Raw genomic sequence first — 922,746 nt, forward strand, 5'->3', positions numbered from 1 at the left:
TTAATAGGGATACAACAACGATAATAACAGTTAACACTGTATTAACAGAACGTCCCATCGTTTGGCGTAGCGATTTATTCACTATATTCGCCAATACTTCACGGTCATTAATGGTATCATATCGATCTAAGTTTTCACGCATACGGTCAAAGGTAACGATTGTATCATTAATGGAATAACCAACAATTGTTAAAACAGCCGCAATAAACGTAATATCTACCTCTAAACGCATGAAACTAAACACAGCAACAATTAAGAATACATCATGCAGAAGCGAAACAATTGCCCCGACCCCCATGCGCCATTCAAAGCGAATAGCCACATAAATGATAATACCTAGTGCTGCAAGAGATAATGCCTTAATGGCATTTTTCACAAGTTCCTTACCAACAGTAGGAGATACTGTACTTACAGTAGGTTTATGACCATATTCCTCAGTTGTTTCTTTTTGGAATTTCAAAATATCTGCTTGAGATAAATCGGTTTTATAACGTACAACCGCTGAGGTACTCTTTTCTCCTGAAAGAACTACATCTTCCGAAGGGAAGCCGATGCTATCAACATATTTTTCCACTGCTTCTTTTGTTAATGTTTGATCTGCTTCAATTTGAATACGTGTACCACTTGAGAAATCAATACCAAGGTTTAGACGGAAAATACCAAGAACAACTAAACCAGCCACTAAAATAGCTAATGAGAATGTATAGAATTTCTTACGATTGTGTACAAAGTCAAAGCGATCAAATTTCGTTGATAAATCTAATGCACCAATATTTTCATCCAGACTATGTTGTTTTGATTTCGCAATACCATACCAGGCTGGATTATTGAAATAGCCACTGTTCACAAGTAAACCTAATAGTACACGTGAGCCCCACACTGCTGTTAAGAAGCTCAATAAAATACTAATGATTAATGTTGTAGCGAATCCTTTAACAGAGCTTGTCCCAAAGTAGAATAGTACACCTGCTGCTAATAATGTAGTTAGCTGTGCATCAACAATGGCTGATAAAGATTGTTTAGAGCCTAGTAGGAAGGCTTGCTTCGCCGAGTAGCCGACACGTAATTCTTCTCGAATACGTTCTGCTGCTAAAATATTGGCATCTACTGCCATTCCTATACCAAGCACAATGGCTGCTATACCAGGAAGCGTTAAGACTGCATTAATCCAATCAAATACAACCAGTACTAGGAATGTAAATACACCAAGTGTGATGATCGAAATAAAGCCTGGTAAACGATAGTAGAATAGCATAAATAAGAAAATGATTACTACGCCAACAATACCAGCGAAAATAGTGCTTTTCAGTGCTTCATCACCAAATTGAGCACCCACAGAAGTTGAATAAATTTCATCAAGTTTAACAGGTAATGCCCCTGCATTTAAAATACCTGATAGATTTTTTGTTTCTTCAACAGAGAAATTACCACTTATCATTACATCTGTTGTATTTAATGTTTGAGAAACTGTTGCTGCAGATGCATAGCGAGGCTTCGCTTTCTGTGATTCCGCTTTATAAGAATCAACACCCTCTTCGAAGTCTAACCATACAACCAATAAATTTTGTCCTGCGGGTTTCGCAGCAATCTTACTTGTTACATCAGCAAATTTTTTCGCATCTTTTAATTTTAGCGAAACAATTGGGCGATTTTGTTGGTCAAAGGAAGCACTTGCTCCATTTTCTTTTAGATCATCTCCATCTAATAATAAATTATCATCAACATCACGGAATGTTAAATTCGCAGAAGTAGACAATAACTTACGTGCAGATTCTTGATCTTCAACACCTGCTAATTGCACACGGATTCGGTTTTCTCCCTCAACTTGAATGCTAGGTTCACTTACCCCAATAGCATTTACACGGTTGCCAAGAGCTGTTGCCGTAGCAGTGACGATTTCAGGTGTAATTTTTTGACCATCTTTTAATTCATTTACCTCGTAAAGTACTTCAAACCCGCCCTGTAAGTCAAGACCAAGCTTGATGTCCTTTAAGACGCCGTTTACAGTCGTACTAATTCCTGCTGCGAAAAGCACTAGAATTAATAGGAATGCAACTATACGACTTTTTAGTTTCATCAATAAATCCTCCTCGAATTGGTGTAAGGGCTGTCCTTACACGCCAAACAAGTAACTAGCAATACCTTTTGAAACGTTTAATCCTCCTTTTCCTTTAGAATCGTGTTACCTGTGCCTCAAAAAGGTTGCTCTACTTATTCAATCGTTCATAACGCGCAAGTTTATCTTTGTATTATTAGGTACTAGCCTTCCAAATGCAAGTAAAAGAGCATTCAAGACTTATGTAAGTAAAAACTTATTCAAAATAAAAAAAGCGCAACACACTTATTATGAAACAGGTTGCGCTTGGTGTCAATTCAACACATTTAGGATTCTTTGAATTATTGTATAATTTGACACATCCTTGATTACGTTCTAACTGGACCAAGCAGTAATTGTAATTCTTCCATACCTACTTCTTCAAACCAATTATTACTTTGTAAAAACTCTACTTGATTAAATGAGACAATATCAGATGGTGATACCGCAAAAATGGTCGCAATCACCTCATGTAAACGTAGCTGTTCGATTTTCTTTTTACGCCATTTTTTTTCAATACAGTAGCGCCAAAGTTCTTCCGCCGTAATGGCATCATATTGATAATGTTTGAATTCTGCCATCTTACTATCAATTGCCGGACGGATTTTTTCAAATAGTTGCTCATATTGCATACTCATTTTGAATCATCTCCAATCAAAGTCGTAACGTAAGACATGTTTGCATACAAATAGTGTAAATGAATTTTTGCGGCTTGAGAAGGGACGGATGGCATGAGTTCTTTTGTAAGAGGTACATTATTTTTAATGTTCGTGATTTTTTTATCTAAACTTTTTGGCTTCTTTTATAGAATGCAATTTATGCGTATTGCTGGTGAAGAGGCTGTCGGCATTTATATGACCGTCTATCCAGCATTTATTTTCTTTATCTCACTCATTCAACTTGGACTACCTATCGCTGTAGCTAAAATCGTGGCAGAATTACTAGCAAAAAATAAGCGCGAAAACATCTTTGGTGTCATGCGTACGGCCATTCTTTGGTCATTCATAGGTATGATCATTTTTATGCCACTCGTTGCACTCACAATACCATATATTTCGACGACGCTCTTACATAATGAACAGACAACATTTACGCTATGGATTGCACTCTTTGCTGTACCTGTGTCCGTTGGATCTGGGTTATTACGTGCTTATTTACAGGGTGTAGCTAAAATTACCCCAACTGCTTGGGCTCAAATGATTGAGCAAATTGTCCGAATTAGCTTCATTACGTTAATGCTGCCTTATGTGGCTAATTACAATAATGCGGCTGTTACTGCTGCTGCTGCAATGGGTATTACACTTCTTGCTGAGGTTGTAGCATTCCTCTATTTATGGCTACATTATATCGTTTCGAAAAAGAGACTATTGACGCGTAAAACTAAAATCGAAGGCTACCCTGCATCACCCATGCTACGTATTGCCCTTCCCTCTGCGGGCAGTAAGCTGTTTGGTTCTTTCACTTGGTTTTTAGAACCGATTATCTTTTTAAAAGCTTTGACAGTTGCAGGTTTAACCGCTTCTGCTGCTACTATTTTATATGGTGTCATCTCTGGTGTTTTAGTACCCTTACTATTGTTCCCAGCTTTTGTATCAACAGCCTTATCCATTGTACTAATTCCAGCTGTGAGTGATGCCGTCGCTCGACAGCACATCCCGCTGTTACAAGAGCGAATTTCGGTCTCCCTAAGATTATCTTCCTTAGTAGGCTGCTTTGCTGCTACGTATTTCTTTGTACATGGTGATGAATTAGCTATGAAGCTCTTCCATCTAGAAGAAAATCGAGGGTACGTTAAAATTTTAGCACCAATTTTTTATTTTTATTATATTCAAAGCCCACTCCATTCTATCTTACAAGCGATTGGTGAAGCTAAAGCTGCTATGATGAACTCCATCTATGGTGGACTCGGTAAATTATTTGTGATGTTTGTACTAGCCTCTCAACCTGGCATTCAGGAAAAAGGAGCCGTCGTAGCTATTGGCTTTGGTGTTTTACTGACGTCCTTCCTGCATATCGCAACTGTTAGACAAAGAAAAAACCTACGTGCTGGCTTCAGAATGTTTGTCGTACCTTATAGTTGCTTTATTGCCGTTTGTGTCGCACAGTATTTTCTTATTCCAATATTATCACTACCATTTATTTTGAGCAGTGGTGTTACATTATTTTTACTGTTTACTTTTTTATTATTTACCAATCAGTTACGAATCACTGATTTCCGCTACATCAAAAAATTAGCGAAGAAGGTTTAAGATTCTTTTAATTGGATGTGGAGCTTATGGTCTTCCCAAATACAAAAAAATACCGTTTCACTGTTTGTTATATTGTTTTTAGCTAGCTCACCCATTAACCAATCCACATCTTTATGCATGGTCAATAAATGTCTTTCTTGAATATCGCCATCGATAATAAGTGGATACACGAAAGCTTTTTCATCTTTTTTATAGATGGAAAGATTGCCTGATGGCTCTAAATAGGCAAATGCCACATCTGTCACTGATGCAACGCCATTTTCTCGTAATTGCTGACATAAATCATCTAAATTATAGCGGTGTTTTCGCATCTCACTCTCTAAAATAACACCATCTTTTACTAATAAAGCTGGGTCACCATCCACTAAATCTCGTATTTTTTTGAACTTTAACGATAAGTAAGCACTTAAAATTTGAATAAAGAGCAAAATAATGATAGGTAGTATGGCATTAAAGAGAGGATTTTTAAAGTCATCTAGCGCAAAAGCAGCAACTTCTGCAATCAATACAAATACAACCAAATCTATGACTGATAATTCTCCTACTTCTCGTTTACCCATTAAACGGAAAACAATGATAATAAACACATATAAAAAACAAGTTCGAAAAATAATATGGTAATATTCTTCCATAAAAACACCCCCATACTATCAAAGTGACCTTACTTATTGTTTTTTATACAATTTTCAAGGAATAGTCTCCACTTGTTCGTACACAATAACAAAGAACAAAATGCTTAACGACTATAAAAACAAACAAGGTGAGAACATGACAAGGAAAATAATTGTTTTCGTTGTTGTTTATATGCTGCTGTTGCTAATAAGCCCCTCCCCTATTTACGGATACCAAGAGCCGGAAATACCGGTTCTTATGTATCATCATTTAGAGGAACATATAAATAATACTACAGTTATTTCACCCGAAAATTTTGAAAATCAAATGAGGGCGCTGAAAGGTGCAGGATATCATACCATTTCTGTTCAGCAATTATATGATTACTTAAATGGGCAAACGCCATTACCTCCAAAGCCTATATTAATTACGTTTGATGATGGGTATTTAAGCAATTATGAAAAAGCATACCCTGTTTTAAAAAAATACGATATGCATGCAGAAATCTTTGTGATTGCAAGCCGAATCCTAGAAAATGATGAAAAAATTCAACAGCCAAAAGAAATTCCAAAGATGAGCTGGGAGCAGTTAAAGGAAATGAAGGATTATATGACAGTTCAGAGTCACACATGGGATTTGCATTATAAATTACCTTCAGAAAACGGTAGGCTAAATGGTGCGGTATATGGACCAGGTTTTGTAGACGGACAACTTGAAAGTTATCATGCATACGAAGAAAGAGTTAGAAATGATTTTATTCGCTCACGAAAAATAATAAAAGAAAAACTTGGCTATGAGCCCATTGCTATTAGCTATCCTTACGGCATTCATTCACCATCCACCATAAAATTAGCAAAAGAAGCTGGTTTTAAGATGGCCTTTGTTATTCAAAATAAACATGTGAAAAGGGGCGATTCTCTGTTTACGTTAAGCAGAATAACTGTAAACGGCAAAGATTCTGGTGAAGTATTGATCCATAAAATAAAAACAGCTAACTAGCCATGAGTTCGCTTCATGTGTAAAAAAAGACTTACAACATAGCTAATGCCCTATTGTAAGCCTTTTCTCTTTTGTTACTGATTGTCATTAACAATTCGCCCAATTGCTTGACGGTCAAATTTCACTCGTACATTGTCAGCGATTTTTAACGTCACTGCTGTGTCCTCAATCGCATCTACGACACCATGTAGACCACCGATTGTAATGACTTTATCTCCACGTTGCAAACTACTTTGCATATTTTGTGTTTCCTGCTGTCTTTTTTTAGCTGGACGGATTAAGATAAACCACATTGCAACGAACATTAATAATATTGGCGCTAATCCTAATAATTGATCCATAATATATCTTGCCCCCTTTCCAAATCTCACTTTTTTAGTATAGACTATTCCACCAATAAAAAGCGATGGACAAGCCAAAAAATTTTCTCAATTACTAATATTTTTTCTATGATTGACATTATTTTGCTAGAAATATTCACTTTTTACAAAGATTTGAATGCTTTTACAAAACGATTGCCATAGTATAAGGACATTAGGCACTGCCTAATGTCCTTTCATAGTGTTGAAAAACAAAACCATCCATAGAATTTATATGAAAGGTGAAAAAGGATTTCCGTTGCAGGCTACTTGCTTTCCTGTGGGCGAGCGCCGAGCTATCCCACGGGAGTCAAGTAGCCTTCCACTCCAATCCATAAAAATGTTTCTGTTTAGCAAAGATCTTCAAATAAAGTGAAGGTATTCATTACTCTTTATGGAGGGTGTTGTCACTCATCACTTCTCCACATTGAAAATAAAGAGGCTATCCTTTCTCTAATCTTACAAATACGGCTCGTATGAAAGATAAGGAAAAGACATTTTTGCAGAATGGTTGATTGGAGTGGAGCCAGTGTCACTCCTAGGGGATTTAGCGTCATAGAGGAGACCCTGGAGCGAACGCAGTGAGTGAAGCGGCTCATCTGACGCCCCCTGGAAAGGACGCTGGTGGAACGGAAATCAACCCCTCGCCTTACAAAATTGCTTATTATGCCGTTGACATGACCTTTTTTATTTCGATTCAGTAACATAAAATGAAAGGCGTAATGGCTTAAAAGTTCTTAGCATTTGGCCCATTGAAGCCATATTTTTCAAAGAATTCTTCTCGGAAATCACCAAGGCGGTCTTGACGAATGGCTTCACGCACTTGTTCCATCAGCTTCAATAGGAAATGTAGATTATGATAAGACGTTAAACGAATACCAAACGTTTCTTCCGTACGGATAAGGTGTCGAACATAAGCACGAGAATAGTTTTTACATGTATAGCAATCACAATTCGGATCAATTGGACCAAAATCACGTGCATACTTAGCATTTTTCACCACTAGACGGCCTTCAGATGTCATTAGTGTACCATTACGCGCAATACGTGTTGGCAGCACACAGTCAAACATATCAATCCCACGAATTGCTCCATCAATTAAAGAATCTGGTGAGCCAACCCCCATTAAATAACGTGGTTTATTTTCAGGCATCATTGGCGTCGTAAATTCTAACACTCGGTTCATCACATCTTTCGGTTCACCAACAGATAATCCACCAATTGCGTAGCCTGGGAAATCTAATTCCACTAATGCTTCTGCTGAACGACGGCGTAAATCCTCATACTCTCCGCCTTGGATGATCCCAAACAAACCTTGCTCCTCTGGACGCTTATGCGCTTCTTTACAGCGTTTTGCCCAACGTGTTGTACGATCAACTGATTGCAGCATATAATCATGTGTCGCAGGAAATGGTGGACATTCATCGAACGCCATCATAATGTCAGACCCTAAATCATTTTGAATTTCCATTGCTTTTTCAGGGCTTAAAAATAGCTTATCTCCATTAAGGTGATTACGGAAATGAACGCCTTCCTCCTCAATTTTACGGAATTGACTTAGGGAGAACACTTGGAAACCACCTGAATCCGTTAAAATAGGACGATCCCAGTTCATAAATTTATGGAGTCCGCCTGCTTCCTTGACAATATCATTGCCTGGACGAAGCCATAAATGGTACGTATTGGACAAAATGATCCCAGCATTCATTTCTTTTAATTCCTCTGGCGACATCGTTTTAACAGTTGCTTGTGTGCCCACTGGCATGAATGCTGGTGTTTCAAAGGAGCCATGTGGTGTATGGACGATGCCAAGACGTGCTCCTGTTTGTTTACAAGTATGAAGTAATTCATATCGAATTGCTGGTTGTGTCATAAACTAAAAATCCTCTCTTATCTGAAGTAAAAACAGTACTTCGATTATATCCACTATTATTTTTTCGGACGTATAAACATCGCATCTCCAAAACTAAAGAAGCGATATTTTTCCTCCACTGCTTGCTGATAGGCACTTAAAATAGTTTCTCGAGTAGCTAGCGTACTAACAAGCATGACAAGTGTTGATTTCGGTAAATGGAAGTTTGTAATTAACCCATCCACCACCGTAAAGTTGTAGCCTGGATAAATGAAAATAGACGTCCAACCTTGTTCTGCTCGCACTTCCCCCTCATATTTAGAGCCAATTGTCTCCAATGTACGTGTAGAGGTTGTCCCAACAGCTATGACCTTGCCGCCGTTTTGCTTAACACGATTAATCGTATCTGCCGCTTGTTCGGTCACACTATAGAATTCAGCGTGCATTTCATGGTTTTCAATCGAATCCACACTAACAGGACGGAAAGTGCCGAGACCCACATGTAGCGTGATAAAGACCACTTCTACACCTTTCGCTTTTACCTGCTCTAATAATTGCTCCGTGAAATGCAGTCCCGCTGTTGGTGCTGCAGCTGAGCCACGTTCTTTGGCATAAACCGTTTGGTAACGATCCTTGTCCTCAAGTTTTTCACGAATATATGGAGGCAACGGCATTTCACCAAGTTGCTCTAATATTTCATAAAAGATGCCATCATAATGAAAGTCAAATGTACGTCCGCCATGTTCAAGCTCTCCTGTACAAGTAGCTGTTAATAAACCTTCACCAAATGTGATAACAGTTCCTACTTTTACACGCTTAGCTGGTTTTACAAGTGTTTCCCACTCATCTGTACCAGCTAATTGCTTTAATAACAATACTTCTATATGTGCACCTGTTTCCTCTTTCACACCCATTAAGCGAGCAGGTAAGACTCTTGTATCATTTAATACGAGACAATCTCCAGCATGTAGCTCATCTAAAACGTGAGCAAAATGGTGGTGCTCTACTTTAGTAGCGCCAGGTGTAACAACCATTAAGCGGCTCGCAGTACGATCAATTAATGGCGTTTGAGCAATAAGCTCCTCTGGTAATTCAAAATCAAAATCTTCTACACGCATGAAAAAACTTCCTTCTTTATGTTTGTTGTGGATACTCATATCCAAAATGTTCGTAGGCTAAATGTGTGGCAACTCTTCCCCGTGGTGTACGTTGAATAAGGCCAATTTGCATCAAATAAGGTTCATATACATCCTCTATCGTAACCCGTTCCTCACCAATCGATGCCGCAAGCGTATCTAAGCCCACTGGACCGCCTTGGAAGCGCTCAATCATGTTCGTTACAAGTTTATGGTCGATATGATCAAGCCCTCTAGGATCAACTTGTAACAGCTCTAGCGCTTGCTGTGCAAGACCCTCCGTTATCATACCATCTCCAAGCACTTGTGCATAATCTCGTACTCGTTTTAATAGACGATTCGCAATTCGAGGTGTTCCGCGTGAGCGTCTCGCCATTTCCATTGCCGCTACTTGCTCAATTTTCACCTCAAATAAATGAGCACTTCGCACCACAATTTCAGCAAGTGAACGATCATCATAATATTCTAAGCGTAGTAACACACCAAAGCGATCCCTTAAAGGGGCTGATAAGGCGCCAGCTCTTGTTGTAGCACCTACAAGGGTAAAGGGAGGTAAATCAAGGCGTACAGAACGTGCTTCTGGACCTTTCCCCACCACAATATCTAAACAGAAGTCCTCCATTGCTGGATATAGCACTTCTTCAATGGCACGGGAGAGTCGATGAATTTCATCTATAAATAAAACGTCCCCAGGCTCAAGTGAACTTAAAATAGCTGCTAAATCCCCTGGGCGCTCAATTGCAGGGCCACTCGTCATGCGTACATTGACATTCATCTCATTCGCAATAACAGCAGCTAATGTCGTTTTACCAAGTCCCGGAGGTCCATATAACAGCACATGGTCTAAACTTTCTTGGCGAAGCTTTGCCGCTTCAATGAATATTTGTAAGTTTTCCTTCACTTTATGTTGCCCAATATACTGCGTTAATTTTTGAGGGCGTAAAGATAATTCAAACTGCTCATCATAGCTACCTGCCTCACTTGCCATCATACGTTCAGACATGCACCTTCCCTCCTTTCCTTATTTTATTTTTAGCAATAGTTGCAATGCTTGTTTCATAAAGGCATCTGTCGTTTCCAGCTTGTCGTTGTCCTCAAGCTGTGGACGAATTTTTTCGAGCTCTTTTTCAGAATAACCAAGTGCCATTAACGCTAGTATAGCTTCTTCTAGCTCATGCTTATAAGGATTCACACCAAACAATGGTAGCTCATGTTCTGCACTAGGAAGCTCCAATGTATCTAATAACGAACCTAGCTTGCCCTTCAAATCAAGAATCATTTGACGTGCCGTTTTTTTCCCAACCCCAGGGAACTTCACTAAAAACGCTTCGTCCTCCCGCTCAATGGCACTAATAACCTGTTGCGGATTCCCAGTAGCTAAAATCGCTAGAGCCCCCTTTGGCCCTATGCCAGATACTAATATTAGCTTTCGAAATAGCTCACGTTGATCTAGATTAGGGAAACCATATAAAACTTGTGCATCCTCTCGTACATGCAAATGAACATATATCTGTTGCTCTAGGGCTGATGTGCGGAATGCAAACGGATTGGGCGTATGAAGTTGCCAGCCAATACCATGTTGTTCTAATACTATAAACTCAGGTGTAATACGAGTTACTTGTCCTTTTAAATAATCATACATCTATAATCCCTCACAATCATCGTCTTCGATTATAGCATATAGCGAACGAATGCTCGACAAAAAGTAGTGGCAAAAGTGCTGTTGCCAAACAAAAATGACCGCCAAATGACGGTCATTTTTTAACAAATCTATCAACATCGTACCACAGTTTTGGCCAATAGGTGAGGGCTCGTTTTGTGAATGGCACTAAATAATCTAAAAATACTAGCTGTTGCTCTAGTGGTAAATCCACTGCAAAAAGCCATTCTCGTAATAGCTCATTCGGATATTTCAAACGATGGAGCTTTCTTTTATCCAGTCGTTTCAGCTCAGGTAATTCGGCAAAAATTTTTCCAAGATCATAATCAACAGCAGGTAATACACGATGCAACCATAAAATATATTCATCATCTGCTTCGCCAAGATGTGCTAAATCAAAATCAATTAAACGTAATTGTCCATCAGAGCACCATAAAAAATTATGATGAACCACATCCCCATGTAATAGTGTGATTTCTTTTTCAGGCGCATCCTCTAATGCAATCAGTTGTAAAGATTTATCACTATAATGCACAATTTGATCAATTTCTTCTTTTGTTAAAAAAGCTCGAAACTCATTTCTTCTACTTTTAAAACGCATATGACGCATTTGCCATTTTAAAAGCTGCGAGTAGGTATGCAAGCCTGGCACTCGCTGCCAAGCTATTTTTTTATGTGTATCATGTAAAGCTATTAATAATTTAAGAGATTCTTCGCGATCTTTTTTATATGCAAAGTTAGCACCATGGCTTCCTTCTTGCCATACTTGCACAATTAACTGCTCATCATCACTCTGGACCAATGGTAAGATCAGAGAAGGCTCCATGCGTCCTAACTGGCGATGAATTGCTCTCACCTTCTCTGCAATTTCCACTTGCTTCGCTCGTTTGACAAAATAATGATTCGATTCATACTTATATTTCCAAATGTTTGACTTTAACTCTTCTACAATATACGCTTTTTCACCATCGATAAGGCGTCATCCCGCCTGGGAAATAGTGCGGTGACATCCATTGTCCCCCTGCTGGTGGGCACGGCGGTGGACAATGTGTCGGACATGGTGGTGGCGGACAATGACAAGGATCCATTTGCCATGTAGGCATCATCATTGGTTGTTGATGACAGCCACAGGATTGACCCATGTTCATATCAGGCATCATCATTGGCTGTGTACCACAGCCACAAGATTGACCCATATTCATATCAGGCATCATATCCATTTGTGGCTTCATTTGCTGATCCTGTGTATGGAAGAATGGTGATGTAGACTCTAAAAAGTCTTCCATCCCACCTACTTTATGATCTGGCATGTCACAAGACATTGGCTGTTGTGGCATCGTATAATGCTCGACCTGAGGTTGCATTGGCATCATCGGCCACCACATTTGATGATAGATCGGTTGATGACAACTTGAGCAATGTGGGACAGCAGGCATTTGTGGCATGATATGCATCGGTGGCTGTGGCGCTGGTTGTGGCATTGGCTTCGGTTGAGCTACAGGTGGTGGTGTAGGTGCTGGCGGTGGTGGTGGCTGTATTTGTACAGGTGGTGTTGTAACATTTTGCTCCATTTGTGGCATCACCAATTGTTGGTGCCAATTCATTTCCACAGGCTGCGGTACCCACATCGGTTGTTGTGGCATTTGCATAGGCATTGGCATCGGTATTGGAATCGGAATCATTTGTGGTTCTGGCATTGGCATAGGAGCTGGTGGTGGCGGTACAATAGGCGGCGGTGGTGGCATCGGTCGCTGTACCTCTTTTTTAGGACTTTCCTTCGGTGCCTCCTTATGCACTTGTGTTTCCTTTTTCGGCATTTCTTTATGTGATTCTCTATGCGGCTCTTTGTTTATTTTTTCAGGCAATATAATTTCCATACCTGGAACAATATAATCTGGGTTGGCAAGATGGACATTGAGCCGCTTCAAATCTTCAAACGAAATGCCGTACTCTTTCGCAATCTTCCACAAGGTGTCTCCCTTTTGAACAATATGAATACGCAATTTTTTCCTCCCTTCCTCTCTACGTATCATATGTTCAATGTTTCATTTGGATACAAAAATTTCAGCAAGTTAGAAATGCTTCATGGTACACTAAAACATAAGGAATGCTGATTCCTTTATTATGAGCAGAGGTGAACTCTTATGAAAAAAATGTTAGGCGAAGAACGCCGACTGCAACTTTTAGCGCAATTAAAAAACAGTAAAGCACCTATAACTGGGACAGACTTGGCTAAGTTCGCCAATGTTTCTAGACAAGTTATCGTCAATGATATGACTCTATTAAAGGCAAGAAATGAGCCCATTATTGCCACAAGCCAGGGCTATCTTTATATGCATCAGGAACAATTACAGCAAACCGTTGAACGTACGTTCCCTTGCTTGCATACCTCAGAGCAAACAGAGGATGAATTAATGACCATTGTCGATTGTGGTGGTACTGTCAAAAATGTTATTGTAGAACATCCAATATATGGTGAACTCACTGCCTCCATTATGGTATCAAATCGCCATGAGGTGAAACAGTTTATCGAACGTGTCAATGCCACACAGGCTAATTATTTATCCGCCCTTACTGGTGGCATTCATCTGCATGTCATCTCTGCACCCTCTGTTGAAGTTTTAACTTTAATTGAACAAGCCTTACAAAAAAAGAGCTACTTAGTGTCAGATCAATAAATAGCAAAAGCACCGTATGATATCCTTTTTCATACGGTGCTTTCTGTTTTGATTGCAAATGTTATGCTTCTGATTGGACGCTTGAGCGACAGTATTTCTTTTCTCTTCGCGAGTATTTTGATCCTGAGCGAAAGTATTTTTCCACTCTCTGCGGATATTATAAACCCGTGCGCTACTAGGAAAGAAATCGTTGCCGTTGAGAAGGTGTGGGCAATAAGCATTCACTTTTTTGACCAAATAAACGATAGCGTTGTTTAGCAAATAATCGATACAGCGCATTACGGATAATGGGGGGAACAAGAATCAAGGCATAGAAGCAAGGCCACAGTCCATCCAATTTCCTGCATATGTTTAATGCTGCGGTAGATTCCAGCGAGACGTTCCCTTGTTCAATCAGAATCACACTATCTATATTCTTTGGTATATTGTACTGATTGAGCAATGCTTGGCCGATATCACTTTGAAGTGACGCAAATTGAAAATAGCCAGCTTCATCGTGTTTGATAATAAATTGAACAGTGCTATCACAAAAATTACAGATACCATCAAATAAAATGATGCCAGCCATTACCATTCCTCCCTACAGCTATTCTGCCTCGTCTGATGTAACATAAGTGAAGTAAGTACCCAAAGATTTTACCTTACAGCCTAGTGCAGCTAATTCTTCCATGGCGCCACGCATCATCGGTTCTTTTTCATCTGCTAATACATCAATCATAAAGAAATAATCACCTAGGCCCGTTTTAAGTGGACGTGATTCAATTTTACTTAAATTCAGTTGACGCCATGCAAAAACAGAAAGCACCTGATGCAATGCTCCTGAACGATCCGTTGGCAATGTAATCATAAACGTTGTCTTAGCTTGCCCTTCAGATAGCTCTTGCGGCAATCGTTTATTTTGCTTGGACAGTACAAAGAAACGTGTATGGTTAAAATGGAAATCATGGATATTCGATTCAACTATGTCAAGGCCATATTTTTCGGCTGCTGCTGCATTGCCTACTGCGGCTATACATTCTTGTGGATTTTCTGATACATATTTCGCTGCTGCCGCTGTGGAAGTTGTTTGATGTAATGGCACATGACTGAAACGATAAAATAAGTATTTATGACATTGAGCTAGTGCATGTGGGTGGGAATAAACACCTGCGATAGACTGCCAATGATCCTTTTGCGCTTTATTCACCATTAAATGCTGCTGGATTTTTAGCAATAATTCACCTGTCACATAGAGTGTTGCCTCATGGAATAAATAATCTAATGTTAATGTTACAGAGCCCTCTAAGGCATTTTCTAGCGGAACGACGGCTAAATCCACCTTTCCCTCCGCGACAGCCTCTATACATTCTGGAATCGTCGCACACGGTACAAGCCACTCATTTGGAAAAGTAGCCTTTGTTGCTAAATATGTAAATGATGCTTCTGGTCCTAAATAGGCGATTCTATTTTCCCATTGTTGCTTTGTCATTGCAAATACCTCCTTTATGGCACAATAAGGAGCAGTCCCGCGAGATTACTCACTGTTGGGACAGCTCCTTATTTGAGCTTGTTATCGCATTCTGACCTAGCAGTCTTATTAAACACGATAATTCATTTTTGTCAAAAATTAAAGGATTGAACACTGTACTGTTATTATAATGCTCCAGAACTAATTACTTCTGCTGATTCTACAAAATCTAAGCGCTTTAATTGCTGAATGAGGTCATCAAGATCACAGGTCATGCTTGTTACATCTAATGATAAAGTAACATTGGCACGTCCCTGAATCGGAATCGTTTGATGAATTGTCAATACATTACAATGTGTAATTGTCACAGTTTCTAAAAGCTTAGCAAGTGTTCCTTTTCTATCTTGAAGCTGTAAAAAGACTGTTAAAATGCGTTCCTGCACAATTGAATGAAAAGGAAAAACCGCATCACGATATTTGTAAAACGCACTTCGCGATAAATCCACCTGCTTTACCGCATCCCAAATGGAAGATACTGAACCACTTGATAGTAAGTGTTTCGCTTCCAAAGTTTTTTGCATTGCATCCGTTAAAACATCCTCACGAACTAAATAATATCGCTGATTCGCAACATTCTTCATACGCTTCCCCCTAAAACTCATGTCTTAATCGACAAATTCAAATTCAAACTCTTGTAGGCGTACTGTATCGCCATCTTGTGCTCCACGTTGACGCAGAGCCTCATCCACACCCATTGCACGCAATTGACGAGCAAAACGACGAATACCATCTTCACGGCTAAAGTCCGTCATTTTAAATAAACGCTCAATGGCATAACCATTAATAATAAATGTACCATCATCGTCACGAGTGATTTCGAAATCTTCACCTTTTGCCTCATGCTTGTACATGACAGTTGCGTCTGATTGCTCCTCTACATCTTCATATAGTGGGAATTCAGGCGTTACTTCCAGTAGATCCGCAATGGCAAACAACAGCTCTTTTAACCCTTGACGTGAAACAGCAGAAATTGGGAAAATTTGAACATCTTCTCCTACCTTTTGGCGGAATGCTGCTAAGTTTTCTTCTGCATCTGGCATATCCATTTTATTGGCTACAATTATTTGTGGGCGCTCTGTTAAACGAAGATTATATTGTTTTAGCTCTTCATTGATTGTTAAATAATCTTCATATGGATCGCGACCTTCCATTCCTGACATATCAATAACATGGACAATAACGCGTGTACGTTCAATATGTCGTAAAAATTGATGGCCTAATCCTACCCCTTCATGTGCCCCTTCAATAAGCCCAGGTAAATCTGCCATCGCAAAGCTTCGGTGATCTTCCGTTTCAATCATGCCTAAGTTCGGTACAATTGTCGTAAAATGATATGCACCAATTTTTGGCTTAGCAGCAGAAACCACTGATAAAAGCGTTGATTTACCAACACTTGGGAAACCAACTAATCCTACATCTGCTAAAACTTTTAACTCTAATATAACATTTAATTCTTGTCCTGGCTCACCTTTTTCAGAAAGTTCTGGCGCTGGGTTGGCAGGAGTGGCAAAACGAGAATTTCCTCGTCCACCTCGGCCAGCTTTCGCAATAATGGCTCTTTGCCCATGCTCGACTAAGTCGGCAATAACTGCATTTGTTTCTTCATTCATAACCACTGTGCCTGGTGGAACTTTAACGATTAAATCCTCTGCATTTTTACCATGCATGCCTTTACTCATCCCATGTTCACCACGAGGCGCTTTAAAATGACGTTTATAGCGGAAATCCATTAACGTTCGTAAGCCTTCTTCTACTTCAAATACGACGTTACCGCCATGTCCACCATCTCCACCAGCTGGACCACCATTAGGTACATATTTTTCTCGACGGAAGGCAACCATACCATCTCCACCGTCGCCACCTTTAACAAAAATCTTTACGTGATCGACAAACATTTAGTTCACTCCCTATTTGCACTCAAGACATATTGCCAGCGCGTAGTTGTCTGCTCAATTGTTTGAATGTCGAATTGTTTCAAACCTTTTTCGGTGAATGCATCAGCACTCCATAACCCATTTAGCGTGAATGTCACGGCAAATGTATGATCGTCAACACGTACATCAAGCGTTAGGATCTGCTCTGTAAATGGATCTAATGTATCATAAACATGCATAACTGTTTTGTTTAAATAATCTACAACTTCCCGATCAATATTGTTGGTCACTGGCTTTTTTATCTCACCGCTTAGCTTCCATGCTAGTGATGGATAACGCCATCCTGCTGTTTGTAGCCACTCAATTGTTTGTGGTAATTGTAGTCGATTGAGGATAGAAAACACGCGTAATTGTTCTGAATAATGTTGAATAAGTTTCTTTGATTCATCAATTCTACCTAAATCTAAATTCATGCGAATCAGTTGCAGTTGATTCACATAATCATGATTTGCAAAACGTAATACTTCACTAATGGTTAGTGATTGATTGTTCATCCCATTCACTCCAATAAAGTTATCCTTACTAGTATAACAAGTTTTGCTCTATTTTTCCCTTAATTCTTTAATCAATTATGCCTCAGCTTAATTGAGACCAGAATCGGCATTGTTGAAATTTAGCCAAAAAAAGGACTGCAATAAATGCAGTCCTCCGCTTTATGTTATCTTATAAAAGATTAAGCTTCTTGTGTAGTTGGATATACAGATACTTGTTTGCGATCGCGACCTAAGCGTTCGAATTTAACAACGCCGTCAACTTTAGCAAATAGTGTATCGTCACCACCACGACCTACGTTTGTACCTGGGTAAATTTTTGTACCGCGTTGACGGTAAAGAATTGAACCACCAGTTACGAATTGGCCATCAGCACGTTTAGCACCAAGTCGTTTAGACTCAGAGTCACGTCCGTTTTTAGTAGAACCTACCCCTTTTTTCGATGCGAAAAGTTGAAGATCTAATGCTAATAATAATTTCATCGAGTTCCACCTCCTACTTGGTTGTAGTTGATTTGGATGTATTGTCCGTAATTTTGCACCATAGAATACACTTGGGCAGTCATTACTTGAACAATTAACTGTAGTTTTGCATCTACTTCAGGCTCTAAATCTGATGGTAAATCTACCTTAAGATAGCCTCCACCTTCAGCAGCTTGTTCGACTTCTGGTTGAATTTGTAATAATGCATAAATAGCATTTACTGTACCAATGGCAATAGTAGATGCTCCTGCACACACTAAATCTTTACCAGATTCATCGTACCCAGCATGTCCTGAAAATTCAAATGCTGACACATGTCTATTTTCATTGTGATGAATCGTAACTTGTATCATTCGCTACACCTCACAATTAAGCGTTGATTGCTTCAACAACTAATTTTGTGTAAGGTTGACGGTGACCTTGTTTACGACGGTAGTTCTTTTTAGCTTTCAATTTGAAAACAACGATTTTTTTCGCACGGCCTTCTTTAACAACTTTAGCTGTTACTGTAGCGCCTTCTACGAATGGAGCGCCAACTTTAACGTTTTCGCCACCTACGAATAATACTTTATCAAAAGTAACAACCTCATCAGCTTCTACGCCTAATTTCTCAACATAGATTTCTTGACCAGCTTCTACTTTGATTTGTTTACCACCAGTTTCAATAATTGCGTACATTTTACTGCACCTCCTCTTAGACTCAGACTCGCCTGTTTTAAAAGGTGATCTTATTAGATACTTAAACCTTTCCAGAGCGGTTGTAGTAGCACGGGTGCTACAAACAATAACATTAAAATATTACCATACGTTTTTTTTTAAGTCAATCTATTCATAACATATTTTTCAAAAGCAACTCTATATTTTCGATAGCGCCATTCTTTCAATGCTTGCAGCCAAATGAATAAATTAATGATGGCTAAAAAAATAGACTGTGGCAAGAACTTGAAAGTGACTAGTAATAGTGTAGTGGCAATGATGAAAGACAACCAATAATACATTTCCACCACTTGAGCTCTTGGATAACTTAAAAATAGCCAGGCTAATACTAGCCTGCCACCATCTAACGGTATGATGGGCACAATATTTACAGCCAGTAACACTAATTGTACAGTTATTAGCTTAGTGGCGAGCAGATCAGGCATAAAAAAAGCGAGGCCAATCCCAATAATGGTAGCGATTGGTCCTCCTAATGCAATCCATAGGAGTGACGAAGCTTGCACAACCGCTGGATTTTCAAATTGAATTTCTCCCCCATATGGTGTAATAACGCATGATTTCACCTTCACTCCGCACAATACTGCTGCTACTAAATGACCTGCCTCGTGCCACAGCAAAGAAAATAAAATGATGGCGTAATAAGCTAATTGTCCACTAAAAATCATGACAAATACCAGAGGGATACATAGAAGATGTAATTTAATCCTCATTGGTCTCCGTCGATTCAAGCCATTGTACAATTTGCTCTAAATCATAATGAGTATCTCCCTTTTCAATGGACATATATAATTGACCAGCTTCTTTCATACCAATTAAATCATTAGCTTGAATCGATGTATAAGGGAGCTGCGCTAAACTATCTAACATACCATAAGATACCGTTGTCCCGTCCTCATAGCTGATTGTCATAGTCTTGCCCGTATACTTTGTATGACCAGTAAAAACCACCAACCCATTCTGCCCAGCATAGATCGGTAAACCAACATCATACTGCAATAAATAACCTTCTTTAAAAACTTGGGCATTAGCAAATGTTAGAAGATCGGCCTGCCCTACATCACTTGATACCATGATGGTCTCTTTTTCTTTTTCGAACCAACTTTGTCCGAGCTCACTTAAATAGGTTAAATCTGCAGAGGTTGTTACAAGCTTTCGAACGGGTGTATCTACTACGCCTTGATCTTCTAAACGAATTACAAGCATGATTGCTGCCACAAGTAGTATCGTGACGAACCATTTCCATTTTTTAAACAAGCTCTCATCCTTTTTTCCACACTATATGAGATTGCATGTCCAAACATGCACAAGAAAAAACCTTCTCGTACATTTGTACGAAAAGGTTGTCATTTATTTTGAAAATAGAGCCTTAAGTTTTGAAAACATACCTCTTTGCTCATTTTGAATAGCCATCAATGGCACGGACTCACCAAGAATACGACGGGCAATATTGCGATAGCCCAATGATGCTTTATTTGATGGGTCCATGACGATTGGTTCACCTTTATTGGAAGATGAGATGACACCCTCACTATCGACAATAATGCCTAATAGATCAATAGAAAGATGTGTAGTAATTTCATTGACATCCAATGTATCACCGCTCTTCATCATATGCTGTCGAATACGATTAATGATGAGTTTAGGTGCTGTAATCTCTTCTTGTTCAAGTAAACCAATGATACGATCTGCATCACGAACAGCGGAGATTTCAGGTGTTGTCACAACAATCGCATGATCTGCACCAGCGACAGCATTACGATAGCCTTGTTCAATACCGGCAGGGCAATCGATTAATACATAATCATAATCCCTTTTCAATTCCTCTACTAAGCTCTTCATTTGCTCAGGGGTAACAGCGTTTTTATCCGTTGTTTGAGCAGCAGGTAATAAAAATAGTTTCTCATCTACGCGCTTATCCTTAATTAATGCTTGATGGATTTTACAGCGTCCTTCCACCACATCAACTAGGTCATAAATAATACGATTTTCGAGACCTAAAATGACATCTAAATTGCGTAGGCCGATATCTGTATCAACTAAACATATTTTTTTACCTTGTAGAGCCAATGCAGTCCCAAGGTTAGCCGTTGTCGTTGTTTTACCGACACCGCCCTTACCTGAAGTTATGACGATCGCTTCTCCCACACTAGCTTCCTCCCTTAGACACATTTAACAATGGTCGTATATTTTTTAAGGCATGAATTTGATCGTACGTAATGCGTCCATCATAGCCAAGAAATGCACAAGTCATTTCTGCCTGATTGATCGCGTTTACATGTTCATCTGACATTGCCTGAACTTGATCAGCAATCATGATATGTGTGGCTTCAAATCGAGATGCTGCAATGATTGCTTCTTTATTGCCATGCACACCCGCATGTGCAATTCCTTTTAGTCTACCTAGGACATATACATTACCGCCAGCCTCTACTCGACCGTTTGGATTTACATGGCCTACAATGATAATGTCCCCTGATGAACGCAGAACTTGTCCTGATCTGACCACACCAATATATGTATCTTGTTGACCTTCAATCATTTTCTGGTTGCTTTCTTGGACAGTCAGTACTTCACTTTGCACCTTAGATACAATAAGTTGCTCCGTTTCTTCTACAATTTTTATCAGCTCATTCATTTGTTCATCAGTACAGTATCGATAGCCTAAGTATAATTGTACATCTACTTTACCATCGATACCGCCTTCTAACACTTTCTTCTTCAATTCTTCTACTAACTCGCTATACGAACATTGATCGTCTAGACGTAGTACAAAACCGTCCTTCGTTCCCTTCATATTAACTAACTGTTTTTTCATGAATGCCTCACCTCACGTTGTTCTTTATTAAGAAACTTCACGTGCTCTCTGTAAGACACGCGCATTAATTAGATATTTGAAGGCCCAACCAAGAATCATTAAAAATAAAGCATTAGCAATAATTGTTGGTAGTAGTCGTGAACGTAAGAAATCCGCTAAAGGTATTGCTGTAAAATCAATTAGGAAGAAAAATTGATATAGTATGAATTCTAAAATGGCTACTAGTACAACTGAAATTGTCGTTGTCACAACTAAGTGCTGATGGATAACTTTCACGATAGAGCCTGCTAAAAAACATATAAGTGGATAAAGCACTGAATATAATCCAATAATATCAATGTAAAACACATCATACAAGACACCAAAAAAAACTCCATACATTACCGCACGTTTACGGCTGTAATAGATGGATATAAAAATTAAATATAAGATTAAAAAACGTGGTACCAGAAAATAGACTTCCCCTTTAATTTCAATCGGGGAAAGCATAGCAAATTCTGGCTCTAATAAGAATAGTAAAACCGCTACAGAGGGGATGAGAAATCGAACCATCATTCCGCCTCCTCTTCACTCGCCTCTTGCGGATTCGATAAATCTTCATTTGTTGTATTGCCGTCTGAGCCATCAATAACTGTTGATGTACGTTTAGCAATGACAACATGTTCTAAAATTGAAAAATCAGCAGATGGTTTGACATAAGCCATTTTTGTTAAGCCATGATCATCTGTACTAACTTCTGTAATTTCTCCGATTGGGACACCTTTTGGGAAAATACCACCAAGCCCTGAAGAAACTACTTGCTCGCCTTCTTTCACCGTTAAGCTAGAATCGATTCGCTTCATAATGAGTTTATTACGTTCTTCATCAAAGCCCTCGATTAAACCGTATGCTTCTTTTTCTCCTAATACCATCGCAGAAACACGATAGTTTGGATTATTTGTATATAAAAGCTCTACCTCAGATGTGAAAGGTGTTACTAGTATAATTTTCCCTACTAAACCTTTCGCCGTCATAACTGCCATATTTTTTTGGACACCATGAGAAGACCCTTTATCTAAAATGATTTTCTCTTCCCACTGGTCTGGATTTCTAGCAATCACTGTTGCATGAATTGGATTAAATGCCTTCAAGCTCTCGGTTTTATCCAATAGCTCTCGTAGCTTGTTATTCTCTGATTTTAAATCCGTAGCTTCAGCTTGTACAACTGCAAAATCTTCTAAGCGTGCTTTTAAACGTTTATTTTCTTCGTACGTGTTTAAGAGGGAGTCAATACTATTAAAAATACCATTAATATAATTCGCCGGCTTCGCAACAATCGATTGTGCGACGCCGACAGTATCTTTAATAATTTGCTCTGGTAAAGTTGCATTCGTCCGATCACGTAATGAGAAGCTAATCAATGCCACAAGAAAAACCATACCTACGAGCAGCAAAATTACTTTCTTATTGAAGAAAAAGTGTGGCATTGCCTCAACCTCCTTACCCTTTTACTTGTTGTTGACGAATTAAGTCGATATGATCTAATGCTTTACCTGTGCCAATTGCTACACAGTCTAACGGATCTTCTGCGATAAAGACTGGCATGTTTGTTTCTTGGCTAATAACTTTGTCTAAGTTTGTTAATAGCGCACCACCACCAGTTAATACAATACCACGTTCCATTACGTCAGCAGATAATTCAGGAGGGGTTTGTTCTAATGTTTTGCGAACGCCGTCAATAATAGAGGCAACCGCTTCACGCAATGATTCAGAAATTTCCTGTGAAGAAATTTCGATTGTTTTTGGTAAACCAGTTAATAGGTCACGTCCTCGAATATCCATTTTATTCTCTGGACCTTCTGCCAATGCCGTACCAATTTCCATTTTCACAGCTTCTGCAGTACGTTCACCAATTGTTAAATTATATGTTTTACGAATATACGAAATGATGGATTGATCCATCGCATCCCCACCAACACGTACGGATTCACTCGTTACAATACCACCTAAAGAAATAACGGCAACTTCTGTTGTACCACCACCGATATCAACAACCATTGAGCCAGTAGGATCCCATACAGGAAGATTTGAACCGATTGCTGCTGCAAATGGCTCTTCAATTGTGAACGCCTCTTTTGCACCCGCTTGTCGTGCTGCATCAATAACCGCACGTTGCTCCACTGATGTAATGCCATAAGGCACACAAATCATCACATTCGGTTTTTTCCAGTTGCCTCCAGAGTTTTTACATGCCTCTTTTAAGTAATATTCGATCATTGCTGTTGTAATATCGAAGTCAGCAATAACGCCATCTTTCATTGGACGAATTGCTACGATTGAGCCAGGTGTACGACCAATCATATTTTTCGCATCATTACCAACGGCAACGATATCTCCTGTTTTTGTATTTTTTGCTACAACTGAAGGTTCACGTAAAACGATCCCCTTTCCTTTAATAAACACTAATGTATTCGCTGTGCCGAGGTCAATCCCGACATCTTTGCTTCCTAGTCCAAACAAATTGTGTACTCCCTTTCTATATAAGCCATACTTTCGTTGATATCCATTATCTTTGACGACAATGTGCAGGAACTTTAATTGTGTAAAAAACACAATTGACTCCTCTCAAAGCCTATCACACCTGTCAAAGCTTTTATCTTCATCAGTTGGTGATTGACACCTCGAAAAAATTACACACTCATTCACCTCACCACCAATTTCGATGGGAGTCCTTCCTGAATAAAGATAAAATTCATACCGTTCATTATAACGGAAAAGCGCAAGAATTTGTAGTGTCACATACTACATCTCACAGAAAAGATACTATTTTAATTCCCTCTTAAACTAAAAATAGTACGTATAGATTAGCATATAATTTTTATTCTCATAAGACAACGTGTATCAGGCTACCAATTTTTGTGAAGATAATAGCGTTTCTATGAATACATTAACGATTTGTAATGAAAAAGGTTCGCCAATAAACCACAAAAAAATACAAAAATTTTATAGCTGCCTAACGAAGATGTTTAACTTTCTGTATAAAAAGCATTTGCTGGCTCAACATAAAAAAACTCTGCATGCTTCATGCAGAGTTAAAAATACCCTTTTTCTTTCATGCTAATAAATTGATGATCACCAATGATCACATGATCAATTAATTCAATACCGATAATATAACCGGCTTCAACAATTCGCTTCGTTACCTCAATATCCTCCGTACTAGGTGTTGGCACACCACTTGGATGATTATGAGCACAAATAATGGAAGCGGCAGACCGTTTAACAGCTTCTCGAAAGTAGGGTGAGAACCCAGCGCCTTAATATATTTCTATATTAGGTTTCCAAGAACTCCCCTCCAAACCGTACGTACTCCTCTCAGAGTATACGGCTTTCCATTTACTTTAATCTAACTTACCATTATGTTATGTAAATCGTGATGACACGATGTACATAACGCCATTGTCTTTCTTCTTCGGGCAATCATTTTTTGTTCCCACATTTTCTTGCCTTTTAAACCTTTTAGTTTATGGATGTGATGCATTTCAAGTGGTACTCCCACTATACTGCACCATTCACATTTTTCGACAAGTAATCGGTCAATCATACTCGTTCGCCCTGTATAAATTAATGTATTTTCAACTATATCAACTGTTGGCTGTTTAATCGTATCGTTCTTTTCCATTCATTGCTCTGTAAAATAAGCAATTTTTAGACCCTCTTTGGTTTCATATCGAACACCCAATTTCCCATTAATCTTATATTTAGTGATAATTTTGCTGACAGTACTTTTATATTTATTCGTATACGTTTTAATCATGCTGTATTTCATCGTTTGACGGAAAGACTGTAAAACATGTACATTACTCGCTAGACGATAGTAATTGTAGTAGCCCTCTATTTCCGCATTGTACGTACGTAAAATTTCAAGATCATCATTATGCACCAAATACGGGCGATGAATGGGTTTCCAACCATTGTTTGCTCCTATTTTTAACGCATTTAACTGTAGAAGTTTTTGGATATATTTTTCATGTGGAACGAAAAGCTTTGCTTGATAGTTGAACTTACGCTTTTTTGTTCCATTTGGCATTTTCATTCTATGCCAATCTCTCATAACACGAATATCATACCCAAGAAAACGCGCATTTTTCTTACTGTGAGTAATTAAGATCTTTTCATCGCTTAACTCTAACTTTAGTTGTTTTTTTAAGAACATTTTCAAGTCTTGCTTAGTTTGTTCGGCTTCCTTTTTACTACCGATGACACCTAGTATAAAATCATCTGCGTACCGCACATATTTTAAGCGTCGGTAATTTGGGTCAAAAAGGTCTTTACTATCATGGCTTTGTAATTCTTCATAAAGCGCTTTTAATTCTTTTAACCGTTCTTTCTTTTGTTCTTCACTTAATTTAGACCAATCACGTTTATTGTTACTTTTTCTCTTCGCAATTTTTGATGCTAAGTTATGATAAGTAAGATTGTGTGTACGTTTATCACCTTTATTATAGCTTTCTATATATTGCTCCACATATTTGTCGAGTTCATTTAAATAAATGTTCGATAACAGAGGACTAATAATCCCGCCTTGTGGTGCACCACTATAAGTTTTGTGAAATACCCAATCTTCCACATAGCCTGCTCGCAAAAACTTCCAGATTAAATTGATGAATTTTTCATCTTGAATCTGTTTTCTTAAAATATTTATTAATACATGGTGGTCTATATTATCGAAGAAGCCTTTAATATCCCCCTCAATAAACCATCTTGTCCCCGTAAAAGTATTGCGGATTTCTTTCAATGCTGTATGACAGCTAAGATTTGGTCTAAATCCATGAGAGTGTATGGAAAAATGCTGTTCATAAATACTTTCAAGTAATCGCCGGACAACTTCTTGGACTAATTTATCCTCGAAGGTAGGAATGCCAAGCGGTCTTGTTTTCCCGTTCTTTTTTGGGATATACGTCCGTCGTGCTGGATTTGGTTGATACGTTTGCGTTTTTAATTTTTCAATGAGCTTTTCAATACGTTTTATACTCATACCATCAATCGTATCTTCATTGATCCCTCTTGTATTACTACCCTTGTTTGTATACAATTTTGCGTAAGCTTCAAAATAGAACTCTTTATTGTATAAGTTACGATATAGCCGTTCAAATACATAATTCTTATCTTTTGCTTTGGCAGTTAGACGATTTAATACTACTTTTGGAATTCTCATAGAGCCTCCGCTCCTTCCCAATTTTGTATTAACGTTGTAAACTGCTCCCCTTCGCCATGTACTAGGCTTTCCCTAGCTCGGACTACTACGAGAGCTCCGTTACCATATCAGATATTCAGTGTCTATACACATAGCCCAAAGGCATTCTGACTTAGGTAATCCCCATTTAGATTTATAAAGACTTGTCGCATGTATAATGTCGGATATGACGTTCGCTCGTTACTTTTATACGAAAGTTGGGTGAAATGGTATCACATCATTGACCTCGAAATCTTTAAGGACAATGCACATTTCAAATAGCGTAAATCATGACCTCCCGCTAAAGGTCCCCGTAGTCCCCCTTGAGCTGTCATTCAAGCAGTTTAGCCTTTATCCTTATTTATACAATTCATCTCGCCATTCAGTCGTACTTCGGTCATTAAGTAACTTATGGCTTTTCCAACATGCTACACTCCCTGTCCGGTTTCCCTTTCAGATAAGTTGGCTGATGATAGGGTGAAGCTTGTGATATGTCCCTACTGCTATGCGAAAGCAGATTCCTTATAAACCCTTATGGGCGCACAATTTCCCTGGGATGAACGATCGAGGCGTTTAAACTACCTATAAAAATGGTCTGTTTATGAATAATTTGATTCTTGATATTCAGAAAAAGAACAACAAAATGCTCTTGGTTAAGCGACGTCATATCAGGCATTAAGTAGGCTGCTGCATCTTGCGGAGAACGTATCGTAAATTTCTCAATATTTTGTTTTTGAGCCAATCGTCTACCAAGTTCAATGGCTGCGAGTAATTGAATGGCTTTCACCTCACCGATTCCTTTAATAGCCACCATTTCTTCGATGGTTGCATGCTTCAAATGATGTAAACGTTCAAACACATTTAATACTCTATTTGCAAGAGCAAGTACAGATTCTTCCTTCGTCCCTGTTCTCAATAAAATGGCGAGCAGCTCTTGATTGGATAGACTTTCAGCCCCTTGCCGTAACAGCCGTTCACGAGGACGATCCTCCATATGGACATCACGTATCATCAAACTTGGTAAAACCTCTTCCAGCAAAAATACTCACTCCTTCGCAAATTGGATAATTTGTCGTGCTACCAATTGCGAAAACAAAGCTGCAAGTGGTAGACCTACAACATTGTTATAATCTCCTTCAATTCGTTTAACTAATAGTGTGCCTACTGTCTGAATACCATAACCACCAGCTTTATCAAATGGATCTCCAGAATCTACATAGGCTTCAATTAACTCTTGTGATAAATGATGAAAAATAACTGTAGTTTCCTCTACAAAAATCGTTTCTTTTCCATTTGGTTCGATAATTGCTACCGCTGTCATAACAACATGCTTGTTGTCTGACAATCGCTGTAAATGTGAAATAGCTTCCTCACGTGTTTTTGGTTTATGTAGTAGCTCATCCTTGTAAACCACGATTGTATCTGCACCAATAATCGTGGCATTAGGTGCTTTTCTGGCTACATCACGCGTCTTTAATAGAGCCACTCCCTTTACATAATCCTGCATAGTGTTGGCTTGTACACTTGTTTCCTCCACTTCACTAGTCATTACTTCAAACGGAAGTGCTAACATGCCCAGTAATTCCTTTCTCCTTGGTGACGCAGAAGCAAGGACAAGCTTATAATTTGTTTTCAACATGATCTGACCATTCCTCCTTATCCTTATGATAACGAAGAATAGACGATTTGAAAATTTTCAAAAAATCAAGATAATGATACTTTCGCGGTCTTTTATGCTTAAAACTTCACCTGAAGACATGTATTTTTAGATTGATAATGCGCAAAAACATGCAGTCGAATAATGTTAACATCGTTGGAAATAGTAGAGGCAGCCGCTCCAATTGATTGCCAATCCTCTGGTAATGTAGAGTCCTTTCCATTTTCTTTAAAATTTAATTTTGTAGCTTTTTTGTCTGCTAAGGCTGTTGGCAGTTCTGCAAGTGTTGGTTCTTTACAGCTTGCGCCACTGACAGTAAATGCTTTTTTAAAGGTTGCGGGTTCCTGTAAAAATTCTAGCTGACTTTCTTCTGTTACCATGCTTGTCCATACATAGAATTTTCCATCAACCTGAACAATCGCACTCTCTTTTAATGCTGGGTATTCCGCAACAAAAGAACTGGCACTCTCATAATTCGAATACACACCTGCTTGACTGGCAAAAAACATAGGGGCATTAGATGTATTGGTTGTCTCACCGGCAGTTGGAATCGTCTCTGTTTTTGATTGATTATTTGCTACTTCACTACCATTTATCTTTAACGGTAACTGTGTACTGGCCTGTAACACGCCTAAAAAAATCGCCACACCTAATAAACCAACAAATCCACCAATAATCATTGCTCGAAATATTTGTTTTTTTATCACATGACTTACAATTTTCATGCATCTATCACCTCACCCTTCCACCGATCTATCCAACTAGTAGCGTTGCAAAAATTCGATGACTCAATATGATATAAGTATATGTAGATTACGAAGTGTAAATGCGAGTTAATTGTGATTTGCTACAGAACTGTTGAAAGGAAAACATGGTCTCTAGCTATAAAAAAGCTAGGACTCCCTCTCAAGAGTCCTAGTCGGTTTATTCTTTTAATCTATTACGTACCGCTGTTAGTAAATACAATGAGCCAGATACGATTGTTCTTTGCTGACTTAGTGACTGCGCCTGTAAAAAAGGTACATAATCCACAAGGACAGCTTTGGATGCTGCATTGGAAAGGGTTAGCATTTGTTGCGCAGTCATCGCTCGCGGATTGTCAAAATCAACAAAATAAAAATTATCGCTGACCTGCTCAAAAAGGCGGAGAATCTGCTGTACGTCTTTATCTGCTAATATACCGATAACAAATGTTATGCGCTCATTTGGAAACTCACATTGAATCGTTTCCACTAATTTTTCCGCACTTGCTGGATTATGAGCACCATCTAAAATAACACAGGGCATTATTTCTTCAAAACGTCCTAAAATAGTAGCCCTTTGCACTGCCTGACGTATAGCTACTTCACTCGTAGATACATCTAATACAGATGCCACTTCAAAAAATGCTGTAATGGCAAGTGCCATATTATTCGCTTGATGTGTTCCCTTCATAGACCGAGTTAGTTTTGCTATTTGAAACTGTTGCACTACATTGGTATAGCATTCTCCATCAGCTGTTGATTTGACAGTAAAATGTTGACCTAATGCTAGAACATTGGCATTTTTCCGAGCGGCTTCATCATCAACAATACGCTTAGCTTCATCTGGTAAATCACCTATAATGACAGGGCGAGATCGTTTAATAATGCCTGCTTTGTGACGGGCAATATGGGCAAGCGTATCTCCTAAAAATTTTGTATGTTCTAACGCGATGCTTGGGATCATGGAGACAATCGGTGTTACCACATTCGTGCTATCCAGTAACCCACCCATACCTGCTTCAATAAGCGCGATATCCACGTGCTCATTCACAAAATGTAAAAATGCAGCTACAGTTAGTAATTCAAAATCCGTTAGTTTTTCACTAAGCTCTGCCTGTTGCATTTGTTGAAAAGCTCGATCCATTTCAGCTTCCGTTATAGGGTGACCAGCTATTTGAATTTGATCATGGACATCCACTATACATGGAGACATAAATTTGCCTACGCGTAAGCCATGTTCTTGAGCAATTGCCTCCAGAAACGTTAACGTAGATCCTTTACCATTTGTGCCTGCTAAGTGGACAACACGCAATGTTTGCTCGGGGTTTCCTACTAAGGACAAGGCCTCTTCAATCGCCTCAAGACCAGGTTTAATCACATCATCGCTTTTGACATGCCATTTTTCTTTATAATGATCAAGTTTTGGAATCATTGTCCTTCCTCCTGTAGCCATTGTCGAACTTCCGCTATAAAGTATAAAGAACCTGTAATGACCACAATATCCTCTTCATGGCGTTCATGTAGTACAGTTTGAACAATTTCTAGCCATTCTTCGTGATGAGTTTTATGTGCATGTGTCGATAACATCGCTAAGCTCTCGGCAGGCATTGCATTGGGCAGGTTTATTTGCGTAAAAGCAATTGAAATCGCTACAGCATCCATTAGCTCTATACTGTTGGCATGATCCTTATCAGCCAATGCTGCATAAATGAATCGATATTGGTTGTTAGGATAGACATCCTTGAGTGTTTGGATTAGGGCAGCTGTACCTTCTGAATTATGAGCGCCATCTAGCACGATATGATTCGGCCATTGCTCGAAACGGCCAGCCCACTGTGCGCGTTGTAGTCCTTGACGAATTGTATCATCAGCAAAGGAAAGGTATCCGTCTTCACGTAATAAAAGTAGAGCCGTAATAGCAAGACTTGCATTATTAATTTGATGGGGACCAGCCATTTTTAAAGGTACATCCATCATCACGACCTGTTCTTTTTTATATGTAAATTGCTGATAATCTGTGCCTTGCTCACTATTTGTCACCGTAAAATCTTGTCCTAAAACGAAGCATGGTGCGTGTCGTTCCTCTGCCGTGGCTTTAATAACAGCTAATGCCTCCTCATTCCTAACTCCTACTACAACTGGTACGCCTCTTTTGATGATGCCTGCTTTTTCACTGGCAACCTTTGCGAATGTATCACCTAAAAATGCAGTATGCTCTAGCGAAATCGTTGTAATAATCGCTAAAAGCGGCGTGACGACATTGGTCGCATCTAAACGTCCTCCAAGCCCTGTTTCAATAATCGCTATATCTACTCCTTGATGGGCAAAATATTGAAACATAATCAGTGTGACTACCTCAAAAAAGCTGGGAAAATCGCCATTGTATTGTTCTTCTATAATTTTGGCTAGTTGATTGAAATAGGCTAAAAATTGCTCATCCGAGATTTGCTTGCCGTTAATAGTCATCCGTTCATTGACTCTCTCCAAATGCGGGGACGTAAATGCTCCTACTTTGTAACCCGCATGTTGTAGCATTTCTCTTAAGGCATTCACCGTAGAGCCTTTGCCATTTGAACCTGCCACATGAATTACACGTAGTTGATTATGCGGATGACCTAAATGGGCAAGTACTTCTCGCATGAGGACAAGTGGTGCACGTTTATGATCAACTGCTTTTAATGTAAAGATAAATTTTGTACATTCGTTCATTGTGTTAAACAAAAGAAACACTCCCTCTTACTGCAATACCTTTATTTTAGTACAAGTAATGTTTAATAACATCGTTAAATAGCAAAACACTCGAAAAAACACGCAGCTAGCGACTGCGTGTTAGTTTTATTTTTTCAATTAATGTACTTGGTGAGCATCTAATAGAACCCCCATATTGTCAATAGCGGGAGAATATTTGGACGTTGTACTCATTCAAAGGGGTTTTTTAACATTTAAATATCGAAATTCGAGCAATACTCATTTATTTTTTGAATCGTTAATAAATCTGTACGTGATAACTGGATACAATTCTGTTGAGGTTTATTTGCTAATAGAGCACACGTCCACTGGCATTTAATAAACGATAATACTTTGCTTCTAATAATTTCAAAAGATTCGTTTCTATCAGTACCCTTGCACTTACAAAATCTAATTCATCACATGCTTTATTGACTTTCGTAATAATTGTGGCAATGTGTCCTGTCAACCTCAACACCTCCATTTTTCATACAATAGGCTCTACAAAAAGGGGGCTAGCCATCCCAATTTACCAAAACATTAAGGTCTTTTGTCCTACCTAAAGAATGATAACACCAATCTATTAGACTTATTATTCGAATAACACTATATTTTAACCTAATTACACACATACCTTTTGCTCCATTATAAAAAGAAGCAACGGATGACTTTACAGCCATCCATTGCTTCCTCATTACATATTTTTTAATTCTTCTAAACGTTTTAACACAACAGCATGCTTGCTTTCATAATCTGCTAATTTTTCACGCTCTGCATTGACTAACGCTTCAGGTGCTTTCGATACGAACTTCTCATTTGATAACTTACCAGTAACAAGCTTTACTTCTTTTGCCCATTTCTCTAACTCTTTTTCAAGGCGAGCAATTTCTTCCTCTAAGTTAATAAGACCAACAAGTGGTAGGAACACTTGCGCTCCTGTGACAACAGCCGTCATTGATTGACCTGGTGCCTCTAAACCTTCACCAATTGTGAGGGTATCAGGATTACAGAATTTTTCTAAATAGCCTTGATTCGCTTCAAGAACAGCTACTGTTGCTGCATCTTTCGCTGAAATAAATAGCGGTACTTTTTTGCTCATCGGTGTATTCACTTCCGCACGAATATTACGTACTGAACGTATAATATCCATTAGGAGCTTCATATTATCTGCTTCATCAGCAAAATGAAGATCCGCACGTACTGTTGGCCATGCAGCCACTGTAATCGATTCACCTTCATGTGGTAAGTGCTGCCAAATTTCTTCTGTAATGAATGGCATAAATGGATGTAATAAACGCATTGTTTGATCCAGTACGTAAGCTAAAATAGAACGAGTAGTCTTTTTAGCTACTTCATCCTCACCATAAAGTGGTAATTTCGCCATTTCAATATACCAAGAACAGAAATCATCCCAAATGAAATTATATAATTCACGACCAACTTCTCCAAATTCATAACGTTCTGCAAGAGAAGTTACACGTTCAATCGTTTCATTTAAGCGTGTTAAGATCCATTTGTCAGCAACGGATTTTTCACCTGTTAAGTCGATTTCATCATAGGTCATACCGTCCATATTCATAAGTGCGAAACGTGATGCATTCCAAATCTTATTGGCAAAATTCCATACTGCCTCTACTTTTTCAGTTGTATAGCGTAAATCTTGACCAGGTGATGAACCAGTCGCTAGGAAATAGCGTAAAGAGTCTGCACCGTATTGCTCAATAACATCCATTGGATCTACACCATTACCAAGTGACTTACTCATTTTACGACCTTCGCCATCACGTACTAAACCGTGAATTAACACATCTTTAAATGGGCGTTGACCTGTAAATTCAAGACCTTGGAAAATCATGCGAGATACCCAGAAGAAAATAATATCATATCCCGTTACTAATGTGCTGGTTGGGTAATAACGTTTATATTCTTCATTTGCCTCATCTGGCCAGCCCATTGTAGAAAACGGCCAGAGCGCAGAAGAGAACCAAGTATCGAGTACATCTTCATCTTGCGTCCAATTTTCGGAATCAGTTGGGGCTTCTTTTCCTACGTAAACTTCGCCTGTTTCATTATGATACCAAGCTGGGATTTGATGGCCCCACCATAATTGACGAGAAATACACCAATCACGGATATTCTCCATCCAACGAGAATATGTGTTTTCAAAACGAGCTGGGACAAAGTTTACTTTCCCTTCTTCATCTTTTTGAAGCTCGAGGGAAGTGTCAGCAAGTGGTTGCATTTTAACGAACCATTGTGCTGAAAGGTATGGCTCAACAACAGCACCAGAACGTTCAGAGTGACCTACTGAATGCATATGCTCTTCAATACGAATCAGCACGCCTGCTTCTTGTAAATCAGCAACAATTTGCTTACGGCATTCAAAACGATCCATCCCTTTATATTTGCCAGCAAGATCATTCATTGTACCGTCTTCATTCATCACAAGAATGCGCTCTAGGTTGTGACGATTTCCAACTTCAAAGTCGTTCGGATCATGGGCTGGTGTCATTTTTACAACTCCAGTACCAAATTCCTTATCAACATAGTCATCAGCTACAATCGGAATTTCACGACCTACAATCGGTAAAATAACTGTTTTACCAATTAAATGCTGATAGCGCTCATCGTTCGGGTGAACAGCTACCCCAGAGTCACCGAGCATTGTTTCAGGACGTGTTGTAGCAACTTCTACATATCCTGAGCCATCCGCTAAAGGATATTTCATATGATAGAATGCACCTTGCACATCCTGATAAATTACCTCAATATCAGATAATGCTGTTTTCGCTGCTGGATCCCAGTTGATAATACGTTCGCCACGGTAAATTAAACCTTTTTCATATAACTCAACAAAAACTGTTTTAACTGCATCTGAAAGACCTTTATCTAGTGTGAAACGTTCACGTGTGTAGTCTAAACCAAGGCCAAGCTTTGCCCATTGATCACGAATATGTCCAGCATATTCTTCTTTCCATTCCCATGTTTTTTCAAGGAATTTTTCACGGCCTAAATCATAACGTGTAATATTATCCTCACGCAGTTTTGCTTCTACTTTTGCTTGTGTTGCGATCCCTGCATGGTCCATACCTGGTAACCAAAGGGCATCATAGCCTTGCATGCGTTTCATACGAGTAAGGATATCTTGTAATGTTGTATCCCAAGCATGCCCAAGATGTAATTTACCTGTTACGTTCGGTGGTGGAATAACGATGGAATAAGGCTTTTTCCCACTTTCAGGCTGTGCCTCGAAAAATTTCCCTTGTAACCACCATTCATAGCGACCGGCTTCAATGGACTGTGGGTCATATTTAGTTGGCATTGAAATGTTTTCTGTCATCTTGACTCCTCCTATTGTTTGAAGACTATTGGTAAAGAAATGCTGTTCATTTTTTTACCCAATAAAAAAACTCCTCTCGTCTAAAAGGACGAAGGAGTTTTAATTCGCGGTACCACCTTTAATTCCAGCAGCGGTTAAGATCAATGCTAAATGACACATTTTCTCAGCCTTCCCTACTGGCTCTTAATTCGGTAACGGTGTTTAACCGGCTTTAACTACTGTTAGTTCACTAAAGCTGCTCAAGGGCTACCTTCAATTAAGTACAAATAGAAACTTCTCAGCTACCGTTTCCTCTCTGAAAATGTAGACATAATTTACTCTTCCCTATCATAGCATCTGTATTTGATTTTCCTTATTGTACCGCAGAATCGTGTCATTTTTCAAGTGATTTAGTCATCTTTTAGTAAGAGTAAAGTAAATAGAAAAGGAAGTGACAATTCAATGCGTCGACGCAAGTATAACCCTTGGCTTTTACCACCTTGGCTACGACAAGTTCGTTTTTATTGTAGAACCATTATTGTGCCAATTTGTGCTTTTCAGTTTATCCGTGTCATTATTGTGCCAACATCAGGCGATTTAGTCTTCTTATTGCTCCTACTACTTCTCTGCTATTTACTTTTGAAAGACATCATTTGAAACACGGACTTTAAGCGGTGTATATTCTTCTGTTAGGTCCCAAATCATGGAAGGCACTTCATGCCAAGTGCTGGATTCACGTACAACAATATGGCTTGAGGATTCTCTCATTACTATCTTTTGGTCAACTGTTGTAGAGGTCTCTTGGCGTGAAGCTGCTGCTACTGCGGTAGGTTGTTTCACTTGAACACTTTCCTCGATCACAGCCATTTTTTCTTCTTGATCGAAAGCATGGGCCATTAGGTGTGGATTGTCTAAAGTATCATTTTCAACAACAGGTTCATATTCGTTAAAAATACTTGTAACTGTCCACTCAAGCTGACACATCTGATTCGACAGACTAGGGCGAATATCTTTGACCATTAAATCTTTGACATCCGATTCTTTTGGTAAATCCACATGTAAAGGGACAGCATACTCAAAATAACCAGTATCTCCTTGGACATCAAGGGCATCAATTGTAATTAAATTATCATCACCTGTAAATGCTTGCATATCTTGAAAATCAAAACGAACATGTGCCGTAATATGGTAGATGCCCATTAATCGAAGTGAATCCTCTAACTGCATGGCTTGCCACTGTGGTTTAATTTGTACAGCAGCTAATTCTGTTGGGCAACCATATCCAGGAAAACAAAATGTTTCTCGCATATTCCAAGTTTTTTGTTCGATAATAATCCCTCCCTTTGCATCATATGACGATTTAAAGGATAGTATGCTAGGGTGTTTCAAGTTGAACATAATTATAAATAGATACTACTAGAAAAATGGCATGCTAGAATATTACTTCTAGCATGCCATTTTCATGGATGTTCTTATCATTTAAACATTGACTAATTTAATTTTATTAGCTACACGATCTGTTAGCATTTGTGTTGCCTTTGGTACAATCGGTTTAAAAATCGGATTTAACACAGGGCCAGCTAAGCCGCCAGCAACGACTTCTAAAAAACCTGTCATTTTTGTGTTTTCAGCATCAATGCTTTCTGCAAGGAAATAGCCATTTCCAGTGAAATTATCAGAAAGACCCTTTAATTCGAATGTAACTTTTGATGGTGCTACCCATTCTAAAATTGTAATTTCTACTTGTACCGTTTTTTTCAAAACGCCAACATTGCCTTTAAAAGTCCATGTTGAATGTTTGTCATCAATCATTTCGTGTGTATTATAACCTGGGACAAGCTTTGCCCATTTTTCCATATCACTGACGAATTCCCATACATTATCAATTCCTACGGGTACTTCGACCATGTGTGTGCCAGTTGCCATATTAATTCACTACTTTCTATTATGAATAGCTATATTATAAACGATATCGCCCACAATTTGGCCATGCTGAAAGATATAATTTTAACAAAAACAGGTCCTTCATCCAGTATAGAAGTTCTTATTTGCTAGTTAATATATGCTATACTTTCTCTTTTGCTCATTCATTGCTCAAGTACTAGAATGACTTCCATCATAGAAAACCATTAATCGTAAGCGCTTGCGGTTTTCTGCCTCTGTCGCTTCACTTTAAGCTGAATTAAGCTAAAAAAGGCACGCTAGATTTGTTTCTAGCATGCCCTAAACTTTGTTATCTTGCTAATTGTGCAAATACTTTATGGAAGGCATCCACTGTTTTAGCAATATGTTCTTCCGTATGTGCTGTGGAAATAAATAATCCCTCAAACTGAGAAGGTGGTAGGAAAATCCCTTCCTCTGCCATCAGGCGGAAGTATTCAGCGAATAATTGTAAATCAGATGATTTAGCAGAAGCAAAATCAATAACATCTTCATTCGTAAAGAAGAAACCAATCATAGAACCAGCACGATTAACTGTGTGCGGAATATTGTATTTTGTTGCGGCTTCACGGAAACCTGCTTCCAGCAGATCACCTAATTTTTTAAAGTAATCATACGTACTATGGTCTAAGCGTGATAACGTTTCGTAGCCGGCTGTCATCGCTAATGGATTCCCAGATAGTGTACCTGCTTGATAAATAGGGCCAGCTGGTGCTACTTGCTCCATAATCTCTTTTTTCCCAGCAAACGCTCCTACTGGCAGACCACCACCGATTACTTTTCCTAAAGTAGTTATATCAGGCGTGACATCAAAATAGCCTTGTGCACAGCCATAATCTACACGGAAACCTGTCATAACCTCATCAAAGATTAATATTGCACCGTGCTCCGTTGTAAGGGCACGTAGACCTTCTAAGAAACCTGGCTGTGGTGGTACAACCCCCATATTCCCTGCAACTGGCTCCACAATGACTGCTGCTAGCTCTGCACCAAATTTCTCGAACACCGTTTTTGCCCCTTCTAAATCGTTGTAGGCAACTGTTAACGTATTTCGAGCGATATCTGCCGGTACACCAGGGCTGTCAGGTAAGCCTAATGTGGCTACACCAGAGCCAGCCTTAATCAATAAGGAATCACCATGACCATGATAAGAGCCTTCAAATTTTAAAATCTTATCACGTCCAGTAACACCACGAGCTACACGTAAGGCAGACATAGTAGCCTCTGTTCCTGAAGAAACAAAGCGAATCATTTCCATACCTGGCAGACGATCTAAAACTAATTGAGCTAAACGATTTTCTGTATAGCTTGGCGCACCAAAGGAAGAGCCTTTTGCTGCTGTGTCAGCAATTGCTTTCACTACCTCTGGATGAGTATGGCCTAAAATCAGTGGCCCCCAAGATAATACATAATCAATATATTCGTTGCCATCAATATCTTTAATAATAGCACCGTGGCCAGATTCCATGAAAATCGGATCCATATTTACTGATTTGAATGCACGTACTGGGCTACTAACGCCACCTGGCATTAATTGAACAGCTTCAGCATAAGCTTGCTTTGATTTTTCGTAAGAACGTGTCATTTATTTCTCCTCCAACCAACGTGCAGCATCTTTTGCATGATACGTAATGATTAAATCAGAGCCTGCACGTTTCATACCTAATAATGTTTCAAGCACAACTTTTTTCTCTTCAATCCAACCATTCATAGCAGCCGCTTTAATCATTGCATATTCACCTGAAACATTATACGCAACAAGCGGTAATGGATAGTTATTTTTCATATCTCGAATAATATCTAAATAGCTAAGGGCAGGTTTTACAATTAAGAAATCTGCGCCTTCTTCGATATCTGACTCTGCCTCACGGAAAGCCTCTAAACGGTTCGATGGATCCATTTGGTAGGACTTCCGATCACCAAATTGCGGTGCACCATCTGCAGCGTCACGGAACGGACCATAGTAGCTAGATGCATATTTGACTGCATACGACATGATTGGAATATGCTCGAATCCTGCTTCATCTAGACCAGCACGGATTGCTGTAACAAAGCCATCCATCATATTAGATGGAGCAATAATATCTGCACCAGCTTGTGCTTGTGACACAGCTGTACGGGCTAACACATCTAATGAAGGGTCATTTAAAATCTGATCGCCTTCAATTAAGCCACAATGTCCATGGTCTGTAAATTCACATAAGCATGTATCGGCAATGACTAATAGCTCAGGATGACGTGCTTTAATAAGTCGTGTCGCTTCTTGAACAATGCCATGATCATGGAACGCACCTGTTCCAACAGCATCTTTTTCAGCTGGTAAACCAAATAAAATAACCGCAGGAATTCCTAATGCTACAACCTCATCAATTTCAGCTTCTAGTTTATCCAATGAAAATTGAAAAACGCCAGGCATTGAATGTACTTCATTTTTAATATTTTCGCCTTCAATTACAAAAATAGGATAGATCAGGTCCTCTTTATGTAAGTATGTTTCTTTTACCATTGATCTCATCGTTGCATTAGCACGCAAACGACGATGTCTTTGAAATTGTAGTTTTGTCATGATTTGTCCCCTACTTTCATAATTTCTTCGATAACTGCTTGCATGGTATATACACTTGGCATAATCTCCACAGTAGCACCATATTGTTCAAGAGCCGCTTCCGTAATATGACCAATGGCTGCAATACGAGTTGCTCGCCAGCCAACATGTGATGCTACATCCCTTGCATACACATCAACAGCTGATGGACTAGCAAAAATGACCGTGACATCTTGATGTTGCTCGATGCATTTGAGAATAACTGAGGTTTGATCATGTCGTTCCCTCGTTTCATAAACAGTCCACTCTTTTACTTCAAAGGGCAGTCCATCCTTCAGCGTACTTTTCGCCTTCTCTCCACGAATAAACAAACATCTCGGAAGATTACCTGCTACACTCGGAAATTCTTGGACGAAAATATCAGCACTAAATACAGAAGGCATAAAGCTCACTTGAAATCCTAGCTTTTCTAATGCTGTCGTTGTTTTTGTTCCAATGGAAGCAATTTTCCCTTGGAAGTGATCGGCATTCAAATGATGCCGCAGCATTTTACGAGCAAAAGCATCGACAGCATTTTGACTCGTAAAAATAAGCCAATCAAATTGATTCGCACAATTCAATCGTTCAGCATCATGATTGTCTAATCGTTCGCATGTTTCAATTAATGGGGCAATGATGGCATGGCCACCTAAAGCTGTTATATTGTCGACAATGGTTGTTGTCTTAGATGTCCCCGTTAAAAGGATCGTTTTACCTTTTAGAGGTAAATTACTTGGCATCTTGCTCTGCCTTTACACGTTGAATCAGTTCGAAAGCGCCCTGTTCTGTTAAAATAGCAGCCAGCTCTTCCCCAATTTTTTGTGCGTCTGTTCCTACTACTGTTTCCTTATACAAAACAGAAGCATCTGGAGCTGCGACAAGGCCAGTTAATGTCATTTCGCCCCCATTTGAAGTGGCATACCCAGCGATTGGTACCTGACAGCCACCATCCATTGCTGCCAAAAAGGCACGTTCCGCATGTGCCTCTTGCCAAGTGGATGGATCCGTTAATTTTCCTAACTCAGCTAATAGCTCCGCATCATCTCCACGACATTCAATACCAAGAGAGCCTTGCGCTACTGCTGGCAGACAATGTTCTACAGGTAAAAACTCTGTGACTACATCATCACTCCAGCCAAGACGTTTCAAACCAGCGGCTGCTAGAATAATTGCATCATATTCCTCTGTCTCCAACTTAGCTAAACGTGTATCAACATTTCCTCGAATCCATTTAATCTCGATATCTGGGCGTACTGTTAATAGCTGTGCACTGCGACGTAATGAACTTGTCCCAACTACCGCTCCCGCAGGAAGTTCTGCAAATTTAACATGACCTTTCGAAATAAAGGCATCACGTGCATCTTCACGTGGAGGAATGCAACCAATCACTAACCCTTCTGGCAACACAGCAGGCATATCTTTCATAGAATGCACAGCAAAATCAATTTCTTTATCGTAGAGGGCTTGCTCAATTTCTTTCACAAACAATCCTTTTCCCCCTACTTTTGAAAGCTGCACATCTAAAATTTGATCCCCTTTTGTTACAATCTCTTTTACTTCAAATTCAAATGGGGCACCAGCCGCTTTTAATTCATTAATGAACCAATTTGTTTGAGTTAGCGCTAGCTTACTTCTCCTAGAACCTACAATAATTTTTCTCAACAGTCTCCAACCTTTCTTCTAATACCATAAATGGAATCGCGATAAACTACTTCCTAGGAAGAAGTTCACAACAACTAATAGATAGGCATAGATATGTACCCATGCATAAGTTGTTCCTGTCAGCTTGCTTTTGCGATTCACATATAGGATAAAGCAATACAAAATTAAAATAATGAAGGACCCTATGATTTTCGAATCGAAAATCGAAAGACTCTCTAATGTTAATAGTGCCCATTCAAACCCTAATATTAAACTTATAAATAACATCGGAATCCCAATAAAAAATGAAATATTCATCCAGCTACTCGTTTGCTGTAGGGATGGTAATCTTGTCCATAAATGTGTCCACTTTTTCTTTTTCAGTAAACGATATAGAACGAGATACAAAATGGCAAACACGAATGTTAAAGTGAACGCTGCATATGACAGTATCGCAAATGATATATGAATAAAAAGCATTTCCGAAATTAATGTCTCTCCGACGGCTCCTGTAGGGCGTTTAGGCATAAATGTAAAGATACTAGCGAATAAAAATCCTAGTATATTAATAATAAACACCGGTAAGTCCACCTTCGCAATACAGTGAAGGATAATCGATAACGTCACAAGTAACCAGGAATAAAATAAAATTCCCTCGGACAAGGATAGAATCGGAAAACGCTTTGTTTCCACAAATGTTAAAATAATAATGGCGCTTTGAATCACCCATACAAATGAAACAAGCCAAAAAGCAATGCGTCTTGCTCGTACTTGCTTATAAAAATAATCAGTAAAGTAAAAAACTAGACTGATCGCATACAAGACGATCATCACTTCATATAGTCTCGTCATGGTCAAATCAGCCAATAGACATCCCTTCTTTGTAGTAAAATGGTCAAGCTAGTATCTCTCAGAAAACAAAAAAAACGTTTTCGTATCCTTAGTTTACCATACAGATACGAAAACGCCTCTTGTAATATCAGTAGAGAATCCAATTGCGCGAAGTACTTACGTACAACCATTTTGGCTACGCGTACACATTGGATATTTTAGAAAGAGTACTTTGGCTCAGCAGAAGTTTGAGATGCCTTTGAGCGTTCTTTACGCTCAAGATCTTGCTTTGTCATCTCCTGAACTTCAACTTCAACAGCCTCTTCTATACCAAAAATTTGTTGGAATAAACGTAACTGTTCATTTGCTTTTGGTTCATTTGCCAATTCTTTAGCTTGTAAAATTGGCTCTTTTAACAATTGATTGATAATAGATTTTGTATGTTTGCTTAAAATTTTACGTTCACGATCCGTTAAATCTGGCATTTTATTTTCGATACTAATCATCGTCTCTTCTTGAATACGATTAGCTTTTTTACGTAACGCTGAGATGACTGGTACTACACCAAGCGTTGCTACCCAGTCTTTAAATTGGTCAACTTCTTTGCCAATCATATCTGTAATATCAGCAGCAGCACGTTCACGCTCTGCTAAATTCGCTTCAACAATACCTTGTAAATCATCAATATCGTATAAGAAAACATTTGGTAAGTCGCCTACTCGTGGATCAATATCACGAGGAACAGCAATATCAACCATAAACAAAGGTTTTCCTTTACGTAAACGTTCCACAAATTGCATCAGCTCATAATCAATAACAAAATCTGTTGCACCTGTTGAAGTGATTAAAATATCCGCCTCTAAGAGAGAACATTGCAATTCCTTCATTGACTTGGCTTCTCCGTGGAATTTAGCTGCTAAAGTTTCTGCTTTTTCAAATGTACGGTTGATGACAGTAACTTTTCCTACACCACTACCGTAAAGATTCTCAATAGCAAGTTCCCCCATTTTTCCTGCACCTAAAATAGCTACATGCTTGCGTTGTAAAGAGCCAAAAATTTTCTTAGCTAATTCAACGGCTGCATAGGAAACAGATACTGCATTCTCACCAATCGCTGTTTCATTATGTGCACGTTTTGCAAATGTTACCGCTTGTTTAAATAGCTGATTATAAACCGTACCTGTTGTACCAATCTCTTGTCCACTTAAAAAGCTTTTTTTTACTTGCCCTAAAATTTGCGTTTCACCAAGAACCATTGAATCGATTCCAGCTGTCACTTTAAATAAATGTTCGATTGCCTCATCTTCTTCACGAATCGTTAAATACGAAGAAAATGTCTCCACAGGCAAATCAAACCATTTGGCTAAAAATTGTTTCACAAAATGACGTCCAGTATGCAATTGATCCACAACAGCATATATTTCTGTACGGTTACAAGTCGAAACAATAACGTTTTCTAAAATACTTTTTTGCTTTTGCAGCGCTTCCATTGCTTGTGGTAGTTCACTCTCAATGAATGATAACTTCTCACGTATTTCAACAGGCGCTGATTTATAATTCAAGCCTACTACGATGGTATGCATGAATAACACCTCACACGTTCTAATTCACAAATCTCATTATAGCACAGTTCGACAATAGTTCATCACTAATTTGTGAACATGTCATGAAGAACTGCAATTCGTCATCTACATTAGAATTATTATAAACTAAGTGTAACAAATTATACGTCTTGTTTCAAATTAAAAAACTGCCCCACTGTTTGGGGGCAGTTTGCTTATTAATTTGTAATTGTAACTGTTTGTAACGCGATTATATTGCCATCTTTATCATATGCCACAAACTGGATTTCATTATTGACTTTAAAGTCCTGCATCGTTTGTACAGTTTTCGTTAACATATAAACATGATCACTACGCTTTTGTAATTCAAATTGGACATCTCCACTAATCGAATTGTAGCGTACATTCATCTTATCAACGTTTTGACAATTACCATCAACTCGAGCGCTCATTGTAAGATAGCCTTTTCGTAGCGAAACGCTTGTTTCTTCAAATAAATCTTCCGGGTTGATACAGCTTGAAGCAGGTGTTTTACATAAAATAGTATCAATTAACTTCTGGAACACTTGATGCAATTTTAGATTATCAATCGCATGGAAATATGCTCCGCCAGTTTCTGTAGACAATTGCATTAATGTGGCATCATTTACTTGTGATTTTTTGCCCATACTTACAGTGTACACTTTAACGCCTTGCTTTTTCGCCTCATTAATAACCTTCGTCATTTTGGTTTTACTTGTTTTACCGTCAGATACTACGACAATCGCTTTGGCTGTTTTTGTATCATTTGAGAATTTTGTTAGTGCGATATCAATACCAGCAAAAATATCTGTCGCACCCTTCTCTTTGGATGCTTTGTAAAGATCTTTCTTCAGCACAGCATCTGTCGTCCCTTCACCAAGAACCGTTGCTTTTGTATTCGTTTCGATGACGATATTATTTTTTGCTTTCAATTGATTGATTAGCTCAATCATTTTTTTGCCACGATAATTCGTTGGATCAACTGCCTTCATAGAAGAAGAATAGTCGACTACATAGGCAATCTCTGTTGCTAACGAACATGAATTTTTACTAAAGTATGGATTAGTAAAAATATCTTTCGTTACTGTTTTATCTTTTAAACCCCTTAAAATTGTTGCATAGCGAGGATCTATTGGATTAACGAGTGTTGCCTCCACTTTTGATTTTCCATAAATAACTGAGTCAAAGTAGGCTACGGCCGTACCTGGGCTACCTGTATTATTTAATGGATCTGAAGTATTCGTAATGAATGAAGCTGTTTTTTCCACGCCATCATACTTAATTTTAACGGTTCCTTGATAATCCGTCACAGGCTCTCCACCAGGGCGAACTAAAGTCACCATAACTTTTGTATATCGATCTTTCCCAGATGGTCTTGAGGCTGCATCGGCACTTTCTTTCAATGCATCTACACGTTTTTTGTAGGCCTCTACTTGCCCAAGTAATTTCCCGCCTTGATATTTTAATAACACCGTACGGTCATAGTTACTTAAGTTAGTGAAGATAGCATAAATTTTCATCACACTATCATAGTGCTCTAATGTTAGATTTTTTTCATCTGGCATTTCTTTCATAAGTTGAATAATGGCGCCGACCGGATTAATATTTTCAACCTGTGATGCAATATCATCATCAATCCCTTGAACGCGATAAATTGGACGACCGTCTTCCGAAATCATATACATGATTTCAGTTTTAGCAGGTGTAGTCACAGAGTCGAGAAGACGACCTTTTATTAGTTCTTCAAATAAGAAAACGGAAATATCATAGTTTTCAAATTGTAATATTGCATGTTCATACCCTAATGCTGGATATCTAGGGTCAGATCCACCATAACGCAAATAGACATTTTGTACATTCCCCAAAGCATCTGTTACATTTGTTTGCTGCCCAATACTAAATAGCTTTTTATCCCCATCATAAGCAAAAGGAATTGGATCATACACATCAATTAAGTTTTGTGTGAAGAACTCTGGCAATTTTTCATAAGGGATATATGGAGGTGTCACATTGCCATTATCATCATCTGAATTTGCAGGATCATATACTTGATAATCAATACGTAATTCTGGCTGTGGTGCGTAACGAACTTCTGCATTTAGCTTCTCCCCAACAAGACATTTCATAGCTGGATCTGTATTATTCACTAGCTCAAAAGAGATAGTATCACGTACTGATTTAGTTAATGATGGTGCGATAACGATAGCTGATACAGTCGAGCCGTCAGATTGGACAGTTTTAACTGCTTCTCCAGATGTATCAACGATTGTGCCGTAAGATGACGTAACTTTGAACGTATACGATTTATCATCCGCAATCGGGTCACCATTACAAGCCTTTAGCGATACGGTCACAAGTGTAGAATCTACATCGTTCGCAATTAAATCTGGCTTTTCCACCACAATGCTTTGCAATGCATTATTAACATTGCTAGGACCAGTAAAATCATTGGAATTATCCTTTGGTACTTCAAAATCAGAACTGTTGGAGCCCATGAAACCAGGCGGTAAAGTGATACTGTCATTATCACGACCTGCTGCACTACGTTTTAATCCTTGTACAGCAAAATTGCCATTTTGAACAGCTCTATATAAAAAGGTTGCAACATCACCACGTGTTAGTTTAGTAGAAGGATTAAAACTAGCAAATGTTTTTTTGCCTGAACTACTTGTAGATAGTTCATTTGAATATAAATATTGTACAGCCTGTGGTTCATCTAAATCTAAGCCTTTAAAGGCAGCATAAATTCGAGCAAATTGGCCACGTGTAACGGCTTTTGTTCGATTAGCATTCACATTTGTACCATTAAACGGTAAATAAAAATCACTATAGAAATTATAAGCAACACTATCAATATATGATAATGCATAGTTACGATCCAGCTTAGCAAACATCAAGATAAGCTCTCGTTCCGTTACTTGTTCATTTGGTAAAAAGTTATTGGCATTGTTCAAAGACATTAGGTCATTGTCAACTGCCCAAGAAATAGCCTTATAATTATTGCTATTTGTAGGAACATCTTTAATTGTTGGAGCTGCTTGCGTGACGACAGGCGTTGCTGTCATCAGTATTAGCATGAAGCAAAGCGTAGTGAGCAGTGCTTTTTTTACATAGGTCATTTTTGTTCAGTCCTTTCCTTAGTTAAAGAACAATATATCATCACGATAGTTTTGCTTTAAGTCATCTTCTAAATATTTCAAGAAACGCTCTAGAACAACTGATGCCTCTGCACGAGTTAATGGTTTATTTGGATTAAAACGACCGGCCGAGTCGCCAATCATAAGACCAATTTCATTTGCAATATAGATGCCATCTCTTGCATAGTTTGGAATCTGGTTTTCATCTTTAAATTTCGTTATATAGCCAGGATTTGGTGCTCTATTTTCAAGGCCTAAGGCACGAACAAAAATAGTGGCAGCCTGTGCTCTTGTTATGGCACTATCTGGCTTAAAGTAATCAGCAGATACACCTTTAATTATCCCTTTGTTTAAGGCTGACTCTATATAACCATAATCTTTAACAGAACGCTTTAAATCTCTAAACACGCTTGTAGTTGCAGTCTTTTTCGATTTCTTTTCTTCAAACACACGTAAATCTACTGCTTTACCAATTGCTGTTGTAAAGTCTATGCGTTTCATCGGTGTGTTTGGAGAGAAGAAATTACTTGAATCTGAATAAATTCCTAGAGAATATAGCTTTTCAATGGCTTCTTTTGCGTAGTGATTAGTTAAATCACGGAATTTAGGAATAATAAGGCGCTCGATCGTTGGCATGTATTCTGTATCTAAATCAAGCGTACCTTTTTGTCCAGAAGATAAATCATAAGTGTATTCAGAAATAACATCCTTTTCACTTAAAACTGCATAGCCACCCTCAAAACTTCCTAAACTACCAAGGTTTTCTTCATAATTTAAAACACGTGATTTACTTGTAGACAAACGATTTTTCACATGGCTTGTCTTGCCATTACTATAGGAATAAACTGACTCTGTAATTTGTGTTTCTGTTGCTCCCCAAAAATTTTCATAGCCAGCATGTCGACTATCTGTTTCAATCGTTACTGTGTTTTGAACTGCGTTTTTTCCTTTTCCTGTTTCAAATGCATACGTTTTTCGCGAGATTACATTTCCTGAGTAATAATCAGAGGCTGCACGATTATCCGTAACCGTTCCTTGAGAAAATTGATAATCGACTAATGTATAAGTAATAGATCCAATCGTAATTTTCTCCGTATACTTTTTAACCTCACCATTGGATGTTTTTTGGCCGAGTACCGCATAATCTACTACATCAGATTCGTAGGCAATATTTCTTGTCAATGTAGCCCCATTGCTTGCCGTTAGCTTCATGCTATACGTTTCTGTTAACTTACCTTTGGATTCCTTTTGTGCAATTTTAAGATCTTTACTTGTTCCCTTAAAAATAACTGGTGTCCCTGACAGGAACACGGCTTCCTCATATGTATACTCGTTTTTTACAGCACCTGTTGTTTCTAATGAAGCAGCCGATGCATTGAACGGGATAGTAGTTCCAATTACAAAAATAACAAGAACTACCAACGTTATTTTGGATAAATATTTTTGCATTTGCTTTTCCTCTCTTTCACTGTGCATGAAGTGCATAATGAAGCTTGGTCTCATGACTAACAAAAAATCTGCTCGTCTATCGAATGTATTCAAGCCTATGCGAAGTACCTTCCTCTTTTCAGATCATGTATACATCGCCTTTTTGCAAATACTATTCGCATTAGACTCGCAGATTCTTTCTTTGTCTTTTATGCTAATCTACTAAAATAAAATGAGCTTTCACAAATCGATCGGATAAGACAACTAAACGATCGGATGGTTGTAAGTCAGAAGCTTGAATGACTTTTCCCGCTTTAATCAACGTCGCTTGGTCAATATTCACATTAACCATTTCACCCGCTTCATACCAACGACCATTTTGCCATTGGCTCACACTCTTGACATTTAGCACAGCAGGGTACGTAGATTTTACTGATTGTAGCTTCCCTGTCAGCATTAATGGAGCAACAGGTTTAGCATTATTTAAAATATGAAGTGCTTGTACATGCCCTTCCTTCACATAGAAGTAACCATAATCACCTTCAGATAAGTAAAGTTCAATATCCGGCATAACACTATACGTTTTATTGCCATCATCCACTAAAGCTTTTGTGGAATTACTTACTGACAGTACTGTACGTTCGGTTTTCTTGAAAACATTCGATTCAATTTTCATCGCATCGTCAATCTCAATTAAATAACCATCTGCTTGAGCTAAGCGTCCATAATATAATTCATGACCAGCTAAGTTAGGTGATATAAAGCTATCACTTGTCACTTGTACCACCTGTGCATAATGATCACGAGCAGCACCGTCTGTAATGACAAAAGCAGTACCATACGCCATCAGCCCAGTAGGTTCAATTAAACGCCCATTCCGAATTAAAATGGTACCATTATGGAAGTACATTGAGCCCGCTGTTTTTAGTTTCAACAGTTTATAATCTGTATCTACAGAAAGCATTGGCTCATAATACGTTCGCTCATTATTTTTCAATACTACAATCTTCTCAATGACTTCTTTCCCAAATTGTTTAACTGTCGCATAGTATGCTTCACTACCTATATAATTTTTCAGTTGACCTTTCTCTACTTTCGTATTGCCAACATATATTGGCACCTTGGATGTAAAAGACATTGTCGAAAGGTCATTTGTTGTTTGTGAGCCAAATTGCCAATTCACAAAGGCATGTTGGTTTTTCACGGTTAATTTATTAGCATTTGGATTGACTGCTTGTATTTCGCCTTTGTATAAGTTTTCCACTAAAGTACCTGTTTCACTAATGGCTACTTTCGTCACCACAGAGGTATTTTTATTTTTAAAACTTAATTTAACTCGATCTCCAACATATAACGCACTAATATCTGTTGCTGAAGAGCCTTTTTGATAATTGGTTTCTTTGTTTATATAGTAGGTTGTTTCTGCACCAACATCTGGTTTTACCATAATAAATAATCCATTTGGATCAATACTCGTTACGACACCAGCCGACGTTTTAACGCTACCTCCAGTTGATGTTCCATTCGTTTCTATTGGTGTATTAGATGTACCACGAAGTTCTACAACACTTCTTAAGGATATTTCAGCTTCCACTGCCATGCCCATTTTAAAGCCCTCAATAGTCGTAGACGTATTATTAATTGATAAACGAGTGTTCTTATTAATATTGAATGTGACTGTTCGTCCACGATCATTTTGCAATGTCACTTTGCTAAGCTGCTTTTCTATCGTACCATCTGGCTTTGTATATTCTGAATACGTTACATCGACAAAGGTCCCCGTCACCAATTGGGCTGCTTTTGCAGGTTGGCTAAAGGAAAAACCAATAACCATCAGTAACATCAGCATTAGTATGTATGAATACTTTCTCAAAAATCCTGCCTCCTTACTAAATATTAGTAATAGTATATCGTATTATTGGTAGTTTTTCTTATTCGAAAAGTTACATTTTAGAAGTTTCAAACATTCTTAAAAGTAAAGGTAGCTTTCAACTTCAAGCTACCTTGCCTGCATTACACTTGAATATCTATTGTATGTCCGGCTGTTGGATGTGGAGCATCTAACATTTCAACTAATTGTTCTGTGTTTTGTTGCTGCATATCCATAGCCTGTTTCGTAACAGCTAAAGATACATTTTGCATAAGTGTCGCTTGATTCATTGCCATTGATAAAGCTGCGATATCCATCTAGTCCACCTCCTATCTCATTTATCGGACAAATTGTTTAATCATCAAGCGTTTTTCCCAATTTTCTACTTATCTTACTGGTAAAAAGACAAAAAACATCTACTGTCCTAACGACTAGACACAATAGATGTTTTTACATTACATTTTATTTTCAATTGTTTCCCAAACTTCTTCAAAGCCAAGACCCGTTTCCGAAGAAAAGACAATAAGTGGATCACTTTTCTCCAGTTCCAATGTCTCTTTGACAATTTTTTTATGTTTATCCCATTTACCTTTTGGGATTTTATCTGCCTTCGTTGCAATAACAATACAAGGAATATTGTAGTGCTTTAAAAAATCATACATCATGCGATCATCTGCTGTTGGTGGGTGACGCAAATCTATAATTTGTACAACCGCTTTTAATTCCTGGCGCCCTGTAAAGTAACGCTCAATCATTTTTCCCCAAGCTTCGCGTTCAGACTTAGAAACCTTTGCATATCCATAACCCGGAACATCCACAAAAAATAATTGTTCTTCGATTTTATAAAAGTTAAGGGTTTGTGTTTTACCAGGCTTCGAAGAAATCCGCGCTAAAGCTTTACGTCCAATCATTCGATTAATGAAGGAAGATTTCCCTACATTCGAACGACCAGCTAATGCAAATTCTGGCAGTCCATCTTCTGGATATTGGTCTGGCCTTACCGCACTAATGACCATTTCGACATTATGGACTTTCATTTTTCTAAAAACCTCCGTCCAGTGCATAGGCTAATACTTCATCAGCCGACGACACTAGTTTAAATGTTAGTTGCTCACGCACACTGTCAGGAATATCTTCTATGTCACGTTCATTATCTTTTGGACAAATAATCGTTGTTAAGCCTGCACGGTGAGCACTTAATGTTTTTTCTTTTAGACCGCCAATTGGCAATACACGGCCGCGTAACGTAATTTCACCAGTCATACCTACCTCACGGCGAATCGGACGATGTAGAATCGCTGAGACAATAGCTGTTGCCATTGTAATACCAGCGGATGGTCCATCTTTTGGTACAGCCCCTTCTGGCACATGGATATGAATATCATGATTATCAAAATATTCTGCATCCACATTAAGTTGTTCCATTTTCGTACGAACATAGGATAATGCTGTCTGAGCAGATTCCTTCATGACTTCACCAAGTTTACCAGTTAGCTGTAACTTCCCTTTACCTGGTGTTAAGGATACTTCAATTTGAAGTGTATCTCCACCGACTGTTGTATAAGCAAGCCCTGTAGCGACTCCCACTTGATTTTCCTTTTCAGCCTGTCCATAACGGAAGCGATGTTTACCAAGTAATTCTTGTACAGACTTTGAGCTAACTGTTACTCGTTTTTTCTCACCAGATACAATTACTTTGGCGATTTTACGACAAAGTGTAGCAATTTGCCGTTCTAAACCACGAACGCCTGCCTCACGTGTATAATAACGTATAATGTCGAGGACTGCTTCATCCTTCATTACCACTTGTGTTTTTTTCAAGCCATGTTCTTTAAGTTGCTTTGGTATTAAGTGGTTTTTCGTTATTTGCGCTTTTTCAATTTCTGTATAACCTGCAATGGAAATCACTTCCATACGATCTAACAATGGTCCTGGAATACTGCTTAAATCATTGGCTGTTGCAATAAATAATACATTCGATAAATCATACGGTTCCTCAATATAATGATCACTAAATGTATTGTTTTGCGCAGGATCTAAAACCTCTAGCATTGCTGCTGCTGGGTCCCCTCTAAAATCATTCGACATTTTATCAATTTCATCCAATAAAAATACCGGATTAATGGTACCCGCTTTTTTCATTCCTTGAATGATACGTCCTGGCATTGCGCCTACATACGTTCGTCGATGTCCGCGAATTTCAGATTCATCACGCACGCCACCTAATGAAATACGAATAAACTTACGATCTAAGCTCTCCGCAATAGAGCGAGCTAACGATGTTTTCCCCACACCCGGTGGTCCTGCCAAGCATAAAATAGGTCCTCTAAGCGAATTTTTCAGCTGACGCACAGCTAAATACTCCAAAACTCGTTCTTTGACTTTTTCTAATCCATCATGATCTCGATTTAAAATATTCTCAGCATGGGCAATATTCATGCGATCTTCTGTTGAATTTGTCCATGGTAATGAGATGAGCCAATCGATGTAATTGCGAATAACGCCGCTTTCTGCACTGGCACTTGGTATTTTTTCATATCGATCTAATTCTTTCAGTGCCGCCTCTTTTGTTGACTCTGGCATACCCGCTTCGTCAATACGCTTACGCAATTCCGCTACTTCTCCAGTCTTCCCTTCGCGGTCTCCCAGCTCTGTTTGAATAGCTTTCATTTGCTCACGCAAATAATATTCCTTCTGCGTACGCTCCATTGATTGCTTTACTTTAGAATTAATTTTCTTTTCTAAATCTAACACTTCTTGTTCATCGTGCAAACGAATAATTAAGTGATCTAATCGTTTTTTTACATTCAGCATTTCCAATACTTCTTGCTTATCCGCAATCTTAAATGGTAAATGAGAAGCAATGATATCTGCTAAACGGCCAGGCTCTTCAATATCTGTTACAGTGTTGATGGTTTCAGTCGTAATCTTATTGGAGGATTTTGCATATTTTTCAAAATACGTCATTAAGGTACGCATCAATGCCTGCGTTTCTACATCTTTATCTATTGACTCCTCTTTTACGTCAACATCCACAACAGTATACTTCTCTAGCGCACGGTAGTTATTCCAGGTAGCACGCGATACCCCTTCTACTAGTATACGCAATGTGCCATTTGGTAATTTTAGCATTTGTTTAACAAAAGCCATCGTACCAACTGCATACAAATCTTGCTCTTCTGGCTGTTCATCGTGCATTTCTTTTTGTGTCACCAATAAAATCATTTGGTCCTCTAACATCGCCTGCTCTAGCGCCGCTACAGAACGATTTCTACCCACATCAATATGTAACACCATCGATGGGTATACTAAAAGTCCACGTAAAGGCAATAATGGTACATTTGTTGTTTTTTGTATTGTCACCATGCGGGCATTCACCTCCGTCAAAATTTTCATGTTCACATCCCGCGCTACTAGTATGTGTTTAAAAAATTGATTCACACTAGTTATTGAAGCGAGCCAAAAATTTCTTCAAGTTACAGCTGGCTTTATGTAGGAATGAATAAAAAGCTGACTGTCGATATGTGCGAATATTGCACAATCGAAGTCAGCTAATTACTCTCTATCTCACAACGGTAGACAGCCACATCTATTCGTTATGCTGAAGTTTTAGTGTCGCTACCTTCATCGAGTTCAGTGCCATCTTCAAGAAGCAATTTCGGTTTTTCTTTATCCGTAATTGTTTTTGCTGTAATGATACATTTTTTTACGTCTTCACGGGAAGGCAATTCGTACATTACATCAAGCATTGTTGACTCAATAATTGAACGAAGACCACGCGCACCTGTTTTACGCTCAATCGCTTCCTTCGCAATTGCCACAAGAGCCCCTTCATCAAATTCAAGCTCAACACCATCTATTTCAAGCATTTTTTGATACTGCTTAGCTAGTGCATTTTTTGGCTCCGTTAAAATTTGTACAAGTGCAGCTTCATTTAATTGCTCTAGACTCGCAAGTACAGGTAATCGACCAATGAACTCTGGTATTAGACCAAATTTCAGTAGATCCTCAGGAATCAGCTTGGACATGATAGAACCTTCATCAACTTCTACTTTATTCGGATCTGAACCGAACCCAATTACTTTTTCCCCTTGTCGGCGTTTAATGATAGTTTCAATACCATCAAATGCACCACCAACAATGAAAAGAATATTGGTTGTATCAATTTGTAAAAACTCTTGATGAGGGTGTTTTCGTCCTCCTTGTGGTGGAACACTTGCAACTGTTCCTTCTAAAATTTTAAGGAGTGCCTGCTGAACACCTTCGCCAGAAACATCTCGTGTAATCGATGGGTTTTCTGACTTTCGTGCAACTTTATCGATTTCATCAATATAGATAATCCCTTTTTCAGCACGCTCGATATCATAATCTGCTGATTGGATTAGCTTTAATAAAATATTTTCTACGTCCTCACCGACATAACCTGCTTCAGTTAGTGAGGTAGCATCCGCAATTGCGAATGGAACATTTAATATACGTGCTAACGTTTGAGCTAATAAAGTTTTACCGCTACCAGTTGGGCCGATTAACACAATGTTCGATTTTGCTAATTCAACATCATCAATTTTACTGTTCGTATTGATGCGTTTATAGTGATTGTAAACTGCGACTGCCAATGCTTTTTTAGCACGCTCTTGTCCAATTACATACTCATCTAGAATCGTTAGGATCTCTTTCGGTTTTGGGATATCTTGGAATTCGATTTCCTCTTCTACACCTAGTTCCTCTACAACGATTTCGGAACAAAGCTCGATACATTCATCACAAATATAAACACCTGGACCTGCAACTAATTTACGTACTTGTTCCTGTGGTTTTCCACAGAATGAGCATTTTAAATTGCCTTTTTCATCATTAAATTTGAACAATATGTTTCACCCCTATTCAAGCAACAATCTTACAAGATTATTGAACCTTTATCAAATAAATTGTCTGCATCATTTACTGCTCGGCGTTCCTGCCTACATAGATTATAACGCATCGTCATGTACTTTACTTCATTTGTCTCCTGAAGCACTGTAGAAACCTGTTACCTTTGCCACCTTACGCGCTATAAAGTTACGGCTCTTCACTCCAGTTATACAAAAGAATAACTGATCTCTATTTATAAATCTACTACATGCATGGACCGAGGGCTTTTTTCATTCAAAAAAATAAGTCATGTTAATAAGATCTATCTGAATGAAGTTAAATTTAGCATCGTATCAATTTCGCCTTGACGCAAGGTCATCTAAATTTTAAATTGTGCTAGCACCTTTAATTTCTCGAAACCTGTCAATGGCTCTATCTTCATTCAGTGATTGGACACACACTACAAAGTCTATATAGAATACAACACTCCCCCTAAAGAGAAGAGGTCTTTTGTACTGAATCTATACTTTCAGTACAAACATCTGCTGAATGAAAATAAAAACTAAAACAATACTATGTATAAGTGAAGTAAAAAGAGAACTAAACTTTAAGGGGACTGATTTTAAGAGTTTATGTGATAAAACAAGGCACGGATTAATGCCGTACCTTGTTTTTTTTAACTATCTAATTACACAAAAACCTATTCAGTAATTTTAGCGTTTTCTACTAAAAATTCAACTGTTTTTTGGATTTTGATGTCGTTTTCAAGTACTGCTGTTCCACCTAAAGCACCTGTGATTTGATCTTTTGTCATGTTGAATTGAGCAGCCATTTTTTCTAATTCTGCTTCAATATCAGCTTCAGTTGCCTCAATTTTTTCAGCTTCAGCAATCGCTTCAAGTGTTAATGACACACGTACACGGCTTTCTGCTTCTTCTTTCATTTGGCCACGTAGATCTTCTTCTGATTGACCAGAGAATTGATAGTAAAGATCTAAGTTCATACCTTGCGTTTGTAAGCGTTGACCGAACTCTTGTAACATACGATCAGTTTCAGAGTTAATCATACCTGCTGGCACTTCAAATTCAGCATTTTCAGCAGCTTTTTCTACTAGCTCATCACGAAGAGCTGCATCTGATTCTGCTACTTTTTGCTCTGCAGTTTGTTCTTTAATTTTAGCACGTAAAGCTTCTACGCCTTCCACTTCTGGATCAATTTCTTTTGCGAATTCATCATTTAACTCTGGAAGAACTTTTGTTTTAACTTCTTTCACAGTTACTTTGAACGTAGCTTCTTTACCAGCTAATTCAGCTGCATGGTATTCTTCTGGGAATGTCACAACAACATCTTTAGATTCGCCAGCTTTTACACCTACTAATTGCTCTTCAAACCCAGGAATGAATGAACCTGAACCGATTTCTAGTGGATAGTCTTCACCTTTACCACCTTCAAAAGCTTCTCCACCTACGAAACCTTCGAAGTCGATTACAGCTGTATCACCATCTACGATTGCTTCGTCTTCTTTAATTTCTAGCTCAGCTTTACGAGCTAATTGTTCTTGAATTTGAGCATCCACTTCTTCATCTGTTACTTCTACTGGAAGTTTAGATACTTCTAGACCTTTGTAGTCACCAAGCTTTGGTTCTGGTTTCACTGTTACTTGTGCAGTGAAAGTGAAGTCTTGGCCATGTACAAAGTTTTCTGTACCAGAGATTTCTGGGTAATCAACTGGCATAATTCCAGCATCATCAATTGCTTTTGCATAAGAATCAGGAACGATGATTTCTAATGCATCTTGGTATAGAGATTCGATACCAAAACGTTGTTCAAACATTTTACGAGGCATTTTACCTTTACGGAAACCTGGTACGTTAATTTGTTTTACAACTTTTTTGAACGCTTGGTCCATTGCTGCATCTACTTCTACAGCAGGTACTTCGATTGTAAGAGTACCGATATTACCTTCTTGTTTTTCCCATTTTGCTGACATGTATAAATACCTCCAAATAAATAATCAAGTTTAGATGTTAGACAATTCATTCGTAACTACGATTTTGACAACCATTTTAGTATAACATAGATGAGTATAGTTTCAACTTATTTCATACCTAATGTAGTTCTGTTAGCTTTTCTAACATTTGTAAAAAGTCGATGAGTTCATAGTCCATTTCCTGCACATTACCTAGCATCGCTGAGACAAAATCAATATAACTATAGGCAACATCATCGGCTTCGAATGGATGCCATTCAAACGGATACGTTACAATAGCATGTTTCGCCATTAAATATTGTACCATTTCTAATGTCGTTGGGTCTTGTTCTAGCTTCTTTTCTATTATATTTTTTATCTCGCCATACTGTGGTAGCTGGTTAGGTAATACTAACTGGACAGGATTAACGTTTTTGGTTTGCTTAAATTTGGCTATGGTAACGTCAATGGCTACTTCTTGTTCCACTAATAAAATTAATGCCAAGCTCTGGACAAAAGGATGAATCGTTGAACATTCAATAATCGCTTTTAGTGCCGTTTTTAATTGTCTTACATTTGTATCCATCAGACGATGTAAACGAATGGATTGTTCATTTGGAGTAAGCGCACAAAATTTCTCCAGCTCATATTCCTGTTCCTCTATTAAAAGCTGAGCATTTTCTCTTTTTTCTAGATTTTTAGACACTTCTCTATTTAAACTCTTCAATCGTTCAAATTTCTCCACTTGATCATGAGGCAATACATTTTCTTCAAGAAGCGTCGTAATTAATGTCTCAACCTGATGGTATTCTTTCAACTGCATACATATTGTAATGTACAATTCCATCACTTCCACATAAAGTGTCGTTCCCATCGTAAATAACTGTTCACAAACACCTTTCGCTTTGTCATAGTCTTTTAATTCATATAAAGCAAAGGCATATGCACTGAGTGCAAATTCATCTCCCGCTTCATAGACAAATGCCTTTTCAAAACTGGCTACCGCCTTTTCATATTGATAATTCTCAGCAAACATATGCCCTTCACGTAGTAACGTTTGGACAGTGCCAGGAAAAACAACAATATTGTCATGTTTAAGAACATGACGCTTTCGTTTTGTCATTTTTCTCACCTCTTTATTTCTATTTTTCATTTCGGTTATTTACTAAAAAATCCACAAGTTTCTTATTTTTAACAAAAAATCATTGCTTTACATTCATATTTTGTAATAAATTGTATTATAATTAGAATAATCTAAAATTTATTACAAATTGCGGACGCTCTTTATTAATGTCTGCTACTTCAAGAAAATCAAGTTCTTAATAAGGAGTGGAATCCATGCAATTACTAGATACAATCACAGAATTTGATCATTGTATCTCATCTGCATTTGAGGCATTATCAATTAAAGTCATTTCATTTTCTACAGCGGACGGACCTTTTCAAGATAAGCCGATAGAATTTGAATTTTTAACACGCACCAAAATTGACGTCTATACGCAAGAAGCCTGCACCTATATTTTACGTATTCAAGGGTGTATTCCTGGTTCTATTGCACTTGGTCATCAAAATGAATCACTTGCCATTATTCCTCAAAAAGTAAACATTGAATGTAACTACAAGCTGTTACATGTTGATAAAAAAGATATGCAGCAAATTTTACAACATCCTGAGCCAAATCATCATTACAGTGAATGGCTTATTGATGCAATCAAAAATACCCACATTCTTGTCGAGTTAAAAACAAATCAGCACACCCTTATTGAATGGCCCATCGGCATAAAAGCGGCAATCATCGTCTAACTAGACTAAGACATACTTAAATAGGTATGTCTTTATTTATTGTTCACATTTAAGCTTTACCATTTTGTAGCGTTTCTATCATAACAACTTTCTGTAGTTTCTGGAAATAATATTGTAAAAGTTATATTGGTAATTAGCCACGTATCCTTTCTTCATATAAATGAAGGTTTCAAATTGCTCCATTCGAAATAAAAAAGGCTATAATATATAGTACAAAAATGATGATGGGGGCTTTCTCAAATATGAACATTAAAGAAACATTACAGTCTTTTTCTACAATGACACTTTCTGAACGACAGGCACTTATGCTACAGCATAGTGATTGGTTATTACAAGAAATGTTAGCTCATATCGGCTCAGTTGATGCAGAATTACGCGACCACCTAATTTATCGGACTTTCATTGAATTACTAAGTGACAATTTATTAACTCCCCAACAACTACACTATTTATTTGAAACAGCAATTAGCGAGGATTTCTTATATTTACATATTGGTGAAAAAGCTACAGATAGCGTCTTTACTCGTTCATTTTCTGCTTTACTTGTAGCAGGGCTTCTTGCAAAGGATGCTGAATTATTAGTTTTAAACGATGATGACTTACACATTTTCTTTAAAAAAATCGGACGCTATCTATTATTGGAGCAAGATATAAGAGGTTATGTACAGGATAAAGGATGGGCACATAGCATTGCACACGGTGCTGACTTAGCTGCAACGACCATTAAACATCCAAAATTCGATTTACAATACGCACCATCAATCTTACACGCATTAAAGCTTGTAACTTGGAAGGACAATGTCTATATCAATGATGAAGAGGAGCGCTTAATCAACATAGTTGACGCACTATTACAACAAAATTATTCCGAAGAAGCACTAATAGAGTTTGTAGAGCAGGCTTTTGATAGATTTGAAATGCATTTAATGACACAAGGTTATAATAATTCCTTCTTTAGTGGGCGCACCTGTACCTTAAACTTTATGAAAACATTGTATTTTTCGTTGAAAATGAATAATAAAGCACATCAACTGCAAAACACGATTTATGGGCAAGTTTCTAAATGGCTAAAGCTCGGGGATTGACAGTCAACTTCAAAAATGCTGATTTACTACATTTCCTTCTCCATAACTTAAAAATTTTCTAAAACACCAGCAAACTAGGACAAGTCTTAGTTTGCTTTTTTACTTTTCAGATAGAATAAACAAAGTAAAAAATTGGATATTAAAGAAAAGCAATAATTATATTAACATAATTAATAATCCCCTCCAATTATTCCCTTATTGCAAATTCCTTACATTGAAAATTCATCCTATAGTTTCCACACAACGCTATTGCGTGTACTCCTTTTTTTAAAAAAAGGCAAACAAAAAGTGTTGTAACGACTTATTAGGCGCTGATTTTATTACAAAACAGCGTCCAAAATGTGAAATGCTATTTTTCACAAAAAAATTTATTTACTTAGGTAAACATGAGGAATCCAGTATTTTCAACGTTTCCACAGTGTTTATTAATAAAAACCTATAAATACCAATACTAAAATAACGATTTTCGTTCAAAAAATGTTCAAATTCGGTGTCGTCTTACTATCATTTTCATAACAAAATTATGTTTTTTCTTAAAAACAGGGCGTATAATCCAATGTGCAAACAACGACAAAATGTGACAATCGTAGTCAGGCAAGTACGTCTTTAGAAACGATTGCACATCGCTTTGATTTTGCTAACGCTTGCATCACATCAATCAACACTAGATTTTATGTTTCATATTGAACCATGCCATTGTAAATTCTTATGCTGTTGATTGATACTCCAAGATAAAAGAGGTGACCTCAGTATCTACTATTTGTAAATGTGAGACTGACAAAAAACACATGAATTTTATGAATAGCCGTTCTTATAGAAAGGAGTCAAACATGAAGAAAAAATTAAGTTTAATGTTTGTAGCATTGAGTGCGCTTGCTCTTCTTGCTGGTTGTGAACCATTAACAGTGTTCAACCCAAAAGGACCTAATGCCGAAACATTATCAAACACAATTATCTTATCCATTATTACAATGGCCTTTATATTACTAGTCGTGTATGTGCTTTTAGCCTTTATGCTAACAAAATATCGCGCATCAAAAGCATCTGCAGATTATGAGCCTCCTCATGAAGAGGGTAGCCATCTTCTTGAAATTACATGGACAGTAATTCCAATTATTATCGTAGCTTTCTTAGCTGTTGTTACAGTAAGAACAACTTCTACAGTAGAAGCCCAACCTGCGGGTTATGACGATAAGGAGCCTTTAGTTATTTATGCATCATCATCAAACTGGAAATGGCACTTCAGTTATCCTGAAGAAGGTGTTGAAACAGTTAACTATGTAAACATTCCAGTGGATCGTCCAATAGAGTTTAAGCTTTATTCATTTGGTCCAATTACAAGTTTCTGGATTCCTCAATTAGCAGGTCAAAAATATGCCATGAGTGATATGTTAACAACGATTCACTTGGCTGCAGATGAAGTTGGTTCATTTATGGGACGTAACTCTAACTTTAATGGTCGTGGCTTTGCAGAAATGGAATTTGAAGCACAAACTATGACGCAAGAAGATTTCGATCAATGGGTTGCTGATGTCAAAGCAAAAGAAGCACCATTAACTGAAGAAAAATTTGACGAGCTATTAGAGGCGGAGCATGTTGGTCGCCAAAGCTTCTCATCTACACACTTAGACTTCAGACCAGCTCCAATGGAACATGGTAAACACATGAATATGGATGACATGGATCATGAGGATATGTCTGAAGAGCATTCAGGACATCACTAATTTTTTATTCGAACGAATATTTACATTTATTTTTAATTTTGAAAGGAGCGCATCCAATGAGTATGGAAGAATTATTCCATCCAATGCAAGAACCGATGATTTTAGCGGCAGCTATTAGTATCGTAGTTGGTGCAGTGGTTATCGTAGCAGGCCTTACTTATTTCAAAAAATGGGGCTATTTCTACAAAAACTGGCTATCAACTGTTGACCATAAAAAAATCGGGATTATGTATATCGCAGTAGCCTTATTAATGCTATTCCGCGGTGGTATCGATGCACTGTTAATGCGTGCACAAACAGCCGTTCCAGATAACGGACTTCTTGATGCACAACACTATAATGAAATTTTCACAACACACGGTTTATTAATGATTCTTTTTATGGCGATGCCATTTGTGATCGGCTTAATGAACATTGTCATTCCACTTCAAATCGGTGCACGTGACGTTGCTTTCCCACGTCTAAACGCTGTCAGCTTCTGGCTATTTGCAGCAGGTGCTGGTTTATTAAACTTATCATTCATTATCGGTGGTTCACCAGACGCTGGTTGGACAGCCTACTTCCCTCTTGCAAGTACGGAATTTAGTCCGACTGTAGGGAATAACTATTATTCTTTAGCACTTCAATTATCAGGTATTGGTACTTTAATGACAGGTGTTAACTTTATCACGACGATCATTAAAATGCGTGCCCCTGGTATGACATTAATGAAAATGCCAATGTTTTCTTGGTCTATTTTAATTACAAACATTATTATCGTATTCGCGTTCCCAGTATTAACTGTAGCGCTTGCACTTATGATGTTTGACCGTCAATTCGGCACAAAATTCTTTGCAATGCAAGACGGTGGTATGGATATGCTTTGGGCCAACCTATTCTGGGTTTGGGGACATCCTGAGGTTTATATCGTTATCCTACCTGCTTTCGGTATTTTCTCAGAAATCATTGCAACGTTTGCACGTAAAAACTTATACGGTTACAAATCAATGGTGATGAGTATGGTGGTCATTTCCCTACTATCATTCGTAGTTTGGGCCCACCACTTCTATACAATGGGTCACGGTGTAATGGTTAACAGTGTTTTCTCTATTACAACAATGGCAATCGCAGTTCCTACTGGTGTTAAAATATTTAACTGGCTACTCACAATGAGGCACGGGAAAATTCAATTTACAACACCGATGCTTTATGCACTTGGCTTTATTCCTATCTTCACTATTGGTGGGGTTACAGGGGTTATGCTCGCGATGGCAAGTGCCGACTACCAATATCATAATACGATGTTCTTAGTTGCCCACTTCCACTATGTATTAATTCCAGGTACAGTATTTGGTGTACTTGCAGGTTACCACTACTGGTGGCCAAAAATGTTCGGTTTCCGTTTAAATGAAAAATTAGGGAAAGCTGGCTTTTGGTTCATTGCCATTAGCTTCAACGTAACATTCTTCCCACTATTTATTCTAGGTTTAGATGGTTATGCTCGTCGTATGTACACTTATTCAGAGTCTACTGGTTATGGTCCATTGAACATGTTATCGTTCGTCGGTGCGCTAGGACTTGCAGTCGGCTTTGCATTAATTGTTTATAACATTTACTACAGCTGGAAACATATGCCTCGCAATGAAAAGGCAGATGTTTGGGATGGTCGTACACTTGAGTGGGCTACACATTCTCCAGTACCAGAATATAACTTTGCCGTAGTGCCTACTGTTACTCGCTTAGATGAGTTTTGGTTCGCGAAAAAAGAAGGTCGCGATATTACTGCAGGTCCAATCGAAAAAATTCACATGCCAAATAATACAGGCACACCATTCTGGATGAGTGGATTCTTCTTCCTTGCAGCATTCTTCGCTGTATTCAATCTATGGATTCCAGCCATCATCAGTATGCTTGGTGTATTTGGCTTCATGATCCATCGTTCATTCGAAAAAGATCATGGTCGTTACATTTCAGTTGAGGAAGTAATGGCAACTGAAAAAAGCTTGAGAGGTGATAAATAATATGAAAATCGATTCTTCACTTCCATTAGAATATAGTACAGAGGAAAACCGTCTAAAAATCTTTGGTTTCTGGATTTTCCTCGGCGCCGAAATCGTGTTATTTGCCACACTATTCACAGTGTATTTCACACTTCATACACGTACAGGTAGTGGCCCAAATGGTGCCGAAATTTTCGAATTAACTCCAGTGCTATGGGAAACATTCTTATTATTAACAAGTAGTTTCACAATTGGTCTTGGTGTTCATGCAATGCGTATTGGTCGTAAAAAAGCGATGATGACATTCTTTATCATCACTCTTTTACTAGGTCTTGGCTTCTTAGCTATTGAGATTGATGAATTTGTCACTTATGTACACGAAGGTGCGACAATTCAAACAAGCGCATTCTTATCGTCCTTAATGACTTTACTTGGAACGCACGGTGCCCACGTAACATTCGGTTTCTTCTGGGGCGTAGCTATTTTAATCCAAGTGGCTAAACGTGGTTTAAATCCACAAACAGCGAACAAAGCGTTTATCTTCTCATTGTACTGGCATTTCCTAGACGTTGTTTGGATTTTCATCTTCAGCTTCGTCTACTTGAAAGGACTGATTAGCTGATGAAGGAATTATTCCCAAAACAACATGTGATGGGCTTCGGCTTCTCACTATTACTAACAATTGTAGCTTTAGCTGTTGTTAAATTCGATATGTCTCTTAATATGGCATTTGGAATTTTACTAGTAACTGCCCTTGCACAAGCAACTGTACAATTAGTATTATTCATGCACATCGGTGAATCTGAAGATAAGAAAACGTTGTATACAACGATTTTATATTCAGTATTCGTAGGTGTAGTCACAATCATTGGTACATTATTCGCCATGATCTGGGGTTATAATTAATCCATTACATCAGGGCATTATCGCGATCAGCGGACACTTAAATCTCTGCAGAACAAAGATAATCAAAAAAGCTGTCCCAAGCTATTGTCATTGGACAATTGCTTGGTGACAGCTTTTTCCTTTTTAATTATGGCTTCTGTACCTTTATTAATTTTCACATGTTTATCACGTGCAGTTGTGAAAAGAATGTTATTTTTTAATAAAAGATTAGTCTTTTTTAAAAAATAACGAAACTTTTCCTTTTTTAGGGCGTATAGTAGTAGATAGTGTTTTTTACCAAGAATAGGAGATGAAAGTAATGAAGAAAATTTTTAAAGTATTAGCAGTTGGGACACTAGCATTGACACTTGCAGCTTGTAACTCGAGTGCTACCCCTACGAAAGACACAACTAAAACAAGCAAACTCACTTTAGAACAAGTGTATGACAAAGCAGTGGACCGCCAGGCTGACATTAAAAGTGCAAGTGCCAATATGGACATGACACAGGTAACAAAGGTTGGATCTGGTAAAGAGGCTATGGAATTTTCTATCGACTCTAAAATGGACATGGACATCATTGTTGACCCACTTGCAATGCATTTGTCAGGTTCAATGTCGATGCCCGATATGATGAGTGAAGGCGAAGAAACAACGGACATGCCAATAGAAATGTACATGAAGAAAGACACTGGTCTTTTCATGAAAGATATGACAACTGATAGCTGGATCAAGCTACCTGATGAGAATTTTGATGAGATTTTAGATCAAACGGCTGCTTCTGCAGATGCGAAAGAACAGCTAGAACATCTAAAAAAATTCATTGGTGATTTTAAATTTGAACAAACAGACGATGAGTATGTCCTTACTTTAGAAGCAAAAGGCGATAAATTTAAAGAGCTAATTGATTCTGAGATCACTAAATCTATCGAGGATATGGGATTAGAAGAAAATCCAATGGATCAATTAACAATTGAAAAAATCAACTATGTATTACACATCGATAAAGAGACTTTCGATACAAAAAAAATGGATATGAATTTTGATTTAAAAATGGCCGTAGAAGGTGACGAATTAGTCATGAATACAAAATCAGTCGTTACTTACACTGATTTCAACCACCTAAAAACAATTGATATTCCTCAAAGCATTATTGATAACGCTCAAACAATCGAATAATAATGAAAAAACCTGCTTGTCTACTAGCACAAGCAGGTCTTTTTTATTCAAAAAATTAACGGACAATTAGCACATCACATAGAGCATAGCGCACTACTTTCTCTGCAACAGATCCTAACATCATTTTCTCCATACGATTTAACCCTGTTGCACCACAGACAATTAAGTCCACATTCGGTAATTGCGTTAAAATACCTTTTGGTGAGCCTGCTTCTACTACAGATTCCACGGTTTTGACTCCTGTCTGCAATGCCTCTTTTTCCAACTGTTCCATTTTTACAACGTTTTCTTTCTTTAGTTCCTCCGCATATTTCAAATCATATGCAGATACCGCTCCAAATGATTTTGTATCAATGACGTTCACTAATTGCAAAATAGCATTGTGTTGCATGGCTAAGTGACTTGCTCGATCCAATGCTTTTAATGATTGTTCCGAGAAATCAATTGCCACTGCGATTTTAAGATAATTAGCCAATGTTAGTCCTCCCCATTCCTTATACCCTTCTATGTCTTCACAAATAGTATATCACAATGGTATCCGATATAGTTTATCGTCCTGTGACTGTGGGCTTCCTCGACCATCTGTATTATTGCTAATAAAATAAAGAAATGCGTCATCCACAAAGACATCACGAATTCTTCCAAATTCCGACAATCGTTCAATATATTTGTTTTCTTTCACAGCAAACGCTAAAACTGCACTACCTCTTAAAGCTGCGACATATAATTGATCATCCATCATATCAATGCCAGATGGTGCCCACGTTTTAGAAGTACCTGATGTAAAGAGAGGTGTGATCATACCTTGCTGTTTTTTTGTTCCTTCAATATCGGGCCAGCCATAATTCTTCCCCTTCTCGATTATATTAATTTCATCGTTTGCGGCATTGCCATGCTCACTGGCATACATCGTACCATCTGTTGCCCAGGTCAAGCCCTGTGGATTTCGATGTCCATAGCTGTATACATAGGACTGTGGAAAAGGATTATCGTTCGGTATGGAGCCATCCAAATTGATGCGTAAAATTTTTCCCTCTAGAGCATCTATATTTTGTGCTAAGGAAGGTTGCGTCGCATCACCTACTGTTGCATACAGTTTACCATCAGGCCCTATTTTTAAACGACCACCATGATGATATGTACCACTCTTTATTCGATCTATGATAAGATCCGTTTCTAACCACTTATTATCGTTCAAGGTTAATGTAACAATTCTATTAAACTGCTCGCTTCCTTCAACATACGTATAATAAGCAAAGGCAATCTGTTTGTCTGAAAAATTAGGTGCTAATACAAACCCCAATAAACCAGCTTCTGGCGCTGTTGAAAGCTCCTTATCGAGGATGACCTGTTGCCTGTCAACTGCTCCTCCTTCCTCAATTTTCACAATACTACCAGGCCTTTCTGCTACATAAAAAACAGTACCATTTTTTTGAATCGACCATGGTGTTTGCAATTGATTTGCTAGTATTTCTACTGTTGAATTTATTGAAGGAGCCATGCGCGTTTCCTCTTTTTCTAAACCTCCGTCATTCTTGTCCTTAGGTGGCGCGCAAGCAACACATAAAACCATTACTAGCAGTAATAGTGGCATGATACATTTCATTGTTGTTCACCCTTTCATTTTTAATGCATTAAGAAAATAGAAAAAGACGCCCCTAGACGTCTCTTAGTGTTGAAAAACAAAACGATCTATAGAAATTTTGTGAAAGGTAAAAATAGATTTCCGTTGCAGGCTACTTGCTTTCCTGTGGGCGAGCGCCGAGCCGCTTCCTCCGCTACCGCTCCGTGCAGGGGCTCGCCTGTCTCGCTATCCCACGGGAGTCAAGTAGCCTTCCACTCCAATCCATAAAGATGTTTCTTTTTAACAAAGGTTTTCAAATAAAGCGAAGGTGTTCCCTACTCTTTATGAAGAGGTGTTGTCACGCATCACTTCTCCACATTGAAAATAAGGAGCTTTCCTTTCTCTCATCAGGCAAATAAGGAGCGATTTTGATCGTGACGGCTCGTATGAAAGAGAAAGAAAAGCCACTTTTGCCAAATGGTTGATTGAAGTGGAGCCAGCGTCACTCCTAGGGGATTTAGCGTCACAGCTGAGACCCTGGAGCGAACGGAAGTGAGTGAAGCGGCTCAGCGGACGCCCCCTGGAAAGGACGCTGGCGGAACGGAAATCAACCCCTCGCTAAAAGTTCTTTTTCTGCTATTGACATGATCTTATTTCAACAACATGAGACGTCCCCTAGACGTCTCTTTTATTACCTTTTATACCTTCAAAAGTGATTATTTCACCAAATGCTTTTGTTTTCGCTAACACATCAAGATACGCTTCTTTTCGATGGATGAGTCTTTCTTGTTGCAATTTCTGATGGGAATGTTGAAAATCATCTATAGCTATTTTGTCCATAAACTCACCTCTTCTAGTAGTGTACGTTAACACTATTATAATGTTGGAAAATTCTTACGACAATTCTATTTCTATTTTTGATTACAAGTTCCCAATAATAAAAAGGAAAAAAGGCATATAATTTTAGCCATTAGCTATTCAAATTTATCTAGCTAATGCATAAAAAAAGGTAGCACTTTTTCTTCAACAGCTTGTTCGCCTGCTTGAATCCATCTACTTTTATCGTGAATATACCCGTCTTTATCAAGCGGAGTTTGGAATTGACTAACACCAGTTGCATCAAGTAAAGACCCCTCATCATAATCTAGACCTATATTCTCAACATGCTTAATGACAAATGGTTTTTGAAAACGAATTTGGGCATCCTCATTATCAAGTTCCCCTGATGTTACGATAAAGGGAACACGCAAATAAATAGTTTCCCCTGCCTCTTTCCATAATATCGAATCGAAGCTTCCTTTATAATACTCCCAATTCCCACCAATCGTAAAACCTCGATTGGCAATTTTATCACGTAAATAGCCGAAACCAATCTCTTTTCCAACAATTTTTGAATCAAATTGTAGCAATTTGTATTCTCCTCCTTTCACTCGATAAAAGTCTAACCTAAAAGGTGGCATTACAAACTAGTTATGATGTAATTATGATTGCCAAAAAAGTCTCGAAACTTTTTTAAATCAAAGTTTCGAGACTTTTGTAAGTTATTTATAAAGGCACTGAAATCTTTCGATGCAAAACATATTTAGCAGCTTCTACATACTCTGTGGCAGCCCTTTGACTGACTGCGGCTGTTGGAGCAATACTTTCAAAGCCATGATAGCAACCTGGGTATAAGTGGAATTCGACATCTACTCCAGCCTGACATAGCTTTGTCACATATTGTAAAGTCTCGTCACGGAATGGATCTAATTGACCAACACATGTATACGTAAACGGTAATCCTGATAAATCATCTGCTCTAGCTGCTGCGGCATATGGTGACACATTGTCGCTGCCGTTCTCTCCACTCAAATACATTTCCCAGCCTTTTTGATTGAGCGAGTGGTTCCAGATCATATGTCCCGTAATTTCTAATGAAGATGGTGTGTTATTCCGATCATCTATCATTGGATATAGAGGCATTTGGAAACTAAGCTTTGGATAATTACGATCTCGAGTAAGTAATGCGAGTGCAGCTGTGAGACCTCCTCCAGCACTTGCTCCAGCAATTCCTAAACGACTGGGATCAATCCCTAATTCGTCCGCATGATCTGCTACCCATTTTAACGCAGCATAACAATCTTCAAGTGGTGCTGGATAAGGATGTTCAGGAGCAAGTCGATAGTCTACAGATACAACCACACACTTCGCTTCATTAACAAAGCGCTGACAAAGCAAATCATCTCCTTCTGGAGCACCTAAGACATAGCCGCCGCCATGAATCCATAGTAGCCCTGGGGAAATTTCTTTCTGCTCTTTTGACTTATAAATACGAATGCGAAGAGAATCGTTGTCATCAGGCCCTTGAATCACTTTATTTTCAACTGTTATCTGTTCATCTATCGGAGCTGGCACAGCAACGGCTGCCATTCCTTCTCTTGTTGCCTGTACATTATCTAAATCTAATGGGGGGAAAATTGCTAACGTTTCTCTTAGTTCTGAATCAATACGATGTTCCATTAAAATTCTTCCTTTCTTATTTAAAATATTTTTTACGATGTTAAACCGCCATCAATTGGTACGACAGCGCCATTCACATAAGAGGCTTCCTCCGAAATTAAGAAAGCGATTACATTTGCGATTTCAGAAGCATCTGCTAATCTTCTTAGGGGGCCGTTTTCCTCTGGACTGGACGTTAAGCCCTTTGTCATATTAGTCATTACACCACCTGGACAAATAGCATTTACTCGTATACAGCTAGGACCATATTCAATGGCAGCAGTTCTAGTTAACCCAATAACACCGTGCTTACTAGCAGCATAGCCGCCTAAATAGGGTTGTCCTTGTATTCCTGCCGCTGAAGAAGTATTCACGATGACACCTGACTGTTGTTGCTCCATCTCTTTTAATACATATTTTAAGCCTAAAAAAGTTCCTTTTAGATTGACCGAAATGACGTTATCAAATGTCTCTTCCTCTAAATCTGCTAGTAAAGATGGCGGGCTTAACACACCTGCATTATTGATGAACGCATCAATTCTACCAAACGCTTCTTTTGCAGCCTCCACATATTTCTTCACGTCTTGGCTTTTAGAAACATCTGCGTGGACAAAGATAGCCTGTTGTTGATGTTCCTTCACAGCGTGTAGTGTGTCTTGACCACTTTTCTCATCAAAATCTACTAATACTAATGCCTTGTCCTGTGTGGCTAGTAATTTTGCTGTTTCTCTCCCTATACCATTTCCTGCACCTGTAATAATGACTACTTGTTGTCCCATATTGATATATGCTCCTCTCTTGCAAACTATGATATTGGTTTTAATCTCATTAATTTAAAGCCTTCATAATTATTTTGAGCCACCTCATGACAATGCTTTGTATAATAATCAAATCCGCCCAGATAAATTAAAAAACTGCGGGGTTTACCTTCAATATTAGCTCCCGTATACCAGGAATCACCTTTGACGTAAAGTGTTGTGTTAGCAATCTCTCGACAATGCTTGCTCCAAGCTTCCTCGGCATCTTTATTTGGTTCCACAAGGTCAATGTCATGCTCACGCAAGTAATCGATACATTGTGCAATCCATTCTACATGCTGCTCAATAGCGATTGGCATATTCACGAGGACAGATGGACTTTCTGGACCAGTAATCATAAATAAATTAGGAAAACCTGCTGTTGTTAGTCCGAGATATGTTTGAACAGAAGCACCATCCTCCCATTTTTCCTTTAATGTCTCACCGTTCCTTCCCCTTATATCAATTTTAAATAATGGTCCTGTCATGCCATCATAGCCTGTTGCAAAAATGATACGATCTAAATCGTAATGTTCATCCGTCGTTTGAATACCTGTTTCTGTTATTTTTTTGATAGGTGATTCTTTTACATCCACCAGTACAACATTCTCCCTGTTGTAGGCTTCAAAATAATCACTATCTAAAACCTGTCTTTTCGTGCCATACATATACTTCGGACATAATTTTTCTGCTACCACAGGGTCTTTCACAATTTGTCGTATTTTAGAGCGAATAAATTCCGCTGCTTTTTCATTGGATTGTTCATTTGTTAACAAATCATCATAAGTGGCTGCGAAGGCAAAACCACCTTGTGCCCAAGCTTCCTCAAAAACCGCCATCCTTTTATCATCACTATCCTCCATTGCAGATTGCTGATTTTGTGCAAAAGGTGTACCTGATATAGAATTTCTCATCGACTGCTTTAAAGCTTCGAAATTTTGCTTGGTTTCTGTGATAAAGTTCTCATCATATGGATGATTACGAGCCGGAATCGTATATTGTGGTGTCCGTTGAAATACAGTAAGCTGCTCTGCTTCTTTCGCAATTACAGGTATGGCTTGAATACCACTGGAGCCTGTCCCGATAATTCCTACTCGTTTCCCTGTAAAATCAACCTTTTCATGTGGCCAATGCCCCGTGTGATACCAATTTCCGCTAAACCGTTGCAGTCCTTGAATGTTAGGAACATTGGCAGCAGACAGACAGCCTATTCCTGTAATAAAATACTTTGCTAAAATGTGCTGTCCGTCATTTAGATAAACAATCCATTTATGACGTTCCTCATCAAAATGTGCTGCAGTGACCCTTGTATTAAATTGGATATCCGTTCGCAATTGAAAGCGATCTGCCACGTAATTTAAATAACGTAATATTTCCGCTTGTTCTGGAAATCTAGATGTCCAAGTCCATTCTTCATACAACTCTTTTGAAAATGTATAGTTATAATAGATGCTTTCTATATCACATCTAGCGCCCGGATAACGATTCCAATACCAAACACCGCCTACACCATCTCCAGCCTCGCATACAATGGTAGAAAAACCTTTACTCCTCAGCTGATGTAACATATACAAGCCTGCAAAGCCAGCGCCTAAAACAACTGCATCCACCTCTTTAATTGTTTGGCTACTCATCCACTACACCCCTCACTCCAATAAATTATTAAATACAAATACAAGAAAATACTGGATTTCCTTAGCTTAAACACTACAACTTACAGAAAATATTGAAAATTCCTTATTTTAAGCGTAGTATATACTTAAAAAAGGGGATAGGTCATGTCCAATCTTTATACCATTCAAAAACGTTTCGACACGGTACAAAGTTATGCCAATCATGAAGAGCTGTTGATACATATTTTGCAGGTATATTTAGATTCTTTTCCTATCAAAGATGCCTACTTATTAAGGTATTCTCCAATAGGCTTTGTAGCTGAAGGAATCATTTTTTTGAATGAATCTGGAGGTAGTCATATCGGTGAAATTCGAGAGGAGATTCGTAGCTTCCCTATTATTTATGCTGCTATTGAGGATAAGAAGGCTAAATTTTGTACAGGAATGGATTATTTAAAAAATATAAGTATTAAATATTCTATTCCCTCACAAAATAATTCATTTTTAATTATTCCCATCTTCATTGGCCAATATGTTTTCGGCTATATTTGTAGTACACAATTGGAAGAGGAAATCGCTATAAATGAAAAGCTATTGGATGACATGACAGCTTTTGGAAATGTTATTGGTCAGCTTATCATGCAAACTAGAAATAGCAAAAAGGAAGGCCTTCTTAGCAAACGTGAGCTGGAGGTGATGAGACAGGTAGCACAAGGGGGAAGTACGAAGGAAATTGCAGATTTTATGGATTTAAGTGAATTAACTATTACCCAATATGTCAAATCTGCTATCAAAAAATTACATGCCAGAAATCGTTCTCATGCCATTAGCATTCTTTATCAAGAGGGAATTATTCTATAAAAATTCAGGGGGAGCATGCAACTCCCCTCGATTACTACACAAGTATGCTCTGCATCCATTGCATAATGCAACAATTTTCTTAGACTCAAATGTCTTCGCTTTAACAACTTTATTACCCCCAGTAGGCCCTCATTAAATCTATTGACCATGCTGGCTGTTGAACATCCTTTTTAGGTAAAAACTCTTTCATCACAGGCTTTATATCTAGTATAGGTGTGCCATCAATGGCATCTAGCCCTTGGACGATTAATGCTCTTGGTTTGACCTCTAATAACTCAACGATTGTACTTCCTAATTTATTGGGTCTATTCTTACCCCTTTGCGCGAAAATGCCGACCTCGGGATAATTTTGATTATTTCTAGGATGTCTCGCCTCATATTGGATATGATCGTCTGTAACTTTATCAAAATAAAAAATAATTTCTAGATGAGAAAAATCTCCTATTCCTTTTAAGGATGCCTCCTGGATATGATCAGCAAGTTCAATAGTTGAAATAATCTCTCCCCAATAATCATCTTTGATCATTTGCCGATTGTTATAAACTGTAGCGATTGATTGAACGATATATTGCATGTCTTTTATCTCCCATCGTTTCGAATGTTTAATAATACGGACTTTAATTCCAGTATATACAAAATAGACAAAAAAAAGATGATTAACCTCGTTAATCACCTGACGTCCCATAATCTTTAATGGTTACATTCACTTCACATGTGATTGGAACCTCACTAAATGTTTGATCCCAATCTTTTTTTATTTTTTGCCATACCTTTGGATAATCTATTCTTATTTTATTGCCAAATCCAGCAACATCCGTTTGAAATTCATGTTGCGTTTTTTCCAAAACCTTCTTCACTAATCGTTCAATCTCTTTTTCAAATACTTTCTCCGCTTTTTTCAAAAATCGATTGTCAAATGCCTTATCTGATAGGACCCAATGTTCAGAGATTCTACCCTCTGTTTGAATTTTTATGGTAAAAGAGATTTGATCGTCCTTTATGAGAGGAATAATTTTACTTTTAGCTGAAATAATTTCATAGATAATGGGTGCTCCTGACTCCTCATCAAAGCCTTTGACTAAACCACCTTTCCCTTCGCCTGTTATCCATGCAATTCCTTCCAAGTCACTTTCATTTAAAAAGCCACGCAACTTTTTCGTTTTGCCTTCAATGACAGCAGCTCCTGCAAACCTTACTTCCCCATCTTCCGCTAACACATTTTGCAATAAAAAGCTTGAGTCTGAATAGAGCTTTCCTTCTAACTTGGCAACGGTCATCGGTGGTAAAATCTTAGTCGTCCTTTCATGCCCCTCCATCATTTCCACTAATTGAAAAGCTGGAATTTTCGTTGGTTCATTCGTTTCAAGTGCCTGACTTGCACGATTTTGAGCAATAAGGAGCAGGCCACTCGGTCGTATTTCTAATTCTCTTAGAAAAAAATCTAGTGTTTGTTGAAGATTGACGGTACTGGCTAAATCTTCCCCAATAATAATCACTTTGGAATGTTCAGCAAAGGAGCGTTTATCAACTTTTAGAAGCATATTTCGTAATGTTGGCAACACCGCATCGCCCGTTTCAGTGACATTTTTATATGCTTTTTCAGGTAAGGTACCCTCTTTCGTTCCAGAAACTGTTGTCTCTGATGTAATGAATTGATTGGTAATTGTTAGCAGATCCCTATTTGCATATCTAGCATCTTGTTGCTCCTCAGAAGATACATCACCTGTTTCTAAATCCAATGATGTGCCTACAATAATACCTAAATCCTCAATCTCTTTACTACTCCAGCAACCAGTAAGAAGAAAGGATACAGTCATTAATAGAAGGTATCGGATATATTGATGTTTTCGCTTCATGCTTTATTTCCTCTCCATTTCGATATAAGGAGTAAAATTATAGGTACGGCACCAAATAAAATTAGTGCAGCATGGCCAATCTTATCGCCAAATGTAAAAAGATCATTAATATTTTTTGGCGTCATCGCAATGATATAAATAACCGGTAATAATCCGTATAAGAAAGGATTCATACTTTTCTTAAAAAGTTGAGCTAATCCTAAAGCAGCTGCATAATAGGTAATCGAGAAGGTAGCAAATATTTGCATAATCCAGATGACCAGTAAAAACGACTCAAAGCGTTCAAAAATTAATCCAGGAATTTCAAAACTTCGCATCAATTCAATCGTGGGCCATGTCCTTGTCATAACCCCTTCAATGGATAAAGCTCCAATAACCATAACAACTGTAATAACATAAAAAAGTAAAGGAATCGTTATGCCCACTAGTACAACCTTTACAGCTTTTGATTTATCTGATGGATACATAAATGCTACTATAAGCAGCATAATTTCAGGACCTAAAAATGCCAGTGTCGCTGTTTTGATCCCCTTTAACATGGGTACAACACCCAAACCTAATACTGGTCTAAGATTATCGATTTCAAAGATTCCTAAGCTTAAAAAGGCCACGAGCAAAAAAATCACAAAGGTTATAGGGAAAATGATTTCAAACAAACGAGCAATTGTATTGATGCCACCACTAATCAAATAAATCCCTACCCACAAAAAGGGCAAAATGATAGCCCATGTAGGTGTTCCTTCTAATAAGAAGAGAGAGGTTACTTCAGCCATTATGCGAACCTCAAAAGCAGAAATGGTAAAAAAGTAGACAATTACACATATACTTATGAATGAGCCCAACCATTTCCCTATAATATCTTGATTGTATTGATAAAATGTTTTGTCAGGATATTGTTGGCTTAGCTTGACAATAATTACGCCCGCAATCATGGCAACAACTCCACCTAAAAAAACACTAATCCATACATCCGGCGTTTTTACTTTTTCTACAGATGCACGAGGTAAGGTAAGAATTCCAGTGGCAAGAATATAGTTAATAATAATAACAACTGCTTGTGATGTCGTTATTTTATCTTTTAAAGTGCTGTTCAAGGCTGTTTTTCTCCTTTCCTCTTATTTCCCTTTGCGGATAGAATCTTTTGGCTTTAATAATCTCGGACGATGTTTCATCACCCTGAACGGCATACGAACCATAAAGTCTTTCCAGTCACCTGCTCTATACGGAACAGTAGGACTAAGATATGGTACGCCGAAGCTCTTTAGTTTCACTAAATGACTGCAAAGGAATAAGAAAAATAGGATGATGCCATATAGTCCAAATAAAGCAGCAGAAAACATTGAGACAAATCGCAGCATTCGTAGCGTGATGCCAGCATTATATTGAGGAATAGCAAAGGAAGAAATGGCCGTTAATGCAACAACAATAACCATAATTGGACTAACAATTCCTGCCTGTACTGCTGCTTCTCCAATGACAAGCCCCCCAACAATTCCCATTGTCGGACCAATCGGCTTAGGCAAGCGAAGGCCCGCTTCTCGTAGTATTTCAATGGCAACCTCCATAATGAGAGCTTCGATTAATGCTGGGAAGGGTACCCCTTGCCTTGTCCCCATCATAGACAACGCTAGTTTAGTGGGGATTAACCCCTGATGAAACGACACAAAAGCAATATACAAGGATGGTCCAAATAAAGTGATACCTGCAGCAAAATAACGAAGCAAACGGATAAGAGAGCTAGGCAACCAACGTTCATAATAATCTTCTGGTGATTGCAATAACATATTAAATGTGACAGGTACAATTAAAGCAAAGGGAGTGCCGTCTAATAGAATTGCAACTCGTCCTTCCAGTAAAGCTGCAACAACACGATCAGGACGCTCGGTACTCTGTACTTGCGTAAACGGACTAAGATAATTGTCCTCAATCAATTGCTCAATATAACCTGATTCAGCTACATCATCCAAATTGATCGTTTCAATCCGTTTCCTCACCTCTTTGACGAGATCAGGTTCCACAATTTCATCTATATAGGCTAAGACTAACTGTTTTTTTATTCGCTCCCCCACTTCCATTTCAATAATAGATAAATGTTGGTTTTCACCATGTTGCCTCAATAAAGAAGTATTGACACTTAATTTTTCCGTGAAGCCCACCCTTGGTCCACGTACCAATGCTTCAGAAACAGGCTCCTCAAGATTTCGAGTCTTTCCATGTGCGGTACCAATGATAAATACACTCGGTATACCGTCAACAATTAATACAGTAGAGCCAGTTAATACCTTTCCCACGGAATTCATGACATTCGATTCATCTATAAGATCACTCACTGGTAGGATTTCATTTGCAATCAATTGTTGTAATTCATAACCTCTTATCAACGTGGAACTTTCTGAAAGTCCATTCATTAATGATTTTAAAATATGCTTGTCAATCAGCTCTTTATCGCATAACCCTTTAAGAAAAACGATAGCTGCACGATTACCAGTATTTCCAATGTGAAATTCTCTGAAATGAATATCCCAATTATGACCAAGTTCTTTCCTCATTAGTAAGAGATCTTCACTGTAATTACCTGTAAATTGCTCTAACGTTTTTTGAATAGGTTTATGCACCGTCTCACTTTGATCACTATATTCTTTTATATCAATTTTGCCGTTGCCCTTTTTGACAATAAAAAAACCATTAAACAATTTGAAAATCAAATATGGAATGAAAAATGCTAAAAAGCCCTGAAAAAAAACTTGCCAATGCGGCACATAGGAAATCACCTTTTCCCACATATTGATCACCCTCTTTAGTACAATCGTACAGAGTATCCCTACATGTTTTTAGCATTATCTAAGCAACGGCATTTTAAACTTCTAATCCCCAACATTCTTCACAAAACAAGACATCTGATCTTTGATAGTCATAAAAAAACCAGCCTCAAATAATTTGAGAACTGGTATTAATAAATTGTTGTAGTATTGGATAAGTTGACTTGTCTTTCCTAAGTATTCTTCAATATCGATTCTACTTACTTTCTAAATCCAATTTTCTTTAACGACATTGATTTCATGCGTTATGAGCAGGACTCCCCATTCCCCTCTCATGCCTTATTTCCACCTTTAATGTTTAGGATAAATGAAATCTATTAAATAGGATATGGTATACTAGCTACTATGAAAAATTAGAAGGTGAAATTTATGCTAGAAGTCAGTGAAAGTAAATTAGCACAATATAGTCTACATTTTGTGAGCGAAACACTTATTTTAGGAGAAGAAGCCTTGTCTCAACCCGAAGTCATGCTAGAAGCAGCCTTTACACAGCTTGCATTTAGTAAAATAGATATGGAGCAGCAATACGAATTTTTCCATGAAACCAATATTGAGCTTAATGAAGTTTTTACGTATTCTAAGACTATTTTTGAACAGAACAGTAACTTTCTAGAACAGTCACAAAATATGGCTAGGCACTTACATAGTGTCTCACAACATCCAAACATCAAAAGCGGTGAACTGTTTATTGGTTTGTTCGAAAATTGTTTACTATTGAATGAAGCTAAAAAAGTTATTGCCATTGTCAAAATTGATGAAAAAGAAATATTTTTAGATGTAAAAAATGACCACAATCAAATGATTATCAACGGCGTTGATGGTATTAACGTCAAGAAAATAAATAATATGGCTATCATTGTTGATATGGGACCAGATCAAGCACCTGCTGTGTTTATGAAAACGAAACGTAAAGAAGATATTGTTTATTGGCAAGAACGATTTTTAAAAATTAAAGCAGCAGATGAACATTATCATAAAACGGATTTAGCATTAGCTGAATGTAAAAAATACATCTTAAAGGAAGAAAATTATACAAACACGGAGAAGCTGGGACTTCTGAATAAAACACTAGATTATTTTAGAAATGAAGAGGAGTTTCAAGTAAACCATTATATCGACACCGTATTTGAGCAAGCAGATGCTAGCCAAAAAGATATCATCATCAACTCAGTCAAACCCTATGAAACAGTCATTTCGGACAGTGCTTTAGAAAAGGCTGAGAAGAAGTATAAACGTAAAATCAAACTGGATGCCAACATTGAAATACAAGTAAATATTCAACATATCGATCAAATAGATGAGCTGATTGAAGTTGGCTATGATGAGGCAACGAATCGTAAATTCTATAAAATCTATTTCCAGGATGAACAGTAGAAAGGGCATTCACTTTTTATGAAAGCTGATTTAACATAAACAGATAAAAAATAATGATTTCCATTTCAGACTACCCGCTGTCCTGTGGATTGGCGTTAAGCTACTTCCTTCGCTATCTCTACGTGCAGGGTCTCAAAAAGGCTCGCTTACCCACTGAAATCGGTAGACTTTCACTATAGTCAGTAGTAGTGGAACATTTTAAACATTAGAATTCAATTGATGTTCATCAGAAGGTGCTCCTAAAGCTAACAATTAGGAGCACAAAGCTAAAACCATCATACTCTGCACTAATGCCTTCGTTACTCGTGCAATTCCAAGGACGTACTAGGTCGTAACGGAAAATGCTCCTCTCCTTGCAGAATAGTAACGTTCAGTTCTCTTTCTCCCTATAGAAAACACTTTCGTCATGTCCTTGTACATATACTCCTTCCTTCAATCTAAATAAGACCCAATCTTTTGTGTAAGTTGTACTGTAAATAATGGCTATTTTTCAAAGCAATCGGGTACTAAAAAAGAGAGGGCATGTCTTGAACTCCGCTCTTTTGATTTCTTTAAAAATTTTTAAAAAAGATAAAACCTTTTCAATTGGTAAAACGTCTAATTATTGGTAACACAAGTTAACCTAAAGGAGAATTGATAAACATGAAAAAACCTGTTAAAAAAACATGGCTATTGGCTTCAGCACTAACACTAGGAATGGCTGTATTAACACCGCTGCAAGCTGGTGCAACATCTGTGGAAACAACAAATAATGTCATAATGCAAATAGAACAAAAAATACAAGGTACCGTTAAATATTTTGGTGGTGATGGCCTTACTATCAAAGGTACAGATGGCAAAAATTATTATATTGGGTTACACAAATTCTCTGATCAGCAAATCGAGCAATTGAAGCTAGTGGAAGGACAGGAAATTTCAGTTGAAGGTAGCATTATAGAGGATTACTCGGACTTCTATACCTTTGATGTGTACAAAAAATCACTACCTAAGGGCGTAACGAAAGAAGAGTTAATCCAATTAGAAAAACTCTTTCATGACATGAAAAAAGCAGGAAAAGAAGAGAATTATGAGGAAATGGAACGTCTCTATCAAGCGATGGATAACATCACAAGACCCTATGAATTAGCAAACTGGCAACCTGAGCCGTTTGAAGAATTTATCAATGAAGCAGCATTTACTGAAAAGAACATTGTTATTAAAGCTCAAGATAAAGAGCAGTTGAAAACTCTTTATACAGAATGGATAAAATTCACAAAAGAAGATAAAACGGAAATGGCACAAGAAAAAATAGATAAAATTTACACGATCCTTGAGCCGTATCACCAAGAGCTGTATCCGCCACTAACGTTTGAGCAATACATGGCGGACATGGAAGTAGATTTGACAAAAGAGGAACTCACAGAGTTAAAATCTATCTATGATGAAGCTCAAAAAGCAGATAAAGATAAAAACGAAGAGTTATCAATGAAGCTTTGGGATCAATTCTACGAAAAGTTGAACTCACATTTTAAATATGAACAAATTTCCTTTGAAGAATATATGGCTGATATTGAATTCGAAATTAGTCAATCGGATTACACAAAATTAAAACAACACTATGAAAAAGCTGTTACCCTTGAGAAAGATGGGGAAGAAGAAAAAGCTGGTGAGCAATGGGAAGCCTTCTATAAAATTTTAGATCCTTATTATGAGGCCAATAAAGATATTCTCATCTCTGCATCTAAACTCATAATTAATGGGCAAGATTTACTTCCAGAGCAAACTAAATAAATTTTATTGGGGCTCTCCTATTGATATAGGAGTAGCCCTTTTTGAGTTTTCTGATGTGACAAAATTGTCATGTTATCCCTCGAATAGTCATGCTAATCGATGGTTTGACCATATTTTGGTTGTTATAGTAATCCATGTTGTAACAAATATATTTCATTCTAAGGAGAAAACAACATGACACGATTAATGAAAAAATCGATGATGATTGCTGTAATATTGATCTTTTATATTTTGATACCCAAATTAGTACAGGCTGCATCAAATGATACAATTAGGAAAATTGATCAATTTATTGAGGAACAGCAAACCATTAGCGAAATCCTAGGCCTTTCGGTAATCATTGTTGATAAAGGGAAAACGGTATATCAAAAGGGCTTTGGTTTTGCAGATATGAAAACAAAAACGCCTGTCACTTCTCATACCCTTTTTGAGCTAGGCTCCACCTCTAAAGCATTTACGGCGCTTGCTATTCTGCAATTAGAAAATCAAGGTTTGTTAAAACGCTCTGATAATGTTCAAAAATATATCCCTTGGTTATCATTAGCCTATAAAGGGGAGGAACAGGTCATGACAATTCAGCAGTTATTGTCACATACAAGCGGAATTCCCTCTAATTCAATTACTCGTATTCCAGAAAGCACGGCTGATAACGCCCTTGAGCTAACGGTCAAAACATTACTGGATCATCCATTAAATCGCAAACCAGGTAGCTCCTTTGAATATGCAACGATTAATTATGATGTCTTAGGACTAATTATTGAGCATGTTTCGAAACAGCCATTTGATCAATAAATCCAGCAAAATATTTTACAACCTATTAACATGGATCAATCTTTTGTAGGGGTTCATCAAGTACAATCTAGTAATATGGCTTCTGGTTATAAAATTGGCCTTATGAGAGAGCAGGCATATATACCACCTGTCTACAGTGGGAATATCCCTGCTGGCTATATCATCAGTAACGCCAATGATATAGCGAGATGGTTGAAATTACAGTTAGGAAACAGCGAAATCTATTCACTCAGTAACAATCTCATTCAAGAATCCCATATTCCCGATCAAACAGTGGAGCCTTTTGATACGAATACTTTTTATGCAAACGGTTGGGCAGTTGTTGAAAAGGACAATAAACCATATATTTACCATGCTGGTGAAAATCCAACCTTTACTTCATATTTCATCATGCAACCAGATGAACAAATAGGCGTAGCTATTTTAGTCAATATGAATACAAGTTTTACAACAGCGATTGGACAAGGGGTCATGGATTTATGGGAAGGCAAAACGATTCAAAATCAACATGTTAGTAGCTATCAAAAGCTAGATAAAATTGTAACAATTATAAGTGCTATCGTCATCGCAATTAGTATTTTCTTCTGTTACCTATTATTTAAAAATATTCAAAGCCTCTATAACAAGCAACGTGGTTTGGCAAAATTAAATTACAAAAGAATATTCCTTTTATCTGTACATTTTGTACTCGCTACTACACTACTGGCCGCGATATTTTTTACGCCCACTATTTTACTCGGTGGCCTAAATTGGACATTTATCAAAGTTTGGGCTCCCACTTCTATTACGATATTGTTGTATAGCACCATTGTGGCAAGTTTCCTCTATTTTTCACTAGGGTTTACACTCATTGCTACAAAAAAGAAAATCTAGATAACGCCTACATTTTCGATGAAGAAAAGAAGGATAGTTCGTCACAATCAATGGATATATTTCACACATTTAAATGATAGATAAGAATTTTATCCATCTATTTTCATTGTAGGTTGAAAATTAAATGGTAGGTCCAAACAGGAAAGGTCACCTCTATACTTTTTAAGATTCTATTCGTAATGCTGAGGAGATGACAGAAGACTTTCACCTGCGCAAATTAAAAAGGCAAAAAGAATGGGTAGTCTTATGAATTGAACAATGAATGGTAAGCTGGTTCGCCCATATTGCACTAACACTAAATAATAATAAAAGCGGCGTTTTTGAAACTTGACATTTATTTTTTTATAAAAGCATCACCGCTTCATTTAAGCTAAAACACTAGCTACAATTCTGGATTGGGTCATTATAGAATAATCAATTAGACGAATACCCCTCTCCTTTCAATATCCCCACATACAATAAATTGAAGAAAGGAGAGGTCACAATGGGATACTTTGGAAACACAGGCGGTTTTAATTGTTGTTACGGAGGCTATAGTCAAGGCTTTGGTCAAGACTATGGCGGAGGTTATTGCATGGACTACGGTAAAAATAATAGTTCCACATTCGTTTTAATTGTTGTTCTATTTATTCTTTTAATTATTGTAGGCGCAACTTTCGTGCAAAAAGAATATTAATATGAATCATCTTTCACTGTAAGAAAACGAATATAAGCTAGTGCCTTCATTATTGGCAACTATCGATCATGTCGTTACAGCACCATAACAAAAGGGTCACCTCCAGCTGGTGACCCTTTTGTTATGGTGAGAACATCTTGTTGATGTCATTATAAAACTTGCCTCGTCAAATTTTGTTAGTCCACAATTAGGGAAAAAGCCAGTTCTTTTCCCAGCTTTTCATCGGACTAGGCGTCTTTTTTAAGGAAATGCTATTGTTCTCACTTCAATTTTCGTTAGTTCAATATAACCAATAAGCTAGACATAATTGAATAAAATGATAGAAATTCCAGATGCACAATTCGAGGAAAGTTTTATATTGAAAGATGGCAGAGAAAAATAGAACAGATGGCAAATAAAGTCGCCTGTTTTTCATTTTTCGCTTTTCATCATAAATAAATCTTGCTATCATTTCTTTATTTCCAGCAGGTAAAGTCGTAAAATCGGGGAAAATCTATAGTTTATTGAAGAAATCCGGTAAAAAGGATGAGGTAAATGCATTAGCAGGATTAGGGAAAGTTCAAAAGTTTAATAGCAGAGGAATCTTAATGGATGGAAATTCTAAGACTGGATGGCAACATATTGATAAAAGACATGTGTCAGGAACTGCTGCTACAAAAGGGACAACACTTTTTCCAAAACACCTTGGTGAGGCGAAAATTAAAAATTTAATTATGGAGTCTCTAGAAAAAGGACAATTAGCAAGTGTTAATCCAAAAGATGGTACTATGGTATATAAATATAAACCTAATAAATATGGTATTGATGAAATGACAACAGTTGTGACAGATAATTATGTTATAAAAACTTCTTACCCAACCAGTGGGAAATCAGTCATCACTAAAAGATAATTAGAGGAGAGCACTACATGCGAATAAAATTTAATGTCGATGAAGATATATTTGTTTTAAAAAACGAGGATCTTGGTTATGATTACTATTTCGATAGTTATTTAGAAGTATTAGTTAGTGATGGAGATGTCGAAGAATTACTCTTTTCTACAACTATGCACAGTACTATTGTAATTGAATTAAATGAGTTATTAATACGACTTCATCAAACAAATGAAGTACAAAAATTAGACCCATTTGGAAACGCTAATATTATTAGCTTTGAAAAGAAAGGTCATAATCTCATTATTACGAACTACAGTCAATTATCTGGTAATAATGAATGGGTACATACTTTCGATTTATTCGATTTTACAAGTGCTTATATTAATGAATTAAAGAGATATTTAAATTCTTTGATGGCGGTAGATAGTAATGTAATAAAATATAAAAGTTTTGTATATCTTAAAGAAGGGTTAGACTCATTACAAGCAATTAATTAATAATAATGGAGTAATTCCCTTCCAAAAACAGAGAATCATATGAACTAACCCCATAAAAGTCAGATACTAATTTAAACTTTTATGGGGTTTTTTTTATTCAAGTAGTCTAGCGATACTGCATCTATGATTGAAATTGCGAAAAATAATCTTAAACCTTCTAGCTTTCCTTTAATCAGTTCATTTTTTGTCAAACCAAGCTTTATCGACTGCTTGCTGTAATCTAGTAAGGAGCGAGAATGGAAAGGGTATACTTATCTATTCTCAACTGAGTTTGGTAAAGCTTATCTTCGTTACTCCTTCAGTAGTGATGGGATTGTATTATAAAAAAATCCAGATTCATGTTATCGATTAACGACACACTTTTGCTAATTTATATAAATAGTTATTTAATCAAGAAGCAAGAATGTAAAAACTATTTGATAATTAAAGTTATCTTATAAACATATTGTAAGGCTTTATATACTTGTTCCATCCGTAAAGATTATGGATTTAATTTTATAGCTAAAAGTCATATTCTCAAATGGTAAATTATAAAAGCGCATATCTACATCATTGAATTGATTTAAATCAACAGCAGTATTAAAGTTTGTAGAACCATTTGCAGGAATAACATCCCATTCATATTTCATTGCTGACTTGTATACTAACTCGCCGAACATATCATAAAAATATGTTTCTGCTAAAAATCCTTTAATGTCTTTATCTGTGTGATTTATATATTTCATAATAAAATTTAATTCATATCCATAGACATTATTATCAGTACTAGGATCTCTAGGAATAACATCTTCTAAAACTACTGTCAAAGATGTATTTAAATGATTGTCTTCATCAGTCTCTTCATTAGTGGAAGCTTTCTCGATAGCTAAATTATCTTGATTTGTTGTTACTGCTTTTTCCTCTTGATGTAAAGTCTCTACTTTTTCTTGTTCATTCTCACCTGATTTATCAACACGCTCTTCTTTCTGATTACATGCTGATAGAATTAAAATATACAATAAACATAGTAATAATAACTTTATTTTACTCTTTTCCATAATAATTCCTCCATATATGTATTAATCTATATGGTATCATAATTAGGAAATTCCACTCAATACAAAATAATCATTTTAAGTGTTAATAGTATAAATCAAATTAAAAAAATGTCCTTGCAATAAAGCTAAATAACTAGGAAAAGAAAATCTGACATCTACATTGCATTTATAAATATAGCTAAGCTACTTTCCCAAAGAATGAACTTATTTTAAACAAGTAAATTTTTCACTATACCTTAGCAAACTTTTTTAATATGTTATTAATCTTAACAAAGCATATTCGTCTACACATATTGTTTTCTCATGAACGTAGCAAACGATATTTAAAATGACTACTATGTTATTTGAAGAAGATTTATTACCATCTAGATGGCTTCACGCTAAATGTTTTTTATCCTCCTTGTCGGAGAGTTGTGTGCCGAACAAAACTATACTATTAGATACTTTTGAGGTAACTGTAGCTACCTTGAAGCTTGATTGCTTCCTATTTTAGGAGATATAAAGATAAGTTGAACAGCCTTGTATTACTCTCATGGCTGGCTCAAACGATCGTCGATTTGGATTACTGTTCGAATAGTTGCTGTCTCTTTTTAACATAGTAAAAAGCACCCAAATAGGAGTGCTTAATACAATAAATAGCTATCTAATTATTTGTTCATACGTTTTCCCTTTTACAGTAATTATCGCTTTAAGCGGCTTCCCATCCTGCTCTACTTGTTCTGGAACGGAAGCTAAAAAATGTAGTGTACCATTTTTCAGAGGTTCAATTGATGTAATATTTGTAAACGTGAAATCTGATCCACCTCGATTTTCTATTGTTGAGAAAGTCTTGTATTCGTATTTTCCATCATAAATAATTTTTACATCTACAAATTCATTAGATGTTTGACCTGTTGTTAGTAAACTTTTTACTGAAATAATTGTATCTAAGTATACTTCCCCCTCCTCTTCATTTTTGTAATATGTATACACAGAACTTGGATTTGGTGGTGAAATTTGTTTACCAAAAATATTGTTGTTAATTGTGATTTCTGCATAATTATCAACTACTAATACATTACCTTTAGTAATCGTCAGAACTTCCTCTACCTCTGGTTCATTTTCTTCATTATTTTCAGATGCCTTAACTTCTTCCTCTGCATTTTTCTCAACAGACTCTTTTGTTTTGTTATCTGAACTGCTGTTTTTATCACTTTGACCACAAGCTACCAATAAAATAGACACCAATAATAATAATCCTAGCTTTTTCATGACAACTCCTCCTGTATATTAGGTGCTCTTCAAGTTACTTATCGTTATTTTCATTTAATTCATCTGGATAAACCATAGTATCAAATACTTCTCCATTTGATTCATCTTTAATATATACTGTGACTTTATAATGTTCAACGTCTGCACCGTTAAATAATTGGTAGTACATGCCTGCTAAAGCAAGCCCAAAGGATGCCAGTGCATCGAAACTACCTTCAAACTTTTCCTTATTTACTGTGAGTGTAAACTCAGAAAAAGATTTGTTATAAGCCACATCATTTATAGAAGCAAAATCTTCACTTGTTTTAAGTTCTTCTACACTTTTTACTATTCTTTCTTTTAATTCCTTCATCATTTTTTTGTGCTCGGATTTAGACATTTTATAAGTTAAAGATCCATCATCATTCTTAATAACTTCCTTAATTCCACTATTTTTTGCCTCCGAAATAATAGAATCTATGTCTTGTCCCTTGTAAAGTGTAGCCGGTATGGTAACTTCAACATTTAAAAGTCCTTTATCCACTTTTAATGTTTCTTCTGATGCTTTTTCAGCACCTTCTTTTTTCTTACCACTCTCATCACCTTGGCTACAAGCTACTAACAAAATACCTAGTAGCAAAATAAGTGGTAAAATAAGCAATTTTTTCATTTATTCAAACTCCCTTCTCCACAAATATACATGGATAATCGAGGTAATTCTATGATTATTTTCATATTTCTACATTTTTTACTCCTATCAATAAAAAAACACCCTCATGCGAGAGTGTCTGATATCAAAGCTATTTTTACTTTTTCTATCCATTACTATGTTTTCATTTTCCTCTATCTAAAACCTATTTTTATAGCTTTTTATCAATCGGTATATTAAAAACTTATTAAATCTTTCCATCTATTTATATTTATTTGGTCCCTACCTCTAACCCTTCAATGATGAAGAGAGACCCCGTCTAATTAGGTTTGCAGAGATAGGCTCTCTTCCCATCTCTCTAGCCCAAATTGATAACTGTCCTATATGATGGATTTCATGTGCAATCGTATGGCGAATGACTTCACCCCATGTATGTGTCTCAATCCTTCCATCTGCTAATGTATTATGGAGTAAACGCTCTTCCATACTGTCGTCCCATTGGTTTACAAAGTTTTCTACTTCTAAATGAAATTCAGCTTCCAATTTACGAACCTTTTCCAAGCTATTATATTCCTCAAAACTCTCCTGAAAATCAGTTTTACCTTGTAAAAGTCGTATCCAACTCCATTCGACATCAATTATATGGAAAAGTGTATGTAATATACTTCCCATTCCACCAGGTCGGTTTTGCAAAAGCTCTTCTTCACTCAACTCGTCACACCAACGAAACCAGTCTTCTCTTACCATCCAATTATATTTAAAAAGTAATTGCAAAAAAGTTCCTCCTTAATTAAAAATGATTGAGTCATCTCAACAAGTTACTACTTCTTCATATAGAGTTAGGATTCCTTCTCTTTAATTCCTTCAAATGTGAGAAATTCGTACGCAAATCACGCTATAAATTATATAAAGGCACTGTTTGGGAACGTTTAAACCGTCGTTTCAGTACCGTATACCCTTCAAAAAGTCGTAACAGACATATAGACGAAAAAGCCTAATACTGGATTTATATAATGGTGAGATTATTGCTTTAGCATATCAAAATGCCCGACACTCGATTTTGTGATGGGTTAGTGCTCCTAATCATTCATGAACGTGTAAAATACCATACGACCATTCACTCAGATCAAGCGTGGCATTATCAACATAATTCGTGGGGGCAAACATTAAAACAAAACAAGATTTTCCAAAGCATATCTCGTAAAACAACTTGTGCAGACAATGCCGCAATGGATAACTTCTTTGATTTACTCAAACAAGAAATATATGACGGGGAAGAATGAATCTCCTATGAAGCGTTAAAAAAGAAAATAGAGAAGTTTATCGATTACTACAATAATGAACGAATTAAAACAAAAACTGGCTGGCTTGAGCCCAGTAAATTACCGAACTCATGCCAGCCAATTAGCTGCATAACTAAAACTTTAACATTAAAAGGTCACTACCTTTGGATGTGACTTATTATGATTAATCAAATTCTACAGTGTCTTGCACTACTGATACCTTATAAACATTTTTAGTATTAATTAATACCGTTTTATAATTTTCTGTTTCAGTAAATGAATACCAGGACTTCTCATTGAATCCATTAGTAATTTCTTCTGCAAAAGTTTCTTGTCCAATATTAGTCTTGATTTTATATTCTTCTTCACGACTTTCTTCAAAGTAAAACTTTACAGTATATTCATAATCCATTAACCAACACCCCCCATCTATCCATATCATGGGACAAATAGGATGGAAGTAATCAACGCTTTTGATCAATTCACACTGTTTTTTTTGCGAACTTCCCTAGTATTAAGAAATTCATTTTCTATTTATTTTTATGAATTAACAAAATAAAAACCACACTCTTTTTTGAATGTGGTTTTAGTATTTATTCATTAAAAAAAATCACCTTTGAAAAAAGGTTTTATTCCAACTTCTCTAAATAAATATTTTATTGGATGGCAATCATTGACCAAATTTCTGTTGGGAATTAAAATTTCCTCCCTGAGTTCTTTAAATATTTCTGGATTAATTTCCGGAAACCATTCTTCATAACTCAAATGTTTATCTTTCTCTATCAGAAGTAAATAAACAACAATAATTTCAAACATATAAGGAAATTCTCGTTTAATATTTTGATAGTTATCTAACAATGAAGTTATATAGTCCTCAAAATTAAAAAATTTTGCTCCTTTTTCATTGTTATATTGTAAACGTTCCTTTTCAGGTTTAAAGACAAAAGTCGATTTATTATACCAGTTACCTAACATGCATGTAAAAAGTAGTAATGCATATTTTTTAGTTTCTTGATCCTCATCATTAAAATATTTAAAATATTCATCGTAAATATAACTCTTGGCAGTGGTAAAATACCCAATTTCAATCCCAGAAATAGTTTGTTTCACATTTTGTATAATTTTATTATTTCCCATCCCATAGTCACTTTCTTTAAAAATTTCCATAATATAGATTGTAACATAAATTTAAAATACAGGGAACATTGATACTATAATCCAATCATACTTTGAATATGACCCTGACCATGAACTCCCTTTTTGAATTGCAACCCTAACTCTTTGTCCTTCTTTAAACGAAACAAATTCTTTTGTATAACGATCTTTAACTGTAGGATCTTTTATCAATTCGTCTGTTCCATTTTAATTTCTTTGTTCACCATGTTTACATTTTGTTTACCTAATTTATTTTTTATATGTTATTCTATGCGATTCTTAAAAATATTAATATAAACAAAAAAAGCGCTCAAAACCTATTGTTCATAAGGTTTCAAGCGCTTTTCAATTTGGTTAAAAATTAACCTTTGATTTGTTATTGACGTCCCAGGAGGGATTCGAACCCCCGACCGACGGCTTAGAAGGCCGTTGCTCTATCCAGCTGAGCTACTGAGACATGGTGTCGTTTCTATGTATTTCATAGGAAGGACAATACTTATTATATGTACTTTATGGCATAATGTCAACATTAATTTTACTATGTAGGCAAGGTTTGCCTCATATTGTTCATCATATGTTGCCACAGCTTCGATTATACCATGTCTTACTCCTCTCAAGAAGACGAATATGAAAATATTTGCTACACTATTGGCGATAAAAAATTGGGAGGTATGTAGATGTTTAAGGATTCGGTCGTTGTTGTTACAGGTGGCGCACAAGGGATTGGCAAAGGGATTGTACTTGCATATGCACGGCATGGCGCAAAGGTGGTAATTGCTGATTTAAATGACGGTTTAGGTCAACAATTAGAACAGGATATGCTTGCACAAGGCTACGTTGTTTTATTTGTTCAAACAGATGTAACGAAGGAACAGGATATCGTTCAGTTAATGCAACGAGCTGTTGAGCAATATGGGACTATTCATATTTTAATTAATAATGCTGGGCAGTTTCAGCATATCTCTCCTTATGATGTGACGTTTGAGGAGTGGAATCATCTACTACACACAAATTTAACGAGTGCCTTTTTCTGTGCCAGAGAGGCTGCGAAGGTGATGAGGCACAATGTGAAAGGTGGTTCGATTGTTTCGTTAGCATCTACACGGGCTGAGATGTCAGAACCTAATACAGAAGCCTACGCGGCTACAAAAGGTGGTATTGTGGCGTTAACACATGCTTTAGCGCGGTCTTTAGGTCCTGATCAAATCACGGTGAATTGTATTTCGCCTGGCTGGATTGAAACAGGCGATTATGAGGCACTTCGACCAGTCGATCATGTACAGCATTTATCAGGAAGGGTTGGTGTGCCTGAAGATATCGCACAGGCTTGTCTCTATTTAACAAACCCCGTAAATCATTTTGTGACAGGTATTAATCTTACGGTCGATGGCGGCATGACAAAGAAAATGATGTATGAAGAGTAGTTTTGTCATTTGCTCTTCCTTACTTGTTCTTCATACCCAGAGTTTCCTTAGAGTATGCTACTGTAGGAGAAAGAACAAGAAGGAGTGAAGCCTTGTCCCCCTATTCAAATGGGTTTTCATTAAGCCAGCTGTATCAAGCCCCCTCTACTCAATATACGGCACCGATTCGTCACTTTTTACATGCACATGATTACCGGCGCTGTATCAGTAAAGCCGAAGCTGATTTTATGGCGATGAATCGCTTACTTTGGATGGAGCATGTCAATTGGACGCGAATGACGATTATTAGCATTGTCTTCAATTTACCTGATCTTCCTTTTGTGCAGCAGCGTCTGTTACGAAATGCGACTGATTTAGGAAATTGTCTACGTCCCTTTTACGGCGACTCTATAGCAGATCGATATACAGCATTAATTAAAGAACATCTGCTGCTGGCTGCTCAATTAGTGACAGCTGCTTCTAAAGGAGAGGCTACCACAGCGGAAGCAAAAGAGAAGGAATGGTATCGCAATGCAGATGATATTGCGCTATTTTTGCATACGATTAATCCTTACTTAAGTAGAGAGGCTGTCCAAAAAATGTTTTATACGCATTTAGCTTTAACGAAAAATGAAGCCGTGACGATGATCCAGAAAGATTATCAAGCTGATATAGACGTTTTTGATGAAATTGAAGCAGAAGCTCTAGCCATGTCAGATATGATTGCTGGCGCCATTGTGATGCAATTTTGTTATCTTTTTTAATGTAAAAATCCCATTTATTTGCGTTCAACTACTGGTGGAAAAACTTTCGCTACTTTGTTTTTAGCAAAATGAGCAATAGGCTGCATTCCCTGAAAATTCCCCTTCATAAAAGAAGCTAATGTATTACTGTGAATCGTTGCGCTTGCCCGCTGTAATTCCCATGGTGAGTGGTGGATATCAATTCGAAAAAGGGTATCCTTCCACTTGGCCCATGAATGATAACGTTCTACAATCCATTGGTCAAAATTAGTATTCGTGTGATCTTCTATTGTATAAGTAACCCTTAATCTTTCGTCACAGGCTTTGTAATGGCTTGTATATGAAAAGTGATTTTCTCTTTGTTTTGCTAAGATTTTGGAGAAGCGGTATGGTAAACTACCTAATGCCGTGATTTTTGACACGAAATAATTCGTGACATCTAAATGAAAAAAATAGATGCCTTTCATGCCGTTATACTCTACATATGTTCGGACATTCAATTGTAAATAGATATTCATCCCAGGAATGGTTGGTAGAAATCGTAGTCGATGTCGATGAACTTTAAAAAGGACAGCACTTAGCCAAGCATTTTGTTCAAAGAGATCAAGTTTTAGTTCCTCAGGTAGATGTTTTTCTAACTCTTTGGGGTCTATGGGCCAGTGTAAAAATAGAACATCTTGCCATGTCTGTGTCATCATCCACATAGAAAAACTCCTTTCTAACTACTAGCTTTTCCTAGAAAGGAGTTATTCAAACAACTGGACTATTGATCTTGCTCAGCATATTCTATTTCAACATACCGATAATATAAATTTCGTAATTCAGATTCTTTAAATAAGCCTAAATGGTTTTTAAATTGAGGATGAACCATTATCCCATGAGCTCGTAACTCTTTGACAAACCAACCTTTTGAAAATTTATGCACCGACCCCATTCTCCTTTATCTTTATTCATACATAGAGTATGCGGTCGGATTCTGTAGAGTGCCTATATACAATAAAAAACGAGAGAATGAATGTCTCTCGTTTTTACTCATGTGCCACAAAAAGTACGATATGGTTGATTAGACGGTTCAGGTAATGCAGCATATTCTTGTTGCTCTTTCGTATGGGCATAAGGCTGAGCAAGGACTTTTAATAAATTATTCATAACACGATAGTCGTCTCGTTCTACAGCTGCTTCTAAAGCTTCTTCTACCCTGTGATTGCGAGGAATAACAGCAGGATTATGTTGACGCATTAATTGTTGTGACATTTCTTTCGTTTGCTGCTGTCTCGCTAATCGCTCCGTCCATTTTTGATGCCATTCTTGAAACGCTGATGCATTCATTAATGGGGTATCTTCCATTTGCTCAAAGGTTAAAGCGATAAACGTATTCGTATAATCTGCTTCGTATTGTTGCATAAGCTGTAGAAGCCCTTCAATAAGCTGGACATCTTCTTGCTCTTCATTAAAAATACCTAGCTTTGCACGCATCCCCTTTAACCAATTTTCAACGTAGAAGTGAGGATATTGTTGTAGCGTGTCTTGTGCCAATTGAATAGCTTCTTCTTGATCATCGTGAATGAAAGGGAGTAACGTCTCAGCTAAGCGTGTTAAATTCCAGCCACCAATGTTGGGCTGATTGCCATAAGCATAACGACCTTGCCGATCAATAGAGCTAAATACAGTCGCGGGATCATAGGTGTCCATGAAAGCGCAAGGACCATAATCAATGGTTTCACCGCTAATGGTCATATTATCTGTGTTCATGACTCCATGAATAAAGCCCACTAACTGCCACTGTGCTATTAAGGATGCCTGCTTCTTCATGACTTCCTTTAGCAAATAAAGATAACGATTTTGAGTGCCAGTATCAGCTGAGAAATGACGTTCTAATGCATAGTCAGCCAAGCGCTGGAGCTCTTCATCTGTTCCCCATTGTGCGGCATATTGAAAGGTCCCTACTCGCAAATGACTGCTGGCAACTCGCGTGACAATTGCTCCTGGTAATTCAGTTTCTCGCATAATCATTTCACCTGTAGCCACTACTGCAAGACTACGTGATGTGGGAATCCCTAACGCAAACATCGCCTCACTCATGATGTACTCCCTTAGCATTGGCCCTAACGCAGCTCGTCCATCTCCACCACGAGAATAAGGTGTTCTACCAGAACCTTTTAGTGCGATATCATACCGTTCCTGTTGAGGTGTTATATGTTCTCCATATAAAAGTGCTCTACCATCACCCAACATATTAAAATGACCAAATTGATGCCCTGCATAGGCTTGTGCAATTGGTTCGCCACCTTCTGGGATTTTATTGCCAGCTAAGATAGCGACTCCTTCTTCCCTCTGTAAAGCTTGAGCATCTAATCCAAGTGACACTGCAACAGCTTCATTTAACAGAACTAGCTTTGGTGAACGAACAGGATTTAACGAAATATCGGAATACATAATACTTGGTAGTCGAACATAACTATTATCAAAATGCCAGCCAATTGTCTTTTCCATGTTTTCTCCTTTATTGCCTTTTGATTTATTTTTGCTATTTCAACATTAATCATTCCTAGTCAAATTTACCACTAGAAAGCCTACATAAAAATCCACATAACTTTAATGTTATGCGGATTTTTATTTTATGTTAATTTCGTTGAAAAATATGAGTCGCAATACTTTGATGATCATCTGTCAAGCAAGCGACTTTAAAAGAGGTTGCAGTGATTTCCACAACCGCAAAGCTTTTCTCTTTACGACCACGTGGTTTTAATAAGCTTCCAGGATTTAAAAATAAAATATCATCAATCATTTCGGCACCAAGGATATGAGAGTGACCAAAGCATACGATTTGTGCGTCCACCTCTTTGGCTCGATAGGTTAATGATAAGATGGAATTTTTCACATTGAATAAATGGCCATGCGTCACAAAAATTTTAACATCATTGACTGTGAAAATTTCCTCTTCGGGGAAAGCTGTTTCACGATCACAGTTTCCTCTTACTTTTTTCACACCTTTTAATGCCTCATGTGAGAAAGGAAGTTCACTATCTCCACAATGAATGACAACATCTATTTCAGGATAAAAACCTTTAACCTTTTCGATGACATGGCTATCACCATGTGTATCGCTCATAACAAGTATTTTCATGGATATCACCTCTTATTTTATAAGATTCGGTAATTGTTCCTTTAACTTGCGAATGGCATTGCCACGGTGAGAAATAGAGCCTTTTTCCTCTGGTAAAAGCTCAGCCATCATACGATTTAAGCTTGGTACGAAAAAGATTGGATCATAGCCAAATCCATTCGTTCCACGTTTTTCATGTGCAATAACCCCTTCACATGTGCCGAATACCGTTGTCGTTACAAAATCAGGTCCTGCAATTGCAATGCAGCAGCAAAAACGGGCAGTACGTTTGTCATCTTCGACACCATGTAAATTAGCTAACAATTTTACCATGTTTGCTTCGTCGTCATGATCGCCAGCATAGCGGGCAGAATACACGCCTGGCTCACCATTTAATGCATCCACTGCTAAGCCACTATCATCTGCAATCACAATTGTGCCAAGTTCCTTCGCCAACGCTTCTGCTTTTAAGATTGCATTTTCTTCAAATGTTGTACCAGTTTCTTCTATTTCCATTTCTGGTGCTACTTCAAACATTGTCACTACTTCATAACCTAGTGGACCAAATAATGCTTCAAAATCTTTTGCTTTTCCTTTATTTTTTGTGGCGATGACTACTTGTTTCATAATTATTGATTCCCTCCGACTTTGTTGGCCAGTTCACCAAGCGTTGTTTTTTGAAGATTTACTAATTGCTGAATGCCTTTTTCACCCAATGCTAACAATTCATTCAGTTCTTCACGAGAAAAGGTAGCTTCCTCACCTGTACCCTGTATTTCAACAAATCGCCCTGTGCCTGTCATCACAATATTCATATCAACAGCAGCAGCCACATCTTCTACATAATTTAAATCAAGAATGGCACCTTGTTCTTCTACAATGCCAACACTTGTTGCCGCTAAAAAGTCTGTTACTGGGAACTTCTCAAATGGCTTTTCTTCAGCAAACTTAGCAATTGCCTGTGTCATTGCAACAAATGCTCCTGTAATAGATGCTGTACGAGTGCCACCATCAGCTTGAATAACATCACAGTCAATCCATACAGTGCGTTCTCCAAGGGCTTCTAAATCGACAACAGCACGTAATGCACGCCCAATTAAGCGTTGAATTTCCATCGTACGGCCATTGACTTTTCCTCGTGAGGATTCACGTGGTGTACGTTGAGCGGTTGCACGAGGAAGCATTGAGTACTCGGCTGTGATCCATCCTTTCCCTTGGCCACGTAAAAAGCCAGGTACTTTGTCTTCAATTGTTGCTGTGCAAATTACTTTTGTATTACCTACTTGAATTAATACGGAGCCTTCTGGGTGTAATAGATACTCTGTATCCATTTTTACAGGTCGTAGCCCGTCTGCATTTCTTCCATCAAATCTTGTCATATCATTCGTTCCTCCTAAAAACTTTCGCGCCCTCATCTTATCACAATTTGTGCCATCAAAAAAGTACTCGGACGTTTATGTACATAGCTAAAAAAACGGCAAAAATCAGCCTAGCCTGTTGCTAAGCTGATTTTTTATTTTAATGTCATACGTTTTATGTCAAGAGTACCTTGCTCCAGCCAATTCTCAGCGATTGAACGGAAAATTGGAACAGAACCAGATGCAAAAAATTTATGGGCAGGCACCGCATCAGCATTTGCTAAAGTGCCGTTATACGCTAACATTTCTTGAACATCTTTTGCTGTTTCCTCCGCAGAAGATAACACATTCACATCTCCTCCGACAACAGCTTCAATTTGTTTTTGTAAAATAGGGTAATGTGTACACCCTAAAATAACCGTATCAAATTGTCGATTTTTCAACGGCTTTAAGCCTTCAGCTATTAACTTATTTGCAAAGTCACCTTTGTATTCGCCACTTTCTACAAGTGGTACGAATGTTGGACATGCTAGTGGGATAATATGTGTTGACGTATTAAGTGATAATAAGGCTTCTTCATACGCCCCACTTTTAATTGTTCCTTCTGTTGCAAGCACAACGACTTCATGTCGCTTCGTCTTTTTTACAGCTGCACGTGCGCCAGCATTAATAACGCCTAGTACCGGAAAAGGCATATTTCTTTGTAAACTTTCGAGTGCTACTGCAGTCGCTGTATTACAAGCAATAACGAGCATCTTAATATTCATTTTTTCGAGTGCTTTTGCCATTTGCCAAGTGAAATTCCGTACTTCCTGACGACTTCTTGGACCATACGGACATCTTGCTGTATCGCCAATATAATAGATCGTTTCGTTTGGCAATCGCTTCATGATTTCTTTTGCTACGGTTAAACCGCCTACTCCTGAGTCAATAACGCCTATCGGGGCATTCATACTTTCCGCCTCAATCCTGTTTCATGTGTACATGTAGTTTTTCTAAATAGCTTGATAATTGCGCGACTTCTTGTTCATTAAAACCAACAAGCATCTCCTGCAAGTATTGCTGCCTTTTTTCAATAACTTCTTGAATAATACGTTCGCCCTTTTCGAGAAGATGAACGACAACAACACGGCGATCATTTTCATCACGCACACGCTTGACTAATTCATTTTTCTCCATTCGATCCACTAAATCTGTTGTTGTGCTAAAGGCTAAATATAAACGGTTTGATAATTCGCCAATTGTAATATCACCAAGCTCTTCTAACCACTGTAATGCAACAAATTGTGGCGGCGTTATCGCATAGTCGGAAACAATTTCTCTTCCCTTTTGCTTCACGATGGCCGCTATATAGCGTAATTCCTTTTCAACCGTTGCAACGGTTTCAGGTGAGTGCTTTGTTACTTCATCCGACATATAACTATTTCACTCCTAAAAATACGTTGAATAGTTCTATTTTGTCGTTTTTTTCACGAAATAGCAAGTGTCCATTAGTCTAATTTAAATTCTTCCAAGCGTAACAGCTCAATTAACGCCTGAGATCGATTCGTTACACCTAGCTTTTGAATTGTATTGGAAATGTGATTCCGCACTGTTTTTTCACTAATACCAAGCTGCTCTGCAATATCTCTCGTTGTTTTTTCAGCTAATAAAAGCGCAAATATTTCACGTTCTCGGTTTGTTAAAAGAGAACGATGATGAGAGCCATTCATTCAGTTACACCCTCCTCCCCCGCACGTATTGTAACTTATGTTAAGGGGCTGGAAGCGGTGACGGCTATTTGCATGATTATTCCATGTTTCCTTAAAAATTTCGAAAATTACATCGATACATTCATAAATTTTATGTAAAATGCAATTCCTACTTTTTCAATAAACTTTCATATAATTACACTATAAACTAATGAGGAAGAATAGCCAATTGAATGAATTTCGTCCTATCTTCCTCAGAAATCGGCACACTCTTGCCTGTTCGAGGATCCATTTGCACAATTGTTCCACGACCAGTGAAGCAAATTTCATTCTTTTGATTTTTAGCAAGATAATGAATGTCCAGTGATGAATTTCCAACTTTCGCGATCTTTGTGTAAATTCGGAGAACATCATCAAAGAAGACCTGCTTCACATAATCACATTGTAAATCGGCCACTATCGGTATAGCCTCCACATCCTCAGTAACTGCTGAAGGCATTAAAATACCTAAATGATGGAAATAATCAATTCTTGCTTGCTCAAAATATGTAAAGCTAACGGTATTGTTCATATGACCAAACATGTCTGTCTCTGAAAAACGTACACGTACCTCACTATAAAAGGAAAAATCCTTTTCCCACTCTTGAAAATCTTCAATATAGTTTGCTTTCATGTTACACCATCCCCTGTTATGTATTTGCCTGTTTTAATTATAATGACGGCAAATGAAATGAATACATATTCATTATAAAAGAAAATACTATATTATCATAGAAAAAACCGCAATTTACGCCTTTTATCACAAATATTCCTTCTGTTTATATCATATGCAACTTCAAATAAAAAAACTCCCTCACACAAAGTGTAAGAGAGTTTGGGCATTTAGCTTGTCCGTATATTAATCTACGTAGTGATCAGAACCGAAGAAGTTACGGAACATTTGCACTGTAGTTGCACGGTTTAGTGAAGCGATAGATGTTGTTAAAGGAATACCTTTTGGACATGCAGCTACACAGTTTTGAGAGTTACCACAGTTCGCAAGGCCACCATCACCCATAATAGCATTTAAACGTTCATCTTTAACCATTGCACCAGTTGGGTGAGTGTTGAAAAGACGTACTTGTGATAATGGAGCTGGTCCGATGAATGAAGCTTTTTCAGACACGTTTGGACATGCTTCCATACATACACCACAAGTCATACATTTAGATAATTCATAAGCCCATTGACGTTTACCTTCTGGCATACGTGGACCTTCACCTAAATCATAAGTACCATCAATTGGTACCCAAGCTTTCACTTTTTTAAGTGCATTGAACATACGTTCACGGTCAACTTGTAGGTCACGAATAACAGGGAATGTCTTCATTGGCTCAAGCTTAATTGGCTCAGTCAATTGATCAACAAGTGTTGAACATGATTGACGTGGACGGCCATTGATGACCATTGAACATGCACCACAAACTTCTTCTAAACAGTTCATATCCCATGATACTGGCGATGTGTTTACACCATCTTCAGTAACAGGATTTTTTTGAATTTCCATTAAAATTGAGATTACGTTCATACCATGACGGTAAGGCACTTGGAATTTTTGCCAGTAGCTATTGCCGCCTTGTGTATCTTGACGTAAGATTTCCACTTTGACCATTCTTCCAGTATTAGCTGCGATTTGCATAACTTTTAGTCTCCTTTCGCAGAGTAGTCGCGTTTACGTGGTGGGATTAAAGAAACGTCGACTTCTTGGTACGTGATGATTGGATTACCAGTAGTTGGGTCAAACTTCGCCATTGTTGTTTTTAAGAACTGCTCATCATCACGGTTAGGGAAATCAGGTTTATAGTGTGCACCACGAGATTCATTACGTAATAGTGCACCTTTTGTCATTACTTTTGCAAGCACTAACATATTTTTAAGTTGACGCGTAAAGTGCGCGCCTTGATTACTCCATTTTTGCGTATCGTTAATGTTGATGTTATTCCAACGCTCAGTAAGCTCATCAAGTTTTTTCAATGTATCTTCAAGCTGATCATTGTAACGTACTACAGTCATTGTAGCAGTCATCATTTCACCAAGCTCTTTATGCAGTAAGTAAGCGTTTTCTGTGCCTTCCATTTTCATGATAGCATCCCATTTCGCTTGCTCCTCTTTGACACGAGCATCGTAAATCTCTTGTGGAAGATCTTCTGCATGCTTTTTAAGGTGTTTTACATAATCTACTGCGTTTGGTCCTGCAACCATACCACCGTAGATAGCAGATAATAATGAGTTCGCACCAAGACGGTTTGCACCATGTTGAGAGTAATCACATTCACCTGCTGCAAATAGACCAGGAATTTCAGTCATTTGGTTGTAATCAACCCATAATCCACCCATTGAATAGTGAACTGCTGGGAAAATTTTCATTGGTAATTTACGTGGATCATCCCCTACGAATTTTTCGTAGATTTCGATGATACCACCAAGTTTAACGTCCAATTCATGTGGATCTTTATGAGAAAGATCTAGGTATACCATGTTCTCGCCATTAATACCAAGTTTTTGGTTTACACAGACATCAAAAATTTCACGTGTTGCAATATCACGTGGTACTAAGTTACCATAAGCTGGGTACTTTTCTTCTAAGAAGTACCAAGGTTTACCGTCTTTATAAGTCCAAATACGACCACCTTCACCACGAGCTGATTCTGACATTAGACGGTTTTTGTCATCTCCAGGAATCGCTGTTGGGTGAATTTGAATGAATTCACCATTCGCATATGAAGCACCTTGTTGATAAACGATAGAAGCAGCAGAACCTGTGTTAATAACAGAGTTTGTTGTTTTACCGAAGATAATACCAGGGCCACCAGTCGCCATAATAACAGCGTCTGCACGGAATGATTTAATTTCTTCTGTACGCATATCTTGCGCTACGATACCACGGCAAACGCCGTCATCATCGATGATAACACCAAGGAATTCCCAGTGTTCATATTTATTTACTAAACCAGCTACTTCATGAGAACGAACTTGCTCATCTAGCGCATATAGTAATTGTTGACCAGTTGTTGCACCAGAGAAAGCTGTACGGTGCATTAAAGTACCGCCAAAACGACGGAAATCTAAAAGTCCTTCTGGTGTACGGTTGAACATAACACCCATACGGTCCATTAAGTGGATAATGCCAGGTGCTGCGTCACACATACCTTTTACTGGTGGTTGGTTCGCTAAGAAGTCCCCACCATATACAGTATCATCAAAGTGAATCCATGGAGAATCCCCTTCACCTTTTGTATTTACCGCACCATTAATTCCGCCTTGCGCACAAACAGAGTGTGAGCGTTTTACAGGAACTAATGAGAATAAATCAACTTCAGTACCAACTTCAGCTGCTTTAATCGTTGCCATCAGACCGGCAAGACCACCGCCGACAACAATTATTTTGCTTTTCGCCATGATTATTTCTCACTCCTCTTAAAAAATTGCAATGATTGCTGTTACTCTATCGTAGCTTCTATTGAATTATACGAAAGCTAAAATAGCAGCCACACCAACTACACTTAGAATTACGAAAATAATGTTTGTTACGTAAGTAGCAATCTTTTGAGACTGAGGAGATTGTGTAATACCCCAGCTTACTAGGAATGCCCATAAACCGTTAGATAAGTGGAAAGTTGCTGATAAAATACCAACAATGTAGAATCCAAGCATGAATGGATTAGCAACGATATTCGCCATCATGTCGTAATCAACGTGTGTGCCAAGTGCTTTTTGAATACGAGTTTGGAAAATATGCCATGCAATGAAAATCACTAGGAATACACCAGTGAAACGTTGTAAAGAGAACATCCAGTTACGGTATGTGCTGAAACGTCCTGTGTTTGGTGTAGCAGTGAATGCAATGTAGACACCATAGAATGCGTGGAACATTAATGGAATATAGATGACAATCCATTCAACTAGGATAAGGAATGGAATCTTTTCCATTACTGCGGTAGCATCGTTGTAACTTTCTGCCCCGCCTGTTGCTGTAAAGTTAATGAACAGGTGCATCGTTAAAAACAGACCTACTGGAATGATACCAAGTAGAGAATGTAAGCGACGCCATAAAAACTCTCGATCTTTCGACAAGACTGTTACCCCCCTTAGTACTTAAAATAGCACAACAAAAGAAGTCATCATTTTGTAAATGATACTTCATTGACTGTGTATTTCATCATGGTACAATATTATGACATGTTTATTGTACTCTCAAGAGCTACGAGCGTCAAGGCAACTCGGAGTTTTTCATAGAGCTTATTAAAGAACTAATCTAGTACATGATGCGTTGTTTTTTCTCGAAAAATCTATCATTACTTTATTACTGTTGAATTTTAAGAAAATTCTAAGAAAGAAGGATAACAATGTTAAACACTCCATCTCCTACAATTTCATCATTTGGTTATGAGCTCATTCGCGATCATATTCTATCTTCTATCCTTGGTAAACATGAGAATGATGTCCTTTATTGGGCAGGTAAAGAGCTTGCTCGCAAGTTCCCATGCAAAAGTCAAGACGAACTTATCGCATTTTTCGCAGATGCCTGCTGGGGTACACTAGAGCTCATGAAGGAATCAAAGGATGGTCGCATTTTCCAATTGACAAATGCCCCTGAAATATTGCAAATCAAACAACGAAGCTTTAGACTGGAAGCAGGATTTATAGCAGAGCAAATTCAATTAGCTAAAGGCTACCTTACAGAATGCTATGATGAAAAGCGAGAAAAGCAGCACTATGTCATGTTTACAGTCAAATGGGATGTCAAGGAACGTATTATGAATACCATCCCTACTGAATGATGAAAAGGATTGTCTCCCTATTCAACGGGATGACAATCCTTCTTTTTTCTTCCTTTAATTTCGGACTATTACATAAAATACTGTTTCTTCTATTATTATATATAAAGTGCTTGCTCTAAATTGAATTCATCATGCAAGGCATTTGCTGCACGAATCATATCATCCTGTGGTACAACAACAGACACTTTTATTTCAGACGTACTAACCATTTTTATAGGAATATCTTCACGACGTAATCGATCAAACATGCGAGCAGCCACACCTGGATTAGAGGCCATACCTGAGCCAATGATAGAAACCTTCGCCAACCCTATTTCAAAGTCAGCAAAACTAAAGCCAAGTGACAATTTACTATCTTCTAGAACACGCAATGTTTCCGCAAATTCTTCTTTTAAAATGGAAAAAGACACAGTTGGTTTTAAGCCATCAATGATTGCCTGTACAATAATATCTACATTAATGCGGTTTTCTGCAAGGATTGTAAACATATCTGCCAATGCACCATCGGCATACGCATCATACCCCACTGTTAAACGGATAATATCTGACTCAAAGGCTACACCACGGACGACTAAATTTTTCTCCATTTCCACTTCCTCCTTCAATAAAGTACCTACTGACTCTACTAAGCTAGAGCGTATAATAACGGGCATTTGAAATTTTTTTGCTAACTCCACTGCACGAGGATGAATAACATGTGATCCTAAATTAGATAACTCCAGCATTTCATCATAGGAGATTTCCTGCAGCTTTTGAGCTTTGCTGACATAGCGTGGATCTGCTGTATAAACACCGTCAACATTTGTGTACATATCAGTTCGCTCTGCTTCCAATGCTACCGCGAGTGCTATAGCTGTTGTTTCAGCTCCGCCTTTGCCAAGTGTAGTAATATTTTGTTCCTCATCAATACCCTGTTCTCCAGCAATCACTACAATTTGTCCCTGTACAAGATGTTCTTCAATACGACTGTCATCGATATAGTCAATACGTGCATGACGATACTTATAATCTGTATGTATACCTGCTTGCCATCCAGTTAAGGACACTGCCTCATAGCCCGCTTCCTGTAATGCGATGGCAAATAAAGCGCTGGATAATTGAGAGCCCGTAGACACGACTGCAGCTAATTCTCGTTTGGGCACTTCGTCCGTTAGTTGATGTACCATCGTTTGCACATCTTTCATTGTGTGTCCCATTGCTGCAACGACCACGACTACATCGAAGCCTCTGTCCTTTTCAGCAATCGCCTTCCTTGCTGCCTCTTGGATTTGTTCAGTAGAAGCTAGTGCAGCCCCTCCAAACTTCATCACTATTTTAGCCATTTCTTGCGTTCTCCTTTCCAGTCATATATTTCACCTGCTTCTAGAAAACTAAAAGGCAGCCTCCACATAACGTGAAAGCTGCCTATAACATGTACAATGATCGTAACTTGTGCATGTGTGATAGCTCTCCGAAACTTTTAGAATCGACAATCTTACATTTCTTAAATGTAAAACCAGTACAACAAAGGAAACAACAATGCTATACTTCGGCAAGCTCCCCTTTCACACACGATCTCTGGACTTGTTCATCCTCCATTGTGTTACTCTTGAATCTTGCACCTCTATCATCACCATAAAGTGAATGTATTCAATTGGTTTAACGCTGGCGTCAACATGCTAGCCACACCAGTTCGCTATTCATCACATTGACGAACAATGTTATTTACAACCTTAGCACATGTCTATTCCTTTGACAATGACTCTTGCTGAAAATAGCTATAAATTTGGCTCGCTAAATTAGCAGGTATTCCTGCCTCCTGCAAAGCTAGCTCGCTCGCCTCTCGAATTTTCTTAACTGAACCAAAATGTTTGAGCAACTGCTGCTTGCGTTTTGGCCCCACACCTTCAATATGGTCTAACACCGATTGAATGGCATGCTTCTCATGCTGTTGGCGCAAGAAGGTAATAGCAAAGCGGTGAACTTCGTCCTGAATTCGTTGTAATAAATAAAAGCCATCACTAGTACGCTTTAAGGCAATTACTTCTGGTGGATCACCAAACAATAGCTGCGACGTATTATGCTTATCATCTTTTGCTAAACCTGCAATCGGTATAACAAGTCCAAGCTCATCTTCTAGTACTTCACGGGCGACTTCCATTTGCCCCTTGCCACCATCAATTAAGACCAAATCTGGCAATGGCAAGCCTTCCTTTAAGACACGCGAATATCGCCGACGTATAACCTCTTGCATCGCACCGTAATCATCATGCTTTGCAGCCGTACGCGTTTTGTATTTACGATATTCCTTTTTCGCAGGCTTTCCATCAATGAAGACAACCATAGCCGATACAGCATCCGTGCCATGCATATGACTATTGTCAAATGCCTCAATTCGTAATGGCGTTGAAATACCTATTGCTTCACCAAGTGCCTCACAAGCACCAATTGTCCGTTCTTCCTGCCGTTCAATTAGCTGGAATTTAGCTGCCACAGCAATCTCAGCATTTTTAGTTGCTAATTCAACCAATTCCCTCTTTTGACCTCTTTTTGGTGTAAGAACTTTAAGCTCTAATAACTCCGTTAAGATGGCTGCATCAATTGCTTGTGGAATAAAAATTTCTTTCGGCTTAATATGCTCTGGTTTTTCATAAAAGCGGCCAACAAATGTTAAAAACTCTTCCTCAGCATCTTGATAAATTGGGAAAACCGAGACATCACGCTCAATCAGCTTTCCTTGGCGAACAAAGAAAACTTGCACACACATCCAGCCTTTTTCGACGGCATAGCCAAATACATCGCGGTTCGTTGTATCACTTGATACTATTTTTTGTTTCTGCATGACCGTATCAATATGTGCAATCTGATCGCGAAACTCCTTCGCTCGCTCAAATTCTAAGTTTTCAGCAGCTGCAAGCATTTTAACTTCAAGCTCTTTTTTGACTGCCTCGACACCACCATTTAGAAACTTCGTCATATCCTCAATCATCTCTTGATAAACCTGACCATTAATTTCTTTTACACAAGGTGCTAAACATTGCCCCATATGATAATACAAGCAAACTTTGGAAGGCAATTGGACACATTTGCGCAATGGATACAATCGATCCAACAGCTTTTTCGTTTCACTTGCCGCATAAGCATTGGGGTAAGGACCAAAATATTTAGCCTTATCCTTTTTTACCTTACGTGTCGTAATAAGACGTGGATGTTTTTCATTCGTAATTTTTAAATATGGATATGTCTTATCATCTGTTAGCATGACATTGTATTTTGGATCATGTAATTTAATGAGATTCAGCTCTAAAATAAGTGCTTCAATATTAGATGATGTCACGATATACTCAAAATCTTCTATTTCACCGACAAGCCTTTGTGTTTTGCCTTCATGTGTTCCCGTAAAATAAGAACGTACACGGTTTTTCAGTATTTTCGCTTTGCCCACATAAATGATTGTCCCTTGACGATCCTTCATCAAATAGCAGCCAGGCTGATCCGGTAAAATATCTAGTTTACGCTTGATTAAATCGTTCATTACCTACCTGCCCCCCCTACGTAAAAATCCCTCTCAATTGAATATGATAGATATTACCTTTATTATATAACGAAAAAAAGCCGAACACATCTATTGATGGTCCGGCTTTTGTGAACTTCATTAATTACGCATGTTTTGCGATAAATGCTTCTAAAGCTTCTTTCGGTTGGAAGCCTACAGTTTTGTCAACTAATTCTCCATCTTTAAATAATAGTAAAGACGGAATTGACATAATTTGATACTGAGCTGCAGTACCTTGGTTATTGTCTACATCAACTTTTACAATTTTAGCCGCACTTCCTGCAGCGTCCATTTCTTCAAGAACTGGCCCAATCATTTTACAAGGTCCGCACCAAGCAGCCCAAAAGTCTACAAGTACTAACCCTTCTTTAATATCGTCCTGGAACGTAGCATCTGTTGCATGTACAATTGCCATTTGAAATCCTCCTTAAACTTACTATGATTGTAGTATAGCATGGATAAATTCACTTGAGCGAACAATCTGCCTGCAATGTATTTTTTATGAAAAACTGTGTCGAAAAAAACTATAAAGACCATTAATTGGCTTGATAACGACCTTTCCATACATAGGTGAATGTTATAAAAAGATAAATGCCTAACGTAATGCTTGTCACGATAATAGATGTTGTAAAAATAATCCCAATTAAAATCGCACTTAACGCCATAATGGCAATCCATGTTGTATACGGGAACCATTTTACTTCATAGGCACTTGTATGTTCTGCTTGTTTTTTACGGGATTTCAAATGGGCAATCGCAATAATTAACCAAATAAATAACACGGTATAGCCAAGTGATCCCATTAGAAAATCAAAAGTCTTGCTGCCAACATATAAAGATAGAATAACTCCTAAATACATCGCTAATGTACACATTAAAATAGCATATACTGGCACTTTTCTTTTAGATAAGTGGGCAAATATTTTAGGAACCCGTCCGTCTACAGCTTGTGTATATAGTACACGGGATGAGCCATAAAGCCCTGAATTCATGGAAGAAATAATGGCAAGTATAACAACCGCATTCATAATGTGATCTGCGCCTGGAATGCCAATCATTTTGAACACCATTACAAATGGACTTTCAGGAACTCCGTTTACTTCATTCCATGGAATCAAGCTTACGATAATAAAGAAAGGCAGTAAATAAAATGTAACAATACGTACTAATGTACTACGAACCGCTTTTGGCACTACTTTTTCAGGATTTTTCGTTTCTGCTAATGTAATCCCAATGATTTCTGTACCACCATAAGAATAAATAACAACTAACATAGCAGCAATTAATCCCATAGATCCGTTAGGGAAAAAACCACCGTGCTCAGTTAAGTTAGAAAAACCAACGGCGCTATGGTTTCCAAACGTAGCAAGTAATAAAATAAGTCCTGCTATAATAAAGACAATAATAACGGTAATTTTGATCAATGCTAGCCAGTATTCTGTTTCCGCAAATATTTTCACCGATAATAAATTAATGGCTGTCACTAACACAGAAACAGACAGGGCAAGTATCCAAATTGGATATTCTGGCAACCAATATTGAATAAAAATAGCGGCGACGACAGATTCTGCTGCAATATTTAAAACCCACATTTTCCAATAGATCCAATCTAGGAAATAAGCAGGGTATTTTCCCAACACTGATTGAACTAAATCTCTGAACGTTCTTGCGTCTTTATTTCGAACAGCCATTTCTGCTAGACCTTGCATGACAAATAATAAAATAATGCCCCCTATTAAATAGGCAATCAGCACTGAAGGTCCTGCCATATCAATGGCTGCACTACTTCCTTTAAATAGACCTGCTCCGATGGCTCCACCTAACGCCATCATGGTGATATGACGCGAGGTCATAGTTCTTGTTAATTGTTGCTTGTTTTTTTCCACTTTCTTACCTCCTAAAAATCAAAAAAGCATATCATCTACTCCTTCATCATCAAATGAAAGAAGAGACGATATGCTATCAGCAAACCGCGGTACCACTCTAATTGGTTCTTGAGAACCCAGCTTAAAAACCTTGTAACGAAGGTTAATCGTCAAACAAATAGAATAATCCGACAATTCTATTTATGTTACCACTCCTAGGCAAGTTCAAAGTCTTATTGGTCTGCGTTGCACCATCCCGCAGCTCTCTTCACCGAATAATGAGCTTTTACTACTCCTAATCTTTGCGTTTCTAATCATTATTATTGTATCAATCACTATACTGGCTAACGTTAATTATGTCAATATTTTATTTTGCGATAATTTTCAAATAGTACTTCATCACAAAAAAAGCAGGAAGGATTAGCCCTTCCCGCTTGTGCATTACGCGTTTACTTTTAACGCTTTAAATTCTTCTATTAGAAGTGGGATCACATCGAATAAATCTCCAACGATACCATAATCCGCTACTTTGAAAATATTAGCTTCTGGATCTTTATTAATAGCAACAATTACTTTTGAATTTGACATTCCTGCTAAATGTTGAATCGCTCCCGAAATACCAGCCGCAATATAAAGATCTGGTGTGACTACCTTACCAGTTTGACCGATTTGTAGTGAATAGTCACAGTATTCAGCGTCACATGCACCACGTGATGCTCCAACTGCACCGCCTAGTAAATCTGCTAGCGCTTTTAATGGTTCGAAACCTTCTTCAGATTTCACCCCACGACCACCAGCAACGACTACTTTCGCTTCTGATAAATCAACACCTTCTGAAGATTTACGAACAACCTCTTTAATAATTGTGCGAAGGTTTGTAATATCAACAGTGATTGCAGACACATCACCAGTTTTACCCTCTGCTTTTTCTAAAGGTGTAATGTTATTTGGACGAATGGAAGCTAAAACAACGCCTTCTTTCACTTTCACTTTTTCAAAAGCTTTACCAGAGTAAATTGGTCGGATGAAGACAACATCATCGCCTGCACCCTCAATAGCAGTAACATCAGATACTAGACCTGCTTGTAATTTACTTGCGATTTTTGGTGATAAATCTTTTCCATTTGCTGTATGCCCAAAGACAATGCCAGCAGGTTTTTCTTGCTCGATAACAGCTAATAGTGCTTGACTATAGCCATCAGATGTATATTGTTTTAAATGTGGGTGTTCCACTGTTACTACGCGGTCAGCACCATATTCAAATAATGGTCCTGTTAAACTTGCTACAGCATCTCCTAAAAGTACCCCAACAACTTCGCCACCATCAGCGATTTGTTTTGCAGCTGCAATTGCTTCGAAAGAAACATTACGTAAGCTTCCTTCACGAACTTCACTTAATACTAATACTTTTTTTGACATAGCATATTCCCTCCGTTACCCTTTAAGATTCGATTAACATCAAATAATTAAACAACTTTTGCTTCTGTGTGAAGTAGATTTACTAGCTCTTTTACTTGTACAGAAAGGTCGCCCTCTAGAATGCGGCCTGCTGCTTTTTGAGCTGGCAAGAAGATGTCTACTGTTTCAATCTTCACTTCTACATCATCTTCATCGATATCTAAATCATCTAACTCAAGCTCTGCAAGCGGTTTCTTTTTCGCTTTCATAATACCTGGTAGAGATGGGTAACGTGGCTCATTTAAACCTTGCTGAGCTGTTACTAGTAATGGTAAAGAAGTTTCAATTACCTCTGAATCTCCTTCGATATCGCGAACAATTTTCGCAGATGTTCCATCAATTTCAAGCTTTGTAATCGTTGTTACATAATTTATATCTAATAAGTCTGCAACACGTGGACCTACTTGACCTGAACCACCATCGATCGCAACATTTCCTGTTAAAATTAAATCCGCCTCTTTATCTTTTAAGTATTCCGCTAATAGATAAGCTGCTGCATTTTGGTCTAACTCATCTAAATCGTCTTCCGTATTAATTAGCACTGCTTCGTCTGCTCCCATGGCAAGTGCTGTACGTAATTGCTTCTCTGCATCCTCGCCACCAATTGTCACTACTGTTACTTTACCACCAGCAGCATCGCGAACTTGGATTGCTTCTTCAATGGCATATTCATCATAAGGGTTAATAATGAATTCTGCGCCGTCCTCTTGGATTTTACCACCCGACACTACGATTTTTTCTTCTGTATCAAACGTACGTTTAATTAATGCAAAAATATTCATATATCCATACCTCCTGGAACGTTTTATAATTCTAAGTAAACTTATAAATATTATATATTTTCAGTTTCGATAACGCCGATAACATCTTAAAACTGTTATCGACATTTGGGAAATTATTTGCCAGTAAACATAGGCTCACGCTTTTCAATGAATGCTTGAATTCCTTCTTTGGCATCTTCTGATACGAATACTGTCCCAAAGGATGTTGCCTCTGCTTCAATGCCCTCATAAAATGATGCATGCTTTGCATATTGCAATGTTTGAATAGCTGCTTTTAAAGCAATTGGGCTTTTCTTTGCAATATTTTTCGCAATTTTCAGCGTTTCATCTAGCAGTGCTTCGTCTGAGAATGTACGATTCGCTAAGCCCCACTGCACGGCTTCTGCACCAGTAATTGGCTCACTTGTAAACATCATTTCAGCAGCCTTTGCTACACCTACATAACGTGGTAAGCGCTGTGTACCGCCAAAGCCAGGTATAAGACCTAATTGTAGTTCAGGTAAACCTAGTTTTGCCGATTCAGTGACAAATCGCATATGACAGCTCATGGCTAATTCAAGCCCACCGCCTAATGCCGCACCATGAATGGCTGCAATAACAGGCTTCGAAAATGATTCAACGCGCTCAAATACTTGCTGCCCGTTGCTAGCTAGCTTCGTAAATTCTTCTCCAGATTCTACCCCAGTAAATTCTTTAATATCTGCCCCTGCAGAGAAGAAACGGCCTTCACCATGAAGTACAAGGACTCTTACTGCATCATCGTGTTCAACAGCATCTAAGACAGCGTTAACTTCTGCAATAATACCGCGAGATAATGCATTTGCTGGTGGACGTGCAATTGTAATAATCGCTACCCCATCTTCTACTTTCCAACTTAGAAATTCCATTTCTCCACATCCTTTTAAGCTTTAATGCCGTTCAGGATTAATGCCTGAACCTTTGGAACTTGTTCCATCAAATCATATCGATAGTCATTCATAACCCACGACGTAATCGTTTCATCAATTGTTCCAAAAACCATTTGTCGTGCCAAGCGTACATCCATCGTCTGATTAAACTCCCCTGAAAGCATACCTTCGACTAAAATTTGATCGAGTAAATGTAAATACTCACGTAGTACACCATTAATTTTTAATCGTAAGTCTTTGTTTGACTGGCGAAGCTCTAATTGTGTGACGGTTGCTAGGTATCGATCTGTCGCAAGAACATTAAAATGATTGGCAATCATTCGTGAAAGTTTGTCACGAGACGTACTTCCATTTTCTATTATATCTTGTAATGACTCTACAAAAACAGCCATTTTTTCATTAAAGACAGAAATTAATATATCTTCTTTATTTTTAAAATATAAATAGATTGTTCCATCGGCCACCCCTGCCTGTTTGGCGATTTTCGATACTTGCGCTTGGTGATACCCATTTTCCGCAATAACGATGACAGCTGCATCAATAATTTGCTTATATTTCGGCTTATCTCGTTTCACTTTTATATCACCACCTAAAAAACATGCGCACGTCTACAATATCAATATGACGTGTGAACCTAAAAAAATATGAAAATATGAATGGTCATTCATTCATATTTTCATATTATATTTTACAGCATTACTTGTCAATACTTTCACACGTATTTATTTCGCTTCTTTATTCGCCAATTTTGTTTTTTCTTCGTCTACCAAAGAGCGGCGTAAAATTTTTCCTACGGCTGTTTTTGGTAGTTCCTCTCTAAATTCATAATAACGAGGAACTTTAAATGCCGCTAGATGCTGACGGCAATATTTATTTAATTCGTCCTCCGAGATCGAATATCCTTCTTTTAAAACAATATAAGCTTTTACCGTTTCTCCACGATACGGGTCAGGTATGCCTGCAACAACACACTCTTGAATTTCTTCGCGTTCGTATAACACTTCTTCCACTTCACGAGGATAAATATTAAAGCCACCCGCTATGATCAAATCTTTTTTACGATCCACTACATAGAAGAAACCCTGCTCATCCATATAACCAAGATCACCTGTTAAAAACCAGCCATCGACAAATGTCGCTGCTGTATCCTCAGGTCGGTTCCAGTAGCCCTTCATCACTTGTGGACCTTTGACAGCGATTTCACCCACTTCGCCAACTGGAAGCTCTTCCGTATCCCCTGTACGTAAAATAATAGCTTCTGTATTAGGCCAAGGTAAACCGATTGAACCAATCACTCGCTTACCCCAAATTGGCGTAGCATGTGTTACAGGTGATGTTTCTGTTAATCCGTAGCCCTCTACGAGCTTCCCACCAGTAACCGCTTCAAATTTCTCCTGAACTTCAATTGGCAATGAAGCAGAACCACTTAAGCACGCCTTAATAGATGATAAATTATAATTCGCAATGTCTGGATGATTTAGAAGACCAATGTATAAGGTTGGTGCACCGGGGAAAAGTGTTGGTTTTTGTTTATCAATCGTTTTTAATGCCGTTTCAGCATCAAATTTCGGTAAGAGCACCATCTTATTTTGAGTGAATACTGATAATAGCATAACCGTTGTCATACCATAGACGTGGAAGAATGGAAGAATGCCCATAATGGTCTCTTCACCATGCACACATTTATACATCCAGGCATCACACATTGTCGTATTGGCAATTAAATTTTTATGGGTTAACATAACCCCTTTTGGGAACCCCGTTGTTCCACCAGTATATTGTAAGAGTGCTAGGTCTTCTTCAAAATCAAATGAGATATGATCAATTACCTTAATCGGTGCAGAGCGCATGATTTCTGAAAATAAATGATTTTGCCCGCTATGTTCAACCTTGACACTAAAGCCATACTGCTTTTTTTGAATAAATGGATAGACTAAATTTTTTGGGAATGGTAAATAATCTTTAATGGCTGTCACGATAACATTTTCAAGTGCTGTCTCTTTCATAATTTTCATCACTCTTGGATATAAAATATCCATGACAAGAATAACCTTCGCACCTGAATCAGCCATTTGGTATTGAAGCTCACGTTCAGTATAAAGTGGATTTGTTTGTACGACAACAGCACCTGCATACATAGCGCCGTAGTAAGCGATTACACTTTGTGGCGAGTTAGGTAGCATAATGGCTACTCGATCTCCCTTTTCCACACCTAATGCTTGTAAATAGTTTGCGAACCTTAAAGCTGACTCATATAGCTCGGTGTACGTCAAATCCTTCCCCATAAAATGAATCGCAACTTTGGATGGATTCTTTTTATAGGCGCGTGTCAAAAACTCTTGCACTGGAATTTCCTCAAACGTTAAAGACGGTGGTACTTCTTCAGGATAATTTGCTAGCCATGGTTTTGCTGTCATACGTCCTCTCCCCTTTGTCCCAAACTTTGTCAATTCTTATATTTATTATAATGAAAAAGAAATGCAGTTTCAAACAGAAAATAGAAAATAAATGCATTTTCGATTAATTATTATGCAATTCACAACATTAATATGACAGATGTTTAGTCTGTTTTATTTGCATACACCTTATGAATCCTCATTCATTCTCAAATCTTTCAAATAGAAAATTATGAGGATATTCCTATACTATAAAAATAATTATTTATTCAGGTTATGGAGGAAAATGAATAGCTGTTAGCAGAAATTGAAGTAAATACAAAAAACGCACCCTCATAAGAGAATGCGTTTTTTACTTAAACAGTCATCATATAGTAGACGCCCACTGCCAAAAATGCAATACAGACAATGATTAGTACTTTTGCTAATTTTTCCATGTCATGACACTCCTATGCAATACTTGCCCCAATTACAAACGATAGACCGACTGAAATGGTAAAGGAAATGAAACCAACTGAGCGATTATCATTGGCAATCTCTTGATCTACATTAAAACGAGGTGTCATAAATTCAAATAAGAAATACGCTACAATCAATAGTGTAAAGCCAAAAAGACCCCAGCCAATCATTTCACTTAATGTGCTATGGCGTGCAATGGAAAAACGAAAGATGTTGCAAATCCCTAGTATTTTTCCACCTGTTGCAAGGGCCACAGCAACATTACCATTTTTAATTTCTTCCCAATTCTTATATTTCGTAACGACTTCGAACAATGCCATCGAGACGACTAAACATAATACAACAACACTAAAATATCCTGCCGTTTCGATAATTGGATATCGCCAAAAGCCAGAATTCAGCATTTTTCTCCGTCCCCTTTATAGCTTATTTCAATTCAACAACTGTGACGCCTAAGCCCCCCTCGCCGGCTTCACCAAAACGGAAGGATTTCACGCGCTTATGCTTCTTTAAATAGCTTTGAATACCTTGACGTAAAGCCCCTGTACCAACCCCATGAATAATAGACACACGCCCATAATTAGCGAGTAACGCATCATCAATATATTTCTCTGTTCTTAAAATAGCGTCCTCATAGCGTTCACCACGCAAATCTAATTCTAATTTTACATGGCTATTGCGATTTTTCACACCAGCTGTTCGTAATACCGTTTCTTTTTCAGGCTTAATATACTCTAAATCACTATCAGCGATTTTCATTTTTAAAATCCCCATTTGGACAACCCATTCGGTATTTGACACTTTTTCTAACAAAGTACCTCGTTGACCATAGCTTAACACCTTTACCTCGTCCCCGACAACTAAGTTTTGCGCACGTGCTTTTACTTGCGCTGCTTTTTTCAGTACTTTATTGTCTTCAAGTGGTGTTGCTTCTTCCAGACGTTTACGTGCTTCAATCAATTCGTGCTCCTTGACAACTTGATCAGCATTTTTGCGCATTTCTCGAAGCTCTGTAATAATCGCTTCCGCTTCTCTTTTCGCTTCATCAACAATTTTACGAGCTTTTTCCTTTGCTTTCTTATCAAGTGCCTCTTTACGCTCTTCATAGGCTTGTAATTTATCTTGAAGCTCTTTACGTAAAGTTTCCGATTCTACTAGCAATGCATGGGAACGTTCTGCATCATCTTCTGATTGGCGACGTGTTTCCTCCAATGAAGCAATCATCGATTCAACCTCATGTCGGTCTGTCCCTGTAAAGCCTTTCGCACGATCGATAATGGATTCAGGCAGTCCAAGACGACTGGATATTTCGAATGCATTAGAGCGCCCAGGTACACCAATAAGTAGACGGTAGGTTGGACTCAAAGTTTCAATATCAAACTCTACACTAGCATTGGCAACACCTGGTCGATTATAGCCATACGCTTTTAGCTCAGGATAATGAGTTGTAGCCATTACACGTGCACCGCGTCCATGTACTTCGTCTAAAATGGAGATAGCTAAGGCTGCTCCTTCCTGAGGATCAGTACCTGCTCCTAATTCATCGAAAAGAACAAGTGATTCATGATCAAATTTTTGTAGAATGTCTACAATATTGACCATATGAGACGAGAACGTAGAAAGTGACTGCTCAATTGATTGCTCATCACCAATATCAGCAAACAATTGCTCAAATACAGCAAGTTCTGAGCCATCTAATGCTGGCACTGGTAATCCTGCCTGCGCCATTAATGTACACAGACCTACCGTTTTCAATGTTACCGTTTTACCACCTGTATTAGGACCCGTAATGACAATAGCTGTAATTTCTTTACCAAATTCAATATCATTCGGAATAGCTATCTCTATTGGTAGAAGTGGATGACGTGCACGAACTAGTCGAATATAGCCATCCTTATTCATTTTAGGCATTGTACATTTATTGGCTTGTCCATATTTGCCTTTAGCTAAAATAACATCAATATCCCCTAAAACTTTCACTAAATTAAATAAATCTGATGCTACTTCTTGCACCATTGCACTTAATGCCAGTAAAATACGCTCAATTTCCGCCTGCTCCTTCATTTTTAAGCGATGAATTTCATTATTCGCTTGTACAACAGAGTCTGGCTCGATAAATAAGGTTTGACCAGAAGAGGATTGGTCATGGACAATCCCGCCATAATGGTGACGATATTCTTGTTTAACAGGAATAACAAAGCGATCATTACGAATTGTCACAAGTGTATCAGAAAGCATTTTCGCTGCATTACTTCCACGAATTAAACTTTCCAGCTTAGAACGGACTTTCCCTTCTTCAGCTCGTAAAGATTGGCGTATAGAACGCAATGTTTGACTAGCCGAGTCTAAAACAGCTCCATTGTCATCAATACAGTTGTTGATTTCATGTTGCAAACCTGTTAAAACAGGTATCGCTTCCTTTTTCGCGATGAAATGTGGAATTTCAATCACTTCATCAGCCTCTAAATCCTCAATGAAATTACGTAAAATTCTACTCGCTCGAATTGTGCTCGATATTTCCATTAATTCTATTGCTGCTAGCATGCCTCCTATTTGGGCACGTCTTGCAGATGGTCGTACATCAAATATTCCTCCCATTGGAACATTGCCTTTAACACGTAAAATGGATAATCCCTCATCCATCTCCTCTAATAATTGTACTACTTTATCAAAATCTGTTTGTGGTACAAGCTCCTCAATGGCAGATTTCCCAATAGAGCAAGTACAATATGAGGCCACTTGTTGCCGAACTTTATCGTATTCTAGTGTTTTCAATGCGCGTTCTGCTATCACTGAGAACACCTCCTCAACCTATTTATTTCGTCGTATGAACGCCTCAAATTGTTCAAGCGTCCATGTATTCACTATCATATCTTTCGGTAGCCATGCTCTATTGGCATAGCGAACACCGATATCCATAAAACGTAAATGCGCTATATCATGAGCATCTGTATTAATGGCTACAGGTACACCTGCAGCTAAAGCCATTTCTAAATGTTCCACACATAAATCTAAACGATACGGATTTGCATTTAACTCTAAAATTTTACCATATTCCTTCGCCCACGCAATCAGCTGTTTCATATCAGGATTATAGCCATCACGATCCTCAATAATTCGACCAGTTGGATGGGCAATCATATGAACATAAGGATTTTGCATGGCCGTTAGTAAACGTGCCATAATTTTATCTTGTGATTGTGTAAAGCTCGAATGAATAGAAGCGATAACAAAGTCTAACTCTTTTAACACTTGATCGTCGAAATCAAGGGAGCCGTCTGGCAAAATATCCATCTCTGTCCCTTTAAACAAATGGAAATCTGGATGTGTTGCATTAAATGCCTCAATTTCCACACGCTGTTTTTCTAAACGCTCCGGTGTTAAACCATTTGCTACTTTTAGAAATTGTGAATGATCTGTAATAACGCTATATTGATAGCCACGCGCTCGTAATGCCTCGCCCATTTCTGCAACAGAGTATGCACCATCAGACCAGGTCGTATGCATATGTAAATCTGCCTGAATATCCTCTAATCGCACTAACTGTTGAATCGTCTTTGTATTATCAAATTCCACAGTTCCTGTGCGTAAGCTTGGTGGAATCCAAGGTAGGTCAAAATGAGCGAAAAATGCCGCTTCATCTGAAAACGTTATAACGGTACCATCTTCCTGTTCAACGCCATATTCACTAATTTTTTCACCACGCGCTTTGGCAAGTTGGCGCATACGCACATTGTGGTCTTTTGACCCTGTAAAATGATGCAAGGCAGTTGCATATTCATTGTCCTTCACTAAACGGAAATCAACACCAACTGGCTCCTCTAAGTCTAAAATCACTGAAATTTTAGTATCTCCCGCTGCCACTACTTCTTGGATGGCTAATCCATTTAATAACTTTTCACGTACAGCCTCAACTGCTTGTGTCACCACAATAAAATCAATATCTTTACTTGTTTCTAGCGCCCGACGGAAGCTTCCAGCAACTGAAAAACGTTCCACTTCCTTCATACTACCTAGAAGCGCCTCTATTTGTAAAACCACAGGCTCAAGCTGCCAAATTGGTAAACGTTCTGAGCGATTCGCCAAATTAGCGAGTTCCTTTAAAATTTTTTCCTCTGTTTTTACAGCAAAGCCTGCTAATTCACGAACTTTCCCTGCTTCACAAGCTGCCTTTAAGCTTTCTGCTGAGTCAATGCCTAGCTCTTGGTGAAGCTTCGCAATCTTTTTACCTCCCAAGCCTGGCAATTTTAACAATGGCAATAATCCTTTAGGGACAATGTCTTCTAGTTCTTTTAACAAACTAGATTCACCTGTTACCATCAAATCCTCAATGACAGCAGCCGTTCCTTTACCAATCCCTTTAAGTTTTGTTACATCGTCCATTTCACTTAATGAACGCTCGTCCCCCTCCAGTGCTGCAGCTGCTTTCCGAAAAGCAGATACCTTGAATGGGTTTTCTCCTTGTAGTTCCATATATAAAGCAATTTTTTCGAGTGTGCGAATAATTGTTTTTTTATTCATTGGTAATTCCCCCTATCGTAAAAACACTTCTCTCAAAACAGAGAGAAGTGCACAGTTTACTATTGCATATAAATATACCACCAGTTTTGGAACATCTTCGTAATAATCGGTGTATGCTCCAACATAAGCCCACTTAACAATGACTTCGACATTAAATTTTGAATGACATCAATCGGCAATAAAGCGCACACGTATAGCAAAATAAACATAATTAAATAGTTTTCAATCATGCCAAGTAATGCGCCAAGCCAACGATTCACTGTATTGAGCACAGGTAAATACGCAATAAAATCAAATATCGATGCCACGATTTGCAATGTTATTTTAACAGCAAAGAAAATTACCGCAAAGGCAATCACACGATAGAAGGTGCGATCTAAATCGAGACTATCAATGACGACACCAAGGCTACCTGTATCAGTGACACCTGGATAAGGCACCCAAAATACAAATTTTTGTGCTAATGGCTTATAATAAATATACGCAACAATTAGGGCTACGACAAAGCTGACAATGTGCATCATTTGTACAATGAAACCTCGTTTTGCACCGACACCAATTCCAGCTAGCAGTACCACTAATATGATTAAATCTAACATTCTCTTCAACCCTTTAGTTTTTTCAATTCTTCTTCTAGTTGCTCCATTCGTTCTTTTAATAGTAAATAATCATGTACTGTATTTACTGCCGTCAGAACAGCAAGTTTTGTGCTATCAAGTGAGGGATTATGTACGCTCATCTCGCGCATCCGGTCATCAACAATCGAAGCAACAAGTCGCATATGGCCAATGGATTCTGAGCCGACCATTTTATATGTATGACCATATATTTCCACAGAAATTTTATTTTTTTCTTGTTTTTCCATAGTCGCACCCTCCTATAAATTCGATGCACACACGATCTTTTCAGCTTGTGAGCACCATCACACAAAAAAGCTATTTATTATCATACCATGAAAGGTATAAAATTGTGAACAATGAGGACAGAAAGGAACGATTAAATGTCAAATATTGTGCTTTCCATTTCAACAAATATTCAAAAAGAGGTGATGGCTTACTACGCAACCTATTTTATCGAGCGTAAGGCTCCTGGTGTCATCTTTGCTGCAAAGCTACCAGATACCGCCATTACTATGTATAAATCAGGAAAATTAATGTTTCAAGGAGGTGGTGCTGAACGCGAGGCGGCACGTTGGGGAACTATTGAAAAAACAACTAGCCAGACATCCTCATCTATCGGGGCAAAGGGTGATGTACTACCTGAAAATTTCGCAGCAATGTCTGTCTTAGGCTCAGATGAAACTGGCACAGGTGATTATTTCGGCCCTATCACAGTGGCTGCGGTATATGTACCTACCTCCAAAATCGAACTTATTAATGAGCTTGGCGTAAAAGATTCGAAAATGCTAACGGATGATTACATGCGAAAAATTGCACCGGATTTACGAGCAGCTTGTGTCCATAGTGTCCTCGTATTACACAACGAGAAATATAACAGCCTACAGGCAAAAGGCTATTCCCAAGGAAAAATGAAAGCCATGATGCACAACAAGGCTCTAAAAAATACGCTGACGAAAATGGCACCTGAAAAACCCGAATTCATTTTAATCGACCAGTTTGCCGAACGCGGTGTCTATTACAATTATTTAAAAAACGAACATGAACTTGTACAAGAAAATGTCTATTTTTCTACCAAAGCAGAGCAATTACATGTCGCTGTCGCTACAGCATCTATTTTAGCGCGTGCTGCATTTTTAAAGGAAATGGATCGATTGAGTGCAATCGCAGGGCTTACCTTAATGAAGGGGGCTTCTAGCAAGGTAGATATGCAAGCAGCTCGCATTTGGCGTAGCCATGGCGAGGAATTTCTACGCTCCATAACAAAATGGCATTTTGCCAACACCGAAAAAGCACGAAAGAAGATTTAAAAAGCATTCCATGTTCTTTTAAGTAGCAGGGGGAGTCTTATGGGTAGTTCCCATATCTAGGTTCTTTTGAAAAATAGTAATCTTGCTAGATTCCAATTGTACGAGAACGCTTTTAATTCGATTGAGAGCGACTTGGACTACTTTGAGCAACTACCTTCTCGGAGTGAACGCTTTGAGCCTCTTTGAGAGTGCCTTTCTGCTTGCGCTGACCCTCCCCCTTAGCTAAATTCCCCAAGTAAAAAAAGACTGCCTCAAAAAGACAGTCTTTTTTCAAATAGATTAGCGTACTTCTGTACCTGCAATCGTAGCAATAGCTTTTAACACTTTATTGTGTGCGGCTACTACTTCTTCGTCCGTTAAAGTACGTTCTGGATCGAAGTATGTGAGAGAAAATGCAACGGATTTTTTACCTAGCTCCATTTTTTCCCCTTCATAAACGTCGAATATGCGAATGTCTTTTAATAATTTCACGCCAGCTGCGCTGATAGCTTCGACAACTTCACCTGCTGTTGTTGCACGGTCCATAATGAGCGCGATATCACGAGACATGACTGGGAAACGAGGCACTGATGTATATGCAAGTGGGGCTTCTTGTGCATTTGCATTTAATAGGGCAACTAAATTCATTTCCATAACATATGTGTCTTTGACTCCCCATGCTTTTTGCTCTGCAGGATGGAGTCCACCAATAATACCGACTTGCTCGCCATCTAATAAGATGCTAGCCGTACGTCCTGGATGTAATCCATCCACTTGTGCTTTCACAAATGTCATGCGATTTTCTAAGCCAAGTTTACCGATTACACCTTCGATAATACCTTTTAGCACAAAGAAATCTACTGTTTTTTTCTCACCTTGCCAAGCATGATCTAGCCATTTACCTGTTAGTACCGCTGCTACATGCTCTTCTTCGTAAGGTTGCCCTTCATCTGATTGACCAAGGAACACAGAACCAATTTCATATAAAGCAACACCCTCAGCCTGGCGAGCCACATTATACGCAGTCGCTTCGATTAAGTGTGGAATAAGGCTTTGACGTAATGTAGAGCGCTCCTCACTCATTGGCATTAACAATTTAGTTACTGGCTCTGCTTTTAAGGCAAAACGTTGTGACAATGCATCAGATGTTAATGAATATGTTACAGCTTGGTAGAGGCCAGCCCCTTCCAAATAATGACGAACAACACGGCGATTAGCTTGGTATGGTGTTAGATTGCCTACTTGTGTTGCCCCCTCTGGCAATGTCATAGGGATTTCATCATAACCGTAAAGACGAGCAATTTCCTCTACAATATCCTCTTCGATTTTAATATCTTGGCGGCGTGTTGGTGCATCAATCATTAGTAAACCATTTGCTGCCTCTACACCAAATTTTAGACGCTCTAAAATCGAAAGCATATCTTCCAATGCAATCTTCATCCCTAAACGCTCATTAATAAAATCTGGAGAAACGACTACTCGCGCTGCTGTTTTATCTAACTCATCTACTAGACATGTACCCTCTAATACTTCACCGCCAGCTAATTCAGCAAGCAATGCGGCAGCACGTTCAGCGGCTGGTAAGACACGATTTGGGTCTACCCCTTTTTCAAAACGAGCCGATGCATCTGAACGTAGACCAAGGTGACGAGATGCTTGGCGTACTGTTAAACCATCAAAATAAGCTGATTCAATGACAACAGTCGTTGTTGCGTCTGTTACCTCTGAATTGGCACCACCCATTACGCCAGCAATCGCCACTGGTTCTTTTCCATTCGTAATGACTAAATCAGAAGCTTTTAAAGTTCGTTCTTGGTCATCCAGTGTTGTGATTTTCTCACCTTCTTTTGCTTTACGAACGACGATTTCACCTGTTGCTAGGCTATCATAGTCGAAAGCATGCAATGGTTGACCATATTCCATTAACACATAGTTGGTTACATCCACGACATTATTGTGAGGGCGTACACCCGCTGCCATTAAACGATTTTGTAACCACATTGGTGACTCACCAATTTTTACGTTTTTCACCACTTTTGCGACATACATCGGATTTGCTTGTAAATCTTCCACACGTAGCTTTAATAAATCCTGTGCTTTTTCATTAGCCGTTTTATATGCAATCTCTGGATACTTAATTTCCTCAGTAAGGATGGCACCTACTTCATAGGCTACACCAAGCATAGAAAGAGCATCTGAGCGGTTTGGTGTTAAGCCTAGCTCTAGCACTGTATCACGTAAGCCTAAAATAGCCAGTGCATCAGAGCCAACTTCTGCATCTGACGGTAATACGTAGATTCCTTCTGAATATGCTTTAGGAACAAGCTTGCCTTCGATTCCAAGTTCTTGCAATGAGCAAATCATACCGTTTGATTCATGACCACGAAGTTTTGCTTTTTTTATTTTAATGCCACCTGGTAAATGTGCACCGGGACGAGCAACAATGACTTTTTGACCAGCATCTACATTTGGTGCACCACAAATAATTTGTTGTGGCTCTGCTTCTCCAACATCAACTTGACAAATATTTAACTTATCAGCTTCTGGATGTTTCTCTTTAGACACTACATAGCCAACCACTACTTTATCCATAGCGTTTGCACGATCAATAACTGCATCTACTTCGATACCAGAGCGTGTAATTTTTTCAGCTAATAGCTCAGGCGCTAAGTCCTGTGTATTGACATAATCTTTTAACCATTCTAATGATACTAACATGTTTTATCCCCCTTACGCTTCTGTTCGCTCGAATTGTGATAAGAAACGAGTGTCACTTGTATAGAAATGACGAATATCGTCAACACCATATTTCAACATCGCAATACGTTCTGCACCAATACCGAAAGCGAAGCCAGAAACTTTCTTCGGATCATAGCCAGCCATTTCTAATACATTTGGATGCACCATACCTGCGCCTAGAATCTCAATCCAACCTGTGCTCTTACATACATTACAACCAGCGCCACCACATTTGAAACAAGAAATATCCATTTCTACTGATGGCTCTGTGAATGGGAAGAAGCTCGGACGAAGTCGAATTTCGCGGTCTGCACCAAACATTTTTTTCGCTAAAGTATCTAATGTTCCTTTTAGATCACTCATACGAATATTCTCGCCAATGACTAAACCTTCAATTTGCATAAATTGATGGGAATGTGTTGCATCATCATTATCGCGACGGAATACTTTACCTGGACAAATGATGCGAATAGATTCACCCTTTTTTGCTTCCATTGTACGAGCCTGTACTGGCGAAGTATGCGTACGTAGCAATATTTCCTCGGAAATATAGAACGAATCTTGCATATCACGTGCTGGGTGTCCTTTTGGTAAATTTAGTGCTTCAAAGTTATAGTAGTCCTTTTCTACTTCAGGACCTTCAGCAATTTCATAACCCATTCCGATAAATAAATCTTCAATTTCTTCAATGACGCGTGTTAACGGATGGCGATTTCCTACTTTCACTTCACGACCTGGTAAAGTGACATCAATCGACTCACTTGCTAATTTTTCAGCAATCGCTGCTTCCTCTAGAACAACCACCTTTGTTTCTAGTACTGCTGTTACATTTTCACGAACATTATTCACTAAAGCCCCCATTTTCGGACGTTCTTCAGCTGATAATTTCCCCATCCCTTTTAGTAAATCTGTGATAGGTCCTTTTTTCCCTAAATATGCAACACGCACTTCATTCAATTCTTTTAAATTTGCTGCTGCTTCAATTTTAGCAAGAGCTTCTTGCTCTAATTGTTTTAATTGCTCTTCCATGTTAAAACCTCCTTAGAAAATAAATGCCTGCATTTTAGGCATAAAAAAAACTCGCCCCTAAAAAGGGACGAGGACATATTCGCGGTACCACCCTAGTTATTGCAAGCAAAAAACTTACAATCACTTCATTGACATAACGACTTGATGAAGCCGGCACACCTTTACAGCATCACGCTGGTCCCGGTAGCTGCTCACGGGCTGAATTCAAAATTGCATTGGTACGGCGTCGGCTCTCAATCTCCGGCCTTACGCTCCCTGTCGTCCATTCACAATCTTTACTACTTCCCGATCAAAGCATTTATTATTTAAACATACATTTTAGAATAAATTATACAATAACGAATAGTAGCAAATCAAGAGACAACTACCTGAATCCCACAAGGATCTGTCAATTATTTCACAAAGCCATATAAAACAATACCTGTTGCAACTGCTACGTTTAATGATTCAGCTTGTCCAAAAAGTGGAATAATCATATTTTGATCTGTCATCGCTAATAGCTGTGGCTGGATGCCACTTCCTTCATTCCCCATAATAATAGCAAATGCACCCGAATGCTGAATGTCACTATATGGCACTGCCTCCTCATCCAAAGCAGTACCAAAGACAGGTACACCTTGATTTTGTAGCAAGTCTACCCATTCTGCTAAGTCTCCGCGTACTACTGGGATATGGAAATGGGAGCCTTGAGCTGCGCGTAATGTTTTAGGATTGTAGGCATCTGCACAGCCTTTTCCTAAAATCACGGCATCTAATCCTGCTGCATCGGCAGTGCGTATCATTGTTCCAATATTACCAGGATCTTGGACTGCATCAATTAATAGCACTTTACGCCAAGTGGCCTTCACTTCATCCTCTAAAATTGGCTGTTTACATACAGCAAACACGCCTTGAGAAGTTTCTGTTTCTGCGAATTCCTTTGTTACTGCTGCTGTTACTTCTACAATAGCAACATCATCAATCGGCCATAACATTGGCAAATCAATACCTTCACGTACAATAATTTGTAATACTTGCTCTTTATTTTTTAAAGCTTCCTCCACAAGATGAAAACCCTCTATTAGAAATTCACCTGATCGTTCACGCTCTTTTCTTGTTGTCGCTAACTTTTTCCAATATTTCACTAACGCATTTTGCGTAGATTCAATTCTCTTCATATGCTACCTCTTACCGCCTTTTTCCTATATATTGACCACTATTATACCTTAGCAAATGGCAAATTTCATAGTTATGTGAGAAAACTATTATTTTCTACAGTCGTTCAGTAAAGAACAATATAGACATGCTATAATTAGACACAGCATACTAAGTCAAGGCAGCTGAATATAAATGAAAAAAACGATACATGTCGTTGGTGTCATTATAGAAAATGAGCAGCAAGAAATTTTCTGTGCTTTAAGAAATCCACATATGGTACTAGCAAATTACTGGGAGTTTCCTGGTGTGAAGATAGAACACGGCGAAACACCTGCGCAGGCGCTTTATCGTGAAATTTTTGAGGAATTTGACTGTATGATTCAAGTAGGTGATCGAGTCGCAGTAACCCTTCATGAATACGACACATTTTTCGTTCACTTAGAAACATATAAGGCAACGATTGTGAAAGGCGTACCCAAAATACTAGAACATGCTGAAGCAAAATGGGTTCCTCGCAAGCAATTGCTCGAACTTCCATTCGCTCCAGCAGATCTACCTTCTATCCAAAAATTATTAGCCGAAAAATAAAGACATTCATTTCATCTCATGATAATGAGTAACTCGGTTGCATCCATACGCTTTCAATACATACAGTGCTTCATCTGCTTTTTTTATGAAAGGCATGTCTGTATCCCCAGCTGTTATTGTAGCAATCCCTCTACTGAGCGTAATACGTCCTGTCGGCCAATTATCCTGCTTAACAGTTTGTCTTAATTGTTCTCCAATTGCTTTTGCCACAGCTATTTCGTTCACTGGTAAGATGCTGATAAATTCCTCATCGCCGTAACGAGCAACATTGTCTTTTACACGCACTCGATGCTGCAGTAGCTGTGCTAATTGAACAGGACATCATCTCCCACTTAATGACCCTCTATATCATGAACGTTTTTAAAATGATCGATATTTAAAATACATAAGGAGAAGGGCTCTGCCGTCCCCGTGAGCCTCACCTTTTTCAACAACAAGCACCTTTCTCCCCATGAAACTTATCAAAGAATTTGAAGTTTCAACTATTTTACTGGACTCACATGAAAATACTCATTTTCACCTTTGAAACATATGATGCACTAATAACATCGTGTAGGAGGTGTTCTATGCTTATTCATGTAGTGAGTGCTGGCGAAACATTATGGCAAATAGCCAATCATTATGCTGTACCTGTTCAATCGATCAGTCTATTAAATGCATTAGCTACACCCGATCAATTAGCTATCGGGCAATCACTAGTTATTCCTTCTCCTTATACCATTTATACTGTTCAAAGTGGGGACACGTTATGGTCAATTGCTCAACGCTTTAGTGTTCCTTTACAATCCATCATTTCAGAAAATCATCTAACAAATCCCGATATGTTAACACCAGGAACGAAATTAATAATTCCCCCCATCATCCATATCGTGCAGCCAGGAGAAACATTATGGCAAATAGCTCAGCGCTACGGTACGACCGTTCAAGTCATTGTGGTGGAAAATCAAATAAACAATCCTAATATGCTATATGTAGGAACTAATTTAATCATCCCAAGAGAATTACCGATGATTGAAGTCAATGCTTATTCCTATCAGCCATCTGAAGAAGCGATTGATTCAATTAATGCCGTTGGTCATCTTTTAACGTACTTTAGTCCCTTTGCTTATAAAATGAAGGAAGACGGTACATTACAGCCCATCAGCGACGAAAGTATGATAGCAGCTGCAAAGGCTAAAAACATCATCCCTATGTTAACGCTCGCTAATTTTACTGCTACAGAAGAAGGCTCTAATTTAGCACATGTCGTCTTGTCCGATGCTGACCTACGAAAAAAAGTTATGAATAATGTTTTACAAGTGATGCAAGATAAAGGCTACCAAGTATTGAATATCGATTTTGAAAATGTTTTGCCAGCAGATCGTGAAAATTTCAATGCCTTTATACAATTAGCCGCTGATATGCTTCATCCAAAGGGCTATTTAGTGTCAACTGCCCTTGCACCAAAAACAAGTGCTACGCAAACTGGCACATTGTATGAAGCACATGATTACGAAGCACATGGGAGAATTGCAGATTTTGTAGTATTAATGACGTATGAATGGGGATATCGACTTGGCCCTCCACAAGCCATTTCCCCTATTAATGAAATGCGAAGAGTTGTGGAATATGCCTTAACTGAAATTCCAGCCGATAAGATTCTATTGGGCTTTGAGCTGTATGCGCGTGATTGGCTCTTACCTCATGTCAAAGGACAGGAAGCAGAAACGTTTAGTCCGCAGGAGGCGCTTAATAGAGCCATCAAGTACGGAGCAACAATACAATTTGACCCGACTGCACAATCTCCTTTTTATCAGTATGTCGATGAGCAAGGAAGGCATCACGAGGTATGGTTTGAAGATGCAAGAAGTGCACAGGCGAAATTTGATATGGTCAAACACTATAACCTTCGAGGTATTAGTTATTGGGCATTAGGTTTCCCGTTCCCTCAAAATTGGGTTTTATTAAGCAATCATTTTTCCATTAAAAAACCGTAGTGCTCGTTATTGTTCTCAAAAAATAAAGAGCTATGCAACTTTTTCCCATGTGAAGTAACGACTTACTACCTGTGATGTCGGGATAAAAAATGCTGTTTGAAGCCATATTAACCTATATCAACAGGAAAGGAGCAACTCACATGGGAAGAGACAATAAACAAGGTCAAAGCAATAATAAAGCTTCATTACCTCAAACACCAAAAAACCAAAAAATCGCACCAAATAAGGTGAGTGAAGAATTTTCTCAAGAGTTTATGGAGCTCATTAATTCAGTCACACAAAACAAAAATAAACAAAAAAAATAAGGGGGGCTTCCGTTGAATTTTCAACGTGCACAAGAAATTGTTGCCTCACCGTCAGAATATGAAGTGAGCTATAATGGCGTTTCCGTCTGGATCGACCAACTCCACAATGATGAGAAAACAGCGACTGTTCACCTTCGCCGCTCTTTAGAGGAGCGATCTGAAGTAGCTATTTCCGAATTAAAGGAAGAATATCTCGTTCATTAAACAGATAGAACCTGCTTATTTGCATAGTCAATAAGCAGGTTCTTTTTTTATTTAAATAATATAATCCTCAATATATTGAAGCTGTGTTAACACTTCATCTATATGGTGGTGTAACTCCGTATAAGTTTCTGAAATTTGCTGAGGTGAGATTGGCTTACTAAATAGATAGCCTTGAATATAATCACAACCGCCATCCATCAGAAATGATAGTTGTTCCACTTCTTCAATACCTTCTGCAACAACCTTTAAACGCAAATGTTTAGCCATCGAAATAATCATGGAAACAAGTGCTTCATCGTTTGGATTATGCGGCACATTTCTTACAAAAGTACGGTCGATTTTTAAACAATCAATGGGAAAATCCTTTAAATAGGATAAAGATGAATAGCCTGTTCCAAAATCATCTACAGCAATTTGAATGCCTAATGCCTTTAATTCATGTAATAGCTGTGTCATTTGATCAATATTCATCGTCATACTTTCCGTAATTTCTAATTGTAGATATTTAGGCGTCAATTTTGTGCGTTGTAAAATTTCTTCCACCATTTCTACTAAATCCTGCTGAAATAATTGCCCAAGTGACAAATTCACTGCCACCTTCATCGGGGGTAACCCTTGTTTTTCCCATGTTTTCGCTTGCATACAAGCTGTTTCTAATATCCATTTACCTAATGGGATAATAAGCCCACACTCTTCGGCAATGGGAATAAATACATCTGGTGGTACAAAGCCACGCGTCGGATGCCGCCAGCGGGCCAATGCTTCGACGGATTCAATTGTGCCCGTCTTTAAATTTACCTGTGGCTGATAATCTAAATAAAACTCATTATTGGCTAATGCATTATGTAAGTCTTGCTCTAACAAAATTCGATCTGCAATGTCTTTTGACATATAAGGCTTATAAAAAAGAAATCTTTGGGGTATTTGTCTAGCCTCTCTCATTGCTAATTGGGCATGCATCAATAGCTCTTCGCCCGTCCATTTATCCTCATAGAGGGCAATGCCCATATTCAAGTTGCCATTTAATGAAAATAATTGTACCTGCAAAGGGTCTTTCATGGCACTTTTGAGATTTAAGCAAAATTGTAATAATTCTTCAACCGTCTTTACATGATTAATATAAATAACAAATTGACCCTCTCGCAGCTTCGTTGCAAAATAATGAGGAGGTACAATCGCTTGAATGCGCTCTGCGACAAGCTTCATCATTTTATTAGAATTACTTATCCCGATAGAGGAGCGAATGGCTGCAAAACGGTCAATTTCTATGGCAATGATGGCCTTCTGCACTTGATTATCATGTAAATTTTCCTTTAACGTCTTTAGTAATAAATGCTCATTTGGCAGTAGTGTTATATCATCGTGATAGGCCTGAAATCGCAGCTCTTCTTGAGATTGTTCAAGATCCTTTTTAATTTTTAATAATTGTTGAAACGGCTTTTCCACAGATGTATAATAAATCGCCTTTAAGAAAAAGTAAAAGGCTAAAAATTGATAAATTAATGCCGAGAAATCCCATATCGCATTTTGATCTTGACTAAAAATAAAAAAGACATCACTTACAATAAGCGAGATGGCTGCACTGATTAACCACATCGATCGCTTCGGCATTTTTTTTAGATACCTACTTACTATCACAATGGTTATAATTTGAAGAATTATAGCAAAAAGGTGTACCATATTATCAATATACACTAGCAATTGTTCTGACAATATGTTGGATACCATATACACTAGAGAAATACTGACTATAACGAATAGCAAAGAACTACCATATGTAAACAACCGATAGTTCATTGATAATTGTTGTCTTTTGAATAAAATAATCAGTAGAAATCCAATGGATAGATACACACGCATTAATATATGTATTGACTCGTCCATATAGCCCCATTCAGTAGATTGACTAAAGAACAAGCTAACTAATTCAAGTAATGCAATTATAAAAAAAATGTTCCCTATGTATAAAGTTTGATTGGATAATAAGTGTGAAAATACTAAATAAGATTGGATCGCAATAGCCATTGTAAAAACAATGATTAAAACTTGGATCACCAATTTTAAATTTTGATAAATGTCACCTTGGAATACACCATACATTTGATTGCTAAAGCTTAATAATGGTATGACAAGTAATAACGGCAATATTATGTACCAAACCTCTTTTTTCTCTATTTGATTAAACCATTTCTCCACTACAAACCCTCCATACAACTATCTAAACATTGACTAGGAAATTCTAACTAACTATATTAAATAATACACTTAGAATTGTATATTTCTTTGACTTCTTACAAATCATAACACTTTTATCTGAATTTGTATGCATTCATATCAAGTATGCTAATATTCATTTTATTTCAATATTAGCATACTTTTGATATTTTAGTACTTCATTCCACTTCAAAAACTTGGTTACTTAGCCTCTGGAAGATTCTAGCCCGTCTTTTTTTACTAGCAGCGACAGATAAACCTAGTACTTTGGCTATTTCTTGATCATTGTAGCCTTCTACATAATAAAGGAGTAGTATTTTTCTTTCTATCTGCTTTAACTGGGTCAAAATACTTTCAAGGTCAATAGAATTTTTTTGATTCTCCCCTCCTTTGAACTCACTACGAACATAATCGAGTGTTTCATCATCAACGACTGTTATTCGCTCTTTATAGCTTTTTTCCTTTGATAATTCATTTAAAATCTCTCCTTTGATCGATGAATATATATAAGCGGAAAATTGTCCTTTTGCTGGATCTGCTTTTAGCCATGCCCTCCATACAGCAATGGAAGCAATATGACGATAATAATCAAACTCCTTATAGATATGAAGTTGCTTAAGAATAACGGTAATCATTGGTTGCACACATTCTAATATTTCTTCAAAGGATTGTGTTGGTGAAAGCTTTTGCTCGTTCTGAATAGACATTTTACTCTTCCTGTCGACTATGCACAGTCCAATATTCCTAGGTGATACTATCTTAGTCCCTGGCGTTTATTGAAAGCGAGTACACGTTTTCATCATTTCATCGTTGAGAATGACTAAAATCCCTGTCCTATTTATACATAATCTCAGCAATTTATTGTAAAAATCATATATTTTTCTTTGGCATTTCATACATATTTAAACGATGATTGGACAAATTACTACTAAGGAGGCGAAATAGATGAATTTTCAAATAAGAGATGCCATTACTGCAAATGTTCATGGTCAATCTGCAGCAGAATTTAAAGATATTGTGGAAGATGCCATTAACCGTGGAGAAGAACATTTACTGCCAGGGCTTGGGGTGTTTTTCGAAAATTGGTGGAAGCAATCAAGTCCATCTGAACAAGATGAATTCGTTCAAAAACTAGAAAAAATATTTGCAAACTGATTTTTAATGCACAGTGCATTCCATTTCCAATAAATGCGTGATAAAGTTTTATTTATCAGAAAATTTGGAGGGATTGGAATGACTGTTGCAGTAGAATTACTTGTCAATCAACTCAAACAGGTGTTATTAGAAGAACAAGTGTCAACAAACGAAACGGTACGACAGCTACATGGGGAGGATGAATCTCATCATGCGGTGAGCCTACCTGATATCGTTGTTTTTCCACGCTCCACAGCAGATGTCAGTGCCGTTTTAAAAATTGCACATGCACAACGTGTACCAGTTGTACCATTTGGTGTTGGCTCCAGCCTAGAAGGAAATGCAATTCCTATTGCACATGGTATTTCCATCGACTTCTCTGAAATGAATGCTATTTTAGAAGTTCGACCTGATGACCTTCTTGTAAAAGTACAGCCTGGGGTCACACGTTCTCAATTAAATAAGGAATTAAAAAAGCACGGTCTACAATTCACAGTAGATCCAGGTGCAGATGCAACATTAGGTGGCATGGCAGCAACGAATGCTAGTGGTACAACCGCAGTACGTTACGGTGTTATGCGGGATCAAGTTCGTGATTTAGAGGTTGTACTTGCAGACGGCTCCGTCATCCATACTGGTAATTTAGCCGCGAAGTCCTCTTCTGGTTATCATCTCAACGGTCTATTTGTAGGCTCAGAAGGGACACTTGGCTGCTTTACAGAGTTAATATTGAAAGTCTACGGTATACCTGAATTTGTAACAGCAGGACGCGCAGTTTTTGATACAGTAGGCGATGCTGTCTGTGCCGTCACTGCTTTATTACAGGTAGGCATTTCAATCGGCCGAGTGGAATTAGTTGATGAAGCCTCTATGAAACAAGCCAATATCTATAACGATACTTCCTATAGCGAAAAACCAACATTATTTTTAGAATTTCACGGAAATGAAGCAGGTATGCATGCAGATATAGCATTTGCTACAGAAATTTTTGAGGACTTCGGCTGTCTATCCGTTGAATTTGAACAAGATAATGCGGCACGTAACAAGCTTTGGGAAGCACGTCATTCCTTAGCCTATGCGTATATTCATGCTTACCCTGGGAAAAAGCTTATGTCAACAGATGTCTGTGTACCAATCTCCATGCTTGCAGAAACCATTTTGTATGCGCGTGAGCAGCTCGATCATATTGGTCTTGCAGGCGGGATTGTCGGACATGTGGGCGATGGAAATTTCCATGCACTACTAATGTTAAATCCTAATGACATAGAGGAGCAGGCAAAAGCAGATCGCTTCAATGAACAGATTGTTCAATATGCTTTACTTCGGGGTGGTACATGTACAGGTGAACATGGTGTTGGCATTGGCAAAATGAAATATCAAGCTACTGAGCACGGTACCTCTTTAGCTGTCATGAAAAGTATAAAAGCAGCACTCGATCCATATAACATTATGAATCCAGGGAAAATTTTCACCCTATAACTAACGATAAACCCGCTGAATGACTATGTCATCAGCGGGTTTATGTTTATAAATCATAGCGGAAGCTCTTGACTAAAATGTCGCCCTTATAAAATTCCTTTGACTCGTCTCGTACAAAGCCTAGAGATAAATAAAGATTAATAGCAGCCTGCATGATATCACCTGAATGTAAATAAAGAGCCTTATCCTGTCTCTTTCTGGCAAAGGCAAAACTTTCGTGTAATAATTTCTTAGCGACCCCTTGCCCTCTTCCTTTCGGATGTACGCCTAACAAGCGTACGATCGTAGATTGAATATTCAGCTCTGGCAAGCCATATGCTTTTTCCGCATCAGTAAATATTTGTAGCCCTCCTACTATCTCCTCACCACGCTTTGCTACAAGAATTGTTTCTGCGTTCGGATTGCCGACTGAAGCACGGATATCACTTAAATATGACTGCCAATGTTCAGGGTCCTGATAGTCTTTTTCGTATTGCTCATAGCTCTCGACTAAAACCTCAAGATAGCGTTCATAATCTTCCTCTTGTAAATGTTCAATCACAATGTCAGCTACTGTCATGCTAGTTTCCCCTTTCTATGATGAAAAGCCACCCTTACGATAGGCGGTTACTCTTTTTTCAATGCGATGTGAGATCCATTCTGCCACAATTGATATTCCCCAATAAATGATTCCCACAGCAATAAATGACTCTAAAAACTTTAAATTCACAGAAGCAACGATATTCGCAGCACCAGTCAACTCTTTAATAGATAGAAAAAATGCTAAGGATGTGGCATGTAAAAAGCCAATAAAGACGTTTGTCAAATTCGGAATAGACTGCCCAAATGCTTGCGGTAAGATATAACGTCGCATCGCTTGAGTAAATGTTAAACCAATCGCATAGGCTGCTTCTAATTGTCCTTTCGGTACACTTAATATTCCTGAGCGAATAATTTCAGAAGCATAAGCTCCCGCACTAAGTGTTAAGGCGAGTATGACAAAAAATAATATAGGAATGGTGCTTGATTGTATCTTTAACTGTAAAGTACTTGCCATCATATCCACTAGCATTGGCAAGCCAAAATAAACGAGCATGATATGCATAATAATGGGCGTGCCTCTAAAAAAAGAGACATAAAAATTAAGTATAGGCGCAATAAATTTTATTTGTTTAATGCGAACAAAAGCGACGATTATCCCTATAACAATACCTAATAAAACAGGTGTAATGGTCATGAATAAGGTTAAAGGTATTACTTTACTAATTTCTCGTAAGGCTTCTACTATAAAAGCCAGATCAATGGTCATACTATATTCCCCCTATTGTGAAGCCAATTCCTTTGGCATATAACGATTAAAATAGCGTTCATTGAACTTAAATAGTTTTTCCAGCACGATCACGATAATATAGTAAACAATAGACAATGCTACATAGATTTCAAACGCTCGTGTCGTTGAAGCAATCAAGGTTTCTCCACGTCCAACCATATCCATTACGCCAATAGAGAACGCTAGTGATGTATCTTTTAATGAACTAATCATCGTGTTTGCTATATTTGGAAAAGCAACACGAATTGCCTGTGGGAAAACAATGCGCATAAAAGCCTGTGTTCCATTTAAGCCTACTGAATAGGCAGCCTCCATTTGTCCTCGGTCAACGGTTAAAATAGCAGCACGAAATATTTCGGCAAAGGCTGCCGCATTGCTTAGTGTGTAGGTAATAATGACAAAATACATCGCATCCATGCGAGTAACATCAATATGAATCAATTTTAGCAATGCAGGTATGCCGTAAAATACTAAGAACAACTGCACTAAAATAGGGGTTCCACGAATAAAGGATATATAGACCGTGATGATCTGCTTCAATACGGGTATGTGAAGTAGCTTCGGTATGGCTAGCACAATCCCTAGTACCATACCAAAAAGTATGGAGAATAGTAGTATTTCAAATGTTACTGGTAAATATTGAAGCAATGTTGGAATGATCTTCGCAATGAGCATGACATCAAAGTTATTTTCCATACTTCCGCCTTCCTTTCCTGTCATTAGAAGTCTACTGTGTAATCATCACCTAACCATTTTTTACTAAGTTCACTTACCACTCCCTCTTTCTTTAATTCAACGATAGCTTCATCTAAACGCTCCTGTAATGTCACTTCATCTTTATTGAGTAAAAAGTATACTTTTGAATTTAATAATGCGTCACCTACAACCTTTTGTTGTGCTTCATTGCTCTCGTTATAGTATCTGACTGCGAACGGTGTTGTAATAATGGCATCAATACGACCTGTAGCCAGTTGATTATTGACATCTACTGAACCAGAAGAATAGACGATATTCGCTCCTAAATTATGCTCTTTATTATATTTTTCAATAAAAACAGCGGAGTTACTCGTTGGTGAAACACTGATATTCTTCCCTTTCAAATCCTCAACGGATTGAATTTCTTTATTTTTCTCATTCACTGTCACCTTTAATGGGAAGACATTATACGGCTCTTTATTGAATAAAAACTTCTCCTGTCGTTCACTATTGACTTCCATTTGATGGGCAATAAAATCAATTTTCCCTGTCTCTAAACTTAGTAATAAATTGGAAAATTCCATTGTTTTAAACTCAAATTCATATTCTGGTAGCTTCTCATCAATTGCTCGAACAAGCTCCACGTCATAGCCCGTTAAATTGCCTTTATCATCTAAAAAGCAGATGTTTGGAAACTGTGTCCCCGTACCTACAATGATTTTTTGAACATCTTTCCCACCCTGTGCTGTATTTTGAGCACTCGCATCTCCATCTGATTTTTCTGAGCTTACGCAGGCTGTTAATAGTGCCGCTAGTACAAATAGTAGATAAAACGATATTTTTTTCATAAAATCCCTCATTCCTTCTGTTATGCATGTGAGGGTAAGCTCACAGCAAGTGCCTTCTGCAGGTGTTCTAAACCTATTTCTGTTACAGCTTGATAGATACCCGTTTCACTTGATCCAATTTCTACAACAGGTACATATCGAACACCATATTTTATTTCAAGGATGTCGCGGAACGTATCATTCGACGTGACATCCACCGTTTTGTATGCTATTCGTTGTTCCTGTAAATACGCTTTTATATCCTCGCAATAACTACAACCTTGTTTCGACCAAACAATTATCTCTACATTTTTTGTCATGATGATGACCTCCTTAGCTGACTGCCACTTTTTGCTGTAGCTGTAAATTAACTGGACTTAATAGTTCGAATGAGCGTTTACGTTCAAACTCCTTCAATACAGGAGTATGCAAAATGAATTCATCTACCTGATATTGAACATGAAAATCATCTAATATTGCTTTAATATCCTTAGGCGATCCATAGACAATATCTGCCTCATATTGTTTGACTGTATACGCCTCTCCAGACTCTTGACCAAATTTTTCAGCTAGCTCTATGGATTGTAATGTCAGTGTTCTACCACTCGCTAAATGCACCTTCGTAATTTTTTGATCCCCAATCAATTCCTTTGCTTCCTTTTTGGTTGGAGCTGCAATGGCTGCGATTGATATGGCGAAGTGGCCACTGGCATTATACTCACGATAGATACGTGCTGCTTGCGCTAATACATCATTGTCACTATTAATAAATCGAGCAAAGACAAATGCAATGCCGAGTTTTCCTGCAAGAGCAGCACTTTCTGGGCTAGCACCGAGTAAAAATAATGTTGGCTTTATCTTCGGAATCGGCGTTGCTTGTATACCATATAATTCGTGCTCTTTTGGTATTGATTGCTCCATTAATTGCTGTAAAAATGTTAGTCTATCTTCAAAATCGTCCCCCTGATTGAGCGTGCCATATTGTAATGCCTTTGTGGAAAGAGGTAAACCACCTGGTGCTTTTCCAATACCTAAATCCACTCGTCCTGGCTCCAACGCTGCCAGTACATGGAAGTTTTCTGCCACCTTGTATGGGCTGTAATGTTGTAGCATCACACCACCTGACCCGATATGAATGGATTTTGTCTTTGCCAATAAATAGGAAACTAATACTTCTGGCGAGGAACCTGCTAATGTTTCTGTATGATGGTGCTCCGACACCCAAAAACGTGAGTAACCCAACTGCTCCGCTTTTTGTGCAAGTGCCACTGTTTTTTGCAAAGTTTGTTCGTTTGTTGCATCCTCGATAATCGGACTTTGATCTAATATGCCTAATGTATAGCTCATATAATGCCTCCTAATTTCTTTTATTCGAATAAATTTACTAGGTTTTTAGACAGACTGTGTGACATAGCGACTTTCTTTGAATGGTAACCCCAAATTCCCACGCAGTGTTTCTGCCTCATAGTCTTTACGATAAAGTCCTCTTGCTTGTAAAATAGGCACGACCTTATCCACAAAATCTTCAAGAGCACCAGGCACTGTCACACCAATGATGAAGCCATCTGCCGCTTCCTTTTCAAACCATTTCTGTACTAGATCCGCTACCTGCTCAGCTGTCCCAAAAAAGGCTGTTTTAGGTGTAGCTTCACGTAAAGCAACCTGACGTAATGTAAGACCCTCTTGTTTAGCATATCGTTTAATATAATCAGTTGTACTTCTAAAGCTATTGGCTCCAATGTCACCTAGTTCAGGAAACGGAGCATTCACATCATACTGAGTAAAATCATGATGGTCGAAATAACGCCCAAGATAAGCAAGTGCACGGTCTATGGAAACTAGTTCAACGATTTCTTGATATTTTGCCTCTGCTTCCTCCACTGTATCGCCAATAATAGGTGAAATTCCTGGGAAGATTTTTACTTCATCTGGATTACGCCCAAATGCTGCCACCTCTGTTTTTACTCTTCTGTAAAATGTTTGCGCCTCTTCAATTGATGCACCATGTGTAAAAATAGCATCTGCATCCTTGGCGGCCAATCGAATGCCTGCATCTGATGACCCAGCTTGGAAAATAACAGGCTGACCTTGTTTTGACCGTCCAATATTGAGTGGACCTTGAACTGAAAAATAGGTCCCTTTATGATGTAAAATGTGTAATTTTTCTGGATCAAAAAATTGATCATTGTCAACGTCAGCAATAAATGCATCATCATCCCAAGAGTCCCATAAGCCTTTGACAACCTCTAAATATTCTTCCGCAATTTGATAACGCTCTGCATGGTTAGGATGTTGGTCGATTGTTTTATTGTAGTTCAAAGCAGTACTTTCTAATGGAGTAGTTACTACATTCCAGCCTGCACGCCCCGCACTAATATGATCTAATGAAGCAAATTGTCTTGCCACTGTAAATGGTTCGCTATAGGAAGTTGAAACGGTTCCAACTAAGCCAATATTCTTCGTCGCTACAGCCAATGCTGATAAAATTGTAATCGGCTCAAAGCGGTTTAAAAAATGAGGGATGGATTTTTCATTAATAAATAAACCATCTGCAATAAATGCTACATCAAATTTCCCTTGCTCTGCCTTCTGAGCCTGCTGAATATAAAAAGGCAAGCTTACACTTTGATTACTCGCTACCTTTGGATGACGCCAACTAGAAATATTGCCCCCCACTCCATGAATGATGGCCCCAAATCGAATTTTATCCTGTCTAGCCATGTCAATTCCTCCTCAATCCTTATTATTTACTAAACTTAGTGGTTAAGTATGTTTTTGTTTAAAAATTTTTTATTTATGCTAATTCATAAATAAATTTGGATTGAAAATGATATTACAGTTCCTTTAGACAATATGCAATAGGCTACGTAATAGAAAAAATTTTAAGTTCTGAAAAAATATTTAATCAATGCCTTTCTTGCATGCTTTCAAATTGCTTAGCGGTCTCACAGATTGTCTGCCAAAAGGCTGTCGTCAACACCTCTTTATCTTTATAGGTTAAAAATATGTGTTGATTCATATCCAATAAATGCTTGACGTCTATCTCCACAAATTCACCGCTTTCGAGCTCCTTTTTGACGCAAAGATGTGGTAAAAAGCTAATATAGTTCTTTGTCCGAATAAATTCCTTGGCAACTTCTAAATGATCCGTACGTACTTCAATATTGGCTGTCACACCCTCTATCTCAAACATTTTATGCACATAATTCCAATCAAACGCTCCACATTCAAAAAACACCATTTTCTGTTGGGCTAACTCCTTTGCTTGCATGCGTTCACGTTGTTGTAATAGATGATCACGATGTTTCACAAGTTTCACCGCATTGTTTAATAATAGCTCATTACTGATGCCATCTCGATGCACATATTGAATAAGACCTAGATGGATTTGATGGCTTTGTAACTTTTCTAAAATCATAGTAGTTGAACCTGTAATTAGTTGAAATCGCAAATAAGGAAATTGCTCTTTCCATTTTGGCAATGCATAGGCTAAGAAATACTGTGCTGTCACCCCATTTGCCCCAATACATACTTCATCTGTTTCCTGTGTTTCCTCTAATTGCTTCTTTCCTTGCTGAAACGTTTGGACAATTTGTGTAGCAAACGGTATAAAGTCTTTTCCTTTCTCCGATACGCTCACACTTCGTCCATCTCGGTAAAACAATTCAACACCAAGCTCCCTCTCTAACGATTTGATTCGTGCTGTCACAGTCGGCTGTGAGAGAAACAACGCATTGGCTGCCTTATGGGTACTTTTGTAATGGACAACATATAAAAATGCCTCGATATGGTCTATATTCACGAGAAGTTCACCCCTTCATACTTATTTATCCTATTATATAAATAATTCTTTATATTCTCTATAATTTATTGGAAAACTATGTTTTTAATTTTTATCAAAAGAAAAAGTAACCTAGCGTCTCCTAGGTTACTTTCATAGTGTTGAAAAACAAAACCATCCATAGAATTTATGTGAAAGGTGAAAAAGGATTTCCGTTGCAGGCTACTTGCTTTCCTGTGGGCGAGCGCCGAGCCGCTTCCTCCGTGCAGGGGCTCGCCCGTCTCGCTATTCCCACGGGAGTCAAGTAGCCTTCCACTCCAATCCATAAAATAAAATGTTAACTTTTTAGCAAAAAAGTGAAGGTATTCACTACTCTTTTATGGAGGGGTGTTGGCACACATCACTTCTCCACATTGAAAGTAAGAGGCTATCCTTTCTTAATAATATAAATAATGGGCTATTTTGTTCAGGAAAAGACACTTTTGCAGAATGGTTGATTGGAGTGGAGCCAGCGTCACTCCTAGGGGATTTAGCGTCACAGAGGAGACCCTGGAGCGAACGCAGTGAGTGAAGCGGCTCATCGGACGCCCCCTGGAAAGGACGCTGGCGGAACGGACATCAACCTCTCACCTTGCAAAGTTGGTTTTTCTGCTATTGATATCACCTTTTTTCAACAACATGAAAGTAACCTAGCGTCTCCTAGGTTACTTTACTATGTAACGATGTTGCCATCCATCTTGACAACAAACATCGCGCGTGGTTTACAGCCCTCTGTCTGCGCTACCACTGTTATGTTATTCACTTGAACATCCTCTGCTGCGCAAGTAAACTCTTTTTATCGTACTTCTCAACTCGAGAAGCATATGTCCAAATTTAAGCAAGAATCGATGCCAGTACGGCTTTTTGTGCATGTAGTCTATTTTCGGCTTGTTCAAAGATATAAGAATTAGGTCCATCAATAACTGATGTTGCCACCTCTTCCTCACGATGTGCTGGTAAGCAATGCAAGAACATATAATTTGGTTTTGCGTAGGCAACTAGCTCATCATTAATTTGATAACCAGCAAAGTCTTGTAAACGTTTAGCCGCTTCTTCCTCTTGACCCATGGATGTCCAAACATCTGCATAAACCACATCTGCATTTAACACAGCTTCAACAGGATCATTTGTGATCGTAATCGTACTGCCATTTGCCGATGCAATCGCCTGTGCTTTGGCGATTACTTGCGCATCACACTCATACCCAGCTGGTGTTGCCACAGCGACATTCATGCCGACATGTGCAGAAGCTACGACTAGTGAATGCGCTACATTATTGCCATCGCCTACATAGGCAATTTTAAGCTCTTTTAAAAAGCCTTTATTTTCTGCAATCGTTTCTAAATCCGCTAATGCCTGACAAGGATGATAAATATCCGTTAGTCCATTGATGACTGGAATAGCTGCATGCTCTGCAAGCTCCTTGACCATCGCGTGAGAATTTGCACGAATCATAATCCCATCTAAATAACCAGATAATACATGTGCTGTATCATAAATCGATTCACCACGACCAATTTGCAAATCGCGCGCATGCATAAACATACTTTTTCCACCTAATTGATTCATGCCAACTTCAAATGAAATACGTGTACGAGTTGAATGTTTTTCAAAAATCATGCCAAGTGTTTTACCTTCTAATAATCTTGGACATTTTCCCTCTTTTGTAATCATTTTTAGCTGTGTTGCTAGTTCAATCAGTTCTTGAACCTCTTGACTTGTATAGTCTAGCAATGTTAGAAGATCTTTTCCTTTTAAACTAGATACTAACTTCAACTGTACTTCTTCGAGTAATTTCATCGCCTTCGCTCCTTACATCGTTGCTGTTGAAATTAGTATATCATGCATAAATATAAAATCAACTGAATTTTTATAATTTATTTCAATTAGTAAGTACGAGACTTTAAATGTGACAAAAATTCGCCATATAGAATATTTATGCATACATTAAGATTCATCTATACTAATCTTTTAAAGCACAAAAAGGATACCTCCGTTTTAAGGTATCCTTTATATATTCTTTGCGTAACTAATAACTCATATGACAGGTGTTTTCCTGACAACTCTGTTCTAACTCCTTATAATAATCCTGTTTATTTTCATATGGGAAAAAGTGACTTCCGGAAAACTCTTTCAAATGGAAGGTATTAGTCGTGACAACTTGCCAATTTTTCACATTACATGCTGGTGCATCAGGATCATTCGTTCCACAATGTGCAAGAATCGGGCCATGGAATAATTCGTCTTGATAATCAAACGACTCATTCAAGCGATAATCATTTTTTACAATAGGTAAAATATATTGCAGCACTTCTTCATTTTCTAACAATTCATTCGGTGTACCACCTACTCTTTTTAACTCTTGAATGAGCTCACTATCGTCCATCGTTGTTTGATAGTCATCAGGAAAATCATCCTGTGGGGCATGGCGGCCAGCTACTATTAATAAATTCACCTTTCTCTTATATTTTTCTTCTAACAAACAGGCTGTCTTAAATGCAAGAATAGCTCCCATGCTATGACCATAAAAATAAATTCGTGTTTGACTTGTCACTTGATGAATAGCCTCTGCAATTTGTGGTATGACATCATGATAATTTGTCATGTACTGTTCTTTTATTCTTGTTGACTTTCCAGGTAGCTCGATCGGAAAGACAGCTAAGTTCCTCTCCCATGTTTTCCAATTTTTAAAAATGGCTGCACTGCCACCAGCGTGATGAAAGCAAAAAAGCTTACAAGGATGACCATAATCTAACGCTTTCACAAAAGGAAACCATTTTTTCACATTCATCATATCCATTCTTTTTCTCCCTTAATATCCCTCATTCTTAACGGCTCTCGTTCCTGTATACAGACTTTTTGGGACGGCCCCATTTTCTTCCCAATATTATTCCATAATTTACAAGCTGTTAAATAATATTGTGTTGTTTGATTGAAGTAAGAACGACTCCAAATTTCTTCTGAAAATGTTATAAGAGAGCGTTCAACACTTTTTGGCCATACCTTTATATATAAATCTTCAAAGCTCGTATTTTGTGCAGGAAAGACAATCTCCTCAACCGGATAGCTTAAGAATTTATTGTCTCTTTTCTTATTAAATATAGTTGACTCGTTTAATGATGAGCTCATACATGGCATCCAGTGTACTGATCCATGCGGGTCTGGTAGATACAATGTTCCTCTGTTCGTTCCTAAAATCACTCTATGCAACAAATAAATATTACTTTCTGGATTAGCTAAATCCATTTGATTGAAAATGCGTAACGTCACTGGAATATCCCGGATTTGTCCAGATAGCGTATAAAAGGGATCATGCTCTGTATGATTATTAATTGGTTCAAGTGTACAAGTTTGTAAGCCCCCAAGTGCTTGTCCGATAATATCAAGCATTGGAAATAATACTTGGATACTACACGCCGCCTCTAAATAAATAATGTCGCTGGCTTCTCTTAATGTTTGCGCTGTTTGTAAAAAGGCATATACGGCATCAACATTTGGGTAAAAACTATTCAAGTGATACTTACAATTACCAGCTTTCGCACTTTTAATTAGCTTTAAATAATCATCTTCATGCACTGGATGCTCCTGAATAACATGTATACCTTTTTCTAAAAACGCTTGTGCAATGCTTGTCCCTGCTCCACCCACGATAGTCGATTTAACAACAACACAGGCAACATCCACCTGCTCATTTGTTATTTCATCCACATCGGTGTAAAGCGGTACATTTAATGTATTAGCGAGCTCTTCCGACTGTTTACTACCTTTAGATAAAATACCTACAAGCCTATAATGAGATGGTAAGTTTAAAATTGCCTGCACATAATACGCTCCAAATTTCGTACCACAAACCACTACCCTTAACGGTCTCATAATATCCCTTCTTCCAACAAGCTTACATGATTTTCTGAATGTGAAGTGATGCTAAAATCTTCTATCGCACCCTGCACACGCAATTCTCGCATCACAATAGTAGGGTTTAATACGTCATATGCCCAATAAACACCATTTTCGTGCACCATTCCTTCTATAATTGCTTCTACAGATAATGCACAAATAATGCCACTAATCATAAAGCTATTTTGACTAAGTAATTGAGCTTTTCGTCGTATTGGCTGTTGCTGATACTTTCCAATCATTTCAATGATAACGGTGTACCATGTTTGCCGCACAGGGAATACAGTGAGTCTTTCCATCAATTCATCTATAATTTGATGTAAATGTTCTGATGTATTTTTCATCGCCAATCGTATACATGCTTGTTGTAATAATGAAAAAACAGCTTTATTTGGATACATATTATGCCAATGTGCTTCAGTTATCTGTAGCTTTTTTGCGAGGCGGATGGTTTCATTTGTTATATACCTTTGAGTATAGATTTCTTTTTCCTCACCATAAATGGTGACATTTATTTTTTCTGGCTGTACAGTATCTCGTACTATTTCTTTATTCTTATAAAAGGCATTCGCTGTGCCAAATCCATAAATGGAGCTAAGCATTAAATCAGCAGCTGCTCCTTTACTATATGTTTCTTCACCACCTGCATAGCCGATTACTTTCTCTATTTGATCAAACCCTTCTTGAGCTAATAAACGAGGAAGAATCCCAGATAAACCGGGAAAACTTCCTGCTGAAAGAATCATGATATTCGTTAGCTCCTGCTGCATAAATTTTTTTTCCAACAAATCGGCACCAAATGCATCAACATAATGGGCTCCCACTTTTTTTGTAGCCTGTGCTACTCTATCAATAATGCTATACGATGGGCCTGCACAATTTAATACAATTGTACATCCTGTACAAAATGTCTCTAGCGCCTCTTGGTCATATATATCTACTTGCCTATAATCTATATATTCATGTGAGTGAGCATGTTCTTTATTGCCACTTCTACTACCACAGCGTAGTGGATATTTATCCTTTAAAAATCGTACAGCTGCTTGTCCAACGGATCCACTGTAGCCAATAATTCCTATTTTAAATTGATGGTTCATGACTAACTCCTTTAAGCAGTAAATGAGCAGTCTCTTTCACATATGGCTCTTGTAAACAGGTAATGTGATTGCCATTTATAGGTATAATATTCAAGTGACCAAATGTAATCTCTTTCCAAAATTCTTCATTTCTTGTACCCATGACTGGTAAAAAGGATGACGTTTTATCGATACAGCTAAATGCAGCTACATCTCCCATGAAAGGCTCTGTTCCATACGATACAACACCTTTAAAGCTTTGACAGAAAATTTGATATAGCGTTTCCATTCGCTGTTTTTGATAGGCAGAAATATCACCCTGCAAAGCTGGAACAGTCGTATATAAATCTACCAATCTTTGTTCAGGTGACTTACTAGCAAGCTTTTGGTAACAGTGTGCAACTGGTGTGAACTCTCCCGTTAGTTCACATAAATCTTCAATCGTAATCATGTTCGTTTCTTTTTTGATTAAATCTTGTAATGCTTTTTTGAGTAATTCATCGTCAACAGCATGACCGCTTTTTTCAAGATCTGCACCTATTAATAAACCAAATGTTCTTTCCATTAATAAATCATTTCGAAGCTTGGCATCACACGGCGTAGTATCTATAGTTATGACTGGTTCAACTTGAACACCCTCTGCAAGTAACACCTTTGCTGTTTCAATAGCGATAAGTCCACCCATGCAGTATCCTATCAGTTCATAGCTTGCAGCATTTAGCTCTAACAATTGTTTGGCATATTTTTGCCCTAAACTTTGAATGAGTGATTCAGATGGATAGGCTAAATAATCTGCTTCATCGCCAAAAATAAACCCTGCTATCGTATCTTTGCGATTAGATTCTTCTATTAAATAAGGGAGCAATTGATTGTATGGTGTAAGTGTCCCTGTTCCATCATGAAATAGAACTTTCATGTTACTGCCCATTTCACCTTCAGCTAAAATAACGAAAGACGTTTTCTTATCTGAAGTAGTTTCATCCTGCACTGTTTGATGATTTTCCACTGAGTGACTTATCTTTTCTGCAATCTCTGCAATGGTTGGCGTTTGTAAAATCTCTACCATTAATTGATCCCACTCCCAATGCTTCACCTCTGGTAGTGTATCTCTCATGGCGGCCACAATTTGTGCCACTAGTAATGAATCACCACCTGCTTGATAGAAGTTTTCATTACGCCAAATACTTTCTCGATTTAATGCCTTTGCCCAGATAGCTGCAATTCTTTTCTCTAAATCGCTTTGTGGGGATTCTCCAGATTGTGCAATAAATGGATTAGATGCTTCTAAGCGACTTTGTAACGCACCACGATCCACTTTACCATTTTCAGATAACGGTAATTCACGAAGTACTTCAATATGCGCTGGGAGCATATATGCTGGTAATTGTTCTTCTAAATATTGTTGAATCTCACTCGCATAAATTCGCTTGCGTTCACCTCTAAACTGACCAACAAATACTGCCTGATTGGCTGCTGATAATGGATCATTTGGGGTAGGATATACACCCGCTATCTCCATTTGTGCTGCTGCAAATAACTCATGCCACTGTTCACGATTAAAAAATACTTGATCATTGTCTTTACGAAAATCTTCAAAATCATTTAGACCCGCATGAAATTCCATCGATGTAAGGAGGGAATAGTTTTCCCCTGTTGTATCCGCCACGATCAATGCCCCACCTTCCACTGTCATTTCCTTAAAAGCCTGTAGCACTTGTGGTGCTTTTTTAGCATTGTGTAAAACATTATTACATAAAATCAGGTCAAAGGAAGATGCTTGAATTCCTTGAGACCAATAGGATTGATTGATATCATACAAACCATATGTAACCCACTTATAAGGTTCAAATGATTTACGTGCTTCATTTAAAAAGAATTGTGATAAATCTGTAAAAACATATTCTACATTTTTTTGATCTAATGACGGTATTAACTCTAAACTTACACCACCTACGCCTGCTCCTACTTCTAAAATTCGAAATGGTTTATTTGGATAACTCGCTCTAAATTCATCTATAATCGTATGAACAGCTTGAATCGTCACTTGATTTAATGAACGACTAATCAGATTGTCTTTATATGCTGCTAAGGCAATCTCAAAGCTGCCTTTTGGGAAAAATAAATCTAACGAATCTATTTCGCCCCGAAGTAAACCTAGAAGATGTTTACTTGAATCCTCAAAGTAATCCACAAGCTTTTTACCATATTGCATTTTTTCCTCAATTTCTCTCCATTGTAGCCAAGACATTGCTGAAGCATTATGCGGTAAATCTGTATGAATTAGATAATAGTTTGTCGTAGCTGGATTTTGCTGAATAAGATTCTCTTTACATAACACATTCAGCCATCGTCTGAGTAGCTGATGATAATAGGGATGAACTTTCACAATTTGCTGAATCTCACTAAAAGAAAATTCTCGATCATCTATAAATATATCTAAGTCCTGGAATGTTTTCATAATATCTAGGACGGCTGTCCAATTGGAAATTGTAGACCATTGTGCAAATAGCTCGCGATCTACAGCATGAGTTGCTCGATCTCCAGCAGTCTTCACTATAGCCGCTAACTTGTCTGAAGGAACGAAGGTTGTGACTTCATTTGTATTTTTTCTTGCTTGCGCGAATGCTGAAATACTAAATTCTTTTGCTGCCGAATCCTTATTTGCAATTACGGCAGCATGCTCTATCTGCTGCATCCGTTGTAGAGAGCTTTCAACTTCGCTTAGTTCAATGCGGTGCCCATGAATTTTTACTTGCGTATCTTCTCTTCCCAAAAATTCAATCACACCATCTGGTCGGTATCTGCCTAAATCGCCAGTGGCATATAACCGTTCTTCTGTGTAAGGATGGATTATAAATTTCGCTGTAGTATTTTTTTCATCGTGTAGATAGCCAGTGGCAAGCCCCTCTCCTCCAATATATAAATCACCAATTGTCCAGTCAGGGCATTCTTCTAGCTCCTTATTCAACACATAAAAATTTTGATTGGCCAATGGCTTACCATAAGGAATGCTATTTTTATAAGCCGTATTCATATCTATTGGATAATAAATAGACCAGATGGCTGCTTCTGTAGCTCCACCAAGACTGATAAATTGCGCTTCTTCAAAATAATGTGCCATTTGTTTAGGTAATGTAACAGGTATCCAATCACCAGATAAAAATACTAGACGCAATACGTTATGAAGAATTGTTGTCGTATCCTGCATATAAGCGGAAAGAAGTTGCATTTGAGCTGGTACTGAATTCCAAATAGTGACCTGCTGAGATGTTATAAGTTCCAGCCAATGTTTTGGATCTTTATGACGTTTATGCTCTGGTAATATAATGCTACCACCAACACTTAATAAGCCAAAAATATCGTATACGGATAAATCAAATGCTAAATTAGCAATGGCTAAAACTCGATCATGCTCTGTTACATGGAAACGCTGATTCATATCCATTATTGTATTTAGCGCCGCTTTATGACTGACAATAACGCCTTTTGCTTTACCTGTACTGCCTGATGTATGAATAATGTAAGCTGGCTGCTCAACGTCTACACGTACAGGAACTAATTGTGCTTCTGATACAACGTTTAATTGCTCGACACTAATAAAAGAAAGAGCATCTTGTTCGTATAATTTACTAGAATGACTATGACTTAAAATAAATGTGATTTGCGATTCATTGATAATATCTTTCTTCCGTGCAATCGGTTGCTCTCTCTCTAAAGGTACATACACGCAACCCGCTGTTAATGTTCCTAATACAGCAGCAATTTGCCAAATCCCTTTCGGTAAATCAATGGCTACAAAATCCCCTTGCTGTACACCTTCCTTCAGCAATGCCTGTTGAATAGCAAATACATAGCGACCGAGCTCCTCATATGTAAAATATTTGCCATCTGCATAAACAGCCCTATTTTTAGGATATTGTGTAATGGCATCTAGCACTTTGTCATACAGTAATCCTTTAGGTAAATTAACTGTTGTATTCTTTATTTCATTTCTAACCTTTTGCATTGCTTCTGGTAAGCCTATCACATCGCGATCAGTCCACGCTCCCTCGTTATTTGCCAGGTTTGTTAGGTGATCCACAAAAAACTGAAAAGCAGTATCCATTAAACCATTTGGAAAAATGCCCTCTCGTACATCCCAATTTATCAATACCCCATTTGGTTGTTCAGATACTTGACAATCAATCCACACTTGAGGGGTCTGACTAATTTTATAGGCTAACTTCAACTTAGGCTCATTATCAGACATATGGCTATTTACCTCAGCACCTAATGTGCTTGTATAAACAACAGGAATAATAACATCTCGATTGCGCTGTCGCTTTAATTCACGCAATACCTCAATTCCTGAGAAATCCCGATACTCTAAATCTGTCCAGAGCTGCTGTTGAATTTCAGCCGCATGCTCATAAAAAGCTCTATCTCTTTTTGCATATATTTCTAATAGATTAATCGTTGTAAAGTCTCCAACTATATCATGAATTTGAGCATGAATAGTAGGACGGTTAAGCATCGTAATATTCAAGCAAAAATGCGATTGTTTTGACCATACACCGATAATTTCAGCAAAAGCCGTCAATATAATACTAGATGGTGTTAGTCGATGTTCTTTTGCCTTCTGACTTAAACTTTGCCACTCGTGTTTCGGTAATAAAAAATTAAATTGTTCAAAACGAATGGTATGACTATCCGTTTTGTCACTTACAACTGGTAACTCTGGCGCTTCTGGAAAAGTCTCTAAACGGCTAGTCCAATAATTTTTAGCTATGTCATAGGCTGCCGATCGATTATGTTTTTGTTCATATTGTTGGGTCATGACATCTCTAAATTGAATGTCTAAAGCTGGTAATGGCGTATTTTCTGTATAATAAAAGTGTTCTAATTCAGCTATTAATACATTGATACTGACAAAATCCGCAATTAACATATCAATGGATAGATGAACAGTACTTTGATTTTTTTGCTGTGTCAGGACGAGGTCGTACAATGGCCACTTATCAGGAGCATACTGTTTAACAGATAGCTCATTTCTTACTTGTAATAATCGTTGATTCGCAGCTTCAGGTGCTTCCTCTGTTAAATCAATAACCTGTAAAGCTGGAAGCTCTACATTTTCTAGTACTTGCTGATAGCCCTCCTGATGCACTATCGCACGAAGCATATCATGACGCTTTATGACATGATGCCATGCCTTTTCAAGCTGTATAGGATCAAAAATAGTACCAACTAGTTCAGCATATACTTTACAGCCTACTCCACCGTAATGATAATTGCCGCTTCTTCCTACTAAATAGGCTGATTGAATATCTGTAAGTGGAAAGGAATCATAACGTCTTTCTGCGTCATGGGTGATTGGCTGGTGTTCTTTTTGTAAAAAGTCAAGAAGCTGCTCTTTATGCTGTCGTAACCGCTCTTTCCGTTCATGTGTAAGTACACCAGTTGGAGCCTTAAAATGTAATTTCCCATCTTCTACCCAAAGATTTACGCCCAATTCGCGATACTCTGCTACTAATTTTTTCATATTATAATATGCCCTCCTGATATTCGAAGTCCTTTTTGACAACTTCTATTAGATAGTCATCTTCTTTTAATGGATAAAGTGCTTTGATCTTTAAGCCGCTTTGATGGAATAACGCTTCAAACTGCGATTGTGTTCTTTCCTTGCCTCCGCACATCGTCCAAATATTTAAATCTGTCATATATAAATGCGAGGCATTTCCTTCAATGACCTCTGGTAATATTTTTTCAATAATAGTTAGTGCAGAATTTTCGCTCATACTTTCGGCAATATTACATAAAATTGTAATTGCTGCTTCATCCTCCCAATCATGGAGAATTCTCGATAGAATATAGAGATCACCTGACCGTGGCACTGCATGAAAAAAATCTCCTGCCTGAAACGTACATCGACTATCGAAACCGTAAAGTGCCAGCTTCTCCTCCGCCTTTTGTTGAACATGTTGTAAATCGATTACAACCCCTTGAGCATTGCGATAATATTCCAAAAATTTCACAATTATCTCTCCAGATCCACCACCAATATCAATAATTGTCTTGATACAGTGCCAATCCTTTTTTGCTGCGAAATAGGTGTCTAATTGAAGCTGTTCACTTGTTTTACTCATCATATTATGAAACACTTCAAATTTTTCGTTTTGCTGTATTTGTGCTTGAAAATAAGGCTGTTTCTCTACTAATTGATATGGGATTTTGTTCATTTTTATTGCCTCACATAGTTTTGACCAATAAGGCATTGCTTGTCTCCCTGTAAATAGCAGAAAATCCTTTAAAGAATCCTTTGCTTGTCCTGCCAACCGTTCCCCTAAAGGAAGTAAATTAAAATAATTTTTTTCTTCTTTCACATACTTTAAAGCCACTAATGGTCTCATAAAACGAAAGAGTATGTCTTCATCAATTGCTAATTCCTCTGCCAATAACGATACATGTCTTCGTTCTTGATATAAGGCATCAAATATTCCTAATTCACAAGCTGTATAGAGCAAATAAGATGTAGAAAAGCCTTGAATCGTTGAACGTATCATATTTCCTTGTATATCCATAGTTTTTCTCCTTAATGGTTACTGCTATTATCTGCCATCAATTTATACCATTTACAAACAGTGTTTTCTGCGATATTAATAAGGGCATATAACCCTCCACCCAATAAAGCTAGTCCTATCACACCTGCATACATAGCTAGATAATCTCTACTATCCATTCGATTTAAAATGTAATATCCTAATCCGCTAAAAGATGCAAAAGTTTCTGCTATAAATAGAATGGCTAATGCTGTTCCTAATGAAGCCCTTAAAGAAGTCATTACACTCGGTAAGCAATAGGGTAATGTCAAATGAGACAATGTTTGTAGTTTTGTAGCATTTAATGACCGGATAACTTGCTTCTGATCATAAGGAATTCCCTTCGCTGCATCACGGATGACTACGACTAATTGAAAATAAAGAACAAAGGCAATTAAAATGATTTTTGGGGCATCGCCTAATCCAAATAACACAAGAATAATTGGTAAAAAAACAACCTTCGGGATAGGGTAGAGCACATATAATAAAGGACTTAATATGAGGTCTATTTTGTTATTCCATCCCATAAGTAATCCTGTAGGAATCGCTAATAAAAGAGCGCAGCCAATACCAATAGCTACTCGATAACTACTAATGACAAAATGTGGTGTTAAATCACCGTTTGTTACTACTGTTAAAAATGATAGTCCTGCTTTAAAGGGAGAAGGTAAAAAAGGTTTATTTAATGCAATGCTAGACAGATGCCATAATAAAATAATCAGGATGGCAGCAATCACTATACTATATGTCTTCTTCACAGGGCTCTCCCTTTAATAATTGTTTAATCCGCTGTTGCTGACGATACATGCAAGCAGGATGATGACGCCCCTCTATTTGATAATCATTCTCAATAATTCCTGCAATTGTTTTTCCATTCGTGTGAAATACAACAATTCGATCGCTCATCATCAGCGCTTCATCAATATTATGTGTCACGAATAGTAAGGTTAAATTTCTTTCATGACGTATTGTTTGTAATGTCTGCATGAATTGCTCCTTCGTTAAAATATCTAATGCAGAAAACGGCTCGTCCATTAACAAGACTTTTGGTTTTTGAATTAAAGCCCTACCGATGGCAACCCGCTGCTGCTGCCCCCCAGATAGTTGGAAAGGGTAGCGGTTCTGCAAATCGTGAATATTCAATTGCGATAAAATTAATTGTGTGTCCCTGTCCCTTTCCTGCTTAGAGCGTTTAGCAAGCTTTAAAGGGAGAGCTATGTTAGCTTTCACGCTTTTCCATGGAAACAGGCCATAATTTTGAAAAATAATCGCTATCTCCTGCTGTGGTCCTTTCAGTTCTTTACCATCAAAATAAATGGTTCCTTTAGTCGGTTTCTCCAAGCCAGCTACAATATTTAAAAATGAGGATTTTCCGCTACCTGAGACACCAACAATAGCTACACATTCACCTAAAGATATATGAAGGCTAATATTTTGCAGAGCGTTCACCATACCTGAGGCTGATTTGTATGCTAAGTCAACATGCTGAATTTGATACATGGCCTATCCTCCTTTTACTGTTCTTCTAAGGATGTCTCTACTAGCTCTTCATATGAAAAGGCTTGCTCTAATAATCCTTTAGAAACTAACCAATCCGAAAGACGCTCAATATTTTCTTGTGCTGGTACACGATTAGGCGTAAAGGCTGGAACTGTATATTGTTCTTTTAAAATTTCTGGTACATTCGCCACTTGTAAGGCAAGCTCAAAGTATTTTTCTGGCTGCCGATTTACCTGTTTAATGGCTTCATTGTAGGCTTCCAGAAATTTTTTAACCTCAGCTCTATTTTTTGTTATATTTTTTTGTGTCATCACGATGACTGATTGGGAAAAGTTCTCGCCAAGCTTTGTATCATCAATGACAATATTTGCACCTTGGGCAACTGCATAGCTTGCCAATGGCTCTGGTAGTATAGCTACCTGCGCTTCTTTTCCAGCTAATACGGCATCTACACGTAATGAAAGATTCGGCAAATGAATTTTTGTTATTTGGGAGGATTCTAGTTTTAAATGGCGCTCATATTGCTCCATTAGATAATCCATCATTGTATTTTCAGCGATCATTACAGATTGTCCTTCTAGCTGTTTCGGTTCAACAATAGCGCTTTGCGGAGAAGAAACGACTAAAAATCTTCCCTCCTTCTCCGTCGCACCTAATGCTAATGCAATGGTTTTAACATCCAAGCCTCCTTTTTTTATTAAATTTTGGACTATCATATCAGTCATCATGCCGTCGAGCTCACCAGCCTCCATCGCCTTGGATTGGTCAGAAGCACTGCCAAACTCTATAAGCTCAACATCGACACCATATTTTTGAAAAAGTTGATCCTTCTCAGCTACATATAAAGGCAGACTATCATCGATTCGTAACACACCTATTTTTAATGAAGAATGCTTAGCTATTTTTGTTTCTTCACTACAGCCACTTATGCAAGCCATCATGATAATCATGAAACATATTCGGGCAAGGAGATGCTGTCTCATAGAGCTCCTTCCTCCATAGTGACACTTTGCTCTTCAACATATGCTGCTAGTTGTTCAAGGCGTGTATGCGTGAATAGTGTTTGAATAGAAAGCTCTATAGTGAATTGCTCTTTTATTTTTCCGATCATTTGAATGGCCATTAAAGAATTACCTCCACATGTGAAAAAGTCATCATCAAGTCCAGGCTGTTCGTAGGATAATATTTCTTCCCATATTGCTGCTACGTCTTTTTGCATCTCTGTATAAGGTGCTCTATACTTCTTTGACAGCTCTTGCTCATTCAATGGTAACTGTTGTAAAAACTTACGGTTTACTTTCCCATTTTCTGATAGAGGCATTTTATCAATAGATTTATAGATTGTAGGCAACATATAATGAGGCAATTTTTGAGCAAGTAATTGTTTAAATTGTTCATTATTTAGTCCATCTTGTTCATCTTCTAATACTACATATGCCACTAGTATTGATGTTCCATTACGTTCATGAACAATGGTTGCTGCTTCCTTCACACAAGGCAATTTAGCTAAGTGATAATCTATTTCGCCTATTTCAACCCGATAGCCATTTAATTTGATTTGTGCATCTGCTCTTCCTAAAAATTCAATATTGCCATCAGGCAAATATCGCCCTAAGTCGCCTGTAGCATATAGACGCTCTTTTGTCATTGGATGAATTAAAAATTGCTCATTTGTACGCTCTTCATTTTTCCAATAGCCTTTTGCAAGCCCTACTCCTCCGATATATAAATTTCCTGGTACATTCACAGGGCAGGCCGCCATTTGGTCATTTAAAATATAATAATATTGGTTGGCTAAAGGTTTCCCATATGGAATACTCTTCCAATTCCCATCTACTGTTTGTATATCGAAAATATTCGACCATATAGACGCCTCTGTTGCACCACCTAATCCTAAAATTTGTGTCTTTGGAGCAATTTCCCAAATTTCACTTGGCAAGCTTATTGGAATCCAGTCTCCACTCAGTAGTACCGCTCTTAATGTTGGATATGTGAAAAACTCTATATTTTTAGTATATTGTGCCAGCATTTGCATAAAGGCAGGTACTGTATTCCAAATGGAAATGTGCTGCGTTTGCAATAATTCATTCCAATGAACGGGATCTTTTATGCGCTCAGCTCGTGGTACTACTATGGCTCCTCCAACAGCAAGTAAACCGAAAATATCATAGACCGATAAATCAAACGTCAAGTTAGATAACGCAAGAATGCGATCCTCTGCACAAACGCCAAGTCGATCATTAATATCTACTATCGTATTCACTGCACCTCGATGATCAATCATGACCCCCTTCGGCTTTCCAGTAGAACCAGAAGTATAAATGACATACGCTAAATCAGAAGACAATAATTCAAGACTAGTAATAAAACATTCTTGATGTGCCCATTCAGGATCAATGACTGTCACATGATAATCATTTAAAAAAGGTAGCTGTTTAAGTACATGTGCTTGCGTCACAATGGATTGAACTTCTCCTTCCTGTAAAAGAAATTTCATCCGTTCAATCGGTGTTGTACAATCTATCGGCAAATATGCCTTCCCTGCCTTCATAATGCCTAAAACAGCAACTATCTGTTCCCATCCTTTTTCCATAACAACAGCAACTAATCTTCCTTTAGTACGATCCATTGCGAGTATTGCTTGCGCAGTATGGTTCGTTAAATGACTTAGCTGTTCGTACGTCATATTTTTTTCTTCCGAAATCACTGCCAGATTAGTAGGATTTGCTGCTATTTGTTTTTCAACAAGACTGATTAATGTCTCGTCGGAGATAGCTGTGTCTGGTCCTTTCAATTTCCCTTCTTGCTCTTGACATGGGAAACATACAAGACTCCTAATTGGCTGTTGCCATAAGTCTTCTTTCCTAGCAAGCTCCTTTAAAATACGGGTGTATGCTTCAAACATGTCGCGAATTAGATACTGCGGGAAAAGCTCCTCTATGGCATCCCAGCTTAACCATAATTCACCCTTTTGCTCTGAAACTTGATGATCTAGCCAAACTTGAGGTGTCTGAGATAATCCATATACAATATCCCCTAAATAGCTAGTTTTTGTTGTAGATCCATTATTTTTTTCAAGCCCTAAGCCACTCGTGAAGACAAAGGGCATCATAATCCCCATTTGTCGATTCCATTTTTTTGCTAGTGCTCGTTCGACATAAACACCACTTACATAAGGATGTTCTAAATCCTGCAATAATTGCTTTTGAACAGTTCTTGCACGCTCTAAAAAAGATTCTCCTTTTGACATATCAATAGATAACAGATTAAGAGATGTAAAATCACCTATGAGCTGGTCAACATCTGGTTCGAACAACACACGATGGAAACGAGTAAGATTAATCGTAAATTTCGGTTGGCTACTCCATCTCGCTAACGTTTCAGCATAAGCAGCTATTAACAACGAGGCTGGTGACAAGTTCATTTTGGCAGCCAATTGCTTTAATACTAGCCATTCTTCTGTCGATAGCTTTTCCTCGTATCTTGTAAATTTACAGTTAGATAAATCTTCTTTATAATCAAGCAGTGGTAAATCAGGTGCTGGATACATATTGTCAATTCGCTGATGCCAATATTGAATATCCCGCTTATACATTTCGGTCTCTCGAATTTTTTGATAAGCCAGTATATAATCTCTAAATGTCGTTTGAAGTGTTTGTAGTTTTGCTGAAGAATCATCATATAGCCGCTTCCACTCTTTAAATAAATAGAACATACTAAAGCCATCAAAAATGATATTGTCAAAACTAATATGGATTCTTGTTTTTTGTTCATTAATGGCCGACATACGAATATCAAATAATGGCCACTCACTCGGAATAAAAGTTTGATGTTCCATCTCACTGCGCACTAACGTGAGCTGTTCTTTACGTTGTTCTGCTGAAAGATTCGTAAGATTATAGGAAGCAATGGAATAATACGCTACAAATTCTTGGACTTGTTGCTGTTGTCCATCATTTAAAATAATGGCTCTCATCATATCATGATGTTGGATAAGACGATTCCATGTTTGCTCCACCCTTGCATGATCGAGGGAAGAACAATCCATTTCAAAATAGCAATGAGTAGATACATCCCCGTACGCATAAATGCCGCTACGGCCTAACCAATAGGCTTGCTGAACGTCTGTTAATGGGAACGGCTTAAAACGATCCTGCTCATTAGGCTCTATACTTGGTAACTTTTTCTCCGAGTCCTCATTTGACTTTTGGTGCACTAGTTCCTCTAATAACAAGGCCATTTGTTGAAACACTGGTTGATTAAAGATGGCTTCTAAACTCATTTTGACAGCAAATTGCTCTTTTATTTTTGCACTAAGCTGAGTAGCTAATAATGAATCTCCACCAAGCTCAAAATAATGATCGTCTATGCTAATGGCTTCTTGCCCTAATACTTCTTTCCATATTTGTGCTAATCTCAATTCGATTGAGGTTGTTGGTGCAATAAAATCCTTTTTAGCTAGATCAGCTTGCTCTTGTTGAGGGATGGGTAATGCTGTTCGATCTACTTTTCCATTAGCAGTAATAGGCAACTGCTCTAATTGAATAATGACTTGTGGAATCATATAGTTTGGTAATCGTTGTTCTAAGTAACGGTAAAGTGGTTCTAATTGGAAATCTAATGTTGATTGTCGTTCAACTTGCGCTACAAATAAATACTGTGTAAACGCGGTATCAATAGACTGCGTCGTCATATTGGTGAAGCCCTCGTCTGTCAATACTGAAAGCCAATCATTTTCTGATAATAAGGGAAGGCATGTCTTTGCCCTTTCATCCTCATAATGTGTAAAGCCATCCTCTAAAAATGCTGTACTGACTAATTGCAGAGAATTATTTTCCGTCATTTCTAATTGAATGAATAAACCGCCATGCTTTAATAGCTTTTTTAAATGTTTAAGTGAATTTCTAATATGGGCTGCTCTATGTAAAGAATGAGAAGCCACAATCACATCATAGTCACCATCTACAAAGCCTTGAGAAATCGGGCATTTATTTATATCAAGCATTTTGTAATGGATATTCGGTTGTGACCCTACAATTTGTTGAGCACGATTTAAAAAATAGTTGGATTCATCTGTAGCCGTATAATGTAGCTCATCTGTCGAAAATGCTTTCATTACTATTTGAAGCGTGTTGATATGACGCGTCCCAATCTCTAATATTTTGAGTGGTGCTTGACGTTCTATTCGATGATTTAATACCGTTTGAATCAAGTTTATGAATACTTCTTGCTGTTTGTTTCCATCAGATAGGTTATCTGTCAATTGCTCTAAAGTGTGTACATTATGAGGAAGCAATAATTCTAAAGGCTCTATTTCACCAGTTAAAAGTGCATAGCTTTTTTCAAAAAAGGTAGAAATAAATTCATTTATATATGTTGTTTGTTTTTTATTTAAACGATGAAACGATTCTTCATTTTGGACGATTAAGCATTGTTTATTATGAATAATCGGCCCATCACATGAAACGATATTGTTTTTTTCTAAAAATCTAAACCATTGATCGATTAAGCTTTGATATCGACTGTTGATCTTTTCTCGCTCTATGATCGTTATCCTATTGTAGCTTGCATCTTTTTCTATTGGAAAACCACATCTGACAAGTATTTTACAAATCGTTTCCGTAGTGAGGTGGGTACAATAATTTTTAAATAATCGATAACGATATTCATTCTCATTTACATTTTTTAAAAAATACCCTGACGCTTTTAATTGATCTATGTTAGACCAATCAATCATGGGTTTATTGTTCTTTATAGATTGTACCTGCTCTTTTTCTGAACAACTTACAATATAAGCAGCTAAATATTGGCTTTCCTCTCCTCTGACAGTGACAACGGCATCCTCCACTTTCTCATAGCTTCGCATAACACTTTCGATTTCACCTAATTCAATACGATGACCCCGTACCTTTACCTGGGAATCATTTCTTCCTAAAAATTCAATAAGCCCATTATGCCAAAATCGCCCATTATCCCCTGTCTTATACCAGCGAATACCTTTTTCTTCTATAAAACGCTCAGCAGTTAATTGTGGTTCTCCTACATACCCTTTGGCTATACCAGCGCCGCCTATCCACAATTCTCCTGCTTTCCAATTCGGACAATCTTCTCCATTTACATCAATCACTCTATAAAACTGATTTCTCAATGGTCTTCCATAAGGGATCGATCGCCAACTTGCTGGTAACGGGTGATCAACATTATAGTAATTGGACCAGATTGCCGCTTCTGTCGCACCACCCATCGCTACTAATAAACCTCTCGGTGCTACTTTTAACAATCGGTCAGGAATATCTAAGTTAATCCAATCACCTGACAGCATGATGATACGTAAATCTAAACAAATTAATTTTGCACTTTCTGCCTCTATTAAAAACATTTTCAATAAAGCGGGTACAGAATTCCATAGTGTAACATGATAATGACGAACCAACTTTAACCAAATATCAGCGTTTCGAGCCGTATCGTCTGAAAGAAGAACAATGCTGCCACCAACACTCAAAAGACCAAATATATCGTATATAGACAAATCAAAATCTAATGAGGATACTGCTAAAATACGATCTTCCATGCTTATGTTATATTTTTGATTGATATCTGTAATTGTATTCCAAGCTGCTTTATGACTAATTTCCACACCTTTTGGTTCTCCCGTTGAGCCTGATGTAAAAATAATATAAGCTGAGCTGTTTACATCCACTTTAGGCAATGTCACATGACCAAATTGTTGTGTTTGTTCTATTTTAATAACTTGTACTTGATCAATATTTTTATATTTTGCCTCATAGGGAGCAGCTGTTAAGATAAAGCTTACATTAGCCTTTTCCATAATTTTTTTATAGCGCTCACTTGGCTGTGTCACATGTACTGGAACAAAGCATCCCCCAATAGCCAAAACCCCTAAAATTGCTTGAATTTGCTCTAATCCTCTCGGCAATGAAATCGCTACTCGATCACCTTTTTTAAAGCCGTTATGTAACAATGTGGCAGCCACCTGTTCCGCCTGTAAGGTCAGTTGTTTATAAGTTATTTCATGATGGTCTATCCCATCTATTAGCGCTATAGCATATGGTTGTTGCTTTGCTATTTCAAAGAAAGACGTATGCAAGCACTGTGCAGAATCTGTTACTATGGAATCTTCTATTACTTGACGTCTTGCTATTTGTGCTTTCGTTTCGATAGCTGGATGTTGGAGCCAATGCTGTTCGTCTTCAATTAACCAATGAATGGTTTTGATAAACAGATCAAACATGTCATCCAATAAGCCTGATGGAAATATGTCATCCAAACCATCCCAAATACATAATAAACCACCATCCATATCAAACATTTGAAAGTCTAACCAAACTTGAGGTGTTTGAGAAATCATGTAATGAATCTTGCCAAATGCAGCTTTAAATTCTTCATTAATAAGTGGTACACCTAAATTACATGAAAAAACGATTGGAGCAAAGACTTTTTCATCTGGGTGATACTTAGCTAAATCTCGTTGAATTTTGACCCCTGAATAAGCCGTATAGTTCATATCTTGATGAAATTGCTGTTGTAAACTTTTTGTAAAGGCTAAAAAAGACTGTTGTGTTTCACTATCAACCTCCAATAATAACAAGGTAGTAAAATCAGCTACAACATGCTCTAGCTCTTCAGACAAAGTATCTCGATTGAACAATGGTATATTCATAAGAAAACGGGATTCACTGCTCCACTTATTTAATGTGTAAGCATAAGCTGCTAACAATACCATCGCAGAAGTAACGTTATAACGAGAGGCAATTAATTGCAGCTTGCTCCAAGCAGTATCTTCTAAAAAGTACTCTCTTCTTGTAAATTTAGGTTCGTGTTGTATCAACGCAGCATTGTTTGACAACGGTAGTTTAGGACCTAATGGTAAAGTGGCTAACCTGTTTTTCCAATAGGCTTCGGCATAACGTTCTTCATCAGCATTTGCTAATTTTTTATCATAAAGATATTTCGCAAAGTTCCAATTTTCAGGTGCTTTTGGTTTTTGTTGTCTAGTATAAGCGGCCGCTAAATCATGTAAAATGATTTGGAAACTTTGCACATCAGCTACAAGTAAGTCGATATCGAAATGAAGTCGCGTTTTACCATCAGGCAATAGAGATAGCTGTAATCGAGCTACTTCCCCTTGATCAATTGCCAATAGCCGATGTGAAGTATTCGCACGAATAGCTTCTAATTGTTGATTAACCTCGTCTTGTGAACATGTTGTTAAATCGTGAACAGCAATAGCTGTAAAAGGGGATGCTGTTAAAACTTGCTGTTGGCCATCCTCCGTATACTTAACACGGAGCATAGGATGATGCTGGACAATGATGGCCCATGCCGATTCAAGCCGCTCTATATCAATATGTTGACCGTTAATTTCCATATAACCATGACAGCCATTTCCGCCTAAATATTGACCGCTTTGTCGCCCAACCCAATAGGCATACTGTACATCTGTTAATGGAAATGGCTCATACATATTAGGTATTGTTTTATCTTGATTTTCTAATAGGGAGTTATCACTATTTATTGAATGGACAGCCTCTCTATTTAATAATTCGTACCAAGCGCTCAAATAAGGTTCCGATATTAATTCTTTGAAAGTAATGGTAATGCCAGCTTTTTTTAGTTTGCTGACTAATTTCATGACTTGTAAGGAGTTTAAGCCTAACTCCAATAAATTTTGATCCGCGCGTATTTCTTTCTTTATACCGAGGAGTTGATTGACTTCTAATGCTAGATTTCGGATGATGTCTAAATCACTTTCTAATTTCAATGCATAGACGCCTCACTTTCCATAGCCATCTGTTTTAATTTTTTTTTATCCACTTTCCCTACATTTATAAACGGTAATCGCTCAACATATATGATTCGATCTGGAAGTTTATATGGAGCAACACCTATATGAAATAAATAACTACATATCTCATCTCGTTCCATTCTTTGTCCATCGGTCACTATAAATGCACAAATGCTTTCTCCTAGATCCTTATCTGGTAAACCAACAACAGCAGCATCTTTTATCATTGGCTGTGTACGTAAAAAACTTTCAATTTCAGATGGTATAACATTTTCACCTGCACGATTAATTTGCTCCCTTACTCGACCGACAATTTGTATATTTCCATCTGATGTAATACGAGCCTTATCACCAGTACGTAAAAAGTAATCCTTGGTAAAAATTTCTGCATTTAAAGCAGATGCTTGATAGTATCCGCCAAATGTATACGGACCTTTTGCCACCAATTCTCCAAGCTGACCCTGAGGAACTTCTCTTCCTAGCTCATCTATAATCTTTATTTCATCACCTATCGAAATTGCCTGCCCTTGACAGCTTGTAACAATTTCTACAGGATCATTTAATGCTGTGAAACAAGTAATCCCTTCGCCGAGTCCGTATCCTTGTTGTATTTTACAGTGAAATGTATTCATAAATTGAACAGCCATTTCCTGCTCTATGTGAGCAGCGCCAATTAAGACCACCTCTAAGCTCGACATATTCAAATCTTCATACCATTCAAATGCTTCTAACCAAAGGCTAGCAATTGTTGGTACAATGGCGGTATGTGTCACCTGTTCTTTTTCGATTTCATGAAATGCTTCATCAAAGCTAGAAGTTTGACATAATACCACTTTCCCACCTGTAAAAAGAGTACCTAATATACCTGGTGAGCATAACGGATAATCATGTGAAATCGATAGTACAGCCATGTATGCCGTTTCAGGAGTCATTCCACATTTTTCAGCAGAGGCGAATGCATTATAGGCATAAGCTTCATGTATTTTCGGAATTATTTTGGGAATGCCTGTTGTGCCACCAGACAATAAGTATAATGCAGTATCTCTATAGTGAGGTGAAGCGCTAATTGCTAATGAATAGTTCCTTTCTTTCAGCTGATCTACTGTTACATGTGTATAGGATGCTGGCCACTGTATGGTGGATTCCCCAACCGTCACAATATATCGAATACTTTTATGCTGAGGAATTACCTGTGCGGCCATACATTCATACTGGAAACCTAGATAACTACTGCAACATATATAAGCTATTGGCTGAACCATTTTGGCAACTGTATCGATTTCTACTTCTCTATGGGATGGCAACATCAAAACAGGCTGCACACCTATTTTTAACAAACTAAATAAAACAGTAATAAATTCAATTGTATTTGGTAACTGCATTAAAACCCGATCACCCTGCTGCCAACCTAAAGATAAAAAGCCTGACGATAATTGCTCAATTTCTTGAAGCAGCTCTTCATAAGTTAAGCGTCGATTCCCTTCCACTACTGCCAGATGATGCGGAAACCGTTGAGCAATGATGTCAAGCTCTTCCATTAATGTTTTCTTTCTTAAAAAGCCCAATTCTTCATATCGTTCTACTTCTTGTAAATACCAATCCATTTGCTGAGACATCCTTTTCGCCTCCATTCTCTCTGTTAACATCTATTTGTTAGACGATACTTAATTGATGTTCTTTTTTCCACATAGCTGCATATTTGCCCTCCTCAGCGATAAGACTTTGATGTGACCCTTCTTCAACGATTTGTCCTCCATCCACAACTAATATATTGTCTGCATTTTTAATAATGGAAAGTGTATGGGCAATCATCACAACTGTTTTTTTCTTTTTCAAAAGATTTTTAATCGCTTCTTTTACAGCTAACTCATTTTCGATATCTAACGAAGCGGTCGCTTCATCTAATAAAAGTATAGGACTGTCCTTTAAAATGGCACGTGCAATGGATATACGCTGCCTTTCACCACCAGATAACTTATTACCATTTTCCCCAATGATTGTGTCATAGCCATACTCCAACTTCTCAATAAAATCATGGCAGTTGGCCTCTTTTGCAGCATTAATAATTTCTTGTTTTGTTGCTTCTGGCTTTGTATAGCGAATATTATTTAATATCGTGTCATTAAACAAAAAAGTATCTTGATCAACCATTGAAATTTTTTGCATTACTTTTTCAGTAGCGATCGATTGAATCGTTTGCTGACCAATTAAAATATCACCACGATTAGGCTCATAATATTTTGTGATTAAATTTAAAATAGTTGATTTTCCCGAACCCGATGGCCCGACAATTGCTACAAACTGGGAAGACCCAATTTCAAAATTAATATCACGCAATACAGGTTCTTCTTGGCTATAGGCGAAATTCACATTGTGAAAAGCTATACTATATTGTTCAGGTTCAAAAAAGGCATCACTTGATGGCTCTTCCTCTGCATCTAATACAGCTTCAATTTGGCGTTTGGCAATCATAAAATTTTTATAAGAGGTAAGGTCAATAAAAAGTGTGCCAAACAATTTACATGTAAATAAAGGGCTGATGCTAATTAGAAAGAAGGAAGAAGCCTCTAGATTTCCTGCCAACCATTGATGACCTGCTAAATAAAGAACAATCGGTAAACTGAACCAACAGAGAATACTAAATATCGTACCAATTGGAATTACTTTGATCTCATATACATAACTAATATCACTATAGGCTTTCATAGAATCAGTTGTTGCTTTATTTTTAACACCACCTAAACCAAATGATCGTAGCGTTTGAATACCATTAATATACTCCACTACATCACTTGTATTTTTTGTCATAATATTTTTCTTCTCGTTCCCGTATTTTTTTACCATTAAAAAGGACAAGTAAAGTGATGGTAATAATAATAAGCCTGAACATAAAAGAACTATTCCAGCAGATATCGAATGCGTTGCAACGAAGCCAATTAACAGTAAGCTAAACGAAGTATTTTTTATAATATCACCAATTTTATGAGTCAAAATATTTTCATAATTATTAACACTTGTTGTCGTTGCATTAATGTACTCGCCAATTTGTGCCTTCGTAAAGGAGGAAAGTGGTATTTTTTTCATTTTATCGCCCAGCGACAAGCGAAGAATTCTACTCACTTGCGCACCACCAATTTGCCCTCTCGTATAACCAAATGCATAGACAATTAAGCGAATAACAAAAACAGCACCTAATAATAATATAGTTTGAGTTAACATGCTCATCGTTAATTGCTCTGTAATTAAGGCTTTGATCGTGTAGTATAAAACGATAAAATTAAAACCAGCTAGCATCCCTTCGATGACATTGAAAACAACAGAAAGATAAAAAGAAATATTTTTTCTAAATGCATGTTTTTTGTCCATACTAGATTCTCCTTCATCCATTAATTACGCCTTGGCGTAATTGTACCCGTCGCTACGTAGGTAATTTTCTTCCAAATATGTGACATCTGCTGAACCAAGATAAATATCTTACAATTCATACGTAATTTCTCTAGCTTTGCTATAATCCTGCCAAACTTTTTTATATGAAGGGCATTCTTCTAGCATATCTTGATGTGTTCCACACGCTTGAATTGTTTCATTTTCGACAATGGCCACTCGGTCACAATGCTTAATCATTCCAAGACGATGTGCAATGATAATAACCGTTTTACCTACACAAAGCTCAGCAATGGCCTGATCAATTTCGGCTTGATTTTCTGGGTCGGCTGCGGATGTGGCTTCATCCAATATTAGTATAGGCGCATTTTTTAAAATGGCACGTGCAATCGCAATACGCTGCTTTTCACCACCAGAAAATCTAATGCCAAAGCTCCCTACCTTCGTATCATAACCATCTGGTAATGAAATGATAAAATCATCAATTTGGGCCTTTTTTGCTGCTTCTCTTACTTCATCAAGTGTGGCGCTAGAGCCCATACCAATATTTTCGAAAACGGTCCCACTCGTTAAAAATGTCTTTTGGAATACTATCGTTATATTTTTTAATAATTCCTCATACTCAATAGCCTTGACGTTTTGATTGCCGATTAACACTTCCCCTTGTTGAACATCATTAAAGCGTGAAATCAACTGGACAATTGTACTTTTCCCTGAACCTGAAGCACCGACAATAGCTATTTTTTCATTTTCAGCAATCGTTAGATTCACATTTTTTAAATGTTCTTTCTGCCCATCATAAGAGTAGTTAACATTTTTCAATTCAATAGTATAATTCTTTGGAAATGCTTGCCCTTGTTCAAAAACAGGTGTTTCTAAAAAAGTTACACATTTCTTTACAGCATTTAATACTTGTGCAAAGTTCATGCCTAATTCTTGTAGAGGGCGTAGTTCTGTTAAATACAATGAACCTACAAATGCAAAAAGAATAAAGACACTTCCTGTTAAGCTACCATTTAAGAACCACATGCCACCTATGGGCACCATTAGCAATAAACCGCACTCTATAATAATGATATAGCTCGCATATGGTGGGCCCATTTTCAAAGATATTTCTTTCCATGTCTTAAATTCATCATCTACAGCTTTAGCAAACTTTTGAAAAGATGAACTGCTCATGTTAAATGCCTTAATTAAACGCATGCCTTGAATATATTCGATAATGATTGCATTTAAATTAGCTATAGAACGTGCTGCACGATCCATCATTTGATTCGTACCACGAAACATGATGGCCATAACTGCTACTGCAATGATTAATGGAATAAACGAAATAAGCGCTAACGGTACATTTACCGTACATAAATAGATAAAGACAGCTATTGGACCACTCATATAAAAGACGAGCTCTGGTAAATGATGGGCTAAAAATAATTCTAATTTTTCGATTTCTTCATTTAATAATGTTTTAATTTCCCCTGTATTTCGTTCATTTAAAGAGCCTAATGGTACTTGTGCCATATGCTCTGTTACTTGACAACGCACTTTAAATAACGTTCGATAGGCTCCTTTATGCGAGAGAGTACCAGAAATAGCAAAGAGCCCAAATCGAACAATGATCGATGTAATCAAAAGTAATAAATTTTGAATTAATAAGGCTTCCGTTAAGGTATTGTGATAGACTTGCTCAATAATTTGATAAATAACGAAATAAGGTACAATTGTAGAAAGACCACTAATTAAAGAACATAAAACCGATAAATATAAATATTTTTTATCTTTTCCTGCCCAAGAAAGAAGCATGAAGATCGGATTTTTATTTTGTAGTGCTTTTTCCATTGTTATTCAGCCCCTTCCTACACAATCATCTGTGTAATTTCACATTGTACTTTACTCAGCAGCCGCTAACCTTGCTGTAGAGTGAAAGCATCAATTGTATACTGCTGATTTTCTTTATTCAGTATATAATCGTCTTGCTTCTTTCCATCTTCAAAACGAAGAATACGATGACAGCAGGTCGCTATAAATTCCAGGTCATGTGTTATAACAAAAACAATTTTATTAGCCTCCGCTAAACTTTTTAAAATACTTGCCACCTTTTGCATACTGTCATAATCTAGTCCACTTGTCGGTTCATCAAATACTAAAATTTCCTTTTCACTTATTAAACTAGCCGCTACTGCAAGCCTTTGTTTTTGTCCACCTGATAATGTATTAGGGTGTCGTTCTGTCAACTCTAATAAATCCATCTCCTCCAATACTTGTTGTACTAAATTTGAATCAGGATTTTTCACCCCAAAGACACATTCCTTTTCGACTGTTTCAGCAAATAACTGATAATTAACATCTTGCATCACCAGATAGGAGAGCTGTGCTTGTTTTTTCGAAGTTAGTTTTTGTTTATTAAAATAAATATTTCCAGATGTTATTTTATGTAGACCACATAGCGATCTAGCAAAGGTCGTTTTCCCTGCCCCATTATGTCCTGTGATGGCAATAATTTCGCCGCTTTTTGCTGCAAAGTGTATATTTTCCAGTATATTTCTCTTTTTATGTGAAATCGTAACATCCTTCACAATAAGTTCATGGACTTTATGTTTAGCAGGCTGCTGTCGATGTTGAAACTGTACATTGCTTAAATAAAGCGTGCGTAGCCCCAATTGTTCCAGCTGTTGATTCGAAAGCTGTAAAAATTCCTTTTGTGTATAAGTTGATACAATTTGTCCCTTATTTAACACAATGGCAGTATCAATTAAATCTCTTAAATAATAAAGTCGATGTTCAGATATAATAATCGTCTTACCTTGCATTTTTAGTAAGGCAATCATCTCCTTTAATTCTTCAATAGCAGCCGCATCTAAATTAGACGAAGGCTCATCTAGCACAAAAACATCTGGTGCAACAGCATAGACACTCGCAAAGGCAATCTTCTGCTTCTCACCACCTGATAAATGAAAAATATTACGACGACGAAGCTTTTCTAAACGAAGTTCCAATGTAATCTCTTGCATTCTTTCTTCCATCATTTCTTTTGGATATGCCATGTTTTCCATTCCAAATACAATCTCACTATCTGTATCAACGTTAAAAAACTGTGATCGTGGATTTTGAAAAACTGTCCCTACCTGTTCACTTAATTCATACATCTTTCTATTTTCTACAGGTAGATTATTTAACATCACTTGCCCTTTAAGTTGGCCGAAATAAAAATAAGGAATTAAACCGTTAATTGCTCTGATAATCGTTGTTTTCCCACAGCCACTTTTACCACATAATAAAATGCACTGTCCTCTTTTCACATGAAAATTTATATTTTCGATACCTTCACTTTTCTCATCTGTATAATGGAATGAATATTGCTCGATTTTCAACATATGAACAGCCCTCCAAATACAAAAAACGTCAATACAAAAACGACAATACTATCGCTTAGTTGAAAATGTACATGTTGAAAGCAAGAGCGCTCTTTCGGGTTTTCAATTCCCCTCGCTATACTTGCAGCAGATAATTCATCAGCAATTTTGGATGCTGCCATCATTAAAGGAACATATATGCATTCAACCGTTTGCATAGGTTTTGTTAGAAAGCCTATGATGGAGGGAGAAATGCCCCTTAATTTCATCGCATCCTTTATATAGCGCCAATCTTCCCCAATCATAGGAAAATAGCGTAACATGACGGCTAATGGAATAATTACTTTTTTTGAAAGTCGTAGTTTTCCTAAGGCCGTCATAAATTCATTGATTTTGGTAGTCCCAACTAGTAACCCTCCCATGACAACACATGGAAAAATTTTTCTAATAAACATAGCAAACGAGACAAACATTAGCTCCCATGTACCAGATAAAAATCTTTCACTTATAAAGTGAATACCTAGAATAAATCCATATCCTAGCATCATTTTTATTGAAAATGACAACATACCCATCAATAGACAAAGACTAAATATGATGACCATTAATAGCAGTTCGTATTGAAAAGAAGGTGACAAAAACACCGCAACATTCACTAACAGTAGCAGGTATATTTTTGTTCTTGGATCAAGCTTGACGGTGGAAACTTGCATATGCACATTGCTCTGCTCATACATATAAATCTTCTCCCTTAATCTTAAAGTTTCACCACTCTAGCTATGCCAGTACCCCAGATTTCTCAAACTGTTTTTTCAATAATTTTTTCCCTAAAAAACCACTAATGAGTGCGCAGAGCATTGTACCAATAATCATTGCTGGTAGCATCCAGTTTTGGGCCGTTGTTAGCATCGTATCCATATAAGCTTGTTCTGTTCCTTGACCTACTAAATACTCCTTATATGCTTGTTGATTGAACCATAGCATTATGTAAGACCCCATAGGATGAAGTGAAAAAACAATATAACTCATCATATTAATCGTATTATTTTTATACTTGCCGATTGATGCAATGAATTCGCCTAGCAAAGCTAGTACTATACATGCTAATGACCATAACCAGTACATTCCTGTTACGAACGTAATAATCGCTATCAATATCCCCAAAATTAGTATTGGGCCAAATTTCGGTACTTTCGCTAGCATTAATAAATAAATAGGGCCCGTTAATAGGGCTGCACCCGCTGGCATTAAAAAAGTCAATACAGGGTTGGGTGCGAAAAAGGCTGACCCAATCATCATAAATATAAAGAAAAGCGCTGAGAAAATACCGACTGTTATTAAATCTTTCATCGTAAGCGTTTTTTGTTGCATCGTTTGTGTATACATATTTACATCACAATCCCTTTCTATTGTAATTTTTACTATAATTAGCACCTTTAATTGATAACGATTATCATTATCTATTATAATGAATAACAGTACATAAAAATATGCCCACACTGTGTTTACGTCTAATCAAGGAAAAGGAATGTCTAATTGAGGGAAGGGGAAAGCAAATGACTTTACAACATTTTGAACCTCTATTATTAAAAAATGGATTTTCACAAGATGATCAGAAGAGTAAATATAACGCCATAGGAACTACTTTCACAATTGATCCAGCTTTAGGTAACGGGTATTATTGGATATATCATGCCAAAGATATGTTTTCTATTCTTATTCATGATTTTTATTTTTTTGAGGATCATCGATTAGAATTAACGATGCCTGAGCTACTAACAATCACATACTACGAATCTATTTCAGGCGAGGAGCTTCATCCTTATCAACCATTAAAGTCTGGCTATATAAGAAGCTATTGGAGCAAAGGTGAAAAATATAGTGCTATTATTCATAAAAATATTCCAGTACAATCAATTGGCATTGAGTTTACTGCTACATTTTGTGATCAATTTTTAGCATATAAATATGGTGAAAAATATGTGAATCCACGACAAGCGTTAACAACATTAAAAGCGACATCTACTTTTTCAGAGATGGTTATTCTCCTTCGACAAATAGCTGCTTATCGAGGTTCCGACCTAACTTCTGCCCTTTTTTATGAAGGAAAAGTATATGAAGCATTGGCTCTCATTATGGAACGAGCCCTTTCTGATAAAACATGTCATTGCTCACAAATTTCTAAAGAAGATATTCACCATATTGAGCATGTAGCCGCTCATATCGAAAATTACTATACGCTTCAACTAACATTAGATCATTTAACGAAAATTTCATGTATGGGTGCTACAAAATTAAAAAAGCTATTTAAAGAAGTGTATCATTGTACAATTACTGAATATATCCAAAAGCAACGAGTCCATCAGGCTGAGAAACTACTAGCTCATACAGAGCTTCCTATTAATGAGATTGCTCGGAAAGTAGGCTATCAAAGTGCCGGAAGGTTTTCAGAACTATTTAAACGTTATCTAGACCTCACACCTAAAGAATATAGACAGCAATTATCGAAAGGCTAAACGAATAGGAGGGTATAATTATTATAAAACTGGCTTTACTTTCAATTACAGATGTACACTTTGACATGTACCATTCGAAACTTACAGCTTTTATTTCCAATGAGAAAAAAAATAGACTTCAAAAATTTCACTATAAAGAAGACTACAAGCGAGGGCTATTAGGGGATATATTAGCTAGATATTTAATTTCAACAAATTTTAATATAGCCCCCTGTACTATTGAATTTGCTAATAATTCGTATGGCAAACCTTTTATTAAAAATTTACCAAATGCCTTTTTCAATGTTTCTCATTCAGGAAATTATGTTTTTTGTGGTGTCAGTAATACAGAAATTGGCGTTGACATTGAAAAGCATCATTTATTGGATCTCAATCTTGCCCAGCATATATTCTCCTCTGAGGAATATAAGGATCTCATCACGTTATCGGACAAGGATCAATTAGATTATTTTTTTAAGCTTTGGACATTAAAGGAAGCCTACATCAAATACTTAGGCATTGGCTTATCAACGCCACTTCAATCTTTTTCTTTTAAAATAATGGATGGCACTATTCATTTCCATGGTAACCATTGTGACATTCTTTCTTTTTTATCCACCCATCTCGAAGGACAATATTCGCTTGCTTGCTGCTCTACTGAAGCTATTGAAGCAAATGCTATTGAATTATTATCTTTACAGACTATCATCACCTCTTTCAACAATAAGATGGTTTATGAATCTTGAATGCAATCCGTGGGGGCTTTCATCTCCCACGGATTAATTGCTTTCACCAATCGGACTTGTACAGGTTCTAACCAACGCAAAAAACCTCCTAACAATAATTTGTTAGGAGGTAAAACGCTATTATCGAAATTGAATATCATTTTTCACATCATTATGATGAATTTTGATGTTAATTAATACTACCTGTTGGGTATAATGTCGTTCCTCCAATGGAGACTTTGATTTCATTAGACATTGGAACATTATATTCATCAATAACCGTTCTCCACCATTCCCAGGCAAGACCTGTACACTCTCTTGCATAAATTCTTATATTTTTTGAATTAGCAGGAAGTGGTATTACTGTAGAGAAATGAGCTGTTTTGTCCTTCCAATTTCCATCCCAAGTTTTATGGGTTAATACTTCATTTCCATTTTCATCATAGGAAAATTCGTCCCAGGCTACTTCAAATTGAGCAACATATGCACCATAATGATCAAGGATGATCTTTCCTTTAGAATATTCTGTAGATGTCGTCTCAATATAATCTGTATTATTATGAACAGCAGCAATTGAATGATCCTTTAAGAAAACACTTGTATACGAAATTGGATATGCTGGATTTTTAAGACTAAATTCTGCATTATCTTTAATTATTCCTCGAATATCATTAAAGTCCTTTGAGACAATTTGATTATGCTTTTGTGAATCTCCTCCTAATACTACAGCCGTAAAGGAGCTTTCTTCAAAAATATCCTTGTACTGTGCACTAGTTTCTACATTCGTATTGACATTCTTCAGTAAGGCTTTAAAAGCAGCTTGTACATCCTTGCTCTTAGAGCTTGTTTCTAATTTCACATAAATTGTTCTACCATAAGCTACATTAGATACCATAACGGGAGGAGCATCATTACTTACCCCTTTACGCGTTAATTCTTCAAAATGGACACTATCATCAAAAAGGTCTGATGGATTGTTAGGTAGTTCAGCACTTACGGTATAAAATATTTGTTTGTATGCTGCAACCATCACTTTTTTCTCGCCGTTCGCAATCGCATTAAAGTCAATCCCTAGTGAATTGTCAAGAACTTGAGCGTTAACATTCAGAGCACTCGCTATTTGAGATTTGCTATAAACCATAGATTCAGAATATTGTAGTCTTGCAGGTAAAGTATGTGTTGTGGAATATTTCTCACTCCAAGTAGATACTAACTCATCTACTGCCCCAGACACATTACCATATGTTGGATTATCCACCGTTATAGTATTTTCCCTTTTCATGCCAGGTAAATCAATGCTAATATTTAGAGGTTTTCTTTTAGCTACCAATAAACTAGGTTGATTGTCTACAAAAGCTCGGTTTGCAAGTTGTAATGCTCCTGGATATGTACGATTCGCCATAGAATCAATAATTGAAATATCCACCGGTGAAGTTGTAAGTGATTTTTTATTACGTTCAACCACTATAAATTTATTATTTGAGTTAATACCTTCTTTTGGAACAAAGCTATCAACCTTGTCACCATTCACTGCTAATACTTCCTTGTTATTGTAGTTCAAGTTTGCTATACCTGTATCAATGTCAGATATGCTTTTTTCACTAGATGTATTCATATCAAGTGTTTCAGCAAAAGAAATACTAGGATAATTTATGATACATAAACTAAGAGATAAACATAATAAAAACTTGATTACTTTTTGAATTCCCAAATAAATCCACTCCTTTTATAGGAAATTATACCATACAAAATTAATTTTCAAAAATAGTATTTTGGTTTCATTTTCAACTTGCTATCTAGTATGTACTAATGACTATTGTGTAATATTTGCTATGATATCCTAACTATTCCCTCTTAAGTAAGCTATATTGGTTTAAGCAACGAAAAAAGCCTCCTAACATTGTCGTTAGAAGGCAAAACTATGGGAATTCTATTTAGTTCTTATCATTCAATCAATCAAATGTAATTTTATTGACTGCATCACGGTCTAATTTTTTAATAACTTCTACCATTAATTTAACAGCGTTATCATAATCATCACGATGTAGGATACCTGCATGTGAATGGATGTAGCGTGTCGCAATACCGATGGATAGTGCTGGTACGCCATTTGCTGTTACGTGGATGGAGCCAGCGTCTGTCCCACCGCCAGCCATCGCTTCAAATTGATATGGAATATTGTGCTCATCTGCTACATCTAATACGAATTCACGTAAGCCACGGTGTGATACCATAGATGCATCATACACAACGATTTGTGGGCCAGCACCCATCTTACTAGTTGATTCTTTAGCTGTAACACCTGGCGTGTCTCCTGCTACACCTACATCTACTGCAAATCCAATATCTGGTTGGATTTTATGTGTTGCTGTTTTAGCACCGCGAAGCCCCACTTCTTCTTGTACATTCCCTACTGAATAAAGAATGTTAGGATGCTTTTCATTTTGTAACGCTTTCATAACATCAATCGCAATAGCACAACCGATACGGTTATCCCAAGCTTTTGCTAATAGATACTTATCATTTTTCATAACATTAAATTCAAAGTATGGTGTTACCATATCGCCAGGACGCACGCCCCACTCAAGTACTTCATCTTTAGAAGCAGCACCAATATCAATAAACATATCTTTAATGTCTACTACTTTATTACGTACATCTGCAGGTAAAATATGAGGTGGTTTTGAACCAATAACCCCAATCACTTCATCACCCTTACGAGTAGTAATCGTTACACGCTGTGCAAGCATTACTTGACTCCACCAGCCGCCTACCGTTTGGAATTTAATAAAGCCTTTGTCATCGATTTGCGTTACCATGAAACCTACTTCATCTAAATGTCCTGCTACGACAATTTTAGGACCGTTTTCATCGCCTACTTTTTTAGCAATTACACTACCTAAGTTATCTGTTTCTACAGTGTCTGCATATGGTGCAATGTATTTTTTCATGACCTCACGAGGTGCACGCTCATTACCTGCAATACCATTCGCATCTGTTAAATCTTTAAACATTTGCAATGTTGAATCTAGTTGTGTCATCCTTTTGCCTCCTACTTCTCGTATCTACTTTATTATACTTCGTTTACCGAAATATTCCTAGCTTAATCGTCTGAAAATTAGTGTATTTCTTACTTTAATATCCTGAACGCTGACGCTGGTAATTTTCTTGGTTTTTCTCAATATAAGCGCCAACCACGTCCTCAAATGTAAAACTGAGGTTATACGCGAGTACCCCGTAGCATTGCCAAATGGCTAAGTAGCGCTCCTTGGTAGGTTGCTGAATAAATGTTAAAATAGCACTTTGTGTCTCTAAAAAAATGGCTGTTAAATCTCGATTTTCTTCTACCACAGGCCACTTTTCAATCGATGTATAGCCCTTTAATAAGCCAAGCGATAAGATAAAGTGAATAGAATCCACATATTCTTCTAAAATAACCTCACGTGCTGAAGGCCCCTTTGTGCTCCAAAACTTAAAGCAGCGCGTTTCATTCGCAAGCTCTGCTAACTCTACCATTAAGGCTAAGCCCTTTTCCTGAAACACATCTTGCTGAATATTTTGTGTTTGCTCGATAAAATCATCCAGCTCTTGTTGCATTGTAAACAATTGTTGTAAATTCATTTTTATCTCCTAAATTTCTAAAAAAATATTTTAAATAAAATGAAACTATTTGACCTCTCTAATCGTATAGGAAAGAATAACCTTTCTTCAAGGGGGAAAATTTAAAAATGTTGCCGTTACTAATTCGACTTGCTGTGATAGCGCTTATTATCTATGTATTTTATAAAGCGATTCGTTATATAACCGATCCTAAACGCAAACTTGATGAAGCCTATGAAAAAGGCCAATATTATTTTTACGATGACGTTAAAAATGTGCGAAAGAATTTCTTCATTTCCTATAAGGGTGCTCTTTTTGAAGGTGAAAAATACCTAGGCACGACAGAGGATGCTTTCGAGGTTGTGACTATTTTTGTCGGTGCGCGTGACGCTGCGACGCTGCAAGGCCTCTCCAAAAGCGACTTTGAATATTTACAGCAGGAAATTTTATTGAACTATCCAAACGCAAAAATTAATTGGAAGCAGCCCATTGAACAGCTTATGCGGAACACATCCCCATCATGAGGATGTGTTTTTAATTCATGTCAATTATGACCACAATTGTACAATGATAAAAATTTGAATGGCTGCTAATAGTGGAAAACCAAATGCAAAACGATTGTGGCGTGTTTTATGGCGGAATAAATACATACCTAGCACGCCACCTCCTGCCCCTCCTGCTATGGCAAGCGTAAACAACGTGCGCTCCGCAATACGCCATTCATGTTTTTTAGCACGTGATTTATCCATACCCATTAAAATGAGCAGCACAATCGATACAATGCTCATATACGCTAATAATGCTTGTCCCATTTCTTACTCCTTTATCTAGAAAACGTTATACTACTAATCTAACACAAAAAAGACTGATGGAAAAATCCATCAGTCTTTTTTAACACCTGTCGCTTATGCTTTCGGTGCAGAAAATTCCTATTTTGCACCTGCCGCTGCGCTTTCGGTGCAGAAATAATAGTTGACTACGTCAACTATTATTTAGCTACTGCTTTTTTAGCAGCGTCTGCTAGTTGAGTGAATGCTGCAGCATCTGTTACAGCAAGGTCAGCTAACATTTTACGGTTAACTTCGATACCAGCAACTTTTAAACCGTGCATTAAACGGCTGTAAGAAAGACCGTTCATACGAGCAGCTGCATTGATACGAGTGATCCATAATTTACGGAAATCACGTTTTTTCTGACGACGGTCACGGTATGCATATTGACCTGACTTCATTACCGCTTGGTTAGCAACTTTATATAATGTATGTTTTGAACCATAGTAACCTTTAGCTAATTTTAATACTTTTTTACGACGTTTGCGCGTCACTGTTCCGCCTTTTACGCGTGGCATATGAATTACCTCCTGCTTTTCATTTAAAAATGAATGTTAGTATTTTTGTAGTCAATTATTTCATGTAAACAAGTAAAGATTTGATGCGTTTGAAGTCACCAGATGAAACGATGTTTGCTTTACGTAAGTGACGTTTTTGTTTCGTAGATTTGTTTGCGAATAAGTGGCTTCCATAAGCACGGTCATATTTTAATTTACCTGAACCCGTTTTTTTGAAACGTTTCGCAGCTCCACGGTGAGTTTTCATTTTTGGCATGTCGAATTCCTCCTAAACTGTTCGTCTAATATTATTTCTCGTTCTTTGGTTGAAGAACTAAGAACATGCTTCGGCCTTCCATCTTCGGTTTTTGTTCTACCGTTGATACTTCAGCACAAGCTTCAGCAAAACGATCTAACACACGTTGACCAATGTCCTTATGTGTAATCGCACGACCTTTGAAACGTAAGCTACATTTTACTTTATCGCCTTTTTCAAGGAATTTAATCGCATTACGTAACTTCGTTTGGAAATCATGCTCATCGATTGATGGGCTCAAACGAACCTCTTTCATGACGATGACCTTTTGATTTTTACGAATTTCACGGTCTTTCTTTTGCTGTTCAAACTTAAATTTACCATAGTCCATGATACGAGCGACTGGCGGCTTGGCTTGAGGGGCCACAAGGACAAGATCCAAGTTTACACGAGTGGCGATTTCTAGCGCTTCATTACGTGTCTTTACACCAAGCTGGTCACCATTGTGATCGATTAATCGAAGTTCACGTGCGCGAATGCCTTCGTTTACATACATGTCTTTGCTAATAGTAATCCACCTCCAAGTAGTTGTCGCGAATACATGGTTTGGGCAAAGTCTTGCCCGGTTGAACGGTACATCCTCTTGTCATGTCCATAAAAAAAGGACGGACATTTTTGAAGATGTCCGCCCGCTATATGTGCATGCGCAAGTCTACGCAAAACAATTCAACGTGTCATACCTGTTCACAGCCTTTAAAGCGTTGTATCAGGTGAGAAGCGGGCAGCCTCTACTTCAACCACAAACTTTGTATTCATTAACCTTAACTATATTAGCATGTATATGATAAGCTGTCAAATGTTTATTTTCTTATCACTACTAGCTTAGCCTAAATGCAAATGTTCTATACAAAAACAAGATTCATTTTACACAGAAACCCTCACTTTGGCAAGCGTACTTTATTATGAAAGCTTATTTTGTAATTTCGGCTTTTATAGTTGCTAGGAAATCCTCAAAGCTAATTGTTTCTGAATCTTTTGAGCCATAGCGTCGAACATTTACGCCATTCGCCTCTACTTCCTTGTCACCAATTACTAGCATATACGGAATCTTTTTCATTTGTGCTTCACGGATTTTATAGCCTAATTTCTCTTCACGATCATCCATTTCCACACGCAAGCCAGCTGCTGTTAATTGCTCTTCAATTTGTTTTGCATAGTCGAAGTGTGCTTCATTCGATACTGGAATAACTTCTACTTGTACTGGTGCTAACCAAGTTGGGAATGCCCCTTTGTATTCTTCAATTAAGAAGGCAACGAAACGTTCCATTGTTGATACAACTCCACGGTGAATAACAACTGGACGGTGTGGTTTTCCATCTTCCCCAACATACGTTAAGTCAAATCGCTCTGGTAATAAGAAGTCTAATTGAACTGTAGATAAAGTTTCTTCTTTACCAATCGCTGTTTTTACTTGAACGTCAAGTTTAGGACCATAGAATGCCGCTTCACCTTCTGCTTCGAAGTAATCTAAGCCAAGCTCATCCATTGCTTCTTTTAACATGCTTTGTGCTCTTTCCCACATTGCATCATCATCGAAGTATTTTTCAGTATCTGCTGGGTCGCGATAAGATAAACGGAATGAGTAATCATTTAAATCGAAATCTTTATAAACCTCTAAAATTAACTGTACTACTTTTTGGAACTCCGCTTTAATTTGATCTGGACGAACAAAAATATGTGCATCGTTTAAAGTCATTCCTCGTACACGTTGTAAACCTGAAACCGCTCCTGACATTTCATAACGGTGCATTGTACCAAGCTCTGCAATACGTAATGGTAGGTTACGATAAGAATGCATGCTGTTTTTGTATACCATCATATGGTGAGGACAGTTCATCGGACGCATAATTAATGTCTCGTTATCCATCTCCATTGGTGGGAAAATAGAATCTTGGTAATGATCCCAGTGACCCGAAGTTTGATAAAGCTCTTTCGAACCTAATACAGGTGTATAAACATGTTTATAACCTAGTGATAATTCTTTATCGACAATATAACGTTCAATAACACGACGAATTGTTGCACCATTTGGTAACCAAAGTGGTAAACCTTGACCTACTTTTTGAGAAGTTGTAAATAGTTCTAACTCTTTCCCGATTTTACGGTGATCACGTTCTTTTGCTTCTTCTAGCATTTGTAGGTGATGTTTTAATTCTTCTTTTTTGAAGAACGCTGTACCATAAATACGTTGTAGCATTTTGTTATCAGAGTTCCCTCTCCAATATGCACCTGCTAATGATAACAGCTTGAATTCACGTAGTTTCCCAGTTGATGGTACGTGAATACCACGGCAAAGATCGAAAAACTCGCCTTGATAATAAATAGATACTTGCTCATCTGCTGGAATGGCCTCAAGTAATTCTAATTTATATTCATCGCCAATCTCCTCATAGATTGCTTGTGCTTCGGCACGGCTTACATTTTTACGTTCTACTTCTAGGTTTTCAGCAATAATTTTTTTCATTTCTTTTTCAATTGCTGGCAAATCTTCAGCAGTAATTGGTGTTGGTGAGTCAATATCATAGTAGAAACCACCTTCAATGACTGGGCCAATACCAAGCTTCACATCTGGGAATAGACGTTTAATAGCTTGTGCTGTTAAATGGGCAGTAGAGTGACGTAAAATTTCAAGTGCTTCCACATCATCTTGTGTAATAATCGCAATTGTTGCATCCTCTTCAATTGGTGCTTTTAAATCTACTAACACACCATTGATTTTACCGGCATAAGCTTTTTTACGTAAGCCAGGGCTAATAGATAATGCTACATCATCAGTTGATGTACCTTTTGCAAATTCCTTTACAGCGCCATCTGGGAAAGTTAATTTAATCATTTCTGACATATTCTTTGCACTCCTTCATTTTGTTGAATACATAATGCTTGATGATTAGCTTGAGTCATTGTTTGTGTGACTTCGGCTTGAATTGAGCGGGGTCCTACTCGGTTAGAGTGGAGACATTACTTTCATGAGCTACTTCTTTCCTTTTATGAGCGGAGCCACCATTTCCCACAACGATTTCAATGAAATCTGAGACAAATAAAAAAGCCCCGTCCCTACGAAAGGGACGAAGCGTATGCTCGTGGTTCCACCCTTCTTCCTTCCGACTTATCCAAAGTCAGACGAAGCTCAAGGCTAGCTAACGGGCTAGGGACCGGCGAAAGATTATCCCTTTCGCTGCTCAGTAGGTAGTAAATGATGTGCTCACACTAGGAAGTTTTCAGCCAATGACTTCCCTCTCTATAAGCCGATACACAAAATTCATGTCCTCATCAATGCATATTGATATTAAGTATATGAGTCAGTATACGCTCGATTGTCGAAAAATGCAACTATCAATGCCATGTTACATTCTACGATTATTACCTCGCATTTCAATGGGCTCAGTCAAGGCTTTTATTCGTTCCATAATACGTCCTGCCTTTACAACCTCGATATCACCTTTTTGTGACTGTGCTAAATGATGCTCTAATTCATCGTAATTAAAATTAGATGTAATAAACGTTGGCAATTGCTCTGCCATACGATAATGGAAAATAGTTCCTAATATTTCATCTCGTGTCCAAGCCGTCATCGTTTCTGCGCCTAAATCGTCTAGCATTAAAACAGGAGCTTTTTTTATATAATCAATTTTCTCGTTCAAGGTATTGTCGCCAATGGCGTTTTTCATTTCTCGTAAAAACTCTGGAACAAAAACCACAACAGAGCGAATTTTAGTGGACGCTAATTCATTAGCTAGTGCTCCAAGTACAAAAGATTTCCCTACACCAAATTTACCGTATAAGTAAAAACCTTTTGAAGGTAATTGACCTGTTTCTTTTGTCATTTTTACAAATTGAGCTGCCTTTTGTGCAATTGTCACACGTGATTCATCATCAATACTTAAATCTTGAATAGTTGCTTGAAGCACGTCTTTTGGCATGTGCATACTGGCAATCATATTCGCAACATCTCGACGTTCTTCTTCTCTGATTTTTTGCTCACAGCGTACATAGTCCATTTCAATAGAATTCCGTACTACCCTTAATGTAGGAAGGAAGCCTTTTAAATAGTTTGTACAATGTTCCGTATTGTCACAGCCACAGCACTCAGTAGATTGACTAATAAACTCATGAAGCTTAGGTAAATTTCGCTCTATATTGTCATAGTTTAATTCATCTGCATGCTGAGCTAAGAATTCCTGCACACGTGGATGTTCTAAAATTTCACGTCGCATTGCTTCATAGCGTTCTTGAAACGAGGGTACATTAATTGCTCGTTTTAATGGTCCATTTATAGGTTCGATAGTTGTTCACCTTCTTTACTATTCACTTTTTCCTAGCATCTCTAATATTTTCTGTCGCTCTTTTTCAAAATCTATTGTGCTAGAAGTAGATTCCTCTTGTTTTTCATTCCGTTTATAGAACCATTCAGGCACTTTTTCTTCACGTTGCTGTCCTGAACGTCTTTTGTTTTGCTGATTCGTTTTACTTGTAGTCTGTGGCTTATTTTTCCAAGCCGTATATTTATCATGCTCTTGACGTGCAAGCTCCATAGCTTCCTTGGCTGTTTGAACATTTTTACGTACCCAGTGATCCGCAATCGTTTCCACATATTTTTTTGGCAGCTTCATATCTGTCGTTAGCATAACGTATTCTAACAAAGCATTGACCACTCCAATAGGCATACCATGCTGAACGATTAAATTTTCCGCTAGCTGGACAGAAGTTTGCAAAGGCTCTTTTCCATTATTAATATCACGTAACACTTGTACAGGTGCTGTCGTTTCTAAATAGTGTTGGAGCTCTTGATCCTTCGTTTTTTGCCCTGCTTCTGCTGCTGGTAATGGTTCAGTTACCCGTGCTAATTTTGGCGGCTCCTTTGACACGGTTAATTTATAAAAATCGGCAGCGGCCTTACGTAAACGTTCCTGGGAAATTCCTAAATCATCATCCAAAGCAAGAATCACAACTTTTTGCATATCAAGGGCCGTTAAATGATATAAAAACGCCAGTTTTGCTATCGCTTCACGTACTTCTAATGTCAGCAAATTGGAAGGTACCAATTGCTCTGACAAACCTGCTTGTAATAGCTCAAAATCAAATTGCTCCAAATAAAAAGGATATACTTTCGGTTGTTTATCCTTATGACTCGTATCTACTTGTATATCTGCTGGAATATTAGCGTGAACAGGCTTAAAGACATCAATAAAGGCACGGGACACATCCTTAAGCTCCGTATCCTTTATTGGTGACATAAAGCGCTGACGTAAATTTCGATAGGCCTGTTCGCCAATTTTGCTAAACAAAAACATCGACAGCAACGGGTCTTTCATAAAGCTATCTGCATCTAGTGGGCGCTGTAGCTCATATAAAAAACTACGCTCACCAGCATTTTCCTTTTTCCATGTACGCAGCAAACCAATTGCCTCTAGTGCAATACGAGCTTCAAACACTTTACCAATGGGCAATCCAAGCACATTCATTAAATAATAATGTGTCATTTGTTGTTTTGGCATTTGCTCTGCTTCCGCCCATAATGTTAAATAAAGGCTGATTGGCTCTGAACCCGTTAATGGTTGATAAAATAATGTAACTAATTGACGCTCCTGTGTAGAAAATGCATGAGGTAGACGAATGTCGAAAGGATCGCCAGGCTGCAATTCCTTATATAAATGAATCAACGTCATTCATCCTCTCTGTTTGCTATAATTTCTTCTCCGTCTGACGTTGAATAATGTCCTTTATTTCCTCAATAAAGACATTGATATCTTTAAACTGACGGTAAACCGATGCAAAACGCACATAAGCGACCTCATCGATTTTGGCTAGGCGGTCCATTACCATTTCACCAACATCTTCTGAACGTACTTCTGAATTTCCAATACGGCGAAGATCCTTTTCAATTGACAGGACAAGCTCCTCCAGTACATCAAGCGCCACTGGACGTTTTTCACAAGCACGAATAAGCCCACGAAGTACCTTCTCACGGCTAAACTCCTCTCGTGAACCTTCCTTTTTCACTACAACTAATGGTGTTTCTTCAATCTTTTCAAACGTTGTAAAACGGAAGCCACATGACTCACATTCACGACGTCTACGAATTTCTTTGTTATCATCTACTGGCCTCGAATCCACAACACGCGTTCCGTTAAATTGGCAAGATGGACATCTCATATAATTACTCTCCTGATTTACAACATTTTAATATTTCTATTATAACAAATTTCCTACATGTAAGAAAAGTGCATTCATGTTTGTGTGCTCATGATAAACCTAAAGAACCTAAAGCACAAGGAAAGTTTCTCCAAAAAAAGAGCACATTGAAACCATGTCGATTTCAATGTGCTCTCTATAAAAAATTATTACGCGTTTACTGTCTCTAAAGCATTCGCCACTTTTTTCACAAGGTCTACAACACGTGCAGAGTAGCCCCACTCGTTGTCATACCAAGCAAGTACTTTCACTTTGCGATTGCCTAAAACCATTGTAGAAAGTCCATCAACTGTTGAAGAGTAAGTAGTTGTATTGTAATCAGCAGATACTAATGGTTCTACTGAGAAGTTGAGAATGCCCTTCATTGGCCCCTCTGTTGCAGCTTTTACGAATGCTGCATTGACAGAGTCAACTGTGACATCCGTATTTAAATCTACTACAAGGTCTACTAAAGATACGTTTGGTGTAGGAACGCGAAGTGCCATACCATGAATTTTACCTTCTAATTCAGGTAAAACTAATTTCAATGCTTTTGCAGCACCTGTAGATGTTGGAATAATAGATTGTGCGCAGCCGCGTGCACGACGTAAATCTTTATGTGGATTGTCTAAGTTCTTTTGGTCGTTTGTATATGCATGAACCGTTGTCATTAAGCCATTTTCAATGCCAAATGTGTCATTCAATACTTTTGCAACTGGCGCTAAGCAGTTTGTTGTACAAGAAGCATTTGAAATAACATCATGTTTCGCAATATCGAGTTTGTCATCATTTACACCTAAAACAATTGTGACATCTTCGTTTTTACCAGGTGCTGTTAGGATTACTTTTTTTGCCCCAGCCTCTAAGTGCATAGCTGCTTTATCACGCTCATTAAATTTACCAGTAGCTTCAATAACAATATCTACACCCATTTCAGCCCAAGGTAATTTTAATGGATCACGTTCACTAATAATTTGAACACGTTTACCATTTACAACTAAAGCATCGCCTGCTGGTTCTACCGTACCCTCAAATGTTCCGTGATTTGTGTCATACTTAATCAAATGTGCTAACGTTTCTGCTGGATAGCTTGCATTAATTGCAACGATGTTTAAACCTTGTTGTACGATAGCCTGGCGGAAAACCATACGTCCGATACGCCCGAAACCATTAATAGCAATTGATACTGTCATTTATAATATCCTCCCGTGAGTACAAACTCAAATTAATTAATTATATACTTTATGGTGATTAGTATAACACAATTTTAAAAAAGATGAACATTATATATTGAGAATATAAAAGTTCTTATTTTCTGAAAAATTATTCTTTATTATGGCATTTTCCCATAAAAAAATGCGCAGCAAGATTGGCTTGCTACGCACCTGATTGACCAATTAAATAACACCCCAATAGCGCAGGATTTTTATTAATTGTTCCTCTGTGTTTTCTATATTCTCATTATTATAAATGACCGCATGTGCACCTTTTTCTTTGACAGACATCGGTAGCTGCGAGTGCATACGCGCCAATGCATCCTCTTTCGATAAATGATTGCGTTCCATTAAGCGACGGAGCTGAACTTCTTCACTGACTGATACCACAATGATACGCTCTACAAAATGCTGCAGCTTACTTTCAAATAACAATGGAATGTCCATTACCACATGCTCATGTCCTGCCTCTAAATAGGCATCGCGCTGACGTAGCATTTCTTTGCGAATAGCTGGATGCATAATATCATTTAATATTTTGCGCTTAGCAGGCTCATGGAAAATGATATCCCCAAGCATTGTTCGATTTAAATGGCCATCCTCAAGCAAAATGGCTTGTCCGAAGCTTTCAGCAATGAATGCTAAAGTCTCTGTTCCTGGTTCTACAACATCTCGTGCTACAACATCTGCATCGACAATCGGTAACCCCAGTTCGATCATCATTTTTGCTACTGTACTTTTTCCGCTTGCAATACTCCCTGTAAGTCCGATAATCATCGTTAAATCCCCTTTAATGTTGACAATTTGGGCAATAAACTGAGGTACGCCCACCAATCGTCATTTGACTTGTTGCCATTTCACATACTGGACATAGCTTTTTCCCATACATTTGCAGTCGATTTTGCATACTCCCAGCTTCCCCATTAATATTTCGATAGTCGGATATCGTTGAACCGCCTGCTTCAATGCTTTGACGTAGGACAGTAACAATTTCCTTGAATAATGCCCGCTTCCGCTTTTCACTGATGCGGTTCATTTTGCGTGCTGGGTGAATTTTCTGAGCAAACAATGCCTCTGTAGCATAAATATTGCCACAGCCCGATATGACTTGCCCATCCATAATCACTTCTTTTACCGCCTTATTTTCATATTTCGGTAATTTAGATTTTGCTATAAAAAAGTCACATGCATGCTCATCAAATGGCTCTGGGGCCATTTTTGTTAATGGCGCATGATCTTCAATTTTTGTTAGAAAGCGAAGTTCGCCAAAGCGGCGAATATCCGAATAAATCAAGTATCCTCCATCAGCCATTTTAAATGTGGCATGAATATGCTTTTGGAATTTTGCCTCATGGATTTCTTCTGGTGAATTGACAACAAACCAGGCACCTGTCATGCCTAAATGACTGACAAGGACATATGGAACATCATCCCTCAGCAAATGAAAGAAAATGTATTTCGCTCGTCGTTCAATTTTGGTAATGGTCATCTGGGACATCGTTATTTCAAAAGCATCAGGCTCTGCTTGTTTTACAATACATTGTTTCCCTTCACTAAAAGAGAAATGTACTCTTTCAGATAGTTGAACCTGTTGAATGGTGCGTCCTTCAATCTTTGGTTTCAATGCCTGGACGACACCTTCCACCTCTGGTAATTCAGGCATTTGAATCCCTCCTTATTTTGCCTCGTACCATGTCGAGCCATGGTTAAAATCTACTTTGAGCGGTACTGAAAGCTCAATAGCATTTTCCATTACCTCTGGTACAATTTTTTCTAGCAATGCAATTTCTTCCTGAGGTGCTTCAAAGATCAATTCATCATGCACTTGAAGAAGTAGCTTTGCCTGCATTTTTTCTTTTTTCAATCGAGCATCCATATCGATCATCGCTTTTTTTATAATATCCGCAGCACTTCCCTGAATCGGCGTATTCATCGCAGTACGCTCTGCAAAGCTTCTTAAATTAAAGTTGGAGCTTGTAATGTCTGGTAAATAGCGACGTCTATTTAAAATCGTTGTGACATAACCATTAAATTTCGCATTTTGCACAATATCATCCATATACTGTTTCACACCGGGGAAACTTGCGAAATACTTTTCAATAAACGTGGCTGCTTCCTTACGTGTAATATCTAAGTTTTGTGAAAGGCCATAATCACTAATACCATAGACAATACCAAAGTTAACAGCCTTCGCTGCACGACGCATATTGCTATCAACCTCTTCTTCGGCTACATGGAATACATCCATAGCAGTACGTGTATGAACATCCATCCCTTCACGGAAGGCCTCTACAAGGTTTTTATCTTCCGACATATGTGCAAGCACTCGCAATTCAATTTGTGAGTAGTCAGCAGAAAACAGAATCCACCCCTCTTTTGATGGGACAAATGCTTGACGGATTTTGCGACCCTCTTCTAAACGAATCGGGATATTCTGCAAATTTGGATCAGTGGAGCTTAAACGCCCTGTCGCCGTTAATGCTTGTTGGAAGCGTGTATGGACCTTGCTATCTGATTCATGGATTTCCTTTAATAAGCCTTCAATATATGTGGATTGTAATTTTCCAAGCTGGCGATACAACAGAATATGTTTGATGATAGCATGCTCTGACTGTAATTTTTCCAGTACATCAGCCGCTGTTGAATAGCCCGTTTTGGTCTTTTTAATGACAGGTAACCCTAGCTTATCGAATAAAATAACACCTAATTGTTTAGGGGAATTAATATTAAAGGTTTCTCCAGCTTCCGCATAAATTTCTTGCTCAATCACTATCAGCTTATCATTAAGCTCTTGACCCATTTTCTCTAACGTAGCACGGTTAACAGTAATCCCTTCACTTTCCATCTCGCCCAAAATCCCTGCCAATGGTAGCTCTAGGTTTTTATAAAGTTCAAATTGTTCATTCTCTTTTAATAAGGTTGCTAACTTTGGCTGTAATGACCACACAGCAAAGGCTTTACGGCTAACATGCTGTGCAAGTTGATCCATGTCAGGAATTGCACGCTTAGCTCCCTTTCCATAAACCGTCTCATCTGCTTGAACATCATAGTAACCTAATTCCTTCGCAAGTGTTGCTACATCATCCCCGCTTAATCCAGGATTATTAATATAAGAGGCTAGTAGCAGATCAAAGTCAACGCCTGCCAATTGAATACCTACTCGCTTTAATGCCGCTTGAGCTGCCTTTGAATCGGACATATACTTTATTTTTGTGGCATCTTCTAGCCAGCGACGGAGCGCATCCGATTTTGCTGCAATATCAAATGGAATATATTGCGTCTTTGTTCCATCTGACAACGCAATTCCTAGTAGCTGACAAGTGTGATAATGCTCATTTTCCAGTTCAACATGGACAGCCATTACATCTAGTAAATCCTCTGGTTGCACTTCTTCGGCTAGTACATAATCGAAAGGTGCTTGCTCTTCTTCCTGCATTGTAAAATCACTTTTATCAAGGAGTGATTTAAAGCCAAGCTCACGCCAGACATTGATTAATTCTTCTTCATTTGGTCCGTTATAGGCGAGGTCAGCAAGTGAAATCGTAATAGGGGCTTCTGTATAGATCGTTGCCAGCTTCTTACTCATGATAGCCTGCTCTTCATTAGCCACCAGCTTTTCCTTCATTTTAGAAGCTTTCAATGTATCCATCGCCTCATAAAGTGCCTCAACGGAGCCATGCTCTTTCAATAATTTAACAGCGGTCTTTTCACCAACACCTGGCACACCAGGAATATTATCGGAGGCATCCCCCATTAAACCTTTCATATCGATAATTTGTAGCGGTGATAAACCGTATTTTTCTGCAATAAAGGCAGGTGTATTTTTCTCAATTTCTGTTATGCCTTTTTTCGTAATATAAACGGTTACTTGCTCTGTCGCCAGCTGCGTTAAATCGCGGTCTCCCGTTACGATGATGACATCCATATCTTGTGACGAAGCCTCTTTAGCAAGCGTCCCAATAATATCATCCGCTTCATATAATTCTTGCTCATATTGCTTAATACCATAGGCATCTATAAGCTTTCGTAAATAAGGGAACTGCTCTGATAGTTCTGGTGGTGTCTTTTGTCGCCCACCTTTATATTCCGTGAAAGTTTCATGGCGAAACGTAGTTTTTCCTGCATCAAAGGCCACCAATATTTTCGTTGGCTGTTCTTCCTCTAATATTCTTTGTAGCATTGTTGTAAAGCCGTATACAGCATTAGTATGAATACCACTATCATTCGTTAACAATGGCAACGCAAAAAACGCGCGATACGCTAAACTATTACCGTCCAATAATAGTAATTTTTCTTTGGTCATGATTTTATCCTCCTGCGTTGTCTTCTACTTCCCTCTACTTTATCATAACAATGCATTTCAAGTAAAAAAAGCAGACGGTCATCCGCAAGATTATCCGCTACCTTCGAGGTGCTAACCGTCACTTTCGGCACGCTATCCATCACATTTGTGGTTTTATCCATCACTTCTGCATCTCGATCCATAGCAAAAAGCCAACCGCTCAATGCGATTGGCTTTATTAATACATCATCAAACCGTTAAAAGGTTATAATCTGGGTCCATCTGAAATTTCAATATTCGATAGCTGTTATTGATTGGATGTACGATAAAAAATTTCTTCATATATGACGGTTAATATAAATGCATTCATAAAGGCAATCACTAGAAATAATGGCATACCACCTAATTGTGGCTGTGTCAACTCTTGACTAAATACCATTACCATACTGATTTGTGCCAAAAAGAAAATAAAGCCGATCCCTACTTGCCAAATAGGACGCTGAATCTTACGTTTTTCATACCAAAACAATTTTTTAAACAAATTTCTTACATCCGCTGCAATAATAATACTCATTAAAAAGATACAAACAAAAAAGACTGGTATATGATAAACACTTTTCGTCACCCAGGAAAATTCAGATAGGCGAAAGAAGAGTGTCAATAACGATGCTATACTACAAGCGATCCCTAAATTTTGGAGCCATGTGCTAATTTTTAATTTCAAAGCTCTTACCCCCAACTATTCATTTTAAACATTTTCATTCTATCAAATTATAGTAGATTGGGGAATATAAAATTATAAATTTCTATTATTTTCATAAAATAACAATCCAAATAAATAGATAATTATAATTCTGTAGCAATAAAAAAGACGCCTCTTTCATAAGAGACGACTTTAATTGACTGTTTATTTTATATAACCAGACAAAATATTGGCATATGGTGAAGTAGAAGGTAAAATGATGACCGTATCTTCTCCAACCGTTTTCTTATATGATTCTAGCGTGCGGTATAAAGAATAAAATTCAGGATCTTGAGAGAATGATTTATTATAAATTTTTGCAGCTTCTGCTTCACCTTCAGCTTGAATAATGGCAGCTTCTTTATTGGCTGTAGCTAGCATTTCTTGTACTTCTTGATCTGTTTTGGCTTCAATACGACGTTTCTGAGCATCTCCCTCAGAAAGATATTTTTGGGCAATGGATTCACGATCTGAAATCATGTTCGTAAAAACAGATTGCTCATTTTCAGTTGGCAAATCAATGCGACGAATACGTACATCTACTACTTCAATGCCGTATTTATCGTTTGAAAGCAGTTCATTAACACGTTCAGTCACCGTATCATTAATGCTGCCTCTCGAAGAATCCTCATCATTAATTATTTGATTATAATCAATTCGTCCAAGCTCAGATCGAATAACAGAATAAATAAATTCTTCCATTCGTGATTCCACTTTTTCAATCGTCCCAGCATTAGAAATTAATAATTTTGGATCTGTAATACGCCATACAGCATAATTATCGATAATTATTCGCTTCTTATCCTTTGTATTAATCTCTTCTTCTGAAATTTCATATGTCATTTGGTTTTTTGGTAACTTAGTGACACTTTGAATAAATGGAATTTTCATATTTAAACCGGGTTCGCGCTCGAACTTAACAACCTCTCCGAACTGTCGAACAACTGCATATTCCGATTCCTTCACTATATAAATATTCGTTAATAAAATAATCACTAGAGCAAATACAGCTGTTAATGTTACAGCTAGAGAGATATACTTCTTTGGATTATTAGGACCTTTTTTTGACATTTTCACTACATTGTCCCCTGAGTCGCCTTCTGATGGAGCAGCTTTTTTACTTTTGCCCGATAAAAAATTGAGGAATTTGTCAAGATCCTTATTTTTTTGGTCCATTAGTTACCGCTCCCTTCTTTTTTCTCTGTTTGTGTCTGCTGAGGTTGTAGTGACTGTAGCGGCAAGTACTTCATCGTACTACCATCATCATTCATAATGTAAATTTGTGCTTTTGGTAAGACATTTTCTAGCGTCTCTAAAATTAAACGCTCACGTGTAATTTGTTGATTGCCTTTATACTGCTCATACATTTTATTAAAGACAGCTACATCACCTTGTGCTTGCTCAATACGAGCTGTTTTAGCACCTTTTGCCTTTGACATAATCGCATCTCGTTCACCCTGGGCTTCATTAATGCGTTGGTTTTCATATTTTTCAGCTTCATTTATTTTCGTATTTTTCATTTCACGTGCATCTGTAACAGCTGTGAATGCTGCACGCACATCTTTATTTGGCAATTCTACATCTTGTAATTTTACACCTAAAACACTAATTCCAATATCGTACTTTTCTATAAGAGATACTAATAATTGACGCGTTTTTGCTTCGATATCAGCTTTACCTTCTGTTAACGCTGCATCGATAGAAGAACTTCCGATAATAGAACGAATGGCACTCGATGTCGCGCTATGTAATATTCTTTCAGGATCTTGTGAATTAAATAGAAACTTATTAGGCTCAGTAATTTTCCATTGAACAACAAGGTCTGTTAAAACAATATTTTCATCCCCTGTAATCATCTTTGTTTCAGCATCGTAGGCCTCTAGATCTCCCTCTTTATTTTGCTTATAGCCAAATTGTAAACTAAATGTTTCTTTTGATAAAATTTCGACCGACTGCACTGGCCAAGGTAATTTAAAGTGAAGACCTGGATTTGTAACCATATCATCGGCACGACCAAATGTAATGACAACAGCTTGTTCTGATTCATCCACCGTGTACCATGATGTAAAAACTGTAATAAGTGCAATAATACCAAATATTCCAAGTCCAACTATCATTAGTGTCCTTTTCACACTCATGTCTATTCCTCCCTTTTGCTTAGTACTATTGTTTACGGGAGACCTTAAGAAAAAGTTTCAAAATATTTTCATATAATTATTTTTACGTGACGCTTTGTAAAAACATTTCTGAAGCAAGATAAAAAAATCCTGTTACCTTTTATGGCAACAGGATATTGATAACCAGATGTTCAAATACTGGGAAAATGGTTGTAGATAATACAATGCTGATTAAGGCGGCAACGATCATTGCCAGGCTAGCAAATGTTCCTTCTAGCTCGCCAATTTCAAATGCTTTAGAAGTACCAGTTCCATGAGCACCCATCCCAAGCATTAAGCCCCTAGATGAAGGTCTGTGGAAACGGCAAATTTTAATAACGATGGGTGCCAACAAGCTCCCTAAAATACCAGTCGTCATAACAAATACGGCTGTAAGAGTAGGGGAACCTCCAATCATATTTGAAATGTCCATCGCTATAGGTGTTGTTACTGAACGTGGCACTAAGCTATGCACCAACTCATCATTCAGCCCTACCACTAGAGCCATGATAAAGGATGATACGATAGCAACTGCAGAGCCAACCGCAATACTGACGAAAATTTCGAATGCGTGTTTTTTTAATAGATTCACATTTTTATAAATCGGAATCGCAAACGCAACGGTTGCTGGCCCTAGTAAATTTGTTAAAACATTCGCTCCAGTATTATAGGTTTTATAAGGTATGCCTGTCAGCAATAAAATACCTATAATCACTAAAGGCGTCATCAACATGGGTGATAACCATTCTTTTTTATATTTCTTATAGAACATTTTACAAATATAGAAAATAGCAATAGTTCCTAATAAGCTGATGGTAGCAATAAATAGACTCATACTGTATCACTCTTCTTTCGTTGCTCTAGCCATTGTGCTGTATAGCCCGTTACAAACATCACGACAATTGCACTTACAGCAATGACCAGCACAACCTTCATTCCTTGCACACCGAATAAAGCATGATAATCAATTACACCGATGGCAGATGGGATAAAGAATAGTAGGAGTTCACTTAGTAATACAGCTGCTCCTAATTCAATCCATTCAAGCTTGATTATATGAAACTGTAAAAGTAAAAATAATAGGACAAGCCCTATTATGCTCCCTGGAATCGGCAAGTGAAGTAGGCGTGCAATAGTATTTCCGATAAATAATAGGATGTAAAGATAGCCGATCTGCACGATACTTTTGACGATTTTCATGGTCATCCTTCTCTCATTTTTTTCTCTGCCTCAACAGTCAGAAAAACACAATTCAAATGAAAAGAAGGTTGATTCACTGACTGTCAAAGCGATGGTTTAACAAACAATTGCCAAAAAAATTGTTGTTAAACTTTATGCTACTATACTTTACACCTATTTTTCCTCCCTGTAAAACAGAAAAAGAATGTAGTGCCTAAAAAAGACACTACATTCTTTCTATGGTGAAAATAAAATCCTTATTAAAAAATCTCCAACTAGATAGTAGATTTTTTATGGTTATCGTCTTAACAATCATATAGGGGGTTTCTAGTAATTAGTATAGTACCCAAATATGAATATAACATGTTGTTCATGTAAAGGAATTGTTAATCTTTTGGAATCATGACAATCATTTTAGTCCCCATTCCGACTTCGCTTTCTACTTGAATACGACCATGATGGGCCTCTACAAGATGCTTCACAATCGCTAACCCTAATCCTGTTCCGCCAGAATTACGACTTCTTGCTCGGTCCACACGATAAAAACGCTCAAAAACACGAGCAATTTCATGCTTTTCAATACCGATTCCTTGGTCTTCTATTTCGATAATGCCATGTGTTTCATTTTCCTTTAAACGAATGGAAACAGTCGTATTTTCAGGAGAATATGTAATAGCATTGGTAATTAAATTCGTCACGATTTGAATAATACGGTTGGCATCTCCCATTACTTGGACATCTCGTTCGAAATCTACTTGGAAGCTCATATTTTTCTCATCTAACCGCGGTGCAGTCAGCTCTGCTCCACGGATTAAAACATCTTGTAAGCCCATCGGCATAATATTAACAGTAAAGCCATGCTGCTCAATTTTTGACAGCTCTAATAAATCTTGAATGAGCATTTGAAGTCGATTACTTTCTTTATAAATGATCTCTAAAAAGGAGATCAGCATTTTTTCATCCTTATAGGCCCCATCCAATAATGTTTCCGAAAAGCCTTTAATAGAAGTAATAGGTGTACGTAATTCATGTGATACATTAGCAACAAAGTCTTTTCGAATTTGCTCCAATCGAACAAGTTCCGTTATATCGTGCATAACGATAACAACGCCTAGCCATCGTCCATGATCCCCGATGACAGGTGCCCCGTAGACTTCTTTATTATAGAGCTCCTGCTGTATTTCCATTTTGATTTGTTGTCGATAAGGCATCTCTGTTAGAAAGACATGATCGATAAATTGCTCTAATGATTTTGGTAAACCTATTGTACGAAATACCTTTCCTTGTACATCATCAAGCTGCATATCAAAGCGCTCTAGAAATACCCGATTCACGATGGAAATATTTCCTTCACGGCCAATCATCATGAGAGAGCTTCCCATATTTTCAATTAGGGTCTTCAGTCGTTCTTCCTCTACTTCACGTATCGTCGTAATATCCTGTAAATTACGTGCTAAAATATTTATGGAATGACTGAGTGGTATCATGCGTTCATGTTCATTTTCATGGGCACGTGCACGGTAGTTTCCCTTGGCAAGCTCAAGAGCCGTTTCTGTCACGTTATCAATAGGTGCCGTAAAATTGCGAATCATATAACGGCTTACAATGGCGATTAAAATTAATGTGATGGTGAAAAGAACAGCTAGTACTAAGTAGAGTCGGGCATGCACATAGGACAACAAGGATTCCTCTTGTTTCATGCTCTGTACTGCATACAATGCTTCCTGATCTTCCTTTGATAATTCCATCTTGCGTTCATCGATTACTTGATCCATCGACGCCTGTAATTGCGTGGTTGCTTGTTCATTGTATTGCTTGATATAAACAGGAAAAAGCTGACCTATAACAATCATTAGGACAGCTAGTATCGTTCCAAGTAAAAGCATGAATGTCAAGAATAAGCGGTTGCTCATTGATTTCATGTCGTTTTCGGCTCCTCAAATTTATAACCTAGGCCTCTGATTGTTTTAATGAACATTGGCTTACGGCTATTTTCCTCGATTTTATCGCGAAGGTGGCTAATGTGTACATCCACAATTCGAGTATCGCCAGCAAAATCATATTTCCATACAGCACTTAATAGCTGATCACGTGTTAAAACTCGATTTTTATTTTCAAGTAAGTAAATAAGTAGCTCAAACTCTTTTGGTGTAAATTCCAATGCTTCGTCTTGTAAAAAAACTTCAAAACGCTCTGGAAACACTCTCAATTGTCCAAACTCATACATTTTTTCTTTAGGCTCATCCTTATCATCTACCACAACATTTTGTGTGAAACGTCTTAACACAGCCTTGACACGTGCCAATACTTCACGTGGACTAAAAGGCTTTGTCATATAATCATCTGCGCCTAGCTCAAGACCAAGAACTTTATCAAATTCGTCATCTTTTGCAGTTAACATAATGATAGGCGTATTCATACGTTGCTGTCGGATTTGTTTACATACCTCCATACCATCTAGTTTTGGAAGCATCAAATCCAAAAGAATTAAATTGGGCTGTAGGTCGATTGCTTTTTCAAGTCCTTCCTGACCATCAGCAGCCGTTTCAACGACATAGCCAGCCTGTTCTAAATTATATTTCAATAATGTTGCAATCGAAAATTCATCTTCAATAACTAAAATTGTTTTTGTCATGTATAATGCCTCCGTAAGTGATTTGAAACCCCCATTTCAAATCTCAAGACGTCTATAATATAAGCGGTGGTGTCACCAACAGCATCCCTTCAATCACAAGCTCCTTTTGCTCATTATATGAGTGTACAGATACCGTAATCGTATTGTCGTATTTATTGACTGCCGTTACCTCTAAAAGCGTATCAAATAATTCATAATGATAGAGAGGACCTAAATATTTTAAATGTTGCTCAATAATTCGCGCACCTGGCCCCGGAATATACTTGGACACAGCTGATGTAATAATTCCATTTAACATAATTGTCGGCACAATTGGTTTTTGAAAAGGTGTCATCGCCGCATAATCATGTTGAATATAAAGCGGATTACTATCGTTTGTCAGCCCTAAATACAGCAATAAATCCCTATCCTCGATTTTTTCTGTTATATGGATCTTCTCGCCAACTGTAATTTCATCGATTGTGAGACCAAGTTTACTATTTTTTTGAAGCAAAGATACGCCAACCCCTTTTCTATCATACTACATTCATAGTATCAATTTTATGCTAAAAGTACAATGAAAAGCAGAAGGACCTTAAGCTTCCTAACACTTGAACATAAAAAAACGAGCAGGAATTATCCTGCTCGTTTTCGAGTAAGCTCGAAAAAATCTGCTTAATAACGCTGATGCATTATTCATTTACACTAAAATTTTCATCACATTACGGACTGCATCTGCCGATTGGTCTAAAGCTGCCTTTTCTTTGTCCGTTAACTCAAGCTCAAAGATTTTTTCAATACCATTGGCTCCAAGTAAAGTAGGAACGCCTAAGTATAAATCATGGTAGCCATATTCACCTTCTAAATAAGCGATAGATGGCAAAATACGTTTCTGATCTTTAATAATGGCTTCAGCCATTTCAATCAGTGCCGCAGCTGGCGCATAATAGGCAGAACCATTGCCAAGTAAGTTGACAATTTCTGCTCCACCATTGCGTGTACGATCAACAATCTCTTCCAAACGTTCGGCAGAAATTAATGTTTCTAACGGAATACCACCTGCAAATGAATAGCGTGTTAATGGCACCATTGTGTCACCATGACCACCCAATACAAATCCAGTAATGTCTTTCACTGAAATATTGAGCTCTTGTGCTACAAATGCACAGAAACGAGCTGTATCAAGAACACCCGATTGACCGATAACACGATTTTTCGGGAAGCCAGTTTCTTTGTATACTGTATAAGTCATGGCATCAACTGGATTTGTCAGTACAAGGATTGTAGCATTTGGTGAATGCGTAGCAATTTCTTTTGAAACAGTTTTCATGACACCTTGATTGATTTGAACGAGATCATCACGACTCATACCTGGTTTACGCGCAACACCAGCAGTAATGATGACTACATCCGAATCAGCCGTATCTGCATAATTGGAAGTGCCTTGTACATAAGAATCAAACCCTTGTATTGGTGCTGCTTCCCACATATCTAGTGCCTTTCCCTTTGTTGGGTTTTCTGCTTGTGGAATATCCACTAATACGACATCACCAAGTTCTTTCTGAGCTGCTAAAAATGCTGCCGTAGCGCCTGTAAAGCCGCCACCGATTACTGAGATTTTTTTACGTTTCAGAGACATTTTGAATACGCTCCTTTAAAATTAGGTTATATATTTTAAAAGAGGGAGGAGACATACATCTCACTCCCTCGTTTAAACAAGTTTATCGTAAATATTCAATTTAAATTTACTTTCACCCTAATTATATCGGCAGAATAAACTATCCGCTTTAGTGATAATTCCTATTTTAGAATAGAAAATTATAGGTTTTTGATTAACTCGTTCGCGAATTCTGAACATTTCACTTCTGTAGCGCCGTCCATTAAACGTGCGAAGTCATAAGTTACAACTTTAGAAGAAATTGTTTTCTCAACAGATTTAGTGATCATGTCAGCAGCTTCTTGCCATCCTAAGTGTTCAAGCATTAATACACCTGAAAGTAAAACTGATGATGGGTTTACTTTATCTTGGCCAGCATATTTTGGAGCTGTACCGTGAGTAGCTTCGAAGATTGCATGTCCAGTTACATAGTTGATGTTCGCGCCTGGAGCGATACCGATACCACCAACTTGTGCAGCTAGAGCATCAGAAATATAGTCACCGTTTAAGTTCATTGTAGCTACTACATCGAACTCAGTTGGACGAGTTAAAATTTGTTGTAAGAAGATATCAGCGATAGAATCTTTCACTAAGATTTTACCAGCTGCTAAAGCGTCAGCTTGCGCTTTGTTTGCTGCTTCTTCACCTTGCTCAGCTTTGATAGCATCATATTGATTCCAAGTGAATGTTTGATCAGCAAATTCTTTTTCAGCTAATTCATAACCCCATTTTTTGAATCCACCTTCAGTGAATTTCATGATGTTACCTTTATGAACTAAAGTAACAGATGGGCGTTTATGTTTAATTGCATATTCGATAGCAGAACGTACTAAACGCTCAGTACCTTCTTTAGATACAGGTTTTACACCAATACCAGAAGTTTCTGGGAAACGGATTTGGTTTACACCAAATTCAGTTTGTAGGAAGTTGATGATTTTTTGAGCTTGTTCAGAGCCAGATTCGAATTCAATACCAGCATAGATGTCTTCTGTGTTTTCGCGGAAGATAACCATGTCAACGTCTTCTGGGCGTTTAACTGGAGAAGGCACTCCATCAAAGTGACGTACTGGACGTAAGCATACATATAAGTCAAGTTGTTGACGTAATGCTACGTTTAGAGAGCGGATACCACCACCGATTGGCGTAGTAAGAGGACCTTTGATTGCAATTAAGTATTCGTTAATTTTGTCTAAAGTTTCTTGTGGTAACCATTCACCAGTTTGGTTAAATGCTTTTTCACCAGCTAAAACTTCTAACCATTCGATTTTCTTTTCACCGTTATAAGCTTTTTCTACAGCTGCATCGATTACGCGTGATGCTGCTGCCCAGATATCTGGACCAATTCCATCACCTTCGATGAAAGGAATTACTGGATTATTTGGTACATTAAGTACGCCATTTTCAACTACAATTTTGTTTGACATTCTGTTGCCTCCTAAATTCATAATCATAGGACTGTGTTAGTGATAACACAGTCCCAAACATTCTAGCATATTTTCCAAATTAGCGCTCGCTGATTGGAATATATTTTTGCATGCCTGGTCCAACATATTCAGCACGTGGACGGATTAGGCGGTTGTTTGCATATTGCTCAAGGATGTGTGCCACCCAACCTGAAGTACGAGATACTGCGAAAATTGGTGTGAACAGGTCATGATCAATACCTAAAGAATCATACACTGACGCAGAGAAGAAATCTACGTTTGCAGGTAATTTCTTTTGTTCCACGATCATGTCATGGATTTTAACTGACATCTCATATAGCTCTGGTTTACCAGTTAGCTCAGTTAATTTTTTAGACATTACACGTAAATGTGGTGCACGAGGGTCGCCTTTACGATATACGCGGTGACCGAAGCCCATGATTTTTTCTTTGTTGTCTAATTTATTTTGAATGTAAGATTCAACATTTTCAAGTGAGCCGATTTCAGATAACATTTTCATCACTTGCTCATTTGCTCCACCATGAAGTGGTCCTTTTAATGCACCGATTGCTGCTGTTACACCCGAATAAACGTCTGATAAAGTAGCTACACATACACGTGCTGTAAATGTAGATGCGTTTAATTCATGGTCAGCATGTAATACTAATGCTTTGTCAAATGCTTCAATTTCAATAGCTGCTGGCTCTTCGCCTTTTAGCATGTATAAGAAGTTTGCAGCATATCCTAATTCAGGTTTTGGCTCAACTGGCTCTAAACCTTTACGAACACGTGCAAATGCAGTTACTGCTGTAGCAATTTTAGCTTGTAGACGAATTGCTTTACGGTAGTTTGCTTCTGGATCCATAACATCCGCTTCTTCATCGAATACACCAAGTAAAGATACTGCAGTACGCAATGCAGCCATTGGATGTACAGTTGAAAGTGGGTATGTTTTGAATTGGTCGACAATCGCTTGCGGAATTGACATATTGTCTGCCAATTGTTGTTTTAATTCAGCTAGCTCGTCCTCTTTTGGTAAACGAGTATGCCATAACAAGTAAATTACCTCTTCGAATGACGCATTTTCTGCTAAATCATCAATGTTGTAACCAACATATGTAAGTGTGTCATCGATAATTGAACTGATTTTAGATTCCGCTGCTACGATACCTTCTAAACCTTTAGTTGCTGACATAAATTATCGCTCCCTCATATTTAAACTTTGTTATAAATGCGTTTTTTTTGTTGCATTTATGGTTTTTGCTCATATGAACCATTAAGTAAATCGCTTACATTGCTATTATAATCATTTTTGACAGCTTTGTGAATGAAAATCCTCCAAATAAAGAAAAAGACGTCCGAACGACTATATATTTGTTCCAAAGAGATTTTTTTGTATATTTTGACAATCGTATTATCAATTGATTTGAGGTGAATTTGTAAAAATGAGGAATTTAAAGTATTTTTCATATGAAAGAACTACAAGTGTTTTACTTTTTATTTTTTATTTAGTAATACTTTGGTTTGTATTACCTGTTTCACTTGCAATTTTTTTATCCTTTTCGACGTATCCTGTTATAAATTTCTTACATAAATATTGTAGGATTGCCTATTGGATCGCAGCAATTATTGTGGAAGTACTCATATTAACTTGTATTTTTCTTCTTGTCGTCATATCCATTAACAGTATCATTGTTATCTTTCCAGAAATTCGAGAGACATTACAAAATTTCCCGCTTTTTAGTGAATATGAATCCATGTTTGTACAAGTATTAAAAGAAAAGTCACTGTCCATATTTGATTCTATCATCATTTACACAGCAGATCTTTTCCAAGTATTAATGAAGCATGTTATCGAGGTGTTTATCTTTTTAGTCGCTTATTATTTCGCTTTATTAGAGACACGGAAATCACGCTATTGGTTTTTTCAATATGTCCCTAAGAAATATCGCCATGAGTGGCAATCTCATTTTGCAAAAATCATGCAACTCTTTCATTACTTCTTATTCGTGGAGTTTCAATTATTCACCATTACCCTACTAATCCTTTGTGCAGGGTTTATGATCCTCCAGTTTGAACAAGCCATCATTAAAGCTTTTATTGTAGCATTTGCAGATGTATTACCATTTTTCGGAATCGGTGTTTTTCTTGTACCAATGAGCATTTATTTTTATTTCAACGGCAACACCTTTTTATGTGTAGCCATTTTACTACTGTATTTATTTGTTCAATTAACAAGGCAGCTAGCTGATTCAATGCTTTGGTCCAATACGCTACAATTACGTACATTCCATACATTTTTTATCAGTGCTGCCTCTATTCTATTGTTTGGCTTTTATGGGATCTTGCTTAGCCCTATCTTTTTATTTTTAGCAGTAAAGCTAAAGGAAAACTCTATCTTTGAACGATAATGAATTGGCCTTTTTTCATTTTTTTACGCATCCAGTAATAGACAACTGGTTGGAACATTTTTCGAGAAAATGGCATGAGCAATAGTAGACCAATAAGATCTGTTAAAAATCCTGGTAATGCTAAAAGCAAACCACCACTAAACGTTAATAATGCATCCACTAAAGCAGCACCTGGTGCCTCTCCGCGTGCCAACGTATTTTTTACATTTTGGACAGAATTCATACCCTTATTCTTCATGACATAAATACCAATAACGCTCGTTGCAATAATGAGCAATAAAGTACTTAAAACACCAATATTTTGTCCAATGACTATTAATAACGCCAATTCGGCTAAAGCGTAGACAACGAAACCAAGAAAAATTTTACGCATATTTTTCTCCTTTCTACATGAAAAGCTATACCTTTTATACGTTATTATAGCCCATTTAGTTTCATAAAAAAATGAATACCTTCATTCAAAGAGAATGTCTATTCCTTAGTATTGATAGAGAAAAGAAGTTACCACAAAATGTGTACAACCTTATTTAAAAGCTCTAGTACAAAAAATCGCACTAGAGCTTTTCGTTACTTGTTAAAGAACACTCGCATGTCCTTTGTAAATAACTCCTGTTTCAGCGTCCATTGTAATCTCTTGATCATGACGTATTAATGTTGTGGCTTCTTTTACGCCCACAATTACTGGAATACCAAGGCTTAGACCAACAACTGCTGCATGACTCGTTAGACCACCTTCTTCAGTAATCAGACCAATACAATTTTCTATAGCTGGCATCATATCTCGATCAGATCCAACTGTTACAAGGATGCATCCTTCTGTATCGTAAGCAAGTGCCTCAGCAGCATTTTTGGCAACGACTGTCTTCCCTACAACGGAGGCTTTGCCAATCCCTTGACCACGAGCTAGTAAATCTCCGATAATGTGTACTTTCATTAAGTTTGTTGTACCTGCTTCACCTACTGGCACACCCGCTGTAATGACAACAGCATCTCCGTGCGTAACGAAACCATGTTTCAAGCTTTCATCTACAGCTAGCTCTAAAATTTCATCTGTTGTTGTCACTCGTTGACAAACAATTGGATACACACCCCATACTAATGTTAAAGTATTGGCTGTATTTGGAGAGCCTGTCACTGCAACAATTTGCACACCTGGTCGATACTTGGCGATCATTCTTGCTGTATTACCACTTTCAGTTGGTGCTAATACGGCTTTTACCCCTAAATTGATAGATGTATATGCTACTGCTTGAGAGATAGCCTCCGTCATATTCGCTTCTTTTTCACGACTACGGGCAGAAACAATTTTTCGATAGTCTAAAGAATTTTCAGTATGCTGTGCAATTTTATTCATTGTTTGAACTGATTCTACTGGATAAAGACCCGCAGCAGTTTCACCTGATAGCATGATGGCATCTGTTCCATCGATGATTGCGTTCGCTACATCACTTGCTTCTGCACGTGTTGGACGTGGGTTACGCTGCATAGAATCTAACATTTGTGTTGCCGTAATAACCGGTTTACCTACTTGATTACATTTTAAAATCAATTTCTTTTGAACAAGTGGTACTTCTTCTGCTGGAATTTCAACACCAAGATCTCCACGAGCAACCATTAATCCATCAGATACTAGGATGATTTCGTCGATATTATCGACACCCTCTTGGTTCTCGATTTTCGGGATAATTTGAATATGACTACCACCATTTTGTTCAAGCAATTCACGGATTTCAAGCACATCCTTTGCACGACGAACAAATGAAGCAGCAATAAAGTCTACACCTTGCTCAATACCGAATAGAATATCTTGCGCGTCTTTTTCTGTGATCCCTGGTAGCTGTACAGAAACACCTGGTACATTTACACCTTTTTTATTTTTTAGGACGCCAGCATTTTCAACAATCGTATGAATTAAACCTTTTTCCAGATCAGTTGCTAATACGCGTAACTGAATAAGACCATCATCAAGTAAAATAATTGAGTTTTGCTCAACATCTTCAATTAAACGCTCATATGTGACAGAGAAGCTTGTCTCAGTACCTTCTACTTCAGTCATTGAAATATCAATCACTTGGCCTGCTGCTAAATGTAGCTCACCATTTTTCATATTATGTGTACGAATTTCAGGTCCTTTTGTATCAAGTAAAATTCCTACTGGTTTGTTTAACTTTTGTGCCACTTCACGAATTAATTGAATACGCCCTGCATGTTCTTCATGAGATCCGTGTGAAAAATTCAAGCGGGCTACATTCATACCTGCTTCCATTAATTTTTCTAAAGTTTCTGCCGACTCACTTGCAGGTCCGATTGTACATACGATTTTTGTTTTTCTCATTTTTGCCCACTCCGTTTTATAACAAATTATATTGATAGTTCTTTCATTAGTGTATAAAGGCTTACATCTGCCTCATGATTTTTTTCAAAAGCTTCTGGCATATCATAATCAATGACTTGGTGATTACGAATACCTACTGCTCGACCAGCCTTGCCTTCCATTAGCAATTCAACTGCATGTGCACCAAATTGACTTGCCAATACTCGATCTCGTGCGGTCGGTGAACCGCCTCGTTGAATATGACCTAGCACTGAAACGCGTGTTTCTTTTCCTGTTTTTTCATTTAACAACTTTGCCAGCTCACTGCCAGACATGACCCCTTCTGCTACAATAATAATGCTATGTTTTTTACCACGTGCAGCTCCACGGTCTAAGCGTGCTACAATATCATCTAAATTATAATCTTCCTCTGGAATTAACACTGTTTCAGCACCAGCAGCAAGGCCTGCCCACAAGGCGATATCACCTGCATCACGCCCCATGACCTCAACAATGAAAGAATTTTCATGAGATGTAGCTGTATCTCGGATTTTATCGATGGATTCTACGACTGTATTAAGAGCCGTATCAAAACCGATTGTATATTCCGTTCCTGGAATATCATTGTCGATTGTTCCTGGCACCCCTACAACAGGGAAACCTTTTTTTACTAAATCCATTGCACCTCGATAAGACCCGTCACCACCAATGACAACAAGTCCTTCAATTCCAGCAGCTCTTAAATTGTCAATACCTTGTTGTTGGATAGCATCCTCTTTAAACTCTGGACATCTGGCCGAATTTAAATGCGTACCACCACGCTGAATAATACCACCAACTGCACCTAAATCAAGTTCTTCCATATATCCTTTTATTAAGCCTTCATAACCATGCTTAATTCCGACAACATCAATCCCATGAAACGCTGCCTTACGAACGACCGCTCGAATAGCCGCGTTCATTCCAGGCGCATCTCCACCACTAGTTAATACAGCAATTTTTTTCATTGTCGAACCTCCTGCAGTTACTATTATTATTCACATTAACATGAAAAAACAAACTATGTAAGGGCTCTGAGGATACAAAAACATAACTTTTACATAAAAAATGAAAAGAATGCGCTTTCACACACTCTTTCCATTCCAAAACATCCTAAATCTAACATTTCTTCAAGAAGTCTGGCGTTTATCATGCGCTATTATCTTCTTTAATTTTTATAGCCTTTTAATATGTTAAGATACAAATTTTGTCTCTTTACGAGCAAATTTATACGCTTAGATTTTTTATACACGATCAGATAAGAGCATTCATTTGTTATGAACAACTATGTTTACGCTTCTGTATATTGTCCTATTTTTTTGAATTTTTCATAACGATCTTCAATTAATTGTTCTCCATTTAGAGAATTTAATGTATGAAGTGTGTCGCTAATGCATTCTTTAATAGAAAGAGCCTGTTTTGCCACATTGCGATGGGCACCACCGATTATTTCAGGGATAATGCCATCTATTACACCAAGTTCTTTTAAATCTGGTGCTGTAATGCGCATAGCTTCTGCCGCTTGCTTAGCAAGGCTACCATCACGCCATAGAATTGAAGCTGCGCCTTCAGGAGAAATAACGGAATATGTTGAGTTCTCTAGCATAAAGACACGGTTTGCTACACCTAGTGCTAGTGCACCACCACTTCCTCCTTCACCAATGACGATACTAATAACAGGTACAGTTAAGCCTGCCATTTCAACAAGATTTCTAGCAATTGCTTCACTTTGTCCTCGTTCTTCAGCAGCTTTACCTGGGTAAGCACCTTTTGTATCAATAAAACAAATAATCGGTCGCTTAAATTTTTCAGCTTGCTTCATCAAACGTAGCGCTTTACGATAGCCCTCTGGATGCGGCATACCAAAATTACGGCGTATATTTTCTTTTGTCGATTTACCACGCTGATGACCAATAATCGTTACTGGCTGCCCTTCAAAAATGGCAATCCCACCTAGAATAGCTGCATCGTCACCAAACGTACGGTCACCATGCAGTTCAATAAAGTCTTCACACATCGCTTCAATATATTGTAAAGTTGTTGGTCTTTCTGGGTGTCTTGCTACCTGCACACGATCCCAAGGCTTCATATTGGCATAAATCGATTGCTCTAATTGCGATAAACGTGTTTCAAGCTTTTCGATTTCTCCTGACATATCTACATCTGCTTCAGCAGCAATTGTTTTTAATTCATCAATTTTCTCTCGTAATTGTACGACTGGTTCTTCAAATGCTAAATTTTTAGGCATGTTGGACGCCACCTTTCGTATGCATTTTTACAAGTAATGAAACTTGTTTACGTAAATCCTTGCGAGGGAAGATAGCATCAAGCTGACCATGCTCTAATAAAAATTCTGCTGTTTGGAAATCGCTTGGCAATTTTTCTCTTACTGTTTCTTCAATAACACGACGACCTGCAAAGCCAATTAATGCTTGTGGCTCGGCAATATTTATATCACCAACAGAAGCAAAGCTTGCGGAAACTCCACCCGTTGTTGGATGCGTTAAAATAGAAATGAACAATAAACCATGATCACTGTGACGCTTTAAAGCCACACTTGTTTTAGCCATCTGCATTAATGACAATACGCCCTCTTGCATACGAGCACCACCACTAGCAGTAAAGATGATAAATGGCACACCTAATGCTGTTGCCTTTTCTATTGCTCGCGTGATTTTTTCACCCACAACGGAGCCCATTGAACCCATGCGGAAATGAGAATCCATAATTGCTACGACGATTTCTTCGCCATCTAACGTTCCGACACCCGTTAGGACAGCCTCATTTAAACCTGTTTTCTCTTGGTCGGCTGAAATTTTTTCTACATAGGCTGGGAAATTAAGGGGATTACTTGTTTGTAAATGATCATCCATTGATTCGAATGAGCCTTCATCTAAAAAATAGTCCACACGCTCTTGTGCTGTCATTTTGAAATGGTGACTACATTTTGTACATACTTTATCGTTTTTTTCTAATTCCTTTGTCAGTTGAATGTGACGACATTCAGGACATTTCGTCATTAACCCTTCTGGAAATGTCTTTTCTTGTCCGTCCTCTTTCTTTTTTCGATTACCACTAAATAAGCTGCGTATTGCCATGTTCGACTCCCCCTTTGTTGTTAGCTAAATGCTTTGTACAGTACTCATCCACTGTTCATAAGCTTTCAATGCTTCTTTTTCGTACCCAAGCTGCATCGATTTTAACATCGTTTGAATGATTAATTTTTCATCTTCTGTTGAGTTTCGATTTAAACGGTCGCCATCATAAGCTGCTAATTGAAACCAGATTTTTAAAGAAAGACGATTCCCTGTCGTAATCAATAACTCTCGTAAAATATCTCGACAATTAACCGCTCCCTCTATTTCTAGTTTCACAAAAAAACCATCCCACACAGGTAGTGTGCGAAGAATCTCTGTACAACTTATTACGCGGATTGCTTCCATTTCATGAATTTGTCGCGTTAATGCGACATCTTTCTTCGATTTTTCATCTTCTAATATAAACATCGACAGTATTTCTACGAGCTGATGCTTATGTGTGGACGCAAGAAAAGTACCACCACCGTGTCTTGTTTCAATAAGCCCTAGCAATTCTAAGCTTCGCAAAGCCTCTCTCACAGAGGATCGCCCGACACCTAGACGCTCTGATAGAACTCGTTCGGAGGGTAGTTTTTCACCTGCTTGGATTTTTTCCATTTTAATGAGTTGACGTAGTTGTTGGACGATTTCTAAAAACACTTTTTTTTGTTCGGTTTTTTTATCCATACGACTAACTCCCCTTATCAAAAAAGTGGTCTGACCACTTTTTAACGTTGATTCTAGCTTACAAAAGAACCGTTCAAAAGTAAAGGAAAAACTGCATAAAATTTATGCAGTTTCTATATTCTTGTTTCATTTCATATCTTTTTTGTCGCTTGTGCATGTTTTACTTTGATTTGTAGCTTACCAAAACGCCTCTCCAACACACCATCAATTACTAGCATCTCATCCTCTAGCAATAAATCTTGGACAAGTTGAAAAACTTGAGGGAATAATGTAATCGAAACAGCTCCATACTCATCCTGTAGCTGAACGAAAGCCATTTGCTCCCCTTTTTTTGTACGAATTTTTTTCACTTCTTCAATCATACCAATCATTTTTACATAACTACCATCACGAAGTTGCTTTAACTCGCGACAAGTACTATTGACATCATGCCAGTGTAGTCTTTCTTGTGCTACTGGATGGGTAGAAATATAAAAGCCTAAGCTTTCCTTCTCATGTACTAATTTTTCCTTTTGAGACATCTCTTCTGCCTGCATATATTTTGGCTTACCAAAACTAAGTGTCATAGCTGATGCCAGATCTATATCTTCAGTAGGTCTTAATAACTCCGCATGTTTTAAGGCTGCGTCTACTGTCATGAGAAGAACAGCCCTGTCCTTCTCAAGATAATCAAGCGCTCCAGCATAGATTAATGCTTCCATCACTTTAGCTTTAAAATGCTGTGCACTTAAGGCAACAGCCAAATCAAACATATTATTCAGTACTTCTGGACTTGTTTGACGTAGCGTATTCACTTTCTCTATCAGTGTATGGGGCACACCTTTGATGCCAGATAAGCTATAGCGAATACCTTCATTTTCTACTGTAAAATACTTTGTACTGTTTTTTAAAGAAGGTGGATAAAATGGGATGCCTTTATCCTTTGCCTCATGGACAAGTTGTTGAATCTTATCGACATTACCTGTTGCATTAGATAATAACGCTGCATAAAAGCTTCGAGGGAAATGCGCCTTTAAATAGGCCATTTGATAGGAAATGACACTATAGGCAACCGCATGACTTTTAGGGAAACCATAATCCGCAAAACGCACAATCAGTTCATAGACTTCTTCCGCTACTTGCTGATCAAAGCCTTGCTGTAATGCCCCTTGAATAAATGCAGCACGTTGCTCCTCTAAAACTTGACGATCTTTTTTACTCACTGCACGGCGCAGTAAATCGGCTTGTCCCATTGTAAATCCTGCGAGAACTGAGGCAATTTTAATAATCTGCTCTTGATAGACAATTACACCAAATGTCTCTTGTAAAATAGGCTCTAACACTGGATGGGGCATCGTAACCATTTCTTTGCCAGCTTTTCTTCTTGCATAGACCGGAATAAAATCCATTGGACCAGGACGATAAAGTGCATTTATAGCTACAATATCTAAAAAGTTCGTAGGTTGGATATCACGTAAAGCTTGTTTCATTCCGTCTGATTCTAATTGAAAAATCCCTAGCGTATCCCCTTTTTGTAAAAGTTGAAACGTCTTTTCATCATGCATAGGGATTCGTTCAAATTCTATCCAAGGTCCTCCCACTTTATAAATAGACCAACGTATTTGCTCTAAAATGGTGAGATTACGCAAGCCTAAAAAATCCATTTTGACGAGACCGCACGCTTCAATATCTCCCATCGGCCATTGCGTACTATAAATACCATCATGCCCTTCTTCAATTGGTACCGTATTCACTAATGGCGAAGGGGCGATGACAATACCAGCTGCATGTGTAGAGGAATTTCTAGGCAGACCTTCTAATTTTAGCGCTACCTCGAACCATCGCTGATGCTTTTCATTGTCTGCAAGCCAGTTTTGAAAGTCATGTGATTCTGCCATAGCTCTTTGCAATGTAATACCAGGCTTATTTGGAATCATCTTCGAAATTTTTTCTAATGTCTCTGCCTCAAAACCAAAAACCCTTGCAACATCCCTCGCAACTGCCTTTGCAGACAGTGTGCCAAATGTAATAATTTGCGCAACATTGGCTTTGCCATATTTTTGGGCAACATACTGAATCACTTGATGTCTTTTACTATCAACAAAATCAATATCAATATCAGGTAAAGTAATTCTTTCAGGGTTTAAAAAACGTTCAAATAATAAACCATAGGCAAGTGGATCTACTTGTGTAATGGCGAGGCTATATGCCACAAGGGAACCTGCGGACGAACCACGACCAGGTCCAGTCAAAATGCGATTTTCTTTCGCATAGTGCATAAAATCCGCGACAACTAAAAAATAGTCAGCAAAGCCCATGGAACAAATAATTTCAAGCTCATATTGTAGCCGTTCCCGATAGGCTGTAGGTATCGTCATTTGCTGAAATCTTTCTTCTAATCCTGTAAATGCTTCCTTCATCAGCAAGCTTTCAGCTGTTTCATCTACAGGTACAGGAAATTTAGGCATTTGCACAGACATTTCAGGTACAACAGCTTTACAGCTAGCAAGCATTTGTACACTTGCTTCAAGCCACTGTGGATGATCAGCAAACCAATTTTGCCATTCATCTGCTGTCGGTGCAAAATAGCCTTGCACATCGGCCGTTAGCATAGTGTTTCCTAGCTTATCACCTGTATCAATTGCTCTTGCTACTTCATAAGCAAAATGATCTTCTGGACGTAAAAAATAACAGCTTTGAGTGGCAACAAGCGGAATAGACTGTTCTTCGCACCAAATCACTATTTCTTCTTCATTCGCTGTTTTTACTCCATCTGGTCTAGCGATGCCCACATATAATTGCTGTTGAAATAGCTGAATTAAAGCAGTGACCGCAGTATGCCAATCCTCTAAATCTGCAAAATCATTTGTGGAAAGCAGAGCTATACAACCCGCTGCGTATCCCTCAAGCCACTTCCAAGGCAACACTTCGTCTTGTCTAATGGATATAGCACTACTAATCTTTAATAGCTGTTGATAGCCCTCCTGCGTTTGTGCATACAGAACAAGAGGGATGGTTTTCTCATGCCACTGTACGTTAACGGAAAGCCCAATGACAGCGTGGATACTTGCTTGCTGCAATGCTTTACAAAAAGGCAAAAGCCCGTACAATTTCGTATTAACGATTGCACAGGCCTGTGTCTTTTGCTCTTGTAAAAAAGGAATCAATTGCTCAAGCCGAATTGTGCTTTTCAATAAATCCGCGCTCGTATACATTTTCGTATATACATGTGTCAAATGAATCCCTTCCTTTTCTCTGTTAATGATACGCCTTACACATTTCTTGTAATCTTGAAATAACGTGGTCAGCTTCCTCCCATGAATAAGCTGTCGCACCAGATGCAAGCGGATGTCCTCCACCATTAAATTCTTTTGCTAATGTATTAATAACAGGTCCCTTCGAACGTAGACGTACTCGTATTTGATCTACTTCTTCAATGAAAACAACCCACGCGCATATCCCTTTAACACTGCCAAGGCAGCCTACTAATAAAGAGGCCTCAGATGGCACTGTATTATATTCCGCTAACAATTCCTTTGTTAGCTTTACATAGGCAGCTCCATGCTCATCCATTGTAAAGTTTTGATATATATAGCCTTGTAAATTAAGTAGCTTTTGCTCCATTTCATACATACCATCAAAAATTTGATTTCGATCAAAATCATATGTAATCAGCTCTGAAGCCACTTTAAATGTTTTCGCTGTCGTGCTCGGGAACTGGAATCTTCCTGTATCCCCTACAATTCCTGCAAATAATAGGCGTGCAGCAGCATCTGTAAGTTGCCAGCTAGCAACTGCCTTGCCTTCTTCATACAACGCATAAATCATTTCACTGCATGAGCTTGCTGTCGTATCTACCCATAATAAGTCACCATATGCATCGTCATTTGGGTGGTGATCAATTTTTATCACCATTTTTCCTTTTGTATAGCGTTGATCGTCAACCCGCTCTGTATTGGCCGTGTCTGTGACAATTACTAAAGCATTGTCGTACATATCATCTGCTATTTCATCAGGCTGTGCCATAAATGATAAGGAAGCATCATGTTCACCAACAGCAAAGACCTTTTTCTCAGGGTAGTTGGCTAAAATAATCTCTTTTAAACCTTGCTGAGAACCATAAGCATCCGGATCTGGACGTACATGACGATGAATAATGATTGTTTCAAAGGCCTTAATTGTGTCGATGATTTGTCTTTTCACCTTACATTCCTCCAAAATGATAGTAAGAACCGTTAGCATTTTTTTATAATTATCGTTACAATAATGTCTAGTTATGCTAGGAGGTTTACTATGCTCAATTTAATATTTGTATTTGCGATTATCATATCTTTTGTTTTTTATTTCTATTTTAAAACAAAACAATTCCGTTCTCCACTACCAATTGCTAAAAATTGGTATAAAAGTAAGGCGAATATCGGCTTAGGTTCCTTAATTTTATCCTTCGCTTTAAATCAAGCTTATTTATTCCCAGGCTTATTTACATTTATTATTGTAGCAATTCTTGTCGCACTAGGCATCTTAGTTGTTATAGAAAATATAAAAAAAGCACGCCATTATGGGCAATTTGTTGAGGAAGAATTCCGCATTAATCAATAATATATGTACAAAGGGATGACCAAGCAATTGCGCTAGGCCATCCCTTTTTCAATACTTAACGTTCTAATAGTTGGAACATCATCATTGCCTTACCGACAAGCATTTGTTGATTATACACTTCGAAGTCCATTTTCACAAACTTACGACTCATGTCTAAAATGCGAGGCTTAACCGTAAGCGTACTTTCCATTTGAACCGGCTTAATAAAATAAATAGTCATATTCTCAGCCACTGCATCACCACGTTTACGGCGTTTTAAGGCAAATGAACCAACTTCAGCTAGTAAAGTTGTAAAAGCACCATATGAAATGGCCCCATATTGATTGGTCATTTGTGGTGTGACTTTAAACTCTACTATTAGTTCTTCATCACCCAGTACCTTCATCTCATTTTTCACTAAATCATCAATCGTTTCACCATGCTGAGGCTGTCTTTGTGCTAATTGCAGCGCCTTAAGTACATCCTGACGACTAATAACACCTTGCAAAATATTGTCATCATCAACAATTGGTAAGAGATCAATCCCTTCCCAAATCATACGATGCCCAGCAGAAGCTACACTCATTTTCATGGAACCAGCAATCGGATTTTTTGTCATTACTTTTTCAACTAGCTCGTTCTCTTCACGACCAATAACGTCTTTTACGGTAATCATCCCGACTAATTTATTTTGATGTGTGACAACAGGAAATGCACCATGTGTTGTGCGTTCATTTAACTTATGAAAATGATGGATCGTTTCATCATTTTTTAAGGCAGCCGTGTCAGTCATTGGGACATAAATATCTTCAATAAATAAAATATCTTTTTTGATTAATTGGTCATAAATTGCTCGGTTAATCATTGTTGCTACTGTAAACGTATCATAGCTTGTTGAAATAATGGGTAAATCTAATGAATCCGCAAGTATTTTATTATCTTCCGTTGTATCAAAACCGCCAGTGATTAAAACAGCTGCACCCGCTCGAAGTGCATTTTCATGTGCCTTAATCCGGTTACCAACAATCAATAAGCTACCTGCATCTGTATAACGCATCATGTCTTCTAATTGCATTGCACCAATGACAAATTTCGTTAACGTTTTATGTAGACCCGATTTTCCACCTAAAACTTGGCCATCGACAATATTGACAATTTCTGCAAAAGTTAAGCGTTCAATATTTTCTTTCTTTTTTTTCTCAATGCGAATTGTTCCAACACGCTCAATCGAACTTACTAAGCGACGATTTTCCGCTTCCTTTATGGCACGATAAGCCGTCCCTTCACTCACTTGCATTTCTTTCGCTATTTGACGTACTGAAATTTTATCACCCACGGGTAGTGATTCGATGTATTGTAAAATTTTCTCATGTTTTGTAGACAAAATATCACCTATTTCCTAAGCTTCTATTCTGCTCTTAGTGTACCATATTTTTTATAAAAATATTTAATATAAAGTGATCAAATTGTTTAACTTTCCCCATCATTTCAACTACTAGCGTGGTGTCAATTCATATAGTACAGCCCTGTCAACGATTAGAAACAGTTTACTTTTTCGCCAGCTTTCAAAATTTGAACCTCTGTATTTTGCACTAAATCTGCAAAAATTTGTGGATCCTGCTCGATTGGTGGGAATGTATTGTAATGAATTGGTACGACAATTTTCGGCTTTAAGAATGAAACCGCGCAAGCTGCATCCTCTGGTCCCATTGTAAAATTATCCCCAATCGGTAAAAATGCAATATCAATAGGGTGTCGTTCGCCAATTAATTTCATATCACTAAATAGAGCTGTATCACCTGCATGATAAATCGTTAATCCCTCAACAAATAATAAAACCCCTGCTGGCATACCCATATAAATTATCTCATTATTCTCTGTTACATAAGATGAACCGTGAAAGGCTTGTGTAAACTTCACCTTACCAAAGTCAAACTCCTTAGCACCTCCAATATGCATTGGATGCGCTTTTACACCTTGCCAAGAGATCCAATTAGCTAATTCATTTGGGGCAATGACTAACGCATCTTTTTTCTTCGCTAGCTCCACTGTGTCCCCAACATGATCATTATGTCCATGTGTAAGTACAATAATATCTGGTGCTTCTCCTGCCACCGTTAAGTCTGTTTGCCCATTGCCATTAATAAAAGGGTCAATTAAAATTGTTTTCCCGTTTGTTTGAATTTTGACAACTGAATGTCCATGATAACTAATTTCCATTTTAAAATCCTCCTCGAAAACCAAATTACAGTTCATCATTTTAATTCGCTACTCATGCGCTTTTTCCCTTTTTTTGATATGCTTGTACAGAGAATAATCGTAGTGTTCTCTAACAGCCTTATACCCTGTTAGCGCACAATTATTCAGTACTAGAAAAGGAACATCGACATTGCTTTATAGAGTCGACGCTTTTTTACGTAAAATTTCCCATGTACTAAAAGGAGGACATATTGATGTCAAAGGTCGAAGAAATCCAAAGTTATTTACAGCAACATCACATCGATGCAGCATTCGTAACAACACCTGACAATGTTTTTTACGTTTCAGGCTTTAAAAGTGATCCACATGAAAGATTACTAGGAGTCATGATTTTTAAAGATGCCGAGCCTTTTCTAATTTGTCCACAAATGGAGATTCCAGATGCGAAGGCAGCAGGTTGGTCTTATGAGGTAATCGGCCATCAGGATACTGAAAACTCAATGGACGTTCTTGCGCAAGCAATCATTTCACGCCAAGTTAATCCGACTACGTTTGCTATTGAAAAAGCGCAACTAATCGTCGAGCGTTTAGAAGCTTTACAGCAATCATTCCCACAGGCTAACTTTGTTCGCCTTGATGAAAAGATTAATGCTATGCGCGTCATCAAAGATGGGACTGAATTAGAAAAATTACGTAAAGCTGCGGAGCTAGCAGACTATGCAATTGAAATCGGTTGTAAGGAGATCGCTGAAGGGAAAACAGAAATGGAAATTCTAACAGCGATTGAAAGTGCTATTCAAGATAAAGGTTGCAAAATGTCCTTTGAAACAATGGTATTAAGTGGTCCAAAAACGGCCTCTCCTCACGGCAAGCCAGGTGCACGTAAAATTGAAAAAGGGGATATGGTATTATTTGACCTTGGGGTTATTTACGATGGCTATTGCTCAGATATTACGCGTACTGTTGCCTTTGGGGAGCCTAGTGAAGCACAGAAGGAAATTTATCACGCTGTTTTAGCTGCCAATACAAATGCTGTCGCAGCTGTAAAACCAGGTATTCGTGCGATGGACTTAGATAAAATTGCACGTGATACTATCACAGAAGCTGGCTATGGTGAATATTTCACTCACCGTCTTGGTCATGGCCTTGGAATTTCTGTGCATGAATTCCCATCCGTTACAGGTGCAAATGAAATGACGATGGAAGAAGGCATGGTCTTTACAATTGAGCCAGGGATTTATAAATCAGATGTGACAGGCGTACGCATTGAGGATGATGTAGTTGTAACGAAAGATGGCGTTGAAGTATTAACAAAATTCCCGAAAGATTTAATTGTTCTATAATTACACACAAAAAAGGAAGCAACTAGTGTAGTGCTTCCTTTTTTGATTTATTGAATTAACTCATCCACTTCGACAAATGGAAGACCTTGTGAATCTGCCACTGCTTTATAGACTAGTTGTCCATCTAATGTATTCACACCTTTTTTCAGTGCCGCATTATCTAGGCAAGCTTGTTTATAGCCTTTGTTTGCAATTTGAAGTGCATATGGAATTGTATTATTTGTTAAAGCAATTGTTGATGTGCGCGGTACTGCTCCTGGCATATTTGCTACTGCATAATGTACTACGCCATGTTTCACGTATGTTGGGTCATCATGAGTTGTCACACGATCAGACGAAGCAAAAATACCACCTTGGTCAATCGCAATATCGACTACAACAGAGCCAGCTTGCATTGACTGAATCATTTCTTCAGAAACAAGTTTCGGTGCTTTTGCGCCTGGTATTAACACCGCACCAATGACTAAATCTGAATCTTTCACTGATTCTGCAATATTATAAGGATTTGAAATTAATGTTTGAACATCACGACCAAACAGATCTTCTAATTGACGTAAACGTTCTGGGCTTAAATCGATTACTGTCACATCCGCACCCATGCCAACAGCGATTTTTGCAGCATTTGTTCCTGCGATACCACCACCGATTATTGTCACCTTGCCACGCTGCACACCTGAAACGCCACCTAATAAAATACCTTTACCAGCATGGTTTCTTTCTAAGAACTGTGCACCGATTTGCGTAGCCATTTTACCAGCTACTTCACTCATAGGCGTTAACAATGGTAATGAACCGTTTGCTAATTGCACTGTTTCGTAGGCAATACCTACAACCTTTTTATTTAAAAGTGCCTGAGTTAGTTCAACCTCTGGCGCTAAGTGTAAATACGTAAATAAAATTTGACCTTCATAGAAATAATCATATTCAGAAGCTACAGGTTCTTTTACCTTCATGATCATTTCTTGTGACCATGCTTCTTTAGCAGTTTGAACAATATGAGCTCCTGCTGCAATGTAATCAGCATCCGTAAAGCTTGACCCTAAGCCTGCTCCAGTTTCAATGTATACCTCATGACCTGCGTGTGTTAAAGTTACAACTCCTGCTGGTGTCATGGCTACACGATTCTCATTGTTTTTAATTTCCTTTGGAATACCAATCTTCATTGTTTCCTATCCCCTTCCATAGCATAAAAAATAAGCATCATTATTATGTAACTAAGAATTGATGCACCCCTTGCCATTCCATATTACCAAACAAATGCAAAAAAAGCTTTAACTAAAGCAAATACAAATAAAATTTCTAACATTTATAAAATACTAAATATTTAAACGATGAATAATGGTATAAATTATTATATTTGAAAACTAAAAAGACGGCTATAACAGTTGCTAACGAAGTAAATACTTCCACAAGTTCTACCGATCAAAAGGCGTTTACACGCTGTAAATAGTGGGAATTAAGTAAGTGTATATAATTGACATTTTGAAATGAAATGTCTTCACTTTTTCATATTTTTCTTTCGGAAAGTATTTCCTTTAGAAAATCATTTGGTATAATCAACATATACAAATCAGGGAGGTTTTTCAAAATGGCTAATCATTATAAAAGCATTGTTGTTGCAGTAGACGGCTCAAAAGAAGCTGAATATGCATTTCGTAAGTCAATTGATGTTGCAAAACGAAACGAAGGTGCTGTCTTAAATCTAGTAAATGTTATTGATACACGTTCATTCGCTGCAATCGAAGCATATGACCGTTCCATTGCAGAACGTGCTCAAGCATTCTCTGAAGAGCTATTAAATGGTTACAAAAAACAAGCTGAAGATGAAGGCTTAACAAACGTTAATCTTATCATTGAGTACGGCTCTCCTAAAAATATCATTACAAAAGAGCTTTCTAAAGTCGTAGACGCAGATCTAATCATTTGTGGTGCAACTGGTCTAAATGCAGTTGAACGCTTCCTAATCGGTTCAGTATCTGAAGCAATTGTACGTTCAGCTAAATGTGACGTACTTGTTATCCGTACACCAGAAAACTAATTCGCAATACATAAAAAGGTATCCTTCCATAGGATACCTTTTTACATTGTGTTGAAAAACAAAACGATCACTAGAATTTCTATGAAGGGTGAAAAAGGCTTTTCATTCTAAAGGACGCTGGTCCAACAGAAATCACCCTCACCTTACCAAAAGGTCTTTTTCTGCTAGTAGTAACATCATCTTTTTACTTATGTCGGCTTCCAGAGCAATTATTTGCCCTCTTTCCACATCCTCACTTTTTCAAAGAACAGCGCAAGAGCTTGCTTATTCTGCATATTCGGTACTTTTGCTAATAGTACTTCTTTAGGTGCTTTCAATTCCTTTGCTTGCTTTTGCAAAATCACAATACTTTTTTCTAATGCCTTATTGGCAAACATAGCCTCAGGTAATTGAATAATGGCTTGAATCCAAGCATGCTTTTGAATGTACTTGTGTAGTTGCTTAGACTGCTCGGAGTCAAAAAGATGTGATGGTGCAAGGAAAAATAAATAGCCGCCATCCTTTGTATAATTCATCGATTGCTCAATGAATAGATGATGAGCATAACTCATCCCCTCTGCTGCGCATAATTCATAATCGAGTGCTACTTCTTCATTAGGATAATAGCCTACAGGTAAATCACAAACAACGGCATCCACTGGGTTTACCAATAAATCTTCTAAGGCATCTTGACGGTATAAGGAAATAGGCTGTTCTGTTAAATCAGCAGTAGCAGCAGCAAGACGAATTAATAGCTCGTCAACCTCTACGCCTGTCGCTTCCACTTTTCCATCTAATAAATTCATGACTGTTAGTAGTAAATTCCCCGTACCTACGGCTGGGTCCATAATTGACATTTTTTCGTTTGCAAGGCGCTCTTCAAATATTTGCTCCACAAAATAGCCAACTAGTAACCCTAACGTATCAGGTGTCATTTGATGGTTTGGCTGCGACCCTTTGCGCATTCCTTTTAAAATAGCGATTTGAATAGCTTTGCGAATATCCTCTTTTGTTGCATCCTTTTGTGAAAAATTCACTTCGCCATCAAGCCATGCCTCGAGACCATCTAGCAACCCTTCTAACAATGTTAAATCTTGTTCTTTTTCGATCTTTTCAGCATGCTCATTTAGCAGACCAAATAATTTCTCGATGTTTTCCATATTTAAACTTCCTTTCACGCAGAAAAGAGCCGTGACAAACTCTCGTCACAGCCCCTTTGTCTAGTATTATCTTAGCCTAAAAGCAGCTCATTATGCTAGTGCTTTAACAGCTGCAATGGCCGCTTCATAGTTTGGATGATCTGTAGCTTCAGGTACATATTCAACATATGTTACTTTATTATTTGCATCCACAACGAATACTGCACGTGTCAGAAGACGTAATTCTTGAATGTACACGCCATACGCTTCACCAAATGAAAGATCGCGGTGATCTGATACAGTTTGCACTGCATCAATACCTGCTGCACCACACCAACGCTTTTGAGCGAATGGAAGATCGACAGATACTGTATAAATAACTACATTGTCACCCAGGTTAGCTGCTTCTTCATTAAAACGGCGTGTTTGTGCATCACATACACCAGTATCTAATGATGGTACAACACTGAATAGACGAATTTTGCCTTCTGAATCATTTAATGTTACAGGTGATAGGTCATTCGCTAATACCGTAAAATCTGGAGCTTGATCGCCCACCTTTACTTCATTTCCTACTAGTGTTACTGGACCATTTTTAAATGTTACTTGTGCCATATAAACGCCTCCTTATTTCATATGTACATAATATTACTAAATGAAGGGAATTAATTGCAACTAAGATAGCTTACTTTAGAAGAACTAGCTTAGAAATAGGAAAGACTGTCTCGAATTAGGAGACAGCCTTTTGTTTATTGTTCATTTTTTTCCTCTAGCTTGGCTAGTTCTATTTTTTCCTCTTGCACAGTCGTTTCTATCTGCTCTTGCTGTTTTGGCAAAGCGGCTGGTGCTGGATCCTTTTCAACAAAGACTTTTTCGTGCACCACTGCTGTATCTGCAAAATAATCATGTAACCCTTGATTTTCTGGTAAAATGACTACCAAAATATACAGAGGCATAAAAATATTATTGATAATGCGGCCAATCCAATCACGGAATAACACATCTGACCAAGTAAGCTTATCATGCTTTAATGAAATAACACGTAAGCCAAAAACCATTTTTCCAAGTGTTTGCCCAAAGAACTTTGTCATCAGTACAAAATAGCTATAATAGAGGATCGCTGTGATGATTGAAATCGGTGCATACCAAACAGATTCTGATAAGGACCAATCCATTAGATAAAAGATAGGATTGATAAGTATTCCAACTACAGCAGAAATAATGAATCCATCTAATAAAAATGCCCAAAACCGAATCCAAAAACCAGCCGTTTTTAAAGCATAGTTTTTATGCTTTACTGACTCATCTGGAGCGTTCATAAGAAAGCCATTTTCCATAGAGGGTGAACCTTGCATAACAAATTCATTGTTTGTCATTGTACTCCCTCCTTAGTATTCCCCGTATAAATACATCATTTTCGGTGCACTGTAGTCGGTCATAATTTTCATTAGCATTTTTTCTTCTGCAGATGGACCAAACATGGAGCCAATTTTCATCCCAACGTATGATTGCCAGCCTCCCATATCGTACGCATACTCAAATAAAGCAGCATCTTCCAGTCCATAATCTGCACGTAGAGCAGCGATGGCTGCTTCTTCATCACCAATTTCATCGATTAAACCTGCTTCAAGCGCTTTTGTGCCACCAAGAATACGACCATCTGCAACCTTCTTCACTTCTGCTTCAGACATATTACGTCCCTGCTCTACAATGTCTACAAATTCTTCATACGTTTCATTAATCATATCCTGCATCATTGCACGTTCTTCTGGTGTCACTTCACGCATTGGGCTTAGCATATCCTTATGCTCCCCTGATTTAAACGTTTCAAATTTAACACCTACTTTTTCAGCCAATGCTTGGTAGTTAATGGATTGCATAATGACGCCAATTGAGCCTGTTATTGTATCACGATGGGCAAAGATTTTATCTGCAGGTGCTGAAATATAATAACCACCTGATGCTGCCATCGAATCCATCGATACATAAATTGGAATTTGTCGTTCTTCTTTAATTTTTAGCAGCTTTTTATAGATTTCTGCTGATTCTTTCACACCACCACCTGGTGAATTGACGCTTAAAACAACGCCCTGTATCGAATCATCATACAAAATATTATCCAATTGCTCTAAGAAAAATGTATGATCATAGGCAACTGGTTGCCATAATGTACTTGAGCCGATATCTTGAATCGCTCCATCTACCTTTAAATAAGCAATTCGCTTATCAAAATTGTCCCCTTCAATGACATTTTCATATACATCTAAATTATTCCCAGCCATCAAACTATCAAAATTACCTAGGAAATCTGCTTTAAATAGGGCAAAAATGGTGTTAATTCCTAATGAAAATAGTAAAAGAACACCTGCGACTACTAAAGCAACCCACCTTTTTACATTCATGTCTTTCCGCCTCCTCAACACGTAATACGAATGACTTGCTTATTTGTTTCATTTTTTTGCAATAATATGCAAAAAGCTTGTTGCTATTTATTTCCTCATATTACCTTACCTAAAAAAATAAAAAAAATCAAAGTCCATACCTTTGCATGAACTTTGATTTTCGACATTATTTCCTAGGAAATGATGATGAATGGCATTGCTTTGTTTCTTGTTGTCGTAATTCAACTCGTCGAATTTTTCCAGAGGATGTTTTGGGTAGCTCTTCGACAAATTCAATAGCACGTGGATATTTATATGGGGCAGTCAATGATTTCACATGACTTTGAAGTGTTTGAATAAGTGTTTCATCACCAATTTCACCATTACGAAGAACAATAAATGCCTTTACAATATTTCCTCGAACTTTATCTGGACTGGCAATGACAGCAGCTTCTTTCACAGTTGGATGCTTCATCAAAGCATCCTCTACTTCAAAGGGACCAATTGTATAACCCGAGGAGATAATGACATCATCTCCTCGACCCTCAAACCAAAAGTAGCCATCTTCATCTTTGTAGGCACGATCTCCTGTTATATACCAATCACCACGGAATTGTAAATTTGTACGTTCAGGATCATTTAAATATTTTTTAAAGAGAGCTGGTGTTTCACGATGAACAGCAATATCACCCACCTCTCCCACTGCAACAGGATTGCCGAAATCGTTAATAATATTAACGGTGTTGCCAGGAGTAGGTTTTCCCATTGAGCCAACTCGCGCCTCCATCCCTACCATTGTACCAACAAGTAATGTATTTTCCGTTTGACCATAGCCATCTCGCACTTGTAAATGGAATGTTTCTGAAAATACGTTGATAACCTCACTATTTAACGGTTCACCTGCTGATACAGCTTGGCGAATTGCATGTAAATCATATGCGTGTAAATTTTCAAGTGATGCCATAAAACGATATTCAGTTGGTGTACAGCATAATACATTGATTTTGAATTTTTCAAGCATTGCCAAATAGGAAGCAGCATCAAATTTACCTTTGTAAACAAATGCAGTAGCACCACTGCCTAATGTAGCGAGAAAGGGACTCCATATCCATTTTTGCCATCCAGGTGCTGCTGTTGCCCAAACAATATCATTTTCTTGTACACCTAACCAATGTGGTGCTGTTGTTCGTAAATGAGCATAGCCCCAGCTGTGTGTATGTACCGCTGCCTTCGGGTTACCTGTTGTGCCGCTTGTATAGGCTAAAAATGCATTATCAGTACTTTTTGTCGGGGTCGGATTTATGTAAGTTGTAGGTTGATGGTGCATTTTTTCTAGTAAAGGCTGCCAAGGCTCATGTGCTTTCCCTATGACAAATTGCTGTATGCCCTGTAAATTTCCAACTTCATCAAATTGTTCAATATAGGGCTCATAGGCAACAACCCCTTTAGCATTGGCGTGATGAATGCGATACTCAATATCTTTTGTTCTTAACATTTCTGAGCTTGGAATGATGGTTAAACCTGCTTTTAATGCTGCAATATAAACAATATATGCTTCCACTGAGCGTGGTACCATCACTAAAATCACATCACCCTTCGTTAAACCTTGTAAGGTGAAAACATGTGCTGCTTGATTCGCTTTTTCCATCAAATGTGCATATGTAATAAATTGTACAGCTTGATTTTCTTCATAAATAATTAAAGCATTTTTCGTTGCATCCTGAGCATATTTTTCAATTTCCTCTGTTATGTTATACCATTCTGGTGCAACTAAATCTTGTCTTTTCATGGCAGATGCCCCCTTTTGCTATGACACATTATAAAACTCCTTTTTCAGTATTTTCAATGGTTTGCGCTTAATTTAGGTAAAGTCATGACAACTATCATACCTAGCTATATGGCATCAGTCACGTTTTGTCGATAGGGAAACTAGCTATTGAACACAAATGAAAAGTATGGTACATTTTGGTCAACTAAAAGCAAAATTGCAGGGGGACTCGAAAGAGTTGAGAAGGTAAAACCTGACCCTTTGAACCTGTTAGTTAATACTGACGTAGGGAGCAACAGACATCGATTTTTTCAGATGAAAGGCTCTTTTTCGTGTATTTTCACATAAAAAGAGCCTTTTTGCATGCTTACGTCCATCCACAAAGGAGGACTAAAATTAAAATGATATTTCAAACAATTCGTCAACAGCAACCACTTATTCATTGCATCACAAACTATGTGGTGGCAAATTTCCAAGCAAATGGTTTATTAGCATTAGGTGCTTCGCCCGTTATGGCTGACGATAGCCAAGAGGTTGAGGAAATGGTAGCAATGGCACAAGCATTATTAATTAATATCGGGACACTCAATACTCGCACCAAAAACGCCATGCTGTTAGCAGGAAAAAAAGCTAATGCACTTGGCATTCCAGTTATATTAGATCCAGTTGGGGCAGGGGCTACAACTTATCGCAAGGAAACCGTTCAATACTTACTTGAAAACATAGAATTTGCCGTAATTCGCTGTAATATCGGTGAGCTTGCGGCTATAGCCAATGTAGATTGGCAACAGAAAGGTGTAGATAGTGGTCATGGCTCCATGTCACTGGAGACGGAAGCATTACTAGTGGCACAACGATATAATTGTATCGTTATTGTAACAGGTGAACGTGATCTTATAACAAATGGCGAGCATAGCCAGTGGATAGCTGGTGGCCACCCACAAATGACAGAGGTCACTGGTACTGGCTGTTTACTTAGTGCGCTTTGTGGTGCTGCCTATGTCGCAGGTAACAAGCCATACAACCAATTAACAGAAACACTCACTTACTATAAAAAGGCAGCGGTACTAGCTTCTGCATTCACTGCAGATATCGGTGATTTTCAAATAGCTTTGCTTAATGCTATACATCGTTTATCAAAGGATGGTGAAGCATCATGCATATTGTAACGACGATTGCTGGATCAGATAGTGGTGGCGGTGCTGGTATACAGGCTGATTTAAAAACATTTCAGGAATTAGAGGTGTTCGGCACTTCCGTTATTACAGCTTTAACTGCACAAAATACAACAGGCGTGACAGGTGTTTTCCCAATTGACATTTCGTTTGTGGAAAAACAATTTCAAGCGTTAGTCGAAGATTTTCCGATTGCTGCAATGAAAACAGGCATGCTTTATTCCTCTGGTATTATCCAAGCCATCGCACGCATGATCGGTGAATTAAATATACCACTAATTGTGGATCCCGTAATGATTGCAAAAGGTGGAGAAAGCTTATTACAGCAAGAAGCTATTGAGGCGTTACGCTCATCTTTACTACCACTAGCTACGATTGTTACGCCAAATATACCCGAAGCAGAGGCTCTCACGGGGAGAACCATTCGCCATTTTGAGGATATGAAACAAGTGGCTCAAAGCTTTTTACAGCTAGGTGTACAATGCGTCATTCTAAAGGGTGGGCATTTAGCAGAACCACTTTATGCCATTGATTATGTATTTTTCAAAAATGGACAATCTTTTTCGATGCAGTCTCCACGAATCCAAACAAAAAATACACATGGTACTGGCTGTACATTTTCAGCAGCACTCACTGCTTTTCTTGGACGGGGTTTAGCGATGAAAGAGGCTATTATCGAAGCTAAAAAATTTATTCAATTAGCGATTATGCATGATTTATCCATAGGCAACGGGCATGGACCTACAAATCATTTCGCTTATCAACAGCATAAGGAAACCTGTGAGGTAATCATTCATGAAACGTGAGGATTTACAGCTTTATTTTATTATGGGAACAGGCAATGTTTTTCAACAAAATCCCATCCATCTCCTCGAAAAGGCATTGCAAGCTGGCATTACGATGTTTCAATTTCGCGAGAAAGGATCTCTTGCCTTAACTGGATTAGCCTATGAACAATTTGCACGCCAATGTCAAAAACTTTGTCAGCAGTATAATGTACCGTTTATCGTTAACGATGATGTAGAGCTTGCTTTGCGACTTGGTGCTGATGGCGTTCATATTGGACAAGATGACTTAGATGTTGAAATGGCACGTAAAAAAATCGGGAACATGATACTTGGTGTTTCTGTACATTCACAGGAGGAATTACAAACAGCTATAGACCATCATGCTGATTATGTAGGAATTGGTCCAATCTTTGCAACAACATCTAAAAGTGATGCACAACCACCATGTGGTACAAATTTTTTACAGCAAGCTCGTCATCTTTATCCTGAATTACCGATTGTAGCGATTGGTGGGATTACTTGTACAAATGCACATTCTGTTTTTCAAGCAGGTGCTGATGGTGTTGCCGTTATTTCTGCTATCTGTGAAAGTGAAGATATTGCACACACCGTATCTACATTTACGTCATTATCTCGCATAAAAAAATGATCTATAAACAAACTAAAACCAGTGCCTTTTACGGTCACTGGTTTTAAGTTTATAAATGCTTAGTCAGCATTTATTGGTTGTTTGGCATACCTTTTAATTGAGATTCTGCCATTTGTACAAGACGTTTAGTGATTTCACCACCAACGGAACCGTTAGCACGAGCTGAAGCTTCAGCTCCTAATTGAACACCAAATTCTTGTGCAATTTCGTATTTCATTTGATCTAGTGCTTGTTGTACACCAGGTACTGCAAGCTTGTTTGAACTGCTGTTGTTGTTTGAAGTCATGTGTCTCACCTCCTTGTGAATATAGAATGTGCGATATTCGATTTTTAATACGAAAATTTTAAAGGTAAATTGTACCTCTAATGGCATCTAGCCATTAATATAAAAAAGCCGTCTCAAAATGGACTTTGAGACGGCTTTGAAACCTTATAATAGTTCTGCAAACTTATCTTGTTGTTGCTCTTCTTTCTTAGGGAAAATATAGACCTCTCGATTTTTTACTGCTCGCTCGATTAGCTCATCAAAATCAGAGAAGCTTTCATAATGCTCGACCTTTTCAAGCTTCGGCTTTGTTTTTGGACTTGTAGGTGTAAAAATCGTACAGCAATCTTCAAATGGCTGAATAGATGTTTCGTATGTGCCGATGTTTTCTGCAATATCAATGATTTCAAGTTTATCTGATGAAATTAACGGACGCAAAATAGGTGTATTCGTTACAGCATTAATCGCTGTTAAACTTTCAAGCGTTTGACTCGCTACCTGCCCAAGACTTTCACCTGTTACAATGGCAAGTGCCCCAATTTCCTCACGCACCTGATCAGCTACTTTCAACATCATACGGCGTGTTGTTGTCATCGATACATTAGAAGGTACTTTCTCTTTAATAAGAACTTGTATTTCAGTAAATGGAATGACATGTAAACGAATACTAGCACCAAATTTCGTTAGTTCATTGGCAAGTACCTTTACTTTTTCTAATGAATTTTCGCTTGTATATGGTGGACTAAAGAAGTGAATCGCTTCTAATCGCACGCCTCGCTTCATCATTAAATAACCTGCAACAGGGCTATCAATACCACCAGACAACATTAATAAAGATTTTCCATTAGACCCTACAGGCATTCCACCTGCGCCAGGAATAACTTGTGCCATCATATATGTTGCATCATGACGAACTTCTACACGTAGTTCAATATCAGGCTGCTTCACTTTGACTGATAAATTTTGAAATTGCGGTAAAACATAGCCACCAATCTCACGTTGGATGGCATGAGATTCTAAAGGAAATGTTTTATCGGTACGTTTCACTTCTACTTTAAATGTATGCTGCTCATCTTTAAATGTCTCCATTATAGTGATGGCAAGTTTCTTCATACTTTCTATATCTTTTTCACATGCAGCCACAGGGCTAAAAGATTGAATACCAAAAATTTTAGGTAAGCCTGTTACGAGCGCCTGCATTTGTGTTTCGTTTTCTATAGCAATAAACATACGATCACGCTCTGTACGAATATGCAGTTGTCCTAGATCGGCAAAAGCATGACGAATATTTTCACGTAAGCGACGGATAAAATCCATTTTGTTGCGACCTTTTGTAGAAAGCTCACCATATCGAATTAAAATTTCTTTCCAAATCATTACTTAATTTCTCCTTTGAGTTCCAGCATGACTTCTGCTAGTACTTGTTTAAACTTTTCTATATCTTGTGCTGTGTTATGCGCACCAAAGCTCATACGAATTACACCTTTTTTATAATGCTCATCGAGGTGCAGAGCCTCGACAACATGGCTTGTTTTCGTTTGCTTCGATGAACAAGCACTTGATGTTGACACGATGATGCCACGTTTTTGCATAGCATTAATAATGACTTCCCCTTTTAAATCACGAACACTGAACGATAAAATATGTGCAGCTCCTTGTGGAGTCGATAAAATATGCACTGCCTCTCCGTATCCTTTTAGTTGCGTACGAATTTCATCTTGCCATTGACGGTATTTCATTGCACGGTCATTCAATGTTTCTACTGCTAATCGAGCCGCTTTTGCTAATGCAGCTGCTTGCGGTACCGCTACAGTACCACTTCTCAAACCAAATTCCTGACCTCCACCAAGTGCATAAGGCTGCCATCTCATGCTTTTACGAAAGGCTAATACACCTGAGCCTTTAAAGCCATGAATTTTATGACCAGAAATAGCAATACTGTCTGGACCTTCTTCTCCATTAAAGGACACAGCTAATTTCCCAAAGCTTTGAACAGCATCAACATGAAGAGCTGCTCTACTCATTTCATGAATCATTGCTGCTGCTTCCTTAATAGGCTGGATAGCACCCATTTCATTATTCACATGCATAATGCTGACTAAAATTGTATCTTTACGTATTTTAGCACGCAGCTCCTCTAAAGAAATGACTCCATGTTGATCAACTCGAAGATAGTCAACCTCATAGCCCTCTTTTGTAAGCTGTTTAACTGTTTCTAAAACCGATGGATGTTCTATTTCAGTCGTTAAAATATGCTTTCCTATATGTGTATTACTACGTGCTATACCAAAAATAGCTGCATTATTTGACTCTGTCCCACCTGAAGTAAATAGCACATTTTTTGCCTCTGTCTGCAAAATATCTGCTACTTGCTCACGTGCACGCATTAATAAATCATTTGCTTCAACTCCCATGGCATGGATGGATGCAGGATTGGCATAATACTGCTCATTCACTACCATAAATGTCTGCATAACCTCTGGTAAAGGTTTTGTTGTTGCACTATTATCTAAATAAATTGTCTTAACCATCACTTTTCACACACTTTCAAAACGTTGATTTAACGGTATTTATCATAACGCAATCTTTGGCGATTGACCACTAACTTTCACGATTCTTCAAATTTTAAATAGTATATTACACTTTTTTCAACATTGTAATAAAGATTGTTGGTGTACTAAATTCACTATCTTTGACAAAGCCGAATTTTTCATAAAGACGAATGGCTCTCTTATTAAATCGGGCCACAGTTAAACGAAGCGGTAGTTGATGCTCTTGTTGAATTGTTTTGACAATAAACGAAAAAAATGCCGTCCCTAAGCCTTGACCAGTTAGATTGGGCTTCATACCGATGCCGATATCTACATAGCATTCTGCATATGCCCCAATGTCATGTCCTTTCGGCACTTGTGCGGCTGTTCCTGTGCAATAATAGCCGATTAACTCCTCCTGCTCATTAAAGATAGCATTGTAGGGATTTTCGAGCATTTCTTGTAAGGTTTCATCTGATAAGTCATTATTATAAAAATCGTATGGTGCTGCATAATGCCATTGTAAAATTTCACTCGCATACTTCTCATTCATTTCTCGTAGCGACAGCTTCAACCGTATCATACCTTTCCCTCTATTTAAAAAGAAAGCTGTCTAAAAAGTAATCGCTATACTTTTTAGACAGCTAACAGTTATTTGAATTAATTTGACATAGACTCTTCTGCAACCATTTCTTGAATACGTTTTAAAGCACCTGGCTCCATCTCTTCAACAGCTGTTCCTGCTTCTTCTAATGCTTTCGCATAACGGAATTGATGGAATGCCTCTTCAGCTTCTTTTAAACGCGCATTCAATGTTGGATTCGAAGCACGATGACGATTTCCATACTGAATAATACGTTCAATAAGCATAACATTTTCTATTAACTCATGTGCTTTGACTTTTACATCCTCTACGCACAGTGTGGCAGCATTTAAATTATTATGAACAGTCCCCATATTTAGTGGTACTTCTTGCAGGCTTTGCATAACAATGTAGATGTGCTCTGCAGCCTCATCAAGACGTGCATCCATTTCCTCAGGGATTCCTGGGATATTGGCCTTGTTCAATAAGCGATCTGTATCTTGTAATATTTTCTTTAAATTTTCAACTTGAGCGCGGGCTTTATTTTCATCAATTCGAAGTTTCTTCATTGTATTTGATAAATGTCCTTGCTCCTCATGAATTCGTTCAAGCTCTTCACTAATTTCGATTAATTCTTCCTGTAAACTAGAATAAGCCGATTTTTCTTCTCTCACACGCATAGCTAATAAGTCGTAGCGACGTTGTAATGCTTCCAATTGTTTTAATGCAGCTTTCGGAATTTCTGCATCCTTTTCGTTCAAATGATAACTTTGTTGCACATAGGTCGCTTCATCATTCACTAATTTTGTTGAAGAAATAACATTAGTGATGGAGCTTAATAAACGCTCACAATTTTGATCAACGTAATTTTTAGCAATAACCTCTTTTTCAAGTAAATCATAAAAATGATCGATTTCTTCATTTATTTCTGTCACACGAGGTTTAACTACTGTTAAATTAAGCGCTGCTAAGTCTTTTTTTAATTCATCAAACTCTTTTTCATACTTATTTAATGCCTCAGTCAATTCTAAATGCTGTAAATAGTAAGATTGATCTTCCATCTCACGCTGACCATTCCGCAATTCCTGAACTGCTCCTGGTAGCTTCACTTGTAATTCCGTTAAAATAGTTGGGACATCATTAATAAATTCAAAGGTCTGCTGTGATTCTTGATTTAAACTAATGACAATTTCGCGTGCTTGCAAATAATTCCCATCATTTGTCAATACATCAAACTCTTCAAACTTTTGTACAAATGTTTCTAGCTTTTTCTCAAGTGCAGGTAACGCTACACCAAATGAATGTTGGTGAGCAAGCAAAGTCTTTCTTGCAGAGCGATAATATTCCTTTAATTGTTCAATTTCAATTCGATTTTTTTCTTCGCTGCCAATTAATTCATTCAGTTCTTCTAAAATTTTATCTTTATCTTGTTCGCATTTCTCAATATAATCTTCAATTTCACGTTCTATAAACGTCGCTTTTTTAAAACGAAGTCGATTAATTTGATCCTCAGCATCAAATAGCAATGAATCAATTTTAGTCATATGTACATCGATGACCTCATCCCAAGTATTGCGCCATCGTTCAAACATTTCTTCCGTTTCACCGTTCATGTTTAAAGATTTTACTTTTGAAATTTCTTCATTTATAGGATTATGTTGAATTTGTAATTTTTCATTTTCAAGTTTTGCAATGATTGCAACATGTTTTCTTCGCATCATAAATCCTACTATGGCTAAAATTAATAGTAGGATAATCGGAATGATGATATACTCCATCGTAAGCCTCCTATTCTACAATAAACGAATTGGCTAGTTGTCTTTATTATATACTATGTTTTCGCCTTTTGTACTAAAATTTAAGTGTTTTTCAGAAAACTGTATTTTCGCTATTGTGAAATACTTAAATAGCGCATCTATAGAGCTAAAGGAGTGGTAAATTATGAAACGTGATGGGCATATACATAGTCCTTTTTGTCCACATGGCAGTTCAGATTCTTTCGTGCAATATATTGAAAAAGCAATTTCTCACCATTTCACTGATATCACCTTTACTGAACATGCCCCATTACCAAATAATTTTGTCGATCCTACCCCGCAAAAAGATAGCGGAATGAATCCACATGATCTCATGCCCTACTTTGAGGAATTGCAACACCTACAAAAACAGTATGCACAAGATATTCGCATCCGAATTGGATTAGAAGTTGACTATATCCAAGGTTTTGAACAAGAAACTCGGCAATTCCTTGATACATATGGACATTTTTTAGATGATGCGATCTTGTCTGTCCATTTTTTGCAATGGCAAGATTCCTTTGTATGTATCGACTTTTCTCCTGAGTGCTTTATTGATTTTTCAAAAAAAGTCGGCTCTGTTAAACAGGTTTATGATTTATATTATGATACTGTCCTACAATCCATTAAGGCCGATCTTGGTCCATACAAGCCGAAGCGGATTGGGCATCCATCTCTTGTTCATAAATTTCAGCTAGTGCATAATGAAAAAATCAATGATGCCTCACGCATCAAAGAAGTATTAGACAGCATGAAATGTGGGGGCTATGAGCTAGATATAAATAGTGCTGGTTTAAGCAAACAATATTGTCAGGAGCCTTACCCTCCATTTACTTTTATCAAGTATAGTCAAGCTATTGAACTGCCATATGTATTTGGTTCGGATGCACATAGCGCAACGGACTTACATCAACATCATAATGTTATATTACCAATATAAACAATTTTTAAACGAGGTGCTTATATGTTTACAAAAATTAATTACGAAGGATCAATTGCTGGCCAATATCTGACATTATCCAAACAATTAGATGCACTACTGACTGGCGAAACAGATTTGATCGCCAATTTAAGTAATGCCTCAGCACTTTTAAATCAGTTTTTAACTGACATTAACTGGGTTGGCTTTTATATCCTACAAGAAAATGAGCTTGTACTCGGACCATTCCAAGGTCTTCCAGCCTGCGTGAGAATCCCCATTGGTCGTGGCGTTTGTGGAACATCCGTGGCAACGAAAGAAACGATTGTTGTCAAAGATGTGCACGAATTTCCAGGACATATTGCCTGTGATGCTGCTTCACAGTCCGAAATTGTGATTCCATTGATAAAACAAGGCAAGATCATTGGTGTCCTTGACATTGATAGCCCCATTGTGAGCCGTTTTTCAGAGGAAGACCGCAATGGCTTAGAACAATTTGTCCAAACATTACTTCTTCATTTATAAAATATTAAAAAATTGCCCTGAAATGTTTTATATTGTCATTTCAGGGCAAATTATTTGTACAGCCATAGACATTTCGCCTTATTTGCCTATACATTAGTTTGATAAGAGCCGTCATGAATGCAAAAACGATTTTTCCCACTATTTTTCGCTTCATATAAGGCTGTATCAGCATGTAAAAAAACAGACTGGAATGCTGGTCGGTCTCGTTCATCCCATGTTATGAGGCCCGCAGAAATAGTTACTTGTGGATCTGTAGTACTCGGAATAACCTCCACAATGGCGGATGCTAATTCTAATGCTTCCTGCTCCTTAATATTTGGTACATAAACAGACATCTCTTCTCCGCCCCATCTTGCACAAATCCCACGACTACCAATCGTCTCTTTCAATTGGAGCGCTATTTGCACAAGAATTTTATCCCCTACTTGGTGACCGTACGTGTCATTGATGCGCTTAAAATTATCAATATCAATTAACAAGAACATCCCAGATTGGTCGTATTCAAGCGACTTTTCTACAAATTGATCGAGATAACTGCGTGCATATAGTTTTGTTAAATGATCCAAATCGACCATTTCCTGAAGTTGTGTTCGTAAAATTGAATTTGCAATGGCTAAAGAGGAGTGATGAATTAACGATTGCATTAATTTAAAACTATCGAACGAAAAGAAATATGGCTCTTTATGTAAGACAATACTAAAACCATTGATCTTTTCTTCCATTAATATAGGGATCGCCATAATGGAACGGTACTCAATTTGATTCGCTGTTAAACGACTGAAATCGGCAATAAACAGTGGATCATTCGTTTGAGCAAAATGTTGCTCAACATGTTTTATATAGGTTTGCCCCTCTTCTGCATTGAACAAAGATGTACTTGCGCCCGTCACTTCAAACGTATCATTTTTTTAAATGCGAAACAAACTTCCATTGGTTGAAAAGATTTCAGTAACTGCTTTTGTAGGAAAAGTAACATTTCATGAATGTCAATCCGCATATTTAAACGATGTGATGTTTCATTGATGAGTTGTAAATCGCTTACAAGACGATGCGATTGATGATATAATTTTGCATTTTCAAGTGCATTTCCTGACGCTTGTGCAAGCATTCGTACGAAGTCTTTTTCAGTCGTTGAAAAAAGATAAGTCGTTGGTGCACTTACTTGCAAGATGCCATAGATAGCTTGCCTGCCCTTTATCGGCGCATTTAACAATCGACAATTTAAATCACTCGCTAGTTCTGTTGTTAACTCTCCTGATACAAAAGCCTCAATTGTAGCAGGTCTTTCTGATAAATAATCAAAAAGCTTAATATCGATGGTCGTATGTCGATCTTGATCATTCGATAATATAAGCTCTACATTAAACTCAGGGAAATTATCCCTTATATTTTTCAATACATTTTCTAAAATTAAATCAATATCCATTGTTGAATGAAATAAATCAGTCATATTATAGAGTTTTCTATATTGATCTTCGTTTATTTTGACATCTAAATTGTCCCTCATCATTTGAAGAACTTTCGAAAGTATTTCTATACACTCTTCACCATAATCCGAGGTCATAAAGTCATTCCAAGACTCTGATGCCTCCACAAGTAATACACCAATGGGATGTTTGCCCTCTGCTTGGAAAAGCACCATATCTGTCATCATTGAATAGGCCTGTCTTGCTTTTATTATATAAGGAATTTTCACTACTTTTTGTTGATAAAAACTAGCTTCGATCATCAGCCATGACACAGCATTTAGCTTTGTTTCAATTGTTAATGAAGCCATCTCCTCAATAGGTATTAATGAATTACCTTCAAAGCTGAGAAAAGCTGCATTATCAATTTTCAAGTGCTTCTTTAGACACTGTTTTAATGAATAAAAATACCCATTAAAACTAGCTTGTTCTTCATTAGAACTCACCCAAAAGCTCAAAACATCAGATTTTATATATTTTAGCGTTTGTAAATGGTCTGTCATGAAATCACCTTTTCTATATAACGTCCAAATCAATTACTATTAACTTATAATATATTATACATAATTTGTGTCATTTTGACTATGTAATTATCCCTTACTTTTACATTTTACATTACACAGCGTATCATTAACTATTTTCACATCATTTGAAATAGGTCTTAAGGAATTTCCTACTATGAAAACTCATGATGAAATTTTATATGTTAATAATTGACGTCCTTGCCCTGAGCAGTTACAATGGAGTTTGTGTAAAATAAACGCAGCAGTGGTATAAGCTTATAACTGTATTTTATTCCTCTATTTTCATATGTACAACTACTTAGATTCTTCAGCAACGGAAATTAGATGGTGTATTGTGTAACCTAACGGCTGCATAGGCGAAAATACATGAAAATAAAATGCGTGTAAGAATGGGTACTACTGGTTTTTGTTTTACAACAAAAAAACCAAATTTAAAGGAGGAGACAACAATATGTCTCGTTATACAGGTCCATCTTGGAAATTATCACGTCGTCTTGGTATCTCACTAAGCGGTACAGGTAAAGAAATCGAAAAACGCCCTTACGCACCAGGTCAACACGGTCCAAACCAACGTAAAAAATTATCAGAATACGGTTTACAACTTCAAGAGAAGCAAAAACTTCGTCATATGTATGGTATGAACGAACGTCAATTCCGTACACTATTTGACCGCGCTGGTAAAATGAAAGGTGTTCACGGTGAAAACTTCATGATCCTTCTTGAAACTCGCCTTGACAACTTAGTTTACCGTTTAGGTTTAGCTCGTACTCGTCGTGGTTCTCGTCAATTAGTTAACCATGGTCACATTTTAGTAGATGGCAAACGCGTTGATATCCCATCATACAGCGTAAAACCAGGTCAAACGATTTCTCTTCGTGAAAAATCTCAAAACCTTGCTGTTGTAGCAGAAGCTATCGAAGTAAACAACTTCGTACCTGACTACTTAACATTCGACGCTGACAAAAAAGAAGGTACATTCACTCGCCTTCCTGAGCGTTCTGAATTATCAGCTGAAATCAACGAATCATTCATCGTAGAGTACTACTCTCGTTAATGACAATAAAAGCCCTGAAATCCCTTGTATATCAAGGTTTCAGGGTCTTTTTATTGTCTTCACCATTTTATCCTAATTCCTATGATAATCAATTCGAACCAACGTTTTTTCCGCTTTTAATCATTAGTGCGGAAACGAATCCGATACTAAGTGTGATAGCTAGAAGAAGAAAGGCTACAGCAAAGCTACCAGATTGTATCAAATAAACAGATATGAATGGTGCAACACTTGTTCCAGCAAATAAAATGACTGTATACATAGAGACCGCAATCCCTCCCATATTCCAGCCTAACTGACTAACAAGTGTTACTAATGAAGGAACCGCCAGTGCAATCCCACCGACAAATAAAATACTAATAATCGTTAAACCAGCTATGGTTGAAACAAAGCTCATCACCGTTAGTGAGATAATCGAAAGACATAAGGCCAATTTTAATACAAATAGTACATTAAAACGCTTCGCTAATTTACCTGCAAATGGTGACATCACCATTCCTACTATCCCAAAGGCACGAATGTAAATGAGGTTTTGACTATTCATACCGAAGGAATCACTCGTTAAATATGCACCTAAAATAATATACATACTGACAAATGACATTAATAATACAAACGCAATGATATAACTGAATATCAAATTTCTATTGGTAAAAATAATACCGATTTTCTTCAGAGGAGCCCATATATTTTTAGATTGGTTCTGAAGTATTCCCTTCGGTAAGATCCACACGACTAACAAAGCAGTCATAGCATACACTACTGCAAGCACATAAAAGATGACGTGCCAATGACTATGTTCACTTACATATCCACTAAATACCTGACCAACTATACCCGCTACAAGAAATCCCGTACTAATAAAACCAACTGCCCCAACTTTTCGATCATTTGGAAAAACCTCAAGAGTATAAGCAAGCGCTACTGGTGAAAATGTAGCTGCCGCAAGCCCTTGTAATCCTCTCATTAGAAGAATAAAAGAAAAATCATTAACTAAACCTAGAAGTAACGTTATCACACTTAATGAAAAAAGCCCAAATACGATGACATTTTTACGTCCATATTTTTCTGATATTGCACCATAGAAAAAACACCCTAGCGCAAAGCCAAGTGAAAAAACACTTGATGTAAAACCTGCTTTAGACAATGAAATATGAAAATAATCACTGAATAAACTAATAAGAGGTATTGTTAAATAGAGGCTCGACATCACCACCATACCTGTCCAGGCTAGAATAGTTGTCATTAAAGTATAATTTGCGCGATTTCCTGAAATTACAATGTTCATTAAATAAATCACCCTTTTAGTTTGATTAGCTTATAGTTAGATAATCTAATTAAACAACTAAAAATTAAACTGTATCAATATAGCTACAGTTTAACGTTCCACCTTTAGTTTTCTTTGTATAGATTTTAATAATTTACTCACTAATTTCTCGAATACTTTTCGTTCATCAGGTTCCAAATCGATTAAATTAGAAGCACATGACGACCAATAAGTCGGTAAAACCTCAGCGATAAAAGTATGCCCTTCATCAGTTAAACTTACATAGATCTTCCTCCGATCTTCTTTACTATGATTCCGTACAACAAGATTTCTCTTTTCTAGCCAATCCAGCATTGATGTTGCTGATGCCCTCGTAATTCCCAATCGTTTAGCTAAAGCAGACGGAGTCGCACGTCTCTCTTCATGTAGTGTCAGCAATAGTAATAAGTCCAATTTACTTTCTGTAATTCCAAAAGGAGCTAACTCATTGTCTGTTACATCTAAAACATGATCACTTAACCATAACAACATTAATCCCAATTTTGCATCTTCTTGATTTGTCTCACTTGAAGAGGACGCCTGAATCAGTTCAATATATGGCTCTACCCCTAACACTGGTAAATCATCTTCATTTGTGTACGTTTTCTTAAGTTTTGTCATTGAATCACCTTTTAATTAGATTATCTAACTATTAACCATTCTAACTATAAAATTAATCTAATGCAAGAACTTTTATTTCCACAAATTTCTTCAAAATAAAGCCACTATTTTTTAGCGCAGACGTATTTCATTATAACGAACAATAATTATTCCCCTCTCATATGATGACAATCTTATGTACTTTAAAATAGTAATTACACCGTTTCAAAATAACATAATCACTACCTTAATAATAAAAACAAAATATCAGTTATTTACTATTCAACTACTCATAAAAATAGAACCATTTTCTAAAAAATATATTTTACTTTCATAGTAAAATATTTTTCAAACCACATTAAATTCAATATTCTTATACAAAACTACTTTCTAAACGCCCTTTCAACACCTTAACTTTTTTGTGAAATAATAACATAAATAAAATGAACAATTTTAATAAAAATACGAGTTGAACTTTTACAAAAAATAGAATACGATGAATTCCGAAAGGTGGTTCACCATCATTCAAGCAATAATAATTTTTTAAAAGGGGTTGGAAATATGTCAGACGTTCTAAAGCAATTTGTTATGCCGAAAACAAACTTATTTGGACCTGGAGCAATTCAAGAAGTTGGTAAACGCTTAAACGATTTAGAAGTGAAAAAGACATTAATCGTAACAGATGAGGGATTACACAAATTAGGTCTCTCAGAACAAATTGCAAACATCATTACAGCTGCTGGAATCGATGTAGCAATTTTCCCTAAAGCAGAACCAAATCCAACAGATCAGAATATTGAAGATGGTGTAGCAGTATATCATGCTGAAAACTGCGATTCCATTGTTTCTCTTGGAGGAGGCAGCGCACACGATGCAGCAAAAGGTATCGGACTTATTGCTTCGAATGGTGGACGCATTCATGACTATGAAGGCGTTGACAAATCACAAAATCCATTGGTGCCATTAATTGCAATCAATACAACTGCTGGGACAGCAAGTGAAATGACTCGATTCACAATTATTACAGATACAGCACGTAAAGTGAAAATGGCCATTGTTGACAAACATGTAACACCGTTATTATCCATTAATGACCCCGAGCTTATGATTGGCTTACCACCGGCTCTAACTGCGGCTACTGGCGTAGATGCATTAACACATGCGATTGAATCCTTTGTTTCTACTAATGCTACGCCAATTACAGATGCATGTGCTGAAAAAGTACTTCAACTCGTTCCTGAATTTTTACCGCGTGCTTATGCGAACGGTGCTGATTTAGAAGCGCGTGAGCAAATGGTGTATGCTCAATTTTTAGCAGGAATGGCCTTTAATAATGCATCGCTTGGCTACGTGCATGCGATTGCTCATCAATTAGGTGGCTACTATAATTTACCACATGGCGTGTGCAATGCTATTTTATTGCCACATGTTTGCCGCTACAATGTAACAGCACGTACAGAACGCTTTGCTCGTATCGCTGAATTATTAGGAGAGAATGTGGAAGGATTAAGTAAACGTGATGCCGCTGAAAAGGCTATTACAGCTATTGAAAAGCTATCACAAGATTTAAATATTCCTAGCGGCTTCCGTGCATTGGGTGCAAAAGATGAGGATATCGAAATCTTAGCGAAAAATGCAATGCTGGATGTTTGTGCTGAGACTAACCCTCGTAAAGCAACACTAGAGGATATTAAACAAATCATTACTAATGCAATGGGGCCTCTTGCGAAAAAAGAGGAGTCACTCGAAGCGGTTGTCCTTTCTTAATCGAGGAATTCATATAAGCCTACCATGACAATAGATGGAGAAAACGCTTGTTTTCTCCACTTTTTTATAGGTTCAGTATACATACATTGTCTATACTAGAAACTCTCGCTATACTTTTCTTAAAAAGAATAGGAGAAAAACGATATGCGTTTAATTTCAATTTGTCCTAGCAATACAGAATTAGTCGCTTATTTAGGGCTGACAGACCAGCTCGTTGGTGTCGATGATTTTTCTGATTGGCCAGCTACGGTTAAAGATTTACCACAGCTTGGACCAGATTTATCCATTAATATGGATGCATTAGAGGCATTACAGCCTGACCTTGTCCTAGCTTCCTTAAGTGTGCCTGGGATGGAAAGAAATATTGAAGCATTGAAAGAAAGAAAGATTCCCCACATCATTTTTAATGCAAACTCACTAGAGGAGATTGCTCAGGACCTTCTGACACTTGGAAGAGCTTGTCATGTGGAAAAACATGCACAGGCCATCGCCGAACAATACATGGATTCTATCGAAAAGATGCGTTCCATTGCACAGACTATCCAAAAGAAACCTACTCTTTATTGGGAATGGTGGCCCAATCCTATTTTTACACCAGGAAAAATAAACTGGCTTACGGAAATTAGTGCTATTGCAGGTGGGGTTAATTTATTTCAAGATGTAGATCTTGCCAGTGTTCAAACGGATTGGGCAGATGTCGTTGAGCGAAAGCCCGACTACATTATGATGGCTTGGGTAGGTGTAGCATTTGAGCGTATACAGCCTGCTAATTTATTAAAACGTCCACATGCTAAAGAGCTACATGCCGTTCAAATGAAAAAGCTTCACGTAATGGAAGAATGGCTGTATTGCCGACCCTCTCCACGGCTGATCGAAGGTGCCTTAAAGCTTGCGAACCTATTGCATCCTAAAGAATATAAACAGATAAAACCTCCAAGCTTCTTATAAATGAAAAAGCAACATCCCCCAAAACAAGAGGATGTTGCTTTTTCATTTATAGAAATTAAACGAACTTCACCATATGATATTTTTTCTTACCACGACGCACAATGCTGAATGCATCCTCTAAACGGTCCTTGGCATCGAATACATATTCTAAGTCCGTCACCTTCTCACCATTTACACTAATCGCACCATTCGATACGTCCTCACGGGCTTGACGTTTTGAGGATGAGATTCCTGCTTCCACAAGAAGGTCTACAATATTTTTGTCCACTTTAGCCATTTCAATAGAAGGAACATCTTTAAATGCATCCTTCATTTCTTCAGCTGAAAGTGCTTTTAAATCCCCTGAGAATAAAGCTGCTGTAATACGAATGGCTTGCTCTAATGCCTCTTGACCATGAATTAAACGAGTCATTTCTTCTGCAAGTGCTTTTTGAGCCTTACGTAAATGTGGTTCTTCTTCTACAGAGACTGCTAATGCTTCAATTTCTTCACGAGAAAGGAACGTAAAGATTTTTAAGTATTTGATCACATCTGCATCAGCAGCATTGATCCAGAATTGGTAGAACTCATATGGAGATGTTTTCTTACTATCTAACCATACAGCACCACCTGCTGTTTTACCGAATTTTGTGCCGTCTGCTTTCGTTACTAAAGGAATCGTAATCCCGAATGCTTTCGTTTCTTCCTCATGTGTTTTACGAATAACTTCTAAGCCTGTTGTAATATTACCCCATTGGTCAGAGCCACCTACTTGTATACGACAATTGTAGTGATTGTATAAATGATTGTAATCAATACCTTGGATTAACGTGTATGCAAACTCTGTAAAAGAGATTCCTGTGTCTAGACGAGAAGCAATCGTATCCTTTGCTAACATGTAGTTTACGTTAATTAATTTACCGTAATCACGTAAAAATTCAATTGTATTGATATTGCCAATCCAGTCGCGGTTGTTCACAAGCTGTGCACCGTTGCCATCTTCTGCAAAATCAAAAATACGTTCTAATTGGCTACGGATTCCTTGGACATTTTTATCGATTTGCTCTACTGTTTGTAATTGGCGCTCTTCTGAACGACCAGATGGGTCACCTATCATCCCTGTTGCACCACCAACAAGTAAAATTGGACGGTGACCAGCTTTTTGGAATCGACGAAGTGTTAACAATGGAACAATATGTCCTATATGCATGGAGTCTGCTGTTGGATCTACTCCACAGTACAAGGATACTGATTGCTCATCTAATAATTTTGCCATGCCTTCTGCATCTGTTTGTTGGTATAGCAAACCACGCCATTCTAAATCTTGTAATAATTCGTTTGTCATATTAATTCCTCCTAAAAATGGTTGAAATGCGTTACGTGTATGGGCTTATTTAAATAAAAAAGTCCCTACACGCAAATAATTGCATGCAGGGACGTTAAGTTACAAACTAACGCGGTACCACCCGGCTTGAAGATGTCATCCATCTTCCACTTCATTCAACCGCCTTTATCGCAGGCGCGCACGTCTAAGCTCCAAGCACGTAATTCGTCTCTACACTATGACCAGTTTTCACCAACCACTGGCTCTCTAAACAGGGAATATAGATACTACTGCAAACTCTTCATCACTAGAAAACTATAAACATTATTCTATACGAATCTATTTCAAAGTCAATAACTATGTTCGAGCTAAAACATTATGTGCTATAATAGACAAGATTTTAGGAGGTCGATACATTGAAAGATTGGATTGAAAAAATCAATGCGAAGATCGATGAATTACTTGAACAAAAATGGATGAAGAAATTACGTATTTCAGGTAGTGTTACCTGGAACTTATTTTTACTATTTTTAGTCTTTGCATTGGTAGGCACTGTATTTGTCGGATCAGTTGGAGCTGGGTATTTCGCTTCTCTCGTAAAAGAAGAGCCATTACGCTCAAAAGAAGAGTTGCGCAATCAAATTTTTAGTTATGAAGAAACCAGTGAAATTTATTTTGCCAACGATATTTATATTGGGAAGTTACGGACAGATTTGGATCGCCGTGAAACATCACTTAGCAATGTAGCACCAGATGTTGTGAATGCTGTTCTAGCAACAGAAGACGAATATTTCCGCGATCATAACGGCATAGTACCAAAGGCGGTTGTTCGTGGTTTATTACAAGATGTCACTAACTCTGCTACGCAAACAGGTGGATCTACCCTTACTCAACAGCTTATTAAAAACCAAGTACTAACAAACGAAGTATCCTATGAACGTAAAGCTAAGGAAATCTTACTGGCAATGCGTTTAGAACATTTTATGACGAAGGAAGAAATATTAGAGGCTTACTTAAATATTATTCCGTACGGTCGTAACTCTTCAGGTCGAAATATCGCTGGTGTTGAAACAGCCGCTGAAGGGATTTTTGGTGTGAAAGCTAAAGAATTATCTCTTCCACAAGCTGCTTACATAGCTGGTATTCCACAGGCACCATTTGCCTACACACCTTTTACGAATACAGGTGAACTGAAAAGTGAAGAAGCTTTAAAGCCGGGTATTGATCGTATGAAAACGGTACTATATCGTATGAAAGAAGCTGGTTATATTGACGACGCGCAATACAAAGAAGCTTTAGATTATGATATAGCGGCAGATTTCCGCGGACCAGAAATGCGTGCGGAGGATCGTTACCCATGGCTAACATATGAGCTTGAAGCTCGTGCAAAAGAAATTATTGCAGAGAAACTAGCAAAAGAAGATGGGGTTGACCCAGAACGATTAAAAGCAGAAAAAAAACTAAAGGATAAATACACAATTTTAGCAGATCGTGATGTTCGTTCAAAGGGCTATCGTATTTACTCAACCATTAATAAAGATATGTATGATTCCATGCAAAAGGCCGCGAAGGACTTCCAGTATTACGGTCATACGTATACTGGTAAAGGAAAAGATCCTGTCACTGGTGAAGAAATAGATATTGAGATGCCTGTACAAGTGGGCAGTATTTTAATAGAAAATACTACAGGGAAAATTTTAAGCTTTGTCGGTGGTCGAGACTTTAAAACAACACAAGTAAACCACGCTACACAGGCTTTTCGCTCTAACGGTTCTACTATGAAGCCATTACTTGTTTACGCTCCTGCTATAGAATATGGGGTAATCGGTGCAGGTAGCCCACTCGTTGATGTGAAATTCTCGATTGGTTCCTGGAGTCCAAGTAACTATATTACGAGTGATGAACGAGGTCTTATTCCAGCTCGTGAGGCATTAGCAGACTCTCAAAATATTTCAGCGCTCCGTTTATATAATGACATTATTAATAGACGCCCTGCTGATTTATTAGTAAAAATGGGATTCACAAAATTACATCCTGATGATTTTACAAACTTAGCAACGGGTATCGGTGCTTTAAGTGAAGGGACTACTGTTGAAGAAAACACAAATGCCTTTGCAACTTTTGCAAATGGTGGACAATTCATTGATGCTTATATGATTGATCGAATTGAAGACCAAGAAGGAAATATTGTTTATCAACATGAAGTGGAACCTGTCCAAGTGTTCAGTCCCGAAACATCTTATATCGTGACAGATATGTTACGTGATGTTCTAACGAAGGGAACAGGGACAATGGCACGAAATACGTTAAAATTCTCTTCTGATTTCGCTGCAAAAACAGGGACTTCTCAAGAGTATAAAGATGTTTGGTTAGTTGGCTATAATCCAAATGTATCCCTTGGTGTTTGGATGGGGTACGATCAGCCTCGTACACTTTATGCATTTAACAATACGTATTTACAGCCAAGTGTTCGTGTCAATAAGCTATGGGGCACTTTAATGAATGCTGTTTATGATGCAGACCCTCAATTAATTGATCCGCCGACAAGCTTTAAGGCGCCTAAAAATGTTGTGACTGCTTCATTCTGTGGTATTTCAGGTATGGCACCTTCTGCCGCTTGTGCAAACGCAGGTCTTGTACGTTCAGATTTATTTAATGCGAAAGTATTTTTACCGTCACAGCCTGATGATAGCTTAGCATCTTCAAGTGTTGTAACGATTAAAGGAAAAACCTATAATGCTCTGCCAAATACACCAGCAGAATTTGTTAAATCAGGTGGTGCAGGCATTAATCAAGCATTTATCAAACGAATGCTAGGAAGACTTGGTGGTAACCCAGCTAGTCTATTACCAAAGAATTCAACATTGTCGAATTCATCTGTATCAGCAGTTGATTTCCCAGCGGACGATAGCCCACCAGCAGCTGTAACAGCTACAGTAAATGGCTCGACATTATCATGGTCAGAGTCATCAAATGATGTTGTTGGTTATCGTATCTACAACGTTACGAATGGTGGTAACACACTTGTAACGTCTGTGCTAGAGTCAACACAAAGTATCTCTGTTGCTAGTGGACAAGCATATGTTGTGGTCGCTGTAGACATTACAGGTCTAACATCACCACAGTCTAATGTTGTTTCTACTGGTGGTAGCGAAAATGAACCTGACCCAGAGGAAAACGAGCAAGAACCAATTCCACCAACAACGCCACCTACAAATGGCAATGGCTCTGGTAGTAACGGTAATGGTTCTAATAATGGGAATGGCTCTAATAATGGCAACGGCTCTGGTAATAACGGCAACGGCTCTAATAACGGCGAGGGCTCTGGTAACAATGGCAATGGAACTGAAAACCCGGAAGATGGCTCAAATGGAGGAGACAATGGCAACACCCCCCCTCCTGACACATCAACAACAAGACGCTAATCTATGTTGCTTAGCATAAAGCAATCGAATAAAACAATCTAGCTAAACAGACTTACTACATCATTACTTATGAATTGTAGTAAGTCTGTTTTTTTGTCATTATAAAGAGGACTACTATTTTGAAGGGGTGGAAAAATATGAACATATTAGTTTTAGGAGGCACACGTTTTTTTGGTAAAAAGCTGGTGGAACTTTGTATTCAAAATGGACATGATGTAACGATTTTAACACGTGGTCAAAGCGGTAATCCCTTTGGTACAAATGTTAAGCAATTAGTGGCCAATCGTAATGATCGCGACGCTTTAGCACAGGCACTAGCTAATACTACATGGGATATTGTTTATGATAATATTTGCTATTCTCCCAACGAGGCACAAGCAATTTGTGAGCTATTAAAGGGGAAAACTAAAAAACTGGTTTTCACCTCTACTCTTTCAACCTATGAAGTAGATGGAAAGATGAAAAAGGAAGAAGACTTTGACCCATTCCAGTATCAAATTCGCATGGGTCAACAAGAGGAATTTTCTTATGGCGAGGGCAAACGACAAGCAGAGGCTGTCTTATTTAAAGAGGCTTCGTTCCCAGTTGTCGCTGTACGTTTTCCGATTGTGATGGGGGAACATGACTATACACATCGTTTACATTTCCATGTTGAACGTATTTTACAGGATCAACCGATCACTCTACCAAACATAGATGCAAAAATGAGCTATATTACAGATGAGGAAGCAGCTGCATTTTTATATTTTACTGGTGTTACTCCTATAGAAGGTCCATACAACGCTACTGCGTCTGGTACTATATCACTTAAGGATCTAATAGCTATGATTGAAGAGATAAGTGGTAAGCGTGCAAAAATTTCACTTATTGGCGGAAATGAGGAATCACAGTCACCCTACGGAGTTCCTGCAGACTGGTATATGTCGAATGAGAAAGCAGAGAAAGCAGGATTTACATTTAGTCAGCTTGAAAAGTGGCTACCCGAATTAGTGAGCACTTTAGTAAAACAGCTCCAATAACTTTTTAACAACACAAGGCGGCTGGTACAAGAGGATTTTATCCAATGAAAAACCCAAACTATTTAACGAAACGCTCATCTAGTGTTTCGTAATAGTTCGGGTTATCTATTTATATAGCTTTGTTAATTGAAAATGTCTAGCCTTCATCATGGACAATTAATTATAACCCATCCTCTATTCGTTCAATGTAAAATCGTCTTTAAAATAGCCACTGCTTTGTCAATCTCTTCCTTTGTGACCGTTAATGGTGGCAAGAGGCGAATAACAGTTGGTCCTGCCCCCACTAATAAAAGACCACGCTCTTCTGCTGCGGCAATATAAGGTGCTACCTCTGTATTACCACAACCAATCCCTAACAACAGACCCTGTCCCTGAATGGTATAGCTAGAAGGTAAATTTGCTTTTAGCTGAGCCACAAAATAAGCCGATACTTCTCGTACCTGCTGTAAAAATTCCGGCTCAAATACATGGCTCAAAACAGCTTGTGCTACATTCATTGCAAGAGGGTTTCCACCAAATGTTGTACCATGTGTTCCAGGGCTAAATGTCGCATGAAGCTCGGCAGTTCCTAGCATGGCGCCAACAGGGAAACCACCGCCTAATCCTTTTGCCAATGTCATAATATGTGGTTTTAATACCGTTTGTTCAAAGGCATAGCGTGTGCCCGTTCGTCCAATACCTGTTTGTACTTCATCAATAATTAGCAGTATCCCTTTGTCATCACAAGCTTTTGTAATAGCTGCTGCAAATTCTGCTGATACGCTATTGACACCGCCCTCTCCCTGAATCATTTCCAGCATAATAGCTGCTACCGAATCATCAATGGTTGCTTCAAGTGCGGCCACGTCATTGAATGGCAAAATCGTAAACTTTTCTACGAGTGGTCCAAAGCCATTATGTACTTTGCCTTGACCTGTTGCAGACATGGCGCCAAAGGTACGACCATGAAAGGATTTTTCAAATGTAATAATATGATGTTTTCCTGTATGCTTCCGCGCTAATTTAATAGCCGCCTCATTAGCCTCTGCTCCACTATTACAGAAAAAGGCATGAGCAAAGTGCGTATGGGCGATTAATTTTTGTGCTACCTTCTCCTGACCCGGTATATCAAAAAGGTTTGATATATGCCATAGCTTTTCACTTTGCTCTTGCAGTGCCTGCACAATGGCTGGATGGGCATGACCAAGGCTCACTACAGCAATTCCACTAGTAAAATCTAAATATTGTTTCCCTGTAGAATCTTCCACAACGGTCCCATGTCCTTTGACAATTTGTGCGCGGCGCTTACCGTAGTTCCCAAATAAAGCACTCATGTTATCATCTCCACTATCATTAGAAATAGTCTTCTTTCAACAACTATACTTATCACATTATCTTATTAGAACTCTAGGGCGAATGAAGTTTACTCGAAGCGATAATCGTTGTCCCTATTAATGTTTCTCCCACAATTTGCACAGAAGGAATACCTGCACGTAAACCGTCAATAGCCCCTTGTACTTTCGGAATCATTCCTCCGTATATATGCCCCTGCTCTGTCCACTGATCGATGAGAGCAGGTGTAGCTATTGATTGATATTCATCCTGAATACGAATACCACTCACATCCGTTACGAGTAATAAGCTATCTGCCCCTATCGCTAGCGCAATTTCACTTGCCACTGTATCACCATTTATATTGAGAGCCTGACCTGCTTCGTTAGCACCTACACAAGCAATAACTGGAACAATCCCCCCACTCATTAACATTTCCAATAATGATGTATTGATGGTTTTGATAGCTCCAACATAGCCATAAATAGCTTGATCTAAAAAGTCTGCGACCATCAATTGACCATCAAAGCCATTTAACCCAAGAGCAGCTATACCTGCATGTGTTAATTCATGAACTAGCGCAGGATTCACTTGACCGATTAAAGTCGATTGGACAACTTTCATAGCCGCCTCATTCGTAACACGTATGCCATTTAATGTATGTGATTGTATACCTCGAGCAGCCAGTTCGCGATTAATGGCTGGACCACCACCATGGGTGATAATCAGTTCTACCCCACTTTCTTGTAACCTTTTAAAATTATCAAAGAAAGCTTCATTTAACCCTTCCAGTGTACTGCCTCCAAGCTTAATCACCATACGTTTACGAGCGGTATGAGGCATTGATTTGGACGTAGTCATATGTTAAGTCACATCCCCAAGCATGCCCCTCGCCTTCACCCAGACCAAGAGACACATAGATTTTTACTTCATGCATTTTTAATATTTGAATTAACGCATCTTCAGAGAAAGCAATTGGCTCACCGTTTTCAACCATTGTGGCACCACCAATTTGAATAGTAATTTTATCTGGATCTATAGTTGCTCCACTATACCCTACCGCAGCAATAATACGCCCCCAGTTAGCATCACAGCCAAAAACGGCCGTCTTCACAAGTGGTGAACCCACGACAGTTTTAGCAATTTTTCGTGCCTCTTCATCTGAAATTGCCCCAACAACTTCCACTTCTATGAGCTTTGTTGCCCCTTCTCCATCTTTGGCAATCATTTTTGCTAAATCTTCCGCCACTGTTTGCAACGTGTAATAAAAATTTTGCCAGTCTGGATGCTCAGGCGTTAGAGTATCATTTCCCGCTAAACCGTTTGCCAATACAACCACTGTGTCATTAGTGGATGTATCCCCATCCACTGTAATAGCGTTAAATGTCAAATTTGTAATAGCTGAAAAAGCCGCTTGTAACACATCAGATTCAATATTGGCATCAGTTGTAATAAAACCAAGCATTGTTGCCATATTCGGTTCGATCATGCCTGAACCTTTTGCAACACCAGCGATAATGACTTCCTTGCCATCCACCGTTGTACTATAGCTTGTGTTTTTCATAACCGTATCTGTCGTCAAAATAGCTTGTGCAAAGTCAATGGCACTTTCTAAATTATCTTTTGGCTCTAGCTGTTGAATACCATTAGCAACTGGCTCCAATTTCATTATTTCGCCAATAACACCCGTTGAACAAACACCTATCAAATTCGGTGCAATTCCTAGCTTTTCAGCAGCTAACGCCTGCATCGTTTGGGCATCCTTAACCCCTTGTTTACCAGTGCAGGCATTCGCATTGCCAGAATTCACAACGATTGCTTGCATTTTCTTTGTTGTATAGACAACTTCTTTCGTGACTTTTAATGGTGCTGCTTGGACAGCGTTTGTTGTAAAAACACCAGCTACACTTGCGGGTACTTCGCTTACTAAAAGTGCTAAGTCTTTTTTCTTATGCTTTAAACCGCAATGTAATCCTGCCGCTTTAAAGCCTTTTGGTGAAACGATATTTTTACTTGATAATTTCTTCATTACAGTTGTTAACGTAGTGACTGTCATTCGAAATTCCTCCTTTGATGGATAAAATAAGACAAGCATACAGTTCCCTGCATGCTGTTAAATAAAGAACGGTACAACATCTAGCCCTGTCGTTTGTGGTAAATCAAATTGCACATTCATATTTTGAATGGCTTGCCCTGCTGCCCCTTTGACAAGATTGTCAATTACACTGACAATCGTGGCACGATTCGTACGGGAATCAACTTTTACCAAAATATCACAATAGTTTGATCCTTTCACACGATTTGTCCCTAAACCGTTTGCATCCGTAACTACTCGAACAAATGGATGCTTTTCATAGGTTGTCTGTAAACAAGTGATCAATTGTGCCTCTGTAATGCCAGGCATAACAGGTGCATAGGATGTCGCCAAAATCCCCCGTGTCATTGGCACCAAATGCGTATTAAAAGTAATCGTTGTATCTACATGAGCAAACATGGAAAGTGCCTGTTCGATTTCTGGTATATGCTGATGTGTATTTACTTTATAGATTGAAAAGCTCTCATTCGCCTCACTAAAGTGGGTCGTTTGTGATGGCTTATTGCCAGCTCCCGAAATACCGCTCTTAGCATCAATCACTAAAAAGCTCGGATTAATCAACCGCTCTTTTACAAGTGGCAATAAGGATAACAAAACCGCTGTTGGGTAACAGCCTGGATTAGCAATAAGTGTTGCTTGCTGGATAAGTTCTGTATTCCATTCCGTTAAGCCATACACACTCTGTTGCACACTATGGGATGGTGCCGCTTTTTTGCCATACCATGCTTCATAGCTTGCGAGATTTTTTAAGCGATAATCACCAGATAAATCGATTAATCTTGGTCCTTTTCCAATCAATGGCGGTAAAAGCTCACTAGTCACGCCAGATGGTGTACTCGTAAACAAAACATCAAATTTTTCTAAAGTGTCATACTCTATTTTTTGTAATGGCGTATCTACTATCGTAATAAGATGACCAAATTTTGAAGAAAAAAGTACACCCTCTTCTGATGAGGTAAATAAATCAATCTGATCCACAGCCGGATGGTTATGTAAAAATCGAATAAGCTCTAGTCCACCATATCCAGTTGCTCCAACAATACCTACTTTCAATGCACTCACCTCTGAAATAAGTTAAAAATAGTATACGTCTGCATATTTATTAAGTCAACTGAATTTTTATAAAATTATATATTTTCTCTGTAGACTTTACTTCATCTTTAGAATGCTTATGTAACATTGTAAAGTCAGAAAAAAGAAGGCAAGAATCCTTTCGTTCATCGAATGAATCCTTGCCTTCCTTTTATGCATATGTTGTATAAATATCAATTGTTGTTAGCTTACTTGTTTAATCTTCCATCGTCGATAAATCACCAGTTGGCAAATTTAATTCCCATGCTTTCAATACACGACGCATAATTTTACCACTACGTGTTTTTGGCAATTTATCCTTAAATTCAATTTCACGCGGTGCTGCATGTGCAGATAAACCTTTCTTAACAAAATCACGGATATCTTCAATCAATGCATCAGAAGGTTCAACCCCTTCTCGTAAAGATACAAAGGCTTTAATGATTTCCCCCCGCACTGGATCTGGCTTCCCGATAACACCTGCTTCGATTACATCTGGATGCTCAAGTAGCTTGCTTTCTACTTCAAACGGTCCTACACGTTCACCAGCTGTCATGATGACATCATCCACACGTCCTTGAAACCAGAAGTAACCATCATCATCCATATAAGCCGAATCACCGGATACATACCATTGTCCTTTTAGGAAATAAGATTCATAGCGCTCTGGGTTGCCCCAAATTTGGCGCATCATGGCCGGCCAACCACGTTGAATAGCTAGATTACCCATTGTAAAGGGTGGCACTTCATTGCCAGCATCATCAACAATCGTTGCATGAATACCTGGAAGAGGTTTCCCCATCGAACCCGGCTTAATATCCATCGAAGGATAATTACAAATCATATGAGCTCCTGTCTCGGTCATCCACCATGTGTCATGTATACGATGTCCTAATTCCTCCATTCCCCAACGAATAACTTCTGGATTCAAAGGCTCACCGACAGATAACACATGTCGTAAAGAGGATAAATCATAGCTTTCGAGTAAACCACTACCTGCCCCCATGAGCATACGGAACGCAGTTGGCGCACTATACCAAACTGTTACACCATAATCCTCAATGGCTTGATACCATGCTTGCGGTGAAAATCTTCCGCCAACAATTAGCATTGTCACACCGTTTAACCAAGGCCCAAAAATACCATAGGCTGTTCCAGTAACCCATCCAGGATCGGCTGTACACCAATAGATATCGTCTTCCCGTAAATCAAGCACCCACTGTGTTGATTGATATTGCTGAATCATTGCATTATGGACATGCAACACACCCTTTGGAGCACCTGTTGAACCTGAAGTATAATGAAGAATCATCCCATCTTCTCTCTCAACCCACTCCACTTCAAATCGTGCCGAAGCCTCTTTTAAATGTTTATTAAAGTCTAGAATTTGAGCTGTTTCCTCAATATCCTCCCCAACTAAAAAAACATGTTCTAGCTGAGGCAATTTGGCTAATGGCACACGTTCAAGCAACGCTGGTGTTGTGACTAATACTTTCGCCTCACTATCTGCCAGACGATCATACACAGCTCCTTCCATAAAAGCTTCAAACAATGGTCCAACAATAACACCCATTTTCAGTGCACCTAACAATGAAAAGTAAAGCTCAGGTGAACGTGGCATAAAAATAAATAAACGATCACCCTTTTGTAGGCTAGTAGCTGATTTAAAAACGTTTGCCGCTTTATTTGTTAATCTCTTCATTTCATTAAAAGAGTAAGCCTCTTTTCGTTTACCATCATTAAAATAAAGTGCCACCTTATTTTTACGATGTGTTTCTGTATGACGATCAATTGCCTCATACGCCATATTTACTAAACCTGTTTCGTACCAGCTAAATGCCTTTTCCGTATTCGTCCAATTATGAGACTTTGCTACTTCTTCGTAATTCGTTAAATGGTGTTGACCAGGTAAAGCCATTAGCTTCTCCTTCATTTTCATCCCCATAAAACTACCCCTTTCTTTGCTTTTGCATTTGTCTAAATTTCAACAATCCCCCCTGTTGAAATGTAGAAATAATCGTAAAAGCAAATTTGATATACAGCCTTTGTTATATAACAGTTTACTACTGTAATAATGATAGAATTCTTAATCACACTACTTTCATCTGTTAAATAACAGAAGCATTATATTTTTATTTTACACGAATTTTGATGGATTGTCTTAATATTTTCACTTTTCCAAAAATACAGGTATATTTTGCAAAAATAAGCGTTTTTCCGCAAGAAATCAGCTATAATGGAATTATTAAACTCAGGTGGTGTAATTATGGAACATAAAAAAACTTTTTTTTCTGTCACAAAGGAAACTAAGCATGGTACTGTGTATGTGGAAGGACCTGTACCTCCAGAAAAATTAGCTACATATTCATTCCATGAGGGCTTGGTTGCCTTCAGACCTCCAAAACAGCAGCAGCAGGCCATCATCGAAATTGCAGGGCTCCCAGAAGGTCGTATTATTATTATTCGAAACGAAGATATTATCGTAGGCTATGTTACCTATCTTTATCCTGATCCACTTGAACGATGGGCAGAAGATCGAATCGATGACATGATTGAATTGGGAGCCATTGAAGTCATTCCAGACTATCGTGGAACGGGTTCAGGTAAGGCTCTGCTAGCCGTTTCATTTATGGGAGATGAAATGGAAGACTATCTGGTGATTACTACCGAGTATTATTGGCATTGGGATTTAAAAGGAACGGGTTTAAATGTTTGGGACTACCGCAAAATGATGGAGAAAATGATGAGCTCCGTCGGCTTTGAATATTTCGCTACGGATGATCCCGAAATTACTTCACATCCAGCAAATTGCCTTATGGCACGTGAAGGAAAACGTGTGCCTCCTGAGACAATGGAAAGATTTGATAGGCTTCGTTTTAGAAATCGTTTCATGTATTAAAACCAACACAAAGGGGATGCGTATATGATCGTAGAAGAAATTATGAATGATGAGCCTTACACATTAGCGCCTACTAATACCGTGCATGAAGCACTAAAGCTAATGCGTGAAAAAAAAGTTCGTCATTTACCAGTTATAGATGAGGAACGTCATGTTTTAGGTGTAATTACTGAACGAGATATTAAAGAGGTCTTACCGTCATCATTACAGGATGAACCTCACTCTCCTGTTTTTAATGCAAAAGTAGAGGAAATTATGGTGAAAGACCCGCTTATCGGTCATCCACTAGATTTCGTTGAAGAGGTAGCTCTTACATTTTATGAAACGAAAATAGGCTGTTTACCGATTGTCTCTGGTGGAAAATTAGTAGGGATTGTGACAACAACAGACTTACTCTATACATATATAGAGCTGACCGGTGCTACGGAGCCTGGCTCAAAAATCGAAATCCGAGTATCAGATACGCCAGGGGTTTTATTTGAAATCACCAAAATATTTCATCAACATCATGCCAATGTCCAAAGCGTCTTAGTTTATCCTGATTCTGAAAATACACAAAATAAAATTTTAAGTGTCCGAGTAAAAACACTGAATCCTTTAGCCATGATTGAAGACCTTCGCAAAGAGGGCTTTGATGTTCTCTGGCCCAATTTACCAGGTGTTTCATTATAATGAAAAAGGCCGTATTCGTTTACTCGCCTGAACAACTCGGATATAAATTTTCAGATACACATCCTTTCAATCATAAACGCTTGACGCTAACTATGGATTTATTAAAAAATATCAATGCTCTTGATGATGTGGATATTGTGCCTGCTCGTGTTGCAACGGAAGAAGAGTTATTGCTTGCACATGATCCAAAATATATAGACATCGTGAAAAGAGCTGGACATGGTGAATTATCGGAAGCACAATGTGAAAGCTATGGTATTGGCACTGAAGATACACCTATTTTTGCCAATATGCATGAAGCAAGTGCACAGCTCGTTGGTGGAACGTTAACCGCTGTTGATTATGTAATGGAAGGTAAAGCCGAACATGCCCTCAACCTTGGCGGAGGGCTACATCATGGTTTCCGTGGTCGTGCATCAGGATTTTGTATTTACAATGATAGTACGGTTGCTATTCGTTACTTGCAGGAAAAATACAATGCTCGTGTACTTTACGTAGACACAGATGCTCATCATGGAGACGGTGTCCAATGGAGCTTTTATGAGGATCCAAATGTTTGTACATTGTCTATTCACGAAACTGGCCGCTATCTCTTTCCAGGAACAGGAAACATCACAGAGCGCGGCAATGGTCAAGGCTATGGAACCTCGTTTAATTTTCCAATGGATGCTTTCACAGAGGATGAAAGTTTCCTAGATATTTATGAACAGTCCATGCGAGAGGTCTTTGAATTTTTCAAGCCCGATGTTGTGTTAACACAAAATGGTGCTGATGCCCATTTTTTTGATCCGTTAACACATTTACACGGAACGATGAATATTTATCGTGAAATTCCAAGGCTCGCCCATCAATTAGCACATGAGTATTGTCAGGGGAAATGGATTGCTGTTGGTGGTGGTGGCTATGATATTTGGCGAGTGGTGCCTCGCGCCTGGTCCATGTTATGGTTGGAAATGACTGATCAAGTATGTCCAACAGGATCACTCCCTCAGGCATGGCTTGATCGCTGGCAGCCAGAAGCACCTGTTCCTTTTATACCAACTTGGGAGGACCCAATTCCTTTATATGAGCCCATTCCTCGAAAAGCTGAAATCGAAGAGAAGAATGCTCAAATGTTAGCCAAAGCGCTACATATTATTCGAAATGAAAAAAGAGATTAACTTTTTTTGCCTCACGATCAACGTGAGGCTTTTTCATTGGAGCGATAATGGCCCGCCGCATTTAATCCATCGCTTCTATAGTTCTATTCTTCATTTTGGAGTTCTATCCACCACTTTTATAGTTTTATCCACTACTTTTAGAATTCTATCCTTCATTTTTATAGTCCTATCCACCACTTTTGCAGTTCTATCCATCCATATAAAAAAACACGCAAACTCTTCACAAGTTTACGTGTTACAATCATTATTTACTTTTGACCGATTGTCGATGCTCAATACGGTGGGGTAGAATAACTGCCTCGTCCTCGACAGGCTCCTTGCTCATTAATTTTGTCAGCAAGCGCATGGCAACTGCTCCAATATCATATAGCGGTAATGCTACACTTGTTAGCTGTGGGCGTACCATTCGCGCTAGCTTTGAGTTCTCAAAGCTGATGACTTCAATATCCTCTGGAACATTTTTGCCTGCGTCTTGTGCGCCATGAATTAAGCCGATTGCCAGCTCATCACTGCCTGCAAAATAAGCTGTTGGTGGATGTTCGAGAGCAGATAATATTTCCCAAGCCTCTAAGCCCATGTCATAGCTAGACTCTTCTGCGGCAATTAATGCCTCATCTATTGGTAAACCAGCATCCTGCAATGCTTTCTTATAGGCTGCTAGCTTGAATTTTCCGTTAATTGTATACGAAAGTGGACCAGTTACGAAACCAATACGTGTATGTCCATTTTGAATAAGTAATGAAATTGCTTCATAGGCCGCTTGGAAATAATCGATATTCACAGTGGCAATTGTCTGCGATTCATCAACCGAGCCAGCTAGCACAATCGGTACTGGAGAATGATCCATCGTTTGTTGCATTTTTTCTGTGACCTCATCACTCATCATAACAATTCCATCTACTTGTTTTCCAAGCATCGTATCCAGTAGCTGTAACTCTTTATCTTCATGTTGATCTGAGTTGGCTAAAATAATATTATAACGATACATCGTGGCAATATCCTCTACACCACGAGCCAGCTCCGCATAAACATTGTTTGCAATATCTGGGATAATCACGCCAACTGTTGTTGTTTTCTTACTTGCTAAACCTCGCGCTACTGCGTTTGGACGGTATTCTAATCGCTCAATTACTTCTAATACTTTTTTTCGTGTTGCTGGTTTTACATTTTGATTACCATTGACTACACGAGAGACCGTTGCCATGGAAACATTCGCTTCTCTTGCAACATCATAAATTGTAACAGTCATCGTACGTGCCTCCCTTTTTTCCTATTATAGCCTTATCATACGATAATTTTCATATTATTTTCAAGAAGAACTACGTAAAAACCAAGTACTAATAGTCCTATTCTAGACATTATTTTGTCACGATATAACAAACACCGCCTGCCGAAGTAAGCAAGCGGTGTTCGCTGTTAACAATTAAGCATGAATTTCATGATTCTTCATGAATTTTTGTAGTGTTTCATAGAATGCGTCAAATGTTGGAATGTCCATTTGTTGTTGTGAATCAGACAATGCTACAGATGGATCTGGATGCACTTCTGCCATAACGCCATCAGCGCCAATTGCGATGGCTGCTTTAGCACATGGTAATAATAAATCACGACGACCTGTTGAATGCGTTACATCTACGAATACTGGCAAATGCGTTTCTTGTTTTAAAATTGGTACAGCTGAAATATCTAATGTATTACGTGTTGCTTTTTCATAAGTACGAATACCACGCTCACAAAGGATAATGTTTTCATTGCCTTTAGACATAATATACTCAGCAGCATGAATGAACTCATCAATTGTAGCAGCTAAGCCTCGTTTTAATAGGACAGGTTTATTTGTTGCACCTGCTGCCTTTAATAATTCAAAGTTTTGCATATTACGTGCACCAATTTGGATAACATCTATATAGTCTAATGCTTCCTCTAAATGACCTGGTGTTACGATTTCTGTAATCACACCTAAACCATATTCCTCTGACACACGTTTTAAAATTTTAAGTCCTTCTAGCCCAAGACCTTGGAAGTCATATGGAGAAGTACGTGGTTTATAAGCACCACCGCGAATTAACTTTTCGCCTTTTGCTTTAATAGAAGCGGCAACAGCTGCTACTTGCTCATACGACTCAACTGCACAAGGACCAAATACGAAAGATGGCTTCCCTTGTCCAATTAATTCACCATTGATATTAACAACTGTATCTTCGGATTTCTTTTTACGAGATACAAGCAATTCCTTCTTCTTATCAGCTTCTAATTGTTTTAAAGCTGTTTTAAAGATTTGCTTAAATATATAATCAACCGTCATTTGGTTTAATGGTCCTTGATTGTGTTCTTTAATAAGATCGAGCATGTGTCTTTCACGTAGTGGATCATAGCGATTCACACCTTGCTTTTCTTTAATCTTACCGATTTCATCAACTACAGCTGCACGTTCGTTAATTAGACGAAGAATTTCTAAGTTTAAACCGTCAATTTGACTACGTAAGCTTTCTAAATCTTTTTGGCTCATGCTTACTTGCTCCTCTCCTCATGACAGACACTTTCAGAACTCTGAAATGTATGTTACATTTTTAGATAATAGCATTATTATAATCAATGTTGTTCAGAATGTCACGCATTTTTAATTTAGCGCTTCAACTCGCTAAATTATTTTTCAAGTATGACGCGAAAGGAAGCGATTACATTGAGTTCTAAATTATTCGCACTTGATATTGGTACACGCTCAGTGGTCGGGATTATTCTACAAGAAGAAAATGACCATTTTCATGTGGAAGATATTTTAGTGAAAGAGCATAAAGAACGTGCCATGGTAGATGGTCAAATACATAATGTCATGTATGTGGCAGATTTAATAAATGAAATAAAACGTGAACTCGAAGAAAAACATGGTCCTCTTACAAAGGTAAGTGTGGCTGCCGCAGGTCGATCTTTGAAAACTGAACAAGCTAGTGTGACCATTAATATACGTAATCGGCCTATTTTTACTGAAGAAGATATTAGTCGCTTGGAACTTCAGGCCGTTCAACAAGCACAGCAACAACTTTTACAACAAAAGGAGGATGCAAAGATTAGCCACTATTATTGTGTAGGCTATTCAGTCCTCTATTATCGCTTGGATGGCGAGGAAATCGGCAGTCTGCTCGATCAACAAGGTGATGAAGCACAAATTGAAGTGATTGCCACTTTCCTACCTCGCGTTGTTGTGGAATCACTTATTGCTGCTCTTAAACGGGCAGATTTAGAAATGGAAGCACTGACATTAGAACCTATTGCTGCCATTAATGTGCTCATTCCGCCAACGATGCGTCGCTTAAATGTGGCACTTGTTGATATAGGGGCAGGAACATCTGATATCGCGATCACTGATAAAAGTACAGTTGTGGCCTATGGTATGGTGCCAACAGCTGGCGACGAAATTACAGAAGCATTAAGCGACCACTATTTACTAGACTTCCCTGTAGCAGAAGAGGCAAAACGTCAGCTCCAAACAGCAGAAGAAATATTAATTCAAGATATCCTAGGATTTGATCAGTTTTATCCAAAGAATGAGGTGTTATTAGCAATTGAGCCTGCAGTGAAGCAACTGGCAAAGTCTATTGGTGAAGAAATCTTACGACTCAATAATCGTGTCGCACCGAAAGCCGTTATGTTAGTTGGTGGTGGTAGCTTAACACCCAATCTGACTACAGAACTTGGACAAGTCCTTGACTTACCAGCAAATCGTATCGCTGTTCGAGGTATTGATGCTATTCAAAACCTTACAAAGGAAGAACATATAAAAGCATCACCTGAGTTAGTCACGCCGATTGGAATTGCGATTGCTGCTAAAAAAATGCCGATTCAATATATGAGTTTAACGGTTAATAATCAAGTGGTTCGCCTTTTTGAATTAAAGGAAATGACTGTGGCGGATGCTTTTTTAGCGGCAAATATACGAGCAAAGCAATTATATGGAAAACCTGGACTTGGGCTATCTGTCAGTGTCAATGGACAAGATATTTTTATCCCAGGTGGTCATGGGCAACCAGCAGAAATATTGGTCAATGGCCAACAGGCATCTACCAAAACATTGATTAAATCGGGTGATGCTATTCAGCTAATTGAAGGGCAAGATGGGCAAACTGCAACAGCTACAGTGAGAGATCTTGTTGATGATGCAGCGATAAAAACAATTACAATACAACAAACCAAATATGTGATTGAGCCAAAAATTACTGTCAATCAATCACCTGCATCACTTGATACAATTTTAAATGATCGTGATAGAGTAGTTTTTGATATAGCTGATACAATTGAAGATGTATTTAAAGTCACGAACAACTGGAATTTAGTCAAACAATTTGAATCCTATTCTATTCAAGTGGACAGTCAACCTTTGTATTTACCAGAATTCTCTTCACAGCTAATGATTAATGGAAAAATAGCTAAAATGAGCTATGCGGTTCAAGATGGCGATATCATTAGCTTTCACCAACCATCTTTACCAACCGTACAACGTATAGCAGACCAAATGAACCTTTTGCTAGAGGATAAAATCATTATTCATTTCCAACAGGAAGTTTTAGAACTTAAGAAAACAGCAAATGAGGCGCTCGTCAATCAAAACGTTGTATCACCACTGTCCACTGTGCCGAATGGAGCAACTATCGAATTTAGAGAAAAGGATCGCAGTCGTTGGATTTATCAGGATGTATTCCGTTTCTCTAATTGGCAGTTACCAGGTACATTTAAAGGGAATTTCACGATTTTAAGAAATGGTCAACCAGCAAGCTTTGATACAGAAATATTTGGTGGCGATCAACTAGAAATACTATTAGAAGCTTCACCCATCACTTAAAAAAGGGATACGTTACATCATTATCATGTAACGTATCCCTTTTTATTATGCATTATGCGCGTACTTCTTCATTTGTCTCTTCTGTTTGTTCCTTTATTTCTTGAGCTTTAGGTTCCTCACTAGGAATAAATTCCTCTAGCGGTTCTTCACCCTCAAAGGAAACCGTACCATCATCAAAAACAGCTGGTGCTTTTGCCGTTTTCAATGTTTTTACTTTTTCCACTAATTGTGTAGATTGTTCTTGAAGTTGTTTAGAAAGTTGAACCGTTTTATCTTTTGCAGTTGTCGAGAAGTCTGCACTCTTATCTTTTAACTGAACAGCTTGTACCGCCACATCACTACGTAAATCTTTTCCTGATTTTGGGGCTAACAGTAGACCTGCCGCAGCACCTACGATTCCTCCGACTAATGCGCCAATCACAAAATCTTTCATGTTTACACGCTCCTCTTCATAAATCGAGTCTTGTGAATGATAAAGCTGAGGTAAAGAACTTTCAAGCTGTTGTTCCTTTACTTCGTTAAAATTTGGCTTTTGAGTTGTCATACAACAATTCCTCCCCATCTTATTATCAAATTTGTCTAGACTGGTTGTCCATCTACTTTCACAGATGCATCTACAACTTATGTCTAAGACTTTATTTTTATTCAGTCAGCATGTAATACTCACTGAATAATTATCATTTTTTACGACCCCATTTTCTTTTTGGCTTTTCTTCTACCTGTACCGTTTCAAATGCATAGGCATCCTCAGAAACTGACTCTTGCTCAATGATTTTGCGTTTTTTCCACTTATCCGCAATACCCATCGCCACATTACTCCATTGTACAACCTGTGCAATTTTTTCTTCGTTTTGTTCTACGCTTTTAGAAACAGAAGAAGTGATTTGCTGTACAGAATTATTTAAACCATTAACGGAATCACCAATACCTTTAACAGCTTGAACAACTGAATTTAATTGTTCCGATTTATGTTGAATATCATCTGCTAAGCTATTTGTTTTTGTTAATAAGGACGTTGTTTCACGCGTAATGCCTTCCATTTGTCCTTCAATCCCAGATAATGTCCCAGCTAAACTGTTTAAAATGGACTTGAGCGAAAATAATGTCATACCAACGCTCACACATAAAATTAAAAATCCGATTGCAGCAATAATGGCTGCAATATACAAAATCACTTCCATAAGATAACCTCCTGCTAGTAAATTGTCTTTACTATTACTTTCCCTATCTTCGACAAAAAAAACGGAATTCCTTCTCAAATTTGAGAAAAAACAGCTTAACCCCTACGGACTAAGCTGTTTCATTGTTTGTAAGCACGTCTTCAAAAGCATCTTGGAACTTGTGAACATCACCAGCGCCCATAAATAAAAATACTGCGCCTTTATGTTTTGTTAATATATCAATTCCTTCAGTGGTAATCACTGCACTGCCTTCGATAAGAGACGCTAAATCATGAATAGATAGTGCACCTTGCGTTTCTCTTGCAGAGCCAAATATATCACATAAATAGGCTGTATCTGCAAGGCTCAAACTATCCGCAAAATCTTGTAAAAAAGCTTGGGTACGTGTAAATGTATGTGGTTGGAAAATAGCAACTAGCTCACGTTCAGGGAACTTTTGTCGTGCCGATTGAATTGTTGCACGAATTTCCGTTGGATGGTGTGCATAGTCGTCTATTAAAACAGTATCCCCTATATCGGTTTCAGTAAAACGTCTCTTAACACCTTTATATGTGTGTAGACGCTCCTGAATAATATCAGGTGAAATGCCTTCATATTCGCATAGCGTAATGACAGCCAATGTATTTAAAACAGCATGATCCCCAAATAACGGGATAAAGAAAGTACTATAAAATTCATTGCGAACAAATACATCAAATTTTGTACCTTTAGTTGTTTTTTCTACATTACGCGCTTCGAAGTCATTTTCAGCACCAAATCCATAATAGACAACTGGTACTTTTGCTTGAATACGCTGAAGCTGTTCATCATCACCACATGCGATGATCGCTTTTTTCACTTGTAACGCTAATGATTGAAATGCAGAATATACATCCTCTATGTTGGCAAAGTAGTCTGGATGATCAAAATCGATATTAGTCATCACAGCATAATCTGGATTGTAGGCTAAGAAGTGACGGCGATATTCACATGCTTCCATCACAAAGAAATCAGCATTTTCATGCCCTGCACCTGTACCATCACCAATTAAATAAGATGTTGGCTTATAACCGCCTACAACATGTGCCATCAAGCCTGTTGTAGATGTTTTACCATGCGCACCTGTGATTGCAATGGATGTATAGTTGCCAATATATTCACCTAAAAATTTATGGTAACGAATGATTTCTACACCGATTTCTTGGGCACGTACTAATTCAGGATGATCATCTGGAAACGCATTTCCTGCAATTACTGTCATGCCTTCTTTAATATTATCTGCATTAAATGTAAAAATTGGAATATTACGTTCACGTAACGGCTGCTCCGTGAAGAAATATTTATCGACATCTGAGCCCTGTACTTGTTCACCAGCATCAAATAAGATTTGTGCAAGCGAACTCATGCCAGAACCTTTAATGCCTGTGAAATGAAAAACTGTCATTAATTAAACCCCCCGGGAATTTCAATATCCCATCTATCATCTATTAGGTGTAACGTATTATTTCACGAATCGTTAGGTATTAATACCTTCACAAGTGTTAAAAAATACGTACTATTCAACACATCCTGTCTATTATAGCACTTTTTATGCATAAGGATAGATGTGTAACTTTTCTAAAAAAACTAAAATCGACGTAAATTAGATAATCTAGACGAAAACAATGCAATTCTTATTCAAACATAGTAATTAAATCTTCTTCTGTAATGTAACTTTCACGCGGCTTACTTCCTCTTGCCTCCGAAACAAAGCCATGTGATTCTAACATATCAATTAAACGAGCAGCACGATTATAGCCAATATGATACTTTCGTTGAATCAATGAGGTTGAGGCGCCACCTTGCTCATAGACAAATCGGCAAACATCTTCAAACAGATCATCCTGTTCTGCGGACACCTCAGTTTTCTTCAATAACTCCTCTTGATCGAAAATATAATCAGGCTCTCCCTGCTCACGAACATGCTCAATAATGGCTTCAATTTCATCATCTGTCACAAATGTTCCCTGTAGTCGCACTGGCGCTGACATACCATTACCTAAATATAGCATATCCCCTCGCCCAAGTAATCTTTCTGCTCCCTGCCCATCTAAAATGGTACGAGAATCAATTTGTGAGGAAACAGCAAAGGCAATACGTGTAGGGATATTTGATTTGATTAACCCTGTAATAACATCCACAGAAGGTCTTTGCGTCGCAACAATTAAATGAATACCACAAGCACGTGCCTTTTGAGCAATTCGACAAATGGCCTCCTCTACATCAGCGGGAGACATCATCATTAAATCAGCTAACTCATCAATGACAATTAAAATATAGGGTAGCTTCAAGCTATGCTCATTATTTTTATCTGCTATTGCATTATAACGTGTAATATCACGTGCACCTGCATGAGCAAATAGCTGATAGCGACGCTCCATTTCCTCCACTGCCCATTTCAGTGCAGCCGTTGCTGCCTTCACATCTGTAATAACAGGGCTAACTAAATGCGGAATATGGTTAAATGGTGCAAGCTCTACCATTTTAGGGTCGATCAGCATGAGTTTTAACTCATGTGGTGCAGCTTTATATAATAAACTAACCAAAATAGAATTAATACAAACAGATTTACCCGAACCCGTTGCACCAGCAATTAAGCCATGAGGCATTTTTCGCAAATCTAATGTAACAGGCTTTCCTGTTAAATCAAGACCTAACGCTGCCTCTAATGGAGAATCCGATTCAAGGAAAGAGGCACTATTTGTCACCTCTGACAAGCGAACAGCACGAGATACGCGGTTTGGAATCTCAATACCTATTGAACTTTTTCCAGGGATTGGTGCCTGAATACGAATATCTTTTGCTGCTAAGGCCAGTTTTAAATCATCGGCTAAGTTTCGGATTTTACTAACCTTTGTACCATGGCTCACCGTTATTTCGAATTGCGTAACAGCTGGCCCCTGCATAATCGATTCAATTTGAGCGGAAACCTGGAAATAAGAAAGTGCCTCGACCAATGTATCTCCCTGTTGTTCCATCCAATCCGTATCCTGTGTTTTCTCCTCTGGTGGCTCTAAATACTCATCTGTAGGCTTTTGATAGACATGAACTGGCTTTGCAGGTTTTTCAGCTTCCTGTGCTTCCACTTCAGATACTGGTGGTTCCTCTTGCTTGTCAACAGACTGTACAGGACCATACGCTACAATTTCTGAAATTTCATCAGTGTTGGTAGTTAATTCTGGTTCTGGTTCTAGCTCTAAATCTGGTTCTAGCTCTGACTCTAAACCTCGTTCTAGTTCTGATTCTAGCTCTGGCTCAGTAGTAGCTGAAATTTCATCAATAGCGGCTTTTTCAATTTCTGTTCTTTCTTGCGTTAATACACCAGACATTGTTGTCACAGGTGTCATTGTAATGACCGCTACATTGTCTTCAGAGCTATGTGGAGTAGTAGCATTTCGCGTATCGTCCTTGGCATATTGATGGGATGCTAACTCATCTTGCAATGGCATATGCTCGGTCATTGATTCAACAAGATTCTCTTCTGTTAGTGAATCAGCTGGTTGGGGACGATCTATTATTACAACGCTGTCTGGAGAACATGATTCTTCCTCTTCATAGGCTACCGCCACATCCACTGGTTCGTTTTCCATTGCTTTCTGAGTACTTTCAACATGAATAGGCTGTGCCTTTTTCATTTGCTGTTGGATTCTCCATTTTTCTTTATCCGTTTTTAACATGAGGACATTAAAAGGAATACGACTTGTTTCTTCCTTCTGCACCGTATCAACAGATTGGTCGTCAACAAGTAATGGGTCATCCTTCGATGGCTGTACAACTGTTACCTCTCCGATATGAATCGTGGAATTTTCGATTTGTACTTGCTCTACTATCATTTCTTTCACGTGAATTTCAGATTGATCGGCAGAAAGTTGTTGAACTGTTTGGTCTTGCAGAACAGCTTCCTTCACTTGATCTTCAAAGGCCATGGCAAATGATGTTGTTTGAGGTATAGCCATATTAGATGACATACTCTGCTGCTCACCATTAGCCTCTACCGATACATCATCATCAAAATGAATAGGCTCATTTGCTAAAGGTAGCTCATCAGGTTCAATGATTTCATGCTGCTCTACTTCAACCATTTGATCTATGCTAGACGGCTCTTTTTCTTCTAGTATATTTTCATTAGCCTCATTTGTTGTCGTTTCTTTTATAGAGTTCGTAACCGTCACCATTTCGGTATCATGTACCGAGGTTTCTTGCTCCTCGTATTCTTCTTTTCTTTTATCTAATAATTCTTTGATGGGACTTGGTTTTGCAAATCCATAGACGGGTGAAGGTACATCTGTTGGCACAAAGCGTTTACGATTCTCAGGTAAAATGCTTTCAACTTTTTGTTCCTTCCACTGCTTTTTCTCTTTCGAAACAGATGCTGGTGCAGACGCAGACTTAACATTGACTGTCTCATGTTGTGCATCCCGAAACACTAAGCTTGCGCGTGAACGATATTGCTGTTCTACAGGCTGACTTTTCATCGTTGTTTTTCGACCAGTGCGTTTTGAACGATTTGCTAATAAATCACGAATCCCTGAAACCTCCACATCATAAACACTGGAGTCAACAATATGGTGGTTTAAATGCTTCGGTAAAGATAAATCACCAATCTGTCCATAATCATCATTACCCATTTGATCAAACATTTCTTTTTGTGGTGTGTAGGATGTCCCGCTTTCATCATCGTCAATCAATGGAAAACGGAAAGTCTTCTGCTTAGCCATCGGTACTTCATTTTGCGTATGTAGTTGCTCGGTCTGCTCTTCTTCGTAGCCATCATAATATTCTTCATACTCGTAATATTCATCTTCTTTATTTATAAATTTACTAATTTGTTTTTTAAACCAGTTCACTTCGTTTCACTCATTTCTCTTACACTTCATTTATAGCATTGGCTTGATTCATATAATTAATAGCTCAATGTCTATATCAAAAAGCATACCATAAAAACGCTCTTGAAACTTGCATTTAGAGGCTCATTCTAAACAAAAAAATCGTTACGCTACTAGCATATTAGTAACATAACGATTTAGGGCATTTCACCTTGATACAAGGAATAATATCATGATAAAACATTTACATTTTAATAAATTCCTTTTCAAATAAAGGCATTTCTATTTAGTTGGTGTTTCAAAAGCACTACCAATAGTGGCATCTTCCGGTAATACTAAAATTCCTTTTTCAGAAGGAGCATTAGGAATGGCTAATTCACGAGCTGAGCAAAGCATGCCGTAAGACTCAACACCACGTAAATTTCCTGCTTTAATGAGCATACCTGAAGGCATTACTGCACCAATTTTTGCAACCACTACCTTCTGACCTGCTTCTACATTAGGAGCACCACAAACAATTTGCAATGTCTCATCGCCTACATTTACGGAACAGATACTTAATTTATCAGCGTTTGGATGCTTGTCCTTTGTTTCCACATAACCCACCACAAATTTTGGAGAAAAGTCAACATCAAGGTTGATTGTAGCTCCATTTTTCTCGATGGCTGCAGTTAGTTGTGCTACTAGTTCTGGTGTCACTTCCACTAAGCCTCTTGCATCTGTTTGGATGTAGCTGCTTGCATTAAATAAATTAAACGCCTTTATTTCTCCTGTTTGTGCTTCTTTTAAAATAGCGATATCTCCAGCTCGTTCTACTACTGTTTTCACAATAGGCTCAGTTGCTAATTGAACTAGCAAGACATCTCCTACATGCTCTTTGTTGTAAAATACGTTCATTGTTTTTCTTGCTCCTTTTTCACTCTGTTTTTGGCTAAAATAAAGATTGGTTCTAGTTCCCCATCTTCATAAATAAAAGATAATGATGTGATCGGTACTATACCGACAGTAAAGAAATGCATCGTCATCTGTGCTAATACATCATACCCTGTTTCATTGCGAATATCACCTATAATTAACACATCTTGATGTGGCACAGACAATGTCATATCGCCTTCCACCAGTGCTCGCATGTCTGTCAAAAAACTCTCATTTAAAATACGGCTAGCATCGTAGCCATCATTCACATTGACAAAATAAAATAGATTACCTGCTACCTCATCCTTTTTATATGCGGTTGGTAATTGCTTTACTGAAAAGCGTGCCATTTCTCGAATTTGCTCTACCGTTAATTGTAATGCTTCTAGCATGGATTCATCAATAAAACGATAGGTTTTACCCAAATCGAGCGCATAAAAAATACGTGTCTCCGCTGTATGCTCAGTTGTAATAAACGCATGTCCTTCTTTAGATGCTTGGGGATAAGAAGTCGCACGTATAATAGGATAAATTTGTGTAGTCGTTTGAAAGCCTTGTTCTTTTTCTTGCTCCATCGCATTAAAAGTCTGCTCAATCGTATAGACAACTTCCTCAATCGCTGCCTCTTGCTTATCATTGTATTTTGCTAAGATACCAGGTAATGAGAGCTCCATTCCTTTGTCAATCGTCTTATGATTCAATCGTAATTTATCATGCTTTTTATCAAAATGAAATTCGTATTTCTCTTCATTCAATCGTTTTTTTAATAGCTCTATCAGTTGTTCTGATTTCAATTGCTTCATTTTTCTCACATCCTGACTTCAAAATGAAACGGCTCACATGTTTGTGAACCGTCTGTTCAATCCAATCTATTTACTTCATTTTAACCGAATGTACAATTTTCGTCATCTCACGCAAATTAGTTTCAATATGTTTGGTCTGAGAAATCGTTGTCATTTTCACGCCGCCGCTACTAACAATGAGCTCCATCTCATTTTTATCTTCCGTCTTTAGAACCGCAGTGAAGCCAAAACGACCATTCTTGTCATAAGTTAACTCTTCGATAATTTTGTCCGCTTCATTTTCTTTTAAAAGATTATAATAAAGTTTACTGTCTTGTGCTTCTTCATCATTAATAAAAAGAATATAGCTTTCTTTTCCTTTTGAAATCACAATATTATAAGCATCTGAACTGTCTTCAACTTTAAAGTTTGAAGGTAAGTATAATTTGATATCTCCAATTTTCTCCGTATGTTCTTCTGGCTCTTCAGCAAAAACCGTCTCCGTTAATTGGAGCCCATTCGCAATTTGGTCATCAATCGATTGATTACAGCCAGAAAGGACCAGAAGTAAAAGCATCAGGCCGATAGTTTTTAGCCAGGTAAACGACATGTTCCTCTTCCTTTCTCTGCTAACTTTTTTCTATTTTAAAAAAATTATTCATCAGATGCAACCTAACTACATGCTGAATACTAATTCTATTTAACTATTTTTGTGAAAATGTGAACAAATATTGACCAACCAATAGTGATACAATATGCTCAAACATCATCTGTCGACTCACTAAACCTTGCGTAAAAATACCTACAGCACCTGCACCTTGACGAATATCTCGACGTTTTGTGTATTGCTCCATAATAGGGCCAAGTTCTCCACCACCTCTTATTTCCTGGGCAATTTCTTTTGGTAATATAATTTGTGCACCAGCAGCTGTGAAAATTGTTCCATCAGAAACTGTTAATGCACCCCAATTACAAACATACATTTCATCATCTATTTCAGTTACGCCACCCTCTAAGCCAAATGCGAATTGTGCACCTGTTGTGTTCATGGCGTTTTTTGCACGATTAATCGCCCCTAGTCTCGTTTCTTCATTACTTATTGGTTGATCTGACACTTCAGAAGCAGCTTTCACATGCGTAAAGATGGCATCTTCAAAATATTGTCGAGCAATTACTTCAACTGCCTCTGTCTTCGCTTTATTCATTGTCCCAATGGCTATATTCATCTAATCCCCACTTTCTTTCCATAGAAAAAGATGCCTCTAAAAGGCATCTTGTTAACTTCTTATACATTAGCGCGAATTGTCTCTAATGTCGAACGATCTGCTTTTTTCACTAATTCAACAATTAATGCCTTGGCAGCTGCATAATCATCAATATGAATAATGGACGCTGACGTGTGAATATAGCGTGAGCAAACACCAATAACAGCGCTTGGAACACCATCATTTGCTGTATGTACTCGCCCTGCGTCAGTTCCTCCCTGAGATACAAAGTACTGGTAAGGAATATGATTTGATTCGGCAGTATCTAAAATAAATTCTCGCATACCACGATGTGTGACCATTGTGCGGTCTAAAATACGAAGTAATGTACCTTTGCCAAGCTGTCCAAATTGATTTTTTTCTCCTGACGTATCGTTGGCAGGAGAAGCATCTAATGCGAAGAATAAATCTGGTTTAATCATATTTGCTGATACTTGAGCACCACGTAAACCTACTTCCTCCATAACATTTGCGCCTGAATATAAATGCGATCCTAGTTTTTCATTTTGTACTTCTTTCATTAACTCAATCGCTAGACCACAGCCATAACGGTTATCCCAAGCCTTAGCCATAATTTTTTTCGGATTGGCCATTGGTGTAAATGGACAAATAGGAATGATAGATTGTCCTGGACGAACACCCATACCCATTGCATCTTCTTTGTTGTCAGCGCCAACATCGATAAGCATATTTTTTATATCCATCGGCTTAGCACGTTCTGCATCTGTTAATAAATGCGGTGGAATAGATGAAACAACGCCAGGTATTGCGCCATTTTTTGTATAAACTTCTACACGCTGTGCAAGCATAACCTGGTTCCACCAGCCACCTAATGTTTGGAAACGGATCATGCCATTATCTGTAATAGAAGTAACCATAAATGCTACTTCATCCATATGTCCAGCAACCAACACTTTCGGCGCGTCAGCAACCTCACTGCGCTTAACACCAAAGATGCCCCCTAAATTATCTTGAACGATTTCATCCGAGTATTTTTCTAACTCAGAACGCATGAACGCACGTACAGCATGTTCATTCCCCGGAGCGCCTGGTAGTTCTGTTAATGTTTTAAATAATTGTAATGTTTCCTCATTCATGATGACTCTCTCCCCACGAAGTAGAATATTCTTCCTTGCCTATTGTAACACATTTATTTCCGAATTCGAAATATTGATACATTTCCTAAAACTGTTAAAGTGTGAACGTGCATTCACTCCATAGGCTATGCTAAAATATAGGTATAGAAAAAGGAGGAAAGATGTATGAAATTACGTGATTTTTTAATTGGTGTTGCAACTGGCTTAGCTGCCGCAGTCATTATTAAAGAAGCTAGTGAAAAAGTTTCTCCGTTCGTACCTGCAGGACAAGTACTTGAAAACATAAAAAGAGAGTTTAAAAAGGATGCACCGATTGACGGTTCTTGGATTTTTATGAAAACAGAAGATTTCACAAACGGTATTATGACTATCCCAGTATATCGCGGAGGAATCTCTCGTATGAATGAAGGGGAAATGCAGACTTTCGAGTTTGCTGCCGACGCACGCTCTGGTGTTGTCGTGGAACTAACAGAAGTTTAATCATGTATAGACAATAAGAAGCCATCTCCAATGAATGAGATGGCTTCTTATTGTTATTCGGATAAACCTTTATTATTAAAGTACTTTTTATACTTACGATAATAATTCAAGTTATTGAGCGTTAACTTCACCCAACGCTTCGTATTCATATCCTCATTAAAGTAAAGAGAGTTTGTATACTTGCCCTCACTAATTAATTTTTTTGCTTCTAGTTTAAGCTTTTCATTTGATGCATATTTGAATAATACGCCCTTAGGAATAATCATCCATAAATGTTTGTCCTGCACATATGTGACATCTTGCTCGATATTTAACATATGGTCATCAGCGACATACTTCATTAAATTATGACCACTTGCTGTTACATAGTAGCTAGAGCGACCATTACGTAAATTAATTTCAAATAGCTTATACTGCTTGTCTCGAATATCATATTTCATATCGAAATTTGCAAAGCCTGTATAACCGATATCCTCTAAGAAGAATCGTACTTGATCCATTAATTCTTTATCATAGGTTGTAACGATGGCTGCATAACTTCCGATTCCTTCAGGAGAATGTTCTTCTAGAATAGGATTACCTAGACACATCAGCTTTACTTTTCCATCTTTCCCTACGTAAGCATTTAACACACGCATATAAGAATCATCACCAGGAATAAATTCTTGGATAATCATAGTATCCTGATATGTTGAGCTATAAATCGCTTTTAATATGGCCGTTTTTTCCGCATCATCATGCGCAACAAATACTTTTTTCTTACCTGGGAATTTACATGCCCAATATTCTACAGAGTTTGAAGCTTTTAAAATAATAGGGTAATCAAATGGTGGTGTAAAGTTTTCATAGTTATCGGCTGTCACCGTTGTTGTACCTGGATATTTAAAATTATATTGATCACACATTTTATAGAAGTTTTCTTTCAATAAAATTTCATCCATCAACGATTCATCGATGTACGGTACAGTAAAATGCTCTTGTAACGCTGGCTTATTTTTAATAATCAGCTTAGCATAATCGTCTCCACATGCTAAAAGCAATAGTTTTTTATCAGCATATTTTTTTGCAACTTCTGCAAGTGCAGGTGCAAAAACATCTTGTTCATTTAAACGGTCTATTTCTTGAAATTGTAGGATATGGCTATCTTGAGTCGCTGTTAAATGAGAACGTCCTAAAACAAGTGGTTTAATACCATATGCTTCATAAAACGCGCGTGCCATACCATATGCATTCATATCTGATCCTAGTAAAACTGGTAAAAATGGTTGTTCAGTTGCCATGTTTATTTCAACTCTCTTTTGTATTTTAGTATCGTGTTAAGTGTATCATATTTTCTATCCTGTTCACGAACAAAAAAGCGAGGTAATTGACATTTTATATGTCAATTACCTCGGCCTTTGCTGGCGCTATTAAAATGTAATAACAGCTTGTCTACTACGTTCAAGCTTATTGACAATTTCTTTGCCCGTTTCATCCCATTTAATCATACGGTAATATGCATCGTGATAGAAAATAAAGCTATAGCTATTGGTAAGCGCCTCTTTTATAAGTCGCTCTTTGGCAAATACACTTGTCATTGGGTAATCATCATACGCTAATACCCATAATGGATTCTGGTGAGCATGTGTTGGCATAATATCCGCCATATGCAATAATACTTCACCATTTTGCGTTAGCTTGATAACGGCATGTCCCTCACTATGTCCACCTGTATGAATCATTTCGATCCCTGGTACCACTTCCAACGTATCTTCATAGGTTTCAACTAAGTGCTGCACTGGCTCCCAATTCTCTTTCCAATACGTATTTTTAGAGCGGATATTAGGATTACGCATTTCATCCCATTCAATTTTCGTAACAAAAATTTTGGCATTCGGAAAAGTTGGTACAAGTACATCCTCTTCCCATTGTGTTAAACCACCAGCATGATCAAAATGTAAATGAGTCATTAACACTGCATCAATATCCGCTGTTGTTAATCCCAGTTCCTGTAAGCTTTCCGTTAATGAGGATTCCTCGGTTACACCAAAGTTTCGTAATTGTTTTTCGTTTAATTTATTAAAACCAACTCCTGTATCAATCAGGTAGTTTTTGCCCTCATATTGAATGAGGATGGGTTCTGTTGGTAATTCAATTTGATTTTTTTCATTGACTGGATATTTACGTGACCAAAGCGGCTTCGGTACAACACCAAACATTGCCCCGCCATCTAGGCACGTAACACCCCCGTTAAGCCATGTTAATGACATTTTGTGAAACTGTAACTGATCCATCCATATTCCCCCTACAATTTAGTGATAAATTGTGATTCTAAGCGATAAATCGGCTGCCCTTTCGCAGAAAATTTCTCCTCATATTCCGTCATCACATTATCCTCTGGCATATTTGCATGTAGGTCGAGAGATACATACTTTAGTAACATACCATATTCAGACATACTGATTAAAGAATACTCGAACAGACCACGGTTATCCGTTTTAAAATGGACTTCCCCATTATCCACTAAAATCGACTCATATAATTTCAAAAAACCCTCGTGCGTTAAACGTCTTTTTGCATGACGTGTTTTTGGCCAAGGATCTGAGAAATTCAGGTATACACGTGATACATCATTTTTATCAAAGAATTTATATAAATCTGCGCCATTTACTTTTAGTAAGCGTAAATTCGCTGGAGATTTTGCCTCTAGCACTTTTTCTAGTGCACAAACAATCACACTATCATAAAGCTCAATGCCAATATAATTAATCGTTGGGTTTTGCAAAGCCATACCTGTAACAAATTGCCCTTTTCCAGAACCTACTTCAATATGGATAGGATTGTCATTTCCGAAAACAGACTGCCACTTACCTTTAAAGTCTTCAGGATTTGGAATAATCACCTCTGGGTGATCTGTAATCATTTCCTCTGCCCAAGGCTTATTTCTTAATCTCAATGTTGTTCCTCATTTCTTTCTTGTGAAGTTATTGATGTTTTATAGTATAACGTATTCCCCTACAATTCGCATGAAATTATTGCACAATGATATTTTTAGGCATCTTTAGCAATAACCTGCCATGCATTTTGCTGTACTGTACAGTGTATAGGGATCCCTTGATTCACAACGCCCACGTAATTGCCATCCGTATGACAATCAACCTGATGAGCGCGTACACTCATATCAAAGTGTTGGCCCTGTAAAAAAGTAATTTCCTTAAATTTTGTATGCTTTTCAAAAAAAACAGTGATAAAAACAAGTAATAATTTGATACGTGATATTCCATGGACAATCGTTATATCCACAAGGCCATCATCTGCTTTTGCAGCTGGTGATATTTTCATGCCTCCCCCGAAATAAGGCTGATTACTCATCGCTACAAACCATGCCTGCTGGAATTGCCATTCTTGTTCACCTGAACGAATCGTTACATCAAAACGCTTAAAGCGAAATAACCCTCTCATAACAGCTACAGCATAGGAAAGCTTTCCTAACCCAATTTTATTGAGATAAAATTTAAGACGAGATGTATTAATTGATTTTGTCACATAGGCATCGAAGCCTATACCCGCATTATTAACGAAAATTTCATTCCATTTATCACCGAGCTGAATAATTCCTGCATCCATCTGTGTATTGGCCATAGTGTTCCTTATATAGGCCTCTATTTGCCTCGCATGTTGAAAGCTTGGGAAAAAGCGGGCAAAATCATTGCCAGAGCCTGCTCGAACGACACCTATAATGACGTATTTATTATGTACAACACCACTAACTACCTCATGGATGGTGCCATCACCACCAACAACGACAAGTAACATGTGTTCTTGCTGTTGCTGAGCCCATTGTTTGGCTATTTCCTTTCCATGTCCTTCATATTCCGTAAAAGCTACTTGATAGGTGATCGTTAGTTGCTGTTGCAGCTGAAGCCAAACCCTCTTGCCTTTCCCATTTCCTGCTGCCTCATTGACAATAAATAATACCTGCATATATCAGTCCTCTGTTGGTTGTGGCGCTTGCTGCCAAATGTCTCGATTAAAGGAGGTTGTTTGGACAGTATTTAAAATTGTTTGAGCAGCCCGTATTTGCATATGCTTCATAGGAGAGGAAACTTTTCTCAACTGCTCTATCCATTCATGGTAATTTCGACGATCAACAAAGCGAATCCCAAATGGTGCACCAGGATAATCAAAATAACCATTCCGAGTTAGCACAACTTTACGGATAGGCATATCTATATTCTCTTGTTTAAATAATTGCGATAGCACCGATTCCATCCGCCCTAAATTAATTGTTGGATTCAGTACTTTAACGTCCTTAGTTCCCACTTTCTTCATCCAGAAGCGATCACTCCCACCTACATAGACAGCTTGATTTTCAGCTTCTAACACCGTAATACAAATACATTCTGTTGGTGACATGAGTACTACATCAAGCTCAATAGGGGCTTTTCTTATTTGTAGAATAGGATAATAAAACAACAAATAGTTATCTGGTAACGTTTGCAATAATGTACGTAGTAAAGAGTCACGCATGAAACGAGGATCTACATATGATTTTTCACGTAATGTTGAACTAGCCCATTTCATTTGAAAATGGAAAAATTGATCGATAAACATTCGTTTCAGCTCATGGATGGATTGTGGTGCAAACACAATTTTAGGTTCAAATGTGAGCGTCGTTTCTTCTTCTGGAATGGTATCTTCATCACTGACAAGCTCGTTGGATATTTCTAGTTTTTCAACATCCTCAGTTGCTTCCTTTTGGCGGCCAGCAAAGATTTTTTTGAAGAAGGAAAACCGTTCCTTTTCTTCGAAGGCATTTGTTTCTGCCTCATTGTCGTCATGTTGCCATTCGCTTATATCCTCTCCCAATTCCCACTGACGCTTAATGCGCTCCCACTGACTTTTCTTTAAGCGCACAAATTGAGTTGGATATCTCGCTAAATCAATTTGATAGCGTGAAATATAATCTTGTAATTTCACCAATTGTGCCATGTAAAGGTCACTCCATTCTTACTCACCATATCTATATTTCTTTTTATCTTGATTCAGCAATTGTTTTTTGTACTAAAAGCGTGTGTTCAAACGCTCGCTGAAATAGGGAGAACACTGTCAAAAAGCATCATGCCCTGAAGCAATGACGACGTGATCTACTCCATGTTGTCCCGAATCCCTCGACGAATGTTACAACCTTTAAGAGAAGATAATTAACTGCTCACACAACAGGATGACTTGAGGTTAACTTCTTACTTGCAGGCTTAAAAAAATTTAGACACTATTACACCGAGACATCATGGATTACGATTGCTTTAGTAGAAAAAGAGGCAATTGTATACATTACATCGACATTTGTTCTACGAATTTCAATCTGTAAAATTATTCTTTCCTATCCTTTTTATTTTACATGACGACACTCAACATTACATCCATAAAAAAGAGAACTATCCTTATTGGTAGTTCTCTAAATGTTTTTTTATTTTATATTTGAAGAAAGTGGTAATTTCGCTTCAAAAGCTTGTTGCAATTGACGTGTCCATTCCCCTGGTACACCAGCACCAATTTGGTTTCCATCAACATCCACTACAGGCGTCACTTCAGAAGATACAGACGAAACAATGATTTCATCCATCGTTAATAAATCCGCTTTTGTCATCGGCTCTTCCACGACAGGTAAATTAATTTCCTCTGCACATTTTAAAATGACTTGACGGGTAATGCCATTTAAAATGAAGTTATTCGCTGGATGTGTATAAAGCTTGCCGTCTTTAATACCATAAACATTCGCTGATGAGCATTCTGTCACGATATCCCCACGATGTAATATCGCTTCATAGCAACCTTTTTCAGCAGCCTCTTGCTTTGCTAATACGGCACCAAGTAGGTTTAAAGATTTGATATCACAGCGTAACCAACGAATATCCTCAACAAAAGTAGCCTTTACCCCTTTTTCAAAGTTTTCATATGCACGTTCACCCTCTTTAACATTACCAGTTAATACAGCTGGAACACTCGCATCTGGGAAAACATGATTACGGGCATTAGCACCACGTGTAATTTGGAAGTATACATGCCCTGTATCTAGATTATTTTTTTCAATTAGCTCATGTAATAATTTGTGTAAAACGTCCTTTGTATAAGGAATAACAAGACGAATTTTTTCGGCGCTTGCATAGAAACGATCAATATGCTCTTGTGCTGTAAACATATTTCCGTTATAAACTTTGATTACCTCATAAATGCCGTCACCGAATTGATAACCTCGGTCTTCTGGAGATATCACAATCGATCCTTCTTCAACAATTTGATCATTCCATAATGAATATGCCATGTTTTGTTCATCCTTTTCGTCTTTGAGTTATTTTTTTCCTGCAAGTTCAACAATTGCTTCAGCATAAATTGCTGCAGCTTTAACGAGATTTTCAACGACAACAAACTCATCTGCACGATGCGCTACATCTGGCTCTCCCGGAAACAGCATGCCAAATGCCACACCTTTTTTCATCACACGTGCATACGTCCCACCACCTGTCGATAATAGAGGTGTTTCTCTATCACCCGTTTGACGTCTATAAATAGCTGCTAATGTTTGGATAAATGGATCATCTTCACTGACATAATGCGGTTTGGAGTCGTCTTGAATATCTAGTGAGAACCCTTTTTCCACCGTTAAGCGTTGAGCCGCCGTTATTTTTTCATCGAATGGGTAGGACACAGAATAGCGCATACTAATTACTAAACTGCCACCTTTATGAACATCATAGCTGACGATACCTGGATTTAATGTAGTTTTTCCTGACATTGCATCCTCAAACTGTAGCGCAAGCTGATGGCCGTAATGATCCTGATAAAAAACATGTGCGATAAAGTCAACAAATTGTTTACTTGCCTCTGTCGTCAACTCTTGTTGTAAAAATGCTGCAAGATAAACAGCTGCATTAACACCTTTTTCTGGTTCCATTGCATGGGCTGCTTTACCTTTGATAGTTATTATATAGCGAGAGTCCTCCATTAATAAAGAGCCATCTAGCTGATTTTTGCTTAAAAATGTTTGAAAATTCTGTTCGAATGACTCGGAGACATGCTGAATTGTTGCTTTCGCAAAATCAGGTACCATATTTGGGCGCTTTCCTGCATTAAATAGTAGTAGTTGTTCTTTCGTTGCATCACCTATTTTATTTTGAGAGAACACAAGCTCGGCAATGCCTTTTTCCGCATTGATGAGCGGGAAATCCGCATCTGGTGCAAAACCAATTGTCGGCATTTCCTCTTGTTTAAAATAGTGGTCGACACAGCGGAATCCTGTTTCTTCATCCGTACCAATAATCATTCGTACTCTTTTTTCTAATGGAATACCCGCTTCTTTCACAAGCTTCATAGCCATCCATGCCGCAATCGTAGGACCTTTATCGTCAATCGCACCACGTGCATATAACTTACCGTCTGCTACTGTACCGCTGAATGGTGGGTATGTCCAGTCAGCTTCGTCTCCAACCGGTACAACATCAACATGACATAAAATACCAAGTGATTCTTCACCTGAACCCATTTCAATATGCCCAGCATAATTATCAACATTTTTCGTTTGTAAGCCTTCGTTCTGACCTTTTGCTAGTAACCATTCAAGCGCTTGAAGTGGACCATCTCCAAATGGTACTTCAGTAGTTATTGTATCCTCATCAAGAACACTATTAATTTGCACAAGCTCCTGTAACTCTTGTATCAATTCATCTTGCCTTTCTTTTGCAGCCTGTAACCAATCCATACCATATACCTCCTTCAAAGTATCAACATTATTCTACACCTTACAACATATATGACAATCAGCTTTCTGACAACTATTTTCAGTAACTTCTACTGACACTACCACATATAGCATGTTTTTCACGTATTCCCACAAAATACAGTATAAAATTTATATTTCAAATGTAAATTTCTCTTGCATTCACTAGAAAATTAAGTAGTTTTTCTATATAATGAAGTTATCAGAATAATTGTTCTGACTATAAAATTAGAAAAGGGGATGTCTAAGGCAGCTACTTATTAGCCTAAGTGCACTCCGCACATATTGTCGTCCGCTAGTCTTTGCCAAGAGAATTAAGATGAAGGAGTGGTTCATTTAATGAAACCAACTACTGATCGAATGCTTAATCGTATTAAAGACGTGTACATGTTTATTTTAGACAAAGGAACCGTGTCTACACAGGATTTAGTCGAAGAGTTTAGTATCACTCCTCGCACCGTTCAAAGAGATTTGAACGTGTTAGCCTTTAACGATTTGGTAATGAGTCCAAGTCGAGGCAAATGGACAACGACGAAGAAAAAAGTAAAAATGACGTCTTAGTTTTACGTTTTGTACGTAAAGCATTGTGTATGGAAAAAGAATGACCTTTCGTCGGGGTCATTCTTTTTTGTCGTTATAAGCGTATTAGATTTTTTTATGGCTTATTGGAAGGGCCAGTCATTTCACTATTGTGCATTCAAAACATACCCTTTATGCTCCATACTTACAGAAAAATTTCCCTATGTGCTCCTTCAAGATTATTTTGACTATTTACAGTTGCTTAACAATCCGTTAAACTCGAAACATTCTAAATGTTGAGAGGAGGATTTTATTTGAAATTGTCAACGTACTTTCATCCATTAGTTTGGATTATCTTAGGCGGAACAATATTTACACGTATTGCAAGCTTTATGGCAATGCCTTTTTTAGCTATTTATCTACATAATGAAATTCAAGCCTCCCCTTTACAAATTGGGTTGACGATTGGAATTGCGCCACTTATTTCCACTATTGGTGGATTTTTTGGTGGTTATCTAACAGATCGCTTTGGTCGAAAAAGTGTTATTTTACTAACGATTATTGTTTGGAGCCTTGTATTTTTCGGCTTTGCAACTGTTCATACCGTATGGCTCTTTGTCCTATTCAATGCCTTGAATGGTCTTTGTCGTTCATTTTTTGAACCTTCCACACAGGCATTAATGATTGATTTTACACCTGCTGATAAACGAAAAAGACTATTTTCGTTACGTTATACAGCCATTAATATTGCAGCGGTCATCGGCCCTATTATCGGTGTGTACATCTCACAGCTATCAAGTCCAAGTATCCCCTTTATGCTGACAGGTATTATGTATATCATTTATGCTGTATTTTTATTTTTCGTGTTAAACCGTTATCAAATGCAACAACCTAAAGCTGTCACTCAAACAAAAATACTAAGTACATTCACAATTTTATTAACAAATCGTGTACTACTTAGCTTTATTTTAGGTGCCATCCTAATCAATATAGGATACTCTCAATTTGATTCTACATTACCACAAATCATTGAATTAAAAATCGAGGAAGGTGCGAAACTTTATTCGCTATTAATCTCTCTCAATGCAGCGGTTGTCTTATTATTACAATTACCAATAAGCATTGTATCAGAGCGGTTTTCATCGTCCGCAACATTATTGGTAGGTATACTGTTCTTTGCAATTGGTCTATTTTTATTCGGATTCTCCAATAATTATACGCTCTATATCATCGCCATGATTATTTTTACAATAGGTGAGATTTTTGCCTTCCCAACAATGAATGTTATGATTGATGAAATTGCACCAGATACACAAAAAGCAACTTATTTGGGCGCTGCGCAATTTAAAAATTTAGGCGGCTTTATTGGACCCATAATAGGTGGTTGGTTATTGACTCATTATATGAATGCTATGTTTGCTGTCATCGCCATTCTTGTATTATGTAGTTGTTTCTTTTATAGATCCAAAACGACAACGCATTAAAAAACGCTCCATTGCTATCATTGGCTAATGATAGAATGGAGCGTTTTTTTAAATACTATAGTCTTCGTCAGCAGCGACCTCAGCATAACTAGAATATTGATCTTTACCTGCATTTTTAGATTGATATAGTGCCTTATCCGCCCGTTCAAATAAGCTCATTTCTGTCTCTTCAACATGATGATAAATGGCGCCACCCATGCTGACAGATAATACGGACCATTTTTCACTAGCATATCCCTCATATTTTACGGTTCTGATTTGAGTCAAAATGGCCTCTGCAATTTGTTGCATCTGTTGTTCTGTCGTATCGTACAAGACAATAGCAAATTCATCTCCACCGAATCTCACGACAAAGCCATTGTTTTTCACTACATGCTTTAAAATCATGGCTGTTTCAATCAGGATACGATCCCCTTCCACATGCCCAAATTGATCATTTACTTGCTTAAAATTATCCAAGTCGATTAACAACAAACCAGGCACATTCATTTTTCGTTTTTTTAATAAATTGTCAAACTTCCGAATATAGGTAGCACGATTATAGACACCCGTTAACGGATCGAATGTGGCAAGATAGATTGTTTTAGATAAAATTTTATTGATGACTAATAGCATAATAAATGCTGTTAGCAAGGCAATGGATAGTAAAATCCAAAATTGTTTTGTATTTTTTTGGAGCGCTTCTATTTTAGTAGAATTGACAAATTTCACATAAACAAGCCTTTTTGAAGACTCCCCTCTCACTGTCTCTGCTTCATAAGGCAAAAAAAGATGCGTTTCTATATAACCATGATGTAATGCTTTTTGAAATTCAACTGGCTCCATTTTTTTCTTCGCTAGCTCAAAATATTGCTGAAATTGTTTGGATTGATCTCGCACGGTGATCTTCTTCAATCTAGAATCATCAAAAAAAACTCCACCGGCGTTAATGATTTGCACTTCTACTAAATCCTCGTATTTAGCAATTAAGGATTCTGCGGTTTTCTCAAAATTAAAGGTTTGAAAGACTGGATCATTCAGTAAGTCTATGCCTAACTCAAGCAGATATTTCTTATCATGCGTTGCCAAATAGCCGAACTTTCGGTATTCTCCTGTCGTTGTCGAAATATCTATTCCATCTGTATAAAACTCACCACTAGCACGCCGCTCATCCAATAATGCCGAAAAACGCTGACAGCAGCTCGAAAAATCCAAACCAATATCTTTCTCAAATGTCGTGTAAATCACCTTGTTGGATTGATCTACTATGTAAATATCCATACCATGCTTCTGTTTCTTCTGTTGCAAATCCCAAGTTTCAATAGCAGGATTTTTGCGATAATCGTTTTGTAATTTTCTAAGTTCCTGTTCCATATTATCTGACATATTTTTATCAAAATAAAAATGAGCATTATCGATCGTTTGCATATCTGTCAGAATATGATTTTCAATTAATACTTTATTCATGGCCACTTGCTTCTCGATATCTGCCACTAGTATTTGTCTGTTGACATATGAAATGACAGCAACGAGTATGACTGCAAAAGCTATTAAAGATAGTAATAATTTTATACGCAGGTTCTTCATATATTTGTCCTCTACCTATTTTCACCATCATATTTTAAAAACTTTAGATAATGATAAGCTACATGAGTACATCACAGTAACTCATTCATATTATACCGTTACTGTCATCATACTGTATATAAAAAATCCCCGATGCTATAGTAGCACCGAGGATTGTGTTAATGATTGTTTTGTAAGCTGGCTAGCTCTTCTGCAGTTAGTTCACGATATTCACCTAATGCCAGCTTATCATCTAGGTGAAGATTCCCCATAGACAACCGCTTTAAATACGTTACACGTTTACCCACAGCCTCAAACATTCGTTTCACCTGATGAAATTTGCCTTCCTGAATTGTCAGCTCTATTTCTGATTGCTGTGCAGATTGTAGAATCACAAGCTTTCCAGGCTTTGTAACGTAGCCATCATCTAATTCCACGCCATGCGCAAATTTCTCGACATCTTCTTCCGTCACAACGCCCTCAATCTGTGCAAAATAAACCTTTGGCACATGTTTTTTCGGAGACAATAAATTATGGGCCAGCAAACCGTCATTGGTTAATAACAGTAACCCTTCTGTATCTTTGTCCAGCCGTCCAACTGGGAAAGGTTGAAAATGCTGATGCAATGGCTCTAATAATTCAATCACCGTTTCGTCTCTTAAATCTTCTGTTGCAGAAATAACATCAGGTGGCTTATTCATCATAAAATAGACAAACTCTGTATAAACAACGCGCTCTCCAAACACTGATACAATCTGCTGTTCTGGGTCTACATGTAGCGCTGCGTCTTTAACATAAGCACCATCCACTGTGACAGCCTTTTGCTTTAATAGCTGCTTCACTTCTTTACGGGAACCATACCCCATATTCGCTAGTAATTTATCTAAACGCATAGTACCACTCCTATTTCATTCCCAGTTTGCTCATAATGCGCGTTAATCGTTCACCCAATAACTTTTGTGCCAAACCTAAGCGCAGTGATAAAAAGCCGTAAACAGCCACACCAACACCCGCACAAATAATAGAGAATAGTAATGCTGAGAATTTACTATCTACTGGGCCCATAAGCAATTCCAATAATTTATGCACAACGAGCACGCTAATTGCCATTGCCATTGTCAATAAAGCAATCAACATAACACGACGAACAACCATTTCTGATCGATAATTCAATGTTTTTCGTAGCACAAGGATATTGATAAGAATCGATACACTATAGCCAATTGCAGTTGCCACAATGGCACCATCTGCCTCCAGCCAACGAATGAATGGAATATTTAACGCTAGCTTAACGAATATCCCTGATAATAAGCTGAAGACAATCCACTTTTGAAAATCAATCCCTTGTAACAACGCTGCTGTTACTTGGAATAATGCAAATAAAATCGCAACTGGTGCATAATGCGCTAATATAGTAGCACCCATTTCACTTTCTGAATAAAGCATGAAGTAGATTTCATTAGCTAAAAGAGAAATACCTACTACAGCTGGCAATGTAATAAAAATTAAAATTTGATAGGTTTTATCCATCGCATGGCGTAGCGATAAATACTCACCCTGTGTGTAATATTTTGTAATCGTCGGTACTAATGCCATTGAAAAGCCTGTCGCTAGCATGACCGGAATGATGACAACCTTATGTGTCATAAAGTTTATCATCGATAAATAAGTATCTGTCACTTCTGCTAAACCAATGGAAGTCATCGCCCCATTAAATGTAAGCATGTCAACTAATTGGAATAACGGGTTGGCTACTCCAACAAACACCATTGGTATGGAATAGGTAATCACTTCTTTATAAATATTGGACATCGGTAGCTGTGTAGACGTCACACTTTGGCTACGTAATAAGTTGAATTCAGGCTGATATTTTTTCCAGTAGTAATAAAGAACACCTAATCCACCGATTGCCCCAATAAAGGCAGCAAACACAGCAAACGAAATCGCTGTCTCTGGCTTCCCTTTGAACACCACAACGACTAAGAAAGAACCACCAAGTAACACAACAATTCGCACAATTTGTTCTACCAATTGAGAAACTGCCGTAGGCTCCATTTTGTCATAGCCTTGGAAGAAGCCGCGCCATAGACTCATAAATGGTACGACGATTAAGGCAAAGCTGACCCAGCGAATCACCGAAGCAATTTGTTCAACCGTAAAGACTTGTTCCTCACTTTTAATAACTAGCCCTGCTATCGGCGTTGCAAGCAGGAAGAGTGCGATAAATGCCCCGAAGCCTGTTACCATCATAATGAGTATGCCCGATTTCATCAGCTTGCGACCTGATTGATAGTCTCCCATTGCATTATACTTGGAGACAAATTTAGAGACGGCTATTGGCGCACCTGAAATAGCTATTGCCAACATAATAGAATAGGGAATATATGCATACTGATAAAGCGCAATGTTCTTTTCGCCAACAATTGCATAAAACGGAAAAATATAAATTAATCCGAGTACCTTCGATAAAAACATCCCCAGTGTTAATATCGCAGTACCTTTCATTAAATTGGACATCATACCCATCCATTCATTGTAAAATCAATATTAATATCGTAACACTTCAAGGATACTTATAAAACATTTTCGTTTCTGTTACTTCAAAGAAACCAACATGCAAGCGCTATCACCTTGTGAATAGCATAAGTAAACCAACTGTAATCTTAACATATTTATAGGAAATGAGACGCATAAATACACCAAAAAGTTCATTCAAAAATACCTGATGAAAAAAGACCTTAAAATAATCGGTGAGGAATGGAACATCCCCACCGATTAACCGTATTTCTTATACCATGTCCACAAAGAACTTTTTATACCACACTAGGAATACATAAACCGTCCAAATATATCGACCGCGATTTGCTTTCCCTTCATAGTGCTCATCTAGATAGCCCACTAATTGTTTTGTATCAAAGAATTCATTCGCAAAGTCCGTTGTAAACATTTCTTTGACCATGCTGTAATACTTTTCTTCACGTAACCAGTGACGAATTGGCACTGGGAAACCAAGTTTTGGCCGTTTCGCCCATTCCTCTGGTAATTCTTGATGTGCCGCTTGACGTAAAACATATTTTGTATCAATGTCGTTGACACGATATCTAGATGGAATATTTTTCGCTAATTCCATAACTTCTTTATCTAAAAATGGTACACGTAATTCAATTGAATGAGCCATACTCATTTTATCTGCTTTTAATAAAATGTCACCAGGCATCCAAAGGTTTAGATCCAGGTATTGCATTTTTGTCACATCGTCATCACCAGGCACTTCATCATAAATACGTTTTGTAATCGATTTTACAGATGGCGCATTTTTATAAGCTGGTTTTAAAACATTAATGGCATCTACTTCATCCCACACGACTGCTTCTCCAATAAAACGCTCTTCTACCGTTTGAGCACCTTTAATAAGGAAGTTCGTATATTGATTTTTCGGTAGGGCTTCTGCCATTCCTCGTAATGTTTTACGAAGACCTAATGGTAGTTTTTCGTATTTTTGCATTTTCCCTGAGTTTTGATACCAAGCATAGCCACCAAAAATTTCATCTGCGCCTTCACCTGATAGCACAACTGTTACATCTTTTGATGCAAGCTCTGAAAGGAAGTAAAGTGGCACTGAAGATGGATTGGACTGTGGCTCATCCATATGCCATTGAATTTTAGGAAGAGCTTCAAAGCACTCATCCGCTGTAATATATCTACGTTCATTTTGAATATTCAACGTATCTGATAAATCTTTTGCAAGATTTGTCTCATTGAACATATCTTCATAGTCAGCAAATCCTACTGAGAAGGATTTATCTGGGCGTAATAAAGAAGTAATATAACTAGAGTCAATACCACCAGATAAGAATGAACCAACTTTTACATCACTAATTTTATGAGCTTCTACAGACTCTTTAACCGTTGACTGAATTTCTTCGATATATTTTTCAATCGGTGCGTCTTTTGCATGGAATTTTTTATCCCAATATTGCACAATTTGCTTTTGTCCATTTTGAATCAGCATATAGTGTGCAGGTGGTAATTTAAAGACACCTTTAAAGAAGGTTTCATCCATTGAAGAATATTGGAATGTTAAGTATGGGCGTATCGCCTGTTTATTTAATTCTTTAATAAATGAAGGATGTGGTAAAAACGATTTTATTTCAGAACCGAAAATAAATGTACCATCTGTTGTATACTCAGAATAGTACAATGGTTTAATACCAAAACCATCACGTGCAATAAATTGTAAATCATTCTTTTTATCCCAAATACAGAAGGCAAACATCCCACGTAGTTTTTTCACAAAATCTACGCCATATTCTACATAGCCATAAATAATGACTTCACTATCTGACTGTGTTTTAAACGTATGACCTTTTTCAATAAGATCTGCACGTAACTCTTGGAAGTTGAAAATTTCCCCATTAAATACAAGCACAATATTGCCGTCTTCACTATATAATGGTTGATTTGCTACTTCTGATAAGTCAATAATACTTAATCGACGGAAACCTAACGTTACTTTATCGTCACTATGAATACCGCCGCTATCTGGTCCGCGGTGAATAATTGTATTCATCATATTTTCTATTGTTTGATGATGATCAATCACATTTGTTCCATTAATATAACCAATAAATCCGCACATTCTATTTTTCACCTCATAATTTAGTGCATAACCTTTACCATAATAGCATGAAAAGACGTTCATTTCATGCTGACAATGCTAATAAAGGAAAACTTTCATCGAAACAATTGTATAACAAAGATTCATGTGTTTCATTCTACTATAAACACTCTTCATCACGAAAGATGAGATAAGGAATTATAAAACACTTTTCTATTATTTTCAATGTCCAAGAAAACCCCTCTCTATATAGACTTCATGTATAATAGGAAAGATTCCTAATTTGAACAGAAAGTGAGTTTCTAACTATGTATGATGTAATCGTGATCGGTGGTGGCCCATCTGGTTTAATGGCGGCGATTGCTGCCGGAGAGCGTAAAAAGAAAGTGTTATTGTTAGAAAAAGGCGCAAAACTTGGCAAGAAATTAGCCATCTCTGGCGGTGGACGTTGTAATGTTACTAATCGTTTACCTGTCGAAGAAATAGTTAAGCATATACCTGGCAATGGTCGTTTTCTTTATAGTCCATTTACAGTTTATAATAACGAAGATATTATCGCATTTTTTGAAGGGCTTGGTGTCGCCCTAAAAGAAGAGGACCACGGCAGAATGTTCCCTGTATCCAATCGGGCACAAGATGTAGTTGATACACTAATTCGTCAGCTTCAACGACTACATATTGAAGTTCGTTTACACACAGCCGTCAGTAAGCTTCTGATGGACGAAAATAAAATTTTGGGTGTACGTCTTGCGGATGGCTCCGAAGTCCGTAGTCAAGCAGTCATTGTAGCAGTTGGTGGCAAGGCGGTCCCACAAACCGGTTCAACAGGTGATGGCTATCCTTGGGCAGAGCGTGCTGGTCATACAATCACGACGCTCTTCCCAACAGAGGTGCCTGTTCTATCAAAAGAGGACTTTATCCAAGCGCGTGAGCTTCAAGGTCTAGCATTGCGTGATGTCGCTGTCTCTGTGCTCAACAAAAAAGGCAAGACACTTGTCACACATCAAATGGATATGCTCTTTACCCATTTTGGCTTGAGTGGTCCCGCTGTTTTACGCTGTAGTCAGTTCGTTGTGAAAGAATTAATGAAAACAGGCTATGAACCAGTGACAATACGTATTCAGACACTGCCTCATTATAATGAAGAAACATGTCTGCAATATTTAAATAAACTAATCAAGGAAGATCCAAAAAAGGCTGTGAAAAATGTCTGGAAAGGCATTGCACCAGAACGGTGGCTCTTATTCTTATGTGAGCGAGCAAATATCGATGTCCAATCAACAGGTGCTGAGTTATCCCAAGAGAAAATTCGTCAATTAGCACATTTACTAGTCAATTTCACATTAAAAGTGAGCGGCACACAGTCACTTGACAAAGCGTTTGTTACGGGCGGTGGTGTCTCTGTAAAAGAAATCGAGCCAAAAACAATGGCATCAAAGAAAAAAGAAGGTTTATTCTTCTGTGGAGAAATTCTTGATATTCATGGCTATACAGGGGGCTATAATATTACCTCTGCGCTCGTAACGGGACGTATTGCAGGAATGCATGCTGCATTATAATAGAAGAGAAAGACCTTTTGGCAAGGCAAGGGGTTGATTTCCGTTCAAGGGGCGTCCGATAAGCCGCCTCCACCATGTTTCTTTATCTTTCATATAGCTGTTGCAATCGAATAGCCCTTTATTTGTATAATGAGAGAAAGAACAGGCTCTTATTTTCAATGTGGAGAAGTGTTTAGTTACAACACGCTTTCATAAATGCTTAGTGAACACCTTCACTTTATTTAAAAACCTTTGCTAAAAAGTTAAATATTTGTGGGTTGAGGTGGCAGGCTACTTGACTCCCATGGGATAGCGAGACAGTTGAAACCCTACACCGAGCGGTAGCGGAGGAAGCGGCTCGGCGCTCGCCTACAGGAAAGTAAGTAGCCAGCAACGGAAATCCATTTTCATCTTTCACAAAAATGCTATTGATTGCTTTGCTTTTCAACACTATGAAAAAGCGTGTCCAAGAAAAACGGACACGCTCTTTTTAGCTTTCACTAGACATATAAACTTCTTCAAACGGCTGGATAATGACAAAGCCTTCACCCGAAAATGCCATCTGAATGGATTCGCCACTGCCACGACCGATAAATGTACGGAAGCTGATATCTGTTTTAAACTCAGGTGTTAAATTTCCTGACCATGCAACAGTAGCATGTGGATCAGTATAAACTGTTTCACCTGGTTTCACTAATAATGTCAATGGTTCAAAATGTGTTGTAATGGCCACTTTCCCTGTTCCTTGTAGTGTCACATTGAATAGACCGCCTGACATGATGCCAGCCATTTTACGCATTAAGCGTATATCCCACTCAATACTAGGCTCAAAGGCAAGTAAATCATTTCCGTTTACACAAATACTGTCATTTTTCAAATCAAAGACCGTTACTTTCTTTCCTTGGTCTGCTAAATAAAGTCTTCCCTTTCCGCTTGCTTTCATCAATTGCGTGCCTTCACCTGTTAAAGCCTTCTTAAACATCTTACCAAGACCATGCTCCAGCACACGCTCACGTTCAAATTTAATATCACCCGTATAGGAAATCATTGCACCCATTTTTGACCATACTTCACCGTTTAGATTCACTTCTAATACTCGTTCAGTTTCCAATTCAAAATAATCATTTTCATTGTCATCTTGCTGTGTTTTATGAACAAATTCATCTAAAGAAAATTTTCCCAAGATTCATCCCTCCTAATTACCTTATATACGTTTACATTTGAGAAAAGATTCAAATTTTAGCGGATTGTCCCTTATTGTGCATTTCGTTACAGAATCTCTCTTTTAATAACAAAATCACTTCATTTCCAGTCATGTTATTGACATCAAATATATACTGTTATACATTAAACTAAGAAACGATAATTGTTATATAACAACTGCTGCAAAAAAATAACTATATAAGTGCCATGTGCGAAATGACACTTATATAGTTCCTGTCTCAATTGAAAGTTCACTTTATTGAGTAGCGGAGACATCTCCAACATTTTGTGCTGCTTTTAAAGCAGTTTGTTTACGTACATCTGCGCGTAGTGTTAACGAAATAATTAATGAAGCTGCGATTAACCCAGCAAATACATAGAACACAGGAATATAGCTTCCGTAAGCATTTTTAATTGTACTTACTAACAACGGTCCGAAAATACCACCTAATGACCAAGTTGTTAATAAATAGCCATGAATAACGCCAAGTTGCTTTGTACCAAATAGATCACTAGCAAATGCAGGTAAATTCGAGAATCCACCACCGTAGCAACTAACAACTAAGAAAATAAGTGCTTGGAAAATAATTACGTTTGTTGTATGTGGTAGGACAATAAATGTAATTAATTGTGCTGTAAAGAAAATAACAAAAACGTTTGAACGACCAATATAATCAGACACAGCGGCCCAAATTAAACGACCACCACCATTAAATAGCCCCATTATTCCTACCATTGCAGCAGCACCAGCAACTGATAGACCAACAATCTCCTGTGCCATCGGAGAGGCAACAGATATCATCATAATCCCCGCAGTTACATTGACTAAATGCATGGACCATAGCATCCAGAAATGCTTTGTTTTGACAGCCTCACGCGCTGACATCACTGCTAAATCTTTCTTTACTACTTCTTTGCCTTTATCGGCAGCTGCCTTCATATTCGCTGGCATATAACCAGGCTTAGGCGGCGCTATATATGAAGCCCCTAAAATCATTAACGTGAAATAACTTGCCCCTAAAATAAAATACGTTGTAGAAATGCCAACTGCCTCCATTAAGTTGGCTGCGACTGGCGCTGTAATTAATGCACCAGATCCAAATCCAAGTACGGCCATACCTGTTGCTAGACCACGGCGATCTGGGAACCATTTTACAAGTGTTGATACAGGGGCTATATAACCAATCCCCATACCTAACCCACTAAGAACACCATATGTTAACCAGTACATGACAACAGAATCCATTGAAATCGCTACACCCGCACCAGCTTGTCCTGCTCCAAATAAGACAGCTGCTACCATCGCCGATTTACGTGGCCCCATTTTTTCTACTAAGCTACCAAATAATGCGGCAGAGAAACCTGCAAGCCCCATCATAATGGTAAAGGCAACCGTTACCTTTGTTTCACTCCATCCCATTTCTGTGACAATCGGTAGCTTATATACACTGTATGCATAGGCTCCACCGATTGAAAGGTGAATAGCGATTGCAGATAATGCAATTAACCATCTATTTTTATTCATAAATTCTCATTTCTCCCCTCTTTTGCTACCTGTGAAAATTCTATGAACGTCCATGTAAAACAATTTACCACTTAGAATTATTCAAATGCAAGATGTTTTTCTAAAAAATATTATTTCTCCAAAAAGTATTTTGTTTTTTTATCAATGATTTTTATCACATAAACCTTACAGTCTCTAAGTATAAATTCGTTTTTCCTACAAAAAACATGACAGCTTTTAGCTAATATTACTTTTCTACTCTATTATCCTAGGTATCATTAATTATATTGATATAATTATTTTTGTGCATAACTTCACATTCTGATGTTGTATACGTCTTATTTTACCAACGATATTTTTATGCTCATTTCTCTAAAAAGGAAGCAGATCAAATCAATGAATAATAGAAATTTTTAGAACAAAAGAGAATTTCACCATATAAATGTACGAAATTTTAATTTTTAGAAGTAGCAATAAAAATTAAAAATCAATTCTGTTTTTACTTAAATTTTCAAAAAAATAATTTATTGACAATACAGAGTATGCATATTTTATAAATAGCTTTCAATCGCTCCCTATTTTTATTATTCAAATATACATTTTTATTTCAGGAAATTGAATATTAATGGCAACTAAACAAAATCAATTGCTTCTTATAGAATACAATTAATCTGGAACAAGACGATTTTCGAAGTCATATTGTTTTTGTAAAAAAATAAAACAAGCGCTACAAAAAACAGCATGTTAGAAGCTACCTCTAACATACTGTACAGAAAAATACATTTTTTAATTTGTTTTTCCTTTCATAAAAAGCATAACTTTTATTTCTTTATAATAAATACATAGCAAAATCCCTAGTAAAATCAGTAAGGAGCCATAAATTTGGACACTGGTAGGAAATTGCTTTAAAAAAATCGCACTCAACAGCATGGCAATAGCTGGCTCAAAATTCAATAACAGCGAAGCATTCGTCGAGCCTATTTCCTTCATTTTTTGATTCCACATTAAATTACTAACCCCATGAATAACGATTGCTGATAAAACTAGCAAAATCCAATAGGGGTATGTTACTTGCCAATTTGTTTGCGGCAATATAGTAAAAGAAAATGGTATAAGCATCAGTAAGCCAATTAGATTTGTATAAAAGGTGATGGACTGAGCTGACATTTTTAGACTAAGATGATTCACAATAATAAGAAATAAGGAAAAGCTTAGCATTGTAATTAAACTTAGCACCTCTCCCTTACCAATAGAAATGGTGATGAGGGCTCCTTTTGTAATGATGAGACCCACTCCTACAAATGAAATGATCGCACCTAGCCAAAATATGCCGTTCCGTGATTCATGATAAATCAATTTATTCAATAATGATGTGACAATCGGTGCACAGGCTAATATTAAAGCCGCAGTGATAGGAGAAGTATGCTGAAGGCTGGCATAAAAACTATAGTGATTAATGGAAACGCCCAGTATTCCTGCAATGACCAACAATAGTAAATTCTTGCGCGTAAATATTGTTCGGGTAATAGCTTTCCAACTAATACATCCCAAAAATAAAACAATGATAATTAGCCTAAAAATGGCGACTGTTATAGGAGCCCAGTGTTCAATTAAAATCGAGCCAATAATGAAGTTACTGGCCCAAAAAAATACACAGCTAAATAAAATCATATAGATAGTGAATTGCTTCATATTAATCGTACCTGCATGTAAAGAGACTTCTACATAAGTTCTGGGTCAACTATTAAAAATCTACTTCCCTTTCCTTTATTAATCTTTTCTATTAAAACATAAGTATAGCAAACTAGAAATCTTCTAGTTTGCTATCATATCTAAATAAGGGGGATTTAGATTTATACTTAGTTGATAAACTTACCATTTGACATAACCACTCGGTTAGATAGTTTACGTGCAATGACCTCAGCACTTGATACTGCGTCAAAGAATACAAAGCTTGCTTCGTCTTTCACATTCGGCCAAACCTTTTGACCATTTGCATCTAATGGTGTTACACCATTTGTAATATATTTTAATGTTTGTCGAATAGAGCGTTCATCTAGCTTACGAGAAATATCAGCAAAAGTAGTCGCTTTTTCTAAAATATCTCCAGAGCCATTAGGACTCCAAGAATCATAAAAGCCATCGCACCCAAAGTGGACATCTACTCCGTGCTCTGTTAGTAAATCAATTGGTGGAATTAAACGTCTTAAATCGAATGGCACAGTAGACATAATTTTCACTTGCTGTTGTGCGAGACGATCAGCGATTTTATGCTGTTCCATAACGGATACATCCCCAAGTGAAAATGCATGACTAATCGCCGTTCTACCTTGATATTGTGCATCCTCAACGATATCTATCCATTTATCGATTGTATAATACCCAACATGACCACCATCATGGAGGTGAATATCAACATCTACATTAAACTCCTGTGCGATATCCATCACTTCATAAAGAGAAGGCTCAATTGAATTATCAATCCCTGCTGGATCTAAGCCGCCAATCATCGTTGCCCCATTGCGTAAGGCTTCACGCAATAATTTAGGGACATCATCTCTTAGTAAGCCATGCTGTGGGAAGGCAATGACTTCTGACGTCACGACATCTTTATATTCATCCAATGCCGCTAGTACACCTTCTAAATTTTTCAAGCCAATGTAAGGATCAATATTAACATGGGTACGAATATGGTTGGCGCCATTCTTAACGATTTTCTCAATCATTGCAGCTGCACGTTGTTTACCTGTTGTAGCAAGAACGGATAACTCTTGTGCTTCACGATCAAGTCGTTCCTTTAAATTTTTTACGGGTACACAAGCCTTCCATGGTAAAGTTAAGTATGTTTTATCTAAATGATTATGCATTTCCTTAAAGGCAGGTAATAGCAGCTTCCCGTTCATATTTGTTACTTCATTTGGAGAATCGATTACCTGCGTTGCTGGTACAATTTGAGAAATATAGCCATCTGTAATTTCAAGGTTAAAAAGCTCCACTTTCGTACCAACTGTATCATTTTCTTTTACATATTCTCCTGTTTCAAGTAGAACATTTGTAAGCCAGTGCTTCATCTGAATTCTCCTTTCAACTCTCCTACTTCCTGTTGGTGAATAATTTTGCCCTGTGAAATAACAGTAGAAATTGGGCATCTTCTTGCTATAACATGAGCAGTGCTAACGCCATCTACTAACAGCATATTGGCTTTATCACCAGCTTGTGGCCAAACACGTTCTCCCACGTCGTTCAAAGGTGTGATACCACCAGAAGCGTATCTCCAAGCACGACTTAATGAATATTCGTCGATAAAACGGAATCTCTGTGCCATCACATTTAATTTCATAATCGTATTGCCCGTACCGTATGGTGACCAATGGTCTGTTAAACTATCATGTCCTACAGAAACCTTTACACCATTGTTATAAAGATAAGGCATTGGTATTGTTGAACGATTCAGGTCTGTTGGTACAGTTGTTGTGACATCCATTTGTACAGCAGCCATCGCCTGTACTAAATCTTCTAATCGTGACTGTTCTAAATCCGCAAGTGCCATCGCATGGCTAATTGTCACTTGTCCTTCTTTTTTCGCCTGTTTCGTTAACTCGATTAGCTTATAAAATTCAAATTCACCAAGTGTGTTAGCTGTATGAATATGAATATCTATTCCTGCATTATAGTCTTGGGCAATACCCATCGTTGTGTGCAGTGATTTCTCAATATTGCGATCTACAATGGATGGGTCAACGCCCCCAACGAGCGTTGCACCCATTGCCATTGCTTCACGGATCAATTCTTCCACATTGGAGCGTAATAAGCCATGTTGTGGAAAAGCCACAATCTCATAGGTGATTTGATCTTGGTATTTTTCTAATACTTGCTTTGTGATGTCAATGTGTTTTGTCCCAATTTGTGGGTCCACATTACAATGTGAACGAATATGTGTATGTCCTTGGGAAATAAGCCACTTCACCATTTCCTCTGCTCGATAAGCAGCCGTTGGTAATTGCTTTGGTAATAGCGTTCTTTCTTCTTCAATACGCGTTAATATCCCTTTAGTAATGGGTCTTGGTGCTTGCCATTCCCCACCAAAATACGTTTTATCGATATGGATATGCATTTCTCGGAAAGAAGGGACTAATAGTTGCTTTTGAGCATCCACTACTTCTACGTCTCCATCGGCCACTATATTGTTATCCACTTGTTGAACATGCCCATCTACGATTAGGACATCATAAATACCTGTACGAGTTGCAACAATATGTTCATTTTCGTGCTCATATGCTTCTTCTAATCTTACATTTTTCAGCAATAGTTTACTCATAGTTTCCTCCCAATTGGTATTTTTTATCTTTCACCAAATTCGATTATTCTACAATTTCAACGCCACCGATTATTGTGTAGTTAGATGCGTCTAACCAGAAACCTTTTACAGCATTGCTGTAGACTGCTAAATGCTCATAGTTACGAACTGGAATGTATACAGCTTCATCTAACTCTATTTGCATTGCCTTTTTGTAGATTTCATTACGTGCTTCTTGATTTGACTCAGAACGCCCTTGCTCAATTAGCTTGTCTACCTCTGGATTTGAATAGTAGAAATGGTTGCCTGGAGGTCCCATAGAAGCCGTGTGGAATAGATTAAATTGGTTATAATCAGCATCCCCAGTAGCATTACCCCAACCACTAATAAATATTTGGTGCTGTTCTTTCGTGATTTCAGAAATAAATGCACCATACTCCATTACTTGAATTTCAACATCTAATCCAATACCTTTTAATTGAGATTGAATAACCTCAGCCATATTGATACGCTCTTTACGGTCACTTGTCAGTAATTTAACTTTTGTTCCTTCTTTAACGCCAGCTTCTTTTAGTAACTCTTTTGCCTTTACTACATCATAGTCATATGGTTTTGTTTCACTAGAATAACCAATAATTTTAGGACTCATTGCCGAATTTGCAAGTGTACCTACATTATCATAAATACCACTAATAATTGCTTCGCGGTCAACTGCATAACTAATTGCCTGACGTACTTTTACATCTAATAATAGTGCATCTTTCACATTGAAACCGATAAATTCTACTGCAAGTCCTTCGGCACGGAATAAATTCATCGTTGAAGAATTTTCTATGCGGTCAATCTCTGTTACGGGTACTTGTTCAGCGATATGTGCTTCTCCACTTTCAATCATTGCTAAACGAGTAGAGTCCTCTGGTACGACTTTAAATGTTACTTTATCTACTTTCGGTACAGTGCCCCAGTAATCTTTGTTTGTATTTAATGTAATTTCTTGACCAGATTTCCAATCCTCGAATACAAATGGACCTGTCCCTACTGGATGTGTTGCTAATTCATCAGCCGCTTCCGCAATAGCTTTCGGGCTGATCATACTACCTTCTTGACTTGCTAAAATAGATAAAAGCGGTGCATATGGTTCTTTTAACTTCAACGTGACAACATACGTATCATCTACCACTGCTTCATTAATCATTGATAATTTATCACGTTGTGGTGAACCAGTTGCAGGATCTAAAATACGATCAAATGTAGCTTTAACAGCCTCTGCATTAAAATCTGCTCCATCATGGAATTTAATGCCCTCATTTAATGTAAATGTCCAAGTGACATCATCTTTTTGCTCCCACTCTTTTGCAAGTAATGGAACAATTTTGCGATCTCTATCAAAAGCAACAAGTGTTTCATATATTTTGCCATGGATAATATTCGCTGACGGAATATCTGTAATAAAATGAGGATCAAGGCTTGTCGCATCCGATGCTCTTAGAACAACTAATTCTCCTCCTACACTTTTTGATCCCTCCTTAGAACCTTCTGAACTTTGATTACTTGCAGTTGAACATGCCTGTAAAACAAGTACGGTAATGAGTGTCATAAATAAAATCAACTTCATTTTCTTCATAAACATTTCCTCCTTATATGATTTGATCCTTACATTTCGAATTATAAAGAAATAAAATTCACTTGTTTTTTAAAATCTTTACTTGTTTTTTAAATTTTCTGACTAATACTCCATTAATCATTTACATTCTTTACGCTTTTCACTAAATTGAAAACAAATCAAATAGAAAAGGAGATTCGATATGGATAAAGTAACTACTACTATCGATCATTCTGTTTTAGTGAATGCACGCAAGGCCTCTAGAAAAAAGAATCTTGTCTCTTTCCTAAACAAAATAAAAAAAAATAAAGCGGCGGTCGCTGGGGGCATCATCATTCTTCTATATATATTGATGTTTCTTATCGGACCTATTCTAGCACCTTATGATCCTTACGACGTACAGTTAGATCAAAAATTACAAGGGCCAAGTTTAGATCATCTAATGGGCACCGATGACAAAGGACGAGATATTTTAAGTCGAATTTTATATGGTTCACGCTTATCCATTGGAGTTGGTATTTCAGCTGTGTTATTTGGTGGATCGATTGGCACATTCCTAGGACTTATCGCTGGTTATTATGGTAAATGGGTTGATTCTATTATTAGTCGAATTTTAGATATCATGCTTGCCTTTCCAGGTATTTTATTAGCTCTAGCTATTGTCAGTGCATTAGGGCCAAGTCTAATTAACGTCACAATTGCAGTAGGTTTTTTCTCTATCCCCATGTTTGCTCGTATCGTACGTGGCTCGACAATGGAAGTTAAAAAACTAGAATATATCGATGCTGTCAAAACACTCGGAGCAAATGATATGACGATTTTAATTAAACATATTTTCCCGAACATTTTATCACCGATTATTGTACAAGCATCTATGCGTTTAGCAACGGCTATTCTATCTGCGGCAGGTCTATCCTTTTTAGGATTAGGGGCACAGCCACCATCTCCTGAATGGGGTGCCATGCTATCAAACGGAAGAGATTTCTTATTTACTGCTCCTTATATGGCGCTATTCCCTGGTATTATGATTTCCATCCTTGTTTTAGGATTTAACTTATTTGGCGATGGTTTACGCGATGCGCTAGACCCAAGAATGAAAAATTAAAGGAGAGAAGACACATGACATTATTTATCATAAAACGGCTCGCTCAAATTATTCCTGTGACCCTTGGTGTAACGCTTGTTGTTTTTTTAATTATGCAAATGATCCCCGGTGATCCCGCCATTATTTTAGCAGGAGAAGGAGCTTCTCAAGAAACGGTTGAAGAATTACGTGAAAATTTAGGGCTTAATAAACCATTAGCTATCCAATATACAGATTATATTAAAAATCTTGTACAGGGAGATATGGGGCATTCGTTAAAAAATAAACAACCTGTATTTGAGGAAATTACTGCACGTTTACCAATTACAATTGAGCTAGCCTTTTATAGTATTTTAATCACTATTATTTTGGGGTTGATTGCCGGCATCATCTCAGCAATCCGTCCATATTCGTTTATGGATGTTGGACTAATGATTGTCGCCTTATTAGGGATTTCCCTACCAAGTTTTTGGTTAGGTATTTTATTGATGTATGTTTTCTCTGTACAGCTACACTGGCTTCCTGTAGCAGGTTGGGATAGTGCCAAACATATTATTCTACCAGCGGTCACACTAGGTGCTGGTGGCGCTGCAATCGTTGCGCGTATGACTCGCTCTAGTATGCTAGAGGTTGTGAACCAAGACTATATTCGAACAGCGAAGGCGAAAGGTTTAAAAGGCTATATTATCATTTTAAAACACGCACTACGCAATGCCTTAATTCCAGTTATTACAGTTGTAGGCTTACAGTTTGGTAGTTTACTTGGGGGAACAGTATTAGTAGAATCTGTGTTCGCTGTCAACGGCTTAGGACGAATGATTGTAGATGCTATTCGTACACGAGATATACCTGTTGTTCAAGGCGGCGTTCTCGTAGCCTCATTAATATTTGTTTTCATTAATCTTTTCGTAGACATATTATATCGAATTTTTAATAAACGAATGGATTTAAACTAGGGAGGGAAAAAGCGATGAAACAAAATACCGTGTTAGAAGTAAAAAATTTACAAACTTATTTTTATTCGAGTGAAGGCGTTGCCAAAGCTGTGGATGGTGTTTCCTTTATACTTCAAAAGGGAGAAACGCTAGGCATTGTTGGTGAATCTGGTTGTGGGAAATCAATGACCTCCCTATCGTTACTTCGTTTAGTACCGTCACCTCCTGGTAAAATCATCAACGGTGAGATTTTCTTAAATAATACAGATATCTTAAAATTATCAGATGAGGAATTACGCAAAATTCGAGGCAATAAAATATCAATGATTTTCCAAGAGCCTATGACAAGTCTAAATCCTGTGTTATCCGTTGGGGAGCAAATTGCTGAATCTATTCGCTTACACCAAGGTTTATCACGTAAAGAGGCATGGCAAAAGGCCGTCGATATGATCCGTCTAGTGGGAATTCCTGCACCAGAAAAAAGAGCGAAGCAGGAGCCGTACCAGTTAAGCGGTGGGATGCGTCAGCGCATTATGATCGCAATGGCATTAGCGTGTACACCAGATGTTTTAATTGCAGACGAACCTACAACGGCACTTGATGTAACCATTCAGGCTCAAATTATTGAAATTATACAAAATCTGCAAAAGCAATTAGGCATGAGCATTATTTTCATTACTCACGACCTAGGTGTTGTAGCAGAAATTTGCGATAAAATTGCTGTGATGTATGCAGGGCAGATTGTAGAAGAAGGCACAACAGAAAGTCTTTTTGAAAAACCGTTACACCCCTATACAAATGGATTAATACAATCATTACCAAAGCTCTATGAAGAGCAAGAAGAATTATCTACTATTCACGGAACTGTTCCAAGTCCATACAATTATCCGGTTGGCTGTCGTTATGCAGAACGTTGCCCATTTGCTACAGATTTATGTCATGAACAACAACCTGAGCTTATGACTGTGGAGCACGAGAAAAAAGTAAGATGTTGGATGTACAGCAATGAATGGCAAGGGCAAACAATGATGAAGGAGATGACAGTATGACAACAGCGCTACAAACACAACCACTCTTACAAGTAAATGATTTAAAACAGCATTTTTTCTTAAAAAAAGAAAAGCTCTTCGGTCCTCAGCAAATTGTAAAAGCTGTGGATGGTGTTTCCTTTGACATTATGCCTGGTGAAACACTTAGCATTGTTGGAGAATCTGGCTGCGGAAAATCAACGACGGGGCGTTCTATTTTAAGATTAGATGAACCTACTTCTGGAGAAGTAATGTTATTTGGTAAAAACTTAGTGAATATGAACAAAAAAGAGCTACGTGCTGCACGCAAGGACATCCAAATTATTTTCCAAGATCCGTATGCATCCCTTAACCCACGAAGAACCATTCGTAAAATGTTAACAGAGGCCATGTCTATTCAAAAAATAGTACCACCTGAACAACAAGAGGCACGCATGATTGAATTAATGTCGCTTGTTGGATTACGTCCTGAATACTTAGAGCGCTATCCACATGAATTTTCTGGTGGTCAGCGTCAACGTATCGGAATTGCAAGAGCTCTTGCAGTCAATCCTAAAATTATTATTTGTGATGAATCGGTTTCTGCGCTAGACGTTTCTATTCAAGCACAAATTTTAAATTTATTAAAGCAGCTACAACGAGATTTAGATTTAACATTTTTATTTATCTCACACGATTTAAGTGTTGTTCGACATATTTCAGATCGTATCATGGTCATGTATCTTGGAAAGGTTGTCGAAATTGCTGATAAGCATTCCCTTTTCACACAGCCATATCATCCTTATACAAAAGCATTATTTTCTTCTATTCCAGTAATCGACAAACAACATCGCAAGGAGCGCATTATTTTAAAAGGAGACCTACCGTCACCTCTTAATCCTCCTACTGGCTGTAGCTTTCACACACGTTGTCCATTCGCCACAGAGAAATGTAAAGCAGAAGTTCCAGCATTACGAGAAATCACTGCAACACATAAGGTAGCTTGCCATTTTGCAGAAAATTTAGTTTAATGTATCTTACACTTATAAAATAAATGGAGAGATCATTATGTTACAACTAGAAACCTTCAACATATATATTCTCCTATGTGTAATTGCTCCAATTATTGGAGCTTTTCTGCTTACTTTTATATTTATTTTCGAAAAACAAATCGATAGCCTTGAGGAAGAAAAGAGAAGTTTAGAGCTCAAGCAGGATTTACAACGAGCGAATATTCTTCAGTTAAATCAGCAAATACAACCACATTTCTTTTTTAACGCATTAAATTCATTGCTAAGCCTAGCCCGCATCAATCGTAAGGAAGATTTGGTTGCGGGTATTGAGGCCTTAGCAACGTTTTTTAAATTTAAATACAATAATCATGAGGTTTTAATCGCGTTAAAGAACGAGATACAATTTATGGATAGCTATTTAAATATTCAACAGTTACGCTTTGGACATCGTTTGACGATTCATAAGGATATGGATGATGAAGCTCTATCTGTACAAATACCTCCATTTATTTTGCAGACCATTATTGAAAATGCATATAAACATAGCTTTGAAAAGCATATAGGACCTGCTGAGTTATCCATTACGATAAAAAAAATGGACAAGATCTTATTAATAGAAATAAAAAATACACAGCCCTTAGAAAAGATAGAAACTGCTATTGAACAGCTAGAAGATGAATTACAGCAAGGTTATGGTCTTGAAAATATTAGACAACGGCTTGAGCTTATTTATGGTCTCGAAAATGTTTTATTTTCGATTCAAAATAATGAACAGTTTTACACAGTTACAATTCACGTTCCCGCTTAGCCCTTCTATCAATTTGAATGTGAAAGGAGAATCTCACCATGCATATTTTAATCGCAGATGATGAGCCGTTAGAGCTAGAGCAAATGATTTATTTATTAAAACCGCATTTCCCTAATTGGACATTCCATACTGCTCAGGATGCCTCACAAGCTCTGCAATTAGCTAAAAAACACCGTATGACTATCGCCTTTTTGGATATCCAAATGCCTGGGAAAGATGGTATCACTTTGAGCAAGGAATTAAAAGAAATGTATGAAATAGACATCATTATGGTAACTGCTTATCAGACCTTCGAATATGCCCAGCAAGCATTGCGTATCGGGGTAAAAGATTATCTTACAAAACCTGTTATTGCTAGTGAATTAGATGCGATTGTAGAGAAATATAAAGTATGGAGCTCCAACCATGATGCGATTCAAAGTGCGCTTTCCTATATCCATGAAAACTATTATGAAAAGCTCGGTTTAAATATTATTGCAGAAAAGATCCATTTGAATCCAAGCTACTTAAGTCGTAAATTTTTGGAGGAGCAGTCTATTGGCATTAATGAGTATATAAATAATTACCGCCTCGAAATGGCCGTGAAGAAAATAAATGAAAACCTGGACGCAAGCATGTCTGCAATTGCGGAGAGCTGTGGATTTAATAGCCAACACTATTTTAGTGTGGCCTTTAAGAAAAAGTATAATCAATCGCCACGTCAATATAAATCCGCTAAAATGAGTAAAGGTATTTGATAGTATGTTAAAAAATTATTCATTGCTCGTACCATTTTCAAGTTTAAGCACAGCAGCAGGCGTCATCATTCTTTTAGCAAGATGGATTAACGGTAATTTATTATTGTCCTCTCCCTCAGCCCTTATTTCTTTTGGCTTTATGGCAGGCATTTGTTATACATTAGCAACAGCTATTTCGTTTATTGTATTGAGCTCCTTGTTAAATAAAAGGAATTACAAGCAAAACCAGCATACACAAAGCTTTTTACTCTTTACCATACAACAAAAATTGAGTGGTATGAATTTAAAAGTGATACGACTGTTTTACCTTTTGACAAGCATTGAACTTTGGTTAATTCAATTAATTAGCATTAGTGTCTTGTCTGAAATCATGTTAAATATCCCGATACCCATTACGCTTTTTTTATTTCTAACCGGTATGTTACTGTTTGATCGCATCATGTCTGTGAAAAGTATACTGTGGCTAGAAATTTTATTTATCATCGCCCTGTTTTCATTACTTATTTTTATCCCTATTTACTACTTTGTACAAAATGGAGCAAGCACCGTTTATGAAGGCATTCGTTTATACCACCCTTATTTATTTTATTTTAAAAATAGCGAAATCCTCCTGTTCTATGTCATTATTCAATTAGCCGTTTTAGGACAAGTACTTTTTGATAAATCAACATGGTATTTAATTGCATTTATCAAGCCCAAAAAAATGCGTCGCAGCCTATTTTCATCAGGTGTGATTTTAGCATTATTAACATTATCCTTTACAGCTATTTTAATGATTGCTTTATACAGTGGCTCCTTTGGTCAGTTTCAAGTGCTAATTTTTACGTTCTTATATGAAGTACAGCCTGGGTTTCTGACATTCGCTTTCCTTGTCATTGTCCTGTTGGCCGTTGTGACGTCCTTACTTGTAGATATGCGTGCAACAAAACGTTTTTTTATGAAGAAAAGACCCTATTATTTTTACTTAATTGGACTTATGGTCATTTTACTTACCTTTTTCTTATCTATCGATTTAACGATTTTAGGGGTTATTTATTCTTTCGCGTTCCTGCACATTACCATACTGCCGTTTATGTTAATTCTTTTATTTACGAATCGCCGTATTCATAAACATAGTTGGTTTGTCATACTGCTATCTATCCTCATAGGAATTGGCGTTGCCCTAAGCTTCAATGCACTTTACGGATTAGCAACTAGCTTTATGATCTCTAGCATTTATCAATTAATGCTTCAGACCGATACTATAGAAAAAATGCCTGAACCCTAAAATATATGGAGGTCAGGCATTAGTCTGTAGTTAACTAAATATATGTCTTTTATGTTTTCGTCAATAATGATTAGGTAAAAAAATACATCCTAAATACCTTCTTCTGCATCTTTAAATAACACCACTCGTACGTTTGCCACAATGGTCAGAACTTCCCAAACACGCCTTACACTTTCACTTCCCTAGTTGGTTTCCTACGTTTTCATTTACACATTGGTCATAAAATTTTAAAAACTTCACACAATAAAAAAGTGTTTTGACATGAGCTTTTCTTGTTATAGAACTGTATTTATCGTATTCGTATGCCCTGTTGCATACTTTTTTTCTATTATCTATTGAATAACTAGCAAAAAAACTGTTATAGTGAGATTGTTTGTCTGACGTCTGACTAATTAAGATCTTTAGCTGTTCTTCTGAATTTAGAACATCAGGACAAACTATTACACATACTTATGGAGGAACTTATGAGATACTTAATATCCTTTTGTGGATTGTTACTTGTTTTTGCCCTAGCTTTATTAATGAGTAAAAACAAAAAAGAAATAAAATATAAATATATAGTGGTGATGTTAATCATCCAATTTTTATTGGCAGCTCTACTACTCAATACGACAATTGGTTTTGTTTTAATCAAAGGAATCACCAAAGTATTTGATCATTTATTGTCTTACGCAAATGCAGGGATATCATTTGTTTTTGGTGGATTAGCAAATGAAGGAGAGTCTCCGTTCTTCCTAGCTGTATTATTACCGATTGTCTTTATATCAGTCTTAATTGGGATTTTGCAGCATTTTAAAATTCTCCCTTTCTTCATGAAATGGATAGGATTACTGTTGAGTAAAGTAAGTGGAATGGGGAAATTGGAATCCTATAATGCTGTTGCTTCCGCAATGGTTGGACAATCGGAAGTATTCATTACAGTTAAAAAACAATTAGATAAGATTGCGCCACAGCGTATGTATACATTATGCGCATCCGCGATGTCGACCGTCTCGATGTCAGTTGTTGGCGCGTACATGACGATGATTGAACCAAAGTATGTCGTAACGGCGATTGTGTTAAACTTATTTGGTGGTTTTATAATTGTTTCCATCATTAATCCGTATACCGTAAAAGAAGAGGAAGATATCTTAACCATTGAAGATGAGCAGAAGCAAGCTTTCTTCCAAATGCTTGGTGAATATATTATGGATGGCTTTAAGGTAGCCATCATTGTTGGAGCCATGCTAATTGGTTTCGTAGCATTAATGGATTTAATCAATTCATTGTTTGATATGATTATCGGTGTTTCTTTCCAAGAAATATTAGGCTATATTTTTGCACCAATAGCTTTCCTAATGGGTATCCCATGGGCAGACGCTGTTTCAGCTGGTGGAATAATGGCCACTAAATTAGTAACGAATGAATTTGTTGCTATGATCAACCTTGGCGACGTCTCAGAGTCCATGAGTGAACGTACACTGGGCATTATTTCGGTATTCCTTGTATCCTTTGCCAACTTTTCATCCATCGGTATTATTTCCGGAGCAGTTAAAGGGTTGAATGAAAGACAAGGTAATGTCGTTGCTCGTTTTGGCTTAAAGTTATTGTACGGAGCCACACTTGTCAGTATCCTAACAGCTATTATTGTTGGATTGATTATTTAAACATCATCATTTGAACTGCACTCCGATAGTTATGGAGTGTAGTTTTTTAAATTATCCACTATAAACTCTTCACGAAAAATAAAAAATGTACATCACTAAAATTTCATTTAGTAATGTACATTTTAATTTATGTCTCTTTATTTAACGACAATATTGACAAGTTTGCTTGGAATAACGATAATTTTCACTAGGTTTTTTCCTGCCATATATTCTTGTACTTTTTCATCAGCAAGCGCTACTTTTTCGATATCCTCTTTTGAAGCATCTTTCGCTACGACGATTTTTGCACGGACTTTACCAGCCACTTGCACAGCAATCTCCACTTCATCATCCACAAGCTTCGTTTCATCGTATGTTGGCCATTGCTCGTAAGAAAGTGTTGAATCGTGGCCTAATAGCTGCCATAGCTCTTCTGCAATATGCGGCGCCATTGGTGCTAGCATTTTAACAAAGCCTTCCGCATACTCTGCTGGAATAACGTCAGCTTTATAGCAATCATTAATAAATACCATCATCTGTGAAATAGCTGTGTTAAAGCGGATACCTTCGTAATCCTCTGTCACTTTTTTCACTGTTTGGTGGTATGCTTTTTCAAGTGTTTGATCGTTAGACACTTGAATTTTTGATGAAATAGCACCATCTTCTTCATTAACAAATAGACGCCAAATACGATCTAAGAAACGACGTGCCCCGTCTAAACCATTTGTTGACCATGCAACAGATGCCTCTAGTGGTCCCATGAACATTTCATACAAACGTAATGTATCGGCACCATGTGATGAAATGATTTCATCTGGGTTTACAACATTACCTTTCGATTTAGACATTTTTTCATTACCTTCACCAAGAATCATACCTTGGTTAAATAATTTATGGAATGGCTCTTTCGTGTGAACAACACCTAGATCATAAAGAACTTTATGCCAGAAGCGAGCGTAAAGTAAGTGCAGTACTGCATGCTCCGCTCCTCCAATATAAATATCTACTGGTAACCAACGTTTTAGTAACTCTGGATCTGCAATCGCCTCTGTATTTGTAGGGTCGATATAGCGTAAGAAGTACCAGCTAGACCCAGCCCACTGTGGCATTGTATTTGTTTCACGGCGACCCTTTTTGCCTGTCTCTGGATCTACAACATTCACCCATTCAGCGATATTAGCTAATGGTGATTCACCAGTACCCGATGGACGGATATTATCTGTTTTTGGAAGCACTAATGGTAATTCTGATTCTGGAACAGGTGTGATCGTGCCATCTTCCCAATGAATCATTGGAATTGGTTCACCCCAGTAACGCTGACGTGAGAATAGCCAATCACGTAGTCGATAAGAAATTTTCTTCTCTCCAACGCCTTTTTGCTCTAACCATTCAATTGCTTTCGCAATGCCATCTTCTTTATTTAAACCATTAAGGAATTCAGAATTAATATGTTGACCATCACCTGTAAATGCTTCTTTGCTAATGTCCCCACCCTCAAGTACAGGAACGATGTCTAAACCAAATGCAGTCGCAAATTCATAGTCACGTTCATCATGTGCTGGCACCGCCATAATAGCACCTGTACCGTAAGACACTAACACATAGTCAGCAATCCAAATCGGCGCTTTTTTCCCGTTAATCGGATTCACGGCATAAGCACCTGTGAATACGCCTGTTTTTTCTTTTGCTAAATCTGTGCGCTCAAGATCCGATTTCATTTTCACTTTCTCTAAATATGCCTCAACAGCTTGACGTTGCTCAGCTGTCGTTATTTGTTCTACCAATTTATGTTCAGGCGCAAGTACACAATATGTAGCACCAAATAATGTATCTGGACGTGTTGTGAAGACCGTGAAGTTTTGATCTGAACCATCAATAGCAAATGTTACTTCTGCCCCTTCTGAACGACCAATCCAGTTGCGCTGCATATCTTTAATAGATTCTGGCCAATCAACTTCTTCTAGGTCGTCGATTAAACGATCAGCATACGCAGTAATTTTAAGCATCCATTGTTTCATTGGTCGACGTTCTACTGGATGCCCACCACGCTCTGATTTCCCATCAATTACTTCTTCGTTAGCCAATACCGTACCAAGCGCTGGACACCAGTTAACAGCTACTTCATCCACATAGGCTAAACCTTTTTTATAAAGCTGGATAAAAATCCATTGTGTCCATTTATAATACTCTGGATCCGTCGTGTTAATTTCGCGATCCCAATCATAACTGAATCCTAGCTCTTGAATTTGGCGTTTAAAAGTTGCAATATTTTTAGCTGTAAATTCTGCTGGGTCATTTCCTGTATCGAGTGCATATTGCTCAGCTGGTAAACCAAAAGCATCCCAGCCCATTGGATGTAATACATTGTAGCCTTGCATACGTTTAAAGCGTGATAAAATATCTGTCGCTGTATATCCTTCTGGATGTCCTACATGTAGTCCAGCGCCAGATGGGTATGGAAACATATCTAATGCAAAAAATTTAGGCTTCGCTGTTTCATTTTCAGTTTTGAATGTTTTGTTATTAGCCCAATATTGCTGCCACTTTTTTTCAATTTGTAGATGATTAAAACTCATTCTTTTTCCTCCTTCGATTGAATCATGTTGCTCTTCATCATAATTGACAAAATATTTAAAAAATAAAAAAACTCGTCCCTTTCTTATAGAAGGGACGAGAGAATTTGTACTCCCGCGGTACCACCCAAATTAGTGATTACACTCGGCTCAAGCTTCCTTAACGCGGAAGAAACGACACACGCTGTTTCACGCGGGCAGACTCAGAAGGCGAGTTCAACTTGCTTTCTTACTAGCTCCCACCAGCCGCTAGCTCTCTAAAAAGAACGACAAATTTACTATTCCTCATCACAGTCTTTACATGATATTGCATTTATTCTAATGGAAAGTATTGAAAAGCACAAGCCTTTGTTTACAGACTAACCCATTACTGAAGAATTAATTCCTTTTCTTCCTTAGATTTTGATAAATCCTTACATTCATGAAAAGCAAAATGCTGGCATCCGATGCATTTCTTTGTGTCCAAATAGCCGAGAGCCTTAGTAATCGCTTCTCCAGTATGCTGATAAAAATGATGCGCTCCAATCTTATCGTAAATACCATTGTGCTGAAGAGCTACTTTTAAATCACCTTGCACACCTGTTACCAGGATTTTACCACCCTGTGCTGTAAAGTTTTCAATAATATTGCTAAAATATGCTTCACCAGTGGAATCCATAAAGGGCACTTTCCCCATTCGCAATATCAAAACTCTTGGTTGCTGATGCAAAGTGCTTTCAATTTTTTGTTCAAACATTTGAGCAGCTCCAAAGAACAATGGTCCTTCAATTGTATACATGCTAATTTGCGGACAATCATGCTGCTGGTGAACGACATGGGGCTGTACCTTCCCACTTTTGTTTGAATGGTCTGGGAGTACCTTTGTCACAACAAGCTTTTCACTCATGCGTTTTGCAAATAATAGCACAGCTAATACAAGCCCTACTTCCACTGCTAATGTGAGACTTGTAAACACCGTTAATAAAAAGGTAATCAATAACACTAGCGAGTCACCCGATTTTAATTTCACAATATGTGAGAAATGGTGTCGTTCGCTCATATTCCAGGCTACAACCATCAATACAGGAGCCATACTTGCTAATGGAATATGAGACGCATATGGTGCTAATAGCAATAATGTAACTAAAACAAATACTCCGTGTATGATACCTGACATAGGCGATACTGCACCTGTTTTAATATTAGTTGCAGTCCGTGCAATAGCACCTGTAGCTGGAATCCCCCCGAACAAAGGCGTCACGATATTAGCAATTCCTTGACCAATCAGCTCTCGATTACTGTTATGCTTACTATTCGTCATCCCATCTGCAACGACTGCCGATAGTAGTGACTCTATGCCCCCTAGCATGGCGATGACAAACGCTGGTCCAATAAGCAGTTGTAGGCGTTCAAAGGTGATATCAGGTATAGCAAAATGAGGCAATGAATTCGGAATTTGCCCATAAGCTGTCGCGATCGTAGCAACATGTCCTGTAAAGAGGAAAGTGGCCACAAGTGTAGAAACAACAATACCTGCTAATGCTCCAGGAACCTTTGGAAAAAACTTCGGCGTCATCAGTATTGTCACAAAACAGATAACAGCCGTCAAAATACTATACATATTGGTCGTTCCAAGCTGCTTCATAATTTCTTGTATATTGGCAATAAAATACTCATGTCTTTTAACATTTGTTAACCCTAAAAAGTTGGCAATTTGACCTGTAAAAATAATAACTGCTATACCTGCTGTAAAGCCAACTGTTACAGGGCGAGGAATAAATTTAATTAAAGATCCTAACTTAAAAATGCCCATTAAGCAAAGCATAATCCCAGCCATTAATCCTGCAAGTAATAAATCCTCATAGCCATAGGTAATGACAATTCCTAATAAAATCGGTACAAACGCCCCAGTTGGCCCACCAATTTGATATTTCGATCCACCAAAAAGAGAAATAAGAATACCCGCAATACAGGCGGTATAAATCCCATATTCGGGTTTCACCCCCGATGCAATGGCAAAAGACATGGCAAGTGGAATAGCGACGATCCCAACTATAATTCCGGATAATAGATCCTTCTTGACGTGATGAACAGAATACCCTTCAAAGCGTCCTGTAAACAGTGACTTCATAGATAAATCTTCCCTTCGAAATAATAAGCAAAGCATAATTTTTCAACTTCTTTGATTTACTTATTGCCTTCGTCACCTTCATTGCTCGTCATTTCCTCTAATCTCGAAATGGTGTTAACTAAATGGTTATTGAAAATATCCTTTGCCACCCCAAGTAATTCACCAATCATTGGATCACTTAAAGAATAGTAGACTTTTTTACCTTCCTTCACACCATAAACGATATTTTTGGCGCGTAATACACTTAATTGCTGAGAAACAGCAGAACCCTCTTTCTCTAAGCAATCTTGAATCTCATTGACACTTTTCTGACCTTCTACAAGGAGTTCCAGTATTCTAATGCGTAACGGATGTGCTAATGCTTTAAAAAAATCCGCCTTAAATTGTTGTAAACCCTCTTCCATAAAAAACACCCTCCACATTACTACATATTCAAATATTTGAATATGTATGATTGTAAGCCTGTATCGATTATTTTTCAATAGCTTCAATAAAAAAAGAGCAAAACCAAGTGCTGATCACTCGTTTTTGCTCTTTTCCTTGCCTACTATTAATCTGCAACGATATTATTCTTTTTTAAAGGATAATCATAAGTTAAACATGGAATAATAGCCAACAGCACAACTACCACTAAAGTTAATACAAGAGGTATCATGCCAAATTGATCCACCATTATCCCACCGAATAATGGCCCTATCATCCGACCACCTGTCGCTGCACTATTGATAATGCCCTGATAGAATCCTTGTCGACCTTTTGGTGCGAGTTGATTCGCGATGGTTGGTAATGCTGGGGTATAGAACATTTCACCAAACGTTAAAACAAGCATCGCGGCTCCAAACATTTTAAAATCACTTGCAAAGGCGATGATTCCAAACGATAGGGCAATCAGAATTACACCAAATACGAGCTGACGCTTTAAATTGTTTTCCCATCTTTTCACAAGCGGTGCAATGAGTGGCTGACCTACAACTATAAGCAAACCATTTATTGTCCAAAGTAAACTATATTGCTTTAACCCTAAGCCTAAATCTTGAGTATAGGATGAAATAGTAGCACTCCATTGAGAATATGCAAGCCAACATAACACTGAGGATGCGCTAATAATTAACAAAGCATAGAATGGTGCTTTGTTAACAATTCGTTTACTTTCACTGACGACATTTTTAGGGGCAATACTGCCTGCCTCTAAACGTTTAAATGTAAATAAAGCAATAAAAAAGAATAAAATATACATGCCTAAATTCACTTTAAAAACATAATCAAATTGATAATCAGCCACTATACCCGCAAGAGCAGGGCCAACTGCAACACCGACATTCTGTGCCAAATAGATCGCATTAAAGGCTTTTCGTCCGCCCTCAGGCCATGCAGCCCCTGCTAATGCGAACATACTTGGAAAAACGATGCCCCCACTAAAGCCTAGTATCGTTAAAAACCACACATAATGTGGCCAACCATGCCAAATTGTTAAGCCTATTAATGAAGCAATCGTTAGCAGGATGCCAAACATAATCGCCTTATAGCCACCGATTCTATCAAATAAGTAACCACCTAATAGATTGCCCAATACTCCAGCAGCAGAGTTGAGCATTAAGACAAAACCAGCCATCGCTAAAGTTTTCCCTAAATAATCATGCATATATATGGCATTTAAAGGCCATAAAAAAGAGTTACCTGTTGTGTTCACAAGCATTCCAATAAGTAAAAACCAAACACGTTTTGGCATATGATGACCTCCATTATTTCGCCTCTCTAAATAGCTAGTTTATGCTGAAAACCTTAAAAGCACAAGAAAAATAATTTTACCCTTTTTACAAGTATGCCATCATACTTTAACTAAGTTTTAAAAGTCTTTTTCTTGTTTTCATTACAATTTTTCTTCATTGATGTAACGATCAAGCCCTTCCCCCATGACGGAACGAAAAGCACATGATAGAATAAAGCGTTAGAGGAGTGAAATAAATGACAGAAACGAATTTTCCTTTTCCTTCAGAAGGAAAAAGGTATTATACATGGAATCGCTATTTACGTGATCAATTCGGACATAAAGTATTTAAAGTCGCATTAGACGCAGGCTTTGATTGTCCAAACCGTGATGGCACAGTCGCTTTTGGTGGCTGTACATTTTGCAGTGCTGCAGGCTCTGGTGATTTTGCCGGTAATAAGGTAGATCCAATCGATGTACAATTTGCTGAAATCCGAGACAAAATGCATCAGAAATGGAAGGACGGCAAATATATGGCGTACTTCCAAGCCTATACAAATACACATGCCCCACTGCCAGTTTTAAAGGAAAAATTTGAAGCTGCTTTAGCACAAGAAGGTGTTGTTGGTCTTTCCATTGCTACTCGCCCTGATTGTTTGCCAGATGATGTCGTGGAATACTTAGCAGAGTTAAACGAGCGTACGTATTTATGGATTGAGCTTGGTCTTCAAACCGTGCATGAAAAAACAGCGAATCTGATTAATCGTGCCCATGATTATGCAACCTATGTGGAAGGCGTTGAAAAATTGCGCAAGCACGGCATACGTGTTTGCTCACATATCATTAATGGCCTGCCTCTTGAAGACTATGACATGATGATGGAAACTGCTCGAGCAGTAGCACAGCTAGATGTCCAAGGCATAAAAATCCACTTACTACATCTACTAAAAGGGACGCCAATGGTGAAGCAATATGAAAAAGGCATGTTAGAATTTTTAGATCAGGATGTCTATACAAAACTAGTAGCAGATCAATTAGAACTTCTCCCACCTGAAATGGTCATTCATCGTATTACCGGCGATGGACCGATTGATTTAATGATTGGACCAATGTGGAGCGTCAATAAATGGGAAGTATTGAATGGTATTGATGCCGAGCTTGAACGTCGTGGCAGCTGGCAAGGGAAGTTTTATAAGGCTGAGGTTACAAAATGAAACTACAACGTGTTTTACAATATGCACAGCAGCTTTTAAAGGACAGTATAGATGAGGGAGATACGGTCGTTGATGCTACTGCTGGAAACGGTCATGATACATTGTTTCTAGCACAGCTTGTGGGAGATAATGGACAAGTTTATGCCTTTGATGTTCAAAAAGAAGCGGTTGATGCAACACTCCTTCGTCTTTTAGATCACGGTTTAGAACATCGTGCACTGGTCCTTAATAAAGGGCATGAAGACGTAGCACAGTATGTACACAAGCCTGTAGCTGCAGCCATTTTCAACCTTGGCTATTTACCTGGCAGCAATCATGACATTATTACAAAGCCCGCTACAACGACACAAGCTATTGAGGAATTACTAAAGCTTTTGAAGGTTGGCGGCCTAATCATTCTTGTTATTTATCATGGTCATCCTGGTGGTAAGGAAGAACGAGATACGGTTATGGACTATGTTAGTAGGCTTCCACAAAAACATGTACATGTCTTAAAATACGAGTTTCTCAATCAACAAAATGATCCACCCTTCGTTATTGCGTTAGAGAAAATGAAAGAATTTCCTATTTAATACATGACATGCAAAAGGCTATCTACTAGTTTAATAGAAACTAGTAGATAGCCTTCGTCATTTACTATTTATTTTTACGTTGCTCATTATAATCAACCCAGAAATCTGCACCCTTAATGCCTAGTTTACGAGGATCAAAGACAGGGTCTTTCCCCTCTTTTTTCTGTTTCTCGTAATCTTTTAATGCTACGATAGCTGGTTTCATAATAATTAAAATAGCAAGAACGTTAATCCAAACCATTAGTCCAAGACCCACATCTCCCATTGCCCAAGCTAGGTCAGACGTACGGACTGTACCATAAAAGGCAGCAACTAAAATGGCAATTTTCGCAATCCAAATGAAAATCTTCTCCGTGCTACCTCTGAATAAATAGGCGACATTCGTTTCAGCAATATAGTAATAGGCCATAATTGTTGTAAAGGCAAAGAAGAATAACGCGATTGCTACGAATGGAGCTCCAAAACCAGGTAATGATGAATCAACTGCATATTGTGTATAAGCAGCACCTGCTTCAATACTTTTCGCAAATGTCATTTGCTCATCGCCTGCTAATCCGCCACTATTGAATTCCCCAATATGGATAAATGGATCTGCTCCTTCAGCGGCCTTTTCATCATGTACATTGTACATACCTGTAAATAAAATCATAAATGCAGTAGCAGAACAAATTAATAATGTATCAATGTACACAGACGCCGCTTGTACTATCCCTTGTTTAGCAGGATGTGATACTTCCGCAGCAGCAGCAGGGTGCGCCCCTGTTCCTTGACCAGCTTCATTGGAATAGATGCCACGCTTCACTCCCCAAGCTATCGCAGAACCAATGATACCACCAAAAATCTCTTGTGCACCAAAGGCACTTGAGAAAATTAAAGCAAAGACTGCAGGTACCTCAGAAATATTCATAGCAATAATGATAATAGCCATAATAATGTATGCTAATGCCATGAACGGTACAATGATTTGGGCAGCATTCGCGATAGATTTAACTCCCCCAATAATAATAGCACCTAACAACACTACAATAATCAGTCCTGTAATCCATGTATCCAGACCAAAAGCGTTTTCAACAGCTCCTGCAATGGCGTTAGACTGCACACCTGGCATTAAAATTAGCATTGCAATCAACGCAGCTACAGCAAAAATAACTGCAAACCATTTTTGACCCATTCCCTTTTCTATGTAAAAGGCTGGTCCACCACGATATTCCGTATCTTTTTCTTCTTTATAGATTTGTGCTAATGTTGACTCTACATATGCGGTAGCCGCACCAATGAAAGCGATTGCCCACATCCAAAAGACAGCACCAGGTCCCCCCATCCCAATTGCAGTTGCAGTACCAGCAATATTACCAGTTCCTACACGGCCTGATAATGCAATCGACATTGCTTGGAAAGATGAAATCCCCTTTTCCGATTTCTCCCCTTTAAACATTAAAACAAACATGTCTTTAATGTGTCTTACTTGCAGAAACCTTGTGATGATTGAGAAAAAAAGTCCAATCAATAAAATACCATAAATAAACCACGGTCCCCATAAAATACCATTCAACTTACCAACGATTACCTCCATTTTACCCCTCCAATTTGAAAATACCATACTTTAAGTCATTATAGTATTACACTTTTCTGAAAATTACAACATTATATTTAAGTAACAATATTTAAGTAAGTCTTCTAGTAAATGGAAGGGATAAAACCTATTTAATGATATAACCGATTCTTCGAAGAGCATTATTAATAAAATCACGAATATACATAAAAATCTCTTCTCGTTCTACTTCGTGAAATAAATTGTGATAGCAATTTGCCCATTCTTTAAATTGAAACTCTGTAAACTCTTGTTGATGGAGCCAATTTCGAGTTTGTCGTGTTTCCGTAATTTTATCTTTCTCAGCTGTCATAATGAGCATAGGCATATTCGGAAATTCACCTTTTGGAAGCATCACTAAATTTTTCATCATCTGCTGAAGCTCTCGATACCATTTCACTGAAACGACTGACATGAATGGTACCTCATCTTTCATTTCGTCCCTACCTTCAACATTGCGTGTAAGGTTCTCATATGAAATATTGTGAGTCATTTTAACATTTGCAGTCAATGCACTTAGACTCGTTAAAGCATTTGATAATTTACCTGGTAAAAGCTTTAATTGCAGCCACGGTGATGTCAAAATAATGCCTGCACATTCATATTGCTTCTTTTGCATTGTGTGAAGAACTAACGTTGCTCCAAGCCCATGTCCTATTACAAAAGTTGGTAAATTATATGAAAAAGCATTCTCAATCAGATTTCTTGTATATTTATTGTACAATTTGAAGTCCTCATCATGGACACGAGCAAACCTTGCATTCACGCCATGATTAGGTAAATCTCCCATGACTATGTGGAAGCCTTCCAATCTTAATTTCTCTATCAGCCATGCATACCATCGGTGATTTTCATATGCACCATGAACTATAGCAATCACAGCCTTTGCTTGTCCTTCAGCTTCCCATTTCCACATTCACATAGTCCTCCTAAAAAATAATTACACATTGATTATATCGAAATAAATAGCTCATTTTAATTTTATATTTCCATAAAGTTGCGTATTTGATACGATAATACTACATTATAGAAAGAATTGAGGCGATTTTCATGATTTATCCATTTAAAGATAAAATGCCAAAGATCGATCCATCTGTCTTCATTGCTGATTACGCAACTGTTACGGGCGACGTAACAATTGGTGCTGAAACAACCATTTGGTTTAATACGGTCATTCGTGGTGATGTTTCCCCAACCATTATTGGGAAACGTGTCAGTATCCAAGATCTTTGTTGCTTACATCAAAGCCCAAAATTTCCGCTAATTATTGAAGATGAGGTAACAGTTGGACACCAAGTCACTTTACATAGCTGTACAATTCGCAAAAATGCTTTAATTGGTATGGGCTCCATTATATTAGACGGGGCAGAGATTGGAGAGGGTGCATTTATTGGGGCAGGAAGCCTAGTACCTCCTGGTAAAGTCATTCCTCCGAATAGTTTAGCATTAGGTCGTCCGGCAAAAGTAGTCCGTGAATTAAATGCAGAAGATAAAGAGGATATGGAACGTATCGTGCGCGAATATGCAGAAAAAGGACAATATTATAAATCCCTTCAGAAGTAAACAATATACACAAAAATTCAATATTAACGAAAAAAATACCTCGCATTTCCGTGTAACCAAAATGTTCACGGATCGTAGCGAGGGATTTTTTGTAAAACAAAGGGGACAATATTGCCCCTTTCCTTTTTAATACATTAGAATAATTTTCTAATGTATTCATTACTTTAGCTCAATAGTTTATAGATGTGCCTTTTCTCGTAGAGCATCTGCTTTATCGATTTGTTCCCATGGTACATTTAAATCTGTACGACCAAAATGACCATAAGCTGCCGTTTGTTTATAAATCGGACGACGTAAATCTAGCATTTTAATAATACCTGCTGGACGTAAATCAAATAGCTCACGTACCCACTCTACGATTGCGCTTTCTTTCACTTTACCTGTACCAAATGTGTCAACCGCAATGGAAACTGGTTGAGCCACACCAATCGCATAGGCAAGTTGTACCTCAGCGCGTTCTGCCAAGCCAGCTGCTACAATGTTTTTTGCTACATAACGTGCCGCATAAGCCGCTGAACGGTCTACCTTTGTTGCATCCTTACCAGAGAATGCGCCACCACCGTGACGTGCATAACCACCGTATGTATCAACAATGATTTTACGTCCTGTTAAACCAGCGTCCCCTTTAGGTCCACCGATAACAAAACGGCCAGTCGGGTTAATAAAGTATTTCGTGTTTGCATCTAATAATTCACTTGGCACAACGGGTGCAATAACAAATTCTTTCAGATCAGCTTGAATTTGTTCAAGTGTTGCTTCTTCATCATGTTGTGTTGAAATAACAATTGTATCCACTCGCACAGGTACATTATTGTCATCATATTCAATCGTTACTTGTGTTTTTCCATCAGGACGTAAATACGCTAATTCACCTGATTTACGAACTTCTGTTAATCGGCGTGCTAATTTATGTGCTAAGCTGATTGGCAATGGCATTAGTTCAGGTGTTTCATTACATGCATAACCAAACATTAGACCTTGGTCACCAGCACCAATTGCTTCAATATCAGCATCTGTCATAGAGCCTTCACGAGCCTCTAAAGCTTGGTCAACACCTTGTGCAATATCAGGCGATTGTTCGCCAATAGCTACAAGCACCGCTAGATTTTCAGCATCAAAGCCATATTTACCACGTGTATAGCCAATTTCTGCTACAGTATCACGAACGATACCTTTAATATCAACGTAAGTAGAAGTAGTTATTTCTCCTGCTACTAATACTAATCCTGTTGTGACAGTTGTTTCACACGCTACACGTGCATTTGGATCTTCTGCTAAAATAGCATCTAAAATGGCATCCGAGATTTGGTCACAAATCTTATCTGGATGTCCTTCTGTTACACTCTCTGATGTAAACAGTCGACGGTTTGTCATTTGGTTTTCCTCCTATTACTCTTACAAAAAGTAGTTGTGTATGAATACGGTACTCATTACCCATGTCAAGTCCGCTCCTAAGGATTGAACTCTCAAGCCGTTACTGCTGCTTTTAACACGAGGATTTCGAAAGATCTGTCATTATAATAAGGAAAGAACTACATATACTTACCTTTACATTCTTTTTTAGCAATAAAAAAATCCTTTACTCACGTTACTGCACATGAGGAAAGGAATAATGACTTCGTAACCTTTCACTCTTATCGTTCAAGGGATGTTCCCTTGCATCAGGTTGGCACCAACGCATGATGTGAAATAAAACATGCAGGTTGCCGGGTTTCACAGGGCCTGACCCTCCACCAGCTCGGGATAAGAGTATCCGTTCAATTTCATGTTACTGAAAAGGTTGAACGTTGTCAAATATTTTCTTATGTATTACTGTATAGAAAGGAAGGAACTGATTACACAAAAACTTTTCATACTTGGATGATGATGTAAATAGAAGCAAATTAATCCCTACAACATACCTAGCTACTTGTGGTAACATATGTGTGGCTCAATTTTTGCGCCTAATTACAGTAGGATTGATCGGATTCTACTCGAAAAACATTATTTTTTGTCAGTTTATTGAAAAGTGATAAAAACTCTAAAATAATTTCTTAATTAGTATAGATTATTTAAGCAATTGTGTTATACTATTTTTGAAATTAAGAAAAAATCCCTCTAAATCAAGGGAATACTATAAAAAAGGATGGTATTTAATCGATGAATTCAGTAGAAATTGCAAACGAACTGAAGGAATTATTAAACGGCGGTAACATTAATGTTCAACTTTCAGTACCACAATTAGCAGAAAAAGCTACATCTCGTGGTGAAGCAATGTTAACAGTAGATGGCGCAGTTCGTGCAGAAACTGGCAAATACACTGGTCGTTCACCTAAAGATAAATATACGGTAGAAGAAGAAAGCACAAAAGATCAAATTGACTGGGGTAAAGTCAACCAACCGATTTCTTCTGAAGTGTTCGATAACTTATATGTAAAAGTAATAAAATATTTAAAAGAACGTGACGAGTTATTCGTATTTAAAGGCTTCGCAGGTGCTGACAAAGATTCACAATTAAGCATCCAAGTAATTAATGAATACGCTTGGCACAACCTTTTTGCTCATCAATTATTTATCCGTCCAACTGAAGAAGAATTAACTTCTCATGTTGCAGACTTCACTGTCATCTCTGCTCCTAACTTTAAAGCAGACCCTGCAGTTGATGGTACTGCTTCTGAAACTTTCATCATTGTATCACTTGAAAAGAAAATGATCTTAATCGGTGGTACTGAATATGCTGGTGAAATGAAAAAATCTATTTTTGGTATCATGAACTACTTATTACCACAGCAAGGTATCCTTTCAATGCACTGTTCAGCAAACGTTGGTGAAGCTGGCGATGTGGCATTATTCTTCGGTCTATCTGGTACTGGTAAAACGACATTATCCGCTGATCCAGATCGTAAGCTAATTGGTGACGATGAACACGGCTGGTCTGATAATGGTGTATTCAACATTGAGGGTGGCTGCTATGCAAAAACAATCAACCTTTCTGCTGAGAAAGAACCAGAAATCTACAATGCAATCCGCTTCGGTTCTGTTTTAGAAAACGTAGCTGTTGATCCAGAAACTCGTATTTGTGACTATGATGATGGTTCATTAACAGAAAATACACGTGTAGCTTATCCAATCCAATACATCGAAAATATTGTTGATCCTTCTGTTGCAGGTCATCCAAAAACAATCATCTTCCTAACAGCTGATGCGTTTGGCGTATTACCTCCAATCAGTAAATTAACAAAAGAGCAAGCAATGTACCACTTCCTAAGCGGTTTCACTTCTAAGCTTGCTGGAACTGAACGCGGTGTAACAGAGCCAGAACCAGTATTCTCTACTTGCTTCGGTTCTCCATTCCTTCCACTTCCAGCAACAGTGTACGCAGAAATGTTAGGTCAAAAAATTGACGAGCATGGTGCACAAGTATTCCTAGTGAACACTGGTTGGACTGGTGGCGAATATGGTACAGGTAGCCGTATGAAGCTGTCTTACACACGCACAATGGTACGTGCAGCAATCGACGGAAAATTAACAAATGTTGAAACGACACAAGATGCTGTCTTCGGTTTACACATTCCAACAGCAGTTGAAGGTGTACCGTCAGAAGTGTTAAATCCTCGTGAAGCATGGGCAGATAAAGCTGCATATGATGCGAAAGCTGCTGAACTTGCAGGCTTATTCAACGAAAACTTCAAGAAATTCTCAAACGTTTCTGATGCCATTACTACACTTGGTGGCCCATTAAAATAACGACTAGACACAAGAATCAAAGGGAACGAATTCATTCGTTCTCTTTTTCTTTACCTTGAAGGTAGCTAGTATTAGGGAGATACATATGACAAAAAAATATAAAATACTATTTTCTATTCTTATAATGTTGTTAGCTTTATTTGTTGGCGCTGGTTTTTTTGCAGGAAATTACTTTTATAATCTGGCATTAAATCCTGACACTGATAAAACAGCAGTGCTAGATGCACCTCATAATGTAATAGCTGTCAATCCTCAGGAAGTTAAAGAGAAAGAAACAACTGAGCAATGGTTTCATAAGCAATATGAAGATGCTTCGCTTCAATCCTATGATTCGCTAAAGCTCCATGCTTACTCCATCCAAAATGATCACCCCACCGACAAATGGGCTATCATCTTTCATGGCTATTCAAGCGAAGGCGCACAAATGACAAAGTATGCTAAACATTTTTATGATATGGGCTATCATGTACTTATTCCAGATGCGAGAGGCCATGGTAAAAGTGAAGGAGATTATATTGGCATGGGCTGGCATGATCGTTTTGATGTTGTTTCATGGGTCAATCACATTGTCAGCTTAAATGAGAGCGCTGAAATTGTTCTTTATGGTGTTTCGATGGGTGGAGCCACTGTCATGATGGCTTCAGGAGAGAATTTACCAACAAACGTTAAAGCAATCATTGAGGATTGTGGCTATTCTTCAGTATGGGATGAATTTTCCTATCAGTTGAAAGCAATCTTTCACTTACCTGCATTTCCAATCATGCATTTCTCTTCTGTAGTGTCGAAACTAAAAGCAGGCTATACATTAGGTGAAGCGAGTGCAGTTGAACAAGTGGCAAAATCGAAGACACCCATGTTGTTTATTCATGGAGACAACGATACGTTCGTTCCATCTACCATGTTGAATGAAGTATATGAAGCGGCAAATGTACCAAAGCAAAAGTTGATTGTTGAGGGAGCTGGGCATGGTGGCGCAGAAAGTGTTGCAAGCGAGCTTTACTGGGCTACCATACAACAATTTTTAGAAAGTAACATGAAATAATCATCACCCCTTTATTGCCCCCTACTCCTTAGCATAGCTATCTTGCCTGAAGTGGATAGCTATTCTAAGGAAGGGGGTATTTTTTTTCATCATTTATTTATTGCTGTTTCATCCATTCACAAAGGGCACGGACGGTTTCACGATTTTTTGCTGGTGGGTATTGATGTGCATGGTCTGGATCATACCAGGTTTCGTATGATTTATTCGCATCTTCTAAAAAAAAGGCTAGTTGTCTGGCATGTTCGATATCTACATTTTCATCACGATAGCCATGTATGATTAATACAGGCGCAGTGATCTGCTCTATCTCGAAAAGTGGGGTTCGCGCATCATATGCTTCTGGTACACGATTCGGTGTTCCGCCAATTACACGCTTCATCATTCTGCGCATATCCGTACGTTCCCAATAAGTGGCTGTTGCGTCCGAAACACCTGCCCATGTGACGACCGAGGTAATATCCTTTCTTAAAATGGCTGTCCAAAGAGCCATAATTCCCCCACGAGAAAAACCAAAAACATGTATATTGTCATTACAATATTGCTTGAGAACATCTACGGCATAAACAGCATCATAACGGTCTGCTCCTGCAAACTCATCACGGCCTTCTCCACCACGATTTCCACGATAGTATGGGGCAAAAACGATAAAGCCCTGTGCAGCAAATTGGGCAATACGTGAAGGTCTTACCATCCCAATGCTTTGCATGCCCCCTCTTAAATATAAAAAACCATCATATGTACCTTCTGCCTTTGGCTCTGCTAATAATCCTTTTATACGTAAGCCCTGTGATAGATAGGTTATTTCTGTTAGTCGTATGGCTGGATTCGGTGAGGGATAGGCACGTTTTTCCACAATTTCACCATTGTATGTCACGGTCTTTCAACTCCTCCAGCATTTTCTTCATACCCTCATCCTTCATATGAAAGCTTAAATTAGGATGATGAGCAAATTCTTCATCCGTTAGCCAAAGCATACCCGATGTTTCTAAATCAAATTCAATGTCCTCCTGCGTTAAAAATTGTGCAGTAAAAACAGATTTACAAAACACAATGGCATCATGAACGGCATATTCTGCGAACCATTGGAGATTTTTCACACGGACACCCGTCTCTTCGAAAACTTCCCGAATAGCCGCCTCCTCTAAAGTTTCACCTTGCTCTAATTTGCCCCCTGGCACCTCTACACCACGTCGTTTATGAATAGTACATAGCCATTTATTTTCATGCTTTAACAAAACAAGGACGTGCTTTGGCTCGACTTCAAATTCCCCTCTTGAAAAACTCAAATCTACTTGTAGACCATGTAAATCTGTAAATGTTAGCATATTTTCAACCTCACGTTCTTTCTTGATGACCAATAGAAGCTATACCTATTCTTTGCTCCTATTTTATGGACAGGATCTACTGTTGGTTCCTAGTTTAACGGAATGCTAGATGCAAAATGTTTCCTTTCCTCTAGCTTATCTATGTTAACTATAGTGTAATCCTACAAAGACAAGCAACTGTAAACTATAGTGAGGTAAAGCAAAAAAGCGTGCTTCATATGAAGACACGCTTTTCCTTAGATGACTTGCTGACCATCGAAATAGACAGTGGGGTTTTTCACAACGCAATCAATATGGACATCAGCCATATTTGCTCCACCGAATGGCTTATTACTACCAAATGCAATATGGATTGTCCCATACACCTTCTCATCCTCTAGTATATTACCACATAGGATGGCACTTTTATTCGCTCCGATGCCAAACTCTGCAATGATTCTACCATTTCCTTCACCAAGTAAAGCAAGTAATTGAGGACCATCAGGACCGATTGCCTCCTCTAAACGACCATTCGTGATTTTTAATAATAATGGCTCCTTTAAAACACCTATATTAGCAATCGAACCATCCACTAAAATCTCTCCATTCGCAGATGTTTCTAGTGGTGCAATATAAGATTCTCCAGAAGGGATATTTCCATGCTCTCCAGCTTGGCGTATAACACCTGTAGAACGAATTCCCAAACGATTTTCTACACTAAACGTTAATGTATGCCCGTCTTTGTCAATGCGAATATTTTTTGCTGCATCAAGTAAATGAACATATTTTCCTACCATATCTTCTATTTCCTGTGCATCTGCATGTAGCGCACCTTGCTCTAGCATATCCATTGTAACACCTGGCATTGTCGCCACTCGGCCACCCTGTTCACAGGCGTTTTTACGAGCAGCTGTATGTGTTAATGAGTGCGAGGTAATACAAAGCGTGACATCGACATTCGTCATCAGCGTCGAAACAGCTTGGATTGGCTCCTGTCCAGATTTATCTAATAGCGGCATTACCATTAACATTGTCTTCGCTGTAATAGATTGCCCAGCTTTATAAAAGATTTGCGCAATATCTTGCTTATGAATATCTGTTAAGATTAACAGTGTTTCAGATGATTGAACATTTAGATTACCTTTTAGTATAGTAAGTGCAATATCATGTAAATGTTGCATAATAAAACTCCTTAATTAAAATTCAAATGATATCTACGAATAATTCCTTCTATTTCATTTCTCGCCTCTTTTAATGGTTCTAAAACTTCTGGAACACGTTGTTCCGTAAAACGATAGATTGGTCCAGAAACAGTAATGGAGGCTACGACCTGATCTTCACTATTGAATATGGGCATGGCAAGTGCCAGTACATCAACAGAATATTCACTGTTACTGAGTGCATAACCACACGCACGAATTTTTTCCAGCTCTGCTCGTATTTCATTAGCATCTGTCATCGTATTATTCGTATAGGCTGTTAAAGGCTCGTCAATCACCTTGGCAATTTGCTCTTCATTTAGAAAAGCAAGCATCGAACGATAGGATGCCCCTACATAAAGTGGGGATCTACTTCCTCTTGAAACAGTAAATTTCACCTTATTAACAGGTTCGGCTTTTAGTAATGTTAACGCTTCCAGTCCATTCAGTACAGTAAAAATAGCTGTTTCGCCTGTGACATCTTTTAATTTCTCAAGAACCGGCATACATAGCTGATCTATGTTTAATGAATCATACATATTCATACCAATCTCCCATAAAGCAATACCGAGTGAGTATTTTTTTGTTACAGGATCTTTTGTAATAAACCCATTATTTTCAAAGGTTTCAAGAATGCGATATAAATTTGTATGATTCATATTCATCGCCATTGCTAACTCTCTTCCACCCCATATGGGCTTTTCTTTTGTAAACATTTTTAAAACCGCAATTGATAAATTTAACGTCTTTAGCATATCTCTCATCCTTTTGATCTATTTATCTGTACAAACGGCTGCAAATCTTTCTCTTAAAGGGGGAAATAAGCGACAGATTTAGCAGCCGTCAGCACCTGATATCACTTTATCAAAAGTAAGAGAGTAGCTAATCTCTTACTTTTGATATAGGAAATCAACAGCAGCAGTAATATATACTTTTGCACAGCGTACGATATCCTCAACACGCACTTTTTCATTGTAACCATGAATACTTGGTAAATAGGCTGGGCCGTACTGCAATACAGGAATATTATATTGTCTGAAATGTCGAGCATCACTACTTGCCCATTGCATAACACCATATGCCTCTTGCCCTGTTACAAATGAAATATTTTCCACAATGGATTGGCATACAGGATTTTCGGCAGGCGTATAATTTGCTACACTTTTGAAGCCAAAACGTTTGATTGAATAATCAATAGCCAAACCATCTAGTTTATGTTTCAAAATTTCTGTTACTTCTTCTTGTGTAATACCGAATGGTAAGCGACAATCGACCTGAACCTTGCAATAATCTGGGATTACGTTGGACTTCGTACCTCCCTCAATTGTACCAATATTTACAGTAATTTTCTCTAAAACTTCTTGATATTTCAAACGATCTTTTTCCACCTCTCGCATGTATTTTTTAGATACCTCGATAAGTGGCAGTACCTCTTCTGGGATCGTAATTTCCAAATCCCATAGTGTACGAATCTCTTGAATAGCTCGAATGGCATCGACAATAGCATTTCTCCCAGCTAAAGGTGATAGGCTTCCATGTCCAGGTTCCCCACGAACCTCTAATTCAAACCAATAAGAACCCTTTTGCCCAATGGTTGGATTTAGCGGTGAAGAAGGCTCAGCGATTAAGCAACCATCTCCTTGCACAAAACCTCGCTCTAACAACCACGGAACACCAAATTCGCCGCCTGTTTCTTCATCTGGCACAATCGCCAATGTTAGTTTCCCTGGTAATTCAATATTCAATTTCTTTAGTAGCTTTGTTGCAAAAATAATACCAGCTAAACCAGCTTTCATATCACTTGCACCACGGCCCAGCATCCAGCCATCCTTCACCTCCCCTGAAAATGGATTGAATTCCCACTTTGATAAATCACCAACAGGAACAACATCTGTATGACCACAATAAATGAGTTCCTTTCCCTCACCACTCCCAATAGAAGCTACTAAATTAAACATTTTATCTGCAGCTTCGTATTTTTGATAAGTAATGCCAACATCCTGTAAATAGTTTTCGATAAAAGCTGTTATTTCAGTCGTATCTCCTGGAGGATTGACACTAGGAATTTGAATGAGTTTCGAACAAAATGCAATCAGTTCATCTTGATGCTTTTCAACTGCCTCTAATAATTGCGCTTTGAGTGCTTGTAAATCATTCATGTGTATATACCTCTTTTCCTTTCGTTTGTAGATGATGCATGCTTCCATATAAATTTTTCATATGTGTAAACTGCTTTTCGTCAAAGAAGGAACATTTATGAGCTCCATACGTTTTTGCTACTTCTAACACAAATCGAACTACATTTTCTACATCTGTTACATGTGTGGCGCCTGTTGCACAGCCTGCCACGACAGATTCTGTTGTGATAGCCACACCTACAACAGGGCTTGTTGTTGCCACAGCTGGTTGTAAAATACTATTAATATGGAATAAACCATTGCCATATGGTGTAATGTCTTGCATGGTAATCGGTAGTACAACTGGAGAAATTCCTGCTGCTTGTGTGTAAACATGCAATAAATCATCACTGATTTTTAATATGTAACCTTCTTTGACTGTTGGCGTAATGGCAAACCCTTTATGGTTACATACTTGATTGCCTTTCGTTGTATCGATTGATAGAATGGCATCCATTGTTTCTTCCACTTCATTTTCGTTCATGACACTAATATCCACTGGAGAGTTCATAAATGGTACTGGCTCATGTGGCAAAGTGGGTGCTGTTGGACAAATATGCGTTGAGAAAATAACATCTCCTTCTAACTGATCACCCTTTAACGCCATATCAATGGCTTTGGCTGCACCTGCCATACATGCTAGTGCTCCATCTCCATCTGATACAAAGCCTGTCATTTCAGGACGTGCTCCAATACCACCGAGACGACCAATAATTCCTAACGTCGGTGCCTGACCACCAGAGGATTTTCCTTGCTTTCCTTTCACTAGTACACGCACAAAATCCGTTGAGCCACTTTCACCTTTAATCGTTTTGATCTTCACATCTGCTGTTGGATCAATGCTGTGTAAATAGGCTTTAATCGTTTCTCCGTTAACATGGAAATTATCCATTACCTCGTATAATTCAATAACATGCTTCAATGACATAATCAGTCCGCTCCTTTTTACTTCTATAATTTATTCAATTACTTTCTGCTCTAAGTCGTCGACACTTCTTGCTGTATCGACGAAAATAAATGACAAGAAACTTGATGTGTGGCTGTCACAGTATCGAGTGTCGGTTGGACGTCTGCACATTTGTCTGTAGCAAAACGACAACGCTTGTGGAATGCACAGCCACTCGGTGGATTTACTGGACTTGGAACATCTCCAGATAAAATAATACGGTCCTTTTTATCAAAGGGATTTTCCTTAGGAATTGCCGATAATAAGGCTTGTGTGTAGGGATGTTGAGGGTTCTCATAAATTTCCTTATATGTCCCGATTTCCACAATTTTACCCAAGTACATGACGGCAATCCGATCACACATATAATTCACAACATTTAAATCATGTGAAATAAAAATATATGTTAAACCGAAGTCTCTCTGTAAGTCTTTTAATAGATTGATTACCTGTGCTTGTACAGAAACATCTAATGCTGAAACAGGTTCATCGCATACAACAATATCTGGATTAAGCGCAAGGGCACGAGCAATATTGATACGTTGTCTTTGTCCCCCAGAAAATTCATGTGGATGGCGCTTTGCATGATAAGCACTTAATCCTACTGTTTCAAGTAATTCAATAACACGCTTTTTACGTGATGCTTCATCACCAATACCATGGATGACTAATGGCTCGGCAATGAGATATTCAATCGTTTTTCGAGGATCGAGTGATGCATATGGATTTTGGAAAACCATTTGTATCGACTTTCGAGCAGAGCGAATATCCTTTGTATTTAAGCTTGCTAAATCCGTACCCTTAAACTCTACGATTCCCTCTGTTGGAGAAATCAGCTGGTTGATTAAACGAGCAACCGTCGATTTCCCACAACCTGATTCACCTACAATCCCAAGTGTTTCGCCCTTATATAATTCAAAACTGACGCCATCTACTGCTTTCACAAATTGTGTTGATTTTTTAAAAGGGATTGAACTTTTAATGGGAAAATGCTTTTTTAAATTACTTACCTTTAAAACAAGTTCATTGTGCTGTTGCATTAAAAATTCCCTCCTTCCTTGCGACAATTTGATTTTTCGCTTGTAAATGGCAGGCTACAAAATGGTTGTCCTGCACTTCCACTAAGTCGGGTACTGTATGACGACAAATATCTGTTGCTAAAGGGCAACGTGATGAAAAGTGACAGCCGCTATGTGGCATTGTTAAATCCGGTGGACTACCTGGAATGGCCGGCAATCTTTGTTGCTCCTGTGTGCCCATTGTAATTTGAGACTCTAATAATCCCCACGTATAAGGATGTAAAGGTTTTTCATAGAGCTGTCTTGTTGTAGTCGACTCAACTGTTCGACCTGCATACATAACATTTACTTTGTCACATAACTCCCAAACCACACCTAAATCGTGTGTAATCATAATGATGGCTGTATCATGGTCTTGTTGTAATTTTTTCATTAAATCAAGAATTTGAGCTTGTACAGTTACATCCAGTGCAGTTGTTGGCTCATCGGCAATGAGTAGTTTCGGGTTACAAGCAAGAGCAATAGCAATCATGACACGCTGACGCATTCCTCCTGAAAATTCGTGAGGATACATTTTTAATCGTTTCTCTGGCTCGGGAATACCAACCATTTTTAACATATCGACAGCTTTGATAGCGGCATCTTTCTTCGAGATCTTTTCATGTGCTTGGATGACTTCAATAATTTGATTGCCCACTGTTAATACAGGATTCAAACTTGTAATAGGATCTTGGAAAATCATTGAAATATCATTACCTCGCACATTGCGCATTTCTTTTTCAGAAATGCCAATTAAATCACGACCATTAAAGTCAATTTTTCCATTCGTTATTTTTCCTGGCGGAGATGGAATTAAACGCATGAGAGCAGTGGCTGTAACACTTTTTCCCGACCCTGATTCTCCAACAATCCCTAGTGTTTCCTTCTTATTTAATTGTAAATTTACTCCATTGACAGCTTTCATTGTAGAGCCGCCACTTTTAAATTCTACTGTTAAATTTTCTACATCTAGTAAACGTTCAGTCATGACTCCACCCCCTTCCATTAAACTTTCATTTTCGGATCTAACGCATCACGTAATCCATCTCCTAAAAGGTTAATACCAAGAACTGTTAATAAAATACAGATTCCTGAAAATGTCGCCATTTGAGGATTTAATACTAAAAAATCTTTACCATCTTTTAAAATACTACCCCACGAAGCTGTTGGCGGTTGAACTCCTAATCCTAAAAAGCTCAGTGCCGCCTCCGAAATAATAGCGCCCGCTGTACTCATCGTTCCATAAACAATTAAAGGAGCTAAACAGTTCGGTAATATATGGCTAAAAATAATTCGACTATGTGTAGCACCTAGAGAATGCGTCACTTCGATGAATTCTTCTTCTTTTACACTTAAAACCTGACCACGAACAAGTCTTGCGAACCCTGGAATGTTTGCAACACCAATAGCAACAATAACGTTGACAAGTCCTTGCCCTAATACCGTCATTAGTGTAATAGCAAGTAAAATGAATGGGAATGCAAAAAGACCATCCATCGTACGCATAATGATCGAATCAATGCGACCACCGAAATACCCTGACACTAACCCTAATAATGTTCCAAACACAGCTCCAAATAGCACCGCTGCAATGCCGACAATCATCGATATTTGTGTACCGTAAACTAAACGACTAAACAAATCACGTCCATAATTATCCGTTCCTAGCAAATGCCCTTCTGTGTTCATTGGTAAAAATGATTTGCCAACGATCATTTCATTTGGTGGATGGGTAGCAATCAATGGTGCAAAAATTGCAACAATGGCCATCAAGGTGACAATGACTAACCCAATTGTCGCTAATTTATTTTTTAGCAACTTGCGCAACAACGTATTTCTTTTTCTTGTTTCATTGACGATTGCTTGAGTCATTGTTATTTTTTCCCTCCATCCGATTCTAAATTGACCTTAGGATTGACAACTTTATAAAGCACGTCCACTACTAAGTTAACAAGTACAAAGATAAATGCGATGAAAATAACAGTACCTTGTACAACAACAAAATCACGTTTATCAATGGCATCTACAATTAGTCGCCCCATTCCAGGCCAACTAAAAATCGTTTCTGTTAAAACCGCTCCCCCCAGTAAATTGGATATCTGCATCCCTAATACCGTTAAAATAGGTGTTAGCGCATTTTTAAAGGCATGTTTACCAATCACTAAATATTCTTTAATGCCTTTAGAACGAGCTGTTTTAATATAATCTTGCGAAATAACCTCTAACATGCTTGAACGGGTAATCCGTGCAAATGTCGCCATTGGAATCGTTGCTAATGCAAATGCTGGCAAAATTAAATGTTTCAAATAGGTCCATAGACCATCACTGATGTTGCCCATTCCAGTGGCTGGGAACCAACCAAGATTGACACTAAAGAATAAAACAAGCATGATCCCCAACCAAAAAATGGGCATGGATACACCAACTAATGATACAAGCATGACAATATAATCAATGATTGTATTTTGCTTTCTAGCAGCTAATATTCCTGCTGGGATACCGACCACAACCGCTATAAACAAGGCTGCCAATGCTAGTATCACTGTGTTAGGGAATCTTTCTATAATAAGCCCGATGACAGACTCACTATAAGAATAGGAATATCCTAAATTTAACTGTGCTAAGTCTCCTACATATGAAATAAATTGCGAAGGCATTGATTTATTTAATCCTAGCTCTTCTCTTAAATTCTCTACATCTTCCACACTGGCTTGTGGCCCAAGCATTACTGAAGCTGGGTCACCTGGAATCATCCGCGTAATAATGAAGACGATGATTCCTACTACTAGCAGTGTCGGGATAAGGTTGACTAACCTTTTTAAAATAAATGAGCCCATCTTATTAAGACCTCCTTTTCATTATTAGAATCAGTGATTCATATTGTGAATAACCACATGCTACACCATGTGATAATTATTTGTAAATATATTTTTTCTGAATTTTTTTAATTTTATATTTACTTTCTATTTACAAATGTGCTAATTTTAATTCGAACCTATCATTTTTGAATCAACGGTTCATATTGTGAAACAAAATAAAGGAGGCTTATGCAGATGAAGAAGATAAACGTAAAAAAACCTTTACTACTACTCTTTTTAACTTTATTAATTGGTGTTTTAGCAGCTTGTGGTGGGAACACAGAAAAAAGTAATTCTTCAAATGAAAAAGATGGAGAAGTCACTTCAGGTGGCAAATTAAATGTTGGTCTTTCAGCCAATGCCAAAACATTTGACCCTATCAAATATACAGGGGTTTATGAATCGCAAGTTATGCGTCAAATGGGTGATACTTTAGTTGTTTATAACAAAGATCTATCAGATATCATCCCCTCTTTAGCAACAGAATGGAAAGTGTCAGATGATATGTTAGTCTATACGTTCAAATTACGTGAGGGTGTGAAATTCCAAAAGGGGCAATACCAGGATGGCCGTGAAATGACAGCGGAAGATGTGAAATATTCTTTAGAGCGCTCCGCCAAAGAATCCGCTATGAATCGTTTAAGTGGTGTGACAGAAGTTAAAGTGTTGTCAGATTATGAAATAGAAATTCACTTAACTACACCGAATGCTGCCCTTCTTGCTATGCTAACGGATGCAGGAAATATCATTATTCCAAAAGAAGAGGTTGAAGGCTGGGGCGATAACTTCTCAGAACACTTCATTGGTACAGGCCCATTCCAGTTAACAGAATGGAAAAAAGACCAAGAAGTAAAACTAGTTCGCCATGACAATTATTGGGGTGAAAAACCTCACGTTGATAATTTATCCATGAAGTTTATCTCCGATCAAAATATGATGACAAATGCATTACGTTCTGGTGATATAGATATTGCCATGGATGTCAAAGGCCAAAACAGAGAAATTATTAACCAAGATAGCAACCTTGAGCTTTTAACGAATCCAGGTTTATCTATTGTTTATCTTGACCTTAACAACAAAGTTGGTCCGACTGCTGACAAACGTGTTCGCGAGGCACTTTATATGGCAACAAATGTTGAGGAAATCATTTCTGGTGTTAACCAATGGGGTGGCGGTGATGTTTCTTATTTACCATTACCACCAGGTTCATGGGGATATGATAAATCATTAGTTGATTTAGTACCAAAATATAATCCAGAAGAAGCAAAAAAATTGCTAGCAGAGGCTGGTTATCCTGATGGCTTCAAAACAGAGATTTATGTATCAGAAGCACGTGTGCCTTACGCAACGATTTTCCAAAGTCAATTAAAGAAAAACTTAAACATTGATGTGGAAATTAAAGTGCTTGAATGGGGTACTTACAGTGATACTGTTGCAAAAGGGAACGCTCCAATGAATATTGGTGGCTGGACTTGGTATCCAGATCCTTATTTCTTCCTATATCAATTATTCCACACAAATCAAATCGGTGCGTTAGGTAATGGGAAAGGCTATAGCAACCCAGAGGTAGATAAATTATTAGAGCGTGCCGTATCTGAAACAGTGGTACAGGAAGAACGTGCTAAATTATACCAAGAAGCATTAAAACTGATTTTAGCAGATGTTCCGCGTATTGAATTAGAAGCAACACAAACCGTTGCAGGTGTAAACAAAAAAGTACAGGGCTTTGAGGTTTCTACTGACAACTCCGTACAAATTGTACATCCAAACGGTACGAACGTATCCATTTCTAAATAATTAACTGGAAAAGTGGAGATGCTTGTCTCCGCTTTTCTCTTCATAAGGAGAGATTTAATCCCATGACTCGATATATAAATGGACTTGTTTTTAACTCTGAGACACGTAGCTTTAACAAACAGTCATTTCAAGTACAGGGGCAATACTTTGCTCCATCTTCTACAACGTCTGAAATAGACATCGATTTAGATGGCTATTATATTACACCTGGCCTTATCGACAGTTGTTCACAAATTGGCTTAGCTGAAATAGGGATTCGTTGGGAGGGAGATGATAGCTATGAATTTGACTCACATCTGGACTATTCTGTAGTTGATGGCATTTATCCATTCGATGCTGCCTTTCAAAAAGCTATCTCCCATGGGGTGACAGCCTCTCATATCGTTCCCTCCCCTAAAAGCTTGGTCGGTGCAAAAACAGCTATTATTCATCATACACATACAACGGTTGATGAAATGGTCATTGCCAAAGATATTGCTTATTCCTTCTCCATTGGACACCAAGCAAAAAGCACTTTTTTCGCTGAAAAGAGAAAGCCACTAACCCGTATGGGGATTGCCAAAATTTTAAGAGAAACATTGCAACAGATTCAGCAGCAAGAACCTTTAATTAAGAAAATTGTCATACGGGCACATAAAGCTGTGGATCTTGAATTCATTGACCGTCTTCAACAAGAGTTTAAGTCTACTTTTGATTTTCATATTATTCACGGCACTGAAGCTTCACTGCTTCAAGGGACATCCTTCAATACGGTCATTGCTGGCCCAACGTTTCGATATATCGAGCATAACGAGATGATGGCATTATCACCAAAACTATACCGCCAGTTGTCCCAACAACATACTCCGTTTGTTTTTTGTACGGATCATCCTGTTAGTAGCACCTCTCACCTAACATTAGAAGGTTGCTTAGCTGTAAGAGAAGGGCTGACACGTCAGGATGTTCTGTATGCACTAACAACAGGAGCTGCTAATTTCCTTGGAATCGCTCATAAAACTGGCACTATTCGTGATGGCCTTCTAGCTGATTTTGTCATATGGGATAAGCATCCATTAAATTTAGATGCACAGGTTGTAGCTACTTTTATTAAAGGAACAAAAGTTTATGCAAGGGAAGAAGGGTTCTCAGAATGATTATTTATCATCATGCAAAGTTTCTCACAGTCAATGAACAAAATGATATTTTTGAACAGTTATGGATCGAAGATGGACGTATAGTCTATGTCGGTCCAGCCAAAGATTATCCTCCTCAAGCAGAGTTAGTCGATCTTCAGGGAGCTTATGTCACACCAGGCTTAATTGATATTCACGCCCATGTTGGGACATGGGCAGAGGTTACTGAAGACATTAATGATGCTAATGAATATAGCGAGCCCTTTACACCTCTTATGCACGCTCTAGATAGTGTAGATATCCGACACTTTTCCTTCCAACATGCGTTAGAAGGCGGTGTGACGACTGTACAAACTGGTCCAGGTAGTGCCAATGTCATTGGGGGCATTTGGAGTATTCTTAAAACAGCAGGGCCCACTCTTACCTCTCGTGTTTTAGTAGAACGAAGCGGTTTAAAGGGCGCGTTAGGAGAAAATCCAAAGAATGTTTTTGGCAATCAATACAAACGAAAGCCAAGGACTCGCATGGCCATTGCCCAGCTTTTACGTGATGGTTTCCAACGTGCAAGTCAACTGAATGAACAACAACGAGCTGAGCAAATTAAACAAAATTCAGAGTTGCGTCCATTCATTGAAGTGCTACGAGGTGACATGCCCCTTCGCCTTCATTGTCACAGAGCAGATGACATTATGACAGCTATAAGAATTGCTAAAGAATTTAATGTGAAGCTCCATTTAGAGCATTGCACAGAAGGCTATTTAATAGTCGATGCGGTAAAGAACAGTGGCTTTCATGCGACACTTGGGCCCTATATGTTAACCCCATCTAAATATGAAACACGTAATTCTACACCAGCGATTGCAGCCATTTTTAAAGAGCATAATATCCCATTTGCCATCATGACAGACCATCCATTCGTACCAATTCAGTACTTAAAATATTGTGCTACTGAAGCTATTCGCTATGGTTTAGATGAGGACACCGCCTTAAAAAGTATTACAATAAATGCCGCTGAGCTTGTACAGCTAGATCACCGCATTGGCAGCCTTGAGGAAGGCAAGGATGCTGATTTTGTTGTTTGGTCACACCCTATTTTTGAAACAGAAGCAAAGGTCTTACAAACGTATGTCAATGGACAAAAATATTACGAAGCGGAGTGAGCTTATTGAAACATTCAAAAATTGCCGTAGTCACAATTGGTCAAGCGCCTCGCAAAGATATGGCGGAGGATATTCAGCAATTAAGAGCATCTGGTTTACATATTCATGAGTTTGGCGTACTGGATTCACTCTCTCCAGCCGAAATCACTTCCCTTTCACCCTCTAGTGAAGACACAGATGTTTTAGTAACACTTTTGACAAATGGACAACAAGTCAAGCTAAGTAAACAAAAGCTGATGCCCTATATTCAGACATGCATTGATGATTTACATGAATTCACTTGGGTTTTGCTTATGTGTACAGGAGATTTTACGAATAAGCTGTCATGTAAAAACCTGTTACTACCTGATCGCATGATGACAAATTTAGTGAAAGGGTTACAAACAGAATTAGCACTTGGTTTAATAGGCCCTGAGCCTGAGCAACAACAAACTGTTGCGGAGAAATGGCAAAGTGCACAGTTCGTTGTCACCTTTTCAGCTAGCTCACCCTATCATTTTAATGCACAACATTTATTAGCAAAAGCACAGCTATTAGAATATCAAGGAGCTGATTTGCTCATTCTTGATTGTATGGGTTATTCCACAACAATGAAAAACATGATTAAAGATCAACTCACTATTCCCGTCATTGTTCCTAGAGAAGCAGTATTTACGGTTTTAAAGGCCATTTGTTAATGGTAAAAAAGGTGATGTCAACAGCAGAAACAACCATTTTGAAAGGCGAGGGTTGATTTCCGTTCCGCCAGCGTCCCTTCCAGGGAATGCCCGATGAGCCGCTTCACTCACAGGGTCTCATCAACCATGTGGAGAAGTGATGAGTGACAGCACCCCTCCATAAAGAGTAGTGAATACCCTCACTTTATTTGAAAACCTTGCTAAAAAGAAATATTTTTATGGATTGGGAGGCTATTTGACTCCGTGGGCGAGCGCCCCTGCATGAAGCGGCTCGCCCACAGGAAAGCAAGTAGCCTGCCATGGAAATCCATTTTCACCTTTAACATAAATTCTATGGATGGTTTTGTTTTTCAACACTATGAAAAAGGGCACTGCCGATGCAGTGCCCTTTTCCCGTTCCGCTAGACACGTTTATTGAAATAAGGAAGCTGCTCAACAAATGCCTTTGTGTCATCATCCCCATATTCATGAACGAGTGCATAAATTTTCATTAATCGCTTATCGATTTCATCATTTTCCCTGTCTAAGTGATACTGTATATACGGTAATTGTGCACGCCATGCATTTGAAATTTCTAGCAGCTGCATTTGCTGAAAGATTCTCTCAAATACATCTAATGCCTGTCGATCTACATTCAGTTCAAAATTCCACGGCCCAGCATAAGGATTTGTATAATAGGTTCTATTGGCAAGTGAAAAATATACGCGCTGACGATCCATCTTTATGATTCACTCCTTTTTCCATAGTATGGAGAGAACGAAGTTGTTTTATTCGCTTTAATGTCAAACTTCCTTCACAATTAATAGAACCACATAATTTATAATAGGTATGATGAACAAAGAACGGAGTGAATACTATGAGTTTAACTACGCTCTTAATAGTCGCAGTTATCATTGTTATCTTTATCACTATTGCGACGATTATCAGTGTCAACCGTGCCTATGCCTTTAAACATACTATTGATGAAAAACCACAGCAAAACTATCATCAAGAGGATAACTAATCATAATTTATTGAATTTGGAGTGAAAGCAATGGGTGTACCTTTACCAATTATCATTATGATTGCCATGATGATGTTAATGTTTGGTCTTTCTGTCATTATTATTTTGAAGAAAAAAAATCATATCTTTACACAAACTATTGATCCAAAACCTGAACAAATGACGTCTCAGCAAGAGGAAGAACAACGATGAAATACCCCTTTATTTGGCTCATTCAGTTTTATAGAAAATTCATTTCACCTATGACGCCACCAACTTGCCGTTTCCATCCTACTTGTTCTTCTTACGGGCTGGAAGCTTTTCAAAAGCATGGAGCATTGAAAGGCTCCATCTTAACCATTACACGTATATCGAAGTGCCATCCGTTTCATCCTGGTGGCTTTGATCCTGTGCCTGAAAAATGGCCTTCGAAAAAGAATTAAACTTTCGGAGGGCATTTTTTTCTTGTACTTTTTTAAGTTGTGCGTTATTATAATAACTGTTCTAAAAAATAAATCGTAATGATTACTATTTAAGAGAGGTATCTGATTATATGAAAAAATTGTATTTATTATTGTTAGTCGCAGTCCTTGCCTTATTCACTGCTGCTTGTGGAGACAAATCTTCCACTTCCCAAAAGTCTGATGACAAGGATACGTTAAGCATCTATACAACGGTTTATCCGTTAAGCTATTTTGCACAGCGCATTGGTGGCGATTTTGTTGAAGTATCTTCTATTTACCCAGCTGGTGCGAACGAGCATACATTTGAACCCACTCAAAAAGATATGATGAAATTAGCAGATGCAAATATCTTCTTCTATATTGGCTTAGGACTGGAAGGCTTTGTCGAAAACGCTAAAAAGACTTTAGCAAACGAAGATGTCACGATGGTGGCAACTGCTGACACAGTTTCAGATGAAAAATTAGCTATCAGCACAGGCCATGTTCATGCAGAAGATGAGCATGACGAGCATAATCACGCTGCCACAGAGGAAGAGCACGATCATGAGCACGATCACGCTGCCACAGAGGGAGAGCACGATCATGAAGCTGATGAGCACGGACATGATGAGCATGAACATGGCGATATCGACCCACATGTTTGGTTATCTCCTACAATTAGTCAGGATTTAGCACTTGCTATTAAAAATACACTAGTTGAAAAAATGCCTGCTCAAGAATCGACTTTTAATGAGAATTATGAAGCACTAGTAAAAGAACTGCAGGATTTGGATAATGACTTCAAAGCAATGGCTGACAAAGCACCAAATAAAACATTCTTTGTATCACATGCTGCCTTTGGCTATATTGCAGGTCAATATGGTTTTACACAAGTGCCAATTGCCGGCTTAAATTCACAAAATGAGCCATCTCAAAAAGAATTAACAAAAATCGTTGATAAAGCAAATGAATTGCATATTCACTATATTTTATTTGAACAAAATGTTTCTTCTAAATTAGCAGAGGTTATTCAAAAAGAAGTTGGCGCAGAATCTCTTGTCCTGCATAATTTAAGTGTATTAACAGCTGACGATGAAAAAAATAAAGAAACCTACTTCACCTTGATGCAAAAAAATATTCAAACACTAGAAAAAGCGTTAAACGCACATTAATCAAGTAAGAGCCAATAAGTAGAGATTAAGCCAGTGTAAACCAACATATTATGAGTAAGGAGGTGCCCCGACGAATGGGACACCTCCTTTATTATGACGTATTTTTCTTGTGGCATGCGTTTCCCCGTTCGATAAAAAGATGGTCGGCATTTTGTTGTTTTTAGTTCCTTATCCTGCATCACTTTTGGCTGAATCGCAATAAAAACGGACATACTTCCCACTAACATTGGTGTCCATTCAGTAAAGTCAAACTGAACTAAAGTGTTTGGATCATTTGTTTTTTGTGCAATAAGCTTTGTCGGCTGTTCCACTAATTGTTGTACTGAAAGCTTATTTTCTCCAATAATAGAGATTCCTTTATTTTCAGTAAAGCTAGCTTGTAAAGGCATTGTTACACTCTGTATTTTCGTTTCTTCTAGCATCTCCGTATACTTCTCGCTTGTTGCAGCAGGAAAACTTGCGTAGTCCCAAGTATGATCCTGTGCTAATTGACGATCCGACACTAAAAAATATTGATAGCGTACTTCTCCCTTACGATCCGGCAATGGATCATCCCAAGTGACATCAATATGATACCAATCACGATCCAACTTTACTAATACCCAGGCATGGAGCTGTTCACCCACTTTTCCTGGCACATATTGTACCTCAAAGCCCAACATTTCTAACATTCGATAAAGCACTAAAGCATATGCCTGACAAACTCCCTTATTTTCTGTTAGTAACGTGTAAGGGGAATATTGACTTCCTTCTGTTTCTTTGGAGTATTCCGCAGTTAAAACAATAAAATCATGTGCAGCCTGCAGTTTTTCTATGTCACTTAATCCATGCATGGGTGCAATAATATTCGCCAAAGTTTGCCCTACAAATGCTTCCTCTGTTGGGGAAATATGATAGGTAAATGCAAATGCAATGACAATATTATTGTTATAACCATCGTACTTCCATTTAAAGCTAGAAATATTAGTATAAATATAAGAGTTTTGAATCGCAGTTTTTGTAATGTCTGTTAGTCCATCTTTTATTTCAGTTATGTCACCAGTATAGCGAATGGAAAATTCCGAAGATAGCTGCGTAACTTCTTTATTAATGAGAGATTGTAGTGTTTCAATTGAATGAGCAGTTGCTACATTATCTTTTTCATCGTTTGCAAATACTTGCACATGACTCATTTGTAGAACAAATACTATAATGACAACATTATATATATATTTCCTCATATGAGTCATTCTCCTTTACTAACTAGTTTATGCCTCTCATTTTTTATTATGTTAATGAATGATTAATTTCATGCTAAAAGTGCGAATAAAAAAGAAGCCTTCATTTTAAGAAGACTTCTTTCACAAATTTTTTATTGTAATAATTTTCGTCTCAGCAATTTATCCGCACCATTTCGCGGAAGACTGTCTGTAATAATAATTTCTTTAGGTACTTTATATTTAGCAAGTTTCTGTAAACAAAAGGCTTGGAGCTGCTCAACAGATGCCTGCTCATGTAACACGATAAAGGCAATCGGAACCTGTCCCCATTGCTCATCTGCCACACCACATACCCCCGCTTCTTTGACAGCAGGATGTGTGAGTAACACATTTTCTATTTCTGCTGGATAAATATTTTCTCCCCCTGAAATAATTAAATCTGCTCTACGATCAATGACGAATAAATAACCTTCCTTATCGATATAACCAATATCACCCGTATGCAGCCAGCCATCCATCGTTGCATCTTTTTGTGCAAAACGTCCAATATAGCCAGGAGTAACATGAGGCCCTCGAATACAAATTTCTCCCTCACCTTTCGCATTGGGCTGCGCAATCTTTATTTGATTAAAAAATAAAGGCTTGCCAGCAGAACCAATTTTTCGCATGGCATCTTCACTTGCCAATGTAGCTGTTTGTGAGGAAGTTTCTGTCATGCCATAGGTTTGCGCGACAGCTAAGTTTAACGCATGTGCTCTCACTAAATAATCAACGGGCACTGGCCCACCTCCAGCTAACATCAACTTAAAGTGCGGCGAAGCTTTCGTATTATGCTGCTCTAACGTATGTAGAATCCGTTCCAATGTCACTGCTACAACAGACATATGAGTTACTTCCCCAACTATAATATGTTGTGAGATAGCCTCTACATCAAATTGATCGTATAAAACAACCTGATTGCCATACAGCAGTGAACGTACTAATATTGAAAATCCACTAATATGGAATAATGGTACAGCACATAACCAAACATCCTGAGCCTGTAGTCCAATGTTTAAAACAGAGGCAGTCGCACTCGCCTGATGATTCCCAACCGTTTGGCGAACTCCCTTTGGAAAGCCAGTAGTACCCGATGTATACATGATCGTTGTAGTTTGATGTAAAGGCCACTCCTTTTCAATATCTACGGTGCGCTCAACCCCCTCTTCAATCGTTGAAAATAAATGATGACCTGTTTCAGGTGGCAACTTTTCTATATCCTCATCTGCAATCAACACGCACACCGCTCCTGAATCCTCTAGCTGATAAGCCAGTTCATCCTGTGATAGTCTACGATTAAGCATCACCATCTCACATTGTAAATGCATACAAGCATACATCACAATAACTAGTTCAGGCTTACTTGGTCCCATAATCGCAATTCGGTCTCCCCGTTGAATACCGAGTGCCACTAATTGTCGGGCACGTTTTATAGATAAATCCTGTAGTTCCTGAAAAGTCCAGCTTTGTTTTTTATAAGCCAATGCCTTCCGTAATGGTGTTAAATAGGCTCGTTGTAAAATCCAATTTGGATACATCTTTGTCACTCCAATCACCCTACATCTTAACGCTTTCCCATCAACTTTGTCTATTAGTCGATGGTCTTTCTCGCCCTTTTGTATGTCTATCTGTTCCGCTAATCGCTCTCTCCTTCTCTCTTTTTCAAAGTACTACTCTATCCCCACACCTTGAATTCTATCCACCACTTTTGATGTTTTATCAACCTCTTTTTGCATTTTATCCTCCAATTTGAGCGCTCTACCCTTCTCTCTTTTTCAAAGTACTGCTCTATCCCCCACATTTTGAGTTCTATCCAACACTTTTTACGTTTTATCAACCTCTTTTTGCATTCTATCCACTATTTTGAGCGTTCTATCCATCTCTTTTTCAAAGTACTACTCTATCCCTCACACCTTGAGTTCTATCCAATACTTTTGATGTTTTATCAACCTCTTTTTGCATTCTATCCACCATTTTGAGCGCTCTATCCATCTCTTTTTCAAAGTACTCCACATTTTGAGTTCTATCCAACACTTTTGATGTTTTATCAACCTCTTTTTGTATTTTATCCACCATTTTGAGCGTTCTATCCACCTCTCTTTTTCAAAGTACTACTCTATCCCTCACATTTTGAGTTCTATCCAACACTTTGTGCATTTTATCCACCATTTTGAGCGTTCTATCCACCTCTCTTTTTCAAAGTACTACTCTATCCCTCACATTTTGAGTTCTATCCAACACTTTGTGCATTTTATCCACCAATTTTGAGCGTTGTTCTATCCATCTCTCTTTTTCAAAGTACTACTCTATCCCTCACATTTTGAGCTTTATCCAACACTTTTGGCATTTTATCAACCTCTTTTTGCATTTTATCATCCAATTTGAGCGTTCTATCCACCACACTCCTCCTGCATGCATACAAAAAGCTCGTATCTCCAAAAAGATACGAGCTTTACACCCTTTCATCATCAAGGGAATCTTGGGAATTGACCAAAGTCTGGTTGACGTTTTTCTTTGAATGCGTCGCGACCTTCTTTTGCTTCATCTGTAGTGTAGTAAAGAAGTGTAGCGTCACCAGCCATTTGTTGAAGACCTGCTAAGCCGTCAGTATCTGCATTCATCGCTGCTTTTAAGAAGCGTAGTGCAGTTGGTGACATTTGTAGCATTTCTTCACACCATTGAACGGTTTCATCTTCTAATTGCTCATAAGGAACAACTGTATTAACTAAGCCCATATCAAGTGCTTGTTGTGCATCGTATTGACGGCAAAGGTACCAAATTTCACGTGCCTTTTTATGTCCAATAATACGAGCAAGATAGCCTGAGCCGTAACCAGCATCAAATGAACCTACTTTTGGTCCAGTTTGTCCAAAACGGGCATTGTCAGCAGCAATTGTTAAGTCACAGACAACATGTAAAACATGTCCTCCACCAATTGCATAGCCTGCAACCATTGCCACTACAGGTTTTGGAATTACACGAATTAAACGTTGTAAGTCAAGAACGTTTAGACGTGGGATTTCATCATCGCCTACGTAGCCACCATGACCACGAACTTTTTGATCTCCGCCTGAGCAGAAAGCATGTTCACCTTCACCAGTTAAAATAATCACACCGATATTTTTGTCATCGCGTGCACGTGAGAATGCGTCAATCATTTCCATTACCGTTTTCGGGCGGAATGCATTGCGCACTTCTGGACGGTTAATCGTAATTTTTGCGATACCGTTATAGAATTCATACTTAATGTCTTCATAAGTATGTAATGTAGTCCATTGACGTGTCATTGAATTGCCTCCTATATCAATAAATTCGTCTCGTTACTAGCGAGGCGCTAACGTAACAGTATATTACGTTAAATACTCCTCTACTATTGTAGCAAATTCAGCGGGATTTTCCACATGAATTGCATGTCCAGCGTCATTTACTGTAAGATGGCTAACAGTATTTAATAGCGCTTTCATTTCTAGTGCAATTTTACAAAATTTCTCATCCAATGAACCAGTAATGAGTAGTACAGGTATTTCCACTTGCGCTAGGCTCTCCCAATTTGAAGGCTGAACACCTGTTCCAATACCTCTCAGGCTTCCAGCCAGTCCCTCTTCTTTCTGAGAAAGTCTTTCTGCTCGAATGGTTTCTCGTACGCTTCTAGGAAGACGATGCTGTGTTGCAAAAAGAGGTATGTTCTCCCAAGCATGGACAAATGATTGTAACCCATTTGCCATTATTTTTTGTGCCAGTACTTCATCTCGCTCACAGCGTTCCTTTCGTTCTTCTGCTGTTCGTAAACCTGGAGAAGCACTTTCTAAGATAAGCTGTTGAATATGACCTGGGTGTGCAATAGCATACGATAAGGCAATTCTTCCTCCCATTGAGTAACCTAACAACGTAAATTTCTCTAGATGAAGCTGGCAAAATAATTCTTCTAAATCTTGTAATTGTTCCTCCATGGAGAAACGCTGTATATCCTCTGGAATAGCTGTTTGACCATGACCAATTAAATCAATGGCAATAACACGAACATTAGGTAGAGCTTGCGCTAGATCGTGCCATGTAGCCGTGCTGCCTGTAAATCCATGTAACGCAACAAGTGTATGTTCACTATTGTCATTCCATATTTCAATATGCGTTTCAAGTCCTCGAATCATGCATTTTGTCATGCTTTTAGCTCCGCATTAATTCGATTCCATAGCGCTCGATGAGCATTAACATTTTCGGTTCTATCGGTAAATATTTCAACCAAACGTAAAGGATGATGTTGCTTTGTTGAAAATTTCTCTGAAAGCTCGGAGATTGTTTCCACACGCACATAGTCCATCTCATACATATGGGCAATGTCACGGAATTCAAGTGCAGTCGGTGTGCCAAATAAATCTTCATAATGATCTTCGACAGTTGACTGTGGTAAATAAGAAAAAATACCGCCACCATCATTATTCATGACAAGAATGGTTAAGTTACACTTCTGATATCTGGAGGCAATCAATCCATTTACATCATGTAAAAAGGCTAAATCCCCAATCAGCAAATAGGTTGCTCTTTTATTTCCTTGACTGAAGCCCATCGCGGTTGATACTACGCCATCGATTCCATTCGTGCCTCGATTGGCAAAAATACGCAAATCTTTCGGTGTGGCCAATAAAAATGTATCGATATCACGCACTGGCATACTGCTACTAACGAAGATATCACTACCGTCAGGAATCATTTTAAGTAAACGGCTAACTATAGCGCCTTCATCTTTCTCTACTTCTGAATACTGCTCAATAGAAATGGATGCCAGCTCATTCGCATTTTGCCATTTGGCTAAGTATGTTTCTTCAAGGGCTGTATCATTGATAGCTAATTGTGTCAGCCACTGACCGATAGTAGCATGAATAAAATGCGTAGATACGCCCGTAGCATCTCTAAACATAGGATCTTCATCGATAATCACATAAGCGTTTGGCTGTGATTTTGTGATGAATTGCATAATAAATTTTGAGACGGGCTGGGCCCCAATACGTAATACTGTATCTGGTTGAACAAGTGCTTTAAAATCCTCGCTTTTCATAATGGCATCATAGGTTGTTACGATATATGGTAAACAATCCTCTGGTACAGATGCACGCATATTCGATAAGCTTTCAACAAGGACTGGCCACTTGAGCTGACGGACAAATTCCCAAACGATGGATAAGTCCGTGCCAAGCGCTAATTCCCCAATTATAATAAAGCCTCTTTTAGTCAATTGTAGTATAGAGGAAAGTTCCTGCTGATTAGCCAACGTTGGGGTTAGTTGTCCCATGCTGCTATGTTTGAATGTTACTGTTGGCAGTTCATGCTGTAAATCAATTAATAATGGTTCGCGGAAAGGTACATTAATATGTACTGGTCCAAATGGTGCACTTGTGGCAATCGCTACCGCACGAGCAAGGTGACGCTCAATCAAAGGTAATGTCGGATCAGCCCCATCTGCTAACGGAAAATCTACACTCCATTTCACATGTGAACCATATAAATTAAGCTGATTGATAGCCTGTGGTGCACCTACCTCACGTAATTCATGAGGGCGATCTGCCGTTAAGACAATCAATGGAACTCGTGCATAGCTTGCTTCTACAATCGCAGGAAAATAGTTTGCTGCTGCTGTACCAGATGTACATAAGAGGACAACAGGCTTAGCAGTAGCCTTAGCCAGGCCTAACGCAAAAAATGCAGCTGAGCGTTCATCTACTTGACGATACATGTTTACTTCTTTCGTTGAAGCAACTGCATAGGCAAGAGGAGTGGAACGTGAGCCTGGACTGACGACAACATTTTCTACACCGGCTTGTACTAATGATGCAACCATTTTATAAACATAATCTGTTAATCTTTTTCGTTCACTCATGTAATCGTCCCCCTAGCGCACGAAGCATTGGACGGAATTTCACTAATGTTTCTTCATATTCAGCTTGTGGTTCTGAATCTGCTACGATCCCTCCACCTGCATATAAATAAGCTTTATCACTTAGTAACGCAGCTGAACGTATCGCAACTGCAAATTCACCATTCCCTTCAGCGTCTAACCAGCCAATTGGCGCGGCATATAGACCACGATTCATCGGCTCATACTTACGAATGGCTGCCAATGCTTCTTTGCGTGGTACACCACCTAAAGCTGGTGTAGGATGTAATGATTTTGTCAATTGTAAAATTGTAGCATTCTGATTTAATTGACCTTCTACAGGTGTATATAGATGTTGAATATCACGAATTTTTAATAGGCGTGGTCTATCTGGCACTGTCATGTCCACGCAATTTTTACGGAAAGTATCCACAATCATATCGACAACATACTGATGTTCACCACTATTTTTCGGATCATTTAATAAACTTTGTCCATAAGTCTCATCTTCCTCTGCCGTCTTGCCTCGTTTAATCGAGCCAGCAATGCAAGAAGAAAACGCACGACCCTCTTCTACTTTTACAAGGCGTTCAGGTGATGCACCAAAAAACAATAAATCTTTATGCTCTAAACCGAATAAATAGCTTTCTGGCTGCTCATGAATAATTTGAGAGAGTACTTGTGGTGCAGATACATCCTCTTTAAATTGCAATGCAAGTGAGCGTGCAATAACTACTTTATCCGCTTTTTTCTGTTTGATTAATGCTGTCACTTGGTCAATCGAGGCTAAATAAGGTTCCTTATAGGGTTCGAAATAATTTGTGATATCAGGTTTTGTATACGTTTTCACTTCTTTAACCTGGGCTGCATGAATTAAATGATCTCGCTCTTTTCTCAATACTTCTAGCTGATCTTCAGCCTGATGATTTTGTGTCAACAGATGAATACTCACGTATGCTTTATCATCACGAATCACAAGTTGAAATGTTGCTAATGCAAAATAAGCCTCAGGAAAATCCGTCCATTCTCCATCAACATTATTTTGCGGATCAAATGTAAAACCACCAAACAAAATAGGCTGTAACTCACTTTGTCCTTTTGGACAGTTTTTCGTTAAGTTTTTCCATTCTGCTTCCACAGCATCGAAACGTTCATGTTGAGCATTGTTTTGAATAGTATGAGCATGTCCTAGCCCAACTAATGTCATTGTTTTTTCTCTATTTTGCCAATAAAATCGTTCACCTTTATAACACTCTTCGCCTGCTGCATAGAACGCCAGTGCAGATAAGCGACTTACTTCAATTGTTTCCATATAAAAATGAAGGCTTTGGCCCAAAGAGTCCACTTCTACCTCTGTGGATTGGTACCACTTCTGTTGCATGAAAATTACCTCCGTTGCTGCAATGTTCATAATCAATGATGATTAAAATACATCATTTTTTTGGTTGGCAACACTGTTATTCGTACTGTTGCTAATCATTCTTATTTATTTTCAGTTCATAAATGCATGTTCTATTGTATCATTTTTTTTCATTAAACAGTATGTAATAAGCTGTGAACCTACCCATTTTCTCATTCTTCGTTTAAAATAAGAAGAGTCGACAACATTTGAAGGAGAGAAAGACCTTATGACCAAAGTCATTGAAGCTGATAGGGGTTTGAAAGTTTGGTGGCATTTAACACGTCCACATACTTTAACCGCTTCATTTGTTCCCGTATTTCTTGGGACAGCAATTGCTCTAGCAATTGAAAAAGAAACAATTGATTTTGGACTATTTTTTGCTATGCTCATTGCAAGTATGCTTATTCAAGCAGCAACGAATATGTTCAATGAATATTATGATTACAAATTAGGATTAGATAACGAGCATTCTGTCGGAATTGGCGGAACGATTGTCCGTCATGGTGTACAGCCGAAAACAATTATGTTGATTGCGTTAAGCTTCTATGCCATTGCTATGCTTCTTGGCATTTACATATGTGCCTCAACATCTTGGTGGTTAGCAGCTGTAGGGCTTGTTTGTATGCTTATTGGTTTCTTATATACAGGTGGACCTTATCCAATCGCCTATTCTCCATTTGGAGAAATTGTTTCTGGGGCAGTAATGGGCATGGGCATTGTGTTAATCGCCTTCTATATTCAAACGCTTACAGTGACACTCGATGCTGTATTGCTGTCTGTGCCAAGCATGATTTTAGTCGGTGCTATTATGTTATCGAACAATATCCGTGATATTGTTGGCGATACAGAAGGTGGACGAAAAACATTGGCTATTTTAGTAGGACGCGATAATGCGATTTCTGTGTTATCTGGCTTTTTTATCGTCTCGTATTTATGGGTAATCGCCCTTGTAGCAGTTGATGGCATTACTTTTTGGGCATTAATTATTTTCCTAAGTATTCCAAAACCATTACGTGCTATTCAAATTTTCCGAGACAAAAAAGAAGCTAAAGAAGTAATGCCTGCGATGAAATATACAGCACAAACGAATACATTCTTCGGCTTCCTATTAGGAATCGGTTTATTAATTTATTATTTCTTTTATTAAAAATGCGGCAGCCTTAACGGGTTGCTGCTTTTTTTATATAACGTCTGAAATTTTGACTTGCGATACCATGCACTTCTTCGGCTGAAAAACGTGAGCGTAGTGCCTCTACTAAATTTTGTGCTTCTCCTGCATGCGCTAAGCCTTTGACAGTCCTATCAATCCCATCGAAATCTGAACCTAATCCTATGTGCTCGACACCTACTAATTTTGCTAAATGCTCCACATGATCCACTAAATGTTCTAGTGTTGCATCTTTACCAATGAAGGGTGGGAAGTAAACTACATGGATATGTCCCCCATGTTCTACAAGCGCCTTTGCTTGGGCATCCGTTAAATTACGTGGGTGGTCACATAGTGTACGTGCATTACTATGACTTGCAAGAATATGCTTCGCTAAAGGCAACACGTCCCAAAAGCTTTGTTCATTCAGATGAGAGACATCAATAATAATATCTCGCTCATTTAGTAATTGTATAACTTCTTGACCAAACGGCTTCAATCCTAAACTTGCATCCTGTTCAGCTCCATGTGCAACAGCATTTTCTTCATTCCATGTTAAGCCTACTAATTTTACACCAGCATCTAGTACGGCTGTCAGTTTTGCTAAATCATCACCAATGGCATTGCAGCCCTCTAAGCTTAAAATAGCTCCTATCTCATGTGGAGCTATTCGGTCTAACTGCGCCCAATCTGTTATATGCACCATGCCCTCTGTTTGTAAAACATGGGTATGAAATGCTTCAATTTGGCGCATGACCTCAAGAAATTGCAGATTTTGTGGGATTTCTGGGTCAATAAAGATGGCGAATACTTGAGCCTCTATTTGCCCTAATTGCAGTCTTTTTTGATTGGTATGAAGACGCTCATCCTCTGCAAAATTTGCCGTTTCAAGAGTTGTTAATTTTAAAAGCGCATCACAATGTAAATCAATAATCTTCATATCCTCACCTCTACAGCTATTATACTGCTTTCACGAGGAAAAACTTACTAAATTTTATCTTGCGGTGTATCGGAAGAGCCAAATTCCTCAAGTTCAATAAAATCATCAGATCTTGGTGTTGAAGATAGTACATCTTCTTCCACCGGTCGTAAATTTTCTTCTTTCTGTTCTGCATGCTCCACGCATGTCAGAGCTTGCGGCATAGCCTCTAAACGTCCTAATGGAATGTCTTCACCACAGACCACACATTTACCATATGTTCCGTCTGCCATTGCTTGAAGAGCTTTTTTAATTTCCTCCGCATTGTCGCCAAGATGCTCATCCATAGCCATTTCTGTTAGCTGATCCGTTAAATCACTCGCATTATCAGCAGGATGATTATCATAATTAGATAGCTCTGTCGCTTGGGGACGCTCTGATTCCTCTAATCGTCGTTCAATTTCTTGCAATTCTTGCTCTAGTTGTCTTTTTAATTGTTGCATTATTTGTTGATCCAAAAAAATCTCCTCCTCATGCCTTCATTTTTTCCTAATTTACGATTTCTAAAACATGTCAGCATAAGGAAGACCTATTTATTTACTCGTGTAAGCTATGATTGCATCGTGTAAAAATTGTGCAGTTCCCATTGCACCTCGCTCATCATAATAAGCCGTAAATCGTTCGTCAGCTATATACATTTGTGCAAGTCCTGCATGGGCCTCTTGAGAATATTCATTCCATGTAAAGCTTAGCCAGCGTTTATGCAATTCTGCCACTTCCATCGCAATGTCACTTGTAGGATTCCCGAGCTCCATAGCCTCTGCTAACCGCTCAAACATTTGCTGTTCTAGCTCTTGCATCGCCTGATATTGTTGCTCTGTCATATTCATAAGCTTAGCATTCGAAGCATCCACTGTGCCTTCTCCATATTTCGCACGAATTTCTTGTCCGTATTGCTTTTCATTATCTTCGATTAACCTTTCTTTAAAACCCTTAAATTTTTCTTCATTGGACATCGGTTGTTCCCCCTCAATGGATTGTATTGTTTTTTCTACCGTCTGTAAGATTGTTACAAGTTGTTCCTGGCGTTGAAGCAAAGCTGCTCTATGTGTTTTTAGCGCCTCTGCATGTTGAAAATTTGGCGCCTTAATAATCGCTTGAATCGTCGCAAGTTTCATATCTAATGCACGATAAAATAAAATCTGCTGTAGCATATCGACCTCCAATTGGCCATAGAATCGATACCCTGCCTCATTTGTTCTGGCTGGCTTCAGCAACCCAATTTCATCATAATAACGCAATGTTCTCGTGCTAACACCCGACAATTGAGCAAGCTCCTGAATGGAATATTCCATGTGCTCACCTCCTTTAATGCTACTGTAAACTTTGACGCAACGTTAAGGTCAAGACAAAATAAAAAATATTAATCGAACTATAATCAGCCTTTCAGAATATATAATTTCATAAAAATCTATAATCCGAGTTTTTATAAGCCGATATGAATAATAAATATTTCACAGGAACGTGATAGGATGAAGTGCCCAAATTGTCACCATAAGAGTCATACAAAACAAGTACTAACTTTGCCTTCTCCATCCCTCTTTACAGTATGCTTGACCAATTTGGATGGATTGCTAAGCCACTTTCAGCAAATGAAGTTCGTGCTGTTGCGAATGTTTATGAAAACAGTCAACTATCTATTATTGAAACAGAATCCACTAACGAAGCAGACGCTATACTAGCTGGTCAATTCGTGTAAGCATTCCGTTTGTATTATGAGATGGCACTCAATGAGGGTGATTTTTATTGGATTGCTGATATGCTTGCACTTGGCAGTTCAGCTTATCAAAAATTAGAGAAATATAGTAATGAAATTACATATTACTTCTATTTAAAACAATGGGGTATTAGATGTACAATTTTCAAATGGTCAATACTATGTGAATATGAACGAAACGTGTGATTTTTATGATGCACAAGAAAATTATCAATTCTATGATTGCTATAAGACCTATACTGTTACAATAGATGATTATGGTGCTTTTAAAATTGCCCATATTACTATTCACTAATAAGGTCTTTTACAATCGTAAAATAAGCAAGGAAAAAATAAACTATCGCGAGATACTCTTATTTCGCAATAGTTCGTTTCTTCTGCATTGTTTTGGTAGTTTAAAAATGATCCAGCTATCTTACTGTTCATTGATTCGCATATTTCCCATGCCACACTATGTGATGATAATTCTTTTTATCTGTGTCACCCTCTGTATTAATAAACAACACCCCCGCATGTTCGTCTAGCTGTAGGTCGAGTATTAAATCTTTGTAGTGTTCATTAGTCATTAATTCATAAAAGCAACCAAACGGAGCCGCTCCTGATTCTCCTGCTATAATACGTGAGTCTGAAGCCAATGGATTTGCAAGAACGCGCATTCCTGTTGCTGCTATTTCTTCTTCACAGGAGATGCTTATTTTTATATGGGCTTTTAAGAGTCGCCAAGCCTGTGGATTAGGTTCACCGCAAGCAAGGCCCGCCATTATGGTTTTCATCTCTCCACCAACAGTTACATATTGCTCAGTACCTGCCTTAAAGCTCTCATAATAACAATTAGCAACATGTGGCTCAACTAACACAAATGTAATATCCTGCTCATAATATTGTTGTAAAAAAGCTACTACTGCCCCTGCAAATGACCCAACACCAGCTTGTAAAAATACATGTGTCGGAGCTTGCTGCATCTGTTCAACGATTTCATGTACAAGTGTTGTGTAGCCTTGCATAATCCATAATGGTATTTCTTCGTAGCCATCCCACATCGTATCCTGAATCAGGACCCAGCCATTTTCTTGTGCTAGCTGCGAGGTATAACGCACGGTTTCATCATAATTCATTGTCGTTATTTCAGCATAGGCTCCTTCTTTTTTAATATGCTGTAAACGTTCATCGGCACTGCCAGCTGGCATATATATTCGCGCTTGATACCCCAGTTCACGAGCCGCCCATGCCACACCACGACCATGGTTACCATCTGTTGTTGAAATAAAGGTTAAATTACCTATCTGCGCTTTTACTTCTGATGATTTTAATTGTTCAAACGATAGTTCCTCTATATTTTTCTGGAGTCTATTGGCAACATACTGCGCAATTGCATAAACTCCGCCTAATACTTTAAATGCGTTTAAGCCAAATCGATAGGATTCGTCTTTTACCAAAATTTTTTCTACACCCATCCATGAAGCAAGTGAATCAAGATGATGGAGAGGTGTCTTTTCAAATTGCTCATATGTACGTAGAAATTGCCCCACTTTCTTTACTTGTTCCAATGTAAAATATGGCAGTAAAGCTGTTCCGTCATTTGCTTTATCCAGCTGATTGTGCACCCACTTTAATTTTTCATTCATTCCTATCCCTCCTTTATCATTAGCTTAGTCCATCTAGCTTCAAAATACAAAATTATACAATACAGAACTTACATTTGTCTAAGTTCCTTGTTATGCGTTTATGATCCCCTACGGAAAAGGGAGAAAAATTTCTTAACTTCCTATATAATTAACAAGCCTTCACAGATTCGATGTTCTGTGAAGGCTTCATTTTTATAGTAACTATGTTATCAAATCAATTAAAAAGTGCAGTAGATGTAATTCATCTACTGCACTTAGTATGACCCGTACGGGATTCGAACCCGTGTTACCGCCGTGAAAGGGCGGTGTCTTAACCACTTGACCAACGGGCCAATGGCGGAGAAGGAGGGATTTGAACCCTCGCGCCGGTTACCCGACCTACACCCTTAGCAGGGGCGCCTCTTCAGCCTCTTGAGTACTTCCCCACATAAAAATGGCTCCGAAGGCAGGACTCGAACCTGCGACAACCTGATTAACAGTCAGGTGCTACTACCAACTGAGCTACTTCGGAATAATGATGGGCCTAAATGGACTCGAACCATCGACCTCACGCTTATCAGGCGTGCGCTCTAACCAGCTGAGCTATAGGCCCTTGGAGCGGGTGATGGGAATCGAACCCACGACATCAGCTTGGAAGGCTGAGGTTTTACCATTAAACTACACCCGCATAAATGGTGGGTCAGGACGGAATCGAACCGCCGACACTTAGAGCTTCAATCTAATGCTCTACCAACTGAGCTACTGACCCATTTCGTCCATGCTAAGCTTATTTTCTTTTGCTTTTCATATCTTCTTATGAAAATAATGGCGGTCCCGACCGGGATCGAACCGGCGATCTCCTGCGTGACAGGCAGGCATGTTAACCGCTACACCACGGGACCATTTGGTTGCGGGGGCCGGATTTGAACCAACGACCTTCGGGTTATGAGCCCGACGAGCTACCACTGCTCCACCCCGCGATAATTTTATACGGTTTCGAGTTTTTAAAGCACCATTTATAAAGATTTAAAACTGGAGGAGGTAGAGGGATTCGAACCCCCGCGCGGTGTTACCCGCCTGTCGGTTTTCAAGACCGATCCCTTCAGCCAGACTTGGGTATACCTCCGTTGCAATATATAAATGGTGGACCTTGCAGGACTCGAACCTGCGACCGGACGGTTATGAGCCGTCTGCTCTAACCAACTGAGCTAAAGGTCCTTTAAGATGGCGGCAGAGGGGATCGAACCCCCGACCTTACGGGTATGAACCGTACGCTCTAGCCAGCTGAGCTACGCCGCCAGGATCTTTATACTGGTTAATTTATTATGGTGGAGCCTAGCGGGATCGAACCGCTGACCTCCTGCGTGCAAGGCAGGCGCTCTCCCAGCTGAGCTAAGGCCCCATAATTTCTTTGGAAATGGTCGGGAAGACAGGATTCGAACCTGCGACCCCTTGGTCCCAAACCAAGTGCTCTACCAAGCTGAGCTACTTCCCGTTCTTTTTGGCGCGCCCGACAGGAGTCGAACCCATAACCTTCTGATCCGTAGTCAGACGCTCTATCCAATTGAGCTACGGGCGCATTAAAAATGGTGCCGAGGACCGGAATCGAACCGGTACGGTAGTCACCTACCGCAGGATTTTAAGTCCTGTGCGTCTGCCAGTTCCGCCACCCCGGCACATTTGGAGCGGAAGACGAGGTTCGAACTCGCGACCCCCACCTTGGCAAGGTGGTGTTCTACCACTGAACTACTTCCGCATGTGCATAAGTTTTTTTATCTGGCAATGAAATAATGGTGCGGGTGAAGGGAGTCGAACCCCCACGCCTTGCGGCGCTAGATCCTAAGTCTAGTGCGTCTGCCAATTCCGCCACACCCGCTTATTATTATTTAAAAATGGTGAGCCATGAAGGACTCGAACCTTCGACCCTCTGATTAAAAGTCAGATGCTCTACCAACTGAGCTAATGGCTCTAAAAAATGGTGCCGGCTATAGGAATCGAACCCACGACCTACTGATTACAAGTCAGTTGCTCTACCTGCTGAGCTAAACCGGCATATGGTGGAGGATGACGGGCTCGAACCGCCGACCCTCTGCTTGTAAGGCAGATGCTCTCCCAGCTGAGCTAATCCTCCTGGGTATTATGCCTAGCGACGTCCTACTCTCACAGGGGGAAGCCCCCAACTACCATCGGCGCTAAAGAGCTTAACTTCCGTGTTCGGTATGGGAACGGGTGTGACCTCTTTGCCATCATCACTAGACTTGCACATGGATGTGCTGGCTTCTGCGTTCTTAGCAGAAGTTTCTTTATGTATCTTGTTTTGAAGTTGTTTACCTGTCCTTCAAGACAAGAATTATTGTATAACGTTTTCTCACATTGTGCAATACTTTTTTATAAAAAAAAGAAATTATTACTTTTTGAAGTTATTTTTGCTAAGTAAGAGAAAATATTGCCCTGCAAAATATTATAACAATTGTTGTTTCAAAAGAAAACAATTATTTTATTTCACCTATTTTCTTAGCTTATAATCTATTTCTAAACAAGGAAAGGGTATAGAAAACCCTTCACTTGTTGTTTCATTAAATAGTTAAAAGCTCTTGTTTCAATCTTAGAATTTCTTCAAATGTAGTGGAAGCTCCAAAAGATAGTCTAAAAAATTGGCGTGCTGCTTCCAAAGAGTAACCCATTGATAAAATGGCTTTCGTTCCAGATTCACTATGAATATCACATGCACTACCCGTCGAAATACAGATTCCTGCCTCATTTAACTTTAAAAGAACATATTGTCCCTCTATTTTATCCATCATTACGCCACAAATAGTAGGCAATTGTTGGTTACATTCTATTAATTGGCATGTTTCAGGCAAATTGTTTTTCAAAAATCTTCTTAAAGTCTCATAATGTTGTCTTTCATATTGATAGTTTTCAATTGCTGCCGCAAAGGCTACAATTGCTGGTGTATCTAATGTGCCGCCTCTTAAACCCCTCTCATGAGTCACACCCGGTGTTAAGGCAGGTACTCGGAGCGCAGGATTCAGATAGACAGCACCACACCCCTTTGGTCCACCTATTTTATGAGCTGAGATTGTGATGGCATCTACTCCACTTGGTATAGCAAGCTTCCCAAATGATTGTACACAGTCAATATGGCTGAAAACATCAGATTTTTTAGCCATCTCTATTATTTTCTCTACAGGCTGAATAGCACCAATTTCAGAATTGACATGTTGAATTGTAATCAAAGCCGTATCTTTGCGGATTGCTTGCTGTAATTGTTCAAGGTCAATCCATCCATCCATCTGTAAAGGCAATTTTGTCACTATAAAACCCATTTTCTCAAGCGTATTCAACGCTGCATGCACAGACGTATGCTCAGCTTGAGATGAAATAATGTGTTTTCCTTTTTTAGAGGCCAGCGCTAATGACAAGATAGCCAGGATATTTCCTTCTGTCCCGCTCCCTGTAAAAATAATACCGTCACTATTTACGCCTAAAGCATTGGCTACAACCTCTCTTGATTGCTGGACAAAATAATAGGCTTGTCCTCCTAAATCATGAAGACTTGCACTATTTCCATAATACCGCTGTGCTACCTCTACATAAGCTGCAAGAGCCTCCTTCGTCATCGGTGATGTCGCAGCATAATCCATATAAATCATTGTCTTCTCCCTCTCTAGTTCATCAAGTCTTGTTTTCTTTTTTATTTTATGTAAAGATAAGTGTCAAGACAACTGTAAAGAGGGTATAACTATGGATGTAAAGGCAGATGTCCTTATAATCGGCAGTGGAATTGCTGCACTTCAAGCTGCTTTACTGCTCGAAGAACATTTTCAAGTACAAATTGTTACAAAATCATCTCTTTATATGAGTAGTTCTTATCGTGCACAAGGTGGCATCGCTGCTGTTACAAGTGAGAAAGATCATATTGAACACCACATTGCTGATACATTGAAAGCTGGAGAATATCATCACGAGAAAAAACATGTTACTACACTCATAGAAGATGGCACTAAAATCATGCAGAAATATTTAAAGACTGGTCTCCCTATCGATCGTCATGTTGATGGAAAACCGGCTCTAGGACTCGAAGGGGCACATAGTCATCATCGTATTCTACATGCAGGTGGTGATCGTACTGGTCAAATTTTCATAGATTACTTACTTCATAAACTTTCGCCTAAAACAAAGGTGAATTGCTATGAAATGGCTTATGAGCTTTTACGGAATACAGATGGTGACTGCATAGGCGCACTTACCAAAGGACAAAAAGGCATTACACGCTATTTGGCCCATCATGTCATTTTAGCGACAGGTGGTGCAGGTGCACTCTATTCAAGCACATCTAATTGTCCAACCAATACAGGTGACGGCATCGCGTTAGCATTTCGCGCAGGTGCTGCCATCAGTGATATGGAATTTATGCAGTTCCACCCTAGTCTGCTTTGGTGTGAAAATGAGGCGAAGGGATTAGTTTCCGAAGCTGTTCGAGGTGCTGGTGGCATCTTTGTCGATGCACAGCGTCAGCCCATTATGACAGGCTTACATGCCCAACTTGACTTAGCACCAAGACATATTACGGCACTTGCACTTTTTAAAAAACGTGCTGCTGGTGAGGAGACGTTTATTGATATTACTAACATTCAAAATTTTGAAGTGAAATTCCCAACAATTGCTCAGCTTTGCTATGACAATCAAGTTTATTTACAAGATGGCTTAATTCCTGTAGCTCCAGGAAGTCATTTCTTAATGGGGGGCGTTATTGCTGATGACAAAGGAAGAACCACTATACCTAATCTATATGCAGTGGGGGAAGTTGCCTGTACAGGTGTCCATGGTGCGAACCGTTTAGCAAGTAACTCCCTATTGGAAGGTATTACGTTTGGGCAAAGAATGGCTCAGTTCATCATTCAACATGGTTGCCATCAAAAAAATTTCACACATGACCACCATCAATGTGCTGAAATAATGCCATCTTTATTTAGCAAACAGCAGTTACAGCAATACATGATGCAGTTTTTAGGCATCGTGCGAAACGTTAATGACTTGCAGCATTTTATTCAGCAATTACCCTCCTTACAATCACTTCTTTATACGAATCTAAAGGGTCTAGAACAAGCTGAATTGGAACTATTTATGATGCATGTTGTTGCAACATTAATGGCACATGCTGCAATTACACGAACGGAAACGCGTGGTGCTCACATTCGTACGGATAAATTAGAAATGGACGCACACTGGGCAAGTCGTTGGATTATTTTTTCGCAAGGCCAAATGAAAGTGAGGAACTCATTGTATGAATATCATCAAACTCGAGGAAATGCTCAAGCAATTTTTTAATGAGGATTTAGGTGATGGGGATTTATCGAGTGAATATATCTTTTCAGCTGAACAGCAGGGATCATTTTCTTTTTATGCTAAAGAAAATGGGGTTTTCTGCGGGGCGCTCATTATTGAGTATGGCTTTCACTTACTCGATCGATCAATAAAAATCCAACTTCTAAAAAAAGATGGAGAGACAGTAAAGACCGGTGATGTGCTTGCTGTGGTAAAGGGACCCTTACAAAAATTATTAATAGGTGAGCGCGTTATATTAAATCTTATTCAGCGTATGTCCGCTATTGCGACAGCGACCCATCATGCCGTTCGAGAAACAGCTGGTACGCATGCGAAAATATGTGATACGCGTAAAACCATGCCTGGATTGCGTATGTTGGATAAATATGCTGTTAGAATCGGTGGTGGCTTTAATCATCGTAATGGCCTGTATGATGCCATCATGCTAAAGGATAACCACATTGCCTTTGCTGGTAGCATTACAAAAGCTGTTCAGGCTGCTAGAGCAAAAGTCGGTCATACTGTAAAAATCGAAGTGGAAATTGAAACAGAGGACCAGCTAGAAGAAGCCATCATTGCTGGAGCAGATATTATTATGTTTGATAACCGTAGTCCAGAAGAAATACGAGCATGGCTTCCCACTGTCCCTTCTTCTATTGTGACAGAGGCATCAGGAGGCATCACACTTGAAAATTTAAAGGCCTATGCACAATCAGGTGTTCAGTTTATTTCACTTGGTTCATTAACGCATTCCGTTAAAGCCTTTGACATTAGTGCACTCGTTCAAATGAAAGGAGATCATTCCCTTGTCCATAACTAGTTTATTACAACAAACGACACTACTTCCAGAGCATTACCGGGCATTATCCGTAAAGGAAATGGAATCTCGTATTTTATCAATAAAGCAAAAATTAGGATCTAAACTATTTATACCAGGACATCATTATCAAAAAGATGAAGTCATTCAATTTGCAGATGCGACTGGTGATTCCCTACAGTTAGCTCAATTATCTGCCGCAAACAAAGAAGCTGAGCATATTGTATTTTGCGGTGTGCATTTTATGGCTGAAACTGCTGATATGCTGACAACGAAACAGCAACATGTCTATTTACCAGATATGCGTGCAGGTTGTTCAATGGCTGATATGGCTGATATTTATCAAACAGAACAAGCATGGCCGATTCTTCAGCAACTCTTTGGTGATACAATTATCCCGCTAACTTATGTCAATTCAACTGCTGCCATTAAAGCCTTTACGGGAAGACATGGTGGTGCCTGTGTCACTTCATCGAATGCTAAGGAGCTTGTTCAATGGGCATTTACACAAAAACAGCGTATTTTCTTTTTACCTGACCAACATTTAGGAAGAAATACTGCCTATGATTTAGGTATTCCACTTAAAAATATGGCTGTTTGGAATCCCCATAAGAATATACTTGAAACAAATGAGCCGCTTGAGAACATTCAGGTTATTCTATGGAAAGGTCATTGCTCTGTACATGAAGGATTTACGGTTCACCATACGGAGGTCGTTCGCAAAGAACATCCAACTATGCAAATTATTGTTCACCCTGAATGCAGTCGTGAAGTTGTAGCAGCTGCTGATGATGCAGGTTCCACAAAATACATCATTGAGACAATCAATCGTGCACCAAGCGGATCGGCATGGGCTATTGGAACAGAAATGAATCTTGTCAATCGCATAATGAAGCAGCATCCAGATAAACATATTATCTCTTTAAATGAAAATTTTTGTCCTTGCTTAACAATGAATCGCATTGACCTTCCCCATCTGTTGTGGAGCTTAGAAAGTATTGAGCAGGGGCAACCACATAACCGTATCCAAGTAGATGAATATACTACAGCTGAAGCACTTAGCTCTCTCGAAAGAATGCTAGCACGAGGATAATTAGGTTGCTTTAAAAGCAGAGATGGTGTAAAAAAACGTCTCTGCTTTTTATGTTCATATAACATCTATTTTGAATAGCTTAAACAACTGCCATTTTCAAATGCATCATCATCGATCCAATCAAAGAATATCCATCTATTGCTGAAATTGACATGGCTTTATGCTCTATGCTACTGTCGATTTGGAGGTGAAAATAAATGGCTTTTCAATCGAAAAATATTTTTATCAATTTACCAGTGAAAGATCTAAACAAATCCATCAACTTCTTTAAGGAACTAGGTTTTGAGTTCAATCAACAATTTAGCGATGAGACTACAGCCTCAATGATTATTAGTGAAAATATCTTCGTATTAATGATGGTGGAAGAACGATTCAAAGGGTTTAGTAAGAAGGAAATTACAAATACTACTACGTCTGCAGAAGCAATTTTATGTCTATCTGCTGAAAATCGAGAGCAAGTAGATCAATTAGTAAATAAGGCACTGGCCTCCGGTGGTAAATCTTATAATGAACCCCAAGATCATGGGTTTATGTATGGCTGGGGATTTCAGGATGTAGATGGGCATATCTGGGAAGTAGTTTATATGGATGAAAATGCATTGAATCAAGAGTAATATTTATATCTATGAATATGAAAAAACAGTAGATGCGTGTGCATCTACTGTTTTTTAGTATGACCCGTACGGGATTCGAACCCGTGTTACCGCCGTGAAAGGGCGGTGTCTTAACCACTTGACCAACGGGCCAATGGCGGAGAAGGAGGGATTTGAACCCTCGCGCCGGTTACCCGACCTACACCCTTAGCAGGGGCGCCTCTTCAGCCTCTTGAGTACTTCCCCACATAAAAATGGCTCCGAAGGCAGGACTCGAACCTGCGACAACCTGATTAACAGTCAGGTGCTACTACCAACTGAGCTACTTCGGAATAATGATGGGCCTAAATGGACTCGAACCATCGACCTCACGCTTATCAGGCGTGCGCTCTAACCAGCTGAGCTATAGGCCCTTGGAGCGGGTGATGGGAATCGAACCCACGACATCAGCTTGGAAGGCTGAGGTTTTACCATTAAACTACACCCGCATAAATGGTGGGTCAGGACGGAATCGAACCGCCGACACTTAGAGCTTCAATCTAATGCTCTACCAACTGAGCTACTGACCCATTTCGTCCATGCTAAGCTTATTTTCTTTTGCTTTTCATATCTTCTTATGAAAATAATGGCGGTCCCGACCGGGATCGAACCGGCGATCTCCTGCGTGACAGGCAGGCATGTTAACCGCTACACCACGGGACCATTTGGTTGCGGGGGCCGGATTTGAACCAACGACCTTCGGGTTATGAGCCCGACGAGCTACCACTGCTCCACCCCGCGATAATTTTATACGGTTTCGAGTTTTTAAAGCACCATTTATAAAGATTTAAAACTGGAGGAGGTAGAGGGATTCGAACCCCCGCGCGGTGTTACCCGCCTGTCGGTTTTCAAGACCGATCCCTTCAGCCAGACTTGGGTATACCTCCGTTGCAATATATAAATGGTGGACCTTGCAGGACTCGAACCTGCGACCGGACGGTTATGAGCCGTCTGCTCTAACCAACTGAGCTAAAGGTCCTTTAAGATGGCGGCAGAGGGGATCGAACCCCCGACCTTACGGGTATGAACCGTACGCTCTAGCCAGCTGAGCTACGCCGCCAGGATCTTTATACTGGTTAATTTATTATGGTGGAGCCTAGCGGGATCGAACCGCTGACCTCCTGCGTGCAAGGCAGGCGCTCTCCCAGCTGAGCTAAGGCCCCATAATTTCTTTGGAAATGGTCGGGAAGACAGGATTCGAACCTGCGACCCCTTGGTCCCAAACCAAGTGCTCTACCAAGCTGAGCTACTTCCCGTTCTTTTTGGCGCGCCCGACAGGAGTCGAACCCATAACCTTCTGATCCGTAGTCAGACGCTCTATCCAATTGAGCTACGGGCGCATTAAAATGGTGCCGAGGACCGGAATCGAACCGGTACGGTAGTCACCTACCGCAGGATTTTAAGTCCTGTGCGTCTGCCAGTTCCGCCACCCCGGCACATTTGGAGCGGAAGACGAGGTTCGAACTCGCGACCCCCACCTTGGCAAGGTGGTGTTCTACCACTGAACTACTTCCGCATGTGCATAAGTTTTTTTATCTGGCAATGAAATAATGGTGCGGGTGAAGGGAGTCGAACCCCCACGCCTTGCGGCGCTAGATCCTAAGTCTAGTGCGTCTGCCAATTCCGCCACACCCGCTTATTATTATTTAAAAATGGTGAGCCATGAAGGACTCGAACCTTCGACCCTCTGATTAAAAGTCAGATGCTCTACCAACTGAGCTAATGGCTCTAAAAAATGGTGCCGGCTATAGGAATCGAACCCACGACCTACTGATTACAAGTCAGTTGCTCTACCTGCTGAGCTAAACCGGCATATGGTGGAGGATGACGGGCTCGAACCGCCGACCCTCTGCTTGTAAGGCAGATGCTCTCCCAGCTGAGCTAATCCTCCTGGGTATTATGCCTAGCGACGTCCTACTCTCACAGGGGGAAGCCCCCAACTACCATCGGCGCTAAAGAGCTTAACTTCCGTGTTCGGTATGGGAACGGGTGTGACCTCTTTGCCATCATCACTAGACTATGGTCGACCTTCAATACACGGCGTATTACTGCGTCAGCTGCTCTCGTTCAATCAGTCACGTACAGAAGTACGCTCCTTCAATCACTCGTTTGCTTCCTTGTTCTACTTGTGTCTTGAAGCTCTTTTTTTATTGAAAGTTTTGTTCTTTCAAAACTGGATAAACGGTTCATTGAATGGTTCAAACATTTTGGTTAAGTCCTCGATCGATTAGTATTCGTCAGCTCCATGTGTCACCACACTTCCACCTCGAACCTATCTACCTCATCGTCTTTGAGGGATCTTACTTACTTGCGTAATGGGAAATCTCATCTTGAGGGGGGCTTCATGCTTAGATGCTTTCAGCACTTATCCCGTCCACACATAGCTACCCAGCGATGCCTTTGGCAAGACAACTGGTACACCAGCGGTGTGTCCATCCCGGTCCTCTCGTACTAAGGACAGCTCCTCTCAAATTTCCTACGCCCACGACGGATAGGGACCGAACTGTCTCACGACGTTCTGAACCCAGCTCGCGTACCGCTTTAATGGGCGAACAGCCCAACCCTTGGGACCGACTACAGCCCCAGGATGCGATGAGCCGACATCGAGGTGCCAAACCTCCCCGTCGATGTGGACTCTTGGGGGAGATAAGCCTGTTATCCCCGGGGTAGCTTTTATCCGTTGAGCGATGGCCCTTCCATGCGGAACCACCGGATCACTAAGCCCGTCTTTCGACCCTGCTCGACTTGTAGGTCTCGCAGTCAAGCTCCCTTGTGCCTTTACACTCTACGAATGATTTCCAACCATTCTGAGGGAACCTTTGGGCGCCTCCGTTACCTTTTAGGAGGCGACCGCCCCAGTCAAACTGTCCGCCTGACACTGTCTCCTGCCCCGCTAAGGGGCATGGGTTAGAATTTCAATACAACCAGGGTAGTATCCCACCGACGCCTCCTTCGAAGCTGGCGCTCCGAGATCTCTGGCTCCTACCTATCCTGTACAAGTTGTACCAAAATTCAATATCAGGCTACAGTAAAGCTCCACGGGGTCTTTCCGTCCTGTCGCGGGTAACCTGCATCTTCACAGGTACTATAATTTCACCGAGTCTCTCGTTGAGACAGTGCCCAGATCGTTACGCCTTTCGTGCGGGTCGGAACTTACCCGACAAGGAATTTCGCTACCTTAGGACCGTTATAGTTACGGCCGCCGTTTACTGGGGCTTCAATTCGCAGCTTCGCTTGCGCTAACCACTCCTCTTAACCTTCCAGCACCGGGCAGGCGTCAGCCCCTATACGTCACCTTACGGTTTTGCAGAGACCTGTGTTTTTGCTAAACAGTCGCCTGGGCCTATTCACTGCGGCTCTCATGCGCTTGCACGCTCAAGAGCACCCCTTCTCCCGAAGTTACGGGGTCATTTTGCCGAGTTCCTTAACGAGAGTTCTCTCGCACACCTTAGGATTCTCTCCTCGACTACCTGTGTCGGTTTGCGGTACGGGCACCTCTCACCTCGATAGAGGCTTTTCTTGGCAGTGTGAAATCAGGAACTTCGTCCATACGGACTCGCCATCACAGCTCAACGTTACAGTGTGCGGATTTGCCTACACACACGCCTTACTGCTTGGACGCGCATAACCAACAGCGCGCTTACCCTATCCTACTGCGTCCCCCCATTTCTCAAACGGTGAGGAGGTGGTACAGGAATATCAACCTGTTGTCCATCGCCTACGCCTATCGGCCTCGGCTTAGGTCCCGACTAACCCTGAGCGGACGAGCCTTCCTCAGGAAACCTTAGTCATACGGTGGACGGGATTCTCACCCGTCTTTCGCTACTCATACCGGCATTCTCACTTCTAAGCGCTCCACCAGTCCTTCCGGTCTGACTTCAACGCACTTAGAACGCTCTCCTACCACTGACATCGTAGATGTCAATCCACAGCTTCGGTGAATCGTTTAGCCCCGATACATTTTCGGCGCAGCGTCACTCGACCAGTGAGCTATTACGCACTCTTTAAATGATGGCTGCTTCTAAGCCAACATCCTGGTTGTCTGTGCAACGCCACATCCTTTTCCACTTAACGATTACTTTGGGACCTTAGCTGGTGGTCTGGGCTGTTTCCCTTTTGACTACGGATCTTATCACTCGCAGTCTGACTCCCGTGTATAAATATCTGGCATTCGGAGTTTGTCTGAATTCGGTAAACCGGGATGGCCCCCTAGTCCAAACAGTGCTCTACCTCCAGTATTCTCATCACGAGGCTAGCCCTAAAGCTATTTCGGAGAGAACCAGCTATCTCCAAGTTCGATTGGAATTTCTCCGCTACCCACACCTCATCCCCGCACTTTTCAACGTGCGTGGGTTCGGGCCTCCAGTAAGTGTTACCTTACCTTCACCCTGGACATGGGTAGATCACCTGGTTTCGGGTCTACGACCACGTACTATTTCGCCCTATTCAGACTCGCTTTCGCTGCGGCTCCGCCTTCTAAAGCTTAACCTCGCACGTAATCGTAACTCGCCGGTTCATTCTACAAAAGGCACGCTATCACCCATTAACGGGCTCTAACTACTTGTAGGCACACGGTTTCAGGATCTCTTTCACTCCCCTTCCGGGGTGCTTTTCACCTTTCCCTCACGGTACTGGTTCACTATCGGTCACTAGGTAGTATTTAGCCTTGGGAGATGGTCCTCCCGGATTCCGACGGAATTTCACGTGTTCCGCCGTACTCAGGATCCACTCAGGAGAGAACGAACTTTCGACTACAGGGCTTTTACCTGCTCTGGCGGACCTTTCCAAGTCGCTTCATCTAACTCGCTCTTTTGTAACTCCGTATTGAGTGTCCTACAACCCCAAGAGGCAAGCCTCTTGGTTTGGGCTCTTCCCGTTTCGCTCGCCGCTACTCAGGGAATCGATTTTTCTTTCTCTTCCTCCAGGTACTTAGATGTTTCAGTTCCCTGGGTCTGCCTTCAAGACGCTATGTATTCACGTCAAGATACTACGCGATTAAACGTAGTGGGTTCCCCCATTCGGAAATCTCCGGATCAAAGCTCACTTACAGCTCCCCGAAGCATATCGGTGTTAGTGCCGTCCTTCTTCGGCTCCTAGTGCCAAGGCATTCGCCGTGCGCCCTTAATAACTTAACCTAACGGCTTTCAATACACATCACATTTCGTTGTCAGCTTCACTCGTTCAATCAGTCACGTACTCAAATACGCTCCTTCATTCACTCGGTTGCTTCCTAGAACTGCTCGTGTCTTGAAACCTTTTAATGTTATTAAGCCTATAAAAAAACTTAAAAAATAAATGTGTTTGTTACAATTTCAATGTCGTTTTATCCAGTTTTCAAAGAACAAAGCTACTGCCTGCTTCTACATCTCGCAGCTTTGCGACGAAAGCGTAGCGACAGGAGCACATAATTAGAAGTAATTCATTCAGAAGAATGAACCTTCAAAACTGAACGCAAAACGTAATCTTACAAACCCTAGGTTTGTATTCCGAAATAATCCTTAGAAAGGAGGTGATCCAGCCGCACCTTCCGATACGGCTACCTTGTTACGACTTCACCCCAATCATCTATCCCACCTTCGGCGGCTGGCTCCAAAAGGTTACCTCACCGACTTCGGGTGTTACAAACTCTCGTGGTGTGACGGGCGGTGTGTACAAGGCCCGGGAACGTATTCACCGCGGCATGCTGATCCGCGATTACTAGCGATTCCGGCTTCATGTAGGCGAGTTGCAGCCTACAATCCGAACTGAGAACGACTTTATCGGATTAGCTCCCTCTCGCGAGTTGGCAACCGTTTGTATCGTCCATTGTAGCACGTGTGTAGCCCAGGTCATAAGGGGCATGATGATTTGACGTCATCCCCACCTTCCTCCGGTTTGTCACCGGCAGTCACCTTAGAGTGCCCAACTAAATGATGGCAACTAAGATCAAGGGTTGCGCTCGTTGCGGGACTTAACCCAACATCTCACGACACGAGCTGACGACAACCATGCACCACCTGTCACCGTTGCCCCCGAAGGGGAAACTATATCTCTACAGTGGTCAACGGGATGTCAAGACCTGGTAAGGTTCTTCGCGTTGCTTCGAATTAAACCACATGCTCCACCGCTTGTGCGGGCCCCCGTCAATTCCTTTGAGTTTCAGTCTTGCGACCGTACTCCCCAGGCGGAGTGCTTAATGCGTTAGCTGCAGCACTAAGGGGCGGAAACCCCCTAACACTTAGCACTCATCGTTTACGGCGTGGACTACCAGGGTATCTAATCCTGTTTGCTCCCCACGCTTTCGCGCCTCAGTGTCAGTTACAGACCAGATAGTCGCCTTCGCCACTGGTGTTCCTCCAAATCTCTACGCATTTCACCGCTACACTTGGAATTCCACTATCCTCTTCTGCACTCAAGTCTCCCAGTTTCCAATGACCCTCCACGGTTGAGCCGTGGGCTTTCACATCAGACTTAAGAAACCACCTGCGCGCGCTTTACGCCCAATAATTCCGGACAACGCTTGCCACCTACGTATTACCGCGGCTGCTGGCACGTAGTTAGCCGTGGCTTTCTAATAAGGTACCGTCAAGGTACAGCCAGTTACTACTGTACTTGTTCTTCCCTTACAACAGAGTTTTACGAACCGAAATCCTTCTTCACTCACGCGGCGTTGCTCCATCAGGCTTTCGCCCATTGTGGAAGATTCCCTACTGCTGCCTCCCGTAGGAGTCTGGGCCGTGTCTCAGTCCCAGTGTGGCCGATCACCCTCTCAGGTCGGCTACGCATCGTCGCCTTGGTGAGCCGTTACCTCACCAACTAGCTAATGCGCCGCGGGCCCATCCTATAGCGACAGCCGAAACCGTCTTTTAGTGTTTCACCATGAGGTGAAACAGATTATTCGGTATTAGCCCCGGTTTCCCGGAGTTATCCCAAACTATAAGGTAGGTTGCCCACGTGTTACTCACCCGTCCGCCGCTAACGTCGAAGGAGCAAGCTCCTTCTCTGTTCGCTCGACTTGCATGTATTAGGCACGCCGCCAGCGTTCGTCCTGAGCCAGGATCAAACTCTCCATAAAAGAAATTTGAATAGCTCAAATTGTTTTGCTGGCATCATTTTGATGTCCAAAATTTTGTTTCATTCACTAACCGAAGTTAGTTACCGAAAACTTTATTGATTACGTTTTGCTTGTTCAGTTTTCAAGGTTCATTTTATTCGAGTCGTTTTCAGCGACTTTATTATCATATCTTGTTCACAACAAGAAGTCAACAACTTTTTAAAACTTTATTTTCAAGCGTTCCTTCTTGTTAAGGACAAGTAATAATATATAATATAGCATTATAAAAATCAAGCATTTTTCGTAAAAAAATTAAAAATCTTTTTAACATCGATGACAAACAATAGAATCCCTGCTAATACAATCAATCCACCAATGATTTGTGTCATAATCAAATACTCTTTAAATATCAGCAAGGCTAAAAGAGCTGCCCCTACAGGTTCAAATAATATAGCGATTGAAACAACATTCGTACTAACATATTTAATAGACCAATTAAATAGAGTATGACCCAATAAATTAGGGACTAACGCTAATAAGAAAAACCATAACCAATCCATCGAAGAGTATGGACCAAAAGATTCTCCTTTAATCAATACATAAAAAAGTAAAGTAATGGTACACACAACATACACAACCATCGTATACGTCATTAAAGATAATCTTTTACGCACATCCTGCCCTAATAGAAAATAAGCCGTAGCAAGCGCACAAGCAATGAGCGCGAGTATATCTCCATAAAAAGCTGTTCCACTTACTTTAAAATCTCCCCAACTGATTAACACACTACCTACTATAGCGATGGTACCTGCAACGATCGTTTTCTTTGTTATCTTCTCTTTAAAGAAAAAGTATGTTCCCACAAATGCAAACAACGGCTGTAATGTCACCAAAACTGTAGAGCTTGCAACTGAAGTATAGTTGAGTGATTCAAACCATAAAATAAAATGGAAAGCTAAAAAGATTCCCGCAACTGAAGAAAATAACCAATCACGTCTCCTTAAAGCTGTTAACTCCTTTGTATACTTCCTCAAAAATAACGGTGCCATTATTAAAACAGAAAATAGCATACGATAAAAAGCTATGATGCCAGCTTCCGCTGATGCTAATTTCACAAAAATAGCGGACATGGATACTGAAATAACACCAATTACGATTGGGATGTATGGATGAATTTTAGGTTGCTCCAAAAATCTCACCTCCATCATTGATGCCTCGCGCGTAATATTCAAACTGAATCCCCAGAAGCTATTACGTCTTGTAACAACAGTTAATTGATCTGCCTCATGCAAACACATTACCTTAGCACATAGGTTCCCCTATTTCACCAGGTGTTTGAATCCCCGCTGAAAAAACAAGCTCCACTCCATTCATTACAAGAAGGAGATTTTCTATGTCTGATACTTCTCTTTCATTTCAAAAAACATCTGCTTAATCAAGAAAAAAATAATTATATTTCCTTACTTCCATGATGTACAATACAAAAAAGTAATGCACATATAATAATGACAGCTTGCATATCTCTTAGCAATACGAAATATCTATGGAGGGTTGTGTATGGAAACATTATTGGAAAATATGATTACATATGAAGTTGGCATAAAATTAATTATTGCAGCCACATTAAGTTTAGTGATCGGTATCGAAAGGGAATTAAAGAAGAAGCCAGTTGGATTAAAAACCAGTTTAGTTATTGCTACTTTCAGCTGCCTATTAACCATCATCTCCATTGAAACAGCATACTCAACTCCTTCCAGAGAAGATATTAATATTACGATGGATCCTCTCCGTTTAGCTGCACAAATTGTCAGCGGGATTGGGTTTCTTGGAGCAGGTGTCATTTTAAGACGTGGCAATGATAGCATTACGGGATTAACAACTGCAGCCATGATATGGGGAGCCGCTGGTATCGGTATTGCAGTTGGTGCAGGATTTTATATGGATGCAACGCTAGCTGTCGTAATTATTGTGTTCGGCATTGAAATACTATCGCCTTTCCTGATGAAAATTGGACCTAAGCGAATTCGAATGCGAGAAATTTTATTAAAAGTCCAAATTGATGATGACAACCATACGGAATCATTTCTATTATTTTTAAAGGACAACAACATTATCATCGAAAATATCCGCATTAAAGATGTACCTTTAAAAAATGATAATGTTTTACATGAATTGGACTTGCGGCTATCCTTAATTGTCTCTGATAACCTATTATCATTTTATCGTTCATTACGAGCACTATCTTATATAGAAAAAATCGAAATGGAAATTTTAAACTAGTTGGAGGATTTTTTATGGCAGAACTATTAAAATTACTAAAGGATGGCAACAAACCCTCCCTATTGGCAGCATGTGTCAACACCTTTTTAGGAATCATCAAAGGAGTCGCCTTTTTCTTAACTGGTAATGTTGCCATGTTTGCAGAAATGATGCACTCTCTCGGTGATGCAGCAAACCAATTATTTGTGTATATAGGCTCAGCACTTTCAAAAAAGGCACCTACAAAACAATTTCCCGGTGGTTTCGGTCGAATTGTCAATTTAGTCTGCTTATTTGCTGTCATTATTGTAGCTATCCTTTCTTATGAAACGATAAAAGAAGGTTGGCATCATTTTATTCATCCTACAGGAGAGTCTAGTGGAATACTAATTGCACTCGGGGTATTATTCATAGGGATTGTTTTAGAGGGTACAGTGCTTGCCAAAGCAGCTGCTGAAGTGCTGCATGAAGCGGGTCAAGAAAAAGCAGGTCTCTCCACAATTCCAAAAGCGTTTTCTTATTTAAATCGTGCAAAGCCTGCAACCAAATTAGTCTTTATGGAAGATTTAGTTGCTACTAGCGGAAACTTTTTAGCCTTTGCTGCCATTTTAATTGCCTACTTTACTGGTTGGGGCCGAATAGAAGGTCTTGTTTCGATGATTATTGGCGCGATGATGTTTTATGTTGTCGGTAAAGTATTTCTAGATAACGCTCGTGGCGTCATTGGGGAGACTGACGAGGAAATGTTAAATCACATCGCCCATATTGTAATGGATGATCCCAATATTAAAGATATCTTCCGCCTTGAAGTAATTAAAGAAGGAGAATTTTTGCATGTCGAATTAGTAGCTGAAGCGGATCCTCATTTATCGCTGGCTTTTTTAGATGACGTACGTGACCATTTAACAGAGGTCATCTTAAGCCAAAAAGGGGTATCGAAAGTAGCGATTTTATTTGATGAAGATGATGGAAAAACAAATTGGGTACATGTTAACGAAAAACCAAAAGACACCATATAATCATTTAAAGAAAACAAATAGCCAATTGCCATATTTCAGGCAGTTGGCTATTTGTTATACTGGTATTAAACAATCTCGTTTTACATAATTTTCAACTTCATTTTGATAATCAGGTATATCCTCGTACCCAACAAAGACATGGTTGGTAATCATAAAAGTAAGCAGTCTGTCACAGGCTATCGCCTTTCTCTTCCCCCTTTGTAGAATGATGATTTTCGAAAATTGTAATGAAGCTTGACGGTTAGCTAAAGCATATTCATTAGCATTTTGAATTTCTCTGCCATCCATATGACAACCTAATACAAAATGTCCAGCAAAAGAATCCTTTAAAACATTTGGATGCATGGATTGATAGTGCACCTCTGCAATCGAATCTTCTCTGTTCATGAATTGATGGGCCACCAGATAATGTTTTAAAGCACCTTTTAAATCAATTGCGATAAATGTATCCGCTAAAATTGTTCGATAATACACAGTGACAATTTCAGCTTCTCCTAAATAAGGCTTTACTTCTACAACAATTTCTCCAGAAGGACGAACAAATAATTGTACAATTGCTTTATTTACACCATCCGAAAAATGAATAATCGTTTGTCCAAAACGTAAGCTTTTGAAAAATATACTTTGATCATCAATGTATCCTGTGATAATTTTATTATTTTCAATTTGTAGAGATTTCGCTTCAATTCCCAATACCTCTACACAATTTTGCATTTTATAAACATGCTGTTGAAATGGTATCTCCACACAATTTAATGTAACAATGCGCTTCTCTAACAATCGTTTCAACATTTGATCCCTCTCCCCTTTGTTTTAAATTGTCATTATTTTAATAAAGATGGCTGAACAATTTCTGAACATCTTTACATCATTCGAGCAATTACGACAAAAATACTTTTCTTCTTATTCAAAAGTAATATTGTTTTCAATAATTAACCAATAATTCAATTTTCACATGACTTTTCTCACCTAAAAATAATAGAAATAATATTTCTACCATCTTATTCATCTATCTATTTCACTATATCGCAGGACTTAAGAAACTTCTACGACAAAATTCAACATGAATCGTTAATTTTTCTTAACATTTCGATTCATGAAACCTAAAAAAAAACAATGCGTGCAAGACCATAAATCATAGCCTCACACTCATTGTTTTAAAGAGAATTTTGTAAAATGGTTCTTACATCTTCCTCTTGCAGTTTATTAAAGTTTCCAAAAGGACCGTTCTGCATAGCATGCTCTACAATCTGTTGGAATTTCGAATCATCAATATCATAATCAGCCAAGCGATTAGGCGCCCCTAATGACGTCCAAAATGCTGATAGACGATCGATTCCTTCGTAAGCAACTTCTTCTACTGTCTTGCCTGTTGCGTCGACCCCAAATACACGTGTTGCTATACCCGCAAAACGCTCAGGATTCACAGGCACATTTAAACGCATCCAATGTGGCTGGAGGATAGCTAATCCCCCTGCATGTGGAATATCGTATACAGCGGATACAGCATGCTCAATATTATGAGATGCCCAATCACCACGAGAGCCGATTGATAAGAATCCATTTAAACCAATTGTCCCCGCCAATAAAATCGTTTCACGTAATGTCGTACTCTCTAAATCCTCAAGTAATTTGGGCGCTGTCGTAATAACCGTTCGTAATACTCCTTCACACATTTCATCTGTAATCGGAGTATTCGTTGTGTTATGGAAATATTGTTCGAAAACATGTGACATCATATCAACGATTCCATAAACGGTGTGGTTTTTAGGTACCGTCACCGTATAGACTGGATTCAGTATTGAAAATTTCGGGAATGTCGCTGGACTACCCCAGCTTAGTTTCTCTTCGGTAGCTGCATTGGTAATAACAGATCCTGAGTTCATTTCAGAACCAGTAGCTGCAAGCGTTAATACCGTTCCTAACGGTATGGCTTGCTCTACAATTACCTTACGTTTTACGATATCCCAAGCATCACCATTATATTTTGCACCGGCAGCAATTAATTTGGAACAATCAATAACAGAGCCGCCACCAACAGCTAGCACTAAATCGATGCCTTCAGTTTTACAAATTTCAATACCACGTCTCGCTGTTTCCACACGTGGATTTGGTTCAACACCACTTAATTCAACTATTGTTTTATTTGCCTGTTGTAATTTCTCTATAACAGCATTGTAAACACCATTCGCTTTGATGCTTCCGCCACCATAGACAACTAGTACCTTCTCGCCATATTGCGCTAATTCGTTCGGTAATTTTTCCAGTGCATCTTCACCAAAATGGAGCTTCACTGGGTTAAAAAATGTAAATGAATCCATTTAATTCGCCCCTTTCTAGTTGGATTTTCTCATATTTATATTGGAGAAAGCAAAGATTAAACGCCGACTTTGCAATCATAATACTAGTGATTGTTCAGATTTTGTTGAGTCACCCTCTATATAAATGGAATATTGTATATACTTATTACGTCATTACTACTTAGATTAGTACAACAGCGCCTCGAGTACCTTATTCAAACAAATAAACAAGAAAAAACGAGTCACCCCATTAATATAGGAATGACTCGTTTCATTTATCTTCTACTTAAACCCATCCACGGAAGCGTGAAGCTTCAGCAGTACGGCGAACACCTACCATGTAAGCCGCTAAGCGCATGTTGATGTTACGTGTTGTTGCTGTTGTATAAACATTGTCAAATGCTTCAACCATTTTTTTGTATAGACGCTCTTCAACTTCTTCTTCTGTCCAATAATAACCTTGGTTATTTTGTACCCATTCAAAGTAAGAAACTGTCACACCACCAGCAGAGGCTAATACGTCTGGTACAAGTAAAATGCCACGTTCTGTTAAGATTTTAGTTGCTTCAGATGTTGTTGGACCGTTTGCTGCTTCTACTACGATAGTGGCTTTAATATTGTGTGCATTGTCAGCAGTAATTTGGTTTTCAATAGCAGCTGGCACTAAAATATCACAATCAAGCTCTAATAATTCTTTGTTTGAAATCGTATTTTCAAATAAAGTTGTTACTGTTCCGAAGCTATCACGACGATCTAATAAATAGTCGATATCTAAACCTTCAGGATCATGCAGTGCACCATAAGCATCTGAAATACCGATTACTTTTGCACCTAAATCATGCATGAATTTCGCAAGGAAGCTACCTGCATTACCAAATCCTTGAATCACAACGCGAGCACCTTTAATGTCAATGCCACGTTTTTTTGCTGCTTCTTCGATTACGATTGTAACACCTTGTGCAGTCGCACGATCACGACCTTGAGAACCACCAAGTACTAGTGGCTTACCAGTGATGAAGCCTGGAGAGTTGAATTCATCCATGCGGCTATATTCATCCATCATCCATGCCATAATTTGTGCATTTGTAAATACGTCTGGCGCAGGAATATCTTTTGTTGGTCCTACGATTTGACTTACTGCACGTACATAACCACGGCTTAAACGCTCGATTTCGCCCATGGACATTTGACGAGGATCACAAATGACACCGCCTTTACCACCACCGTATGGTAGATCGACAATACCACATTTCAATGTCATCCACATTGAAAGCGCTTTAACTTCCTCCTCAGACACTTGTGGGTGGAAACGAACCCCACCTTTAGTTGGTCCTACAGCATCATTATGCTGTGCACGGTAACCAGTAAATACTTTTGTTGTACCATCATCCATTTTCACTGGAATGCGTACTTGTAGCATGCGAAGCGGTTCTTTTAGTAATTCATACATTGCTTCATCATAGCCAAGTTTATTTAGAGCATCTTGAATGACATCTTGTGTTGATGTGAAAAGATTTAAGTTTTCAGACATATTAAATCGCCTCTTTGTTTTTTTTAATGATAGTATATCGGCATCATTGTAACATACTTCCGAATTAAAATGTGAACATTTTGTTAAAGTTTAAATACTTTTTCAATTTGTTCAATTGACCAATCTAAATCCTCTTGAGAAATAACAAGTGGTGGTGCAAAACGAATAACTGTATCATGTGTTTCTTTACATAATAGACCTAATTCTTTTAGTTTTTCACAGTATGGACGCGCTGCCTCTGTTAATTCCATACCGATAAATAAGCCACGACCACGTACTTCTTTAATAACCGGGTTGTTAATTTCTCTTAATTTACCTTTGAAATATTCACCAAGGTCATGTGAACGTTCTGCTAATTTTTCATCTAATAACACTTTAATTGATGCAATTGAAACTGCACAAGCTAAAGGATTTCCACCGAAAGTTGAACCATGAGAACCCGGGTTGAATACGCCTAGGATATTACGGTTTGCAGCCACACAAGAAATAGGGAATACACCGCCACCTAGTGCTTTACCTAAGATGTACATATCTGGTTCTACTTCTTCCCAATCACAAGCAAACATTTTACCAGTACGTGCTAGACCTGCTTGAATTTCGTCAGCAATGAATAATACGTTGTTTTCACGGCAAAGTTCACGAGCAGCTTTTAAGAAGCCTTCTGTTGGAATGACAATACCAGCTTCGCCTTGAATTGGTTCGATTAAGAATGCTGCAGTGTTTGGTGTAATAGCTGCCTTTAATGCTTCAAGATTACCATAGTCTACTAATTTAACGTTTGGTAACATTGGACCGAAGCCACGACGGTATTCTTCGTCAGAAGATAAAGATACAGCAAGCATTGTACGACCGTGGAAGTTACCATTACATGCAATAACTTCAGCCTTGCCATCTTCTACGCCTTTTACATCATATGCCCAACGACGAGCTGCTTTAAAGGCAGTCTCTACTGCTTCAGCACCAGTATTCATTGGTAAGACCATTTCTTTATTTGTTAATTTTCCTACTAGCTCATACCATTCACCAAGATTTTCGCTGTAAAATGCACGTGAAGTTAACGTTACTTTATCAGCTTGTTCTTTTAAAGCAGCAATAATTTTTGGGTGACGGTGTCCTTGGTTTACAGCTGAATAAGCTGATAGCATATCTAAATATTTGTTGCCCTCTGGATCTTTAACCCAAGCACCCTCAGCCTCTGAAATTACGATTGGCAGTGGATGATAGTTTGCTGCACCATAATTTTGTGTTTGTTCAATAACTTGTTGAGTTTTTGTCATATCCTATTCTCTCCTTACTAAATCATGATGAAAAATCTATGGAAGATAGGGACTATGTATCTCTATGAGTAGAATAATTAAGAATTCAGCAACAATTCAACCATAAATTTGCTCACTTCTCCAAAATAAACTACCTCGTCATGAGTGTCTACGGTTTGAGCCAGGGATAGTATTACCTGGAGAAGTTTTGCAAATCCTGTCATAATGCTTTAATTTCTACTTATTAGAGTAGCCCTAACGTCAATATAAAATTAAAGCATTTCTGAAGTTGTTTTTGCTTGCATATGCAGCTGTAGGTAGTCTGGGCCACCTGCTTTTGAGTCTGTACCTGACATGTTGAAGCCACCAAATGGTTGGTAGCCAACGATGGCACCTGTACAGCCACGGTTGAAGTAAAGGTTTCCTACATGGAATTCTTCACGTGCTTTTTCTAAGTTCACACGGTTTTTCGTGATGACTGCACCTGTTAAACCGTATTCTGTATCGTTCGCAATTTCAATAGCGTGATCGAAATCTTTTGCTTTTGCGATCGCTACCACTGGCCCGAAGATTTCTTCTTTCATAATACGTGCAGAAGGTTCTACGTCTGCGAACACAGTTGGCTGTACGAAGTAACCGACTGAATCATCTGCTGTACCACCAGCCACTAGACGACCTTCGCCTTTACCGATTTCGATGTATTCCGTAATTTTGTTGAATGCCGCTTGGTCAATAACTGTTGCCATGAAGTTGCTGAAATCTGTTGGATCTCCAACTGTTAAAGCATTTGTTAATTCTTCTACACGATTAACAACTTGCTCATACACATCTTCAACGATGACTGCACGAGAACATGCTGAACATTTTTGACCTGAGAAGCCAAATGCTGATTTGACGATTGATTGTGCAGCTAATTCTAAGTCTGCTTCTTTATCAACTACGATTGTATCTTTACCGCCCATTTCAGCGATGACACGTTTAATCCAAATTTGACCATCATTTAATACAGAAGCACGTTGGTTGATACGTAAACCAACATCACGTGAACCTGTGAAGCTGATGAAGCGTGTTTTTGGATGATCGACTAAGTAGTCGCCTACTTCAGCACCAGAACCTGGTACGAAGTTCACGGCACCTGCTGGAAGACCTGCTTCTTCTAATACTTCGATAAATTTATACGCCACTACTGGTGTTGTAGAAGCTGGTTTTAATAAGACTGTGTTCCCTGTTACTAAAGCCGCCACTGTTGTACCAGCCATGATAGCAAATGGGAAGTTCCAAGGAGAAATAACGATACCGATTCCTAATGGAATATAGTCATAACGGTTGTATTCGCCTGGACGGCTTTCTACTGGTTGACCGCCTTTAATGCGTAGCATTTGGCGACCATAGTATTCCAAGAAGTCGATTGCTTCCGCTGTATCTGCATCTGCCTCTGCCCAAGGTTTCCCTGCTTCTTTTGTTAATAATGCAGAGAATTCATGTTTACGACGACGAATAATAGCTGCTGCTTTGAACAAAACGTCAGCACGAATCGCAGGGTCAACTTTTTTCCATGTTTTGAATGTTTCATCCGCTGCTTGCATCGCTTTTTCAGCTAACTCTTTGCTTGCTTTTGACACACGGCCAATCACTTCTGTTTTCTTTGCAGGATTGTACGAAACGATTTTGTCTTCTGTTGTAATGCGCTCGCCACCAATAATTAGTGGGTAGTCTTGACCTAAGTAACCTTCAACTTTATTTAAAGCCTCCACATAAGCATTGTAGTTTGCCTCTTGTGAAAAATCTGTGAATGGTTCGTGTTTGTATGGAATCATACTTAATCCTCCCTTGTGAGATGTATTTGGGTATGCAAAAAACATTGACGCAAAATATCTTTGCGTATAAAATATTCTTACACTTATTATAATGCAAAATTTTGTTGCATATTTCAAGTAAAAAATTTTTGAGGTGCACATTTTTATGAAAAATTCTGAACCTTTACTACCTTTTTATGAGTTTATTGCAACAAATGTATCCGTTGGTATCCATGCAGTAGACCTATCTGGTAAAACAATTATTTACAATACAAAAATGAAAGAAATTGAAGGATTTCATTTTGATGAACTTGCGGACCGTTCCATTATTGAAATGTTTTCGTTCCGTCAACACGAAAGTACATTAATGCGTGTTTTACAAACAGGAAAAAAGGAAATCAATGTTAAACAATCCTATTGGAATAAAAATGGTCATGAAATTACAACAATCAATGATACTTTTCCACTTTTTGTGGAAGGTAAACTCATCGGGGCAATAGAATTTGCTCGAGATATTACCTCACTTGAAAAGCTTGTTTATCAACCCCTTCGTCGTTATGATGAACCATTAACATTTGATATGATTAAAGCTGATTCAGAATCAATGAAGCAGGTTATCGAGAATGCTAAAAAAGCAGCAGCCGTAAAATTACCTGTATTATTAATTGGTGAATCTGGCACAGGGAAAGATTTAGTGGCTGAAGGAATCCACCATGCAGCCTCTCCAGATCCTGAAGCTTTTGTGACGCTTGTCAGCCGCCGTTCTGCTCAATCCGTGCTGGATAAATTACAGCAACTGTTAGAAGAAGATACGGACTATACCTTTTTCTTTGAACGCATAGATTTTTTGAGCTTAGACATTCAGGAACAACTTTTAGCTATACTACAATCCCTTCCACAGTCCAAATATATGCTGATTGGAAGTGTGGGCAGTGACCCCATTACATTGATCGCTGAAAAAAAGCTGTCTAAGTCACTTTATTATTTCTTTGCAACAATGGCTATTACCATTCCTAATTTAACGGATCGAAAAGAAGATATTCTTCCATTTGTCGATGATTATTTTACTCGACATCGAGAACGCTTTGCCTCCCAAGTCACTGAACTTGCACCAGATGTACAGGAATTATTTTTACAATATGATTGGCCAGGAAATCTTAAGGAACTTGAGCTGCTGTTGGATGAAATCGTTTCATTTATGACAACAGAGTCAACGGTTACTTCAGATTTATTGCCACTCCATTTCCGCTTCAAGGTACAACAGCAAGACACAAACAATCGTGAGCCAGAATTTTTTATGTTTCATCAAAATCATGAAGTCATGCCACTGGATGCTTATTTGCGTGAAGCCGAATCATATTATGTGCAAAATGTCTTAAATTTATATGAGGGCAATATTACAAAAGCAGCGAATGCACTTGGCATGAGTCGCCAAAACCTGCAATATCGAATCCGAAAAATAAAAAAACAATAGCAAAAAAACGAGGATCCCTTCAGTCGAAAGTATCCTCGTTTTTTTAGTGTCCTGATTGTTCGATCCAGTCTTGCAACTTATCTTTTAAGGAATTAAAACCATTTGCATCCGATTCATCTACACGGTCCTGCAATGTTTTACGCGGCGGTGCATCTTTTTTTCGTACTGATGTGGGGCGTTCCTGTAGCGCTCTCATCGATAAACTAATTTTTTCGGCCTCTTCATCGATTTCAAGAATTTTTACTTCTACTTCCTGCCCAACAGCTAAAAACTCACTAACGTCTTTAACAAAGCCGTATGTTATTTCCGAAATATGCACAAGGCCTTGCGTATTGTCATCTAGTGCTACGAATGCACCGTATGGTTGAATACCTGTAACTTTTCCGGTCAACACGTCTCCTAATTCATATTTTTTTACCATAACCTTTGCCCACTTTCTTTTTGTTTGCTACGTATATATCGCTTAAATTATAACATACGTGTAAAAACGGGGCAAAAAATCTCCTTACTCGGAAATGGCCGTAATGATGCAACGTTCTCCGCCTTTTTCTGTAGACATTGTACTTAGCTGGAAGGTTAAATGCTGACCAATCTTCTGCATTGATTCTGGTTTAGCGCCCACTTTAATTGTTGTTTGGGATGGATTTATTGCATAGCGATACTTTACATCAAGAGTTTGAATGGCACTATGTAACAGCCTGTCCTCTTCAAATAGAAGAACATTATCTTCTGCAGATGAATAGTTATTTTGTTGTTGAGCGTGTAGCTTGTCCTCTTTTTCCTGCTGTCGTTGTTCCTTGCGATAGTAATCACGAGTAGCATTTAAGGTGATTTTATAGAGCCACGTTGTAAGACGATTCTGCTTAAATTGATGTAAAAAGCGATACAACTTGACAAATACCTCCTGTGAAACATCAGCTAAATCATTCCTATGTACACCACATTGAAAGGCAAATTTTTCAACAGTTCGTTGATGGATACGAATAAGCTCGGTATAGGCCTCCTTATCTCCTTGTTGGGCCCTTGCTATTAAGTCCGACTCCATCAAAGCGATTCCCCCTTTTGTTAGTGAAACGAAATATTATACCCAATTGTTACAAAAATAATATACCTTTTACTCAAAAAGAAGACCCCTCCTAATATGTTATTATTTCATTTCTAAACAGCTGCTGATATAGGAATATCCATCGTCAATTTTCTGATATCTGCTTGTGTTATGAGAATATTGAGGTAAAATAAAACTTTAGTATAAGGAGGATTTATTTTCGTGTCATCGAGAGATCAGTTTACAACTAAAATTGGTTTTATTTTAGCTGCTGCTGGAAGTGCTATAGGGTTAGGAGCCATTTGGAAATTCCCCTATATGGCAGGTACTAATGGCGGTAGTGTCTTTATTTTATTATTCATTTTATGTACATTTTTTATCGGCTTACCAGTGCTTATTGCTGAGTTTATGATTGGTCGTCGAGGGCAAAAAGACGCTGTCACTTCCTTTAAGGAACAAGCGCCAGGAAAGCCGTGGTATTTGATTGGCTGGGGTGGCATGGTGATTGCGGGCCTTATCTTATCGTTTTATAGTGTTGTTGGTGGATGGATTTTAAGCTATTTGGGTCGTGCCATTACATTTAAGCTAACAAATGCTAGTTCTGAGATGAATTACGCAGATTTATTTACCAATATTATTTCAAGCCCCTCCGAAGCCATTCTAGTACAGGGACTATTCATGCTATTAACAGTAGTGATTGTATCGGCAGGTATTAAGGGTGGAATCGAAAAAGCCAGCACATGGATGATGCCCTTGCTCTTTATTTTCTTCATTGTCTTAGTTATACGCTCTTTAACTTTAGATGGCGCAATGGAAGGCGTTAAATTTATGTTTGTGCCTGATTGGTCTTACTTTAACGCTGAAACATTTTTAATGGCTTTAGGACAAGCCTTCTTCTCTTTAAGTGTAGGTATTGCCGTTATGATTACATATGCTTCCTATTTGTCTAAAACAGAGAAGATTGGTAATTCAGCAATCAATGTAGCTTCCATGAATATTATTATTTCTTTACTTGCGGGTCTTGTTATTTTCCCCGCAGTATTCGCTCTAGGCTATACGCCTGACCAAGGGCCTGGCCTTGTTTTCATTATTTTGCCAGCTGTTTTCGAGCAGTTGCCACTTGGTGGTCTATTCTTAACCATTTTTTTCATCCTGTTGCTATTTGCTACCGTCACTTCCTCCATTTCTATGTTAGAAATTGTTGTAGCCATTGCGATTGGAGACCATCCAGAAAAACGTAGAAAGATTGCTTGGATTGGTGGAATCATCATTTTTATTTTCGGTATCCCAAGTGCGCTGTCGTTTGGTATATTATCAGATGTAAAAATATTAGATCGCTCTATTTTTGACTTTGTTGATTTTCTGACGAACAGCATCGGCATGCCGATAGGAGCCTTCCTTATTTCTATATTTGCAGGTTATTATTATACGAAGGATATTTCACGTAAGGAATTAGCCGCATCTAGCTTAATGTTTAATATCTGGTATATTTTAGTTCGTTTCGTTTCTCCAATTGCCATTTTCATTATTTTCATTCAGGGGATTTTACCTTTATTTAAATAAGAACTAGCCTCAAACGTGCACATTAAAAAAGAGGTTGTCGAATGACAGCCCCCTTTTTTTATAAGAAATATGCAAAATATTTTAAATAATACATTTTGCTTCAAATTTAATAGCAATTAGTTTGTAAGAAATGGCTACACAATCTTCAAATGGTATCCATTGTTCAAACGAATGCTCATATGTTTCTTGAATAATTTTTGCAAGTGTCGATGGATCATCTATCCCTTGCAATGCTGCTACTACATCTGCCGTTTCTGTATCATAATGGTCTGGACCTAAGTGGAATGGATCCCACTCCTCTAGCAGATGTACAGCTGCTTGATTCATTTTTATATTTTCCAAAATACTCACCTGTTATCCTTTGATCATACCCGTATGATACCATATTAAATAAAAAAGAAAAGAGTGATTTGCTTGTCTATTTTTGATCAAACTTTCAAACGTCGATGTACAAACTCTGTAAAATGGGACGCAATGGAAAAGGTATATGGCCTAGATGATGCGTCAGATATCTTGCCAATGTGGGTAGCCGATATGGATTTTGCAGCACCAATAGCCGTTTCAAAGGCATTACAGAAACACGCTGAACAAACTATTTTTGGCTATAGTTTTATGGGTGAAGAAGCGATTCAGTCAATCGTAGACTGGCAAAATACTCGCCATGCCTGGCATATTGATAAAGAATCTATCCTATTTTGTAATGGTGTTGTAGCGGCATTAGCCAATAGCATTGTAGCCCTAACAAACCCTGGTGACAAAGTACTCATTTCGCCACCAGTCTACCCACCATTCTATAACATCCCCAAAAGTAATGGGCGTGAAGTTGTAAGCTGCCCATTAGTTGAAAAAGATGGTGTGATTGGCTATGATTTCGAAGCCTTTGAACAGGCATTAGCGCAAGATGTGAAAGCCTACATATTATGTAACCCTCACAATCCAGGAGGCTATGTATGGGATGAAGCTACTTTAAAGGAGATTGTACGACTTTGTGCTAAATACGATGTCATCATTATTTCTGATGAAATACATGCTGATTTAATGTTAAACGGGGATAAGCATATTCCTCTAGCAAAGGTTGCAGGTGATGAGATCAATCGTATTATTACTTGCATGGCTCCTACCAAAACATTTAATTTAGCAGGAATTCAAGTTTCTTATATGATCGTAACAGATAGGAAAAAACGTCTACAGCTAGAGGCAATAAATATGGCAAGTGGGCAAGGCTCGTTAAATACATTTGCCTCTGTTGCACTTCATGCCGCTTATACAGAAGGAGCTCCTTGGTTAGACGAGTTACTTCCATATATTTCTACAAATATGGAATATGTAAAAGCCGAGTTAGAGCAGCTTCCAGGCATTCGTGTCACAATACCACAATCCACTTATTTAATCTGGATTGATTACCGCGAGCTAGAGCTTGAAGAAAAGGACATCATGAATCGCTTATTAAAAATCGGAAAGCTTGCATTAGAGCCAGGGACAAAATATGGGGAAGAAGGTCATGGCTTCCTACGTATGAATGTCGCTTGTTCATTTGAAACCGTTCAAGATGGTGTAAAACGCTTTAAAAAAGTGTTTGAATAGAAAATGACAGTAAAAAGGATATCTCAACTTTTGGAGATATCCTTTTATATGTTTAAAATAATGATTTTGTGGAAAAGTTTCTTATCAATCGGATGTAAAAAGAGGTGTTTTCATGGACTTAGCGCCATTAATGATTAAACGTGCATATATGACATTCTTATTTCCCTTTGCCTATTCCACGAAAAACCGTCAAAAAATTGGAGAGGTACTACTAAAGGAAGGTTTTACTTTTTTCACCCTAAATAATACAGCTCTTGAAAATGCCTTTTATGGTGATACGACAATCATCCATGAGGAGCTTGCCCAGTTTTTCTATCCCTTTTTAGAGGATAAATTATTCCCATACGATATGAATAGCCCTGACTTTATTCGGTTTTCAAAAGCATTCTATACCCAAGGCTCCTTACATCATCTAGACAGTCGTATTCATTATGAAATCACGAGTATTGATGTAACACTATGTCCTTTTGGAAACGGTATTATAACCGTGAGAACAAATATAACAGATACCCCACATGATATAAGTGACATTTTAAATTTTATTCACTATTTTAGAGTACTGGAGGCTAAGCTTCGAGAAGAAAAAGGGGCGAGTCATCATTTTTCCTTTGGCCATTGTTCTTCAACCAGTGAACTATTATTTAACTATTTTATCCCCTATTTACAGCCTTTTTTACAGCATCAACAAGACAATAGCTACGAAGGATTACCGTTTTTCGAGGATGAGCGGATGTATGCTTCTGCCTATTTAATTGCTGAGAAAGAAGCAGACATATTACCTGAGCATTTATTTCGATTAGGACAAGTAGATGGTAGAACACCTGCAGGCAAGCCCTTTATTTCCAGCACAAACGCTCAATATATTGCGCAATATGTGCAAGACCATGCACATACACGTTGGGCACCCAATAGCTATATTATTACTTCGGCACAGGCACAAATGACCCTTACGAATTTGCCCTTTGAAAAGTGTACACATAGCATTCAAGAGTTTATGGGAACACACTATTATAATCTTTTCATTCATTATTTTTACAAAATGATGCTCTTAAAGTTGTCCTATGAATATAGTGAAATCAAATGGGGCAAGGATAAGCTCGTTGTGAATGAATTAATTGAATTAATTACAAAATTTTCGGCACGCTATTATTTTGAAGAAGTGATTGTTCGAACGGAAGGAAGAGAAATTTCCCAAATGCTACGAAAGCTGTTCCGTATTAATGAGCATTATGTAGAAACCAAAGCGACATTGGACAGTTTGTATCGCACACAAGAGGATCAATCAGATAATAGAAGTAATAATTTACTGTTTATTTTAACTGTATTTACTGTGGTATCTGGTATTTACGGTATGAACTTAGTTATTGAGGGGTGGAAGGATAGCAGTGATTTCGAGAGTATTTGGAGTTATACACTATTCGAATGGCTAGCGTTTATTACCGCATTAAGTGGGATTGGTTTATCGCTTGTACTCGTTTGTTTCACTGGCTTCAAGACGGTGCAAAATATGATTCGTCGTTATAAAAAATGATCTATAAAAAAGAATCTGCTTACCCTTAACATCTAATGTGGGAAGCCGATTCTTTTTTAGCTAAATGTTTTGTTGATTGTTTGTATTTTTCTTATCTGCTAGAATACGTGCTTCGATTTCTTTTGATTTCATTTCCTGTTTCTTAGAAATTTTTCTAAAAAGCATAAACACGATAATACATAGAATAAGCATGATTAAAAACTCAAAAGCCGCTGGAATATAACCTGATTTGTCTTCAGGGATATATAGAAATTGGTACATAAAGTTTTGCATACTCTACACGTCCTTATAAGTATTATTCAAAAACTGTAATTGACTCAATTTTCACATCTTCTAATGGTTTATCGCGGAAATCTTTTTCAACATCCGCAATTTTGTCCACAATGTCCATACCTTCCACAACATGACCGAATACTGTGTGTTTATGGTCTAACCAAGGTGTACCACCATTTTGTGCATAAGCTTCAATGATCTCCTCTGGGAAACCAGCTCCTTGTAATTGGCGAAGCATATCACTTGGCAGATGCTTCATTTGTACGATAAAGAATTGAGAGCCATTTGTGTTTGGACCCGCATTTGCCATTGATAGCGCACCGCGCAGGTTAAATAAGTTATCTGAGAATTCATCTTCAAAAGAATTACCCCAAATCGATTCTCCACCCATACCAGTACCAGTTGGGTCTCCACCTTGAACCATGAAGTCTTGAATAACACGGTGGAAAATAATGCCATTATAGTAACCTGATTTAGCATGGCCTAAAAAGTTCTCAACCGTTTTTGGTGCATGCTCAGGGAACAACTTAATTTTGATAGCACCTAGTGTTGTGTTCATTTCTACAAGCACTTCGCCTGCTTGTACGTCTGTTGTTAATTGTGGAAACATGGAAGTCTCTCCTTTAATGATAAATTTCAGTTTCAATGAAAAAAATGACTAATGCATCCTTTCCGACCTCATTTTAGTCTAACATACTTCTTATTGGTTTTCTTCATCAAAGTATTGACGATTTTTGCAATTTTAACTTTCATAATCAAAACCAAGGAAATAGGTCTGAGCGAGTATTTGGAATCAATCCAAAATATGTTATTCTGATGAAGGATTTATCGAAAGAGTGGAGGCACACATGAAAAAGGCTTTTGGTTTTTTTATTATATTACTATCCCTACCTGCTTTATGGTGGATTAGTACAAACATTAGGACAGAAATCAATATCGCTCAAGCACATGAGGAACAAATATCGAGTGCTATTCATTTACCTGAGGTACAAACCCAACTTCCTGTCACTCTAATTGATCGAAATGGGCAAACATTTAGCGAGGAATATGTCGAATGGCGACAGCCGTTAACCTTACAAGAAATTCCACAAATTGCCCAGGAAATATTCATTACAAGTGAAGATGCTGATTTTTATGAGCATATCGGTTTTGATTTAAGTGCAATCATTCGTGCAGTTGTAGCCAATTCGAATAGCAACACAGCCTCTCAAGGTGGTAGTACGATTACACAGCAGCTCGTTCGAATGCGTTATTTATCTGATGAAAAAACATATGAGCGGAAATTAACAGAGCTTTTTTATGCGCATGAATTAGAAAAAGAATTTGATAAAGAAACTATTTTAACAATGTATCTTAATGAATCCTATTTCAGCAACCAGGTTTATGGTATCGGTGGAGCAGCGACCTATTATTTTCAAAAGCCACTTCAAGAATTAAGCATTGCTGAAATTGCTTTTATTGCGGCGATCCCAAATAACCCCTCTCTTTATAATCCTTTGAAAAATTTCGATCAAACTAAAGCGAGGCAGGAGCGTTTGTTAGATACGCTAGCAGTTAATGGCGCTATTACAAAGGAAAATGCAGCTACCTACAAAGCTGAGCCGATTACATTAAATGTGAAAGATAAAATTCAAAGTTATCCAATGTATAGCACTTACGTTCTTCAAGAGCTAAAGTGGTTAGTTGCTGAAAAAGAGGGTTATGCGGATCGACTGAGCAATACAGAGAATGAGGAAGAAAAGAAAAAAATTAAAGCACAATTAGATAATCGACTAGATACACTATTTCAAAATGGACTCATCATTCAAACTGCACTTGATCCAAATAAACAGCAACATGATGAGGTTAAAATGTCAGCTATTCTCGGTACAGGTTCGTTGCAAGCAGCTGGTGCAGTCATTGAAAACCAATCAAGAGAAATTGTCAGCTTGTATGCAGGAAAAAACTATGAAAAATTTGATTATCATCGTGCATTCCAAGGAACACGTCAGCCTGGATCAGCCTTTAAACCTTTAGCAGTCTATGCCCCTTTCTTTGAAACGTCAGCACATACACCTGATTCTATTGTCAATGGAGGTAGATACTGTGTTGGCTCGTTCTGTCCGCAAAACTATGGGGGCTATACGTATGGTGATGTGTCCCTCCGTACAGCTTTTCGACACAGCTACAACACATCTGCACTGCGTCTCTTTGAAACTATTGGCGTTGAAACGGCCTTTCAATACCTTAATCGCTTTCACTTCCGTTCGATTGTAGCGAAAGATCATAATTATGCCGCTTCATTGGGTGGGCTAACTTACGGTGTGACAGCCTTAGAGCTAGCAGATGCCTATACAAGCTTTATCGATGGCTCCTATGTTTTAGCTCATGGTATTCGTAAAGTGACAGCTTTAGATGGAACTGAGCTTTATAGTTGGGATACACAGCGTAATCAAATCTGGTCTCCGAAAACGGTGAAATATATGCGTGAGCTTCTTGCTGATGTTGTGGCAAATGGGACAGGACAAGGGGTTTACAGTAACAGCGACTATATAGGAGCAAAAACAGGCACAACTAATGACTATCGGGACTACTGGCTTGCCGGACTTAATGATGGTTATACTGCGGCTGTATGGCTAGGCTATGATAAGCCTCAATCCATGCAAAAATTAGAGGCATACAAAATTCATCATCAATTATTTAATGTTTTATTAGAGTAGTGAAACAGCAAAGAGGTAGCAGTCTTACATGACTGCTACCTCTTCATAGTGTTGAAAAACAAAACCATCCATAAAATTTTTGTGATATAAAATATAGGTATTCACTACTCATTTTATGGAGAGATATTGTCACTATTCACTTCTCTACAATGAAAATAAGAGCCTATCCTTTCTTTAATTATACAAATAATCTACGGCTAGTATAAAAAATAAGGAAAAGGCACTTTTGCCACAGGGTTGATTGGAGTGGAGCTAGCGTCACTCCTAGGGGATTTAGCGTCTCAGCTGAGACCCTGGAGCGAACGCGTGAGTGAAGCGGCTCATCGGACGCCCCCTGGAAAAGACGCTGGCGGAACGGAAATCAACCCCTAACTTTACCAAAGGTTCTTTTTCTGCTATTGCATCATCTTTTTTCAACAACAGCAAAGAGGTAGCAGTCTTACATGACTGCTACCTCTTTTCACTAGTATGTAATGTAACTAATTGGCAAACGGCAAACTTGCCAAAATGCCATTATATAGCTTCAGCACAACATAAATAATGAGTGTTAAAAGAATGGTCCACATAAAAAGCTCAAAGATTAATAGACCAATTGTGCCGCCCATCGACATAAAATGACTCATTTTATAAATCAGATAAATAAAATAGGTAAACACTGTTATGATAAAGATACCAATCAAAACATAAATAAATTGGATGGCAAATGCGGAACACATGGCGCCGATAAACAAGATAATATAGCCACCTCGAGCCTGACTAACAGTAGCTCCATCATTATCTTTTGAGAAAAACAGCATTCCTAGCTCATGAATCGTTTCCCCTACTAGTTTGAGTGCAGAGAATAACATAAAAAAAACAATAGCAAAAACAATGAGCAAAAATACGCGTAACTCAAAATCAGATAAAAATTCTCGCATACCTGAATAAACACCGATTGCTTGAAAAATCTGTAAGGATTCGCCAACAGCATACATGCCAAATGTCAAACTAAACAATAAAATTGTAATTAATGGTAGATAACCATAGATATAAGGATTCCTCATAAAAAATTTTTTCCTCTATTTTTATTGATAACTTCCTATTTATAATATAACGAAAATTCTTCCACTACCGCAAGCTAAATCCCATTCGTCCATATGCATTCGCAATTAAAGTACGTTATAATTGGTATACTTACCTGCATAAAGGAGGGTTTTTTTGTTACAAGTACTTTATATTTTCATTCCAATGCTTGCTGCAATATTAGTGCCTTTTTTATATAAACGCATGAAAAATATTCACACAGGCTGGTTTGTTCTTGCTGTACCTGCTACACTCGCAGTTATCTATGCAACATATATTGCACAAGTAGCTGAAGGAGAAGTATTTATTGCAGAGCTACCTTGGATTCCATCACTTGATATTTCCATCGTTTCGTATTTGGATGGACTTAGCTTATTATTCTCACTACTCATTACCGGAATTGGTTCATTGGTTGTACTTTACTCTATCTTTTACTTAGATAAGCATAAAGAAAAATTACATAATTTTTATGTTTACTTATTGCTATTTATGTCAGCCATGCTGGGAGTAGTACAGTCAGATCATTTAATAACACTTTATTTCTTTTGGGAACTAACATCTATTTCGTCATTTTTACTCATTGGCTATTGGTATAACCGTGATGCCTCACGCTTCGGTGCACTGAAGTCCATGATGATAACAGTCGGTGGCGGCTTAATGATGCTAGGTGGTTTCGTTCTTCTTTATTTAATGGGAGGAACCTATTCCATCCGTGAACTGATTGTGATGGCACCTAATTTAGTAGACCAACCTTTATTCACTTGGTCGCTCGTTTTATTACTTTTAGGCGCATTTACAAAGTCCGCACAATTCCCATTCTATATTTGGCTACCAGATGCAATGGAAGCACCGACACCAGTAAGTGCCTATCTTCACTCCGCAACAATGGTCAAAGCAGGTATCTATTTAGTGGCACGCTTTACACCTATTTTTGCTGCCTCAGAGCTTTGGGTATGGCTTGTAACAGGAGTAGGTCTCTTAACATTATTCTGGGGTTCCTTCTTTGCAGTGAAGCAAACAGACTTAAAAGGCATTCTTGCATTTTCTACAGTCAGTCAACTGGGACTGATTATGTCACTGCTTGGGGCGAGCGCCGTTGCCTTTCATGCTAACGACACAGTCGATACGATTAAATTTGCGGCATATGCAGCTATTTTCCACCTTATCAACCATGCAACATTTAAAGGCAGTCTATTCATGATTGCAGGGATTGTGGATCATGAAACAGGAACTCGTGATATTCGAAAACTTGGTGGTTTAATGAGTATCATGCCGATTAGCTTTACTGTGGCAGCAATTGGCAGCTTATCAATGGCCGGTCTTCCACCGTTTAATGGCTTCTTAAGTAAAGAAATGTTTTTAACAGCTATGCTTGCCCTTCAAAAGTTTGAATTTTTCGGCTTTGAAACATGGGGAGCACTCTTCCCTATTATTGCTTGGATCGCTAGTATTTTCACATTTATCTATAGCTTTTATTTTGTTTTCCGAACATTTAATGGCAATTACAAGCCGGAACAATTACCTCATAAACCACATGAGGCACCAATAGGGATGCTTATTTCGCCGATACTTTTAGCAGCATTAGTCGTAATTATTTTCTTCATCCCGAATTTGTTAGGCAATACCTTTGTCAAGCCTGCTGTTCAAGCCATTCAGCCATTTTTATATGATACGCCACAAGCTGTTGATATACATGTATCAGCTTGGCATGGCATTAACCCTGAGCTACTGATGACAATCGGAATAATTATTATTGGGGTATTATTATTTGTTGCCTTACCAAAATGGCAAGGAATATACCAACGATTCCCACAAGCATTCACATTAAACAATGCCTATGACAAAATCATGCAGGGGTTGGGTGTTGGCTTAAATCGTTTATCACGACGCTATATGACTGGCTCGATGCGTCACTATTTACTGTATATGTTTAGTGGAATCGCTATTATCGTCATTGGCTCTCTTTTCGTGAAGGATGCTTTTAGTCTTTCATTCCAAGGGGCCTCACCAATTAGACCATATGAAATTATATTGATTGTGGTTTTATTAATTGGTACAGCCATTACTATCTTGGCCAAGTCACGTTTAACAGCCATTATTGGACTGGGTGCTGTTGGCTACACTGTTGCATTATTCTTTGTTATTTTTAACGCGCCGGATTTAGCGTTAACACAGCTCGTTATTGAAACGATTTCAGTAGCACTATTTTTATTAGCATTTTATCATCTCCCAAAGCTTGGCAAGCGAGAGGAACGAATGAGATTCCAATTAAATCGTGCCATTGTTTCAATTGCAGTTGGTGTTATGGTAACACTTGTGGCACTATCTGCGCATTCACAAAAACTGATTCCTTCTATTGCTAAGTACTACGAGGAAACCGTGTACTCATTAGCTGGTGGAGGAAATATTGTAAACGTAATTTTAGTAGATTATCGTGGTTTCGATACATTATTTGAAATTACAGTACTAGGCATTGCGGGCATGGCCATTTTAGCCATGATTAAGTTGCGTATGAATAGAAAGGAGAAAACACATGAAAACAAATGATGTGATAATACAATTTACAGCTAAAATTGTATTTTTCATTATTTTCTTCTTCTCCATTCATATATTTTTAGCTGGTCACTATACGCCTGGGGGCGGCTTTGTTGGAGGACTGTTAACATCAAGTGCACTTGTTCTCTTAGTGCTAGCTTTTGATATCAATACAGTGCGCCATATCTTACCTATCAATTATACGTATGTAACAGCTATTGGCTTACTATTAGCCCTTGCTACTGCGGCATTCCCAATGTTTGTGGGCAAACCGTTTTTTACGCATTACTTTGATTATTTCGATTTACCGCTTCTGGGCAAACAGTCATTACACACGGCTATGCTTTTTGATAGCGGTGTCTATTTGGTTGTTGTCGGCGTTACGATGACCATTATTCAAACGATTGGGGAGGATGAATAATGGAAATAATTATGGCCTTTGTCATCGGCTTTCTCTTTATGGCAGCTGTCTATTTAATTTTATCGAAAAGCTTATTACGCATTATTATTGGAACAGGTCTTTTAAGTCATGGTGCCCACCTGCTCATCTTAACAATGGGGGGCCTTGGTGGCGAAGCACCACCCGTTTTAAACGAAGGAGCCAAAACTTTTGCGGACCCTTTACCCCAGGCACTTATTTTAACAGCTATTGTTATTAGCTTTGGGGTTACAGCATTCTTCCTTGTACTTGCTTATCGTTCCTATCAGGAGCTTAACACAGATGATATTAGCTTAATGAGAGGAAGTGATGAGGATGAATAACTTCCTATTATTGCCCATTATCATCCCGTTTTTCTTCGGTATGATTTTAATGTTTGGGCAAAAAAATCTAACCTATCAACGGTCATTTTCATTACTTGGTATTGGGCTCGCCTTCATCTCTGCTGTTTCACTTCTTTTAAAAGTGAAACAGGATGGTATTCAAAAGGTAACATTCGGAAATTGGCCTGTTCCTTACGGTATTACAATGGTATCTGATATGGTATCTGTATTACTCGTTACAACGACATTGCTTATTGCATTTTTTGTTGTTTGGTATGGTTTCGGTTCCATTACGAAGGAACGTGAACGCTTCTTTTATTACCCTGGTATTATGTTTATTTTAACGGGGGTCAATGGGGCCTTTACGACTGGCGATATTTTCAACTTGTTTGTTTTCTTTGAGGTATTGTTAATGGCTTCCTACTTACTCATCGTTCTAGGTGGTGAGAAGGGACAACTGAAAGGGTCTATTAAATATATTTTAATTAATGTTATTTCTTCGGCCTTATTCGTTATTACCGTTGCCTTTTTATATTCCGTAGTCGGTACATTAAACATGGCGGATATTGCTGTCAAAATTGCTGAAATTAATCAGCCGGGAATTATTACGGTTATTGCCGTCCTATTTTTAATGGTATTTGGACTAAAAGCAGCCATTTTCCCATTATACTTTTGGCTTCCTACTTCTTATGCGGCAGCGCCAATCCCTGTCCTAACTCTATTTGGTGCTTTGCTTACAAAGGTGGGTGTCTATGCCATCACACGTACCTATACGCTATTTTTTGTACATGATTTATCCTATACGCACGATTTATTAATGGTACTAGCCATTGCTACTATCGTAGCTGGATGTATTGGGGCACTCGCTTATTTTGATGTCAAACTCATTATTATCTACAATATTGTTATTGCAGTAGGTGTCATTTTATTTGGTGTTTCTCAAATGAATGAGGTTTCCTTAAAGGGTGCTATGTTTTATTTAATTCACGATATGCTTATAAAGGCAGCACTCTTTATGTTAATCGGCATTGTCATCTACATTACTGGTACATCTGATTTGCGTAAGATGGGTGGTCTCATGAAGAAATATCCTGCCCTAGGCTGGTGTTATTTGATTGCAGCTTTTGGTTTAGCCGGCATTCCACCACTTAGTGGATTTGTTGGAAAGCTGCTTATTGTACAGGGAGGCTTTGAGGCTGGTAGTATGTGGAGTAGTATTTTTATCTTAGCATCTTCACTGCTTGTCCTATTATCCGTGATTCGTATTTTCCTTTATGCTTTTTGGGGTGAGGAGAAAGAAACACACGGGTCTGTCGATAAATCTGTCTATAAGATGCTGTTTATGCCTACTGCCCTTTTAGTACTCATTACTGTAGCATATGGTGTTGGTTCAGAATGGATTACGCCATTCATGGACGATGCAGCAAAATTATTAACGGATCCATCTATCTATATAGATGCTGTCATGAAGGGGGATTAACACAATGGCATTTCAAATGATTTTAAATTTTGTACTTGCCTTCGTCTGGATGTTCCTCTCCTCTAATTACACAGCAGCTGGCTTTATCATAGGGTTCATCATGGGGATCATTTTACTTATCATCATGCGAAGATTTTTCAAATCACGTCTTTATGTCTACCGCTTATGGGCCCTTATTAAACTGACTTTGCTGTTTTTTAAAGAGTTAATATTAGCCAATGTGCAAGTTTTAAAGGTCGTATTAAAGCCTAAATTGGACATGCAACCTGCCTTTTTTGCCTATCCTACTGTTTTAACCGAAGACTGGGAAATCACTTTATTATCAAGTCTTATTACGTTAACACCCGGAACAGTGGTAGTGCATGTATCAGATGATGCGAAAACATTGTATGTACATGCGATTGATATTAATGATGTGGATGAAGCTGTTGCTTCCATTCGAGATTCATTTGAGAAAGCGATTTTGGAGGTGAGTAAATCATGACAACATTTATTATTGCTGTGATCGTAGTGATTTGCTTATCGATGATTGCAGTTATTTACCGAATGGTAAAAGGCCCTTCTGCATCTGATCGTGTTGTCGCTTTGGATTCACTTGGTGTTTCACTTATTTCTCTTATTGGACTATTTTCGATTTTAGTGGAAACAAGCTTCTTTCTAGAAATTATTTTATTGCTTGCGATTTTATCGTTTATCGGGACAATGGCTTTCTCTAAATTCATAGAGAAAGGAGATATCATTAAACGTGACAATTCTCGCTAATAGCTTAGTTATCTTTTTCATTTCTGTTGGCGTACTGTTTATCGTCGTCACAGCTATCGGACTTGTCCGCTTACCTGATTTGTATACGCGTGCCCATGCCGCTTCTAAAAGTGCAACACTGGGTGTCATGTGTGTATTGATTGGTGTATTCTTTCACTTTTGGCTAATAGAAGATCATTTCAATCCCCGAATTTTACTAGGGATACTGTTCCTCTTCATCACTGGTCCTGTAGGGGGACACATTATGACTCGTTCTTCCTATATCGCTGGTGTAAAGCCTTGGAAAGGTACAGTACGTGATGAGTTAGGTCCTGAAATTGACAGAATGAAAAAGGAACAAAATGTAAAATAAACATAAAAGAACTGCTCGTTCGTACTGTCGAGCAGTTCTTTTAATTTCTTTAAATGTATCCCTTCAAAGTTAAAATCTTCGTCAGTTGTTCAACACACTCCTCGATGGAATGCTGTTCTGTGTTCAAAATAATTTCTGGATTCTCTGGTTCTTCATATGGGGCACTAATACCTGTAAAATTCGTAATTTCAGCATTCCTTGCCTTTTTATATAAACCTTTCGGATCTCTTTTTTCACATGTTTCTACTGAACACTTTACATAGACCTCTAAAAATTCACCGTCGTCTACAAGTCCACGTACTACTTGACGATCTTCTCGATAAGGTGAAATAAAAGCGGTTAGCACTATTTGACCACTTTCAATAAATAGCTTAGAAACTTCCCCTATTCGGCGAATATTTTCCTTTCGTCCGGACTCATCAAATCCTAAATCCTTATTCAAGCCATGGCGTACATTATCACCATCTAAAACGAAGGCTTGATTGCCCCGTTCAAATAATCGACGGGCAAAAGCATTGGCCACGGATGATTTCCCTGAAGCAGATAATCCCGTAAACCATAAAATAAAGCTTTGATGTTTGTTTTTTGAACGACGTTCCTCTTTCGTAATGGAGGCTTCATGCCAAACAATATTTGAACTCATTTAACTACCTCCTTACGCATGCCTTTGATTAATACATCTACAACTTCTTTGCGGCTAAATGTACTAGGTGGTACTTCTCCATTACGAAGCATTTCACGTACTTTCGTTCCTGATAGAATAACATGGGCAGAGCCATCATGCGGACACGTTTTGGTAGTAGCCATCCCCTCACATCGCTGGCAATAAAAACTATGTTCGAATTTTAATGGCACTATTCCTAATTCATCTTCCGTAAACTGTTCAAAAATCTTTTGTGCATCGTACGTACCATAATAATCACCTACACCTGCATGGTCACGACCAACAATAAAATGGGTACAGCCATAATTTTTCCTTACAAGCGCATGGAAAATGGCCTCCTTTGGCCCAGCATAACGCATTGCGGCAGGAAAAACGCCTAATTGTACACGGCTTTCAGGATAGTAGCTTTTCAATAAAACCTCATAGCTCTCCATACGTATTGTAGCTGACACATCATCCGATTTTGTTTCACCAATAAGTGGATTTAAAAATAACCCATCAATCGTTTCAAGCGCTGCCTTTTGAATATATTCATGCGCCCTATGAACTGGATTACGAGTTTGGAAGCCAACAATTGTTTTCCATCCCTTGTCGGCAAATAATTGACGTGTTTCTACGGGATCAAACGAATACGCAGGAAATTTTTGTGCGATACGTTTGATTAAGGTAATTTTTCCACCGACATAAATAGCAGGTCGGTCATGAAGCTTTTGAACTCCTGGATGTGCTAAATCCTCTGTCCCATATACAAGCAAAGCCTCTTTTCGTTTATTCGGCTCATAAATATCAACTACTTCAATAACGCCATAAACTTCATCTTGATAGACCAGTTTCACCTCATCACCAGGCTGTATAGTAGCTGCTTTTTCTTGTGTAACAGGTAATGTAATCGGAATACTCCATACTACGCCTGATGCTAAGCGACTTTGTTCCACAACTGACTCATAATCTTCTTGTGTTAAAAAGCCTTCAATTGGGCTATAGCCACCTATCGCAATTAACTCTAAATCACTTAAAGAAATAGCATCCAGCTCAATTTCCTTGTGAATGGTTGCTATCTCTTTTTCTGGGTTAAACGCTTGCACAAGAAGCCCACCATGTGGTTGTAAACTCATGAAAATCTCCTCCTACTTCTAGTTAAATGCTAAGTTTTATAGTCAAAATAGTAGTTCTAGCATGATTCAATTTATATGCCTTCACCTGCGTCATAAATGGACTGCTCTTCTTCTCGCATCGTCCGCATTAGGCTAATGACACCTAGTGTCCCAACAATAATAGTGCCAATCAAAATAATGGCATAGAGGTCCTTTTCTAAAAATAGCTGCACTAAAAAGTACGAAATAGCTAACGAAAAGATAGGCGATACAATCCAAATCCGAATGATTTTTTTGACAATATGCTGATGGAAAATTTGTTTTCCATTCTTCGCCATGCCCATCCCGATGATGGATGAAGATGTTACTTGTGTTAAAGGAACTGGAAGCCCAAAAAGCGAGCTTACGCCAACAAGAAGGGCACCTGTACTAGAAATTAAGATTCCTTCTGCCTTTTGAAAGCGCACAATTTTTTTACCATTGGTTTCAAGCACCCGTTTGCCAAGTAGCATAGCACCTAGTGCCACAAATGCCCCACCTAGGACAATGCCCATCGTAACATCCATCATCCCTGCACCAACAAGTGGTCCAACAGCATTGGCGACATTGTTCATGCCCGCTGAAAAGGCTTCGAAAAATCCAGCTAATACGAGCAGAACCGTTAAAATCGGACGATCTTTTAGCAGCCCTCTGTTTTGTAATTTATATAATAATTTTCCAAAGACAAGTGCAATGACAAAGGCGACAAGCGGTACAATGATCCAAAATGATATGATAACTAGCAATGAACGCACGAATAATACTTTATAGGCTATTCCTACTCCAACAACAGCGCCAACCGTTACTTCGCTCGTTGATAAGGGGATACCTAAAAGATTGGCGAAAAATAAGGAGCTTGTCGCCGAAATTAGGATAATGATGACAACCTTTACCGTAATATAGTCCTGCGGCATAATGCCTGAGCTAATCGTTTTGACAACCTCTCCTCCGCCTAATACAGCTCCACTATAGACACCTATTGCACATAATAGTAATGCTTGCCAAGCTTTTTTGATGGCACCTGCACCGTAAGCAACGCCCATTGAGGCTGCTGCTCCGCTTGCCCCTATATTCATCGCAAAAAATAAACTAATAGCTATTGCAAAATATTCAAGCATGGCAAAACTCCTTTATTCATGTAAACCACACTCCGTTTTACCAGAACCTTGCCATCGTCCTGAACGTAAATCATCCATCGTAAATGCTGGCTTTGTACAATGCTCACAGCCGATACTTGGATAACCTTGATCATGCAATGGGTTGTATGGCAGATTGTGCTTAGAAACATAGCGCCAGACATCCTTCCATGTCCAATGAATCAGTGGACAAACTTTAATCGATTTAAATTTATCGTCCCGATTTAGAAAGTTTGTCTGTTGACGTGTTGGCGATTGTTCACGCCGCAAGCCAGATATCCAAGCCTTGTTACCTGACAAGGCTTCATGCAAAGGTTTTATCTTGCGAATGTCACAGCATTTATTTGGATTGGACTTCCAAAGCTCATCACCATATTGAGCAGCTTGTTGTTCTAATGTAAGGATAGGCTTCTTCATGACAATGTTTAGTTGTGGATATTTTTCTTTGACTCTATTAATCGTTTCATAGGTTTCTTTAAAATGGACATCTGTATCTAAAAAAACAATTGTAGCATCTGGTTTTACCTTTGAAATGAGATCAATTAAGACAATACCTTCAATGCCAAAGCTACATGCATAGACGATTTCCTCTCCATATTCTCGATAGCCCCACTGTAAAACTTCCAGTGCACCCTTATACAGATCATCGACTTGAAAATCAATAATCGGTTCTTGCCAATTTTCGTACGTTAACATCAAATCCCCCTCATAGCAAAAAAGGCATTTTAACAATAGACACAGTAAAACAGGTCTTTGTTAAAACGCCTCTAGTTTGACTAGCCAGCTCTTTATTTAATGATTGTTCACTAGTATTTGCTACCTCGTACCACAATCATTCTTCTTATTACCAAATATATACTAAAATACACCAAGTAGTCAACTAGGTTTTTTGACATATCTTTTTCATCCACCCATTTTTTCAGTTCCTTCCTGCATAGAATGAGTGGTATCTAGTGACCGTTACATTCATTTTCAAAATAATTAATTTTTTATTTAATTCCTTGTTGACTAATAGGAAATATATGTTTAATGTATTATTAAAGCTTTGACATAAATAATAAGTTGCTGATCAGAGAATCTGAAGGCCATCTACCCATGAAGTCATAACATTATGGGGGATGGCTTTTTGCATTCTTTAGATGGAAAAGGAGCGAAATGATATGAAAAAAAGGAGCTATGTTCTCCAAACGTTAGCACTATTAGCTGCAGTAACGTTAAGTTTAACTGGCTGTGGAAGTGCTAATTCTGATGAAAAAGCAAGTGGTCAGGAAGCAAAGAAGTCTGTAGAACTACTCAATGTTTCCTATGACCCAACACGCGAGCTTTACGATGAATTTAACAAGGATTTTATAAAAAAATGGAAAGACGAAACAGGTCAAGATGTCAAAATCAATCAATCACATGGTGGATCTGGCAAACAAGGTCGAGCTGTGATCGATGGTCTCGAAGCTGACGTTGTCACCCTTGCACTAGCTTACGATATAGACGAAATTGCTCAAACACGCGAGCTATTGAATAAAGATTGGCAGACAGAATTTGATTATAACTCGACCCCCTATACATCGACTATTGTGTTTTTAGTACGCAAAGGGAATCCAAAAAATATTCAAGACTGGGATGATCTAATTAAAGAAGATGTGTCGGTCATTACACCCAACCCCAAAACATCTGGTGGTGCACGTTGGAACTACTTAGCGGCTTGGGCTTATGCTGGAAAGTTATATAACAATGATGAAACAAAAATAAAAAAATTTATGAAATCACTCTATAGCAATGTTGAAGTATTAGATTCTGGCGCTCGTGGTGCTACAACGACATTCGTAGAACGAAAGATTGGAGACGTCTTAATTGCATGGGAAAATGAAGCCTACTTATCTTTAAATGAATTAGGGAAGGACGAATTTGAAATCATCACACCATCATTAAGTATTTTGGCAGAGCCACCAGTTGCAGTTGTTGACAAAATCGTTGATAAAAAAGGGACACGTGAAGTTGCGGAAGCTTACTTACAACATTTATATAGTGATATCGGGCAAGAAATTGCGGCAAAAAACTATTATCGACCACGTAATGAAACCATTCTAGCAAAATATAAAGAGCAATTTCCTCAGCTTGAACTTGTGTCCATTGATGATTTTGGCGGTTGGTCACAAGCACAAGCTACCCATTTTAAAGATGGTGGTACCTTTGATGAAATATATGTACCACAATAAGGAGCGTTTTGATGAGTCAGTTAATCCTTCCTAAAAAATCACGGCGAATAATTCCAGGCTTTCATCTGTCTCTTGGTTATACAATGCTCTATGTTAGTTTACTAGTGTTACTACCACTTTCAATGATTTTCATTCATACCATGTCCTTAAGCTGGACTGAGTTTATCGCTATCATTACAGAGCCTCGTGCTGTTGCCTCTTATAAAGTGAGCTTCAGCACAGCATTGATTGCGGGCTTACTAAATGTACTTTTCGGCACCATTATCGCATGGGTTCTCGTTCGCTATCAATTTCCATTTAAACGAATCATTGATGGGCTAGTAGATTTACCCTTTGCCTTGCCTACTGCTGTTGCTGGTATTGCTTTAACATCACTCTATGCGCCAAATGGCTGGATCGGTCAATTTTTTGATTTTAAAATTGCCTTTACACCTCTTGGTATTATGATCGCGTTAACATTTATCGGGCTACCTTTTGTAGTACGTACAGTCCAACCCGTATTACAAAATATTAGCGCTGAGGTCGAGGAAGCTTCGGCAAGTCTTGGTGCCAATCGTTTACAAACCTTCAGTAAAGTCATTCTGCCAGAGCTATTACCTGCCATTTTAACTGGCTTTTCATTAGCCTTTGCCCGTGCACTTGGTGAATATGGCTCCGTTGTTTTCATTGCAGGAAATATGCCGATGAAAACAGAAATTACACCGTTAATTATTATGACGAAGCTAGAACAATATGATTATGCAGGTGCTACCGCAATAGCAGTTGTCATGCTTGTGACATCCTTTATTCTGTTGTTCACCATCAACTTGATCCAATGGCTAGCCAATCGTCGTTTTGTACAGTAGGAGGTACCACATGGAACAATCAACATTTATTCAGCAGGCTAGTAGTGAGAAAAATAAAGCAGCCCCAAAGTCTGCTGCATTACAGGAGCCCCGTATTGTTCGCTATTCGTTAACGTTCATTGCCTTAGCTTTTTTAGCTTTCTTTATCGTACTACCTTTACTATCTATTTTTATTACAGCCTTTCAAAAGGGAGCCGACGTTTATTTTGCTGCTATTACACATCCAGATGCGTTAGCTGCTATTAAGCTTACGTTAACGGTTGTAGCTATTGCTGTACCACTTAATGCTCTTTTTGGCGTAATGGCTGCATGGGCCCTTACAAAGTTTAATTTTAAAGGGAAAAATCTATTACTTACCATCGTTGATTTACCATTTGCCGTCTCCCCTGTTATCGCAGGACTAGTATTTATTTTATTGTTTGGTTCACAGGGACTTTTCGGTGATTGGCTGTTCGCACATGATATTAAAATTGTTTTTGCCTTGCCTGGCATTGTCCTCGCCACTATTTTCGTCACTTTACCCTTTGTTGCACGTGAGTTAATACCACTCATGCAAACACAGGGCACATCTGAGGAGGAAGCGTCCATTTCACTTGGTGCCAACGGCTTTAAAACATTTTGGTATGTTACATTGCCCAATATTAAATGGGGATTGTTCTATGGTTTGATTTTATGTAATGCACGAGCCATCGGGGAATTTGGGGCGGTCTCTGTTGTATCAGGTCATATCCGTGGCATGACCAATACGATGCCACTTCATATTGAAATTCTCTATAATGAATATCAATTTTCAGCAGCCTTTGCTGTTGCCTCCTTAATGAGTGTTATGGCCATCTTTACATTAGTTGTGAAAGATATAATCGCATGGAAATCAAAATCTAGTTAAAAGGAGATGGTCACGTTGAGTATACAAATTCAAAACATATCCAAAAAATATGGTACTTTCCAAGCATTAGAGGATATATCAGTTCATATTCAGTCAGGGGAGCTAGTAGCACTGCTCGGCCCTTCTGGTTCGGGAAAAACCTCTTTATTACGTGTGATTGCGGGGCTGGAAACCACTGATGTTGGTGACATCTTATTTGATGGTCAGTCCATAACCAATCGACATCCAAAGGAGCGCAATGTGGGCTTTGTCTTTCAGCATTATGCCCTTTTTCGTCATATGACAGTCTTTGATAATGTCGCATATGGGCTAAAGGTTCGCCCGCGAAAAAGCAGACCCTCAAAACAAGAAATAACAAATAAAGTGATGGAATTATTGCAACTAGTCAAACTCGAAAATTACGCTAATCGATATCCAACACAGCTTTCAGGGGGGCAACGGCAACGTGTAGCACTGGCAAGAGCCCTTGCTGTAGAGCCTAAGGTTCTTTTATTGGATGAACCGTTCGGAGCACTTGATGCAAAAGTTCGCAAGGAATTACGTCGCTGGCTAAGAAAGTTGCATGATGAATTTCATATTACCAGTATATTTGTGACACACGACCAGGAGGAAGCACTAGATGTAGCGGATCGCATTGTCGTAATGAATAATGGCAAAATCGAACAAATTGGCAGCCCAGATGAGGTGTATACGAACCCAAATAGTCCATTTGTTTATGACTTCTTGGGCAATGTCAATCTTTTTAAAGGTCGCTTACATAATGGTAAGCTCATGCAAGGCGAAGTTGCACTGGATGTACCAGATGCCCTCACACATACGAATGATAACGTAATTGGCTATGTACGCCCTCATGACATTCATATCGAAAAAACAAGTATTCCAGGGACAGTTCCTGTTAAAATCAGTCATATTCATTTGCTAGGACCTATTGTCCAAATTGAGCTACGCCGTGAGGATCTTGATGAATTTTTAGAGGCGGAGTTATCAAAAGAACAATTTTTCCACCTACAGCTTAAAGTTGGCGATCAAGTATTTGTAAAGCCAAAACAATTAAAAGTATTTATTCCCGAAGATTACTCCATTTAAAAAGCCATGTAGCAGAGCAATTTGCTACATGGCTTAGTGTTGAAAAAACAAAACCATTAATAGTATTTTTGTGAAATGTGAAAATAGATTTCCATTGCAGACTACTTGCTTTCCTGTGGGCGAGAGCCGAGCCGCTTCCTCCGCTACCGCTCCAATCCATAAAAATGTTTCTTGTTAGCAAAGGCTTTCAACTAAAGTGAAGGTATTCACTACTCTTTATGGAGGGATGTTGTCACTCATCACTTCTCTACATTGAAAATAAGAGGCTATCCTTTCTCTACAAATAATGGGCTATTTTGTTCACTACGGCTCGTATGAAAGAGAAGGAAAAGACACTTTTACCACATGGTTGGTTGGAGTGGAGCCAGCGTCACTCCTAGGGGATTTAGCGTCCACAGGTGAGACCCTGGAGCGAAACGCAGTGAGTGAAGCGGCTCATCGGACGCCCCCTGGAAAGGACGCTGGCGGAACGGAAATCAACCTCTCGCCTTGCTAAAGGTTCTTTTTTTGCTATTGACATCACCTTTTTTCAACAACAAGCCATGTAGCAAAGCAATTTGCTACATGGCTTTAATCATTAGTGAAATTCTCTCCCATCATTAACAGCTGTCACATATCCAGCACGAATAACAAAGTCACCAAAATGCTCCCCCTCTAAACGCTCCTTCGCAAAATGCAGAAGAATTGGTCGAAGCTCTGCTAATATTTCTTCTTCGCCAATATTTTCACGATAGATTTTATTCAATCGGTTGCCTGTAAAACTTGCCCCTAAATACATATTATATTTCCCTGGTCCTTTACCGATAAAGCCGATTTCAGCCATAGCTGCACGTGAACAGCCGTTTGGACAGCCAGACATGCGTATAACAATTTCTGTTTCATTTAATCCTGCCTCATCGATAATGGCATCAAGCTTCGTAATGAGCGAAGGTAAATAGCGTTCTGCTTCCGCCATTGCTAAACCACAGGTTGGTAAAGAAACACAGGCAATGGAATTGCGACGTAAGGCAGAATAATGCGCACCATCTGTTAGTTTGTATTGTTCAATAATCGTATTAATTTTTTTCTTTTTTTGTGGGGTCACATTGCTAATCATTAAATTTTGGTTCGGTGTTAGGCGAAAATCACCTGTGTGTACTTTAGCTATTTCGCGTAATCCTGTTAACAGCTGATAATCTTCAAAGTCTTTTATACGACCATTTTGAATAAATAACGTGTAATGCCAATGACCATCTGCCCCTTTAATCCAGCCAAATTCATCACCAGTACGCTCAAATATATAGGGACGAGCCTGCTGAATTTCCCAGCCTAGCCGACGTGTTAATTCTTCTTGGAACCAGGCAAGCCCTCTTGCATCGATCGTGTATTTAAAACGTGCATTTTTGCGCACAGAACGATTCCCATAATCACGCTGTACCGTAATAATTTTCTCTGCTGTTTCCAATAATTTATCTGGCGTAATAAAGCCAATTAAACGAGCAAGCTGTGGATAGGTTTCATGGTCACCATGGGTCATGCCCATTCCTCCACCAACAGCTATATTAAAGCCAATAAGCTGATTTTTTTCAACGATGGCAATAAGTCCAATATCTTGTGAAAAAACATCCACGTCATTACTTGGTGGAATTGCAATCCCTATTTTAAATTTACGAGGCAAATATTGTGCTCCGTAAATCGGTTCAATTTCTTCATCCTGACTATCTACCACCTTTTCCCCATCCAACCACAATTCATGGTAAGCCCGTGTTCGAGGTAATAAATGCTCACTTAGTTTGGCAGACCAGTTGTAAATCTCTTCATGTAATGCTGATTGGTTTGGATTCACATTACACATCACATTGCGGTTTACATCTCCACAAGCTGCCAGAGAATCCAATAGTACCTCATTGATTTCCTGCATATATTTTTTGACATTCCATTTTAAAATACCATGTACTTGAAATGCTTGACGTGTTGTTAACTTTAAAGAGCCATTACCATATGTTCTAGCCATTTCATCCATGACTAGCCATTGTGCTGGTGTAGCTGCGCCACCTGGTGTTCGTACACGCACCATAAATTGATAAGCAGGCTCCAGCTTTTGGCGTTGACGTTCATTGCGCAGATCTCGATCATCCTGTAAATAACTACCATGGAATTTCATAAGACGATTATCATCCTCTGGAATACCAGAGCTTAATGGATCATTCATGGTACGTTCGAGCGTACCACGTAGGTAATTACTGTCAGTCTTAATGCGCTCTACATCACTTGGTTCTCCAGGCTGTGGAGGTAAAACTATCTTTTCTGTCATTCTTGATCGCTCCTTTAATCCTTTACACCTCGGCGTTTTGGCTTCCATCTGGGGCTGTGCTTTTTAGCTAAGGTACGAGCCTCACTAGAGGAATCATTTGCTAAAGAACTCATGCTAAATACAGTTAGTAAACGTCACGTTGGTAGCGTTTCTGCTGTTTTAATTCATTCACAATAATTTTCGCTTCTTCTGGTGTTTTCTGCCCTTGCTGCTCAATGATGTGATGAATGGTTGCATCCACATCAGCTGCCATCGACTGCTTATCACCACACACATAAATGACAGCACCCTGCTCAAGCCATTCATAAAAGCTCGCCGCATTTTCTTGTAATTTATGCTGAACATATACTTTTTGGTCGGTATCTCGTGAAAAGGCTACATGCATTTGGCTTAATGTGCCCGATGCAAGCCAACGTTGCCAATCCGTTTGATAAAGAAAGTCCGTAACAAAATGCTGGTCGCCAAAAATAAGCCACGCCTTCCCCTCAATCCCTAACTCTTCTCGCTCCTCAAGGAAAGCTCGATACGGGGCAACTCCTGTACCTGCTCCAATCATAATAATTGGCGTATCTTCATTCTCTGGTAATCTGAAGTTCGGGTTTTTATGAACATAGATTGGTAATGTATCACCAATTTGAACGCGTTCTGCTACACTGCCAGAACAAACACCCAAACGTTTTCTGCCAGCTGTCTCGTAGCTAACCTTTCCAATGGTTAAATGAACTTCTTCGTTATTGGCCTTTTGGCTACTAGCGATTGAATAAAGTCGTGCTGGAATTTTACGTAGCATCTCTACAAATTGCTGAGCACTCCATGTAAATGGTGCAAAATCCTTTACCACATCAAGTAAATCTCTACCTTTTGCATAGCCCTTCCAAGCATTCGGTTCCTCAAATAGCTTTAAAAATTGTTGATGCTCTGTATAAGCACCTATTTTTTCGAGTAAAGGCCTAGATAACACCGTAATCTCTAATTTTTTCTGTAACGCATCCTTCAATGCTACCGTTTCCTCAAAAACAGTCACTTCCGTTTCTGGATTGAATTGAAGGGCTGCCAGCAATGTATGGACTAATTGCTCATCATTCTCTGGCAGAATGCCAATGCTATCTCCAGGTTCAAAATGAAAATGAGCTCCCTCAATTGATAATTCAAGATGACGTGTCTCTTTATTCGAGCCACGACCATTTAAATTCAGATTTTCAAGTACTTCAGCGTAAAATGGATTTTTTCTTGAATATGTAGATTCTTCTAGTAGTTGCGTGTCTTCGTTTGATGTTGAAGTAGACCCTACAGCAGTTGCTTGCTGCAGAAATTTTTGTTGAACTGCTGAGAACCACTGTGCAGCTGCGTCGTCATAATCCACATCACAATCAGTTCGGGGAACCATTCTTGTTGCACCTAATTTGGCGAATTGCTCATCGAAATCCTTCCCCGTTTTACAGAAAAATTCATAGGAGCTATCCCCTAAAGCAAGGACCGAATACTGTAGATGCTCTAGCTTAGGTGCGCGCTTACTGTGCAAAAACTCATAGAATTGTATCGCTTGATCGGGTGGATCACCTTCCCCATGTGTACTAACAATCAGTAAAAGATTTGTTATCTTTTTTAAATTAGTTGCTTTAAATTTTCCTAATGATGAGATAGTAACCTCTACATGTTGAGCTTTTAAAGCGGCTGCATATTTTTCAGCTAATCCTTGACTATTGCCTGTTTGAGAGCCATATAAAATGGTCATTGTTTGGGTAATGGGTTGGGCTGCTGGTGTTGGCTGTTCCTCACTTGCCTCCAACATTGCTAGTGGTGCACTTAAATAACCGTTAAGCCAAATTTTTTGTTCGGTTGTTAATTTAGGAAGAAGCTCATTTAATAACTTCACCTGCTCTTCATTAAATGGACTGTTTATTACTTGCAATTTCAATCTTTGCCACCTCACGAATCATCATCATTTCATTTTTTAGATTATCGAAGCCTGATTTTTTCCTTTTTTTCAATTTGAACCACGTAAGCATTTTGTACAATTAATGTAATTGATCCGTGGTTCACAGTATTTAACATTTGGCGGACATTCTCTAATGCTAGATTTACGTTTTCAGCTCTTTTATCTACCATTACGAAACACCTTCCTCTTTAAAATGTAATAATTCATCAATACGTTCCACTAACACCTTTTTCACATTGTCATCGTAGCCTAAGCTTTCACAAAGCACGATATCTTGGCTGTCAAAACTCTGTATTCGCTTGGCAATACTTTTCCTTAAAATACCTGTAAATAATAAATACGGTACAATAAAGACTTGCCGTTGCTTCCCTTTTTCTTGTTGGAGCCAGTCTTCAAAAGTCGGTCCCATCCCATATAAAAAGCATGTATCAACAACTTTATAGTGATATTTAGTACGTAACTTTGCTGCAATTTTTGCTAGATCTCTTTTGACGGCTGGATCACTACTCCCACGCCCTATGAGTAAAACACTTGCATCAAACTTAGGTTGCTGTTTTTCTATTATCCTAGCTTGTAATGAGTCAATTAATCGTTCATGGATTCCAAGAGGCTCACCATAAGTAAACTTTACAGATGGATATTGCTTTTGAGCTTTTGCCACTTCTTTCGGAATATCTTGTTTGGCGTGTTGGGCAGCTAGTAGTAAAATGGGCATCACTGCAATCGCTGTTGCACCTTTTCGAATACAACTCTCAATTCCTTCAGCAATGGTCGGTGTTGCAAGCTCCAAAAAGCAGACTTCTTGAATGGATACATGAACTTCCTGTTGCACTCCTTGAAGAAACGTTACGGCCTGCTCTACGCCTGCCTTGACTCGGCTGCCGTGTGCAATATATAAAATTGCTTGCATCATTCCACATCCTTACCTCGTTATTTGGGCTGGCTGTGGCGTGTTATGCTCAAACCATTGAATTGTTTCTCTTAGTGTCACAACTTTCCCTACTAATATGATGCTAGGGTTTTGAATAGTTTCCGTACACACAATTTCTTCAATTGTAGCTAAAGTACCCGTAACGGTTTGTTGCTTTGTGGCTAATGTGCCCCAATGAATAACAGCCACAGGCGTATTTTCATCACGGCCATATTTGAGTAATTGCTGACGAATGTATGGCAGATTACCAACCCCCATATAAATGGCAATCGTGTCAATTCCCTTCGCAAGACTTTCCCAACGTATCGCATCTTCTTTCCCATCCTGCATATGCCCCGTAACCATGGCAAAACTTGAACCTAATGCCCGATGTGTAACAGGAATGCCTGCATACGCTGGCGCTGCTATACCTGAAGTAATGCCAGGTACAATTTCAAATGGAATCTGATGCTTAGCTAGTACCTCAGCTTCCTCAGCCCCTCTACCAAAGACAAACGGATCTCCTCCTTTTAATCTTGTTACGACATACCCTTGCTGTGCATAACTGACAAGAGTCTGGTTGATCTGCTCTTGAATCATTGCATGCTGTTGTGGTAATTTCCCACAAAAAATCAATTTAGCGTCTTGCTTGGCATAATCCAATAGCTCTTTATTAATGAGTCTGTCATATAAAATAATGTCAGCACATTCAATACAACGTAATCCTTTGACCGTAATGAGGTCAACATCTCCAGGACCTGCACCTACGATATAAACTTTCCCCATTCCGTTTCACTCCTTCTATCCTCTATTTATAGTGGAGGGAGTCTTCTGTACCTGGTGGTTCAAAAAACACTTATTGAATCAAGATAATAAAAGAGGCCAATATTATCCTTAGGCACAACAATGCCTATGAACAATAAAAGCCTCTAGTTTGCTAGTCAGCCACCTATTTAATTCTTAGTAATATAATAAGAATAATAAATAATTTAGTATATTCTGTCAACACCCAATTTGCTACTTCGTAAGGCACAACAAAAACCAGTTGCCGATTATAGGGCAACTGGTTGATCGTTTTATGTGCTTACCAAGGTCTGCGATACCGTGGACCTGGTCGAAAATATGGACCTGGCTGATATGGTCGATAGTTTGGATAATATGGATTATAAGGATATTGATTAAATTGAGAGCCAAGGAAACTTCCTAAAAAACCACCGAAAAACGGTGCACCAAATGGCCAAATAAAGCCTCCAAATCCTCCTCCTGGGTAACCTCCGAAATTGCGCATATGCTACCTCCCTTTTTACTCTATCGTATGAAGGAAGATACATCTATCATATGTAGAATGCCTATTCTATCGGGATTAGTGCTTAAATCACAAAAAATCAGCGAGAACAAATTCCCGCTGATTGCCATTCTCTCTTACTTTTCTTCCCCTAAACGTTGAACAAAATTCGCAAGCGTACGTACCATAACCCCAGTACCGCCTTTAGGCCCTAAATCATGTATAGCCACTGCATCAGATGTGCCAGCAATATCTAAATGAATCCATGGCGTATCGCCAACAAATTCGCCTACAAAGCCTCCACCGAAAATCATATGACCATCACGACCTGGAGAGTTGTTTAAATCAGCTACATCTGATTTACGAATTCGTTTTTTATCATTCTCTGTTAAAGGCATACGCCAAACAAATTCATCTGTCTCATTTGCAGCTTCCATAAATGCTGCGAAAAATGCATCATCATTCGCAAGAGCACCTGTTTTATCCATACCTAGCGCAGTAATGACGCCTCCAGTTAAAGTAGCAACATCAATCAGTGATGTAGCACCTTGCTGTTTAGCATATGTAGTTGCATCTGCCAGAACTAAACGTCCTTCTGCATCCGTGTTTAAGACTTCAACCGTTTTCCCACTATACGTAGTAATCACATCATCTGGTTTAAATGCTGTATCAGATACCATGTTATCTGTAGAACCGATAACAGCTACAACATTTTTATTTGGACGTAATTCACCGATAATTTTCATCGCTCCAAGCACAGCTGCTGCGCCGCCCATATCGCCTTTCATACCGACCATTGAGTCTTTTGGCTTTAAAGAATATCCACCTGTATCATACGTTACCCCTTTACCGACAAGGCCAATTGGATCTTCAAAATCTTCAGTCGCTTTATATTTTAAAGTAATTAATCGTGGTTCTTCATATGAGCCTTGGTTAACACTTAAAATACCGCCCATACCTAGTTCCTCTAATTGAGCTTTACCTAAAATCTCTACTTCAAAATCATACTCTACTGCAAGTGATTGTGCATAATTGGCTAAATCAGTTGCTGTTAGTAGATTTGGTGGTAGATTAATTAAACTACGAGCTTCATTGACAGCATCCGCATAAATTACACCTACTTCAAAGCTAGCCACAACCTCATCTATATCCTCTGACATTGTCACAAGATGAACAGCATTAATACGTTTATCTACTTCGTTTGAAGTTGTTTTGTAATGAGGAATAGCATAATAGCCAAGTCCAATTCCTTCTCCTGCTAAAAACGCTACATCTGTAGTTGCAATTGAATCTGTTGTAAATGATTCAAGCCAAATGGAATACTCTTTTGCCTTTAAAGCTTTTAATTCTTTTCCTACTAAACCAAATGCTGCGCGAATATCACCTTCTGTTAAGTTTTTACGCTCGTCCAGGCCTACAAATAAAATACGTTTAAGGTTCGCATGGTCTTTCACAAATGGCAATTTCGTTAGTTTCTTTAATTCTGTTGATACATCCCCAGCACTAATCCACGTATCAAGTGATTCACCGTAAAAAGATGAAAAGCTTGTCCAATCCTGCATTTGTTCACGATGTTTTGTGACTCCCACCACTAATAGTTCTGTAGAAATCGTTTCAAATGTTTTTGCTTCTTTTACAATATGCATGTAAATTCCTCCATTCCATATACTATTATAACGAAGTTTCTGAAAAGTACGTAATATTTGCCTGTATCTTCTTTTAGAAAATAATGAATGTTATAATAAAAGCAATTATTTGCGAAGGTTGTGATGAATTGAGTTTACTTCAAAATACCCCATTACTAATTGCCCTCTTTGCCGTTCTCTTTGCACAGTTTGTCAAAATCCCCATCCATTTTTTAATGACTAGACAAGTGAATTGGAGCCTGTTTACCTCGACGGGTGGTATGCCTAGCTCTCACTCTGCCTCAGTCACTGGACTGGCAACCTCGATTGCTTATGAGACGGGGTTGGAATCCCCTATTTTTGCAGTAGCCGCTATGTTTTCCATTATTGTGATGTACGATGCCAGTGGTGTTCGTTACCAAGCAGGACAGCATGCCGCTATATTAAATCAGCTGCGCAAGGACTTCCAAACATTGCTCCATGATTTAAAAAAATGGCCTCAGATGGATGGGCAGGAGAAAATGGAGGAATTAAAAACATTATTAGGTCATAAACGAAGCGAAGTATTTTTTGGGGCTCTCACAGGTATTTTTATCGCCATCATAACCTACGAGTTTTTCATATTATAAGCAATAAAAACACATCCTCTAGAGGGAGGTTGTGTTTTTTTGTATAAAAAAAGTATTCTTCCTTCGATTGAAAGAAGAATACTCAGCAAGTTAGAACATTCGATATCCACTTTTTCGTAAATAAATCATCACGATACCTGCCACAATGGAACCCGCAAAACCACCTGATAAAATAGCAATATCTACAAACTGTAGCGCCTGTAATTTATCGATTAGTGCTGGGAATGCAGAACCTGGCTTAAAAATATAATCTAAGAAGCTTACTTCATCTACAATAAAGATGACAACGATTGGATACACAATCGACATTAACCATGTCATACGTAACAGCATATTTAACAAAAATCCGATACCAAAGAACATGACGAAAAATAACAATATTGAAATGATTAACTGTACTAATGAAACTGGACCATCCATGTATGTATAACCTCCGTTTTCCTCTCATTAGTTTACATGATTACGACAACGCTTTCAATGAACATATCCTTGTTTTCGCTTGTTCGACATATTTAGTTAATCTTTCAGTTATCGCGGGTATTCCCCTGTTTTTTTTGCAGGTATTCTTTCTCTTACCGAGAGTATTTCTTTGTCTTCCGCGAGTATTCCTCCTATCGAGAGTATTTCCCTGTCTTCCGCGAGTATTCCTTCCTTCATCGCGAGTATTTTCCCGCTTTTATCATCAAAAAACTATTGAAGATAGGACTTCTAATCTTCAATAGTTTTACTGTTTCTTTATGAAGCTGTTTGAGCTAGCAAGAACTTCGGTGATTTCCAAAGCTGTGCCCATTTTTTAAAGGCTGTGATGACGATTAATAAACCGAGCATCAGCATAATAACGGATAAGATGCCATTTAACATATTGAAGCCTGCAGCTGCTGGATTCCAATACACATTTTTAATCATCCAATAGCCTGCAACATTGACAGTGACGTATAAATAAGCCAATGGAATAAAGCATGTTAACGCATAAACTCGCTTATCTGCCACCTTCAATACCATCGTCACTCCACATACTAAACCAATAGCTGCCATCAGTTGATTGGATACACCAAATAATACCCAAATGGAGCTAATATCCCCCGAATACAATAAATAGCCCCACATAAAGCAGGCGAGTGCACTGGCAAAAATTGTACCCGGTACCCAATTGGTACGCTTCAATGGTTTATAAACATTGCCACCAAAGTCTTGAATCAAATAGCGAGCTACTCTCGTTCCTGCGTCAATAGCTGTTAGAATAAAGACAGCCTCAAACATTATTACAAATTGATAGAAATAAGAAGATAACTCTGCGAACCAAGGAATGCCTGTAAAGATATCTGTCATTCCAACAGCCAAGGTTACAGCGCCTCCTGTTCGTCCCTCTAAATCCATGCCAATGCTTTGAGACAAGGCTTGTAAATGAACAGGCTCCATCCCTAATGTGGCAAATACAGCTGGTGCTGAATTAATCGCAAAATAGTCTGCTGGATGAAGGGCTGTAGCTGCAATCAAGGCCATCACGCCTACTAATGACTCTACTAACATTGCGCCAAAGCCAACAATACGAATATCTTCCCAACGATCAATCATTTTAGGCGTCGTTCCTGAGCCTACAAAAGCATGGAAGCCTGAAATAGCTCCACAGGCAATCGTAATAGACACAAATGGCCATACAGGACCTGCAATTACTGGGCCACCGCCATGAATAAATTCTGTTAACGGCGGGAACTGAATAGCAGGATTGACAAAGAAAACGCCAATAATTAATGCAATAAATACACCAATCTTCATGAAACTACTTAAATAATCACGTGGGGCTAGTAATAGCCATACAGGCAAGGCAGCGGCGAAAAAGGCATAAATCGGTAAGATAATAGCTAATGTATCACGGTCAAACGTTAAAAATTCACCAAATGCTGTACCTTGAATAAGTGGCCCGATAAATACGCCAATCATCAATAAAATAAAGCCTACTGTGGATGTTAAAATTAAATTGCCTGTTTTACGATAAGCAATCCCTACTAGTATCGCGATTGGAATAGTAATCCCTACCGCAAACGTTCCCCATGGATTACGTTCTAAAGCTCCTAACACCACCATTGAAAGACCTGCCATAGTAATCGTAATAATAAATAGCATCGCAAGGCCTGTACAGAAGCCAGCAATAGGACCAAGCTCCTCCTTCATCACTTCTGATAAGGATTTCCCCCCATGACGCATGGAAGCAAATAACACAACAGCATCATGGACAGCCCCACCAATTACCGCTCCTATTAATAACCATAGAAGTCCAGGTAAATACCCGAACTGTGCAGCTAAAATCGGTCCAACCAACGGCCCTGCGGCGGCAATCGCTGCAAAATGATGCCCAAAGGTTACCCATTTATTCGTCGGAACATAGTCCTTACCATCTTCCAAAGCATGCGCTGGCGTGGGCGTATCATCTTTTATTTTGAGTACCTTTTTTGTAAAGAATATGCCATACAAACGATAGCTAATCACCAAAACACAAATAGATCCTATCACAATTGTAATCGCATTCATGCAAACACCCCTTTTACTTTTTTCACATCATAGCAAAGGAATGTCCCCCATATTCATAAAATTAACTGAAATGTCAGAAATCAAAGTTGAAATGTCGTATTCTTCTATTGAAATGCAACTATTTTGATAGGTCAAAAATTTTCCGTACATCCTTCATATACAGCCTACTAACCGGAATTGAATGTCTGTTGTGCAATATTAAATTATATTTAGAACTACTCCAAGGCTCTAGTTCCACAATATGCTCTAAATTAACAATGAACGCACGATGGACACGCACAAAACCTTTTAAAGCCAGCTTCTTCTCTAACGCTGCCAATGACTCCGAAGCGAAAAATCTCCCTTGCTCTGTCACAACCACCGTTTTACTGTCCTCAGATGTACAATATAAAATATCCTGTATTTTCATTAATAAAATTCGATCGTTTACATAAACCGTTAATTTATCGAGCTTGTCCAACTGTGAAAACTTTATTTCTTCCATTGTTTTTACCTGGGCAGCTCTTTTTTTAGCTAATAGCTTTTCCACAGTAGCTTGTACTCTTTGTGCCTCAAATGGTTTCAAAATATAATCAAAGGCACTGACCTCAAATGCCTGTAATGCATATTCATCATAGGCTGTAGCAAAAATAATTTCGGGTCTTTGTGCATCTAACAGTAGTTGCTTAGCTAAATCGAGTCCATTATTCATTCCTAACTCAATATCTAAAAATACACAATCTATCTGTTCATACTGTTTGCAAAAGTCCTCTAGATTTTCAGATTCGCCACAAACATTTACTAACGCTGTTTGCTCTAATAAATACCTCAACTCAGCGCGTGCCAACGGTTCATCATCCACAATATATACATTCAATCTTTTCTACTCCCATCTAGTCGCCTTTAGCGGCAGTTGAATCATTATTTTCGTTCCTACATCCAATGTACTCGCTATATGAAAATCTGCCTCTGTGCCGTAAATTTCATGAATGCGTTGGTAAATATTCCATAACGCCGTTCCTGTTCCTTGCTCCGATTGCATAATATGTTTACCGAGCTGTTTCACCTGTTCTTTTCTCATACCACAGCCATTATCTTCCGTTACTAGTACTAGCTTATCGTTCACTCGTTGTACTTTGACAAAAATCTTGCCTTCCTTGCGGTTTTTAAAGGCATGATAAATAGCATTTTCAACAAGAGGCTGTAATGTAAATGGAGGAATTTGCACATCAAAGAGTGTTTCATCCATCATAAATTCGACTTCGTAACGATTAGGAAATCTTGTTTGCTCAATGGATAAATAAGCCTCAACATGATCAATTTCATTTTTTAATGGAATGAGCATTTGCCGTGCGCCTTGCAAATTGCTTCTAAAAAATGTGCTTAGTTTGATCAATAGTGCTCTTGCCGCATCTGCATCTGTTCGGATCAAGCTCGAAATCGTGTTCAGACTATTAAAGAAGAAATGAGGATGAACTTGTGCCTGTAATGCTTTAATTTCAGCGTCTTTTAATAACTTTCGCTGTTGTTCAATTTCAGCATATTCGAGCTGTGAGGAGAATAGTCTACTTAAGCCCTCCGCAAGTTCCTTCTTCACTCCTGTTAAAGATTCTGCTTTCGTGAAATAGAGCTTTAAGCTTCCAACAGTGCGCTGCTGTACCATTAAAGGCAGAACAATGGCAGCGCTTAATGGGCAACCATCATGTGGACATTGAATCTCCTTTGCCGAAGTAGCCATTAAAATTTCGCCTTCCTTTAATACACGTTTCGTTAGAGCTGTCATAATTTCACGATGAATTAAATGATGATCCTCACCAACACCGACATGTGCCAATATGCCCTTTTTATCAGTAATAGCGACCGCCTCCACTTTTATTTCCCTTTTAATAATTTCAGCAACCGTTTGGCATGATTCTTCATTCAAACCCTTACGAAAATGCTCAATCGTTTGTTGGGCAATCGAAAAAGCTTGATGTGTTTGTAAAGCTTTTGTCCGTTCTTCCTCATCAATAAATGTTTTAATAATCATGAAAAATAAAAATATCCCAAAGGCATTCATCAAAATCATTGGCAGCGCAATTAACGATACTAACTGCAAAGCTTGCTCGAATGGCTTCGCGACTACTAAAATGACAATCATCTGAATCGTTTCCGCACAGATTCCAATAATGACAGCTTTCTTATAGGAAAAAGTTTGACGTATTTTGAAACGTTTGCTTAATCCACCTGTCATAAAGCCAGCAAGAATCGTCGAAACACCACAGGCTATCGCTGTAAAGCCCCCAAGTGTAATTCGGTGAACACCTGCAATAATCCCTACACAAACACCTACAAGGGGCCCACCAAAAATACCTGCAATGGCTACGCCGATTAACCTCGTATTAGCAATAGCCTCCTCAGCATTGATCGTACTATGTATCATCTGATTTAAAGGATGAATCGTACCGCTTTCAATTTTAATACCTGTATAGCTACTAATAATACATAAGCTACTAAAGATAATGATAAGCCATATTTTCTCCTTCTTTCCTTGCTCCTGAAACAGCTTCTCTCGAAAAAGTCTCCATCTGGACATTAAAAAGGCAAACACAATGATCAAACCGACTCGCTCCAGCATAAATAAAAATAACTCCATCATAGCCTTCCTCCTGAAGTCATATCATTTTTTAAAGAACAGTCGATAAGAGGTATAACCAAAAATATCGCCAGGATTAATCCCCTCTATCGCTTCTAATTGATGTTTTTCGAATTGATTGGATGCCATTTCTTTTAACATAACCGAGGTTGTTTCATCCTGTGCTAGCTCATGAGGATACAACCATTTGGCTTCTAGTATTTCTTTTTCCTGAATGCATACCTGTTGCTGCTCATCTAGCATATGACAATAAAAAATCGCCATATTATCACTAATGTCATCACGGATGACACCCGTTCTAAATCCAATTAAGCCTGATACACTGCAATCAATTCCTGTTTCTTCTTTGATTTCACGAATGACCGCCTCATCCACTGTTTCACCTGCGTTGACAAACCCTGCTGGCAATGACCAACGTCCTTTCAAGCCGCTATAAGCCTTTTTCACAACTAACCATTGTCCAAGCTCATTGACCGTAACACCTGATACACCCAACCATATTTTTCCTCGATCTTTTTTCATAACCTTCACCTCTATCTAACTATTATACCTGCTTGCTTTCAATGGAATGAAGCTTTTATTCAGAATTTTAAGACCAATCTTTATATACTATAAAAATGCGTATACATACCTTATTTGTAAATATGTTACACTTTCAATAACAAGGAAGTTTGATTTAGGAGGAGACCTTATGTTAAATGCACTCTCAGTGCGAGCAAAGTACTTTACAACAGCACTTATGTTAGCAATATTAACTCCTTTTCTTGCCTTTTTTATGCCCTTAACTATATCGCATACATTTTATTTTAATAGGGATAATGTCGTACTGATTACACCTCCTAGCAACTTTATTATGCTTTTAATAGCCATCGGATTGATAGTATTAGCTTTGATTGTCCTCGGATTAAAAAGAAATCCATATATTTACGCCATTTCTTCTGCAATCATCTTAAGCAGCTTCGTATTAGGTTATTATTCTTTTTTAAGCTATAGCGCCATACAAAAGGATCAAATCGTTTTTCAACATTATCACAAACAAATTATTTATAAATGGCAAGATATAAATGAGGTTATCTACGAATATGAAATAGGCTCTGTAGGAACGTATTACTTTCAAACAACAAACAATGAACAATTTGTTATCGAGGAAAACGGACAATTTGGTCTCGATGAAAAAAGGGCCATTTACCAGCTAGCTATTTTAAATGAGGCAAAGTTTATTGAGCGTGAAAAATCTGATTAGCCCATGAAAGAAGCCCTTTTCTTAGAACTGACTGTACATTAACTATTATTTCATCAAAGAGGGTCTCACCAATGTAAACATGTAAATTCCAATTTCCTGCTGTCGGGAATTCCATTAAAGAAGGTAGATGTTAGTTTGGCTTAAGATAGGTAGAAATCCTACCTCAATGGAGAAAGGGAGATGAAAATGATTATTAAAATGAATCAAGATAATATAAAGGATTTTAATAAAACAAACGACGGTTTTATGGTTTCAGGAAGGATTGTACCGACATATGCAAATAATATTTGGACATTCACAGAGGAAATATTTGCTGAGCCTTACTTCAAGAAATATGATGATGATGAAATGGACCTTCGTTACATAGAGGAAGTCGAGAAAGCTGTATTTTTTTATTATATTGAAAACAACTGTGTTGGGCAGATTAAGATGTGCTCTAATTGGAATGGATATGCACTTATTGAAGATATTGCTGTTGCAAAGGATTATAGAAAAAAGGGTGTTGGTACTGCCTTACTAAATAAAGCAATTGAGTGGGCAAAAGAAAGGAGCTTTTGTGGTGTCACGCTTGAAACACAGGATATCAATGTTTCAGCTTGTCATTTTTATGCCAAAAATCACTTTATAATAGGTGCAGTGGATACAATGCTTTATGCAAACTTTCCAACAGCAAATGAAATAGCGATTTTTTGGTATTATAAATTTTAGATTATTAGAATGCCCTGTTTCATTATATAAACGGGGCTTTCGTTTTAAATTTTTATGTTTGCAAACCATAGTAAAAGCCTCTTCAATTTGTTGTTATCCCAACATACAAATCAAAAAGGCTTGGTATCTATAACCCTAAACCGCTATTTTAGGGTTGTGTTCTTATTTTAAGGATTGTGTACACTTATCTATCAACTTCTTGATACAAGTTTTTATTCACAAACCTCAGGTGTACCTTCACGTTTAGCTGTTTTAAATGAAGTACCACAGCCACATGATGCAATAGCATTTGGATTATCAATTGTGAAGCCACCGCCCATTAGCGATTGTTTATAGTCAATTTTTGTTCCCATCAAAATCGGCGCATCTTCACGGGAAACAAGAATTGTTAAACCATGCTGTACATCTTCAAAGTCATCCTCTTTTTTCTCTTGATCAAAGTGCATGCCATAGGATAGTCCGCTACAGCCGCCACCGTTCACCACTACACGTAAAAAAGAACCTTGTTCTTCATTATGCTCCATCATTTCATTAATATGAAAGCCAGCAGCTTGTGTAACTTCTATTACTTTTTTTGTACTTGTCATCCCAATCACCTTCCTTCTTACGTATTATCATATCAATTTTGACCATTGTATGACAAACATTCAGCTTCAAGTCGATTTTTAGTCATAATTCTAATATTTTTCACATTTTTAGTATTTTTTATTCATGTTAATAAAAACTCTATTGGTATAATAGTTACAACGACTTCTTTGTAGGGGGGAATATATATGGAGATTTCACCATATTACGAAAAAAAAATTCAATGTTTGAATTGCAAAAAAGAATTTCCAACATTAAAGGTACGCTCAAAATTTATTAAAGTAGACCATACCGAAACAGATTTTCAACCGATCTATGCAGATGATGTCAATGCTCTTTATTACAACGTCTTTGTTTGCGAGCATTGCGGCTTCTCCTTTACAGAAGACTTTACAAAATATTTTGCACCAGGTATTCAAGATGAAATTCGTACACACATTACGGAAAAATGGGTGCACCATGATTTCAAGGGTGAACGTACCGTATTTCAAGCGATTCAAGCCTATAAGTTAGCTTTTCTTTGTGGGACAATTAAAAAAGAAAAAAATGTAGCGATTGCCGGATTAACTTTACGTCTTGCTTGGCTCTATCGTTCGTTGAACAATAGTGGACAAGAGGAGCGCTTTATGAAATTAGCACGTGATTATTATATGGAATCTTATTCTACCGAGGATTACAGCTCCACACAAATGTCAGCTGTCCGCATCATGTATATGATTGCTGAATTATCCAGACGCATTGGAGATATTGAAAATGCCACACGTTTCTTTTCAAGAGTCATTGAAAAACAAAGTGCTGGGGGCGAAGCAAAAATTGTGGATATGGCGAAAGAGCAATGGGCCATTATACGTGAAGAGAAAGAACATGCACGCCATGTATAGCTGAAAAAAGTTCTAGCTGTGCTGACAGCTAGAACTTTTTATGATAGCTTAGAATACTTGCTCTACTTCCACAATACCTGGTACTTCTTCTAGTAAAGCACGTTCAATACCAGCTTTTAATGTAATCGTAGAACTTGGGCAACTGCCACATGCACCTAATAAACGTAATTTAACAACGCCATCCTCAACATCTACTAATTCACAGTCTCCACCGTCACGTAGTAAGAATGGACGTAATTTATCTAATACCTCTTGTACTTGGTCGTTAATTGTTGCTTCTGCCATTTATCTCGACTCCTTTCCTTATAATGATTATAATGTTAGCAACAGAAAAAATCCAATATTGAATCACAAGGAGAGAAAATACTATGCCATCAACAAAACCGATGATTGAAATTTATGGAACAGCTGTTATCTGTGCTAGCTGTGTCAATGCTCCATCTTCAAAAGATACATATGAGTGGCTTCAAGCAGCCATCGACCGTAAGTACCCAGATCACACCTACGATATTCGCTATATTGATATTGAAGGTCCAATTGAGAATGATCGCGACCAAGAGTATGCCAAACGTATTCAAGAAGATGAGTTTTTTTACCCTCTTGTCCTCATAAATAATGAAGTTGTTGGTGAAGGCTATGTGCAATTAAAGCCTGTATTTACAGCACTTGAAAATTTAGGCTTTGTTCCAGACGAAACTGTTTAAACAAAGCTAAGGGATTGCTTCAACATGATGTTAGAGCAATCCCTTTTCTCTCTATGAAAGACAGTAGCTAATTAATCATTTTGACGTTTGTAATACCATAATAATCCTGATTTCATTAAGCGCGCGATACGTCCAGTGACTGTTGTATCAGCTAAGTACACAAAGCCTTGTTTTTTACCAAGAGCCCCCATGAAGCCTTTTAATTTAATGTCCGGCATCTTCTCTGGTAAATGTTCACCTTTCCAACGCATACGAAGTACTTTTACGATTTGCTCCGCTTGTTCCTCAGCTAACTGTGCTGTTGGAGGTAAATCTGATGAAGCACAATCCCCTACAATATAGACATGTTCATCATCAAGTACATTAAAATACTGAGTGACAAGTGGACGGTCATGTTTATCTTTCTCAACATCCATATCACGAACGATTTTGACAGGCTGTACACCTGCAGTCCAAACGACAGCATCGAGTAAAATTTCATCTTCGTGATTGAAAATTTTACCTGGTTCTACTTTTGTAATATTGGAGTTGGCTATAACATCAACATTATGCTTAACAAACCAATCCTTTACATACTTACTTAGTTTTTCTGGAAAATCCTTAAGAATACGTTGACCACGGTCAAATAACTTTATTTTTAAATCTGATCGACTTTCACGTAGCTCACTTGCAAGCTCAATTCCACTCAAGCCAGCCCCTACAATTCCCACTGTAGACCCAGCTGGTAAACCACAAAGTGCTTGGAATGTTGCGCGCGATTGTCCCATCGTTTGAATGCTATATGTGTGCTCTTCCGCACCTGGTACACCATGATATTTATCTTCACAGCCAAGCCCAATGACTAAATCATCATATTCAATACGTTGCCCATCTTCTAAAAGGACTACTTTTTCTGCACGATTAATTTCAACGACTTCTCCATATACAGCCGTTAAACGTTCATGCTCTGGGAAGCTTACACGAATTTCTTTATCTGTTGCAGTCCCTGCCGCCAATGCATAAAATTCTGTTTTTAAACTATGGAAAGGGGCTCTATCTACTATAACTACCTCTCTGTCTAATGGTAAGCTATTTAATAGACGAAGCATGACACGCATATTGCCGTAGCCGCCACCTAAAAGTACTAATTTACCCATAATAGTCTCCTTTTATATCTCTTTTAATAATTGTTCACAAAGTATCCACAAACGAGTATAACCGATTGTGAGAAGTTTCACAATATCAGAATGAAATTTTGTGAAAGATTTCACATAATAAATGAGAACTTGTTCATTTCGATTGATTTTAGAGCTATTAATAACGAATTCCCTTTATCTTTTATCAAAAAACGTTTCTTTTACCTTAAACATAAATAATTGACGAAAATCGTAAAACCGAGTAGCATTACTTTGGTGAGGTGACATGAATGAATCCAATGGTTGAATTTTGTATAAGTAATTTAGCAAATGGCTCTCAAGCAACTTATGAAGTACTCGAACGCGACCCAAACATCGACGTTTTGGAATATGGCTGCCTCAGTTATTGTACAAAGTGCTCGGAATCTTTTTATGCAATTGTAAATGGTGAATTAGTAGAAGCCGATTCTCCTGATGCATTAACGAAAGCCATTTATCAATTTATTGAAGAAAATCCATTATGGTAGTTTTCTAAAATGCCTATATGAAATAAATTTGAACAAATAAAAAGGATGTTATGCTAAAAATCAGCATAAACATCCTTTTATTATTTTAATACATCCACTACATATGTAGGTTGACATTCTTTTTCTAGTACAACCTTTGTAGGAGTAACACCTGTATTCACATGAATGGTGTCACAGCCAAAATGAATACCACACATAATGTCCGTGTCATAGTTATCACCGATCATCACCATGTCTTCTTTAGCCATTCCATGTTCTGTAGCGATTACTTCCAGCATGGCTGGTGATGGTTTACCAATATAGATTGGTTCAACATCTGCAACCTCTCCTACTAAGCGAGCAAAAGAACCATTGCCTGGTAAAAAGCCGTACTCTGTCGGGAATTTAATATCTTGATTAGTCGCAATAAAGGTTGCCCCTTTTTGGACAAAAATCGTTGCTCTAGCAAGTGCCATATAATCAAGCGTACGATCAATACCCATAACAAATACTTCCGGCTCATCTTCAACAGGTTCAATATTTTCATTGAGTAATGCCTGACGTATTCCATCTGTGCCCATCATGGCTACTTTTTTGCCTGCGAAATGAAGTGCCACATATTTTGCTGTTACCAATGCACTTGAATAAATATGCTCTAATGGTGCGTTTACACCAATAGACATTAAAGCTTCCTGCAGTTGTTCTCGCGTCTTCGAAGAATTATTCGTTACATAAAATGGCTCAATTCCTGCTTGCTGTAAACGATGAATAAACGCAACCGCTGAAGGAATTCCTTCCTTCCCGCGATAGACAGTGCCATCTAAATCAAAGCAATAGGCTTTATATTGTTTCATTGATGGTCCTCTGGTAAAAAAGCTGAAACTGGCCCTAATTCATTTGTTAAATAATGGTGGACTGCTGGCGAGAATTGCTTTAAAGCCTCTAAATTGGCTGTTAGTACCTGAATAACCTCTGGGATATCTACATCTATAAACTCGCGTACAAGCATTTTACGCAAGCCAACAACTGCTTTATATGGTGCTTCCATTTCAGCAGCTACAACTTTTTCATCGACTAAAATATCGATGATATCCTCGTAGCTTCCTGGATCACGCATAATGAAACCGTCAATCATTAAATTGCCTACATCCATCATTGACTCCATAATGTTGTGTCCAATTCGCTCGATAGCTAATTTCTTTATATCATTTTGAAGCCAGTTATCATTATCCTCTGTCTCCAAAATAGTTAATAGCCCATCTAAGTACTGTAAATTTTTTGTGATTTTATTACGATCTACAAAATACACAAGGAAAGCCCCCATTCAAATCATTAAAAGTTGATAGTCTTTTCTCTTCTATAGTACCATAACTATAGGACTGGAAGGAGATTAAAAGATGGAACGTTTTTTTTTATATGATGATGTAGAAGATACAAAAACACGCTTTGTTAGTTTTGCTGGGAAAAAGCTACGTTATGATTTAGCTATTTTACAATCAGGCCGCTTCTTTGGAAAAGTGCTTGTCATGGATATTCAATTTGGTCGCTTTGCTATCATCGGCCCTGATGATATAGAAGAACCTGGTTACTTAGAACATGTGTACAATCGCACAGAGGAAGAAACGATAGAGTTACGAGAATATTTACGTGAATTATTGAACTAACACCCTTTTTATTGGGTGTTTTTTTATAGGGCATAAAAAAATTCCGCGTTACCCTGTAGGCGATTGCGAAATCTTTTTACGTATTGTTATTTATTTAAAGTAGATGGATTATTTTTATTATGGGGCTTATTGTCTTTGTTTTCTTCATCATTTTGTTTTTTTGCTTGCTGATTTTGACCAATAACCGCTAAATCATCTACACTTATATCAAAACCATATCCGTATTCCTCACGATCTAATGGCTTTTTATCGCGCTTGTTCTTTGCCAATATCATCACCTCCACTCATAAATTATCCTTTTTTTAATGTTTTATACTTCTTTTTTTCACACTAATTAAGTCGTTGAATCCTCAATAATCCAATGTGCAGCACTTATTAAATCTGGGAAAACGGCATCTGCTAATGGATCTTGGTCTCCTAAAAATACACCCTTTGTTCCTGCTTGTTTGCCTGCAATTATATCCGTGTCCGTATCACCAACCATATAGGATTTAGATACATCAATGTTATATTTCCTCGCTAAATCCACAATTAATTTACTATTGGGCTTTCGGCAAGCACAGCCCGACCTAGGCTTATGTGGACAATAAACGACCTCATGGATAGTGGCGCCTTTTTTCTTGAGCTCCTTCACCATATGCTCATGTATTTTCTGTAAGCTCGTTTCCTTCATGAAACCTAAACCGACACCACCTTGATTTGTCACAACAAACACATAATCAAAATGTTTATTTAACTTCTTGATCGCCTCAGGCACCTGTGGTAAAAAGTATAAATCCTTAGGCTTATTGACAAATTTCACACGACTCGTTAGTACCTCATTGATGACACCATCGCGATCTAAAAATACGGCTCTTTTCATATGCAACACACCTTTAATAAGCTGTTTTGTGCTTTAGTTTTCCCCCATTACTGCAAAAGAAAACAAGGACACAAGAAAAAACCTGATGCCTATCACATCAGGTTTCTCTTATCTTTTTTATTCCGCTAAAGGTTCTTGGTCTGTTGGCTTTGTTACCACACTTGTATCCAACACTTCGGGCTGTTTCATGACTTTGCCCGTTTTACGTAACACAAAATAAGCACAGCCAAAATTACAATACTCATATAGATAGTCTTGAAGCGTACTTATTTTCGTATCAAAAGTTGATTTTTGATTTTTATCATCAAAAAAACCCTTTAAACGTAATTGATTATAGCCCCAATCCCCTACAATATAATCGTATCTGGCTAAAATATCTGAATACCTTTCCTGAAAAACTTCCTCCTGAAAGGCTTCTCGATAATCCTTTATTAGTTCATATTCTAATCCTTCAATTATGATCAAAGTGACACCACCCTTTTCGTTCAGCCTTGACGTTTAGAGTTCTGCTTGTAATTGACGTTCTTTTGTTGCAGCATTTACTTGTTCATCTGCATGATAACTACTACGTACAAGTGGGCCTGCTTCACAATGTTTAAAGCCTTTTTCCATGGCAATCTTACGCAGTTTACCAAATTCAATTGGTGAATAATATTTTTTAACTGGTAAATGCTTTTTCGTTGGCTGTAAATATTGACCGATTGTCATAATATCTACATTATTCGCACGTAAATCGTCCATTACTTCTAAAATTTCTTCGTGTGTTTCGCCTAAGCCAATCATTAACGATGATTTCGTTGGAATTTCTGGCTGCATCTCTTTAGCCAAGCGAAGGAACTCTAATGAGCGTTCGTATTTTGCACGAGCACGTACTCTTGGTGTTAAACGGCGTACCGTTTCAATATTATGGTTTAAAATATCTGGTTTCGAATCCATTAGCAGTTGAAGGTTTTCTTTTATACCACCTAAATCTGATGGCAGCACCTCAACAGATGTGAAAGGACTTTTACGGCGAATAGCACGAACTGTTTCGGCTAATACTTGCGCACCGCCATCCTTTAAATCGTCACGCGCTACCATTGTGATTACAACGTGCTTTAAGTTCATAATTGCTACTGAATCTGCAACGCGCTCTGGTTCAGCCAAATCTAGTTCATTGGGTAACCCTGTTTTGACTGCACAGAAACGACAAGCACGTGTACAAACGGAACCAAGAATCATCATGGTAGCAGTACGTCTTTCTCCCCAGCATTCATGGATATTTGGACAGCGAGCTTCTTCACATACTGTATGCAGATTTTTCTCACGCATCAGCTTTTTAAGCCCTTTATATTCGTCGTTCGTGTTTAGTTTTATTTTTAGCCAGTCTGGTTTTCTTACATGTTCTTCTTTACTTGTAGGTTTACAAGATGTCATACGAATATCGCCCCTATCAAAAATATGCATTTTTTAATATTAACTATCTTCACTGTTGTCAATGTAACATATTAAAGGAGCTCCAACAACTATCACAATAACATTTCTACTTATAAGGGACAGGTATTTCGATGGAGGGTTGCGGTGCATCACTACTATTTGTATAAATGTTTGGAACAGGACCTCTCGTTAAGCCCATTGCTACAGGGATATCTTGTGCAACGGTTGAAGATTTACTAGCGAACGGGACAATAATCTGTACATTGACTTCTAAATGAATACCTACCTCCACATAAGCACTGTTGATCCCAAATTCCTGAATGGAGGACGTCACATTGCTATGAACATTTCCAATCACGTGGAAGCGTATCGGAATCTTTGGCCCTAAATTTCCGAGCAAAGGTATATTGGCCGCTTGACCAAGAGGTACAAAGAAGACAATACCATCACCTTCCTGAATTCTGTTAATATCATATTCAACATTATCTAATTCAGGTAAATGCGATAATTCTCCTTGTTCAGCTTGCTCTAAATACATTTTAACAAGCTCTAATGTCTCTGCTCGAACACGATTAATAATTTCTGTATTAAACTTAGTCGTCATCATTTCAGATGTACCGGGAGGAATATCTTGAATGATATCATTGACATCTAATACATTTGAGGTACGTGAATTAATGGCTTTGCTCACAACGTATGACGCAATCTTAGTGGTTTGTACCTCGGCATACTGCAAATAGGTTGGCATGAGCCGTTCGTTTAAATAATAAATAAATAATATAAGGCAAATAACCGTACTCACAATTAAAATTGTTAATCGATTAAGACGTATTCCCCTTTGATTATATGAGCGTAATTTCATCCTTTTTCGAGGGAAAAACAAAAAAATCTCCTCCTGTTCCATAACGTATGAACAGGGGGAGCAATTTATTCTACTTTTGCGGAAGCCACGTAATCGGTCTCAACACTTTCAATTGAAACACTAGGATAATCCACTAAATTGATTTCATATGTAGCTGCGAGCAATTGATTTTGCTCTTCAAAAATACGAATCCACGGTAATGCTGCATCCAATGTATTTTGTCTGGATACAATACCGCGTCGTCCATCCGATAATTTTAAAATAACGCCATTTGGATAGTGGACCACTGCCCTTTTTAACGCTTTTACAACACGAGCATCATAAAGAGTACCAGAGCCTGCTTCAACAATTGCTAACCCTTGTGAGGGTAGCATCTTTTCACGGTAAACACGATTGGTTGTAACTGCGTCAAAAACATCTGCCACGCCAATAATCTTGGCAAAAGGATGAATTTCAAAATCAACAAGCCCTCTTGGATAGCCGCTTCCGTCAATTCGCTCATGATGCTGAAAAGCACAATGTGCCACAAGTAATGAGATAGAATGTAGATTGCGCAATAAATCAAAACCATAACGAGCATGCATTTTCATTGTTTCAAACTCATCATTAGTGAGACGATCAGGCTTTGTTAATATATCTTTAGGTACCATGAGTTTACCAACATCATGCAGTAAAGCACCAATACCGATTAAGCGTAAATCCTCAGCCGAATAACCAAGCTCTTTGGCAATCGCAATGGAGTACAAGGTCACTTGGAAGGAGTGTTGATATAAATATTCATCAAATAAATAAGCATCTGTTAAAATAGTTAAAATTTCATCATTTCCAGTAACTGCAGAAAGTAGTTCATCTACAATTGAGACAATTGTCTTTGATTGCTGATCTAATATATAAGAGGCATTTACGGGATTACAACCATCAATGGATTGGAATGAATCCTTTATAGTTGTAATCACTTTATTTCGCATAGCAGGTGGAACGGTCTCTTCTACTTCTATACCTTCAGAAATATCATCGTTAATATATAGATAATGCATATTTAACTGTTGAAGTCGTTGAATAATCCGGTCATTAATAACAACATCTTTCTTTAAAAGTGGATGACCTGCCTCATTCCAAATGGTTCTACCTAATACCATTCCTTCTTTTAATACATCGATTGAAATTAATCGCATGATTTCTTCCCCAATCCATTCTTTAAACTCTCTCTATTGTTTAAAGAATCTTTGACCATAATCTATCATAATGTTTCGTAAAAATTCAGGTAAAATATATTGTTTCTTCGCATATTTAAAGCTTGGATAAAAATAACCAAATGTAAATAAATCTAACGTCACAAGTTTATAAATATGATCGTGATCCGCTAGCTTGCCATTAATCAATAATTGGCGATTGTCATTCATTGAAAATCCGTATGTCAACATTTTCCCAAAAATAACGCCTCTAAACCCTAAACCTTTTAATTCGATATAGGGCCACTCTTCATTTTTGGATTGCATATAAATTTCTTTCATTTCTGCAACGGATAATTCAATTGTACATAAATTAATAGGATGTGGAAAAATTCGATGCAAATCTAGCGCAGTTACAGTGCCCTTCGGTAAACCATCTAAAAAGATACCTGCATTGAACAATGCACAGTCGGCACCGCTTTTTTCCAAAATGGCATGTGCAAATAAATCTGATAGCTGTGAGTAATGGAACCATTCCTTGTTATAGGATTTATTTGTTGTAAAGACTGGTGTATCCAGTATTCTGTTACCTTCATCCTCCCAAAACTGTACCATTTTCTGTTCATTATTAACAATTGGCAAATCCTTATTATGAATTAAAGTATCCTCTTTTTCAACAATTTTCCTCATTTTTTTATCATATTCTATGACAAGATGACCTGTATATTGGCCAAATTTCCCTCCACCTGTCAGTAAAACACCATTGATATGTTTGCCAGTTGGCAAGACATGATGTGTATGGGACCCGAATATCACATCAATTTCGGGACATTCTTCCGCTAAGAGCTCATCCTCTGTAATGCCTAAATGTGACAAGCACACAACAATGTCAACCTCTTTACGTAGTTGATGTGCTAGACGTAGCAATGTACTGCGGGCATCGTCCATATGCCAATTTAATTCTTGATAATACACTTCAAACATGGCTGTAGCAGCAATTACACCTATTTTTGTACCTGTTTCTGTTGTTAAAATAACATAGGGCTTCATCCAAGATGGCTTTTCCCCTTGAGAGGCATAGACATTCGCCACCACAACTTCAAAATTGGCATCATCATATAAATGGAAGAGCTCTTCATGTGACAATGTAATGCCTTCGTTGTTACCGATTGTCACTACATCATAACCTGCCTCATTAAGTAATTGTACATTGCCTCTCCCAACCGTCGCCTCTGTATAAATATTAGAACGGTCTAAGTGATCTCCAACATCAAATAAATAGCTTGTTTCCCCTATTGCCGCTAGATTGTTACGCATCTCTTTCACATAGCTTTGCATACGTGGCCAATACTTAAAATGACTATGCAAATCATTTGTGTGAAAAATATGGATTTTTTCAAGCATTAAAGCCACCTCATTTCAAATTAAGCTAATATGCCTTCTATAATGGAACGAATTCCTAATAATAATAAAATAATCCTTAGGGCGAGTACAAGCGTATCTGATTTAATTCTTTTATTTAATGCCGCCCCCAATTTTGCCCCAATATAGGCCCCTGGAATAACAGGGATTGTATAGAGCCACGGCACATGTCCGAAGTAAATATGGCTTGAGGAATTTACAATGGACGTTAAAAACACCATAAACATCGATGTTGCCACTGCGACATGTGGTGGAAATAAAAACAAAATAATCATTGCTGGTACAATCATCGAGCCACCACCAATGCCGAACAGCCCAGAAGCAAAGCCAATACCAAATGTTAATATAAAGGCAAACCAAATAGGATAGCCATATATAAAGGTATTGCCCTCAGAGTCTGTAAATTCTTGTTGCGTACCATTTTTCACAAACCATTTTACTGGCTTCAACTTGTCACGGACAAGCAAAATGATTGATAAAATAATAAGCAGAATACCAAAATATAAATTGAAGGATGGTAAGTCTAATCCTTTATTGACCCAAGCTCCAAGAATCGTTCCTGGAATACTTCCAAGAAAAAATATAAAGCCACTTTTATAATCCACCGTTTTGGATTTCATATAGCTTAATGTGGAGGCTAGCCCTGTAAAGATCATCATAACAACTGATAAACCCACTACTTTTTGAGGCGTAATATCTGGAATCATTCCTAGATTTAAACCAATATATAAGGTTGCTGGTACTAAAACGATACCACCACCTAGCCCAACCAATGAGCCAATTAGACCCGCCAATAGTGCAATGATAACTAATAAAATAAATTCCATTATAGTTCCCCTTCAAACATGTTTAATTGTTTAGGCGCTAGTCCAACATCTTTAATATTCAACATGTCTTGTAGCTCCTTTGCATTTTTCGCTGCATGATTACCTGAATTATTATTAAATAATACGAAGAGTTCATTGACCTCTTTTTCAAGCTTTTGCATGCTATGCCCAAGCTGTTGTAATTCTTCTTTATTATAATCATATAAAAAGCGAACTTTACGCCAATTTTCAGCATTCCCTGTGTTGCGCCACCCATGGATATTGCGCCCATGGATACGGATAAGTGCTTTACTCGCCGTCACTACAGGATAGAAGGGGACTGAACCTACACCAGCCTGTGGTTCATCACAAATCGTATGAATAAATTGATGTTCACGTAAAAAATCCATCGTCTGCTGTACAACATTTTCTGCATACCATGTTTGATTTCGAAACTCAATAGCTACTTCAAAATCCTTGAGCTGCTGCCGTATATACAATAAATATTGTACATTTTTTGCCTGGCAATCAAACCACGGTGGAAATTGTGCTAATACCATCGCTAGCTTTCCATAACGTTTAAATTCATTCGCACATTCGATAAAAGCGTTGAACATGTCATTTTTTGTTTCAAAAGGTATATCACCACGCAAATGGCCAGTCATACCTTGGTAGGCCTTTACAACAAAACGAAAATTTTCAGGTGTATCCTCACACCATTTACGAACATGCTCCTTGGACGGGATGGCGTAAAAAGACGTATCGACTTCGACCGTTAAAAAATGACCTGTATAATCAAATAATTTATCTTTTGAGGTAGTCACTCCACTAGAAAGTGAAGGGTGATCGCCCCAACCGGTTAATCCAACTACAATCATGTGACACCCTCCTCTATGTACATAATCATAGCACACAGTATGATACTAGAAATAAACATCATGTAAAAAATATCGCATTCTTTTGTACATTCAAAATGAAGGTTTGTCTCTTATATGCAAAAGAAAAAGCATGAGTCCATATACCCTTGAACTCATGCTACTTAATTGGGCTACCTATTATTTCACAAGATTTTGTTGGATAGCCTCTAAAAACTTAATTCGGCTATAAGCTGGGCCACCTTCCATTAATGGATCAAGTACATTGACAAACACTTGGTCATTTTTAAAGGCATTAATATTTTGGATGATTGGATTGTTTTTAAAGTCTTCTAAAGCATTTGGTGCATCCGCATTTTCATCTGTTGAAAACTGTACAAATAAATAATCAGGGTTCATATCTGCCAGTTGTTCCACAGAAATGGCTTCTTGTGCTTTTGCTTTCGCAACTTCATCAGGCACTGCTAAACCGAGTTCTCCATAAAGAACAGCATTTAAAAATACTTCTTTTGGATAAACATAAGCCTGTCCACCACGAATACGAACAGCAGCTACTTTTTTATCTTGTAGTTTCTCAGTTAACGTCGTTTTAGCAGCTTCAATATCTGCCTTATATGTAGCTAAGATTTTCTCTGCATCTGCTTGCTTACCTGTTAATTCAGCTAATAAGTTTAAATTAGACTCCCAGTTCGTCGATATATGTGACACTAAAATAGTAGGAGCGATTTTCTCTAATTTACTTTGTACTTCTTCTGGGAACTTTGTTGAACCTAAAATGACATCAGGATCTAATTCTAATATTTTTTCAAAATTTGGTTTGATTTTCTCACCAATTGATTCTGCTTTGTCTGTTACAGAAGCATATAGCTCAGGGAATTTGCCACCAATAGCAATAGCTCCTACTGGATGAACATCAAGAACAACCATATCCTCCATCGCTTCCATAGCACCTGTTACAACAATTCTTTCGACCTTTTCTGGTACTTCATAGCTTTCACCAAGATATTCAATTGTTCTCGTACCATCTTCATTTGTAGATTCATCTTTTGTTTGCGTTGCTTCTTCTTTTGGCGTATCTGTGGATGTTTCCTCTTCCGTAGTCTTTTTCTCACCACATGCAGCTAGGATCAGCATAAATAATGCGATGACACTAATAAATAGAAACTTCTTTTTCATTGACAATAATCTCCTTTAAATTGTTATCGTTATGACAAATAGCTATGTCATCTGGCATATTGAAGCATTGAACATGAAATTATTTTATCAGCTCCTACTTTTCAATTGATATTGATTCTCATTATCATTTTAGTATGTATTCATCCAAAAATCCAGTATTATTTTAATATATTACAAAAATCCATTTTCGATCTGATATATCAGATCATAAAAAAAACCCCTAGTCACAAGTTTTACTGTGACTAGGGGTGGTAAGTTAATTACCCGATAGAACCTTCCATCTCGAATTTAATCAGACGGTTCATTTCTACTGCGTATTCCATTGGTAGTTCTTTTGTGAATGGCTCGATGAAGCCCATTACAATCATTTCTGTCGCTTCTTCTTCAGAAATTCCGCGAGACATTAAGTAGAATAATTGCTCTTCAGATACTTTTGAAACTTTTGCTTCATGCTCTAAAGAAACATTATCATTTAAGATCTCGTTGTACGGAATTGTATCAGAAGTCGATTGATTGTCCATGATCAGTGTGTCACATTCGATGTTCGCACGTGCACCACTAGCTTTAGGACCAAAACGAACTTGTCCCATATAAGTTACCTTACCACCTTGTTTAGCAATCGATTTCGATACGATTGTTGAAGATGTGTTTGGTGCCATATGGATCATTTTTGCGCCAGCATGTTGGTGCTGTCCTTTACCTGCTAATGCAATGGATAATGTCATACCACGAGCACCTTCACCTTTCAGGATACATGCTGGGTATTTCATTGTTAACTTAGAACCGATGTTACCATCAATCCATTCCATTGTACCGTTTTCTTCAACAACTGTACGTTTCGTTACAAGATTGTAAACGTTATTCGCCCAGTTTTGAATCGTTGTATAACGGCAATAAGCATCTTTACGTACAACAATTTCTACAACTGCAGAGTGTAAAGAGTTTGTTGTATAAACAGGCGCTGTACAACCTTCAACATAATGTACGTGTGCACCCTCGTCCACGATAATTAATGTACGTTCGAATTGACCCATGTTTTCAGAGTTAATACGGAAGTAAGCTTGTAATGGTGTTTCTACTTTTACACCTGGTGGTACATAGATAAATGATCCACCTGACCATACAGCTGAGTTTAATGCAGCAAATTTATTGTCCGTGTAAGGAATTACTTTGCCCCAATATTGTTTGAAAATATCTTCGTTTTCACGTAAAGCTGAGTCAGTATCTTTGAACACAATACCAAGATCCTCAAGATCCTTTTTCATGTTATGATAAACTACCTCAGACTCATATTGTGCTGATACACCAGCAAGATATTTTTGTTCTGCTTCTGGAATACCTAATTTATCAAATGTAGCTTTGATTTCCTCAGGTACTTCATCCCATGATCGTTGTGTAGCTTCTGATGGTTTTACATAGTACGTAATTTCATCAAAATCTAAATCTCCAAGATCGCCACCCCATTGTGGCATTGGTTTTGTATAAAATGTTTCAAGTGCTTTTAAGCGGTACTCAAGCATCCACTCTGGCTCTTGTTTCATATTTGAAATTTCACGGACGATTTCTTCAGTTAAACCACGTTTTGAACGGAAAATTGATACGTCCTTGTCATGGAATCCGTATTTGTAATCGCCGATATCAGGCATTTTTTTAGCCATCGTTTCTCCTCCGTTCACTGAGATGTATTTTCTCCAGGTATTCAACCCTTGTCTTGGATGAAAGCCATGTTGCTTTCATCCAAGCAACAAGGATGTAAGATTTATTTCACGCCTTTTTCCATTGCTTTCCAAGCTAATGTCGCACATTTAATTCGTGCAGGAAATTGTGAAACACCTTGCAGTGCTTCTACATCCTCAAGGTCGTATTTATCGCTATACTCTTCCCCCATCATCATCTTAGAAAAAATATCTGAAAGCTCTATTGCTTCTTCAACCTTTTTCCCTTTGATGAGCTGTGTCATCATCGATGCAGAGGACATGGAAATAGAGCAGCCTTCGCCGTCAAATTTTGCATCCTCTACGATACCGTCAGTCACTTTTAATGTTAAGTGAATGCGGTCGCCACATGTTGGATTGTTCATATCAATCGTTACAGCATCCTCTTGTAAAGATCCTTTATTACGAGGATTTTTATAGTGATCCATAATGACTGAACGATATAGTTGATCTAAATTATTAAAAGACATCTCCAAAATACTCCTTCGCAGAACGTAACCCTGCAACTAAACGGTCAATATCCTCCTCTGTATTGTACAGATAGAAGCTTGCACGCGCTGTTGCTACTTGCTGAAGACATTTCATTAGTGGCTGTGCACAATGATGTCCTGCACGAACAGCAATCCCATTCATGTCAAGCACCGTTGCAACATCATGTGGATGTACATCATCTAAGTTAAATGTCACCAATCCACAACGCTTCATTGGATCACGTGGGCCGAAAATTTTCAAACCGTCAATTGTCTCAAGCTGATCCATTGCGTAGCCTACAAGCTTATGCTCATGTGCTGCAATATTATCTAGCCCAATGTCAGTTAAGAAATCAATAGCGGCACCTAAACCTATTGCACCTGCAATAATAGGCGTTCCACCTTCAAATTTCCACGGTAATTCCTTCCACGTTGAATCATAAAGCCCGACAAAATCAATCATTTCGCCACCAAACTCAATTGGCTCCATCTTTTCAAGGTGTTCCTTTTTACCATATAGTACACCTATTCCAGTTGGTCCGCACATTTTATGCCCTGAGAATCCGAGGAAATCCACATCCAAATCTTGCACATCGATTTTCATATGTGGGGCAGCTTGTGCACCATCGGCTACCATAACCGCACCATTAGCATGTGCAATTTGAGCAATTTCTTTAATTGGATTTATTGTTCCAAGGACGTTTGACGCCATAGATACGGAAACGATTTTTGTTTTAGGTGTGACTGTTGCACGAACTTTTTCCAGACTAATAGTACCATCCGCTTCTAGCTCAATGTATTTCAATGTTGCATTTTTCTCTTTAGCCAGCTGTTGCCAAGGAATAATATTGGAGTGGTGCTCCATATGGGTAATAACAATTTCATCACCCTCCACGACATTAGCACGCCCATAACTTGACGCCACCGTATTTAAAGCCGTTGTTGTGCCACGTGTAAATATAATTTCCTGCGTTGATTGTGCATTGATAAACTTACGAACTTTTTCACGTGCACCTTCATATTTATCTGTTGCACGATTTCCTAATGTATGCACGCCACGGTGAACATTAGAATTATCAAATTCATAATATGCTTTAATAGCTTCAATCACTTGAACAGGTTTTTGAGACGTTGCAGCACTATCAAGATAAACAAGTCTATGACCGTTGACATCCTGATTTAAAATTGGGAAATAGCTTTTAATGTCTTTATTCATCATTAGCGAACTTTCCTTTCAATAACCTCCGTCAGTTGCTTTTGAACGCCCTCAATTGGTAATTGCGTAACAACTGGCGCAAGGAATCCATGGATAACAAGGCGCTCTGCCTCTGCTTTTGAGATACCACGGCTCATTAAATAATAAAGCTGTAATGGATCTACTCGACCAACAGACGCTGCGTGTCCTGCTGTTACATCATCTTCATCAATTAATAAAATTGGGTTTGCATCCCCACGAGCTTTTTCTGACAGCATTAATACACGTGATTCTTGTTGTGCATCTGCTTTTGTCGCACCATGCTCGATATAGCCAATACCGTTAAAGATTGATTGAGCTGCATCTTTCATTACACCATGCTTTAAGATATGCCCGTTAGAGTTTTTACCCCAGTGACGAACCTCCGTAGTGAAGTTAAGTTTTTGTTCTCCACGACCAACTACTACTGTTTTTGTATCTGCATGAGAACCGTCACCAATTAAATGTGTAATGTTTTCAGAGATTGTATCTGAGTCATTCATCAAACCAAGAGCCCAGTCAACTTTTGCATCACGTGCTAAACGTGCACGACGATTTACGTATGTCGTAAAGCCTTTTGCAAGTACATCTACTGCACCATATGTTACTTGTGCATTATCTTGGACAACGACTTCTGCAATAATATTTGCTTGACCTTTTGCCTCTTCAATTGTTGAAATATATGTTTCTACATAAGTTACAGCAGAATTAGCTTCCGCTACTACTAAAACGTGGTTGTATAATGAAGCTTCTGCATTGTCGTTTAGGAAAACAACTTGAAGTGGTTGCTCAATGATTACGTTCTTTGGTACGTATACAAACACACCACCATTAACAAGCGCTGTATGAAGTGCTGTTAACTTATGCTCCTCCACTTTAACAGCTTCTGTCATAAAGTATTTTTGAACAAGTTCACCATGTTCACGGACTGCTGTGAAAATATCAGTAAAAATAACACCTTTATCAATAAGTTCTTGCGATGTCTTAATGTACGCTGGTGTATTATTACGTTGGATATATAGGTTTTCTTGTGATTCAAGGTCAATTAACCCTTTTGCTTCTTCAGGTAGAGCATCCAATGAAGAGAATGCCTCACTATGAACCGCCAATTGCGGGAATTCCATGAAATCCCATTTTGTAATATTCGTTCTATCTGGTTTTGGCAAATCTAAACCAGTTACTTTGTCTAGTGCTGCCGCGCGAAGTTCTGTAAACCAAGTTGGTTCACCATTTGCTTCTGAGAACGAGCGCACGTCCTGTACTGTTACAGGCAAGTTAAGTTCCACTGTCATGCTAGTTCGTCCTCCTTCTTATGCTTCTTGTTCTTCTGCTTCTTCTTCGATACCTAATTCTTTTTTAATCCAATCATAGCCTTCTGCTTCTAAGCGTTGTGCAAGCTCTGCACCACCAGATTTTACAACACGTCCTTGCATCATTACGTGTACATGATCTGGAGTAATGTAGTTTAATAGACGTTGATAGTGTGTGATCATTAAGCAGCCAAAGCCTTCACCGCGCATTGCGTTAATGCCTTTTGATACTACTTTTAATGCATCAATATCAAGTCCAGAGTCAATTTCGTCTAAAATTGCAAATGTTGGTTTAATCATCATTAATTGAAGAATCTCATTACGTTTTTTCTCACCGCCAGAGAAACCTTCATTTAAATAACGTTGAGCCATATCTTCATGCATTTCTAGGAAATCCATATTTTTATCTAATTCACGAATAAATTTCATTAATGAAATTTCATCGCCTTCTTCACGACGTGCATTAATCGCCGAACGTAAGAAATCAGCATTTGTTACACCAGCAATTTCTGATGGATATTGCATTGCTAGGAATAAACCAGCTTGAGCACGCTCGTCCACTTCCATTTCAAGTACATCTTCGCCATCAAGCTCTACAGTACCTGAAGTGACTTCATATTTAGGATGACCCATAATTGCAGAAGCTAGTGTCGATTTACCAGTTCCGTTTGGCCCCATGATTGCGTGAATTTCATTTGTATTAATTGTAAGATTTACGCCTTTTAAAATCTCTTTCCCGTCGATCGCAACGTGAAGATCTTTAATAACTAAAGTTGACATGAAAATACCTCCATAGTGTTCAGTGAATGGGTCAACCATTCCTTAATTATTATCATTCTAATCTTAACTGAAAATCGTTCTCTATGCAAACCATTTCAATTACTTTCCCATTTCTCAAATAAAATATTGAAAAACAAAGGATTTATAAGCATTTTCAGATTATTACTAGTTCAGCTAGACAATGAGAATAGACTTTCTTCATTTTCAATGAAATATCCCTAATTGAGAATAGATTTCATCTAGCTACATAGTGAAAACCCCTTGGAAAGTGTTAATTGTAGCGGTTTTATGACAAATTTGCATAAACAACCATAACTATACTATAACCTATTTCATTAAAATGGAATCAATTAAAAACAAGATATTTTAAGCAAAGTTTCTTCTAGACTTCAATAACCAAATCCATCTCTCAAGATAACATAATATTCTAATTATTATTTTGACATTTACAATCATTTTTCATCTTAAATAATATATAATTAAGGTAAAATCAATCTTATTTTTAGATTAATAGAGGTGAATGTTTGTGGAGTTACGTCAATTACGCTATTTTGTAGAGGTTGCTGAACGGGAGCATATTTCAGAGGCCGCGGAGCATCTTCATGTAGCCCAATCTGCCATCAGTCGGCAAATCGCAAACCTTGAAGATGAATTAGGCACGCCGTTGTTCGAGCGCGTTGGTCGAAATGTGAAATTAACTCCCATTGGGAAAACATTTCTTGAGCATACCATTACAGCCTTAAAGGCCATTGATTTTGCGGCAAAGCAAGTAGAAGAATATTTGGATCCTGCCAAAGGTTCTATTAAAATTGGCTTTCCAACAAGTTTGGCTAGCTATGTTCTGCCTACTGTTATATCCGCCTTTAAACGAGAATACCCCGATTTACAATTCCAACTACGTCAAGGATCTTATCGATTTTTAATTGATGCGGTCAAAAACCGGGAGTTAAACCTAGCCTTTTTGGGACCATTGCCCCCTAAGGACGAATCCATTCAGTCCACAATTCTGTTCACTGAGAACATCGCCGCACTACTACCCGCTAATCACCCATTAGCTAAAAGGGAAAGTATTCAGCTAGCAGAGTTGAAAAACGATTTATTTGTCTTATTTCCAGATGGCTATATATTACATAAAGTAGCTATGGATGCTTGCCGTGCTGCAGGCTTCTTACCAAATGTTATTTCAGAAGGTGAGGATTTGGATGCACTGAAAGGTTTAGTAGCTGCTGGTATAGGTGTTAGTCTATTACCTGAAAGCTCCTTATATGATTCAGCCGCTCGATTTACCGTCAAGGTTCCAATTGAATCACCCACAATACCTAGAACTGTTGGCATTATCTCACCCGTAAATCGAGAAATCGCACCATCTGAAGCAATCTTTTTAGATTTTGTGAAACATTTCTTTTCTCGTCTTTCCCAATTCCAATAAAAAGGCGATGTCAATAGCAGAGAAAGACTTTTTGACAAGGCGAGAGGTTGATTTCCGTTCCGCCAGCATCCTTTCCAAGGGGCATCCGATGAGCCGCTTCACTCACCGCGTTCGCTCCAGGTCTCCGCTGTGACGCTAATCCCTAGGAGTGACGCTGGCTCTACTCTAATCAACCATACTGCATTTTGTCTTTCTTACTAACTTAAGGAACATAGCCTATTATTAGAGAAAGGATAGGCTATTATTTTCAATGTGAAGAAGTATTGGTCCCAACAGCCATCGATTAAATGAGTAATGAACACCATCATTTTATTTGTGCAACCTTTATCACTTTGCAGATGAGAGTGGCAGACTACTTGACTCCCGTAGGATAGCGTGACAGGGGGCAACTGCTTTTATTCTGCACAACAAGCGGAAAGCAAGTTTCCTAAAACGAAAAGCCCTTTTCACCTTTCACTTTCAATACTATGAAAAAAATCGCCTGAAAAGGCGATTTTTTTGCATGAATGCTATTCAATTGATTGCTCACTGATCCATTGTAAAGTTCTTGCACCTAAGCCTCCAGCACGCCATAGCACCACGTCATGATAGCTTCTTTTTTGTATATAGTTTACCCATTTCTCAAGTGTTTCTTGATCTGCATACCAAACCTCATGACTGTCATTGTCATGATCTACATACGTAAAATAAACGGCTCCACTCCCCTTATCACGCTGCTTCACTGCATTCGTTTCTGCTAATAGTTGTTCAGCCTCAAGCTCTGTTAAAGCAACAATTTGACCTTCGGCTACCCAATCAAAGCCTCCTGTAGCAAAGGCAATCGCTAAATCCTGATTGGACTTCTTCACTTTTCTCACTAAATCATTGAGAAAAGAGTAAGTGGCCTTCGCACCTGGACCACTATGATAGCCATGAACATTATAGGCCATGACAGTATAGATTGGTCCATTTGGCAATTTCATATTAAATGGAAAACTTGGCTCTAGAACGACATGTAATGTCACATCCTTTTTTGAAAGAGCTTTGTACAGCTCTTTTAAAAAAAGAATGTAGTTTCGAAGGTCTTTCTGTGCTACCTTTTCATAATCAATCTCAATGCCACTCACTTGGTATTGATCGACTACTTGCAAAATATTATTGATATGCTTTTGCCTCGCAGAAGAATCCTGCACGAGTCTATGCAAAAGCGTACTGTCCTTTTGAACAGAAGGGGCATTATCTGTTACATAATCATTGATAAGCGTTAGGATTACAGGATGGGAATCATTAAATTGTTGCTGCGTTTGTTGTAGCATGTCAATCGCATTTTCAGTTAATAATAGTTCATCTTTGCTATTAAAATAAGCACCGAAAACCCGTATATCTTGTAATCCATCTAGAGAATTTTTCACATCCTCCATCGCAGATTTATTTTGCCATTCTGGTAACCAGATGGACAATCGAAGCTTCTCCTTGTCCTTTATTCCTACCTTTGCTTCAGCTGGTGGCTCTTTACTATTACTACAAGCAGTGATAAATAGTAGTGCTATACATATAAACAATACAAAGTTCTTCACTTGAATCAAATTTCACCCCGATTTAGAAGGTTTCAATAAAGAAATCCACAACATGATTAAACATGGTGATGGTTTTATGCTTCACCTTCTCAAAATTCGTATATTGGTTCGTAAATATGGTTTGATCTTTACTGTCTGTAATTAATATATCCTCTATCAATGTATCGTAAATATCATCTGCATACTGTTCATGTGAAGTATCCTTTTTACTGTACAATGCACCAAATCCAATTTGTGACCCTTGTAACAATGGATTTATTTGAACGGTCTCGGATAATACATTATCAACATCTATTTCTATTTTATCCTTATTCACGGTAATGTTAAATACTCTTTTTTTCGTTAAGTTTCTTGGGTATTCTTTGTCATTAATCCGTGACCCATTTTGTGTATCTTGATAGGAATAAACGGTCGCTTTGTTAAAGGCATATTCCTCTTCATTCCATTTTATTTCATTTAACTGAAAACGCTGCTTTTCAACAATTCCTGCTCCTGGTAATTTTTCGCTAATCACAATCTCATTATCTACTAATGCAACTCGCAAATAGCTATTCGTTTTTTCATCGTAATTAATATAGAAGGTTTGCTGACCCACAACATTTCCCTTAAAAGTAAAATGCGCCTGATAGTTTTCGGGTAAGGCTTCCTTAAAGAGAATTCTCCCTTCACTTGATGGTGCTGATGTTAACGTAACTTCATTATTTTCAAATTCAGCAGCACCGTTCATTACATCCCACTTCTGTGCTAATGAAAGATCCCCTATTTTGAATTCAACATTTTGTTTACTAGCTTGACGGATTTTCATCATGACATGATTGGTTGACCAATAGGGGGAGACTTGCAAGCGATTTAAATTATACAAATCTGCCTCTCGATCATTATAGGCACCTAACTCTAAATTGAAGTGCATACGAAACTTGTCTTTAATTTCCTTATCATTGACATGCTGAACAAGTGGGTCCATATTGTTATACAGTGAATTGGCATGCATAATTGCATAGGCTTTCGGCACTTCGCCAAACTCCTGTTGATAAATTTCCTCCATCAATGTGTAATCCTTGCGAATGCGTTTTTCCATCTCTAATCGTGTTTCACTTGGAATCATATATTGATTTCGAATAAAGTCCATTAAATAGTGGTTATAGTATTCTATCGTTGTTTTATTTGGTACATTATTTTCATCAATCACACCAAGAGACTGTCCCTTATCATTAAAAATATTAATATAGGTTAGCCTATATCCATTAGATCCTAGCTCCCAATAACCGCTTCGTTCCATTAGCTTTAAATCTTTAGGCTTTAAAAATTTATTGTCTCGCGTATCCATTTTATTAGCATACGTAAACATCGTCGCCTTATAATTTAATTTTTCCATAATATTTTGAGCAAAAATACTGGAGTCTGTTCGTCCATCCTCAAACGATAAATACAATGCTTTTTCTGGCAATGGTTTATCTTTTTGATAAAAATCTAAAATATCCTGTTGCGTAATGGTTTGATAACCTTGCTTTTCTAGCAATGTTAATTGTTCTTCTAAATTCTTTTTGGACACATATTTAGGTGAATCATTTCTACTCACACCGAAATAGGAAAGGGCAATAAAGCCCTCTTTATTGTTTAATGGTACCGTTTCAGCTGTTCGTTTCTCTGTTAAAAATACAGCTTTTATTAAAATAACAGCTAACAAAACTACAATGATTAATTGCACGATTGAACGGATGATTTTTCGACGATTTTTTTTTGCTGGCTGGAGTTCTATATTTCTCTCATTCATTCCTTCTCACCCATTTTTCTAATTTTTAACATCGAAAATCGGGATTTTCGTAATTTTTGCTTTTCCATTTTCTTTTCTTTCGCGAGAATGTCCTGAGGTGTCTCCCTTGTCCCCCATGTAGATTTCCAAAACGTCACCCAAGCAACTGGCATCTGCCAAAGCAAAATAAATTCATAATAGAGAACAAAGATAAAGCCAAATCCCCATAATTTACTTTTTCTAAAGAATAAATGAGCCAAACTCATTAGCATGGCCATTAGTAGTAAGCCAATTAAAAAAGTGGTTGGAAAAATACCATACATCAGTGGTACATAAATTAAGTTATAAACAACGACAATTGGTGCAGCAATCGGCACAATTAAACCAATAATGAAGAAAAGGAACATAAACGGTTCTTTTTTCCACATAAATAAAAATGCTCGTAATGATTCTCTTAGCCAAGAGCGTTTCCATCTCATTTGCTGTGATAAAAAAACTTTTGTGTCAGAGGGTACGATCGTTGAGCAAATGGCATTGTCCTGATAACCTGTTCGATGCGTTTTCAAAATATAGTTAGTCATACTGCGATCATCACCAAATGTCGCTGGCTGACCAAGAAATTTTTGATTGAGCCAGGCCTTTTCATTTTTTAAAATAAGCTCTTTTCGATAACATGCTAATGGCCCAGATAAGCAAGTAACCGTATCAAACCATGATTCAGCCGCTTTCATAATGCGGAAGGCGATATAATAACGGACCGTTTGTAATTTCGTTAGAGCATTCGTAAATTTATTTTCAACCTCAGTTCGGCCAGCTACACCGCCCATTTTAGGATCTTGAAATGGCTGTACTAAATTGCGGATTGCATGTGGCTCTAAAAAGCTATCTGAATCCACAAAAACAACTAAATCATGCTTTGCTTGATGAACACCAGCTACTAACGCTTCCCGTTTCCCTCCATTTTGTGGCAGCTTATAAAACTGTAAGCGATCATTTGTCCTAAAACGCTGGCCCTCTTGATGAATAAGGTCAATCATGTCCTTTGCCTTTTCTTCCGTACGATCTGTTGAACAATCATCCACAACAATGACTTCTAATTTATCTACTGGATAATATTGATTGATACAGCTTGAAATTGTGCGATGAATCCATTCTTCCTCATTAAACACGGGGATAATAATCGATACACCTGGTTCAAACTTCGGATTGATTGGTACATTCTTATAGAAAATACCAAATATATATCTACTTAGTAGAAACGTAGCCGCAATAATACTATATAAATATAAAAATTTATTAAACCTAAAGTAAATCACACTTTCGGCTCGCATTAACATGACAATAAGTGATACAACCAATAAAAATAAACTGGCCATAAAAATAGAAATGCCCCAACGTTTTTTTGTCATATATTCATTCAAAGGCTGTAAAAATTCACAGGCAACGTAATACCGGATTTGTCCATCTATCTCTTTCGTAAAAAAACGTTTAACCTTAGCCTTTAACTTTACTTTAGCTTCATAGCCCTCAGGCATCGCTCCACCTGGTATTGTAAAATTCATTGTTAAAATTTCATCGATGAGTAAATGATGGGGCTGATTCGTGTAAACAAGGATACCTGTTACTGAAATATCCTCCGCATAGTATTTGTCTGAACTCACTTGACGTCGTGCTCGTTTAATTTGCACCTCAAAATGAGTTTCATAGCGCAAGCTTAGTTGTTGGAGCCGATAAATTTCATTCACATCGGCAGGATCAATTTCATCTTTCTGGTAGGATGCGCCACGCCGATTGACAAGGCTCCGTACATTTTCGGGATCAGGAATATTTGATAAAATCCGACGATCAGAGCGTGGTATGGTTAAAACCTCTTTTTTCGTTTTCATCATTCATTCACATCCCTATTTGAATCTTCTTCAATCCAAGTCGACATTTTACTAAAGCTGTAACCATCTTGTTGCAGCTTTTCAATGATGAGTGGCAGTGCTTCTACCGTATTAGTTCCATCTAAAATGTGCATGACAATGACCTTTCCTGGCCCGACCCTAGACATCACTCGATCATAAATGTCTTGTGCTGTATACTCTAAATTCCAATCAAAAGAAGCTATATCATACATAGCAATCGTTTTAATGCCCGCAGCAGTGATGATTTTGGCTGTTCGCTCATCCATTATGCCTTGTGCTGGTCTAAAATAGAGTAGAGGTGGCTCTTGTAGCGCATAGGTCAAAGCCCTATGTGCTTTTACTAAATCGTCCTGTAAATCTTCGGGTGTCATTTTCGTAACATCTAGATGGTAATAGGAGTGACTAGCTACCTCATGACCTTCCTCTACAATCATCTTTGCTAATTGTGGATTTTTCTCCACGCCACTACCGATCAAGAAAAAGGTGCTTTTGATTTCATATTTACGTAAAATATCCAACACTTCTTTTACTCTTTTTTCATGTGCCCAGTCATCAAAAGTAATCGCAATCTCCTTTTTAGTCGTCTCTTTCCGATAATATAAATTCGGCTTGACCTGCTCATAATTTAAATTGGGGCTAACAGCATCATAACCAGCTATCTCTTCTACAGACTTTGTTAAATAGCGCTCATCTAATAAATCACTTAAAGTAGTAAAGGTATACTCCCGTTCATTCGCTAATTGGGCTAATAAAGGAATGGCATCCATAATAGCAGGGTTAATGTATGTGTTGAGATGAATAATAGAGCCCCTATCAATATATTGGCCGATATAGTCGATCAATTCCTGAGCACTTTGCATTTTTCGATCAAGTGGATTAATAGATAATCCAATAACGGCCTTCATATTTAGTGCTGCTGCTGCTAAGCGCATATTATCGGTAACATCACCTGAGCGACTGCGAACAAATTGTGGTGTATAACCTAAATGCTCTTTAAAAATTTGATTGGTTAAAACGATTTCTTCATACGTTTGGTCATAATCTAAAGTTGATACATCTGGAAATGTCAATGTACCATTTTGCACCTCATGTCCCCTTTTTAATATTTCTTTAACAAGCTCTGGCTCCTGAGCAACACGCATCCCCTCTAGAAAAAAGGTTGCTTTCATATTCGATTCATCTAATTTTGTCAGTAGTAACTCCATCGTTTCATTATCTGCGAAGCCATTAAATGTTAAGGCAACCTTTGGCACAACTATATTGGCATGACTGATTAAGTCACTCATAGTACCATCAGATTTTTTGACGTCTATGGTAGAATCAACTGGGTGAATCGTTTCTTTAGGAGCAGATTGACAGCCTGCTAACAACAGTAGAATGAGCAGACCACATAGTTTAAGTTGTTTCATTTCCCATGAATTCTCCTTATAATTTGTAATAATTTTTATTTTTAAACAGAAAATGGGTATTTCGTGTATCAAAAATTAAAGAAGCCTGTTGGTCAATTAAAGAGTAATCAATATCTGAATGATTCGTTAAAATTAATACTGCGTCTGCCTGTTGGATTATTTCTACTGTTAGTAGGTCCGTCTTGACAAGAGCTTGCTCTACAGAAAAGGTTTCAATAAAAGGATCGATAATCTTTAACTGACACTGATTATCTAGTAGTTGTTGAATAACACGAAGTGCTGGAGATTCACGTGAATCATTTATATTGGGCTTATAAGTAACGCCAATGACAACAATGTTTGCCTTACACAGCTCTTTACTTTGTAGACGTAAGTAGTTTTCTAATCTGTTCACCACAAAATGAGGCATGGAATCATTGACTTTATCTGCCGCTTCAATTAGCGTTGCCGAGATCCCGTGTTGTTGTCCTGCCCACAATAAGTATTTAGGATCGACTGGAATACAATGCCCTCCTACTCCTGGTCCAGGTGTAAATGGCATAAAACCATATGGCTTTGTAGAAGCTGCATGAATGACTTCCCAAATATCGATATCCATTTTGTAGCAAATCTGACTTAACTCGTTGACAAGGGCAATATTAATTTGACGAAATGTATTTTCCAGCAATTTCTCCATCTCAGCCACTCTTGGGCTTGAAACAGGACAAACATTGGTATGAATGACTGTTTCATAAAAGATCTTTGATACTTCTAAGCATGCTGCAGTTATTCCACCAACCACTTTAGGCGTATTTGATACGGAAAAGTTGATATTTCCTGGATCCACACGTTCTGGTGAATAGGCTAAAAATAAATTTTGACCAATCACAAAACCATAGTTTTCTAAAATAGGCTGGACAATTTCTTCTGTTGTCCCAGGATACGTTGTGCTTTCAAGAATAACTAACCCATTCGTCTTGATATATTGTCCGATGGTATGTGTTGCTTCTTTTATATATGAAATATCGGGAGTTCCTTCTGCAGTAGTAGGTGTAGGCACACAAATCATAACGACATCCACTTGTGAAAGCTTAGAAAAATCATTCGTTGGCTCAAATTGATTACTCTTTAGCATTTGCTGTATATTTTCTTTAGGTAGATCAGCGATATAACTATGACCATTTTGTAACTGCATGATTTTATCTTGGTTTTTATCAAAGCCTATTACCTGAAACCCACTTTGAACCATTTCCACTGCAAATGGTAACCCTACATAGCCAAGTCCAATAACCCCAATTGTAGCTTTTTTTGTGTGGATTTTTTTTGATAAAGCTTTGCTTAATGATGTCGTTTCAATTGTCATAAAAAATTACTCCTTTATCTAATCTAGTAGTCCATTGTCATCGTTCTTTTCGTTACAGCTTCGTTTGACCATAGTTATTCATGGCAAGCATTCTGCAAAGTAATTTGTCACTTCTCATCATCGTACTGTACAGACTCCTTTCATCGCTACATACTTACGTATGATTTTTCTAGTCAAAATAGATTAAAAAAATAAATTTAACTCAAAAAAACTTCATCAACATTTATATAGTACTAATTATAACTAAACAATTTCTAAACAATTATAAAATATAATCATAAACACCTACATTTTATGTAATTTAATAATATTTGTGCAATAATGTTCATCCTATTTAACAAATAATTTCAGAATTACTTTCTAACTCTAAAATAATTTGATTAAAAACAACACTGATTGATGTTAATAGTTGATAAATCAACTTTTTAATAATTGCAATAAAAATAACCCCCTCAAGTACCATTAATAAGCGATACTTGAGGGGGCTATTAAAAAAGTAAGCGAGTTAGATCACTCACTTACCCTTTGAATTATTGTACTGGTACTACTGCACCTTTCCATTCTTCTAAAATGAAGTCTTGGATTTCTTTAGAAGTTAATACTTCTAATAATTTTTTAATTTCTGGTCTTGTTTCGTCGCCTGCACGTACTGCGATGATATTCACATATGGAGATTCTTTGTCTTCAAGAGAAATAGCATCTTCGATTGGATTTAAACCATTATCGATCGCAAAGTTAGAGTTGATAAGTACTGCATCGCCCTCATCATTTTCATACATTTGTACAAGCATTTCTGGTGCAGTATTCGCATCGAATTTAAAATTTTTAGGATTTTCTTCAATATCCTTTATTTCTGCTGCCGTTTTATCAATACCTTCTTTTAATTTAATTAAGCCTTTAGCTTCCAGTAATGATAGCATACGACCGTGGTCTGATACTGAGTTAGAAAGTAAGATTGTTGCGCCTTCAGGCAGATCTTCTAAAGTTTTATATTTTTTTGAGTAAATACCGATTGGTTCAATATGAACGCCACCAGCATTCACGAAATCATAGCCATTATCTTTAATTTGTAGCTCCAAGTATGGAATATGTTGGAAATAGTTTGCATCAAGTGTTTTTGAATCTAGATCTTGGTTTGGAAGAACATAATCTGTATAAGTTTCAATTTCAAGGTCGATGCCTTCTTTAGCTAAAATTGGTTTTGCTTTATCTAGGATGACTGCGTGTGGTGTATTAGAAGCACCTACTTTTAATGTTACATTGTCTTTACTATCTGTTTGATCAGATGCTGAATTGGCATCTTCCTTTTTATCTGTACCACAAGCTGCTAATGCTAGTACAAGTATAGATAAAAATAATCCTGCTAATAACTTTTTCATTTATGACACTCCCTTTTATTTGTTTCAAATATGTTAGCGGTTAGAACCGGAATAACCTCTTTTAGTCTTACTAACGTTTATCGATCTTCACCGTTATGAGATCACCAATCCATTGAATGATAAATACAACTACTAAGATCAGAATAGTTGCCATTAATGTCACATCTTGGCGGTTTCGTTGGAAGCCGTCTAGGAAAGCTAAGTTACCAAGACCACCTGCACCGATAATCCCTGCCATTGCAGTATAACCAACGAGGGCAACAGCCGTTACAGTAATTCCTGAAATTAGTGCTGGTAAAGATTCAGGGATCAGTACTTTCCAAATAATTGTGGATGTTTTTGCCCCCATTGAACGGGCTGCTTCAATGACACCTTTATCTATTTCACGTAACGCAATCAATACCATACGAGCGTAGAACGGGGCTGCACCAATAATTAGAGCAGGTAATGCCGCATTTGCTCCCCGAATCGTACCAAGTAAGAATTTCGTAAATGGAATTAATAAAATAATTAACACGATAAATGGGATGGAGCGGAAAATATTAACGATTGAACCCGTTAAAAAGTTAACCATTTTATTAGCCCATAGCTGATTAGGGCTTGTTAAAAATAGAACGATCCCAATGACTAACCCAAGAATAAATGTGACAACTGTAGAAATTGCCGTCATGTACAATGTTTCATACATAGCTTGCCACATATTTTCCCAGTCTACGTTTGGAAAAAGATTAGTTAGCATTTGCGATCACCTCCGTTTGTACTTCGACTGTATTTAAATAACGAAGGGCTTCAGCCACATTTGTTTTCGAGCCATCAATTTGCACAATCAGTGTACCGTATGCACCGTTTTTCGTTTGCGAAATATTACCATGAACAATGCTTACTTCTACATCAAATTGTTTCACAAGATGTGAGATAACCGGCTGCTCGGTCTTTTCACCAACAAAAATCAGTTTGACAAGTTGTCCAGTTGGATAATTTGTTTTGATTTGTGCCACCGTATCCTGTGTTTCCTTTGTATCTGTAATCTGAGATACGAATTTTTTAGTAATAGCCGCTTGTGGTGCTTGGAAAACTTGCAATACCTCACCACGTTCCACTATTTCGCCTGCCTCCATGACCGCTACACGATGACAAATTTTGCGGATGACATGCATTTCATGGGTAATCAAAACGATTGTTAGGCCTAAACGTTCATTGATATCAACGAGTAAATCAAGAATGGCATCCGTCGTTTCAGGATCGAGTGCGGAAGTCGCCTCATCACATAGTAAAACCTCTGGATTATTCGCTAATGCACGGGCAATCCCTACACGCTGCTTTTGTCCACCAGAAAGCTGGGATGGATATGCCCTGTCACGTCCCTCTAGACCAACAAGTGCAATTAATTCCTTCACTCGTGCTTCACGTTGAGCCTTTGAAACACCTGCTATTTCTAGTGGAAATGCAATATTTTCGGCAACTGTTCTAGACCAAAGTAAATTGAAATGTTGGAAAATCATACTTACCTTTTGTCTAGCTGCTCTAAGCTTTTGCCCTTTAATCGATGAAAACTCTTGACTGTTCACCGTTACTGTTCCTGTTGTCGGTTTCTCTAAACCGTTTAATAAACGAATCATGGTACTCTTACCAGCGCCACTATAGCCGATAATGCCAAAAATTTCACCTTTATTGATGGTAAGGTTGACGTCTTTGACTGCCGTTAATTCGCCATTTGCTGTTTTGTACTTCTTCGTAATATTTTGAAGCTGGATCATAGCGAATACTCCTTTTCTCATATAGAAAACCCCTTCACTCACAGACAAGTAGAAGGGGTCACGTATAATAACGTTAAACCGTTCTCTCATCTTTCAAAGAAAAATCTTTGAGTGATTTGGCACCTTTTCACTTTGTGATGGTTGCCGGGCTTCATAGGGCACTTCCCTCCGCCACTCTTTATAAGAGTTCGATATATTTAATGTTTTAGTAATATATTTGATACTTTACCACGCTAGTAAAGTTCAGTCAATTGATTTTTTTAACAATTCGTATAAAAATGGTACGGATTGAAAAGCATAAATCTTATCTGTCACTTTTCCGCCATCACTAACAAGTAAACACGGAACACTTTCAATTTGATGCTCAACAGCAACATGCTCTAAAAAATTTATATTCGCTTTACCTATTGGTAGCTGTGGCAGTAATTGTTCAATAATGGCCATCATTTTAGATGCCACTGCACACGTTCCACACATCGGTGTATATAAATAAAATGCAGCTTTCTGTCCCGACTGTTTAGCCGTTTCCCACTGCTCTTTTGACCATTCTTCCATTTCCTCACGCAACCTTACAAAATATATTCATTATGGATTGAAAAATGTGCACGCAGTAATATCATCGCTAACACTTTTCTTGGTGTCGTCTCTACTTCCTTATAGGTTGGCATTGTACGTAAATGCTCTGCCTCTGGATAATGTCTGTCCATTAATGCACGCAGCTTATCGCCTGAAGTATCTGCATCAAAAAAAGTAAATAGCTCACAGCTCTCATAGGGATCGAGCAGCTCTTCTAATTGATGCACACCAATTGTACCATTCGTACATAGTATTGTAACATTCTCATTTAAAATTGGCTCAATTTGTAGCTTATCTGAGCGTCCTTCTACTATTAAGCATTTTCCCTCGAACATTACGCCACCTCCATTTAGACATACCCACTTATAAGTCATTATATAACAAAAAACGCCGGTAGTTTCCGACGTTTTTCGATTATAGCTTGTCTTATTCAGCGATCATTTCTTCGTATTGCTCTGCTGTCATTAGTTTTTCAACTTCTGATGCATCAGCAGGCTCCACAACGATCATCCATGCTTTTTCATATGGTGATTCATTAACGAATTCTGGGCTATCTTCTAAATCTGCATTTACTTCAACTACAGTACCTGAGATTGGTGCATACAATTCAGAAACAGTTTTAACTGATTCTACGCTACCGAATGGATCATCTGTTTTGATTTCGTCGCCAACTTGTGGAAGCTCAACGAAAACGATATCTCCTAATTCAGATTGTGCGAAGTGAGTAATACCAATACGTACTTTTCCATCTTCTGTTTTTACCCATTCATGTTCTTCAGAATAACGTAAGTCTTTAGGTGTGCTCATGCAAAAAACCCCTCCATAAATATGTAATATATTCACTTTCAGTGTGCCATACTTCTCCTATAAAAACAAGATTCAATTACGTGCGAGCTTAATTGCAGTCCACAATTTTTTCAAGTTACTTGAAATACATCTCTGTTAAAAATTTGTGACATCTGCCGGTGACTTTATCTCGGTTAGAAGAGTCGTTCGATCCTGTTTAAATACGGCTATTTCCAAGTTTGCTCAAAATCTGATTCTTTAAACCCTAGCGTTACTTTTTGGCCATCCGTTACGATTGGACGTTTGATTAACATCCCATCAGAAGCAAGTAGCTCCAGCTGCTCATCTTCAGTCATTTCCGCTAGCTTGTCCTTTAAACCAAGCTCACGATATTTCATACCCGATGTATTAAAAAATTTCTTCAAAGGCAGTCCACTGGCTTGCCAAATGGCTTTTATTTCATCCTTTGTTGGCGATTGCTCTACAATGTGTACCTCTTCATAGGAAACCTCATGATCATTTAACCACTTTTGTGCTTTTTTACATGTCGTACATTTCGGATAATGGATAAATTGAATCGTCATTAAAATGCTCCTCTACTGTCTTTTTCTGTAGTATACCATCATAATTGTTTCGAATGGTGGAACTTCTCTCATTTTCGTAAGCCTATCCATCCGTTTTGCTGTTCTATTCATCACTTTCTCCATTTTATCCGTCAATCTAGCTGTTCTATCCGTCAGTTTCACGCTTCTATCCATCTCTCATAAAAAAACCTAGCTATCCTCTTACAGATAGCTAAGTGAAAGAGTATGCTATTAAACAATATATTTTTCAGCTTCGATTAGTTTAACAGAAGCTTCACGTTTCTTCGCAATTAAGTTATAAGGATTATTGCGTGTTAATTTACGAAGTGCAGATAATGTCATACGTGCTGCATCGCCATCTGCTGAAGCAAGAATTGTGTCTTTTGCTTCTTTTTCGATTTCTGTGAATGCTTCTTGGCAGAAGATTTGCGTGTATAGCAATTTCTGCTGTGCTTTTTCAGCGCCATCACGAGCAATTGCCTTTTCTGTACGTAAGACAGCTGACTCCATTGCAAATAATTGGTTAGCGATATTAGCAATATTCACTAATACCTCTTGCTCCTGATCAAGCTTCGCACCAAAGCGTTGTGCTGCTAAGCCTGCAGCTAATACAGCAATCTTCTTAGCATTTTTCACTAAATATTTTTCTTGTGCTAGTGGCTCTGTACCGATGTCTTCTGGCATTAACATTAGCAGCTCTTGCTGTAAATTTTGAGCAACTTGTAATAAAGGAAGCTCGCCTTTTAGCGCCTTTTTCATAAATGTGCCAGGGACAATCATGCGGTTAATTTCATTTGTACCTTCAAAAATTCGATTAATACGAGAATCACGGTAAATACGCTCTACCTCATATTCAGCCATAAAGCCATAACCGCCATGTAATTGTACGGCTTCATCTGCAATATAATCTAATGTTTCCGACCCAAATACTTTCGCAATAGAGCATTCAATTGCATACTCAGCAATAGCACCTGCAATTACTTTTCCTTGCTTTTGCTCTTCAAGGCTTAACTGGCTTAAACGATCCTCAAATAGACCAACAGTACGATAGTTTAATGATTCGGACGCGTACAATTGAGAAGCCATTGTTGACAATTTCTCTTTTGTTAGATTGAAATCAGAAAGCTTTGTTTTAAATTGCTGACGTTGGTTTGTATACTGGATAGCTAACTCCAATGCACGTTTAGAGCCACCAATTGTGCCCACACCAAGCTTATAACGACCAATATTTAAAATGTTGAAGGCAATGACATGCCCACGACCAATTTCACCTAATAGATTTTCTACAGGTACTTCCGCATCTTCTAATACTAATGTACGAGTTGACGATGATTTAATCCCCATTTTCTTCTCTTCCGGGCCTACTGAAACGCCATTGTAGGCACGTTCTACGATAAAGGCAGAGAATTTATCACCATCAATTTTTGCATAAACAACAAATACGTCAGCAAAACCTGCATTTGTAATCCATTGCTTCTCACCATTTAAAATATAATGTGTGCCTGCCTCATTTAATTTCGCAGTCGTTTTTGCCCCTAGAGCATCTGAACCTGAGCCTGGCTCTGTTAATGCGTATGCTGCGATTAATTCACCTGAAGCAAGCTTAGGTAAATATTTTTTCTTTTGATCTTCATTACCAAATAGAACGATTGGTAGTGAACCAATCCCAACATGTGCACCATGTGTGATGGAAAAACCACCTGCAACAGACATTTTCTCAGCAATTAAAGCTGAAGAAACTTTGTCTAGTCCAAGCCCTTCATATTCTTCTGGCACATCTGCTCCAAGCAAACCTAATTCGCCTGCACTTTTTAGGAGACGCACTGAATGCTCAAATTCATGGTGCTCTAAATTTTCAACTACTGGTAAAACTTCATTTGCTACATATTCCTCTGTTGTTTTAGCAATCATCTTATGCTCGTCAGTGAAATCTTCTGGTGTAAATACACGATTTAATTCCACATCTTCAATTAGAAATCCGCCGCCTTTAATGAAATCAGTTGTTTTTTCAGTCATGATAAATTCCTCCCAATATATCTATTTTGATTGTTTAATCCCCAAATGAACATGTATAGAAAAGCTTGATGTGAACATGTTCGGAGGCAACCGTAAACCGTACACCTCAAGCTGATCTAGAAAATTTTATAAAATTTCAAATACACCAGCAGCACCCATGCCGCCGCCAATACACATTGTCACCACGCCATATTTCTTCCCTTGACGCTTCAATTCATGAATAAGCTTTAACGTTAAAATAGCTCCTGTAGCACCTAGAGGGTGACCTAATGCAATTGCTCCACCATTGACATTGACTTTTTCTTGGTCGATGCCTAAATGACGTACTACCTGTAATGATTGAGAAGCAAATGCTTCATTGATTTCCCATAAATCAATGTCATCTATGGATAAACCTGCAATTTCTAACGCTTTAGGTACTGCCACAATCGGACCAATTCCCATTACTTCAGGAGGCACACCACCAACTGCAAAGCCTAGGAATTTTGCCATTGGTGTCAGTCCTTGCTGTTCGGCCTCCTCACGATCCATCACTAGTACAGTTGCTGCACCATCAGAAGTTTGAGAGGCATTACCAGCCGTTACACTGCCCTTTACATGGAAAGCTGGACGCAATTTTGCTAAGCCTTCAACTGATGTACCTGGTCGTACACCTTCATCCATACTAAATGTAAATTTTTTTACTTGTGGTTTATTGTGATCGTCTACGTAATGCTGTTCCACTTCGATTGGTACAATTTCATCATTGAATTTGCCTTCTTTAATCGCCTTTTCAGCAAGAACATGCGAGCGAACTGCAAAAGCATCTTGATCTTCACGACTAACATTGTACTGGCGAGCCACTTCCTCAGCCGTATGCCCCATACCCATATAATATTGCGGAGCCGTTTCAGCTAATGTCGGATTTAAGCGTGGTGTATTCCCCACCATCGGCACCATACTCATAGACTCGACACCGCCAGCTAGAATCACCTTTGAATGACCTAGCATAATTCGTTCTGCTGCATACGCAATTGCCTGTAAACCTGATGAACAAAATCTATTAATCGTTAGCGCAGGAGTTGTATCTGGTAATCCTGCTAGTGCCCCAATACTACGTGCTACATTCATCCCTTGCTCTGCTTCAGGCATCGCACAGCCTAAAATTAAATCATCAATCGGTCCTTCATAGCCCGCTCTTTTCAATGTTTCTTTGACTACAACAGCACCAAAATCATCTGGTCTTACTGTTGCTAAAGAACCTTTTTTTGCTTTTCCAATTGGAGTTCGTGCTCCTGCTACAATAACGGCTTCACGCATCGTATTAATCCCCCTTTGTTTCATGTGCAAGATTGATCTATTTTGTCAATTAGTTACGAAGTGGTTTACCTTTTAACAGCATGTGTTGCATTCTTTGCTGAGAAAGTGGATCAGCAACAAGGCTAAGGAAAGCCTCACGCTCTAAGTTCAATAGATACTGTTCGTCAACTAATGTACCGTACGGAACCTTACCACCCGCAATGACATAAGCTAATTTTTTAGCAATTTTTAAATCATGTTCGCTAATAAAACCTGACTCAAACATGCCTTGCGCACCGATGAGTAATGTTCCGTAGCCTGATGCACCGACCACTGGCACTTTTGTTGGAACAGGTGGTTGATAGCCCGCTTCGTAAAGCGCTAATGCAGCTTGCTTCGCATCATATAGTTGATGGTCTGGGTTAACAGAAATACCATCTGCAAAGTTTAAGAAGTTATTTTCACGTGCTTCCTCACCAGAAGTTGAAACCTTCGCCATTGCAATTGTTTCAAATACTTTATTAGCAATATGTTGATAGTCTACATCTACGCCGTTCGGTAAGCCCTTTAGGAATTTTTGATAAAGCGCTTTATTACCACCGCCGCCTGGAATTAAACCAACGCCAACTTCCACTAAGCCCATATACGTTTCCATCGTTGCTTGAATATGTGCAGCTGGTAAGCAAACCTCTGCTCCTCCACCCAATGTCATGGCAAAAGGTGCTGCCACAACAGGCTTACGTGAATATTTGATTTTTTGCATAGCATCTTGGAATGCCTTAATCACGAAATCTAGCTCAAAAATATTATCATCCTGTGCTTCTACTAAAATCATCCCTAGATTTGCACCTACACAGAAGTTTTTCCCTTGATTGCCGATTACTAAGCCCTTATAGTTAGCCTCTACTTCATCAACCGCAAAGTTAATCATTTGGATAATATCTAAACCGATTGCGTTCGATTGTGAATGGAACTCAAGCAGTGCAACTCCATCACCTAAATCTATTAAACTAGCACCTGTGTTTGATTTAATAACGCCATGCTTTTTCTTATAGCGCTTTAAGTTAATCTCTTTTTCATTGACTGGAACTTTCACATATTGCGAACCATCATAGTAAGCTAAATCGCCATCTAATTCAGAATAAAATGTCTCAAAGCCATTCGCTAACATCTCTTTGACAAATGCAGGGACTTCTCGACCTTCAGCCTCCATTTTTGCTACAGATTCTTGTACACCAATAGCATCCCAAATTTCAAATGGTCCTTGTTGCCAGCCGAAGCCCCATTTCATAGCATTATCAATGGCTACAACATCATCTGCAATTTCACCGTGTAGCTGTGCTGAGTAAATTAATGTTGGAGCAAAGATCCCCCACAATAACTCACCTGTACGATCCTTTGCATAGGTTAATGCCTTCACTTTATTAGCTAACCCACGTGTTTGTTTCGCCATTTCAATAGAAGCTGTTTTTAACTTTTTCGCTGGACTATACGATAATGTTGTTGGATCAATCTCAAGTATCTCTTTTCCTTGTTTTAAGAAGAAACCTTGACCCGATTTTGCACCTAACCAGCCGTTTTCAACCATTTTTTGTAAAAACTCGGGTACTGCAAATACTTGCTGTTCCTCACCTATTGTTTGGTCGTAAACATTTTTTGCTACATGAATAAATGTATCTAAACCAACAACGTCTAGTGTACGGAAAGTTGCAGATTTTGGACGACCAATAAGTGGACCTGTTACAGAGTCTACTTCACCAACTGAATAACCACCTTTTAACATTTCCTGTAATGTGATCAGTAAACCATATGTTCCAATGCGGTTTGCAATAAAGTTTGGTGTGTCCTTCGCCAGTACAACACCTTTACCAAGCACATCTTCCCCAAATGTTTTCATGAAACTAACTACTTCAGGAGCAGTTGTATTAGCAGGAATCACCTCTAGTAATTTTAAATAGCGAGGTGGGTTGAAAAAGTGTGTGCCAAGGAAATGCTTTTTAAAATCATCTGAACGTCCCTCTGCCATAGCATCAATACTAATACCAGATGTGTTTGAACTAATGATTGTTCCCGGTGTACGAACAGCATCAATTTTTTCATAGAGACTTTGTTTAATTGGTAAATTTTCCACAACAACTTCGATAATCCAATCTACATCTTTTAGTTTCCCTAGATCATCTTCAAAGTTGCCAACCGTTAGTAGTGATAAATTTTTCTTAGAAGTAAGTGGTGCTGGCTTTTGCTTTAATAACTTTTGCAAAGCTCCGTTTACAATACGATTTCTTACAGCTGGATGCGCTAAAGAAAGACCCTTTGCTTCTTCCTCTTGCGTCAGTTCCTTCGGTGCGATATCCAATAGTAATGTTGGTATACCGATGTTTGCTAAATGTGCTGCAATTCCAGAGCCCATCACCCCAGAACCTAGAACAGCTGCTTTTTTAATGTTGTAAGTCACAAGCAATTCCCCCTTATTCTCCCATTGAATGAATAGCCATTCATTTTTTGGCCAAAAAAATATCAAGTGTACCTTAGTGGATTTTTGTCTTGTTGTTGGATGAGATTCACTCCATTCAACCAAGCACTACTAAGGTTTATCTCCGTTCTCATTACAACTCTTAATGAATGAAGATAAAACTACTTTTCTGTTTTTAGTGTAGATTATTTTGTCTAATTTAGCAATCTTTTTTCAAGAATTATTTTTGCAATATACATCTTTTTTTGTTCTTTACGAGCTAAAAGCAGACAATATGTAGCGCTCAAAACAGCCAAACAGAAAACTTTCAGGTTGAGAGAAAAATGTGTAGAATGAAAAGCAAGGAGAGTGAATACTGATGAAAACAATTACTACTGCAGAACAATTTAATGAACTAATCGCTGGTGACCAAAAGGTGCTAGTGAAATTTTACGCTGGCTGGTGCCCAGATTGCACACGCATGAATATGTTCATCGATCCAATCATTGAAGAGTACAACCAATATGATTGGTATGAGCTAAATCGTGATGAGCTTCCAGAAATCGCTGACAAATATGATGTTATGGGAATCCCAAGCTTATTGATTTTCCAAAACGGTGAAAAACTTGCACACTTACACAGTGCCAATGCCAAAACACCTCAGCAAGTAACAGAATTTTTAGCTGCACAATAATAATGAAAAAAGAGCTGCATTTCTTCTTGAAATGCAGCTCTTTTTGGAAGGGAAACATGATGCACCAACAATTGGCTTTATATGGAACATCACAATATGATGCATCCATTGCACCAAGCTATCGAAATTCTGCCTGTGGGCCCACTACGATTTACGTCATTTTAAACTATTTGAACAGTTCAGCTCCTTCTATTAATAAGCTTTATCGACAGCTTGGTGGCACAAAAATTGGTTTGTTTAAATGGCGACTGATTCACAACCTCCGCGAACTGCAACCCACCTGGGATATTCGAACTTGTTCACTAAAAGAAGCTTTACAAGAAATTGACGCAGGTCGCCCTGTTGCTATGCGTTTTGACCGCTATTTTAGCCTACAGTGGCAGAATAAAAAATCAACCTTTGCCTACCATTGGGTACCGCTTATTGGCTATACCATAAAAAATGATACGTTATCGTTAATATTTCATGATAATGGTGGGCCACAACGTGACAGTCAAATTCGGCAGGCTCTCTACAAAGACAATGACAAAGTATTATCGTTCGTTAAAATAACACCTCAGTAGGGCAAATAATGAAACGTCCTTATTTGCTCTCTCCACTCATTTCTCATAAAAAAACAGAGCATATTGCTATACTCTGTGATGATCCATTAAATAAGGGAATATAATGAGCGTGCATGCTTTGCAATTAGCGTGTAGCCACTCTCTTCTATCTCTTTAAAAATTTGCGGTTCATAGTTTGGTAACATAAGGCTTGTAAAATCGGCATCAATTGGAACATTCGTTTGAATTGTTGCAAGCTCATGGGATAATTTCAGCATGTTCAAATTCTCTTGAATTTTTGTCCGTTGCCCTGGCTTTAATTCACCGAGCGACGCTAAAATTTTGTCAATCGAGCCATATGTTTGGATTAAAGTTAGTGCTTGCTTAGGACCAATCCCCTTCACACCTGGATAGCCATCACTTGTATCACCCATAAAGGCTTTAACCTGTGCAAACTGTGTTGGTTCAATACTATATTCTTCTTTAAAGCGAGCATGTGTATAAATATCGTATTCTGTGTAGCCTTTTTTCATAAAAGCAATTTCTGTAGATGGTCTTAAAAGCTGAAGCAAGTCTTTATCACCACTAATGACAGTAATATCTGCCTGTTCCTGCCATTTGGTAATCATCGAGCCAATTAAATCATCAGCCTCCATGCCCTTCACTCCGAAATTTTGCCAGCCAATTTGCTGTGATAAATTTTTCGCCATATCAAATTGAGGGAGCATTTCCTCTGGTGGTGCTGGGCGATTCGCTTTATAGCCATCATATAAATCATTGCGGAATGTATGTGCCCCCATATCCCAGCAAACAGCCATATGCGTTGGCTTCATGATCGATTGTGCCGTTAACACATGTCGCACAAATCCTTGGGCTCCATTAGTCGGTGTTCCATCTGCCAGACGAATAAAATGCCCCATTGCAGCGGAAGCGAAAAATGACCGGAATAACAGTGCCATCCCGTCAATAATCAATAGTTTTGGTTTTGTTGTCATGCTATATTTCCTCTCTATTACAATACAAAGTTTGTATCTATTATTGTTTTCTACTTAAACATTATAGCAAACTTTCAATAATCAGCATTGTTAATACACGGAAATACGCTTACTTTACAACATAACCTTCCCTTTTTTCGAGATGCGATTGCGGTGATCCAGTTGAATCCCTGTTAACCATTGTAAAAAAGCTGTCACTCCAATCTTAACAGTTTCTGGACGCAGCACTCCTTCCTTCGGGTCGGCGTAAACAAAATCAATATGACGAACCCCTTCATTTTCACCAATTAGTTTAAGAATATCAAACAATTCATAGGCCGTTAAACCACCTGGTGTTGCTGCCGGAACATCGCGCGCAAACATAATATCAAGAGCATCTAAATCAACGGAAACATAAATGCGATCTACCTCATACATAAGCTGACGTAGCATTTCGCGGATTGTGAGCTGAATACCATCACGTCGCATTTGCTTTAACGTAATCATATGAATCCCTTGCTCTCTTGCATAATGAATCATTTCAGGAGAATTAAAAAAGCCATGCAGACCGACATTATACACATGTTTCCCCTCCACAACCCCTGCTGCCATTAACTGATGGATTGGCGAATCTTGCGCTAAACCAACCTCCTCTTGATTTCTTGCATCTAGATGCGTATCAATTTGAATAATGCCAATCCGATCTTGTGGAAAAGCATTCTTTATGCCTTTTAGTGAGCATGCTGTAATGGCATGATCGCCTCCAATCAAACAAGTAAAGCTTTTTTGAAAGGCGATACTTAAATTTTCCGCTGCCGCCTCGATGGCCGATTCTGAAAGCATTCTATCTTGTTCATGAATCGCCACATCTCCTATATCAACGACTGATAGCGCACGTAAATTTATCTGCTCATCTAAATTATACGATTGAAAGCTTGGCCAAGCTTTCCGAAATGCTGTTGGGTATTGCGCTTTTGTTGAGGCTCCACTGGCATACGATAAAAGAGCACCATATACGACAATATCCACATCATTCGGGTTCGGATTTAGCTGCTGCTTTATCCATTGATGCATCGCTGATCCATTTTCTTGCTTCCATTGGCATTCTGGTTGTATAAACATATTCATCTACCACCTTTATATCTTTTCTATTCAAGTTAAATTGACCTATACGAACTTATGCTCTCCCTAAAAAGTCTTAACATATATCCTCTATAGTAATAGTACCATTCGTACATTCAACTTCGTCACTGTTTTTCTTTTTTCCTCTTTTCTTTTAAATTTTCTCCTTATACAACAAAAGAGCAAACTAGAAATCAGTTTGCTCTGCCCATTTTATATGAATAAATATTTGTTTTTCGTCCCGAGTTGGTGTCTTTCACGAGAGTTACCACTATTTTAGAACGCCTTGTTCTTCTTTATAAGCGGCTTTCTCACCTCGAGAGCTATATTGGACCACTTTCATGAGCAAGCCACCCTTCGTAAAGAAGATGTGAACCCCAACTTTGTTTCCAAAAATTCTCTACTTTTAATAAAAGCACTCGAATCCTCTACTTCTGCTGTTTAGAACGACTTTCACAAAGTTCTGCTACTTCATACATGGAGTAACTTTGAAAATCATATTGACTGCGCAAGGTCTGAAAATAACTTAATAGCTCTTCTAGCATAGCTAAATTTTTATCAAGATGTTTGCCAAAATTATGAGGATGCCACCATAAATGATAAAATGCTTGTGCCTGAGCAGCTTCGAGCATGCCTTCCTTTATGCGATTTACTTTTAAACCCTCGAATACACGTAACGGACTACAATAAGGTCTTAAAAAGGCACTTGATCGAATATTAATTAGTTGGTCCTCTTGCATATCCTCCAGTGTAGCCATATGATGACCAGTTAGATTCCAATAGCTATCTAGCCACTTTTTGGCACCCAAAATTCTCCCCTTTTTCGTAAACTTTTGGGCATCATACAGAACATGATTTTCGGTACCTCTGTAGCAAACATAGCCCGCTTCTAAACACGCTGCTAAATAATCTTTGTTTACTTGATTACGGGGAAAGACTATGGATTTCATCGGAGCAACATACCCCTCACTAATCGTTTTTGTCGCATGTAAGTCTGCACAAAAGGCTGCTTCTGTTTGACCATTCTCTAAGCAATAGAAATGAGAAAAGGTATGACTTCCTATTTCCTGATGTGGTGTACGTTTAATCTCCTCAATTAATGATTTCCCAAAATGCAAGAGATCCTCTTGTTCATTTTCGCCTACTTTTGCTAGCTGGCTATGCGCCGCAAAGCGCATGTTATCATATTTCACAGGGATACCTCGTAAATAATGAGCCATTTCTGCCTTTGATTCTGCAAACAATAATCCGACTGTAGCCCAAGTCGCATGTATGTCATATTGCTCAAATAACGCTAGTATCCTGGGCAAGGCTTTCCGTACACCATAAAGGTTCTTATTATATTGTCCATATCGAAATACATCATGGACACCCCAATTCAGCTCAAAATCTAATGAAATAACGAGACCCCCACCATTCATGTAACTACTTCCTCCATTTTTGCACACCTAGTAACAGTGCACGTATTTTGGATTGAGTAATATAGCCTGAGTAAACATGGACAAGCTTGCCTCCAAAGCTTAATTTAAAGGCTCGTACATTTCGATTGTCCGTTAACTCACCCATATCATATAAAACAAACCCTTGTGCTTTTAGATGCAGTAGGTTATGCCAGATTAAAAAACGATTAGCATAACGGATTGGGCGTTTTAAATGAGCTGGCATAGCTGATGCATGACAAGTTGCCACATAATAGGACATCGCTTTTTTCTCATGTACAATATCTAATCGATAGCACAATGTTTGTCCACAAATACTTTGGATCTCAGATAATAATAATGCCCCCTGTTCGTTGAGGAGCATAATAGTTTCCATTTGCGACTTGCCAATCGCTTCAAGCTTTTTTCTTTTTGCAAAATGATTATAAAATTGCTGAAAGGCTCGTAAGTTCTCCAGGGATGGCTCTTTATACAAAATGACTTGATAAGATTCCTTTTGGGCACGTCGTAAAATTTTGCGATTGCCTTCAGAAAGCGCTAAATACAATGATAGCTCATGCTCTTGCAAATGAATGTGAATCGTTTCACTTTTTACAAGCTTTCGACTAGGTACCAATGAATGTGTATACCCTACGACTTTCATTGATTTTCGAAAATTCGCTGGTTTTTCTAAAAAATAAAAATGCTGCATTGCGATATTCCATCGCTTACTTTTAATGGACAGAATGAACATCGCCCCCACTCTCTGTATATTTTTCTACACGCTGTCGCTCAAAACGAGCGATTTTATAATGTTTCATTCGAGAAATAGGTTTATAGCCTAGCTGTACTAAACGTTTACGTTTCCGCCATTGCCAAAAGCTTGCTGTTACCCACAATGTTTGTGCTGGTTTTATTTTTCGGAAATACGCTGTAATAATATCGATTTGTTTGAAAACATCATAGGCTAAAAAATAGGTTTCCTTCGGTAAGGCTTCTACAATTTTCATTGAATCTACACGCCAATTGGAGGCATGTAACGCAAAGGCTGGCTTATTCGTTTCCGCAAAGGAGTCTTTATAGATCTTATAGCCCTTATAATAAAGAGCAATGACTTCTTCCTGATCAAGCTGCATCGCTTCCTGAATGGACATTTCTTCAAATAAATTACCTACAGGCTGCTGTGGCGATACGTCCTCTAATGGGGATAATTCATACAGCTCCACTTGTTTCAAACGAATACATTTTTCTACGAATTGTTGTCCATATTCTAGCCAATCTTTTATCTTTCCATACTTTACTAAATAACGTAAATAGCCCAGTGTATTACGCTTCCAGTCCACAATTCGTTGATTGCCCTTTACGTGTTCTTTGAGCCGTTCCTTTAGCGTCAAAAAACCTGCCAATAGATTTGTACGTTTCGTACCACTGCTAGCAAGCATATGCCTCGTAAAATCAATGCTAGAACGCCAATCAAATTTATAAGGCTCATAGCCAATGCTCATATCAAATAAGTTATAGTTTGCTGCAAACGTTCGCTGAATGGTTTCCTGATTGACTATACGACCTGCACCAAATAAATTGAAGGTTGGCTCATGTGCCAGAGCATAAGTTACATAACGACCACGACAGCCAAGACCATAGGTGAAAGCAATCCACTGGTTTTCAAAAACAAGTGCATCGACCTCCACCTGTAATGCCTCTCCTTTTAGCATTGTAAGACGCTCAAAAAAATCTCTTTTCTTGCCCTTTGTAAAATCACTTGTATCTAGCTTCTTTGCCCAGCGTCTATCAAACAACCGAAACATTTGCCAAAGCTCGTCCTGTGATGGCTCACGCATTGTTAAAGAGCCTAAATTTCGGAGCTTTCGTTCGCGACGATCAACACCATGCATTTTTCGCCGTTGCTGGAAATGATGCTGAAAATCTACTTCTGAAAAGGCGAGATAGGGTGTCACAACACGGAAAATACTTGTACGTAATTGTCGCTCTACAAAGTATTGCTCCACGACTTTTGTAGACACTTTACTTTCTAATAAGCCATGCAGTGAAAAAACAATATGCCGATGCCTCTTAATCAGTTCATCAAATACGAAGGTCGTTGCTTGTGGTAACCATTGATGTTTGGCAACAACCCCTGTATAGTTAGCAATATTTTCACCTGCAAAGGCATACACTCTTATCCCCCATCGAACAGATACCTTAAAGGGGAAAAACGCAATGATTGTCCCGTCATGTTCAATGGCGTAAAGCTCAACTCGTTCTTTACGCCCTACAATTTGCCACCAATTATAAAACCAAGCAAATTCTATAAACGGGTTATCATTGTCCTCTGCTTCTAAAATGGCATCCCAAATTTCCTTGTACCACATAAGCTCATCATCTGTTCTAATGCGAATTAATTGCAATTTAATCCCCTTTCTTCACAAGTTCTGAAACAGCCTGTTGATACACTGTTACTGTTTTTTGATACATGGGGATAAACGTGAAATCCTGCAAGTAACGACGTTCACTTGCATTCCCCATTTGTTGCCTTAAAATAGTATCCATTAACAATGTACGAAGCCTCTTCTTCAATAATTCATATTCTTCTCGCCCTACTAAAAATCCATTATCCTTATCTGCAATAAGTTCGTTCACACCACCTACATTTGTTGCAATAATTGGAAGACCTACACGCATTGCTTCAATGATAGAAATCGGCAAGCCTTCCCAATCTGACAACAATACAAATACATGGCTCTTCTCTAGATATGAATGAACGTCTAATTGATTGCCTAAAAAGGTTACACGATTCGTTAAACCATGCTGAACAACGAAATCCTCAAGAGCTGGACGTAAAGAGCCATCCCCAATTAATTGAAGATGCCAAGATAGATCTGTGAGCTCTGCTAATGCCTTTAGTAAAATATCCTGTCTTTTTGGCACTTCAAAACGAGCAACCATGATAATGATTGGCTGCTCCACGAATGTCTTTTCAGTTGCCTTGCTTCTCTCAATTCGATCAATTCCATTATGGATGGTCAGCAATTTATGAGCGGGCGCAACCTTTTCCAAGAGGGCTAGTTCCCGATCATATTCAGATACTGTAATTATTTTTGTTGTGAATGGCTGAACCGATTTTTCCACCCGATGATAGAGTAGCTTTTTCTTGCGGGGAACACCTTCTGTAAAACTCCAGCTATGTGCAGTAAAAACAGTTGGGATACGTAGTAAACTGCCAACGACACGACCTATTACACCTGCCTTAGATGAATGGGTGGCTACAACATCAGGTTGTATTCGTTTGAAGATTGCTCTTAATTGCCAAAATGTTTGAAAGTCTTTCGTTACATGAATATTTCTTTGCAAGGTAGGGATGGTGATCACTGGAATTTGTTGTTCTTGTAAGCACCATAATGAGGGCTGATAGGAACCTGTCACGACAGTGACTTCATGCCCATCTTGTTTGAGCTGGATAGCAAGTGCCTCCACATGCTTTTGTGCTCCTCCCACTTTATCCATTCGTGTAATAAGCTGAACAATCTTCAGTCTAGCCACTCCTTATTTCTTTAATAGGCACCTGTTCTTGCTACTACGACATAAAGTGTCTTCAACACAATTTGAACATCCATCCAAAAGGAATAATTTTCAACGTATTCAACATCATAAGAAATTTTTTGTCCATGTGAAATATTCGACCTACCGTTAATTTGGGCAAGACCCGTTAAGCCGGGTTTTACCTTCAGACGCCTGGCCTGTAGCGGGTTATACGCATTTGTAATGGTGGGAACCTCTGGGCGTGGTCCGACAATGCTCATCTCACCCTTTAACACATTTAAAAGTTGTGGAATTTCATCAATACTGAGCTTTCGAAGGATAGCACCCACTTTTGTAATCCGTGTATCTTGCTCTGTTTTAAAATAATAATCATCAGGGATACCGTCAGCACAAATAGCAGGCATATTCACTGGAATAGCTTGAATACACATGGTTCGTAGCTTCCAAATCACAAAGCGGTGATGATCGAGGCCAGTTCTTATTTGTTTAAAGAAAATAGGGCGACCTGTCGTCATGAGTAAAATGAGGAATACTATTAGCATAAGAGGGATTGTCATGAAAAGTAAAAATAATGCTCCAACTATATCAAATATTCTTTTGCCGTACTGACCATAGAATGTGAGATTCTGAGCTGTCTGAACGTGCAATACATCATCCTTTGCATTTTTTTAGCACTTATCACTATATATTCATTTTGAACATTTCTAGAACTATTAAAAAAAAGTGCCTCTTTTTATAAAAAAAAGAGTTATATCAGCGACCTATGCTGAATAACTCTTTTTGCCTTATTATATGCTTGCTTCCAAAATTTGAACATCACATTCAATCATAACGTTACCTTTTAACGCTTTACTAATCATACACGTTTGTTCCGCCTTTTGTGCTAAACGTTCCACTCTTTTTGCAAGTTGTTCTGATAATGCTTGGACAACAATCGTTGGGTTATGCACAATTTTCTCATAAGTAAATACACCATTTTCTACACTGACAAATCCATGCGCTTGCATGGATAATTGCTGCACCTCAATTTCTGATCTTTCAAGGAGGGCTGCTAATGTAATTAAATAACACGTTGCCGCTGCCCCTAACAGCATTTCATCAGGATTTGTCCCAATGCCAGGTCCATTCATTTCCTGAGGAATAGAAATTTCTGTTTGCAAATTGCTTGCTTTGATGTTCCCTGTACCATTTCTTCCCTCTGCCCATGTTAAATCCATTGTAAATTGATGCTGAACCATTCTATATCCTCCTTCTGGAGATGAGTATTCCTTTTATTCAACTATTGCTGTGTTTTTTTCTGCCTCAACATGACGACCTTTTTTAGTTACGGTTTGATACTCAGCAAGGCGAGCCGTTGTACGCCAATAGTGATAAATAAGGCGATCAAGCCACAGTAAAGCCTCCACTTTCGATACGGCTGTCTCTAACTCTACCACATTTTCAACAGTATGCTCGAAGTACGCATTTCGTTTGTCACGTCGAACTGCCGCCATTTCGGAGGATGTAACCTCAAGCAGAGTTGCAATCTCAGGTAAACGCTCATCCTCATCGATAATCAATAGAACTTTTTCCAATACCTCTAACCATTTTTGAGTTAACGTCACCTGTAATTGGAAGGCATTAGGGTTCTGCTCACGTAATGCCTTAGATAGACGGTACAAATGATCTAAAGCATGTAAAAGTGCTATATGCTTAGAACGTTCCTTTTGCGAAGAAGATTGTATAGCATCCATAAATAAACGTGTTTTTTCAATCGCCTCATCAATTTGAGCTAATTGACTGTCTATTTCGGCTGTTCGTTTTTTCCCTTGTATAAGGATAACAATGACAGTCGTCAATTCCTTGGTAATGTCCTGTAACGTATTGAAGGATACTTCTACAGCTACCCCTGGTAATTTAGCTACACTATCATCTAAATTCCGTGTTAAATGATTTCCTTTTTCAGGAATCATTTTTTCAATAGCCTTTGCGAAAGGGCGTACAAAAGGCACAAAAAGAATGGCTCCGATGACACTAAATAATGTATGGAAAACAGCAATGCCTAATGTTTCATCGAAGCTACCATTGATGGATTTCGTGACAAATTCGGTTAGAGTGAACATAAACGTTGCACCAAATGTTACTAGAATAGCCGTTACTACGTTGAACAATACATGTGTCACGGCTGTTCGTTTAGCAGCTGTTGATGCACCAATTGCAGCAAATAATGCTGTAGCAGTCGTACCAATATTTTGGCCAATAACTAAATAAGCTGCCTGTTCAAAATCAATAGCGCCTGCATATAAAGCTGTTAAAGTGGCGGCGATTGCGGCACTAGAAGCCTGCATAATAACTGTCATAATAAGACCTAAAACAATTAAAATTAGTATTCCACTAATAGAATTTGCACTAAATGCATCGAATGGAATTTTATCCTGTACAGCTGCCATTCCTCCCTGCAGGACATCAATACCTAAGAATAATAATCCAAAACCAGTAACTAGCCCACCAACTGCTTTGTAGTCACGAGGAGCAAGCAATTGCACAAACACACCAAGAGCAATGAAAGGCAGTGACATTGTCTGCATATTAATTTTGAAGCCGATTAGTGAAATAATCCAACCAGTACTTGTACTCCCAATATTGGCGCCAATAATGACACCAATTGATTGGACAAACGTGAGGAGACCCGCACTGACAAAACCAATGGTAATCAAGGTAGTGGCGGTGGAGGATTGCACTAGCATCGTCATCAATGTTCCTGATAATACAGAACTAATGGTCCCACCTGTAAAACGATTTAGCCATTTTTTCAAGGCATCTCCTGCCAATTCCTTCAAACCGTTAGTTAGCATCGTCATCCCAAGTAAAAATAAACCGATGCCCCCTAGCACATTGATCAACCTATCAACACTCCCTACTAAATAATCTCTATTGATGCTCGACTCCTCTTTGGAGACGTTTTATTTCTTCATCGTACCATTATTGAATTTGAGAAAATAGGGATGTTTTCCTTTAACGAACAAAATAATCCATAATTTTACGAAAAACAAGATGATAATTTTTATGGTAGAATAGAATAAATAATTATTTAGGAGATTTTCAAATGATTTTAACAAAGCAAGAAGCAATACAAGCACTTAAAAAGAATAAGTTTATCGGTTTTACAATTACAACAGGCAATATTATTATGAAAAAGATCAATAAAACCGAATATAATATTTTTGTCTTTGAAGAAGGGCGAGATAAACCTTTACGTTATGTTGGTTCTATTATGAACGTTATGGCGACAATGAGCGATAAAGCTTCTAATAAAGATTTTGTCGTTGTTGAACAACTTCCAGCAGCAAGCAGCAATGAGGAAACGCAAACTTCTAATCAACAGGCAGCAACAGAAGAAAAAGTAGCACCAGCGATAGAAAAGGAAGAAACTGTAGCTGAAGAAACAGAAGAAAGCCGTGCTATTGCTGGCTATGAAGGGCTATATGAAATGACTGTGAGTGGTCGCATTTTAACGGTCCGTGAAAATCGTCCTTTAGCTCGTTGTAATGACGAATACGGCTTCCATATTGCACGACTAACGAAGGATGGCAAAGCATCCAGTCATAATGTCTTTGAGCTTTGGAAGCAAACATTCCCTGAACTTGAGCACACTCATTTCAAAGGTGCGTTAAAAGCAAAATATGGTACAGGCTGTAAACTAATCGATAAACCTGGTATTCATTTTTAATGAAACACCCTCAGCTTTTTTTGCTGAGGGTGTTATTTTTTAGAATTGATATATTTTTCGCCATTTGAACAACTTCACAATGTGAATTTTGGCTACCTTATGGAACCCAGCATACTGAAGCTTGCGCCGCCTGTGTCCATCATACCATGAAGCGATTGTACAAACCGCTCTCCCTTCACGCTGCACATCAGCCACAATGTCAGCTAGTCGCTGGCTATCATATTCCCTGATAAAGGACATATTTTCTGGCAGCTCATAAGAATAGTCAAGCATTTCTTCAATTGCTATTTTATCGTGTCTCCTATATAAAACTTGATTGTTTTCCCCAAACAGCCGATAGCCCTTATAGAAACTTGCAACATAATGTGCTCGCTCATTCAGCGTCATGATATCCTTCATTGTTATCTCTTGAAAGTTTACTAATTCTTTTGCTTGATTTTGCTCTGCGATATAAACGTCTAATATATGAATGGCTAGAATTCGTTGGAGTCTGCTTGTTAAAGCCTTTAACCAATTTTTTGCACTGGCATTCTTCACAAAATAACGCAGTTCCCCTAGTCGATCTCTCTTCAATTTCACTAGCTGATGATTATTCGTTAATAGACTTTTCAGGCGATCACGAAATACCATCCATGTTCGAATAACACGCTCTTTGACCCCTTTTGTACTCATGACAAACTTCCTTGTGAAATCAATATGTGTATACCATTCAAACTTATATGGCTCATAGCCACTTCCTAAGTCATAATAACGATAGCCAGAGTCATGGGCTTTTAACATATTTTCTTTTTCTATGATGCGACCAGGACCAAATAGATTGAAATCAGGCTCATGTCCCATTGCCTGACAGAAGTTACGCTCTCTACAGCATAGATCAATGGTAAAAGCAATCCACTGCCCTTCAAATTGCAAATGATCTACTTCTACTCGTAATACCTTGCTGTTCGTTTTGGCTAATCGTTCATAAAATAAGCGAGTTTGCTTTGCTGTAAAACCACTTTTATCAATTTTCTTTTGCCATCTTCTTGTAAATAACGTAAACATATCCTGTATATGATTGTGCTTCACACTTTGAAAGACTACTTGACCAAGTGACCTTAATTTATGTTCACGGCGCTTCAAGCCTTTGAATTTTTTCCGGTGCTTTTTCAAAAACTCATCCAATGAGATCGATTGAAAATCTATATAGGATGTTACTGTTCGAAATATAGAATAAGGCATCTGGTATTCTATGGCATACTTTTCAAGCGCTTGCGAGGTAATTTTACTTTCTAACAAGCCATGAAATACTAACAAATAACGCTTATATTTTTGGCTAAATTCCTTTATTAAATAAGCAATTGCCTGCTCTAGCCATCGCTTTTCTGCTATGACTTCCATATAGGTCGCAAATCCTTGTCCTATAAAGCTAAAATGATGGATTCCATACCTCACAGAATGAATGAACGGAAAAAAAGCAATGGCCATGCCTTCATTTTCGACTACATAAATCTCTACATTGTCATGAGCCCCTAGTGTTGTCCACCACGTTGAGATCCATTCGTATTCAATAAAAGGATTATTATTATGCTCTCGTTCAAGTATTCCTGACCAAGTACTTCTATAGGGCTCTAATGTTTCAATGTCCGTGATGAGTCTATAAGCTAGCAACGTACTAAATCGCTCCTTTTTCCGTTTTCATCGCCATACATTTAGTAGCCACTATATTCCTAGCAAGAAAGTGTTAGAACATTTCCCCAATGTAAAAACCCTTCCTCATCAGCGTGCTGGAAGGGTTCCATCCAATTTATACATTCACAAGTGATGCCTCTTCTTTTGCTACTCCTTTGGCCATATATGTTGTCGCCACATAGCTTAAAGTCATACCAGGTCCAATGGTCGCTCCTGGTCCGGGATACGTTTCTCCCATAATAGACGCTGAACAATTGCCAGAAGCATATAAACCTTCAATTGGTTCACCATCTTTCTTAATCACCCGAGCATATTCGTCCACAACTAAACCACCTTTTGTACCAATATCTCCTGGATATAAACGCAATGCATAGAACGGGGCTTTCTTTATCTCTGCCAAATTTGGATTTGGTAATGTCGGGTCCCCATAGTAATTATCATAGGCGCTATCTCCTCGATAAAAATCATCATCATGACCGTTTCGTGCAAAGTCATTAAAACGATCTACCGTCGCTACTAGCCTCTCAGCTGGCACATCCATTTCTCTGGCAAGCTCTTCAATCGTCTCCGCACTTTTCACGATGCCATGATCATACCAACTTTTCGGGAAGGCTTGTCCTGGAAACAGCCCTGTAAAAATATAACGGCTTTTAGCAGAGGCATCAATCAATATCCAGGAAGGAACAGCCTGCTCTGTTGCTTCTTGATGCTTGTACACTTTCTCTACAAATTCATGGTAGGGTGCCGCTTCATTAACAAAACGTTGCCCTGTGCTATCCACTACCATCATATTCGGTACACCGCGATCTGCCACTAGGAAGAATGGTTGCCCTTGCGGATCAATAACAGAAGGCGCTCCCCACACTTTATCCATTAAATCTAACGTAGCGCCAATTTTCACGCCAGGTTCAATGATGTCACCTGTCTGCCCTTCTGGTGAAGAAGTCCACGCAGCATTCGTTGGGCTAGGTAAATACTTTTCGCGGAGTGCCTGATTATGTGAAAAGCCACCTGATGAAAGAACAACACCCTTCTTTGCCTCAATGCGCTGCTCTTGCCCATCACGTTCCACAACGATGCCAATCACTCGTCCCTTGTCCATAATGAAATCTTTAAAGACAGTCGATAGCCAAAGCTCGCCATTTGCCTCCGCAAGAGAGAGCCGTAAACGTGCCACTAAAGCCTCACCTAAAGCTACTGGGTCACTCTTTGTCACCTTTGATTTTACTAAACGCGCCCCTAATTTCAGTGCAGTCGTTTTTCCTTGCAACGTCCGTGTAATCATATTCACCTTATGAAACTCGTAACTATTCATCGTAAAGCCTTTTGTTGATAGTGTTGCCCGACGCATAGTATTCGCTAAAGAACCCATTTTCGTTAAATCGAAAATCAGTGGTTCAATGGAACGTCCCTGTGACAAGCCACCGGGTTTTTCAGGATAATAATCCGAGTAGCCTTTTGCATACTGGAAGCGTATATGCTTAGTTTTATTGTATAAAAAGCGTAACATTTCAGGTCCTCTCGTAATATAAGCTTCCTTTAACGCTTCTGGCACACGATCACCGATTGTTGAATCTAAATATTGGCGTGCAAGCTCATGTGTATCTGGAACACCTGCGCCTTTAATGACATGATTATTCGGAATCCATAAGGCACCGCCTGAAATAGCAGAAGCACCGCCGTAGCGAGCTGTTTTTTCAATCACTAATGATTTCAATCCTTGTAATTTTGCTGTTAAACCTGCTGTCAATCCTGCTGCACCTGATCCTACTACAACTACATCATAACTTGCATCCCATTTCATTCAACCATTCCTCCCTATATGAGCTTAATCGATGAATCTGGTCTTTCTATTAAAAAGTATAAAATTAAACTAATATTCAGTCAATTGAATGAATTCGCTATTTTCCTACATTATGAAATTATCCACCGCTTTCTAGATACATTCTTGCAAGCATATTCATGTCCAATTAGCATATATTTGGAAAAATGACATTCAAGTTTATGATAGGGCGGAGGAACTTTACAGGTGAGTGCAATGATACTTGGCGGATTTCTATTTTTCAGTGTGAGCATTGGGGGTGCGATTGCCTGGATTTTCTCTAAGCTATTTCAGCATACGACACAAGGATTATCATTATTATGTGGGGGCTTTCTAGTAGGCATACTTGTGCTAGATATCATCCCTTCTTCATTTCAAATCTATCAATCATTCGGTATTATACTAGGCATTTTTATCGGTTATTTCATCTTTCAACTACTAGACACCCTATTTCATGCTTCACATACACAAAATCCATCGGTTTCTCTCCTAACTCTAGCTATGATTATCCATACAATCCCTATTAGTCTCACTGTTGGAAACTTACTTGGAAATGCTGCCTTAAGTATTTCGCTCACAGCCTCTATTATTCTTCACCATGTCCCAGAAGGCTTTGCTCTTTCAACCGCACTTATTTCTCAGGGGGAGAAGCTATGGAGACTTTTCATTTATTTCTTTATCTTCTCTATTTTCTTTAGTATCTTTATTTGGTTTGGACAATACTGGTCTTTGACGGAGAAAGCACAGGGGGTCTTAATGGGGATATCGATAGGATTAATTGCCACGGCTAGTATTTCTGAATTTATTTTGCATCAGCTACAGAAAGTCTCATTTAAATCATTTTTTATCTACCTCTTTTTAGGCTATTTCCTCAGCTATATTTTCCATATACTTGTGGAGTAAAAAAAGGGTGTCTCTAATATTAGAGACATCCTTTTTCATTATTCTTCTTCACTTAGTAGCATTAAAGTAAGCGTTAAAATTTTAGAAACCTCTGCACGAGTCAGATTTCCTTTCGGGTTAAACTTCCCATTCGTGCCATTTAAAATTCCTAAATGCTGTAAGAGACCAATAGCTTCTACTGTTTCTTTACGCATTTGATTTTTATCTGTGAAAGTATTAGTTGTGCTCACTTGTGAGACATTAACTTCCATACTTTCTAAATACCTAGCAGTAATGTATGCCATTTCCTCGCGTGTAACAGGCTTTTTCGGCTCAAATTTTTCACCATTAAAAATATCAATTAAGCCATACTCTTCTAGAATTGCTACTTCCTTTGCACCCCAGAATCCATTCAGGTCCGTATAAGTAGCTGGTCCCTCATAATCTTCATTTACATTTAAGCCAGATGCTCGGAAAATAATGGCCGCTAATTCTCCTCTAGTTACTTGTCCATTCGGATTAAAAGTTGTGGCAGATGTACCCGTGATAATATCAGCTTGATATAGCAATTGGATATAGCTCTCAGCCCAATGACCAATGGCATCCTTAAAATAACCACCTGGCTTTAACTCAACATCTGCACGAGCAAATACTTGAACCATATCATTTAAATCCTCTGTGCTAACAGCTTCCCATTTCCCTGCTGTATAAACTTCACTCTTAAAACCATTGCCAGTTTGCGTAATTTTTATTTGAATCGCATTACCGAATAACTTTTTAAGCTCTTCGTAGTTTTCTTTAAATTCTTTTTCTCCCTCTGGATATAGGTTTGTACCATCCTTGTAGGATTGAAGAATCGACTCTAACGAAATTTTTACTGTAATACTATTTTTCGTTGTAACAATCGAGACTTCATCATTCTCAAAGCCTATTTTAGATAGCAATAGCATTTTATAAATATCTTGATAGGACATTGCCTGTAATTGACTAGTAGCTGCAACAGCCTGCTTTGGATGGATAATATTTGCCACATTTACAGTTTCCTGTGCCTGTGCCTGTCCACCAAATCCTCCTGTTAAACATGCAATACTTAGTGCACCAGCTAACATTACTTTTTTCATCGTTCTTCCTCCTTCAATTCATACACCAAGTGTACTAAAACAGGACTTAGTAAATCTATAAAAATATGTAAATAATTCAATAATTATAAGAAAGACCTATTTATTACATACTAAAATTTTACTACTTCCCTTTTTATTTCGGCATGTATTCAATTAAGCGACAAGGTAATTTTTTATTATTTCTAAAAAAATTTAATAATATTACCGCCTTATATTAATTACTAGCATGATTTTTATGTGCGTTTCTAGTCATAGATGCTATTGAAACCATCCGCCTCACATGTCCTAAATTTAACAACGACAAACATACAATAGAAAATCATGCTTACAGGAGGCTTCTTTATGGTTATCACCCCTGGTATTAAAGATTTACCCTATGTCATGCAAGTAAATGGTACGAAGTTTTTCACTTTGATTGCAGAAGAAATAACGTGGGAGCTTGTCGATGGAATCTTCATTCAGGCGTGGGGCTACAACGGTTCCACACCTGGGCCAACCATTCGTGTTTATCCGGGGGATCATATATGTATTCGTGTCATTAATCGACTACCTGAAAAAACTAGTGTACATTGGCACGGCTTACTTGTCCCGAACACAATGGATGGTGTTCCTCCCATTGAACCGTCACCTTTTATCGAGCCAGGGCATTATTTCGATTATCATTTTACAATTAAAAACCCTCCCGGAACATATATGTATCATTCGCATGTGAATGTCGCTGTGCAAGATAATGCTGGCCTTTTAGGCGGATTTATCGTTGAAGACCCATGCTTACAAAACATTTCTCAGCACAAGGATTATCTATGCCTATTACAAGAATGGGCTGTCGATCAATTATCCTGGGGGAAGCTTACAAAAGGTACGTATCCTTTAAACTTTATTAAGCCTGAATTTAATTTCTTCACGATCAATGGCAAATGCTATCCTTTCACAAAGCCATTAGCCGTACATTTGGGTGATACTGTAAAAATTCGTTTTGGCAACATCCAAATGCATCACCATCCCATCCATTTACACGGTCACCAATTCCATGTCGTTGGGGCAGATGGTTTTCCTATCGCTAGCCACACACAAATTGCTAAAAACACCATTCTTGTTGCCTCTGGTGAAACATGGGATATAAGCTTTACGGCTAATAACCCTGGTATCTGGCCCATCCATTGCCATATGCCCCATCATGTTACAAACAATGGCGCACCTGGTATTGGGGGCATGTTTACTACAGTGAATTATCTTTAACATGGAGGACAGCTTAAAAGCTGTTCTTTTTAACGTTATATTTCTTTATTATTGGGTACATACTTGATAAGGAACATCACATAAATCTTTATATCTCTATAATATTAGAGTCTATCATTTGATTTTTATTGAAGGTTAGAAGTAGTATGGAATTGTAACGAAGGATTATCTAACTATCCACACTATTATATTAATGTAACAATTTCAAAGGAGGAATTTCGATGAATTATCAAAACATTACGGTTGCAGGTAGCGGTGTATTAGGAAGTCAAATTGCTTACCAATCTGCTTTCAAAGGTTTTAATGTAACCGTTTACGACATTAATGACGAGGCTCTAAGAAATGCACAGGATCGCATTACAAATTTAAAACCCTTGTATCAACAAGACCTAGGTGCAACACAAGAAGAAGTAGATGCTGCTTATGCACGTCTTACTTTTAATAGTGACTTAGCTCAAGCTGTTGCGAATGCAGACCTTGTAATTGAAGCAATTCCTGAGGTTGTGAGCATCAAAACTGAGTTTTACACAAATCTAGGCAAAGTAGCACCAGCAAAAACAATCTTTGCAACAAACTCGTCTACTTTATTACCTAGTCAATTTGCTGAGGCAACTGGACGCCCTGAGAAATTTTTAGCTCTCCACTTTGCAAATACTATTTGGAAAAACAATACAGCTGAAATTATGAAACACCCTGGTACAGATATGACAGTATTTGATGAGGTTGTAGAATTTGCACGTGCAATCGGCATGGTACCTCTACCATTATATAAAGAACAACCTGGCTATATTTTAAACTCATTGCTTGTGCCATTTTTAGATGCAGCTGAATCTTTGCTTGTAAAGGAAGTAGCTGATCCAGAAACGATTGATAAAACATGGATGATTGGTACTGGTGCTCCACTTGGGCCATTTGCTATCCTAGACATCGTCGGCATTAACACAGCCTATAACATTGTGGAAGCGAAAGCAAATGCTACTGACGATGAAAACATGAAAAAATTAGCTAACCTATTAAAAACAGAGTACATTGAAAAAGGTAAGCTTGGTCGTGCAACTGGCGAGGGCTTCTACACATATCCAAACCCAAGCTTTGCTAAACCAGACTTCTTAAAAGGTTAATGCTTCAAAAGAGCAATTATCCCATTAAAAAGGAAAATTGCTCTTTTCTTTTTTTCATGTAAAGAAATCCCAAAATCCAGGTGTGTCCTTAAATTCTTTTGTCGCCATTTTTTCAATAATTTTTAATTTGATCTCCTGTTCCAGATCCTCTCTGTCCTGATAACTTGTTTGATGAAGACACTGCTTAATTTTTGGCATGAAGTTCTCAATGATTATTAGCGTCTCCTCATTGTAGTTGTTTTCCATTGATTATCTCTCCCCTTTTTTAAGCATCTGCTGAAGTTTCTTTAATGCCTTTCGATGTAGATTGGATATATTTTGAGGTGATGTGTGTAATGTTTCTGCTATTACTTTAATCGTACAATCTTTGACATAAATCAGCTCTAAAATTTGAAGTTGCTTGCCCGTTAATGTTTTTAAAGCTTTAAAGAGCTGTTCGTTTTCAACCATGTCCAATAATCCTCCCTCAATTCTTACGTCTCCTCTAGTACACTCAGTCTCAAATAGGTCATTATCTACGATTAATAAGAAGCGGTTTTGCAATCTTCTCCTTTTTTTATCAAAATCCAAGCTGAAGAAATAAATTAAACTGCTGACATATGTTATTTTTCGAACCCTTATATAGTGAGTTTGAAAAATTTCATCAACCATTTTCCTATTACAATCGGTTGGATATAAAATGGCATTTTGAACCAAATAAAGATTTTTAGCATCAGCTAAAAAACTTCTAATAATTGGATTTTTAATCTGCTCTATATTCCTGCGAAAAAACGCCTCTATTTTTTGATGCTCATTACACATTATTATCACTCCTATCTATCCGTCTTCTTGCTAAATAAAGTGAATATCCTCTCTCTATTATAAACCAAAAACAGAACAAATGTTCTATTTAAGATTAATTTATATTGATTTTATGGTGCAGCAATTCACTTTAGTCATTGTAAGGCACAACAATATTGAAGGAGGAAGATGTCATGATTACACCTGAAACGATTCAAATATGGGTTAGCTTAATTGGAAACTCTGGTTTCCCTATTGCCATTACCATCTATCTCTTTGTGCGATTCGAAAAGAAAATAGAGGTTTTAGAAGCGGTCATCTTGAGATTATTAGATAAAATGGAGCAATAATCAGCCTAAAAAAATTTACGGCAGCACTCTTTAAAAGGAATGCTGCCGTGTGACTTAACCGTGCAAATTCATACAATATATGTAAGAACAAATACTTTTTAGATGGGAGGGGATTTTATGAATCACAATAACATGCTGTCACCGAATATTGTCATGACCCTTTTTATCATGCTTGGCATTTCCTATAATTACTTTTACGATTCATTCGCCATTCAAATCGAATACTTAGGTAATCTAGGATTTTGGCTAACACTCCCCTTATCAATTATTATTATTGTGTTGAGTATATGGCTACTTAAAAAGAAAGTGCCTATTGTTAGCACTTTACTTATACTTGTTATGGCTGGTATTACTTTAGTCATTGCATTATTTTCATTGTTCCATTGGAGTTCACCATAAAAATTTATAGCCTTTGAAGGCTGACTTCAAAGGCATTTCTTTTTTTACTAGATGTACAGCACCATATAATCTTCATCAACATATTGCTGTCCTATTTTTAACGCACGCTTTTCTGTTCCAAACACCTGAAAGCCTAGCGATTTATATAGCCCTTTTGCTGAATCATTGGAAGACACAACCGTTAAATTGATCTGCTCAACGACCGCTAATACCTTTGCTTGATTAATGACGGCTAACATTAAATGTTTACCTAAGCCAAGCCCTCGCTTTTTTGGAGAAACATAAACGGCAAAAATGTTCGCTTTATGCTTTAGCTTCATTTTATTTTCCTGTACCAATGTCGCAACGCCCAGCAAATCATTCTGTTCAAATGCCCCGAATGTAAACGATTCCTGACCCTCGAGTCTACTTGCAAATAAGGCAAGCCCCATATCCTTTTCCTCTTCAAAGCTAGAACCAAATGCCTCCGGATTCATTTGGAGTCCCTCTAATCTCAATTGACGATATACCGCAGCATCTGCTGCTGTTAAAAGCCTAATTTCCATTCTTCCCCTCCTATAACACTTTTCATTTTTATCGACCCTAGCGAATAGCATTTGATGTATTTTTTCAGGAAAATGAAGGGGGTTAAAATAGATGTCTAGCAGTATCACGAAACACACTCTTACATTGTAGGCACAACGAACTCATTCGCTCCCGTCTGATCTATTTATACATAAAGGTAAACAGTCTATCGGTGAACACTAGTAGCAGTACAAGAAAAATACACTTTGTACTAAGTAATCAAGACATAGAGCAACCTTAACGAAACAATCGTTTTGCAAGCGTTCTTAAAAGATTTTGCTAGGCAAACCCACTGCATATTTTCAAGCTATACAGTTGCTGGTTATTTATAGAAGACATCATTTTCGTATAACACTAGGGATTTTTCAGGAGATTTGTTTTCTTATCAAGCATAACCTCTACTAAATAAGTGATATAGTATCAATTATTTACGGAAATGATTTTATTAAGCATAAAGGATAATTATATATGAAACACCTTACTTTTAGTGATTATAATCCGTTGTTGATAAAATAAACAAACCAAATTACATACATTAAAGAGAAAAAAAGATATATATTCAGAAAATTACGACATATTATATTGACACTGTGTCATTTTTAATTTAGTATATGCATAGATTCACCAGATTTTTTAGAAATGATAGAAAGAAGTTGATCTATGAAAGATGAAATTTACACAAAGGGGATGAAAGAATGGTTAAACATAACCACAGTATGGAAGACATTATGGAACGTGAGCAAGGTTTAAACAAGGGATTAAAGACAAATCAAATTACGATGATTGCCATTGGAGGTGCCATTGGGACAGGGTTATTTCTCGGCAGTAGCTTAGCCATCGGTCTAGCTGGTCCAAGTGTTATTGTGAGTTACGCTATAGGAGCTCTCATTGCACTATTACTAATGGGTTGTCTCGCAGAAATGACGGTTGCGCACCCTACAACTGGATCATTTGGTGCTTATGCTGAAAAATACGTAAATTCCTGGGCAGGATTTGCTATTCGGTATTCCTATTGGTTCTCATTAATCTGTTCAATTGGTACAGAGGTGACCGCTGTTGCCCTTTATATGCGGTATTGGTTCCCAAGTGTACCCAATGCTGTATGGATTATATTATTTGCTGCTATACTGCTTTATGTAAACGCTACCACAGTGAAATTATTTGGCGCTGTAGAATATTGGTTCTCCGTTATTAAAATCACTGCGATTGTCGGCTTTATTATTTTAGCTAGTATTGTTATTTTCGGGGCAGATAGCTCCTCCAATATTGGCATCCAAAACTACTTCAATGATGGCGGCTTTTTCCCACATGGTTTTTGGGGAATGTGGATGGGTATATTTATTTCATTATTTAGTTATCTAAGTATTGAAATGATTGCTGTAAGTGCTGGGGAAGCAGAGAACCCAAGGAAAGCTGTCCCAATTGCATTAAAATCAGCTGTGATTCGTTTAATTTTATTTTATATTGTAACACTTGTACTAATGCTGATGATTGTCCCTTGGGGAATGGCAGGTGCAGACAAGAGCCCATTCGTTAAAGTAATGGAAATATTAAATATTCCTGGTGGCGCATCCATGATGAACTTTGTTGTTCTAATCGCAGCGCTTTCGGCTATGAATAGCCAGCTTTATATTTCTACTCGTATGATGTTCTCACTTTCACGGGGTGGCTTTGCTCCGAAGCAATTGGGTAAGCTTAACAAAAGACAAGTTCCGACGAGGGCATTGCTCGCATCTGTTATCGGTATTATCATTGCTACAGCATTTTCGATTTTCAAGCCAGAATCAGCTTTATCGCTTATGATTTCAATTTCAAGCTTTGGCGCTATGTTTGCGTGGTTTATGATTTTCATTACGCATCTATTTTTCCGTAAAAAATACAAACCAATAGATGGAGAAAAACTACCTGTACGTATGATTGGTTATCCTTATTTAACCATTTTAGGAGCCGTTCTATTAGCTTCTGTCGTATTATCAACATGGTTCTCTCCTGATTTTAAAGCAACATTACTTGTCGGCTTCCCTTGGCTTATCTTCATTTCCATCTGCTATTATATTTGGAAACGAATAAACATAGCAAAAAATCGTGTCATCACAAATGATCTTGAGGAAGAGCAAGTAGAAACCATATAGCATAGTTGTTAAAGCGCTAAAACTAATAAGATACCTCCAAGACTGATAAAGGATAGGAAATTCTCTATCCGTCTTGGAGGTATTTTTCAGATGAATAAAATGGAAAAATAGTTCCTAGAAAACCAGATGTAAACTTGATCTTAATACTATTAGAAAGCAAAGCCATTCAGTTCAAAAAATCTATTGATCGTACACATAGCTAACAGCCAGATAAAGATGCTACTATATAAAAGGCCTGAGTTCCTATACTATACTGAACTCAGACCTTTTCAATTTCTTTTTACATTCATATAATCTCAGTTCTTCGAGTACAATTACACAATTTGACCTTTTAATAGATCCTCTGCGCTTTCACATGGTAGCTGTAAAGCTTCAGCAACCTTACGCATTGTAATTATACCTTGATAAACATTCAAACCTTTTCGCAATGATTCGTTTTGTAATAGTGCTTCCTTATAGCCCTTTGCTGCAATTTGTATAGCATATGGTAATGTCACATTCGTTAAAGCCATTGACGATGTTTTCGGCACTGCACCTGGCATATTACCAACTGCATAATGCACAACACCGTGTTTTTCGTATGTTGGATTATCATGTGTTGTTACACGGTCTGCTGTTTCCACAATTCCGCCTTGATCAATGGCCACATCTACGATAACAGAGGCTGGCTGCATGGCTTTCACCATCTTCTCTGTCACAAGTCGGGGCGCCTTGGCACCAGGAATAAGTACTGCACCAATAACCAAATCTGCTGTTTTCAATTGTTCTGCAATGTTGAAGCTATTGGATAGCAACGTTTGAATACGATCCCCAAATATCTCTTCAAGCTGGCGAAGTCGAGCGGGATTGACATCTAAAATCGTCACATTTGCACCTAAGCCTACAGCAGTTTTTGCTGCATTATAGCCGACAACGCCACCACCTATAATGGTTACATTCCCTTTTGCCACACCTGGCACACCGCTTAGTAAAATACCTTTACCACCATTTGTTTTTTCTAAATAATGTGCACCGATTTGCGCAGCCATTCGACCAGCCACTTCTGACATCGGAGCAAGAAGTGGCAGGCTTCCATCGGCTAATTGGACCGTTTCATAAGCAATGGCTACTACTTCTTTTTCTAAAAGTGCCTTCGTTAATGCTTCATCTGCTGCTAAATGTAAGTAGGTAAATAAGATTTGTCCTTTGTAAAAATAATCATATTCTGAAGCGATTGGCTCTTTTACCTTTAGGACCATTTCAGCAGCCCATACGTCCTTCGCCTTTGGAACGATGGTTGCACCAGCTTCCATATAGTGCTCATCTGTAAAATTCGAGCCAAGACCTGCGTTCGATTCAACAAGTACTATATGACCTGCAGCTATTAAAACACTTGCACTTGCAGGCGTTAAAGCAACACGGTTTTCCATTACTTTTATTTCTTTAGGTACACCAATAATCATTCCATTACTCCTTTATTATGCAACGATTTCCCGTTCATTTTTGAATTGCTCATACAATTTTTCATCCATAATTGTTTTTAGTATTTGAACGACTTCATACACCTCTTCAAAGGTGTTATAAAGTGCCACAGGTGCGATACGAATACCATTTGGTGCTCTAAAATCAGGAATAACTCCCTTCGCTTTTAATGCCTTACAAATACGAGCCGCTTCTGTATGTGTTAAAAAGATATGTCCACCTCGTTGCTCATTGATTACTGGGCAATTAACTTCGAAACCATATTCGCCCAAATATTGATAGTATAGTGCAATGAAATACTCTGTTAGCTGAATTGATTTCTTACGAATACGTTGAATGCCTGCTTCATTAAAGAGTTCCAACGCACCTAGCAGTGGCGCAAGGTTTAATAAATGTGGTGAGCCCATTTGATAAGCACCTGCATCTGGTGCCTGTATAAGGCTTGTTTCCATATCAAATTGCTTTTCTTTAGCCGAGCTAAACCAACCTGCCAAGCCTGGCTTTGTATTAAAATGCTTCTCATTGACGAATAATCCAGCGACAGCACCAGGACCTCCGTTTAAATGTTTATAATTACACCAGAAGGCAAAGTCCACATCCCAGTCATGTAGTGAGTGCTCTATAGAACCCACTGAATGACAAAGATCAAAGCCAATTAGAATACCACGCTGATGCGCTTCCTTTGTTAGCGCTTCCATATCAAGAATCTGGCCACTTCGATATAACACACCAGGAAGGATAATCAATGCCACATCATCTGTCATCGCAGATACAATATCATCATGCGCATAAAAGTGCCCGTCCTTACTACGAACATATTGAATATGCTCCTCAATATTTTCATAATGCAAACCTAATTGACTTTGTACTGCATATAAGTCAGTTGGGAAATTTAATTCATCAATAACAATTTTTGTTTTATTACCTGTTGGCTTATAAAATGTTGCAATCATTTGATGCATATTCACAGTAGTAGAACCTGTTGCAATGACCTCCTCTGGTTTCGCGCCTACAATCTTGGCCAGCTGAGCACCCACTTGCTCAGATAAATAAAACCAAGGATATTCCCCTTGCGTCCACCCATCAATGCCGTACTGTTTCCAAGAATCTAAAAGCGTCAACAGACTTGCCTCAGCTTTCTTTGATAAAAGCCCTAATGAATTCCCATCAAAATAAATGGTCTCTGGCTGAAGATAAAATTGTTCTCTAAATCCTTGTAAATCATCATTTTTGTCTAAAAAAGCTGCGTATTCTCTTGTAGGATTAAACTCCATATTAAACACCTCACCTTTCTAAAATAATGGTAGCATGGTCATCTTTTAACCACCTTATATTCATCTTATCAAAAAGTGACACAGTGTCAATATTTTTAAAAAAAGAATTTTTATGTTTTAAAATTGATTTTTAATACATAAAACAGAAAAAACCTCCAACAGGGGGAGGTTAATCAGTATAGAGGCCTTTCATATAAAAATGTACCATTAATTCTACATTTTGCTCGATTGAGACATTTGGGTCTTGCAAGCAACGCCAAAGGAAACTCTCATTAATGTGATACCACATATTTGCAACATCTTTGGCATTTAGATGGGCGTATGCAATATTATTATTTTGCACATATAAAATATCTTTCTCAATATGATCAATAAAGTGTTGCTGAACAAGAGACCATTTTTGACGAATTTCCTCTGAGCTCCCTATTGCCTCAAGAACCAGCTTCATGAGCTTCTCGTTTTCTATACCTTGCTTATTGAATGCCTTTACCTGGAATGTAATTTGCTCTCTTGCTTCTTCCTTTGATTTCGGAACAAAGCTTAACTTCGCAATATTGTACATTTTTTCAAGAAGCGAATCGATTATTTCTATTAAAAGTGCATCTTTATTGGAAAAATAAACATAAGCTGTGCCATGCCCAACACCAGCTTCCTTAATAATTTGCTTCATCGTTGATTTCTGAAAGCCCAGTTCGAAAAATACTTTTTTCCCAGCCTCAATTAATGTCCTACGCGTTTCATGAGCACGGTCTTGTTTAATTTGACTACGATTCTTCATATTACACCAACTTCCACTTTCTCATTATACAGTGATAAAAAATAACAAGGTATTACATGAGGTTGAACAGAACCAAAGCCAATTTTGATTGTACTTCAATCAAAACTGGCTTTCCTTTTCATTATAACATTTTTATTATGACGAAATAAGAAGAAACCTTTTATTACAGCACACTACGTTTTTTCTGCACCCTAACAACACTTAACTTCCCAAAACGAGTAAGCTCACAATCGCTTGTTCAAAATATTTTAATACAAAGTGAAAAGAGAAAGATACGCTGCTTGCACACGATTAAGTAATAAACTTAGCTAATAGAAATTAAAAAGGCTGCCCATATCAAACTTATAACCTCAATTGTATTTTTTAATATTTAACTTTAAATTCTACGCACATTATTTAGTCACAAATAGTGCCCTAAAATAAAAGCGGCGTGTAAGCTCATATTAGCCCCCTCGCCACTCATAAATTTATCAATCCTTCAAGAAAATCAAATGACCCTTTTTCAAATATCCAATAGAGGAAATCAATAATAATCTAAAGTAGCATGCGTAAAAACTGTTCAAAATGTACGCCTGCCTCGCGTGGAACTTGCTCCTTCGATGTAGCTTCGATCGCGGCGGCTAAAAATGTCTCTGCCAGCTTCATAGACTCCACTAAATCTTGCCCACGCATCATGCCGCCCATCACAACGGATGCAAATAGATCACCTGTACCTGAATAGCTCTCACCGTTATAGTTGCGAATACTATGGAAAGACCGCTCCGCATCGACAAACATATTGCCAACATAACGCTTGCCCGCAGCTGTTGTTGGTGGATTCAACCCAGTAATAATGACGTTCGCTCCAGTCGCCTGTTGTAGCTGTTGTCCTGCCTCTTCAAGACCCTGAATATACTCGATATCGTTTGGATAGCGCTGTAGTTTCTCATACGACAAACCTGTAAGCAAGCAGCATTCCGTAACATTTGGTGTAATAATGTCAGCACACTTCACTAACTCTTTCATTCGATCAAGTAACTCACCCGTAAACATTTTATAAACCTCGCCATGATCGCCCATCACTGGGTCAACAAGCAATGTCGTTTCATTGGCGTGAAACACGTCTAAAAAACGAAAGATATTATCGATTTGCTCCTTCCCTGTGACAAATCCTGTGTGAATGCCATCAAAGGTAGCTCCTAGCTTGCTCCACTCATCTACAAAATAGTCCATCTTTGACGTTAAATCCTCACAATAAAAACTCGAATACCCTGTTTGCGCCGTTAAAATAGCTGTTGGAAGCGGTACTGCTTGTACGCCCATTACAGACAGTACAGGTATCGCAGCCGTTAACGAGCACTTCCCAAAGGACGACATATCTTGAATTACAGCAACTTTTTTCATCATTCATTCCACCTAACTCATCCTGCTTATACTTACCTCATCGTATCACAATTAGAAAGATGCGAAAATAACCTCAATCTGACCTCTAATTTTTTTATAAAATTGACACTTTCACAACAGTCAGTCCTTTGCTAAAGTAAAAATCATCAAAATATTCATCATAGTGAGGAAGAGACAAATGCAAAATATACAAAGGCCATCATCCTTTACAAAATCACGCACGAAAACATTTGATTTAGTCATTACAGCTATTTTAGCAGCACTTGTTTTCGTAGCTACCATGTTCATCAATCTTAAGCTACCGATCGGGCAAGGCGGACTTATTCATTTAGGGACATCCATGCTTTTCATTTCAGCCATTTTATTCGGACCTAAAAAAGGGGCACTTGCTGGAGCCATCGGAATGGGTTTATTCGATATCGTAGGCGGCTGGTTAATCTGGGCACCGACTACTATTATTTCACGTGCATTACAAGGCTTCATCGTTGGTAAAATCGCCTGGTCAAAAGGACATACAGGTGATAATCTTGGGCTGAATATTTTAGGGGCCGTCGTATCCATGCCTGTGATGATTGCCGTTTACTATGTTGGGCAAGCCATTATGTTCAATAGCTGGATTGCACCGATGGCATCCATTCCAGGAGACGTCATTCAAAACTTTGTCGGCTTAATGATCGCCATTCCAGTATGTGTTGTACTGAAAAAAACACCTTATTTTAAAAAGAATTTTTAATCTAAAGACGCCAGCTTGCTGTTTTGTACACTGCAATGATGGCGTTTTTTTATTGAGTAGTATGAAAAACAACGAATTTCTAGATAAAGCGAAACTAGCCTTGATCTTTTTCATACTATAGGGTGGAGGTGTAAAAATGCCAAGAGTAAAATACCGCGATGCAGACGTTGCTTTAATGGCAAGGATGATGAGAGCTGAGGCTGAGGGTGAAGGACAACAGGGTATGCTATACGTTGGCAACGTCATTGTCAATCGTGCAGTAGCATCTTGTTTAGACTTCAACGATGTTAGAACCATTGAACAAGTTATTTACCAGGTACAAGGTGGAAATTATTCTTTTGAAGCCGTTCAAAAAGGCAATATGTTTTACCAAAGAGCGAGAGAAACCGAAAAAAGATTAGCGAAACAAAATTTAGACTTCTGGCGAGATCATCCAGCAAAATATGCACTCTGGTACTTCAATCCATATGCCCCATGTCCCCCAACATGGTACGGCCAGCCGTTTACTGGTCAATTCAAAAATCATTGCTTCTATGAACCAGCTCCAGATACTTGTGAGAGTGTTTATATGGGATAGGGTAATATTTGAGTTCGCTACGCATTTTTAGTTATTCCTATATTAAATAAGGAAAAACATATTATTGACCAATGAAATAAAGGGGAACAATCTAAAACTTAGATGTTCCCTTTTTGAAATTGAGTTAGGATCATTCAGAAGATGGAGCACCAACGTTCAAACGATTTTTATACATTTACGAACAGTAAATAATAAAATGCATTTGTGAAATTGATTTAAACTCCTAAAAGAATTATTTAATCTTGGAAACTAGTTAATATACCATCTTCAAAATAAAGATATTGCCCGTTTCCATAAACCCATTGTTCATAAGACCCGTATTCTGTTACTGTTCTATTAATATCATAAGGTGCGCCCCATAGTGATGCTAATACTTCGTCATATGTCATTCCAAGTGTAGGATTCATCCCCCTTGCATTTTCAATTTTTTCATTCATTACTTTTTTTTCTTCAGCTCTTCTCTCCATTGTATATAAATTACTTCGATATTCATGTTCTATCCATCCCCAATCATTTAGAGTTATTGGCCCAAACGATGATGGATTGGCATAAGACGTATTTGTTATTCCTGCTACAATTTCATCCCTCATTCTTCCAAAGTATTTAGGATTTACAGCAAGTGCTAGTGCTCCTGAAGCCTTATAGGAATTCTGATCGGTTTGTAAATATAAAGCATAATTATACATTGCTAAAAATTCTTCATTGTCTTCTAGTACTTTTGTATTCTCATATAGTTCTTGAACTTTTAGGAAATCTTTTGTTCTGACTGCTTGTTCCATCTCATCTAATTTTAACTTTTTCTCTTCTTCTATAATTTTTACAACCTTATTCCAATCTTCACGATTCAAAACGATTCTCATTCTGTTATATTTAGATCCCAAGAATTGTACATTTTTTTCCTGTATTAATTGATCTACAAATTTTGTCCCAACTGCTCTAACTTTATCAATTTCTGATTCTGATACATCTAAAGTTTCCATTTCAACTAAAAGATCCTCATATTTCCTTTCTTTTATAAGTGTTTCTAATGTTAAAATCTCTGCCTCAATACCGCTTTCCATATTTTTTTCTTTTATAACTTTTTCATCATTACAAGCAGACAACATTAAAATGAGACCAACACCGATTGCAACATGTTTAACTTTTAACACTGCTCATTACCCCTTTACGCTTTCCCCATTATGTAATATTGCTATAGAAAATCTTTTGTTCTTGAATGCAAAAAATAATAACGATCCATTGGTACTATTCTTATTTATCAATCTTTTCATAAAAAATAAATCCTACTCAGAGGAAACATCTTTTTAAATACCTAATTATGAAATATGTTACAAAAAGCTCAATATATACATTTTACATTTCTATGTAATTTTAATCAATAAGATAGTAAATTTATACTGCAATGATTACGTTGAAGGAGTAATATGGATTCGTTTTGTACAATAAAAGGGAATTACCTTGAGTACAGGTATTCCCTTTTGTCATTACATTATGGCGCAGTTTTATTTAAATAGTTACCTTCGAAATCTATGCTCTGTTTATAAGTAGGATAAAAGGATGTTCTCAACCTCCTGTTTCCACACGCCTTTCCTTAAACAACATCACCCCAATTAAGCCCATAACAGAGAATGCGACTGGCGAGATGAAACCATAGTAATATCCCTCACCGATATTGCCTGAAGCAGACTGAAAATAATCCAAAATATAGCCAAACATAATGGGTAATAATGCTGCACTTAGAAAGCCCCCTGTATTGGCAAACCCCGAAACGATACCTGATTCAGCTAAAGGGAAAGTTTGGCGAACAGCTGCAAAAGTTAGGGCACTTGCACCATATCCAAAGCCGATGATAAAGAACAGGACAATGAGCATGAAAATGGATGGATGCCCTTTCCATAAAAGAAAGGCAAACCAACACACTAAAACTGCAATATGAACAACAATATAAGGCTTTTTAATCGTTCCTAACCAACCTGCAACCCAACTCGTTAACGGAGCTCCCATCAGTGCCCCAATCAATCCAATCATAATGAGCTGGCTTGCCTCTGCACGTGTCATCTCATACATATTGATCCCATACGGAACAGCCCACGAGCTGATAAAGCCAACATAGCCTCCCACAACACCAAAATGACAAAAAAATAAAGCCCACGCTTGTCGACTCGAACATATTCTGCGTAATAAAACAGAGGTTTTTTCACGTTGTACTTCTTCATTTACAACGACTAATTCTTCTGCAAAAATTCGTTTTGTAGTTTTCACAAGCACAAAATAAAGAAGCACTCCACATAAGCATAATAAGAGCCCCGTTGAAAAAAATGTGATCCGCCAACCAAATAACAGGATCAAAGTCGCAAAAGGGACTGTCGCCAATAAGAAACCAAGACTCCCGGTCATCCCAGCAAAACCAATTAATCGGACAAACTCCTTTTTCTGAAACCATTGCGCCAAAATGAGCACCATATTCACCCATATGGTCGCATCCCCTACCCCAGTAAGCATTCTAGAGAAAAACAGTACGAATTCATGTGTACCTAAACTATAAAGAATTGTACCTAATCCTGTAAGGGCAGCACCAACGATAAGAAAAAAATTCGGCCCAAACCGATCCGCTAAAATCCCCATCGGAATCTGCAAACCTGTATACACAAAAAATTGTATACTCGTCAATAACCCGATCGTCGATGCTGTCACACCAAAATCCTTCATCAATTGGTCCGTAATTAACCCTGGAGCAGTTCGCTGACTTGCCATTAACAAATAGGTAAACAATACAGCAACAAACACAACCCATCTGTACTTATGATGTTGTTTGTCCAATAATCACTACTCCCATTAGCTTTTATTTTATGTATATGAATTTTAGGTTGGGGAGAAGACCTTCTATTTGAGGTAGTTTTGAAATGAACATACATGCTGACATTACATTGAAAGAAAATGAGGCTGGGACAAAAGAAAAAATGTTAGACCATTTACAAGTTTGGTCTAACATTTTTTTGCGTTATTAGAACACATATACTTTAATAAATTACAAAAATAACATTCATTTTTTGCTTTTTCTCAATAAAATGAGTTATGTCCCAGCCTCATTCCATAGTGTTGAAAAACAAAACCATCAATAGACTTTTTGTGAAAGGTGAAAATAGATTTCCGTTGCAGGCTACTTGCTTTCCTGTGGGCGAGCGCCGAGCCGCTTCCTCCGCTACCGCTCCGTGTAGGGGCTCGCCTGTCTCGCTATCCCACGGGAGTCAAGTAGCCCTCCACTCCAATCCATAAAAATATTTCTTTTTAGTAAAGGTTTTCAAATAAAGGGAAGGTGTTCACTACTTTTTATGAAGAGGTGTGTCACGCATCACTTCTCCATATTGAAAATAAGAGTTTATCCCCTCTAAGAATACAGATAGTGGGCTATTTGATCGCTCTACTACTATGAAAAAAAGTAAAGACACTTTGCAGAATGGTTGATTGGAGTGGAGCCAGCGTCACTCCTAGGGGATTTGGTGAACTGACCCCAAAAATTTGAACTTTTAAGAAACTCTTCGAAACTCAACTAGACTTTTTCCGTTGAGTTTTATTTTTATCCGTTCATGATTGTAGTAGTGGATATAGTCTACTAACGCTTTTTTGAATGCTTCGTAGTTCTTAAACGTTGTTGCGTATAGAAATTCTGATTTCATAATGCCAAAAAAGCTTTCTATCACGGCATTATCTAAACAATTCCCTTTCCGTGACATACTTTGCTTGATTTCATAAGTGGCCAATAACGCTTTAAAACGTGGTATTTGATATAACCATCCTTGATCAGAATGGATGATTAAGCCACTCTTTTCTGATAGCTGTGTATACGTAAACGCCATTTTCAAAGACTGTTGGACTAACTCAAAATTAGGTGATTTTGATACCTCATACCCAACGATTTCTCGATTGAATAAATCTAATACAGCGGATATATAGATTTTTTGACCGTTTATTTTAAACTCCGTTACATCGGTTACCCATTTCTGATTGGGTGCAGTGGCTTCAAAATCACGTTGGATGATATTCTCTGCGACATAGCCGACTGTCCCTTTATACGAACGGTATTTTTTAGGGCGTACCGTCCCTTTTAAGCCCAATTCTTGCATCAATCGTTGGACCGTTTTATGGTTGATGAAAAACCCTTCATTTCGGAGGGCTAAACAAATACGACGATAGCCATAACGCCCCTTATGGTAATGAAAAAGCGTCTGAATTCGTTCTTTGATCTGCTCATATTTATCGGGTGTTGTCCTTTTGTGAAGGTGATAATAATATGTGCTTTTCTTGATGTTTGCCACTTTTAATAGAGCTTGAAGAGGGAAATCCAACCTTAGCTCATCAACAGCTCTTACTTTTTCTTGGATTTGAAGGCATCCTTTTCTTGAACTAAGGCTTTCAACTTTTTTAAATAGGCATTTTCCATCCGTAAATACTCAATTTCCGCTTTTAACTCTTCCGTTGTTTTTTCATTTAAATCGGACGAAGCTGGTTGTTTTTTTGGCATTGATTGGCGCTCCTTTTCTACTTGATAGAGCACCTCACCAGCCGTTGACATCCATTGTTTTTTCCATCTCCGAATGGTTTCACGGGAAGGAATATTAAACTTCGCAGCAGTCTGAAGGAGCGAATCGCCCGTCTCTATCAGGTGTTGAATTACTTTTATTTTAAAAGAATCTTCGTAATTCGTGAACCCTTGAGGACGAATAATTCCTTCGATGCCATGATAGCGATATAATTCAATCCATAATCGAATGTACTGTCGATCCCTCTGTAATCGATTGGCAATCTGATACGGACTTTCTTTTTCTTCAAAGTAAGCTAGAACTGCGGCTAATTTTTGTTCATCAGAAATCACTACCTGCACCCCCTATAGTAGATTTTTAAGTCCAATATTTTGGGTGCAGCTCACCCTGGAGCGAGCGTAAGTGAGTGAGTGAAGCGGCTCATCGGACGCCCCCTGGAAAGGGCGCTGGCGGAACGGAAATCAACCTCTCACCTTGCAAATTTGCTTTTTCTGCCGTTGACATCATCTTTTTTCAACAACATGAAATGCACCTAGCCTAGACTAGGTGCATTCATGCTATATTATATGGCTGGAGGTTGTGCTTTACTCACATGTACTTTAATGAACCAACTAGTCTCTTGAAAAATATTTTACTGGAATCATTAACAACTCACCGTCACATTTTCTGTAAAGTATTTATTACTTAAACAGCTAAGATATTATGTGACTTTATTAAGCTTGTCCGAAAGAATTGAAATAACAGGATTTCCATATTAAAACTTCACAAAAAAATGGAACTTTTATACTTTAAAATCATCAAATAAAGCTTTTTTATTTCTGCAAATATGACTTTAATTCATCATTTTTTTGTTCCCAATCTAATAAATAATTATATGCTTCTTTTATATTCATATACATAATTTTACTATTTTTAGCTGTGCTTAAATCTCTTCTCAGTTGTAATAAATTTTCAAACTCAACTATATTATTACCTGTTTGATCATTATATTCATAAACTTCAAACTTACCTAATAAGTTTTTGGTTACTTCATATTTAGGATATTTGATTATTTTGCCGCTATATAACGCAAAACAGAATAAGATTAAACAACTTGAAATTATGATTTGTATTATGTGAATAATTCCAAAGAATATACCTTGATCAAGGGAATATGATACATTAAATAATTGTGTAGCGAAGCTTCCCAAAAACAAATTAATTATATTTTTAACTTCAATCGAACTACTGCTTAAATCATTCACTAAATAATAATAAGTTACCTTCACAATGAATGATAGAAACGCAATCTCGATTAGACTTTTTATAATCAGTAATATTCTATCCATTGAGTTTAAAGAAGACGACTTTATGCGATCCGAAATTACATCGGCAATAAACGCTTTTAAAATCTCATATCCTCTCATTAAAAATCTTGTGGAAATAAACAGAAGTGACATGATTAAAAATTTTAAAAAATAGTCATTAGAAACTTTCAATAACAATAATGCTGTTGCGAATACAATTACTGTAATATAAAAACTTATATATAAATTCATACTATTACGGCGTTTAATTATTCGCGCTCTCTCATTCGCAATTTCTCGCCTACTATATCTTTTTCGCTTAAAAAAACTAATCTCTAATGATGAATAAAAGCCAATCTTTTTATCAACAGTAAAATATTCAACAAACAAAATTTTTTTCTCTAAATCTGCTATTAAATATTCAAACTTAATCGTTCGATAAAATACCCAAATTATAATAACCATCATACTTATAAAAGAATATGTAGCCGTAAATAAATCCATCATTACTAATAATTTTTTATATTCTATAGGAAAATTACAAATGACTATAAAATCCAAAATGATGGTAATTACTAGACTTATAGCAATGATTTTAAATGTCTTTACATATAAATATTTCACAAAGAGAAATGATATTAACAAAACAATGATAATTAGTAAAGCTGCGTTCCAATCAAAATTAAAAATTAGCGGCAATAAAAAGGGTACAGTATATAGACCTTTTATTAAAATCTTTTCCAACGAAGAGATATAAGTTAAATTATGTTTCATTAGTTTAAATAATAAGGTAAATTGTCTCAATAAATCAGTATTTAAAATTTTCATTAGAAATAACACAAAATAATATATTAATAATAACAATATTAATAACAATATTACTTCATTAACAAACGATATAATTTTCGTTAATAATGATAAATCCAACTGATTTGAATCTGGATTATATAAACTTTTAATGTTTTTATCAACAGAAGTGAAAAACTGTTTATCCTTCAATAAGGAAAAAAATCGAATTTGATCGGTAAAATCCACCGTTTTAATAGCCAAAAATAAAGTGAACACAAATGCACTAATAATAATTATAAATTTCTGTGCTTTGTGTAATCCTATAGGTTGTTTCCTACCCATTTTTAACTTCCTCCAATTCTAAGTATTGCTATATAAATTGCTCTCTCCACTTTAAAGACAAAAAAATACTTTTCGAAAAGTACATACTCACTACTGATTTTTTAATAATCCATTTGAAAGCTATGCTATAAGCGGAACCATGAATAATATAATTACATAATATAATTACTTATTTTTAACACATATTATAAAAACAAAATTTTGATATAATTTACAATTTACATAGTAAATAATCATAAAATAACCAAAAACAATTTAAGTTTTCAAATATAGACCGCCCCCTAATATATAAGGAATTTTGATATTGTTAATAAGCTGAAATTATAATTAAAAAGTATGCGGTAATCGCAAATATTGACATAGAATTAGAAATTACAATGCATTGAGCTTTTTCTAATTGTCTTAAATCCTATTTAGAAAAAACTCCGCTTCAGCAATCCCTGTATATAGCTAGTAATAGGTATAAGTAAAAGTTTTCATCTAATCTATAAAGTTATTTTGTTTGACTTGGCATACTAGAAAACATATAGTGTTGAATCGTTGTTTATCCTTGATAAAGAAATCTTGTATACTCAATAAAAATTTCTTCTAAAGATCCATACACGTTATCTGTGGTCAATCAATAATTCAGGCGGATTATTGCTATCATTTAATTTTCAGTTTTTCATTTATCGTTTTTATAAAAGGCTACCTCAATATCTATTAATGTCAGAGGAGGGCTCGTTTAAATACCGACATCGCCACATTCTACCTACTAAAAATTTAAAAAAAACGGGGTTTCTTCATATCTTCGGCATTTACTTAAAGACTATCCATGCATTTGGATATTAAAACTAAACTGCTCTCTATACTCACACTACAGAAGAATTAGATAATTAGGGATAAGTTACCACTTAACTACCACTATAGTATATAATAATTTTATAAGTTAAGTTTTTATATTTAATGATGTAATGTGGTTTTATGCAAAATTAAACCAAAATGAGATGTTAAATAAAAGAACTTTTTATTAACAATATTAAAAGATGCATTTAAAAAATAAAGCCTTTAATTTACAATAAATGCCAATAAATATATTTAATGAAGCGTTTAGGTATGAATCTGATATTATGTTTTTCATCAACAATTAGGAATGCTTATTTTTGAAGTAAAATCCTATAAATTCGATCAAATAAAAGATGTATTTAGGGCAGAATGGTTATATTTCAAGGCATAATTTGGGGGTTATTGAAAAATGAAAAAGAATAACGTTTACAAAGTAATAATTGCAATTTTAACATCTATTATAGTGATGGCTATTGTAGTTATAGGGTATCTCTTATCAACCAATGGTTATCTTACAGAGAACAAACAAGAAAGTTTGAGCCCAGAAGGTGAAAATCCTGAGGTGATAGAAACCAAAGAGGTAGAAGCAGTTGAGGTAATAAACAAGCCAGCTACTGATAAATCTTGTCTATCACCTGAATACGCAATTGCTTTAGACGAAATGTATGCTAATTACCTTGAGTTTAAACGAGTGGCACTTAATGAAGGTGGATCACTAAATTTCGATAACGCAATCAACGCTTATAACGGCATCACACAGAACTTAGCTACATCGGTCCTTATAACTAAAAAAACGGCTTATGACAAAGAAGTATATAAAGTGGTGAACGAATGGGCTGTGGATGCTTCTAACGTCTCGAATGACATGCTGGGATTCATTCAAGGTACGCTGGAGCCGACTGACTTTAATTTAAATGTCTTCAGAGCTTCGTTTGATGATCTTGATAACTTCTATGGAAATAAACTGAAATGGGAGAATTGCCAATGACTATGATGTCGAGAAGTGAGTAACTCCTAATGATATATGCCCAGTTGGGAGGTCGAAAAATTATTCTCCGTCGCTGGTGAAGCGGTAGGATGTCTTAGCACAGTGAAGGATAATAATAAATATAGCGGTGATGGTTTTTATTGTTGAAACAGAGGAAATCAAAGCTAATGTTTAATAATATATGAACTATTAGAACAAGCTCTTTTTTAGACTTGTTCTTTTTATTTTTCTACAAACTCTAATTTGTCTATAAACACTATAAATAATATGATAAGTATGTAAGGTACTACTCACCTTACACTCTGTCTCTGTAAGCAGTACGGAGGAGGAATTACTTGGAGAGAAACTCCCAAATCAAAGAGTATACATTAAAAGATGGCGAAAAACGTTTTATGTTTAAGTTTTACCTTGGTACAAATTCATTAACTTGAGAGCCTTTAATTACTACTCGACGTAGCTTCAAATCATGTAAAGAAGTGCAAGATGCTATGAATCAGTTACAGCTCTAGACATACAGTGGCACATATAAACAACAACAATATGAAACTTATCAAGATATTTATAACATGTGGATTGAGCAGTATGAAGATAGCGTTGAAGAAAGAAAGTTTGTAAAAACTATCGATATTTTCAGAATCATATTTTACCTGCTATGGATGCTTATAATATTGCTACTTGTCAAATGTATGTAAATCAGTGGACAAAGAAGCTAAAGCGATTTCACATGGATTATTCCTATTCTGCAAAAGTTCTCGTTTATGCGATTTAACATGGCTACATTGATTAAAATCCTTTTACATTGGTTGAAATGTCTAAAAGCGCAAAAAGATCATTATGAAGAAGAATTTGAAAACTTCTATACAAAAACACAATATATAGTAAACTCTTTAAAACATAAAAACGCCCGTTTTGTATGTATGAACTGAACCCCGAATAGTGGACACTTAAAAAAAGTGGACCTATTCGGGGTTTTTTTATTTTCAACGTTTGAAAACCCCGTTATACTAACCATACCATTTATGAACGGGAGAACATCATGAGTAAAATAATTTTTAACGAACACCAACGCAGACAAATTGAAGCGAATCCAAATGTCGCCTCAGTATCCGACCGCTCAATTCAATATACAGCCGACTTTAAATTAAAAGCTGTCCAGGCAAATTTACAAGGAAAAGGTCCAGTCCAAATCTTCAGAGAAGCGGGATTTGACTTAGAGCTGATAGGAATTAAGAAAGCTAAAAGCGCAATTAGCCGTTGGAAGAAAACATATCAAACACATGGTAAGGAAGGTTTTTTAGAGGAACGTCGTGGAAAAGAGAGTACTGGTCGTCCACGCCTTGAAAACTTATCCGCAGAAAAGAAACTTGAGAAAGCGGAAGCGCGTATTCAACTGTTAGAGGCAGAGCTTCATCTGCTAAAAAAGCTCGACGAAATGGAAAGGCAGGCGAAAAAGAATCGTTTTTAACACCGAAAGAGAAATACCAAGCCATCAATGAAACAATTCGTTTCTATCAATTAAAAAAGATGACTCGTCATCTTTGTCAGGTAGCGAATGTCAGTCCAAGCGGCTATTATAAGTGGCTTCAAAATAGGGAGAAACACGCTTTACGTGAAGAAGCTGATTATCAAGATTACATCTTATTAAAATCAATTTATGATCAAGCGAAAGGGAAAATTGGTTATCGTGGATTTTATATGGCACTGATAGATGTGTTGGACACACCGATGAACCATAAAAAGATTCTTCGTCTGATGCGTAAGTTCAATTTATATGCGAAAGTACGTCGTGCGAATCCGTATCGTCTGTTAGAAAAAGCAACAGAGGCGCATCGCCGTATACCGAACCATTTAAACCGAGCATTTGAGCAAGAAGAGCCAGGAAAAGTATTCTTAACAGATATTACGTATCTGCAATATAGAGGTGGTCAAAGGGCGTATTTATCATGCGTGAAAGATGTCGCAACACGAGAAATTGTAGCATACGAATTATCTACTACGTTAAAGATGTCCCTTGTCTATAAGACGCTTGAAAAGTTAAAAACACATCTAGAGGGCAATCTTCATCCAGAAGCGCTGATTCACTCGGACCAAGGTATTCATTATACACACCCAGAATATCAGCAGCGTGTAAAAGAAATGGGACTTTTTCAATCAATGTCCCGCAGAGGAAATTGTCTTGATAATGCGCCAATGGAATCGTTTTTCGGTCATTTCAAAGATGAAGTAGACTATAAACAAGCAGAAAGTTTGGCAGAATTACACACAATAGTGATGGACTATATGAACCATTATAATCACACACGAAAGCAATGGACATTAAAAAGGATGGCTCCGGCAACTTACCGAAGCCATCTCATTGCGGCTTAACCTAAAACTACATCCCTTTTTATTAAACTGTCTACCAAATAGGGTTCAGTTCATTAGTATAAAATAGGCACCTCTATTTAATATTTAATTTAAAAATTTAGATCTAATCCCTGCATCACCTACCTTCAAGTATTTATGGTATGGGGCCCTTATCACAAATAACTATGTCAGTTCAATTAAATACGAAAAAGGTATGTTAAAAGTTTAGCAAACTTTAACACACCCTTATACAATCACTAATCAAAAGCAATTACATTCACTTCTTATTCTGTATCCCACGAATTGTACTTTTTGGAATCGTAGCATCATGTTCCACAATGAATACTTTCGAGAAGCAGTTGTAATACGTTTCATCATGTCCCTTTGGTGACACAATAATCAGTTTACGTTGTAGCTCTTCGGCATAGAGATTAAACACTTTATTTTTTCGCTCATCATCTAATGCGCTATCAAACTCATCGAGTACGATATAGCCTGGTGAAGTGGCTAAGTTTTGTAGTAGTGCGAGTGCAAAAAGGAGTGAACTTAGTGATTCCTCCCCACCTGATACACCTAGCCCCACCTTTCCACTACGAGCCTTCATACTCACATCTTCAAGCGCACCTTGATGCCCAATTTTACGCGCTTTAATATAAAGTCGGAAATTGACACGACCTGATTTATCTTCAATGCGTTCCTTTTCAACTTGCCCCTCAAATTGAAACAAATCCATATACTTTTGGAAAAGCGTATTGATTTTTATCAAGTGCATCGTAATCGTGGTTTCTAAACGGTCCTCTAGCTCATTTGCACGAATCGTATTGCTTTCAAGTAATTGCTCCGATTTCGCTAGATCAGCATTTTTCTTATCGAAATCAGCCTTTTGTTGATCATAATTTTGCTGGGCATTTTCGTTAATTTTTTCTAAGCGGGCATTGCGTAGCTCTGCTTTAGCCTGTTCAATTTCAGCCTGTAGCATTGTCAATGATAAGCTCATCATGAGTAGTTGTTCGTCTAGTTGCTGTGCTTCTTGTGGTAAAACCTGTTCAAGTTCAATTTTATCAAGCTCACAGCGACTTTTCATCGTTTCATCCAACTCCAGCTTTTCTTTAGCCTTTTGAATCGATAAATCATAACCTGTTATTTGACTTTCGACGATTTTTAAATCGCTTTCGAATAGTTGTTGCTGTTCACCAAGTTGTGATTGCTTGCGTTTTTGCTGATGATTTTCATGCTCTTTTGTCTCTTGTTCCTTAATAAGTTTTCGAATGTTTTGCTGCAAATATTTTCTTGTCCGCTCAATCCATTGTAGCTGCATTTGCTGCTCTGCAAAGGCACCGAGCTCCTCATGAATTTGCCATTGTTGCTTATAAACATTCTGATGATACTGTACATCAATTTGCTCGCCTTTCAGCTTTTCTAGTTGGATTTCAAGTATGGTTAGCTCATCATCAATATCTGACAATTTTTGCTCGACAAGCTCAAGCTGCTGCCTATAAGATGCATAATCCGCTTGTTTTAATAGAGTACTTTCGGCTAATTGGATCGTATGAAGATGACCTTGTAGCTGTTTCAACTGTTGTTGATTTTCTTCGTATTGTTGTTCTAAATATTGCTTCTCGTTCATTGTTTTTGTATATTTCTGTTGTACTTCCTGTAACAACTTTTCGATGGCCAAATCACTTAAAATATATTGAGCCGCTTCCTGTGCACCGCGAATACCGCGCGTATCATATAATAGACCTTGCTCGATTTTCGGGCTCTCTAAGAAAAATTGCTGCACCCACCAAAGTGCCTTATTCGCATAATTCTGCTGCTGTTCAGGTAAATCGCTACGAATTTGTAAGCCATACTCAGGTAGCTTCGAGATACTTTCAGTCGGCACAAGCTGTTGAAGTGATACATAATACAAATCATTGACTGGCTTATAATTTTTCCCAACATAAAAAATGGTATATTTAATCGCCTCCAGCTGCTTTTCTAACGCCAATGGAGCAGATGGCATAAGTTCGATCAACTCACGTAATGTATACGCCTCTAGCTGCTGCTGCTTTAAATGAAGTAGTCCCTGCTGCTGGCGTTTGGATACAACCTTTTTTTGTTCATACAGTGTCACTTTCTGTTCCAACATTTTTAATTCCATTGTAAGATGCTGTATCTGTTCAAAACCTTGCTCATTTTGCCGTGATAGAGTGTTAATTTGCTGCTCGATTTGCGCACTGCTTCCATATATTGCTTTGTGCTTTTCTGCATTTGTGATTTTTTCTTTTAGCTCTGATGAAGTGATTTCTAAACGGACTTTTTCTTGATCGAGCTCGCGTTGTTGATGGCGTAGTTGGCTGTGCTGATTACTGAGCCCACCTATTTGGTTTGTAATTGTAGCTAATTGTTCATTTATTTCTTCTAGCTTACGTTGTGTCGTTTCGGCATCAAAATGTAAATACTTTCGCTTTTCATCGATTTCTTCAAGCTGCTGCTCTAACTGCTGCTGCAAGGCTTGTTGCTGTGTGTCTTCATTTTCTTGCTGCTGTAAGTTATTGGTAATATCGATTAATTGCTGTGTCAATGTCGCAATATTCTCCGATAATTGTAATTTTTGTTGCTCTAGCCTTTCAATATTACTCTTTAATTGTTGCTGAGTAACCGTTAGTTTTTCCTTTTCCACTTGATATTTCGCCTTTTGCTCAGCCATCCTTTCCATTGAGGTGCTATAATACGTGATGATTTGATGGAGCAAGGTATAGTATTTTCGGCCGGATGTGAAAATACGTTTTTTGTTATCTAAATATTTATTGAGCTCGGTTTGAGCCGCATTTACACTTAATTCCGCACCTTTTTGAATACCCTTTAAATATTCAATTTCCGTGCGAACTTCTTTAATTTTTTCTAATGAATTTTCCCATTCCTTTTGCATGTCAGAAATCTCAAACATGTCACTAAATTTGCGGAAACGCTCTTCCGGGTACATCGCCGCAAATTGATTGACTTCTTGCTGATACCAAATTAAATAATAAACATCTGGTTCAATTTTATAGCGCACACGTAAATCCTCGCGATACGCCTTGAGTGTACGACCCGCTGTACCACCAGATGTATAGCGGGCATGAGATGTTAAATTAGCTGTATCTTGCCCATTTAACACCTCATACTCGCGCTGAATCGGGCTATTTTTCGTATCTTGATTAACTGTCAGCTGAAAGGCGATAAATTTAGGACCATCAATTTTCGTAGGTCCTTCATTTAAAAAGACGAGTGTTATACGTGCATACCAAGGGTCATTTACTTTTAAATTTGTTGAACGAAGTCCCTCTAATTCTACCTTCGAAGAATGTAGCACGGCACCAAGGCAAAATGTTAATGTCGATTTCCCTACACCATTTGGACCAGTAATTAAAATATGCTCGTCTGCTTCCCCAAAATCAATGTTTCGCGGTGAGTAGTCGCGAACACCATGAATTTTCAATTGATACGGGATCATTCGTTTTCCTCCTTGATATGTAGGTTATAACGATTGAAAAACTTCATTACTTCTTCTTTACTAAGCTGTGTTTCCTGGGCAAATTCCGTTGTACGTCGTAAAAATGATTCTGAAAACATATGTACTCCTATGGCTGTTAACATATATGCCTCTTCAGAGACGGATTCGTAGTCTGTAACCGCGCCAATTTTTTTCAGTTGGTCGATATTATTTTTTAATTTGCGATTGGCATTTAGCGATTCATGGCCAAAATCAACTAGGATTTGATGCAGCAGCGTAAATTCATGCCCGAGTACTTCTTGGTGATAAAACAAATACAACATAATCGCGAGTGCCTCACTGCTTAATGTTGATTTCGCATGTTTTGCCGTTACATGCATCATGACAATCACGCGGTCTCGACGATCATCATAAATAATACGGAAATAGCGACTTAACGCAGCATTTAAACGATTGATGAATGAATGGAAAGCATCATCATCTCCACTTTTAATGCCAAGCAACTTTTCTAAATCCTTCTTAGCTAAGCCGTAATTTGCCCCTTTGATCGATGCAGATGAAGAAAATAATAACTGCATAAATGCTAATTCTTCTTCGGTAGTTAAATAACCCTTTAAACTATTCATCATCATGAGGGTATTGTCGAACCGTGAATCGTTTGTCGTCATCGTCTATCCACTCCCATTGTTTTTCATAATCTTTCGTTTGTTCGATACGCTGCTGTTCAACCTTATTGTTACTAGTTAATGCGGAGACAGCTAATAATGAAAGAATGGCATCATGCCATCTATTTGAGCTTGATTCCACAATGAGCTCTTCCATTTCTGTTTCACCATGTTCACTTAAAAAATTTTCAATTCGCTCTGTATCAATTAGTGATTGGGTCATTTTCCATGAAACTTCCTCCAAGGCTTCTTTTATTGGACGAACATCCATTTCGGTCTCTTCATATTCAGGCTTAGGCTGATGAGAAATCGGCTTTTCTAGCTTCGGTTCATACGTTTGCAAATAATGGATGGCATCTGTAATATCCTGCGGACCAATTGGTGCAGCAAATTTTACAGGGACCCACAGGCCATCCATCGCCTCTTCTTCATATTGATTTTGTTCCATAAAACTTAAAATATCATGGGCTGTCGGGATATTCGGATTAGCTTCTGGTGAATGCATCGCCAAAATAAACTGGCGCACTTTTTCAGGTGAAATGGTGTTAGCGGTAGGTGTGAGCTGCATATTGACAAAGCGGATATATTTTGTAAGCAAGCTTAAGCTAAGAGAAGTCCCTTTTGAAATGGCAGCTGTTCCGCGGCGCATTAAATCGCTCATTTTCGTACTTTCTTCGACAGTGCCAAACTGTTGTAAGCGCTCATTTAATTTTGTTTCAAGCTCTTGCATTAGGTGATTAATTTTCTCCAACTGCGGTAAGGCATTGCGATCAGCAAGGAGTTCAAGCTGACGTTCCTCTAATTGCTTAATCGCCTCTTCCACATTGTAAATCATTGATGCGATTTTATTGCCTCCAGAAATCCCTTGGTCGTCGTAGGCGGCACTTATTTCGGCATCGCGTCTTGCTTGAAATAGCGAGCGACCAATATCATCCTGCATATAGTAAGCAAGTGCATCGTTTCCCATGCGAATTAATCCGTCCATTAAATTTTTCCCCCGGTCACGCATTTTAATTTGACGGCTCTGTTTGATTATCCAATTATTGCGTTCTAAAATTGTGAGCATTCTCGTAATTTGCGCTAATGTTGGCGGATCATTGTCCTGTAAATACGTAGACTGATATCGGTAGTACAGCACTTCTTCGTTATCAATAGCATCTTTAATGCCCAGAGAGGCCTCATTAATTAACTGAATGACATTTAAAAAACGAATGGTTTCGATTGGGGAATCGTACATTTTTTCGGTGCTCAATTCCTTTAAGACACCTGCTAATGATGCTAAATCACGCATTGACTTCATAAATTCTGCAGTTTGGTAATCGCTTGTAAAAATAGAAATCGGTGCTTTTATATCCATTTTATCCATTGTTCCACCCCTCCTAACTGCTGCTCCTGTTCATGTGCCTCTTGCACCTGGGCAGCATAGCTCTCGATTGAATGATACAGTTCATAATCTCGCCCAACAATTTTTACCGTTCCCTTAACTAAGGCGGCAGCATATTTAGCAATCGTGATACCTGCGCTATCGGTATCTGTCCAAATAATCGTTTGTTTAATAGCTGATTGCAGTAATTGCTCTATAAATTGTTTATGCGCAGAACGAATTTGTCCGTCTAAACAAACGATACAAGAATTCGTTTGCCGCAAAAATTCCGTCTCTACAGCCATACGTGTTAAAATAGCACGGTTTTCAACAAGCCATAATGTTGTACTTGTCGTTGTAAAAGGTGATGTTAAGACCGCATTATCCGTCGTCGCATGTACCGCGCCAATTACATACGTCGCAACACTGCTTTGTATATTACCAGTAAAATAAATTGGCACAATTTTTCCGATGCTTACAAGCCCATAAAGCGTCGGGTCAATCCGACTTTGCTCCAACTGCGCTAAAAAAGCCTCCCGCTCTTGATCAAATACTTTTGAACCTCCTATCTTATCGTGTAAGCTCGCGCCGATCTCCTTAAAATCAAATAGGTCCTTTTGCACAGATAACGCATAAAACGCTAAACAAAACTCAATATATTTCATTCTCTTTTGCACCGTCCACTGTTTAGGCAGCGCATTCCATTCAATCGCCTGTTGAAATATCTCTGGTAACGCTAGTTGCTCCGCCCTTTGCTGTAACGTCTGCATCTGTTGCTGTTGTTTTATGAACTGTTGCTGCTCGGATTTTTGTTGCGCTTCTATGTAAGCCGGGCCAATGCGGTAATAATCCTCCTTAACGCTAATGCCGTCCGTGTGATAACGAATTTCGCGCACAATCCAGCCCTGTTGTAGCCACTGTTGAATCGTGTCATTCGATTCATCTAACAGTCGCTTCGCATTTGGTGTGAATTTATAGGATGCTAATTTTTTAGGGAGAGGGGCAGTAAATGCTGTATGCATTGTCAACTTTAAATGCGCGACTTTACGAAATGTACGTGCCGTCTTTTTAACAATAGTCGCAACCATTAATTGCTCTTGCTGTTCTACCTTTTCAACCGACTCATCTTTTTTCAAAAAATACGATTGGATAAATGCCTCATGCATTGCGAAACCCTCCTCTACTTTGTGCCCTGCTTAGTAGTAGCGTACCATATGTTTTGATTATTGTGGGGAAAGGCATATGCCGCGCCACCATACCTGCGATGGTTATTAAGTAAATTGACTTGGGGGCACATGCTTAAGAATTATCTATTAACTGATGGCAACTTTTTGGACGCAGCCATTCCCTATTTCTAGATCTTAAATTTAATCTTATTATAATTCCTAGACTTAGCTATTTCATGAGAACTTTCATTTCCATTTAATGTAATGATCAACAGCTTGTACTGACGATGATTTGACCATAGAAAAACTGCACTCTTATTTTAGGTTGTGGTGCTGCACCCCAAAAGTTAGAGTAAAAAACTTTTGGGGTGTTTTTTTATGGCAAAATATAGCGATGAATTTAAGTTAAAGGTTGTGAAAGAGTATTTAACAGGAAAAATAGGTCTTAAACGATTAGCTAAAAAATATTCCATTCCATCTAATACAGCAATTAGAACATGGGTAGCTGCCTACAAAGCATATGGGAATAATGGTATTAAACGAAAAAGAAGTAAGGAAGTCTATTCTGTTCAATTTAAAGTAGATGTATTACACTTTATGAAACAAACAGGTGCTTCCTATCAAGAGACAGCGATTCAATTTAAGATGAACAATCCACGTTTAATCGCTAAATGGAACCAAAAATTTCTGGAAGAAGGGATAGAGGGCCTGCAAGAAGAAGCAAAGGGGCGCCCATCTATGTCGAAAAAATCAAAACCAACTAAACAAGAAAAAGAAATGTCACGTGAGGAGCAGTTAGAACGTGAAAATGAACTGCTTCGTCTAGAGGTGGCATACTTAAAAAAGTTGAAGGCTTTTCGAGAGAACCCGGAAGCATTCCTCGGAAAGCACAAGCAGTCATTGCCTTTGAACTCAAAGAAGAAGGATTCCGATTAAAAGACATTTTAATGCGTGTAGATATTCCAGAAGCTACGTATCATTATCACATCAAGCAACTGCATCAGGAAGATCCAGATAAGGGATGGCAAACGTTGATTTTAGAGACGTTTAAGAAACATGAAGGACGATATGGCTATCGTCGTATTCATACGGAGTTAAAAGCGCAAGGCTACATCATTAATCACAAAAAAGTACAGCGCATTATGCAGGAATTAGATTTGAAATGTGAGAAATTCGTCCGCAAGTCGCGCTATAAATCGTATAAAGGTACGGTTGGAAAAGTGGCGAAAAATCGTTTGAATCGCCGTTTCTATACGCCTTACGCCGTACAAAAATTGGTGACAGACGTAACTGAATTCAAATGTACAGATGATGAAAAACTATATCTGAGCCCAATTATGGACTTATATAACGGAGAGGTTATTGGGTTCAGTATGTCTAAACGGCCTACAATGGATTTTGTGCTGGACTCATTGAAACAAGCCCTTCCAGTCATTCGAGAACGTGCAGAATATCGAACAACAATCCATTCAGATCAAGGCTGGCACTATCAACATAATAAATGGGTGAAAACATTAAAGCAGAACAAGATTTTCCAAAGCATGTCTCGCAAAGCAACGTGTGCAGACAATGCAGCAATGGAAAACTTCTTTGGCTTACTCAAACAAGAAATGTATCACGGGGAAGAATTAGTCTCATATGACGTGTTAAAAAAGAAAATTGAAAAATATATCCACTACTATAACAACGAACGTATTAAACAAAAATTGGCCGGCATGAGTCCGGTAAAATACCGAACTCATGCCAGCCAATTAGCTGCATAAATAAAAACTCTAACTTTAAGGGGTCACTACCTGTGCCTAAAATAAGGTTGCAGTTCGATATAAAGGATTTTGAAAATGTTATAAAGAGAGAAGTCACAAAGTATATTGTCGTGGAGAGTATTCAATAGCAAACTCCCATTCCAACAATATAAATGTTTTCATACAAATCGAGGAAGAGAATTTCTTAACAAACTAGTGTAATTGCAATGATATTTTTAACATATACTCTTCCAACTATATGTGAAGAGAGGTAAGGAAATGGACGAAAAAGGGACTAGTGGCTTTATTATATTAGTCTATGCAATTGGATTGATTACTGCAGTTTTACTTTTATTATTATCTAATAAACTTTTTACTCCTCTTTTAATTGAAGTCAATTCTGGAAAATCAATTATTAACTTATTTTTTAACAAAGATGATCATTTAAATTTCACTTTAAACTTGATTGTTCCTTTATTACTACAAATAGTTGGAATAATCATTCTGGTAATTATTTTTTGGTGTTTAGTAAAAAGTATTTTTCTATGTGAAGATACTTCATCAATCAAAATTATTATGGGAATATTATCGTTGCTATTAATAGCTATGTTGATAAAAGCAATGATAGTTGTTTGGCCTATAATACAAATCACATTCTTATCTATCATTTGTTTTGTATTTATGATTGTGGTACTTGGCTCACTTATTAACTCCACTTCTAGCTCACAATAATTTACGAATTGACATCATCAAATAGAAGCAACATTGCTACGCCATTGAAATGGAAATAATTATCCAAAATAAAAATGAGTACGGTGCGAGGTCACCCCAGTAAATTTATATCTTGTGAGCGAACTAGAATCAATCTCATCATCTACTGGTGCCATCCCTAAGAAATATTTAAAAGCCATATCATATTTTAACGTTCAACTAAATCGACATCTGATAAATCATAAATGGCTTTCAGGAGTATATAATTGAACATACGAATGGATGGAATCGCATTTCGCCCTTATCCAAACAGTACTTTGATTTTAGTTGGTCTACTATCACTAAAAAATCTACCAGTTCATTGATTTGGCGAAGCATATTATCTTTTGGAATGATTACCATATCAGACTTAAGTTCAACGTTTCTTGTTTAGAAAACATAATCGAACAACCTTGAGCTTGTTTTCCTTTTATTATACTATTGAGAAGAAATTGAACGAACAGAAAAAGGGATTGGAAAATTAATTCTGTTTCTCCAATCCTTTTAATATTATGTTGTACTTTTTCAGTACCTTAGTGCAATACCGGACTCGTTTTATCCAAGCTTCTCAATGAAATAACCGTGTCTAACTTTTAGGAGTCTGTTCATCTCCGGGGGAAAGGGCTTTTTTCCGTGTTCTTCACGATCCATATTTAACTCTAATTGAAGCTTCTCTTCATAAGCTCGTGTTTCTTTTCGCACGACCTTTTTATCATACTTCCGTTTATTCGCACTCGCTTTCACATGCGTGGAATCAATAAATAGATGGTCTGCATGGAGGAGTCCCTGATGCATAATTTCTTTTAATATACGATAGAATATCTGTTCAAATATATCGGTGTCTTGAAAGCGACGGACATAATTTTTACCGAAGGGGAGAAATGCGGGACTTCTGTATGGAAGCCAAATCCTAAAAACCAGCGATACGCCATATTCGTTTCAATTTCTTTGATCGTTTGACGCATGGAGCGAATGCCAAAAACATATTGAATAAACGTCATTTTGAAGAGAACGACAGGATCAATACTTGGACGCCTATTAGGTGAATAGAGATGTTCTACTAAAGGATAGATAAATGAAAAATCAATAGCAGCCTCTAGTTTTCGCACTAAATGATCGTTGGGAACTAATTGATCAATCGTTAACATTTCTAATTGTTCACGTTCATTGGTTTGATTCTTCGTCATCATGGTTGATCACCTCAAAAGTTTACTTTTTATCAATAGATGAATAAGGCATTCTTTATGTAGAAGTTGATTGGAACGAAGGGCGGCGACTCCTGCGGGAAAAGCGGGAAAGTCGAGATCCTGGACTGAGCGGATGTTTTCTGTACGAAAGCGAAGCGACAGTAACGAAGCGAGGGAAGCAGCTCGACCCCGCCCGCGGAAAGCGTCCACCCGTAGTGGAAATCAACGGCTTTACTTTTTTACTTTATTTTATTGTAAAAGAAAAAAGACTGTAGGCAAACTCAAAATTCATCGAGTTTGTCTACAGTCTGAACATAGGGAGATATTAATCTTCCTATGTTTTCATTCATATTATTGATCGGTTTGTTCTTGCTTCTTTTTCAAATACTCTGCACGTATTTTCTCAAGTTGCTGCTTTTTATCGAATTTGGCAGGTTTGTGTTTTTCATGATACTTAGCCACAGCTGCCTTACCTTTGGTATCCAATTGATATTTCCCCACTTTGGTTCACCTACTTTTCCTGTCTTAAAGAAAATCTATTCAACAAATATAATATACCTTATTTTGCTGATGTATACATTTTTACTATATCGTTGTACCGCTTAACCTTAAATTCAGTAAAAACTTAGTAAATAATTCATAGCCAAATGTATTTAAAATATTTGTATCCATACATACACATTTCAGATGATGATACCTTTATTCTTTTTTATGTGACGTAAATCATAAAATTTCCGTTGAATAAACGATATAGTTTCCCGCATTAATACAAAAGAGCTTTTCGGGAAAATCCCATTCCAAATTAATATAAAACACCTAGATAAATCATAAAAGTTCATAAAATAGTGCTTCCGAAACTCCAAATTCAACTAGAATTTAAACTTTTGGAAGCATTATGTTTGATATTTTTTTTTTAGGAAATCTTATGGTTTAATCCACTTTGTAACCTAAATTTATTACTACTTCTCTCTAACCCTGCCTAATTTCTTCTTCCCAAAAAATACTTTTGTTACCTAATTCCCTTTGGATTTTCCCTATACTTGGTTAAAAACCTTGGTTATGTAGTGTAGTAGCAGCAACTTCTATTTCAGCTACAATTTTAGCTATTCTTATTTTTCTCAATTCAGATGAGTATGCTTTGTATCGCTTAACAATTTTTTCGCATAAATCTGGCGCATTCTTTCTAAGCATTTTTTTCGAAATAAGCTGTTCAAGAAAAGTTGCGGGATACTTGGTCACCTGAACAAATTGTCGGCCGCTTGTATCAAGGACATCTGCGTTTTAAAACCATCTATCGCTGGATTTAGGATGGTCTTTTAGAAGTGCCTATAACCGTTCTCCGTCAAAAAGGTAAGCGTCAAAAGCCCCGCGAAACAAGGGGTAGATTTAACATTGGTACACCAATTTCTAAACCCCAAAAGAAGTACATAAACGTGAAACCTTTGGACATTGGGAGTTAGATACAATTGTATCTGGACGTGGGAAAGCAAAAGGTTGTGTAGCAACATGTATTGAGCGAATGACACGGTGGTATGTTGGCTTTTTGATACCAAATCGCTCAAGAGCAGTACGTCTTCTTCATACTAAATTACCAAAAGGCACTATAAAAACAGCCACAACAGACAGAGGTAAAGAATTTAGCTGCTATAAAGTGTTAGAAAAAGACTTGAAAATTGATGTTTATTTTGCGGACGCATATTCTTCTTGGCAACGCGGAAGTAACGAAAATGGAAATGGATTACTTCGCGAATTCTTCCCTAAGCAAACAAATTTCGAAGAAGTATCACCAGAAGAACTTACAGAATCATTAAACTATATCAACAATCGACCAAGAAAATGTCTTGGTTGGAAAACTGCAAACGAAGCTTTTAATGAGCAATTGTTGCACTTAATTTGACAAATCATCGTATAAATCAGAACCACCAGTATAACTGGTGGTTTGCTCTGCGCGTGAAACGCTGGGGTACTGGCCCATGTCTAAAGACATTCTGAATGGTCTGCCAACCGCACTCCGTTTTCACACAAACCGCTAAAGCGGCTTACTTATTTTTTCTTTCTCTTGATTTCTTCTCCTGTGAATGGGTCAATGAATTCTTTCATCGTCATTTGATCTTGCAGGATATCTTCTTGTAATTGATTTTTTATATACTCTTGTATCTTTTTCTTATTTCGGCCGACTGTGTCCACATAGTATCCTCGACACCAGAATTGACGATTACCGTATTTATACTTTAAATTCGCATGTCGGTCGAAAATCATTAGACTACTCTTCCCTTTTAAATAACCCATGAACGCAGATACACTCAATTTCGGTGGAATACTTACCAACATATGAATGTGGTCAGGACAGGCTGTTGCCTCTATGATTTCTACATCTTTTCTTTCACATAATTGGCGCAATATTCTTCCAACATCTGCTTTAATTTGACCATAAATAATCTGCCTTCTATACTTTGGCGCAAAGACGATATGATACTTACAATTCCACGTTGTATGTGCTAAACTTTTATTATCCATTTATGGTGGCTCCTTTCGTACGAAGTCGGTTGACTAGACCTGACTTTATTGTACGTTTGGAGTTTTTTTATTGTCCATAGCTAAAAGCTTTCCGGAACCCCCTGCATAGCAGGGGGTTTTCAAAGCACACAAAAAAATAAAGCTGACTTTAATAAGCCAGCTTTACCCACCGTTTACTGTTTATTACCTCATGATTACAAAAATGTGCATAAGTAATATACTATGATTTTCTATTATTTATTCTTACAATTTGAACTCCAAATACAATTGAATTGTAATAAAAGTAATTAATACTATCACAATCCACAGGTTGTTAAGCCACTTTGAACCTGTTTTATTATTTATTTTTTTATAATGGATTAAATAAAGCTCAAACATCCAAAAAATCCAAATAAAAATATAAATGATATAAAAGTTTTGTTTTGTAGTAAATATTACTGTAAACATCATTAAAAATATACAATACAAAAATACTCTCATTGAAAGAAATTTTATCATTAAAAATTGAATTATAGGTTAGAGAACGCCTATATTTCCCCTTCTTTTTACTGTAGTAATCTTATCTATTCTACCAACCATTGAAATAACCATTTTTACGTTTTGCATCTCTTCGATCGAGATAATCAAATAGAATTTCACCTGGGCTACCTATATTTCAGTTGTATAAGTACCATCAGAATTGTTAAACGTTTTAGAAGTTTGCGTCCATTCTCCTACTACTTCAGTTTTTTCATTTCCTTTCGTATTTGTTTTGGGAGATTCTTTGGCAGCCACACTTGCAAAATTCCCAATAGGAATAAAGGGAAAGAACATTGCCAAAACAATCAATTGAATGAAAATTTTCTTTAGCAATTAGTTTCCTCCTAATAATTGTGATTTTTGAAACATTATCTATTATAGACAGACAATCACTTTTAAGGTGATGCTAAACTAGCTATTTTCAATAGTAAATTATGGATATAAATAGTCATAAAAACCTATCATCAATAACAAGAAAATAACTAAATCTTAAAGCCTTTTTGGTAAATAAACAACAGAATAAGATAATTGCAATATTGGCACTATTTTCACTTCAAAATAAAAATCCTGCAGTATATTACAGGGTTTTAACTCAATCTTCTTAGTTCCTTATCAGCTTCTCTACAAGCACATGGTCCCCTAATGAAAAAACACTTTCCTTTATCGAGGAGGGCGCCCGATTGCGGTATAGTTTTCAAAATCAAGCATAAAACTTCCAAAAATAAAATAAAGCATAAAGTTTCCAAACGGAAATTTTATGCTTTACGTCACACAACCACTCTAGACAACTCTAGAAAATATATGTATGGAGACGGCGGGAGTCGAACCCGCGTCCAAAGACTCCAATACTTCAGCTTCTACGCGTGTAGTTTGCCTATTTAGGATTCACGTAACATTATGCCGACAAACAGGCGTCCTGTACGCTAACCTGGAAATCTCTTGCCGATGACTCAGGTGGTACCATCGACCGTATCCCACTAAAGTTGGGCCCCACGTTCTCTACATGGGCGATAGAGAGGCAGAGCGCTTACGAGCTTACGCTGCGAAAGCTAAGTTTTGTTGTTTGCCAGTTATTATATAACTGTCGTTGATGACGGAGCCGAGCCCTCCGACGCGCGACTAAAGCTTGAACCATCCCTGTCGAATCCGTAACGTCCCCTTGATATATGAATCGAAGCGGTTGGGCTTCGTTCAAACAAAGAGCTAGAATTGCTTCTAGTACGGTGGGAGCTTAAAGTACGCTTCCATGAAATCTGGCAATCAGTAATACATATTATAAAACAAAACTAGCGATAGTTCAAGTATCCCGCTATTGTATAAAAAATTGGCTTAAATACCTAGTATATCCGCTAGATTGGGCTTTCTATCCATCACTTTTGTTGTTCTATCCACCACATTTCAATCTCTATCCATCGCTTTCGCCGTGCTATCCGCCTCGCCACTCACTACCACCGCACCACACACAACACCTAAAAAAACTCACCAACAACAAGGTGAGCTTTCTCGAAATCTATTAATATTGATTTTTTGATTTGAAGGTACGTTCCATTTCGCGTTTGGCTTCTTTTTTGCGCATGTCGTTACGTTTATCGTAGTCTTTTTTCCCTTTGCCGATGCCGATTAAAAGCTTGGCATAGCCGTCTTTGATGTACATTTTCAATGGAACAATTGTGTAACCGTCACGTTTTACGGCACCGACTAGCTCGCCGATTTGCTTTTTATGGAGCAGCAGCTTGCGGGCGCGCAGTGGGTCGTGATTGAAACGGTTGCCTTGATCGAAGGGGCTGACATGCATGTTGCTAATCCATGCTTCGCCATTGGTGATTCGGACATAGGAGTCCTTTAGTTGGGCCTTGCCTGCACGGATGGATTTGATTTCTGTGCCGGTTAGGACCATACCTGCTTCGATTGTTTCCTCAATAAAGTAATCATGTCCAGCTTTTTTGTTTTGTGCTAATACTTTTCCAGAACCTTTTGCCATATTCTTCACCCTCTACTTAAAGGTTGAGCATTAGCGAAAGTATCCTTACTTAGGACACTTTCGCTAATGCTTATTTACGTTTTGATTTTTTCTTTTTGTTTTTCTTTGCAATGCCCTCGTAAAACTTTTGCTTTTGTTTCACGCGTTTTTTAGGACCTGGGCTTGAGTCATCTTTGCGGCGACCACGCGGGTCACGGTCGCTTTCACGACGTTCACCTTGCTTGGCGCTACGACTTCCACGGTCATCCTCTTGGCGACCGCCTCTACGGTTGCCACCACGTCCGCCTTTTTCTTCGTCGCTGCGTGTACTTCGTTGACTGCGTCCACCCTTGTTATCACTATAATTTTTACGTGCGTGGATGACAGTAGGAGCTGCTTTACGTGTTCGTCCATATGAAGTTACCATTCCAACGATTTCAAAGTCAATGGATGACTCCTCAATAATGACATTGGCAACACGGACTGTCACTTCATCACCAATACGGAATTGACGATTTGTTCGTTCACCGATCATAATCATTTGACGATCATCGAAGCGATAGTAATCATCTGTCATATTACTGATGTGAACAAGCCCTTCGATTGTGTTTGGCAGCTCCACGAAAATACCGAAGTTTGTAATAGATGAAACGATCCCTTCGAATTCCTCGCCAATTTTATCAGACATGTACTGTGCTTTTTTCAGAGCGTCCGTATCACGTTCGGCATCAACAGCACGACGTTCACGCTCAGAAGTATGGTCAGCAATTTCATCCATTGCCATACTCCACTGTGCAATCGTTTCTCTAGAAGTATCCTTATTAATTATATACGTACGAATTAAACGATGTACGATTAAGTCTGGATAACGACGAATTGGTGATGTGAAGTGTGTATAGAAATCCGTTGATAAGCCAAAGTGACCAAGGCTTTCAGGATAATATTTTGCCTGTTGCATCGAGCGTAGTAGCATTGTTGAAATAACGGGCTCCTCTGGCATACCATCAATGGCTTTCAAAACATCTTGCAGTGCCTTCGGATGCACTGTATTACCAGTACCTTTAATTAAAATACCGAAGTTCGTAACAAATTCAAAGAAGCGTTGGAGCTTTTCAGGCTTTGGATCTTCATGAATACGGTATAGGAACGGTACATTCATCCAGTGGAAGTGCTCTGCAACTGTTTCATTGGCAGCAAGCATGAAATCCTCAATTAGCTTCTCCGCTACTGTACGTTCACGTAATTCAATATCAACTGGCCAACCTTCGTCATTGACAAGGACTTTGGATTCTTTAAAGTCAAAGTCAATCGCTCCTCGTGTTTCACGTTTACGACGTAAAATACCTGATAGCTCAGCCATATTTTTAAACATTGGCACAAGTGGCTCGTAGCGTTCGATTAGTGCCTCATCCTGCTCCTCTAAAATCATGTAAACGTCCTTATATGTCATACGCTCTGTCGTTTTAATGACACTTTGGAAAATTTCGTGTGAAATGACATTACCATTTCCATCAATAATCATTTCACAAGATAGTGTTAAACGGTCAACCTGTGGATTTAATGAACAAATACCATTTGATAGACGATGTGGAATCATAGGGATTACACGGTCTGTTAAATAAACACTTGTTGCACGGTCATAAGCTTCGATGTCAATGACAGAGCCTTGCGTAACATAATAACTAACGTCTGCAATATGTACGCCAAGCTTGTAAGTACCATCTACATTTTTCGTTACGGTTACCGCATCATCCAAGTCTTTTGCATCTGCACCATCAATGGTTACGATCGTTTCATGTCGCAAATCACGACGACCTACTAAATCTGCCTCTGTAATTTCATCTGGTACGCGTTGAGCAGCTGCGATGACTTCGTCTGGGAATTCAGGTGGAATGTCGTGCTTATATAAGATCGATAAAATATCCACACCTGGATCATTTTTATGCCCTAAAATTTTGGTAATATAGCCTGTTGCGGATTTTAAATCCTCTGGCCATGTCGCAACCTCAACAACAACCTTATGACCGTCAACAGCCCCTAATGTGTCTCCCTTTGCGATAAAGATATCCATCGGTAGCTTTTTATCGTCTAAGACAACAAAGCCAAAGCCTCGATTAGCCTGGAATGTGCCGACAAAGCTTGTTTGACCGCGCTCGACGACCTTTGTGACAGTCCCTTCTCGTCGGTCCCCAAATGATTCTTTTAAGACACGAATTAAAACGATGTCTCCATTAATCGCACCATTAATTTCATGCGGTGGAATGAATACATCATCCATGCCCTCGACATCAGGTGTCACAAAACCGAAGCCCTTCGCATGTCCGATAAATTTACCTCTTAGCAAATTCATACGCTCTGGTAGGCCATAACGATTGGAGCGAGAACGCACAACTAAGCCTTGCCCTTCCATACGGACAAGGGTTTTGACAAGCTCCTTGAACTCCTCAGCATCCTCAAAACCGAATTCATCCTCGATTTCACCGACAGTTAATGGTTTATAATCATCTTTGCTGAAAAAATCGAGTAAACGACTTTGTAGTGTATCTTTTTGGTCTTTCATACATATTCCCTCCTTCATGAGAAAATCCTATTTATAATTATTGTGCCCAATTTAGGCTTTCTAAAAAGCGATAAATATCTTCATGTAATTGATCTTTTTCTTGATCCAATGTAATAACATGTTTTGAGTTTTCATACCACTTGATATGCTTTTCAAGTGACTCAGTTTGATTATATATAATGTTGGCAGATTCTGTCTCTATTACTTCATCATTTGTAGCTTGTATGACAAAAATAGGCGCATAAATCATGTCAATTTCTTGTCGTGTACGGGCAATAAATTCACGAAGCTCCTGTAGAGATGGCATCCCTTTTTCAGCAATGAGTGCTACTTCTGCTTCAATTTGCTCATCTTGTTTTCCTAAGAATTTTTTATAATCCCTTGCATATTTCAAGACACCCTCAAACATAACGTCTGTTGTACGCATTGTCATAGGGGCGCACATTGTGACAATTCCTTTAACAGGATTATTTAATGCCACGTTTAGTGCCATCACACCGCCTAATGAAAGACCAGCGACAGCAATTTCTTGATAGCCAGCATCCTGTAACTGTTTGTAGGCGGCAACGACATCCTGCCACCAGTCTGCTGGACCTGTTGTGATTAGTTCTTCTGGTTCCACACCGTGACCTTTATAGTGAGGTGCCAAAGTAGTATACCCTTTTTTCTCTAAAAATCTACCAAGCATTCGTACATCTGCAGAGCTACCAGTAAAGCCGTGTAATAATAATACAGCACGTGATCCTGCTTGAAAGAAAAATGGCTGTGATAATGATTTGTTCATTGTAAGCACTCCTTCATCCTAAAACACTCATCCATACTATACCCATTATAGCCATCTCGATTATGTCTAGCGAATAACAAGCTGGATTGTAAATTACAATTCAATTTTTGCTATGGAGAGAGAATTTACCATTTAGTTTTAATAAAAGAAAACGCCCAACCAATTTGGTTAGGCGATATATCTTCAACTATTAGATTTTTGTAATAGCAACTGCTAAAATGAAAAATAGTATAGCTAACACAATTGTTGCACGGTGAAGGATTAAATCCATACCACGTGCTTTTTGCTTTCCAAATAGTTGCTCAGCTCCACCCGAGATGGCACCTGATAAGCCTGCACTTTTACTAGATTGAAGTAATACCACAACGATCAACGCTAATGATACGATAACTAATGAAACTAATACTACTGTATGCATTCACTGCACCTCCCGAACTTTGAAACATCACAACACCTTTTAGTATAACAAAAAGTGGATTATGTGACAACTTTCATGATGAAATCATTTACAAGCTCTATTGAAAATTTACTAGAATCTTGAATTTTATCAATTTCCTCGTATGATTAGGGCTAGCGTTCATTCTAGAAAAATTCTTCCTGAGGTCGCAGTTAGTATACATGCTCTTGTGGTACTGTATTCAACGTGGTGACTATCAGCTATGATGGTTGGACTTTCTTGACAGTAAATAGTGCTATTACCATGAATATGGCACAGCAGGCAAATAGACTAATTAAAAAAATCCCCCCTACCAAATAACCCCAATATTCCACAAGTGAACCAAAAACCGGTGGAATTAAAAATACACCTATGGATGCCACCATTATACTAAACCCACTTGCAAAACCACTCATCGATTTTTCTACACTTTCAACAGCTAGCGTCATCCATATACCATTAAAGCCCGCAAGAGAAAAACCTATAATTGCTATACACATCACTATAAAAAAGGTGGAATAGGTAAAATACATAAGGATTATCCCATTTGCGCTTAGTATAGTAATGATTAATAATACAGCCCATCGATTTTTATTAAAAAATTTATCACTAATAATCCCCCACAACACTCGCCCACTTGCCCCACTAATTTCAGCAATAGCCAAGCATATGCCAGCACTATAAATGGGCCAGTCCTTTATTTCATACAAAAATAATATAATGTAGGTGTTAAATGTCATTTGAATACCCATTAAGATGAATGCAGAGCTATTCGTAAAAAAGAGCCATTTTGAATGAAGGAAAATGCGTAACTGCTGACGTAAAGGCAATTTAGTAGCTATCTCAGTTTGTGAATCTTCTTTTGTTTTTAATACAAAAGGCATTATGAAACTAAACAATAATAATACTACTGCCGCTACAGACAATGTATAACGCCAACCAATGAAAGCTACTAATGGAATCAGGACAACACTCGAGCCTGCTGAACCTAGTGTAATAGACATCTGTTTTAACCCCATTAGCAATGAAACTTGATTTACTGGAAGTATGTTCATAAGGAAACGATTTGTAACAGGATGCATTCCTCCATAACCCATCCCTGCTAATACAACAAATACTAAGGCCAACGTATAATTGTCTATCCAAGCAAAGCTTAAAAAGCCTGTTCCAACAATAATCATTAAGCAAACCATTATTTTACGGGTACTCAATCGATCTGCTAAATAGCCAACTAGCAATGTTGCTATAAATTGACCAATAAAAAGAGCAGTTGGAAGAAATCCTAACTGCCCTTTATTCAATGATAAGTCTGCACTAATATAGAACATTAGAGGACTAATGCTTCTCCCAACAAAGGCAGTTAAAAATTGAGCAATGATGATCCACATTGCAATACGTTTCATCTGTTGCATAATCCATCAAAACCACCTTTTACGCTCGATGAGCCAATTCATTTCCACCTAATACAGTGGTCAATCTTTCAAGTGTGTTGTGATTAGCCTACTTTAACTATTACTATTAAAGTTGTGGTTGGTTTCCGCTACGGGATGCTCGTTTTCAGGGCAAGCAGAAGTCGTGCATCCTCCTCCACAAATAACTAAAAAAATGTAGTATCATATATTAATTGACTATAAAAGCAACCATAAGATAACCTAATATTCTCCTAATTAACGTACCTGCTACTCCCTACATCCCCAACCATCTTGGTACGAATAATACAAGGTCTGGAATATATGTTAGGAATAGTAGCACGATAAAGGAAATAACAATAAAAGGAAAAACACTCTTTACTAGCGTTTCAAACTTCACTTTTGCCATCGATGATACGATGAAAAGTCCTGTCCCTACTGGCGGTGTTAATAAGCCTAACGTTAAGTTAATACAAATGATGACTCCAAAATGCACCGGGTCAATATTAAATGCTATTACGAGTGGCATCATGACAGGTACTAGAATAATTAATGCGGCAATTCCATCTAGTATCATGCCGATTAGTAACAATGCTAAATTCACTAATAATAAGAATACCCATGGACTTTCTGTAATGTTTAACATATTTTCTACTAACAATTGTGGAATTCGTTCAAAGGCAATCATCCATCCAAAAATATTGGCCATAATAATTAAATATGTTACTGTAGCTGTATTTGTCACCGTATTGATTAGCATTTTAGGGAGCTTTTTGATATTTAACTCTCTATAGACAAATAAACCGACAATTACTGCTAGTAAACAAGCGATAGCAGCAGATTCTGTTGCTGTAAATACACCTGTTAGAATACCTACAACAATTGTAATGGGTATTAATAGTGCTGGGATTACTTTTAATGACTTGCTTCGAATATCTGCCCACGAAGCCCGTTCACTTTTCGGGAATTGTTGTTTATAGCCCATATAAGAAATAACTAAAATAAAAACAAGACCATAAATAATCCCTGGGAGAATCCCAGCCATAAATAGAGCGCCAACAGATGTACTTGATAACGTACCGTAAATAATGAAAATCATACTTGGTGGAATAATAGGTGCGATAATAGAAGATGCTAATGTTATAGACGCTGCGAATTCACGTTTATAGCCTTCCTTCTCCATTTGCGGTACCATTACTTTACTCATCATTGCAGCTTGAGCATTTGCTGAACCTAGAATCGATGCTAAAAACATATTAGCAATAACTGTCACATAGGCCAGCCCTCCCCTAAAATGCCCAAAAAGGACACGAGCAAATTGAACAAGCCTCGTTGTAATACCGCCCTCATTCATAATTTCACCCATTAACATGAATAACGGAATCGCTAATAGGCCAAAATTTTCAAGCCCTGAATACATACGTAATGGTGTAGAATCTAATAATGTCACCTGACCATTTAAGATGAAATAAATAACTGTCGTAATACCAAGCACCATTGAGATGGGAATACCAATGATAAGTAAAAGAAAGAAAATAACGAGTACAATATAAGTCATGTATTTTCTCCTTCTCTATTTTTAAGTGTGTCAATTAAATGTGAAAGAAGATGAATTGCTGCAAAAATTAATCCTATAAATACTGCACTATAAGGAATCCACATTGGTAATTGTAAGGAGCTCGATTTTTGTAGCAACATGGCAGGATTCATCATCCATTTGTAAGCGTAATAGATTAATATAAATAAGAACGCAATCATCATGCAATCCTGAACAATTTTAAAAATCCTTTTACTACGCTTAGATACAGCATCATATAAAAATGTAACTGAAGCCTGAGTACCATATTTCAGACCCCAGCTTCCTCCAATAAACGAAGTCCATATTAATAAGAAAATCGAAACTTCACCAGCCCAAGGGATGGGATCTTTAAAGAAATAACGAAAAATAACCGCAAATATCATTAAGATAGCAAGCGCAGCCATTAAAATGATCATCAGTAGTTCTTCGATTTTAGTAATAACTTGACTAATTTTCGCCATCTAGCCATTCCCCCATTTACTTACGGAATTCATTAATAAACTGTTTAATTAAAGCAGATTTTGCACTATACTCGGCGTCAAATGCTTCGATTTGCTCTTTAAATACATCTGCCCCTAACTCATAAACAGTCACTCCTTGACTGGCAAGTTCTTTTTTGAATTCTTCTTCTTGTCCAGTTCGTGTTTCTACTGCATAAGCTATTGTTGCTTGTAAGGAATCAATAATGATTTTTTGAGCATTTTCAGATAATCCATCAAACATTCCCTCATTTGCTACGACAATTGATGGCCATACCATGTGATTTGTTACAGCTACATATTTGGCTACTTCGGAGTATTTATTTGTGATTGTCGCATCTAAGTCCATATCCATTCCGTCAATAACGCCTGTTTGTAATGCTGAATATACTTCTGGTAATGGTAATCCTTCTGGTGCAGCTCCCGCATCTTTATAAAATTTTTGGAGCGGCGGACTTGGTGTTACTCGCATTTTTAAACCTGCTAAATCCGAAGCCTTTTTAACTTCTTTTGATTTCAATACCATCGTACGTTGACCAGCGAATAGATAATCTAACCCTTTTAAGCCCGTTCCTTCTATTTCTCCTAAAATCTCACGTGCAATATCAGTATGACTTGCATCTGAAGCTTCTTGTAAATTTTCAAACATGTATGGTGCGAACCACGCGGCCATCTCAGGTGTACGCGTACTTAAAAAAGCGGCTGTAATAAAAGCAAAGTCTATCGAGCCTGCCTCTACTTGTTGTGCCATATCCGCTTCAGTCCCTAATTGACTTGCAGGGTAAATTTCAAGCTCCATTTTGCCATCTGAGCGTGCCTTTAATTCTTCATTAAATTTTTCAGCAGCTTTATGCCACATATGATCTGTTGATGTAATATGGGCAAGCTTAAATTTCTTCTTTGGAATATCTTCATCCGAACTAGTTGCTGACACAGCTGATTTATTGTCCGTCTTTGCATCTGTTTCATTTGTTGTGTTTGAGTTACCACAAGCTGCCAAAACGAATAAAAGTGCGAATAAACAACTAACTAGCATAAACTTTAGCGGTTTTTTTATCATAAAATATCCCCTCTATTTTTGATTTAATATGTTGCATTGGTTATGGCTCCGCCTTCGTCTTTCCACTAATTCCCCAATGAACGGGTGGCACTTCTATTAAAATAACTCTTACACTATCAATTGGAACTCGTGCCGTTTGAACAATGGTAGTTGTAACTTCTTGTATAATTTTTTTCTTTTGCTCCACAGACCGTCCTTCTAATAACTGAATTTGAACAATTGGCATATTTAGTCCCCGCTACTTCACAACTAATGTTAGCTTGCCAAGTGTCCCATAGTCTGCTTCTATTTCATCACCAGCTTTTACTGGAATTGCATCTGTTATGCCACCTGTTAAAACGAGTTGACCAGGCAAAATACCTCTACCTTCTTTTGCTAACATCGCTAATAATTCAATGACCGAATAAATGGGATGACCAAGTACCGCAGCTCCTGTACCATGTAGTTTCTCTTCTCTATTTTGTTTCAAAATGACTTCTATAGAAGCCCAATCACATGTATAAGGTGAAAATGCTTGCGCACTCAGCCAAATTTTCGATGAAGAAGCATTATCAGCTATTACATCAGGTAAAGTAAATGAAAAGTTTTTATAGCGACTGTCAATGACTTCAAGTGCTAGAAATACGTTTTCAATCGCATCCCATACTTCTAATGGTGTTAAATCCGCACCTTGTAGCTCTTTTTTAAAAACAAAGGCTACCTCTGCTTCCACACGTGGATGAATATATTCAGCAGCTATAATTTCATTTGTCCTAAGATTCATTTGTGAGGTTAAACGCCCATAAATTGGGGAATCCACCCCTACTTGTTGCTGTTTAGCAATACTCGTTAGGCCCATTTTCCAACCGATAAACCGATTGTCAGCTGTCATCGTTTTTTCCATACTAATTTTTTGAATCTCATAGGCTTCTTCTACTGTCAAATTTGGTTTTGAGTTAGTAATCTTTTCAACTGCCTCTTTTGTTGCTTGTGCTTCCGCCACCCGCTCAGCATATTCAAATAAAGACACTATGCACTCCCCACTTTCTGTTGTGCAATTTTTTGTGCTACTTCAATGATCGTATCCTCTTGTCCACCTACAACATTTAATTTGCCTAACTCTACTAAAATATCTCTAGCATCAACACCCACTTTTTCAGCAGCTATATTGGCATGACGTAAAAAGCTCGAATATACGCCTGCATAGCCCATTACTAAACTACCTGTCGTAATATCTTGTGGATGTGGCAAAATATTGGCACGAACATAGTCAGCCAAATCGAGTATTTGGTATAAATCTATACCTGTTTCAATACCCATGCGATTTAATACAGCGACCAATACCTCAGTTTGTGTATTGCCTGCACCTGCACCTAAACAACAAATACTGCCATCGATACGTGTAGCACCTTCTTGAATCGCTACAAGTGTATTGGCAACAGCCAGAGACAAATTATTATGCGCATGAAAACCAATCTCAATGTTTAAATGAGCACGTAATAAACGAATACGATTCTGTACATCAGCCGGTAGCATAGCTCCTGCTGAGTCCGTAACATACACGGCATCAGCCCCATATGATTCCATTAACAACGCCTGCTCTAATACTTTTTCAGGTGATGCAGAATGTGACATCATTAAAAACCCAAATGCCTCCATCCCTAGTGCTTTTGCTGTTTCAATATGTTGCTTTGATACATCTGCCTCCGTTACATGTGTAGCAACACGAACAACTCGAGCACCTGCCTCATAAGCCTCTTTCAAATGATGTATTGTGCCAATTCCAGGAATAAGCAAAACTGTTATTTTAGAATCTCCAGCAACTTCTGCTGCCGCTCTAATTAACGCAATATCATGCTCTTTAGAAAAACCATATTGAAGGGACGAGCCTCCTAAACCATCTCCATGCGTGACTTCAATATACGGTACACCGGCTTCACTTAATTGCTTCGTTACATAACGAACTTGCTCAGAAGAAAATTGATGGGCAACCACATGGCTACCATCACGAAGTGCAACCTCTGTTAAATAGATTTGACTCATCGCACTTCCACCTCCCTAACGCTCATTGTTTTTGCCATTTCTTCAGCCACCTTCAATCCAGCGGCCGTCATAATATCCAAATTTCCAGCATAGATTGGTAAATAATCTCCCAATCCCTCTACTTCAATAAATACGGTAACTTTCTTTCCATCTACAATCGGATCTAGCTTCAAGCGATAACCTGGTACATATTCATTTACTTTTGCGACCATATTTTTTACGGATTTAATAATCTCTTCCGTATTCGCTTCTTCTTCAAGGAGACATAACACCGTATCACGCATCAATAAAGGTGGCTCTGCTGGGTTTAAAATAATAATTGCCTTTCCTTTTTTTGCACCGCCAATCAGCTCAATTGCATTGGATGTTGTTTCTGTAAATTCATCGATATTAGCTCGTGTTCCTGGACCTGCACTTTTCGAAGCAATTGTTGCAACAATTTCAGCGTAATCAACACTTTGTACACGGCTAATGGCGTAGATGATTGGTATCGTCGCCTGACCTCCACACGTAATCATGTTTACAACAGGCTTTTCCATATGCTCTGTCAAATTCACCGTCGGTACAACAAATGGACCTACAGCGGCTGGCGTTAAATCTATTAGTCTTTTGTTTAAACCTTGTAAAGCTTTCACATGAGCAATATGTGCCTTTGCTGATGTTGCATCAAATAAAATATCCGCCAAATGTGGTTGCTCTAGAAATCCTTCAATCCCATTGGAAATCGTCTGAAAACCTGCCTCTTGTGCACGTCTTAAGCCATCTGATTCAGGATCAATGCCAATAAGTACTGACATCTCTAAGTACGGAGATCTTTGAATTTTCATCATTAAATCCGTACCAATATTACCTGAACCAATAATGCCCACTTTCATTTTTGTCATGGTAGCTTCCTCCCTTTACACAAACTCTAGTTCGACTGTACCTAATAGTTCACCGAAGTCGGCTGTGAACTTATCACCTTGTTCAGCATCCAATGCTGCCGATAAAGCACCTGATAATATAACTTCTCCTGCTTCAACACCAATATCGAAATCTGCTAGACGGTTTACAAGCCAAGCGACACAACTTGCTGGATTGCCTAAAACATCTTCTCCCTTTCCTTCATTCATAAACGCTCCATTTTTATAAAGCTGCATTTCGATTGCTGGTAAGTCAACATTGAAGACCTCACGTTTCACTTGACCTAGTACGTATTTTGCAGAGGAAGCATTATCTGCAATGGTATCGAGCAATTTTATTTGCCAATTGGCAATGCGACTATCTACGATTTCAAGACTAGCTACAATATAATCTGTTGCTTCAAGTACCTCCTTAACAGTGACATTAGGTCCCTTTAAAGGAGACTTCAGTACAAACGCAATTTCGCCTTCGACTTTCGGCTTTAAATAACTTGATCGCTCGGTTTTTCCTTCTGTAATTTCCATATTCGATAAAAGATGCCCATAATCTGGTTCATCCACGTTTAATAGATTTTGCATTGCTAAAGATGTCAAACCAATTTTTTTACCTGTAATTTTATGGCCGTTCAGTAACTTCCTATTAACGATTTCAAGTTGAATGGAGTAAGCATCTTTCAATGAAATATCTTTAGCTGATTGAGTAATCGGCTCAATGCCAATGCGTGTTCTTTCTGCTTCTAATAATTTGTTAGACCATTCAATTAGATTCACTACCATGCTTTCCCCCCAAGTTATAATTTAATTGTTACGTTTGAGACCTCGCAGTAGAATTCAAAGCTGTGTGCGCCACCTTCACGCCCGATTCCGCTATGTTTCATCCCACCAAATGGTGTTCGAAGATCTCTTAAATACCATGTATTTACCCAAACGATGCCTGACTCAATTTGACCTGCAACACGATGTGCACGTCTTAAATCATTTGTCCAAATAGTTGCACCTAAGCCGTAATTTGTATCATTTGCACGGGAAATCACGTCGTCTTCTGTATCAAAAGGTAATACTGTAACAACTGGGCCAAAAATTTCTTCGCGTACACAACGGTCCTGATCCGTTAAATCGGTAATAATTGTTGGCTCAATATAGTAGCCTTTATCGATAGTAGCTGGGCGACCACCGCCTGTAAGAATATTGCCACCCTCTTCTCTGGCAATTTGAATGTAACCCATTACTTTTTCATAATGCTCTTTCCCTACGACAGAGCCGATATCTGTCGTTGCATCAAATGGATCTCCAATTTTTAATTCTTTTGTACGAGCTACAAATTTCTCCACAAATTCTTTATAAATATCACGTTCTACATATATACGAGAACCACAGAGACACACTTGCCCTTGGTTTGTAAAGCTTGATTTTAACGTTGTTGCAAGAACTTCATCTAGGTCCGAATCTTTAAAAATAATAGTAGGATTTTTGCCCCCTAATTCAAATGAAACTTTTTTCAATGTAGGGGCAGCAGCCTTCATAATAGTAGTGCCTGTTTTAGTTTCCCCTGTAAATGTAATAGCATCTACATCAGGGTGTTCTGATAGAAAAGCACCTGCTGAATTCCCACCAAAACCGTGAACTAAATTTACAACACCATCTGGTATCCCCGCTTCTTGACATAATTCAACCAAGCGAGTAGCTGTCATTGGTGTAAGCTCCGCCGGTTTCATGACAGCAGTACTACCTGCTGCTAAGCAAGGGGCTAATTTCCAAGTTAAAAGTAGTAATGGTAAATTCCAAGGATTAATCATAGCCACGACACCTACTGGTCGTGTCACTGAATAATGAAGTGCCATATTGTCTTGGTTATAAGATTCATTGCCAAGTGAAGTAACGTAATCCGCAAAGAAGTGGAAATTATGTGCTGCACGTTTAATATCCATTTCTATCGCTAAATGATACGGTTTGCCTGTATCTATCGTTTCTAAAGCAGCAAGTTCTTCAACATTTTCTAAAATGAGGTCGCCAATACGTCGTAACAGTAGAGAGCGCTCTTTGACAGTGAATTTTCCCCACGGTCCTTTCAAAGCAGCTTTTGCAGATTGTACTGCTGCATCGACTTCTTCCCTAGTCGCTTCTGCTACCCATCCAATGACTTCTTCTGTAGCAGGATTTATATTTTCAAACACTTTCCCATCTATAGCGTCAATGAATTCACCGTTTATGAAATTACGACAATTAATACTTTTCGTTTTAAACGTTGCATGTTGCATCACTTTTCACTCCCTCAATTATGGAGCGACTTTAAGAAAAAGAGTGTTTTACCTTTTTCTCAAAGTCGCTTTTTGATTATTCTGAAATTTCAACAACCATTTCTATTTCAATGGCTGTATTATTAGGAAGTTGGGCCATCCCAACTGCTGAACGGGCATGTTTTCCTCGTTCTCCAAAAACATCCACTAATAAATCTGATGCACCATTCATAACTTTTGGCTGTTGTGTAAAATCAGGCGTAGAATTGACCATTCCTAAAATTTTTACAATACGCTTCACCTTCGATAAATCACCTAATTCAGATTTCAATACAGATAACAGGTTAATCATCGATTGGCGACAAGCTGCATAGCCATCATTTACTGTTAAATCTTCACCTAATTTGCCATGATACTGATCGACACCTTGACCTGATGTAAAAATTAAATTACCTGTTCGTACACAACCAACGTAATTTCCAACTGCTTCCCTTGGCTCAGCAAGTTCTATTCCAAGCTCTTGCAAGCGTTCTTCAGGCGTTTTCACTTGATTTACCATTTAGAACCCTGCTCCTTTCTACATTTAAAAATGACATAGCGTTTTCACCTAGAATGGCTTTACGTACTTCTTCTGATAAGTCCAAGGTTTCATCTATGATTTTTCCAGGGTTAATTTCTCTTAGTAAAAATGGATAGTCTGATCCCATCATAATTTTCTCATGGCCAAAACGTTCAATTAAGTAATGTAGATTTTGTGATTCATATACTAATGAATCAAAGTAAAAATTTTTCGTGTAGTGGCTTGGAGGATATTTTGTACGTCTAAGGCTTGGCCAAACATCCCAACCTTGGTCTAGACGTGGAAGAATATAAGGGAATGATCCGCCACCATGGGCAAAACAAACCTTTAAATTCGGACACTTTTCCATTACACCACTCCACACCAAGCTCGCTGCCGCTAAAGCTGTTTCACTCGGCATGCCAATTGTATATAAAAAGTTATGTCTTGGTGTTCTCTCTTGTGCTAAGGTTTCCCAAGGATGAATAAAGAGCGGCATTTCATATTGTTCTGCCGCTTCAAAAAATGGCAGTAAATACTCGCTGTCCAAATTTTCTCCATTGATATTAGTGCCAATTTCAATTCCGGCTAGACCTATTTCTTTGCACCGTTTTAACTCCACAACAGCCGCTTTTGCATCTTGCAACGGTACAGTTCCTAGGCCGATAAAACGATCTGGATGTGCTTTAACAACATCTGCAATAAAGTTATTTTGGAATTGTGCAAGCTCTACCGCTTGTTCAATAGGTGCCCAATAAGAAAATGTGACAGGTACGGGTGAAATAACCTGCATATCTACACCCTCATGATCCATATCCTCAATGCGTTTTTTTGTGTCCCACACTTGATTGGTCACTTCCCTAAATACTTCACCACTTACCATAATATCCGCTCCACAAGAACATTTTTGCTCTAGGACAGGCCACTTATCATTATCATACTTACTAGCAAAATTCGGTAAATCTCTCGGATAAATATGTGTATGAAAATCGATTCTCATTGCCATTCACTTACAGTCTCAGGCATTACATGTCCACAACTATCACATTGACGTAAATCTTTAGAAGCGTTGAAGTAATCAATACCATCTGAGATTTGTTTCCCAATGTTTGTTACTTGTACGCGTAGACGATACAATTCATGGTCACATTCACTGCATAGCCATACTAAATCCTCTAACTCGCCTTCTTTACGTTTTCTCTCCACGACAATTCCATATGTGTCTGCAACGCGGTGTGGTGAATGAGGGACGTTTGCTGGTAGCATAAACATTTCGCCTTCCTTCACTTCAATTACTTCACGTTTACCTTCATCATTAATAACCTCTACAAAACAAGAACCTTTAATTTGATAGAATAGTTCATCTGATGGGTCAACATGGAATTCACGACGAGCATTAGGGCCACCAAGCAACATAATTAAAAACTCAGAGTCTTCCCATAGCACTTTATTATTCACTGGCGGTTTTAGTAAATGCTTGTTCTCCTCAATGATTTTAAAAATGTTTTGAGAACGGGCTTGTAATTTACTTACTTGCGTTGAATTGGACATAATTGAATTCCTCCTAATTTTAAATTTAATAATTTATTGTCATATAGCCTAGTTGTCTCGAAATTAGTTCTGCTGAACGAATTACCTCACGAACAATTGCCTGTTTATCCTTACCGTTCATATAACTTTTTTCACCTACTAAGTTAAGGGCTGCTACAACTTGACCATTATAGGTTTTAATAGGTGCTGCAACCCCATAAGTATTGGACGCATTTTCCTGATCGCTAATGGCATAGCCGTTTTTATAAACTACTTCAAGCTCCTTTTTCAAATCATCTACAGAGGTGATAGTATTGGCAGTTTGCTTAAACATGCCTTTTTCCAACATCGGCAACATAAATGCTGGATTATACGTTAATAATACTTTCCCAATGCTTGTTGAATAAGCAGGATAACGAGTCATACCGACAAATGTTGGTACTATATCCGCATGTGGAGACATAGCCTTGTATACAAATCGAACTTCCCCATTATCAAACATCCCAATATGTGAAGTACCTTTAAAACGCGCAACCAAATTACTTATTATAGGGCCTGCTTCAAAATTAATTTCTTGGTAATACATAACTTTGTTACTCCACTCAAGAATTTTCCAGCCTAATCGGTAACGCTTATCACTGCCTTGCAAGAGAATACTTTCTTGACACATTGTTTTTAAGAAATGATGGACTGAACTCGGAGGTAAATTTAGCTTTTCTGCGATTTCTTTATTACTTAAAGATGGTTCGCCATCCAAAAATAAATCGATAATGCGTGAGATTTTTTTTACCGATGAAATCAAATGCTTCACCTCCAAGTTCAATTTATACTGTTTGTTTCTCGCCTACATCTTCTTTCGCAAGAATGGATTCAACTAAATCAAAGGAGTACCGTTTCTTAAATTTATTGTAGTAAATAGCACGTTTCCGTATTGGATCTCCTGTATAATAGCGTTCGTATTGAAGCGCTCTCATACCAAACCCTTCACCACATAAATCCCAGGCTAGCTTAAAGATTTTCATTCTTAGTTCTGCATCTACACCTTCTCGTCCACCATAATGACGATCAATGCTTGGACGAAGCTCTGGATTTAAGAAATCAGCTTCAGTTGGCATCATTAGCAAACCGCCTGCACCAATTGTTTGCATGACTTCAATGGCTCTCGGATATATTTCTGGCATCATGCCGCGAATGGTCTCTAAAGCATCTGGATTTAATCGCGCTTCACCATGCTCTGTTACCGTAAATTCATGCTCCGCTGTTCGAATCAATGCACGAATGACTTCTACATATTGCACTAATTCGCCGAGATCACGTTGCACATTTAAATATTGATCTACACCAATCGAATCAGCAACCTTACAAGCTACCTCTACAGCAAATGCCAGTTTAATGTATCCTCTAACCCCTGACTGATGTGCGGGCTGTTCAGCAATACCTGTCATTGGATACAGCAAGTTCGCAGCCTCAACGTTGTTATATAAAAACACACGATCCCATGGTACTAATACATCTTCAAAAATGAGTAGTGCATCCATTTCCTCATAGCGGGAAGCCAGTGGATGATCGAATGTTGAACGTGTACCATCTTGAACGGGTTCACGACAAATAATTTTTAACCCTTTCACATCAATCGGTACAGCAAAAGCTAATGCATAACGCTCGTCTCCTGGTACAAATCCTGGGTATGAATAGATAATGACTTCATCCGTAAACGCCGCTAATGTTGCTAGCATTTTTGCTCCGCGGACAACTAATCCATCAGGACGTTCTTCTACTACACCTAAGTGCGTAAACTTATCTGTCTGTTCATGTGATGCTTTACTTCGGTCATTTTGTGGATTCACAATGGCATGAGTTAAGAACACATCATTATCTCGTATATAGCGATAATAAGCTTCAATGTTCTTAGCCCAATCTTGGTTGTATTTCGCCAAGAACCAAGAATTTTGTGCTAAAGAAGTTACCACTGTATTTAAAAAATCTGGTGTTCTCCCCATCAAGCCAAAAGTTTGGCGAGCTACTACTTCAAAAGCTTTACTACGTTTCATAATATCTTCGTAGGATTTTGCAAAAAGGAATGAAGTGGCTACACGCTCCCCTGTTTCATCACATACATGCGTTAAATCTTCTTGATATTTTGGATCATGTTGTAAATCATATAACTTTGCAATTTCTTTAATTGGTTGTTGAAAATAGGGTTCATCGTAAACACTCTCTACTAAACGACCATTTAGCCATACTTCTGGGTTTCTTGACTTTAATGCATCCATAAATTGTTGCCCTGTTCTAATTCCCATAATTAATAATCCCCTCTACTAAATAACTATTGTTGTATGAACTGTTTTGTCGAGCCCATCTTGCCTTCAAAAAATGTAAGCGCTTCACTATTAGTGCGTCCAAAATTAAGGATTTCTCCTATAAATAAAACATGGTCTCCCGCATCCACTTCTTTCCATGGCTTACATTCGATAAAAGCACAAACATCTTCAATTTTTGGAGCTATACCATCTTTAATCCATGTAATTTCAAGCCCTTCTTGCTTACGTCCTGCAAACTGCCATGCTATAGACTCCTGTTGATCTGATAAAATATTAATTGTAAATGCATTGTTTTTCATTTGAGATAACGCATTTGCTTTTTTATCAATAGATACTAGTGCTAGAGCAGGCTCTAACGAAACTGAAGTAAATGAGTTCACTGTAATCCCATTAATCCCCACACCATCAAACCAAGTAACGACCGTCACACCTGTAGGAAATTTTCCAAATGTTTGTCTAAGTAATTTTGTATCCATTTATAGCACCCCCCTTTAATTTATTATCAGTATCATAACAACTTCTCTTCTCCTTGAAATGCATTATATTTCAAATAGTGAAATCAAATAAAATTATTTTTCTACTTTAAACCTCTTTTTTCTATAAAAAATCATTTTTATCTATTTTAACAAAATGATATTTTTGTTCGATTTGATAATCTACTAGTTTAATATGTTATATTTCGTTTGAACTCTCTTTATCTAAAACTATATCAATATTTTTATCGATTCACACTGGAATTAACTGAAAAATCTAAAAATATTTCTATTTATCGCCTGTTTATAAGCTAAAAAGGGAAATATCTATATAGATTGCTTCATGCCATTGTTTATTAATAATTGAACTATGGCATGGTGACGGCTTGCCATTTAATAGAACTTGTACTATACACGGTAATAAAAAGTTGCCTCCAAAGCATTTTTACATACTTCTGAGGCAACATATATTTAGTGAACTAATCGGCAATGAAAATTACCTATTGGCGGCATCATTAGCTACGGCTTTCAAACTAAGCAAACCCACTGTTGAACCAAATGATTTTAAATGCGCAGAAGTTAAGTGTATTTGGCAAGTTAGTGTTAATGGTCATTGGTATCATCTTTCATGATGAAAAACTAAGTTAAGTCATTTATGGACTACTGATATTTATTTGCTGCGACTAGTGCCAATTATGCTTATGCAAAGACTCCATTTATTGTAGTGACTATGACAATGCTGGCTATTTAACAAAAATTGAAATTTAAACGGTTGAAGAAGTATTAATCGAGGATGAAGTTCTTAAATTAGACGGCTCACAGCATCACCAAAGTTTATACTGCCTCAATCGAATCCATGTGATAAACGCACAGATTCCTTCCATTCTTATCTCTTCATTTACAGTATTACCATATTTTATTAACAAATATTTAACAGTAGCTTTACACCCTTCCTTTACACTTACAATTGAAATCATTTAAAGGAGGAAAATCATGAAATACGCAAAAAAATGGACTTCATTGTTTTTAGCAAGTGCTGTAACGTTATCCGCAGTTAGTATCCCACAACAAGAGGTAGAAGCAGCCGAAGTAAAGAAACCGACAAATGTCATTATGCTTGTAATGGATGGGAGCAGTAATAATGCGGTTACCCTTTCTCGTTGGTATAAGGGTGAGGGCTTAGCAATGGATGAGATTTTATCTGGTGCTATGCGCACGTATTCTGCTGAATCAGCCATTACAGATTCTGCGCCTGCTGCTACGGCTTTAGCAACTGGTCATAAATCGAATGATAAATATGTAGGCGTTTTACCATCCGTGATTAATTCCCCTGGTTTAGCACAAATTTCTCAACAAGATGCCTTCCGACCTGTAGCCAATGTGCTAGAAGGAGCTAAACAAAAGGGCAAGGCGACTGGACTGATTTCTACTTCTGAAATTCAACATGCAACGCCAGCTGGTTTTTCAGCGCATGTTAACAATAGAAGTCAATATGGTGATATTGCTGAACAGCAAGTTTACCAAAATATTGACGTCGTTTTAGGTGGTGGCTTAGAGTCGCTGTCACCAGGAACTACAAAAAATGCCCGTCAAGATGGCGAGGATTTAATCCAGGTTCTGAAAGAAAAAAATTATGATTTAGTTCAAACACGTGATGAACTATTCAAAAGTCAGTCTTCAAAAATTTGGGGAAGCTTTGCACCAAGTGCACTTGCCTATGATTTAGATCGCGCTAAAACAAGAGCATCCGAGCCTACGCTTGCTGAAATGACGAACAAGGCAATCAATACGCTAAAAAAGGATGAGGACGGCTTCTTCCTCTTTGTTGAAGGTAGCAAGGTCGACTGGGCAGCACATGCCAACGATACAATCGGTATCATTAGCGATATTTTATCGTTTGATGATGCTGTAAAAGAAGCGGTTAATTTTGCGAAGGAAGATGGCAATACATTAGTTATTGCCGTAACAGACCATGGAAATAGCGGGATTACGATGGGGAATGCCAACACGACTAATACCTACTCCAGTATTCCAGTCTCTGCTTACATTGATCCGTTGAAAAAAGCGTCCATGACCGTTGAGGGAGCATTAAGTCAATTAAAAGAAGACCGTTCTAATTTAAAAGAAGTGGCTGCCCTTTATGGCTTAGATCAATTAACAAAGACTGAATTGACTAAACTAAAACTTTCTAAAGACTTAGGCAGTGAAATGGTCAAAATGCTGGCAAATCGTGCGAACATTGGCTATACGACAGGTGGTCATACCGGTGAGGATGTGTTTTTATATTCATTCGGTCCATCTAAGCTGACAGGGCTAGTAGAAAACACTGATTTAGCTCATACAATGGCGCAATTCATGGGCTTTGACTTAAATACACTTACAAATGATTTATATGTGCCAGCAACAAAGGCATTTACGGAAAAAGGCTTTACAACAAAAATTGACTTATCCGATAAAGAAAACCCAACATTTATTGCACAAAAGGCAGATGTGATGGTGAAAATCCCAGTCAATAAAAACACAATGCTGTATGAGCAAACTTCAACAAACACTGTAAAGACCCATACATTTGACACAATAAATATCTATAATGGCTCTGAATTTTATGTATCAAAAAAAGTTTTGAATGCCGTGAAATAAAAACAATAGCGCGAACATAAGTTGAGATTATTCCCTTATGTTCGTGCTTTTTTTACATAAAAAGACCAACCAATAGTTTGTAAAATCTACACTTTCCCCCATAACCTTAAATTTACCTTAAATTAATCTTATGATTTACTGAATTCACCTTAATTCAGCAACATTTTTCTCCACATTCCGTCAAATCAGTGTTAAAAACATAAGGTAAGGATTTTTCACTAGTAAATTACTATTTTTTGAAAATTTAATCCTATACTTTTTTCATTGGAGGTGGACAAATGCAATCCATCAAAAATAACGAGCCTTTGCGCTTTATTGCCTTGACGCTATTTTATTTGATCGTTTTGGTACTGCTGTTTCTTATACATGGTTTCCATGATATGAACGCTGGACCATTTATATATACGGAATTTTAAATAAAGGAGATTTTATAATGTTAAGTATTTTAGCAGCTATTGAACGCGTGGCCCTCCAGCAGCCACAAAAAACTGCTTATCAAACGCACCATGCTTCCTTAACATACGGTGAGCTTTGGCACTTATCGGATAATGTAGCTGATTATCTGATGAAGCTTAACTTGCGGAGACAACAACCTATTGTCGTTTATGGACATATGTCCCCCCTACAAATTGTCGCCTTTTTAGGTGCTGTAAAAGCTGGTCACTCATACGTACCTGTTGACTCTTCAACGCCAATAGAAAGATTACAGCTTATTTTAGAAGCATCTGGAGCAGGTTTATTATTGATAACAGAGCCATTACACATGCTCACAAATATCCCTGTTATGGCGGTGAGTGATATCTTAGCGAGTTCCTCAAAGGATGTTACCCTATCATCAGCGACATGGGTGCAAAACGAGGAAATCCATTATATTATTTACACTTCTGGTTCAACTGGTCAACCAAAAGGTGTCCAAATAACAGCTAGTAATTTAGCACATTTTGTCTCTTGGATGCACAAAAACTTCCCTTTACAGGACGACGGTGTATTTTTAAATCAAGCGCCTTATTCCTTTGATTTATCTGTCATGGATCTGTACCCGGCTCTTGTTGGAGGTCACACACTTTACGCGATTACACAGCAAGAAATCGCCAATCCTAAAGCATTATTTGATTCTTTAGCTACGTCGAATACTCGTGTTTGGACTTCTACACCTTCCTTCGCCAAGATGTGTTTAATGAACAAAGAGTGGAACCAGCAGCTCATACCGACATTAGATACTTTTTTATTTTGCGGCGAGGTTTTACCAATAGCGGTATGTAAAGAGTTAATGTCACGCTTTCCACAGGCTACCATTTATAATTTATACGGTCCTACGGAAACAACGGTCGCGGTATCCTATGTAGAGGTGTCTAAAGCATTAGTGGAACGCTTTGAACAATTACCGATTGCCCCTATAACGGAGCCGAACGTCGCTTTATTAGAGGATGGTGAAATTGTTATTTCAGGCCCAACTGTCAGTGCAGGGTACTTGGGAGCTCCTGATTTAACAGCGAAGGTTTTTTCAACAGTAGCTGAACAACGCATCTATCTAACAGGTGATTTAGGCTATGAGCAGGATGGTTATTTATTCTTTTCTGGGCGCAAGGATTTCCAGGTTAAACTACATGGTTATCGTTTGGAAATTGAGGAAATTGAAAAACAAATTAGCAACCTACCACCCGTTTCAAGCTGTGTTGTTGTACCGATTTATAAAGAAAAGGAGATCATCTCGCTTAGTGCACATGTTGTTTTGCGCGAGCCATTAACAGACTCTCCCTTCAAAATGACAAAGCAGTTAAAAACACTTCTATCAGAGTATTTGCCTGCTTATATGGTACCAAAAACGTTTAAATATATGGACGCTTTACCATTAAATCCGAACGGTAAGGTTGATCGTAAAGGATTGGCGGTTATGGAAACAGTATGACGCCTTATGGAAATATAGCATTCTTTGTGATCATCGGACTTTTATTACTACCAACAATCCTATTGGGTTTACAAGGCAAATCTTCTAAATACTATAATCTATTTGTGTCATTGATTGTCTTAGCTCTTATCTTTGGACATTCATTGAATGGGTCCATTTCGCTCATTCTATTTACGGTCTTTCAGATAGTCCTTATTGTGGCTTATCAGCGTTACCGCCTTCAGCAAAATAGTGGAACAATCTTTATAATAGCTGTACTCTTGTCGATATTACCACTTGTCCTTGTGAAGGTACTACCGATTCTTGGATTACATCATTTATTTGGCTTCCTTGGTGTGTCCTACATTACATTTAAAGCAGTGCAAATGATTTTAGAAACCCGTGACGGCTTAATGAAAGAGAAAATTCCTGTCATAGAGCTAGCGTATTTCTTACTATTCTTCCCTACAGTATCATCAGGGCCGATTGATCGCTGGCGACGTTTTACAAAGGATTTTCATACTGTACCTTCCTCGGAGGATTATCAAAAGCTGCTGTTAAGTGGGCTCAACTATATCTTTGTCGGCTTTTTATATAAATTTATTTTGGCGTATTTAATTTACAACTACACCCTCATTTATTTGCCAAATCATACGTATAACTATTTGACACCTTTCCAGGGGCAATTAGCGTATATGTATATGTATAGCTTTTACTTATTCTTTGATTTTGCTGGCTATAGTGCATTTGCTGTTGGTGTGAGCCGAATAATGGGCATACAAACGCCTATTAACTTTAATCGTCCATTCGCAAGTCGCAATATTAAAGACTTTTGGAACCGTTGGCATATGAGTCTTTCCTTTTGGTTTAGAGATTACGTCTATATGCGCTTTGTGCTTTGGATGACGAAGAAAAAGTGGCTGAAAAATAAATTCGCTATTTCGTATATAGGCTTCTTTTTACTATTCTTTTTAATGGGTATTTGGCATGGCCTAGAATGGCACTTTGTGATCTACGGACTCTATCATGCCCTATTAATTATTAGCTTTGATAAGTTTGAACGCTGGAATAAAAAGCATAAGCGCTGGCCTAAAAATAAGTGGACCCATGCTATTGGCGTCTTCATTACATTTAATGCCGTATGCTTTGGCTTCTATATTTTTTCTGGCAAATTATTTTAACCAAGGGCTGAAAGAGCCTGTTCAATAAAGGAGAATTATTAATGAATCAACAACAAGTTTTAGAAATGCTAGTCGAGTTATGTGAAGATGAAATTATTGTAGAGAACCCAGATATTGATTTATTTGAAGAAGGTTTGCTAGATTCGTTTGGGACAATTAATTTATTAGTAGAAATTGAAAACCGCTTTAATATTTCTGTACCTATAACTGATTTTAATCGTGAAGAATGGAATACACCGAATCGAATTGTAGGGAAATTAGCTGAAAGACAATGATGAAAAAAGGCTTTCTCTCTCTATTTATCGCCTTTGCTCTTTTTACTGGCTTTGTCTTCTTTCCGAATGCATGGATCAAGGCGTGGATTTCCGATGAGGATGTGGAGCAAGCCAAAACAAACATGTCTCCACTTGTCTTTCAAGGTACGTATTTACAGGAACGCATGTTACAGGAGCCTCATTCCATGCCTTTGTATGGCTCCTCTGAATTAAATCGTTTTGACCCTTTCCATCCCTATAATTATGCGCGAGCATCTGAAGCGCCGTATTCAACATTTATGATTGGGCGTGGGGGAATGCAGTCCATTACTCATTTTTTAAATTTTGCTGCTCAAGAGGGAAATTTAAAGGATAAAAAATTAGTTTTCATCATCTCCCCACAATGGTTTACAGAAAAGGGCATGGGTGAATTTCACTTTTCACCGAATTATTCGATGTTACATGCCTATGATTTAGCTTTTAATCAAGAGATGGATGCCGACCTTCGTAAACGCGCCATGGAACGACTGCTAGAATTTGATACCGTTGAGCGGGATCGTCTCTTAAAAACAATGTATCAATATCAAATGTCAAACGGTAAGGAAAAGCCGATTACGGGACGTTTGGCGATGGTGGCAGGGCGCTTCCATAAGGAATTGCTAGAAAAGAAGGATTTATATTATTCCCTTTTCCCACGTAAAGGTCATCACTTAAAAAGCAATGACAAGCTCATTGCCAATCAAAGCTTTGAACAGCAATTACAGCATGCTGAGGCGTACGGAAAGAAACGGGTTTCCAATGACTACATGATTGAAAATCGCGCTTACCAGCGACTTGTTAATGCTAATTTTTCAAAGTTTAAAGGAATGCGAAAGAAAGAGGATTACACGAAGTCTCCGGAATATAAAGATTTTCAATTGGTCATGGATGTGTTAAAAGATGCTGGTGCCAAGCCATTATTCGTATCCATTCCGGTTAATGGCTACTGGTATGATTATAATGGCTATCCAGAGGAACGTCGTCAGCAGTACTATGATAAGATGCAGCAAGTATTAAAGGCTGCCAATGTTGACTACGTTGATTTTACAGACCATGAATATGACCCTTATTTTATAATGGATACGATTCATATTGCCTGGAAGGGCTGGGTCTATCTCGATCAAGAACTAGACCAACATTGGGCACAGCCATAAAAAGGAACTGTAGACAAACTCAAAAAAATTGAGAGTTTGTCTACAGTTTTTTTCTTTTATAATGACATAAAGTAAAGCCGTTGATTTCCACTTCAATAGGCACAAAAAGAAATGCCCCAAAGTATCAATAAACTTTGAGGCATTTTTTGTCTATTATTTAAGGTTGTAGAAAGATTGTAATCCAAGGAACTCTGCTGTTGAACCAAGTTGATCTTCAATGCGAAGAAGTTGGTTATATTTTGCTACACGGTCTGTACGTGAAGGAGCACCTGTTTTAATTTGACCAGCATTTGTAGCAACGGCGATATCTGCAATTGTTGCATCTTCTGATTCACCAGAACGGTGAGAGATAACAGCTGTGTAACCAGCACGTTTCGCCATTTCGATTGCTTCAAATGTTTCAGTTAATGTACCGATTTGGTTTACTTTGATTAGGATTGCATTTCCTACGCCTTGCTCAATACCAGCCGATAATTTTTTCGTATTTGTTACAAATAGGTCATCACCTACTAATTGCACACGACTACCGATGCGATCTGTTAATAGCTTGTGGCCAGCCCAGTCGTTTTCGTCTAAGCCATCTTCAATTGAAATGATTGGGTATTTGTTTGTTAACTCTTCGTACCAATCAACCATTTCTTCAGAAGTTTTCACAACACCTTCACCATCTAAGTGATATTTGCCATCTTCTTTGTTGAATAGTTCAGATGATGCTACGTCCATAGCAAGTCGAACTTCTTCACCTGGTTTGTAGCCTGCTTTTTCAATCGCTTCTAAGATAACTGTAATCGCTTCTTCGTTAGAGCCAAGGTTTGGTGCGAAACCACCCTCATCACCTACTGCCGTGTTGTAGCCTTTTGCTTTTAGAACCGCTTTTAGGCTATGGAAAATCTCAGCGCCAATGCGTAATGCATGACGGAAAGATTCAGCCCCAACAGGCATAACCATGAATTCTTGAATGTCTACATTGTTATCTGCGTGAGCTCCACCATTTAAAATGTTCATCATTGGTACTGGTAATTGTTTAGAATTAAACCCACCAAGATATTGATAAAGAGGTACATCTAAATAATCTGCCGCAGCATGTGCAACTGCCATCGATACACCTAGAATTGCGTTGGCACCTAGCTTGCCTTTGTTTTCTGTGCCATCTAGCTCGATTAAAGCTTTGTCGATGACAACTTGGTCAAGAACTGAATAGTTACCCTCTAATTCTTGCGCAATAATTGTGTTTACATTTTCAACTGCTTTTAATACACCTTTGCCTAGGTAACGAGATTTGTCACCATCGCGTAATTCCACCGCTTCGTATTCACCTGTTGATGCACCTGATGGTACGATTGCGCGTCCAAATGCGCCTGATTCTGTAAATACTTCAACCTCTACTGTTGGGTTCCCACGTGAATCTAAAACTTCGCGCGCATAAACTTGTGTAATAAATGGCATAATTAATTCTCCTCTTTTTCAATTAATGATTGTCCTGTCATTTCAGTAGGCTGTGACACCTTTAATAATTCTAACATGGTTGGTGCTAAATCGGCTAAAATACCACCATTTCTTAACATTATATTTGCTTTTGTCACAATTACTGGAACAGGATTTGTTGTATGAGCTGTCATAGGCTCACCTGCTAAAGTCAATACTTCATCAGAATTACCATGGTCAGCTGTAATAATAGCTGCGCCTCCTTTTGCAAGAAGAGCATCTACTACTTTGCCTAAACATTCATCTACCGCTTCAATCGCTTTAATCGTTGGCTCAAGCATTCCACTATGACCCACCATATCAGGGTTGGCAAAGTTGAGAATAATGCCATCAAATTTCTCAGCAGCAATTTCTGCAAGCAAGGCTTCTGTTACCTCATAGGCAGACATTTCAGGTTTTAAATCATATGTTGCCACTTTTGGAGAGGCAATTAAAATACGTTCTTCACCTGGGAATTTTTCCTCACGTCCACCACTCATAAAGAATGTAACATGTGGGTATTTTTCAGTTTCAGCAATGCGTAACTGTGTTTTCCCATTCGTTGCTAGTACTTCACCAATCGTATTTTTTAAGTTGTCATTTTCATAAGCAACTTGTGCATTGACGTTATCACTATAGTGTGTGAAGGATACAAATTTTAAATTCTTTGGATGCTTTGCAGATACAGCAAAACCATCAAATCCTTCATTTGTGAACACTGTGGATAGCTGAATAGCACGATCAGGACGGAAGTTAAAGAAAATCACTGCATCATGATCGCTAATTGTTGCTACTGGCTCACCATGCTCTTGAATGCTGAAGGGTATCACAAATTCATCGGTTACTTCACGCTCATAGGATGCTGCTACACCACTTTTTGCACTTTCTGCTGTTTGACCAACACCATCAACAAGTACATTGTACGTGAGAGCGACACGATCCCAGCGCTTATCCCGATCCATTGCATAATAACGTCCGTGAATCGAAGCAAACTGACCAATACCCATTTCAGCCATTTGTTTTTCTGTTTCTTCGATATAGTCTAATGCCGTTGTTGGACCAACATCACGTCCATCTAAGAAACCATGTACATAAACTTCATCTAATCCTTGCTGTTTAGCTAGCTTTAATAGCGCAAACATATGCTCATAATGACTATGAACACCACCATCTGATAATAAGCCCATAACATGGAGCTTGGAGTGATGAGCTTTTACATATGCTACTGCATCTAAAAACGCTTGATTCATAAAGAAATCCCCTTCACGAATCGATTTATTTAAGCGTGTTAAGCTTTGATAAACAATTCGTCCAGCACCGATATTTAAGTGCCCTACCTCAGAATTCCCCATTTGGCCGTCAGGTAATCCAACGGCTTCTCCCGCCGCAGTTAATGTAGCGTGAGGATATTGACTCCAATATCGATCAAAATTTGGCTTGTTGGCTTGTGCTACTGCATTCCCGAATGTTTCATCTCGAAATGCAAAGCCATCTAAAATAATTAATGCTACTGGCTTTTTAGGCATTTGCTGCCGCCTCCAATAATGTTAAGTAAGATTCTGGCTGTAAGCTTGCTCCACCCACTAAAGCACCATCAATATGCTCTTTCGTTAAAAGCTCCTGAATGTTATCAGGCTTCACACTGCCGCCATATTGAATGCGTACAGCATTCGCCGTTTCAGCATTATATAGCTCTTCGATAACTGCACGAATCGCTCCACATACTTGATTTGCATCGTCTGCTGTAGCAGTTTTACCAGTACCAATCGCCCAAATCGGTTCATAGGCAATGACCATATGCTCAACTTGCTGTGCATCAAAACCAGCAAGTGCCGCTTTAATTTGTCCAGCCACCTTTTGCTCTGTCGTGCCAGCCTCACGTTCCTCTAGTGTTTCACCACAGCAAATAATTGGCACGATATTATGTGCAAGCGCTGCTGCTACCTTTTTATTAATCGCTTCATCTGTTTCATTGTAGTATTCACGACGTTCTGAGTGCCCTAAAATGACATAGTCAACATCTACACTTGCTAGCTGGGCTGGGCTAATTTCACCAGTAAAGGCACCTTCATTTTCAAAGTGCATTGTTTGTGCACCAATCGCCAACTCTGACTCACTAGCAACCTGCACAAGTGTAGGTAGGTAAAGAGCTGGTGCGCAAACAACAGCATCTACTTTGTCATTGGTAGGAAGTTTATCCTGTACTGCATCTACAAACTGAATAGCTTCTTCAAATGTTTTAAACATTTTCCAGTTACCCGCAATAATTGGTTTACGCATCATGTTGCCTCCGATTGTTTAGTTAGTTTATTTATCGTTTAGTGCTACAATTCCTGGAAGTTCTTTACCTTCCATTAATTCTAGAGAAGCACCGCCACCTGTAGAAATATGATCCATCTTATCTGCTACTTCAAATTTTTCAACAGCAGCTGCTGAATCACCGCCACCGATTACTGTATAGCCTGCTGTTGTTGCCATTGCATCAGCAACCTTTTTTGTGCCGTTAGCAAATTTATCCATTTCAAAGACGCCCATTGGTCCATTCCAAATGATTAATTTAGAGTTTTTAATAACTTCTGCATAGTTTGCAGCTGTTTTTGGTCCAATATCTAGACCCATCCAATCAGCTGGAATAGCATCTACATTAACGATTTGTGTTTCAGCATCTTGTGAAAATTCATTTGCCACAACAGCATCTACTGGCATATGTAATTGCACGCCTTTTGCTTTTGCCTTTTCAATAAAGGACTTTGCTAGCTCAATTTTATCTTCTTCTAACAATGATTTACCGATATCGTAGCCCTGCGCCTTGATGAATGTAAAGGATAAACCACCACCGATAATTAAGTGATCTACTTTCTCTAATAGGCTTTCAATAACACCAATTTTATCTTTTACTTTGGCACCACCAATAATCGCTGTAAAGGGATGCTCTGGGTTCGACAATGCTTTACCTAGTACATCTAATTCCTTTTGCATAAGGAAACCAGATACAGCTGGAATATGCTTAGCAATTCCTTCTGTAGAAGCATGTGCACGATGAGCTGCGCCGAAAGCATCATTGACATAGATATCAGCTAGCTGTGCAAATTGCTGTGCTAATGTTGGATCATTTTTCTCTTCACCTGCATGGAAACGCACATTTTCCAGAAGAAGAAGATCCCCATCATGCATGCTAGCAACAGCCTCTTCCACCACTTGACCAATAGATTCATCTAGCTTCGTAACAGGCTTGCCCATTAATTGTGCTAAGCGAACACCAACTGCTGTTAAACGCATATCTTCTTTTACTTCACCCTTTGGACGACCTAAGTGGGAGGCTAAAATAACTTTCGCACCTTGCTCTACTAAATACTCAATTGTAGGAATAGCTGCACGAATTCGCGTTTCGTCTGTAATGGCACCATCTGCCATTGGAACATTAAAATCTACACGTACAAATACGCGTTTACCCTTTACATCAATATCTTTCATCGTCTTCTTATTTAACATGAAGAAACTCCCTTCAAAGCTGTTTTAGTCTTACATTCTTGTGTTTTACCCATCTTGGCGCGACACCATGCTTGCTAAATTGAAAAGGCACTTTGGTACTTTTTAGGCACATCAGCTAAAAGAATTTCAATCTCCAACTTTTGATAATGCACCCTAATACTTGTTTTTATAGTAGCAAAAGTTAAGTGTTATGTCTTGCAATTGCTTGTCCTGTATAAAAAGAGAGCAAGGGTAAAATCCCTTACTCTCTTTACCCTTGTATATTATATCTATTCGATATTATAAAGGCTATACTTTTTGTGCATAAAAAGCAGTAATATGTCACACTTTTTACTCAAAATGTCGAAATATGATACTTATTTATGGTTTAATCCTTGTTCAGCAATGTATAAAGCTAAATCCATTAAACGAGTAGAGTAACCAATTTCGTTATCATACCAAGCTAGAACTTTCACCATTTTGTTTTCTAATACCATTGTTGAAAGGCCATCAACAGTAGAAGAATGATGGTTACCGTTATAATCAATCGATACTAATGGTAGCTCATTGTAATCTAAAATGCCTTTTAATTCATTTTCAGAAGCTTCTTTTAATACAGCATTAATTGTTTCTTTTGTTACGTCTGCTTTTAGCTCTACTACTAAGTCAACACATGATACGTTAGGTGTTGGCACACGCATAGAGAAGCCATCTAGCTTACCTTTTAATTGTGGTAATACTTTTGATACAGCTACTGCTGCACCAGTTGTTGTTGGAATCATAGATACCGCACCTGCACGAGCACGACGTGGGTCAGAGTGTGGGAAGTCTAAAATTCGTTGGTCATTTGTGTAAGAGTGAATTGTTGTCATCATACCGCGTTCAATGCCAAATTTTTCATCAAGCACTTTAGCTACTGGTGCTAGACAGTTTGTTGTACAAGAAGCATTTGAGATTACGTCATCAGTTGCTGGGTTATAATCCTCGTGGTTTACACCCATAACAAATGTTGGCATTGCCCCTTTGGCTGGTGCAGATAGAATAGCTTTCTTTGCACCTGCTTCAATATGCTTGCCTACTTCTTCCATTGAACGGAAATGTCCAGTACATTCAAGAACTACGTCTACACCTAGCTCACCCCATGGTAACTGTGCAGGGTCTTTTTCAGCATAAACTTTTATGCGTTGACCATTTACTACGAAAGAATCTTCATCTGCATTGACTTCAGCATCATAGATACCGTGGACTGAATCATATTTCAATAAGTGTGCAAGCTGACCAGCATCTGTTAAGTCGTTTACAGCTACTACTTCAAATTCATCATGCTTCATTGCCTCACGAAATACTAAACGTCCAATACGTCCAAATCCATTAATCGCTAATTTTAATGCCATTGTTAATTCCTCCAATAATGTGTAATGTCTGTTTCTAATGAATAGAAACTTTAATTTTGCTTTATGCTCATTCAAAAAGTGTTTCACCACTTTCTGAGATCGAGTGACAAGTTTGGTACTACCCCATCATTTAAGATGGTTGTTTTCTATAGAAGATAAATTCGCCGCAATGGCTTTTGCAGCTGCTTCATCTGTTATAAATATTGTTTGCTTGGGTGCTACTTTAAAATAAGAAAGCATAGCATTAACCTTTTGTTTCCCCGCTGCCACTGCAATAACTTGCTGACTATTTTGTACTTGCTCCAGTTGAATACCAATCGTGCGTATACGATGGACAATTTCACCTTCTGCATTAAAATAATAGCCAAAAGCTTCACTTACAGCACCTTTCTCCTCAAGAATTCGTAAATCCTCAGGAGATGAATTACGACGAATCGCCATTTCCTCTGCGGAGCCAATTCCATGAATGACACAATCTGCTTGATCATAAAATGCCATCATTTCTGTAACCATAGGCTCTGTTAACATGGCTTGATAAGCTTGCTCACTTAAATGCTCTGGTAAAAATAAAGTACGGTACTGTGTCTCCATCTGCATGGCAAATGTTGCAACAAGTGTATTGGCTTGCATTTGCATTTCATGTCCAATACCTCCACGTGCAGCAACAAATGTAATATCCTTTTGTATATCGCCAGGATGTAAAAATTGTGCAAGAGACGCAACGGATTTTCCACCTGTGACAGCTACTACCTGCCCATCAAAGGCTGAAGACATAAATTGTAGTGCCGCTTCTTTGCCAAGTAAGGTTAAAATCGTATCGTCTTCATTGTAATCACCAGGAACTACAACTACACGCTCAATACCAAAATGCTGTTCCAGCTTTTTCGCAAGCTGAGTTAAGCCAGACCATTCGTAAACGATAGCTCTTAGTTTTTCAATAACTATTTCACCATCATCTGTACATACCATACCCGACTTTTGTGAATCTAATAACCCTTGCTCGCGTAAAATATCAGTTTCTTTACGAATTTCTCTTTCTGTCATTTTCAGTGAATCGGCAAGTGTACGTCGTCCGATTGGCTGCATGAGCTGAACAGCTTGTAAAATTCGATATCTTGATTGCAGAAGCGGATACAATTCAGGAAGTAGCCTTTGTTGTGCCTCTGGAACAGTGAACATATTTATCTACTCCCTTATTAATAGCTGTGGGTTATTTTTTATCCCACAACATTATTTCGTGTCCCACTTATGGTTTTATTATAATATGCATTGTTTTAAAGCGCAAGCAAATGTATAGTTTTGGCTAAAAAAAAGCCTCATAGCTTTGAAAACAGCTACGAGACTTTGTTGCGTTTATTTTGTGAAAGATAAAATTGCGTTCTTCTTAAATCCTTCTAAAGCTTTTGTTGCTTCACTTTTATTTGTAAATTCAAAAATACGAACATCCTTTTTCTCAAATACTGTAATAACCCACATTGTAAAATCTCCCTTCACATCATTTATTTTTGTAATATAACAATCACGAAACTCTGTGATACATCTGATAATCTGTTTTATAACAACTTCTTACTTGATACCTATTCTACTCCGTTTTTTATGAAAAGGAAGTCAAATGTGAAGGTCTTCACAAACTGTTCAAATTCAAAACGCTTTCATTGAACAATTTGTGAATTGTGTGGAATACAGCTAACAATAGTGTCATTTATACCGTTATTAATTCTTTATTAGTCTGGTGCATCAACTACTTAATTGCTCCAGCAATGTAGCATAATCTAGATTGCCATACTGAATCACAGCACCATCCTTTTCGACTACCGGAATCATTAGCATATATTTTTCATGTATATCATCATCCTGTTCGATATCAACGATATCAATATCGAATGGTATATCCTCCTGTACAAGCTTTAATGTCTGCAAGCCTTCCACACATAATGGGCAATTTGCTCGACTAAAAAATTTAACAATCATCGATAGCACCTCCTCATCTTATTATAAACGAAAGTGTGATGAAGGAATGTTTTCTATTCTTTGATAACTTTTGATTGAACTGTCTTAGCTTCCCTTTTCGCATCCATATAATGGACTATTGTAATAAAAAAGGCATTGACTGTGCGGAAGCCGCACATCAATGCCTTTCGATTATAATTATTTTAAATGACTGTCGAAGAATTTCACCATGGCATTGTAGAATTCAATTCTGTTTTCTTCATTAGCGAAGCCATGTCCTTCGTTATCCTTTAGCATGTACTCAACATCCACACCTCTAGCACGTAAGGCTTCCACAATTTGATCGGATTCTGCCTTATTAACACGTGGATCATTTGCACCTTGAGCGACAAATAATGGTGTTTTGATTTTATCTGCGTGGAAAATAGGTGAAACAGCTGTTAATAAGTCTTTGTCCTTTTCTGGATGACCTACGCGTTCATAAAACAAGTTACGCATCGTTTCCCAGTATGGAGGAATGGTATTTAATAAAGTGAAAATATTAGATACTCCTACATAATCAACTGCTGCAGCATATAAATCAGGTGTATACGTAATACCAGCTAATGTTGCATAACCACCAAAGGATGCACCATAAATGCCGATACGCTCAGGGTCTGCAATACCTTGATCAATCGCCCATTGCACACCATCTGTAATATCGTCCTGAATTTTAAGTCCCCATTGCTTATTACCAGCTTGAAGGAATTCCTTCCCATAGCCAGTTGACGAACGGAAATTCACTTGCAGTACGGCATAGCCTCGATTAGCTAATAATTGTACTTCTGGATTGAAGCCCCACATATCGCGTGCCCAAGGTCCTCCATGTGGATTGACGATAAGAGGAAGATCTTTAGCTTCTTGATTTTTCGGTAAAGTTAAATAGCCGTTAATTGTCAAACCGTCTCGACTCTTATAAGAAATTGGATGCATTTCAGCAAGTCCTTCTGGTTTTAACCAAGGGCTTAAAGTAGCCAACTCTGTTAAGTCACCTGTTATGGAATCATAGTAATAATATTTTCCATACACGGTATCACTTGAAACGCTCACAATAAATTTTGTCATCTCTTTATTGTAATCATTGATACCTAATTCACTTTCATGCACCCCAAGCTTATTTTGTATTTTACGGAACAGCTTTTCAAACTTTTTATCAAAGAATTGATAATGCAGCTTATCAGTAACATAAGCACCATATAATAATTTATCTTGTTCAGCGCTATATAAAACACCCGAAACATCTACTTCATCATTGGACATTATAACTTTTTCATTGCCTTCTAAATCATATTTTACAACTTCTACTTTATCTCTACCTTTGTTGGAAGTTGCATAAATTGTTTGATTGTCTTTAGAGAAAGCCAGTGGCACTACTTCATCCCCTGCTTCCACTTCAATAAACGGTTTAAATTCATCCTTTTCAGAATCTCGATAAAGGATTGTTCCTGCCACACCATCTGTTGCTACGGCAACACGCACATTTCCATTCCGATCTGCTAACCAGTTTGTAATATTACCTGGATTTTTAGCAACATGCTTTGTTTTACCTGTCTTGACATTCAGCTTGTACACATCAAAGACAGTGGCATCCTCTTTATTCATCATTATAAGAATTTCATCTTTAACACCCTGTAGGCCACTTAATATTCCTACTGTTACATTTGGATATGGCGTTAAATCTTTTTCCTTTGACCCATTAAATGTAGTAGAATAAATATGGAAGTTTTCATCTCCACCTTTATCCTTTAAATATAATAAACTATTTTCCTTCCAGAAAAATCCTGCAATATCACGATCTTTAGAGTTCGAGACGCGAACAGGCTCACTATCATCATTCATTTTTTTTACGAAAACATTGGATCTGTTGTTCCATGCAGAGGCAAATGTGATGTAATTACCATCAGGTGAAAGTTCATAGCCGAAATTCCCAGGATTCTTCATGAAATCTTCTACAGAAATTTCCTTTACACCTTTATTATTAGAACCATTTTTAATTTGTTTTGCATTGTTTAACATTTTAACTGCATCTTGTTTAGCAATAGCATCCGTGCTTACTGACACATTTTTAAATATACCAAGCTTATTGGCTTTCTCTAAATACTCAGCAAGCGATGCTTCTTTTTCTTCTTTATTTAAAGCTCTTACTAAAATACGAGCGGCTTCATCACGTTTAATCGATAAATTTAAATCCGCGAACTCCTCAGCCTTTACCCATGTATCAATAATTTGTTGCCGCATTGAATCTGATCCGTGTTGGAAAGTTAATGCTGTTACAGCTAAATTCAAAAATTCCTGCACTGAAATGCGCTGCTCCTGCGCTATTACAAAGCTATTTGTTTCATTGGTAGCACGTACTTCTTGCATGGTTGCAGGAATAGCTACAGATGTTGTTAAAATGATCGCTAATGATGCAGATAAAAATCTTTTTTTCAAAATGATTCCTCCCTATATCAGTTTACGTTATATCGAAAGTCGATATATTCAAATTATACCAATTTTTGTATTATTGTCAATGTTTGATATTTTTTATGATCATTACTTTTTCTTCACTCATAATGAAAGCGAACTAAATAATTAGTTCGCTAGGTATTACGATTAAAATTTTCTGCTCGCTCCTCCGCCTGCGGAAGATCCTCCACCGAATCCTCCAAAGCCGCCTCCGCCTGAACGCCCTCCACCAAAGCCACCTGGATAACCACCATAGCCTCCAGCACGAGGACCTCCACCACCTTTCGAAAAGAACGTATAAATAATAAGAACAACGAGAACGATCAATATAATTAACCAAGTTGGCATGTCTTCACCTTCGTCTGCTGTCGCTGGTAATTCACCATTCCAATTATACTCCTCGGCAACAGTGCGAAATATTTCAGCATATGTCGATTGGAAGGCTTGATCTATGTCACCCGTACTTGCAGAAGGATAAAATGCCTCATCTAAAATACGTCCTAATTTTCCATCTGGTAATGGCCCCTCTAATCCTTGACCAACAGCTATTACTACGTCATTATTCCCTTCACCCTGTCCAAATGTAGCTAAAATTAAAACACCGTTATTTTTCTGTTCGTCACCTATTCCCCAAGAACGAATCATTTTTGTAGCATACATCTTTGGCTCCTGTCCATCTAGACTATCAATGGTTACAATCATGATTTCAGCGCCTGTGCCTTGATCCAATTGCGCGGAGTAATGATTTAATTGTTCTTTGATACTTGCAGATAATACATTGGCAAAATCATGTATATACGTATTTTTCATCGGTGACGGCATAGTTGCCTTTGCCATGTTCGTAAATAAAAGAAACACCGAACAAACGATGATTATCTGTACAAGGCTACGCTTCATTAGTGTGTACCTGATTGACTAAAATCGATTGATGGTGCTTTGTCAGCTCCTGCTGCGGCTTTAAAGTATTCTTTTTGTTCAAAGCCAAACATTCCTGCCATCAAATTACCTGGGAAACGTTTAACTTGCTTATTAAATTGCTGAACTTCATTATTGTAATCCTCACGTGCTACCGCCAGGCGATTTTCAGTGCCTGCTAGCTCATCCATTAACTGACGAAAGTTTGTATCTGCCTTTAAGTTTGGATAATTTTCAACAACTACAAGTAAACGACTAAGTGCTCCAGTTAAAGCATCATTTGCAGCAGCTTGCTCCTCTGGAGTGTTTGCACTACCCATTTGTGCACGTGCTTGTGTAATACTTGCAATCACCTCTTGCTCATGGTTCGCATAGCCTTTCACTGATTCGACTAAATTTGGAATCAAATCATAACGACGTTGGAGCTGATTTTCCACTTGTGCCCATTTCGAATCTACATTTTCCTCTGCAGTCACCAGGCTATTATATTTAGGAATGAATAATAAGGCGAATAGAACAAGAATAAGAACAATTATCCCAATTGGTCCAAGCAACTTTTTCAATTTATAGAACCTCCTCGACCTACTTTTCCTTTCTTCAATAGTCTACATTTTTGTCTTTACATTTATACCGTATGAATTTCATTTGACTTGACATACTAATTACTGCATCAAAAAATCATTGAGGAGGCGTTTTTTTTGTCACAATCGTTTTACAATGAATCATCAAATCAAACCAATTTCAATCAACAACATAGTCTAAATCATGGTGGCCATGAAATGATGGACATGCATGAAACAATTGGCGAAATTATCGCAGGTATGAACCAAGCCATAATTTTACGCCCACATGTACAAGATCCTGAATTATTGAATATTTTGGATCGCCAGTATAATTTTACCCTAGGTATGTACAATACAATTGTAGAGTCCTTCAAAACAGGACATGATCCATCTGTTCCAACAGGACGTTACCAAATGGAGACAGGAAATGACTTTAAATATGGCGTAAATCCTGGTCAACCAAAAAAGCCAATGCAAAATGCCAATGAAATTAATGATGAAACTATTTCAGGGTTCTTACTTGGTGCTCAAAAAGGTTCAGCAAAATGTATGACAACGGCTGCTTTAGAGACAACAAACCCAGTTGTTCGTCGCGTTGTTGCTGATAGTATTCCTAACTGCATTGAAATGGGCTACGAATTATCCATCTATCAAAATAAACATGGCTATTATCAGGTACCTCAATACTCACAACAGGATATGCAAACGATGCTGAATGCATATGACACAACAACTAATCCCCTTCATTAACACGAAAGAGCAGTCTCTGGTGGTAAACACCAGAAACTGCTCTTTATTCATTAAGATTATAATACCTTCCCTAAAAACGCCTTTGTACGGTCACTTTGTGGATTGCCAAAGAGTTCCTCTGGAGAGCCTTCTTCTACAATATAGCCACCGTCCATAAAGACTACTCGATCCCCTACTTCACGAGCAAAGCCCATTTCGTGCGTAACAACAACCATGGTCATCCCTTCAGCTGCTAGATTTTTCATAACATCTAGCACCTCTTTGACCATTTCAGGATCAAGTGCTGAAGTGGGCTCATCAAATAAAATGGCTTTTGGCTTCATGGCTAAGGCACGTGCAATGGCTACACGCTGCTGTTGACCACCCGATAGCTGCTCAGGATAGTTATATGCCTTGCTGTCGAGTCCAACCTTTTTTAACAGCTCATGCCCTAATTCTTCAGCTTCTGGACGACTCATTTTACGAATTTGCATAGGGGCCATCGTGACATTATCGATAACTGTCATATGCGGGAATAGATTAAATTGTTGAAACACCATGCCAACTTCTGCCCGAATCTCGTTGATATTCGTTTTTGGCGCATTAATTTTCACATTTTCAATATAAATAGCACCATCTGTTACATCTTCTAGCATATTGATGCATCGTAAAAATGTACTTTTGCCTGAGCCAGATGGTCCAATCACACAAACAACTTGTTTCTCTTGGATTTCATAATCAATGCCTTTTAATACTTCAAGCTTTCCGAAATATTTGTGTAGGTTTTCAATTTTTATCATCTTGCTTCCCGCCCTTCTGCCTTAGCTTTACGAGGGACATAACTATTGCTAAATCGTTTCTCGATAAATGCCACGATCTTCGTTACACCATATGTTAAAACTAAATAGAGTAGTGCAGCAACGATGTACGGTTCCCAGAAGCGGAAGCTTGCACCTGCTACTACCTTACTTGCGTATAAAATATCTGGTGCTGCAATAACTGTTACTAATGAAGAATCTTTTAATAATGCGATAAATTCGTTCCCTAATGGTGGAATCATACGTCTAAATGCCTGTGGTAAAATGACCTTACGCATCGCTTGGTTATGTGTTAACCCTAAAGAACGAGCTGCCTCCATTTGCCCCTTTGCAATACTTTGAATACCTGCACGGAAAATTTCCGCATTGTAAGCAGCACAGTTTAATACGAGCGCTGTAATCCCTGACACCATATATCCTAAAGAATGACCAAAAATTGTTGGAATAACTGCTAAGTGAATTAATAAAATTTGCACAAGCATTGGTGTTCCACGGAATAAATCGATATATAATTTTGATGGCCAATAAATCCATTTTTTACTCGATAATTTTCCTAGGCCTAAAAATAGTCCTAATAGAATACCTCCAAAATAACCACTAAGTGTCAAAATAATTGTTACGCCAATACCCCGTATAAACATATCTCGGTAGTTCCAGACAATGTCCCAGCGTAAGTCAAAGATGTCCATCCGAAAACCCCATTTCCCCTTTAAAGTGAATGAGCCGCTAGCATACTAGGGGCGTCATCATTCATTTATTACTTGAAATCAGAACCTGTAATTTCTTTTAATTTACCGTTTTCTTTAATCTTTTTAAGACCTTCATTTAATTTATCTAATAGCTCTTTGTTTCCTTTTTGAACCATAAAGCCATAATATTCTTTTTCAAATGCATCATCTTCGATTACTTTTAGTTTTTGATCTGGATGCGCTTTAATGTATTCGTAAACTACCGCATTGTCTCCAATAGCTGCATCAACGTTACCGTTTAACATCTCTTGAATTGCGATTGGTTGACTTTCAAACGCCATAATATTTGTACTTGCTTCCCCTTGTAGCTTTTTCGCCGCCATATGACCTGTAGCATTAATTTGTACTGATACCTTTTTATCTTTTAGTTCAGCTAGAGATTTAATTTTTGAATCTTCTTTTACAACAATCAATAATTGAGACTCATAATAAGGCTCTGTAAAATCAAATGATTCTTTACGCTCTTCAGTAATTGTGATTCCTGAAGCGCCAATATCTGTTTCACCGTTTTTAATTGTTTGGAAAACTGGCTCCCAACCAATGTTATTCCAGTCAACTTCAAAGTCCATTTCATCAGCAATAGCTTTTAAAACATCGACATCAATCCCCACAATTTTCCCTGAATCGTCAACAGATTCAAATGGTGCGAAAGTTGCCTCTGTACCAACTTTATATATTTTCTTACCATCTTCTGAAGATGAGCTTCCTGAAGATGCACCATCCTTTGTACCACATCCTGCAAGTGCTAATGTTAATGCTGCAACCATCATCAGTAGCATCCAACCTGTTTTCTTCATTGTATTTCCCCCTATTTCGATAATTTTCCGAAATGCGTATTATTTTTCGCAATTCGGAAATGTTAGACTATTAGGTCAATTATATTAATATTATAGTATTTAGACAACAACTTTTCGCATAAAACTAAATATTTTTTCATATTAATTTATAATAAACTTATATAATTAGAAGAAACATGTATAAATAACAAGAAATCTAATCTAAAATTAATATATATACACTACAATCCACACCAAATTTCGATAAATTTAGGCAAAAAAAAAGAATCCCCTCAGATAGGATTCTTTTTCTCGACTATTTCTAGTCTTCACGTACAGTATGTCCACTAAAAAATAATTTGGAGTTATTGCTTTTTTGAAGGTTTGAAAGGAATAAATAGGGGAATAATGCCAACTAGGACAGTATTGCACCTATATCTCCCTCTCGATCTCCGCTAAGCAGGCTGCTAAACTACTTATTAGGAGATGAGCTATAACAAGTCTATCTATATTCAGTAAAATGGCGCCCTCGGAGGGAATCGAACCCCCAGTGCAAGAACCGGAATCTTACGTGTTATCCATTACACCACGAGGGCAAAGGCACAAAAAAAAAGTACTCACTCTAGGCTTACGAAAAGCATGATGTAGATAACCCTCATTTTTTGAAGCATACCTGCAAAATAGTGTACTGTACTTTAAACTTATAACCTCAATTATTATACAAGCCTATCACATATAATTCAACCATAGAATGCAAAAACATTTTATTTTTTTTATTTCACTTTAGCAGGGTTAATATTTGACCTTCCCTGACTATAATGTGTATGATAAGGATACAGCTGAAATAACAATGGAAATTTTCAGCAAAGGTATTCGAATTTAGTTTTTTAAGGAGGATTTAACATGAATTTAATTCCTACAGTTATTGAACAAACAAGTCGCGGTGAACGTGCATATGACATTTATTCACGTCTACTTAAAGACCGTATTATTCTTTTAGGAAGTGCTATTGATGACAATGTGGCTAACTCCATTGTTGCACAACTTCTTTTCCTACAAGCGGAAGATCCAGATAAAGATATCTCTCTTTACATTAATTCACCAGGTGGATCAATTACGGCTGGTATGGCTATTTATGACACAATGCAAATCATTAAACCACAAGTTCAAACAATTTGTATTGGTATGGCTGCATCAATGGGTGCTTTCTTACTAGCTGCTGGTGAGCCTGGTAAACGTTTTGCATTACCAAATGCAGAAGTAATGATTCACCAACCACTAGGTGGCGCACAAGGTCAAGCGACAGAAATTGAAATTGCTGCTAAACGTATTTTATTCTTACGTGAAAAATTAAATGGCATTTTATCTGAACGCACAGGCCAACCACTTGAAGTCATTGCTAGAGACACAGATCGTGATAATTTCATGACTGCTGAACGTGCTAAAGAATATGGTTTAATCGATCACATTATGCACCGTAGCGATAATAAATAAAAATGAGAAGGCATCACAGACTCGCTCTGTGATGCCTTTCGTGTTGTTGAAAAAAGGTGATGTCAACGGCAGAAACAGCCATTTTGAAAGGCGAGGGGTTGATTTCCGTTCCGCCAGCGTCCTTTCCAGGGGGTGTCCGCTGATCACTGCATTCGCTCCAGGGGCTCCTCTAGGACGCTAATCCCCTAGGAGTGACGCTGGCTCCACTCCCATCAACCATTCTGCAAAAGTGTCTTTTCCTGAACAAAATAGCCCTTTATTTATATTATTAGAAAGAGGATAGGCTCTTATTTTCAATGCGGAGAAGTGATGGATGACAACACTTCTCCATAAAGCGTAGTGAATACCTTCACTTTATTTGAAAACCTTTCTAAAAAGAAACATTTTTATGGATTGGGGTGGAAGGCTACTTGACTCCCGTGGGATAGCGAGACAGGCGAGCCTCTAAACGGAGCGGTAGCGGAGGAAGCTGCTCGGCGCTCGCCCACAGGAAAGCAAGTAGCCTGCAATGGAAATCCATTTTCGCCTTTCACAAAAACGCTATGGATGGTTTTGTTTTTCAACACTATGAAGGCATCACAGATTTGCTCTGTGATGCCTTTTGTGTTCAATGAATGTTAGTCTTCATTTTCGATAATTGTAGCCAATGCTGTAACCGCTTGCTCCGCATCGCTGCCGTCACTACTTAAAGTAACTTCAGTGCCTTTAGCGACTGCTAAGCTCATGACACCCATAATGGATTTGGCATTTACTTTTTTCTCGTCTTTTTCCAGAAAGATATCCGCACTAAAACGATTTGCTTCCTGCACAAATAGTGCTGCTTGTCTAGCTTGTAGTCCTAATTTTAATTTGACCTGGACTCTTCTCTCAATCATACTCAAAACTCCCCTTCACTACCGTTCATCTATTAGTTTTATCTTACCTCACTTACTAGCAAAAGAACAATAAGCGATTACGCATGACATTCATACCTGAAAAGTATGAAAACTTAACCACCTATTTTTTCACCGCGTCTTAATGCATCAGCAATCTCATCAATTTTTCTCAATCGATGGTTAACACCTGATTTACTAACCGTTCCACTTGATACCATTTCACCAAGCTCTTTTAATGTCACATCCTGATATTCTACCCGTAGACGTGCTATTTCACGTAGCTTTTCTGGTAGCTGATCCAGACCAATTGAATTTTCAATAAATCGAATATTCTCTACCTGTCGTAATGCTGCACCAATAGTTTTGTTTAAGTTGGCTGTTTCACAGTTCACAATACGGTTGACGCTATTTCGCATATCTCGCAATATGCGCACATCCTCAAACTTCATCATGGCCTGATGTGCGCCAACAATATTAAGGAAATCTGAAATTTTCTCTGCTTCCTTTAAATAGGTGACAAAACCTTTTTTTCGTTCAATTGTTTTGGCATTAAGTTCAAATTCATTCATCAAATCCATCAATGCCTCACCATGCTCTTTATACAAAGAATAAATCTCTAAATGGTAGGCTGATGTTTCTGGATTGTTGACAGAACCTCCTGCTAAAAATGCTCCTCTTAAATAAGCTCTTTTTTGACCACTCTTTTTGATGAGCTTTCTTGAGATTGTATGGTTAAATTGAAAGTCGTCTGAGATGATTTCTAAATCAATTAGCAGCTCGCGCGCACCTTCTCTTACACGGCAAATATACACGTTATTTTTTTTTAGTCGCATCTTCTTACGAACAAGCAATTCTACATTGTACGGATACAATTTTTTCATAATCGTATATAGTCTTCTAGCAATTGCAGCGTTTTCAGTTTGCACGTCTAAACTTAGTTGTTTATTTGCAAAGGATAATGAACCATTCATACGAATTAGGGCAGAAACTTCTGCTTTCATACAATGATTGTCCGCTTCTATTTGCGTTAATTCCTTTTTTGTTTCAGAAGCAAAAGACATATCATGCCCCCCTTTCAATCATGATTTCTATGTATATGTTCATCTTACCATATACAATCAATCCATTATGTTTCTATAATGGGTCTTCTTACTTTTTGCTGGTAAATATCAGCATAATCTACCAGCCATTCTGCAACATTGATAGCATTATGTCGAACAGTCCCATCTGACCGAATTGTAGCAATATCACGTTGTATAACCTCTAAGCCCATACTTTCAAGCTTCGCCACGTCAAATGTCACTGGCTCTGCTCTTTCTTCTTTATATAGTTCTTTTACAGGGTTAGGGAGTTCTTCGTCGTTTACTAAAATAGAATCAATAAAATCGCCGCCAACATGCTTATGTATGGCTGTTACATGATCACCTGCTGTATAAGAGATCGTTTCACCTTTTTGCGTCATTAAATTACAAACATATATTTTTCTACCTTTCGCTTTCACAACAGCTTCCCCTATCTCCTTCACAAGCAGATTTGGAATAATACTTGTATATAAGCTTCCTGGACCTATTAAAATATAGTCTGCACGCTGAATCGCACGAATGGCTTCTGGTAACGGTTGCACATTTTCGGGTACTAAAAAAACACGATCAATGCGCTTTGATGCTGTTGGAATTTTTGATTCTCCTTCAATAATTGAACCATCCTCTAGCACAGCATGTAAGTTTATTTTTTTATTTGCAGCTGGTATGACACGACCATGAACTTTTAAAACCTTGCCCATTTCACTTATAGCATGATTAAAATCTCCAGTAATATCAGTAAGTGCCGTAAGCATTAAATTTCCTAAGGAGTGACCTTTTAAATCCTCTGATGCTGAAAAGCGATATTGAAACATTTGCTCTACAAGTGGTTCAATGTCTGATAATGCCGCAATCACATTACGTACATCACCAGGTGGTGGAATATCGTAGTCATCACGTAAACGGCCTGAAGAACCCCCATCATCTGCCACTGTCACAATGGCAGTAATATCAAATGGGTGATGCTTCAGCCCGCGTAGTAATGTGGAAAGCCCTGTACCACCACCTATTACGACAAGCCTTGTTTGCTTTTTCCCCATTCACTCATTCCTTTCTACGATTAATATCACGATGCGTAATAACCGTATTTTCCTTGCCTGCTAAATATGCCCCAAAAAATTCTGCTAATGTCACTGAGCGATGCTGACCGCCAGTACAACCAAAAGCAATGACAAGCTGTGACTTACCTTCTTGTCGATAAAGAGGAATCATAAAATCTAATAAATCCGTTAGTTTTTTTATGAGTATTTGCGTATCTTCCAAAGCTAAAACATAAGAGGATACCTCTGTTTGTAATCCTGTTTTGGGACGTAGCTCCTCTACATAATAAGGGTTTTTAAGAAAACGAACATCAAACACTAAGTCTGCATCAATAGGCATCCCATGTTTAAAGCCAAAGGACATAATGTTCACAGTAAAAATAGTATCTGCCTCACTAGCAAATTCATTGACAATTCTTTCACGTAATTGCTTCGGTTTCATGTTCGATGTGTTATATACAAAATTAGCACGGCCCTTTACTTCAGATAAAAGTGCCCGTTCCTGTTTAATGCCATCTAAAGGTAAACCATTGACTGCTAGTGGATGGGCACGTCTTGTTTCTTTATAGCGTCTAACTAATGTGGCATCGTCTGCATCTAAAAATAACATACGAGTATCAATATCGCCTTCTTTTAGTATATGGTCTAACGCGCCAATAAGAGCATCAAAAAAGTCGCCACCACGCATATCCATTACGGCTGCAATACGCGTACTATTTTTACCAGAATCTCTTAGCAGAGTTAAAAAAGTTGTAAGTAACGCTGGTGGTAAATTATCAATACAGTAATACCCTAAATCCTCAAAGCTTTGAATAGCTACGGTCTTCCCAGCCCCAGACATTCCTGTAATAATAACCAATTCGTGTGTACATTGTTGGCCTTCAACCACCACTGTCATGCAACTCCTTTATTGTTCTTTTGATATTTGTATTTTCTGATGAAGTAATTCAAAATTCGTTGTATAGTCAAACGTGCCATATTGAATGCCTGATTGCGAAACCGCAAATTGTAAATTAGTTCGATCTCCTTCAGCCATTGGCAAATGTGCTAAATCCTCTACTGGGTGCCATGCAAGCTTGCCTTCTCTCGTTTCTTCGAATGGTATACCTTCTACATCCTTTGCAACAAATGTATAGAGCATCCACTCATCCACTACATCATTATTTTCTTTAATAATCATCGTATAAACACCCTTTAAATGAACATTTAAAGGTGTGACATTTGTTTCTTCTTGAAACTCACGTACAGCAGCCTCAAAGATGGATTCACCGCTCTCCATTTTCCCTCCTGGAGCAACGTACCAGCCTCGTCTTGGTTTCTGAAGTAATAATACTTTACCGTCTTTTACGGCAATTAAATTTGCAATTCTTTGCATAGGCACACCTCTAATCACTTTTGCATTCTACTCCCCATTATAGCAAGACCTTGCAAGATTTGTCCTCATTTACAACTCTCTAGTAAAGACAATTAACAATTTAGGTTTATTCATGTGTAATGCTTTTATGTTAGGCGAAAAATACGTTTATTTTTTTAATTTGTACAAATAAAAAAGTAGGTTGCTCCCACCTAATTGAGGCGGAAACAACCTACTAAACAAAATAAAAGGGGGATTGCTAATTACATTTTTTATCATACACCTTTTATATGTCATTCAAGTTACAGCAATATTAAAACCACATTAAAATTGTATTTTTTTCCTTTAAATAGCCATGTTAGGCATTAATTTTCTCTAATAGCTCTTCCACATAATGCTGTACAGCTTGTGCGGCAATACTACCGTCACCTGTCGCTGTCACAATTTGGCGAAGTGTTTTTTCACGAACATCTCCAGCTGCAAAGATACCTGGGATTTTAGTTTCCATATTGGCATTTGTCAAAATATAGCCAGCATCATTTAAAATGCCTAATGATTCAAATGGTTTAGTTAAAGGCAACATACCAATATAGATAAAGACACCATCTGCTGCAAATTCAGATTCTGTACCATCAACAGTTGATTGTAATGTGACACTACCAACTTTACCATTAGCTTCATTAATTTCTTTTACAGTTGCATTCCAAATGAAATCAATTTTGTCATTGGCAAAGGCACGATCTTGTAGAATTTTTTGGGCACGTAATTTGTCACGACGGTGGACAATCGTTACTTTATCAGCAAAGCGAGTTAAATAAACGCCCTCTTCAACAGCTGAATCGCCACCGCCTACAACTACTAGATTTTTTTGTTTAAAGAATGCCCCATCACATACTGCACAGTAGCTGACACCACGACCGCCTAGCTCTTTTTCACCTGGCACACCCATTTTTTTATACTCCGCACCTGTTGTAATAATAATGGCACGTGTTTTATATTCTTTTGCACCAGATTTAATTGTTTTATATTCTTCACCATCAATGATTTCGGATACATCACCATAGGCATATTCTGCACCAAATTTTTTAGCGTGCTCAAACATTTTTGTAGATAGCTCAGGCCCTAAAATGGTATCAAAACCTGGGTAATTTTCTACTTCCTCTGTGTTTGCCATTTGCCCACCAGGAATCCCACGTTCAATCATTAATGTTGATAAATTTGCACGAGATGTATAAACAGCAGCAGTCATCCCAGCAGGACCTGCACCAATTATTACTACATCATAAATTTTTTCTTCTGACATCAATACTTCCCCCTAAACAGAATACTTTTTATCTTCATTCAACCAATAAGTGTAACGTCACCTACAGAAGAAGATAAAGCCCTTGACGGATAGGATAATGTCGCCAAGGAACATTGGTGATAACGTTAGTATGTTCATCGTATGTGAAAGTATAAAGTTATTCAACTATGTTGCTCACACGTTAATTATGACTATTAGGTAAAAACGTTAGAATTTCATCAATATACTTCGATAACGTTGATACAGATACTCCATATTGTTGGGCAATTTCCTTTTTTGTCACTTTGAGCATCTGTGAAGATCTAAATAAATAATCATTGGCTCCTGCAATTGCTGTTGGGTTTGTAAAACGATAGTTTTGTATTAGTGCTTGTTCACATAGTACAAACCACATTTGAAACATTGGTACAATGAGTGATGAGAGCTTCCCATACTGTTCTAATAAAATTTCTGGTACGTTGACAGCACGTAAAAAGCTCGCTTCTACTTTGTTCTTCTTATCAAATTCGTGGCCGAGTGAATAAGCTAAAAACAATTTCTCAAATGTGTCTAATTGTTCAACATTAACCAATTTCGGATGAGCGATAATTTCTTGCTTATGTGCAGTACCCTTCAGTAAAAACAAACCAAAAATGCGCTCACTCGTATAAGTGCTTTCTAATTTTTCAACAATAAAATCACGGTCATGCTCCAATGCATCAAGTGCAAATTCATTTTCTTGTTGGCGCCATGGCTCAAAGCCCTCTTTGTCAGGGTCTAGCTCTAGTAGCTGATCCCATGCACTTTTCGATACTTCCTCATGACCTGAGAAATAGGCCGCATGTGACAACCAAAAGTAAAAACCAGCATCTCCAACATAGCCTCTCTTTTGCATACTACGCAACCATTTATAGGCTAATTCATACTGTCCTATTAAGGCTAATGTAGCCCCTAATTTATAACGGTGCTCCCATGTGTATGGCTGAATTTTGACAAGTATATTTAGTAGTTCTTGTAAATCCTCTTCATTTTTTTCATAATAAGCAATCACCGTTAAATTACATAGTGCATGTAAATTTCCCTTATTTTCACGTAGCACGGTATGTAAGAGAGCCTTCGCTTGCTCTTCTTCTCCTACATAAAAATAAGCAAGTGCTAAATTATTATAGGCTGACCAAAAGGCTGGTCGATCTTCAATTAAATCTTCTAAAATAGTAATAGCTTCTGGAAAATCCCCTTTTTCCATACAACGACGAGCTTGCTCCTGACGATACAAATCCTCACCAGATTCTTCAGGGTCTTCCAAATCATCTTGCTCGAAAGCGACAAATTCTAGTATTTCTGCTGCTTCATCTGCATAAGCACCCTCTGGTTCTAGCCGCAAATATTCTTCTGCAAAACGTTTCGCATCATGCATGATGCCCACACATCCTGATACTTCTGCCATATAGAAAATGATTTCTGGATTATCTGGATCAATTTGATAGGCATGACGAAGCAGATCATACGCTTCCTCAAAACGTTGACCTTCTAACTCTACGATGGCTAGCTGCAAGATAATCATAGGATCATCAGGGCTTAAATCTACCGCACGTTGTAAATATTTATAAGCTTTATTCATTTGTCCACTATTCATTGCTTGAATTGATTTTTTATAATAATAGTCGCCTGTTGGAATGAACGACACTATATTCGATTGAGTCTCATTTTGACGTTTCTTTTCCAATATATTTCCTCCGAAACAAGAAATAAGGAACGCATTTTACGTTCCTTTACACAGTAATTTCTATTATACCATACAATCAATAATATGCTGTTATTTCTCCTCATGACGTTTTTCCAACACATGTAGAACATCATAAATACTTACTTTTTGTTCTTGTAGCAATACTAGGAGGTGATAGATTAAATCAGCTGCCTCCCATTTTACTTCTTCGACATCGCGGTTTTTAGCCCCAATGACAACCTCAGTTGCCTCCTCCCCAACCTTTTTACAAATTTTATCGATACCCTTGTCAAATAAATATGTAGTATAGGCTCCTTCTGGCATTTCCTGCTCACGCTTTGCAATCACACGCACAAGTTTAGCGATGATGTCTACAGAGCCAATCTGCTCATTTTGTTGAATCACCTCTGTAAAGCAAGAAGTTGTACCATTATGACAAGCTGGGCCAGCGGGTAGCACTTCCACCACTAATGCATCCTGATCACAGTCTGCTTTTATGGACACCACTTGTTGTCTATGACCACTTGTTGCTCCTTTATGCCACAGCTCTTGACGAGAACGAGAATAAAACCAAGTTTCTCCTGATTCAATTGTTTTAGCTAATGATTCTTTATTCATATAGGCCACTGTTAGCACTTCTTTTGTGTTGGCATCTTGTACAACAGCTGTAACAAGACCTTTCTCATCGAACCGAATATTCTCTATCATCTTACTGCCACTCCTTTGTCACGTAAGTATTCTTTTACTTGTAATACGTTCGTTTCTTTGTAATGGAAGATTGAAGCCGCCAATGCAGCATCTGCATCTACCTCTTGTGCTAATACTTCGTAAAAATGTTCGGCATGTCCCGCTCCACCACTAGCGATAACAGGAACTGTCACTGCCTCTCTTACCGCTTTAGTTAAGGCCAAATCAAAGCCAGATTTTTCACCATCTTGATTCATACTTGTTAATAAAATTTCCCCTGCTCCTAAGCGCACAGCTTCTTGTGCCCACTCAACGGCTGACCAAGTTGTTTTATTGCGTCCACCATGTGTATAAACCATCCATGTATCATCTTCTTCACTATAGCGAGCATCGATTGCAACAACGATACATTGTGCACCAAAGAAATCAGCGCCCTCTTGAATAAGAGCTGGTCGCTCCAAAGCAGATGTATTCACGGATACTTTATCAGCACCTGCACGTAAAATACGCTTCATATCTTCCAACGTACGAATACCACCACCAACTGTAAAAGGTATTGCAAGTGTAGCAGCTGTTTGACGAACAACATCTATCATCGTTTCTCGACCTTCATGTGAAGCAGAGATATCTAAAAATACAAGCTCATCTGCGCCCTGCTCATCATAGAACTTTGCAAGCTCCACTGGATCACCTGCATCACGGATAGATACAAATTGGATACCTTTTACAACGCGACCTTCCTTGACATCAAGACATGGGATAATACGTTTTGTTAGCATGCCTTCACACCTTTCAGCCATTGCTCTAATAAATAAATGCCTAGTTCTCCCGATTTTTCAGGGTGAAATTGCATGCCTGTCACGGAACCATTCGTTACAATACCAGGTACTTTTATGCCACAATAGTCTGCATAGGCAACAAGCTCAGATTCCTGAATATGTGTCGCATAAAATGAGTGAACAAAATAGACATGTTTCGCTGATACTTCACCGTCCAACCATGCAGGGCGATTCGTCAAGATCAGTTCATTCCAGCCCATATGCGGCACACGATATGCTTGATCTCCTTCGATACCACTAAAGCGTTGAATATGTCCCTTGAAAAAACCTAGCCCTTGTGTTGGGGTTACTTCTTCACTTTGCTCAAACAATAATTGCATGCCTAGACAAATTCCCAATAGAGGGCGATTTTCACTTTGTGCCTTTTGTAAATAACGGTCTAATTTAGTTTCTGCTAAACGCTTGCGAGCATCAGGAAATGCGCCAACCCCCGGTAATAGTAGTGCATCTGTTGCATCTAACACGCTCTCATCAGCCGTCACAACGACCTCACAGTCTAGTCGTTTTAATGCTTGTTCTACACTAAATAAATTGCCCATTCCATAATCAATAACACCTATCTTCACGTTAACAGCCCCTTAGTCGATGGTACTCCTTTAACACGTGGGTCAATTTCAACTGCCGCATCAATCGCACGTGCTAATGCTTTGAAAATCGCCTCAATAATATGATGTGTATTATGGCCATAAGGTACAATCACGTGAACATTCATGCGTGCCTCTAGCGCAAATTTCCATAAAAATTCATGCACTAATTCTGTATCAAACGTTCCCACTTTTTCCTTTAAAGTTGGCACACGATACTCTAAATGTGGACGATTGGAGCAATCTACAACTACCTGTGCTAGTGCATCATCCATCGGCACAAATGCTGTGCCATAGCGTTTTATGCCCTTCTTATCACCAAGTGCTTCACGAACAGCCTGCCCTAAGACAATGCCAAGATCCTCTGTTGTATGGTGATCGTCGATATAGGTATCACCATTTGCTTGTATGGTCCCATTAAATAATCCATGCTTTATAAATAAATCGAGCATATGGTCCATAAATCCCACACCAGTTTGAATATTTGCTTGCCCTTCACCATCTAAATCGATTGCTACTGAAATTTGCGTTTCATTTGTTGTACGCTCTACCTTTGCATATCTCTTCTTTACTGTCATCGCCCTATTCCTTCTCCCATCCGCGTGATTCCACTGCACGTGCATGCCCCTCTAAGCCTTCCATACGTGCTAGACGTGCAATTTTTGGTGCATTTTCTTGCCATGTTTTTTCACTGTAATAAACAATGCTTGATTTCTTTACAAAATCATCTACGTTTAAGCCACTTGCAAAACGAGCCGTGCTATTCGTTGGTAATACATGATTGGTTCCTGCAAAGTAATCTCCCACAGGCTCCGAGCTATACCGACCTATAAAAATACCGCCAGCATGTCTTATCTGTTCAACAATCCTTTCAGCATTTTCTGTCACAATTTCTAAATGCTCAGGCGCTAATGAATTAATGGCTTCCACCGCATGTGACATCGTTTCAGCTACATAAATGACCCCGAAGGTTTCTATGGAGGCACGAGCTACTGCCTGACGTGGCAATTCCAGCAATTGCTTCTCTACTTCCTCAGCTACCCTTTGAGCTAATGGCTCTGAGGTAGTGACAAGGATGACACAAGCCAATGCATCATGCTCTGCCTGTGATAACAGATCTGCAGCTATTTCATCAGGATATGCTGTATCATCTGCCAAAACCGCAATTTCACTTGGCCCCGCGATCATATCAATTGCTACTTCTCCAAATACCTCACGTTTGGCGAGAGCCACAAAAATATTCCCTGGACCTGTAATTTTATCAACTGGAGCAATTGTTTCTGTACCATATGCAAGTGCAGCAATCGCTTGTGCACCACCAATTTTATAAATTTCATCCACCCCTAAAAGATGAGCTGCCACAAGGACACCTGCTGGCAGTTTCCCATTCTGACCTGCCGGAGAAGTAATGACGATACGCTTCACACCTGCAACCTGAGCTGGAATCACATTCATTAATACAGATGAAGGATATGCTGCTGTACCACCTGGAACATACAATCCTACTGCGTCTAGTGCTGTTACGCGTTGACCTAGCCAAGAACCTTGTCCTAGCTCTAAGCGATAGCCTGAACGTATTTGTTGCTCGTGATACAGACGAATATTTTCGGCTGCTTCTGCTAAATCCTTATAAAGTTGCTGGTCTAGCGTATTTACTGCTTCCTCGATTTCTGCCCCTGTAACACGTAAGCTCTCAGGGGCATAGCCGTCCCATTTTTCAGTATAAGTACGGAGCGCTATATCTCCTTGTGTCCTAACATCTGCTAGCACTTGTCGCACAACTTTTAATTGTTCCTCATTTCCCCCTTCAAGTGGTCTTTTTAAGGAAATGCCTTTTTCAAGCTTTGTTATTTTCATAGGATTAATCCCCTTTAGTCCTTCATATGTAGCTAAATATGATTCCTTTTTTGCTCATTTACACATTTCTTTAATCGCTTCACAAGATCAATAATACGCTCACCCTTCATACGATAACTTACGGGATTTGCAATTAATCGTGATGAAACAGCTGTAATAAACTCATATTCTACTAAGCCATTTTCTTTTAAGGTACGCCCTGTTGAAACGATATCGACAATACGATCAGCTAAACCAATCATTGGTGCTAATTCAATAGAACCGTTCAGCTCGATGATTTCAACCTGCTCTCCAATGCCCTTGTAGTACTTCATTGCGATATTCGGATATTTCGTAGCGATTCGAGGCGCAATTTCATTCATTGGTGTGTTCGGTAATCCCGCAGATGCGATATAGCAATGACTAATTTTTAAATCTAATAACTCATGCACTTCACGCTGTTGTTCTAACAAAACATCCTTCCCAGCAATGCCAATATCAGCAACACCATGTTCAACATAGACAGGGACATCCATTGGCTTGGATAAAATAAAGCGAATTTTTTCCTCTGGTATCTCAATCATTAATTTACGTGACATTTCTACCTCTTCTGGTAAATTAAAACCTGCCTCTAACAGCATTTGATATGCCTCTTCAAAGATCCGTCCCTTTGGCATTGCAATTGTTAATTCATTCACCGCCTACTTCCCCCTGTCCAACAACCACCACTTCTGTAAAGTATGCTAAAAAGGCTGCCTCATCAACTAGGCTACTACGCAACTGTAAAGTAGCTAATTTTCCTGCTGCCCGTAATGTTTTCACCTTTAGTAATGCTGCCTCGAATTGTTCTTCTTCAAAAAGCACAACTGTTGCTTCCTGTCGTTTCTCTGACTGGCCATTGAACGTTTCTAATAAACGATCAACTCGAATACTAAAACCTGTTGCACCAACTTTTGAGCCAAATACTTCTAATAAACCATCATAGCGTCCACCATTTCCTAACGGAAAGCCACTTCCTACCGCAAAAACTTCAAAAAGCATGCCAGTGTAATAACTCATATGACTCGAAAGGGTGAAATCAAAAGCTATATACTCAGCTAAGTCAGCCAATTCCAGCAGTTGAGCAAGTTGTTGCATGTATTCTAATGCATCATTTTTACGCACATATTTTTCAATATCCCGGATGTCTTTAACATTCATTGCCTCCCCAATAAATTGTAGGAGGGCATCAGATTTAGCTTTGGGTAGATCAAATGATTCTACTGCTTCTTCAAATCCTACATAATTTCGTTGAACCAACAATGTTCGAAGTGTTGCTTGCTGTTCAATACTCTCTGTGTAATCTTGTAAAATGCAATTTAGTATACCCGCATGACCAATCGTGACTTTAAACTCTTCTAATTTAAAATGTTTTAATAGCTCCATTGCTGTCACAATAACTTCTGCATCGGCAAATACAGATTGATCCCCTATTAACTCAATCCCCATTTGATCGAACTCCGCTGGTCTTCCACCTTCCGTTTCTTGAGCTCGAAAAACACTTGCGAAATAAGCAAGACGTAAAGGAATCATTTCTTTTAATAATTTCGATGTAGCTACTCGAGCAATCGGTGTTGTCATATCAGGTCGTAATACTAATGTATTTCCTTGGCTATCCACTAGCTTAAATAAATGAACATCAGCAATAGCTGAAGCTTTCCCCACTGTATCGAAATACTCTACAGCGGGTGTTTTAATGAACTCATAACCCCTTTTATATAAAAAGTCTCTGCCAGCATGCCTAACGGCTTCAACCTTCTCATAGATTTGCGGAAATGTATCGCGCATTCCAAGTGGTTTTTCAAACATTTTTATCGACGACATATGAACACTTCCTTACATTTCACTTTAATTCACTAGAGTGTTAGAGAATTAGATTATGAAAGAATTCTAACTTATTTCTTTTAAGCAGTCAACTTTTCTTCTTTAATTAACGAAATCTTTAAATACTTATTATTCTGTTAATTATACCTATTACTTAGTGAACAACGGTATAAAAACAAGACATCATTTCTCTTAAATTTTGACAAAATGTTTTACTGAGAATGAGAATATGTCTAAAATGTGACATGATGATTATAAATCAACTAAAGTATTCACTAAAAAATTGAGAATGATTCTCTCTTATACAATTGTTGGAAAAAATTAAGTTTTATCAACAACCTATTCTCAATACAGTCACGCATATATTATATAGATATAATATTATTGAATGAAATATTAAAAATGATTCTCAATCTCATTATCAATAAGAATACCTTAATATCAATACTTTTATTGATTATTACTCTCATTCTATTTTTTCTTTTACTTTTTTAAAAGCTTAATATAGAATAGCATTAATAACAAAAAGCACCATATAAACTACACATTGGAGGGATTTATTATGGCATGTCCATTCGTACAACTAAGTGAGCAAATGATCGTAAGTATTTGTAAAGGTGAGTTTTACCCTGGCGACAAAGTAACACTTCATACAACAGAAGACATAGATGGGACTGCAATTAAATCAACCTTTGTTGAATCAACTTGCTTAGGTGATCACGACAATTGTGAATTCAAATCAGACTATGACGCAGCGCTTGCATAAATATTAAAAGCTACTCCAAAACCGGAGTAGCTTTTTAATATGAAAAAACTCACGAAGTATGTAGTCATACAACGTGAGTTTTTATTATTTTTTTGGTGTACACCATTCTACAACCTCATTGCGCTTACGCTCAGCCATTTGTTCAGCCGTATAAATAATCCGCATAGGATTGCCCCCTGCCAAACACCCTGCCGGCACATCCTTATGTACAAGGGTGGCGGCTGAAACAATGGCACCGTCTCCGATTGTTACACCTGGTAGAATCGTTGAATTTGCGCCAATCATTACTTCATTTCCAATATAAACATCACCTAAGCGATATTCCTCTATTAAATACTCATGCGCTAAAATTGTCGTATTAAAACCAATCACTGTATTTTCACCAATGAAAATACGTTCGGGAAACATGGTATCTGGCATGACCATTAAGGCTAATGAAGTTCGCTCGCCAATAGTCATGTTTAAAAATGTACGATAAAGCCAGTTTTTCACACGTAAAAATGGTGTGAAGCGTCCAATTTGAATGACAATGAAACACTTCATCACCTTCCAAAAGGACACCGTGTCATATATATTCCAAAGCGAATTGGCTCCTTCGACACGATAACGTTCTGTTTTACGCGCCATCTGCCCTTACCCCTCTTTCACAATATCCAATAAATCTGTCATATGCTGTAGCATATGTTCTGGTTGATATTGCTGTAAGTATGCCTCACCTTTAATTGCCCAAGCAACACCTGCTGCTCTTACACCTGCACGATGCCCTGCTTCAATATCGTGCGAATTATCACCAATCATAATGGCATCTTCTTTGTCTATTCCTAAACGTTGTAAAGCAAGTAGTACTGGCTCTGGGTCAGGCTTCACATTTTTTACATCATCTGTGCCAATACGCACATCAAATAAATGTGTCGCACCCATAATAGAAAGCCCACGATCAATAGTCTCATTACGTTTTGTTGAAACGATAGCCAATCGAATACCCTGTGCTTTTAATTGCTCTAGTGTTGACACAACATCAGGATATTCGCTAACTAGTTCATCATGATGCTCTATATTCCAAGCGCGATAATTTGCGATCAAAGCTTCCTCTTCATCTGGTGCAATGTCATTAAATGTCTGTTTGAGTGATGGACCAATGAATTTCAAGCAATCTTTTGGCGAATATTGCCCGGGAAATCGCTCATTTAATACATGCATAAATGTTTGAATGATTAAATCATTCGTATTAAGTAACGTGCCATCAAAATCAAACAATAGTGCTTTAACAGCCATATTTTACATCCCCTTATTTATTATCCAAGTATTTTACGGCTGGTTTTACCTTTATTCTGCGATAAATAATGGCACCTAGTCCAACTACAATACCAATAATGGACACTACCTGTGCTGAGCGTAAATCGCCTACTAGGTAGAGACTATCTGTACGCATACCTTCGATATAGAAGCGACCAATAGAATACCAAACTAGATAGCTAAAGAAAATTTCCCCACGATTTAAGTTTACTTTACGTAAGACTAATAAAATGATAAGCCCAATCAGGTTCCAAACGGATTCATATAAAAATGTCGGATGTACATAAGAACCTAATTCTTCGATATACATTTGATTGATAATCCAATCTGGTAGCATTAGATTTTCTAAAAAGGCTTTTGATACTTCCCCACCATAAGCCTCTTGGTTCATAAAGTTGCCCCATCGACCAATAATTTGTCCAATTAAAATACTAGGTGCTGCAATATCTGCTACTCGTAAAAAGCTTACATTTTTTATACGAGTAAATATGTAAGCTGTGACAAATGCTCCAATAAGTGCACCATGGATGGCAATACCGCCATTCCAAATCTCAATGATTTTACCTGGATTTTCACTATAGTAATCCCATCGCATGGTCACATAGTAAATACGTGCACAGATGATGGATATAGGAACTGCCCATAACAATAAATCTGCCAGGAAGTCTTCAGGCAATCCTCGCTTAACGGCCTCTCTCTGCCCGACAATATATGCTAAAATGATTCCCGACACAATTAACAATCCATACCAACGAACCGGAATAGGCCCTAAATGAAAGGCAATCGGGTCAATCTGTAATAGTAGTAAATCCATCTTCTGCTCCTCTCAATATGTCATTCACATAATTTAGTTCACAACTGTTTAATCATCTAACTCATCATTAGATGAAATTACTTCATCTAAACGTCTTGAAAACTCCTCTGCTGCGTTTACGCCCATTCTCTTTAAGCGGTAATTCATCGCAGCCACTTCAATAATAACGGAAACATTCCGTCCTGGTCTTACAGGAATCGTTAGTTTGGTTAGTTCCGTATCAATTATTTTCATTTTCTCTTCTTCTAAGCCTAATCGATCATAAACTTTTTGCGGGTCCCAAATTTCCAGCTCAATAATGAGTGTAATCCGTTTATACGGACGCACTGCACTTGCACCAAATAGCGTCATAATGTCAATAATGCCGATTCCGCGTATTTCCAATAAATGCTCTAGTAAAGGTGGGGGACTACCAATTAAAAGGTTTTCTGATTCTTGACGAATTTCTACACAATCGTCCGCTACTAAACGATGACCCTTTTTAACAAGCTCAAGTGCTGTTTCACTCTTCCCAACGCCACTTTTACCAATAATAAGCACACCAATTCCATACACATCGACAAGCACGCCATGCGCTGCTGTCATTGGTGCTAAGCGTCCCTCTAAATAGTTTGTTAATCTACTCGAAAATTTGGTTGTCGTCATATGTGTTTTAAAGACAGGAACATGCTTTTCGTTGGAAGCCTGAATCAGCTCCTCGGGGACTTCTAAATCTCGAGAAATAATAATAGCAGGTGTATCTTGCGAACAAAGTAAACGCATACGCTCAAGCTTGACATCTGCTGGCAGCATTTCGAAAAAAGACAGTTCCGTTTTGCCAAGCAATTGGACGCGATTTGCCGGATAATGTGTAAAGTATCCTGCCATTTCAAGTCCTGGTCTTGAAATATCACTAGTGACGATCGTTCTTCCAATTCCTTCCTCACCAGCTAATAACTCTAACTTAAATTTCTCCATAACATCTCTTGTTAATACTACGACCAATGAAAAAGCCTCCAATCAATGGATAAGGTTCTTCTTATTTTAGCATGTCTATGTCTAAAAGGAATGTATTTACTCTCAACACAGCGTTTACCTCCATAAAAAAACTAGCGGCTCTCCAGCCCGCTAGTTTTATAAATACTATTTTTGAGTTGCCAACCATTTGGCTACTGCCTCAGCATCTGCCCCTTTTACAACCCCTGGAGGCATACCGTTTTTACCGTTATTGATAATATCTAAAATTTCTGATTCAGATAAACGAGCACCTACGTCATTTAATGCTGGACCACTTGCACCTTGTAACTCGCCACCATGGCAAGAAACACAAGATTTCATGGCAATCGCTTCACCATCTGGCTCTGTAGCACCTTCATTATTACTTGCAGTTTTATCTCCGCCACCACATGCAGCTAAGAAGATTGCTGATCCGAACACTAATGTTAACATTGCTTTTTTCATTAGTACCCCTCCTCATAATAAATACCTTACGCCGCCATTATACCAAAATTATGCACGTTTGAAACCTTCTCCTAATACCTCATAAGCATCAGAAACGATGACAAACGCTGATGGGTCAACGCTTTTAATGAGTTGTTTCAGCTTTGTGAATTCTGTTTGATAAACAACAACCATGAGAACTGGTCGTGCTTCTCCTGTATAGCCACCGATTGCTGATAACTTAGTTATACCACGATTGATTTCAGCATAAATGGCTTCTCTTACCTCATCTTGTTTCAATGTAATAATATAGACCATTTTAGATTGGCTAAAACCTAACTGAATGATATCAATCGTTTTTGTTGTAACATAAAGTCCAATCAGAGCATACAAACCTTTTTCTAAATCAAAAACAACTGCTGCACTAATTGCGATGATTCCATCAATTAACAGTACACTTGTTCCAAGCGACAACCCAGTAAACTTCGTTATGATTTGCGCTAGTAAATCAGTGCCACCAGTTGAAGCATTCCCTTTAAAGACCAGTCCTATTCCTAAGCCAACAACAATTCCACCAAAAAGAGCTCCCAGTAAAGCATTATCAGTCCAAGGCTCCCAGCTATTCGTTAACAAGACAATAAAAGGTAACGTAATGGTACCGATAAATGATTTAATCCCAAATTTTTTGCCTAGCAATAATACACCAGCAATAAATAATGGTACATTAAATGCATATTGAACAATTCCCGGATTCCATCCAAACAAACCATGCAAAATCGTACTAATGCCACTTACCCCACCTGAAGCGACTTGATTTGGTAATAAAAAAACATTAAAACCAATAGCAATTACTGCCGCTCCAACAATCACATACACATACTCCACAATGTTATCTCTCACATCATGTCTCATTTCCCCACGCCCACTTCAACTATCAGAATTTTTTAAAGACGAGATGATTATAGCAAATACTCTTCATATTGAGAACTTCATCTTGATGAAGGGAATATGCCATTGTGGAAATATAAAAAAAGCTATCTTAAATGAAACGTTAAGATAGCTTTTGCACAGTTTAAAATGATTTTTCAGCCCATTCCATGGCTTCATAATATAAATGATCAATATCAACTAGTGGAATATTCAACTGTGTCGCTAGCTCTTCTAGACGTGGCCAATCTAACTTCCCTAGTGCGATACTAAACTCTAGATAGGGTGTCATATCCGTTTCAATGCCCAAAATGGTGCTCGTAATATCCTCTGAGAACGGTAATTGTTGTAAAATGACCTCTATAGGTCTTTGAAGCAACGTATCAATGAGTGAAAACATGCCTACTAAGAAATATTCTGAGAAATTCTTTTTGTAAGAAAGCTTCGCTAGCTTTTCACAAACCTTTGCTCGGAATAAAGATGTACACAGCACTTCTTTAAAAAGATCAGAATTGGCGTCTATATCGATTTCTCGCATGGCCAATAAATAGATCCATTTTCGTAAATTTGATACGCCCAGTAACACAATGGCTTGTTTAATGGAGCGTACCTTCGATTTAGATCGTTTAGATGAATTATTAATCATTTGTAATAATTTATACGTCAATGAAATATCACGTTCGATATTTTCCGCTAATAATTGGATATTTGGCTCTTCTTCTTTTAATAAAGAGATGATGTGAATATATTGAATTGTATTCGCTGGAATGTCTGTTGCTCGTATTATTTGAGGTTGTTCAAAAAAATAACCTTGAAATAACACATAGCCAGAAGATTTAGCTACTTCAAACTGATGACGCGTTTCTACTTTCTCAGCGAGTAATTGAATGTTTGGAAACTTATCCTTTACTTTAACTTCAATTTCCATTCGTTTAACGATAGATGATGCTAAAAAATCAACCTTAATATAATCAATCTGCTCAAATAATTCATCATAAATTTCCACATGCTCATCCATAATAAAATCGTCTAAAGCAATTTGGAACCCATGTTTTTTTAGCTCAATTACACGTTCCACTAACTGAGGAGTAAGTGGAACATCTTCTAGTATCTCAATCACAACCTGTGAAGGATTTAAAAATTCATGAATGGAGCTCATCAATAAGTTTTCAGTAAAATTAACAAAACCCGGTTTACCTTTTGTTACCTCTTCAAAACCAATTGAAAGAAATGAGTTCACAAGTACGTCAATCGTTGCTGCATCTGAATCGACCATTGGAAAGGCATTGACGTTTTTGCCACGATATAATAATTCATAAGCAACTACCTGCTCATGAAGATTAAAAATAGGCTGTCTGCCAATAAATACTTCCATTTCGCTGCCCCCATTTCTTCATATTCTAGTAATATATAGTATATCATTTTTACGACCTGTTGTTTATACTTCACACTAATTTAGTATGGTCACTATTAGACATATAACACAAGAAAGGACAGTCCTAGTGATGATCCATTGATCACTTTAGGACTGTCCTCATTATTTACCTACTCTAGATTTGATAGCACCAATAACTGCAGGCACAACTGATATAAAGATTATCAAAATAAGGACAACCGAGAAGTTATCTTTAATAATAGGAATATTACCAAAGAAATAACCTAGTAATGTACAGCTGAATACCCATAATATTGCACCAAAGATATTATAAAATAAGAAATAGCTATATTTCATTTTACTTGCACCCGCCACAAACGGGATAAATGTACGAATAAATGGCATGAAACGAGCTATAACAATCGTTTTCCCACCATGTGTATTAAAGAATTTTTCAGCTGCCTCCATACGTTCTTTTTTAACAACTCTTCCGAGGAGGCTCTTTGGAGGGATTGATGTTCCTACCTTATGACCAATATGATAGTTCATCGTATCTCCTAAAATAGCTGCTGCTAAAAATACAGGAATTAAAATCCACATATCAAAGGCACCCATTGCAGCTGCTAATGTTCCACTTGCAAATAGCAATGAATCACCAGGTAGGAATGGGAAAATGACAACGCCTGTCTCTACAAAAACAATCGCAAATAAAATCAGATAACTCCAATTGCCAAAATCACGAATAATTTCTTCTAAATGCACATCGATATGCACAATAAAGCTTATTAACTCCTTAATGAGTTCTAACATGTTTTTGTATGCTCTCTTTCAATAGTATTTTTACCTAAAAGCTTTGACGTAGCTTCACATCAAAGGGTTCCAGTTTTGTACGTCTTTTTACATTACTTCCTCACTATATGACAAGCTCTTGAAAAGTATGTAGAAGATTTCACATGTTTGATTTTATCACTTACAGACAACTACTCTCAACTGATTTTACTATTATACGAATAATGTACATAATCAGAACCACCAGTATAACTGGTGGTTTGCTCTGCGCGTGAAACGCTGGGGTACTGGCCCATGTCTAAAGACATTCTGAATGGTCTGCCAACCGCACTCCGTTTTCACACAAACCGCTAAAGCGGCTTACTTATTTTTTCTTTCTCTTGATTTCTTCTCCTGTGAATGGGTCAATGAATTCTTTCATCGTCATTTGATCTTGCAGGATATCTTCTTGTAATTGATTTTTTATATACTCTTGTATCTTTTTCTTATTTCGGCCGACTGTGTCCACATAGTATCCTCGACACCAGAATTGACGATTACCGTATTTATACTTTAAATTCGCATGTCGGTCGAAAATCATTAGACTACTCTTCCCTTTTAAATAACCCATGAACGCAGATACACTCAATTTCGGTGGAATACTTACCAACATATGAATGTGGTCAGGACAGGCTGTTGCCTCTATGATTTCTACATCTTTTCTTTCACATAATTGGCGCAATATTCTTCCAACATCTGCTTTAATTTGACCATAAATAATCTGCCTTCTATACTTTGGCGCAAAGACGATATGATACTTACAATTCCACGTTGTATGTGCTAAACTTTTATTATCCATTTATGGTGGCTCCTTTCGTACGAAGTCGGTTGACTAGACCTGACTTTATTGTACGTTTGGAGTTTTTTTATTGTCCATAGCTAAAAGCTTTCCGGAACCCCCTGCATAGCAGGGGGTTTTCAAAGCACACAAAAAAAAGCTACCATTTTTCAATAGTAGCTATACTCGTTTAAACTTTTTCTTTTAATGAACGTCGTAATATTTTCCCTGTCGTGTTTTTCGGAAGTTCATCCAGTATCTCAATCATCTTTGGCACCTTGTATTTCACCATATGCTTGGCACAATAAGATAGCAGATCTTCTGTCGTAGTGGCTGCTACTTCTTTTAACACAACATATGCATGTACAGCTTCCCCTAAGTTAGGATCTGGAAAGCCTACCACCGCCGCCTCTACAATATTATTATGGGCAAACAGCACTTCCTCAACCTCACGAGGATAAACATTAAAGCCACCTACAATAATCATATCTTTTTTGCGATCGACAATGTAAAAATAGCCTTCTTCATCTACCCTAGCTAAATCCCCTGTATAGAGCCAGCCGTCGCGAATGGCCATGGCCGTTTCTTCAGGCATTTTATAGTAACCCTTCATCACATTAGGGCCACGTACAATCAGCTCGCCAACTTCGCCAACAGGTACTTCCTGACCGTTCACATCAACCACTCTATTCTCCACATTGCTAATCGATGTACCGATAGAGCCAGCTTTTCGATCACGATCAAGTGGATTAAAGCATGTAACAGGTGAAGCTTCCGATAAGCCGTATCCCTCTGACACACGCACATTAAATTTCTGTTCGAAATTATGTAAGAGTGCAACAGGTAAAGATGCCCCACCTGAAATGGCCAAACGAATTGTCGAGAAATCTTCTGGATCACCTTCAGGTAACTGATACAAGAAATTATACATGGTTGGAACACCAGCAAATACCGTTGCTTTTTGCTCTCTCGCTAAAGCAAAAATTTCAGTAGGGCTAAAGCGAGGTGTAAGTAAAACTGTTGCTCCGCTTAATAAAGGCGCATTGACCACAACCGTTAAGGCAAATACATGAAACACTGGTAATGTAGCAATGACGCGATCATCTGCCTTGATTCCTAAATAATGGGCAACATCACGAGCATTTGAATACACATTGCCATGTGTCAGCATAGCACCCTTTGGACTACCTGTAGTTCCTGAAGTGTATAAAATAATAGCATTGTCATCATCTGCAACTTCCACAGGCTCTAAAGATTCAGCAGCAGTGGCGATGACCTGTGTAAATAAATGCGTTTTTTCTTGTGCTTGCGGTGATAACGCTACCATTTTTTCCGCTATATCTGGCGTCGTTTCACAAACTATAAATGTGCTTACTTGTGGAAATGCTTGTACACCCTTTTCAACTAATGGAAGCAAAGCGTCGAGTGCAATGACTGCTTTTACATCCCCGTTATGCAAAATATAAGAAATTTCATCTGGTGTATAGATTGGGTTAACTGGTATTGCTGTTGCCCCTAAACGCATTGTTGCATACAAGGCAATTAAATAGTGTGGCGTATTGCCGAGTAAAAACGCCACATGGTCCCCTTTTTCAACACCTAAATCTTGTAATCCCTTTGCAAAACGACCAACTGTATGCTCAAATTCCCCGTAAGTTGTATCTTTCCCCATAAAATGATACGCAACTTTTTCCGGCTGCTCTGTTGCCTGTTGGCGAACACGTGAAACTAAATTCAATTACACCATCCCCTTATCGTATAAAATGAATCGTTATTCAGTAATATTATATAAGAAATGTATCTAAAAGACAATGAATCTTTTTATTTCATGTCATAAATTACGTTAAATAATTCATTTTTTTCTCTTTTAAACAAAGACATCATGAGCGAATATGTGAGATGTAACGCCAACGAATTAAATAAAAGTAAACTACTTGTATTAACACAAAGAAGCCAAAAGCAAAGAATACTTCTTTTACAATCGAAATATTTGCTATGTCTCTCAAAATACCTTGTACCATTAGAAAAGCAAAGGCACTATGCATCATTGCAACACCCCAAGGCAAAAAGAATTGAGGAAATAAATGACGATTAACAAGCTTTTTCAGCTCCGCATCAGTTAAGCCCATGCGCTTTAACACATCAAATTTACGCTTTTCACGTTCAAGTGATGTATGCAATTTAAAATAGATAAAGCTCCCAGCCGCAAGTAAAAATACAGTGGCAACCAATACACCCACTAAAGTAAATAATGAGTAGGTAGCTAGTATATAAGAATAATTTAATCCTGCATTTTCAAAGTAAAATGGACTAAATTTATCCTTTTTAAGAAAATATAAATTGGATTCTAGATGGTCTATAGCCCTCCCGATATCTTTTGTTTCCATCCATTGTGGTATAACGAATGTAAATAGATGATAACTAGGTTGAATAATATCTTGATCAGAGATCGGATGAATCAGCTTTGCGAAGTCCTCATCACTAATGACAATTGAATTGACACTTACAATTGAACCTGGAAACACTATTTTTGGATAGACACTATCGATGGTAATCGGAATATTATTCTCTTCTAAAACGGTGTGCACAATTCTATTTTTTAATTTTTTTAACGAATCCTCTGAATAAGGGATAAATACTGCCTCACCAGCTCCCAGGTTCAGTAATGGATAACTATACGAAGAAAGCAAAACATTCATATCGGACTCTCGAAATACCTCCACTTCATTTCGAGTGAAAGAAGAGGTTTGCTTCACTACAATAAAACGGGACAGCTGATAAGATAAACCTTTCTCCTCTAATTGCAGTCGCAATGAATTGATATGCTCTCGCTCAAATGGATTATCCACATCTCCTTTATAAACCAGCCCTAATGGATTTAAGCGATCATATTGAGTTGTATAGGAGGACATAGTCGCTAAAACGCCCACAGACAAAAAGGCAAGTGTTGATACCATCGTAACAACGAAAAACATTTTCACATTATCCATCATAATATGGGTTTGTTCAGCTAGTGAGAGAAGACGGTAACGTTGCCAATGAAACTTGCGTTTTCCACGTGCTAAATCTAAAAAGCACGGGACGGAATCACTGAAAAAATAATATGTGCCGAATGTTGCTGAAAATGGTATTAATAAAGTTAGCCAGATGAATGCCGTATGTCCTACAACAAACGCTAAAATATACGTCGTTAAAATTAAAGCAATACCGTAAATAGCTCGGATTTTGGAATAGGTTGTTAAGCTATTTACATAATCACTGCCTTTAATAAGATCTCGTAATTTTCTCTCTCGTGTAAAATACACACTAATAAATGAAATGACGACAAACGCACTTGTAAAAACACCAATTGTTAGTAAAAACGGCTGCCAGGAAACATATAATGGTAATTCATCTAAATGCAAAATTTCTCGTACGATCATAAAAAAGAATTTTGAAAACGAGAAGCCAAACACGATACCTACAATAATAGAGCCTGACCCAATAATCATTGTCTCTAAAAAGACAAGTCTATTCATCTGGCGCTTTTCCATTCCTAAATGCAATAAAATGGCGAATTCATGGGATCTTGCCTCTAAAAAGGCACTCATGGAATAATACAAAAAGAATAATGTAAAGAGGACGAGAACAATTTCAGCACCCACCATCCCGATAAGTGATACCTCTCCTAATATCCCGCGCTCAATATCAGGATGAAACATTAGCATTGAATAGATAAAAAATACAGCCACAGAAAAAAAGCTTGCCATGAAAAAGGCACCATATATCCGGCTGTTCCGCACGACATTACGGTAAGCGAATTGTCGAAAGGTCACCTACTTGCCCTCCTCCTAGTAAGCTCAAAACATTTAATATACGTTGGAAAAACATTTGACGACGATCATCTCGATAAATTTCATTGAAAAATTCACCGTCTTTAATGAACAACACCCGATCACAATAGCTAGCTGCAATCGGATCATGTGTGACCATTACAATCGTCGTTTGTTTATCCTGATTGACTTTTGTTAGCAGTTCGAGCACATCACGTGAAGAATTCGAATCTAAATTACCCGTAGGCTCATCCGCTAAAATCAGACTCGGATTATGGATAAGTGCTCGACCAATAGCCGTTCTTTGTGCCTGTCCACCAGATATTTCATTTGGACGTCTATGAAGGAAAGAAGTTAAGTCGAGCTTTTCTACAATACTAGCTAGACGTTCCTCCATTACTTCTAAAGGCTGTTGGTCTAATGTTAGTGGCAGCACGATATTTTCCTCGACCGTTAGCATGTGCAAAAGATTGAAATCCTGAAACACAAAACCGAGCTGTCTTCTTCTGAAGTAAGCAAGCTCAGTTGCATTTAATTTATGTGGATTCATGCCATCCAGTATGATTTCACCGCTAGTAGGCTCATCAATTGTCGAGATAATATTCAGCAAGGTCGTTTTGCCACTTCCGGAAGGTCCCATAACAGCTAAAAACTCCCCTTCTTCTACATCAAAGCTCAACTGATTTAATGCCCTATGTGTCACTTTACCTTCATATACTTTTGTCACATCTTTAATTTGTAAAATAGGCATACGTCATTCACCTTATTTCTTCATTAATTCTAAGGATTGTGGTAAAAGCCACTGTAATACGACCTCAAAGCCGATTTGAAAATGAGGCTCTGTTAATGTCAGAACGGACTCTTCCTCTACTAAACTAAAGCAATGCTCCCCAACAATCACATCCCAAGCATCTATTTCTCCCTCTAGGATCTCACCGCACACAGTATAATACCCACTGTACATCATCTGTTGACCTTCGATAGGAAATGCATTCAATAATGTAGGTTGCTGTAAGTTTAACCCAAGCTTATTTGAAAAATGCAATAGTTCTTCATCGAGCCTCTCATTTGCCTTCAAGAAATTTTGATAAGCAAAATGATCCCCCTCTTGCATTTGTGTCATATAAAGAGCTTTTGTTTTCTCCTTATCAATAGTTAATACCCAATCTTCTATACGTACTTCTCCCATCCTAGCGCCCCCTAATTTGTAAATGTCACTGTCACAATTGTCCCTTTTCCTACCTCTGATGTAATAGCCAATTCATGTCCTAGCTTTTCACAGATTTCTTTGGCTAAATAAAGGCCCATCCCAGTAGATTCCCCTGTTTTCCGCCCATTTTCACCAGTAAAAAAGGCTTTCGTAACACGTGAAAGATCGGAAGCTGGAATCCCAATTCCCTCATCGCAAATGGCTAGCTGTACATAGTCATCCTTTTCAATGGCAGAAATCACAATTTTTTTATTGCTTTCAAACGTGTATTTCACCGCATTTGTAATAAATTGGCCAAGAATGAAGCGAAGCCATTTCGAATCACTGGCAACAATAAGATCATCCTCAATATGAATTTCTGGGAAAACTCTTTTCGTAATAAATAAACGTTTATTTTCATTAACAGTTGCAGTGACAATTGCTTTCAACGCAACCTGTTCCACTTGCATATCATCCTCAAAATTTTCTAAACGTGCATTAACAAGCACCATGTCCAAGCCTCTACGTAAACGATCAATTTCCTCCTGTACGTTCTTTTTATCAAGAGGTCGGTCATCCTGTAATAATAATTCAATGACTGAAATAGGTGTTTTCATTTGATGCACCCATTGGTTCATAAACTGATCATGTCTTTTTTGACTTGCATATAGCGCATGCAGCTCATGCTGATAAAGGCGATACAACTCGTGCATGTACTTTTCGGTTTGCATAGCTTCTGGCGTTTTTGCGTTTTTTTGTAGCACATCCTCCATTGCTGTTGGGAGATGAGTGATTTTCATCAAATAACGTTGGCGCATTAAATAACGCACAAGTAAAAATGAAGCTAATAAGACAAGGCTAATACAGAAGGAATAAATAGCTGTATCAATATTTCGAAAGCCATCTAGCATATAAATGACCATAATGAAGCCAACTAATAAGAGCTGGAACACAATAAATGATGCATAGTCACGTAAGAATAATTTCCAGCCCACTATAGCTCACCTGCGCTTAATATGAACCGATAGCCCGCACCACGTACAGTTTCAATTGTTGATGCTATGTGATAATCTGCTAACTTTTTTCGTACGCGCGTCATATTAACATTCAACGTGTTCTCATCGACAAATGCCTGATCGTCCCAGAGTTCCTCTAGTAGCTGTTCACGCGTCACGACTTTCGGTGCATTTCCCATAAGCAGCTCTAAAATGATGCATTCTTTTTTCTGAAGTGGAATTTCTAAATCATTTTTATGTAGCTCCATTCTTTCTAAATGAAGTACAAGCTGTCCTTGCTTGATTGTCCGTTCCTCTTGCCTTGCTGCATACTCACCATATGTACGGCGTAGATGACTACGGATTTTAGCCAAAACAATTTCATAGTTAAATGGCTTTGTAATGAAATCGTCGCCCCCATTTTCAAGCGCAAAAATTTGGTCCATTTCCCCAGAGCGAGCAGAAATGAAAATAATCGGGCATGTTGTAAGCTGGCGTAGCTGGCGACACCAATAATAGCCGTCATAAGCAGGTAAATTTATATCAAGCAGCACCATATGTGGATTAAATGCTGTAAATTCTTCGATGAGATGATCAAATTCTTGGATTGTTGCAACTTCGTATTGATATTTTCTAAGCGTTTCCGCTAGTAATGATGCAATCTTGACATCATCTTCTACTATGAATATTCGATGCTTTTCCATATCAACACTCCTTTCTTTCTATATTGTATCAAAAAAAGGTTCGACGACATAATTGTCAGCGAACCTTTAGGCTAAAACATTACACGAAACCGTATTTTCCTTAATAAATTAATTGTAAAAAGTCCTCAGTTGAAATTCCACCAAAATATGTAGGAATATCGATATCTGCTAATGCCTTAGCAATGGCAGCTCTATCATAGTTTGTCCCAACTAAAAGCTGTTCTATATCAGCCATATCCCCTACACCAAAGAAGTCACCAAAAATATGTGCCTCTTCAATCACACCATGATTAACTTCTAGGCGGATATCAATGCCACCTGTTGGGAAACGATGTGTTTTTCGAATATTAAAGCGTGGTGATTTTCCAAAATTCCACTCCCATGTTTGATAACGCTCTGCGGATAACTTGTGTATATTTGCCCAATCTTCCTCTGTTAACTCATAATAGCGAATATTTTCTTCCCCACCGAAAATGGATTTCAAAACTTCAAGACGGAATTCTTCTACTGTCATTTGTTCTTTTAAAAACTCCGAAATATTTGCTACTCGTGAACGGATGGATTTGATACCTTTTGATTCAATCTTATCTTTTTTGACTTTCAAAGCTGACACTACTGCATCAATTTCTGTATCAAACATTAATGTGCCGTGACTGAACATACGTCCTTTTGTAGAGAACTGAGCATTTCCAGAAACCTTTCGCCCTTCTGCTAGAATATCATTACGCCCTGAAAGCTCAGCATTGACACCCATTTTAGCTAGAGCATCTACTACTGGCTGTGTGAATTTTTTATAATTCATAAAGCTATTACCATCATCATTTGTAATAAAGCTGAAGTTAAGATTCCCTAAATCATGATAGACAGCACCACCACCTGATAAACGACGCACAACAATAATGCCATTGTCCTCTACGTAGTCTGTATTGATTTCTTCAACTGTATTTTGGTTTTTACCGATAATAATGGACGGTTGGTTAATATAAAAAAGAAGCACTGGCTCTTTCTCAACGTCCATTGTTTTTAATAAATACTCCTCAATAGCAAGGTTAATACGTGGATCATGGATCCCTTTATTATCAACGAAAATCATAGTTCACGTTTCCTCCTTCACAAACTATCCATATTTATTTTAACGTAAATTAGGCATTTTGTGTTGACGAAAAGCATCTGTTATAATACACTAGGAAATATCAAAACAGTAATAGTACAGATGAACTTAAAGGAGGAGTCCACAATGTTAGAAAACGTAGTTGAATTTTTCAAGAATTTACCTGCAAAGCAATGTACTGAGTGCGGTGAAAAAATGGAAGAACAAAGCGAATGCTACAGCAACACTTGTGAAAAATGTAACCACCTATAAGCATTTGCCTATACTGTAATTTGTCATATACGTGCCCCACACGTAGCAATCATGACACACTTCATCATATTTTGATGAACCCTTAATTAAATCTCTTACACTTACAAAAACAACAGCTGATACGCTCATATCAGCTGTTGTTTTATGTTATTGAAAAAAGGTGGTGTCAAGGGCGAGGGATTACTTTCCGTTCCGTCAGCGTCCTTTCCAAGGGGTGTCCGATGAGCCGCTTCACTCACTGCGTTCGCTCCAATCAAGCATGTGGAGAAGTGCTGCGTGACAACACCCCTCTATAAAATGAGTAGTGAACATCTTCCCTTGAACCTTTGCTAAAAAGTTAACATTTTTATAGATTGGCGTGGAAGGCTACTTGACTCCCGTGGGATAGCGAGACAGGCGAGCCTCTAAACGGAGCGGTTGCGGAGGAAGCAGCTCGCCCACAGGAAAGCCAACGGAAATCTATTTTCACCTTTCACAAATATGCTATTGATGGTTTTGCTTTTATTTATATAGAGAGATATTGTGCATTTAGTGGAGACTCCAATAGGGCTAGCGTGCAAGGAAAACGCCAATTCATAGAGAAAACCAATAGTTGCCTATATATCCTTTTACCAAAAGAAGCACTCACCGAATAGTCGATGAGTGCTTCAAGTGTATTATTAGCTTTCTTCTGCTACTTTAGAGTAACGTTTGTTGTGAAGTAGCATGAAGTAACCGAATGTAATGGCTAAGAATGCTACTAAGAATCCAGCTAGAACACCATAGTTTTGCATTAAGAATGTCATATCGCCAGTTGAAATACTTGATTTAAATGCTTGAACCGTATATGTCATTGGTAAAAGCTTGTTAAATACTTGTAATGGTGATGGAATTAATTCTAGTGGGAACGTACCTGCACTTGTTGTTAATTGTAAAATTAACACAACAATTGCGATGAAACGTCCTGGATCACCAAAGATCGAAACAAGCATTTGAATTAAGGCTAAAAATACATAGCTTGTTAATAATGCCGTTATGATAAAGTAGCCCATGTTATTTACTTCAAGTCCTAGACCCCATTTTACAATACCTACTGTTAGTAATGTTTGCACTAAACCTACAACGGCTAATACAGTCACTTTACTTGTAAACCAAGCTGCACCATTTTTTGGTCGGATAGCTGGTTCAACAAATGGGAACACAATCGAAATTAATAATGCCCCTACGAATAAGCCAAGAGAAATAAAGTATGGTGCAAAACCTGTACCATAGTTTGGAACATGGTTTACAGACTCTTTTTCAACCTCTACTGGACTACCTACCATATCATATGTGTCTTGATTTGCTTTGACCTCATTTGCTTTTTCACTAGCCTCACCTAGTTTGCTAGATAACGTTGTCGTACCATCTGCAAGCTCTGTAGAACCATCTGCAAGTGTTGCGGAACCTTGTGCTAGCTCACCAGATTTCGAAGCAAGCGTAGAAGTACCTTGATTTAATGTTGTTGTACCATTTGCTAATTCATTTAATCCAGATGCTAATGTTTTTGAACCTGTTACAGCTGTATTCACACCTGCATGTAGTTCACCTAATTTTGTAGCTAATGTCGCATTACCTGCTTGTAGACCTTTTGCACCTTCCATTAAAGCATTGCTTTTAGCCGTTAATGCGTTTGCACCAGCTAATACTTCTGCCTGACCTGCTGCAATTTGACTTGCACCAGAGCTTACTTGATTAGCACCAGCCTGTAATTTTTCTGTACCAGCAGATAAAGATGTTAAGCCGTTATGCACGCTAGCACTACCAGCTTGCAGCTCTGCTAATGTTTGCTTTAATCCTGCTGCTTGTTCCTCAGGCATTGAAGCCATCATCGTTTGTAATTGGCTAGATAAGGCTGTAATGCCTGCCTCCACTTTCGCAGAACCAGCTGTTAATTGGTTGGCTGCACCATTTAATGCACCTGCATTTTCAGCAATAGAAGCTGCGCCTGCACTAATTTGTTGTTGTTTATCGTTTAAAGTGTTTAAACCTGCCCCAACTTTTGCAACACCTTGAGTATATTGTGATAACCCTTGTTCAAGACTAGTTGCACCATTTGCTGCTTGCTGTGCACCTTGTTGTAATTGGACAGTACCATCTTGTAGTTTGACTAAACCGCTTGATAAATCATTCGCACCTTTCGCAGCATCTCCAGCACCTTTTGTCAGTTTATCTGTCCCATTCGACAGTTCAACTGTGCTTGAAGCTAATTGCTCTAGATAGCCTTTTAAATCTTTTGCACCATTTGCTACTTTTTGTGCACCCTCATCTAACTTATTCGAGCCATCAGCTGCCTCTGTAAAGCCATCTCCAAGTGTTGCAATGGAATCAAATAATTTTTCAGCATACGTTGCTGATACTTGTGAATTTACTTCAGCACGGACACGATCCATTGCAGTCTCACCAATTTGAGCACCAAGGAAGTTAAGACCTTCATTTGGAATGTAGTTCATCACTAATTTCGAAGGTTTGTCATCTAATAATGTTGTAGCATGCTCAGAGAAATTTGTTGGAATTTCTAAAATCATATAATAATCACGACTATTTAAGCCTTTTTCAGCTTCATCTTTTGAAACCTCTATAAAGTTAAATTGTTCGCTATCTATCAATTTATCAACTAAGGTATCCCCCAAGTCTAATTTAACGCCATCCATCTCAGCACCAGTATCCTCATTAACTACAGCTACTGGGAGATTAGGAAGCCCTGCATAAGGATCCCAAAACGCCCATAAAAACATACCTGCATACATTACTGGAATAAATAATACAGCAATGATTGAAACAAGCATTTTTCTTGTTTTAAAGATCTTCAGCCACTCAGCTTTAATCATATAATATCCTCACTCCTAAACTATTTGACCGAAAACGTCATTTGGTCATTTTCATTCAAAAAAAATAGTCAACCTCGGCAATTTTGCAAAAAGACACTTGATTCGACACTTTTATATCTGTCTTTTACCGAATCAAGTTAGAATCAAACCTCGAAAGATTGTTTCCTTGAAAAGATTAAGAATCTTTTCTTCAGGGATTACATCACCGTGTAACTCATGCCAATCGACAACAAAAGCAAGATATGCCTTTAACAATAAGTAACCGACCAGTTCTGCATCGCAATCTCTAATTTCACCTTTTTTAATACGACGCTGTATTAACTCTGAAACATACGATAAGATTTCTGTTTCGATGCGAAGTAGCACCTGTTTAACAGCTGGTGTTCGTAATTCTTTTTCTTCCTCGATTAGCTTTGCAAATAAAAGATGTTTTTCACGGAACTGTAGCATTTTCATTAAAGCATTATGCGCATTATCCATAAAGCTTGCTGATGCATCCAACACTGCATCTGCTTCCGCCTTCATCTCTCGTACAAGTGACATAGCAATCTCTTGAAATAAAATTTCTTTATTTGCAAAGAATGTATAAATCGTACCTTTACCGACATTAGCGATTTTCGCCACTTGCTCCATCGTTGTTGCTTTGTAGCCAAACAATGTAAAAGATTTTGCAGCTGCTTCAAGAATTTCCTGCCTACGATCCATTAGTAACATCCTTTCTTGTTAGGTTATGTACCTCTAATGTACACTTCAATAAAAATGACCAGAAAACCATTTCGGTCATCTGGTCATTATCATATTCCTATTTTTAAAAAAATGCAAGCATTTAATGATGATTTTTTTCATCTTTTTCTTCGTCATCATGATCAGCATCATTTGACGTACCATTACCATGATTCATCATATTGTTATCCATGCTGTTATTAGATTTCTCATCCTCTGGTAAAACCTGTGTCATATCTGGGCTACCAGCAATAATTTGCTGCTTTGGCATATTATGAACACCATTAGCTGTAGTATGTGCATACATATAGTAAACACCGTCATGATCGAATGTAGTCGTTGCTTTATAGACGCCGTCTTTTTCTAATTTCCCATCAATCATTTGTCCTTCATCACGTTTCCCTGATTCCCAAACTTCGAATTCTACTACAGCATCATCAACGTTTTCTCCACCTTGTTCAACGTGTGCCGCCAGCTCAATTGTTTCATTGAGTACTACCTCTTTTGGTGTTAAAATCTCTACCTCTGGAATTTGAGGTACAACTGGTTCTGGTAAAGCCTCTTTTTTTTCTCCACATCCTACTAATAATGTAGGCACTGCAATTAGCGCGAATAACCACTTTTTCATCTTTTAATCCTCCATTAATGGCAACCGGATTTTAACGGTTGTGCCTTTTTCAACAACACTTTCAATTTCTAACGATCCCTGTAACTGCTTTAATAACTGTTCAACAATGGATAACCCTAATCCACTACCACCGTCTGCACGACTCCGTGCTTTGTTAACACGATAAAATCGCTCTGTGACATGTGATAAATCCTCGGATGGAATACCGATTCCATAATCCTTGATTGTAATTTGTGCACTGCCAGTCTTTTCAACAGCAACAATTTCCACCTTAGAATTTTCATACGAGTAATTAATTGCATTTTCAATAATATTAATAAAGATTTGCTTTAGCTTTACTTCATCCGCTTCAATAATGAGCGCATCATCTACATCTACATGTAATGTTATGTTCTTTTTATCTGCTTGATGTGTTAGGATTTTTTGAACCTCTCGCAATGTCTCTCCTAGTGGAATAGGGTATAAAACTAAATTGGTTTGTTCATTTTCTGTTCTTGCCAGTTGAAGTAATTCGTTTGTTAACCGCTCCATTCGATTCGCCTCACGGACGATCAACTGTATGGTATCTTCTTTTTGACTTTCTGTAATGATGCCATTTTGCATAGCCTCGCTATAGCCTTTTACATAGCTTATAGGTGTGCGTAATTCATGCGAAACGGTTGCTAGAAACGTTTTTTGTGCTTCATCCTCCTGCTGAATGGCCTCTGCCATTTTATTAAAGGTACTAGATAATTTACCAATTTCATCTCGTGAATTGACAGGCACACGTGTCTCATAATTCCCATAGGACATCTGTTCCACTGCAAGTTGTAAATCGTTTAATGGTCGCATAATGTGCCGGATACCTTTATAAATCAAATAGCTAGCCACTACTAAAAATATGAAAGCACTAATAAACAACAAAATCACGCCACTATTAGCTAACTCACTAATTTTGGCTAATGGGAAATAAATATAAATGATACCCTCTAATCGATTTTGATCAACGAGCGGTATAACTACGGAAATAAGTTGTCGATCAAACCGTGGCTCATATCCAATTTTTTGCACATATTTTCCTGCTAATAATTTCTGTCTTTCCTCAGGGCCAATCAGGGTCTCATAATCTATATCAAATGGAACACAGGCACTTAACTCACGTGGATTCCTTACCGCAAATATATTTAAATTTGAGTAATCATTAAATTGTTCAATATCTGCAATAAATTCATCCGTCACCTTCCCATTGTCATACATGGTCTGTAGCTTCAAGCCAACTTCGACCATTGTCTCTTCTGTATCTTGTACATATAAACGTTGATACAAAAAGTTTGTGAGAACATACATAAAGACAACGGTAATGATTAAAAATGCAAAAATTAACAACCAAATGCGAGTGGCAATCTTTTTCATTCGCCAGGATCAAAGCGATAGCCCACTCCCCAAACGGTTTGAATATGCGCAGCCGCATCCTTTCCAAGCTTAATTCGTAAAGTTTTAATATGTGTATCGACCGTGCGTGTGCCTCCTACATAATCAATATCCCAAATACGCTCTAGTAATTGCTCTCTCGTATAGGCATTTCCCGGATTTTTCATAAATAAGTGCAATAGCTCAAATTCCTTTAAGGTAAGCGGAATACTCTTTCCATCAACAGATACTTTACGTGCAATTTCGTCTATTTTAATAGGACCAATAATCACGTACTTTTGCTGTAGCTCTGTAATATTCGCGCCACTTCTTCTTAATACAGCATAAATTCTCGCCACTAGTTCGTCATGTGTAAAAGGCTTAACAATATAGTCATCTCCACCAAGTGTAAGACCTTTCACCTTGTCCTCATTGGCATCACGTGCTGTCAGGAAAATAATCGGTACATTGGACATAGCACGAATACTTTGACAAACGACAAAGCCATCTTCATGGGGCATCATCACATCAAGTAATACTAAATCAATATTTTCACGTACTATCACATCATAAGCCTCAGTACCACTTGCGGCAGTAAATGTCTCTATATCCGAATTATTTAGCATCATCTCAATTAAATTACGCATATCCTGCTCATCATCAACTATTAACACAGTTGTCATCATTGTTCCTCCCTTACTAACAGTTGAAAAGCACCTTTCCCTACATCAACTGTTTTTTCCTTCTGATCACCCTTTATAAAGTACAATGTGTGATCGTCATAACCAGCGACAACAATATAGTCTTTAAACTGGTTCACTACAAAGGGATTTGCACCAACCTCTTGGTGCCATTTAATATGGCCATCAAAATCAGCAACATACAACTCATTGTGACCATGACTTACAACAAGAACGGCATCCTTAGTCTTTTTTAACCCTACTGGCATTAAAGGCATATCAATCTCTCCGTTCAGATGGCCAGTAGTCAAATCATATTTTTTAACGGAGCTGTTGGGCTTACTTCCTTCCCCATGCCCACCTACCCATAGCTCATGTGTCTCTTCTAAAATAGCTATGCCATGTGCGGATTTTTGAATTGGCCACTCTTGTTCAATGGTCAAATCCTTCATGTTTAACACTGATAATTTTGTATCTTTAAAATTAATAACATACAGTTTATCTTTATACGATGCCATTGACATAGGATAATTGCCAAGTTGTTGTCTGACTAGTTCATCTCCCTTTTGATCAAAGCTTGTCACCGTATTCGTTTTACTATTCGTTATAAAAAATTGCTTAATGTTGTCATCATAGTACACATTCGTTGTACCGATCTCTACTTTTTTGGAATAGCGCTTTTCTCCGGTCGATAATGTATAGACGTCGATATTATTTAATTGGTGTCCATACAATAAGATTTGGTCATTCCCTAACAGTATTGCCCCAGAATAAGCTTTATCAAATGACCAAGTAGCAAATACATTGCCATCTTCATCAATAAAATCTAATGATGGTTCTTGTATGTTTAACGAAGCTATAAAATTCCGATCCCTTTCAATGGGTTCATATGATTTTTCAGTACAACCTGCTAACCATATAATTTGTAGTAACGAAAAAATGAAGAATGCCCATTTTTTCAACTTTATCACCTCTGCCCCTTTACTATACTTCACAATTGTGAAATTCGGGTGAAACTTGGAAGGTAAATTTATGACAAACCATAAAAATACTTTTCACATTTCAAACTCACGAACCTCCTCTCAGTTCAATCATCCAACCCATACTGTCAGCGTTACATATACTACAAAGATACTGGTAAGGAGGAATATAGCGTGATTTCCATTAGCTTATGTATGATTGTAAAAAATGAAGAAGATGTTATTGGTCGATGTCTTGAGTCCGTCAAAGATATAGTGGATGAAATTAATATTATTGACACCGGTTCAACCGATAGTACAAAACAAGTGGTTGCACAATTTACAGACCGAATTTTTGATTTTAAATGGATACATCATTTTGCAGCGGCACGAAACTTTTCCTTTCAACAAGCAACAAAGCAATACATCCTCTGGCTAGACGCAGATGATGTTTTTTTAGAGGAAGATCAAGAAAAATTGAAGTCGCTCAAAGCCTCTCTAACCTCTGATATAGATGCCGTGTCCATGAATTATCATCTAAGCTATGATCATGAGGGAAATGTGGACGCCTTAATAAGGAGATATCGCCTTGTAAAAAGAGAAAAGCATTTTCAATGGATCGGTGCAGTTCATGAATATTTAGAAGTAGGGGGCGTGCTGTTTGATAGTGATATAGCCGTTAGCCATTTACCATTAACACATGATCACTCACGTAATATTACGATTTATAAGCAACTTATTGAAGCAGGAGAAACACTAACACCGCGAGATACATTTTATTTTGCTAATGAATTACTAGATCATGGTCAGTTTGAGGATGCCATTTACTATTACGAATTATTTTTAACCTCAAAGTTAGGCTGGGTAGAAGATAATATTCGCGCCTGTTTTAAATTAGCAGATTGCTATTCCAATTTAGACGATAGAGAAAACAACTTCAGTGCTATTTTACGAAGCTTTGAATACGATGTCCCCCGCCCCGAAGCCTGCTGTCGCCTTGGCTACCACTTCATGGAACAATTCAGGAATTACGAAGCTATTTTTTGGTACGAACAAGCACTGGTAATTAAACAAAATCCAAACGCTCCTTTTCAAAATAAAAGCTTTTCAACATGGCTCCCACACTTGCAGCTATGTGTACTTTTCGACCGTTTACAGCAATACGAACTAGCAAATACCCATAATGAGCTAGCCAGCTCCTTCATTCCAAATGATCCAAAAATTCTACACAATAAAGAATATTTCAATCGTATTTTAACAATCGATCAAAATGACTCTTAGAAAATATCAATAACTAAATAAAAAGGATTTAGCCCCTATCGATATAGAAAACCTTCTACTATTTTAAGCGTAGTTGCAACGAATCTATAAATAACTTTAATAAGTAGATATGTGTCTACCTCCTCTATCATTGTGCAGAATACGATATTTGAGAGAGGAGGTGAGATTATGCATTTTGGAAAATTTATAGATAGAGTTTGCACTAAGTGTCATTCCTACCCTTGTTGTTGCAAAACTGGACCTATTCCCAGTTGTCCAATTTGGCCTGTAAAACCTACAGGACCTACTGGGGGGATAACTGGACCTACAGGTAGTACTGGGGTTACTGGCCCTACTGGCGTTACCGGGGCTACTGGCGTTACTGGGGCTACTGGCGCTACTGGAGATATCGGACCTACCGGGGTTACTGGGGCTACTGGGGCTACTGGCGTTACCGGCTCTACTGGAGATATCGGGCCTACCGGGGTTACTGGCGTTACCGGGCCTACCGGGGCTACTGGCGTTACTGGGGCTACTGGCGCTACTGGAGATATCGGACCTACCGGGGTTACTGGCGTTACTGGGGCTACTGGCGTTACCGGCTCTACTGGAGATATCGGGCCTACCGGGGTTACTGGGGCTACCGGGGTTACTGGGGCTACTGGGGCTACTGGGGATATTGGATCTACTGGAGTTACTGGCCCTACTGGAGATGTTGGACCTACTGGAGCTACGGGCATTACTGGCGCTACTGGCGTTACTGGTTCTACTGGCGTTACTGGTTCTACTGGGGTTACTGGTTCTACTGGGGTTACTGGTTCTACTGGGGTTACTGGCCCTACTGGAGATATCGGGCCTACCGGGGTTACTGGCTCTACTGGCGTTACCGGGGCTACTGGGGTGACCGGGGCTACTGGGGTGACCGGAGCTACGGGCATTACTGGCTCTACTGGAGATATCGGACCTACCGGGGTTACTGGGGTTACTGGGGTTACTGGCTCTACTGGCGTTACCGGGCCTACCGGGGTTACTGGTACTGCTGGCCCTACTGGCGTTACTGGTTCTACTGGGGTTACCGGGCCTACTGGAGATGTCGGACCTACCGGGGTTACCGGCTCTACTGGGGATATCGGACCTACTGGTATAACTGGAGCTACTGGCTCTACTGGCTCTACTGGCTCTACTGGCGTTACCGGAGCTACTGGCGTTACCGGAGCTACGGGCATTACTGGGGCTACTGGCTCTACTGGAGATATCGGACCTACCGGGGTTACTGGACCTACTGGTGCTACTGGGGATATCGGACCTACCGGGATTACTGGACCTACTGGTGCTACTGGGGATATCGGACCTACCGGGGTTACTGGACCTACTGGTGCTACTGGGGATATCGGACCTACCGGGATTACTGGACCTACTGGTGCTACTGGGGATATCGGACCTACCGGGATTACTGGACCTACTGGTGCTACTGGGGATATCGGACCTACCGGGGTTACTGGTGCTACTGGGGATGTCGGACCTACCGGGGTTACTGGCTCTACTGGGGTTACAGGGCCTACTGGAGATATCGGGCCTACCGGGGTTACCGGCGCTACTGGTACTGCTGGCGTTACTGGACCTACTGGTGCTACTGGAGATATTGGACCTACCGGTGTAACTGGACCTACTGGTGCTACTGGTGTTACTGGAGCTACTGGGGTTACCGGAGCTACGGGCGTTACTGGGGTTACTGGGGTTACTGGCACTACGGGCGCTACTGGGGATATCGGACCTACCGGGGTTACTGGACCTACTGGTGCTACTGGGGATATCGGACCTACCGGGGTTACTGGACCTACTGGCGCTACTGGGGATATCGGGCCTACTGGTATAACTGGAGCTACTGGGGATATCGGGCCTACTGGCGTTACTGGAGCTACTGGGGTTACTGGAGCTACTGGGGTTACTGGCTCTACTGGGGTTACAGGGCCTACTGGAGATATCGGACCTACCGGGGTTACCGGCGCTACTGGGGTTACAGGGCCTACTGGAGATATCGGGCCTACCGGGGTTACCGGCGCTACTGGTACTGCTGGCGTTACTGGACCTACTGGTGCTACTGGAGATATTGGACCTACCGGTGTAACTGGACCTACTGGTGCTACTGGTGTTACTGGAGCTACTGGGGTTACCGGAGCTACGGGCGTTACTGGGGTTACTGGCACTACTGGCGCTACTGGCGTTACCGGAGCTACGGGCGTTACCGGAGCTACGGGCGCTACTGGCGTTACCGGTGTTACTGGACCTACTGGTGCTACTGGCGCTACTGGGGATATCGGACCTACTGGCGTTACTGGTTCTACTGGCGTTACTGGCTCTACTGGCGTTACTGGCTCTACTGGCGTTACCGGGCCTACCGGGGTTACTGGTACTGCTGGCTCTACTGGGGATATCGGGCCTACCGGGGTTACTGGCTCTACTGGCGTTACCGGAGCTACGGGCGCTACTGGCGTTACCGGCGTTACTGGACCTACTGGGGATATCGGGCCTACTGGTATAACTGGAGCTACTGGAGATATTGGACCTACCGGTGTAACTGGACCTACTGGGGTTACTGGGGTTACCGGACCTACTGGGGTTACCGGAGCTACTGGGGTTACTGGAGCTACTGGGGTTACCGGACCTACTGGGGTTACTGGACCTACTGGACCAGCGTTTACAGAAGGATTCTCTGCATTTAAAAATACTTTAGCTGTTAATGCTTCTACCTCCATCACTAACTGGAGTGTAGCATCACCTTACTTTACAACGCCTGCTTTCAATCCAACAACTGGAATATTCACTGTACCAACTACAGGTAGATATTCCTTTGAAGCGACCATTAACTACTCTACTACAGCGGCTATTAGTGTCACTTTAGGGGGTGGAATAAACCCTTCATTTGCAATACGACAAAATACTACTACGAATTTAATCAGTGGCTTATTCCCTGTATTAAACGTAAACGTCGCGCTCATATTAACATTGCGTGCGGTTCTTGGAAATGGAACGGTAACTTTGGCAGGAGAAGTACAATTAAACGCTGGAGACACTATCGATCTGTTCTATGAAGCCAATGGTTTGACAATCGGTCTTACACTAGGTGGTGCTAACTCTGGTGGTATCGTTTGGTCATGTCATCGAATTTCTTAGATTTAGATGGTCATCACTATTTGAAGCAAGTGGAAAAAGCAAACTACGAAATCGTGGTTTGCTTTTTCTTTTTCAAAAAACAAAAAATAGCACAAACATTTGTTATGCATGTTTGTACTATTTTTCATCTATTATTTAAACATTTCCATTAATACTTCATCTGCAACATGTTTACCTTGCTGCACACATTCTGGAATTGATATTCCCTCAAATGAGCTTCCTGCAAGCTTGACATTTGGAAAATGTTCTTGTAATTCCTGCTTTATACGTTGAACTTTCGCCTCATGTCCAACTGTATATTGAGGCATCGCATTTTTCCAACGTGTAACCACTGTCGTTAGAGGGTCCCCATCTATGCCAATCGTTTTCTTTAAATCCTGTAGCACCGTTTTTTCGATTTCAGTATCAGATAGTGCCACAATCGCTTCATCTCCCACTCGCCCAATATAACTACGTAATAGTACATAATCGTCTGGTGTGGTAGCTAGCCATTTTCTGTTCATCCATGTACAAGAAGTGATTGAAAAATCACTATTTCGAGAGACATAAAATGAAAGGGCATCTAGATCACCAAGTTGATCCTTTTTAAAGGCCATTGTAACGGTTGCAATCGTTGCAGCCTTCATTGTTCCCAATTCATGTAACAGATTATGCTTACTAAACATTTTTTCTGCCATATTAAAGGGAGTAGCAATAATAACAGCATCTGCTTTTATATGTGAGAAATTATTGAGCATTACTTGAACTGATCCATCTTTGCCATGCTCTATTTCTTCTACTTTGACACCCTTCATGACTGTCCCAGGAAGTAGTGATTCTTCTATACTTTCAATGAGTGTTTCAAGACCATTACTAAAGGTTTGAAAAATCCCTTTGTTTTCATCAATATGATGATTGCTTAAGAAATTTGTTCCTGACTTTTTCATGCCAATCAACAAACTCCGATATTTTTGCTCTAAACTATAAAGCTGCGGGAAAGTCGAGCTCATACTTAATTGCTCAATATCCCCTGCAAATGTTCCTGCTAGTAATGGTTCTACTAGATTTTCTACTATTTCAGAACCAAATCTTCTTCTAAAAAACGCGCCTAACGGCTGATCGTCATCTTGTGCAGAACGAGGGATGAAAAAATCCCCAGCCGCACGAACTTTACCGCTAAGTGAAAACAGACCTGATGCTATAAAGGATGAGATATGTGGTGTCTCTCCTGACAAGAGATGACTAGGTATTGGATATAACTGACTACCAACAGCAACATAAGTAGGCCCTGCATTGCTTGTCAATAATTTCTGTTCAATCCCGAGATCCTTTGCTAAATCATTAACATAATTTTCACGATCAAAAAAAGATTCTGGCCCACGCTCAATAATAAAACCATCTTTTCTTAAGGTCTGAATTTTTCCGCCAAGACGTAATGACGACTCGACAAGTACGATATCTAATGGCAATCCTTTTGCGCCTGCTTCTTTTTGCATATAGAATGCGGCTGTAAGGCCTGTAATGCCACCGCCTACGACAACTACCTTTCGTCTTTTCTGAGTCACCAACATCATCACTTTCTTTTCGCTTAGCTTAATTTTTTATGAATCGCATCTACCATCGCATCAATAAATAATGGGTGTGTATTTGGCATCGCTGGGCGATAGTATTTTGCGCCAAGTTCATCACAAACAACTTTACATTCAAAATCGTTGTCATATAACACTTCTAAATGTTCTGTTACAAAACCTACTGGTGTATAAACAAATGAACGGAAGCCTTTTTCTTCAAATAGCTCACGTGTTAAATCTTGAACATCTGGGCCAATCCAAGGCTCTGGTGTTTGGCCTGCTGATTGCCAGCCAACCTCTACATTTTTTAGACCTGTCGCAGCTTGAATAAGACGTGCTGTTTCAATTAATTGATCTTCATACGGATCGCCCAAGTTTTTAATTTTTTCAGGCAATGAATGTGCTGACACAATTAAACAAGCTGTTTCACGTTCTTCTTGTGGCATTGCATTAAATGTATCATTTACTTGTTGTTCCCAATACTCAATGAATTTCGGCTCATCATACCAAGATTCTACAGAAGTAATCGTTAAGCGACCTCCTGCTGCCTCTTCCGCACGACCGTTATAAGACTTAATAGAGAACGTAGAGAAATGAGGGGCTAGAACAATAGAAACCGCTTCTTTTATGCCCTCTGCCACCATTTGCTCTACTGCATCTTCAATAAATGGATGAATATGTTTTAAGCCAATAAACAATTTATATTCTACAGCATCCTGCACCTCATTTAAACGTGCACATAGGGCTTCAGCTTGTGCTTGTGTCGCCGCAGCTAATGGAGATAAACCACCGATAGCTTCATAGCGGCTACGTAAATCCTCTAAGTGCTCTGCCGAAGGTTTACGTCCATGACGAATATGCGTATAGTAAGGTTCGATATCTTCTTCTTTATAAGGTGTTCCGTATGCCATTACCAATAAGCCTTTAACTTCTTTCATTACCCTTTTCACCTCTAAAATTGTTTTATGTTTTCATACATTATGTGACAAAAAGAAGCTGCCCAATCTTTAATATTGGACAGCTCCCTTTCTATATGGAAAATAAAATTTCCTATGTAGAAAGGGACATATTTTTCACATTTAATTCACTTCTATTAAGAACGAGCTTGAATTTGTTGTGCACTGTATTCATGAATAAGTGTAGTGAGACGTTTTAAGATATCTGGGTCAACCTCTGGGAAAACACCATGTCCTAGGTTAAAGATATGACCTGGCATTTCTAAACCTTGTTCAATAATATCTTTTGTTCGTTTCTCAATGACTGACCAATCTGCTAATAAAAGGGATGGATCTAAGTTACCCTGTACCGGTTTTGTAATACCATTCGCACGCGCTTCTTTTATTGGCAAACGCCAGTCTAAGCCTACAACATCAATCGGTAAATCATTCCATTCCTTTGCTAAATGGCTCGCACCGACACCGAATTGAATGAGTGGCACATTTTCTTTTTGCAGCTCTGCAAAAATACGAGTCATAATTGGTTTAATAAATACACGATAATCCTCAACATTTAAGGCTCCTACCCAAGAATCAAATACTTGGATTGCCTTTGCACCAGCTTTAATTTGAGCAGTTACATCTGCAATAATCATGTCAGCTAGTTTATCCATTAATGCAAACCAAGCTTGTGGCTCTGATACCATAAATGATTTTGTTTTATTATAGTTTCTTGAAGGGCCGCCTTCAATCATGTAGCTTGCAAGTGTAAATGGTGCTCCAGCAAAACCGATTAAAGGAACATTCAATTGCTCTTCTGCCAATATCTTGATTGTTTCTAATACAAACGGTGTATGCTCATTAGCATTGAATTCACCTAATTTTTCTACATCTGCTACTGATTGGATAGGGTTTGAAATAACAGGACCAACGCCTGCTTTGATCTTTACATCTACCCCAATCCCCGGAAGAGGTGTCACAATATCTTTGTATAGAATGGCTGCATCGACATTATAATTTTCTACAGGTAGACGAGTGACATATGCACATAGCTCAGGTTGATGTGTAATTTCCTCTAAGGAATATTTTTCTTTAATGGCACGGTATTCTGGCTGAGAACGTCCTGCCTGACGCATATACCATACTGGCGTGTGTGCTGTCCTTTCTCCACGTGCAGCACGCAGGAGTGTATCATTAAAAGTTGTCATGAATAGTTCCTTCCCCTCGATAAATTCATACTATAAAATTGTCTTAAAAAATGTTTTGTTTATTCCTTTATTATTGATATCCGTTTCCAATAGTAAACGCTTCCTCCGTAATTGTATAGTTTTCCTAGTGAAATGTCATAAAATTGTTCTTTCTCGGCAGATTCTTTTTGAACAGAGCGTTAGACTTACGCTGAAAAGGGTATAATCACGCTATAATTAGTAAGATCGTAAGGAGGATAAATTGATGTATATTTATTTAACTTCTGGCACTGGTGATTTTTTAGAACAGGTAAAAAATAAGTATCCAAATGAGCATATGATTTTAATTCATGGGGATGGAAACTCTGTACTGATTCATGAGACAGAAGGAAAGACAGTTTTTGCGACACCACGTAAATTTGAGGTACTGGATTCAGTAAATGAATTAGAGGAACGAGGCTTCTTTGTATTTAATAATATTCCTGTGACAGATGAAGGACGACCTGTTTTCGAACACCGCTTTTTAGAGCGTTCACGCGCCATTGAAAATGAGCCTGGCTTTGTGGCGTTCCGTTTATTACGTCCGATCAAGAGTGATACTTACATTGTCATGACGCAGTGGAATGGACCACATTCATTTGAAGCATGGAAGAGCTCTAGAGCCTTTGAATCTGCACATGCTAAAAGAGATGATTCATCAGGTGTAAGCCAGCAAAATATCTTTTCAGCAGCTTCTTATGTAACAACTTATAGTGCTATGCCAAATGAGGATACAGAATAGTAGATAAAATAAAAGCTCATTTTCCGAATACTAGCATTGGAAAATGAGCTTTTCAATTTATCAGCTACAATCTATTTATTTGGAAATTTTTGCTGTTAATTCGCTAATTACAATAACAATGACAATGGCTAAATAAAACATTGGCTGTGTGATAGCACATAAACCAACAATAATAGCTTGTGTAACCATTGCTAAACGGACAGTTTGCTTTACAGCTAATTGGCGGGCATGTTCTGGTAAAGGATAGAGCATGTCCATTCGAAATTCACCACTTGATAGTAAGGCTTGTTTTAACTGAATTGTGGTCGCAAAGCTGAGTGCACCAGCAACAATCCATGTCACTACAGGAATATCAACAAAAACTGCGATGACTCCCGAAATGGCCGTAAGACGAAGCCATAAATAGAAATGGTCATCTGTACGGACAAAGGTACGAAACACCAAATATTTTTGAGCATTCTCTTTACCATATGGCACAAATCTATACAGCCAGTCCATCCAGCGTCGACGTCGGATACTTCCGTGTAGATGAGGTACATCTGTAAAATAATTAGCAAAACGGTAAAAGCTCATCATACGATTCTGTTCAATTTTGACAAAATGTTCATAAGGCACAGGTTCGCCAACTGATTTTTTCCTAAAGATAATGATATAAACCACACTAATAACTGTCGCTATTACCGCTAGTATTAGCTGAGCATGAAGCCCCATGTATAAAACAGCCCCGAATATGACAGCTCGAATAAGCCTGTCCACCCAAACCATTTGACCTCGCTCACTGTATCGGTAGCTGAATTCTCCTTGCACACTTATATATTTCAATACAATGATAAGTAAAAAGATCGTCCATATTTCAGTTGTTGTTAATGCCGTTACGGCTTTCAATAATGGAATACATACAATATAAACAATCGCTACAATCCATACTTGGGACCAGAACGTCCAAGCCAATGCTTTGCTAAAATATTGAGACATTTTTGATTCTAAAGGTAATAAGTATACTTGATCTGGTTCTCTCAACAGCGTAGTAGGACGGCTAAAGGCCAATAAAATCCCTATCATAACAGCTATGACGATTTCTGCTGGAAAGTCTGTTTGGACAACTTTCAGCCATTCGCTATATTGGTAGCCCCCTGCTCCAATAAGAAATACAAGTACAATTGCAATATGCCCTGTAAAAATAAATTGCATATACTTTTGTACTTCTCCTATATAATGCATGAAGCGAGAGGACCATACATCACGCAAATTCTTCATGGTCCCGCTCCTTTGTCATGGCAATATAAAGATCATCTAATGTCGCATTCGGCATAGCAAATGATTGACGCAATTCCGCCATCGTCCCCTGTGCTCGCACTCTTCCTTCGTGCAATAAAATAATTCGATCGCAATGCTTTTCAGCCGTCGATAGAATATGCGTAGACATTAATATAGAAGCACCTTCTTTTTTCTTTTCATCCATCTGATCTAGTAATGATTGAATACCTAGTGGATCTAATCCCACAAAAGGCTCATCAATAATATATAGACTTGGATTCACTAAAAAAGCACACATAATCATGACTTTTTGACGCATCCCCTTTGAAAAGTGTGAAGGGAACCAATTTAATCTTTTCTCCATGCGAAACTCTTTTAATAGCACCTCAGAACGAGCATCGAGGGTTGCCCTATTAATCCCATAAGCCATCGCTGTCAATTCTAGATGCTCTCTTAATGTTAATTCATCGTATAATACAGGAGTTTCAGGAATATAGGAAAATGCTGTCCGATATTTGTCCGTATCTTCCTTCAATGTCACACCATTTAAACGAATGTCCCCTTCCTTTGGCAACATCGTTCCGATAATATGTTTAATCGTTGTACTTTTACCAGCTCCATTTAAGCCGATTAAGCCAACTAATTCTCCTTTTCCAATTGTAAAAGATAAATCTTTAATCACAGGCTTTCTTGTATAACCACCTGTCACATGCTGTACCTCTAATACTGACATATCCTCACTCCTCTTCTTGTTTTATATTTTATCAAAAATTAGCAAATGATACAGGTTTGAGTATGATAGAATGTACTTACATATACGTTAAGGGGGAAATTCTCATGAGCGATTGCCTATTTTGCAAAATTATTGACGGATCTATTCCAAGTACCAAAGTTTACGAGGACGATCATGTCTATGCATTTACAGACATCTCACCTGTTGCAAAAGGTCATACATTATTAATTCCAAAGCATCACTGTCAAGATCTATTTGAAATGCCAGAGGATGTAGCACGTAATCTATATGCAGTTGCACCAAAAATCGCTAATGCTATTAAAGCAGCATTTCAGCCAATAGGTATGAATACGATTAATAACAATGGTGCTGCCGCTGGACAAACTGTTTTCCACTACCACTTACATTTTATTCCGCGTTACGATGAAAAAGAAGGACTAGGCTTAATTTGGCAGACTCAAAAATATTCACCAGAGCAGTTAGCCGAAGTTGCAGAAAGTATTAAAGCCAATCTATAAGTCATTTGTAATATATTAACATTAAAATGTTCAGAAAACTGTATTGCAAATTGAAAAATTTTGGCGTACAATCACAAATAAGTTTCGCTAACGATCAAGAGGATACGTTAGGAGACAAATAGATTAGCTTAGTCGAGGAGAGATACAGATGAATACAAAAAATTTAGTATTAATGGCATTATTAGTAGGTGTCGGTGCAGCCCTTTATGTGGTGACACCAGGTATGGTGAATGGCATGAAACCTGATTTCATGTTAACAATGATGTTTATTGGCATTTTATTGTTCCCCACTGTGAAAGAAACGTTCTTACTTTCGCTTTCAACAGGCGTACTTTCAGGTTTATTTACAACATTCCCAGCAGGTCTTGTCCCAAATATTATTGATAAAGCAGTAACAGGCTTTGTCTTTTTAGCCGCTTTATTGATTCTCAAAAAACTAGCAAATCATTTCGCTGTATCAGCTATCTTAGTTGGATTAGGAACTATTCTTTCAGGAACTGTCTTTTTAGCCGTAGCACTTTTTGTGTTCAATGCAAATGTTGGTGCAACGTTTGCGATGTTATTTATTGGCGTTGTCCTGCCAGCTGTCGCATTTAATGTCGTTGCTTTTGCCGTCATTTATCCCATTGTCACAAAATTAGTGAAGCGTTCTAAATTCAATACAGCCATTTCTCAAATATCATAAACACTTACTTAAAATAATTAAAAGAAACTAAACGGTGATGGTAAATCACTCGTCTAGTTTCTTTTTTCTTTTTGTATTTGTACAATTCATGGTTTAATAGTAGATAAACATGACTAGAAATGAGGTATCAATATGAAAGCAAAACCATTTTTACTTGGACTAACAACAGGCATTATCGGTGGGACAGTCGCTGTACTTTTTTCAACGCCACAATCAGGACAACAGCTACGTGCTTCTGTCAAACAAAATGTCGATCAGACAAAAGGAATGCTCCTTGATGTCAAACAACAAGTAGGGACTGTTAAACAATCTGTCAACACTTTAACAATTGAAGTAAAAAATAATATCCCACAAATAATAAATGATTTAAAACAAACAATTACAACTTTCACTGAAGAAATCGAACCAACTAAAAATAATTTGCAACAAGAATTAGATGCATTACAGAATTCGATTAGCGAAATCGAGAAAAACATTGCACAAATTACAGAAAATAAGAAAAAACCACAAGAAAAAGTTAGCGACTAAAGTCCTTTTCGAATGGTAAAAAATCTATTTTTTTATCAAAAATCATTACTATAATATTATTTTTTAACCACTTTTCAATTTTTTAATTTTTCTAACTTTAAACTTTTTTTCTTTACTGCTATAATATTTTTAAAAATGTGAAAGAAAGCAGTAGGTGATGGCTTTGTCAGAGGAATTATATACACAAAAAGAAGCGATGCTTTATAGTCAAAGAATCGCACAGTTATCTAAAGCGCTATGGAAAGCGGTAGAAAAAGATTGGCAACAATGGATTAAACCTTATGATCTAAATATTAATGAACACCATATTTTATGGATTTCATATCATTTAAAAGGAGCATCCATTTCAGATGTAGCAAAATTTGGCGTGATGCACGTTTCTACCGCATTTAATTTCTCCAAAAAGTTAGAAGAGCGTGGCTTCCTTAAATTTTCGAAGCGCGATGACGACAAACGTAATACTTACGTGGAGCTAACTGAAACTGGGACAGAGCTCATTATAGAGATGAATAAAAACTACCATAATACGTATCATTCCGTATTAGAAGGATCACTAGCATTAAAAGATCTATATGGCCGTTTCCCAGATTTTTTAGATGTGATGGCTGTTATTCGTAATATTTATGGTGAGGATTTCATCGATATTTTCGAACGTTCCTTCCAACATTTCCGCGATTCCTTTGACACACTAGAAGAACGCACACCTGTAAAAGGATAAGACGAAGCTTCAAACTGCACAAAATTTTTCCTGCCCTTATTTATTAGTTGAACATAATGAGGTATACTACTGTTCATTCAGGAATAAATCATGTGAAAGGAGGTATTTCAGAAATATTTCTGAAATACCTCCTTTTTCTTGCATTCTAACATCATTCAATTTACATTAAATAGGACACTTCCTATTTCGGAGTTGATACTAAGCCATGCATTGTTGGAAAATTTTAAATCTAGAACATCATTACGGTACTACGCGTATTATTATAATGAGTGTTATTACCTTTTTGTCGGTCTTTTCTGTTTCGTATGTATTGTTTAATTTATTCAACGAGGAGCATTATACAGATCGTTTATTCTGGCTCTTTGTCATAGCAGCCTTAACACTTTATCCAGTTCATAAATTTTTACATTTTCTGGCACTATACGATTTACGCCAGCATTTAAAATTGCGTGTACGTACTCAATTTTATATAATTCCAGTTTTACACATGCGTATTCGTGAGCCTTTATCAAAAAATCGTTACATCTTAGCATTACTTACGCCTTTTATCATTCTAAACACAAGTATTATAATAGGAACTTGGCTTTTACCGGCATACACACATTATGGTACATTGCTGCTAGCCTATCATTGTAGTCTATGTTTGATTGATATCCTTTACGTGAAATACCTTTTGCACTCACCTAAAAATTCGCAAATAGAGGAAACTCCTAAAGGTTATGAAATTTTAGTTCCACCAACCGTTCACTAAATGCTTGTACTTGTTTTTTAATGACGTTCTTTGTTATGCTATTACTATTGAAAGAGGGGAGGAATAGACTTGCTATTAATGATTGTAGTTCTATTCTCGGTATTCTATTTATTTCAAATTAACCGCATGACATATGCTCTATGCATGCGACGTGAAATTCCCGAAGAAAACCAACCAAAAATATTCCGAACTATAAATATACTTATTACCATATTACTTGTCTCATTCTATATTGAAATTTTATATGCAGTATAACAGTACATCCGCGCCCGTCCGCACGCTCGAAGAACAAGTCGAGCCCCCCATGCAACAACTTTTTCTAACCAAGAAGATTGGTAGTATCTAAGGCATGCGGCGCGAATGTCTAACATTGTTAAGAAAAGCTAAGAGTTAGAGCTCTTAGCTTTTCGCTGTTTTATTAATTAGTATAGGAACGCTGCACCAACGATAATTAATAAAATAAATAACACAACTAATAAAGCAAAGCCTGAGCCGTAGCCACCGCCACCGTATCCTCCGTTGCCCATAACTTCACCCCCTTTCTTTTCTATATCCTATGCGCTTCAAAATTTGAAATATAGGCAATACTCAAGGGGGAACCATTTTGTTTTTAAAACGTTTATGTTATAGTAAAAAATGGACGAAACCATGTTAGGAGAGAATATCCACTATGAAAAAGACAGTTTTATCTTTAACTCTAGCTGCATCTGTATTAGCGCTTGGTGCTTGTAGCGGCGGAGACAGCAAAGCCATCGTTACTTCTAAAGTGGGCGATATTTCAGTAGCTGATTTTAATGAAAAGGCAAAAGCTTTAACAGGCTCATATGTAATGCAACAATTGGTGACTGAAAAAGTTTTAGCTGACAAATATGAAGTAACAGATAAAGAAATTAAAGAAGCTTATGACACAACAGCTTCACAATTTGGTGAAGGCTTTACACAAGCACTTGCTGAAAGTGGCTTAACAGAACAGGGCTTTAAAGATTCTTTACGTGTTCAACTTCTTCAAGAGAAAGCTTTAAAAGATCAAGCAATTAAAGAAGAAGATGTGAAAAAATACTACGAGCAAATGAAAACAGAACTTAATGGTCGTCATATTTTAGTAGCAGATGAAAAAACAGCTAAAGAAGTCATTGAAAAAATTAAGGGCGGCGCTAAGTTTGAGGATGTAGCAAAAGAGTACTCAACAGATACAGGTTCTGCTCAAAAAGGTGGAGAGCTTGGATGGTTCTCTGTTGGTGCAATGGTAGATGAATTTAACGATGCTGCTTACGCTCTTGAATTAAATACATTGAGTGAGCCAGTAAAATCTAGCTTTGGTTATCATGTAATTGAAATTACGGAGAAGCGTGATGTAAAAGATGTCGGTGCATTTAAAGATGAAGAAGAAAACATTCGTTCAACAATGTTAAATAAACTAAACCAAACAGGTGAAGCTCAAGCTATTCTAAAAGATATCATTGCAAAAATGGCTAAAGATGCGAATGTTAAAACATCTGATAAAGATTTAAAAGATTCACTAGAATTCTTCACAACAACAAGTGAAGAACAGGCAAAAGCAGCTGAAGAAGCAGCTAAAAAAGCAGAAGACAAAGCTGCTAAAGAAGATTCTGAAGACAAAGCAGAAGATACGGACAAGGAATCTAAATAATCGAGGGAATATTGTTTATCAATTGAACAATATCCACAACAAAAAGGAGCATCTGACAAATCAGATGCTCCTTTTTCCTTCTCTATTTCACTTTAAATTGGCTAATTTCAGCTTGTAAGTCATTTGACATCGTTTGAAGGACATTTGCCGCGCTCGCAATTTCCTCATTAGAAGTACTTTGTTGCTCTATGGATAAAGCAATATGCTGCATACCTGAAGATGTGCCATTCGCCATACCTACAATTTCTTTTACAGCAGAATCTGTTTGGCTTGCCTTCTCATTAACGCGCCATACGATATCCGTAACTTCCGTTGTACGTTGGCTAATCTGTTGTACATATTCCACAATATTTTTAAAGGCATCACCTGTCTGTTCAACAGCCTCTCGTCCTTCATCTACATATTGTGTGCCACTATTAATAGCGAAAACAGCACCGGAAGTTTGGTTTAATATATCATCCACTAGTGTTCGAATATTGTCAGCAGCCTTCCCAGATTCCTCTGCCAACTTTCTAACTTCATCCGCAACAACCGCGAAGCCTTTTCCAGCCTCTCCTGCTCGAGCCGCCTCAATAGATGCATTCAATGCAAGCAGGTTTGTTTGATCGGTAATGCTTGTAATTAACGAGACAATCGTACTAATTTCCTTTGATTTTTCACCTAAAGCATTCACAACTTCTGTTGATTGGTGAACAGAATCATTAATCGTATTCATTTTATCAATCGTTTGCTCAATTAGCTGTAAACCTAAATCAGCCTTTTGATTTGTTTCATTCGCTATATCTGCAACAGCCTGTACAGCAGAAGATGCATGGTCCATATCTTTGGAAATTAGATTAGCGGATTCAGATAAAAGGTCCATTTGCTTCAATTGTCCTTCCGCACTGGAAACAATATCTCCAATAGCATCAGAAATGGTTTCAACCGTGTGACTACTTTGCTCTGTAATCGTTGTAAATTCCTTTGTATAAGTCGAGACATCCGCAGATGCTTTATTCGTCTTTTCAATAACCGTGCCAATTTGCTCTAACATATGATTAAATTCAGTGGATAATTGTCCAATCTCATCTTTGAAACGGTCGTCAATGCGTACCGTTAAATCACCATCAGCCGCCTGTGTCATAGCCTTTAATACACGCTTTACACGTTTTAGGACGATATATCTCGTACATAACGAAATAATGACTGTACCAATAAATAACGAAATAAACGTATTAATGGCAACACCTGCACTGCCGTTTAAATGTACTACTTTTTCAAATTGATGACTAACAAATTCTGAGATATGCGAGCTAATAAACAAACTTATACCTATAGCTAGTATCATTTTGAAAATTAAACTTTTCCAAAACTTAATTTCCCGTGAAAAAAGTCCCTCTGTTTCCATTGCTCTTCCCCATTCCTATCATTTCTCTCTTTATTCTAAAATAAATACTAGCATTGGTACAATAGTTAGGTACTAAAATTACATATATGCATATTTAGACTTATCGAAAGCAGTATAGGTTAGTTAATAAGCAACATCAATTATCAATTTCTCAACAGGTTAGGGGCCTAATCATATTACTTTTTAAATAGTAGGCTTATAGAATGAACGATTATCAAGTGGGAAAAGCCGCTCAGTAAATTCACCTGGTGTCGTTTTCCCTAATGCTCTTGTTAGCATGTTCATTTTCGCGTCTATATTATCAATATAATGTAAGATTTCCGCTTCTTGAAGCATCGGTTTTTTCGGACTCCCCCACTCTTCTTTCCCATGGTGAGACAATACCATATGCTGCAACAGCATGACTTCTTCGCCTTCAATTTCTAGCTCACTTGCAATTTTGGCAATTTCATTCACCATAATGGTAATGTGACCTAATAAATTGCCCTCCACTGTATACATCGTAGCAACAGGCCCAGACAACTCCACAACCTTGCCAATATCATGCAAAATAATGCCTGCATATAACAGGTCACGATTAAGTGTTGGATATAAATCAGCAATGGCTTTTCCTAGTTTGAGCATGGACACCATATGATCTAATAAACCAGACGCATAGTCATGATGGTTTTTAGTTGCTGCCGGAAAAACTAAGATGGCATCATAATGTTTTTTAATAGCCGCTCTTGTAATACGTGAGATATTTGGATTTTTAATATCAAAGAAAAATTGTGTCAATTCTTCATACAATTGTTCTTTTGGTGTTGCAGAGGATGGTACTAAATCATCGATCGCAATACCTTCCTCTGGCTTGGCAACACGAATAGATTTGATACGCAATTGATTCTTTCCTCTATAGTCGTGAATCTCTCCACCTACACGTACAATGGCCTCAGCATGATACATTTTTTCATGATCCTCATTTGTATCCCAGAGCTTTGCCTCAATATCTCCACTTTTATCTTGTAGTAATAGCGACATAAATGGCTTTCCAACGGTTGTAACACCTTTTGTCGCTTGTTTTATTAATAAAAATTGATCAACTGCTTCTCCAACTTGGAGCGTCGTAATCCCTTTCATGTTGACGCCACTCCCCTTTCATTTGCTAATGCTCCTATATCGACAATTTGCTCTTTCTGCCAATGTTTGAGCATTGTATCATGACAAGTAAAATATAAAATTTGACGTTCATATCCTACTTCTTTCATTAATTGTACCATTTTGTTTGTACGGTTTCGATCAAAATGGACAAATGGATCGTCCATAATAATTGGAAATGGAGCAGTGCTCACTAGTGTTTTTGCAAGGGCCAGACGTAATGCAATATAGGCTTGTTCTTTGGTAGCCTGAGATAATTCAGCCATTTGATAACGTAATCCTGCTACATCTTGTGCAACAAAATAACCTTCATCATGAATCGAAAGTTTATCGTATCTTCCCCCTGTTAGTAAACGGAAAATCGCATTCACCTCCACAAGGACATGAGGTAATTTTTCTTCACGTAGGCGGAATAATGTTTCGTGAATGGCTGTCGCAACAGCTTTTTTAGTTGCCCATTGCTCAATCAGCTGCTGCAATTCTGCTTTCTCCTGCTCAAGCTGTTGTAGCAATTGCCCATACTTTTCATCATTTAATAGCTGATCTTTTTCAATGAGCAAAGCAGCACGTTGCGCAAGACATTGGTCGATCGCTAGCTGCGTTGAATTTTGCTCTTGTTCTAAAGCATGTATGTCCTCGTTAACAGTGTCCTCCACTAGACTCTCTCGCTGTGGAAGATTGAGTGAGGCGAGTTGAGCCTGAACCGTTTGTAACTCTGTCATGATGTTTTTTTGCTGCTCAAATTGCTCATACATTTCATAATAAGCCTGCTCGTTTGGAACTTGTGCTTCATTCAATAGCTCAGCCATTTCAGTTGTATAACGGTCCAGTTTTGATTGCCCACCATCCATTTTTATCTTCAGGCCAGCTAGCTGTTCTTTTGTTTGCTGTACTTGCTGTTGATGTTGTTGTGCTTCAAGGTAGGCTGTCCGTAAATACATATATATTTCCTGTTCATCATAGGCTCCCTCTAAAACCTGTTGAAGCTGTTTATAAATATACTGCTTTTCTTTTTGAACTTCTTGCATAAGGCTTAGGGTACTATTTTTTTTAGCTGCTAGCTCTTGCACACTCCGAATACGCATAAATAATTCGGGCATTAACGTTCTGGCGATTGTTCCCTGTAATCGATAACGTTTTAAAAAATGCTGGAGTGTGTGAGTGGCTTCTTCAATCTCTATCTCAGCCTGTTGAATTTTATATTCAAGAGAAGCGTATTGCTGCTCCTTCTCCTTTTGCTGTTCATTGACGTGTACCCAACGATCTTCATATCTTTGCTTCTTTAATAGCACCGCTTGTACCGTCATTTCCTCCTGCTCTAACTCTCGAAGAAGGGAGCTATGCTCTTTACTAGTAGGCTCATCCGCTTGTTTAACATATCGGATAAATAACAGAGTCAGCAATGATAAAACAGCTCCGATAATGGTCGTAACTATGTTTTTTTCAAATACACCATAAATCAATGACAATAAACCGATTAGCAGTACAAGCCAGCTAAAATAATGAGGTTGCTGTTGTTTACTACGTTGCGATTTGGCCGCACGTAATTGCTCAAGCTTACGCTTTTGTTGGGGCCACTGTGCTAAAATATGTTCTTCTTCATTTGTTAATGACTCTTGCATGAGCCGTTGCTTTTGTTTGGCAATTGTCTCTAATTCTAGATGGACTTGCTCTAGTGAGCGTAGATGAAACTTTAGCTCGTCCTCTGCCTCCTCCAATTTACTTAATTGAAGCTGAAATTGTTGTTCCTGCTGGAGTGAAACCGTTTCTTCGAGAAGATTCTCCTGTGCCTCTGTCTCGAGTACGCCTAATAAACGAAACTGTGCTTTTATTTCTTGCTCAAACATAAAGAGATCATCATGTAAATTTTGCTCCTTCACCATCAGCTGATGCCACGTTGCCTCTTTTTGCATAAGACGAGCCATTTCATTGACTGTATGCTCATCCGCTATGGTAAGTACTTGATTTTGTAATGTTTGATATTGCTCCTTTAATTGCATTAGCTGCTGGCTTTCGTGTAATAGACGATCCTTTAATTGCTCATAGCGTCTTATACCTTCTGGCGGAAACTGTACATGTTGATAATTGAGCAGTGTCTGCTGTAAAATCTGTTGCTGTTTGAGGAGAGGTAGTGCCTGCTTTTGAATCGTTAACTGCTGCCATTGTTGTTGCAGCAGTTTTTGCGTACTATAAAGCTTTTCTAGATTATGCTCAAGTAGTTGTAATTGCTTTAATTTGTCCTCAAATGTTAGAATCTTTCCCTGCTCCTGTTTAATCGTACGCTCAAGCTGCTTTAATTGCTCAACCTTTTGATTAATCACGGGTACTTTACCTGTTTTTTTAAACAGCTCATTTGCCTCTTTCTCCATCTTCTTTTCAAGAGCTGATAAATGTTGAACCCCTGTTGTGCCAGAGGCTAGTAGCAAATGGGTTAGCTCCTCCTCTGACATTTTTTCAATGCCCTGTAGCTCATGCAATGAAAATGAAAAAATGGATTCAAAGGACGTTCTAGAATACCCATATAAAAGCTTAGTTAATAGTTCCTCGTGTCCCGTTGTTCCATCCTCTAGATAAACAGAAACATCGCCCGCTGCCTTTCCTTTCACACGTTCAATAGTGCACTGGCCATAAATAGGATGCACGAGTGTGAGCTGACCACCATATTTCGTCGAAACTTTTGGTTCATATTTGCGCTGTGTCTGCTGCCGTATGGGGAAACCAAAGAGCATTTGTAGTATAAACTGCTGAATCGTCGTCTTTCCTGCTTCATTTAATCCATAAAAAATAGTGACACCCTCATTTAAGGAAATGGTGATGTTTTCATGCTTACCAAAGCCATATATTTGGATTTTTTGTATAGTCAGCATGTGATCACGCCCTTTGAATTTCTTCTGCCAATAATGCCTGTGCATTTTGCGTTAAGTTTTCAATATCCTTGTCACTTAGTGGCTCTATCAGCCTTGCACCACCAGCATATTGGTATAAATCTTTTAGAATATCTTTCCATTCATTACTGTCCCACTGCTCCATTAAGCTGACAACGGATTGAGTTGCTACTGTCTGCTCATAAAGACTTGCTGTCTTCTGCAATACCAACTTTTGTACCCAACACATCGGCTCAATGCCTTCCTCCGTCTCTCGCACAGTATCTAACCATGCATCTACAGTTGCGTGTTCAAATAAAGCTTCCGTTTGTTCATCAATGTTTTGCAGGTGAAGCTCAACTACTGATGCCCCGTACTTCGTCCTATTCGTTGTGATCGCTTCCGAACATCTTTTTAGTAATTCATTGGCATGTACAACATTCGTACAATCCACTTCTATCGTGTTATAAACGACAGTAGATGTAAGGATAAAATCTAGCTCATTCGATGTTTGGGATAACGTCACGTCATAAAAGCCTTTCAGTCCTTGTTCTTTACGATGTCGACTTTGAATATTGCCTGGATAAACAATGGGAGGGTTTTGATGTAAAAGCTGTCGTTTATGAATATGTCCCAAAGCCCAATAATGATAGTTCTTTTCTATCAACTGCTGCTTAGTGAAGGGGGCGTAAACATCATGGGTCGTGTTGCCTGCCTCACTGCCGTGTAGCATACCAATATGAATGGCATGCTGATCCTGTGCAATTGGATAACTTTCAATAACTGATTCCTTTAAATGGCGTTCATGATAGCTGAAACCATATATATTTACTTGCTGGCCTCGGATTTTTAATTGAACCACGGTCGTTTCCGCTGGTAGTTCATAGACATTGCTTGGCAAAGCAAAGCGTGTCCAAGTGCCATTTAAATGATCGTGGTTACCATAGCTCACAATCACAGGGATGTTGTGTTGGAAGAGCTTTTCCATTGCATCCTGAAATCTTCGTTGTGCTTGCAAGCTACGATTTTCACCATCATAAATATCTCCAACAATTAATATAAAATCAGGTTTCTCTTGAATTGCTTTATGGATAATTTTATCGAATGCTTCAAAAGTACTCGACCTAATGTTCTTTAAAATGTGCTCAGGTAATCCAAATAAACCTTTAAATGGACTATCTAAATGTAAATCTGCCAAATGAAAAAAACGAATTGCTGTCATCCAATCACCTCAAATAGTAGATAATTATCGCCTCTGTACCGTAATATGTTCACTAAACAAAACCGAATATTTGTTCTATTTTATCATAGTTCACGTTTTATGAAAAATGGTATTACATAAAAAACAGCATTGCCTTACTTTTTCCACAATTTTCGTAATTTATCAAAAAATTCACTAGTTTTACCGTGAAGTTTATAAATCTTCTATGTATAATAGAAATATATTTAAGTAAAAGGGTGGGGTTTGTATGGAGAATTATCGTTTTACAGCTTTTGAAAAAACAGGGGAAACATTATTTGATGAAACTTGGACATTTGAAAATGATGAGGCTGCTAAACTAAACGGACAACAACAAATTGAGGAAAAAGGTGTTGCCGACAAAACTCATCGTCTTGTAAACGCTTCGGGTAAATTAATTTTATTCCATGTTTAGTGGCTAAAAGGCACGTAGTCAATGTTGCTACGCGCCTTTTATGATTGTTATTTTCCTACAAAGACAGGCATTCTTTTCTCTACAAATGCATGAATGCCTTCTAGATGATCTGTTGTTTTACGCATAGCGGATTGCCCCTCTGCTTCTAAAGCTAGGATATTTTCTAGCTGAGGCAAATTTTGAGCATGTAGAATTTTTTTCGTTGTAATCATGGAAGAAATAGGTGACGCAAGCATTTTACCAACAAGCTGATCTGCCATGGCAAATACAGTATCCTCTGGTGCAATAAAGTCAATAAGCCCTTCATCTAATGCTTCTTTTGCTGTTAATACCTTCCCCTCCCAAATCATCTGTTTCGCTTTAACAGTCCCCACACGTTCCTTCATGAAGAAATGACCGCCTCCATCTGGGATTAGTCCTATTCCAATGAAATTCATAGCTAGCTTACTATTTTCACAAGCCACAACTATATCTGCCCCAAGTGTTAGACTAAACCCTAGACCTGCCGATGCACCATGAACAGCCGCAATCACAATCATTGGTAACTGATAATACGCTTTCACAATACGTGAAAGATAGACCATTGCCTCATCAATATTTAATGGTTTATTTTCATCTAACATAGCCTTGATATCGCCACCCGCAGAAAAGACTTTTCCTTCTCCACGAATAACAAGCACCTGTATATTTTGTTCCTGTTGGAGAGCCTCAAAGCATTCTGCGAGTTCTCGCATCATAACATCATCCATAGCATTCATCGCCTGCGGACGATTCAATGTTAACGTTGCACGACGTTCTAATTTTTCTAAAGTAATCGTTGAAAATTCCATCTCTATTACCCCCAAATATGAATAGTCATTCACTATGTACTATTCGTGTTTTTTTAGAAAACTCCTTCTACTCTAAGCAAAATTGCTCTTGTTATGCTATATTAAAGGACGAATATTGAGTTAAAGGTGGTAACGTATTTTGATACAGAAGGACTATCGTGTATTACTTTATTATAAATATATTACAATTGAAGACCCTGTAGCATTTGCAGAAGAACATTTAGCATTATGTAAAGAAATTGGACTTCTTGGACGTATTTTAGTAGGCTCTGAAGGCATTAATGGCACCGTTTCTGGTACCGTTGAGCAAACAGATGCTTATAGGAATCATATGAAGGCAGATGCTCGTTTTAGTGATATTATGTGGAAAATCGATGAGGTGGAAGGACATACCTTTAAGAAAATGCATGTACGTCCTCGTCAGGAAATTGTCCATTTAGGTTTGGAGCATGATATTAATCCTTTGGAAATCACAGGCGATTATTTATCGCCTAAAGAATTTATGGAACAAATGCAAGAAGAGAACACTGTGATTATCGACGCCCGAAATGACTATGAATATGATATTGGTCATTTCAAAGGTGCTGTACGACCTGATATTGAAACCTTCCGTGACCTTCCAGCTTGGATGGAAGCACATAAAGAAGATTTTGCAGATAAAAAGATTTTAACTTACTGCACAGGTGGTATTCGCTGTGAAAAATTCTCTGGTTGGCTAAAACGTGAAGGCTATGGTAAAAGTGTTGGTCAATTACACGGTGGTATTGCAACCTATGCAAAAGATCCTGAAGTAAAGGGCCAGCTATGGGATGGTCAGATGTTTGTTTTTGACCGTCGTCGAAGTGTACCGATTAATCAGGTTGAGCATGTCATCGTTGGGAAGGATTACTTCACAGGTGAACCTTCTGAACGTTATACAAACTGTGCAAACCCTGAATGTCATAAATTAATGTTATGTGAGGAAAAACACGAAGCATTTTATATGCGTAGCTGTTCAGATGATTGCCGCCGTGCAGAACGCAATTTCTTTGTCGAAGAGAATGGTTGGACGAAGGAGCAGGTTGAGGAGCAAATTGCTAAGATTGCAGAGATTCAAAACGCAAATCGTTAATACTTGGTGAGATAGGGTTTAGCCGTGTGCGTAAATGGTCTAAACCTTAAAATAGTAAGCCATCTACTAGCCCATCCAAAAAGAGCATCGTCCTGATGAACGATGCTCTTTTTCTTATTATTCCTGCGCTAAATAGCGCCCAACCTGCCGTCCACTAAATAAACAGCCTCCGACAAATGTCCCTTCTAAAGCACGATAGCCATGAACACCCCCGCCACCGAAGCCACTTACTTCACCAGCAGCAAATAAACCTGGTATAGGTTGACCATCCATACCCAACACCGCACCATTTAAATTTGTTTGTAAGCCACCCAAGGTTTTCCTAGTTAGAATGTTTAAACGTACGGCAATTAATGGCCAATTTTTAGTATCTAGAATTTTATGTGGTTTGGCAACACGCACTAATTTATCTCCAATATAATGCCTTGCCCCATGAATAGCGTTAACCTGTAAATCCTTCGTAAACTTATTGTCCATTTCTCGATCCCTTGCCAAGATTTGCTCTTTCACTTTCATGAAATCCAGTAGCTCATTCCCTGCTAGTTTATTCATGCCTTCTACTAGTTCTTTTAAATCATGTGCAATCACAAAATCTTCGCCATGATTTTTAAAAGCTTGGATAGGGGCTGGTGGACCTGGCATTATACGCTTAAGCACATCACTAATGCTTTTGTTTGTTAAATCTGGGTTTTGTTCTGAACCAGATAGTGCAAATTCCTTCTCAATAATTTTTTCCGTTAAAATAAACCAAGAGTAATCATAACCTGTTTTTTGAATTGCCTCTAACGTACTGAGCGTATCAAAGCCTGGGAAGTTGGGTGCATGGAATCGATTACCTTCTGCATCAAACCATAAGGAGGAAGGCCCTGGTAAAATACGAATGCCATGGTTGGGCCAAATTGGATCCCAATTTCTTAATCCCTCTGTGTAATGCCACATGCGATCGCGGTTTACAATACGTCCTCCAGCATGTTCTGTGATTTCTAGCATTCTCCCATCAACGTAAGCTGGCACACCACATACCATATTTTTAGGAGGAGTCCCAAGTCGTGCAGGCCAATTTTTTCTTACTAAATCAAAATTAGCCCCAATACCGCCACTTGCTATAATCACGGCATCGGCTTCGTAGGAAAATTCGCCAATCCCCAATCTCGAACTTTTTTCACCTCGATTAATAAAGGTTTCTGCTAGCACTGTTCCACTGATTCCTGTAATTTTTCCATCATGTTGTATAAATTCATCCACACGATGTCTTGGTCTAAAATCGATAAATCCATCTTTCATAGCTTGCTTTACTTTATTTACAAACGGCTTTACTATGCCAGGACCAGTTCCCCATACAATATGAAATCTTGGTACAGAATTGCCATGTCCTCCCGCTAAAGAGCCTCCCCGTTCTGCCCATCCAACCACAGGGAAAAATTTGATACCTTTTGACTTTAACCAGTCATATTTTTCACCTGCAGCAAAATCAACATAGGCTCTGGCCCATTTATAAGCCCACGAATCCTCATCTTCTAAACGATCAAAGCCTGCAGTTCCTTGCCAATCTTGCCACGCCAGTTCTTTACTATCTTTAATTCCAAGCCTTCGCTGCTCTGGAGAATTTACTAAAAATATCCCACCAAAAGACCAGTATGCCTGTCCCCCTATTGAATTTTCAGGCTCTTGATCTACTAAAAGAACTTTTTTCTTTGCATCGATTAACTCACAAGCAGCAACTAAACCCGCAAGTCCAGCACCAACTATTGCAACATCGTACTGCATTTTTACACCCCCAAATCAAATCATCCTTAACTAACATTCTTCTCTCACAGTCTGTTTACCTTCTAAAATCTAATTTTTTGTCTAAAATGTGACAAGCGAAAATGTTCGCTTTCTTACACTTAAATCATCAAGGAATAGCATAAATCATCTAATTCATTCCATTTAATTACCATATAATTTTTTAACCGTAAACTACATGGAACACTGATACTATCGCACTTTTCAAATATCGTTAACGCTTTCATTGTATCCTCCGAAAAGACGAATATTAAACACTAATAAAACGAATAATGTTCGTTTTTAGTTATTATTCAGACTTTTGAAGTCTGTATTTTTTAAGTTTTTCAGAAATATCGTTGACAAAGGTGAACAATAGGGATTATGATGTTAACAAATTTAATCACACAAAATATAACGACGGAGACATACTAGTCACAAGAAAATCCAAAGAGAGCTGATGGTTGGTGTAAATCAGTGATTTCTACGATAATAGTTCCACTCCAGAATAGATAAGCCGAACAACTTAACAGTAAGCTTATCCGTCCCATGCGCGTTACGCATATAGCTAAGACTGCCAGAATAAATTTTCCAGCAGTGATTAAGGGTGGTACCGCGAACCAATGTTTATTCAGCCTTTCGCCCCTTACAACACAATAACTGTGTCTGTAAGGCGTGGAAGGCTTTTTATATTGTTTTCGATTTAGAAAGGAGATCGTTTGCATGCTGTAAGATGTTCGAATTTTACAAATTTCAGACTGTCGTAGATAAATCCACAACCCATATTTATTAAAAAGGAGCTAATTATAATGACTACTGCAACAAAAAACATTAACGTATTTATCGCTGATCCACTAAGTGAGGATGGTATTTTCCCATTACGTCAGGAGCAAGATTTAGATTTAAACATTATTGTAGACACTGGTCTTGCACCAGAACAATTAATCGCTAAAATTGCAGATGTGGATGTATTACTTGTTCGTTCTCAAACAACTGTGACACGTGAAGTGATCGAAGCAGCTAAAAACTTAAAATTAATTGGTCGTGCTGGTGTGGGTGTCGATAATATTGACCTTGCTGCTGCTACTGAACATGGCATTATCGTTGTCAACGCACCAGATGGTAACACAAACTCAGCTGCTGAGCATACAATCGCAATGATGACTTCACTTGCCCGTCATATTCCACAAGCTTTTAATACATTAAAAAATGGAAAATGGGATCGCAAATCTTATGTTGGTGTTGAGCTAAAAAATAAAACGTTGGGTGTTGTAGGCTTTGGACGAATCGGTGTTGAAGTAGCTTATCGTGCAAAAGGTCAACGTATGAATGTTATGGCATACGATCCTTTCCTAACAGATGAACGTGCAAAAGAATTAGGTGTAACAAAAGCATCAGTTGAAGAAATTTGCGAAGCAGCAGATTTCATTACAGTTCATACACCACTTCTTCCTGAAACACGTAATCTTATTAATAAAGAAAAATTTGCGATGATGAAAGATGGCGTGCGTATCATTAACTGTGCACGTGGTGGAATTATCAATGAAGATGATTTATATGATGCAATCGTAGCAGGAAAAGTAGCTGGTGCTGCCCTAGATGTATTTGTTTCTGAACCAGCAACAGATCATAAGCTACTGACTTTACCACAGGTAATCGCAACGCCTCACTTAGGTGCATCGACAATTGAAGCACAAGAATCTGTTGCGGTTGATGTATCAAATGACATCATTAAATTTTATAAAACAGGTACCGTAACAAACCCTGTAAACATGCCATCTATTCCGAAAGAGCTTCTTGCACAAGTTGAGCCTTTCTTTGAATTAGCTGAAAAGCTTGGTTCATTCCTATCACAATTAACAACAGAGCCTGTAAAAGAAATCAACCTATCTTATGCTGGTGAAGTAGCAAACTATGATGTACGTCCATTAACTTCAAATGCACTAAAAGGCTTATTAGCAAAAAATCATGGTAATCATGTAAATGATGTCAATGCCCGTTACTTATCTGAACGTATCGGCATGAAAATTAATGAGCACAAAACAACAACTGCTAAAGGCTTTACAAGCTTAATTACAATTGAAATTATTACTGCTAATGAAACGCATACAGTAGCTGGTACATTATTAAACGGTTTAGGTGCACGTATCGTAAAAGTAGAAGACTATGTTGTGGACGTCATTCCACAAGGTCACCTTCTTTACATTAAAAATACGGACAAACCAGGTGCAATTGGCCGTGTAGCAACAAAGCTTGCAGAAAAAGAAATCAATATCGCAACAATGCAAGTTGGCCGTGCACAGGTTGGTGGTACAGCGGTTATGATGCTAACGGTTGATAATGTTGTAACTGAAGAAGATTTAGTTTTTGTAGCACAGCTTGAAAACATTGATGAGGTAAAAGCCATTAACCTATAATTAATCATAACAAGAAGCAGGGAGTCTCTACTCTCTGCTTTTTATTTTGGTAAAATGATACTTTTCTAAGGGTTCTTCGTCTTTAAAGAAAAGGAGGTGTACAGCTTGAAGATAGAAGAAATATTTTACTTACATAACCACACCATTTTTAAATACTTATATTACTTACTAAATGATGAAAAATTAGCGGAGGATTATACACAGGAAACCTTTGTCCGTTATTTGAAACATCACCAAACAATAAAAGAAGGAGCCGATCTCGCTTGGTTGCGGTGCACTGCACGTAACCTTGCCTATGATCATTATCGTCGAAAAAGGATAATTCAGTTTGTCCCTTTTTTACAACAGCATGAAGAACAAGCGTCACCTTCTCCTCATCAATGGCTGATGCAACAAGAAGATACCAAGATGCTATATCTTGCTATTCGTAAACTAAAAATCACCTATCGTGATGTAATCATTCTGCGCAAAATAGAAGGACTATCCATCGAGGAAACCTGCACTATCCTTGGCTGGAATGAGGGAAAAGTAAAAAACACATTAAAACGAGCACTCATCGCATTAAAAAAACAGTTAGGAGGTGAGATGGATGAAGAATGATAAGAAGACATGGCAACACTTAGATGATTTAATGTTATCTGATCAGCAGCAAAAAAAATTATTACGCAATATGACAGAGCCCTCAGTAATTAATAAACAAAAGACTAAAAATAGATGGAAAATTCCTTCTGTGTCATTGCTATTTATAGTAGTTCTTTCTATATTACTATTATCTTTTGTTCAAAGTCCTACTAATTCTCCTACAACAATGGATTCCTCCAAAGCAATCCAACGAATCTATTTAAAGGAGAATATGAACAAGGAAACCTTTATAGCACAGGATTCTTGCCTTTATGTTCCTCAGCAATGCTATGCTCATGCAAAGGCTATCACACAGCTACAACAAAATTGGGACAACGCTTCTCCTGTAACAATATCCGCTAGTCAGTGGAAAAGTGGTACTATCTATGATATTTTGATTCTCTATAATGACCGTACACAAGAGAAATGGAAGGTACTCAATAACAAGATTTTCTTCAATGTTGAAACACAGCAAGCCTTTCTGATTGAAGAGTCATTTGACTCACTACGCTATTTTTATGATGAGAAGCGGTCGACGAAACTTATTATTGGGAACATTTTCATCCTACTTATGCATTTCATACTGTGGATTGCTAAAAAAAGAATGCCTTATACAGAACGTCGCTTTTTTGCTGCGACAGTTGAGCATGCCATTGCCAATGCCATCATGCTCGTGTTGTTTGGAGGCATTTCATTTGTTATCTATCTTGTACACCATACTATTCATGCAGTAATTATTTATGGCCTTTTCTCACTCTACTCCTTTATGCAAATCTATTATCGTAAAAAGGCTGGTGAACCTCAGGGTTACTTAATAGCTAGCGCTCTTGTCCAGCTTTGTATAGCTATAGCTTTTACATGTTTATATCTTGGACTAAATGTCTATTTTTAACAAAAAATGTACTGACTCCATGAGGGATCAGTACATTTTTATATTATAGCTTATTTACAAGCTCCATCAATGCTGTCAAAGAGTCTACCTCATAGGAAGGTATCACAGCACCATCAGCAATATGGTTTTCACGATTAATCCATACATTGCGCATACCCACACGTGATGAGCCTAAAATATCGGTATTCAAATTATCGCCAACCATAATGGCCTCATCAGCGGTAATTCCTACTTTTTCCATAACATATTCAAAAATGGACGCATCCGGCTTCCCTTTACCAAAGTCTCCCGAAATAATAATGTGATCAAAATAGGGGGCAATTTCTGGAGTGATTTCTAGTTTTAAGTTTTGCAGACTTGGTGCACCATTTGTTAGCAAGACAAGCTGATATTTTCCTTTTAATTCATCTAACACCGCAAAAGTATCTTCGTATAAAAATGGCGCTACTTTACGCTCGGCTACAAAGCGCTCTCCTAGCTCGGCTCCAAACGCTGTATCCTCAATACCAAGAGCAGCTAACCCTTTTGTCCAAGCCGCTGCACGATAACTAGGAACAATTTCTTTCATTTTTTTGAAAGAATCTGTAGCGTCATCAAAAGTTCCCCAAAGACCTTCAAACGGATTAATACCAATTAAAACGGTATAATCATATGTTTCATAACCTTCATATAAAGCACGTGCCTCTCGACGAACCGCTTCCTCTAGCTCAGCAGGGTTCACATGATGTACTGTTGCAGCATAGTCACATGTTTTTTCAAATGCTGTTTTGACCGATTTTTTATCCCATAGTAATGTATCATCTAAATCAAAAATAATTGTATTTATCGACATTTTGTCCGCTCCTAGCTCACGATTAATACTACTATTTTAGCATATTTTCAAAATATTTAGGATAACAAATTAAGTACAATTCCTCTATCTAAAAACAAGCTGTGCGTCAAATCTTCACAGCTTGTCATCTATTAATTATGTTTATTACGCAAACGGTTCATTAAACTTTGAATGTCTGCTCTTTTTTGTTGTGTTTCATCTTGTAAAATTTCAATATAGTAAATGCCATCTTTTTCTTCTATCTGCACACGATCACCTACTTGCACTGGCTTGTTCATGGCTGACTGTGAAATAATGAGTTGTTCCTCTTCCTCTGGAAACATTAAGAAAATCGCATAGCCATCTTCAATACGGTCTAATGTGTATTTACTCGAGCTCACTGACAAGTTCCCCTTTCTCATTGCGTAATTGCGCAGCATCTCCATCATTTAACCAAATCTGTTTAGTTGTCCATTTCAAATAATTTTGCCCTTCTCTTGCATTAGCTCCACTTGTAATATAAATTATTTTCCCTGGCTGTAAAGTGAGATTTGGAAAATTAAACACTTGATTCCCTTCAATTGAAACAAGCTGCCAATCCTTTAAAGAAACAGCTTGTTGTCCATTATTTTTAATGCCTACAATTTCAGTAACTAAATCCTTGCTGACGATCTCAATAGCTGGAGCGGATACTTCTATTTCGGTAGGTTTTTTGCTAGTTTCCACTTTAGAAGTTTCCTTCCCATTCACTGTATAGTTTACCCCATCTGTGGATACCGTAATCGTTCCTAAATCCGCTGTGGCATAGATTTTACTACCAATAGCCTGCAAACGATCTACTACTTCTGCATGTGGATGGCCATATTTATTATCTTCCCCGTAACTTAATATCGTGACTTCTGGTTTTACAGCCCGAATGAATTCCTGTGAGCTACTTGTGTTAGAGCCATGATGCCCTGCCTTCAGAACAGTTGCTGTTACATCATACTGCAGCATTTCTTTTTCTAATGCTACTCCAGCATCTCCTGTTAATAAAAAAGAGACATTGCCATAAGTCATTTTTAAAACAATGGAAGCATCATTATTATCTGATGCCTGCTCATTCGCATTCAATACTTTCACAGTTACATCCTTATCAAACTCAATAGTTTCACCTGTTTTTGGCACATAATAAGGGATATTTTTTTCATCAATTAGTGTCAGCATTTCTTCAAAGGTTTGGGATGTATGTACTTTACCCGAATCATAAAATTGCTCAATCGTAAGTGAATTTAACACAGGAATGAGACCGCCAATATGATCTGCATCTGGGTGTGTCGCTACAACTACATCGAGCTTGCTCACTCCAAGTTCCTTTAAATAAGAGACAATCTGCTGCCCTGCACCTTTCACTCCTCCATCCACAAGCATTGTTTTACCATTTGGTGATTCAATCAATATAGAATCCCCTTGACCCACATCAATAAAATGAACGCGCATATCATGACCAGCCGTTACAGCCATTTTCTCTGGCTTGATTGCCTCAGTACAGCCTGCTATTAAAAAAATACAAAGGAGCAATACTATTATCTTTTTCATCAACTAACTTCCTTTCTCTTTTTCTATTATACAAAAAGAGAGCTAGCCATGGGCCGCTCTCCTTCTTCTTTAAACGAATATCCACCATAAAATCATCGTAATTGTAATTGTGACAAGACCCTGCAATAAAGTTGCGACCGTTTGTGCTTTATAGGCCTGTGTGACTTCCATGCCACTATACTGTGTAATTACCCAGAAAAAGCTGTCGTTCACATGACTAACTGTCATTGCTCCAGCACCAATTGCCATCACCACTAATGCTAACGGTACCGCTCCCTCAATTCCTAATGTTACAAGCATTGGCGCTACTAAAGTAGAGGTGATCACAAGTGCCGTTGTGGAAGAACCTTGAGCTGTTTTCAATGCTGCTGCTACAATAAATGGCACAAGAAGGAATAATGTACCTGATGCAAACATGCCTAAATCCATTTCCTGAAGCATTTCTCCAACACCAGCATTTTTAATAACAGTTCCAAATGAACCGCCAGCTCCTGTAATAAGTAAAATAGGAGCCGCTTCTTTTAAGCTTTCACCAATCCAGCCCGTTAATGTCGTTTCACTAATTTCAGGTAATAATAAAAATGCCGATGCTACACCTAAAAATAAAGCTACTGTTGGTGAACCTAAAAATTTAAAGATTGTATTGAATGTCGATTCTGTATCACCAACTAATGCTGCTATAGAACCTAGACCAATTAACACAATTGGTAAAACGATTGGCAAAAAGGCTTTAAATGTTGACGGCATTTTGCCAAAAGATTTAATCACTTCCTCATAATCTAATGCCTCTACCTCATCTTCGGGTACTCGAATCTTTGTCGCCACTTTCACCGACCATAGATAACCTACAAATGTCGCTGGTATCGCTACTAATAAACCAATGACAATGACCGTTCCTAAATAATCCGCAGCACCAATATTCCCTGCTGCTGCAATAGGTCCTGGAGTTGGTGGTACTAATACATGTGTAGCAAATAAGCCCGTTGCTAAAGCTACTGCCATTGAAGCAATTGTGACATTTGCTCGCTTTGCCAATGATTTTTGTAAGCTGGATAAAATAATAAAGCCTGAATCACAAAACACTGGAATGGACACGATATAGCCAATTAAAGACATCGCTAATTGAGGACGCTTTGGCCCTACAATTCTTAACACGACTTCCGCCATTCGATAGGCAGCACCTGACTTTTCTAATATTAAGCCTATAATCGTACCAGCGATAATAACTAAGCCAATGCTTGTCATCAAGCCACCAAATCCAGTATTAATACTTTCAACGACTGATAATAATGGCATCCCTGATGCCATTCCAACAAAGAAAGCACTAATTAATAGCGCTAAAAACGGGTGAAGCTTTAACTTAGCCGTCCCCAGTACAACAAATAATACCCCTATTAAAATAATGATGAACAACATCTAGTCATCCCCCTTTTGTATGGTACGCTCAATCAATCTCTTAGTTTTTAAGCGAATATAGTGCGTAGGATCTTGCATCGCCTGCTGCACACTAGTCTCCTCATCTACTAAAGATTCGATAACTGTAAAATACTCTTGCAGAGCTGTCTTCGCCTTTCCATCGATTCCTCCCGATAATAACAATGCCTCTACCTTAGCAAGTCTAGCAGCCTTTGCCACACCCAATGGTGCCTTACCATGTAATGTTTGTAGATCGGATTTACCTTCTCCTGTTATCACAAACTGTGCCTCTACTAAATGTGCCTGAAGCTGTACAGCATCTAATACAATATCAATCCCTGCATGGAATGTTCCATTTAAAAATGCGATTAAAGCACCACCCATTCCCCCAGCAGCTCCCGCACCTTTATAATCATGCAGCCGAATGGAAAATTGAGCTTCAACAATATCTGCAAAATGCTTTAAACAGCGATCAAATTCGGCAATCTGCTGTTTTCGGACACCTTTTTGTGGACCAAAAATGGCTGTTGCCCCTCGTTCACCAATGAGCGGATTATCAACATCACAGGCTATTGTAAATGTCGCCTCGGCTAATCTAGCATCTAGCTGGCTAATATCTATAACATTTAATTTCACTAAATTAGAAACTCCAGCCTCTAGCTCTGAACCATCCTCCGTCATTAATCGAACGCCTAATGCCTGTAACATTCCAATCCCAGCATCATTCGTGGCACTTCCACCAATGCCGATAATAAACTTTCTATAGCCTTGATCGAGTGCGGCTTTAATTAACTGGCCAGTGCCATAAGATGTAGCTAGCTCTGGATTTTTCTCATTATCTTGTAGCAGCATAATGCCAGATGCTTGGGCCATTTCTATAACACATGTTACTTGATCCCCCAACACTCCATATTGAGCCTGAATTGCCCTTCCCAATGGATCTAGGACGTTTACAGAAAAATATTGACCTTCTGTAGAGGCAATCAGTGATTGTAGCGTGCCTTCTCCCCCATCTGCAACTGGTAATACGATTGTTTCAATCGATTGATCCGCATCCAGGATTCCTTCCTGCATTGATTTTGCTACTTCAACTGCTGACAGAGTACCCTTGTAGGAATCTGGACTAATGATGACCTTCATGCTATACCTCCACTTATGTCGTCCATTGACATTTACGTAAATTTTCATATCCTAAGTTAAGCGCTTACAATTTATTATAATGACAATAAATTCAGAAAACATTATAATGGGTGTACAATTTAACTGTCCTATAACAGGCTGTTTTTTATGCGAGGTGTATAAACATGTTGACGAAAAAATTAGCAGAAGAAATCGTACATCAAACGATGCTACGTTTGCGCCACAATATTAACGTCATTAGCCCAAGTGGCGTGATTTTAGCCTCTGGCGATAAAATGAGGGTGGAAAATATTCATGAAGGTGCCCTTCATGTGACACAAACAAAAGAGACATTAATTATTAACGAAGAAAATATCGAGCAGTATCCGAACACAAAACCAGGCATTAATATGCCAATCATGTATCAGGATGAAGTAGTAGGGGTTATTGGCATCACAGGAGAGTCTGAGGATATGTTTGAAATTGCCAATCTTGTACAACTCACAACAGAAATTATGACACACCAAGCCATTGTTGAATCTAAAAGTGAATGGCAACGAAAAAATAATGATTATATATTTGAAGCACTTGTTCATGGTAGTAAGTTAGATGCAGCCTTAAATGAACGAATTCAAAAATTACCCTTTGCTCTAAAAGCTCCCTTTCAAGTGATTTTAGTGAGCTTTAATGAGACATCTTACGTAGAAAATTCAATTCCCCTTTTTTTTGAGGATTTATTTTATAAACAGCCTATTCTTGCCGGTCATAGCCAATTGCAAGAATACTATATTCTGCTGACAAATTGTGAAGAACAGAGTTGTCGTCCCATTATCAAAGCGCTACGCAAACAGAAACAGAAGCTGCCTTCTCTTCAAATAGGTATTGGTCCTGTTGTGCAACATCTATCACAGCTTCCCTATAGCTACCAAGGCGCAAGAACAGCGCTAGAATTTGCAACAGTCCAGAATGAATTAACCTTTTTTGAAGATGTCGAGTTATTTTCTCTTTTTAAGCCTCGAGAATCAGAAGAAGTACAAGCATTTCATCATCGTATACTGAAAAATATGGATGCTAAACAGTTGGAAACATTACAATCATTTTTTGACTGTAATTTACAATTAAAGCTTTGTGCACAACAACTGGCTATTCATCGTCATACGCTTACCTACCGATTAAATAAAATAAGAGAAATGACAGGCTACGACCCACAATATTTCGAGGATGCCGTTATTTTAAAAATGGCCTGTACATTGCGAACACTACAAATAATGAAGGCAACCTGAACAACGCAGATTGCCTTTACCTTTATGCTTTATATAATTCATCTAAAAACTCTATTTTTTTCCCAATAGCCTCTTCAAAGGTCATAATATAGGCTGCTGGATCTTTCGGATTGTGGAATTGCGTAATTCTTCCTGTCTCAGGATGAACAAATTTAGAGGATGCTCCACAGCCAATCCCTAAGATTGTCTGCACCTCTTCCATAATCACAATATTGTAGATACTTTCTTCACCAGCCTTACTATAGCCGACATTTTCTAAATTACCTAAAATATTTTTTTGACGGTATAAATAATATGGAACATAGTCATTTTCTTTAGTCCAAACCTGTGCCATTTCCATCATTTCGGCCACTGTATCGCGATCCGCTACTTTGTATTTATCCTTATTACGTGTCATCTCTGACGCTCGTTTAAATGATAGCGTATGAACCGTTAATGATTCTGGCTGCATCTTAGCAGATTCTTCTAAAGAATGCTGGAACTCGTCTACCCCTTCATTCGGTAATCCAATAATGAGATCCATATTAATATTGTTCATACCTGATTCTCGTGCAAGCCAAAACTTATCAATGGTTTCCTGAACCGTATGATGACGACCAATTGCTTTTAATGTTTCATCTGTATATGATTGCGGGTTAACGCTAATACGATCAATGCCCCATTTTTTTAGTACCTCTAATTTTTCAGGTGTAATTGTATCTGGTCTGCCGGCTTCAACAGTCACCTCTCGAATTGTTTCGGGATTTGGGAAAGACTCATACATTGTTTGATATAAGGCGTCCATTTCATCTGCCTCAATTGAAGTTGGTGTGCCGCCTCCCCAATAGATAGAGGTGATTTTCATATTATTGTCCTTTAACCATTTGCCCATTTCGCGCAACTCAATATGCAAGCCATCTAAAAAGGTTGCCACACGACCTTGCTTACGGTTACTACCAATCGCATAGGCTGGGAAAGTACAATACGCGCACTTCGTCGGACAGAATGGAATGCCGATATAAACACTAATCTCTTGCCCAATCTCATCTATATCAGGAATGGTTACTAATTGTCGTTCCACAATTTCCTTTAATAGTGCCACCTTGTCCTCTGATAAACGGAAATCTCGAATCAAAAGATCAGCAATCTCTTGTTCACTTTTCCCTTCTTTTCTAAATTTATGATAAAGCTTTGTTGGGCGCACACCTGTTAAAATCCCCCATTGCTGATGCATCCCCGTATGCTGCTCAAGCACATTTAAAAATACATGTGATAATGCACGTTTCATACGAATATTTAGCTCACGATCAGTCGCTGCTGATTCATATTGAATGCTATATTCATTTGTATATTGCTGCCCATCTACAGTCAATACGGCTTTTGTAGAAATGGAAAAATCGTCCCCAGTCTGATAATCAAATGATGCAGACATATCTGCTCCCTCTGGTTCTACCTTCAGCTTGGAGTCCTCAAAAAATAAATTCGCTATATGATTTAATACCCTTATCCAATCCTCAGGATATTTTTGATCTATGTGAATAATTTTCATCTTATTTCGCTCTCTTCTTTTCTTATTCCAGATATAGTGCAGATTTAAGTTTAACAAATTTCTATGTCTTTAAGCAAAGTAACAATTACAATCCTAAAATAACAGAATATTCAATTTTCAAATAGACAAACTATTTCTTTATCATTATAATTTTTAAAAAGGTGGTGTTGATAGTGTTTATTTTAAAAAATAGCAACCGAATAGACATTTCTCGCTTTATACATCAAATAGAAATAACATTTCACCAGTTTGACTTAGAACGTTGTGATGAAAAAACATTATATGTAACGGTTTTATTTAGATATGGCACACATCATGTTCTTTGTGATTTTATCTATATAATCAACCAACAAGACATTTATGGTGCCATCTCTATCAATGAGCACTATGAAAAAGCAAGAGAATTTATTCAACAACACTCCCAGCAATTTTTACTGTATTCAGATGAAATGACATTAGCCAAAAATTTTATGAATACAGTGTCTTTTAAGCAATGTCTTCAACAATTTGCAAAAAGGTATCCTACCTATGCTTCCTTGAAAAACTACTATCCCATAGCAATAGCATAATGACCACAAATGAAAAGAGTATGCCAAAAACTTTCGGCATACTCTCCTAGTGTTAAAAAACAAACAATAAACTTTCGAAAAAGGCTTTTCGTTTTAGGCCACTTACTTGCTGCTTTTACGCCGAACAAAATCAGTTTCGCCGTCTCGCTATCCTCCCAGAGTCGGACGTCCATGGAAAGGACGTTGGCGGAGCGAAAATCAACCTTTTGCCTTGGTCAAAAAGACTTTTTCAGCTATTGATATCATCTTTAATCTTTTATTTTAAATATTCTTCAACAAATTCAACCGGTACATAGGTTTTTGTGTCTTTCAGTGTTGGTGCTACTTTTAGTGTGCGTAATGCTTTATTATAGCCAAATGTTGTTTCTCCACGCTTCAATGTGTAAGACATATTTCCCTTTGTAAGAATAGCCCCTTTACCAGTTGAGTCCACTTTGAAGCCAAGCTTTTCAGCAATTATACGTAATGGCACCATTTTTGTACCAGCTACTTCGTAAGAGTCTGATGTGATAATTTTATCAATTTCTTCATTTACTGGATTCGTCGTAGTTGCGGGATAATCATCCAGTACAATCACTTTAGATGGTGTTGTTTGTGCTGGAATACTTTTAGTAGAGGCTGTATAGAAAACAACTAGGTGCTTCTCTGTTAAATCTTTAGCCTCTACTTTTTCACTTTTTGCGTTTAATAGCTCTGTTTCATTACCGATATTTAGTTTTAACATATCATACGTATTCGTTAAATCCTCAAAGTAATAATCAACTTCAACAAAGCCAACTTCTTCTGATTCTACAATGACAACCTCAGGATTGAATTGTGGTGGATAAATATATTTTTGAGGCTTGTTGGCAAATGTATAAGCGATTACTTTATCTCCTTTTTGAAGATCCACTTTCTTACCTGTATTGTCAAACACAAGAGTATCTTTCGTCATTTCTAATACATTTATTTGCTCGCCGTCTTTTACAGTGTAGTATGTAATGTTTTCTCCAACACGAACATCTTCCACAGTACCACGCGTATTATTGAAAATGTGTACTGGATCTATTTGAATTTGTGGTACTTCTGCTTCTGTAGCATGCTGCTCATTTGCTGAAGCTACTGGCACTATGGCACTTCCAAATAATAATGCAGTCATTGCCACTGGTGCTAACTTTTTCATGTTCATAAAAATCTCTCCTTATTGTTTGGGTTCAAAGGAGTAGTAGTTTTAAAATGGGAAAAGTTTCATCATAAGCAGAGAAATTTATGAAAAAAGGTGATGTCATCAGCAGAAACAGCCATTTTGAAAGGCGATGGTTGATGTCCGTTCTGCCATTGTTCTTTCCAGGGGGCATTCGATGAGCAAGCTTCACTCACTGCGTTCACTCCAATCAACCATGTACAAAAGTGTCTTTTCCTTATCTTTCATACGAGCCGTAGTGAAAATAACTCATTATTTTTTATGAGTAGAGAAAGGATAGTCTCTTATTGTCAATGTGGAGAAGCGATGAGTGACACCCCCCTCCAGAAAGAGTAGTGAATACCTTCACTTTATTTGAAAACCTTTGCTAAAGTGAATACTTCACTTTATTACAAAACCTTTGCTAACAAGAAACATTTTTATGAATTGAAGTGGAAGGCTACTTGACTCCCGATCACCCACAGGAAAGCAAGTAGCCTGCAACGGAAATCCATGTTCACCTTTTGCAAAAATTCTATGGATGGTTTTGTTTTTCAACACTATGAAGAGGTAACAGTCACTACTGCCTCCTCTTCTTCGTTAGTCTTTTACAATCTCTCTCAAGCCCGTAATATCTATACCATTTAACGCTTGTGTAGCAAGACGATCCGCTTCAGCATTATCCTTACGGGAGACCAGCTGATATTCCGGTTGAATGTTAAACTGCTCTAGCTTGGCATCGATTTTATCTGCCCAGCTTGCTAACTCCTTTTCTAAAGCAGGCCATTCCCCATTTAACTGATTGATGACTACTTGCGAATCTCCTATAATTTTCACAGGCAAATGGTGAACATTTAACAATTCCAGCTCCACTAAACCTAAATAAAGTGCCGCATACTCTGCTTCATTGTTTGATTTTAGTTCAGACGAAAAGGCATTTTTTCTTAATCGGAAAGGTTTACCATTTTGTTCATAATAAATGGCACATCCTAACCCTGCCTGCCTTGTCCCAAGGTCAAACCCACCATCAAAATAGACAGTAATATTATGCGGCTCCGTCTCTATTTCCTTTAAATAGGCTTTTAGCTCTTTCAGTGACCAATTGGTATCTTGCCGATCTATGCAATGTAACGATTTTACTCTTCCCGTTCTTTCCATATCCTCTGCTAGTAATAATGCTTGAGCAGCAGGCATTTCAGCTGAACGTAAAACAGTTGTTGCTCCTTTTGGTGTTTTATAAGTCCATTCAATGATGACATGCATAATCATAACCTCCGATACTCCCTGACTTATACATAAAGTAAAAACGTGTACCGACCACTTGCGGATACACGTTTTCTTCTTACTTGTTATATGTGCAATTCCGAGGACAATTATTCCTTTTTAAATTGCGACTTATCACATTTTTATTTATTGAATTCCTTCGTATAAACCTTGAATAGGTTTTATTAAAATGCGATTCACTTCTTCGATTACTTTACTTAACTTCATTTCTGACTCAAGCATCGTTGAGATTTTTTCATTTTGCTGTGCAAGCTGTGCTGCTTTTTGTGCATAGACAAGCTCATCTTCCAGTATATCCTCACCTGCTAATTGTTTTTTCTGTAAATCAATTTGGATTTTACGGAAGTTTTTAAAGACATTTAATGCCTCTTCATCATTCTTTACAACTTCAACTGCAGCTTTTAAAGCTTCAAACTCAGGAATCTTCCGAAAAGTTGCCTCTAACGCATTAATGTCATTATAAATATTAATCATTCATACATTCTCCTTTTAAATAAAGTAAACAATTAAACCTTGCACAATCCCAATCAATCCACCAAGAACTGCACCTAATACGGTAATCATTTTAAACTCACGTTTTGAAATACCTAATACAAGCTCCTCTAATTTTTCTACTGGGAAAGAGTCTACCTGCTCTCTAACAACCTCTTGTAAGTTTAAACGTTTTAGTACATCCTCAAGTTTTTCCTCAGCTTTCACAAAAGCTTTTTCTATAGCTTGTGGAATCACCGTATACTTCGCCCACTCATTTCCTTCAGGCCAGTAATAAGAAATCGGTTGATTTAAACGTTCAGCGATTGCTAATTGCTCTTTCACGTACACTTGTAATTTCGATAAAATTGGTTCAAATTGAACGTCTTGTAAAAAGTCCATTGCTGGTCGATCTTTTAATTTTTCCAATTCCTGTGTAAATATTTTTGTTAGTAATGTTGACGTTCCTGGCGCTTGTAAAAACTTCACAAGCTCACGTTGAACTTTACCAACAAGTGAGGAGGAATCACCTAAAAACATATTGATCATGCCACCAAGAGAGCCTTTTGATGATAAAAAATCATCAATCATCGCCTTGATTGTCATTTCGCCTTCTGGTGATAAAAAGTAATCCTCACCTTTTTCTAAAATATGATGAACCGCTACAGGAATTTTAGCATCAATCGTATTTTGAATATCATCAGATAGCAGAGAACGAATTGATTTTGTTGATAGTGTATTCTTTACTGCCGAAAATTGTCCCTCAACTATCGCTTCAACCTTCTGCTCAATGGTAGCTGACAGTTGTGAAAATCCTGCTAAGTTTAGCCAATCCTGAATGGTTTTATCGTTTGTAAAGACTGTCTCTTCAACCTTTGCTTGCACAAATTGTTCTACTTTGTCCTGAATATCTTTTGAGAAAAATTTCTTTCTAAATGTTTCAGGCGTTAATAAGTAATTTACTACTGTGAGACCAAGCTGTTTTGCTAATTCATCACGTCGTTTTGGAATAAGACCTGGCGTAAACGGTAATCGCCAGTTTTTAATATATATTGCTTTATGTGGACGAAAAAGCATTTTAATGGCCAGATGATTTGTTACGCCACCAATTGCCGCCCCAATAATCGCCATAAAAAGTAATGTCACGATAAAATTATCCATTAGTATCCTCTCATTTCAATTGTATTCACGATTGGCGTATTTTGTCGCCTTCTGCACTCATTATAGCAGAGCAATGATTTTCTACGAAAGAAATATCCTCTTTAGAATTTCCAATCTTATGCTATTAACTTCTATCCTAAAAGCGAATAGTTGCAAAATTACCATTATCCTTGAATAATATGAACTACATACAATAGAAACGAGGTTTAGATGATGATTCAGCATTTCAGTTTTAAACCATTATTTGACAATTCCCAAATTCCTGGGTGGGCTATTTCATTTTTTTATCAACGACAACGATATCAGGCTGAATATATAAAGGATGGGACAATTCAATGGATAGGACCAATTCCACCAAACGAAGAGGATGTTAAAAAAATGATACATGAACTCATGCTGTTCCACGTATACGACTAAAAAAGTAGTCATTTTTTCGTAATAATTCCGCATAAAACTACCTATATTTACTAACTAATAGCACGTCCTTTAAGCTAATTATGTTGATTCATGTTGAAATTTGTATATTTTTCTTATACATTTATGGTATCAGCTTAATAGTAAATGTTTTTTATGCAGGGGGCCATTTCAATGAGTAAAGTCACACTTTCGGATGACTTAAACAGCTATAATTCAAAAGCATTAATTCGTACAAAAGTAAAAGAATTTTTTTCAGAATTTTCAACCAAAATATTCGAACTAACCAATGAAGCGGGTACTATGAATAGTAAAAAATTCGAAGAACTTTCTGGCTATAAAAGCGACTTCTACAATGAATATTGCAGTCAATTAAAGGGCTTTTTTGATTCTTCTACTAGCTCTTTCGGGAAGAAATCAAGTAAAATGTTCTATTTAACGTATAATGGAAAAAATTATGTATTAACACAGCAGGGCATTACAGAAAAAGCACCTGTATCTATTGCTCCCTTCACAGGCGTAATACCTAGTAAGGAAACCATTCATGATGTTGAAAAGGCATGTTTAAAATTACGGTTCCAACAAGAATAACCGAGTAAAAAATGGCAACATTTTTTTTGCATAGAAAAGGGGAGTCTCAAATAATCGAGACTCCCCTTTTAGCTATAAAAAATAATTCATTTAAAAAAATCCGCAAGCTAAAGCACTCTTGAGATTTTTTGACGTGTCGTAATATATGAGATGCAAAATGCTTCTTTCCCTAAACAAACTATCTTTGCTCTTTTTAAAGTTAGCATATAGCTATGGCAATTACAATCTTTTGGTATTTGAATCTAGTTACTTTTTTCAAAAAGGTACTGGAAAAACTAGCGAAAAAATCGTTGTCAATATTTGTGTTTTTCTTTTAAATAATTTATTATTGAGACATCCAACAATTTTTTAAATCATAGGAGGTGTACACTTTGTTTACTTCCCTCATTCGGGCGGGAACAAAGGAATTATTTGGACGGAGACATATTGGAGATAACCATTAGGTTGGCGGCATTCGCCCTACTAATTATAATGACAGGATTTTTCGTTGCAACTGAATTTGCAATCGTAAAAGTGAGATCTACCCGCATTGATCAATTGCTCGCAGAAGGGCATAAGAAAGCGAAAAATGCAAAACGAGTTGTTTCAGATTTAGATGAGTATTTATCTGCGTGTCAGTTAGGTATTACCATCACTGCACTTGGTTTAGGTTGGTTAGGTGAACCTACATTCGAAATCATTTTGCACCCAGTGTTTGAATTTCTAAATTTGAATGGTAGTATTACATCTATCCTTTCATTCATACTTGCATTCTCAATCGTAACGTTTATGCATGTTGTTATTGGGGAGTTGGCGCCAAAAACATTAGCCATCCAAAAAGCAGAATTTGTCACATTAAACTTATCTGGCCCATTAATTTTATTCCACAATATTACGTATCCAATCATTAAGTTATTAAACGGATCTGCCCGTGGTTTAACTGGTCTTTTCGGCTTAAAAATGATGTCAGAATCAGAAGTAGCCCATACAGAGGAAGAGCTGCGAATGATTTTATCGGATAGTTTAAAAGGTGGAGAAATTAATAACTCAGAATATGAATATGTTAACAGTATTTTTGAGTTCTCAGATCGTCTTGCAAAAGAAATTATGGTTCCTCGGACTGAAATTGTCGGCATTGAAAAAGAGCTAACAATTAAAGAAGTGTTCGATTTAATGGGTGTCGAGCAGTATACTCGTTATCCAATTCTTGATGGAGATAAAGACCATATTATCGGCTTAGTCAACATGAAGCATTTGTTAACCGCTTACATTAAAGACTCCAAAAATGGTGATAAGCCTGTTATGGACTATATGCAACCGATTATTCGAGTGATGGAAACAACGCAAATTAACGATTTGTTACTAAAAATTCAACGTGAACGTATTCATATGGCCATTTTAATGGATGAATATGGCGGAACATCTGGTCTAGTGACGATTGAAGATATTATTGAGGAAATTGTCGGCGATATTCAAGACGAATTCGATGAAGATGAAATCCCAGAAGTACAGGAAATTGCAGAAAATCATTTTATTTTAAATGCTAAGATGCTTCTTGAAAATGTAAATGATATACTAGGTACTGACATAGAAGATGATGATATTGATACGATCGGCGGTTGGTTCATGACGAAGCGTTTTGATGCAGTCGAAGGAGACAGTATTCAGGAGCAAGGTTTTGAATTTATCGCAAAAGAATTAGATGGGCACCATATTTTATACTTAGAAGTTCTGAAATTACCTGAAAGTGATTTATCAAATGAATTTGACGCAGTCATGGACTGAAATTGAATTGCCTCGTTGTACTTGTCATGGTATTATTGAAATCACGCTTGTATAATCCGAGCTATATATATGGTCTTTCCTTCACATCTTATAGATGGGAGCAAATACCGTAATAAATAGATCGAACGACTCCCTTTTTAAGAGGGAGTCGTTTTCTAATGTCCGAAAGTTTTGCGAGGGGGAAACAAAATGGAGCTCTATACAAATTTACGGCAAGGGGAAAAAGGTGCTTGGCTATCCATTGGTACATATCTAATCCTAAGCTCTGCCAAACTTACTATTGGCTACATTGGTACATCAGAAGCATTAAAAGCAGATGGTTTAAACAATACCACGGATATCATCGCCTCCATCGCCGTACTGATTGGATTACGCATTGCTCAAAGACCGCCTGATTCTAACCACCAATACGGACATTTACGTGCTGAAACGGTTGCCTCTTTAGTTGCATCATTCATTATGCTTGTAGTCGGTCTCCAAGTACTTATTAATTCTTTACAAAATTTATGGCAGCCAACTGGTACAACACCTTCCCTGTTAACTGCTTATGTAGCAATCGGTAGTGCCGTTGTCATGTATGTCGTTTATCGCTATAATTTGGCACTATCTAAAAAAATTAAAAGTGCCGCTGTTAAGGCAGCAGCATTTGATAATCGCTCGGATGCCCTTGTTAGTATCGGCACAGCCATCGGTATTTTTGGAGCTATTTTTGGCTTTCCGATCATCGATTCTCTGACAGCCCTCATTGTTGCCTTTTTAATTATTAAAACAGCAGTAGAAATCTTCTGGGAAGCTGTTCAAAGTCTGACAGATGCATTTGATATTGATGAAGTGGAGACATTATCGGTCTTAATCCGTAATGTGGATGGTGTAATCGAGCTCTTGGACTTTAAAGGGCGTGCACATGGAAATATGTACTTCATCGACATAACGGTTACCGTTGACCCTTATTTAAATGTTTTTGAAAGTCACCGCATTACTGAAGAAATTGAGCATACCATTATGCGCGAAAATCGCTTTTGTCAGGTTCTTGTGCATATCGAGCCCCATGTAGAATTGATTCCTCCACAAAACGACGACAAGTCTCCTACCAATTAATTGGTAGGAGACTTGTTTTTATTTAATGGCGATATAAATATCTACCTGTGCTTCTTGTGGATTAGCGCATCGTTCATCATACAATTCAAAATCCCCTGTATATGTTCGTTCAACTGTAGCATTTGCAAACCATGCCCAAATCTCTTGCCAAGCTTGGATAACAACCTCTGGCAAGCTTCCTTTCTCAGATGTAAAAACTAAATATTTAGCTGTTGGCATCGTTTTAACGACTAAACCAGCTGGTGTTTCATCATCATTGCTTGACACTTCTACACCTAGTGTAACGGCGTAATCTCCATTCACATCCGTCTCATAGTCTGAATACAAACCATAAATATTGTTATTTTTACGTTCAGCTATTTGGCCTGAAATATTTTGTTGGTAAAAGTGATCCCATAATTGTGGGATTTTAGCTTGTGCTGTCATTTCATTTGCATTACTTGTTTGAGCTGAAATTCCTATGATTTGAAAGGACTCCAATTCCACCATTTTTGGCTCTTTCCATTCATCTTTTCTCCATCGTTTTAAACTTGGTAAAAAGGATGTCAGCATATGACGTGCCTCATTTTCAGGCATACCATCTTCCTGAAGATGTGGTACGCATATTTCGATCATTTCTTTCACTGTTAATTGAGGTTGTTTAAACTCTCCTCCCTCATAACAATATGTACAATACTCCTGACTTTTGTGCCCTTCTTTTTCACTACCTAATAATGCCTCATCTACTAATGGCATACCACAGCTTTGACAATAGCTTTGCATCGTCATTCCACCTTTCGCTTTATTTGTTCTTACTATAGCAAAGGAAACCTGACAGCTGTATGTCATCAATTGTCTTGATTTTTATATAAAAGGACAATTTCTTGTGCGCGTTTTTGGATAATATCTCTTATATATAGCGGTTCTATGATTTTTATACGATGACCAAAGCTAAGCAAGAAGCCATAAAGCCATTCATCCTCTGGTATGGCAATATTAATGATAGACTGCTCATGATCTATATACTCTGCTCCAAAAGATTCCTCCACCAATGTTGTGATGGCTTTATCAAAAAAAATAACTAAATTGACGACGTTTTGTGGTTGATGCCATTTTTTCCCCCATGGCAGCTCACTTAAATTCACTTCCTTACGCTCAAAGATAGTCTCCTCTTGCAATAAATTCTTGATTCTCGCAAGTTTAAATAAACGAAAGTCCTTTCTTAATGTGCAATAGGCATATAAATACCAGGTCTTTCCTTTCTGAACAATTGTATGAGGTTCAACTATCCGACTTGTTTGTTCACCATGCGTAGTAGAATAGTAAAAGCTTACACAATGCATGCTCTCTATTGCATTCTTTAATGTCGTCATATGCTCTTTAAAAAGAACGTTCGGCCCCCAAGGACTAAAATCTACAAAAAGGTGATCCATAGATTGTTTGACCTGGTCATCAGCAATACATGTTAATTTTTCAAGAACTGCTTCAGCGTGCGAATCCTCATAGGTAGTCAAGGCACTTTTAATAGCTGTAGAAAGTGAAATAAGCTCATCCTTCGTCAACACTTGTTTATCAACACGGTAACCCTCCATTAAATGAATGCCACCATTCACACCTTGTTGACTAATAACAGGGATACCTGCACAGCTAAGTGTTTCAATATCTCGATAAATCGTCCGAACGGATACATTAAATAGCTCCGCTAGTTCTTGTGCCTTAACTTTTTTTCGATTGATTAAAATCATCGTCATTGTTAGCAGACGTTCTAATTTCATAGCGAAATCCTCCTCCATCCATATCCCATAATTCCTATACAACTTTTCGTTTCAATTACTAACAACCTATCTTTTTAAGTATTTTTTAAGTACTTTTTGAGTTTTATTTAAGACAAATGTACTATAATAACGCCTGATTAATTATTACAATGATTATACTATTTTTACAATATAAGAAAATACAATGCTTTGGCTACATGTCCAGCTTTTATTTCCCAATACGATGCTATTTCATTTTTTTATAAGAATAGTTTAATAGTAAACGCCTAAACAATTATTTCAATTCTCTTACACAACATAAAAAACTTTTATCTTCTATATAATGAACGGCGAATACTTTCTATGAAGGGATTTGACGTGGTGTGTGACAATATACTACAGGATTCTTTGACTCTCGCCTGTGAAAATCCTACAACATTGATTGCTTTTTTCTAGTATCAAATTTTTAATAGAAAAGTTACGTGATGTTCACTTTTCTTGCCCTTCACTCTATATAGGAAGCCTTTCACCAAAAATGAACTAGAGTTTAATCGTTATCAATTTAATTGTAAAAAGGAGAGTTTGATATGATTCGAGCCGTTTTAATAGACAATGAACCTTTAGCTTTACACTATTTTCAAAATAAACTACATGCCTTTCAACAAATACAGGTTATTCAAACCTTTACAAGTGTCGAAGTTTTTCTGAATGAGCTGCCTAATTTAGAGTTTGAGGTTATCTTTTTAGAGGTAAAACTCCAAGAATTATCTGGACTTGAAGTAGCTGATATTATCAAAACGGAACGTCCACAAGTGAGCGTAATTTTTATTACCTCCTATCATGAATTTGCGTTACAAGCCTATGAGATTGGTGGTCTGGACTATTTATTAAAGCCTATCAGTCCTGCTCGTTTAGAAAAAACGGTAGCTCGCATTGAGCATGAATATTCTATCCAGCAAATGCTTCAGCAAGCTACGCAAACTGTGTTAAACGTACAATGCTTTGATCAATTCGCAGTCTATAGCAATAATAGCTTAGTGGCTTTTAAAACAGAAAAGACGAAGGAATTATTTGCTTACTTTATTTTGCACCCAAACATACCGATTCATCGGGATTACTTAATTGAAATCCTATGGCCAGATTTAGACTATGTACGAGCTAAATCTAATCTCCATACCGCTCTTTCTTATTTAAGAAAGACTTTGAATATGATCGGCTATGAAAACTGTATCGTCTTTTCAAATAAATACTATATCTTTGAGAAACCAACTATTGTGTGTGATCTATATGATTTTCAAAAACTTCATGAAGATTTTTCACGCTTGGAGTTTCCCTCCATATCTTTGATTAATCAATGTCTTTCTATTTATAAAAATGGCCTCTTTGTATTCGATGATTATGAGTGGTCAACTGCCGCTAAAGATAGATTAACGAAATCATACATAGAGTTATTAGAGAAGGGGTTTCAAACAACGTTTCTTTCTGATACTGAGAAGGCTCTTGAATTTCTACATGCTTTATTTGAGTATGACCCTTACAATGAACAAAAGCTTGAACATTATTTATACACGTTGACTCAGGCAGGGCTTCACGAACAAGCTTATAAAATTTTTCAAACATATAAACAAAAGCTTCAGGAAGATTTAGCACTGACACCAAGTGCTACCTTATTAGAGATTTCCCAAAAATTATTTGTTCAATATAAATAATGTAAAAACGGCGAGTACTACTTTGTTTTGTAGTAGCTCGCCTTATATTTTTGTACGTATTTTGAAACATGTTTAAATACCGCTACCCTCTGTTAGACCATGCTTCACCGCATATAGTGCTGCTTGTGTACGGTCTTGCACTTGTAGCTTTGTAAAGATATTGGAAATATGCGTTTTCACTGTTTTTTCTGTGACAAAAAGTGAGGATGCAATTTCTCGATTACTCTTTCCTTTTGTCAGCTCTGCAAGCACATCTTGTTCACGAGGTGTTAGTGGATTTAATAAATGTGGTGCATTTTGTGACTCTTGACGATCCATTTCAAGCGTTGTCGTTGCTTCTGGATGCAATGTATTTTCGCCACGCATAATACGACGAATGGATAAGACCAATTCATCTGGCTCAATATCTTTTAACTGATAGCCTGCTGCTCCCGCCTCCATTGCTGGAACTACATGATCTCGATCCGAAAAACTAGTCAGCATTAGAATTTCTATTTGTGGAAATTTTGCTTTGATGCGTTTTGTTGCCTGAATGCCGTCCATCTCAGGCATCACTAAATCCATTAAGATAATATCTGGTTGAATGCTTTCTGCTAATGATACAGCTTCATGCCCATTTTTCGCCTCTCCCACAACCTCAATATCCTTTTGTGTCTTTAAAAAAAACAATAGTCCTCGACGCACCACATGATGATCGTCTGCAATTAATACACGTATCATGTTCTCTCCCCCTTAATATGGCAAGCGGATGAGCAGCTCCGTACCTTTGCCAATTTCACTTACCCAGTCAGCAGTGCCACCTACTGATTTTGCACGATCCTTGATGGATTGTAAGCCCATTGAAAGCAGCTTTGTATTATTGTCGATGACAAAGCCTCGTCCCTCATCTCGAATCACCAATAAAATATCTGTTGATGTAACCGTAATATACAAGGCTGCTTCTAGCACCCCTGCATGACGACGCACATTATTGAGCGCCTCTTGTGCTACACGAAATAATGTTTCTTCAATACGAGAGGGGAATTGCAGTACACCTGAAACCATAACATGTAGCTTTAAGCCAAGCATTTCAGCGTATACTTTAATGGCTTCAAGTAAACCATTTTCTAATCCCTTCGGTCGCAATTGCCAAATCAGCGCACGCATTTCTGTTAGTGCATCTTGTGTTAAATGCTGGATCTCTTTAAATGTTTCTTTCACATCACAATCATCCGTCATCTCAATACCAGCTCTCGCTGTCAACGTAACAGAAAATAGTAGTTGATTAACGGAATCATGTAGGTCACGTGCTAGACGGTTACGCTCCTTCACAAGTGCCATTTCTTGCTCCTGCTTTGTCAGTAAAATTCGCTTAATAGCTGAACCCATCTGAAAAGCAACGGATTCTAATAAAGCTAGATCCTCCTCTGAAAAGCGTACCGTGTCCTTGGATGCAACATTTAATACACCAAAACGTTCTTGTCCAGATTGAAGGGGTACCGTGGCATGATGTGTAATTCCTTCATGATCGCCAACATTTGCTGCAATGGCACTTTCAATTCGCTGACACTCAATTATATTGGAGGCTTTTTTTAGCTCTTCATTGCGATAACGGGAGACGCACCAACAGCCACCCTTGTTTAAATAATGACAATTATTAAATTCCAATGCCTCTGGTAGATTTTCATGGACAACAAGCTCTGAGCGTCCTTTTGCATCAATAAAAAAAATCCAGCCTGTTTCAAATTTAGTGCCATTTAAAAATTTGATGAGTGCACCTTTTAGCATTGTGACAATTTCAGTTTCTTCATTTAATAGTTCAGCAATTTCCTTTAAAATACTAATATTGGAATGCTCATTCTCCCTCACGAAAACACCTCTTCTTTAGCATTACTACTGTTAATGATACCATTAAGGGATTGGAGACGTCTGCTTGAGTCGTTCATACTTTAGACTGAAATTCATAACATACCTTATTTTGTGTAAGTTGATTTACATATAAAACTAGAACAACTATAATCGAACAAGTACATGGTTTTATGAAGGGAAGAATGGATATGTCTAAAAAAGAGGAAAATGGCTTATTATTTATATGGATAGTGTCTGCTGTAGCGACACTAGGTTCATTATACTTTTCTGAAATTCGTCACTATGAACCTTGTAAATTGTGTTGGATTCAACGTATTTTTATGTACCCAATCGTCATTATGACGACAGTAGCATTGATCCAAAAAAATGCGCGTATCGCTGTCACAACAGCTGTGTTTTCTGTGATTGGAGGCTGTATCTCACTTTACCATTACGGAATTCAAAAGCTAAGTTTTTTAGCTGACAATGCCCCTTCCTGCGGCGCGGTTTCTTGCACAGGACAATATATTAACTGGCTAGGCTTTATTACTATTCCGTTTTTAGCATTAACTGCATTTATTTTAATCGCAGGGGCAAGCTTCTATTTAATAAAAGCTTCAAAAGCTGCAAAATAATCGAGAGACCGTGTTCTACCAATGGAATGCGGTCTTTTCTACGGAGGAAGATCTATGTTTCATTATGAAATAACTGAAGATAACTTACATGTTGAAGAGCTGTTACGCAATCAATGGCGACTTGGCAAAAAGCTAGTCCATGAATTACGTATGGCTAAAGCAATCACTTTGACAAATGATGAGCTGATTCAATGGAATACACCTTTACAGGCAGGGACAATTATAAAATTTACATTTCCTATTCCGACATCTAACTACAAACCAACACCTGTTTGTGCTATTGATGTAGTCTATGAAGATGAACATTGTTTAATCGTCTCCAAGCCAAAGGGCATGGCAACACATCCGAATGATGCTCGTGATACACATACTTGTATGAACCATGTTATGGCACATATTAAAGAACAAGGTGGTGTATACGCCGAGCATGTTCATCGTCTTGATAAAGGGACACAAGGTTTATTACTTGTAGCAAAACACCCATTAGCAAAGTCTATTTTTGATCGAATGATTGAAGAAAAATCCATTATTCGTACGTACGCCGCAGAGGTACAGGGTAATTTACGTACATCATCAGGAACGATTGCTGAACCAATTGGAAAGGACCGCCATCATGCGACAAGACGGGTTGTATCCAACACGGGACAGCATGCCGTAACTCACTATGAAGTGGTGGCCCGCTACAAAAATTCCTGTGTTGTCCACCTCATTCTTGAAACTGGACGAACGCATCAAATTCGTGTTCATTTAGCCTATATCGGCCATCCAATTATTGGTGATACAATGTATGGCGCACGAGAAACAGCAAATGATGACTACGAGCTCCATGCGATTCAATTAGAATTTGAACATCCATTTTTAAATAAACGAATTACCGTCAAGGACGAGCAGTAAGTAAAAAAATCCCGCCCTCTATTTGAGAGCGGGATTTCATAGTGTTGAAAAACAAAACCATCCATAGAATTTATGTGAAAGGTGAAAAAGGATTTCCGTTGCAGGCTACTTGCTTTCCTGTGGGCGAGCGCCGAGCCGCTTCCTCCGTGCAGGGGCTCGCCTGTCTCGCTATTCCCACGGGAGTCAAGTAGCCTTCCACTCCAATCCATAAAATAAAAATGTTCACTTTTTAGCAAAAAAGTGAAGGTATTCACTACTCTTTTATGGTGGGGTGTTGGCACACATCACTTCTCCACATTGAAAGTAAGAGGCTATCCTCTCTTATACTATAAATAATGGGCTATTTTGTTCAGGAAAAGACACTTTTGCAGAATGGTTGATTGGAGTGGAGCCAGCGTCACTCCTAGGGGATTTAGCGTCACAGAGGAGACCCTGGAGCGAACGCAGTGAGTGAAGCGGCTCATCAGACGCCCCCTGGAAAGGACGCTGGCGGAACGGAAATCAACCCCTCGCCTTACAAAATTGCTTATTATGCCGTTGACATTACCTTTTTTCAACAACATGAAATCCCGCCCTCTATTTGAGAGCGGGATTTACTTATTTCCTAAAAATCAAATTTGAAATGATCAGGATCTTGCCCAAATCGTTGATTTCGATTTAATGTAGCCATTTTCTCCATCTGGGCTTGTGTTAATTCAAAGTCAAAAATCTGTGCGTTTTCCTCGATTCGACTTGGTGTTACTGATTTAGGAATAACCAATGTATTGTTTTGTAAATGCCAACGTAACACTACTTGAGCAGCCGTCTTTCCGATTTCTTGCCCTATTTCCACTATTGTAGGGTCAGTAAGTACGCCTCCGCGCCCTAGCGGTGACCATGCAGTAACAGCAATTTGGTGTTCACTGCAAAATGCGCGTAATGGGAGCTGCTGTAAATAAGGATGTAACTCCACTTGATTGACCATCGGAGCCGTATTTGCCTTTGCCAGTATTTTTTCTAAATGATGCTCATGGTGATTCGATACACCTGTCGCACGAATTAATTTTTCATCGTATAGACGTTCAATTGCTCGATAGGTTTCTTCAAAAGTTTCTGGGACAGCCCAATGGGTTAAATATAAATCTAGGTAATCTATATTTAATTTCTTTAATGAAACCTCAAAAGCACGTAATGTGGCATCATACCCTTGGTCATTATTCCACACTTTTGTCGTAACAAATATATCTTCACGTTGAATGCCTGAATGACGAATCGCTTCCCCTACCTCTACCTCATTGCCATATAAGGACGCTGTATCAATAGCTCGATAACCAAATTTAAGTGCTTTATCAATAGCCTGTAATGTTTCTTCACGTTCAGTCATTTTATAAACACCTAAACCAAAGCAAGGCATTTCTACACCATTTGATAATGTTTTCGTTGATTGTAAATGCAAGAAGCACAACCCCTTTCTTTTCCTAGTACCATTATACAAAAAATTGGATTTAAGAAAAATAAAGCAGCTGTTTTAAACCTTACTTTTTCTCGATTTCCGTATCCTCCTCCAATTGTATAGGGTCAGCAATACGTTCATCCTCTGCCAGTTCAAGACCATCTCGTAAATGCTCCATCTGTTTTCCCAAATCTTTTAATTCTTTCATATCTCTAGCCATTGAACCATTTTCAATGTTTGGCACTTTTTTTTCCATAATGATCACCTCATTTATAGTTTTCCCGATATCGAGATGTTTGAACCATTTCTGACATATTTTATTCCGCTATGTCGTTTCATTTTTATAATAGATAGGCTATACTAAAAAGAGATGTCTTTAGAACATGAGGAGGGTACTTCCATGAAATTATTATTAATCATTGGTGTAACAGTTGCTTTCTTAACAGCTATTTTTACCGCTGGATACGAAGGCGACTACAAAGCAGACAAATAATAGCTCAAGAAAATCACTAAGCATTTTGCAAGGCTTAGTGATTTTCTTTTTTTGTAGAACAATAGAAATACTTGACTTTCATTTGTTTTTAAAATAAACTAACTTACATAAAGTAACTTAATAAAAAAAGATAACTATTTGGAGGTATCCTCTATGCATTTCCATGAAAAACCTAACACCTATGTAACGAATGTTGAAATAAAAGTAAGCGATCTCCAACGCTCTTTAACCTTTTATCAAGAAATAATAGGCTTTAAAATTTTACAGCAAGAATCACATAAAGCTACGTTGACTACCGATGGAGAAACTGCTCTTTTAACCATTGTTCAGCCTGAAGCAGTGGAAGAAAAGCGAAGCATGACGACAGGGCTTTATCACTTCGCCTTATTATTGCCAACTCGCCGTGACCTAGCCAATGTCATTACTCATTTTCACGACAAAGGTGTACACCTTGGGGCTTCTGATCACGCTGTCAGTGAAGCACTCTATTTAAATGATCCTGACCATAACGGTATTGAGGTGTATGTGGATCGTGATGAAAGCGAATGGACATGGCATAATGATTACGTGCATATGGTGACAGAACCACTCAATATCCGTTCTATTTTAGAAGAAGGAGATGGAAGTTGGAATGGACTTCCTGCTGGTACAGTGATGGGTCATATTCATTTATCTGTCTCCAACTTAGCAGAAGCTGAGCATTTTTATACTAAAGGCTTAGGTTTTGAGATAGTCACACGCTATGGTTCCCAAGCACTATTCATTTCAACAGGTCGTTATCATCATCATATCGGTTTAAACACGTGGCACTCAGAAAATGCTCCAAAGCTTGGCCAAAATCAAGTGGGTTTGAAAACATTCTCCTTGCGACTAGATAACGAAGAACAAGCAGCCACTATGAAAGGAAACCTTCGTGTAATGGGTGCACCAGTCATAGAAATTGCTGGTGGATTCCAAACAGAAGACCCTGCTGGTAATGTTGTATTATTGAAGTTTTAGTATTAAAAAGGCAGTTCTCACATGCGGAGAACTGCCTTTTTAATGTAAACCTGGATAGCCTTGTTGTCGTAATGCCTCATAAATGACAATGGCAGCCGTATTAGACAAATTGAGTGAACGTATATGATCACTTTGCGGAATACGCAAGCACATATCTCGTCGATCATATGCAAAGTCCTTTGGCAACCCTGTCGTTTCTTTTCCAAACATAAAATAAATATCTCGATCTTGATCACTAAAATCATGCGTCGTAAACGGCTCATCACTATACGTTTCGATTAAATAAACATCTCCATTTTTAGAATGCTCTATAAAATCATCCAGTGAATCATGATAGACAATATTCACACTATGCCAATAATCTAAGCCTGCTCGTTTCAACATTTTATCGTCCGTCGAAAAACCTAGTGGACGAATTAAATGTAACGATGTATTCGTACCAGCACAAGTACGAGCAATATTCCCTGTATTAGCTGGAATTTCTGGTTGATATAAAACGATATGCAATGGCATAACGACACACTTCCTTATTCAAAATTTCTTTCAGCAGGCTCTTGAACAGAGCCAGATTTTTTTAGAATGAGTAGCCCCTCGGATAAAATGAGACTCAGTTCTTTTGAGTCGGTTTTCCCTCTCGGTAAGCGGGCCATAGTTCTTTGGGAGCGACTTTTCCACATATTATGAGCAGGCACGGCTCTTTTAGAGCGAACCGACTTCCTTTATGAACGAAACCCCAACCTTTTGGAGCACCCTCCGCTCAAACTAGAGCCGCTTCTCCGACAATTCCAGTGACTGATTTCGCCCTCTAATAGAAAGCAAGTAAACCAATTGCCCTGACTCAACTTATTGGAAAAACTGCAACCCTTTATGAATTTCACTGAGTACTTCTTCATCCTGTTCTGTAACTTCCGCTTCATGTAAAGCAGATTGGGCTATTTCTCCACCTATCTTGCCTAAAGCCCATGCAGCTGTGCCACGAATGACAGGACGTTCATCTTTTTGAAGAACATCAATTAAATCTGGTATGGCGGCTTCTTCTTTAAAATGAGCGAGTGCTAAAATGGCATTACGCTGGATAGGCTTTTTCCCACGCCAAGAGCCCGAGACATGACCAAACTTGGCCTTAAATTCTCGATTAGAAATCGTTAAAAGAGGAGTCAATAATGGCTTGGCAAGTTCTGGATCTGGCATAAATTCTTCATGCATCCAATTAATTTTCCCTTTATTTTTAGGACATACTGTCTGGCATGTATCACAGCCATAAAGACGATTGCCGATATGATTTCGGAACTCATCAGGCAGTAATCCCTTTGTTTGGGTCAGAAAGGCAATACAGCGCTGCGCATTCAGTTGTCCTCCTTGGATTAAGGCGCCAGTCGGACAAACATCCAAGCACAATCGACAATCTCCACATTCATCCTCCATTGGCTTATCTGGCGCAAAAGGGATATTTGTGATGAGCTCTCCCAAATACACATAAGAGCCAAATTCAGGCGTTATAATGGAACAATTTTTCCCACTCCAGCCAATGCCTGCACGTTCTGCTACAGCTCGATCTACAAGTGCTCCCGTATCTACCATCGATTCAATTCGCACACCCTCGACGTGTTCCTCAAGCCAAGCAGATAATAACTTCAAACGTTCACGTATTGCTGTATGATAATCGACACCCCATGAAGCTCGACAAAAAATTCCACGCCTTGCACCTTTTTTACCAACTGGTGCATTTTGCATACGCGAAGGATAGGCAACAGCTATCGCTACAATGCTCTCTGCTTCATTTAATAATTGAAGGGGTTCGGTACGTTTTTCAATATTACTTTCTTCAAAACCAGACTGGTAGCCTAGCTCCTGCTGGCGACGCAATCTGTTCTTTAGTTCTGTAAAGGGAGCTGCTGTTGTAAAACCTATTTTATCAACGCCAATGGACATCGCATATGCCACAAAGTCACGTTGTAGGTCATGTATGTTCATTTTATTTCCAACTCCTTACATGGTACAATAATAGAAATAGATAAAGTAGGTGATGTTCATTGGAAATTTCCATTAACCAATCTCTATTAGCACGACATCCCGAGCTAAAAATCGGCATTATTCATTATACCAAAATTGTCGTAGCAGAATCCCCTCAAATGATTAAAGGACGTATGCAATTGTATCAGGAAAATCTCTTTCTAGAAATGCAAGAACAACCCGTGACACAGCGTGAGGGTATCGCAGAATGGAGACAGCTATGGAAAAAGCTTGGTGCTGATCCAAACCGTTACCGTCATTCAGCAGAAAGCCTAATGCGTCGAATTAGTAAGCAAAACTATTTAACACCACTTCATTCAGGTGTTGATTTAAATAATTTCTTTTCTCTCCAATACGAAATGCCAATTGGGCTGTATGATGTCGCTCCAATCAAAGGGTCTGTGGAAATTGCTCTTGGTCATGATGAAATTAGTTACGAAGGTTTAAATGGGCGATTGAATACATTAACAAATATTCTATATAGTCGTGATGAAGTAGGAGCATTTGGCTCACCTTTTGTCGATTCTAAACGCACAGCTGTTACAGAGGAAACGACTGAGGCATTACATATATTTTATCTCCGACCATCGTTAACAACTGAAGCAGCAAACGAACTTCTTGCGTCAGCAGGAAAAATGTTTAATCAAATCCATGGCGGTCATTATCAAACCGCACTTTTGTCAAATAATGCGCCATCTACTACACTATAAAAAGGACGTGTTTTCATGATTAATCTTGCAGAAGCAGTTAAACTAAAAAGTATTTTAGGGAAGAAAACTCAAGAGCTTGTTAGTGAACTACATCGTAGTGCTGTTGTGACAGTAGAAAAAGGACAAGCTCCTAAAACAAGTAATCGCGCTCTCCCCCTTATTGAGGCTGACCTAGCACAAATTCGTCTCGATGCACGTACGCTAGACCGTTTAGTATATGAAGCGAACATTCAAAACACAGTCGATTTTAAAGGTGAAAAGTTAGCACTAGTAGAAGCCATCGAATTGGCGACACAGCTCCGTGCCGAGGCTGAATTGTGTAAAGAATTTAGTATGCGTGAAAAAGAAAGTGTCCGATTCGGCTATGGTGAAAATGCAATGTTATACGAAATCACTTTGTATGAGCCTGATGCATATCGAGAACGAGCAATTCAACTCGAAAAAGATGCGCATAAACTATCCAATCTTATTAATTCAAAAAATTATAGTATACAAATTAACTTTGACGATTCTCGTTATTTCTAATCTCGGGGCGGTGAGACTCCAAACCGAGTTGGATGTGCTGTTTTCAAATTCAGCTTTTGAGCTAACTTGCCTCAAACCAATAACAAGTTACCTGTTACTGTATGACCGATGACTAATGACCAACTATAGGCAAAAGCCATACTCAACCAACTTGATTCCGTTTGAAAACGCCATCCATGGCTCTCCTACATTTATGTATGGAGAGCCTTTTTATGTAGATTGAGCATTTTTTTAAGGACATAAACGGTAAATCATGGCATATTGATACCAAGTTTAAATGTCGATGAATTCGAATGTCTAGTTTGCCCCATTCAAGGACAAAATGGAAGTATCTATAGGAAAGGGGTCATACTATGACACAGCAAAATGATTCAACACATGAGCAAGATACAACCTTAACAAATCGACAGGGCCATCCGATTACCAACAATCAAAATTTACGAACAATCAGTAATCGTGGTCCTGCAACACTTGAAAATTATGATTTTCTAGAAAAGATGAGTCACTTTGACCGAGAGAGAGTTCCTGAACGAGTGGTCCATGCTCGTGGTGCTGGTGCACATGGTTATTTTGAAACTTATGGTGTTGTGGGTAATGATCCAATTTCAAAGTATACACGTGCAAAAGTCTTTCAGGATAAAGGGAAGAAAACGCCTGTCTTGGTGCGTTTTTCAACTGTGATACACGGCGGTCACTCCCCTGAAACTTTACGTGATCCACGAGGCTTTGCAGTCAAATTTTATACAGAGGATGGCAACTGGGATTTAGTGGGCAATAATTTAAAAATATTCTTTATTCGTGATGCCATGAAATTCCCAGACATGATCCATGCTTTTAAGCCAGATCCTATTACTAATATTCAGAGCGTCGAACGTTTCTTTGACTTTTGTGCTAGCTCTCCAGAAACCTTCCATATGGTCACTTTTGTCTACTCACCTTGGGGGATTCCAGCTAATTATCGTATGATGCAAGGCTCTGGGGTCAATACGTATAAATGGGTTAATGATGAAGGGAATGCGGTTCTTGTCAAATATCACTGGGAACCACTACAAGGCATTAAAAATTTAACACAAAAAGAAGCAGAAGAAATCCAACAGAAAAATTTCAATCATGCCACTCAAGATTTATATGATGCCATCGATCGTGGTGAATATCCTGAATGGGAGCTACATGTTCAAATAATGGAGGATGGTCCACATCCTGAGCTTGATTTTGATCCATTGGATGATACAAAGCTTTGGCCAAACGATCAATTCCCATGGTATGCAGTTGGCAAAATGGTATTAAACAAAAATCCTGAGGATTATTTTGCTGAGGTGGAACAGGCCGCATTCGGCACAGGGGTACTGGTTGATGGCTTAGACTTTTCTGATGATAAAATGCTGCAAGGTCGTACTTTCTCTTACTCTGATACACAGCGTCATCGTGTAGGAGCTAACTATCTACAGCTACCGATTAATGCGCCTAAAAAGCGTGTTGCTACCAATCAACATGGTGGGCAAATGATGTATAAACGTGATTTAGCACCCGGTCAAAATCCACATATAAATTATGAGCCATCTATGCTCAATGGTTTAAAGGAAGCGACACAAGCTGGGAAAGAACATACACCCTATGTAGAGGGAAATCTTGTTCGTGAATCAATCGATCGTCAAAGCAATACTAAGCAAGCTGGCGAAACTTACCGTAGCTTTGAGCAGTGGGAGCGAAATGAACTTCTTGAAAACTTAATACGCGATTTATCAGTCTGTCACGAGGATATTCAAAATGCAATGATTGCGCTAGCAGAGGAAGCGGATGAAGAATATGGTCGTTTACTCAAAGAAGGTTTGCATAAGGCACGAAAAAACGCCTCCGCTTCTAAACCACTTGGCAATATCGATGGCGATCAAGCACCTCAAGATGCTATCAATAAAGGTCATGATGCCGAGCCATATTAACTAAGTTAAAAATAGGCTGGGACAAACCAATGAAAAACCCGATCTATTTTACGAAACACTCCTTTAGTGTTTTGTAGTAGCTCGGGTTTGCTTTTTGTCTTAAAATTATCTGGCTTTCATAATAGCCAAATTAATTATGTATAAGCCTCTTTTTGCATTATTGCTCATAAGCCTTATACCAATGATAGGGTTGAATTTCTTTTAATAACTTAAATACTAATTCACCATTTGCATTCGTAATCGCAGCTTTCACATTCTCTCCTCAATAGAAAAGTCTTTCCTGACAGACCCCGCATGGTATAAGTTCTGATTTTTCACTTTCTCGAGCAACACAAATTGAATGTGTAACCTTTGTATTGAATTGATGGGCCTCTAGAATGGCTCCCGTTCCCATACATAATTCAGTAGCTGGCATTCATGACCTCTGGTGCGATACTTGTTAAAATCCGCCCATCTTCAGTATACAAAGTTGCAGTTCCTCCCCAGCCAGAGGGATATCTTTTTTCTGCTAATGCTACTGCCGATTCATATAGTGTTTTTTCAATATCCATCCTACATCATTTATGCACGCCAGGTAATATTTTCAATACCTTTTCCTCGGCGTCTAAAATAGCATCCACTCCTAGTGGAATGGCAATATTCGTCGTTTCATGCCCAATCTTAAAGCCAGCCACAACCGGAATGCCCAATTCAGCAAAATACTCCTTCATCAACAGATGCAATGCCGCTTCATCAGCTCCTGTCTGTGTAAATGAGCCAATGATTACACCTGCTAACTGTTCTAACTTCCTAGCCTGTTTTAATTGCTGAAGCATCGAATCAATTCCTGGAATCGTTTCACCTAGTTCTTCTATCAATAAAATTCGACCTTCAGTACGCACTTCAAATTTGGTTCCTAATGTGCTGACAAGACGATAGAGATTGCCTCCGATAATTTCACCTCTTGCAACACCCCCAGCAATTGTTGTTAAAGGAGAAATCGCCTCTGTATACTGAATTTCCATCGGGGAAAATAATTGTAAAAACATTTTCTTTGATAAGTCATCCATCTTACTAGCTGCCATAAGCAGAGGGCCATGAAATGTCACTAGGTTGGCATATTCATTGATGGCACAATGTAAATATGTCAGATCTGAAAAGCCCCAAAAAATTTTAGGGTTTTCCTCTAATAAAGTATAATCAACTTTTTCAGCAATTCGTGCAGAGCCATAGCCTCCCTTGGCACAAAAGATCGCTTTCACTTCAGGGTTTTTCACCATTTCATGCAGATCACCTAACCTGGTCTCGTCATCTCCAGCTAAATAATCATGTTTAGCATGAATCGTATCACCTACAATATAGCGAAGCCCCAATTCGTCCAAAAAAGCTAATGCATCTCCTAGCTTTTCAGGCTCTACCAGACTTGAAAGGGCAATAACACCAACTAAATCACCTTTTTGTAGATACGGTACTGTACTTTTCAACGCAATCACTCCTCTTTTCCTTATTTTAGCATAGCCATACTATGGGAGCATTGATTATTGCGATGCTTCATGCCTAAAATAAACCATAATATTAGAAGTTATCGCTTTATGATAATCTCGCCATAGAGCTTACCTTCCAGACACACTATCTAGCACAAACTTTATTCATTGGAAATAGACAGCAACGATTGCTGGTATTTTTGCTTCTATCGTTGCTTTTTTGCTGGAATAACAGTGTCATACTGTTTGGTGCGGACAAGGTGAATATTTATTTTTTTCGATGAAAATTATCCTACCGGAAAAACAAATAAGCAAAGACTTCCACTATAAGAAGTCCTTGCTTATTCTTGTTAGTTTGTTCCACCATAAATAATCGTAACATTAGGATGGTTTAATAATTGACTTGCTGGGAAATCTTCCGTCACATGACCACTCTTCAATTTTTCCATTGCATCCAACTTCTTCTCTCCAAAGGCAATAAGGACGATTTCCTTTGCCTTCATAATGGATTGAATGCCCATCGTAATCGCATGTGTGGGCACTTCAGAAGGGTCATCAAAGTAAATAGCGTTTTCTGTTCTTGTGGACTCTGTTAACTCAACTATATTAGTCATAGAATCAAACGAAGTGCCGGGTTCGTTAAAGCCTATGTGACCATTCACACCGATTCCAAGCAGCTGTAAATCAATGCCTCCTGCTTCCTCAATACGTCTATCATATGCAAGACATTCGGTAGCTAAGTCGGCTGCCTTGCCATTTGGCAAATGTATATTTTCTTCTTGTATATCTACAAAATTAAATAAATTCTTATGCATGAAAGTCCAATAGCTTGCTGGGCTTGTTTGCTCAAGACCTACATACTCATCCAAGTTAAAAGTTTGAACATCCTTAAAAGATAGATGACCTGCCTGATGTCTCGCCACTAATTTCTTATACATACCAACAGGTGATCCACCCGTTGCTAACCCTAAAATACTATTAGGTTTCTCTTGTATTTGCTTGGAGAAAATATGAGCTGCAACTTCGCTCATTTCCTCATATGTATTTACTTCTATCCACTTCATAGTAATTACGATACCTACCTTACCCTCAATATTATTAACTAATATGTAAAATATTTCACTTTATAGTAGCTAATATATTAATCTTACTAGTTATTTAGCTATTTTTCTATCATTTCCTCCTTCAGTTTATGCGTGTAATCTTAGACTATTTCGGTTATGTTATTAATAAGGAAGTGAGGCGATTTTATGAATTCTCAGATTCATCACTATTTACAGCATATTCAATTTCAAGGATCTTTAGAGCCAACTATACAACTACTTGGACAACTACAAACGAAACATCTATTGACCATTCCCTATGAAAATTTAGATGTTGCCTTGAACCGTGGTATCTCCTTCGCTATCCCTGATTTATATCAAAAAATAATGGTTGAACGACGTGGTGGCAATTGCTTTGAACTCAATATCTTATTTAGCTGGCTCTTGCGGGAACTTGGATTCTCTGTTACGAATCGATATGCGCAGTTTTGGCGTAACGTGGCAGAAGATACACCTACAGAGGAGATTCCTATGCACCAGCTTTTATTAATAAATGAGGGTGGACAGACCTATATCTCAGATGTAGGAGTAGGTGCTTTAGCACCCTGTAAGCCAGTACCATTGATTGCAGGACATCAACATCGTGAAGGCCAAGAGTTATATAAAATAGAACGAGATGAAGCAAATGGTTGGATGCTGTTTGAACAAACAAAACAAAATTGGCGTTTGCTTTATAGTTTTCATGATGATGCAAATGAGGCAAAATTTGCACCTCGACTCTCGCAGCAAAAAAATAAAATTGCTATGATTCGCACTACTCGTGGACGTCATACCATGATGAACAACGAATTTAGAATCTATGAAGGTTCATCCTTAACAATTTATACTACACACAATGACAAAGAATGGCTGCAAGCTCTTCAGCGTTTTTTTCATATTACATTACAAAACTAACAACAAAGCAAGCCCACTTCAAAAAGAGGCTTGCTTTCAATTTATTTCATTGTACGATTTAATAACTCTAACACAACAATGTCATTGTGTAGCTCTTTCACTAAACCAATTCCATCTACAAAATAATAAGTTTTCACCACATCACTATAGATGGATCTTTCTTCAAGTATCACGACACCTGTATATTGAACCTCACCAGCTCGCACAGTACCGTTAGTCGTTTTAACTGTCACTCGTACACCAGACGTCACTCCCTCGTCATCCTCATGTAAAATGACACCTATTCTAAGTGGTAGTTCCAAATACAAATCATAATGTGTGGTAGCATCACTAGCAATAGCTTGACCATATATACGGTCATGTCCATATAACAGTTCATTAGGAAATGTTTGTGCTGTACTTACATTTTGGACTGTCCATACATCATTTTTACCGTCATGATGGTCATATTGATAGTTTAACGTATAGCGTTGATTATCACTTAAAGAATAATGAGCATACGTATAAACAAAAGCAGGATCTTTTAGCAAATCAGGCTTAGTCAGAGTCATCGCTCGTGCCAAAAATGCTGAAAAGTGAGCACGTGTAACAGGTTCATTTGGTTTAAATGCTCCATCCTCATAACCTCTTATTAAATGATTATGAGCCAATGTTAAAATCTCTTTATAGCCTGGTGTCTGCTCCGTTACATCCGAAAAATAATAAGGATCTGAGCCCTTTAATTGAAAGGCTCTGTGCAGTACAATAGCCATTTGTCCTCTTGTAATCATTGCATCTGGATGAAATTTATCGACTGCATTAAAAATGCCCGCATTTTGTACCGCAGCAATTTCTTTATAATACTTATGTGCAGTCGTTACATCCTGAAAATTAGGATTTTTTATATTGATTGTATTTAATCCTAGAGCACGAGTTAACATCACAGCAACCTGTGCTTTCGTAACTTTTTCGTTCGGCTTGAACAGAGTATTTGAATAACCCCTCACAATATCCTGCTCTACTAAATAATCAATTTCTGTTAATAATGTCTCATCAGTTAAATCTTTAAAGCTTGCTGCCCGTACTTCCTTAGGTAATAGACAAACAGTTATCAGGATTAAACATATAATTTTCAATAGGTTCTTCACATTATCCCTCCTCCTTCGATTCTTTACCCATCTAAGTCAATTTTTACTCTTCATATGAAAATACCACAACCATAAAAGATATGATTGTGGTATTTCCAATTAGTACATAGCATTTGGTAACACAAGCCCATCGCTCATTTTAATAATACGATCAGCATAGGCGAGCATTTCTTCATCATGTGTCACCATTAATGTTGTAATCTTTAATGTTTTCGTTAATTCTCTTAGCAACAGCATAATTTCTTTAGAACGCTGGGAGTCTAAACTAGCTGTTGGTTCATCAGCAAACAATACTTTTGGTTGATGAATGATGGCACGTGCGATTGCTACACGCTGCTTTTCTCCACCTGATAAGGAGGAAGGATAAGCCGTTTTACGATGAGCCATTCCAACTAATTGTAGTAGATGATTCACTTCATGCTGCTGTTCGTGCTTCTTTAACCGAGACTCAGCAACATCTAGCATTAACAGCAGCTGCTCCTCCACTGTCAGAAATGGTACGAGATGCGCAAACTGAAAGACAAAGCCAAATTTACTTGCACGTAATTTCCGTACCTGCTCAGTGCTCATCGTTGTAAGATTTTGTTCTTCGAAAAACACTTGCCCATCTGTTGCTGGCTGTAGTCCCGCAGCTATCGTTAACAGTGTACTTTTCCCTGAACCAGACGCACCTACCAATGCAGTAATCTCCCCCTCTTTTAACGAAAGATTGATACCTTTTAAAATTTCCTCCTCCACTTCACCATTTTTAAACGTTTTTCGTACTCCATCAATTGTAAACAATGTCATGATTATGCCTCCCCTTGTTGTATGGCTTGTAACGGTTCAATTTTTTTAATTTGTAGACCCGACAATGTAGCTCCGATAAAGCCAATGATAAGAAACACTATGGATAACTGTGTTATGGTGCCAATTGCTAAGGTGAAGGGCATTCCCTTAGGTGCAACAACATTAAATAACTGGCTAAGGCTAATGGATATGACAAGTGAGATCATTGTAATAATAGCCATCTGTGTCCAGATCATTTTAAACAACTTACTTGTTTTTAAACCAATTGCTTTTAAGATGCCATACAAACCAATTTTTTGCACATTCATCATATAGAAGAAAATGGCGAATAACATGCCACTAATGACAACTAAGAACCATATAATCATATTTAAAGATAGCTGTTCCGCACTATAGCTGGGAATTGTATTGAGAAATTCTTTATTGTTGTATGCTTGTAGCCCTTTAAACTCTTTTGGCTCGCTATTTGGTACATAAATTAACTGTTTGTCATTTACACGATACATCTCGTGATAGGCCTCTTCACTAATGTAAGCGACAGGTGCGTGGCTATATTTCTTTTGCTCCACAAAGCCTTTAACGATGAACTCACCATTGTATTGATTATTCTTTAATGTATCTCCGACTTTGATTCCTTTATCCTGTAACGAGCTATCTAACAGTACCTCCCCTTGATGCACATTTTGAAACAATCTGGACTCGGTAGATGTAACAAAGGCAACACTCTGCTGTTTATCGTCTTGATCATTTAAAAAGCCCATTTGAATCGAAAAAGCTACTGCTTCTTTCTCTTTCCCCATGACTTCCTGTTGAAGGTCGCTATCAATTCTCGAAAGATTAAACGCCCCCTCTGCATCTTCAGCCATGTAAATTTGCCCATTCGGTAAATCTTTAATTAAAGCTGCATTATCCTGCGATAGACCATTTGCCAAACCCGAAATAATAAACGTTAAAAAACTAACTAGGAAGATAATGGAGCCTAAGATTAAAAACCGTACTTTATTCTTCTTTATCTCTTTCCACGCAAGATTCATTACTAACCCCTCCATTTCTTTGATTACTCATAGCTTAAAATGTTTACATGAACAGAGCATGAACTAATCATTAAAAATGAACGGGAAAATAAAAAACCGATCTATAAAGGAAGTTTTTATCCTATAGAACGGTTTAAAATATTTTTAATTTAAAAAAATTCATATAATCCATTTTTAAAGTAATTGTATTCATTTTGGTCTATTAACTTAACGCCGTACCCTTCATAGAATATCTGTTCGTCTTGTTCTGTTTCAAATACATGTGGTTTAGGGCGTACCGCCAGAGCAACATCATATCGTGGATCACCTAATGCTCCAGTACTCCAATCGATAACTCCTGAAATTTTTCTATTCTGTACAAGAACATTGTCAATTGTGAAATCACCGTGTATAAATGTTTGCTGAATGATTTTTGGTTTTTTCCTTTTCAATTTATCTAATAATTTTGGAGTGCCATCTACTTTAAAATTTTTCAAATTACACTCAGCTTGTCCCAACATATCGTCTATCCATGGTGTGTTTTTTACTAACTCTTGTGGACATCGGGTTGAATGAATGGCAGAAAGGATCTTTCCAAAATTAAATATTATTTCATGTCTGTTTTCCTCTTTAATCTCATTTTCTAGTGCACTTCTAACGGTGTCGCCTTCTAAATATGCCATTAAAGCCCATGACTGATTTTCTAATGGTTGTTCAATAAAATAATGCAACGTTGGAACTGGTAATGTAGATTTTGATAAATGTTTAAGGACAGTTGCTTCTTTCGTTAACCAGGAACAAAATTGTGTTCCTTTTGTTCTTTTTAAAACGAATATTCCTCTTTTAGAATTAAGAATTCCTACATCCGATGTATGTCCTTGTCTTGGAAAATAAATATGGATAACTCCTCCAACATACTCAACTATGTCTTTAGGTATTTCATTTCGTTGTATGGGATGCAAAATTTTCACCACCAATGCTACTTATTTTAATCAGCCTTTCCTATTCCTTTAGTTTGATAAAGAACAGGATCTATATTACTCCACACATAAATTAATAAGTCTAAGTCTTTATTTCCTATATTAATCTTTTCCGTTTTTTCTAATCTAGCACCCAATCTCTCATAAAAACGCTTCGACTGATTATCCTCTAAAACCTCAACAAATATTTTTTCATAGCCTAATGCTTTCAACTTAGTAAACAATTTATTGACTAGTTTACTGCCTATTCCTTGACCCTGAAATTGATCTAAAATGTAGATGGATGTTAAATCCCCAGACCCTTCAATTTCATTTTCAGCTCTCTTACCACCATCAGTAAATCCAATAATTTCCCCATTATTGTTTTCTGCAACAAAGACATAATGATCAACTTTAGAGATGTTCCTTACCCATAATTCTGTTCTTTGCTCATAAGACAATTTTTCTAAATACTCGGTAGGAAGAATATTTTTATAAGTATTCTTCCAACTATCTACATGAACTTTTGCTATGCCTTTAGCATCCGACAATTTTGCTTCCCTTATAATCATGTTCCACACCTACCTTCGTATTTACTGTTTATTCAATATGTATGTATTTATATCCTCTTTTGGCATAAGAAATTTTAATCATTCACGCGAGGTTTAAAATGCAATATTATTATTGATGACAAATAAAAAAACGCTTCTTACACTAAGTAAGAAACGTTTCTATAGACAGTTTTAACATACTGTCTAGGATACCGGTGGTCGGGGTCGAACCGACACTCCAAAGGAACACGATTTTGAGTCGTGCGCGTCTGCCAATTCCGCCACACCGGCATAATGGAGATAAAAAAAATCGGATACACCGATTAGAGTTAAAATATGGAGGCGGCAACCGGATTTGAACCGGTGATAAAGGTGTTGCAGACCTGTGCCTTACCACTTGGCTATGCCGCCATCGAAGTTGGAGCGGAAGACGAGGTTCGAACTCGCGACCCCCACCTTGGCAAGGTGGTGTTCTACCACTGAACTACTTCCGCAAAAATGGCTGGGGTACCTGGATTCGAACCAGGGCATGACGGAATCAAAATCCGTTGCCTTACCGCTTGGCTATACCCCAAAAGATAATTATATAAATGGGGCGACTGATGGGAATCGAACCCACGAGTGCCGGAACCACAATCCGGTGCGTTAACCACTTCGCCACAATCGCCATTATATTATGATTTGATTTTTATTAATTTTACTTTAAATGGGGCGACTGATGGGAATCGAACCCACGAATGCCGGAACCACAATCCGGTGCGTTAACCACTTCGCCACAATCGCCATAAAATTAATTGGCAGGGGCAGTAGGAATCGAACCCACACCAAAGGTTTTGGAGACCTCTATTCTACCGTTGAACTATGCCCCTATAATAATAAAACTGGTGGAGGGGGACGGATTCGAACCGCCGAACCCTAAGGAGCGGATTTACAGTCCGCCGCGTTTAGCCACTTCGCTACCCCTCCGGGAATACATGGTGCCGGCGATAGGAGTCGAACCCACGACCTACTGATTACAAGTCAGTTGCTCTACCAACTGAGCTACACCGGCAAAAAAAATGATGGGTCAGGACGGAATCGAACCGCCGACACTTAGAGCTTCAATCTAATGCTCTACCAACTGAGCTACTGACCCTTGTTATTAAAAAAAATGGCGGTCCCGACCGGGATCGAACCGGCGATCTCCTGCGTGACAGGCAGGCATGTTAACCGCTACACCACGGGACCATTTGGTTGCGGGGGCCGGATTTGAACCAACGACCTTCGGGTTATGAGCCCGACGAGCTACCACTGCTCCACCCCGCGATAATCATATACTATTGTAAAAATAATGGTGGAGGATGACGGGCTCGAACCGCCGACCCTCTGCTTGTAAGGCAGATGCTCTCCCAGCTGAGCTAATCCTCCATCTGGGTATTTAAATGGTGACCCCTACGGGATTCGAACCCGTGTTACCGCCGTGAAAGGGCGGTGTCTTAACCACTTGACCAAGGGGCCAACTTTTGGAATAAATCAAAGTGCTGGCGGAGAGTAAGGGATTTGAACCCTTGAGACAGTGTTAACCGCCTACACGATTTCCAATCGTGCTCCTTCGGCCACTCGGACAACTCTCCAAGAATGGCTCCGAAGGCAGGACTCGAACCTGCGACAACCTGATTAACAGTCAGGTGCTACTACCAACTGAGCTACTTCGGAATAATTTTAGTATATAGCCTAGCGACGTCCTACTCTCACAGGGGGAAGCCCCCAACTACCATCGGCGCTAAAGAGCTTAACTTCCGTGTTCGGTATGGGAACGGGTGTGACCTCTTTGCCATCATCACTAGACTATTTGAAAGACAATACTTATTATAACATATTTTATCAAAATTACAAGTATATTATAATATTTTTTATTCTTTCAAAACTGGATAAACGTACATTGAATGGTTCAAACATTTTGGTTAAGTCCTCGATCGATTAGTATTCGTCAGCTCCATGTGTCACCACACTTCCACCTCGAACCTATCTACCTCATCGTCTTTGAGGGATCTTACTTACTTGCGTAATGGGAAATCTCATCTTGAGGGGGGCTTCATGCTTAGATGCTTTCAGCACTTATCCCGTCCACACATAGCTACCCAGCGATGCCTTTGGCAAGACAACTGGTACACCAGCGGTGTGTCCATCCCGGTCCTCTCGTACTAAGGACAGCTCCTCTCAAATTTCCTACGCCCACGACGGATAGGGACCGAACTGTCTCACGACGTTCTGAACCCAGCTCGCGTACCGCTTTAATGGGCGAACAGCCCAACCCTTGGGACCGACTACAGCCCCAGGATGCGATGAGCCGACATCGAGGTGCCAAACCTCCCCGTCGATGTGGACTCTTGGGGGAGATAAGCCTGTTATCCCCGGGGTAGCTTTTATCCGTTGAGCGATGGCCCTTCCATGCGGAACCACCGGATCACTAAGCCCGTCTTTCGACCCTGCTCGACTTGTAGGTCTCGCAGTCAAGCTCCCTTGTGCCTTTACACTCTACGAATGATTTCCAACCATTCTGAGGGAACCTTTGGGCGCCTCCGTTACCTTTTAGGAGGCGACCGCCCCAGTCAAACTGTCCGCCTGACACTGTCTCCTGCCCCGCTAAGGGGCATGGGTTAGAATTTCAATACAACCAGGGTAGTATCCCACCGACGCCTCCTTCGAAGCTGGCGCTCCGAGATCTCTGGCTCCTACCTATCCTGTACAAGTTGTACCAAAATTCAATATCAGGCTACAGTAAAGCTCCACGGGGTCTTTCCGTCCTGTCGCGGGTAACCTGCATCTTCACAGGTACTATAATTTCACCGAGTCTCTCGTTGAGACAGTGCCCAGATCGTTACGCCTTTCGTGCGGGTCGGAACTTACCCGACAAGGAATTTCGCTACCTTAGGACCGTTATAGTTACGGCCGCCGTTTACTGGGGCTTCAATTCGCAGCTTCGCTTGCGCTAACCACTCCTCTTAACCTTCCAGCACCGGGCAGGCGTCAGCCCCTATACGTCACCTTACGGTTTTGCAGAGACCTGTGTTTTTGCTAAACAGTCGCCTGGGCCTATTCACTGCGGCTCTCATGCGCTTGCACGCTCAAGAGCACCCCTTCTCCCGAAGTTACGGGGTCATTTTGCCGAGTTCCTTAACGAGAGTTCTCTCGCACACCTTAGGATTCTCTCCTCGACTACCTGTGTCGGTTTGCGGTACGGGCACCTCTCACCTCGATAGAGGCTTTTCTTGGCAGTGTGAAATCAGGAACTTCGTCCATACGGACTCGCCATCACAGCTCAACGTTACAGTGTGCGGATTTGCCTACACACACGCCTTACTGCTTGGACGCGCATAACCAACAGCGCGCTTACCCTATCCTACTGCGTCCCCCCATTTCTCAAACGGTGAGGAGGTGGTACAGGAATATCAACCTGTTGTCCATCGCCTACGCCTATCGGCCTCGGCTTAGGTCCCGACTAACCCTGAGCGGACGAGCCTTCCTCAGGAAACCTTAGTCATACGGTGGACGGGATTCTCACCCGTCTTTCGCTACTCATACCGGCATTCTCACTTCTAAGCGCTCCACCAGTCCTTCCGGTCTGACTTCAACGCACTTAGAACGCTCTCCTACCACTGACATCGTAGATGTCAATCCACAGCTTCGGTGAATCGTTTAGCCCCGATACATTTTCGGCGCAGCGTCACTCGACCAGTGAGCTATTACGCACTCTTTAAATGATGGCTGCTTCTAAGCCAACATCCTGGTTGTCTGTGCAACGCCACATCCTTTTCCACTTAACGATTACTTTGGGACCTTAGCTGGTGGTCTGGGCTGTTTCCCTTTTGACTACGGATCTTATCACTCGCAGTCTGACTCCCGTGTATAAATATCTGGCATTCGGAGTTTGTCTGAATTCGGTAAACCGGGATGGCCCCCTAGTCCAAACAGTGCTCTACCTCCAGTATTCTCATCACGAGGCTAGCCCTAAAGCTATTTCGGAGAGAACCAGCTATCTCCAAGTTCGATTGGAATTTCTCCGCTACCCACACCTCATCCCCGCACTTTTCAACGTGCGTGGGTTCGGGCCTCCAGTAAGTGTTACCTTACCTTCACCCTGGACATGGGTAGATCACCTGGTTTCGGGTCTACGACCACGTACTATTTCGCCCTATTCAGACTCGCTTTCGCTGCGGCTCCGCCTTCTAAAGCTTAACCTCGCACGTAATCGTAACTCGCCGGTTCATTCTACAAAAGGCACGCTATCACCCATTAACGGGCTCTAACTACTTGTAGGCACACGGTTTCAGGATCTCTTTCACTCCCCTTCCGGGGTGCTTTTCACCTTTCCCTCACGGTACTGGTTCACTATCGGTCACTAGGTAGTATTTAGCCTTGGGAGATGGTCCTCCCGGATTCCGACGGAATTTCACGTGTTCCGCCGTACTCAGGATCCACTCAGGAGAGAACGAACTTTCGACTACAGGGCTTTTACCTGCTCTGGCGGACCTTTCCAAGTCGCTTCATCTAACTCGCTCTTTTGTAACTCCGTATTGAGTGTCCTACAACCCCAAGAGGCAAGCCTCTTGGTTTGGGCTCTTCCCGTTTCGCTCGCCGCTACTCAGGGAATCGATTTTTCTTTCTCTTCCTCCAGGTACTTAGATGTTTCAGTTCCCTGGGTCTGCCTTCAAGACGCTATGTATTCACGTCAAGATACTACGCGATTAAACGTAGTGGGTTCCCCCATTCGGAAATCTCCGGATCAAAGCTCACTTACAGCTCCCCGAAGCATATCGGTGTTAGTGCCGTCCTTCTTCGGCTCCTAGTGCCAAGGCATTCGCCGTGCGCCCTTAATAACTTAACCTAACGGCTTTCAATACACATCACATTTCGTTGTCAGCTTCACTCGTTCAATCAGTCATGTACTCAAGTACGCTCCTTCATTCACTCGATTGCTTCCTAGAACTGCTCGTGTCTTGAAACCTTCTAATGTTATTAAGCCTATAAAAAAACTTAAAAAATAAATGTGTTTGTTACAATTTCAATGTCGTTTTATCCAATTTTCAAAGAACAAAGCTACTGCCTGCTTCTACATCTCGCAGCTTTGCGACGAAAGCGTAGCGACAGGAGCACATAATTAGAAGTAATTCATTCAAGAAGAATGAACCTTCAAAACTGAACGCAAAACGTAATCTTACAAACCCTAGGTTTGTATTCCGAAATAATCCTTAGAAAGGAGGTGATCCAGCCGCACCTTCCGATACGGCTACCTTGTTACGACTTCACCCCAATCATCTATCCCACCTTCGGCGGCTGGCTCCAAAAGGTTACCTCACCGACTTCGGGTGTTACAAACTCTCGTGGTGTGACGGGCGGTGTGTACAAGGCCCGGGAACGTATTCACCGCGGCATGCTGATCCGCGATTACTAGCGATTCCGGCTTCATGTAGGCGAGTTGCAGCCTACAATCCGAACTGAGAACGACTTTATCGGATTAGCTCCCTCTCGCGAGTTGGCAACCGTTTGTATCGTCCATTGTAGCACGTGTGTAGCCCAGGTCATAAGGGGCATGATGATTTGACGTCATCCCCACCTTCCTCCGGTTTGTCACCGGCAGTCACCTTAGAGTGCCCAACTAAATGATGGCAACTAAGATCAAGGGTTGCGCTCGTTGCGGGACTTAACCCAACATCTCACGACACGAGCTGACGACAACCATGCACCACCTGTCACCGTTGCCCCCGAAGGGGAAACTATATCTCTACAGTGGTCAACGGGATGTCAAGACCTGGTAAGGTTCTTCGCGTTGCTTCGAATTAAACCACATGCTCCACCGCTTGTGCGGGCCCCCGTCAATTCCTTTGAGTTTCAGTCTTGCGACCGTACTCCCCAGGCGGAGTGCTTAATGCGTTAGCTGCAGCACTAAGGGGCGGAAACCCCCTAACACTTAGCACTCATCGTTTACGGCGTGGACTACCAGGGTATCTAATCCTGTTTGCTCCCCACGCTTTCGCGCCTCAGTGTCAGTTACAGACCAGATAGTCGCCTTCGCCACTGGTGTTCCTCCAAATCTCTACGCATTTCACCGCTACACTTGGAATTCCACTATCCTCTTCTGCACTCAAGTCTCCCAGTTTCCAATGACCCTCCACGGTTGAGCCGTGGGCTTTCACATCAGACTTAAGAAACCACCTGCGCGCGCTTTACGCCCAATAATTCCGGACAACGCTTGCCACCTACGTATTACCGCGGCTGCTGGCACGTAGTTAGCCGTGGCTTTCTAATAAGGTACCGTCAAGGTACAGCCAGTTACTACTGTACTTGTTCTTCCCTTACAACAGAGTTTTACGAACCGAAATCCTTCTTCACTCACGCGGCGTTGCTCCATCAGGCTTTCGCCCATTGTGGAAGATTCCCTACTGCTGCCTCCCGTAGGAGTCTGGGCCGTGTCTCAGTCCCAGTGTGGCCGATCACCCTCTCAGGTCGGCTACGCATCGTCGCCTTGGTGAGCCGTTACCTCACCAACTAGCTAATGCGCCGCGGGCCCATCCTATAGCGACAGCCGAAACCGTCTTTCAGTGTTTCACCATGAGGTGAAACAGATTATTCGGTATTAGCCCCGGTTTCCCGGAGTTATCCCAAACTATAAGGTAGGTTGCCCACGTGTTACTCACCCGTCCGCCGCTAACGTCAAAGGAGCAAGCTCCTTCTCTGTTCGCTCGACTTGCATGTATTAGGCACGCCGCCAGCGTTCGTCCTGAGCCAGGATCAAACTCTCCATAAAAGAAATTTGAATAGCTCAAATTGTTTTGCTGGCATCATTTTGATGTCCAAAATTTTGTTTCGTTCATTAACCGAAGTTAGTTACTAAAAACTTTATTGATTACGTTTTGCTTGTTCAGTTTTCAAGGTTCATTATTCAAGTCGTTTTTCAGCGACTTCTTAATATTAACATCTCGCTCAAATCATGTCAACTACTTTTTTGAAAAAGTTTTTTGTGTTTTTCATCGAGCATTTCGTTATGTCTTAGCGACAATTAATATAATACAATACCAAGATATCATTCGTCAACTACTTTTCTAAAAAAATATCGAGGTATTTTTAAATACCTCGATTACAAGCATACTACAGTCATTGCCCCATTTCTAGTGCCTCTTTATTGACCTTGTAATGACGGTGAAATATCATCTCATTTTTTGCAGCAATTGGTTCTATTTGAATATAGCCTTTATCCACTAAATATTCGACAAACACTTCTAAATCAACTGAGTAATTCATGAGCTCATGATGGTCATGCAATTCCTGAATCGTCCACATGTCTTTCGTTTGCATAACTTCTAATATATGCTGTGCACCATCACGTGTACGAGAATGAATTAAAAACTCACTTGCTAAAAACAATAATTCTAAGCGCTTTTCTATTGGCTCATTACTCGTCACTAGCTCTTCATACAGCTTGTAGATAGCAGGCTCTATTTTTTTCACTTGTGCCCAAACAGTAACTTCAGGGTATAGTCCGCTATCTATAATAGAAAGACGACCCAAATGATGTAATGAATCGACTACGTGATTATAAGCATCCAAGTAACTTCCTTTATCGAAGTATTCTTTCCCCTCCAGATATCTGCGAATTAACTTTGAGAATTGGATGCCTGTTTTAATTTTACGACCGCTATACGGGAATTCTTGCAATTCTATTTTTAATTTATGCAAAAATTCATTACGATCAAATAACACCCTTCCAAAGAAAATCCAATCGACTACCTTCTTATTAGAACCGATGAGCAACCATTTTCGTATTAACTTCTCTGTAACTGTATGTAGAGCTACTTTATTTCCTTCATATAAGTAATGTTTCGAAAAGACTGGCTGCTCTGCTTCTTTTACGATAATTAATAAAACTGTATCAAATGTATCTGTAACGTTACTATGTTCCTCACGCTTCTCCACTAAAATTACGCCTAATGTATTCGACTGACTCGCACGTTCTTGGTAGATTGGACGCAATACCTGCTCCATGTTCAGCCCCCCTTTATTCATATAGGTTCTCTTGTTCCGTTAAAAATTCGACATACTCTAAAAGTATTCCTTCTTTCATTCATCTCAAAGCTAAAATACTTCGCCCTTATATGTTATAGTAGATTTTAGATTGGGAGGCAAGATGAAATATGAAACCTTACAAAAGTAAAATTAATAAAATTCGTTCATTCGCATTAGCACTAATCTTCTTCGGTTTTATTGTCATGTACGGAGGAATTTTCTTTAAAAATAGCCCGATATTAGTTTTAATTTTCATGTCATTAGGTGTTTTATGTATTATCGGTAGCACAGTCGTATATGCTTGGATCGGGTTGCTTTCAACAAGAGCTATTCAAGTGGAATGTCCTAATTGTCATAAACATACAAAGGTTTTAGGGCGTGTTGATATGTGCATGTACTGTAATGAACCACTAACGCTTGATCCAACTTTAGAAGGTAAAGAGTTCGATCAATCCTATAATAATAAAACAAAAAAATCCTAGCCCTTGTAAGAGCTAGGATTTTTATTGTACTTTAGCAGTAGCAACTTTACATGATGGACAAGTGCCGTATATCTCTAAACGATGCGAGTGCACATCAAAACCAGTTACCTGTGATGCAAAATGCTCTATTTCGTCGAGTCCTGGATAATGGAAATCGACGATCTTACCACAGCATTCACAAATCATATGGTAATGGTCATTTGTCACGAAATCAAAGCGACTTGAAGCATCTCCATAAGTCAGTTCTTTCACAAGACCCACTTCACGAAATACGCGCAGGTTGTTATAGACAGTCGCTACACTCATATTAGGGAACTTTCCCTCAAGTGCTTTATAAATTTCATCGGCAGTAGGATGTGCCATTGATTGAATAAGATATTCCAAAATAGCATGACGCTGAGGAGTAATACGAACACCAGTTGTTTTTAACGTGTCCAGTGCATCCTGTAAATGCGTTGCAGACATCGTCATGCACCTCTTCCATAAGTATTATTAATTTATAATTGTTATAAATAGTGTATCCAATTCGCACTACTTCGTCAACAATCACACATTGCTTATTCTCAATAAATCAATGGCTGGCCCTTAATATCCTCTAGATAAATCCATCGTATTTTCTAAATCCGTGTCACCCTTCAGCCATTTTGTTAGGCTTGGCTTGAAAATTTCTAAGCTTCGTTCAACATAACGAGAAGAATGGCTAGATACATGTGGTGATACAATGACATTCGGTAACGTCCATAATGGATTGTCCGTTGACAGAGGCTCTTCTTCAAAGACATCTAAAACGGCGTAACCAATTTGCTCTTTTTTGATTGCTTGAATGAGTACCTTTTCTCCCACTAAATTGCCTCGACCAAAATTCATGAAGATGGCGCTATTTTTCATAGCAGCAAAATGCTCTTCTTTTAATAAATGGGTCGTTTCTTTTGTTTTTGGTAACACCGAAATAACGATATCCGCATTAGGTAAGGCCTCTTTTAATTGAGCAAAGCTAATCATCGTATCCATATACGCCGCTTCTTTTCCAGAGCGGTTGCAACCAATCGTCGTCACACCAAAAGCCTGCAATAAACGCCCAACTTCTGAACCAATCGCTCCTGGGCCTAAAATAAGCGCCGTACTATCTCGTAATTCCGTTTGCTGCGCTTTTTTCGACCATTCACTTTTCTTTTGCTGCTCATACATCCAAGGTAACGCACGTTTAATCGCTAAAATATGGGCAAGCATCGATTCAGCCATTGGTGTTTTATGAATACCACGGACATTCGAAACTAAAATCCCACGTTCAATAATCGCTTGAGCTGGCATTTTTTCTATACCTGCTGAGGCAACGAAAATCCATTTTAGCTTTGTCGCATATTGGATACTTTCTTCTGTTAAATCTTCACCATATGTAACTAAAACATCCGCTTGTTGAAGAACTTCATTCGATAAGCCACTTTTGAAGATAAAATCAACCTGTGGAAATTCTGCTAATAACGGCTCTCGTAAATCTGGTCTAGGTTCAAATGTAAAATAGATTTTCACTTTGCTGCCTCCTGATCTGCTAAATAGGTATACACTTCTTCAATATGATTTTTTACACGTACTTTACGCCAAGCTTTTACAAGCTTACCCTCAGTATCAATTAAAAACGTTGAACGCTCTATGCCCATATATTCACGTCCATACATTTTCTTTAAAACCCACACACCATATGCTTCAGCAACGGTATGATCGTCATCAACTAATAATGAAAACGGTAAACCATGCTTATCAATAAATTTTGTATGTTTGTTTGCGTTATCTGGACTAACACCTAGAACAACAGCATTTAAATGACTGAAGTCCTCGAACTTATCACGAAAATCACAAGCCTCCGTCGTGCAGCCTGGTGTCATATCTTTGGGATAGAAGTATAAAATAACATTCTGTCCTTTCAAATTAGCTAACTGCACCATTTCTCCCTTTTCATTCATTAGAAAAAAATCTGGCGCCTTTTGTCCTTCTAGTAAAGTCATAACAATCTCCTCCTCTGTAGGTTCTATTTTACTCTAAGTAACAAATCAAGTCATATTCCTTAATTTCTTTGGATTTCTTACAACGATAGGTCTACAATAGATTACGTATAAAAAGTTAGGAGGCAATTCTATGAATCACGCAAAATCTGAAGCAATACATGCAGAGGCTATACAGCATATCGTGGGTGGTGTAAACAGCCCTTCTCGTTCATATAAAGCAGTAGGTGGCGGTTCTCCTGTGGCAATGGCTCGAGGAAAAGGCGCTTATTTTTGGGATGTAGATGGCAATCGTTATATCGACTATCTAGCAGCATATGGACCAATCGTTACTGGTCATGGCCATCCTCATATTGCAAAGGCCATTACACATGCAGCTGAAAATGGTACATTGTTTGGAACGCCAACTGAATATGAGGTTACTTTCGCAAAAATGCTAAAAGAAGCCATCCCATCTATGGACAAAGTGCGTTTTAACAACTCTGGTACTGAGGCTGTTATGACAACTATTCGTGTTGCACGCGCCTATACAGGCCGAACAAAAATCATGAAATTTGCTGGTTGCTACCACGGTCACTTCGATTTAGTATTAGTAGCTGCCGGTTCTGGCCCAGCTACATTAGGAACGCCTGATTCAGCAGGTGTAACAACTTCGACTGCTGAAGAAGTTATTACGGTACCTTTCAATAGCCCTGAAGCCTTTACAGAAGCTATGAATAAATGGGGCGAGGAAATTGCAGCGATCTTAATTGAACCAATCGTAGGCAACTTCGGTATTGTGGAACCAAACCCAGGTTTCCTTGAATTAGTACATGCGACAGCAAAAGAAAAAGGTGCTTTAACGATTTACGATGAAGTCATCACAGCCTTCCGCTTCCACTATGGTGGTGCTCAAAATTTACTCGGTCTAACACCTGATCTAACAGCACTGGGTAAAGTTATTGGCGGTGGCTTACCAATCGGAGCATACGGTGGTCGTAAAGAAATTATGGATACAGTTGCCCCCCTCGGCCCTGCATATCAAGCAGGTACGATGGCTGGAAACCCTGCCTCTATGCAAGCAGGGATTGCCTGCCTAGAAGTGCTACAAACACCAGGTATTTACGATGAAATGGATCGATTAGGTGGAATTCTAGAAGAGGGTATTTTAGCTGCTGCCAAGAAGCATGGCGTAACCATCACATTAAATCGCCTCAAAGGGGCACTAACGATTTACTTTACAGATGTGAAAGTAGAAAACTACGACCAAGCTGAAAACTCTGACGGTGAAATCTTTGGTCGTTTCTTTAAATTGATGCTTGAGCAAGGTATCAATCTAGCTCCTTCTAAATATGAAGCGTGGTTCTTAACAACTGAGCATACGGAAGCAGATATTCTTGAAACTATTAAAGCCGTAGATACTGCGTTTTCTCAATTGTAAGCATGTGACAATACAAAGGCGACTTGTTAGTAAAAGTCGCCTTTTTCATATTCAAGCATACAAATCTATGTATTTTATGTGCACTTCCTTCTATAATGTAAAGAAACTAAAAAATATTAGACAGAAAGGACATCTTTATGAAATTAGGTGCCCGTGTATTTAAAACTGGTGTCGCTATTGTCTTAGCACTGTTTATCGCAGAATTATTAAAGCTCCCTTCACCTGTTTTTGCTGGAATTGCAGCCATTTTTGCGATTCAGCCTTCTATTTATCGTTCATATCAAACTATTGTAGAGCAAGTGCAGGCAAATATTATAGGTGCGACTATCGCCGTTATGTTTGGCTTACTCTTTGGCCATCATGTTGTTGCCATTGGCATAGCCGTCATAATAGCTATTGGTTTAATGTTGAAGTTTAAACTTGAAAAATCGCTTTCGTTGGCGTTGGTGTCAGTTGTGGCTATTATGGAATTTCAAGGCGATGACTTCTTAACGTTTGGATTGATACGCTTTGTTACTATATTAGTTGGAGTGTTAGCAGCATTTGTTGTTAACCTTGTTTTCCTACCACCGAAATACGAGGTAAAGCTATTCCGTAAAATCTATATTTTACAGGACGATATTATTCGTTGGACACGACTTGCTGTACGTCAGGCTTCTGAGCATACATCCACAAAGGGAGCATTAAGTAAATTTAAAAGCCGTATGTTGCGCGTGGATACGCTGTATGATTTATTCAAGGAAGAACGTAATTACTTCAAAAATAAAAAGTATGTGAAAGCACGTAAACTTGTAGTCTATCGTCAAATGATTTTAACTTCCAAAAAAAGCTTAGAATTACTACAGCGTTTGCATAAGCATGAAAACGAATTGGCGCAGCTACCTACACAATTTCACTTGATGATACAGGAGCGACTTGATTCCTTATTAACATACCATGAACAATTGCTCTTGAAATATACAGGGAAATTAAAGCCTGAGCATTCACAGTGGAGTAAAAGCATCGACTATGTCCAACGCAATGAACTGATGGAAATTTTCATCAAGCAAGTCAACTTTGCTCGTGAAGAAGGCGATATGGAATTTTCTAGCTATCACCTACTTTATATACTATCGCGTATTTTAGATTATGAGGAAAATCTAGAGCATCTAGATACACTCATCGTATCCTATCAAAGTCATCATGGACATGAAATCAATGTAGAATTTGAAGAAGAATTTATTTAACTAGCGTTTTAAGCGACAGATGATCTTAAATCAAGGGAGTTTGAACACCCGCTAAATCAAGATTAATCTGTCGCTTTTACTATACAAAAAAATCCTCCAAGTAGTGACCTACTTTAGAGGAAGGGTGTTAGTTTCGCAATGTTAGCAGCTGTTGCTCTGCTTGCTGACGTTTTACCGTTTGCTCATCACGTAAATGCTGATAATTTTCAATACCTGAAACAATAATGTCCCACATTTCTTCAAGGCTCTGTGTTGGGCCTGATTGCTGAGCCATAGCAGTGCTTAATTGCACCGCTTCATCGCTAGCTCCTCCGAATTGCTTCAGACGATTTTCAAAGGCTGATGCAGATTGATTTTGTAATTGTTGTCGCCTATCATTCACTGCATTCATTAATCCCATTTTAAAAACAGGGATGGTCTTAACAAAAGCGCCATTAATTTGTTCCATCAGTTCACTATTGCCATGACGTAGCATTTCGATTTGCGGAGCTGTTAAAATGGCGACCATACGTGATTTTTCTAATTCATCTATTTTTTGTCGGAGCATTTCAGCAATTGCTTGCAAACTATTCAGCTCCATTTTCGCCACCTGATTACCAGCCTCGCTCTGCTTTTCATACATCGGAATCAATGTTGTTTGTACTTCATGTAATTTTATATCAGTAGCTACGATATATTTTTCTAGTTCAAGATAGTACATCAAGTCCTCGTTATATAATCGTGCAAGTATTCGATCATCCTTCGCTAATTCCTCTTCCATCAACACAAAATGATAATGAATTTTCTCAATATCTCTACCCAGTACATTGTATTTGGCAAATAAATCTTCATCATTTTTAGTTTTACGTGCAAATAGCTTTTTAAAAAAGCCCTTTTGCTCAGTAAAATCTTTTTTATCGAATGTCTGCATTAAGGCTTCAAGCTGCTTAAATAATTCATTTGATTCGAAGGAAGTTGAGCGGGTAATAATAGCTAAAATCTGATCTGCAAATGTAGCTAATTTTGTCGCTGGCTCTTTCCCCAGCGCCAATAGTTCTAACTGATTTTTTATATTGATTCGATTGGCCATTTGCTGTACCTCTGCATGGTCTCGCAACTGTTCTTTGACGGTGTCAGCGGTTTCTAAGGTCAGCTGCTCCAACGTCTTCGAGATATTTGACATTCGTGCCGCCTCCTTCCTGCCATTAGAAAAAACGATTAAAGAGTTTTTTAATGATTTTATCGGGTGCAGTTTTTTGCTGTTTTGGTTCTTCATAGGGCAAGTCAAATAGCATATGTTCTAAACGATGTACATCGAATGTATCCTCTTGCAAATGCTTTTCTAAGTCAAGTTGGCCTGTCGGATTATAAAATATAATATCCATACCAAAACGATTTAGAAATGCCAATAATGCCATGTCCTCACGTGATAAAGCTGGTTGCTGAGGTGCTTGATATAATACCAGTTTGGGTACATCTTGTGAATAATCAAAGCTTTGCATTAATCGCAGGATATCCTGAGGAATCATGGTCATTTGTTTGAATAAAAATAACTGTAAATCATATAAAGTCTCATTTGGCTGTTGTTTCAACATGGGCTGCTCACAGGAAGTTTTTATCGTGTGGGCGATTGCACGCTGTAGCTCCAATGTTAACTCACCATATTGCCACCAATCACTTTGCATAATACGCTCTACTGACAGCTCCCCATTCACTAAGCAATGCTTATAATGAAAATGAAAATTGGCTCTGCTTGTTGCTGCATAAGGAAATTCCTGTACAAAAACGGTTTGCGAACTTACCAGTAATTGATGCATTTGATGCCAGTATTCTTCTCTTTGGCTTGAAACACCACTAATTTTCGCAAATATAACTGGGATGATTACCTCATCTCCAATCACTTCAAACTGCGGTCGAACCAAAGCCTTCTCTTTTGCATAAATAAAAATATCATCATATGTCATCCGTAATGTTAATGAACGTGGCATAAAATCTTTAAACTGCCAAGGCTTATAGACACCTGATTGTTGATCATGCATTAATTGTTCAAAATGCTGACTAGAGCGATAACCTACCGTTGCCTGCCGATCACGAAGCTTATCAGGAAATGGCTGTAAAGTTGTTTGATTAGCATATGCGTACGTGATAGAGAATGTATCAGTAGGGTCAATCTCTGCCAATTCATCTATTTTCGCTGGATGGAAAATTAAGACGTCACAGCCAAGCTCCATTAATAGTAATAAGAAATAACGCTGACTTATAGTGGTTTCCCCATACCAAACAACTTTAGGAAAATCATCCGTTGGTTTCATGGATTTTGTCCATATAATCCAGTGGTTTTTTAGCCACTTCACTATATCAATTAAAAATCGGCGAAAATCATTTGCTAGCAGACCTAACGATTGTTGTTGTTGAAATAGTTCTACTACTTTAATGGTCGCTAATTGTAAATGGCGATTCATCACACCATCATCATGCTTTGGTATTAACTGATGACCATACATCATCGCCACTAGACGATTAATAGATAGCCCTTTTGGCGTTTGTTGATGCTGCGATAAAATTGTTTGTATGGCTTGAAAATCCTTTTGTTCAATATGCTTATTTAATTCTTCACTTAAAATATGGATATTAGCGTTTTGTGACAATGTAAATAACGAATTGAAATAATCATCTTCTTCGATTGGTACACCTAATACACGAACAGCAATCCTACTAAAACTAACTTGTTGTGCTGTTTCCTCATAAAATGCACGATCCTTTGGTGAATCTTGAAACGCCTGTAGCCAATCATCAGGATGACGCTCCAACACTGATTTAATTGTGATTGTTTGCATACAAACGCACCTCCTAAAATCATCCTCAGCATATGCTGAAGCATTCATTTGTCATAGGACGACTCTATCTTATGACAAAAATAATTGAAAGCTTATACTATTGTCTGTTGTGAAGTCATCTGTAAAACCGTATCTAGCAAATCTTTAGTAAATGCTTCACCATTATAAGCCGAGTAAGTTGTATTTTGTAAAACTTTTGGCTGTTTATCCTTTAAATCTCCATGATTCGGTGTAAAAGCTAAATCAGCCATCGCCAGCATTCCATAATCCATAATAGAATCCCCTGCCGCTATATGCACATCGTATGTACAGAACTCTTTCATATATTCGATAGCCGCTTCCTTCGTCAGTACCTTGGGCATAAAATACAATTTTTTACCTTGTAAAAGAACATTCCAGCCATACGTATCAAACTCTTGAATCATAGCTTGTAATTCCACGTGTGGTAAAGTTTCAAGATCCACATGGTGTACATAAAACAGATTATCTATATACAAAGAACGTTGTAGCCATGTATCGGATTTAATTGATTGAAAATGCTTTAACAGATCCTCTCGTGGGATTGAAGAATCTTCAATACGTCTACATAGTGTTTTCGTCCATTTTTCAGAGGGCTGGCCTTTTTCTAATATTGTACCCCCATTGCTTGTAATTGCAAAAGCAGGACACATATCACTAATAAAATGAATTCTTTTATATTGATGTAATGCCCTAGTCGTAACAGGTACAAATATTGTTTGTTGGTGTATCTGTTGCAATAGAGATGCTGTTGCCTGCGTCATCATGCTCATTGCTTTCTCCGCCTTGTGTTCAACGACCACTGTCTCTGTAATCGGCGGAAAACTCTCCATCATACGTTGAGAATAAATAAGCGTTCTATCTAAATCCGATGTAAATAGTATCATCATAATCTCCTCTATAATGCTTTGATTAAGCCACAACATGCATAGGACATATTCGAATATTCTTCTACCTGTACATTTTTTTCTTTGGCTAATAATAAAATATGTTCCAATTCATGCAAGTACTGTGGATTAATTAAAATTTTCCAAGGTAACCGTCGAAGCAACACTCTAGTCGTCTCACCTACACCTGGTTTGATAAAATGAATATTCTCAATGCCAAAATCGCGTTGAATCTTTTGCACAGACTTCATGCCCTCCCAAGTAATAGGAGCGATGACCTGCTCTTGAAATTGTTGCAATATCGTACTCTGTACATGTTCAAAACATGTGACGATACGTTCTATGTACAGGTTAGAGACATCCATATCTTCTAACTCTTTGTAGTATTTAGCACCATGAAAGTCATTTGCATCCATGAACTGTAAATTTAACACCGTTCTACTCACCAATCCAGATACAGTCGAATTTAAACAAGCAGACGGGATTAAAAAGTCTTGACGAGTTCCATAGATGGTAGCACAATGCCCAGGATCAGCCAATACAGCTAAATTGGCATTTAATTGTCCGGGCTGTTGCGCATTAAATTTTTGACAGGAATGGATTAATTCATTGGTAATTGCCCCTTTTCCTGTCCAGCCATCAATAAATTGAAGATTTCCTAGGGGATGCTCTGTCAAAATGTAACGGATCGCTACCTCATCAAACCCTCGACCACGTAGTATAGAAATAGAGTAATGTGGAATATTCACCCTATATCGCATGGCTATATACCGTTTGATTAAAATGCCAATGGGTGTACCTGCCCTTGCTAAACTAACAAGCACTAAGTTTTCTAGCCCTCTATTTTCAATGATTTGCTCTGCCACCACTCCAACAGCGATGGCTACTCTCTCTGCATGCGCATCTAACGTTTTATAAAAAAGATTCATATAGGTGTTAGATGGTTGCCTTTCCATTGGTAGCATTTCAGAATAATGTGTGCCTGATTGAATAAGCTGTTCACGTTTTTCATTATCCAGTTCAAGATAAACATGCCCAATATCACGCAATAAAAATAGAACATCCTCTGGTGCATAGCTCCCCATTTTGTCTGGCTGCAAAGTTGAAATCATTGTTCTACCTCCCATTCATGCATACAAATCACGTAGACCTTGGCGTTACTTAATATTTGTAACTCATTTACCACACGAGCAACAACCTCTTTACTTGCTATACGTTCCACCATAAAGAAAAGTTCCGTGTAGGACTGGCTTTGTATATTATATAAATAATTATCAACGCCATTATTCTCTGGACTTTCAAAGGCTATTTTTTCAGTAATCGTGTATCCTAAATCATCCGTACAATAGATTGGACTACGAGTAGTTGATTGAAAATAAACGTCGTTTCCTAAATAAGAGGCAATTTGCATAGGGACATACATAAACTCACCTGTTCCAATAACTAATGCCGGACCATGTGTACGAAGCTTTTGTAATTGCTTGGCGATGGTCTGTAACATTTTCTTTTGTTGAAAATGCTGTTTTGACGTGAGCATAAATCTCCCTGTTGCTACTAGATAGGGTTGACTATTTACGAATTTATTCTCAGCAATAGATCGATAAAACTTACGATCAATAGATTCTTGAATTGGCCATAGTGTTAGATTATTTGTAGGTTGTGTTAGTATATTAGGCTGTGTGCTCGTTAAGCTTGGTATACCCGAACAGTTAAAGTGTCCACACATGATTGAGATGAACACAATGGAAATACCCCATTGCTCTTCTAATTGCTGAAAAATCTTTTGTTGCTGTTCAGAACGCCAATCTAAAATAGAGAGCACAGCATACTGCTTAACTAACGGAAATTTCCGTCTTAATGTTTGAATGATATTAATAACCGTATTACCAGTAGTAATCTCATCATCAATTAACACAATGCGTTTAGCTTGTAGTAACACTTCTGGCTCCTCAGTATAAATTCTATGGCTTGTCGCATGGGAGTGTTCTTCCTCAAATGTAACAAATGGTTCAAAATCGGGAAGCACTTCACGTGTTGTGTGAATATACATTGCATTCGAATCGTATGCGTTAAATACCGCATGTCCTAGTGCAGTAGCTGTCTCGGCAAATCCAACGAACAATGTTTCTTGTGCTAACTCGAGGCTACCCTCTGTAGAATTTTGTACTTCTGACAAACCCGCACCCTCTTTTAAAGCTTTAACGACTGCTGATGAAGCTGCTACTTTTTGTCCAGTAAGATGCTGATGATACATCATGGCTAGCAGGGTCCCTGTCAGTAAGGGCACTTGCGGGCGCACAGCTAAATGTTTACCAAGTACGGTGCTTACAAACAAAAATTGCCTTTTCTTATTAATACGAGCTGCCATTTTAAACAAGTCGGTTAGCGCAAAATTATGCGGATTGTGGGTAATTTCAATATCGATTGAATAATCCGGTAAAATGCTTAATTTACTCATTTGTTGTTGCATAAACACTACCACCTATTTCTGAATTTAATAAGAGTGAGGCAAAATCGACAGATTCATGATAGACACCATAGACTTGTGCCTGTTTTAATATTCGCTGTGCCCATCTCATATGTGGTTTGATTTCATTCATCTTGTTCGCATAATGACTTTTCATCACACCTTTGTGACCATCATTATTCTCTACAATACTTAGCGCATCTAAATATTCTTCATAGGAAATGGCATAGAGGGCATGAACAACACGGATATGACTAGGATGAATAATTGTTTTTCCCACAATACCATTTTGTTTATCCATTAACACTTCTTTCATTAATCCATCTAAACAATCGTCTAATAATGCTTTCCTCGTATCAAGAGCTCCCTTTTCACTAAATGGTGTTTCTCTTAATGCAGGCTTTAATACACGCTGATTACTAAAATACTCCCACACAGGCCCGGAGATAACAAACCCGTCTTCCTCACGACCAAGGACGTTGACAATATCTGCAATACAATCACGGATTACACTGATATCATAAATGGTCGAGTCCATACGACGACGAATTCCATAAATGCCACAGAAATCAGTGGCACCAATACGTACATTTAATACACGAGCTCTGTATTGATGTAGCACTGCCTTAATGTCTAATAATGCTTCCATGCGAGATTCCTTATATAGCACCTCACGGCTCTCTAAAATCGGCATACCATATAGAATTAAGTCATTTTCTAAAATTGTTTGTTCAAGAAGCTCAAAATAACGGGCGCCCTGTGCTGCTGTAAACTTTGGAAATACATAGCCCGTTAGTATTTCTTGCTTTTTCCCTAAAATAGTTGTTAACCTTTGAAATTGCTCAACATGACGTACACGAATAAAAAGTAATGGTAGATCCTGAAGTAATAATTTTTTTTGTTGATAGAGTGCATATAGCTCACTAATATCCTCCATCAACTTCGCTTCACAATCTCGTAATTCTATATCGCCTACTGCATCCTCCAGATCAATGACGAGTGATGTGAGTTCTTCATATTTTTGTGATTGAATCAAACTCACAATCGCAGGCATAGAAGCTGGCATATACAGAGTCGCACCTAGAGCATATGATAAAATATCTGGCGTTTCCCACTTAGTAAAAGGCTGTGGCTTCTTAAAAAAAATCGTCTCTGCTTCTGTTGCAAAGTGTTGCATCTAATCCTCTCCCCGATAACTATGCCTTTTGTGAAAAAAGCACTGTATCAGCCTGTTCTATACAGACCAATACAGTGCCTTGTTTACACTGCTGTTTTCTTATTCATCTTGTGAACAACAAACGTCAATAAGAATGCAGCAATTAAAATAATAAAGAATACTTCATGTGAAAGATGGAATCCAAAAATACTAGCAAACATTTTCAATGCAATAATGGCAATTAAAATATAGGCAGTCGTTTCAAGTTCTGGTACACGTTCAATCAATGAAAGAAATACACCAGCGATGGTACGCATCATAATAATGCCTAAAACTCCACCTAATAAAAGAACCCATACTTGATCGGATATGGCAAATGCCGCTAATATAGAGTCTACTGAAAAGGCGATATCCATTAATTCAACTGAAATAACAGTCGCCCAGAAAGTACCAAAGACTCGAACCATCCAACCTGTCTTCTTAAACTCGTGTGCGTCTCCTTCATCAGTGCTTTTATTTTTAAAATGTAATATGACTAACCACATTAAATAAGTTGCACCGATCACTTTAACAATAGAGAATTTTACGAGGTAAACGCCAATACCGATGAAGAGAAATCGGAAAAAATAAGCCCCAAACATCCCATACATTAGCGCTTTTTTCCGCTGATGCTGTGGAAGATGTTTAACAAGTACTGCTAAAACAAGCGCATTGTCTGCAGACAATAGCCCTTCCATAATAATCAATGAAAAAATAAGGCCCCATGATACTGGATCTGTTAAAACTTGTCCCCACATCTGCCAGTTAAAAAACTGTGCATATGTATTTAATATCTCGTTTATTACATCCACCGAAGATCCCCCGTCATGTCATGTACATATACCCTACTCGTTACTGTAGGCCATATGCGTTGATTAATGCTGCTAGTCCACCCTGATAGCCTGAGCCTACTGCGGCAAATTTCCACTCGCCATTATGACGGTAAAGCTCACAAAATACAACGGCAGTTTCAATACTGAAATCTTCGCCTAAATCATAGCGTAATACCTCTGATCCCGAATCTTCATTTGTCAATCGAACATAAGCATTTAGTACTTGTCCGAAGTTTTGATGACGACCCTCAGCATCATAGATAGTAACCGTTACCACAATCTTTTCAATTTGAGGTGATACTTGCTTTAAGTTGACAAGAATCTTTTCATCATCCCCATCACCTTCACCTGTACGATTATCACCTGTATGAACAACAGATTGGTCTAGACTCGCTAAATTATTATAGAAGATAAAATCTTGTTCATTACGACATTTACCTGATGCATCTAGTAAAAATACAGATGCATCGAGGTCAAAGTCTTGCCCACCATCAAATTGCTTAACATCCCAGCCTAAGCCAATGCCAATGCTATTTAATCCTGGGTCTTGCTTGGTTAAATCAATACGTTGCCCTTTACTTAATTGAATAGCCATTCAAAATCTCCCTTTCTGTCCAAAGATGAAATTTTAGTTTACACTTAAGCCGTAATCATTACATAAAGCAGCTAAGCCACCTTGGTAGCCAGCACCAATTGCATTAAATTTCCATTCTCCATTATGGCGGTATAATTCCCCTACTACGATAGCTGTTTCAATACTGAAATCCTCGCCTAAATCATAACGGATAATTTCCTCGTTGGAAGCAGCATTAACAATACGAATATACGCATTAGACACCATTCCGAAATTTTGACTACGAGACTCTGCATCATGGATTGTTACAGTGAAGGCTAATCGTTGAACATGAGCAGGCACTTGCGTTAATGCAACTTTTACCACTTCATCGTCACCTTCACCAACACCCGTTAAATTATCGCCCGAATGTTCAACTGAACCGTTGCCACCTGTTGTATTGTTGTAGAAAATAAAGTCATTTTGATCAGCTACTTTGCCTGTATCAGCCAGTAAAAATACAGAAGAATCTAAATCAAAATCATTACCACCGTCATATTTATTTGTATCCCAGCCTAAACCTACAACAACATTTGTTAATCCTGGATTTGTTTTTGTTAAATCTACCTTTTGACCTTTTTGTAGTGAAATTCCCATACTCTTTATTCCTCCTATATAGTCATTTATTTATTGATATCTTCGAACAACATCGCCAAGTTTTATATCATTCGTTCCCGTACCAACTGCAGCAAATTTCCAGTCACTATTATGACGGTAAATTTCTCCACAGACTAACGTCGTTAAATTCGAATAATTATCAGTTAAATTATAGCGAATTAGTTCGCTTCCTGTCCTGTCATCATACACACGAATATATGCATTTTGAATCATACCGAAATGTTGATTACGACCTGCTGCATCATAAATGTTTACAACAAACACAAGCTTGTTATATTGCGTTGGTACAGACGATAGCTCAATTGTAATTACTTCATCATCGCCATCGCCGTCTCCTGTTAAATTATCACCAGAATGTCGAACAGAGCCGCAATTACTTGTTAATTTTCCAAAGTAAACAACATCGTCTCCCGCTATCACCTTATCATCTTGCAGCATTAAGACTGAAGCATCACAGTCTATGCTTCTGCCACTGCCACTATTTCTACTAGAAAATAAACCACCTAAAAAGCCGCCACTTTTCTCTTGCGCTACAGGGTCCCACCCTAAACCTACTTTAATTTTATTTAAACCTGCGTTACCTTTTGTTAAATCAACTCGTTGCCCTTTTTGTAAATTAATCCCCAATTTTAACACCCTCCTCAAATATGTATTTCAACTGAAAGATTATATGGTAAGTAATAATCTACTAAAATAAAATTTTTCTACTTTTTAAGTCTAAAATAACGTGACAAAAAATTCAATTAATGGCTCCTAAAAGATATTTTCGCTTATTTTTAGAAAATTCCTCCTGTTACCTACTACTCTTTAAAACGACTTTGCTGTAAAAGAGTTCCTTTTATTCCCTTTCGTATAGATGGGCAAAATAGCTAAAAAAACCTTCTAACTAGTAGAAGGCTATAGTATTTAACTAACTTTTCATCTTTGGATCGAGTGCATCTCTTAGGCCATCTCCCATCAGGTTAAAGCCAAGAACCGTTAGCATAATTGCTAATCCTGGGAAAATCATAGTCCAAGGAGCATTTAATAAAAACTTTCGAGCATCTGCTAACATTTTTCCCCACTCAGGTGCTGGTGCTTGAGCGCCCAGTCCGAGGAAGCCTAATGCTGCTGCTTCGATGATGGCAGTCGCAATTGCAAGCGTTCCTTGTACAATAATAGGCGTCATAGAATTCGGCAAAATATGTGAAAATAAAATTCGTGAATCACGCATGCCGATTGCTTTTGCCGAGACAATATACTCTTCTTCTTTGACGCTCAACACTTTGGAACGAATTAAACGTCCAAAATTCGGTATGTTAATAATGGCAATGGCAATTAATGCATTTTGTAAGGATGGTCCTAGTACCGATACAACAGCAATCGCTAATAGCATACTAGGGAAAGCGAGCATAATATCAAAAATACGTGAAATAATTGTATCAATCCATTTACCATAATAACCGGCGATAATACCAAGCAAACTACCAACAATTACCGATAAAACAACTGAAAAAAAGCCTACCCATAGCGAAATTCGTGCACCATGAATGATTCTAGAAAAAATATCTCGCCCAAAATCATCTGTTCCAAACCAATGATCACCTGATGGTGCTAGTAAACGCTTCGATAAATCTTGTTCATTTATCCCTTGTGGTGCAACGAGCGGTCCTACTACAGCAAGTAATATAAAAAATATAACAATCCCTGCACCTATTAAAGAGATTTTGCTCTTTTTAAAGCTTCGCCAGCCCTCTAACCATGGACCGACCGCTCGTTCTTGAACTGGTGCTGCTTCTTTTTTTATGTCAATTGCTCCAGTCATCATTGCAGCTCCCTTCTATTTGTATTTAATACGTGGATCAATCACTGTATACAGTAAGTCCACGATTAAGTTAATCATGATGAAAATAAATGCAACGATTAGAATACCTGATTGAATGACAGGATAATCCCTGAAGCCAATCGCATCATAAATATAACGACCAATTCCTGGCCAACTAAAAATCGTCTCTGTTAGAATGGCTCCCCCTAGTAATAACCCCGTCTGTAACCCGATTACCGTTATTACAGGAATAATAGCGTTCTTTAAAGCATGCTTATACACAACAATAAACATTTTTTGGCCTTTTGCTCTTGCAGTACGTACATAATCTGAGCGCATAACTTCTAACATAGAAGATCTTGTGATTCTTGCAATAATAGCCATAGGAATGGTTGCCAGTGCAACTCCCGGTAATATTAACCTCTTTACAACTTCAATAAATTGATCGAAGCGCCCTTGAATGAGCGTATCCAATAAATAAAAATGGGTTATAGAGGTTATTGGATTTCGAACATCCTCTCGACCAGAAGTAGGTAACCAGCCAAGCTGACTACTAAATGTCCACTGTTCCATCAAGCCTAGCCAGAATACAGGTACAGATACACCAACTAATGCCACCACCATCGCTGTATAATCGAACCAAGAATTTTGGAACCATGCAGAAATAATACCCGCATTCACCCCAATAACAATAGCAATAATCATCGCGAAAAATGCAAGTTCAGCTGTTGCTGCTAAGTATGGAAAAATTTCTTCTGATACAGGTAATTTTGTACGTAAGGAAACACCTAAATCTCCCTGAAAAATGCCTGCTAAATAACTAAAATATTGTGTATACCAAGGCTTATCTAATCCTAAACTTGCGTTTAATGCCTCGACCGCCTCTTTTGTCGCCTGTTGTCCTAAAATAACTTGTGCTGGATTACCAGGTATTGCGCGTATCAACATAAAGACGATAAAAGTCATTCCAAGCAAAACTGGGATTAGCTGGAGTAAACGTCTCCCCATATAGTGAAGCATCTTCATCACCTCTCTATGATTTTCATAATCTACTTTGAAGTCTTTATATACTGTTGAAAGGTTGAACCTTCACCAAACGATTTTGAATGTTTAGATGAGTGATCTTTCACACAGGAGAAAATGATTGTCTATTACTAGAAAAGAATCTGCGAGATTTCCACGGCTTACCCGCAGAAAAGCAAGCAGATTCTTTTAAACTCCTCTATTCAATTAGAAAATGAAGTTTACTATTGAATATCTACTGCATCTAAACGGTCAGAACCTGTAGGATGCGCAATATAATTCGTCACTTTCGCATTAGCAGCTAAAATTGGAATAGAGTGAGCAAGTGGAACCCATGGAGCATCCTCAGAAATCATGACTTGAGCTTGCTTATAAAGTTCATTACGCTTGTCCTCATCAATTTCAGTTTGAGCAGCTGTCAATATTTTGTGTAATTCTGGATTGTCATAGAATGTATAGTTATTAGAACCGATATTATCGCCGTCTAATAACGTGTATAGGAAGTTATCCGCATCTCCATTATCACCTGTCCAGCCAAGTAAGAATGCATCCGCTTCACCATTTTGTGCTTTTTCTAAATAAGTAGCCCATTCAAATGATACAATTTTAGATTTAATGCCTACATCTTCTAAGTTCTTTTGAATCGCTTCTGCTACTTTTTGTCCGTCTGGCATGTATGGACGTGGTACTGGCATTGCCCATAGTTCAATTTCTTTACCATCATAGCCTGCTTCAGCAAGTAATGCCTTCGCCTTTTCAGGATCATACGTATAGCCTGTAACATCATCGTTATAACCTGAAATTACTGGTGGCATTGGGTTTTTCGCTGGCTCTGCTAGTCCTTCATAAAATGCATCCACCAATGCTTGCTTATCAATTGCATAGTTGACTGCTTGACGCACTTTGACATTATCGAATGGTGGTCGAGTCACTGTTAAACCTAGATAACCAACGTTCATAGATGGACGTTCGATTAATTGTAATTTAGCATCGCCTTCGATTGTTGCTTTATCAGATGGACTTAAACCATCAGCCACATCAATATTGCCTGCTAACAAATCATTTAAACGCGCAGAGTTATCTGGAATAGAACGATAAATAACTTTATCTAATTTTGGATAGCCATCAATATAGTAGTCTGGGTTTTTCTCGATCGTTACAGAATCATTACGTACCCAGCTAACAAATTTGAATGGGCCTGTTCCTACTGGATTTGCAGATAAGCCTTCTTCATCTGCCTCAAATGCTGTAGGCGAAGCAATCGCAAATGGGGACATGGCTAAATTCTTTAGGAATGGTGCTTGTGGTTGACTTAACTTAAATACAACCTTATAGTCACCTTCAGCAGTAACTGATTCGATTACTTGTTTGTCTCCAACGACAAATTGGGAGCTAAAATAAGGATATTTATCAGTACTTGACTTCCAACGTTCAATATTTTTCACAACTGCCTCGGCATTAAAATCTGTACCATCATGGAACTTCACACCTTCTTGTAGCTCAAAAGTATAAGTTAATCCATCTTCTGAAGCCTCCCATGATTTTGCTAACCCAGGTTGAATCGTTACATCTTGTTCGCCAAAGTTTACTAATGTTTCATAAATATTAGCTGTTACCGTAAAAGATTCACCATCTGTAACAACAGCAGGGTCTAGTGCTACTGAATCTCCACCACGACCATACACTAATATTTTTGGTTCACCACTGCCAGCTGTATCGCCACCAGTTGATGTATCTTTACTACCCGTATCCTTAGTATCTGAGCCGCCACAAGCTGCTAAGATTGTCGAGAGAATAAGGAGTAGCATTACACCTAAAGTCCAAAGCTTCTTTTTCTTCATTAAATTTCCCCCTATGAGTTTTTATATCATTGAATGTTGAAGCGCCTCATAAAGATGGCAAGCAACATAATGACCCGGTTTTACTTCTTGCATTTTAGGTACTACTTGTGAGCATTGCTCCTTTTTAAAAGGACATCTCGTATGGAAAGTACAACCGCTTGGCGGGTTTGATGCACTCGGAATATCTCCAGAAATAATGATCTGTTCCCGTTCAAACATCGGATCAGGAACAGGGACCGAAGATAAGAGTGCCTGTGTATATGGATGAAGCGGTTCAGCATATAAGTCCTCACTCGCTGTCAACTCTACTAATTTACCTAGGTACATTACGCCAACACGATTGCTGATGTGGCGCACTACCCCTAAATCATGGGAAATAAAAATATAAGTCAGCTTTAAATCCTTTTGCAGCTTTTGCAATAAATTTAATACTTGTGCCTGTATGGACACATCTAGCGCAGATACTGGCTCGTCCGCAATAATTAAGCGCGGGTTGGTCATCAAGGCTCTAGCAATTCCGATACGCTGCCTTTGCCCTCCGCTAAACTGGTGCGGATAACGCTTGATATGATATTCATTCAATCCAACAATCTCAAGTAGCTCCAACACCTTTTGTTTCCGCTCTTTGGCATTTCCTATGCCATGAACAATAAGGGGCTCCTCTAAAATTTTGCCGATGTTATGGCGCGGATTTAATGAGGCATAGGGATCCTGAAAAATCATTTGAATATCTCTACGTGCCTTCCTCATTTCATTATTGGATAATTCTGAAATTACTTTACCTGCGAATTCTATTTTACCTTCCGTTGGCTCCAATAAACGCATTAATAAGCGGCCTGTTGTGGATTTACCACAGCCTGACTCTCCTACAATGCCTAATGTTTCTCCCTCAAATACCTCAAATGAAACATCATCCACCGCCTTCACATCCCCAGCATGTGAATTCAGGACACCCTTTCGAATAGGAAAATATTTTTTTAAACCATCAACCTTTAATAACGCTTTCGACACGCTGTTCCACCCCCTGCTTCTCTAGTAAAAAACATCTCGATTTATGGTTCTCTGCTGCCTCAAATAAAGGTGGTGTTTCTTGTAAACAACGTTCCATCGCATGTTCACAGCGTGCCGCAAATCGACAGCCGACCTGGATGCTCCCAGGTTTTGGTACACTACCAGGAATAGAATATAGATTGTCTTTTTTATAACGCATATCAGGTACTGATTGAATAAGTCCTTGTGTATAAGGATGTTTCGGATTAGTAAAAACTTCTTGAATCGGTGCCTCTTCCACGATTTGTCCAGCATACATTACAATCACTCGCTCACAAGTCTCCGCTACAACGCCCAAATCATGTGTAATTAACAACACAGCTGTATTCAACCGTTTATTTAAGTCTTTCATGAGCTGTAATATTTGAGCCTGAATCGTCACATCTAATGCGGTTGTAGGCTCGTCTGCAATTAATACTTGAGGATCACAAACAAGTGCCATGGCAATCATAACCCTTTGACGCATTCCACCAGATAGCTGGTGGGGGTAATCCTTTAACAATTCCTCAGCCCGTGGTAAACCGACAAGTTTCATAATTTCAACCGCTCTTGCAAACGCTTCCTTTTTCGACCATTTAGGATTATGAATTTGAATCGCTTCTTTAAGCTGGTCACCAATCGTAAACAAGGGGTTGAGAGAAGTCATTGGTTCCTGGAATATCATCGCAATGTCTTTTCCACGAATTTTTTGCATTTGTTTATCCGTACATTTTGCGAGATTTTTGCCATCTAGCAAAATTTCGCCACCTGTTATTTTCCCTGGTGGTGATGGGATCAATCCCATGATGGACAACGACGTAACGCTTTTTCCGCTTCCCGATTCTCCTACAATTCCTAAAATTTCTCCTTCATGGACAGAAAAATCGATATCATCTACAGCAGGAATTTGTCCATTATCTGTGAAAAAGGTTGTTTTTAAACCTTTTATTTCTAGTAGCTTCTTCCTCATGCGCAACGTCCCACCCTACCTATATTTTACTTAGTTGTATAATGTTATTAATAGCATACTATAACTTTCGTTAAATTCCCTATTTTCAGATAATTCTACCTAAAAATCTTTGCTCTTTCAATCACTAATATTCTCCAAATTACATAGTATTTCTACATTAATCTCATTTCATAATAACTAAATCTTATAAAGAGATAGTTTTTTAGCCTTTATAACAAAAAAATAGCCTTCATTAAATGAAAGGCTATTTTGAAAAAATTCCATATATCATATAATTTTTAATCTAAATGCTGTACTTGGAATAAATTATAATACGTTCCTTGTCTGTCCATTAATTGTTCATGTGTACCATTTTCTATTAATTGCCCATGATCTATGACGAAAATCTTATCCGCATGGGTAATAGTAGACAGACGATGTGCGATGATAATGGTCGTCCGTTCATGAGCAAGTTTATCGAGTGATTCTTGAATCAATGCTTCACTTTCTAAATCTAACGCAGAAGTAGCTTCATCAAGGATTAAAATCGGTGGATTTTTTAAAAATACTCGCGTAATAGCAACCCGTTGTTTTTGCCCGCCAGATAGCTTTACGCCTCGTTCTCCAACCTTTGTATCATAGCCATTAGGCAAACCCATAATAAAGTCATGTGCATTTGCAGCTTTAGCTGCCTCAATGACTTGTTCATCTGTTGCACCTGGTCGTCCCATTAAAATATTTTCTTTAACAGAATCACTAAAAAGTATATTATCTTGCAGAACAATACCAATCTGTGAGCGTAACGAATGTATAGTGACATCTCGTACATCGTGTCCATCAATCGTCACCTTACCACTTGTTGTATCGTAAAAACGAGGAATCAAACTGATAATCGTGGATTTACCACCACCACTCATCCCAACAAATGCAACAGTTTCTCCAGGATTAATCGTAAAATCGATAGCATTTAAAATAGATGCGCCAACTTTTTCATATTGGAAGGACACGTTGTGAAAGCAAACTTCCCCATTTGCACGTAGTAGTTCACGAGCATTGTCCTTGTTTTTCACTTCATAAGGCTCATCTATTAATTCAAACATCCGATCCATTGAGGCGATCGACTGCGTCAAAGTAGTCGAGGCACTTACAAGGCGGCGAAGTGGACCATACAATCGTTCAATATAAGCAATAAAAGCAACCATTGTTCCAACTGAAAGTGATCCATTTATGACTTGGTAGCCCGCATAGGCTATGACCAACAATGGCGCTACATCCGTGATTGTATTAACTACTGCAAATGACTTAGCATTCCACTTTGTTTGGTCGAGTGCCTTTTCTAAAAATTCCCCATTTGCTGTATCATATAATTTTTGTTCATGCTTTTCTAGTGTGAAACTCTTAATAATGCTCATACCAGCTACACGTTCATGTAAATAACTTTGTACACCCGCAAGTGCTTGAGAACGTTTACGTGTTAAAGCTCGCAGTTTGCCAAAAAAGTATTTCACACTTAATGCATAAAATGGGAAAGCGACTAATGCGACTAATGTCAGCTTTACATCCATTGTTAGCATAATGACAATCGCAATAATAATCGTCGCTAGGTCCAGCCAAACATTCATTAACCCCGTCATAACAAAGTTCTTCGTTTGCTCAACATCATTAATGACCCTTGATATAACATCTCCAGCACGTGTATTGGCATAATATTTTAAACTTAATCGCTGTAAATGTGCGTAGATTTCCTTACGAATATCAAACAACACCTTATTACTAACGTGTTGTGCAAAATATTGACGATAATACTCGATTGGTGGACGGATAATAAAGAACACAATAATGGTTCCGCCTAACCAATATAACAGCTCTTTTGTTTTATCTACATCTGTTAGGTCTTCTGCTGCAATAATATCATCTAACACAATTTTAATGAGTAGTGGAATAAACAGGGGAATAGCAAATTTCACTATACCAATGATAATCGTTAAAATAATTTCCCATGTATATGGTTTTACAAAGCGCATATACCGCTTTATGCTTCCCAACTTTTCATCACATCCTTACAAAAAGAAACAGACATTCGATTATGAATGCCCTACGTATTATAGCAATATTTTGATTAAAATACAGTTATATTGACTTTACAGCGAACTATTTTACTTCTCTCTTTACAGTTGGCTGTATCCAACAAAAAAACACCTATTAGGTAAACTAATAGGTGTCACTAACAATCATCTGACTGCATATCAAGCTGGAACTTGTAACGATTTGTCCAGACATCGATGAAGTCGGGTGCAAATGGTCCTCTTTTTTGTTGAATCCAGCTTATTAATTTATCGACATTGCGCTTTAAAATTTTATCAATGACTTCAGGATAAGACATTTCCTTACGATGAAGCTCATATTCATCCTCATCTAAGAGGGTATAAGACATGTCAGGATAAACTTTAATGTCTAAATCATAGTCGATATATTTAATGGCATTATTATCGAAAACAAATGGTGAGCTTAGATTACAATAATAATACACACCGTCTTCACGTAGCATACAGATGATGTTAAACCAGTGTTCCGCATGAAAGTAACAAATAGAAGGCTCTCTCGTTAGCCATGTCCGACCATCGGATTCTGTCACAAGGGTCCGTTCATTCGCACCGATAACGATATTCTTTGTTCCTTTTAAAACCATCGTTTCTTGCCAAACACGGTGGATACGGCCATTGTGCTTATAACTATGTATTTGTATCGTTTCTCCTTCTACCGGTAATGCCATTTTGAAGCCCACCTTTTCGTCTATGCTACCTAAATCTAGCAGTCTCTAGTATATTATAGCAATGTGTACGCGAAAGGTGTAGTTAGAAAACCACAAATTTCACTACGCCATTTTGAATTAGTATAAAATTTAGTCAATTAAAGCGATTTTTATAAGCTTGTCAGCCTCAGTGGGATTATTTAATTAATTGCAACGCTATACCACTTTTAGAGGATTTTCTTAGCAATTAGAAAGGGGCTGTCTTTTTCATCTTTTCGGATTTTAGACAGCCCCTTAGAGGTAAATGCAGTTATGCAGTTACAAAGTGTTACTCACCTAAATCTTGGTTAGTTTTAGAGAAACGGCCTGAAGCTGGAGCTTTCTTTTGCTCTGCTTTTGCATTTTGCTTTTGCACTTCATTTACGTCCGTTTCATAACCAAACTCTTCACTTTGACGTTGCATGTTTTTATTCGGTTGGAAATTTTGGTTGTTTTGTTTTTTCATCCTTCATTCACCTCCACGCTAGTTATTGTGTACTGAGGTGATGACTTTTATGCTCATGAATTGATTATTTTAAGATGGATTTAATTTCCTGCGATTTACTTTTTGACTTCTTCCCAAATTTTTAGCATCGGGACAGGCATCGGCAAACGTTCTATTTGCTCTCGGCTTAGCCAGTCGCCCTGCGCAAAAGACTCACATTTCATATAATAGCTATTTATATGCCAAGTTAAATGTGAAAAAACATGTTTAAATGTAAGCAACTCATGTTCGGCATGAACATTTACTGTAAATTCTTTTTTAAAGTTTTCTACTGTAGATTGGCTTGTGTCAATCATCGGAAATTGCCATAGATTAGCAAGTAGACCTTTCTCAGGACGCTGCTGCATTAAAAATCGTCCGTTTTCATCTTCACATACAAGGACATCATATGTAAGGTGCTTCATTTTTATTTTTTTTGATTTGACAGGTAATTTGTCTGGTTCCCCTTCATTAAACGCCGTACAATATTCTCGTACTGGGCATAATAAACATTTGGGCGAGGTAGGTGTACAAATAAGCGCGCCGAGTTCCATTAAACCTTGGTTAAAAGAGGAAGCATGCTCAGGATCAATGAGTTTCTCCACCGCTACTTCGAAAACTTTCTTCGTTTTTGGCATAGCGATGTCATCATGTATATCAAGTACCCTACTTAAAACTCGCATAACATTACCGTCTACTGCATGTTCAGGCTTGTTGTAGGCAATACTTAAAATAGCACCTGCAGTATAGGGACCAACACCTTTTAATTTTGATATTTCGTGGCGATTGTCTGGTACTACGCCTCCGTAATTTTCTAAAACCTCACGAGCACCTGCTTGTAAGTTGCGAGCTCGAGAATAATACCCAAGACCTTCCCAATGCTTCAGTAAGTATTCTTGTGGTGCTTCTGCGAGCAAATCTAATGTTGGAAAACTTTCCATAAAACGATTGTAATAAGGAATAACTGTGTCGACACGTGTCTGCTGTAGCATCACTTCTGATACCCAAATTTTATAAGGGTCAGTTGTATGTCTCCACGGTAAGTCGCGTTTCTCAGCGTTAAACCAGTCGACTAAAGATTGTCGAAATTCTGTTACATATGGGTAATTCACAGTGACCTCCGTTGTTTTTACGATTTAATTTATGATGAAAAGGGTATACAATTAAGAAAAGAACATTCGGGTTTAGTCGACAAAAATCGTCTCCTTTGCTTGAATGTCATAAAATTTAATAGATCTTTTATTATTATTGAAATAAAGATGTATGCACATTGTACTCGATTTTACCGCATACTAGGAGTGGATATTTTTGGATTCAGGTACACATTTCGTTATGGGTATTGCCCTTGGCGGTCTTGCATTAGCCGACCCTGTAGTAGCCAATCATTCAATGACTTTTACAGCAGTAATGGCAGGGACAATTATTGGCTCACAAGCTCCAGATGTCGACACTGTGTTAAAGCTACGTAATAACGCTATCTATATTCGACATCATCGAGGAATTACACATTCACTACCAGCTGTGGCTATTTGGCCTATTTTAATTACAGTTGTTTTATCGCTTATTTTGCAAGACGTAAATGTGTTTCATTTATGGCTTTGGACCTTTTTAGCTGTTGGCCTTCATGTCTTTGTTGATATTTTTAACGCCTATGGTACGCAAGCAATTCGGCCATTCTCTAAAAAATGGGTAGCATTAGGTGTCATCAATACATTCGATCCAATTATCTTTTCCTTACATTGCCTCGGTATAGTGTTATGGGCATTTGGCACAAATCCAGTTTGGACATTTAGTATCATGTATATCGTAATTGTGATTTATTATATTTTACGATTTGCTGTTCAAAGAGCTGTAAAAAAAGCTGTGCATCATACCATTCAGGACGAGGAATATGTTATTGTAGCACCTACAATGCGCTTCTTCCACTGGCGAATCGCAGCCAAGTCTAAGACTCATTATTATGTTGGGCGTGCTTATGGAAGGACTGTTAATATTTACGATAAATTCGAAATCAAGCCTTTACCTAAAACTCCAGTTATAGATGCGGCAATGAAAGATTCTAATCTAGCTGCATTTGTGTCCTTCTCTCCAATGTACAGATGGGAAATTTCAGAACTTGAAAATGGCTTAACAGAAGTAAGGTTAATCGATTTACGTTATCGTAGTGATAATCGCTATCCTTTCGTAGCTGTTGCACATTTAAACGATGATTATGAAATTGTTACGTCTTATACAGGGTGGATTTTTACAGAAGATAAACTACAGAAAAAGCTACAAATTGGCGCAAGTAATTAAGCAGTAAACCCTGACCAATAGTGGTCAGGGTTTTATTATTGTAACATATCATCACTGGCATCTAAGAAATGAGCATATTTCGGATTGCGTCCTGCAAAAACATGTAATTTATCACCATAGCTTGCAATTAATTGACGCACAAGATTTTCTGTGTACTCTGCCCCACGATAAGCATATCCTGCTTTCGCAGCTGTTGATTCAAAATCACTCCATAATAATTCCACCCAAACTCGTGCCCGTCCAACAGACATTTGTGGATTTTTTGCTAGTAACTCTGCTGTTAATTTTTCAAGTTTTTCTTCCATTTACTTACCCGCCTTTACAGGGGATAATATCGATACAGGTAATGCCTCTTGGTACTTGTCCCCGCCTAAACGATGTCCCCAAGCAAAGCGACCCTTTAAATAATCTACTTGGAAAAACTCATTATCTGAACCATCAATACGATACATTTCTCCAGGAACAATCGTATCCAGATCTACTAAATACGCTGCTGCCATTAAAGCTTTGCGCTCATAAACAGCAAACTCATTGAGAATTCCTAGCTGTTCTGCCTTTCGAGCTTTCTCTTTTAGAAAAGCAATTTCTTCTCGCAGTTCGTGCTCGGTCATCGCAGCATAATTTTTTTCGTTCATTCTTCATTCTCCTTCTCTTCTATAAAACGATCTATTATTTCTATAGGAAAACCCTTTTGATAGAGCGCCTGTTTAACTTTCATCTTTAGCTCATAACCAGTATACTTCGATACATACTTTTTCCAAACTTTTTCGCCTTGAGTATTTAATAACTGCTGCCAGTTATCATCATCCTGCACTATCTCAACTTGGCTAAGCACCTCTTCCACGATCGGAAATGCATAACCTTTTCTTAAAAGAAAGTCCTGGATCTTGGTCTTTATTTGTGTTGGCGTTTTCTTATTCTGTGAGCGAATAATTTTCTCCGCTAACTGCATTGCCAGTTTTAATTGTTCCTCAAAACTATATGTAGCAAGCACTTCATCCTGCAAATTTTTCTCAATGCCCTTTTTAATAAGATCTTGTCTAATGGCTCTCGGCCCTTTTTTCATCGTAGCCTTCTTGGTATCAAGCAATGCCTTTGAATAGTTTTCATCATTGATAAAGCCATAAGACTTTAACTTCTGAATTGCCTCCAATATTACGGCTTCTCCAAAATCTAATGCGAGCAGTTTTTTCTTCACCTCATGCTCGCTTCGCATTTGATAAGAAAGAAAGTTTAACCCCTTATTAAAGGCCTTACGTATTTCATCCTCATAGGCAATCTCTTGGATTTCAAATTCATCAAGCACCTTTCCCTTTGTTAAACCGAATTGAATAAGTATGGCTTCATCAACTGGAAAAGCATATTCCTCATTTATATAGATATTATATCGTTCAGGATTGTTTTTTTGACGTGCAATTTTCGTAATTATACGCATAGCAAACACCTCACTATTGCATATTATAGCATTTCTTTTTTAAGGGAGCAGTGATCTGACAAGAGGGTTTTGCTTTCATTCGCGAGTATTCCTCTTCCTTCCGCAAGTATTCCTCTTCACTCCGCGAGTATTCTTCTTCACTCCGCGAGTATTCCTCTTCACTCCGCGAGTATTTCTCTTCACTCCGCGAGTATTTCTCTTCACTCCGCGAGTATTCCTCTTCACTCCGCGAGTATTCCTCTTCACTCCGCGAGTATTTCTCTTCACTCCGCGAGTATTCCTCTTCACTCCGCGAGTATTCCTCTTCACTCCGCGAGTATTCCTCTTCACTCCGCGAGTATTTCTCTTCACTCCGCGAGTATTTCTCTTCACTCCGCGAGTATTTCTCTTCACTCCGCGAGTATTTCTCTTCACTCCGCGAGTATTTCTCTTCACTCCGCGAGTATTTCTCTTCACTCCGCGAGTATTTCTCTTCACTCCGCAAGTATTCCTCTTCCTTCCGCGAGTATTTACGCTTATTCTGGAATGCACTGAAGATGTTCGCTTTTGAGTTAAGTGTTAAACTTACTAGTAAGTGTTTTTATTCGATCAGAGAAGAGGTGCTTGTTATGAAAATCGTTATTGCAGGTGGCACTGGCTTTGTCGGGAGTGCACTCATAAAGCTATTACAGGATAATGGACATGATGTTTTTGTCTTAACACGTCATCACTCAAGACTAGAAAATGGTATTCACTATGTACAATGGCTACAGCAGCACGAGCAGCCTTTGCCTTTTTTAGAGGGTGCTGATGCCTTTGTTAATTTAGCAGGTGTTTCATTAAATGATGGGCGCTGGACGAAAAAACAGAAGAAGGCTATTTATTGGAGCCGAATGAATGCAACACTTGAATTAGTGAAGATAATGGACTTGCTAACGTCAAAGCCTAAAGTTCTTATCAATGCTAGTGCCGTGGGGATTTATCCTACTTCTACAGATGCTGTCTATCATGAGGATTTTATGGACTATGCCCATGATTTTTTGGGTACAACCGTCCATGATTGGGAACGACATGCGAAACGAGCAGAATCATTAGGGATTCGCGTGGCTTTTGCACGCTTTGGTGTCATCTTAGGCCGAAATAGCGGTGCTCTACCACCTATGCTATTGCCCTATCAAATGTATATAGGTGGAACAATTGGTTCTGGTGAACAATGGCTCTCTTGGGTACATATTGATGATGTAGTACGCGCAATTTATTTTGCGATTATAAATGAAAATATTCGTGGTCCATTTAATGTAACAGCTCCAAATGCTATGCGAATGAAAGAGTTCGGACAAACAATCGCAGAAGTCATGGGCAGACGCCATTGGATGCCTGTCCCAAGTTTTGCGATGCGTTTAGCTCTTGGTGAACAAAGTTCGCTTGTTTTAGAAGGACAACATGTGCTGCCCACTATTTTACAACAACATCATTTTACATTTAAATATCCTGTTTTAAAGCAAGCACTTGAAGATTTGCTAAAAGCTCAGAATTAGAAAAAATTAAGTTGGATAATTTTTTTATAAACTACGCATTCTAATGAAAAAGAAAGGATGCGTTTTTTATGTGGAGACAACATATTGTAGGTGCGGTAATTGCTACTTTTATTATTGCCGCAGGAATTAGTATTAATCCTTATTTCGCTGCTGGTTCTGATGAGCACCATTGGGGCTTTAAGCGTGCTAAAAATGGTGAGCAGGCGGAAGCAGGAGCGCAGCTTGATCAGCTACTTGACCAATATGGTGCGATTTACAAAGGAAAGCCAGATAAAAAAATTGCCTATTTAACATTTGATAATGGCTATGAAAACGGCTTTACTGAAAGTATTTTGGATACATTGAAAAAAGAAAATGTACCAGCAACTTTCTTTTTAACAGGGCATTATTTAGACAGTGCCAGCGATTTAGTGAAACGCATGGTGGAAGACGGTCATATTATTGGGAATCATTCATACGGTCATCCCAATATGGCGCGACTTTCTCCAGATGGAATGCGTGCGGAATGGCGGAAATTTGATGGGAAGTTACGTGAATTAACTGGAATTGATCGTACAACATATGCTCGGCCACCTGAAGGTTCTTTCAATGCAAAACTTTTAGAAGTCGGAAATGCTGAAGGCTATCGCCATATTTTCTGGTCTGTGGCTTTCAAGGATTGGATGAAGGATGAACGTCGTGGTGCGGATTATGCCTATAACGCACTTATGGAACAATTACATCCTGGTGCTGTTATTTTAATGCATACTGTAGCACAGGATAATGCCGAAGCTTTACCAATGTTTATTGCGGAAGCTAAAAAGCAGGGCTATACCTTCTTATCGCTTGACGATTTAGTATTGGAATATGAAGATTTTCCTGTCGCTTTGCAATCGCCTGCTCCTTCGTTATAATGGGGAGATGACATTATAGAGCAGGGACGTGGAATGTTTGACGCAGCAAACAACAATGACCGTGGGACAAAAATTCCCACTAACAATAAAAAGGCTTGGTATTAATGGTGAGGGTGTAGGGTTTTATAAACGTAATGTAGTTTTTGTAAAAGGAGCTATTCCCGGAGAAGAAATTACAGCTCAGGTGACGAAAACACAGCGTAATTTTGCTGAAGCAGAAGTTTTAGACATTCGTAAAGCTTCGAAGCATCGTCAGGAGGCACCTTGCCCAGTTTATAACGAATGTGGTGGCTGTCAGCTTCAACATATGACATACAATAAACAGCTACTTGAAAAGCGAGACATTGTCATTCAAGCATTAGAACGTTATGCCAAACCTTTAACTGAAACGATCGAAGTACGTAAAACACTTGGTATGGATAATCCTTGGCACTATCGTAATAAAAGCCAATTCCAAGTACGTAAAGAGGGTAAGCGTGTATACGCAGGTTTATTTGCTGAAGGAAGCAATAAGCTCTTGAATATTAATGATTGTCTCGTACAGCACCCAGTCACTTCTAAAATTACCGTAGCCACAAGAAAGATTTTGCAAAAACTAAATATCACTATATACGACGGTCGTACGCTAGATGGTTTAGTGCGTACGATTGTTGTACGTACAGGGATTCGTACTGGTGAGACACAAGTAGTTCTTGTCACAACACGAAAAGAAATCCCTCATTTAACTGAACTTATCACACGTATAAAAAAAATCGATCCGAGTATCGTATCGATAGCACAAAATATTAATCGTGAAAAAACATCATTAATATTTGGTGATGAAACCATTGTACTGGATGGCAAGGAAACGATTCATGAAGAGCTTGGTGAACTAGCCTTTGATTTATCAGCTCGTGCCTTCTTCCAGCTAAATCCAACACAAACTGTTCATCTTTATGATGAAATAAAAAAGGCCGCTGCATTAACGGGGAAAGAAACAGTTGTTGACGCCTATTGTGGTGTTGGAACAATTGGGCTATGGCTAGCAGATCAGGCGAAAGAAGTACGTGGGATGGATGTCATTCCAGAAAGTATTCAAGATGCGCGTAAAAATGCGCGCAACCATGGCTTCAAGCATACAAAATATGCAGTCGGCACAGCCGAAAGTGTCCTTGCCAAATGGCGCAAGGAAGGTTTTACTCCAGATGTCATTACAGTAGACCCACCACGAACTGGACTAGCACCAGAATTTATTCGAACAGTGCTTAAGCTAAAACCTAAGCGTTTTGTTTATACGTCCTGTAATCCATCCACTTTGGCGAAGGATTTACAACAATTATCAAAGCTTTATCATGTTGAGTATATCCAGCCTGTCGATATGTTCGCACAGACGGCACAGGTGGAATGCGTTTGTAGCATGGTTTTAAAACCTGAGTATCAGAAATAGTTTGGCGACTTTTTAGATGCAGTCTGTATATTACAGGCTGCATCTTTTTTACCTTGGTTTCCTTTTTATATGAATGAATAAATAAAAAACACATCAAAATTAATTGATGTGTGAGACTGTAGACAAACTCAAAAAATTTGAAAGTTTGCCTACAGTCTGAGAGTAGCACATGCTACTCTTTCTCAATAAAAATATTCAATTCAAGCTTCTTCATAAGCATTTTTCATTCCGTGATATAAATTAATATCTTTAAAATCGTCTTTATTAATATGTAGTTGTACACTTACCTCATACAAAAAATAAAGCCATTCCGTATCATTTTCCTCAACAGCTTTAGCACAAGCATTTTCTATATATATACTATTCACATGACGTTCTAGACTCTTTATATAATCTAAGGCTTTTGATGCTCCTGGCCAATTCAAATCCTTAAATAATTCATATAACTTAGGCAAAGCCACTTTGTTATTTGGATAGCCGATAGATATGACGACATCGACTGCGTTCTCCCAACATTCTTTTGAATATTTTTGAAATATAAGTGGCAATAGTTCATTGGGAATTTGACAAAGAAATGCTTTTGCTTCGTTTTGAATTGTCTCTGGCAAATTCCAATTCAAATTATAGGAATAATAAATCACTAAATTATCTTTCATAAAAATGCATACCTTTCAAAGAAACATTGCTTATTCCCCTTTAAGTAGACAATATAAAAAAGACTGTAATTACAGTCTGAAAGGACATCTCAAAATAAATTGAGATGTCCTTTTTATGTAACGCACAGCACAGGCTGCCTGGTGGATGATGGACGGTCCAGAAAAGTCGATACCTTAACCAATACCCCAGGATTTAATAGATTTTTAAATGTTAAACTTTTAGCTTTTATCAAAAGAACTTTGACACGTAAGTTTTGATCTTTCACCTTTAACCTTTAAACCTTCATATCAGTTTAGTTGAAAGTTTCCTTTGAGTAAGACATGTTTTACGTTTTAACTCGCACACATGCCTTTAAGCGCGAGCGACTTTTCGTTTTCCATTTTCGCTAGACCATGCCTATTTGTTTCGTTAAGCTTCCACTTCAATAAATGTCGTAGCATTTGATTCCGATAGGACAGCATCAACCTCTGATTCAAATTCTTCAATACGAGTGCTCAATGACTCAATTTGTTTTTTGACATTTAAAGGATCAATGATTTCATACTCATTTCTCTTCATAAATGTTTCAGTATGTAATTTGACTTCATCTGGAGACTGTTTATCTTTATTACCTAATATGTTAATTAAATAGGTTTCCAGTTTTGCAGGTAATGCATCATTTTCTTTGGCAACGGTATTAATGGTTGAACGATATTGATGCTGCATGATTTCTAGCAAATTCTTTTCATATTGAATAGATTGTTTCCGTTCGATTGCCTCTGCTACAGTCATTTCTTCCTTACCAACTATCACCTTTGTGCTAGCGTTAGACTGTACAACTAGAGCTTTTATTTTATTTCGATAGCTAATCAAGCCTACCACCTTATCATAGGACGCTTGCATTTGCTTTTCATATTCTTGAATGTCTACACCATTCATTTTACGATTACTTTTTCGATTAGCTACTACTGCACTAACCTCATTCGTCGCTGTCTCAATTCGTAGGTTCAGCATCTTTAATTCTGTTAAGGCACGATGAATAGATAGTTTTTTCATTTCAGTCATGATAAAACCTCCTTCTTAAGCAAGTGTTCTTTCATTATAAAGAGAAAGATGTATAAAGTCCAAAATTACCCATTTTATTTTTTATTGCTTTCATAAGAACATGCCTGTATAATACATTTCTAGGTGCCAAACCTATGTAACTTGGACGGAACATCCTTGTTACGCAAAAAAACGCCATAACAGCACGGATTTGCTGGGCGTTTTTTGTTTTTGAGCGGGAGATGAGCCCCGCTCTTTTTATTTTGCCATTAATGTTTGTTTATGCTTTTGGCGTCCAAATACAAGTAGCACCATAGCAACAGCTAGCAACAACATTGCTACAAGTAAAAGGAAGCTATAATTTTTTACATATTCTATATAAACGCCACCTAAAAAAGGCCCTGTTAAACTACCAATACTTAAAGCAATTCCACAAAGTAAATTTCCTGTAGGCAGTAACTCTTTTGGTGTTAGATCAGCCATGTATGTAATCCCTAAAGAAAACATGGAGCCAACTAAAGTGCCTGTTAAGAAAAATGCTATAGCCACAGCTAATTGAGAGTGCTCTAAAAAGCTGGCGATTGCAAAAAGCATAGCGCCTCCAAACGAGCCTACCATCAAGATATTCCGTCTTCCTACTTTATCCCCTAATGCACCAAGTGGTACTTGTGTTAAAATCCCACCAAATGTAAAGACAGATAGAATAATAGGGATCATACCTACTTCGTAGCCTTTGCGTAAAGCATAAACTGGGAATAAAGCATTTAATGAAGACTCAAGGAATCCATAAACGAAAGGTCCTAAAAACGCCATCCATCCAAATAAAATAGCCATTTTGTAGCGTTGCCATCCTCTTGCATTTAAGTCGCCCGTTAGTCGCTCTGGTTTTTCATTTTGTAAGAAAAATACAAAAGACCATGCAAACAAGCACATGATGGATGATATGATAAACGGTAACGCTTCAGCAATCTCAATCAGCTTCACCATAAGTGGCCCTACGGCAAAGCCTATACTAAATGACAAGCCATAGATGGCCATTCCTTTTCCCAAACTTTTATGATCTGCTGTGCTTGTAATCCATGTTTGGGTCGCATAATGCAAGGCATGGTCCCCTACTCCAATGAGCAAACGAAGGACAAACCAGAAGGTCACACTTTTCCAGAAGGGAAATGCTAGCAAAGATGCAAAAACAAGTGCTCCTCCAACTAAAATAATTGGTTTGTAGCCCCATTTTCGTAAAGGCTGCTCGATAAATGGTGAGATTAATAGTGTTCCTATGTATAAGCCTGTTGCATTCAAGCCATTCAACGCCGAGGATACGCCATCCCGTTCAAATATGATCGAAATAAGCGGTAACAGCATCCCTTGTGAAAAGCCTGATATGGATACAATTAATACTAAAATGGTAAATCGTTTTTTGCTGTAATCTGAGAAGTATGTCATCTTTTCCTCCAATATCGTCATTCTTCCAAAGAACAGCATATCAAAAAGCCTTAGCGCTCACCACATGTGATTTTACGCTAAGGCCTAACTAATCCTTATATTCATTTAATTGTATAAACACGAAATTCGGCTTTTGATTATTACCGGATACTTGTTTAAACTCCCTCCTTTTCGAGTTAGCTTTGCAATGATACTTTTTCCAATCAGCTCCTTTACTTTATCTTAAAACAACTTTAACATACAACCTCAATATTGTAAATATTCTGCCTATTGATTTTTAAAATTAATCTCTTAGTCCTAGGTGTTTACCTAAACATTGAAATTTAAGCCCAAATCAGCTACGATAAAAGGGATGAAATGAGGTGTACGAATGTCAAAGCCAATCACTGATAAAAAACAGCAAGTAACCTACTTAAAAGAGCGTCTTGAAATTTTTTTAGAAGTATTAGATGCCCTTGATCCCGAAACTGCTGAATTAGAGGATATCGATCGCTTAATTCAAATGATGGATGATTTAGAAGATAAAATGGAGCAGTTTAATGCTCGTGAACAATAATGAGTCAAAAACAAGCGAGCACATTATGCGCTCGCTTGTTTTTTTAGTGGCAGTCCCAATTATAAAGTACCTTGCTAAAATCTTTATTGTTTAGCTCTTCTGCTGTAATGAAGAAGTTGCCGACACCACAATCGCCCCAAAGGATATCATCACCTACACTATCAATCTGTAATAACATGATTGTAGAGTCCGTATAATCACCGTATGCTCGTGGATCTTCCTGTGTAAAGTACGGATACCCACCTATTTTATGTCCATCACCAGTCAAAGCATCATAGAAAGCATCTTCTAATGTATCATCATCCTCTATTGATGTTAAGATACTAGCGTACATGTCATTACTTCTAAAATCATCAATGGACAATGGTTCAAAGCCTGCTTGAAAGGATAGTGCCATTTCACGCTCTACAGGAAAATACATCTCCTCATCCACTAATTTGACAAATGAAAAATCTTGAACGAGCTTTGTTTCATCATGCACGATCGATTCATGGAAGATAACACGAAATCCTTCTTGATTTTGTCCATTATCAAAATCCATTCCTAATACATCGTCATAACCATCAATATAAAACTGTAATATTCCCTCTTCTGGAAAATTCGCTAGATGCTTTGGTACTTCTGTAAAATTAATTTGAGCTAATAGCTTCAAAGGTTGTCCATTGTTATTTGTTGGATATTCCATCGACAGTGGAAAATAGGGATCCCCTGCAAACTTACTTTGAAATAAAGATGTTTTGCTTACCTTCGTATCAACCAATACAACAGGCTTCATTGTTTCTTCTATTAATGGTCTATATTTTTCAAATTCTTCCGGTAATTCAAGTAAAGTTTTAGCAGCCATTCAAATTCCTCCTAAATGTGGATTCACTTCTATTTTAGAACAAACGTTCTATTAAATCAACCCCTTCTCAAAATACTATGAAAACAAGCTTTAATTTAGGGCTCTCAGATAAGGACTCTTTTTTTCATTAGTTGAAAAGAGTATAATGTAACGTGGAAATAATCAATTTTTCTATGGGGGGCAATACCAATGAATCTACAAACTTTGGAGAAAAGTCTTTATGATTTAATTACTGAAACATCTACGAATTTACCTAAGGATGTACGTCGTGCTATTAAAAAAGCAAAAGAAGCTGAGAATGCTGGTACACGTGCTGCAATGAGCTTAGACACAATTGCAAATAATATTATTATGGCAGAAGATAATGTGTCACCAATTTGTCAGGATACAGGGCTACCAACTTTCAAAATTTATACACCTGTTGGCGTAAACCAATTAGAAATTAAAGCTGCAATCAAAAAAGCAATCAATGATACAACAGCAGATGCTAAATTACGTCCAAACGCGGTAGATTCTTTAACTGGTGCAAACAGTGGGAATAACCTTGGTGATGGTTTACCAGTTATGAAATTCGAACAATGGGAAAAGGATTACATTACAATTAAATTAATTCTAAAAGGCGGCGGCTGTGAAAATAAAAACATTCAGTACAGCTTACCATGCGAATTAGAAGGTCTTGGTCGTGCAGGTCGTGACTTAGACGGTATTCGTAAATGTATTTTACACTCTGTCTACCAAGCACAAGGTCAGGGCTGTTCAGCTGGTTTCATCGGTGTAGGCATTGGTGGAGATCGTTCTTCTGGCTACGATTTAGCAAAAGAACAATTATTCCGCCATGTTGAAGATACAAACCCAAATTCAGATCTTGCAAAATTAGAAGAGTATGTTGTCAAAACAGCTAATACATTTGGTATTGGTACAATGGGCTTCGGTGGTGAAGCAACATTACTAGGCTGTAAAATTGGAGTGATGCACCGTATCCCTGCTTCCTTCTATGTATCTGTAGCTTATAACTGCTGGGCTTACCGTCGTATGGCTGTGGACATCGATCCACAAACAGGTGAAATTATGAATTGGCACTACCAAGAAGGTGAAAAAATCACGTTCAAAGAAGATGAAGTAGCTGCTACAACAGAAGATACAACTACAAATCTAGTAGAGCTTACTGCACCAATTACGGAAGAACAAATTCGCTCACTAAAAGTGGGAGATGTCGTTTCTATTACTGGTCGTATGTATACTGGCCGTGACGCTATCCACCACCATTTAATGAGCCACGATGCACCAGTGGACTTAAATGGACAAGTTATTTATCACTGCGGACCTGTAATGGCAAAAGATGAGGAAGGCCACTGGACAGTAAAAGCAGCTGGACCAACTACTTCTATTCGTGAGGAGCCTTACCAAGGTGATATCATGAAAAAATTCGGTATCCGTGCTGTGATTGGTAAAGGTGGAATGGGACCAAAAACATTAAAAGCTCTAAATGAACATGGTGGCGTTTACTTAAATGCAATCGGTGGAGCAGCCCAATACTATGCAGACTGCATTAAAGGTGTTGACGGCGTTGATTTAATGGAATTTGGTATTCCTGAAGCTATGTGGCACTTAAATGTAGAAAACTTTACAGCAGTTGTAACAATGGACTCACATGGTAACTCTCTACATGCAGATGTCGATAAATCATCATTAGATAAACTTGCTTTGCATGCAGAAAGAGTTTTCTAATTAAATAAACGGTAGTAGTCATCCATTTGATTGCACCATTTTGTAAGGCACAGAATATTCCTAGTGAATAGACTGTGCTTTTTTTATTTAAAATCCCCTATCATCATCACCCTATGGTCAAAGTAAATATCCTTCAAACTTCCTACTTTATTTTTATAAATTCCTTTGTTATAATAATTCTAAATAAAAGAGATGGTAATTGAAATCCATTTCCAATTAAAAACTTTAATAAATATTAATTTATAAAGGTTTTGATATTGATTTTCATTATCAGGAGGGATATAGATGGAATACTCTAATCGAGAAAATATAAATTTAATTGAGAAAACAAAAGAACATGCTGAATTGATCGCTGCATTGATGGCGGGCATTTTCATCTTACTTGCATGGCGTTTAGACACGAGCGGACAAACAACTGCTTCAGTTCTACTATATTTAATTGCATTTTTTGTAGGTGGATTCGCAAAAGCAAAAGAGGGCATTGAAGAAACGATTGAAGATCGAAAATTAAATGTAGAGCTATTGATGGTATTAGCCGCCATTGGTTCTGCAGCAATCGGCTATTGGACAGAGGGAGCTATTCTTATTTTCATTTTCGCAGTAAGTGGTGCACTTGAAACATATGCAATGAATAAAAGTCATCGTGAAATATCAGCACTTATGAATTTACAGCCAGAAGAAGCTTGGTTAGTGCGTGGCGAATTTGAACCTATGAAAGTGTCCGTGTCCACGTTAAATATCGGCGATCATTTATTGATAAAACCAGGTGAACGCATTCCAGCAGACGGTATTATTTTCAAAGGACAGTCTTCTATTGATGAATCGGCTATTAGTGGAGAGCCGATTCCTGTCTCAAAAATCGAAGGTGACGAAGTATTTGCAGGCACAGTAAATTTAAATGGTGCTATTACGATGGAAATGACCAAAGCAAATTCAGAAACACTTTTCCAAAAAATTATACAACTTGTCCAAAGTGCGCAAAGTGAAAAATCTCCCTCACAACAATTCATCGAAAAATTTGAGGGGTCTTATGTAAAATTTGTGTTATTAGGTGTTGCCTTAATGATGTTCCTTCCCCACTTTTTACTCGGCTGGGATTGGACAACGACATTTTACCGAGCAATGGTGTTATTGGTGGTTGCATCCCCTTGTGCACTCGTAGCATCAATTATGCCTGCAACACTAGCAGCCATCTCAAATGGTGCAAAAAATGGTGTGCTTTTTAAAGGTGGCTTACATTTAGAGCATCTCAGTGTTTTACGTGCTTTAGCTGTCGATAAAACAGGTACTTTAACACAGGGGAAACCAGTTGTTACAGACTTTATTGTCCGAGAAGGCGTAGATCGTAATCTAGCTTTAGCAAAGCTTGCAGGGATTGAATCGCAATCCAATCACCCACTAGCTCAAGCCATTACCACATACGCTAAAGCAGAAGGAATTAACACATTACCACAGGCAACAATCGAGGATATTCCTGGTTGGGGTATAAAAGGGACGATCCACAATGAGGAGTATCAAGTAGGGAAACCTGAGTTTGTTGGTACTCAGCTTGCCAATGACTTTGCAAATAGTGCAGCTACAAAACTTGCCGCAGAAGGGAAAACAGTTATTTTTATTCGGGATCAGCATGGTATTGTTGCCTTAACAGCTCTAAAAGATACTGTACGCAGCGAAGCTAAAAAGGCTGTAGCTCTATTAAAAGATCTCGGTATTCAAGTAGTAATGCTCACAGGTGACAATGAAAAAACAGCCAAAGTCATTGCAAAGGAAGCTGGCGTTACCGAATATGTAGCAGAATGTCTACCTGAAACAAAAGTTACTGAAATGAAACGCCTACTTACACAACATCAATTTGTTGGAATGGTCGGCGACGGTATTAACGATGCCCCTGCATTAGCTACGGCAACTACTGGCATTGCGATGGGTGAAGGAACAGACGTTGCATTAGAAACAGCGGATGTTGTGTTAATGAAAAATGATTTATCCAAAATTGCTTATGCTGTGCGCTTATCTCGTAAAATGCAGCGTATTGTAAAACAAAATATCTTCTTCTCTATCGGTGTTATTGTTTTATTAATCGCCTCTAACTTTTTACAAGTAGTCGACCTACCTTTAGGTGTAATCGGACATGAAGGTAGTACAATTCTAGTTATTTTAAACGGTTTACGCATGCTCAATAAAAATATCTAATGACAAAGCCTCGCCTTTCTCATAAAGAAAAGCGAGGCTCATTTTGTTTTATTGTTATTTCCTTACTCATGAAGTTCTTTTTGTAGTGCCCTTTTTTGCATGGTAGCATTTAATACCCCACCAAAGATGATAATAATCCCCGTAAAGTATAACCAGAGCATTAAAATAATGACACCACCGATACTACCATATGTAGCAGAATAATTTGCAAAATTATTAATATAGAAAGAGAAACCATATGTGACTGCTAACCAGGCAAGTGTCGCAAACATCGCCCCTGGCCATACACCCATTATTTTTAAACGCGGGCTTGTATTTGGAACGACCCAGTAGATTCCCATTAAAACGATAAAAATAAGTAAAGGTGGTATTGACCATCTTAATTTGTGCCAAATAGATTCAAATTGCTCCTCAATTCCAACGATTGAAAATAGGAAATGCCCTATTTGCTGACCAAAAACTGGTAGTAAGAGAGCGACAGCCATCACAATTACAAGAGCGATTGTAAAAACCAGTGACAACCCTCTATCCAATATGCCAGCTCTCCCCTCTGTATCATAGGCTTTATTTAAAGCTCGAATAAGCGCATTAATACCTTTCGATGCAGACCAAATTGTACCGAGAACCCCGATGGACAATAAACTACTATTTCGATTTGTTAAAATCTCATTCAGCGTATTTTCAATCAGCTTATACACTTCATCTGGTAAGATATTCACTAAAAATGAATAGACCTGTGTCATTTCTAAATTTAGATACGGTAATAGCGTCACTAAGAAAATAAGTAAGGGGAAGAACGATAGTAAAAAGAAATAAGCCAATTGTGCAGCAAGCGCAGATATTTCAACTCGCTTTAGCCGACTTATTAAATCTTGAACAAAGCCTTTGGATGTCATCACGTCAATCGATTCCTCCTCAGGAGAGACAAACGACTTTACGAACCCAAAAGCATTTTGCATTGTTGCTTTTTTTCCTTCCATATAATTCCTCCTAAAGCTTCCTTTACTCTTTTTCAGGTAAAGTAAAGGCTGATTTCGTGTCCTCAATCATCCCTTGTATTGTGGAAGGTAATTCTTTAAATTCATCAACCTTCTCAGCAATCGTGTTAACATTATCAGACACGCTTTCACAAAGCACTTTTGCTGCCAGCACTTTTTCCTCCACTAGCACCTGTAGTTCTTCACGATTTGATGCATAATATGTGATGGCTTCCTTCATTTTTTTAGTTGTAGCAATTGTTGTTTCACGCGTTGTACGATCGAGCATACTTAATGCAGCACCAACTGCTGCTCCTGCTACGATTGAAGCTAATAATTTACTCTGACCCATATTTATAACCCCCTGCTTGTGTATTTGCATATTCCCTATTATTTCATAAATAAACAGCTTCCTGCACTTATTCTACCCAATAACAGTCTATTTTTAAAGCAATGCTCAAATACGGAGTTGACATTTTTTTTATTCAATGAAATGATATGTGCGAGGATTATGAAAGGTAGGGTAAAAAATGGATTTATCAGTTCCGTCTAAGGAAAACGTAGTGTATATGGTGGATCAAATGAAGGACAAGCTACGCATGGTGAATGTTGATGCAATGAAATCAGAACATTTCGATGAAGCTAATTATGAAGATTTAGTGTATTTATATGAGATGGTGATGAAAAGAGAAACATTTAGCCCAAGTGAAATGCAAGCGATTGTTGCTGAATTGGGGTCTTTACGTAAGTAAAGTAAATAAAAGCTATTAGCATGTGACGATTGGTCAGCCGCTAATAGCTTTTTATTATTGTGTATTTTTTGCTTCTGAACCATCTTCGGTAACCAATGGCTGAATAAGCACTTCTACACGTCGGTTCTGTGCACGACCTTCTGCTGTATCGTTTGGAGCAATCGCTCGGTTTTCACCATAGCCTTTCGCACTAAAGTTCTCAGACTTTAATTGTGAATTACTATCTAATAATACCATGTAAAAATTAGACGCACGCATTAATGATAACTCCAAGTTTGATGAGAAGTTAGGGCCAGCTGGCACATTATCTGTATGACCTGTAATAACAATATTACGAGGTGGATTAGACACTAATACATCCGCAAGCTCTTTTGCAATTGGAATATATTCTGGTTTAATCGTTGCTTTACCAGGATCAAATAAAATACTATCACGGATAGTTACAAGCAATCCCTCATCTGTCATTTCAGTTGCAAATTGACCTTCCATCTCATTAACTGCAATAAAGTTGTCCACACTATCTTTAATAGCTGCTAGCTCTTGTTGATCCTTTAAATAGGCCGAATTTTGCTGTGGCGTTTGGTCGCTATCTGCATTCGGGCTTGGTACTGGTGCAGGCTGCTCTAGAAAGCTTGTTCCACCGTCAAATACTTGACTAAATACCGCCGACATTCTCTCTAACTTTTCTTGATCAACTGAACTTGAGGCAAATAAAATAATAAACACAGCTAAGAGCAAAGTTAAAATATCTGCGTATGGAACTAACCAAGATTCATCAATATGTTCATCATGCTTTTTTTTCTTAGCTTTCTTTGCCAAGGCCACCCGCCCCGCTTTCACCAGAAATTTGACGACGTTCTTCCATCGTTAAGTATGATGATAGTTTCTGTTCAATTACACGTGGAGCCTCCCCTTCTAATACTGAAAGGATACCCTCAATCATCATTCTCTTTTGTTTTACTTCTAAAGCAGACTTACGCTTTAACTTGTTCGCAAATGGGTGCCATAAAACATAACCTGTAAAGATACCGAGTAATGTAGCCATGAAAGCAGCCGAAATAGCATGTCCAAGCTTTTCGATATCGTTCATATCAGCCAATGCGGCGATTAACCCTACTACTGCACCAAGAACCCCTAAAGTTGGTGCATATGTACCTGCTTGCGTAAAAATAGCAGACCCACTAGCATGACGCTCTTCCATTGCTTCCACTTCTTCCGTTAGTACATCACGGATGTAGTCAGCATTTTGACCATCAATTGCTAATGTAAGACCATTTTTTAAAAATGGATCTTCAATTTCAGAAGCCTTGCTTTCAAGTGCTAATAGTCCTTCACGACGAGCTAAGTCAGCCCATTGTGAAAACATTTTAATAATTTCTATATCATTCGCTAATTTCGTTTCTTTAAAAAGAATTTTAAATAGCTTCGGTACGCGCTTTAACTCTTGCATTGGAAAGGCAATTGTTACTGCTGAAATAGTACCAAAAATGATAATTAGAATGGCTGCAGGGTTATAAAATGCACTTAAGCTTACACCCTTCATCACCATCCCCGTTAATAGTGCTACTAAGGCAAGTATTAACCCTATAATCGACGATTTATCCATCCTAGAACCTCCAAATCTACTATTACTGTTATTTTCGTCTGTTTTTCCATATTTTAAATATATATATTCCTAGTATAAATGTATTTCACTTATTTTTCGATGTAATTAATGCTTTTTATTCACATTTCGACCATTTTTGATTATATTGAATTAAGAATATTACACTAAACTGTCTTATATCGAAAGGGGATATGAATTTGTTATTATCATTTAACACAAAATTACTAAAATATGCCGAATTAGCTGTGAAAGTAGGAGTAAATATCCAAAAAGGTCAGTATCTTTATATAAGCTGTTCGACTGATAACCTAAAATTGGCGCAAATAATTACCAAAATAGCTTATAAAAATGGTGCAAAACAGGTATTTGTCGATTTATCGGATGACGAGCTTGTACGTGCTCGTTATGAGGGAGCACCAAAAGACTCATTTGATTTCTTCCCGCCATGGAAAGTGCAAGAGCGTGAATGGTTGGTTGAACACGGAGCCGCTTTCTTAAGCATTAGCTCACAAAATCCAGATTTACTAAAAGGTATAGAGCGTGACAGAATCATGGCCTTCCAAAAAGCATCTGGTAAAGCATTAGCAAACTATTATCAATCGCTACAGTCTGATAAATTTAGTTGGTCAGTTATCGCTGCTCCATCTAAAGCCTGGGCAGCAAAAGTATTCCCTCACTTACAAGAGGAACAACAAATGGATGCATTATGGGAAGCCATCTTTGCAGCGACACGTATTGACGTTGAACATTCTATAGAAGCTTGGCATGCTCACGATCAGGAATTACATAGCAAAGCTGATTATTTAAATGGGAAGCAATATAAGTCGCTCCACTATACTGCTCCAGGCACTGACCTAACTATTGAGTTACCTACACATCATGTGTGGACAGGTGGCAGTAGTATTAATACACAGGGCCAAGCATTTATGGCCAATATGCCTACAGAAGAAATTTTTACAGCCCCTTTAAAAACAGGTGTTAATGGGTATGTTTCCAGTACTAAGCCATTAAGCTACGGAGGCAATATTATCGATCATTTCACTTTAACATTTAAGGATGGTCGTATCATTGACGTGAAGGCAGAGCAAGGACAAGAAATTTTAGCTTCCCTTATTGAAACAGATGGGGGTGCTCATTATCTTGGTGAAATAGCATTAGTTCCACATCAATCACCTATTTCACAATCTAATTTATTATTTTACAATACATTATTCGATGAAAATGCCTCGAATCATTTAGCCATTGGCAGTGCCTACGCATTTTGCATTGAGGGTGGTAAAGAAATGACTTCTGAGGAATTAAGTGCACATGGTCTTAACCAAAGCTTGACACATGTAGACTTTATGATTGGATCGGATAAGATGAATATAGATGGAATTACTCATGATGATCAAATAGACCCAATATTCCGCGATGGAAATTGGGCAATCTAAATAATCCATTCCTACTAATAGTATTCTAGGCTAAGTATGTTAAGGTTGTCATAAATTATCCTTAGATTTTCCTAGTAACCTATTGTATAATTGTTTTAGGGAAGTTTAGTAGATCATTTAAGTAGAGAGGAGCTCTAATAATGTTCATTACAACTGTTCTTGGCTTTTCAGCAGTTTTATTAATTTCAACGGGATTCTTCATCCACTACCTACAAGTTGGTTTAGATAGCAAGTCTTCAGTAACTGTAGATCCAAAGCCAAACGAAGAATATTAATGTATAAAAAAACAGCTACTGCAATGGTAGCTGTTTTTTTATCACTTACAAGTTATTTTCATCTATTAAAGCGTAGGAAACTGCTTCTTTATTGTAAAAATTATCTGAAAAAAGTCTTTATTGTTTGCATATTGAACGTTTTGCTCTAAAATATTTTTGTAAGGAAGGGAGCAATATTCATGACAATGTTACAAGATATTTTAGAGTTTAATAAAGAGTTTGTACAAGAAAAGAAATATGAACCATTCATCACTACAAAATATCCTGATAAACGTATTGTTGTTTTATCTTGTATGGATACTCGTCTTGTAGAGCTTTTACCAAAAGCTATGAATTTGCGGAATGGCGATGTAAAAATAGTGAAAAGTGCTGGCGCATTAGTGAGCCATCCTTTCGGTGCAGTTATGCGTAGTTTATTAGTGGCTGTCTATGGCCTACAAGCTGATGAAGTGTATGTCGTTGGACATTATGACTGCGGAATGAGTGCAGTTGACCCTGATGCTATGCTTAGTGAAATGGTGACAAGGGGTATTGATCCAGAAACAATCAAAATGTTGGAATATTCCGGTTTTGATTTAAAAGAATTTTTACGTGGTTTCGGTGACGTAGCAACAAGTGTTAAGAAAAGTGTCGATACGATTCGTAATCACCCATTAATGGTGAAAGACGTTCCTGTTCATGGTTTAATCATTGATCCGAATACAGGTCATCTTGATTTAATTGAAGACGGTAGCAAATAATAGCTAATAAAAAACAAGTGCCCATCTCTCGTGAAGGATAGGCACTTGTTTTTCTATTCATCCTCTAAACGCGCATACATATAGTGATCTACCCATCGGCCATTAATATACAGTAGCCTCCTTAGCAGACCCTCTTGTTGAAATCCAGCCTTCTCTAATACGCGCATAGAGGGGTTATTTTGTGTAGAGACATATGCCTCTACACGGTGTAAACCAATTTGATCGAATGCGAATCTCACCACCATATTTACAGCCTCTGTGACGATTCCCTTGCCTACATAGATTTCATCCATCGCATAGCCAACAAATGCACTTGAGTACGGTAAGCGTTTTACAGCATAAAGTGCAATATGCCCTATTAGATTATTTGTTCCATGCTCAAAAATACCAAAAGTAAATTCTCGTTTTGACTCCATTAAATAGAGACTCTCTTGAATTTTTTTATATTGAGCATCAACTGTATAATATTCAGGTTTTTGTAGTGGCTCGTATACAGACCAAAAGTATTTATTGCGGCTTACGAGACCCGATAAACTTCGTGCATCTTTTTCTTGGAATGTGCGGATGTAGCATTTTTCCCCCTTTATCGTTACCACATTCCCACCCTTTTTTCTTAATAAATTCCAAATTTTAAGCACCATTTCTCCACACTAGCCTTCCAATAAATATCAGTACATTTCTCATTCTCTGTTCACATTGGCTACAATCTAATGATTGTAAACCCTAGTTTTATTTCATTGTATGTAAAAAAAGATGCTGCTACAACTAAAACAGCTCATGTCTTATTGTTACAGCAGCACCATTTTATTATTTTGTTTTTTGTTCTTGCTTTTTCTCATTTATTATTTCTAAACTGGATGAATCAGCATCCTCTAGCTGTCCATTAGCTAATACATTTGTTAGATGAAGACCACGTTTTTGAGCCTCACGTTCAATATGTGCAATTGTTTCTTGAAGCACCTGAACACGCGCATGTTTTTTATCGTCTCCAGCAACTAAAATCCATGGAGCATCCTTTTTATCTGTCTTGTCAAACATTGCATTCGCCGCTTCAATATATTGTGGTGATTTTTCTCGATTCCGCCAATCCTCGTCTGTTAGCTTCCAAGATTTATAAGGGTTTTCTTCACGTTCTTTAAAGCGTTTTAATTGCTCTTCATCTGAAACATGTAGCCAGAACTTAATAATTATGTAATCTCCCGCAGTTAAAATTTTCTCGAAATTATTAATTTCTTCATACGCACGAGACCATTCATCCTTTGTTGCAAAGCCTTCGATACGCTCTACTAGTACACGTCCATACCATGAGCGGTCGAAAATAGCGATTTGTCCATGCTGCGGTAATTTTCTCCAGAATCTTTGTAAATAGTTATAGCGTAATTCATGTGGCTGTGGAGCTGAGATAGGGTGTACCACATAACCGCGCGGATCTACACGTTCAATCAATCGTTTGATTGCGCCACCTTTGCCAGCAGCATCCATTCCTTCAAATACTAAGATTAAACCTATTTTGTTTTTTAGTAAAAACTGCTGTGCATTTAACATTTCATATTGGAGTACTTTTAATTTCTTTTTATACATCTTTTTATCTAGTTCAATGGATAGGTCTAGGTTTTTCAAATTTTGTGCCATGAAACTTCACTCCTTTTGGTTGGATATTCTTATTGTACTAAAGAAATATATGGATGCCTATTGAGATGGTAAATTGTAGATATTACGAGCAAAACAACACGATACATTGTTGAAAGTTTCCGTTATAATAAAAATAGTGACAGTACTATACTTATTTGTCTTTTCCCTATAAAATCTAACACGAAGGGAGAGGAAAACATGCCTCGGTTTATCTTGATGACAATTTCTTATCTTGTCTCACTCATCCTAACCTTTTCATCCTTTTTCGTGAATATCAACGGTCAATCTATGCTAGAAATCGCTAATCGCTTTTCTGTAGTATTTGCACCAGTTAGTGTAAGTCATGTAATTTGGATTCTTATTTATTTTTTACTCGGTTATTGGTTAGTTATGAATATCAAAAAGACAACTATGAAACAGTCTGCGCTTTTTAGCTGCATAAATATATTGCAAGCATTGATGATATACGTATGGCATCATGAGTTATTTATTGTTTCACTTGGCATTACATTACTCTTAGTCTTGTATTTATTTATGTTGTATAATACGTACCCTCTTCATGACAAAGCAATGTCGGGTCGTATTCCTTTCTCCATTTATTTTGCATGGATGACATTTATTTTTATTACGAATATCAGTTTTACGTTAACGGCTTATGGTTGGAACGGCTTTGGTCTTAGTACGCCTCTTTGGGCAGTAATTTTGCTGACATTAGGTGGAGCACTTGCGCTACATATCCGTTTCCATCACTTTGATATTTTGTTTCCTAGTGTTTTTATTTGGGCTTATATAGGAATCGCCTTACATAATGGTTTTGATGAGCTACTTGTCACTACCGCCGCCTTCTTTTTATGTGGTGTTCTCTTTGTTGGTATTTTATTTATTAAAAAAAATCCTGCCTACCAAAAATAAATTGGTAAGCAGGATTTTTCATTTCATTGCATTCTATTCTTCGTCTAATGATGTTAGGATAATCGGTTTATCTTTTGTTACAATGACTGAATGTTCAATTTGAGCTACAAGTGATTTATCAGGTGTAATGAATGTCCAACCATCACCAGCTTCTACAATATGCTCTGCCTTCGCTGAGATAAACGGCTCAACCGCAAGCACCATACCTTCTTTCATAATTGTAGAATCCCATGCATCATAGTAATTTAAAATGTGATTCGGCTCATCATGTAAAGATTGACCTAAGCCATGACCAGTTAAATTCATAATAACAGTTAAGCCATTAGCATTCGCCTCACGTTCAACTGCCTTACCAATTTGATTTAATTTAGACCCAGCCTTTACCTTTGTCATTGCTCGATCAAAGGCGCTTTTGGCAACGCGACATAGCTTTTCTTTGTCCTCATAGCCATCACCAACCACAAATGAAATACCAGTGTCAGCAAAGTAGCCATTTAATGAACCAGAAACATCGATATTTACAATATCCCCCTCTTGAATAACACGTTTTCCGGGGATACCATGCGCCACTTCTTCATTGACACTAATACATGTATACCCTGGGAAATCATATTCTCCCTTTGGACCAGATATCGCGCCAGCCTCTGCAAACATACGGCCAGCAATTTCATCTAGCTCCAATGTTGTAACACCTGGTTTTGTGGCAGCTTTCATCGCTTCACGAATTTCAGCACAAATGCGTCCTATTTTTTTAAAAGCTTCAATCTCTTCTTGCGTTTTTACAATCATGTATAACGTCCCTTTCATCTAATATCTATACTTTAATATAACATAACTTGTTATGCGTATAACGATAAACGCTTTAAATATTGTATGCTTCCTTACTTTGCGAAGTGCGCAAAGAGTTATTTGCGACAAAAAAGCCCCTTCACAAATGTGAGGGGCATGTTTTATGCTTTTCTTTGCATTAATTGTGGAGCAGCTGTGAATAAAAGAACGCCTACAATTGCCGTTAAAATAGTTGCTGGTAGCATATATGTACCATTATAGATGATGGAATAGATCCATGCATTTTGATCGCCAGCATATTCTGCAAAAAATACAGCGCCAGCCATCGTGTGGGCTGCATATCGTAAAAAGCCCGCAAGTACCGTACCTAATATAATGTAAAGTGCCATTTTTGTTTTGTTGGCATTTTTGGCAGCCGCCAACACGGGTCCACGCACAACCGCCGCTAATCCTACAACTGTGAAAGCAACACCATAATCAAGGAATCCTTGTAGCCAGTGCACAATCGTAGCACCAAACATGGTTTGCATTACACCCACGAGTAATCCAGTTGTTAGCCCAGCTACTAAGCCCCAGCGAAATGCTATTAACATAATAGGTACCATGACTAGACTAACAGAGCCACCTTGTGCCCATACTTTAAAGGAAACCTGATCAAGCACAAGACCGATTGCTGCAAATATCGCAATCTCCACAAGCATTAATAGTCTTTTTTTGTCCATATATATTCTCTCCTTTGTTCCGATGTAGGATACAAGAGCAGGAATAGAAATGCGCTGATATGTCTCTTTCTGACACCTTTTTATTCCCTCAAGAATGAAAAAACGATGCCAGGACAGAGCCTCACATCGTACTAGTGTCGGTTTCTATCCACATCCCTACGCAAGCGTTAACTTACAGGTTCAAAGAGTCAAGGCATTACGTGCCCAGTCTCAGCTGACATCATCAGCTCCCCTTGTGGTCGTTACATCTGAATTTATTCGAACATTCTCATTGTACGCAAAGGATAGAAGGATTACAACCTCTTCCATATATTATTTTTTTGAAACTTTGCTGTTTTTCATGCGTAAATATTACAAAAGGAGGTACAACTATGGAGAACCAAAAAATTTTATCTGCCTTTAGTTATTTAAGTATTTTCTTCGCCCCTTTTATCGTCCCATTAATTGTGTACATTATTACGAAAGATAGTGACGTAAAAAGACATTCAATTCGTGCACTTATCTCTCATTTAATTCCTTTTGTTTTCGGCATTCTGTTCTTTATTGTCTTTGTTTTTTCTACATTTAATTTGGATCCAACGTCAGGCAATAATACGATGTTGATTATTTGGTTCGTTTCGTTTGCCATTTATGCCATCGTCTCACTAGGAATTGTAATATGGAATATTATTCAAGCTGTTCGTGTTATTCGTTAATGTTTCATTTTTAAGCGAAACAGGTAGTAGTAATTGTAAAAGGAGCTGTTTTTGAATGAAAGTATCAAATGTTGTGAAAACCGCCGTAAAATTAGCACCTATTGTTATTCCTATCGTGAAAAAAGTAATGGCTGCAAAAAAAGGGACAACACCTACAGCCATTCCTCGAAAAAAATAAACAGCAGGCGTATTCCCTTGTTTTGGAAATACGCCTTTTATTTATTTCACTTCAAAGTGGGTTTGACTATGTCCATTCAATGTTTTTTCTACATGTAAGACCGCTGGCATCGCTGATTTTAATTCAGGCACATGAGAAATCACGCCAATCATACGACCAGAATCCTGTAAAGCAATTAATGTATCAATTGCTTTATTCAAAGATTCCTCATCAAGCGAGCCAAAGCCCTCATCAATAAACATGGTTTCAATATGAATATTCCCTTGGAAGCTTTGAATGACATCTGCCATTCCTAAAGCAAGACTTAAGGAAGCATTAAATTTTTCGCCACCGGATAATGTTTTCACATCACGTAATTGATCCGTATAGGCATCATATACATCAAGCCCAAGCCCACTTTGCTTCGCATGCTTTTCTAGTCTATCAGAACGTCTAAGCTCAAATTGACCATTTGATAAGTGATAAAGACGAATATTAGCGGCATCGGTAATTTGGTCTAAGTAATTAATTTGAATGTATCGCTCAAAGGACAGCTTTTTCGAATTTTGTCCGTTTAATAATCCATAGAGTTCCTTTACTCGACCAGCTTCTTGTTCAAGTAACTGAAGCTCTCTCGCTGTTTCTTCTACTTTTTTTATAAAGCCCTGGCATGCTTGTGCAAAACCATTCATCTGTTGCAAACGTTTAAATGCTTCCTCATACGCTGTACGAAGTTGTTCTACTTTTGCTTCCATCATCACTAAATCTTGCTTCTCTTTCCCTTGAAGATACATAGCCCCTTCAGTTATTTGGATTTTCAGGGTATGTACCTGTAAAGCATAGTCACTGCATACTTTGCGAAGTGCCTCCAATTGGCTCGCACTCCGTTTGGCAGCTGCGTATTCCTCATAGCTGTCAAAGCCGATTTCCTGCATGCTTGCTGAAAATTGCTGCCGCTTTTCATTCATTTTGAGCTGTAATTCCTCAAAAGATTGTTTGGCGATTTCTACAGTTAGTTTTGCATTACTTGTCGCTTCTTTTACGACATGCAAATTTTCTTGACTCTCTTGCCATGTTTTTTGCAAATCCATTTTCTGTTTACTAACATCCGTAAGTTGTTGCTTTAATTGCTGTAATGTTGGTAAATTGGCTGGCATCTGCTTGAGCTGTTCTTCTACAACCGCTTGTAATCTTGTCCATTCTTTCATGTGCTCAGCTAAATATTGCTCTAATTCCATCTGTTTATTTCTAAGCTGCTCTATTCTATCACGTTGATGCTTTAGCTTTAATCGCATATCTGCTAGTTGATGATGGACAACTTTTAAGCTCGCAATCTCTTGCTCCGTCTTGTGTAAAGTAGCGATGAGCTGTGCTTGGTCTTCTTGTTTAATATGCTGTGCTTCTAGCTGCTGATATGTATCTTGAAGAAGCTGTTGCGTAGATGACAAAAGTGCTGCCTTCTTTAGATACATACGCTCGTCTGAAGAAGCCTTCACTCTTAACGTTTCCACTTGAGCAAGTTCAATAACTTCCAGTTGCTCTTTATGTGTTTTCTCGTGAGTCATACTGCCACAAACAGGGCAAGGCTCCCCTTCCTTTAGCTGTTCCGCTAAAATACTAGCCTGACTTGTCAGCCACCGTTGCTGCAATAATAGAAGGGCCTTTTTACTTTCTTGATAGTGAATGTCTGAGGCAGCTACGTCCTGCTGTGCTAACTCTACGGCACTTTTATATTTCTCAGCTTGTTTGACTAAAGCTACCTGTTCACGTAGTTTCGGTAACTGTTCTAAGTAGCTTTCATATGGCTCAACCTGTTTTTCATAGCCTTCCATCGTTTGAGAAAATTGCTGCAATTGCTCTTGTTCTTTTTCCAATAACGTCAGGTTATCAGCCACCGCCATTTTTGCTGTTTCAACATACTGCTCAGCTATTTGCAGCTGCTGCACGTTGTTTTCATAGGCCTCGAATTTAGGCAATGACGCTAATAATTGCAATTCCTGCTGCAAAATTTGTTGACGCTCAGGCTCTTTCGCCTCTTCTACCCTATATTTTTCTTGGGCTCGCTGCAGTTGCTCTTCTGTTTGCTGATGCTTAACTTGTGCTTGCTGAAAAGCTTGTTCCTTTACATTAAGTTCAGCACGTAAATCAATGCATTGTTGTTCAAGTAGCACAAGTCGCTCTGCTTGTTCTGCTAAAACAATCTCCTGCTCCTTCGCGCTATATGCGTCCTGCTCTTGTAACAGCATTTGTAGTCGCTGCTGTCGATTCGCTTGCTCATCAAATTGCTCATTCAGTGTTTTAGCTAATCGATAATATTCTTGTTCTTTTTGATGAAGGCTATAAGCTTCTTCATATTGTAGCTGTTCATCCTCAATACATTTTGTATAGTAAATAATCTCCTCATCAAGTGCCTGCTTTAGTTGATGTAAATTTTCCGTTTTGTCAGCAATTAATGTGAATAACGCTGATGAACGTTGTGGTAAGACACCGTCAATTTGACCAAGTAAATGTTCTTTTAATTGTTTGGCACGTTGTAGATCACTCTCTGCCTCTTTTCGTTTAGCATCAAGCTTTTTCGTCATGACACCAAAGCGGTCTGTTTTAAAGATTTTCCGCAAAATAACTTCTTTGTTTGTAGAATCTGAGGTTAATAGCTTGCGAAATTCACCTTGAGGTAGCATCACAATTTGGCTAAATTGATCTTTTGTGAGACCTATTATTTCCTGCAATTTTTTATCGACTTCAAGCGTTTGCTGCTTCTCTACAATGCTATAATCAAGCTTTCCCTCTTTTACTTCAGCTAACTCTATTTTCTTCCCAGTAATCGTTTTATTTTTTTCTTTAATATGACCGGGCTGTCGTATTATTTGATAGACCCTTCCATGCATTTCAAACATGAGCTCTACAGCTGTATAAATATCATCATGAGCAAAGCCACTTCGCAGTAAAGCCGTATCCTGACGATCCTCACCACTGCCTGATCCGTAAAGGGCATAACAAATGGCATCAAAAATGGTTGTTTTTCCAGCACCGGTTTTACCAGAAATAGCAAACAATCGATGTTCCCCTAGTTCTTGAAAATCAATTACTTCAGTGTCTTTATAGGGACCAAATGCAGTAATCGTTAACTTTAATGGCTTCATTTTACTGTCTCTCGCTCCTCATCTAATAATTCCTGTAACATCTCTGTGAAAAGGCGTTCCGTATCTTCATCTGGCTGAATACCGATAATATCGGTAAAGAAAGAACGGAATAAATCAATATCCTCTAGTTTTTCCGTTTCTACAACTTGTAGCTCACGCGACACCTCTTGTCGTAATACCTTACGTTCCACATGCATAGCGTGCGGAAACACACTGCGAATGCGTTCCATCGGCGAAGACACCGAAGTTGTATCCGTCAATCTGACAAATACATAATCATCACTTGGTGTGAGCTTTAATAAATCCTCTAATTGACCTTCTACTACTCGTAAATCTCTTCTTGGCACAAGCTTTCTTTTAGTTACTGTGCTATTACCATGCTCATCTAAATCAATGATTAAAAAGCCTTTTTCATGTAAATGCTCAGATAACGAATATTTTAATGGAGAGCCTGCATAGCGAATGGTTTCATTTAAGACAAAATGTGCCTTATGTAGATGCCCAAGTGCTGTATAATGAAAGGGTTTAAATAAAGCTGCACTCACACAATCTGAGCCTCCTATGGAAAGCGGTCGCTCTGAATCACTTGTATTCGCTTCTTCCTCACCATACTTCGTTACAAAAGCATGTCCAACAAAAACATGACGTTTGCTTGAATCCATGTCTGGCGTGATATACTCAATTATTTTTTGCATGGCATCTTGATGAGAGCGGATTGCCTCTTCTTCAAAGATGCTGCGAATAGAAGCCGGCTCTGCATACGGTACAAGATGGAAATGCACTTCGCCATGCTCATCATTCAAAACAATAGGTGCATGATTTTTTGTAAATTGACCCTTGATATATAAACCGCTATCACTCATTAAACGACTACCGAAATTCAGTCGACCTGCACTATCATGATTTCCCGCCACCGCTAAAACAGGAATCTTCTTCTCTAATACAATTTTTGCTACTACATCATTTAGTAAATTGACTGCCTCTATAGGAGGCATCGAACGGTCATATAGATCACCTGCTATGACAATTACATCTGGTTTTTCCTCATCTATCGCTTGTATAAATTGTTCGAGAATATACTGTTGATCTTCTGTCATATAGACACCTTGAACAAGTTTTCCTAAGTGCCAATCTGCTGTATGAAATATTTTCATTGTTGTACCTCCTAGTCTTCTTTCTATTTTAGCATGACTATTGCCTCTCTAGTGCTCTCTAGCAGTTTAGTAGTTCTATCCAATATTGGCTTTCATAGAAAAAAAGCATCTTATTGGGTAAGATGCCTTTGCTAACGATTATTTAGATGTTTTTGATAAAAGCTTGATAACCTGGGAATCCCTGAATAACGTAAGCAACACGAGCAGGCTGTTGTTGTGTCACTTTCTCTTTCTGGGGCTTCGCTGATGATTGTTGCTTGACAATTTCCTCAAATGACAAAGGATTTGCCTTAGGTAATTCTGATGAAGAAATCTGTAAAGCATCACTACCACTATAAGCCTGTAAAAATGAGTTAGCCATTTGACGATAGCCTTCAGCATTCGGGTGGACGTCAGCACTATTTGGTAAATAGCTTGTTCCATTCAATCCAAAGGCATCATAGACATCTACATAAACTGCTCCTGCATGCTCTGCCTGTTGCTGTAAAATCGCATTTAATTTAACTAGCTGTGCATTGGTTCCTTCTTTTTGTGACGGATGGACAGTTGGATAGGCAAAATAATAGCCCATGACATATACCTTTGCTTTTGGTGCACGTTCTACTAACTCATCTAAAATCGTTGTCATATTTTTTCTCGCCAAGTTTAAAGCGTAATCTGTCTGCAACTGTGAAAAAGCTAAAGTTCCAGCACTTGGGTTCACCTGAACAAGACGCAATAAATCATTGGCACCTGCTGACACCGTAATCAGTGTGGCGTTTGCTAATAAATGTTGCGCTTCCTCCGATTGAATTCGGTCTAACACATTCGCTGTTGTAAAGCCTGGAAAAGCGAGCTCTTTTGTATAAAACGATAATTGTCCAATCGAACTTAATTTCATGGCAATTAAATCACTATACCCTACATCAATTTCTTGATAAGGTGTTTGACCTGCAGCTAATGAATCTCCAATCGCCACGTAGCTTTCCGTTTGAGCAAAAGCAGATGAAGTCCAATATGTCATGGATAATATCGTCACACCGATTAAGCTCCATAATCGTCTCATCTGCTCTCCTCCTTTTCTTTCTGACTAAAGATTAAAAAGCCCAGCTACCCTTACGGAAAATAGGCTCTACCGTACCATCTGGTAAAATACCATCAATGTCCATTTCTCCGCTGCCAATCATAAAATCTTCGTGTGTCACAGAAATATTTGCTCCTAATGCTTCAAGCTGACCATTTTCTAAGTCTCTACCACCTTCTAAGCAAGTCGGATATGCTTCACCAATAGCTAAATGGTTTGAAGCATTTTCATCGAATAATGTATTGAAATATAAAATCTCTGACGCTGAAATAGGTGATTCGTGAGGGACAAGTGCTACTTCACCTAAATAGCTTGAGCCTTCATCCACTTGAATTAGTTCTTGTAATAAATCATGACCAACTTCAGCCTCTGCCTTAATAATTTTGCCCTCTTCAAATGTTAATTTAAAGCCATCAATCATATTGCCTTGATAAACTAATGGCTTTGAATTACTGACATAACCGTTTACACCTTGCTTCATTGGAAGAGTATACACTTCTTCAGTTGGCATATTGGCAACAAAGACATTATCCTCTGGCGTTTTACTGCCACCCGTAACCCATTTATGTTGTGGTGCTAAAGCAATTGTTAAATCTGTACCCGGTGCTGTATAGTGAAGCTTTGCATACTTTTTATTATTTAGAAGCTGTGCACGCGATTCTAAATTGGCTATATGCTGACGCCAATTGTCCACTGCATTGCCTTCCCCAATATGCACTGTTTTAAAGATTGCCTCCCATAAGGCAGGTACTTGCTGCTCTTCTGTTAAATGGGGGAATACCTTTGCTGCCCATTTAGGTGAAGGGACCGCAACAATGGACCAAGCAATTAAATCCTTCATGACGGCATTACGATAATTTTTCAATGCTGCACCAGATACTTTTTGGTGGGTTGCTAATCTGTCTGCCGGAATGCCTGTCAAATTATCAGGATCTGCTGCATCAATCCATAATAGAGCCCCTTTACGTTCAATAAGCTCATCACGCATTTTTACGACCCATTCAGGGAAGCGACTAAACTCCTCGTCAGAAGCATGTTCAAAATAGGCACGATCCATTTCGTCATCTGAAAAATTCACATGTACACGTCCTGCGCCAGCCTTATAAGCCTCTTTAACAACTAAACGAACAAAATCCAAAGCATCTACCGATGTATTGACTAATAGGTACTGACCTGGTTGGATGTTGACACCCACTTTTACCGCAAGCTCTGCATATGCCTGTAATTTTTCTTCAAACGTCATATTAATTCCCTCGCTTTTGTCCAATTGTTTTAGAATTACCTTCCATCAGCTTGCCATCATGCCATATTTTTTGCACAGGCTTGCCTGGTACTTCCCTTGTCCACTTTTTATACGTTTTTTCATCATGATACGATAATAACGTTAATACTTCACCATCTGCGCCCGCACGACCTGTACGACCTGAACGATGTAAATACTGCTCAATTGTTCGTGGTACATCAACATGAATAACATGTGTTAAACCAGCAATATCTAAACCACGAGCCGCAATATCTGTGGCAATTAAAATACGGGCATCTCCTTTACGGAATGCATCTAACGCTTTTTTTCGTTCTTCTTTTTTCATGTCGGAATGAAGAGTGACAATTGGTGCTGAGCGGTACTGCAGTTTTGTTTCCTTCATTAATAATTGATCGATATTATTGACAAAAGCTAGTGCTCTTAAGCCTTCTGTATGTGAGAGTCGACGTAGGAAATCTGTTTTATCACGTTCTTCTACTTTCACAAACGAATGTACTACTTTACCGACCTTTAACATATCCTCAGGTTTAATTTTAAAACGTAAAGGTTCAAACATCATACGACTTGCTACTAATTCAATTTCCTCCGTTATCGTAGCCGAAACAACAACGACTTGTCGGCCAAAAGCCGAGCCTTCGATAAAGGATTTGACGACAACACGGTATTCACGACTCAGTAATTGATCGCACTCATCTAAAATAACCGTTTCAATTTCTTTTAGTTTTAATTTCCCTGCCCGTGCTAATTCATTTAAACGACCAGGTGTGCCAACGACAATCGTTGGTTTTTTCTTTAGCTTTTCAATTTGACGAGCAGAATTGGCACCACCAATCAGTTGTTGAACTGTAATATCTGTGCCTGCCGTCCATTCACGGATAACTTCTACAATCTGCATCGCAAGCTCTTGTGAAGGAGCTACAATCAGTCCTTGTGTTTGCTTTTTTGCCCCATTCACTTTATTCAATAATGGTAAAACATACGCTAATGTTTTACCTGATCCTGTTGGCGATTCCGCTACAATATCTTTGCCTTCAAGCATAGCTGGTATCATTTCATCTTGAATTTTCATGGGTGTTTCAAAATTCCATTTTGCTTGTATTTCTTCTTTTAATAAATTAATGACTGACATGTTATTTCCCACCTTCTATCTACTTGACACTAGTTTAACACACTCCGCCGTTTCCTACTTTATATGTACGAAGCTATTGTCCAATCGTTTCAGGAAACCATTGATTCCTTCCATAAAAAATCTGCCTAACCCAACACGGAAAAAAGTAAGCTTGACCACAACTCTTTAAAGACTTGTAGCTTACCCGTGAAAAGCAAGCAGATCCTTTTCAATTTATTTAACGACTAATCGACTAGCTCATAGCCACAAGCCAAAATGGCACATTCAGCTAAAACGATTAATGAATCAATATAAATTTCATTTAATTTCAAATCCCTATTAACAATAGATAGCTCTGTACAGCCTAAGACAATGCGGTCACAATTTAATGCTAGCATCGCCTCTTCTATTGGTTGCCAATCCTCCAACGTAACATCCTTGCCAGCCTTGACATAATCATAAATGATGGTCATCACATAGGCTCTCATCTCATTATCTGGAACAACTGGTGTAATGCCATATTCCTCTAAGGCTTCCTGGTACATACGTGATGTTAATGTTCCTGTTGTTGCCAAAATTCCAACACGCTCTGCTCCTAAATCAGCAGCACGCTTCGCCGTTTCACGAATCATATTCAATACAGGAATGGGAGAGCCCTCATCAATTTCATGATAGAACGTATGGGCTGTATTGCATGGGATTGCAATCATATTTGCCCCTACAGAAGCTAACTTTTTAGCATCCTCAATGATGACTGGAACTGGATTATCCTTTTTATTATCTAAAATAAAAGCCGTACGGTCAGGAATATTTGTATCATTATCAATGATCGTATGCAAATGCTCCTGATCCTTTTGTGCCTTCGTACGTCTTACAATCATTTCTCCAATAAACATTGTTGCAAGTGGCCCTACGCCACCGATAATACCTAAAGTTTGTTTTTTCATATATTTGACAGACCTTTGTTATTAAAATATTTCTTATATTTGCGATAAAAGCTTAAATTATCAAGCGTAACGTTCAACCAACGTTTCGCATTCATATCCTTATAACTAAAAATAGAATCTGTAGCCATCCCTTGGCGAATCAAACTTTTCGCTTCAATGACTAACTGTTCATTTTGTACATATTTGAAAAGTACACCATTTGGTACAATGGTCCAAAGATGCTTGTTTTGCACGTATGTTAGCGACTGTTTACTACCTCGAACATAATCATCCGCCACATACTGCATGAAGTTATAGCCACTGGCTGTCACATAATAATTGGAAAGTTCATTATGTAATTCAATACTCAACAATTTATATTGACCATCACGATCATCATATTTCATATCAAATGTAGCATAACCTTGGAATTGTATGGCTTCAAGGAACGTCTTTACATTGTCCATTAATTCCTGATGATAGGTTGTCATGATGGCTACATAACGACCAATCCCTTCTGGAGAATGCTCTTCTAAAATGGGATTACCCACCGCAAGAAGTTTTGCCTTGCCATCCTGCCCTATATAGGCATTAACAACAAGCATATTCGCATCTTCCCCTGGAATATATTGTTGAATCATAAGATCATCTCGATAGGCCGATTCCTTATAAATAGCATGGAATATACTGTCCTTTTCATCCTTATCATACGCAATATATACTTTTTTCTTACCAGGAAAAATACATGTAGCATATTTTGTCATATTCATGGGCTTTATGACAATTGGATACTCAAATGGCATGTCGTAGTCCTCGTAATCATTCACCGTGCAGACATGCATGGCAGGAAATTGAAAACCATATTGTGCACAAAGCTCATACATCTTTTCACGAGTTAATAACTGCTGAGCAAGTGTGGCATCTACATAAGGAATAATGAAATCCTCTGCTAATTCCGCTTTATGTTCTATTATTTTTTTGACATAAAATTCATCACAGGCTAGTAGCAGTAATTTTTTATCAACGAATTCCTGCGCAATAGCCTGAAGTGCCGTAACAAATCTTTCGTCTATATGAAGTCTCGGTACCTCACGAAAAGTCAGTAAATCACTTTGATGAATTTTTTCCATATTCGTATGGTTTAATGCAAGTGGCTTCACACCATAGGCTTCGTAAAATGCTCTGGCCATGCCATAAGCATTCATCTCATCCCCAAGTAAAACCGGTAAAAAAGCGTGCTCAATGGCCATTCTACTCAACTCACTTCTGCTTTTTTATTAGTGTAACATACTAAAGATTTATGGCTAATTTATTTATGAATAGCTACGGCTTGCTGATCTAATTCCCGATAACTTTTGAAAAATTGATCGACATTGTATGTAACATAACCTTTTAATGGATCCATTACTACTACTTTATCCCCTAAATGCCCTGTCAAGACAACTGCATGTAAGTTCATATAGGCTTCATGTGATGTTGTCTCACCTTCAAAAATCCAGCCTCTATTTGCATTTCGTTTAGGTGACGATAAATCAAGCGTCACCCATGTTACAACAGGAACTCCCTCGCGAACAAGCTGTAAAATCTCGTCCTGTGAGGCATTACTCATATTTGACACGCGTAAATCAGCTTGTTTATCTGCAATGACTGCCTCTGCCGCCTTAACAATAGGTTCAGCAAAAACATACATACCATGAGCTTTATCACGCGGATTCCCTGCAAAAGCCTCATGTGGATTTGGCCCAAAACGTTGGTTGTTTACAGTACGTATATTTTGCTTTGGTAAATAGTTATCAGCCATTTCAAGCTTTGAAACATTCATTCCAAAATAATTTAAGACAGCTGTGAGTGATGTTATTTCACAGCCATGTGGAAGCTCTGGCTTTTGCATGACAACAGGTACATCTAATTCCTGCTCGTCTCTAGAGAAGTGTGTTTGCAATCGATAGTATGGCTTCGTTGTATCATACGTAAAATTCTCGATTGTTGTATATCCATCGTTTGTTGTACTATTTTCCAGTGTTGTTGCTGCAATGGTATATTCTCGCCCTGCCTTGAGCTTCGCGAATACGGCTTCTCCCTCTTCTGAACCAATCGCTTCCTCTACTACATCACCTGTTTGTACATCTGTTACTGTGACATAGAGATTGGGGATAGGTGCCCCGCTATTAAATTCTACCGTTAAAACAGTTAATGGATTTTTTTGTTCTGCTTCTTGCTGTGAAAATGGCTGACAGCTCGAAAGTAACATAATAATCAAAATGCCTATAAGTAAAAGGCGTTTATACCCCGTCCACAAGACAAATTCCGCTCCTATTCTAATTGGAAGAGTAATCCCTTCGCCATTCTATTTATTCAATTTGTCGTAGACTCTATTATACGATACTTTTATAATCGTTCCTATTTTATCTTATTTCAGGACATAATTTTTTGTATGGAAAGCGAAGCGGCAGGTACACAGAAACTTGCGAGTAAGCTTGAAAAAACTGGCTAACAATTATGCCTATGCATCGTGGATAGTACTTAAATCGTCGTCACTTTAGGTCGTAATGTATGCTTTAACACCTTACCTGAAGCATTGCGCGGCAGTTCTACTAAAAATGCAATTTCATACGGTACTTTATATTTGGCAAGTCTTGTTTGGCAGTAAGATAATATTGCCTTTTCATCGAGTGACTGCCCTTCCTTTAATACAATAAATGCTTTTGGCACCTCTCCATATACTTCATGTGGTAATCCTATCACTGCTGCCTCTAAAATTTCTGGCATTTGATATAGCACTTCTTCCACTTCAATCGGGTAAATATTTTCCCCTCCACGGATGATCATATCTTTTTTCCGATCTACAATATATAAATAACCTTCCTCATCAAAGCGTCCTAAATCTCCTGAATAGAGCCAGCCATCTCTTATCGTTCTAGCTGTTTCCTCTGGATTGCGCAAATAACCTTTCATTACTTGTGGCCCTTTAACACAAATTTCGCCAACCTCGCCAGCTGGTACTGACTTTCCTTCACTATCAACCACGCATACCTCCGTCTGAGCTAATGGCTTCCCAACAGAGCCAATTTTCGTTAATGCATCCCTATCTAATAAAGAGGTAGCTGCAGGTGAATTTTCGGTTTGACCATAGAGATTTTGAACCTTTACATTTGAAAATGCCTCTTTCACTTGCTTTACGAGCTCATAAGGCATTGGAGCAGCCCCGTAACATAATAAACGTAAATGATGAAAGCTATGTTCCTTAAATCCAGGCGTATTTAAAATGATGGTATACATGGATGGAACACCAAAGAAAATAGTCGCTTCAGTTGCGGCAATTTGCGCTAACGTTTTTGTTGGTGAAAATGCTTCTTCGATAACAACTGTTCCTCCTTGATAGAACATTGGCATAGCAAAGACGTGCAGGCCAGCACAATGGAATAAAGGTGTACAAATAAACATCTTGTCCTTGCTAGACATTTTCATTGAAGAAGACCAAATATCGGCAGTAGCCACGATATTTTGATGTGTTAGCATGACGCCCTTTGGTTTACCTGTTGTCCCAGAAGTATACATGACCACTGCTGTATCATGGGCCTCTAATTGTACAAGCTTTCTTTCACATCCCTCATTTTCAAAAATGTTTCTCATTTCTTTAAATCCAATCGTATGTTGGAATGTATAGGCAACATCCTCCAATGCTTCTGCTAGCCTTTCATCATAAATGAGACCCTTTGCTTGTGAATGATTAAAAATAAAATCAACCTCAGGTGCTGCTAATTTAGTGTTAATAGGCATCACAATAAAACCTGCTAGTTGGACACCTAAATAAGCGATTAAAAACAAATCTGAATTGAGCGTATATAATGCAATCACATCATCTTTTTCAAAATCCTGTTCTTGTAGGTATGCTGCAAATCTTTCTACACGTTGATAAAAATCGCGATAGCTCAACTTTTTTCCATCATACAAGGTTGCAATTGCATTCGGTTGTTGCACAGCATAGTTTTCAAGAATATCTGTCATGTACATCGTCATTATAAACCCTCCAAAAATTCATTTTTTAATGCTGGATAGTGTCTGAAACTATGAAACTACTAAAAATTCAGAAAATTATGATTATATTTTAACAAGCAATGCGTTTCATGGCAATTTTTCTACACATTCAAAATATGAAGTAGAAGTAACGAAATATTCTTAGACGTTTTACTTTTCTATCAATTTCTATTGGGTGTATGATATTTGTACGATTATTTTTAGGAAAGGCCGGATTGACATGCTTTATGCACTTTTAGGAGATTTACATTCTAATATAGAAGATACTAAAGCTGTTCTAGCTCATATTCAACAAACAGCAGAGGAAGCAAAAATCATTGGTTTAGGTGATTTATATGAATGCACCGTCAGTAAGAAAAAAGCGCAAACCTTATCTGGCTTACCTTTACAAAAGGCAGCCATAGTAGAAAGCGAATTTGAAGAATTACTAACCTTCCCCTCTATAAGAGGTAATCAAGAGGAACGCATTACGCAGGTCACTGGCATCGAACGTTTTCAGGCTTTACCTGAGACGATAGAGATAGATGGTGCGACACTAATACACGGACATCAATTTAAATGGAGTGTAAGCTGGCAGCCAACATTCCTTCCTTTTCATAAGCCACTGTTTTTCTTTGGTCATAGTCATGAATCAGGCCTTTATCATCAGCAAAAGAAACTACCCATTCGTATTCGCTATGGCCAACCAATTGCCTTACAAAATAAACAGTATGGTGTCAATGTTGGTTCTGTTGTCGACCACCGTGAATGGTGTCTTTATGATAGCACACAGCGCACCGTAACATTTATGTGTGTCCCATCTATTGATTCGTCAATAGAAATATAAAAAAAGAGCAAGCTAATCCCAGCATTAGCTTGCTCTCAAATTTTTAGTGAATATATTGTTTTTTCCCGTTCAATAAAATTTCCTTTAAGGCCTTTAGTTTTTCAATTACAATATATGACTCTTCTGTAATTTCCTTCAGATATTTTTCAGCCTCCCTTTTATTGCCTATATTATATTCTCGTACCGCCTTTTTAGCTATATCATGGACATGAATAAATGGTTGTTCTAACTCTACATAGACACGCTCTTCACCTAGTAGCTTTTTCCCTGTACCATAATACCATTCACCAAGGCGCGACTCCTGTGGTGAGCCAACATCCTGCTCAGTCATTGTTTCAAAGCCAAGCAGTAGATTATAGATTTTCCAGCGCCATAATAAATGGTCTGTAATAGCTAATTCAATAATATCCTCCTGACTAATAATAAAATTTTTAGAAATTGTTGTTGATCGGTATCCGTCAATCATTTTACTTAACTTGTAGATAGCCGAGCCCATATCAAAAACGATGATCTTACTTTTTTGCATACTCTCCGTGATAGTATGGTTACGTTCAGAAATAGTTGTAGCAGATTGTGCTTGTACCTTTGTCGTTGTGGCAATTTCCTCAAAGCGAGCTCCTTGCTGCTGTAAACTTTTATTTATCTCTGCAAGCGTCTGTGAAATATGTAAGGTATCCGTGACGCCTTGATGTAAATCCTGTGAAAATTGAGTTGTTAGTGAACTAATATTATGCGTAATATGTAGTAGCTCCTGTATATCTGTATGTATAGATTTGACAGATGTACTTGTATCATCAGCAAGCTTTCGAACTTCCTCCGCAACAACTGCAAAGCCTTTACCCGCTTCTCCAGCACGAGCCGCCTCAATAGAAGCATTTAAAGCCAATAAATTTGTTTGATCTGCAATTCGCTTAATTAATTCCATCAGCTTCGCTACACTATTGACACGTTCCACTAAACGCTTTATATCCTCCTGCATGGATTTATGACCTTCATCGGTTGTTTGTAAAATGGATGATACTTGTTGTAACGATTCTAAATCCTGATTTAATTTTTTAAAGGCATGCTTTGTTTGGGCTGAAATATCACCAACAGATGCGGCGATTTCTTCAATACTCTCATCTAGCTCGTGCATCAATCGATCTGCTGCAACAATCTCCTGTTGCTGAATATCTTGAAATTCAATCAATTCCTTAATCGTATCTAACTGGGTATTATAAGTAATAATTTCACCTAAACCATTTACAACAGAGCCAGCCTGAATTTCAATATAGGTTTCTAAAATGATCTGTTGGTCGATCGTTACTAGACTATCATAAGACAATAGGACATCCAGCATTTTTTCTTGATCGCGTGATAGCTCTTTGACAATCAGCGGTATGATTAATTGGTTAATGAGCGTATAGGCAGAAATCATCCAGTTCGGCAGTACACCGATTCGGGCATGTACATAAGCGATTTTACGTCGTTTAAATACATAATCTAAATCTAATTCATCATCAAATAGGCTTATAAAATGTGAATCAAAAAGCCCTTTTAAACGCTCTACTGATGAATGCGTATTGATAACTTGGTTAAATTCTGGAATTTCCAATAAACGATCATAAAAATTGTCGAGTATTTGTTGGCGATTATTTTCATAGATTTTGCGTAAAAATCCAACAGATTCTCTTCTAATTCTAGATAAAGCAAGAAAATCTAGCTTTTCTTTAAAGCGTTCATTAGCCTCAATATCTGAATTTTTCGCAGCTGAGAAATAATCATAATTTTGATTTATTTTCTTCCTTTTGAACATTGTTACCACTCCTTTTGTAATAAAGTAAATAAAAATTACCAATATTTTAAAACGAATTATAGATCTTTCTTCATTACCTTCAACTAATAAAACATATATATTTTACCAACAACACTAATACAAAAATAGATTTTCAAAAAATTCTTTACACCGTCTTATTCTTTTGTCCACTTTATTGACAATTTCTCATTTTCCCTGTTAAACACTATTTTTACACAGAAAAAACGCTAAAATCATGTCTGACTTTAGCGTTTCACATAAAGTGTTAGCATTCGCAATCACAATTTTGTAAGCTATCCAGTAACTTTTCCATAACTTCTAGTTGCTCACAAAGTGTTTGAATCATACAACGTAAAATAGGGATTAATTCTTGGCAAATACAGAATCTCAGCACATTTTGTGCCAGACGGATACCACCCTGATGATGGACAATCATTTCTCGTAGATAATTGATATTAATGCTATTCGATACTGGTGGTGCACACATTGCATTGAACATAGCTTCTGTAATTTCTTTATAAGCACACATATACTCGTATAATTCATACTCTGAATTTTGCACGACACAACATCGATTTTGTATCGCTTCAAGACTCTCAACCATTTCTGTGTGAGTTCGAATAATTTCTAATGCAAGATTTTGTACAGGGATATTCGTTGTATAGCGTAAAACGTTTTCGGACATTTGAATTGCTGCAACTTGATGAGGGATAATTTGCTTAATAAAATTTTCAGAAATACTACAAGTAATCGTTACATAGGTCATGCCCTGCATCATTTTTTTGAGGATTCGCTGATATTCCTCTAAATATGCCTTTGTTACATTACTGAGTTCAATTGGTTTAGCCATAAGACACACTCCTTTCAGAGTAATGTATGCCCGCTAGGTTGTTGTGCGATAGACAATTGTACCAATGACTCCATATTTACAGCCTCATTCATCGTAAAAATTATCCTTGTTCTTTCCTATATGTATCTAAGCATATTGGACAAATACATGTCCTTTGCTCCGTTTGCACTGCATTTAATAGCTTTTCTGGAAAGTGCACCGTCATACACCAGCACTCTTTTTCACCTTTTGCTACTCCACAATGATTTTCTCCCCCACATAATGGACAGCTCTCTTCTCCAGTTGACATGTTCCTGCACCTCCTTTACCTACCATTGTAAAATAAAAAAAGGAAGAGCATTCAATACTTACTCCTCCCACTACGCTTATTGTTGGTGCTTGTGTATATCTTGCTTTACTTCTTCTATATCTGTGTCACTATAAATGGCCGTTCCCTGCCCTCCACTTTTAGCTAACAATGCCTTTACCTCATTATAGGATAATCCTGCATCTGCATTTTTTTGCTTTACTTCATTAATATTCGTGCCCGCAGATGTAAAATGGGCTTCTTTTTCATGATTCATAGCGTTTTACCTCCTACAATTCATCTGGCTGCATTTCAATTAATTCATCGCCTTCTCTTTTTACTCGTTTATTGAGCTCCTCTACTGGAATGGCGTCGACAGTTTGCATATCTTCATGCAAATCGAAAAGACTAATTGTATCTGATTCAACCATGTCAGGTTTGTCCTTGCTATTTAAATTCATAAACATTTTCTTTTCATGTGGTACTTTACTCATGTCCATTTCTGTCACACTCCTTTCTCTATAATGTGTGTAAAGCTGGACAGATTATGTGTCACTCCCTTTTGCACCTTTATCCATTCGATGATATTCAGCTATTTGAATCACTCGTACATGCTTTGTGTGCAATTCAAGGTAGATGCCCCTACTATCCGTAAAGGAGATATATTGATCGCGTTCACTTTTCACTAATTTCTCTGCTTCTTGTTGTGATTCAATATCAAATCTTTTGAAGCATATAGTAAAATCATAAACCTTTGCAGAGGAGGGAATAATGATTGATTCATACAGTTAAAGCTGGAGAAACACTGACTCAAATTGCTCAGGACTATCGTACTCCGTTGGCATCCATTATTGCTGCTAACCCAGGAATCCAGCCTGATCATCTTTTTATTGGTCAACAAATTGTCATCCCGGGCTTGCCAAATCCCGATACAATTCCTTACCGTATCGAAATATCTACCAATAATCGCTGGCTACGTTTATATAGAAATAATATCCTTCAAAAACAATACCCTATCGCAGTCGGACGCATGCTTCATGAAACACCAGTAGGCAGTTTTATTATCATCAATAAAGCTCCAAACCCTGGTGGTCCTTTTGGAACGATGTGGATGAGTCTCTCTAAAGAACATTATGGAATTCATGGCACAAATGATCCTAGCTCTATTGGGCATGCTGTTTCACATGGTTGTATACGAATGCAAAATCAAGATGTTGAAGAGCTTGCCAGCATCGTCCCTATTGGTACAGAAGTAGTGATTCATCCCTAACGAAAGAGACTATCTATAGTTGTAAACCAAAATAGATAGCCTCTTGTTATGTTTAATCCTGTTCGCTTGTCTGGGCAAATTGCATATCACCTTTTTTTGAGGGATAAAGTGCATCATGAATAAATTGAGCATGATTTCTAACCAATCCCTATGTATATGCCACAAAATTAGACAATGATTTACCCCATTTCGTGAAATACAATTAGTAGCATTATTGTTTTCGTATAGGATGAAATGCTAAAAGCTATACTACCTATAGTTAAAGGAGAGCTATAGGAGGGAATACGTTGTCCACAAGTAAACAGTTATTATCCATATTTGCCTTAGGAGGCATTAATGAAATTGGAAAAAATATGTATGTAGTACAATATGCAGATGACATCATCATTATTGATTGCGGAGCAAAATTTCCAGATGAAACCTTACTTGGTATTGATTTAATTATTCCTGATATTACTTATTTACTGGAAAATAAAGAAAAAGTGAAGGCTCTAATTGTTACGCATGGTCATGAAGATCACATCGGTGGTATCCCCTATTTATTAAAAAAATTGAATGTGCCTGTGTATGCTACTCGTTTTACTCTAGGGCTTATCGAATTAAAGCTCAAAGAACATAAGCTGTTAAGAGAAACCGATTTAATTGAAATTCACGCTGACTCCGCTCTACATTTAGGACAAATGGATATTAGTTTCTTTAGAACTAATCATAGTATACCTGATTGTTTAGGAATCGTAATGGGCACTCCTGAAGGGAACGTAGTCCATACTGGCGATTTTAAATTTGATTTAACACCCGTTAATAATCAATTTGCCGATATTCATAAAATGGCTGAAATTGGTTCAAAAGGAGTGCTCGTTCTTATCTCGGAAAGTACGAATGCAGAGAGGCCAGGTTTGACACCTTCTGAACAGCTTGTTGGTCACCATATTGAGGATGCTTTTTTACATGCTGAACGGAAAGTAATCATTTCGACCTTTGCTTCAAACGTTAATCGTATCCAACAAATCGTACATGCAGCTATTGCTACCAATAGGAAGTTAGCTTTATTGGGACGCAGCATGGTCAATGTTGTTGATGTAGCGATAGAACGGGGCTATTTATTTGTTCCAGAAGATATGTTAATTGATGCACGAGAAGTGAAATACCTTCCACCAGAGGAGGTCGTGGTACTTTGCACAGGTAGCCAAGGCGAGCCTCTAGCTGCGCTTGCCCGTTTAGCAAATGGCAACCATCGTGAAGTGAAAATTCTTCCAGATGATACGGTTATTTTAGCGGCCTCCCCAATTCCAGGCAATGAGAAGGGTGTATCGCGGATTGTGGATAATTTGTTTCAGCTTGGTGCAAAAGTTATTTATGGATCTTCCAGCCATACAGGCATGCATGTTTCAGGACATGGTCATCAAGAAGATCTGAAGCTTATGCTAACATTTATGAAGCCACAATTTTTCATCCCTATTCATGGTGAATTCCGCATGCTACACCAGCATCGCTTATTAGCAGAAGCGGTTGGAGTCCAAAAAGGGAATACCTTTATTATGAAAAACGGCGATGTCGTTGATATTGAAAACTCGAAGGCACGACAAACTCGTAAAATTCCAGCAGGTGATACGTATGTTGATGGAATCGGCATAGGTGAAGTTGAAGGCATTGTCCTTCGTGATCGCAAGCAGCTTTCAGAAGACGGAATGCTTGTCATCGTCTTAACACTCAATAAAGTAGATGGTGCTTTTATTTCAGAACCTGATACCATATCCCGTGGTTTTGTTTATGCGAAGGATTTCGAGGAGCTGTTGAATAAGGTCAATGTGCTTACCAAAGAAATCGTTGTAGAACTACAAGAAGAAAACAGACAGCAAATCCATGTTCTACGACGTGAAATCAAAAGAGCAGTAGGACAATATTTATTTAACCAAACTAAACGAAAGCCTATGGTTTTACCAATTATTATTGAAATATAACTGATCGGTGCAAGGATTGAATGTCCATCTTGCACCGATTTTTGTTTTGTTCAATCACTTAACATTAAAATGATCATTCAAAAAATCACCATTAAAAAATATATGTAACATATCAATATATTGCCGTTGGAGCTGTTCAAAGCCATAATGTAGGTCATTTGAATGCTGTTTGACTTGCCTTGAAATATGATTAAAATACTGTGGGAGTCCCTCTATCGCCTTTACTAAAGAATCTTTATTAACTAATAAATGTTGGATAGCGTTTAATAGCTGTGCTATGTGAAGTTGAATATCAATCGGTGGTAATTCAATCATTAAATGATAGACATTACACACGTCATTATTTACTTGATACCATTTTAAAAAGTGCAATAAATAATCACTGACAATTATCGATTCATTAGGGATGATGGCAATAATATCCTGACCAATACATACAGCCTTTTTACACTGATAAATTGAGGATTCTTTCAAATTGATTTTGTTAAGAAGGATACTTTTAGCAGGCACTTGTGACATAGTCAGCGAATCCATTGTATGATCAACTCTCGGTACTTGACTAAAATCATCTTCTATTATTAATTTCATTAGCGTTTTTTCGGATATGAAAGGAGTGCCTTCTCTCGCAAAACTTGTATCATTCATCATGCTATTACCCACTTGGATTTTTGCTACTTCTTCTATAAAAAACTGCTTCACCATGTTTGATCCTCCAATCCCCTGTCCCATTTTATACCCTTAAAGCAACCTTCACTAACGCCTTTTACCTAGTAACTTATTTAGGCTATTGTCTAATAAAAGATTTCTCATTAAACATTGTACCATTTTAACGGTACATTTTCTCTATTATACCACTATAATAGTATAGTCATTTCCACTATTTTTCACTAGCTTTTAACATAGAGGTGAATCATATGTCAGATTTTTTAAAGCTAGTAGGTGAACAACTCCGTATTATTAGATTATCCAAAGGGCTAAGCCAAGAAGAAGTGGCTGAAAGAACAGGGAAGTTAGGTTTCAGTAAAGGACGCGTTTCCAATATCGAACATGGACAATCTAATATTACCCTTAGTACATTGGAAACAATTATGAAGGCATTGGATATTACCCCTGAGGAGCTTTTTAATTTTCAAAAATTATCTGGCGTTACTGATATTGAGGAAAAGAACCTCATGCTAGACATTCATCGATCATTATTAAGAGAACGTAACTTAGACGAGGTAAAATACGTAGTTCGTATTACGAAGGATTTTTTAGATACGATTGATTCCCAATCGAAGAAAAACAGCTCCAATGGTCAATGACACATCGGAGCTGCTTCTTTTCAATAATAGCTACATACCAAACTTTTGACGATAGCCACATTTTCTGCATAGTTCCTCAACAGCCTCTCTTCGTGAGAAGCCATCTACAATCTTATTGGCACGTTCTCCCTCCACAATTTCTGAGAAGGATTTCTCATGAACATTTCCTAAATTAATGACACCTTCACCATCTAAGCAGCAAGGTACAACTGTTCCATCCACAAGAATAGCTGCTTGACTACGCAATGCATGACAAAAACCTTTACCCTCGTCCTCTTGTTCAAGCAAGCTCGGCCATTTAAATTCATGATCCTGATTCAAATAAACATGAGGAGCAATTTTTACCCCTTTACCAGGCTCTACTCTTTCTTCAATGTGATAATCAAGATTATACTCGTTTTCTAATATTTCTAATGTCTCACGATTTCGACGTGCTGCAACATCCGAAACATGATCCTGTTGTAAATTCCATAAACGATAGGAAATGATGGTCTTATATTCTCTAGCATCCCGCACAAAATCCAAAATATCCCCCAAATACTTTTCACGGTTTTCAGAACCTTCATGCCCATCAAAACTATGCAATGAGAAATTAATTTGACGTAATGCCGGTTTTCCTAATATTTTTTCCCGATTCTTTTTGATAAGTGTCCCATTTGTTGTGATATTGACTTTAAATCCCTTTGCATGGGCGGCATCTAATAGCTGGTCGATCCTTGGGTGTAAAAGTGGCTCTCCTTTGACATGCAAATAAATATATTTGGTATGTGGGCGAATTTCGTCTAATATTTTATTAAATTGTTCGACTTTTATAAGTCCTTTTGCACGAGCTGTAGGTGGACAAAAACTACATGCTAAATTACAAACACTCGTTATTTCTATATAAACCTTTTTAAATGTTCTCAACGTTGCTTCTCCGTTCCCATTCACTAAATAATCAAATCTCATTCATTTTAACAAATTTATTGGATAGATAGCAAAAATCGTTGAGTTTACCTCTGGACACTCCTACCTTTTCTCTAGATAACATGGCTACACGTACAAGTGGGTTTACGAAGCGCTAATATGTTAATAGTATATTAAACGAAAGGAGGAGAAATAATGTCTGGTTTTAGTTCTAAAAATTTTTTTGGACCTGACGAACCTGAGCGGGAATCCTCTAATAAGCAAGGGAAAAATCATATAACGATTAATTTTACATTCAATATAGGAAATACAGACTTTCACTTTGAACAGCGAGCAGAAGGTGGAGGTCAAATCAATCATGATGTAGGTACAAATGCCAACCAAGGTGGACAAAATGCTAGTAACGGTAGTCATACACGCAATGTTCATTCTCAATTTGCTGATGGAAATGGCAGAAGTGGTATAGCTGGTAATCATAATGACGAGGCAGGTGGCCAGCAAGGAATAAAAGTACGGGATAGCTTAGTAATTGATAGCGATATCCATTCATCTTCAAATCATAGTGAAAGTAATGAAGAGGACATGGATGTGTTAACTGAAGATAGTGAGCAGTAGGATCTAAAAAACTTCTATCTGTTTGAGCAAGCTGTCAACAGATAGAAGTTTTTTATTAGACATTACGTTTATAATTTTTTGTACCATCATATGAATAGAGCATTGGCTTATTATCCACGTATGTTTCTAAATGTACCGGGCGACCCCATAGTTGATAAATATAAGGTAATACATTTTCTAAATACTGCGGATCTAACTCCATCCCTTCGTAACCATGTACTAAGTAGAGCTCACCATTACGTAAATAATCGCCATTTTTCACCACAATATATGGGAAGCCGCCGTTTACACGCATCGATACAAGCTGATCTCGTACCATCTCATGATCTTTATCAGTGATACGATATTCATTCCCTTTCTTTTGGAACAAATATAAATCTTCTCGCTTTGCCAAATCTTTGGTTAGGTAGTTTCGAATAAAGGAAATATCTGATTCTATCTCTCTTACCTCAAAGATTTTTTCACGTCCGGTGTTTGGCTGCACGCCTAACCGCTTCATTTCCTCTGTAGGGTTATTATAGCGATTTTCAATATCCTCAAAAATCTTTATCCCAAGGTAATATGGATTAATTGATGTTTTGGACGGCTGGACAACCCCTGCATTTAACTTGGCGAATTCGATTGTCTCAGCGGTTGTTAATTTTAATTCTCGCATGATTCGTTGATGCCAGAAGGAAGCCCATCCCTCATTCATTATTTTCGTTTCCAATTGTGGCCAAAAATAAAGCATTTCCTCCCGCATCATTGTTAATATATCTCGTTGCCAGTCTTCCAACTCACGGCTATACTCCTCTAGGAATAACAGGATATCCTTTTCTGGCTTTGGTGGAAATTGCTTTAATCTTCGTCTAATAGGTTTATACACTTTTTCTTTTTCTTCGATGCTCCACAAATCATCGTATGGTGATTTTGCTGGTGTTTTTTCATCTTCAAGCTCCTCATCCTCACTCCAAGATAGCTTAGGACGTATAATGGAGGGATCAATATGCTCTTGAATAGCTAACACTGCATCTAAAAACTGCTCAACCTCATCCTTGCCATATTCTCTTTCATAGCCAGCTATTCGTTCGGCCGTTGCCGTCATGCTCTCTACCATGTCTTTTCTAGTATTGGAAAAACGCACATTATTTTTAAAGAAATCACAGTGTGCTAATACGTGAGCGATAATCAATTTATTTTGAGTTAACGTATTGGTATCCAATAAAAATGCATAGCATGGATTAGAATTGATCACAAGCTCATAAATCTGACTAAGCCCTAAGTCATATTGAAGCTTCATTTTATGAAATTGTTTTCCAAAGCTCCAATGGGAAAAACGCGTAGGCATACCATAGGCGCCAAATGTATAAATAATATCTGCTGGACAAATTTCATAACGCATTGGATAGAAATCTAAGCCAAAGCTTGAGGCAATTTCGGTAATTTCATCTATTGCTCGGTGAAGCTCTTTCGTGTCCATTTTACGCCGCCTCCTTTGAACGTGGTGCTGAGCTCACTCTTCATTTTTTTTGAAAAAGCTCTTTAAGGCATCGTATACATCGCCCTTTTTTCTCAAAACATGGTATCTAAATTTGGGATCATCAATTTTCTTGTAAGTATACATAAGTGTTGAAAAACGGTTATGTTGGTTCACCTCACCATAGCCAAACATACTGGAGACATCCATTAACTCTCCCACCAGTTTCAAACACTTTTCATTATCCATTGAAATATTTTCACCATCTGAGAAATGTACAGGATAAATATTATAGCGAGAAGGATGATATTTACCTTCAATCAATTCCAGTGCCTTTTTATAAGCTGACGAACAAATAGTTCCTCCACTTTCTCCCTTTGTGAAAAATTCCTCCTCCGTGACCACCTTCGCCTCTGTATGATGGGCAATAAATTCTATTTCCACTGTTTCATACTTGGAGCGTAAAAACTTCGTCATCCAAAAGAAGAAGCTCCGTGCACAATATTTTTCAAAAGCTCCCATCGAACCACTCGTATCCATCATGGCAAGTACTACTGCTTTGGATTCGGGCTTTTCAATCTCATCCCACGTCTTGAAACGTAAATCATCATTATGGATTGGCGTAATTTCAGCTTTCCCTTTCATGGCATTGCGCTTTATTGCATTTAAAATCGTACGTTTTTTATCAACATTGCCCATTAGCCCTTTTTTTCGAATATCATTAAACTCTATTTTTTCGGTTTTAATATCTGCTTTTTCTTTTTGTTGTAAATTAGGTAACTCAAGTTCATGAAATAAGACGTTCTGAATTTCCTCAATACTGACTTCCGCTTCATAATAATCTTGGCCAGGCTTGTCACCCGCCTCTTTTCCTTTACCTTGAGCCTGATTTGCTTTACTGCCATCTCGAGCTACTACATCTCCAACACTACTATCCCCTTGTCCTTGCCCTACATGCTTAGAGTTATCATAGTTATATCGAATTTTATATTCATCAAGTGAACGAATCGGTATTTTAATAACCTCGCGACCATTAGACATCACAATACTCTCTTCACTAACTAAATCGGGTAAATTATTTTTAATCGCATCCTTCACTTTTTCCATATGGCGTTGCTGGTCCTGGTGCCCTTTACGATGGAGAGACCAATTTTCCTGAGAGATGACAAAGCGTTTATTTTCGTGTTCAGTCATTTTTATCCTCACCCATCTATCAAATTCGCTTTTTCTATACTATGCTTGTGAGCCAAATTCTTGAACTTTTTTCGTAAAATGAATTGTGCATCTATATTAATCCCTTGTCCTGATAGTAAAAGGAGTGCCCTAAAATTGGGACACTCCTATCTGACTTGTAACAATCCAAATCAAGGTGAAAATTAATTACCGATTGAGTAGACTTCCTACATATTGCAGCAGCTCATTTGCCGATGTTGTGTTATAGCCATGTTCATCAACTAGTCTTGCAACAACCTCATTAATTTTCTTCAGTTGAGATTCATCTGGCATTTTAGAAGAAGTAGTAATTTTCACAACATCTTTCAAGTCCGCAAATAATTTCTTTTGAATCGCTTCTCGCAATCTTTCATGAGAGTTGTAGTCAAATCGTTTACCTTTTCGTGCATAAGCAGAAATACGAATGAGAATTTCCTCACGAAATGCCTTTTTAGCATTTTCTGAAATACCAATTTGCTCCTCAATCGAGCGCATTAATTTTTCGTCAGGATTCATTTCCTCACCAGTTAGTCGATCGTATAGCTTATTTTTATTACAAAATGCCTCTACATTATCAAGGTAATTGTTCATCAATGATTTTGCCGATTCTTCATAGGAGTACACAAAAGCCTTTTGTACTTCATTTTTAGCAATTTCATCATATTCCTTACGTGCAACCGCAATGTAATTCATATATTTTTCGCGATCCTCTTGAGAAATAGAAGCATGCTGATCTAATCCATCCTTCAGTGCCCGTAAAACATCTAATGCATTAATCGATGGCACCTCTTTACGAATAATAGCAGAAGAAATACGGTTAATGATATAGCGTGGATCAATACCGTTCATCCCTTCGCTCGGAAACTCTTTTTTCAGCTCCTCCAAGTCAACGGAATTAAATCCCTCCACATTTTCTCCGTCGTACAAGCGCATTTTCTTAATCAGATCCACACCTTGTTTTTTCGGCACTTCTAATCTAGTGAGAACCGAAAAGATTGCTGCGGCCTTTAAAGCATGCGGTGCAATATGGACGTGGGACATATCACTCTCTTTTATCATCTTTTGATATATATGCTCTTCCTGACTAACTTTTAAGTTATACGGTATCGGCATAACGATAATTCGAGAATGTAATGCCTCATTCTTCTTGTTCGAAATAAAGGATCGATACTCCGTTTCGTTTGTATGAGCAACGATTAATTCATCTGCACTAATTAAAGCGAATCTCCCCGCTTTGAAATTTCCTTCCTGTGTTAGAGATAATAAGTTCCACAAGAATTTCTCATCGAGTTTCAGCATCTCCTGGAATTCCATCATACCCCTATTGGCTTTATTGAGTTCCCCATCGAAGCGATATGCTCGGGGATCTGATTCTGAACCAAACTCACCAATAGTAGAAAAATCAATACTTCCTGTTAAATCAGCAATATCCTGTGATTTAGGATCTGATGGTGTAAATGTTCCGATGCCCACACGTTTATCTTCCGAAAAGGTAATACGTTCAATCATCACGTTTTCAATACGCCCATCGTATTCCTTTTCAAGACGCATCGTATTTAAAGGCGATAAACTTCCTTCAATTCTTATACCATACTCTTCAAAAAATTCATTACGCAAATGATGTGGAATTAAATGTAATGGATCTTCATGCATAGGACATCCCTTAATTGCGTAAACCGCACCCTCATCTGTGCGCGAATATTGTTCTAATCCACGCTTCAGTAAAGTAACGATTGTTGATTTACCACCACTAACAGGTCCCATTAATAATAAAATACGTTTTCTAACATCTAACCTGCGCGCTGCTGGATGGAAATATTCCTCCACCAGTCTTTCAATTGCTGTTTCAAGCCCAAAAATTTCTTGTCCGAAAAATTTGTACATTTTTTGCCCATCGCGTTCCTCTACACCAGAACTTTTTATCATATTGTAGACGCGTGAATGGGCTGTTTGAGCAACTTCAGGTCTTTCCCTAATGATGTTTAAATAATCTGCAAATGTCCCTTCCCACTTCAGCCTATTTTCTTCTTCGCGATAGTTTTTCACTTTATCTAAAATGTTAATAGCCTTCCCTCCATTCAGGGCTTGATTTATAACATAGTATGAAGTTAATCGCATGATGATACCCATTACTTTTTCTTTGACGACGTTTCTTCTTATTATTTCTTTTTTAGGGATAAAAAGATTGCGGATTTATTGGCTGTTTAAGCTTACTGAATGAAGATAAAAATTTCGGTTATTCTAACGTTAGAAAGGAGGTCCATCATTGCATCGCCATTTTATTTTTCTTTTCACATTTTTATTTTTAGGAATGATGCTGTACCCTACTGCCTCTTTTGCAAAAGAGGAGCTAACAGAAGAAGAAGCTTTACAACAGCGTATGTCCTATTATGTACAATTTGATGAATTACTCATTCCTTGGCATTTTTTAGCGGCTATCGATCAGTATGAAAGAAATCTCCAATCTGTTCGTAAAGATATCCCTAAACGAGAAGGCTATTTGGCTATCCAATTTTCTGATGAATATTGGTCAGGCGCATTAAATCCTGTAAAGGAAGATACCTCACCTGAGACGATTAGCTATTTCGGTGGTATGGGCCTTGATGGGAATCATGATGGAATCGCTAGTCCAAAGGATGATGAGGATGTCATTTTTTCAATGGCTAGTTATTTAGGAAAATTCGGCACGACTGATGAGGATTTTAAATTAGCATTATGGGAATATTATGGAAGTGAAGAAGCAGTCAATCAAATTTTTACGATTTCCACACTGTACAGACATTTTAAAACAATTGAACTGGATGCACATACCTTCCCTCTCAATATTCGCTCGAATTACAGTTACAGGGGTACTTGGGGTGCCAATAGAGGCTGGGGTGGACGTCGGATTCATGAAGGAACCGATATTTTTGCAAGTTATGGAACCCCTGTCTTATCTACCTCCTATGGAATTGTTGAGGTAAAAGGCTGGAATCAATTTGGTGGCTGGCGTATTGGTATTCGTGATAATCATAACTCCTATCACTATTATGCCCACCTTGGTAGCTATCATAAGGACATTGAGGTAGGCTCTGTTGTAGAGCCTGGCACGGTGCTTGGCTATGTGGGAAGCTCTGGATATGGGAAAGAAGGTACATCAGGAAAATTCCCTCCTCATCTTCATTATGGTATTTACAAATTTAATGGAAGAACCGAATGGGCTTTTGATCCATACCCTTCATTATTGCAATGGGAGCGGCAAGCAAAAAAACAAAAACAATAGATCTTTTATAATACATGGCACTTGAAGCATTTTGCTACAGGTGCTTTTTTCTTATTATATAGGAGAATTATACGCAAATATATTCATTAGTCGTTAGACATCTATATATATTTAACTACAGGCAACCCAGAACCCATTATACGGTTGTACTAAAAAACTATTTTTAACTATTTTTACCGAAAGCCTTATTAATCTACACAAATAGTTATAAAATAATAATTATGATTGAATAAAATTCTCAATGAGATAGTAAAGGGATGGGGAAATGAAAGGCATTTTACAGTTTAAAACACTTAAAGCTCGAATTTTAAGTGCATTTATTTTTTTGTTAGTTTTAGTAGTGAGCTTTACAACCTATACTTACAATTCCAATACAAATATGGAGAGACAGGCAAAAGATTTAGTAAAGGAAGATCTAGTTGTTTTGAATGCCAGTAAAAATTTAGCATTATCTATGAGTGTGCGACTATCAGCAGCTTTAAACTATGTAATGACTGGTGATGAAAAATATAAGGAAACGTTTAATGAATATCGTCAAATGGCTGAGGAAAACAATGCTATTCTAGACGAATATGAAACATCAGATGAACGTACTCTGCTAGTAGAAATAGCACGTGATTGGAGTAATCTTGTCAACACTGAGGTGTTTGATATCTACGAGAAGGGCAATAAAGAATTAGCTTTAGAAAATTTAATGGATACACATGCCCTCGTGACAAAAGTACGCAATGGTTATGAGAAACTTGCGGATGAACGTGCCGATGCGATTACGTCCGTTGGTAATGATGTTGTTTCAACAAGCTCTCAAAACCGAACAATCGGGATTGCTTTCAGTTTAATTTTAACTATAGCTGGTATTCTAATTGCTATTATCACTGCTAGTACCATTTCCAGACCGGTTAAAGTTGTAGCGAATCGTATGAAGGAATTAGCAGATGGTAATTTGCAACTGGAGCCATTAGCAGTGAAAACACGAGATGAAATCGGCACGTTAATGCTTGCTGCTAATGAAATGAACAATAAATTAAAACAAACGATTCATTCCATCTACAGCGTTTCAGAAACAGTGGCCGCAAGTAGTGAAGAGCTGGCTCAATCATCGAATGAAGTACAAGCAGGGACAGAGCAAATTACAGTAACCATGCAAGAGCTTGCTTCAGGTACAGAAACACAAGCGTCCACAACGGGTGATTTAGCAGAAACAATGACAGCCTTTAAGCGCAGTATTCACGACACAACACAAGAAGGCATTGAATTAAAAGAACATTCTAGCCATGTCCAAAATTTAACGGTTTCTGGTAAAGGCTTAATGGTTCAATCGACTAAACAAATGGCTGCGATTAATGACATTATGCTAGATTCCGTGAAAAAGGTTGAAAGTTTGAATGAACAGTCCGCCGAAATTTCCAAGCTTGTGTCAGTTATAGACGAGATTTCAAATCAAACAAATTTACTCGCACTCAATGCAGCGATTGAAGCAGCACGAGCGGGTGAACACGGAAAAGGCTTTGCCGTTGTCGCAGATGAAGTCCGCAAGCTCGCTGAACAAGTGCAATTCTCTGTCACGGATATTTCAACAATCGTCCATCGTATTCAAGGTGAGACAGGCAATGTCACTTCTGCCCTACAATCAGGCTATGAAGAAGTTAAAAGAGGAACCGCACAGCTCGATCAAACAAACGAAACATTTGATCAAATATCAAATGCAGTAGAGGATATGATCGAGAATATTACGACCATTTCTACTAATTTACATCATCTTGCTCAAAATTCAGAAACCATTAATGTCTCTATAGATGACATGGCTTCTATTTCACAGGAATCCGCCGCCGGTGTTGAACAAACAACAGCAACTGTAGAGGAAACCGCCGCTACAATGGATGAAATCGCTAGAAGTGCAAATCAACTCGCAGGAATGGCTGAAGAACTAAACACCCAACTACAGCAATTTAAAATTTAACGAACTACACAACAAAAGCTATCTCAAATTTTTCTAATTCGAGATAGCTTTTTCGATTATTGCCAATGATTGATCGGAACTCTTTCCAATTCATGACGTTTGATAATTACGCTTATCTTTTGAAACCATTTCTCACAAAGCTCCATAGCTTCCTTGTAGTCCTCTTCCTCTTTTGAAATTGGCTCTTCACCATTATCCATAAACATATATTCTTGAATTGGCTCTGATAAATGATCCACCACTAATTTTAAAGAAAGCTGTGAAATGGTATCTTCCTCCACCTCCACTTCCTCTATTTCATCCGCTTCCCCAAGTAAAGACCCACTCATAAGGTGATTCTTTGTTCTAATCATAAACTCTTCGTCTTCCATGATGGCCACTTCATATATTTTGTTAAATGGAATCTCTATTATTGTCAACTCTTCATCTAGCGATTCTCTTCGTGCAAAAATAAGCGTATTTGTCTGTTCATTTAACAATAAAGCATTTAAAGCATCATTGGATAATGTACATTGGGTATGAGGAATAGCCATTATCTCTTCTTCACTAGCTTCCGTCATTTGTACCAAAGTTTGTGCAGCAATATAACGTTCTTTTATATATCGAATGCTACCAATACTGACTAAAGCAAGTCCTATTAAAAAAAATAATGGCTTAATGATGGCTAATTCAATTGCATTTGCTAGAAAAAGATAGACAATCCCTAATAAAATGAAGAAAATATTTTTCATTCAGACCCCGCCTTTATCAAGATAATTGCTAGAAAAAATAGGTTGATGTACTAGCAATTTTATTCTCGACTCTAGCTTTTCATTCTAATAAAAAACACGAGGTCATTGAAATTCAATGACCTCGTGCTCTCCATAGTTTAATTTTTCTTTACTGCTTGCACCAAGGACATGTTGTGATGGTAGTACAAGTAAGCTCACCACGACAATCGTGATACCCGTTATAAATTGACTTGAAAGCTTCCCCTAACATTCCCGGAATCCGGCTAATCCCAATAACAATAATACCAGCAATAATCATACTGCGTATTTTAGACTATTGAATGCATCTTTAATTAGTGTTTATTTACTTGAGAATACATCATTGTGAAGTTTTCATTCACCATGTCATTTATTGAACCTTTCCATTTCGGTATAAAATCATTTTGTCATATCAACATAAAAAAACAGCTACAACCTCAATGCGAGTTGTAGCTGCCTATTTCATTCCACTTACCCCTAAGTGTTTGATTGCATTATACGTTTTGTGTGACAAGTAAAACGGATGGTATAAACGATAGTGCAAACATAGCGATATACCATAATGAAGTACGACGTAATGAAAAACGAACTTTTTTTCGTTCTGCATAAAAAATATCTAGCATAACTGCAACAATAAAAGGCATTGTAACGCATGCAATAGCTACTAATAAGATGTCAAAATAAATCATACAAGCACCCCTTTGTTTGTGAACATTTTTCATCTTTTTTGTGAACAATTTGTAATAAATTTATTGTACACATTTTCGTCACAAATTGTCAACGAATTTTAAAGAAAAAAATGGTACTTTATGATTTAAAACATCTGTCTGTTACCCTCTATATTTATATGTTAAGCCCCTTAAAAAATTACGTACGAACGAATCACCGCACTCTTTATAATTACGGTGACTTGGATTTCTTAAAATGGCACCTAATTCACCTTTTGTCACCTTAATTCCACCATCATATAAAATTTCAAGCATCTCCTCAGTTGTTAAGGATAAGGCAATTTTCACTTTCTTTAATAGCATATTGTTCGGACTTTCTTTTCCAGACACAGGTAGTGGTCCCTCAGCCTGGCCTTCCTTTGGCTTCTGTGGCCCACGTTTAAAGGTAATGAGTCCATTTAAAAAAGCTTCCAACATTTTATTATTACAACTAATGTATGTTTCTGGTGCTTCTTCCTCATCATTAATCTTAATGAGCATATTTAATACTTCTTCTTTCGTATAGTTCATACCACCTAGCTTAAAAATTTCCACCATATCTACATTTTTTATATCGAATGCATAGCGTAAACGAATTAAAATATCATTATTCGTCATTCTGTTGTTCCTCCTTTAATCAACCTTCTATAGTAAAGAGCCAGGCTTAATTATAACAGAGAGTTTGCTGATTATTGCTGGCTTTCCACAAGTTGTTGTTATTAGCATTTAGCGTGTGCGTTTCCTTCTTTTTAAATGTATGAAAAGTTGGTAAGCAACCATTCTAAGCTCAAGGAGGTGAGAACAATGGCTAACAATAACCGTAGTTCAAATAAGCTTCTAGTACCTGGCGTACACGAAGCTGTCAATCAAATGAAATATGAAATTGCACAAGAATTTGGCGTTCAGCTTGGGCCAGAAGCATCTTCTCGCGCAAATGGTTCCGTTGGAGGAGAAATTACAAAACGCCTTGTTGAAATCGCTGAGAAACGTTCAAAAGGTTTATTATAATTAAATAAAAACTAATAAAAAAAGAACGAATCCCATTTGAAGAAGTGGAATTCGTTCTTTCGTGATGTATAGGATTAAGCCGTTTGCAAACCCTTGCCTGTTCCCTGAAGTGTCAGCATGACGATAAAGGAAATGCAATACAATGCTGCTAAGTAAATCATAACGACTGTCATATCGTAACTTTGTAAAATATAGCCGACAAAGATTGGTGAAAATCCTCCTATTGCTCGACCAAAGTTAAAAATAGTATTTGTTGCTGTACTGCGAATTTGGACTGGATAGAAGCTACTAATTAATGCACCATACCCTGCAAACATTCCGTTAGAGAAAAATCCTACAACTGCACCGCCTAATAATATGGCTACTGCACCTGTTGCAAAGGAATAAAGGAATACTGCACAGGCTGAGGCTAATAAAAAGATACCGAATGTACGCTTTGCACCAAAACGATCCATAAATCTACCAAATGTCAGCATTCCAATAATCATGCCGACAGCGGTACTAATTGTCCACAAGGCTGAGCTGGAAACTGATAATCCTTGCGATTTTTGTAGCATAGATGGTAGCCAGATCATGAGGCCATTATAGCCTGCGATTTGAACAGTAGCCATTAAAATCAGCGAAAGAGTCGTCATCGTGATGCGTGGTGAAGCAAATAACTGGGCCAGTTTCCCTTTCTCTTGCTTATTGTTTTGTTTATTCTGTGACGCCACCCATTCTGGTGATTCATCAAGATTTTTACGTACGATAAAGGCAAAAATGACTGGTAATAAACCGACGAAGAATAAAGCTCTCCATCCTAAAGTTGGTAAAATGATGGCACTTAGTAATGCCGCTAAGATCACCCCATACTGTGCCCCTACACTTACATACGAAGAAGCTCTTCCTTGTTTATTCTTCGGCCAAGCCTCCGCCACAAGTGCCATACCAATACCATATTCCCCACCAGCTCCTAAGCCAGCGATAAATCTATAAACATAAACTTGCTCAATACTTGTTGCTACGCCTGTTAAGGCTGTTCCGATGGCAAATAATATGACGGTATACGTAAACACTTTTACGCGACCATATTTGTCGGCCAACACACCAAAAATAATACCACCCATCAGCATTCCAATATTTGTGATGGATGAAATCAATCCACCAGTTGCAAGATCAATATTAAATTCTGCAATAATCATTGTCATAGCAAAAGAAATAAACATAATGTCCATTCCCTCTAGCGTTAACCCTGCCACTGAAGCGACCACGGTTTTTTTACGATAATCCATTCTTTGTAGCCTCCAATTTTCTAGTTGTCGATCTCTTTTAGTGAATGGATTATAGCTGTCTTGTCCATTCTCTTTTGAAGCCTCACGGGACTTCCTTTAAAAGAGGAGTATGGAACAATAATAAAAGCCCTTCCGTCACAGAGGACAAAAGGGCATGACAAAGCAAAGATATTAGCTTAAAAATATCACATAGCCCTTTTCAGCCTCTCTGGACCGTATTAAAGGATTTATATATCGTTCATTTATACCGTTCTACATTCTATAAGATTACGAATAAAAAAGCAATGGTTGAATAGTGGAAATTAGCCTGATACTTCAATAAAGTTTTGGGCAAATTGATAAATCAAATGAGCTGGTACAGCTAAGTTCAGATTCTGACCATCATCAAAGCCTGCTGTTATCAAACCGACCAATCGTCCATGCATATCCAATAAAGCACCACCAGAACTGCCATTGGAAATAGCAGCCGTAAATTGAATCATAGACATTTTTCGAAGATCTCGAAAGCCTGAAACAATTCCATCAGAAACCGAATTAAATAATCCTAAAGGACTGCCAATCGCCACAATTTTTTGCCCGCGAACTAATTGACCCTCTATTTTAACGGGCAAAGGTAGACTTGTTCTGTCTACCTTCAAAATAGCCAAATCATGCATGTCATGATATTTCACAAATTGATGGGTAATATACTCGTTTGGATCATTTTCATATAGCACTGAATAATAGTTCCCACCACCTATAACATGCAAGTTCGTCAAAATATAGCCATCGCGATGGAGAACAACTCCAGAACCAAAACATAACACCTTACCATCTGCACCAAATGTCTTTATCATCACAACAGACGTCGCTAAAGAAGCCAACTGTTCATAACTACACTCTTCTGTAGTAACCATGCTAGTACTAAGGGCTGGGAGAATCGTCGGTTGTTGTGATGGTATGCTTTTCATCGTGAGCACTTTAGGGATTATGAATTCCTTTTCATAGCAATTACGACAACTCTGCAAAGTAGATGATGCTGCTATGATAGGATACAAATTAGTGATATCCCCTTTAGGGTTCATATAACATATATCGCAGCCAAGTGTCGATAAAAAATATAAGAATAATGATTCATGCTGCGTAATGTCTCCTATAAAAACAATTTTAAAGGATGCTTGATTTTCCTTAGAAAAAATTTGTGGTAAATAATAATCCATCCAATATAAAAATTTAACTGCAAAGTTTTTTAGTAACGTGTCATTAGCATGCGGCTGATGTTCTTTAAAAAGATGGAGAATTTTTTTAAAGCTAAGCTTTTTTGTCCATTCAAGTTGATCATTCGCTAATTTATCGCATAAAGATGTCTCATACAGTAACTGCATACTATCAGCAGCAGCCTGCCAATCTCCCCAAAGCTCCGACAGTCTATCTGCATCTTTCTTATTATTGATGACCTCAAGCCTATGTAGTCGTAAATAAAATACGCTTTGCTTTGTGAAATACTCATCCATTTTTAAAATATCTTCTTTATAAAGATCTACAGAATCAGGTATACCAATATAACGTAGAAAGATTACTTCCTTCGTAAGGGCATTATTGTTAGGACTAATCTGCATAAACTCCTGAAAAGGATTGGCTAACTTTTTATACTTAATTTTTAACGGTCTCGTTGTCACAACCATCTTCATACAACTCCTATAAAACGTCATTACATATAATGGTACTTATATACAATTCTCTGATTTCTCTCTAAATCCTCTATTCCTTACGAACAAAAAAGCCCAACTCTATAAAGAATTGGACGTTTTCTTCACCTTTCTTAAATAAAAACAGACAAAAATACTTATCAGAAGTAATAGCTAATGCAAATGGCAAAACAGCTATACGAAGAGCTGCTTGAAAAAGAAATCATACCAGAAGAAAATGAAAAGGAATTAGCATTGAAAGTCCTCGCTCAAATGATCGAAAATTTGAGGACTCATTGGACATTCGTTACGAGCTATCTGGAGACAACATAAAAAATAGAGAAATCCGAATTCGGATTTCTCATTAATTGAAGCTAGTTATACCCCAGCCTCTCAAATGGTTTGCTTACTTAAATACTTGCGCTGCGGCAACAGCCTTTTTCCAGCCTGCATAAATATTGTCACGATGCTCGTCACTCATATTTGGTGTAAATTGACGATCTAAATTCCAATACTTACCGATCTCCTCTGTTGAATGCCAATAGCCAACTGCTAAGCCTGCTAAATAGGCAGCACCTAAAGCTGTTGTTTCATTGATAACTGGGCGATCAACAGGGACATTTAATAAATCTGCTTGGAATTGCATTAAGAAATTATTTGCCACAGCTCCGCCATCTACACGCAATTTTGCTAACGGAATATTAGCATCTGCTTCCATCGCTGCTAATACATCCTTTGTTTGATAAGCTAATGATTCTAGTGTCGCACGTACAAAATGTTCCTTCGATGTCCCACGTGTTAAGCCAAAGACAGCTCCTCGTACATCAGAATCCCAATACGGTGTGCCTAAACCAACAAATGCTGGGACAACATAAACTCCATCTGTTGACTCCACACGCGTCGCATATTGCTCTGATTCACTCGCATTACGGAACATACGCAAACCATCACGTAGCCATTGAATCGCTGAGCCTGCTACAAAAATACTGCCCTCTAAAGCATACGTTACTTTACCATCTAAGCCCCAGGCTAATGTTGTCAATAAGCCATTATTTGACTTCACTGCCTTTTCGCCTGTGTTCATTAACATAAAGCAGCCTGTGCCATATGTGTTCTTGACCATTCCTTCTTCAAAACATGCCTGACCGAATAATGCTGCTTGTTGGTCACCAGCAGCACCCGCAATTGGGACAGCAGAGCCAAAGAATAAAGCCTCCTCTGTATAGCCATAAATTTCAGAAGAAGGACGTACTTCTGGCAGCATAGAAGCAGGAACAGTTAAAATTTCTAACAGTTCTTCATCCCACTGTAACTCATGGATATTATACATCAATGTACGAGAAGCATTTGAATAATCTGTTACATGTACTTTCCCACCCGATAACTTCCAAATGAGCCATGTATCAATTGTACCGAATAGCAACTCTCCTGCCTCAGCTTTTTCACGTGCTCCCTCAACATGATCTAAAATCCACTTCACTTTTGTGCCAGAGAAGTAAGCATCGATTAATAAGCCTGTTTTATCACGGAATAAATCATTGTAACCGCTTTCCTTTAACTGCTCACAAATTTCATTCGTTTGACGTGATTGCCAAACAATTGCGTTATAAACAGGTTTGCCAGTATGTTTATCCCACACTACGGTTGTTTCGCGTTGGTTTGTAATCCCAATCCCTGCAATTTGGCTTGAATCCACACCTTTTTCTGATAACACGGTTGCAATACAAGATAGGATAGATGACCAAATTTCCTCTGCATGATGCTCTACCCAGCCTGCTTGTGGAAAATGTTGTTGGAATTCTTGTTGGGCAGTGTGTACAATTTTACCCTTTTCATCAAATAGAATAGCTCTTGAACTTGTTGTGCCTTGGTCTAACGCTAAAATATATTTTTTTTCTGACATAGAAATCCCTCCAAATAAATTAGTCTTCAACTTGAACATTCTTGACAGTTAATTGTGCCCCTATGAAAATAGTAACAACAATCACTGCAACAATCCAAAATGCTATACTGTTTTTCCCTTCAAATATTTGTTGGAAAAACAATGCACCAAATGTACCACCAATAATTGGACCTACAACTGGTATCCATGCATATCCCCAACCAGAATCACCTTTTCCTGAAATCGGCAAAATAAAATGGGCAATACGTGGACCCAAATCGCGGGCAGGGTTAATCGCATAGCCTGTTGGGCCACCTAAAGCCATCCCAATCACAATAATTAACAGACCAACTAAAAATGGATTTAAACCATCTGTAATCGTATTTGTACCTAACGCTAAAATGCCTAATACTAAAATAAATGTTCCTATCATTTCAGATAGTAGATTTGATAAAGGATGCTTAATAGCTGGCATTGTGGAAAATGGCGCTAATTTTGTATCTGCATCTGCTGTTGCCTGCCAATGTGGTAAATACATAAAGTAAACAAGCGTTGCTCCTAAAAATGCACCAATCATTTGTGCTGCAATATATGCTGGTACATCTCCCCATGGGAAATTGCCAATCGTGGCAAGAGCAATGGTTAGTGCAGGATTTAGATGAGCACCGCTAATTCCCCCTACTGCATAGGCTGCCATTGCAACAGCAAGTCCCCATGCAAAGGTAATAACAATCCATCCACCACCAAAGCCTTTCGATTTGTTTAGCACAGTACCAGCTACAACGCCGCCACCAAATAAAATAAGAATCATTGTGCCGACCAGCTCAGCTGTAAACGTAGACATAGTGAAGTCCCCCTTTGTGATAATAGCCCATAGAAAACAAAAAGGAACCCACATTTAATCAAACTACATTAAAACATGTAGATGAACAAATGTGGGTTCCTTTTCCTAACCACGCGCTTATGAACTTAAGTTCATTTTAGAGAAAAAAACATACAGAGTCAACTATTTATTGAAATTTTCCCATAATTTCTTATTAGATGTTGTAACGGCGATAGCGCCCCCAGTTAACGCTTCTTCAATATTGTCCACTGTACGCACTAAGCCACCTGTAATAACAGGGATTTGTGTCCGCTCATAGATTTCTTGAATCATAGACGGAATAATGCCTGGTAATAGCTCAATATAATCAGGCTGTGCTGTTTCAATCATCGAATAACTTTTTTCAAGAGCAATCGTATCAATCAAAAACACACGTTGAATAGCCATAATTCCACGAGCTTTGGCTTTCATTAGCATATTGGAACGAGTTGAAATAATACCAGCGGGACGAACATCATTACATAAAAAGTCCGCTGCAAAATTATCCGTTTTTAAGCCATGAATTAAATCAGCATGAATAATTAATTTTTTTCCATGCCGATGTGCCTCACGCTTTAAAGACATCAATAAGCTAATATGCACCTCCAAGAGGACAATATAAGTGAATGGACTTGCTATTATTTCGTCAAACTGCTTAACAGTACGCGCTGCAGGAATTACCTGTTGATTATCAAAATGCATACCATTCTCTCCTTCCCTTATAATACAGGGTAAATGCTCACCTTATATTATGAGAGTAACTACCTCATTATAGCGCAGTTGTCGCTCGTTTTATTTCTTTCTTAACATCTTCTTCATATTGTGTACGTTGCTGTGCTGTCCAGTTGAGTTGCTTAGCCATTTCATCTAAAATAGCCTCTTTATATTGTTTAACAATGGCCATTTGGAAGAACATATATCCTGTACGACGAACCATAAAGTCATTCGGATGAACGACCATTTCATGATGAATACCATACATTAATTGTGCATACAGCCATGATGGTAAAACTGGATGTCCTTCCTTTACATAGTTAAAGACAATATCTACATTGCTACCATAATGCTGTGTTAAAAATTTAGCCTCTTCTTCGGATAAGCCTAATTTTTTGCCTAATCTTGTATGGTCATGTAAGAAGGCATATAATTTCTTTGAACCGCCAATATCACCACCAGAAATTGGTATTTTCTTTGTTGTACATGGAGAAGATTGAATGCCAAATTGTTGCTCTAGTTCTTGTGCAATCGTATTTAATACCGTTTCAGCCATTTTACGGTAGCCTGTTAATTTCCCACCTGCAATTGTTACAAGTCCCGATGGTGATACCCACACTTCATCCTTACGAGAAATTTCAGACGGATTTTTTCCGTCCTCATGAATCAACGGACGCACACCTGCCCAGCTTGATTCAATATCCGCATCTGTCACCTTTACATTTGGGAACATATAACGAATCGCGTTCATTATATAATCACGATCCTCTTGATAAATATCCATATTACGAGCATCACCCTCATAAAATGTATCTGTTGTTCCTACATAGGTCTTACCTTGACGAGGAATGGCAAATACCATGCGACCATCAGGTGTATCAAAATAAACAGCTTGTTTTAATGGGAACTTTGATTCATCAAAAACAATATGCACACCTTTTGATAAAATTAAATGCTTCCCTGCCTGCTTCCCTTCAATTGTGCGCACATCATCCACCCATGGACCAGCAGCATTAACCACTGCCTTTGCACGAATATCAATTGTACGGTCTGTTATTAAATCCTTTGCTACAATGCCATTGATTTTTCGCTGTTCATTATATAAGAAGTTTTCGGCTTTCATATAATTAATTAATGTTGCACCTTTTTCAATCGCTGCCTTCGCTACCTCAATCGTTAAACGAGCATCATCCGTACGGTATTCCACATACATACCACCGCCAAGCAATCCCTTTGTTTTCACTAATGGCTCCTTCTCAATGGTTTCAACTGCATTTAACATATAACGACGCTCAGCACGTCTGACTCCTGCTAAAAAGTCATAGACACGCAAGCCAAGATTTGTAGAGTATTTTCCAAATGTCCCGCCCTTATGAAAAGGTAACAGCATCCAAACAGGTGTTGTCACATGTGGACCATTTTCATAAACAATGGCACGTTCCTTTCCTAACTCTGCTACCTCTTTTATTTCAAATTGCTTTAAATAGCGTAAACCGCCATGTACTAATTTTGTCGAACGGCTAGAGGTACCTGCTGCAAAATCCTGCATTTCCACTAATGCTACAGAAAGACCGCGAGCAATAGCATCTAGTGCAATACCACATCCTGTAATGCCCCCACCAATTACTAATAAATCATACTCCCTACCTTGTAGTTCCTCCATTGTTTGTTGTCGTTGTATCGCAGAAGCTGTACTCATACTTTATTTCCTCCCTCATCATTTTAAAGATAAAAAAAGACCATCAAAAGCATATGTACGCTAGGTACATACGTTTTCAATGGTCTCTCAGTTACTCAAACCTGCTATTAACTTACTTTTTATTGTAATATGCACATTCGAAAAAGGCAAGTTTATGTTTTAGCAGTATACTGTTATGTGAAGAAATATGCGCTACGAAAGTAGCTACACATGCCTAAACAAAAACGTTTTTTAGCAAAAGATGATAGCCTCTACTGTTCATTTGAAACTTAATAAACATTTGATCGTAAATATATTAAAAAATTGTAACGGTTAAAAAGGATTGAGAATTTATGAAGGATTGGTGGCAAAGAAGAAAAGGCAAGAAGTACCACAGCGGTTATACATTTTTAGATTTCATTTTTGATGTACTCGTTTGGATACCTGAACTCATTCTCTTGCCTTTTAGAGTCCTTTTCTGGTTACTTAGAGGCATAGGGAGATTGATTGGTGATGTATTTGATTTTGTCTAAAAAATGCTGTTTGCTTATAAAGGTTAAAATTAATAGGAAGATTCATTTGTAGCCTTTATACCAGAAAAAAAGCAAGAGTAAGGAGTGGATATTGCTTACTCCTGCCCTTGCTTTTTATGAATTATGCTCCATTCTTACCAGCTAACAGGTCACTCCATATTATTTGCTTCAAAGTTATCTAGCAATGCACGCACTTCATCTGTTGATTTCGTGTTCATCAATTGGCTTCTTAATTCACCAGCTCCACGGAATCCTTTGACATAAATTTTGAAAAAGCGGTGAAGCCCTGTGATGGAACGTGGTAGTACTTCCGCATATTGATCTTGCAGATCGAGCTGCAGTCTTAAAAGATCAAGATACTCTTTACTGCTATGCTCTTTTGGCTCTTTTTCAAAAGCAAACGGATTTTTAAAAATACCTCGCCCAATCATCACGCCATCAATACCATATTGTTCAGCTAGCTGCAGTCCCGTTTGACGGTCAGGGATATCTCCATTGATTGTTAGTAGCGTATTTGGTGCAATACGGTCACGTAATTTTTTGATTTCCGGAATAAGCTCCCAATGCGCATCTACTAAGCTCATTTCCTTTCTTGTTCGTAGATGAATCGAAAGGTTCGCTATATCTTGTTGTAAAATATGTGTTAGCCACTCCTCCCACTCATTTATCTCCTTGTAGCCAAGACGGGTTTTCACACTGACAGGCAATCCACCCGCTTTTGCTGCTTGAATCAATTCTGCCGCGACATCTGGACGGAGAATAAGGCCACTCCCTTTTCCTCTTGATGCCACATTCGGTACAGGGCAACCCATATTAATATCAATGCCTTTAAAACCGAGCTCTGCCATACCAATACTCATTTGACGGAAATAGTCGGGATTATCCCCCCAAATATGTGCCACCATTGGCTGCTCATCTTCTGTAAAAGTCAAACGGCCACGTACACTTTTCTGTCCCTCTGGATGACAATAGCTATCCGAATTTGTAAACTCTGTAAAAAATACATCCGGCCGACCCGCTTCATTTACTACATGTCGAAAAACAACATCTGTCACATCTTCCATTGGTGCCAGCACAAAAAATGGTCGTGGTAAATCACGCCAAAAATTATCTATCATGTTAAACCCAAATCCTCTCACTATGAATAAAACTCTATACTTTCAGTCCAAAATATAAAGCTCAATTTTACATTTATATCATGCCCAATAACTTTTTGAAAATCAGTCACGTTTATTATATCGAAAATCGTTCTTAAATGGTAATTGTCTAAATAGAAAGCAGATAGTATAGATTTCTCTACACCATCTGCTTTTCTACTCTACTAACGTTAGCCAAGCAACTGCTTCACAATGCGTCGAATGCGGGAACATGTCTACTGGCTGAATTTCCTGTGTTTGATAGCCGCCATCCTCCAAAATACGAAGGTCGCGTGCTAGTGTAGCTGGGTTGCAGGATACATAGACCACTCGTTTTGGCCGTTGCTCTAAAATGGTAGTTAGTAGTGCTTCGTCGCAGCCTTTGCGTGGTGGATCGACTACTAGTACGTCTGCTTCCTTGCCCTCTTTATACCATCTTGGAATAACTTCCTCTGCTGGGCCAGCCTCAAAATAAGTATTTGTAAAACCATTGAGTACTGCGTTGCGTTTAGCATCTTCAATTGCTTGTGGGACAATCTCCACGCCCATGACTGCCTTTGCTTTTTGTGCTAGGAATAAAGAGATGGTACCAATGCCACAATACGCATCAATGACGCGTTCATCCCCCTGCAAGTCAGCATAATCCAATGCTTGTTTATAGAGGACCTCTGTTTGCTCTGGGTTGACTTGATAGAAGGAACGAGCTGAAATCTCAAAACGTACATCGCCAATTGTATCAATAATGATGTCCTTGCCCCAAAGATTGATGGTATCATCACCAAAAATCACATTGGTTTTTTCATTATTCACATTTTGCATAATCGACGTAACGTTCGGAACTAATCTTTGAATCACTGCAACGGCTGCCTCTTTTTGTGGGAACTTTTTCTTTTTTGTTACAAGGACAACCATGACCTCACCTGTTGCTCGTGCTTTACGAATGACAACGTGTCGCAGCATTCCTTCGTGTGTATGCTCATTGTAAGGGCGAATTCCTATCGCCGTTAATTCCTTTTTCAAGCCTGCAAGAATGGCGTCCGCTTCTCCTGTTTGAATTAAGCAACGATCCATATCTACAATGCTATGCGTTTTTGTTTTATAAAAACCTGCAATCGCTTGTCCTTCTTCATTTACAGAGAAGGGGATTTGCGCTTTATTACGGTAATGCCAAGGCTCTTCCATTCCTTTTACAGGAAGCACAGGTGCATTAATTTTACCAATGCGCTGCATCACATTGCGCACCATATTTTCTTTCCACTTTAACTGCCCCTCATAGGATAAATGCTGTAGTTGACAGCCGCCACATTGCTTGAAATAATCACAGGGTGCTACTACTCGATCTGAAGATGGCTTAATAATATCTACAACTTTTGCAAAGCCATAATTTTTCAAGGTTTTCATCACATGTATTTCAGCTGTTTCGTTCGGAAGTGCGCCTTGTATAAATAGTGGGTAGCCATCAACCTTTGCGACGCCATTGCCATCATGTGTTAAATCTTCTATATAAACTGAAAGTCGATCATTTTTTTTCACGGGTGCTGACATTCGTACATCCTCCATTTCAATCTCCTTATTGTAGCATGTGTTGGCGAATGAAAAAAGAACAAGACTTGCCCGTTATATTGTTCTCCTCACTAACTTGAAAAAAGAGCCGCTATTCGCGACTCTTTTCTTGCTCTTTTGTAATATGATAATCCCTTGGTGCCCACCAAAATGCACACAAGATCCCAAGAATGACGACAATAAAAGGTGCATAAAAAATTAAGAAACTTTGCATACCTTGATTTCCTCCTATGCGTGATTGTCTTCTTTTCCTGTCACATAGTTTTTATTGAACAAGAATAGTTTCATCAATAAATAGAGTGAAGGAAGAAGAAGGCACAGCCCTAAAATAAATGCGATGACTAAAGCAACCGCCATTTGTGTGCTTGTAAAACTATCATAAATTGTTAAATACGGATACAGTAAGTATGGATATTGTGCTATCCCATATGCAAAGAAGGCTACAGCAAATTGAGCAATAAGAAGCCCAACTGCAAGTCCGTACTTTTTACGCATGGCAATGAGCATGACTGTAATAATAAATAAGACAGCTGAAATCGCAAACATCCACCATAAATTCACCATGTGACTATAACTTTCTGGGTTAATGGATTTCATTTCATACATAATGCCCAGTGCACTAATCATTAACGGTGCTGCCCAAACAAGTGCATATTTTCGCATCAGTTTAGTCGCTTCTACGTCATTTGCTTTATGAGCATACCACGTTAAAAATACGGCTGAAATATACAGCACAGCAGCGATGCTCAGTACCACAATGCTCCAAGCAAATGGACTTGTATATAAAGTCCAGTAGTTTAGCACAGGTTGCCCATCAATCAGATCAACATAGCCTCCACCAGCAATGGCAAAAACAACAGATAAGGAAGCGGGAATTAATAAACCTGCCACACCGTATGTCAGCGTATACCCTATATGTCCTCGCGTGCCATACGATTCAAAGGCATAGTAGGAGCCACGAATTGCTAACAGTACAAGCGAAATACTGACTGGCACAAGTAAAATCGTTCCGTAATAAAAAGCAGTTTGTGGGAAAAATCCAACGATCCCTACGAAGAAGAATACTAAAAAGACATTGGTTACTTCCCAGACAGGCGATAAATAACGTTTGATAATATTTGTTAAAATATGATTTTTACCAATTAGTAGGCTATAAGCGTTGAAGAAGCCTGCACCAAAATCAATGGATGCGACAATGACATAGCCAAATAGAAAAATCCATAATACGGAAATACCTAATACCTCTAACGTCATAGGATGTCACCGCCTTTTTCAGAGTGGCGATCTTCAATTTCACGCTCGATTGGATTCTTTTTAAACATTCGAACCAAGACGACAATACTTCCTACTGCTAAAACTGCATAAACACCTGCGAACAATAGCATCATTAAATCCACATGGTCACTCGTAGTAGCTCCCTCCGGTGTACGCATTAGACCATACAGTATCCATGGTTGACGTCCAACTTCCGCAAGCCACCAACCTGCTTCGATGGCAATGATTGACAGAGGTCCTCCCGCAACAATAATCCATCTATACCATCGCGAATGAATAAATTGCCAGCCCCGTGCTTTCCCTACAACATAAAGTAATGAAACTAGCACCATAAACATACCAATGGACACCATAATATCAAAGAGATAATGAATATAGAGTGGTGGTAAATCCTCCTCCGCAAATTGATCTAAGCCAATTACCTCTGCGTTAGGATTAAAATGTGCAAGAATGCTCAAAGCATACGGAATTTTAATAGCGTATTTTACTTCTTCTCCATCTAATACACCAAATAATACAAGCGATGCTTTACCCTCTGTTTCAAAATGCCATTCTGCAGCGGCTAGTTTTTCGGGTTGATATTCAGCTAAGTATTTTCCTGAAAAATCTCCAATTACAGCAGCAGCTATGGAGAAAATTAAGCCAATTTTCATAAGTAAAAGCAAGGATTTTTTATGGTATACATGCTTAGAGCCTTTTAACATTCTGTATCCCGCAATAGCTGCTAGTACAAATGCTGATGTCATATACGCTGTCACAAGTACATGCGCTACCTTTGTCGGCATGGCCGGGTTAAACATCGCTAAAAAAGGTTGAATATTGACAAGTTCTCCGTTTACAATATCAAATCCTTGTGGTGCATTCATAAAAGCATTAACAATTGTAATGAAGACCGCTGACATCGACGCTCCAACAGCGACAGGAATTAATAGTAGCATATGTTTTTTCTGACTATCAAAGCGGTCCCATGTATATAAATAGATCCCTAAAAATATAGCTTCAAAGAAAAATGCAAACGTTTCCATAAACAATGGTAATGCAATCGTTTGACCAGCAAGTTGCATAAAGTTAGGCCACAATAATGAAAGCTGTAAGCCAATGGCAGTTCCTGTTACAACACCTACGGCCACAGTAATAACAAAACCACGCGCCCAACGTCTCGCCATTAAGATATAATGCTCATCATTCTTTTTATACCCAGTCCATTGAGCAATCATAATCATCAACGGGACACCTACACCAATCGTTGCATAAATAATATGGAACGATAATGTTAACTCCGTTAATGCTCGACTCCAAAAGACTGCTGATTCATTAATCATCTCATTGCCCCCCTAACTTCCAAATATTCTTCCAAGAATGGAAAGTAGCATAATAATTGCAACACCAAAACTTATCCATATAAGTTTCTTTTCTTGTGACTTATACAAAGGCAACACTTCCTTTCCCTTATCCATACCCCCATTTTCCACTATTACAACGAATAAAACCTTAATAACGGACCGAAATTTCAGGCTATTATTAAGGTTTCAAATTTTGTTCAACTAATATACGCACATTTGCCAAACATTTTTCTAAATTCATTCACAATCTAAGTTCTAAAGATGAAATTGTATAATTTAGTCCATTCCAATTTAATAAAGGAAGCAATCGGATTAAGTAGGTTTTCAGAGATTCTTATGTGGCACAGTTCTGGTTTTCGGCTTCTATTGGGAAGGTTAACTTTGGGAGTGTGGGAGGGGGTAGATATTTTTGGGAGTGGTGAAGCTTTTCTCTTTAGGGGACTTCCTAATATGCAGATCCCTTACTTTTATAAGTACGATCAGATAGAATCCAAAAAGCTCATCCAACTAAAATAGGATGAGCTTTTTGGATTGATTAAATACGGTCTTCTTCTCGAATATCTGCAAGTGGGACAAAGATTTCAATGTGACGCTTCAGATTTTCAAATGTAGCCGGTGCGTCTCCGCCATATTCGCCATCTAGGTTAAGATGGACTTCGTTTTCAGTCGTGACTTTGACAACGCTGGCTTTTTTATAAATGACACGATCGTCATTTAAATGTTCGCCTCGTAATGCCATAGCAGCTAGTTGAATAAACTCTGGAAGGCTTACTTTTTTCAGTACTATTACTGTAAAGTAACCATCATTAATACTCGCATCAGGGGCAAGTTTTTCAAAGCCACCTACTGAATTCGTTAAACCACATAGGAACATCATGGCGTCCCCATCAAATACTTCGCCATCATATTCAATACGCATATGGGAAGCTTTGATGGATGGAATCATTTCTACTGCCTTTACATAATAGGCTAACTGACCAAGCATTGTTTTCATTTTACTTGGTACTTCATAAGTGAGTTCTGTAATGCGTCCCCCAGCAGCAATATTAATGAAATAGCGTTCGCCATTTAAGAGACCCACGTCCACTGGTAATGTGTCGCCTTGAATTATAATGTCTACAGCCTCATCAATATTTCGAGGAATATGCACAGCACGGGCAAAATCATTTGTAGTACCCATCGGAATTAGACCAACTTTCGGACGGTTTTCAAATGGACTTACACCTGAAACAACTTCATTTAATGTGCCATCTCCACCAACTGCGATGATGATATCAAAACCACGCTCTACCGCATTTTTTGCTGCAAGCGTTGCATCTCCCTCACATGTTGTTGCATGACAGGATGTCTCATAGCCTGCTACCTCTAGTTTTTCCAACACCTCTGGTAGATGTTTCTTAAATACTTCGCGTCCAGATGTAGGATTATAAATGATTCTTGCTCGTTTCATAACATACCTTCCTGCTTCATAAGATTCTATTTCATTCAACGAAATTCTACGTTGAAATGTTGCAATGCTCTTGTTATTTTTGTAATGCGTTTGTTACCTGTTTTTTAAAGTCCTCATAGACATACGTCCAGTAAGTTGAGTTCGAGATATTTTCCTCTCGAATTTCTGCATAAAGAGCTTTTTGAGCTTCTTCAAATGTTGGATCTTCTTTATCTGGTAAACTCGCTCGTTTCGTTACGACTAACTCTTGTAATTCAGGCGCACGTGGTCCCCATTTTCCTACAACCTCACCTGCATCATCTAACAACAGATAAATCGGGATAGCACGACCACCGTTTGTTAAATAACGATCAATTAACTCTGTATCAGCATCGCGAAAAACGGTACGCATTTCTAACCCTGCCGCTTCAGCAACACGACGAATAATAGGGTTGTTTAACATAGCGTCTCCGCACCAATCTTCTGTAATAGTTAAAATTTTTGGCTGCTTATCTTTTAGTAATTCGATGAAGCCATCGTTTGTTGGCACTTCAAAACCATCATAAATACGGAAGCTCTCTTCTTTCAACGTCGTCATGTTCTCCATATATTGTTGTATCGAAATAGCTTCTTGAAAATATTGTTGTTCAGTTTTCATTGGCTCGTCCCCCTTATTATTGTCTATTCTATATTTTGCTATGAATACTCTTTTTAAACAACTATTAAGTGTTATAAATTGCAAATTAGTTACATTTTTGAAAATTAATAGCCGAGGGAGCAATAAAGCTCTCTCGGCTATTATGTTACAACGAGTATTATCGTTTGGCAATTTCTTGTTGTAATAATTTATTAACCATTGGAGGGTTGGCTTGACCTTTTGTTGCCTTCATAATTTGACCAACTAAGAAGCCAATCGCACGATCTTTACCATTTTTAAAGTCTTCGATAGATTGTGCATTGTTATCTAAAACTTCTGTTACGATGGCTAGTAGTGCACCTTCATCGGAAATTTGAACTAAACCTTTCGCCTTCACAATATCCTGTGCAGAACCACCGTTTTCTACTAATTCAGCAAATACTTTTTTACCGATCTTAGAAGAAATTGTTCCGTCAGTGATTAATTTCACCATCTCAGCAAGGTTTTCTGGTGTTAGTGCAGTATCTTTAAGGTCTTTTTGTTCCGCATTTAAGTAAGCTGAAACATCACCCATTAGCCAGTTAGCAGAAAGTTTCGCATCTGCACCGTTCACAATCATTGCCTCGAAGAAGTCTGAGATTTCTTTAGAAATAACAAGAACTCCTGCATCATATGGTGTTAAGCCTAATTCTTCTACATAACGTTTTTTACGAGCATCTGGAAGCTCAGGAATTTCTGATTTCACTCTCTCTAGCCATGCATCATCAATCGAAAGACGAACTAAGTCTGGCTCTGGGAAGTAACGGTAATCATCTGTTCCCTCTTTCACACGCATTAAAATTGTTTTACCTGTTTTTTCATCGAAACGACGTGTTTCTTGCTCAATAATACCGCCTGATAATAATACATCTGCTTGACGTAATTCCTCATGCTCTAAACCACGACGAACATAGTTGAAGGAGTTCAGGTTTTTAAGCTCCGTTTTTGTGCCAAATTCTTCTTGACCATACGGACGAAGAGAAATGTTGGCATCACAACGTAATGAGCCTTCTTCCATCTTACAATCAGATACGTCTGTATATTGAATAATTGATTTTAATTTTTCTAGGTAAGCATATGCTTCGTTTGGTGTACGAATGTCTGGCTCAGAAACAATCTCAACAAGTGGTGTACCTTGACGGTTAAAGTCAACTAATGAGTGATCCCCAGCATGTGAAAGTTTACCAGCATCTTCTTCCATATGAAGACGTGTAATACCGATACGTTTTGTATAGCCGTCTACTTCAATATCGATCCAGCCGTTTTTACCGATTGGTTTATCAAATTGTGAAATTTGATAAGCTTTCGGATTATCTGGATAGAAGTAGTTTTTACGGTCAAATTTTGTTTCTTGTTCGATTTCCATATTAAGTGCAAGTGCAGCACGCATTGCGAAATCTACTACATTTTTGTTAAGGACTGGTAGGACACCAGGGTACCCTAAATCAATTACTGTTGTATTTGTATTTGGTTCAGCACCAAAATGAGCTGGTGCTGGTGAGAAGATTTTTGAGTTTGTTTTCAACTCAACGTGTACTTCTAAACCAATGACTGTTTCAAAGTTCATGTTATTTTCCCTCCCACATTTGAGGAACTTGTTTATGGAACTCTGTTGCTTGTTCAAAAGCATGAGCTACACGGTAAATAGTTGCTTCATCGAAGTATTTACCAATAATTTGTAAACCAAGTGGTAGTCCGTTTTCAAAGCCACATGGAATTGAAATAGCAGGTACTCCAGCTAAGTTCATCGGGATTGTTAAAATATCGTTCGCATACATTGTCATCGGATCATCGACGTTTTCACCAATTTTAAATGCTGGTGTTGGGGATGTAGGCCCAATGATAACATCAAAGTCTTCAAATACTTTGTCGTAGTCTGCTTTGATAAGTGTACGTGCTTGTTGCGCTTTTTTATAATACGCATCATACGTGCCGGCACTTAGTGAGTAAGTTCCAAGCATGATGCGGCGTTTTACTTCATCACCAAAACCTTGTGCACGTGTTTCTTTATAAAGGTCCATCAAATTTGTAACATTTTCTGCACGGAAACCATAACGGATACCATCGAAACGAGATAAGTTAGAAGACGCTTCAGATGAAGAAAGGATATAGTATGCAGCAAGTGCATATTTTGAATGAGGAAGTGATACTTCTTCTACAGTAGCACCTAGGCCTTTTAATACCTCTAATGCAGTAAGCACTGATTGACGTGCTGCCTCGCCAACACCTTCACCAAGGAATTCCTTTGGTACAGCAATACGTAAGCCTTTTACATCACCAGTAAGCGCTGCAGCGTAATTTGGTACCTCTACGTTTGCCGATGTAGAATCATTTGGATCTAAGCCTGCGATGGCTTCTAATAATAGCGCATTATCTTCAACGTTGCGTGTAATTGGTCCAATTTGATCTAAAGAAGAGGCAAATGCAACTAGACCAAAACGAGATACACGACCATATGTAGGCTTCATCCCTACAACACCACAGTAAGCTGCTGGTTGACGGATTGAACCACCTGTATCTGAACCAAGAGAGAATGGTACTTCACCTGCTGCTACTGCTGCTGCAGATGCACCTGAAGATCCCCCTGGTACGTGGTTTAAGTTCCATGGATTTTTTGTTGTTTTATAGTATGAGTTTTCGTTAGAAGAACCCATTGCAAACTCGTCCATGTTTAATTTACCAACTGTAATCATGCCAGCTTCACGTAACTTATTGACAACAGTGGCATCATAAATTGGCATAAAGCCTTCTAGAATTTTAGAGGCACAAGTTGTTTCTAAACCTTCTGTTACGATGTTGTCTTTCACACCGATTGGAAGACCAAACAGTGGTCCACGCTCTTCAAATGGGACTTTATCCATTTCAGCAGCTTGTGCAGTTGCTTTTTCTTCGTTTGAAGCAAGGAATGCTTGTACATCGCTGTCAAGCTTTGCAATACGCTCGTATGCTTCTTTCGTTAAGTCAGCGATTGATAAGTTACCTGCTTTCATTTCCGCTTGTAACTCCTTAGCTGAACGTTCAAATAACGTCATGAGGAATCCTCCTATGTTTTAGTATTACATGATAGCTGGTACTTTTACTTGACCATCTTCTTGTTCTTTTACGTTTAACATCATTACTTCACGGTCTAAACCTTTTACAGCTACGTCTTCACGCATTACATTCACTAGTGGTAAAACGTGAGTTGTTGGTTCAACATTCGTTGTATCTAGCTCATTTAACTGCTCCGCAAAGTCTGTAATTTTTCCAAGCTGTTCAGCAAATTTCTCTGCTTCTTCTTCTGTAATAGCAAGACGTGCTAAATTTGCCACGTGCTTTACTTCTTCTTTTGTTAATTTAGCCATTTTTCACACCTCCGAATACTGGTTCAATTCATTGTTTTTATTGATAACAATAGGGTTGAATAAAGTTAACCATGCCAATAATCATAACATTTTTCATATTAAAAATCACAACTTTCACTAAAAATATAGAAACTTTCACTACTATAACAAAGTGTTGTCTCTATCTACCTATTGTGTCCCTCTAATTCTAGCCATCTACATAAAAATATAGCCAGCACAAAGGCTGACTATATTAATCATAGACATGCACGTAAGGGTCCTTATCATTGGCCTTCTTAATGATTAATGCCTCTGGGCCATTTATAGAAGTAACGCTCACCTCAACATGAATATTATCAAATTGATTGATTAGAATACCCGTCAAATATTGCGTAAAGCCTATTATTTCTGCTTTACCGAAAAATTGGATTGGAATTTCAATCGAAAGATTTTGTATTTGCTTATTACGATAGAAGCCTGTTCCGATCACACTTGTATAATTCGAGAAATATTTATCAACGTCTTGCTTAAAAATTTTGAAGTTATTGCTGACATCTCGGTAAACATCCTGTGAATCATCAGTTGGGAACAAGACATAATTTTCATCGATACCTTCCCACTCTGCAATACTGTTCTGTCCAGCTTTTGCTATACCATAGCTAAAATATGACCCTGGAATAATTTGATTGCGAGCTTGCTGCTTAAACAAACCAACAACAATTGGTACATCTTTTAACTCTTCGCGTGTACGTAAACGGGAAACAATTTCAGCGGCCATTTTTTTGCCTTGCTCAACAAGTTCAGCTTCTGAAATTGGTTTTTCGTAATATTCGCCATACTGTTCTTTTTGGTAATAATAAATAGAGTTTAAGGCAAGACCTATTGAAATTCCGCCTAATTTCACTTTATTATCATTCGTTTTTGTTAAGTAATTTTGCTCTACAATGTGGGATAAATAAACGGGAGCCTTCGTTGCCCGTTCTTCTGGTGTCATTGTGTCTGTGGTCGGCGGATTTAATCCATCTTCTGTTTGTGAACTACGGGCAAGCCAAGAGCTCACCGTACTTTCAGCTAAATATTGACCTTCTTGGAAGTAATAGTTTTCCGTGTCAAACTCATTTTGAGATAGACGCATTAAACCAGATTCAACTTCCTTCATATCATATTTCGTATAAATATTAGACACAACAAGACCTCTGCTTGCACTCTCTTTATAAGGAATAAGCGTCTTATAATAGGATTCATCAATTTGTATGCTTGGGATAATTGTTGTTTCAGCTTTTTCTTTCTGTTGCGTTTCCTGTGTAAGCTCTGTTTCCTTCTTGTCAGAAGGTACACAGCCGACTAGCATTGCAGCAGCTACGATTGCTGGAATGAGTCGAAAAGACTTCATTATTTAGTGCTCCTTTACTAATAGTCAGTTTTAGGTCGAAGAATCACTCGACGCCATGATGTAATCGTTTCGCATTCTCCCTGTGAGAAAGATATGCTGTCATGCACTTATTAGATGAGGTTAAGTTGTTCAATTAAGTTGTCTTCATTCCAAACTTCGATACCTAATTGCTCAGCCTTTGTCAGTTTAGAGCCTGCATCTGCTCCTGCGATCACAAGGTCTGTTTTTTTGCTGACACTGCCTGTGACAGTACCACCTAACTCTTCTATTTTCGCCTTTGCTTCGTTGCGTGTCAATTGCTCAAGTTTACCAGTTAAAACAATTGTTTTACCTGCAAAGGGACTATCACCTATAGCTACTTCTACTTTTTTACCTTTATACGTCATATTCACGCCTGCCTCAGCAAGACGCTCAATGACTGCACGTGCATCTTCATTGGAGAAATACTCTACTAACGAAGAAGCCATTTTATCGCCAATTTCATAAATCGCTACTAGCTGTTCCTCTGTTGCTGCCATTACTGCTTCCATCGAACCGAATTGCTCTGATACGATTTTAGCTGCCTTTTCGCCAACATGACGTATACCTAAACCTATTAATAAACGTTCCATTGAGTTTTCCTTTGAGGCTTGAATGGCATTCACTAAATTGGTTGCAGATTTTTCGCCCATACGTTCTAGTTCTACAAGTTGCTCAACTGTTAAATGATATAAATCAGATACATCATGTATTAAATCTGCACGCAATAATTGCTCTACTACTTTATCTCCAAGTCCATCAATATTCATCGCATTGCGAGAAACAAAGTATTTTATGCTTTCCGCAATTTGAGCAAAGCAGGCAGGATTTACACAGCGTAGAGCTACTTCACCTTCAATACGAATCAATTCACTATCACAAACAGGACAATTTTTTGGCATGACATAAGGGACTGAATCCTCTGGACGTTGCTCTATTAGCACACCTACCACTTGAGGAATGATATCACCAGCTTTTCGAATAATGACTGTATCTCCAAGGCGAATATCCTTCTCTCGAATTAAATCTTCATTGTGCAACGATGCACGTTGTACCGTCGTCCCTGCTACTTGTACTGGCGTTAAAATAGCCGTTGGTGTTACTACACCTGTACGTCCTACTGTTAAATCAATAGTAAGTAATGTTGTGACAACTTCCTCTGCTGGAAATTTGTAGGCAATGGCCCAGCGTGGACTTTTGGCAGTGTAGCCTAGCTCATCTTGTTGAGCATACCGATCTACTTTGATAACGATACCATCAATTTCGTAAGCTAAATTCGGACGGTTTTCTGTCCAATGCTCTATAAAGGCCATGACCTCTTCAATTGTCGAGCAACGCTGACGCTCTTTGTTCGAAGGGAAACCAAGACCCTCTAAATAATCAAGCATTTCCGCATGCCCATCAATACCATATAGCTCACCATCTCCACCAATAGCATAGATAAAAGTTGATAATTGACGACTTGCCGCAATTTTTGGGTCTAACTGACGTAGTGAGCCAGCAGCCGCATTACGCGGGTTAGCAAATAATTCTTCTCCATTGTCAGCACGTTGCGTATTTAATTTTTCAAATGATTTTTTTGGCATGTACGCCTCACCACGTACTTCGATTGTCACAGGATCTTTTAAACGTAGTGGGATCGCTCGGATTGTCTTTAAATTGGCTGTAATATCTTCGCCTACAACACCATCTCCTCTTGTTGCCCCTTGTACAAACACGCCATTTTCATATTTCAATGAAATAGCCAAACCATCTATTTTCAGCTCACATACATAAGAAAATTGGTCTCCAATTGCCTGACGTACTTTACGATCGAACTCTCGTAAATCTGCTTCATTAAAAGCATTTGAAAGACTAAGCATTGGATAATCATGTGTTACTTTTTTAAAGCCCTCAACCACTGCTCCACCAACACGCTGTGTAGGAGAATCGGGATAAATGAGTGATGGATTTGCTTCCTCTAATGCGATCAGTTCATGTAATAATTGATCGTATACACTATCAGCTACAACAGGATTATCTAACACATAATAGGCGTGACCATATTCATGCAATATTTTATTTAACTCCGCTACACGCTGTTCTATTTCGTTCATTTATGTTCCTCCGCTTACGCTTTTTCAATCGGTGCAAATTGAGCTAGTAATCGTTTTATGCCAATTGGTTGTGGAAAGGCGATATCAAGCTCTGTACTATCACCTTCACCTTTTACACTGACTACCATACCCGTTCCCCATTTTTTATGAATCGCCTTATCTCCAGCCTTCCAGCCAAATTGATCTCCACCCGTTGCTTGTAAACGAGCTGTAGCAGGCTGTGTTTGTTGAATAGCACCAAGCGTGCGCTTTTGATAGCCAGCTGTTGAACGATTATTAGTGGCAAACGGTAGCTTTGATTCTGCACCTGCCTTAGAAATGGACTCTGTAATGTCTTCTGAAATTTCACCTAAGAATCGGGAGGCGTTATTAAAGCTTGAACGACCAAAAATTGTTCGGCTTTGTGCACATGTTAAATAGAGACGTTCCTCAGCTCGTGTCACGCCAACATACATAAGACGGCGTTCCTCTTCCATCTCATCTTGATCGTCTAAAGAGCGTGAATGTGGGAATATATTTTCCTCCATACCGATAATAAAGACAATAGGGAATTCTAAGCCTTTAGCGGCATGCATCGTCATTAAAATAATATTGCCCTTAGAAGCATCTTCTTTATCTAGTGCATCAATATCAGCAATAAGAGCTAAATCTGTTAAAAAAGCAATTAAGCTTTTATCATCACTGCGCTCCTCAAAAGCCTTTGTGACAGATAAAAACTCTTCAATATTCTCTAGACGACTTTCTGCTTCAATTGTTTTTTCATTTTGCAGCATTGTACGGTAGCCTGATTTATCGATGACTTGCTCCACAATTTCAGTAACAGATAAATAATCCTGCATCTCTGTAAAGCCTTTAATCATTGCATAAAATTGCTCAGCTGAATTTGCTGCTTTCCCAGTTAGACCCATAAATACAAGATCATTCATCGCATCAAAAATGGAACGATCCTGATCAATCGCATAGCGTGCCATTTTTTCAAAGGATGTAGCTCCAATACTACGCTTCGGCTCATTAATAATACGTGCCAGTGATAAATCATCATCATTATTGGCAATCAGTCGTAAATAAGCTAGTAAGTCTTTAATCTCTTTTCGATCATAGAACTTTGTTCCGCCCACTATTTGATAGGCCATATTGGATTTAACAAGTACTTCCTCCATCACACGTGATTGAGCATTCGTACGATATAAAATAGCAAAGTCATCAAATGAACGATTTTCTTTTTCAATTAATTGCTGAATCGTTTGTACAACAAATTGCGCTTCTTCTTGCTCATTATAAGCTTTATATAAGGCAATTTTTTCACCCTCTGCATTTTCTGTGCGCAGTTCTTTTGGGTAACGTGTTGTATTATTTTGAATGACGTCATTTGCCGCCTGTAGGATGCGTTTAGTAGAACGATAATTCTGCTCAAGCATTATGACCTTGGCGTTAGGATAATCCTTTTCAAAAGATAGGATATTGCCAATGTCAGCACCACGCCATCGATAGATGGACTGATCGGAGTCCCCTACAACACAAATATTTTTAAATTTCTTTGCCAGTAACTGTACAAGTAAATATTGAGATTTATTCGTATCTTGGTACTCATCTACATGAATATATTGAAATTTATTTTGATAGTATTCGAGCACTTCAGGCACACGTTTAAACAATGTAATCGTCGTCATAATCAAATCATCAAAATCGAGCGATTGATTGCGGCGTAGTCTTTTTTCATAGCCTTTATAGACACGTGCAACGGTTTGTTCATAAGGGTTTTTATCGTTCATTTGTCCAGCGTAATCGTCAGCAGTAATACATTCATTTTTCGCTGCACTAATCGCATTTAAAATCGCTCGTGGCTCAAAACGTTTAGGGTCAATATTCTCATCCTTCATCACATTTTTGATGACTGATAGCTGATCAGTGGAATCTAAAATGGAGAAATTACGAGATATGCCTAGTTGATCGATATTCCGACGTAAAATTCTTACACACATTGAGTGGAAAGTAGAAACCCACATACTATCGCCGGTACCATTCCCTAGAACGCCATCAATACGCTCGCGCATTTCTCGTGCTGCTTTATTCGTAAACGTAATCGCCAAAATCTTTGATGGATATACTTCCTTTTCTATCACTAAATAAGCAATACGATGTGTTAAAACACGTGTTTTTCCTGACCCAGCACCTGCCATAATAAGTAACGGTCCATCAGTTGTTTTGACCGCTCTTTCCTGTTCAGGATTCATTCCTGCTAGTAAATTTTTTGTTAACTGTTCCATTTTGCACCGCCTTACAAACATTTGTTCTAAAATTATAACGTATTTTTAACAGCCTTAACAGTCGCAAGTGCAGCTTTTAAATCATCATATATAATATTTCCAACTACTACCGTATCTGCAAACTGTGCCATTTCCTCCGCTTGCTTTGCAGATGTTATGCCTCCACCATAAAAGAGCTTCGTATGTTTCAGCTCGTTTTTCACTGCGCGAACTACCTCTAGATCCCCATACATCCCGCTGTACTCGACATAAAATACAGGCAATTTAAAGAAATTTTCCGCCATGCGTGCATAGGCCACTACATCGTCAATCGTTAAATCCGTTTTCGCACCTGTTACTTGTGCTACTTTACAATCAGGATTTAAAATACAATATCCTTCTGCTACCAACTCTTCCCACACCATGATATCTCCGTACTCTTTTATGGCCTCATGATGTAAATTTTTAATCCATTTTGGATCATCACTATTTAATACCGTTGGAATAAAATAATAATCATATCCTGGAGTTACCGCATCAATTGTAGAAATTTCAAGCGCTATTGGTACCTCAAAACGACGTACACGAACAAGCAAATCTAATACGCCATCTAATGTCACATCATCCGTACCACCTACTAAAATGACATCTGTGCCTGACTCACAAATTTTTTCTAGTGCCTCATCTGAGATGTCCTTAGCTGGATCTAGCTTGAACACATGTCTCCATTCTAAATAATCCATTTAATTGACCACCTATCATTTTCTATCTATTCGTTTACAAGTATAGCTTATGATTCACGACAAAAAAATGAAAAAGACTGAGCAGAACTTCTACCCAGCCTCTTTCCCTACTATTCTTTTGGTGCTTGAAACGGTTTTTCATCAGGATACAAACGACCTAACATTTCATCATATGTATCATTCCCATAATCGAAGCAGCGACGCACACGTGAAATAGTTGCTGTACTTGCTCCTGTTTCCTTTTTAATGGATTCATAGGTTTTCTTCAAACGCAATAAATGTGCAACCTCAAAGCGTTGTGCCAACGATTGAATTTCACTAATCGTACATAAATCATCAAAAAACTTATAGCATTCTTCGATGTCTTTCAACTCTAACACGGCTTTAAATAATTGATCTGTTTGATGCCCCCGGATTTTTTCGATTTGCATGCAATTTTCCTCCCTTTAAGGCTGCGTTTTCACCATTGCTTGTAACCCTGGTGAAGATGGTACGAAATGAACCCACGACTTTCCTGGTACAAGCTTTACAGGCTCCCCTGATTGCTCTACAGCCATTGGTATTCCATTAACGTTCGTCCATTCGACTTCCCTCAAATAGCCATTTTGAAATACATACGCATTTCCACCAGACGTTAAATCAATTGCTTGGCGACCAACATCATCAATGGTTTGATGGTCCATTTCAAAAAATAGTACATTTGCCAATGATACTGTTTCGCCTGTTAACATATCCTTTGTGTCCACGCCAGCCGATTGTCGTTCATAGTGATTACTTTGATGATCATACACATACGAGTTGTGGAAATCTTCATTCTTTCCATAGTAAATATCAACTTGACTTGTTTCAATGCCTATTTTACCACGTTCATCGGGTTCATAAAAAGTCTGAAGTACTTTTTCACTGTAATTCATTGAAGCGCCTACCATTTCAGCACCTTTTAGGATGTTTTCGGATGTAATATATGAATTATGCGGAGCCACACGGTCCCTGGAACGACTAAAAAGTATACCATCATAAGCCATTCCATTGATATGATCGACGATACGATGATCGAGCATCGTTTTTGCCTCTGGACTATAGCCATGTGCTACATAAAAAGCATCAAATCCCTTTGCCATATCAATGAAATAGGAGCGTGCACTTCGAACTGGACCAATATTTTCAGGTAGCTCACTTTGGTATATTGCTAAAAAGCGTGTCACATTGCCTTCCGCAAGCATTTCATAAATGACATCTGCATCAGCCAATCCAGATTGTGGACGTGCTGCTGGATGATTATTAATTGTGACCATAATAGGCCGCTGTGTAATTTCTTCTAGCACAGCCTCCCCAGTGAGTGGAGCCACGAATTTGGGTTGTTGAACAGGCTCCTCCCCAACCGTTTCCTCCTCCACTATAGAGTCATCGTCTTCTTTTACTTTTGGTGTATCCTTTGAACATCCACCGATCAACAAAGCACTAAATGCCATTGCAATCCATAATTTCTTTGATTTGAACACAAGCATACCTCTCCTTTGAACACTTACACATGACGGCAATTGTTTAAACAGCTGAAACACTTTCATTAATTAGCGCATAACAGCAGGTAATAATAACTTATTCTTCATCACATCGAAAATCCCTTTTGGTGTGATACGAATATATGGTAAATGAGTGGATTGTAAAAATAATAACGTGTAAATAGCATCTCCTAATTGATAACCTCGATCTGCTAAAGCTTGTTTTAAAGCATTTTCTTTCTCCGTTAATGCAAGTACGTCTCCATCATATAAAAGTCCACCGATTGTTAATGGGATGTCCGCTATCACTTCTCCTTTTTCGACTAGGACAATTCCACCATTTCTAGCCTTCATTTCTTCGAAAGCTTTGATCATATCTTCTTTGTTTTTTCCAATTAGCAAAATATCGCCTGTGTTTGAATAGGAGGATGCAAAGCCTTGAACATCTGTCGCAAATCCTTTAATCATCGTATTCACATGCCAGTTACCTTCCCGGTTAAGGAGCATTAAATAGCACTCGTCATGATTCGCCAGTTGCCCTTCTCTAGTTATGAAAGAGTTATAAGGCTTTGTAATAACATCATTGACTAACTGAATACCAAAGGGCATTGAAAACTGAAAATCTTGTGAATCTAATGAAAAATCTAAATCTAATGCTGGGATTGCAGAATAATCAACTGATGCAAATTTATGCACACGTTCTCCATCACGCTTCAACCAAACACCCTTCGATAAGACACTTTCAGGAACAGGATGATATTCATCTTGTAAAATATTCAGGGAAGCGAAGCGACCTGTCGCGATAAACCCATGTAAATTAGACATATTATAATAGCGTGCCACATTATAAGAAGCCATTTGATAGGCATCGATTGGAGATACTCCTGCATCTAAGGCTGCCTGAATACATTTATCCATCACACCATCCTCATGGAATGAAGGTGGTGAGCCATCTGTTGTCATCATTAAATGATCAAAAATAGGAAGTTCTTTTTCTACTATTCCTTTTAGCAGATGTGGTAAATCTGGACGAATGGAAGAATAACGTAATGTTACTGCATAGCCCTGCATAATGCGCCGCTCTACTTCCTCCACTGTCATTGCCTCATGGTCCCCATCAGCACCAAGCAGTTTCATGCGTGCTAAAGTTCTTTCTGAAGCTCCTGGGAAATGTCCTTCAATTTTTTTCCCAAGCCCCTTCGCCATTTGCATACGATAAAGCATTTGATCATCGCCATGCAGCAGCTTAGGCCAGCCTGTCAACTCTCCACCAAGCAAGACATCACTTCGCTCTAGCCATTCCAATATGGACGTATTAGAGAAAACTTCTTCCTCTTGCTCCAGTTCAGTTTGTGAATCAAAGCGAGTCCACCAATAAAAAGAAAACGGTAGCTTTTTCAAGTTATCCAAAATTGAAAACGCTTTCTTATTTTCTAAATTTAAAACAAAACTTAAATTATCGGAAATAAAAGCTGTTGTTCCAAGCTGACCACAAAAATCTGCAAATGACTGTGGATGATAAAGCTGGAACGGATGGACGTGTGGTTCAATATAGCCTGGTACAATTGTTTTCCCTGTACAATCCACCACTTCTGTTCCTTCTAATAAAGGAGGCATTCTGTCACCAGCATAGACAATGCGATCTCCTAAAATCCAAATGTTTCCTACTACAAATTGTTTCAGCATACTATGCAAATAACGTGCATTTTTCAACACGATATCTGGTGCCTTTTTCCCATCGATTACTGCTAATTGCTGTCGTAACTTTGTTATTTTCCATACTGGATCCATGCTATTCGCTCCTTCCTAATTTACGTAATTTTTCATTGTGTAAATCCAACTTGAAATCACATACTACTACTGCATAATCGCATACTTTCATAAAAATTATGCTTTATGCAATCATCTTGTTTCAATCGTAACACAGCACTTTCATAAAGCAAAGTGCACCTCGCTTAATTTTTCCACAATGACTAAAGGAGGAAGTATGATGATGCAGCAAGCAAATTTAAGCGAAAAAAATGCATTTTGTCGTTTTGCAATGGGTACAAGTTTGACAGCATTTGGTATCGCTAAAGTTTCTAGAGATCCTAATTGTACAAAAGGTCGATTAATGATTGCATTAGGTGCCATGAAAATGGCTGAGGGACTCTTTAAATATTGTCCAACAAAGGCGCTCTTAAGCTCCAATATGCAAAATGCCATGAACACCTCTATGCAAAGTATGTTCAGCGGGCAAAATTCTATGTCTTCTGAACAAATCGATAAACTCATGAAGGATTTTTCCTCTGCTATATCTGGTAATTCTTCAGGTTCACAAGCTACCGCTTCAAAACAATCTGACACCAGCACTTCAACTCAAAATTCCTCAAATAGTAGCGATTCTTCAACGAATAAAGCTCAAAATCCTTCTTAGTCAAAGGAGCCGTCCCAATCTATTATTGAGACGGCTCTTACCTCTTACGTTTGAAACAACAAGAGGTTTCAAAAGATGATTAAAAATATTTTAAAATTTAGTGAAAATAACAATTACTTAAATGTACGCCAGCCAATATCTTGACGGAAGAAAAAGTGATCCCATGTTTCTGTAGCAATTCCAGCGTATACCTTTTCCTGTGCTTCCTGCAAAGTAGGAGCTTTGGCAGCAACTAACAGGACACGGCCACCATTACCAACAAATTGGCCATCCACTAATTTTGTACCTGCATGGAATACTGCATGGGATGTGGAAAGTGCCTCTAAATTCGGTAATGCTTTGCCTTTTTCAACGTCACCAGGATAGCCTTCTGCTGCAATGACAACACCAAGCATCGCTTCTTCTGACCATTGTAAATCAAATGGCTGTTCATCCATTAAAGCCATCATAAATGCCCCAAAATCAGAAACCATACGCGGTAACACTACTTGCGTTTCTGGATCACCAAAACGAGCATTAAATTCTATAACCTGAGGACCTTTCTTTGTTAAAATTAACCCAGCATATAAAATACCTGTAAAGGAAGCACCATCAGCATCCATCCCTCTAACAGTAGGTTCTACAATTGTATGATATGCAAGATCAACTACTTCTTGAGAGATTTGTGGTACAGGCGAGTATGCACCCATGCCTCCAGTGTTTGGTCCTTTATCACCGTCATAGGCACGTTTATGGTCTTGTGCAATAACCATTGGATAAATTTGTCCTTTATGTACAAAGGACATAAAGGAGAACTCTTCTCCGTCTAAAAATTCTTCAATGACAACACGTGAAGAGGAATCACCAAAGCGTTGATTGCCAATCATATCCTCGACAGCTTCAATTGCTTCTTCCTCTGTCATGGCCACAACAACACCCTTACCAGCCGCTAAACCATCTGCTTTAATGACAATAGGCGCCCCTTGTTCTTGAATATAAGCGATCGCTTTTTCTGCTTCAGTAAACGTTTCATGTGAGGCTGTAGGAATATTATATTTATTCATCATTTCTTTCGCATAGGATTTGCTACTTTCGATTTGAGCTGCAACCTTTGAAGGGCCAAAAATACGTAAACCTCTAGCTGTAAAGAAATCAACAATGCCTTCAGCAAGTGGCTGTTCTGGGCCAACAAATGTTAACGCAATATCATTTTCCTTGGCAAATTGAGCAAGACCTGCGAAATCCATTGTATCAATAGCTACAACTTCTATTTCGCCTCCCATTCCATCATTGCCTGGCGCTACAAATACTTTGTGAACCGATGGAGAAATGCTAAATTGTTTAGCGATTGCATGCTCACGACCGCCGCTTCCGATTACTAATACATTCATTTTAGAGAATCCTCCTATTTGTAAGTAAGACCGAGATGAACCAGCATCTCGGTCTGTTTTGTTTCTTATATGTTTTATTAATTAGTGTTTAAAATGGCGTACGCCTGTGAATACCATAGCAATTCCATATTCATTTGCTTTATCAATGGAATCTTGATCTTTAATCGAGCCACCTGGTTGAATAATAGCAGTAATTCCTGCCGCTGCTGCTGCTTCAACAGTATCACTCATTGGGAAAAATGCGTCTGATGCTAGTGCAGCACCTTTTGCTTTTTCTCCAGCTTGCTCAAAGGCAATTTTAGCAGCACCTACGCGGTTCATTTGACCTGCACCAACACCAAGTGTCATTTGGGAATCTGTTACAACAATCGCATTCGATTTAACATGTTTGACAACTGACCAACCAAGCTGTAATGCTTCCCATTCCTGTTTTGTTGGTTCACGATCTGTCACTACTTTAATATCTGCATTGCCAAAACCATAGCGATCCGGCTCTTGTACAAGAAGGCCACCTTCAACAGATACTACGTTGAATTGATCTTGTTTTGCTTGCTCAAATGGAATAGTTAGTAAGCGAATATTTTTCTTTTGCGTTAAAATGTCTAACGCTTCTTGTGAGAATGCAGGTGCAATAATGATTTCTAAGAAAATGTGACTTAACTTTTCAGCAGTTGCTGCATCTACTTCCATATTTAACGCGATAATACCACCAAAAATAGATGTTGAATCTGCTTCATAAGCTTTATCGAATGCTGCCTCTAATGTAATACCTGTACCAACGCCACATGGATTCATATGCTTTACTGCTACAGCAGCTGGCATTTCAAATTCTTTGACGATTTGTAGTGCTGCATTACCATCTTGAATATTGTTGTAGGATAACTCTTTCCCATGTAATTGTGTAGCATAGGCCAATGAGAAGTCTGAGCCAAGACGTTTTTGGTAGAAAGCCGCTTTTTGGTGCGGGTTTTCTCCATAGCGTAAATTTTGCTTTAACTCATATGTCATCGTTAAGCTCTCTGGGAACTCTTCTTCTGTCAGGTAGTTCGAAATATAAGAATCATAAGCGGCTGTGTGACGGAAAACTTTCGCAGCTAATTGACGACGTGTTTCAATTGTAGTTGCGCCGTTTGCTTTTAGTTCTTCTAATATTGTTGCATAGTCATTGCTATCCACGATTACTGTTACATATTGATGGTTTTTTGCAGCAGAGCGTAACATTGTTGGGCCACCGATATCAATGTTTTCAATTGCATCATCCCATGTTACATTAGGCTTTGAAATTGTTTCAACAAATGGATATAGATTAACACAAACAATCTCAATTGGCTCAATTCCATGCTCGTTCATTTGTGCTTGATGAGAAGCATCGTCAAACTTTCCTAATAGACCACCGTGGATCATTGGATTTAATGTTTTCACACGACCATCTAAAATTTCTGGGAACTTCGTTACTTCATCTACTGCCGTTACAGCCACCGCATTATCCTGTAACATTTTTTTCGTACCGCCAGTTGATAAAATTTCATAACCTAATGCTACTAATTCCTTTGCAAATTCTAAAATACCATCTTTATTGGAAACACTGATTAATGCACGTTTTGTCACAACAATATCCTCCTAATTTTTATCGTGCTTACCACGAACTGACTTGCTTCTATAAGATTAATAGAGTTAGGTCTTACTTGTTGAGTAAGGTTCTCGACCTAACTCCTCTTCAGTTATTGTAATAATTGCCGTAAAGCCTTTGTATATAATAGATGCTCTTGCTTATGAATTTCAGCTTCTGTTGCCTCTCGATTTCCTTCAATGACAGGTACAGCAGCCTGTGCGATAATCGGACCAGTATCCATTCCTTCATCAACAAAATGCACTGTTACCCCTGTAATCTTTACACCATGATTGATTGCCTGACCAATGGCGTCCTTCCCGGGGAATGCTGGCAATAAGGAAGGATGGATATTAACAATTCGTTGCGGAAAGGCTGCTAATAATACGTCACTAATTAAACGCATATACCCTGCAAGCACAATCCATTTCACATCGCATTCATGTAAAGCATCGATAATGGCTGTCTCATAAGCTGCTTTTGATGCAAACTCTTTTGGATTTAATGCTAACACTGGAATCCCCAAATTTTCAGCACGTGTCACTACAAACGCACCGGGCTTATCTGTCACCACTAGTTCAATCTTTGCATCCAGTTCTCCACTTCCGATCGCCTCTTGAATGGCTTGAAAATTACTCCCGCTGCCTGATGCGAACACGGCGATTTTTGTTGGTGCAGTCATTACACTAAACTCCCATCATGTGAGCCATTAAACACTACTCCGTCGCCTTTGATAACACGTCCGATTGGATAAGCCTTTTCACCATTTGCTTCTACTGCTGCCATTACTTTCTCAGCTTCAGCTACTGGCACAGCTATTACAAAACCAATCCCCATGTTAAAGACATTATATAGATCTTTATCTTCTAACTGGCCTTTATCTTTTAGGAATTCAAAGATACGTAATACTGGCCAAGAACCTAAGTCGATTTCCGTTGCTAATCCTTCTGGCATCATACGCGGTAGATTTTCATAGAAACCTCCACCAGTAACATGAGCACAACCATGTACATCTGCTGCCTTTAAAGCTGCTAATACTGGCTTAGCATATAGCTTTGTTGGCACGAGAAGAGCCTCCCCGATCGGTCCTAAATCTTCATAGCCTTCAACAATGGCATCCACCGTATATTGCTGATCTGCAAAAACAATTTTTCGCACTAAAGAATAACCGTTTGAATGTACACCACTTGATGCAATCCCAATAAGCACATCGCCTTCAACGATTTTTTCACCTGTCACAATGGCAGACTTTTCACAAGCACCTACTGCAAACCCTGCTAAATCATATTCGTCTTCTTCATAAAGACCAGGCATTTCTGCAGTTTCGCCACCAATTAGTGCTGCACCAGATTGCACACAGCCATCTGCAACACCTTTAACAATTTGTTCGATTTTTGCAGGCTCTGCTTTTCCAAGCGCTACGTAATCTAAAAAGTACAGTGGCTCTGCTCCTTGAGCAACAATATCATTGACACACATTGCTACACAATCCACACCAATTGTATCGTGCTTATCTACCATGAACGCTAGTTTTAGCTTTGTTCCAACACCATCTGTCCCTGAAATAAGAACAGGTTCTTTAAGATTTAGTTTTGACAAGTCAAACATGCCACCAAAGCCACCGAACGTTCCCATTACACCTAAACGGTTCGTACGTTCAACATGAGACTTCATTCGTTTTACAGCTTCATAACCCGCTTCAATATTTACACCTGCTTGTTCATATGCCTTTGACACGCAGAGTTCCTCCTTATCATCCAAATCGCCTCAGTACCCTAGAAGTCTTTGTATAGCCTTCTACCGATCACCAATCCGTTGCGATGTTTTTCTTAACGTAATAGTTCTTTTTCATGTGGTAAGATGGTATCCGGGAAAATCTCTGTTGGATATTTGCCTGTAAAGCATGCTAAGCATAGCCCACGATTGTCATCTTCATATGGTCGTGCAATTGTCTCTACCATGCCCTCAACAGAAAGGAACGTAAGAGAATCTGCACCGATTGCATCACGAATTTCATCTACTTTATGACTAGAGGCAATCAGCTCTTCATGTGTGGAAGTATCAATGCCATAATAACAAGGATTTGTCATTGGCGGTGAAGAGATCACAACATGAACTTCTGCTGCACCAGCATCTTTTAACATTTTGACAATACGACGTGATGTTGTACCACGCACAATTGAATCGTCCACCATTACTACACGTTTACCCTTTACAACTTGAACAACTGGTGACAGTTTCATTTTTACACCACGTTCACGTAATTCCTGTGTTGGCTGAATAAACGTACGACCAACATAGCGGTTTTTAATAAGACCTAATTCATAAGGGATGCCACTTTCTTCTGCAAAACCAATCGCTGCTGAAATACTTGAATCAGGTACACCCGTTACTACATCAGCCTCAATATGCGCACATTCACGGGCAAGTTGTTTCCCCATACGCTTACGCGCCATATGAACATTAATGCCATCAATATCTGAATCAGGACGAGCTAAATAAACATATTCCATCGCACACATCGAACGCTTTTCCATATCAGCAAAGCGATCCGATTTTACACCCTCATCATTAATAATGATGAGCTCTCCTGGCTCCACAGAACGAACGAATTCTGCACCAATTAAATCAAATGCACAAGTTTCAGAAGCTACCACCCAGCCATCTCCAAGCTTTCCAAGAGATAATGGACGTAAACCATGTGGATCACGTGCAACAAGCATTTCATCCTTTGTCATAATTAAGAAAGAATACGCACCCTTTAATAGAGAAAGGGCATTTTTCACCTTTGCACGGAATGGTGAATGCGAGCTTTTCTTAATAAGATGCGCCAGCACTTCTGTATCAGAGCTAGAATGGAAAATACTTCCTTGTCGTTCTAGATACTGTTTTAAATGTGTCGCATTGACTAAGTTACCGTTATGGGCAATTGAAAGGCTACCAGTTGAGGAGTGGAATAATAGTGGCTGTACGTTTTCAATACCGCCGCCACCAGCAGTCGTGTAACGAACATGAGCAATAGCCGCTTTGCCGTTGACTGCTTTTAATTTATCTTCGTTGAAAACATCATTAACTAGTCCTTCGCCTTTCACCGCGCGAAGATGCTGTCCATCTGAAACGACAATTCCAGCCCCTTCTTGTCCACGGTGTTGAAGAGCATGTAGCCCGTAATAGCTAAGGTGTGCTGGACTTGGGTTACCCCAAATACCAAACACCCCACATTCTTCGTTTAAGCCTCTGAGTTCAGCAAGCATGGGATTGCTCCTTTCCAATTAGAACGGAATTCCTCCACTGTACCTTCTACAAGCACACCTTTGTCCCCGTTGATTTTAACAAGTGCATCATTTGTTACGACACCAATTTGGTGAGCATCTTTGATGATTTCTACAAATGCAGCAGCATTTTCTTCTTTGACAGTTACAACAAAACGAGATTGACTTTCGCTGAATAATGCAGTTGTAGCAGATCCTGCTAATGTTACTTCAACACCAAGACCGTTTGCACCGAATGTTGTCTCAGTAATAGCGACTGCAAGACCACCCTCTGCAACGTCATGGGCAGATTGTACAAGACCAGCTTTAATCGCCTTTAATAAAGCTTGCTGACGTACCGCTTCCACTTCTAAATCTATAGCTGGCGCTTTTCCTGAAATAACGCCATTATTTAATAGTTTTTGTAGCTCTGAACCACCGAATTCAGTTTTTGTCTCACCAATGACAAAGACAAGATCTCCTGCAGCTTTTACATCCTGTGTAGTTACATGAGCTAAATCTTCGATAAGACCAACCATACCAATTGTTGGTGTTGGATAAACAGCTTCACCTGAACGCTCATTATAAAGAGAAACGTTACCACCGATTACTGGTGCATTTAATGCCGTACAAGCAGCAGAAATACCATCAGCAGATTTTTCAATTTGCCAGAAGATTTCTGGTTTCTCTGGATTACCAAAGTTTAAGCAGTCTGTAATCGCAAGTGGCGTACCACCCGTTGCCACGATATTACGTGCTGCTTCAGCTACTGCGATAGCTCCACCCACTTCTGGATCTAAATAGATATAGCGAGAGTTACAGTCCGTTGTCATCGCTAAACCTTTATTTGTCCCACGTACACGAATAACAGCAGCGTCAGACCCAGGCTTCACAACTGTCGATGTACGTACTTGATAATCGTATTGATCGTATACCCACTCTTTAGAAGCTATTGTTGGAGCTTGTAATAAAGCATTTAAAGTTTCTTTATAATCCGTCACAACTGGTTCTGCGTTCTCGATTGCTTGGAACTCAGCATAGTATGCAGGTTCAGCAGATGGTTTATGATAAACAGGAGCATCTTCTGCTAACGCATCAGCAGGTACTTCTGCCACTACTTGTCCTTTGTGTAAAAGGCGAAGCATTTTATCATCCGTTACTCGACCGATTGCTACAGCATCTAAATCATATTTATCAAAAATCGCTTTAATTTCATCTTCACGACCTTTTTTCACCACTAATAACATACGTTCTTGAGACTCAGATAACATCATTTCGTACGCTGTCATACCTGTCTCACGTTGAGGCACTAAGTCTAAATTCATTTCTACACCAGAGCCTGCTTTTGAAGCCATTTCTGCTGATGAAGAAGTAAGACCAGCTGCACCCATATCTTGAATACCAACTAGAGCATCAGATTTTACAACTTCTAAACATGCTTCTAGTAAAAGTTTCTCCATGAATGGGTCCCCTACTTGTACTGCTGGACGTTGGTTATCTGATTCCTCTGTTAATTCCTCAGAGGCAAATGTTGCACCATGAATTCCGTCACGACCTGTTTTCGCACCGACATACATAACTGTATTGCCGACACCCGCAGCAATACCACGTTGAATATCTTGATGGTCAATTAAACCGACACACATTGCATTAACAAGTGGATTACCTTCATAGCAAGGGTCAAATTGAATCTCGCCACCAACGGTCGGAATTCCGATGCAGTTACCATAACCTGCGATACCCGCAACAACTTCTTCAAAAAGATATTTACCACGTGCTGATTTTAATTCACCAAAACGTAATGAATTTAGCATGGCAATTGGACGTGCACCCATGGAGAAAACGTCACGGATAATACCGCCAACACCTGTTGCAGCTCCTTGATAAGGTTCGATTGCAGATGGATGGTTATGTGATTCCATTTTAAATACTACTGCCTGTTCATCACCAATATCGACAATACCCGCACCTTCACCTGGACCTTGTAATACTTGTGACCCTTTTGTCGGGAACTTACGTAGTACTGGCTTTGAATTTTTGTAAGAGCAGTGCTCAGACCACATTACTGAGAAAAGACCTGTCTCTGTCCAGTTAGGTAGACGTCCTAAAATACCTTCTACCATTGCAAATTCTTCGTCTGACATCCCCATACCAGCGTATAGCTTTTCATCCTTAATTTGCTGTGCTGTTGGCTCAAACTTAGTTGTTGACATGATTTTCCCTCCACTGCTTCACAATTGATTTGAATACTGCTAGACCGTCTGCGCCGCCCACCAATGCATCAACAGCTCGCTCTGGGTGTGGCATCATCCCTAATACATTGCCGCGCTCGTTTATAATCCCTGCGATATCTTCTAAAGAACCGTTTGGATTGTCACCTGAGTATGTGAATACGATTTGATTATTATCTTTTAGTGATTGTAAAGTTTCCTCGTCACAGTAGTAATTACCTTCACCATGTGCGATTGGAATATTGATGATTTGACCTTGCTCATATTGATTTGTGAATAATGTATTGTTGTTTTCCACTTTTAGCTGTACTGTACGGCACATAAATTTTAAGTTTTTATTGCGTAGTAAAGCCCCTGGTAATAAACCAGCTTCCGTCAGAATTTGGAAGCCATTACATACACCTAATACAGGTTTACCAGCATCTGCTGCTTTCTTAACCTCTGCCATAATGTTAGATTGATTAGCCATTGCACCACAACGAAGGTAGTCCCCATAGGAGAATCCTCCAGGTACTAATACGCCATCAAAGCCACTTAGATCTGTTGCTGTATGCCATACATATTCTACTTCTTCACCTAGCTCGTCTTTAATCGCATGATACATATCGATGTCACAGTTTGACCCAGGGAATACGAGTACTGCGAATTTCATGATTAGTTAGCCTCCTCGACTTCAAAACGGTAGTCTTCAATTACAACGTTCGTTAAAACCTTTTCACACATTTCTTTTACTAGAGTATCAATGTCACGTTCTGAGTCTTTAAGAGTTAGCTCAAGATATTTACCGATACGTAAATCTTCTACCTCACCGTAGCCCATTTTAGCTAAAGAACCTTGTACTGCAGAGCCTTGTGGATCAAGAATGCTCTCACGTAATGTTACATAGATTTTTACTTTTTTCATTGTTATTTGCCTCCGAGTCTAGAAAGTATAATAGTATAAACTTCAGTTAAATTACCAAGGTCTCGACGAAAAACATCTTTGTCTAACTTTTGCTTTGTAGTTGCATCCCAAAGTCTGCATGTGTCTGGTGAAATTTCATCTGCCAATAATACATTGCCATCCATATCACGGCCAAACTCTAATTTAAAATCAATTAATGTTACATTGATATCTGCAAAGATTGGCTGTAGAACTTTGTTAACAGCTAGTGCTCCATCATAAATGGCTGTTACTTCAGTAGGTGTCGCAAGATCCAGAACGTCAATATGTTCTGTCGTAATGAGTGGGTCGCCTAACGCATCGTCTTTATAGTAAAATTCTACGATTGGTCGTTTTAAGGCTGTTCCCTCTTCAAGACCAAGACGTTTTGCTAAACTTCCTGCGGCAATATTACGAACAACAACTTCAATCGGAATAATTTCTACTTTTTTTACAAGTTGTTGTGTATCTGATAATTGTTTTACGAAATGTGACGCAATTCCGTTTGCTTGTAATTTTTCGAAAATTAATGAAGTAATGCGATTATTTAAAATGCCCTTGCCGTCAATTTCTTCTTTTTTTTCGCCATTGAATGCTGTTGCACTATCCTTGTACTCAACTAGTAGCACATTTGGCTCCTCTGTTGTGAACAATTTTTTTGCTTTACCTTCATACAAAAGTTGACCTTTAGTCATGTCGTTTTTCCCCCTGATATTATGAGATACGCTTGTTATGAATGATCAGAATTGAACCGTGTCTCCACGATTCAACTCTGAAACATTTACTGGTGGCTCTAACATTTACTTTTAGATGGCTAAATAAATATTAGTTAAGTCCTAGTCGTTCAAAAATCATATCAACATGCTGTAAGTGGTAGTTATAATCAAAGCACTCATCCAGCTCTTCTTTTGTTAAATAAGATGTGATTTTTTCACTTGCATCGACCAATGTACGGAACTGAACTTGCTCGTCCCATGCCTGCATTGCTAAAGGTTGTACTGTATCATAAGCTTCCTCACGTACTAATCCCTTATCGATTAATGCTAATAAGATGCGTTGAGAATAAATAAGACCATATGTGCGTTCCATGTTACGTTTCATGTTCTCAGGGAATACTGTTAAGTTTTTCACAATATTACCGAAGCGATTAAGCATATAGTTAAGAGTAATTGTTGCATCCGGTAAAATAACGCGCTCTGCAGATGAATGAGAAATATCACGTTCATGCCATAAAGCTACATTTTCATAAGCTGTCACCATGTATCCACGCATTAAACGAGACATCCCAACCATGTTTTCAGAACCGATTGGATTACGTTTATGTGGCATTGCGGATGAGCCCTTTTGCCCTTTTGCAAAAGCTTCTTCTACTTCACGCGTTTCAGATTTCTGTAAGCCGCGAATTTCTGTTGCGAATTTTTCAATTGATGTAGCAACTAAAGCTAATGCACCTAAATACTGCGCATGGCGATCACGCTGTAAAGTTTGTGTTGAAATCGGTGATGCAGCAAGACCTAGTTGATCACAAACATATTGCTCAACACGAGGATCGATATTGGCATATGTTCCAACAGCTCCAGACATTTTTCCTGTTTCAATTACTTTGGCTGCTGCTTCAAAACGTTCAAGGTTACGCTTCATTTCCTCATACCATAAACCAAGTTTTAAACCAAAAGTTGTTGGTTCTGCATGAACACCATGTGTACGTCCCATCATCACCGTATGTTTATGCTCTTTTGCCTTAGCCGCAATAATATCAATGAAATTCACGATGTCCTTGCGCAAAATATCATTTGCTTGTTTGATTAAATAAGAAAGTGCTGTGTCTACTACGTCTGTAGAAGTTAAACCATAATGTACCCATTTACGCTCTTCCCCAAGTGTTTCCGAAACGGCACGCGTAAAGGCTACAACGTCATGACGTGTTTCTTGTTCAATTTCTAAAATGCGATTCACATCAAATGAAGCATTTTCACGAATTTTAGCAACATCCTCTTTTGGAATATCGCCTATCTCTGCCCAAGCCTCACATGCTAAAATTTCAACCTCTAGCCAAGCTTGGTACTTATTTTGTTCTGTCCAAATTGCGCCCATTTCGGGTCTTGTGTAACGTTCAATCATCGCGTTTCTCCTTCTATTCTGACCAAATGCCAGAACTCTCGATTTGTTGTAGTGTTTCCTCTAAGCTTTTTGTCATAATCGTTACATGGCCCATTTTACGGTTTACCTTAGCTTCAGCTTTCCCATAAAGATGGATGGACCATTCAGGATATTTAGCAATTGAGTTACTGAGTGGCACGACATGCTGCCCTAATACATTGACCATAATGGATGGCGCCCAAAGTTCTGGCTTACGTAATGGCCAACCACAAACAGCACGAATATGCTGATGGAATTGTGAAACATTACACGCTTCTATTGAATAATGACCAGAATTATGAGGTCTTGGTGCTAATTCATTAATAACAATGCTACCATCTTCTAACACAAACATTTCTACTGCTAGCGTTCCTACTAAATGTAAGTAATCTGCAATTTTTAAAGCTTCTCGTTCCGCAGCTTGAGCTGTGCTTTCAGATATGCGAGCAGGCACAATTGTTTCATGCAGAATATGATGAACATGAATGTTCTCTCCAACTGGCTGACAATACGATTCACCATGACCATTTCTTTGAACAATGACCGATACTTCCTTTAGGAAAGGAACAAAACCTTCTGCAATACATTGAGAATGTGTGAATAGTTCTTTCGCTAAAGGTAAATCTTCAGTTGACTTTAAAAGCTGCTGTCCCTTGCCATCATAACCACCTCTTGCTGTTTTGACTATACAAGGATAACCAATCGAATCAATATTGGCTACTAATTCTTCATAAGTTTTTGCAACAATATATGGTGCTACTGGGCAACTAGCCTTCACAATAGCGTCTTTCTCTGTTATACGGTTTTGTGTAATACGTACCAACTCTGCTCCTTGAGGAACATAAGCCATTTGTGATAAGCGCTTTAAGCCTTCATAATCAATATTTTCAAATTCATAAGTGATAACATCACTTACTTCTGCAAGTTCTTCTAAAGCAGCTTCATCATCATATGGAGCTACAATACGAATATCAGCTACCTGCCCACACGGCGAGTCCATTGCAGGTTCAAGAACAGCCACTTTAAAACCTGACTCCTTTGCAGCAAGCGCCATCATTCGACCAAGTTGTCCTCCGCCTATAATACCTATCGTTTGTCCAGGATAAATAATCTTCGTCACACTAAGTCACCTGTGCTTTCTAATACTTGCTGCTTCGTTGCTTCACGTCTAGCATCTAATTTATTAGCAAGTACAGCATCTGTTGTTGACAAAATTTGAGCTGCTAGTAATCCTGCGTTTGTTGCTCCCGCTTTGCCAATCGCTACAGTTGCTACAGGTACACCACCAGGCATTTGAACGATAGATAATAATGAATCGAGTCCGTTAAGTGCACGTGATTGAACTGGTACACCAATGACAGGTAATGTTGTTTTAGCTGCTACCATTCCAGGTAAATGTGCAGCTCCACCTGCCCCAGCGATAATTACTTGTAGTCCTCGCTCACGAGCTGTCTCTGCATAGTCAAACATTAAATCAGGTGTACGATGTGCAGATACAACCTTTTTTTCATACGGTACTTGTAATTCATCTAAAATATCACATGCATGTTTCATTGTTTCCCAGTCACTTGAACTACCCATAATGACACCGATTTTCGGATTCATAAATTGTCGCTCCTTTTAAACGATAGAAAAATGATCAATTATTGTGCAAGCCTCTATTATTAATAGCTACTGCAATTTTTATCTATTTACAAAGAAAATCCCCAAATAAACTACTCTCTACTATTACACGTGAAAGCAGTTTACTTGAGGACTTAGTAAGACAAGAATATCTCCATGTACATAACTGCACAAGGATCTTCTCGTAATATGCCAAAAGTGCTTTCCCGCATAGTCCAGCATTTACGGTGCCGGGTAGAGACACTAGAGCCAATCCTCTAGCATATATGGGGGATTTATTTGTTTTTCCTTATCACATTTTAACAAGGGATTGCCTTATCGTCAATGCAAAAATGCGAACGTTTTTTATAAGTGTAAAAAAAACGTTCGGTTTTTGGTCAAATTTATTCAGTATCTTGAGTAGGTATAGCTTTAAATTGAATTTTTTGACGCAAAAAGGCTGGTTCACCATCTACTATATGAAAAAGCGGCTCTTCTTTTCGCCCTATGGCCATGAAACCATCCTGCTGCATTCTTGCTAAACAATCCTCGATCGACTCATTTTCTTGTACCTCATACCAAATTTGCTTTTTCCCCAACTTTTTCTTCCTCTCCACTTCACGTTTTACATATTTACTACTTGTATTACATTATACCTTTTGTTGCTTAAAGAAGTATGTAAGAACATATAATGAAGTTCTTTCAATAGAAAAAACTGCAGATTCATATCCGCAGTTTCAATTAAGGTTCATTAAATCCATAAAAAGCTTTAAAATAGATACCTAAAAATAATAATAGTAGGAATGAATGAAGGACAACAAGAACCATGCGATAGCCTTTAATGCCTAAGAGAGCACTAACAATGCCTAAACCACCTAAAATAAAGGGCATAAACATATTGACTTGATAGAGAAATGTAAAAAAGCCTCCATACCATTTCGTTGAATCATAACCAAACAGAAAGAATATAAGTAGTAGACTCAAGATCGAAATAGCCGTAAAAAGGTTACGCCTCATTTTGATTCCTCCTGTGAATCAAGATCAATCAATATGTACATAATTTATTATAGCATTTTATGAATATTTCATAAAACAAAAAAAAGCCATGGAATATATCCATGACTTTTTAAATTGCCTAGCGACGTCCTACTCTCACAGGGGGAAGCCCCCAACTACCATCGGCGCTAAAGAGCTTAACTTCCGTGTTCGGTATGGGAACGGGTGTGACCTCTTTGCCATCATCACTAGACTATGGTCGACCTTCAATACACGGCGTATTACTGCGTCAGCTGCTCTCGTTCAATCAGCCACGTACAGAAGTACGCTCCTTCAATCACTCGTTTGCTTCCTTGTTCTACTTGTGTCTTGAAGCTCTTTTTTTATTGAAAGTTTTGTTCTTTCAAAACTGGATAAACGGTTCATTGAATGGTTCAAACATTTTGGTTAAGTCCTCGATCGATTAGTATTCGTCAGCTCCATGTGTCACCACACTTCCACCTCGAACCTATCTACCTCATCGTCTTTGAGGGATCTTACTTACTTGCGTAATGGGAAATCTCATCTTGAGGGGGGCTTCATGCTTAGATGCTTTCAGCACTTATCCCGTCCACACATAGCTACCCAGCGATGCCTTTGGCAAGACAACTGGTACACCAGCGGTGTGTCCATCCCGGTCCTCTCGTACTAAGGACAGCTCCTCTCAAATTTCCTACGCCCACGACGGATAGGGACCGAACTGTCTCACGACGTTCTGAACCCAGCTCGCGTACCGCTTTAATGGGCGAACAGCCCAACCCTTGGGACCGACTACAGCCCCAGGATGCGATGAGCCGACATCGAGGTGCCAAACCTCCCCGTCGATGTGGACTCTTGGGGGAGATAAGCCTGTTATCCCCGGGGTAGCTTTTATCCGTTGAGCGATGGCCCTTCCATGCGGAACCACCGGATCACTAAGCCCGTCTTTCGACCCTGCTCGACTTGTAGGTCTCGCAGTCAAGCTCCCTTGTGCCTTTACACTCTACGAATGATTTCCAACCATTCTGAGGGAACCTTTGGGCGCCTCCGTTACCTTTTAGGAGGCGACCGCCCCAGTCAAACTGTCCGCCTGACACTGTCTCCTGCCCCGCTAAGGGGCATGGGTTAGAATTTCAATACAACCAGGGTAGTATCCCACCGACGCCTCCTTCGAAGCTGGCGCTCCGAGATCTCTGGCTCCTACCTATCCTGTACAAGTTGTACCAAAATTCAATATCAGGCTACAGTAAAGCTCCACGGGGTCTTTCCGTCCTGTCGCGGGTAACCTGCATCTTCACAGGTACTATAATTTCACCGAGTCTCTCGTTGAGACAGTGCCCAGATCGTTACGCCTTTCGTGCGGGTCGGAACTTACCCGACAAGGAATTTCGCTACCTTAGGACCGTTATAGTTACGGCCGCCGTTTACTGGGGCTTCAATTCGCAGCTTCGCTTGCGCTAACCACTCCTCTTAACCTTCCAGCACCGGGCAGGCGTCAGCCCCTATACGTCACCTTACGGTTTTGCAGAGACCTGTGTTTTTGCTAAACAGTCGCCTGGGCCTATTCACTGCGGCTCTCATGCGCTTGCACGCTCAAGAGCACCCCTTCTCCCGAAGTTACGGGGTCATTTTGCCGAGTTCCTTAACGAGAGTTCTCTCGCACACCTTAGGATTCTCTCCTCGACTACCTGTGTCGGTTTGCGGTACGGGCACCTCTCACCTCGATAGAGGCTTTTCTTGGCAGTGTGAAATCAGGAACTTCGTCCATACGGACTCGCCATCACAGCTCAACGTTACAGTGTGCGGATTTGCCTACACACACGCCTTACTGCTTGGACGCGCATAACCAACAGCGCGCTTACCCTATCCTACTGCGTCCCCCCATTTCTCAAACGGTGAGGAGGTGGTACAGGAATATCAACCTGTTGTCCATCGCCTACGCCTATCGGCCTCGGCTTAGGTCCCGACTAACCCTGAGCGGACGAGCCTTCCTCAGGAAACCTTAGTCATACGGTGGACGGGATTCTCACCCGTCTTTCGCTACTCATACCGGCATTCTCACTTCTAAGCGCTCCACCAGTCCTTCCGGTCTGACTTCAACGCACTTAGAACGCTCTCCTACCACTGACATCGTAGATGTCAATCCACAGCTTCGGTGAATCGTTTAGCCCCGATACATTTTCGGCGCAGCGTCACTCGACCAGTGAGCTATTACGCACTCTTTAAATGATGGCTGCTTCTAAGCCAACATCCTGGTTGTCTGTGCAACGCCACATCCTTTTCCACTTAACGATTACTTTGGGACCTTAGCTGGTGGTCTGGGCTGTTTCCCTTTTGACTACGGATCTTATCACTCGCAGTCTGACTCCCGTGTATAAATATCTGGCATTCGGAGTTTGTCTGAATTCGGTAAACCGGGATGGCCCCCTAGTCCAAACAGTGCTCTACCTCCAGTATTCTCATCACGAGGCTAGCCCTAAAGCTATTTCGGAGAGAACCAGCTATCTCCAAGTTCGATTGGAATTTCTCCGCTACCCACACCTCATCCCCGCACTTTTCAACGTGCGTGGGTTCGGGCCTCCAGTAAGTGTTACCTTACCTTCACCCTGGACATGGGTAGATCACCTGGTTTCGGGTCTACGACCACGTACTATTTCGCCCTATTCAGACTCGCTTTCGCTGCGGCTCCGCCTTCTAAAGCTTAACCTCGCACGTAATCGTAACTCGCCGGTTCATTCTACAAAAGGCACGCTATCACCCATTAACGGGCTCTAACTACTTGTAGGCACACGGTTTCAGGATCTCTTTCACTCCCCTTCCGGGGTGCTTTTCACCTTTCCCTCACGGTACTGGTTCACTATCGGTCACTAGGTAGTATTTAGCCTTGGGAGATGGTCCTCCCGGATTCCGACGGAATTTCACGTGTTCCGCCGTACTCAGGATCCACTCAGGAGAGAACGAACTTTCGACTACAGGGCTTTTACCTGCTCTGGCGGACCTTTCCAAGTCGCTTCATCTAACTCGCTCTTTTGTAACTCCGTATTGAGTGTCCTACAACCCCAAGAGGCAAGCCTCTTGGTTTGGGCTCTTCCCGTTTCGCTCGCCGCTACTCAGGGAATCGATTTTTCTTTCTCTTCCTCCAGGTACTTAGATGTTTCAGTTCCCTGGGTCTGCCTTCAAGACGCTATGTATTCACGTCAAGATACTACGCGATTAAACGTAGTGGGTTCCCCCATTCGGAAATCTCCGGATCAAAGCTCACTTACAGCTCCCCGAAGCATATCGGTGTTAGTGCCGTCCTTCTTCGGCTCCTAGTGCCAAGGCATTCGCCGTGCGCCCTTAATAACTTAACCTAACGGCTTTCAATACACATCACATTTCGTTGTCAGCTTCACTCGTTCAATCAGTCACGTACTCAAGTACGCTCCTTCATTCACTCGATTGCTTCCTAGAACTGCTCGTGTCTTGAAACCCTTTTAATGTTATTAAGCCTATAAAAAACTTAAAAAAAATGTGTTTGTTACAATTTCAATGTCGTTTTATCCAGTTTTCAAAGAACAAAGCTACTGCCTGCTTATACAACTCGCAGCTTTGCGACGAAAGCGTAGCGACAGGAGCACATAATTAGAAGTAATTCATTCAAGAAGAATGAACCTTCAAAACTGAACGCAAAACGTAATCTTACAAACCCTAGGTTTGTATTCCGAAATAATCCTTAGAAAGGAGGTGATCCAGCCGCACCTTCCGATACGGCTACCTTGTTACGACTTCACCCCAATCATCTATCCCACCTTCGGCGGCTGGCTCCAAAAGGTTACCTCACCGACTTCGGGTGTTACAAACTCTCGTGGTGTGACGGGCGGTGTGTACAAGGCCCGGGAACGTATTCACCGCGGCATGCTGATCCGCGATTACTAGCGATTCCGGCTTCATGTAGGCGAGTTGCAGCCTACAATCCGAACTGAGAACGACTTTATCGGATTAGCTCCCTCTCGCGAGTTGGCAACCGTTTGTATCGTCCATTGTAGCACGTGTGTAGCCCAGGTCATAAGGGGCATGATGATTTGACGTCATCCCCACCTTCCTCCGGTTTGTCACCGGCAGTCACCTTAGAGTGCCCAACTAAATGATGGCAACTAAGATCAAGGGTTGCGCTCGTTGCGGGACTTAACCCAACATCTCACGACACGAGCTGACGACAACCATGCACCACCTGTCACCGTTGCCCCCGAAGGGGAAACTATATCTCTACAGTGGTCAACGGGATGTCAAGACCTGGTAAGGTTCTTCGCGTTGCTTCGAATTAAACCACATGCTCCACCGCTTGTGCGGGCCCCCGTCAATTCCTTTGAGTTTCAGTCTTGCGACCGTACTCCCCAGGCGGAGTGCTTAATGCGTTAGCTGCAGCACTAAGGGGCGGAAACCCCCTAACACTTAGCACTCATCGTTTACGGCGTGGACTACCAGGGTATCTAATCCTGTTTGCTCCCCACGCTTTCGCGCCTCAGTGTCAGTTACAGACCAGATAGTCGCCTTCGCCACTGGTGTTCCTCCAAATCTCTACGCATTTCACCGCTACACTTGGAATTCCACTATCCTCTTCTGCACTCAAGTCTCCCAGTTTCCAATGACCCTCCACGGTTGAGCCGTGGGCTTTCACATCAGACTTAAGAAACCACCTGCGCGCGCTTTACGCCCAATAATTCCGGACAACGCTTGCCACCTACGTATTACCGCGGCTGCTGGCACGTAGTTAGCCGTGGCTTTCTAATAAGGTACCGTCAAGGTACAGCCAGTTACTACTGTACTTGTTCTTCCCTTACAACAGAGTTTTACGAACCGAAATCCTTCTTCACTCACGCGGCGTTGCTCCATCAGGCTTTCGCCCATTGTGGAAGATTCCCTACTGCTGCCTCCCGTAGGAGTCTGGGCCGTGTCTCAGTCCCAGTGTGGCCGATCACCCTCTCAGGTCGGCTACGCATCGTCGCCTTGGTGAGCCGTTACCTCACCAACTAGCTAATGCGCCGCGGGCCCATCCTATAGCGACAGCCGAAACCGTCTTTCAGTGTTTCACCATGAGGTGAAACAGATTATTCGGTATTAGCCCCGGTTTCCCGGAGTTATCCCAAACTATAAGGTAGGTTGCCCACGTGTTACTCACCCGTCCGCCGCTAACGTCGAAGGAGCAAGCTCCTTCTCTGTTCGCTCGACTTGCATGTATTAGGCACGCCGCCAGCGTTCGTCCTGAGCCAGGATCAAACTCTCCATAAAAGAAATTTGAATAGCTCAAATTGTTTTGCTGGCATCAATTTTGATGTCCAAAATTTTGTTTCGTTCACTAAGCAAATCTAGTTATTTGAAACTTTATTGATTACGTTTTGCTTGTTCAGTTTTCAAGGTTCATTTAATAGTTACATCAAGTAACTTTTTATAATTTAACATAATGTTAACTTCATGTCAACCGTTTATGTTAATATTTTTTTAGTTGTTCGTTTATCTCGTAACAACGTGTTTAAATATATCATCTTAAAAATAAGTTTGCAAGAGTTTCATTGAAGTAAAACTATTCTTATTTATTCGAAATCAAGTTTCTTCTATATAATGTAGAAAATTAATAACTTGATTTGTTTAGGCTATGCTCTATTTTGAATGTCTTAAACCCCAAAATAGTTTCGTGTTATTTTTGTTGGCAATGAAAAAGCACCTCTAATTATTAGTTTCTTACCTAACAATTGAGGTGCCTTTCAAAATATATTTAACTATCTTACCCAGATAAAGTACGCAAGGAAGACAAAGAATAAGCCATACATCATAGGATGAATTTCTTTTTTACGACCCGCTAATAACATTGTAATTGGATAGAATACAAAACCGATTGCAATACCAGTAGCAATTGAATAACCAAGTGGCATCATTAATACTGTAAAGAATGCAGGTACTGCTATTTCGAATTTATCCCAATCAATTAGACGTAATGATGATACCATCAGTACCCCTACGATTACTAGAGCTGGTGCAGTTACTGCTGGTGTTACAACAGCTAGTAATGGTGAGAAGAATAAAGCTACTAAGAATAGTACTGCAGTTACGACTGCTGAGAACCCTGAGCGAGCACCCGCTGCTACCCCAGAAGTTGACTCTACATACGCTGTTGTTGTTGATGTACCAAATAAAGAACCGATTGTCGTTGCTAGCGCATCCGCCATTAAGGCACGTCCTGCACGTGGTAATTTATTATCTTTTACTAAGCCAGCCTGTGTCGCTACAGCCATTAAAGTACCTGCTGTATCAAAGAAATCTACAAACAGGAATGTTAACACTACTACTAAAAACTTCACATTAAATAACGTTCCAATGTCACCAAGTGGTTCCAATGCTACCATAAATGTAGAGTCTACACTTGGAATAGCCGAAACAACTGCTGTTGGGGGATCAATGATACCTGTGATCATCCCAATAACCGCAGTAATGACCATCCCTAAGAAAATACCAATACTACGGAATTTAATGATAAGAATAACAGAAAGAATGATTCCGAATACTGCTAGTAATGTAGCTCCAGTAAAAGTTCCTAAAGTTACCAATGTCGCTGGACTATCAACTATAATCCCTGCACCTTGTAAACCTACAAATGTGATAAATAAACCAATACCTGCTGAAACAGCATATTTAAGTTGTACTGGAATGGCGTTAATAACAGTTTCACGAATACCCGTTAAAGATAAAATGATAAAGATAATTCCAGAAAAGAATACACCTGTTAAACCAGTTTGCCATGGAATACCATAAGCTCCGACTACAGTAAATGCGAAGAATGCATTTAATCCCATCCCAGGAGCAAGTGAAATTGGGAACTTAGCGAAAATCCCCATAATCAAAGAACCGACTGCTGCTGCTAATGCTGTTGCTACGAAAACAGCACCTTTATCCATCCCTGCATTTTCTAGAATACTTGGGTTAACAGCTAGAATGTATGCCATTGCAAGGAAGGTTGTAATACCACCAATTATTTCTCGGCGATAATTAGTTCCTAATTCATCGAACATGAAATATTTTTTCATTATCAAAAAATCCTCCGTATGGTCGTCTTCAATATCGAAAACAAAAAAGACACGCTGACTACTCTACTAGTCGCATGTCTACGATATATTTCATCACCATAGTGTGTGAAATAAATTAGTGTTTATACATAGATAAACCCAAATCGTAGTCAAGTTATTTACGGTAACTTGGTAGAAACTCACGGGCCTTATTCCCGACATTATACGACGACGTATTTAATTTACATTCGTAATATATCATTTCACTTTTTAGATTTCAACCCCATTTCCGAACATTTTTACAAAAATAAATACGAAAGTTCGTGTAAAATTCTTATTTAATGTTCATATTCAACTAATTCACCGCTAAATAAACGTAGTACTGAACATTTCTGTAATCAATAAAAAGCAAAAACCCCCTGGAACTCTTTCGAATTCTAGAGGATCGTCCCTTGAACGTTATGACTTAATTCATCACTTTACTTTGTAAGATTTGAATCCTTTTTTCTAGTTTTTCTTTCCAATCATCCGCTAATGCATCCACTGCTTGTATTTGTTTCATAGCTATCGCATCTTTATTTTTAAAGTACACTTCATTGCCGTACAAAACTGAGATACGCGCAGGATGCTTTTCCACAACTTCTATTGTTGAATCTGCACAAATTGACCCTTCCTCCAGTACGCGTGCAAGATAACCTGTATAACCTGTTTCAATTAAACGTTTAAGTAATGTGGTTGCCTCAGTATATCTATCAATCGTACTACATGGAATACGTCCTTGTGTGATTTGTATGACGGCATTACCTATTTTATAAATATCCCCAATACAAACATCCGCTTCTAACATATTCGTTACTGTTATATTTTCACCAAATGCAGCAGTAGGCAACGGTTTTCCAAGTTCATGTTCCCATTGTATGTAATGCTCTGCAGGGTATAAACAAACTGCACGGTCTGGGCCACCATGATGTTTTTTATCTGCCACATCATCCCCTTCGAAGCCACGTGATGACAAATAAACCTCTTGCATTTGTTGCTTTTCAATTCCTGTAATCATCGAACGTCCTTTACTATCAAGCAATTCTTTCGGCATTCCAACAGCAAGTGTGTGAATTATTGGCCTATTTTTCTCCATTTAAATCCCCCCCTAATCTGAATAGTACAATTCTTTTGCATTCATTTAGTTTACTACATACAGCACTTTACCAGCAATTGCTGCTTTAACCTTGATATAATTCGAATCATACAATCTATGAATAGACTAAAAATGATCAAATCAAAAAACCCTAAAAACCTCTCAAGGCTTTTAGGGCAGTTGCTGTTATTCCCACTCAATCGTTGCTGGTGGCTTAGATGTAATATCATACAGCACGCGGTTCACGTGTTTTACTTCGTTTACCATGCGGACAGAGATTTTCTCTAGTACGTCCCAAGGGATACGTGCCCAGTCAGAAGTCATGCCGTCGATAGATGTTACAGCACGGATACCGATTGCGTAATCATACGTACGTGCATCGCCCATTACACCAACTGAACGGATATCAGGTAATACCGTGAAGTATTGCCAGATGTCACGGTCAAGACCAGCATTTGCGATTTCTTCACGTAAAATGAAATCTGCTTCGCGGACGATTTCTAATTTTTCTTCTGTAACTTCACCAAGTACACGAATACCTAATCCAGGACCTGGGAATGGTTGACGCCAAACGATTTTTTCATCAAGACCAAGTTCTAAACCTAGCGCACGAACTTCATCTTTAAATAACGTTTTCAGTGGCTCGATTAATTGGAATTGCATATCTTCTGGAAGACCACCAACATTATGGTGTGATTTGATTGTTTGCGCCGTTGAAGTACCAGATTCAATGATATCTGTGTATAGAGTACCTTGTGCTAAGAAATCCATACCTTCAAGCTTCGATGCCTCTTCATCAAATACGTAAATAAATTCATTACCGATAATTTTACGTTTTTTCTCCGGATCTGATACACCTGCAAGTTTGTCCATGAAACGTTTGCGAGCATCAATTTTAATAAGATTCATATCAAAGTCTTCTGTGAATGTTTTCATTACTTGTTCAACTTCACCTTTACGGTTTAAGTTGTGGTCTACGAACATACAAGTCAATTGATCGCCGATTGCTTTATGAATTAAAACTGCTACAACTGATGAATCTACACCGCCAGAAAGAGCACATAATACTTTTTTATCGCCAACTATTTCACGAATTTTTGCGATTTCAAGCTCAATGAAGTTAGCCATTGACCAGTCGCCTTTTGCCTCACAAATATCGAATACGAATTGACGTAGTAAGTCATTACCATAAACAGAGTGACGTACTTCTGGATGGAATTGTACAGCATATAATTTGCGTTCTACATCTGCCATTGCAGCAATCGGACAAGATGCACTTGTAGCAATTACTTCAAATCCAGCTGGAACTTCTGTTACATGGTCACCATGGCTCATCCACACGATTTGCTCAGTTGGTAAGTCTCCAAATAACTTATTTGAAGTAGTGACTTTGATTTCCGCTTTACCATATTCACGCGTTTCAGCACCTTCAACTTTACCGCCATTTGTATGTGCCATTAATTGCATCCCATAGCAAATACCTAATATTGGTAAACCTAATTCAAAAATAGCTGGATCCACATGGAAGGCATTTTCATCATAAACAGAGTTTGGGCCACCTGAAAAAATAATACCCGTTGCGTTCATATCTTTAATTTCTTCCGCAGTTACCGTATGTGGGTGCAATTCACTGAAAACACCAAATTCACGGATACGACGCGTAATTAACTGGTTAAATTGGCTACCGAAGTCCAGTACAACGATTTTTTCTTGCTCTTTTAATAAAGGGCTAGCTGTCAAAATTTCCACCTCTTCTACTATTTTTAAAGGATATTTTCATTTGTTCAAAGAAAAACGCGAAGAAAGTAAAAAAACTTTCTACGCGTTCATAAGCTCTAGAATAGTGATAAAGGCGAATGCGTAGCAAAGTAAAGTGATTTACTATACTTTTCACCTAACGAAAACATCCGCCTTCATAGAGAAATCATTTAAGGTGATTTCGTAGAAACATCCGAACCCTATTATCGAACTTATATGAAAGCAATCCTTGCATTTAATTTTTTTCATTTTACTCTTTGTACACATTAAAATCAACTGATAGTGCGATTGATTAAATATTCCCAACTTTCTTTCAGCTCTCTAAAATCGACTTCTTCCTTATCTTTTCCATAAACATGTTGTTCATATACTTCTGTCAGCTTTTGCATTTCATCTGTCTCTAGCGCAGCATCTACTCGCTCAGCAAACGCACGCAATGTTTCCCCATCTCTTCTACGCAATCCAATACGGGATAATTGCTTCAGCAATACATGGTAAGAAGAATCGAAGTTTGACCAATCCGCTACCTTTTTGCGATATACACGCACATGCATCTTCGGAATCCATGTTTTACGTTGTAAGTATAACGTAATACTAGTAATGATCAGTAAAACCACGATGGCAATCCACACATAAGTGAATTTTTTCAACCATGTCCACACCGCATCTAATTTAAATGTTGATGAAGACTGTTCCTTTTCAGATACCTTTTCTTGTGGTTGGGGCTGCTCTGGTTTTTTTTCCGGCTGTAATACTTCTTCCTGATCAGCTGTATCTAGTGGTATATCATAATCAATATTCACATTACCTGTAAAGCCGATGGTAGGTTCAAACTCCATCCAACCCGTGCCAGGTATATATGCTTCCACCCAAGAGTGCGCATTGTCATTCGTGATTCGATATTCGCGTAGTCCGTCTGTTATCGGTCCTGTTGTGCCAGGTGCAAAGCCTTTAACCCATCTTGCTGGTATGCCTAGTGAACGTAAAAGCACAACCATCGAAGTGGAGAAATTATCACAATAGCCTACTTTAGTATCGAATAAAAATTGATCGACATAATCTTGATTTTCAGCAGGAATTGCCGCTTCATTTTTATCGTATCTAAAGCCATTGGTTCTAAAGTAACTTTCCACAGCTTTAATTTGATCGTATATCGTAGCTTTACCTTGTGTTATATCAGAAGCTAAATCTCTTACACGCTGCGGCAGCTGGTTTGGTAATTGTAGAAAACGATTATATGAAGGATCTAATGTTTCAAGTGTAGTAGGATATGACAATTGAAGCTGCTCCATACTATAAACTGGTTCACTATAAGACAATGAGTAGTTTGATAACGATTTTGATTCACCCGCCTGCTGCTCTATCGTCATTTTTTCAGTCTGCTCATCCTGAATAAATAAAGTGGCGTCTTGAGCTGAAACAGATAATAAACCATAAGTTTGAATCAAAAATGGCATTGGAACAGCAATATCTAATTGAATTTGTCGCTCATTTTCTGGTAATCCTACTTGTAAAGAAGTATGAATGGGTGTATTTGTTTCATAGACATTTTTGCCAAAGTTTCCATCCGAAATAATCCAGCCTTTTGATGTATACGTATCTTTTGTTTCAATACGCCAATAATGCCGATCACGAGAAGAAGCCGTGAAAATTAATGTATTATCCCCTTGGAATGGGCCTCCGAGCTGACTATCATCTTGGCCATAGCCAACTGATTTTTCCCCAGTTCCGCTTCCAGCTTGGCCAGTAATTTCTTGGATGAATGGCACAGGATCTGCCCATGTTGGTCCTGTCTTTGGTAAAAAGAATGCGACAGAGCTAACAAGCAATACTGAGACAAGCATCGGAATAACAATTTTCCATTTCTCCAGTATAGTACTTGTTGTCTCAACTTGAAGCCATAGACGTTTAACAAAGAGTACTCCTGTCATAATTAATCCAAGTACAATAACTTTTACAATAGCCGCTTTACCATCATAATCACTAAACGTATCTAATGTGGCAATAAAGAAGACAGTCATAGCAAAAAAGTAAAATATATTTTTCCGCACTGAAACCCAATGGTGAATTAAATAAACAAGCATCCAAATTAATACAAGAAATAGCACTGTCCTAAAGGCATTTGATACTTGTCCAAAATCCCCCGATAGTATAGAGGCCATATTCCCTGTCCATTCAGACAATAAAAACGGTAAAGTTTCTCCTGAAAAAACGGGGCTTGTACTATAAGTGAAGACAATAAGCCAAGTAATATAGCCTAACTTCACTAATCCAGATAATATTGGGTGTACTCGGCATAAACTTAACGCTAGGGATAAACCAATAAACACAAGGAAGAGTTGCATCCCGCCAGTATTCGTTAATTGCATAATAGGAATAAGCCATTCACGCAAAATGAAGAATATAATAATATACGCAATGGTTAATTCTATAAATTCCCCTAATGGTCGTTTCACGGTTTCATCACCTCCGTGAATAAATGATAAAAATCTGTTGGGTCTACATAAACGATTTGTATATGTTTATAGCGCATCATAAGCTCAGATTGCACAGGTGGCTGTTTTGCCACTACAAAACAAATACAGCTTTTCACTAAATTCGCAAGAGTATGTAGTAATTCTTCTGATACATCACTTGTCACATAAAGCAATGTTGCAACTTGCTTAAAAGATTGCTGATCATAAAATCTGAATTTGACATTCTCTGTAGGCTTTATAGCAGCTAAATGATACATAATCTGATCTAATTGCTTTTCACCTTGTATAACCGGGAATACTTTCGTCATTTCTCCAGCAGAAATAAAAGATAAATCTCCTCGTTCTTGAACAATCATCTGTAGCATGGATGCTACTAACTCCACTTTTTCTTCAAACATTGGAGATTTTTTAGCGTCTAATACGAGCAATAACTCTGAAGATTGTCGATCCTCAAACTCCTTCGATTGTAAGGTTTGCGTTCTCGCAAATGATTTCCAATGAATCCATGAAAAGCGATCTCCTGGAACATACTCTCTTAACCCAACAGCCATAGATGTGTCCTTTACAATGGAATAGGGTGACATCATAGAGCCAACATCATATTTCGTTTGAAGGGTAGCGTATTTCATCTCCCTGATTCTCGGATAAATTAAAATAGTTTGTTCCTTTTCTGCTATGACAGGCTTTTTTGCCCAGCCAAAGAAATCATAGAAAACCATTGTAACCCCTAAGTAGCGATGCTCTCCACGAGGCATCTTTTCCAAGTCATAATGCCAGCTAAATTTTTTCCTAAAGCCAACAAACTTAATGGCATTTGAATTTTCTATTTTAGCCTGTACTAACCCTTCACTATCTACAAGTTCCTCCATCATGATATAGGCAAATGGGAAACGTGTTCTTCTTTCTATCGTAATAAACACCTTTGCCGATTGCCCTCGTTCTATATGATTTGGTTCAATTTTACGCTCTACAAGTAAAATATCTTCTCTCACTACAAGGAACAAGAGTGCGTACACTAAAAATGGACTAACCGTAAAAAATACAAACCAGCTGACGAATCCTCCTTGGAACATAGCGTAACTAAATGTTACGACCATCAAAAAGGTAATCAATAAAAAATGTTTGCTTTTTTCTAAAAAGCCTTTCCATTTCTTCATTGTTCTGCAAACCTTTTAGTCGGAACAGGTATACTCGCAATAATGCGCTTGATTATTTCGTCTGCGGCTACGTTATCGTAGCGTGCATCTGGTTTTAAAACTAAACGATGGTTAAAGACAAATGGCACAAGATATTGAACATCATCGGGTGTCACATAGCTGCGCCCTTTCATAAATGCATAAGCTTGAGAAGCTTTCATTAGCGCTAATGTTGCCCGCGGACTCACCCCTAAATAAACATAGCTATTTTCCCTTGTTTGGGCAGCAAGCTCCACCATATAATTTTTAACTGAATCTTCCACATACACGCCCTGAACAAGCTCCTGCAATTCAATTAATTGCGTTACAGATAACACTGATTCGATTTTTTCAATTGGTTTACCATTTTCAGCTCTTCGCAAAATTTCTACTTCCTGCCCTCTAGATGGGTAACCCATTTTTATCTTCAATAAAAAGCGATCCAGTTGTGCCTCTGGTAAAGGATAGGTACCCTCATGTTCAATCGGATTTTGTGTGGCCATAACAAAAAATGGCTGGTTAATTAGCAGTGTTTTTCCGTCAATTGTGACAGATGCCTCCTCCATGCCCTCTAATAAGGCAGATTGTGTTTTTGGCGACGTACGGTTTATTTCGTCTGCTAATACAACATCCCCCATAATTGGTCCTGGGCGAAATTCAAACTCCATTGTTTTTGGATTATAAATAGATATACCAACTACATCTGAAGGCAATAAATCTGGCGTAAATTGAATGCGTTTAAACTGAGCGTCAAAGGATTTCGCAAGCGCTCGTACCATCATCGTCTTTCCTACTCCAGGTACATCCTCTAACAAGACATGCCCTCTCGCTAATAATGCGACAAGACTAAGCTCAGCAACCTCTCTTTTACCAATCATTACTTTTTCTATATTTTCTAAAACATCCTGTATTTGAGAATTCATAAATCAAAAAAGCCTCCCATTCCATCAGGCAATTGTGTGAATTGCACGATAACTTATCCTAAGCATAGCGAAATCTGTCTTCTAAAACAATTATCTGAAACCGCTACATACTATTGATCCTCATAAAGAAGGCTTGTTTGAATGTTATCAAACAAGCCTAGTCCTTATTATATAACGTCATTCCGTAATAGAATGTTACAAATTTATTCTTTTTAACCATATTTCTTCCAACGATGTAGCATCTTCTTGTAAAAAAATATTAGTTATCGTCCCAGAAACAATAATTTTCCCTTCATGTAAAACTAATATATCATCTGCTATTTCTTCAGCAAAAGACAGCAAGTGTGTAGAAAATATGACCGTATTCCCTTTCTCCTTTTCCTCCAACATCATATTTTTCAGCTGCGCTATCCAAAACGGATCAAGGCCATTAGTCGGTTCATCTAAGATCAACAAAGAACCGCTGCCAAGTAAGCTTTGCGCAAGATTTAATCGTTGTAGCATTCCCTTAGAAAACTGTTTAGCCTGTTGCCTGCGAACGTCCCACAAGGAAACGCGCTTCAAAACGTGCTCTTGTTCATATTTATCTACTTGTTTTAAAGATGCCAACAACTCTAAAATTTCAGCGGCAGTTAGCATAGTAGGGAAATCTACATCGTCAGGCATATAACGAATTGCCTGTGGTTTATGCCATATCATTTCCCCAGATTTTTGCTTTTCTTGACCCGTTAATAGTCGAATCAACGTACTCTTTCCTGCTCCATTGCCTCCAACCAGCGCTAAAATTCGACCTGAATGCAATGTAAAGGTTGCTTCTTTTAAACCTCTATCATTATCATAGACATTAGCTACATTTTTCGCTTCTAAAAGAATCATCGTTGCTGGTCCCCCTTTAATAACTTCGTAGCAAGCATAAGCGGCAAAACAATCCAACAAGTCGTCACAATCCCATATACCACGTGACCCAATGGCGACAAATAAAACTTCGTTACTCCATAAAACGCTGGACCAAGCACACTAGCTTGATTGCTGAATATAAAATAACCAAAGCGCAGCCATTCCACAGGATTTATATGTATCGTTATGATGGTAAGCTTTTGTAAAACATGACCAGCTACAACTGCACCTAGAGCCATTAAAGCATAAGATATAAGCAATAAAAAAAAGGACCATACAACAAGTGATAATGCTAGTGCAAATAACCTTGTTTGGGCAAATGCCCCCAGTGCAATACCTATTGATACAAAAATAAAGATACTTAATAGCGTGAGGGTAACTAAAACAAACGGTAATCGTACGCCGCCTAAAAAACCACCTAATGCTAAGACAACACCAAATGCCACTAACACAACCAGTAAAAAGGCAAGTGATGTTGCTACATATTTGCCTATAATATATTGTCGTCGTTTCATCGGATAGGTTTTTAGTAACGAATACCAACCAGATTCTATATCACCAGCTATACTCATACTTCCAATGCTTACAATAAATAATGGTAATAGAAACAATAATACATTTAAAAATGATGCTGTTTGACGTGTAAAACCCTCGATATCAGGTAAAGCCATTTGTTGAATGACAATAATTGCTACAAAAACAAATGTAAAAAGAAAGGCTACTAGTTGCATCCAACGACTTCTTAAAATTTGCTTCAGCTCTATTTTCACAAACATCACTCATGTATCCCCCAATTAAACGTTAGCAAATCCTGATAAGCCAATAGTTGACCATCTCCTTCATTAGTCATCCATTTTTGCGCTTCATCTTTTGTCGCAAATGCTAGAACTCCATAGTTCATCGGAGTCCAATACTCTTTGTTGTACACAAATGTCGCTTTATAAATGTCAATCCATTCATTGTTTGCCTTATTTTTAATATAGGCTGCGCCAACTTCATCCTCACCATTTAGCTCAAGATATTCCATCAGACACCCAATATCATCAAAAATCTCATAGTCTCCATTTTTCAAAACAATCTGTCCAGCATATTCATTATGAACAATACTCATATTACAAATTTCACAAACATCTGTTTCACTGATAATCTCACGTGGTTTATATGTTTTATCGCTACATCCTACCAATAGTGCACTGCATAAAATCAAAATAGTTATCCATCTAGTCATATTCGCATCCCTCTTTTCCAAAACCATAAACCACACATAGATACCACTAGACCAATTAACAATTGTATGATATTTATCGAAAACTCCGTCTTTCTCATATCGCTAAGTAATTTTGGTTCATTATCTACGAGTAGATTTTGTTCTGTTTTATTAATTTGCTGATCTAGTGACGTCAAGATCATGACGCTTGGTGATGCTACAAAAAATTGATAAACTGGTTGTCTCACCATCCACTGTCCAAAGCTCGATACAGCTACGTAGGGAACATCCCCGAAACCATCGCCCGCAACATCTATCCCAGTATAATCATCATAAAAATTGCCAATGAGACGCAAACCTTGGTGGTCTGATCTTGCCGTTAATATATTTCCCGTAAACTGATTATCATTTATGATTGAGTCATCCTCTACCTTTGTACCTTCTAATGCGGTCTGATTCATTCGAAAGCAATTTTCTTGTATTTGAATGTCTGAACTTTTTTGCAATGCTACACCTACTCGATTATTATGAAAGCTATTTTTTCTTATCATTGCTTGCTGAGTGTCATACATTAAAAGACCATAGCTATTGAAATCGTTATGGCTACTGACTGTATTATTAGCTATTTCTAAGTCAGTAGTCATCATGACCATTAGACCTGTAACATTATGTGAATACGTATTGAAAAGCACCTCCACACCACTCGAATACATAAAGTGTGTTCCGTAACGGCTATTCGTCACCTTGTTTCGTTGAACATCGATTTGCTTCACTTCTTCTACGTATATACCATCTTGCACTTGTTCAATAGTATTTTGTTCGATGGCAATGTCCTCGCTTTTAAACACAGCAATCCCATTGCCTTTTTCAGCATAATGTGACTGATTACCAATAATCCTATTTTCTAAAATTCGAACATGCTTTGAACGTTGAATATGGATACCTACTTGAACATCTTTTACCTCTATCTCTCTCAACTCTAGATTCTCTGCCTCATTGGCTACAATGCCTTTGTTTTTTGCACTTATCATTATATTTTCTACAGAGACATTAGCTACATGTTCAATTTTTAGTGCAGGGTTATTATTTAAAGAATACAACTCAACCCCCTCTTCTCCGCGTAGTATAATTGGTTTCTTCACCGTAAAATTCCCTTGGTAACGACCAGCAGGAATATGAATAATCTCTCCAGTTTTCGCTTGATCAATAGCAAATTGAATATCAAATTCCGCATATGCCGTTTGACTTGTAAATAGAAAAAACAAAAAGAAAAAACTGATTTGTTTCATCACTCTTCACCTCCCCATTCAGCATGAAAAGACTAGAGGAATGCCCCCTAGTCTAACGCTTTAATGACTGTGTCCCTCTTGTTCATGATTCATTTCATTCGAATGCATGGAACCAGATTCGCCATTTTCTTCCTCAGCCTTTTTTTGCATCATTTTCTTCTTACGTCTCTCCAATGCATCATCTTTAATTTTTTGTAGATCTTCAACGTAAGCTTTCGAATTTTCTTGGATATATTTATCTGCTTCAGCCTTGTTCACAAAATAAATATAGCCCCAGTTCATTGGAGATTTCAGCTCTGTTTTCACAATAGTTACATCTTCAACCTTTGCCCAATCCTTTGTCACAAAATCACGGACAAATTTTTCATTTTTTTCTTCATTGGCAACCTCCGCGTTCAACAAACAGCCAATATCGTCATAAAAAGCAATGGACCCATCTTCTTTTATAGCTTGTGTTGAAAATACTCCCATCTCGTGATCTTTCATGTAAACCTTCATATTACACATTTCACAAACTGTATCTTCCTTTGGCTCTTGTAACCGTGGGTCTACTAGCGAAGCAACCTGGACAGAATCTTCTTTCAATGTTGCTGTTTCATTTTTCGTAGCCTCTTGCTCCGTTTCCTTCTCTTTCACTTGGGCTTTTTCACTGCCACATGCTGCAAGTACAAATAATAATATTAGTGCAGGTAACCATAATTTTTTCACAACTATTTCCTCCAAATTTAGTTTTCTGTTGCTATACTCTACATTACAGATTAGTTGTGAAATTAGTTAAAAATCGGAGTGAAGAATTGGAAAAATTATCTTGAACATTCAATGAACATCTTCACTTCAAATATTTTGAATTTAGAGCAATTCTTTTTCCACTCTTATATAAAAACTCCCCACACTATGCATGTGGAGAGCTCGTTATTTATATGGAAGAACGGTAACTATTGAGTCGCTTCTTTTGTTTGCTTAAACGGCTTAGCTTTAACGCAGTTTCATTTAATTCCCGACGAATTTGTAAATCACTAGCACTATCCATATGAATAGGCGCTGTATGTTGATGTTGCTGCTGTTGATTTGGTGCATTTATTGAACTGTGCTTCTTCTCTTTATTTTTTTGCAAACTATTTTTAAATAGTTTTTGTGGATTTTGCCCAAAGTTATGGCTAATATCCCCAGCATGCAAATACTGATTTTCTTGCCGAAAAACACTGCTTGTCGTTGCACTCACTCTAGAAGTCCTCATAAAAAGTTACCCTCCCCTACATTTTATTATCCTTATAGGTAATTATATCGACATTATATGCTGATCATTAACAACATAGAACCAAATGGCATAAAAAAAGAGAGAAAAGAGCTATTTTCAAAAGCGAAGTTCACTTTTTCATAACTCTTTTCACTCATCTTACTTCCAAAAATCATCAAATATTGTAATTGGCATATGACGTTTATGTTGAGAACGCAAATAATATCCTTCTAAGATTCGGCGTGGTTCTTCAGGAATTTCTTTTCCCTCTAAATAATCATCGATTTGATCATATGATACACCAAGTGCCACTTCGTCTGGCAATGATGGACGATTCTCCTCTAAATCCGCTGTTGGCACCTTTTTATAAAGATGCTCAGGACATTTAAGTTCTGCTAACAGTTGCTTACCTTGTCGTTTATTTAGACGAAAAATCGGCATTAAGTCCGCTCCACCATCACCAAATTTTGTATAAAACCCCGTAATAGCCTCCGCAGCATGATCCGTTCCTAACACAACTGCCCCATTCATCGCGGCAATTGAATATTGCACCTTCATACGCTCACGAGCTTTTTCATTCCCTTTCACAAAATCATTCAGCTCAACGCCTGCATTTGCTAAAGCCAACACACTAGCATCTACAGCATTTTTTATATTCACAGTGTAAATTTTCGTTGGTTTTATATAATCAATGGCATCCTGACAATCTTGTTCATCAGCCTGCACGCCATATGGTAAACGTACAGCCAAAAAAGAATACTTCATTTCCCCAGCCTCTGCATTTAGTTCATCAATTGCCAACTGTGCTAGTTTTCCTGTTAACGTCGAATCTTGACCACCAGAAATACCAAGAACGAATCCTTTTACAAAGCTATAGTGTTGTGCATATTCCTTTAAAAAATCAATGGATTTACGTATTTCTTCCTGTACATTAATAGTAGGCAATACACGTAATTCTTCAATAATTTGTTGTTGTAAAGTCATTGTACCCGTCACTCCTCTTATTTACATTCGCTTAACCATATTGTGCACTTCTTCAATATTACGCATTTTATTATCCCAGCATTTTTGGCTGAGATCGACTGGATACTCTTCAGGATTCATCGCACGCTTATATTCATCCCACAGCAATTCTAAATTTTCCGCAGCATAATCACGCATTTCCACCAAAGTAGGATTTTGATAATTGATTACTCCATTTTTAATGACATGCTGATGTAAATTTTTTGCTTCAAAATTTGTGACAAACTTTGATACAAATGTATGGATTGGATGGAACATTTTTATGCGTTCCTCAGCTTGAGGGTTTTCTTCTTGCATCGTAATATAATCGCCCTCTGCCTTCCCATTTTTTTTATCGATAATACGATAGACATTTTTTAATCCTGGCGTTGATACCTTTTCCGCATTAGCCGAAATTTTGATTGTATCTTCAAGTTGCCCTTCGCTATTTTCGATAGCCACCATTTTATAAACTGCACCTAATGCAGGCTGATCGTAAGCTGTAATAAGCTTTGTACCAATTCCCCAAACATCTACTTTTGCACCTTGAGATTTTAAATTTAAGATTGTGTATTCATCTAAATCATTCGAGACAATGATTTTGGCATCCTGGAAGCCTGCAGCATCCAACATACGACGAGCTTCTTTTGATAAAAACGCGATATCACCGCTATCTAAACGTATGCCAATAAAGTTAATTTTGTCTCCTAGCTCTTTAGCTACTTTAATAGCAGTTGGCACACCTGATTTCAATGTATTGTAAGTATCTACTAAAAAAACACAATCACGATGACGTTTAGCATAAGCATGGAATGCATCATAATCATTTTTATAAGCTTGTACTAACGCATGTGCGTGTGTACCAGAGACAGGAATATTAAAAAGTTTACCTGCACGAACATTACTAGTAGAAGCAAAGCCCCCTATAAACGCAGCACGAGTTCCCCAAATAGCTGCATCCATTTCCTGTGCACGCCTTGTCCCAAATTCCATCGCCACTTCATTTTTAGTAATTTGTTTAATACGGCTTGCCTTTGTGGCAATTAATGTTTGGTAATTAACAATATTAAGCAATGCCGTTTCAATAAGCTGCGCTTCCACTAATGGAGCTTCAATTCGAACAATCGGTTCATTGGCAAAAACAAGCTCCCCTTCTACCATAGAATACATATCCCCTGTGAATCGAATATTTTTCAAGTACTCGATAAAGTCCTCCTTGTAGCCCACTTCCTCACGTAAATAGGTAATATCGGATTCGCTAAAATGAAAATCACGTAGATAATCAAGCATTCGCTCTAACCCAGCAAATATGGCATAGCCATTACCAAAAGGTAATTTCCTAAAATATAATTCAAAAACTGCTTTTTTATTATGTATGCCATCCGCCCAGTAGGATTCTGCCATATTAATTTGATATAAGTCTGTGTGTAGCGCTAAGCTATCATCTGCATAGTTTGATCTCAAAAGAAACCCCTTCTTCCGCTTTGATAATTAGTCCTAGTATACACTATATACCCAAATTCTTGCGTTTTACATATCTTCTATTTGATGTTAGGTTTTCTAACATAAATAGTCAGAAAATTTAGAACTGTTCACATTTTAGACACATTTTTTAGTACCGCTTTCATTCCTTTTATAAAAACATTTTCTGCAAACTATTTCGAGAATAGAAATATAATATGTAAGGTAATATAACATGCATTCTAAAAAAACAATTGCATTGATTTTTATTCCGTTTTAACATGTAAATTAAATTTACGCAAGGAGCTGGTACACATGAAAAAAATTGAAGCAATCATTCGTCCTGAAGTTTTTGGGGCCGTTCGGGACGGACTTGCAAAGGAAGGAATTGCAGGTTTAAGCGTCTCTGAAATTGCCGGCTGTGGTCGTCAGTTAGGTAGAACAGGACTCTTTCGCGGCAATACGTATGAAATTGAATTTTTACCTAAATTGAAATTGGAAATGATTGTGGACGATGGGAAAATCGATGCCATCGTAGAGATTTTATTGCGTGAAGCAGCAACTGGCAAGGTCGGGGACGGAAAGATTTTCATTTATCCAGTAGAACAAGCAATTCGTATCCGAACAAAAGAAGTCGGATCGATTGCAGTAGAGTAAAGGGGGAAGATATAGATGGATGCAGTATTATTATCGGTTAATTTAATTTGGGTGATGCTTGGCACTATTTTAGTATTCTTTATGCACGCTGGTTTTGCTATGGTCGAGGCTGGATTTACCCGCTCGAAAAATGCCGTCAATATCATCATGAAGAATTTCCTAACGATTTCCCTTGGTGGCATTGTCTATTTTTTATGTGGTTACGCCATTATGTTCGGCGACACAGTAGGTGGTATTTTCGGCACTAGCGGCTTTGCTTTAAAAGGAGTAGATGATCTTTCCTTCTTTATCTTCCAAACAATGTTTGCTGCAACTGGAGCAACGATTTTGTCTGGCGCTGTCGCAGAACGTACTAATATTTTTGCTTATATCGGCGTCATTATACTTATGTCTTTAGTTGTTTATCCTGTTGTTGGTCACTGGGTTTGGAGTGGGCAAGGCTGGTTAACAGATCTAGGCTTTGTTGATTTTGCCGGCTCTACAGTTGTTCACTTAACGGGGGCTGTCGCAGCATTTGTCGCAGCTGTTATGGTTGGACCTCGACTTGGTAAATATGAAAATGGTCGAGTAAATGTAATTACAGGACACAGTATTCCATTAGGAGCTTTAGGCGTATTTTTACTTTGGTTTGGTTGGTTCGGCTTTAATGGAGCTTCAACGTTAGCTGCCGATCCTGAACTTGTTCCTAGTGTTATTTCCAATACATTCTTTGCAGCAGCTGCTGGTGTAGTTGCTACCGCTTTCTATACGAAATTCCGTTACGGTCATATTGATGGCTCCCTTACATTAAACGGTGCATTAGCCGGGCTTGTAGGGATTACGGCTGGTGCTGCGAATGTCAGTATCATGGGCTCCCTCATCATCGGCTTAATCGCCGCGCCATTACTTGTAGAAGGTGTACGTTTCCTTGAATGGAAGCTAAAAGTAGATGATCCTGTTGGAGCGATTGCGGTTCACGGTATTTGTGGTATTTGGGGAACATTGGCAGTTGGTTTATTTGACATTGGTGGTCAAGGTTTATTGTATGGCGGTGGTTTTGGTCTACTAGGGATTCAAGCAATCGGTGTCATCGCAACAGTTGCCTGGGTTAGCGTATCTGTGTCAGCAGGCTTATTGATTATCAAAGCATTTATCCCATTACGTGTAACAGCTGAAGAAGAGATTGCTGGTTTAGATGTAATGGAGCATGGTGCTCCTGCTTACGAATTCCAAGACATTTTCAAAAGCTCTGCTGTAAGAGGAGAAACCTTTGCTCATCGCTTAACACATTTCGGTAAATCACAAAGCAATGTCCAAGAAGAACAACATGTATAGCTAGTGGAAAAATCTGCTCCTGTATCTCTAGATGATGGGGGCAGATTTTTCTTTTTTAGTGGCCTTTAGTTTGGGGATTATTGTTAATTTCCTTTTGCTCGAAACGCTCTTCCCATTGCTCAAACCCCTTCATTAACCTTCACTTAATTTAAACTTGCTCTAACTCAAGTAAAAACTGTTTCATAGCGAGGCCACTTCGGAAGCCTGTTAATTGACCATTTTTGCCAATGACTCGATGGCATGGAATAATCGCTAGTATTGGATTTGCACCAATTGCAGTTCCTACAGCTCTAACTGCTTTCGGATTACCAATGCGTTGTGCGATATTACCATAGGATGTTGTTGTACCATAAGGCAATTCTTTTAGGGCATCCCAAACGGCTAATTGAAAAGGTGTTCCCTTTACATGGACAGGTAGGTCAAACTCAGTAAGCTCCTTGTTAAAATAAGCAGTTAACTGAGCCTTATATGGCTGTAATTTTTCTGGATTTTCTTCAAAGCCATACCCTTTAAAAGGTTTTTTAGCCCACACTTCTACTTCCTCAAATGATGCATTTGGTGTTCCTATATAGACAAGACCTTTATCTGAAGCCACTAGATACATATCCCCCTGTGTATACGTTAATGTATCGACATACAATATTTGCATTTCCAAATCCCCTACTTTCTACTATTTAAACTGCATCTTCCAGTCATTTCATGCTACATTTATTTTACCGACTATAACAAAGGAGCTTCAATAAATGAATACGTTATATGAGCCTGCCATTCACTTTCAACAAGTTCATTTTTCAGTAAATGACAAAATAATATTAAAGTCAATTACTGGGTCATTTCCAAAAGGGCAAATTACGACTCTTGTTGGTCCTTCTGGTGCTGGTAAAACAACGCTACTTAAATTATGTAATGGTCTTCTGTCACCAACAAACGGGCATATACTCGTTGAAAATCAGCCTATTTCTACATATGAGCCCACCGCTTTAAGGAGACATGTTGGTATTGCTTTACAGGCAGCTCCGATGATAGCAGGTACAGTGCTAGATAATCTCGCCCTTCCCCGTACACTACAGGGGCAAAAACTCTCGCAGCAGGAGGCTGTCCAATATTTAGAGGATGTTGGATTAAACGAAAGCTTCTTACACCAATCAACAAGTGAATTGTCTGGTGGACAACGTCAAAAGGTATCCATTGCACGAACCCTGATCAATCAATCCTCTATTTTATTATTAGATGAAATTACATCTGCGCTGGATCGTCAATCCGTACAAGAAATTGAAAAATTGATTGCTACTATTAACAAAAAATACAATGTCACGATAATTTGGATTACACATAATTTGCAACAAGCATTGACAATTGGTCACTATACATGGGTTATGATGGATGGTGAGTTAATTGAAACTGGTAAAAGTGCTTTACTTGAAGCCCCAACGAATCCACGTGTTGCAGCGTTTGTTCAGGGGGTTAATCAATGACATTTACAGCCTTATCCTTAACCCTAATCTTTGTCTGTATTCCTCTCATATTATCTAAAACATTAAAGTTGGGTCTTGAAAAAGATACGCTCATTGCAACGTTACGTTCCATTGTTCAATTGCTTGCTGTCGGCTATATTTTAAAATTTGTTTTTGACGCCAATAGTTATGGTTATATACTTCTCATGGTAGCGCTAATGATTGTCGTCGCAACATTAAATGCACGAAAAAAAGGGGTGGGTATTAAAGGAATTACTTGGAAAATAGCACTGACACTTGTCGTCATAGAAATTGTTACACAAGGTGTCTTGCTAGGATTTCATATTGTTCCAGCTACTGCCCAGTATATCATTCCGATTAGTGGGATGTTAATTGGCAATTCGATGGTGCTGTCCATTTTATTTTTAAATCGTTTTACAGCTGAAATTAGTAGCCATAAAGATCAAATGGAATTAATTTTATCGCTAGGTGGCACGCCAAAACAAGCCGTTCATCGCCAACTGATCAATGCCGTAAAAGCTAGTATGATTCCTACGATTGAAAGCCAAAAAACAATCGGTTTAGTACAGCTACCAGGTATGATGAGTGGGCAAATTATTGGTGGGGCTGACCCTATCCATGCTGTCCAATTTCAACTTTTAATCATCTTTGCACTCTTAACAACAGCAACATTATCCAGCATCATGATTGGTTTTTTAAGTTATCCTGTGCTATTTAATGAACGTATGCAAATACTTGATATGAAATAATTGTTAAGCTGAAATGAATATAGTTTAAAACATTTATGTTATACTAAAAAGAAAATGCAGTTAGGAGAATGACCATGTTATTACGCGATTTTTTCATCCAGTTATCTGAAAACCAACTATTAAATAGTGCTGCAAAGAAATATGGCCTAAAATTAGGAGCACAGAGTGTAGTAGCTGGTACAAATATTGAAGAAACAATTGCAAGCATCAAAGAACTAAATGCACATAATATTTCTTGTACGGTAGACAACCTAGGTGAATTTGTTTCAAGTAAAGAAGAAGCAACGGCTGCAAAAGAAAAAATCCTTACTGTAATCGAAGCCATCCATGAGAACGGTGTTGCTGCACATATTTCATTAAAACCATCTCAATTAGGTTTAGACATTGATGTTGATTTTTGTTATGACAACCTGTATGAAATAGTAGAAAAAGCCGCTTCTTATGATATATTTGTTAACTTTGATATGGAAGACTACGGCCGTCTTCAAACATCCTTTGATATGGTAGAAGAGTTATCTAAAACATTTAATAATGTTGGTACAGTTATTCAATCCTACTTTTACCGTGCAAAAGACGATATCGAAAAATTCAAGGACTACCGTTTACGTATTGTAAAAGGTGCTTATAAAGAGCCTGTAGAAGTCGCCTATCAAGATAAATTAGATATTGATTTAAACTTTATTGAGTTGATTGAATATCACTTGCTACACGGCAAATTTACGTCAATTGCAACACATGATCATAATATCATCGCACACGTAAAACGCTTTGTTGCAGATCATAATATTCCACTTGATAAATTTGAATTCCAAATGCTATACGGTTTCCGCACTGATATGCAAAAAGAGCTTGCAAAAGAAGGCTATAACTTCTGTGTGTACGTTCCATTCGGTGAAGATTGGTACGGCTACTTTATGCGCCGTTTAGCTGAACGTCCTCAAAACCTTAACCTTGTAACAAAACAAGTGTTTACGAAAAAAACGAATACTGTTCTTGCTGTAGCAGCAGGTGCATTCGTTCTTGGACGTATAACAAAACGCAAAAAGTAAAAAAACGAACCTTATCGCGCTCATGCGATAAGGTTCTCTTTATTTGTTCCATCCTTTTTCTTTAAAGCGTGCAATGGCCTCAATACGATTACCAACATTTAGTTTTTCTAAAATGGTTGAAATATAATTACGTACCGTTCCAGCAGATAAAAAGAGCTCTGCCGCAATTTCCTTTGTCGTCTTGCCCTCTGCCACAAGTGTCAGCACCTGGCTTTCACGCTCTGTTAAAGGATTTTCACTATCATCCTCATAGACAAAATCAACAAGCTCTGGTGCATAAATACGTTTACCGTCCATTATTGTACGAATCCCACTTACTAATTCCTCAATAGGGCTATCCTTTAATAAATAGCCTCTTACGCCCGCTTTCCTAGCACGCTCGAAATAACCTGGTCTGGCAAATGTAGTTAAAATAATGACCTTACAATCTGAGCCAATACTATGCATTTCTTCTGCTGCGTCTAGTCCCGTTTTCACTGGCATTTCAATATCCATAATACAAATATCAGGCTGATGCTCTGCCACCAGCGTCAATGCTTCCTCACCATTTTTTGCTAAGCCGACGACCTCCATATCCTCTTCCATACTAAGTAAAGAGCGAAGAGCCCCTAATAGCATCCCCTGATCTTCAGCGATCACAATTCGTATCATGTCACAAGCCTCTTTTCTATTCTATATGTTCTTCAGATTTTCTTTGACATTTTGATGCGTAATAGCCACTGGTATAGTTACCGTTAATGTAGTACCCTCAACACTTTCAATCTTAAAGGACCCATTAATAAACTCTAAGCGTTCCCGCATTCCCTTCAATCCGTTCCCCGTTTTCCATGCTTGTTTTTTCGTAATACCTTGTCCGTTATCCCGAACGATTAAGTAAACTTCCTTAAAGTTTTGATGGAAAGCAATTTCACATTTTGTTGCTCCACTATGTTTGACAACATTATTAACCGCCTCTTTTAGGCACATGCATAAAACATTTTCGACAAGTGGCGGAACTTGCAATGCATTTTTATCTCCTTCAAAAACAAACTCCATTTCTGCTGCCTTTAGTATTTGAGAAATACGCATTAGCTCATCCTCAAATTTTGCCGTCCGCATGTCTGACACCAATTCACGAACCTCTTTTAAGGCAATGCTTGCCGTCTGGCGTATATCCTTAATCTCAATCAAAGCCTGCTGTGGATCACGTTCAATCAACCTAGAAGCTAGATCACTTTTTAAGCCAATCATGGACAATTTTTGCCCCAAAGTATCATGCAAATCACGAGCAATTCGTTGTCGTTCCTCAAAAACAATTAACTCGGCAATACGTTCATTAGCTGTTTCTAACTGCCCCTCTAAGTTTTCACGTTTATTTTTGGAATAAATTGTTAATGGTAAAAGAACAACAGCTAGAATGGTTAGCACAACAAAAGGTAGCTGCGATAAAAATAAGTGAAGCTCCACAAAGAAGCCGACACCGGTAGATATAACTGTAAACCCAATATGTAGACCGTACATAATATAAAAGCCGACAGGTCTTCGTATGTTGCCAATAAAAAATGCTGTGAAAATAGATAGATACACATAGCCATATAAGATGGTCATGACAATATTGATGGCCATTTCAAAGCTGATCCACATATAAACTAAACCGCTTTTCGAATTCATGGAAAATCGATAGAAAATAAAATAAAGCATTAAAAACGTAATGCCAATCGAGATTTCGATATAAGATGATTTCCTAAAAATGAAGAAAAACGGTAGGAAACAAAAAATAATCCATAAATATACACTGAGCATTGGACTATTCGGAATAATACTATGCCATTTCCTCAACATAATCTCACGCTCTTTCCTACTTTTCCCTTATTATAACAAGAAAATTTAATTTATGCCTGCACATGCTTTAGACAAAACCCATCCTTTTACATAAAACAGCCATCTCGTTTGCAGAGATGGCTGTTTTCAACTAAGCGGCAATACTGCCTCTTGCTTTGCGTTTGATGATTTCATTTACTTCTTTAAACGATACAAATTTGCCTTGATCTTCATCATATAACTTGTAACGTAATGATTCTAAACTTGTACGTAACGTAATCGTTGTTGCCATGTGTAAAGGCGGCGTTTCATTATGTGCTTTTTCAAGATTATAGTTAGGTACTCGAGGAGCTAAGTGATGGACATGGTGGAAACCAATATTCCCTGTAACCCATTGTAAAATCTTTGGCAATTTATAATACGAGCTACCTTCCACTGCGGCTTTAACATAATCCCATTCTGATTCATGTTCAAAATAAGAATCTTCATATGTGTGCTGAATATAAAACAGCCAAATTCCTAAAGAACCAGCAATAAATAAGGTAACGCCTTGGACTAATAAAAATGCTTGCCAGCCCATGAAGAAAATTAAAGCAGCACAAATTCCGACCATAACGATATTCGTTAAAATTGTGTTCAAGCGTTCTTTCTTTCTTGCATCCTTACGATTAAAACGATTTAAGATAAGCACCATATATAATGGTCCTAACCCAAACATAACGAATGGGTTACGATAAAAGCGATACCATAATCGTTGTCCCTTTGAAGCTTGCATATATTCTTCCACTGTCATCATATCAATATCACCAATACCACGCTTGTCTAGGTTTGAGCTTGTTGCATGGTGAATTGTATGTTCACGTTTCCATTTTTCATATGGGAATGATGTTAGCACTCCAGTAAAAAATCCAACCCAGTCGTTTGCCTTTTTACTTTTGAAAAATGATCCGTGTGTGCAATCGTGAAAAATAATAAAAGTTCGTACGACAAACCCCGCTGAAATGGCACTTAAGCCAACTGTTAGCCAAGGTGAAACATCTACTAATAAGTAACCAGCCACCCACAATGCAATTAACGGTACAAGTGTATTTATCATTTGAAAAACACTTTTACCCGTATTAGATTTAGCAAATGGCGCTACATCTTGGCGTAACTTTTTTGTTTTTTCTTTAATAGTTGCCATCCTTTACTCCCTCGTTTCTTTTTTTCTTATGACCTCATCATAAAACAAGAGTACAAGTCAGTAACAGACGCAAACATCATAAAAAGGATATGACATTTGTCATATCCTTTTTATGATGTTTGTCCATTCAAATGCAACTGATAGAACACAAGGTCTAGCCATTGTTCAAATTTATAGCCTGCATTTTTAATTGTACCTGCATATTCAAAACCTAATTTTTCATGTGCTTTAATGCTAGCAATGTTTTCTCCATCAATGCCAGCAACGAGTGTTTTGACACCACGCTCCTCTGCAATCGCTATAAGCTTATGCATGAGCTTCGTTGCAATCCCCTTTTGATAATGCTCATTATGCACGTAGACGGAATGCTCCATTGTATATTGATAACCAGGGTAAGGACGGAATTGACTATAAGTAGCAAAGCCAGCAACAATCCCATTTTCCACAAATACAAGCAGTGGATTGCCGAATGCTTGCTGCTCCTTATACCATCGCATTTTTTCATCTAAAGTTTGTATATCATATCGGTAGACAGCCTTACTTGTTAAAATAATATCATTATAGATGTCTAAAACCTCAGGTATATCTTTTTCTTCCATGAATCGAATCATCCTGCTCACTTCCTTAATGAAATTGTCCTCACACTCTTCAATGATTCAATGGAATGGATATAGATAGTCAATTCATTGACTATCTATATCCTCCTATTTTACGCCTTAAACATTGAAGTAGCGAGCATCGGGATGAGCAAAAACAATCGCTGAAACAGATGCTTCAGGCTCCATCATAAAACCTTCTGTAAGGTGAACGCCAATATCCTCAGGCTTTAATAAGCCGAATAGTTTTTCCTGATCCTCCAAGTTAGGGCACGCAGGATAACCGAAAGAAAAACGTTGCCCTTGATATTTAGCTGCAAAACGATCTCTCATTGTAAAATCAGTGGCATCTGGGAAGCCCCATTGGTCACGTATTTCTTGATGCATACGTTCAGCAAAGCCCTCTGCTAATTCTAGTGCAGTCGATTGCAGTGCATGGCTTTCAAGGAATTTGCCAGAATCTTTTAACTGACGAGCTGTTGCCATAACCCCTTGCCCTGCTGTTACCACCATGAGCGCAATATAATCCATTTCTCCACTCTCTACCGTTTTTAAGAAATCGGCAAGACATAAAAATGGTTCTACTTGCTGGCGCGGGAAAGTAAAACGTTCAATTTCTGTTTTACTATCGGCAGGATCATAAACAACGACATCATCCCCATCCGCTTGAGCAGGGAAAAATTGATATAAACCTGAAGGCTTTAATAAATCACTTTTTAAATAATCATCTACTAAATCCTTTAGTTCTGTTGCTCGTGAATCACCGGCATCTAGCAATTGCTGAACCTGCCCTTTCAAGCCTAAATGATGTCCCAGCAATGTACGCATATTGACGTATGGATATAAATGCGATACTGCATAGTCTTTCTTCACATGACGACGTAAATCAGCTGGTAAAAATACTGACGCTCCCTTTACAGTACGTACTGGCTTTATTGTTATCTCTTTAGCTGGACGTGCAGCTCTTTTTACATCTGCCTCTAGACGTTTTTGACGAGATTCCTGGATTTCAGCTAAGAAATTCGCACGCGTTTCCTTACCCATTAATAGATTTGCTTGCTCTAATCCCTGCATAGCATCCTTTGAATAAATAACTGGACCATTGTATTCATCTGCAATTTTTGTTTCTGTAAAGCGTCGAGAAAGTGCAGCTCCACCAACTAAAATCGGTACATCAATGCCAGCCTCTTTGAAATCCTGAGCAGTAATGACCATCTGTTGCGCTGATTTTACCAGTAAGCCTGATAGCCCGATAAAATCTGGTTTTTCCTTGCGAATCGCTTCAATCAATTGTGCTGGTGTTACTTTAATGCCTAAATCGACAACCTTATAGCCATTATTACTTAAAATAATATCAACAAGGTTTTTCCCAATATCGTGCACATCTCCTTTAACGGTAGCCAAAACCATTTTCCCTTTTCCAGCACTCTCTTCATCCTTTTCCATGAATTGCTCTAAATGGGCAACAGCAGCCTTCATCACGCCTGCTGATTGTAAAACCTCCGCTACAATGAGTTGGTTATCATTAAACAATCGACCTACCTCAGCCATACCAGCCATTAAAGGACCATTAATAATATCAAGTGGCGCCTCAAAGATTTCGCGTGCAGCATCTAAATCCTCAATCAGCCCTTCTTTTGTACCTTCTAAAATATAATAAGCTAAACGACCTTCAACCGTTTTTGGTATATCCGCTTCGGTCTTTTCTTTCTTTTTATCACGATAAAAGTCTGTGAATACTGCTAATGTTTCATCATTCGTATTAAACAGTAAGTCATTTGCAAGTTTAATTTCTGCCTCTGGAATGGATGCATAACGCTCTAGTTTCTCTGTATTGACAATGGCATAATCTAAGCCGGCCTGTGTACAATGATAAAGATACACAGCATTCAGTACTTCACGGCCAACTGGTGGTAAGCCAAATGAAATATTACTTACACCCAGTACAGTTAATGTCTGTGGCATCTTTTCTTTGATTAGTCGAATTCCTTCAATTGTTTCTAGAGCCGATCCAATATACTGCTCATCACCAGTCCCTACAGGGAACATCAACGGGTCGAAAATGATATCCTCCGGTGCAAGTCCCCATTTTTCAGTTAATAATTTATAGGAACGTTCGGCAATTTCAAGCTTGCGATGACGATCAACGGCCATTCCTATTTCATCAATGGTTCCAACTACCAATGAGGCTCCATACTTCTTTACGAGTGGCATTACTGCATCAAATCGTTCTTCACCATCTTCTAGATTTATAGAGTTAATGATGGCTTTTCCTTGAGAAAATTTTAATGCTTCCTCAATGACCTTTTCATCTGTCGAGTCGATTACAAGAGGAACCTTAACCTTTTTCACAACCTCCTGCATAAAACCACGCATATCAGCTAATTCATCACGATCAGGGTTGGCTAAACAAATATCAATAACATGTGCACCATTTTTTACTTGCGCACGTGCAATTTCTGCAGCTTCTTCAAACTTCCCATCAATGATTAAATTCTTAAATTTACGAGAGCCTATAACATTCGTTCTTTCACCAATAAATAATGGACGCATAGAATCGTCATACAATAATGGTTCGATTCCTGATACCGCATGACCATGTGTTTTCTCTGGTATTTGGCGTGGTTTTTCATCTTTTAAAACCTCACGGATAGCTGTGATATGAGCTGGAGTCGTCCCACAACATCCACCTACAATATTAAGCCAGCCCTTTTCTGCAAAGCCTTTTAATTTTTGTGATAAAGATTCTGGTGATTCATGATAGCAACCTTCTTCATCCGGCAAGCCTGCATTCGGATAACAGCTAATATAGCCTGTGGAAAGCTCTGCTAATGAACGAATATGATCCGTCATAAACTCTGGTCCAGTCGCACAGTTTAAGCCAACGGATAGTGGTTTAATATGTTCAATAGAAATATAAAAAGCATCAATCGTTTGCCCTGCGAGTGTTGTACCCATCGGTTCAATTGTTCCTGAAATCATGACGGGTAGTTCTTTGCCAGTTGCCGCGAAAGCACGTGCTACACCTAGAGTACCTGCTTTTACGTTTAACATATCCTGACTAGTTTCTAGTAAAAGGACGTCTGCTCCTGCCTCAATTAACGCCTTCGCCTGTACATAAAAGTTTTCCTCTAGCTCATCAAATGTAATACCGCCAGTTACGGATAATGTTTTTGTTGTTGGACCCATTGCGCCAGCAACAAAGCGTGGCCAATCTGATGTTGAAAAGTTATCCACTGCTTGACGAGCAATTTCGACGGCACGTTTATTAATTTCTTCCGCTTTTGCGCCAAGATCATATTCATTTAACACAAGAGGTGTCCCGCCAAAAGTATTCGTACAAATAATATCTGCGCCTGCCTCTAAATATTTATGGTGAATTTCCTTAATTACATCAGGTCTAGTAAGCACAAGATTTTCATTACAGCCATCAAGCTCCTCCCCGCCAAAATCCTCAGCGGATAAGTTTTCGTTTTGTAGCATTGTTCCCATTGCGCCATCAAGAATTAAAATACGTTTCTCTAGTTGCTTTTCAATCAAGTGCTTAGCCATGTATACTTACCCCTTTTTTCTGTTCATCCAATTGCTCAATATATTTCATCAACTCTAATGTCACATCATAACGTAAAAATGGAGTGATAAGGTAAATGCCATTGAAATACTGTGCAGCCACCTCAACTAATTCCTTCGCAATGGCAATCCCCTCAAATGTTGCACGTTCTTTATCTTCACCACAGGCCTTCATTCTTGTTAAGGCATCTTCAGATAATTTTATGCCTGGCACCTCATGATGTAAGAATTCAGCACTTTTATAACTTGTAACGGGCATAATACCAATATAAATAGGTGCTTGCAAATGCTTGGTTGCCTCATAAATTTCCACAATTTTTTCCTTCGTATATACTGGCTGTGAAATAAAGTAGTCTGCTCCATACTCAATTTTCTTCTCTAAGCGTGCCACAGCACGATCTAATACACGGACATTTGGATTAAATGCAGCAGCTACTGAAAAATTTGCTTTTTTACGAAGTGGTTTACCTGAGAAGGAAATGCCTTGATTTAACTGCTTAATTAATTGGATCAGCTCCATTGATGAGACATCATAAACACTTGTGGCACCTGGGAAGTCCCCAACTTTTGTTGGATCACCAGTAACAGCTAACACATCATGAATTCCTAATGCATTTAACCCCATTAAATGTGATTGCAGACCGATTAAATTACGATCTCGGCATGTAATATGTGTTAGAGGACGTACACCATTAGTACTCTTCAACAATGCACCCATAGCAATATTGCTAATACGTGGAGAAGCCAGAGAATTGTCTGCCATCATGACGACATCTGCTCCTGCATCATACAATTGTTTTGCCCCTTCCAGAAAACCATCAATTTCCAGATGTCTAGGTGTATCTAGCTCTACAATGACAGAGCGTTCGCGCTTTACTTTTTCATGAAGAGGTTCATACTTCGTTGGCTCTGCTTCACGAACAATTTGAATCTTCTCCGGTTTGGCATACTTTTCATGAACTGGTGATAACTCTTCTAAATACTTCTTCGCTGCTGCTATATGCTTCGGTGTCGTACCACAACAGCCTCCAATTAAGCGTACCCCTTGATCACGTAATTCCACAGCCGCTCGACCAAAATATTCAGCTTCTGACTCATAAACGACACGACCATCTTCTAAGTCAAGGAGTGAAGCATTCGGATAAGCCGACATAAATGCCTTATCAGGAAGTTCTACACCTTCAAACGCCTGAATGGTATGGTGTGGACCTAAACGACAATTGACACCCACAATATCCGCACCAAGTTTTTCTAGCTCATGCAGGGCGTTATTTAAAGACATACCGTTTTGTAAAACACCAGGTTCGTGCATGGAAACTTGCGCAATAATCGGTAATTTTGTCTTTGTCCGTAGCATCTTTAAGGTAGCTGTTAATTCTTCAAAATCATAATAGGTTTCGAGTAAAAGGCCGTCTGGATTCCCAGCAAGTAAAACACTCGCTTGCTCCTCAATAGTTGCTAAGATTTCATCTAACGTTGCATCACTTTTACGAATACCACGAATACCACCAATTGTCCCTAAGACAAACTGACCTCCATCTGCCGCAGCTCGCTTTGCGATTGTAATCGCTGCTTCATTAAATTGTTGGACACGCGATTCTAATCCATAGCGAGCTAATTTAATGGCATTTGCACCATACGTATTCGTTTGGATGATATCAGCACCAGCTGCAATATATTCTCTATGAATCTTTTCAATTAACTCAGGTTTCTGTACATTCATTTCCTCATGACAATACTCCAAACCATAGCCATAAAGCACTGTGCCTATTGCGCCATCTGCCGTCAATACATGCGTTTTTAACCTTTCAAGCAATCTCATTAAACTAGCCTCTCTTCCTATATCTCTGTATAATAAAAAGCCTTCTTTTATAAAAAAAAGAAGGCTTTAATGACTCATCATTGTTTTTTCCTTCTCATCTTCGACTCAATGGTCTTCTGGATTTAGCACCTGACAAAAAAGTTGGTTGCTGAAGCTTCAATGGGCCAGTCCCTCTGCTTCTCTTGATAAGAATGTAGTATGAATTTTTTAAATAATTAAAAGAATCATATCGTTTACTGACGAATGAGTCAAGACTATTTCACATAACAAAGAAATTTTTCACTTAAAAGCTTAGAAATTGGCTAGTTCCTTTGCAAGCTCCTCACCGATTTTTTTCCCATTTTGAATACAAGCACCAATCCCTACCCCAAAGTATGAACAACCTGCGATGGATAGATTAGGATAGTTTTCTTGTAATTCTTGAACTAAACCTTGTAATGCTTCACGGTGAGCTAGATCATATTTTGGCATTTGATCAATCCATTTTGTGACATTAATAACTGTTGGCTGTTCCTCTATTCCTAGGCTCTTGCGCACATCCTCTAAAGCAACCGCTGCTAATTCTTCGTCAGACATGGCACGGAGTTGCTCATATGCTGGATTGATGCTTTTATAAAAGAGTCGCACAAGTAATTTATGATCTCTTGATGTATGCCTCCATTTACGACTTGTCCAAGTTGCAGCATTACATGTAACATCAGAATTATGTGAGACAATATAGCCCGTTCCATCTGCTGGCAATCTAGAGTCTGGTACATCAAAACCTAAATAGATCGTAATTGCTGAAGCTGTCGTAAATTGGTCAAAATAACGGTTTAATGATTCATCCTGTAGTAGGCCTTGAACAGCCTCATTCGGCAGTGCTAAAACGACATAATCTGTCTCGATGCTTTCACCATTAGCTAAGGCAATTGAATAGTGGTTTTCTTGCTTTTGAACATTGACAGTTGCGACACCCTTGATGATCTCTACATCGGTTAATGTTTGTTCGAGACGATCAATTAGAGAAGATAAACCGTTTTTGAACGATATAAACTTTTTATTGGCTGCTTTAGCAAATTGCTCACGATTCGCATCAAAGCCTTTTATGATACTTCCATACTCGTTCTTATAGTCAATCAAGTACGGTAAAGTAGAGGCAATCGAAAGCTGGTGTAAATCACCTGAATAAACACCTGCAAGAACGGGTGCAATTTGATTTTTTACAAGCTCTTCCCCTAAATAATAGGTTAAAAACTCTCCAATTGAACTTTCCTTTGTGAAGTCTTTGTTTGGTAAAGTCAAATCTTTTAATGCATCTTGTTTACCTTGCTCTGTAATCAATGTGCTTTGCTCCAAGGATGCCAAACTCATTGGTATTCCAAAAGTAGAATCTGCCGGAATGGCATGTAATTCATTATTCGTATAAATATAGGAAATACCTGTTTCGTTGTAAACTAGATTCTCCTCAAAATCAAGCTCCTGTACAAGCTCCATAACACCTTTATGACGAGCTACAATCGAGTCAGCACCTGTTTCCATAATAAAACCTTGCTCATGTGTTGAATATAATTTGCCCCCTAAATATGTATTTTTTTCTACAAGCACTAGACGCACATCTACATTATTTTCCTTCACTTGACGTTGTAAATAATGCATTGTGCATAATCCTGTAATACCGCCACCTAATACAACAACTGTTTTCATAGTAACCGCCCCTATTTTTAGTTCTTCCTACAGTATAAACTTATTTTCATTGAAAATTACGTTAAACCCTTTACAAATTTAGCAAAAATAGAGCTACCTCATCTGTGAGATAGCTCTAGCTTAATCATATGGAATTTCCATTTCAAGGTTTACAAAAAATACACATATTTATAGGTACTATAGTGTTTAATATGTCTAAAAAATACGGAAACATAAACGTTAATTTAGTAGTCTATCCTTTTAGATTTTGGGAAAAGCTCGCTAAGTTTTCTGCTGAATTCGTTACTTCTGTAAATGATGTCCCTAACTCGTTTAATATCCCGACGATTGCTTGTATTTTCGTTGCCATACAGTCGTTTTGATCCTTTGCTTCTGTCATGGCTCCCAATATGCTTGTAAATTGACCTTCAGTTTGTAACATGTTTTCCTCACCTGACGCCACTTCATCTTGAATATTTGCCAGAGAATGCTCTAATTTCTCTGTCCGTTCACTCGTTTTTTTCAATAACAATGCCACCGAAGTAACCGAATCCTTCGTTTGAATAGATAATTTACGCACCTCATCAGCCACTACACTAAAGCCTTTGCCCGCTTCTCCAGCACGCGCCGCTTCAATTGCAGCATTCAATGCCAACAGATTGGTTTGATTAGCAATATTAGTAACAACATTCATGATTGTCTCCATTTCCCTAGACATATCCGATAATTGTTCAATATTTTCTTCTATATCATGAAGTGAATGAATAATATTAAGCATATTTTGTGATTGATTTTTTAAACGTTCACGACCTTCAAGTGCTTGATTTTCAGCCAGTGTTGAGACATCAAGTGATTTTTTAGCCAATTGTTTAATTTCGTCAGATTGCTTGCTTAAGCAGCAAAATGAATTATTTGTTTCCTGAGAAATTGTGGCAAGTGCTTCGGAAGAATCAACAATTTGTCGTTCAATAGCTTCTTTCTCATGCATCATTTTTTCTTTCATTTGTTCTACAGTGTTTTCAAAAGCCTCCAAAACGAGCTGCTGCTCGAAATTACAAATTTTCGATATGGCCCTGATCGTATTAAATTGATCTTGGGGGTGCTCTATATTTTTTTCGACTAAATCAATAAATGATATGGATAAATCTTGGAATGCGCAAATATACCATTGGGTTCTAAGCCCAATATGAACATGTACCTTTGCAATTTTTACTCGTCTTTGGTAATAAACCTCATCAATGGTTCCGTTAAACATTTCAATAATATGCTGCCGTAGCGTTACTTTAAGTCTGTCTACAGAACTATGATGACTAATAATATCTACCAAATGATGCTCTGTTCCTATCATGTTGTAAAAACGGTTTACGATGTGATCTACATTGTCCATAACATATGGCTGGAAAGCTTTTAAATATTGTAAGTCTTGCTTCGTTAGATTCAGCATTTCAATTTGTTTCACCATTGATTGGCGAGTAGACAAATCCATTTTTACTGTATATTGCTGTAAATCCAATACCTTCGTCTTTCTCTGTTTTTGAAAAATCACACATCTTCCCTCTTTCATTCCGTTTACTTTCAGCAGGCTGAGAAACACCAAATCCCTTTTTTAACATATTGATTGATACAAGAAAAAATACCGATAAAAACAGATTAGCTATTATGCTATGGGCTAATACTCTTTCTGTCTGGCACACTTCCTCCAAAAGCATGTCGAGTACCTCTTTGTACAATCACATAAAAAATATTCCCGCTCAGCAAGCAGACCTAGTCAGTACATGACTAACAGTAGACTTATTTACGTATGCTTTATTTCAAAATCACTCATTTACATTAATCATTTTATAAATTGCTGTCAATCTTATCGATTCCGTTTTTTTACATATACCACACCAAAAGTCCCTATCTTAAAATTAATGGTAATGCATAAGAAAAAAGCTACCACAATATTATTTGGTAGCTTTTTTACCCGTTTTCTTGTTTATTATGCCTATTTTTTTTATTTTTCTTATCCTTTTTTATTAATCTTCTTTAAATATCACTATATCAATATTTTTTACCCTCTCCACGAGAGCATCCATATACCTAAAAATACAACCCATTTTAAATCAAAAGTTTTATAAATGTATGGCAAATAAATAATTCAAATAAACTATATTTTTTCACACAAAATTTACAATCCTTTAAGTTCCTGTAATATTTTAGAAGCTTCTGCAACACCAGCATCTGCTGCGAGGCCATACCACTTGATGGCTTCTTTTAGGTTTCTAGCAATTCCTTCACCTTTATTGTAAATATGCCCTAGTTGTAGCTTAGCGTCCGCGTCTCCTTGAATTGCAGCCTGTTTAAACCAATGAATACCTTTTTCGATATTGCGTATACCAGTTAGTCCATTACTCCATATATAGCCCAAATCATAAAAGGCATCTACATGATATTGTTCAGCCGCTCTTTCATACCAAAAGAGGCCGCGGTTTACCTCCTTTGTTTGACCCAAGCGTCCCTCTAAATATATTCCACCAAGCCGATATTGCGCTTCGACATAACCTAGCTCTGCTGATTTTTTGTAGGCATTGAAAGCTGCTTCTACATCTGCTTCAACACCCAGTCCCTGCTCGTATATAATTCCTAACGTAAACATCGCCTCTGCCACATTTTTTTCAGCAGCATAATCAAACCATTGTTTTGCTAATATAAAATCTTGCGGTACGCCTTCCCCATTGAAATACATATCCGCTAAATTATTGGCGGCATCCGCATGCCCCTGTAAAGCTGCTTTTTCATAGTATGAAAAAGCAAGGGAATCATTTTCTTCCACACCAATCCCCTCAAAGTAAAAATTCCCTAGTACGTATTGAGCATCTGCATGATTCTGAAGCGCTGCTAATTCAAACCATTTCAATGATTTTTCAGGTTGAAAATGTTCACCTTCTCTAGCGTTGTAGTATTCTCCCAATTGATATTGTGCATCTGCGTCTTGTTCTTCAACTGCTTCTTTATATAAATCAATAATGACTTCATGATCTAAATCCTCTTCATCTAAAATAGGGAGCTGTTCATCTTGATGACGGAAGTACCACTCCACAATATCAAGTACATCATCAACTACTGCTATACGGCTTGCTAGCTTTTCTAACGAAGAAATTTGCCAAACAAGGATATAGATAGATTCGGGAATGGCATCACGCAAGACATCGTCATATTCCGCTAACAATGTTAAAACATTCTCCTGTATGGACTGAGATTGTTCTGAATGGATAATTTGTAAATGCCGTTGTTGCTGTTCTTTCAATAGCCCTCGCACTATTTGATACAATATTTTTTGCAAGGCTGTTAGGGTAACTTCCGTGAATGTAAGTAATTTTATATTTTGAGCAAACCATGTATTTTCTGACTGTGTCAGATTTTGTAGGGAATCAATTCTTTCTTTATTTCGCTTGGCTAACATTTGCTCGTACATTATTTTCCTCCCTTGCACACTATGTAAAAAAACTGCCTTGCCACTATTATATGGAAGACAGTTGAAATTTGGTTACACATATGCTCTCAATAATAAGCCAACGAATAGCGTAATGATTAAAAAGACTGTAATATGGGCCCATTTATACATATCTAATAAGCCTATAAATTCTCGTGTAAATGCATTGGGAACATAGTAAAAGGCTGTCTTTGAGCCAATTCCTTCTGCATCTAGCTTTGCTTTCTTAGCATAAATACTTGCACGAAATACATGGAAATTATTGGTCACAAATAGCGAACGATATTTTTCTCCCTGCGCATGATGGTCCATTATTTTTTTGGAAAAGACCATATTTTGTTCTGTATTGGTCGATTGATCTTCGAGCAATATCTTGTCAGTGGGAAGATGATGTACATCTATTAAGTATTGTTTCATGGCATATGCCTCGGTTAGCTTTTCGTCATTGCCTTGACCACCAGAGACAATAACAAAAGCTCTCTCCCCATACTTTTTATACTGCTTTACTGCCTCATCTAAACGACTTGCTAAAAGTGGGGGCACTTTATCCCCAATTAACCCTGAGCCCAATACAATAATATAATTTGGTTCATAGCGTATGGGTGTAAAATGATACAGTATTGCATAGGCAAGGACACTTGTGTATAAAAACATTGTATAGCCAAAAACCAAAAACGCATAGAAGAAAAGAATATGCCAAAGTATATTTTCTATTTGGATAAAAATGACGAAAACATACCATATCATCATAATAACAAAACTTAGTCCGAGAATGGCTAACATTAAATTACGTACTTTACGCCCTTCCTTCTCTAATAATACTTTACTATTGAAAAACATTGCGATTGATAAAATAAACATAATGCTTGGAAAGCTTCCCAATATAATAAATATCCCCATTTCTGAAATAATCCCCTGATCATTTGACAGCAATAATGGATAGTGCATAATGAACGCTCTTATCATATATATCCCTATTAAACCTAGTGCTACCGCATTGAGAAAGCGCCTTTTTTCTGTTAAGTACAATACGAGAAATAATGTGGTGAAAAGTGTTAAAGTTAGTAGCATCGTTTCACTCCTTTCTATTGCAGAATTTTCACAATCATGGCATTTGTCACTACTTGTTCAAATTTGATGATATAGCTCAATTATTGAAGGCGTTTGTTTTATTTTTTAATATAGTTCATGTAATATTACTATATAAGAACTAGTTTATGACCAAATTCAAAATTATATTGGAGGAATGTAAGTAATGAAAAAAATTCTTGCCGCTCTTTTTGCAGCGACACTGATATTTTCGACTGTTGGTGCAACATTATTCATTTCGGATACGCCAACGGCAGAAGCTAAATCCTATAAATCAGGTAAAAAAGGCTTCACTAACAACAACAATAATAGCTCGAATATCCAAAAATCTAAGGATACTTCTAAAGATCAAAATAATGCAACAACAAATAAAAACAACTCATCCTCTACTAATAAAGTAGATACTACTAAAAAAGGTGGCTTTTTCTCTGGCGGTCTAATGAAAGGCTTAATGCTTGGTGGTCTAGCTGGTTTATTATTCGGCAGTCTATTTAGTGGCATGGGGATTCTTGGCAATATTTTAGGTCTACTCATTAATGTAGCTGCAATTGCCGTTATCGTGATGCTTGTGGTTAAGATTATGAATATGTTTAAAGAGAAGAAGCGCAAAGAGGAAGCACAATGGCACAAATAATCAACGAACAAGATATTATTAATGCTATTTGTTTATCTCAAGCTTATTATAAAAACATTCGTCCCGAGGCAGTTCTTGTCGAATTGACTTACGAAGATGACGCTGGCTTTGGTGCAGAGGTTGAAGTAAACGGTCAAATCGAAGTGCTTAATACAGCAGCTATGATTGGTGCATTACGTGTTTGGATTAAAGATGTTCTACATAGTGACCCATTCTCAACTGGGATTGAGCTTGTTTTAGACGACGAGGAAGGCATTATTGCCAAACTATCATAAAAAAAAGCAGTACAATGAATTGTTCAAAAATTCATCGTACTGCTTTTTACTTTTTCAAACGTTTCTTCATCTCTTCTTTTTCTTCCTCATTCAGAGAAAAATCTACGATAGAACGCCCTAGCATTAGCAACATAATAAACATTACTCCCGTACCAACTATTAAATAAATCATTGTAAATACTTTAGAATAAGTCGTTGTTGGATATAACCCTGTTTCTACGCCTGTTGGTATCAAACTCACTACAGCAAAATACATAGCATCTAACCAGTACCATCCTTCCGTTCCCTTGTAAAACAGTGTTCCTGATAAAATGATTAAAAACAATGTAGTAAATAATGAGATAAATTGAGGACGTTTAAATGACTTCCACAACCCTTTTACTAATCTTTTCGCAGATAATATAAATGACAGCATCCCCATTCTCCTCTTTAAATACGTTCTACAACATAGTTAGACTATACTTCGTTTTTATTAAAAACGTCAAAAGGTAGAGGTGATGTCCCCCTACCTTTTCAGCATTATTTAATGAATATTTGACTAAGGTTTGTAAATATTTTAGCGGCTTGACCTCTTGTTGTGACAGCTTCTGGTGAGAATTCCCCTTCATTTCCTGTCACAATCCCCAACTCATACAACATGGTAATGGCACGTTTTGTTTCTGCATTATAAGAGGTTACATCTGTAAATGGCACATCGCCCTTTGCACTATATGGTTGATTAAATTGCTGTTCATAGGCACGACTTATCATTAATGCTAGTTGAGCACGTGTAACAGACTGTCCAGGGTTAAATTTCCCATCCGTTCCTTTAATAAGCCCATGAACATATGCTGCTGCAATTTCTGATTGTGTTACTGCGTCATAATTTGCAATGTCAGTAAATGGTGCCTTCTCATCTGTAGATAACTCTAAACTTCTCACAAGAATAGCAGCGGCCTGCGCACGCGTTACACTACTATCAGGTCTAAATGTCCCATCCGTATAACCATTCATTAGCCCAGCACCCGCAGCTTTTTGAATGTATTCTTTCGCCCAGTGCTGTGCTGTATCTGTAAAGCTTACTGTTCCCTTTGTAGTGAAAGTAATCGTTGGATTTTGAATACTTTCATTACGAGCTGCATCGATTGCTTTGATGGAAACATTGTAGGTTGTATTTTCTGTTAAATCTTCAAGTGTAAATGTTGTCGTATCTGCATCCAATGTTGAGATTAATTTTCCATTCACATAGACATTGTAATTTGCCACACCTACATTATCTGTCGCGTCCTGCCATTTAACCTCTACAGTTGTACGATCTTTCACATCTACTTGAATAGCCTTCGTTATATCCCATAACGAGCTAGTTTTAATGATTGGTAAAAATGCTTCATTTGCGACCGCTAAATAACCAGCTTCACTTAAATGAATGTTATCAGGGTTTGGTAAATAGCTTGCAACATCCTTTGCAACAACATCGTATGTCGGCACAAAAATGGCGCCTGCTTTTTCAGCGGTTGCTTTAATTGTTGAATTCACTGTAGCCAATAACAGTTTAAATTGATTTTGTAGATTCTCACTATAGTATGGGAAAGAATTATAATAGCCCATCACATATATTTCTGCTTGTGGATTTATCTTTTTGATTTCAGATAGGATTGTAGCAATATTCGATACAGCTTCTTTAGTAGCTTTAACAAGGGCCATCGTATCAATTCCCGTTGTTTGGGACTCTTTTAATAATGGTAATAAATCATTTGCTCCAGCCGTTAATGTAATGATTTCTGCCTCTTTAATAGAAGCTCGTAACTTTACTTGTTCCTTTGTGTATCCAAAACCTGTGACTGTTTTTTCTACATCATTTTGTAAATCTGCTAAAACATTTTTGGTAGTGTAGCCTGACATAGCAAAGCCCTTATTATAAGAAGTAAGGAAGCCACCCTGCTGTAAGGCCTGTGCAATAAAATCCGTGTAGCCTAACCCAATAACACCTACCTCATTCATTCCATGTGCTAATGAGTCGCCTAGTGCCACATAATCAGATTGAATAACCCAGCTTGGTGCTATGTAGTCGTCTTGTTCTTGTGCATTAGCTACTACAGGGATGGTTAATTGCAAAGCCAGTACACTCGCTGCTAAATAACGAAATTTCTTTGATAATCGCATTTACTCTCTCCTCCACTTGTAAAATAGTCATTGTTTTCACTATTTTACTAGAGGCGAGTTAAAAATAGGTTAAATTACAGCAATCTTTTTAAACTTTTCTCTACTCAGACTGTATTTTTCCATATATTCCACCACCACCAACCTCGATCGCTAATTGACCCGTTCTAGCTAAATCAATTAAATGGGCGATTTTATGTGGCACAACTTGTTCAAGCTGGTTGAGCGTTACCACATGTAAAATATTCATTTCAGTACCAAATGCTTCTATTAGACGTTCCATCATTTTAGGGCCAATACCAGGGATGAAATCAAGTGGTACTTGATGAATATAAGGCGGTCTATTTCGTTCATTCAGAAAATCCTCTGATAGTTCCTGAATACGTGTAGCTACACCCTTTACGATTTGCATACTTCCACAGTTTGTACATATGGTAGCTTCGTTACCTAGTCGTTCTCCACATTTAGCACAGACCGTTTGATGATACTTGCCAAGCAAAGGATTTAAACCATAATTCGCTGTTACTGCTCGACCTTGTTGTTCATGTAGAGCCATTTTTAATTCTGCAAAATTTGCTTCTGCTAATTGTAACTTTTGATACTCACGTGCCAGTTTTCCAAGCGAATGGGCATCAGAATTACTAACGAACGTATATGCTTGTAATTCTTTGATACGACTTACCATATTGGTATCAGAGCTTAACCCTAATTCAATGGCATCGATAAGCTGCGGATCAAAGACTTCTGTTAAGCTACGCTCAACCCCTCTACCAAACAAACTTTTAAATGGTGTAAAAACATGGGCAGGAATAAACAGACCTCCCAATTCATGCACCTTTTGCTGTAATATGAGACCGTCACAATAAATTCGCTGTGAACTCAAGTGGATATTTTTCATATGTTGGGACATCCAATCAGAGAACTGCTTCATTAGCATCAGTGTTGGAAAGTAAGCAAGCACATGAATAGGTCCATGACAATATTGATCGTAAATTTCGATTTCCGACCCTGGAATCAACGTTGTTTCCTGAAAGCGTAGGCCGCCCTCTTTTAATTCCTGTAGTTCACCTTGTTCAATCATCTCCATCATTTCTTCGATTACTTCGGGTGAATGACAATCAATAATCCCAATAATATCTAATCCCTTTCTAGCACTAGCAGTCTCTAAAATTTTTGCTAATGTTAATGTTTTACTGCCAGTAATTTTCACTGCTCGCCCACTAGAAGTACGCCCAATATGAATATGTAAATCTGCATAAAATGTTTGCATTTCAATCGCTCCCTTTAGTATTTCAAGTACGTAAATTTTTTTGTTCAAGCGGACTCAAGATAAAAATACCTTACATCACAGCAAGGTATTTCTCACTTTATTATGATGGATGATTGGTGGTAGTGCTATTATTTGTCTCATAAGCACCTGAACTATGTGATGACCCTGACGATGAATCATAGGCAACTAATGTCACACCAATCTTTTTTTCAAGCTCGTTAATTTTCGCAAGTTGCTGTGGATCTAATTGAGCAAATTTAATGTCTTCCATTATCATCAATCCTTTCACTCATAAAGTTCCCTGAAATAAAAAAAGTATACTTCATTCCACCTCAACTTAATTGCTTAAAGCTTTGTGATTTAGCTAATTTCCAAACGTTTGTTGAATGAAAATGACTGATATTCAGTCATTTTTTTATTGACATTGTTTTTCTCATCCTGTAACATACTAAACAAGTAAGGCAAAAGTGAGGGATTGCATGTCAAAGGAAGAAAAAATTATTCAAGCTGCAATTGAAGTTTTTCGCGAAAAAGGAATTGAAAAGACGAAGGTTTCAGATATCGTCAAAGCTGCTGGGATTGCTCAAGGAACATTTTATCTCTACTTCCCATCACGCCTTTCTGTCATGCCAGCTATTGCAAAAAATATGGTAGAAAGAATTATTACTACCGTAGATGAAGGTGTTTCAGATCATAAGCCTTTTGATCAGCAACTTGAAGAGGTTGTTGAAATCATTTTCTCGATCACAAAGGAATATGGTGATATCGTTGCACTCATTTATGCTGGAATTGCACAAACAGAACATTTAAAAGAATGGGAAAGCATTTATGCACCATACTATGATTGGATGAGTAATTTCTTATTAACGGCTCAACAACAAGGCATCATTCGAGATTCAATTAATCCATCACGGTCAGCAAAGCTTATTATTGGTCTAATTGAATCTGCCGCAGAACAAGTTTATTTGTTTGATGACAGCAAGGATGAAACGATGACACTGCTTAAGCTTGAACTTCTAGACTTTTTATATCATGCACTTGGCCTACGTCACGCGTAAGTGACGTTCTCTTTTACCTATAAAATGACTGAACGTCAGTCATTTATTCTATTAATGAAAGGATTTTAATTATGCAAAAAGAATGGTTATATGTCGGTCTAACAAGTTTATTTGAATTATTTTGGATATTTGGTTTTAATGTAGCAAGTTCCTGGTGGCATTGGATTATTATTGTGTCTATAATTGCTATCGATTTTCACTTCTTATCAAAAGCTTGTGAAAACCTACCTACTGGTACCGTATACGCTATTTTCGCTGGTGCAGGTGCAATTGGCACTACGTTAATGGACATTTTTATTTTCGATGGAGAGTTTAATGCGATTAAAGGTATTTTCATGTTTATTTTAATATCGGGCGTTATTGGATTAAAATTAGCAGATAACGCACCAACAGATCACGATGAAAAGAAAGGAGTGAATGCATAATGGGTTGGGTATATATTTTATTAGCAGCAATAGCCGAAATTATAGGTGTTATTGGATTACGCTTTTATAGTCAAAATAAAACGATACGAAATTTATTATTATATATCGGTGGCTTTGGATTATCATTTGCCCTTTTATATGCATCCTTCAATTATTTACAGCTAAGCATTGCCTATGTTGTCTGGGTAGGTATTGGTACTGTCGGTGCAGTGCTTGTCAATATCATTTTCTTTGGTGAATCCAAAAATCTACCACGAATTATCAGTATCATCGCTATTATCATCGGTGTAGCAGGGTTAAAGGCCTTATCTTAATTAAACTACAATCAAAGGACATCCTTCTAATATCGAGGAATGTCCTTTGTCATTTAACCATTGAGTATATCTTTGAACCTGTTACATTTTTATAATTAAACAGATACACTGCGGTCCTTACTCTAGCTAATGAAAAATCCGTCTCCTGTATAAACATTGACTATTTTTCTAACTAAGAAACATAAAAACTCTTCCTGATATGACTGTTTCCAATGCCATGTATTTTCGTAAATGCTACTTTCATACATGAATATATTATGTAAAATAATTGTCCTTACTTTTTTAAACTTGACTGACCTTCTTTGCGAATTGATCAGGAACATACGTGAGGTATGGTTTACCAGTCAAGGAATGTGTTTGAATATCAGCAAAAACACCAAATACTTCTTGTAACAATGCTGGTGTTAGCACTTCCTCCGGTGTCCCATGACACACGATTCGACCTTGCTGCAACACGTAAATTTGATCACAGTACATTGCCGCAATATTCAAGTCATGTAAAGCCGCAACTACTGTTAAATGTAAGGTTTGAATTAAGTCCATAAGCTGAAGTTGATGTTGGATATCTAAATGATTCGTTGGCTCATCTAATATAAGCACTTGTGCTTGCTGTGCTAGTGCTCGTGCAACCATTACACGTTTTTTCTCTCCACCTGAAAGGGAGCTAAAGCTTCGTTTTTCTAAATGAGCTATACCTGTTTGCTTCAAAGCATCTTTAACAATTTGAAAATCTTGCTCTTGATCTAGCTCTAACAGTTTTTTATGTGGCGTTCTCCCCATGCTAACTAAATCATGTACAGTGAAATCAAATAAAACAGGTGTATCTTGACTAACAACAGCTAAATTCTTCGCAATTGCTTTACTAGATTGCTTTAAAATATCATGCTCATTTAATAATACCGTCCCGCTTTCAGGTTTTAGAAGACGATACATATTTTTTAGCAATGTTGATTTGCCACTACCATTAGGGCCAATTAACCCAACAAACTGCTTTTTCTTTATTTGAATACTTACTTCATGTAGTATACGTTGATCGTTAATGGAGAATGATACTTGCTTTGCTTCTAATGTCATATAAGTTAATCTCCTTCACCGAAAGAATAATTATTGCGACGGAGTAGCCAAATGAAAAATGGACCTCCACAAAAGGCTGTAATAATACCAATTGGCATTTCCTGAGGAGCAATGATAATTCGAGCAAAGGCATCAGCCCACACTAAGAAAATCCCCCCTATTAAAGCACTAATCGGTATCACATATTTATAGTTAGATCCCACAATTAAACGTACTATATGAGGGATAATTAGACCTACAAAACCAATAGAGCCACTGACTGCCACCAGTACACCTGTTAACAGGGAGACAAGTAATATAAGCTGAATCCGAAATTGCTGAAGATTAACCCCTAACGTCACTGCCGCTTCTTCCCCAAGTAAAAGTAAATTTAAATTTCGATAGTGTAGCCAGAGAAGCCCAAATACGACGAAAAATATGGAAGCTGGAATGATAATATTATTCCATTTAGCTCCTGCTAGACTACCTAGCATCCAAAACATAACAGCTTTTAAAGCCCCCTCTTGCTTTGACATCATTAAAATAAAATTAGAAATGGCCGTTAAAATAAAGGAAACAGCCATACCTGCCAATAACAGACGAAAAATAGAAACCCGTCCCCCAACACGTGATAAGAAAAACACCAGTGCAATGGCAAGTAATGATCCTAAAAAGGCTGATATTGAAAGCGCGTAAATACCTAAAAATGAAAAGGCTCCTAAAATAATTACAGAAGTAGCTCCGACAGCTGCCCCTGAAGAAATTCCTAGAATATATGGGTCAGCAATGGAATTTCGTACAAGCGCCTGAATCGCTGCCCCCGCAATGGCTAACCCCGCTCCAACAATAGCAGCTAGCAAAACACGAGGTGCTCTTATTTGCCAGATGATGATTTCCTGTGAGCGACTCCAATCTTGCTCTATGGCATTTTGTATAAAGGGGATTTTAGAAAGAATAACTTTCCATACATACAATGGCGTAACTGATACAGAGCCGACCATGACAGCAAAGGTCATAGAAACAATTAATACGAAGAAAAGGATTAAGGAAAAAAATATAAACTTTTTATTCATCCGTTTTAAACTCCTACTGAATAGTGATGAATGAAGCAATAAAAAAAGGTATTCCATACGCAACTACGCATAGAAACACCCTAGAATAAACAAAGTCAGAAAAAATCCAGCTATTGTCCGTAATTGCTTGCATCCTCGTGGGCATTACAGGTATTACTAACTGGCAGGTCTCCTGGCTTCGATTCAACACCCTATAATTGCCTTCCCATTCTTCCACAGTGGCAAATAATATTATAGGACTCCTCGTTACAGTTGCGGGACAGCGCCGGACTTACACCGACTTCCCTTTTAAGTGACATTATAAAATGGCACACCAATAGTATTTGAATTTATAAAATTGTGACGATTCTATCATACATTTTTATAGATTGTTAGTCTACATGGAATTTTATTTCTAAGGAAGAACAATATATAAGCTGTATCTTCGCAGTTTTGAGCACAATAGCTATTTGCTCGTTATAAATTGGCTATCTATTACTTAATAGTTTTGGCATGGGAGGAAACTTCACCACATCTTAGCCATTTTTCCTATCACATACATCAATGACATTTCGCTCTCTTCATTCATGTCAAAAAGCAATTGACATCCATCATTTCTGCACATTTGTTTGCTACAGTAAGGGAAAATAGTGAGGAGGATATTACATGATATTTAAAAGAAAATGGTCTACTGGACTTCTAGCAGTAACGGCCTTCATTAGTTTAACAGCTTGTGCGGAGGAGCAAACGAAGCCTGTATCTACTTCCAATAACACTGCTGAAGAAATGGATCATTCTACGATGAACCACTCAAGCTCAGGTGAAGTACCATCCACATTAAAGAACGCGGATAATCCGAAGTTTTCTGTTGGAAGTAACGTGATTATTACGGATGGACATATGGACGGTATGAGAGGTGCCGAAGCAACAATAATAGGTGCCTATAACACAACTGCCTATGTTATTTCCTATGAGCCAACTTCCGGTGGAAAGCGTGTAGAAAATCATAAGTGGGTGATTCATGAAGAATTGATTGATCCAGAAGAAGCACCACTAGCCCCTGGCACAGAAGTAAAAACGGACGCAGCGCATATGGAAGGTATGGAAAATGCGACTGTCCGTATTGAGGAGGCTATCCAAACGACTGTTTATATGGTTGATTACACTTCGACCACAAATGGTGAAGCTGTTAAAAATCATAAATGGGTGACAGAAGAAGAATTAACCTCAAAATAATATGAACAACCTCTCCAGCATTTCTGGCAGAGGTTGTTTTCTAGCTTTTGTGTTGTAACGGTTTTCTATCAATTGACTTATGCCATTTATAGCCGATACCCCATACTGTTTGCAAGTAATCATCCGCAGGGAACCCACTTTTTCTTAATTTTTCTCGTAAATTACGCACATGAGAATCAATGGTACGATCTTCAATTGTCACATTATATCCCCAGACTGTGGTGATTAGATGTTCTCTAGAAAATACTTTATTTTGATGATCTAAAAATAAAACAAGCATGGAAAATTCCTTTGGTGTTAGAGGAATTGCCTCATGTTGAAAATATAATTCAAAGGATTCCTTATCTAAGCGAAGACCCTCAAAGCTAATAACCTTTTCCTCTATTTTCGATCTTCTTAATACCGCATATATACGTGCTAATAACTCTTCCTCATCGAAGGGTTTTAATATGTAGTCATCAGCACCGAGGTTTAAGCCTTTGACAATATCCGCATGCTCTCCTTTTGCAGTAAGCATAATGATGGGCACATCCCAAAACTTCCTAATTTCTTGGCACGCCTGCCACCCATCCATCTCTGGCATCATAACATCCAAAAGAATTAAATCTGCATGCCCATCTTCTAAAAAATCGAAAGCCTCTTGAACGGAAGACATAGCTCTACAATAAAAATTCGGCTCTAAATAAAGGGTTAATAAATCTAACATTCTTGGCTCATCATCAATGCATAAAATGGTTTTCATCTGTTTCTACCCCTTTAAAAGATAATTCAAAAGTAGTTCCTTTATTTATTTCACTGCTAACCTTCACTTCGCCCCCATGCGCCTGTACAAGTTCCTTGACAATAGCAAGCCCGAGTCCAGAACCACCTAAAGCACGACTACGAGATTTTTCCACTCGATAAAATCGTTCAAAAATATAGGGTAAATCCTTCTTTGGAATCCCCTTCCCTGTATCTTGAACGATAATGCTTAAAACATCATTGTGTTTCTTTGCGGTGACTGAAGTCGTATCTCCTGACGCACAATAGATTAATGCGTTATTTAATAGATTTATTAGGATTTGCTCTAGCCTTGCTTCATCTGCCCATACTGTCAAGCCCTCTTCATAACGTACAATAAAATGTATACCTTTCTCTTGAAAAGCAGGGCTTAGCTTTTTTTCAATGTTTGTAAAAAATGAATTTAAATGTACGTTTTGTTGTTCAATCACAAACGAGTTTTCATCCATTTTAGCTAAATCAAATAAATCTTTAATTAATCGAGAAAGTCTATTTGTTTCTTCCATTATAATGGCTAAATACTTTTGGCGATCCTGCTCTGTTAAATCCCGTTTCGAAAGAATGTCGGTATAGCCTTTAATAAAGGTTAGCGGTGTGCGAAGCTCATGTGCAATGCTCGATAAAAATTCCTTACGCTCATGCCTTAAATGATTCAGATCGTTAGACAACAGCTGTATAGCATTCGATAAATCCCCAAGCTCATCCTTTCCATTGGTAGAAAGGGCGACTGTAAAATCACCTTTGCTCATTTTCAATGTGGCCTCTTTCATTTGAATTAATGGTTTAGCAAGCTTTCGAGATAGAACGATAATGACTGCTATAGTGACAAGACCAGATACTATACCAACGATGAGAAAATGTTTATTTAAGCGTTTCATTAACGCATGAATGGAGTCTGTATTTTGAAACATAAAGACATAGCCAATCGTTCTTTGCTGATTTTGAATAGGACTAATAGTGGCAATCGCTTGAACCTCTTGCCAATCATCTTGTAAGATCCTTCCCTCATACGGTATTTTTCCCTCAATCTTATGGATCATATCACTAATTTCTAAATCAGGCTGCGAAGAAACCAGTATTGTTCCCTCATAATCAGTCACTACTACATCCGTACTTTCATTAGATTCCATAAGTACCACATGTGCTAGCGTTTCCTCGTTGAAGTTCTGTTCTAATACCGTACGATGTGAATTTCCCCTTGCTTGCAAACTTGCTAGCTCTTCCTCAACTCTAGAATTGGTTAAGGAGACATGTAAAAAAAACATCATAAATGTTTCGATACAAAATAATGTAATAAAAAAGATGATGCCCAGCTTTAGTGATAATTTTCTCATCTGTAACCACCATTTTAGAATTTCTTAAAAGTATAGCGTGAAAGTATGAAGATTTCATGCAGAAACAACATTAAAAAAATGTCTATAACGAAATGGACCTCCACTAAGGGAAATTTCTTGATGCTAATGCTTCTTCTTGTGCAGGGTCTTGAATTCGGCACAACTTTATAAAATGATTGTCACAACCCATGTACGTCAGCAACAGTTAATTAATTTAGTACATAATATTGCTTAAGCTATCTTCGTTAACCTGACTTGCTATAAAATTAGTTGATGAGTAATGGATTGATTGAAGAAAAACAAGCGACTCTTTGGGGATTAGCGTCACAGAAGTAGTTTTGGAGAGAACAATGTGGGTGAAACAGTTTATCGGATGATCCTTGAAAGCTTAGCTCTATGCAAAGAACAAAGTGATCGTTCACAAAGGAAATCAACTTTGCTTTGCTCAACTGCCATTCTTATTTTTCTAATAAGATGACCCATAAGTAAAGTATACTTATGGGTCAGATTTTAATTAAATGTATTTTTTTGCCCAGTTTAAAAAGTTATCGATGACTACATCAAGGAATTTTACTGTACCTTCATCAGTTAAATCGCCTTCTGTATCGAATTTAGTGTGAACAGCACCAATGTAAACATCATTGCCGCTTAGTAATGGTGAGTTAATGCCAGGAGAGAATAAAATATCGCGTAAATGTAATTGCGCTTTTACAGTACCTAAGTTCCCCATAGATGCACCCATAATGATAGATGGTTTACCAATCATTACTTTATCTACACGAGATAGCCAATCAATGGCATTGACCATAACGCCTGGTACTGTACCATTATATTCTGGTGTCACCCATAGTACAGCATCTGCCGCCTTTACTTTTGCTTTAAAATCAAGAACCTCTTGCGGTGCTTCATTTTCGATATCTTGATTATACATTGGTAGATCCTTTAAGCTTAAAACTTCAAGATCTAACTTTTCTGTATAACGTTTTTGAATAAATTGAGCTAATTGCATATTATAAGATTCTTTACGGATACTACCAACGATAGCTACCACTTTCATGATGTTTCCTCCTAAATGTACATTATTCATAGTATTTGTATAGCAATTCTATTTTATACCACATTAATAATAAGTGGCAAATTCTTCAACTGGCTTGCGATAGCCTCGTAAGCGACGACTGTCTTCTTTTTCTTTCCCAATTGTAATCATCAGTGCTATCTCTTTGGTTTCTGGCACATGAAATAGTTCTCGCAATTTCTGATGATCAAAACCAATCATAGGACAAGTGTCCCAGCCGCGATTTTTTGCAGCAAGCATAAATAGCATGGCAGACAAAGACGCATTTCGAATAGCTTCATCCTTCATAAATGTCTCACCACGTTCTTCATAAAATTTAGTATTCTCTGCAACAATTTCTACTAGTTCACTAGCTGTTATTATACCCAAATCAACCATACCTTGACTTAGTTCAGCAGTATCTTTATAAGCATCTTTATCACCTAAGACAAGGATTACCCCTGAAGCTGAATGCACTTTATATTGACCAAATGCCGCCTCTCGCACCTTTTCCTTCATATCCTCATCCAGCACAACGATATAGCTTGCATGCTGTAAGTTAAATGCTGATGGGGCGAGCTTAACATCCTCCAAAATAGGACGAATATCTTCCTCAGTCATCTTAACGCCCTTGATAAAATTATTAGCAGAGCGACGCTTATCAATCAGCTTGGAAAATTCCACTTATTAAACCCCCAATATAATTATGTATTCATCCAGTAGTAACCCTACTGAATGAAATAATATTACTCATATTCTTTATCGAACGTAATGGAGCTTCTTACAGTATCTATTGGACGAACGAGGCCTTCAATCTGCTCACGCTTTGGTTCTAAAAACGGTGGTAATGACAGTTTCTCACCTAGCGTTTCATATGGCTCATCACCCATAAACCCAGGACCATCTGTAGCCAATTCAAATAAAATTTGAGGTGCTACCCGTGCATACAATGATTCAAAGAAATGACGATTTACATAGCCAGATGTATGGAAGCCAAAGCTTTCAAAACGTGCAGTCCATTCATCTAATACTGCACGATTCTCTACACGAAAGGCTGCATGGTGAACCGTACCAAAGCCTTGTCGAGCAACAGGTAACACAGTGTTATGCTCTACAATAATTTGAGCGCCATTTCCACCCTCACCTACTTCAAATAGATGGAAATTCCCTTCTTCTGCAATTTCTTTAAAAAGCATCACTTTTTCTAGCATATCTTTAAAATATTTCACATTAGCTACACGAACAAATACTGGCCCTAAACCTGTAATTGCAAATTCTACTGGGATGGGACCATCTTGCCACGGCGTGCCTGAAGCAACTCCTGTATTATGCTCATCAGAAATAAGCTGATAGTGCTGATCGTCAAAATCAACAAAGGACAATGTTTTTTTACCAAACTGTTCTTTAATACCTGTATGTTTTACAGTCAATCGATCAAAGCGCTTTACCCAATAATCTAAAGCTGCATCCGTCGGTACACGGAAAGAAGTTTTTGATATTTCATTTGTTCCATGTACCCCTTTTGGAATGTTTGGGAAATCAAAGAATGTCATATCTGTCCCTGCACTACCTTTATCATCTGCAAAGAATAAATGGTATGTTTGAATATCATCTTGATTCACTGTTTTCTTTACTAAACGCATACCTAAAACGAATGTAAAAAATTTATAATTCTCTTCAGCACTACTTGTAATAGCCGTTACATGGTGTACACCTTTTAAATGATTCATACAATATTCCTCCCATTTATCTCGACTTCGAGATATATGTGTAAAATTTTTTAATAATTAGTAGCGTTTTTACCTACTTTTTTAAGAGACAAAATCATTGTGTCCAGCTCCTGCGATTCCAATACTTCAAAAATCTCGTTTATTTTTTGTTCATGCCTAGGGAAAATCCTTTCCATTAAAGCCTGTCCCTCATAAGTTAATAACACATACGTAACACGTCGATCTTTCGGACATGCCTTTCGATATACATAGCCTTTTTGCTCGAGCTTATCAATTACATAAGTAATACTACTGCTTGCAATTAATATTTTTTTACCAATCGCTTGAATAGGCTGCTCTCCATGATGGTACAAAAATTCAAGAACCGAAAATTCGGTTTGATTTAAATCATATTGAAGTAAATCTCTTTTAGTGGCCTCCTGAATCGTTTGATATGCTCGGAACAAGACCGTAAATGCTTTTAAGTTACGATTGTCTTCCTTCATACGACTCCCTCTTTTACTTCGAATTCATTTATCTTTAATTCGAGATAATAATAACATATTCATTTTTAATCAGCAATCATTTTGTTTCTCACGTTTGCCATCTTCTTCTACGGGTAGAATGTAGTTGTAACTTATAAAGGAGGATTTTACATGAAAAAAGACGTCAATCAAAAACAACAACAGCTAAAAGCATTCCGAGTAAGTGATAAAGATCAACCTCTAACAACCAACCAAGGATTAAAAATATCGGAAGATGAACATTCACTAAAAGCCGGTGAACGAGGACCCACTTTATTGGAGGATTTTCATTTTCGTGAAAAAATGACTCATTTTGATCATGAACGAATTCCTGAACGAGTGGTACACGCACGCGGGTCTGCAGCTCATGGAATCTTTGAAACCTATAAATGCGCGAGTGACATTACAAAGGCTCAATTTTTAAATGGACAAGGAACTAAAACACCTGTCTTTGTTCGTTTCTCTACCGTTGCAGGCTCAAAAGGATCTGCTGATACTGTCCGTGATGTACGCGGCTTTGCTACAAAATTTTATACACAGGAAGGTAATTATGATTTAGTTGGTAATAATATACCTGTTTTCTTTATTCAAGATGCCATTAAATTCCCCGATTTTGTACACGCTGTAAAGCCTGAACCGAATAACGAAATTCCTCAAGCTCAAAGTGCCCATGATACGTTTTGGGATTTCATTGCAAATAATCAGGAATCTGCCCATATGGTCATGTGGCATATGTCCGATAGATCCATCCCACGAAGCTATCGAATGATGGAGGGCTTTGGTGTTAATACCTATCGCCTTGTCAACGCTGAAGGAAAAGCACACTTTGTTAAATTTCATTGGAAACCTATACTTGGGGTTAAATCATTAGTATGGGATGAGGCGCAAATCATCGCTGGAAAAGACCCTGATTTTCACCGTAGAGATTTATGGGAATCCATCGAACGAGGCGATTTCCCAGAGTGGGAGCTTGGTGTCCAACTTATTCCCGTTGAGGATGAATTTAATTTTAGCTTCGATATTCTCGATGCAACAAAAATATGGCCAGAGGAAGAAGTTCCAGTACGTATCCTTGGGAAAATGACACTGAACAAAAACGTTGATAACTTTTTTGCTGAAACGGAACAAGCTGCATTTCATGTTGGACATGTTGTACCTGGTATTGATTTTTCAAATGATCCTTTACTACAAGGTCGCTTGTTCTCCTATACAGATACTCAGTTAATAAGACTTGGAGGACCGAACTTCCATGAAATCCCTATTAATAAACCAATCTGTCCCTTCCATAATAACCAACGAGATGGCTATGGCCGACAAACCATTAATGTCGGGCAAGTTAGCTACCATAAAAACTCCTTAGCCAATAACTCACCCTCTCCTGTCTCTGAAAGCGACGGAGGATATAAACATTATGAAGAAAAATTGGAAGGACACAAAGTACGTGCACGTAGCGATAGCTTTAAAGACCATTTTTCACAAGCAAGATTATTCTGGCTCAGTATGACCGATGTGGAGAAAAAGCATATTATTAATGCCTTTAGCTTCGAACTTGGAAAAGTAAAAAATAAAGACATTCGAAAACAAGTTGTAGATATGTTTGCTCATGTCAGCTACACACTTGCATCAGCTATTGCTGATCAAATTGGTATAGTACCACCAATCCAAGTAGAAGTACCACATACTCAACAAACCTCACCTGCTGTTAGCCAAATGATCAATGCAGTCGAAAGTGTTAAATCTTTTAAAGTAGCTCTGATTGTAACAGACAATAGTAGTGAAAACTTAAACGAACTAATGGCTACATTGTTAAGTAAAAATATAGTGGTTGAACTTGTGAGTACTAAGCAAGGCATCCTAAATGGCTTTGAAATTCAAGAAACATTAGCTACTACCTCCTCCGTTCTTTATGATGGGGTTTATGTGACTGGAGCTTTCCAGCATTCTGATCAGCAATCTAAAGCACTACAATTCATTGAACAGGCCTATCAGCACTGTAAAACAATAGGCTATACGGAAAATGTTTCGTTTTTACAGCATCTTGCCAATAAAAATGGTGTGGCAAACAATCTGAATTCTTTTATTCGTTTCCTTGCTAAGCATCGACATTGGGTACGTTAATGAATGGAAAAGCCAGCTAACGTATTGAATCTGTTAGCTGGCGTATTTCTCTTATTTAATTCGTGTAAATTCCTTTTCATTTCCGTCAACAAATTCAACATCGACTTCAATGGATTGGTAGTTGGCTTCAATATTAAATACTTTAATTACTTGATCGATTACCTCATCATTAGGTGTTGTCGAATCGAAATTTAACTGCTTAAATAATGGCTCTAATTTTGTATAAGCTTCATCCCCTTGCAGTCTTTCATTCTTACGGTCATCCTGTAACTTCGCTTCTATACCTGATTTTTTGTCTTCATATTCTACCTCATATGACTCTGTTGCAGAATAATCAACATCTAATGAAAACTCTAAAAAATTAAAGGTCATTTGGTCTGTTGGCGTATCACCAGTCTGCTGTGTACCATTTTGATTTGCTGGTGCGTTAGTAGGTACGTCCTTTACCTCATCCTTATTACAGCCATAAAGAATAACAGTCATGAAAGAAATCGTTAATAAAAATTTCAATTTCAAATTATACACTCCCTTCTTTCCATATTATTTCCCCATCCAGCTATAAACTAACCCAAAAAAGACATCTCCTTTGATGAGGAAATGTCCTTTTAATGACACGCTAATTAATAATAGAAGTTGCGATCAACTTTATTTTCTTGAATAGCCTTTGCTAAACGGACTGTTGAGATAGCCAAGTCAGCATATGACACACTCTTCGTAGCATTAAAGTTGTTTTGCTGTGCATCAATTAGACCCATACCATGTGCTAAAGCAATATAGCCTGTATACGCTGGATCAATTGAAGTTGCATCAGCAAAGTTTAATTTATAAATATCTTTATATTTAGCAACATTATCTAATTGTAATAGTTTGATTGACCACTCTGCGAACTCTTGACGAGTCAGAGTCGCATCCAATGCAAATTGATTTGCAGGCTGTATGATCCCCATTTTAACAGCTTGTTCTACTACTCCATAGAGTGGATGCTTTTTATCAATATTGTTAAAGGATTGCTTTTCACCATCTCCATTACCATAGTAACCATATGTTAAGGAATGTAATAAAATTTTCAATGCTTCTCCTTTTGTCACAGCAGCATCCGCATTAAAGTTTGCTAGATCTTTTACCTCTAACACATTTTGATTTAATAAATAATTTAACTCTTTGGCAGCCGTTGGGTGAGAAATAACAGGCTTCTCTTTAGAGTCATCTACATTATTTAACCATTCACCAGAAATAGCATCAATCTGGTTAAATAAACTACCATTGTACGTAGGAGCATACACTAAATCATAATGTTGTTTACTCTCCATATCTTGTTTTACATATTGTAGTTGCAATGTAAGTGCCTTGCTATAGGCTTCTTTTGCTTTGTCAGCTGAAATAACCTTATTGATAGATGGCCAGCTATCTATCTTTTGCTTATATACACTTAGTGAGCGTAAAGATCCATCAGAGCCAATACCTACATATAAGCCATCTCCTACAACTGCAATTCCATTCATAATGCGTGGGAAGGTGAAGTAATATTCCTTACTATATTGATCAAATACAGCATCCTCGATTGGCATTGAATACTCATGTAGATATGAAGGTGCCCATTCCTTCAAGTAATCAGTTGCCTTCTTCAATGCAGCGTCCTTCGAAATAGCATTTACTTTGTTATCTACTAAAAAATCTCTCGATAGGTCATGATACTGAACTAGTTCACCTGTCGCCTTATTGATTTCTAAAGAGCTACCAGATCCACCATTGCCATACATATACGTATAGTTTACAGAGTATATCGTCTCACCATTGTCATTTTCTCTTTCATCTACTAATTCTATATTGAGCTTCGCTTTACTCTCATCAACCTTTAAGAAATTTTTCGCGAACTCTTCAGCCTCAGCTGCCGTCATACCGTTCTTTCTTGGTGGTAATGGCTGTGCTGAAATTTTCTCAACACTCTTTGTCTTCGGCAATTGCTCAGTAAAACCATTTGCTGTCTGCCATTGCCCATTTAGAGCATGTACACCATTGAACCCTGTGGCAGGCGTATACACAAGCTTCACATTACGTTGATTAGATCTGTAGTCGTAATCAATATAATAACGAAGCTCGACAGCTAAATTATCACGAACTTGTGCCAGCATATCTTCCTCATTCTTTTTTTGATCTAAACGATCAAAGGAAGCTTTACTAATAGATTCTGCATTACTAGACATCCCCGTAATTTCACCATTTGCCAGAACATGAATAGTAATACTTTGATCTCCAATAAGAACCCCATTATAAATTGGTGAATAGACAAAGGAGTAAGTAATTGGTTCTGATAACGGTCTAGTAATATTAAAACCATATTCGTTATAATCATCACGAAGTTTGTAATTATCCGAATCAACAAATTTACCCAGGAATTTTTGTGCAATTTTTTGCGCCTCATTCTCTGAATACTTTGCTGGATAGATTGCTTCTGCTATATTTGCAGGCTGATAATAAAAACTTTCTAGTTCTAAATCATCGCCCTTAAATACAAAACTACCATGTGCATCTTTACCATTAATTGTCTTATAGAAGTTTAGTTCATATCGAACCGTTGTATCATCTCTATAAAAATGACCTGGTCCAGAATTAAAGTCATTATCCGCTACAAATTTGAACTCTTCTGGGAATAGTGAACGTAATTTTTTTATCAGCATGTTTTTTGTAACTTTTGTTTCAGTTGAAGCTACCTGAATTTCGATACGCTCCGATGATTCCTTTACATTTGCAGATACATGCGAAATTGGTGCTAAAATACCAACAGAAAATGCTGTTGACGTCAAAATAATACCTAACTTTTTAAATTTACCCAAAATATCCCTCCTAAAATACTATTTACCATAATTATAATGTATTTTCCGATATTTAGAAATGTTTTTTACAGATAATTTCCACTTAGAAGAAAATACATTGGGTAAACCCTATTTTCCTTCCTCATGTTATTTCTTCACCACATCAAAATTGGCTCCAATTAATACCCAATTTTGAGGGAATGGTAGCCCCAACTTCCAATAACCAATACCACGGAGATTATATTGTTTAATAAGATTGAATTTTGCTTGAATAGATCTAGCATCTTCAAACCACACCATATGTGCCCTACCTTGCTCATCATAGTATTCAAAGAATGGTGCTTGGGCTCGCCAATCAAACTGAATTGCTGCATTATAACGTTTGGCAATTTCAATGGCTCTTTGTGGGCTAAGTGCTTCCGCGTACGGTCCACCCTGTACAAAAGGTAACGTCCAGTCATAGCCATATAAATTTTGTCCAAGCATAATTTTACTTGCAGGTATTTCACTAATCGCATATTTTACAACAGCTTCTACCTCAGGGAGAGGCGAAACGGCCATTGGCGGTCCTGCAGAATATCCCCATTCATAGGTCATGAGTAAAACAAAGTCGACTATTTCTCCATGCGCCCTATAATCATGTGCTGCTGTCCATGGACCTCGTTCACTATCACTTGTTTTTGGAGCTAGTGCGGTAGACACTGTATATCCTTGAGCATGGAATTTTTCGACAGCTCTTCTTAAAAAATTGTTATAAGCTTGTCGTTGATCTGCTGGCAAATTTTCAAAGTCAAAGTGGATATCTTTCACTTCCCCAAGTCGCTTTGCTTCTGCAAGAATATTATCAAATAATAAATCTTGAACAGCCGTACTTTGAAAAATATCTCTCGCTAACTCGCCACTAAAACTAAAATTCTCCAGATTGGAAATAACCATAGCCAGAGATGCTCCCGTATCATCCGCAATTTGTGTCACACCTTGACTCGGTGGTCTCTGTAGGGTTCCATCCCTTCTTGCCTCATAACTGAATAAAGCTAAATATGTTAAATAGGGACCCGCTTCCCTAGCCTGATTCAAGAGGGCCTCGCTAACAGATGTTCCTCTGGGCTCTAAATACGCCAATGTTTCTGCCCTGGTTTTTGGCGGTTGTGGAATATATAATCTCGTTCCAATAGCTAATGGTTGATTGGGATTAATACCATTTACTTGAGCAAGCGTTACATAATTAATACCAAAGCGTTGCCCGATTGACCATAAGCTATCGCCTGGCTGTACATAATAAAAACTTCCGACAATTGGGATCACAAGAGCTTGCCCCACAACTAAACGATTGGGATCGGGAATTTGATTGGCCTCTACAATACTCTGAACCGTAGTCCCATACGCCTGCGCAATACCCCATAAAGACTCGCCAGCCCGTACAACATGTATTTGAATGATTTTGCCTCCTTCTCGCTTGATAAAATCATACCTATAAATCTTATGAAACCCGATAAGAAAAGATGTCTTGCTACAACACCACAAAAATCTATTACTTCGAATAGTGGATGAATTTTGTCATCCTTTTTAAAATAGTTTTTTTATTAGTGTATGAATAATAATTTCCTAAGGCTTCGGAACCCCCATTCACCTGATTTTTTGTTTGCTATGTATTCTACTGCTGTATGCCATGTACTCGATAATATCCATGTTTTTACTTTCCCTTCATTTTAATGTTTTCAATATATCTAGTGTCCTATCTTCTGCTTCTTCTCTACTATTTGTATAAGAAAACGCAAAATGATACACAACCCTAAAATATTTATCGTACAAACGTTCTATATATGACATATCCTTCTGTATAAATTCCCCCTCTTTCTACCTTATACATAAGTCTCTGTACGCTAGTTTTTGTCGCACTTTTCCCGAAATATTTAACGCAACTAGTATCATATGCCTTATTCTTTTCACTATCACCACTCTTGTATAATGAAATTATTGTAAGGAGGTGTTAGATTGCGTTTATTTTACCAGCAAAAAGTAATCGGCAAGAAATCTCGTAAGCTTCAAAAAATTCCATTTTCTATTGATGAGCCTGTTACAACTTTACAAGATTTACTTGTTCAACTTGTGACACAGCAGGTACAACAATTTAATGAAAAAATGGTCGATACACCACTTCATCTTTACTTAACGGATCAGCAATTAGATGACGCAACCCAGTATGGGAAAGTACATTTTGGAGAGAAGAAAAATGATTCTTTACAGTCAGTTGACCAAGCCATGTCCAATATGCTTCAAGCATTTCAAGATGAGCTGTTCTTGGTCCTTCACAATGAGGAGTCGCTAGATTCTCTTACTACACCTTTAACCATACAGGAAGACGATGTTTTTACATTCATTAAATTAACTATGCTTGCAGGACGCATTTGGTAAGGAGGGATATTTCATGACACTTTCACATGAACAAAAAACATATTTTCAAGGTATAGTCGATTCCGCACCTATAGCTATACAGCCATTAGCTGCAGCATTACTAAAATATATGGACAACAGAGATTATGAAATAGAACAGCTGATTGCTGCTCAACAAAATTCAACACTTGAAGAGCTATTTAGTGGTCCACTATTTGACGTGCTTACGCTATTTTCTTCACAAGAACGTGCACTAAAGATTAAGAAACTAGCATTACGTTTTGATGCTACAATGTTCCAAACCGATGTTTTACGTCGATCATTTCGTTCATCTCAACCCGTGCAGGATCATCTTTTCCAGTGTTTACAATTAATAGAAGAAATGCTGACCTTTGAGGAAATTACTTTGGAGGAGTTACTAGCGAATCATCATCAATACGAACATGGTACCTATCCCAATTACAGCTCTTACGTTTTGAAGAATGAAAATATAAAAGTAATGGGCTTTAACGTCTTTGAACAGTTGCTTGCTGACGAACTCTCTTTAGAAAATCCTTCTATTGAAGAGGTAGTGGAAAGTATTTTATTTGATGAGCATCACAGTAGCTTTTTCGGTCATCCGTTCATTCGGGGTATTTTTAAGTCCAATAACCACCGTATGCATGAGGCTCTTGGCAAATTATTAGTAGCAGCTGCCCGTCAAGAAGGGCTACGACAAGCAATCGTTGAAAATATTGACCATGGCAATCTTGATGCACAGCTAAAAATGATGAAACTTATTCAAGAACATCAACTAACACGCTTCTCCTCTGTGATTCGAGCAGTCGATACTTGGATGGGGCTTGGCTATAATAGCTTTGAAAATCAAAAAGTGACGGAGGAAGTTTTAGCTTTAGCTGTCCAAGCCATCGAAGAAGATAACTTTGTTGAACAGCTACTAAAGAGTGAACGTACAATTGATATTTATGTCGCATTATGGGCAACTGCTACAAGAGACTATACAAGGCTAGATGCTGTCGTGACAACGCTCTTAAAGCGTAACAAACATATCCAGCTTACAACGCTTGCCTTTTTAAAAAATTTATCTAAGACCTCCTTTACAGCGCCATTTGTGAAGGATTTAATTTTAACGACGAAAGATATCGAGTTATTTGCCTTTGCATGGGGCAATTTCCTCTATGCTAACCACTATATTAATAGCGAGTATGCAAGAGATCATGAATGGGATCAAAACCTTCAAAAATTCATGCAAGAAAATGCACAGTTGCAAGGCATTGAATATCTATTATTCGAACAACTGGAATGGGCTAAGAATGAAGTTACAAAAGAAGGGCTGAATATTACAGGTAAACCTTTATCCTTTGTCCATGTCCATTTATCATTAGAAGATTTAATTTCAACCCAAATTATTTTGGCCCATCATGTACAAGATGAGGTATTATTCCAACGAATTATTGCACAGGCAGATTCCTACTCACCATCAAGTAGAATCGGCTTACTTAATATTTATTGTCTTGATCCTAAAACACAAGGTCAACGTGAATTTTTATTTAATTCTTTACGAGATCGCAGCTCCATCAATCGTTCTCTTGCATTGAAAAAAATACATGCTCTGACACCAACCGAAGAAGAAATCGTAAAAATTGAAGATCTTTTAGCTAATAAATCAGGGGCACTTCGTAAAGAGGCTATCTCCTTGTTAAAAGCTCAACCACAGGACCCGTTATTGCAAAGTGCTGAACGACTGATAAAAGATAGTAAGCAGTTAAAAAGGCTTGGAGGACTTGAATTACTGTTAGAAGCTTCTAAGGACGACAATTTAACGAGTGAGCAAATTACCACTTTATGTTCCTTATTACCAAAAGTAACAAAAAATGAACAAGTTCTGTTAGAACAATTAGTAGCAAGGGATGTACCACAGTATAACGAGCGCAATGGCTTTGGCTTATATACGCCGCATTCCCCTATTCAATATGATCGTATTGCCGATGGGGCCATTCAAATGAATGGTGAAGAACCTTGGCAGCAGCTTGTTCCTTTCTATGTACAGACACCGACACCATTTGAACAATTTTTTCAATATGATATTGAAAAATTGCTGTCGAAGCTTGAGCAACTTATCCAAGTACTTGATGAACATGCTGAACTTGAGTATGAGACGTACCAATGGAATGATACGCCTATTACTACAACGTTAGGACAACAATATAGTGTCCTGACAGATAAAACGGACAGTCGGCGAGATGCTAGTCTAGATGCTTATCCTATTCCTGAGGAAATTGTTCAATGGATCAAGTCATCTCTATTTAGCCGTGAGGACTTAGTCTATTTTAATTTCTACAATAATCTATCAGAATACCCTGCTGCCCATGATCTTTCCGATGCAGCCCATACACTTATTAAACCTTTCTTCCAATACGAAGAAATTAAAGCACGAGTTGTTCAATTTGATTCCTTGAAATATAACTATACGATCCAACAAATTTTCTCTGTGCTATCGCAAGATAGCGATAAAATTTCAGGAGAGACAATGTTGCATAAAGAAGCTCTCTCATTACTAGAAAAGCATGCTCCTGAATTTAATAGCTTTGAACAGGCTATCGGCATAATGCTACAGCTATTCAAACAAATCCCTGCAGATCAGTGGCAGCTTGATGTTAGAGAACAAAGTTATTATTACTATCGTTCTACATCTACTATTATTGATTTGGATGTTATTGAGACATTTGTAGAGCGATGCTGGTCTGGTTACTCAACCTATGGTGAATATGTCAAAATGCTCGCGATCAATGAAGAGCTTACAAAGCGTATGAAAAACGAAGGCTATAGTGCTAATGTATACAATTTATCACTGTTCCAATATTTAGATGCTATGAAGGCTGGGTTATTGACACAGGATCATTTATTTGAAGCCATCTTTACTGATACACTTGCTTCAGAAATATTTAACGAGCCTAATAAATTACTAGAACGCTATCAGCAGTCATTTGAAGACTTAACAGATTTTTTTGCTATTCGTGAACAAGCGATTGATCGTATTTTAGCCATAGAGCTAAAGCGTGGTGATACACCTACCACTGTAACCAAGCTTGCTAGTAATATTTCTTATTTTGAGGGTATTCATTATTTCTTACAAATTCTACAGGCACTTGATGGAGAAAAGCTTGCACGAGGTTATATTTGGCAAGCCGAAACGAAAAAGGATGTATTCTCTCGATTGCTAACTAGCTGCTACCCTAAAAAAGAAGAAACGGCACAGCAATTAAAAGAGGCGTGGGAACAAACAGATATTTCAAAAGAACGTTTAATCGAAGCCATGATGTACAACCAGCATTGGATAGACCTTGTCAGTGAGGTCATTGACTGGGATGGATTAAAGGAATCAGCCTGGTATTTTATCGCCCATACAACTGATTCTTTATCAGACTTTGCCAAAGATCAGATTGCCCTCTTCTCTAGCATAACTGCTGAGGATTTTCGTGATGGTGCATTCGATTTAGCTTGGTTCCAAAGTGCCTACGAAACACTTGGTGCAAAAAAATTCAAACTCGTCTATGATGCAGCAAAATATGCTTCTGAAGGAGCCAACCATCGTCGGGCACAGCTTTATGCAGATACGGCTATCGGTAAGCTCAGTCCCAAACCATTTATGCAAGAAATTCAAGACAAGCGTAATAAAGATAAATTACGCGCACTTGGCCTGATTCCTTTAAATAAATCTGATGATAAAGATGCCCTAACACGCTATCAATTTATTCAACAATTTTTAAAGGAAAGTAAGCAATTTGGTGCGCAACGCCGGGCTAGTGAAGCACGCGCAGCCAGTATTGCACTAGAAAACTTAGCACGCAATGCTGGTGATGGAGAAGCCACACGCTTTACATGGCGTATGGAATTATCAGCCTTTAACGACATCAAGTATTTATTTAAAGCACAACAAATCGAGCAAATTACAGCTCATTTGCAAATTGAAGAAGATGCGTCTGTAGCCATTGTTGTTGAAAAGGATGGTAAACGTCTAAAGAATATTCCTGCTGCATTAAAAAAACATGCCGCTATTGTAACCTTGCAGGAAGCTCGAAAAGATTTACAAGAACAATATAAACGGGCGCGTCCAGCACTGGAGCAGGCTATGGAATTAGAAACCGTATTTTCAGCTGATGAGCTTATCCATTTATTAGCTCATCCGATTCTAGCTCCCCTTTTACAAAAGCTCATCTTTATCAGTGATGAACATGTTGGCATGCTTACACCAGATGGCTTACAGCTTTTATCTGCTGACATTGTGGCACTGGCACCAACGTCCGCCATCAAGATTGCCCACCCTTATCACCTTTTAGAAAGTGGTCAATGGAGACAGTGGCAAGCCTATATGTTTGAGCACAAAATACAACAACCATTTAAGCAAGTGTTCCGTGAGTTATATCTCATCAATGCAGATGAAAAAGCACAAAAACAATCATTGCGCTATGCAGGACATCAGGTAAATCCATCACAAACAATAGCTTTGCTGAAAACACGAGGCTGGCAAATGAGTTATGAAACAGGTCCTCGTAAAGTGTATTACAAGGAAAATATTGTGGCATCCTTGTATGCACAGGCAGATTGGTTTACCCCAGCAGAAATTGAAGCACCTGCAATCGAAGGGGTTTACTTCTATGATCGTCTAACCGGCAAAAATATCGTGTTAGATGTTATTCCTGCTACGATATTCTCTGAGGTTATGCGAGATATTGACCTTGTTGTCAGCGTTGCTCATATTGGTGGTGTAGATCCTGAGGCAAGTCATTCTACTGTTGATATGCGCAGTATTATTGTAGAAGAATTAGCTAAATTATTGAAGCTAAACAATGTGGAAGTGAAAAAACAGCATGCCCTCATTGAAGGTAAGCTAGCAAGCTACTCCTTACATTTAGGAAGCGGTGTGGTGCATCAAGTAGGTGGTTCGATGATTCCGATTATTGCTGTTCCATCACAGCATCGTGGACGAATTTTCTTACCAATGGTGGATGATGATCCACGCACAGCCGAAATCATGTCAAAACTGTTATTACTAAGTGAAGATACTAAAATTAAAGATCCTGCCATTTTAACTCATATTCGTAGCTATGAACAAATGCGCTAATGTAAGCCAAATAAAAACAGGTGACAAAACAAGTCACCTGTTTTTATTGTACATCCGTTTTAATCATTTCAAATAATAGTGGTACATTCGTACCTCGTTGCAATGAATGGCAACCTTCCATTAAAAACGACCAACTTTTCTTTATTTTTTCCCTATAAGGTAGCTCTGAACTAACCGGGAGATAGGCTCTCAAATATTCTTCAATTGTGCCAGATAGATTGTCCATAAACGCATCTGCTTTTTGTATTTTTTCTGTTGGGATTTCATTGCGCTCATCCCATAAAACATGCTCTAAATTCGTAGAGAAATAAAACAATTGATAAGGTACTTTCATACGATTAATGCTAAAATGGTCGTTGGCAATTAAAATTTTAGCATTCTTCGCTTTCATATCATTACGTTGTTCAATTTGTTCTTTACGCTTAGCTGACTTCACTAAAATAGCATCCTCAGTATAAAATAAATTTTGCTCAATTTTCTCATCTACCTTGACACATTCCGGTGCAATAAAGCAACCATCCGTATCTGTAATATGAACGACAGCAGTTAAATCATTTGCTAAAAATTTATATTTTTCAAGATAGCTTTGGATTACTCGTACCACACTATTTTTAATATTCGGGATACGTTTATGGGCATCCCATTTTGTCAAAATATCTTCACGTTGTACATCAAAACGTATGGTTGAATTCGCAAAGTGAGCATCTAAATAATCCTCTAAAATAATTTGCTCCGTTTGTCCTTCCACAATGATTAAGAGTACCTTTTTAGTCATACTGAACACCCGCTTTACGAAAAGCACGTTTAATTTTAAATGTTTTGGTTTCCTTATAGACATCTTCATCCTGTCCACCAAGTTGAATAGCACGTAAGTAGACATCTCTAGCATTATTTACTTCTTTAATGCCTTTTAGCTGCATATAGCGGTGATTTTCATTTGTCGTTGTAAACCATAAGTTTTTAATAGCTAGCACCTCTAACACACGTAGATTATGGGATGTAAAAATAAGTTGTCCTTTTCCATCCTCATCTATCACTGTTAACAACTCACCCAACAAATATTCAAATACTCCCGAATCTAATTCATCAATAACCACACAGGCATTCGGATTATTGTAGACAGCTATCAATACACTAAGAACAGAAATGATCTTTAAAATCCCCTCAGACTCTGTTCGCAGCGGTAATTCCCTCTCTCCACGCTGTGATAAAAATTCAAAACGAATTCCCGGCTCACCATTATCCATCATTTGCTTTGTAATCACATTAATTTTAATAGTTAGACCTGGAATAATAGCCGTTAACACACGGTTACTTTGCTCAATTACTTCACATAATGCATAGAATGCATCCTCTCGTAATATTGCTGGTCCCTTTAAATCGTAAGGTATTAGACCTCTCGTTTTCTCTAAATGAATACTAAACGGCATGATCCGTTCTTCAAATAATGGTGCTATATTTTGATTATTAACAACATGTAAGTCTCTATTAAAATCAACCGCAATATTTTGAAGTAGTTGCATTTCTTGCTCCGAAAGTCGTTCCTGTAACAATGGCTTTACATCTTTATGGAATAGAAATGACATATATTGCTTTCTTGCTAACTGTTGAATAACAAGTAATTGGATACGTGCCTGCTCACTTAAATCAGCCAGTTTTGATTGACGAATTCGGACGTCCTTCTCTGTTACAGCTACTAATATCTTTGAACGCTTCCCTTTAGCATTTTCTCGATAGCTAAGACGTTCCAGCGTTGTATATAACCGATGCTGATCCTCCTGTAGCTCCACATAGTAATTTACATAAAACGTCCCAAATTGATTTTCAACTAAAAATTCGACATCTATGCAGGCTGTTTGCTCACCTGCTAAGATAAGTCGTTTTTCTTGTGAGGGTAGTTTCACTTCAGCAAGCCAACCCGATATAAGTGTCTTTAATATTTCAAATGCATCCACAATGGTTGTCTTTCCAGAGCCATTCTGTCCATACAGCCCTACAACATTTGCTTGTAGAAATGTCTCAAAATTTACTCCTAGTACAATTTCGCCTTGTCTTACATTTCGCAAATTTTGTATGTTCATCTTTTTTATTTTAATAATCGCCATTTGCTAAACATCCTTTTAACCTTTTTCCTTATTATAATGAAAATTGTTATATTTTATAACAATTTCAACCTTAAGTATCGACTAGCCTAAAGCCTATGGCAATTATCGCAATAGGCATATGTTAGAAAAAATGAAGAAAGGTGTGTTTCATTGGTTTATCCTAGATTAGCTCCTGATGATTTTAACAGTCAATTTCGCCCAGGTATGAAAATATGGGTAACACTCCCCACAGGTACTTATGCAGGTACATTGATTCGAACATTTGGCACGGGAGGAAGAACAGCTGAAATCCAGCTAGATAACGGTCAAATAGTGACTGTGGATGTTAGTCAAATTACTGCCGCAGGTACAGGTACACCACCTGGTAGTTCCTATCCTCCGCCATATCCACCACCCTATCCACCACCTTATCCGCCGCAACCATACCCTCCACGTCCATATCCGCCACAACCTTATCCACCGCAACCCTATCCACCACGTCCATATCCACCACAGCCCTATCCGCCGCAACCTTATCCACCACGTCCAGGAGGGCAATATCCCGGTTTCCCACCACCATTAATACCAGGATTGCCTAATATTTTACCAGGTATCTTTGGTAATCCTCGACCATAGCCAATTAGAAAAGGTTATTTCTTTGTTCATCTTTGAATAAAGAAATAACCTTTTTTTCATTTTATTCCCATAATAAAAATGACAGAAAACCATAGCATTCTCAAGCATATCAGACATTACAAAATAAGTAAAAAGCCCTAACAAGGAGTTGAAAAATAGGATATCCACCAAATTTTTAATTCAATTGAAATCGACTAGTTCCAAGCAAACTTCTTTTTTATACTAGTAATCGTTCGAATTTTTGTAAAAATACAGACTAAAATACAAAATAGACAGACTAAAAAACTAAATTCTATTCTTTAATTTTATAAATCTAGACTTTAAATAGTAAGTTTTCTGGGTTGTGAATCAATTTTTTTGGCAGTATAGTAGTTTAATGTTAGGGGATAAATAGATTACTTTGCATTCATAAATATTTAATATGCATCTGGACTTCTACGAATAACATCACAATCTTCAATGTGCAGTACATTGACTAAATTATCCATTTCTTATCCTTAGCTTGAAATATTTGTTATATCATATTAGGAGGAAAAGTATGAAAAAACGCAAGAAGCAGCATATGTCCATTAGCAAAAAACTAACCGTAATAATGGTAAGTATTTTATTATTATTTGGTTTAGTTACTTTAGGCCTTTCTTATTATATTGTCAGAAATAGTAATTTAACAGATATGGATCAATCGCTCTCTGACAAAGGCATGATCTTAGCAAAAACGATTGATATCAATACGTTGAAATCAATACTAGATAATCCAACAAACAGTAACTCCGACGCCTTAAAATTAACAAGAGAAATGGATGCGATCAATGACAATTCTGATAGCATTACCAATCTATTTTTAATTACGGTTAATGGAGAAAATATTAATGCACCTGTTCTTTCATCTAGTATACTAGAACTAGGTGCTGAATATAATCAAGATATGATTGCTATGGGTTTATCTCCCGATTTCCTAGCAAGAATCAAAGAGGTTTTTAACACAAAAAAAGCAACAGCAACAGATATTTATAGCGATGAGTTTGGTAGCTACAAAACGGGCCTCACACCCATTTTAGATGAAAATGGTGATATGTTGGCTGCATATGCCATTGACTATGACGTATCGATGGTAACTGGAAAAGCCATGTCTGAAGCTCTATGGACATTATTAGTCACTGTTATTTTCTTAATTGGTTCATCTATTGCTGTATACACTCTTTTGAGAAAAAAATTAACACCAATTCAACAGCTTTCCTTACAATCTAAAAAAGTAGCAGAAGGTAATTTAGAGCTTGAACCATTATCCGTTACTTCTACAGATGAAATAGGAACGCTCACACAAAACTTTAACTTAATGATTGAAAATCTAAAAACTGTCATTAAAAGTACAACAAACGTTTCTGCTCGTGTGTCAAACACAGCCAACGTTTTATCGGCAAATATGCAGGAAGCTTCCGATTCTTATAATAATGTAGCTTCTTCTATGCAAGAAATTGCGAGTGGTGCGGATCTCCAAGTTCAAAAGGCAAAAGAGAGTACGATTACTATTGAAGAAATGAGTATTGGTATCCAACGCATTGCGATGACATCCAATCAAATTTCAGAATCCTCTATCTTAGCATCAGAGGAAGCTGAAAGAGGTAATGAATCGACAAATAAATCAGTTGCACAAATGAATGCGATTAGTAAAGCTGTAAATCAGTCTGCTGCTTCTGTTAAATTACTTGGCGATCACTCCAATAAAATTGAAGAAATTGTGGGCATTATTACGGGAATCGCTTCCCAAACAAATTTACTGGCATTGAATGCAGCCATCGAAGCTGCCCGTGCTGGAGAAGCTGGTAGTGGGTTTGCAGTGGTTGCTGACGAGGTACGTAAGCTTGCTGAACAGTCTGAGGCATCTGCACGGGAAATTTCTACACTTATTTCTCATATCCAGCATGATACAAACGAATCTGTCAATATCATGGTTCACGCTGTAGAAGAGGTCGATCATGGAATTGTTATGATTAATGATTCAGAAAAATCATTTAGCCAGATTCTAACTTCCATTCATCATGTAACAGGACAAATTCAAGAGCTTTCTGCTACGATTGAAGAAATGGCAGCTGGTATGGAAGAAGTAACATCTGCTGTTAAAGATATGGAAGACTTCTCTATCAATTCAAAAGACAATACGAGAGCAGTTGCCGCAACTTCTGCCTCTCAGCTGAATACCGTACAACGAGTTTCTGAAGAAGCTCAAGTATTATCCGAGTTATCTGATGAACTATTAAATGTTGTTAATACCTTTGTAGTGAAATAAAAAAGCGAAAGGGCTGCTCTTATCAGGAGATGTATGTCCGTTAGAATTCTGAGAATGATTCATTTTCTGTGGAACTAATGGCATAAACACTCCTTCATAAGTGTCTGCCCTTTTCTAAAATAGGAGTTGTCATGATTGAATAATAAACGAGAATTTGATGTATACCCATTAGAGAATAATACGCATTCTTATGAGCCACAAACTCTACCATCCAATCGTACACAACTGTTGAACGAAGAAGATTTACTAGCCTATCAAACTTTAAACCAAACATTAGCTGACTACGATCAAAACACCACAATACCTGACGTATTTTATCAGGCAGCACAACAGTTTGCTGAACGCATTGCATTGTCCTTTGAAAATGGTAAGATGACCTACCATCAGCTAAATGAACAATCCAATCAAGTTGCTCACATGCTAATAGCAAACGGTCTGCAAAAAGGAAACTATGTGGCAATCGTTATGGAACGAAGTAAAGAAACAATCATCAGCCTTTTAGGTGTCCTGAAAGCTGGTGGTGTATATGTTCCTATTGATCCAAGCTACCCGAAAGAACGGTGTCAGTATCTATTAAACGATACAGGTGCCCCGTTTATTCTAACGAAAAACGAACATACAGCATTACTGAATGATTTCATACATAATGATTCCCAAACACGTACAGTGTTAACGATCAACCAATCAGAAAAAGGCTACTCACAGGAAAATCTAACTTGTGAAATACATCCATCCGACCTAGCCTATATTATTTATACTTCTGGTTCTACGGGCAAACCAAAAGGGGTTATGCTTAAACATGAATCTGTTATTAATTTGATTACAGATAATCAAAGAATCTACCATTCAACACAAGACGATGTATATTCTCAGTTTATCTCCTATAGTTTTGACCCATCAGTAACAGAGACTTTTACCGCTTTCTTTTCTGGAGCAAGGCTTCATATGCTAACAAGTGTGGAACGTCTATCGATTGAAGCATTTGCTGATATGATTGGTCGTGAGCAAGTAACCGCTGCCACTGTACCCAATGCTTTCTTTACACAGCTAGCAACACATTTACCTGTAGAATACCGAGAAAAACTGACAACACTAAACTACCTATCTGTTGGTGGCGAAGCTCTATTACCTGCTGTCGTTCAAAAATGGCATGAAAAATTTGGATTAACTACAGAAATTATTAATCTTTACGGACCAACTGAATGTACAGTATTGTCCTCTTACTTCAAGATAAAGGATTCTATAATAGATAAACAATCCAGTATTCCTATTGGCAGACCAATCGCTAATTATGAGATGTATGTTGTTAATGACGATGAGCAGCTTTGCCCAGTTCATGAAACTGGAGAATTATGTATTGCAGGTGCTGGTTTAGCAGCAGGCTATTTACATCAGCCAGAAAAAACGGCTGAGGTATTTGTACCTCATCTATTGAAGCCAGAACAAAAAATGTATCGTACAGGTGATTTAGTTCGCCTATTACCTAGTGGTATTATTGAATTTGTTGGGCGCAAGGATTCACAAATCAAAGTAAGGGGCTTCCGTATTGAGCTTGGAGAAATTGAAACGGTGTTAAGCAATCATCCTAACATTCAGGAAGTCGTAATCATTGCGAAGAAAAAGTCCGATGGTAACAATCATTTATTTGCCTACTATACAGTGACTAGTGGTATACAACTTGAGGAAGATATTTTAAGAGACTACCTGTCAACTCTTCTACCAGATTATATGGTGCCTGAGCGTTTTATAGAATTGCCTGAAATGCCGCTTTCTCCTACAGGAAAAATCGATCGAAAACAACTAGCATCACTGGAAGTGGTTTTATCGCGTAGCCATGCATACAGCGCACCCCAAAATAATATACAGCAGCTGCTAGCTATCGCATGGGAAAAGGCACTTGGTATCGAGCCAATAGGCATTCACGATAATTTCTTCCATATTGGAGGTCATTCATTAAAAGTGCTTGAAATTCTTGTACAAGTGAAAAAGCATATACCATTCTTAAAAATACAAGATTTCTTCCACTACCAAACGATTGCTGAGCTAGATCAATATATTCGTCATTATCAGCCGGAAGCTAATGACAATCAAGAGCAACCAGCTAATCTTGTTTTTAAGGATTTAATGGAGCCAAGTCCGCTGCAAGTCTCTCAAACTGTAAGACCCTTGCCAATGACGTCGGTATTATTAACAGGAGCTACAGGTTATTTAGGAAGCCATATATTATACGAGCTGTTAACAGTAACAAATGCACATATTTACTGTCTTATTCGACCAGGTGCCCATGCAACGATTAAGGACAAGCTAATGGATAGTATGCAATTTTACTTTGGCAACGATCTTGTTCATCCTATGAAAGAGCGTGTCACAGTTATCCCAGGCGACTTAGGAAAGCAACAACTTGATTTATCTGATGAAGCTGAACAAATGTTGCTGGAAAAAATCAATGCAATCATTCATTGTGGTGCCGATGTACGTCATTTTGGTGCGGCTGACCATTTCAATAATGTCAATGTGAATGGTACTCGCCATTTGCTTGAAATAGCTAAACGAAAACCGGGTATGCATTTCCATTATGTATCAACAATTGGTATTCCAGAGGAGTTAGCTGCCATTCAATGGGGCTCAAATGAGGCAAAAGGTAATTTTAATTACGATGTGAAGCTTAATAATGTGTATACCCAAAGTAAGCTAGAGGCGGAAAATCTTGTTCGAAATGCTGTAAATGATGCCATTCCTATTTCCATTTATCGTGTAGGAAATTTAAGTTGTCACTCTGAAACAGGCAAATTCCAACGTAATATTGATGACAATGCCTTTTACCGTATGATTAAATCGATGCTTTATTTAGGTAAAACACCTACTGCACAATGGCATGTTGACTTTACTCCTATTAATTATGCGAGCCAAGCACTCGTTTCTCTGGCGAGTCAGCCAGCAGCAAACGGTCATGTCTTCCATTTATGTAATCCTGTATCGCTTCCTTATTTAGAATTAATCGACATGATTAAGGAATTTGGCTATGATCTATCAATCGTTTCAGCACAGGAATATACAAATTGGCTATTGCATAGTGAGCATACAAAAGAAGCACAGGAATATTTATTGTTAGCCATTGCTCAGCTTGAAGGTGATGGAGCTGGTGATTCCCCGTTTATTTTCAATTGCAAAAAAACACTAGAATTTTTAGTCAATACGAAAATTGAATGTGCAGTACCTAATACAGCCTTTATTCACAGAATGATTCAATATGGAATAGATACAGGCTACTTCCCTGCTCCAAGTCAAGTCAAGTCAACATAAGATAATCAAACAGGATATACAGCTATTTGCATATCGTTAACACTAACAGAGTAGGATACTTTTTTTAAGTACTCCCTTCTGATATTTAACGAAAATTTAAGAAATACAGGATTTTGCAGGATCAGCAATGAGCATTGCTTGGTTGGGCATGTGCTATAAACCTCATTTGTTTGATACCATTAATATTAAGCGAGCCAAGAAAGAACTTTCTAGCTCGTTCTCGATTCACAACATCCTTTATCCATCTGCCGAAACAATTACAATGTTTAATAGAGAGCTGCTTCCATTGCTATAACAAAAAGGAGGAGAAATTAATAATTTCTCCCCCTTTCATAGTGTTGAAAAGCAAAACCATCCATAGAATTTATGTGAAAGGTGAAAAAGGATTTCCGTTGCAGGCTACTTGCTTTCCTGTGGGCGAGCGCCGAGCCGCTCCGTTTAGAGGCTCGCCTGTCTCGCTATCCCACAGGAGCCAAGTGGCCTTCCACTCCATAAATTTAGCAAAGGTTCAAGTGAAGGCATTCACTACTCTTTTATGGAGGGGTGTTGTCACACATCACTTCTCCACATTGAAAATAAGAGGCTATCCTCTCTTATAATATAAATAATGGGCTATTTTGTTCAGGAAAAGACACTTTTGCAGAATGGTTGATTGGAGTGGAGCCAGCGTCACTCCTAGGGGATTTAGCGTCACAGAGGAGACCCTGGAGCGAACGCAGTGAGTGAAGCGGCTCATCGGACGCCCCCTGGAAAGGAGGCTGGCGGAACGGAAATCAACCCCTCGCCTGACAAAATTGCTTATTATACCGTTGACATTACCTTTTTTAAGCTGTCTAATCGACTCTCTTATTTAAATAAGTCTGGATACATCTCTTTTGCTAATGCTTCCATTCCATCTATTGTGTTGTAGCCATAACCAAACATGTAATTATAATCTACGATATAAATTTGTTTATTTTTAATAGCTTTCATGCTTGAAAGTTTAGGATTTGCATAAATTTCTTCGCGTACTTTTGTTAGATCAGAACCATCCCAGTTAGGAAGAATTAATACATCTGGATCTGCTGCAATTAATGTTTCAACACTTACATCGCCTGTTTCACCTTTGAAAATGTTATCTAATTTAACCATTTTGAATGCGTCATTGAAGAATGTTTCATCGTGAGCTGGGTATACAAAAAGCTCTTTTGGATCATTTGTATGCAAATAAGCAAAAGTTTTTTCTTCTTTAATACTTTCTAATTTTGAAGAAATGTTTTGTTGTCGCCCTTTTAATTCTTTAATAAAGCTATCCGCTTTGTCTTGCACTTTGAAAATTTTACCGATATTTTCGATATCTTTGTAAATAGAATCATATGTGCCACCTGTTACAGATGATTCTAAAACATATGTTTTAACGCCCATTTCATTAAGTGAGTCTACTGTCCCTACGCCCCATTCAGCATTATCAAATAAGCCACCGCGACCAAATACAAGATCAGGATCAGTTCCTAATGTAACCTCTTTCCCTACATACTCATCACTTAAAATATTTAACTTAGCGTATTCTTCTTCTACAGATTTATCGACTGCACCAAAGTTTGCACCGACACCAACGATTTTATCACCTAATCCTAAATGTAATAATAATTCTGCTGCTGGGCGTGTATTAGCCATAATTCTTTCAGGTGCTTTATCGAATACTTGATCTTTCTTTTCCCACGTTGAGCCTCCCTCAGCCTTTGCAAAGTTAGCAACTGTCAGTGGATAATAATCTTTTGTTTGTGTTTCCTCAGCTGTATTTTTTGATGTGTTACCACAAGCTGTTAATGTTAATAAAGCTGCTAAACCAATTCCTAATAATAGTTTTTTCTTCATGGTGTTCCTCCTATAGTCCATATGCAAAGCCTAATCCGTTTGTCACGGGATTAGTAAACGTTTGACATTTAATATGATATAAAGCTTCTATTGTTTCCGGTGTTAAAACCTCTGCTGGTGTGCCATGCGCATAGATTTCACCATCTTTGACCGCATAGAGATAATCACAGTAATGGGCTGCCATTTCTAAATCGTGAAGCGCTGCTAAAACACCGATGTTTAAACTTCTAACACAGGATAGTATTTCGATTTGATAACGAATATCTAAATGGTTTGTTGGCTCATCCAAAATCATAAATTTAGGCTGCTGAGCAATCGTTCTTGCTAAAATAACTCGTTGCTTTTCACCACCAGATAGTGAAAGAAAACTACGCCCTCTATAGGATTGTAAGTTCGTACGCGTTAACGCCTCTTCCACTATGTCAAAATCCTTTTGGTTATCTGACTCTAGCATTTTTTTATGAGGTGTTCTGCCTAACATCACCATTTGCTGTACCGTTAAATCAAAATGCATTTCATTGAATTGCCCTACTACACCTAAGTGCTGAGAAATCTTTTTTTCAGGACTCTTCAAAACATCTAAATCATCTAAAAAAACCATCCCTTTTTGAGGCACAAGGCTTTTATAAATACTTTTCAACAAAGTTGACTTTCCGCATCCGTTTGGTCCGATTAAGCCCACAAATTGTTGCTTATTCACATGAATGGATATGTTTTTTACTATTTCCTTTTTGCCGATCTTTACCTCTATTTCCTTTGCTACTAATTCCATTGTTCTACCCTCCGAAGTTGTAACCTTTTTTTACAATCATATAGATAAATAATGGCGATCCAATGACAGAAGTAATGATACCAATTGGTAATTCAACATTTTGGATTAATGTTCGAGACAGAATATCCGCCCAAATCATGAAAAGACCACCTAAGAGCAATGTTCCTAACATTAATCGTTTATGGTCTGCTCCAAAAATGCCTCTCGTGATATGTGGAATAATTAAACCAACAAAACCGATCATACCCGCATAAGCAACCATTGTTCCTGTAATGAGCGAAGTAAGGATCATGTACAATTTGCGATAAGCACTTAGATTGATACCTAATGTGATAGCTGATTCATCTCCAAGTAGCATTGTATTTAGCACACGATGTTGGAAAAGGAATAACGCAGCCCCTAGCACAATCACAATTGTTAAAATCGGTGTTTTATCCCAGCTAGCAGAGGCCAAGCTTCCCATAGACCAAAACGTAACGGTTTTAATGCCCTCAGCATTATTCGCAAAAAAGATAATAAGACTTGAAAAAGAACTACATAATGCTCCAATGACAACACCTGATAAAACAAGTTTGACTGATGTCGCTTTACCACCAATGCTGGATAAGATCAGCACTGCCATAGAGGTAAACATTGCCCCTGCAAATGCTCCAAAGGCTACCCCAAACTGTGCCAACAATGCACTACTTCCAAAACCAACTAGAATGGCAAAGGTTGCACCCAATGACGCCCCTGAAGAAATACCAAGTATGTATGGATCAGCAAGGGGGTTTTGTACAACCGCCTGCATGACAGTCCCGCATAGTGCAAGTCCAACGCCAATCAATAATGCAAAAACCACACGAGGCATTCTGACCTGTAAAATAATATTCAAGTAGGATTCACTATCCACACTATCAAGCGAGCCAAGCTTCCCGTTGGATATAGTATGTAGCAAAATATCCATTGATTGCTTAAAAGGTATGCTGACTTGTCCTATTGATACAGAAAAAACGGCAGATATTAAAATGGCGCCTATTAAAAGCAAGATAATAACATAATAAATATTGCCCATTCCTATTCTGTTAGCTTCCTGATTATCCAAGATTTCACCTCTATCTAACAAACTATTAGTTAATGATAACGATTATCATTTTCATTTTGTATTGTAAGTGATAATCTTTTGAAAAACAACAGGAAAATTTTTAATTATAGATTATTCATACATTTAGTAGATGAATAATCCACTAATGGCGCTTTCATTCACTAAAATTATTTTTTCGTTGAGCATCACAACAATAAGTTTAGAAATCCCATTTATTATATAGAAGAGAAAATTTAGGAATTTCTAATTAACTAAATATAATCAACAATTGAATGCGAAAATGCTCGCTTTTATTTTTGACTATGGGTCTGTTTTAATTGGTTTATGATTATCTCATTGGGAACTAGAGGAATTAGCTATAGGAGAATTGCTATTGGAATCCCCCTCGCCTAACTACCTTGACTAGAGGTTAGGCAACAGGAAAATCAGCAATCGATGATGGAGGTAAATTTAAACAATTTATTGGAGCTATGATGAAATCACCCTGCTGTTAAATGGATCATCGACTATAAATAGAGCTCATTGGAAAAAGGGGACTGAATGGGACAAATATAGAGCGATATACTTGTTACAAGCGCTGTACATTTAAGCTATTCATTATAAAAACCACTTCCCATAAAGTTATGGAAAGTGGTTATGTTTAGTCAAAAATTTTAGCTGAAACTAAAACTTACATCATGCCTGGCATACCGCCCATGCCGCTCATATCTGGCATTGCTGGTGCTGCTTCTGGAATATCTGCTACAACTGCTTCTGTTGTTAAGAATAGCGCTGCAACTGATGCTGCGTTTTGTAGAGCTGAACGAGTTACTTTTGCTGGGTCCACTACGCCTGCTTCCATCATGTTTACCCATTCGCCAGTAGCTGCATTGAAACCAATGCCAACTTCTTCACGTTTTAGGCGATCCACGATGATTGAACCTTCAAGACCAGCGTTATTAGCGATTTGGCGAACTGGTTCTTCTAAAGCACGTAAAACGATTTTCACACCTGTAGCTACGTCGCCATCTACTGATTCAGCTGCTTTTTCCACTGCTGCATAGACGTTAAGAAGGGCTGTACCACCACCTGATACGATACCTTCTTCAACAGCAGCACGAGTAGAGTTTAGAGCATCTTCAATACGCAGTTTACGTTCTTTAAGCTCAGTTTCTGTTGCAGCACCAACTTTGATAACTGCTACGCCACCTGCTAATTTTGCAAGACGTTCTTGTAATTTTTCTTTATCGAATTCTGATGTTGTTTCAGCAAGTTGTGCACGGATTTGACCAATGCGTCCTTCGATTGCGTCTGCACCGCCAACACCTTCAACGATTGTTGTGTTGTCTTTTGTTACAACAACTTTTGCTGCACGTCCAAGTGAAGAAATATCCGCTGATTTTAGGTCTAAGCCTAATTCTTCAGTAATTACTTGACCACCAGTTAGGATAGCGATATCTTCAAGCATTGCTTTACGACGATCACCGAAGCCTGGTGCTTTTACTGCTACAGCATTGAATGTACCACGAAGCTTGTTCACAACAAGCGTTGCAAGTGCTTCACCTTCCACGTCTTCAGCAATGATTACTAATGGACGACCTTGTTGTACCACTTGTTCTAATAATGGTAATACTTCTTGAATGTTTGTAATTTTTTTATCAGTAATTAAAATGTATGGGTTATCAAGAACCGCTTCCATTTTATCTGTGTCAGTTACCATGTAGTGTGAAGCATAGCCACGGTCAAACTGCATACCTTCTACTACATCAAGTTCTGTTGTGAAGCCTTTAGATTCTTCGATTGTAATAACGCCGTCGTTACCAACACGCTCCATTGCTTCAGCGATCAGTTGTCCAACTTCATCATCTGCAGCAGAAATAGCAGCAACTTGTGCAATTTCTTCTTTATTGCTTACTGGACGAGAAATAGCGTGTAATTCTGTAAGTGCAGCAGCAACTGCTTTATCAATACCTTTGCGGATACCTACAGGATTTGCACCAGCCGTAACGTTTTTCAAGCCTTCACGAATAATTGCTTGTGCTAATACTGTTGCTGTTGTTGTACCGTCACCAGCGATTTCATTTGTCTTAGAAGCAACCTCTGCTACTAATTTTGCCCCCATGTTTTCATATGGGTTTTCTAGCTCGATTTCTTTAGCGATTGTTACACCATCATTTGTAATAAGTGGTGAACCGAATTTTTTTTCTAAAACAACATTACGCCCTTTTGGTCCTAATGTTACTTTTACTGTATTCGCTAATTTATCTACACCTTGTAACATTAATGAACGAGCGTCTTCTGAGAATTTAATATCTTTTGCCATGAGAATTTACCCTCCTGAAATGGAATATTCGTTAAGCTTCTTCAATATATTTATATCAATTTCATCTTATTGTCATTTTCGTTAAACAAACAATAAGCCTTCACCTTTATTTAAGGTGTGAATAATGTACTTATTCAATAATTGCAAGAATATCGCTTTCGCGTAAAATTAGGTATTCATTACCTTCAAATTTAACTTCTGTTCCAGCGTATTTAGAGAAAATAATGCGGTCGTCAACTTTAACGTCAAGCTCTACACGTTGCCCGTTCTCTAATACACGACCTGTCCCAACTGCTACTACTTTACCCTCTTGTGGTTTTTCTTTTGCAGAGTCAGGTAGTACAATACCGAATGCAGATTTCTCTTCTACCTCGATTAGTTCAATTACAATACGATCTCCTAGTGGTCTTAACAAGTGAAACAACCTCCTAATAATTAAATAATTGTTAAAATTTATTAGCACTCTATATTAATGAGTGCTAACACAATTATTATGATAATCAATCACACTTTTTTTTGCAAGCCAGAACTTCGAAAAATTTTGTTTTCTTTCCATATTCCTCTACAATAGAAAGGAAGCATATGAATGGAAAGGATTTTGACTGTGACTAATTCTCAAAAAATAACGAAACATAAAAAAACAGCCCTGTATGTCTTATTAATTTATATCTTGATGCAGATTTCAAGCAGATGGCTGCTCTTACCGTTTCATAAGCTCGTTATGAAGATAACTGGTCTAGCTTCTGAACAAGCGGCTCCCATTACTCAAGGCTGGTATATTGCCCTTAGTTTTGCTATTGCGCTCATTTTAAGCTTAATCCTAACATCTCGTGATAAAGCCTTTTGGAACATTTATCAAGGAAAAAAGGAAACGATCCCTCTTACAATTGTTTGGGGAATCTTCGGTTTCTTCCTCGTGTTCTTTGGTCAAATGATTGGTGCCGCTATTGAGATGGCTGTTTTCGGTATCGAAGGAGGTTCCCAAAATACCGCAGATATCGTCGCTATAGCTCAAGGTGCTCCCGTTGCTATATTAGCGATTGTTGTATTTGGGCCTATTTTAGAAGAATTCGTCTTCCGCAGAGTCATATTTGGCTCGCTTGTCCAAACAACAAATTTCTGGGTGGCGGCTATAGTAAGTGCCATATTCTTTGCGATTATCCACTTCGACTTCTCGCATATCTTGCTTTATACCATTTGTGGCTTAATATTTGCCTTTTTATATCACAAAACAAAACGCATTTGGACTTCTATTATCGCACACGTTATGCTTAATGGATTTGTGACACTTGTACAATTCTATGCAGAGCCATTGCAAAAGTTTCTTCAAGAACTAGAAAAAATGCAATAATTTTTTGTAAAGTCATCGTAAAGCGGAATTAGAACACAAAAGCTCGGTGTCCCATTGAGGGCACCGAGCTTTATCTATTACTGTTGATTCAATTCTTCTATTTGTCGTCGTTGCTGCTCAAGCGCCTCTTCAATCTGACGCTTTTGCTCCGCTTCCTGTTCTTCTTTTAAACGAATTTCCTCTGATTTAAGATATTTCTTATAACCAATCCGAGAAATCATAATACTAATTTCATACAAGATAAACAATGGCACAGAAACCATTAAATGTGACGCCAACTCAGGCGGTGCAATAATCGCTGCACATACAAATAAACCAAAGTATGAATATTTACGAATTCGAATTAGTAAATCTGGACTTAATATACCAATTCGCGAAAAGAATAAAACAACAATCGGTAACTGGAATAGAAAACCAAAAGGTATTGTAAGCTTAAACAAAAATGTAAAATACTCATGTATACCAATGGTTTGCTGTATCTCCAAATCATTCGATAAATTCATCATGAATTTTATGACATACGGGAAGAGTAAAAAGTACGAAAAAGATAACCCTGCAATAAACAATAGAAATGAATATGGTATATAGCTTAGAGTGGCTTTACGTTCTACTTCTCTTAATCCAGGGCTAATAAACGACCACAATTGATACATCAACACTGGCGATGAAAGAATAAAGGCAATTATAAAAACAACTTGGATATAAATTGCAAGTGGTGTGACTACGTCAAATGCATGAAGCTCAATATTATATTTTGCTCCAGTCATTTGAAGGTATTTAACAAGCGGCTTTGCGACGAAAAAGCCGCCAGCCATAGCGAGAACAAAGAAAACGGCAACAATGAACAGCCGTTTTCTTAATTCTTCTATATGCTCAATGACAGTTAGATCTTTTGGATTCATTCCTCAAACATCCTAACTTACTTATCTAGTTCTTTCTTTTTCTTGTCATCATCATCTTCGTCGGCTAAACCTTTAGTAGCATTTTTGAATTCACGTAGTGTTGAACCAAATGCCTTACCAAGCTCTGGTAACTTCTTAGGGCCAAAAATTAATAACGCGACAATTCCGATAATAATGAGGCTCATAGGACCAATTCCACCCATTACAGCCACCTCCTCTTTATATCCATCATTTTAACGCATATTTCGCCATTTTGCTAACTAATTATATGTGAAAGTTTTTCGTCTCTCTCATAGGTTTACCCGCATTTTATTAAAAAATATTATTTGACAGAAATGGTGAATTACACTTAAAAATATGTATTATTTTCACACTTCCTGATTACGAATTAAATAGATAAGCGCTTGCAATTCTACCGATAAATCAATGGTTAAGAGCTGCATTCTATCTGGTACTGTTAACCGTTCTGGTGTAAAGTTTAAAATACCTTTTGCATTCATTGCTGCTAAACGATCCGCCATTTTTTGTGCGGAGCGTGGTGAAACGGTTAAAATCGCAAGCTCTGCACCGTATTCAGCATACTTCTCCTCCAGCAAATCTGGATGAAAAACAGGAATATTACTAATCATTTTGCCATCCTTCGGTGCTTTAGAATCGAATGCTACGACAATATGTGTATTATGGTTTTTTTGAAAATTATATTTTAATAATGCACTGCCCAAATTCCCCACGCCAATTAACGCTACTTTTGTCGCTTCATGTTGATCAAGCGTCTGGCTAAAAAATTGTAATAAATGCTGCACATCATAGCCATAGCCCTTTTTACCAAGAGCGCCAAAATAAGAAAAATCACGGCGAATCGTTGCAGAATCTATTTTCATCGCTTCACTCAGTTCCTTCGACGAAATACGTTCCATACCTTCTTGTGCAAAGTTTTGAATAAATCGATAGTAAAGAGGAAGTCTTTTTGTAGTGGCTTGTGGAATTTTTAATTCTTGTTTCAAACTTTCTCCTCCTTATGATGAACCTCAATCAATTTTACTGTATTTAACTACTAATTTTAATACATTTATCCTTAACTATATACAACATTTTTGCAATCCACTAGCGTATTTCTCTTTAGTTAATGGCGCTTTGTACGCAACTAACTAAAAAGAAATCGTTTCAATCTTACATGACTGCTAGGAATAAGTAAAGCACCTACATTGCATGCAAATCGTTCATCCATTACACTAAGGTAGAATTGAGGTGTCAAGAATGATTGTTTTACAGGTCAATCAACTAACTAAATCCTTTCTTGCAGATGAAATTTTAAGTGGTGTTAAATTAGAGGTTCAACACCGTGATCGCGTTGCCTTAGTAGGGCGAAACGGTGCAGGTAAATCGACTTTATTAAAAATAATCGCTGGTCAAATGTCCTATGACTCTGGGGATATCATTATCCCAAAGGGCGTTCAGGTTGGCTATTTAGAGCAACATGCTGGATTAAATTCTACGTTAACTATTTGGGATGAAATGATGACCATTTTCGAACCGCTTTTAGCTCAAGAACAAACGCTCCGCTCGCTCGAACAGCAGATGGCTGATCCTACCGTTTACGAAAATTCCACTCTGTATGCGAAAGTTATGTCGGAATACGATCAACTACAGCATACTTTTAAGGATGCTGGCGGCTATCAATATGAATCGGACATACGTTCAGTGCTTCATGGAATGCAGTTCTATCCCGAAGACTATGATAAACCCATCAGCTCACTATCTGGTGGACAACGCACACGTTTAGCACTGGCTAAGCTTTTACTTAGTAAACCAGACCTTTTAATTCTCGATGAGCCTACGAACCATTTAGATATCGAAACATTATCTTGGTTGGAATCTTATTTAAAGAGCTATGAAGGAGCTATTTTAATTGTTTCCCATGACCGCTACTTCTTAGACCAAGTCGTTTCCATTGTCTACGAGGTGTCACGTCATCGTGTTACAAAATATACAGGCAATTACAGTGCTTATTTAGATGAAAAGGCTAAAACCTATGAACGCGATGTCAAACTTTTTGAGCGTCAGCAAGATGAAAAGGCCAAGCTAGAGGATTTTATCCAAAAGAATATTGCACGTGCCTCTACAACAAAAATGGCACAAAGTCGACGTAAAATGCTTGAACGAACTGAGTGGATGGAATCGCCAGATGGTGATGAGAAATCCGCTAGTTTTGGTTTTACTATCGAACGTCAAAGTGGTAATGATGTTTTATCCGTCGATGATTTAACAATCGGCTATGATGATCAGCTAATATCTAGTGGTATTAACCTGCGCACTTTTCGCGAGGATCGGATAGCCCTTGTTGGACCAAATGGGGTTGGTAAATCAACATTATTAAAAACAATTGTGAAAGATTTAACACCTCTTGCAGGTGCTATTCGTTATGGTACTAATGTACAAATTGGCTATTATGATCAAGAGCAAGCAAAGCTTTCAAGCAATAAAAGTGTCTTGAAAGAGCTATGGGATGAATGGCCGCTCATGAATGAAAAAGATATTCGCACTGTCTTAGGACGCTTCCTATTTAGTGGAGAAGATGTGGATAAAACCGTATCCTCTTTATCAGGCGGTGAAAAAGCACGCCTTGCACTCTCAAAATTAATGATGCAAAAGGCCAATTTTTTAATTCTCGACGAACCTACAAACCATCTAGACTTAGATAGTAAAGAGGTTCTGGAAAATGCACTGATTGATTATCCTGGAACGCTTCTATTTGTCTCCCATGACCGCTACTTCATTAATCGTATCACAACGAAAGTGGTGGAGTTGTCTGGAACTGGATCATTTGAATATTTAGGTGACTATGATTATTATGTAGAGAAAAAACAGGAACTGTTGGAGCTAGCGCAAATGAAGGCTGCCTCCCAACTACAAGTACAGCAAGACCTACCTGATAAGACTTCTACCTCTAAAATTGATAAAGAGGCAAAAAAACGCGAACGTCAAATTAGACGTACTATTGAAGAACTAGAAGTGAAGATGCAAGAAACGACAGCTAGCATTGATAGGCTCGAGGAAGCTCTCTGTGACCCTGCAATTTTCACGGATCACGAAAAAATTTCACAGCTTCAAGACGAATTAGCTATTGCTAAAGAACAGCATGAGCGATTGGAATTAGAATGGTTAGAGCTAAATGAGGAACTTGAAAATATGAATATGTAGTTACTGATTTTAAGCCATGTGCCTCGCCGCATGGCTTTTTTCTTTACACACCTTTATTTTTCATATATATTGGTCAAGTGCTATTTTTCGACAAAAAATGCCCACAGTTTTATACACACTATAAATCTAGTAATACCAACATATCAACAGAGTTTTCCACATTGTCCACAATCAAAAATTATTTTATCCACATCTTCCCTTGTAAAACATGCTACTATATATTGAATAATCACAAGTTATACACAAGTTATCAACATATTGTGCATAAGTACGCGTGTTCGGTACTTAGTTCGCTCCATTACCTGTGGATAATTTTCTGAAAAATTTGTCAATTAACGTGTTGAATATTATTATTCTCTTCGCAACGTTCATTTTTTATCAACAAATTTTCGACAATCAAAAAAGAGATATCTTCAATAAGATACCTCCTTCATTTACTGCTATACCCAAGATTTTAACTCCATTCCGGGACGTCCATTCATCATTAAGTTTCCTCGAACCCCCGCCTCAAACATTGGCATGGCTGCTGCTCCAATCATTGCCGCATTATCTGTACACAATTTGAGTGGTGGTACAAAAAATGGGATGCCTTCCTCGGCAAATACAGCCTCTAAAGCGCTTCGCAGACCTTTATTCGCTGCTACACCACCAGCTGCTATGACCTGCTTCACCTGATATTCGCGAGCAGCACGCAATGTTTTCGCTGTCAGTACTTCGACAACACTTTCCTGAAAACCTTTAGCAACGGCTGCTGGCGAAATAGCTTCGCCTCGTTGATCCATATTGTGTTTATAATTGATGACTGCTGATTTTAAGCCACTAAAGCTAAAATCATAAGAACCCTCCTCTAACCAAACTCTTGGAAAAGGAACAGCCTCTTCACCCTCATGAGCAAGCTGATCAATACGTGGTCCACCTGGATAAGGTAAGTTTAAAACGCGTGCCACTTTATCATAGGCTTCACCAGCTGCATCATCTCGTGTTTCACCAATGACCTCAAAGGAGCCATGTTCCTTCATATAAACAAGCTCTGTATGACCACCTGATACGACAAGTGCCAACAAAGGAAATTCCATTGGCTGAACAAGTGCATTGGCATAAATATGTCCTGCAATATGGTGGACGCCAACAATCGGCAAGCTGTTAGCAAAAGCAAAAGCCTTAGCTGCGTTAATGCCAATCAATAATGCCCCTACAAGACCTGGGCCCTCTGTAACAGCAACTGCATCTAAATCGGCTGGCTTTAAATTAGCTTGTGCCAGTGCTTCTTCTATTACTACTGTAATTTGTTCAACATGATGACGTGATGCAATTTCAGGTACAACCCCACCAAATCGCTTATGACTTTCTATTTGAGAAGCCACAACATTCGACACAATTTCATGACCATTTCGAATAATCGCTGCAGCTGTTTCATCACAACTTGATTCTATTGCTAATATCAATCCATTATTCATTATAAATTCACCCACATGACAAGGGCATCCTCCCCGTTATCAGTATAATAGCCTTTCCGTATGCCACCATCTTGGAATTGAAGCTTGCGATAGAGATTTTGTGCAACCATATTTGTTACACGTACCTCTAACGTCATGACCTCCATTCCATGTAAACGAGCTATTTGCATCGCCTCACGCATTAACCCCTCACCTATCCCTCGGCCACGTGCCTCCTCAATAACAGCTACATTTGTAATTTGAGCTGCATCTATGACCATCCACATCCCACAAAAACCAATAATACTGTCATTTTCATCTATAGCCAGCACATAATGCGCATACTGATTTTCATGCACTTCGTAGTAAAAGGAATCTAACGTCCATGGCACTGGAAATGAAGTCACTTCAATTTCATAAACCGTTGGCACATCGTCAGAAACCATTTTACGATAAGTTACATTCCTACTCATGTTCCTTCTCCTTCTGTTCTTTCAGCCAGTTCGCCTCAGCTTCTGCAATCCGTTTATATTGTGGAACAAAGTGATGGATAGCTTCGACTCTAGGTAACTCTAATTTCGTTGCTACACGAATGACTTCCGTTGCGCGTGGCAAGTCAAAACTAAATGGTGCACGTACTGCTGTATCACCAAGCACCTGCTCAATATTCTTCCAAAATATATCAACATCTGTTCCTACAAATAAAATAGGCGCCTCTAATGCCTTTAAACGCACTAATAAATCATCAATATGTACATGATGATCCTCCACAAGGGCCTCTAATGTCTCGCCCTGATAAACAGCTGTGTAAACATTGCCTCTTCTAGCATCAATAATTGGACAAATCAATCCGTTGTAAAGAGCAGCATTAGCAGCCAATGTCTTTAAGCTAGATACACCAACTAAAGGCTTCTGTAATGTCCATGCTAGGGTTTTTGCTAATGTCACGCCTATACGAACACCTGTATAAGAACCTGGCCCTTCAGACACTGCAATCACATCCAAGTCATTCGGTTTTAAACCTATTCGTGCCAAGATTTCTTCAATCGCCGGCATTGCACCTGCAGAATGCGTTAATTTTATGTTTTGTACCATCTCGGCCACCACTTTGCCATCCTTCACAACTGCAATGGAGAGTGGTGTATTTGCTGTTTCTATTCCTAACCAAATCATTTCATTAGCTCCTCACATAGTGCCTCATAGCGTTCTCCACGAGGTATTAACACAAAGCGTCGTTCATTTTCTCCGATTCGGTAAATCTCTATCGCTAAGCGATCCTGTGGCAAATCCTGTTCAATTAAATGCGCCCATTCGACCACTGAAACTGCATCTCCATAAAACAGCTCATCCCAGCCTAGGTCTTCATCACTTTCTGCTAACCTATACACATCTAAATGATTAAACGGTAATCTCCCCTCATACTGCTTAACAATCGTAAATGTTGGACTGTTGACTGTTCGTTTGACCCCAAGTCCCTTTGCCAAGGCTTTCGTAAATGTTGTCTTGCCAGCACCTAGATCCCCTTCTAATGTAATCGTATCTTGAGCTTCTAGTATATTGGCAAGTTTAATGGCGAAACGTTCTGTATCATCAACTGAATTCATGATTATTTCATACATATTCTTTTTTCCTCTCATCACTACATTACCTCTAGTTTACCTAAACTAACGAAAATGTTCAAAGCATCCAATATCATTTATACCTGCTTTGATTGTGCTTGTTAAAAAGCCCTGTTCTGTGATGACAATAGTTAGGTAACCTAAATGCAAACAAAAACACGTCTTCTCTTATGAAGACGTGTCAACTATCTATCTATTGGAATGACCTTTTACAGCTATGATCTCTTTAGCAATTAATTTATCATCCTTAAATTTCACTATATAAGCCTGAGTCAACAGGGTTTCATCATTCCAACGATATTCATTATTTTTAACCTTTTTACCTGCGCCGCCTGCTGTCTCTACTACCTCAATATATGACATATCATTTTTTAATTTCTCAAATTCTACTTCGTTCATATTTTTTTGCCAGTGATACGTATTTGCTTCTTCAATCTCTATAATAGGATCTCCACAGCCTACCATCATAATCATGGAACCAATAAGCAAAGGTAAATAAAGACGTTTTAAGAAATGGTCTTTGCTCATATAAACACCTCCGTAGCCAATCCGATTACTTCTAAATTTTTACCCCTAATTTTTATTTTAGAAACATATCTCATTTTACCTTATAAAAACGCCCTCATTTATCGGTAATTTTTACTATTTTTAGATAATGTTAAAAATATGCAATAAGTTAGGCTCATGTCAATAATTCAATTAACTTCACTGGGATTGGGTGATTTTTTAGTAGCAGTAGAGGCGTTATTTAGGGCAATAGATGTTATTTTATTAAAACCAATGGGAGGTTGGTCATAAAGGCTTCAGAAATTGTAAAGCTTTTAGCCTCTATGTTTCTACCCTATGAACTGGGTCTTTATAAAATGATGCTTTCACAATTTCAACATAAGCTTGAATGCATTTCATGCTCAAATGCTAAGTTGAAAGAAAATCATTATTAAATAAAAAAAGCTCTTATGACTGTAGCAGTACATAAGAGCGATCATATCAATTTTAAATGGCGGTCCCGACCGGGATCGAACCGGCGATCTCCTGCGTGACAGGCAGGCATGTTAACCGCTACACCACGGGACCTCTTTAAGACATTTATAAATATATCATATAGTAAAAAGCTATGCAATATATATTTTCATATTTTTTCTTCTCATAATTTCTGCAATTGGCATCAATCTTGCAAATAAATTAATAGTTTTAACAACACTATTTAGTAGGAGGTTGGTGCCATGGTTCGGTACATATTTACACGAATTGGTTATATGATCATTACCCTTTTTATTATTATTCTACTGTCATTTTTATTAATGAAAGCTTTGCCAGGTTCACCATTTAATGATGAGCGGCTTCCGGAGCCTCAAAAAGAGCTACTTTACAAAAAATATGGGTTAGACAAGCCTGTTCCTGTGCAATTTGGCATTTATTTAACGAATCTTGTACAAGGAGATTTAGGAGTTTCTTTTGTCTTTGATAATCGACCAGTGACTAAAATTATTCAGGAACGTATCGGTGCATCGGCAATTTTGGGCTTTCAAGCCATTATAGTGGGAACAATTATTGGGCTTTTATTAGGAATTATAGCGGCTCTAAAACATAACACTATTATTGATTATGGAGCCACAATACTAGCCGTACTAGGTATATCGATTCCATCGTTTGTCTTTGCAGGCTTTCTACAATATTGGGTTGGCGTTAAACTAGGCTGGCTACCCATTGCCTTTTGGAATGGCTTTGAATATTCTATTCTACCAACGATTGCTTTAGCAGTTGGAGTAGTTGCTACAATTGCCCGTTTCACGCGCATTGAAATGCTAGAAGTACTTAGTCAAGAATACATCTTAACCGCAAAAGCCAAAGGTTTATCAAACCCTTTTATCATTACAAAACATGGTATTCGAAATGCCATGATTCCAATCGTGACTATTATTGGTCCGTTAACTGTTAACACTATTACTGGTTCACTTGTTATTGAAAAGATATTCAGTATTCCAGGTTTAGGTGAGCAGTTTGTTAATTCTATTATTACCAACGATTATCAGCTAATTATGGGAACAACTATTTTTTATGCGGTGCTATTTGTAACCGTTATTTTAATCATCGATATTTTATACGGGTTGATTGATCCCCGAATCCGTGTGACAGGAGGCGATAAGGCATGACTATAAAATTGACAGAAGGTATAACTAAGAGCTATTCAAAGGAGTTATTTGAATATGCAACGCAAACTGATATTACGGATGATATCACCTATCGTCCTGAGCAATCATTTTGGCAAGATGCATGGCGTGGTTTGCGGAAAAATAAAGCAGCTATTGTTGGGTTATGTACTATTATCGTCGTTCTATTACTTGCCATTTTCGGCCCTTTTATGAATAGCCACGGTTATGATGAACAAAATATTGCGCGCACTAATTTACCTCCAAAAATTCCTGTCCTTGAGAATATTTCTTTCTTAGGCTTGAATGGTGTTGATAGCCGAGGCGTAGACCAATATGAAGCAAAAGGGGTTGCAGAATATTTTTGGTTTGGTACAGATGAATTAGGTCGAGATCTTTGGACGCGTATATGGGAAGGAACACGAATTTCTCTTTATATTGCTTTTTTAGCAGCAACCATCGATCTCATTATAGGGGTTGCCTATGGGGCTGTCTCAGCATTTTATGGTGGTCGGACAGATAATATCATGCAACGTATTATTGAAGTGTTAGTTGGTATCCCTGGCCTAATTGTGAACATACTTTTGATTCTTATTTTAAAGCCAGGGATTATTTCGATTACGATTGCAATGGTGATTGTAGGCTGGATCAGTATGGCTCGAATTGTTCGAGCACAAATATTGAAGTTAAAATCATATGAATATGTGCTTGCTTCACGAACACTTGGTGCTAGTAACCAACGTCTCATTTGGAAGCATTTAATTCCCAACACGCTTGGGCCAATTATTGTTGCAACTACGTTTACTATTCCAGGAGCCATTTTCACGGAAGCATTATTAAGCTTCATCGGATTAGGGCTACAGCCTCCAACAGCTTCTTTAGGAACAATTGTCAATGATTCGTATAAATTACTACGAATTTATCCACATGGCATGATTGTTTCATCTATTGTCATTAGCTTGATTATGATTAGCTTTAATTTACTCGGGGATGGACTGCGTGATGCATTCGATCCAAAAACTCGTAAATAAGGAGATGCTCTAAATGAAAAAAATATTAGAAGTGAAAAATTTAAGTGTCTCATTCAACACATACAACGGTGAGGTACAAGCAGTACGCAACATTTCATTTGATTTATTTGAAGGTGAAACCTTAGCCATTGTAGGCGAGTCTGGCTCAGGGAAATCAGTTACTTCTAAAAGCCTTCTTCGCCTCAATCCAACTGAGACAACGATGTTAAAAAGTGGACATATTTTATATAACGGGCATAATATTTTTACTTGCAGTGAGCAAAAAATCCGAGCAATTCGTGGAGCTGAAATAGCCATGATATTTCAAGATCCAATGACTGCTTTAAACCCTACGATGACGATTGGTCGCCAAATAGCAGAAAGTATAAAGAAACATACAACTTTACGTGGCCAACAAATTACTAACCGTGTTATAGAACTATTGCAACTAGTCGGTATTAAAGAAGCTGATAAACGATATAAACAGTACCCACACCAATTTTCTGGAGGGATGCGCCAACGAATAGTGATTGCCATGGCGCTAGCTTGTGAGCCGCGCATCATTATTGCCGATGAGCCTACTACAGCACTAGATGTTTCGATCCAAGCACAAATTTTAGAATTACTAAAAAACATACAACAAAAAATGAATTTATCGATTATCTTTATTACCCATGATTTAGGTGTTGTCGCCAAAATGGCTGATCGTGTTGCTGTTATGTATGCTGGAAAAATAATTGAAATTGGCTTAGTTGATGAAATTTTTTATCATTGTCAACATCCTTATACACAAGGCCTACTTGCAGCCATGCCTAATCCAGATATTGATACCAATTCATTGTATGCCATTCCAGGAACACCACCAAACCTGCTTCAGCCACCTACTGGAGATGCCTTTGCAGCTCGTAATAAACATGCATTGAAAATTGACTTTATAGAGGAGCCACCGATGTTTCAAATAAGCGACACTCATTTCGCAGCAACTTGGTTATTGCATAAACACGCACCTAAAATAGTACCGATTCATCAACAACCTACACAGGTACAGCAAGAGAAAAGTAAAGCACCCACTGTATTCGATAAAGAACATCCATATTTATCATTAAAGGAGGTCAAGCAGCACTTTTCTTTAGGAAAAAACACTGTTAATAAAGCTGTTGATGGCATTACGTTCGATATTTATAAAGGAGAAATTTTTGGTCTAGTGGGAGAATCAGGATGTGGTAAATCTACAACTGGACGTTCCATAATTGGACTCAATTCGATTACTAGCGGAGAAATTCACGTTGATGGTCGTAATATCAATGACAATCAAACAAAAAAAGACAAACTAACTTTCAATAGCAAGGTGCAAATGATTTTCCAAGATCCCTATTCTTCCCTTAATCCGCGTATGAAAATAGCGGATATTATTGCAGAAGGATTGGCCATCCATGAAGTACCAAAAAGTGAATGGAAGCCCAAAATATATGAGCTATTAAAAATAGTAGGATTAACAAAGGAGTATGCAAACCGTTATCCTCACGAGCTTAGTGGTGGACAACGTCAGAGGATTGGTATTGCACGTGCTCTTGCTGTAGAACCTGAGCTCATCATTGCAGATGAACCTATTTCTGCGTTGGACGTGTCCATCCAGGCACAAATAGTGAATCTACTGAAAAAGTTACAAAAGGAACGTGGATTGACCTATCTTTTTATTGCACATGACTTGTCGATGGTGAAATATATTAGTGATCGTATTGGTGTGATGTATCGAGGAAAAATCGTTGAGCTAGCAGACAGTCAAGAGCTCTATGATCACCCAGTACACCCTTATACGAAGTCATTATTATCAGCCATTCCATTGCCAGATCCTAAGTTAGAGCGAGAACGCAAACGCATTATTTTTAATGAAGCTACCTATCAAGCTAGCAGAAATTATGAGAGTGAAAGCTTTGTAGAGATACGGCCTGGTCACTTTGTTATGCTGACAGAAGAAGAGCTTGTCCAATACCGTCTAGCACAAGAAGGAGGTATATCACTTTGAATATAAAGGTCACAGCCCTACTTGCTAGCTGTATTGTCATAAGTTCCCTTAGCTATACTTGGCTCCTCCATCAACCAATAACTTTTTTAACATTGATCAACAATATTTTCCTTATTTCACTTGCGTTCACTATTGTAGGTGCATCATTATTTGTTGTGCAAGGTGGGCTTTTTAATGGTATCGCCTATAGTTTTAAACGTTTTTTTGCACGTGTCACTAAAAATGGTGCCTATGCCTTTGAATTAGATGGAGATTTAGAATTTGTTCATGCACCTTCCTACACCTTCACTTATCCACTATTACTAGCGGGTATACTTGGCTGTTCCGCAACAGCCATTTTATCGATAGTTTTCTATCTATAAATGAAAAACAAAACCATCAATAGAATTTTGTGAAAGGTGAAAAAGGATTTCCGTTGCAGGTTAATTGCTTTCCTCTGGTTGAGCGCCGAGCCGCTTCGCTCAAATGTTTCTTTTTAGCAAAGTTTTTTAAATAAAGTCTGGTAGAGGGGGTGTTGTCACTCATCACTTCTCCACATTGAAAATAAGAGGCTATCTACAAATAATGGGCTATTTTGCTCGCTACGGCTCGTATGAAAGATAAGGAAAGACGCTTTTGCATATGGCGAGACTCTGGAGCAAACGCAGTGAGTGAAGCAGCTCATCGGACGCTGGCGGAACGGAAATCACCCCCTCGCCTTTCAAAATAGCTTTTTCTGCCGTTGACATCGCCCTTTTTCAACAACATGAAAAAATGCTGTCCTCCGAAAGTAGAGGACAGCATTTTTTAGTTTACAATTTCTACCCATTTATAGCTTATGTCAGCTGAGAATGGATGCTCGTATAAATTTTTCACGTATGGTTTTGTCAAACGACTTAACCCTTTTTGAAATGTTGGAGCGAATGCTACGTCTTCCATCATTAATTTTTCAGCTTGCTGCATAAGTTCCCAGCGCTCCATAACATCAGAGGTAGTTTTCGCTTGTTTTATTAATGCATCCACTTTTTCATTTTTATAGTTGGATTGATTATAATAAGCTGTTGATTCAAATAATTCAATGTAAGTCATAGGATCTTGATAGTCAGGACCCCAACCGCCATAGTCTAAGTCAAAATCAACAGCCCCCTCTAATGCAAGTTTTTGCTTATTAGGCTGCATATTAATTGTTAGCTCTAAGCCTTCTAAATTCGTCTCTAATTGATTTTTAATAAATTCAGCAGCTTTCTTAGATTCTGCACGGTCATATGTTAAAAACTCCAGCTTTACTTGGTCTACACCAAGTTCCTTTTTGCCAGTAGCCCATAGTTCCTTCGCTAATTCGATATCTGTTTTATTCATATCACCGTTTCCATCGCGGAAGTCATTCCCCTTGTCATCTGTTGATAATCCCTGTGGTACTAAATAATAAGCAGGAATAGAACCATCCTGTAATATCACATCAGCAAAGCCTTGTTTATCCCATGCCAAATCAATGGCTTTACGAATGGTTTGATTAGCTAAATATTGATTTTCGTGATTTATACGAATAAAATACGTATTTGGCTTTAAAAACGTTGAATACTCTGGACTGTCTTTATATTGAGCGACATACTCACTCGATAACTCGGCAGTGTCTATTTCACCAGCCTCATAGAGATTGACAGCCGTTGCTGTATCTTTGACAATTTTTTGTGTGATTTTAGTAAGCTTGACAGTGTCTTTATCCCAATAACTTTCATTTTTGACAAACGTCCATCCTTGCCCATGTTGCCAAGATTCCATCTGGAAAGGACCATTATAGATCATATTAGCCGCTTCTAGCGCATATTGATCGCCTTGGGATTCTGTAAATTCTTCATTTAATGGGAAAAACGGTGCATAAGTCGTTAAGCTAATAAAATACGGAATAGGCGCATTTAGTTGCACTTCTAATGTTTCATCGTTTAACGCCTTAATACCAATTTCCTCTACCTTTCCATAAAGTGGGTCCTCTTCTGTTTGAACATTGGCCGCATTTTTTATATCCAACATTAAGTAAGAATAAATTGCTTGTGTTTCTGGGTTTATAGCTCTTTTCCAAGCATATTCAAAATCATGTGCTGTAACTGGAGACCCATTACTCCACACTGCATCCTTGCGTATTTTAAATGTATAAACTGTACCATCCTCAGAAACTTCATGTGACTCTGCCATACCCGGAACTGGTGTATTTTCAGGCCCTATACGATATAACCCCTCGAACACAGAGTTCATTGCCGTCACAGCAAGTGCATCTACACTCCCCAATGAGCTCATTGTCGTTAAATCACCTGTTGCAACTAAATGAAGCTCTTGTGCAGCAGTATTGTCGCCTTCATCAGTAGATGCATTGTCTGATTCATTACTATTTGTAGTATTTCCAGAAGTATTGTTTTCTTTCCCGTAACAACCGACCAATACAATGAGCATTAATCCTAACAATACGACAAGCCATTTTGTTTTTTTAGCCATCCTCAAAACCCCTTTGATTTTATTGCACGAATGAAATCGCACTATAAAAATCTATGCAATTTTCATGCCGACGCCAAATATTTTTAAAATTGGCACAGATTTTGCATTATAATTTCACTAAAGGGGGAATGACAACATGTCAAAATTAGAACAATTACGAATTGCTTTACAAGCACAAGATACAAGCGCAATGATTATCACAAATGCACAAAACCGACGTTATCTAACAGGATTTACTGGAAGTGCAGGAACGGTTGTAGTAACTAATAGGCGCGCACTTTTATTGGTGGACTTCCGCTACACACAACAAGCAACGGAGCAAAGTAAAACTTTCGAGGTTCATGAGATTGATCGCAACCGTATATATGAAACGATTCAAGAGATTTTAGATCAAGATTCAATCCAATCAGTTGGCTTTGAACAACATCACGTAACTTATTACGCCTATCAATTAATGGCTAATAAATTGACAGCAACATTAAAGCCTTTATCTAATATTGTGGAAAATTTACGTATGATTAAGACACCAGAAGAAATTGAAATAATTAAGAAGGCAGCTTGGATTTCAGATGAGGCATTTAAGCATATTTTAACATTCATTAAACCGGGTGTTTCAGAAATCGAAATTGCCAATGAATTGGAATCCCATATGCGAAAAAACGGTGCAACTAGTGCTGCATTTGATATGATTATCGCTTCAGGTCATCGCTCTGCTCTACCACATGGTGTAGCATCTTCAAAAATAATTGAGCAAGGTGACATGCTAACACTTGATTTTGGTGCTTATTATCAAGGCTATCGTTCTGACATGACAAGAACTATTGCTGTTGGTGAGCCACCTGAACAATTAAAAGAAATATATCAAATTGTTTATGATTCCTTGCAACATGCTCTTTCTAATATGAAAGCTGGTATGACAGGGCAAAATGCAGATAGCTATACACGTGACTACATTACAGCTAAAGGCTATGGGGACAATTACGGACATGGAGCAGGACATGGCATCGGGTTAGATATCCATGAAAATATATTCATGTCGTCAGTTTGTGAAGACATCTTAGAAGAGAATATGGTACTTACAGTTGAGCCAGGCATTTACGTTCCACAAGTTGGCGGTGTTCGCATAGAAGATGATGTCATCATTACAAAAGACGGTGTAGAAGTGATCACACACTCACCAAAAGAACTCATTATTTTATAATTTCTTTACACTTATCCTATAGATGTTTACTTTTTTTACACTTTTTAAAAACCTTTCATTTCAACATTTTGAGCTTTTTATTGGAAGCTTATAATATATTTCGTTGCACATGTCAAAATTTCTTGTCACTATATTTTCTAAGGTTAGATAGATTGATAGAGAATCGAGGTTTTATTATGCAACTTTCTATTAAGCAAACACAAGAATTACAAATCGTTATGTCTGCCCAACTTCGTCAGGCAATCGAGCTACTCCAATATTCAACTCAGGAATTAGAACAATATATACGTGAACAAGAACTCGTTAATCCTTTAATTGAATTAAGTGAACCAACACTTAAAGACCATCTACAGATTCCAAAAATGAGTAGCAGACATCTTGATATTATGCATCTTGCCACAAAATGTGAAAAAAATGTTCGTGATGAACTATTCCAACAGGTCAGGCTAACATTTTCTAACGAAAAGGACATTCAACTCTTAAAACATATTATTTATCATTTAGATGACAATGGTTATTATGAGCATTCAACACAAACGTCTTATAATGACCTAGAAATTGAAAAGGGCATTCATTTATTACAAACAATTGGTCCCTTAGGAATTGGTGCACGCAATTTGAAGGAATGTTTACTATTGCAAACCATTTATTGTCATAACAGCCCTGCTCATGCTGAAACCGTTATTTCTAATTATCTAGAAGAGCTTGCCAATAAGAAGTGGAAACAAATCTCAAAAGAGCTGGATATATCGCTAAGTGACTTACAAATGATCTATCTTTTTATACAATCACTACAGCCAAAGCTGAGCTCATTATTTTATCAAGAGTTGGTACATACGACGATACCAGATATCATTGTTGATATCGTTGATGGTGGGATTACCTTTTCGTTAAATGATTATTATTTACCAAAAATTAATATTCACGCTGACTACTTTCCTTATATAAAAACGCATTCCTCAGAGAAGAGTTATTTTAAAAAACACTTAACTGACTACCATTGGTTAGTTAACAGCATTGAACAACGTCGAAATACAATGATCAATATCATGAAGGCACTTATTGAAAAACAAAAGAAGTTTTTTCTATATGGCTTTGATGCCATGCAACCACTTACGTTGCGTGAAATTGCTGACCAAATAGATGTTCATGAATCAACGGTTAGCCGCATTACAACGAATAAATATGTACAAACTGCTTTTGGCACATTTGAATTAAAAGAATTATTCACCTCTAAATTGTCAACAGCAAATGGTCATAGTGTGTCGCAAATAAAGGTGAAGTCATTGCTGTCAGACTATATAAAATCTGAAAATAAAGCAAAGCCCTTCTCTGATCAAAAAATAGCTGAGTATTTTAACTCTGCGTTGGGAATTGAAATATCTCGTCGTACCATAGCCAAATATCGCGAGGACATGAACATACCTTCCTCTGCTAGACGTAAAATAAACCAGTTTAAATAATGAGAAAAGGAGCTATCTATTGGGGGTAGCTCCTTTTCCATCTAAACAAATTTAAAGCAGACTCACTTATTATTGCTTCATATTGACAAATACACTTTTCACCTCAGTATAATTGGACAAACCATATTCGCCGCCCATTTCACGACCAATACCTGACTGTTTATAGCCACCAAATGGCATCGTTTCCCATTCTAAGCCAAAATCATTAATCCATACTGTTCCTGCCTGTAGTTTACTAGCAATATAATGTGCTTTTTTTACATTTTCTGTCCAAATGCTTGCAGCAAGTCCATACTTACTATTATTAGCACGCACGATCACTTCTTCTATTGTTTCAAACGATAGAATAGACATAACAGGTCCGAAAATCTCCTCCTGAGCAATCGTCATCGTGTCCTGTACATCAGCAAAGATAGTTGGTTGTACAAAAAATCCCTTTTGGAGTGCTCGATTACCACCAGCTACTAAGCGAGCACCCTCTTCTTTTCCTTTTTCAATAAAACCAAGGACTGTATTTAATTGCTTTTGTGACACTAACGGGCCCATTTCTGTTTCCGGATCTAGTCCTGGTCCTACCTTCAATGCCTTAGCCTTTTCTGCAAGTCGTTCAACAAATTGATTGTATAGACTACTATGCACAAATACTCGTGTACATGCGCTACAGTTTTGGCCGTGATTGTACATCGTTCCAGCAAAAGTTCCCTCTATTGCTTCCTGTACATCTGCATCTGGTAACACAATAGCAGGAGATTTCCCTCCAAGCTCTAATGTTACACTTTTCACTTCATCAGCTGCCTTTTTCATCACGTGGATTCCAGTTTTTGTTGATCCAGTGAAGGCTACTTTAGCTACACCTTTATGTGTAACAATAGCTTCTCCAGCTTCTCCCGTACCCGGTACAATATTTACTACACCATTTGGAAAACCAGCTTGTTTCATTAATTGCCCTACATATAATAATGATAATGGCGTTTCAGCCGCTGGTTTGATGACAATCGTACACCCTACAGCTAACGCTGCACCTAGCTTCCATGCCGCCATTGCAAGAGGGAAATTCCAAGGAATAATTTGACCTACAACACCAACAGGCTCATGTACAATATAATTTAAGTAATCCTTGGATACTTGTACAGTCTGTCCTGTAATTTTTGTCGCCCACCCTGCATAATAACGGAAATGCTGAACAGTGCCATCCACATCATCTGCGAGAGCAGTTTGATATGGTTTACCATTGTCTATTGATTCAAGCTGTGCTAGCTCTTCACGATGTTCTTCTAGTAAATCTGCCAATTTATAAATAATTCGTGAGCGTTCAGCTGCCTCCATCGTTGACCATGCACCCTCAAATGCTTTTTGAGCAGCTTCTACTGCAAGATCAATATCTTCTGCCTGTGCTTCGCTTACTACAGCAATGACCTCTTCATTAGCAGGATTTAGAACATTCAATGTTTTACCTGATTGAGCTTGCATGTATTCACCGTCGATATACAAGCCGATTGTGGACTGTAGAAATTCCTTTACTTGTGGTTTTAATGTCAACACTGCCTCCATCATTCATCCCCCTTTGCATTAATAATGTTCAATTGCCAGTACGTCTAAATTAGTCATAATTGCTTTAAGTTGGGCATCTTCTTCCTCTGTTAGTGGGAGTCGTGGTAGACGACATGGTCCCCCTGCCCATCCTTTTAGTTCCATTGCACGTTTAGTGATTTGTACATATTTACCTGATCCCTCTAAAAATGCACATAAAGGTAATAATCGATCATAAATTGCCCAAGCTGCCTCTAAATTTCCTTCTTTTACTTGACTATATAACTTTGTGACAAGCTCTGGCACAATATTTCCAGATACAGAAATCCACCCAACAGCCCCAACTAAAAATGATTCTATGGCTAAGTCCTCTGAACCACAAAATACTTTAATATTATCTTGGCCTTGACGTACGATATCACGCGCTTTTCCAATACTGCCGCTCGATTCCTTAATGTGTGTAATATTTGGAACATCTCTACCTACTTTTAAAATCGTTTCTAAACCAATATCTACACCCGACGTAAACGGATTATTATAGATCATAATAGGGAAGCTTACAGATTCGGCTACTGATTTAAAATGAACATATATTTCCTCATCTTTTGGGTGTGCATAATAGGAATTAATCAATAATGCTGCGTCTGCGCCGGCCAGTTCAGCCTGCTGTGTATAGGTGATAGCCTCTGCAGTTGTCTCAGCAGCTGTACCAACAATCAATGTAATTCGCCCTTTAATTTGATCTACAGCTACTTCTACTGCTTTAAACCGTTCTTCTTTCGTTAAACTTACAAATTCGCCTGTACTACCGTTAATAGCAATACCTGTTACCCCTGCTTCAATAAAATGTTCAATATTTTGACGGAAACCATCCCAATCAATGTCCGTTTGGTTTTTCATTGGTGTTACTAATACCGGAAATACACCTTCTAATTTTTTCATCTTTTTTCCTCCTCTATCCTCTTTTATTACACTATGATAAATCCATGCTGCAAAGGATCTTCACGGTCCACTACAAATTGATGGATTCCTGTGATATATCCTGTTAATGCAATTTCATAGCCAGCTTCATGCTTTTGACTAATTTCAATGCTGCTACCAAAAATACTGTCATTTTTTTTGACAGCTTCTTCCCCTAAAACTGCTAGTAACGCCAATGTACTGTCCACACCAGGTGAACGTAATATATAGCCATCTCGCTCAAAGGTAACTGACCGTACTGAACTGTCTAGCTGTTCATACATAATGACACCATCTGCTGTACTATATTTCTCACTTTCTAGTAATCCCCACGTACTGATTTCTGCTAATTCATCTAGAACAATTGCCTTTAATTGCTGTGGTTTTTCTACAACAAAGTAGCGGCGCTCATTATCGATAATTACTTCGTCACCTTCTATATGCGCTGGCTTCAATGTCAAATGAACTGATAAAACAGTATCTTTCGTTTCAGAAAGTTTTACATAGGCTTCATAAACACCTTTTACTGTTTCAATAGAGTAAATATTATCTCTTGAAAGCTCTATTATTCCTTGCTCAATCAATGCTGTCATTGTGGCTACAAGTGCTTCATACTTAAAATTTGTAGAAGCCGAATGTTGGAAAAATAATAGTCGATAGGATGCAATAGCTGATGGTAAAACAAGACAGCCATTCATTCCACGGTGTCCTCTAGGTTCATTCAGAAGCAATTGTTTTGTATCTTCGAATTGCGTATTTAAAGCATGAGCCGCTTCCGTAATATTTTCATGCGCAAGCATGATTGGTGATTGCACAATAATACGAAAGGCTTCTCCCACTACTTGTGTATCGATCGTTTGAAAAGACTTATGAAAATTCATGCTTATCCTCCCTTAGTGATCCATTGGCGGAATCATCAAATAGCCCTCTTTCAGTGGATCCTGATTATTGTAAAAGAATCGATGCATACCCATAACCCAGGCAGATCCTGTTACCTCTGGAATAACAGCGGTTAGGCCACTAATAGCTACTTCTTCTAGTACACGTGCTTTAAACATTGTCCCCACAATACTTTCATAGACGAAGGACTCATTGAGAGCGAGCTCATTTTTTGAATAGAGTGTAGCAATTTTTGCGGATGTACCAGTGCCACAAGGGGAACGGTCAATCCCTCCTGGTGGAACAACAACTGTATTTTTTAAATCTGCTAATGGATTGACTGGGTCTGTATAAAACTCAATATGTGTAAGTCCATGGATAAATGGGAATTCTGGATGGACAATATCTTCCTTAGCATTCACAGCATTGCGGAGACGAATAGCTGTGTTAATAATTTTCGTTGAATTGTCTACAGCTAAGTTTAGATTGATTTTTCTAGCATCTATAATGCCGTAAAAGTTCCCTCCATAAGCTATTTCACATTCCACTACACCTAATTCAGAATCATTTATTTCAATCGTTTTTAATAGAAAGGATGGTACATTTTTAAATGTCACTTCCTTCGCTACGCCATCCACTACTTTAATCTTTACATCAATTAAACCTGCAGGTGTGTCCAATTTTATGTTTGTATAAGGTGTATTAACCTCTATTAAATTTGCTTCAATAAGTGCTGTACAAACGCCTATTGTGTCATGTCCACACATCGGCAAGTAACCACCTGTTTCTATATAAATCACTCCAAAATCTGCTTCGGGATGGCAAGGATCTGTAATGATAACACCTGACATCACACTATGTCCTCGTGGTTCATTCATAAGAAATTTTCGAATCCAGTCAAAATTCTCTTGCATAAATAACATTTTTTCAGACATTGTTTTGCCTTCAAGCTTAGGCATACCGCTTATTAATGAACGTGTTGGATTCCCACCTGTATGGGTATCAATTGTTGTAAAGAGCTTTTGAAATTTCATTTGTGAAGTACTCCTTTCTGGAAACGACTAAGATGAACTGGTTCAGTAGGAATGCATGTATCTTTGTACTGTAGTAATTCTTGGATAAGCTTCCCAGTAACTGCAGCCAAGCTAATTCCATCTCCTTCATGACCTGCCGCAATATAGAAACCAGGCACTTCTTCTACTTCACAAATAATAGGTAAATGATCTTCCGTCCATGGTCTTAACCCTGCATATGTACGAATAATCGACATATCAGCGATTTTTGGATAAAAACGTACAGCACGTCTAGCAATCATTTTCACCACATCGTGATTCACCTTCGTGTCAAAGCCTACAAATTCGCGACTACTTCCTATTAAAAAATTTTGTGCCTCTGTCGGCTCAAACACTAACGCTACCCCGTATTTTTCAATATCCATATCCACTTTACGTTCTCCACCAAATTTTGAAATTAAATAACCAAATTCCATCACTTTTCTTAGCCCTACTAGTTGCTGACGTGATGCGACAAGAATATGTCCTTTGCGAGGTTTAATTGGAATATCAACACCCAGCATTTGCCCAATAAACGGTGCCCAAATTCCACAAGCATTAATTACTTTATTTGCTGTTATCCATCCCTCATTCGTTTCAAGTAAAAATGTACCATCTGGCTGTTTCTTAATATTTTTGACTTCTGTATGTTTTTTTATCTTTGCCCCTAACTTTTCAGCTGAGTGAAACATAGAAAATGTCAGCATATATGGGTTCACTGTTGAATCGGTTTTACATTCCAATCCACCGTATAAGTCATCTGCAAAGTATTTTGACTCATTCCGCAAGTCCTCACGATCTAGCATTGTAAAATCTAAACCCGCCTCCCGTTGACGATTAACCCACTGCTGAGCAGCCTCCATCTCTAGCTCACTTTCACAAACAAGAATGCTGCCAGGATTCCGATATTCAAAGCTCATATCTAACTCTCGATTTAACTCATGTACTAATCTTTGACTGACTAAAGACATTTGACTGTCAAAGCCAGGATCTTTATCAATAGCTAAAATATTGCCATCACAGCGAGAAGAAGTACCACTCGCAAGTTCATTTTTTTCAAGTATTGTGATATCAAGGCCCGCTTTTGCACAATAATAAGCAATTGCTCCACCAATAATGCCACCGCCAATAATGACGATATCATGATGGGATTTCTTCATGTCTCTCCCCTCCTTTTCTATTCATGACTGTATGATGCAAAAAACATGCCAATCTATCTTATTGGAATTTGTTTGATAAACTAGTCACTATGTGTCAAAATTATTTATATTATTCAAAATAATTTGACAAATAAATAATGAGGGGGGACTTACATTGCATCCATATCATTTAATAATGAATAAAATATTAAAACGTAACTTTGCTATTATTTCTACTGACGATATAGTGTCCAAAATAAACGATGACAGCAAACAATATTTTGTGCTTGAAAATAATAAACCCTATGCAACAATGCGCGGTAAAAGAAAAAATGATGTTCACTATGTTGCTTGTCATACCATCCAGTTGGATTGCCCACTCAACATAGCTATTGAATATATGAAGGAATATGAATTTTTACTAGTTTGTAGTGAGGAAAAACAATATTTAGGATATTTATGGAGAGAGTCCTTAGTATACGATCTTGCCTATGAATTAGAATGTGGCAATGCTTATTTACAAACCATTTTAGACACAATAAATGAATCATGTACTGTCATTGATGCTGAACAAAATGTTGTTTATTGGACGAAGGGAGCAGAAAGCATTTTTTCTGTGTCTGGAGAAAATATTATTGGAAAGCCCATCACTCAATTTTTCAAAGAAGATCAACTAGAAATTTTACATACTTTACAGCATAGAAAATCTGTTTATCAACAGCAGCATTTTCCTCGGGAAGATCTCGTCGTCATGATCAATTCAAACCCTGTTATGCTGCATGATAAGACAATTGGGGCAGTCGTTGCTGAAACTGATATTACCCATGTCAAAAAATTAAACGAAGAGCTTCATCTTACATCTGAAAAATTATTGAATTTAGAGAAACAGATGAATACTAATGGCTTAGCCTATGATCCATTTACACTTATTCGTGGCAATAGTCCAAAGCTTAAAGAAGTATTAGAAAAAGTAAAAAAGGTAGCAGAAACCGAGGCAAATATTTTAATTTACGGAGAGAGTGGAGTTGGTAAAGAACTGTTTGCACGTGCAGTTCATGCCATTCGAGAAAAGCCTGAAGCACCATTTGTCGCTATCAATTGTGGAGCCATTCCTAGTGGCTTATTTGAAAGTGAGATATTTGGTTATGAAAAAGGAGCTTTTTCTGGAGCCCATCAAAAAGGAAAAAAAGGTAAAGTAGAGCTTGCACGTGGAGGTACTTTATTTTTAGATGAAATTGGTGAAATGCCGCTAGAAATGCAAGTAAAGATTTTGCGATTGCTACAGGAAAAAACGTTTTATACAGTTGGCGGTACAAAGGAAATGGACGTTGAATTTAATTTAGTAGCTGCTACTAATAGAGATTTAAAGCAATTAGTGGCAGAAGGAAAATTCAGAGAGGATTTATATTATCGACTGAATGTGGTGAATTTCACAGTTCCCCCGCTTCGAGAGCGAGCATCAGATATTTTAGAAATTAGCAATTATTTCTTATATGAAAAATCGATTAAATATAATCGACCTATTCAAGGAATCCCAACTGAAATAGCCAATGTTCTTTTAAAATACCAATGGCCAGGCAATGTACGGGAATTATCTAACGTTATTGAGCGACTTGTTGTATTTTCTGATGAGGGAGCCATTCATATGGAAGACTTACCTACGGATATTTTAGCAGCTATGCCAAAAGATGAAAAGTTGGAAGTTAAGAGGGATTTTCCTCTAGGGACAGAGCTTAACAATCAACTTGAACATTATGAACGGGAAATTATTTTAGAACAGCTTGCCAAAGTAAATGGTAATAAAAAAACATGCGCTAAAAACTTAGGCATTACTCGTGCCACTTTATACAATCGATTAAAAAAATTAAACATAGATGTCTAACTTTTTAAAATAAATGTCAATGTTTCTATACACTACTTTCACATATGTCTATAAAATCATTTTCTTAGCGACTTTCTTTTTTCTGGCATAGTTTTTGCATTATCTAGTATGGAAAGTATTTCATATAGTAGAGGTGGAACTATGCAAAATAAATCGATAGTTGTATGTCGTTGTGAAGAAATTAGTTACGATGAATTAATAGAAAGCGCATCAAAATATAAGTGCTCTGCACGAGAACTGAAGTTACGAACACGTGCAGGAATGGGCTATTGCGGTGGCCGTACATGCCGTACTATGGTAGATAATATTGCTCATCTTCATCATCCACGTACAAATGATGAAATTTCATTAAAACATCAGGCACCCATTCGACCAGTGCGATTCTCCGATTTAGGGGAGGTTAAATCATGACAGAACGTATAATTACCCACCCCGTTTTAGGGAATTTAATCCAAAAAGAAAAAATAACTTTTACTTTTGACGATCAGGTAATTGAAGGTTACAAAGGTGAATCCCTAGCTGCTGCATTGCTAGTACAAGGAATCCGCACTTTACGTTTGCACGAAGAAACAGGGCAGCCTCGAGGCATTTATTGTAATATTGGTCACTGCTTTGAATGCCGTGTCAATATAAACGGCTTGGACGGCGAGCGAGCATGCTTAACCCCTATTTCAGATGGGATGGTTGTAAAAAGTGGGCAGCCGCTTCCTACGACAGTAAGGGACTGGAGGAAGAACCATGAATAATAAAGTAATTATAATTGGAGCTGGTCCTGCCGGGCTTGCGGCGGCCATTACATTGGCGGAAAAAAATATTGCTGTCCTTGTTATCGATGAATATTTATATGCTGGCGGGCGATTACTTGGACAATTATATGAAGAGAAGCCAGGAACATGGTGGAATGGTATTGTGGAATCTGAACGTTTATTAAAACGAGCTAAAGCAGTCAATGTTGAATTTTTACTACAAACAAGTGTATCCGATTTAGAAAAAGTGGATCAAACGTGGATCATCCACACAACCAAAGGTATATTTCGTACCCAACATCTGCTATTAGCTACTGGAGCTGCCGAATCACCTTTCCCAATTCCAGGCTGGACTCTACCAGGTGTAATGTCTGTTGGAGCAGCACAAGTAATGACAAATGTGCATCGTGTGAAGCCTGGTAAACGGGGAGTCATTGTCGGGGTCAATGTACTATCTTCTGCTATTGCGATGGAATTACAATTAGCAGGGGTTCAAGTAGCAGCTATCACATTACCTCCCTCTAACTTGTTAGCGAAGAAGAATAGTAATCCTTTAGAAGTTATGAACTCCTTATTACATGTAGCTCATATGGCTCCCTCCCCTCTTGTTAAAATGGGCAGCAAATTGATGAAAAATGACTTTATGAAAAAGCTCGGTATTTCCTTTTATCCCAAAAATGGTGTGAAAATGTGGGATATACCTATTATGTTGCGTAAAGCTGTTATTGAAATCGTCGGTAAAGATCAAGTTGAAGGGGTCGTTTTAGCAACAGTGAATACAGATGGCTCTCTTGTTAAAGGTAGCGAACAACGAATCAAAGCAGATTTTATTTGTATCGCTGGCGGCCTATACCCTTTAGCAGAACTTGCCTCTTTAGCTGGTTGTCCATTCCATTATATCGAAGAATTAGGTGGGTTCATTCCTTTACATAATGAACAAATGGAAACTAATTTAGAGGGGTTGTATGTCGCTGGAAATATTACGGGCATTGAAGGAGCCAAGGTAGCATTAGCACAAGGAAAAGTTGCTGGCCTTACAATTGCTCAACGTCTCAATGCAGGAGCCTCAAAGTATGATATTAAGCTTGCTATCCAAGATGTTGAAAAAACAAGAGCTACTGCACATATTCAATTTCATCCTGAAATTTCAGCCGGTCGTCAACAGATGAAACAAATTTGGGATGAATCTGTTGGACCGCTTACGATTCATTAAAAATGCCTATTAAAGAATAAAAGTCTTTTTCTCATCTTCATGAGTAAAAGGCTTTTTTGCTTTATGGCATAAAACATGCAATACATATGATGTGATTAAAAATCGTGAAAGGAGGTTTTGATTCTTAAACAATATGCCATATATGTACCTTTCATAATATTGAATTACTGATTTGTGTGACAAAATGGATGCTGCTGTATAGTACACAATTTCTTGGGTGGGAATTTCGGGTTTTGATTGAAGAAAACAAGGGGGAAAATCTATGGAGACAATCGTTAATACATTGGTCGATTATATTTGGGGGAATGCACTCGTATACTTAGCATTAGGTGTGGGTCTTTACTTTACCATCCTGACAAAAGCTGTTCAATTTCGTTATATTCCTGAGATGATTCGTTTATTACGTGAACGTAAAGAATCAAAAGAAGGAATCTCGTCGTTCCAAGCTTTTTGTATGGCATTGTCTGGACGAGTTGGTGTTGGTAATATCGCAGGTGTGGCTACGGCCATTGCTGCTGGTGGACCAGGCGCAGTATTTTGGATGGGTGTTATGGCATTTCTAGGGGGTGCAAGTGCATTTATAGAATCTACCCTTGCCCAATTATATAAAGAAAAGGCTGATGGTCAGTATCGTGGTGGTTCACCATACTATATCGAAAAGGGTTTAAAACTAAAAGGCTTTGCTATATTTGTTGCGTTTGTTATCTGTCTTTCATATGGTGTTCTAGTGCCTGGGATCCAGGCAAACACAATTGCCACTTCATTTAATACTGCTTTTCATATTCCACCATTTATAACAGGCGCGGTGATTGTTGTTCTTTTGGGATTAATCATATTTGGTGGTGTTAAACGTATAGCTCGTGTTGCTGACAAAATTGTTCCTATCATGGCACTTGCCTACGTCATTTTAACACTTATCATATTAGGGGCTAATGTGAGTGAAATTCCAGGTATGTTTAAACTTATTATTACAAGTGCTTTTGGTACTAATGAAATCTTTGGGGGTATAGTTGGTACTGCAATCGCCTGGGGTGTAAGACGCTCCGTATTTTCAAATGTAGCTGGAGCTGGAGAAGCAACATTTAGTTCTGCTGCTGCTGAAGTATCTCATCCTGCTAAACAAGGCTTAGTTCAGGGTTTCTCAATCTATATTGATACAATCATTGTATGTACTGCTACAGCATTAATGATTCTCATTACAGGTATGTATAATGTTACTCCTCCTGGAACAACGGCACCGTTAGTTGAAAATATCCCAGGCGTCGTGGCAGGTACTGCTTATACACAAGCAGCAGTATCTACAGTATTCCATGATTTTGGAAGTGGATTCGTGGCTATTGCCATCTTCCTCTTCGCATTCACCACTCTAATGGCATACTACTATATTGCAGAGACAACAATTGTTTATTTAGATAATAAGCTACGCTTCCCCATTTTGAAATTAGTATTAAAAATAATCTTCTTACTCGTTGTTTATGTCGGAAGTGTACAATCGGTCAGTCTTATGTGGGGGCTTGGAGATATTGGATTCGGAAGTATGAGTTATTTAAACTTTATTGCGATTGTATTATTAACCAAACCAGCCATTCAAGTTTTGCGAGATTATGATCGACAAAAAAAGGCTGGTCTCGATCCTATTTTTGATCCAAGAGAAGTTGGAATTAAAAATGCTGATTTCTGGATAGAATATAGCAACAGTCATAAACGGAAATAAAAAAACAGTCAGCATACAGCTGACTGTTTCTATTGCCTAGCGACGTCCTACTCTCACAGGGGGAAGCCCCCAACTACCATCGGCGCTAAAGAGCTTAACTTCCGTGTTCGGTATGGGAACGGGTGTGACCTCTTTGCCATCATCACTAGACTATGGTCGGCTTTCAATATACATCGCATTTCTTCGTCAGCTTCTGTCGTTCAGTCAGTCACGTACTTGAAGTACGCTCCTTCTCTCTCTCCATTGCTTCCTCGAACTACTCGTATCTTGAAACCCTTCATAAAAGAAATTATTCTTTCAAAACTGGATAAACGGTTCATTGAATGGTTCAAACATTTTTGGTTAAGTCCTCGATCGATTAGTATTCGTCAGCTCCATGTGTCACCACACTTCCACCTCGAACCTATCTACCTCATCGTCTTTGAGGGATCTTACTTACTTGCGTAATGGGAAATCTCATCTTGAGGGGGGCTTCATGCTTAGATGCTTTCAGCACTTATCCCGTCCACACATAGCTACCCAGCGATGCCTTTGGCAAGACAACTGGTACACCAGCGGTGTGTCCATCCCGGTCCTCTCGTACTAAGGACAGCTCCTCTCAAATTTCCTACGCCCACGACGGATAGGGACCGAACTGTCTCACGACGTTCTGAACCCAGCTCGCGTACCGCTTTAATGGGCGAACAGCCCAACCCTTGGGACCGACTACAGCCCCAGGATGCGATGAGCCGACATCGAGGTGCCAAACCTCCCCGTCGATGTGGACTCTTGGGGGAGATAAGCCTGTTATCCCCGGGGTAGCTTTTATCCGTTGAGCGATGGCCCTTCCATGCGGAACCACCGGATCACTAAGCCCGTCTTTCGACCCTGCTCGACTTGTAGGTCTCGCAGTCAAGCTCCCTTGTGCCTTTACACTCTACGAATGATTTCCAACCATTCTGAGGGAACCTTTGGGCGCCTCCGTTACCTTTTAGGAGGCGACCGCCCCAGTCAAACTGTCCGCCTGACACTGTCTCCTGCCCCGCTAAGGGGCATGGGTTAGAATTTCAATACAACCAGGGTAGTATCCCACCGACGCCTCCTTCGAAGCTGGCGCTCCGAGATCTCTGGCTCCTACCTATCCTGTACAAGTTGTACCAAAATTCAATATCAGGCTACAGTAAAGCTCCACGGGGTCTTTCCGTCCTGTCGCGGGTAACCTGCATCTTCACAGGTACTATAATTTCACCGAGTCTCTCGTTGAGACAGTGCCCAGATCGTTACGCCTTTCGTGCGGGTCGGAACTTACCCGACAAGGAATTTCGCTACCTTAGGACCGTTATAGTTACGGCCGCCGTTTACTGGGGCTTCAATTCGCAGCTTCGCTTGCGCTAACCACTCCTCTTAACCTTCCAGCACCGGGCAGGCGTCAGCCCCTATACGTCACCTTACGGTTTTGCAGAGACCTGTGTTTTTGCTAAACAGTCGCCTGGGCCTATTCACTGCGGCTCTCATGCGCTTGCACGCTCAAGAGCACCCCTTCTCCCGAAGTTACGGGGTCATTTTGCCGAGTTCCTTAACGAGAGTTCTCTCGCACACCTTAGGATTCTCTCCTCGACTACCTGTGTCGGTTTGCGGTACGGGCACCTCTCACCTCGATAGAGGCTTTTCTTGGCAGTGTGAAATCAGGAACTTCGTCCATACGGACTCGCCATCACAGCTCAACGTTACAGTGTGCGGATTTGCCTACACACACGCCTTACTGCTTGGACGCGCATAACCAACAGCGCGCTTACCCTATCCTACTGCGTCCCCCCATTTCTCAAACGGTGAGGAGGTGGTACAGGAATATCAACCTGTTGTCCATCGCCTACGCCTATCGGCCTCGGCTTAGGTCCCGACTAACCCTGAGCGGACGAGCCTTCCTCAGGAAACCTTAGTCATACGGTGGACGGGATTCTCACCCGTCTTTCGCTACTCATACCGGCATTCTCACTTCTAAGCGCTCCACCAGTCCTTCCGGTCTGACTTCAACGCACTTAGAACGCTCTCCTACCACTGACATCGTAGATGTCAATCCACAGCTTCGGTGAATCGTTTAGCCCCGATACATTTTCGGCGCAGCGTCACTCGACCAGTGAGCTATTACGCACTCTTTAAATGATGGCTGCTTCTAAGCCAACATCCTGGTTGTCTGTGCAACGCCACATCCTTTTCCACTTAACGATTACTTTGGGACCTTAGCTGGTGGTCTGGGCTGTTTCCCTTTTGACTACGGATCTTATCACTCGCAGTCTGACTCCCGTGTATAAATATCTGGCATTCGGAGTTTGTCTGAATTCGGTAAACCGGGATGGCCCCCTAGTCCAAACAGTGCTCTACCTCCAGTATTCTCATCACGAGGCTAGCCCTAAAGCTATTTCGGAGAGAACCAGCTATCTCCAAGTTCGATTGGAATTTCTCCGCTACCCACACCTCATCCCCGCACTTTTCAACGTGCGTGGGTTCGGGCCTCCAGTAAGTGTTACCTTACCTTCACCCTGGACATGGGTAGATCACCTGGTTTCGGGTCTACGACCACGTACTATTTCGCCCTATTCAGACTCGCTTTCGCTGCGGCTCCGCCTTCTAAAGCTTAACCTCGCACGTAATCGTAACTCGCCGGTTCATTCTACAAAAGGCACGCTATCACCCATTAACGGGCTCTAACTACTTGTAGGCACACGGTTTCAGGATCTCTTTCACTCCCCTTCCGGGGTGCTTTTCACCTTTCCCTCACGGTACTGGTTCACTATCGGTCACTAGGTAGTATTTAGCCTTGGGAGATGGTCCTCCCGGATTCCGACGGAATTTCACGTGTTCCGCCGTACTCAGGATCCACTCAGGAGAGAACGAACTTTCGACTACAGGGCTTTTACCTGCTCTGGCGGACCTTTCCAAGTCGCTTCATCTAACTCGCTCTTTTGTAACTCCGTATTGAGTGTCCTACAACCCCAAGAGGCAAGCCTCTTGGTTTGGGCTCTTCCCGTTTCGCTCGCCGCTACTCAGGGAATCGATTTTTCTTTCTCTTCCTCCAGGTACTTAGATGTTTCAGTTCCCTGGGTCTGCCTTCAAGACGCTATGTATTCACGTCAAGATACTACGCGATTAAACGTAGTGGGTTCCCCCATTCGGAAATCTCCGGATCAAAGCTCACTTACAGCTCCCCGAAGCATATCGGTGTTAGTGCCGTCCTTCTTCGGCTCCTAGTGCCAAGGCATTCGCCGTGCGCCCTTAATAACTTAACCTAACGGCTTTCAATACACATCACATTTCGTTGTCAGCTTCACTCGTTCAATCAGTCACGTACTCAAGTACGTTCCTTCATTCACTCGATTGCTTCCTAGAACTGCTCGTGTCTTGAAACCCTTTTAATGTTATTAAGCCTATAAAAAACTTAAAAAAAATAAATGTGTTTGTTACAATTTCAATGTCGTTTTATCCAGTTTTCAAAGAACAAGTTTTGAAGATTTTCATTCAGAAGAATGAACCTTCAAAACTGAACGCAAAACGTAATCTTACAAACCCTAGGTTTGTATTCCGAAATAATCCTTAGAAAGGAGGTGATCCAGCCGCACCTTCCGATACGGCTACCTTGTTACGACTTCACCCCAATCATCTATCCCACCTTCGGCGGCTGGCTCCAAAAGGTTACCTCACCGACTTCGGGTGTTACAAACTCTCGTGGTGTGACGGGCGGTGTGTACAAGGCCCGGGAACGTATTCACCGCGGCATGCTGATCCGCGATTACTAGCGATTCCGGCTTCATGTAGGCGAGTTGCAGCCTACAATCCGAACTGAGAACGACTTTATCGGATTAGCTCCCTCTCGCGAGTTGGCAACCGTTTGTATCGTCCATTGTAGCACGTGTGTAGCCCAGGTCATAAGGGGCATGATGATTTGACGTCATCCCCACCTTCCTCCGGTTTGTCACCGGCAGTCACCTTAGAGTGCCCAACTAAATGATGGCAACTAAGATCAAGGGTTGCGCTCGTTGCGGGACTTAACCCAACATCTCACGACACGAGCTGACGACAACCATGCACCACCTGTCACCGTTGCCCCCGAAGGGGAAACTATATCTCTACAGTGGTCAACGGGATGTCAAGACCTGGTAAGGTTCTTCGCGTTGCTTCGAATTAAACCACATGCTCCACCGCTTGTGCGGGCCCCCGTCAATTCCTTTGAGTTTCAGTCTTGCGACCGTACTCCCCAGGCGGAGTGCTTAATGCGTTAGCTGCAGCACTAAGGGGCGGAAACCCCCTAACACTTAGCACTCATCGTTTACGGCGTGGACTACCAGGGTATCTAATCCTGTTTGCTCCCCACGCTTTCGCGCCTCAGTGTCAGTTACAGACCAGATAGTCGCCTTCGCCACTGGTGTTCCTCCAAATCTCTACGCATTTCACCGCTACACTTGGAATTCCACTATCCTCTTCTGCACTCAAGTCTCCCAGTTTCCAATGACCCTCCACGGTTGAGCCGTGGGCTTTCACATCAGACTTAAGAAACCACCTGCGCGCGCTTTACGCCCAATAATTCCGGACAACGCTTGCCACCTACGTATTACCGCGGCTGCTGGCACGTAGTTAGCCGTGGCTTTCTAATAAGGTACCGTCAAGGTACAGCCAGTTACTACTGTACTTGTTCTTCCCTTACAACAGAGTTTTACGAACCGAAATCCTTCTTCACTCACGCGGCGTTGCTCCATCAGGCTTTCGCCCATTGTGGAAGATTCCCTACTGCTGCCTCCCGTAGGAGTCTGGGCCGTGTCTCAGTCCCAGTGTGGCCGATCACCCTCTCAGGTCGGCTACGCATCGTCGCCTTGGTGAGCCGTTACCTCACCAACTAGCTAATGCGCCGCGGGCCCATCCTATAGCGACAGCCGAAACCGTCTTTCAGTGTTTCACCATGAGGTGAAACAGATTATTCGGTATTAGCCCCGGTTTCCCGGAGTTATCCCAAACTATAAGGTAGGTTGCCCACGTGTTACTCACCCGTCCGCCGCTAACGTCAAAGGAGCAAGCTCCTTCTCTGTTCGCTCGACTTGCATGTATTAGGCACGCCGCCAGCGTTCGTCCTGAGCCAGGATCAAACTCTCCATAAAAGAAATTTGAATAGCTCAAATTGTTTTGCTGGCATCAATTTTGATGTCCAAAATTTTGTTTTGTTCACTAACCAAAGCTAGTTACTGAAAACTTTATTGATTACGTTTTGCTTGTTCAGTTTTCAAGGTTCATATCATTGTCTCTTCGGACAACTTCTTTAGTCTATCAGACAACCGGAAAGTTGTCAACACCTTTTTGGAGCGGGTGATGAGAATCGAACTCACGACATCAGCTTGGAAGGCTGAGGTTTTACCATTAAACTACACCCGCATAATATGATTTATAAATTGGCGCGCCCGGCAGGAGTCGAACCCACAACCTTCTGATCCGTAGTCAGACGCTCTATCCAATTGAGCTACGGGCGCATATAAGAATATAAAATTAATTGACTTGGTGCGGCCGAGAGGACTTGAACCTCCACGGGGTTGCCCCCACTAGGCCCTCAACCTAGCGCGTCTGCCGTTCCGCCACGACCGCATTCAATCAGTAACTTTCTCATTATACTACAAGGATCTGAGAAGTCAATGTTTTTTCCTAAAAAGATGAGCCATGAAGGACTCGAACCTTCGACCCTCTGATTAAAAGTCAGATGCTCTACCAACTGAGCTAATGGCTCAAATTAAGAAATGAATGGCTGGGGTACTAGGATTCGAACCTAGGCATGACGGAATCAAAATCCGTTGCCTTACCGCTTGGCTATACCCCAAAAAGTGGCGGTCCCGACCGGGATCGAACCGGCGATCTCCTGCGTGACAGGCAGGCATGTTAACCGCTACACCACGGGACCAATAAATAGTATTAATTAAATTATGAAGAAATGACCCCTACGGGATTCGAACCCGTGTTACCGCCGTGAAAGGGCGGTGTCTTAACCACTTGACCAAGGGGCCATGGCTCCGAAGGCAGGACTCGAACCTGCGACAACCTGATTAACAGTCAGGTGCTACTACCAACTGAGCTACTTCGGAATACTATGTTTTGCTGTCGTCGTTATCTTGTCGACTTTTACTATTATAGGGACAACTCAACAAAACGTCAACTATTTTTTTATAATTTTTTATTCCACTAGTATTAGCCTACCCAAACACTTACTACAGCAATACTTCTCAACATTCATTTTTATTTTCCGTACATATAGTTGTTGGCAATTGACACAAGTATAAGTATGACGATGATGTCTTTTAGTTGTAGCTTTAGGGGGTTGTAAAACTGAGCAAAATCGAGGTGCATTTACTTTTCTTAATAGCTCTCGAAAATCTTTATCTCGATGTTGATACCCTTTACCTTCAATATGTAAATGATAATGACATAATTCATGGAGTACAATACCTTCAATCTCTCTATAGCCATATAACTCATAGGCTTTCGGGTTTATCTCAATATTATGAGATTGTAAAAGATATCGTCCACCAGTTGAACGTAATCTAGCATTAAAGTAAGCCTGATGCTGAAAAGGTTTTTGAAAGCTTTCCAAGGATAAGCTGTGAACAAGTTGTTGTAACTCCTCATTGTTCATATATTAATCACCTCTAACAACAAGAATACCACACTGTGTAGTATAGACAGTGTGGTAAATATTTATTACTTAAATTATAATGTTTGATTTTTAGGCGGAAGCATTGTTAAAGAAATACGCCCTTTATTGACATCTATTTGTTCTACCCATACTGTGACAATATCACCTAGTGCAACAACTTCTAACGGATGTTTAATGCGTTTGTTTTGTAATTTAGATATATGCACCAACCCGTCTTGCTTTACGCCAATATCAACAAACGCTCCAAAGTCCACCACATTTCTCACTGTGCCTTGCAGTTCCATACCTACTTTTAAATCTTCCATTTTTAATACATCTGTTTTAAGCAAAGGCTGTGGGAAAGCATCACGTGGGTCACGACTTGGTTTCATTAAAGTATCCACAATATCTTGAATAGTCACAACACCTATGCCAAGCACGCTACTTAAATTTTGAATATCTAAAGCTGCAATAGCTTCTTCGGCTTTCGGCGTCCCTAGCTCTTTTTTATCAATTTGAGCTTCTGCTAATATTTGTTCAGCTAAATCATAGCTCTCTGGGTGAATACCTGTAGCATCGAACGGATTTTTTGCTTCAGGGACACGTAAGAAGCCGATAGCTTGTTCATACGTTTTAGCACCTAGCCTTGGAATCTTCTTTAATTGTGCACGTGTAGAAAATTGACCATTTTCTTCTCGCATCTTCACGATATTCTCTGCAACTGTTTTGGATAAACCAGAAACGTATTGTAAGAGTGAAGAAGAAGCCGTGTTTACATCAACCCCTACTTTGTTAACAGCAGTTTCTACTATAAAAGTTAGTGATTCATTTAATTTTTTTTGAGAAACATCATGCTGATACTGACCTACACCAACCGCTTTAGGTTCAATTTTCACTAACTCCGATAAAGGATCTTGTAAACGGCGTGCAATGGACACAGCACTACGCTGCTCAACCTGTAAATCGGGAAATTCAGCCCGTGCAATATCTGACGCTGAATAAACAGATGCTCCCGCTTCGTTGACAATAACATACGCAACATCAGTAGTAAGTTCATTTAGTACATCTGCAATAAATTGTTCTGTTTCACGCGATGCTGTACCATTACCAATTGCAATTATGCTTATTGGATATTTTTCTAAAATTCCTTTCACAGTAGCTTTCGCTTTTGCTACATCTGGTTTAGGAGGATGTGGATAAATAGCTGTAACCTCTAACATTTTCCCCGTTTCATCTACAACTGCTAACTTACAACCTGTGCGGTAAGCAGGGTCAACCCCCAATACATATTTCCCTTTCATAGGTGGCTGCAGTAATAAATTACGTAAATTCTCAGAGAAAATATGAATTGCTTGTGTTTCAGCTTTCTCTGTCAATTCGTTTCGTAATTCTCTTTCAATCGAAGGCTGAATTAAACGTTTGTACGAATCTTCAATTGCCAGTTTTACTTCTGCAATTGCAGGAGATGAGCCAATTGCAGGTATCCATTCCTTCCACATAATCATCAAAACTCTGTCTATTGGCACTTGGATTGAAACTTTTAAAACTTCCTCTTTTTCTCCACGGTTGATCGCTAAGATGCGATGCGGAACGATGCGATTAACAGGTTCTTCATACTCGTAATACATTTCAAAAACATTTTTTTCATCGATCTCAGCATTTTTTACAGTCGTTACAAGGACTCCATCTTTCCATGAATAGGCGCGGATTTTTTCACGAATCGCAGCATCATCTGCAAAACGTTCTGCTAAAATATCTCGTGCGCCCATTAGTGCTTCTTCTGTATTGGCAACCTGTTCATTATCCACAAAACCAACTGCTAGCTGCTCTAATGCGTCATTACTAAACGCCAAGAGAAGTTCTGCAAGAGGTTCTAATCCTTTTTCTTTGGCAATCGTCGCCTTTGTACGTCTTTTTTGCTTGTAAGGTCTATATAAATCCTCTACCCGCTGTAAGACGGTTGCAGCAAGTATGGCTTTTTCTAATTCTGGTGTAAGTTTTTCTTGCTCTCGGATTAATCGAATAACCTCTTCTTTCCGTTGTTCAAGTTGCTGTATGTAGTGATAACGATCCTCCACAGCTTTAATTTGCACCTCGTCGAGAGAGCCCGTTGCTTCCTTTCGATAACGTGCAATAAATGGTACCGTATTTCCCTCTTCTAATAACTTAATAACAGCATCTACTTGCCCTGGTTTGACTACAACATCCTTTGCAATGAGCTGTAACATTTGCTTTTGTTCCACATCATCACTACCTTTTTCTTTTCATTTTACCATTACACTTTACTAAAAATGCAAAAAGATAGTCTACTCAGACGAATATGAGTAGACTATCTTCATCCATTTATAAGTGTTTAACACATAAAACACCCAAAGAAAGATTAGAGCGAAACACCGCCACTTGCTAGAATAGCCTCTTGTAATTTCTTTATTGCTTTCCTTTGTATTCGAGATACATGCATTTGAGAAATTCCTAATCGTTCTCCAGCTTCTTTTTGACTAAGTTGCTCTAAATATGTAAGCTGAATAATTTGTTTTTCCCTTTCATTTAACACAACAAGCGCCTCTGAAACAATCATGCGTTTATTAGTCATTTCATAACCATCGTCTTCCCTACCCAAAATATCGAATAAGGTGACTGTACTGCCATCTGAATCTGACTCTATCGAATGATCCATAGAAAGAGCCTGATAGCTACGGCTCATTTCCATCGCTTCCAATACCTCTTCCTCGGCTACTTCTAATCGCTCAGCAATATCTTGAATAGAAGGAGAACGCTGCAATTCAATCGTCAGCGCCTCCACTGTTGATTTGATTCTCGGTCCTAATTCTTTTATTCGCCTAGGCACATGAACATCCCATGTTTTATCACGTAAAAAACGCTTGATTTCTCCAACAATCGTTGGCACAGCAAATGCTTCAAAACTACGACCAACATTCGGATCAAAACGTCTGATTGCACCTAACAATCCCAGCATCCCTACTTGAACAATATCATCATAATAAGATTTACCATTCGAATATTTACGAGCTATTGACTCAACTAGATATCGATAATGAATCACTAATTTTGTTTGCGCTTCATCATCCTCCGTTGACTGGTACAATTCAATCCACTTTAGTATATCTTCCTTGGATGAAGATTTATGTAGTGATTCTTTCGACATTTTTTTCCACCTGCTCTCTAGCGACATACTTTGTCATGAAGACAGTTACGCCACCATCGTTATTGATCATCACCTCATCCATCAAAGTTTCCATTAAATAAAGTCCTAAGCCACCTTCTCTTAGCCCTGCAATACTTTCCTCAGGATGATACGGTCCAATCTTAGACTTGATCTCTTCGAAATTAAAGCTGTTGCCATAATCCGCAATCATCATTTCCATTTTATTGTCATACAAAGCACACCCGATGACAATTTCACCTTCTTCTTCATCCTTATAAGCATGGTGAACAACATTTGTCACAGCCTCACTTGCAGCAATTTTTAAATCTTCGATATCATCATAACTAAAGCCAATCCTACTAGCTAAGCCCGAGACAGTTAATCGAATGACACTGACAAATTGCGGTTTAGCAGGAACTCTAATTTCAATATAGTCAAATTCCTTCATTATTTTAATTCCACCTTTTTATCAGTTTCAATATCCATCAAATCACTTAGACCCGTAATTTCAAACAATCTTTGCAATCTATTCGATAAACCAACTAGCTTCACTTTGCCATTTTCACGTAATGCTCTTTTATAAAAGGCAACAAATATCCCAAGACCTGTACTGTCCATGTAATTTACTTTTGATAAATCAAGTTCAATTTCTAATCCGTCTGTAATCTTTACCGCTTCTAATTCCTCTCTTAAACCAGACGCGGTAAATGTATCGATTTCCCCTTCAACAAAACCAAATAATTTATGATCAATCTCTTTAAAATATATCGTTACGTCCATATAGCACACCTCCACCATATTTGTTAGACTATTGTCTATTCCCTATTTTATTAATAATTAAACCTATTTTTTTAAAATAACGACAGTAAAATCATCCGATAGTTTAAAATTCTGAGCTTTCTCTATTTCCTTAT

820 protein-coding genes, 67 tRNA genes, 13 rRNA genes, 1 other RNA gene, 9 pseudogenes, 10 riboswitches and 6 other annotated features (2 of these 926 only partly in view) are annotated in these 922,746 nt (G+C 38.3%); of the genes and pseudogenes, 220 read left to right on the forward strand and 690 right to left on the reverse strand.

The genetic code is table 11. The annotated features are described in order from the left end of the window. On the reverse strand, positions 1–2,077 hold the 5' portion of the coding sequence (gene secDF, locus MHI04_RS15545; RefSeq protein ID WP_058845299.1) for a protein translocase subunit SecDF. Its footprint begins 191 nt before the window's first position; 2,077 of the gene's 2,268 nt are visible here — the first part of the coding sequence; it begins with the start codon at positions 2,075–2,077; the stop codon falls past the left edge of the window. A gap of 347 nt (positions 2,078–2,424) precedes the next feature. Further along, positions 2,425–2,733: a post-transcriptional regulator gene (locus MHI04_RS15550; protein WP_036124425.1), complete on the reverse strand. Its 309-nt coding sequence runs from the start codon at positions 2,731–2,733 to the stop codon at positions 2,425–2,427. Between the two features lie 93 nt (positions 2,734–2,826). Here MHI04_RS15550 and MHI04_RS15555 point away from each other — a divergent pair, with 93 nt between their 5' ends. Then, on the forward strand, positions 2,827–4,344 hold the full coding sequence (locus MHI04_RS15555) for an oligosaccharide flippase family protein (RefSeq protein ID WP_036124428.1): 1,518 nt from the start codon (positions 2,827–2,829) through the stop codon (positions 4,342–4,344). Here MHI04_RS15555 and MHI04_RS15560 read toward each other — a convergent pair. After that, entirely contained in the window at positions 4,341–4,976 is a 636-nt protein-coding gene (locus tag MHI04_RS15560) for a DUF421 domain-containing protein (protein WP_036124431.1), read from the reverse strand. The two genes, MHI04_RS15555 and MHI04_RS15560, sit on opposite strands and share 4 nt — an antisense overlap. Positions 4,977–5,076: 100 nt before the next feature. Here MHI04_RS15560 and MHI04_RS15565 point away from each other — a divergent pair, with 100 nt between their 5' ends. Beyond that, on the forward strand, positions 5,077–5,955 hold the full coding sequence (locus MHI04_RS15565) for a polysaccharide deacetylase family protein (protein WP_342503567.1): 879 nt from the start codon (positions 5,077–5,079) through the stop codon (positions 5,953–5,955). Positions 5,956–6,029: 74 nt separating this feature from the next. Here MHI04_RS15565 and yajC read toward each other — a convergent pair whose 3' ends face one another. The 7 genes from yajC to MHI04_RS15600 form a co-directional block, all read right to left on the reverse strand. Beyond that, positions 6,030–6,296, reverse strand: coding sequence for a preprotein translocase subunit YajC (gene yajC, locus MHI04_RS15570; RefSeq protein WP_036124438.1), 267 nt, complete (start codon positions 6,294–6,296; stop codon positions 6,030–6,032). Between the two features lie 745 nt (positions 6,297–7,041). Beyond that, on the reverse strand, positions 7,042–8,187 hold the full coding sequence (gene tgt, locus MHI04_RS15575; protein ID WP_036124159.1) for a tRNA guanosine(34) transglycosylase Tgt: 1,146 nt from the start codon (positions 8,185–8,187) through the stop codon (positions 7,042–7,044). Positions 8,188–8,243: 56 nt separating this feature from the next. Then, positions 8,244–9,284, reverse strand: coding sequence for a tRNA preQ1(34) S-adenosylmethionine ribosyltransferase-isomerase QueA (queA, locus tag MHI04_RS15580; RefSeq protein ID WP_036124157.1), 1,041 nt, complete (start codon positions 9,282–9,284; stop codon positions 8,244–8,246). Between the two features lie 16 nt (positions 9,285–9,300). After that, the gene (gene ruvB, locus MHI04_RS15585; RefSeq protein ID WP_036124152.1) at positions 9,301–10,305 is read right to left on the reverse strand and encodes a Holliday junction branch migration DNA helicase RuvB; all 1,005 of its coding nucleotides are present in this window, start codon (positions 10,303–10,305) and stop codon (positions 9,301–9,303) included. An 18-nt stretch (positions 10,306–10,323) separates the two neighbouring features. Further along, positions 10,324–10,944 carry a Holliday junction branch migration protein RuvA gene (ruvA, locus tag MHI04_RS15590; RefSeq protein WP_036124149.1) on the reverse strand — a complete coding sequence of 207 codons (621 nt, stop codon included), beginning with the start codon at positions 10,942–10,944 and terminating at the stop codon, positions 10,324–10,326. A 112-nt stretch (positions 10,945–11,056) separates the two neighbouring features. Continuing rightward, positions 11,057–11,935 (reverse strand): phosphotransferase, encoded by an 879-nt coding sequence (locus MHI04_RS15595; protein ID WP_342535778.1) that lies wholly within the window; start codon positions 11,933–11,935, stop codon positions 11,057–11,059. Then, entirely contained in the window at positions 11,925–12,965 is a 1,041-nt protein-coding gene (locus MHI04_RS15600; RefSeq protein WP_089934705.1) for a LysM domain-containing protein, read from the reverse strand. Before MHI04_RS15600 ends, MHI04_RS15595 begins: the two co-directional genes overlap by 11 nt. A gap of 141 nt (positions 12,966–13,106) precedes the next feature. Between MHI04_RS15600 and MHI04_RS15605 the strand changes: the two genes are divergently transcribed. Further along, entirely contained in the window at positions 13,107–13,640 is a 534-nt protein-coding gene (locus tag MHI04_RS15605; protein WP_089934703.1) for a transcription repressor NadR, read from the forward strand. 175 nt (positions 13,641–13,815) lie between these two features. On the opposite strand, the gene MHI04_RS15610 is transcribed toward MHI04_RS15605, so the two are convergent. The 24 genes and pseudogenes from MHI04_RS15610 to MHI04_RS15725 form a co-directional block, all read right to left on the reverse strand. After that, complete coding sequence (locus MHI04_RS15610) at positions 13,816–14,208, reverse strand: DCC1-like thiol-disulfide oxidoreductase family protein (protein WP_036124137.1); 393 nt, start codon at positions 14,206–14,208, stop codon at positions 13,816–13,818. A gap of 18 nt (positions 14,209–14,226) precedes the next feature. Then, on the reverse strand, positions 14,227–15,108 hold the full coding sequence (pheA, locus tag MHI04_RS15615) for a prephenate dehydratase (protein ID WP_036124134.1): 882 nt from the start codon (positions 15,106–15,108) through the stop codon (positions 14,227–14,229). A 164-nt stretch (positions 15,109–15,272) separates the two neighbouring features. After that, positions 15,273–15,728 carry an ACT domain-containing protein gene (locus tag MHI04_RS15620; protein WP_004226679.1) on the reverse strand — a complete coding sequence of 152 codons (456 nt, stop codon included), beginning with the start codon at positions 15,726–15,728 and terminating at the stop codon, positions 15,273–15,275. Between the two features lie 24 nt (positions 15,729–15,752). Beyond that, positions 15,753–17,042 carry a GTPase ObgE gene (gene obgE / locus MHI04_RS15625; protein ID WP_036124130.1) on the reverse strand — a complete coding sequence of 430 codons (1,290 nt, stop codon included), beginning with the start codon at positions 17,040–17,042 and terminating at the stop codon, positions 15,753–15,755. Between the two features lie 5 nt (positions 17,043–17,047). Beyond that, positions 17,048–17,575, reverse strand: a complete 528-nt coding sequence (locus MHI04_RS15630) for a Spo0B domain-containing protein (RefSeq protein ID WP_036124127.1) — start codon at positions 17,573–17,575, stop codon at positions 17,048–17,050. A gap of 179 nt (positions 17,576–17,754) precedes the next feature. Continuing rightward, positions 17,755–18,054 (reverse strand): 50S ribosomal protein L27, encoded by a 300-nt coding sequence (gene rpmA / locus MHI04_RS15635; RefSeq protein ID WP_016991892.1) that lies wholly within the window; start codon positions 18,052–18,054, stop codon positions 17,755–17,757. Beyond that, positions 18,051–18,407 carry a ribosomal-processing cysteine protease Prp gene (locus MHI04_RS15640; RefSeq protein ID WP_036124121.1) on the reverse strand — a complete coding sequence of 119 codons (357 nt, stop codon included), beginning with the start codon at positions 18,405–18,407 and terminating at the stop codon, positions 18,051–18,053. Before MHI04_RS15640 ends, rpmA begins: the two co-directional genes overlap by 4 nt. Positions 18,408–18,423: 16 nt before the next feature. Beyond that, positions 18,424–18,732, reverse strand: coding sequence for a 50S ribosomal protein L21 (gene rplU / locus MHI04_RS15645; RefSeq protein ID WP_036124117.1), 309 nt, complete (start codon positions 18,730–18,732; stop codon positions 18,424–18,426). Between the two features lie 14 nt (positions 18,733–18,746). After that, positions 18,747–18,824: a sequence feature (ribosomal protein L21 leader region), on the reverse strand. Positions 18,825–18,869: 45 nt separating this feature from the next. Beyond that, entirely contained in the window at positions 18,870–19,481 is a 612-nt protein-coding gene (locus tag MHI04_RS15650; protein ID WP_036124114.1) for a stage IV sporulation protein FB, read from the reverse strand. Beyond that, positions 19,471–20,025: a peptidoglycan DD-metalloendopeptidase family protein gene (locus tag MHI04_RS15655; RefSeq protein ID WP_036124111.1), complete on the reverse strand. Its 555-nt coding sequence runs from the start codon at positions 20,023–20,025 to the stop codon at positions 19,471–19,473. The genes MHI04_RS15650 and MHI04_RS15655 overlap by 11 nt, the downstream gene beginning before the upstream one ends. 93 nt (positions 20,026–20,118) lie before the next feature. Beyond that, positions 20,119–20,916: a septum site-determining protein MinD gene (gene minD / locus MHI04_RS15660; RefSeq protein ID WP_036124107.1), complete on the reverse strand. Its 798-nt coding sequence runs from the start codon at positions 20,914–20,916 to the stop codon at positions 20,119–20,121. Position 20,917: 1 nt separating this feature from the next. Next, positions 20,918–21,586: a septum site-determining protein MinC gene (gene minC / locus MHI04_RS15665; RefSeq protein WP_058843996.1), complete on the reverse strand. Its 669-nt coding sequence runs from the start codon at positions 21,584–21,586 to the stop codon at positions 20,918–20,920. Positions 21,587–21,613: 27 nt separating this feature from the next. Then, entirely contained in the window at positions 21,614–22,138 is a 525-nt protein-coding gene (mreD, locus tag MHI04_RS15670; protein ID WP_080717089.1) for a rod shape-determining protein MreD, read from the reverse strand. Next, a complete protein-coding gene (gene mreC, locus MHI04_RS15675) occupies positions 22,138–23,052 on the reverse strand; it encodes a rod shape-determining protein MreC (protein ID WP_036124096.1) in 915 nt (304 codons plus the stop codon). Before mreC ends, mreD begins: the two co-directional genes overlap by 1 nt. Positions 23,053–23,065: 13 nt before the next feature. Continuing rightward, positions 23,066–24,085: a rod shape-determining protein gene (locus MHI04_RS15680; RefSeq protein WP_058844000.1), complete on the reverse strand. Its 1,020-nt coding sequence runs from the start codon at positions 24,083–24,085 to the stop codon at positions 23,066–23,068. Positions 24,086–24,657: 572 nt separating this feature from the next. After that, positions 24,658–24,861 (reverse strand): annotated as a pseudogene (locus MHI04_RS15685) (JAB domain-containing protein); the annotation flags it as partial. Positions 24,862–24,971: 110 nt separating this feature from the next. Beyond that, positions 24,972–26,783: pseudogene (locus tag MHI04_RS15690) on the reverse strand (reverse transcriptase domain-containing protein). 562 nt (positions 26,784–27,345) lie between these two features. Then, positions 27,346–27,813, reverse strand: a pseudogene (gene radC / locus MHI04_RS15695) (DNA repair protein RadC); the annotation flags it as partial. 33 nt (positions 27,814–27,846) lie between these two features. Continuing rightward, entirely contained in the window at positions 27,847–28,440 is a 594-nt protein-coding gene (locus tag MHI04_RS15700; protein WP_036124089.1) for a Maf family protein, read from the reverse strand. Positions 28,441–28,538: 98 nt separating this feature from the next. Further along, the gene (locus MHI04_RS15705) at positions 28,539–29,183 is read right to left on the reverse strand and encodes a hypothetical protein (protein ID WP_058844888.1); all 645 of its coding nucleotides are present in this window, start codon (positions 29,181–29,183) and stop codon (positions 28,539–28,541) included. A 199-nt stretch (positions 29,184–29,382) separates the two neighbouring features. Continuing rightward, positions 29,383–30,633: a folylpolyglutamate synthase/dihydrofolate synthase family protein gene (locus MHI04_RS15710; protein ID WP_058844887.1), complete on the reverse strand. Its 1,251-nt coding sequence runs from the start codon at positions 30,631–30,633 to the stop codon at positions 29,383–29,385. After that, positions 30,630–31,910 (reverse strand): folylpolyglutamate synthase/dihydrofolate synthase family protein, encoded by a 1,281-nt coding sequence (locus MHI04_RS15715; protein WP_196243747.1) that lies wholly within the window; start codon positions 31,908–31,910, stop codon positions 30,630–30,632. Before MHI04_RS15715 ends, MHI04_RS15710 begins: the two co-directional genes overlap by 4 nt. A gap of 328 nt (positions 31,911–32,238) precedes the next feature. Beyond that, entirely contained in the window at positions 32,239–32,397 is a 159-nt protein-coding gene (locus MHI04_RS15720; protein ID WP_244504887.1) for a hypothetical protein, read from the reverse strand. Between the two features lie 225 nt (positions 32,398–32,622). Further along, positions 32,623–35,268: a valine--tRNA ligase gene (locus tag MHI04_RS15725; protein ID WP_036124012.1), complete on the reverse strand. Its 2,646-nt coding sequence runs from the start codon at positions 35,266–35,268 to the stop codon at positions 32,623–32,625. Between the two features lie 81 nt (positions 35,269–35,349). Next, positions 35,350–35,608: a binding site (T-box leader), on the reverse strand. Between the two features lie 101 nt (positions 35,609–35,709). Here MHI04_RS15725 and MHI04_RS15730 point away from each other — a divergent pair. Beyond that, positions 35,710–35,904 (forward strand): hypothetical protein, encoded by a 195-nt coding sequence (locus MHI04_RS15730; protein ID WP_036124009.1) that lies wholly within the window; start codon positions 35,710–35,712, stop codon positions 35,902–35,904. Here the strand turns inward: MHI04_RS15730 and MHI04_RS15735 are convergent. The 17 genes from MHI04_RS15735 to MHI04_RS15815 form a co-directional block, all read right to left on the reverse strand. Beyond that, positions 35,881–36,645, reverse strand: coding sequence for a hypothetical protein (locus tag MHI04_RS15735; RefSeq protein WP_058844885.1), 765 nt, complete (start codon positions 36,643–36,645; stop codon positions 35,881–35,883). The genes MHI04_RS15730 and MHI04_RS15735 overlap by 24 nt on opposite strands. Positions 36,646–36,726: 81 nt before the next feature. After that, the gene (locus MHI04_RS15740; protein WP_036124000.1) at positions 36,727–37,173 is read right to left on the reverse strand and encodes an SRPBCC family protein; all 447 of its coding nucleotides are present in this window, start codon (positions 37,171–37,173) and stop codon (positions 36,727–36,729) included. Positions 37,174–37,480: 307 nt separating this feature from the next. After that, positions 37,481–38,773 (reverse strand): glutamate-1-semialdehyde 2,1-aminomutase, encoded by a 1,293-nt coding sequence (hemL, locus tag MHI04_RS15745; protein WP_058844884.1) that lies wholly within the window; start codon positions 38,771–38,773, stop codon positions 37,481–37,483. Continuing rightward, positions 38,774–39,754, reverse strand: a complete 981-nt coding sequence (hemB, locus tag MHI04_RS15750) for a porphobilinogen synthase (RefSeq protein WP_342535006.1) — start codon at positions 39,752–39,754, stop codon at positions 38,774–38,776. Continuing rightward, positions 39,751–40,512 (reverse strand): uroporphyrinogen-III synthase, encoded by a 762-nt coding sequence (locus MHI04_RS15755; protein ID WP_141905008.1) that lies wholly within the window; start codon positions 40,510–40,512, stop codon positions 39,751–39,753. The genes hemB and MHI04_RS15755 overlap by 4 nt, the downstream gene beginning before the upstream one ends. Continuing rightward, the gene (gene hemC, locus MHI04_RS15760; protein ID WP_058844882.1) at positions 40,502–41,434 is read right to left on the reverse strand and encodes a hydroxymethylbilane synthase; all 933 of its coding nucleotides are present in this window, start codon (positions 41,432–41,434) and stop codon (positions 40,502–40,504) included. The genes MHI04_RS15755 and hemC overlap by 11 nt, the downstream gene beginning before the upstream one ends. An 18-nt stretch (positions 41,435–41,452) precedes the next feature. Beyond that, complete coding sequence (ccsA, locus tag MHI04_RS15765) at positions 41,453–42,280, reverse strand: cytochrome c biogenesis protein CcsA (RefSeq protein ID WP_036123979.1); 828 nt, start codon at positions 42,278–42,280, stop codon at positions 41,453–41,455. Positions 42,281–42,462: 182 nt separating this feature from the next. Then, positions 42,463–43,827, reverse strand: coding sequence for a glutamyl-tRNA reductase (gene hemA, locus MHI04_RS15770; protein ID WP_036123975.1), 1,365 nt, complete (start codon positions 43,825–43,827; stop codon positions 42,463–42,465). Between the two features lie 197 nt (positions 43,828–44,024). Beyond that, positions 44,025–46,946: a VWA domain-containing protein gene (locus MHI04_RS15775; RefSeq protein WP_340811802.1), complete on the reverse strand. Its 2,922-nt coding sequence runs from the start codon at positions 46,944–46,946 to the stop codon at positions 44,025–44,027. An 18-nt stretch (positions 46,947–46,964) separates the two neighbouring features. Further along, on the reverse strand, positions 46,965–48,413 hold the full coding sequence (locus tag MHI04_RS15780) for an S-layer homology domain-containing protein (RefSeq protein WP_036123969.1): 1,449 nt from the start codon (positions 48,411–48,413) through the stop codon (positions 46,965–46,967). 193 nt (positions 48,414–48,606) lie between these two features. Then, on the reverse strand, positions 48,607–50,265 hold the full coding sequence (locus MHI04_RS15785; RefSeq protein ID WP_036123966.1) for a hypothetical protein: 1,659 nt from the start codon (positions 50,263–50,265) through the stop codon (positions 48,607–48,609). A 140-nt stretch (positions 50,266–50,405) separates the two neighbouring features. Beyond that, on the reverse strand, positions 50,406–50,579 hold the full coding sequence (locus MHI04_RS15790) for a YjfB family protein (protein WP_082673761.1): 174 nt from the start codon (positions 50,577–50,579) through the stop codon (positions 50,406–50,408). 138 nt (positions 50,580–50,717) lie between these two features. Beyond that, positions 50,718–51,299, reverse strand: coding sequence for a ribosome biogenesis GTP-binding protein YihA/YsxC (yihA, locus tag MHI04_RS15795; RefSeq protein ID WP_036123963.1), 582 nt, complete (start codon positions 51,297–51,299; stop codon positions 50,718–50,720). Positions 51,300–51,303: 4 nt separating this feature from the next. Then, positions 51,304–53,628 (reverse strand): endopeptidase La, encoded by a 2,325-nt coding sequence (lon, locus tag MHI04_RS15800; RefSeq protein ID WP_058844880.1) that lies wholly within the window; start codon positions 53,626–53,628, stop codon positions 51,304–51,306. A gap of 230 nt (positions 53,629–53,858) precedes the next feature. Further along, entirely contained in the window at positions 53,859–55,130 is a 1,272-nt protein-coding gene (gene clpX, locus MHI04_RS15805) for an ATP-dependent protease ATP-binding subunit ClpX (protein WP_036123956.1), read from the reverse strand. A 683-nt stretch (positions 55,131–55,813) separates the two neighbouring features. Further along, positions 55,814–57,103 (reverse strand): trigger factor, encoded by a 1,290-nt coding sequence (gene tig / locus MHI04_RS15810; protein WP_036123952.1) that lies wholly within the window; start codon positions 57,101–57,103, stop codon positions 55,814–55,816. Between the two features lie 118 nt (positions 57,104–57,221). Then, on the reverse strand, positions 57,222–58,205 hold the full coding sequence (locus tag MHI04_RS15815) for a DUF3196 family protein (protein ID WP_058844879.1): 984 nt from the start codon (positions 58,203–58,205) through the stop codon (positions 57,222–57,224). A gap of 215 nt (positions 58,206–58,420) precedes the next feature. Between MHI04_RS15815 and MHI04_RS15820 the strand changes: the two genes are divergently transcribed. The 7 genes from MHI04_RS15820 to MHI04_RS15850 all read left to right on the forward strand — a co-directional run bounded on the left by MHI04_RS15820 (position 58,421) and on the right by MHI04_RS15850 (position 65,735). Further along, complete coding sequence (locus MHI04_RS15820; protein ID WP_036123947.1) at positions 58,421–58,885, forward strand: hypothetical protein; 465 nt, start codon at positions 58,421–58,423, stop codon at positions 58,883–58,885. Between the two features lie 242 nt (positions 58,886–59,127). Then, positions 59,128–59,970, forward strand: coding sequence for a DUF2785 domain-containing protein (locus MHI04_RS15825; protein WP_058844878.1), 843 nt, complete (start codon positions 59,128–59,130; stop codon positions 59,968–59,970). 830 nt (positions 59,971–60,800) lie between these two features. Then, positions 60,801–61,694 (forward strand): cytochrome aa3 quinol oxidase subunit II, encoded by an 894-nt coding sequence (gene qoxA, locus MHI04_RS15830; RefSeq protein ID WP_036123941.1) that lies wholly within the window; start codon positions 60,801–60,803, stop codon positions 61,692–61,694. Between the two features lie 56 nt (positions 61,695–61,750). Further along, positions 61,751–63,694, forward strand: coding sequence for a cytochrome aa3 quinol oxidase subunit I (qoxB, locus tag MHI04_RS15835; RefSeq protein WP_205444708.1), 1,944 nt, complete (start codon positions 61,751–61,753; stop codon positions 63,692–63,694). 1 nt (position 63,695) lies between these two features. Further along, entirely contained in the window at positions 63,696–64,295 is a 600-nt protein-coding gene (qoxC, locus tag MHI04_RS15840) for a cytochrome aa3 quinol oxidase subunit III (RefSeq protein ID WP_004226587.1), read from the forward strand. Next, the gene (qoxD, locus tag MHI04_RS15845) at positions 64,295–64,579 is read left to right on the forward strand and encodes a cytochrome aa3 quinol oxidase subunit IV (protein WP_004226585.1); all 285 of its coding nucleotides are present in this window, start codon (positions 64,295–64,297) and stop codon (positions 64,577–64,579) included. The genes qoxC and qoxD overlap by 1 nt, the downstream gene beginning before the upstream one ends. A gap of 298 nt (positions 64,580–64,877) precedes the next feature. Continuing rightward, complete coding sequence (locus MHI04_RS15850) at positions 64,878–65,735, forward strand: DUF6612 family protein (RefSeq protein WP_036123935.1); 858 nt, start codon at positions 64,878–64,880, stop codon at positions 65,733–65,735. A gap of 55 nt (positions 65,736–65,790) precedes the next feature. Here MHI04_RS15850 and MHI04_RS15855 read toward each other — a convergent pair whose 3' ends face one another. The 7 genes from MHI04_RS15855 to MHI04_RS15885 all read right to left on the reverse strand — a co-directional run bounded on the left by MHI04_RS15855 (position 65,791) and on the right by MHI04_RS15885 (position 72,208). Then, complete coding sequence (locus MHI04_RS15855) at positions 65,791–66,210, reverse strand: universal stress protein (protein WP_036123932.1); 420 nt, start codon at positions 66,208–66,210, stop codon at positions 65,791–65,793. Positions 66,211–66,261: 51 nt separating this feature from the next. Beyond that, positions 66,262–67,341 carry a PQQ-dependent sugar dehydrogenase gene (locus MHI04_RS15860; RefSeq protein WP_342535008.1) on the reverse strand — a complete coding sequence of 360 codons (1,080 nt, stop codon included), beginning with the start codon at positions 67,339–67,341 and terminating at the stop codon, positions 66,262–66,264. 633 nt (positions 67,342–67,974) lie between these two features. Further along, positions 67,975–68,139, reverse strand: coding sequence for a hypothetical protein (locus MHI04_RS15865; RefSeq protein WP_186436205.1), 165 nt, complete (start codon positions 68,137–68,139; stop codon positions 67,975–67,977). A 152-nt stretch (positions 68,140–68,291) separates the two neighbouring features. After that, positions 68,292–68,708, reverse strand: coding sequence for a YugN family protein (locus MHI04_RS15870; protein ID WP_036128457.1), 417 nt, complete (start codon positions 68,706–68,708; stop codon positions 68,292–68,294). A 136-nt stretch (positions 68,709–68,844) separates the two neighbouring features. Continuing rightward, on the reverse strand, positions 68,845–69,798 hold the full coding sequence (locus MHI04_RS15875; RefSeq protein ID WP_058844355.1) for an alpha/beta hydrolase: 954 nt from the start codon (positions 69,796–69,798) through the stop codon (positions 68,845–68,847). 32 nt (positions 69,799–69,830) lie between these two features. Continuing rightward, positions 69,831–70,556 (reverse strand): SDR family oxidoreductase, encoded by a 726-nt coding sequence (locus tag MHI04_RS15880; protein ID WP_342535009.1) that lies wholly within the window; start codon positions 70,554–70,556, stop codon positions 69,831–69,833. A gap of 26 nt (positions 70,557–70,582) precedes the next feature. Next, positions 70,583–72,208 carry an NAD(P)/FAD-dependent oxidoreductase gene (locus MHI04_RS15885; RefSeq protein ID WP_342535010.1) on the reverse strand — a complete coding sequence of 542 codons (1,626 nt, stop codon included), beginning with the start codon at positions 72,206–72,208 and terminating at the stop codon, positions 70,583–70,585. A gap of 144 nt (positions 72,209–72,352) precedes the next feature. On the opposite strand from MHI04_RS15885, the gene MHI04_RS15890 reads away from it, so the two are divergent. Further along, entirely contained in the window at positions 72,353–73,048 is a 696-nt protein-coding gene (locus MHI04_RS15890) for a helix-turn-helix transcriptional regulator (protein WP_036124263.1), read from the forward strand. Between the two features lie 112 nt (positions 73,049–73,160). Here the strand turns inward: MHI04_RS15890 and MHI04_RS15895 are convergent, their stop codons facing one another. The 4 genes from MHI04_RS15895 to MHI04_RS15910 all read right to left on the reverse strand — a co-directional run bounded on the left by MHI04_RS15895 (position 73,161) and on the right by MHI04_RS15910 (position 77,687). Beyond that, positions 73,161–73,622: an SAM-dependent methyltransferase gene (locus MHI04_RS15895; protein WP_058844358.1), complete on the reverse strand. Its 462-nt coding sequence runs from the start codon at positions 73,620–73,622 to the stop codon at positions 73,161–73,163. A 91-nt stretch (positions 73,623–73,713) separates the two neighbouring features. Next, complete coding sequence (locus MHI04_RS15900) at positions 73,714–74,904, reverse strand: Ger(x)C family spore germination protein (protein WP_036124261.1); 1,191 nt, start codon at positions 74,902–74,904, stop codon at positions 73,714–73,716. Further along, positions 74,901–75,998, reverse strand: coding sequence for a spore germination protein (locus MHI04_RS15905; RefSeq protein ID WP_340809285.1), 1,098 nt, complete (start codon positions 75,996–75,998; stop codon positions 74,901–74,903). Before MHI04_RS15905 ends, MHI04_RS15900 begins: the two co-directional genes overlap by 4 nt. Positions 75,999–76,019: 21 nt before the next feature. Continuing rightward, positions 76,020–77,687 carry a spore germination protein gene (locus MHI04_RS15910; protein ID WP_036124257.1) on the reverse strand — a complete coding sequence of 556 codons (1,668 nt, stop codon included), beginning with the start codon at positions 77,685–77,687 and terminating at the stop codon, positions 76,020–76,022. A 405-nt stretch (positions 77,688–78,092) separates the two neighbouring features. Between MHI04_RS15910 and MHI04_RS15915 the strand changes: the two genes are divergently transcribed. The 6 genes and pseudogenes from MHI04_RS15915 to MHI04_RS15940 all read left to right on the forward strand — a co-directional run bounded on the left by MHI04_RS15915 (position 78,093) and on the right by MHI04_RS15940 (position 84,580). Continuing rightward, on the forward strand, positions 78,093–79,097 hold the full coding sequence (locus MHI04_RS15915; protein ID WP_340811815.1) for a hypothetical protein: 1,005 nt from the start codon (positions 78,093–78,095) through the stop codon (positions 79,095–79,097). Positions 79,098–79,739: 642 nt separating this feature from the next. Beyond that, positions 79,740–80,867 (forward strand): hypothetical protein, encoded by a 1,128-nt coding sequence (locus MHI04_RS15920; protein ID WP_036124253.1) that lies wholly within the window; start codon positions 79,740–79,742, stop codon positions 80,865–80,867. 201 nt (positions 80,868–81,068) lie between these two features. Beyond that, positions 81,069–82,532, forward strand: a pseudogene (locus MHI04_RS15925) (serine hydrolase domain-containing protein). A gap of 574 nt (positions 82,533–83,106) precedes the next feature. After that, on the forward strand, positions 83,107–83,208 hold the full coding sequence (locus MHI04_RS15930; protein ID WP_139149540.1) for a YjcZ family sporulation protein: 102 nt from the start codon (positions 83,107–83,109) through the stop codon (positions 83,206–83,208). A gap of 503 nt (positions 83,209–83,711) precedes the next feature. Then, positions 83,712–84,098: a hypothetical protein gene (locus MHI04_RS15935; RefSeq protein WP_340809288.1), complete on the forward strand. Its 387-nt coding sequence runs from the start codon at positions 83,712–83,714 to the stop codon at positions 84,096–84,098. 17 nt (positions 84,099–84,115) lie between these two features. Further along, positions 84,116–84,580: a hypothetical protein gene (locus MHI04_RS15940; protein WP_036124246.1), complete on the forward strand. Its 465-nt coding sequence runs from the start codon at positions 84,116–84,118 to the stop codon at positions 84,578–84,580. A gap of 455 nt (positions 84,581–85,035) precedes the next feature. Here the strand turns inward: MHI04_RS15940 and MHI04_RS15945 are convergent, their stop codons facing one another. From MHI04_RS15945 to MHI04_RS15960, 4 genes are all read right to left on the reverse strand, one after another. Continuing rightward, positions 85,036–85,617 (reverse strand): hypothetical protein, encoded by a 582-nt coding sequence (locus MHI04_RS15945; protein ID WP_342535011.1) that lies wholly within the window; start codon positions 85,615–85,617, stop codon positions 85,036–85,038. Positions 85,618–86,256: 639 nt separating this feature from the next. Continuing rightward, complete coding sequence (locus tag MHI04_RS15950) at positions 86,257–86,868, reverse strand: hypothetical protein (RefSeq protein WP_058844347.1); 612 nt, start codon at positions 86,866–86,868, stop codon at positions 86,257–86,259. Positions 86,869–86,902: 34 nt separating this feature from the next. Next, on the reverse strand, positions 86,903–87,517 hold the full coding sequence (locus tag MHI04_RS15955; RefSeq protein ID WP_058844346.1) for a hypothetical protein: 615 nt from the start codon (positions 87,515–87,517) through the stop codon (positions 86,903–86,905). 267 nt (positions 87,518–87,784) lie between these two features. Continuing rightward, positions 87,785–88,270 (reverse strand): DinB family protein, encoded by a 486-nt coding sequence (locus MHI04_RS15960; RefSeq protein ID WP_340811822.1) that lies wholly within the window; start codon positions 88,268–88,270, stop codon positions 87,785–87,787. A gap of 341 nt (positions 88,271–88,611) precedes the next feature. Between MHI04_RS15960 and MHI04_RS15965 the strand changes: the two are divergent. Then, a pseudogene (locus MHI04_RS15965) lies at positions 88,612–88,912 on the forward strand (IS3 family transposase); the annotation flags it as partial. Between the two features lie 51 nt (positions 88,913–88,963). On the opposite strand, the gene MHI04_RS15970 reads toward MHI04_RS15965, so the two are convergent. From MHI04_RS15970 to MHI04_RS15980, 3 genes are all read right to left on the reverse strand, one after another. Then, positions 88,964–89,191: a hypothetical protein gene (locus MHI04_RS15970; protein ID WP_036125924.1), complete on the reverse strand. Its 228-nt coding sequence runs from the start codon at positions 89,189–89,191 to the stop codon at positions 88,964–88,966. Positions 89,192–89,379: 188 nt separating this feature from the next. Continuing rightward, positions 89,380–89,916, reverse strand: coding sequence for a hypothetical protein (locus MHI04_RS15975; RefSeq protein WP_230593913.1), 537 nt, complete (start codon positions 89,914–89,916; stop codon positions 89,380–89,382). Between the two features lie 401 nt (positions 89,917–90,317). Next, positions 90,318–90,391: transfer RNA gene (locus MHI04_RS15980), tRNA-Arg, on the reverse strand. Between the two features lie 220 nt (positions 90,392–90,611). Between MHI04_RS15980 and MHI04_RS15985 the strand changes: the two genes are divergently transcribed. Together MHI04_RS15985 and MHI04_RS15990 are read left to right on the forward strand one after the other, a co-directional pair. Further along, positions 90,612–91,358, forward strand: coding sequence for a glucose 1-dehydrogenase (locus tag MHI04_RS15985; RefSeq protein WP_342535012.1), 747 nt, complete (start codon positions 90,612–90,614; stop codon positions 91,356–91,358). Between the two features lie 92 nt (positions 91,359–91,450). Continuing rightward, entirely contained in the window at positions 91,451–92,101 is a 651-nt protein-coding gene (locus MHI04_RS15990; RefSeq protein WP_342535013.1) for a hypothetical protein, read from the forward strand. A gap of 14 nt (positions 92,102–92,115) precedes the next feature. Here the strand turns inward: MHI04_RS15990 and MHI04_RS15995 are convergent, their stop codons facing one another. The 13 genes from MHI04_RS15995 to MHI04_RS16055 all read right to left on the reverse strand — a co-directional run bounded on the left by MHI04_RS15995 (position 92,116) and on the right by MHI04_RS16055 (position 102,348). After that, positions 92,116–92,784, reverse strand: coding sequence for a DUF2071 domain-containing protein (locus MHI04_RS15995; RefSeq protein ID WP_340809302.1), 669 nt, complete (start codon positions 92,782–92,784; stop codon positions 92,116–92,118). A gap of 59 nt (positions 92,785–92,843) precedes the next feature. After that, entirely contained in the window at positions 92,844–93,014 is a 171-nt protein-coding gene (locus MHI04_RS16000) for a DUF2639 domain-containing protein (RefSeq protein ID WP_170829897.1), read from the reverse strand. A gap of 98 nt (positions 93,015–93,112) precedes the next feature. Next, a complete protein-coding gene (locus MHI04_RS16005) occupies positions 93,113–94,573 on the reverse strand; it encodes a YdiU family protein (protein WP_058844340.1) in 1,461 nt (486 codons plus the stop codon). A 130-nt stretch (positions 94,574–94,703) separates the two neighbouring features. Beyond that, positions 94,704–95,207, reverse strand: coding sequence for a metallophosphoesterase (locus MHI04_RS16010; RefSeq protein ID WP_036128211.1), 504 nt, complete (start codon positions 95,205–95,207; stop codon positions 94,704–94,706). A gap of 12 nt (positions 95,208–95,219) precedes the next feature. Next, positions 95,220–95,813 (reverse strand): XTP/dITP diphosphatase, encoded by a 594-nt coding sequence (locus tag MHI04_RS16015; protein WP_342535014.1) that lies wholly within the window; start codon positions 95,811–95,813, stop codon positions 95,220–95,222. 2 nt (positions 95,814–95,815) lie between these two features. Beyond that, entirely contained in the window at positions 95,816–96,565 is a 750-nt protein-coding gene (gene rph / locus MHI04_RS16020) for a ribonuclease PH (RefSeq protein ID WP_141904741.1), read from the reverse strand. A gap of 134 nt (positions 96,566–96,699) precedes the next feature. Next, positions 96,700–97,497 (reverse strand): glutamate racemase, encoded by a 798-nt coding sequence (racE, locus tag MHI04_RS16025; protein ID WP_036128218.1) that lies wholly within the window; start codon positions 97,495–97,497, stop codon positions 96,700–96,702. 10 nt (positions 97,498–97,507) lie between these two features. Next, entirely contained in the window at positions 97,508–97,960 is a 453-nt protein-coding gene (locus MHI04_RS16030) for a MarR family transcriptional regulator (protein WP_016991542.1), read from the reverse strand. Positions 97,961–98,034: 74 nt separating this feature from the next. Continuing rightward, positions 98,035–98,256 (reverse strand): LuxR C-terminal-related transcriptional regulator, encoded by a 222-nt coding sequence (locus MHI04_RS16035; RefSeq protein WP_004226437.1) that lies wholly within the window; start codon positions 98,254–98,256, stop codon positions 98,035–98,037. 187 nt (positions 98,257–98,443) lie between these two features. Beyond that, on the reverse strand, positions 98,444–98,908 hold the full coding sequence (locus MHI04_RS16040; RefSeq protein ID WP_342535015.1) for a thioesterase family protein: 465 nt from the start codon (positions 98,906–98,908) through the stop codon (positions 98,444–98,446). Positions 98,909–99,133: 225 nt separating this feature from the next. Next, positions 99,134–99,913: a succinate dehydrogenase iron-sulfur subunit gene (sdhB, locus tag MHI04_RS16045; RefSeq protein ID WP_058844339.1), complete on the reverse strand. Its 780-nt coding sequence runs from the start codon at positions 99,911–99,913 to the stop codon at positions 99,134–99,136. 5 nt (positions 99,914–99,918) lie between these two features. Further along, entirely contained in the window at positions 99,919–101,673 is a 1,755-nt protein-coding gene (gene sdhA, locus MHI04_RS16050; protein WP_036128225.1) for a succinate dehydrogenase flavoprotein subunit, read from the reverse strand. Positions 101,674–101,739: 66 nt separating this feature from the next. Next, positions 101,740–102,348, reverse strand: coding sequence for a succinate dehydrogenase cytochrome b558 subunit (locus MHI04_RS16055; protein ID WP_141904737.1), 609 nt, complete (start codon positions 102,346–102,348; stop codon positions 101,740–101,742). A 272-nt stretch (positions 102,349–102,620) separates the two neighbouring features. Here MHI04_RS16055 and MHI04_RS16060 point away from each other — a divergent pair, with 272 nt between their 5' ends. After that, complete coding sequence (locus tag MHI04_RS16060) at positions 102,621–103,055, forward strand: YslB family protein (protein ID WP_342535016.1); 435 nt, start codon at positions 102,621–102,623, stop codon at positions 103,053–103,055. 95 nt (positions 103,056–103,150) lie between these two features. On the opposite strand, the gene MHI04_RS16065 is transcribed toward MHI04_RS16060, so the two are convergent. From MHI04_RS16065 to zapA, 14 genes are all read right to left on the reverse strand, one after another. Continuing rightward, complete coding sequence (locus MHI04_RS16065; RefSeq protein ID WP_342535017.1) at positions 103,151–104,377, reverse strand: aspartate kinase; 1,227 nt, start codon at positions 104,375–104,377, stop codon at positions 103,151–103,153. Between the two features lie 113 nt (positions 104,378–104,490). Beyond that, positions 104,491–104,669: riboswitch (Lysine riboswitch) on the reverse strand. A gap of 109 nt (positions 104,670–104,778) precedes the next feature. Further along, positions 104,779–106,569 carry an excinuclease ABC subunit UvrC gene (uvrC, locus tag MHI04_RS16070; RefSeq protein WP_036128233.1) on the reverse strand — a complete coding sequence of 597 codons (1,791 nt, stop codon included), beginning with the start codon at positions 106,567–106,569 and terminating at the stop codon, positions 104,779–104,781. A gap of 124 nt (positions 106,570–106,693) precedes the next feature. Beyond that, positions 106,694–107,005: a thioredoxin gene (gene trxA, locus MHI04_RS16075; protein WP_004226420.1), complete on the reverse strand. Its 312-nt coding sequence runs from the start codon at positions 107,003–107,005 to the stop codon at positions 106,694–106,696. 121 nt (positions 107,006–107,126) lie between these two features. Next, positions 107,127–108,476 carry an amino acid permease gene (locus MHI04_RS16080; RefSeq protein WP_058844337.1) on the reverse strand — a complete coding sequence of 450 codons (1,350 nt, stop codon included), beginning with the start codon at positions 108,474–108,476 and terminating at the stop codon, positions 107,127–107,129. A gap of 58 nt (positions 108,477–108,534) precedes the next feature. Continuing rightward, positions 108,535–108,767 (reverse strand) — a binding site (T-box leader). A 129-nt stretch (positions 108,768–108,896) separates the two neighbouring features. Beyond that, positions 108,897–109,874: an electron transfer flavoprotein subunit alpha/FixB family protein gene (locus MHI04_RS16085; protein WP_058844336.1), complete on the reverse strand. Its 978-nt coding sequence runs from the start codon at positions 109,872–109,874 to the stop codon at positions 108,897–108,899. A 47-nt stretch (positions 109,875–109,921) separates the two neighbouring features. Then, positions 109,922–110,695: an electron transfer flavoprotein subunit beta/FixA family protein gene (locus MHI04_RS16090; protein ID WP_036128240.1), complete on the reverse strand. Its 774-nt coding sequence runs from the start codon at positions 110,693–110,695 to the stop codon at positions 109,922–109,924. 113 nt (positions 110,696–110,808) lie between these two features. Then, complete coding sequence (locus MHI04_RS16095; RefSeq protein WP_271910646.1) at positions 110,809–111,582, reverse strand: enoyl-CoA hydratase; 774 nt, start codon at positions 111,580–111,582, stop codon at positions 110,809–110,811. 14 nt (positions 111,583–111,596) lie between these two features. Further along, positions 111,597–112,178, reverse strand: coding sequence for a TetR/AcrR family transcriptional regulator (locus MHI04_RS16100; RefSeq protein ID WP_036128243.1), 582 nt, complete (start codon positions 112,176–112,178; stop codon positions 111,597–111,599). Between the two features lie 147 nt (positions 112,179–112,325). Further along, positions 112,326–114,020, reverse strand: coding sequence for an AMP-binding protein (locus MHI04_RS16105; protein WP_036128244.1), 1,695 nt, complete (start codon positions 114,018–114,020; stop codon positions 112,326–112,328). A gap of 428 nt (positions 114,021–114,448) precedes the next feature. Continuing rightward, entirely contained in the window at positions 114,449–114,862 is a 414-nt protein-coding gene (locus MHI04_RS16110; protein WP_036128246.1) for a DUF350 domain-containing protein, read from the reverse strand. Positions 114,863–114,884: 22 nt separating this feature from the next. Further along, a complete protein-coding gene (locus tag MHI04_RS16115) occupies positions 114,885–117,251 on the reverse strand; it encodes an endonuclease MutS2 (protein ID WP_058844335.1) in 2,367 nt (788 codons plus the stop codon). Between the two features lie 18 nt (positions 117,252–117,269). Then, a complete protein-coding gene (polX, locus tag MHI04_RS16120; protein ID WP_058844334.1) occupies positions 117,270–118,979 on the reverse strand; it encodes a DNA polymerase/3'-5' exonuclease PolX in 1,710 nt (569 codons plus the stop codon). Positions 118,980–119,038: 59 nt separating this feature from the next. Then, complete coding sequence (locus tag MHI04_RS16125; RefSeq protein WP_036128251.1) at positions 119,039–119,578, reverse strand: CvpA family protein; 540 nt, start codon at positions 119,576–119,578, stop codon at positions 119,039–119,041. A 5-nt stretch (positions 119,579–119,583) separates the two neighbouring features. Continuing rightward, positions 119,584–119,844 carry a cell division protein ZapA gene (zapA, locus tag MHI04_RS16130; RefSeq protein ID WP_036128254.1) on the reverse strand — a complete coding sequence of 87 codons (261 nt, stop codon included), beginning with the start codon at positions 119,842–119,844 and terminating at the stop codon, positions 119,584–119,586. Between the two features lie 135 nt (positions 119,845–119,979). Between zapA and rnhC the strand changes: the two genes are divergently transcribed. Continuing rightward, positions 119,980–120,906: a ribonuclease HIII gene (gene rnhC / locus MHI04_RS16135; protein ID WP_036128256.1), complete on the forward strand. Its 927-nt coding sequence runs from the start codon at positions 119,980–119,982 to the stop codon at positions 120,904–120,906. 279 nt (positions 120,907–121,185) lie between these two features. Here the strand turns inward: rnhC and pheT are convergent, their stop codons facing one another. The 3 genes from pheT to MHI04_RS16150 all read right to left on the reverse strand — a co-directional run bounded on the left by pheT (position 121,186) and on the right by MHI04_RS16150 (position 125,810). Next, entirely contained in the window at positions 121,186–123,603 is a 2,418-nt protein-coding gene (gene pheT, locus MHI04_RS16140) for a phenylalanine--tRNA ligase subunit beta (RefSeq protein ID WP_058844333.1), read from the reverse strand. 12 nt (positions 123,604–123,615) lie between these two features. Continuing rightward, positions 123,616–124,653 carry a phenylalanine--tRNA ligase subunit alpha gene (gene pheS / locus MHI04_RS16145; RefSeq protein ID WP_036128260.1) on the reverse strand — a complete coding sequence of 346 codons (1,038 nt, stop codon included), beginning with the start codon at positions 124,651–124,653 and terminating at the stop codon, positions 123,616–123,618. A 392-nt stretch (positions 124,654–125,045) separates the two neighbouring features. After that, positions 125,046–125,810 carry an RNA methyltransferase gene (locus tag MHI04_RS16150; RefSeq protein ID WP_058844332.1) on the reverse strand — a complete coding sequence of 255 codons (765 nt, stop codon included), beginning with the start codon at positions 125,808–125,810 and terminating at the stop codon, positions 125,046–125,048. Positions 125,811–125,982: 172 nt separating this feature from the next. Here MHI04_RS16150 and MHI04_RS16155 point away from each other — a divergent pair, with 172 nt between their 5' ends. Next, positions 125,983–126,378 carry a (deoxy)nucleoside triphosphate pyrophosphohydrolase gene (locus MHI04_RS16155; protein WP_058844331.1) on the forward strand — a complete coding sequence of 132 codons (396 nt, stop codon included), beginning with the start codon at positions 125,983–125,985 and terminating at the stop codon, positions 126,376–126,378. Positions 126,379–126,384: 6 nt separating this feature from the next. Here the strand turns inward: MHI04_RS16155 and MHI04_RS16160 are convergent, their stop codons facing one another. Continuing rightward, positions 126,385–126,663, reverse strand: coding sequence for a diguanylate cyclase (locus tag MHI04_RS16160; protein WP_058844330.1), 279 nt, complete (start codon positions 126,661–126,663; stop codon positions 126,385–126,387). A gap of 281 nt (positions 126,664–126,944) precedes the next feature. Here MHI04_RS16160 and MHI04_RS16165 point away from each other — a divergent pair, with 281 nt between their 5' ends. The 3 genes from MHI04_RS16165 (at position 126,945) to MHI04_RS16175 (ending at position 128,863) form a co-directional block, all read left to right on the forward strand. Continuing rightward, positions 126,945–128,354 (forward strand): LysM peptidoglycan-binding domain-containing protein, encoded by a 1,410-nt coding sequence (locus tag MHI04_RS16165; protein ID WP_036128266.1) that lies wholly within the window; start codon positions 126,945–126,947, stop codon positions 128,352–128,354. 140 nt (positions 128,355–128,494) lie between these two features. After that, a complete protein-coding gene (locus tag MHI04_RS16170; protein WP_139149533.1) occupies positions 128,495–128,659 on the forward strand; it encodes a YfhD family protein in 165 nt (54 codons plus the stop codon). 12 nt (positions 128,660–128,671) lie between these two features. Further along, positions 128,672–128,863 carry an H-type small acid-soluble spore protein gene (locus tag MHI04_RS16175; protein WP_036128267.1) on the forward strand — a complete coding sequence of 64 codons (192 nt, stop codon included), beginning with the start codon at positions 128,672–128,674 and terminating at the stop codon, positions 128,861–128,863. A 51-nt stretch (positions 128,864–128,914) separates the two neighbouring features. On the opposite strand, the gene MHI04_RS16180 is transcribed toward MHI04_RS16175, so the two are convergent. Both MHI04_RS16180 and MHI04_RS16185 read right to left on the reverse strand, forming a co-directional pair. Continuing rightward, positions 128,915–131,059 carry an EAL domain-containing protein gene (locus MHI04_RS16180; protein ID WP_244504879.1) on the reverse strand — a complete coding sequence of 715 codons (2,145 nt, stop codon included), beginning with the start codon at positions 131,057–131,059 and terminating at the stop codon, positions 128,915–128,917. Between the two features lie 197 nt (positions 131,060–131,256). After that, positions 131,257–131,784 (reverse strand): sigma-70 family RNA polymerase sigma factor, encoded by a 528-nt coding sequence (locus tag MHI04_RS16185; RefSeq protein ID WP_036128268.1) that lies wholly within the window; start codon positions 131,782–131,784, stop codon positions 131,257–131,259. 238 nt (positions 131,785–132,022) lie between these two features. Here MHI04_RS16185 and sspI point away from each other — a divergent pair, with 238 nt between their 5' ends. Next, a complete protein-coding gene (gene sspI, locus MHI04_RS16190; RefSeq protein WP_036128269.1) occupies positions 132,023–132,232 on the forward strand; it encodes a small acid-soluble spore protein SspI in 210 nt (69 codons plus the stop codon). 78 nt (positions 132,233–132,310) lie between these two features. After that, complete coding sequence (locus MHI04_RS16195) at positions 132,311–133,690, forward strand: FAD-linked oxidase C-terminal domain-containing protein (RefSeq protein WP_342535018.1); 1,380 nt, start codon at positions 132,311–132,313, stop codon at positions 133,688–133,690. Between the two features lie 46 nt (positions 133,691–133,736). On the opposite strand, the gene MHI04_RS16200 is transcribed toward MHI04_RS16195, so the two are convergent. The 24 genes from MHI04_RS16200 to MHI04_RS16315 all read right to left on the reverse strand — a co-directional run bounded on the left by MHI04_RS16200 (position 133,737) and on the right by MHI04_RS16315 (position 170,436). After that, the gene (locus MHI04_RS16200) at positions 133,737–134,249 is read right to left on the reverse strand and encodes a GNAT family N-acetyltransferase (protein WP_036128271.1); all 513 of its coding nucleotides are present in this window, start codon (positions 134,247–134,249) and stop codon (positions 133,737–133,739) included. A gap of 15 nt (positions 134,250–134,264) precedes the next feature. Beyond that, positions 134,265–134,978 (reverse strand): amino acid ABC transporter permease, encoded by a 714-nt coding sequence (locus MHI04_RS16205; RefSeq protein ID WP_036128272.1) that lies wholly within the window; start codon positions 134,976–134,978, stop codon positions 134,265–134,267. Between the two features lie 12 nt (positions 134,979–134,990). Next, a complete protein-coding gene (locus MHI04_RS16210) occupies positions 134,991–135,695 on the reverse strand; it encodes an amino acid ABC transporter permease (RefSeq protein ID WP_036128280.1) in 705 nt (234 codons plus the stop codon). A gap of 23 nt (positions 135,696–135,718) precedes the next feature. Then, the gene (locus tag MHI04_RS16215) at positions 135,719–136,543 is read right to left on the reverse strand and encodes a transporter substrate-binding domain-containing protein (protein WP_342535019.1); all 825 of its coding nucleotides are present in this window, start codon (positions 136,541–136,543) and stop codon (positions 135,719–135,721) included. 20 nt (positions 136,544–136,563) lie between these two features. After that, on the reverse strand, positions 136,564–136,842 hold the full coding sequence (locus MHI04_RS16220; protein WP_036128274.1) for a glutaredoxin family protein: 279 nt from the start codon (positions 136,840–136,842) through the stop codon (positions 136,564–136,566). A gap of 13 nt (positions 136,843–136,855) precedes the next feature. After that, positions 136,856–137,869, reverse strand: a complete 1,014-nt coding sequence (locus MHI04_RS16225; RefSeq protein ID WP_271910660.1) for an LLM class flavin-dependent oxidoreductase — start codon at positions 137,867–137,869, stop codon at positions 136,856–136,858. 45 nt (positions 137,870–137,914) lie between these two features. Beyond that, complete coding sequence (locus MHI04_RS16230) at positions 137,915–139,243, reverse strand: LLM class flavin-dependent oxidoreductase (RefSeq protein WP_036128276.1); 1,329 nt, start codon at positions 139,241–139,243, stop codon at positions 137,915–137,917. A 184-nt stretch (positions 139,244–139,427) separates the two neighbouring features. Continuing rightward, the gene (locus MHI04_RS16235; protein WP_036128277.1) at positions 139,428–140,324 is read right to left on the reverse strand and encodes a LysR family transcriptional regulator; all 897 of its coding nucleotides are present in this window, start codon (positions 140,322–140,324) and stop codon (positions 139,428–139,430) included. A gap of 852 nt (positions 140,325–141,176) precedes the next feature. After that, complete coding sequence (gene argF, locus MHI04_RS16240; RefSeq protein WP_342535020.1) at positions 141,177–142,142, reverse strand: ornithine carbamoyltransferase; 966 nt, start codon at positions 142,140–142,142, stop codon at positions 141,177–141,179. Positions 142,143–142,371: 229 nt separating this feature from the next. After that, positions 142,372–143,142, reverse strand: coding sequence for a thioesterase domain-containing protein (locus MHI04_RS16245; protein ID WP_051891633.1), 771 nt, complete (start codon positions 143,140–143,142; stop codon positions 142,372–142,374). Then, the gene (locus tag MHI04_RS16250) at positions 143,133–144,215 is read right to left on the reverse strand and encodes a Gfo/Idh/MocA family oxidoreductase (protein ID WP_342535021.1); all 1,083 of its coding nucleotides are present in this window, start codon (positions 144,213–144,215) and stop codon (positions 143,133–143,135) included. The genes MHI04_RS16245 and MHI04_RS16250 overlap by 10 nt, the downstream gene beginning before the upstream one ends. Next, positions 144,212–145,336 (reverse strand): saccharopine dehydrogenase NADP-binding domain-containing protein, encoded by a 1,125-nt coding sequence (locus MHI04_RS16255; RefSeq protein ID WP_036121580.1) that lies wholly within the window; start codon positions 145,334–145,336, stop codon positions 144,212–144,214. Before MHI04_RS16255 ends, MHI04_RS16250 begins: the two co-directional genes overlap by 4 nt. Then, a complete protein-coding gene (locus tag MHI04_RS16260; protein WP_342535022.1) occupies positions 145,320–150,836 on the reverse strand; it encodes an amino acid adenylation domain-containing protein in 5,517 nt (1,838 codons plus the stop codon). Before MHI04_RS16260 ends, MHI04_RS16255 begins: the two co-directional genes overlap by 17 nt. 1 nt (position 150,837) lies before the next feature. Continuing rightward, positions 150,838–151,875: a methyltransferase gene (locus tag MHI04_RS16265; protein WP_342535023.1), complete on the reverse strand. Its 1,038-nt coding sequence runs from the start codon at positions 151,873–151,875 to the stop codon at positions 150,838–150,840. An 11-nt stretch (positions 151,876–151,886) separates the two neighbouring features. Then, positions 151,887–152,651 carry an ABC transporter permease subunit gene (locus MHI04_RS16270; protein ID WP_036121591.1) on the reverse strand — a complete coding sequence of 255 codons (765 nt, stop codon included), beginning with the start codon at positions 152,649–152,651 and terminating at the stop codon, positions 151,887–151,889. After that, a complete protein-coding gene (locus MHI04_RS16275) occupies positions 152,635–153,393 on the reverse strand; it encodes an ABC transporter ATP-binding protein (RefSeq protein WP_036121594.1) in 759 nt (252 codons plus the stop codon). Before MHI04_RS16275 ends, MHI04_RS16270 begins: the two co-directional genes overlap by 17 nt. Positions 153,394–153,407: 14 nt before the next feature. After that, positions 153,408–154,376 (reverse strand): MetQ/NlpA family ABC transporter substrate-binding protein, encoded by a 969-nt coding sequence (locus tag MHI04_RS16280; protein WP_342535024.1) that lies wholly within the window; start codon positions 154,374–154,376, stop codon positions 153,408–153,410. Further along, positions 154,373–162,175 (reverse strand): amino acid adenylation domain-containing protein, encoded by a 7,803-nt coding sequence (locus tag MHI04_RS16285; protein ID WP_342535025.1) that lies wholly within the window; start codon positions 162,173–162,175, stop codon positions 154,373–154,375. Before MHI04_RS16285 ends, MHI04_RS16280 begins: the two co-directional genes overlap by 4 nt. Then, positions 162,172–163,815: an AMP-binding protein gene (locus tag MHI04_RS16290; RefSeq protein WP_342535026.1), complete on the reverse strand. Its 1,644-nt coding sequence runs from the start codon at positions 163,813–163,815 to the stop codon at positions 162,172–162,174. Before MHI04_RS16290 ends, MHI04_RS16285 begins: the two co-directional genes overlap by 4 nt. A gap of 37 nt (positions 163,816–163,852) precedes the next feature. Then, the gene (locus tag MHI04_RS16295) at positions 163,853–165,565 is read right to left on the reverse strand and encodes an ABC transporter ATP-binding protein (RefSeq protein ID WP_342535027.1); all 1,713 of its coding nucleotides are present in this window, start codon (positions 165,563–165,565) and stop codon (positions 163,853–163,855) included. A 108-nt stretch (positions 165,566–165,673) separates the two neighbouring features. After that, on the reverse strand, positions 165,674–167,422 hold the full coding sequence (locus tag MHI04_RS16300) for an ABC transporter ATP-binding protein (RefSeq protein WP_342535028.1): 1,749 nt from the start codon (positions 167,420–167,422) through the stop codon (positions 165,674–165,676). A gap of 65 nt (positions 167,423–167,487) precedes the next feature. After that, on the reverse strand, positions 167,488–168,957 hold the full coding sequence (locus tag MHI04_RS16305) for an energy-coupling factor ABC transporter ATP-binding protein (RefSeq protein WP_058843377.1): 1,470 nt from the start codon (positions 168,955–168,957) through the stop codon (positions 167,488–167,490). Then, positions 168,951–169,673: an energy-coupling factor transporter transmembrane component T gene (locus MHI04_RS16310; RefSeq protein ID WP_051891635.1), complete on the reverse strand. Its 723-nt coding sequence runs from the start codon at positions 169,671–169,673 to the stop codon at positions 168,951–168,953. Before MHI04_RS16310 ends, MHI04_RS16305 begins: the two co-directional genes overlap by 7 nt. Positions 169,674–169,713: 40 nt before the next feature. After that, on the reverse strand, positions 169,714–170,436 hold the full coding sequence (locus MHI04_RS16315) for an MptD family putative ECF transporter S component (protein WP_271910688.1): 723 nt from the start codon (positions 170,434–170,436) through the stop codon (positions 169,714–169,716). Positions 170,437–170,492: 56 nt separating this feature from the next. Here MHI04_RS16315 and MHI04_RS16320 point away from each other — a divergent pair, with 56 nt between their 5' ends. Next, positions 170,493–171,452 carry an AraC family transcriptional regulator gene (locus tag MHI04_RS16320; protein WP_036121620.1) on the forward strand — a complete coding sequence of 320 codons (960 nt, stop codon included), beginning with the start codon at positions 170,493–170,495 and terminating at the stop codon, positions 171,450–171,452. 65 nt (positions 171,453–171,517) lie between these two features. Then, positions 171,518–172,177, forward strand: a complete 660-nt coding sequence (locus MHI04_RS16325; RefSeq protein WP_051891636.1) for a 4'-phosphopantetheinyl transferase superfamily protein — start codon at positions 171,518–171,520, stop codon at positions 172,175–172,177. Between the two features lie 169 nt (positions 172,178–172,346). On the opposite strand, the gene MHI04_RS16330 is transcribed toward MHI04_RS16325, so the two are convergent. From MHI04_RS16330 to MHI04_RS16340, 3 genes are all read right to left on the reverse strand, one after another. Further along, positions 172,347–173,873, reverse strand: coding sequence for a thiol-activated cytolysin family protein (locus MHI04_RS16330; RefSeq protein WP_058843379.1), 1,527 nt, complete (start codon positions 173,871–173,873; stop codon positions 172,347–172,349). 235 nt (positions 173,874–174,108) lie between these two features. After that, positions 174,109–175,197, reverse strand: coding sequence for a M42 family metallopeptidase (locus MHI04_RS16335; RefSeq protein WP_036121625.1), 1,089 nt, complete (start codon positions 175,195–175,197; stop codon positions 174,109–174,111). Positions 175,198–175,291: 94 nt separating this feature from the next. Then, the gene (locus tag MHI04_RS16340; RefSeq protein WP_036121628.1) at positions 175,292–175,777 is read right to left on the reverse strand and encodes a dUTP diphosphatase; all 486 of its coding nucleotides are present in this window, start codon (positions 175,775–175,777) and stop codon (positions 175,292–175,294) included. A 107-nt stretch (positions 175,778–175,884) separates the two neighbouring features. On the opposite strand from MHI04_RS16340, the gene MHI04_RS16345 reads away from it, so the two are divergent. Next, a complete protein-coding gene (locus tag MHI04_RS16345; RefSeq protein WP_036121631.1) occupies positions 175,885–176,280 on the forward strand; it encodes a hypothetical protein in 396 nt (131 codons plus the stop codon). 24 nt (positions 176,281–176,304) lie between these two features. On the opposite strand, the gene MHI04_RS16350 is transcribed toward MHI04_RS16345, so the two are convergent. The 23 genes from MHI04_RS16350 to citZ all read right to left on the reverse strand — a co-directional run bounded on the left by MHI04_RS16350 (position 176,305) and on the right by citZ (position 200,033). Further along, entirely contained in the window at positions 176,305–176,568 is a 264-nt protein-coding gene (locus tag MHI04_RS16350) for a DUF1294 domain-containing protein (RefSeq protein WP_058843380.1), read from the reverse strand. Positions 176,569–176,744: 176 nt separating this feature from the next. Continuing rightward, entirely contained in the window at positions 176,745–177,104 is a 360-nt protein-coding gene (gene rplT / locus MHI04_RS16355) for a 50S ribosomal protein L20 (RefSeq protein WP_004226314.1), read from the reverse strand. A gap of 55 nt (positions 177,105–177,159) precedes the next feature. Continuing rightward, positions 177,160–177,360, reverse strand: a complete 201-nt coding sequence (rpmI, locus tag MHI04_RS16360; RefSeq protein WP_004226312.1) for a 50S ribosomal protein L35 — start codon at positions 177,358–177,360, stop codon at positions 177,160–177,162. A gap of 31 nt (positions 177,361–177,391) precedes the next feature. Next, the gene (gene infC, locus MHI04_RS16365) at positions 177,392–177,895 is read right to left on the reverse strand and encodes a translation initiation factor IF-3 (RefSeq protein ID WP_025114499.1); all 504 of its coding nucleotides are present in this window, start codon (positions 177,893–177,895) and stop codon (positions 177,392–177,394) included. A gap of 95 nt (positions 177,896–177,990) precedes the next feature. Beyond that, positions 177,991–178,139: a sequence feature (ribosomal protein L20 leader region), on the reverse strand. 170 nt (positions 178,140–178,309) lie between these two features. Then, complete coding sequence (thrS, locus tag MHI04_RS16370; protein WP_340809320.1) at positions 178,310–180,241, reverse strand: threonine--tRNA ligase; 1,932 nt, start codon at positions 180,239–180,241, stop codon at positions 178,310–178,312. Positions 180,242–180,743: 502 nt separating this feature from the next. Next, positions 180,744–181,673 carry a primosomal protein DnaI gene (gene dnaI, locus MHI04_RS16375; RefSeq protein ID WP_255358782.1) on the reverse strand — a complete coding sequence of 310 codons (930 nt, stop codon included), beginning with the start codon at positions 181,671–181,673 and terminating at the stop codon, positions 180,744–180,746. 27 nt (positions 181,674–181,700) lie between these two features. Beyond that, a complete protein-coding gene (locus MHI04_RS16380) occupies positions 181,701–183,065 on the reverse strand; it encodes a DnaD domain protein (protein ID WP_036118960.1) in 1,365 nt (454 codons plus the stop codon). A gap of 16 nt (positions 183,066–183,081) precedes the next feature. Further along, complete coding sequence (gene nrdR, locus MHI04_RS16385; RefSeq protein ID WP_036118958.1) at positions 183,082–183,552, reverse strand: transcriptional regulator NrdR; 471 nt, start codon at positions 183,550–183,552, stop codon at positions 183,082–183,084. A 188-nt stretch (positions 183,553–183,740) separates the two neighbouring features. After that, entirely contained in the window at positions 183,741–184,763 is a 1,023-nt protein-coding gene (locus tag MHI04_RS16390) for a glyceraldehyde-3-phosphate dehydrogenase (protein ID WP_036118955.1), read from the reverse strand. A gap of 204 nt (positions 184,764–184,967) precedes the next feature. Further along, complete coding sequence (gene coaE / locus MHI04_RS16395) at positions 184,968–185,561, reverse strand: dephospho-CoA kinase (RefSeq protein ID WP_141904696.1); 594 nt, start codon at positions 185,559–185,561, stop codon at positions 184,968–184,970. Positions 185,562–185,574: 13 nt separating this feature from the next. After that, complete coding sequence (mutM, locus tag MHI04_RS16400) at positions 185,575–186,447, reverse strand: bifunctional DNA-formamidopyrimidine glycosylase/DNA-(apurinic or apyrimidinic site) lyase (protein ID WP_036118952.1); 873 nt, start codon at positions 186,445–186,447, stop codon at positions 185,575–185,577. A 12-nt stretch (positions 186,448–186,459) separates the two neighbouring features. Then, positions 186,460–189,087: a DNA polymerase I gene (gene polA, locus MHI04_RS16405; RefSeq protein ID WP_036118950.1), complete on the reverse strand. Its 2,628-nt coding sequence runs from the start codon at positions 189,085–189,087 to the stop codon at positions 186,460–186,462. A gap of 286 nt (positions 189,088–189,373) precedes the next feature. Beyond that, complete coding sequence (locus MHI04_RS16410) at positions 189,374–189,790, reverse strand: hypothetical protein (RefSeq protein ID WP_036118946.1); 417 nt, start codon at positions 189,788–189,790, stop codon at positions 189,374–189,376. Positions 189,791–189,973: 183 nt separating this feature from the next. Then, positions 189,974–190,984, reverse strand: coding sequence for a protease modulator HflC (locus tag MHI04_RS16415; protein WP_036118944.1), 1,011 nt, complete (start codon positions 190,982–190,984; stop codon positions 189,974–189,976). Beyond that, positions 190,984–191,946 carry an FtsH protease activity modulator HflK gene (gene hflK / locus MHI04_RS16420; protein WP_036118942.1) on the reverse strand — a complete coding sequence of 321 codons (963 nt, stop codon included), beginning with the start codon at positions 191,944–191,946 and terminating at the stop codon, positions 190,984–190,986. Before hflK ends, MHI04_RS16415 begins: the two co-directional genes overlap by 1 nt. Positions 191,947–192,085: 139 nt before the next feature. Next, complete coding sequence (locus MHI04_RS16425; RefSeq protein ID WP_036118940.1) at positions 192,086–192,799, reverse strand: LrgB family protein; 714 nt, start codon at positions 192,797–192,799, stop codon at positions 192,086–192,088. Beyond that, complete coding sequence (locus tag MHI04_RS16430; protein WP_036118937.1) at positions 192,796–193,164, reverse strand: CidA/LrgA family holin-like protein; 369 nt, start codon at positions 193,162–193,164, stop codon at positions 192,796–192,798. The genes MHI04_RS16425 and MHI04_RS16430 overlap by 4 nt, the downstream gene beginning before the upstream one ends. A 365-nt stretch (positions 193,165–193,529) precedes the next feature. Further along, positions 193,530–195,065 (reverse strand): ATP-binding protein, encoded by a 1,536-nt coding sequence (locus tag MHI04_RS16435; RefSeq protein ID WP_036118935.1) that lies wholly within the window; start codon positions 195,063–195,065, stop codon positions 193,530–193,532. Then, positions 195,062–195,778, reverse strand: coding sequence for a response regulator transcription factor (locus MHI04_RS16440; RefSeq protein WP_036118933.1), 717 nt, complete (start codon positions 195,776–195,778; stop codon positions 195,062–195,064). The genes MHI04_RS16435 and MHI04_RS16440 overlap by 4 nt, the downstream gene beginning before the upstream one ends. Before the next feature lie 52 nt (positions 195,779–195,830). Next, the gene (locus MHI04_RS16445) at positions 195,831–196,271 is read right to left on the reverse strand and encodes a MaoC/PaaZ C-terminal domain-containing protein (RefSeq protein ID WP_036118931.1); all 441 of its coding nucleotides are present in this window, start codon (positions 196,269–196,271) and stop codon (positions 195,831–195,833) included. A gap of 186 nt (positions 196,272–196,457) precedes the next feature. Then, a complete protein-coding gene (gene mdh, locus MHI04_RS16450; protein ID WP_036118928.1) occupies positions 196,458–197,396 on the reverse strand; it encodes a malate dehydrogenase in 939 nt (312 codons plus the stop codon). A gap of 179 nt (positions 197,397–197,575) precedes the next feature. Continuing rightward, complete coding sequence (gene icd / locus MHI04_RS16455; RefSeq protein WP_036118927.1) at positions 197,576–198,838, reverse strand: NADP-dependent isocitrate dehydrogenase; 1,263 nt, start codon at positions 198,836–198,838, stop codon at positions 197,576–197,578. A gap of 79 nt (positions 198,839–198,917) precedes the next feature. Next, a complete protein-coding gene (gene citZ, locus MHI04_RS16460) occupies positions 198,918–200,033 on the reverse strand; it encodes a citrate synthase (RefSeq protein ID WP_036118926.1) in 1,116 nt (371 codons plus the stop codon). 250 nt (positions 200,034–200,283) lie between these two features. On the opposite strand from citZ, the gene MHI04_RS16465 reads away from it, so the two are divergent. After that, positions 200,284–201,249, forward strand: a complete 966-nt coding sequence (locus tag MHI04_RS16465) for an AI-2E family transporter (RefSeq protein WP_082673687.1) — start codon at positions 200,284–200,286, stop codon at positions 201,247–201,249. Here MHI04_RS16465 and MHI04_RS16470 read toward each other — a convergent pair. The 8 genes from MHI04_RS16470 to MHI04_RS16505 form a co-directional block, all read right to left on the reverse strand. Next, the gene (locus tag MHI04_RS16470) at positions 201,233–201,622 is read right to left on the reverse strand and encodes an FxsA family protein (RefSeq protein WP_051891590.1); all 390 of its coding nucleotides are present in this window, start codon (positions 201,620–201,622) and stop codon (positions 201,233–201,235) included. The two genes, MHI04_RS16465 and MHI04_RS16470, sit on opposite strands and share 17 nt — an antisense overlap. Positions 201,623–201,823: 201 nt before the next feature. Then, positions 201,824–203,584 carry a pyruvate kinase gene (pyk, locus tag MHI04_RS16475; RefSeq protein ID WP_271910704.1) on the reverse strand — a complete coding sequence of 587 codons (1,761 nt, stop codon included), beginning with the start codon at positions 203,582–203,584 and terminating at the stop codon, positions 201,824–201,826. Between the two features lie 26 nt (positions 203,585–203,610). Further along, positions 203,611–204,570: a 6-phosphofructokinase gene (gene pfkA, locus MHI04_RS16480; protein ID WP_036118919.1), complete on the reverse strand. Its 960-nt coding sequence runs from the start codon at positions 204,568–204,570 to the stop codon at positions 203,611–203,613. Between the two features lie 323 nt (positions 204,571–204,893). Next, positions 204,894–205,850: an acetyl-CoA carboxylase carboxyltransferase subunit alpha gene (locus MHI04_RS16485; RefSeq protein ID WP_036118918.1), complete on the reverse strand. Its 957-nt coding sequence runs from the start codon at positions 205,848–205,850 to the stop codon at positions 204,894–204,896. Beyond that, a complete protein-coding gene (gene accD, locus MHI04_RS16490; RefSeq protein WP_036118916.1) occupies positions 205,843–206,700 on the reverse strand; it encodes an acetyl-CoA carboxylase, carboxyltransferase subunit beta in 858 nt (285 codons plus the stop codon). Before accD ends, MHI04_RS16485 begins: the two co-directional genes overlap by 8 nt. A gap of 24 nt (positions 206,701–206,724) precedes the next feature. After that, the gene (locus tag MHI04_RS16495; RefSeq protein WP_340809335.1) at positions 206,725–207,366 is read right to left on the reverse strand and encodes a GntR family transcriptional regulator; all 642 of its coding nucleotides are present in this window, start codon (positions 207,364–207,366) and stop codon (positions 206,725–206,727) included. A gap of 131 nt (positions 207,367–207,497) precedes the next feature. Further along, the gene (gene dnaE / locus MHI04_RS16500) at positions 207,498–210,581 is read right to left on the reverse strand and encodes a DNA polymerase III subunit alpha (RefSeq protein ID WP_342535029.1); all 3,084 of its coding nucleotides are present in this window, start codon (positions 210,579–210,581) and stop codon (positions 207,498–207,500) included. Between the two features lie 22 nt (positions 210,582–210,603). After that, on the reverse strand, positions 210,604–211,548 hold the full coding sequence (locus MHI04_RS16505) for a bifunctional oligoribonuclease/PAP phosphatase NrnA (RefSeq protein ID WP_089934172.1): 945 nt from the start codon (positions 211,546–211,548) through the stop codon (positions 210,604–210,606). Positions 211,549–211,638: 90 nt separating this feature from the next. Between MHI04_RS16505 and MHI04_RS16510 the strand changes: the two genes are divergently transcribed. Further along, positions 211,639–211,944, forward strand: a complete 306-nt coding sequence (locus MHI04_RS16510; RefSeq protein ID WP_036118909.1) for a YtpI family protein — start codon at positions 211,639–211,641, stop codon at positions 211,942–211,944. Between the two features lie 55 nt (positions 211,945–211,999). Here the strand turns inward: MHI04_RS16510 and MHI04_RS16515 are convergent, their stop codons facing one another. Then, positions 212,000–213,307 (reverse strand): DRTGG domain-containing protein, encoded by a 1,308-nt coding sequence (locus MHI04_RS16515; RefSeq protein WP_058843387.1) that lies wholly within the window; start codon positions 213,305–213,307, stop codon positions 212,000–212,002. A 152-nt stretch (positions 213,308–213,459) separates the two neighbouring features. After that, positions 213,460–214,143: a metal-dependent hydrolase gene (locus MHI04_RS16520; RefSeq protein WP_089934174.1), complete on the reverse strand. Its 684-nt coding sequence runs from the start codon at positions 214,141–214,143 to the stop codon at positions 213,460–213,462. Positions 214,144–214,376: 233 nt separating this feature from the next. Between MHI04_RS16520 and MHI04_RS16525 the strand changes: the two genes are divergently transcribed. Beyond that, on the forward strand, positions 214,377–215,465 hold the full coding sequence (locus MHI04_RS16525) for a Xaa-Pro peptidase family protein (protein WP_089934177.1): 1,089 nt from the start codon (positions 214,377–214,379) through the stop codon (positions 215,463–215,465). A gap of 47 nt (positions 215,466–215,512) precedes the next feature. On the opposite strand, the gene ald (MHI04_RS16530) is transcribed toward MHI04_RS16525, so the two are convergent. Beyond that, entirely contained in the window at positions 215,513–216,628 is a 1,116-nt protein-coding gene (gene ald, locus MHI04_RS16530) for an alanine dehydrogenase (protein WP_036118902.1), read from the reverse strand. Positions 216,629–217,053: 425 nt separating this feature from the next. Here ald (MHI04_RS16530) and MHI04_RS16535 point away from each other — a divergent pair, with 425 nt between their 5' ends. Further along, complete coding sequence (locus MHI04_RS16535; protein WP_036118901.1) at positions 217,054–217,503, forward strand: universal stress protein; 450 nt, start codon at positions 217,054–217,056, stop codon at positions 217,501–217,503. A gap of 209 nt (positions 217,504–217,712) precedes the next feature. On the opposite strand, the gene MHI04_RS16540 is transcribed toward MHI04_RS16535, so the two are convergent. The 5 genes from MHI04_RS16540 to MHI04_RS16560 form a co-directional block, all read right to left on the reverse strand. After that, positions 217,713–218,642 carry a class I SAM-dependent methyltransferase gene (locus MHI04_RS16540; protein WP_271910709.1) on the reverse strand — a complete coding sequence of 310 codons (930 nt, stop codon included), beginning with the start codon at positions 218,640–218,642 and terminating at the stop codon, positions 217,713–217,715. 90 nt (positions 218,643–218,732) lie between these two features. Then, positions 218,733–219,236: a thiol peroxidase gene (gene tpx, locus MHI04_RS16545; RefSeq protein ID WP_004226187.1), complete on the reverse strand. Its 504-nt coding sequence runs from the start codon at positions 219,234–219,236 to the stop codon at positions 218,733–218,735. Positions 219,237–219,370: 134 nt separating this feature from the next. Then, entirely contained in the window at positions 219,371–219,997 is a 627-nt protein-coding gene (locus tag MHI04_RS16550; protein WP_089934178.1) for an RDD family protein, read from the reverse strand. Positions 219,998–220,009: 12 nt separating this feature from the next. Then, the gene (gene sppA, locus MHI04_RS16555) at positions 220,010–221,023 is read right to left on the reverse strand and encodes a signal peptide peptidase SppA (RefSeq protein ID WP_036118896.1); all 1,014 of its coding nucleotides are present in this window, start codon (positions 221,021–221,023) and stop codon (positions 220,010–220,012) included. 166 nt (positions 221,024–221,189) lie between these two features. Next, complete coding sequence (locus MHI04_RS16560) at positions 221,190–222,791, reverse strand: acyl--CoA ligase (RefSeq protein ID WP_036118894.1); 1,602 nt, start codon at positions 222,789–222,791, stop codon at positions 221,190–221,192. A gap of 190 nt (positions 222,792–222,981) precedes the next feature. After that, a riboswitch (TPP riboswitch) is annotated at positions 222,982–223,079 on the forward strand. A gap of 92 nt (positions 223,080–223,171) precedes the next feature. Here MHI04_RS16560 and thiM point away from each other — a divergent pair. Genes thiM through thiE form a run of 3 tightly spaced genes read left to right on the forward strand, consistent with a single transcriptional unit; the run spans position 223,172 to position 225,382 of the window. Further along, positions 223,172–223,939, forward strand: coding sequence for a hydroxyethylthiazole kinase (gene thiM / locus MHI04_RS16565; RefSeq protein WP_058843392.1), 768 nt, complete (start codon positions 223,172–223,174; stop codon positions 223,937–223,939). After that, on the forward strand, positions 223,927–224,751 hold the full coding sequence (gene thiD / locus MHI04_RS16570; RefSeq protein WP_058843393.1) for a bifunctional hydroxymethylpyrimidine kinase/phosphomethylpyrimidine kinase: 825 nt from the start codon (positions 223,927–223,929) through the stop codon (positions 224,749–224,751). Before thiM ends, thiD begins: the two co-directional genes overlap by 13 nt. Further along, entirely contained in the window at positions 224,741–225,382 is a 642-nt protein-coding gene (gene thiE, locus MHI04_RS16575) for a thiamine phosphate synthase (RefSeq protein ID WP_342535030.1), read from the forward strand. The genes thiD and thiE overlap by 11 nt, the downstream gene beginning before the upstream one ends. A gap of 70 nt (positions 225,383–225,452) precedes the next feature. On the opposite strand, the gene MHI04_RS16580 is transcribed toward thiE, so the two are convergent. From MHI04_RS16580 to ezrA, 5 genes are all read right to left on the reverse strand, one after another. Then, the gene (locus MHI04_RS16580) at positions 225,453–225,668 is read right to left on the reverse strand and encodes an alpha/beta-type small acid-soluble spore protein (RefSeq protein ID WP_058843395.1); all 216 of its coding nucleotides are present in this window, start codon (positions 225,666–225,668) and stop codon (positions 225,453–225,455) included. Positions 225,669–225,812: 144 nt separating this feature from the next. Beyond that, positions 225,813–227,024: a tRNA uracil 4-sulfurtransferase ThiI gene (thiI, locus tag MHI04_RS16585; RefSeq protein ID WP_330493069.1), complete on the reverse strand. Its 1,212-nt coding sequence runs from the start codon at positions 227,022–227,024 to the stop codon at positions 225,813–225,815. Then, positions 227,024–228,178 (reverse strand): cysteine desulfurase family protein, encoded by a 1,155-nt coding sequence (locus tag MHI04_RS16590; RefSeq protein ID WP_058843397.1) that lies wholly within the window; start codon positions 228,176–228,178, stop codon positions 227,024–227,026. The genes thiI and MHI04_RS16590 overlap by 1 nt, the downstream gene beginning before the upstream one ends. Before the next feature lie 106 nt (positions 228,179–228,284). After that, positions 228,285–228,752: a GNAT family N-acetyltransferase gene (locus MHI04_RS16595; RefSeq protein ID WP_058843411.1), complete on the reverse strand. Its 468-nt coding sequence runs from the start codon at positions 228,750–228,752 to the stop codon at positions 228,285–228,287. 86 nt (positions 228,753–228,838) lie between these two features. Further along, positions 228,839–230,539 (reverse strand): septation ring formation regulator EzrA, encoded by a 1,701-nt coding sequence (ezrA, locus tag MHI04_RS16600; RefSeq protein ID WP_036118869.1) that lies wholly within the window; start codon positions 230,537–230,539, stop codon positions 228,839–228,841. A gap of 163 nt (positions 230,540–230,702) precedes the next feature. Here ezrA and hisJ point away from each other — a divergent pair, with 163 nt between their 5' ends. Next, positions 230,703–231,497, forward strand: coding sequence for a histidinol-phosphatase HisJ (hisJ, locus tag MHI04_RS16605; RefSeq protein ID WP_058843398.1), 795 nt, complete (start codon positions 230,703–230,705; stop codon positions 231,495–231,497). Positions 231,498–231,521: 24 nt separating this feature from the next. Beyond that, entirely contained in the window at positions 231,522–232,001 is a 480-nt protein-coding gene (locus tag MHI04_RS16610) for a GAF domain-containing protein (protein WP_036118867.1), read from the forward strand. Positions 232,002–232,087: 86 nt separating this feature from the next. On the opposite strand, the gene MHI04_RS16615 is transcribed toward MHI04_RS16610, so the two are convergent. Next, positions 232,088–232,891: a GGDEF domain-containing protein gene (locus tag MHI04_RS16615; RefSeq protein ID WP_342535031.1), complete on the reverse strand. Its 804-nt coding sequence runs from the start codon at positions 232,889–232,891 to the stop codon at positions 232,088–232,090. After that, positions 232,888–233,970, reverse strand: a complete 1,083-nt coding sequence (locus tag MHI04_RS16620) for a hypothetical protein (protein WP_342535032.1) — start codon at positions 233,968–233,970, stop codon at positions 232,888–232,890. The genes MHI04_RS16615 and MHI04_RS16620 overlap by 4 nt, the downstream gene beginning before the upstream one ends. Before the next feature lie 472 nt (positions 233,971–234,442). Here MHI04_RS16620 and rpsD point away from each other — a divergent pair, with 472 nt between their 5' ends. Beyond that, a complete protein-coding gene (gene rpsD, locus MHI04_RS16625; protein WP_036118865.1) occupies positions 234,443–235,045 on the forward strand; it encodes a 30S ribosomal protein S4 in 603 nt (200 codons plus the stop codon). Positions 235,046–235,133: 88 nt separating this feature from the next. Here rpsD and MHI04_RS16630 read toward each other — a convergent pair whose 3' ends face one another. Continuing rightward, complete coding sequence (locus tag MHI04_RS16630) at positions 235,134–236,330, reverse strand: MFS transporter (protein ID WP_342535033.1); 1,197 nt, start codon at positions 236,328–236,330, stop codon at positions 235,134–235,136. A gap of 90 nt (positions 236,331–236,420) precedes the next feature. Continuing rightward, on the reverse strand, positions 236,421–236,969 hold the full coding sequence (locus MHI04_RS16635; protein WP_340811878.1) for a MarR family transcriptional regulator: 549 nt from the start codon (positions 236,967–236,969) through the stop codon (positions 236,421–236,423). 540 nt (positions 236,970–237,509) lie between these two features. On the opposite strand from MHI04_RS16635, the gene MHI04_RS16640 reads away from it, so the two are divergent. Next, a complete protein-coding gene (locus MHI04_RS16640) occupies positions 237,510–238,715 on the forward strand; it encodes an iron-containing alcohol dehydrogenase (protein ID WP_036118859.1) in 1,206 nt (401 codons plus the stop codon). 144 nt (positions 238,716–238,859) lie between these two features. Next, positions 238,860–239,663: a cobalamin-binding protein gene (locus tag MHI04_RS16645; protein WP_342535034.1), complete on the forward strand. Its 804-nt coding sequence runs from the start codon at positions 238,860–238,862 to the stop codon at positions 239,661–239,663. A gap of 55 nt (positions 239,664–239,718) precedes the next feature. Here the strand turns inward: MHI04_RS16645 and tyrS are convergent, their stop codons facing one another. Then, positions 239,719–240,987: a tyrosine--tRNA ligase gene (gene tyrS / locus MHI04_RS16650; RefSeq protein ID WP_342535035.1), complete on the reverse strand. Its 1,269-nt coding sequence runs from the start codon at positions 240,985–240,987 to the stop codon at positions 239,719–239,721. 84 nt (positions 240,988–241,071) lie between these two features. After that, positions 241,072–241,280, reverse strand: a binding site (T-box leader). A 102-nt stretch (positions 241,281–241,382) separates the two neighbouring features. On the opposite strand from tyrS, the gene MHI04_RS16655 reads away from it, so the two are divergent. Then, positions 241,383–244,391, forward strand: a complete 3,009-nt coding sequence (locus MHI04_RS16655; protein WP_089934189.1) for a transglycosylase domain-containing protein — start codon at positions 241,383–241,385, stop codon at positions 244,389–244,391. A gap of 137 nt (positions 244,392–244,528) precedes the next feature. Then, a complete protein-coding gene (locus MHI04_RS16660) occupies positions 244,529–245,410 on the forward strand; it encodes an NAD-dependent epimerase/dehydratase family protein (RefSeq protein ID WP_036118853.1) in 882 nt (293 codons plus the stop codon). A gap of 182 nt (positions 245,411–245,592) precedes the next feature. Here MHI04_RS16660 and MHI04_RS16665 read toward each other — a convergent pair whose 3' ends face one another. The 5 genes from MHI04_RS16665 to acsA all read right to left on the reverse strand — a co-directional run bounded on the left by MHI04_RS16665 (position 245,593) and on the right by acsA (position 251,826). Continuing rightward, positions 245,593–246,723: an acetylornithine transaminase gene (locus tag MHI04_RS16665; protein WP_036118851.1), complete on the reverse strand. Its 1,131-nt coding sequence runs from the start codon at positions 246,721–246,723 to the stop codon at positions 245,593–245,595. Positions 246,724–246,796: 73 nt separating this feature from the next. Beyond that, positions 246,797–247,582, reverse strand: coding sequence for an acetylglutamate kinase (gene argB / locus MHI04_RS16670; RefSeq protein WP_249645898.1), 786 nt, complete (start codon positions 247,580–247,582; stop codon positions 246,797–246,799). Next, the gene (gene argJ / locus MHI04_RS16675; protein WP_342535036.1) at positions 247,545–248,777 is read right to left on the reverse strand and encodes a bifunctional glutamate N-acetyltransferase/amino-acid acetyltransferase ArgJ; all 1,233 of its coding nucleotides are present in this window, start codon (positions 248,775–248,777) and stop codon (positions 247,545–247,547) included. The genes argB and argJ overlap by 38 nt, the downstream gene beginning before the upstream one ends. Positions 248,778–248,834: 57 nt before the next feature. After that, positions 248,835–249,869, reverse strand: coding sequence for an N-acetyl-gamma-glutamyl-phosphate reductase (gene argC, locus MHI04_RS16680; protein ID WP_342535037.1), 1,035 nt, complete (start codon positions 249,867–249,869; stop codon positions 248,835–248,837). A 235-nt stretch (positions 249,870–250,104) separates the two neighbouring features. Further along, the gene (gene acsA / locus MHI04_RS16685) at positions 250,105–251,826 is read right to left on the reverse strand and encodes an acetate--CoA ligase (protein ID WP_342535779.1); all 1,722 of its coding nucleotides are present in this window, start codon (positions 251,824–251,826) and stop codon (positions 250,105–250,107) included. 327 nt (positions 251,827–252,153) lie between these two features. Here acsA and MHI04_RS16690 point away from each other — a divergent pair, with 327 nt between their 5' ends. The 3 genes from MHI04_RS16690 to MHI04_RS16700 are packed head-to-tail and all read left to right on the forward strand — an operon-like array spanning position 252,154 to position 254,618. After that, the gene (locus MHI04_RS16690; protein ID WP_036118837.1) at positions 252,154–252,786 is read left to right on the forward strand and encodes a GNAT family N-acetyltransferase; all 633 of its coding nucleotides are present in this window, start codon (positions 252,154–252,156) and stop codon (positions 252,784–252,786) included. Between the two features lie 24 nt (positions 252,787–252,810). Next, complete coding sequence (locus MHI04_RS16695; RefSeq protein ID WP_058843409.1) at positions 252,811–253,458, forward strand: acetoin utilization AcuB family protein; 648 nt, start codon at positions 252,811–252,813, stop codon at positions 253,456–253,458. Continuing rightward, a complete protein-coding gene (locus tag MHI04_RS16700; protein WP_036118833.1) occupies positions 253,458–254,618 on the forward strand; it encodes an acetoin utilization protein AcuC in 1,161 nt (386 codons plus the stop codon). Before MHI04_RS16695 ends, MHI04_RS16700 begins: the two co-directional genes overlap by 1 nt. Positions 254,619–254,862: 244 nt before the next feature. Here MHI04_RS16700 and ccpA read toward each other — a convergent pair whose 3' ends face one another. Both ccpA and MHI04_RS16710 read right to left on the reverse strand, forming a co-directional pair. Then, the gene (ccpA, locus tag MHI04_RS16705; protein WP_036118832.1) at positions 254,863–255,867 is read right to left on the reverse strand and encodes a catabolite control protein A; all 1,005 of its coding nucleotides are present in this window, start codon (positions 255,865–255,867) and stop codon (positions 254,863–254,865) included. A gap of 174 nt (positions 255,868–256,041) precedes the next feature. Then, positions 256,042–257,127 carry a bifunctional 3-deoxy-7-phosphoheptulonate synthase/chorismate mutase gene (locus tag MHI04_RS16710; protein WP_036118830.1) on the reverse strand — a complete coding sequence of 362 codons (1,086 nt, stop codon included), beginning with the start codon at positions 257,125–257,127 and terminating at the stop codon, positions 256,042–256,044. Positions 257,128–257,301: 174 nt separating this feature from the next. Here MHI04_RS16710 and pilM point away from each other — a divergent pair, with 174 nt between their 5' ends. Beyond that, positions 257,302–259,455 (forward strand): pilus assembly protein PilM, encoded by a 2,154-nt coding sequence (pilM, locus tag MHI04_RS16715; protein ID WP_036118828.1) that lies wholly within the window; start codon positions 257,302–257,304, stop codon positions 259,453–259,455. Between the two features lie 52 nt (positions 259,456–259,507). On the opposite strand, the gene MHI04_RS16720 is transcribed toward pilM, so the two are convergent. From MHI04_RS16720 to MHI04_RS16760, 9 genes are all read right to left on the reverse strand, one after another. Next, complete coding sequence (locus MHI04_RS16720; protein ID WP_036118827.1) at positions 259,508–259,999, reverse strand: YtxH domain-containing protein; 492 nt, start codon at positions 259,997–259,999, stop codon at positions 259,508–259,510. Positions 260,000–260,132: 133 nt separating this feature from the next. Beyond that, positions 260,133–260,636: a DUF948 domain-containing protein gene (locus MHI04_RS16725; RefSeq protein ID WP_036118825.1), complete on the reverse strand. Its 504-nt coding sequence runs from the start codon at positions 260,634–260,636 to the stop codon at positions 260,133–260,135. A 109-nt stretch (positions 260,637–260,745) separates the two neighbouring features. Beyond that, positions 260,746–262,059, reverse strand: a complete 1,314-nt coding sequence (gene murC / locus MHI04_RS16730; RefSeq protein WP_036118824.1) for a UDP-N-acetylmuramate--L-alanine ligase — start codon at positions 262,057–262,059, stop codon at positions 260,746–260,748. Between the two features lie 229 nt (positions 262,060–262,288). Then, positions 262,289–265,501 (reverse strand): DNA translocase FtsK, encoded by a 3,213-nt coding sequence (locus tag MHI04_RS16735; protein ID WP_342535038.1) that lies wholly within the window; start codon positions 265,499–265,501, stop codon positions 262,289–262,291. A gap of 261 nt (positions 265,502–265,762) precedes the next feature. Beyond that, positions 265,763–266,377 carry a YtpR family tRNA-binding protein gene (ytpR, locus tag MHI04_RS16740; protein ID WP_330492991.1) on the reverse strand — a complete coding sequence of 205 codons (615 nt, stop codon included), beginning with the start codon at positions 266,375–266,377 and terminating at the stop codon, positions 265,763–265,765. Then, entirely contained in the window at positions 266,374–267,198 is an 825-nt protein-coding gene (locus MHI04_RS16745; RefSeq protein WP_036118818.1) for a DUF1444 domain-containing protein, read from the reverse strand. The genes ytpR and MHI04_RS16745 overlap by 4 nt, the downstream gene beginning before the upstream one ends. 70 nt (positions 267,199–267,268) lie before the next feature. Continuing rightward, on the reverse strand, positions 267,269–267,787 hold the full coding sequence (locus tag MHI04_RS16750) for a hypothetical protein (RefSeq protein WP_036118816.1): 519 nt from the start codon (positions 267,785–267,787) through the stop codon (positions 267,269–267,271). A 94-nt stretch (positions 267,788–267,881) separates the two neighbouring features. Further along, complete coding sequence (locus MHI04_RS16755; protein ID WP_036118814.1) at positions 267,882–268,403, reverse strand: DUF84 family protein; 522 nt, start codon at positions 268,401–268,403, stop codon at positions 267,882–267,884. Positions 268,404–268,462: 59 nt separating this feature from the next. Next, the gene (locus tag MHI04_RS16760; protein ID WP_036118812.1) at positions 268,463–269,539 is read right to left on the reverse strand and encodes a M42 family metallopeptidase; all 1,077 of its coding nucleotides are present in this window, start codon (positions 269,537–269,539) and stop codon (positions 268,463–268,465) included. Positions 269,540–269,704: 165 nt separating this feature from the next. Between MHI04_RS16760 and MHI04_RS16765 the strand changes: the two genes are divergently transcribed. After that, positions 269,705–270,019 (forward strand): peptidase M4, encoded by a 315-nt coding sequence (locus tag MHI04_RS16765; protein WP_036118810.1) that lies wholly within the window; start codon positions 269,705–269,707, stop codon positions 270,017–270,019. A gap of 53 nt (positions 270,020–270,072) precedes the next feature. Here the strand turns inward: MHI04_RS16765 and MHI04_RS16770 are convergent, their stop codons facing one another. From MHI04_RS16770 to pepV, 7 genes are all read right to left on the reverse strand, one after another. Next, positions 270,073–271,299, reverse strand: a complete 1,227-nt coding sequence (locus MHI04_RS16770) for a hypothetical protein (RefSeq protein ID WP_036118808.1) — start codon at positions 271,297–271,299, stop codon at positions 270,073–270,075. 129 nt (positions 271,300–271,428) lie between these two features. Further along, entirely contained in the window at positions 271,429–272,292 is an 864-nt protein-coding gene (locus tag MHI04_RS16775) for an MBL fold metallo-hydrolase (RefSeq protein ID WP_036118806.1), read from the reverse strand. Positions 272,293–272,303: 11 nt separating this feature from the next. Then, positions 272,304–272,954: a tRNA (guanosine(46)-N7)-methyltransferase TrmB gene (gene trmB, locus MHI04_RS16780; protein ID WP_058845062.1), complete on the reverse strand. Its 651-nt coding sequence runs from the start codon at positions 272,952–272,954 to the stop codon at positions 272,304–272,306. A gap of 95 nt (positions 272,955–273,049) precedes the next feature. After that, on the reverse strand, positions 273,050–273,982 hold the full coding sequence (locus tag MHI04_RS16785) for a diacylglycerol kinase family protein (protein ID WP_036118802.1): 933 nt from the start codon (positions 273,980–273,982) through the stop codon (positions 273,050–273,052). 3 nt (positions 273,983–273,985) lie between these two features. After that, positions 273,986–274,990, reverse strand: coding sequence for a nuclease-related domain-containing protein (locus MHI04_RS16790; protein ID WP_058845060.1), 1,005 nt, complete (start codon positions 274,988–274,990; stop codon positions 273,986–273,988). A 478-nt stretch (positions 274,991–275,468) separates the two neighbouring features. Beyond that, a complete protein-coding gene (gene dat / locus MHI04_RS16795) occupies positions 275,469–276,323 on the reverse strand; it encodes a D-amino-acid transaminase (protein ID WP_342535039.1) in 855 nt (284 codons plus the stop codon). Between the two features lie 27 nt (positions 276,324–276,350). Continuing rightward, positions 276,351–277,757 carry a dipeptidase PepV gene (gene pepV, locus MHI04_RS16800; protein WP_036118797.1) on the reverse strand — a complete coding sequence of 469 codons (1,407 nt, stop codon included), beginning with the start codon at positions 277,755–277,757 and terminating at the stop codon, positions 276,351–276,353. Between the two features lie 357 nt (positions 277,758–278,114). Between pepV and MHI04_RS16805 the strand changes: the two genes are divergently transcribed. Further along, a complete protein-coding gene (locus MHI04_RS16805) occupies positions 278,115–278,336 on the forward strand; it encodes a DeoR family transcriptional regulator (protein WP_036118795.1) in 222 nt (73 codons plus the stop codon). A 272-nt stretch (positions 278,337–278,608) separates the two neighbouring features. Next, on the forward strand, positions 278,609–279,778 hold the full coding sequence (locus tag MHI04_RS16810; RefSeq protein ID WP_080717032.1) for an MFS transporter: 1,170 nt from the start codon (positions 278,609–278,611) through the stop codon (positions 279,776–279,778). 48 nt (positions 279,779–279,826) lie between these two features. On the opposite strand, the gene MHI04_RS16815 is transcribed toward MHI04_RS16810, so the two are convergent. The 4 genes from MHI04_RS16815 to asnB form a co-directional block, all read right to left on the reverse strand. Then, complete coding sequence (locus MHI04_RS16815) at positions 279,827–281,344, reverse strand: GGDEF domain-containing protein (protein WP_036118791.1); 1,518 nt, start codon at positions 281,342–281,344, stop codon at positions 279,827–279,829. 158 nt (positions 281,345–281,502) lie between these two features. Next, positions 281,503–282,216 carry a pseudouridine synthase gene (locus tag MHI04_RS16820; protein ID WP_036118789.1) on the reverse strand — a complete coding sequence of 238 codons (714 nt, stop codon included), beginning with the start codon at positions 282,214–282,216 and terminating at the stop codon, positions 281,503–281,505. A 10-nt stretch (positions 282,217–282,226) separates the two neighbouring features. Next, complete coding sequence (locus MHI04_RS16825) at positions 282,227–283,840, reverse strand: polysaccharide biosynthesis protein (RefSeq protein ID WP_080717031.1); 1,614 nt, start codon at positions 283,838–283,840, stop codon at positions 282,227–282,229. A gap of 271 nt (positions 283,841–284,111) precedes the next feature. Then, positions 284,112–285,962: an asparagine synthase (glutamine-hydrolyzing) gene (asnB, locus tag MHI04_RS16830; RefSeq protein ID WP_271910733.1), complete on the reverse strand. Its 1,851-nt coding sequence runs from the start codon at positions 285,960–285,962 to the stop codon at positions 284,112–284,114. A gap of 287 nt (positions 285,963–286,249) precedes the next feature. On the opposite strand from asnB, the gene MHI04_RS16835 reads away from it, so the two are divergent. Continuing rightward, on the forward strand, positions 286,250–287,500 hold the full coding sequence (locus tag MHI04_RS16835) for an NAD(P)/FAD-dependent oxidoreductase (RefSeq protein ID WP_036118785.1): 1,251 nt from the start codon (positions 286,250–286,252) through the stop codon (positions 287,498–287,500). 469 nt (positions 287,501–287,969) lie between these two features. On the opposite strand, the gene MHI04_RS16840 is transcribed toward MHI04_RS16835, so the two are convergent. From MHI04_RS16840 to MHI04_RS16865, 6 genes are all read right to left on the reverse strand, one after another. Then, positions 287,970–288,662, reverse strand: a complete 693-nt coding sequence (locus MHI04_RS16840) for an AIM24 family protein (protein WP_036118779.1) — start codon at positions 288,660–288,662, stop codon at positions 287,970–287,972. Positions 288,663–288,938: 276 nt separating this feature from the next. Continuing rightward, on the reverse strand, positions 288,939–290,207 hold the full coding sequence (locus tag MHI04_RS16845) for an OFA family MFS transporter (protein WP_036118777.1): 1,269 nt from the start codon (positions 290,205–290,207) through the stop codon (positions 288,939–288,941). 765 nt (positions 290,208–290,972) lie between these two features. After that, positions 290,973–291,878 (reverse strand): DMT family transporter, encoded by a 906-nt coding sequence (locus MHI04_RS16850; RefSeq protein WP_058845057.1) that lies wholly within the window; start codon positions 291,876–291,878, stop codon positions 290,973–290,975. Between the two features lie 167 nt (positions 291,879–292,045). Next, a complete protein-coding gene (locus MHI04_RS16855) occupies positions 292,046–293,257 on the reverse strand; it encodes an amidohydrolase (RefSeq protein ID WP_342535040.1) in 1,212 nt (403 codons plus the stop codon). Beyond that, the gene (locus tag MHI04_RS16860) at positions 293,254–294,504 is read right to left on the reverse strand and encodes an amidohydrolase family protein (RefSeq protein WP_058845056.1); all 1,251 of its coding nucleotides are present in this window, start codon (positions 294,502–294,504) and stop codon (positions 293,254–293,256) included. The genes MHI04_RS16855 and MHI04_RS16860 overlap by 4 nt, the downstream gene beginning before the upstream one ends. A gap of 43 nt (positions 294,505–294,547) precedes the next feature. After that, positions 294,548–296,107 carry a glutathione ABC transporter substrate-binding protein gene (locus MHI04_RS16865; RefSeq protein ID WP_036118773.1) on the reverse strand — a complete coding sequence of 520 codons (1,560 nt, stop codon included), beginning with the start codon at positions 296,105–296,107 and terminating at the stop codon, positions 294,548–294,550. A gap of 181 nt (positions 296,108–296,288) precedes the next feature. Here MHI04_RS16865 and MHI04_RS16870 point away from each other — a divergent pair, with 181 nt between their 5' ends. The 8 genes from MHI04_RS16870 (at position 296,289) to MHI04_RS16905 (ending at position 304,583) form a co-directional block, all read left to right on the forward strand. Further along, a complete protein-coding gene (locus MHI04_RS16870) occupies positions 296,289–297,191 on the forward strand; it encodes an ABC transporter permease (RefSeq protein ID WP_036118772.1) in 903 nt (300 codons plus the stop codon). Positions 297,192–297,205: 14 nt separating this feature from the next. Next, complete coding sequence (nikB, locus tag MHI04_RS16875) at positions 297,206–298,126, forward strand: nickel ABC transporter permease (protein ID WP_036118771.1); 921 nt, start codon at positions 297,206–297,208, stop codon at positions 298,124–298,126. A gap of 14 nt (positions 298,127–298,140) precedes the next feature. After that, the gene (locus MHI04_RS16880) at positions 298,141–299,154 is read left to right on the forward strand and encodes an ABC transporter ATP-binding protein (RefSeq protein ID WP_271910738.1); all 1,014 of its coding nucleotides are present in this window, start codon (positions 298,141–298,143) and stop codon (positions 299,152–299,154) included. Next, positions 299,151–300,143, forward strand: coding sequence for a dipeptide ABC transporter ATP-binding protein (locus MHI04_RS16885; protein WP_141905335.1), 993 nt, complete (start codon positions 299,151–299,153; stop codon positions 300,141–300,143). The genes MHI04_RS16880 and MHI04_RS16885 overlap by 4 nt, the downstream gene beginning before the upstream one ends. Positions 300,144–300,180: 37 nt before the next feature. After that, a complete protein-coding gene (locus MHI04_RS16890; RefSeq protein WP_036118768.1) occupies positions 300,181–300,933 on the forward strand; it encodes a histidine kinase in 753 nt (250 codons plus the stop codon). Positions 300,934–300,971: 38 nt separating this feature from the next. Continuing rightward, positions 300,972–301,670 carry a response regulator gene (locus tag MHI04_RS16895; RefSeq protein ID WP_036118767.1) on the forward strand — a complete coding sequence of 233 codons (699 nt, stop codon included), beginning with the start codon at positions 300,972–300,974 and terminating at the stop codon, positions 301,668–301,670. 4 nt (positions 301,671–301,674) lie between these two features. Then, on the forward strand, positions 301,675–302,937 hold the full coding sequence (locus tag MHI04_RS16900) for a permease (RefSeq protein WP_342535041.1): 1,263 nt from the start codon (positions 301,675–301,677) through the stop codon (positions 302,935–302,937). Between the two features lie 464 nt (positions 302,938–303,401). Continuing rightward, the gene (locus tag MHI04_RS16905; RefSeq protein WP_036118765.1) at positions 303,402–304,583 is read left to right on the forward strand and encodes a nucleoside transporter C-terminal domain-containing protein; all 1,182 of its coding nucleotides are present in this window, start codon (positions 303,402–303,404) and stop codon (positions 304,581–304,583) included. A gap of 137 nt (positions 304,584–304,720) precedes the next feature. On the opposite strand, the gene leuS is transcribed toward MHI04_RS16905, so the two are convergent. The 4 genes from leuS to MHI04_RS16925 all read right to left on the reverse strand — a co-directional run bounded on the left by leuS (position 304,721) and on the right by MHI04_RS16925 (position 310,974). Then, on the reverse strand, positions 304,721–307,138 hold the full coding sequence (gene leuS, locus MHI04_RS16910; protein WP_089934496.1) for a leucine--tRNA ligase: 2,418 nt from the start codon (positions 307,136–307,138) through the stop codon (positions 304,721–304,723). A gap of 87 nt (positions 307,139–307,225) precedes the next feature. Then, positions 307,226–307,436 (reverse strand) — a binding site (T-box leader). Positions 307,437–307,502: 66 nt separating this feature from the next. Further along, complete coding sequence (locus MHI04_RS16915) at positions 307,503–309,245, reverse strand: SulP family inorganic anion transporter (RefSeq protein WP_089934498.1); 1,743 nt, start codon at positions 309,243–309,245, stop codon at positions 307,503–307,505. A 56-nt stretch (positions 309,246–309,301) separates the two neighbouring features. Continuing rightward, complete coding sequence (locus MHI04_RS16920; protein ID WP_036118762.1) at positions 309,302–309,649, reverse strand: metalloregulator ArsR/SmtB family transcription factor; 348 nt, start codon at positions 309,647–309,649, stop codon at positions 309,302–309,304. A gap of 146 nt (positions 309,650–309,795) precedes the next feature. Beyond that, positions 309,796–310,974, reverse strand: coding sequence for an MFS transporter (locus MHI04_RS16925; RefSeq protein ID WP_036118761.1), 1,179 nt, complete (start codon positions 310,972–310,974; stop codon positions 309,796–309,798). 236 nt (positions 310,975–311,210) lie between these two features. Here MHI04_RS16925 and MHI04_RS16930 point away from each other — a divergent pair, with 236 nt between their 5' ends. After that, positions 311,211–312,167 (forward strand): TIGR01212 family radical SAM protein, encoded by a 957-nt coding sequence (locus MHI04_RS16930; RefSeq protein ID WP_036118760.1) that lies wholly within the window; start codon positions 311,211–311,213, stop codon positions 312,165–312,167. After that, positions 312,164–312,739 (forward strand): class I SAM-dependent methyltransferase, encoded by a 576-nt coding sequence (locus tag MHI04_RS16935; protein WP_089934501.1) that lies wholly within the window; start codon positions 312,164–312,166, stop codon positions 312,737–312,739. Before MHI04_RS16930 ends, MHI04_RS16935 begins: the two co-directional genes overlap by 4 nt. Before the next feature lie 64 nt (positions 312,740–312,803). Here MHI04_RS16935 and MHI04_RS16940 read toward each other — a convergent pair whose 3' ends face one another. Beyond that, the gene (locus MHI04_RS16940) at positions 312,804–314,312 is read right to left on the reverse strand and encodes an alanine/glycine:cation symporter family protein (protein WP_036118756.1); all 1,509 of its coding nucleotides are present in this window, start codon (positions 314,310–314,312) and stop codon (positions 312,804–312,806) included. Between the two features lie 127 nt (positions 314,313–314,439). Continuing rightward, on the reverse strand, positions 314,440–315,246 hold the full coding sequence (locus MHI04_RS16945) for an alpha/beta hydrolase (RefSeq protein ID WP_036118754.1): 807 nt from the start codon (positions 315,244–315,246) through the stop codon (positions 314,440–314,442). A 134-nt stretch (positions 315,247–315,380) separates the two neighbouring features. On the opposite strand from MHI04_RS16945, the gene MHI04_RS16950 reads away from it, so the two are divergent. Further along, the gene (locus MHI04_RS16950; protein ID WP_036118752.1) at positions 315,381–315,893 is read left to right on the forward strand and encodes a gamma carbonic anhydrase family protein; all 513 of its coding nucleotides are present in this window, start codon (positions 315,381–315,383) and stop codon (positions 315,891–315,893) included. A 177-nt stretch (positions 315,894–316,070) separates the two neighbouring features. On the opposite strand, the gene metK is transcribed toward MHI04_RS16950, so the two are convergent. Then, positions 316,071–317,267 carry a methionine adenosyltransferase gene (gene metK / locus MHI04_RS16955; protein WP_058845047.1) on the reverse strand — a complete coding sequence of 399 codons (1,197 nt, stop codon included), beginning with the start codon at positions 317,265–317,267 and terminating at the stop codon, positions 316,071–316,073. 257 nt (positions 317,268–317,524) lie between these two features. Continuing rightward, a riboswitch (SAM riboswitch) is annotated at positions 317,525–317,643 on the reverse strand. A 389-nt stretch (positions 317,644–318,032) separates the two neighbouring features. On the opposite strand from metK, the gene pckA reads away from it, so the two are divergent. Further along, positions 318,033–319,619 (forward strand): phosphoenolpyruvate carboxykinase (ATP), encoded by a 1,587-nt coding sequence (pckA, locus tag MHI04_RS16960; protein WP_058845046.1) that lies wholly within the window; start codon positions 318,033–318,035, stop codon positions 319,617–319,619. A gap of 85 nt (positions 319,620–319,704) precedes the next feature. Then, on the forward strand, positions 319,705–320,661 hold the full coding sequence (locus MHI04_RS16965; protein ID WP_342535042.1) for an alpha/beta hydrolase: 957 nt from the start codon (positions 319,705–319,707) through the stop codon (positions 320,659–320,661). A gap of 97 nt (positions 320,662–320,758) precedes the next feature. On the opposite strand, the gene MHI04_RS16970 is transcribed toward MHI04_RS16965, so the two are convergent. From MHI04_RS16970 to MHI04_RS17015, 10 genes are all read right to left on the reverse strand, one after another. Next, positions 320,759–321,535, reverse strand: coding sequence for a prolyl oligopeptidase family serine peptidase (locus MHI04_RS16970; protein ID WP_036118745.1), 777 nt, complete (start codon positions 321,533–321,535; stop codon positions 320,759–320,761). Then, positions 321,519–321,986: an NUDIX domain-containing protein gene (locus tag MHI04_RS16975; protein ID WP_036118781.1), complete on the reverse strand. Its 468-nt coding sequence runs from the start codon at positions 321,984–321,986 to the stop codon at positions 321,519–321,521. The genes MHI04_RS16970 and MHI04_RS16975 overlap by 17 nt, the downstream gene beginning before the upstream one ends. A gap of 236 nt (positions 321,987–322,222) precedes the next feature. Further along, the gene (locus MHI04_RS16980) at positions 322,223–323,146 is read right to left on the reverse strand and encodes an aminopeptidase (RefSeq protein WP_342503518.1); all 924 of its coding nucleotides are present in this window, start codon (positions 323,144–323,146) and stop codon (positions 322,223–322,225) included. An 11-nt stretch (positions 323,147–323,157) separates the two neighbouring features. Then, positions 323,158–323,919 (reverse strand): IclR family transcriptional regulator, encoded by a 762-nt coding sequence (locus MHI04_RS16985; RefSeq protein ID WP_036118741.1) that lies wholly within the window; start codon positions 323,917–323,919, stop codon positions 323,158–323,160. Positions 323,920–324,054: 135 nt separating this feature from the next. Then, on the reverse strand, positions 324,055–325,323 hold the full coding sequence (locus MHI04_RS16990; protein WP_340809370.1) for an ArgE/DapE family deacylase: 1,269 nt from the start codon (positions 325,321–325,323) through the stop codon (positions 324,055–324,057). Then, positions 325,316–326,269, reverse strand: a complete 954-nt coding sequence (locus tag MHI04_RS16995) for a DUF1177 domain-containing protein (protein ID WP_036118738.1) — start codon at positions 326,267–326,269, stop codon at positions 325,316–325,318. Before MHI04_RS16995 ends, MHI04_RS16990 begins: the two co-directional genes overlap by 8 nt. Before the next feature lie 50 nt (positions 326,270–326,319). Next, the gene (locus tag MHI04_RS17000) at positions 326,320–327,327 is read right to left on the reverse strand and encodes a dipeptide ABC transporter ATP-binding protein (RefSeq protein WP_036118734.1); all 1,008 of its coding nucleotides are present in this window, start codon (positions 327,325–327,327) and stop codon (positions 326,320–326,322) included. Continuing rightward, positions 327,311–328,333: an ABC transporter ATP-binding protein gene (locus tag MHI04_RS17005; protein WP_036118732.1), complete on the reverse strand. Its 1,023-nt coding sequence runs from the start codon at positions 328,331–328,333 to the stop codon at positions 327,311–327,313. The genes MHI04_RS17000 and MHI04_RS17005 overlap by 17 nt, the downstream gene beginning before the upstream one ends. A 17-nt stretch (positions 328,334–328,350) precedes the next feature. Then, positions 328,351–329,217 (reverse strand): ABC transporter permease, encoded by an 867-nt coding sequence (locus MHI04_RS17010; RefSeq protein WP_342535043.1) that lies wholly within the window; start codon positions 329,215–329,217, stop codon positions 328,351–328,353. Positions 329,218–329,219: 2 nt separating this feature from the next. After that, positions 329,220–330,182 carry an ABC transporter permease gene (locus MHI04_RS17015; protein ID WP_036118726.1) on the reverse strand — a complete coding sequence of 321 codons (963 nt, stop codon included), beginning with the start codon at positions 330,180–330,182 and terminating at the stop codon, positions 329,220–329,222. Positions 330,183–330,398: 216 nt separating this feature from the next. On the opposite strand from MHI04_RS17015, the gene MHI04_RS17020 reads away from it, so the two are divergent. The 4 genes from MHI04_RS17020 (at position 330,399) to MHI04_RS17035 (ending at position 334,949) form a co-directional block, all read left to right on the forward strand. Further along, complete coding sequence (locus MHI04_RS17020; RefSeq protein WP_141905357.1) at positions 330,399–332,000, forward strand: ABC transporter substrate-binding protein; 1,602 nt, start codon at positions 330,399–330,401, stop codon at positions 331,998–332,000. Between the two features lie 62 nt (positions 332,001–332,062). Next, positions 332,063–333,133: an amidohydrolase family protein gene (locus MHI04_RS17025; RefSeq protein WP_036118719.1), complete on the forward strand. Its 1,071-nt coding sequence runs from the start codon at positions 332,063–332,065 to the stop codon at positions 333,131–333,133. Continuing rightward, the gene (locus MHI04_RS17030) at positions 333,130–334,272 is read left to right on the forward strand and encodes an amidohydrolase (RefSeq protein ID WP_342535044.1); all 1,143 of its coding nucleotides are present in this window, start codon (positions 333,130–333,132) and stop codon (positions 334,270–334,272) included. Before MHI04_RS17025 ends, MHI04_RS17030 begins: the two co-directional genes overlap by 4 nt. Further along, positions 334,269–334,949, forward strand: coding sequence for an AroM family protein (locus MHI04_RS17035; protein ID WP_342535045.1), 681 nt, complete (start codon positions 334,269–334,271; stop codon positions 334,947–334,949). The genes MHI04_RS17030 and MHI04_RS17035 overlap by 4 nt, the downstream gene beginning before the upstream one ends. A gap of 401 nt (positions 334,950–335,350) precedes the next feature. Here the strand turns inward: MHI04_RS17035 and MHI04_RS17040 are convergent, their stop codons facing one another. After that, entirely contained in the window at positions 335,351–335,668 is a 318-nt protein-coding gene (locus MHI04_RS17040) for a hypothetical protein (protein ID WP_016992524.1), read from the reverse strand. A 137-nt stretch (positions 335,669–335,805) separates the two neighbouring features. On the opposite strand from MHI04_RS17040, the gene ytzI reads away from it, so the two are divergent. The 4 genes from ytzI to MHI04_RS17060 all read left to right on the forward strand — a co-directional run bounded on the left by ytzI (position 335,806) and on the right by MHI04_RS17060 (position 337,546). Continuing rightward, positions 335,806–335,952: a YtzI protein gene (ytzI, locus tag MHI04_RS17045; RefSeq protein WP_271910751.1), complete on the forward strand. Its 147-nt coding sequence runs from the start codon at positions 335,806–335,808 to the stop codon at positions 335,950–335,952. 30 nt (positions 335,953–335,982) lie between these two features. After that, a complete protein-coding gene (locus MHI04_RS17050) occupies positions 335,983–336,144 on the forward strand; it encodes a hypothetical protein (RefSeq protein ID WP_180957787.1) in 162 nt (53 codons plus the stop codon). Further along, positions 336,141–336,374: a membrane protein insertion efficiency factor YidD gene (gene yidD / locus MHI04_RS17055; protein WP_036123166.1), complete on the forward strand. Its 234-nt coding sequence runs from the start codon at positions 336,141–336,143 to the stop codon at positions 336,372–336,374. Before MHI04_RS17050 ends, yidD begins: the two co-directional genes overlap by 4 nt. Positions 336,375–336,484: 110 nt before the next feature. Continuing rightward, positions 336,485–337,546 carry a zinc ABC transporter substrate-binding protein gene (locus tag MHI04_RS17060; RefSeq protein ID WP_089934515.1) on the forward strand — a complete coding sequence of 354 codons (1,062 nt, stop codon included), beginning with the start codon at positions 336,485–336,487 and terminating at the stop codon, positions 337,544–337,546. Here MHI04_RS17060 and MHI04_RS17065 read toward each other — a convergent pair. The 7 genes from MHI04_RS17065 to MHI04_RS17095 form a co-directional block, all read right to left on the reverse strand. Then, positions 337,543–338,766, reverse strand: coding sequence for a transglutaminase domain-containing protein (locus tag MHI04_RS17065; protein ID WP_271910752.1), 1,224 nt, complete (start codon positions 338,764–338,766; stop codon positions 337,543–337,545). The two genes, MHI04_RS17060 and MHI04_RS17065, sit on opposite strands and share 4 nt — an antisense overlap. 131 nt (positions 338,767–338,897) lie before the next feature. Further along, positions 338,898–340,322, reverse strand: a complete 1,425-nt coding sequence (locus MHI04_RS17070; protein WP_342535046.1) for an o-succinylbenzoate--CoA ligase — start codon at positions 340,320–340,322, stop codon at positions 338,898–338,900. Positions 340,323–340,671: 349 nt separating this feature from the next. After that, entirely contained in the window at positions 340,672–340,860 is a 189-nt protein-coding gene (locus MHI04_RS17075; protein ID WP_342535047.1) for a hypothetical protein, read from the reverse strand. A 392-nt stretch (positions 340,861–341,252) separates the two neighbouring features. Beyond that, entirely contained in the window at positions 341,253–342,071 is an 819-nt protein-coding gene (gene menB, locus MHI04_RS17080; RefSeq protein ID WP_036123154.1) for a 1,4-dihydroxy-2-naphthoyl-CoA synthase, read from the reverse strand. A gap of 63 nt (positions 342,072–342,134) precedes the next feature. Next, positions 342,135–342,944 (reverse strand): 2-succinyl-6-hydroxy-2,4-cyclohexadiene-1-carboxylate synthase, encoded by an 810-nt coding sequence (menH, locus tag MHI04_RS17085; protein ID WP_089934524.1) that lies wholly within the window; start codon positions 342,942–342,944, stop codon positions 342,135–342,137. Further along, positions 342,941–344,656: a 2-succinyl-5-enolpyruvyl-6-hydroxy-3-cyclohexene-1-carboxylic-acid synthase gene (gene menD, locus MHI04_RS17090; RefSeq protein WP_271910756.1), complete on the reverse strand. Its 1,716-nt coding sequence runs from the start codon at positions 344,654–344,656 to the stop codon at positions 342,941–342,943. The genes menH and menD overlap by 4 nt, the downstream gene beginning before the upstream one ends. Beyond that, on the reverse strand, positions 344,649–346,034 hold the full coding sequence (locus MHI04_RS17095; RefSeq protein WP_271910758.1) for an isochorismate synthase: 1,386 nt from the start codon (positions 346,032–346,034) through the stop codon (positions 344,649–344,651). The genes menD and MHI04_RS17095 overlap by 8 nt, the downstream gene beginning before the upstream one ends. Before the next feature lie 247 nt (positions 346,035–346,281). Between MHI04_RS17095 and MHI04_RS17100 the strand changes: the two genes are divergently transcribed. Further along, positions 346,282–347,202: a 1,4-dihydroxy-2-naphthoate polyprenyltransferase gene (locus tag MHI04_RS17100; protein ID WP_036123142.1), complete on the forward strand. Its 921-nt coding sequence runs from the start codon at positions 346,282–346,284 to the stop codon at positions 347,200–347,202. Between the two features lie 13 nt (positions 347,203–347,215). On the opposite strand, the gene MHI04_RS17105 is transcribed toward MHI04_RS17100, so the two are convergent. From MHI04_RS17105 to MHI04_RS17230, 26 genes are all read right to left on the reverse strand, one after another. Further along, positions 347,216–348,142, reverse strand: coding sequence for a dipeptidase (locus tag MHI04_RS17105; RefSeq protein ID WP_089934526.1), 927 nt, complete (start codon positions 348,140–348,142; stop codon positions 347,216–347,218). A gap of 47 nt (positions 348,143–348,189) precedes the next feature. Beyond that, entirely contained in the window at positions 348,190–348,639 is a 450-nt protein-coding gene (locus MHI04_RS17110) for a TraR/DksA C4-type zinc finger protein (RefSeq protein ID WP_089934527.1), read from the reverse strand. Between the two features lie 75 nt (positions 348,640–348,714). After that, entirely contained in the window at positions 348,715–349,476 is a 762-nt protein-coding gene (locus tag MHI04_RS17115) for a MerR family transcriptional regulator (protein WP_036123132.1), read from the reverse strand. Positions 349,477–350,320: 844 nt separating this feature from the next. Next, positions 350,321–351,523 (reverse strand): diaminopropionate ammonia-lyase, encoded by a 1,203-nt coding sequence (locus MHI04_RS17120; RefSeq protein WP_342535048.1) that lies wholly within the window; start codon positions 351,521–351,523, stop codon positions 350,321–350,323. Between the two features lie 260 nt (positions 351,524–351,783). Then, positions 351,784–351,855 (reverse strand) — tRNA-Glu (locus MHI04_RS17125). Positions 351,856–351,857: 2 nt separating this feature from the next. Then, positions 351,858–351,948, reverse strand: a tRNA-Ser gene (locus MHI04_RS17130). 9 nt (positions 351,949–351,957) lie between these two features. Beyond that, positions 351,958–352,034: transfer RNA gene (locus tag MHI04_RS17135), tRNA-Asn, on the reverse strand. 7 nt (positions 352,035–352,041) lie between these two features. Then, positions 352,042–352,115, reverse strand: a tRNA-Ile gene (locus tag MHI04_RS17140). A gap of 1 nt (position 352,116) precedes the next feature. After that, positions 352,117–352,190: transfer RNA gene (locus MHI04_RS17145), tRNA-Gly, on the reverse strand. 5 nt (positions 352,191–352,195) lie between these two features. Continuing rightward, a tRNA-Phe gene (locus tag MHI04_RS17150) sits at positions 352,196–352,271 on the reverse strand. A gap of 57 nt (positions 352,272–352,328) precedes the next feature. Further along, positions 352,329–352,404, reverse strand: a tRNA-Asp gene (locus MHI04_RS17155). A gap of 3 nt (positions 352,405–352,407) precedes the next feature. Further along, positions 352,408–352,482 (reverse strand) — tRNA-Met (locus MHI04_RS17160). Positions 352,483–352,535: 53 nt separating this feature from the next. Beyond that, positions 352,536–352,628, reverse strand: a tRNA-Ser gene (locus tag MHI04_RS17165). Positions 352,629–352,643: 15 nt separating this feature from the next. Next, positions 352,644–352,720 (reverse strand) — tRNA-Ile (locus MHI04_RS17170). A gap of 7 nt (positions 352,721–352,727) precedes the next feature. Further along, a tRNA-Met gene (locus tag MHI04_RS17175) sits at positions 352,728–352,801 on the reverse strand. A 27-nt stretch (positions 352,802–352,828) separates the two neighbouring features. Then, positions 352,829–352,904, reverse strand: a tRNA-Ala gene (locus MHI04_RS17180). A 16-nt stretch (positions 352,905–352,920) separates the two neighbouring features. Then, positions 352,921–352,997: transfer RNA gene (locus tag MHI04_RS17185), tRNA-Pro, on the reverse strand. A 7-nt stretch (positions 352,998–353,004) separates the two neighbouring features. Then, positions 353,005–353,081 (reverse strand) — tRNA-Arg (locus MHI04_RS17190). An 8-nt stretch (positions 353,082–353,089) separates the two neighbouring features. Continuing rightward, positions 353,090–353,178 (reverse strand) — tRNA-Leu (locus tag MHI04_RS17195). 5 nt (positions 353,179–353,183) lie between these two features. After that, positions 353,184–353,258: transfer RNA gene (locus tag MHI04_RS17200), tRNA-Gly, on the reverse strand. Positions 353,259–353,293: 35 nt separating this feature from the next. Continuing rightward, positions 353,294–353,378: transfer RNA gene (locus MHI04_RS17205), tRNA-Leu, on the reverse strand. A 17-nt stretch (positions 353,379–353,395) separates the two neighbouring features. Then, a tRNA-Lys gene (locus MHI04_RS17210) sits at positions 353,396–353,471 on the reverse strand. Between the two features lie 7 nt (positions 353,472–353,478). Then, positions 353,479–353,554: transfer RNA gene (locus MHI04_RS17215), tRNA-Thr, on the reverse strand. Positions 353,555–353,557: 3 nt separating this feature from the next. Beyond that, positions 353,558–353,633, reverse strand: a tRNA-Val gene (locus tag MHI04_RS17220). 10 nt (positions 353,634–353,643) lie between these two features. Next, a 5S ribosomal RNA gene (rrf, locus tag MHI04_RS17225) occupies positions 353,644–353,759 on the reverse strand. Positions 353,760–354,078: 319 nt separating this feature from the next. Further along, positions 354,079–355,149, reverse strand: coding sequence for a cysteine desulfurase family protein (locus MHI04_RS17230; RefSeq protein WP_082673677.1), 1,071 nt, complete (start codon positions 355,147–355,149; stop codon positions 354,079–354,081). Positions 355,150–355,249: 100 nt separating this feature from the next. Here MHI04_RS17230 and nadB point away from each other — a divergent pair, with 100 nt between their 5' ends. The 4 genes from nadB (at position 355,250) to MHI04_RS17250 (ending at position 359,357) form a co-directional block, all read left to right on the forward strand. After that, entirely contained in the window at positions 355,250–356,836 is a 1,587-nt protein-coding gene (gene nadB / locus MHI04_RS17235) for an L-aspartate oxidase (protein WP_342535049.1), read from the forward strand. Continuing rightward, positions 356,793–357,653 carry a carboxylating nicotinate-nucleotide diphosphorylase gene (gene nadC / locus MHI04_RS17240; RefSeq protein WP_342535050.1) on the forward strand — a complete coding sequence of 287 codons (861 nt, stop codon included), beginning with the start codon at positions 356,793–356,795 and terminating at the stop codon, positions 357,651–357,653. The genes nadB and nadC overlap by 44 nt, the downstream gene beginning before the upstream one ends. Further along, positions 357,640–358,743 (forward strand): quinolinate synthase NadA, encoded by a 1,104-nt coding sequence (nadA, locus tag MHI04_RS17245; RefSeq protein WP_058843236.1) that lies wholly within the window; start codon positions 357,640–357,642, stop codon positions 358,741–358,743. Before nadC ends, nadA begins: the two co-directional genes overlap by 14 nt. A 197-nt stretch (positions 358,744–358,940) precedes the next feature. Further along, positions 358,941–359,357: a VOC family protein gene (locus MHI04_RS17250; RefSeq protein WP_342535051.1), complete on the forward strand. Its 417-nt coding sequence runs from the start codon at positions 358,941–358,943 to the stop codon at positions 359,355–359,357. A 60-nt stretch (positions 359,358–359,417) separates the two neighbouring features. Here MHI04_RS17250 and MHI04_RS17255 read toward each other — a convergent pair. The 24 genes from MHI04_RS17255 to MHI04_RS17370 form a co-directional block, all read right to left on the reverse strand. After that, positions 359,418–359,489 (reverse strand) — tRNA-Glu (locus tag MHI04_RS17255). A gap of 2 nt (positions 359,490–359,491) precedes the next feature. Beyond that, a tRNA-Ser gene (locus tag MHI04_RS17260) sits at positions 359,492–359,582 on the reverse strand. A 9-nt stretch (positions 359,583–359,591) separates the two neighbouring features. Beyond that, positions 359,592–359,668, reverse strand: a tRNA-Asn gene (locus MHI04_RS17265). A 7-nt stretch (positions 359,669–359,675) separates the two neighbouring features. Then, positions 359,676–359,749 (reverse strand) — tRNA-Ile (locus tag MHI04_RS17270). Between the two features lies 1 nt (position 359,750). Further along, positions 359,751–359,824: transfer RNA gene (locus MHI04_RS17275), tRNA-Gly, on the reverse strand. Positions 359,825–359,829: 5 nt separating this feature from the next. Then, positions 359,830–359,905, reverse strand: a tRNA-Phe gene (locus MHI04_RS17280). A gap of 57 nt (positions 359,906–359,962) precedes the next feature. Next, positions 359,963–360,038: transfer RNA gene (locus MHI04_RS17285), tRNA-Asp, on the reverse strand. A gap of 3 nt (positions 360,039–360,041) precedes the next feature. Further along, positions 360,042–360,116 (reverse strand) — tRNA-Met (locus tag MHI04_RS17290). Positions 360,117–360,169: 53 nt separating this feature from the next. Then, a tRNA-Ser gene (locus MHI04_RS17295) sits at positions 360,170–360,262 on the reverse strand. A gap of 15 nt (positions 360,263–360,277) precedes the next feature. After that, a tRNA-Ile gene (locus MHI04_RS17300) sits at positions 360,278–360,354 on the reverse strand. Positions 360,355–360,361: 7 nt separating this feature from the next. Then, a tRNA-Met gene (locus MHI04_RS17305) sits at positions 360,362–360,435 on the reverse strand. A gap of 27 nt (positions 360,436–360,462) precedes the next feature. Continuing rightward, positions 360,463–360,538, reverse strand: a tRNA-Ala gene (locus MHI04_RS17310). A 16-nt stretch (positions 360,539–360,554) separates the two neighbouring features. Next, positions 360,555–360,631: transfer RNA gene (locus MHI04_RS17315), tRNA-Pro, on the reverse strand. Between the two features lie 7 nt (positions 360,632–360,638). Then, positions 360,639–360,715: transfer RNA gene (locus tag MHI04_RS17320), tRNA-Arg, on the reverse strand. Between the two features lie 7 nt (positions 360,716–360,722). Next, positions 360,723–360,811 (reverse strand) — tRNA-Leu (locus MHI04_RS17325). A gap of 5 nt (positions 360,812–360,816) precedes the next feature. Next, positions 360,817–360,891 (reverse strand) — tRNA-Gly (locus MHI04_RS17330). A 35-nt stretch (positions 360,892–360,926) separates the two neighbouring features. After that, positions 360,927–361,011: transfer RNA gene (locus MHI04_RS17335), tRNA-Leu, on the reverse strand. A gap of 17 nt (positions 361,012–361,028) precedes the next feature. Next, a tRNA-Lys gene (locus MHI04_RS17340) sits at positions 361,029–361,104 on the reverse strand. A gap of 7 nt (positions 361,105–361,111) precedes the next feature. Beyond that, positions 361,112–361,187, reverse strand: a tRNA-Thr gene (locus tag MHI04_RS17345). A 3-nt stretch (positions 361,188–361,190) separates the two neighbouring features. Next, positions 361,191–361,266: transfer RNA gene (locus MHI04_RS17350), tRNA-Val, on the reverse strand. 10 nt (positions 361,267–361,276) lie between these two features. Continuing rightward, positions 361,277–361,392: ribosomal RNA gene (gene rrf, locus MHI04_RS17355) — 5S ribosomal RNA — on the reverse strand. 190 nt (positions 361,393–361,582) lie between these two features. Continuing rightward, positions 361,583–364,510 (reverse strand): 23S ribosomal RNA (locus MHI04_RS17360). Positions 364,511–364,877: 367 nt separating this feature from the next. Continuing rightward, positions 364,878–366,429 (reverse strand): 16S ribosomal RNA (locus tag MHI04_RS17365). Together the 16S, 23S and 5S rRNA genes with 20 tRNA genes alongside form the textbook arrangement of a ribosomal RNA operon. 269 nt (positions 366,430–366,698) lie before the next feature. After that, entirely contained in the window at positions 366,699–367,598 is a 900-nt protein-coding gene (locus MHI04_RS17370; RefSeq protein ID WP_089935024.1) for a DMT family transporter, read from the reverse strand. Positions 367,599–367,965: 367 nt separating this feature from the next. Here MHI04_RS17370 and MHI04_RS17375 point away from each other — a divergent pair, with 367 nt between their 5' ends. Then, the gene (locus MHI04_RS17375) at positions 367,966–368,688 is read left to right on the forward strand and encodes an MgtC/SapB family protein (RefSeq protein WP_036119888.1); all 723 of its coding nucleotides are present in this window, start codon (positions 367,966–367,968) and stop codon (positions 368,686–368,688) included. Positions 368,689–368,702: 14 nt separating this feature from the next. Next, a complete protein-coding gene (locus MHI04_RS17380; RefSeq protein WP_036119886.1) occupies positions 368,703–369,686 on the forward strand; it encodes a cation diffusion facilitator family transporter in 984 nt (327 codons plus the stop codon). 54 nt (positions 369,687–369,740) lie between these two features. Here MHI04_RS17380 and MHI04_RS17385 read toward each other — a convergent pair whose 3' ends face one another. The 5 genes from MHI04_RS17385 to pruA form a co-directional block, all read right to left on the reverse strand. Beyond that, a complete protein-coding gene (locus MHI04_RS17385) occupies positions 369,741–370,478 on the reverse strand; it encodes a hypothetical protein (RefSeq protein WP_058843226.1) in 738 nt (245 codons plus the stop codon). 365 nt (positions 370,479–370,843) lie between these two features. After that, complete coding sequence (locus MHI04_RS17390) at positions 370,844–372,007, reverse strand: iron-containing alcohol dehydrogenase (RefSeq protein ID WP_036119881.1); 1,164 nt, start codon at positions 372,005–372,007, stop codon at positions 370,844–370,846. 265 nt (positions 372,008–372,272) lie between these two features. Then, on the reverse strand, positions 372,273–373,517 hold the full coding sequence (locus MHI04_RS17395; RefSeq protein ID WP_036119879.1) for a Glu/Leu/Phe/Val dehydrogenase: 1,245 nt from the start codon (positions 373,515–373,517) through the stop codon (positions 372,273–372,275). An 83-nt stretch (positions 373,518–373,600) separates the two neighbouring features. Then, positions 373,601–374,794 carry an ornithine--oxo-acid transaminase gene (locus tag MHI04_RS17400; protein WP_036119876.1) on the reverse strand — a complete coding sequence of 398 codons (1,194 nt, stop codon included), beginning with the start codon at positions 374,792–374,794 and terminating at the stop codon, positions 373,601–373,603. Between the two features lie 251 nt (positions 374,795–375,045). Next, positions 375,046–376,590, reverse strand: a complete 1,545-nt coding sequence (pruA, locus tag MHI04_RS17405; RefSeq protein ID WP_036119871.1) for an L-glutamate gamma-semialdehyde dehydrogenase — start codon at positions 376,588–376,590, stop codon at positions 375,046–375,048. Positions 376,591–376,735: 145 nt separating this feature from the next. Between pruA and MHI04_RS17410 the strand changes: the two genes are divergently transcribed. Beyond that, on the forward strand, positions 376,736–378,043 hold the full coding sequence (locus tag MHI04_RS17410) for a sigma 54-interacting transcriptional regulator (protein ID WP_058844857.1): 1,308 nt from the start codon (positions 376,736–376,738) through the stop codon (positions 378,041–378,043). Positions 378,044–378,086: 43 nt separating this feature from the next. On the opposite strand, the gene yugI is transcribed toward MHI04_RS17410, so the two are convergent. Both yugI and MHI04_RS17420 read right to left on the reverse strand, forming a co-directional pair. Beyond that, on the reverse strand, positions 378,087–378,464 hold the full coding sequence (gene yugI, locus MHI04_RS17415; RefSeq protein WP_036119858.1) for a S1 domain-containing post-transcriptional regulator GSP13: 378 nt from the start codon (positions 378,462–378,464) through the stop codon (positions 378,087–378,089). Positions 378,465–378,548: 84 nt separating this feature from the next. After that, the gene (locus MHI04_RS17420; RefSeq protein WP_342535780.1) at positions 378,549–379,088 is read right to left on the reverse strand and encodes a sigma-70 family RNA polymerase sigma factor; all 540 of its coding nucleotides are present in this window, start codon (positions 379,086–379,088) and stop codon (positions 378,549–378,551) included. 222 nt (positions 379,089–379,310) lie between these two features. Between MHI04_RS17420 and MHI04_RS17425 the strand changes: the two genes are divergently transcribed. After that, on the forward strand, positions 379,311–380,651 hold the full coding sequence (locus tag MHI04_RS17425; protein ID WP_036119854.1) for a sodium-dependent transporter: 1,341 nt from the start codon (positions 379,311–379,313) through the stop codon (positions 380,649–380,651). An 81-nt stretch (positions 380,652–380,732) separates the two neighbouring features. Here MHI04_RS17425 and MHI04_RS17430 read toward each other — a convergent pair whose 3' ends face one another. After that, complete coding sequence (locus MHI04_RS17430) at positions 380,733–380,993, reverse strand: DUF1871 family protein (RefSeq protein ID WP_080717041.1); 261 nt, start codon at positions 380,991–380,993, stop codon at positions 380,733–380,735. 72 nt (positions 380,994–381,065) lie between these two features. Between MHI04_RS17430 and MHI04_RS17435 the strand changes: the two genes are divergently transcribed. Beyond that, complete coding sequence (locus tag MHI04_RS17435; RefSeq protein ID WP_036119849.1) at positions 381,066–382,235, forward strand: MalY/PatB family protein; 1,170 nt, start codon at positions 381,066–381,068, stop codon at positions 382,233–382,235. 112 nt (positions 382,236–382,347) lie between these two features. Further along, the gene (locus MHI04_RS17440; RefSeq protein ID WP_330493966.1) at positions 382,348–383,766 is read left to right on the forward strand and encodes a hypothetical protein; all 1,419 of its coding nucleotides are present in this window, start codon (positions 382,348–382,350) and stop codon (positions 383,764–383,766) included. A 60-nt stretch (positions 383,767–383,826) separates the two neighbouring features. Here the strand turns inward: MHI04_RS17440 and MHI04_RS17445 are convergent, their stop codons facing one another. Both MHI04_RS17445 and MHI04_RS17450 read right to left on the reverse strand, forming a co-directional pair. Continuing rightward, the gene (locus MHI04_RS17445) at positions 383,827–384,039 is read right to left on the reverse strand and encodes a hypothetical protein (protein WP_089934031.1); all 213 of its coding nucleotides are present in this window, start codon (positions 384,037–384,039) and stop codon (positions 383,827–383,829) included. A 22-nt stretch (positions 384,040–384,061) separates the two neighbouring features. After that, complete coding sequence (locus tag MHI04_RS17450) at positions 384,062–384,649, reverse strand: peptidylprolyl isomerase (protein WP_036118107.1); 588 nt, start codon at positions 384,647–384,649, stop codon at positions 384,062–384,064. Positions 384,650–384,887: 238 nt separating this feature from the next. Between MHI04_RS17450 and MHI04_RS17455 the strand changes: the two genes are divergently transcribed. Then, positions 384,888–386,738: a transglycosylase domain-containing protein gene (locus tag MHI04_RS17455; RefSeq protein WP_330493967.1), complete on the forward strand. Its 1,851-nt coding sequence runs from the start codon at positions 384,888–384,890 to the stop codon at positions 386,736–386,738. A gap of 479 nt (positions 386,739–387,217) precedes the next feature. On the opposite strand, the gene MHI04_RS17460 is transcribed toward MHI04_RS17455, so the two are convergent. After that, complete coding sequence (locus MHI04_RS17460; RefSeq protein ID WP_089934034.1) at positions 387,218–387,781, reverse strand: DUF5366 family protein; 564 nt, start codon at positions 387,779–387,781, stop codon at positions 387,218–387,220. 154 nt (positions 387,782–387,935) lie between these two features. Between MHI04_RS17460 and MHI04_RS17465 the strand changes: the two genes are divergently transcribed. Genes MHI04_RS17465 through mnhG form a run of 7 tightly spaced genes read left to right on the forward strand, consistent with a single transcriptional unit; the run spans position 387,936 to position 393,691 of the window. Next, entirely contained in the window at positions 387,936–390,347 is a 2,412-nt protein-coding gene (locus MHI04_RS17465; protein WP_342535052.1) for a Na+/H+ antiporter subunit A, read from the forward strand. After that, a complete protein-coding gene (locus MHI04_RS17470; protein WP_036119837.1) occupies positions 390,334–390,756 on the forward strand; it encodes a Na(+)/H(+) antiporter subunit B in 423 nt (140 codons plus the stop codon). The genes MHI04_RS17465 and MHI04_RS17470 overlap by 14 nt, the downstream gene beginning before the upstream one ends. Further along, the gene (locus MHI04_RS17475) at positions 390,756–391,097 is read left to right on the forward strand and encodes a Na(+)/H(+) antiporter subunit C (RefSeq protein WP_004228379.1); all 342 of its coding nucleotides are present in this window, start codon (positions 390,756–390,758) and stop codon (positions 391,095–391,097) included. Before MHI04_RS17470 ends, MHI04_RS17475 begins: the two co-directional genes overlap by 1 nt. Continuing rightward, positions 391,090–392,577, forward strand: coding sequence for a Na+/H+ antiporter subunit D (locus tag MHI04_RS17480; protein WP_342535053.1), 1,488 nt, complete (start codon positions 391,090–391,092; stop codon positions 392,575–392,577). The genes MHI04_RS17475 and MHI04_RS17480 overlap by 8 nt, the downstream gene beginning before the upstream one ends. A 4-nt stretch (positions 392,578–392,581) precedes the next feature. Beyond that, on the forward strand, positions 392,582–393,061 hold the full coding sequence (locus MHI04_RS17485) for a Na+/H+ antiporter subunit E (RefSeq protein ID WP_036119832.1): 480 nt from the start codon (positions 392,582–392,584) through the stop codon (positions 393,059–393,061). Then, complete coding sequence (locus MHI04_RS17490; RefSeq protein ID WP_004228375.1) at positions 393,058–393,339, forward strand: Na(+)/H(+) antiporter subunit F1; 282 nt, start codon at positions 393,058–393,060, stop codon at positions 393,337–393,339. The genes MHI04_RS17485 and MHI04_RS17490 overlap by 4 nt, the downstream gene beginning before the upstream one ends. Continuing rightward, complete coding sequence (mnhG, locus tag MHI04_RS17495; protein WP_036119829.1) at positions 393,323–393,691, forward strand: monovalent cation/H(+) antiporter subunit G; 369 nt, start codon at positions 393,323–393,325, stop codon at positions 393,689–393,691. Before MHI04_RS17490 ends, mnhG begins: the two co-directional genes overlap by 17 nt. A gap of 49 nt (positions 393,692–393,740) precedes the next feature. On the opposite strand, the gene cysC is transcribed toward mnhG, so the two are convergent. The 4 genes from cysC to MHI04_RS17515 all read right to left on the reverse strand — a co-directional run bounded on the left by cysC (position 393,741) and on the right by MHI04_RS17515 (position 397,320). Next, a complete protein-coding gene (cysC, locus tag MHI04_RS17500; protein WP_036119825.1) occupies positions 393,741–394,334 on the reverse strand; it encodes an adenylyl-sulfate kinase in 594 nt (197 codons plus the stop codon). Continuing rightward, positions 394,331–395,470 carry a sulfate adenylyltransferase gene (gene sat / locus MHI04_RS17505; protein ID WP_036119823.1) on the reverse strand — a complete coding sequence of 380 codons (1,140 nt, stop codon included), beginning with the start codon at positions 395,468–395,470 and terminating at the stop codon, positions 394,331–394,333. The genes cysC and sat overlap by 4 nt, the downstream gene beginning before the upstream one ends. Positions 395,471–395,541: 71 nt before the next feature. Beyond that, positions 395,542–396,606 carry an inorganic phosphate transporter gene (locus MHI04_RS17510; RefSeq protein ID WP_330493971.1) on the reverse strand — a complete coding sequence of 355 codons (1,065 nt, stop codon included), beginning with the start codon at positions 396,604–396,606 and terminating at the stop codon, positions 395,542–395,544. Positions 396,607–396,618: 12 nt separating this feature from the next. Further along, complete coding sequence (locus MHI04_RS17515) at positions 396,619–397,320, reverse strand: phosphoadenylyl-sulfate reductase (protein ID WP_036119818.1); 702 nt, start codon at positions 397,318–397,320, stop codon at positions 396,619–396,621. A gap of 464 nt (positions 397,321–397,784) precedes the next feature. Between MHI04_RS17515 and MHI04_RS17520 the strand changes: the two genes are divergently transcribed. The 4 genes from MHI04_RS17520 to MHI04_RS17535 are packed head-to-tail and all read left to right on the forward strand — an operon-like array spanning position 397,785 to position 401,654. Next, positions 397,785–398,837: a sulfate ABC transporter substrate-binding protein gene (locus MHI04_RS17520; RefSeq protein WP_036119815.1), complete on the forward strand. Its 1,053-nt coding sequence runs from the start codon at positions 397,785–397,787 to the stop codon at positions 398,835–398,837. Between the two features lie 11 nt (positions 398,838–398,848). Beyond that, complete coding sequence (cysT, locus tag MHI04_RS17525; protein WP_036119812.1) at positions 398,849–399,682, forward strand: sulfate ABC transporter permease subunit CysT; 834 nt, start codon at positions 398,849–398,851, stop codon at positions 399,680–399,682. A gap of 10 nt (positions 399,683–399,692) precedes the next feature. Next, positions 399,693–400,568, forward strand: a complete 876-nt coding sequence (gene cysW / locus MHI04_RS17530; protein ID WP_036119808.1) for a sulfate ABC transporter permease subunit CysW — start codon at positions 399,693–399,695, stop codon at positions 400,566–400,568. A 15-nt stretch (positions 400,569–400,583) separates the two neighbouring features. Next, complete coding sequence (locus MHI04_RS17535) at positions 400,584–401,654, forward strand: sulfate/molybdate ABC transporter ATP-binding protein (protein WP_342535054.1); 1,071 nt, start codon at positions 400,584–400,586, stop codon at positions 401,652–401,654. 577 nt (positions 401,655–402,231) lie between these two features. On the opposite strand, the gene cysI is transcribed toward MHI04_RS17535, so the two are convergent. The 7 genes from cysI to MHI04_RS17570 form a co-directional block, all read right to left on the reverse strand. Beyond that, positions 402,232–403,947 carry an assimilatory sulfite reductase (NADPH) hemoprotein subunit gene (gene cysI, locus MHI04_RS17540; RefSeq protein ID WP_058844848.1) on the reverse strand — a complete coding sequence of 572 codons (1,716 nt, stop codon included), beginning with the start codon at positions 403,945–403,947 and terminating at the stop codon, positions 402,232–402,234. A 124-nt stretch (positions 403,948–404,071) separates the two neighbouring features. Next, positions 404,072–405,865: an assimilatory sulfite reductase (NADPH) flavoprotein subunit gene (locus MHI04_RS17545; protein WP_271910785.1), complete on the reverse strand. Its 1,794-nt coding sequence runs from the start codon at positions 405,863–405,865 to the stop codon at positions 404,072–404,074. A gap of 41 nt (positions 405,866–405,906) precedes the next feature. Beyond that, complete coding sequence (locus tag MHI04_RS17550; RefSeq protein WP_080717104.1) at positions 405,907–406,056, reverse strand: YezD family protein; 150 nt, start codon at positions 406,054–406,056, stop codon at positions 405,907–405,909. Beyond that, complete coding sequence (locus MHI04_RS17555; RefSeq protein ID WP_342535055.1) at positions 406,056–406,799, reverse strand: sirohydrochlorin chelatase; 744 nt, start codon at positions 406,797–406,799, stop codon at positions 406,056–406,058. The genes MHI04_RS17550 and MHI04_RS17555 overlap by 1 nt, the downstream gene beginning before the upstream one ends. A gap of 9 nt (positions 406,800–406,808) precedes the next feature. After that, the gene (gene cobA / locus MHI04_RS17560; protein WP_342535056.1) at positions 406,809–407,582 is read right to left on the reverse strand and encodes a uroporphyrinogen-III C-methyltransferase; all 774 of its coding nucleotides are present in this window, start codon (positions 407,580–407,582) and stop codon (positions 406,809–406,811) included. Positions 407,583–407,880: 298 nt separating this feature from the next. Then, the gene (locus MHI04_RS17565) at positions 407,881–408,084 is read right to left on the reverse strand and encodes a hypothetical protein (RefSeq protein WP_036119794.1); all 204 of its coding nucleotides are present in this window, start codon (positions 408,082–408,084) and stop codon (positions 407,881–407,883) included. 134 nt (positions 408,085–408,218) lie between these two features. Further along, complete coding sequence (locus MHI04_RS17570) at positions 408,219–409,727, reverse strand: leucyl aminopeptidase (protein WP_036119791.1); 1,509 nt, start codon at positions 409,725–409,727, stop codon at positions 408,219–408,221. Positions 409,728–409,810: 83 nt separating this feature from the next. Between MHI04_RS17570 and MHI04_RS17575 the strand changes: the two genes are divergently transcribed. Beyond that, positions 409,811–410,335 carry a divergent PAP2 family protein gene (locus MHI04_RS17575; RefSeq protein ID WP_058844844.1) on the forward strand — a complete coding sequence of 175 codons (525 nt, stop codon included), beginning with the start codon at positions 409,811–409,813 and terminating at the stop codon, positions 410,333–410,335. 90 nt (positions 410,336–410,425) lie between these two features. On the opposite strand, the gene MHI04_RS17580 is transcribed toward MHI04_RS17575, so the two are convergent. The 5 genes from MHI04_RS17580 to MHI04_RS17600 form a co-directional block, all read right to left on the reverse strand. Beyond that, a complete protein-coding gene (locus tag MHI04_RS17580) occupies positions 410,426–410,755 on the reverse strand; it encodes a YuiB family protein (RefSeq protein WP_036119784.1) in 330 nt (109 codons plus the stop codon). A gap of 315 nt (positions 410,756–411,070) precedes the next feature. Further along, positions 411,071–412,864 (reverse strand): carbon starvation protein A, encoded by a 1,794-nt coding sequence (locus tag MHI04_RS17585; protein WP_058844843.1) that lies wholly within the window; start codon positions 412,862–412,864, stop codon positions 411,071–411,073. Between the two features lie 118 nt (positions 412,865–412,982). Further along, complete coding sequence (locus MHI04_RS17590; RefSeq protein ID WP_058844842.1) at positions 412,983–413,720, reverse strand: LytTR family DNA-binding domain-containing protein; 738 nt, start codon at positions 413,718–413,720, stop codon at positions 412,983–412,985. A 6-nt stretch (positions 413,721–413,726) separates the two neighbouring features. Next, positions 413,727–415,478 carry a sensor histidine kinase gene (locus MHI04_RS17595; RefSeq protein WP_058844841.1) on the reverse strand — a complete coding sequence of 584 codons (1,752 nt, stop codon included), beginning with the start codon at positions 415,476–415,478 and terminating at the stop codon, positions 413,727–413,729. 24 nt (positions 415,479–415,502) lie between these two features. Then, on the reverse strand, positions 415,503–416,000 hold the full coding sequence (locus MHI04_RS17600; RefSeq protein WP_058844840.1) for an NUDIX hydrolase: 498 nt from the start codon (positions 415,998–416,000) through the stop codon (positions 415,503–415,505). 169 nt (positions 416,001–416,169) lie between these two features. Between MHI04_RS17600 and MHI04_RS17605 the strand changes: the two genes are divergently transcribed. Both MHI04_RS17605 and MHI04_RS17610 read left to right on the forward strand, forming a co-directional pair. Then, on the forward strand, positions 416,170–416,721 hold the full coding sequence (locus tag MHI04_RS17605) for a hypothetical protein (protein ID WP_342535057.1): 552 nt from the start codon (positions 416,170–416,172) through the stop codon (positions 416,719–416,721). Between the two features lie 186 nt (positions 416,722–416,907). After that, entirely contained in the window at positions 416,908–417,429 is a 522-nt protein-coding gene (locus MHI04_RS17610) for a GNAT family N-acetyltransferase (protein WP_342535781.1), read from the forward strand. 212 nt (positions 417,430–417,641) lie between these two features. Here MHI04_RS17610 and MHI04_RS17615 read toward each other — a convergent pair whose 3' ends face one another. Continuing rightward, positions 417,642–418,016 carry an iron-sulfur cluster assembly accessory protein gene (locus MHI04_RS17615; protein ID WP_036119760.1) on the reverse strand — a complete coding sequence of 125 codons (375 nt, stop codon included), beginning with the start codon at positions 418,014–418,016 and terminating at the stop codon, positions 417,642–417,644. A 186-nt stretch (positions 418,017–418,202) separates the two neighbouring features. On the opposite strand from MHI04_RS17615, the gene MHI04_RS17620 reads away from it, so the two are divergent. Then, a complete protein-coding gene (locus MHI04_RS17620; protein ID WP_058844838.1) occupies positions 418,203–418,895 on the forward strand; it encodes a DUF2225 domain-containing protein in 693 nt (230 codons plus the stop codon). 48 nt (positions 418,896–418,943) lie between these two features. On the opposite strand, the gene MHI04_RS17625 is transcribed toward MHI04_RS17620, so the two are convergent. After that, positions 418,944–419,180 (reverse strand): NifU family protein, encoded by a 237-nt coding sequence (locus tag MHI04_RS17625; RefSeq protein ID WP_004228295.1) that lies wholly within the window; start codon positions 419,178–419,180, stop codon positions 418,944–418,946. Between the two features lie 83 nt (positions 419,181–419,263). On the opposite strand from MHI04_RS17625, the gene MHI04_RS17630 reads away from it, so the two are divergent. Beyond that, entirely contained in the window at positions 419,264–419,599 is a 336-nt protein-coding gene (locus MHI04_RS17630) for a YuzD family protein (protein WP_036119745.1), read from the forward strand. Positions 419,600–419,670: 71 nt separating this feature from the next. On the opposite strand, the gene MHI04_RS17635 is transcribed toward MHI04_RS17630, so the two are convergent. Continuing rightward, entirely contained in the window at positions 419,671–420,735 is a 1,065-nt protein-coding gene (locus MHI04_RS17635) for an NAD(P)/FAD-dependent oxidoreductase (protein WP_036119742.1), read from the reverse strand. Between the two features lie 269 nt (positions 420,736–421,004). Between MHI04_RS17635 and MHI04_RS17640 the strand changes: the two genes are divergently transcribed. Then, a complete protein-coding gene (locus MHI04_RS17640; protein WP_036119739.1) occupies positions 421,005–421,241 on the forward strand; it encodes a YuzB family protein in 237 nt (78 codons plus the stop codon). 80 nt (positions 421,242–421,321) lie between these two features. Here MHI04_RS17640 and MHI04_RS17645 read toward each other — a convergent pair whose 3' ends face one another. Both MHI04_RS17645 and MHI04_RS17650 read right to left on the reverse strand, forming a co-directional pair. Beyond that, complete coding sequence (locus MHI04_RS17645) at positions 421,322–422,074, reverse strand: TIGR01457 family HAD-type hydrolase (RefSeq protein WP_036119736.1); 753 nt, start codon at positions 422,072–422,074, stop codon at positions 421,322–421,324. After that, a complete protein-coding gene (locus MHI04_RS17650) occupies positions 422,071–422,529 on the reverse strand; it encodes a DUF86 domain-containing protein (RefSeq protein ID WP_036119733.1) in 459 nt (152 codons plus the stop codon). The genes MHI04_RS17645 and MHI04_RS17650 overlap by 4 nt, the downstream gene beginning before the upstream one ends. Before the next feature lie 88 nt (positions 422,530–422,617). Between MHI04_RS17650 and MHI04_RS17655 the strand changes: the two genes are divergently transcribed. Further along, positions 422,618–422,884, forward strand: a complete 267-nt coding sequence (locus MHI04_RS17655) for a DUF3055 domain-containing protein (protein WP_036119730.1) — start codon at positions 422,618–422,620, stop codon at positions 422,882–422,884. An 86-nt stretch (positions 422,885–422,970) separates the two neighbouring features. Here MHI04_RS17655 and MHI04_RS17660 read toward each other — a convergent pair whose 3' ends face one another. From MHI04_RS17660 to sufC, 15 genes are all read right to left on the reverse strand, one after another. Next, the gene (locus MHI04_RS17660; protein ID WP_170829885.1) at positions 422,971–423,159 is read right to left on the reverse strand and encodes a hypothetical protein; all 189 of its coding nucleotides are present in this window, start codon (positions 423,157–423,159) and stop codon (positions 422,971–422,973) included. Positions 423,160–423,218: 59 nt separating this feature from the next. Next, positions 423,219–423,746, reverse strand: a complete 528-nt coding sequence (locus MHI04_RS17665) for an HAD family hydrolase (RefSeq protein WP_058844836.1) — start codon at positions 423,744–423,746, stop codon at positions 423,219–423,221. Positions 423,747–423,863: 117 nt separating this feature from the next. Beyond that, a complete protein-coding gene (locus MHI04_RS17670) occupies positions 423,864–424,211 on the reverse strand; it encodes a YutD family protein (RefSeq protein ID WP_036119722.1) in 348 nt (115 codons plus the stop codon). Positions 424,212–424,244: 33 nt separating this feature from the next. Further along, positions 424,245–425,162: a lipoyl synthase gene (gene lipA, locus MHI04_RS17675; RefSeq protein ID WP_036119719.1), complete on the reverse strand. Its 918-nt coding sequence runs from the start codon at positions 425,160–425,162 to the stop codon at positions 424,245–424,247. A 106-nt stretch (positions 425,163–425,268) separates the two neighbouring features. Next, a complete protein-coding gene (gene yunB / locus MHI04_RS17680; protein ID WP_051891599.1) occupies positions 425,269–426,066 on the reverse strand; it encodes a sporulation protein YunB in 798 nt (265 codons plus the stop codon). Positions 426,067–426,089: 23 nt separating this feature from the next. Next, positions 426,090–427,199 carry an HD-GYP domain-containing protein gene (locus MHI04_RS17685; RefSeq protein ID WP_036119715.1) on the reverse strand — a complete coding sequence of 370 codons (1,110 nt, stop codon included), beginning with the start codon at positions 427,197–427,199 and terminating at the stop codon, positions 426,090–426,092. 33 nt (positions 427,200–427,232) lie between these two features. Then, positions 427,233–428,600: a bifunctional UDP-sugar hydrolase/5'-nucleotidase gene (locus MHI04_RS17690; protein ID WP_058844835.1), complete on the reverse strand. Its 1,368-nt coding sequence runs from the start codon at positions 428,598–428,600 to the stop codon at positions 427,233–427,235. Between the two features lie 20 nt (positions 428,601–428,620). Next, complete coding sequence (locus tag MHI04_RS17695; protein ID WP_058844834.1) at positions 428,621–429,445, reverse strand: sulfite exporter TauE/SafE family protein; 825 nt, start codon at positions 429,443–429,445, stop codon at positions 428,621–428,623. Next, complete coding sequence (locus MHI04_RS17700; protein WP_058844833.1) at positions 429,445–430,302, reverse strand: DUF72 domain-containing protein; 858 nt, start codon at positions 430,300–430,302, stop codon at positions 429,445–429,447. The genes MHI04_RS17695 and MHI04_RS17700 overlap by 1 nt, the downstream gene beginning before the upstream one ends. A gap of 177 nt (positions 430,303–430,479) precedes the next feature. Beyond that, positions 430,480–431,475 (reverse strand): ABC transporter substrate-binding protein, encoded by a 996-nt coding sequence (locus MHI04_RS17705; protein WP_340811977.1) that lies wholly within the window; start codon positions 431,473–431,475, stop codon positions 430,480–430,482. 260 nt (positions 431,476–431,735) lie between these two features. After that, a complete protein-coding gene (sufB, locus tag MHI04_RS17710; RefSeq protein WP_271910798.1) occupies positions 431,736–433,133 on the reverse strand; it encodes a Fe-S cluster assembly protein SufB in 1,398 nt (465 codons plus the stop codon). 101 nt (positions 433,134–433,234) lie between these two features. After that, positions 433,235–433,660 carry a Fe-S cluster assembly sulfur transfer protein SufU gene (gene sufU, locus MHI04_RS17715; protein WP_058844831.1) on the reverse strand — a complete coding sequence of 142 codons (426 nt, stop codon included), beginning with the start codon at positions 433,658–433,660 and terminating at the stop codon, positions 433,235–433,237. Next, complete coding sequence (locus tag MHI04_RS17720; protein WP_058844830.1) at positions 433,650–434,879, reverse strand: cysteine desulfurase; 1,230 nt, start codon at positions 434,877–434,879, stop codon at positions 433,650–433,652. The genes sufU and MHI04_RS17720 overlap by 11 nt, the downstream gene beginning before the upstream one ends. Then, on the reverse strand, positions 434,879–436,186 hold the full coding sequence (gene sufD, locus MHI04_RS17725) for a Fe-S cluster assembly protein SufD (RefSeq protein WP_036119683.1): 1,308 nt from the start codon (positions 436,184–436,186) through the stop codon (positions 434,879–434,881). Before sufD ends, MHI04_RS17720 begins: the two co-directional genes overlap by 1 nt. Positions 436,187–436,204: 18 nt before the next feature. Next, positions 436,205–436,990, reverse strand: a complete 786-nt coding sequence (gene sufC / locus MHI04_RS17730; RefSeq protein ID WP_089934132.1) for a Fe-S cluster assembly ATPase SufC — start codon at positions 436,988–436,990, stop codon at positions 436,205–436,207. Positions 436,991–437,510: 520 nt separating this feature from the next. On the opposite strand from sufC, the gene MHI04_RS17735 reads away from it, so the two are divergent. Continuing rightward, positions 437,511–438,413, forward strand: a complete 903-nt coding sequence (locus MHI04_RS17735; protein ID WP_036119678.1) for a LysR family transcriptional regulator — start codon at positions 437,511–437,513, stop codon at positions 438,411–438,413. Positions 438,414–438,922: 509 nt separating this feature from the next. Here the strand turns inward: MHI04_RS17735 and MHI04_RS17740 are convergent. The 15 genes from MHI04_RS17740 to MHI04_RS17810 all read right to left on the reverse strand — a co-directional run bounded on the left by MHI04_RS17740 (position 438,923) and on the right by MHI04_RS17810 (position 457,211). Then, positions 438,923–439,969, reverse strand: coding sequence for a glycosyl hydrolase family 18 protein (locus tag MHI04_RS17740; protein ID WP_342535058.1), 1,047 nt, complete (start codon positions 439,967–439,969; stop codon positions 438,923–438,925). 22 nt (positions 439,970–439,991) lie between these two features. Then, positions 439,992–441,743, reverse strand: coding sequence for a polysaccharide deacetylase family protein (locus MHI04_RS17745; protein ID WP_271910802.1), 1,752 nt, complete (start codon positions 441,741–441,743; stop codon positions 439,992–439,994). Next, positions 441,740–443,611: a glycosyltransferase gene (locus MHI04_RS17750; protein ID WP_330493981.1), complete on the reverse strand. Its 1,872-nt coding sequence runs from the start codon at positions 443,609–443,611 to the stop codon at positions 441,740–441,742. The genes MHI04_RS17745 and MHI04_RS17750 overlap by 4 nt, the downstream gene beginning before the upstream one ends. Further along, the gene (locus tag MHI04_RS17755; protein WP_330493982.1) at positions 443,608–445,038 is read right to left on the reverse strand and encodes a polysaccharide deacetylase family protein; all 1,431 of its coding nucleotides are present in this window, start codon (positions 445,036–445,038) and stop codon (positions 443,608–443,610) included. Before MHI04_RS17755 ends, MHI04_RS17750 begins: the two co-directional genes overlap by 4 nt. A gap of 16 nt (positions 445,039–445,054) precedes the next feature. Then, entirely contained in the window at positions 445,055–446,380 is a 1,326-nt protein-coding gene (locus MHI04_RS17760; RefSeq protein ID WP_058844825.1) for a nucleotide sugar dehydrogenase, read from the reverse strand. A gap of 530 nt (positions 446,381–446,910) precedes the next feature. Continuing rightward, the gene (locus MHI04_RS17765; protein ID WP_036119645.1) at positions 446,911–447,759 is read right to left on the reverse strand and encodes a MetQ/NlpA family ABC transporter substrate-binding protein; all 849 of its coding nucleotides are present in this window, start codon (positions 447,757–447,759) and stop codon (positions 446,911–446,913) included. A 70-nt stretch (positions 447,760–447,829) separates the two neighbouring features. Further along, positions 447,830–448,498 carry a methionine ABC transporter permease gene (locus MHI04_RS17770; RefSeq protein WP_036119643.1) on the reverse strand — a complete coding sequence of 223 codons (669 nt, stop codon included), beginning with the start codon at positions 448,496–448,498 and terminating at the stop codon, positions 447,830–447,832. After that, positions 448,488–449,516 carry a methionine ABC transporter ATP-binding protein gene (locus MHI04_RS17775; protein ID WP_036119655.1) on the reverse strand — a complete coding sequence of 343 codons (1,029 nt, stop codon included), beginning with the start codon at positions 449,514–449,516 and terminating at the stop codon, positions 448,488–448,490. Before MHI04_RS17775 ends, MHI04_RS17770 begins: the two co-directional genes overlap by 11 nt. An 83-nt stretch (positions 449,517–449,599) precedes the next feature. Beyond that, positions 449,600–449,703, reverse strand: a riboswitch (SAM riboswitch). Positions 449,704–449,759: 56 nt separating this feature from the next. Beyond that, positions 449,760–450,071: a thioredoxin family protein gene (locus tag MHI04_RS17780; protein ID WP_036119641.1), complete on the reverse strand. Its 312-nt coding sequence runs from the start codon at positions 450,069–450,071 to the stop codon at positions 449,760–449,762. A 14-nt stretch (positions 450,072–450,085) separates the two neighbouring features. After that, the gene (locus tag MHI04_RS17785) at positions 450,086–450,427 is read right to left on the reverse strand and encodes a TOPRIM domain-containing protein (RefSeq protein WP_036119638.1); all 342 of its coding nucleotides are present in this window, start codon (positions 450,425–450,427) and stop codon (positions 450,086–450,088) included. Between the two features lie 91 nt (positions 450,428–450,518). Then, a complete protein-coding gene (gene gcvH, locus MHI04_RS17790) occupies positions 450,519–450,899 on the reverse strand; it encodes a glycine cleavage system protein GcvH (protein ID WP_036119635.1) in 381 nt (126 codons plus the stop codon). A 206-nt stretch (positions 450,900–451,105) separates the two neighbouring features. Further along, positions 451,106–451,462, reverse strand: a complete 357-nt coding sequence (locus MHI04_RS17795; RefSeq protein WP_330493983.1) for an arsenate reductase family protein — start codon at positions 451,460–451,462, stop codon at positions 451,106–451,108. 231 nt (positions 451,463–451,693) lie between these two features. Then, positions 451,694–453,478, reverse strand: a complete 1,785-nt coding sequence (locus MHI04_RS17800) for an acyl-CoA dehydrogenase family protein (protein WP_036119631.1) — start codon at positions 453,476–453,478, stop codon at positions 451,694–451,696. 126 nt (positions 453,479–453,604) lie between these two features. Further along, the gene (locus tag MHI04_RS17805; RefSeq protein ID WP_058844823.1) at positions 453,605–454,777 is read right to left on the reverse strand and encodes an acetyl-CoA C-acetyltransferase; all 1,173 of its coding nucleotides are present in this window, start codon (positions 454,775–454,777) and stop codon (positions 453,605–453,607) included. A gap of 49 nt (positions 454,778–454,826) precedes the next feature. Further along, complete coding sequence (locus MHI04_RS17810) at positions 454,827–457,211, reverse strand: 3-hydroxyacyl-CoA dehydrogenase/enoyl-CoA hydratase family protein (protein ID WP_342535059.1); 2,385 nt, start codon at positions 457,209–457,211, stop codon at positions 454,827–454,829. 376 nt (positions 457,212–457,587) lie between these two features. Between MHI04_RS17810 and MHI04_RS17815 the strand changes: the two genes are divergently transcribed. Both MHI04_RS17815 and MHI04_RS17820 read left to right on the forward strand, forming a co-directional pair. Beyond that, positions 457,588–457,902 carry a thioredoxin family protein gene (locus MHI04_RS17815; RefSeq protein WP_036119622.1) on the forward strand — a complete coding sequence of 105 codons (315 nt, stop codon included), beginning with the start codon at positions 457,588–457,590 and terminating at the stop codon, positions 457,900–457,902. Between the two features lie 59 nt (positions 457,903–457,961). Beyond that, positions 457,962–458,465 carry a C39 family peptidase gene (locus MHI04_RS17820; protein WP_271913619.1) on the forward strand — a complete coding sequence of 168 codons (504 nt, stop codon included), beginning with the start codon at positions 457,962–457,964 and terminating at the stop codon, positions 458,463–458,465. An 86-nt stretch (positions 458,466–458,551) separates the two neighbouring features. Here the strand turns inward: MHI04_RS17820 and MHI04_RS17825 are convergent, their stop codons facing one another. The 9 genes from MHI04_RS17825 to MHI04_RS17865 all read right to left on the reverse strand — a co-directional run bounded on the left by MHI04_RS17825 (position 458,552) and on the right by MHI04_RS17865 (position 468,371). Then, positions 458,552–459,439, reverse strand: coding sequence for a 5'-3' exonuclease (locus MHI04_RS17825; RefSeq protein WP_271910815.1), 888 nt, complete (start codon positions 459,437–459,439; stop codon positions 458,552–458,554). A 114-nt stretch (positions 459,440–459,553) separates the two neighbouring features. Next, positions 459,554–460,546: an agmatinase family protein gene (locus MHI04_RS17830; RefSeq protein WP_334312329.1), complete on the reverse strand. Its 993-nt coding sequence runs from the start codon at positions 460,544–460,546 to the stop codon at positions 459,554–459,556. Between the two features lie 422 nt (positions 460,547–460,968). Next, on the reverse strand, positions 460,969–461,961 hold the full coding sequence (locus MHI04_RS17835) for a polysaccharide deacetylase family protein (protein WP_058844822.1): 993 nt from the start codon (positions 461,959–461,961) through the stop codon (positions 460,969–460,971). A 4-nt stretch (positions 461,962–461,965) separates the two neighbouring features. Continuing rightward, the gene (locus MHI04_RS17840) at positions 461,966–462,712 is read right to left on the reverse strand and encodes a hypothetical protein (RefSeq protein ID WP_230593767.1); all 747 of its coding nucleotides are present in this window, start codon (positions 462,710–462,712) and stop codon (positions 461,966–461,968) included. Next, positions 462,693–464,366 carry a GNAT family N-acetyltransferase gene (locus MHI04_RS17845; RefSeq protein ID WP_089934104.1) on the reverse strand — a complete coding sequence of 558 codons (1,674 nt, stop codon included), beginning with the start codon at positions 464,364–464,366 and terminating at the stop codon, positions 462,693–462,695. The genes MHI04_RS17840 and MHI04_RS17845 overlap by 20 nt, the downstream gene beginning before the upstream one ends. A gap of 1 nt (position 464,367) precedes the next feature. Next, positions 464,368–465,498: a glycosyltransferase family 4 protein gene (locus MHI04_RS17850; protein ID WP_342535060.1), complete on the reverse strand. Its 1,131-nt coding sequence runs from the start codon at positions 465,496–465,498 to the stop codon at positions 464,368–464,370. A gap of 11 nt (positions 465,499–465,509) precedes the next feature. Beyond that, on the reverse strand, positions 465,510–466,145 hold the full coding sequence (locus MHI04_RS17855) for a sugar transferase (RefSeq protein ID WP_036119603.1): 636 nt from the start codon (positions 466,143–466,145) through the stop codon (positions 465,510–465,512). Between the two features lie 141 nt (positions 466,146–466,286). Beyond that, the gene (locus MHI04_RS17860; protein WP_058844818.1) at positions 466,287–466,736 is read right to left on the reverse strand and encodes an SACOL1771 family peroxiredoxin; all 450 of its coding nucleotides are present in this window, start codon (positions 466,734–466,736) and stop codon (positions 466,287–466,289) included. Between the two features lie 33 nt (positions 466,737–466,769). Continuing rightward, on the reverse strand, positions 466,770–468,371 hold the full coding sequence (locus tag MHI04_RS17865) for a Na/Pi symporter (protein ID WP_230593771.1): 1,602 nt from the start codon (positions 468,369–468,371) through the stop codon (positions 466,770–466,772). A 212-nt stretch (positions 468,372–468,583) separates the two neighbouring features. On the opposite strand from MHI04_RS17865, the gene MHI04_RS17870 reads away from it, so the two are divergent. Beyond that, entirely contained in the window at positions 468,584–469,207 is a 624-nt protein-coding gene (locus MHI04_RS17870; RefSeq protein WP_342535061.1) for a 3-ketosteroid-delta-1-dehydrogenase, read from the forward strand. Positions 469,208–469,246: 39 nt separating this feature from the next. On the opposite strand, the gene MHI04_RS17875 is transcribed toward MHI04_RS17870, so the two are convergent. Together MHI04_RS17875 and MHI04_RS17880 are read right to left on the reverse strand one after the other, a co-directional pair. Further along, complete coding sequence (locus MHI04_RS17875) at positions 469,247–470,857, reverse strand: GNAT family N-acetyltransferase (protein ID WP_058844815.1); 1,611 nt, start codon at positions 470,855–470,857, stop codon at positions 469,247–469,249. Positions 470,858–470,993: 136 nt separating this feature from the next. Beyond that, positions 470,994–472,682: an FAD-dependent oxidoreductase gene (locus MHI04_RS17880; RefSeq protein ID WP_342535062.1), complete on the reverse strand. Its 1,689-nt coding sequence runs from the start codon at positions 472,680–472,682 to the stop codon at positions 470,994–470,996. Positions 472,683–472,916: 234 nt separating this feature from the next. Between MHI04_RS17880 and MHI04_RS17885 the strand changes: the two genes are divergently transcribed. Further along, on the forward strand, positions 472,917–473,603 hold the full coding sequence (locus MHI04_RS17885) for a zinc transporter family protein (protein WP_244504876.1): 687 nt from the start codon (positions 472,917–472,919) through the stop codon (positions 473,601–473,603). A 38-nt stretch (positions 473,604–473,641) separates the two neighbouring features. Here the strand turns inward: MHI04_RS17885 and MHI04_RS17890 are convergent, their stop codons facing one another. Then, on the reverse strand, positions 473,642–474,703 hold the full coding sequence (locus MHI04_RS17890; protein WP_036122855.1) for an S-layer homology domain-containing protein: 1,062 nt from the start codon (positions 474,701–474,703) through the stop codon (positions 473,642–473,644). Between the two features lie 342 nt (positions 474,704–475,045). Here MHI04_RS17890 and MHI04_RS17895 point away from each other — a divergent pair, with 342 nt between their 5' ends. After that, complete coding sequence (locus MHI04_RS17895) at positions 475,046–475,942, forward strand: copper oxidase (protein ID WP_342503487.1); 897 nt, start codon at positions 475,046–475,048, stop codon at positions 475,940–475,942. Positions 475,943–476,163: 221 nt separating this feature from the next. Next, positions 476,164–477,063: a 3-hydroxyacyl-CoA dehydrogenase gene (locus MHI04_RS17900; protein ID WP_342535063.1), complete on the forward strand. Its 900-nt coding sequence runs from the start codon at positions 476,164–476,166 to the stop codon at positions 477,061–477,063. Positions 477,064–477,117: 54 nt separating this feature from the next. Here MHI04_RS17900 and MHI04_RS17905 read toward each other — a convergent pair whose 3' ends face one another. Next, positions 477,118–477,309 carry a hypothetical protein gene (locus MHI04_RS17905; RefSeq protein ID WP_058844808.1) on the reverse strand — a complete coding sequence of 64 codons (192 nt, stop codon included), beginning with the start codon at positions 477,307–477,309 and terminating at the stop codon, positions 477,118–477,120. A gap of 3 nt (positions 477,310–477,312) precedes the next feature. Then, positions 477,313–477,864, reverse strand: coding sequence for a sigma-70 family RNA polymerase sigma factor (locus MHI04_RS17910; RefSeq protein WP_058844807.1), 552 nt, complete (start codon positions 477,862–477,864; stop codon positions 477,313–477,315). 173 nt (positions 477,865–478,037) lie between these two features. Between MHI04_RS17910 and MHI04_RS17915 the strand changes: the two genes are divergently transcribed. Both MHI04_RS17915 and MHI04_RS17920 read left to right on the forward strand, forming a co-directional pair. Further along, positions 478,038–478,193 (forward strand): YvrJ family protein, encoded by a 156-nt coding sequence (locus MHI04_RS17915; protein WP_080717074.1) that lies wholly within the window; start codon positions 478,038–478,040, stop codon positions 478,191–478,193. A 117-nt stretch (positions 478,194–478,310) separates the two neighbouring features. Next, positions 478,311–478,592 (forward strand): hypothetical protein, encoded by a 282-nt coding sequence (locus tag MHI04_RS17920; RefSeq protein ID WP_231745100.1) that lies wholly within the window; start codon positions 478,311–478,313, stop codon positions 478,590–478,592. 47 nt (positions 478,593–478,639) lie between these two features. Here MHI04_RS17920 and MHI04_RS17925 read toward each other — a convergent pair whose 3' ends face one another. Further along, the gene (locus MHI04_RS17925) at positions 478,640–479,137 is read right to left on the reverse strand and encodes a GNAT family N-acetyltransferase (RefSeq protein ID WP_330493708.1); all 498 of its coding nucleotides are present in this window, start codon (positions 479,135–479,137) and stop codon (positions 478,640–478,642) included. A gap of 714 nt (positions 479,138–479,851) precedes the next feature. On the opposite strand from MHI04_RS17925, the gene MHI04_RS17930 reads away from it, so the two are divergent. After that, positions 479,852–481,288 (forward strand): amino acid permease, encoded by a 1,437-nt coding sequence (locus tag MHI04_RS17930; protein ID WP_036122875.1) that lies wholly within the window; start codon positions 479,852–479,854, stop codon positions 481,286–481,288. A gap of 314 nt (positions 481,289–481,602) precedes the next feature. Here MHI04_RS17930 and ald (MHI04_RS17935) read toward each other — a convergent pair whose 3' ends face one another. The 4 genes from ald (MHI04_RS17935) to MHI04_RS17950 form a co-directional block, all read right to left on the reverse strand. Then, positions 481,603–482,730: an alanine dehydrogenase gene (gene ald / locus MHI04_RS17935; protein WP_058844806.1), complete on the reverse strand. Its 1,128-nt coding sequence runs from the start codon at positions 482,728–482,730 to the stop codon at positions 481,603–481,605. 15 nt (positions 482,731–482,745) lie between these two features. Then, entirely contained in the window at positions 482,746–484,032 is a 1,287-nt protein-coding gene (gene kynU / locus MHI04_RS17940) for a kynureninase (RefSeq protein WP_170829884.1), read from the reverse strand. A gap of 160 nt (positions 484,033–484,192) precedes the next feature. Further along, positions 484,193–484,801, reverse strand: coding sequence for a TetR/AcrR family transcriptional regulator (locus tag MHI04_RS17945; protein WP_036122895.1), 609 nt, complete (start codon positions 484,799–484,801; stop codon positions 484,193–484,195). A 534-nt stretch (positions 484,802–485,335) separates the two neighbouring features. Next, on the reverse strand, positions 485,336–486,184 hold the full coding sequence (locus MHI04_RS17950) for a pyridoxamine kinase (RefSeq protein ID WP_342535782.1): 849 nt from the start codon (positions 486,182–486,184) through the stop codon (positions 485,336–485,338). 178 nt (positions 486,185–486,362) lie between these two features. Between MHI04_RS17950 and MHI04_RS17955 the strand changes: the two genes are divergently transcribed. Together MHI04_RS17955 and MHI04_RS17960 are read left to right on the forward strand one after the other, a co-directional pair. Next, positions 486,363–486,917: an ECF transporter S component gene (locus tag MHI04_RS17955; RefSeq protein ID WP_036122901.1), complete on the forward strand. Its 555-nt coding sequence runs from the start codon at positions 486,363–486,365 to the stop codon at positions 486,915–486,917. Between the two features lie 136 nt (positions 486,918–487,053). Further along, positions 487,054–487,494, forward strand: a complete 441-nt coding sequence (locus tag MHI04_RS17960) for a cell wall hydrolase (protein WP_036122904.1) — start codon at positions 487,054–487,056, stop codon at positions 487,492–487,494. Positions 487,495–487,730: 236 nt separating this feature from the next. Here MHI04_RS17960 and MHI04_RS17965 read toward each other — a convergent pair whose 3' ends face one another. The 5 genes from MHI04_RS17965 to MHI04_RS17985 form a co-directional block, all read right to left on the reverse strand. Next, positions 487,731–488,645 (reverse strand): hypothetical protein, encoded by a 915-nt coding sequence (locus MHI04_RS17965; RefSeq protein WP_101966552.1) that lies wholly within the window; start codon positions 488,643–488,645, stop codon positions 487,731–487,733. A 412-nt stretch (positions 488,646–489,057) separates the two neighbouring features. Further along, the gene (locus MHI04_RS17970; protein WP_342535064.1) at positions 489,058–490,314 is read right to left on the reverse strand and encodes an MFS transporter; all 1,257 of its coding nucleotides are present in this window, start codon (positions 490,312–490,314) and stop codon (positions 489,058–489,060) included. A gap of 707 nt (positions 490,315–491,021) precedes the next feature. Continuing rightward, entirely contained in the window at positions 491,022–491,876 is an 855-nt protein-coding gene (locus tag MHI04_RS17975) for an IS3 family transposase (protein WP_342535783.1), read from the reverse strand. After that, positions 491,861–492,367: a helix-turn-helix domain-containing protein gene (locus tag MHI04_RS17980; RefSeq protein ID WP_342535065.1), complete on the reverse strand. Its 507-nt coding sequence runs from the start codon at positions 492,365–492,367 to the stop codon at positions 491,861–491,863. The genes MHI04_RS17975 and MHI04_RS17980 overlap by 16 nt, the downstream gene beginning before the upstream one ends. Positions 492,368–492,847: 480 nt before the next feature. Continuing rightward, positions 492,848–494,452: a hypothetical protein gene (locus MHI04_RS17985; protein WP_342535066.1), complete on the reverse strand. Its 1,605-nt coding sequence runs from the start codon at positions 494,450–494,452 to the stop codon at positions 492,848–492,850. 1,234 nt (positions 494,453–495,686) lie between these two features. Between MHI04_RS17985 and MHI04_RS17990 the strand changes: the two genes are divergently transcribed. Together MHI04_RS17990 and MHI04_RS17995 are read left to right on the forward strand one after the other, a co-directional pair. Then, positions 495,687–496,265: a hypothetical protein gene (locus MHI04_RS17990; RefSeq protein WP_036122920.1), complete on the forward strand. Its 579-nt coding sequence runs from the start codon at positions 495,687–495,689 to the stop codon at positions 496,263–496,265. 1,036 nt (positions 496,266–497,301) lie between these two features. Continuing rightward, positions 497,302–498,632, forward strand: a protein-coding gene (locus MHI04_RS17995) for an IS3 family transposase (RefSeq protein WP_342535067.1) whose coding sequence is annotated in 2 segments (ribosomal slippage) — positions 497,302–497,680 and positions 497,680–498,632 — 1,332 coding nt in all. Because the reading frame shifts where the segments join, the coding sequence is not laid out codon by codon here. 256 nt (positions 498,633–498,888) lie between these two features. On the opposite strand, the gene MHI04_RS18000 is transcribed toward MHI04_RS17995, so the two are convergent. Genes MHI04_RS18000 through MHI04_RS18015 form a run of 4 tightly spaced genes read right to left on the reverse strand, consistent with a single transcriptional unit; the run spans position 498,889 to position 505,283 of the window. Next, positions 498,889–502,089: a hypothetical protein gene (locus MHI04_RS18000; RefSeq protein ID WP_342535068.1), complete on the reverse strand. Its 3,201-nt coding sequence runs from the start codon at positions 502,087–502,089 to the stop codon at positions 498,889–498,891. After that, complete coding sequence (locus tag MHI04_RS18005; protein ID WP_330493715.1) at positions 502,086–502,757, reverse strand: hypothetical protein; 672 nt, start codon at positions 502,755–502,757, stop codon at positions 502,086–502,088. The genes MHI04_RS18000 and MHI04_RS18005 overlap by 4 nt, the downstream gene beginning before the upstream one ends. Next, a complete protein-coding gene (locus tag MHI04_RS18010; protein WP_342535069.1) occupies positions 502,708–504,120 on the reverse strand; it encodes a hypothetical protein in 1,413 nt (470 codons plus the stop codon). Before MHI04_RS18010 ends, MHI04_RS18005 begins: the two co-directional genes overlap by 50 nt. Continuing rightward, complete coding sequence (locus MHI04_RS18015; RefSeq protein ID WP_342535070.1) at positions 504,102–505,283, reverse strand: DUF2399 domain-containing protein; 1,182 nt, start codon at positions 505,281–505,283, stop codon at positions 504,102–504,104. Before MHI04_RS18015 ends, MHI04_RS18010 begins: the two co-directional genes overlap by 19 nt. A 378-nt stretch (positions 505,284–505,661) precedes the next feature. Between MHI04_RS18015 and MHI04_RS18020 the strand changes: the two genes are divergently transcribed. The 3 genes from MHI04_RS18020 (at position 505,662) to MHI04_RS18030 (ending at position 507,757) form a co-directional block, all read left to right on the forward strand. Then, positions 505,662–506,219 (forward strand): helix-turn-helix domain-containing protein, encoded by a 558-nt coding sequence (locus tag MHI04_RS18020; protein ID WP_342535071.1) that lies wholly within the window; start codon positions 505,662–505,664, stop codon positions 506,217–506,219. Further along, a complete protein-coding gene (locus MHI04_RS18025; protein ID WP_342535784.1) occupies positions 506,159–507,046 on the forward strand; it encodes an IS3 family transposase in 888 nt (295 codons plus the stop codon). The genes MHI04_RS18020 and MHI04_RS18025 overlap by 61 nt, the downstream gene beginning before the upstream one ends. 258 nt (positions 507,047–507,304) lie before the next feature. Then, entirely contained in the window at positions 507,305–507,757 is a 453-nt protein-coding gene (locus tag MHI04_RS18030; protein ID WP_342535072.1) for a hypothetical protein, read from the forward strand. A gap of 104 nt (positions 507,758–507,861) precedes the next feature. Here the strand turns inward: MHI04_RS18030 and MHI04_RS18035 are convergent. From MHI04_RS18035 to MHI04_RS18045, 3 genes and pseudogenes are all read right to left on the reverse strand, one after another. Further along, a pseudogene (locus MHI04_RS18035) lies at positions 507,862–508,176 on the reverse strand (transposase); the annotation flags it as partial. A 208-nt stretch (positions 508,177–508,384) separates the two neighbouring features. After that, positions 508,385–508,965 (reverse strand): annotated as a pseudogene (locus MHI04_RS18040) (IS1182-like element ISBsp5 family transposase); the annotation flags it as partial. A gap of 348 nt (positions 508,966–509,313) precedes the next feature. After that, the gene (locus MHI04_RS18045; RefSeq protein WP_186436198.1) at positions 509,314–509,463 is read right to left on the reverse strand and encodes a hypothetical protein; all 150 of its coding nucleotides are present in this window, start codon (positions 509,461–509,463) and stop codon (positions 509,314–509,316) included. Positions 509,464–510,182: 719 nt separating this feature from the next. On the opposite strand from MHI04_RS18045, the pseudogene MHI04_RS18050 reads away from it, so the two are divergent. Then, positions 510,183–510,859, forward strand: a pseudogene (locus MHI04_RS18050) (IS30 family transposase); the annotation flags it as partial. Positions 510,860–511,005: 146 nt separating this feature from the next. On the opposite strand, the gene tnpA (MHI04_RS18055) reads toward MHI04_RS18050, so the two are convergent. From tnpA (MHI04_RS18055) to MHI04_RS18165, 23 genes are all read right to left on the reverse strand, one after another. Beyond that, entirely contained in the window at positions 511,006–511,479 is a 474-nt protein-coding gene (gene tnpA, locus MHI04_RS18055) for an IS200/IS605 family transposase (RefSeq protein WP_036129052.1), read from the reverse strand. A 648-nt stretch (positions 511,480–512,127) separates the two neighbouring features. Continuing rightward, positions 512,128–512,331 carry a hypothetical protein gene (locus tag MHI04_RS18060; protein ID WP_342535073.1) on the reverse strand — a complete coding sequence of 68 codons (204 nt, stop codon included), beginning with the start codon at positions 512,329–512,331 and terminating at the stop codon, positions 512,128–512,130. Positions 512,332–512,801: 470 nt separating this feature from the next. Next, positions 512,802–513,157: a transfer-messenger RNA gene (gene ssrA / locus MHI04_RS18065) on the reverse strand. A 354-nt stretch (positions 513,158–513,511) separates the two neighbouring features. Beyond that, positions 513,512–513,979 carry an SsrA-binding protein SmpB gene (gene smpB / locus MHI04_RS18070; protein ID WP_271910881.1) on the reverse strand — a complete coding sequence of 156 codons (468 nt, stop codon included), beginning with the start codon at positions 513,977–513,979 and terminating at the stop codon, positions 513,512–513,514. Between the two features lie 70 nt (positions 513,980–514,049). Continuing rightward, positions 514,050–516,518 (reverse strand): ribonuclease R, encoded by a 2,469-nt coding sequence (gene rnr / locus MHI04_RS18075; protein WP_338651843.1) that lies wholly within the window; start codon positions 516,516–516,518, stop codon positions 514,050–514,052. A 37-nt stretch (positions 516,519–516,555) separates the two neighbouring features. Continuing rightward, positions 516,556–517,302, reverse strand: coding sequence for a carboxylesterase (locus MHI04_RS18080; protein ID WP_340812058.1), 747 nt, complete (start codon positions 517,300–517,302; stop codon positions 516,556–516,558). 190 nt (positions 517,303–517,492) lie between these two features. After that, a complete protein-coding gene (gene secG, locus MHI04_RS18085) occupies positions 517,493–517,720 on the reverse strand; it encodes a preprotein translocase subunit SecG (RefSeq protein ID WP_036116760.1) in 228 nt (75 codons plus the stop codon). A 239-nt stretch (positions 517,721–517,959) separates the two neighbouring features. Beyond that, a complete protein-coding gene (locus MHI04_RS18090) occupies positions 517,960–519,150 on the reverse strand; it encodes an MFS transporter (RefSeq protein ID WP_342535074.1) in 1,191 nt (396 codons plus the stop codon). Positions 519,151–519,424: 274 nt separating this feature from the next. Beyond that, positions 519,425–520,705, reverse strand: a complete 1,281-nt coding sequence (locus MHI04_RS18095) for a TRAP transporter large permease (RefSeq protein ID WP_036116764.1) — start codon at positions 520,703–520,705, stop codon at positions 519,425–519,427. Next, positions 520,702–521,187 carry a TRAP transporter small permease gene (locus MHI04_RS18100; RefSeq protein ID WP_036116766.1) on the reverse strand — a complete coding sequence of 162 codons (486 nt, stop codon included), beginning with the start codon at positions 521,185–521,187 and terminating at the stop codon, positions 520,702–520,704. The genes MHI04_RS18095 and MHI04_RS18100 overlap by 4 nt, the downstream gene beginning before the upstream one ends. 16 nt (positions 521,188–521,203) lie before the next feature. Next, a complete protein-coding gene (locus MHI04_RS18105; protein ID WP_271910885.1) occupies positions 521,204–522,265 on the reverse strand; it encodes a TRAP transporter substrate-binding protein in 1,062 nt (353 codons plus the stop codon). A 40-nt stretch (positions 522,266–522,305) separates the two neighbouring features. Then, a complete protein-coding gene (locus MHI04_RS18110) occupies positions 522,306–522,491 on the reverse strand; it encodes a 2-hydroxymuconate tautomerase (protein ID WP_036116769.1) in 186 nt (61 codons plus the stop codon). 12 nt (positions 522,492–522,503) lie between these two features. Continuing rightward, positions 522,504–523,274 carry a fumarylacetoacetate hydrolase family protein gene (locus tag MHI04_RS18115; RefSeq protein WP_342535075.1) on the reverse strand — a complete coding sequence of 257 codons (771 nt, stop codon included), beginning with the start codon at positions 523,272–523,274 and terminating at the stop codon, positions 522,504–522,506. Then, on the reverse strand, positions 523,274–524,287 hold the full coding sequence (gene dmpG / locus MHI04_RS18120; protein ID WP_036116773.1) for a 4-hydroxy-2-oxovalerate aldolase: 1,014 nt from the start codon (positions 524,285–524,287) through the stop codon (positions 523,274–523,276). The genes MHI04_RS18115 and dmpG overlap by 1 nt, the downstream gene beginning before the upstream one ends. Further along, positions 524,284–525,171: an acetaldehyde dehydrogenase (acetylating) gene (locus MHI04_RS18125; RefSeq protein WP_036116775.1), complete on the reverse strand. Its 888-nt coding sequence runs from the start codon at positions 525,169–525,171 to the stop codon at positions 524,284–524,286. The genes dmpG and MHI04_RS18125 overlap by 4 nt, the downstream gene beginning before the upstream one ends. Before the next feature lie 15 nt (positions 525,172–525,186). After that, complete coding sequence (locus MHI04_RS18130; protein ID WP_271910888.1) at positions 525,187–525,966, reverse strand: fumarylacetoacetate hydrolase family protein; 780 nt, start codon at positions 525,964–525,966, stop codon at positions 525,187–525,189. Between the two features lie 14 nt (positions 525,967–525,980). Further along, complete coding sequence (locus MHI04_RS18135) at positions 525,981–527,447, reverse strand: aldehyde dehydrogenase (protein ID WP_058844375.1); 1,467 nt, start codon at positions 527,445–527,447, stop codon at positions 525,981–525,983. Between the two features lie 76 nt (positions 527,448–527,523). Next, a complete protein-coding gene (locus MHI04_RS18140) occupies positions 527,524–527,985 on the reverse strand; it encodes a RidA family protein (RefSeq protein WP_036121150.1) in 462 nt (153 codons plus the stop codon). Further along, positions 527,960–528,991 carry an amidohydrolase family protein gene (locus MHI04_RS18145; protein ID WP_036121153.1) on the reverse strand — a complete coding sequence of 344 codons (1,032 nt, stop codon included), beginning with the start codon at positions 528,989–528,991 and terminating at the stop codon, positions 527,960–527,962. Before MHI04_RS18145 ends, MHI04_RS18140 begins: the two co-directional genes overlap by 26 nt. Then, complete coding sequence (locus tag MHI04_RS18150; RefSeq protein WP_036121155.1) at positions 528,982–529,536, reverse strand: 3-hydroxyanthranilate 3,4-dioxygenase; 555 nt, start codon at positions 529,534–529,536, stop codon at positions 528,982–528,984. The genes MHI04_RS18145 and MHI04_RS18150 overlap by 10 nt, the downstream gene beginning before the upstream one ends. Positions 529,537–529,561: 25 nt before the next feature. Continuing rightward, on the reverse strand, positions 529,562–530,317 hold the full coding sequence (locus MHI04_RS18155; RefSeq protein WP_036121159.1) for an IclR family transcriptional regulator: 756 nt from the start codon (positions 530,315–530,317) through the stop codon (positions 529,562–529,564). A gap of 22 nt (positions 530,318–530,339) precedes the next feature. Continuing rightward, positions 530,340–531,815, reverse strand: a complete 1,476-nt coding sequence (locus MHI04_RS18160; RefSeq protein WP_036121163.1) for a 4-hydroxyphenylacetate 3-hydroxylase N-terminal domain-containing protein — start codon at positions 531,813–531,815, stop codon at positions 530,340–530,342. Positions 531,816–531,841: 26 nt separating this feature from the next. Further along, positions 531,842–532,312 carry a flavin reductase family protein gene (locus MHI04_RS18165; RefSeq protein ID WP_036121167.1) on the reverse strand — a complete coding sequence of 157 codons (471 nt, stop codon included), beginning with the start codon at positions 532,310–532,312 and terminating at the stop codon, positions 531,842–531,844. A gap of 990 nt (positions 532,313–533,302) precedes the next feature. Here MHI04_RS18165 and MHI04_RS18170 point away from each other — a divergent pair. The 6 genes from MHI04_RS18170 (at position 533,303) to dltD (ending at position 539,465) form a co-directional block, all read left to right on the forward strand. Then, positions 533,303–534,949, forward strand: coding sequence for an alkaline phosphatase (locus MHI04_RS18170; protein ID WP_271910890.1), 1,647 nt, complete (start codon positions 533,303–533,305; stop codon positions 534,947–534,949). A 278-nt stretch (positions 534,950–535,227) separates the two neighbouring features. Next, the gene (locus MHI04_RS18175) at positions 535,228–535,365 is read left to right on the forward strand and encodes a teichoic acid D-Ala incorporation-associated protein DltX (protein WP_036121175.1); all 138 of its coding nucleotides are present in this window, start codon (positions 535,228–535,230) and stop codon (positions 535,363–535,365) included. 17 nt (positions 535,366–535,382) lie between these two features. Beyond that, positions 535,383–536,858 (forward strand): D-alanine--poly(phosphoribitol) ligase subunit DltA, encoded by a 1,476-nt coding sequence (gene dltA, locus MHI04_RS18180; protein WP_342535076.1) that lies wholly within the window; start codon positions 535,383–535,385, stop codon positions 536,856–536,858. After that, a complete protein-coding gene (gene dltB, locus MHI04_RS18185; RefSeq protein WP_340809426.1) occupies positions 536,855–538,018 on the forward strand; it encodes a D-alanyl-lipoteichoic acid biosynthesis protein DltB in 1,164 nt (387 codons plus the stop codon). The genes dltA and dltB overlap by 4 nt, the downstream gene beginning before the upstream one ends. Before the next feature lie 41 nt (positions 538,019–538,059). Further along, positions 538,060–538,293 (forward strand): D-alanine--poly(phosphoribitol) ligase subunit 2, encoded by a 234-nt coding sequence (dltC, locus tag MHI04_RS18190; protein ID WP_141904939.1) that lies wholly within the window; start codon positions 538,060–538,062, stop codon positions 538,291–538,293. After that, complete coding sequence (gene dltD, locus MHI04_RS18195; RefSeq protein ID WP_058844371.1) at positions 538,290–539,465, forward strand: D-alanyl-lipoteichoic acid biosynthesis protein DltD; 1,176 nt, start codon at positions 538,290–538,292, stop codon at positions 539,463–539,465. The genes dltC and dltD overlap by 4 nt, the downstream gene beginning before the upstream one ends. Positions 539,466–539,618: 153 nt before the next feature. Here the strand turns inward: dltD and eno are convergent, their stop codons facing one another. The 11 genes from eno to MHI04_RS18250 all read right to left on the reverse strand — a co-directional run bounded on the left by eno (position 539,619) and on the right by MHI04_RS18250 (position 551,709). Continuing rightward, positions 539,619–540,911, reverse strand: coding sequence for a phosphopyruvate hydratase (gene eno / locus MHI04_RS18200; RefSeq protein ID WP_036124037.1), 1,293 nt, complete (start codon positions 540,909–540,911; stop codon positions 539,619–539,621). 2 nt (positions 540,912–540,913) lie between these two features. After that, the gene (gene gpmI / locus MHI04_RS18205) at positions 540,914–542,455 is read right to left on the reverse strand and encodes a 2,3-bisphosphoglycerate-independent phosphoglycerate mutase (protein ID WP_342503446.1); all 1,542 of its coding nucleotides are present in this window, start codon (positions 542,453–542,455) and stop codon (positions 540,914–540,916) included. Next, positions 542,448–543,209: a triose-phosphate isomerase gene (gene tpiA, locus MHI04_RS18210; RefSeq protein ID WP_036124043.1), complete on the reverse strand. Its 762-nt coding sequence runs from the start codon at positions 543,207–543,209 to the stop codon at positions 542,448–542,450. Before tpiA ends, gpmI begins: the two co-directional genes overlap by 8 nt. A gap of 27 nt (positions 543,210–543,236) precedes the next feature. Further along, complete coding sequence (locus tag MHI04_RS18215; RefSeq protein ID WP_249645968.1) at positions 543,237–544,421, reverse strand: phosphoglycerate kinase; 1,185 nt, start codon at positions 544,419–544,421, stop codon at positions 543,237–543,239. A 356-nt stretch (positions 544,422–544,777) separates the two neighbouring features. Beyond that, positions 544,778–545,794, reverse strand: a complete 1,017-nt coding sequence (gene gap / locus MHI04_RS18220; protein WP_036124048.1) for a type I glyceraldehyde-3-phosphate dehydrogenase — start codon at positions 545,792–545,794, stop codon at positions 544,778–544,780. Between the two features lie 126 nt (positions 545,795–545,920). Continuing rightward, complete coding sequence (locus tag MHI04_RS18225) at positions 545,921–546,973, reverse strand: sugar-binding domain-containing protein (RefSeq protein WP_058844370.1); 1,053 nt, start codon at positions 546,971–546,973, stop codon at positions 545,921–545,923. A 174-nt stretch (positions 546,974–547,147) separates the two neighbouring features. Next, positions 547,148–547,270, reverse strand: a complete 123-nt coding sequence (locus MHI04_RS18230; RefSeq protein ID WP_255358808.1) for a hypothetical protein — start codon at positions 547,268–547,270, stop codon at positions 547,148–547,150. A 261-nt stretch (positions 547,271–547,531) separates the two neighbouring features. Further along, positions 547,532–547,765 (reverse strand): glutaredoxin family protein, encoded by a 234-nt coding sequence (locus tag MHI04_RS18235; protein ID WP_058844369.1) that lies wholly within the window; start codon positions 547,763–547,765, stop codon positions 547,532–547,534. Between the two features lie 177 nt (positions 547,766–547,942). Then, positions 547,943–550,216 carry a S9 family peptidase gene (locus tag MHI04_RS18240; protein ID WP_342535077.1) on the reverse strand — a complete coding sequence of 758 codons (2,274 nt, stop codon included), beginning with the start codon at positions 550,214–550,216 and terminating at the stop codon, positions 547,943–547,945. A 162-nt stretch (positions 550,217–550,378) separates the two neighbouring features. Next, the gene (locus MHI04_RS18245) at positions 550,379–551,128 is read right to left on the reverse strand and encodes a TPM domain-containing protein (protein ID WP_089933869.1); all 750 of its coding nucleotides are present in this window, start codon (positions 551,126–551,128) and stop codon (positions 550,379–550,381) included. Beyond that, on the reverse strand, positions 551,128–551,709 hold the full coding sequence (locus tag MHI04_RS18250) for a LemA family protein (RefSeq protein WP_036125688.1): 582 nt from the start codon (positions 551,707–551,709) through the stop codon (positions 551,128–551,130). Before MHI04_RS18250 ends, MHI04_RS18245 begins: the two co-directional genes overlap by 1 nt. A 135-nt stretch (positions 551,710–551,844) precedes the next feature. Between MHI04_RS18250 and MHI04_RS18255 the strand changes: the two genes are divergently transcribed. Continuing rightward, a complete protein-coding gene (locus tag MHI04_RS18255; protein ID WP_036125689.1) occupies positions 551,845–552,459 on the forward strand; it encodes a spore coat protein in 615 nt (204 codons plus the stop codon). Between the two features lie 56 nt (positions 552,460–552,515). Here MHI04_RS18255 and MHI04_RS18260 read toward each other — a convergent pair whose 3' ends face one another. The 4 genes from MHI04_RS18260 to MHI04_RS18275 form a co-directional block, all read right to left on the reverse strand. Beyond that, on the reverse strand, positions 552,516–553,238 hold the full coding sequence (locus tag MHI04_RS18260) for an amino acid ABC transporter ATP-binding protein (RefSeq protein WP_036125693.1): 723 nt from the start codon (positions 553,236–553,238) through the stop codon (positions 552,516–552,518). After that, positions 553,235–553,945 (reverse strand): amino acid ABC transporter permease, encoded by a 711-nt coding sequence (locus MHI04_RS18265; RefSeq protein ID WP_036125696.1) that lies wholly within the window; start codon positions 553,943–553,945, stop codon positions 553,235–553,237. Before MHI04_RS18265 ends, MHI04_RS18260 begins: the two co-directional genes overlap by 4 nt. Before the next feature lie 68 nt (positions 553,946–554,013). Then, positions 554,014–554,802: a basic amino acid ABC transporter substrate-binding protein gene (locus MHI04_RS18270; RefSeq protein ID WP_036125699.1), complete on the reverse strand. Its 789-nt coding sequence runs from the start codon at positions 554,800–554,802 to the stop codon at positions 554,014–554,016. Between the two features lie 500 nt (positions 554,803–555,302). Further along, positions 555,303–555,377 (reverse strand) — tRNA-Arg (locus tag MHI04_RS18275). Positions 555,378–555,684: 307 nt separating this feature from the next. Between MHI04_RS18275 and clpP the strand changes: the two genes are divergently transcribed. Further along, the gene (clpP, locus tag MHI04_RS18280) at positions 555,685–556,275 is read left to right on the forward strand and encodes an ATP-dependent Clp endopeptidase proteolytic subunit ClpP (RefSeq protein ID WP_004228025.1); all 591 of its coding nucleotides are present in this window, start codon (positions 555,685–555,687) and stop codon (positions 556,273–556,275) included. Positions 556,276–556,892: 617 nt separating this feature from the next. On the opposite strand, the gene MHI04_RS18285 is transcribed toward clpP, so the two are convergent. From MHI04_RS18285 to MHI04_RS18350, 14 genes are all read right to left on the reverse strand, one after another. Next, the gene (locus tag MHI04_RS18285) at positions 556,893–557,150 is read right to left on the reverse strand and encodes an HPr family phosphocarrier protein (RefSeq protein WP_036126715.1); all 258 of its coding nucleotides are present in this window, start codon (positions 557,148–557,150) and stop codon (positions 556,893–556,895) included. A 113-nt stretch (positions 557,151–557,263) separates the two neighbouring features. Next, a complete protein-coding gene (whiA, locus tag MHI04_RS18290; protein WP_036126718.1) occupies positions 557,264–558,211 on the reverse strand; it encodes a DNA-binding protein WhiA in 948 nt (315 codons plus the stop codon). 65 nt (positions 558,212–558,276) lie between these two features. Further along, the gene (locus MHI04_RS18295; protein WP_036126720.1) at positions 558,277–559,272 is read right to left on the reverse strand and encodes a YvcK family protein; all 996 of its coding nucleotides are present in this window, start codon (positions 559,270–559,272) and stop codon (positions 558,277–558,279) included. A 4-nt stretch (positions 559,273–559,276) separates the two neighbouring features. Beyond that, positions 559,277–560,170 carry an RNase adapter RapZ gene (rapZ, locus tag MHI04_RS18300; protein ID WP_058844366.1) on the reverse strand — a complete coding sequence of 298 codons (894 nt, stop codon included), beginning with the start codon at positions 560,168–560,170 and terminating at the stop codon, positions 559,277–559,279. A gap of 9 nt (positions 560,171–560,179) precedes the next feature. Continuing rightward, positions 560,180–560,647: an 8-oxo-dGTP diphosphatase gene (locus MHI04_RS18305; RefSeq protein WP_036126724.1), complete on the reverse strand. Its 468-nt coding sequence runs from the start codon at positions 560,645–560,647 to the stop codon at positions 560,180–560,182. 337 nt (positions 560,648–560,984) lie between these two features. Then, positions 560,985–561,929: a thioredoxin-disulfide reductase gene (trxB, locus tag MHI04_RS18310; protein ID WP_036126726.1), complete on the reverse strand. Its 945-nt coding sequence runs from the start codon at positions 561,927–561,929 to the stop codon at positions 560,985–560,987. Positions 561,930–562,110: 181 nt separating this feature from the next. Further along, positions 562,111–563,634 (reverse strand): tetratricopeptide repeat protein, encoded by a 1,524-nt coding sequence (locus MHI04_RS18315; RefSeq protein WP_036126728.1) that lies wholly within the window; start codon positions 563,632–563,634, stop codon positions 562,111–562,113. A gap of 90 nt (positions 563,635–563,724) precedes the next feature. Beyond that, on the reverse strand, positions 563,725–564,342 hold the full coding sequence (hisIE, locus tag MHI04_RS18320; RefSeq protein ID WP_342535078.1) for a bifunctional phosphoribosyl-AMP cyclohydrolase/phosphoribosyl-ATP diphosphatase HisIE: 618 nt from the start codon (positions 564,340–564,342) through the stop codon (positions 563,725–563,727). Then, positions 564,339–565,100, reverse strand: coding sequence for an imidazole glycerol phosphate synthase subunit HisF (gene hisF, locus MHI04_RS18325; RefSeq protein ID WP_036126732.1), 762 nt, complete (start codon positions 565,098–565,100; stop codon positions 564,339–564,341). Before hisF ends, hisIE begins: the two co-directional genes overlap by 4 nt. Next, a complete protein-coding gene (gene hisH, locus MHI04_RS18330) occupies positions 565,094–565,726 on the reverse strand; it encodes an imidazole glycerol phosphate synthase subunit HisH (protein ID WP_036126734.1) in 633 nt (210 codons plus the stop codon). The genes hisF and hisH overlap by 7 nt, the downstream gene beginning before the upstream one ends. Beyond that, positions 565,723–566,322 carry an imidazoleglycerol-phosphate dehydratase HisB gene (gene hisB / locus MHI04_RS18335; protein ID WP_342535079.1) on the reverse strand — a complete coding sequence of 200 codons (600 nt, stop codon included), beginning with the start codon at positions 566,320–566,322 and terminating at the stop codon, positions 565,723–565,725. The genes hisH and hisB overlap by 4 nt, the downstream gene beginning before the upstream one ends. Before the next feature lie 4 nt (positions 566,323–566,326). Next, positions 566,327–567,601: a histidinol dehydrogenase gene (gene hisD, locus MHI04_RS18340; RefSeq protein ID WP_342535080.1), complete on the reverse strand. Its 1,275-nt coding sequence runs from the start codon at positions 567,599–567,601 to the stop codon at positions 566,327–566,329. 32 nt (positions 567,602–567,633) lie between these two features. Beyond that, positions 567,634–568,278: an ATP phosphoribosyltransferase gene (gene hisG, locus MHI04_RS18345; RefSeq protein WP_036126740.1), complete on the reverse strand. Its 645-nt coding sequence runs from the start codon at positions 568,276–568,278 to the stop codon at positions 567,634–567,636. Beyond that, entirely contained in the window at positions 568,271–569,443 is a 1,173-nt protein-coding gene (locus MHI04_RS18350; protein WP_342535081.1) for an ATP phosphoribosyltransferase regulatory subunit, read from the reverse strand. The genes hisG and MHI04_RS18350 overlap by 8 nt, the downstream gene beginning before the upstream one ends. A 562-nt stretch (positions 569,444–570,005) precedes the next feature. Here MHI04_RS18350 and MHI04_RS18355 point away from each other — a divergent pair. Beyond that, the gene (locus MHI04_RS18355) at positions 570,006–570,209 is read left to right on the forward strand and encodes a hypothetical protein (RefSeq protein ID WP_036126744.1); all 204 of its coding nucleotides are present in this window, start codon (positions 570,006–570,008) and stop codon (positions 570,207–570,209) included. 84 nt (positions 570,210–570,293) lie between these two features. On the opposite strand, the gene MHI04_RS18360 is transcribed toward MHI04_RS18355, so the two are convergent. From MHI04_RS18360 to MHI04_RS18435, 16 genes are all read right to left on the reverse strand, one after another. Then, the gene (locus MHI04_RS18360) at positions 570,294–570,836 is read right to left on the reverse strand and encodes an acyltransferase (RefSeq protein WP_036126746.1); all 543 of its coding nucleotides are present in this window, start codon (positions 570,834–570,836) and stop codon (positions 570,294–570,296) included. Positions 570,837–570,842: 6 nt separating this feature from the next. Beyond that, the gene (gene ppaX / locus MHI04_RS18365) at positions 570,843–571,484 is read right to left on the reverse strand and encodes a pyrophosphatase PpaX (protein WP_342535082.1); all 642 of its coding nucleotides are present in this window, start codon (positions 571,482–571,484) and stop codon (positions 570,843–570,845) included. Between the two features lie 13 nt (positions 571,485–571,497). Further along, positions 571,498–572,319 (reverse strand): prolipoprotein diacylglyceryl transferase, encoded by an 822-nt coding sequence (gene lgt / locus MHI04_RS18370; RefSeq protein WP_036126751.1) that lies wholly within the window; start codon positions 572,317–572,319, stop codon positions 571,498–571,500. Between the two features lie 48 nt (positions 572,320–572,367). Next, on the reverse strand, positions 572,368–573,303 hold the full coding sequence (gene hprK, locus MHI04_RS18375; protein ID WP_036126752.1) for an HPr(Ser) kinase/phosphatase: 936 nt from the start codon (positions 573,301–573,303) through the stop codon (positions 572,368–572,370). A gap of 138 nt (positions 573,304–573,441) precedes the next feature. Further along, a complete protein-coding gene (cccB, locus tag MHI04_RS18380; protein ID WP_036126754.1) occupies positions 573,442–573,759 on the reverse strand; it encodes a cytochrome c551 in 318 nt (105 codons plus the stop codon). Positions 573,760–573,807: 48 nt separating this feature from the next. Next, positions 573,808–574,650: a YitT family protein gene (locus tag MHI04_RS18385; RefSeq protein WP_342535083.1), complete on the reverse strand. Its 843-nt coding sequence runs from the start codon at positions 574,648–574,650 to the stop codon at positions 573,808–573,810. 160 nt (positions 574,651–574,810) lie between these two features. Beyond that, positions 574,811–576,040 (reverse strand): HDOD domain-containing protein, encoded by a 1,230-nt coding sequence (locus MHI04_RS18390; protein ID WP_036128015.1) that lies wholly within the window; start codon positions 576,038–576,040, stop codon positions 574,811–574,813. Positions 576,041–576,202: 162 nt separating this feature from the next. Continuing rightward, complete coding sequence (locus MHI04_RS18395; protein ID WP_036128018.1) at positions 576,203–576,850, reverse strand: VTT domain-containing protein; 648 nt, start codon at positions 576,848–576,850, stop codon at positions 576,203–576,205. A gap of 343 nt (positions 576,851–577,193) precedes the next feature. Beyond that, positions 577,194–577,667: an IS200/IS605 family transposase gene (gene tnpA / locus MHI04_RS18400; RefSeq protein ID WP_036129052.1), complete on the reverse strand. Its 474-nt coding sequence runs from the start codon at positions 577,665–577,667 to the stop codon at positions 577,194–577,196. Positions 577,668–577,836: 169 nt separating this feature from the next. Further along, positions 577,837–579,384, reverse strand: a complete 1,548-nt coding sequence (locus MHI04_RS18405) for a fatty acid--CoA ligase family protein (RefSeq protein ID WP_340809435.1) — start codon at positions 579,382–579,384, stop codon at positions 577,837–577,839. Between the two features lie 142 nt (positions 579,385–579,526). Next, the gene (locus MHI04_RS18410; RefSeq protein ID WP_036128024.1) at positions 579,527–581,461 is read right to left on the reverse strand and encodes an ABC transporter permease; all 1,935 of its coding nucleotides are present in this window, start codon (positions 581,459–581,461) and stop codon (positions 579,527–579,529) included. Beyond that, positions 581,433–582,209, reverse strand: coding sequence for an ABC transporter ATP-binding protein (locus MHI04_RS18415; protein ID WP_036128027.1), 777 nt, complete (start codon positions 582,207–582,209; stop codon positions 581,433–581,435). The genes MHI04_RS18410 and MHI04_RS18415 overlap by 29 nt, the downstream gene beginning before the upstream one ends. A gap of 12 nt (positions 582,210–582,221) precedes the next feature. Further along, positions 582,222–582,647, reverse strand: coding sequence for a hypothetical protein (locus MHI04_RS18420; RefSeq protein ID WP_036128029.1), 426 nt, complete (start codon positions 582,645–582,647; stop codon positions 582,222–582,224). 11 nt (positions 582,648–582,658) lie between these two features. After that, positions 582,659–583,642: a sensor histidine kinase gene (locus MHI04_RS18425; protein ID WP_036128032.1), complete on the reverse strand. Its 984-nt coding sequence runs from the start codon at positions 583,640–583,642 to the stop codon at positions 582,659–582,661. Next, the gene (locus tag MHI04_RS18430) at positions 583,642–584,346 is read right to left on the reverse strand and encodes a response regulator transcription factor (protein ID WP_036128035.1); all 705 of its coding nucleotides are present in this window, start codon (positions 584,344–584,346) and stop codon (positions 583,642–583,644) included. The genes MHI04_RS18425 and MHI04_RS18430 overlap by 1 nt, the downstream gene beginning before the upstream one ends. Positions 584,347–584,446: 100 nt before the next feature. Next, complete coding sequence (locus tag MHI04_RS18435; protein WP_342535084.1) at positions 584,447–585,439, reverse strand: lipoate--protein ligase; 993 nt, start codon at positions 585,437–585,439, stop codon at positions 584,447–584,449. A 144-nt stretch (positions 585,440–585,583) separates the two neighbouring features. On the opposite strand from MHI04_RS18435, the gene yhfH reads away from it, so the two are divergent. Further along, positions 585,584–585,709, forward strand: a complete 126-nt coding sequence (gene yhfH / locus MHI04_RS18440; protein ID WP_004230455.1) for a protein YhfH — start codon at positions 585,584–585,586, stop codon at positions 585,707–585,709. A 659-nt stretch (positions 585,710–586,368) separates the two neighbouring features. Here yhfH and MHI04_RS18445 read toward each other — a convergent pair. The 6 genes from MHI04_RS18445 to MHI04_RS18470 all read right to left on the reverse strand — a co-directional run bounded on the left by MHI04_RS18445 (position 586,369) and on the right by MHI04_RS18470 (position 592,949). Beyond that, positions 586,369–588,558 (reverse strand): YhgE/Pip domain-containing protein, encoded by a 2,190-nt coding sequence (locus MHI04_RS18445; protein ID WP_342535085.1) that lies wholly within the window; start codon positions 588,556–588,558, stop codon positions 586,369–586,371. Positions 588,559–588,690: 132 nt separating this feature from the next. Beyond that, positions 588,691–589,263 carry a TetR/AcrR family transcriptional regulator gene (locus MHI04_RS18450; RefSeq protein ID WP_036128535.1) on the reverse strand — a complete coding sequence of 191 codons (573 nt, stop codon included), beginning with the start codon at positions 589,261–589,263 and terminating at the stop codon, positions 588,691–588,693. Positions 589,264–589,384: 121 nt separating this feature from the next. After that, positions 589,385–589,909, reverse strand: coding sequence for a FixH family protein (locus MHI04_RS18455; RefSeq protein WP_036128538.1), 525 nt, complete (start codon positions 589,907–589,909; stop codon positions 589,385–589,387). Positions 589,910–589,912: 3 nt separating this feature from the next. Continuing rightward, the gene (locus tag MHI04_RS18460) at positions 589,913–591,301 is read right to left on the reverse strand and encodes an ATP-binding protein (RefSeq protein WP_036128540.1); all 1,389 of its coding nucleotides are present in this window, start codon (positions 591,299–591,301) and stop codon (positions 589,913–589,915) included. Further along, complete coding sequence (locus MHI04_RS18465; protein ID WP_036128542.1) at positions 591,298–591,981, reverse strand: response regulator transcription factor; 684 nt, start codon at positions 591,979–591,981, stop codon at positions 591,298–591,300. The genes MHI04_RS18460 and MHI04_RS18465 overlap by 4 nt, the downstream gene beginning before the upstream one ends. Beyond that, positions 591,981–592,949 (reverse strand): YncE family protein, encoded by a 969-nt coding sequence (locus MHI04_RS18470; protein WP_230593975.1) that lies wholly within the window; start codon positions 592,947–592,949, stop codon positions 591,981–591,983. Before MHI04_RS18470 ends, MHI04_RS18465 begins: the two co-directional genes overlap by 1 nt. A gap of 183 nt (positions 592,950–593,132) precedes the next feature. On the opposite strand from MHI04_RS18470, the gene MHI04_RS18475 reads away from it, so the two are divergent. Beyond that, positions 593,133–594,218: a glycosyltransferase family 2 protein gene (locus tag MHI04_RS18475; RefSeq protein WP_036128547.1), complete on the forward strand. Its 1,086-nt coding sequence runs from the start codon at positions 593,133–593,135 to the stop codon at positions 594,216–594,218. Between the two features lie 168 nt (positions 594,219–594,386). Then, a complete protein-coding gene (locus MHI04_RS18480; protein ID WP_342535086.1) occupies positions 594,387–597,371 on the forward strand; it encodes a collagen-like protein in 2,985 nt (994 codons plus the stop codon). A gap of 131 nt (positions 597,372–597,502) precedes the next feature. Here the strand turns inward: MHI04_RS18480 and hemY are convergent, their stop codons facing one another. The 3 genes from hemY to hemE all read right to left on the reverse strand — a co-directional run bounded on the left by hemY (position 597,503) and on the right by hemE (position 601,064). Next, positions 597,503–598,924, reverse strand: a complete 1,422-nt coding sequence (gene hemY / locus MHI04_RS18485) for a protoporphyrinogen oxidase (RefSeq protein WP_058843262.1) — start codon at positions 598,922–598,924, stop codon at positions 597,503–597,505. A gap of 14 nt (positions 598,925–598,938) precedes the next feature. Beyond that, entirely contained in the window at positions 598,939–599,859 is a 921-nt protein-coding gene (hemH, locus tag MHI04_RS18490) for a ferrochelatase (RefSeq protein ID WP_058843261.1), read from the reverse strand. A gap of 155 nt (positions 599,860–600,014) precedes the next feature. Next, positions 600,015–601,064, reverse strand: coding sequence for a uroporphyrinogen decarboxylase (hemE, locus tag MHI04_RS18495; protein ID WP_342535087.1), 1,050 nt, complete (start codon positions 601,062–601,064; stop codon positions 600,015–600,017). A 244-nt stretch (positions 601,065–601,308) separates the two neighbouring features. On the opposite strand from hemE, the gene MHI04_RS18500 reads away from it, so the two are divergent. After that, positions 601,309–601,824 (forward strand): antibiotic biosynthesis monooxygenase, encoded by a 516-nt coding sequence (locus MHI04_RS18500; protein ID WP_036117408.1) that lies wholly within the window; start codon positions 601,309–601,311, stop codon positions 601,822–601,824. Between the two features lie 75 nt (positions 601,825–601,899). Here MHI04_RS18500 and MHI04_RS18505 read toward each other — a convergent pair whose 3' ends face one another. Together MHI04_RS18505 and MHI04_RS18510 are read right to left on the reverse strand one after the other, a co-directional pair. Beyond that, positions 601,900–603,081 (reverse strand): ABC transporter permease, encoded by a 1,182-nt coding sequence (locus tag MHI04_RS18505; RefSeq protein ID WP_058843259.1) that lies wholly within the window; start codon positions 603,079–603,081, stop codon positions 601,900–601,902. After that, entirely contained in the window at positions 603,065–603,814 is a 750-nt protein-coding gene (locus MHI04_RS18510; RefSeq protein ID WP_036117411.1) for an ABC transporter ATP-binding protein, read from the reverse strand. Before MHI04_RS18510 ends, MHI04_RS18505 begins: the two co-directional genes overlap by 17 nt. A 104-nt stretch (positions 603,815–603,918) precedes the next feature. Between MHI04_RS18510 and MHI04_RS18515 the strand changes: the two genes are divergently transcribed. The 6 genes from MHI04_RS18515 to MHI04_RS18540 all read left to right on the forward strand — a co-directional run bounded on the left by MHI04_RS18515 (position 603,919) and on the right by MHI04_RS18540 (position 607,269). Beyond that, positions 603,919–604,332: an HIT family protein gene (locus tag MHI04_RS18515; protein ID WP_036117412.1), complete on the forward strand. Its 414-nt coding sequence runs from the start codon at positions 603,919–603,921 to the stop codon at positions 604,330–604,332. Positions 604,333–604,480: 148 nt separating this feature from the next. Next, on the forward strand, positions 604,481–605,017 hold the full coding sequence (locus MHI04_RS18520; protein ID WP_036117414.1) for a tryptophan transporter: 537 nt from the start codon (positions 604,481–604,483) through the stop codon (positions 605,015–605,017). A 132-nt stretch (positions 605,018–605,149) separates the two neighbouring features. Then, positions 605,150–605,545: a YtxH domain-containing protein gene (locus MHI04_RS18525; RefSeq protein ID WP_036117416.1), complete on the forward strand. Its 396-nt coding sequence runs from the start codon at positions 605,150–605,152 to the stop codon at positions 605,543–605,545. A 157-nt stretch (positions 605,546–605,702) separates the two neighbouring features. Further along, complete coding sequence (locus MHI04_RS18530; protein WP_036117418.1) at positions 605,703–606,263, forward strand: HTH-type transcriptional regulator Hpr; 561 nt, start codon at positions 605,703–605,705, stop codon at positions 606,261–606,263. Positions 606,264–606,468: 205 nt separating this feature from the next. Beyond that, positions 606,469–607,014, forward strand: coding sequence for a DUF3267 domain-containing protein (locus tag MHI04_RS18535; protein WP_036118042.1), 546 nt, complete (start codon positions 606,469–606,471; stop codon positions 607,012–607,014). A gap of 69 nt (positions 607,015–607,083) precedes the next feature. After that, positions 607,084–607,269 carry a hypothetical protein gene (locus MHI04_RS18540; RefSeq protein WP_008173337.1) on the forward strand — a complete coding sequence of 62 codons (186 nt, stop codon included), beginning with the start codon at positions 607,084–607,086 and terminating at the stop codon, positions 607,267–607,269. 167 nt (positions 607,270–607,436) lie between these two features. Here MHI04_RS18540 and MHI04_RS18545 read toward each other — a convergent pair whose 3' ends face one another. Further along, positions 607,437–607,541 (reverse strand): YjcZ family sporulation protein, encoded by a 105-nt coding sequence (locus MHI04_RS18545; RefSeq protein WP_004230765.1) that lies wholly within the window; start codon positions 607,539–607,541, stop codon positions 607,437–607,439. A gap of 143 nt (positions 607,542–607,684) precedes the next feature. Here MHI04_RS18545 and MHI04_RS18550 point away from each other — a divergent pair, with 143 nt between their 5' ends. Continuing rightward, positions 607,685–608,665 (forward strand): peptidylprolyl isomerase, encoded by a 981-nt coding sequence (locus tag MHI04_RS18550; protein ID WP_089933897.1) that lies wholly within the window; start codon positions 607,685–607,687, stop codon positions 608,663–608,665. Positions 608,666–608,747: 82 nt separating this feature from the next. Here MHI04_RS18550 and MHI04_RS18555 read toward each other — a convergent pair whose 3' ends face one another. The 4 genes from MHI04_RS18555 to MHI04_RS18570 form a co-directional block, all read right to left on the reverse strand. Then, on the reverse strand, positions 608,748–610,052 hold the full coding sequence (locus MHI04_RS18555) for a HAMP domain-containing methyl-accepting chemotaxis protein (protein ID WP_058843257.1): 1,305 nt from the start codon (positions 610,050–610,052) through the stop codon (positions 608,748–608,750). 183 nt (positions 610,053–610,235) lie between these two features. Then, positions 610,236–611,171 carry a 3'-5' exoribonuclease YhaM gene (gene yhaM / locus MHI04_RS18560; RefSeq protein WP_058843256.1) on the reverse strand — a complete coding sequence of 312 codons (936 nt, stop codon included), beginning with the start codon at positions 611,169–611,171 and terminating at the stop codon, positions 610,236–610,238. After that, on the reverse strand, positions 611,168–614,056 hold the full coding sequence (locus tag MHI04_RS18565; RefSeq protein WP_342535088.1) for an AAA family ATPase: 2,889 nt from the start codon (positions 614,054–614,056) through the stop codon (positions 611,168–611,170). Before MHI04_RS18565 ends, yhaM begins: the two co-directional genes overlap by 4 nt. A gap of 4 nt (positions 614,057–614,060) precedes the next feature. Beyond that, complete coding sequence (locus MHI04_RS18570; protein ID WP_342535089.1) at positions 614,061–615,275, reverse strand: DNA repair exonuclease; 1,215 nt, start codon at positions 615,273–615,275, stop codon at positions 614,061–614,063. Positions 615,276–615,522: 247 nt separating this feature from the next. On the opposite strand from MHI04_RS18570, the gene MHI04_RS18575 reads away from it, so the two are divergent. Next, a complete protein-coding gene (locus MHI04_RS18575) occupies positions 615,523–615,708 on the forward strand; it encodes a YhzD family protein (protein ID WP_036075853.1) in 186 nt (61 codons plus the stop codon). A 47-nt stretch (positions 615,709–615,755) separates the two neighbouring features. Here MHI04_RS18575 and MHI04_RS18580 read toward each other — a convergent pair whose 3' ends face one another. Next, positions 615,756–616,538, reverse strand: coding sequence for an enoyl-CoA hydratase (locus MHI04_RS18580; RefSeq protein WP_340812092.1), 783 nt, complete (start codon positions 616,536–616,538; stop codon positions 615,756–615,758). A gap of 139 nt (positions 616,539–616,677) precedes the next feature. On the opposite strand from MHI04_RS18580, the gene MHI04_RS18585 reads away from it, so the two are divergent. After that, a complete protein-coding gene (locus MHI04_RS18585; RefSeq protein WP_058843253.1) occupies positions 616,678–617,649 on the forward strand; it encodes a rhodanese-related sulfurtransferase in 972 nt (323 codons plus the stop codon). 117 nt (positions 617,650–617,766) lie between these two features. On the opposite strand, the gene MHI04_RS18590 is transcribed toward MHI04_RS18585, so the two are convergent. Then, positions 617,767–619,416 carry an FAD-binding dehydrogenase gene (locus MHI04_RS18590; protein WP_342535090.1) on the reverse strand — a complete coding sequence of 550 codons (1,650 nt, stop codon included), beginning with the start codon at positions 619,414–619,416 and terminating at the stop codon, positions 617,767–617,769. 806 nt (positions 619,417–620,222) lie between these two features. On the opposite strand from MHI04_RS18590, the gene serA reads away from it, so the two are divergent. The 3 genes from serA to MHI04_RS18605 all read left to right on the forward strand — a co-directional run bounded on the left by serA (position 620,223) and on the right by MHI04_RS18605 (position 623,343). Next, complete coding sequence (serA, locus tag MHI04_RS18595) at positions 620,223–621,830, forward strand: phosphoglycerate dehydrogenase (RefSeq protein WP_342535091.1); 1,608 nt, start codon at positions 620,223–620,225, stop codon at positions 621,828–621,830. 96 nt (positions 621,831–621,926) lie between these two features. Continuing rightward, positions 621,927–622,430: an RNA polymerase sigma factor gene (locus MHI04_RS18600; protein WP_342535092.1), complete on the forward strand. Its 504-nt coding sequence runs from the start codon at positions 621,927–621,929 to the stop codon at positions 622,428–622,430. Beyond that, entirely contained in the window at positions 622,420–623,343 is a 924-nt protein-coding gene (locus MHI04_RS18605; protein ID WP_340809440.1) for a hypothetical protein, read from the forward strand. The genes MHI04_RS18600 and MHI04_RS18605 overlap by 11 nt, the downstream gene beginning before the upstream one ends. Before the next feature lie 43 nt (positions 623,344–623,386). Here the strand turns inward: MHI04_RS18605 and MHI04_RS18610 are convergent, their stop codons facing one another. From MHI04_RS18610 to MHI04_RS18630, 5 genes are all read right to left on the reverse strand, one after another. Continuing rightward, on the reverse strand, positions 623,387–624,175 hold the full coding sequence (locus MHI04_RS18610) for an HAD family hydrolase (protein ID WP_036118079.1): 789 nt from the start codon (positions 624,173–624,175) through the stop codon (positions 623,387–623,389). Positions 624,176–624,306: 131 nt separating this feature from the next. Next, the gene (locus MHI04_RS18615; RefSeq protein ID WP_036118080.1) at positions 624,307–624,555 is read right to left on the reverse strand and encodes a DUF3006 domain-containing protein; all 249 of its coding nucleotides are present in this window, start codon (positions 624,553–624,555) and stop codon (positions 624,307–624,309) included. Further along, entirely contained in the window at positions 624,542–625,732 is a 1,191-nt protein-coding gene (locus MHI04_RS18620; protein WP_342535093.1) for an MBL fold metallo-hydrolase, read from the reverse strand. The genes MHI04_RS18615 and MHI04_RS18620 overlap by 14 nt, the downstream gene beginning before the upstream one ends. A gap of 69 nt (positions 625,733–625,801) precedes the next feature. Beyond that, positions 625,802–627,148, reverse strand: coding sequence for a GntP family permease (locus MHI04_RS18625; protein WP_036118087.1), 1,347 nt, complete (start codon positions 627,146–627,148; stop codon positions 625,802–625,804). Continuing rightward, positions 627,149–628,288: a glycerate kinase gene (locus MHI04_RS18630; protein WP_058843248.1), complete on the reverse strand. Its 1,140-nt coding sequence runs from the start codon at positions 628,286–628,288 to the stop codon at positions 627,149–627,151. Between the two features lie 164 nt (positions 628,289–628,452). On the opposite strand from MHI04_RS18630, the gene MHI04_RS18635 reads away from it, so the two are divergent. Then, a complete protein-coding gene (locus MHI04_RS18635; protein WP_036118094.1) occupies positions 628,453–629,550 on the forward strand; it encodes a sugar diacid recognition domain-containing protein in 1,098 nt (365 codons plus the stop codon). 22 nt (positions 629,551–629,572) lie between these two features. On the opposite strand, the gene MHI04_RS18640 is transcribed toward MHI04_RS18635, so the two are convergent. Then, positions 629,573–631,078: a coproporphyrinogen III oxidase gene (locus MHI04_RS18640; RefSeq protein WP_058843246.1), complete on the reverse strand. Its 1,506-nt coding sequence runs from the start codon at positions 631,076–631,078 to the stop codon at positions 629,573–629,575. Positions 631,079–631,251: 173 nt separating this feature from the next. On the opposite strand from MHI04_RS18640, the gene MHI04_RS18645 reads away from it, so the two are divergent. Beyond that, positions 631,252–631,647, forward strand: a complete 396-nt coding sequence (locus MHI04_RS18645; RefSeq protein WP_036118100.1) for a hypothetical protein — start codon at positions 631,252–631,254, stop codon at positions 631,645–631,647. Between the two features lie 256 nt (positions 631,648–631,903). On the opposite strand, the gene MHI04_RS18650 is transcribed toward MHI04_RS18645, so the two are convergent. The 4 genes from MHI04_RS18650 to MHI04_RS18665 all read right to left on the reverse strand — a co-directional run bounded on the left by MHI04_RS18650 (position 631,904) and on the right by MHI04_RS18665 (position 635,725). Next, positions 631,904–632,815 (reverse strand): copper amine oxidase N-terminal domain-containing protein, encoded by a 912-nt coding sequence (locus MHI04_RS18650; protein ID WP_342535094.1) that lies wholly within the window; start codon positions 632,813–632,815, stop codon positions 631,904–631,906. Between the two features lie 594 nt (positions 632,816–633,409). Further along, the gene (locus MHI04_RS18655; RefSeq protein ID WP_036118570.1) at positions 633,410–634,072 is read right to left on the reverse strand and encodes a ribonuclease H family protein; all 663 of its coding nucleotides are present in this window, start codon (positions 634,070–634,072) and stop codon (positions 633,410–633,412) included. A 147-nt stretch (positions 634,073–634,219) separates the two neighbouring features. Then, positions 634,220–634,567 carry a YlbF family regulator gene (locus tag MHI04_RS18660; RefSeq protein ID WP_036118573.1) on the reverse strand — a complete coding sequence of 116 codons (348 nt, stop codon included), beginning with the start codon at positions 634,565–634,567 and terminating at the stop codon, positions 634,220–634,222. A 15-nt stretch (positions 634,568–634,582) separates the two neighbouring features. Then, positions 634,583–635,725, reverse strand: a complete 1,143-nt coding sequence (locus MHI04_RS18665) for a DUF445 family protein (RefSeq protein ID WP_036118576.1) — start codon at positions 635,723–635,725, stop codon at positions 634,583–634,585. Between the two features lie 213 nt (positions 635,726–635,938). On the opposite strand from MHI04_RS18665, the gene MHI04_RS18670 reads away from it, so the two are divergent. The 4 genes from MHI04_RS18670 (at position 635,939) to MHI04_RS18685 (ending at position 639,592) form a co-directional block, all read left to right on the forward strand. Beyond that, on the forward strand, positions 635,939–636,142 hold the full coding sequence (locus tag MHI04_RS18670; protein WP_342504465.1) for a YheE family protein: 204 nt from the start codon (positions 635,939–635,941) through the stop codon (positions 636,140–636,142). 171 nt (positions 636,143–636,313) lie between these two features. Beyond that, the gene (locus MHI04_RS18675; RefSeq protein WP_342535095.1) at positions 636,314–636,730 is read left to right on the forward strand and encodes a hypothetical protein; all 417 of its coding nucleotides are present in this window, start codon (positions 636,314–636,316) and stop codon (positions 636,728–636,730) included. 444 nt (positions 636,731–637,174) lie between these two features. Continuing rightward, positions 637,175–638,494 (forward strand): hemolysin family protein, encoded by a 1,320-nt coding sequence (locus tag MHI04_RS18680; protein WP_170829877.1) that lies wholly within the window; start codon positions 637,175–637,177, stop codon positions 638,492–638,494. A gap of 189 nt (positions 638,495–638,683) precedes the next feature. Beyond that, a complete protein-coding gene (locus MHI04_RS18685; RefSeq protein WP_036118586.1) occupies positions 638,684–639,592 on the forward strand; it encodes a cation diffusion facilitator family transporter in 909 nt (302 codons plus the stop codon). A gap of 18 nt (positions 639,593–639,610) precedes the next feature. Here MHI04_RS18685 and MHI04_RS18690 read toward each other — a convergent pair whose 3' ends face one another. Together MHI04_RS18690 and MHI04_RS18695 are read right to left on the reverse strand one after the other, a co-directional pair. Then, complete coding sequence (locus tag MHI04_RS18690) at positions 639,611–640,354, reverse strand: effector binding domain-containing protein (protein WP_340812109.1); 744 nt, start codon at positions 640,352–640,354, stop codon at positions 639,611–639,613. Between the two features lie 65 nt (positions 640,355–640,419). Then, positions 640,420–641,346 carry a YafY family protein gene (locus MHI04_RS18695; protein WP_036118592.1) on the reverse strand — a complete coding sequence of 309 codons (927 nt, stop codon included), beginning with the start codon at positions 641,344–641,346 and terminating at the stop codon, positions 640,420–640,422. Positions 641,347–641,912: 566 nt separating this feature from the next. Here MHI04_RS18695 and MHI04_RS18700 point away from each other — a divergent pair. Next, positions 641,913–643,034 (forward strand): response regulator, encoded by a 1,122-nt coding sequence (locus MHI04_RS18700; RefSeq protein ID WP_036118596.1) that lies wholly within the window; start codon positions 641,913–641,915, stop codon positions 643,032–643,034. A gap of 72 nt (positions 643,035–643,106) precedes the next feature. On the opposite strand, the gene MHI04_RS18705 is transcribed toward MHI04_RS18700, so the two are convergent. Both MHI04_RS18705 and MHI04_RS18710 read right to left on the reverse strand, forming a co-directional pair. Continuing rightward, complete coding sequence (locus tag MHI04_RS18705; RefSeq protein ID WP_036118599.1) at positions 643,107–643,754, reverse strand: response regulator transcription factor; 648 nt, start codon at positions 643,752–643,754, stop codon at positions 643,107–643,109. Between the two features lie 12 nt (positions 643,755–643,766). Then, positions 643,767–644,882 carry a GAF domain-containing sensor histidine kinase gene (locus MHI04_RS18710; RefSeq protein ID WP_036118602.1) on the reverse strand — a complete coding sequence of 372 codons (1,116 nt, stop codon included), beginning with the start codon at positions 644,880–644,882 and terminating at the stop codon, positions 643,767–643,769. Positions 644,883–645,070: 188 nt separating this feature from the next. On the opposite strand from MHI04_RS18710, the gene MHI04_RS18715 reads away from it, so the two are divergent. Both MHI04_RS18715 and MHI04_RS18720 read left to right on the forward strand, forming a co-directional pair. Then, positions 645,071–645,496 carry a disulfide oxidoreductase gene (locus MHI04_RS18715; RefSeq protein ID WP_036118605.1) on the forward strand — a complete coding sequence of 142 codons (426 nt, stop codon included), beginning with the start codon at positions 645,071–645,073 and terminating at the stop codon, positions 645,494–645,496. 54 nt (positions 645,497–645,550) lie between these two features. After that, the gene (locus tag MHI04_RS18720) at positions 645,551–646,390 is read left to right on the forward strand and encodes an RluA family pseudouridine synthase (RefSeq protein WP_036118609.1); all 840 of its coding nucleotides are present in this window, start codon (positions 645,551–645,553) and stop codon (positions 646,388–646,390) included. Between the two features lie 604 nt (positions 646,391–646,994). On the opposite strand, the gene MHI04_RS18725 is transcribed toward MHI04_RS18720, so the two are convergent. Together MHI04_RS18725 and MHI04_RS18730 are read right to left on the reverse strand one after the other, a co-directional pair. Continuing rightward, on the reverse strand, positions 646,995–647,825 hold the full coding sequence (locus MHI04_RS18725; protein WP_036119032.1) for an aldo/keto reductase: 831 nt from the start codon (positions 647,823–647,825) through the stop codon (positions 646,995–646,997). Positions 647,826–647,904: 79 nt separating this feature from the next. Beyond that, positions 647,905–648,078, reverse strand: a complete 174-nt coding sequence (locus MHI04_RS18730) for a hypothetical protein (protein WP_170829926.1) — start codon at positions 648,076–648,078, stop codon at positions 647,905–647,907. Positions 648,079–648,468: 390 nt separating this feature from the next. Between MHI04_RS18730 and MHI04_RS18735 the strand changes: the two genes are divergently transcribed. Then, positions 648,469–649,314, forward strand: coding sequence for a VOC family protein (locus tag MHI04_RS18735; RefSeq protein ID WP_340809446.1), 846 nt, complete (start codon positions 648,469–648,471; stop codon positions 649,312–649,314). Between the two features lie 39 nt (positions 649,315–649,353). On the opposite strand, the gene trmL is transcribed toward MHI04_RS18735, so the two are convergent. Together trmL and queG are read right to left on the reverse strand one after the other, a co-directional pair. Further along, the gene (gene trmL, locus MHI04_RS18740) at positions 649,354–649,827 is read right to left on the reverse strand and encodes a tRNA (uridine(34)/cytosine(34)/5-carboxymethylaminomethyluridine(34)-2'-O)-methyltransferase TrmL (RefSeq protein ID WP_058844476.1); all 474 of its coding nucleotides are present in this window, start codon (positions 649,825–649,827) and stop codon (positions 649,354–649,356) included. A 330-nt stretch (positions 649,828–650,157) separates the two neighbouring features. Further along, a complete protein-coding gene (gene queG, locus MHI04_RS18745) occupies positions 650,158–651,288 on the reverse strand; it encodes a tRNA epoxyqueuosine(34) reductase QueG (RefSeq protein ID WP_058844477.1) in 1,131 nt (376 codons plus the stop codon). Positions 651,289–651,347: 59 nt separating this feature from the next. Here queG and MHI04_RS18750 point away from each other — a divergent pair, with 59 nt between their 5' ends. The 3 genes from MHI04_RS18750 to MHI04_RS18760 all read left to right on the forward strand — a co-directional run bounded on the left by MHI04_RS18750 (position 651,348) and on the right by MHI04_RS18760 (position 654,502). Further along, positions 651,348–652,037 carry a phenylalanine--tRNA ligase beta subunit-related protein gene (locus MHI04_RS18750; RefSeq protein WP_101966939.1) on the forward strand — a complete coding sequence of 230 codons (690 nt, stop codon included), beginning with the start codon at positions 651,348–651,350 and terminating at the stop codon, positions 652,035–652,037. Positions 652,038–652,052: 15 nt separating this feature from the next. Beyond that, positions 652,053–652,562, forward strand: coding sequence for a hypothetical protein (locus MHI04_RS18755; RefSeq protein ID WP_036119262.1), 510 nt, complete (start codon positions 652,053–652,055; stop codon positions 652,560–652,562). A gap of 353 nt (positions 652,563–652,915) precedes the next feature. Beyond that, complete coding sequence (locus tag MHI04_RS18760) at positions 652,916–654,502, forward strand: catalase (RefSeq protein WP_271910948.1); 1,587 nt, start codon at positions 652,916–652,918, stop codon at positions 654,500–654,502. Between the two features lie 157 nt (positions 654,503–654,659). On the opposite strand, the pseudogene MHI04_RS18765 reads toward MHI04_RS18760, so the two are convergent. The 3 genes and pseudogenes from MHI04_RS18765 to nagB form a co-directional block, all read right to left on the reverse strand. Beyond that, a pseudogene (locus MHI04_RS18765) lies at positions 654,660–655,053 on the reverse strand (cytidine deaminase). Between the two features lie 6 nt (positions 655,054–655,059). Further along, on the reverse strand, positions 655,060–655,965 hold the full coding sequence (locus MHI04_RS18770; protein ID WP_036119268.1) for an LD-carboxypeptidase: 906 nt from the start codon (positions 655,963–655,965) through the stop codon (positions 655,060–655,062). A gap of 350 nt (positions 655,966–656,315) precedes the next feature. Next, a complete protein-coding gene (gene nagB, locus MHI04_RS18775) occupies positions 656,316–657,029 on the reverse strand; it encodes a glucosamine-6-phosphate deaminase (RefSeq protein ID WP_249646140.1) in 714 nt (237 codons plus the stop codon). A gap of 186 nt (positions 657,030–657,215) precedes the next feature. Here nagB and MHI04_RS18780 point away from each other — a divergent pair, with 186 nt between their 5' ends. Further along, on the forward strand, positions 657,216–657,962 hold the full coding sequence (locus MHI04_RS18780) for an arylamine N-acetyltransferase (RefSeq protein WP_089934979.1): 747 nt from the start codon (positions 657,216–657,218) through the stop codon (positions 657,960–657,962). Between the two features lie 41 nt (positions 657,963–658,003). Here the strand turns inward: MHI04_RS18780 and MHI04_RS18785 are convergent, their stop codons facing one another. The 25 genes from MHI04_RS18785 to MHI04_RS18905 all read right to left on the reverse strand — a co-directional run bounded on the left by MHI04_RS18785 (position 658,004) and on the right by MHI04_RS18905 (position 670,423). Continuing rightward, positions 658,004–659,089: an S-layer homology domain-containing protein gene (locus MHI04_RS18785; protein WP_271910951.1), complete on the reverse strand. Its 1,086-nt coding sequence runs from the start codon at positions 659,087–659,089 to the stop codon at positions 658,004–658,006. A 99-nt stretch (positions 659,090–659,188) separates the two neighbouring features. Beyond that, positions 659,189–659,878, reverse strand: a complete 690-nt coding sequence (locus tag MHI04_RS18790) for an ABC transporter ATP-binding protein (RefSeq protein WP_271910952.1) — start codon at positions 659,876–659,878, stop codon at positions 659,189–659,191. Between the two features lie 2 nt (positions 659,879–659,880). Beyond that, positions 659,881–660,912 (reverse strand): ABC transporter permease, encoded by a 1,032-nt coding sequence (locus MHI04_RS18795; protein WP_342535096.1) that lies wholly within the window; start codon positions 660,910–660,912, stop codon positions 659,881–659,883. Positions 660,913–661,061: 149 nt separating this feature from the next. Beyond that, a complete protein-coding gene (locus MHI04_RS18800) occupies positions 661,062–661,853 on the reverse strand; it encodes a phosphotransferase (RefSeq protein ID WP_342535097.1) in 792 nt (263 codons plus the stop codon). A 26-nt stretch (positions 661,854–661,879) separates the two neighbouring features. After that, entirely contained in the window at positions 661,880–662,422 is a 543-nt protein-coding gene (locus tag MHI04_RS18805) for a GNAT family N-acetyltransferase (protein ID WP_101966938.1), read from the reverse strand. Positions 662,423–662,611: 189 nt separating this feature from the next. Beyond that, positions 662,612–662,692 (reverse strand) — tRNA-Leu (locus MHI04_RS18810). A gap of 46 nt (positions 662,693–662,738) precedes the next feature. Next, positions 662,739–662,812, reverse strand: a tRNA-Cys gene (locus MHI04_RS18815). Positions 662,813–662,820: 8 nt separating this feature from the next. After that, positions 662,821–662,895: transfer RNA gene (locus MHI04_RS18820), tRNA-Gly, on the reverse strand. Positions 662,896–662,900: 5 nt separating this feature from the next. Continuing rightward, a tRNA-Gln gene (locus MHI04_RS18825) sits at positions 662,901–662,975 on the reverse strand. A 17-nt stretch (positions 662,976–662,992) separates the two neighbouring features. Next, positions 662,993–663,068 (reverse strand) — tRNA-His (locus MHI04_RS18830). Positions 663,069–663,108: 40 nt separating this feature from the next. After that, positions 663,109–663,184, reverse strand: a tRNA-His gene (locus MHI04_RS18835). A gap of 12 nt (positions 663,185–663,196) precedes the next feature. Beyond that, a tRNA-Trp gene (locus MHI04_RS18840) sits at positions 663,197–663,270 on the reverse strand. Between the two features lie 13 nt (positions 663,271–663,283). Continuing rightward, positions 663,284–663,367, reverse strand: a tRNA-Tyr gene (locus MHI04_RS18845). Between the two features lie 9 nt (positions 663,368–663,376). After that, positions 663,377–663,452 (reverse strand) — tRNA-Thr (locus tag MHI04_RS18850). Between the two features lie 11 nt (positions 663,453–663,463). Beyond that, positions 663,464–663,536 (reverse strand) — tRNA-Phe (locus tag MHI04_RS18855). 16 nt (positions 663,537–663,552) lie between these two features. Next, positions 663,553–663,628, reverse strand: a tRNA-Asp gene (locus MHI04_RS18860). A gap of 3 nt (positions 663,629–663,631) precedes the next feature. Next, a tRNA-Met gene (locus MHI04_RS18865) sits at positions 663,632–663,706 on the reverse strand. Positions 663,707–663,732: 26 nt separating this feature from the next. Further along, positions 663,733–663,808, reverse strand: a tRNA-Val gene (locus MHI04_RS18870). Positions 663,809–663,823: 15 nt separating this feature from the next. After that, positions 663,824–663,898 (reverse strand) — tRNA-Glu (locus MHI04_RS18875). 24 nt (positions 663,899–663,922) lie between these two features. After that, positions 663,923–664,014: transfer RNA gene (locus MHI04_RS18880), tRNA-Ser, on the reverse strand. Between the two features lie 5 nt (positions 664,015–664,019). Beyond that, positions 664,020–664,096: transfer RNA gene (locus MHI04_RS18885), tRNA-Asn, on the reverse strand. A gap of 16 nt (positions 664,097–664,112) precedes the next feature. Next, positions 664,113–664,228, reverse strand: a 5S ribosomal RNA gene (rrf, locus tag MHI04_RS18890). A gap of 112 nt (positions 664,229–664,340) precedes the next feature. Next, a 23S ribosomal RNA gene (locus MHI04_RS18895) occupies positions 664,341–667,268 on the reverse strand. A gap of 368 nt (positions 667,269–667,636) precedes the next feature. Next, positions 667,637–669,188, reverse strand: a 16S ribosomal RNA gene (locus tag MHI04_RS18900). A gap of 347 nt (positions 669,189–669,535) precedes the next feature. Then, entirely contained in the window at positions 669,536–670,423 is an 888-nt protein-coding gene (locus MHI04_RS18905; protein WP_036122165.1) for a nucleotidyltransferase-like protein, read from the reverse strand. A 149-nt stretch (positions 670,424–670,572) separates the two neighbouring features. On the opposite strand from MHI04_RS18905, the gene MHI04_RS18910 reads away from it, so the two are divergent. Then, positions 670,573–670,926: a YgzB family protein gene (locus MHI04_RS18910; protein WP_004230509.1), complete on the forward strand. Its 354-nt coding sequence runs from the start codon at positions 670,573–670,575 to the stop codon at positions 670,924–670,926. A 21-nt stretch (positions 670,927–670,947) separates the two neighbouring features. On the opposite strand, the gene perR is transcribed toward MHI04_RS18910, so the two are convergent. The 3 genes from perR to bcp all read right to left on the reverse strand — a co-directional run bounded on the left by perR (position 670,948) and on the right by bcp (position 672,929). Then, a complete protein-coding gene (gene perR, locus MHI04_RS18915; protein WP_004230508.1) occupies positions 670,948–671,391 on the reverse strand; it encodes a peroxide-responsive transcriptional repressor PerR in 444 nt (147 codons plus the stop codon). A 120-nt stretch (positions 671,392–671,511) separates the two neighbouring features. Then, positions 671,512–672,456: a D-2-hydroxyacid dehydrogenase gene (locus MHI04_RS18920; protein ID WP_036122172.1), complete on the reverse strand. Its 945-nt coding sequence runs from the start codon at positions 672,454–672,456 to the stop codon at positions 671,512–671,514. After that, a complete protein-coding gene (bcp, locus tag MHI04_RS18925) occupies positions 672,453–672,929 on the reverse strand; it encodes a thioredoxin-dependent thiol peroxidase (RefSeq protein ID WP_058844615.1) in 477 nt (158 codons plus the stop codon). Before bcp ends, MHI04_RS18920 begins: the two co-directional genes overlap by 4 nt. Before the next feature lie 130 nt (positions 672,930–673,059). On the opposite strand from bcp, the gene MHI04_RS18930 reads away from it, so the two are divergent. Together MHI04_RS18930 and MHI04_RS18935 are read left to right on the forward strand one after the other, a co-directional pair. Continuing rightward, positions 673,060–674,346 (forward strand): glutamate-1-semialdehyde 2,1-aminomutase, encoded by a 1,287-nt coding sequence (locus MHI04_RS18930; RefSeq protein ID WP_036122177.1) that lies wholly within the window; start codon positions 673,060–673,062, stop codon positions 674,344–674,346. A 137-nt stretch (positions 674,347–674,483) separates the two neighbouring features. Beyond that, the gene (locus tag MHI04_RS18935) at positions 674,484–675,572 is read left to right on the forward strand and encodes an aromatic acid exporter family protein (protein ID WP_036122179.1); all 1,089 of its coding nucleotides are present in this window, start codon (positions 674,484–674,486) and stop codon (positions 675,570–675,572) included. A 127-nt stretch (positions 675,573–675,699) separates the two neighbouring features. Here MHI04_RS18935 and MHI04_RS18940 read toward each other — a convergent pair whose 3' ends face one another. From MHI04_RS18940 to mutY, 19 genes are all read right to left on the reverse strand, one after another. Next, positions 675,700–676,734 carry a toxic anion resistance protein gene (locus MHI04_RS18940; RefSeq protein ID WP_342535098.1) on the reverse strand — a complete coding sequence of 345 codons (1,035 nt, stop codon included), beginning with the start codon at positions 676,732–676,734 and terminating at the stop codon, positions 675,700–675,702. Positions 676,735–676,756: 22 nt separating this feature from the next. After that, a complete protein-coding gene (locus MHI04_RS18945; protein WP_342535099.1) occupies positions 676,757–678,388 on the reverse strand; it encodes a YceG family protein in 1,632 nt (543 codons plus the stop codon). A gap of 92 nt (positions 678,389–678,480) precedes the next feature. Continuing rightward, a complete protein-coding gene (locus MHI04_RS18950) occupies positions 678,481–679,296 on the reverse strand; it encodes a hypothetical protein (protein WP_342535100.1) in 816 nt (271 codons plus the stop codon). 8 nt (positions 679,297–679,304) lie between these two features. Next, positions 679,305–680,405 carry a cysteine protease StiP family protein gene (locus MHI04_RS18955; protein WP_089934945.1) on the reverse strand — a complete coding sequence of 367 codons (1,101 nt, stop codon included), beginning with the start codon at positions 680,403–680,405 and terminating at the stop codon, positions 679,305–679,307. Then, positions 680,402–681,763, reverse strand: coding sequence for a phosphoribosyltransferase family protein (locus MHI04_RS18960; RefSeq protein ID WP_089934943.1), 1,362 nt, complete (start codon positions 681,761–681,763; stop codon positions 680,402–680,404). Before MHI04_RS18960 ends, MHI04_RS18955 begins: the two co-directional genes overlap by 4 nt. Next, positions 681,744–682,937 carry an HpcH/HpaI aldolase/citrate lyase family protein gene (locus tag MHI04_RS18965; protein WP_089934940.1) on the reverse strand — a complete coding sequence of 398 codons (1,194 nt, stop codon included), beginning with the start codon at positions 682,935–682,937 and terminating at the stop codon, positions 681,744–681,746. Before MHI04_RS18965 ends, MHI04_RS18960 begins: the two co-directional genes overlap by 20 nt. Before the next feature lie 83 nt (positions 682,938–683,020). Beyond that, a complete protein-coding gene (locus tag MHI04_RS18970; RefSeq protein ID WP_271910985.1) occupies positions 683,021–683,767 on the reverse strand; it encodes a TerC family protein in 747 nt (248 codons plus the stop codon). 40 nt (positions 683,768–683,807) lie between these two features. After that, positions 683,808–684,383, reverse strand: a complete 576-nt coding sequence (locus MHI04_RS18975) for a TerD family protein (RefSeq protein WP_036122208.1) — start codon at positions 684,381–684,383, stop codon at positions 683,808–683,810. 33 nt (positions 684,384–684,416) lie between these two features. Then, the gene (locus MHI04_RS18980) at positions 684,417–684,998 is read right to left on the reverse strand and encodes a TerD family protein (RefSeq protein WP_036122212.1); all 582 of its coding nucleotides are present in this window, start codon (positions 684,996–684,998) and stop codon (positions 684,417–684,419) included. Between the two features lie 30 nt (positions 684,999–685,028). After that, positions 685,029–685,646 (reverse strand): TerD family protein, encoded by a 618-nt coding sequence (locus tag MHI04_RS18985; RefSeq protein ID WP_036122214.1) that lies wholly within the window; start codon positions 685,644–685,646, stop codon positions 685,029–685,031. A gap of 283 nt (positions 685,647–685,929) precedes the next feature. Beyond that, complete coding sequence (gene nikC / locus MHI04_RS18990; protein ID WP_036122217.1) at positions 685,930–686,826, reverse strand: nickel transporter permease; 897 nt, start codon at positions 686,824–686,826, stop codon at positions 685,930–685,932. A 12-nt stretch (positions 686,827–686,838) separates the two neighbouring features. After that, positions 686,839–687,843: an ABC transporter permease gene (locus tag MHI04_RS18995; RefSeq protein ID WP_036122220.1), complete on the reverse strand. Its 1,005-nt coding sequence runs from the start codon at positions 687,841–687,843 to the stop codon at positions 686,839–686,841. Between the two features lie 227 nt (positions 687,844–688,070). After that, the gene (locus MHI04_RS19000) at positions 688,071–689,687 is read right to left on the reverse strand and encodes an ABC transporter substrate-binding protein (protein WP_036122223.1); all 1,617 of its coding nucleotides are present in this window, start codon (positions 689,685–689,687) and stop codon (positions 688,071–688,073) included. 21 nt (positions 689,688–689,708) lie between these two features. Then, positions 689,709–690,698 carry a dipeptide ABC transporter ATP-binding protein gene (locus tag MHI04_RS19005; protein ID WP_036122226.1) on the reverse strand — a complete coding sequence of 330 codons (990 nt, stop codon included), beginning with the start codon at positions 690,696–690,698 and terminating at the stop codon, positions 689,709–689,711. Next, complete coding sequence (locus tag MHI04_RS19010) at positions 690,673–691,686, reverse strand: ABC transporter ATP-binding protein (RefSeq protein WP_036122228.1); 1,014 nt, start codon at positions 691,684–691,686, stop codon at positions 690,673–690,675. The genes MHI04_RS19005 and MHI04_RS19010 overlap by 26 nt, the downstream gene beginning before the upstream one ends. Positions 691,687–691,964: 278 nt before the next feature. Next, positions 691,965–693,689 (reverse strand): ABC transporter ATP-binding protein, encoded by a 1,725-nt coding sequence (locus MHI04_RS19015; protein WP_342535101.1) that lies wholly within the window; start codon positions 693,687–693,689, stop codon positions 691,965–691,967. A gap of 200 nt (positions 693,690–693,889) precedes the next feature. Continuing rightward, a complete protein-coding gene (locus MHI04_RS19020; protein ID WP_036122234.1) occupies positions 693,890–694,438 on the reverse strand; it encodes a DUF402 domain-containing protein in 549 nt (182 codons plus the stop codon). Positions 694,439–694,745: 307 nt separating this feature from the next. Beyond that, entirely contained in the window at positions 694,746–694,922 is a 177-nt protein-coding gene (locus MHI04_RS19025) for a gamma-type small acid-soluble spore protein (RefSeq protein WP_008173504.1), read from the reverse strand. 95 nt (positions 694,923–695,017) lie between these two features. Then, complete coding sequence (gene mutY, locus MHI04_RS19030) at positions 695,018–696,052, reverse strand: A/G-specific adenine glycosylase (RefSeq protein WP_036122236.1); 1,035 nt, start codon at positions 696,050–696,052, stop codon at positions 695,018–695,020. Positions 696,053–696,248: 196 nt separating this feature from the next. On the opposite strand from mutY, the gene MHI04_RS19035 reads away from it, so the two are divergent. Next, positions 696,249–697,235 carry a metal-dependent hydrolase gene (locus MHI04_RS19035; protein WP_036122239.1) on the forward strand — a complete coding sequence of 329 codons (987 nt, stop codon included), beginning with the start codon at positions 696,249–696,251 and terminating at the stop codon, positions 697,233–697,235. 35 nt (positions 697,236–697,270) lie between these two features. Here the strand turns inward: MHI04_RS19035 and MHI04_RS19040 are convergent, their stop codons facing one another. Genes MHI04_RS19040 through MHI04_RS19055 form a run of 4 tightly spaced genes read right to left on the reverse strand, consistent with a single transcriptional unit; the run spans position 697,271 to position 699,154 of the window. Next, a complete protein-coding gene (locus MHI04_RS19040; protein WP_036122243.1) occupies positions 697,271–697,540 on the reverse strand; it encodes a YfhJ family protein in 270 nt (89 codons plus the stop codon). Further along, entirely contained in the window at positions 697,541–697,870 is a 330-nt protein-coding gene (locus MHI04_RS19045) for a YfhH family protein (protein WP_036122247.1), read from the reverse strand. Then, a complete protein-coding gene (gene recX / locus MHI04_RS19050; protein WP_036122249.1) occupies positions 697,867–698,670 on the reverse strand; it encodes a recombination regulator RecX in 804 nt (267 codons plus the stop codon). Before recX ends, MHI04_RS19045 begins: the two co-directional genes overlap by 4 nt. Positions 698,671–698,683: 13 nt before the next feature. Beyond that, on the reverse strand, positions 698,684–699,154 hold the full coding sequence (locus tag MHI04_RS19055; RefSeq protein WP_342535102.1) for a hypothetical protein: 471 nt from the start codon (positions 699,152–699,154) through the stop codon (positions 698,684–698,686). 124 nt (positions 699,155–699,278) lie between these two features. Between MHI04_RS19055 and MHI04_RS19060 the strand changes: the two genes are divergently transcribed. From MHI04_RS19060 to rlmD (MHI04_RS19070), 3 genes are all read left to right on the forward strand, one after another. Then, the gene (locus MHI04_RS19060) at positions 699,279–700,187 is read left to right on the forward strand and encodes a TIGR01777 family oxidoreductase (protein WP_036122251.1); all 909 of its coding nucleotides are present in this window, start codon (positions 699,279–699,281) and stop codon (positions 700,185–700,187) included. Between the two features lie 68 nt (positions 700,188–700,255). Next, positions 700,256–701,080 (forward strand): polysaccharide deacetylase family protein, encoded by an 825-nt coding sequence (locus tag MHI04_RS19065; RefSeq protein WP_342535103.1) that lies wholly within the window; start codon positions 700,256–700,258, stop codon positions 701,078–701,080. 37 nt (positions 701,081–701,117) lie between these two features. Continuing rightward, positions 701,118–702,506, forward strand: coding sequence for a 23S rRNA (uracil(1939)-C(5))-methyltransferase RlmD (gene rlmD, locus MHI04_RS19070; RefSeq protein ID WP_036122258.1), 1,389 nt, complete (start codon positions 701,118–701,120; stop codon positions 702,504–702,506). Positions 702,507–702,706: 200 nt separating this feature from the next. On the opposite strand, the gene MHI04_RS19075 is transcribed toward rlmD (MHI04_RS19070), so the two are convergent. From MHI04_RS19075 to MHI04_RS19085, 3 genes are all read right to left on the reverse strand, one after another. Next, positions 702,707–703,162: a hypothetical protein gene (locus MHI04_RS19075; RefSeq protein ID WP_271910993.1), complete on the reverse strand. Its 456-nt coding sequence runs from the start codon at positions 703,160–703,162 to the stop codon at positions 702,707–702,709. Positions 703,163–703,571: 409 nt separating this feature from the next. Further along, entirely contained in the window at positions 703,572–704,207 is a 636-nt protein-coding gene (locus tag MHI04_RS19080; RefSeq protein WP_036122261.1) for a hypothetical protein, read from the reverse strand. Positions 704,208–704,444: 237 nt separating this feature from the next. Further along, a complete protein-coding gene (locus tag MHI04_RS19085) occupies positions 704,445–705,629 on the reverse strand; it encodes an MFS transporter (protein WP_036123066.1) in 1,185 nt (394 codons plus the stop codon). Positions 705,630–705,999: 370 nt separating this feature from the next. On the opposite strand from MHI04_RS19085, the gene MHI04_RS19090 reads away from it, so the two are divergent. Further along, positions 706,000–706,185 (forward strand): SE1561 family protein, encoded by a 186-nt coding sequence (locus MHI04_RS19090; RefSeq protein WP_036123069.1) that lies wholly within the window; start codon positions 706,000–706,002, stop codon positions 706,183–706,185. A 43-nt stretch (positions 706,186–706,228) separates the two neighbouring features. Here MHI04_RS19090 and MHI04_RS19095 read toward each other — a convergent pair whose 3' ends face one another. Beyond that, complete coding sequence (locus MHI04_RS19095) at positions 706,229–707,029, reverse strand: YwqG family protein (RefSeq protein WP_036123072.1); 801 nt, start codon at positions 707,027–707,029, stop codon at positions 706,229–706,231. Positions 707,030–707,218: 189 nt separating this feature from the next. Here MHI04_RS19095 and MHI04_RS19100 point away from each other — a divergent pair, with 189 nt between their 5' ends. Together MHI04_RS19100 and MHI04_RS19105 are read left to right on the forward strand one after the other, a co-directional pair. Then, complete coding sequence (locus MHI04_RS19100) at positions 707,219–708,757, forward strand: fumarate hydratase (RefSeq protein WP_036123075.1); 1,539 nt, start codon at positions 707,219–707,221, stop codon at positions 708,755–708,757. Between the two features lie 285 nt (positions 708,758–709,042). Then, entirely contained in the window at positions 709,043–710,947 is a 1,905-nt protein-coding gene (locus tag MHI04_RS19105; protein ID WP_342535104.1) for a heavy metal translocating P-type ATPase, read from the forward strand. A gap of 62 nt (positions 710,948–711,009) precedes the next feature. On the opposite strand, the gene MHI04_RS19110 is transcribed toward MHI04_RS19105, so the two are convergent. After that, the gene (locus tag MHI04_RS19110; protein ID WP_342535105.1) at positions 711,010–711,927 is read right to left on the reverse strand and encodes a YihY/virulence factor BrkB family protein; all 918 of its coding nucleotides are present in this window, start codon (positions 711,925–711,927) and stop codon (positions 711,010–711,012) included. A gap of 22 nt (positions 711,928–711,949) precedes the next feature. Beyond that, positions 711,950–712,276 carry a hypothetical protein gene (locus MHI04_RS19115; RefSeq protein WP_058843701.1) on the reverse strand — a complete coding sequence of 109 codons (327 nt, stop codon included), beginning with the start codon at positions 712,274–712,276 and terminating at the stop codon, positions 711,950–711,952. Between the two features lie 178 nt (positions 712,277–712,454). On the opposite strand from MHI04_RS19115, the gene MHI04_RS19120 reads away from it, so the two are divergent. Continuing rightward, positions 712,455–712,676, forward strand: coding sequence for a DUF1128 domain-containing protein (locus tag MHI04_RS19120; protein WP_036123318.1), 222 nt, complete (start codon positions 712,455–712,457; stop codon positions 712,674–712,676). Positions 712,677–712,730: 54 nt separating this feature from the next. On the opposite strand, the gene motB is transcribed toward MHI04_RS19120, so the two are convergent. Both motB and motA read right to left on the reverse strand, forming a co-directional pair. Further along, a complete protein-coding gene (motB, locus tag MHI04_RS19125) occupies positions 712,731–713,495 on the reverse strand; it encodes a flagellar motor protein MotB (RefSeq protein ID WP_036123321.1) in 765 nt (254 codons plus the stop codon). After that, a complete protein-coding gene (gene motA, locus MHI04_RS19130; protein ID WP_036123322.1) occupies positions 713,479–714,282 on the reverse strand; it encodes a flagellar motor stator protein MotA in 804 nt (267 codons plus the stop codon). The genes motB and motA overlap by 17 nt, the downstream gene beginning before the upstream one ends. A 191-nt stretch (positions 714,283–714,473) precedes the next feature. Here motA and MHI04_RS19135 point away from each other — a divergent pair, with 191 nt between their 5' ends. The 3 genes from MHI04_RS19135 (at position 714,474) to MHI04_RS19145 (ending at position 716,730) form a co-directional block, all read left to right on the forward strand. Further along, positions 714,474–715,715: an aminopeptidase gene (locus MHI04_RS19135; RefSeq protein ID WP_036123325.1), complete on the forward strand. Its 1,242-nt coding sequence runs from the start codon at positions 714,474–714,476 to the stop codon at positions 715,713–715,715. 140 nt (positions 715,716–715,855) lie between these two features. Beyond that, positions 715,856–715,990: a hypothetical protein gene (locus MHI04_RS19140; RefSeq protein ID WP_255358791.1), complete on the forward strand. Its 135-nt coding sequence runs from the start codon at positions 715,856–715,858 to the stop codon at positions 715,988–715,990. A gap of 179 nt (positions 715,991–716,169) precedes the next feature. After that, positions 716,170–716,730, forward strand: a complete 561-nt coding sequence (locus tag MHI04_RS19145; RefSeq protein ID WP_036123327.1) for a carbonic anhydrase — start codon at positions 716,170–716,172, stop codon at positions 716,728–716,730. Positions 716,731–716,783: 53 nt separating this feature from the next. Here the strand turns inward: MHI04_RS19145 and MHI04_RS19150 are convergent, their stop codons facing one another. Both MHI04_RS19150 and MHI04_RS19155 read right to left on the reverse strand, forming a co-directional pair. Then, positions 716,784–717,371, reverse strand: coding sequence for a GNAT family protein (locus MHI04_RS19150; protein WP_051891670.1), 588 nt, complete (start codon positions 717,369–717,371; stop codon positions 716,784–716,786). 166 nt (positions 717,372–717,537) lie between these two features. Beyond that, on the reverse strand, positions 717,538–718,362 hold the full coding sequence (locus tag MHI04_RS19155) for a polyphosphate kinase (protein ID WP_036123330.1): 825 nt from the start codon (positions 718,360–718,362) through the stop codon (positions 717,538–717,540). A 198-nt stretch (positions 718,363–718,560) separates the two neighbouring features. Here MHI04_RS19155 and MHI04_RS19160 point away from each other — a divergent pair, with 198 nt between their 5' ends. Beyond that, positions 718,561–719,274: a hypothetical protein gene (locus MHI04_RS19160; RefSeq protein WP_036123333.1), complete on the forward strand. Its 714-nt coding sequence runs from the start codon at positions 718,561–718,563 to the stop codon at positions 719,272–719,274. A gap of 33 nt (positions 719,275–719,307) precedes the next feature. On the opposite strand, the gene map is transcribed toward MHI04_RS19160, so the two are convergent. Continuing rightward, a complete protein-coding gene (gene map / locus MHI04_RS19165; RefSeq protein ID WP_036123336.1) occupies positions 719,308–720,063 on the reverse strand; it encodes a type I methionyl aminopeptidase in 756 nt (251 codons plus the stop codon). 161 nt (positions 720,064–720,224) lie between these two features. Beyond that, positions 720,225–720,785, reverse strand: coding sequence for an energy-coupled thiamine transporter ThiT (thiT, locus tag MHI04_RS19170; protein WP_141905437.1), 561 nt, complete (start codon positions 720,783–720,785; stop codon positions 720,225–720,227). Between the two features lie 136 nt (positions 720,786–720,921). Then, positions 720,922–721,029, reverse strand: a riboswitch (TPP riboswitch). Between the two features lie 127 nt (positions 721,030–721,156). Between thiT and MHI04_RS19175 the strand changes: the two genes are divergently transcribed. Continuing rightward, a complete protein-coding gene (locus MHI04_RS19175) occupies positions 721,157–721,480 on the forward strand; it encodes a DUF4870 domain-containing protein (RefSeq protein WP_036123342.1) in 324 nt (107 codons plus the stop codon). A 55-nt stretch (positions 721,481–721,535) separates the two neighbouring features. Continuing rightward, positions 721,536–721,658, forward strand: coding sequence for a hypothetical protein (locus MHI04_RS19180; RefSeq protein ID WP_340809518.1), 123 nt, complete (start codon positions 721,536–721,538; stop codon positions 721,656–721,658). A gap of 41 nt (positions 721,659–721,699) precedes the next feature. Here the strand turns inward: MHI04_RS19180 and MHI04_RS19185 are convergent, their stop codons facing one another. The 9 genes from MHI04_RS19185 to MHI04_RS19225 all read right to left on the reverse strand — a co-directional run bounded on the left by MHI04_RS19185 (position 721,700) and on the right by MHI04_RS19225 (position 734,315). Continuing rightward, positions 721,700–724,780: an SMC family ATPase gene (locus MHI04_RS19185; RefSeq protein ID WP_340809519.1), complete on the reverse strand. Its 3,081-nt coding sequence runs from the start codon at positions 724,778–724,780 to the stop codon at positions 721,700–721,702. Then, positions 724,777–725,934, reverse strand: coding sequence for an exonuclease SbcCD subunit D (locus MHI04_RS19190; protein WP_036123348.1), 1,158 nt, complete (start codon positions 725,932–725,934; stop codon positions 724,777–724,779). Before MHI04_RS19190 ends, MHI04_RS19185 begins: the two co-directional genes overlap by 4 nt. Positions 725,935–726,076: 142 nt before the next feature. Next, entirely contained in the window at positions 726,077–726,979 is a 903-nt protein-coding gene (locus MHI04_RS19195) for an SGNH/GDSL hydrolase family protein (protein WP_036123352.1), read from the reverse strand. A 31-nt stretch (positions 726,980–727,010) separates the two neighbouring features. Next, positions 727,011–728,240 carry an aminopeptidase gene (locus MHI04_RS19200; protein ID WP_036123355.1) on the reverse strand — a complete coding sequence of 410 codons (1,230 nt, stop codon included), beginning with the start codon at positions 728,238–728,240 and terminating at the stop codon, positions 727,011–727,013. 1 nt (position 728,241) lies between these two features. Beyond that, positions 728,242–729,390, reverse strand: coding sequence for a DEAD/DEAH box helicase (locus MHI04_RS19205; protein ID WP_036123358.1), 1,149 nt, complete (start codon positions 729,388–729,390; stop codon positions 728,242–728,244). A 224-nt stretch (positions 729,391–729,614) separates the two neighbouring features. Next, complete coding sequence (locus MHI04_RS19210) at positions 729,615–730,316, reverse strand: amino acid racemase (RefSeq protein WP_036123362.1); 702 nt, start codon at positions 730,314–730,316, stop codon at positions 729,615–729,617. After that, positions 730,313–731,545 (reverse strand): hypothetical protein, encoded by a 1,233-nt coding sequence (locus tag MHI04_RS19215; RefSeq protein WP_058843706.1) that lies wholly within the window; start codon positions 731,543–731,545, stop codon positions 730,313–730,315. Before MHI04_RS19215 ends, MHI04_RS19210 begins: the two co-directional genes overlap by 4 nt. A 59-nt stretch (positions 731,546–731,604) precedes the next feature. After that, entirely contained in the window at positions 731,605–732,594 is a 990-nt protein-coding gene (locus MHI04_RS19220) for a C39 family peptidase (protein ID WP_036123368.1), read from the reverse strand. 224 nt (positions 732,595–732,818) lie between these two features. Then, entirely contained in the window at positions 732,819–734,315 is a 1,497-nt protein-coding gene (locus MHI04_RS19225) for a long-chain fatty acid--CoA ligase (protein ID WP_082673698.1), read from the reverse strand. 238 nt (positions 734,316–734,553) lie between these two features. On the opposite strand from MHI04_RS19225, the gene MHI04_RS19230 reads away from it, so the two are divergent. After that, on the forward strand, positions 734,554–735,159 hold the full coding sequence (locus tag MHI04_RS19230; protein WP_058843707.1) for a metallophosphoesterase family protein: 606 nt from the start codon (positions 734,554–734,556) through the stop codon (positions 735,157–735,159). 43 nt (positions 735,160–735,202) lie between these two features. Here MHI04_RS19230 and MHI04_RS19235 read toward each other — a convergent pair whose 3' ends face one another. The 5 genes from MHI04_RS19235 to MHI04_RS19255 all read right to left on the reverse strand — a co-directional run bounded on the left by MHI04_RS19235 (position 735,203) and on the right by MHI04_RS19255 (position 738,590). Continuing rightward, positions 735,203–736,954 carry a methyl-accepting chemotaxis protein gene (locus MHI04_RS19235; RefSeq protein WP_340812154.1) on the reverse strand — a complete coding sequence of 584 codons (1,752 nt, stop codon included), beginning with the start codon at positions 736,952–736,954 and terminating at the stop codon, positions 735,203–735,205. A gap of 265 nt (positions 736,955–737,219) precedes the next feature. Next, complete coding sequence (locus MHI04_RS19240; RefSeq protein WP_036123376.1) at positions 737,220–737,804, reverse strand: DUF305 domain-containing protein; 585 nt, start codon at positions 737,802–737,804, stop codon at positions 737,220–737,222. Positions 737,805–737,904: 100 nt separating this feature from the next. Next, complete coding sequence (locus MHI04_RS19245) at positions 737,905–738,093, reverse strand: cysteine-rich CWC family protein (RefSeq protein ID WP_340835234.1); 189 nt, start codon at positions 738,091–738,093, stop codon at positions 737,905–737,907. Positions 738,094–738,169: 76 nt separating this feature from the next. Continuing rightward, on the reverse strand, positions 738,170–738,367 hold the full coding sequence (locus tag MHI04_RS19250) for a hypothetical protein (RefSeq protein WP_036123382.1): 198 nt from the start codon (positions 738,365–738,367) through the stop codon (positions 738,170–738,172). A gap of 13 nt (positions 738,368–738,380) precedes the next feature. Further along, positions 738,381–738,590, reverse strand: coding sequence for a hypothetical protein (locus MHI04_RS19255; RefSeq protein ID WP_058843711.1), 210 nt, complete (start codon positions 738,588–738,590; stop codon positions 738,381–738,383). A 275-nt stretch (positions 738,591–738,865) separates the two neighbouring features. Between MHI04_RS19255 and MHI04_RS19260 the strand changes: the two genes are divergently transcribed. Beyond that, a complete protein-coding gene (locus MHI04_RS19260; RefSeq protein ID WP_141905447.1) occupies positions 738,866–739,360 on the forward strand; it encodes a L,D-transpeptidase family protein in 495 nt (164 codons plus the stop codon). Between the two features lie 287 nt (positions 739,361–739,647). Continuing rightward, positions 739,648–741,321, forward strand: coding sequence for a ribonuclease J (locus MHI04_RS19265; protein ID WP_101966923.1), 1,674 nt, complete (start codon positions 739,648–739,650; stop codon positions 741,319–741,321). A gap of 54 nt (positions 741,322–741,375) precedes the next feature. On the opposite strand, the gene MHI04_RS19270 is transcribed toward MHI04_RS19265, so the two are convergent. Beyond that, complete coding sequence (locus MHI04_RS19270; RefSeq protein WP_249646128.1) at positions 741,376–742,023, reverse strand: hypothetical protein; 648 nt, start codon at positions 742,021–742,023, stop codon at positions 741,376–741,378. Positions 742,024–742,235: 212 nt separating this feature from the next. Between MHI04_RS19270 and MHI04_RS19275 the strand changes: the two genes are divergently transcribed. Continuing rightward, the gene (locus tag MHI04_RS19275) at positions 742,236–742,625 is read left to right on the forward strand and encodes a helix-turn-helix transcriptional regulator (RefSeq protein ID WP_004225641.1); all 390 of its coding nucleotides are present in this window, start codon (positions 742,236–742,238) and stop codon (positions 742,623–742,625) included. A gap of 30 nt (positions 742,626–742,655) precedes the next feature. Here MHI04_RS19275 and MHI04_RS19280 read toward each other — a convergent pair whose 3' ends face one another. Further along, complete coding sequence (locus MHI04_RS19280) at positions 742,656–743,531, reverse strand: radical SAM/SPASM domain-containing protein (RefSeq protein WP_058844185.1); 876 nt, start codon at positions 743,529–743,531, stop codon at positions 742,656–742,658. 195 nt (positions 743,532–743,726) lie between these two features. Between MHI04_RS19280 and MHI04_RS19285 the strand changes: the two genes are divergently transcribed. Continuing rightward, the gene (locus tag MHI04_RS19285; RefSeq protein ID WP_036123400.1) at positions 743,727–744,146 is read left to right on the forward strand and encodes a hypothetical protein; all 420 of its coding nucleotides are present in this window, start codon (positions 743,727–743,729) and stop codon (positions 744,144–744,146) included. A 55-nt stretch (positions 744,147–744,201) separates the two neighbouring features. Here MHI04_RS19285 and MHI04_RS19290 read toward each other — a convergent pair whose 3' ends face one another. The 3 genes from MHI04_RS19290 to MHI04_RS19300 all read right to left on the reverse strand — a co-directional run bounded on the left by MHI04_RS19290 (position 744,202) and on the right by MHI04_RS19300 (position 748,932). After that, positions 744,202–745,605 carry a SpoVR family protein gene (locus MHI04_RS19290; protein WP_036123402.1) on the reverse strand — a complete coding sequence of 468 codons (1,404 nt, stop codon included), beginning with the start codon at positions 745,603–745,605 and terminating at the stop codon, positions 744,202–744,204. Positions 745,606–745,638: 33 nt separating this feature from the next. Beyond that, entirely contained in the window at positions 745,639–746,796 is a 1,158-nt protein-coding gene (gene yhbH, locus MHI04_RS19295) for a sporulation protein YhbH (protein ID WP_036123405.1), read from the reverse strand. Between the two features lie 186 nt (positions 746,797–746,982). After that, positions 746,983–748,932: a PrkA family serine protein kinase gene (locus MHI04_RS19300; RefSeq protein WP_271911017.1), complete on the reverse strand. Its 1,950-nt coding sequence runs from the start codon at positions 748,930–748,932 to the stop codon at positions 746,983–746,985. A 148-nt stretch (positions 748,933–749,080) separates the two neighbouring features. On the opposite strand from MHI04_RS19300, the gene MHI04_RS19305 reads away from it, so the two are divergent. Further along, complete coding sequence (locus tag MHI04_RS19305; protein ID WP_036123406.1) at positions 749,081–750,076, forward strand: M23 family metallopeptidase; 996 nt, start codon at positions 749,081–749,083, stop codon at positions 750,074–750,076. A gap of 265 nt (positions 750,077–750,341) precedes the next feature. Continuing rightward, on the forward strand, positions 750,342–752,036 hold the full coding sequence (locus MHI04_RS19310) for a methyl-accepting chemotaxis protein (RefSeq protein ID WP_342535106.1): 1,695 nt from the start codon (positions 750,342–750,344) through the stop codon (positions 752,034–752,036). A gap of 56 nt (positions 752,037–752,092) precedes the next feature. Here the strand turns inward: MHI04_RS19310 and MHI04_RS19315 are convergent, their stop codons facing one another. The 3 genes from MHI04_RS19315 to MHI04_RS19325 all read right to left on the reverse strand — a co-directional run bounded on the left by MHI04_RS19315 (position 752,093) and on the right by MHI04_RS19325 (position 754,110). Then, the gene (locus MHI04_RS19315; RefSeq protein ID WP_036123410.1) at positions 752,093–752,767 is read right to left on the reverse strand and encodes a hypothetical protein; all 675 of its coding nucleotides are present in this window, start codon (positions 752,765–752,767) and stop codon (positions 752,093–752,095) included. A gap of 512 nt (positions 752,768–753,279) precedes the next feature. Next, positions 753,280–753,474: a hypothetical protein gene (locus MHI04_RS19320; RefSeq protein ID WP_036123412.1), complete on the reverse strand. Its 195-nt coding sequence runs from the start codon at positions 753,472–753,474 to the stop codon at positions 753,280–753,282. Positions 753,475–753,615: 141 nt separating this feature from the next. Continuing rightward, the gene (locus tag MHI04_RS19325; protein WP_036123415.1) at positions 753,616–754,110 is read right to left on the reverse strand and encodes a DUF1456 family protein; all 495 of its coding nucleotides are present in this window, start codon (positions 754,108–754,110) and stop codon (positions 753,616–753,618) included. Between the two features lie 186 nt (positions 754,111–754,296). On the opposite strand from MHI04_RS19325, the gene MHI04_RS19330 reads away from it, so the two are divergent. Next, complete coding sequence (locus tag MHI04_RS19330; RefSeq protein WP_004225662.1) at positions 754,297–754,500, forward strand: alpha/beta-type small acid-soluble spore protein; 204 nt, start codon at positions 754,297–754,299, stop codon at positions 754,498–754,500. A 74-nt stretch (positions 754,501–754,574) separates the two neighbouring features. Here MHI04_RS19330 and MHI04_RS19335 read toward each other — a convergent pair whose 3' ends face one another. Beyond that, positions 754,575–755,771 (reverse strand): MFS transporter, encoded by a 1,197-nt coding sequence (locus tag MHI04_RS19335; RefSeq protein ID WP_141905453.1) that lies wholly within the window; start codon positions 755,769–755,771, stop codon positions 754,575–754,577. Between the two features lie 302 nt (positions 755,772–756,073). After that, positions 756,074–757,435, reverse strand: coding sequence for a trypsin-like peptidase domain-containing protein (locus tag MHI04_RS19340; RefSeq protein ID WP_058844189.1), 1,362 nt, complete (start codon positions 757,433–757,435; stop codon positions 756,074–756,076). Positions 757,436–757,615: 180 nt separating this feature from the next. Between MHI04_RS19340 and MHI04_RS19345 the strand changes: the two genes are divergently transcribed. After that, positions 757,616–757,771, forward strand: a complete 156-nt coding sequence (locus MHI04_RS19345; protein ID WP_157492969.1) for a hypothetical protein — start codon at positions 757,616–757,618, stop codon at positions 757,769–757,771. Between the two features lie 73 nt (positions 757,772–757,844). Here MHI04_RS19345 and glpK read toward each other — a convergent pair whose 3' ends face one another. From glpK to MHI04_RS19365, 4 genes are all read right to left on the reverse strand, one after another. After that, complete coding sequence (glpK, locus tag MHI04_RS19350) at positions 757,845–759,341, reverse strand: glycerol kinase GlpK (protein ID WP_330493936.1); 1,497 nt, start codon at positions 759,339–759,341, stop codon at positions 757,845–757,847. A 19-nt stretch (positions 759,342–759,360) separates the two neighbouring features. Continuing rightward, positions 759,361–760,164 (reverse strand): MIP/aquaporin family protein, encoded by an 804-nt coding sequence (locus MHI04_RS19355; RefSeq protein ID WP_036123422.1) that lies wholly within the window; start codon positions 760,162–760,164, stop codon positions 759,361–759,363. A 162-nt stretch (positions 760,165–760,326) separates the two neighbouring features. Beyond that, positions 760,327–760,884, reverse strand: a complete 558-nt coding sequence (locus tag MHI04_RS19360) for a glycerol-3-phosphate responsive antiterminator (RefSeq protein ID WP_036123424.1) — start codon at positions 760,882–760,884, stop codon at positions 760,327–760,329. A gap of 67 nt (positions 760,885–760,951) precedes the next feature. Continuing rightward, on the reverse strand, positions 760,952–762,595 hold the full coding sequence (locus MHI04_RS19365; protein WP_342504407.1) for a glycerol-3-phosphate dehydrogenase/oxidase: 1,644 nt from the start codon (positions 762,593–762,595) through the stop codon (positions 760,952–760,954). 332 nt (positions 762,596–762,927) lie between these two features. Between MHI04_RS19365 and MHI04_RS19370 the strand changes: the two genes are divergently transcribed. Beyond that, positions 762,928–763,107 (forward strand): hypothetical protein, encoded by a 180-nt coding sequence (locus MHI04_RS19370; RefSeq protein WP_036123441.1) that lies wholly within the window; start codon positions 762,928–762,930, stop codon positions 763,105–763,107. A 149-nt stretch (positions 763,108–763,256) separates the two neighbouring features. Here MHI04_RS19370 and MHI04_RS19375 read toward each other — a convergent pair whose 3' ends face one another. From MHI04_RS19375 to MHI04_RS19455, 17 genes are all read right to left on the reverse strand, one after another. Further along, positions 763,257–764,225, reverse strand: a complete 969-nt coding sequence (locus MHI04_RS19375) for a tRNA-dihydrouridine synthase (RefSeq protein WP_101966914.1) — start codon at positions 764,223–764,225, stop codon at positions 763,257–763,259. Positions 764,226–764,420: 195 nt separating this feature from the next. Then, positions 764,421–765,788: a 23S rRNA (uracil(1939)-C(5))-methyltransferase RlmD gene (gene rlmD / locus MHI04_RS19380; protein ID WP_340835705.1), complete on the reverse strand. Its 1,368-nt coding sequence runs from the start codon at positions 765,786–765,788 to the stop codon at positions 764,421–764,423. Positions 765,789–765,897: 109 nt separating this feature from the next. Next, positions 765,898–766,020: a hypothetical protein gene (locus tag MHI04_RS19385; RefSeq protein WP_004225690.1), complete on the reverse strand. Its 123-nt coding sequence runs from the start codon at positions 766,018–766,020 to the stop codon at positions 765,898–765,900. Between the two features lie 14 nt (positions 766,021–766,034). Then, positions 766,035–767,060, reverse strand: a complete 1,026-nt coding sequence (locus MHI04_RS19390; protein WP_036123446.1) for a cytochrome d ubiquinol oxidase subunit II — start codon at positions 767,058–767,060, stop codon at positions 766,035–766,037. Beyond that, positions 767,057–768,403 carry a cytochrome ubiquinol oxidase subunit I gene (locus MHI04_RS19395; protein WP_036123448.1) on the reverse strand — a complete coding sequence of 449 codons (1,347 nt, stop codon included), beginning with the start codon at positions 768,401–768,403 and terminating at the stop codon, positions 767,057–767,059. The genes MHI04_RS19390 and MHI04_RS19395 overlap by 4 nt, the downstream gene beginning before the upstream one ends. A gap of 556 nt (positions 768,404–768,959) precedes the next feature. Then, positions 768,960–769,874, reverse strand: a complete 915-nt coding sequence (locus MHI04_RS19400; RefSeq protein WP_036123451.1) for a diacylglycerol kinase — start codon at positions 769,872–769,874, stop codon at positions 768,960–768,962. A 73-nt stretch (positions 769,875–769,947) separates the two neighbouring features. Beyond that, entirely contained in the window at positions 769,948–770,511 is a 564-nt protein-coding gene (locus MHI04_RS19405) for a thioredoxin family protein (RefSeq protein ID WP_036123452.1), read from the reverse strand. Positions 770,512–770,668: 157 nt separating this feature from the next. Then, the gene (gatB, locus tag MHI04_RS19410; RefSeq protein ID WP_036123454.1) at positions 770,669–772,096 is read right to left on the reverse strand and encodes an Asp-tRNA(Asn)/Glu-tRNA(Gln) amidotransferase subunit GatB; all 1,428 of its coding nucleotides are present in this window, start codon (positions 772,094–772,096) and stop codon (positions 770,669–770,671) included. A 1-nt stretch (position 772,097) separates the two neighbouring features. Beyond that, positions 772,098–773,561: an Asp-tRNA(Asn)/Glu-tRNA(Gln) amidotransferase subunit GatA gene (gene gatA, locus MHI04_RS19415; protein ID WP_058844195.1), complete on the reverse strand. Its 1,464-nt coding sequence runs from the start codon at positions 773,559–773,561 to the stop codon at positions 772,098–772,100. Positions 773,562–773,585: 24 nt separating this feature from the next. After that, a complete protein-coding gene (gene gatC / locus MHI04_RS19420) occupies positions 773,586–773,873 on the reverse strand; it encodes an Asp-tRNA(Asn)/Glu-tRNA(Gln) amidotransferase subunit GatC (RefSeq protein WP_004225708.1) in 288 nt (95 codons plus the stop codon). A 232-nt stretch (positions 773,874–774,105) separates the two neighbouring features. Next, positions 774,106–775,245: a CamS family sex pheromone protein gene (locus MHI04_RS19425; protein WP_036123459.1), complete on the reverse strand. Its 1,140-nt coding sequence runs from the start codon at positions 775,243–775,245 to the stop codon at positions 774,106–774,108. A gap of 110 nt (positions 775,246–775,355) precedes the next feature. Further along, positions 775,356–777,359 carry an NAD-dependent DNA ligase LigA gene (gene ligA, locus MHI04_RS19430; RefSeq protein WP_340812173.1) on the reverse strand — a complete coding sequence of 668 codons (2,004 nt, stop codon included), beginning with the start codon at positions 777,357–777,359 and terminating at the stop codon, positions 775,356–775,358. 14 nt (positions 777,360–777,373) lie between these two features. Continuing rightward, positions 777,374–779,626: a DNA helicase PcrA gene (pcrA, locus tag MHI04_RS19435; RefSeq protein ID WP_036123463.1), complete on the reverse strand. Its 2,253-nt coding sequence runs from the start codon at positions 779,624–779,626 to the stop codon at positions 777,374–777,376. Positions 779,627–779,658: 32 nt separating this feature from the next. Continuing rightward, positions 779,659–780,348, reverse strand: a complete 690-nt coding sequence (locus MHI04_RS19440; RefSeq protein ID WP_101966911.1) for a heptaprenylglyceryl phosphate synthase — start codon at positions 780,346–780,348, stop codon at positions 779,659–779,661. Positions 780,349–780,458: 110 nt separating this feature from the next. Next, positions 780,459–780,779 carry a YerC/YecD family TrpR-related protein gene (locus MHI04_RS19445; protein WP_004225717.1) on the reverse strand — a complete coding sequence of 107 codons (321 nt, stop codon included), beginning with the start codon at positions 780,777–780,779 and terminating at the stop codon, positions 780,459–780,461. Positions 780,780–780,794: 15 nt separating this feature from the next. After that, positions 780,795–781,856 (reverse strand): DUF3048 domain-containing protein, encoded by a 1,062-nt coding sequence (locus MHI04_RS19450; protein ID WP_271911029.1) that lies wholly within the window; start codon positions 781,854–781,856, stop codon positions 780,795–780,797. Positions 781,857–781,919: 63 nt separating this feature from the next. Next, positions 781,920–783,641, reverse strand: coding sequence for an adenine deaminase C-terminal domain-containing protein (locus MHI04_RS19455; RefSeq protein ID WP_036123472.1), 1,722 nt, complete (start codon positions 783,639–783,641; stop codon positions 781,920–781,922). Between the two features lie 196 nt (positions 783,642–783,837). Here MHI04_RS19455 and MHI04_RS19460 point away from each other — a divergent pair, with 196 nt between their 5' ends. Beyond that, complete coding sequence (locus tag MHI04_RS19460) at positions 783,838–784,266, forward strand: YgaP-like transmembrane domain (RefSeq protein WP_249663929.1); 429 nt, start codon at positions 783,838–783,840, stop codon at positions 784,264–784,266. 113 nt (positions 784,267–784,379) lie between these two features. On the opposite strand, the gene purD is transcribed toward MHI04_RS19460, so the two are convergent. From purD to MHI04_RS19615, 31 genes are all read right to left on the reverse strand, one after another. Further along, entirely contained in the window at positions 784,380–785,636 is a 1,257-nt protein-coding gene (gene purD / locus MHI04_RS19465; RefSeq protein ID WP_036123475.1) for a phosphoribosylamine--glycine ligase, read from the reverse strand. 81 nt (positions 785,637–785,717) lie between these two features. Continuing rightward, positions 785,718–787,244 carry a bifunctional phosphoribosylaminoimidazolecarboxamide formyltransferase/IMP cyclohydrolase gene (gene purH / locus MHI04_RS19470; RefSeq protein ID WP_342535107.1) on the reverse strand — a complete coding sequence of 509 codons (1,527 nt, stop codon included), beginning with the start codon at positions 787,242–787,244 and terminating at the stop codon, positions 785,718–785,720. Positions 787,245–787,357: 113 nt separating this feature from the next. Further along, on the reverse strand, positions 787,358–787,927 hold the full coding sequence (gene purN / locus MHI04_RS19475; protein ID WP_342535108.1) for a phosphoribosylglycinamide formyltransferase: 570 nt from the start codon (positions 787,925–787,927) through the stop codon (positions 787,358–787,360). After that, on the reverse strand, positions 787,927–788,982 hold the full coding sequence (purM, locus tag MHI04_RS19480; RefSeq protein ID WP_330493942.1) for a phosphoribosylformylglycinamidine cyclo-ligase: 1,056 nt from the start codon (positions 788,980–788,982) through the stop codon (positions 787,927–787,929). Before purM ends, purN begins: the two co-directional genes overlap by 1 nt. A 92-nt stretch (positions 788,983–789,074) precedes the next feature. Continuing rightward, positions 789,075–790,499: an amidophosphoribosyltransferase gene (gene purF, locus MHI04_RS19485; RefSeq protein ID WP_058844201.1), complete on the reverse strand. Its 1,425-nt coding sequence runs from the start codon at positions 790,497–790,499 to the stop codon at positions 789,075–789,077. Further along, entirely contained in the window at positions 790,475–792,709 is a 2,235-nt protein-coding gene (gene purL, locus MHI04_RS19490) for a phosphoribosylformylglycinamidine synthase subunit PurL (protein ID WP_342535109.1), read from the reverse strand. Before purL ends, purF begins: the two co-directional genes overlap by 25 nt. Next, the gene (purQ, locus tag MHI04_RS19495; RefSeq protein ID WP_054611985.1) at positions 792,696–793,379 is read right to left on the reverse strand and encodes a phosphoribosylformylglycinamidine synthase subunit PurQ; all 684 of its coding nucleotides are present in this window, start codon (positions 793,377–793,379) and stop codon (positions 792,696–792,698) included. Before purQ ends, purL begins: the two co-directional genes overlap by 14 nt. A gap of 2 nt (positions 793,380–793,381) precedes the next feature. After that, the gene (gene purS, locus MHI04_RS19500; protein ID WP_036124064.1) at positions 793,382–793,630 is read right to left on the reverse strand and encodes a phosphoribosylformylglycinamidine synthase subunit PurS; all 249 of its coding nucleotides are present in this window, start codon (positions 793,628–793,630) and stop codon (positions 793,382–793,384) included. Between the two features lie 2 nt (positions 793,631–793,632). Beyond that, a complete protein-coding gene (gene purC / locus MHI04_RS19505) occupies positions 793,633–794,343 on the reverse strand; it encodes a phosphoribosylaminoimidazolesuccinocarboxamide synthase (RefSeq protein WP_089934996.1) in 711 nt (236 codons plus the stop codon). Positions 794,344–794,473: 130 nt separating this feature from the next. Continuing rightward, entirely contained in the window at positions 794,474–795,769 is a 1,296-nt protein-coding gene (purB, locus tag MHI04_RS19510; RefSeq protein ID WP_089934994.1) for an adenylosuccinate lyase, read from the reverse strand. Positions 795,770–795,782: 13 nt separating this feature from the next. After that, positions 795,783–796,907, reverse strand: a complete 1,125-nt coding sequence (gene purK, locus MHI04_RS19515; protein ID WP_036124076.1) for a 5-(carboxyamino)imidazole ribonucleotide synthase — start codon at positions 796,905–796,907, stop codon at positions 795,783–795,785. After that, positions 796,904–797,392 carry a 5-(carboxyamino)imidazole ribonucleotide mutase gene (gene purE, locus MHI04_RS19520; RefSeq protein ID WP_089934991.1) on the reverse strand — a complete coding sequence of 163 codons (489 nt, stop codon included), beginning with the start codon at positions 797,390–797,392 and terminating at the stop codon, positions 796,904–796,906. Before purE ends, purK begins: the two co-directional genes overlap by 4 nt. Positions 797,393–797,601: 209 nt before the next feature. Next, positions 797,602–797,700, reverse strand: a riboswitch (purine riboswitch). Between the two features lie 93 nt (positions 797,701–797,793). Then, positions 797,794–797,988, reverse strand: coding sequence for an NETI motif-containing protein (locus tag MHI04_RS19525; RefSeq protein ID WP_089934989.1), 195 nt, complete (start codon positions 797,986–797,988; stop codon positions 797,794–797,796). Positions 797,989–798,130: 142 nt separating this feature from the next. Next, positions 798,131–798,406: a hypothetical protein gene (locus tag MHI04_RS19530; protein ID WP_036124085.1), complete on the reverse strand. Its 276-nt coding sequence runs from the start codon at positions 798,404–798,406 to the stop codon at positions 798,131–798,133. A 116-nt stretch (positions 798,407–798,522) separates the two neighbouring features. Beyond that, positions 798,523–798,638, reverse strand: a 5S ribosomal RNA gene (gene rrf / locus MHI04_RS19535). 190 nt (positions 798,639–798,828) lie between these two features. After that, positions 798,829–801,756, reverse strand: a 23S ribosomal RNA gene (locus tag MHI04_RS19540). Between the two features lie 366 nt (positions 801,757–802,122). Continuing rightward, a 16S ribosomal RNA gene (locus tag MHI04_RS19545) occupies positions 802,123–803,674 on the reverse strand. Positions 803,675–804,162: 488 nt separating this feature from the next. Further along, positions 804,163–805,464 carry an NCS2 family permease gene (locus tag MHI04_RS19550; protein ID WP_036124549.1) on the reverse strand — a complete coding sequence of 434 codons (1,302 nt, stop codon included), beginning with the start codon at positions 805,462–805,464 and terminating at the stop codon, positions 804,163–804,165. Between the two features lie 126 nt (positions 805,465–805,590). Then, positions 805,591–805,692: riboswitch (purine riboswitch) on the reverse strand. A 217-nt stretch (positions 805,693–805,909) separates the two neighbouring features. After that, positions 805,910–806,578, reverse strand: coding sequence for an MOSC domain-containing protein (locus tag MHI04_RS19555; RefSeq protein WP_342535110.1), 669 nt, complete (start codon positions 806,576–806,578; stop codon positions 805,910–805,912). A gap of 186 nt (positions 806,579–806,764) precedes the next feature. After that, positions 806,765–808,318 (reverse strand): glutamine-hydrolyzing GMP synthase, encoded by a 1,554-nt coding sequence (gene guaA / locus MHI04_RS19560; protein ID WP_036124553.1) that lies wholly within the window; start codon positions 808,316–808,318, stop codon positions 806,765–806,767. Between the two features lie 156 nt (positions 808,319–808,474). Next, positions 808,475–808,576: riboswitch (purine riboswitch) on the reverse strand. A 32-nt stretch (positions 808,577–808,608) separates the two neighbouring features. Beyond that, entirely contained in the window at positions 808,609–810,792 is a 2,184-nt protein-coding gene (locus MHI04_RS19565) for a transglutaminase domain-containing protein (protein WP_342535111.1), read from the reverse strand. Beyond that, positions 810,789–811,970, reverse strand: a complete 1,182-nt coding sequence (locus MHI04_RS19570) for a DUF58 domain-containing protein (RefSeq protein WP_340812183.1) — start codon at positions 811,968–811,970, stop codon at positions 810,789–810,791. The genes MHI04_RS19565 and MHI04_RS19570 overlap by 4 nt, the downstream gene beginning before the upstream one ends. Beyond that, positions 811,967–812,911 carry a MoxR family ATPase gene (locus MHI04_RS19575; protein ID WP_249646066.1) on the reverse strand — a complete coding sequence of 315 codons (945 nt, stop codon included), beginning with the start codon at positions 812,909–812,911 and terminating at the stop codon, positions 811,967–811,969. Before MHI04_RS19575 ends, MHI04_RS19570 begins: the two co-directional genes overlap by 4 nt. Positions 812,912–813,106: 195 nt before the next feature. Next, entirely contained in the window at positions 813,107–813,787 is a 681-nt protein-coding gene (locus MHI04_RS19580) for an ABC transporter ATP-binding protein (protein ID WP_058845190.1), read from the reverse strand. Continuing rightward, positions 813,784–814,584 (reverse strand): ABC transporter permease subunit, encoded by an 801-nt coding sequence (locus MHI04_RS19585; protein WP_058845191.1) that lies wholly within the window; start codon positions 814,582–814,584, stop codon positions 813,784–813,786. The genes MHI04_RS19580 and MHI04_RS19585 overlap by 4 nt, the downstream gene beginning before the upstream one ends. Next, complete coding sequence (locus MHI04_RS19590; protein WP_058845192.1) at positions 814,584–815,036, reverse strand: nitrous oxide reductase accessory protein NosL; 453 nt, start codon at positions 815,034–815,036, stop codon at positions 814,584–814,586. The genes MHI04_RS19585 and MHI04_RS19590 overlap by 1 nt, the downstream gene beginning before the upstream one ends. After that, the gene (locus tag MHI04_RS19595) at positions 815,033–816,304 is read right to left on the reverse strand and encodes a right-handed parallel beta-helix repeat-containing protein (protein WP_058845193.1); all 1,272 of its coding nucleotides are present in this window, start codon (positions 816,302–816,304) and stop codon (positions 815,033–815,035) included. The genes MHI04_RS19590 and MHI04_RS19595 overlap by 4 nt, the downstream gene beginning before the upstream one ends. A gap of 60 nt (positions 816,305–816,364) precedes the next feature. Continuing rightward, positions 816,365–817,012 (reverse strand): hypothetical protein, encoded by a 648-nt coding sequence (locus tag MHI04_RS19600; RefSeq protein ID WP_058845194.1) that lies wholly within the window; start codon positions 817,010–817,012, stop codon positions 816,365–816,367. A 208-nt stretch (positions 817,013–817,220) separates the two neighbouring features. Next, positions 817,221–817,541: a hypothetical protein gene (locus tag MHI04_RS19605; protein ID WP_058845195.1), complete on the reverse strand. Its 321-nt coding sequence runs from the start codon at positions 817,539–817,541 to the stop codon at positions 817,221–817,223. A 159-nt stretch (positions 817,542–817,700) separates the two neighbouring features. After that, positions 817,701–818,525 carry an ammonia-dependent NAD(+) synthetase gene (nadE, locus tag MHI04_RS19610; RefSeq protein ID WP_271911045.1) on the reverse strand — a complete coding sequence of 275 codons (825 nt, stop codon included), beginning with the start codon at positions 818,523–818,525 and terminating at the stop codon, positions 817,701–817,703. Positions 818,526–818,546: 21 nt separating this feature from the next. Further along, positions 818,547–820,007 carry a nicotinate phosphoribosyltransferase gene (locus MHI04_RS19615; RefSeq protein ID WP_082673778.1) on the reverse strand — a complete coding sequence of 487 codons (1,461 nt, stop codon included), beginning with the start codon at positions 820,005–820,007 and terminating at the stop codon, positions 818,547–818,549. A 312-nt stretch (positions 820,008–820,319) separates the two neighbouring features. Between MHI04_RS19615 and MHI04_RS19620 the strand changes: the two genes are divergently transcribed. Continuing rightward, positions 820,320–820,661, forward strand: coding sequence for a P-II family nitrogen regulator (locus tag MHI04_RS19620; protein WP_036124574.1), 342 nt, complete (start codon positions 820,320–820,322; stop codon positions 820,659–820,661). Positions 820,662–820,676: 15 nt separating this feature from the next. Beyond that, complete coding sequence (locus tag MHI04_RS19625; RefSeq protein WP_058845197.1) at positions 820,677–821,975, forward strand: ammonium transporter; 1,299 nt, start codon at positions 820,677–820,679, stop codon at positions 821,973–821,975. Positions 821,976–822,123: 148 nt separating this feature from the next. On the opposite strand, the gene MHI04_RS19630 is transcribed toward MHI04_RS19625, so the two are convergent. After that, positions 822,124–822,624 (reverse strand): methylated-DNA--[protein]-cysteine S-methyltransferase, encoded by a 501-nt coding sequence (locus MHI04_RS19630; RefSeq protein ID WP_342535112.1) that lies wholly within the window; start codon positions 822,622–822,624, stop codon positions 822,124–822,126. Between the two features lie 94 nt (positions 822,625–822,718). Between MHI04_RS19630 and MHI04_RS19635 the strand changes: the two genes are divergently transcribed. The 3 genes from MHI04_RS19635 (at position 822,719) to MHI04_RS19645 (ending at position 825,248) form a co-directional block, all read left to right on the forward strand. After that, positions 822,719–823,450, forward strand: a complete 732-nt coding sequence (locus MHI04_RS19635) for a phosphate ABC transporter ATP-binding protein (protein ID WP_340835279.1) — start codon at positions 822,719–822,721, stop codon at positions 823,448–823,450. Further along, positions 823,447–824,199, forward strand: coding sequence for an iron export ABC transporter permease subunit FetB (gene fetB, locus MHI04_RS19640; protein ID WP_089934273.1), 753 nt, complete (start codon positions 823,447–823,449; stop codon positions 824,197–824,199). Before MHI04_RS19635 ends, fetB begins: the two co-directional genes overlap by 4 nt. A gap of 74 nt (positions 824,200–824,273) precedes the next feature. Beyond that, positions 824,274–825,248 (forward strand): proline dehydrogenase family protein, encoded by a 975-nt coding sequence (locus tag MHI04_RS19645; protein ID WP_036124585.1) that lies wholly within the window; start codon positions 824,274–824,276, stop codon positions 825,246–825,248. Between the two features lie 39 nt (positions 825,249–825,287). Here the strand turns inward: MHI04_RS19645 and MHI04_RS19650 are convergent, their stop codons facing one another. The 10 genes from MHI04_RS19650 to MHI04_RS19695 form a co-directional block, all read right to left on the reverse strand. Continuing rightward, positions 825,288–825,899, reverse strand: a complete 612-nt coding sequence (locus MHI04_RS19650; RefSeq protein ID WP_342535113.1) for a response regulator transcription factor — start codon at positions 825,897–825,899, stop codon at positions 825,288–825,290. Positions 825,900–825,920: 21 nt separating this feature from the next. Further along, on the reverse strand, positions 825,921–826,928 hold the full coding sequence (locus MHI04_RS19655) for a sensor histidine kinase (RefSeq protein WP_170829892.1): 1,008 nt from the start codon (positions 826,926–826,928) through the stop codon (positions 825,921–825,923). A 271-nt stretch (positions 826,929–827,199) separates the two neighbouring features. Then, positions 827,200–828,231, reverse strand: a complete 1,032-nt coding sequence (locus MHI04_RS19660; protein WP_036124589.1) for a fatty acid desaturase — start codon at positions 828,229–828,231, stop codon at positions 827,200–827,202. A gap of 110 nt (positions 828,232–828,341) precedes the next feature. Next, positions 828,342–828,842, reverse strand: coding sequence for a GNAT family N-acetyltransferase (locus MHI04_RS19665; RefSeq protein ID WP_271911054.1), 501 nt, complete (start codon positions 828,840–828,842; stop codon positions 828,342–828,344). 105 nt (positions 828,843–828,947) lie between these two features. Next, positions 828,948–832,379 carry a methionine synthase gene (metH, locus tag MHI04_RS19670; RefSeq protein WP_036124594.1) on the reverse strand — a complete coding sequence of 1,144 codons (3,432 nt, stop codon included), beginning with the start codon at positions 832,377–832,379 and terminating at the stop codon, positions 828,948–828,950. Beyond that, positions 832,372–834,219 carry a bifunctional homocysteine S-methyltransferase/methylenetetrahydrofolate reductase gene (locus MHI04_RS19675; RefSeq protein WP_089934270.1) on the reverse strand — a complete coding sequence of 616 codons (1,848 nt, stop codon included), beginning with the start codon at positions 834,217–834,219 and terminating at the stop codon, positions 832,372–832,374. Before MHI04_RS19675 ends, metH begins: the two co-directional genes overlap by 8 nt. Positions 834,220–834,310: 91 nt before the next feature. Then, positions 834,311–834,411, reverse strand: a riboswitch (SAM riboswitch). Positions 834,412–834,510: 99 nt separating this feature from the next. Continuing rightward, positions 834,511–835,905 (reverse strand): protoporphyrinogen oxidase, encoded by a 1,395-nt coding sequence (locus MHI04_RS19680; RefSeq protein WP_058843593.1) that lies wholly within the window; start codon positions 835,903–835,905, stop codon positions 834,511–834,513. A gap of 232 nt (positions 835,906–836,137) precedes the next feature. Further along, on the reverse strand, positions 836,138–837,430 hold the full coding sequence (locus MHI04_RS19685; RefSeq protein WP_036124600.1) for a globin-coupled sensor protein: 1,293 nt from the start codon (positions 837,428–837,430) through the stop codon (positions 836,138–836,140). 624 nt (positions 837,431–838,054) lie between these two features. Further along, positions 838,055–839,341, reverse strand: coding sequence for a tetratricopeptide repeat protein (locus MHI04_RS19690; protein WP_036124602.1), 1,287 nt, complete (start codon positions 839,339–839,341; stop codon positions 838,055–838,057). Positions 839,342–839,413: 72 nt separating this feature from the next. Then, entirely contained in the window at positions 839,414–840,430 is a 1,017-nt protein-coding gene (locus MHI04_RS19695; RefSeq protein ID WP_342535114.1) for a YdcF family protein, read from the reverse strand. A gap of 184 nt (positions 840,431–840,614) precedes the next feature. Between MHI04_RS19695 and MHI04_RS19700 the strand changes: the two genes are divergently transcribed. Together MHI04_RS19700 and MHI04_RS19705 are read left to right on the forward strand one after the other, a co-directional pair. Continuing rightward, positions 840,615–841,082 (forward strand): hypothetical protein, encoded by a 468-nt coding sequence (locus MHI04_RS19700; protein ID WP_141905387.1) that lies wholly within the window; start codon positions 840,615–840,617, stop codon positions 841,080–841,082. Further along, positions 841,070–841,357: a DUF2653 family protein gene (locus MHI04_RS19705; RefSeq protein WP_036124608.1), complete on the forward strand. Its 288-nt coding sequence runs from the start codon at positions 841,070–841,072 to the stop codon at positions 841,355–841,357. The genes MHI04_RS19700 and MHI04_RS19705 overlap by 13 nt, the downstream gene beginning before the upstream one ends. Positions 841,358–841,403: 46 nt before the next feature. Here MHI04_RS19705 and MHI04_RS19710 read toward each other — a convergent pair whose 3' ends face one another. The 4 genes from MHI04_RS19710 to MHI04_RS19725 form a co-directional block, all read right to left on the reverse strand. Beyond that, entirely contained in the window at positions 841,404–841,772 is a 369-nt protein-coding gene (locus tag MHI04_RS19710; RefSeq protein WP_036124610.1) for an ion channel, read from the reverse strand. A gap of 104 nt (positions 841,773–841,876) precedes the next feature. Next, the gene (locus MHI04_RS19715; protein ID WP_340809543.1) at positions 841,877–843,499 is read right to left on the reverse strand and encodes an S-layer homology domain-containing protein; all 1,623 of its coding nucleotides are present in this window, start codon (positions 843,497–843,499) and stop codon (positions 841,877–841,879) included. 100 nt (positions 843,500–843,599) lie between these two features. After that, a complete protein-coding gene (locus MHI04_RS19720; RefSeq protein WP_340812197.1) occupies positions 843,600–844,766 on the reverse strand; it encodes an endonuclease Q family protein in 1,167 nt (388 codons plus the stop codon). A gap of 100 nt (positions 844,767–844,866) precedes the next feature. Then, on the reverse strand, positions 844,867–845,037 hold the full coding sequence (locus MHI04_RS19725; protein ID WP_170829888.1) for a hypothetical protein: 171 nt from the start codon (positions 845,035–845,037) through the stop codon (positions 844,867–844,869). A 208-nt stretch (positions 845,038–845,245) separates the two neighbouring features. Here MHI04_RS19725 and MHI04_RS19730 point away from each other — a divergent pair, with 208 nt between their 5' ends. The 3 genes from MHI04_RS19730 (at position 845,246) to MHI04_RS19740 (ending at position 846,563) form a co-directional block, all read left to right on the forward strand. Beyond that, the gene (locus tag MHI04_RS19730) at positions 845,246–845,824 is read left to right on the forward strand and encodes a TetR family transcriptional regulator (protein WP_036124620.1); all 579 of its coding nucleotides are present in this window, start codon (positions 845,246–845,248) and stop codon (positions 845,822–845,824) included. A gap of 71 nt (positions 845,825–845,895) precedes the next feature. Next, positions 845,896–846,249: an SMR family transporter gene (locus MHI04_RS19735; protein WP_036124623.1), complete on the forward strand. Its 354-nt coding sequence runs from the start codon at positions 845,896–845,898 to the stop codon at positions 846,247–846,249. Beyond that, positions 846,249–846,563: an SMR family transporter gene (locus MHI04_RS19740; RefSeq protein ID WP_342535115.1), complete on the forward strand. Its 315-nt coding sequence runs from the start codon at positions 846,249–846,251 to the stop codon at positions 846,561–846,563. The genes MHI04_RS19735 and MHI04_RS19740 overlap by 1 nt, the downstream gene beginning before the upstream one ends. Positions 846,564–846,845: 282 nt before the next feature. Here MHI04_RS19740 and MHI04_RS19745 read toward each other — a convergent pair whose 3' ends face one another. Then, positions 846,846–847,637 carry a heme ABC transporter ATP-binding protein gene (locus MHI04_RS19745; protein ID WP_036124627.1) on the reverse strand — a complete coding sequence of 264 codons (792 nt, stop codon included), beginning with the start codon at positions 847,635–847,637 and terminating at the stop codon, positions 846,846–846,848. A 5-nt stretch (positions 847,638–847,642) separates the two neighbouring features. Next, entirely contained in the window at positions 847,643–848,689 is a 1,047-nt protein-coding gene (locus MHI04_RS19750) for an iron chelate uptake ABC transporter family permease subunit (RefSeq protein ID WP_036124629.1), read from the reverse strand. 144 nt (positions 848,690–848,833) lie between these two features. After that, positions 848,834–849,022: riboswitch (cobalamin riboswitch) on the reverse strand. Between the two features lie 312 nt (positions 849,023–849,334). Here MHI04_RS19750 and MHI04_RS19755 point away from each other — a divergent pair. Continuing rightward, positions 849,335–849,904, forward strand: a complete 570-nt coding sequence (locus tag MHI04_RS19755) for a YdhK family protein (RefSeq protein WP_036124630.1) — start codon at positions 849,335–849,337, stop codon at positions 849,902–849,904. 40 nt (positions 849,905–849,944) lie between these two features. Here the strand turns inward: MHI04_RS19755 and MHI04_RS19760 are convergent, their stop codons facing one another. From MHI04_RS19760 to MHI04_RS19785, 6 genes are all read right to left on the reverse strand, one after another. Continuing rightward, entirely contained in the window at positions 849,945–850,646 is a 702-nt protein-coding gene (locus tag MHI04_RS19760; RefSeq protein ID WP_036124632.1) for a response regulator transcription factor, read from the reverse strand. Beyond that, a complete protein-coding gene (locus MHI04_RS19765; protein ID WP_342535116.1) occupies positions 850,624–852,018 on the reverse strand; it encodes an ATP-binding protein in 1,395 nt (464 codons plus the stop codon). Before MHI04_RS19765 ends, MHI04_RS19760 begins: the two co-directional genes overlap by 23 nt. A gap of 514 nt (positions 852,019–852,532) precedes the next feature. Next, entirely contained in the window at positions 852,533–853,075 is a 543-nt protein-coding gene (locus MHI04_RS19770; protein ID WP_036124636.1) for an NADPH-dependent FMN reductase, read from the reverse strand. Positions 853,076–853,138: 63 nt separating this feature from the next. After that, entirely contained in the window at positions 853,139–853,756 is a 618-nt protein-coding gene (locus MHI04_RS19775; protein WP_036124638.1) for a nitroreductase family protein, read from the reverse strand. Between the two features lie 62 nt (positions 853,757–853,818). Further along, positions 853,819–854,802, reverse strand: coding sequence for a ring-cleaving dioxygenase (locus tag MHI04_RS19780; RefSeq protein WP_340809546.1), 984 nt, complete (start codon positions 854,800–854,802; stop codon positions 853,819–853,821). Between the two features lie 50 nt (positions 854,803–854,852). Beyond that, complete coding sequence (locus MHI04_RS19785) at positions 854,853–855,287, reverse strand: MarR family transcriptional regulator (protein ID WP_342535117.1); 435 nt, start codon at positions 855,285–855,287, stop codon at positions 854,853–854,855. Between the two features lie 150 nt (positions 855,288–855,437). On the opposite strand from MHI04_RS19785, the gene MHI04_RS19790 reads away from it, so the two are divergent. Then, the gene (locus MHI04_RS19790) at positions 855,438–857,423 is read left to right on the forward strand and encodes a catalase (protein WP_058843583.1); all 1,986 of its coding nucleotides are present in this window, start codon (positions 855,438–855,440) and stop codon (positions 857,421–857,423) included. Positions 857,424–857,474: 51 nt separating this feature from the next. On the opposite strand, the gene MHI04_RS19795 is transcribed toward MHI04_RS19790, so the two are convergent. The 3 genes from MHI04_RS19795 to MHI04_RS19805 all read right to left on the reverse strand — a co-directional run bounded on the left by MHI04_RS19795 (position 857,475) and on the right by MHI04_RS19805 (position 861,673). After that, positions 857,475–857,939, reverse strand: a complete 465-nt coding sequence (locus tag MHI04_RS19795; RefSeq protein ID WP_036118972.1) for a YusW family protein — start codon at positions 857,937–857,939, stop codon at positions 857,475–857,477. A 104-nt stretch (positions 857,940–858,043) separates the two neighbouring features. Next, positions 858,044–860,257 (reverse strand): YcdB/YcdC domain-containing protein, encoded by a 2,214-nt coding sequence (locus MHI04_RS19800; protein ID WP_340809547.1) that lies wholly within the window; start codon positions 860,255–860,257, stop codon positions 858,044–858,046. A gap of 126 nt (positions 860,258–860,383) precedes the next feature. Beyond that, positions 860,384–861,673 carry a glycoside hydrolase family 18 protein gene (locus MHI04_RS19805; protein ID WP_036119005.1) on the reverse strand — a complete coding sequence of 430 codons (1,290 nt, stop codon included), beginning with the start codon at positions 861,671–861,673 and terminating at the stop codon, positions 860,384–860,386. Positions 861,674–862,231: 558 nt separating this feature from the next. Between MHI04_RS19805 and MHI04_RS19810 the strand changes: the two genes are divergently transcribed. Further along, the gene (locus MHI04_RS19810) at positions 862,232–862,651 is read left to right on the forward strand and encodes a hypothetical protein (protein WP_058843580.1); all 420 of its coding nucleotides are present in this window, start codon (positions 862,232–862,234) and stop codon (positions 862,649–862,651) included. A gap of 13 nt (positions 862,652–862,664) precedes the next feature. Continuing rightward, a complete protein-coding gene (locus MHI04_RS19815; RefSeq protein WP_342535118.1) occupies positions 862,665–867,755 on the forward strand; it encodes a DUF4132 domain-containing protein in 5,091 nt (1,696 codons plus the stop codon). A 43-nt stretch (positions 867,756–867,798) separates the two neighbouring features. Here MHI04_RS19815 and MHI04_RS19820 read toward each other — a convergent pair whose 3' ends face one another. Together MHI04_RS19820 and MHI04_RS19825 are read right to left on the reverse strand one after the other, a co-directional pair. Continuing rightward, positions 867,799–868,530 carry a hypothetical protein gene (locus MHI04_RS19820; RefSeq protein ID WP_036118980.1) on the reverse strand — a complete coding sequence of 244 codons (732 nt, stop codon included), beginning with the start codon at positions 868,528–868,530 and terminating at the stop codon, positions 867,799–867,801. Then, positions 868,523–869,860 (reverse strand): AAA family ATPase, encoded by a 1,338-nt coding sequence (locus MHI04_RS19825; protein ID WP_101967020.1) that lies wholly within the window; start codon positions 869,858–869,860, stop codon positions 868,523–868,525. Before MHI04_RS19825 ends, MHI04_RS19820 begins: the two co-directional genes overlap by 8 nt. Before the next feature lie 150 nt (positions 869,861–870,010). On the opposite strand from MHI04_RS19825, the gene MHI04_RS19830 reads away from it, so the two are divergent. From MHI04_RS19830 to MHI04_RS19840, 3 genes are all read left to right on the forward strand, one after another. Next, positions 870,011–870,475 carry a hypothetical protein gene (locus MHI04_RS19830; protein ID WP_036118983.1) on the forward strand — a complete coding sequence of 155 codons (465 nt, stop codon included), beginning with the start codon at positions 870,011–870,013 and terminating at the stop codon, positions 870,473–870,475. 538 nt (positions 870,476–871,013) lie between these two features. Next, positions 871,014–872,762, forward strand: a complete 1,749-nt coding sequence (locus MHI04_RS19835; protein WP_036118985.1) for a methyl-accepting chemotaxis protein — start codon at positions 871,014–871,016, stop codon at positions 872,760–872,762. Between the two features lie 135 nt (positions 872,763–872,897). After that, positions 872,898–876,065 carry an amino acid adenylation domain-containing protein gene (locus MHI04_RS19840; protein ID WP_342535119.1) on the forward strand — a complete coding sequence of 1,056 codons (3,168 nt, stop codon included), beginning with the start codon at positions 872,898–872,900 and terminating at the stop codon, positions 876,063–876,065. 846 nt (positions 876,066–876,911) lie between these two features. On the opposite strand, the gene MHI04_RS19845 is transcribed toward MHI04_RS19840, so the two are convergent. The 5 genes from MHI04_RS19845 to groES all read right to left on the reverse strand — a co-directional run bounded on the left by MHI04_RS19845 (position 876,912) and on the right by groES (position 882,495). Then, positions 876,912–877,922 (reverse strand): ABC transporter substrate-binding protein, encoded by a 1,011-nt coding sequence (locus MHI04_RS19845; RefSeq protein ID WP_342535120.1) that lies wholly within the window; start codon positions 877,920–877,922, stop codon positions 876,912–876,914. A 10-nt stretch (positions 877,923–877,932) separates the two neighbouring features. After that, positions 877,933–878,694: an ABC transporter ATP-binding protein gene (locus tag MHI04_RS19850; protein ID WP_036118991.1), complete on the reverse strand. Its 762-nt coding sequence runs from the start codon at positions 878,692–878,694 to the stop codon at positions 877,933–877,935. Positions 878,695–878,698: 4 nt separating this feature from the next. Continuing rightward, positions 878,699–879,748 carry an iron ABC transporter permease gene (locus MHI04_RS19855; RefSeq protein WP_342535785.1) on the reverse strand — a complete coding sequence of 350 codons (1,050 nt, stop codon included), beginning with the start codon at positions 879,746–879,748 and terminating at the stop codon, positions 878,699–878,701. 700 nt (positions 879,749–880,448) lie between these two features. After that, positions 880,449–882,080, reverse strand: a complete 1,632-nt coding sequence (gene groL, locus MHI04_RS19860) for a chaperonin GroEL (protein WP_058843576.1) — start codon at positions 882,078–882,080, stop codon at positions 880,449–880,451. Positions 882,081–882,210: 130 nt separating this feature from the next. Beyond that, complete coding sequence (gene groES, locus MHI04_RS19865) at positions 882,211–882,495, reverse strand: co-chaperone GroES (RefSeq protein WP_004224358.1); 285 nt, start codon at positions 882,493–882,495, stop codon at positions 882,211–882,213. Between the two features lie 171 nt (positions 882,496–882,666). On the opposite strand from groES, the gene MHI04_RS19870 reads away from it, so the two are divergent. Further along, entirely contained in the window at positions 882,667–883,431 is a 765-nt protein-coding gene (locus MHI04_RS19870) for a type II CAAX endopeptidase family protein (RefSeq protein ID WP_058843575.1), read from the forward strand. A gap of 77 nt (positions 883,432–883,508) precedes the next feature. Here the strand turns inward: MHI04_RS19870 and tatC are convergent, their stop codons facing one another. The 3 genes from tatC to MHI04_RS19885 form a co-directional block, all read right to left on the reverse strand. After that, entirely contained in the window at positions 883,509–884,333 is an 825-nt protein-coding gene (gene tatC / locus MHI04_RS19875) for a twin-arginine translocase subunit TatC (RefSeq protein WP_036119000.1), read from the reverse strand. 17 nt (positions 884,334–884,350) lie between these two features. Beyond that, positions 884,351–884,536 (reverse strand): twin-arginine translocase TatA/TatE family subunit, encoded by a 186-nt coding sequence (locus MHI04_RS19880; protein ID WP_010857065.1) that lies wholly within the window; start codon positions 884,534–884,536, stop codon positions 884,351–884,353. A 165-nt stretch (positions 884,537–884,701) separates the two neighbouring features. Beyond that, on the reverse strand, positions 884,702–885,337 hold the full coding sequence (locus tag MHI04_RS19885) for a redox-sensing transcriptional repressor Rex (protein ID WP_036119002.1): 636 nt from the start codon (positions 885,335–885,337) through the stop codon (positions 884,702–884,704). A 253-nt stretch (positions 885,338–885,590) separates the two neighbouring features. On the opposite strand from MHI04_RS19885, the gene MHI04_RS19890 reads away from it, so the two are divergent. Next, on the forward strand, positions 885,591–887,534 hold the full coding sequence (locus MHI04_RS19890) for an ATP-binding cassette domain-containing protein (RefSeq protein WP_340812211.1): 1,944 nt from the start codon (positions 885,591–885,593) through the stop codon (positions 887,532–887,534). A gap of 440 nt (positions 887,535–887,974) precedes the next feature. On the opposite strand, the gene tsaD is transcribed toward MHI04_RS19890, so the two are convergent. The 6 genes from tsaD to MHI04_RS19920 form a co-directional block, all read right to left on the reverse strand. After that, positions 887,975–888,991, reverse strand: a complete 1,017-nt coding sequence (gene tsaD, locus MHI04_RS19895) for a tRNA (adenosine(37)-N6)-threonylcarbamoyltransferase complex transferase subunit TsaD (RefSeq protein WP_058843573.1) — start codon at positions 888,989–888,991, stop codon at positions 887,975–887,977. Further along, a complete protein-coding gene (gene rimI, locus MHI04_RS19900) occupies positions 888,991–889,443 on the reverse strand; it encodes a ribosomal protein S18-alanine N-acetyltransferase (RefSeq protein ID WP_058843572.1) in 453 nt (150 codons plus the stop codon). Before rimI ends, tsaD begins: the two co-directional genes overlap by 1 nt. Then, positions 889,436–890,143 carry a tRNA (adenosine(37)-N6)-threonylcarbamoyltransferase complex dimerization subunit type 1 TsaB gene (gene tsaB / locus MHI04_RS19905; RefSeq protein WP_058843571.1) on the reverse strand — a complete coding sequence of 236 codons (708 nt, stop codon included), beginning with the start codon at positions 890,141–890,143 and terminating at the stop codon, positions 889,436–889,438. The genes rimI and tsaB overlap by 8 nt, the downstream gene beginning before the upstream one ends. Further along, a complete protein-coding gene (gene tsaE, locus MHI04_RS19910; protein ID WP_036119017.1) occupies positions 890,140–890,589 on the reverse strand; it encodes a tRNA (adenosine(37)-N6)-threonylcarbamoyltransferase complex ATPase subunit type 1 TsaE in 450 nt (149 codons plus the stop codon). Before tsaE ends, tsaB begins: the two co-directional genes overlap by 4 nt. Positions 890,590–890,778: 189 nt before the next feature. After that, the gene (locus MHI04_RS19915; protein WP_036119013.1) at positions 890,779–891,117 is read right to left on the reverse strand and encodes a hypothetical protein; all 339 of its coding nucleotides are present in this window, start codon (positions 891,115–891,117) and stop codon (positions 890,779–890,781) included. A 470-nt stretch (positions 891,118–891,587) separates the two neighbouring features. Then, a tRNA-Asp gene (locus tag MHI04_RS19920) sits at positions 891,588–891,663 on the reverse strand. Between the two features lie 149 nt (positions 891,664–891,812). On the opposite strand from MHI04_RS19920, the gene opp3b reads away from it, so the two are divergent. The 4 genes from opp3b to MHI04_RS19940 are packed head-to-tail and all read left to right on the forward strand — an operon-like array spanning position 891,813 to position 896,137. Further along, on the forward strand, positions 891,813–892,742 hold the full coding sequence (opp3b, locus tag MHI04_RS19925) for an oligopeptide ABC transporter permease (protein ID WP_058843570.1): 930 nt from the start codon (positions 891,813–891,815) through the stop codon (positions 892,740–892,742). After that, the gene (gene opp3C / locus MHI04_RS19930) at positions 892,739–893,770 is read left to right on the forward strand and encodes an oligopeptide ABC transporter permease (RefSeq protein ID WP_342535121.1); all 1,032 of its coding nucleotides are present in this window, start codon (positions 892,739–892,741) and stop codon (positions 893,768–893,770) included. Before opp3b ends, opp3C begins: the two co-directional genes overlap by 4 nt. 13 nt (positions 893,771–893,783) lie before the next feature. Further along, complete coding sequence (locus MHI04_RS19935; protein WP_342535122.1) at positions 893,784–895,775, forward strand: ABC transporter ATP-binding protein; 1,992 nt, start codon at positions 893,784–893,786, stop codon at positions 895,773–895,775. Beyond that, positions 895,772–896,137: a DUF3899 domain-containing protein gene (locus tag MHI04_RS19940; RefSeq protein ID WP_231744985.1), complete on the forward strand. Its 366-nt coding sequence runs from the start codon at positions 895,772–895,774 to the stop codon at positions 896,135–896,137. The genes MHI04_RS19935 and MHI04_RS19940 overlap by 4 nt, the downstream gene beginning before the upstream one ends. A 424-nt stretch (positions 896,138–896,561) precedes the next feature. Here MHI04_RS19940 and MHI04_RS19945 read toward each other — a convergent pair whose 3' ends face one another. Then, entirely contained in the window at positions 896,562–898,244 is a 1,683-nt protein-coding gene (locus tag MHI04_RS19945; protein ID WP_342535123.1) for a peptide ABC transporter substrate-binding protein, read from the reverse strand. Positions 898,245–898,380: 136 nt separating this feature from the next. On the opposite strand from MHI04_RS19945, the gene MHI04_RS19950 reads away from it, so the two are divergent. After that, the gene (locus tag MHI04_RS19950; RefSeq protein ID WP_271911092.1) at positions 898,381–899,445 is read left to right on the forward strand and encodes a Xaa-Pro peptidase family protein; all 1,065 of its coding nucleotides are present in this window, start codon (positions 898,381–898,383) and stop codon (positions 899,443–899,445) included. Between the two features lie 176 nt (positions 899,446–899,621). After that, positions 899,622–900,908 (forward strand): RNA polymerase factor sigma-54, encoded by a 1,287-nt coding sequence (gene rpoN, locus MHI04_RS19955; RefSeq protein WP_058843568.1) that lies wholly within the window; start codon positions 899,622–899,624, stop codon positions 900,906–900,908. Between the two features lie 69 nt (positions 900,909–900,977). Here rpoN and MHI04_RS19960 read toward each other — a convergent pair whose 3' ends face one another. Genes MHI04_RS19960 through MHI04_RS19980 form a run of 5 tightly spaced genes read right to left on the reverse strand, consistent with a single transcriptional unit; the run spans position 900,978 to position 906,489 of the window. Continuing rightward, positions 900,978–902,459, reverse strand: coding sequence for an aldehyde dehydrogenase family protein (locus tag MHI04_RS19960; RefSeq protein WP_342504462.1), 1,482 nt, complete (start codon positions 902,457–902,459; stop codon positions 900,978–900,980). 18 nt (positions 902,460–902,477) lie between these two features. Continuing rightward, positions 902,478–903,380 carry a 4-hydroxy-tetrahydrodipicolinate synthase gene (dapA, locus tag MHI04_RS19965; RefSeq protein WP_058843566.1) on the reverse strand — a complete coding sequence of 301 codons (903 nt, stop codon included), beginning with the start codon at positions 903,378–903,380 and terminating at the stop codon, positions 902,478–902,480. A gap of 26 nt (positions 903,381–903,406) precedes the next feature. Continuing rightward, positions 903,407–904,279 carry a proline racemase family protein gene (locus tag MHI04_RS19970; RefSeq protein ID WP_342535124.1) on the reverse strand — a complete coding sequence of 291 codons (873 nt, stop codon included), beginning with the start codon at positions 904,277–904,279 and terminating at the stop codon, positions 903,407–903,409. Between the two features lie 12 nt (positions 904,280–904,291). Further along, complete coding sequence (locus MHI04_RS19975; RefSeq protein WP_058843565.1) at positions 904,292–905,311, reverse strand: proline racemase family protein; 1,020 nt, start codon at positions 905,309–905,311, stop codon at positions 904,292–904,294. Further along, positions 905,308–906,489, reverse strand: coding sequence for an FAD-dependent oxidoreductase (locus tag MHI04_RS19980; RefSeq protein ID WP_342504381.1), 1,182 nt, complete (start codon positions 906,487–906,489; stop codon positions 905,308–905,310). Before MHI04_RS19980 ends, MHI04_RS19975 begins: the two co-directional genes overlap by 4 nt. A 154-nt stretch (positions 906,490–906,643) precedes the next feature. Between MHI04_RS19980 and MHI04_RS19985 the strand changes: the two genes are divergently transcribed. The 5 genes from MHI04_RS19985 (at position 906,644) to MHI04_RS20005 (ending at position 912,023) form a co-directional block, all read left to right on the forward strand. Continuing rightward, the gene (locus MHI04_RS19985) at positions 906,644–908,350 is read left to right on the forward strand and encodes a sigma 54-interacting transcriptional regulator (RefSeq protein ID WP_342504380.1); all 1,707 of its coding nucleotides are present in this window, start codon (positions 906,644–906,646) and stop codon (positions 908,348–908,350) included. 141 nt (positions 908,351–908,491) lie between these two features. Beyond that, on the forward strand, positions 908,492–908,761 hold the full coding sequence (locus MHI04_RS19990; RefSeq protein ID WP_342535125.1) for a (2Fe-2S)-binding protein: 270 nt from the start codon (positions 908,492–908,494) through the stop codon (positions 908,759–908,761). Then, positions 908,758–909,096 carry a (2Fe-2S)-binding protein gene (locus tag MHI04_RS19995; protein WP_036119074.1) on the forward strand — a complete coding sequence of 113 codons (339 nt, stop codon included), beginning with the start codon at positions 908,758–908,760 and terminating at the stop codon, positions 909,094–909,096. The genes MHI04_RS19990 and MHI04_RS19995 overlap by 4 nt, the downstream gene beginning before the upstream one ends. Beyond that, the gene (locus MHI04_RS20000; RefSeq protein WP_089934205.1) at positions 909,089–910,309 is read left to right on the forward strand and encodes an FAD-dependent oxidoreductase; all 1,221 of its coding nucleotides are present in this window, start codon (positions 909,089–909,091) and stop codon (positions 910,307–910,309) included. The genes MHI04_RS19995 and MHI04_RS20000 overlap by 8 nt, the downstream gene beginning before the upstream one ends. Positions 910,310–910,571: 262 nt before the next feature. Beyond that, positions 910,572–912,023, forward strand: a complete 1,452-nt coding sequence (locus MHI04_RS20005; protein WP_340809560.1) for an alanine/glycine:cation symporter family protein — start codon at positions 910,572–910,574, stop codon at positions 912,021–912,023. 34 nt (positions 912,024–912,057) lie between these two features. Here the strand turns inward: MHI04_RS20005 and rrf (MHI04_RS20010) are convergent. The 17 genes from rrf (MHI04_RS20010) to MHI04_RS20090 all read right to left on the reverse strand — a co-directional run. Further along, positions 912,058–912,173 (reverse strand): 5S ribosomal RNA (gene rrf / locus MHI04_RS20010). A 188-nt stretch (positions 912,174–912,361) separates the two neighbouring features. After that, positions 912,362–915,289 (reverse strand): 23S ribosomal RNA (locus tag MHI04_RS20015). A gap of 308 nt (positions 915,290–915,597) precedes the next feature. Then, positions 915,598–917,149: ribosomal RNA gene (locus tag MHI04_RS20020) — 16S ribosomal RNA — on the reverse strand. A 197-nt stretch (positions 917,150–917,346) separates the two neighbouring features. Beyond that, positions 917,347–917,420: transfer RNA gene (locus MHI04_RS20025), tRNA-Gly, on the reverse strand. A gap of 18 nt (positions 917,421–917,438) precedes the next feature. Then, positions 917,439–917,515 (reverse strand) — tRNA-Arg (locus MHI04_RS20030). A gap of 26 nt (positions 917,516–917,541) precedes the next feature. Beyond that, positions 917,542–917,627: transfer RNA gene (locus tag MHI04_RS20035), tRNA-Leu, on the reverse strand. 66 nt (positions 917,628–917,693) lie between these two features. Beyond that, positions 917,694–917,766 (reverse strand) — tRNA-Lys (locus tag MHI04_RS20040). 15 nt (positions 917,767–917,781) lie between these two features. Further along, positions 917,782–917,856 (reverse strand) — tRNA-Gln (locus tag MHI04_RS20045). 5 nt (positions 917,857–917,861) lie between these two features. Continuing rightward, positions 917,862–917,937: transfer RNA gene (locus MHI04_RS20050), tRNA-Asp, on the reverse strand. 31 nt (positions 917,938–917,968) lie between these two features. Further along, a tRNA-Glu gene (locus tag MHI04_RS20055) sits at positions 917,969–918,040 on the reverse strand. Position 918,041: 1 nt separating this feature from the next. Further along, positions 918,042–918,118: transfer RNA gene (locus tag MHI04_RS20060), tRNA-Asn, on the reverse strand. An 89-nt stretch (positions 918,119–918,207) separates the two neighbouring features. Beyond that, positions 918,208–918,666, reverse strand: a complete 459-nt coding sequence (locus tag MHI04_RS20065) for a SprT family protein (RefSeq protein WP_036119086.1) — start codon at positions 918,664–918,666, stop codon at positions 918,208–918,210. A gap of 74 nt (positions 918,667–918,740) precedes the next feature. Continuing rightward, the gene (locus MHI04_RS20070; RefSeq protein WP_342535126.1) at positions 918,741–920,909 is read right to left on the reverse strand and encodes a Tex family protein; all 2,169 of its coding nucleotides are present in this window, start codon (positions 920,907–920,909) and stop codon (positions 918,741–918,743) included. Between the two features lie 137 nt (positions 920,910–921,046). Next, entirely contained in the window at positions 921,047–921,832 is a 786-nt protein-coding gene (gene sigB / locus MHI04_RS20075) for an RNA polymerase sigma factor SigB (RefSeq protein WP_036119097.1), read from the reverse strand. Beyond that, a complete protein-coding gene (gene rsbW / locus MHI04_RS20080; RefSeq protein WP_036119099.1) occupies positions 921,810–922,280 on the reverse strand; it encodes an anti-sigma B factor RsbW in 471 nt (156 codons plus the stop codon). Before rsbW ends, sigB begins: the two co-directional genes overlap by 23 nt. Beyond that, the gene (locus MHI04_RS20085) at positions 922,280–922,612 is read right to left on the reverse strand and encodes an STAS domain-containing protein (RefSeq protein WP_036119101.1); all 333 of its coding nucleotides are present in this window, start codon (positions 922,610–922,612) and stop codon (positions 922,280–922,282) included. The genes rsbW and MHI04_RS20085 overlap by 1 nt, the downstream gene beginning before the upstream one ends. 63 nt (positions 922,613–922,675) lie before the next feature. After that, positions 922,676–922,746, reverse strand: the final stretch of a protein-coding gene (locus MHI04_RS20090; RefSeq protein WP_271911108.1) for a PP2C family protein-serine/threonine phosphatase. Its footprint extends 925 nt past the window's final position; the window shows 71 of its 996 coding nt (coding positions 926–996); its start codon lies beyond the right edge, outside the window — the gene reads right to left on this strand; it ends in the stop codon at positions 922,676–922,678.

Source organism: Lysinibacillus sp. FSL K6-1151, from assembly GCF_038630755.1.
GTDB lineage: Bacteria > Bacillota > Bacilli > Bacillales_A > Planococcaceae > Lysinibacillus > Lysinibacillus fusiformis_D.

Excerpts from the sequence above, each read along its gene's own strand:
- MHI04_RS15550 (WP_036124425.1), bottom strand. The coding sequence starts at position 2,733 with ATGAGTATGCAATATGAGCAACTATTTGAAAAAATCCGTCCGGCAATT.
- MHI04_RS15555 (WP_036124428.1), top strand. The coding sequence starts at position 2,827 with ATGAGTTCTTTTGTAAGAGGTACATTATTTTTAATGTTCGTGATTTTT.
- MHI04_RS15560 (WP_036124431.1), bottom strand. The coding sequence starts at position 4,976 with ATGGAAGAATATTACCATATTATTTTTCGAACTTGTTTTTTATATGTG.
- MHI04_RS15565 (WP_342503567.1), top strand. The coding sequence starts at position 5,077 with ATGCTTAACGACTATAAAAACAAACAAGGTGAGAACATGACAAGGAAA.
- yajC (WP_036124438.1), bottom strand. The coding sequence starts at position 6,296 with ATGGATCAATTATTAGGATTAGCGCCAATATTATTAATGTTCGTTGCA.
- tgt (WP_036124159.1), bottom strand. The coding sequence starts at position 8,187 with ATGACACAACCAGCAATTCGATATGAATTACTTCATACTTGTAAACAA.
- queA (WP_036124157.1), bottom strand. The coding sequence starts at position 9,284 with ATGCGTGTAGAAGATTTTGATTTTGAATTACCAGAGGAGCTTATTGCT.
- ruvB (WP_036124152.1), bottom strand. The coding sequence starts at position 10,305 with ATGTCTGAACGTATGATGGCAAGTGAGGCAGGTAGCTATGATGAGCAG.
- ruvA (WP_036124149.1), bottom strand. The coding sequence starts at position 10,944 with ATGTATGATTATTTAAAAGGACAAGTAACTCGTATTACACCTGAGTTT.
- MHI04_RS15605 (WP_089934703.1), top strand. The coding sequence starts at position 13,107 with ATGAAAAAAATGTTAGGCGAAGAACGCCGACTGCAACTTTTAGCGCAA.
- MHI04_RS15610 (WP_036124137.1), bottom strand. The coding sequence starts at position 14,208 with ATGGCTGGCATCATTTTATTTGATGGTATCTGTAATTTTTGTGATAGC.
- pheA (WP_036124134.1), bottom strand. The coding sequence starts at position 15,108 with ATGACAAAGCAACAATGGGAAAATAGAATCGCCTATTTAGGACCAGAA.
- MHI04_RS15620 (WP_004226679.1), bottom strand. The coding sequence starts at position 15,728 with ATGAAGAATGTTGCGAATCAGCGATATTATTTAGTTCGTGAGGATGTT.
- obgE (WP_036124130.1), bottom strand. The coding sequence starts at position 17,042 with ATGTTTGTCGATCACGTAAAGATTTTTGTTAAAGGTGGCGACGGTGGA.
- MHI04_RS15630 (WP_036124127.1), bottom strand. The coding sequence starts at position 17,575 with ATGAACAATCAATCACTAACCATTAGTGAAGTATTACGTTTTGCAAAT.
- rpmA (WP_016991892.1), bottom strand. The coding sequence starts at position 18,054 with ATGAAATTATTATTAGCATTAGATCTTCAACTTTTCGCATCGAAAAAA.
- MHI04_RS15640 (WP_036124121.1), bottom strand. The coding sequence starts at position 18,407 with ATGATACAAGTTACGATTCATCACAATGAAAATAGACATGTGTCAGCA.
- rplU (WP_036124117.1), bottom strand. The coding sequence starts at position 18,732 with ATGTACGCAATTATTGAAACTGGTGGTAAACAAATCAAAGTAGAAGCT.
- MHI04_RS15650 (WP_036124114.1), bottom strand. The coding sequence starts at position 19,481 with ATGAGGATTAAATTACATCTTCTATGTATCCCTCTGGTATTTGTCATG.
- minC (WP_058843996.1), bottom strand. The coding sequence starts at position 21,586 with ATGAAAAAACAGTTAGTTAATATGAAGGGAACGAAGGACGGTTTTGTA.
- mreD (WP_080717089.1), bottom strand. The coding sequence starts at position 22,138 with ATGGTTCGATTTCTCATCCCCTCTGTAGCGGTTTTACTATTCTTATTA.
- mreC (WP_036124096.1), bottom strand. The coding sequence starts at position 23,052 with ATGCCACACTTTTTCTTCAATAAGAAAGTAATTTTGCTGCTCGTAGGT.
- MHI04_RS15700 (WP_036124089.1), bottom strand. The coding sequence starts at position 28,440 with ATGTTGAAAACAAATTATAAGCTTGTCCTTGCTTCTGCGTCACCAAGG.
- MHI04_RS15705 (WP_058844888.1), bottom strand. The coding sequence starts at position 29,183 with ATGAAAATTGTAAGTCATGTGATAAAAAAACAAATATTTCGAGCAATG.
- MHI04_RS15710 (WP_058844887.1), bottom strand. The coding sequence starts at position 30,633 with ATGATTCCAAAACTTGATCATTATAAAGAAAAATGGCATGTCAAAAGC.
- MHI04_RS15715 (WP_196243747.1), bottom strand. The coding sequence starts at position 31,910 with ATGAACGAATGTACAAAATTTATCTTTACATTAAAAGCAGTTGATCAT.
- MHI04_RS15725 (WP_036124012.1), bottom strand. The coding sequence starts at position 35,268 with ATGACAGAAAACATTTCAATGCCAACTAAATATGACCCACAGTCCATT.
- MHI04_RS15730 (WP_036124009.1), top strand. The coding sequence starts at position 35,710 with ATGCGTCGACGCAAGTATAACCCTTGGCTTTTACCACCTTGGCTACGA.
- MHI04_RS15735 (WP_058844885.1), bottom strand. The coding sequence starts at position 36,645 with ATGTTCAACTTGAAACACCCTAGCATACTATCCTTTAAATCGTCATAT.
- MHI04_RS15740 (WP_036124000.1), bottom strand. The coding sequence starts at position 37,173 with ATGGCAACTGGCACACACATGGTCGAAGTACCCGTAGGAATTGATAAT.
- hemL (WP_058844884.1), bottom strand. The coding sequence starts at position 38,773 with ATGACACGTTCTTACGAAAAATCAAAGCAAGCTTATGCTGAAGCTGTT.
- hemB (WP_342535006.1), bottom strand. The coding sequence starts at position 39,754 with ATGACAAAACTACAATTTCAAAGACATCGTCGTTTGCGTGCTAATGCA.
- MHI04_RS15755 (WP_141905008.1), bottom strand. The coding sequence starts at position 40,512 with ATGCCAAGTAATTTACCTCTAAAAGGTAAAACGATCCTTTTAACGGGG.
- hemA (WP_036123975.1), bottom strand. The coding sequence starts at position 43,827 with ATGCATACCATCGTAGTAGGCTTGAATTATAAATCAGCGCCTGTTGAA.
- MHI04_RS15775 (WP_340811802.1), bottom strand. The coding sequence starts at position 46,946 with ATGACCTATGTAAAAAAAGCACTGCTCACTACGCTTTGCTTCATGCTA.
- MHI04_RS15780 (WP_036123969.1), bottom strand. The coding sequence starts at position 48,413 with ATGCAAAAATATTTATCCAAAATAACGTTGGTAGTTCTTGTTATTTTT.
- MHI04_RS15790 (WP_082673761.1), bottom strand. The coding sequence starts at position 50,579 with ATGGATATCGCAGCTTTATCAATGGCAATGAATCAAGCGACACTTATG.
- yihA (WP_036123963.1), bottom strand. The coding sequence starts at position 51,299 with ATGAAAGTCCATAATGTCGAAATGGTCATTAGTGCGGTAAGGCCAGAC.
- lon (WP_058844880.1), bottom strand. The coding sequence starts at position 53,628 with ATGGTGACAATACAAAAAACAACAAATGTACCATTATTGCCTTTACGT.
- tig (WP_036123952.1), bottom strand. The coding sequence starts at position 57,103 with ATGTCAGCAAAATGGGAAAAACAAGAAGGTAATATCGGTACTCTTACA.
- MHI04_RS15815 (WP_058844879.1), bottom strand. The coding sequence starts at position 58,205 with ATGACAAAACGAAAGCGTCATGTTCTTAAACATGACAATATTGTTGTT.
- MHI04_RS15820 (WP_036123947.1), top strand. The coding sequence starts at position 58,421 with ATGCAATTACTAGATACAATCACAGAATTTGATCATTGTATCTCATCT.
- MHI04_RS15825 (WP_058844878.1), top strand. The coding sequence starts at position 59,128 with ATGAACATTAAAGAAACATTACAGTCTTTTTCTACAATGACACTTTCT.
- qoxA (WP_036123941.1), top strand. The coding sequence starts at position 60,801 with ATGAAGAAAAAATTAAGTTTAATGTTTGTAGCATTGAGTGCGCTTGCT.
- qoxB (WP_205444708.1), top strand. The coding sequence starts at position 61,751 with ATGAGTATGGAAGAATTATTCCATCCAATGCAAGAACCGATGATTTTA.
- qoxC (WP_004226587.1), top strand. The coding sequence starts at position 63,696 with ATGAAAATCGATTCTTCACTTCCATTAGAATATAGTACAGAGGAAAAC.
- qoxD (WP_004226585.1), top strand. The coding sequence starts at position 64,295 with ATGAAGGAATTATTCCCAAAACAACATGTGATGGGCTTCGGCTTCTCA.
- MHI04_RS15850 (WP_036123935.1), top strand. The coding sequence starts at position 64,878 with ATGAAGAAAATTTTTAAAGTATTAGCAGTTGGGACACTAGCATTGACA.
- MHI04_RS15860 (WP_342535008.1), bottom strand. The coding sequence starts at position 67,341 with ATGAAATGTATCATGCCACTATTACTGCTAGTAATGGTTTTATGTGTT.
- MHI04_RS15865 (WP_186436205.1), bottom strand. The coding sequence starts at position 68,139 with ATGGACAAAATAGCTATAGATGATTTTCAACATTCCCATCAGAAATTG.
- MHI04_RS15875 (WP_058844355.1), bottom strand. The coding sequence starts at position 69,798 with ATGGAACATCGTATTGATTCAGAACTAAGAGAAACGTTAGCAATTTTC.
- MHI04_RS15880 (WP_342535009.1), bottom strand. The coding sequence starts at position 70,556 with ATGGGACAACAAGTAGTCATTATTACAGGTGCAGGAAATGGTATAGGG.
- MHI04_RS15885 (WP_342535010.1), bottom strand. The coding sequence starts at position 72,208 with ATGAGTAGCCAAACAATTAAAGAGGTGGATGCAGTTGTTTTAGGCGCT.
- MHI04_RS15890 (WP_036124263.1), top strand. The coding sequence starts at position 72,353 with ATGTCCAATCTTTATACCATTCAAAAACGTTTCGACACGGTACAAAGT.
- MHI04_RS15895 (WP_058844358.1), bottom strand. The coding sequence starts at position 73,622 with ATGCAATATATCGTTCAATCAATCGCTACAGTTTATAACAATCGGCAA.
- MHI04_RS15900 (WP_036124261.1), bottom strand. The coding sequence starts at position 74,904 with ATGAAGCGAAAACATCAATATATCCGATACCTTCTATTAATGACTGTA.
- MHI04_RS15910 (WP_036124257.1), bottom strand. The coding sequence starts at position 77,687 with ATGTGGGAAAAGGTGATTTCCTATGTGCCGCATTGGCAAGTTTTTTTT.
- MHI04_RS15915 (WP_340811815.1), top strand. The coding sequence starts at position 78,093 with ATGCTAGAAGTCAGTGAAAGTAAATTAGCACAATATAGTCTACATTTT.
- MHI04_RS15920 (WP_036124253.1), top strand. The coding sequence starts at position 79,740 with ATGAAAAAACCTGTTAAAAAAACATGGCTATTGGCTTCAGCACTAACA.
- MHI04_RS15930 (WP_139149540.1), top strand. The coding sequence starts at position 83,107 with ATGGACTACGGTAAAAATAATAGTTCCACATTCGTTTTAATTGTTGTT.
- MHI04_RS15940 (WP_036124246.1), top strand. The coding sequence starts at position 84,116 with ATGCGAATAAAATTTAATGTCGATGAAGATATATTTGTTTTAAAAAAC.
- MHI04_RS15945 (WP_342535011.1), bottom strand. The coding sequence starts at position 85,617 with ATGGAAAAGAGTAAAATAAAGTTATTATTACTATGTTTATTGTATATT.
- MHI04_RS15950 (WP_058844347.1), bottom strand. The coding sequence starts at position 86,868 with ATGAAAAAGCTAGGATTATTATTATTGGTGTCTATTTTATTGGTAGCT.
- MHI04_RS15955 (WP_058844346.1), bottom strand. The coding sequence starts at position 87,517 with ATGAAAAAATTGCTTATTTTACCACTTATTTTGCTACTAGGTATTTTG.
- MHI04_RS15970 (WP_036125924.1), bottom strand. The coding sequence starts at position 89,191 with ATGGATTATGAATATACTGTAAAGTTTTACTTTGAAGAAAGTCGTGAA.
- MHI04_RS15975 (WP_230593913.1), bottom strand. The coding sequence starts at position 89,916 with ATGGGAAATAATAAAATTATACAAAATGTGAAACAAACTATTTCTGGG.
- MHI04_RS15985 (WP_342535012.1), top strand. The coding sequence starts at position 90,612 with ATGTTTAAGGATTCGGTCGTTGTTGTTACAGGTGGCGCACAAGGGATT.
- MHI04_RS15995 (WP_340809302.1), bottom strand. The coding sequence starts at position 92,784 with ATGTGGATGATGACACAGACATGGCAAGATGTTCTATTTTTACACTGG.
- MHI04_RS16000 (WP_170829897.1), bottom strand. The coding sequence starts at position 93,014 with ATGGGGTCGGTGCATAAATTTTCAAAAGGTTGGTTTGTCAAAGAGTTA.
- MHI04_RS16005 (WP_058844340.1), bottom strand. The coding sequence starts at position 94,573 with ATGGAAAAGACAATTGGCTGGCATTTTGATAATAGTTATGTTCGACTA.
- MHI04_RS16010 (WP_036128211.1), bottom strand. The coding sequence starts at position 95,207 with ATGAAAATACTTGTTATGAGCGATACACATGGTGATAGCCATGTCATC.
- MHI04_RS16015 (WP_342535014.1), bottom strand. The coding sequence starts at position 95,813 with ATGAAACAAGTAGTCATCGCCACAAAAAATAAAGGAAAAGCAAAAGAT.
- rph (WP_141904741.1), bottom strand. The coding sequence starts at position 96,565 with ATGACAAGATTTGATGGAAGAAATGCAGACGGGCTACGACCTGTAAAA.
- racE (WP_036128218.1), bottom strand. The coding sequence starts at position 97,497 with ATGAATGCCCCGATAGGCGTTATTGACTCAGGAGTAGGCGGTTTAACC.
- MHI04_RS16030 (WP_016991542.1), bottom strand. The coding sequence starts at position 97,960 with ATGTCGGATGAAGTAACAAAGCACTCACCTGAAACCGTTGCAACGGTT.
- MHI04_RS16035 (WP_004226437.1), bottom strand. The coding sequence starts at position 98,256 with ATGAATGGCTCTCATCATCGTTCTCTTTTAACAAACCGAGAACGTGAA.
- MHI04_RS16040 (WP_342535015.1), bottom strand. The coding sequence starts at position 98,908 with ATGAAAGCAAACTATATTGAAGATTTTCAAGAGTGGGAAAAGGATTTT.
- sdhB (WP_058844339.1), bottom strand. The coding sequence starts at position 99,913 with ATGCAAATCGCAGCTAATACTGGAAGAATGGTCAAAGTGGAAATCTTA.
- sdhA (WP_036128225.1), bottom strand. The coding sequence starts at position 101,673 with ATGGCGAAAAGCAAAATAATTGTTGTCGGCGGTGGTCTTGCCGGTCTG.
- MHI04_RS16060 (WP_342535016.1), top strand. The coding sequence starts at position 102,621 with ATGTTAAACACTCCATCTCCTACAATTTCATCATTTGGTTATGAGCTC.
- MHI04_RS16065 (WP_342535017.1), bottom strand. The coding sequence starts at position 104,377 with ATGGCTAAAATAGTGATGAAGTTTGGAGGGGCTGCACTAGCTTCTACT.
- uvrC (WP_036128233.1), bottom strand. The coding sequence starts at position 106,569 with ATGAACGATTTAATCAAGCGTAAACTAGATATTTTACCGGATCAGCCT.
- trxA (WP_004226420.1), bottom strand. The coding sequence starts at position 107,005 with ATGGCAATTGTACATGCAACAGATGCTACGTTCCAGGACGATATTAAA.
- MHI04_RS16085 (WP_058844336.1), bottom strand. The coding sequence starts at position 109,874 with ATGTCAAAAAAAGTATTAGTATTAAGTGAAGTTCGTGAAGGAAGCTTA.
- MHI04_RS16090 (WP_036128240.1), bottom strand. The coding sequence starts at position 110,695 with ATGAATATTTTTGCATTAATTAAACGTACGTTTGATACAGAAGAAAAA.
- MHI04_RS16095 (WP_271910646.1), bottom strand. The coding sequence starts at position 111,582 with ATGGAATTTCTAAGTTGGAAAGTAGAAGATGGGGTAGCGATTATTACA.
- MHI04_RS16105 (WP_036128244.1), bottom strand. The coding sequence starts at position 114,020 with ATGACAGCAAAACCATGGCTAGCAAATTATCCTGAAGAAGTACCACCG.
- MHI04_RS16110 (WP_036128246.1), bottom strand. The coding sequence starts at position 114,862 with ATGCTGAATTCTGGCTTTTGGCGATATCCAATTATCGAAACGGCAGGA.
- polX (WP_058844334.1), bottom strand. The coding sequence starts at position 118,979 with ATGAATAAAAAAACAATTATTCGCACACTCGAAAAAATTGCTTTATAT.
- MHI04_RS16125 (WP_036128251.1), bottom strand. The coding sequence starts at position 119,578 with ATGTTAGATTTAATCATATTAGTGGTACTGCTAGCTGGAATTGGTGTC.
- zapA (WP_036128254.1), bottom strand. The coding sequence starts at position 119,844 with ATGGAAAAACAAGAAAAAAATAAAATTTCTGTGGAAATATATGGTCAT.
- rnhC (WP_036128256.1), top strand. The coding sequence starts at position 119,980 with ATGTCAAATATTGTGCTTTCCATTTCAACAAATATTCAAAAAGAGGTG.
- pheT (WP_058844333.1), bottom strand. The coding sequence starts at position 123,603 with ATGTTAGTATCATTAGAATGGTTAAAAGATTATGTCAATACACAGGAC.
- pheS (WP_036128260.1), bottom strand. The coding sequence starts at position 124,653 with ATGGAAGAGCAATTAAAACAATTAGAGCAAGAAGCTCTTGCTAAAATT.
- MHI04_RS16150 (WP_058844332.1), bottom strand. The coding sequence starts at position 125,810 with ATGAAGAGAATTGAATCTACGCAAAATGCGTTAGTGAAATATTGGAAA.
- MHI04_RS16155 (WP_058844331.1), top strand. The coding sequence starts at position 125,983 with ATGAAAAAAACGATACATGTCGTTGGTGTCATTATAGAAAATGAGCAG.
- MHI04_RS16165 (WP_036128266.1), top strand. The coding sequence starts at position 126,945 with ATGCTTATTCATGTAGTGAGTGCTGGCGAAACATTATGGCAAATAGCC.
- MHI04_RS16170 (WP_139149533.1), top strand. The coding sequence starts at position 128,495 with ATGGGAAGAGACAATAAACAAGGTCAAAGCAATAATAAAGCTTCATTA.
- MHI04_RS16185 (WP_036128268.1), bottom strand. The coding sequence starts at position 131,784 with ATGTCTATTCAGAACGAGCAAAAGCTTTCACCAACACAATCCTTTGAA.
- sspI (WP_036128269.1), top strand. The coding sequence starts at position 132,023 with ATGAATTTTCAAATAAGAGATGCCATTACTGCAAATGTTCATGGTCAA.
- MHI04_RS16195 (WP_342535018.1), top strand. The coding sequence starts at position 132,311 with ATGACTGTTGCAGTAGAATTACTTGTCAATCAACTCAAACAGGTGTTA.
- MHI04_RS16200 (WP_036128271.1), bottom strand. The coding sequence starts at position 134,249 with ATGACAGTAGCTGACATTGTGATTGAACATTTACAAGAGGAAGATTAT.
- MHI04_RS16205 (WP_036128272.1), bottom strand. The coding sequence starts at position 134,978 with ATGACCATTGATCTGGCTTTTATAGTAGAAGCCTTACGAGAAATTAGT.
- MHI04_RS16210 (WP_036128280.1), bottom strand. The coding sequence starts at position 135,695 with ATGGAAAATAACTTTGATGTCATGCTCATTGCGAAGATCATTCCAACA.
- MHI04_RS16215 (WP_342535019.1), bottom strand. The coding sequence starts at position 136,543 with ATGAAAAAAATATCGTTTTATCTACTATTTGTACTAGCGGCACTATTA.
- MHI04_RS16220 (WP_036128274.1), bottom strand. The coding sequence starts at position 136,842 with ATGACAAAAAATGTAGAGATAATTGTTTGGTCGAAACAAGGTTGTAGT.
- MHI04_RS16225 (WP_271910660.1), bottom strand. The coding sequence starts at position 137,869 with ATGAGCTATACATTAGGCATATTAGATCAAAGTCCGATTATCGAGGAT.
- MHI04_RS16230 (WP_036128276.1), bottom strand. The coding sequence starts at position 139,243 with ATGGCTAGACAGGATAAAATTCGATTTGGGGCCATCATTCATGGAGTG.
- argF (WP_342535020.1), bottom strand. The coding sequence starts at position 142,142 with ATGAAATTACTCGAAGAAGTACAGTTGAAGTTAGTATCTAGTTTAAAA.
- MHI04_RS16245 (WP_051891633.1), bottom strand. The coding sequence starts at position 143,142 with ATGGATATGATGAATGTGAAAAAATGGTTTCCTTTTGTGAAAGCGTTA.
- MHI04_RS16250 (WP_342535021.1), bottom strand. The coding sequence starts at position 144,215 with ATGAGACCGTTAAGGGTAGTGGTTTGTGGTACGAAATTTGGAGCGTAT.
- MHI04_RS16255 (WP_036121580.1), bottom strand. The coding sequence starts at position 145,336 with ATGAACCATCAATTTAAAATAGGAATTATTGGCTACAGTGGATCCGTT.
- MHI04_RS16260 (WP_342535022.1), bottom strand. The coding sequence starts at position 150,836 with ATGAAAAAATTAGTAGCAGAGTATCGCGAATTGGGCGTAAATCTTTGG.
- MHI04_RS16265 (WP_342535023.1), bottom strand. The coding sequence starts at position 151,875 with ATGGATATACAAGGAAATATGATACGTTCAACGATTCAAGGCTTTTCT.
- MHI04_RS16275 (WP_036121594.1), bottom strand. The coding sequence starts at position 153,393 with ATGTATCAAATTCAGCATGTTGACTTAGCATACAAATCAGCCTCAGGT.
- MHI04_RS16280 (WP_342535024.1), bottom strand. The coding sequence starts at position 154,376 with ATGAGACAGCATCTCCTTGCCCGAATATGTTTCATGATTATCATGATG.
- MHI04_RS16290 (WP_342535026.1), bottom strand. The coding sequence starts at position 163,815 with ATGTCTCAGCAAATGGATTGGTATTTACAAGAAGTAGAACGATATGAA.
- MHI04_RS16295 (WP_342535027.1), bottom strand. The coding sequence starts at position 165,565 with ATGGACAAAAAACATGCATTTAGAAAAAATATTTCTTTTTATCTTTCT.
- MHI04_RS16300 (WP_342535028.1), bottom strand. The coding sequence starts at position 167,422 with ATGGAAAAAGCACTACAAAATAAAAATCCGATCTTCATGCTTCTTTCT.
- MHI04_RS16305 (WP_058843377.1), bottom strand. The coding sequence starts at position 168,957 with ATGTTGAAAATCGAGCAATATTCATTCCATTATACAGATGAGAAAAGT.
- MHI04_RS16310 (WP_051891635.1), bottom strand. The coding sequence starts at position 169,673 with ATGTATGAGCAGAGCAATGTGCATATGCAAGTTTCCACCGTCAAGCTT.
- MHI04_RS16320 (WP_036121620.1), top strand. The coding sequence starts at position 170,493 with ATGACTTTACAACATTTTGAACCTCTATTATTAAAAAATGGATTTTCA.
- MHI04_RS16325 (WP_051891636.1), top strand. The coding sequence starts at position 171,518 with ATGTACCATTCGAAACTTACAGCTTTTATTTCCAATGAGAAAAAAAAT.
- MHI04_RS16335 (WP_036121625.1), bottom strand. The coding sequence starts at position 175,197 with ATGACACAACTAGATTCAACATTGCAAATGTTTAAAGATTTAACAGAT.
- MHI04_RS16340 (WP_036121628.1), bottom strand. The coding sequence starts at position 175,777 with ATGAATTTACAACAATTGTTTACAATGCAACAAGAGCTGGATGATTTT.
- MHI04_RS16345 (WP_036121631.1), top strand. The coding sequence starts at position 175,885 with ATGTTGCCGTTACTAATTCGACTTGCTGTGATAGCGCTTATTATCTAT.
- MHI04_RS16350 (WP_058843380.1), bottom strand. The coding sequence starts at position 176,568 with ATGGGACAAGCATTATTAGCGTATATGAGCATTGTATCGATTGTGCTG.
- rplT (WP_004226314.1), bottom strand. The coding sequence starts at position 177,104 with ATGCCACGCGTAAAAGGCGGAACAGTGACGCGCAAACGTCGTAAAAAA.
- rpmI (WP_004226312.1), bottom strand. The coding sequence starts at position 177,360 with ATGCCAAAAATGAAAACTCACCGTGGAGCTGCGAAACGTTTCAAAAAA.
- infC (WP_025114499.1), bottom strand. The coding sequence starts at position 177,895 with ATGTATGTAAACGAAGGCATTCGCGCACGTGAACTTCGATTAATCGAT.
- thrS (WP_340809320.1), bottom strand. The coding sequence starts at position 180,241 with ATGTCAGAAATGATTAAATTAACTTTCCCAGATGGCGCTGTAAAGGAA.
- MHI04_RS16380 (WP_036118960.1), bottom strand. The coding sequence starts at position 183,065 with ATGACGTTGATTCATTTATATAAGGAATTGCAGCCTGGCGATCCTTTC.
- nrdR (WP_036118958.1), bottom strand. The coding sequence starts at position 183,552 with ATGAGATGTCCATCTTGCCAATTTAACGGAACGCGTGTTGTGGATTCG.
- MHI04_RS16390 (WP_036118955.1), bottom strand. The coding sequence starts at position 184,763 with ATGACAGTATCAATTGCTATTAATGGTTTCGGGCGTATCGGACGTATG.
- coaE (WP_141904696.1), bottom strand. The coding sequence starts at position 185,561 with ATGATTATCGGACTTACAGGGAGTATTGCAAGCGGAAAAAGTACAGTA.
- mutM (WP_036118952.1), bottom strand. The coding sequence starts at position 186,447 with ATGCCTGAATTACCAGAGGTGGAAGGTGTCGTCCAGGCATTGAAACCA.
- polA (WP_036118950.1), bottom strand. The coding sequence starts at position 189,087 with ATGACCAAAGAAAAATTACTATTATTGGACGGTAATAGTTTAGCGTAT.
- MHI04_RS16415 (WP_036118944.1), bottom strand. The coding sequence starts at position 190,984 with ATGGACCAAAAAAATAAGGATCTTGACAAATTCCTCAATTTTTTATCG.
- hflK (WP_036118942.1), bottom strand. The coding sequence starts at position 191,946 with ATGAGTGTGAAAAGGACACTAATGATAGTTGGACTTGGAATATTTGGT.
- MHI04_RS16425 (WP_036118940.1), bottom strand. The coding sequence starts at position 192,799 with ATGAGTCTATTTATTGCTACCATCAGCTTATTAGGAACTATTGCTATT.
- MHI04_RS16430 (WP_036118937.1), bottom strand. The coding sequence starts at position 193,164 with ATGAAAATCGTCAAAAGTATCGTGCAGATCGGCTATCTTTACATCCTA.
- MHI04_RS16435 (WP_036118935.1), bottom strand. The coding sequence starts at position 195,065 with ATGAAATCAATGAGCAACCGCTTATTCTTGACATTCATGCTTTTACTT.
- MHI04_RS16440 (WP_036118933.1), bottom strand. The coding sequence starts at position 195,778 with ATGACAAAAACAATTTTAGTTATTGAAGATGAATTTTCGATTGCAACA.
- mdh (WP_036118928.1), bottom strand. The coding sequence starts at position 197,396 with ATGTCTCTGAAACGTAAAAAAATCTCAGTAATCGGTGGCGGCTTTACA.
- icd (WP_036118927.1), bottom strand. The coding sequence starts at position 198,838 with ATGTCAAACAAAATTGTAGTTGAAAATGGCGTACTTAATGTACCAAAT.
- citZ (WP_036118926.1), bottom strand. The coding sequence starts at position 200,033 with ATGTCAGCAACTAAAGGTTTAGAAGGTATCGTAGCAGCGGAATCTAAA.
- MHI04_RS16465 (WP_082673687.1), top strand. The coding sequence starts at position 200,284 with ATGAGGAATTTAAAGTATTTTTCATATGAAAGAACTACAAGTGTTTTA.
- MHI04_RS16470 (WP_051891590.1), bottom strand. The coding sequence starts at position 201,622 with ATGCGTAAAATTTTTCTTGGTTTCGTTGTCTACGCTTTAGCCGAATTG.
- pyk (WP_271910704.1), bottom strand. The coding sequence starts at position 203,584 with ATGAGAAAAACAAAAATCGTATGTACAATCGGACCTGCAAGTGAGTCG.
- pfkA (WP_036118919.1), bottom strand. The coding sequence starts at position 204,570 with ATGAAAAAAATTGCTGTATTAACTAGTGGTGGAGATGCGCCTGGAATG.
- MHI04_RS16485 (WP_036118918.1), bottom strand. The coding sequence starts at position 205,850 with ATGCCTAAAAATTTAGCATTTGAAGAACCAGTCGTACAATTACGAGAG.
- accD (WP_036118916.1), bottom strand. The coding sequence starts at position 206,700 with ATGGCAATACGCAGCTTATTTAGTGGTAATCGAAAAAAGAAAGAGGAC.
- MHI04_RS16495 (WP_340809335.1), bottom strand. The coding sequence starts at position 207,366 with ATGGATAAAAAAACCGAACAAAAAAAAGTGTTTTTAGAAATCGTCCAA.
- MHI04_RS16510 (WP_036118909.1), top strand. The coding sequence starts at position 211,639 with ATGCTCAATTTAATATTTGTATTTGCGATTATCATATCTTTTGTTTTT.
- MHI04_RS16520 (WP_089934174.1), bottom strand. The coding sequence starts at position 214,143 with ATGGAAATTAGTTATCATGGACATTCAGTTGTCAAAATTCAAACAAAC.
- MHI04_RS16525 (WP_089934177.1), top strand. The coding sequence starts at position 214,377 with ATGTCAAAGGTCGAAGAAATCCAAAGTTATTTACAGCAACATCACATC.
- ald (WP_036118902.1), bottom strand. The coding sequence starts at position 216,628 with ATGAAGATTGGTATTCCAAAGGAAATTAAAAACAATGAGAATCGTGTA.
- MHI04_RS16535 (WP_036118901.1), top strand. The coding sequence starts at position 217,054 with ATGGCTAATCATTATAAAAGCATTGTTGTTGCAGTAGACGGCTCAAAA.
- MHI04_RS16540 (WP_271910709.1), bottom strand. The coding sequence starts at position 218,642 with ATGGAAAACATCGAGAAATTATTTGGTCTGCTAAATGAGCATGCTGAA.
- tpx (WP_004226187.1), bottom strand. The coding sequence starts at position 219,236 with ATGGCACAAGTAACATTTAAAAATGGTCCAGTAACACTAGTAGGAAAT.
- MHI04_RS16550 (WP_089934178.1), bottom strand. The coding sequence starts at position 219,997 with ATGACAAACAATGAATTTGTTATGCAAGGTTCACCCTCTATGGAAAAT.
- sppA (WP_036118896.1), bottom strand. The coding sequence starts at position 221,023 with ATGAATGTAAAAAGGTGGGTTGCTTTAGTAGTCGCAGGTGTTCTTTTA.
- MHI04_RS16560 (WP_036118894.1), bottom strand. The coding sequence starts at position 222,791 with ATGAAAAGACAAGATTTAGTTGCACCAGAATGGTATAACATAACAGAG.
- thiM (WP_058843392.1), top strand. The coding sequence starts at position 223,172 with ATGATATTTCAAACAATTCGTCAACAGCAACCACTTATTCATTGCATC.
- thiD (WP_058843393.1), top strand. The coding sequence starts at position 223,927 with ATGCATATTGTAACGACGATTGCTGGATCAGATAGTGGTGGCGGTGCT.
- thiE (WP_342535030.1), top strand. The coding sequence starts at position 224,741 with ATGAAACGTGAGGATTTACAGCTTTATTTTATTATGGGAACAGGCAAT.
- MHI04_RS16580 (WP_058843395.1), bottom strand. The coding sequence starts at position 225,668 with ATGACTTCAAACAACAACAGCAGTTCAAACAAGCTTGCAGTACCTGGT.
- thiI (WP_330493069.1), bottom strand. The coding sequence starts at position 227,024 with ATGATTTGGAAAGAAATTTTAATTCGATATGGTGAGCTTTCTACAAAA.
- MHI04_RS16590 (WP_058843397.1), bottom strand. The coding sequence starts at position 228,178 with ATGGTTAAGACAATTTATTTAGATAATAGTGCAACAACAAAACCTTTA.
- ezrA (WP_036118869.1), bottom strand. The coding sequence starts at position 230,539 with ATGGAGTATATCATCATTCCGATTATCCTACTATTAATTTTAGCCATA.
- hisJ (WP_058843398.1), top strand. The coding sequence starts at position 230,703 with ATGAAACGTGATGGGCATATACATAGTCCTTTTTGTCCACATGGCAGT.
- MHI04_RS16610 (WP_036118867.1), top strand. The coding sequence starts at position 231,522 with ATGTTTACAAAAATTAATTACGAAGGATCAATTGCTGGCCAATATCTG.
- MHI04_RS16620 (WP_342535032.1), bottom strand. The coding sequence starts at position 233,970 with ATGACAGACCATTTACAAACGCTAAAATATATAAAATCTGATGTTTTG.
- rpsD (WP_036118865.1), top strand. The coding sequence starts at position 234,443 with ATGTCTCGTTATACAGGTCCATCTTGGAAATTATCACGTCGTCTTGGT.
- MHI04_RS16630 (WP_342535033.1), bottom strand. The coding sequence starts at position 236,330 with ATGAACATTGTAATTTCAGGAAATCGCGCAAATTATACTTTAATGACA.
- MHI04_RS16635 (WP_340811878.1), bottom strand. The coding sequence starts at position 236,969 with ATGACAAAACTTAAGAAAACGTACACAAATGAAGATGATTTACCAGTG.
- MHI04_RS16640 (WP_036118859.1), top strand. The coding sequence starts at position 237,510 with ATGTCAGACGTTCTAAAGCAATTTGTTATGCCGAAAACAAACTTATTT.
- MHI04_RS16645 (WP_342535034.1), top strand. The coding sequence starts at position 238,860 with ATGCGTTTAATTTCAATTTGTCCTAGCAATACAGAATTAGTCGCTTAT.
- tyrS (WP_342535035.1), bottom strand. The coding sequence starts at position 240,987 with ATGACAAACGAATTATTACAAGATTTAGAATGGCGTGGTTTGCTATAC.
- MHI04_RS16660 (WP_036118853.1), top strand. The coding sequence starts at position 244,529 with ATGAACATATTAGTTTTAGGAGGCACACGTTTTTTTGGTAAAAAGCTG.
- MHI04_RS16665 (WP_036118851.1), bottom strand. The coding sequence starts at position 246,723 with ATGAGTGCTTTATTTGGGAACTACGGTAAGCGCCGCGCACAAATTGTC.
- argB (WP_249645898.1), bottom strand. The coding sequence starts at position 247,582 with ATGACTACGTCCAAATCAATGCCTCATACCGCTCGTAAACGTATGGTG.
- argJ (WP_342535036.1), bottom strand. The coding sequence starts at position 248,777 with ATGACAGTCACTACGTTAACAACTGTAATGAAGAAATTATCAAGTAAA.
- acsA (WP_342535779.1), bottom strand. The coding sequence starts at position 251,826 with ATGAAAATGAAGGAGAAGCTAATGGCTTTACCTGGTCAACACCATTTA.
- MHI04_RS16690 (WP_036118837.1), top strand. The coding sequence starts at position 252,154 with ATGGAACATAAAAAAACTTTTTTTTCTGTCACAAAGGAAACTAAGCAT.
- MHI04_RS16695 (WP_058843409.1), top strand. The coding sequence starts at position 252,811 with ATGATCGTAGAAGAAATTATGAATGATGAGCCTTACACATTAGCGCCT.
- MHI04_RS16700 (WP_036118833.1), top strand. The coding sequence starts at position 253,458 with ATGAAAAAGGCCGTATTCGTTTACTCGCCTGAACAACTCGGATATAAA.
- ccpA (WP_036118832.1), bottom strand. The coding sequence starts at position 255,867 with ATGACTGTTACAATTTATGATGTTGCAAGAGAAGCGAATGTTTCCATG.
- MHI04_RS16710 (WP_036118830.1), bottom strand. The coding sequence starts at position 257,127 with ATGAGCCAAAAAGATTTAGAAAGCTTACGTAGTCAAATTGACGGTTTA.
- MHI04_RS16720 (WP_036118827.1), bottom strand. The coding sequence starts at position 259,999 with ATGACAACTCAAAAGCCAAATTTTAACGAAGTAAAGGAACAACAGCTT.
- MHI04_RS16725 (WP_036118825.1), bottom strand. The coding sequence starts at position 260,636 with ATGGAAGTGATTTTGTATATTGCAGCCATTATTGCTGCAATCGGATTT.
- murC (WP_036118824.1), bottom strand. The coding sequence starts at position 262,059 with ATGACAGTTTTTCATTTCACAGGCATTAAAGGTTCTGGCATGAGTTCG.
- ytpR (WP_330492991.1), bottom strand. The coding sequence starts at position 266,377 with ATGAACGTATTTTACAACAAAGAGCATGTAGGAGATGTCTTGCTAGTT.
- MHI04_RS16745 (WP_036118818.1), bottom strand. The coding sequence starts at position 267,198 with ATGAAGCAATTGAAATCAGAACAACTGATAGAGCTATTAAAAAAACGA.
- MHI04_RS16750 (WP_036118816.1), bottom strand. The coding sequence starts at position 267,787 with ATGTCGTTTACCTGGCTAAAAACTATCGGCCTGATGCTTTTACTTCTG.
- MHI04_RS16755 (WP_036118814.1), bottom strand. The coding sequence starts at position 268,403 with ATGAATATAGCCATTGGGACAATGAATAAAGCGAAGACAGAGGCAGTT.
- MHI04_RS16760 (WP_036118812.1), bottom strand. The coding sequence starts at position 269,539 with ATGAATGAGGAAACATTACAATTATTTAAAACATTAACAGAACTACCA.
- MHI04_RS16765 (WP_036118810.1), top strand. The coding sequence starts at position 269,705 with ATGAAATTACGTGATTTTTTAATTGGTGTTGCAACTGGCTTAGCTGCC.
- MHI04_RS16770 (WP_036118808.1), bottom strand. The coding sequence starts at position 271,299 with ATGGCAACTGAACAACCATTTTTACCAGTTTTACTAGGATCAGATATG.
- MHI04_RS16775 (WP_036118806.1), bottom strand. The coding sequence starts at position 272,292 with ATGGATCAGTTACAGTTTCACAAAATGTCATTAACATGGCTTAACGGG.
- MHI04_RS16785 (WP_036118802.1), bottom strand. The coding sequence starts at position 273,982 with ATGCAGGTATTATTTATTGTCAATGAGGCAGCAGGAAATGGGAAAGGC.
- MHI04_RS16790 (WP_058845060.1), bottom strand. The coding sequence starts at position 274,990 with ATGGCACAATTGGTGAAATTACAAGATTATATTTCACGCTATCAAATT.
- dat (WP_342535039.1), bottom strand. The coding sequence starts at position 276,323 with ATGGCATATTCATTATGGAATGATCAAATTGTTGAAGAAGGATCGATT.
- pepV (WP_036118797.1), bottom strand. The coding sequence starts at position 277,757 with ATGGATTGGTTACAGGCTGCAAAAGAAAGGCAAGATGAATTGATACAA.
- MHI04_RS16805 (WP_036118795.1), top strand. The coding sequence starts at position 278,115 with ATGAAACCAACTACTGATCGAATGCTTAATCGTATTAAAGACGTGTAC.
- MHI04_RS16815 (WP_036118791.1), bottom strand. The coding sequence starts at position 281,344 with ATGAAGAACCTGCGTATAAAATTATTACTATCTTTAATAGCTTTTGCA.
- MHI04_RS16820 (WP_036118789.1), bottom strand. The coding sequence starts at position 282,216 with ATGCGTTTAGATAAATTACTAGCGAATATGGGGTATGGTTCCCGTAAA.
- MHI04_RS16825 (WP_080717031.1), bottom strand. The coding sequence starts at position 283,840 with ATGTCCAATTTAATGAAAGGTACTGCGATATTAACACTGGGGATGTTT.
- asnB (WP_271910733.1), bottom strand. The coding sequence starts at position 285,962 with ATGTGCGGATTTATTGGTTATATTAATGGAACAAATGTGATTGATCAT.
- MHI04_RS16835 (WP_036118785.1), top strand. The coding sequence starts at position 286,250 with ATGTATGATGTAATCGTGATCGGTGGTGGCCCATCTGGTTTAATGGCG.
- MHI04_RS16845 (WP_036118777.1), bottom strand. The coding sequence starts at position 290,207 with ATGAATAAAAATAGATGGTTAATTGCATTATCTGCAATCGCTATTCAC.
- MHI04_RS16850 (WP_058845057.1), bottom strand. The coding sequence starts at position 291,878 with ATGAAGCAATTCACTATCTATATGATTTTATTTAGCTGTGTATTTTTT.
- MHI04_RS16855 (WP_342535040.1), bottom strand. The coding sequence starts at position 293,257 with ATGAAGCACTGGCTTACAAATGTTCTACTTGAAACAGGAGAATATGTA.
- MHI04_RS16860 (WP_058845056.1), bottom strand. The coding sequence starts at position 294,504 with ATGAGTAAACTATTGCTGAAAAATGTAAGATTAGAAGAAGCATATGAG.
- MHI04_RS16865 (WP_036118773.1), bottom strand. The coding sequence starts at position 296,107 with ATGAAGAAAATGAAGTTGATTTTATTTATGACACTCATTACCGTACTT.
- MHI04_RS16870 (WP_036118772.1), top strand. The coding sequence starts at position 296,289 with ATGGATAAAGTAACTACTACTATCGATCATTCTGTTTTAGTGAATGCA.
- nikB (WP_036118771.1), top strand. The coding sequence starts at position 297,206 with ATGACATTATTTATCATAAAACGGCTCGCTCAAATTATTCCTGTGACC.
- MHI04_RS16880 (WP_271910738.1), top strand. The coding sequence starts at position 298,141 with ATGAAACAAAATACCGTGTTAGAAGTAAAAAATTTACAAACTTATTTT.
- MHI04_RS16885 (WP_141905335.1), top strand. The coding sequence starts at position 299,151 with ATGACAACAGCGCTACAAACACAACCACTCTTACAAGTAAATGATTTA.
- MHI04_RS16890 (WP_036118768.1), top strand. The coding sequence starts at position 300,181 with ATGTTACAACTAGAAACCTTCAACATATATATTCTCCTATGTGTAATT.
- MHI04_RS16895 (WP_036118767.1), top strand. The coding sequence starts at position 300,972 with ATGCATATTTTAATCGCAGATGATGAGCCGTTAGAGCTAGAGCAAATG.
- MHI04_RS16900 (WP_342535041.1), top strand. The coding sequence starts at position 301,675 with ATGTTAAAAAATTATTCATTGCTCGTACCATTTTCAAGTTTAAGCACA.
- MHI04_RS16905 (WP_036118765.1), top strand. The coding sequence starts at position 303,402 with ATGAGATACTTAATATCCTTTTGTGGATTGTTACTTGTTTTTGCCCTA.
- leuS (WP_089934496.1), bottom strand. The coding sequence starts at position 307,138 with ATGAGTTTTAATCATCTACAAATTGAAAAAAAGTGGCAGCAATATTGG.
- MHI04_RS16915 (WP_089934498.1), bottom strand. The coding sequence starts at position 309,245 with ATGAAGTCACTGTTTACAGGACGCTTTGAAGGGTATTCTGTTCATCAC.
- MHI04_RS16920 (WP_036118762.1), bottom strand. The coding sequence starts at position 309,649 with ATGGAAGAGGGTTTACAACAATTTAAGGCGGATTTTTTTAAAGCATTA.
- MHI04_RS16925 (WP_036118761.1), bottom strand. The coding sequence starts at position 310,974 with ATGCCAAAACGTGTTTGGTTTTTACTTATTGGAATGCTTGTGAACACA.
- MHI04_RS16930 (WP_036118760.1), top strand. The coding sequence starts at position 311,211 with ATGACAGAAACGAATTTTCCTTTTCCTTCAGAAGGAAAAAGGTATTAT.
- MHI04_RS16935 (WP_089934501.1), top strand. The coding sequence starts at position 312,164 with ATGAAACTACAACGTGTTTTACAATATGCACAGCAGCTTTTAAAGGAC.
- MHI04_RS16940 (WP_036118756.1), bottom strand. The coding sequence starts at position 314,312 with ATGGAGGTAATCGTTGGTAAGTTGAATGGTATTTTATGGGGACCGTGG.
- MHI04_RS16945 (WP_036118754.1), bottom strand. The coding sequence starts at position 315,246 with ATGTGGAAATGGGAAGCTGAAGGACAAGCAAAGGCTGTGATTGCTATA.
- MHI04_RS16950 (WP_036118752.1), top strand. The coding sequence starts at position 315,381 with ATGATTTATCCATTTAAAGATAAAATGCCAAAGATCGATCCATCTGTC.
- metK (WP_058845047.1), bottom strand. The coding sequence starts at position 317,267 with ATGACAAACCGTCGACTGTTTACATCAGAGAGTGTAACAGAAGGACAT.
- pckA (WP_058845046.1), top strand. The coding sequence starts at position 318,033 with ATGAATTCAGTAGAAATTGCAAACGAACTGAAGGAATTATTAAACGGC.
- MHI04_RS16965 (WP_342535042.1), top strand. The coding sequence starts at position 319,705 with ATGACAAAAAAATATAAAATACTATTTTCTATTCTTATAATGTTGTTA.
- MHI04_RS16975 (WP_036118781.1), bottom strand. The coding sequence starts at position 321,986 with ATGCTAACATTTACAGATTTACATGGTCTACAAGTAGATTTGAGTTTT.
- MHI04_RS16980 (WP_342503518.1), bottom strand. The coding sequence starts at position 323,146 with ATGCAACATTTACATGATATTGCACTTACTATACTAAAAGGTAATCTA.
- MHI04_RS16985 (WP_036118741.1), bottom strand. The coding sequence starts at position 323,919 with ATGCTAAAGACGTTAAATTTATCAATTGCGGTTTTAAAAATGTTTACA.
- MHI04_RS16990 (WP_340809370.1), bottom strand. The coding sequence starts at position 325,323 with ATGAATGATTTACAAGCACTCAAAGCGCAATTATTAGAGGCAGTTGAA.
- MHI04_RS16995 (WP_036118738.1), bottom strand. The coding sequence starts at position 326,269 with ATGTCATTGAAGCATGTTATTGAATTATACGAGGTAATGGATAATTTC.
- MHI04_RS17000 (WP_036118734.1), bottom strand. The coding sequence starts at position 327,327 with ATGCAACAGCACAATGAACTTGTTTTAAAGGTAAGTAATTTAAAAAAG.
- MHI04_RS17005 (WP_036118732.1), bottom strand. The coding sequence starts at position 328,333 with ATGACTGAACGTTTACTAGATGTAGAAAATTTAACAGTAGAATTTAAA.
- MHI04_RS17010 (WP_342535043.1), bottom strand. The coding sequence starts at position 329,217 with ATGACTCAAGCAATCGTCAATGAAACAAGAAAAAGAAATACGTTGTTG.
- MHI04_RS17015 (WP_036118726.1), bottom strand. The coding sequence starts at position 330,182 with ATGGGCTCATTTATTTTAAAAAGGTTAGTCAACCTTATCCCGACACTG.
- MHI04_RS17020 (WP_141905357.1), top strand. The coding sequence starts at position 330,399 with ATGAAGAAGATAAACGTAAAAAAACCTTTACTACTACTCTTTTTAACT.
- MHI04_RS17025 (WP_036118719.1), top strand. The coding sequence starts at position 332,063 with ATGACTCGATATATAAATGGACTTGTTTTTAACTCTGAGACACGTAGC.
- MHI04_RS17030 (WP_342535044.1), top strand. The coding sequence starts at position 333,130 with ATGATTATTTATCATCATGCAAAGTTTCTCACAGTCAATGAACAAAAT.
- MHI04_RS17040 (WP_016992524.1), bottom strand. The coding sequence starts at position 335,668 with ATGGATCGTCAGCGCGTATATTTTTCACTTGCCAATAGAACCTATTAT.
- ytzI (WP_271910751.1), top strand. The coding sequence starts at position 335,806 with ATGAGTTTAACTACGCTCTTAATAGTCGCAGTTATCATTGTTATCTTT.
- MHI04_RS17050 (WP_180957787.1), top strand. The coding sequence starts at position 335,983 with ATGGGTGTACCTTTACCAATTATCATTATGATTGCCATGATGATGTTA.
- yidD (WP_036123166.1), top strand. The coding sequence starts at position 336,141 with ATGAAATACCCCTTTATTTGGCTCATTCAGTTTTATAGAAAATTCATT.
- MHI04_RS17060 (WP_089934515.1), top strand. The coding sequence starts at position 336,485 with ATGAAAAAATTGTATTTATTATTGTTAGTCGCAGTCCTTGCCTTATTC.
- MHI04_RS17065 (WP_271910752.1), bottom strand. The coding sequence starts at position 338,766 with ATGAGGAAATATATATATAATGTTGTCATTATAGTATTTGTTCTACAA.
- MHI04_RS17070 (WP_342535046.1), bottom strand. The coding sequence starts at position 340,322 with ATGTATCCAAATTGGATTTTACAACGAGCCTATTTAACACCATTACGG.
- MHI04_RS17075 (WP_342535047.1), bottom strand. The coding sequence starts at position 340,860 with ATGGTGGATAAAATACAAAAAGAGGTTGATAAAACATCAAAAGTGTTG.
- menB (WP_036123154.1), bottom strand. The coding sequence starts at position 342,071 with ATGACACGTCAATGGACTACATTACATACTTATGAAGACATTAAGTAT.
- menH (WP_089934524.1), bottom strand. The coding sequence starts at position 342,944 with ATGACAAAATGCATGATTCGAGGACTTGAAACGCATATTGAAATATGG.
- menD (WP_271910756.1), bottom strand. The coding sequence starts at position 344,656 with ATGAGTGAACGAAAAAGATTAACAGATTATGTTTATAAAATGGTTGCA.
- MHI04_RS17095 (WP_271910758.1), bottom strand. The coding sequence starts at position 346,034 with ATGCAACAGAAGTGGTACCAATCCACAGAGGTAGAAGTGGACTCTTTG.
- MHI04_RS17100 (WP_036123142.1), top strand. The coding sequence starts at position 346,282 with ATGACCAAAGTCATTGAAGCTGATAGGGGTTTGAAAGTTTGGTGGCAT.
- MHI04_RS17105 (WP_089934526.1), bottom strand. The coding sequence starts at position 348,142 with ATGAAGATTATTGATTTACATTGTGATGCGCTTTTAAAATTAACAACT.
- MHI04_RS17115 (WP_036123132.1), bottom strand. The coding sequence starts at position 349,476 with ATGGAATATTCCATTCAGGAGCTTGCTCAATTGTCGGGTGTTAGCACG.
- MHI04_RS17120 (WP_342535048.1), bottom strand. The coding sequence starts at position 351,523 with ATGAATGAAAAATTAAAGTGGGTGCACAATCAGCTGGATAAAGCAAAT.
- MHI04_RS17230 (WP_082673677.1), bottom strand. The coding sequence starts at position 355,149 with ATGGATTATGCTGCGACATCACCGATGACGAAGGAGGCTCTTGCAGCT.
- nadB (WP_342535049.1), top strand. The coding sequence starts at position 355,250 with ATGGATGTAAAGGCAGATGTCCTTATAATCGGCAGTGGAATTGCTGCA.
- nadC (WP_342535050.1), top strand. The coding sequence starts at position 356,793 with ATGAATATCATCAAACTCGAGGAAATGCTCAAGCAATTTTTTAATGAG.
- MHI04_RS17250 (WP_342535051.1), top strand. The coding sequence starts at position 358,941 with ATGGCTTTTCAATCGAAAAATATTTTTATCAATTTACCAGTGAAAGAT.
- MHI04_RS17375 (WP_036119888.1), top strand. The coding sequence starts at position 367,966 with ATGGAAACATTATTGGAAAATATGATTACATATGAAGTTGGCATAAAA.
- MHI04_RS17380 (WP_036119886.1), top strand. The coding sequence starts at position 368,703 with ATGGCAGAACTATTAAAATTACTAAAGGATGGCAACAAACCCTCCCTA.
- MHI04_RS17385 (WP_058843226.1), bottom strand. The coding sequence starts at position 370,478 with ATGTTGAAACGATTGTTAGAGAAGCGCATTGTTACATTAAATTGTGTG.
- MHI04_RS17390 (WP_036119881.1), bottom strand. The coding sequence starts at position 372,007 with ATGGATTCATTTACATTTTTTAACCCAGTGAAGCTCCATTTTGGTGAA.
- MHI04_RS17395 (WP_036119879.1), bottom strand. The coding sequence starts at position 373,517 with ATGTCTGAAAACTTAAATCTTTTCACATCAACACAAGATGTCATTCAA.
- MHI04_RS17400 (WP_036119876.1), bottom strand. The coding sequence starts at position 374,794 with ATGACAAAAACTCAACAAGTTATTGAACAAACACAAAATTATGGTGCA.
- pruA (WP_036119871.1), bottom strand. The coding sequence starts at position 376,590 with ATGATTCCATACAAACACGAACCATTCACAGATTTTTCACAAGAGGCA.
- MHI04_RS17410 (WP_058844857.1), top strand. The coding sequence starts at position 376,736 with ATGAAAAATTCTGAACCTTTACTACCTTTTTATGAGTTTATTGCAACA.
- yugI (WP_036119858.1), bottom strand. The coding sequence starts at position 378,464 with ATGGTAAAAAAATATGAATTAGGAGACGTGTTGACCGGAAAAGTTACA.
- MHI04_RS17420 (WP_342535780.1), bottom strand. The coding sequence starts at position 379,088 with ATGGAGTCGGACTTAATAGCAAGGGCCCAACAAGGAGATAAGGAGGCC.
- MHI04_RS17440 (WP_330493966.1), top strand. The coding sequence starts at position 382,348 with ATGGACTTAGCGCCATTAATGATTAAACGTGCATATATGACATTCTTA.
- MHI04_RS17445 (WP_089934031.1), bottom strand. The coding sequence starts at position 384,039 with ATGCAAAACTTTATGTACCAATTTCTATATATCCCTGAAGACAAATCA.
- MHI04_RS17450 (WP_036118107.1), bottom strand. The coding sequence starts at position 384,649 with ATGTTTCCACAATTAACAACAGACGTACAAGCAGGCGAAGTGCTTGTA.
- MHI04_RS17455 (WP_330493967.1), top strand. The coding sequence starts at position 384,888 with ATGAAAAAGGCTTTTGGTTTTTTTATTATATTACTATCCCTACCTGCT.
- MHI04_RS17460 (WP_089934034.1), bottom strand. The coding sequence starts at position 387,781 with ATGAGGAATCCTTATATCTATGGTTATCTACCATTAATTACAATTTTA.
- MHI04_RS17470 (WP_036119837.1), top strand. The coding sequence starts at position 390,334 with ATGAAAACAAATGATGTGATAATACAATTTACAGCTAAAATTGTATTT.
- MHI04_RS17475 (WP_004228379.1), top strand. The coding sequence starts at position 390,756 with ATGGAAATAATTATGGCCTTTGTCATCGGCTTTCTCTTTATGGCAGCT.
- MHI04_RS17480 (WP_342535053.1), top strand. The coding sequence starts at position 391,090 with ATGAATAACTTCCTATTATTGCCCATTATCATCCCGTTTTTCTTCGGT.
- MHI04_RS17485 (WP_036119832.1), top strand. The coding sequence starts at position 392,582 with ATGGCATTTCAAATGATTTTAAATTTTGTACTTGCCTTCGTCTGGATG.
- MHI04_RS17490 (WP_004228375.1), top strand. The coding sequence starts at position 393,058 with ATGACAACATTTATTATTGCTGTGATCGTAGTGATTTGCTTATCGATG.
- cysC (WP_036119825.1), bottom strand. The coding sequence starts at position 394,334 with ATGAGTTCAAATATTGTTTGGCATGAAGCCTCCATTACGAAAGAGGAA.
- sat (WP_036119823.1), bottom strand. The coding sequence starts at position 395,470 with ATGAGTTTACAACCACATGGTGGGCTTCTTGTGCAAGCGTTTAACCCA.
- MHI04_RS17510 (WP_330493971.1), bottom strand. The coding sequence starts at position 396,606 with ATGCTTGAATATTTTGCAATAGCTATTAGTTTATTTTTTGCGATGAAT.
- MHI04_RS17515 (WP_036119818.1), bottom strand. The coding sequence starts at position 397,320 with ATGTTAACGTACGAAAATTGGCAAGAACCGATTATTGATTTTCAAGTC.
- MHI04_RS17520 (WP_036119815.1), top strand. The coding sequence starts at position 397,785 with ATGAAAAAAAGGAGCTATGTTCTCCAAACGTTAGCACTATTAGCTGCA.
- cysT (WP_036119812.1), top strand. The coding sequence starts at position 398,849 with ATGAGTCAGTTAATCCTTCCTAAAAAATCACGGCGAATAATTCCAGGC.
- cysW (WP_036119808.1), top strand. The coding sequence starts at position 399,693 with ATGGAACAATCAACATTTATTCAGCAGGCTAGTAGTGAGAAAAATAAA.
- cysI (WP_058844848.1), bottom strand. The coding sequence starts at position 403,947 with ATGACAGAAAAGATAGTTTTACCTCCACAGCCTGGAGAACCAAGTGAT.
- MHI04_RS17550 (WP_080717104.1), bottom strand. The coding sequence starts at position 406,056 with ATGGTAGATAAAAGAGCTGAAAACGTAAATCTAGCATTAGAGAATGTC.
- MHI04_RS17555 (WP_342535055.1), bottom strand. The coding sequence starts at position 406,799 with ATGATGCAAGCAATTTTATATATTGCACACGGCAGCCGAGTCAAGGCA.
- cobA (WP_342535056.1), bottom strand. The coding sequence starts at position 407,582 with ATGGGGAAAGTTTATATCGTAGGTGCAGGTCCTGGAGATGTTGACCTC.
- MHI04_RS17565 (WP_036119794.1), bottom strand. The coding sequence starts at position 408,084 with ATGCGCAATTTCGGAGGTTACCCAGGAGGAGGATTTGGAGGCTTTATT.
- MHI04_RS17570 (WP_036119791.1), bottom strand. The coding sequence starts at position 409,727 with ATGCATATTGTAAAAGAAGCAAAAACATTTGAAACGATTTCTACAGAA.
- MHI04_RS17575 (WP_058844844.1), top strand. The coding sequence starts at position 409,811 with ATGAATGTTATAATAAAAGCAATTATTTGCGAAGGTTGTGATGAATTG.
- MHI04_RS17580 (WP_036119784.1), bottom strand. The coding sequence starts at position 410,755 with ATGGATGGTCCAGTTTCATTAGTACAGTTAATCATTTCAATATTGTTA.
- MHI04_RS17585 (WP_058844843.1), bottom strand. The coding sequence starts at position 412,864 with ATGAATGCGATTACAATTGTGATAGGATCTATTTGTGTTTTGGTGATT.
- MHI04_RS17595 (WP_058844841.1), bottom strand. The coding sequence starts at position 415,478 with ATGGAGTTATTTTTATTTATGCTGGAGCGAGTCGGTTTGATCATTGTG.
- MHI04_RS17600 (WP_058844840.1), bottom strand. The coding sequence starts at position 416,000 with ATGAAAAAAGATCGAGGAAAAATATGGTTGGGTGTATCAGGTGTTACG.
- MHI04_RS17605 (WP_342535057.1), top strand. The coding sequence starts at position 416,170 with ATGTTAAATGCACTCTCAGTGCGAGCAAAGTACTTTACAACAGCACTT.
- MHI04_RS17610 (WP_342535781.1), top strand. The coding sequence starts at position 416,908 with ATGATTATTAAAATGAATCAAGATAATATAAAGGATTTTAATAAAACA.
- MHI04_RS17615 (WP_036119760.1), bottom strand. The coding sequence starts at position 418,016 with ATGACAAGTACAAAAAAAGTAATAGAAGTTACACAAGCTGCTGGCTTT.
- MHI04_RS17620 (WP_058844838.1), top strand. The coding sequence starts at position 418,203 with ATGGAGATTTCACCATATTACGAAAAAAAAATTCAATGTTTGAATTGC.
- MHI04_RS17625 (WP_004228295.1), bottom strand. The coding sequence starts at position 419,180 with ATGGCAGAAGCAACAATTAACGACCAAGTACAAGAGGTATTAGATAAA.
- MHI04_RS17630 (WP_036119745.1), top strand. The coding sequence starts at position 419,264 with ATGCCATCAACAAAACCGATGATTGAAATTTATGGAACAGCTGTTATC.
- MHI04_RS17635 (WP_036119742.1), bottom strand. The coding sequence starts at position 420,735 with ATGGGTAAATTAGTACTTTTAGGTGGCGGCTACGGCAATATGCGTGTC.
- MHI04_RS17640 (WP_036119739.1), top strand. The coding sequence starts at position 421,005 with ATGAATCCAATGGTTGAATTTTGTATAAGTAATTTAGCAAATGGCTCT.
- MHI04_RS17645 (WP_036119736.1), bottom strand. The coding sequence starts at position 422,074 with ATGAAACAATATAAAGCCTATTGCTTTGATTTAGATGGCACTGTCTAT.
- MHI04_RS17655 (WP_036119730.1), top strand. The coding sequence starts at position 422,618 with ATGGAACGTTTTTTTTTATATGATGATGTAGAAGATACAAAAACACGC.
- MHI04_RS17660 (WP_170829885.1), bottom strand. The coding sequence starts at position 423,159 with ATGATATTGGCAAAGAACAAGCGCGATAAAAAGCCATTAGATCGTGAG.
- MHI04_RS17665 (WP_058844836.1), bottom strand. The coding sequence starts at position 423,746 with ATGAAAAGAGCCGTATTTTTAGATCGCGATGGTGTCATCAATGAGGTA.
- lipA (WP_036119719.1), bottom strand. The coding sequence starts at position 425,162 with ATGACATCTTGTAAACCTACAAGTAAAGAAGAACATGTAAGAAAACCA.
- yunB (WP_051891599.1), bottom strand. The coding sequence starts at position 426,066 with ATGGAACAGGAGGAGATTTTTTTGTTTTTCCCTCGAAAAAGGATGAAA.
- MHI04_RS17685 (WP_036119715.1), bottom strand. The coding sequence starts at position 427,199 with ATGCGATTAATTTCAATCGATGTATTAAAAGAAGGAATGGTATTAGGT.
- MHI04_RS17690 (WP_058844835.1), bottom strand. The coding sequence starts at position 428,600 with ATGCTTGAAAAAATCCATATTTTTCACACAAATGATTTGCATAGTCAT.
- MHI04_RS17695 (WP_058844834.1), bottom strand. The coding sequence starts at position 429,445 with ATGGAATTTATTTTATTAGTTATCATTGCACTATTGGCGGGTCTAATT.
- MHI04_RS17700 (WP_058844833.1), bottom strand. The coding sequence starts at position 430,302 with ATGATTGTAGTTGGATTAACCGGTTGGGGCGATCACCCTTCACTTTCT.
- MHI04_RS17705 (WP_340811977.1), bottom strand. The coding sequence starts at position 431,475 with ATGAAAAAGAAGTTTCTATTTATTAGTGTCATCGCATTATTTATGCTG.
- sufB (WP_271910798.1), bottom strand. The coding sequence starts at position 433,133 with ATGGCTAAAAAAATGCCTGATATCGGCGATTACAAATACGGATTCCAT.
- sufU (WP_058844831.1), bottom strand. The coding sequence starts at position 433,660 with ATGTCTTTTAATAATTTAGATCAACTATATCGTTCAGTCATTATGGAT.
- MHI04_RS17720 (WP_058844830.1), bottom strand. The coding sequence starts at position 434,879 with ATGATGAATAAAGACATTAAAAGCTATTTCCCAATTTTAAATCAGGAT.
- sufD (WP_036119683.1), bottom strand. The coding sequence starts at position 436,186 with ATGACAGTGGAACTTAACTTGCCTGTAACAGTACAGGACGTGCGCTCG.
- MHI04_RS17745 (WP_271910802.1), bottom strand. The coding sequence starts at position 441,743 with ATGAATGAGAGAAATATAGAACTCCAGCCAGCAAAAAAAAATCGTCGA.
- MHI04_RS17750 (WP_330493981.1), bottom strand. The coding sequence starts at position 443,611 with ATGATGAAAACGAAAAAAGAGGTTTTAACCATACCACGCTCTGATCGT.
- MHI04_RS17755 (WP_330493982.1), bottom strand. The coding sequence starts at position 445,038 with ATGAAACAACTTAAACTATGTGGTCTGCTCATTCTACTGTTGTTAGCA.
- MHI04_RS17760 (WP_058844825.1), bottom strand. The coding sequence starts at position 446,380 with ATGACAATTGAAACGACATCATTAAGCAAAGCTTTATCAAAAAAAATC.
- MHI04_RS17765 (WP_036119645.1), bottom strand. The coding sequence starts at position 447,759 with ATGAAAAAGTTATTAGCAGGATTATTTTTATCTATACTTGTACTAGCA.
- MHI04_RS17770 (WP_036119643.1), bottom strand. The coding sequence starts at position 448,498 with ATGCTAACTAATCTTTTTCCAAACGTAGACTGGGAAAATATGTGGCAA.
- MHI04_RS17775 (WP_036119655.1), bottom strand. The coding sequence starts at position 449,516 with ATGATCCAGCTTCAAAATATTACGAAGAAGTACAAAACAGCAAATGGC.
- MHI04_RS17780 (WP_036119641.1), bottom strand. The coding sequence starts at position 450,071 with ATGGAAGAATGGTCAAAAGAGCAGTGGGAAACGGCTAAACAGTCGGGA.
- MHI04_RS17785 (WP_036119638.1), bottom strand. The coding sequence starts at position 450,427 with ATGTTCGAGGGAAAATGCTTAATAGTAGAAGGACGCTCAGATAAGCTA.
- gcvH (WP_036119635.1), bottom strand. The coding sequence starts at position 450,899 with ATGAGCACACCTAAAGACTTACGTTATTCTGAAGAACATGAATGGGTA.
- MHI04_RS17795 (WP_330493983.1), bottom strand. The coding sequence starts at position 451,462 with ATGACGATTCAATTTATCCATTATCCGAAATGTACGACATGTAAAAAA.
- MHI04_RS17800 (WP_036119631.1), bottom strand. The coding sequence starts at position 453,478 with ATGACTGAAAAAACAACTGATTTCATTAAAGGCGGCGGATTTCTAATT.
- MHI04_RS17805 (WP_058844823.1), bottom strand. The coding sequence starts at position 454,777 with ATGCGTGAAGCCGTTATTGTAGCAGGAGCACGAACTCCAATTGGAAAA.
- MHI04_RS17815 (WP_036119622.1), top strand. The coding sequence starts at position 457,588 with ATGAAAACAATTACTACTGCAGAACAATTTAATGAACTAATCGCTGGT.
- MHI04_RS17820 (WP_271913619.1), top strand. The coding sequence starts at position 457,962 with ATGCACCAACAATTGGCTTTATATGGAACATCACAATATGATGCATCC.
- MHI04_RS17825 (WP_271910815.1), bottom strand. The coding sequence starts at position 459,439 with ATGACAACAAAACCAAAACTATTGATTATTGACGGGATGGCACTGTTA.
- MHI04_RS17830 (WP_334312329.1), bottom strand. The coding sequence starts at position 460,546 with ATGAATATGTTTATACAACCAGAATGCCAATGGAAGCAAGAAAATGGA.
- MHI04_RS17835 (WP_058844822.1), bottom strand. The coding sequence starts at position 461,961 with ATGAATGGTGGGGGTCTCGTTATTTCATTAGATTTTGAGCTGAATTGG.
- MHI04_RS17840 (WP_230593767.1), bottom strand. The coding sequence starts at position 462,712 with ATGTTCATTCTGTCCATTAAAAGTAAGCGATGGAATATCGCAATGCAG.
- MHI04_RS17860 (WP_058844818.1), bottom strand. The coding sequence starts at position 466,736 with ATGGTTCAGCATCAATTTACAATGGATTTAACATGGGCAGAGGGAAGA.
- MHI04_RS17870 (WP_342535061.1), top strand. The coding sequence starts at position 468,584 with ATGATTTTAACAAAGCAAGAAGCAATACAAGCACTTAAAAAGAATAAG.
- MHI04_RS17880 (WP_342535062.1), bottom strand. The coding sequence starts at position 472,682 with ATGAAATGGGATGCAAGTTATGATGTAGTTGTAGTAGGATCAGGTGCA.
- MHI04_RS17885 (WP_244504876.1), top strand. The coding sequence starts at position 472,917 with ATGATACTTGGCGGATTTCTATTTTTCAGTGTGAGCATTGGGGGTGCG.
- MHI04_RS17890 (WP_036122855.1), bottom strand. The coding sequence starts at position 474,703 with ATGAAAAAAGTAATGTTAGCTGGTGCACTAAGTATTGCATGTTTAACA.
- MHI04_RS17895 (WP_342503487.1), top strand. The coding sequence starts at position 475,046 with ATGGTTATCACCCCTGGTATTAAAGATTTACCCTATGTCATGCAAGTA.
- MHI04_RS17900 (WP_342535063.1), top strand. The coding sequence starts at position 476,164 with ATGAATTATCAAAACATTACGGTTGCAGGTAGCGGTGTATTAGGAAGT.
- MHI04_RS17905 (WP_058844808.1), bottom strand. The coding sequence starts at position 477,309 with ATGGAAAACAACTACAATGAGGAGACGCTAATAATCATTGAGAACTTC.
- MHI04_RS17910 (WP_058844807.1), bottom strand. The coding sequence starts at position 477,864 with ATGTGTAATGAGCATCAAAAAATAGAGGCGTTTTTTCGCAGGAATATA.
- MHI04_RS17915 (WP_080717074.1), top strand. The coding sequence starts at position 478,038 with ATGATTACACCTGAAACGATTCAAATATGGGTTAGCTTAATTGGAAAC.
- MHI04_RS17920 (WP_231745100.1), top strand. The coding sequence starts at position 478,311 with ATGAATCACAATAACATGCTGTCACCGAATATTGTCATGACCCTTTTT.
- MHI04_RS17925 (WP_330493708.1), bottom strand. The coding sequence starts at position 479,137 with ATGGAAATTAGGCTTTTAACAGCAGCAGATGCTGCGGTATATCGTCAA.
- MHI04_RS17930 (WP_036122875.1), top strand. The coding sequence starts at position 479,852 with ATGGTTAAACATAACCACAGTATGGAAGACATTATGGAACGTGAGCAA.
- ald (WP_058844806.1), bottom strand. The coding sequence starts at position 482,730 with ATGATTATTGGTGTACCTAAAGAAATAAAAGTAATGGAAAACCGTGTT.
- MHI04_RS17945 (WP_036122895.1), bottom strand. The coding sequence starts at position 484,801 with ATGAAGAATCGTAGTCAAATTAAACAAGACCGTGCTCATGAAACGCGT.
- MHI04_RS17950 (WP_342535782.1), bottom strand. The coding sequence starts at position 486,184 with ATGAAAAAAGTTGCTGTAATTCAAGATATGTCGTCCTTTGGGAAGTGC.
- MHI04_RS17955 (WP_036122901.1), top strand. The coding sequence starts at position 486,363 with ATGCAAAATATACAAAGGCCATCATCCTTTACAAAATCACGCACGAAA.
- MHI04_RS17960 (WP_036122904.1), top strand. The coding sequence starts at position 487,054 with ATGCCAAGAGTAAAATACCGCGATGCAGACGTTGCTTTAATGGCAAGG.
- MHI04_RS17985 (WP_342535066.1), bottom strand. The coding sequence starts at position 494,452 with ATGGGTAGGAAACAACCTATAGGATTACACAAAGCACAGAAATTTATA.
- MHI04_RS17990 (WP_036122920.1), top strand. The coding sequence starts at position 495,687 with ATGAAAAAGAATAACGTTTACAAAGTAATAATTGCAATTTTAACATCT.
- MHI04_RS18000 (WP_342535068.1), bottom strand. The coding sequence starts at position 502,089 with ATGATCCCGTATCAATTGAAAATTCATGGTGTTCGCGACTACTCACCG.
- MHI04_RS18005 (WP_330493715.1), bottom strand. The coding sequence starts at position 502,757 with ATGACGACAAACGATTCACGGTTCGACAATACCCTCATGATGATGAAT.
- MHI04_RS18010 (WP_342535069.1), bottom strand. The coding sequence starts at position 504,120 with ATGGATAAAATGGATATAAAAGCACCGATTTCTATTTTTACAAGCGAT.
- MHI04_RS18015 (WP_342535070.1), bottom strand. The coding sequence starts at position 505,283 with ATGCATGAGGCATTTATCCAATCGTATTTTTTGAAAAAAGATGAGTCG.
- MHI04_RS18020 (WP_342535071.1), top strand. The coding sequence starts at position 505,662 with ATGGCAAAATATAGCGATGAATTTAAGTTAAAGGTTGTGAAAGAGTAT.
- MHI04_RS18030 (WP_342535072.1), top strand. The coding sequence starts at position 507,305 with ATGGACGAAAAAGGGACTAGTGGCTTTATTATATTAGTCTATGCAATT.
- tnpA (WP_036129052.1), bottom strand. The coding sequence starts at position 511,479 with ATGGATAATAAAAGTTTAGCACATACAACGTGGAATTGTAAGTATCAT.
- smpB (WP_271910881.1), bottom strand. The coding sequence starts at position 513,979 with ATGGCAAAAGGTTCTGGAAAAGTATTAGCACAAAACAAAAAAGCTGGA.
- rnr (WP_338651843.1), bottom strand. The coding sequence starts at position 516,518 with ATGAAAGACCAAAAAGATACACTACAAAGTCGTTTACTCGATTTTTTC.
- MHI04_RS18080 (WP_340812058.1), bottom strand. The coding sequence starts at position 517,302 with ATGAACAAATCATTATCACAGCCATTTTTCTTTCAAGCAGGATCACGT.
- secG (WP_036116760.1), bottom strand. The coding sequence starts at position 517,720 with ATGCATACAGTAGTATTAGTTTCATTAGTTATCGTATCATTAGCGTTG.
- MHI04_RS18090 (WP_342535074.1), bottom strand. The coding sequence starts at position 519,150 with ATGCAACAGATGAAACGTATTGCAATGTGGATCATCATTGCTCAATTT.
- MHI04_RS18095 (WP_036116764.1), bottom strand. The coding sequence starts at position 520,705 with ATGACTTATATTGTACTCGTTATTTTCTTTCTTTTACTTATCATTGGT.
- MHI04_RS18100 (WP_036116766.1), bottom strand. The coding sequence starts at position 521,187 with ATGGCGAAAATTAGTCAAGTTATTACTAAAATCGAAGAACTACTGATG.
- MHI04_RS18105 (WP_271910885.1), bottom strand. The coding sequence starts at position 522,265 with ATGATAAAAAAACCGCTAAAGTTTATGCTAGTTAGTTGTTTATTCGCA.
- MHI04_RS18110 (WP_036116769.1), bottom strand. The coding sequence starts at position 522,491 with ATGCCAATTGTTCAAATTCAGTTATTAGAAGGACGGTCTGTGGAGCAA.
- dmpG (WP_036116773.1), bottom strand. The coding sequence starts at position 524,287 with ATGAGTCAAATCTATTTAACAGAGGTTGCACTTCGTGATGGTAGCCAT.
- MHI04_RS18125 (WP_036116775.1), bottom strand. The coding sequence starts at position 525,171 with ATGACAAAAATGAAAGTGGGCATTATTGGTTCAGGTAATATTGGTACG.
- MHI04_RS18130 (WP_271910888.1), bottom strand. The coding sequence starts at position 525,966 with ATGGTAGTGAATCTAATTGAATGGTCTAACAAATTATTAGAAGCAGAA.
- MHI04_RS18135 (WP_058844375.1), bottom strand. The coding sequence starts at position 527,447 with ATGCAACATGCAACGTTTAAAACGAAAAGTATTAATTGTCGTAATTTC.
- MHI04_RS18140 (WP_036121150.1), bottom strand. The coding sequence starts at position 527,985 with ATGGTAAATCAAGTGAAAACGCCTGAAGAACGCTTGCAAGAGCTTGGA.
- MHI04_RS18145 (WP_036121153.1), bottom strand. The coding sequence starts at position 528,991 with ATGGCAATGAGAATCGATTTTCATACACATATTTATCCGAGAGATTTA.
- MHI04_RS18150 (WP_036121155.1), bottom strand. The coding sequence starts at position 529,536 with ATGTCCAATTCAACGCAAGTAAGTAAATTACAAGCCCGTTCTCAAAAC.
- MHI04_RS18160 (WP_036121163.1), bottom strand. The coding sequence starts at position 531,815 with ATGGGAATTAGAACAGGGCAACAATTTATGGATGCATTAAAGTCAAGA.
- MHI04_RS18165 (WP_036121167.1), bottom strand. The coding sequence starts at position 532,312 with ATGGATACAAAATTACTTAGACAAACATTTGGAAAATTTCCTACAGGT.
- MHI04_RS18170 (WP_271910890.1), top strand. The coding sequence starts at position 533,303 with ATGAAATACGCAAAAAAATGGACTTCATTGTTTTTAGCAAGTGCTGTA.
- MHI04_RS18175 (WP_036121175.1), top strand. The coding sequence starts at position 535,228 with ATGCAATCCATCAAAAATAACGAGCCTTTGCGCTTTATTGCCTTGACG.
- dltA (WP_342535076.1), top strand. The coding sequence starts at position 535,383 with ATGTTAAGTATTTTAGCAGCTATTGAACGCGTGGCCCTCCAGCAGCCA.
- dltB (WP_340809426.1), top strand. The coding sequence starts at position 536,855 with ATGACGCCTTATGGAAATATAGCATTCTTTGTGATCATCGGACTTTTA.
- dltC (WP_141904939.1), top strand. The coding sequence starts at position 538,060 with ATGAATCAACAACAAGTTTTAGAAATGCTAGTCGAGTTATGTGAAGAT.
- dltD (WP_058844371.1), top strand. The coding sequence starts at position 538,290 with ATGATGAAAAAAGGCTTTCTCTCTCTATTTATCGCCTTTGCTCTTTTT.
- eno (WP_036124037.1), bottom strand. The coding sequence starts at position 540,911 with ATGCCATTTATTACACAAGTTTATGCGCGCGAAGTTTTAGATTCACGT.
- gpmI (WP_342503446.1), bottom strand. The coding sequence starts at position 542,455 with ATGCCTAAAAAGCCAGTAGCATTAATTATTTTAGATGGCTTTGCATTT.
- tpiA (WP_036124043.1), bottom strand. The coding sequence starts at position 543,209 with ATGCGTAAACCAATTATTGCGGGTAACTGGAAAATGTTTAAAACATTT.
- MHI04_RS18215 (WP_249645968.1), bottom strand. The coding sequence starts at position 544,421 with ATGTTAAATAAGAAGACGATGAAAGATATTGATGTAAAGGGTAAACGC.
- gap (WP_036124048.1), bottom strand. The coding sequence starts at position 545,794 with ATGGCATTAAAATTAGCGATTAATGGATTTGGACGTATTGGACGTTTA.
- MHI04_RS18225 (WP_058844370.1), bottom strand. The coding sequence starts at position 546,973 with ATGTTCACTGTTCCAGAGGCACAACAAAGGCTACTTCCTGAATTGTAT.
- MHI04_RS18230 (WP_255358808.1), bottom strand. The coding sequence starts at position 547,270 with ATGTGGGTTATTACAGTATTTGAGAAAAAGGATGTTCGTATTTTTGAA.
- MHI04_RS18235 (WP_058844369.1), bottom strand. The coding sequence starts at position 547,765 with ATGATTGTTAAATTTTTTAGTCGAGCAAATTGCCCATTATGTGTGGAA.
- MHI04_RS18245 (WP_089933869.1), bottom strand. The coding sequence starts at position 551,128 with ATGAAGCGTAGCCTTGTACAGATAATCATCGTTTGTTCGGTGTTTCTT.
- MHI04_RS18260 (WP_036125693.1), bottom strand. The coding sequence starts at position 553,238 with ATGATAAAAATTGAAAACCTACACAAATATTTCGGAAAGCTTGAAGTA.
- MHI04_RS18265 (WP_036125696.1), bottom strand. The coding sequence starts at position 553,945 with ATGGACATCTTTGACTTACGCTGGGACATTGTCTGGAACTACCGAGAT.
- MHI04_RS18270 (WP_036125699.1), bottom strand. The coding sequence starts at position 554,802 with ATGAAGAAAACAGGTTGGATGCTACTGATGATGGTTGCAGCATTAACA.
- clpP (WP_004228025.1), top strand. The coding sequence starts at position 555,685 with ATGAATTTAATTCCTACAGTTATTGAACAAACAAGTCGCGGTGAACGT.
- MHI04_RS18285 (WP_036126715.1), bottom strand. The coding sequence starts at position 557,150 with ATGATTGAGAGAAGAGTCCAGGTCAAATTAAAATTAGGACTACAAGCT.
- whiA (WP_036126718.1), bottom strand. The coding sequence starts at position 558,211 with ATGTCTTTTGCTTCTGAAACAAAAAAGGAATTAACGCAAATAGAAGCG.
- MHI04_RS18295 (WP_036126720.1), bottom strand. The coding sequence starts at position 559,272 with ATGGGGAAAAAGCAAACAAGGCTTGTCGTAATAGGTGGTGGTACAGGG.
- rapZ (WP_058844366.1), bottom strand. The coding sequence starts at position 560,170 with ATGACAGTGGTGGTTGAAGGCCAACAATGTACACACGAATTGGTTATT.
- MHI04_RS18305 (WP_036126724.1), bottom strand. The coding sequence starts at position 560,647 with ATGCAAAGAATTGCAAATTTAATTGCCGTAAAAGACGGTAAAGTATTA.
- trxB (WP_036126726.1), bottom strand. The coding sequence starts at position 561,929 with ATGTCAGAAGAAAAAATTTATGATGTAGTAATAATTGGTGCAGGTCCT.
- hisIE (WP_342535078.1), bottom strand. The coding sequence starts at position 564,342 with ATGATAGAGAATATTCGGTTCGATGAGAAAGGTCTTGTTACAGCTGTT.
- hisF (WP_036126732.1), bottom strand. The coding sequence starts at position 565,100 with ATGCTAACAAAACGTATTATCCCATGTCTTGATGTCAAGGAAGGTCGC.
- hisB (WP_342535079.1), bottom strand. The coding sequence starts at position 566,322 with ATGACAGTAAAGAAGAGATATGCAAAGGTAGAGCGTACAACAAATGAA.
- hisD (WP_342535080.1), bottom strand. The coding sequence starts at position 567,601 with ATGAAAATAACAAAGCTTGAAAAAGGCATTTCCTTAAAAAGACCACTT.
- MHI04_RS18350 (WP_342535081.1), bottom strand. The coding sequence starts at position 569,443 with ATGTCGTCGATAAAAATGTTTGAAAAACCACTTGGAATGCGCGATACA.
- MHI04_RS18355 (WP_036126744.1), top strand. The coding sequence starts at position 570,006 with ATGGCATGTCCATTCGTACAACTAAGTGAGCAAATGATCGTAAGTATT.
- MHI04_RS18360 (WP_036126746.1), bottom strand. The coding sequence starts at position 570,836 with ATGGCGCGTAAAACAGAACGTTATCGTGTCGAAGGAGCCAATTCGCTT.
- ppaX (WP_342535082.1), bottom strand. The coding sequence starts at position 571,484 with ATGGCTGTTAAAGCACTATTGTTTGATTTTGATGGCACGTTACTTAAT.
- lgt (WP_036126751.1), bottom strand. The coding sequence starts at position 572,319 with ATGGATTTACTACTATTACAGATTGACCCGATTGCCTTTCATTTAGGG.
- cccB (WP_036126754.1), bottom strand. The coding sequence starts at position 573,759 with ATGAAAAAAGCAATGTTAACATTAGTGTTCGGATCAGCAATCTTCTTA.
- MHI04_RS18385 (WP_342535083.1), bottom strand. The coding sequence starts at position 574,650 with ATGAGACATGATGTGAGAGATAACATTGTGGAGTATGTGTATGTGATT.
- MHI04_RS18390 (WP_036128015.1), bottom strand. The coding sequence starts at position 576,040 with ATGGAAGTATTTATTGGCAGACAGCCTATTTTTAATCTTCATGAGCAG.
- MHI04_RS18395 (WP_036128018.1), bottom strand. The coding sequence starts at position 576,850 with ATGTTAGAACTCATTAAGGAGTTAATAAGCTTTATTGTGCATATCGAT.
- tnpA (WP_036129052.1), bottom strand. The coding sequence starts at position 577,667 with ATGGATAATAAAAGTTTAGCACATACAACGTGGAATTGTAAGTATCAT.
- MHI04_RS18415 (WP_036128027.1), bottom strand. The coding sequence starts at position 582,209 with ATGCCTATTTTACAAATTAAAGATGTGACAAAAGTATATGAAGGTAAA.
- MHI04_RS18420 (WP_036128029.1), bottom strand. The coding sequence starts at position 582,647 with ATGGGAGAAGTACGTATAGAAGATTGGGTATTAACTATTGATAAGGAG.
- MHI04_RS18430 (WP_036128035.1), bottom strand. The coding sequence starts at position 584,346 with ATGGAAAAGCATCGAATATTCATAGTAGAAGATGATGTCAAGATTGCA.
- MHI04_RS18435 (WP_342535084.1), bottom strand. The coding sequence starts at position 585,439 with ATGATTTTCGTTGATAATAAAGGGATCCATGATCCACGTATTAACCTT.
- yhfH (WP_004230455.1), top strand. The coding sequence starts at position 585,584 with ATGTTAGAAAACGTAGTTGAATTTTTCAAGAATTTACCTGCAAAGCAA.
- MHI04_RS18445 (WP_342535085.1), bottom strand. The coding sequence starts at position 588,558 with ATGATTAAAGCTGAGTGGCTGAAGATCTTTAAAACAAGAAAAATGCTT.
- MHI04_RS18450 (WP_036128535.1), bottom strand. The coding sequence starts at position 589,263 with ATGGATCGTAGGCAGGAAATTCTTGAAGCAGCTGCAAAATCTTTTACA.
- MHI04_RS18455 (WP_036128538.1), bottom strand. The coding sequence starts at position 589,909 with ATGAAAAAGTGGTTATTCGCGCTAATTGCAGTGCCTACATTATTAGTA.
- MHI04_RS18460 (WP_036128540.1), bottom strand. The coding sequence starts at position 591,301 with ATGAAAAAGATTGCCACTCGCATTTGGTTGTTAATTTTTGCATTTTTA.
- MHI04_RS18465 (WP_036128542.1), bottom strand. The coding sequence starts at position 591,981 with ATGACAACTGTGTTAATAGTTGATGATGAGCAGGATATGCGTAATTTA.
- MHI04_RS18480 (WP_342535086.1), top strand. The coding sequence starts at position 594,387 with ATGCATTTTGGAAAATTTATAGATAGAGTTTGCACTAAGTGTCATTCC.
- hemY (WP_058843262.1), bottom strand. The coding sequence starts at position 598,924 with ATGATGTTGGTGACTCAGAAAAGACGAAAGGTAGTTGTCGTAGGCGGT.
- hemH (WP_058843261.1), bottom strand. The coding sequence starts at position 599,859 with ATGAAAGAAGTTAAAGGCTTATTGGTAATGGCATACGGAACACCTTAT.
- hemE (WP_342535087.1), bottom strand. The coding sequence starts at position 601,064 with ATGACAACTTTTAATGATACACTCCTGCGTGCTGCACGTGGAGAAAGG.
- MHI04_RS18500 (WP_036117408.1), top strand. The coding sequence starts at position 601,309 with ATGTATATTTATTTAACTTCTGGCACTGGTGATTTTTTAGAACAGGTA.
- MHI04_RS18505 (WP_058843259.1), bottom strand. The coding sequence starts at position 603,081 with ATGAAGAATTTGCGTGATGTATGGTCCTCTCGCTTCATGCATTATATA.
- MHI04_RS18510 (WP_036117411.1), bottom strand. The coding sequence starts at position 603,814 with ATGTCAGTATTAGAGGTACAGCATGTGACAGGTGGTTATACAAGAAAG.
- MHI04_RS18515 (WP_036117412.1), top strand. The coding sequence starts at position 603,919 with ATGAGCGATTGCCTATTTTGCAAAATTATTGACGGATCTATTCCAAGT.
- MHI04_RS18520 (WP_036117414.1), top strand. The coding sequence starts at position 604,481 with ATGAATACAAAAAATTTAGTATTAATGGCATTATTAGTAGGTGTCGGT.
- MHI04_RS18525 (WP_036117416.1), top strand. The coding sequence starts at position 605,150 with ATGAAAGCAAAACCATTTTTACTTGGACTAACAACAGGCATTATCGGT.
- MHI04_RS18530 (WP_036117418.1), top strand. The coding sequence starts at position 605,703 with ATGGCTTTGTCAGAGGAATTATATACACAAAAAGAAGCGATGCTTTAT.
- MHI04_RS18535 (WP_036118042.1), top strand. The coding sequence starts at position 606,469 with ATGCATTGTTGGAAAATTTTAAATCTAGAACATCATTACGGTACTACG.
- MHI04_RS18545 (WP_004230765.1), bottom strand. The coding sequence starts at position 607,541 with ATGGGCAACGGAGGATACGGTGGCGGTGGCTACGGCTCAGGCTTTGCT.
- MHI04_RS18550 (WP_089933897.1), top strand. The coding sequence starts at position 607,685 with ATGAAAAAGACAGTTTTATCTTTAACTCTAGCTGCATCTGTATTAGCG.
- MHI04_RS18555 (WP_058843257.1), bottom strand. The coding sequence starts at position 610,052 with ATGGAAACAGAGGGACTTTTTTCACGGGAAATTAAGTTTTGGAAAAGT.
- yhaM (WP_058843256.1), bottom strand. The coding sequence starts at position 611,171 with ATGAAAGGGATTACGACGCTCCAAGTTGGAGAAGCAGTTGATCAATTT.
- MHI04_RS18565 (WP_342535088.1), bottom strand. The coding sequence starts at position 614,056 with ATGCTGACTATACAAAAAATCCAAATATATGGCTTTGGTAAGCATGAA.
- MHI04_RS18570 (WP_342535089.1), bottom strand. The coding sequence starts at position 615,275 with ATGACAGCAATTCGTTTTTTTCATTTGGCAGATTTACATTTAGATAGT.
- MHI04_RS18575 (WP_036075853.1), top strand. The coding sequence starts at position 615,523 with ATGGAGAATTATCGTTTTACAGCTTTTGAAAAAACAGGGGAAACATTA.
- MHI04_RS18580 (WP_340812092.1), bottom strand. The coding sequence starts at position 616,538 with ATGGAATTTTCAACGATTACTTTAGAAAAATTAGAACGTCGTGCAACG.
- MHI04_RS18590 (WP_342535090.1), bottom strand. The coding sequence starts at position 619,416 with ATGCAGTACGATGTTGCAATAGTTGGTGCTGGACTTGCGGGTTTAGTT.
- serA (WP_342535091.1), top strand. The coding sequence starts at position 620,223 with ATGACTACTGCAACAAAAAACATTAACGTATTTATCGCTGATCCACTA.
- MHI04_RS18605 (WP_340809440.1), top strand. The coding sequence starts at position 622,420 with ATGAAGAATGATAAGAAGACATGGCAACACTTAGATGATTTAATGTTA.
- MHI04_RS18610 (WP_036118079.1), bottom strand. The coding sequence starts at position 624,175 with ATGTCGATAAATACAATTATTTTTGATTTAGATGATACATTACTATGG.
- MHI04_RS18620 (WP_342535093.1), bottom strand. The coding sequence starts at position 625,732 with ATGAAAAAGATAATAGTATTGCTCCTTTGTATTTTTTTAATAGCAGGC.
- MHI04_RS18625 (WP_036118087.1), bottom strand. The coding sequence starts at position 627,148 with ATGTTGTTCATCATTATTTTAATAGGGGTATTATTTGTTGTACTGGGG.
- MHI04_RS18630 (WP_058843248.1), bottom strand. The coding sequence starts at position 628,288 with ATGAAGGTCATCATTAGTCCAGATTCCTACAAGGGTACTCTGTCAGCA.
- MHI04_RS18635 (WP_036118094.1), top strand. The coding sequence starts at position 628,453 with ATGTTGACGAAAAAATTAGCAGAAGAAATCGTACATCAAACGATGCTA.
- MHI04_RS18640 (WP_058843246.1), bottom strand. The coding sequence starts at position 631,078 with ATGAAAATTATTCACATAGATCAAAAATATCCTGAGGATTGGATAAGG.
- MHI04_RS18650 (WP_342535094.1), bottom strand. The coding sequence starts at position 632,815 with ATGAACATGAAAAAGTTAGCACCAGTGGCAATGACTGCATTATTATTT.
- MHI04_RS18655 (WP_036118570.1), bottom strand. The coding sequence starts at position 634,072 with ATGCATGTCATCATTGAATGGACTTATAAAACACCAAAAGGAGCAACA.
- MHI04_RS18660 (WP_036118573.1), bottom strand. The coding sequence starts at position 634,567 with ATGATTAATATTTATAATGACATTAATGCGTTAGAGGCAACTTTTCGG.
- MHI04_RS18665 (WP_036118576.1), bottom strand. The coding sequence starts at position 635,725 with ATGGATAATTTTATCGTGACATTACTTTTTATGGCGATTATTGGGGCG.
- MHI04_RS18670 (WP_342504465.1), top strand. The coding sequence starts at position 635,939 with ATGATTCAGCATTTCAGTTTTAAACCATTATTTGACAATTCCCAAATT.
- MHI04_RS18675 (WP_342535095.1), top strand. The coding sequence starts at position 636,314 with ATGAGTAAAGTCACACTTTCGGATGACTTAAACAGCTATAATTCAAAA.
- MHI04_RS18685 (WP_036118586.1), top strand. The coding sequence starts at position 638,684 with ATGGAGCTCTATACAAATTTACGGCAAGGGGAAAAAGGTGCTTGGCTA.
- MHI04_RS18690 (WP_340812109.1), bottom strand. The coding sequence starts at position 640,354 with ATGCAAAGCTATTGTCAAAGCTGTGGTATGCCATTAGTAGATGAGGCA.
- MHI04_RS18695 (WP_036118592.1), bottom strand. The coding sequence starts at position 641,346 with ATGAAATTAGAACGTCTGCTAACAATGACGATGATTTTAATCAATCGA.
- MHI04_RS18700 (WP_036118596.1), top strand. The coding sequence starts at position 641,913 with ATGATTCGAGCCGTTTTAATAGACAATGAACCTTTAGCTTTACACTAT.
- MHI04_RS18705 (WP_036118599.1), bottom strand. The coding sequence starts at position 643,754 with ATGATACGTGTATTAATTGCAGACGATCATCATGTGGTGCGTCGAGGA.
- MHI04_RS18715 (WP_036118605.1), top strand. The coding sequence starts at position 645,071 with ATGTCTAAAAAAGAGGAAAATGGCTTATTATTTATATGGATAGTGTCT.
- MHI04_RS18720 (WP_036118609.1), top strand. The coding sequence starts at position 645,551 with ATGTTTCATTATGAAATAACTGAAGATAACTTACATGTTGAAGAGCTG.
- MHI04_RS18730 (WP_170829926.1), bottom strand. The coding sequence starts at position 648,078 with ATGGAAAAAAAAGTGCCAAACATTGAAAATGGTTCAATGGCTAGAGAT.
- MHI04_RS18735 (WP_340809446.1), top strand. The coding sequence starts at position 648,469 with ATGCATTTCCATGAAAAACCTAACACCTATGTAACGAATGTTGAAATA.
- trmL (WP_058844476.1), bottom strand. The coding sequence starts at position 649,827 with ATGCCATTGCATATCGTTTTATATCAACCAGAAATTCCAGCTAATACA.
- queG (WP_058844477.1), bottom strand. The coding sequence starts at position 651,288 with ATGAACATACATGACCTACAACGTGACTTTGTGGCATATGCGATGTCC.
- MHI04_RS18755 (WP_036119262.1), top strand. The coding sequence starts at position 652,053 with ATGATTAATCTTGCAGAAGCAGTTAAACTAAAAAGTATTTTAGGGAAG.
- MHI04_RS18760 (WP_271910948.1), top strand. The coding sequence starts at position 652,916 with ATGACACAGCAAAATGATTCAACACATGAGCAAGATACAACCTTAACA.
- nagB (WP_249646140.1), bottom strand. The coding sequence starts at position 657,029 with ATGAAGTGGATAGAAGTAAATACATATGAGGAAATGAGCGAAGTTGCA.
- MHI04_RS18780 (WP_089934979.1), top strand. The coding sequence starts at position 657,216 with ATGAATTCTCAGATTCATCACTATTTACAGCATATTCAATTTCAAGGA.
- MHI04_RS18790 (WP_271910952.1), bottom strand. The coding sequence starts at position 659,878 with ATGACATTGTTTACAATTGATGGAGTACGAAAAACGTTTAAAAATGGT.
- MHI04_RS18795 (WP_342535096.1), bottom strand. The coding sequence starts at position 660,912 with ATGAATCTTGCGTGGAAAGAGATAAAGAAGAATAAAGTACGGTTTTTA.
- MHI04_RS18805 (WP_101966938.1), bottom strand. The coding sequence starts at position 662,422 with ATGATTATAAGGGAAGCAAAATTGTCGGATGCTAAAGGCATAGCAAAA.
- MHI04_RS18905 (WP_036122165.1), bottom strand. The coding sequence starts at position 670,423 with ATGGAGCAGGTATTGCGTCCAATCTACCAAGAACGTGCGAGTCAGTCG.
- MHI04_RS18910 (WP_004230509.1), top strand. The coding sequence starts at position 670,573 with ATGAAACCTTACAAAAGTAAAATTAATAAAATTCGTTCATTCGCATTA.
- perR (WP_004230508.1), bottom strand. The coding sequence starts at position 671,391 with ATGTCTGCAACGCATTTACAGGATGCACTGGACACGTTAAAAACAACT.
- bcp (WP_058844615.1), bottom strand. The coding sequence starts at position 672,929 with ATGACTTTACTAGAAGGACAAAAGGCGCCAGATTTTTTTCTAATGAAT.
- MHI04_RS18930 (WP_036122177.1), top strand. The coding sequence starts at position 673,060 with ATGAATCACGCAAAATCTGAAGCAATACATGCAGAGGCTATACAGCAT.
- MHI04_RS18935 (WP_036122179.1), top strand. The coding sequence starts at position 674,484 with ATGAAATTAGGTGCCCGTGTATTTAAAACTGGTGTCGCTATTGTCTTA.
- MHI04_RS18940 (WP_342535098.1), bottom strand. The coding sequence starts at position 676,734 with ATGTCAAATATCTCGAAGACGTTGGAGCAGCTGACCTTAGAAACCGCT.
- MHI04_RS18945 (WP_342535099.1), bottom strand. The coding sequence starts at position 678,388 with ATGCAAACAATCACAATTAAATCAGTGTTGGAGCGTCATCCTGATGAT.
- MHI04_RS18950 (WP_342535100.1), bottom strand. The coding sequence starts at position 679,296 with ATGATGATACTATTTACATCGGATTTAGATAGAACGCTTATTTATTCT.
- MHI04_RS18955 (WP_089934945.1), bottom strand. The coding sequence starts at position 680,405 with ATGATTTCAACTTTGCAGCCAGACAAAATGGGGAGCTATGCACCAGAG.
- MHI04_RS18960 (WP_089934943.1), bottom strand. The coding sequence starts at position 681,763 with ATGCAACAACAAATGAGTAAATTAAGCATTTTACCGGATTATTCAATC.
- MHI04_RS18965 (WP_089934940.1), bottom strand. The coding sequence starts at position 682,937 with ATGCAACACTTTGCAACAGAAGCAGAGACGATTTTTTTTAAGAAGCCA.
- MHI04_RS18975 (WP_036122208.1), bottom strand. The coding sequence starts at position 684,383 with ATGGCTATTCAATTAAGTAAAGGGCAACGTATTGATTTAACCAAGCAA.
- MHI04_RS18980 (WP_036122212.1), bottom strand. The coding sequence starts at position 684,998 with ATGGGAATTTCACTACAAAAAGGTCAAAAGGTAGATTTAACAAAAACA.
- nikC (WP_036122217.1), bottom strand. The coding sequence starts at position 686,826 with ATGATGACTGGAGCAATTGACATAAAAAAAGAAGCAGCACCAGTTCAA.
- MHI04_RS18995 (WP_036122220.1), bottom strand. The coding sequence starts at position 687,843 with ATGCTTCACTATATGGGGAGACGTTTACTCCAGCTAATCCCAGTTTTG.
- MHI04_RS19000 (WP_036122223.1), bottom strand. The coding sequence starts at position 689,687 with ATGAAGAAAAAGAAGCTTTGGACTTTAGGTGTAATGCTACTCCTTATT.
- MHI04_RS19010 (WP_036122228.1), bottom strand. The coding sequence starts at position 691,686 with ATGAGGAAGAAGCTACTAGAAATAAAAGGTTTAAAAACAACCTTTTTC.
- MHI04_RS19015 (WP_342535101.1), bottom strand. The coding sequence starts at position 693,689 with ATGCGCTTTGTAAAACCATATACATGGGAAATTATTTTAACGATTATC.
- MHI04_RS19020 (WP_036122234.1), bottom strand. The coding sequence starts at position 694,438 with ATGGCATTACCGGTAGAAGGAGAAACGATACAAATACATAGTTATAAG.
- MHI04_RS19025 (WP_008173504.1), bottom strand. The coding sequence starts at position 694,922 with ATGAAAAAACAAAACAACCAAAATTTCCAACCGAATAAAAACATGCAA.
- MHI04_RS19040 (WP_036122243.1), bottom strand. The coding sequence starts at position 697,540 with ATGGAAGAAAAACTTGAAAAATTAACAGCAGAGTTACTAGCAAAAAAT.
- MHI04_RS19045 (WP_036122247.1), bottom strand. The coding sequence starts at position 697,870 with ATGAACGAAAAAAATTATGCTGCGATGACCGAGCACGAACTGCGAGAA.
- recX (WP_036122249.1), bottom strand. The coding sequence starts at position 698,670 with ATGCGTATAATTACGAAAATTGCACGTCAAAAAAACAATCCTGAACGA.
- MHI04_RS19060 (WP_036122251.1), top strand. The coding sequence starts at position 699,279 with ATGAAAATCGTTATTGCAGGTGGCACTGGCTTTGTCGGGAGTGCACTC.
- MHI04_RS19065 (WP_342535103.1), top strand. The coding sequence starts at position 700,256 with ATGTGGAGACAACATATTGTAGGTGCGGTAATTGCTACTTTTATTATT.
- MHI04_RS19075 (WP_271910993.1), bottom strand. The coding sequence starts at position 703,162 with ATGAAAGATAATTTAGTGATTTATTATTCCTATAATTTGAATTGGAAT.
- MHI04_RS19080 (WP_036122261.1), bottom strand. The coding sequence starts at position 704,207 with ATGACTGAAATGAAAAAACTATCTATTCATCGTGCCTTAACAGAATTA.
- MHI04_RS19085 (WP_036123066.1), bottom strand. The coding sequence starts at position 705,629 with ATGACATACTTCTCAGATTACAGCAAAAAACGATTTACCATTTTAGTA.
- MHI04_RS19090 (WP_036123069.1), top strand. The coding sequence starts at position 706,000 with ATGTCAAAGCCAATCACTGATAAAAAACAGCAAGTAACCTACTTAAAA.
- MHI04_RS19095 (WP_036123072.1), bottom strand. The coding sequence starts at position 707,029 with ATGGCTGCTAAAACTTTACTTGAATTACCGGAAGAATTTGAAAAATAT.
- MHI04_RS19100 (WP_036123075.1), top strand. The coding sequence starts at position 707,219 with ATGAATCTACAAACTTTGGAGAAAAGTCTTTATGATTTAATTACTGAA.
- MHI04_RS19105 (WP_342535104.1), top strand. The coding sequence starts at position 709,043 with ATGGAATACTCTAATCGAGAAAATATAAATTTAATTGAGAAAACAAAA.
- MHI04_RS19110 (WP_342535105.1), bottom strand. The coding sequence starts at position 711,927 with ATGGAAGGAAAAAAAGCAACAATGCAAAATGCTTTTGGGTTCGTAAAG.
- MHI04_RS19115 (WP_058843701.1), bottom strand. The coding sequence starts at position 712,276 with ATGGGTCAGAGTAAATTATTAGCTTCAATCGTAGCAGGAGCAGCAGTT.
- MHI04_RS19120 (WP_036123318.1), top strand. The coding sequence starts at position 712,455 with ATGGATTTATCAGTTCCGTCTAAGGAAAACGTAGTGTATATGGTGGAT.
- motA (WP_036123322.1), bottom strand. The coding sequence starts at position 714,282 with ATGGATAAATCGTCGATTATAGGGTTAATACTTGCCTTAGTAGCACTA.
- MHI04_RS19135 (WP_036123325.1), top strand. The coding sequence starts at position 714,474 with ATGAATTTGTTATTATCATTTAACACAAAATTACTAAAATATGCCGAA.
- MHI04_RS19140 (WP_255358791.1), top strand. The coding sequence starts at position 715,856 with ATGTTCATTACAACTGTTCTTGGCTTTTCAGCAGTTTTATTAATTTCA.
- MHI04_RS19145 (WP_036123327.1), top strand. The coding sequence starts at position 716,170 with ATGACAATGTTACAAGATATTTTAGAGTTTAATAAAGAGTTTGTACAA.
- MHI04_RS19150 (WP_051891670.1), bottom strand. The coding sequence starts at position 717,371 with ATGGTGCTTAAAATTTGGAATTTATTAAGAAAAAAGGGTGGGAATGTG.
- MHI04_RS19155 (WP_036123330.1), bottom strand. The coding sequence starts at position 718,362 with ATGGCACAAAATTTGAAAAACCTAGACCTATCCATTGAACTAGATAAA.
- MHI04_RS19160 (WP_036123333.1), top strand. The coding sequence starts at position 718,561 with ATGCCTCGGTTTATCTTGATGACAATTTCTTATCTTGTCTCACTCATC.
- map (WP_036123336.1), bottom strand. The coding sequence starts at position 720,063 with ATGATTGTAAAAACGCAAGAAGAGATTGAAGCTTTTAAAAAAATAGGA.
- thiT (WP_141905437.1), bottom strand. The coding sequence starts at position 720,785 with ATGGACAAAAAAAGACTATTAATGCTTGTGGAGATTGCGATATTTGCA.
- MHI04_RS19175 (WP_036123342.1), top strand. The coding sequence starts at position 721,157 with ATGGAGAACCAAAAAATTTTATCTGCCTTTAGTTATTTAAGTATTTTC.
- MHI04_RS19180 (WP_340809518.1), top strand. The coding sequence starts at position 721,536 with ATGAAAGTATCAAATGTTGTGAAAACCGCCGTAAAATTAGCACCTATT.
- MHI04_RS19185 (WP_340809519.1), bottom strand. The coding sequence starts at position 724,780 with ATGAAGCCATTAAAGTTAACGATTACTGCATTTGGTCCCTATAAAGAC.
- MHI04_RS19190 (WP_036123348.1), bottom strand. The coding sequence starts at position 725,934 with ATGAAAATATTTCATACAGCAGATTGGCACTTAGGAAAACTTGTTCAA.
- MHI04_RS19195 (WP_036123352.1), bottom strand. The coding sequence starts at position 726,979 with ATGAGACGATTATGGAGCTTAATCGGTGTGACGATATTATCCATGACA.
- MHI04_RS19200 (WP_036123355.1), bottom strand. The coding sequence starts at position 728,240 with ATGACGTTTGAAGAAAAATTACAGGCATATGCAGAGCTTGCGGTAAAA.
- MHI04_RS19205 (WP_036123358.1), bottom strand. The coding sequence starts at position 729,390 with ATGTCAGTCATTAATTTATTAAAAGAAGAAATACAAGCAAAATGGAAT.
- MHI04_RS19210 (WP_036123362.1), bottom strand. The coding sequence starts at position 730,316 with ATGAAAAAACAAACTTTAGGTATTATCGGTGGCGTAGGGCCACTTGCA.
- MHI04_RS19215 (WP_058843706.1), bottom strand. The coding sequence starts at position 731,545 with ATGGCCATTGAGCACGCTTTTTTACCGGTTTTACTTGGGGATGAGATG.
- MHI04_RS19225 (WP_082673698.1), bottom strand. The coding sequence starts at position 734,315 with ATGACGATGTACATGACAGATATTCTTGAAAACTATGCTGTGCAACAA.
- MHI04_RS19230 (WP_058843707.1), top strand. The coding sequence starts at position 734,554 with ATGCTTTATGCACTTTTAGGAGATTTACATTCTAATATAGAAGATACT.
- MHI04_RS19235 (WP_340812154.1), bottom strand. The coding sequence starts at position 736,954 with ATGTTCAAAAGGAAGAAAATAAATCAAAATTATGATTATTTCTCAGCT.
- MHI04_RS19240 (WP_036123376.1), bottom strand. The coding sequence starts at position 737,804 with ATGGCTAAACCAATTGAACTCAGTAATGTAACAAAGGCATATTTAGAG.
- MHI04_RS19245 (WP_340835234.1), bottom strand. The coding sequence starts at position 738,093 with ATGTCAACTGGAGAAGAGAGCTGTCCATTATGTGGGGGAGAAAATCAT.
- MHI04_RS19250 (WP_036123382.1), bottom strand. The coding sequence starts at position 738,367 with ATGAATCATGAAAAAGAAGCCCATTTTACATCTGCGGGCACGAATATT.
- MHI04_RS19255 (WP_058843711.1), bottom strand. The coding sequence starts at position 738,590 with ATGGACATGAGTAAAGTACCACATGAAAAGAAAATGTTTATGAATTTA.
- MHI04_RS19270 (WP_249646128.1), bottom strand. The coding sequence starts at position 742,023 with ATGGTGAAGCAGTTTTTTATAGAAGAAGTAGCAAAAATCCAAGTGGGT.
- MHI04_RS19275 (WP_004225641.1), top strand. The coding sequence starts at position 742,236 with ATGTCAGATTTTTTAAAGCTAGTAGGTGAACAACTCCGTATTATTAGA.
- MHI04_RS19285 (WP_036123400.1), top strand. The coding sequence starts at position 743,727 with ATGTCTGGTTTTAGTTCTAAAAATTTTTTTGGACCTGACGAACCTGAG.
- MHI04_RS19290 (WP_036123402.1), bottom strand. The coding sequence starts at position 745,605 with ATGGACACGAAAGAGCTTCACCGAGCAATAGATGAAATTACCGAAATT.
- yhbH (WP_036123405.1), bottom strand. The coding sequence starts at position 746,796 with ATGACTGAACACGAAAATAAACGCTTTGTCATCTCTCAGGAAAATTGG.
- MHI04_RS19300 (WP_271911017.1), bottom strand. The coding sequence starts at position 748,932 with ATGCGATTAACTTCATACTATGTTATAAATCAAGCCCTGAATGGAGGG.
- MHI04_RS19310 (WP_342535106.1), top strand. The coding sequence starts at position 750,342 with ATGAAAGGCATTTTACAGTTTAAAACACTTAAAGCTCGAATTTTAAGT.
- MHI04_RS19315 (WP_036123410.1), bottom strand. The coding sequence starts at position 752,767 with ATGAAAAATATTTTCTTCATTTTATTAGGGATTGTCTATCTTTTTCTA.
- MHI04_RS19320 (WP_036123412.1), bottom strand. The coding sequence starts at position 753,474 with ATGATTTATTTTGACATCTTATTAGTAGCTATTGCATGCGTTACAATG.
- MHI04_RS19325 (WP_036123415.1), bottom strand. The coding sequence starts at position 754,110 with ATGACGAATAATGATATTTTAATTCGTTTACGCTATGCATTCGATATA.
- MHI04_RS19330 (WP_004225662.1), top strand. The coding sequence starts at position 754,297 with ATGGCTAACAATAACCGTAGTTCAAATAAGCTTCTAGTACCTGGCGTA.
- MHI04_RS19335 (WP_141905453.1), bottom strand. The coding sequence starts at position 755,771 with ATGGATTATCGTAAAAAAACCGTGGTCGCTTCAGTGGCAGGGTTAACG.
- MHI04_RS19340 (WP_058844189.1), bottom strand. The coding sequence starts at position 757,435 with ATGGTTGTGACAACGAGACCGTTAAAAATTAAGTATAAAAAGTTAGCC.
- MHI04_RS19345 (WP_157492969.1), top strand. The coding sequence starts at position 757,616 with ATGCAAATGGCAAAACAGCTATACGAAGAGCTGCTTGAAAAAGAAATC.
- glpK (WP_330493936.1), bottom strand. The coding sequence starts at position 759,341 with ATGTCAGAAAAAAAATATATTTTAGCGTTAGACCAAGGCACAACAAGT.
- MHI04_RS19355 (WP_036123422.1), bottom strand. The coding sequence starts at position 760,164 with ATGTCTACGTTTACAGCTGAGCTGGTCGGCACAATGATTCTTATTTTA.
- MHI04_RS19360 (WP_036123424.1), bottom strand. The coding sequence starts at position 760,884 with ATGCATTTTGATAATCAACAGGTAATTCCTGCAGCGCGTACTGTTAAG.
- MHI04_RS19365 (WP_342504407.1), bottom strand. The coding sequence starts at position 762,595 with ATGAGTACAGCTTCTGCGATACAACGACAACAAACAATGGAGGAACTA.
- MHI04_RS19370 (WP_036123441.1), top strand. The coding sequence starts at position 762,928 with ATGAAGGATTGGTGGCAAAGAAGAAAAGGCAAGAAGTACCACAGCGGT.
- MHI04_RS19375 (WP_101966914.1), bottom strand. The coding sequence starts at position 764,225 with ATGATAGATAATTTTTGGCGTGATTTACCACGACCATTTTTTGTGCTG.
- rlmD (WP_340835705.1), bottom strand. The coding sequence starts at position 765,788 with ATGTCAGCACCCGTGAAAAAAAATGATCGACTTTCAGTTTATATAGAA.
- MHI04_RS19385 (WP_004225690.1), bottom strand. The coding sequence starts at position 766,020 with ATGCAAAGTTTCTTAATTTTTTATGCACCTTTTATTGTCGTCATTCTT.
- MHI04_RS19390 (WP_036123446.1), bottom strand. The coding sequence starts at position 767,060 with ATGACGTTAGAGGTATTAGGTATTTCCGTATTATGGATTTTTCTATTT.
- MHI04_RS19395 (WP_036123448.1), bottom strand. The coding sequence starts at position 768,403 with ATGATTAATGAATCAGCAGTCTTTTGGAGTCGAGCATTAACGGAGTTA.
- MHI04_RS19400 (WP_036123451.1), bottom strand. The coding sequence starts at position 769,874 with ATGAAACGAGCAAGAATCATTTATAATCCTACATCTGGACGCGAAGTA.
- MHI04_RS19405 (WP_036123452.1), bottom strand. The coding sequence starts at position 770,511 with ATGAAAACTGAACAACAATATTTTCAAGAAGCTATTTCGATACAACAA.
- gatB (WP_036123454.1), bottom strand. The coding sequence starts at position 772,096 with ATGAACTTTGAAACAGTCATTGGTTTAGAAGTACACGTTGAGTTGAAA.
- gatA (WP_058844195.1), bottom strand. The coding sequence starts at position 773,561 with ATGACGTTATTTGAACGTTCAGCTAAGGAGTTACAAGCGGAAATGAAA.
- gatC (WP_004225708.1), bottom strand. The coding sequence starts at position 773,873 with ATGGCTAAATTAACAAAAGAAGAAGTAAAGCACGTGGCAAATTTAGCA.
- MHI04_RS19425 (WP_036123459.1), bottom strand. The coding sequence starts at position 775,245 with ATGAAGTCTTTTCGACTCATTCCAGCAATCGTAGCTGCTGCAATGCTA.
- ligA (WP_340812173.1), bottom strand. The coding sequence starts at position 777,359 with ATGAACGAAATAGAACAGCGTGTAGCGGAGTTAAATAAAATATTGCAT.
- pcrA (WP_036123463.1), bottom strand. The coding sequence starts at position 779,626 with ATGGAACAGTTAACAAAAAATTTACTAGCAGGAATGAATCCTGAACAG.
- MHI04_RS19440 (WP_101966911.1), bottom strand. The coding sequence starts at position 780,348 with ATGGATTATTTAGAATGGAGACATGTGTTCAAGCTAGATCCAGCTAAG.
- MHI04_RS19445 (WP_004225717.1), bottom strand. The coding sequence starts at position 780,779 with ATGCAAATCGAAAAAATCCGGGGGCATCAAACAGATCAATTATTTAAA.
- MHI04_RS19450 (WP_271911029.1), bottom strand. The coding sequence starts at position 781,856 with ATGCTTGTGTTCAAATCAAAGAAATTATGGATTGCAATGGCATTTAGT.
- MHI04_RS19455 (WP_036123472.1), bottom strand. The coding sequence starts at position 783,641 with ATGGATCCAGTATGGAAAATAACAAAGTTACGACAGCAATTAGCAGTA.
- MHI04_RS19460 (WP_249663929.1), top strand. The coding sequence starts at position 783,838 with ATGATGATGCAGCAAGCAAATTTAAGCGAAAAAAATGCATTTTGTCGT.
- purD (WP_036123475.1), bottom strand. The coding sequence starts at position 785,636 with ATGAATGTATTAGTAATCGGAAGCGGCGGTCGTGAGCATGCAATCGCT.
- purN (WP_342535108.1), bottom strand. The coding sequence starts at position 787,927 with ATGACTGCACCAACAAAAATCGCCGTGTTCGCATCAGGCAGCGGGAGT.
- purF (WP_058844201.1), bottom strand. The coding sequence starts at position 790,499 with ATGCTTGCTGAACTCAGAGGCTTAAACGAAGAATGTGGGGTGTTTGGT.
- purL (WP_342535109.1), bottom strand. The coding sequence starts at position 792,709 with ATGTCAACAACTAAGTTTGAGCCAACAGCACAGCAAATTAAGGATGAA.
- purQ (WP_054611985.1), bottom strand. The coding sequence starts at position 793,379 with ATGAAATTCGCAGTACTCGTATTCCCTGGGTCAAACTGTGACATCGAT.
- purS (WP_036124064.1), bottom strand. The coding sequence starts at position 793,630 with ATGAAAAAAGTAAAAATCTATGTAACATTACGTGAGAGCATTCTTGAT.
- purC (WP_089934996.1), bottom strand. The coding sequence starts at position 794,343 with ATGACTAAAGGTCAACTTTTGTATGAAGGTAAAGCAAAAAAATTGTTC.
- purB (WP_089934994.1), bottom strand. The coding sequence starts at position 795,769 with ATGATTGAACGTTACACAAGACCCGAAATGGGCGCAATTTGGACAGAA.
- purE (WP_089934991.1), bottom strand. The coding sequence starts at position 797,392 with ATGAATCCGAAAATCGGTGTCATTATGGGTAGTTCAAGTGACTGGGAA.
- MHI04_RS19530 (WP_036124085.1), bottom strand. The coding sequence starts at position 798,406 with ATGAGGCGTAACCTTTTTACGGCTATTTCGATCTTGAGTCTACTACTT.
- MHI04_RS19550 (WP_036124549.1), bottom strand. The coding sequence starts at position 805,464 with ATGAAAAAATATTTCATGTTCGATGAATTAGGAACTAATTATCGCCGA.
- MHI04_RS19555 (WP_342535110.1), bottom strand. The coding sequence starts at position 806,578 with ATGGAGAAAAATAGGCCAATAATTCACACACTTGCTGTTGGAATGCCG.
- MHI04_RS19570 (WP_340812183.1), bottom strand. The coding sequence starts at position 811,970 with ATGAAGAAATGGAAAGGCTTTTTAGAAAAAAGCAAACATTTTTTATTG.
- MHI04_RS19575 (WP_249646066.1), bottom strand. The coding sequence starts at position 812,911 with ATGAATTCTCAAATACAGGATGTTTTAGAAAATATAGAAAAAGTAATG.
- MHI04_RS19580 (WP_058845190.1), bottom strand. The coding sequence starts at position 813,787 with ATGATTCTTTTAGAAGCGAAAAATGTAGCTAATGTCTATGATAATGAT.
- MHI04_RS19585 (WP_058845191.1), bottom strand. The coding sequence starts at position 814,584 with ATGTTTGTGAAAATAGAGCTGAAGCAAATTTTAAGAAGTCGTTGGATG.
- MHI04_RS19590 (WP_058845192.1), bottom strand. The coding sequence starts at position 815,036 with ATGACTAGATGGATAACTATTTTGATTTTATGCAGTGCACTATTGGTA.
- MHI04_RS19595 (WP_058845193.1), bottom strand. The coding sequence starts at position 816,304 with ATGAAACAAATCAGTTTTTTCTTTTTGTTTTTTCTATTTACAAGTCAA.
- MHI04_RS19605 (WP_058845195.1), bottom strand. The coding sequence starts at position 817,541 with ATGAGGACTTCTAGAGTGAGTGCAACGACAAGCAGTGTTTTTCGGCAA.
- nadE (WP_271911045.1), bottom strand. The coding sequence starts at position 818,525 with ATGACTTTACAACAACAAATTATTGAAGAATTACGTGTATTGCCTACT.
- MHI04_RS19620 (WP_036124574.1), top strand. The coding sequence starts at position 820,320 with ATGAAAAAAATTGAAGCAATCATTCGTCCTGAAGTTTTTGGGGCCGTT.
- MHI04_RS19625 (WP_058845197.1), top strand. The coding sequence starts at position 820,677 with ATGGATGCAGTATTATTATCGGTTAATTTAATTTGGGTGATGCTTGGC.
- MHI04_RS19630 (WP_342535112.1), bottom strand. The coding sequence starts at position 822,624 with ATGCAAATATTGTATGTCGATACATTAACGTATACACAGGGGGATATG.
- MHI04_RS19635 (WP_340835279.1), top strand. The coding sequence starts at position 822,719 with ATGAATACGTTATATGAGCCTGCCATTCACTTTCAACAAGTTCATTTT.
- fetB (WP_089934273.1), top strand. The coding sequence starts at position 823,447 with ATGACATTTACAGCCTTATCCTTAACCCTAATCTTTGTCTGTATTCCT.
- MHI04_RS19645 (WP_036124585.1), top strand. The coding sequence starts at position 824,274 with ATGTTATTACGCGATTTTTTCATCCAGTTATCTGAAAACCAACTATTA.
- MHI04_RS19650 (WP_342535113.1), bottom strand. The coding sequence starts at position 825,899 with ATGATACGAATTGTGATCGCTGAAGATCAGGGGATGCTATTAGGGGCT.
- MHI04_RS19655 (WP_170829892.1), bottom strand. The coding sequence starts at position 826,928 with ATGCTTTATTTTATTTTCTATCGATTTTCCATGAATTCGAAAAGCGGT.
- MHI04_RS19660 (WP_036124589.1), bottom strand. The coding sequence starts at position 828,231 with ATGGCAACTATTAAAGAAAAAACAAAAAAGTTACGCCAAGATGTAGCG.
- MHI04_RS19665 (WP_271911054.1), bottom strand. The coding sequence starts at position 828,842 with ATGATTCGATTCATGGAAGAAAAAGATATACCTGAGGTTTTAGACATC.
- metH (WP_036124594.1), bottom strand. The coding sequence starts at position 832,379 with ATGGCTAAGCACTTGATTGAAAAGCAACTAGAGAAACGTATTTTAATT.
- MHI04_RS19675 (WP_089934270.1), bottom strand. The coding sequence starts at position 834,219 with ATGAGATTGCTTGAAAGGTTAAAAACGCATGTATTGACGGCAGATGGC.
- MHI04_RS19680 (WP_058843593.1), bottom strand. The coding sequence starts at position 835,905 with ATGAAAACAGTTGTTGTATTAGGTGGCGGTATTACAGGATTATGCACA.
- MHI04_RS19690 (WP_036124602.1), bottom strand. The coding sequence starts at position 839,341 with ATGTACGAGCAAATGTTAGCCAAGCGAAATAAAGAAAGAATTGATTCC.
- MHI04_RS19695 (WP_342535114.1), bottom strand. The coding sequence starts at position 840,430 with ATGCTACTAACTTTAACACTTTTCACCACATTATTTCTCGTATTGTAC.
- MHI04_RS19700 (WP_141905387.1), top strand. The coding sequence starts at position 840,615 with ATGAAAAAAATTCTTGCCGCTCTTTTTGCAGCGACACTGATATTTTCG.
- MHI04_RS19705 (WP_036124608.1), top strand. The coding sequence starts at position 841,070 with ATGGCACAAATAATCAACGAACAAGATATTATTAATGCTATTTGTTTA.
- MHI04_RS19710 (WP_036124610.1), bottom strand. The coding sequence starts at position 841,772 with ATGCTGTCATTTATATTATCTGCGAAAAGATTAGTAAAAGGGTTGTGG.
- MHI04_RS19715 (WP_340809543.1), bottom strand. The coding sequence starts at position 843,499 with ATGCGATTATCAAAGAAATTTCGTTATTTAGCAGCGAGTGTACTGGCT.
- MHI04_RS19720 (WP_340812197.1), bottom strand. The coding sequence starts at position 844,766 with ATGCAAACATTTTATGCAGATTTACATATTCATATTGGGCGTACTTCT.
- MHI04_RS19725 (WP_170829888.1), bottom strand. The coding sequence starts at position 845,037 with ATGGAAGACATTAAATTTGCTCAATTAGATCCACAGCAACTTGCGAAA.
- MHI04_RS19730 (WP_036124620.1), top strand. The coding sequence starts at position 845,246 with ATGTCAAAGGAAGAAAAAATTATTCAAGCTGCAATTGAAGTTTTTCGC.
- MHI04_RS19735 (WP_036124623.1), top strand. The coding sequence starts at position 845,896 with ATGCAAAAAGAATGGTTATATGTCGGTCTAACAAGTTTATTTGAATTA.
- MHI04_RS19740 (WP_342535115.1), top strand. The coding sequence starts at position 846,249 with ATGGGTTGGGTATATATTTTATTAGCAGCAATAGCCGAAATTATAGGT.
- MHI04_RS19745 (WP_036124627.1), bottom strand. The coding sequence starts at position 847,637 with ATGACATTAGAAGCAAAGCAAGTATCATTCTCCATTAACGATCAACGT.
- MHI04_RS19750 (WP_036124629.1), bottom strand. The coding sequence starts at position 848,689 with ATGAATAAAAAGTTTATATTTTTTTCCTTAATCCTTTTCTTCGTATTA.
- MHI04_RS19755 (WP_036124630.1), top strand. The coding sequence starts at position 849,335 with ATGATATTTAAAAGAAAATGGTCTACTGGACTTCTAGCAGTAACGGCC.
- MHI04_RS19760 (WP_036124632.1), bottom strand. The coding sequence starts at position 850,646 with ATGAAAACCATTTTATGCATTGATGATGAGCCAAGAATGTTAGATTTA.
- MHI04_RS19765 (WP_342535116.1), bottom strand. The coding sequence starts at position 852,018 with ATGAGAAAATTATCACTAAAGCTGGGCATCATCTTTTTTATTACATTA.
- MHI04_RS19770 (WP_036124636.1), bottom strand. The coding sequence starts at position 853,075 with ATGAAAGTGGTAGCTATCGTTGGTAGTATCCGTAAAGAATCTTATAAT.
- MHI04_RS19780 (WP_340809546.1), bottom strand. The coding sequence starts at position 854,802 with ATGAATCATTTAAAAGGTGTACACCATGTAACGGCTATTACAAGTAGT.
- MHI04_RS19785 (WP_342535117.1), bottom strand. The coding sequence starts at position 855,287 with ATGAAGGAAGACAATCGTAACTTAAAAGCATTTACGGTCTTGTTCCGA.
- MHI04_RS19790 (WP_058843583.1), top strand. The coding sequence starts at position 855,438 with ATGAAAAAAGACGTCAATCAAAAACAACAACAGCTAAAAGCATTCCGA.
- MHI04_RS19815 (WP_342535118.1), top strand. The coding sequence starts at position 862,665 with ATGACACTTTCACATGAACAAAAAACATATTTTCAAGGTATAGTCGAT.
- MHI04_RS19820 (WP_036118980.1), bottom strand. The coding sequence starts at position 868,530 with ATGACTAAAAAGGTACTCTTAATCATTGTGGAAGGACAAACGGAGCAA.
- MHI04_RS19825 (WP_101967020.1), bottom strand. The coding sequence starts at position 869,860 with ATGGCGATTATTAAAATAAAAAAGATGAACATACAAAATTTGCGAAAT.
- MHI04_RS19835 (WP_036118985.1), top strand. The coding sequence starts at position 871,014 with ATGAAAAAACGCAAGAAGCAGCATATGTCCATTAGCAAAAAACTAACC.
- MHI04_RS19845 (WP_342535120.1), bottom strand. The coding sequence starts at position 877,922 with ATGAAGAAAAAACTATTATTAGGAATTGGTTTAGCAGCTTTATTAACA.
- MHI04_RS19850 (WP_036118991.1), bottom strand. The coding sequence starts at position 878,694 with ATGGAATTAGTAGCAAAGGAAATAGAGGTAAAGATCGGCAAAAAGGAA.
- MHI04_RS19855 (WP_342535785.1), bottom strand. The coding sequence starts at position 879,748 with ATGGGCAATATTTATTATGTTATTATCTTGCTTTTAATAGGCGCCATT.
- groL (WP_058843576.1), bottom strand. The coding sequence starts at position 882,080 with ATGGCAAAAGATATTAAATTCTCAGAAGACGCTCGTTCATTAATGTTA.
- MHI04_RS19870 (WP_058843575.1), top strand. The coding sequence starts at position 882,667 with ATGGAAAGGATTTTGACTGTGACTAATTCTCAAAAAATAACGAAACAT.
- tatC (WP_036119000.1), bottom strand. The coding sequence starts at position 884,333 with ATGAATCCAAAAGATCTAACTGTCATTGAGCATATAGAAGAATTAAGA.
- MHI04_RS19880 (WP_010857065.1), bottom strand. The coding sequence starts at position 884,536 with ATGGGTGGAATTGGTCCTATGAGCCTCATTATTATCGGAATTGTCGCG.
- MHI04_RS19890 (WP_340812211.1), top strand. The coding sequence starts at position 885,591 with ATGATTGTTTTACAGGTCAATCAACTAACTAAATCCTTTCTTGCAGAT.
- tsaD (WP_058843573.1), bottom strand. The coding sequence starts at position 888,991 with ATGAATAATGGATTGATATTAGCAATAGAATCAAGTTGTGATGAAACA.
- rimI (WP_058843572.1), bottom strand. The coding sequence starts at position 889,443 with ATGAGTAGGAATGTAACTTATCGTAAAATGGTTTCTGACGATGTGCCA.
- tsaB (WP_058843571.1), bottom strand. The coding sequence starts at position 890,143 with ATGATTTGGTTAGGAATAGAAACAGCAAATACACCACTCTCCATTGCA.
- tsaE (WP_036119017.1), bottom strand. The coding sequence starts at position 890,589 with ATGTATGAAATAATCATGAATTCAGTTGATGATACAGAACGTTTCGCC.
- MHI04_RS19915 (WP_036119013.1), bottom strand. The coding sequence starts at position 891,117 with ATGAGCAAAGACCATTTCTTAAAACGTCTTTATTTACCTTTGCTTATT.
- opp3b (WP_058843570.1), top strand. The coding sequence starts at position 891,813 with ATGGTTCGGTACATATTTACACGAATTGGTTATATGATCATTACCCTT.
- opp3C (WP_342535121.1), top strand. The coding sequence starts at position 892,739 with ATGACTATAAAATTGACAGAAGGTATAACTAAGAGCTATTCAAAGGAG.
- MHI04_RS19935 (WP_342535122.1), top strand. The coding sequence starts at position 893,784 with ATGAAAAAAATATTAGAAGTGAAAAATTTAAGTGTCTCATTCAACACA.
- MHI04_RS19945 (WP_342535123.1), bottom strand. The coding sequence starts at position 898,244 with ATGGCTAAAAAAACAAAATGGCTTGTCGTATTGTTAGGATTAATGCTC.
- MHI04_RS19950 (WP_271911092.1), top strand. The coding sequence starts at position 898,381 with ATGTCAAAATTAGAACAATTACGAATTGCTTTACAAGCACAAGATACA.
- rpoN (WP_058843568.1), top strand. The coding sequence starts at position 899,622 with ATGCAACTTTCTATTAAGCAAACACAAGAATTACAAATCGTTATGTCT.
- MHI04_RS19960 (WP_342504462.1), bottom strand. The coding sequence starts at position 902,459 with ATGGAGGCAGTGTTGACATTAAAACCACAAGTAAAGGAATTTCTACAG.
- dapA (WP_058843566.1), bottom strand. The coding sequence starts at position 903,380 with ATGAAAAAATTAGAAGGTGTATTTCCGGTATTAGTAACACCAATGAAA.
- MHI04_RS19970 (WP_342535124.1), bottom strand. The coding sequence starts at position 904,279 with ATGAATTTTCATAAGTCTTTTCAAACGATCGATACACAAGTAGTGGGA.
- MHI04_RS19975 (WP_058843565.1), bottom strand. The coding sequence starts at position 905,311 with ATGAAATTTCAAAAGCTCTTTACAACAATTGATACCCATACAGGTGGG.
- MHI04_RS19980 (WP_342504381.1), bottom strand. The coding sequence starts at position 906,489 with ATGAAGAAATCCCATCATGATATCGTCATTATTGGCGGTGGCATTATT.
- MHI04_RS19990 (WP_342535125.1), top strand. The coding sequence starts at position 908,492 with ATGCAAAATAAATCGATAGTTGTATGTCGTTGTGAAGAAATTAGTTAC.
- MHI04_RS19995 (WP_036119074.1), top strand. The coding sequence starts at position 908,758 with ATGACAGAACGTATAATTACCCACCCCGTTTTAGGGAATTTAATCCAA.
- MHI04_RS20000 (WP_089934205.1), top strand. The coding sequence starts at position 909,089 with ATGAATAATAAAGTAATTATAATTGGAGCTGGTCCTGCCGGGCTTGCG.
- MHI04_RS20005 (WP_340809560.1), top strand. The coding sequence starts at position 910,572 with ATGGAGACAATCGTTAATACATTGGTCGATTATATTTGGGGGAATGCA.
- MHI04_RS20065 (WP_036119086.1), bottom strand. The coding sequence starts at position 918,666 with ATGAACAATGAGGAGTTACAACAACTTGTTCACAGCTTATCCTTGGAA.
- sigB (WP_036119097.1), bottom strand. The coding sequence starts at position 921,832 with ATGTCGAAAGAATCACTACATAAATCTTCATCCAAGGAAGATATACTA.
- rsbW (WP_036119099.1), bottom strand. The coding sequence starts at position 922,280 with ATGAAGGAATTTGACTATATTGAAATTAGAGTTCCTGCTAAACCGCAA.
- MHI04_RS20085 (WP_036119101.1), bottom strand. The coding sequence starts at position 922,612 with ATGGACGTAACGATATATTTTAAAGAGATTGATCATAAATTATTTGGT.